This window comes from Kaistella flava (ex Peng et al. 2021), assembly GCF_015191005.1.
Lineage (GTDB): Bacteria > Bacteroidota > Bacteroidia > Flavobacteriales > Weeksellaceae > Kaistella > Kaistella flava.
In genome coordinates this window covers 1729726-2652471 of sequence record NZ_CP040442.1, presented here as the reverse complement: position 1 = coordinate 2652471, position 922746 = coordinate 1729726, and the positions used below count along the sequence as shown (strand labels likewise).

At 35.2% G+C, this 922746-nt stretch carries 735 protein-coding genes, 22 tRNA genes, 9 rRNA genes, 2 other RNA genes, 7 pseudogenes and 1 riboswitch (1 of these 776 only partly in view); of the genes and pseudogenes, 466 read left to right on the top strand and 309 right to left on the bottom strand.

The annotated features are described in order from the left end of the window. The 11 genes from Q73A0000_RS11775 to Q73A0000_RS11725 all read left to right on the top strand — a co-directional run. Window positions 1–1470 carry the 3' portion of a TAT-variant-translocated molybdopterin oxidoreductase gene (locus tag Q73A0000_RS11775; protein WP_193811135.1) on the top strand. 1623 nt of this gene lie to the left of the window's left edge, so only the last 1470 of its 3093 coding nucleotides appear in the window; its start codon lies beyond the left edge, outside the window; the stop codon is at window positions 1468–1470. A gap of 18 nt (window positions 1471–1488) precedes the next feature. Next, window positions 1489–2889 (top strand): NrfD/PsrC family molybdoenzyme membrane anchor subunit, encoded by a 1401-nt coding sequence (nrfD, locus tag Q73A0000_RS11770; RefSeq protein WP_193811134.1) that lies wholly within the window; start codon window positions 1489–1491, stop codon window positions 2887–2889. Further along, window positions 2876–3397 (top strand): DUF3341 domain-containing protein, encoded by a 522-nt coding sequence (locus Q73A0000_RS11765; RefSeq protein WP_193811133.1) that lies wholly within the window; start codon window positions 2876–2878, stop codon window positions 3395–3397. Before nrfD ends, Q73A0000_RS11765 begins: the two co-directional genes overlap by 14 nt. Continuing rightward, a complete protein-coding gene (locus Q73A0000_RS11760; RefSeq protein ID WP_193811132.1) occupies window positions 3390–4100 on the top strand; it encodes a c-type cytochrome in 711 nt (236 codons plus the stop codon). Before Q73A0000_RS11765 ends, Q73A0000_RS11760 begins: the two co-directional genes overlap by 8 nt. 15 nt (window positions 4101–4115) lie before the next feature. Further along, window positions 4116–5447 carry a quinol:cytochrome C oxidoreductase gene (locus Q73A0000_RS11755; RefSeq protein WP_193811131.1) on the top strand — a complete coding sequence of 444 codons (1332 nt, stop codon included), beginning with the start codon at window positions 4116–4118 and terminating at the stop codon, window positions 5445–5447. A gap of 80 nt (window positions 5448–5527) precedes the next feature. Continuing rightward, window positions 5528–6724: a hypothetical protein gene (locus Q73A0000_RS11750; RefSeq protein ID WP_244140734.1), complete on the top strand. Its 1197-nt coding sequence runs from the start codon at window positions 5528–5530 to the stop codon at window positions 6722–6724. A 1-nt stretch (window position 6725) separates the two neighbouring features. Then, window positions 6726–7259, top strand: a complete 534-nt coding sequence (locus Q73A0000_RS11745; protein ID WP_193811130.1) for an adenine phosphoribosyltransferase — start codon at window positions 6726–6728, stop codon at window positions 7257–7259. 122 nt (window positions 7260–7381) lie between these two features. Continuing rightward, on the top strand, window positions 7382–8092 hold the full coding sequence (locus tag Q73A0000_RS11740) for a tetratricopeptide repeat protein (RefSeq protein WP_193811129.1): 711 nt from the start codon (window positions 7382–7384) through the stop codon (window positions 8090–8092). Between the two features lie 15 nt (window positions 8093–8107). Then, window positions 8108–8590, top strand: coding sequence for a 6,7-dimethyl-8-ribityllumazine synthase (gene ribH, locus Q73A0000_RS11735; protein ID WP_193811128.1), 483 nt, complete (start codon window positions 8108–8110; stop codon window positions 8588–8590). 63 nt (window positions 8591–8653) lie between these two features. Beyond that, complete coding sequence (locus Q73A0000_RS11730) at window positions 8654–10732, top strand: LTA synthase family protein (protein WP_193811127.1); 2079 nt, start codon at window positions 8654–8656, stop codon at window positions 10730–10732. A gap of 32 nt (window positions 10733–10764) precedes the next feature. Further along, the gene (locus Q73A0000_RS11725; RefSeq protein WP_193811126.1) at window positions 10765–11622 is read left to right on the top strand and encodes a neutral zinc metallopeptidase; all 858 of its coding nucleotides are present in this window, start codon (window positions 10765–10767) and stop codon (window positions 11620–11622) included. Window positions 11623–11761: 139 nt separating this feature from the next. Here the strand turns inward: Q73A0000_RS11725 and Q73A0000_RS11720 are convergent, their stop codons facing one another. The 3 genes from Q73A0000_RS11720 to Q73A0000_RS11710 all read right to left on the bottom strand — a co-directional run bounded on the left by Q73A0000_RS11720 (window position 11762) and on the right by Q73A0000_RS11710 (window position 14531). Further along, entirely contained in the window at window positions 11762–12004 is a 243-nt protein-coding gene (locus Q73A0000_RS11720; protein WP_193811125.1) for a YtxH domain-containing protein, read from the bottom strand. A 165-nt stretch (window positions 12005–12169) separates the two neighbouring features. Beyond that, window positions 12170–13795 (bottom strand): L-glutamate gamma-semialdehyde dehydrogenase, encoded by a 1626-nt coding sequence (gene pruA / locus Q73A0000_RS11715; protein ID WP_193811124.1) that lies wholly within the window; start codon window positions 13793–13795, stop codon window positions 12170–12172. Between the two features lie 82 nt (window positions 13796–13877). Further along, on the bottom strand, window positions 13878–14531 hold the full coding sequence (locus Q73A0000_RS11710; protein ID WP_193811123.1) for a metal-dependent transcriptional regulator: 654 nt from the start codon (window positions 14529–14531) through the stop codon (window positions 13878–13880). Between the two features lie 277 nt (window positions 14532–14808). Between Q73A0000_RS11710 and Q73A0000_RS11705 the strand changes: the two genes are divergently transcribed. After that, entirely contained in the window at window positions 14809–15840 is a 1032-nt protein-coding gene (locus Q73A0000_RS11705; protein ID WP_193811122.1) for a threonine aldolase family protein, read from the top strand. After that, window positions 15837–17180, top strand: a complete 1344-nt coding sequence (locus Q73A0000_RS11700) for a M28 family metallopeptidase (RefSeq protein ID WP_193811121.1) — start codon at window positions 15837–15839, stop codon at window positions 17178–17180. The genes Q73A0000_RS11705 and Q73A0000_RS11700 overlap by 4 nt, the downstream gene beginning before the upstream one ends. Before the next feature lie 59 nt (window positions 17181–17239). Here the strand turns inward: Q73A0000_RS11700 and Q73A0000_RS11695 are convergent, their stop codons facing one another. Both Q73A0000_RS11695 and Q73A0000_RS11690 read right to left on the bottom strand, forming a co-directional pair. Further along, complete coding sequence (locus tag Q73A0000_RS11695) at window positions 17240–18052, bottom strand: enoyl-ACP reductase (protein ID WP_193811120.1); 813 nt, start codon at window positions 18050–18052, stop codon at window positions 17240–17242. Between the two features lie 97 nt (window positions 18053–18149). Further along, complete coding sequence (locus Q73A0000_RS11690; RefSeq protein ID WP_193811119.1) at window positions 18150–18449, bottom strand: hypothetical protein; 300 nt, start codon at window positions 18447–18449, stop codon at window positions 18150–18152. Window positions 18450–18644: 195 nt separating this feature from the next. On the opposite strand from Q73A0000_RS11690, the gene Q73A0000_RS11685 reads away from it, so the two are divergent. Next, window positions 18645–19199 carry a DNA-3-methyladenine glycosylase I gene (locus tag Q73A0000_RS11685; RefSeq protein ID WP_193811118.1) on the top strand — a complete coding sequence of 185 codons (555 nt, stop codon included), beginning with the start codon at window positions 18645–18647 and terminating at the stop codon, window positions 19197–19199. A gap of 134 nt (window positions 19200–19333) precedes the next feature. On the opposite strand, the gene Q73A0000_RS11680 is transcribed toward Q73A0000_RS11685, so the two are convergent. Together Q73A0000_RS11680 and Q73A0000_RS11675 are read right to left on the bottom strand one after the other, a co-directional pair. After that, complete coding sequence (locus tag Q73A0000_RS11680; protein WP_193811117.1) at window positions 19334–20188, bottom strand: nucleoside phosphorylase; 855 nt, start codon at window positions 20186–20188, stop codon at window positions 19334–19336. Between the two features lie 213 nt (window positions 20189–20401). After that, window positions 20402–20725 (bottom strand): translation initiation factor, encoded by a 324-nt coding sequence (locus tag Q73A0000_RS11675; protein ID WP_193813714.1) that lies wholly within the window; start codon window positions 20723–20725, stop codon window positions 20402–20404. 195 nt (window positions 20726–20920) lie between these two features. Here Q73A0000_RS11675 and Q73A0000_RS11670 point away from each other — a divergent pair, with 195 nt between their 5' ends. The 5 genes from Q73A0000_RS11670 to Q73A0000_RS11650 all read left to right on the top strand — a co-directional run bounded on the left by Q73A0000_RS11670 (window position 20921) and on the right by Q73A0000_RS11650 (window position 27813). Beyond that, window positions 20921–21364, top strand: coding sequence for a transcriptional regulator (locus Q73A0000_RS11670; RefSeq protein ID WP_193811116.1), 444 nt, complete (start codon window positions 20921–20923; stop codon window positions 21362–21364). 62 nt (window positions 21365–21426) lie between these two features. Then, window positions 21427–22656 carry an efflux RND transporter periplasmic adaptor subunit gene (locus Q73A0000_RS11665; protein WP_193811115.1) on the top strand — a complete coding sequence of 410 codons (1230 nt, stop codon included), beginning with the start codon at window positions 21427–21429 and terminating at the stop codon, window positions 22654–22656. A gap of 4 nt (window positions 22657–22660) precedes the next feature. Beyond that, window positions 22661–25810: an efflux RND transporter permease subunit gene (locus tag Q73A0000_RS11660; protein WP_193811114.1), complete on the top strand. Its 3150-nt coding sequence runs from the start codon at window positions 22661–22663 to the stop codon at window positions 25808–25810. Window positions 25811–25843: 33 nt separating this feature from the next. Beyond that, window positions 25844–27253 (top strand): efflux transporter outer membrane subunit, encoded by a 1410-nt coding sequence (locus tag Q73A0000_RS11655; protein ID WP_193811113.1) that lies wholly within the window; start codon window positions 25844–25846, stop codon window positions 27251–27253. A 35-nt stretch (window positions 27254–27288) separates the two neighbouring features. Beyond that, window positions 27289–27813: a 2'-5' RNA ligase family protein gene (locus tag Q73A0000_RS11650; protein WP_193811112.1), complete on the top strand. Its 525-nt coding sequence runs from the start codon at window positions 27289–27291 to the stop codon at window positions 27811–27813. Between the two features lie 72 nt (window positions 27814–27885). Here the strand turns inward: Q73A0000_RS11650 and Q73A0000_RS11645 are convergent, their stop codons facing one another. Continuing rightward, window positions 27886–28422, bottom strand: a complete 537-nt coding sequence (locus Q73A0000_RS11645; protein ID WP_193811111.1) for an RNA methyltransferase — start codon at window positions 28420–28422, stop codon at window positions 27886–27888. 73 nt (window positions 28423–28495) lie between these two features. Between Q73A0000_RS11645 and mutS the strand changes: the two genes are divergently transcribed. Next, complete coding sequence (mutS, locus tag Q73A0000_RS11640) at window positions 28496–31081, top strand: DNA mismatch repair protein MutS (RefSeq protein ID WP_193811110.1); 2586 nt, start codon at window positions 28496–28498, stop codon at window positions 31079–31081. 44 nt (window positions 31082–31125) lie between these two features. Here mutS and Q73A0000_RS11635 read toward each other — a convergent pair whose 3' ends face one another. The 5 genes from Q73A0000_RS11635 to Q73A0000_RS11615 all read right to left on the bottom strand — a co-directional run bounded on the left by Q73A0000_RS11635 (window position 31126) and on the right by Q73A0000_RS11615 (window position 35251). Beyond that, window positions 31126–31536 (bottom strand): energy transducer TonB, encoded by a 411-nt coding sequence (locus Q73A0000_RS11635; RefSeq protein ID WP_193811109.1) that lies wholly within the window; start codon window positions 31534–31536, stop codon window positions 31126–31128. A 27-nt stretch (window positions 31537–31563) separates the two neighbouring features. After that, a complete protein-coding gene (locus tag Q73A0000_RS11630; protein ID WP_193811108.1) occupies window positions 31564–31944 on the bottom strand; it encodes an energy transducer TonB in 381 nt (126 codons plus the stop codon). Between the two features lie 9 nt (window positions 31945–31953). Beyond that, window positions 31954–33792 (bottom strand): ABC transporter ATP-binding protein, encoded by a 1839-nt coding sequence (locus tag Q73A0000_RS11625; protein WP_193811107.1) that lies wholly within the window; start codon window positions 33790–33792, stop codon window positions 31954–31956. Window positions 33793–33841: 49 nt separating this feature from the next. After that, the gene (locus Q73A0000_RS11620) at window positions 33842–34765 is read right to left on the bottom strand and encodes a M28 family metallopeptidase (protein WP_193811106.1); all 924 of its coding nucleotides are present in this window, start codon (window positions 34763–34765) and stop codon (window positions 33842–33844) included. Window positions 34766–34861: 96 nt separating this feature from the next. Continuing rightward, window positions 34862–35251 (bottom strand): DUF4293 family protein, encoded by a 390-nt coding sequence (locus Q73A0000_RS11615; protein ID WP_193811105.1) that lies wholly within the window; start codon window positions 35249–35251, stop codon window positions 34862–34864. Window positions 35252–35403: 152 nt separating this feature from the next. Between Q73A0000_RS11615 and rho the strand changes: the two genes are divergently transcribed. Both rho and Q73A0000_RS11605 read left to right on the top strand, forming a co-directional pair. Then, complete coding sequence (rho, locus tag Q73A0000_RS11610) at window positions 35404–37362, top strand: transcription termination factor Rho (RefSeq protein WP_193811104.1); 1959 nt, start codon at window positions 35404–35406, stop codon at window positions 37360–37362. A gap of 170 nt (window positions 37363–37532) precedes the next feature. Further along, entirely contained in the window at window positions 37533–38129 is a 597-nt protein-coding gene (locus Q73A0000_RS11605) for a superoxide dismutase (RefSeq protein ID WP_193811103.1), read from the top strand. A gap of 115 nt (window positions 38130–38244) precedes the next feature. On the opposite strand, the gene Q73A0000_RS11600 is transcribed toward Q73A0000_RS11605, so the two are convergent. Together Q73A0000_RS11600 and Q73A0000_RS11595 are read right to left on the bottom strand one after the other, a co-directional pair. Beyond that, on the bottom strand, window positions 38245–38658 hold the full coding sequence (locus Q73A0000_RS11600) for a DUF6146 family protein (RefSeq protein ID WP_193811102.1): 414 nt from the start codon (window positions 38656–38658) through the stop codon (window positions 38245–38247). 76 nt (window positions 38659–38734) lie between these two features. Beyond that, window positions 38735–39931 (bottom strand): endonuclease, encoded by a 1197-nt coding sequence (locus tag Q73A0000_RS11595; RefSeq protein WP_193811101.1) that lies wholly within the window; start codon window positions 39929–39931, stop codon window positions 38735–38737. A 204-nt stretch (window positions 39932–40135) separates the two neighbouring features. On the opposite strand from Q73A0000_RS11595, the gene Q73A0000_RS11590 reads away from it, so the two are divergent. The 7 genes from Q73A0000_RS11590 to Q73A0000_RS11550 all read left to right on the top strand — a co-directional run bounded on the left by Q73A0000_RS11590 (window position 40136) and on the right by Q73A0000_RS11550 (window position 49385). Continuing rightward, complete coding sequence (locus tag Q73A0000_RS11590) at window positions 40136–43000, top strand: TonB-dependent receptor (RefSeq protein WP_193811100.1); 2865 nt, start codon at window positions 40136–40138, stop codon at window positions 42998–43000. Window positions 43001–43030: 30 nt separating this feature from the next. Further along, a complete protein-coding gene (locus tag Q73A0000_RS11585; protein ID WP_193811099.1) occupies window positions 43031–44422 on the top strand; it encodes a DUF5689 domain-containing protein in 1392 nt (463 codons plus the stop codon). A gap of 483 nt (window positions 44423–44905) precedes the next feature. Further along, window positions 44906–45340, top strand: coding sequence for an RrF2 family transcriptional regulator (locus Q73A0000_RS11580; protein ID WP_193811098.1), 435 nt, complete (start codon window positions 44906–44908; stop codon window positions 45338–45340). Between the two features lie 69 nt (window positions 45341–45409). Beyond that, window positions 45410–46774 carry a DUF2249 domain-containing protein gene (locus Q73A0000_RS16850; RefSeq protein WP_208458776.1) on the top strand — a complete coding sequence of 455 codons (1365 nt, stop codon included), beginning with the start codon at window positions 45410–45412 and terminating at the stop codon, window positions 46772–46774. A 185-nt stretch (window positions 46775–46959) separates the two neighbouring features. After that, a complete protein-coding gene (locus Q73A0000_RS11560; RefSeq protein WP_193811097.1) occupies window positions 46960–47793 on the top strand; it encodes a DUF2249 domain-containing protein in 834 nt (277 codons plus the stop codon). Continuing rightward, a complete protein-coding gene (locus Q73A0000_RS11555) occupies window positions 47794–49059 on the top strand; it encodes a hypothetical protein (RefSeq protein WP_193811096.1) in 1266 nt (421 codons plus the stop codon). After that, window positions 49056–49385, top strand: a complete 330-nt coding sequence (locus Q73A0000_RS11550) for a metal-sulfur cluster assembly factor (RefSeq protein ID WP_193811095.1) — start codon at window positions 49056–49058, stop codon at window positions 49383–49385. Before Q73A0000_RS11555 ends, Q73A0000_RS11550 begins: the two co-directional genes overlap by 4 nt. A gap of 287 nt (window positions 49386–49672) precedes the next feature. Here the strand turns inward: Q73A0000_RS11550 and Q73A0000_RS11545 are convergent, their stop codons facing one another. From Q73A0000_RS11545 to Q73A0000_RS11520, 6 genes are all read right to left on the bottom strand, one after another. After that, on the bottom strand, window positions 49673–50143 hold the full coding sequence (locus Q73A0000_RS11545) for a DUF6702 family protein (RefSeq protein WP_193811094.1): 471 nt from the start codon (window positions 50141–50143) through the stop codon (window positions 49673–49675). 41 nt (window positions 50144–50184) lie between these two features. Continuing rightward, the gene (locus Q73A0000_RS11540) at window positions 50185–50943 is read right to left on the bottom strand and encodes a TIGR00730 family Rossman fold protein (RefSeq protein ID WP_193811093.1); all 759 of its coding nucleotides are present in this window, start codon (window positions 50941–50943) and stop codon (window positions 50185–50187) included. Window positions 50944–50946: 3 nt separating this feature from the next. Next, entirely contained in the window at window positions 50947–51660 is a 714-nt protein-coding gene (locus Q73A0000_RS11535) for an NDP-sugar synthase (protein WP_193811092.1), read from the bottom strand. 72 nt (window positions 51661–51732) lie between these two features. After that, entirely contained in the window at window positions 51733–52143 is a 411-nt protein-coding gene (locus Q73A0000_RS11530; RefSeq protein ID WP_193811091.1) for an RNase adapter RapZ, read from the bottom strand. Window positions 52144–52278: 135 nt separating this feature from the next. Further along, the gene (locus tag Q73A0000_RS11525; protein WP_193813712.1) at window positions 52279–52683 is read right to left on the bottom strand and encodes a GxxExxY protein; all 405 of its coding nucleotides are present in this window, start codon (window positions 52681–52683) and stop codon (window positions 52279–52281) included. Between the two features lie 92 nt (window positions 52684–52775). Beyond that, window positions 52776–53801 carry a phosphotransferase gene (locus tag Q73A0000_RS11520; protein WP_193811090.1) on the bottom strand — a complete coding sequence of 342 codons (1026 nt, stop codon included), beginning with the start codon at window positions 53799–53801 and terminating at the stop codon, window positions 52776–52778. A gap of 26 nt (window positions 53802–53827) precedes the next feature. Between Q73A0000_RS11520 and xrtF the strand changes: the two genes are divergently transcribed. Together xrtF and Q73A0000_RS11510 are read left to right on the top strand one after the other, a co-directional pair. Continuing rightward, the gene (gene xrtF / locus Q73A0000_RS11515; RefSeq protein ID WP_317174247.1) at window positions 53828–54397 is read left to right on the top strand and encodes an exosortase family protein XrtF; all 570 of its coding nucleotides are present in this window, start codon (window positions 53828–53830) and stop codon (window positions 54395–54397) included. Beyond that, on the top strand, window positions 54384–54815 hold the full coding sequence (locus tag Q73A0000_RS11510) for an exosortase F system-associated membrane protein (protein WP_193811089.1): 432 nt from the start codon (window positions 54384–54386) through the stop codon (window positions 54813–54815). Before xrtF ends, Q73A0000_RS11510 begins: the two co-directional genes overlap by 14 nt. 195 nt (window positions 54816–55010) lie before the next feature. On the opposite strand, the gene Q73A0000_RS11505 is transcribed toward Q73A0000_RS11510, so the two are convergent. The 11 genes from Q73A0000_RS11505 to Q73A0000_RS11455 all read right to left on the bottom strand — a co-directional run bounded on the left by Q73A0000_RS11505 (window position 55011) and on the right by Q73A0000_RS11455 (window position 69378). Beyond that, complete coding sequence (locus Q73A0000_RS11505; RefSeq protein WP_193811088.1) at window positions 55011–56012, bottom strand: cation diffusion facilitator family transporter; 1002 nt, start codon at window positions 56010–56012, stop codon at window positions 55011–55013. A gap of 78 nt (window positions 56013–56090) precedes the next feature. Beyond that, on the bottom strand, window positions 56091–57083 hold the full coding sequence (locus Q73A0000_RS11500; RefSeq protein ID WP_193811087.1) for an aspartate-semialdehyde dehydrogenase: 993 nt from the start codon (window positions 57081–57083) through the stop codon (window positions 56091–56093). 25 nt (window positions 57084–57108) lie between these two features. Further along, entirely contained in the window at window positions 57109–57555 is a 447-nt protein-coding gene (locus Q73A0000_RS11495; RefSeq protein WP_193811086.1) for a hypothetical protein, read from the bottom strand. A gap of 141 nt (window positions 57556–57696) precedes the next feature. Further along, the gene (locus Q73A0000_RS11490; protein WP_193811085.1) at window positions 57697–61011 is read right to left on the bottom strand and encodes a TonB-dependent receptor; all 3315 of its coding nucleotides are present in this window, start codon (window positions 61009–61011) and stop codon (window positions 57697–57699) included. A gap of 219 nt (window positions 61012–61230) precedes the next feature. Continuing rightward, window positions 61231–62091: a carboxylating nicotinate-nucleotide diphosphorylase gene (gene nadC / locus Q73A0000_RS11485; RefSeq protein ID WP_193811084.1), complete on the bottom strand. Its 861-nt coding sequence runs from the start codon at window positions 62089–62091 to the stop codon at window positions 61231–61233. 54 nt (window positions 62092–62145) lie between these two features. After that, on the bottom strand, window positions 62146–62988 hold the full coding sequence (locus Q73A0000_RS11480; protein WP_193811083.1) for a sulfurtransferase: 843 nt from the start codon (window positions 62986–62988) through the stop codon (window positions 62146–62148). Then, complete coding sequence (gene nadB / locus Q73A0000_RS11475; protein WP_193811082.1) at window positions 62985–64559, bottom strand: L-aspartate oxidase; 1575 nt, start codon at window positions 64557–64559, stop codon at window positions 62985–62987. Before nadB ends, Q73A0000_RS11480 begins: the two co-directional genes overlap by 4 nt. 34 nt (window positions 64560–64593) lie before the next feature. Then, window positions 64594–65223, bottom strand: coding sequence for an NAD(P)H-dependent oxidoreductase (locus Q73A0000_RS11470; protein ID WP_193811081.1), 630 nt, complete (start codon window positions 65221–65223; stop codon window positions 64594–64596). Window positions 65224–65802: 579 nt separating this feature from the next. After that, on the bottom strand, window positions 65803–66285 hold the full coding sequence (gene rnhA / locus Q73A0000_RS11465) for a ribonuclease HI (protein ID WP_193811080.1): 483 nt from the start codon (window positions 66283–66285) through the stop codon (window positions 65803–65805). A 2-nt stretch (window positions 66286–66287) separates the two neighbouring features. Further along, window positions 66288–67889, bottom strand: coding sequence for a replicative DNA helicase (gene dnaB / locus Q73A0000_RS11460; RefSeq protein WP_193811079.1), 1602 nt, complete (start codon window positions 67887–67889; stop codon window positions 66288–66290). 250 nt (window positions 67890–68139) lie between these two features. Then, a complete protein-coding gene (locus tag Q73A0000_RS11455) occupies window positions 68140–69378 on the bottom strand; it encodes an MFS transporter (protein WP_193811078.1) in 1239 nt (412 codons plus the stop codon). Window positions 69379–69834: 456 nt separating this feature from the next. Here Q73A0000_RS11455 and Q73A0000_RS11450 point away from each other — a divergent pair, with 456 nt between their 5' ends. Next, complete coding sequence (locus Q73A0000_RS11450) at window positions 69835–70173, top strand: DMT family transporter (RefSeq protein ID WP_193811077.1); 339 nt, start codon at window positions 69835–69837, stop codon at window positions 70171–70173. On the opposite strand, the gene Q73A0000_RS11445 is transcribed toward Q73A0000_RS11450, so the two are convergent. The 7 genes from Q73A0000_RS11445 to Q73A0000_RS11415 all read right to left on the bottom strand — a co-directional run bounded on the left by Q73A0000_RS11445 (window position 70170) and on the right by Q73A0000_RS11415 (window position 74388). Beyond that, a complete protein-coding gene (locus tag Q73A0000_RS11445) occupies window positions 70170–70544 on the bottom strand; it encodes a hypothetical protein (RefSeq protein ID WP_193811076.1) in 375 nt (124 codons plus the stop codon). The two genes, Q73A0000_RS11450 and Q73A0000_RS11445, sit on opposite strands and share 4 nt — an antisense overlap. A gap of 19 nt (window positions 70545–70563) precedes the next feature. Beyond that, entirely contained in the window at window positions 70564–72063 is a 1500-nt protein-coding gene (locus Q73A0000_RS11440; protein ID WP_193811075.1) for a GH3 auxin-responsive promoter family protein, read from the bottom strand. 19 nt (window positions 72064–72082) lie between these two features. Next, window positions 72083–72676, bottom strand: a complete 594-nt coding sequence (locus tag Q73A0000_RS11435) for a hypothetical protein (protein ID WP_193811074.1) — start codon at window positions 72674–72676, stop codon at window positions 72083–72085. Further along, window positions 72673–73050 carry a hypothetical protein gene (locus Q73A0000_RS11430; protein WP_193811073.1) on the bottom strand — a complete coding sequence of 126 codons (378 nt, stop codon included), beginning with the start codon at window positions 73048–73050 and terminating at the stop codon, window positions 72673–72675. The genes Q73A0000_RS11435 and Q73A0000_RS11430 overlap by 4 nt, the downstream gene beginning before the upstream one ends. Before the next feature lie 10 nt (window positions 73051–73060). Further along, window positions 73061–73672, bottom strand: a complete 612-nt coding sequence (locus Q73A0000_RS11425; RefSeq protein ID WP_193811072.1) for a hypothetical protein — start codon at window positions 73670–73672, stop codon at window positions 73061–73063. Then, window positions 73672–74040 carry a hypothetical protein gene (locus tag Q73A0000_RS11420; RefSeq protein WP_193811071.1) on the bottom strand — a complete coding sequence of 123 codons (369 nt, stop codon included), beginning with the start codon at window positions 74038–74040 and terminating at the stop codon, window positions 73672–73674. Before Q73A0000_RS11420 ends, Q73A0000_RS11425 begins: the two co-directional genes overlap by 1 nt. Window positions 74041–74106: 66 nt before the next feature. Further along, window positions 74107–74388, bottom strand: coding sequence for a hypothetical protein (locus Q73A0000_RS11415; RefSeq protein WP_193811070.1), 282 nt, complete (start codon window positions 74386–74388; stop codon window positions 74107–74109). Between the two features lie 282 nt (window positions 74389–74670). On the opposite strand from Q73A0000_RS11415, the gene mfd reads away from it, so the two are divergent. The 3 genes from mfd to pth are packed head-to-tail and all read left to right on the top strand — an operon-like array spanning window position 74671 to window position 79592. Beyond that, a complete protein-coding gene (mfd, locus tag Q73A0000_RS11410; protein ID WP_193811069.1) occupies window positions 74671–78090 on the top strand; it encodes a transcription-repair coupling factor in 3420 nt (1139 codons plus the stop codon). A gap of 56 nt (window positions 78091–78146) precedes the next feature. After that, window positions 78147–79019 (top strand): hypothetical protein, encoded by an 873-nt coding sequence (locus Q73A0000_RS11405; protein WP_193811068.1) that lies wholly within the window; start codon window positions 78147–78149, stop codon window positions 79017–79019. Between the two features lie 9 nt (window positions 79020–79028). Next, complete coding sequence (gene pth, locus Q73A0000_RS11400) at window positions 79029–79592, top strand: aminoacyl-tRNA hydrolase (RefSeq protein WP_193811067.1); 564 nt, start codon at window positions 79029–79031, stop codon at window positions 79590–79592. A gap of 20 nt (window positions 79593–79612) precedes the next feature. Here the strand turns inward: pth and Q73A0000_RS11395 are convergent, their stop codons facing one another. The 3 genes from Q73A0000_RS11395 to Q73A0000_RS11385 all read right to left on the bottom strand — a co-directional run bounded on the left by Q73A0000_RS11395 (window position 79613) and on the right by Q73A0000_RS11385 (window position 82141). Continuing rightward, on the bottom strand, window positions 79613–80293 hold the full coding sequence (locus Q73A0000_RS11395; RefSeq protein WP_193811066.1) for a carbonic anhydrase: 681 nt from the start codon (window positions 80291–80293) through the stop codon (window positions 79613–79615). A gap of 112 nt (window positions 80294–80405) precedes the next feature. Beyond that, window positions 80406–80963, bottom strand: coding sequence for a serine acetyltransferase (locus Q73A0000_RS11390; RefSeq protein ID WP_193811065.1), 558 nt, complete (start codon window positions 80961–80963; stop codon window positions 80406–80408). 26 nt (window positions 80964–80989) lie between these two features. Then, entirely contained in the window at window positions 80990–82141 is a 1152-nt protein-coding gene (locus Q73A0000_RS11385) for a glycosyltransferase (protein ID WP_193811064.1), read from the bottom strand. Window positions 82142–82221: 80 nt separating this feature from the next. Between Q73A0000_RS11385 and Q73A0000_RS11380 the strand changes: the two genes are divergently transcribed. Then, window positions 82222–82524 (top strand): DUF4298 domain-containing protein, encoded by a 303-nt coding sequence (locus tag Q73A0000_RS11380; protein WP_193811063.1) that lies wholly within the window; start codon window positions 82222–82224, stop codon window positions 82522–82524. Window positions 82525–82571: 47 nt separating this feature from the next. Here Q73A0000_RS11380 and Q73A0000_RS11375 read toward each other — a convergent pair whose 3' ends face one another. The 5 genes from Q73A0000_RS11375 to Q73A0000_RS11355 form a co-directional block, all read right to left on the bottom strand. After that, complete coding sequence (locus Q73A0000_RS11375) at window positions 82572–83132, bottom strand: acyltransferase (RefSeq protein ID WP_193811062.1); 561 nt, start codon at window positions 83130–83132, stop codon at window positions 82572–82574. A 22-nt stretch (window positions 83133–83154) separates the two neighbouring features. Then, the gene (locus tag Q73A0000_RS11370) at window positions 83155–84294 is read right to left on the bottom strand and encodes a glycosyltransferase (RefSeq protein ID WP_193811061.1); all 1140 of its coding nucleotides are present in this window, start codon (window positions 84292–84294) and stop codon (window positions 83155–83157) included. Window positions 84295–84408: 114 nt separating this feature from the next. Beyond that, window positions 84409–85320 (bottom strand): polysaccharide deacetylase family protein, encoded by a 912-nt coding sequence (locus Q73A0000_RS11365; protein WP_193811059.1) that lies wholly within the window; start codon window positions 85318–85320, stop codon window positions 84409–84411. A gap of 104 nt (window positions 85321–85424) precedes the next feature. Next, complete coding sequence (locus tag Q73A0000_RS11360) at window positions 85425–86435, bottom strand: hypothetical protein (RefSeq protein ID WP_193811058.1); 1011 nt, start codon at window positions 86433–86435, stop codon at window positions 85425–85427. Window positions 86436–86482: 47 nt separating this feature from the next. After that, complete coding sequence (locus Q73A0000_RS11355; protein WP_193811057.1) at window positions 86483–87298, bottom strand: glycosyltransferase family 2 protein; 816 nt, start codon at window positions 87296–87298, stop codon at window positions 86483–86485. 158 nt (window positions 87299–87456) lie between these two features. On the opposite strand from Q73A0000_RS11355, the gene Q73A0000_RS11350 reads away from it, so the two are divergent. Continuing rightward, the gene (locus Q73A0000_RS11350) at window positions 87457–88455 is read left to right on the top strand and encodes a glycosyltransferase (protein WP_193811056.1); all 999 of its coding nucleotides are present in this window, start codon (window positions 87457–87459) and stop codon (window positions 88453–88455) included. Here Q73A0000_RS11350 and Q73A0000_RS11345 read toward each other — a convergent pair whose 3' ends face one another. The 3 genes from Q73A0000_RS11345 to Q73A0000_RS11335 all read right to left on the bottom strand — a co-directional run bounded on the left by Q73A0000_RS11345 (window position 88456) and on the right by Q73A0000_RS11335 (window position 91366). Further along, complete coding sequence (locus tag Q73A0000_RS11345; protein ID WP_193811054.1) at window positions 88456–89466, bottom strand: glycosyltransferase family 2 protein; 1011 nt, start codon at window positions 89464–89466, stop codon at window positions 88456–88458. Window positions 89467–89552: 86 nt separating this feature from the next. Next, entirely contained in the window at window positions 89553–90488 is a 936-nt protein-coding gene (locus Q73A0000_RS11340) for a glycosyltransferase family 8 protein (protein ID WP_193811053.1), read from the bottom strand. A gap of 2 nt (window positions 90489–90490) precedes the next feature. Next, window positions 90491–91366: a hypothetical protein gene (locus tag Q73A0000_RS11335; RefSeq protein WP_193811052.1), complete on the bottom strand. Its 876-nt coding sequence runs from the start codon at window positions 91364–91366 to the stop codon at window positions 90491–90493. Between the two features lie 153 nt (window positions 91367–91519). On the opposite strand from Q73A0000_RS11335, the gene Q73A0000_RS11330 reads away from it, so the two are divergent. Both Q73A0000_RS11330 and Q73A0000_RS11325 read left to right on the top strand, forming a co-directional pair. Next, the gene (locus tag Q73A0000_RS11330; RefSeq protein WP_193811051.1) at window positions 91520–92536 is read left to right on the top strand and encodes a hypothetical protein; all 1017 of its coding nucleotides are present in this window, start codon (window positions 91520–91522) and stop codon (window positions 92534–92536) included. Continuing rightward, window positions 92527–93375, top strand: coding sequence for a glycosyltransferase family 2 protein (locus Q73A0000_RS11325; protein WP_193811050.1), 849 nt, complete (start codon window positions 92527–92529; stop codon window positions 93373–93375). The genes Q73A0000_RS11330 and Q73A0000_RS11325 overlap by 10 nt, the downstream gene beginning before the upstream one ends. Before the next feature lie 45 nt (window positions 93376–93420). On the opposite strand, the gene Q73A0000_RS11320 is transcribed toward Q73A0000_RS11325, so the two are convergent. The 10 genes from Q73A0000_RS11320 to Q73A0000_RS11275 all read right to left on the bottom strand — a co-directional run bounded on the left by Q73A0000_RS11320 (window position 93421) and on the right by Q73A0000_RS11275 (window position 103908). Continuing rightward, entirely contained in the window at window positions 93421–94644 is a 1224-nt protein-coding gene (locus Q73A0000_RS11320) for a hypothetical protein (protein ID WP_193811049.1), read from the bottom strand. A 30-nt stretch (window positions 94645–94674) separates the two neighbouring features. Then, the gene (locus tag Q73A0000_RS11315) at window positions 94675–95823 is read right to left on the bottom strand and encodes a glycosyltransferase family 4 protein (protein WP_193811048.1); all 1149 of its coding nucleotides are present in this window, start codon (window positions 95821–95823) and stop codon (window positions 94675–94677) included. A 26-nt stretch (window positions 95824–95849) separates the two neighbouring features. Then, window positions 95850–96734, bottom strand: coding sequence for a glycosyltransferase (locus Q73A0000_RS11310; RefSeq protein ID WP_193811047.1), 885 nt, complete (start codon window positions 96732–96734; stop codon window positions 95850–95852). Then, on the bottom strand, window positions 96727–97539 hold the full coding sequence (locus Q73A0000_RS11305; protein ID WP_193811046.1) for a glycosyltransferase: 813 nt from the start codon (window positions 97537–97539) through the stop codon (window positions 96727–96729). Before Q73A0000_RS11305 ends, Q73A0000_RS11310 begins: the two co-directional genes overlap by 8 nt. A gap of 4 nt (window positions 97540–97543) precedes the next feature. After that, complete coding sequence (locus Q73A0000_RS11300; RefSeq protein WP_193811045.1) at window positions 97544–98338, bottom strand: hypothetical protein; 795 nt, start codon at window positions 98336–98338, stop codon at window positions 97544–97546. A 117-nt stretch (window positions 98339–98455) separates the two neighbouring features. Further along, entirely contained in the window at window positions 98456–99361 is a 906-nt protein-coding gene (locus tag Q73A0000_RS11295) for a glycosyltransferase family 2 protein (protein ID WP_193811044.1), read from the bottom strand. A 129-nt stretch (window positions 99362–99490) separates the two neighbouring features. After that, window positions 99491–100267: a class I SAM-dependent methyltransferase gene (locus Q73A0000_RS11290; protein ID WP_193811043.1), complete on the bottom strand. Its 777-nt coding sequence runs from the start codon at window positions 100265–100267 to the stop codon at window positions 99491–99493. A 1-nt stretch (window position 100268) separates the two neighbouring features. Continuing rightward, complete coding sequence (locus Q73A0000_RS11285; protein ID WP_193811042.1) at window positions 100269–101501, bottom strand: polysaccharide ABC transporter ATP-binding protein; 1233 nt, start codon at window positions 101499–101501, stop codon at window positions 100269–100271. A 62-nt stretch (window positions 101502–101563) separates the two neighbouring features. Further along, entirely contained in the window at window positions 101564–102412 is an 849-nt protein-coding gene (locus Q73A0000_RS11280) for an ABC transporter permease (protein WP_193811041.1), read from the bottom strand. A gap of 185 nt (window positions 102413–102597) precedes the next feature. Continuing rightward, window positions 102598–103908 (bottom strand): UDP-glucose dehydrogenase family protein, encoded by a 1311-nt coding sequence (locus Q73A0000_RS11275; RefSeq protein WP_193811040.1) that lies wholly within the window; start codon window positions 103906–103908, stop codon window positions 102598–102600. Between the two features lie 188 nt (window positions 103909–104096). Here Q73A0000_RS11275 and rimP point away from each other — a divergent pair, with 188 nt between their 5' ends. From rimP to Q73A0000_RS11170, 21 genes are all read left to right on the top strand, one after another. Next, window positions 104097–104564 (top strand): ribosome assembly cofactor RimP, encoded by a 468-nt coding sequence (rimP, locus tag Q73A0000_RS11270; RefSeq protein ID WP_193811039.1) that lies wholly within the window; start codon window positions 104097–104099, stop codon window positions 104562–104564. 106 nt (window positions 104565–104670) lie between these two features. Next, window positions 104671–105918, top strand: coding sequence for a transcription termination factor NusA (nusA, locus tag Q73A0000_RS11265; protein ID WP_193811038.1), 1248 nt, complete (start codon window positions 104671–104673; stop codon window positions 105916–105918). Window positions 105919–105992: 74 nt separating this feature from the next. Continuing rightward, on the top strand, window positions 105993–108890 hold the full coding sequence (infB, locus tag Q73A0000_RS11260; protein ID WP_193811037.1) for a translation initiation factor IF-2: 2898 nt from the start codon (window positions 105993–105995) through the stop codon (window positions 108888–108890). 292 nt (window positions 108891–109182) lie between these two features. Further along, window positions 109183–112062 (top strand): SusC/RagA family TonB-linked outer membrane protein, encoded by a 2880-nt coding sequence (locus Q73A0000_RS11255; protein WP_193811036.1) that lies wholly within the window; start codon window positions 109183–109185, stop codon window positions 112060–112062. Window positions 112063–112073: 11 nt separating this feature from the next. Beyond that, window positions 112074–113648: a RagB/SusD family nutrient uptake outer membrane protein gene (locus Q73A0000_RS11250; protein WP_193811035.1), complete on the top strand. Its 1575-nt coding sequence runs from the start codon at window positions 112074–112076 to the stop codon at window positions 113646–113648. 337 nt (window positions 113649–113985) lie between these two features. Further along, window positions 113986–116856 (top strand): SusC/RagA family TonB-linked outer membrane protein, encoded by a 2871-nt coding sequence (locus Q73A0000_RS11245; protein WP_193811034.1) that lies wholly within the window; start codon window positions 113986–113988, stop codon window positions 116854–116856. A gap of 12 nt (window positions 116857–116868) precedes the next feature. After that, the gene (locus tag Q73A0000_RS11240) at window positions 116869–118053 is read left to right on the top strand and encodes a RagB/SusD family nutrient uptake outer membrane protein (RefSeq protein ID WP_193811033.1); all 1185 of its coding nucleotides are present in this window, start codon (window positions 116869–116871) and stop codon (window positions 118051–118053) included. 73 nt (window positions 118054–118126) lie between these two features. Next, window positions 118127–118291, top strand: coding sequence for a hypothetical protein (locus Q73A0000_RS11235; RefSeq protein ID WP_193811032.1), 165 nt, complete (start codon window positions 118127–118129; stop codon window positions 118289–118291). Window positions 118292–118632: 341 nt separating this feature from the next. After that, window positions 118633–121572, top strand: a complete 2940-nt coding sequence (locus Q73A0000_RS11230) for a SusC/RagA family TonB-linked outer membrane protein (RefSeq protein ID WP_193811031.1) — start codon at window positions 118633–118635, stop codon at window positions 121570–121572. A gap of 16 nt (window positions 121573–121588) precedes the next feature. After that, a complete protein-coding gene (locus Q73A0000_RS11225) occupies window positions 121589–123133 on the top strand; it encodes a RagB/SusD family nutrient uptake outer membrane protein (RefSeq protein ID WP_193811030.1) in 1545 nt (514 codons plus the stop codon). A 97-nt stretch (window positions 123134–123230) separates the two neighbouring features. After that, window positions 123231–125159, top strand: coding sequence for a putative porin (locus Q73A0000_RS11220; protein WP_193811029.1), 1929 nt, complete (start codon window positions 123231–123233; stop codon window positions 125157–125159). Window positions 125160–125357: 198 nt separating this feature from the next. Continuing rightward, window positions 125358–126944 (top strand): bacillithiol biosynthesis cysteine-adding enzyme BshC, encoded by a 1587-nt coding sequence (bshC, locus tag Q73A0000_RS11215; RefSeq protein ID WP_193811028.1) that lies wholly within the window; start codon window positions 125358–125360, stop codon window positions 126942–126944. 37 nt (window positions 126945–126981) lie between these two features. Then, window positions 126982–128928: a LysM peptidoglycan-binding domain-containing protein gene (locus Q73A0000_RS11210; protein ID WP_193811027.1), complete on the top strand. Its 1947-nt coding sequence runs from the start codon at window positions 126982–126984 to the stop codon at window positions 128926–128928. A gap of 59 nt (window positions 128929–128987) precedes the next feature. Further along, entirely contained in the window at window positions 128988–129866 is an 879-nt protein-coding gene (gene fabD, locus Q73A0000_RS11205; RefSeq protein WP_193811026.1) for an ACP S-malonyltransferase, read from the top strand. Between the two features lie 12 nt (window positions 129867–129878). Continuing rightward, entirely contained in the window at window positions 129879–130775 is an 897-nt protein-coding gene (locus tag Q73A0000_RS11200; protein ID WP_193811025.1) for a GYDIA family GHMP kinase, read from the top strand. A 130-nt stretch (window positions 130776–130905) separates the two neighbouring features. Continuing rightward, window positions 130906–132510 carry a phosphoenolpyruvate carboxykinase (ATP) gene (gene pckA / locus Q73A0000_RS11195; protein ID WP_193811024.1) on the top strand — a complete coding sequence of 535 codons (1605 nt, stop codon included), beginning with the start codon at window positions 130906–130908 and terminating at the stop codon, window positions 132508–132510. 150 nt (window positions 132511–132660) lie between these two features. Beyond that, a complete protein-coding gene (locus tag Q73A0000_RS11190; protein WP_244140733.1) occupies window positions 132661–133050 on the top strand; it encodes a 2-dehydro-3-deoxyphosphooctonate aldolase in 390 nt (129 codons plus the stop codon). A gap of 8 nt (window positions 133051–133058) precedes the next feature. After that, entirely contained in the window at window positions 133059–133541 is a 483-nt protein-coding gene (locus Q73A0000_RS11185; RefSeq protein ID WP_193811023.1) for a tetratricopeptide repeat protein, read from the top strand. A gap of 213 nt (window positions 133542–133754) precedes the next feature. Next, complete coding sequence (locus Q73A0000_RS11180; RefSeq protein WP_193811022.1) at window positions 133755–135080, top strand: TolC family protein; 1326 nt, start codon at window positions 133755–133757, stop codon at window positions 135078–135080. Window positions 135081–135105: 25 nt separating this feature from the next. Further along, window positions 135106–136167 carry an HlyD family secretion protein gene (locus Q73A0000_RS11175; RefSeq protein ID WP_193811021.1) on the top strand — a complete coding sequence of 354 codons (1062 nt, stop codon included), beginning with the start codon at window positions 135106–135108 and terminating at the stop codon, window positions 136165–136167. 9 nt (window positions 136168–136176) lie between these two features. After that, complete coding sequence (locus tag Q73A0000_RS11170) at window positions 136177–137775, top strand: MFS transporter (RefSeq protein WP_193811020.1); 1599 nt, start codon at window positions 136177–136179, stop codon at window positions 137773–137775. A gap of 111 nt (window positions 137776–137886) precedes the next feature. On the opposite strand, the gene Q73A0000_RS11165 is transcribed toward Q73A0000_RS11170, so the two are convergent. Beyond that, complete coding sequence (locus Q73A0000_RS11165) at window positions 137887–138144, bottom strand: hypothetical protein (RefSeq protein ID WP_193811019.1); 258 nt, start codon at window positions 138142–138144, stop codon at window positions 137887–137889. A 168-nt stretch (window positions 138145–138312) separates the two neighbouring features. Here Q73A0000_RS11165 and Q73A0000_RS11160 point away from each other — a divergent pair, with 168 nt between their 5' ends. Next, entirely contained in the window at window positions 138313–138990 is a 678-nt protein-coding gene (locus tag Q73A0000_RS11160) for an HNH endonuclease (protein WP_193811018.1), read from the top strand. Between the two features lie 63 nt (window positions 138991–139053). Here the strand turns inward: Q73A0000_RS11160 and ssrA are convergent. Further along, window positions 139054–139452: a transfer-messenger RNA gene (ssrA, locus tag Q73A0000_RS11155) on the bottom strand. A gap of 777 nt (window positions 139453–140229) precedes the next feature. Between ssrA and Q73A0000_RS11150 the strand changes: the two genes are divergently transcribed. From Q73A0000_RS11150 to Q73A0000_RS11130, 5 genes are all read left to right on the top strand, one after another. Then, window positions 140230–141027: a carboxypeptidase regulatory-like domain-containing protein gene (locus Q73A0000_RS11150; RefSeq protein WP_193811017.1), complete on the top strand. Its 798-nt coding sequence runs from the start codon at window positions 140230–140232 to the stop codon at window positions 141025–141027. Next, entirely contained in the window at window positions 141027–141791 is a 765-nt protein-coding gene (locus Q73A0000_RS11145) for a carboxypeptidase-like regulatory domain-containing protein (RefSeq protein ID WP_193811016.1), read from the top strand. The genes Q73A0000_RS11150 and Q73A0000_RS11145 overlap by 1 nt, the downstream gene beginning before the upstream one ends. Window positions 141792–141802: 11 nt before the next feature. Next, on the top strand, window positions 141803–142180 hold the full coding sequence (locus Q73A0000_RS11140; RefSeq protein WP_193811015.1) for a carboxypeptidase-like regulatory domain-containing protein: 378 nt from the start codon (window positions 141803–141805) through the stop codon (window positions 142178–142180). Continuing rightward, window positions 142146–142565 carry a hypothetical protein gene (locus Q73A0000_RS11135; RefSeq protein ID WP_193811014.1) on the top strand — a complete coding sequence of 140 codons (420 nt, stop codon included), beginning with the start codon at window positions 142146–142148 and terminating at the stop codon, window positions 142563–142565. The genes Q73A0000_RS11140 and Q73A0000_RS11135 overlap by 35 nt, the downstream gene beginning before the upstream one ends. A 258-nt stretch (window positions 142566–142823) precedes the next feature. Beyond that, the gene (locus Q73A0000_RS11130) at window positions 142824–143555 is read left to right on the top strand and encodes an SIMPL domain-containing protein (RefSeq protein WP_193811013.1); all 732 of its coding nucleotides are present in this window, start codon (window positions 142824–142826) and stop codon (window positions 143553–143555) included. A 38-nt stretch (window positions 143556–143593) separates the two neighbouring features. Here Q73A0000_RS11130 and Q73A0000_RS11125 read toward each other — a convergent pair whose 3' ends face one another. Further along, window positions 143594–144106, bottom strand: a complete 513-nt coding sequence (locus tag Q73A0000_RS11125) for a GNAT family N-acetyltransferase (protein ID WP_193811012.1) — start codon at window positions 144104–144106, stop codon at window positions 143594–143596. 106 nt (window positions 144107–144212) lie between these two features. Continuing rightward, window positions 144213–144434 (bottom strand): PspC family transcriptional regulator, encoded by a 222-nt coding sequence (locus tag Q73A0000_RS11120; RefSeq protein WP_193811011.1) that lies wholly within the window; start codon window positions 144432–144434, stop codon window positions 144213–144215. Window positions 144435–144622: 188 nt separating this feature from the next. On the opposite strand from Q73A0000_RS11120, the gene Q73A0000_RS11115 reads away from it, so the two are divergent. The 5 genes from Q73A0000_RS11115 (at window position 144623) to Q73A0000_RS11095 (ending at window position 147720) form a co-directional block, all read left to right on the top strand. Next, the gene (locus tag Q73A0000_RS11115; protein ID WP_193811010.1) at window positions 144623–145150 is read left to right on the top strand and encodes a hypothetical protein; all 528 of its coding nucleotides are present in this window, start codon (window positions 144623–144625) and stop codon (window positions 145148–145150) included. Window positions 145151–145267: 117 nt separating this feature from the next. Then, complete coding sequence (locus Q73A0000_RS11110) at window positions 145268–145774, top strand: hypothetical protein (RefSeq protein ID WP_193811009.1); 507 nt, start codon at window positions 145268–145270, stop codon at window positions 145772–145774. Between the two features lie 385 nt (window positions 145775–146159). After that, window positions 146160–146885, top strand: coding sequence for an AAA family ATPase (locus tag Q73A0000_RS11105; protein WP_193811008.1), 726 nt, complete (start codon window positions 146160–146162; stop codon window positions 146883–146885). Window positions 146886–147002: 117 nt separating this feature from the next. Continuing rightward, window positions 147003–147590 (top strand): zeta toxin family protein, encoded by a 588-nt coding sequence (locus Q73A0000_RS11100; RefSeq protein ID WP_193811007.1) that lies wholly within the window; start codon window positions 147003–147005, stop codon window positions 147588–147590. Beyond that, on the top strand, window positions 147574–147720 hold the full coding sequence (locus tag Q73A0000_RS11095; protein WP_193811006.1) for a hypothetical protein: 147 nt from the start codon (window positions 147574–147576) through the stop codon (window positions 147718–147720). Before Q73A0000_RS11100 ends, Q73A0000_RS11095 begins: the two co-directional genes overlap by 17 nt. A 118-nt stretch (window positions 147721–147838) precedes the next feature. Here Q73A0000_RS11095 and Q73A0000_RS11090 read toward each other — a convergent pair whose 3' ends face one another. The 3 genes from Q73A0000_RS11090 to tilS all read right to left on the bottom strand — a co-directional run bounded on the left by Q73A0000_RS11090 (window position 147839) and on the right by tilS (window position 152263). Then, entirely contained in the window at window positions 147839–148642 is an 804-nt protein-coding gene (locus Q73A0000_RS11090; protein WP_193811005.1) for an alpha/beta hydrolase family protein, read from the bottom strand. Between the two features lie 206 nt (window positions 148643–148848). Then, a complete protein-coding gene (locus Q73A0000_RS11085; RefSeq protein ID WP_193811004.1) occupies window positions 148849–150918 on the bottom strand; it encodes a protein-disulfide reductase DsbD family protein in 2070 nt (689 codons plus the stop codon). Window positions 150919–150961: 43 nt separating this feature from the next. Further along, window positions 150962–152263, bottom strand: a complete 1302-nt coding sequence (gene tilS / locus Q73A0000_RS11080; protein WP_244140732.1) for a tRNA lysidine(34) synthetase TilS — start codon at window positions 152261–152263, stop codon at window positions 150962–150964. An 89-nt stretch (window positions 152264–152352) separates the two neighbouring features. Here tilS and Q73A0000_RS11075 point away from each other — a divergent pair, with 89 nt between their 5' ends. The 5 genes from Q73A0000_RS11075 (at window position 152353) to Q73A0000_RS11055 (ending at window position 156433) form a co-directional block, all read left to right on the top strand. After that, entirely contained in the window at window positions 152353–153189 is an 837-nt protein-coding gene (locus Q73A0000_RS11075; protein WP_193811003.1) for a flagellar motor protein MotB, read from the top strand. 101 nt (window positions 153190–153290) lie between these two features. After that, complete coding sequence (locus Q73A0000_RS11070) at window positions 153291–153938, top strand: O-methyltransferase (RefSeq protein WP_193811002.1); 648 nt, start codon at window positions 153291–153293, stop codon at window positions 153936–153938. Window positions 153939–153953: 15 nt separating this feature from the next. Beyond that, window positions 153954–154664, top strand: a complete 711-nt coding sequence (locus Q73A0000_RS11065) for a C40 family peptidase (protein ID WP_193811001.1) — start codon at window positions 153954–153956, stop codon at window positions 154662–154664. A 48-nt stretch (window positions 154665–154712) separates the two neighbouring features. Next, window positions 154713–155198: a hypothetical protein gene (locus Q73A0000_RS11060; protein ID WP_193811000.1), complete on the top strand. Its 486-nt coding sequence runs from the start codon at window positions 154713–154715 to the stop codon at window positions 155196–155198. Continuing rightward, the gene (locus Q73A0000_RS11055; protein WP_193810999.1) at window positions 155198–156433 is read left to right on the top strand and encodes a 3-deoxy-D-manno-octulosonic acid transferase; all 1236 of its coding nucleotides are present in this window, start codon (window positions 155198–155200) and stop codon (window positions 156431–156433) included. Before Q73A0000_RS11060 ends, Q73A0000_RS11055 begins: the two co-directional genes overlap by 1 nt. A 182-nt stretch (window positions 156434–156615) precedes the next feature. Here the strand turns inward: Q73A0000_RS11055 and Q73A0000_RS11050 are convergent, their stop codons facing one another. Beyond that, on the bottom strand, window positions 156616–157227 hold the full coding sequence (locus tag Q73A0000_RS11050; RefSeq protein ID WP_193810998.1) for a deoxyuridine 5'-triphosphate nucleotidohydrolase: 612 nt from the start codon (window positions 157225–157227) through the stop codon (window positions 156616–156618). Then, window positions 157227–157979 carry a glycosyltransferase family 2 protein gene (locus Q73A0000_RS11045; RefSeq protein WP_193810997.1) on the bottom strand — a complete coding sequence of 251 codons (753 nt, stop codon included), beginning with the start codon at window positions 157977–157979 and terminating at the stop codon, window positions 157227–157229. The genes Q73A0000_RS11050 and Q73A0000_RS11045 overlap by 1 nt, the downstream gene beginning before the upstream one ends. Window positions 157980–158140: 161 nt before the next feature. On the opposite strand from Q73A0000_RS11045, the gene Q73A0000_RS11040 reads away from it, so the two are divergent. The 8 genes from Q73A0000_RS11040 to Q73A0000_RS11005 all read left to right on the top strand — a co-directional run bounded on the left by Q73A0000_RS11040 (window position 158141) and on the right by Q73A0000_RS11005 (window position 167286). After that, window positions 158141–161143 (top strand): leucine--tRNA ligase, encoded by a 3003-nt coding sequence (locus tag Q73A0000_RS11040; protein WP_193810996.1) that lies wholly within the window; start codon window positions 158141–158143, stop codon window positions 161141–161143. Between the two features lie 255 nt (window positions 161144–161398). Continuing rightward, a complete protein-coding gene (locus Q73A0000_RS11035) occupies window positions 161399–162262 on the top strand; it encodes a MotA/TolQ/ExbB proton channel family protein (RefSeq protein ID WP_193810995.1) in 864 nt (287 codons plus the stop codon). Between the two features lie 77 nt (window positions 162263–162339). Next, on the top strand, window positions 162340–162942 hold the full coding sequence (locus tag Q73A0000_RS11030; RefSeq protein WP_193810994.1) for an ExbD/TolR family protein: 603 nt from the start codon (window positions 162340–162342) through the stop codon (window positions 162940–162942). Window positions 162943–162949: 7 nt separating this feature from the next. Next, entirely contained in the window at window positions 162950–163516 is a 567-nt protein-coding gene (locus Q73A0000_RS11025; protein WP_193810993.1) for an ExbD/TolR family protein, read from the top strand. Between the two features lie 32 nt (window positions 163517–163548). Next, on the top strand, window positions 163549–164388 hold the full coding sequence (locus tag Q73A0000_RS11020; protein WP_193810992.1) for an energy transducer TonB: 840 nt from the start codon (window positions 163549–163551) through the stop codon (window positions 164386–164388). Window positions 164389–164460: 72 nt separating this feature from the next. Further along, on the top strand, window positions 164461–164658 hold the full coding sequence (locus tag Q73A0000_RS11015; RefSeq protein WP_244140731.1) for a C4-dicarboxylate ABC transporter: 198 nt from the start codon (window positions 164461–164463) through the stop codon (window positions 164656–164658). Continuing rightward, the gene (locus tag Q73A0000_RS11010; protein WP_193810991.1) at window positions 164648–165520 is read left to right on the top strand and encodes a PstS family phosphate ABC transporter substrate-binding protein; all 873 of its coding nucleotides are present in this window, start codon (window positions 164648–164650) and stop codon (window positions 165518–165520) included. The genes Q73A0000_RS11015 and Q73A0000_RS11010 overlap by 11 nt, the downstream gene beginning before the upstream one ends. Window positions 165521–165621: 101 nt before the next feature. Next, window positions 165622–167286, top strand: a complete 1665-nt coding sequence (locus Q73A0000_RS11005) for a tetratricopeptide repeat protein (RefSeq protein WP_193810990.1) — start codon at window positions 165622–165624, stop codon at window positions 167284–167286. Between the two features lie 4 nt (window positions 167287–167290). Here Q73A0000_RS11005 and Q73A0000_RS11000 read toward each other — a convergent pair whose 3' ends face one another. Continuing rightward, window positions 167291–167551 carry a hypothetical protein gene (locus tag Q73A0000_RS11000; RefSeq protein ID WP_193810989.1) on the bottom strand — a complete coding sequence of 87 codons (261 nt, stop codon included), beginning with the start codon at window positions 167549–167551 and terminating at the stop codon, window positions 167291–167293. Window positions 167552–168114: 563 nt separating this feature from the next. On the opposite strand from Q73A0000_RS11000, the gene Q73A0000_RS10995 reads away from it, so the two are divergent. From Q73A0000_RS10995 to rrf (Q73A0000_RS10925), 15 genes are all read left to right on the top strand, one after another. Beyond that, window positions 168115–169632 (top strand): 16S ribosomal RNA (locus Q73A0000_RS10995). Between the two features lie 209 nt (window positions 169633–169841). Then, a tRNA-Ile gene (locus tag Q73A0000_RS10990) sits at window positions 169842–169915 on the top strand. A gap of 96 nt (window positions 169916–170011) precedes the next feature. Continuing rightward, window positions 170012–170085 (top strand) — tRNA-Ala (locus Q73A0000_RS10985). Between the two features lie 373 nt (window positions 170086–170458). After that, a 23S ribosomal RNA gene (locus tag Q73A0000_RS10980) occupies window positions 170459–173219 on the top strand. A gap of 183 nt (window positions 173220–173402) precedes the next feature. Then, a 5S ribosomal RNA gene (rrf, locus tag Q73A0000_RS10975) occupies window positions 173403–173510 on the top strand. Window positions 173511–175127: 1617 nt separating this feature from the next. Continuing rightward, a 16S ribosomal RNA gene (locus Q73A0000_RS10970) occupies window positions 175128–176644 on the top strand. 209 nt (window positions 176645–176853) lie between these two features. Continuing rightward, window positions 176854–176927 (top strand) — tRNA-Ile (locus Q73A0000_RS10965). Between the two features lie 93 nt (window positions 176928–177020). After that, window positions 177021–177094 (top strand) — tRNA-Ala (locus tag Q73A0000_RS10960). 350 nt (window positions 177095–177444) lie between these two features. Beyond that, a 23S ribosomal RNA gene (locus Q73A0000_RS10955) occupies window positions 177445–180205 on the top strand. 183 nt (window positions 180206–180388) lie between these two features. Beyond that, window positions 180389–180496 (top strand): 5S ribosomal RNA (gene rrf / locus Q73A0000_RS10950). Between the two features lie 1769 nt (window positions 180497–182265). Further along, window positions 182266–183781 (top strand): 16S ribosomal RNA (locus Q73A0000_RS10945). Window positions 183782–183984: 203 nt separating this feature from the next. Continuing rightward, window positions 183985–184058: transfer RNA gene (locus Q73A0000_RS10940), tRNA-Ile, on the top strand. Between the two features lie 94 nt (window positions 184059–184152). Next, window positions 184153–184226: transfer RNA gene (locus tag Q73A0000_RS10935), tRNA-Ala, on the top strand. Window positions 184227–184600: 374 nt separating this feature from the next. Further along, window positions 184601–187361: ribosomal RNA gene (locus Q73A0000_RS10930) — 23S ribosomal RNA — on the top strand. A gap of 183 nt (window positions 187362–187544) precedes the next feature. After that, window positions 187545–187652, top strand: a 5S ribosomal RNA gene (gene rrf, locus Q73A0000_RS10925). The 16S, 23S and 5S rRNA genes sit together here with 6 tRNA genes alongside, the layout of an rRNA operon. Window positions 187653–187767: 115 nt before the next feature. Here the strand turns inward: rrf (Q73A0000_RS10925) and Q73A0000_RS10920 are convergent. Next, window positions 187768–189315, bottom strand: a complete 1548-nt coding sequence (locus Q73A0000_RS10920; protein WP_193813707.1) for an IS1182 family transposase — start codon at window positions 189313–189315, stop codon at window positions 187768–187770. Window positions 189316–189846: 531 nt separating this feature from the next. On the opposite strand from Q73A0000_RS10920, the gene Q73A0000_RS10915 reads away from it, so the two are divergent. Beyond that, window positions 189847–190695, top strand: coding sequence for a DUF2911 domain-containing protein (locus Q73A0000_RS10915; RefSeq protein WP_193810988.1), 849 nt, complete (start codon window positions 189847–189849; stop codon window positions 190693–190695). Window positions 190696–190822: 127 nt separating this feature from the next. Here the strand turns inward: Q73A0000_RS10915 and Q73A0000_RS10910 are convergent, their stop codons facing one another. From Q73A0000_RS10910 to Q73A0000_RS10890, 5 genes and pseudogenes are all read right to left on the bottom strand, one after another. Continuing rightward, window positions 190823–194029: a DUF3427 domain-containing protein gene (locus tag Q73A0000_RS10910; RefSeq protein WP_244140853.1), complete on the bottom strand. Its 3207-nt coding sequence runs from the start codon at window positions 194027–194029 to the stop codon at window positions 190823–190825. A 105-nt stretch (window positions 194030–194134) separates the two neighbouring features. Beyond that, window positions 194135–195114, bottom strand: a pseudogene (locus Q73A0000_RS10905) (IS30 family transposase). 201 nt (window positions 195115–195315) lie between these two features. Then, a complete protein-coding gene (locus Q73A0000_RS10900) occupies window positions 195316–195711 on the bottom strand; it encodes a (deoxy)nucleoside triphosphate pyrophosphohydrolase (protein WP_193810987.1) in 396 nt (131 codons plus the stop codon). Window positions 195712–195852: 141 nt separating this feature from the next. After that, window positions 195853–197517, bottom strand: a complete 1665-nt coding sequence (locus Q73A0000_RS10895) for a sodium:solute symporter (RefSeq protein WP_193810986.1) — start codon at window positions 197515–197517, stop codon at window positions 195853–195855. Window positions 197518–197792: 275 nt separating this feature from the next. Further along, window positions 197793–200210: a PIG-L family deacetylase gene (locus Q73A0000_RS10890; RefSeq protein WP_208458775.1), complete on the bottom strand. Its 2418-nt coding sequence runs from the start codon at window positions 200208–200210 to the stop codon at window positions 197793–197795. Window positions 200211–200572: 362 nt separating this feature from the next. Between Q73A0000_RS10890 and Q73A0000_RS10885 the strand changes: the two genes are divergently transcribed. Genes Q73A0000_RS10885 through Q73A0000_RS10875 form a run of 3 tightly spaced genes read left to right on the top strand, consistent with a single transcriptional unit; the run spans window position 200573 to window position 203102 of the window. Beyond that, the gene (locus Q73A0000_RS10885; RefSeq protein ID WP_193810984.1) at window positions 200573–201355 is read left to right on the top strand and encodes an MlaE family ABC transporter permease; all 783 of its coding nucleotides are present in this window, start codon (window positions 200573–200575) and stop codon (window positions 201353–201355) included. Beyond that, the gene (locus tag Q73A0000_RS10880) at window positions 201356–202108 is read left to right on the top strand and encodes an ABC transporter ATP-binding protein (protein ID WP_193810983.1); all 753 of its coding nucleotides are present in this window, start codon (window positions 201356–201358) and stop codon (window positions 202106–202108) included. It abuts the gene before it with no gap. A 1-nt stretch (window position 202109) separates the two neighbouring features. Further along, window positions 202110–203102, top strand: coding sequence for an MlaD family protein (locus tag Q73A0000_RS10875; RefSeq protein ID WP_244140730.1), 993 nt, complete (start codon window positions 202110–202112; stop codon window positions 203100–203102). Window positions 203103–203195: 93 nt separating this feature from the next. Here the strand turns inward: Q73A0000_RS10875 and Q73A0000_RS10870 are convergent, their stop codons facing one another. Next, entirely contained in the window at window positions 203196–204827 is a 1632-nt protein-coding gene (locus tag Q73A0000_RS10870) for a hypothetical protein (protein WP_317174244.1), read from the bottom strand. Between the two features lie 344 nt (window positions 204828–205171). On the opposite strand from Q73A0000_RS10870, the gene nadD reads away from it, so the two are divergent. The 5 genes from nadD to Q73A0000_RS10845 all read left to right on the top strand — a co-directional run bounded on the left by nadD (window position 205172) and on the right by Q73A0000_RS10845 (window position 209935). Next, window positions 205172–205756, top strand: coding sequence for a nicotinate (nicotinamide) nucleotide adenylyltransferase (gene nadD, locus Q73A0000_RS10865; protein WP_193810982.1), 585 nt, complete (start codon window positions 205172–205174; stop codon window positions 205754–205756). Between the two features lie 21 nt (window positions 205757–205777). Beyond that, the gene (locus tag Q73A0000_RS10860) at window positions 205778–206611 is read left to right on the top strand and encodes an energy transducer TonB (RefSeq protein WP_193810981.1); all 834 of its coding nucleotides are present in this window, start codon (window positions 205778–205780) and stop codon (window positions 206609–206611) included. Window positions 206612–206616: 5 nt separating this feature from the next. After that, entirely contained in the window at window positions 206617–207036 is a 420-nt protein-coding gene (locus Q73A0000_RS10855) for a hypothetical protein (protein WP_193810980.1), read from the top strand. Then, window positions 207036–207380, top strand: a complete 345-nt coding sequence (locus Q73A0000_RS10850; RefSeq protein WP_193810979.1) for a DUF3817 domain-containing protein — start codon at window positions 207036–207038, stop codon at window positions 207378–207380. Before Q73A0000_RS10855 ends, Q73A0000_RS10850 begins: the two co-directional genes overlap by 1 nt. Window positions 207381–207718: 338 nt before the next feature. After that, entirely contained in the window at window positions 207719–209935 is a 2217-nt protein-coding gene (locus Q73A0000_RS10845) for an outer membrane beta-barrel family protein (protein WP_193810978.1), read from the top strand. 106 nt (window positions 209936–210041) lie between these two features. Here Q73A0000_RS10845 and Q73A0000_RS10840 read toward each other — a convergent pair whose 3' ends face one another. Further along, on the bottom strand, window positions 210042–210218 hold the full coding sequence (locus tag Q73A0000_RS10840) for a Txe/YoeB family addiction module toxin (RefSeq protein WP_193813703.1): 177 nt from the start codon (window positions 210216–210218) through the stop codon (window positions 210042–210044). A gap of 115 nt (window positions 210219–210333) precedes the next feature. Here Q73A0000_RS10840 and Q73A0000_RS10835 point away from each other — a divergent pair, with 115 nt between their 5' ends. Further along, window positions 210334–211536, top strand: coding sequence for an IS256 family transposase (locus tag Q73A0000_RS10835; RefSeq protein ID WP_193810977.1), 1203 nt, complete (start codon window positions 210334–210336; stop codon window positions 211534–211536). A 143-nt stretch (window positions 211537–211679) separates the two neighbouring features. On the opposite strand, the gene Q73A0000_RS10830 is transcribed toward Q73A0000_RS10835, so the two are convergent. Next, window positions 211680–211898 (bottom strand): DUF2683 family protein, encoded by a 219-nt coding sequence (locus tag Q73A0000_RS10830; RefSeq protein ID WP_193810976.1) that lies wholly within the window; start codon window positions 211896–211898, stop codon window positions 211680–211682. A gap of 198 nt (window positions 211899–212096) precedes the next feature. Further along, entirely contained in the window at window positions 212097–213020 is a 924-nt protein-coding gene (gene ctlX, locus Q73A0000_RS10825; RefSeq protein ID WP_193810975.1) for a citrulline utilization hydrolase CtlX, read from the bottom strand. Between the two features lie 73 nt (window positions 213021–213093). Between ctlX and Q73A0000_RS10820 the strand changes: the two genes are divergently transcribed. Beyond that, window positions 213094–213756: a copper homeostasis protein CutC gene (locus tag Q73A0000_RS10820; RefSeq protein WP_193810974.1), complete on the top strand. Its 663-nt coding sequence runs from the start codon at window positions 213094–213096 to the stop codon at window positions 213754–213756. 385 nt (window positions 213757–214141) lie between these two features. Here Q73A0000_RS10820 and Q73A0000_RS10815 read toward each other — a convergent pair whose 3' ends face one another. Beyond that, on the bottom strand, window positions 214142–215056 hold the full coding sequence (locus Q73A0000_RS10815; RefSeq protein ID WP_193810973.1) for a dimethylarginine dimethylaminohydrolase family protein: 915 nt from the start codon (window positions 215054–215056) through the stop codon (window positions 214142–214144). A gap of 318 nt (window positions 215057–215374) precedes the next feature. On the opposite strand from Q73A0000_RS10815, the gene Q73A0000_RS10810 reads away from it, so the two are divergent. Then, on the top strand, window positions 215375–216883 hold the full coding sequence (locus Q73A0000_RS10810; protein ID WP_193810972.1) for a trypsin-like peptidase domain-containing protein: 1509 nt from the start codon (window positions 215375–215377) through the stop codon (window positions 216881–216883). A gap of 296 nt (window positions 216884–217179) precedes the next feature. Here Q73A0000_RS10810 and Q73A0000_RS10805 read toward each other — a convergent pair whose 3' ends face one another. The 3 genes from Q73A0000_RS10805 to Q73A0000_RS10795 form a co-directional block, all read right to left on the bottom strand. Then, window positions 217180–217623, bottom strand: a complete 444-nt coding sequence (locus Q73A0000_RS10805) for a hypothetical protein (protein ID WP_193810971.1) — start codon at window positions 217621–217623, stop codon at window positions 217180–217182. Beyond that, on the bottom strand, window positions 217624–218004 hold the full coding sequence (locus tag Q73A0000_RS10800) for a RidA family protein (protein WP_193810970.1): 381 nt from the start codon (window positions 218002–218004) through the stop codon (window positions 217624–217626). It abuts the gene before it with no gap. A gap of 129 nt (window positions 218005–218133) precedes the next feature. Next, window positions 218134–220719 (bottom strand): putative LPS assembly protein LptD, encoded by a 2586-nt coding sequence (locus Q73A0000_RS10795; protein WP_193810969.1) that lies wholly within the window; start codon window positions 220717–220719, stop codon window positions 218134–218136. Between the two features lie 59 nt (window positions 220720–220778). Between Q73A0000_RS10795 and Q73A0000_RS10790 the strand changes: the two genes are divergently transcribed. The 4 genes from Q73A0000_RS10790 (at window position 220779) to Q73A0000_RS10775 (ending at window position 222651) form a co-directional block, all read left to right on the top strand. Further along, window positions 220779–222074: an N-acetylmuramoyl-L-alanine amidase gene (locus tag Q73A0000_RS10790; RefSeq protein ID WP_193810968.1), complete on the top strand. Its 1296-nt coding sequence runs from the start codon at window positions 220779–220781 to the stop codon at window positions 222072–222074. Window positions 222075–222134: 60 nt separating this feature from the next. After that, window positions 222135–222206: transfer RNA gene (locus Q73A0000_RS10785), tRNA-Glu, on the top strand. Window positions 222207–222295: 89 nt separating this feature from the next. Further along, complete coding sequence (rpsT, locus tag Q73A0000_RS10780) at window positions 222296–222550, top strand: 30S ribosomal protein S20 (protein ID WP_133438901.1); 255 nt, start codon at window positions 222296–222298, stop codon at window positions 222548–222550. 26 nt (window positions 222551–222576) lie between these two features. Then, a tRNA-Glu gene (locus tag Q73A0000_RS10775) sits at window positions 222577–222651 on the top strand. A gap of 103 nt (window positions 222652–222754) precedes the next feature. Here the strand turns inward: Q73A0000_RS10775 and Q73A0000_RS10770 are convergent. Both Q73A0000_RS10770 and Q73A0000_RS10765 read right to left on the bottom strand, forming a co-directional pair. Beyond that, a pseudogene (locus Q73A0000_RS10770) lies at window positions 222755–223697 on the bottom strand (ISL3 family transposase). 28 nt (window positions 223698–223725) lie between these two features. Then, window positions 223726–224079 carry a transposase gene (locus tag Q73A0000_RS10765; RefSeq protein WP_193810967.1) on the bottom strand — a complete coding sequence of 118 codons (354 nt, stop codon included), beginning with the start codon at window positions 224077–224079 and terminating at the stop codon, window positions 223726–223728. Window positions 224080–224226: 147 nt separating this feature from the next. On the opposite strand from Q73A0000_RS10765, the gene rpsT (Q73A0000_RS10760) reads away from it, so the two are divergent. The 3 genes from rpsT (Q73A0000_RS10760) to Q73A0000_RS10750 all read left to right on the top strand — a co-directional run bounded on the left by rpsT (Q73A0000_RS10760) (window position 224227) and on the right by Q73A0000_RS10750 (window position 225605). Continuing rightward, on the top strand, window positions 224227–224481 hold the full coding sequence (gene rpsT, locus Q73A0000_RS10760) for a 30S ribosomal protein S20 (RefSeq protein WP_193810966.1): 255 nt from the start codon (window positions 224227–224229) through the stop codon (window positions 224479–224481). A gap of 24 nt (window positions 224482–224505) precedes the next feature. Then, window positions 224506–224580, top strand: a tRNA-Glu gene (locus tag Q73A0000_RS10755). 482 nt (window positions 224581–225062) lie between these two features. Beyond that, the gene (locus Q73A0000_RS10750) at window positions 225063–225605 is read left to right on the top strand and encodes a hypothetical protein (RefSeq protein WP_193810965.1); all 543 of its coding nucleotides are present in this window, start codon (window positions 225063–225065) and stop codon (window positions 225603–225605) included. A gap of 155 nt (window positions 225606–225760) precedes the next feature. Here the strand turns inward: Q73A0000_RS10750 and Q73A0000_RS10745 are convergent, their stop codons facing one another. The 3 genes from Q73A0000_RS10745 to Q73A0000_RS10735 all read right to left on the bottom strand — a co-directional run bounded on the left by Q73A0000_RS10745 (window position 225761) and on the right by Q73A0000_RS10735 (window position 234331). Beyond that, entirely contained in the window at window positions 225761–226717 is a 957-nt protein-coding gene (locus Q73A0000_RS10745) for a YihY/virulence factor BrkB family protein (protein ID WP_410504112.1), read from the bottom strand. Window positions 226718–226970: 253 nt separating this feature from the next. After that, a complete protein-coding gene (locus Q73A0000_RS10740; protein WP_410504130.1) occupies window positions 226971–229319 on the bottom strand; it encodes a BamA/TamA family outer membrane protein in 2349 nt (782 codons plus the stop codon). Between the two features lie 2 nt (window positions 229320–229321). Next, complete coding sequence (locus Q73A0000_RS10735) at window positions 229322–234331, bottom strand: translocation/assembly module TamB domain-containing protein (protein ID WP_193813702.1); 5010 nt, start codon at window positions 234329–234331, stop codon at window positions 229322–229324. A 172-nt stretch (window positions 234332–234503) separates the two neighbouring features. On the opposite strand from Q73A0000_RS10735, the gene Q73A0000_RS10730 reads away from it, so the two are divergent. Both Q73A0000_RS10730 and Q73A0000_RS10725 read left to right on the top strand, forming a co-directional pair. After that, complete coding sequence (locus Q73A0000_RS10730) at window positions 234504–234914, top strand: type II 3-dehydroquinate dehydratase (RefSeq protein WP_193810962.1); 411 nt, start codon at window positions 234504–234506, stop codon at window positions 234912–234914. A gap of 18 nt (window positions 234915–234932) precedes the next feature. Continuing rightward, window positions 234933–235574, top strand: coding sequence for an alpha/beta hydrolase (locus tag Q73A0000_RS10725; protein ID WP_193810961.1), 642 nt, complete (start codon window positions 234933–234935; stop codon window positions 235572–235574). Between the two features lie 17 nt (window positions 235575–235591). On the opposite strand, the gene Q73A0000_RS10720 is transcribed toward Q73A0000_RS10725, so the two are convergent. Together Q73A0000_RS10720 and Q73A0000_RS10715 are read right to left on the bottom strand one after the other, a co-directional pair. Further along, window positions 235592–237433 carry a monovalent cation:proton antiporter-2 (CPA2) family protein gene (locus tag Q73A0000_RS10720; RefSeq protein WP_193810960.1) on the bottom strand — a complete coding sequence of 614 codons (1842 nt, stop codon included), beginning with the start codon at window positions 237431–237433 and terminating at the stop codon, window positions 235592–235594. Continuing rightward, the gene (locus Q73A0000_RS10715) at window positions 237430–237957 is read right to left on the bottom strand and encodes an NAD(P)H-dependent oxidoreductase (RefSeq protein WP_193810959.1); all 528 of its coding nucleotides are present in this window, start codon (window positions 237955–237957) and stop codon (window positions 237430–237432) included. The genes Q73A0000_RS10720 and Q73A0000_RS10715 overlap by 4 nt, the downstream gene beginning before the upstream one ends. A gap of 81 nt (window positions 237958–238038) precedes the next feature. Between Q73A0000_RS10715 and Q73A0000_RS10710 the strand changes: the two genes are divergently transcribed. Continuing rightward, entirely contained in the window at window positions 238039–239190 is a 1152-nt protein-coding gene (locus tag Q73A0000_RS10710; protein ID WP_193810958.1) for a hypothetical protein, read from the top strand. 14 nt (window positions 239191–239204) lie between these two features. Here Q73A0000_RS10710 and recJ read toward each other — a convergent pair whose 3' ends face one another. Next, complete coding sequence (gene recJ / locus Q73A0000_RS10705) at window positions 239205–240914, bottom strand: single-stranded-DNA-specific exonuclease RecJ (RefSeq protein ID WP_193810957.1); 1710 nt, start codon at window positions 240912–240914, stop codon at window positions 239205–239207. 311 nt (window positions 240915–241225) lie between these two features. Here recJ and Q73A0000_RS10700 point away from each other — a divergent pair, with 311 nt between their 5' ends. Beyond that, entirely contained in the window at window positions 241226–241936 is a 711-nt protein-coding gene (locus tag Q73A0000_RS10700) for a ferritin-like domain-containing protein (protein ID WP_193810956.1), read from the top strand. Window positions 241937–241975: 39 nt separating this feature from the next. Beyond that, window positions 241976–242788, top strand: a complete 813-nt coding sequence (locus Q73A0000_RS10695; RefSeq protein WP_193810955.1) for a ferritin-like domain-containing protein — start codon at window positions 241976–241978, stop codon at window positions 242786–242788. 129 nt (window positions 242789–242917) lie between these two features. Here the strand turns inward: Q73A0000_RS10695 and Q73A0000_RS10690 are convergent, their stop codons facing one another. Continuing rightward, window positions 242918–244540 (bottom strand): ABC-F family ATP-binding cassette domain-containing protein, encoded by a 1623-nt coding sequence (locus tag Q73A0000_RS10690; RefSeq protein ID WP_193810954.1) that lies wholly within the window; start codon window positions 244538–244540, stop codon window positions 242918–242920. Window positions 244541–244719: 179 nt separating this feature from the next. Here Q73A0000_RS10690 and smpB point away from each other — a divergent pair, with 179 nt between their 5' ends. The 3 genes from smpB to Q73A0000_RS10675 all read left to right on the top strand — a co-directional run bounded on the left by smpB (window position 244720) and on the right by Q73A0000_RS10675 (window position 247538). Beyond that, complete coding sequence (gene smpB, locus Q73A0000_RS10685; RefSeq protein WP_193810953.1) at window positions 244720–245178, top strand: SsrA-binding protein SmpB; 459 nt, start codon at window positions 244720–244722, stop codon at window positions 245176–245178. Between the two features lie 77 nt (window positions 245179–245255). Next, window positions 245256–246701 (top strand): OmpA family protein, encoded by a 1446-nt coding sequence (locus Q73A0000_RS10680; protein ID WP_193810952.1) that lies wholly within the window; start codon window positions 245256–245258, stop codon window positions 246699–246701. 96 nt (window positions 246702–246797) lie between these two features. Further along, on the top strand, window positions 246798–247538 hold the full coding sequence (locus Q73A0000_RS10675) for a YebC/PmpR family DNA-binding transcriptional regulator (RefSeq protein ID WP_193810951.1): 741 nt from the start codon (window positions 246798–246800) through the stop codon (window positions 247536–247538). Window positions 247539–247687: 149 nt separating this feature from the next. Here the strand turns inward: Q73A0000_RS10675 and Q73A0000_RS10670 are convergent, their stop codons facing one another. Next, window positions 247688–249544 (bottom strand): CocE/NonD family hydrolase, encoded by a 1857-nt coding sequence (locus tag Q73A0000_RS10670; RefSeq protein ID WP_193810950.1) that lies wholly within the window; start codon window positions 249542–249544, stop codon window positions 247688–247690. Window positions 249545–249607: 63 nt separating this feature from the next. Between Q73A0000_RS10670 and Q73A0000_RS10665 the strand changes: the two genes are divergently transcribed. The 5 genes from Q73A0000_RS10665 (at window position 249608) to Q73A0000_RS10645 (ending at window position 255904) form a co-directional block, all read left to right on the top strand. Then, window positions 249608–250231, top strand: a complete 624-nt coding sequence (locus Q73A0000_RS10665; RefSeq protein WP_193810949.1) for an alpha-ketoglutarate-dependent dioxygenase AlkB family protein — start codon at window positions 249608–249610, stop codon at window positions 250229–250231. Between the two features lie 157 nt (window positions 250232–250388). Further along, on the top strand, window positions 250389–250868 hold the full coding sequence (locus tag Q73A0000_RS10660) for a BON domain-containing protein (protein ID WP_193810948.1): 480 nt from the start codon (window positions 250389–250391) through the stop codon (window positions 250866–250868). Between the two features lie 6 nt (window positions 250869–250874). Further along, window positions 250875–251294, top strand: a complete 420-nt coding sequence (locus Q73A0000_RS10655; RefSeq protein WP_193810947.1) for an SH3 domain-containing protein — start codon at window positions 250875–250877, stop codon at window positions 251292–251294. A 345-nt stretch (window positions 251295–251639) separates the two neighbouring features. Next, on the top strand, window positions 251640–254342 hold the full coding sequence (locus Q73A0000_RS10650; RefSeq protein ID WP_193810946.1) for a TonB-dependent receptor: 2703 nt from the start codon (window positions 251640–251642) through the stop codon (window positions 254340–254342). 311 nt (window positions 254343–254653) lie between these two features. Continuing rightward, complete coding sequence (locus Q73A0000_RS10645) at window positions 254654–255904, top strand: dicarboxylate/amino acid:cation symporter (RefSeq protein WP_193810945.1); 1251 nt, start codon at window positions 254654–254656, stop codon at window positions 255902–255904. 90 nt (window positions 255905–255994) lie between these two features. On the opposite strand, the gene Q73A0000_RS10640 is transcribed toward Q73A0000_RS10645, so the two are convergent. Further along, window positions 255995–256606: a DUF4142 domain-containing protein gene (locus tag Q73A0000_RS10640; RefSeq protein ID WP_193810944.1), complete on the bottom strand. Its 612-nt coding sequence runs from the start codon at window positions 256604–256606 to the stop codon at window positions 255995–255997. 350 nt (window positions 256607–256956) lie between these two features. Here Q73A0000_RS10640 and Q73A0000_RS10635 point away from each other — a divergent pair, with 350 nt between their 5' ends. Genes Q73A0000_RS10635 through Q73A0000_RS10620 form a run of 4 tightly spaced genes read left to right on the top strand, consistent with a single transcriptional unit; the run spans window position 256957 to window position 260479 of the window. Further along, window positions 256957–258312 carry a rhodanese-related sulfurtransferase gene (locus tag Q73A0000_RS10635; protein ID WP_193810943.1) on the top strand — a complete coding sequence of 452 codons (1356 nt, stop codon included), beginning with the start codon at window positions 256957–256959 and terminating at the stop codon, window positions 258310–258312. Next, window positions 258312–259559 carry a peptidase U32 family protein gene (locus Q73A0000_RS10630; protein WP_193810942.1) on the top strand — a complete coding sequence of 416 codons (1248 nt, stop codon included), beginning with the start codon at window positions 258312–258314 and terminating at the stop codon, window positions 259557–259559. Before Q73A0000_RS10635 ends, Q73A0000_RS10630 begins: the two co-directional genes overlap by 1 nt. 44 nt (window positions 259560–259603) lie before the next feature. Continuing rightward, window positions 259604–259834, top strand: coding sequence for a ferredoxin (locus tag Q73A0000_RS10625; RefSeq protein ID WP_193810941.1), 231 nt, complete (start codon window positions 259604–259606; stop codon window positions 259832–259834). 57 nt (window positions 259835–259891) lie between these two features. Next, window positions 259892–260479 (top strand): 5-formyltetrahydrofolate cyclo-ligase, encoded by a 588-nt coding sequence (locus Q73A0000_RS10620; protein ID WP_193810940.1) that lies wholly within the window; start codon window positions 259892–259894, stop codon window positions 260477–260479. Here the strand turns inward: Q73A0000_RS10620 and Q73A0000_RS10615 are convergent. Both Q73A0000_RS10615 and Q73A0000_RS10610 read right to left on the bottom strand, forming a co-directional pair. Beyond that, window positions 260416–260919, bottom strand: a complete 504-nt coding sequence (locus tag Q73A0000_RS10615; protein ID WP_244140728.1) for a hypothetical protein — start codon at window positions 260917–260919, stop codon at window positions 260416–260418. The two genes, Q73A0000_RS10620 and Q73A0000_RS10615, sit on opposite strands and share 64 nt — an antisense overlap. 64 nt (window positions 260920–260983) lie before the next feature. After that, complete coding sequence (locus Q73A0000_RS10610; RefSeq protein WP_193810938.1) at window positions 260984–262153, bottom strand: hypothetical protein; 1170 nt, start codon at window positions 262151–262153, stop codon at window positions 260984–260986. A 179-nt stretch (window positions 262154–262332) separates the two neighbouring features. On the opposite strand from Q73A0000_RS10610, the gene Q73A0000_RS10605 reads away from it, so the two are divergent. Continuing rightward, window positions 262333–262611 (top strand): hypothetical protein, encoded by a 279-nt coding sequence (locus Q73A0000_RS10605; protein WP_193810937.1) that lies wholly within the window; start codon window positions 262333–262335, stop codon window positions 262609–262611. A 55-nt stretch (window positions 262612–262666) separates the two neighbouring features. On the opposite strand, the gene Q73A0000_RS10600 is transcribed toward Q73A0000_RS10605, so the two are convergent. The 6 genes from Q73A0000_RS10600 to Q73A0000_RS10575 all read right to left on the bottom strand — a co-directional run bounded on the left by Q73A0000_RS10600 (window position 262667) and on the right by Q73A0000_RS10575 (window position 269695). Then, on the bottom strand, window positions 262667–263434 hold the full coding sequence (locus Q73A0000_RS10600; protein ID WP_193810936.1) for a TrmH family RNA methyltransferase: 768 nt from the start codon (window positions 263432–263434) through the stop codon (window positions 262667–262669). A 276-nt stretch (window positions 263435–263710) separates the two neighbouring features. Next, window positions 263711–265081, bottom strand: a complete 1371-nt coding sequence (locus tag Q73A0000_RS10595; protein ID WP_193810935.1) for a DNA recombination protein RmuC — start codon at window positions 265079–265081, stop codon at window positions 263711–263713. A 192-nt stretch (window positions 265082–265273) separates the two neighbouring features. Continuing rightward, the gene (gene pncB / locus Q73A0000_RS10590; protein WP_193810934.1) at window positions 265274–266455 is read right to left on the bottom strand and encodes a nicotinate phosphoribosyltransferase; all 1182 of its coding nucleotides are present in this window, start codon (window positions 266453–266455) and stop codon (window positions 265274–265276) included. Between the two features lie 91 nt (window positions 266456–266546). Further along, on the bottom strand, window positions 266547–267023 hold the full coding sequence (locus Q73A0000_RS10585; protein WP_193810933.1) for a Dps family protein: 477 nt from the start codon (window positions 267021–267023) through the stop codon (window positions 266547–266549). Between the two features lie 103 nt (window positions 267024–267126). After that, a complete protein-coding gene (locus Q73A0000_RS10580; RefSeq protein WP_193810932.1) occupies window positions 267127–268758 on the bottom strand; it encodes a leucine-rich repeat domain-containing protein in 1632 nt (543 codons plus the stop codon). A gap of 100 nt (window positions 268759–268858) precedes the next feature. After that, the gene (locus Q73A0000_RS10575; protein WP_193810931.1) at window positions 268859–269695 is read right to left on the bottom strand and encodes a mechanosensitive ion channel family protein; all 837 of its coding nucleotides are present in this window, start codon (window positions 269693–269695) and stop codon (window positions 268859–268861) included. A gap of 222 nt (window positions 269696–269917) precedes the next feature. On the opposite strand from Q73A0000_RS10575, the gene rnpB reads away from it, so the two are divergent. After that, an RNA gene (rnpB, locus tag Q73A0000_RS10570) (RNase P RNA component class A) lies at window positions 269918–270246 on the top strand. Between the two features lie 44 nt (window positions 270247–270290). Here rnpB and Q73A0000_RS10565 read toward each other — a convergent pair. Both Q73A0000_RS10565 and Q73A0000_RS10560 read right to left on the bottom strand, forming a co-directional pair. Then, window positions 270291–271112, bottom strand: a pseudogene (locus Q73A0000_RS10565) (PPK2 family polyphosphate kinase). A gap of 133 nt (window positions 271113–271245) precedes the next feature. Beyond that, window positions 271246–271737, bottom strand: coding sequence for a DUF1573 domain-containing protein (locus tag Q73A0000_RS10560; RefSeq protein WP_193810930.1), 492 nt, complete (start codon window positions 271735–271737; stop codon window positions 271246–271248). A gap of 127 nt (window positions 271738–271864) precedes the next feature. Between Q73A0000_RS10560 and Q73A0000_RS10555 the strand changes: the two genes are divergently transcribed. From Q73A0000_RS10555 to Q73A0000_RS10525, 7 genes are all read left to right on the top strand, one after another. After that, window positions 271865–274486: a valine--tRNA ligase gene (locus tag Q73A0000_RS10555; RefSeq protein ID WP_193810929.1), complete on the top strand. Its 2622-nt coding sequence runs from the start codon at window positions 271865–271867 to the stop codon at window positions 274484–274486. Further along, on the top strand, window positions 274483–275118 hold the full coding sequence (locus Q73A0000_RS10550) for a DUF4241 domain-containing protein (protein ID WP_193810928.1): 636 nt from the start codon (window positions 274483–274485) through the stop codon (window positions 275116–275118). Before Q73A0000_RS10555 ends, Q73A0000_RS10550 begins: the two co-directional genes overlap by 4 nt. Window positions 275119–275176: 58 nt before the next feature. After that, window positions 275177–276070, top strand: a complete 894-nt coding sequence (locus tag Q73A0000_RS10545) for a ribokinase (RefSeq protein ID WP_193810927.1) — start codon at window positions 275177–275179, stop codon at window positions 276068–276070. A gap of 100 nt (window positions 276071–276170) precedes the next feature. Then, on the top strand, window positions 276171–277010 hold the full coding sequence (locus Q73A0000_RS10540; protein ID WP_193810926.1) for an alpha/beta fold hydrolase: 840 nt from the start codon (window positions 276171–276173) through the stop codon (window positions 277008–277010). Window positions 277011–277074: 64 nt separating this feature from the next. Further along, window positions 277075–277644: a cob(I)yrinic acid a,c-diamide adenosyltransferase gene (locus Q73A0000_RS10535; RefSeq protein WP_193810925.1), complete on the top strand. Its 570-nt coding sequence runs from the start codon at window positions 277075–277077 to the stop codon at window positions 277642–277644. Then, window positions 277607–278266: a thiamine diphosphokinase gene (locus tag Q73A0000_RS10530; protein WP_244140727.1), complete on the top strand. Its 660-nt coding sequence runs from the start codon at window positions 277607–277609 to the stop codon at window positions 278264–278266. Before Q73A0000_RS10535 ends, Q73A0000_RS10530 begins: the two co-directional genes overlap by 38 nt. Window positions 278267–278345: 79 nt before the next feature. Next, window positions 278346–279737, top strand: a complete 1392-nt coding sequence (locus Q73A0000_RS10525) for an arginine decarboxylase (RefSeq protein WP_193810924.1) — start codon at window positions 278346–278348, stop codon at window positions 279735–279737. Between the two features lie 268 nt (window positions 279738–280005). Here the strand turns inward: Q73A0000_RS10525 and Q73A0000_RS10520 are convergent, their stop codons facing one another. Next, window positions 280006–280665, bottom strand: a complete 660-nt coding sequence (locus Q73A0000_RS10520; RefSeq protein WP_193810923.1) for an HAD family hydrolase — start codon at window positions 280663–280665, stop codon at window positions 280006–280008. Window positions 280666–280752: 87 nt separating this feature from the next. Then, window positions 280753–282108: an alpha/beta hydrolase family protein gene (locus tag Q73A0000_RS10515; protein WP_193810922.1), complete on the bottom strand. Its 1356-nt coding sequence runs from the start codon at window positions 282106–282108 to the stop codon at window positions 280753–280755. A gap of 191 nt (window positions 282109–282299) precedes the next feature. On the opposite strand from Q73A0000_RS10515, the gene speB reads away from it, so the two are divergent. Next, complete coding sequence (speB, locus tag Q73A0000_RS10510) at window positions 282300–283154, top strand: agmatinase (protein WP_193810921.1); 855 nt, start codon at window positions 282300–282302, stop codon at window positions 283152–283154. 52 nt (window positions 283155–283206) lie between these two features. Here speB and Q73A0000_RS10505 read toward each other — a convergent pair whose 3' ends face one another. Together Q73A0000_RS10505 and Q73A0000_RS10500 are read right to left on the bottom strand one after the other, a co-directional pair. Beyond that, complete coding sequence (locus Q73A0000_RS10505) at window positions 283207–283497, bottom strand: GNAT family N-acetyltransferase (RefSeq protein ID WP_193810920.1); 291 nt, start codon at window positions 283495–283497, stop codon at window positions 283207–283209. A 185-nt stretch (window positions 283498–283682) separates the two neighbouring features. Next, window positions 283683–284435, bottom strand: coding sequence for an RDD family protein (locus tag Q73A0000_RS10500; protein WP_193810919.1), 753 nt, complete (start codon window positions 284433–284435; stop codon window positions 283683–283685). 22 nt (window positions 284436–284457) lie between these two features. On the opposite strand from Q73A0000_RS10500, the gene Q73A0000_RS10495 reads away from it, so the two are divergent. The 7 genes from Q73A0000_RS10495 to Q73A0000_RS10465 all read left to right on the top strand — a co-directional run bounded on the left by Q73A0000_RS10495 (window position 284458) and on the right by Q73A0000_RS10465 (window position 291524). Next, the gene (locus Q73A0000_RS10495) at window positions 284458–285462 is read left to right on the top strand and encodes a stage II sporulation protein M (protein WP_193810918.1); all 1005 of its coding nucleotides are present in this window, start codon (window positions 284458–284460) and stop codon (window positions 285460–285462) included. After that, window positions 285419–286387: a DUF4013 domain-containing protein gene (locus Q73A0000_RS10490; RefSeq protein WP_193810917.1), complete on the top strand. Its 969-nt coding sequence runs from the start codon at window positions 285419–285421 to the stop codon at window positions 286385–286387. Before Q73A0000_RS10495 ends, Q73A0000_RS10490 begins: the two co-directional genes overlap by 44 nt. Continuing rightward, window positions 286377–287165 (top strand): DUF4129 domain-containing protein, encoded by a 789-nt coding sequence (locus Q73A0000_RS10485; RefSeq protein WP_193810916.1) that lies wholly within the window; start codon window positions 286377–286379, stop codon window positions 287163–287165. Before Q73A0000_RS10490 ends, Q73A0000_RS10485 begins: the two co-directional genes overlap by 11 nt. A gap of 26 nt (window positions 287166–287191) precedes the next feature. Then, complete coding sequence (locus tag Q73A0000_RS10480) at window positions 287192–288349, top strand: DUF4350 domain-containing protein (protein WP_193810915.1); 1158 nt, start codon at window positions 287192–287194, stop codon at window positions 288347–288349. Between the two features lie 50 nt (window positions 288350–288399). Continuing rightward, a complete protein-coding gene (locus Q73A0000_RS10475) occupies window positions 288400–289407 on the top strand; it encodes an AAA family ATPase (RefSeq protein WP_193810914.1) in 1008 nt (335 codons plus the stop codon). Between the two features lie 284 nt (window positions 289408–289691). Next, a complete protein-coding gene (locus Q73A0000_RS10470; RefSeq protein ID WP_193810913.1) occupies window positions 289692–291014 on the top strand; it encodes a DUF58 domain-containing protein in 1323 nt (440 codons plus the stop codon). Between the two features lie 81 nt (window positions 291015–291095). Continuing rightward, window positions 291096–291524 (top strand): OsmC family protein, encoded by a 429-nt coding sequence (locus Q73A0000_RS10465; protein WP_193810912.1) that lies wholly within the window; start codon window positions 291096–291098, stop codon window positions 291522–291524. A gap of 61 nt (window positions 291525–291585) precedes the next feature. On the opposite strand, the gene Q73A0000_RS10460 is transcribed toward Q73A0000_RS10465, so the two are convergent. After that, window positions 291586–294210, bottom strand: coding sequence for an MGH1-like glycoside hydrolase domain-containing protein (locus tag Q73A0000_RS10460; RefSeq protein ID WP_193810911.1), 2625 nt, complete (start codon window positions 294208–294210; stop codon window positions 291586–291588). Between the two features lie 113 nt (window positions 294211–294323). Further along, window positions 294324–294427, top strand: a riboswitch (SAM riboswitch). A 53-nt stretch (window positions 294428–294480) separates the two neighbouring features. Between Q73A0000_RS10460 and Q73A0000_RS10455 the strand changes: the two genes are divergently transcribed. From Q73A0000_RS10455 to metF, 7 genes are all read left to right on the top strand, one after another. Beyond that, a complete protein-coding gene (locus Q73A0000_RS10455) occupies window positions 294481–295431 on the top strand; it encodes an alpha/beta fold hydrolase (RefSeq protein WP_193810910.1) in 951 nt (316 codons plus the stop codon). Further along, window positions 295421–296959 (top strand): ACT domain-containing protein, encoded by a 1539-nt coding sequence (locus Q73A0000_RS10450; RefSeq protein WP_193810909.1) that lies wholly within the window; start codon window positions 295421–295423, stop codon window positions 296957–296959. Before Q73A0000_RS10455 ends, Q73A0000_RS10450 begins: the two co-directional genes overlap by 11 nt. A 26-nt stretch (window positions 296960–296985) precedes the next feature. Then, window positions 296986–297996, top strand: coding sequence for a homocysteine S-methyltransferase family protein (locus Q73A0000_RS10445; protein ID WP_193810908.1), 1011 nt, complete (start codon window positions 296986–296988; stop codon window positions 297994–297996). A 268-nt stretch (window positions 297997–298264) separates the two neighbouring features. Beyond that, window positions 298265–298717 (top strand): IS200/IS605 family transposase, encoded by a 453-nt coding sequence (gene tnpA, locus Q73A0000_RS10440; protein WP_193810907.1) that lies wholly within the window; start codon window positions 298265–298267, stop codon window positions 298715–298717. Window positions 298718–298936: 219 nt separating this feature from the next. Then, entirely contained in the window at window positions 298937–301597 is a 2661-nt protein-coding gene (gene metH / locus Q73A0000_RS10435) for a methionine synthase (protein ID WP_193810906.1), read from the top strand. A 68-nt stretch (window positions 301598–301665) separates the two neighbouring features. Further along, window positions 301666–302343, top strand: coding sequence for a hypothetical protein (locus tag Q73A0000_RS10430; RefSeq protein ID WP_193810905.1), 678 nt, complete (start codon window positions 301666–301668; stop codon window positions 302341–302343). Beyond that, a complete protein-coding gene (gene metF / locus Q73A0000_RS10425) occupies window positions 302344–303300 on the top strand; it encodes a methylenetetrahydrofolate reductase [NAD(P)H] (protein ID WP_193810904.1) in 957 nt (318 codons plus the stop codon). 98 nt (window positions 303301–303398) lie between these two features. On the opposite strand, the gene Q73A0000_RS10420 is transcribed toward metF, so the two are convergent. From Q73A0000_RS10420 to Q73A0000_RS10390, 7 genes are all read right to left on the bottom strand, one after another. Continuing rightward, entirely contained in the window at window positions 303399–304076 is a 678-nt protein-coding gene (locus Q73A0000_RS10420) for a hypothetical protein (RefSeq protein ID WP_193810903.1), read from the bottom strand. 70 nt (window positions 304077–304146) lie between these two features. Further along, complete coding sequence (locus tag Q73A0000_RS10415) at window positions 304147–304812, bottom strand: hypothetical protein (protein ID WP_193810902.1); 666 nt, start codon at window positions 304810–304812, stop codon at window positions 304147–304149. A gap of 49 nt (window positions 304813–304861) precedes the next feature. Continuing rightward, on the bottom strand, window positions 304862–305650 hold the full coding sequence (locus Q73A0000_RS10410) for an SDR family oxidoreductase (RefSeq protein WP_193810901.1): 789 nt from the start codon (window positions 305648–305650) through the stop codon (window positions 304862–304864). 29 nt (window positions 305651–305679) lie between these two features. Beyond that, window positions 305680–306510, bottom strand: a complete 831-nt coding sequence (locus tag Q73A0000_RS10405; protein WP_193810900.1) for a 5'-nucleotidase, lipoprotein e(P4) family — start codon at window positions 306508–306510, stop codon at window positions 305680–305682. A 230-nt stretch (window positions 306511–306740) separates the two neighbouring features. Next, on the bottom strand, window positions 306741–307973 hold the full coding sequence (locus Q73A0000_RS10400) for a 3-phosphoshikimate 1-carboxyvinyltransferase (RefSeq protein ID WP_193813700.1): 1233 nt from the start codon (window positions 307971–307973) through the stop codon (window positions 306741–306743). Window positions 307974–307995: 22 nt separating this feature from the next. Continuing rightward, a complete protein-coding gene (locus tag Q73A0000_RS10395) occupies window positions 307996–308322 on the bottom strand; it encodes a nucleotide pyrophosphohydrolase (protein WP_193810899.1) in 327 nt (108 codons plus the stop codon). A gap of 230 nt (window positions 308323–308552) precedes the next feature. Continuing rightward, window positions 308553–309938, bottom strand: coding sequence for a hypothetical protein (locus tag Q73A0000_RS10390; RefSeq protein ID WP_193810898.1), 1386 nt, complete (start codon window positions 309936–309938; stop codon window positions 308553–308555). Window positions 309939–310123: 185 nt separating this feature from the next. Here Q73A0000_RS10390 and Q73A0000_RS10385 point away from each other — a divergent pair, with 185 nt between their 5' ends. The 16 genes from Q73A0000_RS10385 (at window position 310124) to Q73A0000_RS10310 (ending at window position 336694) form a co-directional block, all read left to right on the top strand. Continuing rightward, complete coding sequence (locus Q73A0000_RS10385) at window positions 310124–310375, top strand: type B 50S ribosomal protein L31 (RefSeq protein WP_193810897.1); 252 nt, start codon at window positions 310124–310126, stop codon at window positions 310373–310375. A 313-nt stretch (window positions 310376–310688) separates the two neighbouring features. Continuing rightward, complete coding sequence (locus tag Q73A0000_RS10380; protein WP_193810896.1) at window positions 310689–311849, top strand: GlmU family protein; 1161 nt, start codon at window positions 310689–310691, stop codon at window positions 311847–311849. A gap of 150 nt (window positions 311850–311999) precedes the next feature. Next, window positions 312000–313103 carry an Mrp/NBP35 family ATP-binding protein gene (locus Q73A0000_RS10375; protein WP_193810895.1) on the top strand — a complete coding sequence of 368 codons (1104 nt, stop codon included), beginning with the start codon at window positions 312000–312002 and terminating at the stop codon, window positions 313101–313103. 90 nt (window positions 313104–313193) lie between these two features. Then, complete coding sequence (locus Q73A0000_RS10370) at window positions 313194–313442, top strand: NifU family protein (RefSeq protein ID WP_193810894.1); 249 nt, start codon at window positions 313194–313196, stop codon at window positions 313440–313442. Between the two features lie 150 nt (window positions 313443–313592). Continuing rightward, window positions 313593–314453 (top strand): BadF/BadG/BcrA/BcrD ATPase family protein, encoded by an 861-nt coding sequence (locus tag Q73A0000_RS10365; protein WP_193810893.1) that lies wholly within the window; start codon window positions 313593–313595, stop codon window positions 314451–314453. 89 nt (window positions 314454–314542) lie between these two features. Next, window positions 314543–316828: an NADP-dependent malic enzyme gene (locus tag Q73A0000_RS10360; protein ID WP_193810892.1), complete on the top strand. Its 2286-nt coding sequence runs from the start codon at window positions 314543–314545 to the stop codon at window positions 316826–316828. Window positions 316829–316936: 108 nt separating this feature from the next. After that, window positions 316937–317521 carry a Holliday junction branch migration protein RuvA gene (gene ruvA, locus Q73A0000_RS10355; protein WP_193810891.1) on the top strand — a complete coding sequence of 195 codons (585 nt, stop codon included), beginning with the start codon at window positions 316937–316939 and terminating at the stop codon, window positions 317519–317521. 3 nt (window positions 317522–317524) lie between these two features. Next, on the top strand, window positions 317525–324610 hold the full coding sequence (sprA, locus tag Q73A0000_RS10350; RefSeq protein ID WP_193810890.1) for a cell surface protein SprA: 7086 nt from the start codon (window positions 317525–317527) through the stop codon (window positions 324608–324610). A gap of 596 nt (window positions 324611–325206) precedes the next feature. Next, window positions 325207–325872 (top strand): GTP cyclohydrolase I FolE, encoded by a 666-nt coding sequence (gene folE / locus Q73A0000_RS10345; protein WP_193810889.1) that lies wholly within the window; start codon window positions 325207–325209, stop codon window positions 325870–325872. A gap of 179 nt (window positions 325873–326051) precedes the next feature. Further along, the gene (gene cysS / locus Q73A0000_RS10340; protein WP_193810888.1) at window positions 326052–327518 is read left to right on the top strand and encodes a cysteine--tRNA ligase; all 1467 of its coding nucleotides are present in this window, start codon (window positions 326052–326054) and stop codon (window positions 327516–327518) included. A gap of 239 nt (window positions 327519–327757) precedes the next feature. Continuing rightward, window positions 327758–330415, top strand: a complete 2658-nt coding sequence (locus Q73A0000_RS10335) for a 4-alpha-glucanotransferase (RefSeq protein ID WP_193810887.1) — start codon at window positions 327758–327760, stop codon at window positions 330413–330415. Between the two features lie 242 nt (window positions 330416–330657). Then, a complete protein-coding gene (locus tag Q73A0000_RS10330) occupies window positions 330658–331632 on the top strand; it encodes a hypothetical protein (protein WP_193810886.1) in 975 nt (324 codons plus the stop codon). Window positions 331633–331833: 201 nt separating this feature from the next. Continuing rightward, window positions 331834–332247 (top strand): hypothetical protein, encoded by a 414-nt coding sequence (locus tag Q73A0000_RS10325; protein ID WP_193810885.1) that lies wholly within the window; start codon window positions 331834–331836, stop codon window positions 332245–332247. Between the two features lie 97 nt (window positions 332248–332344). After that, the gene (locus tag Q73A0000_RS10320; protein WP_193810884.1) at window positions 332345–332851 is read left to right on the top strand and encodes a ferritin; all 507 of its coding nucleotides are present in this window, start codon (window positions 332345–332347) and stop codon (window positions 332849–332851) included. A 25-nt stretch (window positions 332852–332876) separates the two neighbouring features. Beyond that, complete coding sequence (locus Q73A0000_RS10315; protein ID WP_193810883.1) at window positions 332877–334763, top strand: DUF3857 domain-containing protein; 1887 nt, start codon at window positions 332877–332879, stop codon at window positions 334761–334763. Further along, window positions 334760–336694 carry a transglutaminase domain-containing protein gene (locus tag Q73A0000_RS10310; protein ID WP_193810882.1) on the top strand — a complete coding sequence of 645 codons (1935 nt, stop codon included), beginning with the start codon at window positions 334760–334762 and terminating at the stop codon, window positions 336692–336694. Before Q73A0000_RS10315 ends, Q73A0000_RS10310 begins: the two co-directional genes overlap by 4 nt. A gap of 57 nt (window positions 336695–336751) precedes the next feature. Here Q73A0000_RS10310 and Q73A0000_RS10305 read toward each other — a convergent pair whose 3' ends face one another. After that, window positions 336752–339907 carry a UvrD-helicase domain-containing protein gene (locus tag Q73A0000_RS10305; protein ID WP_193813699.1) on the bottom strand — a complete coding sequence of 1052 codons (3156 nt, stop codon included), beginning with the start codon at window positions 339905–339907 and terminating at the stop codon, window positions 336752–336754. Window positions 339908–339997: 90 nt separating this feature from the next. Between Q73A0000_RS10305 and rpsU the strand changes: the two genes are divergently transcribed. The 27 genes from rpsU (at window position 339998) to Q73A0000_RS10170 (ending at window position 364712) form a co-directional block, all read left to right on the top strand. Further along, window positions 339998–340195 (top strand): 30S ribosomal protein S21, encoded by a 198-nt coding sequence (gene rpsU / locus Q73A0000_RS10300; RefSeq protein ID WP_193810881.1) that lies wholly within the window; start codon window positions 339998–340000, stop codon window positions 340193–340195. An 81-nt stretch (window positions 340196–340276) separates the two neighbouring features. Continuing rightward, window positions 340277–341173: a tyrosine-type recombinase/integrase gene (locus Q73A0000_RS10295; RefSeq protein ID WP_193810880.1), complete on the top strand. Its 897-nt coding sequence runs from the start codon at window positions 340277–340279 to the stop codon at window positions 341171–341173. Continuing rightward, window positions 341163–341453 (top strand): HPF/RaiA family ribosome-associated protein, encoded by a 291-nt coding sequence (locus Q73A0000_RS10290; RefSeq protein ID WP_193810879.1) that lies wholly within the window; start codon window positions 341163–341165, stop codon window positions 341451–341453. Before Q73A0000_RS10295 ends, Q73A0000_RS10290 begins: the two co-directional genes overlap by 11 nt. 196 nt (window positions 341454–341649) lie before the next feature. Then, window positions 341650–341723, top strand: a tRNA-Thr gene (locus Q73A0000_RS10285). Between the two features lie 20 nt (window positions 341724–341743). Further along, window positions 341744–341826: transfer RNA gene (locus Q73A0000_RS10280), tRNA-Tyr, on the top strand. A gap of 86 nt (window positions 341827–341912) precedes the next feature. Further along, window positions 341913–341985, top strand: a tRNA-Gly gene (locus tag Q73A0000_RS10275). 51 nt (window positions 341986–342036) lie between these two features. After that, a tRNA-Thr gene (locus Q73A0000_RS10270) sits at window positions 342037–342108 on the top strand. Window positions 342109–342183: 75 nt separating this feature from the next. Beyond that, entirely contained in the window at window positions 342184–342864 is a 681-nt protein-coding gene (locus Q73A0000_RS10265; RefSeq protein WP_193810878.1) for a response regulator transcription factor, read from the top strand. Then, window positions 342865–344232: an ATP-binding protein gene (locus Q73A0000_RS10260; protein WP_193810877.1), complete on the top strand. Its 1368-nt coding sequence runs from the start codon at window positions 342865–342867 to the stop codon at window positions 344230–344232. A gap of 253 nt (window positions 344233–344485) precedes the next feature. Beyond that, a complete protein-coding gene (locus Q73A0000_RS10255; protein WP_193810876.1) occupies window positions 344486–345727 on the top strand; it encodes a TolC family protein in 1242 nt (413 codons plus the stop codon). 2 nt (window positions 345728–345729) lie between these two features. Next, window positions 345730–346815 (top strand): efflux RND transporter periplasmic adaptor subunit, encoded by a 1086-nt coding sequence (locus Q73A0000_RS10250; RefSeq protein WP_193810875.1) that lies wholly within the window; start codon window positions 345730–345732, stop codon window positions 346813–346815. Window positions 346816–346878: 63 nt separating this feature from the next. Then, window positions 346879–349986: an efflux RND transporter permease subunit gene (locus Q73A0000_RS10245; protein ID WP_193810874.1), complete on the top strand. Its 3108-nt coding sequence runs from the start codon at window positions 346879–346881 to the stop codon at window positions 349984–349986. Between the two features lie 327 nt (window positions 349987–350313). After that, entirely contained in the window at window positions 350314–351501 is a 1188-nt protein-coding gene (tuf, locus tag Q73A0000_RS10240; RefSeq protein ID WP_193810873.1) for an elongation factor Tu, read from the top strand. 55 nt (window positions 351502–351556) lie between these two features. Next, a tRNA-Trp gene (locus Q73A0000_RS10235) sits at window positions 351557–351627 on the top strand. Window positions 351628–351641: 14 nt separating this feature from the next. Next, on the top strand, window positions 351642–351845 hold the full coding sequence (gene secE, locus Q73A0000_RS10230) for a preprotein translocase subunit SecE (RefSeq protein ID WP_193810872.1): 204 nt from the start codon (window positions 351642–351644) through the stop codon (window positions 351843–351845). Window positions 351846–351860: 15 nt separating this feature from the next. Beyond that, complete coding sequence (gene nusG, locus Q73A0000_RS10225; protein WP_193810871.1) at window positions 351861–352403, top strand: transcription termination/antitermination protein NusG; 543 nt, start codon at window positions 351861–351863, stop codon at window positions 352401–352403. A 421-nt stretch (window positions 352404–352824) separates the two neighbouring features. Next, window positions 352825–353268 (top strand): 50S ribosomal protein L11, encoded by a 444-nt coding sequence (rplK, locus tag Q73A0000_RS10220; RefSeq protein ID WP_193810870.1) that lies wholly within the window; start codon window positions 352825–352827, stop codon window positions 353266–353268. Between the two features lie 11 nt (window positions 353269–353279). Next, entirely contained in the window at window positions 353280–353972 is a 693-nt protein-coding gene (gene rplA, locus Q73A0000_RS10215) for a 50S ribosomal protein L1 (protein ID WP_193810869.1), read from the top strand. A 14-nt stretch (window positions 353973–353986) separates the two neighbouring features. Then, the gene (rplJ, locus tag Q73A0000_RS10210) at window positions 353987–354574 is read left to right on the top strand and encodes a 50S ribosomal protein L10 (RefSeq protein WP_193810868.1); all 588 of its coding nucleotides are present in this window, start codon (window positions 353987–353989) and stop codon (window positions 354572–354574) included. 54 nt (window positions 354575–354628) lie between these two features. After that, a complete protein-coding gene (gene rplL / locus Q73A0000_RS10205; RefSeq protein WP_193810867.1) occupies window positions 354629–354994 on the top strand; it encodes a 50S ribosomal protein L7/L12 in 366 nt (121 codons plus the stop codon). Between the two features lie 445 nt (window positions 354995–355439). Continuing rightward, window positions 355440–356033, top strand: a complete 594-nt coding sequence (locus tag Q73A0000_RS10200) for a hypothetical protein (protein WP_208458774.1) — start codon at window positions 355440–355442, stop codon at window positions 356031–356033. Window positions 356034–356410: 377 nt separating this feature from the next. After that, window positions 356411–358789 carry a hypothetical protein gene (locus Q73A0000_RS10195; protein ID WP_193810865.1) on the top strand — a complete coding sequence of 793 codons (2379 nt, stop codon included), beginning with the start codon at window positions 356411–356413 and terminating at the stop codon, window positions 358787–358789. A 77-nt stretch (window positions 358790–358866) separates the two neighbouring features. Then, the gene (locus Q73A0000_RS10190; protein WP_193810864.1) at window positions 358867–359424 is read left to right on the top strand and encodes a hypothetical protein; all 558 of its coding nucleotides are present in this window, start codon (window positions 358867–358869) and stop codon (window positions 359422–359424) included. A 280-nt stretch (window positions 359425–359704) separates the two neighbouring features. After that, window positions 359705–360316 carry a hypothetical protein gene (locus Q73A0000_RS10185; RefSeq protein ID WP_193810863.1) on the top strand — a complete coding sequence of 204 codons (612 nt, stop codon included), beginning with the start codon at window positions 359705–359707 and terminating at the stop codon, window positions 360314–360316. A 325-nt stretch (window positions 360317–360641) separates the two neighbouring features. Next, window positions 360642–362117 (top strand): DUF6923 family protein, encoded by a 1476-nt coding sequence (locus Q73A0000_RS10180; RefSeq protein WP_193810862.1) that lies wholly within the window; start codon window positions 360642–360644, stop codon window positions 362115–362117. A 78-nt stretch (window positions 362118–362195) separates the two neighbouring features. Next, window positions 362196–363314, top strand: coding sequence for an FISUMP domain-containing protein (locus Q73A0000_RS10175; RefSeq protein WP_193810861.1), 1119 nt, complete (start codon window positions 362196–362198; stop codon window positions 363312–363314). A gap of 183 nt (window positions 363315–363497) precedes the next feature. Continuing rightward, window positions 363498–364712: a peroxiredoxin family protein gene (locus Q73A0000_RS10170; RefSeq protein WP_193810860.1), complete on the top strand. Its 1215-nt coding sequence runs from the start codon at window positions 363498–363500 to the stop codon at window positions 364710–364712. Window positions 364713–365153: 441 nt separating this feature from the next. On the opposite strand, the gene Q73A0000_RS10165 is transcribed toward Q73A0000_RS10170, so the two are convergent. Both Q73A0000_RS10165 and Q73A0000_RS10160 read right to left on the bottom strand, forming a co-directional pair. Continuing rightward, a complete protein-coding gene (locus Q73A0000_RS10165; protein ID WP_193810859.1) occupies window positions 365154–365918 on the bottom strand; it encodes a TIGR03915 family putative DNA repair protein in 765 nt (254 codons plus the stop codon). Next, the gene (locus tag Q73A0000_RS10160; RefSeq protein ID WP_193810858.1) at window positions 365919–367178 is read right to left on the bottom strand and encodes a putative DNA modification/repair radical SAM protein; all 1260 of its coding nucleotides are present in this window, start codon (window positions 367176–367178) and stop codon (window positions 365919–365921) included. It lies immediately after the preceding gene. Between the two features lie 656 nt (window positions 367179–367834). Here Q73A0000_RS10160 and rpoB point away from each other — a divergent pair. The 4 genes from rpoB to Q73A0000_RS10140 all read left to right on the top strand — a co-directional run bounded on the left by rpoB (window position 367835) and on the right by Q73A0000_RS10140 (window position 377224). Continuing rightward, window positions 367835–371662 (top strand): DNA-directed RNA polymerase subunit beta, encoded by a 3828-nt coding sequence (gene rpoB / locus Q73A0000_RS10155; protein ID WP_193810857.1) that lies wholly within the window; start codon window positions 367835–367837, stop codon window positions 371660–371662. An 83-nt stretch (window positions 371663–371745) separates the two neighbouring features. Further along, window positions 371746–376011 carry a DNA-directed RNA polymerase subunit beta' gene (gene rpoC / locus Q73A0000_RS10150; protein ID WP_193810856.1) on the top strand — a complete coding sequence of 1422 codons (4266 nt, stop codon included), beginning with the start codon at window positions 371746–371748 and terminating at the stop codon, window positions 376009–376011. Window positions 376012–376095: 84 nt separating this feature from the next. Further along, window positions 376096–376407: a DUF3467 domain-containing protein gene (locus Q73A0000_RS10145; protein ID WP_193810855.1), complete on the top strand. Its 312-nt coding sequence runs from the start codon at window positions 376096–376098 to the stop codon at window positions 376405–376407. A 535-nt stretch (window positions 376408–376942) separates the two neighbouring features. Then, window positions 376943–377224, top strand: coding sequence for a DUF427 domain-containing protein (locus Q73A0000_RS10140; RefSeq protein ID WP_193810854.1), 282 nt, complete (start codon window positions 376943–376945; stop codon window positions 377222–377224). 50 nt (window positions 377225–377274) lie between these two features. Here the strand turns inward: Q73A0000_RS10140 and Q73A0000_RS10135 are convergent, their stop codons facing one another. After that, complete coding sequence (locus Q73A0000_RS10135) at window positions 377275–378636, bottom strand: helix-turn-helix domain-containing protein (RefSeq protein WP_193810853.1); 1362 nt, start codon at window positions 378634–378636, stop codon at window positions 377275–377277. 109 nt (window positions 378637–378745) lie between these two features. Between Q73A0000_RS10135 and Q73A0000_RS10130 the strand changes: the two genes are divergently transcribed. Beyond that, complete coding sequence (locus Q73A0000_RS10130) at window positions 378746–379726, top strand: IS30 family transposase (RefSeq protein WP_193810852.1); 981 nt, start codon at window positions 378746–378748, stop codon at window positions 379724–379726. Here the strand turns inward: Q73A0000_RS10130 and Q73A0000_RS10125 are convergent. Continuing rightward, on the bottom strand, window positions 379719–380060 hold the full coding sequence (locus Q73A0000_RS10125; RefSeq protein WP_193810851.1) for a hypothetical protein: 342 nt from the start codon (window positions 380058–380060) through the stop codon (window positions 379719–379721). The genes Q73A0000_RS10130 and Q73A0000_RS10125 overlap by 8 nt on opposite strands. Window positions 380061–380378: 318 nt before the next feature. Here Q73A0000_RS10125 and Q73A0000_RS10120 point away from each other — a divergent pair, with 318 nt between their 5' ends. The 10 genes and pseudogenes from Q73A0000_RS10120 to Q73A0000_RS10075 all read left to right on the top strand — a co-directional run bounded on the left by Q73A0000_RS10120 (window position 380379) and on the right by Q73A0000_RS10075 (window position 386769). Beyond that, window positions 380379–380612 carry a hypothetical protein gene (locus tag Q73A0000_RS10120; protein ID WP_193810850.1) on the top strand — a complete coding sequence of 78 codons (234 nt, stop codon included), beginning with the start codon at window positions 380379–380381 and terminating at the stop codon, window positions 380610–380612. Window positions 380613–380629: 17 nt separating this feature from the next. Further along, entirely contained in the window at window positions 380630–380788 is a 159-nt protein-coding gene (locus Q73A0000_RS10115) for a hypothetical protein (protein ID WP_193810849.1), read from the top strand. A 146-nt stretch (window positions 380789–380934) separates the two neighbouring features. After that, complete coding sequence (locus tag Q73A0000_RS10110; protein ID WP_193810848.1) at window positions 380935–381393, top strand: hypothetical protein; 459 nt, start codon at window positions 380935–380937, stop codon at window positions 381391–381393. Window positions 381394–381462: 69 nt separating this feature from the next. After that, window positions 381463–382050 carry a hypothetical protein gene (locus tag Q73A0000_RS10105; RefSeq protein ID WP_193810847.1) on the top strand — a complete coding sequence of 196 codons (588 nt, stop codon included), beginning with the start codon at window positions 381463–381465 and terminating at the stop codon, window positions 382048–382050. Further along, complete coding sequence (locus tag Q73A0000_RS10100) at window positions 382047–382481, top strand: hypothetical protein (protein ID WP_193810846.1); 435 nt, start codon at window positions 382047–382049, stop codon at window positions 382479–382481. The genes Q73A0000_RS10105 and Q73A0000_RS10100 overlap by 4 nt, the downstream gene beginning before the upstream one ends. A 40-nt stretch (window positions 382482–382521) precedes the next feature. After that, window positions 382522–383082: a hypothetical protein gene (locus tag Q73A0000_RS10095; protein ID WP_193810845.1), complete on the top strand. Its 561-nt coding sequence runs from the start codon at window positions 382522–382524 to the stop codon at window positions 383080–383082. After that, entirely contained in the window at window positions 383064–383654 is a 591-nt protein-coding gene (locus Q73A0000_RS10090) for a hypothetical protein (protein WP_193810844.1), read from the top strand. The genes Q73A0000_RS10095 and Q73A0000_RS10090 overlap by 19 nt, the downstream gene beginning before the upstream one ends. A gap of 350 nt (window positions 383655–384004) precedes the next feature. Next, a pseudogene (locus Q73A0000_RS10085) lies at window positions 384005–385205 on the top strand (IS256 family transposase). 279 nt (window positions 385206–385484) lie between these two features. Then, entirely contained in the window at window positions 385485–385988 is a 504-nt protein-coding gene (locus Q73A0000_RS10080) for a thermonuclease family protein (RefSeq protein ID WP_193810843.1), read from the top strand. A gap of 142 nt (window positions 385989–386130) precedes the next feature. Further along, entirely contained in the window at window positions 386131–386769 is a 639-nt protein-coding gene (locus Q73A0000_RS10075) for an MBL fold metallo-hydrolase (protein WP_193810842.1), read from the top strand. A gap of 100 nt (window positions 386770–386869) precedes the next feature. Here Q73A0000_RS10075 and Q73A0000_RS10070 read toward each other — a convergent pair whose 3' ends face one another. The 12 genes from Q73A0000_RS10070 to Q73A0000_RS10015 all read right to left on the bottom strand — a co-directional run bounded on the left by Q73A0000_RS10070 (window position 386870) and on the right by Q73A0000_RS10015 (window position 397858). Next, complete coding sequence (locus tag Q73A0000_RS10070) at window positions 386870–387430, bottom strand: thioredoxin family protein (RefSeq protein ID WP_193810841.1); 561 nt, start codon at window positions 387428–387430, stop codon at window positions 386870–386872. Window positions 387431–387434: 4 nt separating this feature from the next. Beyond that, window positions 387435–388343 (bottom strand): tRNA (adenosine(37)-N6)-dimethylallyltransferase MiaA, encoded by a 909-nt coding sequence (miaA, locus tag Q73A0000_RS10065; RefSeq protein ID WP_193810840.1) that lies wholly within the window; start codon window positions 388341–388343, stop codon window positions 387435–387437. Between the two features lie 430 nt (window positions 388344–388773). Beyond that, window positions 388774–389115: a YkvA family protein gene (locus tag Q73A0000_RS10060; protein ID WP_317174242.1), complete on the bottom strand. Its 342-nt coding sequence runs from the start codon at window positions 389113–389115 to the stop codon at window positions 388774–388776. Between the two features lie 74 nt (window positions 389116–389189). Beyond that, on the bottom strand, window positions 389190–389741 hold the full coding sequence (locus Q73A0000_RS10055; protein WP_193810838.1) for a TlpA family protein disulfide reductase: 552 nt from the start codon (window positions 389739–389741) through the stop codon (window positions 389190–389192). A gap of 174 nt (window positions 389742–389915) precedes the next feature. Next, window positions 389916–390518, bottom strand: a complete 603-nt coding sequence (locus tag Q73A0000_RS10050) for a thioredoxin family protein (RefSeq protein WP_193813698.1) — start codon at window positions 390516–390518, stop codon at window positions 389916–389918. A 264-nt stretch (window positions 390519–390782) separates the two neighbouring features. Further along, window positions 390783–391856, bottom strand: coding sequence for a chorismate synthase (aroC, locus tag Q73A0000_RS10045; protein ID WP_193810837.1), 1074 nt, complete (start codon window positions 391854–391856; stop codon window positions 390783–390785). 54 nt (window positions 391857–391910) lie between these two features. Next, window positions 391911–393533 carry an LIC_10190 family membrane protein gene (locus tag Q73A0000_RS10040; protein WP_193810836.1) on the bottom strand — a complete coding sequence of 541 codons (1623 nt, stop codon included), beginning with the start codon at window positions 393531–393533 and terminating at the stop codon, window positions 391911–391913. A gap of 55 nt (window positions 393534–393588) precedes the next feature. After that, window positions 393589–394176, bottom strand: coding sequence for a YMGG-like glycine zipper-containing protein (locus Q73A0000_RS10035; RefSeq protein ID WP_193810835.1), 588 nt, complete (start codon window positions 394174–394176; stop codon window positions 393589–393591). A 205-nt stretch (window positions 394177–394381) separates the two neighbouring features. After that, the gene (locus Q73A0000_RS10030) at window positions 394382–395668 is read right to left on the bottom strand and encodes a DUF389 domain-containing protein (protein WP_193810834.1); all 1287 of its coding nucleotides are present in this window, start codon (window positions 395666–395668) and stop codon (window positions 394382–394384) included. Window positions 395669–395822: 154 nt separating this feature from the next. Continuing rightward, window positions 395823–395893, bottom strand: a tRNA-Cys gene (locus tag Q73A0000_RS10025). A gap of 48 nt (window positions 395894–395941) precedes the next feature. Then, window positions 395942–396451, bottom strand: coding sequence for an RDD family protein (locus Q73A0000_RS10020; protein WP_193810833.1), 510 nt, complete (start codon window positions 396449–396451; stop codon window positions 395942–395944). Between the two features lie 30 nt (window positions 396452–396481). After that, window positions 396482–397858: a DUF4403 family protein gene (locus Q73A0000_RS10015; protein WP_193810832.1), complete on the bottom strand. Its 1377-nt coding sequence runs from the start codon at window positions 397856–397858 to the stop codon at window positions 396482–396484. Window positions 397859–398014: 156 nt separating this feature from the next. Between Q73A0000_RS10015 and Q73A0000_RS10010 the strand changes: the two genes are divergently transcribed. The 3 genes from Q73A0000_RS10010 to Q73A0000_RS10000 all read left to right on the top strand — a co-directional run bounded on the left by Q73A0000_RS10010 (window position 398015) and on the right by Q73A0000_RS10000 (window position 401856). Further along, a complete protein-coding gene (locus tag Q73A0000_RS10010) occupies window positions 398015–399025 on the top strand; it encodes an LLM class flavin-dependent oxidoreductase (protein WP_193810831.1) in 1011 nt (336 codons plus the stop codon). A gap of 321 nt (window positions 399026–399346) precedes the next feature. Further along, window positions 399347–400468 carry a 3,4-dihydroxy-2-butanone-4-phosphate synthase gene (ribB, locus tag Q73A0000_RS10005; RefSeq protein ID WP_193810830.1) on the top strand — a complete coding sequence of 374 codons (1122 nt, stop codon included), beginning with the start codon at window positions 399347–399349 and terminating at the stop codon, window positions 400466–400468. 176 nt (window positions 400469–400644) lie between these two features. Next, window positions 400645–401856 (top strand): type IX secretion system plug protein domain-containing protein, encoded by a 1212-nt coding sequence (locus tag Q73A0000_RS10000; RefSeq protein WP_193810829.1) that lies wholly within the window; start codon window positions 400645–400647, stop codon window positions 401854–401856. Window positions 401857–401898: 42 nt separating this feature from the next. Here Q73A0000_RS10000 and hemH read toward each other — a convergent pair whose 3' ends face one another. After that, entirely contained in the window at window positions 401899–402927 is a 1029-nt protein-coding gene (gene hemH / locus Q73A0000_RS09995) for a ferrochelatase (RefSeq protein WP_193810828.1), read from the bottom strand. A 178-nt stretch (window positions 402928–403105) separates the two neighbouring features. Beyond that, on the bottom strand, window positions 403106–403984 hold the full coding sequence (locus Q73A0000_RS09990) for a NifU family protein (RefSeq protein WP_193810827.1): 879 nt from the start codon (window positions 403982–403984) through the stop codon (window positions 403106–403108). 186 nt (window positions 403985–404170) lie between these two features. Between Q73A0000_RS09990 and Q73A0000_RS09985 the strand changes: the two genes are divergently transcribed. Beyond that, window positions 404171–404698: a gamma carbonic anhydrase family protein gene (locus tag Q73A0000_RS09985; RefSeq protein ID WP_193810826.1), complete on the top strand. Its 528-nt coding sequence runs from the start codon at window positions 404171–404173 to the stop codon at window positions 404696–404698. Between the two features lie 29 nt (window positions 404699–404727). Here Q73A0000_RS09985 and Q73A0000_RS09980 read toward each other — a convergent pair whose 3' ends face one another. Beyond that, window positions 404728–405186 carry a hypothetical protein gene (locus Q73A0000_RS09980; protein WP_193810825.1) on the bottom strand — a complete coding sequence of 153 codons (459 nt, stop codon included), beginning with the start codon at window positions 405184–405186 and terminating at the stop codon, window positions 404728–404730. A gap of 282 nt (window positions 405187–405468) precedes the next feature. On the opposite strand from Q73A0000_RS09980, the gene Q73A0000_RS09975 reads away from it, so the two are divergent. After that, the gene (locus Q73A0000_RS09975) at window positions 405469–407589 is read left to right on the top strand and encodes a helix-turn-helix domain-containing protein (RefSeq protein ID WP_193810824.1); all 2121 of its coding nucleotides are present in this window, start codon (window positions 405469–405471) and stop codon (window positions 407587–407589) included. 420 nt (window positions 407590–408009) lie between these two features. Here Q73A0000_RS09975 and lnt read toward each other — a convergent pair whose 3' ends face one another. The 6 genes from lnt to Q73A0000_RS09945 all read right to left on the bottom strand — a co-directional run bounded on the left by lnt (window position 408010) and on the right by Q73A0000_RS09945 (window position 414162). Then, on the bottom strand, window positions 408010–409671 hold the full coding sequence (gene lnt, locus Q73A0000_RS09970; RefSeq protein ID WP_193810823.1) for an apolipoprotein N-acyltransferase: 1662 nt from the start codon (window positions 409669–409671) through the stop codon (window positions 408010–408012). Between the two features lie 163 nt (window positions 409672–409834). Further along, entirely contained in the window at window positions 409835–410194 is a 360-nt protein-coding gene (gene folB, locus Q73A0000_RS09965; protein ID WP_193810822.1) for a dihydroneopterin aldolase, read from the bottom strand. Window positions 410195–410870: 676 nt separating this feature from the next. Next, complete coding sequence (gene nadA / locus Q73A0000_RS09960) at window positions 410871–411890, bottom strand: quinolinate synthase NadA (RefSeq protein WP_193810821.1); 1020 nt, start codon at window positions 411888–411890, stop codon at window positions 410871–410873. A 3-nt stretch (window positions 411891–411893) separates the two neighbouring features. Then, window positions 411894–412625 carry an NAD(P)-binding domain-containing protein gene (locus Q73A0000_RS09955; protein ID WP_193810820.1) on the bottom strand — a complete coding sequence of 244 codons (732 nt, stop codon included), beginning with the start codon at window positions 412623–412625 and terminating at the stop codon, window positions 411894–411896. Further along, a complete protein-coding gene (gmk, locus tag Q73A0000_RS09950) occupies window positions 412622–413185 on the bottom strand; it encodes a guanylate kinase (protein ID WP_193810819.1) in 564 nt (187 codons plus the stop codon). The genes Q73A0000_RS09955 and gmk overlap by 4 nt, the downstream gene beginning before the upstream one ends. Window positions 413186–413304: 119 nt before the next feature. Next, on the bottom strand, window positions 413305–414162 hold the full coding sequence (locus Q73A0000_RS09945) for a YicC/YloC family endoribonuclease (RefSeq protein WP_193810818.1): 858 nt from the start codon (window positions 414160–414162) through the stop codon (window positions 413305–413307). A 625-nt stretch (window positions 414163–414787) separates the two neighbouring features. On the opposite strand from Q73A0000_RS09945, the gene Q73A0000_RS09940 reads away from it, so the two are divergent. From Q73A0000_RS09940 to murI, 5 genes are all read left to right on the top strand, one after another. Next, complete coding sequence (locus Q73A0000_RS09940) at window positions 414788–415897, top strand: PASTA domain-containing protein (RefSeq protein WP_193810817.1); 1110 nt, start codon at window positions 414788–414790, stop codon at window positions 415895–415897. Window positions 415898–415963: 66 nt separating this feature from the next. Beyond that, a complete protein-coding gene (locus tag Q73A0000_RS09935; protein ID WP_193810816.1) occupies window positions 415964–417022 on the top strand; it encodes an RluA family pseudouridine synthase in 1059 nt (352 codons plus the stop codon). Window positions 417023–417294: 272 nt separating this feature from the next. Further along, a complete protein-coding gene (locus Q73A0000_RS09930) occupies window positions 417295–418239 on the top strand; it encodes a PorP/SprF family type IX secretion system membrane protein (RefSeq protein ID WP_193810815.1) in 945 nt (314 codons plus the stop codon). Between the two features lie 141 nt (window positions 418240–418380). Beyond that, a complete protein-coding gene (hemW, locus tag Q73A0000_RS09925; protein WP_193810814.1) occupies window positions 418381–419505 on the top strand; it encodes a radical SAM family heme chaperone HemW in 1125 nt (374 codons plus the stop codon). A gap of 347 nt (window positions 419506–419852) precedes the next feature. Further along, entirely contained in the window at window positions 419853–420683 is an 831-nt protein-coding gene (gene murI, locus Q73A0000_RS09920) for a glutamate racemase (RefSeq protein WP_193810813.1), read from the top strand. Window positions 420684–421265: 582 nt separating this feature from the next. On the opposite strand, the gene Q73A0000_RS09915 is transcribed toward murI, so the two are convergent. The 4 genes from Q73A0000_RS09915 to Q73A0000_RS09900 form a co-directional block, all read right to left on the bottom strand. Beyond that, window positions 421266–422090, bottom strand: a complete 825-nt coding sequence (locus Q73A0000_RS09915) for an IS3 family transposase (protein WP_193810812.1) — start codon at window positions 422088–422090, stop codon at window positions 421266–421268. Window positions 422091–422195: 105 nt separating this feature from the next. Beyond that, on the bottom strand, window positions 422196–422507 hold the full coding sequence (locus Q73A0000_RS09910; protein ID WP_244140726.1) for a transposase: 312 nt from the start codon (window positions 422505–422507) through the stop codon (window positions 422196–422198). 122 nt (window positions 422508–422629) lie between these two features. Beyond that, window positions 422630–423247, bottom strand: coding sequence for an RsmD family RNA methyltransferase (locus Q73A0000_RS09905; protein WP_193810811.1), 618 nt, complete (start codon window positions 423245–423247; stop codon window positions 422630–422632). 516 nt (window positions 423248–423763) lie between these two features. After that, a complete protein-coding gene (locus tag Q73A0000_RS09900; RefSeq protein ID WP_193810810.1) occupies window positions 423764–424486 on the bottom strand; it encodes a DUF3822 family protein in 723 nt (240 codons plus the stop codon). A gap of 362 nt (window positions 424487–424848) precedes the next feature. Between Q73A0000_RS09900 and Q73A0000_RS09895 the strand changes: the two genes are divergently transcribed. Further along, window positions 424849–425154, top strand: coding sequence for a DUF6370 family protein (locus Q73A0000_RS09895; RefSeq protein ID WP_244140725.1), 306 nt, complete (start codon window positions 424849–424851; stop codon window positions 425152–425154). Window positions 425155–425386: 232 nt separating this feature from the next. Here Q73A0000_RS09895 and Q73A0000_RS09890 read toward each other — a convergent pair whose 3' ends face one another. Continuing rightward, window positions 425387–425881: a Smr/MutS family protein gene (locus tag Q73A0000_RS09890; protein WP_193810809.1), complete on the bottom strand. Its 495-nt coding sequence runs from the start codon at window positions 425879–425881 to the stop codon at window positions 425387–425389. Window positions 425882–426596: 715 nt separating this feature from the next. Between Q73A0000_RS09890 and glyA the strand changes: the two genes are divergently transcribed. Then, a complete protein-coding gene (gene glyA, locus Q73A0000_RS09885; RefSeq protein WP_317174291.1) occupies window positions 426597–427865 on the top strand; it encodes a serine hydroxymethyltransferase in 1269 nt (422 codons plus the stop codon). Between the two features lie 250 nt (window positions 427866–428115). Next, window positions 428116–428424, top strand: a complete 309-nt coding sequence (locus Q73A0000_RS09880; RefSeq protein WP_208458773.1) for a four helix bundle protein — start codon at window positions 428116–428118, stop codon at window positions 428422–428424. A gap of 100 nt (window positions 428425–428524) precedes the next feature. Here Q73A0000_RS09880 and Q73A0000_RS17025 read toward each other — a convergent pair whose 3' ends face one another. Beyond that, window positions 428525–428728, bottom strand: coding sequence for a hypothetical protein (locus tag Q73A0000_RS17025; protein ID WP_244140724.1), 204 nt, complete (start codon window positions 428726–428728; stop codon window positions 428525–428527). Here Q73A0000_RS17025 and Q73A0000_RS09875 point away from each other — a divergent pair. The 24 genes from Q73A0000_RS09875 (at window position 428718) to Q73A0000_RS09760 (ending at window position 457106) form a co-directional block, all read left to right on the top strand. Further along, a complete protein-coding gene (locus Q73A0000_RS09875) occupies window positions 428718–429197 on the top strand; it encodes a regulatory protein RecX (protein ID WP_244140723.1) in 480 nt (159 codons plus the stop codon). The two genes, Q73A0000_RS17025 and Q73A0000_RS09875, sit on opposite strands and share 11 nt — an antisense overlap. Window positions 429198–431684: 2487 nt before the next feature. After that, window positions 431685–432317, top strand: coding sequence for an outer membrane beta-barrel protein (locus Q73A0000_RS09870; RefSeq protein ID WP_193810806.1), 633 nt, complete (start codon window positions 431685–431687; stop codon window positions 432315–432317). 78 nt (window positions 432318–432395) lie between these two features. Continuing rightward, a complete protein-coding gene (locus Q73A0000_RS09865; RefSeq protein ID WP_193810805.1) occupies window positions 432396–433199 on the top strand; it encodes a polysaccharide biosynthesis/export family protein in 804 nt (267 codons plus the stop codon). A gap of 5 nt (window positions 433200–433204) precedes the next feature. Further along, on the top strand, window positions 433205–435526 hold the full coding sequence (locus tag Q73A0000_RS09860) for a GumC family protein (protein ID WP_193810804.1): 2322 nt from the start codon (window positions 433205–433207) through the stop codon (window positions 435524–435526). A 1385-nt stretch (window positions 435527–436911) separates the two neighbouring features. Continuing rightward, entirely contained in the window at window positions 436912–437880 is a 969-nt protein-coding gene (locus tag Q73A0000_RS09855) for an SDR family oxidoreductase (protein WP_193810803.1), read from the top strand. 646 nt (window positions 437881–438526) lie between these two features. Then, window positions 438527–438961 carry a hypothetical protein gene (locus Q73A0000_RS09850; RefSeq protein ID WP_193810802.1) on the top strand — a complete coding sequence of 145 codons (435 nt, stop codon included), beginning with the start codon at window positions 438527–438529 and terminating at the stop codon, window positions 438959–438961. Window positions 438962–439313: 352 nt separating this feature from the next. Beyond that, window positions 439314–440057, top strand: coding sequence for a hypothetical protein (locus tag Q73A0000_RS09845; RefSeq protein WP_193810801.1), 744 nt, complete (start codon window positions 439314–439316; stop codon window positions 440055–440057). A 780-nt stretch (window positions 440058–440837) separates the two neighbouring features. After that, complete coding sequence (locus Q73A0000_RS09840) at window positions 440838–442118, top strand: nucleotide sugar dehydrogenase (RefSeq protein WP_193810800.1); 1281 nt, start codon at window positions 440838–440840, stop codon at window positions 442116–442118. An 80-nt stretch (window positions 442119–442198) separates the two neighbouring features. After that, window positions 442199–442594 carry a sugar 3,4-ketoisomerase gene (locus tag Q73A0000_RS09835; RefSeq protein ID WP_193810799.1) on the top strand — a complete coding sequence of 132 codons (396 nt, stop codon included), beginning with the start codon at window positions 442199–442201 and terminating at the stop codon, window positions 442592–442594. A gap of 77 nt (window positions 442595–442671) precedes the next feature. Continuing rightward, window positions 442672–443010 (top strand): sugar 3,4-ketoisomerase, encoded by a 339-nt coding sequence (locus Q73A0000_RS09830; RefSeq protein WP_262892913.1) that lies wholly within the window; start codon window positions 442672–442674, stop codon window positions 443008–443010. Then, window positions 443003–443467, top strand: coding sequence for an acyltransferase (locus tag Q73A0000_RS09825; protein ID WP_193810797.1), 465 nt, complete (start codon window positions 443003–443005; stop codon window positions 443465–443467). Before Q73A0000_RS09830 ends, Q73A0000_RS09825 begins: the two co-directional genes overlap by 8 nt. After that, window positions 443464–444564 (top strand): DegT/DnrJ/EryC1/StrS family aminotransferase, encoded by a 1101-nt coding sequence (locus Q73A0000_RS09820; protein WP_193810796.1) that lies wholly within the window; start codon window positions 443464–443466, stop codon window positions 444562–444564. Before Q73A0000_RS09825 ends, Q73A0000_RS09820 begins: the two co-directional genes overlap by 4 nt. Before the next feature lies 1 nt (window position 444565). Continuing rightward, on the top strand, window positions 444566–445255 hold the full coding sequence (locus Q73A0000_RS09815; RefSeq protein ID WP_193810795.1) for an acyltransferase: 690 nt from the start codon (window positions 444566–444568) through the stop codon (window positions 445253–445255). Between the two features lie 5 nt (window positions 445256–445260). Continuing rightward, the gene (locus Q73A0000_RS09810) at window positions 445261–446745 is read left to right on the top strand and encodes an O-antigen translocase (RefSeq protein ID WP_193810794.1); all 1485 of its coding nucleotides are present in this window, start codon (window positions 445261–445263) and stop codon (window positions 446743–446745) included. Further along, window positions 446738–447652, top strand: coding sequence for a glycosyltransferase family 2 protein (locus Q73A0000_RS09805; protein ID WP_193810793.1), 915 nt, complete (start codon window positions 446738–446740; stop codon window positions 447650–447652). The genes Q73A0000_RS09810 and Q73A0000_RS09805 overlap by 8 nt, the downstream gene beginning before the upstream one ends. Window positions 447653–447815: 163 nt before the next feature. Next, window positions 447816–448880 carry a glycosyltransferase family 4 protein gene (locus Q73A0000_RS09800; RefSeq protein ID WP_193810792.1) on the top strand — a complete coding sequence of 355 codons (1065 nt, stop codon included), beginning with the start codon at window positions 447816–447818 and terminating at the stop codon, window positions 448878–448880. Then, window positions 448873–450072 carry a glycosyltransferase gene (locus Q73A0000_RS09795; RefSeq protein ID WP_193810791.1) on the top strand — a complete coding sequence of 400 codons (1200 nt, stop codon included), beginning with the start codon at window positions 448873–448875 and terminating at the stop codon, window positions 450070–450072. The genes Q73A0000_RS09800 and Q73A0000_RS09795 overlap by 8 nt, the downstream gene beginning before the upstream one ends. Before the next feature lie 67 nt (window positions 450073–450139). Continuing rightward, window positions 450140–451213, top strand: a complete 1074-nt coding sequence (locus Q73A0000_RS09790) for a glycosyltransferase family 4 protein (protein ID WP_193810790.1) — start codon at window positions 450140–450142, stop codon at window positions 451211–451213. Window positions 451214–451218: 5 nt separating this feature from the next. Further along, the gene (locus Q73A0000_RS09785) at window positions 451219–452256 is read left to right on the top strand and encodes an acyltransferase family protein (protein ID WP_193810789.1); all 1038 of its coding nucleotides are present in this window, start codon (window positions 451219–451221) and stop codon (window positions 452254–452256) included. A 1-nt stretch (window position 452257) separates the two neighbouring features. Next, window positions 452258–453403, top strand: coding sequence for a hypothetical protein (locus Q73A0000_RS09780; protein WP_208458772.1), 1146 nt, complete (start codon window positions 452258–452260; stop codon window positions 453401–453403). A 298-nt stretch (window positions 453404–453701) separates the two neighbouring features. Continuing rightward, window positions 453702–454484 (top strand): hypothetical protein, encoded by a 783-nt coding sequence (locus Q73A0000_RS09775; protein WP_193810787.1) that lies wholly within the window; start codon window positions 453702–453704, stop codon window positions 454482–454484. Between the two features lie 203 nt (window positions 454485–454687). After that, window positions 454688–455872, top strand: coding sequence for a glycosyltransferase family 4 protein (locus tag Q73A0000_RS09770; protein WP_244140722.1), 1185 nt, complete (start codon window positions 454688–454690; stop codon window positions 455870–455872). Continuing rightward, complete coding sequence (locus tag Q73A0000_RS09765; RefSeq protein ID WP_193810786.1) at window positions 455865–456470, top strand: sugar transferase; 606 nt, start codon at window positions 455865–455867, stop codon at window positions 456468–456470. Before Q73A0000_RS09770 ends, Q73A0000_RS09765 begins: the two co-directional genes overlap by 8 nt. A 3-nt stretch (window positions 456471–456473) precedes the next feature. Next, entirely contained in the window at window positions 456474–457106 is a 633-nt protein-coding gene (locus Q73A0000_RS09760; RefSeq protein WP_193810785.1) for an acetyltransferase, read from the top strand. Between the two features lie 1008 nt (window positions 457107–458114). Here the strand turns inward: Q73A0000_RS09760 and Q73A0000_RS09755 are convergent. The 7 genes from Q73A0000_RS09755 to Q73A0000_RS09725 form a co-directional block, all read right to left on the bottom strand. Further along, complete coding sequence (locus Q73A0000_RS09755; RefSeq protein ID WP_193813765.1) at window positions 458115–458300, bottom strand: hypothetical protein; 186 nt, start codon at window positions 458298–458300, stop codon at window positions 458115–458117. Next, complete coding sequence (locus Q73A0000_RS09750) at window positions 458297–458515, bottom strand: hypothetical protein (protein ID WP_125025750.1); 219 nt, start codon at window positions 458513–458515, stop codon at window positions 458297–458299. The genes Q73A0000_RS09755 and Q73A0000_RS09750 overlap by 4 nt, the downstream gene beginning before the upstream one ends. A gap of 8 nt (window positions 458516–458523) precedes the next feature. Continuing rightward, on the bottom strand, window positions 458524–458916 hold the full coding sequence (locus tag Q73A0000_RS09745) for a DUF5675 family protein (RefSeq protein WP_193810784.1): 393 nt from the start codon (window positions 458914–458916) through the stop codon (window positions 458524–458526). A 2-nt stretch (window positions 458917–458918) separates the two neighbouring features. After that, window positions 458919–459677, bottom strand: a complete 759-nt coding sequence (locus Q73A0000_RS09740; RefSeq protein ID WP_193810783.1) for a hypothetical protein — start codon at window positions 459675–459677, stop codon at window positions 458919–458921. Between the two features lie 1771 nt (window positions 459678–461448). Next, window positions 461449–461652, bottom strand: a complete 204-nt coding sequence (locus tag Q73A0000_RS09735; protein WP_193810782.1) for a hypothetical protein — start codon at window positions 461650–461652, stop codon at window positions 461449–461451. Between the two features lie 446 nt (window positions 461653–462098). Then, window positions 462099–462947: an RteC domain-containing protein gene (locus Q73A0000_RS09730; RefSeq protein ID WP_193810781.1), complete on the bottom strand. Its 849-nt coding sequence runs from the start codon at window positions 462945–462947 to the stop codon at window positions 462099–462101. A gap of 42 nt (window positions 462948–462989) precedes the next feature. Next, the gene (locus Q73A0000_RS09725; protein WP_193810780.1) at window positions 462990–464678 is read right to left on the bottom strand and encodes a helix-turn-helix domain-containing protein; all 1689 of its coding nucleotides are present in this window, start codon (window positions 464676–464678) and stop codon (window positions 462990–462992) included. Between the two features lie 267 nt (window positions 464679–464945). On the opposite strand from Q73A0000_RS09725, the gene Q73A0000_RS09720 reads away from it, so the two are divergent. The 3 genes from Q73A0000_RS09720 (at window position 464946) to Q73A0000_RS09710 (ending at window position 466186) form a co-directional block, all read left to right on the top strand. Further along, window positions 464946–465209: a hypothetical protein gene (locus tag Q73A0000_RS09720; RefSeq protein ID WP_193810779.1), complete on the top strand. Its 264-nt coding sequence runs from the start codon at window positions 464946–464948 to the stop codon at window positions 465207–465209. A gap of 79 nt (window positions 465210–465288) precedes the next feature. Next, window positions 465289–465450, top strand: coding sequence for a hypothetical protein (locus tag Q73A0000_RS09715; protein WP_193810778.1), 162 nt, complete (start codon window positions 465289–465291; stop codon window positions 465448–465450). A gap of 427 nt (window positions 465451–465877) precedes the next feature. Continuing rightward, the gene (locus tag Q73A0000_RS09710; protein ID WP_193810777.1) at window positions 465878–466186 is read left to right on the top strand and encodes a hypothetical protein; all 309 of its coding nucleotides are present in this window, start codon (window positions 465878–465880) and stop codon (window positions 466184–466186) included. A 90-nt stretch (window positions 466187–466276) separates the two neighbouring features. Here the strand turns inward: Q73A0000_RS09710 and Q73A0000_RS09705 are convergent, their stop codons facing one another. From Q73A0000_RS09705 to Q73A0000_RS09695, 3 genes are all read right to left on the bottom strand, one after another. Beyond that, a complete protein-coding gene (locus Q73A0000_RS09705; protein ID WP_193810776.1) occupies window positions 466277–467620 on the bottom strand; it encodes a RagB/SusD family nutrient uptake outer membrane protein in 1344 nt (447 codons plus the stop codon). Window positions 467621–467631: 11 nt separating this feature from the next. Next, on the bottom strand, window positions 467632–470835 hold the full coding sequence (locus tag Q73A0000_RS09700) for a SusC/RagA family TonB-linked outer membrane protein (RefSeq protein ID WP_193810775.1): 3204 nt from the start codon (window positions 470833–470835) through the stop codon (window positions 467632–467634). Window positions 470836–470959: 124 nt separating this feature from the next. Then, the gene (locus Q73A0000_RS09695) at window positions 470960–472255 is read right to left on the bottom strand and encodes a TlpA family protein disulfide reductase (RefSeq protein ID WP_193810774.1); all 1296 of its coding nucleotides are present in this window, start codon (window positions 472253–472255) and stop codon (window positions 470960–470962) included. Window positions 472256–473084: 829 nt separating this feature from the next. Here Q73A0000_RS09695 and Q73A0000_RS09690 point away from each other — a divergent pair. The 4 genes from Q73A0000_RS09690 (at window position 473085) to Q73A0000_RS09675 (ending at window position 478301) form a co-directional block, all read left to right on the top strand. After that, window positions 473085–473366, top strand: a complete 282-nt coding sequence (locus Q73A0000_RS09690) for a helix-turn-helix domain-containing protein (RefSeq protein WP_193810773.1) — start codon at window positions 473085–473087, stop codon at window positions 473364–473366. A 377-nt stretch (window positions 473367–473743) separates the two neighbouring features. After that, window positions 473744–475141, top strand: coding sequence for a protein kinase domain-containing protein (locus tag Q73A0000_RS09685; RefSeq protein ID WP_193810772.1), 1398 nt, complete (start codon window positions 473744–473746; stop codon window positions 475139–475141). Window positions 475142–475304: 163 nt separating this feature from the next. Next, window positions 475305–477122, top strand: coding sequence for a P-loop NTPase fold protein (locus Q73A0000_RS09680; protein WP_193810771.1), 1818 nt, complete (start codon window positions 475305–475307; stop codon window positions 477120–477122). 150 nt (window positions 477123–477272) lie between these two features. Continuing rightward, window positions 477273–478301 carry an AAA family ATPase gene (locus Q73A0000_RS09675; protein WP_193810770.1) on the top strand — a complete coding sequence of 343 codons (1029 nt, stop codon included), beginning with the start codon at window positions 477273–477275 and terminating at the stop codon, window positions 478299–478301. A 25-nt stretch (window positions 478302–478326) separates the two neighbouring features. Here the strand turns inward: Q73A0000_RS09675 and Q73A0000_RS09670 are convergent, their stop codons facing one another. Next, window positions 478327–479820, bottom strand: a complete 1494-nt coding sequence (locus Q73A0000_RS09670; RefSeq protein ID WP_193810769.1) for a S8 family serine peptidase — start codon at window positions 479818–479820, stop codon at window positions 478327–478329. A gap of 83 nt (window positions 479821–479903) precedes the next feature. Between Q73A0000_RS09670 and Q73A0000_RS17020 the strand changes: the two genes are divergently transcribed. The 3 genes from Q73A0000_RS17020 to istB (Q73A0000_RS09660) are packed head-to-tail and all read left to right on the top strand — an operon-like array spanning window position 479904 to window position 482188. Next, window positions 479904–480326 carry a hypothetical protein gene (locus tag Q73A0000_RS17020; RefSeq protein WP_244140721.1) on the top strand — a complete coding sequence of 141 codons (423 nt, stop codon included), beginning with the start codon at window positions 479904–479906 and terminating at the stop codon, window positions 480324–480326. Beyond that, window positions 480263–481435, top strand: coding sequence for an IS21 family transposase (gene istA, locus Q73A0000_RS09665; RefSeq protein ID WP_244140720.1), 1173 nt, complete (start codon window positions 480263–480265; stop codon window positions 481433–481435). Before Q73A0000_RS17020 ends, istA (Q73A0000_RS09665) begins: the two co-directional genes overlap by 64 nt. A 21-nt stretch (window positions 481436–481456) precedes the next feature. Next, window positions 481457–482188, top strand: a complete 732-nt coding sequence (istB, locus tag Q73A0000_RS09660) for an IS21-like element helper ATPase IstB (protein WP_193810584.1) — start codon at window positions 481457–481459, stop codon at window positions 482186–482188. 19 nt (window positions 482189–482207) lie between these two features. On the opposite strand, the gene Q73A0000_RS09655 is transcribed toward istB (Q73A0000_RS09660), so the two are convergent. Beyond that, a complete protein-coding gene (locus Q73A0000_RS09655) occupies window positions 482208–483308 on the bottom strand; it encodes a S8 family serine peptidase (RefSeq protein WP_193810768.1) in 1101 nt (366 codons plus the stop codon). Window positions 483309–484565: 1257 nt separating this feature from the next. On the opposite strand from Q73A0000_RS09655, the gene Q73A0000_RS09650 reads away from it, so the two are divergent. From Q73A0000_RS09650 to Q73A0000_RS09610, 9 genes are all read left to right on the top strand, one after another. Further along, the gene (locus Q73A0000_RS09650; protein ID WP_193810767.1) at window positions 484566–485216 is read left to right on the top strand and encodes a hypothetical protein; all 651 of its coding nucleotides are present in this window, start codon (window positions 484566–484568) and stop codon (window positions 485214–485216) included. Window positions 485217–485512: 296 nt separating this feature from the next. Continuing rightward, window positions 485513–485749, top strand: coding sequence for a hypothetical protein (locus Q73A0000_RS09645; RefSeq protein WP_193810766.1), 237 nt, complete (start codon window positions 485513–485515; stop codon window positions 485747–485749). Between the two features lie 17 nt (window positions 485750–485766). Then, window positions 485767–486177 carry a protein-export chaperone SecB gene (locus Q73A0000_RS09640; protein WP_193810765.1) on the top strand — a complete coding sequence of 137 codons (411 nt, stop codon included), beginning with the start codon at window positions 485767–485769 and terminating at the stop codon, window positions 486175–486177. Window positions 486178–486183: 6 nt separating this feature from the next. Further along, complete coding sequence (locus Q73A0000_RS09635; RefSeq protein WP_193810764.1) at window positions 486184–486759, top strand: hypothetical protein; 576 nt, start codon at window positions 486184–486186, stop codon at window positions 486757–486759. Window positions 486760–486786: 27 nt separating this feature from the next. Further along, window positions 486787–487596 carry a hypothetical protein gene (locus Q73A0000_RS09630; RefSeq protein WP_193810763.1) on the top strand — a complete coding sequence of 270 codons (810 nt, stop codon included), beginning with the start codon at window positions 486787–486789 and terminating at the stop codon, window positions 487594–487596. 464 nt (window positions 487597–488060) lie between these two features. After that, window positions 488061–488864 carry a hypothetical protein gene (locus tag Q73A0000_RS09625; RefSeq protein WP_193810762.1) on the top strand — a complete coding sequence of 268 codons (804 nt, stop codon included), beginning with the start codon at window positions 488061–488063 and terminating at the stop codon, window positions 488862–488864. A 1257-nt stretch (window positions 488865–490121) separates the two neighbouring features. Then, window positions 490122–490295 carry a helix-turn-helix domain-containing protein gene (locus Q73A0000_RS09620; RefSeq protein ID WP_193810761.1) on the top strand — a complete coding sequence of 58 codons (174 nt, stop codon included), beginning with the start codon at window positions 490122–490124 and terminating at the stop codon, window positions 490293–490295. A gap of 932 nt (window positions 490296–491227) precedes the next feature. Beyond that, window positions 491228–491398, top strand: coding sequence for a hypothetical protein (locus tag Q73A0000_RS09615; protein ID WP_193810760.1), 171 nt, complete (start codon window positions 491228–491230; stop codon window positions 491396–491398). Then, window positions 491398–492030: a hypothetical protein gene (locus Q73A0000_RS09610; RefSeq protein WP_193810759.1), complete on the top strand. Its 633-nt coding sequence runs from the start codon at window positions 491398–491400 to the stop codon at window positions 492028–492030. The genes Q73A0000_RS09615 and Q73A0000_RS09610 overlap by 1 nt, the downstream gene beginning before the upstream one ends. A gap of 1065 nt (window positions 492031–493095) precedes the next feature. On the opposite strand, the gene Q73A0000_RS09605 is transcribed toward Q73A0000_RS09610, so the two are convergent. The 3 genes from Q73A0000_RS09605 to Q73A0000_RS09600 form a co-directional block, all read right to left on the bottom strand. Further along, on the bottom strand, window positions 493096–493557 hold the full coding sequence (locus Q73A0000_RS09605; RefSeq protein WP_317174240.1) for a transposase: 462 nt from the start codon (window positions 493555–493557) through the stop codon (window positions 493096–493098). Window positions 493558–493578: 21 nt separating this feature from the next. Then, window positions 493579–493701, bottom strand: coding sequence for a hypothetical protein (locus tag Q73A0000_RS17150; protein WP_317174239.1), 123 nt, complete (start codon window positions 493699–493701; stop codon window positions 493579–493581). Between the two features lie 183 nt (window positions 493702–493884). Then, window positions 493885–495243 carry a PQQ-dependent sugar dehydrogenase gene (locus Q73A0000_RS09600; protein WP_193810758.1) on the bottom strand — a complete coding sequence of 453 codons (1359 nt, stop codon included), beginning with the start codon at window positions 495241–495243 and terminating at the stop codon, window positions 493885–493887. Between the two features lie 388 nt (window positions 495244–495631). Between Q73A0000_RS09600 and Q73A0000_RS09595 the strand changes: the two genes are divergently transcribed. From Q73A0000_RS09595 to Q73A0000_RS09575, 5 genes are all read left to right on the top strand, one after another. Beyond that, a complete protein-coding gene (locus tag Q73A0000_RS09595) occupies window positions 495632–496024 on the top strand; it encodes an Abi family protein (protein WP_193810757.1) in 393 nt (130 codons plus the stop codon). A 1105-nt stretch (window positions 496025–497129) separates the two neighbouring features. Further along, complete coding sequence (locus Q73A0000_RS09590) at window positions 497130–497747, top strand: acetyltransferase (RefSeq protein WP_193810756.1); 618 nt, start codon at window positions 497130–497132, stop codon at window positions 497745–497747. After that, window positions 497744–498337, top strand: a complete 594-nt coding sequence (locus Q73A0000_RS09585; RefSeq protein WP_317174238.1) for a sugar transferase — start codon at window positions 497744–497746, stop codon at window positions 498335–498337. Before Q73A0000_RS09590 ends, Q73A0000_RS09585 begins: the two co-directional genes overlap by 4 nt. A gap of 1542 nt (window positions 498338–499879) precedes the next feature. After that, window positions 499880–500305 (top strand): hypothetical protein, encoded by a 426-nt coding sequence (locus Q73A0000_RS09580; RefSeq protein WP_193810755.1) that lies wholly within the window; start codon window positions 499880–499882, stop codon window positions 500303–500305. Then, on the top strand, window positions 500244–501272 hold the full coding sequence (locus Q73A0000_RS09575; RefSeq protein WP_193810754.1) for an IS4 family transposase: 1029 nt from the start codon (window positions 500244–500246) through the stop codon (window positions 501270–501272). The genes Q73A0000_RS09580 and Q73A0000_RS09575 overlap by 62 nt, the downstream gene beginning before the upstream one ends. A gap of 219 nt (window positions 501273–501491) precedes the next feature. Here Q73A0000_RS09575 and Q73A0000_RS09570 read toward each other — a convergent pair whose 3' ends face one another. Together Q73A0000_RS09570 and Q73A0000_RS09565 are read right to left on the bottom strand one after the other, a co-directional pair. Further along, on the bottom strand, window positions 501492–504050 hold the full coding sequence (locus tag Q73A0000_RS09570; RefSeq protein ID WP_193810753.1) for a M4 family metallopeptidase: 2559 nt from the start codon (window positions 504048–504050) through the stop codon (window positions 501492–501494). A 2339-nt stretch (window positions 504051–506389) separates the two neighbouring features. Next, window positions 506390–507373 carry a lipoate--protein ligase gene (locus Q73A0000_RS09565; RefSeq protein ID WP_193810752.1) on the bottom strand — a complete coding sequence of 328 codons (984 nt, stop codon included), beginning with the start codon at window positions 507371–507373 and terminating at the stop codon, window positions 506390–506392. 664 nt (window positions 507374–508037) lie between these two features. Between Q73A0000_RS09565 and Q73A0000_RS09560 the strand changes: the two genes are divergently transcribed. Next, a complete protein-coding gene (locus Q73A0000_RS09560) occupies window positions 508038–511157 on the top strand; it encodes an Ig-like domain-containing protein (RefSeq protein ID WP_193810751.1) in 3120 nt (1039 codons plus the stop codon). Between the two features lie 427 nt (window positions 511158–511584). Here Q73A0000_RS09560 and Q73A0000_RS09555 read toward each other — a convergent pair whose 3' ends face one another. Both Q73A0000_RS09555 and Q73A0000_RS09550 read right to left on the bottom strand, forming a co-directional pair. After that, window positions 511585–511746, bottom strand: a complete 162-nt coding sequence (locus tag Q73A0000_RS09555; protein WP_193810750.1) for a hypothetical protein — start codon at window positions 511744–511746, stop codon at window positions 511585–511587. Between the two features lie 357 nt (window positions 511747–512103). Next, window positions 512104–512286 (bottom strand): hypothetical protein, encoded by a 183-nt coding sequence (locus tag Q73A0000_RS09550; protein WP_193810749.1) that lies wholly within the window; start codon window positions 512284–512286, stop codon window positions 512104–512106. A gap of 689 nt (window positions 512287–512975) precedes the next feature. On the opposite strand from Q73A0000_RS09550, the gene Q73A0000_RS09545 reads away from it, so the two are divergent. The 33 genes from Q73A0000_RS09545 (at window position 512976) to Q73A0000_RS09385 (ending at window position 579442) form a co-directional block, all read left to right on the top strand. Next, a complete protein-coding gene (locus tag Q73A0000_RS09545) occupies window positions 512976–520097 on the top strand; it encodes a T9SS type A sorting domain-containing protein (RefSeq protein ID WP_193810748.1) in 7122 nt (2373 codons plus the stop codon). Window positions 520098–520663: 566 nt separating this feature from the next. Then, window positions 520664–525511 (top strand): choice-of-anchor D domain-containing protein, encoded by a 4848-nt coding sequence (locus Q73A0000_RS09540; RefSeq protein WP_193810747.1) that lies wholly within the window; start codon window positions 520664–520666, stop codon window positions 525509–525511. Window positions 525512–526627: 1116 nt separating this feature from the next. Beyond that, a complete protein-coding gene (locus tag Q73A0000_RS09535; protein ID WP_193810746.1) occupies window positions 526628–533050 on the top strand; it encodes a T9SS type A sorting domain-containing protein in 6423 nt (2140 codons plus the stop codon). Between the two features lie 554 nt (window positions 533051–533604). After that, the gene (locus Q73A0000_RS09530) at window positions 533605–536673 is read left to right on the top strand and encodes an Ig-like domain-containing protein (RefSeq protein WP_193810745.1); all 3069 of its coding nucleotides are present in this window, start codon (window positions 533605–533607) and stop codon (window positions 536671–536673) included. 38 nt (window positions 536674–536711) lie between these two features. Further along, complete coding sequence (locus tag Q73A0000_RS09525; RefSeq protein ID WP_208458771.1) at window positions 536712–536897, top strand: T9SS type A sorting domain-containing protein; 186 nt, start codon at window positions 536712–536714, stop codon at window positions 536895–536897. 1095 nt (window positions 536898–537992) lie between these two features. Further along, window positions 537993–538754 (top strand): hypothetical protein, encoded by a 762-nt coding sequence (locus Q73A0000_RS09520; protein ID WP_193810743.1) that lies wholly within the window; start codon window positions 537993–537995, stop codon window positions 538752–538754. Beyond that, window positions 538745–543118 (top strand): T9SS type A sorting domain-containing protein, encoded by a 4374-nt coding sequence (locus Q73A0000_RS09515; protein ID WP_193810742.1) that lies wholly within the window; start codon window positions 538745–538747, stop codon window positions 543116–543118. The genes Q73A0000_RS09520 and Q73A0000_RS09515 overlap by 10 nt, the downstream gene beginning before the upstream one ends. A 466-nt stretch (window positions 543119–543584) precedes the next feature. Next, window positions 543585–548774 (top strand): fibronectin type III domain-containing protein, encoded by a 5190-nt coding sequence (locus Q73A0000_RS09510; RefSeq protein ID WP_193810741.1) that lies wholly within the window; start codon window positions 543585–543587, stop codon window positions 548772–548774. Between the two features lie 407 nt (window positions 548775–549181). Beyond that, entirely contained in the window at window positions 549182–549826 is a 645-nt protein-coding gene (locus Q73A0000_RS09505; RefSeq protein WP_193810740.1) for a DUF6266 family protein, read from the top strand. Between the two features lie 486 nt (window positions 549827–550312). Next, window positions 550313–554266, top strand: coding sequence for a YDG domain-containing protein (locus tag Q73A0000_RS09500; RefSeq protein WP_193810739.1), 3954 nt, complete (start codon window positions 550313–550315; stop codon window positions 554264–554266). A gap of 57 nt (window positions 554267–554323) precedes the next feature. Further along, complete coding sequence (locus Q73A0000_RS09495; RefSeq protein WP_193810738.1) at window positions 554324–554605, top strand: hypothetical protein; 282 nt, start codon at window positions 554324–554326, stop codon at window positions 554603–554605. 448 nt (window positions 554606–555053) lie between these two features. Further along, complete coding sequence (locus Q73A0000_RS09490; protein WP_193810737.1) at window positions 555054–556184, top strand: DegT/DnrJ/EryC1/StrS family aminotransferase; 1131 nt, start codon at window positions 555054–555056, stop codon at window positions 556182–556184. 116 nt (window positions 556185–556300) lie between these two features. Then, window positions 556301–558241 carry a polysaccharide biosynthesis protein gene (locus Q73A0000_RS09485; protein WP_193810736.1) on the top strand — a complete coding sequence of 647 codons (1941 nt, stop codon included), beginning with the start codon at window positions 556301–556303 and terminating at the stop codon, window positions 558239–558241. 45 nt (window positions 558242–558286) lie between these two features. Beyond that, on the top strand, window positions 558287–559075 hold the full coding sequence (locus Q73A0000_RS09480; RefSeq protein ID WP_193810735.1) for a polysaccharide biosynthesis/export family protein: 789 nt from the start codon (window positions 558287–558289) through the stop codon (window positions 559073–559075). Between the two features lie 20 nt (window positions 559076–559095). Further along, the gene (locus Q73A0000_RS09475; protein WP_193810734.1) at window positions 559096–561465 is read left to right on the top strand and encodes a GumC family protein; all 2370 of its coding nucleotides are present in this window, start codon (window positions 559096–559098) and stop codon (window positions 561463–561465) included. 16 nt (window positions 561466–561481) lie between these two features. Beyond that, the gene (locus tag Q73A0000_RS09470) at window positions 561482–561823 is read left to right on the top strand and encodes a phosphomannose isomerase type II C-terminal cupin domain (RefSeq protein ID WP_193810733.1); all 342 of its coding nucleotides are present in this window, start codon (window positions 561482–561484) and stop codon (window positions 561821–561823) included. Window positions 561824–561880: 57 nt separating this feature from the next. Further along, window positions 561881–562939: a GDP-mannose 4,6-dehydratase gene (gene gmd, locus Q73A0000_RS09465; RefSeq protein ID WP_193810732.1), complete on the top strand. Its 1059-nt coding sequence runs from the start codon at window positions 561881–561883 to the stop codon at window positions 562937–562939. A gap of 11 nt (window positions 562940–562950) precedes the next feature. After that, window positions 562951–564024, top strand: coding sequence for a GDP-L-fucose synthase family protein (locus tag Q73A0000_RS09460; RefSeq protein WP_193810731.1), 1074 nt, complete (start codon window positions 562951–562953; stop codon window positions 564022–564024). A 6-nt stretch (window positions 564025–564030) separates the two neighbouring features. After that, window positions 564031–565458, top strand: coding sequence for a lipopolysaccharide biosynthesis protein (locus tag Q73A0000_RS09455; RefSeq protein WP_193810730.1), 1428 nt, complete (start codon window positions 564031–564033; stop codon window positions 565456–565458). A gap of 25 nt (window positions 565459–565483) precedes the next feature. Beyond that, entirely contained in the window at window positions 565484–566584 is a 1101-nt protein-coding gene (locus Q73A0000_RS09450) for an EpsG family protein (RefSeq protein WP_193810729.1), read from the top strand. Between the two features lie 9 nt (window positions 566585–566593). Further along, window positions 566594–567454 (top strand): glycosyltransferase family 2 protein, encoded by an 861-nt coding sequence (locus tag Q73A0000_RS09445; RefSeq protein WP_193810728.1) that lies wholly within the window; start codon window positions 566594–566596, stop codon window positions 567452–567454. Next, window positions 567455–568498, top strand: coding sequence for a glycosyltransferase family 4 protein (locus Q73A0000_RS09440; RefSeq protein ID WP_193810727.1), 1044 nt, complete (start codon window positions 567455–567457; stop codon window positions 568496–568498). It begins immediately after the preceding gene. 79 nt (window positions 568499–568577) lie between these two features. Further along, complete coding sequence (locus Q73A0000_RS09435) at window positions 568578–569513, top strand: NAD-dependent epimerase/dehydratase family protein (protein ID WP_193810726.1); 936 nt, start codon at window positions 568578–568580, stop codon at window positions 569511–569513. Beyond that, entirely contained in the window at window positions 569506–570666 is a 1161-nt protein-coding gene (locus Q73A0000_RS09430) for a glycosyltransferase family 4 protein (protein ID WP_193813694.1), read from the top strand. The genes Q73A0000_RS09435 and Q73A0000_RS09430 overlap by 8 nt, the downstream gene beginning before the upstream one ends. Window positions 570667–570913: 247 nt before the next feature. Continuing rightward, the gene (locus Q73A0000_RS09425; RefSeq protein WP_244140719.1) at window positions 570914–571663 is read left to right on the top strand and encodes a glycosyltransferase family 2 protein; all 750 of its coding nucleotides are present in this window, start codon (window positions 570914–570916) and stop codon (window positions 571661–571663) included. Window positions 571664–571667: 4 nt separating this feature from the next. Then, on the top strand, window positions 571668–572843 hold the full coding sequence (locus Q73A0000_RS09420; RefSeq protein ID WP_193810725.1) for a hypothetical protein: 1176 nt from the start codon (window positions 571668–571670) through the stop codon (window positions 572841–572843). Then, the gene (locus Q73A0000_RS09415; protein ID WP_193810724.1) at window positions 572843–573736 is read left to right on the top strand and encodes an NAD-dependent epimerase/dehydratase family protein; all 894 of its coding nucleotides are present in this window, start codon (window positions 572843–572845) and stop codon (window positions 573734–573736) included. The genes Q73A0000_RS09420 and Q73A0000_RS09415 overlap by 1 nt, the downstream gene beginning before the upstream one ends. Then, a complete protein-coding gene (locus Q73A0000_RS09410; protein WP_193810723.1) occupies window positions 573736–574734 on the top strand; it encodes an MraY family glycosyltransferase in 999 nt (332 codons plus the stop codon). The genes Q73A0000_RS09415 and Q73A0000_RS09410 overlap by 1 nt, the downstream gene beginning before the upstream one ends. A gap of 9 nt (window positions 574735–574743) precedes the next feature. Then, on the top strand, window positions 574744–575289 hold the full coding sequence (gene rfbC, locus Q73A0000_RS09405; RefSeq protein WP_193810722.1) for a dTDP-4-dehydrorhamnose 3,5-epimerase: 546 nt from the start codon (window positions 574744–574746) through the stop codon (window positions 575287–575289). 12 nt (window positions 575290–575301) lie between these two features. Next, a complete protein-coding gene (gene rfbB, locus Q73A0000_RS09400) occupies window positions 575302–576381 on the top strand; it encodes a dTDP-glucose 4,6-dehydratase (protein WP_193810721.1) in 1080 nt (359 codons plus the stop codon). A gap of 1 nt (window position 576382) precedes the next feature. Next, window positions 576383–577240 (top strand): glucose-1-phosphate thymidylyltransferase RfbA, encoded by an 858-nt coding sequence (gene rfbA / locus Q73A0000_RS09395; RefSeq protein WP_193810720.1) that lies wholly within the window; start codon window positions 576383–576385, stop codon window positions 577238–577240. A gap of 179 nt (window positions 577241–577419) precedes the next feature. Further along, entirely contained in the window at window positions 577420–578721 is a 1302-nt protein-coding gene (rimO, locus tag Q73A0000_RS09390; RefSeq protein ID WP_193810719.1) for a 30S ribosomal protein S12 methylthiotransferase RimO, read from the top strand. 343 nt (window positions 578722–579064) lie between these two features. Next, the gene (locus Q73A0000_RS09385) at window positions 579065–579442 is read left to right on the top strand and encodes a septal ring lytic transglycosylase RlpA family protein (protein WP_193810718.1); all 378 of its coding nucleotides are present in this window, start codon (window positions 579065–579067) and stop codon (window positions 579440–579442) included. Between the two features lie 363 nt (window positions 579443–579805). Here the strand turns inward: Q73A0000_RS09385 and Q73A0000_RS09380 are convergent, their stop codons facing one another. Both Q73A0000_RS09380 and Q73A0000_RS09375 read right to left on the bottom strand, forming a co-directional pair. Then, the gene (locus tag Q73A0000_RS09380; protein ID WP_193810717.1) at window positions 579806–580567 is read right to left on the bottom strand and encodes an exodeoxyribonuclease III; all 762 of its coding nucleotides are present in this window, start codon (window positions 580565–580567) and stop codon (window positions 579806–579808) included. Window positions 580568–580693: 126 nt separating this feature from the next. Continuing rightward, complete coding sequence (locus Q73A0000_RS09375) at window positions 580694–582235, bottom strand: PglZ domain-containing protein (protein WP_193810716.1); 1542 nt, start codon at window positions 582233–582235, stop codon at window positions 580694–580696. A gap of 280 nt (window positions 582236–582515) precedes the next feature. Here Q73A0000_RS09375 and Q73A0000_RS09370 point away from each other — a divergent pair, with 280 nt between their 5' ends. The 8 genes from Q73A0000_RS09370 (at window position 582516) to Q73A0000_RS09335 (ending at window position 590197) form a co-directional block, all read left to right on the top strand. Then, window positions 582516–583727: an HD domain-containing protein gene (locus tag Q73A0000_RS09370; protein WP_193810715.1), complete on the top strand. Its 1212-nt coding sequence runs from the start codon at window positions 582516–582518 to the stop codon at window positions 583725–583727. A gap of 60 nt (window positions 583728–583787) precedes the next feature. Continuing rightward, complete coding sequence (gene lpxD / locus Q73A0000_RS09365) at window positions 583788–584819, top strand: UDP-3-O-(3-hydroxymyristoyl)glucosamine N-acyltransferase (RefSeq protein ID WP_193810714.1); 1032 nt, start codon at window positions 583788–583790, stop codon at window positions 584817–584819. Further along, window positions 584812–586209 (top strand): bifunctional UDP-3-O-[3-hydroxymyristoyl] N-acetylglucosamine deacetylase/3-hydroxyacyl-ACP dehydratase, encoded by a 1398-nt coding sequence (locus Q73A0000_RS09360; protein ID WP_193810713.1) that lies wholly within the window; start codon window positions 584812–584814, stop codon window positions 586207–586209. The genes lpxD and Q73A0000_RS09360 overlap by 8 nt, the downstream gene beginning before the upstream one ends. Continuing rightward, a complete protein-coding gene (gene lpxA / locus Q73A0000_RS09355) occupies window positions 586210–586998 on the top strand; it encodes an acyl-ACP--UDP-N-acetylglucosamine O-acyltransferase (protein ID WP_193810712.1) in 789 nt (262 codons plus the stop codon). Window positions 586999–587071: 73 nt separating this feature from the next. Then, window positions 587072–587635 carry an elongation factor P gene (efp, locus tag Q73A0000_RS09350; protein WP_133438832.1) on the top strand — a complete coding sequence of 188 codons (564 nt, stop codon included), beginning with the start codon at window positions 587072–587074 and terminating at the stop codon, window positions 587633–587635. A gap of 17 nt (window positions 587636–587652) precedes the next feature. Beyond that, the gene (locus Q73A0000_RS09345) at window positions 587653–588555 is read left to right on the top strand and encodes an LpxD N-terminal domain-containing protein (protein ID WP_193810711.1); all 903 of its coding nucleotides are present in this window, start codon (window positions 587653–587655) and stop codon (window positions 588553–588555) included. Between the two features lie 82 nt (window positions 588556–588637). Then, window positions 588638–589510, top strand: coding sequence for a succinate--CoA ligase subunit alpha (gene sucD / locus Q73A0000_RS09340; protein ID WP_193810710.1), 873 nt, complete (start codon window positions 588638–588640; stop codon window positions 589508–589510). Between the two features lie 24 nt (window positions 589511–589534). Next, a complete protein-coding gene (locus Q73A0000_RS09335) occupies window positions 589535–590197 on the top strand; it encodes a porin family protein (RefSeq protein ID WP_193810709.1) in 663 nt (220 codons plus the stop codon). A gap of 295 nt (window positions 590198–590492) precedes the next feature. On the opposite strand, the gene hutH is transcribed toward Q73A0000_RS09335, so the two are convergent. After that, window positions 590493–591983 carry a histidine ammonia-lyase gene (gene hutH, locus Q73A0000_RS09330; protein WP_193810708.1) on the bottom strand — a complete coding sequence of 497 codons (1491 nt, stop codon included), beginning with the start codon at window positions 591981–591983 and terminating at the stop codon, window positions 590493–590495. A gap of 191 nt (window positions 591984–592174) precedes the next feature. Between hutH and Q73A0000_RS09325 the strand changes: the two genes are divergently transcribed. Together Q73A0000_RS09325 and uvrC are read left to right on the top strand one after the other, a co-directional pair. Beyond that, on the top strand, window positions 592175–593989 hold the full coding sequence (locus Q73A0000_RS09325; RefSeq protein ID WP_193810707.1) for a hypothetical protein: 1815 nt from the start codon (window positions 592175–592177) through the stop codon (window positions 593987–593989). 355 nt (window positions 593990–594344) lie between these two features. Then, entirely contained in the window at window positions 594345–596138 is a 1794-nt protein-coding gene (uvrC, locus tag Q73A0000_RS09320) for an excinuclease ABC subunit UvrC (protein WP_193810706.1), read from the top strand. 119 nt (window positions 596139–596257) lie between these two features. Here uvrC and Q73A0000_RS09315 read toward each other — a convergent pair whose 3' ends face one another. Beyond that, the gene (locus Q73A0000_RS09315; protein WP_193810705.1) at window positions 596258–599062 is read right to left on the bottom strand and encodes a T9SS type A sorting domain-containing protein; all 2805 of its coding nucleotides are present in this window, start codon (window positions 599060–599062) and stop codon (window positions 596258–596260) included. Between the two features lie 67 nt (window positions 599063–599129). Next, a complete protein-coding gene (locus tag Q73A0000_RS09310; protein WP_193810704.1) occupies window positions 599130–599897 on the bottom strand; it encodes a hypothetical protein in 768 nt (255 codons plus the stop codon). Window positions 599898–600038: 141 nt separating this feature from the next. Here Q73A0000_RS09310 and Q73A0000_RS09305 point away from each other — a divergent pair, with 141 nt between their 5' ends. Then, on the top strand, window positions 600039–600902 hold the full coding sequence (locus Q73A0000_RS09305) for a glycoside hydrolase family 25 protein (protein WP_193810703.1): 864 nt from the start codon (window positions 600039–600041) through the stop codon (window positions 600900–600902). Window positions 600903–600952: 50 nt separating this feature from the next. Here Q73A0000_RS09305 and Q73A0000_RS09300 read toward each other — a convergent pair whose 3' ends face one another. Together Q73A0000_RS09300 and Q73A0000_RS09295 are read right to left on the bottom strand one after the other, a co-directional pair. Further along, window positions 600953–602131: a thioredoxin family protein gene (locus tag Q73A0000_RS09300; protein ID WP_193810702.1), complete on the bottom strand. Its 1179-nt coding sequence runs from the start codon at window positions 602129–602131 to the stop codon at window positions 600953–600955. A 62-nt stretch (window positions 602132–602193) separates the two neighbouring features. After that, complete coding sequence (locus Q73A0000_RS09295; RefSeq protein WP_193810701.1) at window positions 602194–603012, bottom strand: carboxypeptidase-like regulatory domain-containing protein; 819 nt, start codon at window positions 603010–603012, stop codon at window positions 602194–602196. A 233-nt stretch (window positions 603013–603245) separates the two neighbouring features. Between Q73A0000_RS09295 and Q73A0000_RS09290 the strand changes: the two genes are divergently transcribed. From Q73A0000_RS09290 to rpoN, 8 genes are all read left to right on the top strand, one after another. Beyond that, on the top strand, window positions 603246–605129 hold the full coding sequence (locus tag Q73A0000_RS09290; RefSeq protein WP_193810700.1) for an ABC-F family ATP-binding cassette domain-containing protein: 1884 nt from the start codon (window positions 603246–603248) through the stop codon (window positions 605127–605129). 296 nt (window positions 605130–605425) lie between these two features. After that, a complete protein-coding gene (locus Q73A0000_RS09285; RefSeq protein WP_193810699.1) occupies window positions 605426–606802 on the top strand; it encodes an APC family permease in 1377 nt (458 codons plus the stop codon). Window positions 606803–606955: 153 nt separating this feature from the next. Continuing rightward, window positions 606956–609226 carry a TonB-dependent siderophore receptor gene (locus tag Q73A0000_RS09280; protein WP_193810698.1) on the top strand — a complete coding sequence of 757 codons (2271 nt, stop codon included), beginning with the start codon at window positions 606956–606958 and terminating at the stop codon, window positions 609224–609226. A gap of 107 nt (window positions 609227–609333) precedes the next feature. Then, a complete protein-coding gene (locus Q73A0000_RS09275; protein ID WP_193810697.1) occupies window positions 609334–609852 on the top strand; it encodes a hypothetical protein in 519 nt (172 codons plus the stop codon). A gap of 681 nt (window positions 609853–610533) precedes the next feature. Then, window positions 610534–611136 carry a 30S ribosomal protein S16 gene (locus tag Q73A0000_RS09270; RefSeq protein ID WP_193810696.1) on the top strand — a complete coding sequence of 201 codons (603 nt, stop codon included), beginning with the start codon at window positions 610534–610536 and terminating at the stop codon, window positions 611134–611136. Window positions 611137–611214: 78 nt separating this feature from the next. Beyond that, entirely contained in the window at window positions 611215–611757 is a 543-nt protein-coding gene (rimM, locus tag Q73A0000_RS09265) for a ribosome maturation factor RimM (protein ID WP_193810695.1), read from the top strand. A 500-nt stretch (window positions 611758–612257) separates the two neighbouring features. Next, entirely contained in the window at window positions 612258–613703 is a 1446-nt protein-coding gene (gene asnS, locus Q73A0000_RS09260) for an asparagine--tRNA ligase (RefSeq protein ID WP_193810694.1), read from the top strand. Between the two features lie 75 nt (window positions 613704–613778). After that, window positions 613779–615257 carry an RNA polymerase factor sigma-54 gene (rpoN, locus tag Q73A0000_RS09255; protein WP_193810693.1) on the top strand — a complete coding sequence of 493 codons (1479 nt, stop codon included), beginning with the start codon at window positions 613779–613781 and terminating at the stop codon, window positions 615255–615257. Window positions 615258–615300: 43 nt separating this feature from the next. On the opposite strand, the gene Q73A0000_RS09250 is transcribed toward rpoN, so the two are convergent. Together Q73A0000_RS09250 and Q73A0000_RS09245 are read right to left on the bottom strand one after the other, a co-directional pair. Further along, on the bottom strand, window positions 615301–615972 hold the full coding sequence (locus Q73A0000_RS09250) for a beta-carotene 15,15'-monooxygenase (protein ID WP_193810692.1): 672 nt from the start codon (window positions 615970–615972) through the stop codon (window positions 615301–615303). Further along, window positions 615965–616459, bottom strand: coding sequence for an RNA polymerase sigma factor (locus Q73A0000_RS09245; RefSeq protein WP_193810691.1), 495 nt, complete (start codon window positions 616457–616459; stop codon window positions 615965–615967). Before Q73A0000_RS09245 ends, Q73A0000_RS09250 begins: the two co-directional genes overlap by 8 nt. A 290-nt stretch (window positions 616460–616749) precedes the next feature. Between Q73A0000_RS09245 and lptB the strand changes: the two are divergent. The 5 genes and pseudogenes from lptB to Q73A0000_RS09220 form a co-directional block, all read left to right on the top strand. After that, window positions 616750–617475 (top strand): annotated as a pseudogene (gene lptB / locus Q73A0000_RS09240) (LPS export ABC transporter ATP-binding protein); the annotation flags it as partial. Between the two features lie 516 nt (window positions 617476–617991). Then, window positions 617992–619719: an ABC transporter ATP-binding protein gene (locus Q73A0000_RS09235; protein WP_244140851.1), complete on the top strand. Its 1728-nt coding sequence runs from the start codon at window positions 617992–617994 to the stop codon at window positions 619717–619719. A 15-nt stretch (window positions 619720–619734) separates the two neighbouring features. Next, window positions 619735–620319, top strand: a complete 585-nt coding sequence (locus tag Q73A0000_RS09230) for a hypothetical protein (protein ID WP_193810688.1) — start codon at window positions 619735–619737, stop codon at window positions 620317–620319. Window positions 620320–620517: 198 nt separating this feature from the next. Continuing rightward, complete coding sequence (locus tag Q73A0000_RS09225) at window positions 620518–621165, top strand: HD domain-containing protein (RefSeq protein ID WP_193810687.1); 648 nt, start codon at window positions 620518–620520, stop codon at window positions 621163–621165. Window positions 621166–621432: 267 nt separating this feature from the next. Next, window positions 621433–622029, top strand: coding sequence for a hypothetical protein (locus tag Q73A0000_RS09220; RefSeq protein WP_193810686.1), 597 nt, complete (start codon window positions 621433–621435; stop codon window positions 622027–622029). A 617-nt stretch (window positions 622030–622646) separates the two neighbouring features. Here the strand turns inward: Q73A0000_RS09220 and Q73A0000_RS09215 are convergent. The 4 genes from Q73A0000_RS09215 to Q73A0000_RS09200 all read right to left on the bottom strand — a co-directional run bounded on the left by Q73A0000_RS09215 (window position 622647) and on the right by Q73A0000_RS09200 (window position 627373). Then, on the bottom strand, window positions 622647–623843 hold the full coding sequence (locus Q73A0000_RS09215; RefSeq protein WP_193810685.1) for an efflux RND transporter periplasmic adaptor subunit: 1197 nt from the start codon (window positions 623841–623843) through the stop codon (window positions 622647–622649). A 165-nt stretch (window positions 623844–624008) separates the two neighbouring features. Beyond that, window positions 624009–625277: an ABC transporter permease gene (locus Q73A0000_RS09210; protein ID WP_193810684.1), complete on the bottom strand. Its 1269-nt coding sequence runs from the start codon at window positions 625275–625277 to the stop codon at window positions 624009–624011. Window positions 625278–625384: 107 nt separating this feature from the next. Next, the gene (locus Q73A0000_RS09205; protein ID WP_193810683.1) at window positions 625385–626614 is read right to left on the bottom strand and encodes an ABC transporter permease; all 1230 of its coding nucleotides are present in this window, start codon (window positions 626612–626614) and stop codon (window positions 625385–625387) included. Window positions 626615–626680: 66 nt separating this feature from the next. After that, window positions 626681–627373, bottom strand: coding sequence for an ABC transporter ATP-binding protein (locus tag Q73A0000_RS09200; protein WP_193810682.1), 693 nt, complete (start codon window positions 627371–627373; stop codon window positions 626681–626683). Window positions 627374–628017: 644 nt separating this feature from the next. On the opposite strand from Q73A0000_RS09200, the gene Q73A0000_RS09195 reads away from it, so the two are divergent. The 10 genes from Q73A0000_RS09195 (at window position 628018) to Q73A0000_RS09150 (ending at window position 637399) form a co-directional block, all read left to right on the top strand. Continuing rightward, complete coding sequence (locus tag Q73A0000_RS09195; RefSeq protein ID WP_193810681.1) at window positions 628018–628992, top strand: ribonucleotide-diphosphate reductase subunit beta; 975 nt, start codon at window positions 628018–628020, stop codon at window positions 628990–628992. A 4-nt stretch (window positions 628993–628996) separates the two neighbouring features. Next, a complete protein-coding gene (locus Q73A0000_RS09190) occupies window positions 628997–629545 on the top strand; it encodes a hypothetical protein (protein WP_193810680.1) in 549 nt (182 codons plus the stop codon). A gap of 439 nt (window positions 629546–629984) precedes the next feature. Then, window positions 629985–631640: a ribonucleoside-diphosphate reductase subunit alpha gene (locus Q73A0000_RS09185; protein ID WP_193810679.1), complete on the top strand. Its 1656-nt coding sequence runs from the start codon at window positions 629985–629987 to the stop codon at window positions 631638–631640. Between the two features lie 84 nt (window positions 631641–631724). Further along, window positions 631725–632411: a hypothetical protein gene (locus Q73A0000_RS09180; RefSeq protein ID WP_193810678.1), complete on the top strand. Its 687-nt coding sequence runs from the start codon at window positions 631725–631727 to the stop codon at window positions 632409–632411. A gap of 33 nt (window positions 632412–632444) precedes the next feature. Further along, on the top strand, window positions 632445–633311 hold the full coding sequence (locus tag Q73A0000_RS09175) for a DUF72 domain-containing protein (RefSeq protein WP_193810677.1): 867 nt from the start codon (window positions 632445–632447) through the stop codon (window positions 633309–633311). A 106-nt stretch (window positions 633312–633417) separates the two neighbouring features. Further along, window positions 633418–633852: an RrF2 family transcriptional regulator gene (locus Q73A0000_RS09170; protein ID WP_193810676.1), complete on the top strand. Its 435-nt coding sequence runs from the start codon at window positions 633418–633420 to the stop codon at window positions 633850–633852. A 47-nt stretch (window positions 633853–633899) separates the two neighbouring features. Then, window positions 633900–635651: a cbb3-type cytochrome c oxidase subunit I gene (locus tag Q73A0000_RS09165; RefSeq protein ID WP_193810675.1), complete on the top strand. Its 1752-nt coding sequence runs from the start codon at window positions 633900–633902 to the stop codon at window positions 635649–635651. A gap of 9 nt (window positions 635652–635660) precedes the next feature. Next, window positions 635661–636656, top strand: coding sequence for a cytochrome c (locus Q73A0000_RS09160; protein ID WP_193810674.1), 996 nt, complete (start codon window positions 635661–635663; stop codon window positions 636654–636656). A gap of 49 nt (window positions 636657–636705) precedes the next feature. Then, window positions 636706–636966, top strand: coding sequence for a hypothetical protein (locus tag Q73A0000_RS09155; RefSeq protein ID WP_193810673.1), 261 nt, complete (start codon window positions 636706–636708; stop codon window positions 636964–636966). 19 nt (window positions 636967–636985) lie between these two features. Then, window positions 636986–637399, top strand: a complete 414-nt coding sequence (locus Q73A0000_RS09150; protein ID WP_193810672.1) for a cytochrome C — start codon at window positions 636986–636988, stop codon at window positions 637397–637399. A gap of 267 nt (window positions 637400–637666) precedes the next feature. On the opposite strand, the gene Q73A0000_RS09145 is transcribed toward Q73A0000_RS09150, so the two are convergent. Further along, on the bottom strand, window positions 637667–637966 hold the full coding sequence (locus Q73A0000_RS09145; protein ID WP_193810671.1) for a hypothetical protein: 300 nt from the start codon (window positions 637964–637966) through the stop codon (window positions 637667–637669). A 161-nt stretch (window positions 637967–638127) separates the two neighbouring features. Between Q73A0000_RS09145 and Q73A0000_RS09140 the strand changes: the two genes are divergently transcribed. From Q73A0000_RS09140 to Q73A0000_RS09120, 5 genes are all read left to right on the top strand, one after another. Next, window positions 638128–638685 (top strand): RNA polymerase sigma factor, encoded by a 558-nt coding sequence (locus tag Q73A0000_RS09140; RefSeq protein WP_193810670.1) that lies wholly within the window; start codon window positions 638128–638130, stop codon window positions 638683–638685. A 140-nt stretch (window positions 638686–638825) separates the two neighbouring features. Continuing rightward, a complete protein-coding gene (gene lipA, locus Q73A0000_RS09135; protein WP_193810669.1) occupies window positions 638826–639692 on the top strand; it encodes a lipoyl synthase in 867 nt (288 codons plus the stop codon). Window positions 639693–639794: 102 nt separating this feature from the next. Then, window positions 639795–640631, top strand: coding sequence for a dienelactone hydrolase family protein (locus Q73A0000_RS09130; RefSeq protein ID WP_193810668.1), 837 nt, complete (start codon window positions 639795–639797; stop codon window positions 640629–640631). 327 nt (window positions 640632–640958) lie between these two features. Further along, on the top strand, window positions 640959–642251 hold the full coding sequence (locus Q73A0000_RS09125; protein WP_193810667.1) for a T9SS type A sorting domain-containing protein: 1293 nt from the start codon (window positions 640959–640961) through the stop codon (window positions 642249–642251). A gap of 535 nt (window positions 642252–642786) precedes the next feature. Next, window positions 642787–643158 carry a T9SS type A sorting domain-containing protein gene (locus tag Q73A0000_RS09120; protein WP_193810666.1) on the top strand — a complete coding sequence of 124 codons (372 nt, stop codon included), beginning with the start codon at window positions 642787–642789 and terminating at the stop codon, window positions 643156–643158. Between the two features lie 81 nt (window positions 643159–643239). Here the strand turns inward: Q73A0000_RS09120 and Q73A0000_RS09115 are convergent, their stop codons facing one another. Beyond that, window positions 643240–643716, bottom strand: coding sequence for a Dps family protein (locus Q73A0000_RS09115; RefSeq protein WP_193810665.1), 477 nt, complete (start codon window positions 643714–643716; stop codon window positions 643240–643242). Between the two features lie 23 nt (window positions 643717–643739). Continuing rightward, window positions 643740–644246, bottom strand: coding sequence for a pyridoxamine 5'-phosphate oxidase family protein (locus Q73A0000_RS09110; protein WP_193810664.1), 507 nt, complete (start codon window positions 644244–644246; stop codon window positions 643740–643742). Between the two features lie 227 nt (window positions 644247–644473). Between Q73A0000_RS09110 and Q73A0000_RS09105 the strand changes: the two genes are divergently transcribed. The 3 genes from Q73A0000_RS09105 (at window position 644474) to Q73A0000_RS09095 (ending at window position 647740) form a co-directional block, all read left to right on the top strand. Beyond that, on the top strand, window positions 644474–645679 hold the full coding sequence (locus tag Q73A0000_RS09105; protein WP_193810663.1) for an NAD(P)/FAD-dependent oxidoreductase: 1206 nt from the start codon (window positions 644474–644476) through the stop codon (window positions 645677–645679). Between the two features lie 15 nt (window positions 645680–645694). Then, window positions 645695–646237 carry a lipocalin family protein gene (locus Q73A0000_RS09100; protein WP_193810662.1) on the top strand — a complete coding sequence of 181 codons (543 nt, stop codon included), beginning with the start codon at window positions 645695–645697 and terminating at the stop codon, window positions 646235–646237. Between the two features lie 249 nt (window positions 646238–646486). Continuing rightward, window positions 646487–647740, top strand: a complete 1254-nt coding sequence (locus tag Q73A0000_RS09095; RefSeq protein ID WP_193810661.1) for a CinA family nicotinamide mononucleotide deamidase-related protein — start codon at window positions 646487–646489, stop codon at window positions 647738–647740. Between the two features lie 352 nt (window positions 647741–648092). Here the strand turns inward: Q73A0000_RS09095 and pdeM are convergent, their stop codons facing one another. From pdeM to Q73A0000_RS09075, 4 genes are all read right to left on the bottom strand, one after another. Beyond that, window positions 648093–648737 carry a ligase-associated DNA damage response endonuclease PdeM gene (gene pdeM / locus Q73A0000_RS09090; RefSeq protein ID WP_193810660.1) on the bottom strand — a complete coding sequence of 215 codons (645 nt, stop codon included), beginning with the start codon at window positions 648735–648737 and terminating at the stop codon, window positions 648093–648095. Beyond that, the gene (locus Q73A0000_RS09085) at window positions 648734–651187 is read right to left on the bottom strand and encodes a ligase-associated DNA damage response DEXH box helicase (protein WP_244140718.1); all 2454 of its coding nucleotides are present in this window, start codon (window positions 651185–651187) and stop codon (window positions 648734–648736) included. Before Q73A0000_RS09085 ends, pdeM begins: the two co-directional genes overlap by 4 nt. Window positions 651188–651349: 162 nt before the next feature. Continuing rightward, window positions 651350–652930, bottom strand: a complete 1581-nt coding sequence (locus tag Q73A0000_RS09080; RefSeq protein ID WP_193810659.1) for an ATP-dependent DNA ligase — start codon at window positions 652928–652930, stop codon at window positions 651350–651352. Further along, on the bottom strand, window positions 652931–653950 hold the full coding sequence (locus tag Q73A0000_RS09075) for a ligase-associated DNA damage response exonuclease (RefSeq protein WP_193810658.1): 1020 nt from the start codon (window positions 653948–653950) through the stop codon (window positions 652931–652933). Window positions 653951–654144: 194 nt separating this feature from the next. On the opposite strand from Q73A0000_RS09075, the gene Q73A0000_RS09070 reads away from it, so the two are divergent. The 5 genes from Q73A0000_RS09070 (at window position 654145) to Q73A0000_RS09050 (ending at window position 661421) form a co-directional block, all read left to right on the top strand. After that, complete coding sequence (locus Q73A0000_RS09070; RefSeq protein WP_193810657.1) at window positions 654145–654801, top strand: head GIN domain-containing protein; 657 nt, start codon at window positions 654145–654147, stop codon at window positions 654799–654801. Between the two features lie 95 nt (window positions 654802–654896). Then, window positions 654897–656981, top strand: a complete 2085-nt coding sequence (locus Q73A0000_RS09065) for a M13 family metallopeptidase (RefSeq protein WP_193810656.1) — start codon at window positions 654897–654899, stop codon at window positions 656979–656981. 344 nt (window positions 656982–657325) lie between these two features. Further along, the gene (locus Q73A0000_RS09060; protein ID WP_193810655.1) at window positions 657326–659413 is read left to right on the top strand and encodes a M13 family metallopeptidase; all 2088 of its coding nucleotides are present in this window, start codon (window positions 657326–657328) and stop codon (window positions 659411–659413) included. 264 nt (window positions 659414–659677) lie between these two features. After that, window positions 659678–660520 carry an alpha/beta hydrolase family protein gene (locus tag Q73A0000_RS09055; RefSeq protein WP_193810654.1) on the top strand — a complete coding sequence of 281 codons (843 nt, stop codon included), beginning with the start codon at window positions 659678–659680 and terminating at the stop codon, window positions 660518–660520. Between the two features lie 73 nt (window positions 660521–660593). Then, a complete protein-coding gene (locus tag Q73A0000_RS09050) occupies window positions 660594–661421 on the top strand; it encodes a TerC family protein (RefSeq protein WP_244140717.1) in 828 nt (275 codons plus the stop codon). A gap of 14 nt (window positions 661422–661435) precedes the next feature. Here Q73A0000_RS09050 and Q73A0000_RS09045 read toward each other — a convergent pair whose 3' ends face one another. Then, complete coding sequence (locus Q73A0000_RS09045; RefSeq protein WP_193810653.1) at window positions 661436–662128, bottom strand: TMEM175 family protein; 693 nt, start codon at window positions 662126–662128, stop codon at window positions 661436–661438. Between the two features lie 155 nt (window positions 662129–662283). Beyond that, a complete protein-coding gene (locus Q73A0000_RS09040) occupies window positions 662284–663198 on the bottom strand; it encodes a T9SS type A sorting domain-containing protein (RefSeq protein ID WP_193810652.1) in 915 nt (304 codons plus the stop codon). 248 nt (window positions 663199–663446) lie between these two features. Here Q73A0000_RS09040 and Q73A0000_RS09035 point away from each other — a divergent pair, with 248 nt between their 5' ends. Beyond that, window positions 663447–663956 carry a T9SS type A sorting domain-containing protein gene (locus Q73A0000_RS09035; RefSeq protein ID WP_193810651.1) on the top strand — a complete coding sequence of 170 codons (510 nt, stop codon included), beginning with the start codon at window positions 663447–663449 and terminating at the stop codon, window positions 663954–663956. A 78-nt stretch (window positions 663957–664034) separates the two neighbouring features. On the opposite strand, the gene Q73A0000_RS09030 is transcribed toward Q73A0000_RS09035, so the two are convergent. From Q73A0000_RS09030 to Q73A0000_RS08970, 13 genes are all read right to left on the bottom strand, one after another. Continuing rightward, entirely contained in the window at window positions 664035–664856 is an 822-nt protein-coding gene (locus tag Q73A0000_RS09030) for a flavin reductase family protein (protein WP_193810650.1), read from the bottom strand. A gap of 142 nt (window positions 664857–664998) precedes the next feature. Beyond that, window positions 664999–665409, bottom strand: coding sequence for a GxxExxY protein (locus Q73A0000_RS09025; protein WP_193810649.1), 411 nt, complete (start codon window positions 665407–665409; stop codon window positions 664999–665001). Between the two features lie 95 nt (window positions 665410–665504). Then, on the bottom strand, window positions 665505–666752 hold the full coding sequence (gene fahA / locus Q73A0000_RS09020; protein WP_193810648.1) for a fumarylacetoacetase: 1248 nt from the start codon (window positions 666750–666752) through the stop codon (window positions 665505–665507). A 67-nt stretch (window positions 666753–666819) separates the two neighbouring features. Further along, window positions 666820–667278, bottom strand: coding sequence for a hypothetical protein (locus Q73A0000_RS09015; protein WP_193810647.1), 459 nt, complete (start codon window positions 667276–667278; stop codon window positions 666820–666822). A gap of 43 nt (window positions 667279–667321) precedes the next feature. Further along, complete coding sequence (gene hppD / locus Q73A0000_RS09010; RefSeq protein WP_193810646.1) at window positions 667322–668452, bottom strand: 4-hydroxyphenylpyruvate dioxygenase; 1131 nt, start codon at window positions 668450–668452, stop codon at window positions 667322–667324. Between the two features lie 206 nt (window positions 668453–668658). Further along, complete coding sequence (locus tag Q73A0000_RS09005; RefSeq protein ID WP_193810645.1) at window positions 668659–669441, bottom strand: hypothetical protein; 783 nt, start codon at window positions 669439–669441, stop codon at window positions 668659–668661. Window positions 669442–669603: 162 nt separating this feature from the next. Beyond that, window positions 669604–670884 (bottom strand): acetyl-CoA hydrolase/transferase family protein, encoded by a 1281-nt coding sequence (locus tag Q73A0000_RS09000; protein WP_193810644.1) that lies wholly within the window; start codon window positions 670882–670884, stop codon window positions 669604–669606. Window positions 670885–670985: 101 nt separating this feature from the next. Then, window positions 670986–672173 carry a homogentisate 1,2-dioxygenase gene (locus Q73A0000_RS08995; protein ID WP_193810643.1) on the bottom strand — a complete coding sequence of 396 codons (1188 nt, stop codon included), beginning with the start codon at window positions 672171–672173 and terminating at the stop codon, window positions 670986–670988. Between the two features lie 74 nt (window positions 672174–672247). Then, window positions 672248–672784 carry a hypothetical protein gene (locus Q73A0000_RS08990; RefSeq protein WP_193810642.1) on the bottom strand — a complete coding sequence of 179 codons (537 nt, stop codon included), beginning with the start codon at window positions 672782–672784 and terminating at the stop codon, window positions 672248–672250. A 19-nt stretch (window positions 672785–672803) separates the two neighbouring features. Next, on the bottom strand, window positions 672804–673250 hold the full coding sequence (locus tag Q73A0000_RS08985; RefSeq protein ID WP_193810641.1) for a hypothetical protein: 447 nt from the start codon (window positions 673248–673250) through the stop codon (window positions 672804–672806). 11 nt (window positions 673251–673261) lie between these two features. Beyond that, window positions 673262–674059, bottom strand: a complete 798-nt coding sequence (locus Q73A0000_RS08980; protein ID WP_193810640.1) for a lysophospholipid acyltransferase family protein — start codon at window positions 674057–674059, stop codon at window positions 673262–673264. A gap of 25 nt (window positions 674060–674084) precedes the next feature. Then, window positions 674085–674714, bottom strand: a complete 630-nt coding sequence (locus tag Q73A0000_RS08975) for an NUDIX hydrolase (RefSeq protein WP_193810639.1) — start codon at window positions 674712–674714, stop codon at window positions 674085–674087. A gap of 62 nt (window positions 674715–674776) precedes the next feature. Continuing rightward, window positions 674777–675382: a hypothetical protein gene (locus tag Q73A0000_RS08970; protein ID WP_193810638.1), complete on the bottom strand. Its 606-nt coding sequence runs from the start codon at window positions 675380–675382 to the stop codon at window positions 674777–674779. Between the two features lie 317 nt (window positions 675383–675699). Between Q73A0000_RS08970 and mgtE the strand changes: the two genes are divergently transcribed. Continuing rightward, window positions 675700–677019, top strand: coding sequence for a magnesium transporter (mgtE, locus tag Q73A0000_RS08965; RefSeq protein WP_193810637.1), 1320 nt, complete (start codon window positions 675700–675702; stop codon window positions 677017–677019). A 5-nt stretch (window positions 677020–677024) separates the two neighbouring features. Beyond that, window positions 677025–677747 (top strand): ABC transporter substrate-binding protein, encoded by a 723-nt coding sequence (locus tag Q73A0000_RS08960; RefSeq protein WP_193810636.1) that lies wholly within the window; start codon window positions 677025–677027, stop codon window positions 677745–677747. 132 nt (window positions 677748–677879) lie between these two features. Here the strand turns inward: Q73A0000_RS08960 and Q73A0000_RS08955 are convergent, their stop codons facing one another. Next, window positions 677880–678779: a DMT family transporter gene (locus Q73A0000_RS08955; RefSeq protein ID WP_193810635.1), complete on the bottom strand. Its 900-nt coding sequence runs from the start codon at window positions 678777–678779 to the stop codon at window positions 677880–677882. 257 nt (window positions 678780–679036) lie between these two features. Between Q73A0000_RS08955 and Q73A0000_RS08950 the strand changes: the two genes are divergently transcribed. The 4 genes from Q73A0000_RS08950 (at window position 679037) to purE (ending at window position 682204) form a co-directional block, all read left to right on the top strand. Next, complete coding sequence (locus Q73A0000_RS08950) at window positions 679037–679591, top strand: RDD family protein (RefSeq protein WP_193810634.1); 555 nt, start codon at window positions 679037–679039, stop codon at window positions 679589–679591. Between the two features lie 60 nt (window positions 679592–679651). After that, entirely contained in the window at window positions 679652–680122 is a 471-nt protein-coding gene (locus Q73A0000_RS08945) for a CYTH domain-containing protein (RefSeq protein ID WP_193810633.1), read from the top strand. A gap of 200 nt (window positions 680123–680322) precedes the next feature. After that, window positions 680323–681489: an NAD(P)/FAD-dependent oxidoreductase gene (locus Q73A0000_RS08940; protein WP_193810632.1), complete on the top strand. Its 1167-nt coding sequence runs from the start codon at window positions 680323–680325 to the stop codon at window positions 681487–681489. Between the two features lie 211 nt (window positions 681490–681700). Next, the gene (gene purE, locus Q73A0000_RS08935; RefSeq protein WP_193810631.1) at window positions 681701–682204 is read left to right on the top strand and encodes a 5-(carboxyamino)imidazole ribonucleotide mutase; all 504 of its coding nucleotides are present in this window, start codon (window positions 681701–681703) and stop codon (window positions 682202–682204) included. 227 nt (window positions 682205–682431) lie between these two features. On the opposite strand, the gene Q73A0000_RS08930 is transcribed toward purE, so the two are convergent. Next, a complete protein-coding gene (locus tag Q73A0000_RS08930; protein ID WP_193810630.1) occupies window positions 682432–683637 on the bottom strand; it encodes an aminotransferase class I/II-fold pyridoxal phosphate-dependent enzyme in 1206 nt (401 codons plus the stop codon). A gap of 156 nt (window positions 683638–683793) precedes the next feature. Between Q73A0000_RS08930 and Q73A0000_RS08925 the strand changes: the two genes are divergently transcribed. Further along, window positions 683794–684249, top strand: coding sequence for an Lrp/AsnC family transcriptional regulator (locus Q73A0000_RS08925; protein ID WP_193810629.1), 456 nt, complete (start codon window positions 683794–683796; stop codon window positions 684247–684249). 179 nt (window positions 684250–684428) lie between these two features. Here the strand turns inward: Q73A0000_RS08925 and Q73A0000_RS08920 are convergent, their stop codons facing one another. Both Q73A0000_RS08920 and Q73A0000_RS08915 read right to left on the bottom strand, forming a co-directional pair. Then, window positions 684429–685577, bottom strand: coding sequence for an alpha/beta hydrolase (locus Q73A0000_RS08920; protein ID WP_208458770.1), 1149 nt, complete (start codon window positions 685575–685577; stop codon window positions 684429–684431). A gap of 9 nt (window positions 685578–685586) precedes the next feature. Next, on the bottom strand, window positions 685587–686225 hold the full coding sequence (locus tag Q73A0000_RS08915; RefSeq protein ID WP_193810628.1) for an alpha/beta hydrolase: 639 nt from the start codon (window positions 686223–686225) through the stop codon (window positions 685587–685589). A 184-nt stretch (window positions 686226–686409) separates the two neighbouring features. On the opposite strand from Q73A0000_RS08915, the gene Q73A0000_RS08910 reads away from it, so the two are divergent. Then, window positions 686410–686742 carry a zinc ribbon domain-containing protein YjdM gene (locus Q73A0000_RS08910; RefSeq protein WP_193810627.1) on the top strand — a complete coding sequence of 111 codons (333 nt, stop codon included), beginning with the start codon at window positions 686410–686412 and terminating at the stop codon, window positions 686740–686742. A gap of 404 nt (window positions 686743–687146) precedes the next feature. Here Q73A0000_RS08910 and Q73A0000_RS08905 read toward each other — a convergent pair whose 3' ends face one another. Continuing rightward, on the bottom strand, window positions 687147–688079 hold the full coding sequence (locus Q73A0000_RS08905) for a sulfate/molybdate ABC transporter ATP-binding protein (protein WP_193810626.1): 933 nt from the start codon (window positions 688077–688079) through the stop codon (window positions 687147–687149). Window positions 688080–688160: 81 nt separating this feature from the next. On the opposite strand from Q73A0000_RS08905, the gene Q73A0000_RS08900 reads away from it, so the two are divergent. The 3 genes from Q73A0000_RS08900 (at window position 688161) to Q73A0000_RS08890 (ending at window position 691186) form a co-directional block, all read left to right on the top strand. Then, entirely contained in the window at window positions 688161–688817 is a 657-nt protein-coding gene (locus tag Q73A0000_RS08900) for a YceI family protein (protein ID WP_410504129.1), read from the top strand. Window positions 688818–689384: 567 nt separating this feature from the next. After that, window positions 689385–689762 carry a GxxExxY protein gene (locus Q73A0000_RS08895; RefSeq protein WP_193810624.1) on the top strand — a complete coding sequence of 126 codons (378 nt, stop codon included), beginning with the start codon at window positions 689385–689387 and terminating at the stop codon, window positions 689760–689762. A gap of 221 nt (window positions 689763–689983) precedes the next feature. Further along, window positions 689984–691186: an IS256 family transposase gene (locus tag Q73A0000_RS08890; RefSeq protein WP_193810623.1), complete on the top strand. Its 1203-nt coding sequence runs from the start codon at window positions 689984–689986 to the stop codon at window positions 691184–691186. Window positions 691187–691294: 108 nt separating this feature from the next. Here Q73A0000_RS08890 and msrA read toward each other — a convergent pair whose 3' ends face one another. Then, a complete protein-coding gene (gene msrA / locus Q73A0000_RS08885) occupies window positions 691295–691951 on the bottom strand; it encodes a peptide-methionine (S)-S-oxide reductase MsrA (protein WP_193810622.1) in 657 nt (218 codons plus the stop codon). Between the two features lie 299 nt (window positions 691952–692250). Between msrA and alaS the strand changes: the two genes are divergently transcribed. The 5 genes from alaS to Q73A0000_RS08860 all read left to right on the top strand — a co-directional run bounded on the left by alaS (window position 692251) and on the right by Q73A0000_RS08860 (window position 698992). Then, on the top strand, window positions 692251–694908 hold the full coding sequence (gene alaS / locus Q73A0000_RS08880) for an alanine--tRNA ligase (RefSeq protein ID WP_193813689.1): 2658 nt from the start codon (window positions 692251–692253) through the stop codon (window positions 694906–694908). Between the two features lie 549 nt (window positions 694909–695457). Next, entirely contained in the window at window positions 695458–696102 is a 645-nt protein-coding gene (locus Q73A0000_RS08875) for an HdeD family acid-resistance protein (RefSeq protein ID WP_244140716.1), read from the top strand. Window positions 696103–696221: 119 nt separating this feature from the next. After that, a complete protein-coding gene (locus tag Q73A0000_RS08870; protein ID WP_193810621.1) occupies window positions 696222–696674 on the top strand; it encodes a hypothetical protein in 453 nt (150 codons plus the stop codon). A gap of 146 nt (window positions 696675–696820) precedes the next feature. Beyond that, complete coding sequence (locus Q73A0000_RS08865; RefSeq protein WP_208458769.1) at window positions 696821–698158, top strand: serine hydrolase domain-containing protein; 1338 nt, start codon at window positions 696821–696823, stop codon at window positions 698156–698158. A 60-nt stretch (window positions 698159–698218) separates the two neighbouring features. Beyond that, on the top strand, window positions 698219–698992 hold the full coding sequence (locus tag Q73A0000_RS08860; protein WP_193810619.1) for a glucose 1-dehydrogenase: 774 nt from the start codon (window positions 698219–698221) through the stop codon (window positions 698990–698992). Window positions 698993–699092: 100 nt separating this feature from the next. Here Q73A0000_RS08860 and Q73A0000_RS08855 read toward each other — a convergent pair whose 3' ends face one another. From Q73A0000_RS08855 to Q73A0000_RS08825, 7 genes and pseudogenes are all read right to left on the bottom strand, one after another. Continuing rightward, complete coding sequence (locus tag Q73A0000_RS08855) at window positions 699093–699674, bottom strand: SRPBCC domain-containing protein (protein WP_193810618.1); 582 nt, start codon at window positions 699672–699674, stop codon at window positions 699093–699095. An 11-nt stretch (window positions 699675–699685) separates the two neighbouring features. Further along, window positions 699686–699886 (bottom strand): RNA-binding protein, encoded by a 201-nt coding sequence (locus Q73A0000_RS08850; RefSeq protein WP_193810617.1) that lies wholly within the window; start codon window positions 699884–699886, stop codon window positions 699686–699688. Between the two features lie 91 nt (window positions 699887–699977). Next, a complete protein-coding gene (locus Q73A0000_RS08845) occupies window positions 699978–700391 on the bottom strand; it encodes an OsmC family protein (protein WP_193810616.1) in 414 nt (137 codons plus the stop codon). 55 nt (window positions 700392–700446) lie between these two features. Then, a complete protein-coding gene (locus Q73A0000_RS08840; RefSeq protein WP_193810615.1) occupies window positions 700447–701019 on the bottom strand; it encodes a TMEM175 family protein in 573 nt (190 codons plus the stop codon). Then, on the bottom strand, window positions 701016–701549 hold the full coding sequence (locus Q73A0000_RS08835) for an NADPH-dependent FMN reductase (RefSeq protein WP_193810614.1): 534 nt from the start codon (window positions 701547–701549) through the stop codon (window positions 701016–701018). The genes Q73A0000_RS08840 and Q73A0000_RS08835 overlap by 4 nt, the downstream gene beginning before the upstream one ends. Before the next feature lie 8 nt (window positions 701550–701557). Beyond that, window positions 701558–702493 (bottom strand): pirin family protein, encoded by a 936-nt coding sequence (locus Q73A0000_RS08830; RefSeq protein ID WP_193810613.1) that lies wholly within the window; start codon window positions 702491–702493, stop codon window positions 701558–701560. A gap of 21 nt (window positions 702494–702514) precedes the next feature. Further along, window positions 702515–702832 (bottom strand): annotated as a pseudogene (locus Q73A0000_RS08825) (GNAT family N-acetyltransferase). Between the two features lie 461 nt (window positions 702833–703293). Between Q73A0000_RS08825 and Q73A0000_RS08820 the strand changes: the two are divergent. Continuing rightward, complete coding sequence (locus tag Q73A0000_RS08820) at window positions 703294–704217, top strand: D-isomer specific 2-hydroxyacid dehydrogenase family protein (RefSeq protein WP_208458768.1); 924 nt, start codon at window positions 703294–703296, stop codon at window positions 704215–704217. On the opposite strand, the gene Q73A0000_RS08815 is transcribed toward Q73A0000_RS08820, so the two are convergent. Continuing rightward, window positions 704195–704995 carry an aspartate dehydrogenase domain-containing protein gene (locus tag Q73A0000_RS08815; RefSeq protein WP_193810612.1) on the bottom strand — a complete coding sequence of 267 codons (801 nt, stop codon included), beginning with the start codon at window positions 704993–704995 and terminating at the stop codon, window positions 704195–704197. The two genes, Q73A0000_RS08820 and Q73A0000_RS08815, sit on opposite strands and share 23 nt — an antisense overlap. Before the next feature lie 211 nt (window positions 704996–705206). Next, window positions 705207–708383 carry a pectinesterase family protein gene (locus Q73A0000_RS08810; RefSeq protein WP_193810611.1) on the bottom strand — a complete coding sequence of 1059 codons (3177 nt, stop codon included), beginning with the start codon at window positions 708381–708383 and terminating at the stop codon, window positions 705207–705209. A gap of 594 nt (window positions 708384–708977) precedes the next feature. On the opposite strand from Q73A0000_RS08810, the gene kduI reads away from it, so the two are divergent. The 10 genes from kduI to Q73A0000_RS08760 all read left to right on the top strand — a co-directional run bounded on the left by kduI (window position 708978) and on the right by Q73A0000_RS08760 (window position 719249). After that, window positions 708978–709814, top strand: a complete 837-nt coding sequence (gene kduI / locus Q73A0000_RS08805) for a 5-dehydro-4-deoxy-D-glucuronate isomerase (RefSeq protein WP_193810610.1) — start codon at window positions 708978–708980, stop codon at window positions 709812–709814. 3 nt (window positions 709815–709817) lie between these two features. Next, entirely contained in the window at window positions 709818–710603 is a 786-nt protein-coding gene (locus tag Q73A0000_RS08800) for a gluconate 5-dehydrogenase (protein WP_193810609.1), read from the top strand. Between the two features lie 12 nt (window positions 710604–710615). Then, entirely contained in the window at window positions 710616–712016 is a 1401-nt protein-coding gene (uxaC, locus tag Q73A0000_RS08795; protein WP_193810608.1) for a glucuronate isomerase, read from the top strand. Between the two features lie 12 nt (window positions 712017–712028). Continuing rightward, window positions 712029–712352, top strand: coding sequence for a cupin domain-containing protein (locus Q73A0000_RS08790; protein ID WP_193810607.1), 324 nt, complete (start codon window positions 712029–712031; stop codon window positions 712350–712352). A gap of 70 nt (window positions 712353–712422) precedes the next feature. Continuing rightward, the gene (locus Q73A0000_RS08785; RefSeq protein WP_193810575.1) at window positions 712423–713466 is read left to right on the top strand and encodes a sugar kinase; all 1044 of its coding nucleotides are present in this window, start codon (window positions 712423–712425) and stop codon (window positions 713464–713466) included. 6 nt (window positions 713467–713472) lie between these two features. Beyond that, window positions 713473–713922, top strand: a complete 450-nt coding sequence (locus Q73A0000_RS08780; RefSeq protein ID WP_193810606.1) for a YhcH/YjgK/YiaL family protein — start codon at window positions 713473–713475, stop codon at window positions 713920–713922. A gap of 5 nt (window positions 713923–713927) precedes the next feature. Continuing rightward, entirely contained in the window at window positions 713928–714590 is a 663-nt protein-coding gene (locus Q73A0000_RS08775) for a bifunctional 4-hydroxy-2-oxoglutarate aldolase/2-dehydro-3-deoxy-phosphogluconate aldolase (RefSeq protein ID WP_193810605.1), read from the top strand. A 33-nt stretch (window positions 714591–714623) separates the two neighbouring features. Beyond that, window positions 714624–716159 carry an MFS transporter gene (locus Q73A0000_RS08770; RefSeq protein WP_193810604.1) on the top strand — a complete coding sequence of 512 codons (1536 nt, stop codon included), beginning with the start codon at window positions 714624–714626 and terminating at the stop codon, window positions 716157–716159. A gap of 4 nt (window positions 716160–716163) precedes the next feature. Beyond that, the gene (locus Q73A0000_RS08765) at window positions 716164–717627 is read left to right on the top strand and encodes a tagaturonate reductase (protein WP_193810603.1); all 1464 of its coding nucleotides are present in this window, start codon (window positions 716164–716166) and stop codon (window positions 717625–717627) included. Window positions 717628–717638: 11 nt separating this feature from the next. Continuing rightward, window positions 717639–719249 (top strand): UxaA family hydrolase, encoded by a 1611-nt coding sequence (locus Q73A0000_RS08760; protein ID WP_193810602.1) that lies wholly within the window; start codon window positions 717639–717641, stop codon window positions 719247–719249. A gap of 137 nt (window positions 719250–719386) precedes the next feature. Here Q73A0000_RS08760 and Q73A0000_RS08755 read toward each other — a convergent pair whose 3' ends face one another. Continuing rightward, the gene (locus tag Q73A0000_RS08755) at window positions 719387–720400 is read right to left on the bottom strand and encodes a LacI family DNA-binding transcriptional regulator (protein WP_193810601.1); all 1014 of its coding nucleotides are present in this window, start codon (window positions 720398–720400) and stop codon (window positions 719387–719389) included. A gap of 193 nt (window positions 720401–720593) precedes the next feature. On the opposite strand from Q73A0000_RS08755, the gene Q73A0000_RS08750 reads away from it, so the two are divergent. From Q73A0000_RS08750 to Q73A0000_RS08730, 5 genes are all read left to right on the top strand, one after another. Further along, the gene (locus Q73A0000_RS08750; protein ID WP_193810600.1) at window positions 720594–722075 is read left to right on the top strand and encodes a glycoside hydrolase family 28 protein; all 1482 of its coding nucleotides are present in this window, start codon (window positions 720594–720596) and stop codon (window positions 722073–722075) included. Window positions 722076–722083: 8 nt separating this feature from the next. Further along, on the top strand, window positions 722084–725098 hold the full coding sequence (locus Q73A0000_RS08745) for a SusC/RagA family TonB-linked outer membrane protein (protein WP_193810599.1): 3015 nt from the start codon (window positions 722084–722086) through the stop codon (window positions 725096–725098). Between the two features lie 42 nt (window positions 725099–725140). Next, window positions 725141–726928: a RagB/SusD family nutrient uptake outer membrane protein gene (locus tag Q73A0000_RS08740; RefSeq protein WP_193810598.1), complete on the top strand. Its 1788-nt coding sequence runs from the start codon at window positions 725141–725143 to the stop codon at window positions 726926–726928. Window positions 726929–727086: 158 nt separating this feature from the next. After that, a complete protein-coding gene (locus Q73A0000_RS08735) occupies window positions 727087–728412 on the top strand; it encodes a pectate lyase (RefSeq protein WP_193810597.1) in 1326 nt (441 codons plus the stop codon). Between the two features lie 130 nt (window positions 728413–728542). Continuing rightward, complete coding sequence (locus Q73A0000_RS08730) at window positions 728543–729316, top strand: T9SS type A sorting domain-containing protein (RefSeq protein ID WP_193810596.1); 774 nt, start codon at window positions 728543–728545, stop codon at window positions 729314–729316. A gap of 525 nt (window positions 729317–729841) precedes the next feature. On the opposite strand, the gene Q73A0000_RS08725 is transcribed toward Q73A0000_RS08730, so the two are convergent. After that, window positions 729842–732337 (bottom strand): T9SS type A sorting domain-containing protein, encoded by a 2496-nt coding sequence (locus tag Q73A0000_RS08725; RefSeq protein WP_193810595.1) that lies wholly within the window; start codon window positions 732335–732337, stop codon window positions 729842–729844. A gap of 256 nt (window positions 732338–732593) precedes the next feature. Here Q73A0000_RS08725 and Q73A0000_RS08720 point away from each other — a divergent pair, with 256 nt between their 5' ends. The 6 genes from Q73A0000_RS08720 (at window position 732594) to Q73A0000_RS08695 (ending at window position 739061) form a co-directional block, all read left to right on the top strand. Further along, complete coding sequence (locus tag Q73A0000_RS08720) at window positions 732594–733505, top strand: alpha/beta hydrolase (protein WP_193810594.1); 912 nt, start codon at window positions 732594–732596, stop codon at window positions 733503–733505. Further along, entirely contained in the window at window positions 733492–734460 is a 969-nt protein-coding gene (locus tag Q73A0000_RS08715; protein WP_193810593.1) for a DUF4861 family protein, read from the top strand. Before Q73A0000_RS08720 ends, Q73A0000_RS08715 begins: the two co-directional genes overlap by 14 nt. Window positions 734461–734483: 23 nt before the next feature. Beyond that, window positions 734484–735704, top strand: a complete 1221-nt coding sequence (locus Q73A0000_RS08710; RefSeq protein ID WP_244140715.1) for a glycoside hydrolase family 105 protein — start codon at window positions 734484–734486, stop codon at window positions 735702–735704. A gap of 6 nt (window positions 735705–735710) precedes the next feature. After that, the gene (locus tag Q73A0000_RS08705; RefSeq protein ID WP_193810592.1) at window positions 735711–736673 is read left to right on the top strand and encodes a pectinesterase family protein; all 963 of its coding nucleotides are present in this window, start codon (window positions 735711–735713) and stop codon (window positions 736671–736673) included. Then, window positions 736633–737454, top strand: a complete 822-nt coding sequence (locus Q73A0000_RS08700) for a rhamnogalacturonan acetylesterase (RefSeq protein WP_244140714.1) — start codon at window positions 736633–736635, stop codon at window positions 737452–737454. Before Q73A0000_RS08705 ends, Q73A0000_RS08700 begins: the two co-directional genes overlap by 41 nt. Before the next feature lie 119 nt (window positions 737455–737573). Then, a complete protein-coding gene (locus tag Q73A0000_RS08695) occupies window positions 737574–739061 on the top strand; it encodes a glycoside hydrolase family 28 protein (protein WP_193810590.1) in 1488 nt (495 codons plus the stop codon). A gap of 704 nt (window positions 739062–739765) precedes the next feature. On the opposite strand, the gene Q73A0000_RS08690 is transcribed toward Q73A0000_RS08695, so the two are convergent. The 3 genes from Q73A0000_RS08690 to Q73A0000_RS08680 all read right to left on the bottom strand — a co-directional run bounded on the left by Q73A0000_RS08690 (window position 739766) and on the right by Q73A0000_RS08680 (window position 742984). Further along, on the bottom strand, window positions 739766–740566 hold the full coding sequence (locus tag Q73A0000_RS08690; RefSeq protein WP_193810589.1) for an aspartate dehydrogenase domain-containing protein: 801 nt from the start codon (window positions 740564–740566) through the stop codon (window positions 739766–739768). A 474-nt stretch (window positions 740567–741040) separates the two neighbouring features. Continuing rightward, complete coding sequence (locus Q73A0000_RS08685) at window positions 741041–742075, bottom strand: T9SS type A sorting domain-containing protein (protein WP_193810588.1); 1035 nt, start codon at window positions 742073–742075, stop codon at window positions 741041–741043. Window positions 742076–742093: 18 nt separating this feature from the next. After that, a complete protein-coding gene (locus Q73A0000_RS08680; RefSeq protein ID WP_193810587.1) occupies window positions 742094–742984 on the bottom strand; it encodes a polysaccharide lyase family 7 protein in 891 nt (296 codons plus the stop codon). A gap of 557 nt (window positions 742985–743541) precedes the next feature. On the opposite strand from Q73A0000_RS08680, the gene Q73A0000_RS08675 reads away from it, so the two are divergent. Beyond that, entirely contained in the window at window positions 743542–745332 is a 1791-nt protein-coding gene (locus tag Q73A0000_RS08675; RefSeq protein ID WP_193810586.1) for a polysaccharide lyase 6 family protein, read from the top strand. A 164-nt stretch (window positions 745333–745496) separates the two neighbouring features. Here Q73A0000_RS08675 and Q73A0000_RS08670 read toward each other — a convergent pair whose 3' ends face one another. The 4 genes from Q73A0000_RS08670 to Q73A0000_RS08655 form a co-directional block, all read right to left on the bottom strand. Then, window positions 745497–746381 (bottom strand): T9SS type A sorting domain-containing protein, encoded by an 885-nt coding sequence (locus Q73A0000_RS08670; protein ID WP_193810585.1) that lies wholly within the window; start codon window positions 746379–746381, stop codon window positions 745497–745499. A 70-nt stretch (window positions 746382–746451) separates the two neighbouring features. After that, the gene (istB, locus tag Q73A0000_RS08665) at window positions 746452–747183 is read right to left on the bottom strand and encodes an IS21-like element helper ATPase IstB (RefSeq protein ID WP_193810584.1); all 732 of its coding nucleotides are present in this window, start codon (window positions 747181–747183) and stop codon (window positions 746452–746454) included. 21 nt (window positions 747184–747204) lie between these two features. Beyond that, the gene (gene istA, locus Q73A0000_RS08660) at window positions 747205–748737 is read right to left on the bottom strand and encodes an IS21 family transposase (protein ID WP_244140713.1); all 1533 of its coding nucleotides are present in this window, start codon (window positions 748735–748737) and stop codon (window positions 747205–747207) included. 127 nt (window positions 748738–748864) lie between these two features. Continuing rightward, window positions 748865–749938 carry a polysaccharide lyase 6 family protein gene (locus tag Q73A0000_RS08655; protein ID WP_193810582.1) on the bottom strand — a complete coding sequence of 358 codons (1074 nt, stop codon included), beginning with the start codon at window positions 749936–749938 and terminating at the stop codon, window positions 748865–748867. Window positions 749939–750118: 180 nt separating this feature from the next. Between Q73A0000_RS08655 and Q73A0000_RS08650 the strand changes: the two genes are divergently transcribed. Then, window positions 750119–751000, top strand: coding sequence for an alpha/beta hydrolase (locus Q73A0000_RS08650; protein ID WP_193810581.1), 882 nt, complete (start codon window positions 750119–750121; stop codon window positions 750998–751000). Between the two features lie 517 nt (window positions 751001–751517). On the opposite strand, the gene Q73A0000_RS08645 is transcribed toward Q73A0000_RS08650, so the two are convergent. The 12 genes from Q73A0000_RS08645 to Q73A0000_RS08590 form a co-directional block, all read right to left on the bottom strand. Next, window positions 751518–752282, bottom strand: a complete 765-nt coding sequence (locus Q73A0000_RS08645) for an SDR family NAD(P)-dependent oxidoreductase (protein WP_193810580.1) — start codon at window positions 752280–752282, stop codon at window positions 751518–751520. A gap of 30 nt (window positions 752283–752312) precedes the next feature. Continuing rightward, a complete protein-coding gene (locus tag Q73A0000_RS08640) occupies window positions 752313–753773 on the bottom strand; it encodes an MFS transporter (protein ID WP_193810579.1) in 1461 nt (486 codons plus the stop codon). A 73-nt stretch (window positions 753774–753846) separates the two neighbouring features. After that, entirely contained in the window at window positions 753847–754551 is a 705-nt protein-coding gene (locus tag Q73A0000_RS08635; protein ID WP_193810578.1) for a FadR/GntR family transcriptional regulator, read from the bottom strand. A 132-nt stretch (window positions 754552–754683) separates the two neighbouring features. After that, window positions 754684–755346, bottom strand: coding sequence for a bifunctional 4-hydroxy-2-oxoglutarate aldolase/2-dehydro-3-deoxy-phosphogluconate aldolase (locus tag Q73A0000_RS08630; protein ID WP_193810577.1), 663 nt, complete (start codon window positions 755344–755346; stop codon window positions 754684–754686). A gap of 92 nt (window positions 755347–755438) precedes the next feature. Next, window positions 755439–755894: a YhcH/YjgK/YiaL family protein gene (locus Q73A0000_RS08625; protein WP_193810576.1), complete on the bottom strand. Its 456-nt coding sequence runs from the start codon at window positions 755892–755894 to the stop codon at window positions 755439–755441. 6 nt (window positions 755895–755900) lie between these two features. After that, entirely contained in the window at window positions 755901–756944 is a 1044-nt protein-coding gene (locus Q73A0000_RS08620) for a sugar kinase (protein ID WP_193810575.1), read from the bottom strand. Between the two features lie 64 nt (window positions 756945–757008). Further along, the gene (locus tag Q73A0000_RS08615) at window positions 757009–757914 is read right to left on the bottom strand and encodes a polysaccharide lyase family 7 protein (RefSeq protein WP_193810574.1); all 906 of its coding nucleotides are present in this window, start codon (window positions 757912–757914) and stop codon (window positions 757009–757011) included. A gap of 6 nt (window positions 757915–757920) precedes the next feature. Next, entirely contained in the window at window positions 757921–758790 is an 870-nt protein-coding gene (locus Q73A0000_RS08610) for a PKD domain-containing protein (RefSeq protein WP_193810573.1), read from the bottom strand. A 19-nt stretch (window positions 758791–758809) separates the two neighbouring features. Continuing rightward, window positions 758810–760243, bottom strand: coding sequence for a RagB/SusD family nutrient uptake outer membrane protein (locus tag Q73A0000_RS08605; protein WP_193810572.1), 1434 nt, complete (start codon window positions 760241–760243; stop codon window positions 758810–758812). Window positions 760244–760252: 9 nt separating this feature from the next. Further along, window positions 760253–763132, bottom strand: coding sequence for a SusC/RagA family TonB-linked outer membrane protein (locus Q73A0000_RS08600; protein WP_193810571.1), 2880 nt, complete (start codon window positions 763130–763132; stop codon window positions 760253–760255). Between the two features lie 163 nt (window positions 763133–763295). Continuing rightward, a complete protein-coding gene (locus tag Q73A0000_RS08595) occupies window positions 763296–763646 on the bottom strand; it encodes a cupin domain-containing protein (protein ID WP_193810570.1) in 351 nt (116 codons plus the stop codon). Window positions 763647–763667: 21 nt separating this feature from the next. After that, entirely contained in the window at window positions 763668–765926 is a 2259-nt protein-coding gene (locus Q73A0000_RS08590) for a heparinase II/III family protein (RefSeq protein ID WP_193810569.1), read from the bottom strand. A gap of 765 nt (window positions 765927–766691) precedes the next feature. Here Q73A0000_RS08590 and Q73A0000_RS08585 point away from each other — a divergent pair. From Q73A0000_RS08585 to Q73A0000_RS08565, 5 genes are all read left to right on the top strand, one after another. Further along, complete coding sequence (locus tag Q73A0000_RS08585) at window positions 766692–767048, top strand: hypothetical protein (RefSeq protein ID WP_208458767.1); 357 nt, start codon at window positions 766692–766694, stop codon at window positions 767046–767048. 59 nt (window positions 767049–767107) lie between these two features. Next, a complete protein-coding gene (locus tag Q73A0000_RS08580) occupies window positions 767108–769432 on the top strand; it encodes a chondroitinase-B domain-containing protein (protein ID WP_193810567.1) in 2325 nt (774 codons plus the stop codon). A 128-nt stretch (window positions 769433–769560) separates the two neighbouring features. Continuing rightward, on the top strand, window positions 769561–771804 hold the full coding sequence (locus Q73A0000_RS08575; RefSeq protein WP_193810566.1) for a heparinase II/III family protein: 2244 nt from the start codon (window positions 769561–769563) through the stop codon (window positions 771802–771804). Window positions 771805–772131: 327 nt separating this feature from the next. After that, the gene (locus Q73A0000_RS08570; protein ID WP_193810565.1) at window positions 772132–772419 is read left to right on the top strand and encodes a transposase; all 288 of its coding nucleotides are present in this window, start codon (window positions 772132–772134) and stop codon (window positions 772417–772419) included. After that, entirely contained in the window at window positions 772416–773240 is an 825-nt protein-coding gene (locus tag Q73A0000_RS08565; RefSeq protein WP_193810564.1) for an IS3 family transposase, read from the top strand. The genes Q73A0000_RS08570 and Q73A0000_RS08565 overlap by 4 nt, the downstream gene beginning before the upstream one ends. Before the next feature lie 55 nt (window positions 773241–773295). Here Q73A0000_RS08565 and Q73A0000_RS08560 read toward each other — a convergent pair. Beyond that, window positions 773296–773678: pseudogene (locus Q73A0000_RS08560) on the bottom strand (site-specific integrase); the annotation flags it as partial. A gap of 264 nt (window positions 773679–773942) precedes the next feature. Here Q73A0000_RS08560 and Q73A0000_RS08555 point away from each other — a divergent pair. Next, window positions 773943–774689, top strand: coding sequence for a hypothetical protein (locus Q73A0000_RS08555; protein WP_193810563.1), 747 nt, complete (start codon window positions 773943–773945; stop codon window positions 774687–774689). Window positions 774690–774788: 99 nt separating this feature from the next. On the opposite strand, the gene Q73A0000_RS08550 is transcribed toward Q73A0000_RS08555, so the two are convergent. Then, a tRNA-Ser gene (locus Q73A0000_RS08550) sits at window positions 774789–774875 on the bottom strand. A gap of 68 nt (window positions 774876–774943) precedes the next feature. Beyond that, the gene (locus tag Q73A0000_RS08545) at window positions 774944–775963 is read right to left on the bottom strand and encodes an asparaginase (RefSeq protein WP_193810562.1); all 1020 of its coding nucleotides are present in this window, start codon (window positions 775961–775963) and stop codon (window positions 774944–774946) included. A 576-nt stretch (window positions 775964–776539) separates the two neighbouring features. Between Q73A0000_RS08545 and Q73A0000_RS08540 the strand changes: the two genes are divergently transcribed. Further along, window positions 776540–777205, top strand: coding sequence for a TrmH family RNA methyltransferase (locus Q73A0000_RS08540; RefSeq protein ID WP_193810561.1), 666 nt, complete (start codon window positions 776540–776542; stop codon window positions 777203–777205). Between the two features lie 42 nt (window positions 777206–777247). On the opposite strand, the gene Q73A0000_RS08535 is transcribed toward Q73A0000_RS08540, so the two are convergent. From Q73A0000_RS08535 to tsaD, 3 genes are read right to left on the bottom strand one after another with little or no spacing between them, the layout of a single operon-like run. Beyond that, window positions 777248–777943 (bottom strand): RsmE family RNA methyltransferase, encoded by a 696-nt coding sequence (locus Q73A0000_RS08535; protein ID WP_193810560.1) that lies wholly within the window; start codon window positions 777941–777943, stop codon window positions 777248–777250. Continuing rightward, window positions 777940–778338 (bottom strand): hypothetical protein, encoded by a 399-nt coding sequence (locus Q73A0000_RS08530; RefSeq protein ID WP_193810559.1) that lies wholly within the window; start codon window positions 778336–778338, stop codon window positions 777940–777942. Before Q73A0000_RS08530 ends, Q73A0000_RS08535 begins: the two co-directional genes overlap by 4 nt. Before the next feature lie 17 nt (window positions 778339–778355). Further along, window positions 778356–779408 (bottom strand): tRNA (adenosine(37)-N6)-threonylcarbamoyltransferase complex transferase subunit TsaD, encoded by a 1053-nt coding sequence (gene tsaD, locus Q73A0000_RS08525; protein ID WP_193810558.1) that lies wholly within the window; start codon window positions 779406–779408, stop codon window positions 778356–778358. A gap of 4 nt (window positions 779409–779412) precedes the next feature. Between tsaD and Q73A0000_RS08520 the strand changes: the two genes are divergently transcribed. The 5 genes from Q73A0000_RS08520 (at window position 779413) to ric (ending at window position 786524) form a co-directional block, all read left to right on the top strand. After that, window positions 779413–784194: a translocation/assembly module TamB domain-containing protein gene (locus Q73A0000_RS08520; RefSeq protein WP_193810557.1), complete on the top strand. Its 4782-nt coding sequence runs from the start codon at window positions 779413–779415 to the stop codon at window positions 784192–784194. A 131-nt stretch (window positions 784195–784325) separates the two neighbouring features. Further along, on the top strand, window positions 784326–784796 hold the full coding sequence (locus tag Q73A0000_RS08515; protein WP_193810556.1) for an Lrp/AsnC family transcriptional regulator: 471 nt from the start codon (window positions 784326–784328) through the stop codon (window positions 784794–784796). 69 nt (window positions 784797–784865) lie between these two features. After that, entirely contained in the window at window positions 784866–785240 is a 375-nt protein-coding gene (locus tag Q73A0000_RS08510; protein ID WP_193810555.1) for a hypothetical protein, read from the top strand. Window positions 785241–785251: 11 nt separating this feature from the next. Next, on the top strand, window positions 785252–785683 hold the full coding sequence (locus Q73A0000_RS08505) for an RrF2 family transcriptional regulator (RefSeq protein ID WP_193810554.1): 432 nt from the start codon (window positions 785252–785254) through the stop codon (window positions 785681–785683). A gap of 127 nt (window positions 785684–785810) precedes the next feature. Continuing rightward, window positions 785811–786524, top strand: a complete 714-nt coding sequence (ric, locus tag Q73A0000_RS08500; protein ID WP_193810553.1) for an iron-sulfur cluster repair di-iron protein — start codon at window positions 785811–785813, stop codon at window positions 786522–786524. 236 nt (window positions 786525–786760) lie between these two features. Here ric and Q73A0000_RS08495 read toward each other — a convergent pair whose 3' ends face one another. From Q73A0000_RS08495 to Q73A0000_RS08390, 22 genes are all read right to left on the bottom strand, one after another. After that, on the bottom strand, window positions 786761–788041 hold the full coding sequence (locus tag Q73A0000_RS08495; RefSeq protein ID WP_193810552.1) for a chloride channel protein: 1281 nt from the start codon (window positions 788039–788041) through the stop codon (window positions 786761–786763). A 176-nt stretch (window positions 788042–788217) separates the two neighbouring features. After that, window positions 788218–789153, bottom strand: coding sequence for a YeiH family protein (locus Q73A0000_RS08490; protein ID WP_193810551.1), 936 nt, complete (start codon window positions 789151–789153; stop codon window positions 788218–788220). A gap of 80 nt (window positions 789154–789233) precedes the next feature. Beyond that, window positions 789234–790115, bottom strand: a complete 882-nt coding sequence (locus tag Q73A0000_RS08485; RefSeq protein ID WP_193810550.1) for a LysR family transcriptional regulator — start codon at window positions 790113–790115, stop codon at window positions 789234–789236. 443 nt (window positions 790116–790558) lie between these two features. Next, on the bottom strand, window positions 790559–790771 hold the full coding sequence (locus Q73A0000_RS08480; RefSeq protein WP_244140712.1) for a DUF2945 domain-containing protein: 213 nt from the start codon (window positions 790769–790771) through the stop codon (window positions 790559–790561). Window positions 790772–790807: 36 nt separating this feature from the next. Beyond that, window positions 790808–791350 carry a DUF488 family protein gene (locus Q73A0000_RS08475; RefSeq protein ID WP_193810549.1) on the bottom strand — a complete coding sequence of 181 codons (543 nt, stop codon included), beginning with the start codon at window positions 791348–791350 and terminating at the stop codon, window positions 790808–790810. Between the two features lie 161 nt (window positions 791351–791511). Next, window positions 791512–792204, bottom strand: a complete 693-nt coding sequence (locus tag Q73A0000_RS08470; RefSeq protein WP_193810548.1) for a MarC family protein — start codon at window positions 792202–792204, stop codon at window positions 791512–791514. Window positions 792205–792692: 488 nt separating this feature from the next. Then, window positions 792693–794873: a choline BCCT transporter BetT gene (gene betT / locus Q73A0000_RS08465; protein ID WP_193813684.1), complete on the bottom strand. Its 2181-nt coding sequence runs from the start codon at window positions 794871–794873 to the stop codon at window positions 792693–792695. A gap of 219 nt (window positions 794874–795092) precedes the next feature. Continuing rightward, window positions 795093–795413 carry a type II toxin-antitoxin system RelE/ParE family toxin gene (locus Q73A0000_RS08460; protein ID WP_193813612.1) on the bottom strand — a complete coding sequence of 107 codons (321 nt, stop codon included), beginning with the start codon at window positions 795411–795413 and terminating at the stop codon, window positions 795093–795095. Beyond that, entirely contained in the window at window positions 795404–795646 is a 243-nt protein-coding gene (locus Q73A0000_RS08455) for a hypothetical protein (RefSeq protein WP_193813611.1), read from the bottom strand. The genes Q73A0000_RS08460 and Q73A0000_RS08455 overlap by 10 nt, the downstream gene beginning before the upstream one ends. A 908-nt stretch (window positions 795647–796554) precedes the next feature. Then, window positions 796555–797502: a transketolase family protein gene (locus Q73A0000_RS08450; RefSeq protein WP_193813610.1), complete on the bottom strand. Its 948-nt coding sequence runs from the start codon at window positions 797500–797502 to the stop codon at window positions 796555–796557. Between the two features lie 177 nt (window positions 797503–797679). Beyond that, the gene (locus tag Q73A0000_RS08445; RefSeq protein ID WP_193813609.1) at window positions 797680–798531 is read right to left on the bottom strand and encodes a transketolase; all 852 of its coding nucleotides are present in this window, start codon (window positions 798529–798531) and stop codon (window positions 797680–797682) included. 86 nt (window positions 798532–798617) lie between these two features. After that, complete coding sequence (locus Q73A0000_RS08440; protein ID WP_193813608.1) at window positions 798618–799010, bottom strand: type II toxin-antitoxin system HicB family antitoxin; 393 nt, start codon at window positions 799008–799010, stop codon at window positions 798618–798620. A 15-nt stretch (window positions 799011–799025) separates the two neighbouring features. Beyond that, entirely contained in the window at window positions 799026–799220 is a 195-nt protein-coding gene (locus Q73A0000_RS08435; protein WP_193813607.1) for a type II toxin-antitoxin system HicA family toxin, read from the bottom strand. Between the two features lie 152 nt (window positions 799221–799372). Further along, window positions 799373–800212 carry a GIY-YIG nuclease family protein gene (locus Q73A0000_RS08430; RefSeq protein WP_193813606.1) on the bottom strand — a complete coding sequence of 280 codons (840 nt, stop codon included), beginning with the start codon at window positions 800210–800212 and terminating at the stop codon, window positions 799373–799375. A 5-nt stretch (window positions 800213–800217) separates the two neighbouring features. Further along, complete coding sequence (locus tag Q73A0000_RS08425) at window positions 800218–801654, bottom strand: sodium:solute symporter (protein WP_193813605.1); 1437 nt, start codon at window positions 801652–801654, stop codon at window positions 800218–800220. 691 nt (window positions 801655–802345) lie between these two features. Beyond that, complete coding sequence (locus Q73A0000_RS08420; RefSeq protein ID WP_193813604.1) at window positions 802346–802636, bottom strand: GNAT family N-acetyltransferase; 291 nt, start codon at window positions 802634–802636, stop codon at window positions 802346–802348. A 6-nt stretch (window positions 802637–802642) separates the two neighbouring features. Next, window positions 802643–803215, bottom strand: coding sequence for a TMEM175 family protein (locus tag Q73A0000_RS08415; protein WP_193813603.1), 573 nt, complete (start codon window positions 803213–803215; stop codon window positions 802643–802645). A gap of 39 nt (window positions 803216–803254) precedes the next feature. After that, the gene (locus Q73A0000_RS08410) at window positions 803255–804439 is read right to left on the bottom strand and encodes an MFS transporter (RefSeq protein ID WP_193813602.1); all 1185 of its coding nucleotides are present in this window, start codon (window positions 804437–804439) and stop codon (window positions 803255–803257) included. A 195-nt stretch (window positions 804440–804634) separates the two neighbouring features. After that, a complete protein-coding gene (locus Q73A0000_RS08405; RefSeq protein ID WP_193813601.1) occupies window positions 804635–806143 on the bottom strand; it encodes a catalase in 1509 nt (502 codons plus the stop codon). Between the two features lie 156 nt (window positions 806144–806299). Beyond that, window positions 806300–806956, bottom strand: coding sequence for an NAD(P)-dependent oxidoreductase (locus tag Q73A0000_RS08400; protein ID WP_193813600.1), 657 nt, complete (start codon window positions 806954–806956; stop codon window positions 806300–806302). 57 nt (window positions 806957–807013) lie between these two features. Beyond that, window positions 807014–807889 carry a pirin family protein gene (locus Q73A0000_RS08395; protein WP_193813599.1) on the bottom strand — a complete coding sequence of 292 codons (876 nt, stop codon included), beginning with the start codon at window positions 807887–807889 and terminating at the stop codon, window positions 807014–807016. Window positions 807890–808139: 250 nt separating this feature from the next. Next, window positions 808140–809537, bottom strand: a complete 1398-nt coding sequence (locus tag Q73A0000_RS08390; RefSeq protein ID WP_193813598.1) for an MFS transporter — start codon at window positions 809535–809537, stop codon at window positions 808140–808142. A 487-nt stretch (window positions 809538–810024) separates the two neighbouring features. Here Q73A0000_RS08390 and Q73A0000_RS08385 point away from each other — a divergent pair, with 487 nt between their 5' ends. Beyond that, complete coding sequence (locus tag Q73A0000_RS08385) at window positions 810025–811230, top strand: RsmB/NOP family class I SAM-dependent RNA methyltransferase (RefSeq protein WP_193813597.1); 1206 nt, start codon at window positions 810025–810027, stop codon at window positions 811228–811230. Window positions 811231–811591: 361 nt separating this feature from the next. Further along, window positions 811592–813184 carry a GMC family oxidoreductase N-terminal domain-containing protein gene (locus Q73A0000_RS08380; RefSeq protein WP_193813596.1) on the top strand — a complete coding sequence of 531 codons (1593 nt, stop codon included), beginning with the start codon at window positions 811592–811594 and terminating at the stop codon, window positions 813182–813184. A 79-nt stretch (window positions 813185–813263) separates the two neighbouring features. On the opposite strand, the gene Q73A0000_RS08375 is transcribed toward Q73A0000_RS08380, so the two are convergent. Next, window positions 813264–816593 (bottom strand): T9SS type A sorting domain-containing protein, encoded by a 3330-nt coding sequence (locus Q73A0000_RS08375; RefSeq protein ID WP_193813595.1) that lies wholly within the window; start codon window positions 816591–816593, stop codon window positions 813264–813266. A gap of 249 nt (window positions 816594–816842) precedes the next feature. Between Q73A0000_RS08375 and asnB the strand changes: the two genes are divergently transcribed. From asnB to folK, 4 genes are all read left to right on the top strand, one after another. After that, window positions 816843–818513, top strand: coding sequence for an asparagine synthase B (gene asnB / locus Q73A0000_RS08370; protein ID WP_193813594.1), 1671 nt, complete (start codon window positions 816843–816845; stop codon window positions 818511–818513). 198 nt (window positions 818514–818711) lie between these two features. Beyond that, window positions 818712–819479: an FAD-binding oxidoreductase gene (locus tag Q73A0000_RS08365; protein WP_244140841.1), complete on the top strand. Its 768-nt coding sequence runs from the start codon at window positions 818712–818714 to the stop codon at window positions 819477–819479. Window positions 819480–819797: 318 nt separating this feature from the next. Continuing rightward, window positions 819798–820517 (top strand): SDR family oxidoreductase, encoded by a 720-nt coding sequence (locus Q73A0000_RS08360; protein ID WP_193813592.1) that lies wholly within the window; start codon window positions 819798–819800, stop codon window positions 820515–820517. 96 nt (window positions 820518–820613) lie between these two features. Next, window positions 820614–821396: a 2-amino-4-hydroxy-6-hydroxymethyldihydropteridine diphosphokinase gene (gene folK, locus Q73A0000_RS08355; RefSeq protein WP_193813591.1), complete on the top strand. Its 783-nt coding sequence runs from the start codon at window positions 820614–820616 to the stop codon at window positions 821394–821396. 87 nt (window positions 821397–821483) lie between these two features. Here the strand turns inward: folK and Q73A0000_RS08350 are convergent, their stop codons facing one another. Both Q73A0000_RS08350 and tyrS read right to left on the bottom strand, forming a co-directional pair. After that, window positions 821484–822236, bottom strand: a complete 753-nt coding sequence (locus Q73A0000_RS08350; RefSeq protein ID WP_193813590.1) for an acyl-CoA desaturase — start codon at window positions 822234–822236, stop codon at window positions 821484–821486. A 105-nt stretch (window positions 822237–822341) separates the two neighbouring features. Beyond that, window positions 822342–823637 carry a tyrosine--tRNA ligase gene (gene tyrS / locus Q73A0000_RS08345; RefSeq protein ID WP_193813589.1) on the bottom strand — a complete coding sequence of 432 codons (1296 nt, stop codon included), beginning with the start codon at window positions 823635–823637 and terminating at the stop codon, window positions 822342–822344. Window positions 823638–824437: 800 nt separating this feature from the next. On the opposite strand from tyrS, the gene Q73A0000_RS08340 reads away from it, so the two are divergent. Beyond that, a complete protein-coding gene (locus Q73A0000_RS08340; RefSeq protein ID WP_193813588.1) occupies window positions 824438–824887 on the top strand; it encodes a KTSC domain-containing protein in 450 nt (149 codons plus the stop codon). A 294-nt stretch (window positions 824888–825181) separates the two neighbouring features. On the opposite strand, the gene Q73A0000_RS08335 is transcribed toward Q73A0000_RS08340, so the two are convergent. From Q73A0000_RS08335 to Q73A0000_RS08315, 5 genes are all read right to left on the bottom strand, one after another. Continuing rightward, a complete protein-coding gene (locus tag Q73A0000_RS08335; RefSeq protein ID WP_193813587.1) occupies window positions 825182–826639 on the bottom strand; it encodes an FAD-dependent monooxygenase in 1458 nt (485 codons plus the stop codon). Window positions 826640–826929: 290 nt separating this feature from the next. Next, entirely contained in the window at window positions 826930–827244 is a 315-nt protein-coding gene (locus tag Q73A0000_RS08330) for an HPF/RaiA family ribosome-associated protein (RefSeq protein ID WP_193813586.1), read from the bottom strand. A 207-nt stretch (window positions 827245–827451) separates the two neighbouring features. Further along, window positions 827452–827904, bottom strand: a complete 453-nt coding sequence (locus Q73A0000_RS08325; protein WP_193813585.1) for a hypothetical protein — start codon at window positions 827902–827904, stop codon at window positions 827452–827454. 224 nt (window positions 827905–828128) lie between these two features. Beyond that, entirely contained in the window at window positions 828129–829583 is a 1455-nt protein-coding gene (locus Q73A0000_RS08320) for a sigma 54-interacting transcriptional regulator (RefSeq protein WP_193813584.1), read from the bottom strand. 162 nt (window positions 829584–829745) lie between these two features. Beyond that, window positions 829746–830888 carry a vWA domain-containing protein gene (locus Q73A0000_RS08315; protein WP_193813583.1) on the bottom strand — a complete coding sequence of 381 codons (1143 nt, stop codon included), beginning with the start codon at window positions 830886–830888 and terminating at the stop codon, window positions 829746–829748. Between the two features lie 675 nt (window positions 830889–831563). Here Q73A0000_RS08315 and purM point away from each other — a divergent pair. The 7 genes from purM to Q73A0000_RS08280 all read left to right on the top strand — a co-directional run bounded on the left by purM (window position 831564) and on the right by Q73A0000_RS08280 (window position 841303). Further along, window positions 831564–832553 carry a phosphoribosylformylglycinamidine cyclo-ligase gene (gene purM, locus Q73A0000_RS08310; RefSeq protein ID WP_193813582.1) on the top strand — a complete coding sequence of 330 codons (990 nt, stop codon included), beginning with the start codon at window positions 831564–831566 and terminating at the stop codon, window positions 832551–832553. Window positions 832554–832652: 99 nt separating this feature from the next. Next, a complete protein-coding gene (gene purN / locus Q73A0000_RS08305) occupies window positions 832653–833213 on the top strand; it encodes a phosphoribosylglycinamide formyltransferase (protein WP_193813581.1) in 561 nt (186 codons plus the stop codon). A 203-nt stretch (window positions 833214–833416) separates the two neighbouring features. Continuing rightward, window positions 833417–834934, top strand: coding sequence for a bifunctional phosphoribosylaminoimidazolecarboxamide formyltransferase/IMP cyclohydrolase (gene purH / locus Q73A0000_RS08300; protein WP_193813580.1), 1518 nt, complete (start codon window positions 833417–833419; stop codon window positions 834932–834934). Window positions 834935–835031: 97 nt separating this feature from the next. Next, window positions 835032–836267 carry a phosphoribosylamine--glycine ligase gene (gene purD, locus Q73A0000_RS08295; protein WP_193813579.1) on the top strand — a complete coding sequence of 412 codons (1236 nt, stop codon included), beginning with the start codon at window positions 835032–835034 and terminating at the stop codon, window positions 836265–836267. A gap of 351 nt (window positions 836268–836618) precedes the next feature. Next, complete coding sequence (guaA, locus tag Q73A0000_RS08290; RefSeq protein ID WP_193813578.1) at window positions 836619–838148, top strand: glutamine-hydrolyzing GMP synthase; 1530 nt, start codon at window positions 836619–836621, stop codon at window positions 838146–838148. A gap of 92 nt (window positions 838149–838240) precedes the next feature. Next, complete coding sequence (locus Q73A0000_RS08285; protein WP_193813577.1) at window positions 838241–839887, top strand: AarF/UbiB family protein; 1647 nt, start codon at window positions 838241–838243, stop codon at window positions 839885–839887. A gap of 63 nt (window positions 839888–839950) precedes the next feature. Beyond that, window positions 839951–841303 (top strand): DEAD/DEAH box helicase, encoded by a 1353-nt coding sequence (locus Q73A0000_RS08280; protein WP_193813576.1) that lies wholly within the window; start codon window positions 839951–839953, stop codon window positions 841301–841303. Window positions 841304–841750: 447 nt separating this feature from the next. Here Q73A0000_RS08280 and rpsO read toward each other — a convergent pair whose 3' ends face one another. Then, complete coding sequence (gene rpsO / locus Q73A0000_RS08275) at window positions 841751–842020, bottom strand: 30S ribosomal protein S15 (RefSeq protein WP_193813575.1); 270 nt, start codon at window positions 842018–842020, stop codon at window positions 841751–841753. A 173-nt stretch (window positions 842021–842193) separates the two neighbouring features. Here rpsO and Q73A0000_RS08270 point away from each other — a divergent pair, with 173 nt between their 5' ends. Next, entirely contained in the window at window positions 842194–842805 is a 612-nt protein-coding gene (locus Q73A0000_RS08270) for a pyruvate decarboxylase (protein ID WP_193813574.1), read from the top strand. A gap of 46 nt (window positions 842806–842851) precedes the next feature. Here the strand turns inward: Q73A0000_RS08270 and Q73A0000_RS08265 are convergent, their stop codons facing one another. Together Q73A0000_RS08265 and Q73A0000_RS08260 are read right to left on the bottom strand one after the other, a co-directional pair. Then, window positions 842852–843367, bottom strand: a complete 516-nt coding sequence (locus Q73A0000_RS08265; protein ID WP_193813573.1) for a hypothetical protein — start codon at window positions 843365–843367, stop codon at window positions 842852–842854. 53 nt (window positions 843368–843420) lie between these two features. Beyond that, the gene (locus Q73A0000_RS08260) at window positions 843421–844374 is read right to left on the bottom strand and encodes an ADP-ribosylglycohydrolase family protein (RefSeq protein WP_193813572.1); all 954 of its coding nucleotides are present in this window, start codon (window positions 844372–844374) and stop codon (window positions 843421–843423) included. A gap of 393 nt (window positions 844375–844767) precedes the next feature. Between Q73A0000_RS08260 and Q73A0000_RS08255 the strand changes: the two genes are divergently transcribed. From Q73A0000_RS08255 to Q73A0000_RS08225, 7 genes are all read left to right on the top strand, one after another. Then, the gene (locus tag Q73A0000_RS08255; RefSeq protein ID WP_193813571.1) at window positions 844768–845097 is read left to right on the top strand and encodes a single-stranded DNA-binding protein; all 330 of its coding nucleotides are present in this window, start codon (window positions 844768–844770) and stop codon (window positions 845095–845097) included. A gap of 78 nt (window positions 845098–845175) precedes the next feature. Next, the gene (locus tag Q73A0000_RS08250) at window positions 845176–845622 is read left to right on the top strand and encodes an HRDC domain-containing protein (protein WP_193813570.1); all 447 of its coding nucleotides are present in this window, start codon (window positions 845176–845178) and stop codon (window positions 845620–845622) included. Between the two features lie 125 nt (window positions 845623–845747). Then, complete coding sequence (locus Q73A0000_RS08245) at window positions 845748–846230, top strand: GNAT family N-acetyltransferase (RefSeq protein WP_193813569.1); 483 nt, start codon at window positions 845748–845750, stop codon at window positions 846228–846230. A gap of 92 nt (window positions 846231–846322) precedes the next feature. Next, entirely contained in the window at window positions 846323–847672 is a 1350-nt protein-coding gene (hisS, locus tag Q73A0000_RS08240) for a histidine--tRNA ligase (RefSeq protein ID WP_193813568.1), read from the top strand. A gap of 114 nt (window positions 847673–847786) precedes the next feature. Continuing rightward, window positions 847787–848203: an EamA family transporter gene (locus Q73A0000_RS08235; protein WP_193813567.1), complete on the top strand. Its 417-nt coding sequence runs from the start codon at window positions 847787–847789 to the stop codon at window positions 848201–848203. Then, entirely contained in the window at window positions 848203–848994 is a 792-nt protein-coding gene (locus Q73A0000_RS08230; protein ID WP_193813566.1) for a class I SAM-dependent methyltransferase, read from the top strand. The genes Q73A0000_RS08235 and Q73A0000_RS08230 overlap by 1 nt, the downstream gene beginning before the upstream one ends. Before the next feature lie 83 nt (window positions 848995–849077). Further along, window positions 849078–849151, top strand: a tRNA-Ala gene (locus Q73A0000_RS08225). 197 nt (window positions 849152–849348) lie between these two features. On the opposite strand, the gene Q73A0000_RS08220 is transcribed toward Q73A0000_RS08225, so the two are convergent. Both Q73A0000_RS08220 and Q73A0000_RS08215 read right to left on the bottom strand, forming a co-directional pair. After that, entirely contained in the window at window positions 849349–851025 is a 1677-nt protein-coding gene (locus Q73A0000_RS08220) for a formate--tetrahydrofolate ligase (RefSeq protein WP_193813565.1), read from the bottom strand. A 235-nt stretch (window positions 851026–851260) separates the two neighbouring features. Further along, window positions 851261–852007, bottom strand: coding sequence for an SDR family NAD(P)-dependent oxidoreductase (locus Q73A0000_RS08215; protein ID WP_193813564.1), 747 nt, complete (start codon window positions 852005–852007; stop codon window positions 851261–851263). 387 nt (window positions 852008–852394) lie between these two features. Here Q73A0000_RS08215 and uvrA point away from each other — a divergent pair, with 387 nt between their 5' ends. From uvrA to Q73A0000_RS08190, 5 genes are all read left to right on the top strand, one after another. Beyond that, entirely contained in the window at window positions 852395–855226 is a 2832-nt protein-coding gene (gene uvrA, locus Q73A0000_RS08210) for an excinuclease ABC subunit UvrA (protein WP_193813563.1), read from the top strand. An 86-nt stretch (window positions 855227–855312) separates the two neighbouring features. After that, the gene (locus Q73A0000_RS08205) at window positions 855313–855831 is read left to right on the top strand and encodes a DUF421 domain-containing protein (protein ID WP_193813562.1); all 519 of its coding nucleotides are present in this window, start codon (window positions 855313–855315) and stop codon (window positions 855829–855831) included. Window positions 855832–856222: 391 nt separating this feature from the next. Next, the gene (locus Q73A0000_RS08200) at window positions 856223–856720 is read left to right on the top strand and encodes a GNAT family N-acetyltransferase (protein WP_193813561.1); all 498 of its coding nucleotides are present in this window, start codon (window positions 856223–856225) and stop codon (window positions 856718–856720) included. A 112-nt stretch (window positions 856721–856832) separates the two neighbouring features. Continuing rightward, a complete protein-coding gene (locus tag Q73A0000_RS08195) occupies window positions 856833–858398 on the top strand; it encodes an NAD(P)/FAD-dependent oxidoreductase (RefSeq protein WP_193813560.1) in 1566 nt (521 codons plus the stop codon). A gap of 279 nt (window positions 858399–858677) precedes the next feature. Then, window positions 858678–859076, top strand: coding sequence for a hypothetical protein (locus tag Q73A0000_RS08190; protein ID WP_193813559.1), 399 nt, complete (start codon window positions 858678–858680; stop codon window positions 859074–859076). A gap of 55 nt (window positions 859077–859131) precedes the next feature. On the opposite strand, the gene Q73A0000_RS08185 is transcribed toward Q73A0000_RS08190, so the two are convergent. From Q73A0000_RS08185 to Q73A0000_RS08175, 3 genes are all read right to left on the bottom strand, one after another. Further along, the gene (locus Q73A0000_RS08185; protein ID WP_193813558.1) at window positions 859132–859380 is read right to left on the bottom strand and encodes a DUF6952 family protein; all 249 of its coding nucleotides are present in this window, start codon (window positions 859378–859380) and stop codon (window positions 859132–859134) included. Window positions 859381–859463: 83 nt separating this feature from the next. Next, complete coding sequence (locus Q73A0000_RS08180) at window positions 859464–859772, bottom strand: thioredoxin family protein (protein ID WP_193813557.1); 309 nt, start codon at window positions 859770–859772, stop codon at window positions 859464–859466. A 10-nt stretch (window positions 859773–859782) separates the two neighbouring features. After that, window positions 859783–860421, bottom strand: coding sequence for a peroxiredoxin (locus Q73A0000_RS08175; RefSeq protein WP_193813556.1), 639 nt, complete (start codon window positions 860419–860421; stop codon window positions 859783–859785). 145 nt (window positions 860422–860566) lie between these two features. On the opposite strand from Q73A0000_RS08175, the gene Q73A0000_RS08170 reads away from it, so the two are divergent. The 4 genes from Q73A0000_RS08170 to murA all read left to right on the top strand — a co-directional run bounded on the left by Q73A0000_RS08170 (window position 860567) and on the right by murA (window position 863924). After that, a complete protein-coding gene (locus tag Q73A0000_RS08170) occupies window positions 860567–861064 on the top strand; it encodes a heme-binding domain-containing protein (protein ID WP_193813555.1) in 498 nt (165 codons plus the stop codon). After that, window positions 861018–861479, top strand: a complete 462-nt coding sequence (locus Q73A0000_RS08165) for a thiol-disulfide oxidoreductase DCC family protein (protein ID WP_193813554.1) — start codon at window positions 861018–861020, stop codon at window positions 861477–861479. The genes Q73A0000_RS08170 and Q73A0000_RS08165 overlap by 47 nt, the downstream gene beginning before the upstream one ends. Before the next feature lie 475 nt (window positions 861480–861954). Then, window positions 861955–862614, top strand: coding sequence for a DUF4290 domain-containing protein (locus Q73A0000_RS08160; RefSeq protein ID WP_193813553.1), 660 nt, complete (start codon window positions 861955–861957; stop codon window positions 862612–862614). A gap of 2 nt (window positions 862615–862616) precedes the next feature. Further along, window positions 862617–863924 carry a UDP-N-acetylglucosamine 1-carboxyvinyltransferase gene (gene murA / locus Q73A0000_RS08155; RefSeq protein WP_193813552.1) on the top strand — a complete coding sequence of 436 codons (1308 nt, stop codon included), beginning with the start codon at window positions 862617–862619 and terminating at the stop codon, window positions 863922–863924. Between the two features lie 185 nt (window positions 863925–864109). Here the strand turns inward: murA and Q73A0000_RS08150 are convergent, their stop codons facing one another. Further along, window positions 864110–864556 (bottom strand): hemerythrin domain-containing protein, encoded by a 447-nt coding sequence (locus Q73A0000_RS08150; protein ID WP_193813551.1) that lies wholly within the window; start codon window positions 864554–864556, stop codon window positions 864110–864112. Window positions 864557–865450: 894 nt separating this feature from the next. Between Q73A0000_RS08150 and Q73A0000_RS08145 the strand changes: the two genes are divergently transcribed. After that, window positions 865451–867181 (top strand): tetratricopeptide repeat protein, encoded by a 1731-nt coding sequence (locus tag Q73A0000_RS08145; protein ID WP_193813550.1) that lies wholly within the window; start codon window positions 865451–865453, stop codon window positions 867179–867181. Between the two features lie 57 nt (window positions 867182–867238). On the opposite strand, the gene ahcY is transcribed toward Q73A0000_RS08145, so the two are convergent. Further along, window positions 867239–868552 carry an adenosylhomocysteinase gene (ahcY, locus tag Q73A0000_RS08140; RefSeq protein WP_193813549.1) on the bottom strand — a complete coding sequence of 438 codons (1314 nt, stop codon included), beginning with the start codon at window positions 868550–868552 and terminating at the stop codon, window positions 867239–867241. A gap of 371 nt (window positions 868553–868923) precedes the next feature. Here ahcY and Q73A0000_RS08135 point away from each other — a divergent pair, with 371 nt between their 5' ends. Then, a complete protein-coding gene (locus tag Q73A0000_RS08135) occupies window positions 868924–869535 on the top strand; it encodes a 4'-phosphopantetheinyl transferase family protein (protein ID WP_193813548.1) in 612 nt (203 codons plus the stop codon). Here the strand turns inward: Q73A0000_RS08135 and Q73A0000_RS08130 are convergent. From Q73A0000_RS08130 to porU, 3 genes are all read right to left on the bottom strand, one after another. Then, on the bottom strand, window positions 869511–871772 hold the full coding sequence (locus Q73A0000_RS08130) for an FUSC family protein (protein ID WP_193813547.1): 2262 nt from the start codon (window positions 871770–871772) through the stop codon (window positions 869511–869513). The two genes, Q73A0000_RS08135 and Q73A0000_RS08130, sit on opposite strands and share 25 nt — an antisense overlap. A 328-nt stretch (window positions 871773–872100) precedes the next feature. Next, window positions 872101–873225, bottom strand: coding sequence for a type IX secretion system outer membrane channel protein PorV (gene porV / locus Q73A0000_RS08125; protein ID WP_193813546.1), 1125 nt, complete (start codon window positions 873223–873225; stop codon window positions 872101–872103). A gap of 34 nt (window positions 873226–873259) precedes the next feature. Further along, complete coding sequence (gene porU / locus Q73A0000_RS08120) at window positions 873260–877153, bottom strand: type IX secretion system sortase PorU (protein WP_193813545.1); 3894 nt, start codon at window positions 877151–877153, stop codon at window positions 873260–873262. A 162-nt stretch (window positions 877154–877315) separates the two neighbouring features. On the opposite strand from porU, the gene gldJ reads away from it, so the two are divergent. Together gldJ and Q73A0000_RS08110 are read left to right on the top strand one after the other, a co-directional pair. Continuing rightward, window positions 877316–878923 (top strand): gliding motility lipoprotein GldJ, encoded by a 1608-nt coding sequence (gldJ, locus tag Q73A0000_RS08115; RefSeq protein ID WP_193813544.1) that lies wholly within the window; start codon window positions 877316–877318, stop codon window positions 878921–878923. Between the two features lie 61 nt (window positions 878924–878984). Then, window positions 878985–880259, top strand: coding sequence for a UDP-N-acetylmuramoyl-tripeptide--D-alanyl-D-alanine ligase (locus tag Q73A0000_RS08110; RefSeq protein WP_193813543.1), 1275 nt, complete (start codon window positions 878985–878987; stop codon window positions 880257–880259). Here the strand turns inward: Q73A0000_RS08110 and Q73A0000_RS08105 are convergent. Further along, window positions 880256–880861, bottom strand: coding sequence for an NUDIX hydrolase (locus Q73A0000_RS08105; RefSeq protein WP_193813542.1), 606 nt, complete (start codon window positions 880859–880861; stop codon window positions 880256–880258). The genes Q73A0000_RS08110 and Q73A0000_RS08105 overlap by 4 nt on opposite strands. Before the next feature lie 33 nt (window positions 880862–880894). On the opposite strand from Q73A0000_RS08105, the gene Q73A0000_RS08100 reads away from it, so the two are divergent. Next, window positions 880895–881281, top strand: a complete 387-nt coding sequence (locus Q73A0000_RS08100; RefSeq protein ID WP_193813541.1) for an SRPBCC family protein — start codon at window positions 880895–880897, stop codon at window positions 881279–881281. A gap of 52 nt (window positions 881282–881333) precedes the next feature. Here the strand turns inward: Q73A0000_RS08100 and Q73A0000_RS08095 are convergent, their stop codons facing one another. From Q73A0000_RS08095 to Q73A0000_RS08070, 6 genes are all read right to left on the bottom strand, one after another. After that, on the bottom strand, window positions 881334–882029 hold the full coding sequence (locus tag Q73A0000_RS08095) for an ATP-binding cassette domain-containing protein (RefSeq protein WP_193813540.1): 696 nt from the start codon (window positions 882027–882029) through the stop codon (window positions 881334–881336). Between the two features lie 100 nt (window positions 882030–882129). After that, window positions 882130–882203: transfer RNA gene (locus Q73A0000_RS08090), tRNA-Arg, on the bottom strand. Between the two features lie 83 nt (window positions 882204–882286). Further along, window positions 882287–882361 (bottom strand) — tRNA-Pro (locus Q73A0000_RS08085). Window positions 882362–882443: 82 nt separating this feature from the next. Continuing rightward, window positions 882444–882517: transfer RNA gene (locus Q73A0000_RS08080), tRNA-Arg, on the bottom strand. Between the two features lie 120 nt (window positions 882518–882637). Further along, window positions 882638–882712: transfer RNA gene (locus Q73A0000_RS08075), tRNA-Pro, on the bottom strand. A gap of 20 nt (window positions 882713–882732) precedes the next feature. After that, window positions 882733–882819 (bottom strand) — tRNA-Ser (locus Q73A0000_RS08070). A gap of 132 nt (window positions 882820–882951) precedes the next feature. On the opposite strand from Q73A0000_RS08070, the gene Q73A0000_RS08065 reads away from it, so the two are divergent. The 3 genes from Q73A0000_RS08065 (at window position 882952) to Q73A0000_RS08055 (ending at window position 888455) form a co-directional block, all read left to right on the top strand. Further along, the gene (locus tag Q73A0000_RS08065; protein WP_193813539.1) at window positions 882952–883968 is read left to right on the top strand and encodes an N-acetylmuramoyl-L-alanine amidase; all 1017 of its coding nucleotides are present in this window, start codon (window positions 882952–882954) and stop codon (window positions 883966–883968) included. Between the two features lie 114 nt (window positions 883969–884082). Continuing rightward, window positions 884083–885477: an aspartate ammonia-lyase gene (gene aspA, locus Q73A0000_RS08060; protein WP_193813538.1), complete on the top strand. Its 1395-nt coding sequence runs from the start codon at window positions 884083–884085 to the stop codon at window positions 885475–885477. A gap of 62 nt (window positions 885478–885539) precedes the next feature. After that, a complete protein-coding gene (locus Q73A0000_RS08055) occupies window positions 885540–888455 on the top strand; it encodes a M16 family metallopeptidase (protein WP_193813537.1) in 2916 nt (971 codons plus the stop codon). A gap of 273 nt (window positions 888456–888728) precedes the next feature. On the opposite strand, the gene Q73A0000_RS08050 is transcribed toward Q73A0000_RS08055, so the two are convergent. From Q73A0000_RS08050 to Q73A0000_RS08040, 3 genes are all read right to left on the bottom strand, one after another. Further along, window positions 888729–889805 (bottom strand): GNAT family N-acetyltransferase, encoded by a 1077-nt coding sequence (locus tag Q73A0000_RS08050; protein WP_193813536.1) that lies wholly within the window; start codon window positions 889803–889805, stop codon window positions 888729–888731. After that, window positions 889802–890806: a polysaccharide deacetylase family protein gene (locus tag Q73A0000_RS08045; RefSeq protein ID WP_244140840.1), complete on the bottom strand. Its 1005-nt coding sequence runs from the start codon at window positions 890804–890806 to the stop codon at window positions 889802–889804. The genes Q73A0000_RS08050 and Q73A0000_RS08045 overlap by 4 nt, the downstream gene beginning before the upstream one ends. Window positions 890807–890873: 67 nt before the next feature. Next, complete coding sequence (locus tag Q73A0000_RS08040; protein WP_193813535.1) at window positions 890874–893015, bottom strand: S46 family peptidase; 2142 nt, start codon at window positions 893013–893015, stop codon at window positions 890874–890876. Window positions 893016–893312: 297 nt separating this feature from the next. Here Q73A0000_RS08040 and glgB point away from each other — a divergent pair, with 297 nt between their 5' ends. The 4 genes from glgB (at window position 893313) to Q73A0000_RS08020 (ending at window position 899069) form a co-directional block, all read left to right on the top strand. Beyond that, the gene (gene glgB, locus Q73A0000_RS08035; RefSeq protein WP_193813534.1) at window positions 893313–895292 is read left to right on the top strand and encodes a 1,4-alpha-glucan branching protein GlgB; all 1980 of its coding nucleotides are present in this window, start codon (window positions 893313–893315) and stop codon (window positions 895290–895292) included. Between the two features lie 29 nt (window positions 895293–895321). Then, the gene (locus Q73A0000_RS08030) at window positions 895322–896728 is read left to right on the top strand and encodes a glycogen synthase (protein ID WP_193813533.1); all 1407 of its coding nucleotides are present in this window, start codon (window positions 895322–895324) and stop codon (window positions 896726–896728) included. Window positions 896729–896916: 188 nt separating this feature from the next. After that, window positions 896917–897909: an EamA family transporter gene (locus Q73A0000_RS08025; RefSeq protein ID WP_193813532.1), complete on the top strand. Its 993-nt coding sequence runs from the start codon at window positions 896917–896919 to the stop codon at window positions 897907–897909. Window positions 897910–898094: 185 nt separating this feature from the next. After that, window positions 898095–899069 (top strand): L,D-transpeptidase, encoded by a 975-nt coding sequence (locus Q73A0000_RS08020; protein ID WP_193813531.1) that lies wholly within the window; start codon window positions 898095–898097, stop codon window positions 899067–899069. On the opposite strand, the gene Q73A0000_RS08015 is transcribed toward Q73A0000_RS08020, so the two are convergent. Continuing rightward, entirely contained in the window at window positions 899066–899593 is a 528-nt protein-coding gene (locus Q73A0000_RS08015; RefSeq protein ID WP_193813530.1) for a hypothetical protein, read from the bottom strand. The two genes, Q73A0000_RS08020 and Q73A0000_RS08015, sit on opposite strands and share 4 nt — an antisense overlap. After that, window positions 899590–900918 carry a PDZ domain-containing protein gene (locus Q73A0000_RS08010; protein ID WP_193813529.1) on the bottom strand — a complete coding sequence of 443 codons (1329 nt, stop codon included), beginning with the start codon at window positions 900916–900918 and terminating at the stop codon, window positions 899590–899592. Before Q73A0000_RS08010 ends, Q73A0000_RS08015 begins: the two co-directional genes overlap by 4 nt. An 89-nt stretch (window positions 900919–901007) precedes the next feature. Here Q73A0000_RS08010 and Q73A0000_RS08005 point away from each other — a divergent pair, with 89 nt between their 5' ends. After that, entirely contained in the window at window positions 901008–903551 is a 2544-nt protein-coding gene (locus tag Q73A0000_RS08005) for a phosphoenolpyruvate carboxylase (protein ID WP_193813528.1), read from the top strand. A 184-nt stretch (window positions 903552–903735) separates the two neighbouring features. Here the strand turns inward: Q73A0000_RS08005 and Q73A0000_RS08000 are convergent, their stop codons facing one another. Then, complete coding sequence (locus tag Q73A0000_RS08000) at window positions 903736–905340, bottom strand: S8 family peptidase (RefSeq protein ID WP_193813527.1); 1605 nt, start codon at window positions 905338–905340, stop codon at window positions 903736–903738. Between the two features lie 82 nt (window positions 905341–905422). Continuing rightward, window positions 905423–906223 carry a hypothetical protein gene (locus Q73A0000_RS07995; RefSeq protein WP_193813526.1) on the bottom strand — a complete coding sequence of 267 codons (801 nt, stop codon included), beginning with the start codon at window positions 906221–906223 and terminating at the stop codon, window positions 905423–905425. A 249-nt stretch (window positions 906224–906472) separates the two neighbouring features. On the opposite strand from Q73A0000_RS07995, the gene Q73A0000_RS07990 reads away from it, so the two are divergent. Continuing rightward, complete coding sequence (locus tag Q73A0000_RS07990) at window positions 906473–907600, top strand: DegT/DnrJ/EryC1/StrS family aminotransferase (protein WP_193813525.1); 1128 nt, start codon at window positions 906473–906475, stop codon at window positions 907598–907600. 447 nt (window positions 907601–908047) lie between these two features. Continuing rightward, window positions 908048–909067, top strand: a complete 1020-nt coding sequence (gene galE / locus Q73A0000_RS07985; protein ID WP_193813524.1) for a UDP-glucose 4-epimerase GalE — start codon at window positions 908048–908050, stop codon at window positions 909065–909067. A 54-nt stretch (window positions 909068–909121) separates the two neighbouring features. Here galE and Q73A0000_RS07980 read toward each other — a convergent pair whose 3' ends face one another. After that, complete coding sequence (locus Q73A0000_RS07980; RefSeq protein ID WP_193813523.1) at window positions 909122–909763, bottom strand: thermonuclease family protein; 642 nt, start codon at window positions 909761–909763, stop codon at window positions 909122–909124. A 24-nt stretch (window positions 909764–909787) separates the two neighbouring features. Between Q73A0000_RS07980 and Q73A0000_RS07975 the strand changes: the two genes are divergently transcribed. The 8 genes from Q73A0000_RS07975 (at window position 909788) to Q73A0000_RS07940 (ending at window position 915962) form a co-directional block, all read left to right on the top strand. After that, entirely contained in the window at window positions 909788–910591 is an 804-nt protein-coding gene (locus tag Q73A0000_RS07975) for a hypothetical protein (protein ID WP_193813522.1), read from the top strand. 90 nt (window positions 910592–910681) lie between these two features. Continuing rightward, window positions 910682–911134, top strand: a complete 453-nt coding sequence (locus Q73A0000_RS07970; protein WP_193813521.1) for a DUF5675 family protein — start codon at window positions 910682–910684, stop codon at window positions 911132–911134. A gap of 9 nt (window positions 911135–911143) precedes the next feature. After that, window positions 911144–911410: a hypothetical protein gene (locus Q73A0000_RS07965; protein ID WP_208458815.1), complete on the top strand. Its 267-nt coding sequence runs from the start codon at window positions 911144–911146 to the stop codon at window positions 911408–911410. After that, window positions 911400–911663 (top strand): hypothetical protein, encoded by a 264-nt coding sequence (locus Q73A0000_RS07960; RefSeq protein WP_193813520.1) that lies wholly within the window; start codon window positions 911400–911402, stop codon window positions 911661–911663. Before Q73A0000_RS07965 ends, Q73A0000_RS07960 begins: the two co-directional genes overlap by 11 nt. A gap of 893 nt (window positions 911664–912556) precedes the next feature. After that, window positions 912557–912754, top strand: coding sequence for a hypothetical protein (locus Q73A0000_RS07955; RefSeq protein WP_193813519.1), 198 nt, complete (start codon window positions 912557–912559; stop codon window positions 912752–912754). 436 nt (window positions 912755–913190) lie between these two features. Next, complete coding sequence (locus Q73A0000_RS07950) at window positions 913191–914843, top strand: phospholipase D-like domain-containing protein (protein WP_193813518.1); 1653 nt, start codon at window positions 913191–913193, stop codon at window positions 914841–914843. A 185-nt stretch (window positions 914844–915028) separates the two neighbouring features. Next, window positions 915029–915322 (top strand): hypothetical protein, encoded by a 294-nt coding sequence (locus tag Q73A0000_RS07945; protein ID WP_193813517.1) that lies wholly within the window; start codon window positions 915029–915031, stop codon window positions 915320–915322. Between the two features lie 52 nt (window positions 915323–915374). Next, window positions 915375–915962 (top strand): hypothetical protein, encoded by a 588-nt coding sequence (locus tag Q73A0000_RS07940; protein WP_193813516.1) that lies wholly within the window; start codon window positions 915375–915377, stop codon window positions 915960–915962. A gap of 85 nt (window positions 915963–916047) precedes the next feature. Here Q73A0000_RS07940 and Q73A0000_RS07935 read toward each other — a convergent pair whose 3' ends face one another. The 6 genes from Q73A0000_RS07935 to Q73A0000_RS07910 all read right to left on the bottom strand — a co-directional run bounded on the left by Q73A0000_RS07935 (window position 916048) and on the right by Q73A0000_RS07910 (window position 922670). After that, entirely contained in the window at window positions 916048–916698 is a 651-nt protein-coding gene (locus tag Q73A0000_RS07935) for an SOS response-associated peptidase (RefSeq protein ID WP_193813515.1), read from the bottom strand. A 7-nt stretch (window positions 916699–916705) separates the two neighbouring features. Continuing rightward, window positions 916706–917059, bottom strand: coding sequence for a hypothetical protein (locus tag Q73A0000_RS07930; RefSeq protein WP_193813514.1), 354 nt, complete (start codon window positions 917057–917059; stop codon window positions 916706–916708). A gap of 15 nt (window positions 917060–917074) precedes the next feature. Beyond that, window positions 917075–917551 carry a thermonuclease family protein gene (locus Q73A0000_RS07925; RefSeq protein ID WP_193813513.1) on the bottom strand — a complete coding sequence of 159 codons (477 nt, stop codon included), beginning with the start codon at window positions 917549–917551 and terminating at the stop codon, window positions 917075–917077. A gap of 224 nt (window positions 917552–917775) precedes the next feature. Further along, window positions 917776–918867, bottom strand: coding sequence for a hypothetical protein (locus Q73A0000_RS07920; RefSeq protein WP_193813512.1), 1092 nt, complete (start codon window positions 918865–918867; stop codon window positions 917776–917778). Beyond that, window positions 918857–919300, bottom strand: a complete 444-nt coding sequence (locus Q73A0000_RS07915) for a hypothetical protein (RefSeq protein ID WP_193813511.1) — start codon at window positions 919298–919300, stop codon at window positions 918857–918859. The genes Q73A0000_RS07920 and Q73A0000_RS07915 overlap by 11 nt, the downstream gene beginning before the upstream one ends. Further along, entirely contained in the window at window positions 919278–922670 is a 3393-nt protein-coding gene (locus Q73A0000_RS07910) for a hypothetical protein (RefSeq protein WP_193813510.1), read from the bottom strand. Before Q73A0000_RS07910 ends, Q73A0000_RS07915 begins: the two co-directional genes overlap by 23 nt. Window positions 922671–922746: the final 76 nt, after the last annotated feature.

Here is a 922746-nt window from a genome sequence, read left to right as displayed (position 1 = left end):
AAAGCCTCAGATTTAGAATTAGTTTTATATACAAAAACTGCAATAGGAGACGGAACTCAGGCAAACAATCCTTGGTTGCAAGAATTGCCAGATCCAATTACCAGAATGACTTGGGATAACTATTTAACCATGTCACCGAAAGATGCTGCAAGATTAGGAATCGAAAACGAGCTTAATGGAAGAATGCAGTTAGACGGTTCAATGGTAAACGTGACTGTAAATGGCGTAACGATTAAAGATGTTCCAGTATATATCCAACCAGGTCAGGCTGATGGAGCAGTGGGATTAGCTTTAGGTTACGGTAAAAAGAATTCAGGAAAAGTTGCCGAATCTGGTGTTAATGCATATCCTTTATTTGACGGTTCTAACTTAGTTGTTTCAAATGTAAAAATTGAGAAAACTGGTGGTGAGCACGAATTTGCAGGAATGCAACTTCAGAATACATTAATGGGTCGTTATGAAATCGCGAGAGAAGTTCCTTTGGATGATTTCTTAAACGTGAAATTTGATGATGAGAAATTAGGATGGAACAAGCCTTTGGAATATCATACAATTGGAGGAGCTTTGCCAGCAGGTAAAATCGACCTTTGGGATGCTTTTGATGATACCGATGGTCCTCACTTTAATTTATCAGTTGACTTGAACTCTTGTACAGGTTGTGGCGCATGTGTCATCGCTTGTCAGGCTGAAAATAACGTTCCTGTTGTTGGTAAAGATGAAGTAAGAATGTCGAGAGATATGTTCTGGTTAAGAATTGACCGTTATTATTCCAATGATATCCCTGCGGAGATGGATTTGAATAAAGATGGTAAACTTTCTGAGTATGAAGCTGTTGCGGCAGATCTTAATGTACCAGGAATGTATGGTCATTTCATGAATAAAGAAAGTGGAATATTAAATCATCCGGCTACTAATCCAGATGTAATCTTCCAACCGGTAATGTGTCAGCACTGTAACCACGCTCCTTGTGAAACTGTTTGTCCTGTGGCAGCAACTTCTCACGGTAAGCAAGGTCAGAATCAAATGGCTTATAACAGATGTATTGGTACAAGATATTGTGCGAATAACTGTCCTTATAAAGTTCGTCGTTTCAACTGGTTTACATATAACCTTAACGATAAATTCGACTTTAATCAAAATAATGATTTAGGAAGAATGGTGTTGAATCCGGATGTTGTTGTAAGAACAAGAGGGGTTATGGAAAAATGTTCTATGTGTATTCAACAAACACAGAATGTAATTCTGGAAGCTAAAAAAGAAGGTAGAGTCATCAGAGACGGTGAATTCTCTACAGCTTGTGTTGATGCATGTTCTACTGGAGCAATGAAGTTTGGTGATATGAATGATAAGAGTTCTGAAATTAGAGCACTTTTCGGCACCAACAGAAGATATACTTTGCTGGAAGAAATTGGTACTAAACCAAACGTATTCTACCACACCAAAGTGAGAAACAGAAAAAATAATTTTTAAATAATAAATAGGTAAAAAATGTCAGGACACTACGAAGCTCCGATAAGGGAACCTTTAATTATTGGTCACAAGACTTATCATGATATAACAGAAGATATCGCCAGACCTGTAGAGGAACGAGCAGGAAAACTATGGTGGGTTTCTTTCTGGATTGCATTGGCTTTATTCATTTATGGATTCGGCTGTATCGCATACACCATCGGTACCGGTATCGGTGCTTGGGGACTTAACAGAACCAACAACTGGGGATGGGACATTACCAACTTCGTTTGGTGGGTAGGTATCGGTCACGCTGGTACACTTATTTCTGCAGTATTACTATTATTTAGACAAAGATGGAGAATGTCTGTTAACCGTTCTGCCGAGGCGATGACCATCTTCGCGGTAGTTCAAGCGGCTATTTTCCCTGTAATTCACATGGGTAGAGTTTGGGTAGGATATTGGGTATTCCCTTTACCTAACCAGTTCGGTTCTCTTTGGACCAACTTTAACTCTCCTCTTCTTTGGGATGTATTTGCAATTTCTACGTATTTCTCCGTATCCACAGTATTCTGGTTTATGGGATTGATTCCGGATTTTGCGATGATCAGAGACCGTGCAAAAACACCTTGGACAAAAAGAATTTATACCTTCCTTGCTTTTGGTTGGGGTGGAAAAGCAAAACACTGGCAACGATTCGAAGAATTATCTTTGGTTTTAGCAGGTTTAGCAACTCCACTTGTATTCTCGGTACACACCACGGTATCCTTTGACTTTGCTACTTCAGTAATTAAAGGATGGCACTCTACTATTTATCCACCATACTTCGTTGCAGGAGCAGTTTTCTCTGGATTCGCAATGGTACAGACTTTATTATTAGTTGCTAGAAAAGTAGCTCACTTAGAAGATTACATTACAATGTATCATATCGAAATTATGAACATCGTAATTATCGTAACAGGTGGTATGGTTACTGTAGCTTATGGAACTGAGTATTTTATCGCATGGTATTCTGGATCTAGATTTGAGGACTTTACTTATCTTTCTCCAGGAGCAGCAACCGGTCCGTACTGGTGGGCGTTTTGGGCATTGATTATTTGTAACTTAGTAGTTCCTGCATTATTCTGGTTCAAAAAAGTGAGAACAAATATTATGGCAACATTTATTATTGCTTTAATTATTAACATAGGAATGTGGTTCGAGAGATTTGATATTATCGTAATTAACATTGCGAGAGATTACTTACCAAGTTCTTGGACAATGTTTAAACCAAGTATCATTGATGTAGGAGTTTTCTTAGGAACAATTGGATTCTTTGGAGTACTGTTCTTATTGTACGCAAGAACATTCCCTGTAATTGCACAGGCAGAATTGAAGACAATCTTGAAAATATCAGGTGAAACTTATAAAGCAAAAGAAGAAGAAGATGAGCACCACTAAAATAGTATACGGTATTTATGCCGACGACGATGATTTGTTAGATGGCGTTAAAGCGTTTAATGATAAAGGAATTGCTATTGCTGAAGTCTATACACCGTTCCCGGTACATGGACTAGACCATGCTTTAGGTTTAAGAAAAACAAGAATTTCTGATGCTGCTTTTATTTATGCAGTATATGGATTAACAATAGGAATCCTGGTTACTTGGTACACCATGAATCATGACTGGCCGATGAATATCGGTGGTAAACCCGCTTTTAAATGGGGAACCAACATGCCAGCATTTGTTGTTCCAATGTTTGAGTTAATGGTATTTTGTGCCGCGCACATGATGTCACTTACCTTCTTATTTAGAAATAAAATGTATCCTGGTTGTCCTCCTCAGAACCCTGATCCGAGAACAACTGATGATAAATTTATGATGGAATTTGTTACAGATAATGTAGATGCAGTAAAACAAATTCTGATTGAAACCGGAGTTGAAGAAATAACTGTAAAAGATGCTTAAAATGACAAAGAATATATTTAAAATTACAGCAATCTTAGGATGTGCCGCAATTACTTTAAGTTCTTGTAGCAAAGAAAATCCACCTTTGGTTTATTTTCCCGATATGTATTTTCCTGTTGCTTATGATCCTTTGATGAAAGCTGATATTGCTTATTCAGATCACGAGAACGAAATCCCTGCATTTGCAAAATTGGACGGAGCAACTGGTTTAGGCCCGGTTGATGGAACTGTTTCGCAAAATCCAGAAGGACTTGCAGATCCAGCAGCTAATAAAGCAATGCTTCCTTTAGAATATAATGAAGGCTATGATGCTTCTAAGTTAATTACCGCTTCTCCTTTAGATCCTGCGAATCAGGAAAAAGATACTAAAAGAGGTAAACTGTTATTTGATCAGACTTGTGCTGCGTGCCACGGAACTGCTGGAGACGGACAAGGTCCAATCGTAGTGAGTGGAGCTTATGCAGGAGTACCAAAATATGCAGATAGAGAAATAACCATAGGTTCTGTACATTATGTATTAACACATGGTAGAAACTCAATGGGTTCTTACGCAGGCCAATTAAAACCTGGTGATCGATGGAGAGTTGCATTGTATATTATGAATGAATTTAAAGGAGGGCTTACTGCAGCTCCAGCCGCGGTTGCCGCAAACGCAACACCAGTTGCGAATACAGCAGAATCTAGTACGAGTCCTAAAAAATAAAAAAGAGTAAAAAAAATGTATAGTTTTTCACCTAAATTAAGATTATATTCAATCGTATTCATCGTTCTGGGATTAGTTCTTTTTGGAGCTGGTTACTTTATGAATCATGGAACTGACGAGACGCAGATTGAACATATGATGGAAGCAGTGCATGCTGGCGGAAATCATGCTCCGTTAAACTCTAGTGAAATGGTGGGGCCGCAAGATCACGCTGCGCATTTAGAGCATGCAACAATGCAGTTTAAAAACCAACCTTTAGCAGCAGTTCATACCGTAGCGGTTTTCCTTTTTGCTTTAAGTTGTTGTGCATTGTTTTTCTACGCTATTCAAAATGCTTCTCACGCAGGATGGTCAATTATTATTCTGAGAGTGATAGAAGCAGTTGCATCATTTATCCCATTTGCAGGAGCAGTTGTTATCATTCTTATGATATTGAATGTCACCCATATGGGCCATTTATTCCACTGGATGGATGGAACTTTAACCGATCCGAAAAGTGAAAACTTTGATCCAATTCTTTTTGAAAAGAAAACATTCTTAAATATTCCTTTTTACGCATTTAGAACACTTTTTTATGTAATCGGAGCTTCGTTCTTCGCTTGGAAATTGAAATCACTTTCTAAGAGTGTTGATGAAACCAAAAGTAGATCTGTTTACGCAAAATATTACACTTGGAATATTTGTTATATCGTATTTTTCGGTTTCTGTTCAGCAGCTTGGGCATGGGACTGGTTGATGTCTATTGACCCGCACTGGTATTCTACAATGTATATTTGGTATGCAATGGTAAGTGCTTGGGCAAGTGCTGTAGCTGTTATTTTATTGATCAGTGTTTATTTAAAGAAAAAAGGATTTCTTCCTCAGTTCAATGATAATCACTTACATGATTTAGGAGTTTATTTATTCGCTTTAAGTATGCTATGGACGTATACTTGGTTTGCACAGTTCATGTTATATTGGTACGCTAATATTCCTGAAGAAGTAAATTATTTCTACGGAAGATTTGAATATTACTCATGGGCATTTTGGTCAATTTTACTTTTGAATTTTGCAATTCCTTTAACAGTAATGGTAAGTTCAAGCATTAAAAGAAATTATACAGTAATGATGACCGTAGCGGTAATTGTTATTTGTGGTCAGTGGTTAGTATATTACAATATGGTAATGCCTGGAACGGTAGGACCATACTGGGAAAATATCACAGGATTGTTAACAAATCTTGGAGCGGTATTAATCGGCTTAGGTTCATTCCTTCTAGTTGTATTAACAACCTTATCCAAACTTAAATTAATTCCTGAAGGAAATCCATTCGTACAGGAATCAAAAATTTACGAATATCCTTTCTAAATAATTGAATTTAATTCAAAATTATAATCCCGGCCTTTGTCGGGATTTTTTTATAAATTTGTTAGAAACCTATACTAAAGATGAATCAATTTATTACCAAGTCTCTATTTACAAAGACTGCTTTGCTAAAAAGGAGTCGATTTTTTGTAGTAGCATTATTACTGCTTTTTGTAAGTTGTAAAAAAGATGCTGCTGATGCTACAACCACCCAAACTTTGCAGTCCAGTATTAATGATATGGCTTCCAGTCTCAATACTTTGCAACAGGTTAAGTTTAATGAAGCGCTTTATATTTTAAAGACTTTTGGAGTTGATGCCGATGGAGATGTTAATGAGTTGAAAGCGCTTGGTGTTTTAATTAATGGAATGAAAGTTCCGCAGATATTTTCACTCGCAGATCAGGTCGCTCAAAAGAATGGGGTGGAATGGACGAGTACAGGACCGCCATCGTTGGGTGAAATGAATATCTTTGGAAATGATCAGGCAAAAGAATTTGATGCAAATGATATTCAGGCAAGCTCTTTAAGTGTAGACGTAAAAAGTATTGGTGACGGCGTTTTAGGAGCACAATCTTTACAGGTTATTCCGAGATTAGTCGATGCTAAAGGAGAGTCAATTAGTTTTAATGGTGCAGCTTTAGAAACAGTTCTGGAAGTATACAGTGGCGGCAATCGTATTTTCACTTCAAAAAACTTAATGTTGGATAACAACTTCAAAGGATTTAATGTGAAATTTGCATCACTGCCTGCAGAAAAAATTATAGATCAAAGTATTGATATTACCGTTTCAGTTAAAACAACAAAGAAGACTTTAAAAATGTCGAAAATTGGAGTTCCGGTAAATCCTAAAGCTTTGTTGATGCCTGTCGTAAATACCGAGGATATCCCTTCAAATTCGGATGCTGAAGCTACTTTCATAACACCTGATGGTTCTGGCGTAACTGCAGATGCAAAAGTGCCGACTGCTGATCCTAAGACCAACGTCTCAAAATTCCTTAATAATTTATCGAATCAGAATCTTCGTGGAGCTTATGATATTGCTGACAATCCAAATTGGGGTTCTTATGAAACCTTCTCTAATCCAACTTCCGGTTTTGGTGGTGTGAAAAACATTAACGTAAAAAACATGACGACCAATAATACGGGTCCAAATGCAGCAAGTGTAAATGCGACTTACGATATTACCGATAAAGAAGGTAGAACAACTGCGGTGCAAGTTACTTTTGGTTTAAAGAATGTAAATGGCGACTGGAAAATTTCTAGTTATAAAATCAATTAAAATGAATCATCAACTTATTCAAGATTTAGAAAATACCATTCAGAATATCCCTGATTTTCCGAAACCCGGTATTCAGTTTAAAGATATTACGCCCATATTTCTTAACCCAAAACTTTACGAACAGGTTATTGCTGACTTAGCAAATTTTAGCCGCGGAAAGATCGATGCGGTTTGCGGAATTGAAAGTCGTGGTTATCTTTTTGGGATTGCAATTGCCGTGGCTTTAGATGTTCCTTTTATTTTGATACGGAAGCAAGGGAAGTTACCTCCACCATTTGTGAGTCAAAAATATGACTTAGAATATGGTTCTGCAGAAATAGAAATGCGAACAGGACAATTACAAAAAGGTCAAAGAATTTTAATTCACGATGATTTATTGGCAACTGGAGGAACTACAGAAGCAGCAGCAAATCTTGTTCAAAAACAAGGAGGAATTGTTTCGCAGTTTAGTTTTCTTATTGGACTTAAGGATTTGGAAGGCGAAAACCGACTGAAAAAATTTAATGCTGAAGTTCACCAAATCCTAACATACTAGCGTTAATTATAACAATTTATAACTTTTTATGAAGTAAAATTTAACTGAAAATGTTTTTTTGAGCATAATTTTGTATATCGCTTAAAAACAGTTAAATTTGCACTTCAATTTTTATCAAAATTATGGCAAAATTCAATTCACGCACCAGTAAAAAAGAAATGGAAGGAAAGGAAACTGTTGAAGTTTTCAAAGACCTAGACAGAGGTGCACTCGATACTGAGAAGTTTCTCGAAAAAAATGCTAAATCTTTAATGATCGTTTTCGGTGCATTATTGCTAGGTGTTTTAGGATATTTTGCTTTTCAGCAGTTTTATGAAGGACCAAGAAATGAAGAGGCAACTCTAAGTTATCTTGCAGCTCAGAAAAATTTGGCTGATGGTAAAGACGATTTAGCTTTAGGTGGAAAAAGCGCAGCAAATCCTGGTTATTTGGGAACTTATAATGAGTATTCTGGAACCAAGGTTGGTAAACTTTCTGCATACAATGCTGGATTAATTAAATTTAAAGAAGGAAAATACCAGGAAGCTTTCGATTTGCTTGATAAATTTTCTTCCGATAATAAAATCTTAATGGCTTTGAAATATGGTGCGATGGCAGATTGCCAGGCTAACCTTAACAGAAGTGATGATGCATTATCTCTTTTGAATAAAGCAACTTCTGCCTCAGACGATCCTTACACTTCTTACTACTTTACTAGAAAAGCAGGAATCGTTGCATTAGCTTTGAAAAAGAATGCCGACGCGAAAAAATATTTCTCTACAATTGACGAAAAATATCAAGATTACGATAACGGAATGTCTGAGTCGTATATCGAAATGGTAAAATATTTCTAATTAAAAAATACTATAATGGCGACTGTAAATCTGTCTGATTATCAACCATTACAAATAAACGATGCCAGTTCTTTTAGAATTGGCATTGTCGTTTCAGAATGGAATGATTTTGTAACCTTTAACCTTCGTAATGGCGCTTTAGAAGTGCTTAAGAAAGAAGGGGTTAAAGAAGAGAATATTAAAGTTTTTCAAGTTCCTGGTGCTTTCGAACTGAATTATGCTTCGATGCAACTTTGTAAAACAAAATACTTTGATGCAATTATTGCAATTGGTTGCGTAATACGTGGCGAGACCTCACATTTTGATTATGTTTGTTCTGCCGTCGCACAGGGAATTAAAGATTGTAATATCCTAACAGATGTTCCAACAATTTTCTGTCTATTAACTGATGATACCAAAGAGCAATCGATTGCCAGAAGTGGTGGCGCTCTTGGGAATAAAGGAGTTGAAGCTGCCGTTACTGCGTTGCAGATGATTGATTTCAAAAGGAATTTGTAAAAAAGATCAGCTTCATTGTTTTTAAAATAACCTGACCTTAAAAGTCAAAAATACCATAAGATTATGTTCGCATCGAAACTAAAACCGTATTTGTATTTGGGCCTTTTCTATGGCTTGGTTTCCCTGATTGTAAGAATCATCTTTATCTTTCACCCAATCACAACCGTGACTTTTGGGTTTTTTGAAAGTTTAAAAATTCTCTTTATTGGTGGCTTGACAGATGTATTTGTCTTTATTTTAGCGAGCAGTATATTCGCTATTTACTCTTTGTTTCTCTCAGATTCAAAATATAAAAAGCCGTACGGATATATCATTTTTGGACTTTTTGTTTTAGCCTTTTTATATACAGCTTTTGTCCCTGGAAATATTTTTAAACAATATGGTGGCTCTTTCCCAGAAATAGCGATGGCCTTTATCGGTTTGAAAACTTTTCTGTTTGGATTAATGCTTTTCCTTCCTACTCAAAGAATTAAAATTCGAAATATTCTTTATTTCATAATATTGTTTTTATACGTGATGGTAATTATTTTCAATGGAGTAAGCGAGTACTTTTTCTGGAATGAATTTGGAGTTCGCTATAATTTCATTGCCGTTGATTATTTAATTTACACCAATGAGGTCATTGGGAACATCATGGAAAGTTATCCTGTTGTTCCGTTATTCGCTGCGATTTTATCACTTACTTTAATCGTTACTTGGTTCATTTATAAAAAGACAAAAGACGAATTATTAACGCTGCCGACTTTCATTCAAAAGATTATCTTATTAGTTTCCTTCGTTGTTTTATGTGGAATCAGCTTATTCATCATTTCTAAATTAGGTAAAGTGAAAACTGATAATACGTTTGCACAGGAAATTCAGGCCAATGGTTTTCCAAAGTTTTTTAATGCATTTACTCAAAAGGAATTGGATTTCTTTCAATTCTATCCAACCATTAATCAACAAGCTGCAGAAAGTGATTTTTTAAAACAGTTTGATCCACCAACTTTAGTTAGAGATATCAATCCTGAAAATCCGGAAGTTCGTAAAAATGTGGTATTAATTTCAATTGAAAGTTTATCTGCAGAATTCATGGAGCATTATGGAAATGATCAAAAGATAATGCCCTTCTTAGATAGCTTGGCAGATAAATCATTGATGTTTACCAATCTTTACGCAACCGGAAACAGAACGGTACGTGGTTTAGAAGCGCTTACTTTATGTATTCCACCAACGGCGGGAGAAAGTGTGGTGAAGAGAGAGAACAACAAAAATAAGTTCACGACTGGAAGCGTTTTCCAATCGAAAGGTTACGATGTGAAATTTCTTTATGGAGGTTACAGCTATTTCGATAATATGGAAGATTTCTACAAAGGAAATGGTTACGGAATCGTTGATAGAAATAACTTTAAACCTGAAGAAATTACCTTTGCTAATGTTTGGGGAGTTTCAGATGAAGATATGGCAAAGAAAGCCATTGAAGTAATGAATGAGGAAGCCAAAGCTGGAAAAACATTCTTCCACCATTGGATGACGGTTTCTAACCACCGACCATTTACGTATCCAGACGGAAGAATTGATATTCCCGGAACTGCGAAATCTCGTGATGGTGGCGTAAAATATACAGATTACTCTATTCGTAAGTTTTTCGAAATGGCAAAAAAACAATCTTGGTATAAAAACACCGTCTTTGTTATCGTTGCCGATCATTGCGCTTCAAGTGCTGGTAAAACAGAACTTCCGATGGATAAATATAGAATTCCAGGATTGATTTTTTCTGAAGGTTTTATCGAGCCGCAGAAATTTACGCAGACCATGTCACAAATTGATGTAATGCCAACATTATTTGGTTTATTAAATTTTAAATACCAATCGAAATTTTTAGGTCAGGATGTTTTTACTAAAAGCTTTGAGCCAAAAGCCTACATCGCAACTTATCAGGATTTAGGTTTAATTAAAGATAATTATTTAACCATTATTTCTCCGACTAAAAAGGTAAAACAGTATTCTTTAAGTTTACAACCATCCAAAAATCCAGAGGATTTCAAAATCTTTTATGATGAAACACCGGTTAAGAATTTACAGCAAGGTTTAGTTGATAATTGTATCGCTGTTTACCAAAGTGTTTCGTTTTGGTTGAAAGAAAACAAACTCAATAAATAATTTTTTTTGTAATTTTAGAAAAAGATTTAGTTATGAAATGGACAAACGATAGAAGCGGAAATGTTGATGACAGACGAGGATCTGGCGGTGGCGCAGGAGGGCTTGTCGGTGGAGGTTTGGGAACTTTAATTATTGCGGCTATTATATTTTTTCTTGGAGGTGATCCATCGGCGATTTTATCCTCAGGAATGGGGAATACTGGTCCGCAAACAGAACAACGTGATTTGACGGCAAACGAACTTAAGGTTCGTGATTTTGTTGAAATGATTACGGCTGAAAATGAGAAAACCTGGACTAAAATATTCAATGAAAATGGGATGCAATACCGTCCTGCAAAAGTGGTGATGTTTGAATCTGTAACCCAATCTGGGTGTGGAACTGCAGAAGCTGCCATGGGACCATTTTATTGTCCGGCTGATGAAACAGTTTATATGGACATGAGCTTTTTCAAAGAATTGGAACAACGGTTCGGTGCAAAAGTAACTGAGTTTTCTATTGCTTACGTATTGGCTCACGAAATGGGACATCATGTTCAAACACTTTTAGGAACAACTCAAAAAGTAGATCAACTTAGAAGCAGTAGAAAATATTCTGAAGCAGATATGAATCGTGTTTCTGTCGCAACTGAATTGCAAGCAGATTTTTATGCTGGAGTTTGGGCAAAACAAACGGACAGCAGAGAGCATATCTTAGAACCTGGAGATATAGAATCTGCCATTTCTGCAGCTGAAGCCGTTGGTGATGATAATATTCAAAAACGTTCGCAAGGTTATGTGAATCAGGAAAGCTTTACACATGGTAGTTCACAGCAAAGAAAGGATTGGTTTATGAAAGGTTATAATACCGGAGATATTCGCCAGGGAGATACCTTCGATGCTTTGTTAAAATAGAAATACTGTAAATAATATATCTTTTCTATAAGAAATTAAAATCCCGATTAGTCGGGATTTTTTTGATATAAAAAAACCGCTGTGTAAATGAATACACTGCGGTTTATTAAAATATATGAATGTGATTGAATGTGTCTTTTTAGTTTTGGTTTACAGAATCTTCAACTGAAGTTGTCGCCTGATTAACCTTGTCCTGAACTTGTGATGCTACGTCAGTCGCTTTGTCCTTCAAATCATTTCCCCATTTGTTGAAATTATCTTTTGCCGTATTCACTTTATCTTTTACTGCTTGTTGCTGTTCTGGTGTAGCGTTTTTGTATTTCCACCATACCAATGCTCCAAGTCCTAATAATGCTAATAATCCGTTCTTTTTAGTCCCCATAATAGTATGTTTTTAATTTAATGAATAATTAATTTGATACGATTTAATATGTAAAATCTGTGCCAAAGAGTTTTAGTAATCATTAAAATTTTGTTAAAAAAAATCCGTCTCGCTAATTTAACGAGACGGATATTATTTTAACTTTAATTAAAAAGAAATAGGATTTTATCCTAAATAAGGATATTTGTAATCTTTTGGAGAAACAAAAGTTTCTTTAATACTTCTTACAGAAACCCATCTCAACAAGTTCATTTTAGAACCTGCTTTATCGTTCGTACCTGAAGCTCTTGCTCCACCGAAAGGTTGTTGCCCTACAACAGCTCCTGTTGGTTTGTCGTTGATATAGAAGTTTCCTGCCGCATTTTCTAACGCTTTGTAAGCTTCATCAATTGCATAACGGTCTTGAGAGAAAATTGCACCTGTTAAAGAGTAAGGAGAAGTTTCATCAACTAATTTCAAAGTAGCCGTCCAGTCTTTATCTTCATAAACATATACAGAAAGAATTGGTCCGAAGATTTCTTCACATACAGATTCATATCTTGGGTTAGATGCTTCAATAACAGTTGGTTCTACAAACCATCCTTTTGAATCGTCACATTTTCCACCAATAATTACTTTTGCTTCGTTTGATTTTTCAGCTCTCTCGATATAACCTTTACATTTTTCAAAAGAGTTTTGATCAATCACCGCATTCACGAAGTTAGAAGGATCTTCTGGACTTCCCACTTTAATGGTTTTCATCTGAGCTTCAATCACCTTTTTCACATCATTCCAAAGAGATTGAGGAACATAAGCTCTTGAAGCAGCAGAACATTTCTGACCTTGATATTCGAAAGCGCCACGAACCATTGCAGTTGCCACAGCATCTACGTTCGCAGAAGGATGAACCATGATGAAATCTTTTCCACCAGTCTCTCCCACAATTCTTGGATAGGTCTTATAAGTATGGATATTAGCTCCCATCATTTTCCATAAATTTTGGAAAACTTTAGTTGAACCTGTAAAATGAAGGCCTGCAAAATCTGGATGAGACAATACTTTTTCAGCAGTCTCTTTTCCATCAGTGAATATCATATTGATAACTCCAGCAGGTAAACCCGCTTCAATAAGAGCGTCCATAATAACTGTTGCTGAATAAACTTGTTTGTCAGATGGTTTCCAAACAACTACATTTCCCATCATCGCCATACAAGTTGGCAAGTTTCCCGCAATAGCTGTAAAGTTAAACGGAGTTACCGCAAAACAAAAACCTTCTAATGGTCTGTATTCTGATCTGTTCCAAATTCCGCTGTCTGAAACTGGTTGCTCGCTGTACATTTCAGTCATGAATTCTACGTTGAAACGCAAGAAGTCGATGAATTCACATGCAGCATCTATTTCTGCTTGATGAACATTCTTACTTTGAGCGATCATGGTAGCTGCATTCAAACGATTTCTATAAGGACCAGCAAGTAAATCAGCCGCTTTCAAGAAAATCGCTGCACGATGTTCCCATCCTAAATTGTTCCATTTGTCTCTCGCTGCTAAAGCAGAATTAATAGCGTCGTCTACATGACTCATGTCTCCTTTGTAGTAGAAACCTAAATTATGTTGGTGATCTTGTGGAGAATTAATCACTACTTTTTCAGAAGTTTTGATTTCTTTACCGCCGATAACCATAGGTATTTCAACTTTCTCTTTCCACATTTTTTTATAAGTTGCGATCAGGGATTTTACCTCCTCTGAACCCGGCTCATAAGTTCTAACCGGCTCATTTATTGCGAAAGGAACCTGTGAAATTGCTTTTGACATATTTTTAATTTTTATTGATTTTTAGATTATTACAAAGTTAAGGGAATTCGAGTTATATTCCAAAAATTGGCATGGCTGAAATCTAGTACTTCACCAGCATTTTATCGCAAACCATCTTGCTGAGAGTAATTGTAGAACTGTCATCTTTCAGAATTGTCATCGATTGATCGTATTTTTCGATTTCTATGATTTCGAGTTTTTTACCTAATTCCAATTGTTTACTATTGAGATAACTTAGGAATTCATCATCAGAAACGGTCACAGAGCTGAAAATGATTTGATCGCCAATTTTGCAACTGCTTAATTTTTTCAAATCTAAGGCGATGATATTTCCTTCTTTATCGGGAATCGGTTCGCCATGAGGATCAAATTTTGGATATTGTAGAAGTTCATCCATTTTATCAAAGAAGATATCGGAATGAACGTGTTCTAATTGTTCGGCAATTTCATGTACATTCTCCCAACCAAAATTCATTTTTTCAACGAGAAACATTTCGGTGAGGCGGTGTTTTCTTACAATTAAAGCAGCTTGTTTATTTCCTTCTTTGGTGATTTTTAATGGTTTATAAGTTTCATAGATGATCCATTCTTTTTGTGCAAACTTCTTCATCATATTATTAACACTCGGCATTTTTACATTTAAAAATTTACTTAACTCGTTTACAGTTACTGTATTGTCGTCGTTTCTTAAATGAAAAATTGCTTTTAAATAATTTTCTTCTGTAAGTGAAATCATAAAGTTAGATTGTTGATGGTGCAAATCTAACAAAATAAAAGCGTGTAAAAAATCACACGCTTACTTTTAAATAAAAATACATGAAGAAAAATTTACACCTCTTTTAGAAAATCTTGAACCCAACGTTCAACTCTAAAAATTGGATGTTAAAAAAATGGTTATTAGTTTTATATTTGGTTAGTTTGATAGTACAAAGATGAATTAAAAAGTTTTTAAATGTTAAGTTTTTTCACCCATTTTGTATGGTTTTATTCACCCTTTTTTCTAAATTTAATCCATGAAATATTCCTTTAAAAATGATTATGCCGAAGGCGCTCATCCTCAGGTTTTAGAAGCATTGATTCAGACGAACCTAATACAGCAGAATGGTTACGGCCTCGATGATTATTCGATAGACGCGGAGCAGATTATTAAGCAAAAAATAAATAATCCTAAGGCTAAAGTTTTTTTAGTTTCCGGAGGAACGCAAGCGAACTTAATTATTATTTCGGCTTTTTTACGACCACATGAAAGTGTTGTTTCTCCTGATACTGGTCACATTTTCACCAACGAAAGTGGCGCAATTGAAGCAACCGGACATAAAGTGCACGGGATTGAAAATAAAGATGGGAAAATTTATGCCAATGATATTCAAAAATTAATTGACGGTCATCAAAATAAACCACATCAGGTTAAACAGAAAATGGTGTACATTTCGAACTCCACAGAGTTGGGAACGATTTATTCTAGAAAGGAATTGATTGATTTATACCAATTCTGTCAGGATAAAGATCTTTATTTATTTGTTGACGGAGCTCGATTAGGACATGCTTTAACTGCAGAAACCAATGATTTGACTTTAGAAGATTTTGGAAAATATACAGACGCCTTTTATTTGGGAGGAACAAAAAATGGTGCTTTGATTGGCGAAGCAATTATCATTAATAATGAAAGTTTACAGGAAGAATTCGGTTTCCATTTAAAACAAAAAGGCGCTATGCTGGCAAAGGGTCGTTTGCTCGGAATTCAGTTTCAGGAATTGTTGAAAGAGGATTTGTATTTTGATTTGGCGAAGAATGCGAATCAACAAGCCATGAAAATTAAAGAAGCCTTTAAACAAATTGGTTGTGAATTTTTATGTGAGACTTTTACCAACCAAATCTTTCCGATTTTAAATCAAAATCAAATTGACGAACTTTCGACTAACTTTGATTTTTACGTCTGGAAGAAATTGGATGAAGAGAAATCGGCAATTCGTTTAATTACTTCTTGGGCCACAACAAATGAGATTATAGAAAAATTCATCACCGAAATAAAAAATTTAAAATGAAAAAAACAGTCTTCTTTTTGAGCGTATTGCTCGCCGTAGGTTTCAACGCACAAAAACAGGACAAGGATCCTGAAATTGCTGGATATGTAAAAAATGTAAGTAAGGATTCACTTAGAGCCAATATTGAAAAGTTGGTCAGTTTTGGAACCCGTCACACGATGAGTTCTACGACCGATAAAGACAAAGGAATCGGTGCTGCAAGAAATTGGGTATTATCGAAGTTTAGAAGTTATGCGAAAAATGCTGATGGAAGAATGGAAGTATTTCTACAAAATGAAGATTTACAACCTGACGGAAAGCGAATTAATAAAGTAACTAATCTTGGAAATGCGATCGCTCTTTTAAAAGGAACTGATCCAACAGACAAAAGAATCATTATCATTTCCGGACATTTGGATTCCAGAGTTTCTGATGTTTTGAATTCGACCGATTACGCGCCAGGCGCTAATGACGATGGAAGTGGAGTTGCTGCGGTAATCGAAAGTGCAAGGGTTTTAAGTAAATCAAAATTTCCGATGAGCATTCTTTTTGTGGCGGTAAGCGGGGAAGAGCAAGGTTTATTAGGAGCGAAAATGCTTTCAGATAAAGCAAAGGCGGAGAAGTGGGAAGTTGAGGCTGTTTTAAATAACGACATGATTGGGAACAACAGTTTCGATGCACCGAAGAATGACGGAACTCCAAAATTAAGAGTTTTCAGTGAAGGTTTGTCTGCTTTTGAAACTGAAAAATCTGCGGCAAGAATTCGGAATTTCGGTCTTGAAAATGATGGGAATGCACGCCAATTAGCAAGATATGTAAAAGAGATTGGTGAGAAATATGTCAAGAATATTGATATTAAACTAATTTATAGAAACGACCGTTTTCTACGTGGTGGTGATCATACTCCGTTTGTTAATAGTGGATTTACTGCGGTTCGCTTAACTGATTATTACGAAAATTATGATCATCAACATCAGGACATCAGAACAGAGAATAATAAAAAATATGGCGATCTAATTGAGTTCATGGATTTCGATTATCTAAAAACCAATACCGCTGTCAACGTTGCCGTGTTGGCGAACTTAGCGAAAGCAACTCCTCAACCAGAAAATGTTTTGATGGATGTAAAAGAATTGTCAAATTCTACCAAATTAAGTTGGGAAAAACCAACCTCAGGAAAAGTAAAAGGATATCAAATTTTGATACGTGAAACCAGCAGTCCTGTTTGGACAGAAAGAATTTTCACGACAGAAACTTCTTATACTGTTCCTCTTTCCAAAGATAATTATCTGTTTGGGGTACAAAGTGTTTCTGTTTCCGGAAACCAAAGTTTACCGGTTGTTCCAAAAGTGTCCAGATAAAAAAAATTCCGTCTCGTTAAATTAACGAGACGGAATTTATATTTCAACTAAATATTTAGTTATTGTAAATCTTCAAATTTATCTACAATTTTCTGCGAAACTCCAGTTTTACTGAAGCCACCATCGTGGAAAAGATTTTGCATCGTCACTTTTCTCGTTAGGTCTGAGAAAAGACTCACACAGTAGTTTGCACAATCCAAAGCATCAGCATTTCCAAGTGGAGACATACTATCTGCGAAGTTGAAGAAACCACTAATTCCTTTTACACCAGCGCCAGCTTTAGTCATTACCGGAGATTGAGAAATCGTGTTAACACGTACTTTTCTGTCGCCCCAATAATATCCGAAACTTCTTGCGATACTTTCTAGATAAGATTTATTGTCTGCCATATCACCGTAATTTGGGAATACTCTTTGTGCAGCGATATAAGTTAAGGCCAAAATAGAACCCCATTCATTCATGATATCTCTATCCCAAGCTGCTTTCATTACTTTATGGAAAGAAACGGAAGAAACGTCCCAACCTTTTTCCAAGAAATCGTAATTAAGATCAGTATATGATTTTCCTTTTCTAATGTTGACCGACATTCCAATTGAATGAAGAATGAAATCGATTTTACCAAATTTTTCTTCAGCATGAGCAAAAAGTTTATCCAAATCTTCAACTGAAGTGGCATCTGCTGGAATAACATCAGAACCAGTTTTTTTTGCTAACTCGTCAATTTCGCCCATTCTCATTGCGATTGGTGCGTTGGAAAGAATAAATTCAGCTCCTTCTTCATGACATCTTTCTGCGACTTTCCAAGCGATGGATTGGTCGTTTAAGGCTCCGAAAATAATTCCTTTCTTACCTTTTAATAATCCGTATGACATAATCTTAATTTTAGACAAATTTAAAAAATTTTTATTGTTTAACGCATAAAAAAAGAACCGTATTCATTACGGTTCTTTGTATCCTTTTAAAGCAAGATTAGTTAGTAGATTTCTTTACTGCTGCTTTTGCGTCTTCTGCGGTGTCTTTGGTCTTGTCCCAGGCATCATCTGCAACATCTTTGCTCTTTTCCCAAGCACTGGAAACGGCATCTTTAGTATCATGCCAAGCATCTGCTACATTTTCTTTCGCTCTTTCCAGCCAACCTTCGTGAGTGGGCTCCGCATTTTTTTCTTTTTGTTCGCGAATGTAATCTTTTGCTTTATCAGCGTAATCGTTTACCGTCCATTTAGCTTTTTGTACTGCATCTTCCGCTTTGTTATAATCTTGTCTGTCCATAATAGTAATGTTTAATGTTAATATTTAGTGATCGAAATATTTAATTTGATATTGGAGAAGGTTGCAAGATTTATTCCTAAAAACGCCAAAATTATGTTAAACATATTATAAAATTTTCTTAAACTCAATAATTAATGTTTTTTAAATGATTGATGTGAACCTTTAGTTTTCTATTTTTGATATCAAAGAAAACAAATGGAAATAGTGCGTTGTGGTTGGTGCGAGAAAGATGATCTCTATAGAAAGTATCACGATGAAGAATGGGGAAAGCCGATTTATGATGATGAAACTATTTTTGAATTTTTAGTTTTAGAAAGTTTTCAGGCTGGACTTTCCTGGTATACGATTTTAAAGAAAAGAGAAAATTTCACAGAAGCTTTTGATCAATTTAATTATAAAAAAATTGCAAACTATTCTGATGAAAAAGTAGAAGAGTTAATGAATAACGCTGGAATTATAAGAAATAGATTAAAGATTTTGGCAACCATCAATAATGCTCAAAAGTTTCAGGAAATACAAAAAGAATTCGGCAGTTTTTCAAATTATATCTGGAGTTTTGTCGATGGACACCCAATTGTGAATCATCCAAAAACTTTAAAAGATGTTCCCGCAACCACGGAAATCTCAGATGCTTTATCAAAAGATTTAAAGAAAAGAGGATTTAAGTTTCTGGGTTCAACTGTGATTTACGCGCACATGCAAGCAACTGGAATGGTGAATGATCATTTGGTGGATTGTCATTGTAAATAAAAAATGCGGCTAACTTCTTAACCGCATTTTGATTTTTCACTGATAACTATATATCAACTCTTATTTTATTTTGTGATCTTTCCAACACTTTTTTAGACAAGAATTTAACTTTTGTGACTATGTGGTTTACAAATCTATTTAATAATCCGATCCAATACCCACTCAATCATATTTCTCTCAGAAGCAGCGTGATCCGCAGAAAACTCACCTCTTCTTCTGTTCGCAATAACAGAATTTACCGTAATCGCTTTATGTCCTAATAATTTAGAAAGACCGTAAATAGCCGAAGTTTCCATCTCGAAATTGCTAACACCTAGATCATTTAAGGTTTCCAAGAACTTGTCATCGAGTGCCTTTAGACGAAGCTGTCTTCCCTGTGGCGCATAGAAACCTGGAAAAGTTGCAGTATTTCCTCGGTATTTTGCATCCTTATAATATTCGCCCATTTCTGCTGCCCAATCAGAAAAATACAACATCGGTTTAATTTTCTCGTAGGGGAATTTCGCCATAAAGTTTCTGGAGAATTCATTTTCAAACGCATAATCTTGGTAAAAATGAAGTAAGCCATCAAGACCAACCACATTTTCTGTCACCAACATATTATCAACTTCAACATCAGGATTCACACTTCCGCAAGTTCCCATTCTGAAAAGTTCCAAAGCCGTATGATCAGTTTTAAATTCTTTATTCTTCAAATCAATATTCACCAAAGCATCCAATTCGTTCATCACGATATCGATGTTTTCAGTTCCAATTCCGGTTGACATTACCGTGATTCTTTCGCCACGCAAAGTTCCGGTATGCGTATAAAATTCTCTTTTATTTTTCTTGATTTCAATCTTATCGAAATATTTAGAAACTTTTGGAACACGGTCAGGATCACCAACCAACATGATTTTTCCAGCAATGTCTTCTGGCAATAAGTTCAAGTGATAAACACTTCCGTCGTCATTGAGCACCAATTCTGATGCAGCTAATTTATTAAGCATATTATATTTTTTGTTTTTAAAATTATTATTTGGGGTAGATATTTGTCAAAGCTGAATCTTTCTAATCTATTATTGATTTTTAGGGCAGACATTTCCGCCTTCCGTTCCCGCTTTTTTCCTCCTCGTTCCTCGTCAAAAAAAGAGCTCCACTCAAGTCGGGCTGCAGATTTGTTTTTATATTCAAGTAATCATCCATCATCCATCATCCATCACTTAACCTCCAACTCGTTTCGTCTTATAACCCATTTCTTTCAAAATCACCATAATTTTGTCACGGTTATCACCCTGAATGATGATGATTCCATCTTTTTCAGATCCACCAATTCCTAAAGTTGTTTTCAGTTTTTTTGAAATCTTTTTTAGTTCTTCATCGTTGCCTTCAAAACCCTCAACTAAAGTCACCGGTTTACCGTGACGTCCTTTTTTTTCAAATTTACAGACGAGCGGTTCTATCTGTACGAACTTTTCTACGGGCATTTCGAAATCCTGTTCTTCGTGTTCAGGAAACATATTTTTGAGTTGATCTCTTAAATCCATCAACCAAAATTAATCAATTTTAATTATATTTCAATTAACAAGGCTTGTTTTTCCAATTGTAAAATTTCTTTTATTACTATTTTAATACTGAAAAATTAGTGAATTGGAAATCATAAAAAAATCTTAAAGTTTAATATTGGTTCGTTTTGTTCCGAACTAAACAGTAATTTTGCAGGTTAATATTTTAAATTTATAATGAAAATTGACAAAGAGATTTTTCGTGAAATGGTTAAATTTTATGGAGAAGCCTTCCATTTACCGCCACTTGCTGCGAAAATTTATTCCTATTTAATTTTTGATTTTGATAGGAATGGTGTTTCTTTTGATGAGTTTGTTGAGATTTTTTGCGCAAGTAAAAGTTCAATTTCTTCAAACCTCAATTTACTTTTAAACCTAAATATTATTACCGATTTCAATAAAATCGATGAAAGAAAACGGTTTTTCATGATGAACGAAAAATACATGAAACTCCGATTTGAAGAAATTATCGAGAAAATGGAAAAAGAATTATTGATTTTAAATCAACTGAAAGACTTTCGAAACACAGGTGATGAAGAAGCATTGCGGAAGTTTGAAATTTATACCAGTCTCTTTAAAAAGAATATTACCAATATAAAGGATTCTCTTGATCAACTTTAAAAAACCAGAAATACGAACTTCATATAAAGAATTTAATAAAGCCCAATTATAAAATAAGATTCATGAAAAATAAAATTATTCTACTATCCTTCTCTGCTTTGTCGGTTTTATCCTGCAAAAAAGGAGATCAAAAACCTCCGCAAGGACCGAAAGTTGTAACGACCGTTGTAGTTGAAAATAGAAATGTTACGGGATATTCTACGTTTCCGGCAAGTATCGAAGGTCGTGTAAATAACGATGTTCGTGCGAAAATGCAAGGTTATATCACCCAAGTTCTTGTAGATGAAGGACAATACGTTTCGAAAGGACAACCATTGTTCAGATTAGAAACTAATTCTTTAAGTCAATCTGCGAATGCTGCAAAAGCTGGCGTTGGTGCTGCACAATCAAGTGTTGCTGCTTCTGATGCAAATGTAAAAGCTGCACAATCTGCGGTAAGCGCGGCGCAAGTTGAAGTGAATAAACTTCGGCCGTTGGTAGAAAAAAATATTATTTCTAATGTTCAACTGCAAACTGCAGAAGCGAATCTTGCCAGAGCACAGGCTCAAGTTGCACAAGCGGTTGCTGCAAAACAACAAGCTTCGGCTGGAGTTGCACAGGCACAAGCTAATTACCAAGGTGCGCAGGCAAATGTTGATTACTCTGTTATCCGTGCTCCAATTTCTGGAGTGATTGGAAAAATCAATTTCCGAAACGGAAGTTTGGTTGGTCCAGGAGATGCGACTCCTATTTCAACGGTTTCTGATACCAGCGAATTATACGCTTACTTTTCAATGAATGAAAAGCAGTACCTCGATTTTCTAAAAAATGCTGTAGGTGCCAGCGTTCCAGAAAAATTAAAAAATATGCCAGCCGTAGAATTATTATTGGCAAATGGTGATGTTTATAAAGAGAAAGGATATGTGAAAGCGGCAACAGGTCAAATTGATCCTAACACCGGAAGTATTCAGTTTAGAGTTTCTTTCCCGAATCCTGATAAGCTTTTGAGCAACGGAAACAGCGGGAAGATTAGAATTCCGGTGGCATATGATAACGCATTGGTGATCCCAGAAAGTGCGACTTATGAACAACAAGGTTTGGTGTACGTCTATAAAGTAAAACAAGACACTGCAAAAAGCGCTGTGATTTCAGTTATTGATCGTGTTAATAATATGGTCATCATTAAGGATGGTGCAGAAAAAGGAGAAGTTGTAGTTGCAGAAGGTGTTGGAACTTTAAAATCAGGAGCTCCTGTTAAACCAGAACCGAAAAAATTCGATGATATCATTAACGCTATAAAACCGATTTTCTAAAAAGATGATAAAAAAATTTATAAACAGACCGGTTTTATCCACGGTAATTTCCATCATGATTGTTGTTTTGGGAATACTTGGATTGGTATCTTTGCCGGTCACACAGTATCCTGATATTGCGCCGCCAACTGTGCGAATTTCAGCAAATTATACCGGAGCAAATGCGCAAACGGTAATGAACAGTGTAATTATTCCAATTGAAGAACAGGTGAATGGAGTAGAAGGAATGGATTACATTTCTTCTTCCGCCGGAAATAACGGTTCCGCCTCAATTCAGATTTTCTTTAAACAGGGAATAGATCCAGATATCGCGGCGGTGAATGTGCAGAATCAGGTTCAGCGTGCAATTCCGCTTCTTCCTTCAGAGGTTACAAGATCCGGAGTTCAGGTGAGCAAGCAGCAAACCAGTGCTTTGATGTTCTTGACTTTCTATACGGCAAACCCTAAATTAAATGAGGTTTGGTTGCAGAATTACATGAACATTAATATTATTCCTGAATTGAAAAGGGTTAATGGTGTTGGTGATGCCCAGGTTTTTGGTGGAAAAAATTATTCCATGAGAATTTGGTTGGATCCTGCAAAAATGGCCGCATATGGTTTGGAGCCTTCCGAAGTTTCTGCGGCGATCAATGATCAATCCAGAGAAGCAGCAGCCGGAGCATTAGGTGAAAACAGCGGAAGTTCATTTCAATATATTATTACGTATAAAGGAAAATATAATGAAGTTGACCAGTTTGAAAATATTATTTTGCGAGCACTTGGAAATGGAGAATATCTTCGTTTAAAAGATGTTGCAGAAATTAAATTGGATTCTCAATCGTATGCCGGAATTGGTGAAAATAATGGACGCCGTGCTATCAGTATGGGAATCTTCCAAACACCAGGTTCCAATGCGCAGGAAATTATTAAAAATATTAAAGTCTTTTTGGATGCCACCGAAAAAACTTTTCCAGAAGGAGTTGGATATACCATTAACTTTGATACAAACGAATTCCTGGATGCTTCTATTCATAAAGTAATTACCACTTTGATTGAGGCCTTTATATTGGTGTTTTTAGTAGTTTTTATTTTCCTTCAGGATTTTAGATCTACTTTAATTCCAGCAATTGCAGTTCCTGTTTCGATTATTGGAACATTCTTCTTCCTGAATTTATTTGGTTATTCACTTAACTTGTTGACGCTTTTTGCTTTGGTTCTTGCTATCGGGATTGTCGTCGATGATGCGATTGTCGTCGTAGAGGCCGTTCACGCAAAAATGGAAGGCGGGATTACTGATGCCAAAAAAGCAACAGTAGAAGCGATGGATGAAATTACAGGAGCGATTATTTCAATTACTTTGGTAATGGCGGCGGTATTTATTCCGGTAACTTTCCTTAAAGGACCAACTGGAGTTTTTTATCAGCAATTTGGGATTACCTTAATTATTGCAATTTTAATTTCAGCCGTTAATGCATTAACATTAAGTCCTGTGCTTTGTGCGATGTTCCTTAAACCGCCAGCACATCATTCTCAAGAATATGCAAGCATGAATGTGATGCAAAAATTCTTTACCAAATTTAATACTGGATTTAATGCCGGAACTAAAAAATATGGACAGTCATTCAAATATCTTTTAAAACATAAATGGGTTACGCTGATCATTTTCGCCGCTGGTGGAGTTACTTTCTGGTGGGCAAATTCAACGATGCCTACAGGATTTATTCCTAAAGAAGACCGTGGAATTCTCTTTGCAGATATTCAATTGCCACCAGGTGCTTCAATGGAAAGAACCTATAATGTATTAAAGGATTTACAGGAAGAAGCAAGAAAAATTCCAGGAGTTCAAAACGTTACTTTTACAGCGAGTAGAGGATTTATGTCAGGACAAGGTTCCAACGTTGGTCAGGCATTCGTTAAGCTAAAACCTTTTAAAGAGCGCGGAAAAGCACAAGGTGAAAGTGTAGATGATATTACTAAAAGACTTTTTGGAATAGCAGGTAAATATCCGGATGCGAAGATTATTTTCTTCTCTCCACCAAGTGTACCAGGATTTGGAACCAGTGATGGTTTCTCCACCGTTTTATTGGATAAATCGGGAGGTGATATTAATGAATTGAATAAAGTAACTCAAAATTTTGTTGGAGCATTAATGCAAAGACCAGAAATTCAGTTTGCTTCAACATCCTTTAACACCAACTATCCACAGTATGAGATGGTGGTTAATGTGCCTCGGGCAAAAGAAAGTGGTGTTACTTTGAACAGTATTTTGAGTACAATGCAAGGTTATATCGGTGGAATTTACTCTTCTGATTTTACCAAATATGGGAAACAGTTTAGAGTAATGATTCAAGCATTACCGGATAACAGAAAATCCCCGGAAAATTTGAACTCTATTTTTGTAAAAACCAATTCAGGAGCGATGGCGCCTATTTCACAGTTTGTTACTTTGGAAAAAAGTTTTGGTCCACAATCGCTGGAGCGTTACAATCTATTTACTTCAGTAGCAATCAATGGTTCCAGTAATCCTGGTTATTCTACAGGTGATGCAATTAAAGCGGTGCAAGAAGTTGCTGCAGCCAATTTGCCAGCCAATTACGATGTTGAGTTTACAGGATTAACGAAAGAAGAAATGAAAGCAGGTTCTCAAACCTATGTTGTGTTCCTATTGAGTTTCCTATTCGTTTACTTTATTTTGGCTGCACAGTACGAAAGTTATTTACTTCCGTTTTCAGTATTGTTCTCATTGCCTTTGGGAGTAATTGGAGCATTTTTCGGACAGCGTATTTTCGGATTAGAAAATAATATTTATTTCCAGATTGCGATTATCATGTTGATTGGTTTGTTGGCAAAGAATGCAATTTTGATTGTAGAGTTTGCGGTACAACGGCGTCATCATGGTGAATCAATTGCCATGTCTGCGATTAATGCTGCAAAAGCAAGGTTACGTCCGATTTTGATGACTTCATTTGCCTTTATCTTTGGGATGATTCCATTGGTGTTTGCAACCGGAATTGGTTCTGTTGGTAACCGTTCTATCGCAACGGGTGCTGCTTCAGGATTATTAATCGGGACTTTCTTTGGACTGATTGCAATTCCTGTATTGTACGTGATTTTCCAATATCTTCAGGAGAAAGTTGTTCCACTGAAAGACAAAGAAATCAACCTCGGAGAATAATTGAAAGTCAAAAACTTTTATGAAAAAAAAAAAATGAATAAATACTTCAATATAAAAACACTTTCAGTTGTCTTTTCAGCGTTCGTTCTTACTTCATGTATGACGCGCGAGAAATATGAAAGACCGAAAGAAGTCATCAGCGAAAATCTTTTCCGCACCGATTTATTACCGAAAGATTCAGTAAGTATGGCAACTGTTTCGTGGAGAGAAATTTTCACCGATCCAGTTTTGCAAAAGCATATTGCGAAAGCCTTAGAAAATAATTTAGATGTAAGAGTCGCGCTGCAAAATATCAATGCAGCGGATTCTTATTTAAAGCAAAGTAAAGCGGCCTATTTGCCAACCCTTTCTGCAGGTCCGAATTATACGTTTCAAACTCAATCTTTGAATACCCAGTCGGGGAAGCTTTTGGGTCAAAGAGTTTACGGTAATCAATTCGATATCACGGCAAATGTTGGTTTGGAATTGGATATTTGGGGAAAACTGAAAGCACAGCAAAAAGCACAATTAGCCAGTTATTTGGGAACTGTTGCAGCACATCAAGCCGTGAAAAGTGATTTGGTTGCGTCCATAGCTTCGGCTTATTACCAGCTTTTAACTTTTGATGATCAAAAAAGAATCATCAATGAAACCATTATTTTAAGAAACAAAAACTATGAAACCACCAAAGCGTTGAAAGATGCCGGAACGGTAACTGAAGTCGCAGTTCAGCAAAGTGAAGCGTTGGTTTTCAATGCAGAATCGATGTTGATAAATATTGATGTTCAGATTGCTTTGCTCGAAAATACGCTAAGTGTTTTGATGGGCGAACCTGCTCATTCGATTGAAAGAACCAGTATTGCTGCGCAGAAAATGCCGGTGAGTTTGAAGTTGGGTTATCCAGCCAATTTGTTAGAGAATCGTCCAGATGTGAAAGCTGCTGAATACAATCTGATGAATGCTTTTGAATTAACGAATTCCGCGAAAGCACAATTTTACCCAAGTTTAAGATTGACCGGAAGTGCTGGGATTGCGTCCAAAGATTTGGATCAGTTGTTCAGTGCAAGTTCTCTTTTTGCTAATGTTGTCGCAGGTTTAGCACAACCGATTTTAAATAAGAGACAGATCAAAACGCAGTATGAAGTTAGTTTAGCACAAAAAGAAATTGCTTATCTGAACTTTAGAAAATCATTATTAAATGCCGGAAGAGAAGTTTCTGATGCATTGAAAATTTATCAGTCGCAAGACGGTTTCATTAATTTAAAAAAGAAAGAAAGAGACGCCTATAAAAACTCCGTGAACTATTCCCAGGAATTGGTGAATTACGGAATGGCAAACTATCTGGAAGTCATCAATGCAAGCGTCAATCAACTGAATGCTGAATTGAATATTTCAACTGCTGAATATTCTAAATTAGATGCAGGAATTGAATTATACAGAGCATTAGGCGGTGGCTGGAGGTAATTTCTAAAAGTGAAAGAGGGATTGAAATTTTTCAAATGAGTTTATATTTTATTGCAGTTGTTCCGCATAAGGAACTTCGTCAGAAAGCCAGAGTTTTCAGTAAAGATTTTGCTGAACGGTTTAATTCTGTAAAGTCATTTGAAAATTTCCCTCATATCACTTTGATCAAACCTTTTCATTTCGATGAAAATCAGGAAGACGTTTTGGTGGAAAATTTTTCTGTAATGAATTTGAAATCCTTTACTTTTGAGGTGAATCTTAAAAACTTCGGATGTTTTCCAAATAAAGACAAACCGGTTATTTTTATAAAGCCCGAAAGTTCAACCGAACTTCAGCAGTTATATGATGAGGTTCAGCCAAGTATGAAATTTCATTCTTATGCAAAAATCCATCCTCATCTTACGGTTGCATACAAAGATTTAAGTCCTAAAAATTTTCAGAAAGCTTGGGAAGAATACCAAACAAAAACTTTCGAAGATTCTTTTTTAGTAGACAAGATCTGTCTTTTCAAACATGAAAATAAAAAGTGGAATCTTCTTAAAATCAAATATTTGAATTGATTATTTATTTGGCACGAATGCACGAATATTTTAGATTTGTTTAAAACTTATTCGTGCATTCGTGGCAATTTTTTATTTTAAATATTTAAAGAATTCCCACATCACAATTCCACCACAAACAGAAACATTCAAAGAGTGTTTTGTTCCCAACTGCGGAATTTCCAGGAAAGTATCGTAATACGAAAGTGCTTCGTCGCTTAATCCATCAACCTCATTTCCTAAAACCAAAGCGTATTTTTCATCTTTATTAATGGGATAATCGGTGATGATTTCCGAACTCGTCGTTTGCTCGATTCCAACAATTTTAAAGTTTTCCTTTTTTAGATTTTGTAGTGCTTCTGCAATATCTCTTTCATAAACCCAATCCACGCTTTCTGTTGCGCCCAAAGCGGCTTTGTGAATCTCACGATGTGGCGGTTGCGGTGTAATTCCACACAAGACAACCTTTTCAATTAAGAAAGCATCTGCCGTTCTGAAAATCGCACCAACATTATGCATGCTTCGAACATTATCTAAAACCACAACAAGCGGCGTTTTTTTGGTCTCTTTAAAGGTTTCGATATCTATTCTGCCTAATTCTTCGAGTTTCAGTTTCTTTGTGGATGACATTTTCGTATTTTTGGCAAAATTAAGGTTTTTCAATCTTAATGTTTTAAGTTAAATAATTTTTAAACTCAAGTCCGTGGCTAAAGAAAAGAAAGAAACTCCTTTAATGACGCAGTACAATACCATCAAGGCGAAATATCCTGATGCGCTTTTGCTATTTAGAGTGGGAGATTTTTACGAAACTTTCGGGACAGATGCGATTCGAACCTCGCAGATTTTAGGAATCGTTTTGACGAAAAGAGCAAACGGTGAAGGTCATATCGAACTTGCCGGATTTCCACATCATTCAGTTGATACTTATTTGCCAAAACTCGTGAGAGCCGGACTTCGTGTTGCGATTTGTGATCAATTGGAAGATCCAAAAGGCGTGAAAGGAATTGTAAAACGTGGCGTGACTGAATTGGTCACTCCCGGCGTAACGTTTAACGAACAGGTTTTAACTTCCAAGAAAAATAACTTTCTACTTTCTATTCATAAACAAAAAGAGAAATACGGACTGGCTTTGGTTGATGTTTCGACTGGAGAATTTTTAACTTCAGAAGGAAATCTTGAACAACTGCTTCATATCGTCGGAACTTTTGATCCGAGTGAAATTATTTATCAAAGAACTACAGAACTTCCTGCGCAATTGAAAAACCGCAATTCTTTTAAATTGGAAGACTGGGCTTTTCAATACAATTATGCCTACGAAAAACTGACCAATCATTTCAAAACCAATTCATTAAAAGGTTTCGGAATTGAAGATTTAAAATTAGGAATTGTCGCAGCCGGCGCTATCTTTGCTTATTTAGTTGAAGATACGCACCATGCACTTTTACAGCATATTACAAAAATAAAACTGATTCCGAAAGATGATTATCTGATGATGGATCATTTTACGTTGCGCAATTTAGAAATCGTTTACTCAAGTCACCAGACTGGAAAATCTTTGCTCGATATTATCGATAAAACTTCAACTCCGATGGGAGGAAGATTGTTAAGAAGAAGATTGATTTTGCCTTTAAAATCCGTCAATGAAATCAACAGAAGATTAGATTTAATTGAATTTTTTAATAAAGAAGAAAATCTGAAATATGAGATTTTACAATTATTAAAATCGATTTCAGATTTAGACCGTTTGATGGGAAAATTGGCTTCAGAAAAAATTTCACCGAAAGAACTCGGTTACCTTCGTCAAAGTTTGATTAATATTCGAAATATTAAAGAATTACTTCAGCCTCACGGTGAGGTTTTGACTTGGTTATCGCCGCTGATTAATTTGGATGAACTCATTGAATATTTAATTAATTATTTGAATGAAGAACTTCCCGTTAATATTTCAAAAGGGAATGTAATTAAAACCGGCATTTCAGAAGAACTCGACCATTTGCGCGGACTTCAAAGCAAAGGAAAAGGTTTTCTTGATGAAATGTGTGACCGTGAGGTGAAACGCACCGGAATCACAAGTTTGAAAATTAATTTCAATAACGTTTTCGGCTATTTCATTGAAGTTAGAAATTCTCATAAAGATAAAGTTCCGGAAGACTGGATTCGCAAGCAAACCTTGGTGAATGCTGAAAGATACATCACCGAAGAACTGAAAGAATACGAAGAGCAAATTCTCGGTGCGGAAGAAAAGATTTCAAAAATCGAACATTTGTTATACCGGAAAGTTTGCGAAAATGTGATGATTTACATCGATCAAATTCAGGAAAATTCGAGAATTATTGCTGAATTGGATTGTGGAGTTGGATTATCAGAACTTGCTGTTTCTGAATCTTATACGAAACCGGTTTTAAATGAAGGTTTTGAAATTGATTTAAAAGAAGCGCGACATCCGATTATCGAAAATGCTTTGCCTTTGGGTGAAAAATATATTCCGAATGATTTGTTTTTAGCGAAAGATTCGCAACAGATTATTATGGTTACCGGTCCGAATATGGCGGGTAAATCGGCGATATTAAGACAAACTGCAATCATTTGTTTAATGGCACAAATCGGAAGTTTTGTTCCGGCAAAACACGCAGAGATCGGAGTTTTAGATAAAATATTTACAAGAGTTGGAGCGACCGATAATATTTCTTCCGGCGAATCAACGTTCATGGTGGAAATGAATGAAGCCGCGAATATCTTAAATAATATTTCTGAAAGAAGTTTAATCCTATTAGACGAAATCGGACGTGGAACTTCAACTTATGACGGAGTTTCGATTGCTTGGGCGATTGCGGAATATCTGCATCAACATCCAACGCAACCGAAAACTTTATTTGCCACGCATTATCATGAACTCAATGAAATGACGGTTAATTTTGAAAGAATTAAAAACTTCCACGTTTCGATTCAGGAACATAAAGGAAGTATTATTTTTCTTCGGAAATTATTGTCTGGCGGAAGTGAACACAGTTTCGGTATTCACGTGGCAAAGTTGGCTGGAATGCCTGCAAAAGTAGTAAACCGTGCCAACGAAGTTTTGAAAACTTTAGAAAAAAGCCGTTCTCACAGTGGTTCCAAAGATTCTGCAAAAGCGATTACCGATGAAAGTCTGCAACTTTCTTTCTTTCAATTAGATGATCCAGTTTTAGAAAATATTCGGGAAGAATTGCTAAAGATTGATATTAATACTTTGACGCCGATTGAAGCGTTAATGAAGTTGAATTCGATTAAGAAAATGATTGGGCGATAAAATCGCTGGGATCCGAATTAGTATTCAGTGGAAAAATGATGAATTTATTCGCAGACGATCGTAAAATACTGCGTGAAGTGCGATCTTACATTTGCTCCATCAAGAGTTGCTGGATTCCATCTTTGTTGGATTGATCTCACCACTCGAATTGCTTCTTTGTTAAGTTTTTGATTGCTGCCAGTTGCTTTTACATCCATTAGAGCACCATTTCTTTCTATAATAAATTCAATCCTTGTTCTTTGCATGCCACTTTGGTTGCAGTCAATATTTTCAGTTATAAAACCAGAATAAACCAATTGGCTGAATGCTTCGTTACCCTCTGGAAAAGTGGCTGGAATTACCTCACCCTCTAATATTACATCTCTATTCGGTAGTGGAGAAGTTTTAGTAGTTTTCTGGGCGAAAAAGAATGAACTAAAAAATAGAAATATAATTAAAAATTGTTTTTTCTTCATAATAAAAAAGTGGTTAGGAATTGACCCCTAGTTAAAATCCAGATTTAAAGGAACTCGATATCGGTATCGAACTGGTTGATTGTCAATTTTAGCTGGAACCCACTTTGTTTTTATTTTAGAAAGGGCACGAATTGCTTCTTTGTTAAAACTTTCATTTGTTCCGATTGCTTTTATATCAGTAATGGATCCGTCTCTTTCGATCACAAATTGGAGTTCACAAGATTCTTTTCCCTGACCTCTAACTTTTTTTTCTCTGAAATTATCTGCAATCATTTTGCGGAAATTTTGCAAACCGCCGTCTGGGAATTCAGCCATTTGTTCGGTAATGGCATAAGCATCTTTTGTACTTTCTTGCGAAAAAACAAACCCGGAGATAAGAAGTGTAAGTAATAAAACGAGTTTTTTCATAGTTATATTTTACTCAAAATTCTGCAAATCAACCAGTTTTCTATACACCCCGTTTTTGTCGTATAATTCTTGATGAGTACCTTGCTCGATGATAACTCCGCGTTCCATAACAACAATCCAGTCTGCTTTTTGAATGGTTGAAAGTCGGTGAGCAATGACAAGCGAAGTTCGGTTTTCCATCATTTTTTCTAAAGCGTCCTGCACGAATCTTTCACTTTCAGTATCTAAAGCAGAAGTTGCTTCATCCAGAATCATAATTGGTGGATTCTTTAGAACTGCTCTCGCAATTGAAACTCTTTGTTTTTGTCCGCCCGATAATTTATTTCCGTCGTCACCGATATTGGTGTAATATTTTTCTGGAAGATGATCGATGAATTCGTGTGCGTTTGCAATTTTCGCTGCAGCCATCACTTCTTCTTCGGTAGCATCGGGTTTCCCCATCAATATATTATTGAAAACCGAATCATTAAATAAAACGGATTCCTGCGTAACCATTCCCAGAAGATGACGGTAATCGGTCACTTTTAAGTTTTTAATATTCTCGCCATCAACTAAAATTTCGCCTTCAGAAACATCGTAAAAACGGGCTAACAAATTGGCAATCGTCGTTTTTCCAGAACCGGATTGTCCTACCAGAGCGATGGTTTTTCCTTTCGGAAGAATAAGATTAAAATTCTTTAATATCACATTATCTTTATCGTAATAAAAACCGATATTTTTAAATTCAATCTGATTTTTTAAAGTAGAAACTGGAACTGGATTTTCAATTTCATCTACTTTTAAATCGTAATCCAAAACTTCTGCAACACGATCTAAACTCGCCATTCCACCTTGGATATTAGAAATAGCACTCGATAGTTTTTTTGCTGGATCCAGAATTTGAAAAAACATTCCGATGAAAACCAGGAAAGTTTCCGGCTCCATGGTTTGTGAAGTAAGGATTTGAACACCCGCAAACCAAGTGATAATTAAAATGGTTACAGAACCTAGAAACTCACTCATTGGTGAAGCCATTTCCCGACGACGACTCATTCCGATGGCATATTTCTTCCAATTGTCAGTGGTGCTGTTAAATCTGTTTTTTAGGATTTTATCGGCATTGAAAATTTTAATGACTTTCGAAGATTTTAAGGTTTCATCAACCAAAGAAAATAAATTCCCTAATTCCTCTTGTGCAGCCGTCGCTTGTCTTTTCAAACTTTTTCCAACCCAGGCAATAATCCCGCCCATAACCGGAAAAACGAGTAGAGAAAATAAAGTTAGTTGTGGTGAAAGGATAAACAGTGTAATCAGCGAAGTGATAATCATAAATGGAGAGTTGATGATGTCTACCAAGCTTCCCATAATTCCACTTTCTACACTTCCGATATCATTTGAAATTCTCGACATCATATCTCCTTTTCTTTTTTCAGTAAAAAATGAAACAGGCAATTTTAAGAATTTATCATACATCGCAGTTCGCAAATCTTTAGTAATTCCAACACGGTAATTAACTAAGAGATAAGCACCTAAATAACGAAATAGATTTCTAAGCAAGAAAGCTGTCGCAGTGATAGCACAAAGAATTGCCAGAACTTTTACGGCGCCATGATTATCAATTTTCGTCTGAATGGTGTAATACGCCCAATCCTTTGCGTAGCCGAAGAAATCAACCAGTCTTCCTGAGTTAACTGGTGGTTTTGAAGTATCAACTTTCTCTACCGTTCCAAACATTAATCCTAAAATTGGGAGCATTGTTGCTACAGAAAAAATATTGAGTACCGAGTACATGATGTTGCAAAACATGCTGATGAATAGATATTTCTGATGCGGTTTTGCGAAAAAGAGTATTCTTTGGAAAGGTTTCATTAAGTGAAATTAGGTGGCGAATTTACGGAATTTTCAATTGTGCGTTTGATTAATTGAAATTGACTTTGTCAGTATATTTTGGAGCGAAATTCTTAGGAGTTAATTTCTCTATCGTTTTACCAAAATTATTAATGATTTGCGTTAAATTATCGAAATCTACAATTTCTAAATCGTCGTTCAACTGATGATAATGTTTTGCTTTGGTCATATCAACAGTTGATAATGAATGTGCTATTATTTTCTTTTTTACAAAACTTACATTGTCGGAGCGATAAAAAAGTTGTTGTTTTTTGTAGGGATCAGGCTGGATTTTTAAATTGTTTACAGCCTTCTCGTTGAAAAGTTCATCCAAGTCTGAAAATTCGTCACCAGTCATATATAAGGTGTTCGGGCCAAATTGAGAAACCGTCGCAATCATTTCAAAATTAAACAATGCCGCAATATTCTGCTGTTGTTCCTGCAAATCTGGAATTTCAACAATCGCTTTCGATCCTTTCATTCCTTTTTCTTCACCATTAAATGCGATATACATTAGAGAAAAATCTGATTTTTTTGTTTTAAAGTAATCTGCTAAACCGATGATTGCAGTTACGCCACTTGCATTGTCATCAGCGCCATTAAATACTTTATCCTCGGTGTTTTCGCTTGTGCCGATATGATCAAAATGTGCAGAGAAAGCGAGAGTTTTTTCAGATTTCCCTTTTTTAATTCCACATACATTATAAACGATTTTGCCTTTGTATTCAAATGGAATTAAATAGGAATCGCCAATACAGTAACTTAATTTATTGTCTGCGAATTGTTTAGCAATATAAACTGCCGCGGAATCATTTTCGGGAGTTCCGATATCGCGACCTTTCATTTCGTCAGATGCTAAGTGGGATAAGACTTCGATGACTCTTTTCTTTGAAACTTGTTGGGAAAATAATAATGAGGAAGTACCGATTACAAAAAGAAGGAGAACTTTTTTCATGTTGAGTTTATTTGTTAAAGATAAAAATTTAAATGAAAAGATAAAAAAACAGCTCCCCAAAAGGAACTGTTTCACTCAAAAAAAATCGTTGTAAGTCTAACGGAGTCTGTCCACAGATTTTACGAGCCTTTCGTCTTTCCGGATATATACATTTGCAATGAGCAAACATATAATAGATAATAACGGGAAAACAGGCTCAATACCCTTCTCAGGAAAATTAATTCCTCCGGATAAAGTGAGTAGCCAATACGCCAATAAACCGAGCAACAAAGCGTTTATAATCATACTGATGTTATTCAGCTGGATTTGTCTTTTGCGGTCTTTATAACTTAAGATACTGATGAATCCAAATAATACGAGAATCACACAAGCTACAGATATAAAAGGTGTGGATCCAAAAAGGGAAAAGTCCTGACCTGTAACAAATAAAAAAACGGCGCCTATAATCGCCAGAAATATCCAAACGGTCTGTATTCTTTGCAACATATTATTCTATTCTGACTACAAAAATAACAATAATTTTTGCATAATTAAAAAATAAACGTAGATTTGCATTACAAATGACCTATAAAAGAAAAGTCACCCGACCTAACTTTCTTACTTACAATTACTTATAATTTACTTTTTGCGTAACATTTATGTTCAACATTGAAACATTAAGGTCAAAATCCGATTCCGATTTGACTAAAATCACAAGCGATCTTGGCGTTAAAATTGCTAAAAACAGCACCGACAACGATAAGATTTTTGCTATTTTGGATTTTCAAGCATCCAATACAAAAGTAGTGAAAGATTACTACAGCGCGACCGAAACTCCTATGAATACAGAAGAACCAAAAACGCCGGCCCCGAAAAAGCCAGCAGTTAAAAAGCCAGCTCCAAGAAAAAAAGTAGAAAAACCTGTAGAGGATTCTGCTGAAACGCCGAAAGAGATGGCAAAAGAAGTTGCGAAAGTTACTCCTAAGGAAACAAAAGAAGTTCCTGTAAAGATTGAAGCGGAAAAGCCTATTGAAAGTTCAGAAACTGAACAGTCTGAGGCGCCTATGCAGAATCAACAAAAGAAAAAAAGACAACGTGTTGCGCCTCCAAAAGCGGAAACCGAAAATACTGAGAAAGAAGTTGTTGTAGAATCAGAAGCTCAACCAGAAGCGAAACCTACACAATCTAAAAATCAGAATCAGAATCAGAATTCCAATCCAAACCAGTCAGGTAAAGGAAACGGAAATGAAAATCCCAACCAAAACGGAAATCCAAACCAGTCAGGCAAAGGAAACGGAAATGAAAATCCAAACCAAAATGGAAATCCAAATCAAAATGGAAACGGAAATCCAAACCAAAACGGGAATCCGAACCAAAGCGGAAATCAAAACAAACAGCCGCAACATCAGCACAAAAATCAAAATCAACACAAAAACCCTAACCAAAATAAAAATCAACAAAGCGGTGATTCCAACGAAGAGCCAGCTAAAAAAGAATTTAATTTTGACGGCTTAGTTACCATTGAGGGAGTTTTAGAAATCCTTCCTGATAATTATGGTTTCTTGCGTTCTTCTGATTTCTCCTATATTTCCTCTCCCGACGATGTCTATGTATCGACGAATCAGATTAGAAATTACGCCTTGAAAACTGGAGATACTGTAAAAGGAATTGTGAGATTGCCGAAAGAAGGTGAAAAATATTTCTCTTTATTAAAGCCGACGGAAGTTAACGGAAGAGATCTTGAATTTATTAAAGATCGAGTTGCTTTTGAATTTTTAACGCCACTTTTCCCAGAAGAGAAATTTAATTTAACAGGGAAAAATGCAACACCTTCCACCAGAATTGTAGATTTATTTACACCGATTGGTAAAGGACAACGTGCTATGATTGTAGCACAACCGAAAACTGGTAAAACCATGTTGTTGAAAGAAATTGCGAATTCAATTTCTGCCAATCATCCGGAAGCGTATATGATGATTTTACTCATCGACGAAAGACCGGAAGAGGTAACTGATATGGAACGAAGTGTGAATGCAGAAGTAATTGCTTCTACATTTGATGAGCCAGCAGAAAAGCACGTAAAAGTTGCCAATTTGGTTTTGTCGAAAGCACAAAGAATGGTAGAATGTGGACACGATGTTGTTATTTTACTAGATTCAATTACGCGTTTGGCAAGAGCTTACAATACAGTAACGCCGGCTTCAGGTAAGATTTTATCGGGTGGAGTTGATGCCAATGCATTGCACAAACCGAAAAGATTCTTCGGAGCTGCCAGAAATATTGAAGGCGGTGGATCATTAACAATTATCGCAACAGCATTAATTGATACTGGTTCAAAAATGGATGAAGTGATTTTCGAAGAGTTCAAAGGAACTGGAAATATGGAATTACAGCTTGATCGTAAAATTGCAAACAAACGAATTTTCCCAGCCATCGATTTAACTTCTTCCAGCACAAGAAGAGATGATTTACTTTTAGAAGATACCGTTCAACAAAGAATGTGGATTTTAAGAAAGTATTTGGCAGATATGAATCCTGTAGAAGCAATGGAATTTGTGAACAGAAGTATTAAAAACACTTTAAATAATGAAGAGTTTTTGATGTCAATGAATAAATAAATAATTGAAATTTACCTTTAAAGGAGATTTTACCTTAATATAAAAACCGTTTTTCGAAGCGGTTTTTTTCTTGATGTCTATGTTAAAGATTTATTAAAGTAATCCACGCTTTTTGGAATTGGTCTAAATAATGGTTAAATTTGACTATTAACATTTAATACAATAAAATTATGTCATTCGAATTACCAAAATTAGGATATGCGTACGACGCATTAGAGCCAACTATTGATGCGAAAACGATGGAGATTCACTATACAAAACATCATCAGGCATATATCGATAACTTAAATAAAGCAATTGCAGGAACTGAGTTAGAAGGTAAATCTATTGAAGAAGTTTGTAAAACAGGAACTGATAAAGCTGCGGTTAGAAATAACGGTGGTGGACATTTTAACCATTCCCTTTTCTGGGAAATCTTAACTCCAGGTGGAAGTAAAGAACCTGTAGGAAATGTAAAAGCAGCAATCGAAGCTTATGGTGGTTTTGAGAAATTCAAAACTGATTTCTCTGAAGCAGCAAAAACTAGATTTGGTTCAGGTTGGGCTTGGTTATGTAAAAAAGCGGATGGAACTGTTGCAGTTTGCTCAAGTCCAAATCAAGATAATCCATTAATGCCAGTTGCAGATTGCCAGGGAACACCAGTTTTAGGACTTGATGTTTGGGAGCATGCCTATTACTTGCATTACCAAAACAGAAGACCTGACTATGTTTCTGCGTTTTTCGACGTTGTAAACTGGGATAAAGTAGAAGAGAAATTCAATAAATAAATTGAAATAACTCCATATAAAAAGGTTCAGAATTTTCTGAACCTTTTTTGTTTTTCGATGTTTTTTTATTAATAAAAATCCTTTCTAATTTATATAAAATCGAATTTCATGTAAATTAATCAATCGCACTTAAGCCATTTAATTTCAAACCATATTTCCATTTTACAAAGGCGAAAACTTGGTATAGTTTATACTCGAATTTAATTCCGTAATTAATGTTGGGATCATAATCAATTGATGATTCGATGATGTTTCTATATCGTCCGGAGAAATAATAGGAATTCCATTCGCTGACCAGAAATTGGTTTTTGCTTTTCAAATAACTTTCAGAATACATGTTCATCGGTTTCGCGATCGCATTAATGAAATAAGTAAACTGACTGTCGAGAACATCTAAATCATATTCACCATCATCATTTTTCTGCGCATGAATTGGAGTGTTATCTTTACTCCGATCCGCGATATTATTTTGGCTGGAGCAACTTATAGTAAGTACAAGAATGCTTAGGAGAAATAGTAATTTTTTCATTGGGAAGTTTTTATTAATTCATCAAATTTACAGCCAAAAAAAACCGTTTCGAAAAACGGTTTTTAGTTGATGATAATTAGTTCGCTTCTCTTTGTATAACCACAAAGGCGGGGAAGTGATCACTATATCCACCAGTGAAAGTATCTCCGTTCCAAGAGCGAAGTGGATAACCTTTCCAGCTTCCTTCTCTGTTGATGAGATATGGTGGTGCGAATATTTCTGTTTTATATACTGAATAACCTTTACCAACTTCATCAGAAATTAAGTTTCCTGAAACAATAATTTGATCAAAAAGGTTCGGTGCGTCCTGATAAGCCAAAGAAGCAACTCCCTTTTTAAATAAAGGATACATTAAATTAAGGTAAGGTGTCTCTGGACTCAAATCTTTTGGACTTGCTACCGCTTTTAAAACATTTTTCAAACTGGTATTTACAGGGTCATCATTAAAATCTCCCATTGCAAATAATTTTGTGGTAGGATCTTTCAATCGTACGCTGTCCATTTGTTCTTTTAAAACTTTAGCTGCTGCATTTCTTCTAGGTAATGAACGGGCTTCACCACCACTTCTTGCTGGCCAGTGATTCATAAAGATGGCGATTTTTTCGTTATCCAAAAATCCAGTTGCTACGACAATATCACGAGTGTAAGCTCTTTTTCCGTTTTCATCGTAGATTTTAATTTCTTTCTTTAAAGAATTACTTGGTGTAAATCTTCTTTTCTGATAAATAATCGCAACATCAATTCCACGTGCGTCATAAGAGTTGTAATGGATGATTCCATAATCGTATTTTGCAAGAAGTGGATGTTTAATCAAGTCTTCGATTACCTGTCTGTTTTCTACTTCGATTAATCCTAAAATAACAGGTGCCGTTTTGGTGTATTGAGCGCCCATTTCAGATATTACTTTCGCTTGATTAGCGATTTTAATATTGTAGTTTTTGGTATTCCAGTTTTTTGCACTTTTTGCCGTAAAGTCATCTGCAAGAATTTGCTTACGAACTACTTTCTTTCCTTTCAATAATTCATCTCTCCACTCACCGCGGTATTCTTCGGTTGTTTCAAGGTATTTCAGGGAATCTAATGGTACACTTCTGTGGAAAGCTGGGTTGCTTATATCTTTTGTTCCATCGATGTAGTCTGCAGACGCAATTGTGTCCCACAGGTTTTCTACATTCATAAATCCGATTGTCGCCACTTTTCTAAGTTGACCTTTCTGTTGACTAAATATAAAACAGAACGCCATTAAGAATGCAAAACTTAAAATTTTTCTCATTATAATCTTTAATTATATTATTAATGCAAAGTTAGCATAAATATATTTTTGAAAATATTAAATTTTCTATTCTACTAATATTTATCATATTTAGCATTGGTAATGTGTTAAAAAAATGTAAAGTATTATAATTATGCTTATTTTTGCTTCAATTAATTTACTGAATTGATTTTTAATTCAAACAGCGAAAAATAAATTATCAACATGATTAAAAAATTATCTTTAATCTCTATGTTTACCTTGCTTCCAGCATCGTTTTATTTTGCACAAACTACGGTTTATGCTTATTTAAAAGATGCAAATGGTAATGCGGTGGAAAGTGCAGAGATTGATTTAAAAGGATCTGGTAATGATGTAAAGGCAGACAAAATTGGGTATTTCCAGTTCGTCGATCTTAAAACAGGACATTATCAAATTGTCATTTCTAAACCGAATTTCGAAACCAAAGTAATGGAGTTCGATATTAATGACGAGAAAAAAAAGGACTTGGGCGTTGTTACGCTTTATTCTAGTTTAACTGGAGCGGACCAAGGACTTGCCATTATTGAAAGTAGTGGGGATGAAGAAAACACCAGTCAAGGAACAACGATTGGTCTTTTGCAATCTTCACAAGACGTATTCAGTAGAATTGCGGCTTTTGATTTAGGTGCTTATTGGTTCCGACCAAGAGGTATTGATGGTAGATCCGGAGAAACAATGATGAATGGGGTTTCTATGGTGAAATCTGATAACGGAAATGTAGACTTTGGAAACTGGGGAGGTTTGAATGAAATCACCCGTTATCCTGAGACTTCAGCTAATCATGCTCCTTCTGAGTATGCATTTGGTGGAGCAAGTTCTGTTATTTATAAAAACACCAATGCTAGTGAATACCGTAAAGGTTTCCAGGCAACTTATTCATTAACCAACAGAAATTATAGAAACCGTGCGTCTCTTCGCTATAGCTCAGGAATGAGTAGAAGCGGTTGGGCATTTACCGCAATGGCTGCCAGAAGATGGGCACAGGAAGGAATCCAGGAAGGAACTTTCTACGATGCTTGGGGTGGTTATTTAGGAATTGAGAAGAAAATCAATGATGCTCATACCATTACTTTAAATGCATTTGCAGCGCCTTACACTAGATCTACTGCGAGTCCAAGTACGCAAGAAGTTTATGATTACAGAGGCGTACATTATAACTCTTATTGGGGATGGCAAGATGGTAAAAAAAGAAGTGAAAGAGTAAAATCTGGCTTCCAACCTATTTTCCAGATGCAGGATTTCTGGAAGATTAATAAAAAATCAAGTCTTCGTACCGCAATTTCTTATCAATTCGGTAAAGATAAAGGAGCGAGATTAGACTGGCAAAGTGTTCCCAACCCATCGCCAACTTATTACAGATACTTACCTAGTTTTTATGATTCTTTAGATCCCAATGCTTCTGTAGCAGTACCGAATGATGGAACTCCTACAACTGCACAACAAGCTTACCAAGATGCTTTGGCAGGATGGCAAAGTGGAGATGCAGCATATACTCAATTAAACTGGGATGCATTATACAGAAGAAATATGAGCCAGCCAGCAGGAACTTATTATGGAGAAACTGGTAAACGTGCGCTTTATTTTCAAGTTGCTGATGTAAGTGATGATAAAATCTTCAACGCAGGAACTCATTATGTATACGACTTTAACAGTACTTCTAAGTTCTTGTTAAATGTATCTTATGAAAACTACAAATCTAATTTATACCGTGAAGTAAAAGATCTTTTAGGTGCTGATTTCGCATTGAACAGAGATCCATTTGCTGCAACCAACCAACCTGGTAAAAGCGGACTTTACAATGAAGGGGAAACCGACGTTGCAAAAAGAGTAGGTGATAGAATTAATTATGATTACAGTTTCGCCAGACAGGAAATTAAAGTGAATCCAGGTTTGAAAATCCAGACAGGTCCATTTGATGTATTCGTTTCTGGTTTAGCTGGCTATTCATCTTCATCTAGAGAAGGTCATTTCCATCATTATTTATACAAAGATTCTTACGGAAAAAGTCCGGATTATAAATTCTGGGATTTCGGCTTGAAAGGACAGGTGATTTACAAAATGAACGGTAGAAACTTCTTGGTTTATAATGGAGCTTACTTTTCACAAGCACCTTTCTTAGAAGATCTATTCATTAATCCAAGAGTAAATGCTTCTACGGCACCGAATGTAAGAAATACTGTAATTAATGCAAACGATTTGAGTTACGTAATTAACAGTCCATTCTTTAAAATGAGATTAACTGGTTATTTAATCGAAACTCAAAATGACACTAATGTTCAGAGATTCTTTGCAGATGGTATTCAAATAGAATCAGCAGGTCAAGACGGAGCGGTTGCGAATGTACAAAGTGCTTTTGTAACTCAGATTATGTCGAATGTTGAGAAAAGAAATATCGGTGCTGAATTAGGGGTTGATGTTAAAATCTTACCAACTTTATCAGTTCAAGGTTTAGCAAGTTTTGGACAGTTTACCTACAGAAATGATCCGAATGTTTATTTCGCATCTGATGCTACAGGAACTTTCGAAAACGGAAAATCTTACCAGGACTTAGGTAAAGCTTATTTGAAAGATTCAAAACAAGGTGGAACTCCACAACAGGGATATTCATTAGGGTTTAGATATAACTCTACGAAATACTGGTGGTTTGGAGCAAACGTGAATTATCTTGATGATAACTTCCTGGATCCATCTGCATTATTAAGAACAGAAAGATTTGTTCAGAATACAGTAACTGGAACTCCGTACGCAGGTCTTAATGAAAATGAATTAAGAAGAGTATTGGCACCAACCAAACTTCCTTCTGCTTATTTCTTGAATGCCAATGTTGGTAAATCATGGAGATTAGGAGCTTATTACGTGTTGCTTACGGCATCTGTAAATAATATTTTAGATAATACTAAATATATTACTGGTGGATTTGAGCAAACAAGAAGAGTAACATTCCCTGGATATATTGAGGAAAGCAATAGAGAATTCCCATTATTCGGGCCGAAATATTGGTACACTCAAGGTAGATCGTATTTCGTAAACCTTCAAGTTAGATTTTAATTAATAATCAGAATTTTAAAAAACAATAAAATGAATTTCAAACAATATTTTAAAACCGCTTTTGTAGTTGCTGTTTCAGCACTTGCAGTAAGCTCTTGTGTAAATAAGGATGATTGGGATACTCCTCCGATTAACTGTAAGAATAAGTTTGATGCTGCAACCATTTCAATGGCTGATTTTAAAGCTCAAGCTCCTGCAACGGGATATCTTTTAATCACAACTGATCAGATTTTTGACGCCTATATCGTTTCTTCTGACGAAAATGGTAACTTCTACAAAACAATCTCTTTCCAGGATAAACCAGAAAATCCAACTGCTGGTTTGCAAATGGAGGTTGACAGAGCAAGTAACTATGCAGATTTTCCAGTAGGAACTCACATTAGAATTAATGCTAAAGGTTTACGTTTAGGTTTAGATCGTGGTTCTGTGAAAATCGGTTCTGTAGATCCTAACTTCTCAATCGGTAGAATTCCGGGCGTATTATTTGGTAAATATATTTCTGCAGTTTGTAACGGAAATACAATGGATATTGTAACAATCAAACCTACACAATTACCAAGTCTTGCTGCTTCAATGCAAGATAAATACATCAATACTTTGGTAACTGTTCCTAATGTTCAATTTAATATCGCTGACCTTTACCCTGTAAACAAAACATATATTGATTATGTTGCAGGAGCTGGAGTAGATACTGACAGAAAAATAGAAGATGCAGTAGGAGGATCTACCGTACTTAGAAGTTCTGGTTTTGCAACTTATGGAGCAACTCTTTTACCTAAAGGTAGTGGTAGCCTAACTTACGTAGTGAGTAAATATAACGCCAATTATCAAATGTTAATCAGAGGTTTAAATGATGTTAACATTCCACCAACAGGAACAAGATTTGACCCAACTCCACCAAAAGGAGGTTCTGCAATTACTTATCCTACAACATTGAATGAAACATTCCAAGGATTTACAGGGACTTTATTAGATACTTTCGCGCCATATATTAATGATCCAGTATTAGGAAACAGATATTGGCAGATGAAAACGTATAGCAATAACAACTATATCGAGCTAAGTGCAAATGCTGGTTCAGGACCATATGAAACCTTCTTCATTGTACCGGTTAACTTTACCCCAGGGAAAAAATTAACTTTCGATGTAAATGTTGGTTACTATAACGGTGCTGCCCTAAAAGTATATACTTCTACTAATTATACACCATTAGGAGACGTAACTGCGGCAACTTTAACAGACATTACCTCAAGCTTTACAATTCCTACAACACCAGCAAGTGGTTACGGAGTTTTAGCACCAGCAGGATCATACACCCTTCCAGCAACCTTAACAGGAAATGGATTCGTGATGTTCAAATATGTTGGAGTAGGTGGTGGTGTTACTACTACAATTCAGTTAGATAATATCGCTGTTCAATAAGGATTAAATTTTCTTATCATTCATACCAATCCGTCTCTGTAAAGAGGCGGATTTTTTTGTTCTTATTTAGAAAATAGTTACGTAAGAAAATTATAAAACCGATCATTTAGAAAAATCGAATAATTACATTCTTAGTAAGAAGCAACAAAATTTTCGCTTCTTTCAAAACCCGTCCCGCTGTCCGCTATATCCCGCCAGGGCGAGGATGCCGCTCCCATCAGGGCTATAACTTCAGACATTTCTTCTTGCCACTGAAAAATCAAAACACTTTTAGTCTTACAAAAAACACTTTATCAATCCATAAAATAATTTTCTAAAAATTGATAAATTCCTCCCCAATTGCCAATATTTACACTTTAACTTCATTTCTTTTTCAGCTTTATTAAAAGAGACAAAACCCATTAATTTTATATAAATTTAATTAAGACAAATTAGTCCTATATAAAAAGATTTTATATCTTTGTCTTATCGAAATCAAATAGTATGTTATCAAAAACCTGTGAATATGCCTTAAGAGCGATGATTTATATCGCGCAGCAGTCTCGCGACGGAAGTATGATTAACATCAAAGAGATCGCCGGAAAAATAAACTCACCTGAACTTTTTATTGCAAAAATTCTTCAGGGTTTAAGCAAACAGGGATTTCTACAATCCTCAAAAGGAAGATACGGCGGCTTTTATATTTCTGATGATGAAGCGAAACATTCCCTCGCAGATATCATTACTGCTATTGATGGCGATAAAATGTTCGCGGGCTGTGGACTTGGCTTAGCATTTTGTTCAGAAACGAATCCCTGCCCCATTCACAACACTTATAAAGAGGCGAGAGATCAATTGCATGAGATTTATGGCAAAACAACTTTAAGCCAGTTTAGAACTGAAAACTCGGTCCAGAAACTACAATTAAGAAGAGAATGATTGAGGAGATTTTACTCCTTAAAAATAAATACAATCAATACTTATTTAACAAATAAAAACTTATCAAAAATGGCTACAATAGAAACGTTGGATGTGACCAAATTAGAACCTCGAATGAAACATCCTACTATTTTTAAATATTTTGATGCCTTACAACCCGGCGAAGAATTCGTTATCGAAAATGACCACGATCCAAAACCTCTTTATTATGAATTAATAGGTGAACGTGGCGATATTTTTACTTGGGAATATTTAGAAAAAGGTCCGGAATGGTTTATTGTAAGAATTTGCAAAAATCCTTTAGAAGAACAAAAAGAAGTTAAAAGATTAATTGTTACGACTATAGAACCGAAGTTTAAACACCCAACTATTTTTAAATATTTCGATGCCTTGAACGCGGGTGAAAGTTTTATTATTGAAAATGACCACGATCCAAAACCATTATATTATGAATTGATTGCCGAACGCGGAGATATTTTCACTTGGGAATATTTAGAAAAAGGACCAGAAGTATTTGTTGTAAGCATTTGTAAAAATCCTTTAGAAGAACAAAAAGAAGTGGAAAGATTAAATGTAACTGCGATCGAACCGAAGTTTAAACACCCAACTATTTTTAAATATTTCGATGCTTTGAAAGCAGGTGAAAGTTTCATTATCGAAAATGATCACGATCCAAAACCACTTTATTACGAATTACTTGCAGAGCGCGGAGATATTTTCACTTGGGAATATTTGCTACAAGGACCAGAATTATATGAAGTTCAAATTGCTAAAAATCCAGTGAGCGAAACTTCCGGCACCCTACCAGAAAAAGATATTCAAAAAGCAGAGATGCTAAAAGCAAAAGGAGTTCAGTTTGCTTGCAGTAGCGATAAAAAGGAGGAAAGCGTGAAAGCTCCAATTTACGATTACGATAAATGGGAACTCGATTTTCTTACCGATTATATCGTAAATACCCATCACCGATACCTTAAAGATAATGCAGAAATGCTGAATGATTTGGCCATAAAAGTTGCAGAACATCACGGCGATAATCACCCAGAACTCAACCGACTTTCTACCATTATATATCATTTTTTACAGGATTTGATCGACAATACGGTAAGAGAAGATGAGGTTTTGTTCCCGATCATCAAACAAATGGTTGCTAAACAAAGAAATGCAGAAACTGAAATCACCTATAAAGTGGGAACATTAGAAGATCCGATTAACATCCTGAAAAAAGATCATGACGTTGCGGCTGCGGACTTACTGTATTTCCGAAATTTAACCAATAATTACACGCCACCAGCGGATGCCTGCAGTTCTTACCAATATCTTTTCAAAAAAATTCAGGAATTCGAAAGTGATGTACAAGCCCATATTCACTTAGAAGAAAGTTTCCTTTTTCCAAAAGCAATTCAGCTTGATAAAGAATTGGCTCAATTGAATTAGAAGAAACGATTGTCCGTTATTTGAAATAAAAGCAATTTAAATGATGCCTTTTCGCTTGCGTTAAAATTTTCATTGTTTTTAAAAACGGATATTCATAAATGAAATTACTGCAGACTCATTATGTGTTTAAATTTGAAAAGTCGAGAAATGTCTGCAGTTTTTTCTTTTAAATAATAAATGAAATTATGGAAAATATAACCGCCAAAACAAAAATTTCAGAGTTGATCAAAGCCAATTCGAAAAGTGTAGATGCAATTGCTTCTTTGGCAAAACCGTTGGAGAAACTGAAAAATCCAATCCTCAGAAAAATCATGGCTTCCCTGGTTACGATTGGTGAAGCTGCGAAAATGGGTGGAACAACTGTCGAAGAATTCAAAAGAGTTCTTCTTCCACTTGGATTTACTTTCGAGCAAGAAACTTCTGCAAAAGAAGAAACGGCGTCAGAAACGAAACCGACTTGGTTACAAAAGGCAAATCAAGCTGATATTGATTTTTACGATGTTCGACCAATTATTGATAATGGCGCAGATCCTTTAAAGGAAATCCTGGGAAGATTCAAAACAACTGAGCCTGGTAAAATTCTTTGTATCATTAATAATTTTGTGCCGACGCCTTTAATTCATCTTTTAAAACAGGAGAAAGCTGAAGCCACTTTTGTTGAAACAATTAGTGAGAAAGAATTCAATACCTATTTTTTGAAAAAAGAAAAAGAAACCGTTCATTCATCAGTAACTGCAGAAGAAAAATTGAATATGGATGATGCTGAAAGTTTCGCTGCGATTTGTAGTAATTTCACCAAAGAACAAACCAAAGAAATCGATGTTCGCGAACTCGAAATGCCCGGCCCAATGGAAATGATTCTTTCTGAATTGCAGGAACTTCCCGCTGGAAATGCGTTATATATTAATCACAAAAGAGTTCCGGTTTATTTACTGGAAGAACTTGCGGATAAAAATTACCAAGTTCACATTAATAATAGAGAGGAAGGAAACGTGAAAATGTTAATCTTCAAAAAATAAATGGCACAAATTAGTATAGGAAAAGCCCCGGGAAATAGCGCAGTACTTCCATTTTATGCAACGGGAGCGGTGATGTTTTTTGTTCTTTGTGTATTGATGGTTTTCAGCCCGGAATCCTTTACGCAACATTATTTCGCACCGCATTTATTGACGATTGTTCATGTTGCAGCTTTAGGTTGGGGAACGATGATTATATTTGGCGCCGCACATCAGTTATTGCCTGTTATTTGCGAACAGGATTTGTACAGCGAAAAAATGGCGGCTTTTGTTTGGTATACCTTGACTTTGGGAATGATTTTACTCACTACCAATTTCTGGAATTTAACCGTCGGTTGGGTGATGATTGCCGGAGGTTCATTAATTGTGATTTCAGCGGCGCTTTATTTATTTAATGTTTTAAAAACGAGTAGAATTTGTAAGAAATATTCGATTCAAAAACTCTTTCTGACGAGTTCTGCGATTTGGCTTTTGTTTACGGTAATCGTTGGATTATTGCTGGCGATTAATTTAAAGTTTCCTTTCTTTAAACAAAGTCATTTAGAAATATTAAAACTCCATTCTCATGCAGGATTTGCGGGTTGGTTTTTACAGTTGATTACAGGAGTAAGTTCCAAATTAGTTCCGATGTTTTTACTGGGTAAATCGAAGAAAGATTATTTGTTGAAATGGGCTTTTATTTTTCAAAATTTAGGATTAATCCTATTCCTCGCAGATGGTTATTTTATCGGAGTAAGTCCTCGAGTTTTAATTTACGCAGCGATTGTTTTAATCGGAGTTATTTTCTGGTTACTTTATTTATATGACAATTTCAAAAACCGTTTAAGAAAAAGAGTAGAGTTGCTGATGAAACACGCTTTTCTTTCTTTTTTAGCTTTGGTGATTTCAATCTTGCTTTTACCTGCCGTTTATTTTTCAAGTGGTTATCGCTGGACAATGCTTTACGGAACATTAATATTCATGGGATGGATTACCAGTATTATTTTAGGAAAAACCTTTAAAACGCTTCCGTTCATTATTTGGAATGATCATTATAAAAACCTTTCCGGGAAAGTAAAAGTGCCGTTACCAAAAGATTTGTATAGTGAGAAACTAACTGTTTGGCAATTCAGAATTTTCATTGCTGCCTTTCTGGTGTTTGCCTTGGGAATCATTCTACAACAAGTAATTATCATCAGAATTGGTGCGGTGTTGTGGGTCGCAGTTGCTGTTTTATATAACGTCAACGTCTTTAAATTATTATTACATAAAAGAAATAAAATATCATGATACTTGACCCAACAAACGAAAGTTACGATAAAATAAGTCGTGCAGAAATGGCCCTTTACGAAGTTATAGATCCCGAATTAATGGTGAATATTGTCGATTTAGGTTTGGTGTACGATGTTGAAATAAAAGACGAAAACATCGTCAAAGTGACCATGACTTTAACTACGCCGCATTGCCCAATGGGTGAAGCCATACAAACTGGAGTTAAGAATGTTTTGGAAAAAGAACTTCCTGATCATGAAGTAGAAATAGATCTCGTCTTTGAACCAGCCTGGAATTACGACATGGTTTCCTCAGAAGGAATGCAGCAGCTTAATAATAGATAATTCTTAGTTTTTTATAATTGTTACCGAAATACTTGATTGTATTTCAAATAAAAATCCGTTTCAAATTGATTGAAACGGATTTTGTTTTTTAACCACAAAAGTCACAAAGTTTTAATTCTCTTAAAAGTGAAATTATACTGCTGAAAAGTTTACAAAATATAAACCTACTGCTTGGTATCGTACAATTAAAAATAACTGTAATATCCTTTGTGAAAACATTTGTGTCTTCGAAAAAAAAAAAAGAGTTTAATTTGATTTAAACTCTTTGTTATTAATTATAGTTTTTTTTAAAAACTAACTTCATTCACTTCTTTACCTCTTTGGAAATTCATGGTTTTCTGATTGCCTTTATAAGCGATATTAACCAAGTTGAACTGTTTCGGGAAAGAACTTAATAGGATGGTATTTTTAATTCGAATGGTACTGATGTCAGAGATTCCATTTGCTTCGAAATAAACCCAAACTGATTCGCCATTCACTTGACTGCCGGTAAAGGTTAAACTCTTCGAGCTTCCATTAACGTATAAATCAAAATTGTTATTAACGTATCTTTTTACTTCTGCTTCAAAACCTGCTGTATTTGGATTGATTTTAATCGCGTCAGAAATATGAGCAGTGTTTAGTTTGGTTGTAAATTTTAAAGTTTTACTTGCTTCCAGATAATCTACTTTGGTCATTGATGAATAGAAGTCTGCTTTCATAAAACTCAGCAAGAGCATCAATGCAAAGATCCAAGTAATATGTAAAAATTTTTTCATTTCAATAATTTGTATAAGAATATTCTCAAATATGATGCCAATTAGAAGTTGACGTTGACCTGATATTTATCGTAAAACGCCTTGATATGGGCAACTGCGTCCTCAGCCGTGTCTACCACTCGATACAGATTCAAATCTTCCTCAGCAATCATTCCATTTTCCAATAAGGTATTTTTAAACCAATCAATTAAGCCTGACCAAAATTTAGAACCGACTAAAACGATTGGAAATCTTCCGATTTTATTGGTTTGGATTAAAGTGATCGCTTCCATCAATTCATCAAGTGTCCCAAAACCTCCGGGCATGACGATAAACCCCTGAGAATATTTTACGAAAATAACTTTCCGCACAAAAAAGTAATCGAAATCAATGCTCAATCCTTTGTCGATATAAGGATTAAAATGTTGTTCAAAAGGCAATTCAATATTAAGTCCAATTGATTTTCCACCGCCTTTTCGGGCACCTTTATTTCCGGCTTCCATAATTCCAGGACCGCCGCCAGTAATGACTCCGAAACCGATTTCTGTAATTTTTTCTGCAATATTGGTAGCAAGTTCGTAGCAAGCATCTGTCGTTTTCATTCGAGCCGAACCGAAAATAGAAACGCAAGGTCCTATTTTAGCCATTCTCTCATAACCATCTACAAATTCTGCCATGATTTTAAAAACCATCCAACTGTCTTTGGTAATGGTTTCGTCCCAGGTTTTTTCTTTAAAGGAATTTTGAACTTTCTGGTCAATTTCAAACTCATTGCCTGTAATAATCTTAGTCGTTCCTTTTCCTCTTTCTATTTTGCTCATCGTTTATTTAAAAAATTGTTCTGCTTCAATTACTGATTCTGGTCTTCCGACATCAATAATCGTCGCTGAATGTTCGTAACCATGAATACTTTCGTTAGTCATCAAATCCAAATATTCCTCCATTATCGAAAACTTTCCGGTTCTTTTAATTTTGTTGAAAATTTCTGGATTTACACAGTGAATTCCGCTAAAAGCTAAAGGTTTGAATCCTTTGTTAAATTCTGCGAGTCGCTGTTCACCAGATTCCACATTAAGCCATCCTTTCAAAATCATTTCTGGGTTGAAGAGCAGTTTCCTTGAGCTTTTTCTATCGGAGACTGCTAAAGTAGCAAAATCTTTTTTCTCTTGATGGTATTCTATGAAAAAATTTAAATCTAAATCCGTTAAAATATCTGCATTCATAATCAGAAAATCTTCACCGTGATCCAAGAGCTTTCTAGCAAAAACTAATCCGCCACCGGTTTCTAAGAGCTGATCTTTCTCATCAGACAATTCAATATTACAATTGAAGTTATCATTCCTTTTTAAAAAATCAGAAATCTGTTCACCAAAATGATGAATATTAATCACGAAATCGTTGATCCCGAAACTCTTTAAATATTTGATATTTCTTTCTAACAAAGGAACTTCATTAACCAGAGCCAAAGCTTTTGGATGATGATCGGTAAAAGGTTTTAGCCGAGTTCCTTTTCCTGCTGCGAAAATTAATGCTTTCATAATTTTATAAATAATGAGCAATTAGTAATCGGTAATGAAATAATATAACAATTGCTCATTACCTATTATTTATTACTTATGATTAAGTTGAGGTTGCTCATCGTGATTTAGTGTAACAGTAGTTTGAGGATATTTCTCGCGAATAAATGCAGCTGTTTTTTCTGCTGCATAAACCGAACGGTGTTGTCCGCCAGTGCAACCAAAATTGATTTGAAGATGATCAAAATCTCTACCAATATAATTATCGATATTAATGGAGACGATATTTTTAACCAATTCTAAGAATTTAGGCATTTCGGTTTTTGCTTCTAAATAATTCTGTACGCCGATATCGCAACCGGTTTGAACTTTATATTCTTCAACTCTTCCTGGATTTAAAATTCCGCGGCAATCAAAAGCGAAACCGCCACCGTTACCTGAATTATCTTTTGGTATTCCTCCTTTTTTGTAGGAGAAACTGTGTATTTCTATTGTTAAACTCATTTATATTTTTCGATTTAAGATTAAATGCGACCATCCGCAATTTAACCATTAAGGTTTGATTAAGAGGTTAAGGTCATTAAGTTATTTTTGACAAGTCAAAAATGTTGACTGTAAATTCTTTCTGTAATTAAAGTATTAGTCGGGAAGTTGGGTGAAGTACTCATTTACTAATGGCTTTAATGATTTGGTGATATTTGTTGTGAAGAAGTTAATTAGCAATCCTTGAGGTTTTTTCAAAACTTTCATGTAGGTCAGTAGTTGTGCTTCATGTACTGGCAAGGTTTCTTCCTGTGCTTTAAGTTCTATTACAATGCAATCATTTACCAATAAATCCGCCACCAATCTTGTCTTCATTTCTAGTCCTTCGTAAATAATGGGAACTATAAATTGCTGCTTTACCTCATATCCATTTTTGAGCAATTCATATTTTAAACATTCTTCATAAATACTTTCTAATAATCCTGGACCAAGATTCTTGTGAACTTTAATCGCTAATCCTATTATTTCATAAGATAATTGAGTCACCTCTTTTTTTGTCATCATCTCATTTTGTTTTTAGTTCCTATTTTTTTTCGAATGAAAAAAACTTAATTCTCTTAATTCCTTCACTAAAATCTTAATGGTAAAATTTTTTATTTTTTATCCATTCGAATGATCATTCCAATTTTCTGTTTAATCTCAACAGAATTTAATTTTTCAATCAGGTTTTTCAACTCAGGATATTCATCCATTTCTTCCCACGAATTTGAAAATTGATACAGGTTTTCAATTCCTTTATCGATGCTCGATATAAAATGTTGTTTCCTTTGAATCAGTCCACGGAAACCATACGCTCCCAAAACTTGTAGGAAACGAATCAACTGAATCGGCTTTACCGTATTTCTTAGTTGAGTTGCTTTTTCATCATTCCACAAGGAGAAATAATAATCCTGCATTTCATTTTTAAAATCAGTTGGAAAATTAGCTTTAGCCTGAAATAGAAAAGAAATGACATCGTAAATTAATGGCCCTTTCATGGCAGATTGGTAATCAATAAAGAAGATTTCATCTTGATGATTGACCATTATGTTTCTCGCCTGAAAGTCGCGCATCATAATTCCTGTCGGATCCAAGTTTTCTATTTTGGAAACCAGTTTCTTAAATTCTAATAATAGTGAAGATTTGTGATAAGAGATTTCCAAAACATCGGCAATGAAACTTTTAAAATAAAATAAATCACTGGTAATCGGTAAATCATTGTAGTTTTCATATTCAAAGGTTTTTGAATAATCAATTTTATTTTCTGTTTTGATTTGAACTTCGGCGAGTTGTTGAAGCGTTTTTTTAACCAAAGTTTTTACTCTTTCTGTCAAGCCTTCTTTTTCGATGACTTCAGATAAAGTTTGTTTACCAAGAAATTCCTGAATGTATAAACTGCGGTCTTCAGAAATTTTCAACACTTTTGGCGCATTCACTTTTAATTCAGAAAATAGGTCAGAGAAATAATAAAAGCTTTCGTTTTCACGAATGTTCTCGTTGAAAGTAATGATGTATTTCACGCCGGAACTTTCACCTACATAATTAACTCTTGCAGAACCACTTTGGGCCAATGTAAAAAATTCTTGAGCGGCTTTTCCGGTATATTTTTCGAAAAAATCTTTTGCTTTTTGATCAGTCATACTTTTACAAAGATAAGGAAAAACGTATGTCAGAAAAGACTATATTTGCTGTTATGTTCAACGATTTCAAGCCGGTTCTGAAAATTCTTCTACGTTTCATCATTTTATATGTGGTGTTGGTTTTGGGCTACCAGTTTTATTTAAATGGATTCAAAAATTCTGGATTAGATTCATTTTCAACTTGGTTGATGACGCAGGTTGATTTTATACAAAATCTATTGGGCTATCCTTCGAAAATGGTCGAAGGGAAACCGCAAGATGAAACCACTTGGTTTTTTGTGAGTGGCAAATATGTTTCTCGTATGGTCGAAGGTTGTAACGCCATTTCCGTCATGATTTTATTTTTAGCCTTCGTCTTTGCTTTTTTTGAGGGTTTTAAAACATTCGTTTTCGGAGCTTTAGGAATTATTGCTCTTCACATAATGAACGTTTTGCGTATTGTTGGTTTGAATATTTTAATTGTTGAACATCCGCAATATTCTAAAATGGGACACGATTATTTATTCCCGGCAATTATCTACGGAAGTGTTGTTTTGCTTTGGTTGATCTGGATTAAATTTTATGCCTTAAAAGAACCCAAACATGAAAGTGCTTAAGTGGTTGTTGGTCGCAGTTGCAGTTTTTGGTTTGATTGCCGTAAGAGTTGTTGAAAGCGAAATTTTTTATGATCCTTTTCAGGAGTTTTTTCATTTGGCGAATAAACATGCGTCGTTTCCAGATTTTAACTGGCTTCCTTTAATTCTGAATTATCTTTTCCGATTTGGATTAAATTTACTTTTATCAGCTGCGGTAGTTTCTTTGATTTTTAAAAATAAACAGTGGACTTTGCAAGCAATAATTTTAATATTGATTGTTTTTGTAATCACCTTTCCGATCTATCTTTATTGTATTCACACCAAGTTCGAAATCGGTTATCTTTTCTCTTTTTACATGAGGAGATTTGTCATTCAACCTTTGATTTTATTGTTGATTATTCCTTTGTTTTATTATCGCCAGCATATTCAAAAAGTTTAAAGTCTGTGTGCTTTTTTTTAAACACATTAGCCGGATTAGTTTTAGTTAAACGCAAAGTTTACATTAGTTTTAGCATTCTTCAATTTTGAAAGTAAAGCTTACGCACTTAATTCCTAAATCGAATTCTTAATGGTAAAATCTGAATAGTTTTATCAGTGAATTCATTTGTGCTATTTGTGTTTAATCAAATAGTTTTTAATCATCAACAGAATGTTTTCCTTCCTGAGCGATAGTTTTCGCGTTCCATTCTATTTTTTTAACGAATGGTCTTTGTCTTACCGGACATTCCCATAATTCACAAATTTCGCAAGAAGTAGGTTTGCAGTCATCTAAATGAAAATTGAACTCAATCGTTCTATCGGTATTTTGAGCAATAAGTTTATAGACCTCTTCCATTTCATTGTGGGCTTTCCGTAGTTCGTAATACCAAGGTAAAGTTAAATGGGCGTCGATATGAAGTCCGCTGCCATGTTGCTGAATTCGCATATTGTGAACATCCATCCATTGGCGTTTTCTGTTCTCGTTCAGGAGTTTTGCTATTTCTTGAAGCATTCCTAAATCGGCTTCGTCCATTATTCCACTTAACGATTTTCGAATAATTTTGTAACCAACAAACATGATGTAGCTACCAAAGAGTAGGGCGACTACAGCGTCGATCCAATATAATTTAGTGAGTTGAACTAATATTAAACTTACGACAACTCCGATCGTAGTAAAAGTGTCGCTTTTTAAATGTTTACCAGAACTTTGCAAAACAAGAGAATTTTCTTGAATACCTTTCTTGGTAGAAATGTGTCCCATTAAATAATTGATAACCGCAGTTGCAGCGACGATCCAAATTCCCCAATCCAATTGCTTCGGAATATTCCCTTGTAAAAGTGAGTTAACGGATTGAACAATGATAATTACGCCCGCGAAAATAATCAAGGCACCTTCTACACCAGAAGTTACAAATTCGACCTTTCCGTGTCCGTAAGGATGATCGACATCTTTCGGCTTTGCAGCCAGATAAAGAGAATATAATCCCATGAAAGCGGCGATGATATTCACGATACTTTCCATAGCGTCAGAAAAGACGGCATCTGAGTTGGTGAAATGCCACGCCAATAATTTCCCTAAGAAAAGAATAATACCAACGATAGCGACATTTCTTTGGAAAGTGAAGTTGGTTTTGGGACTATTTTTAATTTCGGACATGATAGTTTTATTAAACTTATTAGGAATGTTTGATGAATCTAATACATAAAAAATGCTCACTTTCTGTGAGCATTTAATTTAGACTAATTTGTTTTGGTAGAGATATTCTGCGATCTGTACCGCGTTGGTTGCGGCTCCTTTTCGGAGGTTATCTGCGACAATCCAAAGATTTAATGTTTTTGGTTGTGAAACGTCTCTTCTGATTCTCCCGACAAAAACTTCATCTTTTCCTTCTGAATATAAAGGCATTGGATAGATGTTGTTTTTGACATCATCTAAAACAATAACGCCTGGAGTTTCTGCAAGAAGTGCTTTTACTTCCTCCAAATCGAAATTATTTTCAAATTCGATGTTCACACTTTCAGAATGTCCACCTTGAACAGGCACACGAACTGCTGTTGCAGTAATATTAAAAGTGTCGTCGCCCAAAATTTTCTTAGGCTCGGTCATCAATTTGATTTCTTCTTTGGTGTAATCATCTTCATCGAAAACATCACATTGTGGCAACGCATTTTTAAAGATTTCGTAAGGATAAACTTTTGCAACTTCCTTGTTTCCGACAACTTCAGCATTCAACTGATCGACTGCATTTTTACCCGTTCCTGTTACTGATTGATAAGTTGAAACGATGACCCTTTTAACATCGTATTTCTGATTTAAAGGATGCAACACCATCACCAATTGAATGGTTGAACAGTTTGGGTTTGCAATGATTTTATCTTCTTTAGTTAAAACATTGGCATTGATTTCTGGAACGATTAATTTCTTATCCACTTCCATTCTCCAAGCTGAAGAATTATCAATAACTGTTGTCCCAACGGCTGCAAATTTTGGAGCAAATTCTAATGAGGTTGTTCCTCCTGCAGAAAACATAGCGATTTCAGGCTTTCGGTCTAAAGCATCTTGCATCGAAACAATTTCGAATTCATTTCCTTTAAAGGTGATCTTTTTACCGATTGATTTTTCGGATGCGACAGGAATTAATTCGGTAACTGGAAAATTTCTTTCTTCCAGAACCTTTAACATAATTTGTCCCACCATTCCGGTAGCGCCTACTACTGCTATTTTCATTGAGAATATTTGTTTTTAAATTTATTTAAGCGAAAAGTGAAGGAAACACTCTTGACCATGGGAATGCATAAGCGAAAAATACGAATGCAATCAATCCCATAATAACGATTTTCATCGCAAGAGTATCATTCGATTTCATGTATTTGTTAATGATCGTCATTAAAACTACACCGATCAACATTGACACTGGATGTTCTACATAAGAGAATCTTGAGGCTGCATTACTCATTAACGTTCCTGTTTCCAATGCTCCTTTTAATCCTGGAGAAAACACCAACATGAAAATACCAACGATCAACTGTACATGAAATAGAATCATGGTAATTAAAGTTGATTTACGTAATAATTTAGAAATTTTACCAGAGTAACCAAACATGGTAGCCAATAATGCAACGATGAAAATAATGCCTGAAAGCAAAATTAAGTAAGCAAAACCTTTGTGTGCTTCAGTGATAATCTTAAATGTATCCATAGTATTTTTTTGTTAACGGCAAAGATAAAGAAAATCCCAACGATTGTGGCATCGTAAGTAAAAGATAAGATAGAAGTGAATAAAAAAAAACTGCCTTACAAAATAAATTGTAAGGCAGTCTGTATAAAATTACTGGATAGTTTAGAAAGAATATTTAAATCCTAACATTGCGCTCCAAGTTGTAAATCTATTACTTGCAGCTCTGTACGGTGAAGTCACAAGGTCTGCACCAGAACGTAGCATTGTGAAAGTTGGGTCAGGGACCGCATTTTTATCTGCTCTTGCTAACACTGCTGCTCCATAAGAACTAACTGCGTTGTCTTGAATTCCCCAATTAGAGTTAAGTAAATTACCAAAGTTTAAGATATCTAAACTGATTGCTACTTTATCTCCTTTTTGAACCATGTTGGTAAACAAGTTCTGAGAAATTCTAACGTCAACACGGTTTAACCATGGTAATAAGAACTCATTACGAGGAAGAATTTGCCCTCTGTATTTTTCTAATCCGTTGTCAGCAATGAACTGGTTGAAAGCTGCATCCTGTTGTGCTGCTGTAAACACAGTTGCTGTACCATTTTTAATATCAGCAAACTTAGTTACTTCACCAGCTTTAGGGATGTACATTAAGTCATTAGCGATACCATCACCATTTACGTCATTAGAATAGTAGTATGAGAATCTTCCTTGGTTAGCTCCACTGTAGTAAACTCCAATTGTAGTGTTTTTAATGTTATAACTAACATTAGCAACAATTCTATGAGGAACAGAGAACGCTGAAATACTCAAGTCTTGCTGGTTTGGAGAATCAACAGTTGGTGATGCTTGCCAAGCTGAACTTGCACTTGATCCTGCATTTGCAGAAATCTCTTTTGCTTCAGAGAAAGTATAGAATACAGATCCTGACAATCCTTTCCAAGTTCTCATGTTCGCTCCAAAAGTTGCAGAGAATGCAGTTCCTTTGGTGTCAGAGTTTGTTAAAACAGTAGCATTGTTTGCTCCAATTTTAGTATTGTATTGGTAAGAAGCTGCATTTGGATAAAATACACGATCTTGATTAGTCATTCTTGCTGTAGACTCTTTTCTGTTAGCTCCATATTGGAATACAGAATTGACGTCTTTAGTATATAGAATGTCAGTTGTCAATGTGAATACAGAGTTTGGAACTTTGTAATCAGCACCGAAGCTAGATCTCCATACAGAAGGCATTTTGAAATCTCTATCAACTAATGCAAATGATGCAGGTGCACCTTCTTTAGGGCTGGTGATAAATACGTTTCCTGCTCCTGCTGGTGGATTATTTACATAATAGTAAATATCTTGAGGTTGGAAAGTTACGTTTCCGATCCATCCTGCGATTTCAGCATAAGAACCTGGTTCTACAGTGTTTTGTAAAACTCCTGCATTGGTTGGCATATTTGTTAACCATACGAAAGGAACACGTCCTGTAAAGATACCAGTACCTCCACGTAATGTTAAACTTTTGTCTCCAACTACATCATAATTAAATCCTAAACGTGGAGAAAGAGAAACTTTAGATTTTGGCCATTCACCAGAAGCGTAGTTTCTTGGGTTTCCGTTTTTATCTAATAAATCTAATGCATCAATCGAAGGATTTGCAGTAAGATCATTCAAATAGTTAGGAAGCTCAGCTCTTAAACCAATTGTAAAGTTGAATTTGTCGCTTAATGTAATTCTATCTTGTAAATAAGCAGAAGCTAATCCGAAATTAACTCTTGAATAAGTATCTTGGTTTGCATAAGGATAAGTTAAACCAAACATAATTGGAGCAACTTCGTTAGCCGTTCCTGTTTTCAAGAAATCTTCTACTGAAGCATAACGGTAATAACCTGTTCCCATTCTGGTATAAGAGTTACCGAATTTTTGAACTTCGTAAGCGATACCTGCCGTAAAGTTACTTTTTCCTACAGTATACGTTAAGTTGTTGGTAAAAGAGAAGTTATCATTAACAACATCATTTAAGTAAGAAAATAATTCTGTACCGAAACTGATGTAATTTCCACCATTTGCAGAACCATCCCAGATATCAACAAAAGGGAAAAGCTTTTCTGAAGGAGAAGTTCTTTTATCTTGAATTTTTGAGTAGGTAAATAACAATTTATTTGAAAGACTCGAGTTGAAAGTTGAATTTAATTCAGCAGTAATAGAGCTTACATTATTTTCAAAACCGTAGTTACCACTTTCAAAAGTCATCGCTTTATCACTTACACGTCCCCAAGCTGATCTTGGTGCTGGACCTGACGAAGCGTTCGCAAGTTGCTGCGAAGTTCCTTTCAACATATTATAACGAAGCGCAAACTTATGTTTATCGCTGATATTCCAGTCTAAACGAACTAAGAATTTATCACCTTGTTGTTCTGCTTCATCTGCATAACCTTGGTAACGGCCTGGGTTATATCCCCATCTGTTGATCAAGTGATTTTGAACCGCAATTAGATCAGATTCTTTAACTCTTGAAATATTGTTAGCAGGATCAGAAATTCCATCTTGTGAAGCTCTCCAAAGATTCGCACCAGAAGCATTAGCTCCCGTAGCAGTTTCTCTTTCACCACTTACAAAGAAGAATAATTTATTTTGTAAAATTGGTCCACCTACAGTAAATCCATTCGTCATTTTCGCACCGGAAACTTTTTGAATTTCATCACCATTAATTTTCCAACCACTTAAATCTTTACCGGTATAGTAACCGTATAATGAACCATGGAATTTATTAGTTCCAGATTTCGTAATTGCATTAATACCTGCACCAGTAAAACCAGATTGAGTAACATCAAAAGGAGCAATGTTTACCGAGATCTCTTGAATTGCATCTAAAGAAATTGGCTGTGAGTTTCCACCAGGAAGTGGGCTACTGCTTAAACCAAAACCGTTATTGAAATTTGCACCGTCAATCTGAAGGTTGTTGTAACGAGCATCACGACCAGCAAATGAGTTACCGTTTGCTTGCGGAGTTAATCTCGTAAAGTCTGTAATACTTCTAGAAGATTGTGGAAGATCTTGAATTAGTTTTTGACCAATATTGGTTGCAGCACCAGTCTTGTTCATGTTTCTACCACCGGTTCCAGAAATGATTACCTCTGCGATGTTTGCTGTTTTCTCACCGAATACTGGATTCAGTGCGAAAGGTTGACCAAGTTCCAAGTATACATCTTCGTATACGATTGGTTTTTCGCTACCATAAGTAACTTCTACTTGGTATGGGCCACCAACACGCATGTTGGATAAGTTAAAAACTCCTGCTGAATTTGCAGTTGCGGAATAAACCGTCCCAGATGGCATGTGCGTTGCCTTAATTGTTGCGCCAGTAATTTTCTTACCATCGCTCATTGTTACAACACCAGACATGTTACTTGTTGTTACCTGTGCATTTACGGAGCCATACCCTGCAAATGCTAAAGCAGCAACGAGAACAGTTTTCTTTAGTGGATTAAAATTCATCGTAGTTAATTTTATTATACTTATTGATAAAAGATTTTTGCAAAAATATCTAAATTAAATGGTACTTTCGTTAACAAAGTGTTAAATTTTAAAAGTTTGTTAATTTACTGCCTATTCATCGGGAAATCAAAATGTTAAAAATTTTATTCTTTATCTATTATTGTAATTGGTATTGCCTATTCCTATTAAAGAGTCTTTGTAAATTGCACTTTATATAAATTATTTTACAGCTTTCAAGCTCAGGTCAATGTTCTCTGCAGAATGGGTTAAAGCACCTGCTGAAATAAAATTTACACCAGTTCTTGCAATGTCTTTTAGCATATCTCGGGTGATTCCGCCAGAGGCTTCAGTTTCACATTTCTTACCGATTAATTTTACCGCTTCTGTCATCATTGAAACATCCATGTTGTCGAGCATGATTCTGTCAGCTCCAGCTTTTATGGCTTCCTCTACTTCTTCTAAATTTCGGGTTTCAACTTCTATCTTTAACGGTTTTTTAACCTTTTCAGTATAAGCCTTTGCCATTTTCACGGCATTGGTGATACTTCCGTTATAATCGATGTGGTTATCTTTTAACATAATCATGTCATACAAACCGAATCTATGATTCGTTCCGCCACCAATAGCAACTGCCCATTTTTCACATAATCTGAAATTGGGTGTAGTTTTTCTGGTATCTAAAAGTTTCGTTTTTGTTCCCAATAATCGGGAATCCCAATCATGGGTTAAGGTTGCAATTCCACTCATTCTTTGCATACAGTTTAAAACAAATCGTTCCGTAGAAAGAATGGAACGAGCACTTCCAGTAACATAAAAAGCGATATCACCTACTTTTGCCGAATCACCATCTTTTAGTAAACGTTCTACTTTTAAATTTTTATCAAACTGTTTAAAGATCATTTCAGCCAATTCAACTCCCGCTAAAATACAATCTTGCTTTACCAAAAGTTTGGCTTTTTGTTCCAAATCTTTAGGAATCGTAGCCAATGTAGAATGATCACCATCTTGAATGTCTTCTTCTAAAGCGTTTTTAATAAAAGTTTTTAAAGCGTCTTTCGTAACGTATATCGGTTTTTTCATTTTTTTATATTTGAAGGAATCTTAATTTTTAATTTGATGAAGATTTAAATTTACTTACTTATTTCTTGCCACAGGTTTGTCGTTTCTAGACCATTCACTCCAGGAACCTACATAAAGATTTGGAATCTTAAATTCTGCGTAATCCAAAGCCAATAATGTATGGCAAGCGGTAACTCCAGATCCGCAGTGAACTGCTATTTTATCTGAAGGGATGTTTTTTAAAACTTGTGCGTATTTTTCATGAAGAACTTCAGGACTTTTAAAAGTTCCATCTTCGTTCAGGTTTTCTTTAAAAGGAATATTGATGGCACCTGGAATATGACCTGCAACATCATCGATAGGTTCTGTTTTTCCATCATAACGGTCTTTTTCCCGAACATCAATAACGAGGTAATCAGGATTTTCTGAATGTTTCTCAATAAAATTAATAGCTACTGTTGGAAGTTTCCATTCTTTTAAAGAAATTTTATCAACGATTTTTGGCTCTACAATTTTTGAATTCAAGGGTAATCCTTTTTCTTTTGCCATTTGAATACCTCCATTCAGAACCTGAACTTTTTCAATTCCGGCTGATCTTAACATCCACCAAAATCTTGCGCCCGCAATTGAAGCATTTTTATTGTCATAAACAATGACATGAGAATTTTGGTTAATTCCTAAACGGTGTAAAACCTCCGCAAACTTCTCTAAACTTGGCAAAGGATGTCTTCCACCGTTTTTTGCATCTTTTGGAATTTGGGCTAAATCATTATGCAAATCAACATACAATGCACCGTCAATATGCTCTTCGAGATATTTCTCATAAGCAGAACCGCCACTTCCAGCGTCAACGATTACCACATTTTCTCTGTTTAAATTCGCTAGATCTTCAGCGTTGATTATTGGGGATAATTTCATTTTACTAAATCTTTATTATAAAAAGCACCTTTGTTTTCGGTCATCGTCAAGGAATGTTTGATGATCAAATAAGAAATATTAGTTAGGTTTCTCAGTTCAGAAAGTTTGGGAGATAGAATAGAGTATTTGTACAACTCATTTACCGCATCAAAAATTTCATGTTGTTTTTTCTTTGCCAAAGCCAATCGGTCATTGGATCTAACGATGCTCACCAAGTCGCTCATCATTTCCTGCAACTGTCTTCGCAAATAGGAAACCATTACCATTTCGTCCATCATTTTCATTCCTTCTTCATTCCATTCCGGAACCGCTTTCAAATCATCAAAATTGAAATCGTTAATTTCTAAAAGTTCTACTGTTTTCAATGCCGCATTATGTCCGAAAACCAAACCTTCTAATAAGGAATTGGAGGCTAGTCGATTAGCTCCGTGTAATCCTGAATTCGTACATTCTCCAACCGCAAATAAATTTTTAATGGAACTTTGTCCGTCCATATCAACATCAATTCCGCCCATTAAATAATGGCAAGCAGGAACTACGGGAATTAGTTGGGTAAAAGGATCGATCCCTTCATCCATGCATTTTTGGTAAATATTCGGAAAGTGTTCAACGAATTTTTCATGATCCATTTCCCGACAATCGAGGCCAACATAATCGTCACCGGAGATTTTCAATTCATTGTCAATGGCTCTTGCAACGATGTCACGCGATGCTAATTCTTCGCGATCATCGTATTTATGCATAAATTTTTCTCCGTCTTTGGTTCTGAGTTTTGCGCCATCACCACGAACTGCTTCTGAAATCAAAAACAACATTCCATCTCGCTTAGAAAATAAAGCGGTTGGATGAAATTGGTAATATTGCATATTCGAAATTTTCCCGCGCGCTCTGTGTACGAAGGCAATTCCGTCTCCGGTTGCAATAATCGGATTGGTCGTATTTTTATAAACATGACCCGCTCCGCCCGTTGCAACTAAAGTTATTTTAGCCGTTATCTTTTTGATTCTTTTATCTTTTTCGTCCAGAATATAAGCGCCATAACAATCAATTTTCTCAAGGTCGAAAACTTTCCCCGGAACATGATGTTGTGTAATCAAATCGATGACATAATGATGCGCCATGATTTCGATATTTGGAGATTTATTGACTGTTGCCAATAAAGCACGTTCGATTTCGGCCCCGGTAATATCTTTGTGATGAACGATGCGGTTCTCGGTGTGGCCGCCTTCTCTTCCGAGCATGAGATGGCCATCTTTTTCATCGAACCGAGTTCCCCAATCCACCAGTTCGCGGAATCGGTCTGGACCTTCTCGAACGACCATTTTTACGACTTCCAGATTGTTTTCACCATCGCCGGCTCTCATCGTATCGTCGATATGTTTTTGAAAACTGTCTTTATCAAAGTCTGTTACTACAGATAAGCCGCCTTGAGCATATTTGGTGTTGCTTTCGTCTTCATCGGCTTTGGTGACGATGATGATTTTGGCTTCGGGCATTCTTTCGGAAATTTTTATCGCATAAGAAAGTCCGGAGATTCCTGATCCGATGACGAGAACGTCTGCTTTTATCATTGAGTTATTTCAAGAGTTAAGTTCAAAATTTTAATTAAATAAATTTAAACAATTTATCATTCGGTTTTCTCACTTTTTTTAAGTTCTGAAAATCATCTTCTGTCGAGCGATAACCAAGGGCTAAGGTCACGGCGACTTTCTCTTTGGAAGGATCTAATCCTAAAATTTCATCAATTGTTTCTTGCTTAAAACCTTCCATCGGACAAGTGTCTACATTTTCTAAAGCCGCTGCGAACATCAGATTCCCCAAAACAATATAGCTTTGTTTATCAGCCCAAATCATCACTTCTTCTGAATTTAAATGCTGAATATGTTTACTAATACTTTCACGAAAAGGATTTAAACTTTCCAAAGGAACTTCTCTCGTTGCGGAAATATGACTAAAGTAATTACCAATATATTCATTGCCAATACTGTTTTTCGAAACAATAACGATTAAATGCGAACACGTCGAAATTTGTGATGGATTGTAAAATGCTGGAATCAGTTTTTCCTTCATTTCCGAATTTTGTACAATAATGATTCGATAAGGTTGCAATCCCAAAGAGCTTGCGGAAAGTCTTGCTGCCTCAAGAATGTTATGAAGCGCTTCCGTAGAAACGTTTTTTTCTGGATCAAATTTTTTAACCGAATATCTTTTGTTCAGTGCCTCGAGGTAATTCATCTAACAAAGATAAATAAATGAGACGGAATTTTCTCGGTCAATTTCTTCGATTGAATTTAGTGAATCGTCAATTTTCTTCGAGTGAATTTCTAAAGGTGAGTTATTCAATAGTGAATGTTCTTTAAGTGAATAAGTGAATGGTGAATTTCTGTAAGCATATTTTTACAAATAGATAGCCATCCAAAATTTTTGATTTATCAAAAATAACTTAATGAACCTTAACTCCTTAACCCAAATCTTAATGGTTAAATTTCTTCAATTAAAAGAGTAAATGGTAAATTTCTGCGAGTGAGGTTTCTTTTGAGTGAATAAATGAATGGTGAATTTCTATAAGTAAATTTTTACAAATAGATAGCCATCCAAAATTTTTGATTTATCAAAAATAACTTAATGAACCTTAACTCCTTAACCTAAATCTTAATGGTTAAATTTCTTCGATTAAAAGAATGAATGTTGAATTTCTTCAAGTCAATTTTCTAAAGTTAAATTTAATAAATACTAAGTTTAAAATATTGACTATTCACAGCAACGCTAATTGCCCATTCACTGCGAAGCAAATTAATGCGTAGTAATTGACCGTCAGAAAAGTCCGCCGTTTTGCTGTTTCTCGAAAAACTCATCAATAAGAAGAGGCTCTGTTTGTGCTGCTTTTACCGCAAGTTGATCACAGATTTCATTTTCTAAATGTCCGGCGTGACCTTTTACCCAGTGAAAAGTAGTTTGATGTGCTTTAATTAAAGGAACCATTCTCTTCCACAAATCTGGATTTTTGACATTTTTAAAACCTTTTTTAATCCAGCCGAAAAGCCATTTCTGATTGATGGCATCGGAAACATATTTGCTGTCGGTATAAATGTGAATGTCGTTTTCGGTAGATTTCAATTTTTCTAAAGCCGTTATTACCGCCAATAATTCCATGCGGTTATTGGTGGTAAGGCGAAAACCTTGAGCATATCTTTTTTCGTAACTTTTTTCGGGAACTTTCATTACGATTCCGTAACCGCCTCTTCCGGGATTCCCACTACAAGCCCCGTCGGTATAAATTTCTATTCTAAGACTCATTCCTAAAATTGAAAATCATCATCATCATCCAAATCATTCATCGAAGAACCAGAAAGGTTTTGTTTGCTTGGCATATCGAAAGCAGCACCTGGATCAATCGTAGTTTTGATTTTTTCAAACCCAGTTGGCGTGTCTTGCTGTCCGAAATTAGAAGGTTGATAACCATAACCGCCGCCGCCAGCACCACCGAATAAATCGAGGTCGGCAAATTTTGCAATATTTTTATGGAAAGACATTCTAACGTCTGCGGTAGCACCATTACGGTGTTTTGCGATAATTAATTCTGCCTGATTTTCAGTTGAAGATTCTCCGCCGTCCTCATCATTATCCCAAGTTGTAATTTTATAATATTCCGGACGGAAGATAAACGAAACAATATCCGCATCCTGCTCAATTGCTCCCGATTCACGAAGGTCAGAAAGCATTGGTCTTTTTCCGGGTCTCGTTTCCACACTTCTTGAAAGCTGTGAAAGTGCAATTACAGGAACGTTCAGTTCTTTTGCAATTGCTTTTAGGGAACGGGAAATCAATGCGATTTCCTGTTCACGATTTCCGGCGCCACCTTTTCCGGAGTTCGCGGTCATCAGCTGAAGATAATCGACCATGATAATTTTCACTCCATGTTGCATTACTAATCTTCGGCATTTTGCTCGGAAATCAAATACAGAAAGTGAAGGCGTCTCATCAATATATAAAGGAGCGTTTTCCAAAGCGGAAACGTTGGAGAATAGTCGTTGCCATTCGTCATCAGACATTTGTCCTTTTCTTAATTTCTCAGAAGAGATTCCGGTTTCTGAGGCGATCATTCTGGTGATCAACTGAACAGACGCCATCTCCAGAGAGAATAAAGCCATTGGAATATTGTGTTCAACCGCAATGTTTCTAGCCATGGAAAGCAAGAAAGCGGTTTTACCCATCGCGGGACGAGCCGCAATAATAATTAAATCTGAATTTTGCCAACCACCAGTTTCTTTATCAATATCTTTAAATCCTGAAGGAATACCTGAGATTCCTTCTTTATCTTTTAAGGCTTTAATGGTTTCAATCGCCTGCGCTACCAAAGTGTTTGCGGTATCGAAACCTTTTTTAATAGTTCCGTTCGTTATTTCAAAAAAGGATTGTTCGGCTTTATCTAAAAGTTCGAAAACGTCAGTGGATTCTTTATAAGAACTGTCGATCACATTGGCAGAAACATTAATCAAACTTCGCAGAATGAATTTTTCTAAGATCACCCGAACGTGATACTCGATATGTGCACTGGAAGAAACTCCCATTGTTAAATCAATGATATAATGATCGCCGCCTGCAAGTGCTAATTTGTCGGATTTCTTTAATTCCTGAATAACGGTCATTAAATCGACCGGATGATTTCCTTCGAATAACTTAACAATGATGCGGAAAATTTCCTGATGTCTTGGATCATAAAAAACATCTGCCGTCAATAAATCGATGGAATAATCCAGACCTTTTTTATCAATCAGAAAAGTTCCGATAACAAGTTTCTCGAATTCTATTGCATTTGGGGGCATTTTTCCGTCGGAAATAGAAAGTTCCTTAGCGAAATTACCATGAATTAATGAAGATAAAGTTTCCTTTTGTGCCATGTGACAAAGATAGTTTTTTTAAGTTTTTGTTCCGAATTTTTAATCAACAATCTATTCTCTTTGATGGTCAATAAGTTGTTTGTTAATGTATTGCAATGTTGATAAGTCGAAAAATAACCGGTTTTCATTTTAGCCCGGATCGCAATGGAAATCCTTTTTTCGGCGATGGGTAAAGGTGCTGCGGAAAAAGATTGCAATGAAGAGCCGGACTGAGTTGGTAAGAAGATCTACTCTTGAGGCTCCTAAAAAATTAATAGTTCATTTTGCGAAGTTTTGGTACGGTGGTTCCAACTAAAAGTGCAATTAAAACCGTCATTGTTCCGCCGAAAACTACGGAACGGACCACGCCGAGAAGTTTGGCTGCGACACCACTTTCGAACTGTCCCATTTCGTTGCTCGACATGATGAAAATTGAATTCACACTTAAAACTCGTCCACGAATATGATCTGGTGTTTTTAACTGAACGATTGTTCCACGGATGACGACGGAAATTCCATCGAGCATTCCGCTGGCAATGAGTAAGAAAAAGGAGAGCCAATATAATTTTGAGAATCCGAAACCGATGATACAAAGACCGAAACCTGCGACGGCGACAAGGAGAATTTTACCTTGATTTTTGGTTAATGGAACAAATGCCAACGTCATGATAATGCACATGGAACCGATATCTGATGCAGCATTGAGCATACCAAAACCTTCGGAACCAACGTTTAAAATGTCTGTCGCGAAAACGGGAATCATAGCGACGGCGCCACCAAAAAGGACGGCGAACATATCGAGGCAAAGTGCACCGAGAATTTCTTTGGTTTTGTAAATGTAGGCGATTCCTTCGCGCATACTTTCTACGACGCCCATCGTTCGGTCGCTGATCTCAGAATGATGTTTGTTCAGAAACCAAAAGAAAATTGAGGCGAAAATCATTAATCCCACAATGACCAAAATGGTTCCGGAAATGTCAATCCAGTGAATCAAAAATCCACCAAGTGCGTGACCAGAAACGGAAGCGGTTAGAAATGTGGCTTGGTTTAAAGTAATGGCGTTTGGAAGTTGTTCTTTGGAAACTACTTTTGGAATCATCGACGGAACAATTGGACCAATAAAAGCACGACAAAATCCGGTGCAAAAAATGATGGCGTAAATAAAATAGGAAATCTGAATGTTGCTTAAATGCAGAAGACTACTGCCGAAAAATGCCGGTATCGCCAGCAAGCCGATGAGAAAAACGTACGCATAATTACAAATTAATAAGAGTCTTTTCTTTTCGGAATTATCGATAACGTGACCAGCGTAAAGTGCCGTAGAAACTGCCGGAATTACTTCTGATAAACCGATTAAGCCAATGGCAAAAGGGTCTTTGGTTAATTTATAAATCCACCAACCCATTAATGTTGCTAACATTCTGAACGATAAAACCAGAAAAAATCTGCCGGTCATGAGATTTCTAAATTCAGGAATTCTTAAGGTTTGAATGGGTTGCAATGAAATCATTTTGCAAAAGTAAATGTTTTAATTTTTTTTTGCCACGAATGCACGAATTTTCTTTATGCAGTTTTTCTCTAAAAGTAAGTGCTCTGATTTAGATGGAGATTCTTTGGATTATTTTATTCGTGCATTCGTGGCTTTTAATTTTTTGCCACGAATGCACGAATCTTTTTTCAGGATATTGTGCTGTTTGAAATGTGAATTTCACTTTTTTAACCGCAAAAGAAACAAAAGGTAAATGAAATAAAGAACTCGAAAAGAATGCAAAAAGTAAAATCGTAAGGACTTTTATCTTAGTTAATCTTTTGAATAAATTTTTTTTTACCGCTTTTACTTTTTTGTGGTTTAAAAAAAGTTAGACAAACTCGGAATAGTTTTAAGAAATGGTTTGCATTTTTTATTCGTGCATTCGTGGCTTTTGTGCAACCCATTAATTTTAATTTAAAAATTTATCTTTGAAAAATGAATTGGATTTTATTGATTATCGGCGGATTGTTTGAAACAGGGTTTGCGACTTGCCTCGGAAAAGCACAAGAAACTACTGGAAAGGAAAGTTATTTTTGGTGGGCTGGCTTTGTGATTTCGCTGTTTCTGAGTATGTTTCTCTTGTATAAAGCGATTTCTGTGGGCGCGAGTCCAATTCCGATTGGGACGGCTTATGCAGTTTGGACGGGAATCGGTGCAGTCGGCGCGGTTTTTATGGGAATGTTTCTTTTTAATGAACCAGTGACTTTTTGGAGAATGTTTTTTGTTTTTACTTTAATTGCTTCTGTTGTTGGGTTAAAAGTGGTTTCGAATTAAGGTTTTTCAGAATTTGTTATTCCAATCGTTCCACCAATATTTCTTGCGAAATCTACTAATGCCCACGTTGCGGCAACAAGTACAACTCCTCCACCAACCAGTGCTACGGTTGCGCCCGTTTTATTTTTCTTAATTTCTTTAATATCATTTTTTGCGAGAGCAATCGGCTGCTGTTTTCGGGTCCCGATAATGCTGTCTTTTTTGACTGAAGTGACGTCAACAAAAAATTTGCGATTGCTTTTATCGTAAACTGTATATCTTGTTCCAGCCTGGATTTTGTCGAAATTTCCGTGATTTTGGTAAACATTATATTTCGTGGAAACACAGGAAACGCTGACAAGAAGTATTAAAAGGTAATAGAAATATTTCATGGCTCTAGATTTTTAAAAATTATTTCCGGAGCGCTTCAAGAAAATCCCCGATTTTCCGGTCGTTGGCTAATCTAGGAATTTTATTTTGTCCTCCAAGTTTCCCTTCTGATTTAGCGTAATCCTGAAAAGCATTTTTCTTTAAATTGGTTATAATTAAAGGTTGTAAGATATTACCAGAAATTAAATCATTGTAATACGTATTTCTTTTTCGCATTTCACCATCGAGGTTTTTTCTAAAGTCTTCCAGATTTTCAGGTTCTTTTTCAAACTCAATAAACCATTCATGATAAGGCAATCCTTCTGCTGGATTAACTTGTGGTGCCAAATGAAATTCTGTCATCTGCGCCGGAAATTTTTTAACCGTCGCTTTTAAAGCTTCTTCTACTTCGAAAGCAATAACGTGTTCACCAAAAGCAGAGGTGAAATGTTTGGTTCTTCCGGAAACCAGAATTCGGTAAGGATCTTTAGAAATAAACCGAACAACATCGCCAATGGAATAAGCCCAAAGTCCTGAATTGGTGGTTAGAATTAAAGCGTAATCTTTATGAAGTTCAATATCTTTTAAAGTCAATCTTTTCGCTTCAGGTTTTCCATATTCTTCTAAAGGAATAAATTCATAGAAAATTCCGTGATTGGTTAAAAGCAATAAACCTTCTTTTTTAAAATCGTCTTGAAAGGCGAAAAATCCTTCGCTCGCGGGAAAAGTCTGTAAAGTGTCAACAGGTTTTCCGAGAAGTTCGTTCATCTTTTCGCGGTAAGGTTCATAATTGACGCCACCGGTAATAATGAGTTGAAGATTGGGGAAAAGTTCTGTAATTTTTTTACCGTTTCGCTCGATCAATTTTTCAAAATACATAATCAACCAAGGTGGAATTCCTGAAATCAGCGTCATATTCTCCTTTTCGGTTTCTTTTACGATTTCATCAACTTTGGTTTCCCAGTCTTCGATGAGGTTGGTTTTTAAACTTGGCAAACGGTTTTTCTGTAAATAAGACGGAATGTGATGAGCGACAATTCCTGAAAGTCGTCCGGTTTGAATGCCGTTGATTTCTTCCAGTTCTGGACTTCCTTGTAAGAAAATCATCTTCCCATTAACGAAATCAGCATTATTTTTTTGAGCAATATAATGAAAGATAGCACTTTGCGCTGCGGCGATTTGATAAGGCATTCCTTCTTTTGAAATAGGAATGTATTTTGAGCCAGAAGTTGTTCCTGAAGTTTTGGCGAAATATTCCGGAGTATCGGTCCAAAGAATATGGCGCTGGCCTTTTTTTACTTTTTCGATATAATGTTTCAAATCTTCGTAATCCGCAACTTGAACTTGCGCTTGAAAGTCTTTAATGTTTTTTATATTTTCAAATTGATGAGTTCGACCAAACAAAGTTTTTTCGGCAGTTTTTACCAGAGAACGCAAAAGTTCCTCTTGATTTTTAATGGCGTTTTTTTTAAAGGATTGGGTTCCTTTAACATGTTTTTTTGCCCAGATTAAAGCGATATTTTTCTTAATGAAATTGATCATAACGCAAATTTAAAGCATTTTAGAAATAAAATCTTAAACCTAAAGAAAAATTAAGCAGCGTAGCATTCGAATAATATTTTTCGAATTTAGGATTGTCGATGTTGGTGAAAGTATGAAGGAAATAAAATCGTGGTCCACCGACAAGATAAAGCGAATTATTGTTGGTGATGGAATAAAGGCCTTTTGCGCCAAGAATTAAAGCATTTCCACCTTCGCGAAAACCTTCAGTTCTATAAGGAGATTGGCTTTGGATTCTCATACTTGCTACACCGACATTTCCTTCCAGATCAAATTTATTAGTGACTTTGTAGCGGTATAAACCTACGATTTCAAATGAAGTCAGTGCCGGACTTTGAAGATCGCCGAAAATTGACACCTCTTTTACATCCGCAAATCCTCTTTGGAACTGCAAGCTTAAACCGATGTTTTTATAAAATGTTCCCGACAACCCAACTCCAAAACCGGTAAAGGTACCGAGTCCGTCTGCAATAAAATTATTTCCGATTCCTGAGGAAGTATTTCCCTGAAGCTCAAAAGAAAAATTCTTTTGTTTTTGTGCAATCAAACCTACTGAAACTAAAGCTAAAACTAAAAAAAGTAAATATTTTCTCATGGCTTAAAGGTGATTTGTGCAAAGTTAAAATAGCTTTTTTCGACCGGCAAAATAATAGCTAAAGAATCATAAGATAAAGTGCAAGCCGTTTCGTTGGAGGTAAATGACGCTATTTTTCTGTCAAAAGACAACTCTTTTTCTGCGGTAGTTCCGGGACCACCAAGTTTGAAACTTCCATCAGAATTAGATTTTGTTTCTGAAATTAAAATAGAACCAGAATTTAGTTTTACGTCAATATTCGCAGCATTTTGAGAGGTGATTTTGCCTTCTACAATAACTCTAGAATGATTTTTATATTCTGGTTGACACCTGGTATTAGGCGACATCAAAAAAATAGCACCGAAAATTGGAGAAAAAATAAAAGATGTTTTCATTTAAATTAATTTAAAAATTATAGCGATATCCTAATCCTAAACTCAGGAACGTAGAGCGGTTATAAAACTTCTGAGTTGCTGGGTTTTCATTATAAACATTGTTTAAATAAACATTGACTTTCGCTGCAAGAAAAACTTGCTGATAACCTTCGCGATCCAAAGTGTATAAAGCTTTTCCTCCAAGATTAAAACCGGAAGCATTCTCTTTTAGTTTTTGATTTTTGGCATCAACTAATAAATTAGTTTGTCGGTAAAAACTGAAACCTGCCATTTCTTCAATTGAAAATTCTTCGGAAATAATGTCGCGATGTGTTAAATAGAAATCAATATTGGTAATGGTTGGTGACCCAATATTACCGTAGCGGTTTTCCTCGCCGTACTTTACATTAGAAAACAGAACATTATAATCTAATCCAACTCCGAAATTTATTGGCGTTATTAGATTTCCGCCAAATCCGAAACCATAAAATGGCATTAATAATTTTGATAAATGATTATTTCCAATAGGTTTCATTACGATCATTTTCGTTTCGATATTGGAAACAACGTCAAGTCCATGCTTCTTTTTCTGACCGAAAACTAAAGTTGAAACGCCGAAAAAAAATAGAAATGTAATTCTCATTATTTCAAATTTATTTCATTAAAGATAACATAAGTATTTCCAGATGGAATAAGTATTTCCAAAGAATCAGTGGAAATTGTACATCCTGTTTTAGAAGATGAAAATGATTTTATTTTCTTATTTAAAACTAAAGAAAAGGTGTCGGAGAGAAGTGGACCAGATAATACAAATTCTCCGGAACCAGTCGGAATTGTTTCGGCAATGTTTTTACCATCACTTTTAATGAAAACTTTAATTTCGTTGAAATATAATTGATTTCCAGTAATTTTTCCTTCCACATAAGCACGGGAATTATCTCGGTTTTCAGAATTACAACTGACAAAAATATTGAGTAGAAATATACTGAAAAGAGTAAAGAAAAGTTTCATAATTTTTTTTTAAAGATATAAAAAAGCCTCGAAATAACTTCCGAGGCTTGCCAGATTAAATCTGACTTATTTTGCTTTATATCTCTTATCCGGTGTTCCGTCTTTTTTCAAATGTTCGTTTGCTTTATATCTTTTGTCTGGTGTTCCGTCTTTTTTCATTTTCACTGCAGAATTCGTTGCGGCTGGTTTCAATGCCATTGCTGGTTTTTTAGCTTCTTCTTTTTTTACAGCTTCCATTTTCTGTGCTTTCGCAGGAGCCATTTTTGCAGTTTCTTTTGGCATTACTTGTTGCGCGCTTGCAAGTCCGAGTCCTAAAATCACGGATAATGCTGTTAATAATTTTTTCATTTTTTTAATGTTTAAGCTTCTATTGTGTTGTTTTATAGATGAATAAAAGTAAACAAATTATGTGCATAAATATTCTTGACTAAAAACTTTAACTAAAATTTAATAGTTATTAACACTAGATTAAAGTGTCGAACCTTACTATGATCATTAGGAATGAAAAGTTGCATTAAATTATTTCGCTAAATTTGCATCTTCAGTACGATTTCGGAAAAGTCCCGAAATCGCTTTTCCGTTTTATAATAGGACTCTTTTTAAGTCCAGTTTTTACCTTCAGAATAGGATATGCAGTTAAAAAACATCACAGAAACATTTCTTCCCCAACTTCTTCATTTAGAATTTGGAAAAGAATTGTTTACACAACTCGATCAAAATAAACATCTTGCTGTAAAGTCATTTGCAGGTTCTTCTCCTGCAGTAATTGCGGCAGAATTATTTTTGATTAAAAAGAAATCGCTTCTATTTTTGACCGATGATAAAGAGGACGCTTTATATATCACTGCAGAATTAGAAGATTTATTGGGCAAAGAAAATGTACTTTATTTTCCACCAACTCATTTGGAACCTTATCAGATTGAGAAAACTCAAAATGCCAATTTGGTTTTAAGAACCGAAGTTTTGAATAGAATTCACAACGATAAAAAGCCAAGAGTCATGATTGCGCCATTTGCATCTTTGGCGGAAAAGGTGATGAAGAAGGATGATTTTAAAGCGATTTCTCATACCATTAAAACTGGCGATCAACTGGATTTTAATTTTACTGAAGAATTGCTTCATCAGTTTAATTTTAATCATACCGATTTTGTTTCTGAACCTGGCGAATTTTCTGTGAGAGGTGGAATTGTGGATGTTTTTTCTTATTCTAATGAAGAACCTTACCGAATTACTTTTTTTGGAAATGAAGTCGACAGCATCAAAACTTTTGATATTGAAACTCAACTTTCAAAAGAAAAGGTAAAGGAATTTCAGTTGGTTTCTAATATGAATTTTTCTGCGCAGGGAACAAAAGTTTCTTTGTTTGATCTCGCACCGAAGGATTTAGTTGTAGTTACGAAAAATGCATTTGTTGGTTTTAATTTTATTAAAAGTTTCTACGAAAAAGCAGAAGTGAAATTCGGAACTTTAGGGACGGAAATTAGACATCTCCCGCCAAATGAACTTTTTGTTTCTGAAGATGATTTCAGCAAAGACATTAATAAATTTGAATGGATCGATTTTACTTTGCAAGAAGTGAAAGGGAGCGATGCTGAAATTGTTCAACTGAATCAAAGTCCGCAACCGAGTTTTCATAAAAAGTTTGAACTTTTACTTGAAGATTTAGAAGAAAAACAAAATGATGGTTTCCAAACGTGGATTTCATTCTCCTCCGAAAAACAGAAAGAGCGATTAGAATCTATTTTTGAAGAATTAATTTCACAGCAATCTTCTTCAGATAATGACAATGATTCAAAAGATTTTGCAGAGAAGAAATCAAAATTTTTATTTAAGTCTTTTAAATCTGAACTTCACGAGGGTTTTGTGGATTTAGACCATAAAATTTCCGTTTATACCGATCACCAGATTTTTGACCGTTACCAAAGATTCAAAGCCAAAAACTCTTTTGCAAAATCAGAGCAGATTACACTGAAAGATTTAATGCAAATGAAAGTCGGCGATTATATCACACACATCGACCACGGAATTGGGAAATTTATGGGTTTGGTCAAAGTGAATAATAACGGAAAAGTTCAGGAATGTTTTAAATTGACTTATAAAAATGGCGACTTATTATATGTAAGTATTCACTCATTAAATAAAATTTCAAAATATAATGGTCCAGATGGACGTGAGATTGTTTTATCAAAACTGGGTTCTCCTGCCTGGAAAGCTTTAAAACAGAAAACAAAAGCCAAAGTAAAACAGATTGCTTTTGACTTAATTCGTTTATATGCACAACGGAAAACGGCGAAAGGATTTGCCTTCACACCCGATTCTTATTTGCAAAATGAACTGGAAGCGAGCTTTATTTATGAAGATACGCCCGATCAGGAAAAAGCGACGGTTGATGTAAAAGCGGATATGGAAAACGATACCGTAATGGATCGTTTGATTTGTGGTGATGTAGGTTTCGGAAAAACAGAGATTGCGATTAGAGCAGCGTTTAAAGCAGCAACTGATGGAAAACAAGTGGCGATTTTAGTTCCTACGACGATTTTAGCTTTTCAACATTATCGAAGTTTTACAGAAAGGTTGAAAGATTTCCCGGTAACGATTTCTTATATGAATCGATTTCGAACTGCGAAACAAAAAGCCGAAACTTTAGAAGGATTGAAATCAGGAAAAATTGACATCGTAATTGGAACGCATCAATTGGTGGGAAGTTCGGTAAAATTTAAAGATTTAGGCCTTTTAATTATTGATGAAGAACATAAATTCGGTGTTTCCGTTAAGGACAAATTAAAAACGATAAAAAGTAACGTTGATACTTTAACATTGACTGCGACGCCAATTCCGAGAACTTTGCAGTTTTCATTAATGGCAGCGAGAGATTTGTCGGTTATTAAAACGCCACCGCCAAACCGTCAACCTGTTGATACGCAAATTGTTGGTTTTGATGAGGAAATGATTCGCGATGCAATTTCGTATGAACTTCAAAGAGACGGACAGGTTTATTTTATTAATAATAGAATTGAAAATCTGAAAGATATTGCTGGCTTAATTCAACGCTTAGTTCCTGATGCGAAAGTAATTACAGGCCACGGACAAATGGATGGAAAGCAATTGGAGCGAAATGTTCTGGATTTTATGGAAGGGAAATATGACGTTTTGGTTTCTACCACCATTATCGAAAGTGGAGTAGATGTTCCGAATGCGAACACGATTTTTATTAATGATGCACAGCGTTTTGGAATGGCAGATGTTCACCAGATGCGCGGCCGTGTCGGTCGAAGTAATCGAAAAGCATTTTGTTTTCTGATTACGCCGCCGTTTGATATGGTTACTAATGATGCCCGAAAAAGACTGGAAGCGATTGAACAGTTTTCCGATTTGGGAAGCGGTTTTCAGATTGCGATGAAGGATTTAGAAATTCGTGGCGCCGGAGATTTATTAGGCGGTGAACAAAGTGGTTTTATTAATGAAATGGGATTTGATACGTATCAGAAAATCATGCAGGAAGCTTTGGAGGAACTTCAGAACGATGAGGAATTCGAAGATTTATTTGATAATGAAGAAGACCGTAAAAAACTTTTTAAATCGACCAAAGAAGTAAATATTGATACGGATTTAGAATTAATGTTGCCTGATTCTTATGTTCAAAGTATTGAGGAAAGATTGTCATTATATCAAAAATTAGCAGAGATTGAAAGCAAAGAGGATTTGCATAAATTAGAACTGGAATTGATCGACCGTTTCGGAGAATTACCTTCCGAAGCGATTAATCTTTTGAAATCGGTAGAACTGAAATGGATTGCAGCCGATATTGGTTTTGATAAAATCGTGGTGAAGAATGGAGTTTTTCTCGGTTATTTCCCGCCTAATCCTCAGGATAAGTTTTATCAAAGTGAAAAATTCAGGAACATTATTTCTTATTTATCGAAGAATCCAAGAGAAGCTACTTTAAAAGAGAAAACCAGTAAAGAAGGAAATCAACTCATGATGCGTAAAGAGAATGTACAGAATGTTGATGAGGTGAATTCTGTTTTGGAAAGGATTTTGGGGAAATAAACCGTCTTCTCAAAATTTCTAAAAAAAGAGTACTTTTGCTAAAATTAATTTTAATAATGAAAAAAGTTTTAAATATTTTCGTCCTTATATTCAGCTTGGTGATTTTGTTTTCCTGCGAACCGGGTCGTGATGAAAATGGCGATTTACTTTTCGGAGTTGAACAACCAAATCAAAATGGTGGCGGTGGAACAACTGGAGTAGTAAAGCATTTGAAATCTGTTACGTCAAAAGATGATAGCGGTGAAACTGTTACTTTTAATTATACTTATTTACTGGGGAAATTGGTCAATGTGAAAGCAAGTGATAATTCTGTTTCTTACAATTTGACTTATGATAATAACAATATTAATAAAATAGCAATCGTACAGAATGATGGTTCGATTACCACTACCAATTTTACAATTACTTATAATAATGGAAAATTTGTTGAAGCAAAAGGAGTTGGTACAGAAGACACTGGAAACTCTTTTAAAAACACTATCACTGCAAATTATACCAATAATAAAATAACAAAGATTTTATCAAAAATGGTAGGTGTTGACAGCGCTGATCCAAATGTTTTGTACGATATGTTTACGCTTCAGAGTGATGTTACTTATACAGGAAGTAATATTTCCACATGGAAATTTTCCACGATATTTCCTGCAACTCCGCCGATTACCATTCCGCCCATTGTCATTTCTACTACATTTAGCGATTATGACAACAAAATAAATCCCTTTAATACGTTGCCTGAAGCTTATAATATAGTAAGCTCGCTCTATGGATTTGATAATTCTGCGGTGACTGGTTTTTCAGCCAACAATTATAGAAAAATTGCGGTTAATGGCCAATCGGTGACTTATACCTATACTTATGATGCAGATGGTTATCCAACAAAAGCAGTTGCCTCTGGTAATCTTGGTACTCTAACTTTCGTATACCAATAAAACTTTAACATGAAATACCTAATTGTAGGTCTAGGAAATAAAGGCGAAGAATATACTGAAACCCGGCATAACGTCGGGTTTAAAGTTGCTGAAAAAATTGCCGAAACTATTGAGGCACCTTTTAAATCATCGAACTTTGGTTTGCTTGCTGAAGGGAAATATAAAGGCAGAAAAGTATTGATTCTGAAACCTGACACTTATATGAATCTTTCAGGAAATGCCGTGAAATTCTGGCTTCAGAAAGAAAATATTCCCGTAGAAAACTTGATGATTGTTACCGACGATTTGTCATTGCCATTCGGAACTTTAAGAATGAAAATGAAAGGTTCAGACGCTGGACATAATGGTTTAAAAAGTATTCAGGAACAACTTCAAACGCAGAGTTACCCTCGATTAAGATTTGGGATTTCTGCAGAATTCAGCGAAGGAAAACAAGTCGATTACGTTCTCGGAAAATGGGAAGGTGAAGAAAAAGAAAAACTTCCCGAAAGAATCGAGAAGTTTTCTAAAGCGTGTTTGTCTTTTGTATTTGCTGGAATTCAGAATGCCATGACGACATTTAACGGAAAATAAATTTACTGCTTTCTGAAAATTTACTGCATATTTTTATTATTCTTTTTGCTCATCACCCAATTAGAATTGGTTAAGTTATAAATTTTCTGAATGTCTTTCAGGATGTTCTCAAAGTCGATTTCTAAATCGATTATTTTCCCTGTTTTCATATCGAAAACCAAACCGTGAACAATCGGATATTCATCAACCAAATATTCTTCCTGTACACAAGCCATTTTAATAACGTTAATGCATTGTTCCTGCACATTCAGTTCTACCAATCGGTCGTAGCGTTTTTGTTCGTCGTCAATTGCGTCTAACTCTGCTTGATGCAAACGATAAATATCACGAATTGTTCGCAACCACGGATTCAAAAGACCCATGTCTTCCGGAGTCATCGCAGCTTTAATTCCACCACATCCGTAATGTCCGCAAACGATGATATGTTTTACCTGAAGATGTTCAACGGCATACTGAATCACTGCCGTGGCGCTCATATCTAATGTATTTACGACATTAGCGATGTTTCGATGAACAAAGAGTTCGCCTGGTTTCATTCCCATCATTTCCTCGGCAGAAACTCTGCTGTCTGAACAACCGATATAGAGAAAATCCGGATTTTGGGTGGCAGAAAGAGTTTTGAAAAAATCGGGATTTTCAGCCAGTTGAGCTTCCATCCATTTTTTATTATTCTCAAATATAAGGTTGTATGATTTTTTCATTGACTATAATTTGGTTAAGGTTTTCTTGCTAATTTCTGATTTTTTTACGGTGTAAAATTAAGCGCTAGAATTGAAATATAAAAAATTTCAGGCGAAATATTTCTGTTAAATTTTAGCCAATCTTATGATTAATGTAACCTGAAGTCGCATTTTCATTAAGGGTGAAAGTAGCTGGATTTCCTATAGCAACAGCGTTTGACGGAATGTCAAAGTTCACGTAAGCATTCGGTGCAATCAAAACATTATTTCCGATTTTGATATTTCCGACGATGACGGCATTTGGGCCAATCCACACTTCATCTCCAATTTCGGGAACGCCTTCATTTTTTCCACGGTTGGCTTGAGCGATGGTTACGCCTTGAGCAATATTACAGTTTCTACCGATTTTCGCTTTTGGATTAATGACCAAAGCTCCCCAATGTCCGAGATATAAACCTTCACCGATTTGCGTTTCGGGATAAATTTGAAAACCGTATTTAATCTGATAATGTCGTAAAATCACTCGCCATACTTTTCCTAATAAAGTATGTTTAGGATGTTTCTGAGTCGTTCTTAAAAGATAAATAAAATGCAAGTTAGGACTAAAGAATTTCTTCCATATTTGAAAGGTAGAAAGCCATTTTCCGCTTTCGCGATAAAAATCTTTTTGAAGAGTAGAATAATTTGACATATATACAAAGATAAAATAAAACTGATTTATAAATCATCAATAATTTTAACGATTGATTTCACGGAATTCTCCAGATTAAATGGCATTTTGTAATCCTTTAAATTCTGTTCATACTTTTCGAAGCTTTCAGGGTTTTCGAGGGCTTTTTTCATTCCTTCATAAATTCCATCTTCTGAATTCTCTGTGATTAATCCCAGTTTCCCCTCTTCTAACATTTCCCTAACGCCGGAAACATCAGTTGCAATAATTTTCTTTTTTAAAGTAATTGCTTCAAATAAAACAGTCGGAAAACCTTCATATCTGGAACTTAAAATATAGAAATCTACTTTCTTAAAATAAGGATATGGATTATCGGTAAAACCTAAAAGAGTAGCCGTTTTCGAAACACCTAATTCGTCTTTCAATTTTTTAATGTTTTCAAAATCGTAACCATTGCCAAGAATGAGAACTTTATGATTTAAACCTTCATCCAAAAGTCGTTTGTGAACTTTCAATAATCGGTCAAATCCTTTTTGTGGAAAAACTGTTCCAACAGAAATAAAGGTTTTTACCGTTTCATCAAATTGATAATCTTGAACTACAGAATCTGATTTTGATAAAATTTCTTCCGTATCTAAAGGATTATAGATTCTTGCAATTTTCTGTTTTTCCTTTTCAGTTTTTGCTAAAGTTGTGAAATCCTTTTGAATTTTTTCTGAAATAGTCATGATTTTATCAAAGCCAAAAAACTTTCGAAACTCTTCATCCGTGTAATTATGGAATTCAGTTTTCTTTAAATCATTATGAATCCAAATCAATTTTTTTGATGATTTTAAAGGAGAGTTTAATATTTCATCCCGCATTCCGTGAATCGCTGCAAACTCAATATCATATTTTTTTCCTTTTAAAATAAATTGATAAAGTAGTTGAGGAAACATCTTCAAAACCTTTTGATAGAAAACCCGAAAACCTTTTACCGGCAAATCCTGAAGGCGATTGGTCGTAATCATTTCTCCTTTATTCAAATACAAAACATTGATCCAATTGGGAACTTCCGGTAAATATTTTCCTGAATATAAGTTCAATAAAAGATCGATTTCATATTTGTCTTTCGGTAAGTTTTTCAGAAAAGTCACCAAAACTTTTTCTGCACCGCCATGGCGCAAAGAACCGATTCTGATGAGGATTTTCTTTTTCAAACTATTGTGTTTCTACAAAGATAATAAAGCGGGTCAGTTAAGAAGAGTAATCCGTATATTTAATTTTAAAATTACATTAAATGAAAAAACGTCTTGAAAATATTACCAAAATGGAAAACATTCTGAACCGCACCGACGAACTTATTTCAGAAATGGAAAAATTACTCGAAAAGTGGGATCAGAATCAGTACGATTTTAACGAACTTATGAATTATTATACTAGTGAAGAAAGGGGAAAAGACCTGGAAGACGACCGGTTGAAAATTATTCCGCAAGATTTACCGCGTGGTGTTTTAAGTGAGGATGCCGTTTTTGACACTTATGGGAACAGAAAAGATCTTTTAATTAAAATGATCAAATTGGGAGTCGCAGGTCTGGAGTAATCTTTAAGAGTTTATTTACCAATTTTCAGATTTGCTTTTTTTGCAACTTATTTTACGGGTTTGTAATTGTGAGGGAGATTTTCTTTAATATACGCATCCAGATTTGGTCGAATGTCTTCTAGTTCACGTGGATACATCACGTTGTTCTTCAATGCTTTATCGCCGTATTCTTCAATCGTACAAATGAATTTCGCGGGAGTTCCTGCAAAAACAGAATTTGATGGAGTAGAAGAATTGAGTACAGAACCCGCGCCCAGAATACAATTATCGCCCATTTCAACACCAGGAAGAATCGTACAGTTATTTCCGATGAAGCAGTTTTTGCCGATTTTTATTCGTCCGAAATTTCTGGCATCGCGATATTTCTCCATCGAGCGAATCACATACATTGCGCCATCATGATTGATGAAGGTACAGTTTGCCGTAATTTTTGTTCGATCTCCTATTTCAATTAAGTACGGTTCTGACCCAAACTTTGGAGCTTCAATAAACACTACATCTTTTCCGACTTTCAATCCGCGGGATTTACAGATTTCGATGTATGCTTTATCGCGTAACTCCAAGCAAATAGTGTTAATTTTTAGAATGATTCTGTAGAAGATATTCATTGCAAATAATTATGAATTAAATTTAGTCAAATAAGCTATTTATTTGCTCGAAAATTTTAGTATTTTTATTAAATAATTTTTCTTTAATATTTTTGTTACCACTATTTTTTTCTCGTTCTAAAGCCCATTTCATAGCATTATATACATTATCCTCCCCAGGTGAAAATAAAATACCATGGTCCTTCGAATCTATCATTTCCGAAATTCCACCAACATTTGTAGATAAAACATAAGTATTTAACAGAAGCGCTTCTGCTATTACCAAAGGATAGCCTTCACTGTAGGAAGGTAGAACGAAAAATTGAGCTTTTTTGATGTAAGGAAAAGGATTATCATGATAACCAGCTAAAATAAAGCTATCCTCAACGTGGTTTGCCGAAATTATTTGTTTTAACTCGGTTTTTTGACTTCCCTCTCCAATAAGTAAAGTTTTAATAGAGTAACCCTCTCGGATTAGACGTATATGAGCATTTAGTAAATCTTTAAACCCCTTTTGATAAAATAGTCTTCCTAAGGAAATGAAATCAATTTTACCATAATCAAAAAGTTCATTTAGTTCTGATTTCTTAAATATTTCTTCGATGGGCATAGGATTATGGATAACCTGCGAATTTGGTAAATGTACTTTCCAAGTTTTTTCCACAATATTTTTAGAGAAATAAGAAACGAAAACACCCGCAGAAAATCGTTTCATTTTATTAATGATCTGAATGTTATCATCAAACGAAAAACCTGAATTTCTTAAATCTCCATGGTACCAAAATACCTTCTTGCTTTCTCGATTAGGACTGTTTAATATGTCATCATACATGTAATGACTAAATGCAACCTCAATATCCAAATTTAAAAGGTCATGCTTTTTGTAAAACCAAGTGGGATTCTTCTGAAAAATATAGTATTTAATTCTTCTGAGCGTTTTTTGAGTAAAATGGATAATCTTATTTTTAGATAAACTATCTACACCTTTTCCAATACTTAAGATCCTAATTTCCTTAGGTATTCGATCTAAAAATTCCCCCTGATAATAATTTAGAAGCAAGGTAATATCGTATTTTGACTTATCTAAATGAGTTAAGATAGTGAGTAAAACATTTTCAGTTCCACCCATTTCCATGGAACGATTGCGAAATAAAACTTTCTTTTTCTTTGAACCTCCTTCCATCTATAATTCTTCCATTACTATGTCTAAGTTTCTATACTGCTGCTTAAATACTGGTAATTTATCGGTTTTCTGAACTGCTAAATTAGTTAATATATTTATGATTTTAGTTTAAAACTATAATCCGAATTTTTTCTTTAATTCTTCCCTGTATTTATCCTCATTATTTAATATTCGTTTTTTTATAGGTTCCCAGATTGCTCCGTACTTTAACTTTTTACGAACAAAGTCTTTGTTCCCATGATAGAGGCCATAGCGTGGAATAGATAATAAATTATCATTTTTAGCTAAGTTTTTGAATTCAAATGAGAAAGAATATTCTACTTCAGCCTCTCGCAAAAATTTTATTTCTCTTTTACCAAAGTCCAAATTTACGCTTCCGTTTGGATAAGCAAAAGTAGTTACTCTTCTATTAAGCAATTCTCCTAATACAATGATTGATTTTTTGATTTCAAGTTCGGACGTCAAATCATTCTCATTGGCCAAAATAGGATGATTCATTGTATGAGCACCTATGTCGAAAACGCCAGATCTTTCTAATTCTAATAATTGATTTAGTGTGATATATTGACCGCACTTTGTGGGCTCATAGTATTTTTCCTGGTATAATTTAATAATTTCCCAATTTTGACTTAAGCTCAAAACTTTCATTAGTGAGCGCGGGTAAATATCATTGAGGCTCTCGCGTTTGATGTTCAAAATCTCCCCAATACAATTAAGTAATTTCTCTTTATCATAATCACTACTTTCAGAATACCAAAAATTAGTTTTTTCTTGAATTATCTTGGGTGAAACAAAAATTGATGCTGTTAATCCTCTTTCTTTTAAAATTGGATAAATCAAAGAATACGTCGAACTATGGCCATCATCCACAGTCAGATGAGTGATGTTTTTTGACGTAACTTTTCCTTTGTAGAAGTTCTGAATTTCTTCAAATGGTATAACTTCGTAGAGGTCTTGTATCACATCAAGAGTTTCTTCAAACCATGTACGGTCGTGAACATCGTGAAAGTTAATAATCTTCGCCATAGTTAGGTGTTTCTGTATTTTTTTAATGTAGTAATTAACAACATGCAAACTTACTTTTAACTATGAAAGATTGGGTACAATTTATCTTGATAACATTCTTTAGTTTAAACATAACCTTCATCATAATAAAAGCGACCCAGGTAATTATGCATATCTAAATCGCTGTCGGAAAAGCTGATGATAAAGTGATTGTGTTCTGCATCAGTTTCCTGATGTTCAAAAGGATAAGTCGTTAGCACTACTTCGTTTTTATAGCGTTCAAATTTCTTTTTATTTAGAAGGTCATTGCTGATTTTTTGAGTCGAAGTAATCAATACCCCAAATAAATTCATTTTCTTTCGGAGTGCTTCAACACTTTTTAATATGGAATAAAATTGGACGATATCCAAATTGTTAAATCGATAATCAACTACTTGCAACCAATTTACTCCTCTGTAAAAATGAGGTTTCACAACAAAATATGCCGCATTTCCTTCTGTTGTTTTCTCGGATTGATAGACGGAATAAGGCTTGGATTTATAAAAAAAACGCCAGTTGAAATAATCGCGATTCCTCAAGGATTCAATTACATTCTCATTCCAATTGAGTTGTGGTAATTCAAGTTCGGACGATCTGTTTATTTTTTTAAACTGCCCCACTTTATTTGGTAATTGGTATGAAGTAACCGCTTTTACTTTGACTTTAAAACCTCTCCAAATTAGGAACTTCAATTTACTAATTGGCGATGCCCACTTTATATAAAAACTTAGATAACCAATTTTTTTAGCGCCCATTTTTTGATGGATGATGGCTGATTTTGCAGAAAATCCAACTGCTATATAATAATCTCTTCCTAAATAATAGTTAGCGAGCTCCTTTCCTATTCCTTCTCCTCTGTTTTCTTCTAAGACAAAATAGTCTTGTCCCCAAAACGCTGGAATAATTTCTTCATTCAAAGAAAGCGGAACTGGCATCGTTAGCATTTGAGCGACATATTGTCTGTCTTTCTCAACACTATAGATAAAATCTTTTTCGGTCGATGCAAAAGGATTTTGGACAAATCGATAAATGTCATAATGCTGATGAGGTTTGCGTATTGAAAAACATTCATCGTTAAATTTGCTAATTGTATTCAACGAGAGAGTTTTCTTTTCTGAAAGTTTAAAGTATTCTAACACTTGAATTAATTAATTTTTAAATATCGTTTAACTTTCGAAATTAAATTATTTTCCGATTCAAAGATAATCTTTGATAAATTTGACTCTTGTGTTATTTTGTAATTCCCTATTTGCGTGATTTCTCTCCTTAAACATGTTTCATATAAAACTTTATTCCAGTTTTCAGTGAGTTTCTTTTTCTTAGACTTATCTTGTGAGATTCCTTTACTATGTAAACGATATAAATATAGAGGTTCTTCAATATATTGAAGTTTCCCCTTTTCATATATTTTTAAATACATGTCAAAATCTTCAGATAAAGCCAGAGTTTTATTAATCCCAACTGTATTTTGATAAATACTTTTCTTAAAAGTGAAAAAATGGGAAACTTCATTATTGATGTTGAAAAAAAAATTATTATTATTTTTAATTTTTCGGGTACGAGAATAAACGTTTAAAGGCTTCATATAATCGTCACACAAAATTATTTGCGAGTAAGTTGCACTGACACTATTATCTTTGGAATACTCTTCTAAACTTCTCTCGATAGCATTTTCAAATATAGAATCATCAGGATCTAAAAAGCCAAGTATTTCTCCATTTGCATTTTCTACACATTTTGCTTTAGTATAACCTACACCTTCATTTTTCAAATTGCGAAACAGTTTAATTTTCGAATCTTTGTGAGATAATAATTCAAGTTGCTTATATGAATTATCCGTAGAGCAGTCATCAACGATTACAATTTCAAAATTCTGAAAAGATTGATTTAAAATACTCTGATAGCATTCCTGAAAATATTTCCAGTTATTATAATTTGCAATAAGAATTGAAAATAGCATTTTTTATTTTTTTATTTCTGTTCAAAAATACGATATTAATTGTATTTCATTAGTCTTATGAAATAGGTCAATTTGGGAAGAACTCATCCGAAAAAATGGAGTTTCTATTTTTGATCGTATTAAAATTCGCTTACTTTGCAACTAATTAATAAATATAAATGCGCCAAGCCTTAGTTACAATCTCAATTCCACTCTTTAAATGTGAAGATTTTTTGGTAAAATGCTTGGATTCGGTAAGAAATCAGACCTACACTGATTTGGAAGTGACATTAATCAATGATCAAACTCCAGATAATAGTGTTGAAATTGCTGAAAAATATATCAAAGAATACCGTTTGAAAAATTGGAAAATTCTTCATTTAGAAAAAAATTCCGGTTTGTCGGTTGTTCGAAATAAGGGAATCGATACGGCAGAGGGTAAGTATCTTTTTTTTCTTGATAGTGATGATACGATTACTCCTAATTGTATTGAAACCTTAGTTGAAATTTCAGAAAGAACGGGTGCAGAAATGACAATCTCTCAGCTAGAATGCGAGCAACTGGAATCTGGCGAAAAATCAATTTGTATAAAAATACAATCTGAGAAGGAAATTATTACAGGAAACGATAAAATAATGAGTGCTTTTGCAAATTCCGAGTTGGTTACTTATGCCGTTAACAAATTATTTATTGTTGATTTTATTCGGAGAAATAAAATCAATTTTATCCCAGGACTATTTGCACAAGATGAGTTATGGACTTTTCATTTCATGTTGAAATTAAATAAAATTGCGATTCATAAAGGGATTACTTATACCTATTTTCTACATCAAAAATCAGTAATTCATAATCGTGATAAAAAGCATTTTGATAATTGGGCTACGATCATTGGCTATTTTGATGCGGCGTTGAAATCTGAAAATCATCAAGAAATCAAGGCTTTGATTCGAACACATATCATCAATTACAAAACCATGACGCTAATTATGAACTGGAAAGCTAAGAAAGAAGATTCCTCTTGGATATACAGTTTTAATCTTTACAAGAAATATCCTAATTTAAGATTTCGAGATTATTTCAGATCAAATTATACTTTTGAAACAAAGAAAAAAGCAGTTAAATTAGAACTTCCTACTTCCATCGCAATGCGACTTTTTAAATATATGTATTACCGGTAATTACTTTTTAATTTTATAAAATTGATTGAGTAAAGAAAAATTAGAAAGTAGAATTTGATTGTAAACTTTTGTAAAACCTCTGTAGGTTCCTAAGACTGTTTTTTTATCTAAACCGTCGAAAGCGCTTTTTAGTCTATTGTTATAAAATTCATTTTGTTCCGCTGAAAGCGTTGGTTTAAAGTGCTGATAAACTTTGATGGCATCGATAAAGTTTTTATAAGCAACGCTTTCAAAAATTGCTTTCCTACTTTCATATAAGTTGAGTTTTTTAGCAAAATCTCTCATGTAAAGATCTGTGGATACGATGTCTATTTTTTTTAAGTTAAAAGACTTCGCGGAAGAATTTAGAAAAATATAGTGGGTGTAAATTCCGTTGCAAGTTCCTATTTTATGAGCATATTGCAAAAGTTGTCGTTCTACAATTTCGTCTGCATTTAATAGTCGTTCTGTAAATCGAAACGAAACTTTCTTAAAGAGGTCTTTGCGATAAAAACCACGAAAATGAATATCATATCGGCCGATTGTTTTTTGAAGTGCGTCAGAACCTGTAATCAAATGAGACTTATATTCGTCGACATTTTCTAATAATTCATCCAAAGCGTAAATGTTTTTTATTTTACCATCGCTAAATACTGTTTTCACAGTCATTCCAACCATATCCAATTCTGGATTTTTTATAAATTCCTGAACTGCTTTTTCAACTGCATCGGAAGAAATAGAATCATCATGATCAAAAAGCATGATGTAAGCGCCAGTTGCAACATCTTGTCCTGCCGCTTTTGCATATTGTGCGGTTCCCTCATTTTCCTTATTGACGATTTTAATTCGATCGTCTTTTTTCTGATAGGTCAAAAGTTGATTTAGAGTATCATCTTTAGAACCATCATTTACACAAATGAATTCAATATTTCTATAAGATTGATTAAGAAGGGAGTCCATCGATTTATTGACAAAATCGCCCAGAGAAACTGAATTGTAAAAGGTGGTGATAATGCTGACTTGTGGATTCATATAATTGAGCTTTTATGCAAAGTATGATTGTTGAAAAATAGAGTTTTTTTATTCCCGATAATTTATTCGTAAATAAATTGAGTAAGCTAGAATTTACTAATCAACCAAAGTTTTATTTTTTGAGAATTTTTAAAAACTATTTTGTTAGATTGTAGAATATCTTTTATAAATAGTGTTTTATAAGCGTAGTAAAAAAACAGAGAAGAGTCTGAATTATATTGTTGCCAAGGTTTTATTTTGCCGACGTAGTGATAGATGGTAAACCACTTATTTCTTTTCTTATTTCCTAATTGATATGAAATAGCATTTACGAGTAATCTTGGCATCGTTAACTTCATCCCACTTGTAAAATTGTATTCTTTAGAAATTAACTTGACTCCACCATTATTACTTAAAACTGAATTGAGAATATCCTGATCTTGAAAGATCGGATTTTTGATTGCTTTAATTGCGTCAAAGAATTTTTGATCTATATTTTGCTCTCTGATTAACTTGATATTAAATAAAATGACACCTGCATTAAAATACTCATTGTAATCTTTCATCAATAGCACGTTTAAAAAGTAATCTCGCGTGAAATCATGTTTGATATTTTTTATAAGTAAATTTTGAACATAAATACTGAGGCTCGAGATTGCAGCTTTATTTTCAAAATCAATGTCGGCATAAAAGGAAATATCGTTATCAACGATTAAATCACTATCAAGATAAAGGACTCTTTCGTAATTTTTCAGCAAGTCAAATATAAAAAATCGATAGTAAGTACTCAGAGACATATATGAATTTAAGTGATATTCTTCTGGATTTTCAATTTTAAGAATATGATATGATATAGAAAAATTAGAAAATGAATGTATCATCTTATTTGCTAATGCTCTGTTTTCGTCAGAAATAAACTCTGAGAGAATATTAATTTCATATTTGGTGTTGCGATCACTATTTTTGATGATAGAACAAATAACAACGCTTGCATATTTAAAATAATGATCATCACAAGTAAAAACGATGGGTAAAAGTTTCATTTTCAAATTTTATAATATTGTTCTACTTTTGGATGACCGACGTGCAACATAACCTCGTCGCCAATTCCGGCATCTTCAGAGCAAACGCACCATTCCGCAGGTAGTAAATAAGGCGAAATTCCTAATTCTTTTGCTGCTTTCCACATCACTAATGATGCTCTGGATGGTTCTCTCTGCATAATTTCCGCACACTTTTCAAAAAACAGGTTACCGTTTTTGTCATCTTTCCATAAAGTCATTGGACTTTGATTATAAGAATGACCGAAACCTCCACTCAAATCTTTGATTTCAAAAGTATCAAAAGAAATTCGCATATCCTTTTTTAATAGATTTCTTGGATTTTGAGGTACGCAAAAACCAAATATCTTTGTGAGATAGACCAAGGTGTAAAATTCGGGCGATGCAATATACATATCAGTATCAATAACGCATTTAAAATCGGCATCAGAGTTTGTCAAACTTAAAAACTTAAAGTAGTCTGCTGTTCTGTATAAATATCTTGGGTGTTCTTTGTCGGGAATCGGAGAAGTGGATGCGATCACATTCACATCAGGAATATCAATTATGAAATCAGAATAAACCGTATATTTTGCATTAGGAAAATACTTTTTAAGGGAGGTAAGTGAAGGATCTAGCCTAGAGTTTGATTCGAAATTACTACCGCCAGCATTTACTCTGTTTTCACCAAATTCACTAAAGCAAAATTCAATTGAAATGGAATTGATCAATTCTTTTAACTCCTTATTCTCATTGAGATATTGTTCAGTAGATTCCCATTTATTAAGTGGAGAGTTATTTTTTATAATGGTTTCGGTTTTCTTTCTTCCAGTTAGCACTGCAAAAGATTCCTGAAGTCTCCAAAGTAAAGTTCCTAACATTTTAATTTTTTACTGTGTGTTATGGGGAAGGTGTTAAATCATTATTTAGTTTATATTAAGTTTTAAGTTTTTGACTAAAATTATTAACTTGCATTTCCTTTCATAATATTAATTAATGCAAAAGTATTGTATTTAAACTATAGATAATCTTTAATGGAAAAAAACATACTTCTTATTAATAAAAGCGGACTTAATCAAGCATTTATTAAGGGCTTTAAAGATGAAGGGTTCAGTGTGATTTCTTTTTTTGATGATAGTTTTCACCCCTACACTAAGTCTTTATTTACAAAATACACTAATATAATTAGAAGATTATTTCTTAAAGATAAGGAATATATTCAGCGTCTTGAGAAAGCCGATTATCAAAAGAAATTACTTAAAAGAACGCAAGTTGTCGCGAATATGTATCGGTTTGATTATGCTTTGTTTTTCCGGGCAGATCTTTATCCTGAGAAAATAGTGTCAGAGATTCGAGAAATATCTGATATTATGATCTCATACCAATATGACGGGATGAAAGTCTGTAGAAATATTTTGAATTATACGACCTATTTTGACCGTATTTTTGTTTTTGATCCTGATGATTACAAAAATTACAAGCATATAGGGTTTTTGCCACTAACTAATTGTTGGTTTTCCGATAATTCAATTGCTAGACCAAATGAAAGAGATTTTTTTTATGTGGGGGTTGGAATTGATGAACGTAAGAAAAATATTAGGAACTTCCAAAAACACCTATCGGGAAGATTTTCACTTAAGGCATGGCTTTCAATTCCTTCATTCAGGAATGAAGAAGAGTTTGGAGAAATTAAATATTCTCATTCAGTAATGTCTTATGAAGAAAATATGCAATTTACTAAATCATCAAAAGCAATAATCGATTTTAAACTACCTTACCACAATGGTTTATCATTCCGTTTTTTTGAAGCAATATTTTATGAGAAAAAGGTGCTAACTAATAATTCATCAGTAAGAAAATATGATTTCTATCATCCTTACAATATTTTTGTAACTGATTTTGATGATTTGGCAGGTATTGAAGAATTTATGAATTTACCTTATCAAAAATTAAGTGAAAATATAGTTCAGAAATACAGTTTCTCTAATTGGATCAAATATGTACTGGATGAAAAATGTTTTGAAAAAATAAATTTACCTGAATGCAATTAACTATTTTCACTCCTACATACAACCGTGCGTATATTTTAGAAACACTTTTCCAAAGTCTTTTAAAGCAGACGGTGCGAGATTTCGAATGGTTGATAATAGATGATGGCTCCATTGATAATACAGCTGAATTGGTTGCAAAATTTATTGGAGAAGCAGATTTTCCTATTCAATATATTAAACAGGAAAACCAAGGTAAACATATTGCTATTAATGTAGCCGCATCAAATTCAAACGCAGATTACATTCTGACGATTGATAGTGATGATTATCTATCACCAAATTGTGTTGGAATCTGTAAAGAATTAGTATTGGAGATTGCAGAAGATAATAAGTTTGCTGGGTTTACTTTTATTCTCGCCACAGAAAAAGTTAATTTAGATTGTGGTACTTATGGACATCAAAGATGGCTTCAAGGACAAACATGTGATTGGGGATTTCAAGGAGAGATGAATTTTGTTTTGCAAACGAGAGTTATGCGGGAATTTCCGTTTCCATCTTTTCACGGAGAAAATTTTTGCCAGGAATCGGTTCTATTAAATAGAATCCTTCAACGTTACAAAATTCTTTTTACCGATCACGTTTTGGCTTTCGGTGAATATTTAGAAGATGGTTTGAGTCAAAACCTTTATCAGCGATTGTTGGATAATCCGAATTATTCAATGCTCTCTTTAAAAACGAAGCTTGCAATGGTAAAAACGGATGAAGAAAAAATGCAGTTGACGAAAAGTTATTGGGATATTGCTTTGAAAACGAATCAATCAAAGATTAAGTCCTTCTTGGACTTTCCACTTTTATTGAATTTACTCTATTTTAAATATCGCATTCTTCAAAAGTTTTAAATCTATCTAATTTTATCACATTAATAGCGAATTCTTCATCTTATTTTATAATAATATTGATGTAATCTTCGTCATGAAATTCATAATGATTAAGTATAAAGATGAAAATTGGAAAGATGTATTTCCCATTTTCATGTGTGGAATGATACCAAAAAATCCTATCAAAAGTAAAAGTGATCTTTCAGGGATAATAAAATATAAAAAAAAGTTTCGTAAATAAGCAGATGTTTTTAATGTGATATTTGGTAGAATATATGTGATATTTAATTTCCTTTCACTTTTATAAAACTCGATTCCGATGATTAAAGAGCTTATTAAAATTAAAAATAAAAAGCGATGCCAATCGTAAGCAATTAAAAAGATAGGGAGAAAACATAGCAATAAAATAACATATAAACACACCAGTAAATTCGGATTTAAGGTATTATTATAGGATTTAAAACTTGTTTTAATTTTGTCGAAAAAAGAAAGCAAAAATAAAATTTGTATCAGATAGAAAAGTGAGGTAATTCCTCTAGAATAACCGTTCCATATAATAGATATGAAAAATTTCGGGAGTAAGAAAACTGCTTTATCTGAGAGTTGGTCAATTTTCGTATTACTGTTTGGTAAAAATTGATATCCGGAAAGAATTTGTGTCTCCTGTTCCACGGTGCCACTATAATGGATACACAAGTAAAAAATAAATAGCGTAGGAGTTAGAAATGCTATTTTTGTTGCAATTTGACCAATAGTTGGATTAATTAAATAGTGGATTATTACTATTGTAGGAATAAAAATAAAGAAACTCATTTCATGATTTAGGATAGCAATCATACATATAGCGTTCAATAAAATCCACTTTAAATAGTTGTTTAATTTAGGATGCAAAATTGTTTTAACGAGAAGAATTAATAAGATTATTGTGAAAAAATCTTTAAAATTAATGATGTCATCAATAATTAAAAATGGAATTACAAAAGGAAATAGGAAAAAAGAAAAACTTATTTTGTATTTAACAACGGAGATTACAAAATAACTGACAAATAAAGAAATTAAAATAAGATTGAAACTTTTAATAATAAAAAGCGGGTTTAAATTTAATATTGAACTAAATAATTTAATTATTTCACCACTTATCCCTCTTCTCACAAAACCACGTGAATAATTAATAAGGGTGTTGGTATTAAAGTAATCGAGCTCAGGTGTTTTCAACGTGTATTCTACCAGATGAATTCCTGTGAGAATTACAATAATGATAATCAATATGATTTCTAAACTTTTTTTCATTTGTGATTTTACAGTGTTTTGCGTGTAGAGCTATTTTTTCACTAATAAACCTTCTACAATTCTTCCCATTTCTTTACCCCAAACCGTCCAATTCAACTCTTCTTCATATTTTTTCCGAGCATTCAAAGAATATTTTTCTATTTGATTCGGATCACGAAGTAAAATCTCAATTTCGTCAGCATATTCCTCTGCATTTGCTTGTAAAGGTAAAAGTATTCCTGTTTCTCCAGATTCCACTACAGCTGCAACACCGCCCGTGTTGGTAGAAATTACAGGTAATCCGTAACTCGCTGCTTCACAAAATGAAATAGGAGTACAGTCTGCTCTTGTTGGCATAAACATAAAATGAGAGTTTTGTAAAAAATCAAAAATCTGTTGAGCCTCCGCAGGATTGTTTTTATTTAAAAAAGGAATTACATTCATCACTTCTGCATCTGTTACAGGCGGAATACATCCCACTACTTGTAACTTCACAGGATAGTTTCTTTTGCGCAATATTTTCACTGTATCTAAAGCGATTTGACCACCTTTTCGTTCCCATTCTACGCCTAAAAAAAGAAACACGATTTCACTGTTGTAATCTTTATCAGCAATTTGTTGAGGTGCAGTTGAGTTTGAGCCAAATTTAATCACGTTGACTTTGTTCTCTGGAATTTTATAAAAATCGACCGCATGTTTCGCTGCCCAACTAGAAGAAAAAACTAAATTGTCAGATTTTTGTAGTGCTAATTTTTCTATTAATACGGTCGTTTTTTTTGAAAGCCATCCAAATCCACTCATTCCATCATAATAGTTGAGGAGTTGATGAAAGGTGGCATCATTGAGATAAAGAATCGGTTTGCTGGTTTTCAAAAATGCGATATCTGCAATCGTTGTCGGTGCAAAAATTACATCTGCATCCGAAGGTTTTAAGTTGTTCTGAAGTTTTCGAGAGGCAGAAAAAGCTTTCGCTAAAAAGTGATTTCGGTTGAATCCGCGGTTAAATATTTTTTTATGAAACTTTTCAATTATCAAAAAAAAATTAGATTCTAAAGGACTAAATCGGTTTACTGGAACCCATTCCACTTCAAAATCCTGTGCCAAGAAAGCTTGGTACATTTGGTAAATAGTTCCGGACCAGATTTTCTTGTCTGTTAGTGGACCACTACAAAGAAATGCGATTTTAATTTTTTTTGTCATTTTCAGCAAATAGAAAAAGGGAAGAGTTATTTTTTCATCCAATTATAGATAAAGATTCGGTTTCGCAAAAGCCAAGGTAAAAATTTTAATGCAGCAAAAATTCTATTTTCTTTCACTAAAATATTAAAATTAAGGTTGGATCGCGAAAAAATCTGCCAGTTGGATAATTTTTTAATTTCTCCGCCGTAATATTTACCGATAATTTGGTCGAGTTTATTATGTCTCAAATCTCGTTTAAAATTTATTTTCCCTGCGGAAAGTCCGGCTTCATGCCTTCTGTATGCTGACATTTTTCTGGAAATTCCATGAAGTTTTCCAATGTTGGAAGCTGCTAAAAATAAAACAGTGTCGAAGTATTGTAAATCAGGCTCTCTTAAAGTAATTTTTTTAGCTTCAGATTTCAAAACTTCGGAGCGCATCATTACCGTTGCGGTATGTATGACCCAGTGTTTATAAATTTCTATAGCTGAATATTCACGTTCTTCGACTTTAGAAAATAAGGTTTCATTAATTTCTGGGTCGTCAGAAATATTAATTGCGGTATGAAAACAAAGACTGTAATCTGGATTAGAACGAAGGAAGTTAAGTTGTATCTGAAGTTTTTCAGGATCGGTCCAATAATCATCACCTTCGCAAAAAGCCACAAAATCACCGGTTACTTGTTCCATTGAAAAATAGAAATTGGGAGTCGCTCCGATATTTTTATCATGTTGAAAAAATTTCACCTCAAAGTTTTCTGGAACAAGACTAATGACGTCATTTACAACCACTGCGGTGTTGTCGGTGGAATGGTCGTCACAAATAATCAATTCAACTTGAGCATCTACTTTTTGCATTAAAATTCCCTCCAAATTTTCACGTATAAATACTGCATGATTGTAGGTGAGGACGATGATAGAGATTTTAGTCATTAAATATCAGATTAAAGATATTTTTTAAAGATATTTTAAAACCTATAAAACGAGGGTCATTATAGCGAAGCAGAATTTTCTTTTTATGCTTTGAATGGTTTAAATTAAGCCTTTCTTCTAATTTGCGGTAAAAATAGAGTTCTGTTTTTTTGTCTATTTTTTGTTTTGATGGAGCTTTGAATAATTTTCTGTTTTTCAAAATATCATCCCACCATTCTTTGTTTGGGTTGCCTTCTGAAAAATGTTTGAGTTTAATATTATGGGCCAATAAATTAGAATATTTCTCTGCGACACGAACTGAAAAATCGAGATCATATCCGTGAAAACCTTTGATGTTTTCATTGAAGGGAAACTCTTGATGAATTTTTTTTCTACACGCAAGAAATACACCATCAATTGCTAAGACCTCCTTGTATTCTGAAATATTATAATTTCGAACCTCAGTATTTTTATTAAATTGGTGAAGATTCCTAAAGGAATTCTCAAATTTATCCCACCACGCAAAAGGTACGTTTGGAACATATTTACATCCAGCAAGTCCTATAATTCCCCAATTTGGACGATTTAGGAATTGTATAAGAAGGTCTCCCCAATTTTGGGTAATAAATTCCACATCTTCATGTATAAAAAGCAAGTTTTCATATTTTGCCTTTTTTGCACCATGGTTATACGCTTCGCAGATTCCCATCAAATTAGGATTTTCGATTTTTACGATTTCATAATCAATGCCTATAGTTTCTGCAATGTTTTTCTGCAATGTAGAAAAATATTTTTCCTGGTAAGAAGAAATAATGATTGAGAGCATGTTTTTATTTTATAAAATGGTCATATTCTTCAGAAACTTGCTTACCATTCTCATCAAGTTTCCACGATGAAGATTTATTGGCTGTTTGTATGTAATATCGATTTTCTTCAGTCAGGTTTTTTGGATCAATATACCAACCTCCGTGTTTGCAAGTAAAATTACCAGCTAGCCTAAGTCCAGTCATAAAGTCAAATAATTTAAAAAATGTTTTCGGATATTTTGGTTTGTACAGCGCAAAAGTTGTATCAATATTAGCAAAATATACTTCTTTTTCAATTTCTGCTAACCAATATCTTTTTTCCCAAATGTTAACTTTTTCTTTGAGAGGATAATAATCCGGAATATTTTGAGTGTCGATTGCGAAACCCACTTTATTTACTCTTTTATAATATTTAAAAAGATAATTTAGCATTGTAGTTGCAAAATCATCGGGAAGTTTTTCATTTGGTATGATATCAGAGTCGGTGAGGAAATAAAATCCTTTGCCATATTTTTTTTGAAGCTTTTTATTTTTGAAAAAAACATCATGACCCAAATTATTTTCGAGACTTTCCACAACTACTTTATCTTTGATTTTTCTATAATATTCTAAAAGAGGTTTATAAGATGATGCATTGTCAATAATTACGATGTTGGAAAAATCTCTTTTTTGAAGGAAGTTAATTAGTTGTTTAAGGTAGTAAAGCTGATTAAAATTAATAATAATAACAGGAATGCTTTTGTGGTTTTTAATTTGACTTCGCACCTTGCTGTCAAACTTCATTAGAAAGGTTAAATGAAGAACCTCGAAAAGTAGCATTGCGCGTCTTTTATGTGCCTGCAATTTCGCCCAAATTCCTTTGAGATATTTAATAAATTGGATGTGCTTTTTTTGAAAAGACATATTAATAATGAAAAAGGATTAAAATTGTTATCATTACATTTTGCTGTTTTTATTTAAAAGAGATTTTTGGTAAGGGATTTTAAGAATTTTATACCAAGGTTTCGTCTTGAGGTAAATCGGTAAAAAATTTAATTTGCTGGGATATTTATTTTTCCATGTTAGATAAAGATAATCATTAAATTCCTTTATAAGTTCTTTTTTTTTAAATAAATACGAATGTTTGTTTAAAATGATTTCCAGATATTGTTGTCTTGCCTTCTGTTTTTCTGCGTCATTATTCGTTAATGAAGAGATGTTAACTGCAGACATTCTTATATGAACTTTCGCTTGGTCAATAAAGATGATTTCCTTGCCTTCGCTATATTCAAGAACAGCTAAATCATCGGAATACCACGCAAGTGGAAAAGGTTTGAATTTATATTTACGGTACGTTTTTGTTCTGAAAATATGTTCGGACAAACTGCTTCTGTGTTTCTCTACATATTTACTTCGCCAGATTAATTTCGATGAAGCTGTTTTTGGATAATGTGTGAATTCATTAGTTCTTTCGCCAGTCTCATTAATGAAACACTGACTGAATTTCAAAACATTCGTATTTTGTTGATTGGCTAAAGGCAGATTTTCGTAAAATTCCTCTGCGAAATTAGCGGATATGGTATCATCGTCTCCTAAAATTTGAAACCAATCTTCTGTTACATTTTCAAGAATTCTTTCCCATTGCAAAGCGAGATTTTTGCTACCTAAATTATCTTTGTATTCAAAATACTTGTACTCACCTTCTTGAAAATTTTTTTGAATTAGAGGGAATGGATTATCAGGGCTTGAATCATTGCCAATATACAGAGTGAAATTTTTATTAGTTTGTGCTGCAACAGATTTCAGAGTTTCTTCGAAAAAATTTATTTTGTAATAAGGGATAACGATGGCTAATTGATTCATTCCTGCCTTTAATTAAATGTTAAATGACTTTAAAGTATTGTAAACTATCAAATGAAAAGAAATAAACTTATTGGTACAGAAGTTTATTCACTTTTAAAGAGGGATATTTGTGATAATATATTAAAGACATTAGAAATAAGATTTAAATTTTTCGAACGTAATTAAATTAAGAGATTCTTCTCTATTTCTGTTAAGGATATAATATTCAAAAAAATCATTTTTCACATTTGTCGGTTTTCCTAAATCAACTTTTCTGGAAATCACTCCAATTCCCCAATCTGTATCAATACAACAGCTGAAAATATCTGTTCTTTTTCTAGCATTATAAAAAGCTTTCCAAGTAGTTCCGTTCCAATATCCACCTGAAGGCGATATTCGATAATAGTAATTCTCTGAAGCGTGGAATTCTGTGGGTGGATTGCAATCATGCATTACAATATAGCCGTCATCTGCAAGGTATTCTAGAGAATTATTAATGTCCTTTTGTACCTGATCTGCTAAATGTGAACCATCAATAAAAATAACATCAAATTTCAATTGTTCATTTAGAAAAGTTCCTTCCCGTAATCCAGCGAAAAATTCGTCACTTGTCATTTTGAAATCCACATCGTTTGTCTCTGATTCATATCCTGGATCAACACTGTATTTTATTTTTGATCGTATAAGGTCAAAATTTTCATTCGTATGTCGAACTCCAATTTCCAGGTAACAAGTTTCTCTTTTAAAATTCTGTAAGATAAAATTGATAATATCGGATCTCAAAGGGTTTTTATTAATCTCAGCCTTTGTTGCTATTTCAGCCTTTATATGGTAATCATTAGTCAGATATTGCTCGGCCAAACTAATTTTAGTAAGTTCAGTTTTGTTAATGACCACGTGGTCTTTTTTAAGTAAATGTATTTTCATATTATTTCCATTTATATTTTCCATAAACTACGCCATGATGATAGCTGCCGTGAATCACAAATTCTGAAGCGGTATCAATCACGTCAAAATGGCAAACGTTTGCTAACTCATCATATCTAAACAGTTGTGGAACATGAAGAAAGGTAGTTATATTATAAGATCCAGCGCATAAAAATTTAGGTTCTATAATCAACTGATATTTGCTTTGATTTTTATTTAAAACGACTTCTGCGGAAAAAACTCTGTTTTGGTGTGCGTCCTGAATTGTGACAAAAATGTTCGCATTGTTAATGTTGCCATTATTTGCTATTTCGAATTCAATTATAATTTCGTTATTAAAGTCAAATGAGGATTCTGATTCATGATTAGAGTTAAGAATAGTGATTTTTTTAAAGAATATTTTGTCGTTTCTATCTTCTTCCGTAATAAAAAAGGATTTTCCTTTTTCTGACTCTTTTAGATACAGATTGGTGATGTTTTTAATTGTGTCTTTTTTTGTAAGGATACCGTTTTTCAGATAAATACCTGAATTACAAAGTTGTGAAACAGCTGTTAAATTATGACTCACAAACAAAACAGTCCTACCTTCTCCTTTGCTAACATCGCCCATTTTCCCCAAACACTTTTTCTGAAATTCTGCATCTCCCACTGCCAATACTTCATCAACAATCAAGATTTCAGATTCCAAATGCGCAGCAACTGCAAATGCCAGACGAACATACATTCCTGAAGAGTATCTTTTTACCGGCGTGTCAATGTATCTTTCAACACCAGAGAAGTCTACGATTTCATCAAATTTACGTTTAATTTCTTTTCGGGTCATTCCGAGGATGGCGCCGTTCAAATAAATATTTTCGCGACCGGTCATTTCGGGATGAAAACCGGTTCCAACTTCCAGGAGAGAAGCAATTCTTCCATTGGTGTAAATTTTTCCGGTGGTTGGTTTTGTAACTTTACTTAATAATTTTAAAAGAGTAGATTTTCCAGCACCATTTCTACCAATAATTCCTACAGCATCGCCTTGTTCGATTTCAAAATTGATATCGCGTAAAGACCAAACATATTCACTTTCGCCTTTATTAGCTCGGTCATTGGCTTCTCCGATTTTTAAATAAGGATCTTCTTTTCCCCGAACTTGATGCCAAAAACGATTGAGGTCGTGCGAAAGCGTTCCGGTTCCTACTTGACCGAGACGATATTGCTTAGATATATTTTCTGCCTTTAATGCAAGCATATTTTTATTAAATTAAATCTTTTTTTTATTCGTGTTTGTTTCGTTATCTATCCATTACTCATTTATACCGTATCCATAAATCCTTTTTCTACTTTATTAAAGACTACGGTGCCAATTGCTAATAATGTAAAAATAATGACAGTACTAATGAGCAACATTGTTCCCGAAAATTCGCCAACTCCCATCCAGCCGTATTTAAAGCATTCGAAAATTCCCGAGAGTGGGTTGTAATAGGCGATGTTTTTGAATCTTGCTGGTAGTGCAGAAAGCGGGTAGATTACTGGTGTAACATACATAAATAAACTCACTCCGAAACCTAGTAACATTTGTATATCTCTGTATTTTGTAGTTAAGGAAGAAAAAATCATTCCCATTCCCAATGCAAATGCAGCCATTAATACAATTAAAAAAGGCGTAGCTAAAATCCAGACATTGGGCTGTACTTCTCCTTTGAAATAGTAATAAATGAAAACGATTATAAATAATCCCATCTGTACTCCAAACCTCATTAGATTAGAAATGACTATTGTTAATGGCATCACTAATCTTGGGAAATATACTTTTCCAAATATTGCGGCGTTACTTGTGAATACGCTGGAAGCTCCAGTTAAGCAAGATGAGAAATAATTCCACAGCGTAACACCAGCTAAATAAAATAAAATTTTTGGGGCGCCATCTGTCGATAAATTGGCAATGTTTCCAAAGACAACCAAATAAACAATTGTAGTAAATATGGGATTAATGAAAAACCAAATGGGACCCAAAATCGTTTGTTTAAAAGAAGAAACGAAATCTCTTTTTACGAACATGTAAACCAAATCTTTGTACCGCCAAACTTCGGCAAGTTTTAGATCGAATAAGGAGTGGCTGGATTCAATAGTTTCCGTCCATTGTTGTTGAGGTTCGCTCATTTGTGCTAATAAGTTTATGTAAAAATAGGGTAAATTAATGAATTTTTGAAAGTTCGCTGACGCTATATCGTAATGAAGATTATCTTACTATAAGATGTAATAGGTTTTATTCAGTGTGATTTTTTTTTGGTCAAACATACTGTTCTCTATCTTCAAATAATACTGTGCTATAAGTCGTTTAAGTTTTATCCCAACGTTTTTCTACCAATCGATTTATAGAAAAATCCTTTATCTTCAACTTGCTCCAAAGCAAACATGTTTCTTCCGTCGAAGATGGCTTTGTTATTCATTCTCTGCGCCATCATTTCGAAATTAGGGTTTTTGAACTCACTCCATTCGGTGGCGATCAAAAGACAATCAGCATTCTCTAAAGTAGAATACATGTCTTTCGCATAAGAGATTTGGTCACCAAGAACGTGACGTACATTTTCTTCCGCAATAGAATCATAGGCAGTAATCTCTGCACCTTTTTCTAATAATAGTTTAATATTATCTAAAGAAGAAGCTTCTCTAATATCATCGGTATTCGCTTTAAAGGCTAATCCCCAAAGTGCGATCTTTTTCCCTTTTAAATCTCCTTTAAAATACTTTTCAATTTCAGAAACGAGAATTACTTTTTGAGCTTGATTTACTTCTTCGGTCGCTTCTAAAATTTGGAAATCAAATCCTTCTTGCTTTCCGGATTTAATTAAAGCTTTCACGTCTTTCGGGAAACAACTTCCGCCATAACCAATTCCAGGGAAAAGAAAACGATGTCCGATTCTGTCATCAGAACCCATTCCTAAACGAACTTTGTCAACGTCAGCTCCAACTTTTTCACAGTAGTTAGCGATTTCATTCATGAACGTAATCTTTACTGCTAGAAAAGAATTTGCTGCGTACTTGGTTAATTCAGACGATTTCTCATCCATGAAAATAATTGGAATTCCAATATTGGTAAAAGGTTGATAGATTTTCGCCATCACTTCCTGAGCTTTTTCAGATTCACTTCCAACGATAACTCGCGCAGGATTCATTGAGTCTTCCACGGCAAATCCTTCCCGAAGAAACTCTGGATTAGAAACGACATCGAAAGGGATTTTTGTTTTAGTAGCAATGGTTTCTCGAACTCGATCTGCTGTCCCAACAGGAACGGTTGATTTATTCACCACCACTTTGTAATCGGTAATCATTTCACCAATTTGATTGGCTACAGAAAGTACGTAAGATAAGTCGGCAGAACCATCTTCTCCTGGTGGAGTTGGTAAAGCCAAATAAATAACTTCACTTTTTTCAAGTGCTTCTTTAATATCTGTCGTAAAAAACAATCTTTGTGCTTGAATATTTCTAAGGAACATTTCTTCGAGTCCAGGCTCATAAATAGGAACGATGCCTTGCTTCATGCGTTCTACTTTCTTAGCATCAATATCAACACAGTAAACGGTGTTTCCTAATTCTGCTAAAGTAGTTCCCGTAACCAAGCCTACATAGCCAGTTCCAACGATAGTAATATTCACAATTTAAGTTTTTTATGTTGTTGCAAATATATGAATTAATCGTTTGTACGCTGTTTATTGCTCTTCCAATAAAATATAATTATTTTGTCATTTTATTAAAAAGATGTATATTTGCAAAAGATTTACGGATATTATAATGAAAAGGCCTTCGGAAGAAAGCCTTTTTTCGTAGAGTATTTTAGAAAGATATGGAGATTAAAGCGCAAGTAGAACAACTATTAAACGATTTTTTAGCAGAAAGAGAAGATCTTTTTTTGATTGATATTAAATTTTCTGTGTCTGATCATGTTAGGGTAATTCTCGACGGTGATAATGGAGTGACCCTTCAGGATTGCTTAGATGCAAGTCGTGCAATTGAGTTTAATATGGATCGTGACGAACATGATTTCTCTTTAGAAGTAATGAGCGCGGGTTTAAGTGAGCCACTTAATACTCCAAGACAGTATCGTAAAAACATCGGTAGGTCTCTGGAATTGTTAATGAATGACTCTTCAGAAGTTGAAGGAGAATTAACGAAGGTAGAGGATGATAAAATCACCTTAATTCTAAAATACCGAAAACCGAAAGAAATCGGAAAAGGAAAAGTAGATGTAGTTGAAGAGCGAGAAATACCTTATTCCGATATTAAAAAAGCACTAGTTGCAATAAAGTTCTAAAAACAAAAGAGTGATAATTTTTAATTAGGCACTCTTTTATGATAAATTGAATTAAATTTAAAGGGTAAAAACTTTATATTTCAAACCTTAAACAAAACATATATTAATGGACGGTTTAGCATTGATTGAAGCATTTGGCGATTTCAAAGAAGACAAAAACATCAGCAAGATTGACCTGATGGCAATTATCGAGGATTCTTTGAAAACATTATTAAGAAAAAGATTTGATTCCGACGATCATTTTGATGTAATTGTGAATCCAGATAAAGGAGATTTTCAGATATTTTTAAATAAGAAAATTGTAGCAGACGAAATGTCTGAAGATGATGACTTGGAAATTGAAATTTCTGAAGCAAAAAAAATAGATCCAACTTTCGAAATTGATGATGATTTCTCCGTAGAAATTCCAATCGAGCAATTAGGAAGAAGAAGTATTTTGACGCTGAAGCAGATTTTAGCGACCAAACTTCAGGAACATAACAACGCAGTTTTATACGAGCAGTTTAAAGATAAAATTGGTGAAATCGTAGTCGGTGAAGTGCACCATATTCGTCACAAACACGTTATTTTGTTGGATGATGAGGAGAATGAATTTATCTTACCGAAAGAAAATCAAATTCCGTCTGACTTCTTTAAAAAAGGAGAAAGCATTCGTGCGATTGTAGAAAGTGTTGATTTTAAAGGATCAAAACCACAGATTATCGTTTCGAGAACTGCACCAAAATTTTTGGAGAAATTACTGGAAATGGAAATTCCAGAAATTCAGGATGGTACCATTATTTTGAAAAAAGTAGTTCGTATACCAGGTGAAAAAGCGAAAATCGCGGTAGATGCTTATGATGATAGAATCGATCCGGTTGGAGCTTGTGTTGGAGTAAAAGGTTCTAGAATCCATGGAGTTGTTAGAGAGTTGAAAAACGAAAACATCGACGTTATTCAGTGGTCAAAAAACCCTGAGATCATGGTGAAAAGAGCATTAGGAAATATTACTATTAATAAAATTGAAATCAACGAAGAGACGAACTACGCGTTAGTTTATACTCCGGTTGAAGAAATTTCAAGAGTAATTGGTAAGCAAGGACAAAACATCAGATTAGCTTCTTGGTTAAGCGGTTATGATATTGATGTTTACAGAGAAGCGAGTGAAGATGATGATGTTGAATTAAGAGAGTTCGCAGGAACCGAAGAAGGCGATATCGAACAGTGGATTATCGACGAGTTCCGCAAGGTTGGTTTGAATACTGCAAAAAGTATTTTAGATAAAGAAACAGAAGCGCTTCTAGGTTTAACTGATTTAGAAGAAGAGACAATTACGGAGGTGAAACGCATCCTGAAAGAAGAGTTAGAAGACTAAAATTTTCTAAATACGGTATCTAAAGTTAAAATAGGTTAACTTTGCAAAAAATAAAATAAAAGTATAAAGTATACATGCCAAAAATTAGATTAAACAAAGCGGTTAAGGAATTTAATATTTCGATGACAAGACTTGTAGAATTTCTACATGCCAAGGGAATCGAAGTGGAAAGTAACCCGAACGCTCAATTGGAAGAATCGGCATATTCTGCATTAGAAGCTGAGTTCCGCAAAGACGGGGAACAAAGAAAAGCTTCTCATGAGGTGGTGATCGCTAAAGTTCCGGAAGAAAAACTGGAGATAGAGCCGTCGCAGCCTGAGGTAATAAGAGCCAAAGCAAGTCTTAGACCTGAAACCAGAATTTTAGGGAAGATAGACTTAGATCAAAAGAAATCTGAAGTGAAGGTAGAGCAGCCAGCTCCACCAGCGGAAGAGCCAAAACCTGTGGTTGAAAAAACTCCTGTTGCTGAAGTAGCACCAGTTGTTGAAAAAGCCCCTGTTTCTGAAAAACAGGAATTTAAGGTTTTGGATAAAATTGATTTGTCGAAGATTGAAGGCAACAAGCCAAGATCATCCAAAAAAGATCAACCCAAAAAGCCTGAGCCGATTGCGGAAAAAGCACCTGTACAAAAAGTAGAGGAAGCTCCCGTTGCGCCTGCAGTTGTAGAAACTCCAGCGCCGGTAGTAGAGGCTCCGAAAGTGGAAGCGGTAATGCCTCCTGAATCGGATAAAATTGAAACGGTTTATAAAAAATTAGAGGGTGTGAAAATCCTTAAACAAACTGTTGATTTATCACAGTTTAATAAACCAAAACCTTCAGCAAATTCAGCCGCTGCCAAAAAGAAAAGAAAGCGTATTGAAAAACCTAATCCTACTGGTGGAGCAACTCAACAAGGAGCTCAGGGGAATCGTCCTCCTGGTCAGGGCCAAGGCAGCCGACCTCCTGGTCAAGGTCAAGGAAATCGCCCACCTGGTCAGGGTGGTGGTGGAAACCGTCCTGGTGGTGGTTATCAAGGTGGTGGAAACAGAGGTCCTGTAAGAAGAGGTCCTGTGATGCCAGTTGAATTAACTGACGAGCAAGTTAAAAATCAAATTAAGGAAACTTTAGAAAAACTGACCAGTAAGGCAGGGAAAAATAAAGGAGCCAAATATAGAAAAGAGAAAAGAGTTTACAGAAGAGAGCAAGACGAGCGTCAAGATGAAATCGATGCTGCTGACAGAACTCTGAAAATAACTGAGTTTATTACGGTAGGTGAATTAGCTTCATTAATGAATGTTAGTCCAACGGAAGTAATTTCAGCTTGTTTCTCTCTAGGAGTTATGGTAACGATGAATCAGCGTTTAGAAGCAGATACTTTATTGCTTGTTGCTGATGAATTTGGATACACCATTGAATTCTCTGATGCTGATGTAGAAGAATCTGCATTAGAAGAAGATACCGATACTGCGGAGGATCTAGTAGCTAGAGCTCCAATCGTTACCGTAATGGGACACGTAGATCACGGTAAAACTTCATTGCTGGATTATATTAGAAAGACCAATGTAATCGCCGGTGAATCTGGTGGAATTACACAGCATATTGGTGCTTATAACGTGAAGTTGGAAAACGGTCAAAGAATTACATTCTTAGATACTCCAGGTCACGAGGCATTTACCGCAATGAGAGCCAGAGGGGCGCAAATTACTGATATTGCAATTATCGTAATCGCTGCTGATGATGACGTGATGCCACAAACTAAAGAAGCAATTTCTCACGCACAAGCTGCGGGAGTTCCAATGATTATTGCGATCAATAAAGTGGATAAACCGAACTCTAACCCAGACAATATCCGTCAACAACTTTCTGCAATGAATGTATTGGTAGAAGAATGGGGTGGAAATGTTCAGTCGCAAGAAGTTTCAGCGAAATTTGGTAATAATATGGATGCTCTTTTAGAGAAAGTATTATTGCAGGCTGAACTATTAGAATTAAAAGCGAATCCTAACAAAACTGCAAGTGGTGTAGTAATCGAAGCCTCTTTAGATAAAGGTAGAGGTTATATCTCAACTATTCTTGTACAAGCAGGAACCTTAAAAGTTGGAGATTACGTTCTCGCTGGAAAAAATCATGGTAAAGTAAAAGCTTTGCTTGATGAAAGAGGGAAAAATATGGAAGAAGCAGGACCATCAATACCGGTAACAGTACTGGGATTAGATGGTGCACCAACTGCCGGAGATCGTTTCAGAGTATTCAAAGACGAAAGAGAAGCGAAAACAATTGCAACCAAAAGAGAGCAGTTACAACGTGAACAATCAGTTAGAACTAAGAAACACGTAACGCTAGACGAACTGGGAAGACGTATTGCTTTAGGAGACTTCAAAGAATTAAACATTATCCTTAAAGGTGACGTTGATGGTTCTGTAGAAGCACTATCTGATCAGCTTCAAAGTTTATCTACTGAGGAAATCAGCGTTAAGATTATTCACCAAGGTGTTGGGCAAATTACTGAATCAGATGTGTTATTAGCAGCAGCATCAGATGCGATCATGATTGGATTCAACGTGAGAGCAGGTGTTAATGCAAAAGAATTAGCTGATAAAGAAGAAATCGAAATCAGAACTTATTCAATTATCTACAAAGCGATTGATGAAGTGAAAGAAGCGATGGAAGGAATGCTTTCACCAGAAATTAAAGAACAGGTAATCGGTAACGTAGAAATACGCGAAACTTTCAAAATTACGAAAGTAGGAACGATTGCTGGTTGTATGGTTCTTACCGGAAAAGTAACAAGAAATTCAAAAATCAGATTGTTGCGTGATGGTATTGTGAAATTCGATGGAGAACTGGAAAGTTTGAAACGTTTCAAAGACGATGCAAAAGAAGTAACCAAAGGCTACGAATGTGGTTTGAATATCAAAGGATACAATGATATTGAAGTTGGAGACATCTTAGAGGTCTACGAAGAGATCTCAGTGAAGAAAAAATTAAAATAATTCTTTAAATATTATTGAAAGCCCGCTGTTTTTAGCGGGTTTTTTTTGTGCTTGAAATTTAGAATAACTCTAAATAGTGACTTTTGAAATGCGTCATATGTGTTTATAATTTATTTTCTTTGATTTTTATTGATTGAGCCGGCTGAAATTTTTATGTTTTTTGCGCATAATGTTTTTAATTGTTGTGAAATAATGAATTTTAATGTTAGATATTTTTTCATTATGAAAATAATTATTGCTGATGTTAAAATTTATTAACATATTTGTCGCTTAAATATTAAAATGTGTTAATATGAATGTGAAATTAAGAATTTTAACCGCAGGTGTTTTGTTTTTTACAGGACAGGCGGTAGTGGCACAGCAGGATTCGACCAAAACTCAAAATATTGAGGAGGTGGTTGTGGTTGGATATGGGACTCAAAAGAAAGCAGATGTAACCTCCTCGATCTCAACAGTGAAGGGGAGTGATATTGCTAACTTAAACACTCCTACATTCGAAGCGCAATTAGCGGGTCGTGCATCAGGAGTGCAAGTGGTAAGTAGCTCGGGTGATATTGGTAGAGCACCAACAGTGCGTATTCGAGGTGTCAATACGATATCCTCAGGGACATCTCCTTTATATGTGGTAGATGGAGTTCCTATTTTTGCCGGTGATACCGGTGGAGGGAATACCTATACTAATGCATTGGCGGATATCAATCCTTCAGATATTGAATCCATGACGGTTCTGAAAGATGGTGCAGCTACTGCTATTTATGGATCACGTGCCGCAAATGGTGTTATTTTAATCACTACGAAAAAAGGGAAAAATGGAAAATTCTCTGTGTCCTACAATAACATGCTTAGTATAGCAAGTGTTGCGGAGAGATTAGATCTTTTACAGACTCCGGACTTCTTGACAATTTCTAATGAAAAAGCTGCAGCGGCGGGAACGGTGTGGGCAAGAGGTAGTGAATTTAATACAGATTGGCAAAAAGCGGTGCTTAGAACAGGTACGCAAACTGATCATTTCTTATCGATGACAGGTGGTCTTGGAAACGGTAACTATTACGCTTCTCTAGGATATACCAAACAGGAAGGTGTTATTATACCAAATGGGATGGAGAGGATTTCAATGAGAATGAATGCGGATCAAAAAGTAACAGATTGGTTTAAACTCAGCACAAATTTTTCATACTCGGAAACATCATATAAAGGTTTAAATAATGGATATAGTTCTATATCTGGAGCAATGTTCAGTTCAATACGTCAATTGCCAAATACACCTATCTATGATCCACGTACTCCGACCGGATATAATATTTTCACAGAAGGTACAACAAGTAGAGTTGGACAGTGGGATAACTTTATTCCAATAAACAGTAATCTTACAAACATTGCATACATCGTAAATAATAATAAGTATACCTCTGATCTTTCCAGATTTATTGGGAGTATCGCTGGAGATGTGAAAATAACCGATTGGTTGGATTATAAATTGCAGGTAAGTAAAGACCGCTCTGTAACTACTGGTTTTCTTTATTGGAACCGCATCCATGGTGATGGGTTTTCGCGAGGCGGGTATATTGATAATAATTATCTGAACCTTGACCGTTGGAATATTCAAAATATTTTAAATTTTAATAAAAGTTTTGGTTCTCATAATATTAATGTAGTATTGGTTAACGAATATCAAAAGCAAAAAACAAATAGTTTCTTTGCTGATGGACAAGGATTATCCTCCGATTTCTTTGGAGATGTTGGGGTGATTTCTGGTTCATATGCAACCCAAACTTCTGGAGGGGGAGCTACAGCCAATGGTCTTATTTCTTACGCGGCTAGATTAAGTTATAATTTTGCAAATAAGTATTTTGTTCAGGGAACAATTAGGAGAGATGGTTTGTCTTCTCTGCCAACTGCAAATAAATGGGGTAACTTTCCAGGAGTTTCACTTGGATGGACGGTTTCGAATGAAGAATTTATGAAAGATTTAAGTACGCTTTCTGAATTTAAATTAAGAGCATCTTATGGAAAAGTAGGGAATACTGATATCGGAAACTATCCATATTTAGGATTGTACAACAGTTTCAAGTACGCGGATTACAATGGTATTGGTTACTCACAAGCTGGTAATGACCAACTTAAATGGGAGACAAATACCAAGAAAAACTTAGGTGCTGATTTTGGTTTTTTAAACAACAGAATCTCGCTAAGTGCTGACTATTTTATTAATGTGAATGATGGTTTGATCCTTGCGGTTCCATTGCCGCCATCTTTAGGGGTTCCTGGTAATTCAATAAATAAGAATATTGGGAGTATGGAAAACAAAGGTTTTGAGTTTTCTGCCAATGCTGATATCCTTAAAAATGAAAACTTAAAATGGAACATTGGAGCTAATTTAACTTTAATGCATAATAAAGTTACAGGTCTTGTAGATGGTAAAGATATTGTACAGTCTCAAAATGGTGAAACGGCGTACCTCATTAGAGAAGGAGAGTCTTTAAGATCTCTTTACGGATATAAATATTGGGGAGTAAATGCGGCAAATGGTAATCCTGTTTATTATAAAGCTGATGGTACTTTGGTGCAAGGTAATATTGCAAATCAAGCATATTATTTATTTGATCCGTCAAATCCTGGTACATTAGGTGCAGCCTCTTCTTTGGCTAATTCTGATAGACAGATTTTGGGAAATACCCTTCCAACTTATTTTGGATCGGTAACCACTTCGTTACAGTATAAAAGATTTGATTTCAGCGTAATGGCAAGATTTAGCGGAGGAAATAATATTTTCAATGTTACAAGAAGAGAATTGCTAAATCAGGATTTTTATAACAATGGAACGGAAATCTTAGGAAGATGGCAAAGTGCCAGTAATCCTGGAGATGGATGGACTCCAAAATTACACGGAGGTAGAGGCAATTTTATTAATTTAAATGGACAAGCAACCTCGAGATTTGTTGAAAAAGGTGACTATGTGAAAATTGATAATCTTACTTTAGGTTATTCTTTAGACCCTGACATGTTATCAAGTATTAATCTTACTAAATTTAGAATATATGGCGTAGTACAGAACGCTATAATGTTTACAAAGTATAAAGGGATTGATCCCGAGATGGAAAATCTAGGTATGGATTATAATGCAGTACCAAGACAAAGAACAATTTCATTTGGGATTAACGCAACTTTCTAAAAATTATTAAAATGAATATCAAAAATATCAAAACAAAACAATATTTTTTGTTACTGGTGGTTGCTGCTTTCACTGTCACCAGCTGTAATAGAGATAATATTATAGAACTGACTCCTTACAATCAGATTAGTGAGGATATAGCTTTCAGTTCGAAGGAGAATATCATACTCTCAGTTAATGGGATGTATCAGGCTGCCACAATTGGTCAGTATAATAACGCAAACCCTTCCTCGGCGGGTAGAGGATATCCTTTTGGCGCAGCGTACTTTCAGCAAAATGACATGCGTGGTGAAGATATGGTGAATACTGCCTCTTTCTACGCGGTGACTTACACTGGAACTTGGGATCCTTCTGGATCATTAAACACTGTATATTATTGGGTAGATACCTATAGACTTGTTAACCGTGCCAATCTTGTGATTGAAGGAGTTAATAAAGCAATAGCGAATGGAGTGATTTCCGCAACAGAAGGAAATGACTATGTGGGGCAAGCTTTATTTTTTAGAGCCTTCAGTCATTATGAGTTGTTGAATTTTTTCGCAAGACCATACAAACATACTGCAGATGCTTCTCATTTGGGAGTTCCTTATCGATTGAAACCGAGTAACTCGCTGACAACCATCGAAGAGAATGCAAGTCTTCCGAGAGGAACTGTAGCAGCAAACTACACTCAGCTTTTGGCAGATTTAGATCAGGCAGAGAGCTTGATGACATCTAAGACAACTAGAACCCCTAAGAATGCAATTGTTTACGTTGCTAAAGAAGCAGCAATTGCTTTAAAAACTCGCGTGTATTTAAGCAAGGGCGATTATCCTAAAGTTATTACAGAAGCTAATAAGCTGAATGGGCTTTACACATTAGAATCAGATCCTAATGCTCCGTTTGCCAAAAATTATACAAATACTGAAAGTATTTTCTCTCTTGAAAATTCCGCAACTAATAACCCAGATGTAAATGGTGCTTTAGCTTCTATGTATAATGGCAGAAGTTTAATAGCAATTAGTCCTATCATTTGGAATCAACCAACATGGTTAGCTACAGACAAGAGAAGGTCTGCAAATATGGTTAGAAGTGCGGCTGGTGTATTGTTTACGAATAAATATAAAGATACCGGAACACTTACAGATGCTTCGCCACTTCTAAGATATTCTGAGGTTCTTTTGAATAGAGCAGAGGCTAAGGCAAGAACTGGAGATGTTACTTATTTAGCAGATTTAAATACTGTAAGAAACAGATCTTTAGTTGCACCTGCTACTGAGCAATACGCCTCGTTTGCAACACCTGCAGATGCTGTTAATGCAATCTTGATGGAACGGAGAGTAGAGTTTTTAGCAGAAGGTCTTCGTTGGAATACTATTCACAGATTGCAGCAAGATAATCTTACCCCTACCTCAGGAATTCCGATGAAATATAGAAACGGACAGAATCCTACAGCATCAGATTATCAAATTGGAGTTCCATACGTATATAAACCTACAGATGTACCCGCTATTCCTTATAGTGATCACAGATATGTCTGGCCGATCCCAACATTGGAAACAAGTGCTAATCCAGTTTTAGCTGCACAGCAAAATCCTGGATATTAATTAAGTTAGATTTTAATCATAAACATCAAATATTTTTTTCAAAATGAAACCGTCAGAAATGGCGGTTTTTTCTGTATAGTAAAGTCTTCTTTGTTTGGGTCTGCTTATATCGAATATTAAATATTGAAAAAAGTTCACTTTATGTTTTTTGCTATTACTTTTTGAATTTTAACAATTAAAATTCAATTAATTAAAAAATCTGTTTAATTAATCTCATTAGTCATGCTTAAAGCCTTATTGATAATGCATTTTTTGAATTTTTTGAAAGCCTTTACCAATTTGTTATTGTTAAATTAAATTAACATATTTGCGGGTATAATATTAAAAAAGTGTTAATATGAATATTAAATTAAGAGTGTTAACTGTAGGTGTTCTGTTCTTTACAGGCCAAGCAGTAATGGCGCAGAAAGACTCAACCAAGGTTAAGGATATCGAAGAGGTAGTTCTTGTTGGTTATGGTGCGCAAAAAAAGTCAGATGTTACAGGTGCAATTGCAACCGTAAAGGCAGATGTTTTACAAGAACAACCTGTTGCTTCTGTTGAGCAGGCTCTTCAAGGAAAGGCTTCTGGAGTTCAAGTTGTAAGTACAGGTGGTAGAGCTGGTAATAATACCAAAATTAGTATTAGAGGAAATGGATCACTAAGTGCTTCCAATAATCCTTTATATATTATAGATGGTGTTCCTCAGGAAAACTTAGGGAATTTATCTTCTGAAGATATTGTAAGCATGCAAATCTTGAAAGATGCGGCGTCAAGCGCAATTTATGGATCACGTGCATCTAACGGTGTTGTTATTGTAGAAACCAAGTCTGGGAAATATAATAGTAAACCGTCAGTAACTTTCAATACTTCTTATGGTATTCAGGAAATTATTAAAAGACCTGATTTATTAAATGGAGATCAGTACAAACAAGTTCATGATGTTGCAAGACAGAATTACTTGAATGATATTGCTAGTGGAACATTGGCTTATCCTGCTGCTGGTTCTCCAGGTGAATTGGCTTTAAATAATCCAATGGCTGCAACAGGGATTAATACCAATTGGTTGGATCAAGTTCTGAGAACAGGAGCAATTACGAATAATCAATTAGGTTTTACAGCGGGTAATGAAAACTCGAAAGTGTATTTGTCAATTTCAAATGTAAGTCAAGAAGGTATTATCAACAAAGATGATTACCAAGTGACGAGATTAAGATTGAATGTTGAGCAAAAGATGACTGATAAATTTAAAATCGGCATTAATTCATATTATACTCAGTCAGAAGCAACACCAATTGCTGATGATAATAACACGTACCAGCCTTATAGCAATGCAATTAACGCAGCACCTAATAAAGCAGTATATGGAGCTGATGGTAAAATCAACAGGAATATGAGTACCAATAACCCATTATTTGCTTTTGAAAGAGATGTAACTGATAAATGGCAGAGAGTTGGAGCTAATTTTTTTGTAATTTATAATCCAATCAAAGATTTAACTTTAAAAACCTCCATTAGTGGGAATCTTAATATAAATAGATACAACAGATTCGATGCACCCAATACTAGAAGAGGTGAAAAGGCTGGAGTTCCATGGGGTTACGGTTATTATAGTACAGAAAACAACAGAGATTATTTAATTGAAAATACAGCAACATATAACAAAAAATTTGTTGATGGTAAATTGAATGTAAATATTGTTGCTGGACAATCATTCCAGAATTGGCAATATGAAGACTCTTTTGTGCAAGGTGAAAACTTTCCATCTAATGACTTGAAATGGTTAGTTTCTGCAGCTACGATAAATAATGGTCGATCATATATGAATGAAATGTCATTGGCATCATTCTTTGGTAGAGCACAATTTAACTGGGATAACAGATATAACTTAATGCTATCAACAAGATATGATGGTTCTTCAAAATTCACACAAGACAATCGATGGGGGAATTTCCCAGCAGCATCTATTGGTTGGACGGTTTCTAATGAATCATTCTTCAATGTTCCTGTAATTAATGAACTTAAGTTTAGAGCTTCTTATGGTTTTACTGGTAATCAAACAGGAATTCCGTTCTCAGCTGGTTTAAATTTAATTAGTGCTGGAGAAAATCATAACCAAAATCCAGGAATGGCTGTTACAGATTTATTTGATCCAACCAGAAAATGGGAGAAAGGAGAATCTATGGACGCAGGTATGGATTTATCAATGTTCAATAGAAGAGTTAACTTGAATGTTGATGTTTATAACAAAACAACCAATGACCTTTTATATAGAATACCAGTGAACCAAGAAACAGGTTATCTTAATATGCTGACCAATGTTGGTTCTATCAATAATAAAGGAATTGAGGTTACTTTAGATACAAAATTGATCAAAGCAGATAAGTTCAGTTGGGATTTTGGAGCCAATTTCTCCTATAATAAAAATGTTGTAGAGACAATTGGTACCAAATCAGGACAGTTTACTACTGGGTTTGCCTCTATTGTAAAAGAAGGTGAGTCTTTAGGATCATTCTATTTACTTGAAGCTGTAGGTGTTGCAAGTGAAAAGTACGAGTATAAAGATAAAACTGGAAAAGTAACGAAAGTTGTTCAAGCTGGAGATATGATTTACAGAGATATCAATGGTGATGGTATAATTGATTCCAATGACAGACAAGTATTTAGCGGAGGTATTGCGCCAATGTATGGTGGTATTAGCACCAGAATATCTTATGGTATGATTGATTTATCTGCGAACGCACAATATTCTATTGGGAAAAAAGTGTACGCAATGTATAAAGAAAAACAAGTAGGAGGTGCTGCAGTAGGATATCCATCATTTTCTGAGAACATGCTTGGTGAACAAATGAATTACTGGACTCCAGAAAACATGGATACTAACGTGCCAAGACCTCACTATGCGAGTGTAATTTCTGCTTGGAATAATCAAAGATCAACTAGGTTCCTAGAAGATGCAGATTATCTTAGAATTACAGATATTACTTTAGGGGTGAATCTTCCTAAAGAGCAATTAGGATTTATTAAATCAATGAGAATTTATGCTCAAGTTAGAAATCCATTTACATTTACTAAATATTCAGGTGTTGATCCAGAAACTTATTATGTAGATCAGGCAGTTAAGGGTAGTCAAAATTCAGCAGATACGACTAAAATTTCATCTGGTGTAGACTCAAATGGTATTCCTAACGTAAAAATATACAGTTTAGGAATGAATATTAACTTCTAAGAATTAAAAACAATGAAAAAACTAAGTATATTATTATTGGCATGTGGTCTATTTTTAACCTCATGTAATAGAGCACTAGAAGCGGAATCTGTTGCGTCACTTGATGCAAATTCACCGCTTTCGACAGGGGATGTTGACAAATTGTTGACAGGAGCTTACAAAAGAATTATGGAGCCAAGTGGTTATCCTTATTTCAGCATTATGGCTACTGAAGTGATGGCTGATAACTACAAACCAGTTAAATTTCAATTCATTCAGCTTCAGTATTTATTCGAACATGTAGTACCTCCGGGAGATATCTTGTTAAGTTATTATTACAAAGATTTCTATACCGCGATCTCAAGAGCGAATACTATTATTAAAGTACCTTCTGCTTCAGCTACACAAATTGGTAAAGCGAAATATGTACGAGCACTTTCGTACCTTAGACTTTATGACTTATATGAAGGAGTTCCTCTTGTTGATGAAAATACGGTTCCAGGACCTATTGCAGCGAGTTCAGGTGCTCAAGTATTAGATTTTATTATTGCTGATTTGAAAGCAGCAAAAGGAAGTATTGAGCCATTCAACGCATCTAATGCTTCTTTAGTTCAGTTAACACCAACCAAGGAGGCTGCTCAAGCTCTTTTGGCAAGGGTTCTAAGAATGAAAGGAGATATTAATGCTGCGGGTATAGAAGCTGAAGAGCTTATTAATAGCGGGAAATTTAGTATTGCTAATAATCCTAGTAATAATGATTCTGAAGTAATTCTAAAATTTGCTGGTAACAGAGCTGAAGAAAACGGATCTTGGGGATGGATCATGAGTTATGATGCTAAAACATGGAACTGTTTCGCAGCGGCTGATGATTTATTGGCTTTATTGGGAACAAATGATACAAGAAAGACTTTGTTTGATATCGCGGAAGCGCCTGCAACAGGAGGTTTTACTTTTTCAAACAAATATAGTCCTAATGATGATTCTGATCTCTTGATTTCTAGAATTCCAGAAATGTATTTAATTTCTGCAGAAGCAGGAAATACAGCAAGATTAACAGAATTGCAAAGTATCCGTAAATCAAACCTTTCATTAGATAACGAAAGAAGACTTGAATTATCTTTCGAATGGGTAAGATGGGAAGACTTGAAACTTAAAGGTGAAAAATATAAATTACCTTTCCCTCAAGGAGCAATGGATGCAAATGATTTATTGCATTAATTTTAAATGATTGATTTAATATTACTAATCAGGATAGAATTTTTTCTATCCTGATTTTTTTTAATCTTAATTAATGAAGAAAAAATCCGAATTCTTTAAATTCCCAAAAAACACCACAGAATTCACCACAAAATTTTCCTTAGATCAACCAGAATTTGAGAAATTTCTTAAAGTCAATAAACTAAGTTTTTCTAAAGAAGGAGATATGATTAAAATGATCGAATTTCTTAACAAGTAAATTTTTATATAAAATTGATAAACCACGCTTTTTGAGCGTGGTTTTTTTTTGTGTCAGTTGAAGATTCATTAATGTTTTCAAATGATAATTATTAAGTTATAAAATAGTTTTTATTTAGATTCTGAAATTTTTTTTGTAAAGGTATCCAGTAATTCCCTTTTGATAGCATGGTTTTAACAAACATTAAGAAATGCTAAAATTGTCATTTTGGAAACAATATCGCTCTATTGTCACGCTTTCATTAATGAAATAAAAAAAACATTATCATTTTTTGAATAAAATTTGCATTTGTTAAAAAATATTAACATATTTGCCGCATTAAAATATTAAAGTGTGTTAATATGAATGTAAAATTACGAGTTTTAACTATTGGCGTATTGTTCTTTGCAGGACATACGGTAATGGCTCAAAAAGCAAAGCGCGACACCACTACTAAAGTCAAAGATATTGATGAAGTAATTCTTGTCGGCGGAATTAAATTAGATCCTGCTCAAAAAGTAGGTGCTTATAATGTTGTATCCAAGGCGGCTTTCGAATCAACACCGTTTTCATCAGTTGATGATGTACTGAACGGTAGAGTTGCGGGGCTTAACTTTTCATCTGCGAGTGGAGATCCGGGATCATCAAATATGGTGACCATTAGAGGGGTGAGTTCTCTTATTGGTACGCCCAATCCATTGTATGTTATTGATGGAGTAGTTGTAGGAAAAGGTTCAGATAATGCTTCATATATGGAGTCTTGGAATCCTCTTTCTGCAATCGACCCGAATGCTATAGAATCAGTTTCTGTTTTGAAAGACGCTTCTGCAACGGCGCTTTATGGGTCTAGAGGAGCGAATGGGGTAATCTTAATTACAACTAAAAAAGGAAAATACAACCAAAAAACAAGATTCGAGTTTTCTAGTGAAACTGGTGTTCAGGATCGTGCTTTCGATAAGTTAAAGCTAATGAATGCTGATGAATACATTAAATACGGAGGTATTTTGATGTGGAATAGCCAGACACAATTAGGAACCACTTTTACGGATCTAAAAGGAGCAACTGATTTCTTCCTTGAGAACTACGAGCCACAATATGATGGTACACAAAATACAGATTGGATAAAGGCAGTAACCAGAACTTCTTCTGTGGTAGAAACTTATAATTTTGGTGTTTCCGGTGGTGCAAGCAATACTTCTTATAGAATTGGAGGTTCTTACTACAAGAACAGTCCACTAGTTAAAACTTCAGGTTTTGACCGTTTGAGTATTAATACAGCGCTTGATCATAAAGCATCCGATAAAATTAAGTTTGGTTTAAACTTAAACTATTCGAATATTAAGAGACAAACCTATTTCGGAGGTAGAGCGTCGGCAAACCCGGTGACTTCCTCTATCATGATTTCTCCTTTACGTACCGTTTATAATGCGGACGGTTCTTATAACCAAGACTTGGGAGAAGGTTCACCTACTCCAGGTTTTAACCCGGTGTCAATCTTAGAAGAAACCAGCCAGAACTCAACCATTAATACTTTTATTGGTTCAGTAAATATGGATTATCAGTTTGCTAAAAACTTTTACTTCAATTCATTATATGGGATGCAGGCGCAGTTCATTAAAGAGATACAATCTGTTTTAGCAGGTCACCCTGTTTATACCATTATGTCAGCAGAGCAAGGGTTCTTAGGTGACGCCAGAAGTACAATTTTTGATTGGAACTGGTCGAACACGGTTTCTTACCGTAATGTTTTCGGAGGAAGACACAATGTTCAAGCTTATGCAGGGATGGAATATCAAGACCATACTTACAATAACTTAAATGTGTTGACTTTTTCAATGAATGACCCAAGACCTTACTTCGGTTTTTCTGACACGCAAATTGCAGGAAATACTGATTTGCAATGGCGTCAAATTTCATATTTCGGTAGATTAAATTATACCTTAGATAGTAAATATACTTTGTCTGGTCAGTTAAGACGAGATGGTAACTCAACTTTAGGAGATAAAAAGTGGGGGAATTTCTGGTCTGTAGGTGGCTCTTGGAATGTAATGAATGAAAGCTTTATTCCAGATGCGTTTTCTTCTTTAACGTTGAGAGCGAGTTATGGAGTTTTAGGAAACATTCCTTATGCTGACCAGTGGGGTCCACAATATAGTAAATTCGCAACTTTAGGATATAACTCACAAATCGGTTGGGGTGACAACGGCGGTTATGGAGGGATTACTTCTCCAGGAAATACAGCGTTAGAGTGGGAGCAATCTTCCCATTTAGATGTTGGTACTGATTTCGGCTTTTTCAATGACCGCTTGAAATTTACTTTAGACTATTATGATAAGTTAACTGAGAAAGCGATTTTTAAAGAGTTTCCTGCTAAAGAAGCTGGTGGACCGTCAGAATACTACGCCAATGTAGGAAATATCAGAAACCGTGGATTTGAAGTGGTTATCGATGCGGTACCTGTTAGAACAGATAGTTTTTCTTGGAATATTAATGCCAATGGTGCATACGGAAAATCGATGGTAGAAAAATTAAATGTGCCACTTGTGCAATTTAAAGGAGAAACTTCTGATGGAAGCAATGAATTAGTCGCCTTAGCACCAGGACATTTATTAGGAGAGTACTATACCTATCTTTGGGCAGGTGTCGCAAAAGTAGATGATGCCGCAAATGGTATTAAAGCAGGTGATGGATTGTGGTTTACAGATGGTACAAAAAGCGCTGTAACAAATGATAAACTAAAAGCTACCGAAGCTTGGATAGGTAAAAATGCCTTTCCTACTTACAATGTGGGATTAACCAATGAGTTCAAGTATAAAAACCTTTCATTAAGTTTTTTAATCACGGGTCAGTTTGACTTTATGGTGCAGAATGGAGTCCGTTCTTATACCCAACATGATGGTCGGTTCATAACTCGGAACCAAATTACGGATGCACTTTATAACAGCTGGACGGATGCACCTGGTGCCGAGAATTACAATGCAGATGGTCCAAAAGCAGTTATTGGTAACCCAAGTAGTTCACGTTTAGAATCTTCCCGTTTCTTAAGCAAAGGAGATCACATCAGATTGAAAGAAATGAAAATCGCCTATTCTTTCGGAGAATTATTTAAAAACTCAACAGGAATTAACAATTTGACTATTTACGCAAGAGGAACAAACTTATTCACCCATGTATTTGATAAGAATTTGAACTACGATCCTGAATCGACTTCAAATTCATGGTCTTGGATTGGTAAAGGAAGATATTGGTATGCTTCTCCAGTGTTGAGAACAGTATCAATGGGTGTTCAAATTGGTTTCTAACAAAAAAAAATTTAAAATGAAAAAGTATTTTTTAATTATATCAAGCTTTTTACTCTTCTTTGCTCACAATTCATGCAGCGAAAGAGACTTGGATTTATTTCCACCCGATCAGGATGAAATTACTGATATTAATTCAGAAGCTAAAATGCAAATGCTGCTCAATGGTGCTTATTTGTCTGTTAGTGCTTCTAACGTTTATGGTACCGACGTAATGTTGTTTGGTGATCTTATGGGAGACAAATTATTTGTGTCCAATACTAATCCTTCTTATCTTAATACCTTTAATTACAATTATAATTCGTCTCAAAGCGATTTCGGATTTTATGGTACATTGTATAATGTTATTATGAACTGTAATTTGGTCATCAATAATACAGCGGTAGCTAGTAATGCTAACGTAAATAGAATTAAAGGAGAGGCCAAGATTATCAGAGGATTAGCCTATTTTACTTTAGTTAATTATTATTCACCAACCCCAACATCAGGAGTGAATCAAGACTATGGAGTACCATTGGTGCTTTCTGATTATGATGTGAAAGTTAAACCTGCCAGAGCAACGGTTCCTCAGGTTTATGACCAGATTATTGCCGATTTGAAAGCTGGGGTGAATTCAGCTAGTGACAGCCCTTCGAAAAAAGTAATCCTAAGTAAGACCGCAGCAAAATTACTGTTGTCAAGAGTTTATTTAACAAGAAGAGCAGCAGGTGATTCACAACTGGCATTAGACTATGCTACTGATATTGTATTTAATTCGCCATCGACTTTTGCGAAAATTAATGCTACAGCTTTAACTAAACCGTATAATTCAACCAGTGCTTCTATGTATGAACAGTATTTTTCGGGAAGTAATGAAGATGAATTAACTGGTAGTGAGACCTATAAAGATACTCTTCGTGCTTATACGCTTCCAGGTGCTGAAAATCATCCTGAAACTATTTGGGAATTAGATTTAAACATTAATTCCAATAGGGAGACAGGAATTGGTTCTAACATTTCTTTACCAGGTTACTATCATAGAACTGATTCTAGAAAATGCATGTTGTTTAATCAAACTTTTTATAACAGTTTCCCTGCAACAGATGTAAGAAGAGGTACTAATGCTACAGGATTATTAACGAATACTTCTGCTCCAAAAACGGATACGCCAGGAGGATACTGGACTAATAAATATCCGAGATTTACAAAAGAGGGTAATTATTTTAGAAATATTAAAGTACTTCGATTTGCAGAAGCACAATTGAACAGAATTGAAGCATTGTTCTTAACTGGTCAAAATGCTCAGGCACTTACAGAATTGAATGCATTTGCAGCTTCAAGAAAAGGATCTCTTTATACAGGAACCGATTTATTAAAGGATATCTTAACTGAAAAAGGGAAAGAATTCTATGGCGAAGGTCAGAGGTTTTTGGACTTGAAAAGAAACAATTTATCGATGGTTAGACCATCTAACTGTTCTGTAAATTGTACGGTAACTCCAGATAATAAGTTATTTGTTTTACCAATGTCTCAAGGAGCGTTGAATTCAAATAAAAACTTAAAACAATATCCAGGATATAACTAAAATATCTTTAGGTAATAATCAAAGGGCTGTAATCATCAAAATTACAGTCCTTTTTTATTTCACCATATTTCTTACATTTGTACACCAAACAAATAGAATGAGATTCATCCTTTTCTGCATATTTCTTTTTAGTTATAACCTTAATGCACAGATTGTCAACAAAACTGACTCTAACCGTGTAAAACCTGGCGATACTTTAGTCGTTGATTCCGGTTTCAAAGATTCACTGAAAATTTTTAAACCTACCATTTACGATTATACCTACAGAACCCAGTTTTCTGAAAAGAAAATCTTTGATACCGCTTTTACCCACGACAAAACTTTTATATTTTCTCAATATAACAACCGTGATAATTTTGGAAAAATTCAGTTTGCCAATGTAGGTTCTGGATTTAATCCCTTAGTATTTGAAGTGGATACCGAACAAAATTTGTCTTTGCTTCCAACCAATAAATCTTATTTTATTAGAGGAATTAAGGATGTCAATTACTACGATGTAAAAACACCAACAACGGCTTTTATTTATCACAATTCAGCACGAAATGGAGCGGTGCTGCAATCGACGTACACGCAGAATATTGGTAAAGAATTCAACTTCGCGGTAGAATATACCGGACTTCGTTCGCAAGGTCATTATCTCAACTCTTTGGCGTCAAATAATGAAGTGCTGTTCTCTGGACATTATCTTTCTAAAAACGGAAAATACGAAGCCTTCGCTCACTTTGTTCATGATAATGTAAACAATCAGGAAAACGGTGGAATCGCCGATGTTAATCTATTTCTGAACGGAAATTCTGATTTTAACAATCGGGAAAATTTACAGGTCAATCTGAATAATTCTAATTCTCAGTTTGCTTACAGACGCTATTATTTCTCACAGGAATTTAAACCTTTTGCCTCCGAAAAGTTTCCGTTTAAAATCCGTCATACTATTTTTAATCAGACCAATAAATATTACTATAATCAAGGTTCGCCAGAGCGGTATTATTTTACCGATGCTTCAGAACTATATGATTATCCGGCCTCTTCAAAAAAATATTCCAAGAATTTAAGCAATACCGTAAGTATCCTTTTTGATAAAAAAAATTTCAAATTAGATGCAGGAGTTCGACACCAATTAATCAAGTTGGGAGTTGGTACGCCTTTTCCAACTGCTTTAAATTTCCCTCAAGAACTTTCTGAAAACAGAATTGGCGCTGTTGGAAATCTCCTTATTAAACTTTGGGATAAAGTAGAATTAAACTCCAACTTAGAATTTTCCAGCGGAAAACAATTTGGCAGTTTTGTCCGTTCTCAAAACTTATTGAGATTCGAACCGATACCGGATTATTTCGTCAATGCAAAAGTGAATTTCCAGTCGGCGTCACCGAGTTTCAATTTGTTGTTAAATCCTTCCGTTTATAAAAACTTTAATTATTATTTCGCAGATCCCAAAAACCAAAGTATTACCGAAATTGGTGGTGACGTAAATTTGAAATGGTTCAAAAGTAGCGTGTTTGCGAATTATTTCAGAATAGATAATTACACTTATTTGGATTTTAAAGCACTTCCACAACAGAGTTCTTCTTCGGTGAATATTTCACAAATCGGTGGCGAAGCAACGTTCTCTTATGGTAATTTTCATCTGAATCCAAAAGTGCTTTTCCAATCTGCTATCGGAAATAAAGATCTTTTGCCAATGCCTAATTTTGTTGGAAGAGCCAATCTTTTTTATCAAACAAAAGCCTTTAAAAACGCAGCCGAAATTCAAACCGGAATTAAAATCTATTACTTTTCAAAGTTCGCTTCTCGTGAATTTTCGCCAGCGTTAAACGAATTTATTCTACCAAACGCAAATTCTTATTCAATTGGTGGACAACCAATTGCTGATATTTATTTTAATATGAAAGTGAAAAGAATGTTTTTCTTCGTTGAAGCACAACATTTTAATACAACCTTGATGAAGAATAAATCCTTCACGGCACCCTATTATCCGCTGTATGATTTCCGTTTGAACTTGGGAATTGTTTGGTATCTTTTTAGTTAATCAAGTTTCGAAGGTGAATAAAAAATCGATCACAATCAATTCTTTTTGGCCTTTGCTAAGTGAAATCGAAGATTCGACGAAGTCAAACGCCTTTGCGCCCTTAAAAAGCGGTTTAAAAATATTCGAATTGGAGAATTCCCTTTGCGTCTTTGCGTTAAAAAAAAGCATTATAAAAATTAGTAAGAAAATCAGATTATTTTGAAAAAACTAACCAACATCCCTTTTTTAGAAATTGAAAGCATTCCTTTGCTCATCAAAGATTTTCTGACTCAAAAAATTACGGGTTTCGAATCCCAGTTTTTTAACTTAGAAAATATTGAAAAGCAGTTTCTACAAAAAGAAAAATCTTTTTCTTCAGACAAAAGGAAAGTGCTTTGTGAAGTTTTACAAAATCAATATTCAGATTTTCCACAGTCAGAAAATCAACAATCTAATCTTAAAAATTTAGCATTAGAAAACACTTTCACCGTAACGACTGGACATCAATTAAACCTTTTTACCGGACCTGTTTTCTTTATTTATAAAATTTTGCAAACCATTAAATTGGCGGAATTTTTAAACGGAAAATTTCCAGCAAAGAATTTTGTTCCTTTATTTTGGTTGGCTTCTGAAGATCATGATTTTGAGGAAATCAATCATTTTAAAACGGAAAATAATTATTACGAAACCAAAGCCAAATCTGGTGGCGCAGTTGGCAGAATAAAAGTGGAAGACGATTTCTTCATTTCTCAGTTTGAAGAAGAATTTAAAGATTCTGTTTTCGGAACTGAATTAATCTTATTATTAAAACGTGCTTACAAAAATGGAAATACGCTTTCGCAAGCAACCAGAATTATCGTTCATGAACTTTTTGCTGATTACGGTTTAATCGTCCTCGACGGTGATGAAGCAAAATTGAAATCAGAAATGAAATCAGTTTTCAAAGACGAATTACTGAATCAGGATTTATTTGAAACCACTCAGGAAACCGTTCATTTTTTAACTGAGAAATACGGAAAGGTTCAGGTTAATCCTCGTGAGATAAATTTGTTTTACCTTTCAGAAACACGTGATAGAATTGCCTTTGAAGATAATCAATACATTATCGTTGATCAAGAGAAATCTTTTAGCCAGGAAGAAATTTTAGCCGAATTAGAAAATCATCCCGAAAGATTTAGTCCGAATGCGTTAATGCGTCCGGTTTATCAGGAAACGATTTTGCCGAATATCACTTACATTGGCGGCAATGCCGAAATCATGTATTGGTTGGAACTGAAAAATTATTTTGAAAAACTCAATCTTCCTTTTCCTATTTTGATTCCAAGAAATTCGATGTTAATGATTTCTGAAAAAACGGTTACTAAAACGAAGGACTTAGGTTTAGAAATTAATGATTTTTTCAAAAATTTCGCCGTAGTTACGAATGATCTTTTACTGAATAATAATGAAATTCTTCCTTTATTAAATCAACAGGAAACTCAATTAAAAGAACAATTCATCAATTTAAAAGCAAAAGCAGAATTGACGGAAAAAACCTTTGGCAATTTAGTGGAAGGAGAACAAACCCGACAGTTGAAATCTTTTGACCGCATGAGAAAAAGATTACTTCGCGCCGAGAAAATCAAACAAAGTGAAAAACTGGAACGTTTGGAAAACTTATTTCAAAAGATTCATCCGGGAAATACCTGGCAAGAAAGAAATTATAACTTCTCCGTGTTTTACTCGGACTTCGGCCAGGAGTGGCTTCATACTTGTTACGAGGAATTGGAGGTTGAAAACTCCGAATTAATAATTTTTACTATTTAATTTTAAAGCAGTATTTTTGTAAATATTTATCTAAAAGATGATCAAAAAGTTTCTTATTACAGCTGGTATAACAGCAATTGCAGGTTTGTCTGCCCAAAAAACCCATACGGTGGAAAAGGGCGATAATCCCTATAATATCGCAAAAAGATACGGAATGACCGTTGATGATTTGGTGAAATTAAATCCAAATTCTAAAGACGGAAAAGTATCAATCGGCGAGGTTTTGCTGGTTAATAAATTGGCTTCTAATACGGGTTCAGCACAGCCAAAAGCTAATTCATCTTCTGCTAAAGTGGGGAAGATTATTCTAAAACCAAAGCAAACGATTTACGGAATTACCAAGCAATATCAGATTTCAGAAACTGAACTTAGAGCGTTAAATCCTGAATTGGATTCGCACATGAAGATTGGTGATGAAGTAACTTTGCCATTAGCAAGTATTCAAAAATTTGGTGGTGATCAGCAAGTTGTCGCGGCCAATAAACCGGTTGAGACTTTTACGCCGACCGAGACTGTTAAAACAGTTTCGCAACCAGAACCTACTAAGACTGTAACAGCTGTTGCTGATGAAAATTCATACACCGTTCAGGCAAAAGACAATTACTATAAACTGTCTCGTAAATTTAATTTAAATCAAAAGGAACTTTTTGCTCTGAACCCAGGTTTAGAAGAGAAAGGTTTGCAAGTCGGTGATATCATTCAGGTAAAAGGAAAAGGTTCCGTAGAAGAAACGAAAGCTGATCCAATTGCGACGACTGTTTCTCAAACCACTTCTACGCCAACTTATTCTACAACTTCGGTTGCTGATGATTATGTGACTTATACGGTTCAGGATGGCGACACGGTTTTCGGAATTTTAAATAAATTCGGAATTACTTTAGACGATTTACTTTCTTTAAATCCGAATCTTTCGCAAGGTTTAAAATCCGGAATGGTTTTGAAAATTAAAAAATTAGATTCGGCTTATGTTAAAAAATCTGGCGATGCGCTGAACGTCGTAATCATGCTTCCGTTTGGTTTTGACAGCAACGATTCTAAATACAGAACATTGTCTCTTGATTTCCTTGCTGGTGCAAAATTAGCAATTGAACGAAATACAAAAAGTGGTAAAAATCTTGACATTAAAGTAATTGATGCCGGGAATGAAAAAAGTTTTAAAAACTCTTTAACTCAAATTAATAAGGACAACACGGATTTAATTATTGGTCCATTTTTTAAATCAAGTGTTTTAGAAGTTCTGGATTATGTGAAAACAAGCAAAATCCCAGTAGTAGCACCTTTTGCTAATTCCGATGATTTGTTAGGTTACCAAAATTTAATCATTATTGAAACCAATGATTTTATTTACGCAGACCGTATTGTGAAAGAAGTAAAAGATGCGTTCTCTGATCAAAAGATTTATATTGTTGCTGATGCAGATCAAACCTATGCGAAATATTTAGAAACCAATCTTAAAAAGAATTTAAAAAACGCAAATGTTATTCTGGTAAAATCAGCTTCAGATATTCAGCCTGATCAAAATATGATGACTGGTAAACCTGCTCCAGTTATTGCAATTTTAGCAAATAAAAGTGATGATGCTGGCGATGCGTTTGCCAACAGAATGATTGCGCTTTCTAAAGAAGTGGACGGATTAAAAGCATTCAGCATGTACTATTCTCCAATTTTCGAGAAAAAAGTAGATGAATTAAGCCAGAGTAATTTGGTTTATTTAATGGATAGAAAAATTGATACGGAAGGAAGTTTCGAAAAAGAAATTCTGGAAGCATACAAAAAGAAATATTGTAAAGCACCTTCAAAATATGCGGTTATCGGTTTCGATGTAGTCAATGATATGTTGAGTCGTGAGAATAAGAAAGGAGAGATTTTCAAACAAATGAATAAAGTGCAAACACAGTTGGCAACCAAGTTCGAATTTGAAAAAACAAAATCCGGAGCTTACGTCAACAAAGGATACAGAGTGGTTCGTTTGATTCCTAATTAAAAAGAAAACACACTTGATGAACCTTATTTTTTAATTCTAATTTATCAGTAAATAATTATATGAAAGCACTTGTATTTCCTGGACAAGGTTCACAATATGTCGGGATGGGGAAAGAATTGTACGAATCCCGTAAAGACATTAAAGACTTAATGGATTCAGCTAATCAAATTTTAGGTTTCGATATTCTTTCGATCATGTTTAATGGCTCAGAAGAAGATTTGAAAAAAACAGAAGTTACACAACCCGCGATTTTTATCTACTCAGTAGCGGCATTAAAAGCAGCATTGAATGGAGTTGCGCCAGAAATGGTTGCAGGACATTCTTTAGGTGAGTTTTCAGCTTTGGTTGCAAACGGAGTTTTAACTTTTGAAGATGGTTTGAAATTGGTTTCTACGCGTGCAAAAGCAATGCAAGAAGCATGTGATGCTAATCCAAGTTCGATGGCGGCAATCCTTGGACTTGCTGATGATGTAGTAGAAAGAATCTGTGAAGAAACTCCCGGAATCGTAGTTCCTGCCAATTACAACTGTCCTGGACAATTGGTAATTTCTGGTGAAACTGCAGCGGTAGAATTGGCTTGCCAAAACATGAAAGATGCTGGTGCAAAACGTGCTTTAATGCTTCCTGTAAATGGTGCATTTCACTCACCTTTGATGCAACCTGCTCAAGAGAAGTTAGCAGCAGCAATTCACAATACCAAGTTTTATAAACCTACAATGCCGGTTTACCAAAACATTACGACTACAGCAGTTACCGATCCTGAAGAGATTAAATTGAATTTGATTGCACAATTAACTGGTCCTGTAAAATGGACGCAATCTGTGCAAAATATGATTCAGAAAGGAGCGACTTCTTTTGTAGAAGTAGGTCCTGGAAAAACTTTACAAGGTTTGATCAAAAAAATTAATAATACCGTAGAAGTTTCTTCTGCAATTTAATAAAATACGAGAATGATTTTTTCCCACGGAAAATTATTGCTCACGTCTGAATATGTCGTCTTAGATGGCGCCTTGGCTCTTGCTCTTCCTACAAAATGGGGGCAAGAGTTTTTTGTTTCAGACCATGCCGACGGCAAGTCTTTAGTCAATTGGACTGCGCTTCATAAAGGAAAATCTTGGTTAAATGCAACGATTGATTATCGAACTGGAAAAGTAGTTTCAACCAACATTCCTGAATCTGCAGCATTTATTTTAAAAGTTTTAATGAAAGTGAAAGAAGTTTCTGCGATTCAATTGAAGCAGGATTCTTCTTATTCAATAACGACTGATTTACAGTTTCCAGCGAATTTCGGTTTGGGAAGCAGTTCTACTTTAATGAATAATTTGGCGCAGTGGGCAGCAATCGACGCTTTCGAGTTGAATGAAACTTGTTTGGGCGGAAGCGGTTATGATATCGCCGTTGCACAAGAACAATCAGCAATTCTTTATCAAAATCAACCTGAAAGAATTGTTCACAAAATAGATTTTAATCCTAGTTATACTAAGGACTTAATTTTCATTCATCTTAATCAAAAACAAAACAGCCGGGAAGGAATTAACCTTTATCGCTCGAAAGAAAAATCACCTGAACTCATCGAAGAGTTTTCGGGGATTACGAGACGTGTTTTAGAAGTTCAAAATTTAGAATGTTTTTCTGAATTAATGACGCTCCACGAAAATAAATTAAGTGATTTCCTCGGCATTGAAACCGTAAAAGAAAAACATTTCGAAAACTGTCCTTCTTTTGTTAAAAGCTTAGGTGCTTGGGGAGGTGATTTTGTAATGAGTTCTAAGTTTTCGGGGTATGAGGACTATTTTTCGGGAAAGGGTTTTTCCACTGTTTTTACCTATCAAGATTTAATTTACTGATAACTAGTTGTTTATCGATTTTGGAATTTCTTGCAGATTCTGATGAATATCATTATTTTTAAAACCTAGTTAATACTTAATAATTATTAAATTTGTTTTCTAATAAAAAATTCAGAAATATAAAGACGTTATGAAGAACATTAAAATCATTCAGCAACTGCACGACCTAGGAATTACTGGTTATGAAGAAGTATCTTACAATCCGACCTATGAAGAATTGTTTGTTGCGGAAATGTCCAGCAAAAACGCAGGTTTTGAAAAAGGAGCGGTAACTGAATCTGGTGCTGTAGCTGTAAAAACTGGTGTATTCACAGGACGTTCTCCAAAGGATCGTTTCATCGTAAAAGATGACGTGAGCAAAGACACTATTCACTGGGATGGTAAAGTAAATTTACCAACTACACCTGAGATTTTTGAAAGCTGCAAGCAGTTGGTTTTAAAACAATTATCTTCTTCAAAAAAAATATATGTTGTTGACGCATTCTGCGGAACCAATCCTGATACAAGACTTAAAGTTCGTTTCATTATGGAGGTTGCGTGGCAAGCGCATTTCGTTACGAATATGTTCATCCGTCCTTCTAATTTTGAATTGGAAAGTTTCGGTGAGCCAGATTTCATCGTAATGAACGGCTCCAAAACCACTAATCCAAACTGGAAAGAGCAAGGATTAAATTCTGAAAATTTTGTAATGTTTAACCTTACAGAAAAAATGCAGATCATCGGTGGAACTTGGTACGGTGGCGAAATGAAGAAAGGAATGTTCGCGATGATGAACTATTACCTTCCATTAAAAGGAATGGCTTCCATGCACTGTTCTGCAAACGTAGGTGAGGATGGAGATGTTGCTTTATTCTTCGGTCTTTCCGGAACTGGTAAAACGACTCTTTCTGCAGATCCCAAAAGATATTTAATCGGTGACGATGAGCACGGTTGGGATAACAACGGAGTTTTCAATTTTGAAGGTGGTTGTTATGCAAAAGTAATCGACCTTTCAGAAGAAAAAGAACCGGATATTTTCAAAGCAATCAGAAGAGATTCATTGTTAGAAAATGTGGTTGTTAATGAATATGGTGAAGCAGATTATACTGATAATTCAATTACTGAAAACACCAGAGTTTCTTACCCAATCTATCATATCAGCAAAATTGTATTGCCTTCAAAAGCAGGACACGCCAGCAAAATCGTTTATTTATCAGCAGATGCATTTGGAGTATTGCCTCCGGTTTCTATTCTTGATGAAGACCAGGCACAATATCATTTCCTTTGTGGGTATACTTCTAAATTAGCAGGTACAGAAAGAGGAATTACAGAACCAGAACCATCATTCTCTCCAGCGTTTGGTGAAGCGTTTTTAACGTTACACCCAACCATGTATTCTAAAACCCTAATCGGGAAAATGAAAGAGCACGGTGCAAAAGCTTATTTGGTAAACACTGGTTGGAACGGAACAGGAAAAAGAATTTCTTTGAAAGACACACGTGCAATCATCGATGCGATTATTGATGGATCAATTGACACTGCAGAGAAAACAACAATCCCTGTAATGAACTTAGAAATCCCGACAGCATTACCAAATGTTTCAGAAGGAATCCTGGATCCAAGATCAACTTATGCAAGCGCTTCTGACTGGGAAGTTAAAGCAAAAGATTTAGCAGCACGTTATATCAAAAACTTCGAACAGTATTGCGATAACGATGAAGCGAAAAGATTAGTAGCAGCAGGACCGCAATTATAAGAATTGTAGGTTTTAAATATAGATTCCCTTAACTTTTGTTGAGGGAATTTTTTTATGAATTCTAGAGATAAGAATTGAAATTAGGAACGCTAATGTGAGGTGCTTTTTATATCTTTAATTTTATATTACTATACTTAATAAACATTAAATATGAAAAACTTTTTACTTTCAACATTTACTTGTGTGCTCCTCGCATCTTGCAGCTCTTCTGCAAACCTTTCTGATTCTTCAACCAATCAATCCACAGATTCAACTTATGGCTTTACCGAAAAAAAGCCCATTAAAGTTGGAGGTGGAGAAGGCGGACCCCTTAGTGAAAGAAAATATTTGAACTCCCTTATCGGACCAAATGGTGAATCGGTGACCTTTAATAGAATTGGTAGTTGTTGTTTTTTTAAGTCGAGCAGTAGCCCAATGGGAGGTGGATTGCTAGATAAATTTGCGGTTACTTACGAAGGAAAAAAAGATACCGTTGTTTTGTATTTGAATATGTATGAAAAGGGCAAATTGCTTGCACCGGTCGGATTCAAAATGAAATGAGTTTTGCGATGATCAAAAAAACAATACCAACAGATCGATCAATTGCCTGGATTTCTTTAGTTCCTCAACTTCTATTGATGGCATTCCTTTTTGGTATCTTTTATATATTGAAAGTAAAAGAACCTTTTGTTTTTGTAGGTTTTACCTATTTACTATTATCTTTTGGTCTCAAGAAGATTTTCCTGAAAAATCATAATAAAGGAATTGTTCTGACAAAAGAAGGAAAAGATATGGAAGCAATCGCTTCCTTTAAAAAAAGTGCCAGTTTCTTTTCGAAGTATTCTTGGATAGATCGTTATCGGTACATCACTTTATTGGGTTCAAGTAAATATTCTTACAGGGAAATGGCATTGATCAATATTGCTTTCTGTTACGTGCAATTAGGTGAAATAGAAAAGGCGAAAGAATACTATCAAAATATTTTACGAGAATATCCAGGCAACAACTTGGCAAAGCAATATTTACTTAAGCTTAATTCTCCTCAAGCGTAAATAATTTGTAACACTCACAAATCAATAAAAATTATTCATCTGAATTTTTATAATCTTTAAAATACATTACTAAAATTAAAATTATTTGCAGAAAAATTGTAGAAATGTGATTTTATTGAACTCAAAACTATTTAACTTAGTACTTTGTTTCGAAATGAGTTTATTAAACTTCGATTAATTGAAGGCTTATTCAAAGTTAATTTTAGATCAGATATGAAAAATCTAATCATCATATTAATTACTGTTTTAGGTTGTACAGAAAGTATTTCTGCTCAGCAACATTTGGTTTTAAAAGTAGACAGTCTTTTCGTTCTTGCCGATCGAAATAGTAAAGTGTTGGACATTAGTCGGTATAAAATTGATATGGCGTCTAATGCAACAACCATTGAAAAACAGAAGGCTTATCTTCCTGAACTTGGCACCTCTTTATCTTACGGTTATCTCAGTAATTCGCAAGTTTGGGATAATCATTTCAATTACGAAAGCACGGTTAAGGTTCCTCATATTTCAACTAATTTTTCTGTTGAGGCAGGTTATAAGATCTTTAATGGAAACGCTGCGAAAAATCGGATTGCCCAATCGAAATTGCAGGAACAGATTGCACAGCTTAATTATCAGAAAGACAAAGAGGATATCCAGTTTCTTTTGTTGGCAAAATATCTTGATCTGGAAACATTGAAAAATCAGGAAAAGGTATTTTTAGAAAATATTGCTTTGGCGGAAAAGCGAATCTTTAATGTTGAAAAATTGATTGAGCAAGGTTTGCTTACTCATAATGAAAAAGTACGCAGCGATTTACAATTGACCGAATTCAAACAGCAACTCGATGAAGTCCGGAATAATATTTCTATCGTGAATCACGATCTTACTATTGTGCTCGGACTTCCAAAAGAAACCATTATTGAACCTGATCCATCACTTTTTTCAAAAGAATTTAAAATAGATTCAGCTGATCGGTATGAAAACGGTTTTACAGATCGATTACCTGAATTAAAAGTAGCAGAACTCAATAATCAAGTCGCAAATAAAGAATTGAATATTGTAAAATCAATTCGTTTGCCTTCCGTTTCGCTTTTTGCTGGTGATGCTTTTGCTCGACCTTTTCTATATTCAATTCCACCAATAGATATTTACTCCCATCTTTTTCAGGCAGGCGTAAAAGTAAGTTATGATATCGGTTCACTTTACAAAAGTAAAAATCTCATTCAGCAGGCAAAAATGGCGGAAACACTTTCGCAAAAGAATGCCGGTTTAAAAGCTGAAAAAGCAGAAATGGATATTTATGCCGCTTATGTGAAACTTCAGGATGCACAACAAAAATTGACTTCCCAACAGGAAAGCTACCGTTTGGCGCAAGATAATTACCGAGTGGTCGAGCAAAAATATCTCAATAAATTTGTAGTAATTACCGATATGTTGGATGCCAGCACTTCTTTGCTCGCTGCCCAGATTAATGTTAATAATGCTCGTATCGGCATCATTTATCAATATTATAATCTTTTGAAAACCTCCGGACTTTGGGAGGAGGTGAGTCATTAAAATAAAGTTTAAACCAGTGTCAAATATGAAGTCACCAAATAAAACAAAAACCGAAAAGAAATCTCTTTCACCAAAATTTAAAACCTTTTGGAATATCCTGGCAATCATCATTGTGGCTGGACTTGTGTTTTGGGGACTCGCTGTGTTTTTCCATATCGGTGATAATGAATTTACCGAAGATGCGCAGGTTGATGAATATGTAAGTCCGGTTAGTACGAAGGTTTCAGGTTATCTTAAAGAGATTCGTTTTGATGAACATCAACCCGTTCATAAAGGAGATACACTTGCAGTGATCGATGATAGCGAATATAAAATTCAATTAATGGGCGCAATCGCAAATTTAAAACAGGCACAAGCAGGAAAAACAATCGTGAGTTCTGATATTGGTGTGTCTCAAAATACAACCTCGATTTCAGAAGCCAATATTGATGAGGTAAAAGCACGTCTGGAAAACCAAAGACAAAATCTTCAGCGATATGCCAATCTTCTAAAAGCAGATGTCGTTCCACAGTTTGAGTATGATCAGGTAAAAACAGAATATGAAGCGATGAAAGCCCGCTATGAATCTCTTCTTCGTCAGAAACAATCTACAAAATTAAATACACAAGCAGTTGCAGACAAAATTGAAGTTTCTGAAGCGGATATTATGAAAGCACAAGCAGCGGTTGATCTTGCCAAACTCAATCTTTCCTATTGTTATATTACAGCGCCTTATAACGGAATCATGGGCCGCAGAAAGATTGATGACAGCCAATTGGTTCAGGCGGGACAAACTTTAACAACCATTGTAGAGTCAGGAGAAAAATGGGTGACGGCGAATTATACGGAAGCACAAATCGCAAGTATTCATCTTGGAGACAAAATGAGCATTAAAGTAGATGCGTTTAAAGGGAAAACTTTTACAGGCGAAGTAACTGCGATTTCCGGTGCGACGGGAAGCCGATATTCGGCAACGCCTTTGGATAACTCAACGGGAAACTTCGTTAAAGTACAACAGCGAATTCCGGTACGCATTAAATTTTTAGATAAAGAAAAAGATCTGGAAGGAGTTCGTGCAGGAATGAATGTTCAGGTCACCAAACAATAACGGATCGTTATGGAAAATTCGATATTTCACGAACCTGTTCCGGATTGGGTTGAAAAGGTTTGTATCATTCTTTTGGTCTGCTCACAAATCATGATCAGTGGAATTCCTGCGAATGCAATCGCTATGGTTACTTCATTTTTGGGCGATGAAAAAGATGCCATTCAATTCATTTATTATGGCGGTGTTGTCGGAAGTGCAAGTGCTTATCCATTAATTGGTCGTTTTTTGCGCTATTTCCGTAAAAGACAGCTTTTGCTTCTCTGCATTTCTCTGGAACTGATTCTACTCGTGATTTCGGTTTTTACTAAAAATAATCTGCAGCTGTTCGTCGTTAATTTTCTGCTTTCAAGTGTCAAAATGGTTTGCCTGATGACCTGTCTGGGTCTTTTTCTGAAAAAATTTAATCCAACAAACAGCCGGGGATTGATGTACGGAATGTATTACGCATTATCGTTCAGTTTAAGTCAGCTTTATTCCTATTGGGTTGCGGTTCTTTTGCAAAGTTACTCCTGGAAATATACTTTTCTAATCAGCCTTCCCGGAATTTTTGTAAGCTTTCTCATCGTTGTTGTTTTAATGCACACAAGAAGAATAGAAAAAAAATATCCCTTATACCAGATCGATTGGCTCGGATACTTTCTATTTATTGCTTCAAGTTTGGGTCTTTCCTATGTCTGCATTTTTGGTGAACGGTTGTACTGGCTTCAAGATAATACGATTCGACTTATACTCGCTGCCTCAATTGTTGGATATGTGCTTTGGACGATCAGGATGCTAATTGTCCGAAGACCTTATGTCGATGTTAGAGTTTTGGCAAAATACAGTCATGTGAGAGTTGGCGTCGCATTAATGATTGCCTTGTTCTTCATTTATAATACGTTCAGTATTTCCACCGAATTTATGAAAGTAAATCTAGGATATACTGATTCCTATGTTGCGGCCACGAATCTTTATCTTATTATTTCTTTTGTCATATTTATTCCTCTTACAGGGATTTGGCTTCATAAAGTACACCGTGTCCGCGAAAGTCTTTTTGTTGGCTTTGCTTTATTTGCAATCTATTATTTGTACACCGCTCGGTTCTTTTATCCCGAAGAAAACAGTACTTTTTTCCTGATTCCGATGATGCTTCGGGGAGCAGCTTATGGTATCAGTATTACGTCGCTGTCTTATTATGCTTCGGTTAATCTTGTTCAAGCCGACAATACCCACCGGGCTTTCTTCTCCATTATTTCCCGATCCGTTATTGCAGCACCGATTACCAGCGCTTTGTGGCTCGACAGTTTCAATTATTTTAAGCAAAAAGAATACGATATCGTTTCCGCCCAATTTGGAATGGATGATTACCGAGTTTCGGGATTATGGAAAAGTCTAGTGTCATCCAATTTAAAATCTGGCAGCAGTTTGGATCAGGCTGAGCAGCTTGCTCAAGGTACGCTACACAATATGATCTACAAAGAGGCATTGATTATGAGTGCGCAAAATGTTTATTACCTCCTGGCCGCGATAAGTATTGCGCTCGCTATTTTGGTTTTGTTCTTAAAGGTTTTGAATGTTCATTATGTTTCAGAAAAAAACAAATATCAGATGACTTATATGGATGTGTAGTTGATCTATTTTGGGAAGTCAGCTTCGTGTTGATGATATGAATTTAAGAAAAATCAGTTCAGATCTATTTCGTAATTTCTCATAAGATACTTTTCTGCCATTTTAAATAGTTTAGGAGTTTTCGTATTCCCTTTTCCATTGTTGAATTGCTTGCTCTTCATCTTGTAGTGGTCCACTCATCATTTTGTAGGGCAAATAATTACGCAGTAAATCTTGCAACCATTCTTCAAATTCTTCTTTCGTTGGATTTGGATTGGATTTGTAGAATGATTTTTCGTAATCCCAGAAAAATACCCCTTTTTGAGAAAGGGTTTGCGGAGGTTGTTTTTCTCCTTTGTAATATTTGCTAAAGTATTTTTTTGATTTCATCAATTAGCAATTTTTAAGATCTTATTTAGGTCAAAATTTGTAATAGAATTATTTATTTGTTTTCCATTTTTGTATAGTAGATTTATTTTAGTTTAGTCCGATCAAAAGAAAGTCAGGTAGTTACTGATTCGAATTTCTTCTAAAATATAACTTAAAGTATTTAAACAAATGAAAAATCAAAGTTACAAAAGTGAATCTTGGAAACTGTTTCGTGAATGCATTATTGAATCTGATGGTTACAAATGTGCGCACTGCAATAGAAATAACTTAGAAGTCATTTTGCAGGTTCATCATAAAAAATATATTACGGGAAGGAAGCCTTGGGAATATTCACCATCTTACTGCATAACTTTATGCAGAGGATGCCACGCAAGACAACATGGAATTATAATGCCGAATTTTGGTTGGGAGTATTTATGCGATGAAGATTTGGGTGGCTTAAATGGTGAATGTGATAAATGTGGAAATCAAATGAGATTTGCTTTTCATATACATCACGAAAATTGGGGGTTTATGCAAGTTGGAAGACAATGTTGTGACAACCTAACGGATTCAAATCTCGCTTCTAATAAAATTGATTCAGTTAAAAGATTTGAAATAAGGAAACGTAACTTTTTAAAATCTTCTAGGTGGAAATCTTTTTTGAGTGAGAACAGAATTTTTAAGAATTTATTTGAGATAAAAATTGAAGAGATTGATAATGTTTATTTTTTGACTATCCACGGAAAAAAAAGTAGAGAGAAATATATTTCATTGGATTCAGCAAAGTGTAAAGCATTTGAAGTTATCGAAAACAGCAGCTTTATTAATTATTGTTTAAATAAAAAGATTCCTTTACCGAAATGATGATTATGAATGGTAATGCAAATAAAAACAACTCACTGGATTTCAGTGAGTTATTTTTTTTAAATGTGGAGTTGGAGGGATTCGAACCCTCGTCCAAACAAGCAACACATAAGATTTCTACATGCTTATTCTGCAATTAATTTTCGACTGTAAACAGAGTACAGACACCCAATTTACAACTTAACTTCTTTAGTTTTCGATCCCGAACCGAAGTCTTTCGAGACTTATTTCTGCATTGCTATGCCTCAGAATCAAACGCCGCAGAACGGAGCATTTGCGAGACATCTTGCCTCCTTACTATCTTCGGGAGAGCGCTTGAATCCTACTTTATTCAGATTAAGCTGCAAGAGCGAACTCTTGGTTGCCAGTTAAAAGTTTGCAGCAAGGGATTAAAGAGATCGCGCTACGGTTCTCTGCATGCTTACTTACCCATCGATCTTGCTGTCGAAACCAGTCAACCCCATGTTTTTGTAAGACCACAAAGATAAACAAAAATAGTTCTAAAATTAAAATCATTTTTACATTGAGCGGAGTCGAAGTGTGGGCGTAACCTTTTTCTGGTGATTAGCACTCGCTTTGCTCGCAAATGACCAAAAAAAAGATCGGGCTTTCCCTCGCAATTCCTCTGCAAATAAGAAGTATTCATCGACTCAAAAAATAAAAATAAATAGAAGAGAGATAATCCCTTACGCGAGATCCCGCTTCTTCACCAATCTTTTTAAGATCCACAAGTTTCAGCAATTTCCAATGTCCCCAAAATTCCCTTATCCTAACTTGCACTTCGCTCAACCTTGTCACGATTCAAAAACGTGACAAGGTTTAATTCAACTAAAATTTCCTACCATACTTTGCTAAATACAAAACTTTATGTTTATAATTCCCACATCGAATCTCTAAAAAAAATTCACACTAAAAAAACACAAACCAACCGAATCATCATTTGTGACATTCGTGAGAAACCATTAGTGCTATTTGTGTTTAAAAAAAAATTGTGCCCTTTGCTAAGTGAAACGCCCTTGCGTTCGTTATTCAGCATTGTATTTCTCAAAAACCTTTGCGTCTTTGCGTTAAAAAAACAACAATAATTAGCTAAGATTTATTTGATATTTTAACAAAAACCAAAATGAAAATTTCTAAAAAAATCATAAAACCCGTTAAAGCAGGTTAAACTATCCACTCCTAAAATTCAAAAACCCAAAACCAACCCAATATCCAATTATATTTACCTAAATAACATGAATGAAAACAAAACTACTATTTCTCTTATTTTTCATTGCGTCAATTACTGCCTTTTCGCAGCAATACATTACGGGAAAAGTAAGCTCCGAATTTGATGCTGCTTTGCAAAATGTCGTCATCTTCAATACCAGAACCGATGAAAAAGTATTGTCCGATAAAGAGGGAAACTTTACTATTGCAGCCAAACCAACCGATGAACTTCGATTTATAAAAAGTGGGTACGACAGAATCTCTTCTAAAATTTCAGCTCAGAATTTTTCAGAACCTTTAAATATCTTGCTGACAAAGTCACCTTACGATATTGCAGAGATTGAATTGAAATTTCAAGCGACCGGAAATTTAGAAAAAGATATCAAAACTTTAGATCCATCAAAAAGAGTTGTTGCTTTAAACTCAACCATGAAAGCTTATATGATGACACCGCCGACAGATGTTGCACCAAAACTTTCTGTACCTTCCGCCTTTGCCGCTCCCAATTATAATGCAGGACAAGTCAATATTTTAGGAATCGCTTCAGCAGTATTTGGATTAATCAAGAAAGCCAAGAATCCACCCATAACTACGCCAAATTACGCTGAAACCCAAGCGTTTTATCGCCGCATAAAAAACACTATGGATATGAGCTTCTATACTTCCCGTGGTTTTGATGAAGAACAAATCGACCATTTTCTTATTTACGCTGATCAAAATTATTCTTTAGCAAAATTATACCGCAAAAACTTTGATATTTCGGCCATCGATATTGCAATGAAATTAGCCTACAAAGAATATATCAAAACACACAAAGTCGGTTCTTAATGATTCGAATATTTTTATTACTCGTTCTCTCTTTCTCTACCTCGTTATTTTCTCAGAAAGTTTCGGGAACAGTAACCGATGAAGATCAAAATCCAATTCCCGCAGTTTTAGTTTTTAATATGAGAACGGAACAGAAAGCCTACACCAATCTTAATGGTGAATTTACCATTGATGCTTCTCAAAACAATGAATTGCGATTCATCCGCCAAGGTTTTGAAAGAAGTTCTAAAATTGTTAATTCACAAGATTTTTATACTCCTTTTTCAATCACTATTATTCGGAGCGTTCAAGACATTGAAGAAGTAAAAGTTGCCGCAGTTCGATTAACTGGTGATCTGAATCAAGACGCTAGAAATTTAACAAAGTTCGATAAAGTGGCGAACCTTCAAAGAGAAGTTGGCGTTCCCGGACCACCAGAAAAACCAAGAGAAACGCCACCGCCAACCGTAGAGCAAGTTGGAGTGCTTAAGTTTGTACGGAGTAATTTGAATTTTTTCACTTTGTACAAAAATGTTTCGGGTGATGCACGAAGAATGCGCCAGTTATATAAATATGAAGATCTTCAAGATAATGTAGAATGGATTAGGGGAAAAGTCGGTGATGAATATTTTACCAAAATGGAAATTTCACAAGATAAAATTCCAGAGTTTCTCCAGTTTTCAATCGGCGTAAAACCCGAAATCAATAAATACATCAAAGCCCGAAATCTCTCAAAAATACTTTTTATTTTAGAAGAAACGCTTCCTCAATATCTTAAACGTTAAACGAGTTTTTGATGAATCGAATTTACATCATTTTCATAATCTGCTTTTCCTCGCGATTATTTTCACAACAGGTTTCAGGAATCGTAACCGATGAAGATCAAAATCTAATTCCTGAAGTTCTGGTTTTTAATATGAAAACCGAACAGAAAATCTACACTAATCTCGCTGGCGAATTTACAATCTCTGCTTCATCAAACGATGAATTGCGTTTCGTCAGAAGAGGATATGAGAGAAACTTAAAAGTGGTGACTTCACAAGATTTTAATATTCCTTTTACAATCATAATTATTAGAAATTCCCACGAAATAGAAGAAGTGAATTGTTCAGCAGCCAACGGGAAATTTAGGAAAAGATGTGAAAAATTATGGCGACACAAAATCGGTTGCTAAATTAAAATCAGAGACCGTAAAATATATTCGGTCACAATCTACACCTGAAGTTTTGGCATCTAAACCTGGTGAATTTGTTCAACCAATTGGACCAGGGTTTTCTGTAGGTAGACCAGTAAACCAATGGGATGATATTGATTTTATGAAATCCCTGATCGAAAGTATTGGGCAAGATTTTTTCACCGATGATTTAAAACTTAAGAATTCGGAAATTCAACCTTTTATTTATTACATTTTTAGAAATTTTGACCGAAAAGAAATTCTCTTTCGTGGGATTTGTTCCCCATTTGATCTTTCCCGTTTTATTAATGAAAGTTATAAAAAGGTAGAACCTTATCGTGAAAATCTACCGAACAATCCAGCTCAGAAGAAGAAAAAGAAATGACTGTACTTTTAGTTTCTGTATTTCATTTAGCACTTTGATAATAGAGATTCTTTACTTGATCGTAAAACAGAGGTAAGTTATAATATATTAAAATTTCCGAAGGATTTTTAATATTGAAATACTTCTTTTGCAAACTTTTGATGAAAGATATTTTTAAACATTTTCCTTTTAGTCTCTTTTGCTTTAAAGAAAATAATTTATTACTATCTTTAATCCTGATAAATAATGTTGCATAAAACACTTACAAAACACAAACAAATGAATAAAAATATAATCGCTATCGCCATTGCGTCCGCTGGTTTTATTATTGGACTTGCCTTTTTAGGAAGCGCCATTAAAAACAGAAATAAATCAGAAAACACCATTTCGGTAACTGGTTTGGGGTCCAATAAATTCACGTCAGATTTGATAGCCTGGAGCGGAAACTTCTCGCGCAATAGTTTCGAACTTAAAACTGCTTACGACGAATTAGCAAACGATAAAAAAGTTATTGAAAATTATTTAGTATCAAAAGGAATTGCAAAAGATCAAATGGTTTTCTCAGCGGTTGATATTCAGAAACAGTTCAATTACGGAACCGACGCTAACGGAAGAAGTACGCAGACTTTTGCAGGGTATCAACTTTCACAAACGGTTTCTATTGACAGCAAAGATGTGGCAAAAGTGGAAAACCTTTCAAGAAATATTACTGAAATTATTAATTTAGGAATTGAATTTACTTCTTCACCACCGAATTATTTCTACACCAAACTGGGAAGTGTAAAACAACAAATGATTGCTGATGCAACAAAAGATGCCAAACAACGCGCAGAAAAAATTGCCGAAAACGCCGGTGCAAAATTGGGGAATCTAAAGAAAGCCACGATGGGAGTTACTCAAATCACTGCTCCCAATTCTACAGAAGAATATTCTTACGGTGGAACATTTAATACTTCTTCCAAAGACAAAGAAGCGAGTATTACGATTAAGTTGGAATATGAGGTAGATTAAAAAATCACTTCGTCAAAGTTTAAACTCCGTCAAAGATTTTAAAATTGATAAACTTTAGAGTGCAATTCTGTCTCAATCTCTTTCACGTTGTCAACCGCAAAATTGCTGAGAATAAATAAATTCATCGAATTTTTTCCTGGGCCATAACTTGGTTGAATATAATCTTCGGAAATAATCGAGAAGCCATTTCTTAAATAGAAATTAATTCTTCTTTCCGCCATTTCATCTAAGTGACTCGGTTCGGATTCTAAAACGATGTCTCCAAATTTATCCTTTAGTTCTGTTAAAATCTGTGAACCTAATTTTAAGTTCCGAAATTCTTCGAAAACTTCAAAATGTTCTAAATAATGACAGTTTTCTAATTTCCACAGAATGACATAGCCAACGTGAGTTTCATCGTTCTTTAAGGCATAAATAAAACTGTCGGGATTATCTAACAGGGCTAAAAATTGGTCTTCATCTCGTCGTTCATCTTCCGGAAAAGTTGTTTCATAAGCAACGTAAATTCTTGAAAGTTTTTTGCGCGTCTGTAATTCTTCAAACCAAATCATAGTAATTTTATATATTTTTTAATCCAATCGTTGTGTCTGGATGCCGATATAATAGGGAATAATTTACCGATTAAATTCGGGAGATTATATTGAATACATCATCGAATCATAAGTCAAAAACGCTTGGTCGTCTCGTGATAAACATGTCTTTAATCCACAGCGTAAAAGCCAATCCCAAATAAACAAGAAAGAAAACTCCTGCTGTCGCAAAAGTAGAGTAGATGAAAAAAACACGGAGTTTAGAAACCGGAATTCCCAATTTGGCGCCCATTCTCGTGAGTACTCCAAACCATTGTTTTTCCATTTTATGTCTTAGGTTATCCAGCATTTGTAGAGCGTTTTTTAGAAATTCAAAGATACGAAACTTACTTTTAAAAAATTCTGAACTTATTTATTATTCAGCAAATCCTTGTATTCTGAATCTGCTCATTTGATTTAATTTTACGGAATAATTTTAGCTTTCCATAATTTGTTAAAAAGCTGATGAATTTTTAGTAACAACCAAATCTACCCAAAATGAAAAAATTACTTGTAATTCTCCCGTTATTATTAATGTCTTGCACCAAAAAAGAAGCGGTATCGGAAAATACGGCAAAGCATGATTCAGTCATTCTTTCAGATGATAATATTGATAATAAAATGGACTCCGCCGCAAACGGAAACGTTTCTATTGATGAAAATAATGCTTTAAAAGAATCCTTCAAAACATCCAGAATTATTGAAGGAAATAAAATCATTAAAACAATTCAGGCAGACATGATTCCACTTACGATTGCTGATGAATTTACCAAGCCCGACCAACAAATGGTTTTGAAAATAGAAAACTTTACCGGAAAGAAAATCGATGGTAAAATTACGCCCGAAAATCCACAAATGAATATCCGTTTTAATCAAATCAAACTAGCCAAGGGTGATTACGACGGACCTTTCGGACGAGATATCAACTACGATATAAAAGAAAATGGTGAAATCTGGCTCCTTATCGGTAAAAGCAATATGGCTTCGGGCGACACAAAAGGAAAATTTACGATTAACTTAAAATAGCAGTATTGAAAAATTCAAACCTGTTTTTCCATCGAAGCTGAACGTTAATCTTATGTTAAAACATGCCGTTGGTACAGTTTCTGAATAACGGACTTTAATTAACTAAACTACTACTATATGAAAAATATGTTTTTATCAGCAATCGTTGCCACTGCGACTCTTGCAAGTTGTTCCACGGTTTCTTCGATTTTACAAAATACCTTTCCTTATAACGCCACGGTTTTGGTAACTTCAGGTTCGCCAGCAAATACTGTTTTGTCCAATGTTTCTGCCGCTCAAAGTATTAATCAACTCACGGGTTCTGGTGCAAATGTGAAAGATATTCGCGTTTCAAATGCCACGATTTCTGTGAATTCAAGTACCAGTGTTGGACTTTTCAAATCGGTAAAAGTGTATCTTTCGAATAACGGCAGCAATGAAGTTTTGGTTGCTTCCAGAGAAGATATTCCTGATAATGTAGGGAATTCACTCGCCTTAGATATCAACTCTAACCAAGTTTTAGATAAAATGATGAAATCGGGTAGTGTGCAGCAGAGATTGGTTTACGTGTTGAAACAGTCGCCAACTTCTGATATTTCGGTGAAAACTTCGATTGGATTTAGCAGCCTTCCAATTACGAACTAATTTATTTTTTAGGAGCAACACGATTTGCGCTTCTTACGAACTCCGGTCCGGCTGTCCGTTACAATCTTTTTTTGTCTCGTTTAACAACGAGCAAAAAAAAGGATTTCCACTTCCATCCGGGCTAGAATAACATTCCTATATCCATTCAAAATAACCAGCATTTAATGTTGGTTATTTTTTTTAAAACAGATTTCACGGACCTTTTAAAAAATCTAAATGTGTCCTTTTTATAAAGTTATATCAATATAACTCGACGATTGTAAGATCTAGAAAAAGGAATTATCTGTGGAAATCTGTGGAAATCCGTGCACATAATATTTATCATTACCTCCTGTAATCCAATCTCACATTTCTTCCCTAAATTTGTACTTAGAAATTTGCACTCATGAATGTATTCGACCTTATTATCAATGACAAAGAAGTAGTTTCTTTAGAAGATGTTTTCCTGAATAAATACAATCACCAAAATATTCAGCAACTCATCAAAGAATACAGGTATGTTGAAGAATTAACGAAATACGGATTGCCGGTCAACAATAAAATTCTTTTACAAGGACATTCAGGTTGTGGAAAAACTACCACCGCAAAAGCAATTGCCAATGCACTTGGCAAACCCATTTTAATTCTAAACTTAAGTAATATCGTTTGTTCCAGAATCGGCGAAACTTCCCAGAACATCAAACAGGTTTTCGATAAAGCAGCGCGTGAAAAAGCCGTTCTCTTCCTGGATGAATTCGATCAAATCGGAAAAGAAAGAGGAAGCGATGACAAAGATGTGGGCGAAATGCGGAGATTGGTCAACACCATTATTCAACTCATCGATTATTATCCAGCAAACGCGTTATTGATCGCCGCGACCAATCATGCTGAAATTATTGATCTTGCTTTATTACGACGTTTTCAATTGCGCATCAATTTCGAAATGCCAAGTTCCGGTATTTTAGATACCTATTATGATAAGATTTTAAAACCGTTCCCAGCAGAGATGCAAAACTTCGAACGACAATACAATATCTCTTTTGCCGAAGCCAAAGATTATGCTTTTACCAAAATGAAATCTGCACTGATTGAGAAATTAGAACGAGAAGAAAAAAATCTTAAATCAATTTAGAAATAGAATTCATCCCGATAGTTATTATTGGAATGAGAGTGTTTAGATTGAATTTATTTAAAAAGTAGAATTTTAATAAATCTTTATTTCATTTAAAATTAATGTAAATTTGTAATAATGAGTGAAAAAAATCTTTATGTAATTGCAGGCTGCAATGGTGCTGGGAAAACCACAGCGTCATTTACTATTTTACCTGAAATTCTTGAATGTAAAGAATTTGTAAATGCAGATGAAATTGCAAAAGGTTTATCGCCGTTTCAACCGGAAAAAGTTGCTTTTGAAGCGGGTAGGATTATGCTCAAACGGATAGATGAACTCTTTGAAAATGATGAAAATTTTGCATTTGAAGCAACTTTGGCATCAAGAACATATAAGCAAAGAATTGTAAAAGCAAAACTAAAAGGGTATAATACGATTTTGCTTTTCTTCTGGCTTAATAATGTAGAACTAGCAAAAGAACGTGTAAAAATTAGAGTAGAAGAAGGTGGGCATAATATTCCGAGTGATATTATTGAGAGAAGATATTTGAATGGAATCAATAACTTATTTGATATCTATCTTTCAATTATGGATCAGGTTTTGATTTTCGATAATTCAGAAGGAAACCATCAATTAATTGCTGAGAAATATTTGGGTGAGAAAGTCAATATTGTCAATCAAGAAAAATTTAACGAATTAAAAAATTACCATGACAAAACAAGATAAAATAGAACGGAAAAATAAAATTATAAAAGGGCTTAAAAAATCCTATGACAAAATGGTTGAGGTTAAAAGAAAAAATAACGGTGAAATCGCCATCATGAAAGGAGATAAAATTGTTAAAATTAAACTGTAAATAGTCTCCGCTTTTTTGTAAAAAAATAAATATATCCCAAAAATAACCGACAATCTCTGCCGGTTATTTTTATGAAAACTTTCAAAGTCTATTATCTATCCGTCCATTATCTTTTCGTCTATTTCACAGAAACCATTTTATTCAAGCTCGCCAAAATTTTCGCGCTTTCATATTTCAATGCATATAAATGTTCACCACTGAATTCTATAAATTCTTTCGACTCAGATGCGTTATTAAAAACCAGCATTCCTTCTGTAAAAGGAACATCTTTATCTTCCTTGCTGTGAATAATCAATTTCGGAATTTTAGTAACTGATTTTATATCTTCTTTCGCTGAATACGGCGAAACAAAATTATTTTCCAGAAAATCTTTATATTCAGGTGCGTAAACTGCCGCAATATCGCCAAAAGAAGAAACCGTTCCTTCAAGTACTAATCCTTTAATTTGATCTTGATGGTTTTTTGCTAAAAGCGTTGCAACCTGAGTTCCTATGGAAGCGCCATAAATAATGATTTTTGTATTTTTTATATCGTTTCTTTTTACAAGTTCATTAAAAAACTTTTCTCCATCTTCTGCGATGTTTTTATGCATTGGCGTACCGGTTGATTTTCCATATCCACGGAAATCGATTAATACAACCTGATAATTATCTTTCAGCAAAGGCGTAAGAATCGGTGCGTAAGAACTGATGTTTCCACCAGCACCATGAAAATAGAAGATGGTTGCTTTCGCTTTTTGATTGGGTTTTAAAAGGACACCAGTAATCGTGTCATTTTCAACCGCGAATTTTAAATTTTCCGGATTTTCCCATTCAATTGGTTTTAATACTTTACTTGGAAAGTAGAACTTATCATCCATTTGAGCATGAACGAAAAGCACTTTAGTAACCAATAAAAGCAGTAGTAATAATTTAGTTTTCATCTTAAATATTTTTGTAAAAGTAAATTACTTTCGCAACTCTCTAGAAAAAAATTATACTGAATGGTGAAATTTTATTTCCGAACCGTATTTTAAGAAAAACCAATTCTATTTTAACCAAAAAAAATAACCGACAATCACTGCCGGGTATTTTTATATCAAGACTAAAAGTCTATTATCTTTTTGTCTATTATCTATTAGTCCACAAACTATTTCCCTTTCTTAAAATAAGCAATTCCACATTCCAGGAACGCTTTGAAATCCTCTTTCGGCATATAACCGGAAACCGGTGTATTGATTACTTTTCCATCTGGAGAAATCAAAACATAATGCGGTTGCGAATTATTATTGAAATTAATTTGCTGGAACAAACTCCATTTATCACCAATCGTTTTTACTTTTTTCTTTTGTCCATTCCCCATGTCAACAGAAGTTTGCTCGCTTTCTGGCAACGCTTCTTTGTCATCAACATATAAAGAAACAAGAATAACTTCGTTTTGTAGAATTGGTAAAATATCTGGTTCACTCCAAACGAATTCTTCCATTTTACGACAGTTTTCACAACCGTAACCTGTGAAGTCGACCAACATCGGTTTGTTTTCTTTTTTCGCTAATTCAATTGCTTTGAAATAATCATGTTCAGGATGCATTCCTAAAATTCCGTCTTTTTCATCGTGAATATAACTCACATTGATTGGAGGCAAAATTCCGCTTAAGTATTGAAGTTTCGGTCTTTCTCCTGGGAATAATCCTTGAATTAAATAGATGACAAAACCAATTCCTAAAGCTCCGATTATTTTTCTGCTTATTGAGATTTTAGCATTTTTATCATCGTGTGGGAATCTGATTTTTCCGAATAAATAAAGAACTAATCCAATTGAAATTAAAATCCAGATGATGATAAACAATTCTCTTTTTAAGAAGAAGGTTTTTGATACTAAATCCGCTTTTGATAAGAATTTTAAAGCCAAACCTAATTCGATAAATCCTAAGAAAACTTTCACGGTATTCATCCACCCACCAGATTTTGGTAAGCTTTGCAATGCTTGTGGAAATAAAGCTAGCAATCCGAAAACGATTGCCCACGAAAATCCAAATCCTGCTAATGCAAAAGTCAACAACATTGGAATGTTTGCTGAACCTGTAAGAGAACTTCCTAATAAACTTCCCAAGATTGGTCCTGTACAAGAGAATGAAACGATAACCAAAGTTAAAGCCATAAAGAAGATTCCGATAATTCCACCAGCATCTTCTGCTTTCGAAGATTTATTCGCAATTGCACTTGGCAATGTAATATCGTAATAACCGAAGAAACTTCCGGCGAAGAAGATGAAAATGATAAAGAATGCAATGTTCAACCCAACACTTGTCGAGATTTGATTAAATACGTTTCCGGCAATTCCATCAATAATATGGAAAGGAACACTTAATAAAACGAAGATTAATAAGATGAAAAATCCGTAAATAAACGCATCTCTTTTTCCTTTCGCTTTATCTTTCGAACCTTTAGTAAAGAAAGAAACAGTTAAAGGAATCATTGGGAAAACGCACGGCGTCAACAATGCAATTAATCCTCCGAAAAATCCTAATAATAAATACGTCCAGAAGTTTTCTGAATTTTGCTCCTGAGCAATTCCACAATCTGTTTCTGGATGTGCGAAATCAATAGATGCTACTTTTAATCCTTCCTGAACGGTTGCAACTGGTCCAGTAATTGTGGTTTCTTCAACGTTAGTAGCTTTTACACTATCTGCATTTTCGCCAGCAATTGGTGCTGCAACGGTTTCTTCTGGTGTAACAACTGATTCTGCGATTGCAGTTGAGGTTACTTTTTGTTCGAATTCTAAAGTGTTCGGAGCCAGACAAACGCGGTCATTACAGGTTTGATAAGTAATCTCTGCAGCTACATTGGCCGGTTTTGCGTTGTTTTTTAATTTGAATTTCTGTTTAAATAAAACTTTGTCAGAATAATAAATGATCTGAGCACCGAAAGCTTCAGAAAATTCATCGTGTTTTTTACCAACTTCTATAACTTTTCCGATGAGGGTGATTCCGTCTTTGGAACTTAGTTTCATTTCAGTTGGAATTCCTGAATCTTCTGGTAAATCTTGAGAATAAATATGCCAGTCTTTCTCCATCGTGGCAGTTAAAACCGCTTCAAATTCATTATTTGCTAACGAATTAATTTGATATTTGAATTTTACAGGATCTTTGATTTGTGCAGTAACTCCTTGAAAGAGAAATAAGACAATGAGGATAAACCAATTTTTAAATTTCATTTTTACTTTTTACTTTTTAGCAATTTGTTTGCTTTAACGAACGCTATAATTTTACTTTTATGATTTCTGAACTTTCTTTTGATGCCGCGAATCTTCGGTCCTGGCGAAAAGGAATTACTCCTAAAATGTCGTCATTTCGATCGCATAAAAGCCAGGTTTTTTGCTGGGCTAAAATAGTGATTTTTTCATCCTTACAAAATTTTGAGATCTTCTTTTTACCTATCATTCCAATGGGATGGAATAAATCGCCTACTTTTTTACGTCTTAACTTTAAAGGTAATAGCGTTTTTTCAGCGTCAATTTTCCAATTAAAACGTCCTAATTCTTTGATTTCGTTCTTAATGTTTTCGGGGAAAATGATTTGGTTTTCTGAATTAATGATCAACGTAATTTCCTCATCATTTACTTTTTCAACTTCATTTGCAATTTTTTGAATGGTGAAAATTTCGCGATCAATCATTAATTCATATTCACTGGAAATAAATTTCTTTCCAGTTTCAGCTTTTTTGATTTTTACAATTTCTTCAACATCATTAAATCCATATTTCCTCAAGATTTCAAATTGAATAAAATCACTTTGATTCAAAAAGAGCTCTTTATTAATGACTAAATAATCTTCATTGTTAATGATGATTTCTTTTTCAATGTCTGAAACTTTTTCATCAACGAAGTTTTTAGTTTGATTCAAAAACGAAATGCTTTTACCAAAGTTTTCTAAAAAGTGTTCATTGATTTCCATCAATTTAGGAACAATTTCATGTCGAATTTTATTCCTTAAATAATCACTTTTTTGATTGGATAGATCTTCCCGGAATTCAATTTCATTTTCTTTAGCAAAGTCATAAATCTCTTGTTTAGAAAAACCAAGAAGCGGACGAAGGATTTCATTTTCGTCAGCGGGAATCCCACTCAAACCTTTAATCCCGGAAGCTTTTGAAAGATGAATAATAAAAGTTTCCAGTTGATCATTTAAATGATGCGCAGTAGCAATAAAATTTAAATTCTCCTCTTGCTGAATTTTTCGAAAGAAATCATAACGAATAATTCTCGCCCAATCTTGAATTGAATTTTTCGGTTTGTTATCTTTTCCAGAAACTTGATAGAGATGAAAAGGAATATTATTTTGTTTGCAAAATTCCTCCACAATCTTTTGATCAGCATCAGAATCAACTCCACGAAGTTTGTAGTTAATATGAGCAACTTCAAATTGTAGATCCGAAGATTTAAATAAATGAAGCAAGACCATAGAATCAGCGCCACCACTTATTGCAAGCAGAAATTTTGCATTTCTGTAATCAGCGTAAAGTCCTGCTATACAATGCCGAAAAGTCTTTAAATTAAGCAATTTTTAAGGTTTTTTTAAGGAATATTTAGCAAAGATAATTCTTCTGTTCAAAATGAAATCTCTATTTTTGGCGCAATAAAAAGATTATTATGAATATCGGAAAAATAGGAGCCGTTTTAGGAATGGCAGTATTGATGACTTCTTGTGTGAGCAAGAAGCAATTTGATGCATTGAATACCAATTACAATCAATGTATCACTAATGTTGGGGAAAGACAACGTGAGATTCAGGATTTGAAAGGGTTGAATTCTGGTTTAGCAAGCGAAAACGTTTTACTAAAAGGTCAGAATGATGCTTTGAAATCTTCACTAGATGCTTGTTTGTCTAACAGTGGAAAAGGTTCGGCCAATATTGATAAATTGATTGGAGAGATTAATTCTTCGAACAAATATATCAAACAGTTGATTTCTACCAATTCTAAAAATGACAGTTTGAACTTGGCTTTATCTAATAAACTGAAACGTTCTTTGGATAATATCGCTGATGGTGATGTGCAGGTAAAAGTGTTAAAAGGAGTGGTAATGATTTCTTTGTCTGACAACATGTTGTACAAAACAGGAGATTATAACATTTTACCAGCGGCTCAAGATGTATTAGGAAAAGTAGCGAAAGTAATTAATGACTACGATACTTATTCTGTATTGATCGAAGGTAACACTGATAATGTTCCATTGAACTCTACTAATGTGCCAAAAGACAACTGGGATCTATCTGCCTTGAGAGCAACTTCAATGGCGAAAGTTCTTCAAACAAAATTCGGTGTTAACCCAGCGAGAATTACTGCTGGTGGACGAAGCGAGTACAACCCGAAAACGACCAACGCGTCAGTTTCTGGAAGAACAGAGAACAGAAGAACAGAAATCATCATTATGCCTAAGCTTGATGAGTTTATGAAATTAATGGATATTGCTCCAGTGAAAAACTAAGCGATTATCTTTTAGATATCTATTCAGCGCTGTTAGAGCTTCATGTTCTAACAGCGCTTTTTTTATTTTAAATGCTTAAATTTGACTTAAATTAATACTACATGAGTTTTTTTGAAGAACAATGTCCAGAGATGGATCGCTATTTAGAAAATCATACTTCGGCGGAACCTGAGATTTTGAAAAGATTACGAAGAGAAACTTTTCAAAAAACCACGCAGCCTCACATGATTTCCGGTTATCTGCAAGGACGACTTTTATCGATTTTGTCTAAAATGAGCAATCCTAAAAATATTCTGGAGATTGGAACTTTTACCGGTTATGCGACTTTGTGTTTAGTAGAAGGTTTATCTAAAGATGGGAAAATAACGACTTTAGATATTAATGAAGAACTGTCTTATTTACCGAAAAAGTATTTTCAGGAAAGTGAATATTCAGGGCAGATTGATTTTCAGTTAAAAGATGCAAAAGTGTTTTTAAAAGAAACTGAGGAGGTTTTCGATTTCGTTTTCATCGATGCCGACAAAGAAAATTATGTAGAATATTTTAATTTAATAAAGCCCAGAATAAAAAGTGGAGCGATCGTCCTTTTTGATAATGTATTGTGGTACGGAAAAGTTTTGGAAGAAGATCCGAAGCAAAAATCCACGCAAATAATCAAAGAACTTAATGAGATGGCTTCAAAAGATGAAGATTTCGAAAATGTTATTTTACCTTTGCGCGACGGACTTCATTTAATCAGAAAAAAATAAACTTTAGGAATAACGATGAACAAAGGAATTTGTACAGTTTCGGTGGCTGCAATTCGCGCAGAGCAATCTCATCAGTCAGAAATGACTTCGCAACTTCTATATGGAGAAACCGTTGATATTCTTGAAACTAAAGGAAAGTTCATCAAGGTCAAAATGGATTTTGATGGTTATGAAGGTTGGATTGATGCACAACAGATTTCTGAAATCTCCGAAGAATATTTTCTTGAAAGAAAAACTGAATTGGTATTGAATCCGATTCAAATGTATAACACTTCACAAGGTGCCATCTTATTGTCCATGGGAAGTGAAGTGAATTCTGAAAAAACAGAACCTTTATTTTTAAACGTCGAAACTATTTCAGAAACCGCTAAACAATTTCTAAACATTCCTTATCTCTGGAGTGGCAGAAGTTTTTTCGGAATTGATTGTAGCGGATTCGTACAATTGATTTATAAAGTTCACGGAATTTCTTTACCAAGAGAAGCTCAGCAACAATCAGAAATCGGCGAAGTCTTAAGTTTCGTTGAAGAAAGTAAACCTGGCGATTTAGCCTTTTTTGAAAATGAGGAAGGAAAGATTACCCACGTTGGAATGATGCTTAATGATCAGGAAATAATCCACGCTTCCGGAAAGGTTAGAATTGACTCTTTAGATTCCACCGGAATTTTTAACAAAGAACTCAATAAACACACTCATAAACTGCGATTTTTACGCAGTAACTTTTAAAAAAAATATAATGCCTAATTTAGGCCTTCGTATTTATTTAGAATCATCATGAAGAAATTACCCTTTTACCTCAAGATTGTTTCATTTGTTCTTTTGATATTGATCTGGGATTATATTTTTATGAATTATCGGAATTTGCCACTTAAAGTTCCTGTTTACTTTGATTGGGACGGAAAACCTAATTTATATGTACCTCGAATGATGATTTGGTTTTTTGCTGGAGTTGCTACTTTCGTTTATTTGTTAATTTTTTACCTAACGAAAAACATCAATTCTCCTTTATTAAAAATGCCTGAGAATAGTAGAGATGATTCAAAAAACGCGGAGAGAATTGTGAGTATTTTCCATTTAATTATCATGCTTCTTTTAACCTTTATTACTTACGAAAGTATTGCAATCGCCTTAGAGAAAAATGAAGTTTTAAGTCCAGTTACCAGTTATATAATCGTTGTTCTTTTTCTGGGCGTCATCGCAATGATGATCTATTCATATGTTATTTCTAAAAGAACCAGTTCTCAAAACGCTACCAATTAATGTTTTTATACAATCTCTTCATTCGTTTGCTGATTTCCACCATGAGAATTGGCGCAGTTTTTAATTATAAATTAAAAAAAGGTTTAGCAGGAAGAAGGCAAAGTTGTGATTTGGTAAAAGCGAAATTTTCGAAGGAGGATAAAATTATTTGGATGCATGCCGCAAGTTTAGGCGAATATGAACAGGGACTTCCGGTCTTAGAAAAACTAAAGGGTCAATATCCAACTCATAAGATTTTAGTTACTTTTTTCTCACCGTCAGGATATGATAATGTGATTAAAAAAGCTACGATTGCAGACGTCGTTTGTTATCTTCCATTTGATACTGAAAAATGGGTAAAAGAGTTTACTTCAAATTTTAAAACGGATATTTTCTTCACTGTTAAATATGATTATTGGTATCATCTTTTAGAAGAACTAAAAAATCAGGGCGCAAAAATATATGTTGTTTCTGCGTTGTTTTATGAAACACAAATTTTCTTTAAAGTGTACGGAAGTTGGTTCGTGAAACAATTGAAGAAAAATGTAGATTTCTTTTTTCACCAAACTCAGCATTCTACGGCCTTGGCGAAAGGAATAGGATTGAAAAATTCTGTAACAGCTGGTGATACTCGATTTGACCGTGTGAAAAAACTGCGCGACCGAGATAATACGGTGGAGTTTATTGATGAATTTAAACTGGATCACACGACGATTGTTTTTGGAAGTTCCTGGGAAGCTGAAGAACGGTTGGCAGAAATTATCCTCGCAAAAAATAAAGAGGTGAAGATAATTATTGCGCCACACGATTTAAAAAGAGTGGCTCATTTGAAAACATTATTTCCAACAGCGATTCTTTATTCTCAGATTACGGACAAACAATCCTTGCGATTCTTAAATGTAAAAGTGCTGATTATTGATTGTATTGGCTTGCTTTCTAAATTGTATTCATACGGAGATTTAGCGATTGTAGGCGGAGGTTTTCATTCGAAAGGACTTCATAACATTCTGGAAGCAGCAACATTCGGAATTCCTGTTTTCTTCGGAGATCAATATACCAAGAATCCGGAAGCTGATGAACTCGTTGCCAAAAATGGAGGAAAATCTTTTGAAGATGAATTTTTCGCAGCGCCTTATATTTTAAGTTTGTTAAAAGATGAAAATTATCGTCTTAAAATGGGTGATAATGCGAAGAATTTTATTGATTCTCAACCGAATGCTTCTGATTTTGTCTTTCAAAAGATTTGTAAAAATTAATAAGATTAGGCCTTATTTAAACCTTTTCTATTTTAATAAAACTAAAAATTTTGCCGATGTTACTGCACTGCCGGAAAATCCATTGGATGGAATTACGTTTTTGAATAGTAAAAATTTGTAATGAAAGATGGTTTAATTTATAAAAATCAATTCAAAAAACAGATGTAGTTCTCAGCTTCGTTTTACTTCAATAAACCTTCTGCCTTAATTCCTTTCAGGAGTAAATCAATATTATCAGGAATATTTTCAGGATCAATCCAACTTAGGAATAATCCATTATGAAGGGTCAAATCTTCTAAGCTTTTATTCTTTACAATTTGTTGATGAACTTCTTCAAAACTTTCTCTTAGATCTAAATAATAATCAGGATCTAATTTTTTAGTTAAAACTAAAGAACGGAAGATCTTATTAAGAAGATAGATATATAGTTTATAATGATCGCCAGTTTTCGGTGCGTGTTCTAATGTTTCGCTCACCAATAGCATTGTTAAGGAAACTTCTCCCAATTTGTCCGTCGTAATTTTAACGTGTTCTGTGATTTTTGCGCTAATTTTTCGAATCGCTGGTAAGAAATATTTAGTTCGTCCGAATTTTTTTGCTGCAATTGAAACTTCTTCTTTAACTAAAGCTTGCATTTGATTTCGTTTATCATCTGCCGTTTCGGGATCGATCAACTCGAAATAAAGTCGATGTGATAAAATCCGGTCTTTTTTAAGCAAACGAATAATCAGTTTATCTTTTTCACCAGAAGTAAAATTTGATATTGCCTCTTTAAATTCCTTCGAATATTCCATTAATTAAATATTTTTGAATATTTCATAAATCCGTTCAATGCCCAATTCGCAGTATAATACCAAGATTTTAAGGTAGAGAAATTCATGTGATCTTTATAAACCAAATATTGGTCTTTCATAATGTTCGTCTTTTTTCGGGAAATACTGCTTGCGTGCATTCTGTATTTTGCCATCGTTTTCGGAAGTGGTTTTCCGACGGGGATTTTCTTTAATAAATTCAGCCACATCACGTGATCTTCGCGTTTGCTTCCGGCTGGAAAAAATTCTTTACCAACTCTTTCAGAATCGTACATTGAACTTAATAAAGATAAACGGCAAGTTTTCAACAAGTTATCAAAAGTTACTTCTTTGTCCGCTTCAAAATCTGCAATCTTAGGATTTAAGTTTTCATCACATCTTGCGTAGTTAGAATAGACGAGTTCTGCTTTCTCCTTTTTCATAAATGAAACCATTTCCTCTAAAAAGTCCGGTTCCCAATAATCATCGGCATCTAAGAATGTAATGAATTTCCCTGTAGCTTTTTCTAAAGATAAATTTCGGGCATGTCCGGCGCCACCATTTTTTTTTGCGATGGTCAGGATAATTCGAGGATCATTGATGTTCTTAATAATTTCAATAGAATCGTCCGACGAGCAATCGTCAGTGATCAGCCATTCCCAATCCGTAAGTTTTTGATTTAAAACGGATTGAATAGTCTTCTCTAAAAACTTCGAGGAATTATAGCAAGGCGTGATAATCGAAACTTCGGGCATTGTGTTTTTAAACTTTAGTATTACAAATTTACGATTATTTGTTTCATTCAAAAATTCATTTCAAAACCTTAAATTTGTGCTTTAATCACTTTGTTGAAGTTTAATCCCGAAATTTCGGGATTGACAAAGTTTTTTATATTAAAAAATAAAATTTCAAATTAATGTTTTACGACCATCAATCCATCGACAAAAAGTGGCAGAAATTCTGGCAAGAAAATCAAACCTACAAAACTGATAACGCAACCGATAAACCAAAATTTTATGTTTTAGATATGTTTCCTTATCCTTCTGGAGCGGGTTTACACGTTGGTCATCCACTGGGTTATATCGCTTCAGATATTTATGCGAGGTATAAAAGACATCAGGGATTTAATGTTTTGCATCCGATTGGTTATGATTCCTTTGGTCTTCCGGCGGAACAATATGCCATTCAAACTGGTCAACATCCTGCCGTAACAACGGAAGAAAATATTACGAGATACGAGCAGCAGATGCGTAAAATCGGTTTTTCATTTGACTGGAGTAGGGAAGTGAGAACTTCAGATGCTTCTTATTATAAATGGACGCAATGGATTTTTATTCAACTTTTCGATTCGTGGTATAATAAAGAAACTGATAAAGCGGAAGATATTAAAGAATTGGTTCGTCATTTTGAAGATCACGGAACTCAAAATTTATCGGCAGTTCAAAATGACGCCTTAAATTTCACCGCAGAAGAATGGAAAAGTGCTTCTGAGTTAGATCAACAAGATATTTTGTTAAACTACCGTTTAGCTTATCGTGCAGAAACGACTGTAAATTGGTGTCCGGGTTTAGGAACTGTTTTGGCGAATGATGAAGTAAAAGATGGTAAATCTGAAAGAGGTGGTTTCCCTGTTTTCCAAAAGAAAATGATGCAGTGGAGCATGAGAATTACTGCATATTCTGAAAGATTATTGCAAGGTTTAAATTCTTTGGATTGGCCTCAACCATTGAAAGATGCGCAAGAATACTGGATCGGAAAATCTCAGGGAGCGCTGGTAACTTTCGATGTTGAAGATTCTGTAGAAAAAATTTCTGTTTTCACCACGCGTCCCGATACTATTTTTGGGGCGACCTTTATGGTTTTGGCACCGGAAAATCCTTTAGTTAAAAGCTTAACGATCGAAGGTCAAAAAGAAGAAGTTGAAAATTATATTGAACAAACTTCAAAGAAAACAGAGCGTGATCGTATGTCTGACGTGAAAAACGTGAGTGGTGCTTTCACCGGATCTTATGCTTTGAATCCTTTTACTGAGGAAGAAATGCCAATCTATATTTCAGATTATGTGTTGATGGGTTATGGAACGGGCGCTGTAATGGCGGTTCCTGCACATGACGAACGTGATCACCGTTTTGCGAAGAAATTCGATTTGACAATTGTAAACGTAATTGAAAACGATAATGATATTCAGGAAGAGTCTTTTGATTCGAAAGAGTCCGTATGTGTGAATTCAGAATTTTTAAATGGATTAAAATATGACGACGCCAAATCATTAATTATTTCTGAAATAGAAAAGAAAAATATCGGTCACGGAACCACTAATTACAGACAGCGAGATGCTGTTTTCTCCCGTCAAAGATATTGGGGAGAACCGGTTCCTGTTTATTATAAAGAAGGAATGCCGTACACTTTGCCAATTTCCGCTTTGCCTTTGGAACTTCCAGAAGTTGAAAAATATCTTCCAACTGAAGATGGCGATCCACCTTTAGGAAACGCTAAAACGTTCGGTTGGGATGAAGCCAGTCAGAAAATTGTTTCTACTGATTTAATTAATAATGAAACTGTATTTCCTTTAGAATTATCGACGATGCCAGGTTGGGCGGGAAGTTCTTGGTACTTCTTAAGATATATGGATCCTAATAACCAGGAAGTATTTGCGGATAAAGACCTTTCAGATTATTGGGGGCAAGTTGATTTATATATTGGTGGAAGCGAACACGCAACCGGACATTTACTGTATTCCCGTTTCTGGAATATGTTCATGAAAGACCGAGGTTACATTAACCATGAAGAACCTTTCAAGAAATTGATCAATCAGGGAATGATTTTGGGGATGAGTGCTTTTGCGTATAGGGTAAGTTTAAGGTCTATTGTAAAAGCAGAAAGCAAGGTATCTGACAGTGGAAAAACTGTAAGCGATTACTCGGAATTTAATAATAAATTTTTCTATCTGTCAAGTAATATCGCAAAAGATAAATTTGAAAATTTGGAGATTTTATTAAAAAACCAAATGGAAGAATTTTTGAATAATCTGAAGCAACAATATAACATAGATGATAGTTTCGAAATATTAAAAGAAAAGACAAATTTGGATATAAGCAAAATTCACGTTGATGTTTCATTACTAAAAGGAGGGACAGATGAACTTGATATCGAAAAATTTAGAAACTGGCGTTCAGAATTTGCCGATGCTGAATTTATATTAGAAGACGGAAAATACATCTGCGAACGCGAAGTTGAAAAAATGTCCAAATCAAAATACAATGTGGTTAATCCAGATGATATTTGTGACGAGTTTGGCGCTGACTGTTTGCGTTTGTATGAGATGTTCTTAGGACCTTTAGAACAGTCAAAACCATGGAATACACAAGGTTTAAGCGGCGTTTACGGATTCTTGAAGAAATTCTATAACCTTTATTTTAATGGAGATGATTTTGAAGTTTCTGAGGAAGAACCAACCAAGCAGGAATATAAAATCCTACATACCTTAATTAAAAAGGTGGTGTTCGACATCGACAATTTCTCCTTTAACACCTCGGTATCTCAGTTTATGATTGCAGTGAATGAATTGCAAAAACTGAAGACCAATAAAAGAGCGATTTTAGAACCTTTAGCAATTATTGTTTCACCTTACGCGCCACATATCGCAGAAGAACTGTGGAACAAGCTGGGTCATGCTGATTCAATCGAGTTTGCACCTTTCCCTCAGTTTGAAGAAAAGTACTTGGTGGAAGATGAATTTGATTACCCAGTAAGTTTTAATGGTAAGATGAGGTTTAAATTAAGTCTGTCTGCCAGCTTATCTGTACCAGAAATTCAGGAAATCGCATTAGCTGATAACCGGACAAAGGAACAATTGCAGGGAAATTATCCTAAAAAGGTGATCATAGTCCCGAAAAAAATAATTAATATTGTTCTCTGAAAATAAATACTGTAAAAAATATTTATAGTGCAATCATAAAAAACAGGACGTAATTTTTGTGATTTTTGAAAGGTATTTTTGAAATTGAAAATTATAATCATTTTTTGATTCTATAATTATTAATAATTCAATGTTAACGTATCTTAAGATTACATAAAATTGAATTTTATGACTTGTAATTACTTGCATTATTAAATATTTTAACTTTATTTTACAACTCGAAAATTTAAAATAACAATTATAATTTAGTTTAGTATGGAAATGAATGTTTCAAACAACGAGGAGCAAGTAGTTGCTAAAAAATTAGGAGGTTTAAATCCTGCCTTAATACTGCCTATTCTTATCGTAATAGGGTATTTAATTTATTATTTTGTTTTGGGGAGCCCAGGGAACTTCAAGGCTGATCCAAGACTTACAGGTGCTTCTGTTGCGTTTTCTGATGTAGACATTAAGGAGATCTCTCCAGAAGGGTTTATGGGAATTATCTACATGGGTGGACCAATCGTTCCAATTCTTATTTCATTTATGATTATCGTAATCGTTTTCTCAATCGAGCGTGCTTTAGTTCTTAAGAAAGCTGCAGGTGCTGGTAACGTTGACAACTTCGTATTATCTGTAAGAAGATTGCTTACTCAAAACAAAGTTGATGAAGCTTTAGAAGAGTGTGACAGACAACAAGGTTCTGTTGGAAATGTTGTGAAAGAAGGTTTAACTACTTACAAAGCATTATCTCATGACACTACAATGAATAAAGAGCAAAAAATGGTTGCGCTTAATAAATCAATTGAAGAGGCTACAACTCTTGAAATGCCAATGTTGGAGAAAAACATGATGATTCTTTCGACATTAGGTACTGTTGCTACCTTAGTTGCACTACTAGGAACGGTAATCGGGATGATTAAAGCGTTCCACGCACTAGGTTCAGGAGGTGGTACTCCAGATTCAGCTGCACTGTCAATCGGTATTTCTGAAGCATTGATTAATACAGCTTTAGGTATTGGTACTTCTGCAGTTGCAATTATTTTCTACAACTATTTTACTTCTAAAATTGACGGATTAACGTTCAAAATTGACGAAATCGCAATGTCAATCCAACAATCTTTTGCAGAATTTCACTAAGAATTCCTGAACGATTGGAGATCTGTAAATTTTAAATAGATCTCAAAAAACAGAAGTTTAATAAAAAATAATTTACAATGGCGAGAGTCAAACCAAAAAGACATAATATAAGGGTAGATATGACGGCGATGACCGATGTATCGTTTCTACTCCTTACGTTCTTTATCCTCACGGCTCAGTTTGCAAAACCTGATATCGAGACGATAACTACGCCATCTTCTATATCTGAAAAGCTTCTTCCCGAAGGTAGTCTTATGACTATTCTAAGTACAACAGACGGGAGATTCTATTTTACACCAGTTGATAACGGAACCGAAAGAATCGCTCTGTTAAATAACATGGGACAGAAGTATGGTATGACATTTACTGATAAAGAAAAGGCAGCTTTTGCTAATGTTCAGACAGTCGGAGTTCCGATGAATCAATTAAAAGGATTCTTGGATCTTTCAGATGAAGACCGAAAAGCTTTTAAAAGCAAAACGGGAATTCCAATGGACAGTACAAATAAGCAGTTAATAGATTGGGTACAACAAAGTTTAGCAATAAACCCTGATTACAAATTGGCAATCAAGGGTGATGTAGGAACTAAATATCCTAAAGTTAAATCTTTATTTGAAGGATTAAGAGATATTGATTTCTTGAAGTTCTGGTTAATAACAAGTCAAGAAACGGCACAATAATATAAAAATGGCAGAAGTACAAGTAAAAGACGGCAGCGGGAAAGGCGGAAAGGTTCGATCTAAGAAATCGGTACCCCATGTAGATTTGACCCCAATGGTGGATTTGGCGTTCCTTTTGATTACATTCTTTATGTTAGTGACTACTTTCAACAAACCGAATGTGATGGATTTAGGTCTTCCGGCAAAACCGAAAAAAGACCAAAAACAGCCAGATACAGAAATTGATTTAACTAACTCTATTTCATTAATTATAGGGAAAGACAATAGAATTTTTTATCACCAGTTATCTCCTAGTGAACTTACCCCAGCTACACTTCAGGAAACTACTTTCGATAGAAATGGGATTACAAAAGTAATCGAGCAAGCAAAAGCCAGAGCAAAAGATCAAAGTAAATTTACGGTGATCATTAAACCAACGGACGACGCAGTATATAAAAATTTCGTAGATATTCTAGATGAAATGGCAATTACCAAAAACGAGATATACGGTATTACCGATATCAAGAAGGCGGAACAAGCTGTTTATGATCAAAAAGTAGGTGAGGCGCCAAAAACTCCACAACCTACCAAATAGAATAATACTTTTAATATTTAAAAGAAAGAATAATGGCAGATGAAAACACTTACAACTCGACTCCATCTTTGGATGAGATTGTATTTGAAAATAGAAATAAAGCGTATGGTGCCTATGATCTGAGAACGACTTATAGATCAATGCTAACCAGAGCTTTCATCCTTGGGACGGTTTTATTCTGTGTTGCGGCAATTACTCCATTTGTAATAATGAAAATTAAGCAAATGAATGCTAAAGAGACAACAGAGGTAAATGCTAATTTGATTGACATTCTTCCAGAACAAGATCAGATTATTGAGCAACCAAAAGATGAACCACCTCCACCACCGCCGCCACCAAAAGAAGAACCAAAACAAGAGGTTATTCAGAACGTAGTGCCGGAGCCCGTAAAAGCTCCGAAGGTAGAAACTCCACCGCCGCCAATTACCAAGCAGTTGGAAACAACTACAGGTTTGGCAAATCAGGAAGGGGTGAAAACTCCAACCTATACACCACCGCCGCCACCACCATCAACTGGTAAAGTGCAAACGGTAGAAGTTAAACCACAGGTTTCAGAAACTCAGGTTTATACAGAAGTAGAGCAGTTGGCAGAATTCCCTGGAGGGATCAATAAATTTAGATCTAGTGTTCAAAATAACTTTGATACTGGTGCAATGGATGGTGACGAAGGAGTAGTGAAAACTACTATTACTTTCGTAGTTGAGCGTGATGGTTCAATAACAGATGTGAAAGCTGAAGGATCGAACAAAACGTTTAATGCTGAAGCAATCAGAACTGTGAAATCCGTTAAAAATAAATGGTCTCCTGCAAAAATTAATGGTCAATCGGTAAGATATCGTTACAGATTACCTCTAACAATGCAGTTCGAATAAGAATTTTAATTATACGAATAGAAAAGAGAAGTGTAAGCTTCTCTTTTTTATTTATTTTGTATTTTTGTAGATATGATATTTAATTGGCTTTCCGTAGTTGCCGGATTTTTCTATGTTCTTTTAGGAATAGTGGTAATTGTATATAAATTCTTCGTCATCTTTTTAGAACCAAATGTTGCTTATCCATTAGGAGGCTTGTTTATTCTATATGGTGGTTTCAGAATCATTCGCGCAATCTACAGAATCAGAGAACAGCGAAATGAAGAATAGTTTAGTATTGATGATATGCGTTTTTGTACTGTTGATATCGTGCAAAAAAAAACCTGGTGTTGTTGTAGATAGTCCGCAACAGGGTGAGATTACTATGGAAGTAGATGAATCTTTTGCCAGTGTTTCAGAAGCATTGACCAGCCGGTACATGGCTCTATATCCAAACACCAAAATAAATTTAAAAATTAAAAAAGAAGATTTTGCTTTTTTAGATTTGTTAGAAGGTAAAGTAAGGGTGATTGTAATGTCACGGGAATTAAGCGAAAATGAAAAGAAAGCTTATAAAAAAGAAACTGACTTAGATTGGCTTCCGGCGAAATTTGCTGCAGACGCCGTAGTTTTTGTTGTTCCAAAAGACTCACCTCGAGAAACCATTACGATGGAAGAAATCAGGCAAGAGTTGAACAATGATAAAAAAAATATTATTTTTGATGGAACGAATTCGAGTAACCTTAATTTCGTAGCACAGAAATTAGACACTACTCCAGATAAATTAAAGTTTTCTATTATTAACGGAAATAAAAATATAGTAGAACAATTGAATAAATTTCCAGGAAAGGTAGGTGCAATCGGTTTAAATACGATTAGCAGACCTTACGATCCGGAATCTGAAAAATTAAAAAACTCTGTAAAGGTTTTAAAAGTAGTCCAGGATAATAAAGCTTATGAACCACGGGTAGAAAACCTGGTCAATATGTCTTATCCTTTCACGCGTATATTATATTTTCTTACCAATGAAAAATATTTTGGTTTAGGAAATGGCTTTATCCGATTTTCATGTACGCAACTTGGGCAGATTGTAGTTTCAAAAGAGGGTTTACAGCCTTACCACATTTTTAAAAGAGAAGTTCAGATGCGTTAATTTTTTCTGAAAATTACCGCTCACTATAATCACCTTCAGTTTTGGTATAAAAATTGGGTGTTATAGATTGATAGTTATTATAATATATTAAACAATTTAAAATGAAAGATATAATGAATTTAACGAAGAAGATAGCCTTCGGGGTTTCAGTAGGTTTTTTGTCGAATTTTGCTTTTGGTCAAACTTTGCAAGAAGGAATTAATAGTGCCGACAGTCATAAATATGCTCAGGCAAGACAAGTGTTTACAGAAATGGTTGCAAAATCGGCGACCGCAGAAAATTATTTTTATTTAGGTAATTCCTATTTAACTCAGTTTGAACCTAATTTTGAGAAAGCTAAAGAAGATTTTGATAAAGGTTTAGCAATAGATAAAAAAAGTAATCTTAATAAAATTGGATTAGCTTCTATTAAATTAGGAAAAGGAGATAAAGCAGCGATTGGAGAAATTCAGAATATTGTTAAAGACTCTAAAGAAAAAGATGCAGAAGTTCTATATAGAGCGGCAGAAGCACTCACATTATTTGGTGGTGCCTCAGTTGCTGATACTGCGATTGATTATTTAAATAAAGCGATTGAAAAATCTGCTAAAGGCGGAACACCTGCTCAATATTATTATGCGCTCGGTGATGCCTACCGTTTGAAATTAACAAATAGTCCACAAGTGGCAGGTTCTGCAATGACTGCTTATGAGAAAGCATTACCAAGTGCGAAAAACAAAGCGTCTGTATTTACAAGAATCGGAACACTTTGGATGCAAGCTCAACAATGGAAACCTGCAAAAGAGAATATTGATAAAGCAATTTTAGCTGATCCAACATATGCGCCTGCTTATAAAGCAAAAGCAGCTTACGATATCAGATATCAAGAAAATGCTTTAGCAACACAAGATTTGATTAATTATGCAAAATATGCAGATGAAGATCCAGATACCCAATTAGAGATTTCTAAACTTTTCTTTACGAATGAAGATTACGGAAACTCCAAAATGTATTTAGATAAAGTATTCGATAAAGTAGAGGATCCTATTAAATATAAATTAAGAGCTTACTTGCAGTATGCAGACGGAGATTATGCCGGAGCAAAAAGAAGTATGGATTCTTTCTTAGCAAAAGCAGAAAAATCTAGAGTTCTTGCATCTGATGAAGGTTTACAAGGACTTATCGATGCAGGATTAGCGAAGACAGAAACAGATCCTGTTAAAAAGGCAGCTTTACTTACAGAATCTCAGAAAAAAATTGCAATCGCAAAAGCAGCGAAAGATGAAACCATGAAGTGGGATGATGAGCTAATTAAAATCAAAGGCGGCGGCGGTGTGAATCAAGCTTCAGTTGATGCTGGTGCAACAAGTCCGGAAATCGAAGCGCTTAAAAAAGTAGTTGCGAAAAATCCACAGGATACTGACGCTTTGTTTAAGTTGGCAAACGCTTACCAGGAAGTTAAAAACTGGAATGGCGCAATTATGTCATGGCAAAAAATGAGCGGATTGTTACCAGATTGGGCACCTGCTTATTACAGTTTAGGTTATTCTCAGCAGCAAGCTGGTCATAATGAATTAGCAAAAATCGCTTACGAGAAATTTATAGCAACTGTTAAACCCGAAGAAGTTCAAAGTAGCAAAGAGATTCTTTCTTACGCGTATTTCGCAGTCGCTTATTTAGATAAGGACAGTAATCCAGCGAAAGCCAAAGATTACGTAAGCAAATCGGTACAGTTAAATCCTAATTACCAAGATGCAGTTAATCTGGACAAACAATTAAATAAATAATATTTCATTCATCAATATAAGATCCCATTCGAAAGAGTGGGATTTTTTTGATTTTAAAAAAGTCTGTCCTTATATATGATTTAAAGAATTGTTTTCCTGCACACTTATTGTAGATGATTCTTGGGTAGATTCTTTTATTTTCTTGGGCGATTCCCCCGCCTGGCTTACAAAAGTGCTGCATAATTTTCCCTTGCTTGGTGACCGGGCTATCCGTTTCAATTCCTCGTGCCTTGGCTAAATCCTGCGCTTGCTGTGGGATTTCCACTACTATCCCTATCGCAAAAGGGATCTTTAAATATAAAGTGGATAACTTTAGAAGGTTGTAGTAGTCTGTAAATTATGTTGTTATAACAATATATTCTTCAATATTAGTAAAACCTCACAAAAGAGTTGTGAGATCGATTGAGTGGGATTACATTTGCACCACTCTAAAAAAGGAGTAGCGAAGTAGAACAGTTGAGTTAATATATAAGTAAGAATAGAGGGATTAACTTTCTTTTATATTTATTAAAATAAAAGCTTGCAAATTAAGAAAAACTTCTTATCTTTGCAATCCCAAATCGAGAGAGCTGGGGAGCGAAGTAGGAGGAGATTGAATGATAAGAAAAGCAGATTAAAGGTGACTTAAAATACTTTTAAAATTCTAAGAAAAACATTTGGTCAATTAGAAATAAGTTTATACTTTTGCACTCGCAATTCGGGACCAACGACAGAAAGAGTTCCTGAATATACGCGAAAAGAACAATAGATCATTGACATACAAATAACAACCAAAAAAGTAAGGAAAAACTAAAAGCGATTATAACTTTGAGTGAGTCAGACAAACATACAATGGAGAGTTTGATCCTGGCTCAGGATGAACGCTAGCGGGAGGCCTAACACATGCAAGCCGAGCGGTATTTATTCTTCGGAATAGAGAGAGCGGCGTACGGGTGCGTAACACGTGTGCAACCTACCTTTATCAGGGGAATAGCCTTTCGAAAGGAAGATTAATACTCCATAATATATGATCAGGCATCTGATTATATTGAAAACTCCGGTGGATAAAGATGGGCACGCGCAAGATTAGATAGTTGGTGAGGTAACGGCTCACCAAGTCCATGATCTTTAGGGGTCCTGAGAGGGAGATCCCCCACACTGGTACTGAGACACGGACCAGACTCCTACGGGAGGCAGCAGTGAGGAATATTGGACAATGGGTGAAAGCCTGATCCAGCCATCCCGCGTGAAGGATGACGGTCCTATGGATTGTAAACTTCTTTTGTATAGGGATAAACCTAGATACGTGTATCTAGCTGAAGGTACTATACGAATAAGCACCGGCTAACTCCGTGCCAGCAGCCGCGGTAATACGGAGGGTGCAAGCGTTATCCGGATTTATTGGGTTTAAAGGGTCCGCAGGCGGACCGATAAGTCAGTGGTGAAATCTCATAGCTTAACTATGAAACTGCCGTTGATACTGTCGGTCTTGAGTAAATTAGAGGTAGCTGGAATAAGTAGTGTAGCGGTGAAATGCATAGATATTACTTAGAACACCAATTGCGAAGGCAGGTTACCATAATTTAACTGACGCTGAGGGACGAAAGCGTGGGGAGCGAACAGGATTAGATACCCTGGTAGTCCACGCCGTAAACGATGCTAACTCGTTTTTGGGGCGCAAGTCTCAGAGACCAAGCGAAAGTGATAAGTTAGCCACCTGGGGAGTACGTTCGCAAGAATGAAACTCAAAGGAATTGACGGGGGCCCGCACAAGCGGTGGATTATGTGGTTTAATTCGATGATACGCGAGGAACCTTACCAAGACTTAAATGGGAAATGACCGGTTTAGAAATAGACCTTTCGCAAGACATTTTTTCAAGGTGCTGCATGGTTGTCGTCAGCTCGTGCCGTGAGGTGTTAGGTTAAGTCCTGCAACGAGCGCAACCCCTGTCACTAGTTGCTACCATTCAGTTGAGGACTCTAGTGAGACTGCCTACGCAAGTAGAGAGGAAGGTGGGGATGACGTCAAATCATCACGGCCCTTACGTCTTGGGCCACACACGTAATACAATGGCCGGTACAGAGGGCAGCTACACAGCGATGTGATGCAAATCTCGAAAGCCGGTCTCAGTTCGGATTGGAGTCTGCAACTCGACTCTATGAAGCTGGAATCGCTAGTAATCGCGCATCAGCCATGGCGCGGTGAATACGTTCCCGGGCCTTGTACACACCGCCCGTCAAGCCATGGAAGTTTGGGGTACCTGAAGTCGGTGACCGTAACAGGAGCTGCCTAGGGTAAAACAAGTAACTAGGGCTAAGTCGTAACAAGGTAGCCGTACCGGAAGGTGCGGCTGGAACATCTCATTTTTGAGACTCTTCGTTAGGAGAGTATAAACAAACAACACGATACGCAAGTATCAGAGCACTTGCTCAAAGTTAGCTTTTCGTTTTTCTTTATTTGGTTGATATTTATAAAAACATACCCACTAGGATTAGTAATCAGGGAAGGAGATAGAGTATGAGGGAGGAATTCAGTAATAATATTACTAGTTACTCATTACCCATTACTCATTGAGAGTCTCGTAGCTCAGCTGGTTAGAGCGCTACACTGATAATGTAGAGGTCGGCAGTTCGAGCCTGCCCGAGACTACTAATAAACTAGACAGGATACAAAAAGATAAGAGATAAGAGACCATTAATTACGTCTCATGTCTCCAATCTAAAAATCTCTACGTCTACTACTAGCGGGGAATTAGCTCAGTTGGCTAGAGCGCCTGCCTTGCACGCAGGAGGTCAAGGGTTCGACTCCCTTATTCTCCACAAGTTATAGTGATATAACGAGAACAAGTTACAGCAATGTAGCGACAAGCTTCTTAAAAGAAGCAAGCACAGAAGATATTTACATTTAGAGATTTAAGAATGATGCCAGAGGAGGCAGAACGGACTGGATAACCAGGAAGTTTAATAGGATCGAGACCTATATATTCACAGTTTTGAGAGACTGATTTAAAAGTTACGGAAAGAGCCAAAAACAATTTCTGTTCATCAGTTCGACAAGAAGATTTAAGATCATTGACATTAACGATAAAAACATCACAAAGAGAAAACCGAGCACTTTCGAGTGCCGAGTTTAAATAAAACTAGTTTAACACTTCGGTGTTAGACAAACAAACTGAACTAATATATTATTAGGAAAGAAATCGTTAAGGGCGTATGGCGGATGCCTAGGCTTTCAGAGGCGAAGAAGGACGTGGTAAGCTGCGAAAAGCTGCGGGGATCGGCACACACGAATTGATCCGCAGATGTCCGAATGGGGCAACCCGGCTGGTTGAAGACCAGTCACTCTGTATTTATATGGAGAGCAAACCCGGAGAACTGAAACATCTAAGTACCCGGAGGAAAAGAAATCGAAGAGATTCCGTAAGTAGTGGCGAGCGAACGCGGATTAGCCCAAAAGTCTTTATATGTTTAGAAGAATGTTCTGGAAAGAACAGCCATAGACGGTGATAGCCCGGTATTTGAAAAGCATACATAGATGATAAATGAGTAGGGCGGGACACGTGAAATCCTGTCTGAATATGGGGGGACCATCCTCCAAGGCTAAATACTCCTGAAAGACCGATAGTGAACAAGTACTGTGAAGGAAAGGTGAAAAGCACTTCGAATAGAAGGGTGAAAGAGAACCTGAAACCGTACGCCTACAAGCGGTCGGAGCCCACAAGTTGGGTGACGGCGTGCCTTTTGCATAATGAGCCTACGAGTTAATTTTACTAGCGAGCTTAAGTACTTCAGGTACGGAGGCGGAGCGAAAGCGAGTCTGAATAGGGCGCTTAGTTAGTAGTATTAGACGCGAAACCTTGTGATCTACCCATGGGCAGGTTGAAGCTTTGGTAACACAAAGTGGAGGACCGAACCGGTTGACGTTGAAAAGTCTTCGGATGACTTGTGGGTAGGGGTGAAAGGCCAATCAAACTGGGAGATAGCTCGTACTCCCCGAAATGCATTTAGGTGCAGCGTTGCGACAAGTTTATTAGAGGTAGAGCTACTGATTGGATGCGGGGGAGTCAAATCCTACCAATTCCTGACAAACTCGAATGCTAATAAATGTTTCGCAGCAGTGAGGGCATGGGTGCTAAGGTCCATGTCCGAGAGGAAAGAACCCGGACCAACAGCTAAGGTCCCCAAATCTATACTAAGTTGAAATAACGCGGTTGAACTGCATTGACAGCTAGGATGTTGGCTTGGAAGCAGCCATTCATTTAAAGAGTGCGTAACAGCTCACTAGTCGAGCGGTTCGGCATGGATAATAATCGGGCATAAGTATAGTACCGAAGCTATGGATTTATAATTTTGAATTATATCTGGTAGGGGAGCATTCTGTTTGCACAGAAGCAGGGTCGTGAGGCCTTGTGGAGCGTACAGAAAAGAAAATGTAGGCATAAGTAACGATAAAGGGGGCGAGAAACCCCCTCACCGAAAGACTAAGGTTTCCTCAGCCATGCTAATCAGCTGAGGGTTAGTCGGGACCTAACGCGAACCCGAAAGGGGAAGTGGATGGATAATGGGTTAATATTCCCATACTTGCTCACACTAAAAAGGGGACGGAGTGCCGTACTTACTGGAGACTGACGGAATAGTCAAGACCTAGCCTTCGGGCGAAGTTGTTGTAGGGAAAGTGCTTCCAAGAAAAGCCGAAGTGAAGCAACTCGTACCAAAACCGACACAGGTAGTCGAGGAGAGAATCCTAAGGTGCTAGAGTGAATCATGGTTAAGGAACTAGGCAAAATAGTCTCGTAACTTCGGAAGAAGGGACGCCAGCAGCAATGCTGGCCTCAGTAAAGAGGCCCAGGCGACTGTTTATCAAAACACAGGACTCTGCTAAATCGAAAGATGCTGTATAGGGTCTGACACCTGCCCGGTGCTGGAAGGTTAAGGAAGGTTGTTAGGGTAACCGAAGCAATTAACTGAAGCCCCAGTAAACGGCGGCCGTAACTATAACGGTCCTAAGGTAGCGAAATTCCTTGTCGGGTAAGTTCCGACCTGCACGAATGGTGTAACGATCTGGGCACTGTCTCAACCATGAGCTCTGTGAAATTGTAGTCTCGGTGAAGATGCCGAGTACCCGCAATGGGACGAAAAGACCCTGTGAACCTTTACTATAACTTCGTATTGACTTTGAATAAACAATGTGTAGGATAGGTGGGAGACTTTGAAGCGGGCACGCTAGTGTCAGTGGAGTCAACGTTGAAATACCACCCTTTGTTTATTTGGAGCCTAACTTCCTAACGGAAGGACAGTGCGTGGTGGGTAGTTTGACTGGGGTGGTCGCCTCCAAAAGAGTAACGGAGGCTTTCAAAGGTACCCTCAGCACGCTTGGTAACCGTGCGTAGAGTGTAATGGCATAAGGGTGCTTGACTGTGAGACCTACAAGTCGATCAGGTGCGAAAGCAGGACATAGTGATCCGGTGGTTCCGTATGGAAGGGCCATCGCTCATAGGATAAAAGGTACTCCGGGGATAACAGGCTAGTCTCCCCCAAGAGCTCATATCGACGGGGAGGTTCGGCACCTCGATGTCGGCTCGTCACATCCTGGGGCTGGAGAAGGTCCCAAGGGTTGGGCTGTTCGCCCATTAAAGTGGCACGCGAGCTGGGTTCAGAACGTCGTGAGACAGTTCGGTCTCTATCTATTGCGGGCGTTAGATGTTTGAGAGGGCTTGAATCTAGTACGAGAGGACCGATTTGAACAAACCTCTGGTGTATCAGTTGTTCCGCCAGGAGCACCGCTGAGTAGCTACGTTTGGAAAGGATAAGCACTGAAAGCATATAAGTGCGAAACCTGCCTCAAGATGAGACATCTTTTAAGGGTCGTTGGAGATGACAACGTTGATAGGCTATAGGTGTAAAGGCAGTAATGTCATAGCCGAGTAGTACTAATTACCCGTAGATTTATTGCCTAATTAAGGTACTCGACAGTGCAACAAGGTTTGCTCTTTGTGATAATTTTTATCGATTTTTTAAATCAGACAGAAGATTTAAAGACAAGAGATAAGAGACGATGTGTCTCGTGTCTCCAATCTATAAATCTCTAATCTATTTAATATACATATACTGTACATCCTTTTGTACAAAACAACCTTTAGGGTGGTTTTAGCAGAGGGGCTCACCTGTTCCCATTCCGAACACAGAAGTTAAGCCCTCTAGCGCCGATGGTACTGCTAACGCGGGAGAGTAGGTCGCCGCCAGTTTTTTTAAACCGCCTCGGCGGAGAACAAGCCTCATACATTTATTTGTATGAGGTTTTTTTGTGTGCAAAATCTAAAAAAGACGAACGATAATAGACGGATAGATGATAGACTAATAGACGCGAGACAAAGAAATGATCAAAAACAAAACTTCGGAATCAAGCGTAAAAACTTGGTGACTAGGCAATATTTTAAGTTAATCTATTGATAAAAAATCAATCAAACGTTTATCAATGAATTATCATATTCCAAACTTGAGGAAAATATCATAGAGTTTAAGGTAGCAATTAATGAAATGATCGTGTAGAAATTCCTTGATTAAGATAAGCCGGAAATATAGGCTACATTTGTTAGTCTTAAGTTCCTATTTCAACTCTAATTTTATCAATTATAAAAGTTGTAAAAACTTTACCGTATTAAAAGTTGGTAACGACTTATCTTTTTAAAAAACAGTAATCCCGTTATTTTTTTTTAAATCACAATCACAATCACCTAATAGCGTTTTAAAGTTTACATTTCCGAGTGATATCTTAATGTTCTTAACTCCTTAATCCAGATCTTAATGTTGAAAATTTTTCAGTTTGAAGCATTTTTATCGATTTAAGATATTTTCTTTTTTACGTAAGGTTTGTAAACTAATTTGTAATTGATATCTGAACCTTCCATAAATACAGATCAAGATATTACCTTTTACAATTTCTTACTTCCAAAAACGAATGAACCACTAGGCTTATCTTATCTGCTCACCGAAATTCTCCAGGAAGAAGCCAATCGGGCTTGTTTCGTAGAAGATTTGGGTTTAGTTGCAGACATTATCAGCGTCCTTCATCGGTTAGTTTATCTTCAAAAAATTACGGCGTACCATTATATTAATTATTCTTCTATTTTCCTTAGGCGTTTCCTTTCCATACTTAGGAGCTTTCTACATCATTTTCCCAGCGCTAAATTTGAGCACTTCCGTTTCAATTCCATGTCTTCTTTATAACGAGCCAAGAACTACTCAGCACTAAACCTTAATTTTACAGCTATCTTTTTACTTCAGTTACAACCGCGTTGTTAGTGTAATGCGCCTATGTAAAGTATAATCAGATAAAGTGGATAACTCTGAAATAGACACATTTAATTATTAATCAATAAGTTAAAATATTACTTATGCACATTTTAAAAATAGATTGGTAATAAGTTGCGAGATCGATTGAGTGGGATTACATTTGCACCACTCTAAAAAAGGAGTAGCGAAGTAGAACAGTAGAGTTAATATATACGTAAGAATAGAAGGATTAACATTCTTTTGTACTTATTAAAATAAAAGCTTGCAAATTAAGAAAAACTTCTTATCTTTGCAATCCCAAATCGAGAGAGATGGGAGCGAAGTAGGAGAAGATTGAATGATAAGAAAAGGAGATTAATGGTAACTTAAAATACTTTTAAAATTCTAAGAAAAACATTTGGTCAATTAGAAAAAACTTTATACTTTTGCACTCGCAATTCGGGACCAACGACAGAAAGAGTTCCTGAATATACGCGAAAAGAACAATAGATCATTGACATACAAATAACAACCAAAAAAGTAAGGAAAAACTAAAAGCGATTATAACTTTGAGTGAGTCAGACAAACATACAATGGAGAGTTTGATCCTGGCTCAGGATGAACGCTAGCGGGAGGCCTAACACATGCAAGCCGAGCGGTATTTATTCTTCGGAATAGAGAGAGCGGCGTACGGGTGCGTAACACGTGTGCAACCTACCTTTATCAGGGGAATAGCCTTTCGAAAGGAAGATTAATACTCCATAATATACGATCAGGCATCTGACTGTATTGAAAACTCCGGTGGATAGAGATGGGCACGCGCAAGATTAGATAGTTGGTGAGGTAACGGCTCACCAAGTCCATGATCTTTAGGGGTCCTGAGAGGGAGATCCCCCACACTGGTACTGAGACACGGACCAGACTCCTACGGGAGGCAGCAGTGAGGAATATTGGACAATGGGTGAAAGCCTGATCCAGCCATCCCGCGTGAAGGATGACGGTCCTATGGATTGTAAACTTCTTTTGTATAGGGATAAACCTAGATACGTGTATCTAGCTGAAGGTACTATACGAATAAGCACCGGCTAACTCCGTGCCAGCAGCCGCGGTAATACGGAGGGTGCAAGCGTTATCCGGATTTATTGGGTTTAAAGGGTCCGCAGGCGGACCGATAAGTCAGTGGTGAAATCTCATAGCTTAACTATGAAACTGCCGTTGATACTGTCGGTCTTGAGTAAATTAGAGGTAGCTGGAATAAGTAGTGTAGCGGTGAAATGCATAGATATTACTTAGAACACCAATTGCGAAGGCAGGTTACCATAATTTAACTGACGCTGAGGGACGAAAGCGTGGGGAGCGAACAGGATTAGATACCCTGGTAGTCCACGCCGTAAACGATGCTAACTCGTTTTTGGGGCGCAAGTCTCAGAGACCAAGCGAAAGTGATAAGTTAGCCACCTGGGGAGTACGTTCGCAAGAATGAAACTCAAAGGAATTGACGGGGGCCCGCACAAGCGGTGGATTATGTGGTTTAATTCGATGATACGCGAGGAACCTTACCAAGACTTAAATGGGAAATGACCGGTTTAGAAATAGACCTTTCGCAAGACATTTTTCAAGGTGCTGCATGGTTGTCGTCAGCTCGTGCCGTGAGGTGTTAGGTTAAGTCCTGCAACGAGCGCAACCCCTGTCACTAGTTGCTAACATTCAGTTGAGGACTCTAGTGAGACTGCCTACGCAAGTAGAGAGGAAGGTGGGGATGACGTCAAATCATCACGGCCCTTACGTCTTGGGCCACACACGTAATACAATGGCCGGTACAGAGGGCAGCTACACAGCGATGTGATGCAAATCTCGAAAGCCGGTCTCAGTTCGGATTGGAGTCTGCAACTCGACTCTATGAAGCTGGAATCGCTAGTAATCGCGCATCAGCCATGGCGCGGTGAATACGTTCCCGGGCCTTGTACACACCGCCCGTCAAGCCATGGAAGTTTGGGGTACCTGAAGTCGGTGACCGTAAAAGGAGCTGCCTAGGGTAAAACAAGTAACTAGGGCTAAGTCGTAACAAGGTAGCCGTACCGGAAGGTGCGGCTGGAACATCTCATTTTTGAGACTCTTCGTTAGGAGAGTATAAACAAACAAACGATACGCAAGTATCAGAGCACTTGCTCAGAGTTAAGTTTAGTTTTTCTTTATTTTGGTTGCTATTTATAAAAAACATACCCACTAGGATTAGTAATCAGGGAAGGAGATAGAGTATGAAGGAGTGTATTTGTAATAGTATTATAAATTACTCATAACCCATTACTCATTGAGAGTCTCGTAGCTCAGCTGGTTAGAGCGCTACACTGATAATGTAGAGGTCGGCAGTTCGAGCCTGCCCGAGACTACTAATAATAAGACGGGAAGATAATAGAAAAAAGATAAAAGACGATTTATTAGTCTTTACTCTTTATTCTTTAGTCTCCAGGTCTAACACTAGCGGGGAATTAGCTCAGTTGGCTAGAGCGCCTGCCTTGCACGCAGGAGGTCAAGGGTTCGACTCCCTTATTCTCCACAAACTATAGCGATATAGTGAGAAGAGTTATAGCGATATAACAAGAACAGAAGATATTTACATTACGATTTAAGAATTATGCCGTTAGGAGGCAGAATTGACTAAGCAATTAGGCAATTTGATAGGATCGGGGCCTATATTATTCACGTATTAAGCGTTTAATTTAAAAGTTACGGAAAGAGCCAAAAACAATTTCTGTTCATTAGACAATTAATAAGATACATGATCATTGACATTAACGATAAAAACATCACAAAGAGAAAACCGAGCACTTTCGAGTGCCGAGTTTAAATAAAACTAGTTTAACACTTCGGTGTTAGACAAACAAACTGAACTAATATATTATTAGGAAAGAAATCGTTAAGGGCGTATGGCGGATGCCTAGGCTTTCAGAGGCGACGAAGGACGTGGTAAGCTGCGAAAAGCTGCGGGGATCGGCACACACGAATTGATCCGCAGATGTCCGAATGGGGCAACCCGGCTGGTTGAAGACCAGTCACTCTGTATTTATATGGAGAGCAAACCCGGAGAACTGAAACATCTAAGTACCCGGAGGAAAAGAAATCGAAGAGATTCCGTAAGTAGTGGCGAGCGAACGCGGATTAGCCCAAAAGTCTTTATATGTTTAGAAGAATGTTCTGGAAAGAACAGCCGTAGACGGTGATAGCCCGGTATTTGAAAAGCATACATAGATGATAAATGAGTAGGGCGGGACACGTGAAATCCTGTCTGAATATGGGGGGACCATCCTCCAAGGCTAAATACTCCTGAAAGACCGATAGTGAACAAGTACTGTGAAGGAAAGGTGAAAAGCACTTCGAATAGAAGGGTGAAAGAGAACCTGAAACCGTACGCCTACAAGCGGTCGGAGCCCACAAGTTGGGTGACGGCGTGCCTTTTGCATAATGAGCCTACGAGTTAATTTTACTAGCGAGCTTAAGTACTTCAGGTACGGAGGCGGAGCGAAAGCGAGTCTGAATAGGGCGCTTAGTTAGTAGTATTAGACGCGAAACCTTGTGATCTACCCATGGGCAGGTTGAAGCTTTGGTAACACAAAGTGGAGGACCGAACCGGTTGACGTTGAAAAGTCTTCGGATGACTTGTGGGTAGGGGTGAAAGGCCAATCAAACTGGGAGATAGCTCGTACTCCCCGAAATGCATTTAGGTGCAGCGTTGCGACAAGTTTATTAGAGGTAGAGCTACTGATTGGATGCGGGGGAGTCAAATCCTACCAATTCCTGACAAACTCCGAATGCTAATAAATGTTTCGCAGCAGTGAGGGCATGGGTGCTAAGGTCCATGTCCGAGAGGGAAAGAACCCGGACCAACAGCTAAGGTCCCCAAATCTATACTAAGTTGAAATAACGCGGTTGAACTGCATTGACAGCTAGGATGTTGGCTTGGAAGCAGCCATTCATTTAAAGAGTGCGTAACAGCTCACTAGTCGAGCGGTTCGGCATGGATAATAATCGGGCATAAGTATAGTACCGAAGCTATGGATTTATAATTTTGAATTATATCTGGTAGGGGAGCATTCTGTTTGCACAGAAGCAGGGTCGTGAGGCCTTGTGGAGCGTACAGAAAAGAAAATGTAGGCATAAGTAACGATAAAGGGGGCGAGAAACCCCCTCACCGAAAGACTAAGGTTTCCTCAGCCATGCTAATCAGCTGAGGGTTAGTCGGGACCTAACGCGAACCCGAAAGGGAAGTGGATGGATAATGGGTTAATATTCCCATACTTGCTCACACTAAAAAGGGGACGGAGTGCCGTACTTACTGGAGACTGACGGAATAGTCAAGACCTAGCCTTCGGGCGAAGTTGTTGTAGGGAAAGTGCTTCCAAGAAAAGCCGAAGTGAAGCAACTCGTACCAAAACCGACACAGGTAGTCGAGGAGAGAATCCTAAGGTGCTAGAGTGAATCATGGTTAAGGAACTAGGCAAAATAGTCTCGTAACTTCGGAAGAAGGGACGCCAGCAGCAATGCTGGCCTCAGTAAAGAGGCCCAGGCGACTGTTTATCAAAACACAGGACTCTGCTAAATCGAAAGATGCTGTATAGGGTCTGACACCTGCCCGGTGCTGGAAGGTTAAGGAAGGTTGTTAGGGTAACCGAAGCAATTAACTGAAGCCCCAGTAAACGGCGGCCGTAACTATAACGGTCCTAAGGTAGCGAAATTCCTTGTCGGGTAAGTTCCGACCTGCACGAATGGTGTAACGATCTGGGCACTGTCTCAACCATGAGCTCTGTGAAATTGTAGTCTCGGTGAAGATGCCGAGTACCCGCAATGGGACGAAAAGACCCTGTGAACCTTTACTATAACTTCGTATTGACTTTGAATAAACAATGTGTAGGATAGGTGGGAGACTTTGAAGCGGGCACGCTAGTGTCAGTGGAGTCAACGTTGAAATACCACCCTTTGTTTATTTGGAGCCTAACTTCCTAACGGAAGGACAGTGCGTGGTGGGTAGTTTGACTGGGGTGGTCGCCTCCAAAAGAGTAACGGAGGCTTTCAAGGTACCCTCAGCACGCTTGGTAACCGTGCGTAGAGTGTAATGGCATAAGGGTGCTTGACTGTGAGACCTACAAGTCGATCAGGTGCGAAAGCAGGACATAGTGATCCGGTGGTTCCGTATGGAAGGGCCATCGCTCATAGGATAAAAGGTACTCCGGGGATAACAGGCTAGTCTCCCCCAAGAGCTCATATCGACGGGGAGGTTCGGCACCTCGATGTCGGCTCGTCACATCCTGGGGCTGGAGAAGGTCCCAAGGGTTGGGCTGTTCGCCCATTAAAGTGGCACGCGAGCTGGGTTCAGAACGTCGTGAGACAGTTCGGTCTCTATCTATTGCGGGCGTTAGATGTTTGAGAGGGCTTGAATCTAGTACGAGAGGACCGATTTGAACAAACCTCTGGTGTATCAGTTGTTCCGCCAGGAGCACCGCTGAGTAGCTACGTTTGGAAAGGATAAGCACTGAAAGCATATAAGTGCGAAACCTGCCTCAAGATGAGACATCTTTTAAGGGTCGTTGGAGATGACAACGTTGATAGGCTATAGGTGTAAAGGCAGTAATGTCATAGCCGAGTAGTACTAATTACCCGTAGATTTATTGCCTAATTAAGGTACTCGACAGTGCAACAAGGTTTGCTCTTTGTGATAATTTTTATCGATTTTTTAAATCAGACAGAAGATTTAAAGACAAGAGATAAGAGACGATGTGTCTCGTGTCTCCAATCTATAAATCTCTAATCTATTTAAAATACATATACTGTACATCCTTTTGTACAAAACAACCTTTAGGGTGGTTTTAGCAGAGGGGCTCACCTGTTCCCATTCCGAACACAGAAGTTAAGCCCTCTAGCGCCGATGGTACTGCTAACGCGGGAGAGTAGGTCGCCGCCAGTTTTTTTTATCCGCCTCGGCGGAGAACAAGCCTCATACATTTATTTGTATGAGGTTTTTTTGTGACCAAAAGCTAGAGAAATAAACACAAACGAATAATGCAATAGACTAAAAGACATACTATGAACAGACAAAAAACGGATAGATGAGAGACAAAAATGAGAATTAACTCATATAGATATTTGCAGATGATTTCCGAAGGAACCATTAATCTTCTTAACTCCTTAATCAAGATCCTAATGTTGAAAACTTTTCAGATTAGGGTTTTTGTAGACTAAGATATTTTCTCTTTTACTCTAAGTTTTGAATTGATCTGTAATTGCGGTCCGGACCTAAAATGATGATATTGTTTTTTTATAATTCTTTCACTTGCGAAAACGAACAAACCTTTAGGATTATATTATGATACCTATATGACCATGATGAATGGTGAAGATAAAAGTTAATTGATTTTAATTGCTTGGTATCTTTAATATCAAAAGAATAGAGAGTAGCTTATTTTTTAGCTTAAATAATTAATTTAATGGAGACTTCTTTATAATCTGAAATTCTTTTAAGATAGTATAAAAGAAAACTTAGGGATTGTAATTTTATATATTGTAATTAAACTACAATAGAGAATTTATTTAAAAACTGTAAGATTATTTTTAGTAACATATTATAATATATAATGAAATTATTGAGTTGCTAATTTAAACTACAATGTTCAAATGCTTGATTACTTTTTTAGTGATTAAATGCCTTGTAATTTTTAAATTTACAATGACAATTGGTCAGCCGATTATATTCGAGGATTAAATAAATTCCTCTCAGCTAAAATATTTCTAGGGCAGGATTCCCGGTCATTTTTAGAAATCAACAATAGCAATTGCGATTATCTATGGTCTGCTCACCGAAATTCTCCAGGAGTAAACCACTCGGGCTTGTTCCGTAGAAGATTTTGATTTAGTTGCAGAACATTATCAGCGTCCTCATCGGTTAGTTTATCTTCAAAAAATTGCGGCGTACAATTATATTAAGCAATCTTCCATTTTATTTGGGGAGACTCCTTCATACTTACAAACATTCTACATTATTTTTTTACTGCTAAAGTAGAGCACTTTCATTACCCCTTACTTCCCCATCTTTATAACGAGCCAAGAACTACCAACCTCAAAACCCTAAGCTTACGGCTGTCTTTTTACTCCGGTCCCTACCGCGGTGTTAGATTAGTGCACCTAAATAAAGTATAATCAGATAATGTGGATAACTCTGAAATATGCACATTTAATTATTAATCAATAAGTTAAAATATTACTTATGCACATTTTAAAAATAGATTGGTAATAAGTTGCGAGATCGATTGAGTGGGATTACATTTGCACCACTCTAAAAAACAGAGTAGCGAAGTAGAACAGTTGAGTTAATATATAAGTAAGAATAGAGGGATTAAATTTCTTTTATTACTTATTAAAATAAAAGCTTGCAAATTAAGAAAAACTTCTTATCTTTGCAATCCCAAATCGAGAGAGATGGGGAGCGAAGTAGGAGGAGAATTGAATGATAAGAAAAGGAGATTTAATGGTAACTTAAAATACTTTTAAAATTCTAAGAAAAACATTTGGTCAATTAGAAAAAACTTTATACTTTTGCACTCGCAATTCGGGACCAACGACAGAAAGAGTTCCTGGATATACGCGAAAAGAACAATAGATCATTGACATACAAATAACAACCAAAAAAGTAAGGAAAAACTAAAAGCGATTATAACTTTGAGTGAGTCAGACAAACATACAATGGAGAGTTTGATCCTGGCTCAGGATGAACGCTAGCGGGAGGCCTAACACATGCAAGCCGAGCGGTATTCTGGATTTATTCAGGAGAGAGCGGCGTACGGGTGCGTAACACGTGTGCAACCTACCTTTATCAGGGGAATAGCCTTTCGAAAGGAAGATTAATACTCCATAATATATGAACAGGCATCTGATTATATTGAAAACTCCGGTGGATAGAGATGGGCACGCGCAAGATTAGATAGTTGGTGAGGTAACGGCTCACCAAGTCCATGATCTTTAGGGGTCCTGAGAGGGAGATCCCCCACACTGGTACTGAGACACGGACCAGACTCCTACGGGAGGCAGCAGTGAGGAATATTGGACAATGGGTGAAAGCCTGATCCAGCCATCCCGCGTGAAGGATGACGGTCCTATGGATTGTAAACTTCTTTTGTATAGGGATAAACCTAGATACGTGTATCTAGCTGAAGGTACTATACGAATAAGCACCGGCTAACTCCGTGCCAGCAGCCGCGGTAATACGGAGGGTGCAAGCGTTATCCGGATTTATTGGGTTTAAAGGGTCCGCAGGCGGACCGATAAGTCAGTGGTGAAATCTCATAGCTTAACTATGAAACTGCCGTTGATACTGTCGGTCTTGAGTAAATTAGAGGTAGCTGGAATAAGTAGTGTAGCGGTGAAATGCATAGATATTACTTAGAACACCAATTGCGAAGGCAGGTTACCATAATTTAACTGACGCTGAGGGACGAAAGCGTGGGGAGCGAACAGGATTAGATACCCTGGTAGTCCACGCCGTAAACGATGCTAACTCGTTTTTGGGGCGCAAGTCTCAGAGACCAAGCGAAAGTGATAAGTTAGCCACCTGGGGAGTACGTTCGCAAGAATGAAACTCAAAGGAATTGACGGGGGCCCGCACAAGCGGTGGATTATGTGGTTTAATTCGATGATACGCGAGGAACCTTACCAAGACTTAAATGGGAAATGACCGGTTTAGAAATAGACCTTTCGCAAGACATTTTTCAAGGTGCTGCATGGTTGTCGTCAGCTCGTGCCGTGAGGTGTTAGGTTAAGTCCTGCAACGAGCGCAACCCCTGTCACTAGTTGCTACCATTCAGTTGAGGACTCTAGTGAGACTGCCTACGCAAGTAGAGAGGAAGGTGGGGATGACGTCAAATCATCACGGCCCTTACGTCTTGGGCCACACACGTAATACAATGGCCGGTACAGAGGGCAGCTACACAGCGATGTGATGCAAATCTCGAAAGCCGGTCTCAGTTCGGATTGAGTCTGCAACTCGACTCTATGAAGCTGGAATCGCTAGTAATCGCGCATCAGCCATGGCGCGGTGAATACGTTCCCGGGCCTTGTACACACCGCCCGTCAAGCCATGGAAGTTTGGGGTACCTGAAGTCGGTGACCGTAACAGGAGCTGCCTAGGGTAAAACAAGTAACTAGGGCTAAGTCGTAACAAGGTAGCCGTACCGGAAGGTGCGGCTGGAACATCTCATTTTTGAGACTCTTCGTTAGGAGAGTATAAACAAACAACACGATACGCAAGTATCAGAGCACTTGCTCAGAGTTAGCTTTTCGTTTTTCTTTATTTGGTTGATATTTATAAAAAACATACCCACTAGGATTAGTAATCAGGGAAGGAGATAGAGTATGAGGGAGGAATTCAGTAATAATATTACTAATTACCCATTACTCATTGAGAGTCTCGTAGCTCAGCTGGTTAGAGCGCTACACTGATAATGTAGAGGTCGGCAGTTCGAGCCTGCCCGAGACTACTAATAATAAGACGGGAGATCAATAGATAAGAGATGATAGACGATTAAAAAGTCTCAAATCTCCCATCTGAGAATCTCTAAGTCTCACACTAGCGGGGAATTAGCTCAGTTGGCTAGAGCGCCTGCCTTGCACGCAGGAGGTCAAGGGTTCGACTCCCTTATTCTCCACAGAGTTATAGTGATATAACGAGAATAGTTGCAGAGATGTAGCGACAAGCTTCTTAAAAGAAGCAAGCACAGAAGATATTTACATTTAGAGATTAAAGAATTATGCCAGAGGAGGCAGAACAGACTGGATAACCAGGAAGTTTGGATAGGATCGAGACCTATATATTCACAGTTTTGAGAGACTGATTTAAAAGTTACGGAAAGAGCCAAAAACAATTTCTGTTCATCAGTTCGACAAGAAGAAATAAGATCATTGACATTAACGATAAAAACATCACAAAGAGAAAACCGAGCACTTTCGAGTGCCGAGTTTAAATAAAACTAGTTTAACACTTCGGTGTTAGACAAACAAACTGAACTAATATATTATTAGGAAAGAAATCGTTAAGGGCGTATGGCGGATGCCTAGGCTTTCAGAGGCGACGAAGGACGTGGTAAGCTGCGAAAAGCTGCGGGGATCGGCACACACGAATTGATCCGCAGATGTCCGAATGGGGCAACCCGGCTGGTTGAAGACCAGTCACTCTGTATTTATATGGAGAGCAAACCCGGAGAACTGAAACATCTAAGTACCCGGAGGAAAAGAAATCGAAGAGATTCCGTAAGTAGTGGCGAGCGAACGCGGATTAGCCCAAAAGTCTTTATATGTTTAGAAGAATGTTCTGGAAAGAACAGCCATAGACGGTGATAGCCCGGTATTTGAAAAGCATACATAGATGATAAATGAGTAGGGCGGGACACGTGAAATCCTGTCTGAATATGGGGGGACCATCCTCCAAGGCTAAATACTCCTGAAAGACCGATAGTGAACAAGTACTGTGAAGGAAAGGTGAAAAGCACTTCGAATAGAAGGGTGAAAGAGAACCTGAAACCGTACGCCTACAAGCGGTCGGAGCCCACAAGTTGGGTGACGGCGTGCCTTTTGCATAATGAGCCTACGAGTTAATTTTACTAGCGAGCTTAAGTACTTCAGGTACGGAGGCGGAGCGAAAGCGAGTCTGAATAGGGCGCTTAGTTAGTAGTATTAGACGCGAAACCTTGTGATCTACCCATGGGCAGGTTGAAGCTTTGGTAACACAAAGTGGAGGACCGAACCGGTTGACGTTGAAAAGTCTTCGGATGACTTGTGGGTAGGGGTGAAAGGCCAATCAAACTGGGAGATAGCTCGTACTCCCCGAAATGCATTTAGGTGCAGCGTTGCGACAAGTTTATTAGAGGTAGAGCTACTGATTGGATGCGGGGGAGTCAAATCCTACCAATTCCTGACAAACTCCGAATGCTAATAAATGTTTCGCAGCAGTGAGGGCATGGGTGCTAAGGTCCATGTCCGAGAGGGAAAGAACCCGGACCAACAGCTAAGGTCCCCAAATCTATACTAAGTTGAAATAACGCGGTTGAACTGCATTGACAGCTAGGATGTTGGCTTGGAAGCAGCCATTCATTTAAAGAGTGCGTAACAGCTCACTAGTCGAGCGGTTCGGCATGGATAATAATCGGGCATAAGTATAGTACCGAAGCTATGGATTTATAATTTTAGAATTATATCTGGTAGGGGAGCATTCTGTTTGCACAGAAGCAGGGTCGTGAGGCCTTGTGGAGCGTACAGAAAAGAAAATGTAGGCATAAGTAACGATAAAGGGGGCGAGAAACCCCCTCACCGAAAGACTAAGGTTTCCTCAGCCATGCTAATCAGCTGAGGGTTAGTCGGGACCTAACGCGAACCCGAAAGGGAAGTGGATGGATAATGGGTTAATATTCCCATACTTGCTCACACTAAAAGGGACGGAGTGCCGTACTTACTGGAGACTGACGGAATAGTCAAGACCTAGCCTTCGGGCGAAGTTGTTGTAGGGAAAGTGCTTCCAAGAAAAGCCGAAGTGAAGCAACTCGTACCAAAACCGACACAGGTAGTCGAGGAGAGAATCCTAAGGTGCTAGAGTGAATCATGGTTAAGGAACTAGGCAAAATAGTCTCGTAACTTCGGAAGAAGGGACGCCAGCAGCAATGCTGGCCTCAGTAAAGAGGCCCAGGCGACTGTTTATCAAAACACAGGACTCTGCTAAATCGAAAGATGCTGTATAGGGTCTGACACCTGCCCGGTGCTGGAAGGTTAAGGAAGGTTGTTAGGGTAACCGAAGCAATTAACTGAAGCCCCAGTAAACGGCGGCCGTAACTATAACGGTCCTAAGGTAGCGAAATTCCTTGTCGGGTAAGTTCCGACCTGCACGAATGGTGTAACGATCTGGGCACTGTCTCAACCATGAGCTCTGTGAAATTGTAGTCTCGGTGAAGATGCCGAGTACCCGCAATGGGACGAAAAGACCCTGTGAACCTTTACTATAACTTCGTATTGACTTTGAATAAACAATGTGTAGGATAGGTGGGAGACTTTGAAGCGGGCACGCTAGTGTCAGTGGAGTCAACGTTGAAATACCACCCTTTGTTTATTTGGAGCCTAACTTCCTAACGGAAGGACAGTGCGTGGTGGGTAGTTTGACTGGGGTGGTCGCCTCCAAAAGAGTAACGGAGGCTTTCAAAGGTACCCTCAGCACGCTTGGTAACCGTGCGTAGAGTGTAATGGCATAAGGGTGCTTGACTGTGAGACCTACAAGTCGATCAGGTGCGAAAGCAGGACATAGTGATCCGGTGGTTCCGTATGGAAGGGCCATCGCTCATAGGATAAAAGGTACTCCGGGGATAACAGGCTAGTCTCCCCCAAGAGCTCATATCGACGGGGAGGTTCGGCACCTCGATGTCGGCTCGTCACATCCTGGGGCTGGAGAAGGTCCCAAGGGTTGGGCTGTTCGCCCATTAAAGTGGCACGCGAGCTGGGTTCAGAACGTCGTGAGACAGTTCGGTCTCTATCTATTGCGGGCGTTAGATGTTTGAGAGGGCTTGAATCTAGTACGAGAGGACCGATTTGAACAAACCTCTGGTGTATCAGTTGTTCCGCCAGGAGCACCGCTGAGTAGCTACGTTTGGAAAGGATAAGCACTGAAAGCATATAAGTGCGAAACCTGCCTCAAGATGAGACATCTTTTAAGGGTCGTTGGAGATGACAACGTTGATAGGCTATAGGTGTAAAGGCAGTAATGTCATAGCCGAGTAGTACTAATTACCCGTAGATTTATTGCCTAATTAAGGTACTCGACAGTGCAACAAGGTTTGCTCTTTGTGATAATTTTTATCGATTTTTTAAATCAGACAGAAGATTTAAAGACAAGAGATAAGAGACGATGTGTCTCGTGTCTCCAATCTATAAATCTCTAATCTATTTAAAATACATATACTGTACATCCTTTTGTACAAAACAACCTTTAGGGTGGTTTTAGCAGAGGGGCTCACCTGTTCCCATTCCGAACACAGAAGTTAAGCCCTCTAGCGCCGATGGTACTGCTAACGCGGGAGAGTAGGTCGCCGCCAGTTTTTTTAAGAAGCCGTCTCAAAATACAATTTGAGACGGTTTTTTTATTTTCATTTGTAAGGTGTTAAATTTTGATTATTTGTGATTTTTGCACATTAGGGCAAAAAGATGCTTTTGTTAAGCACTTTTCTTTCTTAGATTGTGTGCTAAAGCGTGTAATCCGAACTCTAATTCCACTTTTTCTATTCCGGTGTGCGTAAAACGCTTGAAGTTCCGGTTGGATTTGATATGTGCAAAGACAGGTTCGACATCGGCAGTCCGTTGTCTGCGTTTTATTTCACCTACTTCACTTAAGAGATTTTCCCGAACTCTGTCCTTATGCCGTTCTAAATTTTGGTTCCGTTCTATTATTCTGTTTCCCTGCGCTTTGTGGCAAGTCCCTCGCAGCTGACAATCATTGCAGTTTTGAGCCTGGTACAGTGAACTTGTCTGAGCATAACCACTTTTGGTTTTTCGGTTTTTAGAATATATTTTGTTCATCGGTTGCCCCATCGGACAGATATACTGATCTTTCTCTTCGTTGTAATAAAGTTTATCGCGGTGAAAGTCTTCGTTGATTTTTTTTCTTTTCGATTTTAAAATACCCTGTTCCTTATCGAAGGTGTTGTATTTTACGAAGGTTTCTATATTTTTCTCTTCCAGAAAATCATAATTCTCTTCACTGCCATAGCCTGCGTCAGCAGTAAGTTCTTTCGGCAAAAACTGATAAAGTTCTTCAAAAGTATTGAGGTGTAGTTTAAGCGTATTTAAATCATTGGTGTTTTGGTGTAAAGTATAATGAATGATGAACTGCAATTCGGAACTTATTTGAACATTGTAAGCGGGTTTAAGTTGCCCTTTCTGCATATGATCATCTTTCATGCGCATAAATGTGGCATCGGGATCGGTCTTACTGTAATTGCCACGTCCTGCCAAAACTTTTTCCTGCTGCTCGTACTTATCCAGGTTCTGAGAAAAATTCTTTTGAATGTATCTTAATTTTGCCTTTGCTTTAGTAGAAGTATTCGGATTTTTGCTGATGATCTCTTCTATTTTCTTGGTGGTCTTCTCTATTTTATCTTTATCGATTGTTTTAAACTCCGGTGGTGTAGGATCGCTGTCTTCTTCATCAGCAATGCTTTGGGCATAGTTCCACATTTGTTCAAGTTGTTCTGCCATCTTTTCTTTTCTGGTTTTAATGGCATTGCCCCAAACGAAAGTATATCTCCCGGCAATAGACTCTATCTTGGTTCCATCGGTAAAAACTTCTTTCAAGCTAACGAGTCCTTCCTCTGATAATAACAGGACGACCTGTTTAAAAATATCTTTAAAAATAGTCTTGAGTTTCTTGCTCTGAAAATGTGCAATAGTGTTATAGTCTGCGACCTGTTGAGCGGACAACCACATAAAATTAATATTCTCCCGCATCGCTTTTTCGATCTTCCTGCTAGAATAAATATTATCCATATAAGCGTAAACCATTACCTTGAGCATCATCTTGGGATGAAAGCTGGGTTTGCCATCTTTACTATACTCTTCAATGAGCAATCTCAGATCAAGTTGCTCAATAATCCCATTAACGATCCGAACTGGATGACTTTCTGGAATCAACTCCTCGATTGATGGTGGAAATAACCAGTTTTGCTGTTGGTTATAATCTTTAAACTTAATATTCATATCATTGATTATCAATACTTAAAGATACAAAACAACCATAAAATAAACAATGATTTCCAAAACAAATCACAAAAAAACCGCCTCAGTTTTGAGACGGCTTCTTTTTTGTGACCAAAAGCCAGAGAAATAGACTAGAGAGAAAAGACAGTAGACTAGAGATAATATACTGAAAGATAAATAGATGCATGATATAAGAGTTAATACGCAAGAGAAATATACACTACCCGACTCAAGAGTGGAAATCCTAGTTATATACTACTCATTTCCCTTTGTAAAAGAAAACCAAGCGAAATTGTAGCCCGGATGGGAGCGGCATCCTTTTTTGCTTAGCGAAGTTTTTATTTTTAAACTGGAAGGTGGTAAGCAAAAAAGATAGAGCGGACAGCCGGACTGGTTTTGTAAGAAGCGAAAGTTTTGTTGCTCCTTATGGAGAAATTAATTATTGAATTTCTTCTTAATTATCACTTCATGCTTTTCTTGTAATTGATTAAAAATTGGAGTAGATTTAGAGATTACTAAAAAATATTAAATTAAAAAATAATGAAGAAAAATTTCTTATCTCTATTTCTAGTGGGAGTATTTGCAATCGGCTACGCACAAGTGAAAACGCCACAACCTAGCCCGTCTGCGACCGTAAAACAAACGATAGGACTTTCGGAAGTTAGCGTTGAGTATTCGCGACCTTCTGCGAATGAGCGTAAGGTTTTTGGGAATTTGGTGCCGATGGATGTGGTTTGGAGAACTGGGGCGAATGGTTCTACAGATATCACCTTTGGGAATGAGGCGAGTTTTAATGGGATTAAAGTTCCGGCAGGGAAATATGCTTTATATACTATTCCTTCGGCTAACGAGTGGGAAATCGTTCTTTATAAAGATACGGAACAGTGGGGCGCGCCGAAAGAATTGAAAGCGGAGGAAATTGTGGCCAGAACGAAAGTGAAAGCGGAGAAAAATCCATTGTTTGTAGAAACTTTTTCAATCGGTTTTAATGATCTGAAGACTGATAGAGCGAATTTGATTTTAAGTTGGGAGAATACGATGGTGAAAATTCCGATTGTTATGGATTCGAAGAAGGAGGTGTTGGAGTCGATTAATGCTACTTTGGGTAAAAAGGAAGCGAAGGCTTCTGATTATAATCAGGCGGCAGGTTATTATTTCCAAGAGAAGATGGATTTAAAAAAGGCCCTGGAATATGCTACGAAGGCAAATGAAATGCAACCGGATGTTTTTTATATGTTGAAGTTGAAAGCTGAGATTCAAGCCGCAAATGGAATGAAGAAAGAGGCGATCGAAACCGCCAAGAGATCAATGGAGTTGGCAAAGAAAGCGAGCAATGATGATTATGTGAAAATGAATGCGGATAATATTGCGAAGTGGAGTAAGAAGTAAAATTTAGGTTTTATAAAATAACAAAGGGCTCCAAATTTTGGGGCCCTTTTTTAAGTTATGACATTTTTTAATTTGATCTATACAAAATAGATTAACTGAAAGTATTATTCTCTAAATGCTACAGACCTTATTTATCATTTACAAGTATTGAAACGAACTCTCCTACTATTCTCATTCCTTCTCCGTTTTCTTCATTAATAATGATGTTTTTATAAGAATCATCGAAAGAATTTGGTCGCAAAATAATTGAATCATGTTTCCAACCTTCTGCAGAAACTGTTTTTTCGCTAGAATATGTTTTAATTGTAAAAGCAGAATTAAAATCTTGATCTTGAATATTTCTATTCTCTACCAAAACAATTTTCCCATTTCTACTTCCGCCGCTATCAGTTTTAAATAGACATATTGAACCATTTGGAATTACTCTATTCATTGAATCGCCAACGATTTTACAAGCAAAGTAATTATTGTTTTTATTGATATTTTCTGGACCTTCAATTAAAGTGAAATCTTTTTCTGATTGCATTTCACTAAAGGTTCCTGCAGCAGCGTAAAAATTGTATAAAGGGATTTTGTTTTTCGAATCTTTTTCATCATCTAATACGACCGCTTCTGTTTCAACTATACTGTTTTCTTCACTTAGCTTTAATTTTTTATCAGTCGTTATATAATTATAAATACTATCTACTACAGGTTGCTCGAGCTGAAATTTAAAATGGACAACTGGCGAATTAGTATTCTGCATATAACTTTGCTCAATCGAATCTGGCACTATAGAAACATCTCCCATATAATAAAAATCAGTTCCTTCTCCGTCTTCCTTTTTCACAAATAGTAGAATACGTTTAGAATTAATTACATCTTTAATTTCATTACTTTGAATTCTTCTGTTTGATCTAGATTCCCATGCAAAAGTTGAAGGATTTATAAAATGATCATTATATTTGATCGTACTTTCTATTTCATCAGATTTATGATATGTAACAAAACATGGTGTAGATCCCGATTTTGTTCTATAACCATAAACAGTGCTACTAATATCTTTTTCCCAATTCAATAATCGACACACATCTTTTCTACTATATTTATTATAAAGGATTAACCCATTTTTATAATATTCTTCTTTATATAATTTTTCAAAAGTAATAATGGAATAATTTACAGAATCTAATAAAAAAGCTTTAAACGTTTTATCTTCTAACGTTGCTAAAAACTCTTTGTGAAAATAGAAAGTATCATCATGTAAGTAAATTATTTTCTCATTCTTCCTGATAAATAGAAAGTTTAAATTCTCAATACATGATTCTATGGTTTCTTGCGGTACATTATAATTGTACGACTTGTAAATAGCATTTTTAAATGCTGATATAGTAAGTTTGTTATTTAATAAAAGCTCTCTTAAAATATAACTTTCTTCAACTCTTTTAGAATTGTTTATCTCTCTTGAAAAAAGTTCTAAAAGTTTTACTTGTTGTGGTGATAATGAAGAATTGTAATCTTTATCAACTTTAACGATGAAGTTATAATAAGAACCTGAATAATTCACATATAAAAAAGGATCTCTAGAACCATGTTCTATAAAATCCATCATCATTGGAATTCTTCCCAACTTGAATTTTAAAAGATTATAATCTTTTTTCAAATCAGCTAATAATTGCATATTGGCTGAATCTATAGATTGAAATATTCTTTCTTTCGTTATTTCATCAAAATTAATTGTTGAAGAACCGGGAATCATCCTGCTTCCCTCTGTAATCAATTTTCTTAAAGAGTCTTTATTGTATGAAGTATCACCATACAAAGCAACTGGTATCAAATAATTATTTTCGTAGTTACCAATAAAATCTATAACAGTTAAATATCCTTTCCCATCAACTTTTCGTAATCCTCTCCCTAGTTGCTGAATGAATATAATTGCAGATTCAGTCGGACGAAGCATGATAATCTGATTAATTTTTGGAATATCAATACCTTCATTGAAAATATCTACTGTGAAAATATAGTCTAACTTCTCAGTTAAATTGTCAGATTCTAATAGTTCAATCGATTCTGCTCTTTCTTCTTCTGAACTATCTCCGGTTAAAGCAATTGTTTTATAACCTTTTAAGTTAAATAAATCAGATAGTTCAATCGCCTCTTTTTTTCTTGAACAAAATATTAAACCTCGAGTGATACCATTATCACTTCCGTAAAATTTTGCCTGCTCAACAATTCTATTAATTCTCTCCGTAGAAATTAAAAGATTAAAATCGGATTTATTATCAATTGTGGTGTCATCTATTAATAAATCAGTAACACCATAATAATGAAACGGACAAAGCATTTCTTCTTCCATTGCTCTATTAAGTCTTATTTCGTAAGCAATATTATGGTCGAATAATTTAAAAATATCATTACCATCTGATCTTTCAGGAGTCGCGGTCATTCCTAAAAGAAACTTTGGTTCAAAGTAATCTAAAAGACGTAGATATGAATCTGCCCCTGATCTATGAGTTTCGTCAATAATTATATAATCAAAATGATCTTTTGTGAAATTTTCTAAATGTTCAGATTTTGATATTGTCTGAATTGTTGAAAACACGAAGTCACAATTTAATTCTCTCTTTTCGCCAGAATATAATCCCATTGTTTTACTATTCCCGAAAACTTTTTGAAATGTATTTAGAGAATCTTTTGCAATAGTTAATCTATGAACTACAAATAATAATTTTTTTGGATTGAAAGCCTTCGCATCAAAAGCTGATAAATAAGTTTTTCCTGTTCCTGTCGCGGAAACTATTAACGCTTTATTTTTATTGTCTTTTCGTAAATTTTTTAAATTTTCCAATGCCTCAATTTGCATTGTATTAGGATTTACAACAGGCGAAGATTCAATAATGGTTTCAAATCTTTTTGCTTCGTTTAAAATAAATTGATTTTGATATATTTCCTCGTACGACAAAATATACTCTTTTGTTACAAGTGTTGCTTTTTCAAAATCTGAATGGAATTCAGTAAGTACTTTTTCAACAAGTCCACTTTCATCTAAAGCAGAAACTTTTATATTCCATTCTTTGTTTGTTGACAAAGCTTGCGCAGTTAAATTGCTGCTTCCGACAATTAAATTGAAATGCTGTTTATTTTTAAAGATGTATCCTTTTGCATGAGCATTTCCTGTTGTCGCAATTCTTAAATCGATATTTTTGAATTGAGATAATCTTTTTAGTGCTTCTGGTTGAGTGAAATTTAAGTATTGTGAAACTAAAATTTTTCCTTTTATTTCACGGTTTTCTAATTCCTTTAATTTGTTAATTATTGTCGCAACGCCGCTTGTGGTAACAAATGCTACTGAAATATAAAACTCACTGCAATTTTCTAGCTCGTGCAGAATTGCCGATAAAACTTTTTTTGGAGGACTTTTTTGATTAACAAGTAACTCAGGTTGATATGCTAGGTGGATTCAAGTAATAAATGCAACATGATCAAAATTATTTAGTTGTTCGGCAAATATTTCATTGGGCGTTTTGTACCCAAATCTTTTCCTAGGTCTATTGTTTAAAATATAAGTTACATCTTGTATTTGTTCTTTTGTGATATTTTCAAAGTTATGCTTTTTAGGAAAATATTGTCTTATTAATCCATTCAAATTTTCATTCGCTCCTCTTTCCCAACTGTGGTATGGTTTGGCAAAATAGTAGCTTATATTGAGTGCTTCTGCTATCGCTTGATGATTTGCAAATTCTTTTCCATTGTCAGAGGTTATAGTTTTGATCAGAGGTTTCCAATCTTGTAATAACTCGATGGTTTTCTTCTCAATTTCAGCAGCTTCTTTACTACCTACTTTTCCCATAAATAGTACACCAGAGGCTCTGTCATTAATAGTTAGTAAGGCTCCTTTGTGATCTTTCCTATGACCAAATCTATTTCTAAATCTCCTAATCTATTCTTCTTTTCAACTATTGAAGGGCGCTGACTAATGTCCACTCTACCAACAATAAGACCTCTTTTGTCTTTTAAATGACCTCTTTTTTTATACTTCTTTCCCTGGGTTCGAAGATGCCGATACAATTTACCTCCTCTGCGTTTATCTTCCCAAATGTATTGGTAAATTCTTTCACCAGATACCATACTTACCTTATCAACTTTAGATCTACCCACGATCTGTTCTGGGCTATAATCCTTAATCAAATAACACAAAATATTCACTTCTATCTCTGCTGTTAATGAGCATTTTTTCCTTTTTATTTGATGCCTATTTTGAGCCTTTTTATCGGCTAATTTTGCTTTGTATGTCCCACTTCTTTGATCCGCATTTCGCTTGATTTCTCTGGAAATTACACTTTTGTCTTTGCCTACAAAGTTGGCTATTTCAGAAATGCTGATTCCAGTACTTCTATAAGTTTCTATTTGGTATCTTTGTTCCAACGTTAAATGAGCCATCTGTTTTTAGAGTTTTGCAACCCAAAGATAAGATGAAATTTTTCGCCGACTGCTGGGATAGCTTCTGTTCCTAGGAACAGAAGCTATCCCAGCAGTCTTTTATTAACCGTTGCATTTATTAATTGAATGTAAGCTATATTAGATAAAACCTTTTTATCTACATAACCAGTTTGTAAACTAGAATTAAAAATTTCAGTCAGTTTATCCATTCATCACTAATTTATCTACGATTGGAATATCAGCTGCTGCCCAATCAAGTTTGCGAAGCTCAGTTAATGATAACCACTCCTGCGAAATATGTTCGTGTAGTGTAATATCTTTTGAAGCAACCTCACAAATGAAACTGTGCATTGTTAATTCAAAATCTGGATATTGATGTACGACGGTTAGAAATAATGATTTTATATTTGCTTCAACATTTAACTCTTCTAATAATTCGCGTTTTAAAGCATCCTTTTTAGTTTCTCCCTTTTCAATTTTTCCACCAGGGAATTCAAATTTTTCAGAGATATATGGCAATTTATTTTTAGCTCGTTGAACACATAAAATTTTATTTTCAAAATATATTATCGCAGCAACTACTTCAACTTTTTTCATTTAAAACTTCTATTTTTTTAAACTAAATTTTTATAAAAATGATTCGCCTATTTAATACAATAAGCTGTAAAGACTGCAAGATAAGGAAGCAATTTCTAATTTCATAATTAAGTTAAGATAGCTTAACCAATTTTGGAGAAATTATACCTTCACTTTGTTCATAACTCCCTCCAACAAACTCGCAACCCCAATCATCAACAAACACCCAATAGGATTCAGCCACAAAAACTCCAGTTCAATAACCTCTTTTACATCTAAAAAGTAAAGTAAAATAATCACAGGTTCTACTATTAAAATACTCCACATGGTAGCTTTGCCACCTATTTTTGGAAAGAGAAAGGCGATGGCAAATACGCCGAGAATAACTCCATAGAATAAGGAACCAATAATGTTCACGGCCTGAATTAAGTTTTCAAACAAACTCGCATTCACCGCAAAGAAAATGGCGACCATTCCCCACATTAAGGTGAACAATCTGGAAGCATTCAAATATTTTTTCTCTGAAATATTGGGAGCGAAATTTCTTTTATAGATATCGACGACCGTGGTTGTGGCCAAAGCATTCAGTTCTGAAGAAGTAGAACTCATCGCTGCAGAGAGAATAACTGCGATCAATAATCCGACAATTCCGGTTGGTAAATAATTGAGGATATAGTAAATGAACACATAATCCTTATCATTCGATTCAATATCCGGCGCTTCTTTATTGATTAATTTTTTTACATCTTCTCTGATGACGACTTCTTTTGCCTGAAGATCTTTCAGTTCCGACATTACTTTTTCGGAATGATCGGTTTTCCAGGCGATGATTTTTTGTTTTTTCTCTTCGTGAATTTGATCGTAATCAGAATTCAAGGCTTGATATTCTGTATTGTTTTTAAGGGATTGTGAAAGTGGATTAAAATTTAAAGGTGTCTTTTCAAACTGGAAAAAAACGAAAACCATAACTCCAATAAATAGAATAAAGAATTGCATTGGGATTTTGAATAAGCCGTTGAAAAGCAATCCAAGTCTTGCTTCCTTCAAACTTTTTCCGGTGAGATATCTTTGCACCTGACTTTGATCGGTACCGAAATAACTCAGAAACAAAAACGTTCCACCCAAAAATGCAGACCAAATATTATAGCGGTTGTTCAAATTAAATTCAAAACTTACAGCATTGAGTTTCCCCATTTTTCCGGAGTAGAGGAGTGCATCATTTAAATCCAAAGGTAATTTTTGCACGATGAGAAAAAAGGCCAAAAACATCCCAATGAAGATCACAAACATCTGTTGTTTTTGCGTCTGACTTACGGCTTCGGTACCACCAACTAAAGTATAAATCGTCACCAGACTTCCGATCACGATATTGGTTAAGATCAGATTCCAACCTAAAATAGTGGATAGAATAATGGCCGGAGCAAAAATCGTAATCCCTGCTGCCAAACCTCTTTGAATTAAAAATAGAATTGCTGTTAAAATCCTGGTAGAAAGTCCGAATCGTTTTTCTAAATATTCATACGCTGTTAAAACGTTCATTTTGAAAAATTTCGGAAGGACCCAAACGCAGAGAATCACCATCGCAATCGGCAACCCAAAATAAAACTGCACGAATCCCAAACCGTCATGATAGGCTTGTCCGGGTGTTGATAAAAACGTAATGGCACTCGCTTGTGTCGCCATAATCGACAACCCAACCATCCACCACGGATTGGTTTTTCCGCCTAAAAATGATTCCGATGTTTTTACTTTTTTGGATTTATAAATCCCGTAAATTACGATGAATAACAGCACGAAAATTAAAACCAGCCAATCTAAATTCTTCATTTATAATAGTTTTGAAAGAGTAACATGGCAACAATCATTAAAACCGTGACGGCCAAGAGGGCAATATAAAGTGGTTTCCAATTTGTATCTTTTTCCTGATTCATATTTTAGCACATTTATTTTAAATTTTTGGCGCACAGATTTCACGGATTTTCACGGATGATTTTTTTTAAATTTTTAAAAAAAAGCTTATCAATTGTAGCGAGGGCAGACCTAAAAAAATCTGTGTAAATCTATGAAACCCGTGTGCGAATTTTCAGTAAAAATCTGTGCGCTTACTTTTTCGTGTTTCCCAACGCCAAGATATTCATAAATAATTTATACGCTCCCGGAACTCCCGCCGGTAATTCTCGGAAGAACGATAAACCCGTATAAACATAAGTTCCTTTTCCATATTTTCCTGCTAATAAAATTCCTTTTTGCGGAGATTCGCCCGTATCATTTCCTTCTAAAAGTGGAATTAAATTTTGATCCCAATCGTCCGCGAAATATAATCCTCTTTCCTGAACCCAATTGTCCATATCTTTTTCTGTAATTTTATTTGGAACATTAAATACAGGACTATTAGGAACCAGGAATTTCAGTTTTGCATCTTCTTCAGAAATTCTATTTGCTCCGAGTTTTAATTTGAAAGGTGCAATTTCATTGGTTAGTAAACCGCGGTTAACATTGTATTGATTAATCACCAAACCGCCGTTTTCTATAAAGTTCCAAAGGTCTTTATTGATCAAAGCCATTTCTGGCTGCGTATTATAAATTCTTATTCCTAAAATTAAAACATCATATTTTTTTAGTAGCGACGGATTCCAGTTTTTTAAATCCAACTCATCAACGTGTAAACCAATTGCTCTTAATGAAGACGGGATCTCATCGCCAGAACCTTTTAGATAAGCTATCTTAACATTCGGAATTTTTAAATCTAAATTTTGAATTTTTGCCTGCGCATTTTTAATCCAAATTTGTCGGTCGATATGCGGATAATCTACTACGCTTAAAGATTGGTTATATATTTTTCCATTTGATTCTACGATGGCTTCTATAAAAGAATTGGCGTTTTTCGAAATTGGTTCTATGGTAAATAATACTTTTTTCTTTTCACCAATTTCTTTAAAATCAATTGTTTGTGGTGATGAAACTTTCCAGTCTTTACTTGCTTTTAATGAAACTTTCGCAGATGAATTGGCTACGAAACTTTCGACTTCAACGGCTATTTGTTTTGGTTGATTGCTAAACATGAAATTTTCCTGATCAAAATTCGCCACAAAAGAAGGAACGGTGTAAAATGGTTCGTAACGTTCACCAATAGATGGATTTACTGTTTTTTGTTTTAAAGGAATATTGAAATCAATTTTTGTAGAACCAAAGTTGATCGTAATTGCTTTTTTTACAGGATTCAAAATTTCAGGTTGTCCGATGTCTTGTGGATTATTCACCACATATAAATTATTTTTCGGTGTTTCCTGAAGCCAATAAGGATTGGATATTTTCGGATCATCCAGTTTTAATTTCTCTGTTGCTTTATAAGATTCGTTGGCTAAAATTTCTTTGTTATCTTTTCCAGAAATCGTGACATTGATGTTTTTATTGCTTCTATTGGCTATTTCCAGTTGGGTTGTAATTTCTTGATTTAATGTTCCGAAACCATTTGCTGTCGTCCATTCAAAATAGATTCCCTGCGTTTTTAAAATTAAATCTTTTGCCTGTTGCAATTTTAAATCATCTGCGTTATTTTTTTTCAAAAGTTCATAAACTTGAAGGAGATTATTTAAAGAATTTTGTGGATTATTAAATTGATAATCAGAAATCAATTTGTCCATTTCAGTTTTAAGAGTTCCGCTTTCTGTTGATAGTTTAATACCTTCGAAAATATCATTGGTTTTTGGTTTGTCACCTTTTAAAAATTTTAAATATTCTTTATCTGAGCCTCTTTCTAAAGCCATCCCAAAACCTTGACAAGCGTGCTTGCTTCTGCTTTTAGAAGAGATTTCGTTATTAGAAGTTCCGAGTGTAGAATAATAAGATCCGACATTGATGGAGAATAAACCAGTCTTGTCTGATTTTTCAAAGTTTTCTTTACTGCCGAAAAACCACCAACTGGTATTATAAAACATTCTTTTAGGTTGCCACACTTTTACATATTTCAATTGTTCCGGAAAAGCAGTTGGATCTCCCGCCAAATCAAATGCTTCCATGGCTAAAAGTGCTGAAGCAGTATGATGACCATGAGTTTCGCCATTCGAATTTGGATCAAAACGGGTAATGATAATTTCTGGTTTATTTTTACGGATTGCCCAAACAACGTCTGCTAAAATTTTCTGCTTATCCCAAAACTTCAAAGTTTCGGTAGCCGTTTTCGAATAACCAAAATCTAAAGCTCGCGTAAACCATTGTCTTCCTTTATCCACTTTTCGGGCTTCTAAAAGTTCTTGGGTTCGGAGTAATCCTAATAATTCTCCTTTTTCGGTACCGATTAAATTTTGTCCGCCATCGCCACGAGTTAATGAAAGATAAACTGCATCAACATGTTTTTCGTGCGTCAACCAGGAAATAATTCTGGTGTTTTCGTCATCGGGATGTGCAGCCAAATACATGACTGTGGTATTATTTTGCAACCGAAGCAAATCATCGTAAATTTCTGCTGAACTCATTGGTACCGACTGTGCTGAAAATAAAAGGGATATAAAAAAACTCATCCCAACAAAAAATTTAATCATTGGCTAAAGATAAAAAGTTATTCTAAAATTTACGGTATAAATAAGGAAACCTTTAAACTCAAGATTTTAACTTTTGTGTGGTTTTCTGGAAATTTATTGGGATATAAGAAATAGATGTTGAATTTTGAAATAGTGGGCGCCTTTTGTTGTTACCTTAAATAAATCGAGGAATTAAAAGATTATAGATTGGATGAAATCATATTTTAATTAGTATTCCTTATTTGATTAATATTAAAAATGACCTTTCTGTACTTTTTTAATAAATTTATTACTATTAAATTTTCATAAAGGCATTATAGTTAGGCTGAATAATTGCTATATTTGATATATACATTTTTTGTATGTTCAATCCAAACTCCATATCGGCTAACGCAAAGTCATTTTTTTCTGAAATTGGGGATATGACTTTATTTGCAGGACGCTTTTTCCGGGAAGTTTTTAAACCACCATTTGAGTTTAAAGAACTAATTCGGCAATGCTATAATATGGGAAATCGTTCCCTGCTGCTGGTTGGAGTCACCGGTTTTATCTTAGGACTTGTTTTCACCCTTCAGTCACGGCCGACTTTAATGCAATTTGGTGCTCAGTCGTGGATGCCGGATATGGTTAGTATTTCTATTGTCCGTGAGATAGGTCCAGTCATAATTGCATTGATTTGTGCCGGTAGAATTGGGTCCGGAATTGGCGCTGAGTTAGGTTCGATGCGGGTTACAGAACAAATTGACGCCATGGAAGTTTCTGGTACCAACCCTTTTAAATATCTTGTCGTTACTCGTATTGTTGCCACCACTTTGATGCTGCCGTTGTTAGTTATTATGGGTGATGCGGTTTCTCTTTTAGGTTCTGCCATTATTGAAAATATGAAAGGCGACGTTTCTTATGTTCTCTATTTCAATAAAGTTTTTGGTGCGCTTAGTTTTAGTGATATTATTCCGGCGACAGTTAAAACCTATTTCTTTGGTTTTGCCATTGGTTTGGTGGGTTGTTATAAAGGCTATAATTGCGCGAATGGAACGGTAGGCGTGGGAGAAGCTTCGAATTCTGCGGTCGTTTACACTTCGATGCTCTTATTTGTAATTGATTTTATTGCTGTATTTATAACCGATATATTTTTTGATGTCTAAATGGATTCTGCAACAAACATAAAAACCGTTTTAGAATTAAAAAACCTTTATAAAAGTTTTGGTGATAATCATGTATTGAACGGTTTCAACCTTAAACTTTTTGAAGGGGAAAATTTGGTTGTCATGGGTAAGTCGGGTGCAGGTAAATCGGTAATGATCAAATGTTTGGTTGGTTTAATCCAGCCCGATAGCGGCAGTATAACCATTAATGATCAAGATATTACAACGATGGGTCATAAAGAATTGGATATCCTTCGGACTGAAATTGGTTTTCTTTTTCAGGGAAGTGCGCTGTATGATTCGATGACCGTTCGTGAAAATTTAGAATTTCCCTTGCGAAGACATAAAGATAAAATTGAAAACTTTCAAGGAACCGAAGTTTTGGTTAGAGAAGCCTTGGGAAATGTGGGTTTGGCTAATGCAATTGATTTGATGCCATCGGAACTTTCGGGTGGTATGCAGCGGAGAGTGGCCTTGGCAAGAGCATTAATTTTGAAACCGAAGATTATTATGTATGATGAGCCAACAACTGGTTTGGATCCAATTACTGCAAAGGAAATTATCCAGTTGATGCGAACGATTCAGATTAAATACCGCACTTCTTCGCTCATCATTACTCATGATGTAGATTGCGCGAGGGTAATCTCCAACCGAATGATTTTGCTGGTAGATGGGATTAATTATGCTGAAGGAACTTTTGAAGAACTTTCAAATTCCAGTGACGAGCAGGTTCAGGCATTTTTTAAAAACTAATATGATGGGAAAATCTTCTGAAAAAATAAAAGTTGGAATTTTTGTTATTATAGGAACTGTACTTCTTATTGCGGGACTATATTTCATTGGTCAACAGCAACAGATGTTTAACAAAACTATTAAATTGTATGCTGTTTTTAATAATGTAAATGGTTTGCAATTAGGGAATTATGTTCGTTATTCTGGTGTTAACGTCGGAACGGTAAGCGGTATAGAAATGATTGAAGAAGGCAAAATTACCGTTCAAATGTCGATTGATGAAAAAACAGGTCGCTTCATTAGGAAAGATGCAATTGCGTCGGTTGCTTCTGACGGATTGGTTGGCAGTATGGTAGTGAACATCGTTCCTGGGAAAGATGGGGCTGCAAAGACCGTTGTCTCCGGAGATACCATTAAGATACACAGCAAAATTGCTACTGATGATATGCTAAATACTCTTAGTAAGACAAATGAAAATATCGCATTACTATCCGCAGATTTGTTGAAAATTACCAATAAAATTCTTGATGGCAAAGGAACAATGGGAGCTTTGCTTAGTGATACTTTGATGGCGAAGAATATTCGTCAGTCAGTTTTAGAAATTGAAAAAACGACATCAGGTATTTCTGCTGCAATTTCCAAAGTCAACGGCATTATTTCTAAAGTAAATTATGACCAAAGTGCAGCTGCGGTACTATTAAGTGATAAATCTTCTGCTACTCAAATTAAAACAGTTTTTTCCAATCTTGAAAAATCCAGTAATGATATCAGTGATGTCACCAAAAAAATGGATGATTATTTTGACCAATTAAAAGGCGGAAAAGGAACTTTAAATTACGTTACTCAGAATCAGGATTTGACAAATGATATCGATTCAACAATGATTAATATAAAACAAGCTTCCAAGAAACTGAACGAAAATATGGAAGCATTAAAACACAATTTCCTTTTCCGTGGTTATTTTAAAAAACAGGAAAAACAAAAAAGAAAGGATAGCCTAAAAAAAATTAATTAGAGTTATTAAATTTTTACCAAGCATTGACATTATTTCAAACAAGAAATCTACTTAATCTGCAAAATCCTCGCGAGAAATTTCAGAATGTATTCCTTAAAATCTACTCAAAATTCCCCAATGAATTTTCGTGTCTCCAAATTTGATCGTGTTTCCAAATTCACTTCCATTAGAGATTTGAAAACTCATCAAGCCAATTGGTAAAATAAAATTAAAACCTAAACCAAAACTATACAATTTCGGTTTCAGTCCTAAATTCTTATTGTGCAATTCTCCGTACTGTCCGAAGATATCAAAGAAAGCCTGATTGCCGACCAAGTATCGATATTCCGCAGTTCCGAAATAATAGAGATCTGCATAGAGCGAATTTTCATTAAAACCCCGAAAAGAATTCCAACCACCGAAACGCAGTAATTCATTGACTGCAAAGTTGTTTTTAGAATTCAGCAGTGCGGTTTCTCCTCTTAAGTTTAAATAATTATTTCCTTTAATATGAAAGTTTCTTTCACCCGACAAGAAAAAATTAGTTTGGCTGGCTGAAATATTTTCTGCCGTATAATTGGTAGTGATATAATCAGCTTCTGCGCGGATTCGGGTTTTGTATTGAAAAAGTTCAACCTCTGATGGCTCAGAATAATCATACCAAAGCCCCATTCCTTTTTTATCGTAATCTCTCCCTTGAACATAAAGTGAATCAAGAATTGTTGATGTTTCAAAAGTTCCACGCAATCCGATTTTTTGGTTATTTCTTAAATGAAGATAAAAAGCCGGCGTTAATTTCACATTCGCATAAGTAGAATCCTGCCGGAAAATATTGACTTTAAAATTCCCACCGATATTCGATTTAAATAAATAAGGAATATCAGTTTGCAAATCAAAAGTTTGTCCTTTGTCTGGATTTCTTTGCCAGAAAACATTCACCGTTTCAAAACCATTAAACATATTTCTAAAGTTCAAATTGAGACTTCCATTAAAAGTAAACTTCTCAGTTTTATCATTTCCAAAACCGATTACTCCATCAAAGGAATTTGATTTTTTCTTTTGGGTAAAGAGATAAATGTTGGTAGAATCTTTGGTAAATAAAGTTTGCGGTGGTTTATCCAAAAGTAGAAATGGATGATTTTGCAAAGATTGATTCAATTTTGCTAAAGTGTTTTCCTGATAATTTTTACCGACATATTCCTTTTCTAAATTCTTTACAAAACGTTTCGGAAGTTGCTCGTAACCTTTAAATACAATTCCGTCAATTTTTCTTTGATCACTTTTTATAACCGAAATTTCAATTTGTGGAATATCGGATTTCATACCTTTAAATTGAGATTTTATCCGATTAAAAACAAAACCTTGATTTCGATATTTTTCGCTGATTTCCTTTTTTAAAGAATCTAAATTTTTGGTAAAAAATTCTGGTTTATATTTAAGATTTTGAACGATATTATCATCCAGTTTAACTTGCGCTTCGTTATAGTTTTTTCCTTTATCAAAAAAGATTTGTGTAGAATTACCTTCTTTATTGACCTTTTTGACTTCAGTGAAATAGAAATAATTTTGAGTTAAAGAATCCAGAAATTTGACAGCAGAAGTAGAATCTTTTGCCAAGGTTTTTTTATTAGTTTGCACGTCGATGAGCCAATATTCTTTGACTTGCGCTTTGAAAAAAACACAGGAAAAAAGCAGTAAAGTATAAAGTAGGATTTTCAATGAAATTGTTTCTCTGTTTGAACTCAATTTGTCGGCGTTTATTATACGTTCAGCAATATTTTTTTATCTTTATCAAATTAAATTTTTAACCATAAAGTCACAAAGGACAAATTGATGTAAAGTTTAAAATTTTACCTCCGAAAAGAACACATAACCTTTGAAAATCTGTAGATTTTCTATTCTGTGAACTCTTTAATAATTGTTTTTTTATGAAGAATTATTTTGTGACTTTGCTTCTAGTGTTTATCCTTTTTAAGGAATCAGCGAATCTTCGATTTGTGGTTGTAAAAATAAGTGTTTGATTATTGCAAATTGTAATATTTTATTTTGGTTAAAATTACGATTCATTTTAGGTGAACGTTTTCTTATTTATGAAAAAAATTGGTTTATTCTTCGGGAGTTTCAATCCCATTCACATTGGTCATTTGATTTTGGCAAATTATATTATCGAAAATACGGATATGGATGAACTGTGGTTTGTGGTCAGTCCGCAAAATCCGTTTAAAGATAAAAAATCTTTACTGAAAGATCATAACCGTTTAGACATGGTTCAATTGGCGGTAAAGAATTATCCAAAACTGCGTGCTTCAAATGTAGAGTTTTCTTTGCCGATTCCGAGTTATACGATTGATACTTTGACTTATCTTCACGAAAAACATCCGGATTATTCTTTCTCTTTAATTATGGGCGAAGATAATTTAAACGGACTTTCTAAATGGAAAAACTCAGAAACTTTAATTAAAAATCATCATATCATCGTCTATCCAAGAGTTTTTGATGAATCGAAACAAGCGCATGAATATTTACAACACGACAATATCTCTTTAATAAAAGCACCCATCATCGAACTTTCTGCCACCGAAATCCGAAATATGATCAAGGACGGAAAGAACGTACGACCGATGTTGCCACCGGAAGTTTTCGAGTATTTGGATGGAAGTAATTTTTATAAATAATTCGGTGCATAAATATATTCTATGAAGAAAATTTTATTTTTTATTTTACTTTTTAATATTTCATCAATCGTATCAGCTCAAAAAGATTTTTCGTCGCAAACAATTTCAGATAGTGCGATTGTTAGCGATACTACTCAAAATTTAGAGGATCTGAAAAGTCAGGTTTTGGAGATGAAAAAATACGCTACAGATAAATGCAAAATAGATTCTTTAAGAGCAGTTGAAGAAGCGAAATATAATTTGTCATATTCGCTGGCGCTTGCAAATCCTTTACTTGATAATTATTTGTTCGTCGCGGAGAAAGAGTTTATTCAGGTTTTACGCGAAAATAAAATTGGATATGGCGGATATATGGTGGGAAACTATTTTGGGATTCCCGACAATTGTTTTCAGTTAGAAATGAATAGAATTGTTGAAAAACATTTCGGCAAGGACTTTATCGAAAATTTGCAAAGTTCAGCGGTAAAGAAATTTATTAAAAATAATCCAGACCGGATTTTTGAGTTCGAGGAATGTGACACGGAATCCAGGTATTTTGCCGCTAAAAAATACTATGAAATGTTTAAAAAAATAGAATCGGATTATTTTAAAAATTTTAAATATCCGACGAAATTTGTTAACAGAGATTTGAATAATGGGTATTCTGATGTGGAAGTAAATTTTATTTTAGATAAAAATGGCAAAGCTTCCCAGATTCGGGTTGAACTTTCGCTTAAGGAAAAAAAGAATTATATTTACAGTTCGTATTTGATTAATTCTGTGAAGGAATTTATTAATAAATCAAAATGGAAACCCGCTACCTATAAGGGGATTCCTGTAATTAGTAAAATGAACGTTTTAATTTTTTATAAATAATTTTAATGAAAAAAGTTTTTTTGTCTTTTTTAATGTGCCTTAGTTTTTTAGCCTTTTCACAAAGTAAAAATAGCACCAAAAATAAGATTGATCAAAAATTAGTTGGTACCTGGAAAGGCAGCGAAACTGATCAACAAGTTCAAGGAATGACTAAATATTGGGTTCTGACTCGTTTTGCAGACGGAACTTTTTCGATGATGTATGTGACTTCTCGCGATTGTGAGATTAATTCTCAAGTAGAAACAGGGCAATGGTGGGTTGAAAAAGGGGAGTATCACGAATTACATTTCGTGTCAGGAAATACAGATGTTTACACCTATTCTTTTCCAACGAAAAATACGGTTAAATACAAAGTGGTCGATTCTGCCTATGTTGGCGACACTTATGAATTTACGGATACGAAGGTTAATGAAAACGGACAATAATGAATTTTATAGATAATTTTTTTGCAAAATATAGCCAGGAACAAATCATCAAATGGTTTAAGCAAATTTGTGTAGCAGAGGCGATTTCTTGTTTTCTGTTATACTGTATTGCAATGGTTTGGAAGCGTTATGATTCGGAAGGTTTATTACCAACTGTTTTTATTATCATCATCGGGAATATTCACGGATTGTTTTTCACAGGATATTTATTGCTTTTAATTCCGGCCAGAAAAATTTATACTTGGGATGATGAAGATACCGTGTTTGCTTTGCTGTCTGCATTTTTTCCATTCGCCACCATTTGGGTTGATAAAAAGTTAGCGCAGTTTAATCGGGAAGAATAGTTTCATTTTTAAACTTACAATAGATCAAGAGTAGAATTTTCTACTCTTTTTTTTGTCTTAAGATGTAATGTTTCATGGTTTTGGATTGTCTATTAGTAGAATTAAAAATTTGGTTTGTTATTTTTAAGATTGATTATCAATGTGTTAAATATATGAATTAATTTATTTTACTACTTTGTATTGCATAATACTAATAAAAGAACATATCTTTGCATAGCAATATTACTAAAAAAACTAAGAACCAAAATAAAAGAAGGAAGTAAAACTAATATCCCGAACTGATAACCAATTCAAAAACTAATAACCCAACTTCCTTCTTTTTTTTAAAACTTCAAGCCATGAAAAAACTAATCATCTCTCTTTCGCTTCTTACCGGATTTATTGCATTTGCGCAAAAAGGAGAAAAAAAGGACTCTACGAAAGTTAAAGACATCCAAGAAGTTGTGATGACGAAAAAAGTCTTTCAAAAAAAATCAGATCGATTTATTTATGATGTTGCTACTTCTCCTGTTGCAAAAGGAAATACTGCTTTTGGATTGTTGAAAGAAACACCTTTGATTTCATCCACCGACGATAAAACTTTAAGAATTGCGGGAAAATCGAATGCGGTTATTTTCATTGACGGACGGGTAACACAGATGGATGCTGAATCTTTGGTTCAGTTTTTAAAAAATACGCCGGCCGAAAATATTCAAAGAATCGAAGTAATCACGATGCCGGGAAGTGAATATAAAGTAGAATCTTCCGACGGAATTATTAATATTATTCTTAAAAAGAAAAGCAGTAACGGTTTGAATGGAAGTTTGAGAATGAATAACAAACAGAATTATTATAATGCTACAGGCGCCGGTTTAAGTTTGAATTACCGAAAAGATAAGTTAGGAATTAATACCAACATCAACACCAGCGAAAATATTCAGGAGCAATATTATATTTTAAAAAATGGAAACAGCGAGTCAACCAATCGATCAGAAGGAAGAATTTCAGATCCGAATAAAAATTTAGGAGGTTATCTGAATATTGATTATCAGTTGAATGATAAAAACAGTTTGGCTTTAACCTACAATTCTTGGGCGAACAGAAGTTACAATTCTACAGCGAATCTTTTTAATACAACGACAGATTTAGTTAAACAAGAAACAGATTATACCTGGACTAAAAGCAAAGAAGATGCGCGCTCTTATAACAATTCAATGAACTTAAATTATGAATTGAAAACCGATTCTTTGGGAAGTAAATTAAATTTAAATGTAGCCGGATTATTATATAAAAGAGCGCAAAGTGCCAATAACTTCACGATTGCTTCTGACCAATATGGAAACGATAATGGAAATGTCATCAAAATTTATCAGGAACAACCGCAACGCATCAATAATTTTTCAGCAACTGCCGATTATGTTCAGAAGTTTAAAAAAGATTTAACCGTTTCTGTCGGCGGGAATTTTAATAAAACAAAAACTGATAATGATACGAAATACGACACTTACTATTTTGAAGAAGATTTATTGAAAAGCGAACCTAATCATTTTCTGTACGATGAAAATATCTTTGGTGCTTATGTAACCGTAGAAAAAGTGTTTTCTCCAAAGTTCTCGGGTAAGATAGGGGCGCGATATGAGTTGACTCAAAGTGAAGGAAATTCGGATAATGCACAGGATGAAAACCTTCGGAACATTAAAAGAGATTACAATAAACTTCTGCCGTATTTAAGTATGAATTATGCGCTTAATGATCACAATAATCTTTCTTATGCATTCTCCAGCAGAATGAGAAGACCAAGTTTTTGGGAATTGAATCCGGTGAGAAATGTTTTGACAGAATTTAATTATACTCAAAATAATCCCTTCGTAAAAGCGTCTTCCGTTTATTCTCACGAGTTAACTTACATGTACAAAAGTTCGTACTTTTTGATTCTTAGTCATACTTTGACAAAAGATGAAATCACACAAGTTCCTTTGCAAGGAGTGATTAATGGTAAAAACCAATTAAGATATATCAGAACTAATTTCGGAGACAACCAAGAAATGAGTGCAATGGTCGGAATGCAAAAAACTTTCTTCAAAGGTTATTTATCTTCTAATTTCAATATTGGAGTACAAAGAAATATCAATAACGGCAGTTTAAGCCAAGATCCTTTAACCGGAGATATATTCCCGTTGTATGAAAACAATATTAAATCGAATAGTTTATTAATTCAGACGAATAATAATATCCAATTGGATAAAAGTAAAACCTGGTTTTTAGGGATCAATTATTTCTACGTTGACAAACAACAAATCGAATTGGGACAACTTCACAGTTTAATGAGTTTAGATTTAAACGTTAAAAAACTCTGGAATCAATGGACGTTCTCACTTGGACTTGATGATGTTTTAAATACGAATAAAGTAATTATTGAAGATTATCAGAAAAATGGAAATTACAATTACGTGAACCAAAACCAATATAAAAGAGGAGTTGAATTGACGATTGTCTACAACTTTGGAAATCAGAAAGTAAAAAAAGTGAGAACGATTGACAGCGCCGATAAAGAGATTAAATCAAGAACCAAATAGCATTCATATTATTCAATTATATTTTATTTTTTCAAAAAAAATCCACAACGATGATGTTATGGATTTTTGATATTTTGCTTAATCTTGTCAAGGTTTTCAGTTGTTTTTAATAATGGCCATAAGCAGAAAGAATAAGAATAACTTCATTTTTTACTTCGTAAATAAGTCTGTGTTCTTTATTTATTCTTCTTGACCAAAGACCAGAGAGATTATGTTTTAAAGCTTCTGGTTTTCCTGTGCCTGTGTAAGGATGTAGGGTGAGTTCTTCTAAAAATGAGAATATGGTAGCGTCCCATTAACTGTGTAAGTTGAAAAGTTATTCTGAAAAAATTTTGAGCGCTCAAAGCTCAAAACTTTTTCGGAAATAACTTTTTACTATTTTTAAACATTATACAGTTATGATCGACAAAGAAGAATTATTAAACAACAAGGATTTCTACAAATCCTTCAAGACAGGAGAAGATCTAACATCTTTCTTCAAAACTATGCACAAACGAGCGATAGAACACATGCTCGAAGCCGAACTAGATGATCATCTGGACACGGAAAAACATCAGAAAACCAAAGATGGGAACTATCGCAATGGTCATCAAACCAAGAAGATAAAAACCTCTTTTGGTGAAGACGAAATCAAAGTCCCACGCGATCGAGAAAGTAGCTTTCAACCTGCTTTAGTCCCGAAAAGACACAATATTATTGATGGTTTAGAAAACATTATCATCTCTTTTTATGCCAAAGGAATGAGTGTTTCTGATATCGAAGATCAAATCAAGGAAATGTATGATTTTGATGTTTCAACTTCTACAATTTCTAGAATTACCAATGCGGTTTCCAGCGAAATTGTCGCCTGGCAAAACCGACCGTTGGAAGATTTATATCTCATCGTTTGGATGGATGGAATCGTTTTTAAAGTCCGTGAAAACAGCAAGGTCATTAACAAAACCATCTATCTTGCGGTTGGATTACGCCGGGACGGCAAAAAGGAGGTTCTGGGAATGTGGCTTGGAAAAAACGAAAGTTCAAGTTTTTGGATGAGTGTTCTAACCGATATGAAAGCCCGTGGTGTAGAAGATATTTTGATTACCGCAACTGATAACTTGAATGGTTTTACCCAAACAATCCGCAGTGTTTTCCCACAATCTCAAACTCAAATCTGCGTAGTTCATCAGATAAGAAATGCCTGCAAATATGTAGTTTGGAAGGACAGAAAAACTTTTACTGCCGATATGAAGCATATTTACAACGCTCCTACAAAGCAAGCTGCAGAAGCGGCTCTGAATGATTTTGCCGAAAAATGGGAATCGAAATATTCTTACGCCATCAAATCCTGGCGAGACAATTGGGATGAGTTGACCGTGTTTTTTGACTTTCCGGTAGAAATCAGAAAAATCATTTACACCACCAATTTGATTGAAAATCTGAATGGAAAAATCCGAAAATACACCAAAAATAAAATGTCTTTTCCTACTGATGATGCCGTTTTAAAATCTGTTTTTCTGGCATTAAGAGAAGCTACAAAAAAATGGACAATGCCAATAAGAAATTGGGGAATCGTTCTAAATCAATTTATGCTTATATTTGAAGAAAGGCTCAGATTATAAAATCCAAGCCTCAACTTTTTAACTTACACACTTTGCGGGATAGTGTCGAGAATATTTTCTTCAGCACAACTTTGTTTCCTGACTTTTTGTGTAAGGCAATATCTCCTTTTGCCTTGTCGGTGAAATCTAAATAGTAGGACATGCTATAGGCCTAAAAACTCTTTCAAGTTTTCTTTTTTCACTCGAGTTACCTTTCCTTCTTTAGCTTGTTTTTGGCTTTCCAATATTTTCGCAACAAATTCAGGATTATATGGTTTCTCCTTTACTTCAAATTTAATTTTTAGAGCTTTTGCAAACGCTTTTAAAGCATTTGCTTCTTCAGAAGTATTTGGCTCTAAAATATAAATATCTTGTGTTTTCATTTTATTAAATATAATAACAAATATACAAATTTTAGAAAATAAGAAAAGCATAATCTGGTAGATCATTTATTGTCAACTATTTATCTGTGTTTGCCTTAAATAAAGATTTTAATGTCTATTGAGAAAGTGAAGAGTAATTAATCAAAAAAGCCACCGAAATTGAATTCGATGGCTTATGTGTTTGTGGCAAATGTTCTTTTAATTCTTCGGCAAGAAAACCTCTGCCAACATACATCTCGCACTTCCACCACCATTTACTTCAATGGTATTTAAATCGGCATAAATGATTTCACAGTAAGATTCTATTTTTTGAATTTGTTCTGGTGTCAAAGATTGATACGCCGTTTGGCTCATCACCAAAAACTGAGTTCCTTCTTCATTTTGAACTTGAAGCATATTCCCAGCGAACTGATGCATTTGTTCTTCAGAAATTTCAATGACTTCTTTTTCAGTTGATTTAATGACTTCCTGAACTTTTTCTCTTTCCAGTTCATCATCAATACAATCCAGGCAAATCACTACAAATTGTTGCGCAACACACATCATTACATTGGTATGATAAATTGGTAATCTTTGATTTCCTACATTTTGAAACGAATGAAAAACAACTGGCGTATAACCAAATTGATCGCAAAAATCACGGAATAATCCTTCATCTAAACGTAGCGAAACAGAACCGTAAGCAATTTTATAATCGTGATCAAAAATCATACTTCCCGTTCCTTCCAAGAATTTATCTTCATTTTCAGAAGTGGATAAATCGTCGACTTCATTGATTTTAAAACCTTCATTACGAAGCGTATCTAAAATATCTGAACGTCTTTCAACTCTTCGGTTCGGTGCGAACATCGGGTATAAAGCAACTCTTCCATCTTCATGAAAACTCACCCAGTTATTGGGAAAAATAGAATCTGGCGAATGTGGTTCTAAAGTATCTTTAACGGTAATCACCTGAATTCCTTTATCTCGAAGTTTTCCTACAAAATTGTTGAATTCCAAAAGTGCCTTTTCCTGAATATCGGCTTCTTTTTGTTCGACCTGAAAATAGTTGTTTTGTGCAGTTTGAGAATTGTAACCGAAAGCGATCGGTTCTACCATAAGAACGGTATTGGCTGTTTGCATGAATAATAAGTTTTAATGAGGAGTAATCCTTTATCTCACAAAAATACTTAAATTTATAGATAATAAAAAACCCATGTTAGAAATTGCTTGTTTTGAAGTTACTTCCGCAGAAACTGCCTGTGAATCGATGGCAGATCGAATTGAATTCTGTGATAATTTTGAACTCGGGGGCATAACACCCGACTTTTACGAATTTATGCATCTGAAAAGAAATTATAAAACTCCCGTTTACGTAATGATCCGCCCAAAAGGTGGACCTTTCTTTTATTCGGATGATGAATTTCTCCAAATGAAAAACAGCATTATTACTTTTAAAGAAGGTGGAGCAGATGGTTTTGTATTTGGAATTCTAACTTCTCACAATAAAATTGATGAAGCCAGAAATAAACAATTGATCGAATTGGCTGGCGATACACCGTGTACTTTTCACCGGGCTTTTGACCGCACTGAAGATTTAGAAAAATCGATTCAGACTTTAATTAAATTGGGTTTTAAAACCGTTTTAACTTCCGGCGGGAAAAAATCTGCCATGGAAGGAAAAGAAGCGTTGAAATCTTTAGTTCAAAAATATTCTGATAAAATTGAAATCTTAATTGGTGGCGGCGTACGTTCTGAAAATATTTCTGAACTCAAGAAATTTACTGGCGGAACAAGTTTTCATTCCTCCGCAATTTTAAAATATGATACTTTCGTAACTTCAGGTGAAATTAAAAAATTGAAACAGTTGAGTTCTTAGAATCCATTTTTTAAACCATAAAAGTCACAAGTTAAATTATTTTCAAAGTGAAAATTGTGCTTCTGAAAGTTCATAAAATTATTAAATTTCACCATTAAGATTTAATGAAGAAATTAAGTTCATTAAGATTCCTTTCGGAAATTGAACTGCATTGAAAATAATGTTTTCGTGGCATCGAACTAAAAAATTATGTGACTAATTTGGAAAAATAAACCGCAAAAGATACAAAAGCATTCTTCTATTAATTAAGTCAAAAGATTGCAAAATGTAAGTGAAATTATTATTTTACATACATTTTGCAATCTTTTGGTGATCTGTTTTCGCATTACTCTTTTGCCTCTTTTGCGGTAAAAGAATTCTAATATAAAAGATTCTAATTCAAAAATTAATCTCTGACCAAAGGCATTGTTGAACATCTCAACAAACCTCCCATTTTTGAAATCTCACGGTAAGGAATTTCTTCAACGGTCATTCCCCATTCATTTCTCAAGTGATTATTCATTCGGGTAAATGCTTTATCGGAAACTACAATCTCTGGTGAAATCGAGAAAATATTGGGATTCATTTCAAACATTTCTTCATCAGTTACATGGAAACAATTTTCTTCACCGAAAATATCCAGGATTAAGCGATAATCAGTTTCATCAACAAATCCATCTTTATAAATAATACATTTGTCCGTTCCAACGGGATTAAAAGTACAGTCTAAATGTAAAATTCCTTTATAAGGCTCGCGGTCGTTTTTCTTTAATTCAAAATCGAGAATTCTCTTTTTAGGAAAGTATTCTTTAAGAATATTAATGGCATATTCGTTGGTTCTTGCGGTTTTGAAATTACGATAATCTTCAGAAAAACAAGTTCCGATAAAGATGAAGTCATTCCACACGATTACGTCGCCACCTTCGATGTGAGCGGTATCTGGCAGATTAATAATATCTCGCCATTTCACTTTTTCAAAAATTTTGCGATACGCTTCCTGTTCATCTGCACGATCTGCAATAACATTAGAAATAATCATTTTGTCCTCAATAACAAATGCTACGTCTCTGGCGAAAACCTGATTGTAATCTTCGATTATTTCTGGACGAAATACCTGAACATCGTATTTTTTTAATATTTTTTCAAACTCCGTCATCTCATTGATGATATCTTTCTCAGTCGGATAAATTCCTTTTTGAATGGTATCATAAGATTTTGCATCGTAACTTTCCTCTAAAGTGGGAACTGCTCCTAAAGAATTGGGTTGACCTAAAACAACAGATTTAAGTGTTCCTGTCTCATTTTTTATATTGAGTTTCATACGATATTGCTAATTTGAAATTTAAAGAAAGTAATGAATTTTACTTCGTGTTCCTTGATTATAGGATTCGATTTCAAATATAATAAAGATTTTTTTGTCTGTCATCATTTATCTAAGATTTTAATGTCATGAAAACGTGACAAAGAAAATGTTAAAAAGAGCTCTGAAATAGCTTATTTTATTAAAAAATGTTTAAAATATAATAATTCTTGTTAATGTTTAGTTAAAGTTGAAACGAACGGCTTTTTATGAATACTGATTTAGCACTAAATTTGTTTAGTAGATAATCAAATATAAAGTTTTAAATAATTTATGACGATGAGAAATACCTTAAAAAAACTGATTCCATATGCAGTTGTAGGAGTAATGTCTGGTGCCACAACTGTTGGCGCGTTCACTTACTTTAATGTAAAAAACCATGATTCAGATTTTAATTATTTTGCTCCTAAAAATAGCGATGCGAAATATGCCTCTTTCAATATGGCGGGAACAGGCGATGACTTTGTGAAGGCTGCCAAAATGACAGTTCCTGCAGTAGTCAGTATCAAAAACTTTTCTAACAAAAAAACGAGAGGAAGCGATCAGGATATATTTGATCAATTTTTCGGTAATCCATTTGGTAACAGTCCTAGACAACAGCAACCGCCAAAGGATATGCCGACCGGAATGGGTTCGGGCGTTATCATTTCTCCAGATGGTTATATCATTTCAAATAACCACGTAATTGCGGGAGCGACAAAATTAGAAGTTGTTCTTTCTAACAAGAAATCTTATGTTGCGAATTTGGTTGGAACAGATCCAACAACAGATATCGCTCTTTTAAAAATTGAAGAAAAAGGATTGCCTTATCTTAATTTTGCAAACTCAGATAATACAGAAGTTGGACAATGGGTGCTGGCAGTAGGAAATCCGATGGGATTAAATTCTACTGTAACGGCCGGAATTATTTCTGCAAAAGGAAGAAGTATCGATTTACTTAGTCAGCAATCAAAATCACCAATCGAAAGTTTTATACAAACTGATGCGGCAATTAATCCAGGAAACTCTGGTGGAGCTTTGGTAAATCCAAATGGTGAGTTGATCGGAATTAACTCTGCGATATCTTCTAAAACTGGTTATTATGAAGGTTATGGTTTTGCCGTTCCTTCTAATTTAGCAAGAAAAGTTGTTGAAGATATCAAGCAGTTTGGATTGGTCCAAAGAGGGTTTTTGGGCGTAGTGCCATTGGATCTTTCAGATGAGAGAAGTGTTGCTGCTTACAATCAACAGAAAAAAACCAATCTGAAAACTGGTGACGGCGTTTATTTAATTGAAGTTGCCGATAAAGGTGGAGCAGAAGATGCTGGTTTAAGAACTGGTGATATTATTACTAAAGTTGATAACACTGCAGTTTCAAGTTATTACGACCTTTCATTCGCAGTTGGTAGCAAAAGACCTGGTGATAAAGTTGCCGTAACTTATTTAAGAAATGGAAAACTAAATACCATTAACGTAACGTTGAAAGACCAACAAGGTAAAACTTCTTTGAGAAGTAAAGCGGATCTTTCTGTAACTGAAAAAATCGGATCAGAGTTTGAGCCATTGAGCGAGAAATTCAAAACTGATTATGGTTTAACAAGTGGAGTTGTTGCAAGAAATGTTCAAGACGGAAGCGAGATGTCGAAAATCGGTGTTGTAGATAATTACATCGTAATCGAAGTGAATGGGAAACCAGTAAACTCACAGAAAGACATTGAAAAGATTTTACAATCTTATAACGGTAACGTACAAATAAAATATGTTGATGAATACGGTAGAATTACTACCAGAGGATTTAAAATGCCTTAATCATCTTAAAGATTAACAAAGAAACGCAACATTAATTTGTTGCGTTTTTTTTATGGGTTTTTTTAAACCATAAAAGTCACAAAAGTTTTATTCTCAAAATTATTCAAAAGATCGAAAACGGTGACTTTAAAAATATCTCTTTTTTGCTAATTGAAAAAAGCTTTATGATCGTAATTTTTATGAATGGTGCTTTTTTTAACCTTTGTGTCATTGCTTTAGGAACAGTTCTAACACAAAATAATATTGAAGATTCGATCTTAAAACAAGAAACGCAACAAGTAATTTGTTGCGTTTCTTTATTTATTAAGCTTTCGTTGTTGTCGCTTCTTTCTTTCATAGATCACTTCTGTAATCTTTCCGCCCATCCAGGCACAAGGAAAGAAAGTTAGAAAGATTAAGATTTTGTAAAAAGTAGGATGATACGGGAAAATAATAATGTCCAGCATCGCGATGAACAGCAAGATGAAGCCGATTAAAATTGCGTACGCAACTTTGGCATATTTCACGAGTATTGCAGTTACAACTCCCCCAACAGTTGCACCAATTCCCGAAGAAATTAGAAGTGCTACAAAAAAGTAAGGCTTGTACTCCATCGATTTCAAAAGCGTTTCCCAACGTGAAAATGGCGCATATTCATCGTAGGTAATCCACGACGAATTGATTCTTATCCCAATTGAAATAAGGGTTGCTGCCACAGCCAAACCTATGAGAACTGCAAATGTATTTCTTAAAAAGTTCATTTAAAATTGATGTGCGATCATAGATATTTCGATGTCAACATTTCTCGGCAAACAAGATACTTGTACAGTTTCTCTTGCGGGGTAACTTCCTTCAGTAAGATAAGATGCATAGATCTCGTTCATCACTGCAAAATCATCCATATTCTTCAAGAAAATAGTTGCTTTAACTACATTGCTGAAAGTTAATCCTGCTTCTGTAAGAATCGCTTCTAAATTCTTCATCACCTGATGAGTTGCTTTTTCAATGTCTTCTTCTAATTTACCAGTTTCAGAATTGAAAGGGATTTGCCCAGAAATATAAAGGATTCCGTTTGCAAAATTTGCTTGTGCATAAGGTCCAATTGCAGCTGGAGCTTTCGAAGTAGAAATGATTTTTTTCATAGGTAGGTAGTTGTTTTTTTTAAAGTCATATGGAATCGCCTATCTCTATTTGTTTACGGTATTTGATAATGGCGATTTCATAAGATTGATTTTTGGCAAATATAAAACTTAAGTTTAATTCTTTAAAATTTAAAATGGAGCATTTGGTTGAGTGAAACTTCGGTCCTTATATTTCACTGCATCACGCAAGATATTGGCTTTTATTCCAATAAAGAAATCATACACTTTGTACTGCCCATAAGGAATCCAGTTAAAGTTAATGGTGAAACTTCTTTGGTCTCTGGAGAATCCTAACTGAGTAGTTGCAATTTCTTTGGTGACAATATCGTAATATAAGTTTCCGGTGATATTCCAAAATGGAGTTAATTTGATGCTTCCATCAAGTCCCAAAGACGCCACATTATTTCCAAATCGGGTTAAAGTTCGGGTATAACCATATTGTGCATTTACATTTAAAGTCCAGGGTTGTTTGAATCTCGCGTAATTATCTTCATCAAAATAATAATCTTCATTACGGATTTCACCTTTGGCGGTATATTTCTTCGCAAGTTCTTCTTTTTCACCAAAGATCATATCGCTCAATGGATAAGAAAGTTGCGCATTGAAGCCTTGTACGCTGAAATGCCCGAAGTTTTCTGTTCTGATTCCGGTTTCACTTCCTGGTGCAAAAATAATTTGATACGGCTCTAAAGTTAAGTTCGTATTCAGATTCAATTTTTCAAATAAAGTAGTTTGTCCGCTGAAGCTAAATATTGACCATTTGTACTTCGGTGCTGCGAAATTATAATTGGTGTTGAAATTTAAACTTTCAAAAATTTTCAACTTTTTAGTTCCGGTAGAATCTTTTTTAGATTTTATTTTCATTTCTAAATTATTGTTGATTGAGAAACTTAAAGCCTGTACCAAACCTGAATTAGGTGAGCCGATAATTCCACGATCAAAAATAGAGTAGGGCGTCATTTCGCCACGGTCATTATAATAGTTTTTATAATATCCAAAACTTGTTGCTGAGAAATCTGGAGAATAACTGAAACCAATTTGCGGTGTCATCATATGGCGAATTGCCTGAATTGAAGAACCTTTCTTGAAATTCAACATTCCATATAAAACAGTTTGCAAACTCGTACTGGTCGAGAAAGAAGAGTATCCAGCAATTTTATTATTTAAAACATCTTCAACTTTATTAGAAAGCGGACTGTAACTACGAGTCAGTGTTTTCGTTGTTAAAGCATTATCAACATTCGCAGAAACCGAGAACGTGAAATATTTAGCAATCGTGGTATTCGTGCCTAAAGCAATATTGTTTTTAAGTCCCGTTTGCATTTTGTCCCACATCGCTTTTGTAAATAATTCTCCTTCATCTGTTTGAACATAATTGTTTAAATTCAATCCTGTGTTTACCGTAATGTTTTCTAATAAACCTTGTCTGATTCCTGTTTTTGGTTTGAATAAATAAAACTGATTAATCGCCACATTCATGAGTGGAAGTTTTAAATCTGACAATCCAGTTGAGAAATTCTGAGAGTAAGAAGAAGTTCCAGTAATCGTTACGGGTAAAGTCAAGAATCTTTTAACAATACTCACCGTTGAATTCTGTTGAGCGTTGAGGTTGTTTTGATTAAAAGCGTAATTATTATTTACTGTGTTATTGTAGAATTTATTGCTCACCACATCCACTGAAGCTGCGAAAGTAAGGAAAGGATTGGCTTTCGAATCTTGCTGATGTCTCCACGCAATTCGATAAGTTCCTGTTTTTGAATAGTCATCAAGTCCTTTAATTCCCCGAACGGTTGTCCCAATATCTGCCGAGAAATTCCCAGTGTATTTATAATTCTTCTTATAATTGACTTCTGGTTTTAAATTCCAGCTTCCTTTGGTATAGAAATCTGTCAAAATCTTTAAATCAAAATGTTCGCCGATTGGTTGGTAATATCCTAATCCATTCAGAAAGAAACCAACATCTTCTCTTTCCCCAAAACTCGGAATTAAAATCCCAGCACTTCTTTTATCGGAAAAAGGCAAAATAGCAAAAGGCATGATCAAAGGCGTCGGAACCTGTTCAATATACATTTGAATCGGACCCGTAATTACCTGTGATTTGTTTTTTCCTTTAATTAATTTAATGTTCGGTGCGAGTAAATAGTAATCGGCAATCGTATCTTTTTTCTTAATGAAATATTCATCGGTCGTATATTTTCCTCTTTTCATAAAGAAGACCGAATCGTTGTATTTCTTGGTTTTTTCAGCAACGATTACGCCTTCACTTTCTTCAGTTCGGGCATTAAAAGCAATGGCTTGGCGGGTTTTGATGTTGTAGGTAAACTCATCGTATTCGTAAGTTTTACCACCTTGGATGGCAACTGCGGGTTTTATGATTTTCCCCAAAGAATCGAGTTCTCCTCTTGCAAAGACTAAAGACTTGTCCCAATCGATCGAAATATAATCGGCATCGATGGTCATGTCCTGATATTTCACCTGTGCATTTTTGTTCAGGTAAGTCATCTTTTTTGGGATGTCGTTTCTGATGCGTTCGGCTTTAGTTTTCACCACCGCTTCCAGCTGTTCTTTCTTCAGGATAACCGTGTCAGATTTAGATACAGTATCATTAACTATCTTATTTCCAGTCAAATTTTGAGCATGCAGATGTGCTAAAAAATTGTTAAAAATTAGGATAATTAAAATTTGTAGTATATTTTTGAAGCCAGTTTTGACCAAAGCGCTTTATCTATTATATATATTGCCGTCAAAATTAATATAATTTTTAAAATTTACCGATGATTACCGATAGTTTTTCTTTTAAAAAGTACTTATTTCTTTTATTTTCCTTAATATTCATACTTCCCAACGCTCAAAAAAAATTCACTATTGTTCTGGATGCGGGCCACGGCGGAAGTGATATAGGAACAAACAGGCGGTACGATGATTTGGGAACTGTAAGAGAAAAAGATATTACTTTAGCAATTACACTCAAATTGGGGAGAATGCTCGAGAAGAATAAAGATTACAAAGTGATTTATACCAGAAAAATTGACGAATTTCCATCTTTAACCGAGCGTACAACTTTGGCAAACCGCAGTAAAGCAGACTTGTTTTTGTCCATACACGTGAATGCTTCTCCAACGACATCAACAGCAACTCAAGGAACTGAAACCTTTATCCAGGGTCCGAATCAGAATAAAAAAAATCTGGAAGTGGCTAAGGCAGAGAATGACGTAATTTATCTGGATGAAAGAGACCGCGAAACATTTGCATCTTATGATCCTAAGTCTCCAGAATCTCTGATTGCCCTAAAAATTCAGCAAAGTAAATATTTAGAGAGTAGTTTGCTCATCGGAAGTATGGTAGAAGACAATTTTGCCACGAAAGACAAAAGAAATTCCCGTGGAATAAAACAAGCCGATTTACACGTTCTAAGGATGAATGCAATGCCATCTGTTTTGATAGAAACTGGTTTTGTCAATAATTATGATGAAGCAAAATACTTGTCTTCAGATATAGGACAAACTGATATTGCAGAAAGTATTTACGATGCAATCACGAAGTATAGAAAGGCGATGGAGCGAAATGGAAGTGTAGCAAACTCGCCAAGAGAACCAGAGAAGCCAGCTGAGGTTGCTTTGAAAAATGATTTCAGAATTTTATTGATGTCTTCGCCTGTTAAATATAACAGCGGTGATCCAGCTTTAAAAGGCCTTAATTACGTTCTTCCAATAAAAGACAACGATTTGTACAAGTATTACTATAGTGTGACTAATATGGCCTCTGTTAGAGATAGTAATTTAAAAACTGCAAAAGATGCAGGATTTAAAAATGCAACGTCGATATCGTTTATACCCAATCAAAAATTAGGAATTGGTTATTATACCTTAGAAGTGGCGGTTAGCGATCAAAAATTAAGTTCAAACTCCAGTTTGCTCAATACTTTAAAAGATGTAAACCGTAACAAGGAAAAAGGGAAGTTCTACTATACCTATGGCAAGTTTACCAGTTTAGAAGAGGCTGTGAAAACTCAAAAAGAGCTTGATGAGAAAGGGATTAATAATACTGTGATTCAAAAAGTTTCAAGATAATTTTGAAAAAGAGTTGCGGGATAAAAATTTAATTTCTACTTTTGCAGTCCTCAAAGCAAAGGCCTATTCGTCTAGTGGTAAGGACTCAAGATTTTCAGTCTTGCAACAGGGGTTCGATTCCCTTATAGGCTACTAAAGATGAAAGTTTTTGAAAAGTTTATTAAAAAAGATTTTGTAATTAAAAAAAGATTATTATCTTTGCACCCAAGTTTTAAGAAGATATGGCAAATCATAAATCAGCTCTGAAAAGAATCAGACAAAGCGAAAAGAGAAGAGTAATAAACAGATACTACCACAAGACTGCTAGAACAGTTTTGAAAGTATTAAGAAATGAAGAAGATAAAGCTGCAGCAACTTTACAATTGCCATCAGTAATCTCTTTGTTAGACAAGTTGGTGAAGAAAAACATCATCCACAAAAATAAGGCAGCAAACCTTAAAAGTAAGTTGACAAAGCACGTTAATAAATTAGCGTAATTATATAAAAAAAACAAAGACGCACTGGCCCGTTCGTCTATCGGTTAGGACCTCAGGTTTTCATCCTGGTAAGAGGGGTTCGACTCCCCTACGGGCTACCAAACTTCCGAATTAATTTTCGGAAGTTTTTTTATCTCTCCTTTTGAAACGTTTATTGTAACTGAATTTATAAAGTATCTTTGGATCAGTATCAAAAGTTGGGGACTAAGCAAAAAGTTTAGATAATCTGAACAAGAAAAATGTTTTGTCTTTTACACCTCGAAGTTGTAATCTGAAGTTTTTTATTTTCGCATTAAAAGATTCTGCAGAAGCATTTGTGCTTCTCTGATCAAAATAATTGAGAATATCATTGTAATGATTCATAATGGTTTTCATGAGTACTGAAAATGATTTAAAGCCCGATTCTTCTACCTTTTTGAACCAATGTGCTAATTTGAGCATTGCGACGGACTTTTGAATATTTTGATTGTAAATTTTTCTCAGCCCATCAGATAAATGATAGGCTTTTTCTAAGTCGGGATAGTGCGAGAATAATATGTCCGCTCTTTGGTTTTGGCTTGGTGTCCACTTTTCTTTGGTTTTGTAGAGTAAATATCGGCTCCTTGCCAAGAGTTGCTTTCTGGTATCACCATTTTCAAAAACTTCAATTTCCGGCTTCTTCTTTCTCTCTTTTGCCTCGGTTAGTAAAGTGTTTTCCAAATCAATGGCTTCCCATCGATGTTGTATTCTGAGGTTCTGCAATGCTTCTGTGGCGAGCTTTTGAACATGAAAGCGGTCAATAACCTGCACGGCATTGGGGAAACATCTTTTAGCAATGAGTTTCATTGAACCTGCCATATCGAGTGTGATCTCTTTAACTTTCTGTCGGAGTTTTCTACTGATTTTCAGAATTTGTTCAATGACTTTATCACTCTGAGTTCCTTTAATAATGGCTACGATACTTCCTTTTCTGCCCTTTGCTTTTTTGGAGGTAAGAACAGTGTACAATTCCCCGTCAGAAAGAGCGACTTCATCTAAAGAAAGCTGGTCAGAGAGGTTTTCAGAATATAAGATCCAGTCTGCAGCATGTTCTTTCTGATCCCAATCTTTAAAGTCGCTAATGCTTTTTATATTGTCGTTGAAATTTTCTTCCATTCACGCCATACATTTCTGCGATGGTTTTACAAGGAAGTGCTTTAGTATCGGCTGATTTTTTTTAAGAACTCTGCAAAATCCTGTGTCATGCGAGTTCCTTTAGCGATGAGATTCCAATCTCTTTGAATAATGTCTCCCGATTTCACATCTGTCCATCTTCGGCGTTTGATATGGAGTTTTACAGACTTTCCACGCAGCGGAAAATCATCTACCGTTATTTCGGGCAGAAAACCCTTTGATTGCAAAGTAAGGGACGTAAATTCTTTGGGAATCGTATTTTTTTCTTCAAAATAAAGATGCACAACTTTATTTATTTCTTCAAATTTCACAATTTTAAAATGATCAATTAAAAATTCAGGTAGTAAAAATTTGAGAACTTCTTTTTCGTTTAGCATCTAACAAAATTATCAAATTTATTCTTTCTCCCCAAGTTTTGAGATTGATCCGTATCTTTTCAGAAAAATAAAGATATCCACTTTTATAGTTGAAAATTATTTTATTTAAAAAAGATTGTTATCTTTGCACCCAAGTTTTTAGAAGATATGGCAAATCATAAATCAGCTCTGAAAAGAATCAGACAAAGCGAAAAGAGAAGAGTAATAAACAGATACTACCACAAGACTGCTAGAACGGTTTTGAAAGTATTAAGAAATGAGGAAGATAAAACTGCAGCAACTTTACAATTGCCATCAGTAATCTCTTTGTTAGACAAGTTGGTGAAGAAAAACATCATCCACAAAAATAAGGCAGCAAACCTTAAAAGTAAGTTGACAAAGCACGTTAATAAATTAGCGTAATTATATAAAAAACAAAGACGCACTGGCCCGTTCGTCTATCGGTTAGGACCTCAGGTTTTCATCCTGGTAAGAGGGGTTCGACTCCCCTACGGGCTACCAAACTTCCGAAATTAATTTTTCGGAAGTTTTTTTATGTCTTGTTTCGAAGGACTGATAGTGCTGTTATGAAGAAAACCATCTATCAAAAAAAACTAAATGTGACTTTGTCGGATTTATAATTATCCATTCTGTGTAGGTTGATATAATTCATAAGTTAACAAAGACTTTGAAATATTGTAATATCTTGTACTTATATACTCAAATCGAGAAACGAAAGGCTTATTGTCAGCTTTGATTAAATTAATTTTTCTCAAGAAATAGTATTATATTTACGAAATAACTACCTAGTTCACAACTATGAATAAAATTTTATTCTTTTTTCTACTAATCTTCAATATTTTTTCTTTTGGTCAGGATACGAGTTTTAACGTCCTTTTAAAATTAGATAATGATGACACTTATTTGTTAAAAGGGAAGACAACAATGATATTTGGATAAAGCAAATAGTTCAGAGTAAAAAGAAAAAATTAAAAAATGGAAAAATGATAACCATAAAAGGTTCTGAATTTATGGAATTGTTAAATTGTGATTGTGAAAATATAATGATTGAAAATTTAACGCTAAATACGGAGAAGATAAAAATTAGACCTCGCACTCTTGAAGAAATTATTTACGACTATAATTGTCATAATGTTCACTATAATCCAATTGGTGAAATCGAAGGGTTTAATTATCAAATGTCCGCTATTAAGCAAGTAGGACGTTATTTTGATGTTTGGATCAGATGTGAAGCTAAAGATTCTGAGATTGATCCACATGCTGTAATCTCTGTTTTTAATTCTAAAACAGGTAAGAGCAAAGAAGTCTTGATGTCAGATGTGAAAATTGTGAAAGCATTCACTATAGAAAAGGTCAGAGTTGATTGTGCTGCGAAAAGAACAGGTACCATTGTTGTTTTTACATACGTAAAAGAAAGTGGTCAATTAAGCACTAATTTTTTGCCAGTATATTATGATGAGCACGCACTTCGACCTCTCGAATTTGAAAGGCAAAAACTAATATATAATAATGTCTGTATTCGATAAAATTTAAGTCGAATTTTATTGAATCATTAAACAAGCAAATCTAAAAGTAATACAAGGGAGGAAAAGATTAACAAAATTTCTATTGTAGGTCAGAACCGACAGCTGAGAAAGATGAAAATCAGATTATTTGGTTAACTTTCTTTCATTGGTATTAATTAGAGCTCCTCTTTAATTTCACTAGCCGTAATATTCTTCTCTTCCAGTGATTCCTGATACAATTTCTCTGCGCTCCATTTAGCATGCCTCGACGGAACTATTTTAAATCCTTTGTTCCGAGAGTATACTTTGGTGAATTCCGCGCCAAAAAAGATGAGCATGCAAGAGTAATTAATCCACATCATAATTAAAACGATTGTTCCCGCAGCACCAAACGCTGAGGTGGGTTTCAGTTCTGAAAAGTAAAGACTGAGTAGAAATTTACCGATGGTAAAAAGAATCGCCGTTAGAAATGCGCCTGGCCAAACTGCTTTCCAGGAGATTTCTGCATCCGGAAGAACCTTAAACATAAAAGCAAATACCAATACCACCAGAAAAAATCCAAATAGGTAATTTACCGTTTCCATTAAAACATAGGTTTCTACGCCTAATTGGTACATGATGAAATTATTCAGCAAACTAATCGCTGAGGAAAGAACCATGGTTATCATTAGTAAAAAACCAATCACGACAATCATACCTAATGAATTGGCGCGGTCGAGTAGAAATTTAATAATTGCTTTTTTAGGTGTGGCTTCTACGTCCCAAAGTTTATTTAAAGATTTCTGGAGTTGAAAGAAAACCGTTGTTCCACCGAAGACTAAGGAACCTACGCCTAATGTTTTCATGAAGATGTTCTGTTTATCAATTAGTGCTCCTGCAATCATATCCTGAATGCTGGTCGCAGCCTCTTCCCCCATTATACTATTGATATGATTCGTGATCTCACCGCGAATGGCTTCTTCACCGAAAAAGTGTCCCGCAATCCAAATAATGATAATTAATAATCCCGGAATCGAGAAAATGGCATAATACGCCAAACTCGCCGAGTCTTTCGTCGCTGTAGAATTATTCCACTCGGTAAATGTCTCCTTTAAAGTCTTCCAAAAAAAAGATAATTTTTTCATTCCGTACATATTAAAAAATTACATTAAAATAAACATTGATTTTTTTTACCACAATCGAAGATTCGCTGATTCCTTAAAAGGAATAAAAAGAAGAAGCAAAAGTCGCAAAAGAATAGTTCAATAAATAATTGATAGCAGTTTGAAAAAGTGAAAATCTATTTGATTTTCAAAGTTTTTGTGTTCTTTATAAAATGTGATTTTAAACTTTTTCACAATCCAACTTTTGTGACTTTTGTGGTTTAAAATTTTCCAGTTTAAATCATTAGAAAGGATAACCAATTGCAATATTCAAAATCAAATTATCTTTTCTCCAGGCGCCACTTCCGAAATCAATTTTATCAAAAGTCCATCTTTCGCCTTCCGGATAGTAAGGAATACGAAGTGGCGTTGCCAAATCAAGTCTTAATATAAGAATCGAAAAGTCCAGTCTTAAACCAACTCCGGCTCCTACAGCAATTTCTTTTACAAAGTCTTTTGAGAATTTTCCACCTGGTCTTGCTGGATCTTCATTGACTAACCAAACATTTCCTGCATCTGCGAAAACTGCTGCATTCAAAAACTTATAAATATTCGCTCTATATTCGGCATTCATTTCTAATTTAATATCTCCAGACTGATCAAAAAAGAAAGTTGCATTTTGAGTCCTTGGATCATAACTTCCCGGTCCTAAAGTTCTGGCTCTGAAGGCACGAATACTGTTACTTCCACCCACAAAAAATTGTTTTACATAAGGCATTGAAGTAGAGTTTCCATAAGGATAACCAATTCCTGCAATAAATCGGGTAGCGATAGAGCTCTTGACGTTCACCTTTCTGTAATATCTAAAATCATGTTCCATTTTAGCATATTGACTAAACGGAATGTTGAACAATTCTTTTTGTTTTCCTGCTTTTGCATCGGCGCCACTTACTAAACCGGTGATCGTGCCTGCCAAATCTACACTTCCTTTATAATAGAACGTATTCTTTCTCGGAAGCATGGTGTTGGTATAAGTATAACTGTAAGTCGGTCCGAAAATTAATTGCTTATCAATGACTCTTTGAAGTGAAGGATTTGGCGCTATATAATTATCAGGATCTGGATTTCCACTAATTTGTTCTAAATATTTCTCGGTTACCTTTTGCGGTGCAACTACCGTAACATCCAAAACTTTTAAATCATGTTCTTTCCTTTCATTTTCTTTCCAAAGATATCCGAAAGAAGTCGTGAAACTATGCAAAGTGTACAATTGCGTTCGGCTCAAATATTCATAACCGACATTAATATTCGTTCTTGGAACATAAGCACTTGAAGAATGAAATCTAAATGGAGCCACAATTCTTGGAATAGAAAGTTGAGCATTGGCACCAACTCTGATAATATTATTCGCGTCTTTTGGACCTCCGACTTGAACATCTGCGGCGCCATAAATAGCCGCCTTTAACTGTTCTGCACCACGGAAGAAATTACGATGCGTCCAGTTCAGATTAACTTCTCCCCCCGTATAATTCGCAGAATTGGTTTTTCCTAAAGTTTCTAAACGCAAGGACTGAAAAGGTCTCGGCGTTAAAAGATAATACGCATCAAATTTATGATTGAGTGAATCTGAAATTATAAACTCATTTTTCACAAATTTAAAAACGCCTAAACTGATGAGTCGGTTCAATGAAAGATTGTGGTCTTTTCGGTTATACAAATCTCCTTTATCAAAGTAAAGCGTACGATCGAAAATTTTTGGTTTAAACTTATTTTCAGGATCGATGATGTGAATGTTGTTGTAAATTTCTACCGAATCGGTATTATAAGGAATTCCGTATTTCCCCAGTTTAAGATCTTTGATATTATAATCAGCAAAAACAATTGTTTTATCAATCGTAAATGGCTCTTTTGAAATTGCTGGCGTGTTCTTTTTCAGTTTCACAAAAAGTTCAACTTCCGGTTTTTTAGTCACGGTACTATCCGCCTGAACGATGATATTATCAGGACTGAAATAATAGAAGCCTCGGTTTTTTAAATGTGCATCGATTCGTTCGCGTTCTGCTTTGATAACATCTAAATCAAATGGATTTCCAACTTTCAAAAAAGTTTTATCTTTAAGTAATTGGATTTCAGAATTAATAACCGTAGAATCTTTAGGGAAATTAACCTGACTGATTAAATATCTGGCGCCAGTTTTTAAGGTATAAATAACGTGTGCTTTTTTATTTTTTGAAATGGTGTCTGAAGAAGCCTTCGCATTAAAGAAACCTTTGTTCTCAGAATAATTAACAATGATTTTTTTATTAAACTCCCGATCGACATCACTTAACAAAACTGGTTTTTCGCCCACTTTATATTTGAGCCAATATCGAATTCCTTTTTGCTTTTTCGGCTCTTTCGTAATATTATAAATGTATAGTTTCGGTCTTAAACCAAAAAAAGAAGAATTCGGTTTCGGACGAAGTTGGTCTTGAAGTGCTTCCTTTAAACGTGACTTTTCTTTTTTTGCAAGCGTATCATTTTTAATATTGATTTTTGCTCCAGTATATAACAACTGGCCATCCTGCAGAAATTTAGTATTACTACAAGACGAAATAATGACTGCTAAAGAAAGAGTCGCAACTATTTTAAAATGGGAGGTATTCAGTTTCATCATTATTTTGAAGACGTATTTTGTTTTCTGTATGTTCTATTTTTCTTCGATTTTTCAAAAATCTCTCGAAATTTATCGTAATCCAAAGTAATGATAAATCCGAGACCAGTTTCGATAATCTGACCTTGCAATGCCACCTGATAATCGTTTTTACGATAAGCACGCAACATATATCTGCCATTTTTAGAAAGACTGTAATCCAAAGTAATGTCGCCTGCAATATTGGTCATTTGCTCATTTTGTCGGGCGTCACCTTCTAAAGCGAAATTATTCCCGACCGTCACTTTCAGGCGATCATCAAATAATCTTTTGGTTAAACCAACATTCAAATCGGTTCTTTCATTTTTGTTTCCACTGGAATAATCTTCAGTAGATTCTAAATCGAAATTCAATTCAACTCCGCCGATTAAATCAGACGCCAGATTATTTAACTGGTCAGATAAAATTCGACTCACACTTTGTTTGGCCAGCGTAGAAGCCGATAAACCAGTGTCACTCTGGAAAGGATTTTCACCAACGAATCTGTTTAAAAGCAGCAAGGCAAAAACCTGTTTATTCATTTCAGATTCTTCACGGCGCAACTGATCGAGTTTCGCGGTTGTATTATCAATCACTTCGGCCGACACGGCGTTGTTTTCTTTGGAAGTAGTAATATCAAAAGTAATAACTGGTTTCAATAATTCCCCTTTCATAATCAGTAAAGTGTTGAACGGAATCTTTTGTTTATACTGATTAAGTTCGCTGGCCGAAGCAGTATTTAACTGTTGCTGCAATAAATCGAGTGGTGCTGCATTTGTTTTGTAAACCGCCGTAATATCTAAAATCGCCGTCGTCGGTTCGCCGGTCCAGGTAATTGTACTTCCTTTCTCGATTTCAAATTTTCTTTTCAGTAAACTTACCGACATTTCGTACGTTCCTTTTTCTACCTGATAAACTCCTACTAAAGTCGTTTTTCCTGAGGGATCAATTCCGCCCGTTAATTGTGCATCTCCCTGAAGTTTTACAAAATCACCATTGGCCTGATCAATAATTAAAGAGATTTTCGCGTCTTTCACTATTTCGATGTTCACGTTCACATCCATACCTTTAATCTGGCTTTGGTTCGTGAGTGAATCGGATTTAATGGTTTGCTGCAAAGCAATTTGATCTTGGTCAATAAATTCTACAATGCCTTCACGGTCTTGTAAAGCCGGCGAAGACTGAGGTAAAACAAAAGTGAAATCTGTTTTATCGGTCACTTTTAAACTTCCGTCAACTTGTGGTAAATTTAAATCTCCACGAATTTTTAAGTCGGCATTGACGGCAAGAACGCCGTACATTATTTTGTCGTTATTTTTTTCAGAATCGACTACTTTAAAGTTTCTCGCTTTCACATCGAGGTTAAAAGCAAAATCTTTATAAGTTTTAGTCAACACGGAGCCATCAATCGTAATTGCATTTCCGGATTCATCTTTAATTTTAAAACTATCGAAATCAATTCCGCGATTGGTGAATTTTATTTCATCATTAATATTTTTAAAATTGCTTCCCAATTGGGTAATTCCTAAACCAACATCATTAAATTTAATTCCGCCTAAAATATTCGGAGCATCCGTTTTTCCACTGATTTTTAAATTCCCGGAAAGATATCCTTCAGCATTTTCAACGGCGTTCATCGAGAATCCCTGAACCGTTTTCATTTGAAGTTGATTCATATTAAGGTTCATATCTAAATTGCTGGATTTGGTATTGTAAGTTCCTGCCAGTTTCACATCATTATCAAAACCAGAAAGTGCAATATCTGCACGAATTAAATCCGCACTTTGATTATTGGCTTTGATATCTAAATTCCCCGCAGGACTTCCGTAAACATATAAATCAGTCACCTTAATATCCGAGGTGAAAGTCATATTATTTTTTAAATCCCGAAGTTGCGCGGTTCCATTTATATTCCCTTTTGCCAATAGTGAATCCTTTTTAACAAGTTCTGTTATCGTCTCAATCTTGAAATCTTTAATGGAAACATTCAAAGGACTGTTTGGAACGTTCGTTTCTGATTGTAATCTAATTTCACTTCCGTTATTTGAAATCGTAAAATTATTAGCCAGAATTCCTTTGTTGCTCAGCTGAATAAAATTATCTGATGAAACTTGCCAGTTATCGTAATTCAAAGTTAAACCATCAGGATTCAAACTGATCTTTGTAAGATCGCCCATCTTTTCAACATTCCCTGCAACTAAAAATTTAGTTACATCTTTTTCATCTTTGGTAGAAGCATTATAGGTGATGAGGTTGCCTTTAATATCGCCATTCAAATCGACTTTCATTAAAGCAATACTTTCATTTTTAAATTCTGCCAGTTTCACATCATAAACCAAAGCATCGTTCGAATTGTTTATTGTTAAAACGCCGCCACTAATTTTGTTTGCACCATACGTGACTTGCGGAATTTGTCCGTTCACTTCTAACTTTCGAGAATCAGCATCGTAATTTCCAACCAAAGTAATCGGTTCAAATTCTGTTAATTCCGGAACGAATTTTCTTAATAAATTATCATCTTTAATTTTAGCATTTAAAGTAAAAAACTGATTTGGATCGATTTTTTCAACTTTCGTTCCCGGCTTTTGAAATTGATAATATTGATTGATCGTATTTTGAAGAGAACCTAAAATTTGCGTCAATTTATATTTCCCGGTTAAATCGATATCTGCGATTTGCGATTGCAATGTAATTTGATTCTGATTTGAAGTTGAAACTGCTTTTAGGAAAATTTCCTGTAGAGGGAAAATATCTTTGGTGTCAGAAATAGCAAAGTTCTTTAAAGTCAAATAACCATTTGGCGCATCGGGATTTAAACTAGTGAAGTCGCCATCTAAATCTCCGGCCAGAATCATTTGATCTTGATAGAAACCGAGTTTGTGCAGATCTAATTTGCGAATTGTTCCATTCACTTTAATGGTTGGTTCTTTTTGTGTAAAATTACCCGAAGCCAATAATTTCAAGTTTGCATTTGGATCTTTCGAATCGAGATTAACTGCGTAAGCGCCACGATTTACTTTTCCGGTCAAAGCCATGTTTTGGTAAGTGTAACCGTTGTAGGCAACCGCTTTGATATTTCCGGTAATGTCAGCATTTGCTTTATTTGGATCGAAACTTTGTCCTTTAACAGAGATTTGTCCAATGATGGAACCTAGATCTTTATTCTGAATAATCTTTCCGATTTGTAAATTTTGCAGGTTTGCTTTAACATCATAACGTTCTTGATTTTTCCGTTTCATATCAACCGACGCGCGAATTCCGGCATTTCCTAAGGTGGAAGTTACCACCAAATTCGTATTGATAATTTGAGTCGTTCCTTTTGCGGTTCCTGCAATTTTGAAATGAGAAGGAAGCGTAATATTAGTAGGGATCGTATTTTTCGGAACTAAATTATAAATGGTTTTTGCAGATGAAGAAAGTTCACGAACATTTAGATCGTAATATAAATTCTTCGGATTCATTGCGTTTTTAACCGTTCCTGAAGCCTGAACTTTCAACTGGTCTATTCCTGAAAGTTGAAGATTTTGAATGATTAAATCATTCAATGTTCCTTTTAACCTTGCGTCAACATTAAGAATGGCATTCGGATATTTATTAAAAGGAACTGTGTTTCTTAAAGTTGGAACGAGCATTAATATATCTGAAAACCCAACTTTGGATTTTTGAATATTAGCAGAAATTTTCACTGCGCCAGGATTCGCTGAAAGTTGTTCAATCGAATTATAATTTAAAACAACTTCATCACGCAAAATCGTTTTAGGAGTTTGTAAATACAAATCTTTCAAATACGCTTGCTTATCTTCAAACACGAAATCGGTTTTGAATTTCTGAATATCCAAACCGCGCTTTTCTTTTATTTCTGCTGATTTTACATTTCCGGCAAATGTTCCGTCTTTCATTTTAAAATCAGAAAGTTCCAGATTCATTTTTGAAAAATTGAGATGATTGAAATCCATTCCGCTTCTGGTTGGAGCAATTGCGGTATTATCGTAAACGACTTTTACATCGTCTAAAACTAATTTATTCAGTAAAAGCGCTAATGATTTTTCGGTAGTTGAAGTTGAAGAGTTTTCTTCCTTTTTTGGATTGGCATTTTGGGTTGGCAGGAATAATTTGGCATTGATATCTGCTCCTTTTAAATAAAGATTATCAATCTCGAAATTACTGTTCTCTAAATCGAGTTGATTGACTTTCGTGCTGAGTTCTTTAAATATTATTTTACCAAAAGTTTTGGTATTATCATCTCCGTAATCGATATTGAAGTTGGTTAATTTAATTTTATTTAAACCTAATTTTAAAGGACTTTGCTTCTTCAGAGAATCCACTTTTTCTCCAACTTTCTTGGCCACTTCTTCTACTAAATCTTGTTTCAGTTTTAGACGAAGTCCATCCATATTGATGTCATTGACCGCGTAATTGTTCTTTTCTAAATCAAAAGTTTTAACGCTCGTATCAAAAGATTTAAAATAAAGATTAATGTCATTTCGAGATTGATCATCAATAAATGAAATCCCAATATCCTTTAATTTAATTTTATCCAAAGAAATAATAAATGGTTTGGAAGGCGTTTGCTCTTTATCTTTTGTTGCAAAAGCATTGATGATATAATCGAAATTAAAAGTGCCGTTTTCGTTGCGAACGACATTTGCTTTGACACCTTCTAAATCAATCGAAGTAATATCTGCCGTGTTATTTAAAAGTTTTGGAATATTTAAACCAACATCTAATTTTCTGGCGAAGAGCAGCGTGTCCACTGTTTGACCTTGTAAATAAAAGTTTTCCATTACTAAACTGTTTGGGAAGCCGATGTAAACGCGGTCTAAACTAACTTTCGTCTTGATTTTTTCCTCCAGATAATTCACCAGTTTTCCTTTGGCAAAATTTTGGACCGATGGTAATTGTAAACTTAAGACGAGCGCAATCACCAGCACCAATAAAAAGGCGATGAAGATTCCGATATATTTTAAAATCCTTTGGTAAATATTCACAACGATAAATTAGAATTTGAGGTTAAAACAAAAATACATTTTTCTTAAAGATCGGGTTCATTTGCGATCTAATTTCATAGAAATAAGAAGAATTTCGTTTTTCAACAATTTCATTAACAAATTTTAAGCCTAAAAATGTTTATTTTAACTAAAATTATATCTTTGTAAAAATTTCTAAATGAAAATTTTAATATTAAACGGTCCAAATCTTAATTTACTCGGAACTCGAGAACCTGAAATCTACGGAACTATTTCGATGGACCAATATCTGGAAGAGTTAAGAAAAGAATTTCCTCAACACGAAATTCTTTATTATCAATCCAATATTGAAGGGGAAATTATCAATCGTTTACAGGAAAATGATTTCGAAAGTTTGGTGATTAATCCTGGCGCATTTACCCATTATTCTTATGCGATTGCCGATTGCCTGAAAAACATTTCTCAACCGAAAATCGAAGTTCACATCAGTAATATTTACAAGCGAGAAGAATTTCGCCAAAAATCTGTGACTGCTGCAAATGCCGATGGAATCTTAAGCGGCTTTGGAATGAAAGGATATCGATTGGCGGTGTTGAGTTTGGGGAAATAGAATAGTTTGAGATACTCCATGAATAAAATCTATATTTTCAGTGGTTTGGGAGTTGACAAAAGAGTTTTTGAAAACATTGGTTTCGGAGATTTAGATGTCGAATTTATCGATTGGATTGAACCGCTAAAAAAGGAGTCTTTAGAAAATTACGCAAAGCGAATAGCTCAAAAAATTACTTCTGATAATGCTGTTTTAATCGGATTATCTTTTGGCGGAATTATCGCGGTGGAAATTTCGAAAATTATTCAACCTAAAAAGGTTGTTTTAATTGCGTCCGCAAAAACGAGAAATGAATTGCCGAAAATTTATCATCTTGCTGGAAAGTTGAGACTCAATAAATTGATTCCGAGTTCACTTTTAATAAGCCAAAACTTTATTACGGATTGGTTTTTCGGAATTGAAACAAAATCTGAAAAACAACTTCTTAAAAAAATTCTAAAAGAAACTAATCCACAATTTTTAGGTTGGGCAATTAATGAAATTGCAAACTGGGACAATGAATTTGAACCAAATAATTGTATTCATATTCATGGAAATAAAGATAGAATAATTCCAATTCAAAATGTTCAAGCAGACTTCGTAATTCAGAATGGTGGACATTTTATGACTGTAAATAAGTCAAAAGAGATTGAGGAAATAATTAAACAAATCTGCGAATAATGGAAGTTTAATTTCTTTTAATTCTGATACTCCTCATATTCATTCCACTGCGATTCATCGAAAGAATGACTGTCTTCCGCAAGAAGTTCGGCTTCTCGTTCAAGATGTTCACTCATAGTAAAAGTCACTTTGTCTTTCAATTGTTCTTTCGCTAATTTACGAGTCATTGCTTTATCGATCACCATAAATCTTTGTCCTAATCTTCTGGCCGCATAAGCGCGCATTCCTGTAGCTTTTAAAATGTCAACGGCCATATCTACAGCCGTCCCCAAAGTTTCACGGTAAATATTTTCTACACCGCTGTTAATGAAATCGTAGGCATCAAGACGGTTTTTGGCACGTACGAAAATTTTCATTTGTGGAAAGTGTTCTCTCGCATAGTTGAGTATGAATTTGTTTTTCTCCGGACTGTCTAGACAAAGTATCAAAAGATCTGCGGTTTCTGCGCCTGCAGAACGAAGAATTCCCGGTTTAGCTGCATCACCATAATATACTTTGAATCCTTTAGAGCGTAATAAGTTCACTCTTTCTGGATCGTTGTCCAAAACGGTTGCGCTAATTCCATTCACGCGCAATAATCTACCAACGGTACTTCCGAAATGACCAAATCCAACAATAATGATTCTCTGTTTTTCAATTGGACCGTCCAGTTCATCCGATTCATTTTTGGTATCATGAATTCTGGGTTCAATCAGTTTTTCATTAATGAGTAAAAGGATTGGCGTAACACACATTGTTATTGCCGTAATTGCCATTAATTGTGCATTGAGTTTTGGATCGAATAAATAAAGTTTTGTAGAATAGTTAATTAAGACAAAAGCGAATTCTCCAATCTGTGAAAGTCCAAAAGCGACCAGGAAATTTTCATGTAACTTTAATTTAAATAGTTTTAAAACACCCACTAATACAATAAACTTTACGAGTAAGACAACGAGAATCGTAGTGAAAATAAACATTGGATCTCCCATAATCACATGGAAGTTAATGGTAGAACCTACACTCACGAAAAATACGGCCAAGAGTAATCCTTTGAAAGGATCAATCTGACTCTCCAATTCATGTCGAAACTCACTTGTTGCCAACATTACACCGGCGATAAATGCTCCTAATGCCGGGCTTAATCCGACAGAATGCATTAATTCTGAAACGCCGATTACTAAGAAAAGAGAAGAGGCAGTTAGTAATTCATTCATGCCCGAACGGGAAACATATCTAAGAAATGGAACGAATAAGTATCGTCCCAAAATAATCAAAGCGAGTACACCTATGATAATCGAAAACGGCTGCAACCAATCAGGTAGATATTGTAATAATAACTGATTTTCATCGGTGTCAGATTTTTTAGCAATAATCGGCAAGAGTGCAATAATTGGAATTACCGCAATATCTTGAAAAAGAAGGATCGAGAAAGAAGCTTCACCAACATCTGTTCTGAAAATATTTTTCTCTTTTAAAGTTTGTAAAACAATCGCTGTTGAAGATAGACTAAAACACAATGCTGCAACCAATGCTTGATCGGTCCGCCAATCTGCCAGATAGAAAATGAGGAATAGTATCGCGACGGTCACTGCCATTTGTCCTAATCCCATCCCGATTATTTTCTTTCGTATAATCCAGAATTTTCGAGGTTCTATTTCTAAACCGACGAGAAAAAGCAACATGATTACGCCAAATTCGGTAGCTTGCATAATATCATTAGAATCGGTTCCGGTCAACTTTAAACCAAAAGGACCAATGATAATCCCGCCCAATATAAAACCGATCACAGAACTGAGCCCCAGTTTTCGAACCAGCGGAACCATTACGATTGCAGCACCTAAAAAGATTAAGGCAGTTTGTGCTAATGAACTTTCATTCATGATGTTTCTAACGTTTTTATGATTTTTTGAGTGATTTGTTTCAGTTGAGGTTCTTCTAAATCATCGGAATTGTAAACGGCAATAATTTCTTTTACTTCAATGCCCGTAACCTCTAAACATAATGAAAGAGGTTTCATTAATTCTTCAATGGTGGTTTTATATAATCCGTCTCTCTGATAATTTTCTTCTTTCGCGCCAATCGTTACAATAATGACGGCATCTTTATTCATCAGTGGATGATCATTTTCATTTTCAGCTTTCCAGCTCATGTCGAAAACTTCATCAATCCAAAGCCGCAGTAAAGGCGGTAGCCCAAACCAAATCAAAGGAAAGTGAAAAACCAACCGTTCGTATTCTCTAATCCTTTTTCTTTCTTTAAAGGTTGCAATATGAAAATCTGGATATTCTTCATATAAATCTCTAAAAGTCAGTTGTCCCGAGCTTTCATACGCTTTAACCAATTCAACATTCGTTGTTGAATATTCAAAATAAGGATGGGCAAATATTGCAAGCGTCTTTTTCACGAAATCTGAATTTTTATAAAAATAGTGAAAAAATCAAAAAATTCTCTATTTATTGCAAAAAAACTTTATTATTTTTGAAAAATGAAGGTAATTAATGTAGTTTCGAAAGAGTCGGTTTCAGAGTTTTTAAACTTTCCAAAACTCCTTTTTAATAAAGATGAAAATTATATTCGTCCTCTCGATCAGGATATTGAAAACGTTTTTGATTCTAAAAAAAATAAATTTTTCAAACTGGGCGAATGCGAGCGATTCCTCTTTAAAAATGATGAAGGTAAGACTGTAGGAAAGATTGCTGTTTTCATTAATAAAAAATATAAACAGGATCAGCCAACTGGCGGAATTGGTTTTTTTGATTGTGTCGATAATCAGGAAGCAGCAAACTTTATTTTTGATTTTGCTAAAGACTGGCTTCAACAAAAAGGAATGGAAGCGATGGACGGACCAATTAATTTCGGTGAACGCGATAAATTCTGGGGACTTTTGATTGAAGGTTTTTCAGAGCCACTTTACGCCATGAATTACAATCCGCCTTATTATAAATCACTTTTTGAAAATTATGGTTTTCAAATTTATTTCAATCAATTATGTTTTGGTAGAAAAATTCATGATCCTGTTGCCCGGAATTTTTTGGAAATGCATCAGAGGATTTCAAGGAATGAAAATATTACCGCAAAACCACTTCAACTTAAATCATTAGAAAAGTTCGCTCGTGATTTTACTTCGGTTTATAATCAAGCGTGGGCAAGTCATGGTGAAGGAAAACAACTAACGGAACTACAAACGTTAAAAATGTTTAAAACGTTGAAACCGGTTATCAATGAACATATTTCCTGGTTCGTTTATGAAAATGAAAAACCCATCGCGATGTGGATGAATATTCCCGATCTGAATCAATGGATTAAATTTTTTAATGGCAAGTTTGGAATTTTGTACAAGCTCTTATTTTTAATCATCAAGAAATTCAGTAAGAATAAAAAAATGGTCGGTTTGGTTTTTGGAATTATTCCAGAATGGCAAAGAAAAGGAATCGATGGATTTATGATTTGGGAAGGAACCCGACACTTTCAAAAAACCACTGATTTTGAGGACTATGAAATGCAATGGATCGGAGATTTTAATCCTAAAATGATTAGGATTGCTGAAAATTTAGAAACAAAAGTCACCAGGAAACTGGCAACTTATCGTTATCTTTTTGATGAAACTAAAGAGTTTAAAAGGCAAGAAATCCTTTAAATGAAATCTTAGAATCAGAGAAACTTTACATCTCGGATATTCAGGAAATAAGTAACATTTCCTTTCCAGTGATTTTCTTCAGCGGTGAAAGCAATATCGAAGTTTTTGTGTCTAAATTCATCGGCGTATTTGCCTAATTTAAAACCAACACATTCAATATTTCTACCAGTGGATTCTTGTTTAATGAAAAATTTAAGATGGCTATTTTCTTTGCCCATCGTTTTTACATAACCTGAAACTTTTTGATTTTTTAGGACCATAATTGGTTTCATATTATTTGGGCCAAATGGTGCTAATTTTCGATGGAAATTAAAGAAGTCTTTGTCGAGCTCATCGATTTCTACATCAGAATCAATGGAGAGACTTGGTTGTATTTGATGTTCTTTAATTTGTTCTGCAACCACTTTTTCAAATTTTTCTCGGAAGGCTTCAAATTTATCTTTTTCCATTGAGAGGCCAGCCGCAGCGGGATGTCCACCAAATTTCAGGAAATAATCAGAGCAGATTTCTAAAGCATGATGTACATCAAAATCAGAAACTGATCTGGCAGAAGCAACCAATTCGCCATCATTACCGTCGGCAAAAACTAAAGTTGGTTTATAATAACTTTCAGTTAATCGTGAAGCAACAATTCCAATGACGCCTTTGTTCCAGGTTGGTCCATAAACGACCGTGCTAAAATTTTTAGCTTGTCCAGAAGTTTCAACCTGAAGAAGTGCTTCTGTAGTGCTGCTCATATCCATTTCCCGGCGTGAATCATTTAAGTTCACAATATCACTTACGATTTGAGTGGCATGTTTCAAGTTATCTGAAACCATTAATTCAACGGCGGCTTTTCCATGAGAAATACGTCCGGCAGCATTGATTTTTGGAGCGATTTCAAAAACAATATTTGAGATTTCGAAAGTCGCTAATTTATCTTCAGGAATTAGCATTCGTAATCCTAAGTTTCTGGATTTCCTTAAAACCTTTAATCCTTGTTTTGCCAGAACGCGGTTTTCGCCTGACATCGAAACAATATCTGCAGCAATTGAAATTGCGAGTAAATCGGTTAATTCAAAAAGTTCAGCTTCCGGAATTTTATAAATAGTATTCAGACCTTGGCAAAGTTTGAAACCTACGCCACAACCTGAAAGTTCTTTAAATGGATATCGACAATCTTTCCGTTTTGGATCTAAAACTGCAACTGCGTCAGGAATTTCTTCGCCTGGTAAATGGTGGTCGCAAATAATAAAATCAACGCCGAGTTCTTTAGCGTAATCTATTTTGTCTAAAGCTTTAATCCCACAGTCAAGTGCAATAATTACGGAAAATCCGTTTTCTTTGGCGAAATCAATTCCTGCTTTAGAAATTCCGTAGCCTTCAATATTTCTATCTGGAATATAATAATCCAGGTATTTTTTTTCAACAATTTTACTGAGATACAAATACATCAAAGCAACTGCGGTTGTGCCGTCAACATCATAATCACCGTAGACCATAATTTTTTCACCATTCTCAATCGCCGTAGCAATGCGATCTACCGCTAACTGCATATCCTTCATCAAAAAAGGATTGTGAATGTCATTGAGGTTTGGTTTGAAAAATTCTCGTGCTTTTTGATAATCATCAATACCACGAAGAACAAGAATTTTGGATTCAAAGGTTCCAAAACCAAGAGACGAGCTTATTCCGTCCACCACATCTTCATCGGGTTCGGGTTTGTAAATCCATTTTTGAGTCATAATCTTACAAAAATAGGAAAAAATTGTGAGGTTATTTTAGTGTTATAAAGTGATTTTAAGTTTTTAATAGAAAGGTGATATAATGGCATTTTTGTAATATTTCCTATAATTTTTACGTCTTTTTATTACGTATTTATTAGTTAGTTGTTGCGTGAATTACATTTAATTTATTTCTGGTTGAATTTTTATCCCTGATTTTCAATGCTTTACATAGTGAAGTGGATGTTTTAAGCATTTTACAAAACTGCAGCAGAAAAATGCTCGTAGTTATTATATACAATCATTAATCATTAATTCTTAAAATTTTTATTATGGAAAAAACAATCAACGTATCAAACAAAGGAGCAACTTTAGATACAAGCAGACGGAATTTCTTGAAATTAGGTGGAGTAGGACTTATTGTAGCCGGTCTTGCTGTTGCAGGTTGTAGAGACGATCATTATGATTTTCCGCCAGATAGTGATGTTTTCGATCTCGGAACGGGAGATGTCGGGATTTTAAATTATGCTTACGCACTTGAACAGTTAGAGGCAGATTTTTATACCAAGGTGGTTAATAATTTTTATAGCGGAATCTCGGCGGATGAAAAACAATTGTTTACCGATATTTATCATCATGAAGTAGTTCACCGTGATTTTTTCAAAGCAGCTCTAACTGGCGCAAGTTCTCACGTTTTACCAACTTTACAATTCAAATATGACGGAGTGGATTTTAATAATAGAAACTCTATTCTAGCCACTGCTAAAGCTTTAGAAGATACTGGAGTTGCAGCATATAATGGAGCGGGTAAGTATATTAGTAATTTAGATTATTTAGTGATTGCCGGAAAAATTGTGTCTGTCGAAGCACGCCATGCCTCAGCAATTAGAAATGTAATCAATCCAGGAACAGCATCGTTTTCTGGTGATGATGTGGTAGATGTTAATGGATTGGATGTCGCAAAAGAGCCTAAAGAAATTGTAGGAATTGCAGGTGGTTTTATTAAAACGCCATTCACTTGGAAAGAACAAGGTATTGGTTAATCCCAGCAATTTTAATTAATAATTTTAAAAAAGAATATTATGAACTTACTTAGTGTATTAGATAGATTATCGGATGATCAGTTTTTTACCAAATTGACATCTCGTTCGGAAGGTATTTCTGACATCGCAAATTTTGGTAAAAAAGCAGCGCTTGCAAGTATTCCTTTAGGTTTAAGTTCCTTTATGGCAACTTCGGCAAAAGCTGCAACTAAAACTACTCAAGCCGCATTCGCACCAGCTTCAACATTAACTGATGCTTTGCAGTTGGCTTTAACTTTGGAATATCTGGAAGATGAATATTATAGAACAGGTTTGGCGACTTCAGGTTTGATTCCGGGAGCGGATAGAGTTGTTTTTGGACAAATCAGCAAACATGAAACGGCCCATGTGGCTTTTTTGAAAGCTACTTTAAATACGTTGGGTACACCACCAGTAACTAAACCGACTTTCGATTTTACAGCGGGTGGAAACTTTCAACCATTTACGGATTATCAACAATTTATGATTCTTGCGCAAGCTTTTGAAGATACGGGTGTGCGAGCATATAAAGGACAGGCAGGAAATGTGGCCTCTAATAAAGGGGTTTTACAAGCTGCTTTACAAATACATTCTGTGGAAGCAAGACACGCTTCTCAAGTAAGAAGAATGAGAGGAAACAAAGGGTGGATTGAGTTGGCAGATGGCGGTAATATGCCGGCTGCAACCAATGCAGTTTATAAAGGAGAAGACAATGTCATTCAGGCTGGATTCAACACATCAACACTATTTGGAGCAGCTGCTGGCTCGGCTTCTTTTGATGAGATATTGTCAGGAAGTGACGCAGCGGCCATTGCTGGTTTATTCATAGCGTAAATAATTATTTATACCATAATAGCTTTATATTTATTTAAAAGACTTTGGAGTTTTCCAAAGTCTTTTTTAAATAGAATAAACCGCTCAATTTCTTGAACGGTTTATTTTATAAGTATTTAAAATGATATTCTAAGAATACATTTGTTCTTGTAATTCTTTGACTTTTTTATCGTCTAAATATTCATCGTAAGTCATTTCTCTATCGATAATTCCTTTCGGAGTTAATTCGACAATACGGTTACATACTGTTTGCAGCATTTCGTGGTCATGAGAAGATAGTAAGATGTTTCCTTTAAAACTAACTAGAGAGTTATTTAAAGTGGTAATACTTTCCAAGTCCAAGTGATTGGTTGGCTCATCCATCAAAAGAATGTTAGCACGTTGCAACATCATTCTACTAAACATACAACGCATTTTTTCACCTCCTGAAAGAACCGTACAAGATTTTAAAGCTTCATCTCCAGAGAAAAGCATTTTCCCCAAAAATCCACGCATATATTCTTCGTGACGCTCTTCGTCATTCTTTGTAAATTGTCGTAACCAATCAACCAAGTTAATGTTTTCGTGGAAGTAGGTCGAGTTGTCTAATGGCATATAAGATTGGTTCGTCGTAATTCCCCAATTGAATGTCCCTTTATCTGCTTCTGTAGTTCCACTTAAAACCTGGAAGAATTCTGTAATTGCTAAAGAGTTTTTAGAAATTATTGCTACTTTATCTCCTTTTTTTAAGTTCAAATCGATATTAGAGAAAAGTAATTCGCCATCTTTGGTTTTTTCTAAACCTTTAACTTCCAAAATTTGATCACCAGCTTCACGCTCAGTATCAAAAATAATAGCAGGGTAACGTCTTGAAGATGGTTTAATATCTTCAATATTTAACTTGTCAATCATTTTCTTACGGGCGGTTGCTTGTTTTGCTTTTGCTACGTTAGAAGAGAATCGAGCGATAAAGTCTTGTAATTCCTTTTTCTTTTCTTCTGCTTTTTTATTGGACTGCTGACGTTGTCTTGTAGCCAATTGTGATGCTTGGTACCAGAAAGAGTAGTTTCCGGTATATAGATTAAGTTTAGAATAATCTAAATCTCCAATGTGCGTACAAACGGTATCCAGGAAGTGACGGTCATGAGAAACTACAATTACTGTATTTTCGTAAGTTGACAAGAAATCTTCTAACCATGCGATAGTTTCGATATCCAAATCATTCGTAGGCTCATCAAGAATTAAAACGTCTGGATTTCCAAATAATGCTTGAGCAAGAAGAACCTTTACTTTGTTCTGGTTTTCTAACTCGCTCATCATTTGATAATGCATATCGTCTTTAATTCCAACGTTAGAAAGCATTGTCATGGCATCGGATTCTGAATTCCAGCCACCCATTTCGTCATAAACAACACCAAGTTCGCCTGCTTTAATACCATCTGCATCAGAGAAATCTTCTTTTGCATAAAGCGCATCCATCTCTTCTTTGATTTTGAACAATGTTTTGTTCCCTCTTAAAACAGTGTCAAGCACTGTGAAATTATCGTACGCAAAGTGATCTTGCTCTAATACAGACATTCTTTTGCCTGGTTCAAGAGAGATTGAGCCTGTTGTAGGATCTTGTTGTTTGGTTAGGATCTTCAGGAAAGTAGATTTACCTGCACCATTGGCGCCAATAATTCCGTAGCAATTTCCTTTCGTAAACATAATATTTACCTCGTCAAAAAGTACTCTTTTTCCGAATTGTAAAGATAAATTAGATACTGTTAACATATAGTTTTGTAAATTTGATGCAAAATTACGAAAAGAAATCGGGTTTAAGGCATTGTTCTAAAGACGTTATTTTTAGAGTGAAGTGTTAGGGTTTTGCGGGTTTGTGCCAAAAACTTAAAGTATCATGTTAAAATTTTATAAAATTTAACATATTAAATAAAATCAAAATTTTAAGCAATATGAAGATTGAAAAATCAATTGCAATCTATAATAAAAGAGCTCGTTTCGAGTATGAGCTTTCTGAAGAAACCGAAGCGGGGATGGTGCTTACGGGGACAGAGATTAAATCGTTACGTTCCTCAAAAGCAAGTATAACTGAGTCCTTTTGTCAGTTTATTGATGGCGAATTATACATCATTAATATGATGATTGATGAGTATAAATTGGGAACTTTTTATAATCATAAAACAAAAAGGGAACGGAAGTTGCTGTTGCACAAAAAGGAGTTGCAAAAGTTTGAAAAGAAACTTAAAGATGCTGGCAATACTATAATCCCTTTAAAGTTATATATTAATGATAAAGGAAAAGCCAAGATTCTTATTGCACTTGGTCGAGGTAAAAAACTCTTTGATAAACGCGAAAGCATAAAAGACAGAGAAAACAAAAGAAATCTCGATAGAATATTAAAGAAAAGTTAAAAAAAGACAACAAATCTTTGTTTATAAAGAAAATTTATATTTATTTTGCATTATCAATTATTTAATCATTTAATTCTATGAAAAATCTAAAATTAGGAATTTCAGCATTGGCACTTACTGTTGCCTCTACTGTTTTCGCTCAGACTACCAGCAACCCGTGGTTAATCGGTGTTGGTGCTCACGGAGTAAATCATGCTGCGGCTGGAGGAAATGTTGGAAGTATATTTTCAACTGCATTCGGTGGCGGTGACGAAGGTCAATTGTATAATATGAACAATTTTACAATTACACCACCTCTTTCGAAACTAACAGTTGCAAGAAACCTAAGTAAATACTTAGTTCTTGACTGGCAAACTTCCGTAGGGAATGTTGACAACAAAAGAATCGGAATGGGGAAAGAGTTTTTCTTGATGACTGGTTTAGGTCTTCAATTTAAAATCAACGGACTTTGGAATGAAGATTCTTGGTTCGATCCATATTTGAGAGCTGGTGCTAACTATTTAAGACATGACTATTCAGGTCAACTTAATGCTGTTAATTCTAAAGGAGATAACATCGGAGCTGATCACTTTACAGTTTCAACTGGTATTGGATCTAACTTCTGGATTACTAAAAGCTTCGGTTTAGGTGTTCAAGGAGATTATGTTTCTACTCCAACTGATAAATCTACTATTGCTAACTTTTGGCAAGCTTCCGCTTCTTTATTATTTAGATTTGGTAACACAGATAGAGATAAAGACGGAATCCCAGACAAAGATGACAGATGTCCTGATACTCCAGGATTAGCTGAATTCCAAGGGTGTCCAGATACTGACGGAGACGGAATTCCAGATATCGATGACCAATGTCCAGATGTTGCAGGTCCAATTGAAAATAACGGTTGTCCTTGGCCAGATACTGACGGAGACGGTGTTATTGACAAAGATGATGCTTGTCCAGATGTTCCTGGTCCAGTTGAAAATAACGGTTGTCCTTGGCCAGATACTGACGGAGACGGAATCTTAGATAAAGATGACGCTTGTCCAACAGTTTTCGGACTTAAAGAATACAACGGTTGTCCTAAACCTAAAGAAGTAACAGGAGCTGAAGTTGAAGAACACTTGAAAGCTGTTTATTTCGACTTCAATAAATCAACTATCGACGCTAAATCTAAAGGTGCTTTAGATACAGCTGCTGATATCATCAAGAAAGATGGTGGAAGATTCTTATTAATCGGTGAAACTGATAGAAAAGGATCTGACGCTTATAACTTAGAGTTATCTAAAAAGAGAGCTGCTTCTGTAGTTGCTGCTTTAGATGCTAGAGGTGTTGATCCATCTGCACTTAAATCAATCGGTATCGGTAAGCAAAATGCAAAAGTTGCAGAAAACGCTACAGATGCTGAAAGACAAGCAGATAGAAAAGTAGTTGTTAGATATATCGGCGAAGATGGCGAATGGGGTAAATACAACAAATCTGATGTTGTTGTTCCAGCCAAAAAAGCTCCAGCTAAGAAAAAAGCTCCAGCTAAAAAGAAAAAATAATTAAATTATTTTTCTAAATATAAGAACACCCTCGATTTCGAGGGTGTTTTTTTGTAAACTAATTTGTATTTTTGTAATCATTAAAAATGAAATAATATGGGACGCGCGTTCGAATATAGAAAGGCTTCTAAAATGGCTCGTTGGGATAAGATGGCCAAAACATTTTCTAAAATTGGTAAAGATATTGCTCTTGCGGTAAAAGCAGGTGGTCCTGATCCTGATACCAATCCTGGGTTAAGAAGGTGCATTCAAAATGCAAAAGGTGCTAATATGCCCAAAGACAATGTTGAGCGTGCTATAAAAAAAGCGAGTGGTGCTGATGCAGAAAATTATGAAGAAATTACCTACGAAGGTTATGGCCAGGGTGGAGTAGCATTTTTTGTAGATTGTACCACCAATAACCCAACAAGAACGGTAGCCAATGTTCGTGCGATATTTAATAAATTTGATGGTAATTTGGGTAAAAACGGCGAGCTTGCTTTCATCTTTGATCGTAAAGGGATTTTTTCTTTGGATCGTTCTTTAATTAAAATGGATTGGGACGATTTTGAAATGGAAATGATTGATGGAGGTGCTGAAGAAATTGAAAAGGATGAAGATGAGGTTTTCATAACGACAGCTTTCGAAGATTTCGGCGCTTTATCTCATAAATTAGATGAGTTAGGTATTGAAGTGAAAAGTGCAGAGGTTCAAAGAATTCCAAATAATTCAAAAGAAGTTTCAGAAGAGCATTTTAAAATTAATATGAAAATGCTTGAGCGTTTTGAAGACGATGATGATGTTCAAAACGTCTTTCATAATATGGAAATTACAGATGAGTTAATGAATTCAATCTAATAATTATGCCCAAAAAATTTTGTTGGGTATCTTTTTACTTAAGATTTAGAACTTAATTTTCAAGTTTAGATATGTTTTATCTACGTAAAATAAAAATCCAAAACTACATTTAATAGTTTTGGGTTTTTTATCATCTAAATTTTACAAATTTATTTTAGAACATTCACTTCTAAATAGCTGTCGCCAAATATTTTAATAAACGCTTTTGTATAATCTTCCTTCGTTGCAAAATTAGGATTCTCTAAGAACTTCTGTGGGTTTACTGCAAACAACGGAAACCAAGTGCTTGAAATTTGAATCTGGATTTTATGTCCTTTCTTAAAGGTGTGAAGAACATCTTGCAGTTTCACTTCTACCGCAGTTTTTTGATTAGGAACTAAGGCTTCTCCTTTCTCTCTGGAGTTTCTAAATCTCGCAGGCATAATTTCGCTTCGAACCATTTGATGGTAATTTCCATAAACGACACCTTCCTTTTTTTCTTTCGGCACAAAATCTTCAGGATAAACATCGATTAATTTTACAGCAAAATCTGCATCAGTTGAAGTAGAAGATATATTTAGTTTTGCTAAAATTTCGCCAGTCAAAGTAAGATCTTCTGTTAAAATATCAGTGGTGAAACTTACTACATCTGGTCTTCCTTCGGAAAAACGTTGATCTTCACTCATGTAATTTCTTGGAGTGAAACCATTGAAGTCTTTTAGATTTTCAGAACTCAAAACTGGATTGTCTGGATCGCTGTAATATTCCGAATTATGATTGGAAGGACTATTTTTAAAGGTCCCATCAGCAAGATAGAAATTCACCTTTTTAGTATTCTGTGGAGGATAATTGGAAAACTCTTTCCACTCCATTTTTCCGGTGTCGAACATAGTTGCTTCAGGTAATCCCGCGTCAATTTTTGAATTGCCTTTTAAATAATGTTTGAAAAACGGAGTCTCCAATTTAGTTTGATAATAAGTCGAAATACTATCTCCGAAATAGATTTCATTATGGAATTGTTTTCCTGGCTCTCTAGACCAAGCACCATGAGAAAATGGTCCCATTACAATCGTATTCTTTGCTTTCGGACTGGTTTTTTCAATGGTTTTATAAATGTTTAAAGGACCGGATAAATCTTCAGCATCAAACCAACCACCAACAGTCATTACCGCATGATTGATGTTTTTCAAATGAGGAAGCAAACTTCTTTTTTGCCAAAATTCATCATAGTTAGGGTGATTCATAATTTCAGTCATAAAGAAATTATCTTTGTAATATTTTTCATAACCTTCTTTCAAGGTTCCCATGTCGCGGTAAAACTTTAATCCATCTTCAGAAGTCTGTTTTATGAAAGTATCCATATACCAAGCTTTTTCTTCAGGCTTAGTTTTCTGAATTCCAAACACTGGAAACGTTCTGAAATAACCTAACATAAATCTTCCATTATGCAAAAAATCATCATTCCAAAAATCTGAAATCGGCGCTTGTGGAGAAGATGCGACCAAAGCCGGATGTTCTGAAAGCGTTCCCGCAGCGGTATAAAATCCTGGATAAGAAGTTCCATATTGACCGACTTTCCCATTATTATTTGCAACATTCTTTAACAACCAATCGATCGTATCATAAGTATCGGTACTTTCATCAACATCTTTTTTCGTTTTGTGTACAACTTGCGGCGTCATATTGGTAAATGTTCCTTCGCTCATATATCTACCGCGAACATCTTGGTAAACGAAGATGTACTGATCTTTCATCAAATATGGATTCGGACCTAAAGAAGATTTGAATTCATTCTCGCCATACGGAGCAACACTGTAACATGTTCTTTGCATTAAGAATGGATATTTCTGGGATTTAGAAATATCTTTTGGAATATAAACAGAAGTAAAAAGTTTTACACCATCTCTCATCGGGATGTAAACTTCTTTTTTGGTGTAATGTTCTTTTACAAAAGTATTGTCTGGTTTGTTTTGCGCCAGTCCAAAGACAAAGCAGAACACAAAGAAAATGGGAAAGTATTTTTTCATAGAAATTATTTTGAACGAATTTATGAAATAATTTATAGAAATTTGAATCAGAAAAACTCAACCATGGAATTATTTGAAAATAGACCCGATCCCGAATTCAATTTACTTCCGCAGGATGGAGCAGTCAATTATTATGGCAAAATTTTTAGCCAGGAGCAGGCAGATTATTTTTATAATAAGCTTTTACATACGATTGAATGGAAAAATGATGAAGCTATCATTTTTGGAAAGAAAATTGTAACCAAAAGAAAAGTCGCGTGGTATGGCGAAGAAAACTTCGAATACACTTATTCAAAAACGACCAAAAATGCACTTCCCTGGACAAAGGAATTATTAGAACTTAAAAACACGATTGAAGAAAAAACGGGTGAAACATTTAATTCCTGTTTACTCAATCTTTACCACGATGGAAATGAAGGAATGGCTTATCACAGCGATGGCGAAAAAGATTTAAAGAAAAATGGCGCAATTGCTTCCTTAAGTTTTGGCGCAGAAAGAAGATTTTCCTTTAAACATAAAACCACAAAAGAGAAAGTTGAACTTCTATTAGAAAACGGCAGCTTACTTATGATGGCTGGAACAACTCAAACTTTCTGGCTTCACCGCTTGCCGCCGACGAAAAAAATATTTGGCCCCAGAATCAATTTAACTTTTCGAACCATCGAAAAAGAACATAAAAACAAATAATTTTAATTCGCTATATTTGATTATAAAAATCAATTATTGGTAATAAAGTGTATTTTTTTTGACGGAATTTTATGAAAAATTTATAATTTATTAATAAAATGGCATGCTATTTATTATTAAATTTGAGAATAATTTTTAACATTAAATAAAATCAATTATGAAAAAAACAATCGCAATGGCTGCATTAGCGCTTGCTGTATCTTTCGGATCAATTTCTTGTAAAAAGAAAATTTCTGATGCAGATTTACAAACGCAGGCAACTACAGTAGTTACTTCTAACGCGAATGCTTCAGTTGAAGTAAAAGATGGTCAGGCCCATTTAAGCGGAACTTTCGCAGATCAAGCATCAAAAGATGAAATGATTGCTTCTTTAAAAGCGATTCCAGGAATCAAAGAGGTTCATGACATGTCAACTATCGAAGCGCCTGTAGTTGTAGAAACAGTTTCAGCTGTTGATCCTGCAGTTCAACAAAAAGTTACCGATGCCGTTAAAGATTTCCCTTCAGTGAAAGTAGAAGTTATAAATGGTGAATTAACATTAACTGGAAACGTGTCTCCTCAACAAGCAAGAAAAATAAAAATGTCTGTTGACGCTTTGAAAGTAGGAAAAGTTAACTATAATTATACGGTAAAATAATTGATTATGAGTGCATTACAAGATAAATACGCAAGTGTAATTTCTGCAGCGCAGTCGGCTGGAGTTTCTAATTTACAAGTTGCTGAAAAAGATGGAATCCTTTATGTTTCCGGGAATACAAGTACTACCGCAGCGAAAGATGCTGTTTGGAACGCGCTTGGAGCAATCGACTCTAATTATTCGGCTTCAGATATTAACGTAGATGTTCAAGTTGCTGGATTGGCGGCTGGTGCTTCTTTAAGGGTGGCTACTGAGTCTTCGAATCTTAATCTTAGACAAGAGCCTTCCACAGAAGCAGCGGTTGTTGGTAAAGCGGCAAAAGGTGCATCTGTAACTTTGGTTGAGCAAACTTCTGATGATTGGTGGAAAGTGAAAAACGCCGATGGTGAGGAAGGTTACGCTTATGCAAGATATTTGCAAGCCTAGTTTTAACACTATTAAAATACGAAACCTCTGATTATTCAGAGGTTTTTTTATGGGCCATCCGCCGCGGCGGACCGCGCTTTCCGTTGCAATCTTTTTTTTGCCATCGTTTTTCCCTACGCAAAAAAAAGTATTTTCACTGCAATCGCTTGTCCCGAGTTTCGGCATTTTAAATAAAAAAAATATAAGTCAGGCAATCACTTTTCAGAGTTTCAATTAAAATATAAAAAAAAATTAGACAATCGCTTGTCTAAATTTTTTTTAGGAATGTTTTTTGTTAAGAATGTCGACAGGCTCAGATTATTCTGACGTTTTGTTTATTTTGAAATCGATTTTTAAATATTATTTATGAAAAAGTTTTTACTTTTATTTATTCTTCTCGTCATTCAATTAAATGCTCAAACCTACACGATCGACGGCAAAGTCCAGGATTCTGATAATAATCCTATAGAAAATGCCACCATTTCTTTACTGAAACAGAAAGATTCCTCAGTGGTTAATTTTACGGGAAGCAATAATAATGGAAGTTTCAGTTTTAAAGTTCCAAAACAAAAAGAGCCTACTTTTTTACAAATTTCAAATGATCAATTTCGGATGGTTTCTAAGAAATATGAAACCATCGATCAAAATATTGAAATCGGTTTGGTGAAATTAGAAAGAGACCTGGTGAGTGATATTGAAGAAGTAAAAATTACCGTTTCGCCCGTTCAAATTAAAAAAGATACGGTAGAATATAATACCTCTTATTTAAAAGTAAATCCAGATGATAAGATTGATGAACTTTTAAAACAAATTCCCGGTGTAGAAACCGATGATGATGGGAAAATGACTGTAAATGGAAAACCGATCAATAAAATCTTAATCAATGGAAAACCTCTTTTCAATAAAGATGGTAAAATTGCGATGGGAACAATTCCTGCCGATTTAATTAAAAAAATTCAGATCACCACTTCGAAAACGAAAGAAGAAGAATTAACCGGCAGAACTCCAATATCTGACAGTCTAACGGTCAACTTTAATATTGATGAAAAAAATAATAAAGGAAATATTAAGAATTTCAATTTAGGTTACGGAACAGATAATCGATATGATGTGAAAGGCTTGCTGGCAAAATTCAAACAACAAACCAATTTTGCTTTGATTGCCGGATCTAATAATATTAATGTTTCTAATTTTTCGGTCGATGGTTTTTTTGAAAAAAACAATCGAAATAATGCGGCCAACGGAAGAACGGCAAGTACCGGAATTTTGCGAACATCGATGATTGGAGTTAATTACGCTGATAAAATTGGTGAAAATTTAGATCTCGATAAATTCAGTTTAGAATATAAAGATGGTAATCTCGATACGTATTCGAAAACTTCCAGAACGACATTTTTACCAGATTATAAATTAGACAATAATTCGGAGAAACGCGGAAACAGTGATAAAAAAACTTTTAACTTTAATACCGACGCTACCATCGCTTTAGATAAGTTTACCAACGTTACTCTTTCTACTGATTTTTCTAATAATACTACTGATACTACGAATGAGAGTAGTGTTTTTACGCTTCGTGATGATGTACTTCTTAACAGCAATCTAAGTTCATCTAGGGGAAATAGCGTCGCCAATGCTTTCAAGCCAAAGATCGGCCTTGTAAGAAAATTCGAAAAACGAAACCGATCATTATCTGCTTCGATCAGTAATACTTTTTCTGAAAATAAAAACACGAATTATAATCTTCAGGAAACGGTATTTTATCAATCTCCCGATCAAAATGATTATAGAAATCAGCTTTCAAAAAATAAAAATTCAACCAATTTATTTAGTGCGAATTTTAAATATTTCGAACCCATTTCAGATTCTGCGACGGTTTCTTTAATAGTAAATTATGATCTTCAGAAATTAAATAGAGAAGTAGATGTCAATGATTTTGATGCTGTATCAGGTGAATATTCAGAATTTAATACGTTATTATCGAATAATCTAGATCAAAATAACAGTTTGTTAAATACTGGGATTTCTTATAATTTAAATAAAAGCAAATATAATTTCCGAGCGGGAACCAATTTGAATACGACCAAATTAAATATCAATTCGATTTATAATCTTCAGGATTACAGCCTTCAAAGAAATTTTGTTCTGCCCGAATATGATTTGATGCTCAATTATAAATTCAATAAAACTACGAGTTTGAGAATTACCAATTCAGCCAAATATAGCGTTCCACAGGCAACTTATCTAAATCCTTATGTTGATATTTCAGATCCTTTACTAACAGTTCAGGGGAATCCAGATTTAAAAAGCACTTGGCAAAATTCCACCAATCTGAACTTTTCTACCATGAATATTGCAAGAGGAATTAATTTTTACTCCAGATTAGGTTTTAATTATACCGATAATGATATCGTGAATTATTCTTTTTATGATGATTCCGGGAAGCAATTCAGTACTTACGAAAATATCAGTGGAAACAAGAGAGCGAATTTCTCAACATCTTTAACTAAAACCTACAAATGGAATGGGAATAAATTAGATTTGAGTCCTTCGTTTGCGACCAATTACAGTTTCCGAAAAGGATTTATTGATGGTACAGAATTTACAAATGGTATCTATACGCTTTCGCCAAAATTCAGTGCTAATTTAAATCTTAAAGACATTATGAATTTGCGCGCAACTTATGGAATTAATTATTCATCATCTCATTACACCAATTATAGAATTGATAAAACGAATACGGCGCGCCAAAATTTATCTTTGAGACTGACCAATTATTTTTTCAATAAAACTTTGTTTTTCAGCAATGATTTCAATTTTACAAAAAACACGAATATCGCTGCAGGTTTTGCCCGAAATTCCTATTTCTGGAATTCAAGTGTAAATTATCAGTTTTACAAAAACAAAATGATGTTGAAATTTAGCGTCAATGATTTACTCAATCAAAGACAAAATGCCACCAGAACAATTGGCGATAATTATATTGAAGATCGCGAAGAACTTATCCTGAAAAGGTATTTCATGCTTTCTTTAGTTGTGAATCTAAATAGTTTCGGCGGCAAGAAAAGTTAATTTCCCTCTCATTACAATTTGAAAACCTCTGATTTCTTCGGAGGTTTTTTTATGGGCCATCTCGTAGGAAAATTATTACTTGCTGTCGCAATCTTTTTTGCCATCGCTTTTGGCTACACAAAAAAAAGGATTTCCACTGCAATCGCTTTTCCGAAGTTGTGCCCCGAAATTAAAGTAAGAGTAAGTCACCGTTCAGAATCTCTAAGACTGATAAAAAATAAAAGAGAGCCAATCGCTTATCCAATAATGGAAAGTTTAACTCAATTTTAACAAAAAGACATATATTTGTAATCTTACAATAAAAAATTCTCATGAAAGGTCAAAACAAACTATTCATCTTCATCATTGTTGCTCTTATAATAGGGGTAATAATGGGTGGAGTTGTACATACTCAATACTCTGAAAATGCTGCCGGATTTTCAAAAAACATTAAACTCTTAGGAACAATCTTCATTCGACTGGTGCAGATGATAATTGCGCCTTTAGTCTTTACTACTTTGGTAGTGGGGATTGCTAAAATGAGCGATGTCAAAATGATCGGTAGAGTGGGAACCAAAGCAATGCTCTGGTTTATTACCGCTTCTCTAGTGTCGCTAATGATTGGACTCGTTTTTGTAAATTGGTTAGAACCAGGTCGAGTAATGCAGCTTCCTAAACCGGCAGCAGATGCAGCCGGAGATATGGTGACCCATAGTCAAGGTCTTTCGTTAGAGCAATTTGTAACCCATATTATACCTAAAAGTTTATTCGAAGCATTTGCAACCAATGAGGTTTTACAAATTGTAGTATTCTCTATTATGTTTGGTGTTGCATTAGCAAATATGGGTGAAGAATATACCAAGCCGATTGTACGAGCTTTAGATATTTGTGCACATGCGATTTTGAAAATGGTCGGTTACATCATGTGGTTCGCACCACTTGGAGTTTTGGGTGCAATTGCTGCCGTAGTCGCAACCAATGGCTTTGATATTTTCAAAGTCTACGCAATTTATCTGCGAGATTTCTTCTTTGCCTTAGCCGTTTTATGGTTGGTACTTTGTATCGTCGGCTATATGATTTTAGGAAATCGTTTATTCGAATTATTAAGAAGAATTAAAGCGCCTTTACTTATCGCATTTTCTACGACCAGTTCCGAAGCGGTTTTCCCGAAACTGGTTGAAGAACTCGAAAGATTCGGTTGTAACAATAGAATTGTATCCTTTATTTTACCTTTAGGATATTCTTTTAATCTGGACGGAAGTATGATGTACATGACTTTCGCCGCAATCTTCATTGCTCAGATTTACGGAATCGACATGACTTTAGGACAACAGATAATAATGCTTTTGGTTTTAATGTTAACATCAAAAGGAATCGCCGGAGTTCCAAGAGCGAGTTTAGTGATCATCGTTGCAACTTGTACTATGTTTGGAATCCCACCAGAAGGGATTGCATTAATTTTACCAATTGACCATTTCTGCGATATGGGAAGAAGTATGACCAATGTGTTAGGAAATGCTTTAGCAACATCTGCAGTTTCTAAATGGGAAGGTCAACTAGAAGATCACGGTGGAGATTTGTAAATATTAATTACAGCAAAATTTGATCAAATATATTTGACGACTAAAAATAACAAATCCCGATTTTTTCGGGATTTTGTTTGTTAAGAGCTATTACTTCACCGATTTTTTCGCTTCTTCAGCTTTCACTAAATGATGCTCTAAAGTTGGTAAAGTTGCAGAAGCAAAAGATTTCAGAGAAGGTTCAGTTCCGCCGGATATTTCTTTTTTGAAATCTGCGATAACTGATTTATGGCCATTGACCATTAAGTCGGTGTAAGGTTTATCAAAATCGACCCCTTTTTTCATTTTTAAGTCATCTACTGTTTTCTGTTGGTCTGCATCCATGGCATCAGGCAGGATATAACCAATTTTCGAAGCCCAATCTTTTAATTCATTGTCTGCTTTGGTATGATCGGCAACCATTAATTTTCCAAATGCTTTTACGGTTTCATTAGACGAATTTGTTTCTGCAATGTTGCCAAGCATTACTTCCATCATGCCACCTTTTGCCGCATTTTCAGCAAATTTTTTATCCTGATCGCTCATTGAATTTACATTTTCTGTACTTGCTGACATTTTCGTTGTATCGTCGGTCATCATACCAGAATCAGTTGGAGCCATCATATTAGTACTATCTGCAGAAGTATCAACTGCTGTAGTTTCTGTTTTTTTACAAGCTACTAAGGCTGTGATTGCCAGAACAGTTAGAATTGAATTTTTCATAATAATGATTTTAAAGTTTAAAGAGATTTACTTTTTATACCTCTGAATTTCAGCAATTTATTTGCCACAAAAGAATAGAAATGATGATTTCACTTCTTATAAACGATTTTAAAATTAAGGATTTCAGTATTGAGAAATTGGCGCAAAAGCTTTACTGTTCTTTATTCTTTCATTTTAGATTGAAAATTATAAAACAAATGATTATATATTTTTAATTTGTTTTTATATAAATCATTATAAAATCAATCTTAAAATATTTTGATTAACAATTGAGCTGACTCCAGGCTTTCCAATAAATCATAAATGTTTATCTTTGCACAATTAAAATTCTCACTTAAACCGTTTATAGCATGCAACTGTATAACACCTTAAGCGCAGAAGAAAGAGCTCAACTTATTGATGAAGCCGGTAAGCAACGTCTTACTTTGTCTTTCTATGCGTATGCCAAAATCTCAGATCCCAAACAATTTCGCGACGAATTATTTATAGCCTGGAACGCACTCGATGCGCTTGGCCGTATTTACGTTGCTCACGAAGGAATCAATGCTCAAATGAGTATTCCCGCTGAAAATATAGATGCTTTCCGTGATACACTGGAAGTTTATGATTTCATGAAAGGCATTCGCTTGAATGTTGCAATAGATCAGGACGATCATTCTTTCTTAAAACTCACCATAAAAGTCCGACATAAAATTGTTGCCGACGGTTTAAATGATGAAACTTTTGATGTAACCAATAAAGGAATCCACTTAAAAGCACAGGAATTTAATAATTTACTGGAAGATCCCAATACAATTGTAGTAGATTTTAGAAATCATTATGAAAGTGAAGTCGGGCATTTCGAAGGTGCGATTACGCCGGATGTTGAAACTTTTAGAGAAAGCTTACCAATCATCAACGAACAGTTACAAGATTTCAAAGAAGATAAAAACCTGCTCATGTATTGTACAGGTGGAATCCGATGTGAAAAAGCCAGTGCTTATTTTAAGCATCAAGGTTTTAAAAACGTTTATCAATTGGAAGGCGGAATTATCGAATATACCCGTCAGATCAAAAAAGAAAATATTCAAAGTAAATTTATTGGAAAGAACTTTGTGTTTGATCATCGATTAGGTGAAAGGATTACAGACGATATTGTTTCGCAATGTCATCAGTGTGGAAAACCTTGTGATAATCACACGAATTGTGCGAATGATGGTTGTCATTTGTTGTTTATTCAATGTGACGATTGTAAAGTGGCAATGGAAAATTGCTGTTCAGTTGAATGTTTAGAAACGACCCATTTACCTGTAGGAGAACAAATAAAATTAAGAAGAGGAATCCAGGTTGGAAATAAAGTTTTCAGAAAAGGAAAATCTGATGCTTTGAAGTTTAAAAATTCAGGCGATTTACCAAAGAAACCTTTAGCACAAGTCGAAACAAAAAATATCCGTCAGAAAATAGCCATCAAGAAAGTATTGGTTGGAAAGGCCGAACATTATTATACAAAATCAAAAATCGCTCAGTTTGTAATTGAAAACAATGAACTTTCAATTGGTGATAAAGTTTTGATTTCTGGACCAACAACTGGTGATCAAGAATTTACGATTACTGAACTGTTTGCAAATGGAGGTCCGTGTGAAACGGCGAAAGTAGGAGATCAAATCACTTTCGAAACTCCGTTTAGAATTCGTTTATCCGATAAATTATATAAAATTTTAGGATAATGACGAGATCAGGAAAAATAGAATTAATGTCGCCGGCCGGTGATTTTACTTCTATGCAAGCAGCAATCGATAACGGCGCAGATTCAATTTATTTCGGCGTAGAACAATTGAACATGAGAGCGCGGGCTTCCATGAATTTTACTTTAGATGATTTACCGGAAATCTCCCGACGATGCTCAGAAAAAGGCGTTCGAATTTATCTTACTTTAAATACGATTATTTACGACCACGATTTATCTTTAATTAAAACGCTTTTAGATAAAGCAAAAGCAGCAAATTTGACTGCAGTAATTGCGATGGATCAAGCGGTGATATCGTACGCAAGACAAATCGGTATGGAAGTTCATATTTCTACGCAAATTAATATTACCAATATTGAAACGGTGAAATTCTACGCTCTTTTCGCTGATACAATGGTAATGAGTCGGGAATTAAGCATGTCGCAAATTAAAAAAATCTGTGATCAAATTGTTAAAGAGCAAGTAAAAGGGCCATCAGGAAATTTAGTTGAAGTTGAGATTTTCGGACATGGTGCACTTTGTATGGCGGTTTCCGGGAAATGTTATTTGAGTTTACATTCTGCGAATTCTTCCGCAAACAGAGGTGCCTGCAAACAAAACTGTCGAAAAAAATATACCGTAATCGATCAGGAAACCGGATTTGAAATTGAATTGGATAATGAGTATATGATGTCTCCGAAAGATTTATGTACGATTAGTTTTTTAGATCAAATTGTTGATGCCGGAGTGAGTGTTCTAAAAATTGAAGGACGTGGTAGAGCACCAGAATATGTAGCGACTGTAACCAAATGTTATAGAGAAGCCATCGATGCAATTGCAGATGGAACTTTCAATCAAGAAAAAGTGGCTGAATGGATGAAACAACTTGAAACCGTTTATAACAGAGGTTTCTGGGGAGGTTATTATTTAGGACAAGAATTAGGAGAATGGTCTGCAGAAAACGGCTCTGCCGCAACACAGAAAAAAGTTTATATCGGAAAGGGAAGACATTTCTACCCGAAATCAAATATCGCAGAATTTTTAATTGAAGCATACGATTTAACGGTTGGCGATAAAGTTTTAATTCAAGGTCCAACAACAGGTTCGCAAGAAATGGTTTTGGAATCAATACGAGTTGATGAGAAACCAGATGCAGCAAAAGCTTCAAAATCTGATGTTGTTACTTTCAAAACAAATTTTAAAGTAAGACCTTCTGATAAATTATATAAAATTGTGCAGTCAGATTAATTAATCATCACCAATTACTTATTGCTCATTACCCATTATAAAACATGATTATCGTAACGCTTCAACGTGAGAAATGTATTGGTTGTAATTATTGCGCAGAATTTGCGCCGGAGTATTTTCGGATGTCCAAGAAAGATGGCAAGTCAGTTTTGTTAAGAACAGAAAATAAAAAAGGATTCTATACTTTGAAAATTCCAAATCATGAATCATTTGAGTCTTGTGAGAAAGCGGCAAAAGCCTGTCCGGTGAAAATTATATCGGTTAAAGAAATTTAAATATCAAATTGTAAATTGCGTTTCCTAGAGACGCAATTTTTTTTAATACATTTGAAAATGAAAAAATCTGAAATTAGAAAAGTCTATTTAGAAAAGAAAGAATCTTTAACAGAAACTGAAGTTCAGTCTTTGTCCAAAAAGATCTTCGAGAACTTTATTTCTGAATTTGATTTAAAGGAAGATCAGAAAGTTCATTGTTTCTTATCGATTCCGGAAAAAGGTGAAGTTGATACATCTCCATTTTTAAAAGAGTTTTTTGAAAATAAAATCCGTGTTTTTGTGCCGAAAATTATCAAAGGAAAACTAATCGCTTTAGAAATTACCAAAGAAACTCCTTTAATTGAAAATTCCTGGGGAATTAAAGAACCGGAAGGAAACGAAGATTGTGGGGTAAAGGATTTCGATTTTATTATTACTCCACTTTTATATTCCGATCAATTTGGGAATAGAGTAGGTTACGGAAAAGGATTTTACGACCGATTTTTTTCAGAGATTAATCCAAACGCAATTAAAGTAGGAGTCAGTTTTTTCCCTCCTAATGAAAAAGTTGAAGATGTTTCAGAGTTTGATGTGCAGCTTGATTATTTAGTTACGCCGACAGAAGTACTGTCTTTCGGTAGTTTTGAATCGAAGTCGACAAAGTAGAATTTGAATTCTTTTACGAATTTTACTGGTGAAGGTTTTAGAACATATTGCGCATTCTTTTCAAATGAACCAATCAAACGGTTTTTAAAATCAAAATATTCTACATAAAACTTAGCAAGATCTAACGTATCATTTCCTCTGATTTCTTTGGTCACCGAAATATTACCCACTTTCGCAGTTTGTACCTTTAAACTGTCCAGTTGCAAAAGAAGCGGACTCAATTTATTGGAATCTTGATCTACAAAATAACTTTTCATCTGTGCATATATCACGGAATCGATTTCTGTGTCTCGGTTTCCAGACGTATATAAAGTAGATAAGTCGAATAATTCCTGAATTTTTTGCTTCGTAATAGAAGTTATTGCTTGCGCACTATCCATCTTGGTTACCGGATAGGATTTCTTATTATTGTTATTTCTAACGATTTCTAAATCAGACATTTGCTTATTTTCCTTATTGCAGGAAAAAGTAATTAAAAGTAAACTGATTAGGAAAAAAACTAGTTTATTTTGGCTTTTCATCGGTGGCAATTTTGAATTTAATCATTATTATTTTGTTGTTCTTATCGTTCTTTGTGTCAATTACTTCAAGGTTTTCCAGCGAGGTTGAAGGTAAAGTCACTAAGTTGATGTACCGTTGTTTATCCATTGTTTCTACGCCGTAAGTTTCGTTGTCATACACTTGATAAATAAGGGCGTTATCACTGATCAGGAAATTTAATGATTCTCTTTTTTTCTTTAAATCTTTTAGTGATTTAGAATAGTAGAAAAGCATAATTGCATAATCATTTGGCTTTAGCTCAATATTCTCTGCTTCGGGCGCAGTTTCCAAATTCCTTCTTATAGTATCCGTTTTATAATAAGGGGAAGATACGACCATTGTTAAATTTTTTGATTTGGTCGTATAAACGAATGGCTCGTTAGGTTTTGCGTTATATAAGATTGGCGATTCATTATCTTTTAGAATCTGTACTTGCAATTCAGCATTGATTTTAGAATTTCGGTCAGCATCGATAAAGCTATAATAGAATTTTTTACTAAAGAGTTCCTCTTTGAAAACTAAAAGTCCGACCAAAATTGCCAAAATAGCAGAAATACCCAACCAAATATATTTTTTTACAATTGATATTGTTGATTTTTGTTCAGAAGTATCATAAGTGGTAAATGGTCCTTTGTTTTCTTTAATGCTTTGATTATCAGTAGTTGATATTTGTAAATCAGGATTTGTGATTGTTGTTTCTGTTAGTTTTGGAGCTGAAATATCTTGTTTTTGAACATTTATAGGTTCTTGCTCAATATTTTCTGCTTTTTCAACTGCTTTTTTTAATTCCTCCTCTAAATTTTCATCATGATCTTCAAATTCTTTTAAGATTTCGTCGGCAAAAAGATGCTTCTTTTTAAATTCATACCATGACATATAACCTGCATAAATGCTAAGGATATTCAACATGTCAATTCTTGGAAGTTTGGTAACTGGAGAATTTTTAAAGTAAGTGTAAAAAGACTTTTCGCTGATGTTACCTTTAGCGATTTTTCTTAAATCTTCTTGAAAATAGATGATGTCAATCCCTTTCCATTTTGAAATATCATCAAAGGAAGGTGAGTGTTTGTCTAAATATTGAGTTTGAACCTCATTTTTTAGCTGTTCGAAGTGTAATAAATCTAAATCGCTCAATGCTATTTTTATGTAATTTATTGATTTTCAGTAATGTTTTTTTGTAAAACGATTTTACAAATATATTACAATTAATTTTCCAATACAAATTTATTTCTCACCATACCTTTGTCCTGTTCGAAATGATAAATGAGAACACACAAACTTTAATACAACAAAACAATTAAATTTAATTTATTATGAAAAAGTCATTATTCGTAGCTGCTATCGCTGCTTTAGCTCTTGTAGCTTGTAACAAAACTGAAACTGTAGAAACTGCTAACGCTTCTGATTCTGCTGCTGTTGTAGTTGATTCTGCTGCTGCTGTTGTTGATTCTGCTGCTGCTGTTGTTGATTCTGCTGCTACTGTTACTGCTGATGCTGCAACTACGAAAGTAGAAGGTGCTGCTGATGCTGCTAAAGGTGCTGCTGATGCTGCAACTGAAGCTGCTAAAGATGCAAAAGACGCTACTAAATAATTAGTAACAACTTACTACAAGATAACCGTTTCTCTTAGAGAAGCGGTTATTTTTTTTATGACATTTTCTGACGAGAGATCTCGTAACAACATATTGCAACTGCATTACTCAAATTCAAAGAGTCAATGCTTCCCGACATTGGAATAATAGTATTCTTTCCTTTTCCAATCCAGAAGTCCGTTAATCCAGAATGTTCGGTCCCAAAAAGAACGGCACTTTTTTCTTTCAAATTTCTGTCTTGAATATTTGCAGCTTCCGTATCCATGATCGTGGTATAGATATTATAATTGTTTTCAATTAAATATTGGTGAAGCTCTTCATTGCTTGAATTAAAAATGTTCATTCCAAAAAGACAGCCGACACTTGATCGGATGACATTTGGATTATAAAAATCCACTTTTGTATCGGTCACAATTAAAGCATCAATTCCAAAAGCTTCGCAACTTCTTAATATTGCACCAAGATTTCCAGGCTTTTCAATGCTTTCTACGATTATTATAGAGGAGTTTTCTTTTGGTTTAAAATCTTTTAAGTCAGATTTTTTAGTTTTGTAAATTCCAATAATCCCTTCTGAAGAACCGCGATAAGCTATTTTATCGTAAATCTTATCGGAGACCAAATGAACTTTTCCTTTTGGTAACTCGTCATCAAAAATACTTTCAGCGATATAAAATTCCTGCGCATCAAAACCATATTTCAATGCTCTTTCATTTTCCTGCTTCCCTTCTATCACAAAAACATCTTCTTTTTTGCGGAATCTATTATCCGTTATAAGACGAGTGATATATTTTATTTTTTCGTTTTGGGTACTTTCGATAATCATTTTGCAAATGTAGTAAAAAGGTCAATTTCATTAAAGGATAAAGAATTTGAAAATTTAATTAATTGTCTAAGAATAAAAGTTTAGTCTTTTAACCACAAAGTCGCAAAAGTTTTTTATTATTAGAGTTAGATATTAGGCTTCTGAAAAATTCACAATAAGATTACTGGATAGTTTTGGAGCCAGAAATCAATAAAAGAGCTCGACGCCGAAATTGAAGGATTGCGGTTTTGAAAAATACAATCAGTTATTGGAAGTTCGAATTTTTTTCTATTTTGTTTAATCAACTAGGTTTTCTGATGATTCTTCTAAACTTTGAGGAAGACTTTTTTTATTTTTAATTCCTAAAGATTTCAGTTTATTTGTTTGAACGATGAGGTTGTCATTTCCGGTGGAAAGTTGCTTGAATGCGTCGTTGTAAACGTTTTTAGCTTGGTCGATATTCTTTCCTAATTTCTCTAAGTTTTCTACAAAGCCTACAAATTTATCATATAGTTTTGCACCTCGTTCTGCAATTTCTGTGGCGTTTTTATTTTGATATTCCCGCTTCCAGAGATCTGCAACCAGTTTCAGAGAAGTGATTAAATTACTCGGATTGAGTAATAATATTCTTTTGTCATAAGCGAAATTCCATAGATTTGGATCTGCTTGCATCGCTGCAATATAAGCGGGTTCACTTGGAATAAACATCATCACAAAATCCAAAGATTTGTCGTAATCATCATATGCTTTGTCACTTAATTGCTTGATGTGATTTTTTACCGAAGCCAAATGTTGGTTGAGTTTCATTTGATAAATTTCATCGTCATTTTCATCGACCAGTTCAATAAATGTCGTCAAAGAAACTTTAGAATCGATAATCACATTTCTTTCATCAGGATATTTTACAACCGCATCCGGACGCATTTTCTTACCTGAGAATTCTGAAAAAAGTGCTTTGTTATCTTCATCGCGCAGTTCATGTTCCAGGAAATATTCTCTGCCTTTTACCAAACCTGATTTTTCAAGAATACTTTCTAAAATCATTTCGCCCCAGTTTCCCTGGGTTTTACTTTCACCTTTCAGAGCGCGTGTTAATTTTTTAGCGTCTTCTGAAATCTGCTGATTAAGAATAGCCAATTCTTTTACTTTTTCACCTAAAGAAAAACGTTCTTTTGATTCTTTATCATAAGTTTCTCCGACTTTATTTCTAAGTTCGGTGATTTTTTCTTGAAAAGGTTCTAAAATATTTTTTAAATTGGATTGGTTTAAAGCGGTAAATTTTTCGGTCTTTTCTTCTAAAATTTTGTTGGCTAAGTTTTGAAATTCGCTTTTTGCCAATTCCTGCATTTTTGTAATTTCTCCTTTTTGAGTTTCCAAAAGGATTTGAAGATTTTCATTCTTTGCCGTGAGTTGTGATTGAAGGACAATTAATTCCTGCTTATCATATTGTAAATTCTGTATCTCTGATTTTAAACTGGAGTTTAGGTTAGAAGATTCTTCATTTTTAAATTTTGAGTTTTCTAAATCAGCAGTTGTTCTGATGAAGTTTTGATTGAGATCATCAAACGATTTTCTAGGAATGTGGGAAGATTTTACAATTAAATAAATAATAACTGCGCCAGTAATGCCGCCGAATATAAAGCCGATTAAAAGAGAAGTGAAATCCATGTTTCAAAAATAGGCAGAATTATAGTGATTTTCTTGTTTTGTGGAAAAGTTCTTTAGAAAACACTTTTAAAATTTTATATCGCGATGTAATATAAAATTTAGTTACTAAAAATCAGGCATTTTAGCCAGGAAATACCTTCAAAAAACGTCCGAAAAAAAGCTACTCGATTGAATCAAATAGCTGTAAATAAATTATTCTTTAATCCTTAAAAACTCTTTTGCGAGTTCGATCATTTTTGGATCGCCGGTGTATTTCCCGTGTTCGTCTGAAAGTTTTACGGTTGGAATCCAATCGCCGTTAATTGATTGTGCGGCAATGAGTTTCATTACGATATTCATTGGTTTTAAACCTACGTCGTTTGTTAAGTTGGTACCGATTCCGAAAGAAATTCCGATTCTGCCTTTGCAGGCTTTTGTGATTTCTTCTACTTTTTCCAGATTTAATCCATCAGAAAAAATAATGTATTTGAATAATGGATTGATGCCGTTTTTCTTGTAATGTTCAATGGTTTTATTGGCAAATTCTATCGGATCACCACTATCGTGACGAACGCCATCAAATAGTTTGGCAAATTTTTTATCGAATTGCTGAAAGAAAACTTCGGTCGTATAAGTGTCGGATAGCGCAACTCCCAAGTCGCCGCGATAAACATCGACCCAATGTTCGAGTGAAAGAGCGTTTGCCATTTTAAAACCATATTCTGCAGCGTGGAACATAAACCATTCGTGAGCGTGTGTTCCGATTGGTTTTATGCCATATTTCATAGCAAAGTGAACATTAGAACTTCCGATGAAATTCCCTGAAACATTGTCTCTCACCAAAGAGTCAACCACCAAATCGTGCACTTTATAAGAATGTCTTCTGCGCGTTCCAAATTCGGCGAAAGTCACGCCTAGAATATTGAGCTGATCGGCTTTTTCTAAAGTGGTTTGAATAACCGCTTCATTAGAATTGCGCTCCATGTGATTCATTTCGTAATGCAATTCTGAGATTAGGGAAAGAATCGGAACTTCCCACAAAATCGTGCGATACCATTCTCCTTCTACTGTAACTTCCAGAGATTCTTCGGTTTGGATTATTTGAACTTCGCTTGGATCGTAATGATAACCACCGAGAAAATCTAAATAAGGAAGATCTAAATAAGGGCAAGTTTCTTTTAAGAATTGTTTTTCGTCTTTCGTTAATTTCAGTTCCGCCATTGCGTTGATTGATCTTCGTAATTCTTCACCGAATCCTGGTGGGAAATGATGTTTGCCACGATTGATGAATTGGTATTTTACTTTCTCATTCGGGAAAAGTTTGATGACCGCATTTTGCATCGTAATTTTATAGAAATCATTATCGAGAATTGACTTTAGACGAACTTCAATCATAGTTTATTATATATTCAAACAAATTTAGAAATTCAAAAACGAAAATCGCCTTTAAAAAGACGATTTTTATAATTATTAAGTATTTAAAACTTTATTTTCCGAGGTAAGAATTGTACATCCAAACTTCTTTTTCCTGTTCTGTTATATAATCACTCATTTGCGAATTGGTTCCTTCGTCGCCAGCTTTCTCAGTTACATCAAGCAAATCTCTCTGTAAATCCAGTACGGTTTTAAAAGAGACTAGAATATTTTCAACATCTTTCGTCCCATTTGAAACTTCTTTACTTTCTTTAATATTGGAAAGCGTCAGATAATCAGAGTAATTGTGATGTGGTGTAGAACCAAGTGTTAGAATTCTCTCAGCGATTTCATCAATTTTTAAAACCAAATTATTGTAAAGTTCTTCAAATTTCGGGTGAAGAGTAAAGAATTGGTCTCCTTTAATATTCCAATGTGCACCTCTCGTATTTTGATAGAAAACTGAATAATTAGCTAAAAGGATATTTAATTTTTCTGAAATCTTTTGACAGTCGGTTTCGTTTAAACCTATGATTTTTGAATTGTTCATTATCTTTTTATTTAAAACAAATTTACGGAAGATAGAATCCATTCCAAAGCTTAATTGATTGATGAAAACTATTCAAATGATTATTGTTGATTAATAAAATCGATTATTGCTTAATAAACTTAAACGATTTCAAACCATCAGAAGTTTTAATAGAAATAATATAAGTTGCGGATGGCAAATGGTTAATGTTGATTGTTTTGGATTTCTCAGTCATGATTAATTTCCCACTTAAATCGAAAATAAATACTTTTTCAATATCGAGTTTGGTGGTTTTAATATAAAGGAAATCTTTTGCTGGATTCGGATAAACAATTAAATCGGTTTTGACTTCCGCAGTTGCTAATTCTTTTGCTAAAGTAACTGGTTCCCGAAAGAAAGAAATTTCCATGAGTTCTTTTGGAAGAACTTCGAAAGAGTAAGCTTCACAAGTATAATCGGTAAAATCTTCTACTTCAACATTACTGATGTAATATTTTTCTGAACTAAGCGGAGTTTTTTGATCTAAATTTTTAAACCATGTATATTGATAATCGTCTCCTGAAAGGGATTGTGGTAAACTCGCGGAACTCCCGAGGCTTGCAAAAATAGTTTTCGGCTCATCATATCTTTGAGGAGAATAAGTGAAATCAGCCAGCGACTTATTTTTAAGTAAAAATGTTTTTAGGTCTTGTTTTGTAAATCGATTATTATCAATGAAGGTAATTGCAGGAATGGTTTCTGGAATTTCACCATAAAGTTGATTTCCATTCAAGGACAACATCTGTAACTTTTTCAATTGCAAAAGAGAACTTGGAAATGCACCTGAAATTAAATTTTTATCTAAATAGATTTGTTCTAAGTTTTGCAAGCCAACTAAACTTTCGAAGCCACCAGAAATTTTATTATCCGAAAAATTCAGATGGATCAATTTTGTTAATTGTGAAAGTTGCGGTGGGAAATTCGTCATTTGGTTTCCCGCGAAAGACAACCATTCTAAATTTTTCATTTGTACTAAAGGTGCAGTTGAATTGGCTGAAATACTATTGTAACTTAAATCAAGACTTTGTAAATTAGAAAGCGTTCCAAGTTCTGTTGGAATTTTCGTCAGCTGATTTCCCGAAAGATTTAGTTCCTTTAAAGAAATTAACGATGAAAGATAATTGAAATTTTGAGCAATTGAATTGTTGCTTAAATTCAGTGACTGAAGTTTAGTTAAGGTCGAAATTTTTTGTGGAACGGCGTTTATATCAATATGAGATAAATCCAGAATTTCAATATTCGGAAAATTTTGTAAAAAGGTTTCGATATCAGCAAAAATGAAATCATTATTTCCAACTGAGATTTCCTGAAGTTGTGAAAGTGGCAAAATCGCAGCCGTTGGATCACCGGTAAATCGATTATTGCTTATGTCTAACCGAACTAAAGTATTTAAACCTGAAATCGCTGTAGAAACTTCGCCCGTTAGTTGATTAGAACTTAAATCGAGTTTTTCGAGTTTTGATAAACCGGAAACTGAAACTGGAAAATTTCCTTTCAAAGCATTTCCACGAAGGTTAACTTCGCTTACATTTCCTTTTTTAATTTTGATTCCGTACCAATATTTAGGATCTTTATTTAAATCCCATGTTGTACTCCAGTTTTCACCGTTCGTAGCATTGTATATGTTAATTAAAGAGGATCTTTCAGCAAATGAAATGCTCCAGTTTTGTCCAAAACAAAGGCTGGAAAGAAGGATAAAGAATAAAGTTTTTTTCACTGAATTTTTAGTTTTTGTATCATACAAATATATACTAAAAGTTGATTTATGAAATTCTTTTAATAAAAAAGCTTCTTCCTTTTTAAATGATGTTTAGAATTTAAGAATTACTTGTATTAATTTGAGCCTGAGTCGCCAGTTCAATACCTGATTCTTCCAATTTAGTTTTCAGTTTGATTAATGCGTCACTCTTAACTTTCATAATATCTTTGCCACTTTTCATAAAAAAGCGGGCTTGTAAATAGAAAACTCCAAAAGATTGTTTTAGAAAAATAACTTGTGTTTCTTCAATATGATCAGTCGTATCAAAACTTTTAATCTCATCTAAAATCACTTGTCTCGTTTTCTCCAAATCCTGATTGCTGTCAACTTGCAAATCCAGAAAAATTTTCCGCTGGCCAGATGAGGAGTAGTTAACAAAAGGGGCGCTAAATATCAATTGGTTAGGTACAAAAACTTTCTTGCCTTCATCGGTAATGATTTTCGTGGTTAAGAAACCGATTTTTTCAACCACACCAGTTATATCTTTAATGGAAACATAATCACCGTCAGTAAATGATTTATCGATTCCAACCAATGCTCCGGAAAACATGGAGGAAACAAGATCTTTCAAAGCAACTCCCGCTACAACACCGGCAACTCCTAAACTTCCAATAAATTTTAAGACGAAGCTTCCCATTCCCATAATTTCCAGGGAAATAAATGCGCCAGAAAGAATAATAAGGAATTTGAAAACTTTAATTAAAGTAACAACAGAACTGTTTTGACTTTTCGGAAAAAACTTATGAAAAATTCTAACGGATATTTTACTGAGAAAAGAACTCATCATTAAGAACAAAAAGAAAACTAATATCCCGACAACGATTTTCGGTGTTGCCTGGGCAAGTCCGGCGTACCAGCGTTCTAAAACAGAGGTTACAATTTCAATATAATTCATAGTTCAAAGATATAATTTAAGGTTTCGTGCTAGCAAATTTCTTTCCAAAAATTTAATTAAAAGATGGAGGAAGCAAAAAGCAAAAAGATATTGATATTTATTAATTTAATATTTTCCATTTAATATCAAAAGAATCACTCACTTTTCCAAAATCACAATTACACAATTACTCAAAAAATTCTCTAAAAACAGAACGCAGAAAAACCTTATATTTGCCATCCACAAGAAAAACGGCTTGTTGATTCCCGATTCGTTGGGGGTAGGAAAGTCCGGACACCAGAGAGCAGCAAAGCGGATAACATCCGTCGGTCGTGAGATCAGGACAAGTGCAACAGAAAGAATGTATATTAATTTATAGTGAAACCAGGTAAACTCTTTGCGGTGCAATGTTAAGTATATCGGATTTTTTCAGCAGTGAAAATAGGAGCGGCTCGCTCCAAAAACCGAGGGGTAAGCAGCTAAAGTTTTGCAGCAATGTAAAGCGTAGATAAATAACAGGCGTTTTGGCTTCGGTCAATTTACAGAATCCGGCTTATAGTTTCTCTTGTGGGTTTTTATAAAAAAAGCAGAAATTGAGGTTTCTGCTTTTTTTATTTTATTCATTTTCCAACTGTTTCTTGGCGTCGGCTAAATCTTCAATTTCCTTCTGTGAAGGTTTTGGATATTGTAAATCCATTTTTTTCAAAGCATCGATAATGATCTGAATCGCGGCAACGCGGGTAAACCATTTGTGATCGGCTGGAATAACATACCAAGGTGCGTAATCTTTTGAAGTCTCATTAATGGCTTCTTCCTAGGCGGTCATATATTTACTCCACAATTCACTTTCGGGTAAATCACCTGCGGAGAATTTCCAGTTTTTGTCTGCTTTTTCAATCCGCTCCAGAAATCTTTTTTTCTGTTCTTTTTGGGAAACGTTCAAAAATATTTTAATAATAGTTGTCCCGTTTTCAGCTAGAGTTTTTTCAAAATTTCTAATGCTTTCGTAGCGATTTTTCCAGAAACCTTTGTCAAAGTCGTCAACTGTTTTCCAAACCTTTTCATTTAAATTATATTCGGGATGAACTTTACAAATTAGGACGCTTTCATAATGACTTCTATTAAAAATGCCGATTTTTCCTTTTTCGGGTAAGGCTAAATAATGTCTCCAAAGAAAATCATGAGCGTATTCTTTATCATTCGGCGTTTTGAAACTGGTGACTGCGCATCCTTGTGGATTTACGCCACCGAAAACGTGCTTGATTAAAGAGTCTTTTCCAGCAGCATCCATTGCTTGCAGCACAATCAATATAGATTTACTCCCATCACTATATAGCCTTTCCTGCAGTTCGCGGAGCTTTTCTTTCTCGTCGGCCAGCATTTTTTTTGCGTCGTCTTTCGAAAGCTTACCTTCATATTCTGTCGAGAAATCATTCATGGAGAATTTCCCGTTCACGATAAAATTATCACTAAAATCTAAATCCATAGTTGCAATATTTTGTACTAAAATAAAAAAATCATTCCAATATTGGAATGATTTTAAATTTTTATCGGGTAAATTGTTTTACCTATTATAAACTTTTAGCTTTTAAAACTTGTGCTTTAGCTTTAGCTGCGGGTGCAACTTTCGTAGCTTGTTCTGAGCTCATCATTGTGCTTTCTGCTTTAGCTGTAGATTGTGGAGCGATTGTCGCTACTGCATCTCCTATGTTTCCTTTAATAGTAATTACAGATCTGCTGTTGTCAGCGTCATTAGAATATACTTCAATAATTTTTGTAAAAGGTCCCACGATTTTTGTGTCGTACCCTACTTTTAAATCTGCTGTTTTTCCTGGCATAATCGGTTCTTGACTCCACTCTGGTGTAGTACAACCACATGATGCTTGAACTCTGGAAATAATAAGAGGTTTGTCTCCCGTGTTCTTAATCTTAAAAACTCTATGACCATCTGCTCCTGTTTTTACATTTCCATAATCGAAAACTGTTTTGTCAAAAGAAATAGTTTGGGCTGATGCAAGTGCAAATGTTCCGGCTAAAAATAGGCCTGCAAAGATTTTTTTCATTTTTTTTTAATTTTAGTAATTGGTTATTTGATTGAATTTAACAAACAAAGTTAAAAATTATTTTAATAGTAAGGTCAATTTTTTTTATTTCCCTATTTTTGCAACTATTAAGCCAAAGATTTTATATATGCAGATTTCAGAGAAATATACGCCGCAGGAAACAGAACAGAAATGGTATGATTTCTGGCTAAAAAATAATTATTTTCATTCCGAACCTAACGAAAAACCTCCTTATACGATAGTAATTCCGCCACCAAATGTAACTGGGATTCTTCACATGGGACATATGTTGAACAATACGATTCAGGATATTTTGGTTCGTAGAGCCAGAATGCAAGGTTTCAATGCTTGCTGGGTTCCAGGAACGGATCATGCTTCAATTGCGACTGAAGCGAAAGTTGTAGCAAAACTGAAAGAAGAAGGGATTAATAAAGCAGATATTACGCGTGAAGAGTTTTTGAAACACGCTTGGGATTGGACCGACAAATATGGCGGAACAATTTTGGAACAGTTGAAAAAACTGGGTTGTTCTTGCGATTGGGAAAGAACACGTTTTACCATGGAACCAAAACTTTCACAGCAAGTTGTAAAATCTTTTATCGATTTATATAATAAAGGTTTGATTTACAGAGGTTACCGCATGGTGAACTGGGATCCGGAAGCCAAGACCAATATTTCTGATGAAGAAGTAATTTTCAAAGAACAAAACGGGAAACTGTTTTATTTAAAATATAAGATTGAAGGAACGGAAGATTTCCTTTCTGTTGCAACAACCCGTCCCGAAACTATTTTCGGTGATACTGCCGTTTGTATCAATCCTAATGATGAAAGATATGCGCATTTAAAAGGGAAGAATGTTATTGTTCCTATCGTAAATCGTGTGATTCCAATTATCGAAGATGATTATGTAGATATTGAATTTGGAACCGGGGCTTTGAAAATTACGCCGGCTCACGACACCAATGATTATGAAATTGGAAAGCGTCATGGTTTACCAATGATTGATTCTTTAGATGATGATGCTAACTTGAATAATCATGGTTTGCATTATGCAGGTAAAAATCGATTTGTCGTTCGTAAAGAAATTGTTAAAGAATTAGAGCAAAATGATCTTTTATTAAAAGCTGAAGATTACGTCAATAAAGTTGGAACGTCTGAAAGAACAGGAGCGATTATCGAACCGAAAGTTTCAGTTCAATGGTTTTTGAAAATGTCAGAAATGGCAAAGCCAGCTTTGGATGTTGTGATGAATGATGAGGTGAAATTTCACCCAGAAAAATTCAAAAACACGTACAAGCACTGGATGGAAAACATCCGCGATTGGAATATTTCAAGACAGCTTTGGTGGGGACAACAAATCCCAGCTTATTTTTATGGTGAGGGACAGGATGATTTCGTAGTTGCAGAAACAATTGAAGAAGCCTTAATTCTTGCTAAAGAAAAGTCTCAAATCTCAAATCTCGAAGTCTCAAATCTTCGTCAAGACGAGGACGCACTCGATACTTGGTTCTCCTCTTGGTTGTGGCCAATGTCAGTTTTCGACGGACTTAACGATCCTGAAAATAAAGACATTAATTACTATTATCCAACTTCTGATTTGGTTACCGGTCCGGATATTATTTTCTTCTGGGTTGCCCGAATGATTATGGCAGGAATCGAATACAGAAAAGAAGTTCCTTTTAAAAATGTTTATTTCACGGGAATTGTAAGAGATAAGCAAAGACGTAAAATGTCGAAATCACTTGGGAATTCTCCAGATCCAATTGAGTTGATGGAGAAATATGGTGCAGATGGCGTTCGTGTCGGAATCTTATTAAGTTCGGCTGCCGGAAACGATTTGCTTTTTGATGAAGAATTAATGTTGCAGGGAAGAAATTTCGCAACAAAGATTTGGAACTCCAATAAATTAATTCAAGGTTGGAGAAAAGATGATTCGATAAAAGCGAATGAGGCAGATCAGCAAGCAATTGCTTGGTTTGGAAATCAGATGGATAAAACGATTGTTGAAATTGCTGATCAGTTTGAGAAATTCAGAATTTCTGATGCGCTGCATTTAGTGTATAAATTAATTTGGGATGATTTCTGTTCCTGGTATTTAGAAGCGATTAAACCCAATTACGGTGAAGCGATATCTACTGAAGTTTATGATCAGACCATTCAGTATTTCGAGGAATTAATGAAATTGTTGCATCCATTTATGCCATTTTTATCTGAAGAGCTATGGCAGAATATTTCTGAGCGCACGATAGAAAATGCTTTGGTTATCGCTCAGCAAAGAAAAGTTCAGGATTACGATAAAGAATTAATCAAGCAGTTTGAAGTTTCTAAAGAAGTGATTTCAGGCGTTCGTAATTACCGTCAAAGCAAAGGAATTTCACCACGTGAAAGTGTTGAGGTTTTCACCAATGCAACTTCATTTGATAATGAAAATTTAGTTCGGAAATTAGCGAATATTGAACAAATTCATTTCGCTGAAAAAACAGATAAACCAACGTTCTCTTTCTTAATTGGAGGAACAGAAGTTTCTATTCCATTAAGTGAAAACTTAGATTTAGGAGAAGAGAAAATTAAAACTGAAGAAGAAATCAAATATTTAAAAGGTTTCATGATGTCAGTAGATAAAAAATTATCCAACGAAAAATTTATGGCAGGTGCGCCACAGCAAGTTGTTGATAATGAATTGAAAAAGAAAAAAGACGCGCAGGATAAAATGGTCTTGCTCGAAGAAAAATTGAAAACGTTATCATGAACCACATCGAAAATATCAAAAAACTTTTCAACAAGAATTTTGTAGAAAGCCCTTTAATTGAAACATTCGAGGCGGGAAAGATTAATCTCACCACCGGGAAACTGGTGGTTTGTGATCCTTTGATTACCAGCGAAATGCCAGCTTTTACAACGGATTTTCCGAGAGGAGAATTTACGGTATTAGTACATAAAGAAATCGAAAGCAATTGTATCGCTTATGTAGAAATCGTTTTCAATAATTCAGAAATTAGCAATTGGGAACTGGCAACTTCGGAAGGTCAGCACATGGCTGATTTAGAGGAAGGAGAAATATATGGTTATCCGGTAGAAAGTGGGATGGGCTGTTTTATGGATTTCGAAACTCAGCAAAATCTAAATCTCTTGGAACAGCATTTGTTCAAAAGAAAAGGGGAAGATTTTATGGGGATTTATGAAGAGTTTTTCCACGAACATTTTTTCCAGGAAGACGGCGCTATCAATCAGTATGCTTTTCTAAAACCGAACGATGAAAAACCTGGAAATCTATTCGCTTTTGAAACGGGTTATGGTGAAGGATTTTATGCAAGTTATATCGGATTTGATAGAAATAACGTTCCTGTAAAAATCGTTTCTGAATTTGTGGAGATTAATTAAAATTATTATTTCCGAATCGTTCCTTATTTAAGTACATTTGAAACATAAGTTATAAACAATGAATATTACTTCTGAGCAACCTAAAATTATTGTAATTGGCAGTTCTTCTATAGATTTAGTTTTGAATACCGCTAATTCACCGCATCCTAATGAGACGGTGATGGCAGAGAAGTCAGAAAGTTTTTTTGGTGGAAAAGGAGCCAATCAAGCAGTCGCTACCTCCAGATTGGGAGCGAGCGTTTACTTTATTGGCGCGGTTGGAATGGATCCGTTTGGACAGCAAATTTTACGGAATTTAGTTGATGAAGGAGTTAATGTTGGTTACGTTGTAGAAACTGAAGACGCGCCCACAGGAACAGCGTATGTTGTTGCTGCAAAGGGAGTCAATTCGATCGTGGTTGTTCCAGCTTCTAATTATTGCCTGGAACCAAAACATGTTGCGGAAGCTGAGAAGTTTTTTGCAACCGCAGATTTGGTTCTGATTCAGCTTGAAATTCCAATGGATGTCGTAGAATACACTTCCGAATTGGTAAAGAAGTATAATAAGAAATTAGGAATTTACGCTTCACCTGCAAAGAAACTTTCTCCTGAAGTTATTGCTAATGCTACTTTCATCGTTGCCAAAAGCAATGAATTATCAATTATCTTTGGTGATGACCCGAGAGAAGAGATTTTAAGAAAGTATCCAAATAAATTATTTGTTCGCGACGATACCAATTCTACAACTTATTTCAATGGTACCGAAATGAACTATTACCGAAATGATCATGATTGTGTTCTACACAAAATGGGTATGGGAGATGCCTTCACGGCAGGTTTTGCAGTAGCACTTTGTCATCATAATAAAATTGATGACTGTGTGAAATTTGGAAATGATGTTTCTCTAAAAGTGACTAAAAATAGAGGTTCCCAAAGTGGACTTCCTTATCTGAAAGATATTCTCGAAGGATAGATTGCTATATTGAGCATATCGGTTTTGCTTTTTTATTTCCTTTAAAATTTATATTTTTAAAAATTAATTCCACTTATCTACAAGTGGAATTTTCATTAAAATGAAAGAACTCATTCTAACCACTTCCGATCAAATTCCAATTTCTGTAAAGGTTTTTGAACCCGAAACTCCAAATGGAAAACTGTTGCTTATTAATTCTGCAACGGGAGTAAAACAACAAATTTATTTTTCTTTTGCCAAGTATTTAGCGGAAAACGGATTTACAGTTATTACTTATGATTACAGAGGAATAGGTGAATCGAAGCCTAAAGAAATGCGAGGGTTTGAAGCGTCGATGAGAATTTGGGGAACTATTGATTTTAAAAAAGTAACAGATTTTATTAAAAGGGAATATCCTGATTATACTAAGTTTTGTTTAGGACATTCGGTTGGTGCTTTAATTTTGGGAATGAATGACTATTCAAAGAATTTTGAGAAATTTATTTTTGTCGGGACACAAGACGCCCATATTGGTAATTTAACTTTTAGCGTTGCAGTTACTGCTTTACTCGGTTTTGGAATCGCACTTCCTGTCATGACTACTTTTTTTGGATATTTTCCCGCACATCGTTTTGGTTTGGGAGAATCTTTACCCAAAGGCGTAGCTTTCGATTGGCAGACTTTAATTCTAAATAAAAAATCTACGAGCAAATTGTATGAAAAAATAGGGGCGAATATTTCAAAAGAATTAAATCAAAATACTTTTATAATCCACGCCGAAGATGATAATTGGGTTACTCAAAAAGGAATGCAGAATTTATTGAAAAACGTTTATCCTAATTTAAAAACGACCTATCGGGAAATTAAAATTTCGGAATCTGAAAAACTAGAAATCGGACACGTCAATTTTTTTAGAAGTTTTAATAAAAATCTCTGGAAGATTGTATTGGACGAACTTTAGAGAACAACCAAAAGTGGTAATTAGAAAATCGCTAAATTTACATCCAGCCTTAAGCTACAAGAAAATGAAAATATATACCAAAACCGGCGACAAAGGACAAACCGCTTTATACGGCGGAACCCGCGTTTCCAAAGCGTCCGCCAGAGTTGAATCTTACGGAACAATCGATGAACTCAATTCTTTTATCGGTGTTGCCAAAAGTGAGGTTAAAGACGAACAAGTTTTAACTCAATTGAAAAAAATTCAGTTTGATTTATTTACGTTGGGTTCAGAATCTGCGACACCAACGGATAAATTAACTTTAGCAAACGGAAAATCCCGCTTAGCTTTAATGATTACAGATACCGAAATTGAAGAATTGGAACATTGGATGGATGATTTTGAAAAAGAATTAGCACCATTGCAGTATTTCATTCTTCCGGGCGGCGGAAGATCTGCGACGTCTCTGCATGTTTGTAGAACGGTTTGTAGACGGGCAGAGCGCAGTTTGGTATTCTTAAATGAATCTGAAGAAGTGCGCCCAGAACTGATTAAATACCTGAATCGACTTTCTGATTACTTATTCGTTTTAGCTCGTTATGTTTCAAAACTGAATAATGAAACGGAAGAATACTGGAATCCCAATGACCGATAAAGTACTTCTCTTCATCAATGGAGTTCCGCCCAAAATCATTCCTAATAGTTCTGATTATTCTTTGATTGCCTGTTCCGATGGTGCTTTTCATTATTTAAAAGAGAAAGGTTTTCCACTTGATCAACTCGATTTTATTTCAGGAGATTTCGACTCTCATTCCGGATCTGATGAAAATGTTTATCAGGCGAAATTCATTTATACACCTGATCAGGATAAAACCGATTTCGAAAAATCTCTGGAGATTATTAAAGAGAAAGGATTTGAAAAAGTAGATGTTTATGGTGGAAGTGGTGGCGAAATGGATCACTTTTTGGGAAATCTAACGGTGGCCTTTTTATTTAAAGACGATTTAAAGATTACTTTTTTTGATGAATATTCAACTTATTTCTTTGCACCGAAAAAATTAGTGTTAGAAAATATTAAAAATCGAATGATTTCTTTATATCCATTTCCAACAACGGAAAAGCTTACTACCAAAGGTTTGAACTGGTCTTTAGCTCAAGAAAAATTGGATATTACCAATAGAATAGGAACCCGTAATTTTGCCAAAGAGGATGACGTAATCATTGAATTTGAAACCGGAAATTTAGTCGTGTTTGTAGGAAATAAAGACCAGCGCTAATTTTAACGGAATTTTAAAATAGAAACCCAACTTTTTTTCTCAACTTTGCAATTCTAATTTTGCAAATACGATTCTTAAAATGAAAATTAAATACTCAGAGCTTATCGATCAAACTTTGTATTTCCCGACGGAAGAATTTAACGTCGCGGACAATACGCTTCAATTCCACGACATTCCTTTAATGGAGGTCATAGAACAGTTCGGTACGCCTTTGAAGTTTAATTATTTGCCGAAGATTTCTACCAATATTCAGCGTGCAAAAGCGTGGTTCAAGGAAGCGTTTGAAATCAATGATTACAAAAAAAGTTACCGTTATTGCTATTGTACCAAATCCAGTCACTTCGCTTTTGTTCTGGAAGAAGCGTTGAAAAACGATATTTCCCTGGAAACTTCGTCTGCTTACGATATCGATATTGTAAAATCTCTTTATGACAAAGGGAAGTTCGATAAAAACGTTGAGGTTATTTGTAACGGATTTAAAACCGATGATTATTTAGCAAAGATTTCTGATCTAATTAATAAAGGTTTTGAAAACATCACGCCCATTTTAGATAATTACAGAGAACTCGATAAATTGACCGAAAGTATCGACTGCAAATTTAATATCGGAATTAGAATTGCGGCGGAAGAGGAACCAAAATTCGAATTTTATACTTCCAGATTAGGAATTGGGTACAAAGATATTATTCCATATTACAGCCAGAAAATTGCAGATCATCCGAATGCGCGATTGAAAATGCTGCACTTTTTTATCAATACCGGAATCAAGGATACTGCATATTACTGGAACGAACTTTATAAATGTTTACGCGTTTACGCCCGATTGAAAAAAATCGCACCCGAAGTTGATTCTCTTAATATCGGTGGTGGTTTTCCAATTAAAACTTCTTTGAATTTCGATTACGATTACCAATATATGGTGAACGAAATCGTGTCTCAAATCAAAAAATTCTGTGAAGAAGAAGGCGTAGAAGAACCAAACATTTACACCGAATTCGGTAGTTTTACGGTTGGTGAAAGTGGAGGGCATCTTTATAAAATCATCTCTCAAAAACGTCAGAATGACCGTGAAAAATGGAACATGATTGATTCCTCTTTCATGACCACATTACCCGATACGTGGGCTATTTCCCGCAAGTTCATCATGCTTCCGCTAAACCGTTGGGAAGACACCTATGAACGCGTTTTTCTGGGCGGATTAACCTGTGATTCAGATGATTACTATAATTCTGAGCAACATACGAATGCTATTTATTTGCCAACATTCAGCGACACAAAACCTTTATATATCGGCTTTTTTAATACCGGCGCCTATCAGGAAACCATCGGCGGTTACGGCGGTGTTCACCACTGTTTGATGCCGCAGCCGAAACATATTTTGATCGATAAAGACGAAGAAGGAAACTTTACATATACCGTTTTCCGGGAAGAACAAAAACCGGAAGATGTCTTAAAATTATTAGGATATTAAACTGAATAAGGAGCAACAAAAACGTTGCTCCTTATTTATTTACGGTCCCGCTGTCCACTATATCCCGCCAAGGCGGGGATGCCGTTTCCATCGGGGCTAGAATAACGTTCAGGATTCTTTTCAAAGGAGATGCTACAAAAGTGCTTTTTAAAATTTCCTATAATAATTAAAATTCAGAGGCTTAGTTAAATTTGGTATTTCACTAAAAAACTAATGTAACTCTGTGCTCTAATGTGATAAAAAAAGTTTTGGCGCTTCTCAAAAAATGTCAAAAGTATTTAGAGATTTTCTCAACTTCAATCTCCGAAAAATCTGAAATCACCAAATTCGCTTTCTCATAATTCTGACCAACCGAATGTTCGCTTTTGTAAGCCGTACAAAAGATTCCCGCAGAATGAGCGGCGATAATTCCGTTTGTAGAATCTTCGATGACCATGCAGTTTTCTTTTGATTCATCAGCAATTTCTGATGCAAGTAGGAAAATTTCGGGATGAGGTTTTGATTCTTTTAAATCGGCTCCGCTAATTTTTCCGATGAAATATTTTTCTAAATCAAATTTCTCAAAAACCATGTCAATCGTGACCATACTTGCAGAAGAAGCCAAAACCAATTTGATGTTATTATCAAAATAATTTTCTATCAAACTTTTAACTCCAGGAAGCAACTGGAAATCTGAGTCATTATAAAAATAATCTTTGAAATATTTTCTTTTGATGATTGATAAATCTTCGTGTGACTTTTCCAATTGATACTTTTCAATCAGTGTGTTGCAAACTTTTTTTGTGGAAGCTCCGGTAAAAGAAGTGTACAATTCTTCGGAAACCTCAATTTCTAAATCATCGAACATTTGGAAATAGGCTTTTCTATGAAGCGGTTCGGTATCTACAATAATACCGTCCATATCGAATAAGACTGCTTTTAATGGCATTTAAGAATTTTTGTAAATTTAGTAAAAGATTTAATTAATATTTTTCCAAAACCCTTTCAGCCTTTGAAAGGCTGAAAGGGTTGAGTTTTATTTTTGTAAACCCAAAATCCAGGAACTAATTTTGTCTAAAACTTTGGGTGAAAAGGTTTCTTCGATTTGGCCATACTCAGCAGGATTTCCTGTTTTAGCAGTTTGAAATAGATGATTTAAACCTTCAAATTCTTCGATTTCAAACTTCTTATTCCCCGCTTTTGTTAAAGATTTTTTAATTCCTGCTAAATTTTCTTTTGCAGAGACTTGAAGATCTAAACTTCCATCAACTGCCAATACCGGAATTTTAACTTTTGATAAATAACCGTCCGGATTGAATTTGATGAAATATTGAAACCACGCCGACGACATTTGAGCGATGTATGGTTCTCTTTCTTGTGCTGTCATTTTAGGAAAAGTCTCTTTTAAATATTTTGTAAAATCGGCTTTGAAATCTTTTCCTTTATAGTTTGCGGCGTAAGTAAATGTTTTTGATTTTACCGCCAATACTTCATCAATTGCCTCTTGAGGTAAATTTGCGCTTTCCGCGAGCTTTTTATTCTGATCCAAAACCAAGTCAAGAATTGGAATTCCGGGAGCAGCCAGAAGAACTAGAAATTTTACGTTTTTATTCATGTCTGCAACCATTGGCGCAATCATACCACCTTCTGAATGACCAATTAATCCAATGTTTTTATAACCGTTTTTTATCAGATAGTTCACCGCAGAATTTATATCTGTCGCAAAATCTGCCGAAGTAGCACCGTCTTTTCCTTTTTCTGATCCGCCAATTCCACGGTCATCCAAACGTAAAGTGGCGATTCCCTTTCTTGCCAAATCATCTGCGATAACCAAAAACGGTTTGTGCTCGAACATTTCTTCATTTCGATTCTGTGCACCACTTCCGGTAATCATGACTAAAATTGGTGATTTTTTATTGAAGTTTTTGGGAGCAGCAATCGTTCCGGCAAGCAGATTTCCTTCTGTTTCATTTTTAAAAGTGACATCGTCGCTGTTATAGGGAAAAGGCGGTTTTGGATTTTGCGGACGATTAACAACCGTAGTTTTTTCATTTCTGGTAAGAATCAAAGGAAAGTTCATTCCACTTTGTGAAAAAATTCCTTCGATTTTCTCAGCGTTTAATTTTCCGTTGTAGGTAATTCCTAAGTTCGAAGCATTAAAAGTCAAGTCGTTATTTTCAAATAAAGTTTTCTGAATTGGAATTCCTTTAGCGCCTTGTGTAGGACTGTCAAAAGTTGATGTAAAATCATTTCCTTCTTTTTCAATATGAAATACCAAAGGAAGTTTTTGTCCCTGAACATCTAAATTTCCATACCATGAACCAGTAATGTTTTGCGAGAAAAATATTTGGAAATTGAGAAAAAGTAATCCTATTAAATATTTAATTTTCATCGATTTATATTTTTTATTAAGATTGAGTACGTGAAGTGTAATATAAAATTAGCGATTTATTTAATTAGACAAAACTGAAAATGTAGAAAATCTAGTACTGTTGTTTTTACGGCTCGGAAAAGAGGTGGAATTATTTTGAAATTTTTATCTTTGAACTTCTAAAACAATACACAATTTAAAACTAAAATAATATGAAAACCTACGCCGATATTCCAGAAGAAAATGCTCAATTAGAAACCTCAAAAGTAATGTTGGTAACTGTTCCTTATGATGGAACTTCAACTTGGGGAAAAGGTGCTGATAAAGGTCCAGAGCTTTTTTTGGATGCTTCGGAAAACATGGAGTTATACGATATCGAAACCAGTACAGAACCTTATTTGGAAGGTGTTTATCTTGCTGGAGATGTTACTGAGAAATCTTCACCAGAAGCGATGACAGAAGCGGTTTATCAAAAAACCAAAGAACTTCTTGCAAACGATGGAAAATTATTTACCCTTTTTGGTGGTGAACATTCTGTGTCGATTGGATCAATTCGTGCGGTTGGTGAGAAGTATGATAACCTAACGGTTTTGCAATTAGATGCGCATACCGATTTACGTCCTGACTTTCACGGATCAACGTCAAATCATGCCTGTGCAGTGTATGAAGCGAGCCAGAAACATAATTTGGTTCAGGTCGGAATTCGTTCTATGGATGTTGAGGAAATGGAATATGTAAATAAAGAGCAGTGTTTCTGGGCGCATCAAATAGCACACAACGAAAACTGGATTAATGAAGTCCTGGAAAAAGTCTCGGGTAATGTTTACATTACGATTGACTTAGATGCATTTGATCCATCGATTGCTCCCTCAACAGGAACTCCGGAACCAGGCGGTTTACAATGGTATCCAACTTTGGAACTGTTGAGAAAAGTATTTGAAAAATGTAATGTGGTTGCTTTTGATATTGTAGAATTAATGGATTCTCCAATGCCGAAACCGACTGCTTTCTTAGCGGCGAAATTGTATTACAAAATGTTGGCGTATTATCACATCAATAAAAATTAAGACACGATACATCAAAACACAAAACCCGTAGAATTTCTATGGGTTTTGTGTTTTAACGTTCTAATAAAATATCGTCAACGTCTTTCATTCGGTGCATGACGGAACGCGCATAAGAACAATGTGGATAAACTTTCCAGTTGTTTTCCCGGGCGAATTTGATCCCTTCTTCGACCAAATATTTTCCCATTCCTTTTCCTTCAAATTTTGAATGAACCAAGACGTAAGATATTACTAATTTATTTTCGTCGGGGAAAATGGTGTAGGTTAATCTGCCCACTTCTTCGTCTTCCTTGTTCAAAGTTAAGACGCCGCCATTTCCTGATCTGTTATTTTCGTATTTCATGATAATCGATTTAGTTCCTTAAATTTAAGGAAATTAAATGAAAAGAGGATTTTCTAATTTTAACTAACCTTGGTAATATGCAAACTCTGCAGCCCGACTTGAACGGATATTCTTTTTTGCAGAGGACTTTAGGGATGGCAAAAAGATTGGGAGTGGAAGGCGGAAATGTCTGCCCAACAAACAATTTACAAATCCTTTCCCGTGTAGAAATTGTAGTCTTTGATGATGATATTGATGAATTGTCTTTCTGTCATTTTCGTCGGATCGATTTCTAATTTCAAAATATCTTTAATTTTTGCTGAGAGTTTTGAAACGACTTGTCGGTCATCAATATTCAATGCTTTGTGATAATTTTCTTTAATGATTCTTACGTCATTATCGGTCAGTGCGATAACTTGTGGAAAAAGAGGAGTGTAATCTTCTTTGAGATTTTCTAAAATGGTATGCGAAATATTGACGCGATTTTTTAATGAAATAACCGCAGTGCCAGAAGCAATACCTCCTAATCTTTGATTGTTTTTTGAAACAATCATCGTGACTAATCCAACAACACCAGAATTAGAAAAAAGATCAATCAACATGAAAAACCAACGTATTAAATAGTCCCCAAAACTTGCCTGGAATCCATCGATTTTTACCACTTTTATTTTCACCAGTTTCTTTCCAAAAGTCTGACCTTCCATCAAACTTTCGCTGACTAAAGTGTAAATGTGGATTGGGATTGTAAGGATAATGTAAACTGCCATTTGCGACCAATTATCGAGTCCGTCCATATAAGAACCGAAATTAAATACTCGAAAAAGGAACCAGAAAAGCGTAAATACGTACGCCGCTTTGATAAGGATGTCAATGACAAATGCCAAAATTCGCTCGCCAATACTTGCGGTATTGAAATTAATATTTACATTTTGTGAAGTATTTATAGCGATCAGCGACATATTTTTATTATTTTAGCATCAGATGAGAGAGGTTGCGTTTATCAAACAAAATAAAGAAAAATGGTTGGGAATCGAGCAGGTTATCGCAGGAAAAGTTAAAAAAAATCCGGATGACCTTTCTTCGCTGTACATTAATTTGGTGAATGACTTATCGTTTGCGCAAACTTATTACCCGAAAAGTAAAACGACGGTTTACCTGAACAATCTTTCTTCACTTATTTTCCAAAGAATTTATAAAACCAAAAGAACAGAGCAAAACCGTTTGTATGAATTCTTTAAAACTGAAGTTCCACTTTTGGTATATCACTATCGAAGGTATTTATTTTATGCCTTTGGGTTTTTTATACTATTTACTTTAATTGGTTTTATTTCAGCGTATTACGATAAAGAATTTGTAGAAATTATTTTGGGTGATGAGTACGTCAATAAGACGATTGAGAATATTGAAAAAGGAAATGCAGTTGGTGTTTATCAACAAGGTTCAAATTGGGGAAGTGCGATTTCTATTATTTTTAATAATCTAAAGGTTGGTGCTGTTCTGTTTATGTATGGTGTTTTCGGTGGAGTAGGAACTTTGTATGCATTGTTGCAAAACAGTATTATGCTTGGAGCGTTTCAATATTTTTTTCATGAACATGGAGCGTTGAAAGAAAGTGCAAGCGGAATTTGGCTTCACGGTGTTTTCGAAATTTTCAGCATGGTTGTGGAAGCAATGGCAGGCTTAATTTTAGGAGCGTCGATTTTATTTCCTAAAACCTATTCGCGTTTTAATTCCTTTAAATTAGGTTTTAAAGATGCCTTTAAAATATTTTTAAGCACCGTTCCATTTACGATTGTCGCAGGAATTATTGAAGGTTATGTAACCAGATATGCTTTGGTAATGCCGGGATTTCTAAATGGACTTCTTATTTTCGGGACGCTTTCTTTAATCGGTTATTATTATTTTATCTATCCTTATTTAGTAGCAAAAAAATCAAAAATACATGATGCAATTTTATCAGAAACGGGACTTCGGAGCGTTCATTAGTGACACGTTTGCTTTTTTTAAAGAGCACGGAAAAAACTATTTCAAAAATTATCTTTTGATCAACGGGATTTTATTAATTCTGATGGTTATTATTTTCGTTTTTGGGTATCGGGAAATATTTTCGCAAATGATGGGTTCCAATACGAGTGGACAAAACTATTATTTCGAAGCCTACTTTCAAGAAAATTCAGTGATGCTGATTTTAGTGTCAACAATCGTTTTTATTCTGTTTTTGGCGGTGACGATGATTTCCTATTCTTACCCAATTTTATATCTGAAAAGATTGACGGAAACAGGAAATAAAAACATTAAAGCCGATGAGATTTTGAGTGATTTAAAAAATAATATCGGTAGGTTTTTAAAATTATTCCTAGGATTGTTTTTCATCGTAACTCCTTTAGCAATGATTGTTTTCGGGTTATCAGTAGTTTTAATGTTTATTCTTATCGGATTCTTTTTATTGATATTACTTGGGCCAGCGTTGGTAAACGTTGTTAATTTTTTAATGTTCGATTATTTCAATACGAATAAAGGTTTTTTTGAATCTTTGAGTTATGCTGTGAGAGCACAGTTTTCCTATAAAAATGGAAGAGAGAAATCTCCTTTCTGGAAATATTGGGGTTCAACGATTGTGATGTATTTTATTATTCAAACGATCACTTCGATCTTCACCATGATTCCGATGATGTTTATTTTTGGTGGAATATTGACTGTTCCCGAAACTGGAGAATTCCAACAAAATCCATTTGAAGGTTCTATGGGAATTGTGTTTTTTCTGTTTTATGGCTTTTCACTTTTGCTTTCATTTATGATGATTAACCTGATTTTTGTAAACTCTGGTTTGCAATACTATGACAGCAGAACCGACCTTCACCGAAATGTAGACTTATCAGAAATCGACACGATTGGCACCCATGAAATTTAGGATATTCCTCTTCTTTTTTCTATTACAATTCATATCCGGAAATTCTCAGGAACTTCCGCCACCACCGATGTCAAGTTTTAAAGACTCGTTAGAAGTTCGCAATAACGAACAATTTTATACCGATTCTCTCTTGCTCAAAAATCCGACGACTGATAATATTATTTTTCCAAAAAGTTTTGAGGATAACTTTCAGTCCAAGTACAAAGGCGCCGATTACGATTACACAACGATAAAGCCTAGAGAATCGCTTTGGCAAAAGATTCAGAAAAGAATAAAGAAAATTCTGGAATCGATTTTTGGAAAAGTAGATCAAAACAAAACGGCTTCTTATGCGGAAAACATTATGCGGATTTTCTCCGTAATTATTATCGGGTTTATCCTTTATTTTTTAATTAAATTTTTACTGGGCAAAGACGGAAATTTCTTTTTCAGCAAGAAGAATAAAAAAATCAATATCGAAAATCAGGATCTTCAGGAAAATATCCACGAAATTAATTTCAGTGAAAGCATCGAGAAATTTGAAAGACAGAAAGATTACCGTTCCGCCGTTCGTTATCAGTTTTTATTAGTCTTAAAGAAACTGGCAGATAAAAAACTCATCAATTGGAATCCGGAAAAAACAAATAAGGATTATTTATCAGAGTTAAAAACGAATGATTTAAAATCCAATTTCAAAGACCTGGCTTATATTTTCGACTATGTCTGGTATGGCGAATTTGAAGTTAATGAAGAAAGTTATACTCAATTCAAACAGAAGTTTTTAAATTATAAGATATAGGAAAGCCTTTTTGGTTTTAATTAAATATGAATAAAACGTTCAGATTATATGGTTTAATTTTCATCATTGTGATGGTGGTTTTGGCGTTGCTGGAACTCAGCAAATCTGATGTGACCGATTGGCGTAAGAATTTCGATGTTAATGAAAAGTCGCCTTTTGGTTTGTACATCTTTAGCAAAGAAGCGAATCATCTTTTAAATAATAAGGTAAAACGAACCGATCTTTCCCCTTATGATTTCTATAAAACTCAAAAATTAAAACCGCATAATATTTTAATCATTGAATCTAAACTGGATTCTGAATCCTGGAATAAAATTTTGGAGAACGTAGAGAAAGGTTCGGATGCCATGGTAATTTCGGATTTTTTTCATCAGAGTATTTCCGATTCTTTAGGTTTTTCGTTGTCGAGGATTAGTTATGAAGATTTTAATTTGTTGTTATTGAGGGACAATAAGTTTGCGTCTGATTCTTTAAAGTTAGATAAATTACCGTCTGGAAAAGGATTTGAATTGATTTCAAAAGATCACGAAATTTTAGGAAAAGAAGAAAGTGACAGTAAAATGGCTAATTTCATTAAAGTTAATCATGGAAAAGGTCATCTTTATTTGCATTCAGAACCTTTGATTTTAACCAATTATTATTTGCTAAAACCCGGAAATGAAAAATATGTGCAGGATGTGTTTTCTTATCTTCCTGACCGCGAAACGGTTTGGTTTTCTGGTGATAATAAAAATGTAGCCGAATCCCGTTCACCGTTGCGATTTATTTTGGCCAATCCTAGTTTGCGTTATGCTTGGTGGTTATTATTAGGCGGACTTTTACTGTTCATCATTTTTAATGCAAAACGGAAACAGAGAATTGTTCCCATCATCGAACCGAAGAAAAATAAATCCGTTGAGTTTGTAAAAAGCATCGGGAATCTCTACTTACAGGAAGGCGATTTCCACGATATGATGGCGAAGAAAGCACAATATTTCCTCAATCGCGTCCGAATTGATTTGTTGATTGATACCAAAGATTTAGATGAAAAATTCATTCATCTTCTTCATTTGAAAACCGGAAAAAGTGTAGAAAAAATCAAGGAAGCCACCGAACTAATTAAGAAAGGACAAGATCCTTATGCAAGCGTGATGCAATCAGATTTAATAAAAATGAATAAATTATTAGACGAGATTTTACTTTAAAAATGAAGCAATTTAAGTTAAAATAGAATACCATTGAACCCAATATAATTATGGAAAATTTTGAAAATCAAAATCAAGAAAATACAAATACAGAATTTCATTCCAGATTGGATATGACCGAACTTCAGCAAAGTTTGGAACAGGTAAAAGCAGAAATCGGAAAAGTGATTATCGGGCAGGAATCGATGATTGAACATTTGTTGGTCGCACTTTTATCGAATGGACATGTTTTGATCGAAGGTGTTCCGGGCGTGGCGAAAACCATTACTGCAAAATTATTGGCAAAAGCGGTCGATGTTGGTTTCAGCAGAATTCAGTTTACCCCGGATTTAATGCCGTCTGATATTTTGGGAACTTCTATTTTCAATGTTAAAAACTCTGAGTTTGAATTTAAAAAAGGACCTATATTTTCCAGTTTTATTTTGATTGATGAAATCAACCGTTCGCCAGCCAAAACGCAAGCCGCTTTGTTTGAAGTCATGGAAGAACGCCAAATTACAATGGACGGAAAACAATACGAAATGCAGGAACCTTTCCTGGTTGTTGCAACTCAAAATCCAATTGAGCATGAAGGAACGTATCGACTTCCAGAAGCGCAACTCGACCGTTTTCTGTTTAAAATAAATGTCGGTTATCCAAATCTTTCGCAAGAAATTGAAATCATTAAAAACCAACATGAAAACCGATTAGAAGATAAAACCGATGCCGTTCAGAGAGTGATTTCCGGAGCGCAGTTGAAGACGTATCAGAATTTGGTAAAAGATGTTGTCGTAGAAACTCAGTTGCTAGAATATATTGCAAAAATTATTGTGAACACGAGAGAAAATCAATTTTTGTATTTGGGTGCGTCGCCACGAGCGAGTTTGGCTTTATTGACGGCTTCAAAATCATTTGCCGCCGTTCGCGGACGAGATTTTGTAACGCCGGAAGATATTAAAGAAGCAAGTTATGCCGTTCTTCGCCATCGAGTAATGGTTTCCCCAGAACGCGAAATGGAGGGTTTAACTGCTGATGAAATTATTCGTCAGATTTTAGAAGCGATTGAAATTCCGAGATAAGTGCAAATAAGCAATAAGTAATTGCAAAAAAGTTTAAAACATAATTTAAAATTTAACCATTAAGATTTATTTAGGGGTTAAGTTTATTAAGATTTCCTTCGGAGATTAAATCGCACAAACTAATGTAAACTTTGTAATTGACTAGAGAACTAATGTGACTTATGTGTAAAGATAATTTTTTGTAAGATTTAAGTAACAGAAAATTTGCAATCTTTTGATTAACTTTTTGAAGCACAAAACTTTTGTCTCTTTTGCGGTAAAAAATTTTATATGTTAAAACAACAATGAAAAACCTATACATCAATAACCGTTTTTTCTTCACGCTTTTCGGCGTGGGATTTACCTATATTTTGGCTTTTTTCTTTCCGGTTTTGATGTGGGTTGCGCATGGATTATTGACTTTGGTCGTGATCGCTTTTATTGTGGATTATATGCTTCTTTTTAATCAAAAAAATGCAATTCAGGCCCAAAGAATTTTACCGGAGAAATTATCAAATGGCGATCAGAATTCGATTAAAGTTGATTTAAAAAACAATTATCCTTTTACGATTAAAACAAAGGTGATTGATGAGATTCCGTTTCAATTTCAGAAGCGTGATTTTAATATTGAAAGAACCATTGATAAAAATAAAAATATCCTTTTTGAATACATCCTCGAACCGAAAGAACGCGGTGAATACAGTTTTGGTAATCTTAATGTTTTTGCGCGATCACCTTTAGGATTGGTTTCTAAGAGATTTACTTTTCAGAAAGAAGCAATGTTGCCGAGTTATCCGTCATTTATTCATTTAAGAAAATATGAATTGATGGCGCTTCAAAATGAGTTTCTTTTAGGTGGAATTAAAAAGATCCGTAAACTTGGGCACACGATGGAATTCGAACAGATCAAAGAATATGTTCCCGGCGATGATGTGCGAACGATTAACTGGAAAGCGACTTCGAAACGAAATCAGTTGATGGTGAATCAGTTTCAGGATGAGAAATCACAACGGATTTTCATGCTGATTGATAATGGCAGAACGATGCAAATGCCTTTCAATGGGTTGAGTTTGCTCGATTATTCGATTAATGCAACGATGGCTTTGAGTCATATTATTCTCAAAAAAAATGACCGCGCCGGAATGATGACGTTCTCGAAGAAAACGGAATATAAAGTCGCTGCTGATAATAAATCGGGACAGTTGCGAAAGATTTCGGAAGCACTTTATAATATTCAAACCAATTCATACGAAAGTGATTTCAGCAGATTGTATCAGGATGTAAAATACACGATTGGACAAAGAAGTTTGATTTTGCTTTTCACCAATTTTGAAATTTTGGATGCCGTAAACCGTCAAATGAAATACCTGCGTGGAATTGCTAAAAACCATTTGTTAGTAATCATTTTCTTTAAAAACTCTGAACTTCAAAGTTTAATCAACACCAATCCCGAAAATATTCAGGAAGTTTATGACGAAATTATCGCGGAGAAATTCGAGTACGAAAAGAAATTAATTATTCAGGAACTTCGAAAATATGGAATTTATACGGTTTATACTTTACCTGAAAATTTGAATATCGAAGTCATTAATAAATATTTAGAAATAAAAGCGAGAGGGATTTTGTAATTAAAATTCCTACTTTTACCTATTATTAATGAGATGTTTTTAGATTAAATATTTTCATTAATAATTTAAAACTCCAATTTTATGAAAATTACACTTAATAGAATCAACGACGATTATTTATTTGAATGCACCAATTCATTGGGCAACAAAATACTTTTAAACAATACTTCGCAATCGGAGAGTAAAGAAGGAGTTTCGCCGATGGAAACTATTCTTATGGCCGTCGCAGGTTGCAGTGGAATCGATATGGTTTCAATCCTAAAAAAGCAAAGACAGGAAATCACCAAGTTTTCTGCTGAAGTTACAGGTGAGAGAATTCAGGTTGATGAAGCAAAACCGTTTAAAACAATTACCGTTTCTTTTATGCTAGAAGGAAATATCGACCCCAAAAAAGCAGAACGTGCCGCAGCATTATCTTTCGAAAAATACTGTTCTGTTTCAAAAACCATGGAACCAAATGTAACGGTGAATTATGAGGTTTTTGTGAATGGAGAGAAAGTTGGAGAATAAATAAATTTCCTCTTAAAAAGAATAAAAGCAGCATTTCAAAATGCTGCTTTTTAATTATAGTCTATTTCGGTCTCGAGCCCATTCTCGGTTGGATTAATTTTGCAATCGTCGCCGTCCAGCCAGTTTGGTGAGAAGCACCAATTCCTTCGCCGGTATCGCCATTGAAATACTCATGAAACATAATGTAATTTTTAAAGAATTCATTGTGATTCAATAATTCATTTCCACCATTGAAAGGTCGGTTTCCGCGTTCGTCTTTACTGAAAATAGAGTAGAGTCGTTTACTTAAATCATTCGCAACAAAATCAAGATTGCGACTTTCACCGCTGTTGGTTGGATATTCGATTTGCAAACTATCGCCATAATAATAATGGAAACGCTGTAAACTTTCTACAATCAGGAAGTTAATAGGAAACCAAATTGGACCGCGCCAGTTGCTGTTTCCGCCGAACATGCTACTGTCACTTTCGGCTGCTGTATATTTTACTTTAAAATGTTTACCGTTAATATTAAACTCGTACGGAGTTTTTTCATACACTTTCGACATCGAGCGAATTCCATAATCAGACAGGAATTCATTTTCATCGACCATTCTACTTAGAACTCTTTTCAGTCTGGTTTTCCGCAGAATACTCATCATATGTTTTCCGCCTTTTCCTTCTACTTCCCAATGCGAAACCAAATCTGCGAGATGAGGTTTGTTTTTAAGAATCCATAGCATTCTATCCAGAAAATTTGGTAGTTTTTCCAGCATACTGTGTTCCACAATCTCTACGGCAAACAAAGGAATTAAACCAACAATACTTCTCAGTTTTAATGAAATAGAATCACCATTATTTAATTGTAAAAGATCGTAGAAAAATCCGTCTTCGTCATTCCATAAACCATTTTTCGTTTCGCCAATATTTTCCATGGCTTCAGCGATATATAAATAATGCTCGAAAAATTTAATCGCCATATCTTCGTAAATGGGATTGTATTGTGCCAATTCCATAGAGATCCGCATCATATTTAAAGCAAACATTGCCATCCAACTTGTGCCGTCGGCTTGCTCTAAATGGTCTCCGTTTTTGAATTCCATATTTCGGTCAAACGCACCTATATTATCCAAACCTAAGAATCCACCGCCGAATACATTATTTCCATTTTTATCCTTGCGGTTCACCCACCAGGTAAAATTCAATAACAATTTTTGAAAAACACTTTCCAAGAAAGGAACGTCGGGTTTTCCATTAATCATTTGATCAATTTTAAAAACTCTGAATGTTGACCAAGCGTGAACTGGCGGATTTACATCACTGAAATCCCATTCGTACGCTGGCAATTGTCCGTTTGGATGGATGTACCATTCCTTTGTTAATAATTTTAATTGATGTTTGGCAAAACCAGAATCTAAAATCGCAAAAGGAACACAGTGAAAAGCCAAATCCCAAGTCGCAAACCATGGATATTCCCATTTGTCAGGCATCGAAATTATGTCTTTGTTCTGCATGTGTTCCCATTCTTTATTTCGAACATGATGGTCGAAATTTCTTGGGGCTTCGAGATTAGGATCACCTTTCAACCATTTAGAAACATTGTAATGATAGAATTGTTTGTTCCATAATAAACCGGCAAAAGCTTGCCTTTGAATCATTTTCTCTTCTTCATCCGTAATCTCTTTCTGTATTCCACCGTAAAATTCATCTGCTTCTTTTTGTCTTAAACTAAAAACATCGTCGAAGTCAAAGAAGGCATTTTCCATTTCATGCGGACTCAATCGGAAATCGAAAGATTGACTTCCTCCCGCGTCGATTTCTGTGTTGATGATGAAGCACGCTTTTGTTCCGGATTTATCAGGATTCACCGCGTTTTTGTCGTCATGAACTAGAAAATTATTGATACCGTCTTTATAATATTTTGGTTCGCTGCTTGCGCCATGTATTTTTGCTGGATTACTTTCGTTATTGCAAAAAAGCGCTTCCGTATTTTGATCTCTGGAATATAATTTTATGACCGATAAAGACTCATGATGAATTTCAATATCACCACTCGCCGAAGATTTTAGGTGAGGTTCGTATTCGCCGTAGCCCCATCTCCAATTATTTCTAAACCAAAGTGTTGGAATAATAACCAGCGGTGCTTTATGTCCACTTCTATTTTTTGCAGTGACGCGAATCAAATAATCATCATGATTGATTTTAGCATATTCAATGAATATATCGAAGTAATTATTATCATTAAATATTCCCGTATCGATTAATTCAAACTCGGGATCTTGTTTTGATCTTCTTCTGTTTTCTGCAATTAAATGATCATAAGGAAATTCGTTAATCGGATATTTATACACCATTTTCATGTAGGAATGCGTCGGTGTATTGTCGAGATAATAGTAGATTTCTTTTACATCCTCGCCATGATTTCCTTCGTGATTACTCAAGCCGAAGAAACGTTCTTTGATCATTTTGTCTTTTCGATTCCAAAAAGAAAAGGCAAAACATAACCGTTGTTTTGCATCACAGATTCCTGCGATTCCGTCTTCACTCCAGCGATATGCTCTGCTGATTGCGTCATTGTAAGTGGTATATCCCCAGGCATTTCCATTATTGCTGTAATCCTCACGAACCGTTCCCCACTGTCTGTTACTAACGTAAGGTCCCCAGGTTTTCCAGTTTTCATCGAGCATTCTTTCTTTCTCCGTCGTCATTCTAAAATAATTTCTGCTGCGAAATTAAGGAATAAAAAATTTTCCTAAAATTTGTGAGGTTATATTTTAATGCTTTCCTTTGCACCGAAATAAGTTCATTTACATATTTGAAAATGTTATTAAGAAAGGTGGAGAGATTAGACTCAATGAAACCTTGGCAACCCTTCGGAAACGGAGAAGGTGCTACATTCTATCCCTATTTGGGAAGAGATAACAGAAACTATTTTTACCTTTCTCAGGTAGCATTTTCAATTTTAATTTTAAGAAAAATTGAAAACTTCGCTACAACATATCAAAATCAAAAATCATCAGTTAGTATCAGGAAAAATCCTTGATATCGATTTGTCGTATCAAATATTTGGTCAGGAATTACATTCTGCGCCAATTGTTTTGGTCAATCATGCTTTCACCGGAAATTCAAATGTTGCTGGAGAAAACGGTTGGTGGAATTCTTTAATCGGTGAAGACAAAATCATTGACACCAATACTTTCTCTGTCATTTGTTTTAATATTCCAGGAAACGGTTTCGATGGAAATTTAATTGAAAATTACCAGGATTTTAAACCGAAAGATATTGCAAATATTTTCCTTCAAGGTTTATCATTTTTAAAAGTTTCTAAACTTCATACTTTAATTGGCGGTTCGTTGGGAGGCGCGATTGGTTGGGAAATGTTAGCGATTAGTCCTGATCTGGCAGAAAATTTTGTTCCGATTGCGTGTGATTATAAAACATCTGATTGGTTGAATGCACAATGTTTGGTTCAGCAATATTTGTTGGATCAACCACATCAACCTTTGCAAAAAGCCAGAGTACACGCCATGTTGTGTTATCGAACTCCTGCATCTCTAAACGAAAGATTTAAAAACGAAATTCATCCTGAAAAGCAAATTTTAAATTCCCATGACTGGCTCAATTTCCACGGTGAAAAATTAAACGGGCGATTTAGTCTGGAGGCTTATCGATTGATGAATCATTTGTTAATGACCATTAATACAGATGAAAAACAATTAAATAAAATCGAAGCAAATATTCATCTCATCGGTGTTGATTCTGATTTGTTTTTTCCAGCTTTTGAAATGCATCGATGTCGAGATTCTTTAATGCCTATAAAATCAAACACTTTTTATCACGAAATAAAATCCATTCACGGGCACGATGCTTTTTTAATGGAATACGAACAACTCAATCAAATTTTAAATAATATCATTCATGAAAAATAATAACGAAATAAAGATTTTAAAAAATAAATCAATCATCAAATTCGAAGGAAAAGATTTCTTAGGTGAAATCGGTATTGATGGCAGAATCTTTAAGGCATTGACTTACGCAAGAATTAGCGTTGGTGTAATTTCTCAACAAGCCGTAGAAAACGGGATTTCAGTTTTAGTCAACGAAAGCGACTCTGAAAAAGCCGTAAACTGTTTGATCGACGAGTTCGAAAGCGAGAGAAAATCGGGGAAAGTAAATCAAATTTTCAGTGTTAATAACGTTTCCGTGTTAGGTTTTGTGGCTAAAGATTTTAATAAAATCACTTCTGAATTAGGAAGAAATAATATTTTTCCATTGATTCTAAATCAAGTCTCTACAGAGAATCGAATTAATTTGGTGGTTACTTCTAGTCAAGATGAGAAAGCGAAAAATATCATCGAAGCAGAGATTTTTTCAAAACCTAAAACCGTTCATTTAGCGATGATTGGTCACGGTAAAGTTGGATCGACTTTGATTAACCAGGTATTAGAAAATTCAGAAGTAATCCGCAATCGTAAAAAACTTGATTTAAAAATCGTTGCGGTGGCAAATTCCAGAAAGATTGCCTTTAATAAAAATGGCTTTAATGAAAATTGGGAGCAGGATGTTTTAGTGGCAGAACATGAATCGAATATGGATTCTTTAATTAAATTCTCACAGGTTAATCAATTAGAAAACTTAATCGTAGTCGATAATACGGCGAGTGTAGATTTTGTGAAAAATTATACGCGTTTGGCAGAAAATGGTTTTGATCTGGTTTCTTCAAATAAGATTTTCAACACTTTACCAATTTCTGAATACCGCAATTTCAGACATATTTTAAATAAGAAAAATAAAAAATATCTCTATGAGACAAATGTTGGCGCTGGTTTACCTTTAATTGATACCATTAAATTGCTGCATTTGTCGGGCGAAAATATCACTCGAATTAAAGGCGTTTTCTCCGGTTCGCTCAGTTATATTTTTAATAATTTTTCAGTGAGAGACGAGAAATTTTCTACCATTTTAAAAGAAGCCATGGATCAAGGATTTACAGAACCCGATCCGCGCGAAGATTTATCAGGAAACGATGTAGCGCGGAAACTTTTAATCCTGGCAAGAGAACTTGATTTAAGTAATGAATTTAGCGACATCAGTGTTCAAAGTTTAATTCCGGAAAGTTTAGTGAATCTTGATAAAGATGATTTCCTAAACAGTTTGGATGTGTTAGATGCTCATTTCGATGAAGTGAAAAAGAATCAAAAAGAAAATCATGTTCTACGTTTGATAGGCGACTTACATGGCGATTTGCAGAAGGAAAAAGGAGAACTTGATGTTCAGTTAATTTCTGTTCCCGCCAATTCTGCACTTGGACAATTAAAAGGTTCAGATTCTATTTTTGAAATTTACACGGAAAGTTATGGCGAGAATCCGATCGTAATTATGGGTGCCGGAGCCGGAGCCAAAGTAACTGCCCGTGGTGTATTCGGAGATATTCTAAGATTGTCTGAAAATAAATAACCGTCATTTTAATTTATTTAAAAAAAATGAAAAATACAGCAGCACTTTATAAAGCCTTAAACGAAAGAATCCTCGTCCTCGATGGAGCGATGGGAACGATGCTTCAACGCTATAAATTTTCGGAAGAAGATTACCCCGGCGAACGATTCAAAGATTGGGAATATTTTTTAAAAGGAAACAACGATTTGCTTTCACTGACGCAACCACAAGCCATCGAAGAAGTTCATAGAAAGTATTTAGAAGCCGATGCTGATATTATAGAAACGAATACTTTTTCTGGAACAACCATCGCCATGGCAGATTATCACATGGAAGAATTGGTTTACGAACTCAATTATGAATCTGCGAAAATTGCGAGAAAGATTTGTGATGAATTTACCAATCTCAATCCTGACAAACCAAGATTTGTTGCGGGTTCGATGGGACCAACCAATAAAACCGCAAGTTTAAGTCCGGATGTTAATGATCCGGGTTTTCGCGCCATCACTTTTGATGAATTGCGTTTGGCGTATAAATTACAGGCAGAAGCACTTTTAGATGGCGGTTCAGATATTCTTTTGGTAGAAACAATCTTCGATACTTTAAATGCTAAAGCCGCACTTTTTGCGATTGATGAAATTCAGGAGGAAAGAAATATTAAAATTCCAATCATGGTTTCAGGAACGATTACCGATGCGTCAGGAAGAACTTTGAGCGGACAAACTGCAGAAGCATTTTTGATTTCAATCTCGCATTTAAATTTATTGAGTGTCGGATTAAACTGTGCTTTAGGAGCGAAACAGTTGACGCCTTATTTAGAAACCTTATCCAAAAATTCAGATTTCTTTATTTCGGCTTATCCAAATGCTGGATTACCAAATGCTTTCGGTCAATACGATGAAAGTCCAGAATTCATGGCAGAACAAATTCGCGAATATGCCGAAAAAGGTCTCATCAATATTATTGGAGGTTGTTGTGGAACGACACCACCACATATTAAAGCGATTGCAGATTTGGTGAAGGATTATGAACCTAGAAAAATTAGCGTCAAAATCTAAAACTGTAAAAATCGATAGCAATTGAACATGAATGAATCATCGTAAGACAGTGGTAAAATGTTACATTGATAAATTGTTGAATATCACCGTAAAGCCACGAAGTGGCGCAATCAATAGCATTGGGTAAGCGAAGCGCGGCCCAATGAATATAGAATACGAAAGAAATAAATTAAGGTCTGAAAGACTGAAATCAAAAACATAACTAAGCAAAGTGCAGCCGTATGAATTCAGAAATTTTATATATGTAATTACAATAAATACAAAAAAAATGGGACAATCTTTAAACAAAATCTATGTGCATTTGGTTTTTAGTACCAAACACAGAAGTCCTTTAATAACAGAAGCAATACAAGAAGAATTGTTTAATTATTTAGGAGGTATTTGTAAAAATTTGGAATGTAATCCGGTTCAAGTTGGTGGACATAAAGATCACGTTCATATTTTATGTTTATTATCAAAGAAGATTGCCTTAATGAAACTGCTGGAAGAGGTAAAGTCACATTCTTCAAAATGGATCAAAACAAAAGGTAAGGAATTCGAAAATTTCTATTGGCAAAATGGATATGGAGCATTTTCGGTAAATCCGACTGAAATTGAAGTGGTGAAAAAATATATTATTAATCAGGAAGAACATCATCAAAAGAAATCATTTCAGGAAGAATTTTTAGGATTTTTAAAGAAATATGATGTTGAATATGATGAAAGATATGTTTGGGATTAAAATATGGTCAAGGATTTCGCCACTTCGTGGCTTTGATTCACACCGTTTATTTTCATTGGGCTGCACCCAATGCTATTGATGTCGCCACTTCGTGGCTTGTATATGAAAATGCTCTGTTTCATTGGGTTTTTCCAATGTTGATTATAACGCCAATTCATTGCGCTTCACATAATGCTGATGATTGCGCCACTTCGTGGCTTTTAAAAAGAATAAGAAAAAATGAAATATCTAAAACTCTCAGGTCTCGAACCTTTAATTACAACGCCGGAATCCAATTTTATTAATGTTGGAGAACGAACCAATGTCGCTGGTTCTAAAAAATTTCTTCGATTAATTAAAGAGGAAAAATATTCAGAAGCCATTGATGTTGCCCGTGATCAGGTTGACGGCGGTGCACAAATCTTAGATGTCAATTTTGATGATGGATTACTTGACGGAAAATACGCGATGGTGAAATTCCTGAATTTAATCGCTTCAGAACCCGATATTTCGCGAATTCCTATTATGATTGATTCTTCGAAATGGGAAATTCTTGAAGCCGGATTGCAAGTCGTTCAAGGAAAATGTGTGGTAAATTCCATTAGTTTAAAGGAAGGCGAAGCGGAATTTATTCATCATGCGAAAACCATTAAAAGATACGGCGCAGCAGTAATTGTAATGGCTTTTGATGAAAATGGACAAGCCGACAATTACTACCGAAGAATAGAAATCTGCAAAAAATCATATGATATTTTGGTCAACAAAGTTGGTTTTCCTTCCGAAGATATTATTTTCGATTTGAATATATTCCCCGTTGCAACCGGAATGGACGAACACCGAAGAAATGCTTTGGATTTTATCGACGCTACAAAATGGGTTCGTGAAAATCTACCGAATGTTTCAGTGAGTGGCGGAGTTTCGAACGTTTCGTTTTCGTTTAGAGGAAATGATAATGTTCGGGAAGCGATGCATTCTGTTTTTCTATATCATGCGATTAAAGCGGGAATGAATATGGGAATCGTGAATCCGACCATGTTGGAAGTCTATGATGAAATCCCGAAAGAATTATTGGAATTGGTTGAAGACGTGATGCTCGACCGAAGAGATGATGCGACCGAAAGATTATTGGATTATTCTGAAAGAGTAAAATCAACCAAGAAAGAATTTGTAGAAGAACTAGAATGGCGGAAAGAGCCTTTACAAGATAGAATTACCCATGCTTTAGTCAAAGGTATCGACCGTTTCATCATAGAAGATGTAGAAGAAGCAAGAACAGGTTCTAAAAGACCGTTGAATGTTATTGAAATTAATTTAATGACCGGAATGGGCGTTGTCGGCGATTTATTCGGAAGTGGAAAAATGTTTTTGCCGCAAGTTGTAAAATCTGCGCGCGTAATGAAAAAGGCTGTGGCTTATTTACAACCTTACATTGAAGCAGAAAAGGATGAAAAACAAAAACCGAACGGAAAAATATTAATGGCAACTGTAAAAGGTGATGTTCACGATATTGGTAAAAATATTGTGAGTGTAGTTTTGGGTTGTAACAATTATGAAATCATCGATTTAGGAGTGATGGTTCCTGCTGACAAAATTATTCAGGCAGCGATTGATCATCAAGTTGATGTTATTGGATTGAGCGGATTGATTACCCCGAGTTTAGATGAAATGGTTCACGTTGCTGATGAATTGCAGAGAAAGAATCTAAATTTTCCTTTGTTAATTGGAGGTGCTACAACTTCGAAAGCACATACTGCGGTAAAAATATTTCCGAAATATGGGCATACCGTCGTTCATGTGAATGATGCTTCAAGAGCGGTTGGTGTGGTTTCTCAATTGTTGGATCATAATAATGTGCAATATAAAGCTGATTTAAAAGTCGAGTATGAGGATTTCCGCGAGAAGTTTTTGAACCGCCAAATTGATAAAGAATATGTTTCCATTGAAGATGCGAGAAAACAAAACTTTACCATCGATTGGGAAAATGAAGAAATCGTAAAACCTAAAAATTTAGGAATTCATATTATAGAAAATCAGGATTTACGAGAATTGCTGGACTTTATGGACTGGACTCCATTTTTCAGAAGTTGGGAACTCCACGGGAAATTCCCGCAGATTTTGACTGATGAGGTCGTCGGTGAACAGGCCACAGAATTATTTAAGGAAGCAAAAGTTTTACTTGATAAAATTCTCGATGAAAAGTTATTCACGGCAAAAGGAATTTTCGGAATTTTCCCTGCAAACTCAACCAATCAAGATGATGTTTTGGTTTACGATGAGGAGGGAAATCAGTTAGCGAAATTCCATACTTTAAGACAACAACTGAAGAAATCTGCTGGAAAAGAATATCACGCTTTGAGTGATTTTATTGCTCCTGAAAGTTCAGGCAAACAAGATTATGTCGGAGCGTTTGCCGTAACAACTGGTTTCGGAACAGAAGAATTGGCGAAAATATATTACGATGATGGCGATGATTATAACGCAATTATTGTTAAGGCATTAGCCGACCGTTTAGCAGAAGCCTTTGCGGAATTCTTGCATCATAAAGTTCGAACAGAATTTTGGGGTTATGCAGAAGATGAAACTTTAGAAAATGAAGATTTAATCGCCGAGAAATATTTGGGAATTCGTCCGGCTCCTGGTTATCCGGCTTGTCCAGATCATTTGGAGAAAACTACGATTTGGAATTTATTAAAAGTCAAAGAAAATATAGGTTTAGAATTAACAGAAAGTCTGGCCATGTTTCCAACGGCTGCCGTTTCCGGTTATTATTTTGGAAATCCAAAATCGAAATATTTTGGAGTTGGAAAAATTTCAGAAGATCAGTTGATAGATTATGCAGAAAGAAAAAGTGTTGATTTAGAATTTGCGAGAAAATGGCTGAGTCCGAATTTAGCAGATTAATTAATGAGCACTGTTAAAGTTTTAACTCACAGCGCTTAACTAAATTCTAATTGATAGATTAACTAACAATGAAAAAACAAAAATTCAAAAAGATAAGAGGGAAAAATAAACTCTTGAGAAATATTGAAAAATGGAAAAAATATAATTTGTTTTTCGATCAAGAACTTTTAAAGGAATATAATTATTTGACTTCTAAATGGATGGTTCGTCCTTGGAGCGATTTACTTCGTACTAAATACCCTTATCCCGAACCAAATGGAGAGTTTCGTGAAAAAAATATCGAATCATTCATAGAAATTTATAAAAATTGGAAAATAGAATTAGACAAATTACAAGTAGATTATTATTTGAAAATTTGGATTTTCTTTCCAAACTTCAGAGAAAGTCAAGTTGTGTGCGCGATAGGTGATAAAATTGAATGGTACGAAAATGTTTTTTTTGAGAATGATGAAAAACTAGACTTTCCAGAAAATGAATTTAGTAAAGAAACAAATGAATTATTAAGCAATTTTTCTTGGGAGCATTGTTCTTCGGAAGAGGTATTTGACGATAACGAAGTTGGAGAAGAAGATGAATACGCTTCAAAAAAAGATTATTTAGACTCTAAAAAATGGTTTGAAAACTTCTTAAAATCTGAACATAGAATCTATCAGTTTATAGATGAAAATAAAGAAAATAAAACTTACCATTATTTAAAGACTGATGATGTTTGGGTCGGCGAAATTAAAAAAAACGAAAATAAGTAAATGAAAATCACAGATCATCTAAAAAACGCCAACGGAAAAAGGTTGTTCTCCATAGAAATTATTCCACCAACCAAAGGAACAGGAATCGAAGATTTATATAAAAACATTGATCCTTTAATGGAGTTTAAACCACCATTTATCGATGTTACAACTTCACGGGAAGAATATATTTATCTGGATAAAGGCAACGGTTTGATGGAACGAAAAATCACGAGAATGCGGCCGGGAACTTTGGGGATTTGTGCGGCGATTCAACATAAATATAATGTAGATACCGTTCCACATGTTTTGTGTGGCGGTTTTACCAAAGAAGAAACTGAATATCTTTTGGTAGATTGTATGTATCTCGGAATTGAAAATGTGATGGCGTTGCGTGGTGATGCAATGAAAGGGCAACAGTATTTTGAACCCACAATCGGCGGCCATAAAAACGCCACAGATTTGGTGTGTCAAATGAATGATTTGGGACGTGGAAAATATTTACATGATGAAAATTTCAGTGACGAAAATAACAAGTTTTGCATTGGTGTTGCAGGTTATCCTGAAAAGCATATCGAAGCGCCATCGATGAATTATGATTTAAAATGGCTGAAACAAAAAGTAGATGCCGGTGCAGATTATGTGGTTACTCAGATGTTTTTTGATAATGAAAAATTCATCGATTTTGTAAAAAGTGCCCGTGAAATTGGAATTAATGTTCCGATTATTCCAGGGATTAAACCAGTTGCAACCAAGAAACAATTGCAACTTCTGCCACAAGTTTTCAAAATCGATTTGCCGGAAGATTTAATTTCAGCGATCGAAAATGCAAAAGATAATGCCGCCGTAAAACAAATAGGTATCGAATGGACGATTAATCAATGTCGTGAATTATTGAATTTTGGAGTGCCTGTTTTGCATTTTTACTCGATGGGTAAAAGTGATAATATTAAAAAAATCGCTCGGGAACTTTTTTAATTAAATTAATTAAGAATCGTCTATGGATGAAAGTGTAATGATTTACAAGAAAAAGCCAAATTTTAAATTTTTAAAACTTGGCTTTTTCTATCGTTAATTTATTGATTCAGGAAATTTCCTAATTTTATTAAATCCTCTTCTCGGTTTAGTTTGATTTTATTTTTATCAATGAAATCTTTTATTTCTTTTGCTTTTTCCGGTAATTCAGCTGCTAATTCTTTAGTGCTTTTCGGCATCTTAATAAAACGATTTTCGGTCTTAATAAAATAAATAGATTTTTGAGGAATAAATTGTGCTGGACTTCCTGCTATTAAAGTATTTGGTGCGGGAGTAGCAGGTAAGTATTTTGTACTCACCTTTTTTAATATCCGATATTTCCCATCAGTTAATTCGAAGAAATATCCGGAATATAAATCGTCGGTTTTTACAAAAACTAATTTCTCTTTAGTTGTTAGAAACGTAAACGCTGGAGTAGGCTCGTCTTTTGGAAGTTCGTAAACATCTTCTTTTTCCACCACTTCGATCGTGTCTAAAAAAATATTGTATCGAAGAGGAACCGTACTTGAGGTGTCGCCAATTTTTGCGTTGGTGAATTGAGGATAATAATAGGGGATTCCCTGAATGTCTGAATATTTAATCTTGCTTTTTCCGTTATTAGATTCATCAATTTGTTGATTGAAACGGGCATTACGGGAAATTTCACCCAAACTAATTTGTTGAGCCTGCAAAATGGTTCCAGTAATTAACAGTGAAAGTAGACCAATGAATCGATTCATATTTTCAATTTTTAAAAATATAATTTAACGGACTTTAGATTGTGAAACTTGCTGAAATGATGTTGGAAATTTACTTATTAATGAATTTTGCTATTCGAACTAAATCTACTTCTTGGTTGATTTTCAATTTGTTGGATTTAATGAATTCTGCAATCTCATCTTTGTTCGCTGAGAATTGATTTACGAAATCTTTGGTGTTTTTTGGAACTTTTACAAATTGGTTATTAATTTCGAAATAATAAACTGGATTTATATTTTCAAATCTTGGCGCAACAGCTGAGGTAAATGAATTAACTGCTGGAACTTCAGGTCTGAATTCAGATTTAAGCTTTTTCAACAAACGGTTTTTGCCAGGAACCAATTCGAAATAATAACCTTCCATTTCTCCAGAGTTCAGATACACCAAAACCTCAGGTGAATTAACGTACTCGATTTTAGAATATTTTTCAGTTTTTGGCAAAATATAAATGTTTCCATCTTTCAAAATCTCCATGGTATCGGTGTATTTATTATACCGCACGTTTATTAAAGTGGTTGCATTTTCTATTTTCGCTGATACAAATGTATCGTTATAATAAGCATTCCCACCAATGTCACCGTAAGTTAGCTGGCCTTTTGGTGTATTGATTTTATCCATGAATTTATTGAAACGATAAGCTTCATTAAATATATTTGCCTGAGCATTCATTGATATTGATGCTGCAATGAGAAGAATTGAAGTTATTAACGATTTCATTGTATTTTATTTAAAGATCTTGTAAATATACTTTTATTTTAAATATAAATTAATCCATATGATTATATTTCCTCATCAAGTTTTCATAAAGATTTTGGGGCAAAATCCATTTCAAGGGAATGCCAATTTTCTGTCCGAATTTTCCGAAGTAAAAATGAGCTTTCCAGGATTTTTTAGCTAACAATTTTTCAATGTATTCTGCGACTTCGATTGGTTCTGTTCCGTCATCGACGTGAGAATTCATTATCGCATATACTTTGTTAAAGGTTTTTTGATACGGTTCAGAAACCTTAGTTTTTACTCTATTTTCAGCAATATTGGTTTTAATGTCGCCTAAATGTAAAGTGCAAACCTGAATATTCCAGAGAGAAACTTCATAACGAATTGCTTCTGTCACTTTATCTAAAGCTGATTTCGACGCTGAATAAAATCCACGAAACGGAAGTCCCATTTCACTGCCGATACTTGAAATGTTAATGATCTTTCCTAATTTCTGTTCGCGCATTTTAGGCAGCACAGCGGTCATCATTTGTACAGAACCAACGAGATTTAAATTAAATAATTTTAGAATTTCCTCTTGAGTGGAATCTTCCACTGCGCCAACCATTCCCATTCCAGCGTTGTTAATCAGCACGTCGATTCTAGTTTCAGTCTTTAAAACTTTGGCAATAGCATTTTGAACTTGAGCATTATCTGTAATGTCGGTCGGAATCGTTTTGAAATAATTGGATTCTATATTTTTTCTGCTTAAGCCGAAAACGGTATGTCCTTTTTTGCCGAGATATTCAGCCAAAGTAAAACCAATTCCGGCAGAAGTTCCGGTGATAAGTATTGTCATTCTTTTAAAGTAAAGGTTTCTTAAAATAATTAATATCCGCGCAGATTTTCCAACATCACTTTGTCTTTTTCTGCAGGTGTTAATTGATTATTATATCCTTTCAACGCCGATTCCCAATCTCCATAACCTGAATTTGGCAACATAATAAAACGTTTTCCAAATTCATTAGAATTTTGATCAACCAGTTCGTTGCGCTCAGTTTGTGGTTTTTTATTAAATATTTTTGAAAAATCTGCTAAATTATCACCCATATAAATAATGACATCGTAATTTTTTAAAACTTCTAAACGTCGTGCTTCTTTATCAGAAGTGGTACCTCTCAATAGTAGATGAGCGTCATCAGCATTTGGAAATCCTAAATCTTTAAGATTTTTAAGGGTTCCAATTCTATCCGATTCAGCACGATTTGAAATATAAAAAATCGTTATCTTTTTTGAAGCAGCATAATTAAAGAAATTCAGCGAGCCGGGATATGCTTTTGCTTCACCTTTTGAGGTCCAGTTCATCCAGGTTTTTGCATCGTAATCTTTTCCTTGTTCAGCTTCTGTCACGGCGTACGGCGAATTGTCTAAAAAAGTTTCGTCGATGTCTGTAATAATAGCTAAAGGTCTTTTTGATGGTTTTTTTAAATTCTCATCAATTCTCAACTGAGCAAGATTAAACGCTTGATAGCACAAAGCACGAAATTCACCAGCATTTTGTTGCCAAACTGCCGAGAAAACTTTTCCATTTAACGAAATATTATGGAGCGATTGCTTTGAATTCCCAGCTGTTTGATCCGGTGAAGTATTGACAACAACTTTACAAGAAGTCATAAAGACCATTAAAATGGAGACGGCAGTTATTTTTAAAGTTTTCATTATTTTGAAGATATTTATTTAAAATTAATTTTAAAGTGGTTTAGAGTCTGTTTAAATTTTTAATAAAACACATTATTCACGTACGACCTAGTTTTCAATTTTGAAAATATCTAAAACACAAAGTTGAAAATTTTTAATTTTCGGAACTTATGTGATCTTTCAGAAGTAGTTTTTACTTAAAACTTTTGTGACTTTGTGGTTGTTTTTTAATGTTAAATTTAAACAGTCTTTTAAAGAATAGTTTTTGTAACAATGTCAAAATCTTCCCAAAACTGCGGATAGGATTTTTCTACCACGTTTTTATTTTCAATCGTTAAAGCTTTAATCAAGCAAAATGGGGCGAAACTCATTGCCATTCGGTGATCGTCGTACGTTTCGATAGAAGTGATTTCATTCGGCTCGAAGAATTTTGTCGAATATATAGATTCCTCCGTGATTTCAGAAATACAGCCGATTTTAAAAAGTTCATTTTTCAACGCAACCAAACGATCGGTTTCTTTTACTTTTAAAGTCGATAATCCTGTAATCTCAAATGGGGTTTTTAAAGCCGTTGCCGTTACACAAAGCGTTTGCGCAATATCCGGACAATCATTCATATCCAATGAAATAAGTTCTGGAAAAACGAAAGTGCTTTCTGGCATTAATGAAATTTTACTTTCCGAACCTTGCGAAATTGTATTCACGCCGAAGAAATCCCAATAGATTTCTTTGATTACAGAATCGCCTTGTAGCGAGTGCGGACGGAAACTTTTAAGGTTAATCGATTTTCTTCCAATCGCTGCCAAAGAATAAAAATAGGACGCAGAGCTCCAGTCACTTTCCGTAATGCATTTCGTGATTTGCGAACTTTTATCACTTTGAATATTCGGAAAAATCGTGATAATTTGATCTTCCCATTGATTGGCAATTCCTACATTTCTCAGGACTTTCAAAGTCATTTCTAAATAAGGTCGTGAGGTTATTTTTCCTACCAAATTAATCTCTAAACCGTTTTCTAATTTCGATCCAATCAACATTAAAGAAGAAATAAACTGACTCGAAATATCCGCCGGAATCGAGACTGCCCTTTTTTCCAGTTTCTTACCAACGATTTTTAAAGGTGGAAAACCTTCTTTTTCCAGATAAGAAATGTCAGCGCCTAAATTTCGCAAAGCATCAACTAAATACTGAATTGGACGTTGTTTCATGCGATCAGAACCTGTTAAAACCGTCGTTCTCCCTTCTTGAATCGAAAGATAAGAAGTCAGAAATCGCATCGCAGTTCCGGCGTGATGAATGTCGATAATTTCGCCCTCGCTTTCCAAAGCTTTTTGTAAAAGTTGCGTATCCTGAGAGTTCGAAAGATTCTCAATCGTCAGGTTTTCAAACAGAGCGCTCAAAATCAAAAGACGATTCGAAATACTTTTCGAACCGCTTATATTAATGGTTTCATTGTCTTTTAAGGTTGATTTTTCCAGCCTCATTTTCATCTGATTGTTTTATAAATTATTTCAATTTCTCATTATTCTGATGACGGTCTTTGTCGCGGTCCGTTTTTACTTTCATTTTTCGGTCAAACGCTTCCTGCAAGTTCGTTCCCGTCTGATTTGCCAAACATAAAGTAACAAATAAAACATCAGCTAATTCTTCACCAAGGTCTTTCGTTTTGTCAGATTCCTTTTCACTTTGTTCGCCATATCTTCTGGCGATAATTCGGGCTACTTCACCAACTTCCTCAGTAAGCATCGCCATATTCGTGAGTTCGTTAAAATACCGAACGCCTATATTTTTAATCCATTCGTCAACCTCTTCCTGAAGTTTTGTGATTTCCATATTTTGAAATTAAGTAGGATAAAATTTATCTCTTTTTTTATTTGGGCAGACATTTGGCGAAGCCGAATCTTTTTTAATTTTTTATTGTTTTTTTATGGCAGCGATTTCCGCCTTCCACTCCCAATCTTTTTGCCTATGCTTTTGCCCTCGCAAAAAAAAGGATTTCCGTTCAAGTCGGGCTGCAGATTCCGCTCCTTTTTATAGATGTTTAAAATTGAAAGAACCGTATTCTATTGATAAGCGCCCATACTCGGGTTTACAGTTCTCGAGACTTTTACAATATCCAGAGGAACAGTCGCCGCAACAGCAGCATTTCCTTTTCCTTTTGCCGGAGAATCATCTTTCAGTCTCAAGTTCATTTTTTGCGTGAAATAATTCTGAAATTTCGGATCTTGATTTTTAATTGAACCTGCATCTACATTATAGTTTGCCGTACTTCCATATTTCAATAAAGACGTTTGGAAACTGTAATTAAAAGTTTGTCCAGCAGTTGGTTTAAAAAGAACTGCGTTGTCATTATCGGTATAAATAATCGAGTTTTTAATATTCAAAGTCAAAGCACCTTGTTCAATCGAAGTACCGTTATTGTATTCGTTGGTCGCGTACAATCCCAACCCCGCCATTGCGGAATTCAGATTCCAGTAATTCGCCAAAGTAGAGTGGGTGATGTTATACGTTCCACCTTTGAAAATTCCAAAATCAGCTTCACCACAATTGTTCATTACTAAGTTTTTAGCGGTAACGTTAGAATTGATGGCCAAAATCCCAAATTCCTGATGCGTATGGAAAATAGAGTTTTCAATAGTTGCCGTCGTTTGATTCATTGCTAAACCAACTGTTCCACCGAAAACTTTTGCATAATTCATGATTAAAGTAGAATTAGGATCCATCGAAATTCCTTGCCAGTTTTTAGGAATGGTGTCATATCTTGTATCATTTCGATCTCCACGGAAAATAACTTCTTCTCCTAAATCACCATTGACATTAAGCTTGGCGTTTTTAGAAATTTTCAAACCGCTGTTTTTATGGAAATAAATTTTAGTTCCTTTTTGAATATTCAAGGTGGTCCCATCTGCAAGCGTCAAATCTCCGAAAATGATTTTTGCTTTATCATTCGTCCAGTTGGTATTGGAGCTTAAAACATTCGGATTCGTTTTACTTTCAATATAAAATTCAGCATCCTGAACTACGGAAAATAAAGTCACGTGCTGATTTCCCGCCGGCGTTTGAAGATTAATACGATCTTCGGCAATCGCTTCTGGCGCATTCGCAATCGGTGCAATTTCTACGAAAATATATAAACTGTCTTTTTTTCTCAACGGAATATTAGTAAAATCGGTTCCTGCTTTTCCATCAACATTAATTCTATAAAGAGATCCAGCTCCGTTTTCAAGAGAGATTTTCGGAATCATGACATCTTTATCTTCGTTGTTGTAAATTTTTACGGCATAAGTTTCCGAGCGAACTTGATTATAAACCGTATCCAGGAAAAGAGTGTCTTCTGAGAAGCGCAACAGTTGAGAAGGGCTTTCAAAGTTGATGTCATCTCTATTACAACTGATTACAGTTAATAAGGTCCAAAATCCGAAAGCGAGAATAAGTTTAAATTTGTTCATTTATGTAGGAGTAGATGTAGGTTTCAAATTTAATTAAAAATGTTGAACAGAAAAATTATTAATTTAGTTGAGATACTATTTGGAGATTAGAAAAATATTTGTACTTTTGCGGTCTAAAATTTGGCAGAGAAATACCATTACTATTTCGAAAGCAAAGCTTTAATTATTAAAAAATAAATTTAGTTATGAAAAACGGAATCCACCCAGAAAATTATAGACTTGTTGTTTTCAAAGATATGAGTAACGACGAGATGTTTCTTTGCAAATCTACTGCAGATACCAAAGACACTATTGAATTCGAAGGATCAACTTATCCATTAATCAAAATGGAAATCTCTTCAACTTCTCACCCTTTCTATACCGGAAAAGTGAAATTAGTTGATACTGCAGGTAGAGTTGACAAATTCATGAACAAGTACAAAAAATTCGCAAAGTAATTTTCGAATTTTAATGATAATTAAAGTCTTTCAAGTTTCTTGAAAGACTTTTTTTAGTGTAAATTTGTTTCATACATGGCGGAAGCGATGAAGTATAAAAGATTTTAAACCACAAAGTCACAAAGTTAACTTGATAAAAAGTTTAAAATCTCCTCTTTAAAGACCACGAAGCTTAGAAAACCTTTAGATTTTCACTTTGTGAACTTCTTAATTGGTTTTTAAAGCATTCTTTTGTGACTTTGTGGTTGAAGAATTAAATATTTCATGTGGTGCCAATTATAAAATATCATTTTTCAACTTTCAATTATAATCTATGCAACTTGTATTTTCAGATGCCCAGTTTTGGGAAGATTTTTTACCACTTACTTTTACAAGGCCTGTCGCAGAAATGCGTTGCGGAATTTTGACCTTTTCAGAAAGATGGCAAAAGTTGTTGGGCTCTTCCGAGGTTTCGTATCTCACCGAAGATTATCTACAGGAGAAATTTAAAAAATACGAACTCAAAGAAAGTCTTTTCATTGTTCCTAATTTTTTGCCAAGCGAAAATCTTTTAAATCAAATTAAAGATTTGCAATTAGGTGAAGCTTTGGTTTACAAAGACGAATTAATCGCAGTTCGAATTAATATGGATGATTTTTCTTTAAATCAGATTAGTAAAATGACTGATATTGAAGAAGAAGTTTTGTTCTTTAATCAGCCAACTGATCTGTTTTCATATAATGATAAGGCGATTGAATTCGATTTTGACTTGCTTACCAAAGGAAGAACTTCAATGCCGCTTTCACCAACTAATGGACTTTTAGGAGACGAAAAAGATTTATTTATCGAAGAAGGAGCAGAGGTGGAGTTCTCTACTTTAAATACCAAAACCGGAAAAATCTATATCGGCAAAAATGCAGAAGTGATGGAAGGTTGTAATCTTCGCGGTCCAATTGCGCTTTGTAATGATTCTAAATTTAATTTAGGAGCGAAAATTTACGGTGCAACCACAATTGGTCCTCATTGTAAAGTCGGTGGTGAAGTGAATAATATCGTGATTTTTGGATATACCAATAAAGGTCATGACGGATTCATCGGGAATTCAGTTATTGGAGAATGGTGTAATCTCGGTGCAGATACCAATTCTTCAAACCTTAAAAATAATTACGCCATCGTCAAATTGTGGAATTATAAAACGAAAAAATTCGTGAATACAGGATTGCAATTTGCTGGTTTAATAATGGGTGATCATTCCAAAGCAGCCATCAACACTCAGTTTAATACAGGAACAGTTGTTGGTGTTGCCGCCAATATTTTCAAAAGCGGATTTCCACCCAATTTAATCGATAGTTTTTCTTGGGGAGGAATGAAAGGCGACGAAAAATTCAAATTAGAAAAAGCTTACGAAGTTGCCGAATTGGCAATGGGAAGAAGAAAGGTCCCTTTTACGGAAATCGATCAAAAGATTCTGAAAACGATTTATGAAAATTATTAAACTTTGATAAGGTTTTTAAAGCCAACTTTTAATTTAGTTGGCTTTAGTTTTTTAAGTCTGTTTTCGAAATCAAACATTTGTCATAACTTTTATTCATTCTAAATAACAAAAAATTCCGTAAATTTGACACTCAATTTATTATTAAGAATTATGTTGACAAAAGATAAAGTTCAGGCATTTCTGAAAGAAATAGAAGTAGATGATTTAGTTCATAATTTCCAGGTAATGGGAAATGATGTGTATATCGATATGACCGCGCATTCACCGGCAATGCACGAAAAGAAGAAATTAGAAGCTGCCATGAAACAGGCATTCGCTTCTGAATTTGGAGAGGAAATCGTTTTGAAATTAAAAATTGCTTCTCCGGAACCTTCCGAAATTCAGCAAAGTCAAATCAAAGGAAAACAGATTAAAGGAATCCAGAATATTATCGCCATTGCTTCAGGTAAAGGTGGTGTTGGAAAATCTACAGTTGCCGCGAATATTGCTGTGACTTTAGCAAAAATGGGTTTCAAAGTTGGGATTTTAGATGCCGATATTTACGGACCTTCAGTTCCGACCATGTTTGATACAGAAGGTGCAAAACCAATCTCTGTCGAAATCGACGGTAAAAGTTTGATGAAACCAGTGGAGAATTACGGCGTGAAAATGTTGTCTATCGGATATTTCTCCGGAGCAAATCAAGCGGTCGTTTGGAGAGGTCCAATGGCTTCAAAAGCTTTGAACCAAATGATTCGTGATGCTGCTTGGGGAGAATTAGATTTCCTTCTAATTGATTTACCTCCAGGAACTGGTGATATTCACTTGTCAATTATTCAGGAAGTTCCGGTAACGGGAGCGGTGATTGTAAGTACACCACAGCATGTTGCCCTTGCCGATGTTAAAAAAGGAATCGCAATGTTCCAGATGGAAAGCATTAATATTCCAGTTTTAGGTTTAATCGAAAATATGGCGTATTTTACCCCTGAAGAATTACCAGATAATAAATATTATATTTTCGGAAATCAAGGAGCTCAATATTTAGCAGAAGATTTAGGAATTCCTGTTTTAGGAGAAATTCCTTTAATTCAAAGTATCCGTGAAGCGGGCGATGTTGGACGACCAGCCGCTTTGCAGGAAGGATCTTTAATTGCTGACATCTATATGAAGACCACTCAGAATATGATTGAAAGTTTGGTCGAAAGAAATAAAAATCTTCCAGCAACGGAAGCGGTAAAAATCACAACCATGGCAGGTTGTTCTCCTAAAAAATAGGAAGCAATAATTCCTTTCCTTTAAAAAATTAAAAAATATTAAAGGTTTTTGGGAGGTGATTTTTATGATAACAAATCATGATTTAAAAGAATGAACAAAGAAATAAAACACGAAGAAACAGTAACCAAAGTAATGGATGCGCTTGAAAGTATCAGACCGTTTTTAAATAAAGATGGTGGCGATATCGAACTCATCGATGTGCAGGGTCAAACTGTTTTGGTCAAACTTATCGGGAACTGCAATGGCTGTCCCATGAGTTTTTCTACCATGAAGTTGGGAGTGGAAACCACGGTGAAACAATATGCTCCAGAAATTCTGGAAGTGTTGGCCGTGGAGTAGTTTTAAATTTAAAGATTTGATACAATTAGGAACGGACTTTTGTCCGTTTTTTATTTGAAAAGCTTTTAGCAGAAGTAATTTCAATTATTTCTTTAAATCTAAAACTGATTGAAATTAAATTAATATTTTAGCAGATTAAACGATTATTATATGATTGCCATAATAGACGGCGGTTCGACCAAATGTGATTGGGTGATCCTGGAGAATTCGGGAAAACCTCATTTGAAGACAACAACTTTAGGGTTTAATCCCAATATTATAAATCCTGATTTTATTGGTCAGGAAATTGACAGAAACCAAGACTTATTTTTTGTGAAAAATCACATCGAAAAAGTATTTTTTTACGGTTCAGGTTGCGGTACAGCACAAAATGTAAAAAGAGTAGAAAATGAGTTTATAAAAGCTTTTCCTCAAGCAGAAGTTCGGATTAAAGAAGATATGACCGCTGCGGCTTATGCAGCCTACACTGGGAAACCGGCGATTGTTTGTATTTTGGGAACGGGTTCTAATTCCTGCTTTTTTGATGGTGAAAAGATCAGAATAGATTTACCTTCACTCGGTTTCCTGATCGGTGACGAAGGCAGCGGAAGCGCTTTAGGAAAGCATTTACTGCGTCGTTTTTTTATGAAGAAACTCCCAGCGGATTTGGAACGTGATTTTATTAAAACGTATAATCTGACTATTGAAGAGGCCATCAAAATGATGTATCATAATCCGAGAGCCAATGCGTACTTGGGAGAATTCAATAAATTTATTGCCGAACATAAAGCTCATCCTTATTTTCAAAATATGGTTTTCGATGAAATGAAAAACTTCCTTGATTACCAAGTTCTTCCTTATCCCGAATCGGGTGAAATCGAAATTAATTTCATCGGTTACATCGCATATATTTACGAAGATATTTTACGAGCAGCTGCGGCAGAACTTAATTTAACCATTGGAAAAGTAGTTCAAAAACCAATAGAAAGTTTGGTCGATTATCATAAGAAATACATCTTAAACCTCGACTAATCTTTTAATATCATTATTAAAGAATTTATTTAAAACATACATCGATAGAGGTTTCGTACCTTTAGGTGTTTATAAAAAATCAATATATTATGTCCACTAAAAATAACAGAGACGAAAAGAATTTTAACCAAGCAGCCCTTGATTATCATAGCGTTGAACCGAAAGGAAAAATAGAAGTAATTCCTTCAAAACCACACTCATCCCAAAGAGATTTATCTTTAGCTTATTCTCCGGGAGTAGCAATACCTTGTTTAGAAATTGAAAGAGATCCAAAATTAGCTTACGAATATACCGGAAAAGGAAATTTAGTAGCCGTAATTTCAAACGGAACAGCAGTTTTAGGCTTAGGAAATATTGGTGCAGAAGCATCAAAACCAGTGATGGAAGGTAAAGGACTTTTGTTTAAAATCTTTGCAGATATTAATGTTTTTGATATTGAAATCGACGAGACAGACCCAGATAAATTTATAGAAATCGTTAAAGGAATTGCGCCAACATTCGGTGGAATTAACTTAGAAGATATCAAAGCTCCAGAAGCTTTTTATATTGAGAAAAGATTAAAAGAAGAATTGAATATTCCATTGATGCATGATGATCAACACGGAACAGCAATTATTTCTGCAGCAGCATTATTAAATGCTCTTGAAATCGCAGGTAAAAAAATCGGTGAAGTAAAAGTGGTAGTTAATGGGGCAGGAGCTGCGGCGATTGCTTGTACTAAACTTTATTTAGAACTTGGATTAAATAAAGAAAATGTTTTGATGTGTGATTCTAAAGGAGTCATCAATCATAAAAGAGAAAATCTTACACCAGAGAAACTTGATTTTGTAGCAAATACAGAAATCGAAACTTTGGCAGATGCTTTGAAAGGAGCAGACGTTTTCATCGGTCTTTCAAAAGCAGATGTGATGACAGCAGAAATGCTTTTGACCATGGCAGAAAATCCAGTGGTTTTCGGTTTGGCAAATCCAAATCCTGAAATCGAATATGAGCTCGCGATGGAAACCAGAAAAGATACCATCATGGCGACCGGAAGAAGTGATTATCCTAATCAGGTAAATAACGTTTTAGGATTTCCATATATTTTCCGTGGTGCGCTTGATGTTCAGGCAACTGGAATTAATGAAGCGATGAAATTGGCTGCAGTTCATGCAATTGCTAATTTAGCCAAGGAACCCGTTCCAGAAGCAGTAATTCTTGCTTATAACTTAAAAGGTCTTAGCTTTTCAAGAGAATATTTTATTCCAAAACCATTTGATAACCGTTTGATAACAAGGGTTTCAAAAGCAGTAGCAAAAGCAGCGATGGACAGTGGAATCGCTGGAAAACCTATTGAAAATTTCGACGATTACGAAAATGCGTTGCTTGACAGAATGGGTCGTGATGAGAAACTGATCCGAATGATGCAGAACAGAGCGCGTTCTAATCCGAAAAGAGTTACGCTTGGTAATGCTGAAGAATACAATGTATTAAAAGCAGCACAAATTCTTTATGAAGAAGGAATTGCTCAGCCGATTTTATTGGGTGAGAAAAAATATGTGCAAGAGCAGATGAAGAAATTCGGTATCGATATCGATGTGCCGATTGTAGACCCAATGGGAGAAGATCAAGAAGAAAACCGTATTAAATATCGTGAAACGCTTTGGAAATTACGTCAGCGCAAAGGAATGAACGAATACAAAGCGAAAAGATATGTTCGTCAAAGAGATTATTTCGGTCCGCTAATGTTACACCACGGTGATACTGATGCATTAATCGTTGGTTTCTCTAAAAACTATTCTTCTACGTTAAAACCAATTTTAAAAATTGTTGAGAAAGAAAAAGGCGTGGACAAAATCTCATCAATGATGATGATTATGACAGAGAAAAAACCTTTGTTCTTCGCAGATACTTCTATTAATCAAAATCCTACGTCAGAAGATTTGGTGAATATTGCAAGAATGGCAGAAATGACCGTAAAAACTTTCGCCATCGAACCAAGAATCGCAATGTTGTCTTTTGAGAACTTTGCAGGAATTTCTGAGACTTCTAAAAAAGTAGCAAAAGCAGTTTCTATCCTTCATGAGAAATATCCGAAAATGATTGTTGATGGTGAAATTCAACCAGATTTTGCTTTGAATAGCGATCACCTTTCAGATTATCCATTCTCGAAATTAGGTACAACTCCGGCAAACGTTTTTGTTTTCCCTAATCTAGAAAGTGCGAATATTTCTTATAAAATTATCAGAGGATTAAAAGTAGCGCAAGTTGTCGGTCCAATTTTAATGGGCTTGAAAAAACCAGTTCACGTTTTACAGATGCGCGCAAGTGTAGATGAAATCGTGAATTTAGCAACGATTGCGGTTCTTGATGCACAGCGCAGAGAGGAAGCATAATCTGTTTTACAAATTTCACCAAGATTAGAAACTTCATCACTGGAGGAAATAATTTTGGTGAAATTTTATTTAGTACTAAAAATTACAAACGACTTATAAAAACACCAAATGATTTATTCTTTAAAAGGAATTGTACAACAACTCAACCCAACTTCTGTCGTTATTGATGTACAGGGAGTTGGATATTTAGTAGGCGTCAGTTTGCAAACTTCCGAGAAATTGGTTTTAGGAAAAGAAACCTTTTTAAATATTCAACAGATCATTCGTGAAGACGCCAATTTGCTTTTTGGTTTTAACACAATTTTAGAAAAAGAGATGTTTAATCTGTTAATAAGCGTTAACGGAGTAGGGCCAGTTTCTGCCTTAATTATGCTTTCATCTTTGTCCCTTACGGAAATTTCTGCGGGTATTCTTTCTAATAATAGTGTGATGTTGCAAAAGGTAAAGGGAATTGGTGCGAAAACTGCCGAGAGAATCATTATCGATTTGAGGGATAAAGTCCAAAAATTCGGTGTTTCTGATGAAAATATTTCTATATTTGTGAATAATAAAGTGAAAGAAGAATCGTTATCTGCATTAGAGGTTTTGGGCATTTCCAAAAAAATGAGTGAGAAGATAGCAGATCGAATTCTAAAGCAGAATCCTGATCTTCGAGTAGAAGATTTGGTGAAGCAAATTTTAAAAAATATTTAACATTTGGAGAAGAATAGTTTTTTTTGGCATAGATTTTTAGTTTTAGTTTTAACATGTTTTTCGGTTGCAAGTATTTTTGCACAAGAGAAGCCAAGCGATAGTTCATCAGTTCGGAAAGATTTTTCTTTACCCAACCCGATGCGGTATGATGCATTTTACGATGTGTCGAGCGGAATGTATATTCTTTATCCCAAAATCGGAAATACGGTGGTCGGCAATCCGATGTCGATGACGTCTGCAGAATATCATCAATATATGCTCAGTAATCAATTGAGCGAATATTATAAAGAGAAGTCTGCTACCAGTGCTTTAGGTTATAGAAAAGACCAAACTGAAGCCATTAAAAAAGGATTACTTCCAAGTGTCAGTATTAAAAATAAAATTTTCGAAAGTTTATTCGGAGGTAATAAAATCGAAATTATTCCACAAGGTTTCGCTTCTTTCGATATTGGCGGATTGTACCAAAAAATCGATAATCCTTTAATTTTACCACAAAACAGAACCAATTTTGCCATTGATATTCAACAGAGAATTCAAATGGGATTGTTGGGTAAAGTTGGTGAAAACCTTCAACTGAAAGCGAATTACGATACTCAAAGTGGTTTTGCTTTTGAGAACAGAATGAATTTGGTTTGGCAGGCAAAAGGATCCTGGAAAGATTTACAGTCAAAAGGTTTAAGCGATAAAACTACTGGCGGCGAAGATAAAATTATAAAAAGAGTAGAATTCGGAAATGTTAATATGCCGCTTTCTACTAATTTAATTCGTGGGTCAGAATCTTTGTTTGGTTTAAAGACCGAATTCCAGTTGGGTAAAACTACTGGAACTTTAGTGTTTTCTCAACAACAAGGTGAAGCCCGAAACATTGTCGCACAAGGTGGCGGTGTGATGAATACTTTTAAATTAAATGCGATTGATTATGAAGATAATCAGCATTACTTTTTAGACCATTATTTTTTAAACAATTACGATAAAGCACTTATTAATTATCCGCAGATTAATTCAAGAATCAGCATTACCAGAATTGAAGCATGGGTTTTAGATCAAGGTTCAGGAAATCTTCAGGATCAAAAAGGAGTTTTGGGGATTCGTGATTTGGGTGAAGGAATTTCTGGATTCCCAGATAACTCTCAAAATAATCTTTATCAGGGAATTTCGAATGCGATTGGAAGTCCAAGAGATGCAGGAACGGATTATGGCAATATTATAAAAGGACAACTTTTTCCAAATGCAAATGGATCACCAGAAGCTTATTCAGATGGAGAACAATATATTTTCAACAGAAGAGCACGAAGATTAAATCAAAATGAATTTACATTTAATCCGCAGTTGGGATATATGTCCCTTAATCAAAGATTGAATGACAACCAGCTTTTGGCGGTTTCCTATAGTTTTACATTGAATGGTGATAACAAGGTTTATAAAGTCGGTGAGTTTTCAGAAGAAAGCCCGGTTTTGATTACCAAAGTTTTGAAACCAAACAATACCGTAAAAACGACGTCGCCGATGTGGGATTTGATGATGAAGAATATTTATCCATTAAATACCAATCAAATTAATCCGGACGGATTTTTATTAAATGTTTTTTACCGTGACCCACAAAATGGTGGAAAAGTAAATTATTTACCAACCACAGTTAACACACCAAATCCACAGGTTAATCCAGAACTTTTGAAATTATTCAACTGGGATCGTTTGAATATGAATAACGATTTACAGGAAAATGGTGGAATAACTGGAGATGGTATTTTTGATTTCGTACCAGGAATTACCGTTGATCCTGAAAATGGAAAAGTAATTTTCACCAAAGCAAAACCTTTCGGTGCTTATTTGCAAACGGTGTTGGGAACGAGTGATCCAAAATTCGTATTTAATGAATTGTATGACCAGCAAAAACAAGTTGCTTCTCAAAGTAATTTAGCTTTGCGTTACACAATGGAAGGTCGATTCAAAGGAACTCAAGGTGCAGGAATTTCTCTTGGAGCGATTAACGTTCCGCAAGGTTCAGTTAAGGTTTCTGCAAATGGTGTTCAGCTTACGGAAGGAGTTGATTATACCGTAGATTATATGTTGGGATCGGTCAATATTATTAATGAAACCGTTAAACAATCTGGTCAAGCCGTTAATATTTCCCTTGAAAATCAATTGACTTTTAATACGCAAAGAAAAAGATTTTTAGGTTTAAACTTAGAAAGAAAGTTCGATGAACATCTTACCGTTGGTGCAACGGTTGTTAATTATGCTGAAACTCCTTTAACACAGAAAGTAAATTTCGGTCAGGAAGCGGTGAATAATACGATGGCGGGATTCAATATTTTATATAATAATGAGTTGCCATTCTTGACAAGATTAACTGATAAAATTCCTTTTGTAAATACAGAAGCGCCGTCGAATTTAAGTTTCCTTGCAGAAGGTGCTTATTTAATTCCGGGACAAAATAAAGGAATTGGTGACCAAGCTTATATTGATGATTTCGAACAAAGTACTTCTAAGATTTCATTGAAAGAACCAGCGATGTGGAGTTTAGCTTCTAAGCCGGAAAAAAATCCAGAACCTTTCTTTTTGAATGGAGGTTTAAATGATGATCTTGCTTCTGGAAACGGAAGAGGTTTGTTATCATGGTATAATATCGACCCGAGATTCTACGGAATTGGTGGGAAAGCTCCGAATGGAATTAATGCTGCCGCGGTTTCTAATCACGCTTCAAGAAGAGTTCAAACTCAGGAATTATACAACAGTAGAGATTTCGTAGCGGGTGAACAATTATATACGAATACTTTTGATTTAAGTTATTTCCCGAACGAAAGAGGGCCATATAACGTCAATAAAAATGCTGAAACTACACAACAAAGATGGGCAGGTTTAATGAGACCGATTTCGGTTTCTAACTTTACCAATTCTAATATTGAGTATGTGGAATTCTGGATGATGGATCCTTACGCTGATGGAAATGCTTTGGGAAGCAACCCGAAATTACTTTTACATTTAGGAAATGTTTCTGAAGATGTTCTGAAAGATGGTAAACTAATGTACGAAAATGGATTGCCAACACCGAGCGTTCCAGCAAATGTTACCACTACGAATTGGGGAGTTCAACCGAATCAATTCCCAGTTCTTTATGCATTCTCAAGTGAAAATGAAGACAGAGCTGCACAGGATTTAGGATACGATGGTTTAGATGCAGAAGGTGAAGCTGCGAAATTTGGAACCAACTTTATCAATCCGGTAACCAATGTTATGGATCCGGCTTCTGATGATTTCGTGTTTTATTTATCAGATAAATTCCAGGGAGAACAAGCTTCTTCATTAACGGAACGTTATAAATATTTCCGCGGACCAGAAGGGAATTCACAAAGTAATACTTTGGAAGTTGCCACTCAAACTCCGGATGCGGAGGATATCAACCGTGATTATAATTTAGATCAAAATGAAGATTACAACCAATACACCATTGAACTTGATAAAAACAAAATGGTTTTGGGAGAAAATTTCATCGTCGATGTTAAAGAAGTAGAAGCGAAATTCCAAAACGGTCAAACTGGAAAAAACAAATGGTTTTTATTCCGCGTTCCTGTTGCTCAATTTGATGATGCCAATGTTGGTGGTGTTGCAGATGCCTCTATTTTAAATAATGTTCGTTATGCCAGAATGTTATTAACAGGATTTGATCAAGCATCAACCATCCGTTTCGGAACATTAGATTTAGTAAGAAGTGACTGGAGAAAATATACCAAGAATATTGCAACCAATGCTCCCGATGATAATGAAGGAACTCAGCCGGTAACTGATCAGAATTTAGATGTTGGTAGTGTGAACTTAGAAGAGAATGGTTTAAACGAACCTCCTTACGTTCTTCCTCCAGGAATCGAAAGACAAATTCTTAGTGGAAATGCTGGTGCACAAAGACAAAACGAATCTTCATTATATATGAAAGCACAACCATTAGAGAAAAATACTTCTCGTGGAGTTTTCAAAAATGTGGCTTTAGATATGCGTCGTTACAAAAATTTAGAATTGTTCGTTCACGCTGAAGATTTAAAAGATGTTAATTCGTCGAGCTACGATCCAGATGCAAAATTCTTTATCCGTTTCGGAAGTGACGCGACAGATAACTATTATGAATATGAAGCTTCATTAAAATATACTTCTAAAAACGCGAGATCACCACTGGACATTTGGCCATCTGAAAATACAGTGAATTTGGCTATTCAGAATTTCGTTGATGCTAAATTAAGAAGAGATCAGAATTTCCCATCAGGAATAGATGTTCGTCGTGAAGATGTAGAATATGGGATGTTAGATGATAATAAGAAAATCTATATCAAAGGTCGTCCGAGTTTAGGAAACGTGACCACGATTATGTTAGGAGTTCGAAATAAAAATACTCTTATCAATAAAGAAGTTGTTTTATGGGTAGATGAAATTCGTCTTTCTGAAATTGAAAATAAAGGAGGTTATGCAGGAAATGCAAGTGTGAATTTCAACTTAGGAGATTTCGCTTTAATCAACGCAAATGCATCTTTTTCAACAATTGGTTTTGGTGGAATTGCTGAAAAACCAGCAGAAAGATCACAAGCTGAGCATTCTGCTTACAGTATTAACACCACTGTAAACGTTGATAAATTTTTACCGGAAAAAGCAGGTATGAAAATTCCTGTGAATTATTCTTACACGCAAACCATCGAAGATCCGAAGTATAATCCATTGGATAATGATGTGACTTTTGAGAATGCACCGAACAGAGAAGAGCTGAAAAAAGTAGCGAGAACTTACACGCAGCAAAGAAGTTTGGGTGTGGTGAATATGCGTAAAGACAGAATGAATCCGAACAAGAAAGCGAAGTTTTACGATGTAGAAAACGTGTCGGTAACTGCGATTTATAATGACGATTATTACCGTGATGTTTATACCAAAAAGAACTACAGACAATACTTGAGAGGATATGCAGATTATAACTATTCTTTCAAACCGTTTGTCATTCGACCTTTTAATAAAGTAGTAAGTGACACTGCAAAATCTTATAAATATTTAAGATGGATGAAAGAGGTGAACTTTAATCCAGTTCCGACAAGATTATCTTTCAGAACAGAAATCGACCGTAATTATAATGAATTAGAATTCAGAAATATCGATGCGATTTTGGGTGGAGTTGCAGGTCAGGATTTTGATGCTATTAGAAACAGAAACTTCTATTTCGGTTGGCAATATGGTTTAGGATTTAATTTTACCAAATCTTTGAAGCTGGAAATTAATTCTTCGATGCGAACTTTAAATGACAATTTGAGTGTTTATAATATGAACAACAAATCGATTTTTGCGGATCCTTTTAGAGCAGGACGACCAGTTTTATACAACCACCGCGTTCAGTTGAATTACAGATTGCCATTTGAATATTTACCCTATTTAGATTTCATTAATGCTGAATTAGGCTACGGCTTTACTTATAACTGGAATGCGAGAAGTACCGTGATGACCAACTTTGTGAATCCGGAAACCAACCGTTCAGAAAGTTTAGGAAGCATTGGTCAAAACACCAATAATATCATTGCGACTTCAACCGTTTATGTGCCGAAATTCTTTGGGAAGTTTAAATACTTCCAGAACATTAGTATGAAAATGCAGAAGCGTAAACAGGAAGTTGATTCCTTGAATAACGTTTACAATTTAGCTTGGCAAAAAACCAATAAGAAAAATAGCTTCAAGAGTTATAAATTCAAAAATAAATTGAATCCACTGCAAAGTATTGCTTATGCCTTGACTTCAATCAAACAAATGGATCTTTCTTATAATGAGAATAATGGTATCGTTTTACCAGGATTGCTTTCTGCACCAAACTGGTACGGTTACGGACAAACCTTAGGTGGTCCTACTGCTGGTTTCCTATTAGGTTCGCAAGCAGATATCCGCAGAACAATTTTGGAGAGAGGTTGGATTTCAGATTCAGATTATATGACCGACCCGTATGTTCAAATGAAAAACCAGAATTTCCTGGCAAACGTACAGATCATGCCGGTGAATGAATTTAGAATTGATATTAACTTCCTGCAAAATTACACCAGTACTTTTACGCAGTCTGGTTATAACGTAAGACAAAATTTAAATTTCGCGAATCATGATTTTGCTTTTGGAAATGATATGGTTACGTTTTCCAGAACAGCGTGGACTTTCGGAACTTCATTTACAGATGGTAAAACCATTTATGATAATATTATTTCGAATGCAAGAATCATCTCCCAGCAAATGGGCGGAACGCTTGATGCGAATGGATTTACAGATGGACATTCCTTAGCCAATGCATATGTTTTGGTGCCGGCTTTCCAGGCAGCAATTGAAGGGAAAACTCCAGATGGACCGATGACCAATCCTAAGAAATCAGGTTTCCCACTTCCGAACTGGAGAGTAATTTATTCTGGATTGAAAAATATTCCATTAGTAAACAGTCAGTTTTCTAAGTTTGATGTTCTTCACGGTTACAGTTCAACGTATACCGCGTCGGGAATTCAGTCGAGTATTGACTTTTATAATGTTCAAAAAAATGGAGCTTCAGACAGAGATGCGTTTGGTGATATTTATAATCCTTACACCTATTCTCAGGTTGGTTATGTAGAAGCATTTGCACCATTAATCGGAGCCGATGTTACGATGAGAAACAACATGCAGTTCCGTGCTCAGTATAATGTCGACAGATTATTTATGCTTGGATTGGTGAATCATACTTTAACCGAAGATATGGGTAAAGAATACATCATCGGTTTTGGTTATATTCTGAAAGATTTAAAAATGAAGATGAACTTCAAAGGAAAAGAAAGAACCATTAAAAGTGATTTAAATCTGCGTGGAGATCTTTCTATAAGAGACAGTCAAACCAGAATCACCAATATTTTGCAAGATGATTCGCAGATTACTGGTGGACAAAGAATGATGAGTGTTAAATTATCTGCAGATTATAATATGTCTCAGAATTTCAATATCCGATTCTTCTACGATCAGTTGATGACGAAATATAAAATTTCTACCGCCTTCCCACTTTCAACGGTGCGTGCAGGTTTAACCGCAACATTTACCTTTGGCGGAAGCAGCGGTTTCTAAATAATTTTTAAACTAAAATTTAAACTCAGGATTTCGATTCTGAGTTTTTTGTTTTTAATTAAAGTCGTTCGGTGCATTATAAAGAAATATTTTGCGAAATCAAATGCCTTTGCGTCCGTAATTTTCCACAAACATTTTTTATTATTCTTTGCGCCATTGCGTTAAAATTAATCACCATTATTAACCACCATAATTTAAGATCTTAAAAATTGACCATTAAGAAATTAAGGAGAATTAAGAACTTGCAAGGAAGTTTTAATATTATTCTACGTGAGTTTTCTTCTTAATTAATCTTAATTCCTTAATGGTTAAAATGTGATTTTTTAGTACTATTAATGGCTTTTAATATTAATCGAAATGAAATTTAAAATAAAATTACTTTCATTAATAAAAGGAATAAAAATGATTACCAAATTTTTTCCTAAGCGAAGCGCCTTTGCGTTCGTAATTTTCAGAAGCATTGATGAGTTTACTTTGCGCCTTTGCGGTAAAATACACTCTCATTATCACATATCCATCAATTTCTCATTTAAGATTTTCCAACCTCCCGAAAACAAAAATTAAATCCTTAATTTTGCTATTCATAATACAAACCTATGAATCAAAATATCGATAACGACGACGATGTATTCTCCGGAAGCGAACATACTCCTTTGCGAGCAGACGCCTTCGAAAAAACTCCAGCAGAAAAAATTGAAATTATCCAGAAGCATTTCCACGAAATCATGGAAACTTTAGGAATGGATATGACCGATGATTCTCTGAAAGATTCTCCAAAAAGAGTGGCTAAGATGTACGTGAACGAAATTTTTGGCGGACTTCTTCCAGAAAATAATCCACGTATTTCTACCTTTTCTAATAAATATAAATACCGCCAAATGTTGGTGGAAAAAGATATTACCGTTTACTCATTTTGCGAACATCACTTCTTGCCAATTATTGGTAGAGCGCATGTTGCGTATATTTCGAATGGTGAAGTGATTGGACTTTCTAAGATTAACAGAGTCGTAGATTATTACGCCAAACGTCCGCAAGTTCAGGAAAGATTAACCATGCAAATCGTTGATGCACTGAAAGTAGCACTCGGAACGAATGATGTTGCCTGTATCATTGAAGCGAAACATTTATGTGTAAATTGTCGTGGCATAAAAGACACGGCAAGTTCTACAACTACAGCCGAATTAAGTGGCCTTTTCAGAACCAATCCAATTACCCGACAAGAGTTCTTGCATTACGTAGGAAATCGTTCGAATTTGGATTGATAGAAAAATCAAATGACTAACTGCTATTGATAAGAAAGCGATTTTATTTCAACATTTGCTGAGTGAAACGGCTTTGCGTCTTTAAAAGCAGCATAAAAAACATTCGAATTGAAAAAGTATTCATTGCGCCTTTGCGTGAAAAAATCGCATTTTCAGAATTACTAAATGATATTAAAAAAATGACTTTAAAAATATACAATTCCCTTTCGGGCGAAAAAGAAACGTTCACTCCAATTCACGATAATAATGTCGGGATGTATGTTTGTGGACCAACGGTTTACAGCAATGTCCATTTGGGAAATGTGCGGACTTTCATGTCTTTTGATTTTATTTACCGGTCTTTAGTTCATTTGGGATATAAAGTTCGTTACGTTAGAAATATCACCGATGCCGGACATTTAACCGATGATGGCGATGTTGACAATGACCGTTTCGTAAAACAATCCCGTTTGGAAAAACTGGAGCCTATGGAAATCGTACAGAAATATACGGTTGATTTTCATAAAGTTTTAGAAGTTTTTAATTTACTCCCACCAACGATTGAACCAACTGCAACCGGACATATTTTAGAACAAATTGAATTAACTCAAAAACTGATAGATAAAGGATTTGCTTATGAAAGTAACGGATCTGTTTATTTCGATGTTTTAGAATACAATAGTCGTGGCTTAAATTACGGTGAACTTTCGCGTAGAAATGTCGAAGAACTTTTCGCCAACACCAGAGATCTAGACGGTCAAAATGAGAAGAAGAATGCGCCAGATTTTGCGCTTTGGAAATCGGCATCTCCCGCACATATTATGCGTTGGAATTCTCCTTGGGGCGAAGGTTTCCCAGGCTGGCATTTAGAATGTACTGCAATGTCAACGAAGTATTTGGGTGATAAATTTGATATTCACGGTGGTGGAATGGATTTGAAATTCCCGCATCATGAATGTGAAGTCGCCCAAGGAAAAGCATGCAATGGTGTCTCACCAGTGAATTACTGGATGCATGCCAATATGTTAACCATGAACGGTCAGCGAATGAGTAAATCAACCGGAAATTATATTCTTCCGATGGAACTCGTTTCCGGAAATAATGATTTCTTTGAAAAGCTTTTTCATCCGACGATTGTGCGTTTCAACTTTATGCAGGCGCATTACAGAAGTGTTCTAGATATTTCTAATGAAGCGATGGTTGCCAGTGAAAAAGGATTCCAACGTTTGATGGAAGCGATGAAAGTTCTTTCAAATAATTCGTTCCCAACTGTTGCGGTTTCAAGTTTTGATGTAAAAGCTTGGAAAGAAAAATGCTATGCAGCTTTAACCGACGATTTCAATTCTCCGATTCTGATTGCTCATCTTTTCGAGGCGGTAAATTTTATCTTTAAATTAAAAGATGGAAAAGAAACCATCACCGATAATGATTTGCAAGAATTGAAAACGTTGCTGAATGATTTCGTTTTTGATGTTTTAGGTTTACAAAACATCGAAGAAAATAACAATGAGAAATTAGACCAGACTTTACAGGTTTTAATCGACTTAAGGAACCAAGCACGTAAATCAAAAAACTTCGACCTTTCGGACCAAATCCGCGACCGATTACTCGCCGAAGGAATTGAGTTGAAAGATGGAAGAGATGGAACGAGTTATTCGATTTCTTAGTTACTGCTTTTTTGAAAACTATATTTATATTTTAAGCCTCCCGAATTTTCGGGAGGTTTTTTTTATTTCTAAAGCTTCATTTCTTCCATTTTTAATGATTTATCGCATGTTTAAAAATCATTGGTGTAACGTATTGATTTATAATTGATAAACTGAAATTATTAAATTTAAAGGAAGCGTATTCTCTTCATTAATTCATCAAAATTTACCTAAATTGCAATCATTAAAGAATACCTTTTATGAAACTATATCTTAATATCAATTTCAGAACGAAAGTCGGTGAGAATGTGCAAGTTTGCGTCTTTGAAGAAGGAGCAGAAGGAAAAGTTCACGCCTTAAAATATACCGATAACGGAAACTGGTCTGCGGAAGTAGATTATTTTTCGAAATCGATTTCTTATAAATATCAGTTGGTGAATGAAGAGGGTTCAATTCTAGATGAAGAGTTTTCTTTACACCATTTAAATTTCCCACATAACTACGATGAATTCATCATCAATGATTTCTGGAATGCCAAAAATTTCCCAGAAAATTATTTGAATAATAAAATCCTAAAAAATAAACTTCGTAATTTCAAAGCGGAGAAAGTTGCAGTCTTAAAAAAGCACACGCATCTTTTCCGTTTAGAAGCACCAATTTATCAGCCGAACTGGCAAGTTGTAATTCTTGGAAATTGTGAAGCACTTGGAAACTGGCAATATTTAAAAACCGTTCCAATGTCGCAAACCGATTTTGGAATCTGGGAAGCGGCAGTTGAAATTCCAGAAAATCAAATGATTGAATACAAATATGGATTGATGAATACCGATTCTGGTGAAGTTTTCGATATCGAATATGGCGACAACCGTTGGGCTTTACCAAATGCTGAAAAAAATATTCTTCAAATAGAAGCCGATCATTTTTTCAAATTCAAGTCTTTTGAAATGTATCACGCAGCTGGAGTTGCCGTTCCTGTTTTTGCTTTGAGAACAGAAAATGGTTTTGGAGTTGGTGAATTTCCAGACTTGAAAAATTTGGCTGATTGGGCAGCTAAAACAAACCTTTCGGTTTTACAGATTCTTCCGATTAATGATACAACTGCGAATTATACCTGGACGGATTCTTATCCTTACGCTGCAATTTCTGTTTACGCACTTCATCCTCAATATTTGTCAATTGAAAAATTAGAATATTCTTTATCAAAAGATTTAATTCAAGAATTTAAAACTGAAAAAGAAGCTTTAAATGCTTTAAGTCTGATTGACTACGAACAAATGATTTCTGGAAAATGGAAATACATTACCATCATTTTTGAAGCAAATAAAGAAGAAATTTTAAAAGACAGAAACTTTAAAAAGTTCATTAAAGAAAATGAAGATTGGTTGATTCCATATGCGGCTTTTTGTGTCTTAAGAGATAAATATAAAACGCCCAATTTTAACGACTGGAAAACCCACAAGAAATATATCGCAGGAAAAATTGCCCCTTTCTTTTTACCAAAAAGTAAAGAATATGAAATGTCGATGCTGCATTCTTGGGTTCAGTATCAACTTCATTTGCAATTAAAAGACGCGATTGATTACACCCACGATTTGGGAATTTCGGTAAAAGGAGATTTGCCGATTGGGATTTACAGACATTCCGTAGAAGCTTGGGCGGAACCAGAATTGTTTGGAATGGATTTTCAGGCTGGAGCACCGCCAGATCAGTTTACCGATCTTGGTCAAAATTGGGAATTTCCAACTTATAACTGGGAAGCGATGAAAGAAGATGGTTACCGTTGGTGGAAAAACCGTTTCAAAGCGTTGGAGCAATATTTCGATGCGATGCGAATTGATCACATTCTTGGTTTCTTTAGAATCTGGAGAATGCCGATGAGTGCGACGCAAGGGATTTTAGGCTATTTTTATCCAGCTGTTCCCGTGAAAATTGAAGAGTTTGCGGCGAGAGGAATTTCCTTTAATGAAGATCGATATTGCAAACCATTTATCAATGATCAGATTCTTTGGGATTCTTTCGGCGAAGATAGAGACGGAATATTAAACCATTTTATGAATAGTCATTTTGATGGAACGTATTTCTTTAAAGAAGAGTTTGACTCTCAAAGAAAATTAACGGATTATTTTAAAACAAATCCTCAAGGTTTGTCAGAAGAACGTTTGATTTCATTGGCTGCGAATGTTCTTTTCCTGGAAGAAAAATTAAGTGAAGACGAGATTGTTTATCACCCGAGATTTAATATTGAAAAAACTGAATCTTATAAATATCTGAATGACGACGAAAAAAGAAAATTATCTGATTTGTATGTCGATTACTTCTTCAAAAGACAAGATGGTTTGTGGTATGCTAAAGCCATGGAAAAACTTCCTGTAATTTTGAATGCGACGGACATGTTAATTTGTGGTGAAGATTTAGGTTTGGTGCCGGAATCAGTTCCGCAAGTGATGGATCAGTTGGGAATTACTGCCTTGAAAGTTCAGAGAATGCCGTCGGATAATATTCCGTGGTATAATCCGAAACACGCTGATTATATGAATGTGGTTACGGCTAGTTCACATGACAGTTCTACGCTGAGGCAATGGTGGCACGAGGATCGAGAATTAAGTTGTAAGTATTTCCATGAACAGCTTGGTCAGTACGGAACAGCGCCGTGGGATTTAGAACCTCAGGTGGCGGAAATGATTATGAAGCAACATCTTTTTAATGAAGCGATGTTGGCGATTTTCCCAATCCAGGAATTTTTAGCCACAGATAAAAAATTAACCAATCCAAATATGGACGAAGAGCGAATTAATAATCCTGCGGTTTTCCCGCATTACTGGAGATATAGAATGCACTTGAATGTAGAAGAGCTTTTAAGCAAAGAAGATTTTAATAAGAAAATTGCAAGTTGGATTACTGATTCTAATCGAATTTAGATATAAATTAAAAATATTTGTATCTTGATTAAATAAGATTTTATTAAATTTTAAATACTGATAATCAGTGTTTTATATAAGAAGTTAGACTTAGGTTTTAACTTCTTTTTTATTTTGTTATCCAAAGAATGTAACAGTAAAGAGATAGTTGTTTATTTTTTTAATGATAATTAAATTCAATTAAAATAATGGCGCGTTATTTCGATATTAGTTAAATATTTAATTTAATAAAGAAGTTTTTAATGAAAAAGATACTACTTGGATTATCCGTGTTTTTGATGACATTGGTTTCCGCTCAAAACTATCCGGATTCTTATCCAAATAATAACGGTTCGGGAGTTAGTAATTATGGAGATAACGATGATGAGTTTTATTTCCCTGATGACTATTATTATCAATATCCAGCAGACTATTATACCAGCGATTTGTACAAAGATTATTATAATGATTACCGCAAAAGTATTTATGATGTCAACTGGAATCAGTTTTTTGCAGCACACAGATTATCACCTTATCAAGTGCGGCAGATTATGATGTTGAATGACCGTTATCCAACTTACGCATCGTGGAATTCTTATTATCAATACAATCCAGACAGATGGTATTACGATCGGTTTTATGCAATACAAAGAATTTTAGGACCAAGTATTTTCCTTGTATTCCAGAATAATTATTATCACGGTTACAGTCCGGTTGTCTATTATCAGAATTATAACAGGAGACATTATGCAAGAAATGTTTATGTAGTACCGAGATACCGAAATATAAACATCAATGTTTATAGAGTAAATAAAGTTCAGTATCATCAAAGTAATCCAAGACAGAATATCGGTTTTCAGCCAGTTAGAAGAAGTGGACAAACTGCAAATTCAAATGGAACGCGAGATAACGGATTTAGAAATAATGGTGTTAATCCTGGAAACAGTTCGAGAAATAATTCCATCAGACCTGAAAATAACAATTCAGGAAATAATGGAGTTAGAAATCAAATGGGGAATACCAGAAATAACAATGTTAGATCAGAATCGCAACCGCGAGTAAATAATGGAGGCCTTCGAAATAATACAGAAAGCAGACAGGAAAGTCCAAGAAACAGCACGCCTACCAGAAGAATGGAAAGTAACTCTGGAAATCGTGGTCATCAAAATATGGAATCAAGAACGCCAAGTTCTAGTTCAAGTTCAAGAAACTCGGGTCATAGATTTACCGCCCGATAATTTTAGATTTTAATGTTAATAATGATGGGGAGCAGTTTTTGAAAAAGAACTGCTCTCTTTCTTTTTGACGAAATTTTAGGGGTTTCGGGATTACATTAAAATCATTCTTTTTAACAAAAATTTATGATTATTTGCTTTAACTAAGGTGTTTTTTACTTATCAAACCATTATAAATCATTTAAACAACTAAAATTCTACAAAATGAAAAAATTAATTTTAAGCGTAGCGTTCGTAGCAATGGGAACCTTCGCAATGGCACAGCAAATGCAAAAAATGCAGAAAATGGATCCAGCTCAAATGGAGCAGAAAAGAATGGATAAACTAAAAATGATGCAAGCCGATTTAAATCTTACTGATGCTCAGGTTGACCAAATTAAAATGGTACAAGATCAAAAGATGGCGGAAATGAAAAAGAATACACCACAAAGACAGGCAGAAAGAAAAGCTAAAATGGATCAATGGCAAATGGAGCAAAATGAGTATAGTAAAGAAATGAAACAAATTCTAACTCCTGACCAATACACAAAATGGCAAGCCCAAAAACAAACGCAAATGCAAAATAGAGGAAAAATGATGAAAGGGAAAAAAATGACGAAAATGCAACAGGCAAATTAACAAGCTCATAATTTTATTTTTTAATGTTAGGCGGGACATATGTTCCGCTTTTTTTTGTGTTCAAATTTTGATATATTTGTTTAAATTGAATTTAAAAATGATCAGTACAAAAATAGCAGACTTGCTTAACGACCAAATTACCAATGAACAATACGCAGCACAATATTATTTATCAATGTCTGCCTGGTTTTCTGCCAGAGATTTAGACGGAATTGCCAACTATTTCCGTATTCAAAGCAAAGAAGAATTAATGCACGCCGACAAAATGTTTGATTACCTAAACGATGTTGGTGCAGAAATCAAAATGGGAGCGATCGAGCAGCCACCTTACCAGTTTGACGATGCAACCGATATCTTTGTAAAAGCTTTGGCGCACGAAAAAATCGTAACGAAAAGTATTTTTAATATTTTAAAGAATGCTAATGATGAAGGTGATTTTGCCACTGTTTCTTTTCTGCAATGGTTTGTAACCGAACAGGTAGAAGAGGAAGCGAGTGCTTCTTCATTGGTGACCAAAATCAATATGGTTTGCGAAAATCCATCGGCCTTATACCTTTTTGATCAGGAACTTGCTCAGCGCGTTTTTGTGCCCGCAGCGAATTAACCAATTAATTCATAAACATTTACGTATGACCAAAATCTACCAACTGTGCTTCACCGTTTTTTCATTGTTGAGTTTCGCGCAGGATTATGCTGTTGCGTCAATACCCGAAAATCTTCTTGTGAATGCCAATGCAATTATTAGAGAGCATTCTGAAGAGTACAATCTGAAATCGGTTAACGATATGGCGGTGAAAGAAACGCACGTTGTGACGATTATGAGTTCTGCGGGAGATCGTTATTCAACGGTTTTTATACCCTATAATCCTACGACCAGAGTAAGCAATATTAAAGTTGAAATGTATGATGCGTCCGGGAAGTTGATTAAAACTTTTGCCAAGAAAGATTTCTCTGATTACACCAACAATCCAAGTGCTGGCTTGTACGTAGATGATCGGATTTTGGTCCTAAGAACGATTTCAACAAAATATCCTTTTACGCTGAAAACGTCTTATGAAACAAGTACATCCAATACGGTTTATCTAAGCCGTTTTTCACCAATTAACAGTTACAATGTTGCAGTGGAGAAAAGTAACTTTAGCGTTACCAATAATTCTGGAATTACAATTCGAACTAAAATTAATGATAAACCATTAGGTAAAGTTTCAGAATCAAAAGAAGGAAGCGTTTGGAAGTATTCTTACCAAAATATTCCTGCCATTACGCATGAAGATTTATCGCCGAGTTTAGATTATTTAATTCCGACCGTAGAATTTTCTCCAGAGAAATTTTCTTTAGCTGGCAAACAAGGAGATCTTACTGATTGGAACAGTTTCGGTAAATGGTATTATAACCAATTAATAACTCCGGTTTCACAAGTTACGCCTGAGATCTCTGCAGAAGTTGCTGCACTTAATCTAACGGGAACTACTTCTGAAAAAGTAAAAACGCTTTATCAGTATATGCAGAACAAAACCCGTTATGTTTTGATCGCAATGGGAATTGGTGGTTGGCAACCGATGCCAGCGTCTGAAGTGGGCAAAAAAGGTTATGGTGATTGTAAAGCACTTACCAATTATATGCGGACTTTACTTACTGCCGCAGGAATTCCTTCTTATTATTCTGTGATTTATAATGATGATTCAGTGATTAGTTTTGATAAAGATTTTCCTAAGCTTTCAGGGAATCATGTTATTCTAATGGTCCCAACTGAGAAAAATCCAATTTGGTTAGAGAATACTTCTCAACGAGTTGCGTTCAATCATCTTTCCTATTCGTCGCACAACAGAAATGTTTTAGCTGTTGATGAAAATGGAATTAAAATCATTGATACTCCAACATATAAGCCAGAAGAAAGTAAAGAATTAATGGTTGCCAAAGTACAATTAGCAGAAGATGGCACTATTACTTCAGATGCGAATTTTGAATTCACGGGTGGACAGTATGATACGAATCTTAGATTGCTTAGTTTGAAAAATGATGAAATTCAGGAAGCGCTGAAAAATAGACATTATAATTTACAAATTGATCAGATCGCCATTCAGAATCTTTCTAATAACAGAGATAACGCGAAAATCAGTTATGATTTAAATTTGAAGGCAAAAAGTTTTTCTAAGAAATTGGGTAATGATTTATTTTTCCCGGCCATGCCTTTTTATCAGTCAAGTACTTTTAGTTCAAATACAGAAAGAAAGCTTCCCTTCGAAACCGCTTTTCCTTTTCAGGATGATTACGAAATAGAATTCACGGCACCAGTTGGATACCGATTTGCAAACCTTCCCGAGACTGCAGATTTTTCTACAGAATTTGGTGCTTATTCGCTTGCTTATAAAATGAACGGTGAAAAATTATTGGTTCGAAGAATTTTAACCATTAAAAAAGGCATCTATCCGAAAGAGAAATTTAAAGATTATGTCGAATTCCGAAAGAAAACAGCGAGCAAAGACAATACTAAAATTTTAATATCAAAAATATGATTAAAAAACTATCTCTTTTTATTGGATGCTTTTTGGTGAGTTTCCTTTATTCACAACATAAATTTCTTAACGATCCCAAAATTTCTGATGAGGATTTAAAAAGCACTCAGTCTAAAATAGAAGCAGATGCACCGGCAGAAGTTCTGTATCGGTCTGTTCATTATGTGATTGATTATAATGGTTATTTAACGCAAGAAATTGTACAGCGGGTAAAAATCTATAATAAAGATAATGCAGGTAAATATCTGGATCATGAAATTGCAGTTTTTGACAATGGAAGAGGAGATAGAGAAACGCTGAGCAATTTAAAAGCATTGACTTACAACTGGGAAAATGGTAAAAAAGTTTCTACGAAAATAGAAAGAGATGAGAAGTTTAAATCCAAAGAAGATAAGAACTTTACGATTACAAAATTCGCTTATGCAAATGTGAAAAATGGTTCTGTCGTAGAATATTCTTATACCCTTTACAGTCCGTTTTTATCGTCAACACCAAGGGTTTTAATCGAGGAAGAAATTCCGGTGAAATATGTAGAATATGTCTTTGATACTCCAAAACCGCTTGGGTATTCAATTAATTATAAAGGGAGTATATCTCCTAATCATCGTGATTCTGGTGAAAAACAATTATACGGAAGAGAATATCAAACCTATCGTTTTGCTTACGAAAAGCTTCCTGCTTTTAAAGATGAAAAATATGTTCTGAATAATAATAATTACAAAACCGGTATTAAGGCTGAACTTAATTCTACCATGATTAATAATGTTTTTAAAACGTATTCTCTTTCATGGAATGATATTCAGAAAAGGCTTTATGATCATGATGATTTTGGTTTGCAACTGAAAAAACAGAATTTGGTTAAAAATGTTCTTCCAGCAGAGATTTTAGCGTTGCCAACCAATATGGAAAAAGCAAATGCTATTCTGAAATTTGTACAGAAAAATTACACTTGGAATAAGGAAGATGAAGTCTTTACGGATAAAGGAATTAAAAACCTTTTGACTACGAAAATTGGAAATACTGCTGAAATTAATCTTCTGCTAACAATGCTTTTAAGAAGTGCAGATGTTGACGCTGATCCTGTTGTGCTTTCAACGGTAAAAAGAGGATTATTGGTGGCGTATAACCCGTCGATAACTCAACTTAATTTTGTGTTGGCGTGTTTTACAGAAAAAGATAAAGTTTATCTTTTGGATGGCACTTCTAAATTGACCGCAATTAATATGATTTCGCCACGAGCCTTAAATCATTATGGAATCCTGATGTTGAAAAATGATGCGAAACAAATAAATATTTTCTTCCCTGAAGTTAGTAAAACGGTACTTTCTGTAGATGCTAAATTAACTCCTGCTGGAACTTTCGAAGGACGTTTTGCCGATCGCGACACCAAATTATATGCGATGATTGCCAATGAAAATTATTCTGATGATGAAAAAACTTTTGCTAAAAATTATCAGGATGAATACAAGTTTCCTTATACCAATATGAAGCACGGATTGCAGGATAATAATGATTTTGAAACCAGTTTCGATTTTTCGTCAGATACTTTTGTGGATACTATTGGGAACAAATTAGTATTTAATCCATTGTTGTTTTTATATTCTCAAAACCATGGTTATGATCAAAAAGAAGCAAGACGGGCGCCGATTGAATTTTATTCTGCCTACGATCGAGTGAAGAAAGTGACCATCACTCTTCCCGATAATTACGTGTTTGAAAATGTGCCAGCTTCTAAGAAATTTAGAACGGAAGATAATTCAATACAATACACTTATGCAGTGACTCAAAATGGAAATAAATTGACCGTTGAAACCACGATTCAGATTGATGATACGGTTTTCCCGAAAGAATATTATCCAGCCTTTACGCAGATTTACGACAATGTAACCAAAATGGAAGCGCAAGTTGTAACCGCTGTGAAGAAGTTATAAATAGCTTGAAAATTTTGAAATAAAAAACCTGTCTCGTTCATGAGACAGGTTTTTTATTTATACATAAACGATTTGGGATTCTATTACTTTCTTACCTAGTTTTTCTAAAACCGATTGGTATTCATCCAATTGTAATTGATGCTTTTCAAGTTCATCACCGGTTTTAAAATCGATGATAATAATTCCATCTTCGGTTTCTATCAATCGATCCGGACGATAGATTGATGAGGTTCCGTTTTCAGAAATCATAATATCTTTTTCATTGATTACGACTTGGTTTTCTTTGAAATACTTCGAATAGTTTTCATTATTAATGATATTGAAAATCCGATCATTGATTTGGGCTTTCTCATCGTTGGTAATGGTTCCTTCCAAAAGATAACTTTCCAACACTTTCTCTACATCTTTTGCCGTGTTAATTCGGGCTAAAATTTCGTGTGTAAAAATTCCCATTCGAACTTTTTCTACGCGATTTTGATAGTTTTTCGTCGGTGTTGCGATTTTAATCGCATCCGGATATTTATCTTTTTCAGAAGTAAGATGAATTGCTTTGGTGGTAAATTCGGTACTTTTTTTCTCGCTTTTCTTTTTTAAATGTTCTGCTGAAACTTCATATAAATCAAATGATAAAGATGGTTCGCCAGTTTCATCACGCGGAATTTTCGATTCTAAAAAATCATAGATTTCTAAATGATTGGCAGATTTATTCGGTTTTTCAATATAGAAGAAAAGCTGTTCTGCCGCTCTGGTTGTCGCTACATATTGCAAACAGAAATTGTCAATTTTTTCCTGATAAGAATTTTCATAATTAAATTCGGCGATTTCATTATCATAAATTTCCAGCGACGAATCGAAGAAATTGACGTTCACAGAATTGAGTTGCTCTTCAGAACTTGTTCCAAACCAATAACTGCTTTTTTTCGAACCTGCCGCATTTTTCATTGGTAAAAGTACCACCGGGAATTCCAAACCTTTTGATTTATGAATCGTCATAATGTTCACAGCATCTACGTTTTCAGAAGCTTGTATGGTTTTGCTGTTGGCTTCTTCATTCCAATATTTCAAAAATTCTTTAAGAGTAGAACCTGCATTTTGAGAATAGCCATATAGCATTTCAAGATAATTAAAAAGGAAATCGGTTTCCTTATCTTTTACCGAAAACTCATGTAAGAAATGTTCGATGAAATTATAGAGATTCAGTTGAAGTAAATCCTTTGACTGTAATTTTAATCCATATTTTTCTGCAATCAAAACTTCCATTTCTGATTTGGTTTTCAAAGCCAATATCTCCATAATTTCATTGCTGAAATCTTCCATTTCTATTCTACCTAAAACCTTTAGATAATAAAGCATTTTAACAGCAAACTGAAAGTTCTTTGGGTTTTCTTCCCACTTTAAAAATTCTGTCAAGGCTAATAAAGTCAGCGATAAATTCAATGTCAAGCCCGATTCTGAAATCGTTTTGATATAAACTTCCTCACCTTTATAATTGACTTTTAAATTTCCTAATAATTGAGAAAAAGTGAAAATGTCAAAATTCCCACGACAGAGAATCGTAATGTCTGAAAATCGGTAACCATTTGCTAAACAGCTTTCGATATCATCGCGCATTTTTTCGGTGGCCTCTTCATAAAATACAATTTTCTTACTCGCATTTTCAATAAGATTCATTCGTACTCGGCCTTCCATATTGGATTTAGCTTCTTGCTGCGAACCTTTTCCAAAGATTTCCTGATGTTCTTTTTCTGTAAATTCTGATAGATATTGATAAAGCTGATTGTTGAAATCAACGATGTTTTTTGCACTTCGATAATTGTTTTCCAGATTTTCAAGTTGAGCGAAAACGGGGGATTTCTCTTTTTTATTAATGATATCCAGCATCAGTTGAGAATCACCACCACGAAAACGATAGATACTTTGTTTTGGATCACCAACCAAAGTAAAACTCATGTGTTCTTGGGAAACTGCATGATCTCTTAACGGAAGAAAATTTTGCCATTGCAATAAAGAAGTATCCTGAAATTCATCAAAGAAATAATGCGAGAATTTAGTTCCAATTTTTTCATAAATAAAAGCAGTGGGCTCTTCACGCAGATTCTCATGAATCATAATGTTGAATTTCGACAGCAAGACCAAGTCATTTTCCTGTTCAATTTCAGCCAGTTTATCCTGAATATCTTTATTTACTTTTAAAGGTAAAAGCGCATTTAGAATTTTTTGTTTCTTTTCTGCTTCAACGTGATTGTTGATGATTTTTTTTCGATGTTCTAATAAAAAATCTAATATTTCAAAAATTTCGGATTCTTTATGTTTTGATTTAGAGGAAGCTCCTTTTCTAATTTTCTCTGCTCGCCCTTCTTCCTGCTCGATAGTTTCATATAAAAGAGGAATTTTCTTACCCAGAAACTTTTCGAAAAAACCACCGATTCCATTCTTTCCATCAGCGAAATCACCGATTTCTAAATCCTTTTCCAGTAGTAAACTCAATACTTCTTCCGCAATTTTTATGGAATCTTCTCTTAAGTCTTTGATGCTTTTCCGCAGATTCTTTTTCGTATGCTCATAAACTTCCCAGTCGAAATCTTTGTTTTCATTTAATTGAAAATAATGTTTGTCCTGAACGTATTCTTTGGCTGAATTATAAAGCGTTTTATTAAGGTCAATTCTGTCATTATTATCCAAAGTGTAATTCACAAAATCCATAAAAGCTTCAGAAATTTTATTTTCCTCACCGATGTCTTCCAGCATTTTATCAACGGCTTCAATGAGGAAAGGTTCGGGATTAATTTCTAAATTAAAATTTTGGGCTAAACCTAATTCCTGTGCAAAACTTCTGACCAGTTTCGCGTTAAATTTATCGATCGTTCCAATGTTTAAAGTAGAGTAGTGGTGTAGAACGTAATCGAGCATTTTTTTAGAACGCTCATGCAAGTCCTTTAAAGGAATATTGAAGCCTTCATTTTTTAATTTTTCCTGAATATTGATGAGGTCATTATTTGAATCGTAAGTGTCAAGCGAAAACTTTTTCAGCCAATCGATAATTCGGTGCTTCATTTCATTGGCTGCTTTGTTGGTGAAAGTCAGAGCCAAAATATTTCTGATTTTATCAGCTTGAGAAGGATACTTTAAACAAATGGCTAACAGGTTCTGAACCAGCGCATAAGTTTTTCCAGATCCAGCAGAAGCATTGATTACTTTATAGTCGGGTTGCATCATTTTAATTTATTGAGTTTAAAAATAGTAAAATAATTTGTCAATTCAGAAAAAAATCTTACTTTTGCAATCCAAAATGAGATGTAAATTATGTTAATAATCCCAGTAAAAGATGGTGAATCCATCGACAGAGCTTTAAAAAAGTACAAAAGAAAATTCGACAAAACAGGAACTATCAGAGCTCTTAGAAGTCGTCAACAATTCAATAAGCCTTCAGTTGTGAAGAGAGCTTCTAATACCAAAGCAGCTTACAAACAAAGAAACTTGAGCATCGAAGAACAAGCTTAAAGAAAATTTTCTTTACGAAAATATCTTAATCACTTTTCAAATACTTATATTTGGAAGGTGATTTTTTGTTATATATAGTAAATGATAGAACGATTCTTAGAATATATTGAAGTAGAAAAACGGTATTCGCCACATACAGTGACGAGTTACCGCAAGGATTTATCCGATTTCTCTGTTTTTCTTTTGAAAACAGAAGCTCATCATGATTTTACGAAAGTGGATAAAAAAGTCATTAGAAATTTCATGACCGAATTAAGTGCGTCGAAAATTTCTAAACGCAGCATTAATAGAAAGCTCTCTTCTTTGCGAAGTTTTTTCCTCTTTCTATTGAAAGTTGGTGACGTTAAGGTTTCACCACTGGAGAATATTCAATCCTTAAAATTTTACGCCGAAAAACAAATTCCCTTTTCCGAAGAGGAAATGTCGGATCTTAAATCAATAGAAGGAAAACCTAAAGACGGAAGTTTTCTAAAAGAGTTAATCATAGAGACTTTGTACCAAACCGGAATGCGGAAAGCGGAATTAACAAGTCTTTTATTTAATAATGTTGACTTTAGTAAGAAAGAAATCAAAGTAATTGGTAAAGGGAATAAATCTCGAATCATTCCTATTTCCGAGAAACTTATTCAAAGTTTTGAAGATTATTTAACTAAAAGAAAACCGTTGGAAGCGAGCGAGATGTATTTCTTCGTGAGTAAGAAAGGTGAAAAACTCAATGATAAATTTGTCTACTCTGCTGTAAATTCCTACCTTAGTCTTGTTACTTCGAAGACGAAAAGAAGCCCTCATATATTAAGACACAGTTTTGCAACTCATGTTTTAGAGAATGGGGCTGAGATTTCTAAAGTGAAGAAACTAATGGGGCATTCGTCTTTGGCGTCAACTCAGGTTTATACCACGGCGAATATCGAACAACTAAAGAAAGTGTTTAACAATGCTCATCCTAGAGCGCAAAAAAATCTAGATTATGAAAATTAAAGTTCAGTCAATAGGATTGACTCCACACTCACCACTTGAAGAGTATTTAGAAAAGAAACTAAGTAAGTTAGAAACCTTTTATGATAAGATCCATGGTTGTCAAGTTTTCTTAAAAGTTGAAAATACAGGAGATAAAGAAAATAAGACCGCAGAGATTAAATTAGAGGTTCCAGGTGATGATATTGTCGTTAAAAAGACTTCTGCGTCCTTTGAAGAGAGTATTGATCTTTGTGCTGAAACTGCTAAAAAGCTGTTAATCAAGAAAAAAGAATTGGCTTAAAAATTTTTTTAAAAAAAGCCTTAAAAAATTTGTAGATTTAAAATAAACTATGTTATATTTGCACTCGCAAAAACAGATAAATAGTTCTTTATTTCTACAAATTTTTTTTTAAGAAAAGCTAAAAAAAGCTTGTAGGTCTAAAATAAATCACTATATTTGCACTCGCAAAAACAGATAAGTAGTTCTTTAAAATTTTGCCTCCGTAGCTCAGCTGGCTAGAGCAGCTGATTTGTAATCAGCAGGTCGTGGGTTCGAGTCCCTCTGGAGGCTCATAGGAAAAAATAAAAATTGGGGAGGTTCCAGAGTGGCCAAATGGATCAGACTGTAACTCTGCTGTCTTACGACTTCGTAGGTTCGAATCCTACTCTCCCCACATTTTTTTCTAATTTTTTCTTGCGAGATTGTAAATTTAATTGTAGATTTGCAAACCGTTTACCAACAGTTTTTGGAAACAAAAATGCGGAAGTAGCTCAGTTGGTAGAGCGTCAGCCTTCCAAGCTGAATGTCGCGAGTTCGACCCTCGTCTTCCGCTCTAAAAAATCACAACCAATACAGCGGCTTGTGATTTTTTTTTAGTCTTTTTGCCGACTTAGCTCAGGGGTAGAGTGCTTCCTTGGTAAGGAAGAGGTCGTGAGTTCAAATCTCATAGTTGGCTCTATTTTAATCTCTCTTTTTTAAGAGAGATTTTTTTATGCTTAAATTTCACTAAATTTACTTTTCAATCCTTATTATGAAAATCCTTTTGTTAGAAGATGATCTTATTCTCTCCACCGAACTGGCTGCTTTTTTAGAGACCAGTGACTTTGAGGTGAAAAAAGTCTACGACGGTGATCTCTTTTTACAGGAAGTTCAACAAAATTCCTACGATATTTATTTGCTCGATATCAATGTGCCTAAAATAAACGGCTTGGAAGTCTGTGAGAAAATACGGGAAGAGGATCAAAACACGCCAATCATTATGATTTCTGCTTACGGTGACTTATCCGATAAGAAAGATGCGTTTAATCGACTGGCTGATGATTATCTGGTGAAGCCTTTCCAGTTTGAAGAATTATTGATGAGAATTCAATCTTTAGTGAGAAGAAATAATACCCAGGATAAAATCGTTGACGAAATTTTTTCGATAGAAGATCTTACTATTAACAAAACCGATCAGAAAGTTTTTCGCGGTGGACAGGAAATTGCCTTGACGGTAAAGGAATTTCAATTGTTGGTTTTTCTGGCAGAAGCACAAGGTAGAACAGTTTCTAAAATGCAAATAACAGAACACGTGTGGGAACAGAATTTTAATACCAATACCAATACCGTTGAAGTTTACATCAATTTTTTAAGAAAGAAAATTGATAAGGATTTCGATGTTAAACTCATTCATACCCGTTCAGGCTATGGTTATTATTTAAATGCCTTATAAATGAGATCTCTGAAGCGTAAGATCGCCTTGAATCTCAGCATTGCGTTTTCATTGCTTTTTGGTATTGTAATGACAACTATTTATGTATCGTTTAATTCGTTTCGACGGGAAGAATTTAAAGAACGATTTGTAAAGAGGCTAGATTTTACGACCAATTTTATTTCACAATCGGACGGCTTTAAAGAACAAGGTCCTATCGTTTTTAGTGAGAATGCAGATAATATTCTGTTCGATGAAAACATTATCATTTTTGATGCTCGAAAACAATTGCTTTACAGCACGCTCAAAGATCAAAATGTAAGTTGGGAAAATGGATTGCTTGCAAGATTAGACCGCGAAAAGACTGTTTATACTGAAAATACAGATCCCGAAACTTATGCAGCTTTACGAAGGATTCATGGTAAAAATTACTATATCATTACCAGCGCGATAGATACATCTGGTCAGTCAAAATTGGCTTATCTTAAATATCTTTTGGTTTTTTCTTATCTCTTGAGTATTGCGCTTATTTGGTTTTTCTGTTATTATATTATCGGTAGATTTTTGGAACCTTTAGAAAAACTGAAGAAAGAGATTTCAGAAGTTACGGCACATAAACTCACTAATCAGATTCCTGTGAAAGCTTCCAACGATGAAATTGGTGTTTTAGCACAATCTTTTAATACAATGATTGTTCGTTTGAATGATGTATTTCAATCTCAGAAAGATTTTACTGCTAGTGCTTCTCACGAAATCCGTACGCCTTTAACGAGAATGGCTTTTCAATTAGAAAATTTAAAAAAGGCAGAACAACATTCGCCCAAAACTTTAGCGGTATTGACTCAGATTTCAAAAGAGGTTTTTCAGCTGTCTGATCTTACGAATTCGCTTTTGGTTTTGACGAAATTTGACAAAGAAAATATTCAGACCATTTATGAAGAAGTTAGAATTGATGAAGTCATTTTTGATGCTTACCAAAAAGTAGAGAAAAACTTCCCGAAGCTGAAAATGGATTTTCAAATTTCTGACCACAGTATAGAAAGTTCTCAACTTACTATTCAAGGAGTGAAATCTTTATTGGAAATTGTATTTATTAATTTGTTTAAAAATGCTGCGATTTATACAGACAACGATTTCGTCAATGTAACGATTGAGGAATCTCTTCATTCTTTAACTGTAAATGTTCTGAGTTTTGGCAGCACTATTTCTGCAGAAGAACAAAAGCGTTTGTTCGATCCATTTATGAGAGGAAGCAATTCACAAAAAACTTCCGGTTCTGGTTTAGGATTAAAAATTGTAAAACGAATTCTGGAATATCACAAAGCGACGATCACTTATCAAAGTGCCTCACCCAACCAAAATATTTTCATGATTAACTTTCCATTGTAACTTTTTAAGTTTTTTTTTACAGCAAAAGATTTACAAAAGTTTTGAAGCATTAAGTTATTCAAAAGTATGTAAAAGGTGAATGCTATAATGGTCATCCTTTTTTTTGCATTCTTTTGAAATCCTTTTTCCATTTACCTTTTGTCTCTTTTGCGGTTTAAAGATTGATGATTTGCTTTTTAAGTTTTTTTTAAGGTTAACTTAAGTTTCTTTTAAGGTTAACTCTTCATTTTTGCCCTTCTTAAAAAGGACTAATATGAATAAAATAATCTTGATCGCTTTGCTGGTTTCTTCCTGGGCTTTTTCACAGCAAAAAATCAGCCTTCAGCAAGCAGAGCAATCTTTTGTTAAAAACAATTTACAACTCATCGCCCAACAATACAATATTTCGGCAGCCGATGCAGATATTGTTCAGGCGAAAATCTGGGAACTTCCGCAAGCCTCTTTTGAAGCAAATATTTTTAATCCTGAAAACAACACCTTTCTTAATCTTGGACCGAGTAAAAGTTTAGCAGTTCAGCAACTTTTCCTTTTGGGCGGAAAAAGAAAAAATGAGGTAGAGTTTGCAAAATCCAATAAGGAGTTATCCCAACTTCAGTTTAATCAATTGTTATTTGAACTTAAATCGCAACTGCGGGAAAGTTTTTATTCCATTTATTTTGATCAAAAAAAATTAGAAAATATCGACAGTCAGTTGAGTTTTTTAACTGATTTGGTCAAAGCCTATAAAGTTCAAACAGCAAAAGGAAACATCGCGCTCAAAGATCAAGTAAGATTACAGTCAATGGTTTTGGATCTTAATAATGAGAAATTACAAATTAGAAATTCTATTTTTACTGAACTACAAAATCTCCACACTTTAACCGGCATCAGCGATACTATTATTCCTGAAATGTCGGAAGATGAAGTTCAGTTACTGATTAAAAATCAACCTCTAATTTCTTTAGATGAATTAAAAAAGATCGGCTTAGAACATAATGCCGATTATTTGTACACTTTAAAATCCATTGAAAATAGCAAGTCCTATTACAAATGGCAAAAATCATTAAATACGCCCGATGTTACTGGCGGACTACAATGGAATCAAAATAGTGGGATTTTTCACAATGAAATTAATTTCACCGTCGGAATTCCGATTCCTTTATGGAAGCAAAATCAAGGAAATGTTCAGAAAGCCCAGATTTTAATCGAACAAAGTCAGAAAAATACCGACTACCAAAAGCAAGAACTGGAAAATAAGATTACAGCGGCTTATCAAAACTGGCAGAATAATTATGATCAATATTTCGGTATTGAGCAAACTGACCTTAATAATTTGAATGCAGTTTATAAAGGAATGCAGGATAATTTCAGAAAAGGAAATATCAGTCTCATCGATTTCACAGATTTTACGACCAGTTACAAAGAAACCGTTTTGCAAATCGACGAAATCAAAAAGCAGGTCGTGATCTCGGCTGAACAATTAAACCAACTTATACAAACTCCTATTTTCAATTAACCATGAAGAAAAATTTAATCATTTTACTTGCCCTTTTTACTTTAATAAACTGTAAAAAAGAGGATGATAAAAAAGATATAGAAGCAGCAAAAGGCTTTGTTATTAGTAATTTAATGATGAAATCAACCACCGTAGTAGATGTTCAAAACGAATACATTAAAGATGAAATAAGTTTTTTTGGAAAAATCGCAGCCGATAAAAATCAGTACATCGATATCTTTCCACTCGTTGGAGGTAATGTTGTTTCCATCAATGCGGAACTGGGCGATTACGTGAGAAAAGGTCAAGTGCTTGCCACGATTAGAAGTACTGAAGTTGCCGGTTATCAAAAAGATTTGAGTGATGCCAAAACAGATTTGGTAGTTGCGCAGAAAAACCTTCGGGTTGCGCAAGATATGTACAATGGCAAATTAAGCACAGAACGAGAAGTCTTGGAAGCGAAAAGCCAGGTTCAAAAAGCGGAAGATGAACTTCGAAGATCGCAAGCGGTGAATCAGGTTTACAATATGGGTAAAGGAAATATTTACTCGGTGATTTCGCCAATCAGTGGATATATTGTTGAGAAAAACATTAATAAAGACATGCAACTCAGGAGCGATCGGACTGATAATATTTTCGATGTTGCCAATACGACCAATGTTTGGGCGATTCTGAATATTAACCAAAGCGATATTCATAAAATTTCTTTGGGGATGAAAGCGGAAGTTTCCACCTTAACTGCGCCTGATAAAATATTCCACGGAAAAATTGATAAGATCTTTAAAATCATCGATCCTGAAACCAATTCGATGCAGGCAAGAGTGGTTTTAGAAAATGCGAATGGTGAACTCATTCCTGAAAGTAAAGCGACGATTAAAGTATTTAAAACTGAAGATGCGACCGCCCTTTCTATTCCGTCGAACGCTTTAATTTTTGATGATAACCGATATTATGTGATTTTGTTTAAAAGCCAAAGTAATGTAAAAGTGCAGGAAGTAAAAGTAGCCAAACAAACAGGGAATATTTCTTATATCTCGGATGGACTTAAAGAAGGCGATAAGGTGGTGACCAATAATCAACTCTTATTCTACAGATCATTAAACGAATAATTTAAGTTCTATTTCAATTAAAAGAAACCGAAGTCTCATTGGTTTTTAGCAAATATAAAATTCATGAATAAATTTATAAAAAATATCATTGCTTTTTCACTCAAGAATAAAGCCTTTACTTTTATTTGGGTTGCGCTTCTGGCGATCTCTGGTTACGTCAGTTTTAAAAATATGCCGATCGAAGCCTTCCCGGACGTTACCAATACTCAAATAGTCATCATTACCCAATGGAATGGTAGAAGTGCGGAAGAAGTAGAACGTTTTGTAACAACTCCCGTGGAATTGTCGATGAGTTCTGTGCAGAAAAAATCCAGCATCAGAAGTACAACCATGTTTGGGCTTTCCATTATAAAAATTATTTTTGATGATGGCGTTGATGATGCTTTTGCCAGAACACAAATCAATAACCAATTACGAACCGTTCATTTTCCGGAAGGTGCCGAACCCGATGTTCAGCCGCCATACGGACCAACCGGCGAAATCTATCGGTACATTTTAGAAAGTCCAAAAAAAGATTCGCGTGAATTATTGACTTTACAAACTTGGGTCGTAGATCGTGCGTTACGTGGAATTCCGGGAGTCGCTGATGTGAATGTTTTTGGTGGTCAGGAGAAAATATTTGAATTAAGTATCGATCCGCGAAAGTTGGAGCAATATAATTTGACGACTTCTCAGGTTTATGAGGCTGTTAATCAAGGGAATTTAAACGTAGGTGGTGATGTTATCGAAAAAAACGGACAATCGTATGTTGTTCGTGGAATTGGTTTGTTAAAGTCAATTCAAGATATCGAAAACGTTACGATACAAAATGATCATGGCAATCCTATTTTAATTAAAAACGTCGCGTCTGTTCATGAAAGTTCTTTGCCGCGAGTTGGTCAGGCGGGTTTTAATGATGAAAGTGATGTTGTTGCTGGAATTATTGTGATGCGAAAAGGGGAGAATCCTGTTGAGGTTTTACACTTGGTTAAAGAAAAAATCGACGAACTCAATAATAAGATTTTACCAAAAGACACGAAGATTATTACGGTTTACAATCGCGAAAATTTAATGGATTTCACCACGAAAACTATTATGCATAACCTGATTGAAGGAATTGTTTTCGTTACGGTAATTGTATTTCTTTTTATGGCAGATTGGCGAACGACTTTTATCGTATCGATTATTATTCCTTTGTCTTTGCTGTTTGCTTTTCTATGTTTAAAGATGGCGGGAATGAGTGCGAATTTATTGTCACTAGGTGCGGTAGATTTTGGGATTATCATTGATGGCGCCGTCGTCATGGTCGAGGGGATTTTCGTCATGCTCGATCATAAAGCCAAAAAATATGGTATGGAACGATTCAACAAAATGGCAAAAGGAGGTTGGATTAAAACCACCGGAATTGGTTTAGGTAAAGCCATTTTCTTTTCTAAAGTAATTATTATTACCTCTCTTATTCCGATATTTTCGTTTCAAAAGGTAGAAGGTAAAATGTTTGCGCCATTGGCTTTTACGTTGGGATTTGCTTTGTTAGGCGCATTGCTCTTTACGCTGACTTTGGTACCCGTTCTTTCTCATTTATTATTAAAGAAAAACATTCGGGAGAAACGCAATGTTTTCGCAGAATTCTGGGAACGGATTGTTGGGAAAGGTCTTGCTTATACCTTTAAACATAAAAAAATGAGTTTGTTGGTTTCTTTAGTCTTTTTAGGGATAACGCTTTTTTCTGCCCGATTTTTAGGAACAGAATTTTTGCCACCTTTAAATGAAGGCGCACTTTGGGTCACCGCCGAAATGCCGATGAGTGTCAGTTTAAAAGAATCTTTGAAGACGACCGAAGAACTCAAAAAGACGTTGAGAAGTTTTCCAGAAGTCACCGATGTCTTGACGCAAGCGGGCCGAAGTAATGACGGAACAGATCCGAATGGTTTTGGATTTGTGCAGTTCGCAGTGAGTCTTCAGCCAAAAGAAAAGTGGAAGAGAAAGATTACACTGGATGGTCTTATCGAAGAGATGGACACGAAATTAAAAGAACATCAGGGAATCACTTATAATTATTCACAACCGATTTCAGATAACGTTGCCGAAGCTGTTGCTGGTTTCAAGGCAGAAAATGGAGTGAAGATTTATGGTGATAATTTGAATACTTTAGATAAATATGCCAAACAGGTCAATGATATTTTGAAAGATGTAGACGGTGTTAAAGAGCCTGGGATTATTAAAAATATTGGTCAGCCGGAACTCAGCGTAGTTTTGAATCGCGAAAAGATGGCGCAGTACGGCGTTTCGCTTGCAGATGCACAATCTGTTTTAGAAACTGCTTTTGGTGGGAAAACCGCTTCCGAACTTTTTGATGGTGAACGGAAATTTGATATCAGAATTCGTTATGCTGAGGAATACCGAAAAGATGAAAATGATTTGGCTTCGCTGATGGTGCCTACGCAGGAAGGTTCTTTAATTCCGTTGAAAGAAATTGCGGACATTCATCAAGATGATGGTGCGGCGTTTATTTACCGCGATAATATTCAAAGATATATTGGAGTGAAGTTTTCTATTCGAGATCGTGATTTAGGAAGTACGATTGCTGATGCACAGAAAAAAGTGAGTCAGATTAAACTTCCGCAAGGATATTCAATAGGTTGGACGGGACAATTTGAAAATCAAGAACGGGCGACCAAGCGTTTGGCAGAAGTAGTGCCGATCAGTTTGGTGATGATTTTCTTCCTTTTGTTTATTTTATTTGGAAACTTAAAAGATTCGATCTTGGTTTTGGCGAATGTTCCTTTTGCTTTAGTTGGTGGAATTCTCGCATTGCATATCACGGGAATGAACTTCGGAATTTCAGCAGGAGTTGGGTTTATTGCGCTTTTTGGAATCTGTATTCAAAATGGAGTACTTCTTTTATCAGAATTCCATCAAAACATAAAATCAGGAATGGACGTGGCGGCCGGAATTTTGGAAGGGGTGAAAATAAGAACCCGTCCAGTAGTTATGACTGCGATGATGGCTTCGGTGGGATTATTGCCCGCAGCACTTTCTACGGGAATTGGATCAGAATCACAAAAACCATTAGCAGTGGTAATCATTGGAGGACTAATTACCGCAACCGTTTTAACCTTATTGGTTTTCCCGATTATCTTCTGGATTTTCAATAAAACCAAAAAATCAGACGAATTTTATCAAAATTAAAACTTTAACAAAACTTTAATTCTCTGTTTATTTAAAGATGATTTATTAAATAATCGAGAAGATAAAGGGGTTTGGAGTGTTTAAGTATTAGGGATATTTATTAAAATAGCGTTAAAAAGCGAAATGTTGCTATAAAATGATTTTATACATTTTCTCAAATAAATATTTTTTCCTAAATTTGCACTCCGGTATTTCGCTTATATAAGATGGTGTAAACCAATATTTTTGAATGTTTAGCTTTTTTTTCTAAAAAAGGTTTTCAATATTCAAAAAATTAGTATATTTGCGCACCGAAAAAAAATAATTAATTAATAAATAATTTATATCATGGCAAAGGAAACGTTTAATCGTAGCAAACCGCATTTGAACATTGGTACCATCGGTCACGTAGACCATGGTAAAACTACACTTACTGCTGCAATTAGCAAGGTGTTATCTGATAAAGGATACGGAACAGCAAGAGATTTCTCTTCTATCGATTCTGCACCAGAAGAAAAAGAAAGAGGTATTACAATTAATACTTCACACATTGAATATGAAACTGCAAACAGACACTACGCTCACGTAGACTGTCCAGGTCACGCCGATTATGTGAAAAACATGGTAACAGGTGCTGCTCAAATGGATGGTGCTATCTTAGTAGTTGCTTCAACTGACGGACCAATGCCTCAAACAAGAGAGCATATTCTTCTTTGTCGTCAAGTAAACGTACCTAACGTGCTTGTTTTCATGAACAAAGTAGATATGGTTGATGATGTTGAATTATTAGAATTAGTAGAAATGGAAGTAAGAGAACTTCTTTCTTCTTATGACTATGATGGTGACAATACACCAGTAATTCAAGGTTCTGCTCTAGGAGGTCTTAACGGAGATCCTAAATGGGTAGCTAAAATCGAAGAATTAATGGATGCTGTTGATTCTTGGATTGAACTTCCAACAAGAGACGTTGACAAAACTTTCTTGATGCCAATCGAAGATGTATTCTCTATTACAGGTCGTGGTACAGTTGCTACAGGAAGAATTGAAGCAGGTGTTATCAACACAGGTGATCCAGTAGATATCGTAGGTATGGGTGATGAAAAATTAACATCAACTGTAACAGGAGTAGAAATGTTCCGTAAAATCTTAGATAGAGGTGAAGCAGGAGATAACGTAGGTATCTTGTTAAGAGGTATTGAGAAAACTGATATCAAAAGAGGTATGGTAATCGCGAAAGCAGGATCTGTAACTCCACACAAAAAATTCAAGGCTGAGGTTTACGTTCTTTCAAAAGAAGAAGGTGGTCGTCACACTCCATTCCACAATAAATACCGTCCACAGTTCTATGTAAGAACGACAGACGTTACAGGTGAGATCTTCTTACCAGAAGGTGTAGAAATGGTAATGCCTGGGGATAACTTAACAATTACTGTAGAATTGTTGCAGCCAATCGCTCTTAACGTAGGTCTTAGATTTGCAATTAGAGAAGGAGGTAGAACAGTTGGTGCTGGTCAGGTAACTGAAATCACTGATTAATTTCTAAAATATAATAAAGGTTCCGTAGGGAAACTTACGGAACCTTTTTTAATCTACGGGCATCGTCCAATGGTAGGATACCGGTCTCCAAAACCGTTGATCAGGGTTCGAGTCCTTGTGCCCGTGCAATATAAAAGATAATGAGTTTAGTAGATTTTATTAAAGGTTCTTATACCGAATTCAAAGACAAAGTAGAGTGGCCAAAGTGGCCTGAGCTTCAATCATCTACAATAGTAGTAACTATTGGTACGGTGTTGTTGGCTATTTTTACTTTTGGTGTAGATTCATTGTTCAGTAAATCTATTGCGAATATTATATCGCTCTTTATCAATCTGTTCAATTAAAATTATTTTCCCAAAATGAGTGACTTGAAGTGGTATGTTCTGAAATCCATCAGTGGACAGGAAAATAAGGTGAAAGCCTATATTGAGAACGAAATGAAGCATTATGGCTTAGAGGATTTTGTAACTCAAGTAGTCATTCCTATGGAAAAAGTAATCCAGATAAGAAATGGTAAAAAGGTGCCGAAAGAAAAACCTTATTACCCAGGATACTTAATGGTAGAGGCTAATCTAGTAGGGGAGGTTCCTCACATTATCAAGAATATTCCAGGAGTTATTTCTTTTTTAAGTTCGACTAAAGGTGGTGATCCTGTACCAATGCGTAAATCAGAAGTGAATAGAATGCTAGGTAGAATGGATGAGCTTTCTGAGTTCGCAATTGAATCAGCAATTCCTTTCGTAGTAGGTGAAAACGTAAAAGTAATTGATGGACCTTTCAATGGTTTCAACGGTACAGTTGAAAAACTGCACGAAGATAAAAAGAAAATCGAAGTTTCAGTAATGATTTTCGGAAGAAAAACACCAATGGAATTAAGCTTTATGCAAGTAGAAAAAGTGTAATACACTTAGATATATATTATAAAAAGAATCAATTTAATTGGTTCTTTTTTTTTGTTTTTAATATTGCGAATTGACAAGTTATATGCGATTTTAGTTTTTAGTTTATTCTGCACATTTAGGAGGAACTGTTCCAATTTTTTTCAGTATTTGTTTAATTGTATGGGTGGTGAAAGAAAAGATAATTTAAAACGAATAGTTGCGGATTAAAAGTCACCATTAGGATACAGAAGTCGCTTTTATAAGGCGACTTTTTTCATTTAATTCAAATAATCATTAAAAATCAATACCTTATCCCTTGTGTAATTAAAAATTATTCTTAATTTTGCAGTCCGAAATGTAGAGTTGTGTTTTTATTTCACTTCTTTGCAGATTTATAAATGCTTCCACATTCATAAATTATTTAATTTTTTAAAAAATCAAAATGGCTAAAAAAGTCTTTAAAATGGTTAAGCTCCAAGTAAAAGGAGGAGCGGCTAATCCATCTCCACCAGTAGGTCCAGCATTGGGTTCTGCAGGGGTGAACATTATGGAGTTTTGTAAGCAATTTAACGGAAGAACTCAAGACAAACCGGGACAAGTTTTACCTGTAGTAATTACAGTATTCGAAGACAAATCATTTGAATTCGTTATTAAAACTCCACCAGTTGCAATCCAACTTTTAGAAGCTTCTAAGCAGAAAAAAGGTTCAGGAGAGTCGAACAGACTGAAAGTAGGTGCTGTATCTTGGGCTCAAGTAAGTAAAATTGCTGAGGATAAAATGGTAGATCTTAACTGCTTTACTATTGATGGCGCCCTTACTATGGTTGCAGGAACTGCAAGATCTATGGGATTGAGAGTAACAGGAACTAAACCAACTAACGCTTAAAACTTATAGATATGGCAAAATTAACTAAAAAGCAAAAAGAAGCTTTAAGCAAAATAGAAAAAAACAAAATTTACTCTCTTGACGAAGCTTCTGCTTTGGTAAAAGAAGTAAACTTTGCAAAGTTTGACGCATCTGTAGATATCGCAGTTCGTTTGGGAGTTGATCCTAGAAAAGCGAACCAAATGGTAAGAGGGGTAGTTTCTCTTCCACACGGTACTGGTAAAGATGTGAAAGTACTTGCCTTGGTAACACCAGACAAAGAAGCAGAAGCGAAAGAAGCTGGTGCTGATTATGTAGGTCTTGACGAGTATTTACAGAAAATAAAAGATGGTTGGACAGATGTTGACGTTATCGTTACAATGCCAGCTGTTATGGGTAAATTAGGTCCATTGGGTAGAATTTTAGGTCCAAGAGGTCTAATGCCTAACCCTAAATCTGGAACTGTAACTATGGATATTGGTAAAGCAGTATCTGAAGTAAAATCAGGTAAGATTGATTTTAAAGTTGACAAATATGGTATTATCCATGCAGGAATTGGTAAAGTATCTTTTGATGCTACTCAAATTAAAGAAAATGCTGCTGAATTAATTCAGACTTTACTTAAATTGAAACCAACTGCATCTAAAGGTGTTTATGTAAGAAGCATTTATTTGTCTTCTACCATGAGTCCGGGTATTGCAATTGATTCTAAATCTGTAAACTAATAATCTGTAAGACAATGACAAAAGAAGATAAAGTATTAGTAATACAAGAATTAAAAGAAGTGTTACAAGACGCGAAAGTTGTTTATGTAGCAAGTCTAGAAGGAATGAATGCTGCTGCGACTTCAGATTTTAGAAGACAAGCATTTAAACAAAATATCACTGTAAAAGTTGTAAAAAACACTTTACTACAAAAAGCATTGGAACAAATCGAAGGAGTAGATTACTCTGAAATGTTCCCAACTTTCAAAGGTAACTCCGCTTTGATGATTTCTGAAACAGCTAACGCTCCGGCAAAGTTGATTCAAGGATTCAGAAAAAAAGCAGAAGTTCCAGCTTTGAAATCTGCTTATTTACAAGAAACTTTCTATGTAGGTGACGAAAACTTAGCTGCTTTAGTTAGCATTAAGTCTAGAGAAGAAATGATTGGTGAAATCATCACAATACTTCAATCTCCACTTAGAAATGTTCTTTCTGCACTTCAAAATAAAGATGAAGCTAACGGTGAAGCTGAAGAAGCTGCTCCAGTTGCAGAAGAAACCCCAGCTGCAGAAGCTGCTCCAGAAGCAAGCGCTGACGCTACCGATGCACCTAGTGCAGAGTAATTAGACTCAAAAAAAATCAAATAAATCGTTCAACACACTTAAAACATTATTAAAATGTCAGATTTAAAAAACTTAGCGGAAACGCTTGTAAACTTAACCGTTAAAGACGTAAATGAATTAGCTACTATCCTTAAGGATGAGTACGGAATCGAACCAGCTGCTGTAGCTGTTGCTGCTGTTGCAGGTGCAGGTGAAGCAGTTGAAGAAAAAACTGAATTCGATGTAATCTTGAAAGCTGCAGGTGCTTCTAAATTAGCAGTTGTAAAATTAGTTAAAGATTTAACTGGTGCAGGACTTAAAGAAGCTAAAGATATGGTAGATTCAGCTCCGACTGCAATCAAAGAAGGTGTATCTAAAGACGAAGCTGAAGCGTTGAAAAAACAATTAGAAGAAGCTGGTGCTGAAGTAGAAGTTAAATAATTCTACCTCAACCTTATAATTAAGCCGTTTCCTTTTGGAAGCGGCTTTTTTTTTGTCTAATTCTAACAGTAGACCAAGGACTTATATATGCTTGATGTCGTTCTGCTTTTCAGTTCGTTTTAACAACGATAAAAAAATAGTGTTTCTAACTAGTCATCCCTCTGGAAGTTCAAAATGCAGAATTATCATTAATAATTTCATTACTGTGATATACTAACTATTATTTAGTGATAATTAACGGTTAATACATACTAATAATTACAATTTTAAATAACTTTATTATTGCATAAAATATATTATATTAGTAATGAAAAGAGGTGTTTTGACCCATTATTTTGGTAATTACACCCATTATTTGAGTTTGCTATAACAGGTATCGTGTTTTGTTGTATTTTTGTTAAAGAATAATTCGTGAGAATAATTCTAAAAAACACAAATACACAGCTTGAAAGAAAATTTATTCTTTAGAGCAACACGATCAATATTTCAGAAGTTGGAATCTTATTCCGTCTTTTCTATATTGATTATGTTGCCTCTTCTGAGCATGCCTCTATTTTTTAGTGCGACCGCATTAAAAGCTGATATTCCTCAGCAAGATCAGCAAGCTATTATTTATGTTGGTGAAAATACAGTTGTTTTTGGGTTCGAAGAATCTACGAACGCTAGAATAGTTAAGATAGAAGCTCCTTTAAAAGGTGAAGGTCCTAAGAAATCTTCAAATTCTAAAATCAAGAAGCAGATTCCAATTACCAAAGAGGAGTCTGTAAATCAAGTTAAAAATCTTCCAAAATTACCCAAACCGAAATTCTTATTTAAAACTACAAGATCTGATGAAAGCTTTGATTCTGGTAGTTTATCCAATACCAAGAATTCGGTAATCACTCCAGTTTTCATTTCAGAGAATATAGTTTCGTGTCTTTACATAAAAATCAAAATTCCTGTATTCGTTTACTTAATGAATATCTATACTGCAGACTTTTCTAAAACTGCAGCACTTTCCCAATTCTTATTTTCCAGACCGCCGCCGTTTTTTATTTAATTATTCAAGAGTGTAAATTAAATCTCTATCTGAGTTTTCTCTTCATGATTTAATTGTCTTTTAAAGACTTGTCAAATTTTAATCCTTATCGGAATCTTGTTAAAGTCGTTCCATATGGATTAGAATTCTATGCAAAGTATCAGGATTGCTTTTTCTCTCAATTGTTTATTTGTAAGCAAATCTAATAGTTGTTGAGCTGAAAGAGTTATTATTTTTAAATAATGAAAGATTTAAGAGTTAGTAGAAATAAAACACACTTGGTATGACTGCAAATTAAAGCAGTTGTAGTAATCGATAGTCCTTCTGAAATAGCGTTTTTTAATTTACTTTAAAAATACGTTGGACTTTAATAATTAGAAAACACAAAAACACAAATAATGAAAAAATATAAATTAATTACTGCATTAGTATTATTAATCAGTATTACTTTTTCTGCACAAAATGGATATATTTATGTGCACAAAAAAGCAATTAGTGAAGTGGTGTCCTTAGATTTTCCTTTTAGTCTTACCGGGCCCAGTAGTTATTCAAAGACATTTACTCTTAACGACAAACCAGACAATCTCAATGCTTTTGATTTAGGGAATAGCCATGGAGCGGGTGAAGGGCAATTGTGGGCAGTTATTAACAATGGTTCAGCAGCTGGAAGTACGCATGTTACTAATGGGGTTTTATACACCAGACTTGTCAATGCTCCACAGTGGACTGCGAAAAACACCGGTGTTACTGATGTAAGATCAGTAGATGGAATTGATGCCAATACAGCTGTATATTGTAATAGTTCGGGGACTGTATATACTTATAATGCTGTTACTAATGTTGCTACTTCTATTGGGAAACCAGCTACGATTATAGATGTCGCATCTGGTGGTGCCGGTGGAGTAATTGTAGCGGTAGGAAGTAATGGTACATTATATAAATATTCAGGAACTGGAACTAGTTGGACACCTTACTCTGGTACTAATGTTAGCAATGTTTACAGAGTTGATGTGAATCCTACGAATCAGGATATTGTATTTATTAGAACGGGTGCTAATCAAGCTGTATATCGTCTTCCTGGAGGAAGCGCAGCAAGCGCAATACCTGTGACCATCTCTGCGCCTGCCGGCACAAGTTCAGCTGGTGATAGCCTTCGTGATGTAGCGGTAAGCAATAATGGGACTATATATGCGAATTATAATAATGCCGCGAGTAGTGCTAATATTTTTGAATATACTTCAAGTTGGGTAGATAATCCTACCTCAAGAAGTTTTAGTGGTATTACTGCAGGGGCAGGCAACCAAAGCTGGGCAATCAATAAAGTAAATCCAGATCAAATTAACCATAGTATATTTTCAAGTACTATTCTTAGTACAAGTACGTCCCCAGGCCTTTGGTTAGATGATGAACGGGTGCGAACTACTTTTGATGGAAATACAATCATGATTCCTGTGCCGGCAGGAACCTATACTTTAAAGGAAAGTGCCAGTTCTGGATGGAGTAATAGTGAAATTAAAATCTATGATCCAACTGGCGACAGTAGTTCTGACGTTACGACTTTAACCTCGACAATTAAAGTGGCTGCCGGCGAAGTTGTAAATGTTGTGTATTCTAATTCCTTGCTGAATTCTATTAACACGCCAGCGTCATGTGGTACAAATTATCTTTTAACATTTGGAACTGGAGAGGATGCTTATGCTCCTGCAATTAAAGGATTTACTTCTTATCACTATAGAGGAAGTGAAGGCGTGTCGGATGGTTATTATGCGGTTGTAAAAAACAAAAATGACTGGTATACTACTACTCCAGCGTTAATAAATCATACGCCAACCAATCAAGCTTTACCGGGGGATCCTACAACTAATCCTCCAGATCCTAATGGGTATTATGCTATTTTCAATGCATCTTACGCAACAGATGATTTCTTTAGACAGACGGTTACTGGTCTTGCAGAAGGTACCTCGTATCAATTTGCTTTTTGGGTAGCAGATTTATCTCCTGGAAATCCAATTAGGCCAAATGTAACAATGGGAGTTAATGATGCATCGGGAGTGTTAATCAATTCTATAACTACGGGAGATATTACCGATACCAATTGGGGGCAGTATACATTTAATTTTACAGCAACTACTTCAACAGTTGAAATATTTTTGAAAAATAATTCAATTGGGGGACTTGGAAACGACATAGCGATTGATGATGTTTCATTTGCGCCAACACCTCCTGCACTGCCAATATCTACTGGACTAGATGGTGTCGCCTACACCTTACTATGTAGTGACCCTTCGGCTTCGTACCAATTCGTCAACACTCAAACAGACGGTATTTGGAGTACAAATACTCTAGATTTGATTACTATAAGTGCTACTGGTCTGGTGACAACTAAGACCGGAGCATCAGGTGTTGCAAGTATTATCTATAGTTACTATAATGCTATAAGTGGTTGTACAAGTACTACAACTCTTTATATAACAGTAGGTGTTTGTGGATGTTACAATGATCCGGCAACAGGAACAGGTGCAGATTCTCAACACGGCATTACGTTGTTGCAGAGAGCAGGTGCGGACAATGGTAACTGGCCAATGATTAGGAAATCAGCGCTCACTGTTTTAGAATCAAACACGAAAGGATTTGTAATTACCAGAATGACAACTGCGCAGGTAACAGCAATTGTAGCTCCGCAAGAAGGAATGATGGTTTATGATACTACACTGAAATGCTTAAAACTATATGATGGTACAGCTTGGAGTTGTTTCAATACCCCTGCTTGTCCTTAACCAATTAAATCCTGAAGAAGATATTGTATGTGATGTCAAATATCTTCTTCAGTTTATTAATTTAAAATTAAAATAAAATGAAAAATATATTCATAACAATATTGTTAGTGGGAGTGAGTTTTGTAAATGCACAAGTCATTATTGGCGATGATCTTGGAACTGCGGGTACAAAAACCTCTGTATTATTAGAGTTTGCTAAAGGACAGAACAAAGGTATAATATTACCTTATGTAAGAACGCTTCCTGCTGGACTGGCACTCGTAGGAGGTGCAATAGTACTGGATGCAACTGATGCTACAAAAGCAAGAGTTAGATTTTATAACGGAACCACTTGGCAAGATTTAAGTGGACAGGATGCGAACTTAACAACTCCTACAGATTTCATGTCTGCTCAGCCTACAATCGCAGCCGCTCCGGAAGTTGCAACAGCTCAAGCTATTATTGGGGCTCAGTCGACAACTGTGGATGGCGTCTTGGTTTTAGAGTCCACAACAAAAGCAATGGTTTTACCGATAGTTTCTGATGTAAATAATATTCCGAGTCCTTCCCCCGGGATGATGGTTTATGTAAATAAACTTGGTGCAAAAAGACTCGCTGTTTTCAATGGCGCGAAATGGTCTTTTTGGAAACCGTAAAAAAAATTAGAAGAAGTTATTGCTGAATTAAGATTGAAATAATTCGTCCTCGACATTATATTGAAGCCGTTTCCCAAGAGGAAACGGCTTTTTGTAAATGATAGTAACGATGTAAATGTATTCTATTCATTGTGATGGTTGTGAATTCTATGTTAATTACATTAATAAATGTTAAAAAGATTATTCAAGAAGAGCTTCATATTGTGATAATTAATGTATTTTTACGCTTTATTTTAATTTTTCCGATAAGGAAGGTTTAAAAACACACACACACAAATATTTGAAAAAAAATCTATTCTTTACCTTAACCGAAAGATATAATTCTTCTTGCAAAAGATTCATTCAATTTTATATCATCGTTTTTTTAGGTTTCCTGTTTACTCCACAATTTTTATGTGCTTCTGCATTTGAAGAAGATTTTGCTACTGATCAAGAAGTAGGAATGATCTATGTTTCTGGGAATGCAGTAATTTATGGCCATGCCAATATTTCCAATGTGAAAATTGTTAATCTTTCCACAGAAAACAATATTCAGGGGTCTAAGCATATTAAAACCAATGTTGTAGCGGAGCAAGTCACTGCAAAGAAAAAAGAAAAAGATCAAGAACTTAAAAAGTTAGAGGATAAAATAAACTCCAATATCCAATACAAGTTTTTTGCAAATCCGGCCGAAAGTGATATGGTTCTTCGGTCAGCCACTAAAGTACTTTTTGCATGCTCTATTTTAGACACTACTTCTTTTAAAGTTTTTGGTGAAAAAATATGGATTGCTATACTTCCTCTAATTGATCAAAGCGAGTCTCAAAGTAAGAAATTCTTTATCTCACTTTCATATTTCCAGTTCGGTAATTATCGTAATTTACCGTTACGTGCACCGCCCCTTTTTTCTTAATTACGTTTTTAAATCTTTTTTGGTAAAGTCTATCATTAAAGATGATTTTATGAAAACGTACATTCCAAGTTTTTGAGCTATGGTTAATAAATAGACTTTCTCTAATAACCATTTTTATCAAAAATAATCCACTAAATTTTTTAAGAGAAGATTACAAAATGCTCCCGGAGATATTTTCTATATAAAAGAAAATTGAAGTTATGTGGTTTCTTAAATCAATAACTTCATAACCTTCTATAATAGTGGAGAACCTTATCCTTAATCGAAAATCCATTAAAGTAAGCATAAACTTTAATGAGAATAAATAACAAAAACGAAAATAGTAATGAAGAAATTTTATTTTAAATGTTTAACTGCGATTGCTTTAGGAATGAGCGTATTCTCTATAGCACAAATTGCATTTCCTGCTTGTCCGAAAGATATGTATTTAACACAGTATCCTAGCGGTGGTGGTACAAGTCTTTATACTTTAGACAATGCTACCAATCCCTTAACAATAACTAAAATAGGTGCAACCACAGCAACCACTATTAAATTAAATGGGATGGGTTTTAACCCGATCGATAATTTTATTTACGCACTTAATATTGGAGATAATCACTTATATAAAGTCGATGTAAATTTTGCCATTTATGATCTTGGGACAGTTACTGGTTTGCCAGCAGGAGATTATATAAGTGGCGATATTGATTTTAATGGAAATTATTATGTAAAAGCAAATACATCAGCGGGCGGACAAGATCTTTATAAAATCAACATTACTACAAAAACAGCCACTTTGATTCACTTGAGCCACCAAATAAAGACGGCAGATTTTGCTTATAGTAAAGATCAATTCCTATATGGGGTAGATGAAATTACCAATAAATTATATAAAATTGATCTTAGGGCAGTAACGTTAGGGAATGTTACCATTATAGGGGATACTAATCACGGTGGAGATTATGGTGCAATGTACGCAGATGGAATTACGGGTGCAGTTTACGGTAATAGAAATTCTGACGATGATTTTTATAGTTTTAACAAAACCACGGGTGCTGCTACTGTTGTTTCCAAGTCTATTGCTACTATAGGTAATGACGGTGCTCACTGCTCAACGGCACCTATACTATTTGGAGTTGATTTAGCCATCACTAAAACAGATGGTAAAACAGAATACGTTCCTAATACAACCAATACTTACACTGTAACGGTATCTAATGCCGGTCCTTTTACTGCTATAAATGCAGTTGTTACCGATTTGGTACCTACAGGAATTCCTGCAGCGAATGTTTCTTACACTGCCGTAGCATCTTCTGGTAGTGATACTTCTGTAGTGGGTACAAAAACGGGAGCAATTAATGATGTGGTCAATGTTCAAAAAGACGGTACCATTACTTATACCATTACAATGTTAGTACCGGTAGATTTTACGGGAAACTTAGTAAATACAGCATCAGTTAAAGCATCTGTTGATAATGTAGAAACCAATATGTCAAACAACTTAGCAACAGATACGGACTGTACTTCGGTTTGTTATGAACTTCCAAATACAGCTCCTGGAATAGATTCTAACCATGGAGTAACTTTGCTACAAAGAGCCGGTGCAGACAATGGGAATTGGCCAATGATTAGAAAATCTGCTTATACGGTTTTGGAGTCCGATACCAAAGGATTCGTAATTACAAGAATGACGACCACGCAAATTAATGCGATTGTTCTTCCACAGGAAGGAATGATGGTTTTTGATACTGATTCAAAATGTTTGAAGCTTTTTGCAGATGGGGTATGGAGTTGTTTTAATACGGCGACTTGTAAATAAAACAAATATGATGAAGAAAGCACTTAATAGATTTATGTTTTCTGTTTCTCTCCTTTAAATTTTAAAATTATAAAAACAATGAAAAGTATATTCGCAATTATATTATTAACCGCAATTGCTGGTGTTAATGCACAGGTGATTATCGGTGATGCTGTGGGAACAGCAACCAATAAAACCTCGGTATTGTTAGAATTTGCCGCCAAACACAACAAAGGAATAATTGTCCCTTATGTTAGAACTTTGCCGTTGCCGGTTAGCTCAACAGGAGGAACCATATTATTGGATGCCAGCACAGTTACAGCTGCAAGAATGAAGTTTTTTGACGGAACTATTTGGAAAGATCTAAGTGGACAAAACGCAGATATATCTGGTGTTTTAGCCACGCAGCCAACCGGAGTTACAGAAACTAATTCCAAAGCGGTTATAGGAGCGCAGTCAAGTTCTGCAGATGGAGTTTTGGTTTTAGAATCAACAACCAAAGCGATGGTATTGCCAATTGTGGCAGATGTTCAAGATATCCCAAGTCCTTCGCCGGGGATGATGGTTTATGTTGACAGAGCAGGTGCTAAAAGACTCGCTGTTTTCAATGGTGACAGATGGTCCTTCTGGAAGACGATTCCCGTTGTCACTTCACTCAAAACCGGCAAAATCTGGATGGACAGAAACTTAGGTGCTACTCAGGTAGCTACCGCTTCTAATGATGCTGCTTCTTATGGTGATTTATACCAATGGGGGAGAGGAGCAGATGGACACCAGTTAAGAACTTCTGCTGCTACCACTACTTTAAGCAGCGCCGATACCTCTGAAAGTGGTAGTTTTATCGTCAGTATCCCACCTTCTGATTGGCGTTCACCGAAAAATGATAATTTATGGCAAGGGGTTAGTGGTATCAATAATCCTTGTCCAATTGGTTTTCGTTTACCAACAATCGCAGAGCTTGAAAACGAGAGGCAAAGTTGGATCTCCAATGATGCAGCAGGAGCTTTAGCTTCACCTCTAAAATTACCAATGGCAGGCTACCGGAAGTCTAACGGTAACAATGTTGGTATACTTACAAATGTTGGCTCATATGGGTATTATTGGACTAGTTCAGTTGCAAGTGGAAGTGCCCGATATGTAGGGTTAAACATGTCAACAACCACTAATACTACGACCCACCGGGCAGATGGATTATCCATTCGTTGTATTAAGGATTGATGATTCAAAGTTTATCACTAACTAAAAAATGAACGGGTTTTTGTAAGTTCATGCTGCCATCCATTTTTGGGTGGTAGTTTTTTTTGTATTTTGTGAACAGCTCGATTTATTAATAATGATACTTTTAGAAAAATAAATAAGGCTGAATATATTCATCTTCTTTAATATTAAATAATTTTGAAAATGACAAGAAAATTACTTGTGGTCGTTTTGGTATTTCTTTTATATGGAATTTTTTTTGGACAGGTTATCTCTGGTAATCTAGCCCAGCTTGCGAATCAGGAAGTGAAACTTGAAGGTTTTAATGGTCTGACAACCTATCCTATTAGCAATACAAAATTGGATGATCAAGGAAACTTTAATATCAGTTATTCAAAATCTGATAGAGGTATCGGATATTTAATTGCCGCAGACAACAAACCACTTTTTGTAATTTTAAGTGGTGAAAATTTTGAAATAAAAGGAGAGACCCTGAGTGATACTGAATCGATCAAGATACTAAAAGGGCAAGAGAATAAGTGGTTTGAACAGTATACAGCGGAGCATCGCAAAAGAGAACAGGCGTTGAGTGCATGGATTTATTTAGAAAAAATGTATGCGACAGACATATTGTTTGCAAAACAGCAATCTCTACATCAATCCATTCAAAAAGAAAGACAAAGAATTCAAGATGAAGATACGTCCTATCTAGCTAGTCTGCCAAAAAACAGTTACGTAAGTTGGTTTTTACCTATCCGGAAATTGGTAAGTTCGGTTTCGCTAGTTGCTCAATATCGTCCGGAAGAAATCCCTTCAACACTCGCTGCTTTTCGTAAATTGGACTATGCAGATGCACGACTTTATAAAAGTGGCTTATTTAAAGATGCTATTGATAATCATTTTTGGCTTTTAGAAAATAGCGGCAAACCATTGTATGGTATAGTGGTGGAAATGAAAACGTCCATTGATGTACTATATAAGAATGCTTCTAATGATAATGCGAAATTAAATGAGGTCACAACTTACCTCTTCGATCTACTCGAAAGACAAAGCTTGTTTCAAGCTTCAGAATACTTAGCTTTAAAAGTGTTAAATGGCTCCGCTTTCACTGTAGATAAAAATCTGGCTCAGAAACTGGAAATGTACCATACCATGAAAAACGGAAATACTGCTCCTGATATTTTATTTAAAGGAGATATTTTAGCTCCTGGTTATGAACCGAAAAATAGTCCCAAAAAATTATCGGATATTAAAAGTAAATATACCGTTGTTGTGTTTGGCGCAGGTTGGTGTCCCAAATGCACAGAAGAGCTTCCTGAAATAGCAGAGTTTTACAGTAAATGGAAGCAAAAGAGTATTGAAGTAGTGTTTGTTTCTCTTGATGAAAATAAGCTTCAATATGAGGGCTTTGCCAAATAATTCCCTTTTATTTCAACTTGTGATTTCCAAAAGTGGGAAGGTAAAACGGTTAAGGATTATTATGTGTTTGCAACACCAACGATGTATTTGTTAGATTCTAAGCGAAAGATTATTTTGAAGCCGATATCCGCAAAGCAGATCGATGCTTGGGCAGATTCTTTTCTATTGGGTGATACGCAAGAGTAAACAAAACCAGTTTAAAAAAAATCATAAATTATTATATTATTTTAAACATCCTTCAATTTTTATGAAGTGCAAAATTAGATGACCTTCCCGCGGAAATGATGGTTTACATTAATAAAGCTGGTGCGAAAAGACTCGCTGTTTTCAATGGCGCAAAATGGTCGTTCTGGAAAGCGTGAAAACTTATAATTAAATAGTTAAGTCACTTCGAAAGGAGTGACTTTTTTTATTCTATTTTGAAAAGATATCGTAAAAATTTTACAATTTCTCCGTTAAGTATTTCCAGTATCTTTTAGGTAAAGACTGTACATGAAGCTTTAAATTTTTTCGCTCTGGAATATTCGTTTTAAAGAAATAACGTTGCCACAATTTCTGGTACTGAATTTCTTCTTCGTGCAAGATATTTTCAGTTCTTTTCAACTGCTGAGTCTGTTCTAAAGCAGGTTCAAAAAATTGAACGTCATTTAAATCATAGAAAATTCCGTAATGTCTTTTCAAATCGTAAATCATCCATTTCTGATCTCGATATCTGTTTTTAAAATGGCTGACTATTAAAGGTAGGACATTAAAATCAGGTTCGATTTTAGCGAAATAAACTTCATCTTGTAATTTTTCAAACCGAACGAACGCATGCATTCGATGAACTTCCCTGCTGATTGATTTATTGATTTTTGCAATATCCATGATGTCGATATCTGCAAAATTTCGAAGTATGTTTTCCTGTGGATTCTTAATGGATTTAGAAGTAGCAGAAAGAATCAATCGTTCCGCATTTTCGTTTTCAGATAAATAAACTCGGAGTAATTGCGAAACTCCTTTTTTTCCTAAATTAATTTCTATTTTTTTTAAAACCCGATCTGCTTTTTCTTGGTTGGTTACCACTTCATGATGGTCTGTAAAAATAGATTCTGTTTGATAATTTTCAGCAGCGATAATTTTTGCGGGTTCAAAACGATATTCGTAGACTTCGAAAACAGCCGTCATTAATCCTTCAAAAGTTCCATCGTACAGAAGTGTCGTCATTTAGAAAAGGCTCAGTTGTTGAGAATGTGGATTTTGAAATTTTGATTTCATTCCTTGCAGAATTATTTTTCTAAAATTTAAATCGTCGATATATTTATTGAAAATATTTTGCGCTTCAAATTCTACGAAATATTTTGCACGATTGGTAGCGACACCCATTTTTTGCAAATGCTCCAAATTTAATTTTTGAAAATTACGGGCAGTTAAAATCTTGTACATCGATTTCCGACCAATTCCAGGGACTCGTAAAATCATCTCTTTAGGAGCAGTGTTGATATTCACTGGAAACTGTTCGCGATGTCTCAAGGCCCAGGCTAATTTAGGATCAACTTCTAAATCTAGGAACGGATTGCTTTTCTCTAAAATCTCATCTGCTTTAAAACCATAAAATCGCATGAGCCAATCTGCCTGATATAGTCGGTTTTCGCGCAACATTGGAACTTGTGAATCAATAGAAGGTAATCTTTTATCTTCCAACATCGGAACGTAGCCAGAATAATACACTCTTTTTAAATTAAAATTCTGATAGAAATGATCGGCAACTTTGATTATTTTCAAATCCGTTTCATTGGTTGCGCCAACAATTACTTGAGTGCTTTGTCCAGCCGGTGCAAACTTCGGTACATGTTTGAAAATCTTTCTTTCTTCTTTATATAGTATGAGTTCATTTTTAATAAAACCCATCGGTTTAATCATTTGATCGTGCGATTTTTCGGGAGCCAATAATTTTAAACCTTTCGTCGTCGGAATTTCTAAATTAATAGAAAGTCGATCCGCATATAATCCAGCTTCTTTCATTAAATCGTCACTTGCACCCGGAATTGATTTCAAATGAATATAGCCATTGAATTTATGCTCGGTGCGCAGTTTCTTTGCCACCCGAACCAAACGTTCCATTGTGGTGTCAGCATCTTTAAAAATTCCAGAACTTAGAAATAATCCTTCAATATAATTACGACGATAAAAGTTAATCGTTAAATCAACGACTTCTTCTACGGTGAAAGCGGCTCTTTTAATATCATTGGATTTTCGGGATACACAATAAGCGCAATCGTAAATGCAGTGATTGGTCAAAAGGATTTTCAGCAATGAAACGCAACGGCCATCTTCAGTATAGGAATGGCAAATCCCCGAAGCGTGACTGTCGCCTAAACCACCATTTTTATTTTTCCGATTTCCACCACTCGAAGAACACGAAACATCATATTTTGCTGCGTCGGCTAAGATTTCGAGTTTTTCTTGAAGGCGTGGAAAATTCATTTATTAAAATATTGGGAGTCAAAATTACAATCTTTCTAAGGTATGACAATAACTTTATATTAACTTTAACATAGTTATTTGCGTGTTGATAATCAAATAGTTACACTGTTTGTTTCTTAGTTGAAGTAGTTCGTGATTTGTTACCTAAATCACGAGCAGTAGCTAGATTGCAATACGTTTTTCAATTGCTTTACTACTGATTTTGAGCTGGTTTTGTATTTACGAGGAAATTTGACAGATAGACAATATTTGCCAATCTCGCAAAGAAAATGTATCTTTGCACTCAATTTTGGCGCATATAATTGTTTACTTGACTTTAAAATATTGACTATCAACTCTTTCATTTAGTGAAAGGGGATTTTCTGTTTTTTTAAATCATCCAAATAAAAATTACCGTCAAAATTATAGTGAAAATATTTTGCACTACGTCGTGAAAAGATATACCGATGTTGCAGTTAGGTTTTAGATAAAAGACTGATCGATAGTAAATCAGAGACTTAAAAAACTAAAGATAAGAATAATCCAGATAACTGCGCCAAAGTTTTCTATATCGTTTTCTTATTGAGTTGGTCTCTAATCATACTTCATTTAATCCTGTATCTAGCCTGATATTTTAAGAACAAAATATTTTTTAACCCTCATTCTTTAATTTTTTTATGAGTAAATCTAAAGCAGTCGCTAAAACTCAGGCTAACGAAAGAATCAATTTCTCCGAAGCAAAAGGGAAAATTGTTACTCCTGACTTTTTGGACATTCAGATCCAATCTTTCAAAGAATTTTTCCAGTTGGATACCCTTCCGGAGCAGAGACTCAAAGAATCTTTGTACAAAACCTTTGAAGAGAATTTCCCAATTACCGATTCTAGAAACAATTTCGTTTTAGAATTTTTGGATTATTTGGTAGATTCGCCACGATACTCGAGAGACGAGTGTGTAGAAAGAGGTTTAACCTACTCGGTTCCTCTTAAAGCCAGACTTAAATTGTATTGTACCGATCCGGAACACGAAGATTTCCAAACGGTAGTACAGGATGTTTATTTAGGACCAGTTCCTTATATGACGCCGTCTGGATCATTTATTATTAATGGTGCTGAGCGTGTTATTGTAACGCAGTTACACCGTTCACCAGGGGTTTTCTTTGGTCAAACGTACCACGCCAACGGAACTAAATTATACTATTCTAGAATTATTCCTTTTAAAGGATCTTGGATGGAATTTACAACCGACATTAATAATGTAATGTTCGCGTATATCGACCGTAAGAAAAAATTACCATTAACAACTTTGTTAAGAGCTATCGGATACGAATCTGATAAAGACATCTTACAAATTTTTGACCTTGCTGAAGAAGTGAAAGTTTCTAAAGCAGCTTTGAAAAAAGTAGAAGGACGCGTTCTTGCAGCGAGAGTTTTGAACACTTGGTTCGAAGATTTCGTTGATGAAGATACTGGTGAAGTAGTTTCTATTGAAAGAAATGAGATCATCTTAGACAGAGAAACAGTTCTTGAAAAAGAGCATGTTGAAATGATTATTGAGTCTGGTGTGAAATCAATTTTGATTCACAAAGAAAATTCGCACGAATTCTCAATCATCCAAAATACTTTACAAAAAGATCCAACCAACTCCGAAAAAGAAGCGGTTGAATATATTTATCGTCAGTTGCGTAACGCAGATCCGCCCGATGAAGAAACTGCACGTGGAATTATTGAAAAATTATTCTTCTCTGAGCAACGTTATTCATTAGGAGAAGTTGGTCGTTACAGATTGAACAAAAAATTAGGATTAAATATTCCTGAGAAAACTGAAGTTTTAACCAAAGATGATATCATCGCGATCGTAAGACACTTGATTCAATTGGTTAACTCTAAAACGGAAGTTGATGATATTGATCACTTGTCAAACAGACGTATTAAAACTGTTGGTGAGCAATTATCAGGACAGTTTGGTGTAGGTCTTTCGAGAATTGCAAGAACAATCCGTGAGAGAATGAACGTTAGAGATAACGAGATCTTTACGCCGATTGACTTGGTTAACGCGAAAACTTTAACCTCAGTAATTAACTCGTTCTTCGGAACCAACCAGTTGTCTCAGTTCATGGACCAAACCAATCCTCTATCAGAAATCACGCACAAGCGTAGACTTTCTGCCCTGGGACCTGGTGGACTTTCAAGAGAGAGAGCAGGATTTGAGGTACGTGACGTTCACCATACTCACTACGGTCGTATTTGTCCGATTGAAACTCCAGAGGGACCAAACATTGGTTTGATTTCTTCTTTAGGTATTTATGCAAAAATCAATACTTTAGGTTTCATCGAAACGCCATACAGAAAAGTAGAAAATGGTAAAGTTGACTTGAAAGGTGCTCAGATTTATTTGAATGCTGAAGATGAAGAAGACAGAACTATTGCTCAGGCAAATATCGAAATGAAAGATGATGGGACAATCCTTACTGAAAGAGTTATTGCTCGTTTAGATGGTGATTATCCAGTTGTTGAGCCTCAGCAGGTCGATTTAATTGATGTTGCACCAAACCAGATTTCTGGTATTTCTGCATCATTGATTCCTTTCTTGGAGCATGATGATGCGAATAGAGCATTGATGGGATCGAATATGATGCGTCAGGCAGTTCCATTGTTGAAACCAGAAGCACCGATTGTTGGTACAGGTTTGGAAAAACAAGTAGCTAGTGACTCTAGAGTTTTGATCAATGCAGAAGGTAACGGTATTGTAGAATATGTAGATGCTGATAAAATCACCATTAAATATGATAGAACTGATGACCAGAATTTAGTTTCTTTTGAATCAGGTACTAAGACTTATAAATTGACCAAATTCCGTAAAACCAACCAGAGTACGACCATTACTTTGAGACCAAACGTAAGAGTAGGTGACAAAGTGGAAAAAGGTCAGGTTCTTTGCGACGGTTATGCAACTGAAAATGGTGAATTAGCAATAGGTAGAAACCTTACTGTAGCATTTATGCCATGGAAAGGGTACAACTTTGAGGATGCGATCGTAATTAATGAAAAAGTAGTTCGTGAGGACTGGTTTACTTCAATTCACGTTGATGAATATACGCTGGAAGTTCGTGATACCAAATTAGGTATGGAAGAATTAACTGCAGATATTCCTAACGTTTCTGAAGAAGCAACCAAAGACTTAGACGAAAACGGTATGATTAGAATCGGTGCTGATGTGAAGCCTGGTGATATCATGATTGGTAAGATTACTCCAAAAGGGGAATCAGATCCAACTCCGGAAGAAAAATTATTGAGAGCGATTTTCGGTGACAAAGCTGGAGATGTAAAAGATGCTTCGTTAAAAGCAGATTCTTCATTAAGAGGAGTTGTTATTAACAAGAAGTTATTCTCAAGAAATATCAAAGACAAAAAGAAAAGATCCGAAGAGAAATTAAAACTTGAGGAAATCGAAAACACGTACAAAGCGAAATTCGACGAATTGAGAGGAACACTTCTTGAAAAATTAGGAACTTTAGTAAACGGTAAAACTTCTCAGGGAGTGAATAACGATTTAGCTGAAGAGATCATCGGAAAAGGCGTGAAGTTTACAACCAAATTGCTTCAATCTGTTGAAGATTATGTAAACGTAAGCGGTGCTGATTGGACTGTAGATGCTGAACGTAACGAATTGGTTAAACAATTAATTCACAACTATAAGATCAGATATAACGATCTTAATGGAGTTAAAAATCGTGAGAAATTCGCAATTTCAATCGGTGATGAACTTCCTGCAGGAATCATCAAGTTAGCGAAAGTTTATGTTGCTAAAAAACGTAAACTGAACGTTGGTGATAAAATGGCGGGACGTCACGGTAACAAAGGTATTGTATCAAGAATTGTTCGTGAAGAAGACATGCCGTTCCTGGAAGACGGAACTCCGGTAGATATCGTATTGAATCCACTGGGTGTACCTTCTCGTATGAACATTGGACAGATTTATGAAACCGTTTTAGGTTGGGCTGGACAAAAATTAGGGTTGAAATTTGCAACTCCAATTTTCGACGGTGCAAGTTTAGAGCAGATTACTGAATATACAGAACAAGCAGGTTTACCAAAATATGGTAGTACTTATCTATATGACGGTGGAACAGGTGAAAGATTCGCACAGCCAGCAACGGTTGGGATTATTTATATGTTGAAACTTGGTCACATGGTAGATGACAAAATGCACGCACGTTCTATCGGACCTTATTCATTAATTACGCAACAGCCGTTAGGAGGTAAAGCGCAGTTTGGTGGACAAAGATTCGGTGAGATGGAGGTTTGGGCATTAGAGGCATTTGGTGCTTCCAATATCCTTAGAGAAATCTTGACTGTAAAATCAGATGATGTGATTGGTAGAGCAAAAACTTACGAAGCGATTGCGAAAGGAGAAGCAATGCCTGAACCAGGTATTCCAGAATCTTTCAACGTATTACTTCATGAGTTGCAAGGTCTTGGTCTTGATGTAAGACTAGAAGAATAGACAAGAGACTTTTAGACAAGAGATCAGAGGTTTTATAATCTCTAATCTCCGTTCTCTCAATCTTTTAATCTAAAAATAAACAAATGTCAAACAAAAATAAAACAAGTAATTTTACTAAAATTACAATTGGTCTTTCTTCACCGGAATCTATTTTACAGGATTCAAGAGGTGAAGTTTTAAAGCCCGAAACTATAAACTACCGTACGCACAAGCCGGAAAGAGATGGTCTTTTCTGTGAAAAAATCTTCGGTCCTGTTAAGGATTACGAATGTGCGTGTGGGAAATACAAAAGAATCCGATATAAAGGAATCGTTTGTGACCGTTGTGGAGTAGAGGTTACCGAGAAAAAAGTACGTAGAGAAAGAATCGGGCATATCGGCTTGGTTGTTCCTGTGGCTCATATCTGGTACTTCCGTTCTTTGCCGAATAAAATCGGTTATCTTTTAGGATTGCCGTCTAAGAAATTAGACATGATCATCTATTACGAAAGATATGTTGTAATTCAGCAAGGTATCGCTAAAAGAGCTGATGGTGCTGACTTCGATGATAAAGAATTTTTGACAGAAGAAGAATACCTGGATGTTCTGGAAACTCTTCCTGCAGATAATCAATATCTTGATGACGCTGATCCGAACAAATTCATCGCCAAAATGGGTGCTGAAGCGGTTGAGCAATTATTAAGCAGAATCGACTTAGATACTTTGTCATTCGACTTGCGTCACAAAGCGCACAACGAATCTTCAAAACAAAGAAGAACTGAGGCATTAAAAAGACTGAACGTTGTTGAAGCGATCAGAGGAGCAAATACAAGAATGATCAACCGTCCAGAATGGATGATTATGAGAGTACTTCCTGTAATTCCACCAGAATTGAGACCTTTGGTTCCATTGGATGGTGGTCGTTTTGCGACTTCAGATTTAAATGACCTTTACCGTAGAGTAATCATTAGAAATAATCGTTTGAAGAGACTTTTGGAAATTAAAGCTCCTGAAGTTATCCTTAGAAACGAAAAAAGAATGTTACAGGAATCTGTAGATTCATTATTCGATAACACCAGAAAATCTTCTGCTGTTAAGTCGGAATCTAACAGACCATTGAAATCACTTTCTGATTCATTGAAAGGTAAACAAGGTCGTTTCCGTCAAAACTTACTGGGGAAACGTGTGGATTATTCTGCCCGTTCAGTAATCGTCGTAGGTCCAAACTTGAAACTACACGAATGCGGTATTCCTAAAGATATGGCAGCGGAACTTTACAAACCGTTTATCATCAGAAAACTGATTGAAAGAGGAATTGTAAAAACTGTGAAATCGGCTAAAAGAATCATCGACAGAAAAGAGCCAGTTGTTTATGACATCTTGGAAGGAATCATCAAAGGTCACCCGGTTCTTTTGAATAGAGCGCCTACTTTGCACAGACTTGGTATTCAGGCATTCCAACCGAAAATGATCGAAGGAAAAGCAATCCAGCTTCACCCATTGTGTACGACTGCATTTAATGCGGATTTCGATGGTGACCAGATGGCGGTGCATTTACCATTAGGACCAGAAGCAATCTTAGAAGCACAACTTCTAATGTTAGGTTCTCAGAATATCTTGAACCCTGCAAATGGTTCTCCGATTACGGTACCTTCTCAGGATATGGTTTTGGGTCTGTATTATATGACCAAAGAATTAGCTTCAACTGATGATATGAAAGTATTAGGTGAAGGCCTGGCTTTCTATTCTCCACAAGAAGTAGAAATCGCTTATGCAGAAGGAAAAGTTTCCTTGAATGCAAAAGTGAGATGTAGAGTTCCTGTGAAAGAAGAGGGAGAATTAGTAACTCGATTGGTAGAAACAACTGCTGGTAGAGTATTATTCAACCAAATCGTTCCTGAAGGTGTAGGATTTGTTAACGAACTTTTAACCAAAAAATCATTGAGAAATGTAATTGGTAGAATTTTGGCTGACACCGATTTCCCAACGACTGTAGAATTCTTGGATGACATGAAAGACTTAGGTTATTCTCATGCATTCCGTGGAGGACTATCATTTAGTTTAGGTGATATCGTAATTCCTGCTGAAAAGAAAGGCATGATTGCAACTGCTGTAGAAACAGTAGATGAGATCAAGGCTAACTATAACATGGGATTAATCACCGATACAGAGCGTTACAACCAGGTAATTGACGTTTGGACGAACACCAACGCAGGATTAACTGAGATGATTATGAGCAGAATGAAAGTCGACCAAGGTGGATTCAACTCTGTTTATATGATGCTTGATTCTGGAGCAAGGGGTTCGAAAGAGCAGATCCGTCAGCTTTCAGGAATGAGGGGATTGATGGCAAAACCACAAAAAGCCGGTTCATCAGGTGCAGAGATTATTGAAAATCCAATTGTAGCCAACTTTAAAGAAGGTCTTTCAATTTTAGAATACTTTATCTCTACTCACGGTGCTCGTAAAGGTCTTGCGGATACCGCACTAAAAACTGCCGATGCTGGTTACTTGACCAGAAGATTGGTAGATGTTGCACAAGACGTGATCATTACTGAAAACGACTGTGGAACTTTAAGAGGAACAGAAATTACACCACTTAAGAAAAATGATGAGATCGTCGAACGTATTTCTGAAAGAGTATTAGGTAGAGTTTCTTTACATAATGTTTACGATCCAGAAACCGATGAGGTGATTGTTGAAGCAGATGTATTGATCAATGAGGCTTATGCCAAAGCGATTGAAGCAGCTGGAATCGACAGCGTAGAAGTTCGTTCTCCATTAACTTGTGAAGCGAAAAAAGGAATCTGTGCAGCGTGTTACGGTCGTAACTTAGCAACTGGTAAACCTATTCATATGGGTGAAGCAGTAGGAGTTATTGCAGCACAATCTATTGGTGAGCCAGGAACTCAGTTAACGTTGAGAACCTTCCACCAAGGGGGAACTGCAGGGAATATTTCTGAGAATCCATCAATCGTTGCAAGACGTGACGGTATCGTAGAAATGGATGAAATTAGAACAGTAACTTCAGAAAACGAAGCTGGTAAAAAAGCCGAGATCGTAGTTTCCCGTTCAACTGAATTCCGTTTGGTAGCAGACAATGCTGCAAGAACGCCGTTGATGGTTGCGAATATTCCTTACGGATCTGAATTAGCTGTTAAACCAGGTGATAAAGTAATGAAAGGAGATCTAATCTGTAAGTGGGATCCGTATAATGCGGTAATCATCGCGGAATCTGCAGGTAAAATCGAGTATGAAGATATTATCCAAGGGGTTTCATTCTCATTAGAGATTGATGAGCAGACTGGTTTCGAAGAGAAAGTAATTTCTGAATCGAGAAACAAGAAAGCAGTACCAACCTTGAAAGTTGTGGATTCTAAAGGAGTTGAGCAAAAAGCATACAACTTACCGGTAGGAGCACACATCATGGTAAACGATGGTGAGAAAATTAAGTCTGGTAAAGTAATGATCAAGATTCCGCGTAAATCTGCTAAAACAGGAGATATTACAGGGGGTCTACCGAGAGTTACCGAATTGTTCGAAGCGAGAAATCCTTCCAACCCAGCGGTAGTTACAGAAATCGATGGAGTTGTATCTTACGGTAAAATCAAAAGAGGTAACCGTGAGCTAATCGTAGAAGCAAAAACTGGAGAGATCACTAAATACTTAGTGAAATTATCCAACCAGATTTTGGTTCAGGAAAATGACTTCGTAAGAGCTGGATCACCGCTTTCAAACGGATCAACTACACCAGATGACATCTTGAAAATTAAAGGACCAACTGCCGTACAGGAATATTTGGTAAATGAAATTCAGGAAGTATATCGTCTACAAGGGGTGAAAATCGATGATAAACACTTCGAGATTATTGTTCGTCAGATGATGACCAAAGTTTCAATCGTAGATGGTGGAGACACTCAATTCTTAGAAGGAGCGTTAGAGCACAAAGGAGATTTCTTATTAGAAAACAACAGAGTGTTCGGTCTTAAAGTAGTTGTAGAAGCTGGGGATTCTAAACAATTCAAACCAGGTCAAATGATTACTACCAAAGATCTAAGAGACGAGAATTCTAAACTGAAACGTGAAGATCAAGCGTTAGTAGAAGTTCGTGAAGCACTTCCTGCAACTGCAACACCAGTATTGCAAGGGATTACAAGAGCGGCGCTACAAACCAAATCATTCATGTCTGCAGCCTCTTTCCAGGAAACGACGAAAGTATTAAACGAAGCAGCAGTTTCAGGAAAAGTAGATTACTTGAGCGGTCTGAAAGAAAACGTAATTGTAGGACACAGAATTCCTGCAGGTACAGGTCTTAAAGATTATCAAAACGTTATCGTGGGTTCTAAAAAAGAATTCGAAGATATCAACTAAATATTTTATTTATAGATTACGGATATAAGTTTTAAATAATTATATTCGTAGTCTATAATTTTAACTTAAAATCCAAAATTTAAAATGGACAACAATCAGAATCAAAATCAAGATCCAAACAACATTAACATTCAATTAAGCGAAATGGTTGCAGGAGGAGTTTATTGTAACCTAGCTTTAGTAAATCATTCCCCTTCAGAATTCGTTGTGGATTTCATCCAAATGATGCCAGGAGTTCAGCAAGCCAACGTAAGATCAAGAGTAATTCTTGCTCCACTACACGCAAAAAGAGTAATGGCTGCATTGCAACAAAATATCACTAACTACGAACAACAATTCGGAGAAATCAAAGAAGTTGAGCCTTTCGTATTAGGACAAAACAACGTACAAGCTTAATTAGCAAAACGTTTTTTTAATATAAATCCCGATTCATTCATTTGAGTCGGGATTTTTTATGTCCGGTTGAATAATCAGGAGCATCACCATTTTTACAATCTCACACCACCGGTCGCGCTGTCCGCTATATCCCGCCGCGGCGGGGATGCCGCTTCCATCGCGGCTAGGTTGACGGGCAGTTTCTATCTTCAAAGAAATGCAATAGTTCACTAACACAAAAGTTTTAAAAATAACTTCTTTTGCATATAGTCTGATTAAGTTTTAATAGAGCCACATAAGTGATATAAAAATTAGTTTTTACTTTTAAAATATTTAGAACCTAAAGTTGAAATCCTTTGATTTTCAGAACTTATGTGAGCTTTTAAAAATATTTTTTTCCTAAAACTAATGTGATTGATGTGTTTGAAATTATTTTTTGTTAAATTTAAACAGGCTTTAATCATTGATGCTTTAGATTGTATTTTTAAATCAGGATGTAAAAATAACAGTACCTTTAATAGTGAATAATTTTAAACACAATCAAATTCAATAAATCATGAAAGCAATTTGGAACGGAAAAACAATAGCAGAAAGTAATAAAACGATTGTAGTAGAAAACAATCATTACTTTCCAGAAAACAGTATTGATAAGGATTATTTCATCTTAACCAATCACCACACTTCCTGTCCTTGGAAAGGTCAGGCATCCTACTACAGCATAGAAGTCAAAGGAGAAAAGAACGAAAACGCCGCCTGGTTTTATCCAAGCCCAAAAGAAGCCGCCACCAACATCAAAAATTACGTCGCCTTCTGGAAAGGAGTTGAAATTAAAGAATAGTTCTAGCTTAACTTATGTGAAAAATCCCTCTGCTTTGAATTGGGATTTTTTTACGCATATTCAGTCGGGTTTACCCTATACCGGTTTTTAAATTCTTTCGAAAAAAATTGGTAATTCTCAAACCCCGATTGTTGGGAAAGGTCTGTAATAGTTTTGAAACTAGATTTATCTTGAAACTTTTTCACGTAGTAATCCAAACGAAGGTGAGTGATGTAATCATTAAAACTCTTGCCTCTGCTGATTAGGATAATTTTTGATAGATACTTTTCGTTAGTATTAAATTTTTTTGCTAAATCGTAAAGTCTCAAGTTATGTTCAGTAAATCCTTCTTTTTGTTCAAATGTTTCCAAATGTCTTAAGAGTATCCCTACGGTCGTTTTATTAATGGGTTTGTATCGTTCATAATCTATTGTGTTTTTTGTTTCTTCATTTAGTTTTTCAATCCAATTATTTTCTAAAGAAATTCCGTTGGCTTCATCAATTTCTAAATCATTTTCCTTTATATCAAATTCTTTTTCAGGTATTGTAACTTCTAAAAGAGACGGTTTTTGTTGTCTACTTTTTCTACTTTTTATCATAAAGAATAATGAGGTAAGAAGAATACCTAAAGTCCCTAAAATAGCATATCTTTCAAAAATTCTTTCCTTTTCTATTTTCGTTTTTGCTTGCAAAAGATTTCGGACATCGTAGTTTTTCTTAATTTCTGAGGCAATTGTTTTGTTATTAGATTTATGGTTGATGTCAATTGCTAAAAGTTTGTTGATATAGAAAAGTTCTTGCGCTTTATCTCCTTTGCTTTTATAGTAATCTACAAAAAACTCAATTGCTGGTCGAAATTCGGGATCTATTTTTTGGGTTTCATCATATTCTTTTTCTATGATTTTAAAATAGGGAAATGCCTTTTCTGGCTCGTTTATTTTTACATAACTCATCCCGATATAAAATTTCTCAGTTAAATGTTTCCATTGATCTTGATAAAGTGCTAAAGCTTCGTTGAGTTTGCTAATTGCCAAAGGATATTTTTTCTGAAAATAAGCATCTGTTCCTTCACTAGAAATAAAATAACCTTTGTATTCTGCCAAAACTTTTTGTTTTGAAATAGCGTGTAAACCTTCTGCTATTAATTTTTTGTTTTCTGCGAAATTTTCTAATCTGGTATTCGTACTTATTAAAGATATTAGTGAATAAATATAATACAATTTGTAATCGGTATCCCTGATTTTTTCTTGATGATTTCTAAAGAAATAAGCCGTCTCGATATAAATTTCTCTTGCCTCCTCATAATCACCTATGTATTTTTTAATATCTGCAATATTATATTTTGCGGTATTTAATAGGTATTCGTTATTGGTTATCTTAAAATAATCAAATGCAATCAGTAATTGTTCCTTACATTCAATTAATAAATGCAACGGTTAATAAAAGACTGCTGGGATAGCTTCTGTTCCTAGGAACAGAAGCTATCCCAGCAGTCGGCGAAAAATTTCATCTTATCTTTGGGTTGCAAAACTCTAAAAACAGATGGCTCATTTAACGTTGGAACAAAGATACCAAATAGAAACTTATAGAAGTACTGGAATCAGCATTTCTGAAATAGCCAACTTTGTAGGCAAAGACAAAAGTGTAATTTCCAGAGAAATCAAGCGAAATGCGGATCAAAGAAGTGGGACATACAAAGCAAAATTAGCCGATAAAAAGGCTCAAAATAGGCATCAAATAAAAAGGAAAAAATGCTCATTAACAGCAGAGATAGAAGTGAATATTTTGTGTTATTTGATTAAGGATTATAGCCCAGAACAGATCGTGGGTAGATCTAAAGTTGATAAGGTAAGTATGGTATCTGGTGAAAGAATTTACCAATACATTTGGGAAGATAAACGCAGAGGAGGTAAATTGTATCGGCATCTTCGAACCCAGGGAAAGAAGTATAAAAAAAGAGGTCATTTAAAAGACAAAAGAGGTCTTATTGTTGGTAGAGTGGACATTAGTCAGCGCCCTTCAATAGTTGAAAAGAAGAATAGATTAGGAGATTTAGAAATAGATTTGGTCATAGGGAAAGATCACAAAGGAGCCTTACTAACTATTAATGACAGAGCCTCTGGTGTACTATTTATGGGAAAAGTAGGTAGTAAAGAAGCTGCTGAAATTGAGAAGAAAACCATCGAGTTATTACAAGATTGGAAACCTCTGATCAAAACTATAACCTCTGACAATGGAAAAGAATTTGCAAATCATCAAGCGATAGCAGAAGCACTCAATATAAGCTACTATTTTGCCAAACCATACCACAGTTGGGAAAGAGGAGCGAATGAAAATTTGAATGGATTAATAAGACAATATTTTCCTAAAAAGCATAACTTTGAAAATATCACAAAAGAACAAATACAAGATGTAACTTATATTTTAAACAATAGACCTAGGAAAAGATTTGGGTACAAAACGCCCAATGAAATATTTGCCGAACAACTAAATAATTTTGATCATGTTGCATTTATTACTTGAATCCACCTTCTAATGCATTTCTATAATCTTCATTATTAACATGGGTTTGAGAAGATGACACAAATGCTTCCCCTATTTTATCATTGTCTTTTATTTTTACAGCAGTTAGGATCAAACTGTCGCCGTATTTTATTTGAACATCTCCTTGTTTGTTGAATGTAGCTAATGAATAACCGCGATACAATTTTTCTAAATTATGTTCTTTTTTTGCTTTGGCGATATATACTTTTATATAATCAAAACTGATCTCACTTTGTATGTTTTGCTGCTTGATTTTGGCTTCTAATTCTTCAAAACTCATCGAAGTAGAAATAGAGTGCACGATTTTGCCCAAAAAACAAACTGCATTTTAGGGGTAATAGAAGAAATATCAAAGAAAAAAATAGATTTTTTAACATTGAAAGGTGCTAATAACTGCTCTAATTAAGGAAATTTTCACCAAACCACCAAATCTTTGTTAATTATTTGATTTACAATAGTGTTCATTTCTTATTTTCCGATTCAGAACAGTAGATTTCCCGATTTGGAACAGCGACTCACTGATTTAGAACAGTGATTTTTCTATTTAGACCATTACCTAAAAATTTCAAAATTTGGAAAATTGTTTTTCACCGTATAGTTTTGGCAATAGGAAATCTAAACAAAATAAAACATGAAACAAATCAATTTTTTAGCATTAAGTTTTGCAAGTATGTTACTGATTACTTTATTCTCATGTAGAGAAAAGAAAGAGACCTTTTATGTCAATACTGAAAAGGATACCTTAAAAAAGAAATTGATGAGAGGTGCAACCGTAACAGAAAAAGATTCTGCAATTGTGATTCTGAATACAGAAAACATTGAGGAAGATCCTAAAGTAAAACCACCAATTAAAAAAGGAAATTAATAAAAATTTTATAGAAAATGTTTTTTTACTGTCGTTTTTTATTTTCTAAAAATATTTTGCAGATAAAGCATGAAAAAAAAGGTGAGTATGTGAAAGGCGCAAAACTAAAAGCAAGTGCTAGCCGCAAAGAAATGGCTATAAAATTTTCTGTAAGCAGTATTTTAATTTTTGAGTAAAGCAAATGTCGAAGAAAAATGAGGCAGTAGCGACAAAAAAATCTACCAAGCCACAAAAAAAATTAACCAGAAACAACCGAAGTAAAATATGTGCTTCCCAATTCGGTTGTTTTTAAACAAAAATATAGGGAAGACAAAAAAATATTATGAAAAAATTAGTTGCAATTTTTAGTTTGTGTATGTTAGTATTTAGTAGTTTTGCTTTTGGACAGTCTGAAAAAAAAGCAGAACTTTCAGCATCAGATGTGTCATTTTCGAGTCCTCCAACATCTTCTTTAGTAGAAATCAAAATTCATTTAGTGATTGGAAGGGTATCAAAAGGTTGTCTGGGATTTGGTTTTTGTGGTGGAACTGCTGACGCAGAGGTAAACTTAAAAAATGCTAATTCTGCCGAAGGATATCTTGAAAATACAAAAAATGGTAATTATTTTAGATTTGACTTGGCAACTGCTATTGATACAAGTAAGTTTGATAGTACACTTTATATTGATAAAGATATTACTATTGTACAAGATGGAAGTAAATATACTCTACTTGCAGGTGCTTATACCCCAAAATTTGGTAATAATAAGAACGGAAGTTATTATATTACATTGAAAAAATAATTTCAAATTATAAAAATATATTCTGTTTGTTCAATCTGAACAAACAGAATTTCTAAAATATTTCTAAATATGAAAACACTTTATTCAATTTTGGTTTTAACAATGTTTACTAATTGTCAACCAATTGCAAAAGCTTTAACCGGTATTTCAACTCCCAAAGAAGAAACCACAGAATCTATATTAGATTTTTTGGAGAAGGCAAAAATGGATACATCGAATATTTTTGTTGTGAAAGATGAAAAGTCGTATTATCCAACTTTGAAATTATTCAGTAATTCATTTCCTGAAGCTTTATTATTTGATAAAAATGGGAATGAACTTATTTACAAAGAAACGGTACAATCTTGTAATGCCGGTCTTTTTGCGACTATTCCTAATTTAAATACTACTTCGGAACTAAAAAAAGGAAACCTCCAAATAGAAAATGTCTTAAATACTTACGCCGTTCCATTACTTAAAAACAATGTGATTTTGGAAACTCAATGTGATTATTACCTTATTATCAATTGGGGGAAATTTATTGGCAAACTCAACAGAGATCATGTAAAAGTATGGGAAGATTTGGCTAAAGCAAATAACAAAGTGAAAATTAAAGTGATAAAATTGAACATCGATTTACAGAAAAATTGGGAACACACCGAAAATAAAAAACTATGAAAAATATATGTTATCTCGTATTGCTTCTGCCTGCATTTGCTTTCTCACAAGAAAGTATAAACATTTCTGCGGATTTACGAGGCAGGTCTTGCAGTGGTGGAAGTGGGATTTGTAGCGTAGGAAATAGTTCTGATTCCAAATTTGCTACTGAAGTTTTAGTAAAAAAAATAGGTAAGAGCGAGGTCGCTTTCATTATCAAAAAACCAAATCTAAATTCTGAAACGCAACGAAGTATTGCCGGAAAAGAGTTTGCTAAAATTTCGGCAAATGAAATACCACAGTTTCATCAAGAAAAAGATTTATTTCTTGACAAAGAAACTTTAGAAAAATTAGAAATGGATCCTAAGTTTTTGGTTATTAAAGAAGGTTTTTATCCTTTGCAATTTGATGATCAAAATATAACGATTAGTTTCACTTTAACTGAATTGTGATTTTATTTTAAATGACCTTAATTTCAAAAAGACAATCAGGATGAAAAAAATATTCTTACTCGTTTCAATCTTTTATTTTTCTTTTTCCTGTGCGAAAGAAAAATCCATTAATGAAGATCCCAATATCATTATTAATGAAATGTATTCTGAAATTATGATTTCTAGAACAAAGTTTTTTGACCGTTCAGGGCAAATTAACATAAGATTAAAAGAAATTAATTCGAGTCTTTTGGAAGAAAAAGATCTGGCGAAAAAAGTTGATTTTTTGATTGAAAAGGATGTTCTAAAAACAAAATTAAAAGATGCAGAAAACGATGCAGAAAATGATATTTCTAAAATAAGATATATCAAAGGTTTACAGATTATTAGGATTCTCTACGGAAAAGTTTTAGGTCTTGATCATCATTTTGCTTCTGTGAGAACGTTTTCAGAAATTTCAAAAATTTCAAATCCCAATCAATATCCCGAATTTGAAAAAGTTCAGGAGTTGGTGAAAAACAAGAGGGATAAAAAAGTGAGTTTTGATTTAACCAACGTTTTAGGGTCAAATCCATTGGTTTCAGTATTAATACTTTTACAGGAATGTTGGTTTCTAATTTGACCAAAGAAGAAAAAGAAAATGAACTTGGAAAAGTCGATTGTATTATTGATTTTACCTTGAGAATGCAGAATGATTTGAATACGATTTATTTTGAGACTTCGTTTCTGCAAACATCAAATGAAAGCGTTAAAAAAGATATCGAAAATCTTTTTAGAGATTATACTAAACCAATCGGATACGGAAAAAGTTTGAAAGATTGCCGTGATAATGATGACTGGGATGAGGTGAAAGACAAATTGCAAAGTTTTATTGGCACTATTGAAAAATCAGAGAATCTTAAAAAAAGAAAAATGCAGATAGAAGTAGAATTTCCGATTGATCGTCTAATTCAGTTCATAGGTTCGTATAATAATTTCATTAATTCTGGTGAGCAATTTTACCAAAAATTCAATATTATTTTAAACAGTTACGAGAACCAAAAGCAATGCGAAAGCAAATTGCCTATTGAATATGGTAAGTTAAAATCAGATGTCAATGTGGCGATCGAAAAATTCAATGTAGCTTACAAACCTGTGGAAGTTAACGGCAGTAAAATGAAAGAAATATTATACGGTATAAACGAATTCGAATGAGAAAATATCGAATGATTTCAGCAGGTTGCTTTGCGTTATGTTCATTGATCTTTGCGTTTTAATTTTATCTCGTAAAGAGTGAAATACCAAACCCCAAAATGTATATCTATGGTATCGGCGTATTTATTTGTGCGTTATTAGCAGTTTATGTATTTCGACAAAAATAATAATCAAAGAAGTTGAACCTTTTATATTAGAACAAGATAGCATACCAGCTTAATTAGCAAAATATTTGGTAGTGTTTCACTAACTGTGTAAGTTGAAAAGTTATTCTGAAAAATTTTGAGCCCTCAAAAGCTCAAAACTTTTTCGGAAATAACTTTTTTATTATTTTTAAACTTTATACAGTTATGATCGACAAAGAAGAATTATTAAACAACAAGGAATTTTACAAATCCTTCAAGAGCGGCGAAGATTTAACCTCGTTCTTCAAAACAATGCACAAACGAGCCGTAGAACACATGCTCGAAGCCGAACTGGATGACCATCTGGATACCGAGAAACATCAAAAAACCAAAAACGGAAACTATCGAAACGGCCATCAAACCAAGAAAATAAAAACCTCTTTCGGCGAAGATGAAATTAAAGTTCCGCGAGATAGAGAAAGTACTTTTGAGCCGGCTTTAGTTCCCAAAAGGCATAATATTATTGATGGTTTAGAAAATATTATCATCTCATTTTATGCCAAAGGAATGAGCGTGAGTGATATTGAAGACCAGATCAAGGAAATGTACGATTTTGATGTTTCAACATCCACAATATCCAGGATTACCAATGCGGTTTCCAGTGAGATTGTCGCTTGGCAAAACCGGCCACTAGAGGATTTATACCTCATTGTTTGGATGGATGGAATTGTTTTTAAAGTCCGTGAAAATTCAAAAGTCATTAACAAAACCATTTATCTTGCCGTTGGTTTAAGACGGGACGGAAAAAGAAGTTCTGGGAATGTGGCTTGGAAAAAACGAAAGTTCCAGTTTTTGGATGAGCGTACTAACCGACATAAAAGCACGGGGTGTAGAAGATATATTGATCACTGCAACGGATAATCTCAATGGATTCACCCAAACTATTCGCAGTGTTTTCCCACAATCTCAAACTCAGATCTGCGTGGTTCATCAGATAAGAAATGCCTGCAAATACGTAGTTTGGAAAGACAGAAAAGCCTTTACTTCCGACATGAAACACATTTACAACGCTCCCACGAAGCAAGCCGCGGAAGCTGCTTTAAATGATTTTGCAGAAAAATGGGAATGTAAATATTCCTACGCCATCAAATCCTGGAGAGATAATTGGGATGAATTAACGGTATTCTTCGAATTCCCGGTGGAAATCCGCAAAATCATTTACACCACCAATTTAATAGAAAATCTGAATGGAAAAATAAGAAAATACACCAAAAACAAAATGTCTTTTCCAACTGATGATGCAGTTTTAAAGTCGGTTTTTCTTGCGTTAAGAGAAGCAACAAAAAAATGGACAATGCCAATCAGAGATTGGGGAATTGTACTCAATCAATTTATGCTTATATTTGAAGAAAGGCTCAAGTTATAAAAAACTCAAGCCTCAAACTTTTCAACTTACACACTTTGCGGGATAGTGTCAAATATTTTCCCACTTGATCAAAATCGCAGATTCGGAGCAGTTAAAGTTAAATCTTTGACAAAGTTTTTAAATAAAAATCCCAATTCATTTTATTTGGTATTTCTTGTATTTGTAATAGTTTTTTAAACTCGCGCATTCGTGATTTTCCAAAAACAATAAATTATTATTACATTTTGCCAAGCCTTCAATAATTCCTTATCTTCCTCAAAAAATATCACCTCCTCCTCAATGCAAAAATCAATCTTACTCCTTCTCTTTTTATTCTTCGGAAATTACATTATTCCAGCCTCTTTTCAATCTCCACAGCAAACCAATCAACTTATTCTTAAAGTAAAAGTTATAGGTGTAAAAGACGGCGATACCGTTGAGGTTTTATATTATCAACTTCCGATTGTAATTCGGCTCGAACATATCGATGCGCCAGAAAAGAAACAAGCGTTTGGGACGGTTTCTAAACAGAAACTTTCAGACTTATGTTTCGGAAAAAATGTTACAATTATCAGCACTGGCAAAAAAGGAAACTATGATGGCCGAGGTCGGATGATCGCTGAGATTTTTGTAAATGAAAAAACGAACGCTAATAAAGAAATGGTAAAAGCTGGTTTAGCCTGGCATTATAAAAAGTATTCCAAAAGTGACGAGTATGCGCAATTAGAAAATATCGCAAGAAAAAATAGAGTAGGACTTTGGGCTGATAAAAGTGTTGTCGCTCCTTGGGATTTTAGAAGATAGATAATTCATCAATAGATTGAATTGGAAAGGTTTTCTGTCTTTCTTCAGCTTTTGCAAACTTTTGAATAACATAGAATATAAAACTTTGTTCCTTTTGCGGTTAATAGAATATTAGGTTTTAAATTTGTAAAAAAATAATTCAATGTTGCAGATTAAATCTTTCGCTTTCAATCCTTTTTCACAAAATACGTATGTCGTTTTTAATGAAAATAAAGACGCATATATCATCGATCCGGGAAATTTTACTGATGAAGAAACCGAGACTTTAGAAAAATTCATTTCAGACAATGACTTAAAAGTTCAGAATATTCTTTTAACGCACGCACACATCGATCACGTTTTGGGTTTGCAGAAAGCGTTTGATAAATACAAAGTTCCGGTTTTGGTTCATCCGCTTGAGCAGGAAATGTTGGACAGAAATCCAATGGATGCCAATAGATTCGGCTTTTTCTTTAAACCATTTGAAGGTAAAATATCTTATATTAATGAAGATGAAATAGTGATATTAGGAAACCATGAATTCAAAATAATTCACGTTCCCGGACATTCACCAGGAAGTATTGCTTTTTACAACGAACCACAGAAATTCATGATTTCGGGTGATGTTTTATTTGAAGGAAGCATTGGCAGAACCGATTTGTACAAAGGTGATCACGAACAACTCATTACCAATATCAAGAATAAACTTTTTATTCTCGATGAAGAAACAAAAGTCTACAACGGACACGGAAATCCAACCACGATTGGATTCGAGAAAAACTACAGTCCTTATTTCAGATAAAACTTTTTCAAAGATTTTATCGTTGAAAAATGTTGCAAATAAAAAAGAGCCAAGTAATCTGTATCATACTTGGCTCTTTTTACTTTTTACTTGGCTCTTATTAAGCCTTCCACTTGATATTACAACCCATACTTGGTTTTTGAATTTCCTCCTGTGGTGCTTCTGCCAATAAGTTTTCGAAGGCGATAATTAAATCTTCACCTGTGATTTCTTTATTATTTCCCGGTCTGGAATCATCCATTTGTCCGCGGTAAATTAAATCTAATTTTTCATCAAAAAAGAAAAAATCTGGCGTGCAAGCAGCGTCGTAGGCTTTTGCAATTGCCTGGCTTTCGTCATATAAATAAGGGAAATCGAATTTTCTTTCTACTTGAAAATCAATCATTTTCTCTGGAGAATCAGCAGGATATTTTTCAACGTCGTTAGCATTAATAGCGATGAATTCAATTCCTTGTTCTTGATAATCTTCGTAGAGTTCGGTTATTTTATCGATTGTGTGAAGTACAAACGGACAATGGTTACACATGAAAAAAACAAGCGTTCCTTTTTCCCCTTTTAAATCTTCCAAGGTTTGTATTTCGTTGCTTTCAGATGGATTTGGAAGTTCAAAGAAAGGTGCTTTGGTTCCCAGTGCGAGCATATTTGAAGGAGTATTTGACATTGTATTATTTTTTGATATTTAAAGTATGAAGCAAAGATAACGATTCTTCCACCGAATTTTCAAAATTTACCCAGTTGATGTTTTCTTCTTTTCGGTACCAGGTCAGTTGTCGTTTTGCAAATCGTCTGGAGTTTTTCTTGATCTCTTCCAAAGCAAAATCTAAAGTCCAGGTTCCATCGAAATATTTGAAGAGTTCGGAGTAACCAACGGTTTGTAAAGCCAGATTATTTTTAAAAGGAATTAAAGATTCCGCTTCTTTCAGCAAACCGTTTTCTACCATCAAATCTACGCGTTGATTGATTCTGTCGTAAATAGTTTCGCGTGGAGCTTGAAGACCAATTCTAATCACTTCAAAATCGCGCTGATTCATTTGTTCTGAAATATTTGCGGTATACGTTTTTCCGGTTTGCCAGATAATATCAATTGCGCGGAATAATCTTCTCGGATTGTCTTTGTCCACTTTATCAAAATATTCCGGATCTAAATCCTGTAAAATACTTTGAAGTTTTTCAATTCCATCTTCTTCTAAAATTTGCTCGACTTTCCTTTGGTTTTCTTCGTTGGCTTCGGGTAAATCGTGAAGTCCTTCGATGAGGGCTTTTTCGTACATCATGCTTCCACCAACCAAAACAACAACGTCATGTTTCTGAAATAATTCTTCGATTTTTTGAATAGCCTCTTTTTCATATTGTCCGATGGAATAGTAATCCTGAACGGAAAGGTTCCCAATAAAATGATGTGGAACTTCGGCCAGTTCTTCTGCAGAAGGTGTTGCCGTTCCGATGTTCATTTCTTTAAAAAACTGTCGGGAATCACAGGAAATAATTTCGGTCTCGAAATGTTTGGCGATTTCGATGGCGAGTTTTGTCTTGCCGATTCCTGTTGTTCCGATAATGGAGATGAGTTTTTTCACGCTGCAAATTTCCTGATTTTTTTTGAATTATATTCAAACATTAAGGTATTAAGAGAGATTAAGATTTACATTGGTAAATAGTACAGCAATTTTTTCCTTAATGATTCTTAATACCTTAATGTTTAAAATTATAGATTGTCAATTTATTAATCTTATTTTCTCGCACAGATTTCACAGATTGATATTCGTGATGAAAATTGAAACTGTTCTTTTTTTATGTTGGTACTTCTTGTAATAACAAACTATCTGAAGTTTTTAGCCCCGATTGCAGTGAAAATCCCGGAATGAGGCGCGATCCGGCGCGGCGGAGAGCGCGGAATGAGGAATTGTAACGGAAAGCGGGACTGGTTTTGTAAGAAGCGAAAATCCTGATGCTCCTCCTAAAAAAACCGCTCTTTTTCAAGAACGGTTCTGTATTAAATTTTTGATATTATCCGATGACTTCGGCTTCCTCAATCATTGGGTCATCTGATTTATTGGCGGCTTCCCAAGCGACAAACTTTTCGGCTTCTCTTACCAATAATGGAATTGCAAATGTGAGCAATGCCAAATCGTCTAAAACACCGATAACTGGTATCCAGTCAGGAATTAGATCGATGGGAGAAATAAGGTAAATTAACACTAAGCCGGGAAGAATTACATCTTTTAAATGGGGTTTGTAACCTCCTTTTTTAGTTGCCGATTTTATCATCCGAATAATTACAGGGATTTTTGCGATAAAACCTTTATGCTTAAATGCCTCTTTAGCCAATTGAATTTTTGATACTTTCATTTTCATGTTGTGATTTATAAAACGCGATATAATTCGCAAATTCTATACCATCATTTCGTAATTTTTAGTTAAAATTACTGAGTGACATTATCGATGAATTCATTGGTTGATTTGGAATTCCAGTCTTTTGAACCATCTTCTTTCAGAAGGATTCTTCCATTTTTATCTAATAAAAAAGTAGTCGGAAAAACCTTCGGTAACACATGATTGGTAATCGGACTTTCGGCGATGTAAACCGGTGCGGTATAATTATTTTTTTTCATAAATTCAATCACATCTTCTTCTTTATCCTGCATGGCAATCAGCACGAAATCGATCTTGTCTTTTCTGGCTTGATACAATTTTTCAATGGTTGGCCATTCTTCGCGACATGGCGGACACCAAGTTCCCCAAAAATTAAGCAGAATTAATTTCTTGCCTTTTAAATCTTTAAGATTCGTGTCGGGAACATTAATTCCTTTGAGTTGAATGTCGTAATCTTCATCGTTTAAAGTGATGGCGTTTTCGATGGCTGCAATTGGAAAAAAAAGATCCTTCAACTTCAATTTTACCGACGGAAAAAGATAGAGCACGGCCAAAAATGCCATAGCCACAATGAAAAATGCGTTCTTCTTTAGGAATTTCATTATTGTGTTTTGATTAAGAGTTTGTTTACTTTTTTAACCGCAAAAGATACGAAAAGGTACGTAAATAGAGTTTGTTCAGAAGTTTCCAAAATGATAATTTACATTCTGTATCCTTCTAAAACTCTTTTTCTCAGTTGTCTTTTGTGCTTTTGCGGTTAAAAAATTAAATATTATTTACAGTAAAGATATGATTTCTTCGATAGCATCTTTACCACGGTTTTTCGCGTAATAAACTTGCAAATCGTTGTAGAACTCTTCTCTTGGATAAGTGTCTGGATTTTCTTTGAATTTCTTCAAAAGATCATTTCCGAATTCTGGCCGCGGACCCCAATCTGCTTTTACCGAAAAATCATCATTCACGATAATTACTTTTGGAATCGACTGTGTTCCATTGGTTTGAAATTGGTCGATTAATGAAAGGTCAGTGTCTCTCAAGAAAACTCTAACTTCAACTCCTGCTGCTTCGAAAAATTTAGAAACTGCTGGAACAGTCGCACTTGCATCACCACACCAAGGTTCAGAAATAATTAAAATTTTACCATTAAAGTTTTTGGATTCTAATTTTTGCAGTTGTTCTGCGTCAACTTTATAGGTTTTTACCGTTCTGTTGGTTCTTGTTAAACCCAGTTCATAATATTCCTGATGTTCATCATTTTTATCGGGATTGTTATGAAAACGCTCTTCTGCGATTTTTAAATATTCATCGAAGTGAATGGCATTTTGCCAGTAATTTTTAAATTCTTCTTTTTTATCGATTGTTTGGGTTTCTTGAATCATTGATTTCATTTCTTTTTTATTTGATACAAATTTCAGGATAATACTTTTATTAGAAGGTGACCTAAATCACATTAGGAGTTTTCTTTTAATTTTTTTTTACCGCAAAAGAGGCAAAAGTTTTATTTATTAAGCGAATCAAAAGAGGGCAAAACGTTTAAAGAGTAACAGTTGTATTTCTTTGACTTTTTCCTTTGCCACTTTGACTTTTATTCTTTTTCAAAGGAGTTAGTGAATCTTAGATTTGCAGTTAAAAGATTTATATTTTTAAAGAGGTTCGGAATACTTGCGAAGTTTATTAATCAAGAATAAATCTGCCAGCACAAAGGCTGCAAAATTCTCAACAATAGGAACGGCTCTTGGTAAAACGCAAGGATCGTGACGGCCTTTTCCTTCAACGATAATTGGATCGCCGTCTGAATTAAAACTATCTTGTGGACGTAAAATTGTCGCTACAGGTTTAAATGCAACACGGAAATAAATATCCATTCCATTGGAAATACCACCTTGAATTCCGCCAGAGAGATTGGTTTTGGTGGAGAAGTCTTCGTTGAATAAATCATTATGATCTTTGCCGGTCATCTTTGCACCACAAAATCCGCTACCATATTCGAAGCCTTTGCAGGCGTTGATATTCAACATTGCTTTTGCCAACTCTGCTTGAAGTTTTCCGAAAACGGGTTCACCAATTCCGATAGGTAAATTCTTGATGACACATGTAATTGTCCCACCTATGGTATTTCCTTCTTTCTTAATTTCTTTGATTCTCGCAATCATTTTTTCTGCAGTTTCTGCGTCTGGACAACGAACGTCATTAGATTCGGTTTTAGAAAAATCTAAATCTTGGTAAGGTTTCTCACAGAAAATTTCGCCAACCGAAGAAACATAAGCATTGATTTCTACGTTTGCGGGTAGAATTTGTTTTGCGATACTTCCGGCAACAACCCAATTCACGGTTTCGCGCGCAGAAGATTTTCCGCCGCCGCGATAATCACGAATTCCGAATTTTTGATCGTAAGTGAAATCTGCGTGGCTTGGCCGATAAGATTTTGAAATGTGATCGTAATCTTTCGATTTCTGATTTTCGTTTTCAATCATAAAACCAATCGGAGTTCCAGTTGTTTTTCCATCAAAAATCCCGGAAAGGAACTTCACCGTATCACTTTCTTTTCGTTGAGTTACGATGGAACTTTGACCAGGTTTCCGTCGGTCAAGTTGATGTTGAACTTCTTCTAAATTAATATTTAAACCTGCGGGAAAATTGGTGATAATACCGCCGTACGCTGTGCCGTGACTTTCGCCAAAGGTAGAGAGCGTGAGAAAATTTCCTAAATTGAACATGAAGCAAAGTTAGGAGTAATTGTTGATTTTTTGTGCTGATGAACTTAATTTTTTTTAAAGAGAAAGATCTTTTAATATCAGTTTTAGTTTCTCTTTTTCCTCAGCCGTAATTTTTCTCCAGGTAAAACCATCTTTTAAAGTTTCGCCTTTTAGTTGCGGGAAAATTCCGGCATCTAAATCTTCTTGAATAAACTGCGGAGAAATCGCAGGAATCGGCGTGTCGAAACTGAAAATGTAACCATCAACAATATTAAATGTAAGATTGCCGATTTGATGAGTTTCATATTTATTTAATTCAAAATAAGAAGGTTTAATAAACTGATTTTTATTGAATCCAATCATGAAATTTCCGAGTTTAAAACTGGGTAAATTGGATTTAACTAAATCTGGGAATGACAGAACTCCTGCAATAAAAATTGATAAAATAGATAAAATGAGCAGCGAATATTTTTTCGATAAAACTTGATAAAATAAAACGAAGAATATCACAAAAAATACGTCAAAGAAAAATCGATATTGTGCTGAAAATAAAAGAACTAAAATGCTTTTAATTAAAATTGAAATAAAAAGAATCCAGATTAATTTTGATTTTTTAATAAAGGAGAAAACAAAAAACACCGTTAAACTTAAGACAAATAAAAGATGAATTACACTTTTAATTCCGTCCAGAAACAACCAGTTTTTTATATAATCAAATTTTGAAAACTGTTGAATTTCTTCAAACGAATATTGCATATCGTAGGTTTTCATTATCGCCATTTCGGAAGAGTTCTGTAATAAATCAGCATTAGGTTTCCACGATAATCCGAGATCGAAAAATTGAACGGGAAATATTGGAAATCCGAAAGTCCAAATGTTTTTAAAAAGGAAAAGAATTAAAATTGCAGTTCCCGCAAGAAGGAATTTGTAATTGCTTTTTAAAATTAAAACGCTGTACAAGAAGATAAATAGCGGCAACCATATGATGGTCGGTTTTATGGCAAAAACAAAAATCGAAAGTGCAAACAAAAATCCCGTATTTTTATTGGAGAGAAAAACTTCATTTAAAATGATTAATGAGAAGACGATAACAGGCAAATCTGCTGATGGGGATTGTATAAAGAGAAATAGTATTGGAAAGAAAACGAAATGAATCCACGACTTATTTTCTAAAATGTAAATCAAATAAACGATCAGCATTAAAACATTCAACCTTAAAAAATGATCCGAGAAATTCGAAAAGCCAGCCTGGAAAATATGCCAAAAAGAATTTTGTCCTAAAAGTAAATCCAGATTTGAAATCCCTTGAACCAGACCAACTTCTGAAAGCCATTTTACGGTCGGTACATAATACCCAAAATGATCTAAAATAAAAGGATAATAAGAACCAAAGAAAATAATCAGTAAAGAAATACTCAAAAATAATATTTTATTTTTCAACAAAAAATCCCAAAATTGGAGATAAACTTTAAAGTAAAAGAAGGCGAAAATCCCGATTAATAAAGTTGACACTTCCACAACGATATTTAAAGGAATAAAAAATGCAAGGACGGTCCAGGTAATTGTTGTGAATAAAATTCCAGTAAGAATTTGCAAAGCAATTCCATCAGGAAAGCCTCTGAAAATATTTTTGAAAATTGCTCCTAAACCTGCTAGAGTTGGCAACAGCAAGATAAGCATCAATAAAATATACAGCATAAAAAAAGATTGCTTAAAAATAAGCAATCTTTTCTATAATATATGAAGTGATTTTTTAATTTCTTGGTTGAACTCGACCGTCTTTTCTGTCGCCAGCTCTACCGATGGTATAACCAGTTGCTCCACCGACAACACCGCCAACTACTGCACCCAAGCCACGGTTTTTCTTACTGATAATTGCTCCTGCTGCTGCTCCACCTACGGTACCAATAATGGTTCCTTTTGCGGCTTTACTCATACCTTGTTTCTGGGCTACACCTTGATTACTTCCTTGAGAAGATCCTGAATTTGAACCTGAAGAAGAATTTTGTCTAGGAGTATTATTTACGTAAACTGTTTTAGTCTCTCTAATAACTTGCGGTTTTGGTTGTGCCGCAATCGCTTGTTTTCTTTCAGCAATACTATCCACTTTCTTTTGAGTTTCATAAGCCATTTTTTCTTTTTCGATGGCTAATTTTTGCTGCTCAATTTCAAGTTGTCTTTGTTGAAATTCGATTTTTTGTTGGTCTAATGATTTTTCAGCTACGGTATTGTCTTTCTTACATGCAGTCAACGTCATCGCTGCTACCGCTCCTGTTAAAAAAAGAGTTTTAAAAGAAAAAGTCTTTCTATTTGTTTGAGGTGTTGAAGTAGTTGCTTTCATAATGTTTAATTTTAATACGTTTTTGAAAAGGAGATTAACAAGTAATCTTTCTGATAATATTCTCTCCAAAAACGAAACCAATCAAGTGTTAATGAAATGTTAATTCTTTAACAGGTGTTAAAGATTAATTGTAATCATTTGATTTGTAGTTAATACCGTATTTTTAAAATATTGGATTCTTTTGAAGATAATTGGTTTTTTCAAACTATCGTTTAAAAATTTCAATGGTATCTACTTTCAACTTTGCTTTAAGCCATTGTCTTAATGTTTCCTCATTCTCTTTGGTAAACGGTTTTTCACTTTGATAAAAAGCAACAGGAATCACTTTGGTAGAGTCTGTTTTTGTAAACATTTCTGGCTTGGCTAAAGAGATTGAAGTTAGATCTGGAAAAATTGACGAAGCTTCTTTGTATAAATTTTCCGTTTGAAAAGAATATCTGTCAACTTTGGCATTGAGGTCAGAAATCAAATTGCTGCGTGCATCATCGATTTCATTATTGGCGATTTTTTTTGCGGAAGCATCTGCTAAAAAAGCACTGTCTTGACGGATAATTAATTTGGTATTTGGTAGTCCCAGGCTGATCAGTTTTTTATTTTCATCTTCAATTTGTCCTGTAGTAAATTTCCGATTTAAAAAGGCCAGTTCAATTGTTCGTGGTGTGGCAGGAGAAGTATAATTTGTTTTTTGATAAACAATTATGTTTCCTTTCGATTCAAACTCTTTCTGAACGTACAATTTTACTTTTTCCTGAAAACGTTGTTGTTGAATAAACTGGTAAGCAAAGAAAACACTTGGTACAATCATTAAAATAGTAATAACCGTAATCCAGATTTTTACCTTTTTCTCCCGTTTCGCATCTACAAAACCGACTGAAGGATATTTTAATAATTTCACAATAAAGTAAGTCGCAATGCAAATAAAAACACAATTGATGGCATAGAGAAAAAGTGCACCACCAAAAAAAGAAAAATTACCAGTTGCTAATCCATAACCGGCAGTACAAAGTGGCGGCATCAAGGCAGTCGCAATCGCAACACCTGGAATTGGATTTCCTTTTTCGACTCTCGTTACTGCAATTACACCGACTAATCCACCAAAAAAGGCAATTAAAACATCATAGATATTCGGTGATGTTCTCGCGAGAATTTCCGATTGTGCTTCTTTATAAGGACTTAATAAGAAATAGATTAACGAGACTGCTAATCCCACTAATGTTGAAATCAAAAGGTTTTTTAAGGACTTTCTTAAAAGAGCAAAATCAAACATAGCCAAAGCGAATCCTGCTCCAACGATAGGAGACATTAAGGGGGAAATAAGCATTGCACCAATGACCACAGCGGTAGAATTTACATTCAAACCGACAGATGCAATCATAATTGCACACGCCAAAATCCAGACATTTGCACCAGAAAAAGAAATGCTGCTGTGAATATTCGTCAAGACCTTCTCTTTTTCTTCTTCACCGAGATGAAGATTAAAATAATTATTCATTATTCGCAATTAGTAGTTAAAACAAATGTAGAAAATAAAAGTAAGATTTAAAGCGACTGATTGAAAACATTGAACTTCAGCTATATAATTCCCAGAATCTTTATTAAAAAAGAAAAACCCTAAAAATCTTACGAGCAGATTAATAGGGTTTTAGAGGTTCCTAGCGGATTCGAACCGCTGTAGATGGTGTTGCAGACCACTGCCTAACCACTCGGCCAAAGAACCATTTGGGATTGCAAATATAGGACTTTTTATTTTTTAAGAGAAATAAAATTAAATATTTTCTTTAATACCAAGACTTTCGATGTCATTTTGCATGTTTCTAGCAAGCTCATAGTCCTTCACTCTAACCACTCGGGTATTCGACCAGTTGTCGTGCCAGCCGCTGTTTCCCAAAAATGAAAGCTGGTCAAAAGGAACTGCGCGTGTGAAATTTCTTTTGAGTAAATCATCCGTCGTTAATTCACTTCCATCAGCTTTTACCACTTTAGTTCCCGTGATTAATTTACCTAAACTTCTTCCGTTACTGAATTTCTCCACTAGAAATAAGATGAACGAACACATTAAAACTGTTCCGATACGATCGATTAATGGATTCATATCTGAAATCTGATCGATGGACTGTTCGATATCTGCGCCCATAATAAAATATTTTGCCAATACAAACGCCAGGATCAAGGCCCAAATAATGACCATTGCAAATGCGAGGTCAATGATGTAATTTAGAAAGCGATACCCTTTATCTGCTTTATGTCTTTCAACAACTTGTAAAACTCTTGCCATATCAATTTTTTTAGTTTTTATTTTAATTCATTACATTCCCTTTACCAAAAGCTCTAATTGTGCTTGTGTGTCAATCACTGCTGTAATTCCGAAAGGATTTAGAATGATTTTTGACGGGGTTAATTTAAATACTTTTCCTTTCATCTTTAAACCTTTGTAATATTCTTTGTTAAAGGTTTCTTCGATACTTTTCCTGGACGAATCTTCGAGTTCCGCGGTCGGAATTCCATATTCATCTTCAATCATTTTTACGATTTTCCTTTGAAATAAAAGCGTTGCCGTTTTATACAAAATGTTTTTTGTTTTCAATTTAAATTTCGTGTCAGATAAAACAATTTTTCTTTTCAATTCATCGTAAACAGGAATTCCAGTGATGAAAGAAGTTCCTTCGATTGCACCTTCTGTCTGTGCTTCGATGATGATTCGGTCATCTTCTCCGTAAACATTAATTGAGGTTATTTTTACTTTCGACTTCCCTTCTCTAAAATCAAATTCTTTTCCTAAAAACATTTTTTCAGCAATAGCGGTCGCTTCACTGAAAGGAATATTCACGGTAGTTTGCAATAAAAAAGATTGCGGAAGTTGCTGTACAGAATTAAAATTAGCAACTGTTTTTATCAAAGGTGAAGAGCCAGGTTTTCTTCCGGTAAAAGTTTCTGAGTAAGTATCAATCCCGATATTAGCATCTATTCGATTTCCGTAAAAAACGAGTGGTGTAATATTAATGCTGATAGGTGTGATTTTCAACCAAGTATTATATTCTTCAGAAACCTGAAATGGCTCTGAAAATTGATTCCACGCCATAATCGCATATTGTTGAAAGTTCAGTTGATCCAACATCATATCATCGATAGTTTTACAAAAGTCCGCTTGTTGTTTTTTCAAACTTGATTCAACTAATGAAGTGATTGGAACTTTTATTCTTCCATAATCGAGCACTGGTTTTGTCACCCATTTAAAGCCCATCGGCGAAGTTTTGGTAACCATCGTCCAGTTATTATTAAAAGAGAGCTGTGTATTAAAATACATCACGGTCTCAAAAGTCGTGCTTTGATAATTATAAAGTCCCAATGTTCCGATTCCTTTTTCTGCCCATATTTTTAAAGGAACTTCGATAAGTAAATTTTGCTTTGTTCCACCAACTAACCGAATTGGACGCGTTTTCCAGACTTTTACTTTGAACTGATCATTGTCATTATCGGTATAAGAATCATCTTGAAAAATTAAAGTCGGCACCGAATTATTAATAATATTTCCGATTTCAGCTAACGGAATTTTAACCGGCATCGAGATCGATGATTTTATTTTTGGAAAATTATAAACGGGGACTGATGAATTCTCACCCATTTGTTGGGAAAATATTTTCGAACCAAAAAGTAGAATGAATAGTATAAGAAAGTTTCGCATTTTTATATTTTCAGTGAAACGCAAATTTGCATAAAATTTGCATAATGCAGGCAAAAATATAATCCAAGATTAAAAATTTTTCAAATCGATAAGACCTATCGATTCTTTAAACTGAATATATTTTGAAAAATAAATTGGATTTCGTACCTTATAACTATGAAAAAATTTGAAATTTCTGTACTGGATTTAGCGCCGGTCAGACAAAACAAAACCATTCACGATACTTTTAATGACAGTTTAGAATTAGCAAGATTTGCAGAAAAGTTAGATTATAAAAGGTTTTGGCTCGCCGAACATCACAATATGGCAAGTATTGCAAGTTCTGCGACTTCAGTATTAATAGGTTTTATTGCAAATGGAACTGAAAAAATACGAGTTGGTTCTGGCGGAATAATGTTGCCAAATCACAGTTCACTCGTTATTGCCGAACAGTTTGGAACACTGGAAAGTTTATTTCCAAACAGAATTGATCTCGGTGTGGGAAGAGCGCCTGGAACTGATGGTTTAACCGCTAAAGCATTGGGTAGAAATCCAATGAATATTAATCAACACTTTCCTCAGCAAATTCACGAGCTTCAAAAATACTTTTCTGTTGAAAATTCTGAAAGTTTAGTTCGAGCAATTCCGGGTGAAGGTTGCGATATCCCAATTTATATTTTAGGATCGAGTACTGATAGTGCGTGGCTCGCAGCAGAATTGGGTTTGCCCTATGCTTTTGCTGGACATTTTGCACCAGAACTGATGGCCGCTGCTTTTGAGATTTATCGTGAAAATTATAAACCGAGCAATCATTTCCCTAAACCTTATATCATTGCTTGCGTGAATGGAATTGCTGCCGAAACTGATCAGGAAGCAAATAAATTAGCAACAACACTTTATCAGGCATTTATCAATATTATCAGAAATGACAGGAAACCATATTCTCCGCCAGTTGATGATATGGACGAAGTTTGGAATCCTATGGAGAAAGCCCACGTCTTGAATATGTTACGTTATCGTTTTGTTGGAAGCAAAGAATCGGTAAAAAAAGAAATAGACCAGTTTCAAAAACTGTTTAGAGTTGATGAACTTATGATTACTTCTCATATTTATGAAAATGAAGCACGATTGAAATCTTATGAAATCTTTAGAAATGCAGTTGATGAACTAAATGATTCGTTATTATAATTTAACTTCTGTAGAACCATGTCAAGCTTTAAAATATTGACAATATTATTTGTAAATCAGATGGTCATAAAAAAAATGTGCAGTTAAAAGTATTTCTCTAACTTAATTAAACTGAAATTTATACAAATGCCGTAACTCGCCTCCCGGCTTGAACGGAGCTCCTTTTGGGGTTTCTTTGAAAAGGACGAAGCCAAGGCAGAAAACCCAAAAAAGCGGGAGCCATTCGACAAGCTCAGGACAAATTCAGATGGAAACAGACGCCCAAATTAGAATTGTCGGTTGCGTTAAAACTCAGTATCTTTGCAAAAATCTAAAAGTAAAATGTCAGATATTCAACTTAATACGATTCCTGAAGCGATTGAGGATCTAAAAAACGGAAAAATAATCATCGTTGTTGATGATGAAAACCGTGAAAATGAGGGAGATTTTCTTTCTGCGGCGGAATTAACTACGCCGGAAATTATCAATTTTATGACCATTCACGGACGAGGTTTGATTTGTACACCACTTCCTGAAAAGCGTTGTGATGAACTTGGCCTTGATATTATGGTGACGCGCAGCAGCGATCCGAAAGAAACGGCTTTTACGGTTTCTGTGGATTTGTTGGGGGAAGGAGTTTCTACAGGAATTTCGGCGAGCGATAGAAGTAAAACGATTTTAGCCTTGATGGATGAAAATACAAAACCAACTGATTTTATGCGTCCGGGACATATTTTCCCGTTGCGTGCGAAGAAAGGCGGAGTTTTGAAAAGAGCCGGACATACTGAAGCTGCAATTGATTTGACCAAATTAGCTGGACTTCAAGAAGGTGGTGTTATTTGCGAAATTATGAATGATGATGGTTCTATGGCGCGACTTCCAGAGTTGTATGAATTGGCAAAAAAGCATGATTTGAAATTGGTTTCTATTGAAGATTTAATTCAATACCAATTGAGAAAAGGAGATTTAATTGAGCGTTTGGAAGAAAGAAAAGTAAAAACCCATTACGGTGAATTCGACTTTTTTGCTTTTAAAGAAACGAGTACGGACCAAATTCACTTCGCTTTAACGAAAGGAAAATGGGCGGAAAATGAACCGATCTTAGTAAGAGTTCAGGCTTCAAATTCTTATTTCGATGTTTTGAGCAGATTGACTACAGGTGAAAAACCATTGCTTGAAAAAGTAACGTCGATGATTAATGCGGAAGGAAAAGGAGCGATTATTTTTATTAATAATGTTTCGAATTCTGAAAACACGATGCGCAAATTGCAGCAGTTTTTGGATTTCCAGGATGGTCAGGAAAAGCGTCCAACTTTGGCTTCTAATTTCCACGACTACGGAATTGGAACTCAGATCTTAAAGAATTTGGGGATCAATAAATTTAGAGTTATTACCCAAAATACTAGCCAAAAACCTTTGGTAGGTGGTTATGATGTGGAAGTAACCGAAATGGTTGAACTGTAGAAAGAGCCAAGTAAAAAGGTAAAAGAGCCAAGTAAGGCACTGAATATTTTGGGCAATTTTTTTTGCCGACGCTAAACCCTTTCAGCCTTCCAAAGGCTGAAAGGGTTTTCTTTTTAATCAGCAAATCATCGTATCAATAACTCATCACCTCACCAAAAATTGTTATCTTCGTATCAATGAAATATTTACAATCTTTCCTTTTGTGTTTCAGTGCATTTTTCTTTGCACAGGATATTCGCAGCGTTCAAATGTTCAATCCGCAAACCAATGACGAAACGCCGGTTATCGGTTTTAATGAACAGTTGATTTTGCGTTTTGATGATTTGTCGAATTCCAGTAATATCTACCGATACACGTTAAAACATTTTGACCGTAATTGGAAAGATGATGGTTTGTTTTTCACCGAATTCGCGAATGGAAGTTTAAATGGAATGATTGACCAATTTCAATATTCGTTCAATACTTTGCAGGCTTATACCAATTACACATTGACGTTCCCGAACGATAAGATTCAGCCGAAGATTTCCGGTAATTTTGAATTGGTTGTTTATCAGGATTCAGCGAGTAAACCACTTTTCACTAAAAGATTTTGTGTGGTAGAAGATGGTGCAAATGTGGGTGTAAATGTTACCCGAACTTCGGATGCGAGAAATCCAAACATCAACCAAAGAGTAGAAGTGCAGGCGATTGGAAACAGTTCGGCGATGAGTTCTAATCTCAATTCTTTGACATTAAATGTCATTCAAAATAATAACTGGAACATGGGCGTTTATAATCAAAAACAAAGTTCTTCGCTGGGTAATAAAATTCTTTTTCAACAAATGAATTTGGTCTTTCCGGGTAATAACGAATTTTATTATTTTGATAATAAGAATATGAATCAGCCATTTGATATGGTCGCTCAGTCAGAAAATGTAGATGGTGTGAATTATACGTATCTTCACTCAGTTTGGGCGTTCCCAATGAATTATCAATATCAGCCAGACGTGAATGGCGCTTATTATTTCCGTAGAAATGATTTGGGTATTGAAAGAAATGCGGAAAGAGAAGCGGATTACTCTTGGGTCACTTTCTCTTTAGATTCAGAAAAAACCAATAAAGAAATTTATGTCGTTGGTGGTTTTAACGACTTTAAAGCGACTAAAGAAAACCAGATGATTTATGATGAAACTGCAAAAAAATATATCGCAAAAATCTATTTAAAACAGGGATTCTACAACTATGTTTTAGCTACCAAAAATGCTGATGGAACTTTGAATCTAGGAGAAATAAACGGTAATTTCTGGCAGACAGAAAATTTGTATCAAGCCTTTTTATATTACCAACCTTTCGGTAGAAGTTACGATGGCTTGTTGGCTTATGGTGAGTTTAGAACGCCGGTGAGATAGATAAAAAAAGACCTTCAAGATTTCTTAAAGGTCAATATGTTTTTACACCAAATAAAACTCGTGCAATTTCTCTTCGCACAAAGTTTTCACCACGTCAATCCAACGGTCTTCATCATTTAAACAGGGAATGTAATTGTAGGTTTCACCACCACCATGCATAAACTGTTCTTTACCTTCCACTGAAATTTCTTCCAAAGTTTCTAAACAATCAGATACAAAAGCCGGACAAACAATTGCCAGGTTTTTAATTCCTTTTTTACCTAAACCTTCCAAAGTTGTATCTGTGTAAGGTTCCATCCATTTGTCATTTCCTAAACGGGACTGGAAAGTAACCATCACTTTTTCTTTGGGTAAATTTAATTTCTTGATCACCTCTTCCGTCACTTTGAAACACTGATGTCTGTAGCAAAACTGATGACTCGGATTACTATCTCGAGAACAACAGTCGTTTAGATTACAGGTTTTGGTTGGATCGGTTTTAAAAATATGTCTTTCCGGAACTCCGTGATAAGAAAACTGCAAAGCATCAAAAGTTTCCGGTAATTTCTCGCGGATACTTTCTGCTAAACAATCGATATAGATTTCACGGTTATAAAAAGGCTGAACGTAATTAATTTTAATATCAGGGAAATGTTTCTTGCGCACCTCTTCTGCTTTGTCGATCACTGTTTCCGTTGTGCTCATCGCATATTGCGGATAGAGTGGGAAGAGAACGATTTCCGTAACGCCTTGTTCCGTCAGTTTTCTGATTCCAGTTTCAATGCTTGGTTCAGCGTAACGCATTCCGATTTCTACGGGAACATCAATAATCTTTTCGAGTTTCTTTTTAATTCTTTCTGTTATGAAAATTAAAGGCGAACCTTCATCCGTCCAAACTGTTTTGTAGGCTTCAGCAGATTTTTTCGGACGCGTATTCAAAATAATCCCACGTACCAACAATGTTCGGAAAAACCAGCGATAATCAATCACCTTTTCATCCATTAAAAACTCATCCAGATACTCCCTAACATCCTCAACTTTCGTCGATCGTGGTGACCCAAGATTAACTAATAAAATTCCTTTTTTTGACATGTATTTTTTATTTGGGCGCCTGTTTCCGCCTTCCACTCCCGCTTTTTTATAATTCCCGCGAAAGCGGGATTTATAAAAAGAGCTCCGTTCAAGTCGGGGCGCATCCCTGTTATATTTTTAATAGCAACAATTAAAGATTTTTTTCCATCTTCAACTATCAACTATCAACTATCAACTATCAACCATTCACCGCTTCCACTTTCTCTACCAATTCAGGTAAAAACTGTTTCAGAATATTTTCAATTCCACCTTTTAAAGTAGCTGTAGAACTTGGGCAACCAGAACACGCACCTTGCAATAACATTTTAGCAGTTTTCGTTTCTGCGTCATATTCCATTAACGATATTTTTCCACCGTCACCTTCTACCGCTGGAGCGACATATTCAGTTAAAATATCAGAAATTTTCTGTTCGTCTTCCGTATATTCTCTGTTCATGATTCCCGCTGCCGGACTTTCATGTTTCTGTGGAGCTACATTAGAAACAGCACCACCATTTTGAAGATAATCTGATACAAATGCTCTAACCGTAACCATTACTTCATGCCATTCAACAGATACGTTTTTGGTAATTGCAACGAAATTATCTGAAATAAATACTTCTTTAGCAAAATCATATTCATCAAAAATAGCTTTTGCTAAAGGAACTTCACCTGCTTCTTCACGGGATTTAACTTCGATGAAACCATCCATTAATGCTTTATTAGAAACGAATTTCATCACCATTGGATTGGGAGTCATTTCTGCATAAATCAGATATTCATCATTTTTCTTCTGAAGATAAATTCTTGGGTTCGCCTCTAATTCATCAACAATAACGGTTTTTAAAGGTTCAACCAGATTTTCCCAGTCAACACCATCTTGTTTCGCAACAGCAATAAAGTTGGCCGTTATGAAAACTCTTTCTACAAAAGGATATTTGAAAAGTTCCTGAGCTAAAGGGATTTCCTTAATGTCAGAATTTCGGTCGAGTTCCAGAGAACCGGGAATCAAGTTGTAATCGGCTACAAACTTCATCACTTTTGGGTTTTCTGTTGGCTCTATAATAATTGGTCTCATTTTATTTTACTAAATTTGAGTACAAAAATACGGATAACAAATTAGATTTCCTTATTGATGTTTTAGACCCTATCAATGAGTAATATCAGTTGAGATTGATGAGATTTATCAAAATAAATTTTTAAAATTTGCAATATTGATTATAGGATTATCAAATTAGCACATTATCATATTAAATAAATTAGCATGGCACTTGTAAAAGAACTTTTAGGAAAAACTCCACAAATCGGAAACGATACTTTTTTAGCAGAAACAGCAACTATTATTGGTGATGTAACCATGGGTGAAAACTGCAGTATCTGGTATAACGCAGTCATTCGTGGTGATGTGAATTATATTAAAATGGGCGATAAAGTGAATGTTCAGGATAATGTGATGTTGCACTGTACATACGAAAAATTCCCACTCGTAATTGGTGATAATGTTTCCATCGGACATAACGCAATCGTTCATGGTTGCACAATTCATGATAATGTTTTAATCGGAATGGGCGCAATTGTGATGGATGATTGTTTGGTAGAAAGCAACTCGATTGTTGGTGCCGGTTCGGTGGTCACTCAGGGAACGCATATTAAATCTGGTGAAGTTTGGGCGGGAGCTCCAGCACGCAAAATTAAAGATATGTCCACTGAATTATTGGAAGGAGAAGTAAACAGAATCGCCAATAATTACGTTAAATATTCTTCCTGGTATAAAGAAAGTATCAGTTTGTAAATAGAAATAATAGAGAAAGAAGTTGGATTTTATTCAGCTTCTTTTTTTTCTGGCTGATCACCAACTAAGACTACTTTTCCGTCTTCGCATTTAATTTCCGTCGGAGGAAGAACCATAGCGCAATCGGACATGATTTTATATTTAGTGTTAAAGGCACTTTGCATCGAAGTGAACTGTGTTACTTTCGGTAGAATCTCATTTTCTAATTTGGTGGGATATGCAATATAAGAACTTGGTCCGCCACAAGCTTTAGCACCAATCGCGGTGAATTTCCACTCAGTCGCATCGGAACAGGTTTCGGTGCTGATTAATGAATCAATTTTGGTGATGAGGTTTTTCATTTGCAGTTGCTCCTCGTCCTGTGAAAACTGATTGTCTGGTTTTAGCGCAATATCTTTCGGTAAAGTTTCTTCATCAGCAATTCCTTTTTTCGAGGAACACGAGACCAGCGTTAAAGCTGAAATTGCAATAATCAGTAAGTTCTTCATATTCTCTATTTTATTTTACTTTACAAAAGTACAGTCTTTTTTTGGGATGTTGCCTCAAAGCATTTTGTCTCCAGGTAAAAATAATTCTGTGCGAATAAATGCCACGAATGATTTATAATCGTACTCTTTCAACAACGGAGAGTCAAAAGAAATTATTTCAAACTGTTAAAAAGAATAATTGCATCAAAATAAAATTCGTGTATTCGTGGCATAAATAAATTTTAATTCGGGTGCAAAACTTTTCGCTATGGTAATTGTATTCAATTTTCTTAAATTTGACCAATGGACCAATCTCTCTTTAATTTAGCCGAACATACCAACCGAAGTATCTTTTTAACCGGGAAAGCCGGGACCGGAAAAACGACTTTTCTTAATGAATTTGTAAAAAAAACCAAGAAGAAACATATCGTTGTGGCTCCAACAGGAATTGCTGCAATTAATGCTGGTGGCGTTACGATTCACTCGATGTTCGGACTTCCTTTGAGAACTTTTATTCCAACAACAGATCGAATCGACAGCAATTTAGGGAACAATATTGCTGATTTGATGCAGCACTTTAAATACCGAAAAGACAAACTCAAACTTTTGCGCGAAATTGAAATCATTATCATTGATGAAGTTTCCATGTTGCGTGCTGATGTGTTGGATATGATGGATTTCTCTCTAAGATTTGTTCGTCGGAATCAGCAGAAATTCGGTGGCGTTCAAATGTTATTTATTGGTGATTTGTACCAACTTCCACCAGTTGTAAGAGATGAACATTTTTTAGGACAATATTATAAATCGCCTTTTTTCTTCGAGAGTTACGCTTTAAAGGAAATGCCTTTAATTACGCTCGAACTAACCACAGTTTACCGTCAAACAGATGAAAAGTTTTTGGATATTCTTAATGATATCCGAGATGGGGAAGTAGGTGACGTCGATTTTGATACTTTAAACGAAAGATATATTCCCGATTTTGAACCAACAGATGAACCTTACGTTTATCTGACTTCTCACAACAGAATGGCGGACGAAATCAATCAGAAAAAAATCGCTGAGTTAAAGGGGAAACCGTATTTCTTCAAAGCAGATATTACAGGTAACTTTAATGAAAATCAATATCCTAACGAAGAAGAACTTCAGTTGAAAGTTGGTGCACAGGTCATGTTTATTCGAAATGATGCCAGTGCCGACAAAAAATATTTCAACGGAAAGTTGGCCGAAGTGATGAGTTTAAATGATAAGGAAATTACCGTGCTCATCGATGGTGACGATGAAGTTTTTACCATCAAAAAAGAAACGTGGGAACAGAAAAGATATGGCTTAGATGCAGAAAAAAATATCACCGAAGATGTGTTGGGAAGTTTCCAGCAATATCCGATTCGTTTGGCTTGGGCGGTAACCATTCATAAATCGCAAGGTTTAACGTTCGACCGTTTGATTATTGATGCTGGAAAATCATTTGCTTCCGGACAGGTTTATGTAGCGCTTTCCCGTTGCCGAACTTTAGAAGGAATTGTTTTAAAATCCAAAATCACTCCGAATGTTATTTTTGCGGATCGCAGAGTTTCTAAATTTCAGGATGAAACCAACGCCAACGAAAAAGTAGAAGAAATTCTTCAGGCAGAAAAATACGATTACAGCATTAAAAAAGTAATCAGCAGTTTGGATTGCTTGTGGTTCAGACAATCTCTGGAGAAGTGGTATCAATCCACAAAAACCAGCAAAGCACTTGACAAAAGCAAAGCAACATTTTTGTACCAAAGTATTAAACCGAAGATTTCAAATTTCGGAGAGGTTTATCAAAAGTTTGAAAGAATCATGGTTCAGAAAACGCATAAGTTTATCAATGGTGATGAGGAATGGACGGAGATTGAAACCAAAGCAAAAGGCGCGGTAAATTTCTTTTTTACCAAAGTCAATTTAGAAATATTTCAACCGTTGCTCGATTTCTATTCTGAGAATAAAGGAACAAAAGGACTGAAAGAATACAACGAAGATTTCCGCGTTTTTCTGGATGATTTAGAAGATTACTTGAATGATTTAAAGAAAGTTCATTTGCTGGAAGCACCACTTTTTAACCAGGAAAATAATATTGCGATTTCTACGAAAGTAGCCAAAATCCCTTCTCATATTTTAACTTTCCAATTGTTTGAAGACGGAAAAACTATTCCTGAAATCGCTAAAGAAAGAGGTTTGGTGACCGAAACTATTTATGGACATTTAGCCAAATTCGCAGAACAGGGATTATTGGATATCACCAGGATTTTTGACAAAGAGAAAATCAAAACCTTTGAAAAAGAATTTAAGAAAGGTCCGCACGAAACGTTAAACGATTGGAAAAAAGCTTTGCCTAACGATTTCGAATTCAATGAAATCCGTTTGTTGCTGAATCACTTTACGAATAAGAAGTCTAAATAAGAGATTATTAAACCACAAAAGTCACAAAAGTTTTATGATCATTAAAGTGAAAATAATACTTTTGAAAGTTCACAAAATCATTATATTTTACCATTGAGAATTAATGAAGGAATTAAGTTCATTAGGATTTCCTATACAAAATTGAACTGCACTGAAACTAATGTAATCTTGAAATTGGACTAAAAACTAATGTGATTGATGTGGAAAAAATAAACCACAAAAGTCACAAAGTTTAATTATTATTAAAGTGAAAATAATGCTTTTGAAAGTTCATAAAGCCATCAATTTTGATCATTAAAACGTAACGAAGAAATTAATTTTATTCAGAGATGCTCAGAAAATAAATAGGAAGTCTCCTTTTTTGCTCTTTAAAAAGTTATTTAGTCACTTTACTTTTGTGCCTTTTGTGGTTCATTTCTTTTACCTTTTAATCACAATCTTCTTCATCGGTTCTTGCGGCTTTCTATTCTGAAATTTTTTAATTAAAGTGTAAAATACCAGGAAGCCAAAAACGAAGATGCATAATCTTGAAAATATATCGCCCGTTCGGACGTAAAAAGTTTGATGGTCATACAAATCAACTTTTGCAAAAAGAGCGGTTTTATCGCCGTAAAGCGTGTCTTCTAAAATATCACCTTTTACATCGATATGCGCAGAAATCCCACTGTTGGCAGATCTCGCAATTTCACGTCTCGTTTCGATGGCGCGCATTCTGGCATAAGCCAAAAGTTGTTTGTGGCCTTGCGTTACGCCCCACCAAGAATCGTTCGTCATGATTCCTAAAAAGTTCGCGCCTTTTTTCACATAGTCCGTCACGAATTCGCCGTAGATACTTTCGTAGCAAATAATCGGTGCCATTTTCCCTTTGTTAAAAGGATTGTTGAACACTTTTCTTTCTTCATCAATTCCAAGGGAAGCAGTTGTTCCGCCGAGATTCAACATCGCTTCACCCAGAAGTGGTTTTAGTACACTGATATAAGGGAAGATCTCAACGCCCGGAACTAATTTTCCTTTGTGGTAAACTTCTACTTTTTGATTCGGAATAATTTGAACGGCAGAATTATAACTGTCCACATACATTCCTTGTGAAGTTTGATAAGCAGTTTTTGATCTCTCACTTGCATTAGGATAAAAACGGTGCGACGAAATTCCGGTTGCAAACACAGATTTCGGATGTTTTGTTAAAAATTCTTTCGTCTTATTTAAAAGTTCACTGTCCTCAAAGCCGGTTTCTGAAATAGATCCAAAGCCAGGAAGTGACGTTTCAGGACCAATATAATAATCGATTTGCCCTTTTGAATTTACTTCGGCTAAAGTAAGCAAGTCATTTAAAATAGTTAAACTGTCTTTAGAATATTTCTCGGTGTATGGATTCAATTCCGGTTGTAGCATTAAAACGTTAACCGATCCGATTGGTTTTAAATCGAAGTTTTTATATTTTACCACTGAAATTAACATTGGTAAAGCAATTCCTGCAATAAGAACGGAGGAGTTGATAATTAATGATTTTTGTTTTCTGCCAGCTTCCCAAATTCGTAAAGTGTAGAAAGCAAAAATGTTCACCAGGAGAATCCAGAAACTTCCGCCAGTCGCTCCGAAGGTATCGTACCACTGAATCAGTTGCGGATAATCGGCAAACACATTTCCTAAATTTAACCACGGCCACGTCAGTTCCCAACTCAAATGAAGTTTTTCCCAAACCATCCAAATGGCTACAAAGAAAACCAGTCCGAAATAAGTTCCTTGTGCATTTTTGTACCAATGGTAACATTGAAAAATAAACGAATATAATAGAGAATTAAATATTACTGGAAAGACGACCGCAAGTAAAGAATGCGTGCCGTCGGGATTTTTGGCGCCGTATAACCAACCGGTTGTTACGATATTCCAAATTACAAAACAGAGGAAACTGAGTCCGAAAATAGTCCAGCCTTTTCTTTTGATTTTTGAAAATTTAGAAATGTCGTGTTCAATGATTAATAAAGGAACGAGCGCAAAAAATATAAAAAACGGAATTCCGTAAGTGGGCCAGGAAATACTCAGCAATACCGCTGAGAGTAAGGAAAGTATAATGTATTTCATAGGTTTCTTAAAACGTATTTAATTTTCAAAGTTAACGATTATGACTCTGAGTTTGATTTGAAATTTTTTGCCACGAATCCACGATTTTTTTTTAATATAATTTCATTCGTGAATTCGTGGCTTTTTTTCGCATTTATCTTTTACCACTTTTGCGGTTTAAAGATTAAAATTGATTTTCGATTTCCACACTTACGCCGTGCATTTCGCCGGTCATTGGTGGACTGGTTTTGGTGATTCTGATTTTAATAAAGGAAACTTGGTTGAATTTTAATTTTATGTTTTTCAAAATTCTGCCTGCAACATGTTCCATCAACTTCGACGGAACTTTCATTTCATTGTGAATAATTTCGTTGATTTCGGCGTAGTTAATGGTATCATTCAAATCATCGGTTGCCACGGCTTTCCATAAATCTGCATGAACTTCTACATTGAGAAGATAGTAAGTTCCGATAAGCGTTTCTTCCGGAAGAGCACCGTGATAAGCGTAGATTTTGAGGTCTTCTATAATTATTTTTGAAGTCATTTTTTAATTTTTTTTAACGCAAAGACGCAAAGATTTAATATGTTATGCTGCATAAATTACGGTCACAAACCTGCCTGCCGGCAGGCAGGGGCGTTTCACTTAGCAAAGGCATTATTTTTATATATGATGACAAGAGGTTAGTTTCGTTAATCTTAATTGTCCTTAATACCTTAATGTTTAAAAATAAGTTTCGGCTAAAGCCAATTGATTTTCCTTTTTATTAAACGGGCTAAAGCCCGTTCCTATTGATGATTTCAATTCCTAATCTGTCTTCTTCGATATTGAGAATAATCATAGAATTTCCTATTGATCATTCCAATTTCTCATCTGTTTTTTTAGATACTCAGAATGATAATAACCGTTCCTATTGATGATTCTTCAGTTCAATTGCTCAACCATCCATCTACTCAAAAACGCACTCCCGCAATAGCGATGGAAGTGGAAATCCCACAGCAAGCGTTGGAATGAGCGTTGGCGCGAGGAATTGCAACGGACAGCCCGGCTTTTTTTGCTTTGGAAAACCCTTTCAGCCTTTCAAAGGCTGAAAGGGTTTAGCGTTGGCGAAAAAAGATTGCCCAAAATAGATTAGAGATTCTGAGATAGGAGACAAGAGGCTTTCAGTTTTGAAATAAGCAAAATCTTATTTATTTCAAATACTCAAATACTCATCAACTCGCTACTTAATCGTAGTCGAAAGTGCCAGCATTGCTTCAATCGGTTTCAAGGCTTTCAATCGTAATTCTTCGTCCATGGTGATTTCTGGTAATTCGTATTTCATGCAGAGATAGAGTTTTTCCAGCGTGTTTCTTTTCATGTAAAAGCATTCTGAACAATTACAAGATTCGTCGAAAACCAAGGCAGGCATTAATTTTTTATGTGGAGCGCGTTTTTGCATTTCGTGTAGAATTCCTTCTTCAGTCGCTACGATGAATTCCTGAGCGTCGTCTTTTTCGACAAAATTTAAAAGCGCAGAAGTGGAGCCAACGAAATGGGCCAAGTCCAAAACTGGCGTTTCACTTTCGGGATGTGCGATCAATTTAGCGTGTGGATTATCGGCCATTTGCTGGGCGATTCTTTCCATAGAAAATGCTTCGTGAACGATACAACTTCCGTCCCAGAGAATCATGTCGCGACCGGTTTTCTTTATTAAATATTTCCCTAGATTTTTATCCGGTGCGAAAATAATTGGTCGGTCATCTGGCAAAGATCGAATAATCGTTTCGGCATTGGAACTTGTCACGATAATATCTGATTCTGCTTTTGTTTCGGCGTTACAGTTGATGTAAGTCGCAATTAATGCATTCGGATATTTCTCACGCATCGCACGCAAACCTTCGCCACTACAACCATCTGCCAGTGAACAGCCGGCTTGCGTATCAGGAAGAACAACTTTCTTCGTTGGGTTCAAAATCTTCGCTGCTTCTGCCATAAAATGAACGCCACAAAAAGCGATCATGTCAGCATCGGTATCTTTTGCAGCACGCGCTAACTGGAGTGAATCTCCCAAATAATCGGCGATATCCTGAATGGCTGCGGGTTGGTAATAATGCGCCAGAATAACGGCGTTTTTTTCTTTCTTTAAATCCAAAATGGCCTTTACCAAATCTTCGCCTTGTGGAATGATGAGGTCATCTATTTTTAAAAACCCTCTTACCGGAAGGTTCGATTTTGCTTTATCTAAATTTGCTGTGCTCATTGATTAAAAATATGTAGGATTGGGATGTATAAATGTATAATTAAAATCTTGAATCAAATGTTCTGAAGAAATGATTCGTTGTTTAGTTTCGGTTTTGTTGTCGTCACTAGTTTGACTTTCTAAATTCAACACTTCTGCTATGGAAGGATGTTTTGGCGCGACAATATTATAAGTCTCGGATTTTATTTCTGAATGAAGAACTAATTCAACAATCGGTAGAATGTCTTCGTAATGAATATAATTGGTTGGTTTACTAGGGTTTTCCGGTTGTCTGTTTTTAAACATATTTTTTAATAAACGTTCGTCGCCCATTAATCCACCAAAGCGTAAAATATTGGTTTGCGGATATTTCTGTCTGACTAAATTTTCTGAAGCCAGAATATCGGTTCTTAAATGATCGGTATCGTTTTCAGTGAAAATTTTGTCTTCTTGTGGATAAATTCCGGTGGAACTGAAAAGGATGGTTTTGGGAAATTGTTGATCGAGTTTTTCAAAACCCTGATGCCAGCCATTTCTTGAAATCGGCATGCTGAAAATGGCAACATTGACATGATCTAAAAACCCAAAATCAATCGTCGAATTAAAGTCGAGCAAATGAACTTCAGTCGCGACTTTTTCTAAGGCAATTATTTTTTCGGGTGAAGTGGTGGTGGCGATGACATGATAATTTTTACCAGTCAAATATTTGGCTAATCTTTCTCCAACCCAACCGCAACCGATAATGGCAATTCTCATGATTTCAAAAACTGAGTAATTAAATTATTGACATCAACTTTAGCAACTTCCAATTGATCATTCACAACGATTTCGTCGAACTCATTCTTAAATGAAATTTCTTCAGTCGCTTTTGCAACACGGGTGTGAATGGTTTCTAAATCATCGGTTCCTCTTGCAATCAATCTTAATTCTAAAGCGGCAACCGATGGTGGCATAATGAAAATAGAAAGGGCTTTGTCACCGAAATATTTTTTAAGAGAAATTCCTCCTATGACATCGACATCGAAAATAACGGCTTTCCCGTTGGCCCAAATTCTTTCGACTTCCGATTTTAAAGTTCCGTAATATTTGTCGGTATAAACTTCTTCAAACTCAACAAATGCTTCTGCTGCAATTCTTTCTCTAAATTCCTCAGGTGAAATAAAATGGTAATCAATACCGTTTTTTTCCTCGCCTCTTGCATTTCTGGTCGTACATGAAATTGAAAATTCCAGGTCAGAAAAATGCTCCAAACAATGTTTAACAAGAGTGGTTTTTCCACTTCCGGAGGGCGCTGAGAATATGATAACTTTATTCATTGATATTTAAATTTTTGAGAGAGACGAATAGATGATAGACGGATAGAGAATAGACTAATTCGGTGGTCTCTCATCTTTTAGTCTCTCATCTATTATCTCTTTGTCTACTATCTTTTAGTCTATAGCACGTTTAACGTCTGTTCTTTTATTTTTTCCAAGTCGTCTTTCATCATGACGACCAGTTTTTGAATTTCTGCGTGATTGGCTTTTGAACCCAAAGTATTGATTTCACGACCGATTTCCTGGGAAATAAATCCAAGTTTCTTTCCGTTGAAATTTTCTTCAATCATTACTTCCAGATAATATTTTAAATGTTGAGTCAATCGAACTTTTTCTTCGGCGATGTCTAGTTTTTCAGTGTAGTAAGCCATTTCTTGATAGAAACGCGTTTCATCAATCTGATCAAATTCGTTGAGTGAATTTCGATAACGTTCTTTCACCGCATCCATTCTTACTTGTTCGTAAGGCTCGACCTTACCCAAGTATTTTTGAATCTTCTGGATATTTCTATGAAGTTCCTCTTGCAGAATTTCACCTTCAGTTCTTCTGAAGTTTTCAAATTTCGTTAAAGTTTCCTCCAATAACTCGATTAAGAAAATCCATTCGTTATCATTGAGTTCATCGCTTTTAGTAGAAATAACTTCCGGCATTCTGATTGCCATTTTCAAATATTCGAAGTCGGGCCCATCTGCGGCAACCTTCTTTAATTCATTAATATATGCCTGAACCAAATCGTGATTAATGGCAACATCATTGGTGTTATTAAGTGATTCGATATTGACATAGCAATCGACTTTTCCACGCAGCGCTCTATCGTTCAGTAGTTTGCGGATTTCGAATTCTTTCTCTTTATATCGTAAGGGGATTTTGATGTTGAGATCAAATGATTTGCTGTTAAGGGATTTAATATCGATGGTTATTTTTTTACCTTCGAAAACTCCTTCGCTTCTTCCGAAGCCGGTCATTGATAAAATCATGTATTTGCTTTATCTCACAAAGATAATTATTTAAAAACTTTTGGGCTAAAAAAAGAAATGATAAAACACTGCGTTATGGGGTGAGTTCTCTTTTACCGCAAAAGGGAGACAAAAGTTTTACTTTAATATAAGCAAATCAAAAGTTAGCAAAAGCATTTTAAAATAATAGTTTACAGTTCAAACGTACTAAATAAACGCAAAGGAAAACAAAGAATTCTAACCAAAACTCTTATAATAACGATAAACAACGGCGATAAATCTTATTTTTGAAAAACAATGAAATTTACTTTTTTCCTTTGCATTGTCTAATAATGATCTGAGAACATTCATTATTAAATAGGTATTCTCTAAAATTTTAATACGTTTGACCTGATCGTTTTGACTATTTGCCTTCTTTTGAATAACTTTTTATCTCATTGTCTTTTGCCTCTTTTACTTCCTTTGTTTATTCTTATTTAATGGAATCAGTGAATCTTTGATTTGCGGTTAAAAAACAATTATATCATTATTGGCCAGTTACCTATTTATCGGCCGATAATATTTGAAGTTTAATACTGTTTAAAATTTTCGACAATTACAGAAAAGATTATTTTATATATTTGCATTTAATAAAAGATTTATAAATATGCTTAAATCGTTCTTCCATTGGAAGGTCTTAGTAAATATACTTTTAGCGGCTGCCGTTTTCGTAGGTGCAGTATGGCTGACGTTTCGTTGGTTAGAGGTGCATACGAATCACGGAAAAGAAATCGCAGTACCCAATGTGATGAACAAATCGGTGCATGAGGCCATTAAAATTTTAGATGATTCGGGCTTAAGCTACGAAGTCGACAGTTTTAAATATGATCCAAAATTCAAACCTTTTCAGGTTTTACAAATCTATCCTTCGCCGGGTTCCCGTGTGAAAGATGGTAGAACGATTGTCTTGAAAGTGAATCCGAGAACGTATGCACAAGTTTCTGTTCCTGATGTTTTAGACCGATATAAAGGCTTGGCATTTAGGCAATTAGAGCAAGTCGGATTAAAGATTGGTGATACCATTTATGAACCCAGTATTCAGCGTGATGCTGTTTTGCGAATGCTGTATAACGGTGCTGTTTTAAAGCCTGGTGCTTTGTTACCCCGATTCTCAACCATTGATTTGGTCATCGGTGCGGGGCCAAAAAGAAATATATCTGTTCCTAATCTTGTCGGTTTAACCGTTCAGGAAGCGAAACTAGTGATTGCTCAAAATTTATTTGAAATAGGTTTGATAGAGCATGAAGATGGCGGTGCAGATGAATCAGATATTGTTTACTACCAAGATCCGGCGGCATTTGATGTACGGGATCAGGGAATGCAGATTGATCTTTGGGCCAGTAAAAAAACGCCGGCTGAAATGGGTGGGAAAATTTCACAACTGAATTCGATGTACAGAATTAAAACCGATGCTTACGATTCTCAGAGTTATGAGGAAACACCGGTGTACAGAGAACCAACGCCGAGTCGAACTGAGCCATTAGAAGAAACTCCAAGACCTGTTGCGCCAAAAGTAGAAACTCCGAAAGCGGAAGTGAAGAAGCAGGAAACTCCAAGAGCGGAGGTGAAAAAGACAGACGCTCCAAAAACGGCAACAGAGCAAAAGCCAAAAGTGGTTGAAACGAAACCCAAAGCTGTTACAACTCAAGTTCCAGCCAAAGCAACTCCAACAAAAGCCGAAGAAAAACCAAAAGTTAAAAGGGTAATTGTTGAGTAGTTTTTTAATGATCATAAAATCTAAAGCTTCAACCGAAAAGTTGGAGCTTTATCTTTCAAAAATATAATGACAGAAGACAACGAAAATTTCGCCGAAGAAGAATTTTTGAATCAGGAATCTAACGAAACTGAATCAGAAGGACTTTTTGAACACCTTTCTCTAACCGTTGATAAAGGTCAGGAAACGATGCGTATTGATAAATTCCTGGTTAATTTCCGACAGAATTCTTCCAGAAATAAAATCTCACAAGCTTGCCGTGCAGGTAATGTCGTGGTTAATGGTGTCCCGGTAAAACAAAATTACCGCGTAAAACCAGGTGATCAAATTTCGGTTTTGTTGACGAGTCCGCGGAGAGAAAATCTCATCATTCCACAAGATATTCCGATTAATATCGTTTATGAAGATGATGATGTGGTCGTTGTGGATAAAGAAGCGGGAATGGTTGTGCATCCAGGTCATGGAAATTACGACGGAACTTTGATTAATGCACTGGCTTTTCATTTTGAAAAAAACGGACAGAAATCCGATTTAGACCGTGTTGGGTTGGTGCACAGAATTGATAAAGATACGTCCGGACTTTTAGTGATTGCCAAAAATGAATATGCCTTAAGTTTTCTGGCCAAACAATTCTTTGACCGAACTACCAAGAGATTATATTGGGGATTCGTGTGGGGGAATATTGAAGAGGACCAGGGAACCATTAAAGGAAACATCGGAAGACATTTAAAAAATAGAATGCAGATGGCGGTTTTCGAAGACGGAACTTTAGGGAAACATGCAGTTACGCATTATAAAGTCATCGAACGGTTCCGCTATATCACGTGGGTTGAATGTAAATTGGAAACGGGTAGAACGCATCAAATTCGGGCTCACTTTAAACATATTGGACATACTCTTTTTAATGATGAAAGATATGAAGGCAGTCAGATTCTAAAAGGAATTAATATGCCGAAGTACAAACAGTTTATAAAAAATGTGTTTGAAATTTTGCCACGTCATGCACTTCATGCCCACACGCTCGGATTTATTCATCCGACCACGAAGCAAGAAATGTATTTCGAAAGTCCAATGCCAAAAGATATGCAGGACGCTTTAGATAAATGGAGAAAATATTTGGAATCGTAGAGTCTTTTTTAATTCTTAATAAAACACATGAGTGCCATCAAAATTAGTTTTCACTTAGAAAACACTTAGAATACAAGGAAGAAAAACTTTGATTTTCAGAACTGATGTGAACTTTTAGAAGTAGTTCTTTAGCTGAAACTTTTGTGACTTAAATTTAATTATGCTCTAAACAAATGGGTCTGATGTGTTTATAATTTTCTGTAAAATTGAAGCAACATCTTAGTTCCATAAAAACTTTTTTATATTTGCTAAAAATTCACGCTAATCTTATTATGAGAAAAATATATACATTATTTTTCGTGGTGGTCTTTTTCGGAAGCTACAAAAGCCAGGAAACATTGCCTTTTTACCAACAGTATTTGCTTGGCGGCGATTTTCTTTTTAACCCCGCACTTTACGGAAGTACAGATGATGTGGTGTTGAATTTAAACTACCAGAAACAATTTTCCAATTTCGATCAGTCGCCCAATGTTCAGTCGATTGGGATGCATGCCAACGTATTTGATAGAGTAGGAGCCGGTTTGTCTTTTTTTAGAGATCAAAACGGACCGATTTCTTCCAATGGTATTTCGGCAGGTGCCGCTTATTTTATTCCGATTGATGATGATGGCGAACGTAAAAGTCAGTTCTCTTTTGGGACGAATGTGAATTTCTATAACATGAACATCGACTTGGGAATGCTGAATCCGCAAGATCCTGGTGATCCCGTATTAAGTTCAAACTCGCTCTTCTTGGTGTATGCTAATCTTGGAATGGCCATTACTTATCGTAATTTTTTCGCGGGAGTTTCTGTGAATGATATTGCGCTGACTAATGATATTCCTATTGTAAATGGGATCGAACCCGAGCCCACTAAAATCATTCTTAATACTGGATATGATTGGTATTTGACCGATGAGTTTTATGTAACGCCATCTGTTCTGGCCAACTTTAATACCAATTCATCAAAATTGATCGATCTGAATGTAATGGGAACTGTTACCGGAGATGAAAACTCTTTTTCAGCCGGGGTAAGTTTTAGAACAGCCAGCAATAAATTCGGAAATCAAAGTTTAGGCTTTTCTCCGATTATTAAAGGAACGGTCAATAATTTCTTTTTTGGTGCGACTTATAATTTCGGACTTTCAGATATTCAGCAATATGCTGGTAGCAGCTTCATGTTGAGCATCGGTTATAAATTAGAAAACTTTATCAATACGAGAGGATACCGGTATTAATAGTTGACAATGGTCAAATAGTGAATGGTGAATGGTCAATAGTGAATTTTTTAGACTTCACACTTTAGGCTTCCAATTCCAGACTTCCAACTTCCCACTCTCAACCTTGGCTCTTTTAACTTTTTCCTTGGCTCTTACACAATGATTTACCTCCACATCCCTTTCTGCAAGCAAAAATGCAGTTACTGTAATTTTCATTTTTCTACTTCTTTAAATTATAAAGAGGAAATGGTTGCTGCCATCAAAAAGGAAATTGGTTTGCGCAGAGATGAACTGGAAAATAAGAACATAAAATCTCTTTATTTCGGCGGTGGAACGCCTTCTATTCTGAAAGTAGATGAACTTCAATCCATTATTGATGAGGTTTTAAAACATTTTTCTTTTGACCCGGATATAGAAATTACCCTTGAAGCGAATCCTGATGATTTGGATAAAAACTTTTTGAAGGAATTATCTAAAACGTCGTTTAATCGTTTGTCGATTGGGACCCAAAGTTTTTTTGATGAAGATTTAAAACTAATGAACCGCGCTCATAATTCAGGCGAAGCAGAAAGCTCCATTAAAAGAGCGCAAGACTTTGGTTTTGAAAATATCAGCATCGATTTAATTTACGGTTCACCAAGTTCTAATTTTGAAATCTGGAAACAGAATTTAGATAAAACCATCGAACTTCAAGTGCCGCATGTTTCTTCTTACGCTTTGACGATTGAACCGAAAACCATGTTAAACGCCTGGATTTCACAAGGCAAAATCGCTGCTCCAAAAGAAGCAGAGCAGCATGAGGAGTTTTTCTATATGATTGATTTCTTAAAAGATAATGGCTTTGATCATTATGAAATTTCTAATTTTGGAAAACCCGGTTTTCATTCCAAACATAATTCTGCATATTGGAAATATCAGGAATATTTAGGAATAGGACCTTCCGCACATTCATACAATGGAAGAAATGAAAGAAGTTGGAATATTGCCAATAATCAATTGTACATCAATTCCTTAAATAAAAGTATTTTACCAAAAGAAACTGAAATTCTATCTGAGAAAGATCAGTTCAATGAAATGCTTATGATTGGATTGCGAACCGTTTGGGGCGTTGATTTATCTTCATTAAAAGAAAAATTCAGTACCGAATTGTTGGAGTATTTCCAAAATGAAATCAAAACCAAACTCGAGGACGGATTATTAAAAATCGAAAATAACCATTTGACTATTCCGGAAAAACACTGGTTTCTGGCGGATGGAATTGCGTCGGATCTGTTTGTGGTTTGACGAGGTACGGGGTACGAGGTTCGAGTTGCGAGGTTCGGGGTTCGAGTTGCGAGGTTCGGGGTTCGAGTTGCGAGTTGCGAGGTTCGGGGTACGAGGTTCGAGGTTCGAGGTTCGAGGTTCGAGTTTCAAGGTTCTGGAATCGAGTTTCAAGGAATTATTAAAACACAAATGACACGAATGGCTGCACAAATAACACCATTTTATTTGCTGTAAATAGTTTTTAAATTCACTATTCACTATTCACTATTCACTATTCACTGTTCACCATTCACACTTATTGACCATTCATCTGCTTCGCTCTTTTTACTTGGTTCTTAATTCCGTATTTTTGCAAAAATTTCTTCGTCGTGATACATAAAAAACCGGATTTCAGCCATCTTTCTGCCAACCAGTCTATCGGAATTTTTGATTCTGGGGTGGGTGGATTAACCGTTGCTAAAGAAATTAAACGATTACTTCCTCACGAAAATTTGATTTATTTCGGCGATACTAAACATCTTCCATATGGTGAAAAATCCAGGGAAGCGATTATTGGGTATTGTATAAAAATCACCGAATTTTTATTAGAGAAAAATTGCAAAGCGATCGTTATTGCCTGTAATTCTGCCACGGCAAATGCTTTAAAAGAAGTCCTGGAACTGGTTAATGATAAAGTTCCCGTCATCGATGTGATTAATCCTGTAGCAGAGAAAGTGTCATACGAGATTCACAATAATGTCGGTGTGATTGCCACCAAAGCGACGGTGAATTCAGGTTTGTATAAGAAATCAATCCGCAAGCATAATAAGTTTATCAAGGTGGACGAACTGGCGACTCCGCTTCTCGTTCCGGCGATTGAGGAAGGTTTTAGAAATCATCCGATTACGCATTCGATTATTTATAACTATTTAAGCAATAGTAAATTAAAAAATATTGAAACGCTGATTTTGGGTTGTACGCATTATCCACTTTTGCTAAATGAAATCAAACAGTATTATGGAAACCGCGTTCGCGTGATCGATTCACCGAGTATTGTGGCGAATCAGTTGAAAATCATTCTGGACAAACATCATTTATTAAATGAGGATAATCCCAAACCGACTTATCAGTTTTTTCTTTCTGATATCACTAAAAACTTTGAAAAGATCTCCAAGAAATTCTTCGGTAAAACCATCGATCTGGAGTTGAAAGTGTTGTAAGAATTTGTTGAGTAAATGCCAAAAATATATTTGAAATTTTTCAACCACAAAAGTTACAAAAGAGGAAAGTATAAAATAGTCGTATTAAAGTTCAAATAAGTACAGCGTTTTTATGTCAACCTTTTTTTTATCTTTAACAAAATGCTGTTAAGAATTTGTTGAGTAAATGACAAATAATATATTTGAAATTTTTTAACCACAAAAGTAACCAAAGAGAAAAGTATAAAATAGTCCTATTAAAGTTCAAATAAGTACAGCGTTTTTACATCAACCTTTTTTTTATCTTTAACAAAATGCTGTAAAGAAATGCCACTAATGCACGAATTCTTCTGTTACAGCTAACATTTATTCGTGCATTCGTGGCAATATAATTTTTAGATCGACTTTCATTTCTTTTTAGATCGTTCAGAAAATAGTATTTTCATCCATTGCCAATCCCTGAATAGTGTTGACTTGTTTTTATATAATTATTTTCATGATCGTTGTTGAATGTGGCTGTTAAAATGTGGGTAAATTTTAAGTGCAATCATTTCTAAATTTATCCATATTTTAATAGCTTTCCACACTAGGTAACCTCTTTTTTTACGGCTCATTATTATCATAGATGGTGTTAATGGGTTGGGATGAAAATCCCTTTTCTTGCCATCTTCTTTCAAATTCTACAGGCGATAACCGGCCAAGGTTATTATGTGGTCGGCGGTTATTATATTGATCAACCGCTCGCTTTGTAAATTTCTTCAACTGTTCAAAGTTCATGGGTTTCCATCGATCCAGATATTCTTCTTTTATGGTCTTGTTTATCCGCTCTGCATATGCATTATCCTGTGCAGACAAGGCCATGCTTATTTGGGTAGCCCCTTCTTTCAGCAACTTGACATATTCTTTATAAATGTATTGCCCTCCTCTGTCTGAGTGATGGATTTTAGGAAAACAATGGTCTTTTAACGCCATTTTCAAGGCTTCTACATTCGCTGTTGCCCTCATATTATTGGATATTTTGTATCCTGTAATCTTTTTAGTGTATACATCAATGATGAAAACTGCGTAATAAAACCTATCGTTAACATAAATATACGTAATATCCGATTGCCAAATGGTATTAGGTGCATTTACTTCCATGCCTTTGATAAGATTGGGATATTCGCAGGCGACAGAATGAGTCGTTCTGCGGTAATTCCTCTTGTGCTCCAGCCTGAAACCCAATTCCATAAAAAGCTCTATGAAGCGGTCTCTGCCTATGAATTCCGGCTTTAAGGCATAATACATTTTCTCTACTCCGCATCCTGGGTGTTCACTCCGGAGTTCGCGGGCTTCCAACATTAGAACACGTACTTTTTCATCAAAAATGTTCTGGCGATACTCATATTGTTGCACCGCCTGCCTGCTGATCCCAACTGCTCGATACAAAGCATTCAGGGTGAATTCTTTTTCTTCGGAATGTTGCCTGAACCACCAGAGCGTTGGTTGCCGTAATTTTTTTTTATGTCAATATCCAGATCCTCCTTGGCTATATCAATCATTTTTTTCCAGATAATCGATCATAATCTGCTTCTGGCCAACGGCTTGCTCAAGTTCTTTAATCTTCTGCTCGAGTTCTTTTAGCCTATGTACACTGCTTTCTTTCATTTCTACAACTCTAATTCCTTTATCGTTAAAGGTAGAAAATTTATAGATCCATAGGTAAATAGCAGAGTCTGATATTCCATACAATTTTTCAAGCTGTAATACACTGAATTTTCCACTCTCAAATAGAGAGACAATCTCTCTCTTAAATTCTTCGCTGAAAACCCGATGCTTCTGCAGTTTCTTAATGTTTGCTTTCATATTTGTTGACTTATTTATGTCAACCTATATCAGGGACGGACACATCATCCATCATCCATCATCTATCATCTATCATCTATCATCCATCATCCATCATCGATCATCCATCAACAATCACTGATCTATTCGGCAGCTTTCTCCGGACTTTCCTCTTCCGATTCCGTCACTTCTTCTGTCGTAGGTTCGTTTGGTTTTAAGAAAGAAAAACTTACATTTCCATATTTTCTGGTGTCGATAATATTCGGATGCTGCAGTTTCGTGCGGCTTTGATGTTCCAGAATAAATACTCCATTTGGTTTTAGGTAATTATTGTTGAGGACCAAAGAAATCAGTTCTTCATATTTGGCAACCTCCATTTCGAACGGTGGATCGGCAACGATTAATTCGTAAGTTTTACGATTTCTATTTTTCTTTAAATATTCAAAAACATCAGCACGCATTGCATTCACTTGAGAATTCATATCAAGTTCCGCTGCGGTGGTGTTAATGAAACCAGCATGTCTGGCGTTCATTTCAATCGATGTTACATCTTTACAACCTCTGGAAGCGAATTCCAGAGAAATAGAACCAATCCCTGCAAACAAATCGAGTACAGAAATCGAGGCGTAATCAAATCGGAAACGGTTTTCGATAATGCTGAACAATGCTTCTTTTGCAAAATCGGTCGTCGGTCTTACGTCGAAACTTTTCGGAGCGGAAATTCTTTTGGCTTTCCACTGGCCACTGATTATTCTATACATGTTTTTGGTGCTGGATGTTGGGTGCCTGATGCTTGATGCACCAGAGCGCAAATTTAATTCAATTAATTTCTAAATGCGATGGTATAATTGATGAGTTTCTTTTTTATTCAAATTTATTGCAGAGAATTAAAATACTATTTTAACGCAAAGGCGCAAAGATTTAAAAAATATTATTCGTAAAAATTGCGGACGCGAAGGCGTTTCACTTAGCAAAGAGAATTTCCATATTACCTTCTGGTATGTTTTAATCTTTTGTAATAATAAATCAAACACAAATCACACAAATGTTTTCACAAATAACACAGTTTAAGATTCCCTTTGAAAATAGTATTAAAAAAAACTAATGTAATCTTTGTACTATTTCAAAAAACTAATGTGACTTATGTGTTAAAAAAATACAGTTAATGAAATACTTCTACCTTTTAGGGTTAGATTAAAAGAGTTTAAAAATTCACTATTAACCATTCATAATTCACTTCACCTGGCTCTTTTTACTTTTTCCCTGGCTCTTCTCACCTATCTTCCATTCAAAATGAAATTCTTGTTCGGAATATTATCATAACCAATCTTCAGGGTTTTCACGAACTTCTTTAATTCTGAAATAAAAGTCTCATTCTCGGTTGTTTCACCGTAAACAAAAAATTGAGTGTCCGCGATTCCGAATCCGATCTTGCTTAAAGTAAACATGATGAAATAGAGGAAGTCAACTTCTGAAGTCACATCCAGGTTATTATAAAGGATAACTTTTTTCTGATCTAAAGCAAAAAACTCACATTGTTGATGATAGAGATTGATGTGGATTTCTTTCTGGTTTTTGGTCGAAATCTGAGTTAAAAACTGTTCGCCGGAGAAATTGAATTTCGTAGGAACGGCTAAGTCTTTAATTTTCTGATAAATAGATTTCGGGAACGTATAATAAAACTGAACGCCGAATTTCTTGTTCACCGACAGCATTAATTCTTCCTGATCTTTATTGACAGGAGCATTATAAGAAATCAAATCGTAACCTAAATCGTGTTCTTTAAAACCTTCCGGCATTAAGGTGAAATGATTCAAGGCTGAAATTACGGTAATTTCTTTATATTTTTTCAGGGCTAAAATCTCATCGATTTTGTTGCTGAGTGAATTTTCAGGTGATTCTTCGGTGACGAAATAGGAGTTTTCCTCAGAAACTGTTTTGTTTCTTACAACTTGATATTGTACGCCGTCTTTGGTGAAAAGTAATTTTAAATGTTCCATGCTTTACGACTGCAAATTTATTAAAATTAATCGGCTTTTGAAATTTTCTTATTTTTGAACAGTTATGAGCAAAGTCATGAGTACGGATGAAAGAGATTTGCTATTTTTACAAAGGTTTTTAAATAAGAGTTAAAGATAGATACGAGTAAGTTTTTACCGCAAAAGGGACAAAAGAGTATTGCAGAAAAAAGTTCTTCAAAAGAAGGCAAAAAGGGGAATCGTTTTTTATGATGTTCGTTTTGTAAACTGTTGATTAATTCCAATTAAAATAAAGCTTTTGCAGATTCTACGGTTAAAAAAAATCTAAGATTAAAACCAAACCTATTAAATCAATTTTTAAATATTATTAAATTTAGAATATTATGAAAAGAGTCCTATTGGTATTTGTGCTGTTGTTTTCAGTAAGTATTTTTGCCCAGAAAAAAATCGAGAATCAAACTGTAGACGCAGCGTGTGGAATGTGTCAGTTTAAAGTTAAAACAGATAAAGGTTGCGCTATGGCAGTGAAAATCGATGGCAAAGTCTATAACGTTGAAGGTTTAGATAAGAAAACGTACGGTAATGCCCACGCAGAAGATGGCTATTGCAAAATCATGAAAAAAGCAATCGTTAGCGGAGAAGTTAAAAAAGGGAAGTTCTACGCGACCAGTTTTAAATATGTAGATTAGGAGATGCTGGGTGTTTGGTGTTGGATGCTGGGTGTTGACGGGTTACTAATTGTGAAAGAGGAATGATTGCAAGAGCCAAGGAAAAAGTAACAAGAGCCAAGTGAGAGTCGGAGGTCAATAGGTGATGAATAATGAGCAATGGGTAATGGGTAATAGTGAAAGAAAAATTTTGGATTTTGCATCCATCATCCATCATCCATCAACCATCAACCATCAACCATCATTCCGCATTCTATCTAAAGTAAACCAGCACTGTACCCGACTGATGGTGCAGTATTTCTTTGTTTTGAAACTCCAGATTGGTTTGGCTTTCCAGGACATCATGGACCATTTGCTGGAGGACGCCATCACCAATTCCGTGGATGATCTCTAATTTTTTTAAATTGTTTTTCCTGCAATACTCAATGGTGGTAATGAGTTTTTCTTTCTGACGGAAAAGCCGTTCAAAAGAATCGTAATCACTGGGGTTCTTGACCAGATGTTCGAAATGCAGATCCAGAATAAAAGGTTTCTTGTGGTGTTTTTTAGAAATAGGTCTCGAGGTTTCTTCTTTTAGAATGGTTTGGACTTGATCGTAAATTTCGGCTTGTTGCAAGACCAATTCTTTTGCCTCATACTCGTACGGAAAACCATGCTCATCTTCGATGGTCACTTTTTTTCCTTTGATGGATATAACTTTTCCTTTTAATTGATCATCGATCACCGAAACCGAATCGCCTATGTTCATGCTTTTCCTTATTTGGCGAAATTAAGAAAATTGAAGTTTAAAACCACAAAAGTGGCAAAATTTAAAAGCCTATTCTATTTGAAAAAAATAATTTTAAACCACAAAAGGCACAAAAGTTTTTTAGAGATGGAACTTATTGGGTTTATAAAGTTCATATAATAGGTTTTTTTTTAAGACTGGCCATTTTGTTTTGTAGATGAGATTGAACTAACAACCAACATCAAACATCAAGCATCTAACACCCAACATTTTAATAGTGTCATTTGTGAAAACATTAGTATAATTAGTGTTTAAATCTCCCGCAGATTATGCAGATTGAGCAGATTTATGCAATATCTATATTTCACCATTCACTATTTTTCATTGCACATTATTCATCCGTTCAATCTGTCAAATCTTTTAAGTTACCTTTTAATAGTGTTATTTGTGAAACCATTAGTGTCATTAGTGTTTAAAAATTTCAAGTGTTTAAAAAAAAAGCTCACAGATTCCACAGAGTTTTATTATTTATTATAGGATTTTAACTATTGACCGTTCACCATTGCTCATTACCCATTACCCATTTCTCATTACTTATCCTCCAACCAACATCAATCATCAAACATCCAGCACCCAGCACTCCGCACCCAACATTTCGCCCCCAACCCAACTTCTTCTCAAAAATTTCCATAAATTTGAATTCTTATTAAATACAATAAAAAAACATCATTTATAGATTATGGATCCAATTTTTGACCTTATTGAACAGGAAAGACAAAGACAAACACATGGTATCGAATTGATTGCTTCTGAAAATTTTGTTTCAGACAACGTAATGAAAGCGGTAGGAAGTGTTTTGACCAATAAATATGCGGAAGGATATCCGGGAAAAAGATATTACGGTGGTTGCGAAGTGGTGGATGAAATCGAAACTTTAGCCATTGACAGAGCGAAAGAATTGTTCGGTGTTGATTACGCCAACGTTCAGCCCCATTCAGGTTCGCAAGCCAATGCTGCGATTTATCTTTCTATTTTGAAGCCAGGTGACCAAATTTTAGGACTTGATTTATCGATGGGTGGACATTTAACCCACGGTTCATTCGTGAACTTTTCTGGAATTCAATACAACGCTAATTTTTACGGGGTTGATCGCGAAAGTGGTTTGATCGATTACGATGCAATGCGTCAGAAAGCTTTGGAAGTAAAACCTAAAATGTTAATTGCAGGTTATTCTGCTTATTCCAGAGATATCGATTTTGCGAAATTCCGTGAAGTGGCAGATGAAGTAGGAGCGACTTTGTGGGCAGATATTGCACACCCAGCGGGATTGATTGCCAAAGGATTATTAAGCTCTCCGTTCGAGCATTGTCACGTGGTAACAACGACTACTCATAAAACCCTTCGTGGTCCAAGAGGTGGACTGATTATGATGGGTAAGGATTTTGAAAATACTTACGGTCACAAAACACCGAAGGGAGAAATTAAAATGATGAGCCAGGTTTTAAACGGTTCTGTATTCCCAGGAATTCAGGGTGGACCATTGGAGCATGTTATTGCTGGAAAAGCTGTAGCCTTTGCTGAAGCGATTGATGTGAAATTTGAGGTATATGCTCAACAAGTGGTTGCCAATGCCCGTGCTTTAGCCAAAGCGATGATGACGCAAGGATTCGATATCGTAAGTGGTGGAACTGATAATCACTTGATGTTGGTAGACCTTCGAAATAAAAACGTGAACGGTAAAGAAACTGAAAAAGCTTTAGTAAAAGCAGATATTACCTGTAACAAAAACATGGTGCCATTTGATGATAAGTCAGCGTTTACCACATCTGGTATCCGTTTAGGAACTGCCGCCATCACCACCAGAGGTTTAAAAGAAGCCGATATGGAAGTTCTTGCTGAATTAATCAATGACGTAGTAATGAACATTAATGATGATAACAAAATTGCGGATGTCCGCAAGAAAGTCAATCAAATGATGGAAGGAAAAGCGTTGTTTAATTACTAGGCTGAGGCTCGTTGAGGCTCTTTGAGGCTAAGGTTGAGGTTAAGCGGTGCAGTTTTTCACATTAAAATGATGGTTTTTTAAGCCAAAATATTTTTATTAAAAAATCTTATAATTTTTTATGATCGCTCACAGCTTGTCCTCACCCTTAACCTCAACCTCAACCTCACCCTTAACCTTAACCTTAACCTTAACCTTAAATTATGTATACCGATTTTACTCAAATGCCTGTTTGGACTAAAGCGATATTGCAGTGGAAGTATTTTTTATTTCAGAGTCACTTCCCCGAAAGGAAGATTACGCATTGACTTCGCAAATTAGAAGATCCGCAGAAAGTATCTCAGCCAATATTTCTGAAGGATTTGGTAGAGCTGGAAGTAGAGATAAGACTATGTTTTATAAATTCTCCAGAGGATCAGCAAATGAAACTAAAAACCATTTGATTTATGGAAATTTGGTAAAGTATTTTGAGACTGAAAACTCGCAACCCATCATTGTGAAAATTGAAAGTTTAATCCACGAACTTAATAAAATCATTAAAACTTTAGAAGGTCGAGGCTAAATCTAAGGCTGAGGCAAAGGTTGAGGTTAAGTGGGTTCGGTTTGTAGATTAAATTTTGATCTAACTAATATAAATTACTGTTGTTTTTTAAATCCTATAATTACTTATAAGAGTTCATGGTCTCAACCTTGGTACGCTCTCGCTCTTCCTTAACCTTAACCTTAACCTCAACCTCAACCTCAACCTTAACCTTAACCTCAACCTCAACCTCAACCTTAACCTCAACCTCAACCTTAACCTTAACCTCAACCTCAACCTCAACCTTAACCTTAACCTTAACCTTAACCTCAACCTTGGAACACAAATCCTACACTTTCCTCGAACTCAAACAAAAACTAGTCAACTACTGCGTTTACCAGGATCGTTGCCATCAGGAAGTGGAGCAGAAGATGCGGGATTATTTATTGATTCCGGAAGCGAAAGAAGAAATTCTTTTGTATTTGATGCGAGAAAATTATCTGAATGAAGAACGTTTTACCCGAAGTTATATCCGTGGGAAATTCTACATGAAATCGTGGGGACGCAACAAAATTCGTAATCATTTAAAATTTAAAGGTGTGCCGGAGAAACTCATCAACAGCTGTTTTGATGAAATTGATAATGACGATTACCATAAAACCTTAACGAAGCTCTACCAAAACTATGAGTCTAAAATAACAGGCTTGCAGGGTTATCAGAAAAAATCTAAGACGATTAAGTATCTGTTGTCCAAAGGTTTTGAATACGAAGAGATTGTTGAGGCTATTAAAGATATGGAGGAGGGGAGTGAGTGATTGAGTAATCGAGTGATGGGGCAGTGGTCAATTGTGAATGAGTGAATAGTGAATATTTGATGCTGCTTTTTGAAATCTGCATCATCAGGTCGATCTGCGGGAGTTATGTGATTTTTTTAACGCAATGGCGCGAAGGTTTTTTACTACTAACTGTTTTTCTCATGTTTTTTAAGGCGCAATGGGCTTCGCCTGGGGAGGGTTTTTCGTAGGGAATGGGAGCTGGAAGTGGAGAGTGAGTGATTGCGTGATCGGGTAATTGAGTGAACGGTCAATGCCCAATAAAGAAAACACTTAATTACATCCAAATTTCAAAATGACTTAGGAGTTATTGGCGTAAAGAAAAATTAAAATTTCTTCCAGAACAACCCTTCAACTAACAATACCTAAAAATTCCTTTTGTCCGAAGCGCGGCAAAAATTGATCTTCGAAGCGTAACCTCCAATCCCGCGCAAGTTTAGGAATTTTCACAGAAGAAATTCCAATTTTTTAGCCAATAAATCCAGGTCTTGAACTTTTGGTTCTTTTGTTTCAAGACAAAAGAACAAGAATAAAATAAATTATCGATAGCCTGTGATTTCGACTCCGCTCAATCACCAAGTACGTAAGAAGAATAAGGTAAAAACAACAGACGAAAAAAACCTAATTTGTAACTGCTTTTTTAAAACATTAAGATAGGAAGGATAATTAAGAAGAACAGAAGCTGATTCCTGGCTCTTTTTTTAACGCAATGGCGCAAAGTTTTTTTTACTACTAACTGTTTTTCTCATGTTTTTTAAGGCGCAATGGGCTTCGCTTGGGGAAGGTTTTTCGTAGGGAGTGGGAGCAGGAAGTGGAGAGTGAGTGATTGCGTGATTGGGTAATTGAGTGAATGAGTGAATGGTCAATAGTGAATGAGTGAGCAGTCAATGCTCAATAAAGAAAACACTTAATTACATCCAAATTTAAAATTGACTTAGGAGATTTTTACGTTAAGAAAAAAGGAAATTTCTTCCAACACTATTTTTCAACAAGCAACACCTAAAAATCCCGACTGTTTGAGTGGCGGCAGAAATAGTAATTTTTCACACTATTTAACTTTCCGTCCGAGTTTGGGGATTTTCTTAGAAGAAATTTTCTTTTTTTAGTAAAAAGATCCAGTCTTGACTTTTTTGTTACTTTTTGTGTCAAGACAAAAAGTAAAAGAATATTGAAACGGGAATGGTTTTTGTACATGTGATTTCGACAGGCTCAATTACCATCGACAAGCTCAATCACCAAGCGGAGCAACCATCATTACTATGAATTTTATTCGACTTAGGAGACTTTAGCGTTAAGAAAAATGGTCATTTCTTCCCAACCCACGTTGTCAACTTGTACTATCTAAAAATCCCCAGTGTTTGAAGCGCGGGCAAAACTCTAATATCGAAGTACAATTTTAATTCCGCGCAAGTTTGGGGATTTTGTCAGAAGAAATGACCATTTTTTAGCAAAAGGATCCAGTCTTGAACTTTTGGTTCTTTTGTTTCAAGACAAAAGAACAAGAAATAAAAGAAGTTCTCTAAAAATGTGATTTTGACAAGCTCAATCACCATCGACAGGCTCAATCACCAAGTTAGTACGAAGAATGAGGCAAAAGAACAGAATGAAAAAATAATTTTCTTTAAACCACAAAGTCACAAAAGTTTTTATTTTCTGCACATTAGCCACATTAGTTTCAAGTAATCACCTCATGCATAAAAGACCACATTAGTTTTTTGCAGGATAAATCCTGCTGAAATACGTTATAATTTAAACGATCCGCCTCCTTAGCCTTTACCGACTTCGGAGATTTTTACGTTAAGAAAAAAGGAAATTTCTTCCAACCCACTTTATCACCTTGCAACACCTAAAAATCCCCACTGTTTGAGTGGCGGCAAAAATAGTAGTTAGATACCCAATTTAACTTTCCGCCCGAGTTTGGGGATTTTCTTAGAAGAAATTTTCTTTTTTTAGTAAAAAGATCCAGTCTTGAACTTTTGGTTCTTTTGTTTCAAGACAAAAGAACAGAGAATAAAATAAGTGATCTATCAATGTGATTTCGGCTCCGCTCAATCACCAAGTTAGTACGATGAATGAGGCAAAAGAACAGAATAAAAAAGCAATTTTCTTTAAACCACAAAGTCACAAAAGTTTTTATTTTCTGCACATTAGTCACATTATTTTTAAGTAATCACTTCATGCATAAAAGACCACATCAGTTTTTTGCAGGATAAATCCTGCTGGAATACGTTATAATTTAACGATGCGCTTCCTTTAACTCAACCTTTACCGACTTCGGAGATATCATCAAACATCCAACATCCATCATCCATCATCCATCATCCATCATCCATCATCAAACATTCAACACCCCTCTTTTTCAACTTAACCACACTCATTTCAAATAAATGCCGATTAATTCAAATAATTTTAATTAATTTGCAAAATAATCTTTTTAGACGACAGATTATAAAAATTGGATTAAAAACTATGAAAAAAATAATTACACTTATCGCCGTTTTCCTTTTGGTGACCGTACAAGCACAGGAATTCGAATATGGACTCACTGGTAGCTTTCATCAAGGCTCTATTGCGGGGGTTCATGACAGGTCCACCGGTAAATTCGGTGGGACACTCGGTGTTTTTGGACAAATACCCTTAGTGGAAAATGATATTTTCGATTCTGCCTGGTTGTATATAAACTCTACAATAGAGTACAGCACCCAGGGAGAATACGCAAGAGCTGAAGTAAACAAATTCGGAGTTCAAAAATTCAATCAGGATTATGTCGCTATGGACGTGGTGTTAAAATACTTTTTTCATCAGGGAAATTTTAAAAAAGATGTCTTTTTATTTGCTGGACCCCGAATTGAATACATGGTCAGAAATGACCGTAAAGTAGATCCTGCTTATGATTTGAAATATAATAAAATAAATCATGATCAAGACGTTAATAAATTTGGTTATGGAGTAACGCTAGGTATAGGCTTAAAAGTCGCGCAACAATTGGAAGCCTTTTTAAAATATGATCATGGATTTAGCAAAGTATATCCAGATAATACCCGGAATAACTATAACCGTATATTGGGTTTAGGTCTTAATTATTATTTAAACGAAAAATAAGATCCTCTTATTTTGGTCTCTGCTCCTGGAACTTGGGATTGCAGATGTTATTTTATCTTTGTCCTTTAAAAATTAGAAATGAAAAAATACTCAGTAGTATTTGTTATAGTAACCTTAATCCTCTTACAAGCCTGTAAACCCAAACAAAACATTGTTTACATGTCTAATAATAACTTTGAACATGAAGTTTCGCAGGCACGATATTCAGGTTTACATATTCAGGATGGCGACCGCTTGCAGATCTTAGTTTCTGCTTTTGATGAAATAGCAGTGCGCCCCTTCAATATCAATACCATGGCGAAAACTGGTGCCGCAGGTGCAAATACCACTAGTGCGGCTAATCAAATCCCTAGTCCCAGCGAATATATTGTAAATTCCGAAGGTAGCATTCTATTTCCTGTCTTGGGAAATGTGTTCTGCAAAGGCATGACCAAGCAACAACTAAAAGAAGAGCTCGAAAGTCGTCTTAAGCGCTATCTTACCGATCCGATGGTTACTATTACGCTCTCCAATTTTAACATTAGCGTTTTAGGGGAGGTTAAGAGTCCTGGACAGAAAACCAGCACCACCGAAAAACTCAATCTCTTTCAGGCACTTGCTTTAGCAGGTGATGCCACCTACGATGGTAATAAAACCGATGTGAAGCTTATCCGTTATTCCGACGAAGAAGGCAAAGATAAAGTGATTTCTTTAGATCTTTCCGAAGCGTCGATTGTGAATTCCCCTTATTATTATCTGCAGCAAAACGATATTCTATATGTAGAACCGGATCGCAATAAACAGATTGGTGAAAATCGGAATTCCAAAGTAGATCAATGGATTAAATATGGTGGAGTTGGTTTAGGTTTACTTACCTTAATTCTTACTTTAACCCGTAAATAATAGCAATGGAATTACTTGAAAGTTCGGGTACTGCACAGCCGGTAAAATCCGTCAATTTAAAAAGAGAAATTGGGAGATATCTTAAGAAATGGCCTTGGTTTTTACTCAGCATGGCGATTTTTTTCAGTGCTGCAAAAATTTATCTCCGATATGCACAGCCTCAATATTTTACCAAAACCTCTTTAAAACTCCAGGAATCCAAAGGTAAAAATACCACGGCGCTCAGCGACCTGAAGAATTTAGGGGTGGGAGTAAGTGGTAATGATGAACTGCAGGGCGAAACTACAGTGGTGGTATCGAAACCTATATTAGGAATGGTTGGCAAAAATCTTAATTTACAAGTGAGTTTTTTCAGTATTGGTGCTGTAAAAGAAGTTGCGCTATACAATGGAGGCCCGCTCAAAGGAAAAATCATTAGCGTCACTCATCCCGAACGTTTTTCTGGAGCTACATATACCCTTACACCTGAGGGAAAAAATGGTTATCGTTTTTCTAATTCCGATACCATTTATCAATTCGGCTCTGCCGTAAAACTGCCGTTTGGAATAGTGCAAATTGACCGGTTGGCAGGATCGAGTTTTAGCGCTCCTTTAAAAGTGGTTTTTAAAAGTATGAGCACGGTAATTAGTAGCTTAGAAAACAGTATTGCAGTATCGTTGCCGCCTAACAAAGGTATGCTTATGGAACTTTCCATAGTGGGAGCCATACCCCAACAATCGGAAGATATTCTCAATGAGCTTTCAAAACAGTATATTATTGACGGTATTAAAGATAAAAATGAAGAAGCACAGAATACGCAGAACTTCATCAACGACCGGTTAGCTATCATTACTGATGATTTGTCAGGAATTGAAGGCCAAAAAGAAAACTTTAAGCGAACCAATCAGATTACCAATCTCGAGGTACAGGCGGGTAATGCTGTTACAAAGGCAGATGAGAATACTAAAATTATTCTTACCCAAACAATGCAACTTGATTTGGTAAATTCTGTTCTTGCAGCAAGTAGTGGTGATCAGCTATTGCCTTCCGGATTAGGACTTTCTTCAGGGGCTGAAAGTAATATCGTAGCTTATAATGACCTTTTGCTTACCCGAAATAGAGTACTGAAACAGGCAACTGGTGAAAATCCTGCAGTAATTACGATTAATAAGCAGATTACTGAACTTAAAAATTTAATCAGAAAAAATTTAATAGAATCCCGCGAAACCCTCCAACTTCAGTTGGGTCAGGCAAAAGCTGAACTCAACCTTGCTAAAGGTGATATTAGCAAATTTCCGGAACGTGAAAAAATATTCCGGAGCATCGATCGACAACAGACCCTTAAAGAGCAGCTTTATCTTTATCTCTTGCAGAAAAGAGAAGAGAATGCTATTACTTTAGCCGTGACAGCACCCAAAGCCAAAGTCATAAATCCCGCTTATACGACCGGAATTGTCTCTCCGAACAGAGATCAGATTGAATATGGCTCCTTAGCAATAGGATTATTATTGCCCTTACTTTTCTTCTTTGGAAAGAAAACTTTAGATACCAAGATCCATACTAAAAACAATATACTGTCTCATTTTCCTACTGCCTCGGTGATTGCAGAAGTTCCGTTTAACAAAGAGGAGAGTAAAACGGTTCATTCCAACGACTTTTCTGTTTATACCGAATCTTTCAGGATTTTAAGTTCCAACCTGAAATACCTGCTAAGAGCTAGAGGTTTAAAAAATGGAGGCGTGGTCTTAGTCACCTCCTCTGTTAAAGGCGAAGGAAAAACAACGGTTTCCGTCAATACCGCGCTCACATTAGCTGGAAAAAGCAAGGTAATTATTGTCGGTGCTGATATCCGAAACCCACAATTGCACCGTTTTATGGATGGTCATAAAAAGGGATTGACCGATTATTTGGTGTCTGATGATACCACTCCGGATCTCTTTATTATGAAATCAAACGTAAGTGAAAATCTTGATGTGCTTTTCGGTGGCCAAATGGCGCCCAACCCCAACGATCTTTTGGACATGGAGAAATTCGATTTACTCATCGCTTATTTAAAAACAAAATATGAATATGTTGTTTTAGATTCGGCTCCAGTAATGTTGGTAAGTGATACACTCCATCTGGTCGAAAGTGCAGATGTAGTCCTTTATGTTGCAAAGGCTGATTTTACAGAACAGGAGATGATTGGTTTTGCCGAATCTTTTAGGAAAGATAATAATATCAGTAATATGGCTTTTATTCTTAACGGAGTGAAACCCGAAAATACCCGCTATGGAACAAAATACAGCTACGGTTATTATTCATACACCCATGATGAAAAACCGAAATGGTGGAAAAAGTTTGTTTAAAGGATGCGCTTCGCTTTGAGATAATATGGACGCGCTTCGCTTGAGATGGTAGAGGAGAGACTCTGTTCGCTGCGAGATGAAGAATGTGATGATTTTGTGATGTGATGTGATGTGATGTGATGTGATGTGATGTGATGTGATGTGATGTGATGATTGAACAATTTAGTGATTAAGCCTGTCGAAATCACTACGATCTGCAAGAACTTTGAATCAGTGATTTGATGTTATGATGAATGAGCAATTTGGTGATTGAGCCTGTCGAAATCACCTCGATCTGCAACATCATGTGGCTTTAGCCGAAACTTATTTTTTGAACCATTAAGGTATGAAGGGTAATTAAGAGGTATAGAAGCTGATTTAATTTCTGAAACAATAATTTTATTACGGTCAAAAGTGTTTTTAACGATCTAGAAGTTCCCGAATCAAAAAAAAACAGCTTCATTTTCCCCAACATTTACGCCATCACGCTCAGCATAAAAAAAGGTGCGAATCCGATTTTTCTGAAATTGAGCATCTGTTAATACTTGCACAAAAATTTGACTTAGGAGCCATTTGCGTTAAGAAAAACCTCAAAGAGGTTCGCCGATTCAAATAAAAAAATAGATGAAGGAGGCAAATGGTAAATTCTTCCCATCCCACCACATCAACTTGCAATACCTGAAAAGTCCCAGTGTTTGAAGCGCGGCAAAGATTTAACATCAAAGCGCAACTGTTAAAACCGCGCAAGTCTCGTCTTGATGACGAGATAAATAATGGAGATTTTCTTAGAAGAAATTACCATTATTTAGCCAATTTATCCAGGTCTTGTCCCGAAACTTCGGGACTGGTTCTTTTATTTCAAGACAAACCATTTTAAATGGTTCGCTGATTCCATTAAAGAATAATAAAAAATGAAGCAAAAGAACAGAAAACAAGAACATAATTTTTAAAGTACTTTCCTTCAACTACAAAACAATTACAATTGCGTGAGAATATTTTAAAGCAAACGCAAGTATGCCTCAGGCGAATAGGCAATGCTTTAAAACCGACTTGCAATTCTTTGCATCAAGGCAAAAGTGAAAGAGAAAAGCCTTGTTTTTATAGATGTGATTTCGGCTTCGCTCAGTCACCAATAATGATTTTTTTAACTTCACTATTCACTATTCACTATTCACTATTCACTATTCACTATTCACTATCCTTTCCCTTAAAAAATCAGTTAAAAATATTTTTTAACAAAAAGAAAAACGATGGCGTTAACTTTCCTTACTTTTGCACCAGTTAAAAATAGCAGTCAGAATCACATTTGTTTTCTAAACTTATTGGATTGGCAAGAGAAGAGAGTAGTTGAACAGGTATTTTCGCAAGTTCAGCAGCTCACAACATTACATTTAAAAAAAAAGAAAATGAGTAAAATATTAATTACCGGCGGAGCAGGCTTTATCGGATCCAACCTTTGCGACCACTTTATTGAAAAAGGCGATCAGGTAACGGCCTTAGATAATTTCGCAACCGGTTTCAGACACAATATCGAACACCTGTTCACCAATCCTAATTTCACACTGATCGAAGGCGATATTCGTGACTTAGCAACCTGTCATAAAGCATGTGAAGGGCAGGACTATATTCTTCATGAAGCTGCTTTAGGTTCGGTCCCACGATCTATTAATGATCCGATTACCAGTAATGATGTTAATGTAGGTGGTTTCTTAAATATGCTTGTCGCTGCCAGAGATGCGAAAGTAAAAAGATTCATCTATGCTGCGAGCTCTTCCACTTATGGCGATTCTGAATCGCTGCCTAAAGTAGAGGATGTTATTGGAAAACCTTTGTCACCTTATGCGATTACCAAATATGTGAATGAGCTTTACGCAGACGTGTTCAGTAAAACATACGGGATGGAGTGTATCGGGCTGCGGTATTTCAATGTGTTTGGAAGAAGACAGACTCCAAATGGTGCGTATGCAGCCGTTATTCCGAAATTTGTAATTCAATTGATGAATCATGAAAGTCCGGTGATTAATGGAACCGGAGATTACTCCCGTGATTTTACCTATATCGACAATGTCATTCAGATGAATGAAAGAGCGATGTTGTCTGATAACAAAGAAGCAATCAATACCGTTTACAACACGGCAGTAGGAGATCGCACCACGCTTAATCTTTTGGTAGAATACTTGAAAGAATACCTTTCTATCTACGACCCAGAAATAAAAAATGTCGAAATTATTCACGGCCCCCAAAGAGCCGGCGATATTCCTCATTCTCTGGCATCAGTGGAAAAGGCCAAAGAATTATTAAATTACAACCCTTCTCACGATATAAAAGCCGGTTTAAAAGAAGCGGTGGAGTGGTACTGGGCGAATTTGAAGTAGCGGTGCTGGGTGTTTGATGCGGGATGCTGGGTGCTTGGATTGAGCTTTTTTATGAAGGATGAAGTAAAAAGTATGGATTATGAAGTATCAAGTGTGAAGGTTGTGGTGATTTGATGATAGGTTGATTTGGTGGCTGAGCGGAGCCGAAGCCACACGGTGATTTCGACTCGGCTCAATCACCAAGTAAGTATGAAGAACAAACAATTTTCTCTAAACCACAAAGTCACAAAGTTTTTATTTTTAACACATTAGCCACATTAGGTTCAAGTAATCACTTCCTGCATAAAAGACCACAGTAGTTTTTTGCAGGATAAATCCTGCTGAAATACGTTATAATTTACACGATCCTTTACCTTTACCGACTTAGGAGATTTTTACGTTAAGAAAAATGGTTATTTCTTCTCACCCACTTTATAAACAACACCACCTAAAAAGCGCCACTGTTTGAGTGGCGGCAATACAAATGAATCTTAGAAATAACCTCCAATCCCGCCCGAGTTTTGGGGTTTTCTTAGAAGAAATTACCATTTTTTAGCAAAAGAATCCAGTCTTGAACTTTTGGTTCTTTTGTTTCAAGAGAAAAGAACATAGAAAAGAACATAGTTTGTAAATTACATTCCGTTCACTACAATGCAATTACAATTGCGTGAAAATATTTTTAATGCAAAGGCGCAAAGATTTTAATTTCCGTGAAAACATTTTAAGGCGCAAAGTTCACCTCAGGCGAATAGGCAATGCTTTTAAAACTGACTTACAATTTTTTTGCATCAAGGCAAAATTAACAGAAAAAAGAAAATGGTTTTTTGTATTGGTGATTTCGACAAACTCAACCACCATCGACAGACACAATCACCAAGTAAAGAATTTCATAATTTTAGGTTATGCTACCTGCAAGTATTTGTGCAGACTTCATTTTTCCCAACCCTTACTTAGACCGACTCAGCATAAAAAAGGAGGAAAAACAGATTTTCCAAAAATTGAGGATCTCTTAATACTTGCACGAAAATTTGACTTAGGAGATTTTTACGTTAAGAAAAAGGCAAATTTCTTCCAGCATACCTTTTCAACAAACACCGAGTAAAAATCCCCACTGTTTGAGTGGCGGCAAAAATTTTCATTCTATAAAAAAACTAAAATTCCGCCCGAGTTTGGGGATTTTCTTAGAAGAAATTTACTTTTTTTAGTAAAAAGATCCCGTCTTGACTTTTTTGTTACTTTTTGTGTCAAGACAAAAAGTAAAAGAATAAAAGAAACGAATTCCATTATTACTATTACTACACCACAGGTCAAAAGGAAACGCCCATACCCAGAAAGCTTCTTTTCCCCAACCCTAAAGGGTGGAAGCTTTCTTAGCTCTTGAAAAAGCACATTTCCATACTCCAAGACGACCTTTACCCCTAGCTTCAAACGCATTTTGTCCGACTTAGGAATTATTGACGTCAATAATATCCGCTTCATTTTCCCCAACCCTTTGCTTCGACAGGCTCAGCAACCAACTTCGACAGGTACTTCGACAAGCTCAGTATGACACTCAGCATAAAAAAGGGAGTGAATCGGATTTTTTCGAAAATGAGGTTCTGTCAATACTTGCACAAGAATTCGACTTAGGAGATTTTTACGTTAAGAAAAAAGAAAATTTCTTCCAACAGTATTTTTCAACAAGCAAACATAAAAATCCCCAGTGTTTGAAGCGCGGGCAAAAATTTAACATCGAAGCGCAACTTACATTTCCGCGCAAGTCTCGTCTTAAAGACGAGATAAATAATGGGGATTTTCTTAGAAGAAATTTACTTTTTTTAGTAAAAAGATCCCGTCTTGACTTTTTTGTTACTTTTTGTGTCAAGACAAAAAGTAAAAGAGAAACGAAAATGTTTTTTTGTATTGGTGATTTCGACAAGCTCAATCACCATCGACAGGCTCAATCACCATCGACGAGCTCAATTACCAAGCAAAAGATTACAAAATTTCAAGTATTAACTTCTAAGTATTATTACCACTTAGGAGTTATTGGCGTTAAAAAAAAATCCGATTCATTTTCCCCAACCCTTTGCTTCGACAGGCTCAGCAACCAACTTCGACAGGTACTTCGACAAGCTCAGTATGACATTCAGCATAAAAAAGGGAGTGAATCGGATTTTCACCGAAGTTTACTCCATCACTACCTGGTCGCACTATAAATGACTTAGGAGATTTTTACGTTAAGAAAAAAGAAAATTTCTTCCAACAGTATTTTTCAATAAGCAAACATAAAAATCCCCAGTGTTTGAAGCGCGGGCAAAAATTTAACATCGAAGCGCAACTTTCATTTCCGCGCAAGTTTGGGGATTTTCTTAGAAGAAATTTACTTTTTTTAGTAAAAAGATCCAGGTCTTGAACTTTTGGTTCTTTTGTTTCAAGACAAAAGAACAGAGAAAAGAACATAATTTGTAAATTACATTCCGTTCACTAGCGAAACCAAAACTTATATGCTCTTTGCCCTCACTCCAACTCATGTGACTGATGTGTTTAAAAAAGAGCCAAGTAAAATGCGGAGATAGTATTTTTTGAGTGGTTCAGTTTTTATGTTCTTCAATTATCCATGATCTAGTAAGCTTGATAAACTTTAATAGTGTCATTAGTGAAAACCATTAGTGCGATTAGTATTTAAAACGCTCACCTATTCCGCCGATCTCAACAATCATCCATATTTTGCCCATCACCCAACATCCCTCACCCCCTCCATAAACAAATAAATAACGCCACCCACAAAAGAACCTCAAAAAAACACCACCACATCTCATTAACTTTTCTTACTTTTGCACCACGAAAAAAAATGCAAAACAAGTAGCTGATTTCATTGTATTTGCCTCCAAGTAAACAGAAATGAGCACCCCGAAACCCAATTCATTGCCCTATGCATAGGAATTGAAGAGGATTGTAGAATAGTAAATAAAACATGGCGGTAGCGCCTTTATAGTATGCAGCATAAAATAACAGTATTAGGATTAGGATATGTGGGTTTACCACTTGCAAGATTATTCGCCACTCAATTTCCCGTAGTTGGATTCGACATCAACCAATCTCGTGTTGAGGAATTAACCAAAGGACACGATGATACCTTGGAAGTATCAGATGAACTTCTAAAATCTGCCCTCGTTATTACCAATCCTACAAAAGAGGAGAAAGGATTGTACTGTTCTTATGATCTTCAAGATATTGCAGACTCTAATATTTATATAATTACCGTACCGACGCCGGTGGACAAAAATAACCGTCCGGTTTTGACGCCTTTAATTAAAGCGAGTGAAACCGTTGGTAAAGTATTGAAAAAAGGAGATATTGTGATTTACGAATCTACCGTGTATCCGGGAGCGACAGAAGAAGACTGTATTCCCGTGGTGGAAAGAGTATCGGGCTTGAAATTCAATGTTGATTTCTTTGCAGGGTATTCGCCAGAAAGGATTAACCCGGGAGATAAAGAACATACCGTAGAAAAAATTCTAAAAGTGACTTCAGGTTCTACGCCTGAAATTGGGGTGGTAGTCAATGATATTTATAAAGCGGTGATTACGGCAGGAACGCATTTAGCACCGACGATTAAAGTAGCAGAAGCGGCCAAAGTCATTGAAAACTCACAGCGTGATATTAATATTGCTTTTGTGAATGAACTGGCGAAGATCTTTAACTTAATGGGTATTGATACCCATGATGTCTTAGAAGCAGCGGGCACCAAATGGAACTTTCTTCCTTTTAAACCGGGTTTGGTTGGCGGACACTGTATCGGGGTAGATCCTTATTATCTGGCGCAGAAAGCACAGGAATATGGCTACCATCCTGAAATTATTCTGGCGGGTAGAAGGCTGAATGATTCGATGGGACAGTACGTCGCTTCGCAAGTGATTAAAACCATGATCAAAAAGGATATCGCCGTTAACAATGCTAAAATATTAATGCTCGGTATTACGTTTAAAGAAAACTGCCCGGATGTTCGAAATACAAAAATTGTAGATGTAATTTCTGCTTTGGAAGATTATGGTACTTGTGTAACCACTTATGATCCGTGGGCGAATTCATTAGAAGTACAACACGAATACGGCATTGAAAGCACTGCTGAAATTCCTACTGAAAAATTTGACGCTATTATCTTAGGCGTTGCCCATCAACAATTTTTAGAATTGGATATAGAGCAATTTAAAAAAGAGAAAGCGATTATTTTTGACGTCAAAGGAGTATTGGAAAATTCAGATTGTTCATTATAGTAAATATACAAAGTACAATAGCAATTTGTAGAAAATACGATTAGTTAATTATATAGAGCTCATAGGATAGTAAGAATTAAATGAAAGCAAAAATCATCAACTTACCAAAGATTGTAGATCCCAGAGGAAATTTATCCTTCTTCGAGCATCCCAATCAACTGCCTTTCGAAATTGCAAGAACGTATTGGATTTACGATGTTCCTGGTGGAGAGCAGCGCGGAAGTCATGCTTTTAAAGAGCAAAAGGAATTCATTATTGCACTCTCTGGAAGTTTTGATATTGTACTTAATGATGGTGAAAAAGAAGAGAGATTTACCTTAAACCGTTCTTACTATGGTTTGTATATTCCCAAAATGCTGTGGCGTACTATAGAAAATTTCTCTACGAATTCTTTGGCGTTGATAGTTTCAGATCAGCATTATAGTGAAGCAGATTATATTAGAGATTTCGATGATTTTAAAACAATGAAAAAGTGAGCCATAAGTTTACCATAGCCGATTGTGAAATTGTGGACTTGCCTATTGTTCATAATGAATCGGGCAATATCACAGTCATGGAAAATAGCGGTAATCTGCCTTTTGACATTAAGCGTATCTATTATTTATACGATGTGCCAATGGGAAGTGAAAGAGGGGGACACGGCCATTACGACCTTCAACAATACGTTATTGCCGCAAGTGGTTCCTTTACCTTTGTACTCGATGATGGTAAAGATAAGAAAGAAGTCTTTTTAAACCATCCTAACAAAGCTTTGCATATTAAACCGGGAATCTGGCGGGAAATGAAAGATTTTTCCAGCGGAAGTGTTTGTTTAGTACTGGCTTCTATGGAATATACGGAAGAGGATTACATGAGGGATTACGTTCAATTTTTAGAGTATAGAAATGAGTAAAATTCACCCTTTGTCTGATGTGCAGACTCAAAATATTGGTAAAGATACTTTTGTCTGGCAATACACCGTAATCTTAAAACAAGCAGTGATTGGCAATAATTGCAATATTAACTGTCAGGTTTTTATTGAAAATGATGTTGTTATTGGTAATAATGTGACTATAAAACCTGGAGTCCAAATCTGGGATGGTTTACGAATAGAAGACCATGTTTTCATAGGTCCTAACGTCACTTTTACCAACGATCGATATCCGCGTTCAAAACAATATCCTGATGAATTTCAGCAAACACTTGTTAAGAAAGGTGCAAGTATTGGTGCAAACGCAACCATATTAGGAGGACTTACCATTGGGGAAAACTCGCTCATTGGCGCAGGAAGCGTAGTGACTAAAAATGTGCCGGATAATGAATTATGGGTGGGTAATCCTGCCCGCAAAATTAGAAATATAGAAAAATGATTAAGTTTTTAGATCTACAGAAAATAAATTTAGCTTATCAACAGGAAATTGAAGAAAAGCTTTTGCAGGTTTTCCGCAGCGGTTGGTATCTTTTGGGTAACGAAGTGAAAAACTTTGAAGCCAGTTTAGCTACTTATATTGGTTCACCAAATGCGATAGGAGTTGCTAATGGGTTAGATGCGCTTCGATTAATTTTCAGAGCTTATTTGGAATTGGGACAAATGAAAGTTGGGGATGAGGTCATCGTTCCTGCCAATACCTATATCGCATCACTTTTGGCCATCACCGATAATCGCTTAAAGCCCGTCTTTGCAGAACCAGAGATTGGAAACTATAATCTGGATATTGCTAAATTGGAAGCGCTTATTACGCCGAAAACCAAAGCCATTATGGTGGTTCATTTGTATGGTCAAATTTGCTGGTCTGAAGAACTGGAAGCTGTGGCTAAAAAATACAATTTGAAAATCATCGAAGATAATGCACAGGCAATCGGTGCAGAATGGAACAGAATTAAATCTGGAAATTTAGGTGATGCTGCAGGATTTAGTTTTTATCCCGGTAAAAACCTAGGAGCCTTAGGAGATGGTGGTGCCGTGACGTGCAAGGATCCTATTTTAGCAAAAATTATCAGAAGTCTGGCGAATTACGGATCTCAGGAAAAATATGTGCATGAATTTCAAGGATTAAATAGCCGATTAGATGAAATACAAGCAGCAGTTTTAGACGTGAAATTGAAATATATCGACACCGACACCGGCAAAAGACGCGAAATTGCAGAAAAATATATTGCAGGAATCACCAATCCCAAAATTATTTTACCAAACTTGCCGGCAGCATCTAAAGAACATGTATGGCATCTTTTCGTCATCAGAATCGACAAGAGAGATGAACTTCAACAGTATCTTACAGAAAATGGCATTCAAACTTTAATTCACTATCCGATCCCGCCGCATAAGCAGAAAGCGTATAAATATTACAATCATCTTACTTTTCCAATTACCGAGAAAATTCACAATGAGGTTTTAAGTTTGCCGATTAGTCCATTCATGGAAGAGGAGGAAGTTCAAAAAGTAATTGAGCTTATTAATAATTATTAAAATGCAAAAAGTAAGTAAAATAATTAGAAATATTTTAGAAAATCCCAAAGTAGCTTATAATTATGTAGTGTGGGAATTTCTCTCATTATTTTATAGTCGGAATATTGATGAAGGAGGCGGTAGAATAGTTGTGAGAGGAAATTCGATAAAATTGGAAATTAAAAAAGGGAAGAATGCTCAATTTAATGTTTATGGAAGATTAACACTTACACCTTTTGCATACGCTTCATCACCTATAACTATATCTATTGCAGATGGTGGTGTTTTAAATGTTTATGGTGATTTTATGCTGGGAGAAGGTGTGCGAATTAGTGTTGCTAATAAGGCGATATTATCTTTTGGTGGAAAGGATATCGAATCTGCGTCTGGAATAACAGGGAAATCTTTGATTATGGCAAATAAAAAAATTGAAATTGGTAAGGATTTTATTTGTGCATGGGATGTGTTTATAACAGACTCTGATTGGCATACCATTAATGACAAAAGTCACCAAAAAGACGTAATTATTGGTGATCATGTTTGGATCGCTAATAATAGTAATATATTAAAAGGTTCCGTTATTGGAAATAATTGTATTGTAAGCAGTTGCTCAAAAGTAGGCAATACTACTTATGGTAATAGTGTAATGATTGGAGGAATGCCCGCCAAAGTTCTTAAAGAGAATGTTTCTTGGAAAAGAGATATTATTTAAAAAGTATGAATCAAAAGAGCAGCTACAGAACAATTTTTAAAGCAACTTCTCTTTTTGGAGGAGTACAAGTGATTAATATTATTGTGCAGATCATCCGTTCTAAAGTTATTGCAGTACTTTTAGGACCAGCAGGAATGGGAATTGCTGGGCTACTGACCACAGCGTTGGGTTTATTGGGTAGTCTTACCAATTTCGGTTTGGGTACCAGCGCAGTCCGTGATATCTCAGAGGCACACGCCACTGGAAGAAACTCGCGTGTTGCCAAAGTGGTTACCGTCTTGAGGCGTTTGGTTTGGATGACCGGTTTATTGGGATTATTTCTAACTTTTATTGCAGCACCTTATCTAAGCAATTATACTTTCGGTAATCAAGATTATACGCTCGCTTTCCGATGGCTATCCGTCACCTTGCTTTTAAATCAGTTGGCTTCTGGTCAAAAAGTTCTGCTGCAAGGGATGCGCAAGCTGAAATTAATGGCTAAGGCTAACGTTTTGGGTTCTGTTTTAGGTTTACTAATCTCAGCACCTCTGTATTATTTTTACAGGATAGATGGTATTGTGCCTGCCATTATTGTTTCGTCGATATTGGCGCTTGTGATTTCTTGGTTTTATTCGCGCCGTTTAAAAATAGAGCCCATCGAAGTGTCTCGTAATGACACCCTTCATGAGGGTAAATCCATGTTAAAGATGGGTTTTATGTTAAGTCTTAGTGGATTGATTACAGTTGGGGCGTCCTACATAATTCGTGCGTATATCAGTAAAACTGGTAGTCTTGAAGATGTAGGTTTATACACCGCTGGTTTCGCCATTGTTGGAAGTTATGTTGGTTTAATTTTTTCAGCAATGAGTACAGATTATTATCCACGCCTTTCTGCAGTTGCGACAGATCCTAAACAAGCGAATGAACTCATAAGTCAGCAGGCAGAAACCGCACTTTTAATCATTGGACCTATTCTTTGTGCCTTTTTGATTTTCGCCAACTGGGCTGTTATTTTATTGTATTCTTCGAAATTTATACCAATTAGTGGAATGATTCAATGGGCAGCACTGGGCATGTATTTTAAAGCAGCAAGTTGGGCCATTGGGTTTTTGTTTTTAGCTAAAGGTGCTTCAAAAGTGTTTTTCTGGAGCGAACTCGTTTCAAATGGATATATGTTATTGCTTAATATACTAGGATATATGTTATTTGGTTTGGATGGTTTGGGAATTTCTTTTCTGATCAGTTATATTTTAGTGCTATTACAGGTATATTTTATTTCTCAAAAACTGTATAGTTTTTCTTTTAAGAAGACTTTTTTTAAACTGATTTTTATTCAATTGTCGTTGGGTATCTTGTGTTTTATCTGTAATTTAATACTTCCTAGTTCCTGGTCTTATTTATTGGGTATAGTTTTAATTGCAATTTCCTGTGCCTATTCATTTAAAGAAATGGACAAAAGATTGAATCTGAAAGAGGCATGGACCAATTTAAAAAAACGAAAAAATGGATAATGTAACTATTTCTAAGACGAAACAAGGTCCTTTGGTTTCTATTATTGTGATCACCTATAATTCCGGAAAATATGTTTTGGAAACTTTAGAAAGTACAAGAATACAAACTTATCAAAACTTAGAACTTATTATTACTGATGATGGATCTAAAGATAATACGATTGAAATCTGTAAAAATTGGTTAGATCAAAATAAGGATCGATTTGTAAAGTCAACACTTATTACAGTAGAAAAAAATACGGGTATTCCTGCTAACTGCAACCGTGGTTTAAAAGCTTCATCAGGGGATTGGATAAAGTTCATTGCGGGTGATGATGCATTAATTGAAAATTGCATTGAGGTTAATATAAATTTTATTAAAAATAATCAGGATATAAAAGCATTACAGACTTGTAGTAGATATTATCTCGATCACTTTGAAATTATAAATTATATAGCTTCAAGTCCTGTAGAAAAAAAATTCTTTAGTCAAAGTGCAACTGAACAATATTTTAACCTTAAAAAGCGAAATGAAATTATCGCTCCATCGATATTTTTAAAAAGAGAGGTTTTAGATTTAGTTGGTGGATTCGATGAGGATTTTCTGCTTTTCGAAGACATTACAATGTGGCTTAACCTGACAAAGTCTGGCATTAAAGTATATTTTTTTGAAATAGAAACGGTTAATTATAGAATTCATAAAGGTTCAGTAGCTAAACAAGGTAAGCCTAATATGAGTGTAGCTTCATGTTCTGAATCAATATTGTTTGCTAAAAAATATTATTCATCAAGTGAGAAACGTACCGTTCCGTATTTAAAGAAAATTTTGAAATATAATTTAATTATTCGTTACGAAAAATTGGGATTAAACAATTCTTCACTTTTTAGTAAATATCTTTATATGCTAACGTGGAAAATATTAACGTAATAAACTTTGATTATATTTCTTCTTTTTACTACTATGTTTACTTATTTTAATTTCAGTTAAAACATATTTTATACGTTGTCAGATTGTATAAGTAAGTAAAGGAATGATTTATAAAGCTTGAGATGGACTTAACTTTTACAAAACCATCAATTCTAAATACTAAATGAAAATTTTAAGACTTACAACGTTATTAGACTTCGGGGGTCAGGAAAAAAAATATATCAGTTTTACCGAAAAACCTGAACTTTTACAGCATCAATATATTTTTGCTGCGATAGGTTTCGGTGGCAGCGCAGAAAAAATCCTGCGAAAAAGAAATTTTGAGGTTCATATTCTCAACCGTAATTTTTCCATCAGGAATCTTTCTAATATTTTTAGTCTTTATAAACTGATTCGAAAAATAAAACCGGATGTAGTTCATACTGCTGCAGCTGAAGCCAATTTTCATGGAATTATTGCTGCAAAATTAGCAGGCGTAAAAACGATTATCGGTGAAGAAATCGGGATTCCCAATCATTCGTCAATCGCCCAAAAGGTTTTTTCTGCAGTATATCGTTTAGCAGATAAAGTAATTTGCGTTTCAAAATCCGTTAAAACTCATCTTATTACAATTGGTGAGATCACTGCTTATAAAGGGATAGTAGTTTATAACCCTGTAAGTTTTTCTACTGTTTTTAACAAGAGTAGTTCAGAATCGTTTACAATGGTTTATATAGGACGTTTAGAAAAGGTAAAAAATGTACAAACACTTTTAAAAGCCTTTGCGAAATTGAAAAATACCGAAATGAAACTCGTTGTTGTTGGTGATGGAAGGGAACGATCAAATTTGGAAACACTTGCCAAGGAATTAAAAATTTTTAATCGGGTTGCTTTTGTAGGTTTTCAAGAGGAACCTGCAGAATTTTTAGCAGTTGCAGATTTGTTTGTTCTACCATCTTTCTCTGAAGGATTTGGTATCGCAGCGGTTGAAGCAATGTTTCAGCAAGTTCCTGTTTTGTGTTCTAATGTAGGAGGAATTCCAGAATTTGTGCAGAACGGTGAAAATGGTTGGTTGTTTAATCCTAATGATATTGATGAATTGCATTCAAAACTTGAAATGATTATTTCAAAAAGTGAGCAAGAAAGAAAATTGATTGGATTTCAGGGTTTTAATGATGTAAAAGATGAGTTTACCATTGAAAAATATATCAAGAATTTAGAAGAAATATATATAAAAGAATATGCCTAAAAATCTCCTTTTCATCACCTGGGATGGTCCCCAAACCAACTACATGGAAGGACTTTTCATGCCCATTTTTCAAGAGATTGCTAAGACAGAAAATATTAATTTTCACGTCATTCAGTTTACCTGGGCAGATGAAGCGAGAATTGATGCCATTAAAACTTCAGCATTAGAAATGGGTATTCATTATACTGCATTTCCCATTCTTAAAAAACCAATTGCATCTTTAGGCAGTTTATTAACGCTATTTACTTCTTCAAAAAAAATAGCCTCTTATATTCAGAAACATGAGATTGATATCGTGGTGCCAAGAAGTACTTTTCCGGCTTTCATGGTTAATCAAATAAAAGACAGGAACTTCAAAATAATCTTTGATGCCGATGGTCTGCCTTTAGAAGAAAGGGTCGATTTTGCCGGACTGAAAAAAGAGAGCCGTCAATATCAATGGCTCAAAGGCATAGAACAAAAAATGCTTTTAAGAGCGGATGTTGTTGTAACCCGTTCTCAAAAAGCCATTGATATTCACCTTCAGACGATTGGAGAACCGTTTAAAGACAAATTCTCCGTCGTATTCAATGGCAGAGATGCATCACAATTTAGTATCAATTCAAATGACCGGGTGAAAATTAGAAAGTATTTAGCAATTTCCGACGAGGAAATACTGATGATTTACTGTGGATCCTTAGGGCCACAATATGGACTGGATGAGATGTTGCGGATTTTCAGAGTCTTCCGTCAGAAACAACCCGCACAATTTTTAATCCTCACCGGAAATACGGAATTTGCCAAAACACAATTAAAAGAGCAGACAGAAGATATCATCATTAAAAAAGTGAATATTGATCAAATCCCAGGATACCTCAATGCAGCAGATGCGGCTTTTGCATTCCGCCAACCTGCCTACAGCATGCAGGGCGTTGCTCCTATAAAATTGGGGGAATATCTTTTAACAGGACTTCCAGTGGTTGCCAGCAAAGGAATTGGAGATACAGAAAATATACTACATCATTTTGAATCTTGCTATCTTTACGACCATCAAATCGGTCTGCAAAAGCAATTACCCGAAATCATTAAATTAATCACGGAGGCGAAAAGAACCGACAGAGAAAAAACTAGAAGTCAGGCACTGGCTTATTTCTCATTAGAGTCCGCCGCAGATTCCTACATTAAAGCAATCAAAAAATTAAAAATAGAATAATTTTACAGTAAATTCACAATTCACAATTCACAATTCACAATTCACAATTCACGATTACAAATCACCCATGCCTTCCCACCCAAAAATTCTCTACTTCACCAAATACTCCCGAAATGCGGGCAGCAGCAGACTGCGAAGTTTCCAGTATTTCCCTTATTTGGAAAAGGCCGGATTTGAGGTGGAGGTAAGTCCGCTCTTTATTGAAAACTATCTGGTGCAATTGTATGCAGGAAAATCTACTTTGGTCGAAGCGGTCTTGGGCTATGGAAAAAGATTTTTGAAATTATTCACCGTTGGGAACTATGATACAATAGTCATTGAGAAAGAACTCTTTCCTTACCTACCATCCTTTGCAGAATATCTGCTGAAACTTTTTGGAAAAAAATACATCGTCGATTATGACGATGCTATCTTTCATAATTATGATCAAAGTTCAAATCCTCTGCTCAAATTGTTTTTAAGTAAAAAGATTGATACGGTTATGAAAAATGCGGCGGTGGTCGTTGCCGGAAATTCGTACCTTGCCGACCGTGCAAAAAAAGCCGGAGCGCAAAAAATAGAGATTATACCAACGGTTATTGATCTGGAACGGTATCCTTTCCAAGTAAAGAAAGAATCTGAAAAATTTGTTATTGGCTGGATTGGGACCAAATCTACTTTTGAAAAGCATTTGCTGCCTCAAAGGAATTGGATTATAAAATTACAGGAGGATGCAACTATAGAATTTCATATTGTAGGCATCACCGAAGATATGAATTTGGGAAAAAATGTAAAATATATTCCCTGGACTGAAGAAACCGAAGTGGAACATATTCGTCAGTTTGATATGGGCATCATGCCGTTGCAGGATTCTCTTTGGGAAAAAGGAAAGTGCTCCTATAAAATAATCCAGTATTTTGCGTGCAGTATTCCAGCAATCGCCTCACCCGTTGGGATGAACAATGAAGTTATTAATGAAGGTGAAAATGGCTTTTTAGTAAATGGTGAAAAAGAATGGCTAGAGAAAATAAAATACCTGAAAACAAATATAGAGGAAAGGAATAGAATGGGACAGAAAGGAAGGGAAGAAGTAGAGGGGAAATTTTCTCTTCAGGCCACTTCTAAAAAATGGAAAGAAATACTAGAACGAACAAATAAATAGCAGCAATGGAAAACAAAAGATATTTTGACATTCTGCAGATTTATAGGGGAATTGCTTCTTTATTAGTAGTGGTTCACCACTCTTATGCTTCTTTTGAACATTATCTTAAATTGGATAATGCTGCACTTGCCTTCATCGCTTCAGTTGGAAAGTTAGGGGTAGATTTTTTCTTTGTATTATCAGGTTTTATTATTGCTTACACGACTTATAATTATAGAGGACAGACTGGCTATTTAAAAAAATATACTTTTAATAGGGTGATCAGAATTTATGTGCCTTATCTTCCAGTGTCATTTGCCATGATACTGCTTTATTTTCTTTTTCCAGGCTCCAGTAATTCTGATCGATCGATGAGTTTACTCACGTCTGTGCTTTTAATTCCTGACGGAAATCCAGCACTTTCGGTTGCCTGGACCCTTGTTTTTGAAATGTTTTTTTACTTGATGTACAGTTTAAATTTTTTCTCAAAAAAACTCTGGTATGTCATTTTAATCGTTTGGCTTTTGGGCATTATCGGCACAAGTATTTCTCACCTAATATTCGAACACCCATTCCTTAAACTCATTTTCAATCTTTATAACCTTGAATTTATTATGGGAGTAATGGTGGCTTATTTGATTAAAATGAACCTTGTGAAAACAGATCGTAAATGGTTCGTCATTTTCCCTATCGTACTTTTTCTGATTTTTCTCTATTTGAAATATGCTGCCATCAACTTATTTCCTTTTTCATTAAATCTTATTTTTGCGCTTTCTGCTGCAGGTTTTGTGTATGTCGGAATTAAATATTTTACAAAGAAAATACCGGAAAATAATGTTTGGATGCTTTTGGGTAATTCGAGTTATTCGCTTTATTTGTTGCATAATCCGCTTCAAAGTATGTTGGTTCGGGTAATGCCTGCTGCTGATCATCAGATTGTTTTATTGTTCGAGCTGTTTATTGTTATATTTTTGTGCTGTTTGATCAGTTATTTCTATTATTTAATTTTTGAGAAACACGTCATGACTTTCATTAAAAATAAATTTGAAAAGTATGTTGCTTGATTTGTTTTACATTCCGATCATTGTTCTTTTAGGATTGGGGTTTATCCAACTGTTCAGTAATGACCTTTCCGAAAGGGATCATCGGATGTTGCGTTATTTATTATTCTTCCATTTGTTATTAGGAGTCTATTTCTGCTACTTTATTCTGGGTGACGCTGTCGGTTACTGGCGCGTCCCAAAGACCTATACTTTTGACACTTTTAAAGCAGGCCTTTTTGATGGGGAAGGCACCATGTTTATGTACGCCTTTAATTTCCTCTTTTCTAATGTCTTGAACATGTCTTATCTATCCAACACCCTTGTGTTCTCTCTCTTTGGTTTTATGGGACTCACCTTTTTTTATATGGTCGTGGTGAAAACTATTCCCTATAACAAAGTATTATACGGCTACATTCTTTTCCCGGCTCTTTTTTTTCTACCCAATCTCCACTTTTGGAGTGCCGGTATCGGTAAGGATACGACCTTATTTCTCTGTATTGGTATGTTTTCTTATGGCGTAATGAAACCTGTAATTCGAAGCCCACTCTTGGTTTTGAGTATTTTAATCTCCTTAGCACTCCGACCGCATATTGTCCTTTTTCTCATGGTCGGTTTTGGCTTCGCTTATATTTTGGGTGGTAAAATTTCTGTTTTTCAAAGGGTGGCTTTTTCAACCGTTCTTTTGGGGATTGGTCTTGCTATATTGCCTTCAGTGCTTGAGTTTGCGAAAATTGAAGATGCCTCTGCTGAGAGTTTCGATAAGTTTGCGGATTCTAAAGCGAGTTTGTTGAGTCGTGCAGGTACAGGTTCAGCTATCGATATATCTTCTTATCCATTTCCTTTAAAAGTCCTCACCTTTTGGTTTCGTCCCTTCTTCTTTGATGTCAGGAATATCAACGGTTTGATTGCTTCACTGGAAAACCTGGTTTTGGTGATTGTATTTATAAAGGCGATGCGCAGTAAACCTTTGCAAGCTTTTAAAGCCGCGCCGTTTGTTATTAAAGGGTTGGTGTTCTTTCTCATTGTGGGTACTTTGGCTTTCTCCCAATCTTTAGGAAATGTCGGCATTATGATCCGCATGCGAAATATGTTTTTGCCCGGCTTCCTCATTTATATGTTATGGATTTTTTCTTACGAGCAGGAAAGAAGATTAATCCGAAAAATATAGATTGGCTATGAGGCTTTCTATTTTTAAAAAATATTTTCCGCTCTTTCTTTTCAGCTATCATTTGATATTTGCTTATATAGCCTGGGATTTTGTGAACACCAATAATGGCGATGCCGTTAGATATTGGTTCATCGGCCAGGACCTTTCACAAACATCATGGTTCAAATTTTTTCAACCCGGTACTGATATCATCAAAATTCTAACCTTTCCGTTGGTCAGATATCTTACCCTGCCTTTTTGGTCTGGTTTTCTGCTCTTTAGTGTATTGAGCTTTTTTGGATTTTATAAATTATGGCAAATGATTTTGTCATTAACCCGAAATAGTAAGCCGGCTTTTTTTGTAGGACTCTTTCTTTTGATAATCCCTAATCTGCACCTTTGGACTTCTTTTATCGGTAAAGAATCCATCCTGTTTGTGGCTTTGGTGGTGATGACCGAAAAACTGCTCCAACGACGTATTAAATCAGCATCCTTTGTTTTATCCTTTTTACTTATTGCTCTTATTAGACCCCATGTAGCAGTGGTCTTATTGGTAGCTTTGATGATTGCTTATATGTGGAAAGGAAATTTAGGCGTAAAAGAAAAAATGGGTGTCGGCGTCATTTCTTTATTCTGCTTTTTAGGAATCTATTTGCTCTTAAAGAAAATTGCGTTCATTCGCACTAATCCCTGGAAACGAATCATTCATATTTACGATTACCACATCAAAGGTCTAAAGAAAACAGATGCTTACGTTCCCTTAGATGAATACCATCTCCCTTACAAAATCTTTACTTTTTATTTCCGACCCCTGCCCTTTGAAAAAACAGGCTGGCTCTATCAAATCTGGAGTATTGAAAATTTGATTCTACTTTTAATTAGTGGTGGAGTCTTTTACATCGCGGTGCGTAATTTTAAAACAATTAAATGGGGCTTGTATGAAGTTTTCGCAAGTTTAACAATTCTTCTGTTAGCCGTGATGTACGTCTATGCTTATGCAAACTATGGCTTAATAGCACGTACGAAAATTATGGCAATGCCCTTTTTGTATATTTTTATGGTGAAAATATTCGCACAAGTAATTCCCCGCGAACCCAACTAGCAAGTCCTTGCCCACACCGTGATTTCGACAAGCTCAATCACCCATCATCCATCATCCATCACCCATCCCGCAAACCCCGCTATAAAGTCCTTGCTCATACCGTGATTTCGACAAGTTCAATCACCAGATCATCCATCATCCATCGCTATGGTTACCAGAAAAACTTTATCTTTGCACCACAAAAAAACAACAACCTCCTTCCCTTGAAAAAACTCATCCGCATCACCACCGTTCCCATTTCACTGGACAAATTGTTGGGCAAACAATTAACCTTTATGAATCAGTTCTATGACGTCACTGCTATTTCGGCTGACGAAAAAGAACTCAAAAGGATAGCTACAAAATATGGCGTGAAAAACCACCACATCGAAATGACCCGTACGATTTCGCCATTGGATGATTTAAAAGCAGTTTGGAAACTCTACCGATTTTTAAAAAAAGAAAAACCAGAACTCGTACACAGCCATACTCCGAAAGCGGGAATCGTTGGCATGATGGCCGCTTTTTTAGCAGGTGTACCCAATCGTTTTCATACCGTTGCGGGCTTACCGCTTTTAGAAGCTACGGGCACCAAAAGAAAAGTACTGAATTTCGTAGAAAAGCTAACTTATTCTTTTGCTACCAAAGTCTATCCCAATTCTTTTGGCTTAAATGAAATAATCATTCAGGAAGGATTCTGTCAATTAGAGAAGTTAAAGGTGATTGGAAAAGGCAGTTCCAATGGTATCAACACGTCCTATTTTGATAAAACGCTATTCTCAGAATCAGCAAACCAGTCACTTAAAGAACAATTGAAAATAGAAGCTGACGATTTCGTCTTTATCTTCGTAGGCCGTCTGGTGGGAGATAAAGGAATTAATGAACTGATTGCTGCTTTTAAAACCCTCACTTCGACTGCGCTCAGTGACCACCTCAACCTCAATCTCAACCTTAACCGTAAACTCCTCCTCGTAGGCCCTTATGAACAGGAGTTGGATGCTTTAAAAACAGACACGTTGCAGGAAATAGAACAAAACTCCAATATCATCTCTGTCGGCTTTCAACCCGATGTCCGTGCTTACTTTGCGATTGCTAATGCCTTGGTTTTTCCAAGTTACCGGGAAGGCTTTCCCAATGTGGTGTTACAGGCAGGTGCGATGGGTTTGCCAAGTATTGTGAGCAATATCAATGGTTGTAATGAAATCATTAAAGACCACCAAAACGGACTTATTGTTCCGGTAAAGAATACAGAAGCTTTAGCAGAAGCGATGCGTGACCTGGTAGATGATGAAATCTTATATCAAAGTCTCCAACACCAGTCCCGAAAAAGAATCATGGAGAATTATGAGCAGGAAGTCGTATGGCAAGCTCTTTTAGCCGAATATAAAAAAGTAACAGACCATGTATAGATCCTTTTTCAAAAGACTATTTGATTGTACAGCCGCAGCGTTGGGCTTTCTACTTTTAAGTCCCATTTTCATCATCGTGACCATCGGTTTATTCATCGCCAATCAAGGAAAGCCGTTCTTTGTGCAGAAGCGTCCGGGTTTACACGGCAAGATTTTCAGCATCCTCAAGTTCAAAACCATGACCGATAAGAAAGATAGTGAAGGTCACCTTTTGCCTGATCACAACCGCCTTACTGCCATCGGAGCTTTTGTTCGTAAAACTTCTTTAGATGAAATACCCCAATTGCTGAATGTGATTAAAGGGGATATGAGTTTAATCGGGCCAAGGCCTTTATTACCACAGTATCTTCCATTATACAATACTTTTCAGCAGCAGCGTCACAACGTAAGACCAGGCATCACAGGCTGGGCACAAATCAATGGCCGAAACGCCATCAGTTGGGAACAGAAATTCGAATATGATGTATGGTACACCCAGCATTGCAGTTTTCTTTTAGATATGAAAATACTTTTTTTAACCGTTAAGAAAGTATTTGTAAGCGAAGGGATTTCGCAGGAAGGGCAAGTCACGATGGAAGCATTTAAAGGTAATTTTTAAAGAATGAACACCCAATATTATATTTTTGGCGCAAGCGGACACGGCAAAGTGGTGGCAGATATCGTATTGTCTGCAAAAATACAGGTAACCGCTATTCTGGATGATCGGCCACAAGCAGATACCTTGCTCCATATTCCAGTGCATGCCACAGCCTCTTATACCTCAACACCAGAAGATCAATTCATTATTGCGATCGGCAGTAATGAGGTGCGAAAAAAGGTCGTTGAACAAAATGAATTCTCTTTTTTTAAAGCCATTGCTCCTACAGCTAGCATCTCCTCTTTTGCCGAAATAGAAGAGGGTACCGTGGTAATGCCACAAGTGGTAGTCAATGCCGGAACCCAAATAGGGAAGCACTGTATCTTAAATTCAGGCTGCGTCGTAGAGCACGATTGTGTGTTGGAAGATTATGTGCATATCTCCCCGAATGCTGCCTTGGCAGGTCATGTGAGCGTTGGTGAAGGTTCTCAAATTGGGATTGGTGCGAGTGTGATCCAGTGTATTACAATTGGAAAGTGGGTGACGATTGGTGCTGGTACGGTGGTGATAAAGGATGTTCCAGATTATGCGGTGGTTGTTGGTAATCCGGGGAGGATTATTAAGTATAATGATCCCGATTTTTATAGGGTAGATTGAAGAGGAATTAATGATATAGAATTGCTATTTCGATAAAAGATAAACTGGTGGCTGAGCCTGTCGAAGCCACGTGATTTAAAACCCAGTTATAATATTAATTTCTTTTGTCTTGAAACAAAAGAAACAAAAGTTCAAGACTTGGATCTTTTTACTAAAAAAAGATAATTTCTTCTTAGAAAATCCCCAAAACTCGGGCGGAAATATAGTGGGTTTTTGTGTATGAATTTGTTGCCGCCACTCAAACAATGGGGATTTTTATGCAGAGTTAGTTGATTAGTTAGGCTCGAAGAAATTTTCATTTTTCTTAACGTAAAAATCTCCGAAGTCGATATTGGTTAATTTAATTAAGGCCTACTGGTGGCTGAGCCTGTCGAAGCCACGTGATTTAAAATAAGTTTAATTGTTGATTTCTTTTATTTTTTGCTTCATCATATTTATATTTTTTATAGGAATCAGCGAACCATTTTCAATGGTTTGTCTTGACACAAAAAGGTCACGATACGGATCTTTTTCTTAAATGTTTATTTGTTCTTTTGTCTTGAAACAAAAGAAACAATTCCGAAGTTTTGGGACAAGACGTGGATCTGTTTACTAAATGATTTCTTTACTTTTTGTCTTGACACAAAAAGTAACAAAAAAGTCAAGACTGGATTTTTTTGCTAAAAAATAAAATTTCTTTTAAGAGCCCCCCCAAAACTCGGGCGGAAAGGTACTAGGTTTTTGTGTATGAAATTTGTTGCCGCCACTCAAACAATGGGGATTTTTATGCGGTTATAATTTAGAGGATCTATGCAAAAGAAATTTAATTTTTCTTAACGTAAAAATCTCCTAAGTCGGGGGAGTACCTATTAGTTAAGTTGAAGGTCCAGGTTGCTTTCGGGTAAGGCGGACAGGCTGTCGGTCGGTGCTGGCTGCTTGCGATTACATTTTTAGAGACTGCTCGCACTGATGGTAGTATTCAACAAAAGAAGACCTCTCGTACTGAGAGGCCTTCCGTTAAAAAAACACTTAAAATTTCTTTTTCAAATAAAGAATCAGAAATTTTAATATTAAAGTGAAGAGGTAGCTGGCCATTCCTCCAAGGCCAGCTAAAACAATCGTTTTAATGACTTCCTCTCTTTGGATCTGCAGCATCACAATCAGGGCCATGCCACTGGCGGCACTGATGCGCTGTGCCGTGTCAAACTGCATCATGGCTTGCCCTCGTTTTCGACGGCTGTCTGGCTGAGCGCGCTGGCGATGCCGCCTGCTAAGGCGGTGTAACCTGCCAGGGTGATGAGCACCGCTGGTAGTGGAATAACAGCTGTTGTTATCACCGCACTGATGGTCGTTAATACCAAGCCGTAATTTCTGATCTTGCGAAAGAACCGTGGAGTCGGCTCCTGTAATCGCTGGATGATCTTTTTCATGGTTCAACTTATTTTATGGTTAGATAGATGATATTCCCTTTATCCAAGAGGGGATAAAGGCGGTCTTTCAAGCGTTCCAAAGCAATTCTGGAAGAACTGCCTTTTCCTTCTCCGGTATGTTGGAGCACGGGTGCAATACACCCTTTCAATTCCAGGGCGGCATGGTTGGCGGGATGAATTAAAATAGCGCTGCGCCCCGGCACGTCCATCAATTCAAAATGCCAGTTGAATTTGACACTGCATCGTTTCCGCAATCGATACTTTCCAACAGGAATGCAGGAGATCCGCGGTCTGTTTTCCAACCAAGGTAACTCAATAGTTTTGCAGAGTTCTACCCCGTCTAGCAGCAGTACACCATTGACTCCAGTAGGATGTGAGGTTCTGATTAATTGAAGTTCCATGATTATGGTGTGCCAGAAACCTGCACCAGTTGCAGTGCGTTGTACGACCCATTTTTCAACTCGTAAAAAGACCCATTTACTTCCTGATAAAAGTTGATCCCGAATAACAGAAAGAGAGGGTTGACCGAAGCAGCGGGTAACGTATTGTGCAATTCAATTGGGTCGGTGAGGACCGTGTTGATCGGTAAAATGTCACTTTCGTTGCGGTCTGAGGTGTAGCTTTCTGCTTCAAAATTAATGTCTGTCCCGGCAGAAACTAACTTGTAGTGGGTGCTACCAGCCGGAGCAATCACACTGTCCGTGGGAATAAATGGAGCGATGTCGATATGGGCCGTGCCGAGTGCGCGATCCAAAGTGGTTACAAATGGAGCTCCGAAACTGGTGTTCAATTTACCATGGATATTGAAATCGAATCCCTGCAACAGCTCTGCTTCGCCATCAATGACATTTCGCAGTCCACGAGGATTGATGGCATCGAGCTGAATTACTTTGACCATTTCTTTGGTCAGGCGGCTCACCATCAATCGGTCGCCTGCCGTACGCAGTAACGACTGTACTGAGTTGCGCAATACTTTACCGGCTTTGCCTGCTCTGCCGAACTCTGCCATATTTTCGCGGGTCCGCTGAAAAGCGGGATCAGTGCGCATTCTTTCGGCCGTGATGCCGCCTTTTTCGCGGGCCATGTAACCGTCTTTGGTACGATAGAAGGTGATGTCACCCATCGTTCCTTTTAGCTTAATAAGTCCTTTTTGTCTTGCCATTGTTTTAAATTTTAAGAAATTAAGAATCAGATGTTGAGGTACATCCGGTAAAACCTGTTGTGATCACGGGACAAAATTTGGTAATATTTTCATTTAAAGCAAGTGTTGGTGCCGGTTAAGGGGGTTTTTGCCGAAAGGATTGTTTTTTGCGGAAAGGGCTGTTTTGTGCCGGTTCTGCCGGTATTGCCGAAAGTTGGAGTGGGGATTTGGGCAACTATCCTAGGGGGATCCATGAAGTATCCTAGAGGGGGGCTTGGAGGGGCTAAGTGGTTGGGTGTTGGATTGGTAGAATTTATAGAAAATATTGTGTTTTTTAAGAATTGGTGGTGAGGTTGAGGTTGCTTCGTCGGTCGTGGCCTCCTTTCTTGGAATGACAACGGGTTTTTTGTACAAATGCGAAGAAAGCTTTCTTTCTTTTTTATGCTGAGTGTCATACTGAGCTTGCTGAAGTACCTGTCGAAGCAAAGGGTTGGAGAAAAGAAGCTTTCTGGGTGTCTATTTTCTGTTCTTTTGTCTTGAAACAAAAGAACCAAAAGTTCAAGACTTGGATCTTTTTGCTAAAAAAAGTAAATTTCTTCTGAGAAAATCCCCAAACTCGGGCGGAAAGGGAATGGGTTTTTGTGTATACTATTTGTTGCCGCCACTCAAACACTGGGGATTTTTAGGCGGTGTTTGTTGGAAGGGTAGGTTGGAAGAAATTTTCTTTTTTCTTTACGCAAAAATCGCCGAAGTCGAGTTCAAATGCTTTTTAGGTTGAGGTTGAGATGGTGATTGGGGAGCTGGTTTTAGTGAAAATGCTAAGAAAGCTTCCTTCCTTTTTTATGCTGAGCTTGTCGAAGTAAGGGTTGGGGAAAAGAAGCTTTCTGGGTGGTAGTGTATATTTTCTTTTTACATGATGTGTTAGTAATTCAAGTAGTTTCTTTTATTCTTTACTTTTTGTCTTGACACAAAAAGTAACAAAAAGGTCAAGACTTGGATCTTTTTACTAAAAAAAGTAAATTTCTTCTGAGAAAATCCCCAAACTCGGGCAGAAATTTAATCTTGTTCTTTTGTCTTGAAACAAAAGAACCAAAAGTTCAAGACTGGATCTTTTTACTAAAAAATTGAAATTTCTTCAAATAAAATCCCTCAACTTGCGCGGAAATCCGAGTTTCGCTTCGAATTTAAATGGTTGCCGCGCTTCGAACAAAAGGGATTTTTAGGTGGTGGTTGTTAAAGAGTAGGGTTGGAAGAAATTACAATTTTTCTTAACGCAAAAATCTCCTAAGTCGATAACAAATCAGTTTGAGGGAAGATTAAAGAGGAATTACTGTTATAGCATTGCTATTTCGATAAAAGATAAACTGGTGGCTGAGCCTGTCGAAGCCACGTGATTTAAAACAAGTTTTAATATTGATTTCTTTTTATTTTTGCTTCATCATATTTATATTTTTTAACGGAAACAGCGAATCATTTGCAATGGTTTATCTCGACACAAAAAGTAACAAGCCCGAAGTTTCGGGACAAGATTGGATCTTTTTGCTAAAAAATTGGAATTTCTTCTTAGAAAATCTCCAAACTTGCGCGGAATGTAAGTTGGTCTTCGATTTTGGTTTTTGACCGCGCTTCGGACACTGGAGATTTTTATGAGTGGTTAGTTGAAGGGTTTATATAGAAGAAATTACAATTTTTCTTTACGCAAAAATCTCCTATGTCGGTTTGGAATGAGGTTGAGGTTGAGGTTGAGGTGGTGATTGAGCGGAGTCGAAATCACTTTAGGGTGGCGGAAGCGTTAATCAGTAATAAACACTTGAACCGCTTCCATAGGTAAACCCATATAGGTGCAGAATTCTGCGACGGTGACGAATTGATGATCGGGTTTATTCAGAATGATCTTGATTTTAAGAATCAAATCACGACTGTAGCGCTCGCTTTTGCCGGTGATGCGCTGGATGTCTTTTGGGTAGATGCAGAGGCGGGTGATTTTTGGTTTCATAGTGCTGCTCTTTGATAGGGCAAAGGTTACGAATTGCAGATTGTCTTATTCAGTATATTGTCGGTAGTACGAAAGAAAAAGTTATTAACAAGTGAGGTGCGGGGTGCGGGATGCGGGGTGGCGGATGATGGTTTTATGTGGTGATTGAGCCTGTCGAAATCACGAGATGGGCAAGTGTCTGATGCTGGATGCTTGGTGCTGGATGCAGGGTGTGCTGATGTGATGCTGGGTCGATGTGGTGATTGAGCCTGTCGAAATCACGAGATGGGCAAGAACTTTATTGCAGGGATGGGTGTTGGGTGATGGATAATGGATGATGGATGTTTGATGCTGGGTGTTTGGTGCTGGATGCTTGGTGTTTGATGCTGGGTGTTTGTTGGATGGCAGAGTGCTGTTAGAGCGTAAAGGGTTAACAGCGCTGTGTCCAATGGAGTTGGTGCGGGTTTTTAGTTTTCTAATGCCTCCAGGTAAGCGTTTAAATTATCTTGCAAGAGTTGAATGAATTTTGTTTGATTTGTTTTGCGGTTTCCTATTTCGGTCATGGTTTTATGATAATTGCCGAGGTCTATTTCTAATTTATTTTCAAACCACCGAACGGTCTGGGATAAATCGGCATTGCCGCCATTGAAGCAATTGGTGTGATGCAGAGCGAAAATCAATTCGGTAAGGGCTGCCTTTGAGGCGGTCCAATGTAGGGAGTTAGGGGAGGTTACCTCGCTGACTGTGTTTTCTTTAAGCTGGTGTAGTTGGGTTTTTAGAAAAAATTCAAATTCGTCATTCGCAAGAATGGTTGCTACCAAATGGTCATGAGAAGTGGCGAAACGCTCATCGTAGCTGTGCATATCCATGGCAAGTTTGACATCTAAATCATATTTAAAGCGCAGAAAATATTTAGAGTCTAAGTAGGTGGCTTTTCGCCTGAAATAGCTTATGAACTCCGTATTTTCTACGGCGAAATAGTGCAAATGTTCAAATTCAGTGTCGAAAAGCTTTTTTTTAAACTTAGTTCCTGAGGCAGGAAGAGAGGAAAGTACATTGATTACTTTGGAATAATACATGAACTTCGCAATAAACTTCGGTTTAAGTTCTTTAAAGAACGTGATCTCATGTTCCCAACAGTCAAAATCATGGGTGATGACCCATGATTTTATGGTGCGGACGGCTTGGTCGGTTTCCATCAATGCAAATTGTGCATATTCCAGGGGATTGGTTTTTTCAACTTGGAGTAGGGAGCATTTTTGTTGAAGATCATGCCACAATAAAGTGGTATTTTCGATAAGGTGAATGGACTTCATAACGGTACGCTTATTAAAAAATAGAGTTTAAACTACAGTGCATTAATTGTTTTTTGTTCTTAAGTTGATGAATTCAAGAGGAGATAACTGATGAATTTCACAAAACTGTTTTGCAAATTGCTGACGGGACTTGTATCCACACATTTCACCCAATACCCCAACGTTGTAATGCAAGTAGGTAGGATTTCTCAGCATTAAGTTAGTGATATAGTTAATACGCAAAGTTTTAAGGTAAGTAGGCCATGTCATTTGTTTGTGTTCATTAATCACATATGACAAATGGGTTTTATTAGTTTGCATTTCTAACGCAAGGCTTCCTAATGTTATATCCTGTACAATAAAACCATTGGTAAGTTCAAATTCTTCTAATTTTTTTAACAATTTTTCAATGAGCGCCGAGCTGTACGTTGATTTTCTATCGGGGGTTGTGGGTACTGAGGTTACCGGAGTGGCAGTAGTAACTGTTTCATATTGGCGCACTATATTTTGATAGCTCTGCAAATTCTTTTTCCGTTTTTGATTGATTGTGTAGAGAAAGAAAATAAGGCACCCGATGAGAAGAGTGGTGATGGTGATGATTGTATTTCGAACGTTTTTAGCCTGTATGAGTTTTTCTTTTTCGGCTACCAGGCTTTTGGTGTCATATTCGGTGAAGATTCGGGAGGACAGATTCGGGAGATCGTGGTGCAAAATGCTATCAGCTTTCATCAACTGCTCGGTATAATGAGCGCTTTCAAGAGCTGAAATCGCTAAGTACTTATTTTTTAACAATATTTCGTACGTTTTTCGGACTTCAGGAAGTACGGCTTCATTTCGCGTAAACAGGGAGTCGACTTTTTTGAGGTATCCGGTAGAAAGGGAGCTGTTATTCATTTTTAAATAAGCTTTGGCGAGATAAAAGTAGGTGACTGCCAGATGGCTTTCTTCTTTTTTGTGCTGAAGCATATCTTCTGCTATAATAAGAGAATCTATCGCTTGCTCGTACTGGTTTTTGTTAAAAAGTGCGATGCCGCGTTCTTTTAAAAAGTAGCCTTTTTCTTGATTAAAGTCAGCGTTGTTGCGGTATCGACCGGTTTCTTTTAGTAAACGATCAACCTTTTCCCAATGGTGTAATTGTCGTTCGCAGATCATTATCTGGTGGATGGTGTTGAGGTATCCCCTCGTATTATTGAATAGCAGGGGAGGGGAAAGATTGGATTTTAAGTTGGTTTCAAAAAAGAGCTTGCACTCGTGAAAGTAGAGCAAGGCTTCCGGATAATAGCCAAGATAACTTTTAACGACCCCGATGTTATATTTGATTTTATACTGTAAATAGGCGTCGGTCGTTTTTTCAGCGCTTTTGGCAGCAAGCAGATAATGGTCAAGGGCTTTGTCGAATTTTCGAAAATTGAAATAATAGACAATGCCTTTTCCTAAATAAGCGGTGCTGATCATCGTGGCATCTTTTGTTTTCTGTGCGGTTGATAAACAGCTGTCGGCATACTTTAACTTGTCCTCCCGGTCTGGGGAATATAAGGCTGCATCTTCATAGGCATAAAATAAATGTTTAAAATTTTGCTTATTCTTTGCCAATTTGATGCTTATCGCAATTGCAGGAAGTGCATTTGCATTATTTTCACGCAGTTGAGCATACTCTTTTCGAATGGTATAGTAGTCTTCAACGGAATTTTGCGCAGTGGAAACTGCGCAGCAAAAAAAAACGATACCAAAAAGCAGAATGTTTCTACACATATTCCCCACCTTTTAATGATTATTTATAAAACAGGTCGCCTATTTTATTATATGAACAGCTATTGTTCATTATGGTAACCGAATTTACATAAAAAGTACTTACAGTCGTGAATATTTCCAAAAAAATGGTGGTGGCATTGATCAATTGATGCTTTAAATTGATCAATGCTACCACCAAATGTTTTTTTTTAGTAGAATCCTCTTTTAATTTCGCTTTAGAATTCTATCACAAAACCAGCGCTGGATTAACTTTTAAAAATCATTATTATGAAAAAGTCAATCGCAATTTTAAGTATTTTTTTACTACTGATCTTAGGTACGGGTCATGATCAAAGAGATCATCACAATCCGTCGAAAATGGAGTTAAGGTTAACGTCTAAAAAGCAGTATAGCCCATTCTCACTATCAGCCGCGTTTTCTCACCTGGATGATGAAAATGATCCAGATCCACCACGACAAGATCCGTGGCAATGGAGAAATGCCCTCGATAAACTGATGGAATTACTGAAGTATCTTTCATCAAATAGGTAATGATTCCTGAAATAATGGGCATCCTACTACCAGAAGTTTTGACTGTATCCAGCGGAGAAATCTGTCCCTGCAGTGGAGAATGGGAGATCATCGGAACTCCCAGTACGACGGCGGTTTTCTCGAAAGGGAAGATAATGCCGGAGTATTACGGGAAGAAGGTAGTTTGGGTGTTGGTGAGGAAGGGGTGATGGGTTGGTGTTTAAATGTACTAATGTACCATTCTACCAACGTACCAGTGTAATGAAATATAAATTTATAACGATAAAGCATGGTATATAAGCAATTTATATCAAGTCGGTGATGATGGTGTGGTGTTTTTATAACTTTTTAAGAGCTTTTATTCGGAAAATACAGTTGTCAAAAACAAATAAATAAAATGTGGACACCTTTAAAAAATAGGTTGCTCACCAAAGATCACTAATTGTTTAACGTTAAAATCGGCTGGTCGAAAGCTGGCCGAACCAGGGAGGCTCCCTTTAACAACCAAAGTGTATGATGTATTTACTAATCAAGATCTGGCTGAAGATTAGGGAAAAAGGCGTATTGGTATAACAAGTCTGAGTCGCTATAGGTACCATTAAATTGATAAAGCCTTTTGTTTTTCTAGATTGGGCAGATCTCTAAAGTTTTTATGGTAATCTTTTTTGATGTATAAAAAGACCAGGATCATGAAATTTAATCAATTTTTAAAATTCAATTTAATAGCGATTGTTGCTCTTGTTTTTACAAGCAGCGTTATGTCCTTTAATACTCATGAAAAGAAAACTGAAGGAAATTATCATTACTACAACAGCTCTTCTGTTAGTTCATTTAACACGCTGAGTAAATGGGATGTGATGAATAATTCTGAAAATTGTATATCTGGTGGTGAAAGACCATGTAAAATTTTTGTACCAGAGGGACAGACTCTTACCAATGTTATTGGTGGAAAAACCGACCAATATATTTTGCAGGAAGCTGAAGGAACTAAGGATTAAATAGCGTGGAATAAAACTTTATGACGATGTCATTTTTATTCAGAGAGGCTGTCTCACTACTTAATGATGACAGCCTTTTTTATGTTTTTATTATCGTTTATTTTGTGGTATCCCACTCATTGCAATAATTTCCTCTGGAATTGCGATTGCATACCGTAAGTCATTTGACGGCAATGTATAGTTCTGTCCATTAACGGTGCGGCTAAGCTGTATGTTTGCCCCGTCTCGATTTAATCGTTTAAGGTCTGCCCACCGAATGCCCCTAAATAAAAGTTCTTTTCTGCGTTCTTGAAGAATAATATCTAGGGCATCTTTTTTTGTGGAAGCTGTAAAATCCACAAAGGTGCCAGTTTTCCATCTTGTAATCAAAAGATCATTTAGCAATTTCATTGCAGTCGGTATTTGATTCAGATGTGCATAAGACTCTGCTGCCGTAAGAAACAATTCGTCGGTTGTGATTCCAGTTATATTGGATGCGCTCCCTGTATAGTTTCCTTTAAACAAAGCTTCACCGTTGTTATTCATCTTAAAATAAATAACCTTTCTGAGATCATTATTAGCGTAGGTTTGATATAAGCTGTTTGTTACTTGTGGCTGTTTGGGAAACCCTGTTCTTCTAAAGGTTGTAAGATGTATGACTTCTTTGTTCAGGTCATTTATAGGATAAGCATCAGCGGGATTGAGCGTATTGTAATTCATTAAGGTGTTATGGAGAGACAATGCCATCTCTGTATAGTGTGCTGCGTTTCCATAATCACCCATATATAAGTATGTTCTTCCCAGTAGGCCTAAAGCCGCTGCTTTTGATATTCGCGTTGGCGATGTCTGAGTAGGAGGTAAAAGAGGAATTGCTTGTTGTAAATCTTCAACGATCTGCTTGTATGTTTCCTTTACTGTAGCCCTTTGGGATGGAAGGTTCATATCAGGATCAAGTCTTAATGGCAAACCCATATCTGCCCCAGACGTTTCAATGGAATATGCTGGACACCATATCTGTGCTGCATCGAGAAAGCGTGAAGCTCTTAGCGCCAAAGCCTGACCTTTCACATTCTCCGCATTTTCTATATGATAGGTTTCTAAATTATGGAGCACACTATTTGCGGTGAAGATTGCAGCGAAGCAAAATTGCCAATCATTTCCAAAGTCCGAGCTTGGGGAAACATGATCTGGCTGCCATGTATATAGACGCTTATTTTCTTCGTGTGCGAGCGCGTCATATTCAGAATCAGTAAAATGAATATTGTCAGAGGAAAATTCCCCACTAGACGCGGTATTTCTTACAATCCCATTCTCCTGATCGAGTAATGCCTGGTTATCCTGTATGGTTTGTGGCACTGCAAGTTGAAGGTCGGATTTCTCTTCAAGAAATCTAGTGCAACCCCAAAGTGAGAGCATGACCAAAAAAGAAATTGTTATAATAGTTGTAGTTTTCATAATTATAAAATTTAAAAATTAGCTTTTAGACCTAAAGTAAAATTAATACTTGGTTTTAAATTGGTATTTGTAATGTTGTAATCAGGGTCTATTCCAGCCTTGTTGGCTCTCCATAAAATTCCTAAATTATCAGCGTTAAAATAGACGTTTAGATTTTTCAGGGGCATCTTTGCCCAGTGGTCTCTTGTGAGATTATATGCTATATTAATATATTGTAAACGGATATTATCGCCTTTCTCTACCAATATGCTGGCACCATTATAGAAAGCATCGCGGTTGCTATTTGATACGTATTGGTTGGACGGTACATTTGTAAAGGCTTCGTCACCAGGTTTTTGCCATCTTTCTTCATAATCTGTATGTCCTAGCCAGCTGTTGTATAGTGCGGTATAGTTAATTGAGTTTCTTCGGAACCAATAGCCCATTTTGTATAGCATCCCCACATCTAAACTGAAGTTTTTGTACGAAAATGAATTGACAAAAGAGCCGTAATGGGTTGGAACTGCTGAGCCAAAATACTGTAGATTATCTGCTTTAATATCTGCATTCAGAATATCTGCGTAATCTTTTGAAACATTACCCTCTAAATATCCTAATGGATCACCATTCTGTGGATCTAAGCCCGCCCATTTGTAACCAAATATAGAATAGACAGGCATTCCTTCTAACCCAGTAATAAAAGCCGAAATATCTGGTTGTACAAAGTTTCTAGCCACCTTATTGTTCATGTAATATTGCGTTATCTTGTCATGGTAGATGCTCATGTTTAAAATACTTTTCCACTTGAAAGTTTTATCAATATTGAAAGTTTTAAGTTCAACATCCCAACCTCTACCCTGCATTGCAGCAATATTCCAAAGCATGTTCATTATACCGGTGGTGTAATCAATGGGCGTAGATCCAAAAAGATTATCACTTTTTTTTGTGAAATATTCTACTGATCCAGAAATTCGCTGCTGTGGTGTAGCAAAATCAAGCGCAAAATTTGCCATACGGGTGCTTTCCCACTTTAAGCTTGGATTGTAGTAATTGTCAAAACGTGCAGTAGGATGGTTGGTATAAGGTGAGTTTTCCCGGTAGTATGCAATCGTTGTAACAGCTACCATTGCAGGATTTATATTTCCATTATGCCCATAAGAGGATCGTAATTTCAAAAAAGGGAGGAAAGATGATTTGTAAAAAGATTCTTTCGATATATCCCAGGCCAAACCGGTAGACCAAAATGGATTCCACTGATCGTTCGTATTTAGTCCAAATAAATTGCTGGCATCCCTTCTTGCACTACCTGAAAGTATATATTTACCATCAAATGTGTATGATGCATTGGCATATAAAGAAACAAATCGGGTATTTTGTTCTCCTAAAGATTGGTTTCGTTGAATAAAGCCCGTACTACCAGTGACAAAATTAGGATATTGTTTGGTGTAATCTATTGATCCGGTAGTAAGGTTTTTTTCATTATATCCATAAAAACGATTGTATTCGATCTTATTATTAGAAGACCTTGTCTCCGCTCCCACAAGAGCGCTTATTCTATTTTTATTAAATGTTTGGTTATAATTTAACTGCCCTCTTAAACTGTTTGTATAAGTCAACCTATTTGTTTTATCTAATATTCCTCCTTTTGGAACAATAAATGAGACCAGTCCATTTGCGTTAATTTGTGCAAATTGGTTAATATAATTTCGAGTATAATAACTCTGTTCATCATTTAGGTTATCTGTTTGGCCAGAGGACCATTGGTATTGATAAAGGAGGTCAGCCTCCAGGCCCTTAAAAAACTTATAGTTTACAGCAGAATTGATGATGACCTCTGTGGCTGTTGATTTGGATGTGCTGTGTTTCCAATCGGTTAAAGGGTAGTAATTCCAGTCTAATAAGCCTTTACCAGCAAGGGAGTTTTTGTAGTTCTGGTCATAAACGCTAGATACGGCTAGTGCTTTTCCGCTATCATCTGCAAATTCCATATAGGGAACCGCATTGTTTTTCATTGTAATACCGCCATATCCTATTCTTCCGCTTTGGTTTGCCGTACGTGTTAAGTAGGTGGAAGAACTCAACGTTAGTTGTTGCAGAGGTTTCCACATGTTTTGAAAACGCAGATTCAACCGTTGATATCCTTCATCCAAATTGCCTTTGTTATCGTCGTAACCTAACGAGGATAACCAAGAAAGTTTTGGCGTGCCATCAGAAAGATTTAGAAAATATTGTCGTTTTACAGATGGCTGATACATGTATTTTCTGTATTGATCGCGAGTGTCTATACTCCTGAGTCTGTTGATTTCAAAGGTTGCAGATTCATGTGAAATGAGCCCATTCTTTTCTTTATTCAGTAAGTTCACCACCGGAGAAAGTATAGGATGATTAGCGGAGTTAATGTCATTATTATAATATCCTCGATTAAAAAGTTCCTTTTCAACATCTATAAAATCGACACTAGTGATCGGTTTTAAATAATTCAGATCAGGTTTAGGGCTAATTGTGGTATTTGCTGTAAAATCTAAACGCATTTTTTGACTAAGGCTAAGGCGAGCATTTTTAGTGGAAATGACAATTACTCCGTTCGCTGCCCTTGCACCCCATATACTTGAGGCAGCAGCATCTTTTAAAATAGTGATATTTTCTACTGTGTTGGGATTGATGTTATTAATATCACCTTCGTAAGGGAAGTTGTCGAGGATGATCAGAGGTGCTTTAGGGCCATTGATACTGCTTAGCCCCCGAACCATAAGTTGAGAGGTTCCTGTTCCCTTGCTCATCAGTACGCCACTTGCAATTGCAGGCAGTCGGTCTATAATATTGGTAGTAATCTGTTGTTGTAGTAATGGAGACTCTACAGACGAGAATGACCCCGTTGCTCTCTCTTTGGCGATTTTCTGATAGCCGGTTGAAAGTGTAACTTCTTCTATTTCAAATATTTTAGGTGTTAGGGTGAATGATAAGATCTTCTCTTGAGGAAGTTTCACACTTACGGTACGACTTTCATAGTGCTTACCCGATAATATGAGGTTTACTTTTTTACTCAATACCTTGAGCCTGAATTTGCCTTCACTGTCTGTCAGAGTAATTTGACTGCTGTCAGCTACTGAAACAATAATATCAGCAATGGGTGCGGATGTGGCATTGTCTAATACAATACCTTTCAGCTCCTGCTGCTGTTGGGCGATGGTTATAAGACTTAAGCACAATGTTAAAAATAAGAGTATTTTTTTCATGGTTGTTTATAATTTAAGATGGCTAATAATTTAGATTACACTTCATTTATAGTCGGGTAAAAGATTGTGTAATATTTGGGATCTGAGGTGTAACAAATGTTGCAAATTAATGGGTATGCACTTATTACAATGGCTCATTTTTATCTTTTATGATAAGCATGAGGATATTGCGCTCTGCTTCTTCCAGGGCGAGATCGTAAGCCGCTAATTCTTTTTGTAGAATCTTCAAATCACTAATATTAGAAAAATTGAGGTCGATGTGTGCTGTATAGCCTGTTTCGTCAATAACTGGTAAATCTGTTTTAAGGTTTTCATTAAAATAATTTAAAGCATAGATAAGCGGTACATTCTGTAGTCTATATTGATCATCGGATGATTGGGAAAGCATTTTTGCTCCTTTGCTGCTTATTTTATCTTTTTTTGAAGTTCTGGCAAGTACCAGGCATTTTACAAGCCTTTTTTCGATTGAACCAGTATAATCTGAGTATTGATTTAAGTTATCGAGCATATCGGCATATAATGTTGCAGCCTTTGAGTGGGGAACTAAGTATCCGTAACTGTATAATTTAGAATCATTTTCGCGGTTGTTCGGTGTGAAAGTAATTTGGGTTGGGTCTCTTACCAAATTGATTATTCTTTTTGAAGTGAAAGAATCATTATTTTGATTGAACAATTCATAGGCTATTGCTTGATAGATTTTTAATAAAGAAAAGTTGGTCATCTGCCTACCATATATGATATTACCAGATCGATGTATGAAGGAGCCAAAGCCTGCACCGCGTATTCTGCCTTTTGAAAAAAAAGAATAACTCAAAAGTTTTGTACTTTTTTCAAAATCAAAATTATCAGACAGCATGATTGGTCTATGCATATCCATCTGCACTACTGTTTGTAGTGATGATTGACTATTCTCTAATGCCTGCATAATTGTTTCTTCCGTAACTTGTTCCGCATCTGTAGTATTCAGAACTTTTCCATCTTTCATCCACACTATAAACGGTACCCCTGTATGTGGAAACAGTTTATGAAGTGTTTTGTCTCCAGTTACTGGTACCATTGTTTTGTAGCGTAGCCCATTTTTTGAGGCAAAGAACTTTTCTAAAGTTGGCTGATCTTCCTTGGTAACAGGTACTATTTTCAGTTGATCACCAAACTGCTTTTCTAGCGCTTCCATTTTAGGGAAGCTTTTGAGGCAGGAACTGCACCAAGTTGCCCAAAAATCTAGAAGGATTAGTTTATTGCGATCTTTGGTGAGTGTAATCGTTTTTTGTGTTGAATTCAGTATGGACAAGGGTGTAGTCCATACTTCTTCGGGAATGGTATCCCCTATTTTCAAGGCTTTCTGCTGGGCAGGGGAGTGCAGAAACAGCAAGGTCATGAATGTGAGGGAAATGATTTCCCTGCAAAACTTATTTTTCATAGTTTTGTATTGGTTTTTAATTAAGTTTAATTACTATCATGCTCTTTTCCCGAGGTCGGCTAAACTGGTGGGGAAAGAGTTTTTTGCTAGATGCTAGATGCTAGATGCTAGATGAGCGGTGTTTGGTGTTTGGTGGTTGATGCAAAAATGTTTTAATAATTATTTGTTCTTTCACTTTTTCCTTGGCTATTTTATCGGATTGTCTTAGGGGAAAGCGTGTAGAAACACTTTTTGGAGTGGGGTACTTTCCCGCTGAAGACGAATCCTTTTAAAAAATAGTGATATGAAGTGTTTTTTAAATTAGATGTTAGACATGAGATGCTAGACGTGAGACACGGCAGGTAGATCTATGATTTTAGGGGTCGTTGAGATGGAGGAAGAAGTTTTTCATGATTTTGGGCATGAAGTTTAATTAAACCAGGGTTTTTATAAGACCCGTATTTCCCGCGAAGCAATTAAGCCGCAATGGTTGTGCACACCATTGTAAGTGTCGTTTTACTATTTTAGTATAGAAAGCGGGGCTTAGGGAATTGAGAATGCTGGATACAAAACGGCATGGGCTCAACATATCCGTAATAGAGGTACTGGTATACCGTGCAACAGATAAGTGAACTCACGCCTAGGTCGTGAGCTACTTTACTTATCCTCTTGTTGCTTTAAAAAGTACCAGTTTTCTATTACAAGATTCTAAGCGAATAGCTTCTATATTTTTTGAAGTATCGCAAAATTACATTTTTGGATGCAATCTTGAGACAAATATAATAAATAATTTCAAATACAGGACTATAGTCCTTAGTTTTTTTATCGATTTATCATTCAATTTGTTCATATGCATGATTCACTTGACGAAATTGAACGTTTTATTATAAATAAAGTTAAAGATATTAGAAAAAGTAAAGGTGTTAGCCAAACCACATTATCTTTAGCTATAGGCAAAAGCACGACCTTTATAAGTGATATCGAAGCTCCTTCAAAAAAAGCAAAATATAACACTATCCATTTAAACTTGATCGCAATAGCGCTTGATTGCTCACCTAAAGATTTCTTACCTCAGAAACCCATACTTGAGAAAAAGTATGAATTTATAAAAAAAATTGAAGTAGATAAGTAGGAGTTGGGATGGGTTGCCTGCGACATCGGAGTCAAAAAGATGTACTGGTTCGATTCTGGTACCGTGTCCAGGAATTCTACTTAGCAATTTCCTGATAATATCGATCTGAGCATTGTTCTAATATTTTTCGGTTTCTTTTAAGTCGTTTTGAAGTTTTACGACCCAAGCGCAAAGTAAGATGATGATTATCACTGCGATGATGTTGTAGATCTTTAGGGTTTTCATGAGATTGGTTTTTGCAAATATATAGGTGTAGATGATTTTATAAAAATTGTATATGGAAAAGGGTGATTAGATCCTTTTTTTTTGGTTTTTATGGGAAAGCGTAAGGGGTTAAGTAGAGAGTTTTTGTATATTTGAAAGTTAGCGGAAATTTTATGCAAATATACATTGATAAAGAAATACTAGGAAAAGGAGGAAATGGGGTTGTATGGAGTGTTGAAAATAACAAAAGTGAACTATTTGCTAAAAAAACTATTAAACACTATAAAAAAACCATACACTACAAAAGATTTTGTGACGAAATCGAAGTAATTAAAAATAATCCACATATTGGAGTAATTAAAATAGTTGATTACTATATTCCTGAAACTGCATCAAAAAAAACTCCTTATTATATAATGCCAATTGGTACTCCATTAAAACAATGCTTACCAATATTTCAATTAGAAAAGATATGGAATTTTGTAGTAAAGATTATTGACACTGTACAATTTCTTCATAATAAAGAGATAACGCATAGGGATATAAAAATTGAAAATATACTTGTTGTAGATGATTATCCTACAATATCTGATTTTGGTCTTGCAAATTTTCCCAAACAAAAAAGAGTATCTAGATTAAACGAAAAAATAGGGCCTATATTTACTATTGCTCCCGAAATGCGAAGAATTTCTTCAGTTGCAGAATATAAAAAAGCAGATGTTTATTCTCTTGCAAAAACAGTTTGGGTTATTTTAACTAAAAAATGGACAAGTTTTGATGGTCAATACAATACTCATAGTTCAATTAGTTTAAAAAATTATGTTGATTTAAAAATAAATGAATCTACAAATTTTGGAGAACCAAATTACTTTTCACTAGTCGTTTTGGATAAACTACTTTTCGATGCTACACATAACGACCCTGATAAAAGACCAACAATTCAAGAATTTAAAGAGCGATTTAATTTTTGGCTTGAAAGTAATGATAATTATCAATTAAGAAATAGAATTGAGTGGGAGGATGCTATTCGAAAAATGTATCCAATCTCTGTTCCCCTAAATTCTAAATGGGAAAATATTGAAGAAATTAAAGATATTTTAGAAATTATTTTTAGAAATTACGATAATTTGAATCATACCTTTTTCCCCTATTCTGGAGGTTTAGACTTAATAGATATTGGTATTATCAAAATTAATTCTAAGAAATACTTAATGATTAACAACGAGTATTTTTTAGAACCAGAGTGTCTTTATTTTGAATCTATGAATGATTTTTCTTGGAGTTATTTCCGATTAGAAGTAAAAACTAATATGTCTTTTTTTGGGAAAAACATCCACAGAAATGAAGAAATGATTTACATTGATGATTCTATGAATATTTACGAAAAGAAAGTTAAAAATTCAAAATCAATAAATTTTATATTACAAAGTAGTTTTCTTATCGTACAAAAAACAGCTAATATAAATTCATTAAAGGGTAAACTTGACCATTATATGGGTATTCACAACAAAATGACAAATGACGAGTATAAAATTTTACTTCAAAAAATAAAAACTTCTGCTAATAACTAAGCTTTCGTTTTGTCTGAAAGAAAAGAAATGAAAGCCTGGTGAATGGTGGGAAAGCCTGTCGTTTTTACTGAAATGGGTGATGGTCACCTTGAACCGGATTTAGGTGGTCAATCATACTGAACTTTACAATTAACTAAGGGGACGGTTATTAAAATAATATTTTATGGAGGGTATTCACATTGAAAGTGTTTTTAAGAATTATTTACAAAAAGAAAAAACAGACTATTCACTTTTAATAAATGGGGAGTGGGGAAGTGGAAAAACTTTTTTTTTCAAAAATCGATTAACGAATATAGCAGCAGAATTAAAATATAAAACAGTTTATTTGTCTTTAAATGGAATCACTAGCATCGATACCATAGATTATAACCTTAAAATTAAGTTAATTCCTTTCTTAAATAAACTAGATGTTAAGAAGGCTGCTTCTATCGGGAATCTTGCTAAGAATGTTTTATTCCAGCTTGTTAAAGGAAAGTATGATATTGATCCTGATAAAATCATCAAAGATGTTGAATTTGATATAACAAATTTTGAAAAAAACGTATTTGTTTTTGATGATTTAGAGAGGTGTAATGTCAAATTATCTGAGGTATTAGGTTATGTAAATGATTTGGTAGAGCATAAAAATTGCAAAGTAGTTTTTTTATCGGATGAAAGTAAAATTAAGAATGACTTAACTAAAGATTCAGATTATAACACTATAAAAGAGAAAGTAATAGGAAGGGTTCTCAATTTTGAAAATAAACTACATGAAATCATACCGATGCTTTTTGAAAAATATGAAAGTCAAAAAGATTTCTATAAATTCCTAAGCCATAACGAATCATTTATTAGAGGGCTTTTTGAAGAATATAATATTAAGAATTTGAGAAATATATCCTTTTATATAGATGTAATAAGCAATGTTTTTCCAAGTGTCAAAAACCATAATAACTTAACTGCCGAAATCTTATTATTTTCTTTAATAATCACAAACGAGTTTAAGAGTGGTAAACTTACTTCAAGCGACTCTGACAATGCAAAGGGGATTGAGGATATTAACCCTTCATTTATGTTGTTTAATTTCTCGAATCCAAATAGTTTAATTGAAACAAATGATTTGGAAAGAGAAAAAACTGAATTAGAAATTTTTTATGAAAAATATTTAACCAAAAATATTAATGACTTTCATTTTTATAAATCTATTTATCAATTTATTTTGAGTGGTTTTTTAGATATTGAAATTTTAGAAGATGAGCTGAATGGCAGGTATCCTGAGCAGGCCACTATAGAAAGTACAGTGTTTACTGAAGTTTTTAATTACAATTTTCGTGATTTAGAAAATTCAGATTTTATTGTAAAACTTGGGCAAGGTTATGAATTTGCAAAACAAGGAAAATATAACATTTATGATTATTTACAAATCTCAAGGTTCCTGAAATTTTATTCAACTAATAATTTGTTTTACGAAACTGAGGATAATATTCAAAAAAGTTTATTTGATGGAATTCAAATCTCAAAAAAAAGAGAAGAGTATAATAGTAAATTATTTAATAGTATTTTTCATTTTCAAAATAAGGATGATGATCCATATATTGTCGATCTAATAAAGCAAGTACACAATTCATTTGAGGAAAAAAATACAAAAGAAAAAACAAATGAATTGATTAAAGCAATCAATGCCAATAATGACGAGCTTCTTGAAGAGGTGTTTAAGAATTTTCAGGTTAGAAATGAATTGTTTTTATACACTGATGAAAATGATTTGTTTGAAGCATTAATAAGTTGTAAGAATACGATTTTAACTTTGTTTACATTAGAATTACGAGAAAGATATAATTTTAGTAATGTTAAGGAATATCTCACCAAAGATTTTGATTTTTTGAATAAATTAAACAAACTGTTTTTGCAGTATGTGATTGATAATGAGAAAGGTCTCAAGTTATTTTTGATTAAACAATTATCCGAAGAGCTAGCGATCATATTAGAAAAGATAAAATGATATATGAAGTGATGGTTTTCAAAGAGGTCATAAAAGTTAGAGAGAATTTGCAAGGATCTTTAATCTTAGTAAAATTTCATAAGTAGATCTATCCTTAATTTGATTAACTTTATAAATAATATATTTGCAAAATAAAGTAAAAAAATATCCTTGAGTCAATTTGATTACATAAAAGATATCGCAAAATTTGGTTTGGAAAACAATCAAAGCAGTTTGATGAGTGCTCTTAATGAGTTAATTGAACATTCCAAAAAAACCAAAAAGGTTAATCTTGCGATTCAGCTTCAATCTATTTTGAAAGAGAGTCTTAGGCAGCCTAAGACTGCAACTCTGACTAAAGTAGGTTCGGATGCTTATTTTAATCAGATAGAAGATAGGGAATATCAGGAACTTATATTAGAAAAGATCACGTCTGATTATACGCTTTCCAATATTGTTGCAGATGATGATATTAAAAATGATCTGAACTTTTTTATTGAGGAACATCAGCAGGTTGATTTGCTAGCACAGTATGATTTACCCGTTTCTAATAAAATTCTTTTGCATGGTCCGTCTGGATGTGGAAAGACGCTTGCTTCTTACGTTATTGCGGGAGAATTAAAGAAAATGATGTTGGTTGTTAATCTTGGAGCGATTGTGTCTTCTAAATTGGGGGAAACCAGTAAAAATCTATCTAAGATCTTTCGAAATGCGACTGCAGAGGATTGCATCATCTTTATTGATGAATTTGATAGTTTAGGAAAAGTTAGGGATTATAATCAAGATCACGGGGAAATGAAAAGGGTGGTTAATACCATTCTTCAATTATTTGATTATCTGCCTCAGAGTAGTATCGTAATTGCAGCTACGAATCAAAAAGAAATGATTGACGAAGCTCTTTTGAGGAGATTTGATTTTTCCATAGAATTTGAATTACCCAATGAACAACAGATTGTTGACTTGGTTACTATGACGCTGCGTGAGGGAAAATTTGAATTTGATCATCAATCAGAAGTGACCCCACTTATAAAAAATGCGATAGGGCTTTCTTATTATAGTATTCAAAAAACTTTGGTTACTGCCATTAAAAGAAGTCTGTTTGCTGAAAAGAATATAAAAAAAGTCTCCGAAATTAGAAAAATTAAGACCTCTATTTGGGAATCGCTTATTCTTAAAGAAAAAACCTCTTTAAATATTTAATTGCCAGTTTTATTACTGGCTTTTTTTATGCTTCGGTTTCAAGGTCGATATCCATATTGTTTTCGATTTCAATATAATTATTTATTTGCATCATTTCGTGAAAAAGATTGATGTCATTGGCGTTTTCGTTCGAAATAATTTCGGTTACGTTCACCATTAAAGAGAAGTGATGTTGCTGGTTTCTCAGTTGTTCTATAAAGTTATTTTTTGCTAAACATCTTACTGCTATTGCAATAGAACCATCTGCGTTGATGATGTCTGTCGGTTGCATTTTGTAGCTTTTCTTTTGAGCATTTGAAAAAACTTTGTTATCGATGCCAAAATGATCCTCGCTCCAGGCAAATCCATTTTTGATACCATGAAAAGATTTATTGGTATCTGCAATTTGGTCAATAGTCAAGTTTTTTACCAAACAAAAGGAAATATGAAGTGGTAGGTAACTGAGGTGATTATCCATAATTGGATTAAAACTGTAGGAAAGTGACAGGTCAAATTGTAATTTGTTGCCGTTGGTTCGCATATAAGCTGGAATATAAATTGGGTAGCTGATTATTTGTTCTAATGTAATCTCTCCTTCAATGAGATAAGCAATAGAATTGTTATCGGTTGCCAATATCTTTTTCTTGTCTGGACGGCCAAAGCCTATGAGGCTTTTTAATAAATTTTCGGAATGTTCACTGTAAGCAGGTAAGGCAGACTTACTGTGGTAACCAGAGCTATTCATTAACATTGCTTTTACAGACTGTGTTCTAATATTTGGATAATGGCTTAGGATTTCTGCGGCATATGATGTTAATAGTGGTGTTGCTAAACTTGTTCCGCATGTTCTGCCGTAAAATTTTTCTGCATCGACCATGGTTGAACGGAGAATCTGCATCCCCGAATTGTAATTAAAGAGGTCGCCGCCTTCCATAATGAAATCGGGTTTATTTAAATTTTTATTTCTACTGTTTGCATTTATTTTTGAGCCATTAATTGCCTGGCTAAAATCAATATGGAATTTTCTTGTGTAATATGCGGGGTATATTGGTGAGGGAGTAACATCTGAATAGTCTCCATTTTCTAAATTATGGGCTATTGCACCTACTGAAATATTGTTTAATGATTCAGATGGGCAGCAAATATTGGTGTCCTCGCAAACATGGGAGTCTGAATCTGTATTTAGACAATAAAAGAATTTTGGATATTCGTGATCCTCATGTGGGAAGTCTTCTTTTAAAGATTTTAGACTGTCGTCGGAAAAATTTCCGACAGAGATGAATAAGAGTACATCTTCTTCGTAAGCCAGTTTATCAAGTTCATAGGCAAATCGACTAAAGGTGGAATTGTATTTTTTTGCGTTCGGAATTACAAGAGACATATTGAAAATCCTAACACCATGATTTCTTCTTGCATCTTTTATGTCTGAGATCAATTTTGGGATATTGATTGGGTATTCCGGAGCAAACTGTACACCCGATTCCGGTTTAAACTGAACAGGTAATTCCGGTGCAAACTGTACACCCTGATTCCGGTTCAAAGTGAACAGTTTTGATGATGATTTTTTCTCCTACTTTGTGATCTAATCACATGGGTATGGCTAATAAATCAATAGGATCAATTATGATACGAGAAATCATCAGGCTGAAGGACAATGGTCTTTCGAACAATCAAATATCCAAAAGCCTTGGAAAATCAAGGACAACCATTATCAAATATCTTTGTTTGATAGAGAAATCTGGAATTTGCTTCAAAGAACTCCTTGAACTCGAAGGGGAAGAATTATCTGAACTTTTCGAAGTTCCCAATGAGTTAGATTTACTTAATAGAGATCAGATTCACAAAGATTTATATTCCATTTTTCCTTATATCGAAAAGGAATTAAAGCGTGTGGGTGTCACCCGTCAGATTCTCTGGACTGAGTACAAGACAAAGCATCCTCAGGGGGTTATGTACAGTCAGTTCTGCGAACATTACAACAAATGGAACCGAAAATCAGAAGGTTACATGCCCACTACCCACAAAGCGGGAGAAAACTCTTCATAGATTATGCGGGCAAAAAACTCCACATCATCGACAAGGATACTGGTGAAATAAAGCCAGTGGAAGTTTTTGTTGCCACCCTTGGTGCAAGCCAATACACTTATGTAGAAGCCTCTTTTTCGCAACAAATTCCTGACTTTATAGGTAGTGTTCAAAACTGTTTGCATTATCTGGGAGGGGTTCCAGCTTGCATTATTCCCGACAATTTAAAATCAGCAGTAACCAAATCCCATAGATACGAGCCGCATGTAAACGAACAATTTGCCTGCTTTGCTTCGCATTACGACACTTCAATTATGCCTGCAAGAGCTTTGAAACCCAAGGACAAATCTTTAGTTGAAGGTGCCGTGAATATCACTTATACCCGCATATATGCAGCTTTAAGAGATAAAGAATTTTATAGCATTGCTGAATTGAATGTGGCAATAAAGAAACTTCTTTTGACTTACAACCAAACCCCTTTTCAAAAAAAACACAGTAGTCGTACATCTCTATTTTTAGAAATTGAAAAGGATGCTTTAAAGTCATTGCCTATGGAGAAATATGAGCTTAGAGACTACAAAATTGCCACCGTACAGAAGAATTGCCATGCCTATTATTCTGCTGACAAAAACTATTACAGCGTACCCAACGCCTATATCGGAAAGAAAGTAAAGTTGGTTCTTACCCAAAGCGTGGTGGAAATCTACCACAACCAAGCCCGAATCGCACTACATCCACGCAGTCGCAAGGCTTATGATTATGTGACCATAAAGGAACACATGCCTGTAAACCACACCTACAATAGCGATTGGAGTTCGGAATTTTTTATCTCCTGGGCACAAAAAATAGGCAATCATACAAAGGAGTATATCGAGAAAATATTGGATAAAAAGCAGTATCCTGAACAGAGCTACAAGAGTTGCATGGGAATATTGAGCATGGAATCCAAGATAGGAAAGCAGCGTTTGGATAACGCCTGTAAACGGGCACTGAGCTACGATGCTATAAGCTACAATTCTATCAAAAACATTTTAGAAAGAGGACTTGATAAAGAAGAGGAACAAGCCGATTTATTCAACGTATCCATTTCTAATCATGACAATATCAGAGGATCAAAATATTATGCTTAACAATTTAAATAAAACTAAATTATGAATACAAATGCCACTATTGAAAAGATGCAGAAAATGCGTTTAAACGGAATGAAAAGAGCGTATGAATCTTCATTCGAAACCAGAAACCAGGACACTTTTACCAACGATGAGTTCATTGCATGGCTTATTGAGTCTGAAGATAATGGACGTAACAACAGCCGAACCGAGCGATTACTCAAAAATGCAAAGTTCCATTATCAGGCATCATTAGAGGAAATAAGCTATACCGGCGATCGCAATATTGATCGAAATCTCCTCAGCCGTTTATCGGACTGTTCCTTTATTGACAGAAATGAAAACATACTCATTACAGGTTGTACAGGAACCGGAAAGAGCTTTTTGGCCACAGCCTTGGGACATCAAAGTTGCATCAAAGGATATAAAGTCTTGTACTATAATTTGGGCAAACTCTTCCAGAAATTAATGATGGCAAAAGCAGATGGTTCCTACATCAAGGAACTCAACAAAATAGAAAGTCATGATTTATTGATTATCGACGACTTTGGACTGCAAGCCATAAATAATGAAAAGCAGATGATACTAATGGATTTGATAGAGGATAGAAATCAAAAAAGAGCAACCATCTTTTGCTCACAGCTACCGGTAAAAAACTGGTATGATCTTATTGAAGAAAAAACAATTGCAGATGCTATTTTGGATCGGATTATTCACTCAGCAATCCGCTTTGAACTGCAAGGGGAATCCATGAGAAAAAAAATGAAAAAGTAATAAATAATTTTGTCTAATTTTAACCCAAGAAATCATCATCAAAACCACTGTCCACTTTGGTCGGAATTAGGTGTTCACTTTCATCGGAATAGTCAATATTGATTTCATCATTACTGAAATGCAATGCTTTGATGTTCATGATTTTTGCCTTAGCAGGGTAAGTTTCTTTTTCTTCCAAATAGAAATCATCTCCTAATATTACTAAACCAGCGACCAGTGTGCCATGCCCTTCTTCATCCCATTCTGCAGGATAATTGGTGTGATTGAAATTTGCTGGCAGTAGCGCATCGCGAAATGGCTCAATACGAGTGATTCCTGTGTCTATAATGCCTATCACAGGCAGGTGATCCTCGACTGTAATATTGAATCCGTATTCTCTAACAGGGCCTGCTATACCGGGACGAATGTTTCCCGATCGGGAACTAATTATTGTTTTGACGATGTCAAAATTGTTTGTAATTATTGTTAACTGTTCCTGCGATATCTGATGAATTTCAATTATAGCTGGCGTGTTTTCAGAATAGGTATATGGAATGGATAACTCTTCTAAATTGGCAAATAAAATTTCTTTCTGACTGTTATAGAACTCAACCAAATGGGTTGATATTAAAGAAATTACAAGACCTTCATTATCAAGTGTATCAACTCTGTCTTGAGTGGAATAAAATGAAAACCTCTCCATCAAGGCTAAAAGATTGAATTCTGTATTTTGATAAGTGGTCTCTGGTGCGCTGTCTATAATTGTTTGTAAATGTTGTAAAAAAATTATCAACTTTTCCTCCTCTTCAATCTGGAAGAGAACGGTTCTGTTAAAATCGGTGTACTCTACGGGAGTAATGCCGTATTTAGTTAGGAATGTTTTGTGAAGGTCATTATCAAATGATTTATAAAAATGAATTTTGATCAAATCTATAGTGTAGGGCAGGTCTAACGAGCGGTTGATTTCTCTTTCTGTTCGTTGTACTAAAAAAGATTCTTTGTAGGTTCTAAAATAATGTTTTTTGACTTCGCTTATGGTTCGGTTGGTATTCTCGGTTTGCTCTTTGTTAACATTTCGCTTTTTATTAAAACCAATCTTTTGTGCTGATTCATTATTTAAATAAATTATTCTATTTCCCATTATTTGTTTTTTGTTTCAATAAAAATATTAAAAATTGTTTAATTTAGCACTATGGATCAAAGTATTAGAGAATATCAGAAATCTGAAAGCATCACGTTTGCTTAACCTAATATTGCGGATTTGTAATCCGTGACTTCTTCTAACAGCGTGTCTTATATAAAATTACCGATAAAGTACGAAACAGTTTTTGAGATTGCTTTCCGCCAAGGCGGACAGGCTTTCGTTCGTTACGCACTCTTCGCAAAGAGGGGATCTTAATGGTGGCTGGTGTATCAAAAGTTTGGCATAAAATGGCTATTTGTATTAACTAGTGGCACGGATTAAAAATCCGCGCCATTGGTAATTTAAATTGATTCGTCGCCTGTGAATATAGCGGAAGTCTTTTCCACCCTTTTTTATGCTGAGCCTGTCGAAGTAAGGGTTGGGGCAAGAAAAGACGTTTTGCATCACATAAAAATACTTTTCTATGTTAGGATTACTTCTTTACCACCTGGTACAAAAAACGTTACCTGCTGCGCAAAGTCTCTGACTTTGAGCCATACTATTTCTCCCTGGCACACACTTATATTCTTTGACTATCTAATTTTGCAATATTTCTTACGATGACTAAAAAAATGATACCGCCCTTTCAGGGCTGGATTGGGACGGTTATATTGTCCATAGGGCTTCGCCCTATGCTAATTGATGTCGCTACTTCGTAGCTGAAACTCATAGAAAATTGCTGGCTGTACTAATGACCCGTTGCGCTAAGTCTTCGACTTAGGAGCCTTCTGCGTTATGAAATCTCATTGAGATGCGCCGATTCCCCGCTACCGCGCGAATCCTTTCGCGTGGTCACCCATAAATAAAAAATTGCTTTTCGAAACACTGCAATGCCATAGGGAATCTGAAAGAAGGCTGGCTGGCAGATTTTTTCAAAAGACTGAACTATAAAAAAGGGAGAGCCACCGCTGTCTCGGCTCTGGCCCGCAAACTCGCCGTCATCAGCTGGAATATGCTTGTAAAGGGCCAAAGCTACCAACCACCTTCACCATATCTTTTCCTTGACGAGAAAAGAAAAATTGCTGCAGCTAAAAGAAATCAAAAACAAATCACTAAATTTGGTTTGACTGACAGGGATATTGAAATCGCAAAATGTTGATTATCAATATTGAAATTTAACGTTAGTCAGAATGTTGCAGAGTAAATATCATATAAAATTATAGTTAATTTTAAGACACCTGTATGATTAATAATAATTTAGTCAAAAAGCGATTAATGCTAGTAAAAAAACTTTACAAAAACAAGGCCATATTTTACGGTAATGATGGAGAATATTGTGAAGAAAACAATAAGAATGTTATAAAACATACCTATTCTGATTTTGAAGGTTTAATATATTACCTATGCTTAACATGCTTTGATTTATTGGGTCAGTCTAGTAAAAATCACGTTAGTTATATGGATTGGTTAAGCCTAAAAGAAAGTGAATTATTTTTTGATAAAATTGGAAGTTCTGATCTTAGAGAAATATCAAAGAAAGGATTATTAGAATATAATAAACGTTACGGCGCAACAAAATCTTTCAAATATTTCATTAATAATATATTGAATGAGGAAGAACAACAAGTACTTTTTAAAAGTCTATTTATGCAAGCTCCAACAGGAGAATACATAAAGTTTACAGATTCAGAAAAAATAAATTTTTTATCAAAATTGCGAAACAATTTCACACATAATTTAATTACAGCTGGAGAGCCTTTGGAAGGTTTTATAACTGGTTCTAATCCAATGCTTGAAGCTGTTCTCAGAAGTACAGAAATTACGAGGAAAAAATTTATTTATGAAAGAAAAAATAAAAATTGGATTGCTGTAGTAAACTGGCCGAACACATTACTTGAAATAATTGAAAATCAAATAAAAAAATAAACACTGTAGATAATAACTAAGCTTTCTTTTTGTCTTGAGGAAAAGAAATGAAAGCCTGGTGAAGTGAGTTTTTTCACAGAAAATCCTAACGGGAGTTGGGCTTTGCTTTTATAGGACATGATGAAGACTGAAACGACAGCGTTTTGTATATTTTGAGAATAAGCTGAAAATGGGGTAGGCAGGTATTTTGGTCCTACATTATCTGTGATGATATAATATATAACATTTTTTGAGTACATTTGCATAGTAATTGTTGTACAGCTACCGGGTAATTGTATAATGATAAGATAAATAATATGAAAACAGTATTGGAGACATTAAAAGCATATTTTCAAAGTGTTCCTGAACAGCAAATAGCTAAAGATTGGGCAGATACTGAAAAATATGATTCTGTAGGATCGAAGGTTGATGATTTTTTGCATCAGTCCAAGTCATTTTATGAGACAGAAGTTCGAAATTCATATTGGGAATTCAGTTGCAAAAATGAAATATTAGAAAATCCGAAGTTCGCTTCGGATTTTTTTTTATATTAGCCTAAATTAGTTTAACAATGGAAAACAAAGCGGCCTTTAGTTTAGAAAAATATTTCTTTTCTAAAGTTGATATCAATCTTGAAAATAGAAAATCAAATGATTTAGGGATTTCATTTGAGCCATCTGGTGTTTTTTTATCAGATTCTTCTTCATACGAGCTGAAATTTATTTTTAAAGCAGACACAGAAGGTGGTGAAATACCTTTTGTGGCTATTGAATGTGTTGCAACTTTTAAGTTCGAAAATGTTAATGATATTGAAGAAATCCCAACCTATTTTTATAGAAATTCTATAGCTATCATTTTTCCTTATATGAGAGCTTTCATAAGTACAGTAACCTTACAGGCAAATATTCCTCCTGTTATTCTTCCAACAATGAATCTTTCTTCGCTTGAAAAACCACTAAGAGAAAATACCACTCAAATATAAAATAGCGTGAAAGTAAAAACGTTATATCAAACTCTTAAAGATAAGGGCAATCCGGATTATATTGAAGATAATGCTCCTTTTATTTGTAATTGGGGCAATGCTTGGCTTGGTGATGGCTATTATTTTTGGGATACTTTCATAGAAAACGCACATTGGTGGGGGAAAGTAAGGCATGGTGATTCTTATATTATCTGTCGAGCAGAATGCGACTTTAGTTCAGATGAATGTTTTGATCTCGTTGGAGATACGGAACATATGCAAGATTTTGCCGAAAGCGTAAAGCTTCTTACATCAAAAAATATGGCGAATGCAAATACTACTGTTGCAAGAATTATTACTTTTTTAAGAAAAGTACCTGATTTCAGTTTTCAAGCAATAAGGGTTTATGGGATAAAATCAATTTCTGATCACAAAGAAGAGTATAAAAAATACAAACACCGTCTAATATTTGAAGTATCAAAACCACAATATTTAGATTATAAACCGGCAATTCAACTATGTCTTTTTAATAAAAGAAGTCTTAATTTAAGAAATATTAAAATTGAGTTCCCAGACGAATATAACCCTGATTTTGTAGTTTAATAATAAATTTAAAAGGGAGTAATTGATATGATAGGAACAATGACAGAAAAAATATATCATTATACAGATATTACAACTTTAGGTTTAATATTAAAAAATAAAACTATCCGCTTCAAACGTTTTGATTTGATGGATGATAGAACAGAAACTGATGGTTTGCCAGAAATATTGAAAAAGAATTATTTCTTGTCTTGCTGGGTTTTAGATATGAAAGAAAAAATTCCCCAATGGGCGATGTATGCACGCAAAGGAGTTCGTATTGAAATGCCTATTAAATGGTATAAGAAATTTCCTATACCCATTGCGGGAACAGATCAATTTTTAGAAAAAATTCCTTTGGAGGATAATCATCCTTGTAAAAATATGTTTTATCCAAGACCTTTTGTCGACTGGTATCAAAACGATCAGAAATACTACTTTGCACCTCCTATGGATGAAGAAAATGGGTTTGTTGTCAAAGTTGAATATGACGAGAACTTTACAGCACTTAAGAAGCAGCATTGGAAAGAAAGTGAAGATGGAAATGGAATAGGTTTATCTCATCAAGCAGCTCCAATAAGGTATAAGGATGCATTTTGGTCATTTCAGGATGAAGTTCGGTTTTATTTATATGCAGGATGTAAACATCAAGAAAGAAATAATCTTCCTGAATATATAGATCTGCCAATTGATGAAAATGTTTTGAAGGAGATAAAGATCAGGGTTTATCCTAATTGTTCAATAGAGGACTTTCAGAAAGTGAAGGATATCGTAGCTGATAATTTTGCGACATTAGATTCTAACGAAATCATGGAGCGGAGTCTTTTAGATGGGAAGTATTTCCCAAAAAACTCATAGAATACAAAAGATCCCAAAGTGTAGGCAGAATGTGCGATGTGTAATTATGGATACATGAAAGGGTTCGTTTGGGAGAGAAGTACAGTAGTTAATACTATAATTAGAAGTGTAAAATTATTACACTTAAAAGTTTTTGATGACGCAAAGTCGGAGACTTTGCGCAGCGGGTCGTCCTTCTGTTTTGAGCGTTTGCAGTTCAAAACCTAACGCTTTTAATCGATATTCTCAACAAAAGCATCGATAAAGCGGACTGAATTATCTTCAGGAATGGAATCTTTTAAACTTGTACGAAACTTTGGTTGCGGGCTATCCCAGTGATGTTTTGCATTATTAATATACGAATTTACTCCCTTATTATTGAAATAATTCAGCTATTTGGAAAGTAATAAACGGAGGTTTTTTAACAAACTGACATTATATGTAAAGTATGTCCACTATCTATTTAAAAAAAAATTACTTAACACATGCCAATAAATTTTTCTTCGGAAGCTAATAAATATCTATATCTGCCCAATAATAATCAGCAAATTGCAAGATATATTGATTTATCAAAATTTCTTTCTTTAATCCAATCAAAAACTATATTTTTTAATAAACTTTCTAATTTTGAAGATAAATATGAGGGAACTTTAACTCCACTTTCACTTGACGATCTTGAAAACGCTATTAGGTCTTGTAAATCCACTAACAGCTATTTATTAAGCAACCCATCTATTGATACTGAAAATTATTATAAAAAACGTATCATAGCTGAAAAAAAAATGTATAAACTTAGTAGAGAAACGGTTTATGTATCCTGTTGGAATAAAATTGAAAATGAATCATATGCTCTTTGGAAAATATATGCTGGTTTAAATCAAGGTATAATGATAAAATCAAATGTCGAAAGAATTATTCAAGCTTTCGCTGGAGCAGATGAAGATATTGAGATTAGTGAAGTTAAATATATTGATTTTAAGAAAGAAAAAATCAACATAGGTAATATATACCATCCTTTAGTTCATAAAAATATACCTTATAGTTATGAAGATGAAATTAGATTGTTATTTCAACCATTCAATAACCAAAACGGCGAAATACCAAATTTAGAAAAAGTATGCGAAGATCATAGGTTAATTGGTGGAAAAAGTATAAAAATTGATATCAATTTATTAATTGAAGAAATTATAGTTAGTCCTTTCGCTCCATATTGGTTTTTTGAAATTGTTAAAAATATAGTCGATAAATATGACTTGAAAATTAATGTACAATATTCAGAATTTGTATAATAACATGCATATAAGACGGGTAGTCGTTGCACAACCTTTCAATTTTCCAGTTATTCCAAAAAATAAGATAAAAACTAGCCTCTTTTAAAGCGATTTAAGAGAGGTTGGTTTTTTTGGTGAAGAGAATATTTTGATTTTGGGATTGGTTTAATTCAGGTGTTGTAACCAGCCACGAAGTGGCGAATTAAATTAGCATAGGGTGCAAACCCTATGAATACCAATGCCGTGATCAATACCATTGTCAACGATAGAAACCGCCACCCTCGGTTTGCGCAACGGTTATATGTAATTGCATTTTCAATTATAAGATTGCTCCTAATTGAAAATCTAGTGAAATGGATCGTGTTATTTTAAAAAAAGGAGGATGGGATTCGTGCGGTAGCAGAGACAGGATTTTGACATGGAGAAATGCCTGAAGTTATAGCCCCGATGGCAGCGGCATCCCCGCAAAGCGGGATATAGCGGACAGCGGGACGGGTCTGGTAAGAGGCGAAAGTTTTGTTGCTTCTTATTTGGCTCTTGATTATTTAAGGATTCCTTTAGGGGAAAGTGAAACACAAATGATAGAAAAGAAACTTTCCCTGCTGCGCAAAGTCTCTGACTTTGAGCCATAACACTTTCACTCCTCACCATTATTATTACCAACACTAATTTGTTCAGTCGAGTTATAATCCAATAGCATCTTCATGTCTTTTATTTTTAATTTGCAGAACGTATTGTGATTGTGTAACGATTGTGAATAAAATATCGATTTTTTAGTTGTTCGTACAGTGAGGATTGTAATTAATTTGCTCAAAGTCGGAGACTTTGCGCAGCGGCGATCGTCACGGATTGTAAATCAGCGCCTTCGGTTTTATTTTAACCAGCCACGAAGTGGCGATTTAAATTAGCATAGGGTGCAAACCCTATGAATACCAATGCCGTCATCAATACCATTGTCAACGATAAAAACCGCCACCCTCGGTTTGCGCAATGGTTATATGTAATTGCATTTTCAAATAGAAGATTGCTCCCAATTGAAAATCTAGTGAAATGAATCGGGTTATTTTAAAAAAAGGAGGATGGGATTCGTGCGGTGGCAGAGGCAGGATTTTGACATGGAGAAATGGCTGAAGTTATAGCCCCGATGGCAGCGACATCCCCGCAAAGCGGGATATAGCGGACAGCGGGACGGGTCTGGTAAGAGGTGAAAGTTTTGTTGCTCCTTACTTGGTGTTTGATTAGTCTTGGATTGCTTTAGGGGAAAGTGAAACACAAATGATGAAGAAAAAGAATTCTACCTTTGATTCTAGCAATTATAATAAATACGAAAATGGAAAAGGTAATCCTACGATAGAGACGCTGCTTAAAATGGCTTCTGCGTTCGGTATTCCGCCAAAAGAGTTATTTGATTTTGACTTTGATGTAGAGAAATATAAGATTGAGGAGTAGGGCTGATCTCGATGTCGCGGATTTGGTTTCCGTGACTTTTTCTGCCGCATGAATCCTTTCGTGTGGTCATCTTATAATACCTCAGCTTCTGTATCGAAATCATCACCTCTAAATGTAGTATCCTAGAATTCACGTTCCTTATCAATCAACAAAAAGTTGGATATTTGCCACCGATGTAACCACCCCGACCCTTCACCAAAGGTTAAGGCCCACCCCTCCAGAGGAGGGGAATAGTGCTTCGCCTTTTTGGCTTTGCTTGTAGAGTTCGCTAGTATTGCATGACAAACAATAATTTCACATACAATATCTTTTGCTGAAAAATTTCTGAAAAGCAGTTTCAAATCATAATATTATTAATAAGTGAGCCAATTAAAAACTATAATCGGCTCATTGTTTTTGGTCTATTTGAGCCGAATAAAATAACCCGATGTCGCGGATTTGCAATCCGTGACTTTTTCAACACCGTGCGCCTTGTATAAAAGTACCGATAAAGTACAAAACAGTTTATGAGATTGCTTTCCGACAAGGCGGACAGGCTTTCGTTCGTTCCTCACTTCTCGCAAAGACGCATGGATTGAAAATCAGCGCCATAGGTGCTAATGGTGGGCGGTGTATCAAAAGTTTGGCATAAATTGGCTATTTGTATTAAGTAGTGGCACGGCACGGATTGCAAATCCGCGCCATCGATGTATCAAAAGTCTGGCATAAAACGGCAATTTGTATTAAATAGTGGCACGGATTGCAAATCCGCGCCAGCGGTTTTATATTGGGAAAACAATTACACACGAGCACTTAAATGGGCAGAAGATAAACAAGCGAGAGGGACTTCGCTGTTGTATATTTGTAACCATTTAACCAGAAGATGATAATTTTTGGAGATGTTGCGGATTAAATAAAAAATAGTAATTTTGCTATATATAAAGATAAATCATATGGAGACCAATCAAATTAAACTTTTATCTTCATTAGCAAAGAAGATAAAATCTGAAAAGAAAGATAAAGTAAAAGTTGTTGCTTCATTGCATTCTGCCAAGATTTTAACTAAATCGGGGAACTTTACTGTACATTACAGTAATTTAAAACGTGCTGTCATTAATAAATAATGTATAATAGAAGACCTAATTTAATGTTAGGGTTTCACGGTTGTGATCAAGCCGTTAGAGATGAATTAGTTAATAATCCTGATATAGTTAAGAAGAGTCAAGAAGCGTTTGATTGGCTTGGGAATGGTTTTTATATTTGGGAAAACAATTACGCAAGAGCGCTTAAATGGGCAGAAGATAAACAAGCGAGAGGGACTTTAACAACTCCGTCAGTAGTTGGAGTTATTTATCAATTAGATTATTGTCTAGATTTTACTGACTCTGAATTTATTGATATTCTAGCAGATTATTATGACTTAATGAAAGGTGATTTAGATGTTGCCGGAAAAAGTCTTCCTCAAAATAAAAATTTACTTAAAGATAAATATCACGATTTAATTCTTAGAGAATTAGATTGTGCTGTCATCGAATATCTTCATCAAAAAATAGATGAAGAAATAAAGAAAGATACAAAATCTAATGGTTATAGTAATTTAAAGCCTTTTGAAACGGTAAGAGGAATATTTACAGAAGGCGGACCTGCATTTGAAGGTGCTGGAATCCAGCTAAAAAATCATATTCAAATTTGTATCAGAAATCTAAACTGTATAAAAGGATTCTTCATTCCTCGCAAAGAAATAAAATTCCCGTAAAATTCCAGCTGCGCAAAGTCTCTGACTTTGAGCCACAATATTTTCACCCCTCACCATTATTATTACCTGCTGCGCAAAGTCTCTGACTTTGAGCCACAATATTTTCACCCCTCACCATTATTATTACCAACACTAATTTGTTCAGTCGAGTTATAATCCAATAGACATCTTCATGTCTTTTATTTTTAATTTGTAAAACATATTGTGATTGTGTAACGATTGTGAATAAAATATCGATTTTTTAGTTGTTCATACAGTGAAGATTGTAATTAATTTGCTCAAAGTCGGAGACTTTGCGCAGCGGCGTTATAATCCAATAGGCATCTTCATGTCTTTTATTTTTAATTTGCAGAACGTATAGTGATTGTATAGCTGTTGTGAATAAAATATCAATTTTTTAGTTGTTCGTACAGTGAGGATTGTAATTAATTTGCTCAAAGTCGGAGACTTTGCGCAGCGGCGATCGTCACGGATTGTAAATCAGCACCTTCGGTTTTATTTTAACCAGCCACGAAGTGGCGATTTAAATTAGCATAGGGTGCAAACCCTATGAATACCAATGCCGTGATCAATGCCGTGATCAATACCGTTTTCAACGATAGAAACCGCCACCCTCGGTTTGCGCAATGATTATATGTAATTGCATTTTCAATTATAAGATTGCTCCCAATTGAAAATCCAGTGAAACTGATTGGGTTATTTTAAAAAAAGGAGGACGGGATTCGTGCGGTAGCAGAGGCAGGATTTTGACATGGAGAAATGCCTGAAGTTATAGCCCCGATGGCAGCGGCATCCCCGCAAAGCGGGATATAGCGGACAGCGGGACGGGTCTGGTAAGAGGCGAAAGTTTTGTTGCTTCTTATTTGGCTCTTGATTATTTAAGGATTGCCCCTGCTGCGCAAGGTCCCCGCCTTTGCGCCACCACATTTCCCAGCTGCGCAAAGTCTCTGACTTTGAGCCACAATATTTTTCACCAGCTGCCCCCGCTGCCGTACGCATCCTTTCGTGTGGTCATTATACAAAATCCAGCTGCGGAAGGTCTCCGCCTTTGCGCCTCCACATTTCTCACTCTTCATACTTATTATATTTCCAAAATTCACTTGTTTTAGTAGTATCTATAATAAGATGATCTGCTAATTCTATTTCCAATAAACCTTTCCCTGAAACGTAATTGCTTGCCGAGGAATAGATATAATGCTGCGCTTTTTCAACCCAACCTGCTCTGATTGGATTAAGATGGATGTAATTAAGTTTATCCCACATGAAAGGTAAGGTGTATATTTCCTCTGCGTGATTTCCGTATTGCCAAAACTGATATTTTTTATTTCTCCCGTGCGTTTCGGTGGCTTTTTTAAATCTTTCCAACATCCATTCGCGTCGGCTTTCCGGTTCAGACTGTATGGTCTCTAAAATATTTTTTGCGGTGTATTTTTTGAAATCCCTGATCAAATCAGATAATTTAGAATCCCTGGACTGAACAATTAAATGGAGATGATTGCTCATAATGACATAACCATACAACAGCATTCCTTTTTCTTTAATGCAATATTATAAAGATGAAATCACGATATCTCTGTAAGTTTTCCGTGTAAAAACATCGATCCAATCCACTACGGTGCAAGTAATGAAATGAGGTTTTTCCTGATCTCGAATAAGATATCCTTCTTTCATGTCTTTTATTTTTAAAGTGGATAAACTGTAGTGCTTGTAAAATGGTTATGGATAAAATTACAGTTTTTTTTAATTATTAAATGATTGATTATATGATAGTTGCTCAAAGTCGGAGACTTTGCGCAGCGAAGGTATTTGTTTTAAATAGCGGCACGGTTTGCAAATTCGCACCATTTGAGTGGCTTATTTAATTATTACTTTCTGAGAATAAATTTTAAGATGATCAGATGAAATGGTAATGAAATAAATTCCCGGTTTTAGGGTGGAAATATCGATGCTTTGGTCCTCTTTAACCTTGGTTTCCAAAACTTTTCTTCCTTCAGCGTTATTGATTTCTGCAGTGTTATTCCTGGTTTTTAAACCATCAATAAAAATCTTTCCAGAAGCCGGATTCGGATACATGTTCAATGAAGGCTGTGTGTTTTCGCCAGTTGCCATAGTCGTGGTGCTTATTTTATAAATTTTGCCGTTATTCACCGCAGCTACATAAAGTTCTTTGCCTGAATCTTCTCCGAATGTGGCAAAATTATTCCCTGTAAATGCAGAGGTCCAAACAACGGAGTTGTCTGCATTTAGAATTCCGATTTGGGTGGAACAGTAATCAGCAAAGATATATTTACCAGCTAAGGCCGGGTAGGCAGTTCCACGGTAAACATAGCCTCCTGTTATCGAGCATTTGCCACCGGTGTGATTATACACTGCAATTGGGAAAGTCATGGTGGATGAGTTTGCACACCCGGTTGTATTGTAAGCACTGTTTCCTTCGTAGCAGCGCCATCCGTAATTGATTCCGGCCTGTGTTATCGGCATTCTGTTGATTTCTTCAGTCTGACTTTGCCCGACATCGGCGATCATTGCATTTCCTGTTGCTACATCGAAAGAAAACTTCCATGCGTTTCTAAGTCCATAAGACCAGATTTCATCCGCACCATCAGTTCCCACAAATGGATTATCCGGTGGAATGTTATAGGCTGCGGTAGAATTTACGTCAATTCTGAGTATTTTCCCCAACAGCGAATTTTTGTTTTGGCTATTGTTATTGGGGTCACCCGCACTTCCGCCGTCGCCTGTAGAAATCCATAGTTTCCCGTCCGGCGCAAAATGCATGCTGCCGCCGTTGTGGTTTTCAAAAGGTTTCGTGATATTGAGTACTATTTTCTCAGAAGCTGGATCTGCTGTATTTGAATCTCCAGAATTCACCGAATATCTTGCCACGGTGATATTGCCGGCAGTGTTGTTGTAATATACGTAGAAATAACCATTGGCAGTATATTGGGGATGAAAAGCCAGCCCGAGAAGTCCTCTTTCTCCATTAAAAGTTATTTTCGTGCTGATGTTCAGAAATGGAGTGGAATTGACTGTTCCGTTTGGCTGAATAATTTGGATAATTCCGTTCTGCTGAATAACAAAAAGTCTGCTGTCATTGGCATGTACGATCTCAACAGGGCTTGTTAGTCCTGAGGCAAATTCGGCAAGTACAATATTCTGTGAATAGAATAATGCTGCAGAAAGAATTCCTGATAGAAGGAGTAATTTTTTCATAATAAGTTGGTTTTTAAGGTCTTGTGAAGTTAGTTATAATTTTTATAAATGAAATATTAATTATGATTTATTGGGAATTCCCCGAGGTCACGGATTTGTTCCCCGATGCCAAGGATTTGTAACTGTGACTTTTTTACGCAGCATGTCTTTTATGAAAGTACCTGCTGCGCAAAGTCTCTGACTTTGAGCCACAATATTTTCACCCCTCACCATTATTATTACCAACACTAATTTGTTCAGTCGAGTTATAATCCAATAGGCATCTTCATGTCTTTTATTTTTAATTTGTAAAACGTATTGTGATTGTGTAACGGTTGTGAATAAAATATCGATTTTTTAGTTGTTCGTACAGTGAGGATTGTAATTAATTTGCTCAAAGTCGGAGACTTTGCGCAGCGGGAAATTCTATTGTAATTTAAAAAACTTAGAACTGAAGAAAAAAATAGCTGAAGTATATGGTTTTCCAGATTATAAAATACTGGAGAATTTTTTCACTGCCATTATAAGAATTAGAAATATTTGTTCTCATAATGGTGTTCTTTATGACTTCAATCAACCTGTTAATATTGGTAAAATTCCCCATAAGCGTTATGGTGTAAAAACTCGTAATAATAATAACCTCAATGCTTCGATGAAACTAATTCTGTTTATCTTAAGTAAGATTTCCGTAAACAGGGCGGAAGAGATGGAGCAGAAATTGATTAAATTATTTGCAGATTTAGATTGTTGTGAAGAAGTACAAAGGGTTATAGAACAAAAGATAAATTTTGATATATCGTAGTTTTGTTATATTTTTGCAATCTGAAAGTGCTCCATTATAATAGTTTATTATAGTCAGGCACTATAAAATAAGAACATTTGACCCAGGCTTGCCTGGGTTTTGTTATTAAGAAAAATTAGTTTTCTCCTACTGCTCAAAGTCTCTGACTTTGAGTCACAACACATTCACTCCTCACCATTATTATTATTATTATTATTACCAACACTCATTTGTTCAGTCGAGTTATAATCCAATAGGTATCTTCATTTCTTTTATTTTTAATTTGCAGAGCGTATAGTGATTGTATAGCTGTTGTGAATAAAATATCAATTTTTTAGTTGTTCGTACAGTGAAGATTGTAATTAATTTGCGCAAAGTCGGAGACTTTGCGCAGCGAAGGTATTTGTACTAAGAAGTGGCACGGTTTGCAAATCCGCGCCATCGGTAATTTAGATTGATTCGTTGTTTGTGAATATAGCGGAAGTCTTTTTCTCCCTTTTTTATGCTGAGTGTCATACTGAGCTTGCCGAAGTACCCAGCTGCGCAAAGTCTCTGACTTTGAGCCACAATATTTTTACGTCTCACCATTATTATTACCAACACTCATTTGTTCAGTCGAGTTATAATCCAATAGGTATCTTCATGTCTTTTATTTTTAATTTGCAGAGCGTATAGTGATTGTATAGCTGTTGTGAATAAAATATCAATTTTTTAGTTGTTCGTACAGTGAAGATTGTAATTAATTTGCTCAAAGTCGGAGACTTTGCGCAGCGGAGTTTTGCCATTTATTTCGTCATCATTATTATCATATCCCACTTCCCCAAAGAAGCCATTCCCCTCCTTTGGAGGGGTGTCATTCTGCTTGCAGAAGGACGGGGTGGTTTGCGCGGTTGGTCACGGGATGCAAATCTTTGCCATGGTGTTTATCTGGGTGAAAATTAAATTATTATTCTATTATTTACAGTGTATTAATTAAAAGAATTATAAATACACAAAGAGTAGTAAAATAATAGTAGTCATTAGTACCGATGTATCAATAATTTTTCTATTTTAGTGGTATCAATTTGAAGATAGAAACATCGTGAAATCGCTCTCTTTTCTTTGGTGTCAAGTAACAAATGAAAAAATGAAAGAAATCTCAATATTTGGTGGCGGGGCTCACGCAAAAGTCCTCATCGACTGCCTTCAACAGGAAGCCCGCTATGAAGTCACTACTATTCTGGATGATCATCCTGCGGTGCCTCACATCATGAACTATGAGGTGTCGAAGCGAAATTATACTGATGCCTACGAAAATCAGTCGGCGATCATCTCTATTACCAACGGTTTCATCCGTAAAAAGATTGCTTCAGGATTACTTTGCGACTTTATCACTACGGTTCATCCAACTGCTATTGTGTCTCCCTATGTACGTCTCGGTTTTGGAACTCAGATTCTGGCAGGGGCGATCGTGAATACTGGTGCTAAAATTGGAAATCATTGCATCGTCAATACAGGAACAGTAGTAGAGCATGACTGCGTTATTAGTGACTTTGTGCATCTTGCACCCAGTACCTCTATCGGTGGCGGTACCAAAATAGGAGCCTGTACGCAGATTGGTATTGGCGCCAGTGTTATTCAGAATATCACCATTGGAGCTAATGTTATTATTGGAGCGGGGGCCGTAGTGATTACCGATATTCCTGATAACTGTACAGCCGTTGGTGTTCCTGCAAAACCTATAAAATTTCATGACCCGCAGTGATTGGTAAACGGTTGTTCGATCTTTTTTTCGCTTTATTAGGCCTCATTTTACTAAGTGGAATCTTACTTCTTTGTTTGCTGATTGCCAGCATTGATACCCAATCTTTTGGTCTTTTTGTGCAAGATAGGATTGGCCAGTACGGCAAAACTTTTCGCATTTATAAAATAAAATCCATGAATGGGGTTACCCAAAAAGTGACCCCATTTGGACGTTTTCTACGTGCCTCGAAACTCGATGAATTTCCCCAGTTGCTCAATATCATCTTCGGTCAAATGAGTTTTGTTGGCCCACGCCCTGATATTCCAGGCTATGCCGATGATTTACCAGAGCAGGACCGACTCTTACTCAACCTAAAGCCAGGCCTTACCGGTTTGGCTTCCCTTAAGTACCGCAACGAAGAACAGGTGCTCGCCATGCAATCTAATCCTTTGCATTATAACGATACGGTCATCTGGCCGGATAAAGTCCGTTTAAATAATTGGTACGCACAACACCGCACTTTCGCGATGGATCTTACAATTCTTTGCTATACCTTTTTGCCATTTCTGCCATTTGATGTAGAAGGGTATGTGGGGGTGAAAGACTTGTAATTCTGTGAATGGTGAATGGAGTGAATAGTGAATTGGGTGAATTTTAGTATTCGATATTTGTCACCGATTTAACCACCCCGACCCTTCATCTCTGATGAAGCGCCACCCCTCCAGAGGAGGGGAATTAGGGCTTTGCCTTTTTTGGTTTTGCTGTTGCTTTACCTATTGGCTTCGCTATTGTTTTCTTATTATATCCCCATTTCCAAAAGAAGCGATTCCCCTCCCTTGGAGGGGTGTCATTCTGCTTGCAGAAGGACGGGGTGATCAATAGGGGTATGAATACCATCGCCCGCCTAGCCTCCCTGCAATACGCCTCCGCAACCCCACACCCAGAAAGCTTCTTTCCTCCAACCCTTTGCTTCGACAGGCTCAGCAACCAACTTTGACAGGTACTTCGGCAAGCTCAGTATGACACTCAGCATAAAAAAGGGAGGAAGCTTTCTTCGCATTTGTACAAAAAACCCGTTGACATTGTGAGAAAGGAGGCCATCACCGACGATGCAACCTCAACATTAACCTAAAAAGCATTTGAACCCGACTTAGGAGATTTTTGCGTTAAGAAAAAAGTATATTTCTTCCAATCTACCCTTTCAACAAACACCGCCTAAAAATCCCCAGTGTTTGAGTGGCGGCAACAATTTTCATACAAAAACCCCATTCCCTTTCCGCCCGAGTTTTGGGGGTTTTCTCAGAAGAAATTTACTTTTTTTAGCAAAAAGATCCAGTCTTGACCTTTTTGTGTCAAGACAAACCATTGAAAATGGTTCGCTGATTCCTATAAAAATATAAATATGATGAAGCAAAAAGTAAAAGAAATCAACATTAAAACTTGTTTTAAAGCACGTGGCTTCGACAGGCTCAGCCACCAGTTTATCTTTTATCGAAATAGCAATTCTATATCATTAATTACTCTTCAATCTTTCCTCAAACTTCATTGATATCGACTTAGGAGATTTTTGCGTTAAGAAAAAAGTATATTTCTTCCAACCTACCCTTGCAACAAACACCGCCTAAAAATCCCCAGTGTTTGAGTGGCGGCAATAAATTTCATACACAAAAACCTATTACCTTTCCGCCCGAGTTTTGGGGATTTTCGAAGAAGAAATTTACTTTTTTTAGCAAAAAAATCCAGTCTTGACCTTTTTGTTACTTTTTGTGTCAAGACAAAAAGTAAAAAATATACAACCAGAAAGCTTCTTTTCCCCAACCTTTGCTTCGACAGGCTCAGCAACCAACTTCAACAGGTACTTCGGCAAGCTCAGTATGACACTCAGCATAAAAAAGGGAGGAAGCTTTCTTAGCATTTGTACAAAAAAACTATCCCCAATCACCATATCAATCTCAACCCCAACCTCAGCTAAGTCAACAAAACTCAGCATTAATCCACACCCGTAACCACCCCGACCCTTCACCAAAGGTGAAGGCCCACCCCTCCAGAGGCTAATCTTTATACACATCTTTTTGCCGGTAACTGAGGATTTAAATCTCTGTAAATCAAGTGATTAAGCTTGTTTTTCACCTTGTTGTTTCGTATCTTTAAGGATGCAAAACACCTGTTGTTCAGCCATTTACACTGTAAAAGTACCCGATGTTCGAATCCAAAAAAGAATTGAATTCTCCATGAATAAAATGTTAACTTTAGGCAGTTCGATTGTGAATCGATTGTCGAGTTTACACACAGAAAAAATCGGATTTTATAGAATGCTTTCAAATACACGATTTTCACATGACGACCTTTTAGAAGGGTCATTTAAACTTTGCTTGTCCAATATGGATACCGACCATGTTTTGGCTATTCAGGATACTACAGAGTTTAATTATGGGGGATTGAAGTCTAAATTAGGACCTGATGATCCTGACATTGGACCAACAGGTTCATCTAAGATTGCTGGCTTTTTGTCACCCAATGCTTATTGTAAACCCGATTTTAAACTCGCTAATTGGTTTTTCATCAGTTCAGATTTATAATCGTACTTGGGGACAACCAGATAAAAAAGAACGAAAGTACAACCAGATAGATATTGAAGAAAAGGAATCCTATCGATGGATTAAGTCCTCTATTGAAACAAAAGAATTACTCCCTGAGAATGTTAAAGTTACTATTATTGGAGATCGCGAGAATGATATTTATGAAGACTTTGATCGGGTTCCCGATGAAAGAACCAATCTGCTAATTCGCTCTAGATGTGATAGAAACATAGTTGGAGAACATAAAAAGCTCTACAATTTACTTGATAACACTATTGTTGCAGGAAGTGTGGAAGTTGAGATTACCGGACAAAAGAATCGAAAAAAACGAACAGCTTTAATAGATGTGAAATTTACAAAAGCTAAAATTTGTGCACCAACCAGATTAAACGTTTCTCAAAAAAATATTGAAATTTATGTAATTGAAGCAACTGAAAATCCATCAACGATTCCGACCAATGAAGTTGGGATTTCTTGGAAGTTACTAACGACACATAAAATTGAGAATTTAGAAAAAGCCATCGAATGCATTAATTGGTATAAGAAACGTTGGTTAATCGAGGAACTTTTTAGAGTTATTAAAACGAAAGGATTTGAAATCGAATCAAGTCAGCTTGGAGATGGTTTTAAACTCAAAAAATTACTTGCCATGACATTAGAAGTTGCTCTGCAAGTTATGCGTCTAAAGCTATCATTAAATGAAGTGAATCAAAAACAAGACAATCTATTTAATAGCAATGAAATCAAGTTTTTAGAGAAAGTGAATAGAAAAATAGAAGGGCAAACTCAAAAACAAAAAAATCCATACAACGAACAAACGCTAGCTTGGATCACGTGGATAATTGCTCGTATCGGTGGTTGGACAGGATACAAATCGCAAGGTCCTCCAGGTTATATAACAATAAAAAATGGGTTAGATAGATATCACCAACAATATGAAGGTTTTTTAATGTTTTCTGATGATTAGGATTTGTGTATAAAGATTAGCTCCAGAGGAGGGGAATGGTGCTTCGCTTTTTTTTGGCTTCGCCATTGCTTTGCCTATTGGCTTTGCTCCGCACCCCAAATCCTGCATTAATCATCCCGCACCCCGCATCTAACACCCCGCACTAATCATCCCTCCACAAAAAATCCGGAAAAGTAAAACTCTCCCGGATCATTATTAATTTCCTTCAAACAAAGAACTTTATTTCTTAATCACTTTCACATTACTGCTTTCGGTGGCAGAATTTACTTTAATAATATAAGTTCCTTTTGCAATGGTACTCAGATCAATGGTAGAATTCTTAGCAGTATTATCCAGTTTAAAACTCTTAACCAATTGACCCGATACAGAGTATACCTGTGCGCTGTTCAATTTAACTTGTCTGTCATTCTGGATGGTTAATAGTCCAGAGGTTGGATTTGGGAAAACCTGCAAGCCATTTTTCAACGCTGACTGATCTACGGCAAGTAACGGAGATTCACAGTTGTAAACATAAAGCTCGTCTAAGTACCAGCCTTCGATCCCATTACAGCCATCTGTTCCCATCTCAAATCTGAATTTAATATTAGATCCGGATACGACTCCAATTTTAGATAAATCGATGACACTTTGTCCCCAGCTGCCACCAAGTGAACCACCATCAGTTCCGGTAAATGCTGCCTGTCCTTTCAATGGATTGTCACTTTGGGAGGTTCCATCTAAGCTGCTGTTATAGCCGTTTTGGGTAAAGGCGGTTTTTGGAAGTAAGGACCACGCTCCACCATTTAAGCTGTATTTAATATTTCCACCATCCCATTTCGCTTCGGTAGCGACGTAATGATTAAAGGCCATTTGGTATTTGCCTGCGGTAAATGTTGGGAACGTAATCGTAGGACTTTCCAGACGTAGAATTCCGTTTTGCATACTGGTGGTACAGTTTCCATTGACAGGATCTGCTCCAAAAATAGCGTTACCGGTTCTTCCTTTTGGCAAATTACCTTTAACAATCCAGTTTCTATTTTCCCAAGAGGAAGGATTGGTTGGTGCATTATTAACCGTCCAGTTTCCTAATCCATTTTCCCAGGTTTCTGTAAATAAAGCACCTGTTGTGGCGCTTTCACACAATTCTGGCGTCGCTTTTAGAATAGGTTTGTAATTACATTGCGTATTGGGCGATGATCGTAGTTGTACGGAGAGGATGGCGTTTTTAAGATTATCCATATCACTGGCAGCCCAGGATTCTCCCGTGAGGCCCGCAGGAACATTTGTGGTTGAGATTCCTTGTAGATTAATACCAATTAAGTCGTTTGCTGAAGCTTCTAAAGCATCTGCAAAAACGGCAAAATCACTTGATGGCGTCAAATAGTTTTTCTGTGCTCTCCACCATAAATGTGCTGCTTTTACAAAGCCAATACCGGAAATAGTATAGCCATTATAAGTTCCTCCATCAACTAACAATGCGTATAAATGATTGGTTACCCCAGAGTTTTGATGTACCCCTCCAGAATCACTTGTGCCACAAAAATAATAGCCAGCATCTAAAACACGACCAGCATTATTATTGCAATTCGGATTCCACATATCACGGATCGGACTTCCAAAAGCAGTTGCTTTTTCACCCATTTTCCATCTTTGGGTACCCGAGCAAGTGGTTGTTGTTCTAACGTCTAAATTTTCACCTTCGTCCTCGTAATTATTCAGCATATCGATGGTTTCACCCCAAACATCAGAGTAAGATTCATTCAACGCACCTGATTGGTACTGGTAAATGAGACCGCTGGTATATTCAGTATAGGCGTGTCCCCATTCGTGTGCTACTACGTCATCCGCAGCAGTTCCGGTACAGTAATTGGCAGTTACACCATTCCAGTTGGCGTTGGGACAGCTGATATTGGGGTCATTATTGACCGTAACCATCGAGGCGTCTGCATTATTATAAGAAACATAACTAAAGGTGTTCTTGAAAAAATTGTAAACATGCTCTGATGTCACTACTGCATTTTGTTGCCATTGGTCTAAAGCTGCCGGAAAGACATCTCCTTCCTTCCATTTTAGATTAGCGGCACTCGTATTTTTTTCATAGAGTTTTCTATCGATAGGGTGGATGCCCGTAAATTGCTCAACCAACTCTCCCGTATGAGCATCAATGAAAACAAATTCGCGAACATCATTTTTATTTGTAACCTCCACTTCATAGGCTAAATAAGGAATGGCTTGTCCACCCTGTACCAGGTTTTTCGGGAAGATTAAAAGATTGTTTTTTCCAATTTCTAAAGGTGCAGATGAAAGATTCAATTCTTGTTCAGTTACCAATTTTTTTGCGATGGTTGCTGCTTCTGTTTGTGAGATCGTAGGCTGAGTGTTTACTTTTATTTTTGAAATCGTATTTCCGTTAAGGGAAGATAATTGCGCTTTCTCATTAAAATGAAATTTCAAAATTCCATCATAAACTGGCACGCCCTGGAAATATTGTCTGTAGACCACATTCTTCAACCCATAATTGTCTGTGAATTCTTCTACAAAGACCATTTCTTTTTCAGAATTCAGATTGAAAACTTTAAAGTGGTCCGCTAAAAATTCATCGGCCTTGGCTTTTGACTGTGCTGATTTGAATTGAAGTCCCGCCGCATTTTCGAATCTTATAAAGTTGGGATTAGAGGTGCTTTGGCTAATGGTTACCTTCGCATTGGTTTGTTGTTTTAGTTTTGTCATTTCCTTTGATTCCTGTGCGAAACCACAAATAAAAGACAATGTAAGTACAGATAATAGTGCTCTTTTCATAAAGATATTTGATTTGTAACAAATATAATGTATTGTCAGATATGATCTTTATTTTTTTTTAAAAAGTTGCAGTACGGTATTGAGGGTGAAGTGTTACAGTGTCTTTCTAAAAGAAAATGGTGTGAATGGTTTTCACTAATGACACAATTAAATTGCTTTTTTTAACGCAAAGACGCAAAGGTTTTTGACTACTAACTGTTTTCGTTTGGCTTTTTAGGGCGCCAAGTTGCTTCGCTTGGAAAGGAGTTGGTTTGATAGGTGATGAGTAACTAATAAGGAATAATAAATCACACGAATGATTTCACCAATGACACTATTGAAATGCACTATCAGAATTGATCAATGCGATAGCATAAAAACTAATGTAATCTTTTGAGCTTAACTAAAAACTAATGTGGCTAATGTGTTAAAGAGTTAATAGTGTTTATGTAGAATATTTGATTTTTGTGATATTGACCACACGAAAGGATTCGTGCGGTAGCAATGTATAGTTTATTGATGGTAAGTAGTAGAAAGTCATGGAAGTATTAATTTCTTTTGTCTTGAAACAAAAGAAACAATCCCGAAGTTTCGGGACAAGACGTGGATCTTTTTGCTAAATGATTTCTTTCACTTTTTGTCTTGACACAAAAAGTAACAAAAAGGTCAAGACTGGATCTTTTTACTAAAAAAAGAAGATTTCTTCAAAGAAAATCCCTCAACTTGCGCGGAAATCCAAGTTTCGCTTCGAATTTAATTGGTTGCCGCGCTTCGAACAAAAGGGATTTTTAGGTGGTGTTTGTTGAAGATTAGGGTTGGAAGAAATTTTCATTTTTCTTAACGTAAAAATCTCCGAAGTCGGTTCAAATGCTTTTTAGGTTAAGGTTGAGGTTGCTTCGTCGGTCGTGGCCTCCCTTCTCGTAATGACAGCGGGGTTTTGTGCAAATGCGAAGAAAGCTTCCACCCTTTTTTATGCTGAGCCTGTCGAAGTAAGGGTTGGGGAAAAGAAGCTTTCTAGTTGTATATTCTTTACTTTTTGTCTTGACACAAAAAGTAACAAAAAGGTCAAGACTGGATCTTTTTACTAAAAAAGTAAATTTTTTCTGAGAAAACCCCCAAATTGACTCCCTTTGGTCGCCGAACCACTTCGTTAGGTTTCGGGCGGAAAGTTAGATCTTGTGTAAAATGTAGATTTTTGCCGCCACTCAAACACTGGCGGTTTTTAGGCGGTGTTTGTTGAAAGGGAAGGTTGGAAGAAATTTTCTTTTTTGCCTCATTATTTTATATTTTTATTTGAATCGGCGAATCTCTTTCGAGATTTCTTAACGTAAAAATCTCATATGTCGGTACGGATTAAGTTTGAGCCAAGATTGAAGAGATGCAATTATATTAATTACTATTTTAATGGAGGCGGATCGGTGGCTGAGCCTGTCGAAGCCACGTGATTTAAAACTAATTTTAATATTAATTTCTTTTGTCTTGAAACAAAAGAAACAATCCCGAAGTTTCGGGACAAGACGTGGATCTTTTTGCTAAATGATTTCTTTTACTTTTTGTCTTGACACAAAAAGTAACAAAAAGGTCAAGACTGGATCTTTTTACTAAAAAAAGTAAATTTCTTCTGAGAAAATCCCTCAACTTGCGCGGAAATCCAAGTTTCGTTTCGAATTTAATTGGTTGCCGCGCTTCGAATAAAAGGGATTTTTAGGTGGTGTTTGTTGAAGATTAGGGTTGGAAGAAATTTTCATTTTTGCCTCATTATTTTATATTTTTATTTGAATCGGCGAATCTCTTTCGAGATTTCTTCACGTAAAAATCTCCGAAGTCGATATCAATGAAGTTTGAGGGAAGATTGAAGAGTAATTAATGATATAGAATTGCTATTTCGATAAAAGATAAACTGGTGGCTGAGCCTGTCGAAGCCACGTGATTTAAAACTAATTTTAATATTAATTTCTTTTGTCTTGAAACAAAAGAACCAATCCCGAAGTTTCGGGACAAGACTTGGATCCTTTTGCTAAAAAATTGGAATTTCTTTAACAAAATCCCCAAACTCGGGCGGAAGTTAATGGGTTTTTGTGTATGAGATGTTTTGCCGCCACTCAAACAGTGGGCATTTTTGTGCGGTTATAATTTAGAGAATTCATGTGGAAGAAATTACAATTTGCCTCAATATTTTATATATTTTACTTGAATCGGCGAACCTCTGCGTGGTTTTTCTTTACGCAAAAGTCTCCGAAGTCGCGGGGTTTGCGTGAAATGTTGAACACAAATAACACTATTAATTCACTATTCACTATTCACTATTCACCATTGACTATTGACCATTGCTTATTGATCATTATCCATTACCCATACACTTACTTAAATCCTTCTAAAATATCCTCCAGCGTTACTTTTCCGAAATACTCCGTCACGTCCATAGATGATAGAAGTTTTTCCAGATCGGATATCTCGTGTTTTTGGCCAATCAATTGTTCTTCCAGTTCCTCGATTGGTTTTGAGGCAAAGAAGTCACCGAAGATCTTCGCTTTTTCAATGATGCCGTGAACAACGTCCAAATGAACTTCGATAAATCCAGCTGGGACTTTAATCGCTTTCTTGAAATTATAATTGGGTGAAAAGCCGAAATTCCAGTCCCAGGTTTCGTATTTGTCCGTTATGAGTTGTTGGATTCCTTGCAAGTCTTCCTCAGTCAGTTCGTAGCGTTCTGCACTTGGATTGCTTTTAATAATCTCTTCGGTGAGTAAGTTTTTGAGGTGCTCGGTGGTAGTTTCTTTGGGTAAATAATTGATGAGGTTGGTGACTCGTGAACGGTTTGATTTTATGGCTTTATCAATAAATTTCAAAGGATTGACTTTCAAAGCTTCTCCTAAAACTTCCATTTCGGAATCCAAAAGGATGGTGCCATGTTGAATCATTTTGCCATGACGTGCCAGTTTCGCATTACCACTGAATTTTTTACCATCCACCAACAAGTCATTTCGACCTTGTAAAACGGCTGGGACATTCAATTGATTCAGCATATTAAGTACAGGTTGGGTGAAAAAAGAAAAATCACCAAAATCATTCTGACCCAAAAGGGTATGAAAAGAAAAGTTCAGGTTTCCTAAATCGTGATACACGGTTCCGCCTCCTGACATGCGTCGCACAACTTTAATCTCTTTTTCCTTGACATAATCTAAATTAATTTCTGCCAAAGTATTCTGAAATTTCCCGACGATAATCGAAGGTGCATTGACATATAATAAGAAGATGTCTTCTGTCGGAAATTTGTGGAGCAGATATTCTTCAGAAGCGATATTGAAATAGGCGTTATGAGAAGGGGAGTCGATGAGCAGCATAGGTTTTTCTTTGGTGCAAAAATAAGGGAATTTTCTGAGATGCGGTGTGAGGTGATAGATGTTGGGTGCGGGGTGTTGGTTGCGGGGTTATGGGTGGAGGGGTATGTGAGTGTTTGATTGGTGCGAGTTTCGAGGTGCGGGGTTTTGGGTACGAGGTGCGAGGTGATGGGTGGGGAGTGGATGATTGATCGGTGGGTGTTGGATGCTGGGTGCGAGGTGTGGAGGAGTGATTGAGTATGTGTTGGGTGTTGGATGCTGGGTGTTGGGTGGAGTTGAAATCGTTTAGGGGTGGAGGTTGTGGGTTGTTTTCGTGGCTTTGTTGAATAGTGTCTTAATTATGATGTTTTTTTAAGTCTAAGTGAAGCGAATTTGAAGGAAACTCCTTTTTTATTTTTTTTAAAATATAAAATAGAAGAGCGCTCTTTAGTTTTTAGGGATTTGATAATATTTAAATCTTCTTATCATAGGATAAGAAATGAGTTTGTTTTTATGAATAAGAATAAAAAAACCTTTTAGATAGGGTTCTTTCATAATGTTATTTTATGTTATGTTATGAATGTTGAATTATTTTGTCATAATAATTATGTTTTGTAGCTTTGCAGCCGCTTAGATCTACCGTTCAGCTTTGGATATTTAGCAATAACACACAATAAAAATTTTGATTATGAAAAAAACTTTTTTACTTTTTCTGTTTTTACCACTTTTTGTACTCTCACAGAATACCCTTGTGAAATGGTATAGTGCCGATTTAGCACCCACCAAATTAGAAAGTCATATTACCGTATCCCATATAAGTGGCTCCGATGGGGTTTCTGTCAGTAATAATACCGATTCCGGAGCTGCAAATGTTTTTTACAGTGCAGGTGGTTGGCCAAAACCTAATTATAATAATCCTTCCAACTCTGCTTTTGATCCAACAAAATATATACAGTTTACAATAAGTCCGGAAAGCGATTATAAAATATTACTGAATTCGTTTCAATTTAATGCGAAAACTCAAGGATCGCCTAGTAAAATGCAGGTAAGATATTCTAAGAATGCAGATTTTTCAACTTATTCTGTTTTACAAGTTGAGCAATCTTTATCAACGAATTATACTTCTTTTAATCTTGATTTTCCAGCTAATACCATCGTGAATTCAAAAAGCACCGTATATATTCGAATTTATGTCTATAATACCGAAAATAATTTTCATCTGGAGCATAATCTTAGCGGAACGGTTGGGCCAAGCATCGCCGGAGTAGTTAGCTTAGAAAATCCTATAAAACCAGTTGCGAACGATGATCGGGTTGGAACATTGAAAAACACTCCCGTAGTTATCGATCTATTGAGTAATGATGTCTATAAAACTTCGGGCCCACTTTCTTCTATTACAATCACTAAATCTGCCACCCATGGCGTTGTAAAAGTGAATGGACTGAAAGATGTTACTTATACTCCTTCAGTTGGTTATGAAGGTTTTGACAGTTTTTATTATACGCTGACCAATATAGCTGGGGTATCCAATACGGCAAGAGTTGAGGTCCAGACGATCAATGGAAGCGAGGAGGTGTTGGTAAGATGGAATAAATCAGATTATACTTCTACGAATAAGGTTGCTGGTGTTTCTGGTAGTCAACTTAATGCGGAAGGGGAAAAATTATCACTTACCAATAATGCTTCTTCTACTGGAGGAAAGGTTTTTACATTGTCTGATTTGCCTAATTCACAACAATTTAATGGTGCTCTGGATGCTTCCAAATATCTTCAAGCTTCAATCTCAACCGATGCTGAACATACTGCTTATATAAAGTCATTTAATTTATCTTATAAGAGTCAGGGTGGAACAGGTAATATGACCATCAAGTATTCTAAGTCTGCTGATTTTTCAGGCGAAGTGTTTACTATTGCCAATAATGAACCCTATAATCAGGCATTTACTACCAAAGAGTTCGCTTTGTCTTCAGGAGTTGTTCTGTATCCTAAAGAAACTTTGTTTGTAAGGATATACACTTATAATACTTATAATTTATTTTTCATCGATTTTAAAGAAAATGGAGAAGTTGGTCCGGCATTTACAGGAGTCGTTTCTTCTTATGCTGCAGAACCTCTTCCTTGTCAAACCACCGTTACCTGGAATGGTACATCATGGGTAGGAGGTGCTCCTGATTTAGATAAAAAGGCGGTCATCTCTGGAAATTATGATACCGCAATCAATGGGTCATTTAAAGCTTGTACGCTTACGGTGACTAATAATGCTGTTTTAACGGTATCCTCAAATACTGCTGTTACGGTGAATAATGAGATTATTACCAATCCCGGTGCTTCTTTCATTGTGAAAAGCGAGGCGAATTTAATTCAAAAAAATGATGAGGCCCTCAATACAGGAAGTGTTACCGTAGAAAGAAATGCGAATTTGAAAAGGTTGGATTATATCTACTGGGCAAGTCCGGTGAAGGGTCAGGAGTTAAAGAAATTCTCTCCTGGAACTTTAGACAATAGATTCTATGTGTATAATGAAGGAAATGATTTTTTTGAAACCTTTAATCTAAAGGGGACTGTCTTTGGAAGCAACGGTACTGGTTTTGAAAGTGCTGCAAAAGGATATGCGATCCGTGCCAGTAATAATTATCCTGCCGGAACGTCTACGGCAGATGCACCGATGCAAGTGTTTAACGGTGTGTTCAATGGTGTTCCTAATAATGGCGTCATTACTTTTCCGTTAAAGTATCAGACCGAAGTAGGAGGATTTGTAGGAGGTGGTTATAATCTGATCGGAAATCCATACCCTTCTAACATCGATTTTGATCAACTTGCTAAAGATAACGAGGATCTAATAGAAGGAACTGCTTATTTCTGGACTAACCTTAATCCGACTCCCGCAATGCAGGGAAGCGGCTATCCTAAAGATGGGTCTGTTAATAATTATGCAACGCTGAGTATTTCGGGTCCAATTCCTGCGACTTTCGGGCTTGCAAAAAATGTAGAGAGCAAATTTCCTTCAAATATTGTTGAAGTTGGTCAAGGATTTATCGTTAAAGCAATAAAGGCCGGTAATTTAACTTTTAAAAATTCTTACAGAACGGAGAAGACCGACGGAGTATTTTTCAATAAAGGAACTACTGAAAAACAGCAATCTGTTCGCGATCGTTTTTGGTTGCAACTGACCACTCCTTTAGACGTAGTCACGACGGCTCTAATTGCTTATGTAGATAATGCAACCAACGGTTATGAGGATGGATATGATGCCCAGTTATTGAGTGTGGGTTCTGATGCCCTGTTCACAAAAGTGGATCAATACAAACTTGGAATTCAGGGAAGACAGTATCCTCTCCAGACTTCAGATGTAGTGTCCGTAGGTGCGAGCTTTTACGAAACTGGAGCATATACCTTAAGTATTTCTAAAAGTGAAGGTATTTTTGCCGATGGACAAAACGTTTACTTAAAAGATAAACAAACCGGTATGGTCATAAATCTTAGCGAAACTGCATATACGTTTCAGGCCGACAAAGGGTTGAGTGAAGACCGATTCGAGATTTCTTACCTGCCTAACGCTACCTTAGGGGCTGCAACTGCTGTAAAAGAAAATATAACTGTATTTAAGGAAGGTAATGATTTTGTGGTGCAGTCGAATACTCAAAAAATTACCAAGCTGCAAGTGTACGATACTGCTGGTAGATTGTTATACAGTGTTCAGCCCAATGCTAAAGAAGCAATCATCAATGGAGAGTCTTTGCTTCGTGGAATATACGTGCTGAAAATTGATGCAAATGGAACGGTGGTTACCAAGAAAATAATCAAGTAGAAAAAATACTGGAGGATGGACGCCTCATGTGAGTTCCAAAGTAATTTATTGCTTATATTAAAATAAAGCCGGACAGTTGTTCGGCTTTTTGTATTAAGGAGTTAATGGATTTTGGTGATTGTACTCTTTGCTCAAATCTTATTCTAGCCCACATTTCTTTAGCCCACAAGTAGTTGTTTCTTATTTGTTTTTATGATGCTGATTTATACTTTTCAAATGGCTTTTTAAGTTCGATTCCTTGGTAGCTACTATAGTGGGATCGCAATAACCATTTTTGTATTCCCGGATAATTTCTAATCCGTCCTTGGTAGGATTTAAAAAAAAATGTGCTGATATTTTAATGTTCGCCAAAATGTTTCAATGAAATATTGTCTAAACGTTTACGCTTCCAGTCCATTGGTGTTTTTATCTTTTTTTTTAAAAATAGCTACATCACTTTGACATGAAATTGAGTGTCCTTGACGGAGTTTAAAATCTCTGGTTTACTATGAATGCTAATGGCTTCCTGAACAATTTTTAATAATTCCGAAGCTTCCAAAGAATTGCTAATTCCCCAAACTACAATATATCTTCTGTAGACGCCTATCACTGCTGTCGTGTATATGAAACCGTTTTCATCGGAATGTAAGTAAAGGTCTATTTACCACACCTGATTAGGTTTATGAATCTCTTAATTCCTTAATAAATACAGGTAAATATTTATTTGTCCTTTTTTGGGTAAGTATTTTACGAGGATAGATTGGCATGAGAAGTTTTTCGCATCAAACGCTGAACTCTCTTGAATCTTGTGTTAATTTCTTTTTCTTTCAACATACATTTAATAGTTATCACTCCCACGGTGGGTTTCTGCATAATTTGTTGATATGTAGGTCTTATCTCTTGAAGATTTTAGAGGATTTTAGCTTTAGCATTATAATAAGAACTGGATCTGTTGATATCTAAAAGTTCACATTATTGCCGGATAGTTTAGAATCTTACTCAAGTAAAATTCTAGATCTATCATAAATCGAACCTTTATAAGTTTTTCTTTTAAGAATATCTTTTCTATCTCCAGCTTGCCAATCTTGGCATAAAGTTCCGCTAAATCAGTGTCTGGAATCTCTTTTTGGGCTTTTTCTTCAAAAATCAATTCTGAGTTTTGAAAAAAAAAGCTCTTGTTTCAGCACAGAGATCTGGTTGGGTTGCAATTTAAATTTCAACGCCAATTGCTGAAGCGTTTTTCTTTCTCTTAAAGCCTTAATTGCTGCCTTGGTTTAAATTTACCATTAAATTTTCTTCTATTTTTTGCCTATTTAAAGTTAATAATTTCAACTTAAATAGTGGTCCAAATTTTCAAGGGTATTATACTTCTCTCGGGAAAATTAATTAGAAAAATAAGGTTTAGTAGAAATATTTCAATAGAATTTTGTTTTTTATGATATTGTAATTATAATTGTTTATTTTCAAATAAAGTTTGGTTTTTTATTAATTATAAACATATATATTTGTACCATAAACACTAATTGATGAATATAATGTATAAACAGAAAGTTTTATATGAATATTCCTCTATCTTTCAATACCCATCCAAATAATTTATCTTCGAAAGTTAGTTGTGTACGAACGATTCTAAAAAGTTTTACTTTTTTCTACGTCATTTCTAGCGTTTATAATTGGAGAGATCAACTGCATAATTTTTTCTTAACGAGCTCTTTAACAAAAGTACGGGGACGTACATGCAAAAACTATATTATTTAGAATATAGAAACTAAATCTATTAGCTTTTAAATGTCCAATCAACTTCATAAGGTTGTAACCCCAAATTTTAAATTTTATATTATGATAAAATCTTTCCTTACTAACTGCGTTTTATTTTTCTGCTTGTCATTTATTTTTACACGCTCTAAGGTGAATGCTCAACAAACCGTTTTTACGGAAACTTTTAATACGCCGGGAACTCCTCAAAGTCCAAATTTTACAACAACAGGACCAATCGGAACTTCGAAATGGGCCGTTACCCGAAGTGGTGGTGATATGGGCGCCAAAATTGATGGCGGAATGTTAACTCTAACCAATGATGCAACCTCGGCGGCGAATGCTCCGGGTTGGGTGATGGCAAGTACATCTACTTCAAATTTCAATTCGCTTTATAAATCTATTTTAAGTCAGAATGTTGGAGTCGTTTCATGGACTTTTAATATGAGACAGATAAGACCAAATCCAAGTGGTTTAGGTGGTGGGAAATTTGGGTCTGCTTTTATTTTGGCAGGAACGCCCGGAACTACTAATAGTTCTGGTAAAGGGTATGCTATTGCATTAGGACAAAATACAACTACAGATCCAATAAGATTAATTACATATAGTAACGGTTTAGCAGCTGGAACTAGTGTGAAAATTACCTCTTCGACGACAGGTTTAAAAGATTTTGGGGCTGAATATACAAGTATTCGTGTGGAATATAATCCAGCAGATAATAAATGGTCCTTATATCTACGAAAAGACAATCAAACTTCATTTAATGATCCTAAGGAGGGAAATTTAGTTTTTCAAGACGAAGTTGTAATCACAGATTTTGTTAATGAACCTTTGACTATGATGGGAGCGTATTGGAACGCAAACAAAGCGAAAAACAGCACTGCATTTTTTGACAATATTTCAGTGAGCGTTGAAACGCCTGAGCTTATCTCATTAGATCCAGATTCTAAAATCGCCAATACTGGTGCATTTACTTTAACTTTAAATGGAGAAGGATTTTTACCATCAAGTAAAGTATATTGGAATGGAGCACTGAGAACTACAACCTATGTTTCCGAAACACAGTTAAAAGCAGCTATTGTGGCAACAGATCTTGCAACTGCGGGCACAAGACAAATTACGGTCGCCAATGGGTCTTTTATTTCGAATGCTTTGCCATTCACAATTGAAACTGCTGGCCTTCCAGTTTTAACCTTATCAGCGACTTCTTTACCTGCTGTTTCTACGGTTACTGGTGCGTTTTCTAATCCAACAAATACATATACTATCAATGGCGCTAATTTAAATGCTGGCGCAACTGTGACTGCTCCTGTAAATTTTGAAATTTCTGTTGATGGAATAAATTACTATTCTTTTTTGACATTGCCCTACACTGAAGGTCAAGGCACACTTACAGGACAACCGATAACTTTACGTGCCCGAATTAAAAATTCTGCTCCTGCAGGAAACTATACTGGAAATATTTCACATGCTTCCCCGAATGCATTAACTAAACTAGTTGCGGTTTCAGGACGCGTATTTGCTGCCGAACCAACTTCAAATGCAACTGGCGTTTCATTTACCAACATAACATCAACTGGATTCAAATTAAATTGGATCGGCGGAAATGGAGCTCAAAGATTAGTACTTATTAAAGAAGCAGCCGCAGTAAGCACACTTCCTTCAGATGGTATTACCTATAATGCAAATGCTGCTTTTGGAACGGGCTCTCAAATTGGAACGGGAAACTTTGTGGCTTATAAAGGAGCTGGAACTTCTGTTCAAATCACAGGTCTGCAGCCAAGCACAGTTTATCATATTTCGATTGTAGAATTTAATGGTCTTCCTGCTACCGAAAATTATCGTTCAGATGGCGCAACTGGAAACACGACTACTTTAAATAGTCCAGCTGGTTTGCAAGTTAAGTTAGCAAATACCTCTTATAAAATAAACTTTGACGATACCGTTGATGGAGTCAATCTTGATACGTTTCAAGGAATTGGAATGTCTAAAATTGTTGAAAGCGGACAGCTGGATTCAAATTCTTGGGCGTTTTCAGGATTCTCAGGTGGAAATATTGCTTTTGCTGGAAACAGTGTAGAAGACAGTAGTTACGAAAATGGTCCTTCCGATGGTGAGGAAGACGATACAGGAATCTATGCGTTTAATGTTGGAAATTCTAATAATCCAAACTACACCTTAGGAATTCAGCCTGGTGGTACTGGAACTTCTGCTGATTTTAATCCAGGATCAATTACTTTAAGAATTCAGAATCAAACTGGCGCAACAATGACAAGCGCTAGTATTGGATACAAAGTATATGTATATAATGATCAAGCAGCTTCTAGTAGAATTCGCTTTAGCTACAGTTCATCTGCAACTGGAACATATACAGATCAGATTATAGCAGATGTTGATTCACCAACTACAGCAGATTTAGCTCCGGGTTGGAAAGCCTATTATAGAGTTGTTACAATTCCGACAGGAAATATAGCTAATAATGCTTACTATTATATTAGATGGTCAGGATCATTAGTTTCAGGAACTGGAGCACAAGATGAATTTGGGATTGATGATATTGAGGTAATTGCCAACCCGACAACAACATTTGCATCTTTTGATGGAATTGCTGAAGATTTCGTTTTGCAAGGAAATGCAAGTTTATCAAATGATTTATCTGTTCAAAATAGATTACTTTTTAATGGTGGTAAATTAGCAATTAAAGAAAAAACTTTAACCATTGCTGGAAAAGTGGAAAATACTATTGCAAATGGTTTAACCGGTGGAGCAACCAGTAAATTGGTTGTAAGAGGAAATCTAAATCCTTTTTTAAGTTTTGATCAGACGACTCCTGGAACAACCAATCTTTTTGACTCTTTCAGTTTAATAGGAGCGACTGCAAATTCAGTTACCGTTCAAGATGGTTTTTCTGTAAACCAACTTTTAAGAGTTGATGAGCAACAAACTTTAAATTTAGGAACAAACATATTATCTGGAAATTTAACTTCTATTCAGAACAATGGAATAATCCGAATACAAAATACAACTGCAACTCCTTTTGCTTCAGGCAAAACTTGGGGAGGTACTGGTATTCTGAACATGAATGCAACTTCTGCAGCTCAAACATTAGTTGCTGGGACTTATAACAATTTAACATTATCATCAACTGCTGGAACAACTGCAGCTGCCGATGTTACTGTGAATGGTAAACTAGATTTGCCAGCCGCAAATGCAAGTTCAACAAAAGGAAGTTTAGATATGGGTGCTTTTACCTTAACGATGGGACCAGATGGAACAAATACAGGAATTGGTGATGTGACTGGAATCATTAGAAGAAATTATTTCACGACAAATAAATTATACACTTTTGGACATCCAAATTCTTCAATTACTTTCCCTCCAGCAGGAACACTTCCTACTTCGATGAGTGCAAAATTGACAATTGGTGTAGCGCCAACTTGGAAAGCAGGAACAATTCTACGCCAATTTGATATTATTCAAACAGGTGCGGTTGGTACAAAAGCCATTATTCGTCAGCATTATTTAGATAGTGAATTAAATAGCAATGTAGAATCTAAATTGGTTTTTTGGGGACATAAGACAACTGTGCCAGTAACTACATTTGATCAAGGACGTTCCAACAATAATACTGACGAAAATTGGGTGGAAATTACTAATGCAGATATTAGTTTGTATTTTGAACCTACATTTGATAAAGTATATATCACCCTGGACGAGTCTGAAGCGAATGTTTTAACGTGGAATGGTTCAGTGAGTACTTCATGGAATTCGATAGCGAACTGGACGCCTAATAATGCTCCAACTGAAGATTCAAAGGTAATTATTCCAATTGTTTCCAGTTCTTCTAATCGATCACCTATCATTGATGTTAATTCAAACGTACAATTGATTATCATTGAAGCAGGCGGAACTGTAAATGTGCCAGCAGATGCTCAGTTAACAGTATCTGGTGGAGCGGGAGCTTGGCAAAACAACGGAACTTTCAATCCTGGAACCGGAACAAGCAAGGTGACATTTAAAAATGCTGATGCTACAATTGCTGGAAACACAAGTTTTAATAATTTAACAATTGCAGCTGGAGCTGGACTTCATGCCTTAGATGGAAATTATATGAGCATCGCTGGTACTTTGACAAATAACGGAACTATGTTTACAACCTTAATTCCAAACACAATAGAATTTAAAGGAACAAATCAAGTAATTCCTACAGTTGGTGGAGACTCATTAGGTGGATATCATAACTTAATAGTTACTGGAACTGGAGCTACAATTGCTTCAACGACTTTAAATGTAAGAGGAAATCTGACCCTAGATCAATTTGTATCTTTTACAGGGAAAACAATCAATTTGGCTGGTGTTTCTGATCAAACAATTGGTGGAACGGCTGCAATTAACTTTAGTAATTTAATTGTAAACAAAGAAGCAGGAGCAGTTATTCTTGCGAAGGATATTGCTGTTGGTGGAACACTAACACTTACAAAAGGAAATGTAGTTATAGGTGACAAAAATTTAACTCTTGGAATTAATCCTGTTGTGGGAACTTTTGGCACAAACACAATGATTGTAGCTGACGGAACTGGTGTAGTACGCAGACCTTTCACAGGGGTCGGAAGTTATTTATTCCCAATTGGAGAATTAGCTGGCGCGCCAAGTTATGCGCCAATTACGGTAAATATAACTGCTGGAACATTTTCTAATGCCTTTGTAGGAGTAAATGCTGAAAACGTAAAACATCCAAACAATAATAGTTCTCAGAATTATTTGAGAAAGTATTGGAATGTAACTCAAACCGGAATTACGGGAGCGGTTGCAACGATTACTGGAAAATACGATGCTTTAGATATTCTTGGAGCAGAAACAGAAATTTCTGCTGCACAGTTAAATGGAACTTTTAACTTAACTACAAATCCTTGGATTAAGTTCGGTGCATTGACTAATAATACTTTGGTTGCAACTAATGCTACCTTAACTAATGGACAGACTTCTTCCTTTACAGGTCTAAAAGCAGGAGATTTTACTCTTGAAGTTTATGGTTATGGAGATTTCTGTATTGGATCTACCCATACAATGGATGCAGTAATTTCTGGTGGAGATGCACCATTTACGTATATGTGGTCAAATGGATTGCCTAACTCAGATGAGGTTGAAATTCCAACAACTACCGTCGGAACAACAAATTATACACTTACTGTTCGCGATGCAAATGGATTTTCGGCAGTGGATAATGTGATTCCAGTTTATATTTTTCCTTCATCTGTTGGAGGAACAGTATCAAATGCTAGTCAACAAATCTGTACGAATTCACTATCTGCTGACTTACAATTAACGGGAAGTGTAGGGAAAGTTTTGCATTGGCAAAAATCTACAGATGCGGATTTTACAACTTTCGAAAATATTTCAAATTTCACAACAACTCTTACTGGATCAGAAATTGGACCTGTAAATGCGACTACTTATATAAGAGCAGTTTTACAAAATGGTGACTGTGATGAGAGTGTTTCGAATATCGCAACGATCACCATTAAAAGTACCACTTGGAATGGAGTATCTTGGAGCAATGGAGAGCCAGATTCTTCAACTTCTGCAATATTTGCTGCAGATTATTCCGAGACATCAAATATAAATGCGTGTACTATTGTTATAAAAAATGGTACTGCAGTTAAAATTCCTGCAGGATTTAATGTGATAGTTGGCACAATAACAGTAGAAAGTGGTGGAAGTTTAATAATAATGAAAGAAGGTCTCTTAACCGTTACAAATGGTATTATAAATAATGCCGGTATCGCCAATTTTGTAGTAGAAAGTGATGCCAATTTGGTGCAGATTAACGATGAAGCTGTAAATTCAGGTGCAATCACTGTAAGGCGAATCGCTAATATCAAGCGTTTAGATTATGTGTATTGGTCGTCACCGGTTAATGGTCAAGTTTTAAAGACTTTCTCACCAGGAACTCTTAATAATAGATTTTTAGAATATAATGAAGGAACCGATTTATTTACTGCGGTGACCAATGTTAACGCCGACTTTGTTCCTGCTAAAGGATACGCTATCCGCGCAAGCAATACCCAATCTAATACTAAGGATAAGTGGACGGGTAATTTTATAGGAACTCCGAATAATGGAGTACAAGAGTTTAAATTAGCCTATTCTTATAGCGCTACAAATCACCCTGATGGTGGTTATAATCTAGTTGGGAACCCGTACCCCTCTAATATCAGCTTTGATGGAGCATCAGGCTTACACACACTCAACAGTGCGGTATTAGAAAACGTTGCCTATTTCTGGACTAATGTAAATGCAAATGTAAGTGGAACAACTTATAAGGATGATAATTATGCAATGCTAAACGGTTCGGGAACAAGGGCTGCCCAAGGTAGTGATGTTAAACCAACTGGAATTATAAAAGTGGGCCAAGGATTTATTGTGAAAGCAAAAACAAACGCTAACGGACAAAACTTAGTTTTTAATAACAGCGTGAGAAGTGCAGATTCCAGTATATTTTTCGATAAAAACACAAAAGAAGGCAAAGACCGATTCTGGTTGAAATTAACAACCCCTAGCAAGGATTTCACTACGGTTCTTGTTGCTTATGTTCCTAATGCAACCAATAATTTTGAATTGAGCTATGATGCTCCTATGTTAAGCATGAGTTCAGATGCAATCTTCTCCATCCTAAATGAGTATAAATTAGGTATACAAGGACGACAGTTTCCCTTGAATACCAACGATATTGTTGCTATCGGAACCAATCATTATACCGCCGGCGATCATGTAATCTCACTTCAGGAGACAGAAGGGGTTTTTGCCAACGGACAAAATATTTATCTCAAAGACAGAGCAAATGGTATTCTCGCTAATCTTTCAGAAAAAGAATATCGTTTTACAGCCAATGCAGGGCTTACCGAAAATCGTTTTGAAATTAGATACCAACCTGAAATTGTTCTTGGAACAGATACTTCTTCAAAAGAGAACTTGATTATCTACCGCGATGGTAATGATTTTGTGGTGAAATCTTCTACCAAAACAATTTCTGATGTAGAAGTTTATGATGTTTCCGGAAGATTGTTGCTCAAGTTAAATCCAAATCATAAAGAAACACGAATCGATGCAAGCAACTTCGTCAACGGAACCTATGTTTTGAAAATCACGTCTGCTTCGCCCAATGATCAGAAAGGAAATGTGGTTACCAAGAAAATTGTAAAGTAGATACGAGGTAGAAAGTAAGATGTAAAAATACCATCTACAAAGTAAGAGGTCAATGTATATTATCAATAAAAAGTCGGACAATTGTTCGGCTTTTTTGTTGTTTAATGCTCGGGTTGAATTTTTAAAGAATAGGTTTCTTTCTCTCTGTTTCTTTTATCTTTGTGCGTGGCTGTTTTTCTTCTGCGCTGATTACTCATCATTTCGAAATTACCTGAGTTCGATCAACATTAATTGGGTAGTTGCTTCAACAAAATTATTTGCAGGTAAAATCTCTTGTACTGGGATTTAACCCGATAATCGAATTAAAGAAATTAAAGACTTCAATGAAAACCTATTTTAAATTTTGACTAAAGCCTAATTTTATACTTCCGTTTTGAAAGCAGGCTAAAGCCGTTCCGTACTGATTTTTTAATAGGTTGAATCGATTTCAAATGATTTCTTTAATCTCTTTTTCATCTGCAGGTTGGCGGTCTTTTTGTCCTTTTCACCCTCTCTGAAATCCCTGAAACAGAGTACTTCTCAAACTGCGTGTTTTTCCTAAATTTGGTATTGAAAACCAAATGATTATGAAAACAATTTTACCTTTTAAAAGAGGGTTTTTCTTTTATGTCTTTTTTGCGTGTCATCTGTTTTTTGCGCAAAGCATTTTTTCAAATCCAATTACCGGCACCAATCCGAATACTGGTAATCCTTATACTGAAGGTCAAACCTTTAATGATAATATTTCTGTTACCGGAATAGGAAGGGGTTTAGGAGTCATTGGTAGTAATGCAAATGACAGGTATAATGCAACTGGCTGGAATTCTGCAGATTTGGATGCAAATGACTATTTCGAATTCATGCTTACGCCCAATTCGAACTTTTCGATTAATTTCTTAAGTTTCGTTTATTCTTCACAAGTATCCGGTACCGGACCGAAAAATTTTGCCATACGTACCAGTCTTGATTCTTTTGGGACTACTATTGCTATACCCTTGGAAACAGGAGGAACTATTAATTTGACTGCTGCTAATTTCCAAAACAGAACAGCCTCCATTACTTTTAGGATCTATGCCTGGGGTGCATCTGCGCCGGGAGGAACTTTCAGTATCAATGATTTCACCTTCAACGGCTCGGTAGTTTCCTCTCTTATTAAGCCTGAGCCTGCCCAGTTTCCAGCAGGTTTTATTGGTGGTACCCTGGCTAATAATGTTATTGCGCTCCAGTGGATCGATTCGGTGTTGGAGCCAATACCTGATGGTTATCTTATTCGATGGAGTGATACTTCTTTTGCAGCAATACCAGACCCTGCCGACGGTATGCCGGTAGCAAACAGCAGTGTTTCCCAAAATGTAGCACAGGGAACAAGAGGTTTTAATGGGTCTGGCTTCAGTCCTGCTACCACTTATTATTTTAAAATCTGGCCTTATACCAATTCGGGAACTGCAATCGATTATAAACTGGGCGGTGCACCACAGGCTTCGGCGACAACCTTAGCAGCACCCTGTAATTATGCAGAAGATTTTTCTAATTCAAATGCCACAAATTCCTACACAACAGGCTCTTTTGTGGGTAATCATCTCATCACCTGGTCTTATACAGAAGCAAGAAATGAAGGGATTTATGGCATTAATGGAAAAGGAATCCTATTTTCTAAAACTACCAGTAAATTAGCCTCGTCTGCTATTGCCAACGGGATTTCAAGTTTTAGCTGTAAGTTGAGGAAAGGTTTCACAGGCGCTGGAAACAGACAAGTGCATCTCTTTATTAATGGAGCAAAGGTGGCGACCTCTCAAGCTTGGGATCATACCGGGGTGGAAACTTTCACCGTCAATAATATTGATATTCCCGGAGTTGTTCTTATAGAAGTTAGGAATGCTGTAAATCAACAGGTCGTTATTGATGATCTTGTCTGGACTTGTTATACAGGATCTGCTTATCCGGATATTATAATCAAAGGAAACGGAAATAATATTCCGGATGGCTCAGACGTGACCGCTGTTTCAAATAATACTGATTTTGGATCTGTCATCTCGGGAGCGGTAGTTTCGAAAACATTTGTTATCGAAAATAAAGGTGGCGGTGACCTTATCTTAGATCATCCTGCCGTCGCTTTGTTGGATGGTTCCCATGGGTTTTCCGTGTCGGCTCAACCAACGGTGAATCCAATGACGGGTTTTACCAACCAGAGTTTTACAGTTTCTTTTAGCAGCACAACGCCAGGAACTTATTCGGAAATCATTTTTATTGGCAGTAATGACCCTAATAAAACAGTATATGTTTTTTCCGTAAAAGCGGTAGTTACTCAGCCTATCATTTTGATCAATACCTTACCACAGAATCTAATATTCTCCGGTTTCGCTTACGATTTTGCGCAGGGGCCATCATCTCCTACACAAAGTTTCAGGGTTGATGGTTCTGACCTTGGTTCCGATCTTACGGTATCTGTATCTGCAGGCTGGGAAATTTCTTCGAATGCCGCCTACGACGGTGGGAATGCTTTCCCTTTTCAGGAAGTCGTTTTTGCTAAAAGCGGAACCAATGGCGTTACTAATAAAGTTATTCACATCCGTTTAAAAAATGGGTTACCTGCAGGTTTTTATTCCGGAACCATTAGCCTGACCTCTCCATCTGCAGTCACCCGATTAGTCGGTGTTTCGGGACAGGTTTTACCGGCAAAAGTAGAAATGAAATTGACAGGCGGTACCACCACGATTAACAAAGGAAGTACCACTCCTTCCGGTCTGAACAGAACCTTGTTTGCTGCCCAAAATTTAGGAAACTCCCAAACGAAAACATATACCATTACCAATAAAGGTGGTGCTAATTTAATTTTGGGAGAAATCAGTTTGACGGGCGCAAATGATATTGATTTTTCGGTGCTTAATGATCCAGCGCCCGGCACTGAACTGGCACAAGGACAATCGGTCGACTTCGATGTTCGGTTTGCACCTACCACTGTTGGTTTAAAAACCGTAACAGTTGTTATTGCCAACAATGATCCTCTTCGCAATCCCTACGATTTCGCTATTGCCGGAAATGCTAATTTTTGTGGTGCTGCTGGGGAGGTGATTATTGCCCAGCAAGGTTTTGAATCGATTCCGCAATTTACAGAACTCACCTATACGGTTAATAATACTGAGATGTATGGTCCTCAAACCGGTTTTATAAGCGGTAAAAGCAGTGCTAATGACAAACCTGCAACCAATAATCTGTATTCAGAAGGTCTGCGCGGGTTCAGGATTCAGGGTGGCAGTGAACCGAATTCTTCACTCAAACCCCTCATCTTTGATTTTGAACCCGTTGATACTTCCATTTATTCCAATATCGAGCTCTATTTTAAGGTGGCGGCGTTTTCTTTAGGAAGTAATACGAACGGAATGGACTCCTTCGATGCCACTGGTACACCAGCGACCAGTGATGCTGATAAAATGGATTTCGTGCTCGTTGAAATAAGTCCGGATAATGGAGCAACCTGGTATCAGCAGGCGAAATTAGTTTCAGATACTGATAATCTCGCCTGGGGTTTTGGCAATGCTGGAAAAATCACAGGGGTTAAAAATTATGCTGCTAATAATCTTTTGACCTATTTTAAAGCCAATGCAGCTCAACAGTATAATGAAGTGTCGATTCAAAATCTGCCGGCAGTTTCTCAGCTGAAAATAAGAATTGCGGTGCAGGATAATGCAGCACATGAATCCTGGATTTTAGATGATATTAGATTGATTAGCACCGGTCTCGTTCCGAAAGTCTGGAATGGTTCTGCATGGTTGCCTTCTCCTCCTGTGAAAACGGATAAGGTAATTATTAACGGAAATTATAACACTGCTGCTTGGGGAGGAAGTCTGCAGGTTTGTCAATGCGAACTTAATAATGCAACCGTAACTGTTTCAAAAGACAGTCCTTTCATTGTTTCTGATCAGCTCTTAAATAATGGACATGTCATTGTAGAAAATGAGGCTTCATTTGTTCAGATTCACGAAATCAATACCAACTCCGGGAATGGAACTTTCACTGTTAAACGCAACTCTAATTTAAAAAGATTAGATTATACTTACTGGGCCTCGCCGGTTTCAGGTCAAAATCTGAAGACCTTTTCCCCGGGAACGATTGATACACGATTTTACACCTATAATGAAGGCGATGATTTGTTTGAAGTTATCAACCCATTAACCAACAGTTTCGGAAACAATCATCTTGGGGTTTTCGAAAGTGCTGCAAAAGGATATGCGATTAGAGCCAACAATAATTATCCGGTTGGAACAGCTTCTGATCCAGCTCCCATGCAAGTCTTTACTGGGATTTTTAAAGGTATCCCGAATAACGGAGAAGTGACCTTCCCGTTGGAATACCAATCGCTTCCCGCGGGCAACGGTTATAATATGATCGGAAACCCGTATGCAAGCAATATTGATTTTTATCAGTTGGCCAACAATAATGCGATGCGCATCAATAAAGTTGCTTATTTCTGGACCAACCTGAATCCCAGTCCGGGCATGCAAGGTAGCACTTACCCAGGAGCTGGTTATTATAATAATTATGCAATACTCAATGGGACAGGTGGAATTCCCGCCACGTTAGGAGCAAATGCCAATATTAAAAGTGCTACACCCACCAAAATTATTAAAGTAGGACAGGGCTTTATAGTGAAAGCGAAACAGAACGGAACCCTCACCTTTAAAAATACCATCCGAACCGTTGGCTCCAGTTCGGTCTTTTTTAATAAAGGAGCTCTGGAAGATAATGACGTGCCGATCAACCGATACTGGCTGCATTTAACCACTCCGTTACAGGTGGTAACTACGACTTTAATTGGCTATGTTGAAGATGCAACCAATGGTTATGATGCTGATTATGATACCGAGTTATTCGGCTTAGGGGTTGATGCGCTCTTTACAACGCTCGGTGATCGGCGATTGGGAATTCAGGGTCGGGAAGAGGTATTGCAACTGACCGATGTCGTAAAAGTAGGAACCAGCCATTACGCAACTGGAAGCTATGTCTTTTCTTTGGGGGAAAGAGAAGGGATTTTTGATAACGGACAACCTGTTTATTTAAAGGACAAACAAACCGGCATCCTCACTAATCTATCAGAAGCCAATTACCGATTTACCGCAAATGAAGGTTTAACAGAGGGCCGGTTTGAAATCGTCTATCACCCGGAAACTTTTCTCACAACAGGTACTTCTCTGAAAGATAACCTCATTGTTTACCGGGACGGAAATGATTTTGTAGTAAAATCTCCAGCTAAAAATATCTCAGCTCTTGAAGTATTTGACGCTTCCGGAAGACTGATGAAGAAACTCACGCCCAACCAAAAAGAAACCCGACTCGATGCAAGCAACTTCCTCAACGGGATCTATGTTTTGAAAATCACTTTCGCTTCACTTGGTGCGCAGAACGGAAGTGTTGTGACCAAGAAAATAACGAAGTAAAAATTATCGTTTGATGCTTGATGTTGGATGATGGGTGTTAACTGCAGTGTGAAAGATCTAAAGTGTCATATCGTTTTATGTTACAACAAAGCCGAATAATTGTTCGGCTTTGTTCGATTGCGAGGTTTTGATTTTCAAGTTTTATCTCTTTAATAAGAGAATCTATGCTTCTTACAATAATCCTGACATTTAAAAAGTAAACATTCCTGACAGCGGATATGATTCTTTTTAATACCATTCGTTTATGTTACCGATCTTCGATTGTGGCCGCAACATTCAAAAAAAGGTTAACTTTCTTTGCGTTTTTAATTGACAGCTGAGGTGTTTTCGGTATTTAATATCCTATTCTGATTGTAGGGCTCTCGTCTTTTCTCCTTTAGTACTCTTTCTAATGATTTCTCATTTGTTTAAAATATAAACATTAATAATTTCTTATGTTAATATTTTACTTAATTAATCCTTGGTTATGTTGCGGAATACCTATTTATTTTATATGTTTTTTAGCGATATTCTATTTTTATTTCTTATAGGTCGTTGATTGGAGAATTAGTAATGCTTTTTTTAAAGAAATATAGATTAATAGGGGTGTTGTAAAGTGCTTGTTAGCAGTATTCTACTAATTGTTTTTAATTAATTGGTTTATTTATTAATTTCATTTTTTTTTATATAAATTTGTAGCGTTTTTAAATGACCAATTGGTCAAATAAAAATTATAAACACCTGTGAATAGAAAATGATGAAAAAATTACTTTTACTACTTTTGTTTTTTCCGCGGCCGGAGCTGTCTGAGAAAAAATATTCCAAAAAGAATCAAGCCGATTTACTCCCTTCTCTTTTCAAAAGCCCATTTCTTTCTCTGATGTTACCTGAATAAAAAGGTATTCAGGAGCAACTCCATGGTGTCAGAGTGATTCAAATCGTTTGAATCAAAATTACCGTGGACTGCATTTACGGATTGGGCTATAGCCCCTGGTTTCTGAAGTTCTTTTTAGAAACTCCGTTGGAGGCCAACCGATGATACTCCTCGCCACTTGTGGATTATTTAGTTAAAAGTAGATTTAAATAATAGTGCGGGAATCATTAAATATTATATTAAAAAAAAGCAATAAACGCAATATGAATCAAAATTACTTTACATTTAAAAATAGCTGGATACTCCTGCTGCTTTTTATCTCTTCTTTTTCTTCTGGTGCGACTTATTATTCCAGAGCCAGCGGCAACTGGGATGCAAGAGCAACGTGGTCGACAACATCTGGCGGAGGACAAGTTGGAACTGGGGTTTTCCCTAAAACAGGTGATACAGTTATTATCGAAAGAGGATATACTGTTACTGTAAACGTAACAAATGCTGCTTGTGGTAGTTTGCAATTGGGAGGCACAGCAACAAACAACGGAGGGATACTTACTTTTTCGGGAACCAGTTCTGCTCTTACGGTTTCTGGAGATATACGGTTGGGCGCAGCGGGAAATGTGAATCGTACCGGGAAAATTACTTTTGCTGGAACGACACCAGTACTTACAGCTGGAAGTTTAATTCTTGGGAATTCAGGTGCTACTCCTGCTTCAGGAACGGTTACTATGTCCGCTGGATCAATTCTAAATGTTGGTTCTTTAACTGTAAATACGGTAACTGGAAATACTTGGACTCCAAGTACGGGAACAGTTGTTATGACGGCAAACAATACTTTGCCTACTACTATATTTACTTTGTTTAATAATTTAAGTGTAAGCGGTGGAACAACTACAACAACGGCAAATTTAGTAATTGGTGGTAATCTGGATGTAGGTGATGGAGCAAGTTTTACTACGGGAAATAATTTTACTCTTGGAGTTACAGGAACTACAGGAGTTATAGGCACATTAGTCCTTGGTGGAACTGGTACAAAAACATTTACAGGAAACGTTACCATCGATACAAGTGGTACTTGGAATGAGATTGGAAATGCAGCAATCAATTACGCAGGTAATTTAACTAATAATAATGTTTTTACTACTAATTCTGGACTTCACACTTTTTCTGGTACAGGAAAAATAATTAGTGGTTCAGCTGAAATTGCTATACCTAATGTGACGATTGGCGTAACTACAACAAATAGTGGTACACTTACAATAAATACTGCATTATCCGGTGCAGGAACATTAACAAATGCTGCTACAGGAATTTTAAATATTGGCGGAACTTCAGGAATTACTACTCTTACCGCAACTGCTGCGGGAAATACCGTTAATTATAACGGAGCTGCTCAAACCGTAAAAGCTACAGGTTACAGCAACCTTACGTTGTCTGGTTCAGGGACTAAAACATTTGGAGCAAATACCGCTGTTAATGGAAACTGGTCTATGTTGTCAGGTGTTGTTGCTAACTTAGGTACTGGTTTTACACATAGTGCAGCGACTCTTACACTAGGAGGTGCGGGCACGATAAATGGTTCGTGGGGAGGAACTGGTTATGGAGGTAATATAAATACTACTTATTTCACTAATGCGACAGGGAAAATTAGTGTAGGGACTGCTTCTTGTACCGCGGGAGCTTGGACAGGTTATACCAGTACTGATTGGAATACTGCATCAAACTGGTGTAGCGGAGCTGTGCCAACTGCAGGAACTAATGTAGTTATCCCAGCAGGAGTATCGCATATGCCTACCATTACTAATGTAAATGCTGTTGCTAATAATGTAACGATTAATGATGACGCTACTTTAACATTGAGCAATTCTGCTACCAGCTTCTTAAATATTAAAGGAGATTTTATAAATAATGGCATATTAACAGCAGGGTTGCTTTCTACAGTGACTTTCGATGGTACTGCGGCAGCATCAGTGATTGGAGGGACTAAAACGAGTGCTTTCGGGAACTTGGCTATTAATAGAAGTACTGGAAATTCAACGGTTACTAATAGTAGTAACGCTTTTTCTGTAACCGGTAATTTAACGGTAACGAAAGGGGATTTAGTATTATCTAACACAGTCGACAGTTATCTATTTGGTGGCAATCTTATGGTTGCGACAGAAGGTATTCTTACGCATAATGTTTCCTGGGATGGTTACGGTAGACAAATAGTTGTCAGTGGCAATCTGGATATTAGTGGTGCTTATGTAAATAGTGGAGCGATCACTGCTAAATATCCAAAACCACGTTCGCACTTAGGAATGAACGGTGTTGATAAAACCATAAACACAGGGACGTCTGCTTTAAGTATTTTAACACTCACGAATACAAGTGGCAGTATATTGGCAAATGGTACCATGACTGTGAACGATAATTTCTGGTCTTCTTTTAATATGGATGGTGGAACATTTGTTATACCAGTAAATTCTACTGTAAATGCAAATGATGCTGTTTTTAATTCTGGAGGAACCTTATTAATCAATGGAGGAACTTTGAATGTTAAAGGTACATTGTATGCAGGTTTCGGTGAAAAAAATGGTACAGTGAATTTTTCTTCTGGTGTGCTTAATGCAGATGGTTTGAATGTTGGTTTCGGTTCGCTTGTCGGGACATTTAACCACACAGGTGGTATCGCAAATATAGGAGAGTTTATCATAACCAATGCAAGTACATATACATGTACAGGAACACCAATTATTAATATTTCTGGAAATTGGAACAATAGTAAAACTTTTACAGCGGGGAATAGTAAGGTGAATTTTGTAGGAACTGCGGCTCAAACTATTGATGGTATTTTATCCGGAGCTAATGGAAAGTTTTTTAATTTAACTTTTAACGGAGCGGGGGCGACAAATAATGCGCCAATTGACGTGGCAGGAACCCTTACCATGACCAAAGGTATTTTAAATGCATCAGCTGCGAATTTTGTAAATATAACCAATACTGCTGTCACTGGTGCTACAGGAGGTAGTGCGACTTCTTTTGTAAATGGACCTGTAAAATGGGCAACTACATTGGCTAACGCGTATGCTTTTCCAGTGGGTAAAGGGGCTAATTATTTGCCTTTTATTTTAAAGAATACAACTGCTCCAACAGTTGGTGCAACCGTAACCGCAGAAGCCTTCAGTGCCGATAGTGCAGGAAAAGCTGATTTGTCATCTGTTTCAGCGCTAAGTACCACAGAATATTGGTCGATTGTTACTGCAGGAACTTTTTCCAATAGCTCTGTTTCTTTAAGTCGACCAACAGCGATATCGCCACTGGATATTGTGGCGGGAAGTATCGCTGCAAATGGAACGTACGCCTCTTTAGGCGGAACTCCTGGCGGGAATGGGATAAATAATTCAGCGGCATTTGGAAATAATAGATTTTTTGCTTTTGGAAGACAAAAGCAAAAAATTGCTACAGGTTCGATAACGGGCTTTCCATTTTGTGCAGGTTCATCTGTGTCGGTACCGTTTACCATTGTTGGAACCTTTGATTCTGGAAATATTTTTACGGCTCAATTATCTAATGCTTCAGGAAGTTTTACTACGCCAGTAAGTATCGGGACGTTAACACAAACATCAGCCGGAACAATCTCAGCCACTATTCCTGCGCGAACCTTAGCGGGAACAAAATATAGAATTCGTGTTGTAAGTAGTAATCCTATTGTGACAGGTAGTGATAATGGGATTGATTTAACGATAAATAATGTTCCAACCATAGCAGTGATATCAGCACCAGCAGCATTGTGTTCAGGCGGATCATTGAATCCTACAGCACCTACAGTAACGGCTAATGGCTCAACAGTAACATCACAGGGATGGCAAATAGAAACAGCGGTTGGCAGTGGTGTTTTTGGAGCGCTTACAGTTCCTTACACTGTTGCTTTTGCAGATAACGGAAAGAAAATCCGATACATTGCTACTAATGGTTGTGGAACGACCAACGGAAATGAGGTTACTTTAACGGTAAATAATGTTCCAACCATAGCAACTATATCGGCACCAGCAGCATTGTGTTCAGGCGGATCATTGAATCCTACAGCACCTACAGTAACGGCTAATGGTTCAACAGTAACATCACAGGGATGGCAAATAGAAACAGCGGTTGGCAGTGGCGTTTTTGGAGCGTTTACAGTTCCTTACACTATTGCTTTTGCAGATAACGGAAAGAAAATCCGATACATTGCTACTAATAGTTGTGGAACGACCAACGGAAATCAGGTTACTTTGACGGTAAATAATGTTCCAACCATAGCAGTGATATCAGCACCAGCAGCATTGTGTTCAGGCGGATCATTGAATCCTACAGCACCTACAGTAACGGCTAATGGTTCAACAGTAACATCACAGGGATGGCAAATAGAAACAGCGGTTGGCAGTGGCGTTTTTGGAGCGCTTACAGTTCCTTACATTATTGCTTTTGCAGATAACGGAAAGAAAATCCGATACATTGCTACTAATGGTTGTGGAACGACCAACGGAAATGAGGTTACTTTGAAGGTGAATAATGTTCCAACTATAGCAGCTATATCGGCACCAGCAGCATTGTGTTCAGGCGGATCATTGAGTCCTACAGCACCTACCTTAACTGCTAATGGCTCAACAGTAACATCACAGGGATGGCAAATAGAAACAACGGTTGGCACTGGCGTTTTTGGAGCGCTTACAGTTCCTTACACTATTGCTTTTGCAGATAACGGAAAGAAAATTCGATACGTTGCTACTAATGGTTGTGGAACGACCAACGGAAATGAGGTTACTTTGGCGGTAAATCCTAATTTACCAGTAAGTGTTATTATTTCAGCAAATCCTGGAACAACCATTTGCTCTGGCACTTCAGTAACCTTTACCGCGACTCCTACAAACGGTGGAACAGCACCTGCTTATCAGTGGAAAGTGAACGGGACAGATATGCCAGGAGCTACCTCTTCTACTTACACCACAACAACATTAGCAGATGGCGCGAAAGTAACAGTGGTAATGACTTCTAAGGCGAGTCCATGTTCAATCGGTTCACCCTCGACTTCGGAGCCGATTACAATGACCTTAAATGATGGTGCGCCTACGACCTATAATGGTGGAATAAACTGGAGTAACGGATTGCCAGATAGTACTAAAAAAGTAATTTTCGCCGCAGATTATAGTACTGAAGATGGAGAAAGCCTTACTGCTTGTAGCTGTCAGGTAAATACGGGAGTAACTTTAACAGTAATTCCAAAGTCTGCCGTTACCATTCAAAATGACATCATCAATAACGGAAAAATTCTTGTTCAAAGTGATGGTGATTTAATTCAGGTTAATGATCAGGATTCGAATTCTGGTACGGGTATATTCACCGTAGAACGAATTTCCCCTATGAAACGTTTAGACTATACCTATTGGAGTTCTCCAGTAAAAGGGCAGATATTTCAAAAGTTTTCACCCTCTACGGTTTCTACAAGATTCTTAGAGTATCATGAAAACGATGATATCTTTTATCCTGTAACTTGGACAAAAGAATTTGAGATTGCCAAAGGCTATGCAATTAGGGCTCCTAATAATTTTACTGATGCACGTAAAGACTTTATAGGACCCTTTATTGGTGCTCCAAATAACGGTGTACAGAATTTCTCACTGGCTTCGAGTCATACTGATGGTGGTTATAATTTAGTCGGAAACCCTTATGCTTCTAATATTGATTTTGAAAAATTGTACAGTTTAAATAGTGATAAAATTGATAAAATAGCTTATTTCTGGACCAATATAAATCTAACTCCACCAGTGCAGCAAGGTTCCGCTTATAGCGGTAATAATTATGCCATCTTCAGTGGAACAGGAGGTGTTGGGGCTGCATCATCAGTAGGTGGTGAATCAATTGAGCCTACGCAATTTATAAAAGTAGGTCAGGGCTTTATTATTAAAGCAAAATCAACAGCTAATGCTCAACTATTGGTATTTAATAATTCAATAAGAAGTGATAGTAATGACAGTAACTTCTTCAGCAAAGGAAATGCGTCAGCTAAAGACCGTTATTGGCTTAAGTTAACTACACCTGCTTTGAATGTGAATACCATATTAATAGGGTACGTGCCCCATGCAACCAATAGTTTTGAGTTAGATTACGATGCGCCTTTAATGACCATAGGATCAGATTCATTTTACAGTATTTTAGATCAGAATAGGTTAGGGATTCAGGGAAGACAATATCCCCTCAATACCTTAGATGTAGTACAACTGGGAAGTAATCAGTACGAATCTGGTAACTACACCATCAGTCTGGACAAAAAAGAAGGAATTTTTGCTAATGGACAAAATATTTATCTGAAAGATCATCAAGCAGGAACCCTTACCAATATTTCCGAAGGTAGTTATACTTTTGCAGCCAATGCAGGTTTAACCGATGGCCGATTTGAGATCGTCTATCAAAACAATCTGGTATTAGAAACTGGAAGTACGACCAAGGATCCTCTGATTGTTTACCGCGACGGAAATGATTTCATTGTGAAATCTTCCACCAAAGTAATTTCTGAAGTAGAAGTGTACGATACTTCCGGAAGATTGCTGCTTAAGGTGAAACCTGATCATAAAGAAACCCGAATCGAAGCAAGCAACTTGGTCAACGGAATCTATGTTTTGAAAATCAAACGGGATGGAAGTGTGGTTACCAAGAAAATCATGAGATAGCAATTAGATGCTGGATGTTGGATGACGGGTGTTGACTTGTGCTTTCTGAAATTCAGCATATCATATCGTTATCATATTACTAAAAAGCCGAACAAATGTTCGGCTTTTTGGTGTTTTAGAAGTTGGTAGATACCCTTGATTTCTTTACCCTCAATCACCCAAAAACTCCAAATTCAATCCTTCAGTTGGTTACTTACCATCGGTCACTGAGTGAAGCCGAAGTGAAGTGCGGTCACTAACTATCGGTCACCGATCGACGGTCACTGAGCGAAGTCGAAGTGACTCTTCATCATGGAATATCGCTTAATTACACAATACTTTGCAAGTAAAACCCTGTAGTCTGTCACTGAGCTAAGTCGAAGTGTGGTCACTGAGCGAAGTCGAAGTGTGGTCACTGAGCGAAGTCGAAGTGCAGTCATCTACCGTAAAACATCCAATGCATAATAAAATAAATAAGTATTTGGTAATGATAATCGATTATTGTTTTTTATTTTCTTAGTTTTACATCCTATATGAACTTTTTCATTGTTCATAATGTAATTAAATTAAATATAATGAAAAAAATACTACTGGTTTTTCTACTGATGCCGCTTTATTTCTGGTCTCAAACCAATACGCTGGTGAAATGGTATGGAGCAATATTGGCTGATAAACAAACGGTCACGAGTACGGTGATAGAAGATAAAATTACAGCGGAAGCAAAAGTGTCTAAGATTTCGATTGCGCAGTCCGGAAATTCAAATGATCCCTTTTACAACTTGACTGGCTGGCCGACCCCTCCTACAGATGGTCACACACCTGCTGCTTTAGATCTAACAAAATATATGCAGTTTACGGTTACCCCCCAAGTAGGCTATAAAATATCAAATATTAAATTTAATTTTAAGGCACGGGCAGCCAGTAGTGACGGGAATCAATATATGGAGGTAAGATCTTCTACGGATGGTGTTAGTTTTACAAATGTTTTACAACCGTCTACGCATCTGCCTGCAAGCTCTGTTTACGGAACTTATAGTTTATCAGCACCTGCCGTTAGTTCCGGACAGACGCTCTATATTAGAATTTATGTTTATAATACCTATCAGGCTTTTCAAATTAAGCATGATGCAACGGGAGTCGATTGCGCTACTATTACAGGTGATGTGAGTTTAATGACTCCTAAAGTACCTGTTGCTAATAATGACTTAGCCGGAATGTTGCAAAATGATCCAAATCCTGATACGATTGATATTCTCGCAAATGATGAGTACCGTTATTTTGGTCCGCTGACTTCAATCAATGTGGTGCAGCAACCGCAACATGGTACCGTAACTGTAAATGGAGTGCAAAACGTTAAATATGCGCCAACTGCTGGTTATACGGGTTATGATAGTTTTACTTATACCCTCACCAATGCAACGGGCCCCTCTGCTCCAGCAAAGGTAGAGTTGCAGGTGATCCCATACACGGGTACTCACACCGCTTTGGTTAATTGGAATAAGAGTGATTTCACCGCCACGTCCAGCTCCACGGGTACGTCTGGAGGAAAGCTTACTGTAGTTGGCGGGAATCTAAAACTCACCACTTCGGGTACTAATTTTCATGTAGCGGGAAGGTTTCCTTCAGTTCAGGATTTCGATTCCTCTTTTGATCCCAGTGAATATCTGACAATGAGCATCAATGATGTCAATGGAAATAAAATTGATTATCTTCAATCATTTAAGATGAAGTACAAGAGTACCGGAAACGGAAATATAACCGTACGGTATTCTAAATCTCAGGACTTTTCAGGAGTAGTAAATACCTTATTTGATAATCAGTCAATTACAAGTGATTTTTTGGAGACAACAAAGGATTTCCCAGAAGGCACAGTATTGTATCCCGGAGAAAGTCTCTATCTGCGAATTTATATTTTTGATACGTACCAAAATACTTTTGATATTGATTTCGCTGCGGGAGGTCCCACCATTTCTGGAGTGTCAGCTGTAATAGCACCAGCGGTCTGTCAGACTTCAGCGATAGCTTCTTTTGATCCAGTCGTTTGTTATAATACGGCTATTCCAACGGTTACGATCGCAACAATTAATGCAATAGGTATTGGGTCACCTGTAGGTTTGCCAGCAGGAGTAACCGCAACGTGGTTAAACAATACTGTTATTTCTATCAGTGGAATTCCTACGGAGTCAGGAACCTTCAATTACACGATCCCGGTAACAAATGCCTGCGGACCATTTAACGCAACAGGAACAATAACAGTGGGTGCAGTTGCTACCTATAATGGTGCATCATGGGTGGGTAATAAAGCTCCAAATGATAACGGTATTGATGCAGTAATAATTGCAGGTAATTATAGTACAGCATCAGGTAGTTTCTCAGCCTGCAGTTGTACCGTAAATAAGGATGCTACTCTTACGATTGCACCGGGTACCTACGCATTAGTGACTAATAATTTAATCAATAAAGGAAAAGTGATTGTTGAAAATGATGGTGATTTTGTTCAGGTTAACAATGTCGAGAATTCAGATGACAACGGGGTCTTCGAGGTAAGAAGGAATGCCCATATGAAACGATTAGATTACACCTATTGGTCTTCTCCCGTAGAGAATCAAAATCTAAAAGACTTCTCACCAGGAACAGTTCTAACTAGATTTTTAACATATAATGAATGGGATGACCTTTTTACCCCAATATTTGCTGGAACAAATCCTCCAACTGCAACTACCACTTTTGCACCAGCGAAGGGATATGCAGTTCGTGCAAAAAATAACCAGAGTTCTCCAGGTGCTACCGATTGGGTAGGTAAGTTTACAGGAAAACCAAATAATGGTACCATTCCTTATGCCTTGGAGAAATCGGTGTCAGGAAATGGTTTTAATCTCGTGGGAAATCCATATCCATCCAATATTAATTTAGTCGGCGCTAATGGATTATTTACATTGAATACCGGATTAACAGATGGAAACGCTTATTTCTGGACCAATGTAAATCTGTATGAAAATCAGACTGAATCTTATAATGGTAATAATTATGCTATTTTTAATTCAGCAGGTTCAACCCCTGCTCAGAATAGCATTATAAAACCGACAGGGGTTGTAAAAGTTGGGCAAGGGTTTATCGTTAAAGCGATTGAAGAGGGTACTTTAGTATTTAATAATGCGATGAGAGATGAAACAAATGCAAGTATCTTCTTTAGAGAATCGCAACCAAAAGATCGATTCTGGTTGAAGGTAACTGCGCCAAGTCATGATTTTAATACCATGCTTATTGCTTATGTACCGCATGCAACCAATGGATTTGATTTGAATTATGATGCTCCTATAATGGGGATGAGTTCAAATGCTTTTTACTCGATACTGGGTAATGATAAATTAGGTATCCACGGCAGACAACATCCTCTTAATCCTGCTGATGTTGTTCCACTGGGAAGCAATCATTATGTTGCTGGTGACTATGTAATTTCACTTCATGAAATAGAAGGAGTTTTTGCCAATGGCCAAAATATTTATCTCAAAGACAGGGAAACAGGAATGCATACGAACCTATCCGAAAAGGCGTATCGTTTACAGCAAATGAAGGACTTACTGAGAATCGTTTTGAAATCAGATACCACCCGGAAACTGTTCTTGGAACATCTGCTTCTTTAAAAGAGAACCTGATCGTTTACCGTGACGGAAATGATTTCGTGGTGAAATCTCCCACCAAAACAATTTCTGAAGTAGAACTATATGACGCTTCCGGAAGACTACTGCTCAAGTTAAAACCAAATCATAAAGAAACCCGAATCGACACAAGCAACTTCGTCAACGGAACCTATGTTTTGAAAATTAAACAGGACGGAAATGTGGTTACCAAGAAGATCATTAGATAGAAAACGATGTACAATGTAAAAAGTAGAATGTAAAAATCTTACTCAATAATAAAGCCGGACAATTGTTCGGCTTTTTTCGATGTGAGGGTTTCGTTCTGCAGCGTTCTTCTTTTTTAATAAAAAAGAATCAACACTTCTCAGTACAGTCCTTAGATTAAAAAGTAATTTTTCCAGAGGGTCAGCGGGCAATAATTTTTAGTCCCATCGGTTTATATCGCCCCCTATCTCCAATTATGGCCACAATGCATGAAAAGATTAATGCTCTTTTTGTTTTCAAAGAACTGCTGAGGTTGTTTCTGATCCAGTAATCTTATTCTAACTTTAGGACTTTTCTTACCTCATTTAATAATCTTTTTTGTGGCACCTCATTTATTTAAAATATTAACATGAATACTGTTTTGTGATAATACTTTATTTGGAGAAGTGTTTATTGTATTGATAAATCAAGATTAATTTAATGCGTATTTTAACGATATCCTATTTGAAAGAGGTTAGAATTGCCAGAAGTCGCTATAAGTATTGACTTGGAAAGATTTGTTTTAAAAAAATATAGATTTGCAGCGGTATTATAAAGTGTTCATTAGTAGTGTTTTACTAATTATTTTTAATTAAATGATGTATTTAGTAATTTCAGTTGTTTTTTTTCATAAATTACTGCGTTTTTAAATGATCAATCTGTCAAATAAAAATTATAAACACCTCTGAATAGAAAATGATGAAAAAATTACTTTTACTACTTTTGTTTTTTCCACTGCTGACGCGGTCTGAGAATTCGCTCTCAAAAAAAGATCACGCCGATTTACTCCCTTTTTCTTTTAGAAATCCCAATTAGCTTCTCTGATGTTACCTGAATAAAAAGGTATTCCGGAGCAACTCCATAGTGTCAGAGTGATTCATATCAGTTGGATCCTCATTGCTGTGGACTGCATTAACATATAGGGTAATTGAACCTTATTTCTGAACTTATGTTTGGAAACCCCTTTGAGGCCAACCGATGATACTCCTCGCCACTTCTAGATTATTTAGTTGAAAATAGATTTAAATAATAGTGCGGGAACCATTAATATTATATTAAAAAAAAGCAATAAACACAATATGAATCAAAATTACTTTACGTTTAAAAATAGCTGGATGATCCTGCTGCTTTTAATCTCTTCTTTTTCTTTCGGACAAACCACAGAGGTACCGATTAATAACAATTATGCTTCCTATACTCATGGGGTTTCAGGTGAAGCCGGTAATACAGTGGGTGAAAATAATGGACCATTAATATTAACTGCTCCAGCCGGTTCTGTCTTTATTAATGTGAGATTTGCCAGTTACGGAAGCCCATCAGGAACCTATCCCGATTTTTTGATAGGATCGTGTCACGCAACCAACAGTAGAACAGTAACAACGGGCTTATTAGGAAATACGACGGCAAAGATCCCTGCTTCAGGTTCTTTTAACGAGACTTTTGGCGACCCCTGTTCAGGTACATTAAAAACGTACGATGTAGCTGCAACCTATACGGAACCGTTTTGTTCCAACTCAGCTCCCGAGATCACTATAACAGGATCAACACCAACAGGAGGTAATGGTATTACTTATACTTATTTATGGGAAATGAGTACGACCAATGCAACTACTGGATATGGTTCTGTCTCAGGTATAAATAATGCGAAAGATTATTTGGTTCCACCGGGGACAAAACAAACTACATGGTACAGAAGAACGGTGACTTCTGGTACCGAATCTGATGCGACCATTGTAATTGTACAGGTAACAGGTGCGCCAGTTGCACCTGCGTCGTTTACTGCGGAGGTAAACAATCAAGGGAATACAACGCTTTCGGTGAATGGGGTTCGGTGGGAATAGGAGGGTATGCTGAATTTTATTCCGATTCCTGTGGAGGAACTTTTTTAGGGAAAATAAGCAGTTTACCAGGAAATATAACCGTCAATAAGCTATCGGCGACAACAACTTATTTTGTGAAATATAAAAATATTTGTGGAGAGACCGAATGTTTGTCTACGCTAACAACAAATACAGTTTCAATTGGTGCATCTGCAAGTGCTAGACCACTTTGTTTCAATGTCGCTGCTCAAAATGCATCTATTGAATATTCAGGAACTGAAGGTTCACCTACGAAATACAGTATTACTTGGGGTGATGCTGCTATTGCAGCAGGACTGAAAAATCAAGTTGATACTGTTTTTCCTTTTACAGCTACTGCAGGAACATTAAATACAATTGCTGTTCCAGCAGGGATCGCAACGGGAACCTATACGGGATCGATTACGGTTAAAAATGCTGACGGATTTGTGAGTTTTACGAATGCCTTTACGGTTACTGTAAATGCAGTGCCCGCAGTGACCTTCACTTCTCAGCCTGCGGCCTTCGTTTGTGCTAATATCGATGTGACCTATTCGACTCAGGAAAGCAGATCTAATTATATTTGGTCCGTATCTGGAGTTTTAGGAACAGATTATACAATTACTGCAGGAGGCACAGGCAATAATAGTAATACATTAACGTTGAAATGGATTACTGATGGAAGTAAAACGGTTACCGTTAATTACAAGAATGACTCTGGATGTTCGGCTGTTTCCGCTGCTTCGGCAACAACAGCAGTAAATCCTTTTTCTGCAGGAACCGTTGCGGGTCCTCAAACAATTTGTTATGGGACTTCACCTGCAGCTCTAACTTTAAGTGGACATACGGGAGGTGTTAAAAACTGGCAGAAAGCCACAACTGCAGACTTTACCACAGGTGTTGAAGATATTGTTTCTATCGCAACGACTTTACCAAGTGTCACCATAGGAAATCTTACCGTTAATACTTATTTCAGAGCATTGGTTCAAGGGGTATGTACAGATAATTATTCTAAACCCGTTTTAATTACAGTAAATCCTCTTGCCGTGGGTGGGATCGTTAGTTTGGCACAGACCATTTGTTCCGGAACGATACCATCAGATTTAATATTAAGCGGACAAACAGGCACCGTCATAAGCTGGCAGAAAGCTGAGGATATAGAATTTACGAAAGGGGTTGCCACTATTAATAATAAATCTAATATTCTACCAGGTACAGGGATGGGAAAGATTACTGCAGACACCTATTTCAGAGCGGTTGTTCAAAGTGGGGCTTGTTCAGCAGTCAATTCTGAACCGGTTTTAATTAAAGTGTACGATGTGGTAAGAAATAATTATTTATCCTATGCTCATGGTACTTCAGGACTGGTAAGTGCTACGACTGCAGAAGATGCTAAAACCGTTTTAACAGCACCTGTGGGAACTTATTTTGCCACAGTGAACTTTGCAAGTTATGGAAGTCCGACAGGAATCAGTCCTAATTTTGTTATTAGCAATGCTTGTCACGCAGCGACCAGTCAATCAAAATCTGAAGAATACCTCTTGGGCAAAACGGGTACAGTAACTATTCCGAATGCTACAAATGCTTTTTTTGGAATAGATCCATGCAGTGGTACACTAAAACATTTTAATGTTGTGGCATCTTATGCACAGCCTGTCTGTAAAGGAGAAAAGGTTACCATTACTGGAACGGTACCTACAGGAGGAACAGGTACTTATACTTATCAATGGGAAAGCAGTACAGTGAGTGCAACTGCTGGTTTTGTGCCTCTAGCAGGAGCAAACGGCATAGATTATACCTCATCAGAACTTACTCAAACGACCTGGTTCAGGAGGGTGGTGACTTCTTGTGCTTTAAGTACCTCAAGCATTGTAATGGTTCGGGTGAATCCTGACCTTAATCCAGGAGCGATAGCTAATACGGGCCAAACCATCTGTTCTGGCAACACTCCAAATATGATTATAAGTTCGGTTGAAGCTGGTGGAGGTGATGGAACAATCATTTATTCGTGGCGCTCGTCTGTAGATAATTATGGTGAAGATATTCTTGGTGCAACAGGCGCAACATATACACCGCTATCAAACTTAAAGGTGACAACAAGTTACCGTCGCTATGCAAAAGATGGTACTTGTAATACGACCCCAACGGTATCAGCTAATACATGGACTGTTACGGTAAATCCTGTTTCGATAGGTGGAGTCGTTAGTGATGCGCAAACTATTTGTTCAGGAACTGCACCTGTAGATATTACTTTAAGCGGACAAATTGGGGAGGTCACCAAATGGCAAAAAGCAACAAATATCGACTTTACAACGGGTGTGATAGATATCACCTCTACGGAAACAACCTTAACAGGTAATACCATTGGAAATCTTACCGCAAATACTTATTTCAGAGCGGTAGTCCAAAGTGGTGCTTGTTCAGTATCTAATTCTACACCAGTTTTAATTACTGTTAATCCAAATTTACCAGCAAGTGTAAGTATCGCCGCAAATACCGCGACTACCATTTGTTTAGGAACTTCTGTAACGTTTACCGCGACTCATACAAACGGTGGATTAGCACCAACCTATCAATGGAAAGTGAACGGGGCGGATGTGCCAGGAGCTACCTCTTCTACTTACACCACAACAACATTAGCAGATGGCGCGAAAGTAACAGTGGTAATGACTTCTAATGCGAGTCCATGTTCAACAGGTTCTCCAGCTACCTCAAATGTTATTACGATGACTGTTGGAAGTACTTCTAAGTATAGTAGTGTTACAGGATGGGATCATTTTCCAAATGCTAATGGTCTCGATGCGGTAGAAATCGCCAGTAATTATAGTACAGATTTAGGTAGTTTCTCAGCGTGTAGTTGTACGGTTAATTCAGGGGCAACACTTACTGTTTCTAAAGATACTTTTGTTAAAGTGCAAAATCACATCATCAATAACGGAAGTATCCTTGTTCAAAGCGATGGTAATCTTATTCAGGTTAATGATAATGGAACCTATACTGGTGCACCGACAGCATTCACTGTAGAAAGAATTTCAAATATGAAACGTCTGGATTATACCTATTGGGGAAGTCCGGTGAAGGGGCAGATATTTCAAAAGTTTTCACCCTCTACGGTTTCTACAAGATTCTTAGAGTATCATGAGAACGATGATATCTTTTATCCTGTAACTTGGACAAAAGAATTTGAGATTGCCAAAGGCTATGCAATTAGAGCTCCTAATAATTTTACTGATGCACGTAAAGATTTTATAGGACCCTTTATTGGTGCTCCAAATAACGGAGTGCAGAATTTCTCACTGGCTTCGAGTCATACTGATGGTGGTTATAATTTAGTCGGAAACCCTTATGCTTCTAATATTGATTTTGAAAAACTTTTAAGTGTAAAGGATAGTGAAGGTAACAGTAATAGTTTTAAGATCTACGGCACTGCCTATTTTTGGACCAATATAGTTCGACCTCCGGAAGTGCAGGTAGGTTCCGATTATGATGGTTATAATTATGCCACCTATAATGGGACAGGAGGTGTTGAGGGTGCATCATCAGTAGGTGGTGAATCAATTGAGCCTACGCAATTTATAAAAGTAGGTCAGGGCTTTATTATTAAAGCAAAATCAACAGCTAATGCTCAACTATTGGTATTTAATAATTCAATAAGAAGTGATAGTAATGACAGTAACTTCTTCAGCAAAGGAAATGCGTCAGCTAAAGACCGTTATTGGCTTAAGTTAACTACACCTGCTTTGAATGTGAATACCATATTAATAGGGTACGTGCCCCATGCAACCAATAGTTTTGAGTTAGATTACGATGCGCCTTTAATGACCATAGGATCAGATTCATTTTACAGTATTTTAGATCAGAATAGGTTAGGGATTCAGGGAAGACAGTATCCCCTCAATACCTTAGATGTAGTACAACTGGGAAGTAATCAGTATGAATCTGGTAACTACACCATCAGTCTGGATAAAAGAGAAGGTATTTTTGACAATGGACAAAACATTTATCTGAAAGACCACCAAACCGGGACCCTCACCAATATCTTGGAAGGAAGTTATACTTTTACAGCCAATGCAGGTTTAACCGATGGCCGATTTGAGATCGTCTATCAAAATGATCTGGTCTTAGCAACTGGAAGTACGGCCAAGGATCCTCTAATTGTTTACCGGGACGGAAATGATTTCATTGTGAAATCTTCCACCAAAGTAATTTCTGAAGTAGAAGTGTACGATACTTCCGGAAGATTGCTGCTCAAGGTGAAACCTGATCATAAAGAAATCCGAATCGAAGCAAGCAACTTGGTCAACGGAATCTATGTTTTGAAAATCAAACGGGATGGAAGTGTGGTTACCAAGAAAATCATGAGATAGAAATTAGATGCTGGGTGTTGGATGATGGGTGTTGACTTGTGCTTTCTGAGATTCAGCATATCATTATTACATTACAATAGAAGCCGTCTCAAAATAAAAAAGCCGTCTCAAATTTTATTTTGAGACGGCTTCTTTTTTCGGGAAGCAGGTCACTGAGCGTAGGCGAAGTGCCACTCAATCACCAAACACCGCCCAGTCACGCAAACAAAATTATAAAAATACTCTAAAACTTAATATCTCCAGTCGGGCAATGAGTATTGGTCAATAAGCGTAGCCGAAGTTGTTCGCTGAGCGGAGTCGAAGTGCATATCTGGCTTTCAATTGGATATTTGTTGGTCTTTTCTCATAATCGATACGTAATTGTTTGCAAACATCAATAGATGTTGAAAAAAATATTAAAAAAACATTAAAATCGTTGTATTATTTGAATATCTTTACCGAATTCAATAAATAAAAACAACCCCGTATGCAGTCATTTTTATCTTCGTTTAAAACCATGATTTTTAGTTTCTTATTCCTTTTTATTGCTACGGCAGGATGGGGACAGACAACAGTAACTTATACTTTTGGTAGTAAGTCTTGGACTGCGACACCAGCTACTTGGACGTCTGGTAAGGATGGAAATGGATTTACCGCTGGACAAGGAATACAAATTACCGCTGCAGCAAGTGGCGCTTATGGTAATAGTCCTGTTTCTTTTTCTAATATTTCAAAAGTAGTAGTGAATTATGCTACAAATGCATCAACTGGTGTGGGTACGATTACACCTTATGCTGTGAGCGGAACTTCTGCAGCAGCTATGAGTGGTACTGCTATTGCAGCGACACAAAGCGTTTCGACCACAGGAGGAGCAACTCCGAGAACAATGACTTTTACACCTGCAAGTGCTATAACTGGGTATTTACAGATTTATACAACCTGTAATACCAATAGTATTTACATCTATTCTGTTGATATTACTTATGGAACTCCAACAGGTCCAACAGTTACAACCACTGCTGCAAGCGGGATCTCAACAGCAGGTGCAACTTTAAATGGATCCATCAATGCCAATGGTATTTCTACTAGTGCAAGTTTTGATTATGGAAAAACAGTAGGATACGGGAGTACTTTAACAGCTTCGCCTGCAACAATTACAGGAACAACAATAACTGCTATTTCAGGAGTTCTTACAGGATTAGATGTAAATACTCAATATAATTATAGAGCAGTAGGAACTGTTTCTAGTACTGCAACCAATGGTTCTAACTTAACTTTTTGGACTTTTGCCAATGTTGCCAATGCTCCAATAGTTGATAGTCCAACAGTAACTTCTCTAAATGTTGCCATCGCTACAGGAGATGGAAATCCGGCAGCGACTACTTATGCTATTCAAGAAACTAATTCTAGTAAATATGTTCAAACTAACGGATCTTTAGGAGCAACAGCAGTTTATCAAACCGCGGCAACTTGGGGAACAAAATCCGTAACAGGTTTAGCGAATGGCACTGCGTATACCTTTAAAGTAATTGCCAGAAACGGTGCAAATGTAGATGCCTCTTCCAGTACTGGTACTACAGGAACAACAACTGTGCTCCGTACCGCTACTTTATCAGGTAGTTTATCCGAGGCGAATTTAAACGGCGCAACCTTTACAATTGCTTTAACGAACGATACGTTTAATGCAACTGGTTCTTTGTCTGGTTTTACATTAAATAATGCGCCAAGTGGAGCAACGATCTCAAGTGTAGTAGCTACCACAAGTACTGCTGCAACAGTGACATTAGCTTATGATGATACTGACTTTGATACTACTATTAATAATTTTTCTATAACTATTCCGAGTGCTGTATTGACATCTAATGTTTCCTTAACTTCTGGTGTGCTAAGCATTACAGCTGTTACGGAGACCCTATCCGTTTCTGCAATAACTGCTTTCGGAAGCAAGTGTTTAAACTCTGAGACTATTAATACCTTTACAATTTCAGGTACCAATCTAAAAGCAGGAAACATCAGTTTAGCGCCTTTAGCAGGGTTTACTTATTCTTCTGATAATAGTACTTATTCAAGTACTTTGAGTATTGCTGTAGCAGCAGGAAATTTAGCAGCTAAGACTGTTTATGTAAAGTTTATTCCAACTATTGCACAATCTTATAATGGCAATATAGTAGTTTCGGGAGTAGGAGCACCAAGTACAAACCGCTCTGTTACTGGAACAGGGATTAATACGGCACCAACAGTTACCACTCCAACAAGTACAGCAATAACTGCAACAACTGCGACTTTAGGAGGAAACATTACTGTTGCAGGGTGTTCTCCAATTACTGAAAGAGGAATCTATTACAGTACAACGCCTGGTTTTGCCAATGGAACGGGAACTAAAGTATCAGATACAGGAACTTCTTTATCTTTAGGATTATTTACAGTAAATGTTTCAGGATTAACTTCTAATACTACTTATTATTACAAAGCATTTGCTATGTCAGCAAGTGGTACGGCTTATAGTACTCAAGAGAGTTTTACAACTTCTTGTACTGCCATTTCAAGTTTTCCATTTACTGAAAGTTTCGAGGGAATCTCAACTGGTGTCCCAGCATGTTGGGGATTAGCAGGAACTACAACGACATCAGGATACAATTTCAGCTCATTTGTAACTGGCCAGACAGGTAAAGGATTACGTTTTGATTCTTATGTTAATCAAAGCGGTAGAACTGGAGAATTAACAACACCTCCCTTAGATTTATCTTCTTTGACATCAGCAGAATTAAAATTCTATTTTAAAAATCCAACAGGTGGAAATTTTGAAGTATTAATTTCTACAAATGGAGGTTCAACATATACTAGTTTGGAAAACGGATTAACGGCACAGACAGATTGGTTGCAAAAAACTTATGATATAACAAATTATATTTCTTCCAATGTAAAAATAAAATTTCTTGCAACGAGCAATTATGGAAACGGAGACGCGTATATTTATTTGGATGAAATTAATGTTCAGGCTGGAGCAACTTGCGTAGTGCCAAGTGCATTAACTTCTACAGCCATTACAGCAAGCACAGTTTCATTAAACTGGTCGGCTTCTCCATCTAATCCTAGCGGTGGATACGACTACTATTATTCTACAACCAATACTGCCCCAGCCGGAGCAACCACTCCAAGCGGAAATGTAGGTGCAGGTATTACTACAGCAAACATTACAGGTTTATCAAGCAATACAACTTACTACTATTGGGTTCGCTCTAATTGTGGCGGCGGTGATAAAAGTTTATGGGTTGCTGGTGCTAGTTTTACTACTGCTATTATTGCAGCTCCTGTAGCAACTGCTGCAACTGAAATTACCCCAACGGGTTTCAAAGCAAATTGGGAAGCTGTTGCTGGTGCAACTGGTTATGAATTGGATTTATATACTAAAGAAGTAGCTGGTGGTGAACTTTTTAATGAAGGATTTACTTGGCCAGATAATAATGGAACAGGAGGTAATTCAGGGGGTTGGAGTGGAAATATCGCTAGTACAACCACCAATCTTTCTACATATTTAGCAAGCTGGACTTACAGTTCAGCCTATAAGGCAGATTATTGTATGAAACTAGGTACTGCTAGTCTTCAAGGATCATTGACTACACCAGCATTGAATTTTGTAGGAAATGGAACTTTAACATTTAGAGCAGGAGCGTGGGATGGTACAAGCGAACAAACAGTATTAAAATTAGAAATCTCTGGTGGTGGATCTTTAAGTGTTTCTGAAGTGACTATGATAAAAGGTTCGTTTACTACTTATACTGTAGAAATAGCAGGAGCTACTGCATTAACAAAAATTACATTTAAAGGTTATCAAGCTAGCAATTCCCGTTTCTTTTTAGATGATGTGAAAGTTATGGGAGATATAGTAACTTATACTTCGGTTGCAGGTTACCCTGATTTATCTTTGAGTGGAACATTAAAAGCAATAACCGGCTTAAACCCCAATACCCAATACTACTACCGAGTTCGTGCAAAAGATGCTCATTCAACATCAGTAAATTCTAATGTAATAGAAGTAGCTACCTTAGGAGGAGTCACAACATGGTACGGAACTTCTTGGAGCAATGGAATTCCAAAAGCTAATATGGAAGCAATTATTGATGGACCTTATGATATGGCTACTGACAGTAGCTTGCCAAGCATCACTGCTTATAACTTAACCGTAAATAATAAGTTAGTGGTAAAAGCAGGTGAATTTGTAAAAATTACCAATGAACTTTCAGGCAACTCGTCTGGAAACATCACCGTAGAAAGTGATGCTAATTTTGTTCAAACTGCACTATCTTCCACTAATAATTATAATGGTACTTTCAAAGTAAACAGAGATGTCACTATCAAGCGTTTAGATTATGTATTTTGGTCTTCGCCCGTAACTGGTCAAAATCTAAAAGCGTTCTCTCCAGGAACGGTATTCAATAGATTTATGACCTATAATGAATCTACTGATAAATTTGATCCTATATTCAGTGGAGCAACTGATGGTACGATGGAGACTACTAATTTCAAGCCTGGAAAAGGATATGCAATCCGTGCCAAAAATACTCAGCCTACCCCTGCTGAAAACTGGCCAGGAATTTTTGCTGGTGCTCCAAATAATGGATCTGTAGAGTTTAATTTAGAAAATAATGGTGAAGGTTTCAATTTAGTAGGAAACCCATATCCTTCAAATATTGATTTCAATGCGTTAGTAGATACAGGAGCGATAGAAGGAACTGCCTGGTTCTGGACAAATATTAACGGCTACTCTAATGGAGACTATGATGGAGATAATTATGCTATTTTGACTTCTGCTAGTGGTGGGACACCGGCATCTAATAAAGATGTTGAAAGCAGTACGCCAACGCTGTCTATTAAAGTAGGTCAAGGTTTCATTGTACAGGCAAAAAAAGCCGGACCTTTAACTTTCAGCAATGCAATGCGTAATGACGGTACGGATGAGAGTGAATTTATCAACAGAGGAACTTCTAAAGATCCAATCGACCGTTTTTGGTTAAAATTAACAACCCCTGCACAGAATTTTAATACCATTCTAATTGCCTATCCAAAAGGAGCAACCAATGGTTTCGAATCCTCCGCAGATGCGCAGCAGTTTGGTGAAAGTTCAGATGCTTTCTATTCTGTGCTTAATGATTACAAACTCAATATTCAAGGACGTCAGTTTCCATTATTAACGTCCGATATTGTTTCTTTGGGAATGAAAGGTTTTGAATCGGGGAATTACAAAATTTCAATGGTTCAGAAAGAAGGGGTATTTGCCAACGGACAAAACATCTATTTGAAAGATAACCAAACCGGAACGTTTACCAATCTTTCTGAAAACAGTTATGCGTTTACAGCAAATGCAGGTTTAACTGAAGGAAGGTTCGAAATTGTTTATGAAGATCAAGTCGTTCTAGGTACAGATGCAGCCACAAAAGATGCTCTGGTAGTTTATAGAGATGGAAATGATTTCGTGGTGAAATCTACCACCAAACCCATTTCTGAAATAGAAGTATATGATACTTCCGGAAGATTGCTGCTCAAAGTGAAGGCGAATCATAAAGAAGCCCGAATCGACGCAGGCAACTTCGCCAACGGAATCTATGTGTTGAAAATCACTTCGGCTTCGCTCAATGACCAGAAAGGAAGTGTGATTACGAGGAAAATCATGAAGTAGAAAACAGATGCTGGGTTTTGGATGCAGGGTGCGAGATGCACACTGGAAAATTCAAAAGTTTCAATATTATTTATATCATTAAAAAAGCCGGACAATTGTTCGGCTTTTTGGTGTTTTAGAAGTTGATAGATTTCGGTAATTTTTCTCACTTCAATCACCCAAATACTCCAAAACTCAATCACTATAGATAGTTAATAAGCGCACTACAAAACCACTACAAACTAAACCACTGCCTATACAACACCTATAGCCAACCACCCCAACGCCTATAGCCAGCCACTAGAAAATGGTCAGTTGGAGTGGCAAAGCGGAAGGTTTCGGAAAATTACGGAAAATCAAAACATCCCGACCTGCGGTTTCCCTACATTTGTTCAGTAACGAATAACCAACCCGAAAAAATAAACGCCATGGGAAAATTAATAGACAGTCTGCTATTAGGATCTTCTGGTAGAATCGGCCGCCTCGTAGTGGTCAATATCCCAGGAAACGAAATTTTGCGCAGTCGCCCCCGTAAAAAACTGAAAGAGTTTACAGCCAGGCAACTCCTCATTCAGGCGCGTATGCGGAAGAGTTATCATTTTTTACTGTCTTATAAAGAGTTTGCCAAAGTGCATTTCGGTCAGCGGACAGGTATGAAGTCCTGTTATAATCAAGCTTTAAGCAATGTGCTCAACACTTTCAAACTGGACTATGTGTTAAATGAGGTCACTCCGGTTTATTCAGAAATCGAATTTGCCCGTGGTTCGTTGCGGAGTATCGTGCCCACAGGTCTCACTTCGCCCTTACCGCTTTCAATGAATCTTACCTGGTACGAGAACAGTGGGGGAGATCCTCTTCGGAAAACAGATGAAGTTCAACTTCTGTTTATAGCAGAAGGAGAGCTCAAGCCGGTCTTTATAGAAAATATTGCACTGCGCCTCGATACCACGGTTGATATTCCATTGTCACCCCACTTTCAAGGCAAAACCGTACATGTCTGGCTAGCCTTTCGTTCTGCCGATTGCTCACAAGTCTCCTCATCTTCCTATGCCGGCAGTGTGATCATCACCTAACTCCCACTAACTTCTGATTCTAACTTCAGAAGTTTTTTTTTTGATAATGCCCATCTTTTGTAGAGGTGCTTCTCACTTTTAAAACCCAAGTTATTCAATTGCTGGACTTCGTCAGTTCGAGTAGTTTTGCACAGTTAAATACTATCAAGAGCTGCTTTTCGCAAAAATCAAATCACCTAAAGACTTAAGTACCCAAATACCAAAATACTCAAAAGATCAACCACTGTAATCGGTCACTGAGCGGGTGGTCACTGAGCGTAGCCGAAGTGAGTCGAAGTGTGGTCACTGAGCGGTGGTCACTGAGCGTAGTCGAAGTGAGTCGAAGTGCCCATCTCTCTACTCGAAATCAGCTTCCTTTTTAGTCTTTTCTATTTATCGAAACATAATTATTAACAAATGTTAGTAAACATTAACTAAATTTTAAAAGATTTCTGTTATTTTTGAATATCTTTGCCAAATTCAATATATTAAGAAAAACTATCCCGTATGAAGCCATTTTTATCCTCTTTTAAAACCACCATTTTTAGTTTCTTATTCCTTTTTATCACTACCGCAGGATGGGCACAAACAACCATATTCTCAGAAAACATGGGAGAAGGAACTGAAACGAAAACTATTTCGATAGCTGCTAACGAATTTCAAAACAGTCGCACTTTAACTTATTCTGGTAATGCTGATACAAGGGTTACTGCACCTTCAAATACCTACGCTGGTTTTTCTGCAGGACGAAATGTCCTTATTACAAACGCAATTAATACAAATTTTGAAATAGCGGGTATTAATACTTTAAGCTACTCTAGTTTGTCGTTGTCGTTTGGTATTAGTACAAATAAGGCTAATGATAATGGTGCTGATCTAAAACTGGAAGTAAGTTCAGATGGAATTTCATATTCAACATTAGCTTTTGGTCTTTCTGCGGTTAAAGCAAACGTTTGGCAATATGTAACGGCAACAGGATCAATTCCAATTCCTTCTGCAGCTAACTTAAGAATTAGATTTACACAGATGGGTACGGCTACTGTTTATAGAATTGATGATGTTAAATTAACAGATACATTGGTCCCAACCATTCCACCAGTAATCATTGGAGGACAAACTGTAAACGGAATTTTTGGTACTTCCTTAAATTATCATATTGAAACTCGTAACAGTCCAACTTCTTATGCTTTTGCAACGGGTGCTTTGCCTGCTGGATTAAATTTGAATACAACTACTGGTGTTATATCGGGTACGCCAACTGCCGCTGGAACTTTTTCTGCTACCGTTACCGCTACTAATGGTAAAGGTACAAGTTCGGCAGCTGCTATAAATTTCACAATTGCCAAAGCGAATCAAACCATCAATTTTGCGGCTTTGGCTACTAAACAATATGGTGATAATGATTTTAAATTAACAGGGGTTTCAGATTCTGGATTGTCGATAATTTATACCAGTTCTAATCCTGCGGTTGCTACCGTTTCAGATAATTTAGTAACGGTTGTAGGTGCGGGTACAGCCATCATTACCGCTTCACAAACTGGTGATAATGACTATAATGCGGCGACTGAAGTATCGCACTCATTGACGGTTACTGCGAAAGTTTTAACAATCACAGGTTTAGCAGGAGTTAATAAAATATATGATGGGACCACTCTAGCAGCCGTTACAGGTGCGGCTACTCTAAGTGGTACTTTGGAAAGCGATTTTGGAAAGGTTAACTTGTCTGGTACACCAGCGTATAACTTTTCAACGGCTAATGTGGGAAATGGAATAATAATTACAGTAACAGGTTTTAGTTTATCCGGCCTTGCTGCTACAAATTATAGTCTAACACCGCCAGTAAATATAAAGGCTAGAATTACCGAAAGAACGGTAACTATTACGGGTGTATCAGCTAATAATAAAATTCAAGACGGAACGACCACCGCTACCTTATTTGGAACACCTGTAATAGTAGGATTAGCAGATGCGGATCAATCTATTATTACAATTACTGGTTCACCTACGGCTACTTTTGCCAATGCCAACGTAGGTACAGGAATTGTAGTAACGGTTACAGGATATACTTTATCGGGTACGACTGCTGCAAATTATAAGGTTTCGCAACCAACAGGTTTGAAAGCGGATATCCTGGGTTTAACAGCGCCAAGTGCGACTGCGGCTAGTACTGTGACCGAAACCTCATTTAATGCCAATTGGGATACGGTTGTCGGTGCAGCGTCTGGTTATTTATTGGACGTGAGTACTTTGCCGACTTTTGGGACAAGTGCGCCAAATATTGTTACTGAAACATTCGATTCAGGTTTAACAGCAGATTTTTATACTGGGTCCCTAGTTTTAAGTACAGGTACCTGGAATGTTACAAAAGTTGCGAGGAGTACAACAGGAGTTCATTCAGGTACTTATTCAGCTGAGTTACAAAATTCAGGAAATTCTGCGTTAATTTCACCATCATTTGACAATGGAATTTCGTCATTGTCTTTTTGGGTATCATCAAGTAATAGTGGCGATTTACAAGTCAATTATTCTATTGATGGCGGTAAAAGTTGGATTGCAACTACATATTCTCCTTATAAGGCTTTAGAAACTGGAGTGATCCAGAAGACCGTTACTGTAAATACTACTGTACCGACGATAGTACAATTTAAAAGACTTAAGGATATTATCCATATTGATGATGTAGTTATAAATACTTATAATTTTACTCCTTCATTAGTTACGGACTACGATGCTAAACTAATTTCAGGACAACCTAGTACTACGAGTCAGGTTACGGGTTTAACACGAGATACACAATATTATTACAGGCTTCGTGCTAAGAATGGTACTGCAGTATCGGCTAACAGCAATCCTATTTCGGTAAAAACACTACTAAACGAGATTACAACTTACAACGGAACTAACTGGGATAATGATGAGCCTAACGTAAATGTTAAAGCGGTAATCAATGGCGACTTCACCACCACAACTCCTTTAGTTTCGAAATCATTAACCATTAATACAGGTAAAACTTTAACTATCGCTCCGAATACCAGTTTCACCACAGGTGATTTTGCTAACAATGGCAGTTTAATCGTAGCAAGCGATGGTAATTTTGTACAGACCGTTGGTTCTACCAATTCTGGTTCAGGTATTTTTAAAGTAGATCGCATCGCAAACATGAAGCGTCTGGATTATACCTATTGGGGAAGTCCGGTTTCCGGACAAAATCTGTTCACATTCTCTCCGAAAACTGTTCTTTCAAGATTTTTAACTTATAACGAGTCCAATGATGAATTTGCATCAGTAACAAGTCCTAAAGACACGCCTTTTGCTGCTGGTAAAGGATATGCCATCAGAGCCGATAATACTTACAGACCTTGGACTGATGCTGCTTCAGCTGAATATACAGATTTTAACGGGACTTTCACTGGTGCTCCAAATAACGGGGATATAACTTATCCATTAGAGAAAAAGCGTGAAGGTTTCAATTTAGTAGGAAACCCATATTCTTCAAATATCGATTTCGATGCACTAGTAGCTATAGGAGCAGTAGAAGGAACTGCTTATTTCTGGACGAATGTTAATGTCAACGAGCAAGGAACTACTTATGTTGCCGATAATTACGCTACCTATGTTGTTCTTTCTGGTGGAACAGCGGCAGCAAATGGTATTAAAAAACCAACTCGTTATATTAAAGTAGGTCAAGGTTTCATTGTACAAGCACTAGCAGCCGTACCTTTAACTTTCACCAATTCCATGCGTAATGATGGAACCGGTGAAAGTAAATTTATCAACAAAGGAACTTCTAACGATGCAATCGACCGTTTCTGGTTAAAATTAACAACTCCTGCACAGAATTTTAATACCATTCTAATTGCCTATCCAAAAGGAGCAACCAATGGTTTTGAATCCTCCGCAGATGCGCAGCAGTTTGGTGAAAGTTCAGATGCTTTCTATTCGGTGCTTAATGATTATAAACTCAATATTCAAGGTCGTCAGTTTCCATTATTAACTTCCGATATTGTTCCATTGGGGATGAAAGGTTTTGAAACAGGGAACTATAAAATAGCAATAGTAGAAAAAGAAGGAATTTTCGCCGACGGACAAAATATTTATCTGAAAGATAAACAAACCAATACGGTTACCAATCTGTCAAAAGGAGATTATACTTTTACCGCCAACGAAGGTTTAACCGACGGCAGATTTGAAATCGTTTACCAAAGTGATCTTGTTTTAGGAACTACAAACATCAATAAAGATCAACTCGTTGTTTACAGAAGCGGAAGTGAATTCGTCGTTAAATCCTTAAACAAGAATATTTCTACCATTGAAGTATATGATGCTTCCGGCAGACTGGTACTCCAACTCAACCCGAACAAAACCGAAATAAGAATTGACGTTGCTTCAATGGTTAATGGTATTTATGTACTTAAAATCAACAGGAATGGGGAGGTGACTACCAAAAAAATAACTAAATAAAATTATATTAACACGATATATAGAGATTTGATTTATATATTTGCAAAAATTTATTAAATGAAGAACGTATTGTTCCTGTTTTTATTCTTGATTGGAGGTGCTCTGCAGGCTGAGACGCCACAGGAAGATAATCCTTTCGCGACAACCGAAAACACTAATAGAGCAAGCTTGGAGGCAAATGAAAATGTAGCTGCTAGGGGCCCTGGTGCTCCTCCTGGAGGTAGTAAAGAAGATGACGCAGCTCTACTTCCTATAGACGATTATATTCCTCTACTCGTAATCACTGCACTTGGAATCATTATTTATACCACACAAAAGAAAAGAAATTTGGTATCTTAATTTACATTCTGTCTTCTTTAGGGATCTGCTTTTTAAAGCGTGATTCTACTAAAAAAGTAATTGTAAGAGGCATTGAACTATTCTAAACAAAAATTAGAATTCTGGACAAATATTTGGCCTAATATCCTCACTAATTTTGGAGGGTTGTTTTTTACAAATTATCTACCAAAATAGAACACTATAGAAACATTTATAAAATTGATTTTATCTTTTTAGTAAAGGCTTTGTAGGAAAAGAACAGTAGTTTTTAAACTTTCGACTTCAAAAACACAAATGAGTCAAAAAGAAAGATTAACGTAATTTATTACCGTAGTATTGATGAAAATCAATCACACTTGTTCAGAATTAAACGTAATAATGATTATTTCAGAATTCTGTAGTAATCTTGTTGTGTCGAAACCGAATGGGTGCGTTTAGAAAAATTTTAAGATTTGTTGAGTAGAAAATAATGGATAAAAAAATATGGCTTTCGTCCCCACACATGGGTGGTGGTGAGATGAAATATATACAAGACGCCTTTGATCATAATTGGATTGCGCCTTTAGGACCGAATGTTAATGGCCTTGAGAAAGATTTAGAAAACTTCTTAAATGAAGATGTCCATGTTGCTGCCTTAAGTTCTGGTACTGCAGCATTACATTTATCGCTTATTTTACTGGGAGTAGGGCCCGGAGATTATGTTATCTGTCAGAGTTTAACTTTTTCGGCTTCCGCCAACCCCATTATCTATGTTGGCGCAGACCCCATTTTTGTAGACAGTGAAATTGATACCTGGAATCTTTGTCCGAACGCGGTAGAAGATGCTATTAAGTTTGGAATCTCCAAAGGGAAAAAACCGAAAGCAATTATAGCCGTGAGTTTATATGGGATGCCGTATAAAGCAGACGAAATTGGTGAGCTTTCGAGACGATATGATATACCAGTAATTGAAGACAGTGCTGAAGCATTGGGTAGTACGTACAAAGGTCAGAAATGTGGAACATTTGGTGATTTTGGTGTGCTCAGTTTCAATGGGAATAAAATCATTACGACCTCTGGAGGAGGAGCCTTGACCCTTAAGCATAAGGAATTTAAAAAGAAAGCGGTCTTTTTGTCTACGCAGGCAAAAGATGATGCACCCCATTACGAACATTCCAGTATTGGTTACAATTACCGCATGAGTAATGTATGTGCCGGAATTGGAAGAGGTCAAATGGAAGTGCTGCAGGAACGTGTTGATCAGCGACGGGCAAATCATCAGTTTTATGAAGATTTGTTTCAGGATCATCGCGGTTTTACTTTGCATAACGAACCCAGTTCGGATTTCTATTCTAACCATTGGTTAAGTGTAGTGCGCATCGAATCAAAGAGTGGTATTACCAAAACTCAGCTCAGTCATAAATTTGCTAAAGAAAATATCGAATCACGTCCGATCTGGAAACCTATGCATATGCAGCCGGTGTTCAAAAGTGCGGCTTACTTTGGATCGAAATTATCTGAAAAATTATTTAGCAACGGACTTTGTTTACCTTCAGGATCTAACTTAAGTGATGAGGATCGCGAAAGAGTAGCGGCCGTTTTAAAAAGTGTGATGATTTAATTCATTATCCTTGATTTTTAATATCTAATTTGTAAATTTGGAGAATTCTTATACTGTAGAAATTATGAAAGGGAATGGGGAAGTAATAACTGTGTATCTAAATAACTTTTATTAAAATGGGTTTTCGTAAAAGACTGCAGAGTAGAATTTATAGTGGCGATAATGTAATGGGGTTGTCCGATTTGAGGTACTTGCCTCGTTGGGTTATTTTAATTATTGATATCGGTTTTATTGCGATATCTGTTTATTTCTCATGTTATCTTATTGAGAAATTAAGTTTTAATACGATCCCTGTTTTCAAAGAAGGTATCCCTGTTTTTTTGATTATTTTAGGAATCAGTATCATTTTTATGGTGATATTCAAAACCTATGCAGGCATCATACGACATTCTACTTTTATCGATTTATTTAAATTATTTCTTGCGATCTTCAGTAGTACTGTTCTTGTAGCGGCGATAAGTTTTTCTTATTATTTGAGTACTGGTCAGCGCATGATTTATATGTCGATCCCATTTTTGGTTATCTTTTTCACGGCCTCTTTCATGTTGATGTTTCTGTTTCGCTTATTTGTAAAAGAAGTGTTTCATTTTGCACGTGAGGTTCGTCGCAGTACGCTTCGCAAGAGAATTTTGGTATTGGGTATTACTGAACAATCTGTTGCTATGGCACGAGCCATTATAGATAATCCTAATCTACCTTATCATATAGTAGGGTTTTTGACCCAACGTCAAGATTCTACTAGAGCAAGTCTGCTTGGAAAGCCTATTTATACGAAAGCAAAAATAGAGCGCAACAGCAAAGAAGATTTAATGCTTGACGGCGTGCTTTTATTACAGGAATTATTAACCAAAGAGGAAATGAATCGCTGGGTTACTTTTTTCTTAGAGAAAGATTTACAGATTTTTAAAGCACCTTCTTTGCAAAAGTTAAAAAGTAATGATTCAGAAGTTACTATTAAAACACTTCAAATTGAAGATCTCCTTAATCGAAAGCCTATTAAAATAGAAAACGAAGATGTAAAACGAAGACACTCTGGCAAAACCATTCTTATTACTGGCGGTGCAGGTTCTATAGGGAGCGAAATCGTAAGACAAGTGGCCTTATTCGAACCCAAATTAATTGTCGTATTGGATCAGGCCGAAACACCACTCTACGATATCGAAATGGAAATGCGCAGTTCTTTTCCTGAGATTGACTTTAAATTTGTGTTGGCAGATATTTCTAACAGACACCGTATTGAACCTTTGTTTCAGAAATACCAATTTTCGATGGTTTATCATGCTGCTGCTTATAAACATGTTCCATTGATAGAAGAGAATCCACATGAGGCTATTTTGGTCAATATATTAGGAACAAAAAACCTGGCAACTTTGGCTTCAAGATATAAGGTAAATCGCTTTGTAATGGTTTCTACTGATAAAGCGGTAAAGCCAACCAATGTAATGGGCGCTTCTAAAAGAACAGCAGAGCTGTTCGTGCAGGCTTTACAAAATACGGAAAATAATTCTACTAAATTCATCACTACCCGTTTTGGAAATGTATTAGGTTCCAACGGTTCTGTAATTCCACACTTTAAGAAACAAATTGAAAAAGGAGGTCCTGTGACCATTACTCATCCTGATATTACGCGGTATTTTATGACGATCCCTGAAGCTTGTGATTTAGTTTTGCAAGCCGGTGCAATGGGTGAAGGAGGGGAGATTTTCGTTTTTGATATGGGCGAGCCTGTGAAGATTTTGGATTTGGCACATCGGATGATTAAGTTGTCTGGATTTGAACCTCATGTTGATATAAAAATTATTTATAGTGGCTTAAGGCCTGGTGAGAAGCTTTATGAGGAATTGTTAAGTGATGATGCCAAAACATTACCGACTCATCACGAAAAAATATTAATTTCTAAAGATCCTACTATGGATTTTCAGAATATTGAAAAATACTGTAATCAGATTACCAAAGCCGCTCTTAGACGGGAAAAAGTTGAAGTTGTACAGATTTTAAAAGAGATCGTTCCTGAATTTAAAAGTAACAATTCCATTTACGAAGTTTTGGATAAGTAATTTAGAATTGTATATTTGCCAAAACTCTATATTTACCCGTTAATAATGAATAAAAATATATTACTGTCCTTTTTTTGTGTTCTTTTATTGCTAAGTTCTTGTAAGACAAAAGATAAAGCGAGCGAACTTAACTATATGCAGAATATTGAAGAAATTGCAACAGAGGCATCTCTTAATTATCATACTTCAACAATTCAAAAAGGCGATCAGCTGCTGATTTTTGTTTCGGCGAAAAATATGGAAGTGGTTAGACCTTTTAATCAAAATTACTACAACAGCCAATCTGTTACTACAGTCAGTAGCCCAAATACAGAGAAGAATTATCTCGTAGATGCTTCAGGAAATATTGATTTTCCGGTCTTAGGAGAGTTGAATACAACGGGCAAAACGTTGGAAGATTTTAAAAGTGAATTGGTTGAAAAAATTTCCAGTTATGTGAAGAATCCCATTATATCTTTAAAGTTAGCAAACTTTAAAGTCACAATATTGGGCGAGGTCAATCGACCAGGGCAGTACACTATCCCAGATATACAACCATCCATACTTAATGCCATTGGTTTGGCAGGAGATCTTACCATTTACGGTAAAAGAAATAATGTTATGTTGGTGAGAAATGAGAATGGGAAAATTACCAAACAACGGGTGGATTTAATGGATCCAGATTTTATTAATTCATCTGCCTTTCTTTTGAAACAAGGTGACGTGATATATGTCTCTTCAAACAATACCAAAGATAAAATTTCCAGACAGGACCCTAATACTGGTATCTATATAGCTATTGCAGGAACCATTATAGGTTTGGCAGGTATTTTCATTACCATTTTTAAAAAATAACTTTTTATTATAAAAAATAAATGAGCCAAATTGCGAATTCCGAAGCGACAGCTTCGAATGATGTAAACATCAATGAAATTATAAAGCCATATCTTAATAAATGGTATTGGTTTTTACTCATTACTTTAATAGCCCTTTGTGCTGCTGTTTTTTATCTGAAATATGCAGTGCCTGTTTATAAAATTGAATCTACAGTCCTTATTAAAGATGCCAAGAAAAATGGGGGTATGGGCGGTGATTTTGGGATGCTGCAGGAACTTTCCGGTATCGGTGGAATGGGAACGAACTCTATCGATAATGAAGTAGAGATTTTTAAATCGAAGAAGTTAATGCAAAGTGTTGTAAATCAACTGAATTTTCAAACCACTATTTACAGCAGTATAGGTCTTAAAAAGAAAGAGGTTTATGGCGATACCTCTCCGATTATTATTAAAGTTATCAATGAAAAACCATTTACTGAGGGACCGAAAAAAGAAATAAAAATAGCTGTTAAAGGAGATGAAATTATTTTTACTTCTGACGAACTCCCCAATAGTATTGTAAGCAAATTCAATACTACGGTTAGCCTTCCGTACGCCAATTTAATGATTTTAAAAAATGCTGATTTTAATGCAGTTAAAGCAAAAGAAATTGGTGATTTGTCATTTGTATATCTGCCAAAAGAAGTAGCCGTTAATAATTACCAAAGATTATTAGAAGTTGAGTTATTAAATAAAGACGTTACCATTATTGGTTTATCTATCAACTATGCAAATAAAGATAAAGGCAGAAATATTCTTAATAAGATTGTTGAAACCTACAATAATGATGCTATTCAGGATAAAAATACGGAATCCCAAAAGACCTCTGATTTTATTGAAAGCCGAATTGCCAAAGTGGAAGGTGATTTAGGAAATGTAGAAAGTCAAAAAGAACAATTTAAATCTGCTAACCGGATTACAGATTTGGTAACAGAGGCTAAGATTAGTTTGGAAACTTCTGCAGAAGCTAGAGCGAAACAAATTGAATTGGAAGCACAATTAGAAATGACCAATTCGTTGATTGATTATATGGGGAAACAAGGAGTCGGAAATGTTTTACCTTCTAATATAGGTTTAGATAATACTGCTGCAACTTCAAATATTAGTGCTTATAATCTATTGGTCTTGGAAAGAAACAGGCTATTAGAAAATGCCACTCCACAAAATCCATTAGTTGTAGACTTGAATAAGCAAATCAGCTCTATGAAAGGTTCAGTGATGGAGAGTCTTCAAAAGAATAAAACTGGTTTAATGTTGGCGAGAAACCAATATGAAAATGAACAGAGTATTGTTTCTGCCCGTATTACAAAAATACCAGCACAAGAAAAGATATTCAGAAGTATTGAAAGACAGCAAGGACTCAAAGAGGCGTTATATATGCTTTTATTACAGAAACGGGAAGAAACGGCAATTGCATTGGCAATGACTTCTCCGAAAGCGAGAATTGTAGATTATGCATTTGTATCAGAAAAACCTGTAGCACCAAAGAAAATAATTATTCTTGTAGCTGCATTACTTTTGGGGTTACTGATTCCTTTTGCAATAATCTATTTGAAGGAATTATTTAACAATAAGATAAGATCAAAGAACGACATTGAGAAACTTTCCCACAATCCGATTATTGCTGAACTGCCAAGCATCGAAAGAGGAAAAAGCGAATTGGTAGAGCTTAATGATATTTCGCCTCTTGCTGAAGCCTTTAGAATTTTAATTACGAACATGAATTTTATGTTACCTAAGAAGGATAAAGGTAAAGTTGTTTTTGTGACGTCTACTATTAAAGGAGAAGGTAAAACATTTGCTTCTGTTAATCTTGCGCTTACCTTGGCTTCTCCAAAACATAAAGTTGTTATTATCGGTGCAGATATCAGGAACCCACAATTACAGCGTTATAATCCGGACAGAAAAGGCTTAGATGGTCTTACCGAATTTTTATACAATGAAAGTGAAAAAATTGAAGATATTATTCATGTCTCTACCTTTAATCCAAATTGTGATGTCATCTATTCCGGAAGTATTCCACCTAATCCAACAGAATTACTCTCTAACGGAAGATATGAAATATTGATTAATCAACTTAAACTGGATTATGAATATATTATCGTAGATACCGCGCCATTGATGTTGGTTACCGATACATTCCTCACCGCTGATCTTGCAGATGCTACAATATATGTTACTAGATCCAAGCATACCGAAAAAGCATTAATTGAATTTGCAAACAAACAGATTGAATCGAAGAAAATTAAAAATGTTGGATTTGTACTGAATGACGTGAGTAAGGAGTATTTTGGATATGGGAATAAATATGGTTATGGATATGCTGCTGAAGAAAAGAATTGGTGGGAGAAATTGAGGGAGAAATTTTAATTTAAATTGCGACAGAATGGAACACGACATAAGACCGTGGGGTGAGTATTGGGTACTTGAAGATGAAGAATCCCATAAAGTGAAAAGAATACAGGTTAATCCAGGTGGAAGGTTGTCGCTACAATACCATCATCACCGAGCAGAAGTTTGGACCATAATTTCGGGAATTGGTACGATAACTATTAATGACGATATAAGAGATTATAACGAAGGTAATGTAGCATTAATTCCACAAGGAGCACATCACCGTATTGAGAATAGAACTCTTCAGCCTGTCGTTTTTATTGAAGTTCAATATGGAACCTACTTCGGAGAGGATGATATTGTAAGGATTGAAGATGATTATGATAGGAAATAGGACCTATTAGATAATCAAAATTGGATATAGAATATAAAAAACACTTAGTTTAGAAATATGAAAAAGATAGCACTGATAACTGGAATCACGGGTCAAGACGGTTCTTTTTTAGCAGAACTTTTAATAGATAAAGGATACGAAGTTCATGGTATAATTCGTAGATCATCATCATTCAATACCGATCGCATTGAACATTTGTACTTTGATGAATGGGTAAAAGATATGCACCAAAAAAGATCAGTAAATCTTCATTATGGAGATATGACTGATTCTAGTTCTTTACTCAGAGTTATTCAACTTACTCAACCTGATGAAATCTATAATCTTGCTGCACAAAGTCATGTGAAAGTAAGTTTTGATGTGCCAGAATATACCGCTGATACTGATGCTGTTGGTACTTTGAGATTATTAGAAGCTGTTCGAATTTTAGGAATGGAAACGAAAACTAAAATTTACCAAGCTTCAACCTCAGAATTATTCGGTCTCGTTCAAGAAGTTCCTCAAAAAGAAACGACTCCATTTTATCCTAGAAGTCCTTATGGGGTTGCCAAGCAATATGCTTTTTGGATTACAAAAAATTATAGAGAAGCATACGGAATGTTTGCTGTTAACGGTATATTATTTAATCACGAAAGTGAAAGAAGAGGGGAAACTTTCGTAACGAGAAAGGTAACCTTAGCAGTTGCAAGAATTGTTGCAGGTATGCAGACCAAGCTTTATATGGGAAATCTGGATTCTCTTAGAGATTGGGGATATGCAAAAGATTACGTAGAATGTATGTGGCTCATGTTGCAACATGATACTCCTGAGGATTTTGTAATTGCTACTGGTGAAATGCATACGGTAAGAGAATTTATTACCAAAGCTTTTGAAGTGGCTGGTATTACGATAGAATGGTCTGGGAAAGGCGAAGAAGAAAAAGGAACAAACGCCGCCACAGGCGATGTTTTAGTTGAAGTTGATCCTAAGTATTTTAGACCTGCAGAAGTTGAATTGCTTTTAGGCGATCCTACAAAAGCTAAAACAGTATTAGGATGGAATCCTACCAGAACTTCTTTTAATGAACTTGTTGAAATTATGGTAAAACATGATTTAGAATTCGTTAAAAAAAGATAATCAATAGCTCGATGGAAAAAAATAGCAAAATTTATGTTGCTGGTCATAGAGGTCTTGTTGGTTCCGCAATTTGGAAACAACTTACTGAGCTTGGATATACCAACGTGATTGGGAGAACATCCAAGGAGTTAAATCTGATGGATGGTGTTGCAACTCATCAATTCTTTGAAGAAGAAAAACCAGAATACGTTTATTTGGCAGCTGCCTATGTTGGTGGAATTATGGCCAATAATACCTACCGCGCAGATTTTATTTATAATAATTTGCAGATCCAGCAAAATGTAATTTATAACGCCTATCAACACAAAGTAAAAAAACTTCTTTTTTTAGGAAGTACTTGTATTTACCCAAAAGATGCTCATCAGCCCATTAATGAAAATGAACTGTTGACCGATACTCTGGAATATACCAATGAACCATACGCTGTAGCAAAAATTGCTGGGATAAAACTATGTGAAAGTTTCAATATTCAGTATGGCACCAATTTTATTTCAGTGATGCCTACGAATCTGTATGGGCCTAATGATAATTTTGATCTAGAAAAAAGCCACGTTTTACCCGCAATGATCAGAAAAATTCATCTTGCAAAAGCATTAATGAATAACGATTGGGTAGCTGTAAAACAAGATCTTAATACAAGACCTATTGAAGATATATCTGGTGATTCCCCCAATGCTGAGATTGAAAAAACGCTTGCTAAATATGGGGTTTTTAAAGACCGTGTAGAACTGTGGGGAACTGGTAAACCAATGCGCGAATTCCTTTGGAGTGAGGAGATGGCAGAAGCATGTATCTATATTATGGAAAGGGTAGATTTTGTAGATCTTGCAGGTACAGAAAAAGAAATCAGAAATACCCATATTAATATTGGTACCGGAAAAGATATTACGATTAAAGGTTTATCAGAATTAATAAGCATTCAGGTTGGTTATGAAGGAACTATTTTATTCGATTCTTCAAAACCTGATGGCACGATGAGAAAATTAGTTGATGTATCTAAAATTAATCAATTGGGCTGGAAACATCAAATAGAAATAGAAGAAGGCGTTGACAAGATGTATAAGTGGTATATGGCAAATCTATAATCTAAGATGGAATACCAGAAAAAGCAACTTGTTAATGGAGTCATTTGGAGTGGTATTGATAAATTAGGAGTAGTTGTTGTACAGCTACTCCTGGAAATTATATTGGCGAGGCACCTTTTACCTAAAGATTACGGGGTAATTGGGATGGCAACTATTTTTATTGCGTTAGGTATTTTGTTTTCAGAGAGTGGGTTTTCCAGCGCTTTGATTCAAAAACAAAACAGAACGGAGACCGATTTTTCAACCGCATTTTATTTTAATCTCGCAATCTCTGTATGTTTTGTAGCGTTGGTATTTCTTATAGCCCCTTTTGCCGCAGATTTTTTTAATACCCCTATCCTTAAAAATGTTTTACGAATTTTATCATTAGGTATTATTTTGAATGCCTTGGTAATGGTGCATAAAACCAAATTAAGTATTAGTTTAGACTTTAAGACCCAGGCTAAAATTTCGTTTGTGTCTTTATTGGTTTCAGGATGCCTAGGAGTTTATTTAGCTATCAATGACTATGGAGTGTGGTCGTTGGTTGCACAAATATTAGGACAAAATCTTATAACAACTGTTTTGTTTTTTGTCGTTGTGAAATGGATTCCATTAAGGGTGTTTTCCAGGGAGTCATTTTCGCATATGTTTACATTTGGATCAAAGATATTGGCTGCAGGTTTACTACAAAGTGTCTATACTAATTTGTACTATTTGTTTATTGGTAAAAGAATGTCGGCTTCAACATTAGGATTGTATACAAAAGCCAATCAATTTACGTTTATGCCAGCTTCTTTAATCAGCGGTGTATTACAAAGGGTGATGTTTCCTTTTTTTTCTTCCTTTCAAAATGACGATGATAAAATATTTAATTTTAATCAACAATACACGAGATTAGTTTGCTTATTTGTTTTTCCCATTTTCAATTATCTCTGTATTTTCTCAACGCCTTTGGTATATATTGGTTTGTCAGATAGATGGATGCAGATAATTCCGATACTACAGATTTTATCAGCATGCTATATTTTTCAACCAATTATTGTTAATAATATGGTGCTATTTCAAGTTAAGAATAAAGTAAAATTGTATTTTAAAGTTGAATTAATAACAAAAATTATAGGTGTTATTATTCTTCTTGTAACTTTTAGATATGGTATTATTGCACTTTGCTACGGATTATTATTGCAGCTTATATTACAATTAATTATTACCTCATTATATTGTCAATCTATTTTGAGAAAAGGAATGGCTGCTCAATTATTAGTTATACTTCCATACATATTCTTTTCAGTGTCAATGTGGTTAATATTACATTTAATTAATAGTAGATTGAATATGCAAATGCAATTAATACTAGGAAGTTTTGTTTTTATATGTTTATATTTATTTTTTTATTTTACGGTATTCAAATCTAAAATATTAACAATATACAAGTTGCTAAAGAAGGACTAGTATTTTACTGAAGAGATTTTATATTATGTTTGTTGTAGTTGTTATTATATTATTGTTTCTACTTGTATTTAGTAGTCTTTTGGCCAATTTTAAATTAGGTAGAGTTATCATTTTTATTGTAACTTTATTATTGTTATACGCTGTTTTTCTCTTTATAAAGTATACCCCGGATAAAGAGTATTATACTTGGTGGATTAATTTTCCAGAGTTTTCCATAGATAAAGAACCTACATTTCAATTAGTTGCCGCCTATATTAGAGCTCATAAATATGGTTATCAGTTTCTTCATGTATCTTTTTTATCTGTTTATAGCTTTTTATTTCTCTTATTAATAAGCCGTTTTACAAAAAACGTTTACGTTATCACCTTGCTGTATATCCCTCTTATTTTTATATTTTATGGTACCCAGTTAAGATATTTCTTGGGATATTTTGCAGCGATTTTAGGGTTTTACTATCTCTTTGTTTCCAAAAGAAATATATTGGCTATACTATTTTTTGTGTTTGCTGTATTGAGTCATTATTCCCTCATATTATTTGTGCCTTTTTTCTTTCTTTATAAAATTAAAACGAAATTTTTTGTTAGAATTAGCTATTTATCTTTGGCTGTTTTTGTTGGCTACACTGTTTTAACTACAATCATTTTCAATCTTTTTTCAGGACTTAGATTTTTATTTTATCTCAAGGGAGACTTGGTAAGTTCTTATGCAGGTGGTATTTTCGCATTTGGTACATTGCTTCCTATTTATATTTTAGTTCATCAATATTATAATTATCGATTAAAGATAAATCCTAAATTAGCATCTGATGATCGATTTAATTTTTTATATAAGATGTCTATTATACCCATGATTTACATAGGTATAGCTATTACTGTGCAGGTTATCGGTCATCGATTTATTATGACAGGAATGCTGTTTCCTATTTTATTGTTTTTTTACAAATTTAATGAAGTAAAAGATTTGAAGAAAAAATTACAATTTTATTCACTATTTTTTATTTTGTACATATTAGTATTTATTCATTTCAATTTTTCCGTTGGATTAGTTTTGGGAGAGTGGGAGATGGTTCAGGAAATGAACAAGATGCTTAAGTCTAATGAAATGATCAAATATTTAATTTATTAGTTCCGAATTATGAAGTTATCCATCATTATAGTCACTTTTAATTCGATGCGTCTTATAAAAGATTGCATCGATTCCATTTACAAATACAATGATTTGCCAGATGATCAGCTTGAAATTATTGTGGTGGATAATAGCAGTGAAGAAGAAGGAGCCGTCATCAAGAAATTCTTGGAAGATAATTACGATGATAAAATTATCTTTTTTAAAAATCAAAATTTAGGATACGGCCATGGAAATAATATTGGTATTAGAGCTGCGACAGGTGATATTATCGCCATTATGAATCCAGACGTCCGTCTGAAAGAATCCTTATTTAAAAAAGCAATCGAACATTTTTCGGATGAGCAGGTTGCCACTGTAGGTTTTAGTCAGCACAATGGTTCAACTGATTATTCGTACTTTATTAACCCAGAATATTTTGTACCCGTATTTTCAAGTCTCATTTTGAAATTGGTGAATAAAGTAAAGTATTTTAATCCGGTAAAATTTTATTTATCGGGAGCTTTTGTTTTCTTCCGAAAAATTGATTTCGAAAAAATAGGCCTTTATGATGAATCGATCTTTATGTATTTTGAAGAGCCTGATGTTGCACTTAGACTGAATAAGTTAGGAAAAAAAACTATTTTTGATCCTTCCAGATCATATATCCATTTAATTGAAGTGAAAGATGCTTATAATGTAAAACTCTTGGATATCGGTACAGAAGCGATTAAAATTTATTTTACGAAATACAAATTCAACCTAAAAAAATATCTTAAAAGGAGACTTTTAGAATTAAAATTTCATAGGATTTTATTTACCCTAACCGGCAATAAAGATCGGGTTGAGATGGCAAATGCCTATATCACTTCATTAAGTAAATTACTGTAAATGAAAGATCATTATGACCTGCTGATTCTAAATAACTGTCCAGCTTTTTACAAAATTAACTTATACAATGAAATTGCGAAGCACCGTAAAATTTTTGTAGTATTTATTGGTTACTATGATCAGGTAGTCATCGATAAAGATTTTCAGGAAAATATTAAGTTTCCCTATAAAATGCTTAATGAGAAGCAGTTAAATCAGAGAAATATTTTAGAATCTTTCTTTGCTTTAAGGAAAATCGTTAAAGCATTTAGTTTTGAAAAAATTATATATGGTGGATATGTTGATCCTGAGTTTATTTTAAACTCATTTCTTACCCCCCAAAAAAAAAATATTCTACAATGTGAATCAGCCGGTGAAACCAAACTTTCTGGGCCTCGTTTTTATATCAAAAAAATAGTGTTGTCGAGATATTCCCAAGCTTTAGCCTCGGGAAAAATGCACGAAATTGTGCTTCGAAAGATGGGCTTTCGTGAAAAGGTAATTGTAACCAAGGGAGTAGGTTTGGCAGATAAGCCCGTCCGGGAAACTTTCGTTGAGCGGCATAATGAATTTAAATTTTTATACGTCGGTCGGATTATAGAACTGAAGAACCTACGAAATTTAATTGCAGTTTTTAATGAAAACGGACTACCGCTCACTATAGCAGGAAATGGAACTTTAGAAACGGAGCTTAAAGCCATTTCAAAAAACAATATAACTTGGCTGGGATTTGTAGATAACAAAGATTTAGATGCTATATATAAAAAACATCATGTATTTATACTTCCTTCATTTTCAGAGCCTTGGGGATTAGTAGTGGAAGAGGCATTATACAGGAATTGTGCTTTGGTGCTCAGCGATAGAATTGGTTCTCTGAATGAATTGCTTCTGGATCCTGAAACAGGAGTGTCTTTTGATCCTGAAAACCGACAGGATTTGCAGCAAGCAATTGATCAGGTTGTAAAAAACTTCTCGGTTTACAGTAAAAATGCTGCAGATTTTAACTTTGTAGAAAAAGATGAACACCAAATTTCAGCGTATTCTACAGAAATATTTAAAAAATAGTTATTGATATTTCTTATATTTCACAGCGTTGGATATGAGAGTAACAAATATATTTGTTAACAACAAAATAGATTTAAAATTGAAAAATATAGCAATCATTGGTGGTCATGGTTTCATTGGGAAAAATTTCACCCATTTTTTTCTTGAAAAGAACTATAAAATTACGCTCATAGGGAACAACTCCAGTAACAAAACATTTCCAGTTAATGTACAATCTGTGAGTACCAATGTCGAAAATACAGAATTGCTTATTGAGGCTGTCAAAGATGCGGAGGTTATTATATGGCTTGCAAGTTCTCTAATTCCAGGATCTTTCAATGAATCACTGGCGCTGGATTTTGATACAAACATTAAACCGGTCGTTGCATTTCTGCAAAAAGCGGAGTCATCAGTTTTGAAAAAATTCATCTATCTTTCTTCTGGAGGCACAGTGTACGGTAATATAGATGAACCTAGACTTTGGCAAGAAAAGGATGATAAATCCCCTATTTCTGAGTACGGACTTTCTAAACTTATCACCGAAAATTATATAAAATTTATAACGAATACTTCAAATTTTGAAAGTTATATTCTTAGACCTTCGAATGTATATGGGAAATTCCAAAATTTAACAAAACCTCAAGGAATTATTGGATTTGCGTTTAAATCACTTATTCAGCAAAGCACCATTCAATTATATGATGATGGCAAAGTTGTACGTGATTTCATATTTGTAGATGATCTGGCAGAAGCTGTTTTCAAATGTATAGAAGCAGCTGCTCAACCGTCCACAACGCACATCTATAATGTGGGATCAGGCAGTCCAGTTAGCATCAAAGAAATTGTCTCCAAAATCGGTTCCGTCGCTCAAAAGACCGTTCAAACAGAGCTAAAACCTTCCCGAAATTTTGATTGTGAATTTAATGTTTTGAATATTGATAAAATAAAACAGGACTTAGGCTGGGAACCTAAGATTAAGATTGATGATGGCTTGAAAGTCGTTTGGGAATGGATAAAACAAAATGGAAATGGTTAAAAAGTTAATAATGGTGGGTACAACCACTCAAAACAACCAGTTTGTAAATGGGCAGTCCATGATGTTTCAGCTGCTCGTAGATCAATTAAAAGAGAAGGATATTAAAACAGTTATTGTAGATTTTGGTAAGTCAATCGACCCTGACTTTCACAACAACAGAATTTCCGGAAAATTTCAGATCACAAAACTTATTGATAATATTTTATTGATCTTTCGAATGTTATCTGTACTTGTAGGTAATTCAAATACACCGGTTTATATCAATACTGCGCAATCTAAGGTAGGTTTTTTAAGAGATTATATTTTCATTCATTTGGCTAAGTTTTTTAAAAGAAAAGTAGTTGCTCATCAGTTTGGTGCCAATTATACTAACTTTTACAATTCTCAAACACCATCGTTTAAAATTAAAATAAAGGCAACTTTGGATAAAACTGATTTGCTTATTGTAGAAGGTACTTTTGCTAAAAAACAATTTCATTTTTTGCATGATTACGAAAATAAAGTCATTGCTATTCCAAATGGTCTTCCGGAAAAAATCGACTCTACAAAGATTACTTCAAAAAAAATAGAACCTCAGAAGGAGATTCAGCTTCTTTATCTAAGTAATTTAATTGAGAGTAAAGGATATCGCGATGTATTGGAGGCTGTAAATGTTTTGGTAAACAAATTAAATCAAAATGTTACTGCCGTTTTTGCGGGTAAATTTTTGGAAGATGTAGAAGATGAAATGTTTTCTTCGGCGTCGCATGCAAGGAGCGATTTTTTCAGTTATTTAGAGAAAAATAACCTTCAGGATCGCGTGACTTATCACGAAGGATTATATGGTGAGGAAAAAGCAAAAGCTTTCAAAAGTGCTCACTTTTTTCTGTTACCGAGTTTTTATATTAATGAGGGGCAGCCGGTTTCTGTTTTAGAAGCTTTGGCATATGGTTGTGTTCCTATAGTTACTAACTACAGGCTAATTCCTGATATGGTCAATACCGAAAATGGATTTTTCGTAAATCCCAAAGCTCCTGCCGAAATTTCACAGATTGTCAACTTAATGATTGATCATCCTGAGCAATATGAAGAGCGCTCTAAGGCAGGTATAAAATACTTTAATGAGCATTTCACCGCAGAAAAGTATGTCGAAAACATATTATGCTTATTTTAAAGTAAATTTAAACAAAGTCGTTTGTGAAAAAGTGAAAAGATTAATCTTAATTCATGAGAATAAATTTCTAGTTTTGTAAAATACTATTGATTTGATAAATGGAAAGATAGTTGGAAATATAAATTAATAAAAATGAAGCTTTTCATTTCGGATCTCTTAAAAGAGAAGTTTAGCATTCAGAAAAATTGTAATATTCTCTAAGAAGGATTCTTGGAAAATAAAAGTTAATACCGTGGAAATCTAATTTATGATAAAAATATCTATAATTACTGTTTCTTACAATAGTGCAAAAACTATTGAAGAGACTTTGAAATCAGTTCAAAACCAAACCTATAAAAACATTGAATATATTGTCATCGATGGTGCTTCTAAAGATAATACAACGGGTATCATTCAGAAATATGAGGAGGTAATTTCGTATTGGGTCTCAGAATCTGATAAAGGCTTGTACGATGCAATTAATAAAGGAATACACAAAGCAACAGGTGATTTTGTCGGAATCATTAATTCCGATGACGTATTTTATGAAAACGATACCATCGAAAAGATTGCGAAGTATCTCACCGAAAATCCTCATTTAGCTGCAGTAACTGGGGACATTGTTCAGCATAAAAATAATCGGATAATAAGGAAATATTCTTCTGAAGATTGGACTCCCGAAAAATTAAAGATTGGGTTTATGCCGCCACATCCATCTATTTTTATCAAAACAAAGCTTTTCCAGCAATTCGGATATTATCGGGAAGATTATAAAATTGGAGCTGATTATGAATTGATTATCAGATATTTCCTGAAAAATAAAATTTCTTACAAATATTCCGGTATTATAACAACTTCTATGGCAGTTGGTGGAGCTAGCAGTTCTGGTCTGAAAAGCTATAAAATTATTACCAAAGAAATTAAAAAGGCCTTTCAGCAAAATGATATTAAATATAATCCTATAAAAGTCCGATTTAGATTTTTATGGAAAATTTTAGGGTATATTAATAAAAAATAAAGGAATGTTTCGGATCATAATGCTTTTATTAATGCTTTGTTGTTCCCGTGCAAATTCACAGGAAAACTTCCCTATTTTAGCATTTCATGGCGTGCAAAGTGGTAAAGTGGAAGATTTTGTTACTTTTAAAAATGCAGGCTTCAATATCGGCCTTAGTGTTTATCAAAGCACAGCAGATATAATTCGCGATTTGAATGCCGCCGAAAAGGCCGGTGTAAAACTTTTTATTTATTCAGATTCGTTAATGTTGCAGCCTCAAAGTATCATCAATCGGATTAAAGACTATCCTGCATTTTATGGATCCTATATCGCAGATGAGCCCTCGGTTGATCAATTTCCAATGCTGGAGTGGAGAATAGAGGGAATTAGAAAATTTGATAAAAAAGGAAAATTTTATGTCAATTTATTCCCCAGTTACGCATCGACTGAACAGTTGGGAACAAGTTCATATCTCACATACTTGCAGAAATTTGCCTTGGAAGTGAAATCGGACTTTATTTCTTTTGACTATTATCCTATTAAAAACAATGAGGTTAATATAGCATGGTACAAAAACTTAGAAGATATCAGAAAAATCTCCCTGAAAATAAATAAACCATTTTGGGGTTTTGCGAATAGTACTATTTTCGGCCAATATTCCCAACCTACTTTAGGTGGTCTAAAGTTACAGCAGTTTGGCAATTTGTTATACGGAGCTAAGGGTTTACAATATTTTACTTATTGGACATTAAATGAAGATTATAGGAGAAAAAATGATTTTCAGTTCTCGATTGTTTACGAAGATGGAAAACCTACACCCACCTATAACTTGGTGAAAAATGTAAATACTCAAATACAAAATATTTCCTGGATATTTGGAAATGGAAATGTTACTGGAGTCTACCATGATGGAATTACAATTCCTCCTGGTACAGAGGCACTGAATTTCTTGCCCGAAAATTTCAAAGTTTTTAATAAAACCAAAGAATCGGTCTTAGTGTCACTCTTGGAAACTAGCAATCAAAAGTTTGTGATCATACAAAATAAAAGTATTAAAGATGCTATTTCATTTACTTATAAAGTTGCTAAAGGAATCAAAATTGTAGACAGTCAAAAAGGAACAACGATAAATGCTTCAACCAATCAATCATCGACCAGTATTTTACCGGGTGATATTTTAATTTTTTGCTACTCTAAATAATGAAAATCATCCTCACTGGTGCCACAGGTTTTGTAGGCCAAAATTTATCTACATTTTTACAAAACAATGATTTAGAAGTTAAGTCGTTGTCATTGCGTGAAGAGTGGGTTTATCCCCAAAATTTAAACGTAATCATCCACCTCGCAGGAAAAGCGCATGATACCAGCAACTTTTCAGATGATGAATCTTATTTTAAGATCAACAGAGATCTTACCATACAGCTTTTTGACCAATTCCTGACCTCTGAAACCAAAGATTTTTTCTACTTCAGTTCTGTAAAAGCTGCCGCTGATACCGTAGATGGTATTCTTGATGAAAATTTCGAAGCGAATCCCCAGACACCTTATGGGAAATCAAAATTGGAAGCAGAAAACTATTTATTACATCAAAAATTACCTTCTGGAAAAAGACTTTTTATTATCCGACCTTGTATGATTCACGGTCCTGGAAATAAGGGAAACTTGAATTTATTATACAAAGTAGTAGAAAAAGGAATTCCATGGCCTTTGGCATCTTTTGAAAATAAACGGTCTTTTTTGAGTATTGATAATCTTAATTTTTTAATTTTAAAAATGCTTCAGAATGAAGAGGTTTCCTCAGGAATCTATAATTTGGCAGATGACCAAGACGTATCAACGAATGAGTTGGTGAAAATTATCGCCCATATTTCCGGAAAAAAGGCGAAATTATGGAATATTAATACTTCTTTAATAATTGCTATTGCCAAATTCGGAGATTTGCTTAAATTACCACTCAATTCTGAAAGATTAAAAAAACTTACAGAAAGTTATGTAGTTTCTAATGCTAAAATAAAATCAGCTTTAGAGCTCGACAAACTTCCAGTTTCTGCTAAAGAAGGTCTGGGAAAAACCATCAAAAGTTTTCAAAATTAATGGAATACGTTATCATCTCTGTCGTTTTTTTTGTACTCATGTTGGCTTATTTCAAAATAGCCAACAATTATAATATCATCGATAAACCCAACCACAGAAGTGCGCACACCGAAATTACCCTTCGAGGTGGCGGAATTATTTTCCCAATAGCCTATTTGTTTTTTATGGTCTCTCAAGTGACTTTTAAACATTATGGGCTTTCTATGAATCAATCAGTACAACCTAATTTCTGGATTTTTGGTGCAGGATTATTAATTATTTGTGCGATTAGTTTTATTGACGATCTTAGAGAATTGTCCAGTAAAATTCGACTGGTCTTTCATTTCATCTCGGTAACCTTACTGCTTTATTTCATTAATGCTTTTCAATTACTGCCTTTGTGGGCAATCCCAATTTGCTATATCTTGATTATTGGTATCCTTAATGCCTATAATTTTATGGATGGAATCAATGGAATGTCCGGAATATATAGTTTGATTGTTTTGGGCTCGTTGTGGTATATTAATCAAAATTTCATCACATTTATCGATCCTAATTTTATTATTTATCCACTACTTGCCAGTTTGGTTTTTCTATTCTTTAATTTTCGGAAAAAAGCAAAGTGTTTCCTGGGAGATATTGGGAGCATGGGAATTGCATTTTGGGTAATCGCGCTTTTGGCATTAATAATGTTTAAAACAGGACAATTGAAATGGATTCTTTTTTTAACAGTTTATGGCGCAGACACTATTCTTACGATTATCGAAAGATTAAGATTGAAAGAAAATATTTTTGACGCACACCGCAGACATCTTTATCAGTTATTTGCAAATGAAAAGAAAATTTCTCATCTCAGGGTGAGTTTTGCGTATGCTTTAATTCAATTAGTAATCAATTTGTTTGTAATCTTTTCAGATTTACCAGATTGGTTGATTTTTTCAGTAATTTTGCTACCGGCCGTTGTCTTGTATTTATTAATAAAAATAAATATTAAAAAACAAATTTCAATTTCTAAATAAAATCTTTTAATGAAAATTAAAGAAACTCCGCTCAAAGACTGCTATATCATTGAACCTACTATTTTTGAAGACGATCGAGGCTATTTTTACGAAAAATTCAATGAACAAAAATTTGAAGAACTTACCGGAATGAACGGTCATTTCGTTCAGGACAATATTTCTAAATCTTCTTACGGCGTTTTAAGAGGACTTCATTTACAGAAGGGTGAACATTCACAAGCTAAATTAGTTTCTTGCCTGGAAGGAAAGGTTTTTGACGTGGCGGTTGATTTACGAAAAGACTCGGCAACTTTTGGAAAATGGTATGGTATTGAACTTTCTGCTGAAAATAAATTACAGTTTTATGTTCCGAGAGGTTTTGGTCATGGTTTTTCTGTTCTTTCGGAAACTGCTGTTTTCGCCTATAAATGCGATAATTTCTATAATAAAGAATCTGAAGGTGGCGTATTATGGAATGATGGTGACTTACAGATTGACTGGAAGTTGCCAATGGTCGATATCCTACTTTCAGAAAAAGATAAAATACAACCTACCTTTGCAGAAGGTAATTTTTAGTAAAGAATAAATATGAAAAATATAATTATCACCGGTGGAGCCGGTTTCATCGGTTCACATGTTGTTCGGGAATTTGTGAAAAATCATCCTGATTCCAAAATTATCAATCTAGATGCCTTAACGTATGCCGGTAACCTTGAAAATTTAAAAGATATCGAAAACGAACCTAATTACGTTTTCGAGAAAGCAGATATTACCAATGTTGATGAGTTAAGAAAGGTTTTTGAAAAATATAATCCAGATGCGATTGTACATTTAGCTGCCGAAAGTCACGTTGACAGAAGTATCGAGGATCCGAGTGCTTTCATTAATACAAACGTCAATGGAACTGCGAATCTTTTGAACTTGGCCAGAGAATTCTGGACCTTGAATCCAGATCATCAACATGGAAATTTCCCAGATGAAACTCGTAAAAATTTATTTTACCATGTTTCTACCGATGAGGTTTATGGAAGTTTGGGCGAAACAGGTTTCTTTTTAGAAACAACGGCGTATGATCCGAAATCTCCTTATTCAGCGAGTAAAGCAGCTTCTGATCATTTGGTAAGAGCGTACGGAAATACTTATGGAATGCCATTTATCATTTCCAACTGTTCTAATAATTACGGTCCAAATCATTTCCCTGAGAAATTAATTCCGCTTTGTATTTCTAATATATTAAATGGAAAGCCTTTGCCGATTTATGGAGATGGAAAATATACAAGAGATTGGTTATATGTAATTGATCACGCAAAAGCGATTCATCAAATATTTTACGAAGCGAAAACTGGTGAAACTTACAACATCGGTGGTTTTAACGAATGGAAGAATATCGATTTAGTGAAAGAACTCATCAAACAAATGGATGAGAAACTTGGAAATCCGGAAGGCCATTCAGAAAAATTAATCACTTACGTAAAAGACAGACCAGGTCATGATTTACGCTACGCCATTGATGCAACCAAACTTAACAAAGAATTGGGTTGGATGCCAAGTGTAACTTTCGAACAGGGATTAGGAAAAACAATCGATTGGTTTCTTGAGAATAAAGAATGGCTGGAACATGTAACCAGCGGAGATTATCAGAAATATTACGAAAAACAATACTCATAAGATGAAAGGAATAATTTTAGCTGGCGGATCGGGAACAAGACTTTATCCATTAACCATCGCAGTTAGCAAACAGTTAATGCCGGTTTATGATAAGCCGATGATTTATTATCCGCTTTCGACTTTATTGTTAGCAGGAATTAAGGATATCTTAATTATTACAACGCCGCACGATCAAGAAGGATTTATCAAGCTTTTAGGTGATGGATCTGCGATTGGCTGCAATATTCAATATAAAATTCAACCCAGTCCAGATGGTTTAGCTCAAGCTTTTATTTTGGGCGAAGAATTTATCGGTGACGATTCTGTTGCCTTAGTTTTGGGAGATAATATTTTCTACGGAACAGGTTTAGCAAAACTATTAGAAAGCAAAACTACTGTAAAAGGAGGTTGCGTTTTTGCATATCAAGTTTCAGATCCTGAAAGATATGGTGTTGTCGAATTTGATGAAAATTTGAAAGCCGTTTCCATCGAAGAAAAACCAGAAGAACCAAAATCAAACTTTGCTGTTCCAGGATTATACTTCTATGATAACTCAGTAGTAGAATATGCCAAGAATTTAAAACCATCAGTAAGAGGAGAATTAGAAATTACTGACATTAATAGAATTTATCTTGAAAAAGGACAATTGGAAGTTGGTGTAATGTCGCGCGGAACAGCTTGGTTAGACACCGGAACATTTGATTCTTTACACGAAGCGTCAGAATTTGTAAAGGTTTTGGAAAAGAGACAGGGATTCAAAATTTCTTGTATCGAAGAAATCGCTTACGTGAAAGGATTTATTAATAAAGAACAATTGCTGAAATCTGCCGAGAAATACGGTAAGAGCGGTTATGGTGATTACTTGAAGAAATTGATCTAGAACTTCGATTTCTAAATTTTAATAAAAATATTTAAAGTCCTTTGAACATTAACATGTTTAAAGGTTTTTTTTTTCTTTAAAAACATCATTTCATTTTTTGGGTTTCTGTAATAAATAAATCACTAAATTTGCACCCACAAAAAATTAGCAATTGCTAATCAACTTATTACTTTAAATATATGCGTACAAAATCCGTCGGAAAAAAGAAAATCAATATCGTTACATTAGGTTGTTCCAAAAATGTATATGATTCTGAAGTGTTGATGGGACAATTACAAGCCAACGGAAAAGAAGTGGTACACGAAGATAAAGGAGATATCGTTGTAATCAATACCTGTGGTTTTATCGATAATGCTAAGGAAGAATCTATTAATACCATTCTAGAATATGTAGAGGCGAAAAACAGAGGCGAAGTAGAACAGGTTTTCGTTACAGGTTGTTTATCAGAAAGATATAAGCCGGATTTGATCAGAGAAATTCCAGATGTTGATCAATATTTCGGAACCCGTGATTTACCTTTATTATTAAAGCATTTAGGAGCCGATTACAAACACGAATTGGTGGGCGAAAGAATGGTGACTACACCAAGACATTACGCGTACTTAAAGATTTCTGAAGGGTGTGATCGACCTTGTTCTTTCTGCGCCATTCCTTTAATGAGAGGTGGGAATATTTCAACGCCAATTGAAAACCTGGTGATTGAAGCAGAAAAATTAGCCAAAAAAGGAGTTAAAGAACTCATTTTAATTGCACAGGATTTAACCTATTACGGTTTAGATCTATATAAGAAAAGAGCTTTAGGTGATTTGCTTTTGCGTTTGGTAAAAGTAGAAGGAATAGAGTGGATTCGTTTGCACTACGCTTTCCCTACAGGTTTCCCAGAAGATGTTTTAGAGATCATTAAAAACGAACCAAAGGTTTGTAACTATATCGATATTCCTTTACAGCATATCAATTCTGATTTGTTGAAAGCTATGAAACGTGGAACTTCTCACGAGAAAACCAATGCATTATTATCGAAGTTCAGACAAATGGTTCCAGATATGGCGATCAGAACAACGCTGATTGTTGGTTTCCCGGGAGAAACAGAAGAGCGATTCCAGGAAATGAAAGAATGGGTTCGTGAGCAAAGATTCGATCGTTTAGGATGCTTTACTTATTCTCATGAAGAAAATACCACTGCTTACGTTTTAGAGGATGACGTTCCTCAAGAAGTAAAAGAAGCCAGAGTTGAAGAGATCATGGAATTACAATCTCAGATTTCGTGGGAGAAAAACCAGGAGAGAATCGGGAAAACTTACCGTTGTATTTTCGATCGTAAAGAAGGAAATTATTTTGTTGGAAGAACAGAATTCGATTCTCCAGATGTCGACAATACCGTTTTAGTTCCTGCTGAAAACACTTATTTATCCATCGGAGAATTTGCTGATATTAAAATTAATTCAGCTGAAGAATTCGATTTGTACGGTGAATTGGTTTAATATTTAGCAATAATTGATCATTTTTTTGACAATTCTGTAAAGAAATTTCGCATAAAAATACTTCTAGAAATTCTAGAAGTATTTTTTATTTAATTAGTTGGTAATCAGTCTTTTAAGATGAGGGATATTTCCGTGCTATGCAACAATTAGTTAAATTCGTTAACATATCGACTCATTTTTTAACACAAATTAACAATGTTTGTCAAATGGGGCTATTAGCGACTATGCGAGGTTTGTTAACAAAAAATTAACAATTCGTTAAGGGTGTTTAACGGTCTGGGTGTTGTATAAGTCAATTTCGGGATAAATTTGCAGAGTCAAAACCCATAAAAATAAATTCAAAATGATGAAAAGAGGAATACTCCTAATCATAATGATGATTTCAACTCTCGGTCTGTTTTCTTTTAAGACAAATACCGATGATGCTAAAAAGACAAGTTTTGCATCGTTTTACCACGATAAGTTTAATGGTAGAAAAACGGCAAGCGGTGATATTTTTAATAACGAAAAATTAACTGCAGCCAACAGAACGCTTCCTTTCGGGACCATGGTCAAAGTGACCAACCTGAGATCAGGAAAAAGTGTAGTAGTAGAAATTAATGACCGCGGTCCTTTTCATTCTGCCAGAGCACTTGATCTTTCTAAGGCAGCGTACGAATCAATCGGGGATCCTAGAAAAGGAACCATGCCCGTTGAATACGAAATTATCGACAACGATTAACATTTACGTTAGTAACAACCAAAGCCGTCTCAGTAGAGCCGGCTTTTTTATTTGGGTCTCGTTCTTAAAGAAGAGACAACAATCGTACCTTTTTCATTATCTTCGATAAAATTAAAGAGGAACTATCTGTGTTTAAAATTATTTTTTATAACATCTAAACGCTCTCAAATCGTATTTTGCACACAAGACGCATAGTTTCTAATTCCTTAAAAACATTTAAAGCGGAAGGCTCGCCTCTGGTAAATTGGCAATATTTAGAAATAATCTATTATGTGAACTTAATAAGCCCAATAAGTTCCATCTCTAAAAAACTTTTGTGCCTTTTGTGTTTTAAAATAATTTTTCATTAAATCTAAACATACTCTAAGAAAGTTCCACCAAAACCGGACAATGATCCGAATGTACTGCTTCACTCAAAATCGCCGCACGAGAAAGTTTCTCCTTCAAAGAATAAGACACGAAATTATAATCCAATCTCCAGCCTTTATTTCTCGCTCTGGAATTTTGCCTGTAACTCCACCAAGAATAATTATCCGGTTGATCATTAAAGAATCTAAAACTGTCAATCAATTCGCATTCGTCGATAAATTGAGTCATCCATTCTCTTTCCATCGGTAGGAAGCCGGAAGTGTTCTTTAAACTTTCTGGATTGTGAATATCAATTGCATTGTGGCAAATATTAAAATCGCCACATATGATAAGGTTAGGAATCGTTTTCTTTAACTCTTTAATATAATTCAGGAAATCGAAACAGAACTTCATTTTAAAATCCAGTCTTTCGATATTTGACGCCGACGGCACATAAACAGAAATCACTGAAAATCCCTCAAAGTCTGCACGGATAATTCTACCTTCAGAATCGTAATGTTCAATCCCACAACCGTACTCTATATGCTTAGGCTGAACTTTAGACGCGATTCCCACGCCAGAATATCCTTTCTTCTGTGCAGAGTGCCAATAACTGAAATAACCGTTTTGCTCTAAACTTTCGATATCGATTTGGTCATTGCCCGCTTTACTTTCCTGGATGCAGATGACATCGGGATTAGCAATATTCAGCCAACCTAAAAAGTCTTTAGTAAATGCCGCCCTAATTCCGTTTACATTATAAGAGATGATTTTCATTTAATTTTCAATTTTTTCAAAAATACAAATTTGGATTTTGTTTTGCGAAAATTCAGCGCATAAAAAAACGGAAAAAACTTTCGCTTTTTCCGCCGTAGAACCTAAAGAAATAAACTATGAAAAAAACTACTTAGGTTCTAAAATACTAATCGGAATAATACATTCCTCTAAAGAAATTCCACCGTGCTGATAGGTTTCTTTATAATAATTTACAAAGTGATTGTAATTTTTTGGATACGCTAAAAAAATGTTATTTTTTGCAAAGATATATTTGGAACTCAAATTTCCTTTCGGTAAAAATAACTTCTCTGGATTCGAAATTGCCCAAACATCGCCGTTTTCGTAGGTCAAACTTCTACCTGTTTTATAACGAATATTCGTTGAAGTTTCTCGGTCACCAACAACTTTACTCGGTTTCTTAACGTAAATAGTTCCGTGATCTGTCGTGATAACGAGTTTGAAACCGTTCTCGGCAGCTTGTTTAATAATCTTTAATAAAGAGGAGTTTTCAAACCAATTGTACGTTAAGGAACGGAAGGTTTTATCATCTCTGATTAATTGGTTTACAATAACATTATCCGTTTTTGCATGAGATAAAATATCGATGAAATTGTAAACAATAACCAGCAAGTCATTGTTTTTATGTTGGTTGAAATCTTCTAAGATTTTGCGTTCAAAATCTGCATTTAAGATTTTTAGATATTTCATTGATTTTCCAGATAAGCCGAGACGCTTCATTTGATCTTCTAAAAAGTCGCGTTCGTGCTCGTTTTTATTGCCATCTTCATTATCGTTAATCCAATATTGTGGGAATCTTTTCTCGATTTCAGACGGCATCAGTCCAGCAAAGAAAGCATTTCTTGCATATTGTGTTGCCGTTGGTAAAATACTGTAATAATAATCTTCCGAAGTTTTCTGGTAGAATTTGGTGAATAAAGGCTCGATTACTTTCCACTGGTCGTAACGAAGATTATCAATCATTAATAAAAGAACTTTATCTTTTTCGACTTCCGGTTTTATTTTTTCTTTAAATAAAGTGTGACTCATCATTGGTTTGTCTGATGAATTCAACCAATCTTCGTAATTGTTTTCAATAAACTTCGAGAACTGAATATTCGCTTCTTCTTTTTGGGATTGCAATAGATCTGAAAACTCGCTGTCGAACACTTTATCAAATTTAATTTCCCAGTTCAAAATTTTCTTATAATATTCTGCCCAGTCTTTATAAGTTTTCAGATAAGAAAGCTCCATCGAAAGATTTCTGAATTCCTGTTGGTATTCCAGAATGGTTTTTTGTTCAACCAAAGTTTCTTCCTGAAGGTTTTTCTTTAAAGAAAGTAAAACTTGATTAGGGTTTACCGGTTTCAAAATGTAATCTGCAATCTGGGAACCAATGGCTTGTTCCATAATGGATTCCTCTTCATTCTTCGTAACCATTACAATTTTAATGGCGGAGTCGATATTTTTTATCATTGGAATTGCTTCCAGTCCGGAAATGCCGGGCATATTTTCATCCAATAAAGCCAATTGAAAATTTTCTTTTTCAATCATTTCCAAAGCTTCATTCACGTTATTTACGGGTGTAACTTTGTAACCTTTATTTTCTAAAAATACAATATGTGGTTTTAGTAAATCTACTTCATCATCTATCCAAATAACTTTTGACATATATTTTTTAGTTTGTTTAATGTTTAAGAACGGAGTATAAATGCTTGATTAATACTCGCAATTCTAATATTTAAGAGTCATCAAAAATACAACCAAAAACTGCCAACTTTTCCGTAAAATCAAGTTAAAGTTCCGTTAAACTTTAATGAAATTGCCAAATGTTTAAATTTTTTTATTTTAAATAAACTGGGAATATTAAAAGTTTAAATCCTAAACTTAATGTTTCCATCAAATGAATCAGAATAGAAAACTGTAAATTTGTAGTATCGAACTTTCTATTATGACCAATAAATTTAAAATCATCAACGATCCGGTTCACGGATTTATAAGTATTCCTCACGAAATTCTTTTTGATGTTATCGAACATCCTTATTTTCAAAGATTACGACGGATTTCTCAAACAGGATTATTAAATTTAATTTTCCCGGGAGCGACCCACACTAGATTTCATCATGCGATCGGTGCGATGCATTTGATGTTTACCGCCTTGGAAACTTTAAAATTGAAAGGCGTTCAAGTATCTAAAGAAGAAGAGAAGGGTGCGTTATTGGCCATTTTACTTCACGATGTTGGTCATGGTCCGTTTTCGCACGCTTTAGAAAATATGCTGATGGATGATTGGCACCATGAAAAATTGTCGCTGTTGTTGATGAATAAAATGAATGAGGAGTTTAATGGTGAACTTTCGATGGCTATAGAAATGTTTCAGGGAAAATACCACCGAAAATTCTTTAACCAGTTAATATCATCACAGCTTGACGTCGATCGTCTGGATTATTTAAAACGAGATAGTTTCTATACCGGAGTTGTTGAGGGAAATGTAAATACCCAAAGAATTATTTCGATGATGAACGTTTCTGAAGATGAATTGGTGATTGATGCGAAAGGTATTTATTCCATTGAAAACTTTTTGACAGCACGGATGTTTATGTACTGGCAAGTGTATTATCATAAGACTTCTGCTCTGGCAGAATACCTTTTGGTGAAGATTTTGGCTCGTGCGAAATTTTTAGTTTCTCAGGGAAAACAACTTCCTGCTTCAGAAAACCTGGCTTATTTCCTACACAAAAATCAATTTGAAAAAGCAACAGAAGAAGATATTCAGCGTTTTACAGAACTCGATGATAATGATGTGATCCAAGCCATAAAGTTTTGGACCAAAAGTGATGATGTTATTTTATCTTATCTGTGTAACTGCGTTATTCAACGTAAGTTTCCGAAAACGCTAATGTCATCGAAACCTTTTGATCAAGAGTTTATTGATGATAAAATTGCACGAACGAACCTTAAATTTGGAGCAGATATCGGTTCGGAATTGGTAGATGAAATCTCTAGAAATCTGTTGCCTTATAATTCAGATCATCAACCTATTTTTTTACTACAAAAGGATGGTCAAAAAATTACGCTGGACCATTCTGAGAACCAAATTCTATCTTCCTTTATCAATCAATTGAATACCAAGTATATTTTATCATTCCCACGAGAAATTTAAAGCAGTTTTTTGTAGCTTAAATGATTTGGCATATTTGGGAATTTCTTATCTTTGCAGGATATGGAATTTACCGCATCGCAGATTGCAAATTTTATTAACGGACGAATCATAGGGGATGAGCACGCGCTAATCACGGGAGTATCACCTATAGAAAGTGGAGAAGAAGGCCATCTTTCTTTCGTTGCGCAAGAAAGATTTGCAGAGCATATTGATCAATCAAAGTGCTCAGTTCTAATCGTTTCCGAGAAACTTTTATCCGACAAAACTTATCAACCAACTATTATTGCTGTAGAAGATGCTTATCTTGCTTTTCAGGTTTTAATGAATCTGTACCAGGAAATGCAGGGGCGCAAATCCGGCATTGAAGATGGAGCGGTTTTTCATGAATCGGCTTCAGTAGGCGAAAATGTCTACGTCGGTGCTTTTACCTGTGTCTCTGAAAAGGTGAAAATAGGTGATGGTTCACAAATTTACCCGCAAGTATACATTGGTAAAAATGTAAAAATTGGTAAAAATTGTGTCTTATATAGTGGAGTTAGAGTCTATGATCATTGCGTAATTGGAGATAACTGTATCATTCATTCCAATACGGTAATTGGTTCAGATGGTTTTGGTTTTCAACCGACCAAAGATGGTTATCAGAAAATTCCACAATTAGGAAATGTAGTTTTAGAAGATCATGTAGAAATTGGTTCTAACTGTAGTATTGACCGAGGAACGATCGGATCTACCACTATTGGTAAAGGAACTAAAATCGATAACTTAATCCAAATTGCTCATAATGTAAAGATTGGTCAGAACAATGTAATTGCGGCGCAAGCAGGAATAGCAGGTTCTACCGTAATTGGAGACTGGAATCAAATCGGCGGTCAAGTCGGTATTGTAGGTCATATCCAAATCGGAAACCAAGTTAAAATACAAGCACAGAGTGGTGTGAATTCTAGCACCAAAGACGGCGAAATTCTGTACGGCTCACCTGCCATCAACGCTGGTGAATACCGAAGAAACTATGTGCATTTCAGAAATTTCACCGATATTGTTAAACGAATAAATAATCTTGAGCTCAACTCAAAAGATAATACTAATGAGTGATAAACAAAAAACTTTAAACGAAGAGATTTCTCTCTCCGGAATCGGACTACATACTGGTCGCGAAGTAACTCTTACCATGAAACCTGCAAAAGAAAACACAGGTTTCGTTTTTGTAAGAACAGATCTTGAGGGAAACCCTCATATCGAAGCAGACGTCAACTATGTAACTACGACAGAACGAGGAACAACTCTGGAAAAATTAGGAGTTAGAATCCATACTTGCGAACATTTGCTTGCTGCTTTGGTAGGATGCGATATCGATAATGCGATCTTGGAAATGGACAGTGCAGAACCACCAATTTTAGATGGTTCTTCTAAGTATTTCGTAGAAGCAATCGAGAAAGCAGGAATCAAGGAACAAGCTGCAGCCAGAGAATATCTGATTGTAAAAGAAGTGCTAAGTTACAGCGACCCTGCAACGGGTTCAGAAATTACAATTATTCCATCTGATACTTACGAAGTAACAACGATGGTTGATTTCGGTACCAAAGTATTAGGAACTCAAAATGCGACTTTAAAAGATATTTCAGAATTTAAAACTGAAATTTCATCTGCAAGAACTTTTAGTTTTTTACATGAATTAGAAATGCTTTTGGATGCAGGCTTAATTAAAGGTGGCGATATTTCTAATGCCATCGTGTATGTTGATAAAGAGTTGACTCCGCAAACGGCAGAGCGACTTAAAAAAGCCTTCGGGAAAGATGAAGTTTCAATTCGTCCGAATGGAATTTTAGATAATCTTACTTTAAATTATCCTAATGAAGCGGCACGTCATAAATTACTTGATGTAATTGGTGATTTGGCTTTGGTTGGTGTTAAAATTAAAGGGAAAGTTATTGCAAATAAACCAGGACATTTTGTTAATACCCAGTTTGCTAAGAAATTAAACAGACAGTGGAAATTACAAAAAAAGAAAAACGTTCCTGATATCGATATATATAAAGAACCGGTTTACGACATCAATGGAATTATGAAATTGATGCCACACAGACCACCGTTTTTATTGATTGACAAAATTTTAGAACTTTCTGATTCTCACGTGGTAGGATTGAAAAATGTAACGATGAACGAACCGTTTTTCGTAGGGCATTTTCCAAAAGAACCAGTGATGCCAGGGGTTTTGCAAGTAGAAGCTTTAGCACAAACTGGAGGGATTCTTGTTTTAGCAAGCGTTCCCGATCCTGAAAATTATTCTACTTATTTTATTAAAATAGATAAAGTTAAGTTCAAGAAAAAAGTAGTTCCAGGAGATACCATGGTTTTCAAAATTGAATTGATATCACCTATCAGAAGAGGTATTGTTCACATGCAAGGGTACGGTTATGTTGGAGATAGTGTAGTGGTTGAAGCAGAATTAATGGCGCAGGTAGCAAAAAATAAACCTGAATAAATGATTCACCAATTAGCTGCCGTAGATAAGCGTGCAAAAATAGGCAAAAACGTTACCGTAGAACCGTTTACAACGATTGCAGGTGATGTAGAAATTGGAGAAGGAACTTGGATTGGTTCTAATGTTACCATCATGGATGGAGCCAGAATTGGAAAAAACTGTAGAGTTTTCCCAGGTACTGTAATTTCTGCAATTCCTCAAGATTTGAAATTCGACGGTGAAGAAACTTTAGTTATTATCGGCGATAGAACAACAGTGAGAGAATGTGTTACCATCAACCGAGGAACAAAAGCTCTTGGTTATACCAAAATCGGTGAAGACTGTCTGATCATGGCAACTTCTCACATTGCACACGATTGTGTGTTGGGTGATCACGTTATCATTGTAAACGGTTCTGCGATTGCAGGTCACGTTGAAGTTGGCGATTATACCGTAATGGGAGGCCTTTCAGCAGTACATCAATTTGGTAAAATTGGTAAACATGTTATGATTTCTGGTGGAACATTAGTACGAAAAGATATTCCACCTTATGTAAAAGTAGCACGTGAGCCAATGACTTATGCGGGAATTAATTCTGTAGGTCTTAGAAGAAGAGGTTTTACCAATGAGAAGATCTTTGAAATTCAGAAAATTTACCGCGCCGTTTTTCAGATGAAAATGAATATTTCTCAGGCTGCAAGTTATATTGAAAAAGAAATGCTTCCAACTGCAGAAAGAGATGAGATCCTTGAGTTTATTAAAAACTCACCAAGAGGAATTGTAAAAGGATACGGAACTGGTAAAGAATAAATTAAGCGTATAAAAAACTATACTTTCAAGACTATAACTTCTTGAAATTCAAATTAAAACAACATTATTTTAGATGGCAACAAGCAACGATATTAAAAAAGGAATGTGTATCGAATTCAGTAATGATATATTCAAAATTATTGATTTTTTACATGTAAAACCAGGTAAAGGTCCAGCTTTCGTAAGAACAAAAATGAAGTCGGTTACCAATGGTAAAGTATTAGACAATACTTTTTCTGCAGGTCACAAAATCGATGAGGTTAAAGTGATTACCAGAAAATTCCAATATCTATATGAAGATGATAACGGATATCACTTTATGAATAATGAAGATTTCTCTCAAATCTATCTTGATAAAGAAATGATCGAAAACGCTCAATTCATGAAAGCAGGTGAAGAAGTAACTATTATTTTGAAAGATTCTGATGAATCACCTTTATCAGCAGAAATTCCACCAACGGTTTATTTAGAAGTTATTGAAGCAGATCCAGGCGTAAAAGGAAATACAGCAACAAACGCACTTAAAAATGCAATCGTAGAAACCGGAGCCAGAGTAATGGTACCATTGTTCATCGAAGCTGGTGATAAAATTAAAGTAAATACCGAAGACGGATCTTACTTAGAAAGAGTAAAATAATTTAGCAATATATATAGATGACATTTACAAAACCACAAACCCTCAAATCCATTTCGGAAATTATTGGAGCTAAAATGATTGGCGACGAAAATTTTCCTGTGCTGGGAACCAATGAAATTCATATGGTTAAAAGTGGTGAAATCGTTTTTGTAAATCATCCAAAATATTACGACAAAGCACTCAATTCTGCCGCGACAATTATTCTGATTGATAAAGAAGTTGATTGTCCACCGGGAAAAGCATTGTTGGTTTCCGACGATCCTTTCCGTGATTTTAATAAAATCAATACCCACTTCACAAAGATTACCTATTTCGGCGAAACACTTCACGAATTAGAAGTGGGAGACAGAACGCAAATTCATTCTTCTGTAGTAATTGGTAATAATGTGAAAATCGGAAATGACTGTATTATTTATCCTAATGTAGTTATTGGAGACCGAACGGTAATTGGCGATAACGTTATCATTCAATCCAACACTGTTTTGGGTGGAGATGCCTTTTATTACAGAAAACTGGACGGTAAATTTGACCGTTTAATTTCAGTTGGAAATGTAATCATCGAAAATAATGTAGAAATCGGAAACGGTTGTACGATTGATCGGGGAGTTACAGATTCTACCATCATTGGTGAAGGATCAGTTTTAGATAATCAAATCCAAATTGGTCATGATACCATCGTCGGAAAAAGATGTCTGATTGCTTCCTTAACTGGAATTGCAGGATGTTGCATCATCGAAGACGAGGTGACTATCTGGGGTCAGGTAGGAATGGCTTCCGGTGTTCGCATTGAAAGCGGAACGGTTCTTTTAGCAAAATGTGGTGCCAACAGAGACTTGAAAAAAGGAGTTTATTTTGGGCAACTTGCAGAAGAATTCAAGCAATATTTAAGAAAAGAAGTGAAACTTAAAAATATGAAATAAGGCCTTAAATGCCTTTAAAATCAAATATTATTAAGTAATTTTGTCAACATTAACATCGAATAATAAATTTAAATAATAAAAAATGTCAGTATTAGTAAACAAAGATTCTAAAGTAATCGTACAAGGTTTTACCGGAAATGAAGGAACTTTCCACGCAGGTCAAATGATTGAATACGGAACAAATGTAGTAGGTGGAGTTACTCCAGGAAAAGGAGGTTCTGAGCATTTAGGAAAACCAGTATTTAATACGGTTGCAGATGCAGTAGAAAAAGCTGGAGCTAATGTAAGTATCATTTTTGTACCGCCAGCATTTGCTGCTGATGCGATTATGGAAGCTGCTGAAGCAGGAATCAAAGTAATCGTTTGTATTACAGAAGGTATTCCAGTTGAAGATATGGTGAAAGTTAAAGCATACCTTGCTGACAAAGATAGCAGATTAATCGGGCCAAACTGTCCAGGAATTATTACGTCTGATGAAGCGAAAATCGGTATTATGCCAGGTTTCGTTTTCAAAAAAGGAAAAGTAGGAATCGTTTCTAAATCAGGAACTTTAACTTACGAAGCTGCTGACCAAGTTGTGAAAGCTGGTTACGGTGTTTCTACAGCGATTGGTATTGGTGGTGATCCAATTATTGGGACAACTACAAAAGAAGCGTTGGAATTATTCATCAACGATCCAGAAACTGAAGCAGTTGTAATGATTGGTGAAATCGGTGGTAACTTAGAAGCTGAAGCTGCAAGATGGTACAAAGAAAGTGGTTCTAAAAAACCGGTTGTTGGATTTATCGCAGGACAAACTGCTCCTAAAGGTAGAACAATGGGTCACGCAGGTGCTATCGTTGGTGGTGATGAAGATACCGCTCAAGCGAAAATGGCAATTATGAGAGAAAACGGAATCAACGTAGTAGATTCACCAGCTGAGATTGGTGCTACCGTTGCCAAAGTTTTAGGATAAAACACACAAAAAACACAAATGACTATGAAAAAATTAATTGTAAGTTCGGCACTTTTGGCTACCGTTTTGGTTTCGGCGCAGATTGATTTTAGCAGTACGAGATACGGAATCACTGCAGGTGGTACTTATTCTAGGGTAACTAATGCACATAGTCCATCAGGAGCCAGATATTCTGGTTTCGGAGGGTTTTTAGCATTAATTCCTATTGATAGTAATGACCAGTTTTATATTCAACCACAAATTGAATATTTAGGTGCAGGTGAATCTGGAAAAGATAAGGAGGCAAAAGGAAAGAATGGCTATGATGCAGTTTATGCAAATAACTATATCAGTGTTCCGATTTATTTTAAAGGGTTTTTCTCCGAAGCAGAATCCGAATTTTTTGCTATGGCGGGACCAAGATTTAGTTATTTGATTAACCAGAAAGTGACCGATGCACCATTAAGATATACGGTAGAAGGCGATCCTGCAACCGGTATAAATGGTAAAGCGGCGAGTTTTAATTTTGGTTTAAGTTTTGGATTAGGGTTTTCCTTTAAGCGACAATTGGAGCTTGCTGTAAGATATGACCTTGGATTAACCGATACCTACAAAGGTTTAAAGGCTGATTTAGGTGCTGATCCTAATAGCGCGAAAAATAAATCCGAACAGATTATAAGCGTTGGCTTAAGTTATATTCTTCAATAATTCATTTTTCAATGATAAAAAAAAATTCCATCAATTAATTTTGATGGAATTTTTTTTATAAATAAATCTTGAGGAAGAAAATGAGAAAACGATATTTTAGAAGCAATAGATTCTCTATAAGAAGCAACAAAACTTACGCTTCTTATAAAACCCGTCCCGCTGTCCGCTTTATCCCGCTTTGCGGGGATGCCGCTGCCATCGGGGCTATAACTTCAGGCAGTTCTTCTTGCCACCGAAAAATCAGTTTACTTTCACAAATACAGAAACCACTTTAATCAATCTCTTTTAGATCCAATTAATTTACCTCAAATTTTCTTTCTCTAATCAAGTCTGCTATAGCCAACATATCTTCACCAATCAATCGGTCTTCCTCTAATTTGGCTACTTTGGTTCGGATTAAAGCATAAGCATTTTCAACAAATTTACCACATTTTGCAGGTCTTCTAAATTCTAATCCTTGCGCACCAAACATTAATTCTACAGAAAGAATATTTTCTAAATTTCCTAAAACCTGATTGAATTTTCTACCCGAAATACTTCCCATCGAAACATGATCTTCCTGTCCCAAACTCGTCGGAATAGAATCTGCCGAAGCCGGGAAACATAACGTTTTATTTTCCGTAACCAACGCTGCAGAAGTATATTGCGGAATCATAAATCCGGAATTTAAACCTGAACTTTCAGTTAATAATCGTGGTAAACCATATTTTCCTTCCAGTAAAAGATAACTTCTTCTGTCAGAAATATTTCCTAATTCTGCTACTGCTAAAGTCGCGTAATCTAAAGGTAACGCCAATAACTGTCCGTGGAAATTTCCTCCTGAAATAGATTCTTCAGCACTTAAAACAATAGGATTATCAGTCACAGAATTCAATTCAGTTTGTGCTAAATTTTTTAAATGTTCGTAAGCATTTCTACTCGCTCCATGAACTTGAGGAACACATCTCATTGAATAAGGATCTTGAACTCGATCACAGAATTCGTGACTTTTTAAATTGTCAGAATCTTTCAAAAACTTTCGCATTCTTGAAGCCACTTTTCGGCTGCCATCAAATGGGCGAATATCATGAAGTTCCTTTTTAAAAGGACTTGCAGAACCGCGATATGCTTCTAAACTTACCGCCGCAGTTAGGTCGGCCAAGTCGAGTAAATATTTGAATTTATTTAAACCTAAAATAGCATGTGCTAAAATAAACTGGGTTCCATTAATTAAACCTAATCCTTCTTTTGGACCGAGTTGCAAAGGTTTTAAACCATGTTTTTTTAACGCTTTTCCTGTTTCTACGATTTCATTGTTTTGCCAAACTTTTCCTAAACCTAAAAGTGGTAAAACCAAATGAGCCAACGGAGCCAAATCGCCAGACGCACCTACAGAACCTTGTTCCGGCACCACTGGAATAATGTCTTTTTCCAGCATTAAAATTAATCGCTCAATTACTTCCAGAGAAACACCAGAAAACCCTTTTGATAAAGCATGAACTTTTGCAATGATCATCACTCTTGAATAATCTTTAGCAATTGGTTTTCCAACACCAACGGCGTGAGAAATAATTAAATTATGCTGAAGTAAAGCAGTTTCTGCTTCTGAAATTTTCACGTCACAAAGTGGACCGAAACCGGTATTGATTCCATAAACCGTCCTATCGGAGGCTACTATTTTCTGTACGTTTTTCTGAGATTTCAGAATTTTTTGTTTTGCTTCTTTATTGAGTTTTGCATGATTGGGATCTTTTAAAATCGCCATGATGTCTTTGATCGTAAAAGTATCTACGCCGTAAATTTTCATTGATAAGAATTTGCCTAAAAATACGCCTTTTTAAGAATCTGTGAAAATAGTTGAGCGCTTTTTTATTTGCTGACAAAAATCATGAGAAATGAAGAAGAATATAAATAGTATCCTATACATAATTAAAAATTTAATTCTAATTTTGATAGTTATTTAAATTGACCTAATTAATAAAGAGACCTTAAAATAATATGAATAAGAAAAAGCCCGCACACAATTTTCACATTCCGGTAATGGGATTGGCTTATACGATAGACAGTCCGATTCGCGTTGCGCAATACGGAATCTCTTCTGTAATTTCAATTATCGATGATGAGATTATTGAGAAAATGAACAGTCTTTATCATAAGAGAAATAATTTCTCTTATACCGAGATTTCTAATAAAATTGAAGATTACCGCGCCAAAAGAATTACAGCGTACCTCGATATGGTGCATGATGTGGTGAATATAAAATTTGAAAATTTCAAGCAAGAGTTAAGTAAAAGCAAAGAAGCATTGAATGAATATATCGACATGCTTCCGAATAAATCTGACCTAAAAAAAGGTTTAGAAAACTTAGCAGAACAAAAAGAAAACTTCACCGAAAATGTGTGGAAGTTTTTAGAAAGCAATCTTTCTCCTGGAAGTATTGACGTAAATGTCATGACGAAAGTGGACAAAGATAATTTCGTTAAAGGCGAACAATTGCCTGTTATGTATAATGACGCTCACGTTTCTTTACGAGGATTTGCCAACAGTAAACTATCTTCTTCGATTGTGCTTTCTGCCGGAATGAATCCGAGATTGTACAGTTACTTCGAATCTTTTCCAGATTTTTTCCCGAACGAAAAAGGAGAATTGAAAAAGAAAATTATTTTGAAAGTAAGTGATTTCCGTTCAGCGATGATTCAGGGAAATTTCTTAGCCAAAAAAGGACTTTGGGTTTCTGAATACCGCGTCGAATCAGGTTTAAACTGTGGAGGACACGCTTTCGCAACCGATGGTTTATTGCTCGGTCCAATCATGGAAGAATTCAAACAAAAGAAAAACGACCTTATTGCTTCTGCTCATGAATTGATGGTGAATGCTTTAACACAAAAGGAAATTCCTGTTCCAACACAACCATTAGATATGAAAATCACCGTTCAAGGCGGAGTAGGAACTGCTGAAGAACATGAGTTTTTATTAGAGAATTATAAAGTCGATAGTATCGGTTGGGGTTCACCATTTTTGTTGGTTCCTGAAGCGACTTCTGTGGACAAAGAAACGCGTGAATTATTGTCAAAATCGAAAGAACAAGATTTTTACTTAAGCAATATTTCTCCGCTCGGAATTCCGTTTAATACTGTTAAAGGAAGTACGAATGAGTTTTTCAAACAGGAAAAAATTAATAAAGAAAAAGCCGGAAGTTCTTGCCCGAAAAAGTACTTGGCTTTAAGTAAAGAATTCTCACCAGAAGGAATCTGTACCGCTTCCAGAAAATATCAAACAGTTAAACTGAAAGATTTGGAAGTAGTGAAAGATGAAATTACTTTGAAAGAATACGATAAAAGAAAAACGAAAATCACCGAAAAATCTTGCCTTTGTGTCGGATTGGTCAACTCTTCTTATCTCGAAAGTGAAATTCCAATTAAAGGTGAGAAACAAGGAGTAGTAGTTTGTCCAGGTCCTAACTTGGCGTATTTTGACGAAGAAGTTTCGCTTGCCAATATGGTGAAACATATTTACGGAAACGAAAATGTAATGCATCAAAACGACCGTCCGAATATTTTCGTGAATGAGTTGAAAATGTACGTAGAATATCTGAAAAACGAAATTGAAGAATTCTCTGAAAGTTTCACCAATGCTCAAACTAAAAAATGGAAAACCTTTAGAAATAATTTGATTGAAGGTATTAATTATTATGAAACGTTATTTGCAGAAACTTCTTTTTTCAAAAATAATTTGAAAACGGTTGAACTTCAACTAGCAGATTTTAAGAATAAAATTATTGGTATTGAAATCCCTGAAAACGTAAAAGTTTAATAGAATTTATAAACCACAAAGGCATAAAGTTTTAATGGATTAATTTCTTTTAAACACATAAGTAACATAAGTTTTAGTTTCTTTTAGTGTGAAATTATACTTCTGAAAAGTTCACAAAAGGATACTTCAAAATTTTAAAAATTGATGTTCACGAAGGTGGAAATCTTTAGATCTATAATATTTTGTGTTCTTTGGGAAGTATGTTTTTAAACTTTTCATGAATTAAACTTTTGTGACTTTGTGGTTGAAAATCTTTAATATTTCTTAATTATAAAAATCAGTCTGTCGTTTTTCGACAGACTGATTTTGTTTTTCAGCTGTTCTTTTTTACAAAGCAAATCCTTATTTTTGTATCATGAATGCTGATCTCGAACTTCAATTAAAAACTTTACCATCTGATCCCGGAGTTTACCGATATTATGAAAAAAACGGAAACTTATTATACGTTGGTAAAGCGAAGAATTTAAAGAAAAGAGTTCTTTCTTATTTCAATAAAAACCAGGCGGGTTATCGAACCCGAATTATGGTTGCCAAAATTTTCCGCCTCGAAACTACCGTTGTAAATAGTGAATACGACGCCCTTTTGTTGGAAAATAATTTGATTAAAGAACATCAGCCTTTTTATAATGTGATGCTGAAGGATGACAAAACCTATCCTTGGATTTGCATTAAAAATGAAGATTTCCCAAGAGTTTTTTTAACAAGAACTAAAATTAAAGACGGTTCCGAATATTTTGGTCCTTATGCGAAAGTTCGTCCTGCTAAGGTTTTGCTCGATACTATTAAACATCTTTATAAAATTCGAACTTGTAATCTGAATCTTTCTCCGAAGAAAATTGCAGAAGGAAAATACAAAGTGTGTTTGGAATATCACATTAAAAACTGCGAAGGTCCGTGCGAAATGCTGGAAATGAAAGAAAGTTATGATCGGAAAATTGAAGCGATTCGGGGAATTGTGAAAGGAGATTTCCGGACTGCCAAAGAATATTTGACGAATCAAATGATGGCTTTTGCTGAGAATTTAGAGTTCGAAAATGCACAAGCTGTAAAGGAAAGAATCGACTTGCTCGAAGATTATCAACATAAACATACCGTCGTAAATCCTAATATTGATGATGTCGATGTTTTCGGAATGACGAGTGATGAAACTGCGGCTTATATTAATTATTTCAAAATTCAGAACGGAAATATTATCCAAAGTTTTACGACAGAAATAAAGAAAATTCTGGAAGAATCTGATGAAGATATTTTGGAAGAAGCCATGATTGAAATTCGCCAGAAGTTTGATTCTAATTCAAAAGAAATATTAATTCCGTTTCATTTAACCTTAGAAATTCCGAATGTGAAATTGATTGTTCCTAAAATGGGTGACAAGAAAAGAATCATTGAACTCTCTGAAAAAAATGCGAAAGAATATCGCGTTGAAAAATTGAAGCAAGTACAAATCGTTGATCCCGAAAGACATACCAATCGAATTATGGCAGAAATGCAGAAATTGCTTCGAATGCCGACGGAACCGAGACATATTGAAGGTTTTGACAACTCGAATATTCAGGGAACAAATCCCGTTTCCGCTTGCGTTGTTTTTAAAGATGGTAAACCCAGTAAAGCAGATTACCGAATTTTTCATCCGAAAACAGTTGTTGGTCCTGATGATTATAAAACCATGGAAGAAGTGATTTACCGTCGTTACAAAAGAGTTTTAGAAGAAGCTGAACCTTTGCCACAATTGATTTTAATTGATGGTGGAAAAGGCCAATTGTCTTCTGCGGTTAAAAGTTTAAAGTTGCTCGGTTTGTATGGAAAAATTACCATCATCGGAATTGCAAAACGCTTAGAAGAAATTTATTTCCCCGAAGATTCTATTCCGTTATATTTAGATAAGAAATCTGAAACCCTGAAAATCCTGCAAAGAGTTAGGGATGAATCGCACCGTTTTGGCGTGAAACATCACCGAGCACGCAGAACCAATTCTACCATCATATCTGAACTCGACGGGATTCCTGGCGTTGGAGAAAAGACGATTGAACTCTTGCTTCAAAAACTGAAATCAGTGAAGCGGGTGAGAGAATCGAATTTAGAAACCTTAGAAGAAATCTTAGGGAAATCGAAAGGGAAAATTATTTGGGAATATTTTAATCCAAACTAAACTTTATTTTTTAGAAAAACTTTTGTTCTAAAACTTCCATCGGAATTAACTATATAAAAATATTTGTTGTAAATGATTTTACAACAAATATTAACTAATTTCATTTTTGATAGAAGTACTTATTTTTTAATAAACTGTTGTGAAAATTGAGTTCCGTTTTTAGCCGTAATTTGAATGAGGTAATTTCCTGCATTTAATTGCTGAACATCGATGATTTGATTTTCACTGGTATATCTTCCAGAAGAAATAAGTCTTCCCGAAAAATCAAAAATTGTATACGTTTCAACTTTTAAATCGCCAGTTTCTTTAATTTTAATAAAGTCAGAAGCTGGATTCGGATATAGAATCAGCTTCAATTTCTGAGCGTCTGATTTTACATTTCCTGTGTTAAGATAAATCGGTAATTCGGTGGTTACAGAATATAATTCTTCCCCAGAAGTTTTTGTTTTTGCGACAAAATATAAAGTGTTTTCTAAATTGATTAACTTTAAAATCTGATCAGTATCTACAATTTGTTCTTCGTTTACTACGGTGACTGGTAATGTGATGGTGCTCTCTGCAGTTCCGTTTGTTCGCCAAATTTTACTGCTGTTTTCCTTAGTGAAATATAAATAATTATTAATGCACGTTAAATTAGAAACGGCAGAAGTGGAAGAGTTTGCAATGATTTCTTTGTAAGAATTATCATTGATGTTAATGCTCCACAAGTTGTTACTTTTACCATCATAATTACTCGTTCCAAAATAGAGCGTTGAGCCACATTTTTTGAAATTCGCAAAAACGCCCATATTATTACTGCTCATAATTTCGGTGGGAGGAGTTTGTAAATTATCGAATTTGTAAATTGTTCCGTATCCGTTTTGGGACATTAAATATAATTTTCCTTCAATTTCGATCATGTTTTGAGAAACATTCCATTGACGTATTCCCCAATCATTAACTGGAAAAGGAATTTCAGTAACCGCTTGGGTGCTGCTGTTGTACTTGTATAATCTATAGTTCTTAGCGATTAGGAATTGATTATCAAATACACCTAATAATCTTGGGACATTGCTGTAATATTCTTCATCTGTAATATTTAGCGCAATCATAGTTCCATCCGTTGTTCCATCTGTTTTCCATATTTCGTATTTATTATTCTTAGAAATAGTGAAATAAAGGGAGCCGTTATAGAAGATAGATTTTGTTTGAGATGATGAACTGCCAGGTACTTCCTTAATCAATTCTAAAGTTTCACTGTTGATATCATTTTTCATAATCCGCATCATTCCACCGTTTCCGCCACTGTAATAAATCGTGGCAATGAGAGATTCATCATTTAGATTCCCAAATGTAGTGTACTGATCAACTTGTGTATTGACTGGAAGAGTCATTTTTTTCGTTCCTGCTTCTGTGCCATTGGATTTAACGATTTGTGAAGAGTATGAATTTGGGGTAATATAATAGTAGTTGCCAACTCTAAACAATTCTCCTTCAGGTACATTTGGGTAGATGGAATTGCTAATTTTAATGGCTTCAGGTTGATCGCTTTTTTTTGCTATTTTATAGAATTGATTGTTGTAGGATCCATCAAATCCTGTGAAGATTAAACTGTTGTCGGCGGTTGCAACTGCATTTATTGGTTTACTGCCTTGCTCGTGCATGGTATCTTTAAATATGGAAACTTGTTTCGTTTCAATATTATATTGAAAAAGTTCCCTTCCATATTTTTGATTCTCATAAGGGAAAATCATGCTCCCACTAATCTCAATAGAATTGCTTAATCGATTCTCACCTAAGAGACTTAAATTTTCAAATTGATCCATCAAATAAAAAGTAGTGTGACCAGAGTTTTCAATTAAAATCATTTGATTCAGCGGAAAATATCTAAGGATACTTGCAGCAAAATCATTTGGAATTAAAATACTGGTGGGAACCGTTCCACCCACTGTTCCATCAGTTTTCCAAAGTCGGTTTCTTTCTTGACTATACGGGAAAAAGTAAATTGAATTTCCTAATTTTTGTAAACCAAGTTCATCTTGACTTGACGATGCGAAATGCATGGTCGAACTAAGTACTTTGGTGTTTTCAGGAGTTCCATCGGTAACGAAAATATTGGAGCCGTTTTCGATGGTGTTACCCATGAACACTAATTTGTTATTTAAAATTTCCCCTGAAGTTAAAGTTCGGGTAGTATAAATAAATTTCGCTTTCTTGGTCGCAAGATCCAGCGACCATAAGCCGGTTTGAGTTCCGGAGGCATTTTGAGCATTAAACAACACCATTCCATTTAAATCGAAAAATTTCAGAGTAGTGTGAATATATAATGGGTCTTCTGTTCCTTCAATTTTTATTTTTGAAGTTGTTTCGTCAATGCTGTTGGTGATCCAAAGTTCATTGCTGTAATTAGCATTTTTTGCGGCAAAAATAAAGTGAGAATTAAATTTAAAGGCTTTAGATTCTAAAGTCTGCCCATCCATTTGTTTGAGTAATTTCGTTCCAGCAGAAGTTCCGTCGGAGATATAGATATTATTTCTTTCGGTAATGAGAATTTTACTTTCATCAGCCGTGATCTGCGTGACGTAATTATCGGGAAATTCAAAAATCTGTTTTGTTCCAGTTTCGGTTCCGTCGGTTGCCCAAAGTTGTGTTTTTGATGAAACATCGACCAAAAAATAAACCTTGTTTTTAAATAAAGTAAATTGAACATCGCTCGAAAATTGCGGTGTGTACGGAAATATCTTTTTAATTAACGTACTTTTTTTGGTCGTAAAATTATAACTCCAAAGATCGCCGCTCCAGAAAATAATCTGGTCATTGTATTTCTGTAAATACTGAGGATTTACGCCTGTATTATAATTAATTTCGTAAATCTCGGCTTCAATAGTTTGAGAGAAATTAGCAATATAAAATAAGGAGAAAAAGAATAGATAGATTTTTTTCATGTTTTTTTATTAAAGTAGAATTAAACAAATATAAAACAACTTATTTTTGATGGTTTTTTCTTTCAACTTATTTTTTTTCAAATACTTCTTTCCTAAAACTTCCGTCAGAATTTGGTAACTCAACCACGATTTTTCCATCTTCCAAATAACCCAAAGTCCCCGCTCCATCAGCAAGCTTAACTCTATAAACCTCTTTTTTAGTAGAAGGTTTAAATGTTGCATACGGTACAGAATTATTCGGATTCACTAAAATAAATTCTCCATCAGTAAGAAAGATTCTATTTAAAGTTAAAGAACCATTGCTGTAAACTTCTGCTTTTTGATCGGCCGTAACTTCTGTTTTTAGGACAGAAACTATTTGAACTGTTTTAGATTCTGGAACAACTGATAAATCTTCTTTTTTAATTGATGTTGACTTTTCTTTTGGCATTGACATCGTAATTTTTTTAGCAGCGACTTCTAAAGCTTCGCGCATTCCTGGTTCAAATTCTTTTATAGATGAGGTACCGTCGATCGAGCCAATCGTTTTATTTTCACAATCTTTAAAATCAATTTTAACTTTGTTTTTAAACATATTACTTGTGTTCAACAAATCAGCCGTAAGAACTTGACATGGATTTTGCAATAATTCTGCTGGCCATTTTTCTTTACTTTCGGTTAAAATGGTAAATTTTTTTTGTTTCAATTTGAGCTTCAGTAAATCATTTAAGCCAAATTTATTGGCTTCCTGATCTTGAAATTTTTCCGGAATATAAATATATTGGTAATCTGAAACTTGCTGTCCGTAGAAGAAGGTGATTAATAGTAAAGTCGAAATCTGCAAAATCTTTTTCATGAATTTAATTTGATGGGAAGTTATGAAATTTTCTAAATAATTATTTAGTTATAATGAGAATTGAAGTAGTCTGTTTTCTCCAATTGTTGCGAGTAAATTTTCATCGCTTTTTGTTCTTAAAAAATCTATTTTTGCAAACCCATGGCGAAGAGAAAAGTTAAAAGAAAAACAACCCGAAAAATTCACAAAAAGCGCAAGAGACATTTTCTTCTGCGACGAGAAATTCTATTGTTGTTTTTAGCATTGACTTTAGTGGGAACTGGATTTTATTTAAAGCAGAAAATTTCCTTTTACTACGCCATGTATTTCAATAAATTCGAACATAAAAAACTATCGAATTCTGAAGCCGAAGAAAATAGAATCAATAGAATTATTGGTGATTACGCCGATAAAACTTTTGGAATGGATATTTCTCATTACCAAAGAAAAGAAGATATTACCTGGGATAGTTTAAGTATCGGAAACCGTTCTATTCCAATAAAATTCGTAGTGCTGAGAGCGACGATGGGAAATAAATCTTCAGACAAACATTTTGATGAATTCTGGACACTTTCAAAAAAGCATGACTTGATTCGTGGTGCCTATCATTTTTACAGAGCCGATGAAGATCCCGTGATGCAAGCCAATAATTTCCTGGCAAACGTAAAATTAGAATCCGGCGATTTGCCGCCGATTTTAGATATTGAAAAAATTCCCAGAAGAAAATCAACTAAGAAATTAATTGAAGATTTGAAAATATGGTGTCGTATCGTAGAAGAAGCTTACGGCGTAAAACCCATTATTTACACTTACTATCATTACCACAAAGATTTTCTAAAAGGTGAGTTTGATGATTATCCGATTTGGTTAGCGAATTATAATGATGTTCCGCAACCTTCGCCGGACAGCGACTGGAAAATCTGGCAGTTCACCGAAAACGGAATCGTTTATGGAATTAATTCAAAAGTAGATTTAAACGTATTTAACGGAAATCTCTGGTCGTTGAAAAGACTGACTTTGGATTAACAAAAAAAGGATGCTTTTGGGCATCCTCTTCTATATAAATGAGAAATGGTTTATTTACTCTTGTCCAATATCGCCTGAGTTTCTGCGTAATCTTCACCTTCTTTCTTTGCCAATTCAATTGCTTTCGTTGCCCATTCTTTGGTGTTTGCTTTATCTCCTAATTTGAAATAAATATTCGCAACCGTATCTGTATTGGCATAACTTGCAGCAAGTTTTACCGATTGTTTTGCCCAAAGTAAGGCTTTCCCTAAAGCTACTTTATCATTCGTTCCTTCAAAAAAGTTCCACGAAACGGTATTCAATTCATCAGAAGTAAATTCTGGAGATGTTCCGTCTTTGTAATATTCTAAAGCGTATTTTTGATAACCAGCGGTGTCTTTTGCCGAAGCTGCAATTTTCATTTTTGCTTTTAATAACATTGCATTGGCTTTCTCTTCAGTCATCATTTTTTTAGCTTCTGTGATGAATTTTTTCTCATCAAGAACTTTACTCGTTTGGTCAAAAGAATTATTGAATATACCGTTCAGTTTAAAATTAGTAATAGTTTTATTGTAAGTTTCTTCTGGCATCAGTTTCACTAATTCGTCTTTACGTGAAATAAATTCAGGGAAAAGAGGAGAGTTACTGTCTTTTGTCAATCCAAAAAGAAAATTTAAATCTTCCTGAGACAAAGGCTCTGCTTTTTTACCATCGAAATAAGTTCTGGCAACTTTCGTGGCTAAAACAGGATCTGTGTAAGCATATACTTTAATAAAGCTTCTCAAAAATTCAGGATCTTTCTCTCCAGCGTCAAATTTCTTTTTAAGTGCGCCCATTTGTTTTGAAGGATCTATAGCATCTTTTCCAACATTAATAAAATCTTCTGGATCGTAATAAGAAGTTACACGGTGAATGATTTCTCCATCGCCATTAATGAAAAGGTAAGTAGGATAAGCTCTTACATTATATTTTTTCGCCAAATCGATTCCTTCGCCTTTTTCCATATCAATTTTAGAATTGATGAAATTGGCATTATAAAATTCACCTACAGCAGGTTGTGGGAAAACGTTTTTTGCCATCATTTTACAAGGTCCGCACCAAGTAGTATAAGCGTCTAGAAATAGTAATTTATTTTCTTTCTTCGCGATGTCCAGCAGATCTTTAAAGGATTTGTTTTCCTCAAATTTCATTCCTTGACCGAAGGTAATGACGCTAAAAAGCACCAGTAATAGCAATGATATCTTTTTCATTTTTAAAATTTATTTGATTGTAAAATTAATGTATTCTGTATAAAACAGTATTATAGCTTCGATTATTTTTGAACCTTCACATCGATATTAATTGCTGGACTTACCATCGGAACCTTTTTCCAATCACCTAAATAATTTCTGTAAATGGTTTTATTTCCCATCAACGCACCGCTCATATAAAACCGACCATCGAAGTTACTCAATAATTGAATGCCAACATAGAAATCATTATTCACCCAAATGTTATCCTTAGAAACATCGAAAGTATAAGTATTATCAACGATTTTTTCTGAAGTAATTTCGTCGTGTAGATCTTCAGTTAGAATGGAGTTCAGATTTTTATCATAAATAGTAAATCTAATAAACACAGGTTTATCAGTTTCAAAGCTGGAAATATTAATATTTATTTTCTCAATTTTCGTCTTTTTATTAGTCTTAAAAAGCATTGCAACTTCTTTTGAAAGATCGCCTTCACTTTTTGAAGGATTGTGACCGATCTGTATTTTTTCGGTTTTGGTATTAATTCCCCAATTCTTCCGAAGATATTTATTAGGATTTATGACAACTTCCTGAATGTCTTTTACCTTCTCGGTAAGCAAAATCGTATGTTGTTTTTCTTTTAAAAATTGTTCGATGGAAGTGACGTATTTTTTAAAACCACCAACTTCAATTTGTAAAGTTGTTTTTGGATTAAGGTCTGTTAAATCGATTTTAAAATTTCCATCTGCGTCTGCAATCGTTCCGGCGTTTTGATTTTCGATTCCAATTTTCGCATAGGGAATTGGTTGCTTATCTTCTTTAGATAAAATCTTGCCGGAAATAATTTGTGCGTTCATTAAGAATCCAAAAAAGAGAACAAAGAGTAAAGATGCTTTTTTCATAAATTAATTTCAGCAAATATTCTAAAATTATCATTAGAACTGTCCCAAGAAATTGTTAAACTTCAATAGATTCAAGTTAAATTTATGTTATTAAAAATTTGATTTTTACCTATTGAGAAGCTTTGTTAAAAGCGGCGATCTTTTATCTATTTTCACTTCGTCTATTATCTAAAATCGACTCATTTAATTTCCGTACTTTTGCACCTTTCAAAATCATACAGTCCAATTATACAATGAATTACATTTCAGCTGAAAATCTTACGAAATCTTATGGAGTGAAAACGCTCTTCAAAGACATTACATTCCATATTAATGAAGGTGATAAAATTGCCATCGTTGCTAAAAACGGCTCCGGTAAATCGACTTTGCTCAAAATTTTAATGGGTAAAGAAATTGCCGATTCTGGTACAGTAACCATTAATAAAGATATTCAAGTCGTTTTATTTGATCAGGAAATTGATTTCGAAGGAGAACTGAATGTTGAAGAATTCATGATGACTTTGGATTCGGCACCGATTATGGCGTTGAAAAATTACCATCATGCTTTGATTTCTGAGAATCCAGATGATATGGACAAAGCGCTGAATGAAATGGAAATTCACGAAGCCTGGGATTTGGAAAATGAGATGAGTCAGATTTTGAGTCAGTTAAAAATTACAGACTTAACTTCGAAAATGAAAACCCTTTCCGGTGGTCAAATTAAAAGAGTTGCTTTGGCGAAACTTTTGGTAGAAACACGTGCGCAACACCGTCATACCTTGTTGATTATGGATGAGCCGACCAATCACCTGGATGTTGATATGGTGGAATGGCTGGAGAATTATTTGTCAAAAGCGATGGTAACTTTACTTCTCGTAACTCACGACAGATATTTCCTGGATGCAGTTTGTGATATTATTTGGGAGATTGAGGATTTCAATTTGTACTTCCACAACGGAAGTTATGGAACATATTTGGAGAATAAAATCATACGTGAGGACAATATGAATTCTACGATTGACAAAGCGCAAAACCTTTATCGCAAGGAATTGGAGTGGATGCGTCGTCAACCGAAAGCAAGAACTACGAAGTCCAAATCACGACAGGATGATTTTTACGAAACTGAAAAAGTTGCCAAAACAGATACGAGAAAAGAGAAACTGGAACTTGATTTTGAGATGAAACGTCTTGGATCAAAGATTTTAGAACTGCATAATATCAGCAAAAGTTTCGGTGATAAATTATTGTTAAAAGATTTCTCTTACCAATTTCAACGTGGTGAAAAAGTTGGAATTGTTGGAAAAAACGGTGCTGGAAAATCGACGCTTTTAAATATTATTCAAGGTTACGAACCTTATGATTCCGGTTCAATTGAAACTGGAGAAACGATTAAATTCGGTTATTTCGCCCAAAAAGGATTAAAGTATAAAGAAGATCAGCGAGTGATTGATTTTATTAAAGATATTTCAGAAAACTTCCCATTGGCAAATGGCAGAACGATTTCTGCGTCACAGTTTTTACGTTTGTTCTTATTTGATGATCAGACGCAATATTCGCCGATTTCGAAACTGTCGGGTGGTGAAAAACGTCGTTTGCATTTGATGCATGTTTTGTATCAGAATCCGAACTTCTTAATTTTCGATGAGCCGACCAATGATTTGGATTTACCAACTTTGACGGTTTTAGAAAATTTCCTTTTACAATTCCAGGGAAGTTTGATTATCGTTTCTCACGATAGATATTTTATGGATCGTATTGTTGATCACGTTTTAGCTTTTGAAGGTGATGGAGTGATTAAAGATTTCGTGGGTAACTTTTCAGAATACCGCGAAAAGAAATCGCAGGAGCAAAATAAAAAAGTTTCCGCACCAGTTGTTGAAACTTCTAAAAAAGTGGAAACTGTTAAACAATCATCAACGCCCGCAGTTGCTGTTAAAAAATTATCTTTCAAAGAACAGCAGGAATTGAAAGACATCGATAAAGAAATGCCGAAGTTGGAAAAACAGAGAGCTGAGATTTTAGCGAAATTGAATAACGAAACTGATTACGGTAAAATTGCTGACTTTTCCGCCAGTTTAGAAACCATTGGAGAGAAACTTCAGAACTTAGAAATGCGTTGGTTGGAACTGCAGGATTAAGAATATAAATTAGATTTACAATATTTACGAGAACGGACTTTTGTCCGTTCTTTTTTATTTTCAATGCCACGAATGCACGAATTAATCGTTTAAATGACTTTGGTTTATTTCTTTAAATTAAAAAAGAATCAAAAGACTTGAATGAAATTTCTAAAACTACTTAAAACAGAACATTAGATTCTCAAAGAAATTCGTGCATTCGTGGCAAAATTTTCTCTTCTTTAACTGATGTATTTTCCTTTTTAATTTAATATCTAAAAAGCTTTTACTTTCTTTGTGTTCAAATATTTTTAAAGATGAGCAACGACCAAAAATTAGAAGCTAAATACGGACTGTTTACCGCCATTTCAATGGTTATTGGACAAGTAATTGGGTCCGGAATTTTCTTCAAAGTTGACGATGTTTTATTGTCCACTCAAGGAAATGTTTTAGCCGGACTTTTAGGGTTTTTGATCGTGGGAATCAGTGTTGTATTCGCCGGAATTTCGATGGCGAACTATGCAGAACTGTTGCCGAAAGATGGTGGAATTCTTAATTACGTTAATTATAGATTTGGCGAAACCGCAAGTTATTTTGTGGGCTGGATGTATATGAGTTTGTTTTATCCTTCGCTCACCGCCGTTCTATTCACGGTCTCAGGAATCTATATTGCACATTTATTGGCTGAGTTTATGAGCTTTGTGCCGACGCCTTTACACTATGCGCTGATCGGTTTTGTTAATTTAGTAATCTTCTTTTTCATTAATATTTTCCGTCCGAAAAGTAGTGGGATTTTTCAGCAGATGACAACGGTGCTGAAAGTTTTGCCTTTAATATTTATTGCCTCTTTAGGAATTCTAAGTTTATTTAAAGGAGAAGTAAGTGAAGTGAATACATTTACGCAGATTGGGAGTGGTTTTCAAAATCAATCCTTTATCCTTTTGGTAGCGGCGAGTTTTATTCCGATTTCATTTGCTTTTGATGGTTGGTATATTGCGACCCAGATTTCGGGTGAGATTAAAAACTCGAGTAAAAACCTGCCGAAAGCTTTAATTATAGGAACGATTTCGGTGATGGTTATTTATATCGCTTATTATTTAGGAATCGTTTTCCGAATGAGTGGTGATGAAATCATTCAATTGAAAGATTCTTACATCACAGAATTTGCGAGGAAAGCAGCTTCAAATTCTGGAGCGATATTGATGCAGCTTTTTATTATCATTTCTGTTTTAGGAACTTCGAATGGATTATTGTTAGCAACGATTCGGGTTCCGTATCAGTTTTCTAATTTAGAAAAGTCAAAGAAATTTCTGAACTTAAGTAAGGTGAATGAGAAATTGAAAATGCCGGTAAACAGTGCAGTTTTCGGAACCTTGATTATTGTCTTTTATTTATTCGTTTACTATATAAACAATACGCATCCTTATTTTACTGAGACGAACTTTGATCTTTCTGCTATTCCTATTATTTTTATTTATCTGGTTAATGGTGCTTTGTTTGTGGGTTTATTTCAATTATTTAAAAAGAAAGTTTTCGCCCGAAATTCATTTTTTAAGAAAATCATCACCGTTATTGCAGTCTTAGGAAATCTAGTAGTGCTTTTCGGAACGGCAACTGCACCAAATGGATTGATGTATTTCGTGATCAATATTATCTTTATTCTTGCAGGTTTTCTGCTGATGAGAAGAACATGACAAAAATCATTTCCCTTTAATTTTACTCATTTTCAGTGATTTAAACATTTGTTTGAGTCTTTATTTAGAATAATTACAAATAGTCTTGTCTAATAGTAAACCGTTTTTTACTTTTGCAGCGTTATTTTAATTCAGTCTAAATAAAAACGTCTTATGAAAAAACAGATTATTTCACTTGGAGTCTTAGTAATTGCTGCGTCAGTAAATGCGCAGATGAAGTATGAGCCGATAAGTGATACCCTTAAAATTCAGCAAATAGAAGATATCAATCTTCATAAAACTGGAAATCCCAACAAGGCCAGATTATTGTCGGCGAAGTCTGATCTGACGATAATGGAAAATCCGCAGCCGATTGCGATTGTGACTCACGAAATTATTGAGCAGCAACAAGCGAAACAGTTAAGCGATGTTCTTCAAAATGTAAATGGTCTTTATATAACTTCTTCCAGAGGAAATTCTCAAGACAGTTTTGGAGGTAGAGGTTTTGCTCTTGGAAATGATAATATCTTTAAAAACGGAGCCAGAGTTAACAGTGGTGTTTTTCCTGAGGTTTCTGGTTTAGAAAGAGTTGAGGTTCTAAAAGGAGCCAATGCAATGCTTTATGGAAATACTGCTGCTGGTGGAATTATCAATATGATAACCAAAAAGCCAAGATTTGATTATGGTGGAAGTGTTGGATTTAGCGCAGGAAGCTGGAATTCTTACAAACCAACCGTTGATTTTTACGGTCCATTATCTAAAAATGTAGCTTTTCGAGTAAATGGAGCTTACGAAACTGCTGACAGTTTTAGAGATGTAGTTTCTTCTTCAAAATATTATTTCAATCCGTCATTCATATTTAATTTAGGCGAAAAATCACAGTTGATTGTTGAAGCAGATTATTTGAAAAATGATTTCACGCCAGATTTTGGTATTGGATCGATTACCAACAAAGATCTAAGTTACACGCTTAATGATACAGTTGGAAGAAATGTGTTTTTTGGAACAGACTGGCAATATCAAAATGTAGAACAAGCTTCTACTACAGTAACATTCAATCATCAATTAAGCACGGACTGGACTTTAAATGCAGTTGCTTCTTACCAGAATTATACGAAAGATTATTTCTCTTCTGAAAGAGTACAATGGGGTTATGCAACACCAGCAGCGACTCGTTTATCTTGGACAAGACCATTTAACAAAACTTATAATGAGCAAAATTATGGTTCAGCTCAGGTAAATATTAATGGCGAAATCAATACTGGAAAAATAAACCACAAATTATTATTTGGTGCTGATGCTGATTACAGCCAGGCAGATTCTTATACTTATACTCTTGGAGCTACCAACAATGTTTTGTTTTTAGACGATTCTTCAACATGGGGAAGTATTGCAATGCCATCATCAACATTAAATAACAGAAACAGAATTAATACCAGAAGAATTGGTGCTTTTGCTCAGGATTTTATTAGTCTAACGAAAGAGTTTAAAGTAATTGCAGGTTTACGTTGGTCTTATATTGAAAACATGCCGACCATCAATACCAATTTTGGAACAGGTGTTAAAAAATTAACAGATAATACGGCTAATTCTGATCAAGCACTTTCACCGAAAGTAGGTTTTGTCTATATGCCAAACGATAATTTATCAGTCTTCGCAACTTATACCAATTCATTTGTATCGAATGCCGGAGAAACTTCTTCTGAATTAGGATCTTTGAATACAACTGGAACACCTGCCGAAGTATTAGCTCGCGTACAGAATCTTTCAAGACAAGGTATTAAACCAACAAATGTTGATCAGTATGAAGTTGGTGTAAAGAAAAATATTTGGAACAATGCTATAGCGCTAAACTTATCGGTATATCAAATTGATAATAATAATACTTATCAAAGTTATTGGTACCAAAATGCAGCCGGTGCTGTTATTACTCCAGATTCAAATTTAAAAGAATTCGCGGGGAAAATGAGAAGCCGTGGTGTTGAACTGGATATTACAGGGAACCCAACGAAAAATCTTTCAATTATTGGTGGTGTTTCTTATAACAATTCAGTTTATTTGGAAACTCCTGAAGATGGATATGTTGAAAAACAAAGATTGGTTAGAACTCCTGCAACAACTGCAAATGCTTCTGTTTTCTATAAATTCACTAACCATGTAAATGGTTTGAAAGTAGGTGCTGGAGTTTATTACATCGGCGACAGATTAGCAGGATGGAACGATTCAAAATCTACCGAAATTTCAAGAAACGGTGTTTCCAGAACTTTTGGAGTGAAAGATTATGTTACCGTAAATGCGTCAGTTGGTTATGAATGGAGTAAATTCTCTGTTCAAGGAAAAGTCGGAAATTTATTTGACACCGTAAATTATAATGTTCACGAGAATTACTCTGTAAATCCAATTACACCGAGAAACTTCTACATGACCTTAACTTATAAATTGTAATAAAAACACTTTTCATATCATCTTAATTTTAAAGTAATAGTAGTGGAGATTTCGGTTTCCACTTCTGTTATTATAAATAAAAAAACAAAATACAAAAACAGAAAACTATGGCAGCAATTAAAGACACCAAGTCATTCATGCGAATCACGCACCGTTATTTAGGTTATTTCGCCGCGGGAATTATGGCAGTTTATTCCATCAGTGGAGTATTATTGATTTACCGCGATACCAATTTCCTCAAGAAAGAAAATAAAACCGAAATCGTATTGAAACCCAATATGACGGAAAAGGAACTGGCGAAAGAAATCAAAATGAAAAATGTTGAGTTTAAGCCAGGAGACGGTGATTTGAAAACTTTTGAGCAAGGAACTTATAATGCGAAAACAGGTGAAGCGAAATATGCCAAAATGCAATTGCCTTTTGTCTTAGAGAAATTCAATCAGTTGCATAAATCAACTTCTACTCATCGTTATGCTTCTTTGAATACGGTTTTCGGATTGACACTTTTCTTCTTTGTGATTTCTTCTTTCTGGATGTTCAACTTTAAATCGAAAGCGTTTCGTCGTGGAATGATCTACGCTGGAATCGGATTTGTGTTGGCTTTGATCATGGTATTCTTTCAATAAAACACCGAATGGCAGAGTTTTTTAAACCACAAAGTCACAAAGTCTTTTCTAATATGAGTTATGTAAATATTTAGTTAAGTACAAAGTTCATCAAGGTTTGCGGATATTAATTTCCGAATAAAAATCTTAAATTTCTTAATGTAAAAATCTATTGATTTTTCTTAATGTATAAATTGTAAAGCAAACATCAAGTTTCGTATTTTTTTATAGAAATCATAATTATTCTTAATTTCTTAATGGTGAAAATTCTTGGTTTTTTTAAACCACAAAGTCACAAAGTTTTTTGTCAAATAAATCACATTAGTTGAAGTGAAAGACTTTGAGCAAAAAAGTTCATCAAGTGTTGCGCACAAAAATTTGCGAAGGAAATCTTAATGATCTTAATTCCTTCATTAAATCTTAATGGTGAATTTCTTATTAGAGAAATTGGTGAAATCATTGGTGCCATTAGTGTTTAAAACCTAATGTTAATTAGAAGCTGAATTTCTAGCCCTGATTGCAGCGGCATCCTTTTATGGAGCTTTAGTGGAATAAAAGATATAGCGAAAAGCAGGTTCCCGGCTTAAAAAAAATAGGAATTCGAGTACAAATAATCAGTTCTTAGAATTGTTGATCGGAAAATTTGATTATCTTTGCACCCTTATAATTAATCGGGACGAGTTCCCACAAAATCAAACATTTATGTCAGTAAAAATTAGATTACAAAGACACGGTAAAAAAGGAAAACCTTTCTACCACATCGTAGTTGCCGATGCAAGAGCAAGTAGAGATGGTAAATTCATCGAAAAAATTGGTACTTACAATCCTATCACTAACCCAGCGGTTATCGAACTTAACGTTGATGCTGCAGTAAAATGGTTAGGTAACGGAGCGCAACCAACTGATACAGCTCGTGCGATTCTTTCTTACAAAGGAGTTCTTTACAAAAGACACTTACAAGGTGGTGTAGCTAAAGGTGCTTTCGATCAAGCGACTGCTGATAGCAAATTTGCTGCTTGGTTAGAAGCGAAAGAGCAACAAGTTGTTGGTAAAAAAGAAGGTTTGGTTAAATCTAAACAAGATGCTAAAAAAGCAGCTTTAGAAGCTGAAGTAAAAGTAAACCAAGATAGATTAGACGCTGCACAGAAATTAGTTGATGACGCGAAAGCTGAAGAAGCAGCTAAAATCGCTGAAGCAAAAGCAGCTGAAGAAGCAGCTAATGCACCAGTTGTAGAAGAAGCAGCTCCAGAAGTTACTGAAGAACCAACTGCAGAAGCAGAAGGAACTGAAGAAACTCAGGCTTAATAAAATTTCTTACTTGAAGAATTATGGAGGCGTCATTTTTGACGTCTCTATTATTTTAAAACCATTTATATTTGCATCATGAAAAAAGAAGATTGCTATTTTTTAGGGAAAATTACTCGTAGACACGGATTACACGGAAATGTATTCTTGAAACTGGATACTGATCAACCTGAAATGTACTCTAAATTGGATACCGTATTTGTTGATATCAATGGATTATTGGTGCCTTTTTTCATTGCCAAACAATCTTGGAGCAAAGGCGAAACGCTGATTGTTTCTTTCAAAAATTCTACTGAAGCCTTGGTGGATCAGGTTGTTGGTAAAGATGTTTACCTGCCGCTTACCGGCTTGCCAAAACTGACTGGAAATAAATTCTATTACCACGAAGTTGTAGGTTTCGAAATCCGCGAAGAAGATGGTAAATCTTGTGGAATTATTGAAACGATTAACGACCAAACCGGCCAGCATTATTTCGTGCTTACCTTGGCTGAAAAACATATCGTTATTCCGATTATCAGAGATTGGATTCTGGAATTAAACCGTGAGGAGAAGTTTATTAAAATGGCTTTACCTGAAGGTTTGATGGACGTTTTCTTGATTCCTTCTAAGAAAGACGAGTAAGTTTTTCTTTATTTTTTGGGCGACTTCATCCGCCTGAATTTATCCTGAGCTTGTCGAAGGATTCCCGCTTTTTTATTCCACTGCGTTCCATAAAAAGAGCTCCACTCAAGTCGGGTCGCAACTGGGATCCCAAAATAAACCTTGTTTGTATATTGCAGATAAGATATCCTCGAACAATGAATTTAAACTATTTTCACCTAATTTATTCTGAATTTCCTATCGAAAGACGGAAATGGAAATGTGAAGATTTCAATCACTGGAAGTAAGTGCTAAAAGACAAAATTTAATAAGAAATATAACAACCCAATCGAGATTGATAAAGAAATCCAGTATCCAAGTAAATGAATTTTAAACGCTTTTTAACAAGCGTTTTTTTTGTGATAATTTCTACCTAAGAGCAAATTTTACGCCAATTTTTTAGTAAGTTTGCATTAATAGATTATCTGTTTTTACGAACTTTAGCTTTTTCGTAGAACCAACAAAAAATTGAATACTTACCAATGAGAACGACCATTAAAGAATTATTAGGAGATTATAAAAAACTAATTCATCATGACATCACCGTACAAGGTTGGGTAAGAGCATTTCGCTCTAACCGATTTATCGCTTTGAACGACGGTTCGACCATCAACAATTTACAGGTTGTTGTTGACTTTGAACAATTTGATGAGAATATTCTTAAAAATATCAGCAACGCTGCGTCATTGAAGATTGTAGGTGAAGTTGTAGAAAGCCAGGGAGCTGGACAAAACATCGAAATCATCGCTAAGAAGATTATCATTTTAGGAGATAACTTTACAGAAGAAAGAGATAAAACAATCCTTCAGCCGAAGAAACATTCCTTAGAAATTCTTCGTGAGCAAGCGCATTTGCGTTTCCGTACGAACTTATTTAGCGCTGTTTTTAGAGTGAGAAGTTCGGTGAGTTTTGCGATTCATCAGTTCTTTAATCAGAATCAGTTTTTCTATATGAACACACCGATTATTACCGGTGCTGATGCAGAAGGAGCTGGGGAAATGTTTGGAGTAACCAACTTTGATCTGAATGAAATTCCACGTGATGAAAATGGAGCGATTGATTATACACAAGACTTCTTTGGTAAGAAAACGAATTTAACAGTTTCTGGACAGTTGAACGTGGAAACTGCAATGATGGGATTGGGAAGAGTTTACACTTTTGGTCCGACTTTCCGTGCGGAGAATTCTAATACAACGCGTCACCTTGCAGAATTCTGGATGGTAGAACCTGAGGTAGCTTTTAATAATTTAGAAGACAATATCGATCTTGCTGAAGATTTCTTAAAATACGTCATCAATTATGTTTTAGAAAATTGCAAAGATGATCTGGAATTTTTAGACAAAAGATTTGCAGATGAACAAAAACAAAAACCTGAGAAAGACAGAGCTTCGGAAGGTTTGTTAGAGAAATTACAAAATGTACTTCAGAAAAGATTTAAACGTGTTTCTTATACAGAAGCGATTGAGATTCTTAGAAATTCTAAAGAAAATAAAAAAGGTAAATTCCAGTTTCCTATTGATGAGTGGGGCGCAGATTTACAAAGTGAGCACGAGCGTTTCTTAGTAGAAAAACATTTTGAATGTCCGGTTGTTCTTTTTGATTATCCAAAAGAGATCAAAGCATTCTACATGAAATTGAATGAAGATGGAAAAACGGTTGCTGCAATGGATGTATTATTCCCAGGAATTGGTGAAATCATAGGAGGTTCTCAGAGAGAAGATAAATTCGACGTTTTGAAAGCCAAGATGAAAGACATGAATGTTGATGAAGAAGAGCTTTGGTGGTATATGGATACTCGAAAATTCGGTTCTGTGCCACATGCTGGTTTCGGACTTGGTTTAGAAAGACTGGTGCTTTTTGTAACAGGAATGACCAACATCAGAGATGTAATTCCTTTCCCAAGAACGCCTAATACTGCGGAGTTTTAAAATAAATTCACTAAGTTTATGACTTAGGAGGTATTCTTATTCAATTATAAAAACACAAGAGAATTAGCAAATAATATGTTAAAACAAAATCTTCAAATGAGACTCGGCCAGAAATTGGCCCCGCAACAAATTCAGTTGATGAAATTGATTCAACTTCATACCCTCGAATTTGAGGAGGAATTAGAGCGCGAACTGGAAGAAAATCCTGCTTTAGAAAAAGTGCAGGAAGATAATAAAGAAGAAGAATATTCCTCACTCGACGAAAAATTTGAAGAAGAAGGCAACGAAAGTATCGACACTGATTTTGATGTTAACGAATATATTTTTGATGACGAACCAGCTTACAAATCTTCAGCGAATAATTATTCTGCGGACGATGAAGAGTTTGATAATCAGTCGCTTTTAACAGAAGGGCAATCCTTGTACGATTACCTTTTGGAACAAATATATTTGGCTAAAGTTGATGATGATGATTTGAAAATTGCAGAATATATTATCGGAAATCTTGATAATGACGGTTATCTTCGCAGAGAAGTGAAACAGTTGGTTGATGATTTGGCATTCTCGCAAGGAATGATTACGACTACTGAAAAGGTAACTGAAATCTTAGAAAACTACGTTCAGAAATTAGATCCGCCGGGAGTTGGTGCCAGAGGTTTACAAGAATGTCTTTTACTACAAATCGAGAAAAAAGTAAGTGCCGATAAAGCAGTAAGTTTAGCCGGAAATATTTTGAGAAATCAGTTTGATGCTTTGACGAATAAGCATTACAACAAGATTATTCAGAAATATGATATCGAAGAAGAAGATTTAAAAGATGCTTTGGAAGTGATTTCGAAATTATCGCCGAAAGTTGGTGGGAATTTCGATACGCAAACGATTACCATTAATAATGAAATTATTCCGGATTTCTTAATTACCATTAAAGATAATGGTGCAAAAGGAGTAGATGTAATTCCTTCGTTAAATAGTAAAAACGCTCCATCTTTGAGAGTTTCAGATGAATATAAAGATATTTTAACGACCTATTCTCACGATAAAAAATCTGCAGAACATAAACAGGCAGCACTTTTTATAAAGCAAAAATTAGATGCGGCAAAATGGTATATTGATGCGATTAATCAGCGTCAGAATACTTTGCTACAAACGATTTCTGCCATTGTTCAATTGCAAAAAGAATACTTCATTACAGCTGATGACAAATCATTGAAACCGATGATTTTGAAAGACGTTGCAGATATTACGGGATTTGATATTTCTACAATTTCCCGTGTGGTAAAAAGCAAATATGCTGATACGCCAAACGGAATTGTTTATTTGAAAAGCCTATTCTCGGATTCATTAACCAATGATGACGGTGAAGAAGTTTCTACCAAAGAAATCAAAACCCATTTGATGGATATTATTGATAGTGAGAACAAGAGAAAGCCACATACCGACGATGCTTTAGTTGGACTTTTGAAAGAAAAAGGATACAATATTGCCAGACGTACGATTGCGAAATACCGTGAGCAACTCAATATTCCAGTGGCGCGTTTAAGAAAAGAATTGTAGCAATTAGCTTTAAAAGAATATAAAAAGAAGAGGGGAATTTTAATTAATTTCCCTCTTCTATATTTTGGAGTTGTTCCAGATTTTTGCCCAATCTTCTAAGGATGAATCCGTAAACGATGCGGTAATAAATCCAGATCATGAGTACGCTAATTCCCATCGTGAGGATTAGTCCGGCGATAAAGCCTATCAATGTTGGATTCGTTAATTCAATGTTTTGTTGTGCTAAAACTGAGAAAGTGAATATCCCTAAAATCAAGGTAAATAAAACAACCAAGGCGATATTGGCTAATATAAATAGTTGAACCGTTTTTTTGAATTTAATGATTTGTAAAATCAGTTTTTTTAGATTGGATTCAATATTGATTTTTCGATAATTTTGGTAGAATAAATAAACAAAAGCTCCAGTCATAGCCAAACTCACCATTTTTAAAATGAAATAAAGTTGTGCTAACGTATTTTCAAAATAAGCTGAATTATCAATGCCGAGTTTTCCCAAAACGCTCATTAAATCAGTAGTGTCTTCTCCTAAAAAGGTATAATATAAATTGGCTCCGAGAATCAAAATAAATTCTACTAAACTAATCCAGAGAATATATTTCACATAATTACGTGACGATTTATTCAGCATCGATTCTATTTCGCTGGTATTATATTTTGGCTGAACAGGTTCTTGTTGCCAGGTTTTTTTGAAATTATCTAAATCAAATTCAGGCATGCTTTTCCATTAATTGTTTTAAAGTTTTTTTCAAGCGGTTCATTTTCACTCTCGCATTTACTTCTGTGATTCCTAAGTTTTCTGCAATGTCGCGGTACGGTAAATCATCCAGATACATCGTGACAATCGCACGTTCTACATTCGGAAGCATTTTGATGACTTTATAAAGCGTCGAAATATGCTGTTGTTTTTCATCATCAATTTCTACAAAATCACTGTGATGGTAATCCATCAGTTCATCAGTTTGAGGTGATTTTGTTTTTTTTCTGAATAGGGTAATTGCAGTATTCAAAGCGACTCGATACATCCAAGTAGAGATTTTCGATTGTCCTTTGAATGAGTCGTAGGAACGCCAAAGTTGTAACACAATCTCTTGAAAAAGATCTTGCTCGTCTTCCAAAGTATTGGTATAAAGTCGTGAAACCTTGATAATCAAACCTTGATTATCTTTTATTAGTTTCGCGAATTCTTTTTCTTTGGCACTCAAATCTGATGATTTTTCTAAAGAGCGAAGATAATTTTTTTAAACCGAAAACTCAAAGAAATCTATTTTATTCCAAAGGAAACGCAGCATTTTTTGCCACGAATGCACGAATTTCAAATATATTTTTCTGTTTTTATTAATATTGAAATGTTAATTGAGTGATTTTAAAAATAATTCCATGAATTTATAGCTTTTAATTTTAGTGTGTTTGGCCTGGTTTTTAACATTCAATTTCGCGGTTGTGTTTGGTAGGTTTTAACGCAACCTTACATCTAATTTATTATATTTGCTACATGATTCTACGCGGAGAAAATTTAATTAAAGAATACGGCCCGAAAAAAGTGGTAAAAGGGGTTTCAGTCGAAGTTCGACAAGGTGAAATCGTTGGACTTCTCGGTCCAAACGGTGCTGGGAAAACCACTACTTTCTATATGACTGTAGGTTTGGTAAAGCCAACTTCGGGAAAGATTTTCTTAAACGATAAAGACATTACCAGCGATGCGATGTACCGTCGTGCTCAAAAAGGAATCGGCTATTTGGCGCAAGAAGCATCTGTTTTTAGAAAGCTGTCCGTAGAAGATAATATTTTGGGAGTTTTACAATTGACCAAACTTTCAAAGAGAGAACAGCAGATGAAATGCGACGAACTCATCGAAGAGTTTTCTTTGCAACATGTTCGAAAAAACCGTGGTGATTTATTATCTGGTGGTGAAAGAAGAAGAACTGAAATCGCCCGTTGTCTTGCAACCAGTCCGAATTTCATTTTGTTAGATGAACCTTTTGCCGGAGTTGATCCAATTGCCGTGGAAGATATTCAGAAAATTGTTAGAAGTTTGGTTGATAAAAATATCGGAATTTTAATTACCGATCACAACGTTCAACAGACTTTAGCGATTACCCATAAAACGTATATTATGTTTGAAGGTAGAATTTTAAAAGAAGGACTTCCGCATGATTTGGCAAATGATCCACAAGTTCGGGATGCCTATTTGGGTGAAAACTTCGTGTATCAGGATATTTTAAATAAACCGAAAAGAAGATCTTTTGTCTATAATATTTGGGCCGGGAATTTTGATTCTAAAAACCAGTTCCAGGATTTTGTTGACGAGAATTTTCAGAATACCGACAATCTACGCTTGATGTATGGTTTCGAAGATATCAGTTTTGCCTCTTTGTCGAATTCTGAAATCGAACACATCTTCAATGAAGTGGTTGACAAAAACTCCAATAACTCTTTTCTATTTCAAAAGAAAGAAATCAATACAAATTATTCTTTGGAAGAAACGGAATCAAGTGCAAAGGCTGCAAGTAAACCAGAATTACATTATTTGACTACGTTCTCATTTGAAGCATAAAGAGTTGTATTTGTCTTTTCTCAGCTCAATTTTAAATAATTGATTTGGTCGGTTTTTTGTTAACTTAGAATATTCCAAAAATTTTTTCTATTTTAAAATATGCCCAAACCTTTCAACAGAACGATTACTCTTTACAATATTTATCAGCAACTGGTTCCATTTATTAAACCTTATCGTTTGATGATGTACGGAACTTTGTTTCTGACATTTATCGGTGCTTTGATGGCGCAGGTAAATCCGTTGGTTTTAAAATATACCGTTGATGAAGTTACCAAACTAACGCAACTTCCAAATCCGATGGATGAAGGAGTTCATGTTTTGGTTATTATTTCTGCCATTTTACTGGGGAAAGAAATCCTTAATATTTTCATTCAATTTGGTCAAAAATTTTACGGTGAAAAAATCAGAATTAACACCAGTTCAGTTTTAGCACAAACTGCGATTGATAAAATACTGACTTACAGCGTCGCTTTTTACAATGATGAAAATCACGAATCTGGAAAACTTCAACAAAGAATTGATCGCGGAATTGAGAGTTTAACCAAACTGGTTCAAAACTTCTTTATCGATATTTTACCGATGTTTTCTAACGCGATGATTGCTTTGGTAATTATGTATATGCAAAATGTATACGTCGGTTTGGTTTCTACAATTGTAGTCCCTATTTATTTTGTAATCAGTTCTTTACAGGCTAAAAAACTTTCTGGAGTTCGTCGACAACTAAGAAATCAACGGGAGAAAAAAACTTCAGGACTTTTAAATTTAATCAATTCCATTATGGTGATTAAAAGTTTTGTTCGGGAAAAATTTGAAGGCAAGAAACAGTACGATTTGCAAATGCAGTTGATGGAAAGCCAGATGTTTACCCGAAGAACCAATTTTATTTATGATGGTTTAAAAACTTTTATTGAACAATTTGGAGTCGTTTTAATTATTCTTTTAACCGTTTATTTAGTGCTCGATCAACAAATGACGATTGGTGCAATTATGTTGCATATTCTTTTATTTAATAATGTTTCTGCGCCGATTCGCCAACTTCACAGGATTTATGATGATATGAATGATGCGATGATTTATGCGGAAGGCTATTTTGATATTTTAAATGCAGACCAGGAAACCGAACCGAACGGAACTTATATTGAAAAAAATATTAAAGGTAAATTCGAATTACAGAATGTAGATTTCACTTATCCTAATGGAACCAAAGCATTACACCATGTTAATATGACCATTGAGAACGGAAAGACGACAGCATTGGTTGGTTTAAGTGGCGCGGGAAAATCGACGATTATTAATTTATTATGTAAATTTTACTTACCCGATTCTGGAAATGTTTTCTTGGATGATGTTGAGTTGAATGATTTTGATAATACAGCTTTACGAAATGATATCGGTTTAGTTCTACAGAAAAATCATATTTTCCAGGGAAGTATTGAAGATAATATTCGGTACGGAAATATGAATGCGACTTTTGAGGAAATAGAAACTGCCGCTAAAAAAGCATATTTGCACGATCAAATTATCGATCTTCCGGAACAATATAATCACGATGCGACGCAACTTTCCGGTGGTCAACAACAAAGAATAGCAATTGCGCGTTTATTCCTGAAAGATCCACCGATCATATTCCTGGATGAACCAACTGCAAGTTTAGATGCGATTGCAACCGAACAGATTAAAAACTCTTTAGATGCGATTAAAGAAGGAAGAACCATCGTTATTATTTCGCATTCTTTATCGCAGATTTTAGATTCAGATTGTATTTATGTGATGAAAAAAGGAAAGGTTGTCGAAAGCGGAACGCATGATGATCTCATCCATCTTAACGGGTCGTATCGCGAAATTTTTGATGCGTCAGCGCGAAGTCTTAATCTCGATAAATTATTGAGTTCTTTCAAAGAAAATTAAATTTAAATTTTAAAAATGAAAAAATATATTTTAGTTATTTTGCCTTTATTGGCGATAAATTCTTGTTCAAAAATAGAAGAAACCATCAATGAACAGATTGAAAAAACAACTACAAGTGTCAAAGAAAAAGCGCAGAATGCAGTTAAAGAAACGTTGAATGAAACCGTTAGTAATTCAATTAACTCATTAACCAATGCTGAAAATGCTCAGTTTAAAGAAGTATTTCCTCAGGGAGATCCAACCATGATCTCTGATTTTAAAGGTAAGAAATTTACTTTTCCAAATGGTTCGCCAGCTTATGTTTTTAAATATAAAGCGCATAAGGAATTGTTGATTCCTTATTTGGAACGTCAGGAAACTTCAAATGAAGAGAAATCTGATAAAGTCGCCAAGAAAATCGATGGTAAAAGTTTCATTGATAAATTAAGTTTTGTAGAGAAATTTCTACCCGATAATACGATCGATATGAGTTTTTTAGAAGATCTTAAAAACGATAAAAGCATCGAATATTATAAATTGAAAAGATTCCCGAATAGTAGTACGATTATTTATAATCCGAAAACCGAACAGGTTTTTCAATTTGTAGAAGTTTCAAAATAAAATTAAACTTTTTTAAACCACAATAGGCACGAAAGACATATTGAAGGAAAAGATTTTCAAAAAAATGCAAAATGGTAAAGTCATTATTTCATTCTACTTTTGCAAACTTTTAATTTGCTTATTTTCACGTAAAACTTTTGCCTCTTTTGCGGTTTAAAAAAAGTGTAGACAGTTATTCAATTTATTTATAATAAAAATATGTCCCAGAATTTAATTCAGAATACGATCGTTTTTGTCAAAGAGAAATTAGAAGGCGCCGAAGCTGGTCACGATTGGTTTCACATCGAAAGAGTCTGGAAATTATCAAAAAAAATCGCAGGTGCAGAAAATTGTAATTTGGAAGTAGTTGAACTTTCCGCCTTGCTTCATGATATTGCCGATCCCAAATTTCACGATGGCGATGAAACTTTAGCCTTGAAAATATCAAATGAATTTTTAAAAAGTCAAAATGTTTCCGATGAACTCATCGAACAGGTTTTATTCATTATTAAAAATATTTCTTTTAAAAATAGGGGAGAAGTTCCTGATGTTTTACCCATCGAATTGCAGATTGTTCAGGATGCCGACAGAATCGATGCTATTGGTGCGATTGGCATTGCCCGGACTTTCAACTTTGGTGGTTTCAAAAATAATTTAATGTATCATCCTGATATTCAGCCTAAATTGAATATGGCAAAAGAGGAATACAAAAAATCGCAAGGAACAACAATCAACCATTTTCACGAAAAATTATTGCTTCTAAAGGATTTAATGAATACGAAAACTGGAAAAGATTTAGCACAGGAGCGTCACGATTTTATGCTTAATTTCCTCGATCAATTTTCTCGGGAATGGAATGTGGAGTAAAGAAGAGCCAAGTAAAAAGTAAAAAGAGCCAAGTAAGAAGTGGAATGCATCAAAGGAGTTCGATAGTTAATGTACCAAGATTTTTATTTTCTAAGTGAAACGGCTCTGCGACCGTAATTTAAATAGCATTAATGGAAAAACCCTTTGCGCCTTTGCGTTAAAATAATTTACAGCAGTTCATCTTTATCTACAAAAAACAGCGTGCAATAAGTTCATAAGCCGATAAATTACCATTTCGTACTTGTTAATTTTATTTATCTTTACGGCATGTTTTATTTGTTTTTCCTGCTTGCAGTTTTACTTTCTTTCGGATTGCTTCTTTCTGTCATTAAAACTGGTAGATTCAGTATTTGGGCGAAAGCGTTTCGGATGATAATCGTCGGAATTTCCATCGTTGTTTTCACTTATTATTTCATTCAGAAAAGTGTGGATCATTTTTTGGAAAACTCATTGACAGTGCAGGTTGTAAACAAATTGCCATTTCCGGTAGATTTTTACATCATTAAAGTAAATGATGATTCTGATCCAGATTTAAAATATGAAACACGCCATCTCGGGATCATCAGAAATAATTATTACAGAATCGATTATCTGAAAATGGATTCCTCCGATCAATATTGGATTGCCGCTTATATGGGTAAGAAAAACCTGGTATACTTCTCCCAACATTCGGTACCCAATAAAAATGAAGATCAAATTATCGAGGTTCAAAATTATATTGTTCAGAGTTCTAAATTGGCAGACATTGCAAAAACTCATATCGAAGAACTTAAATTTGAGAATATCAAAACTGCGATCTGGATGACTTTGGGCTTACTTCTTGTGTTCCTAAACCTGGCATTATTGCTCAGAAAAGCGAAATAAAAAAAGCAAAAAAAATCAGATAATTATTTTTAATAAATATCTGATTCTAAATTTTACGTTTACTTGATGGTTATATTTAAATTAGAAATTTTACCAGAAGCAGTAAGCAAGCAATTTCTATTTTTTCATATAAAGACATTTTCTTTTTTTTGCGGTTATTATTCATTTGAATTTTCTTTCTTAGATCTGAGTCTAAATTTGCTTTTGAGCCAGTTCCCATTTCTTTACTTAAAGAATTACACGCTGAATCAAAGCAATCGTCTACGTCGAAGTCAAAGGTTTTCATAATTGTAATATATTTACATCTTATTTTCCCTACAATAAAATGTTCTGTTTTTCAGATGCAAAGTTGCATAAAATAAGAAGCGAAACGTACGTGATAACCACCTTAATTTGCTGATAAACAATACCCTTTTTTTTATCGAGATTTTATGATACCAATTAGAAAGTATCATTAAAAATTACTAATAAGCTCAAATTTCACCTAGAAAATATCGTTGTTATTTGTGATTTAAAAGACTTTAAATATTTCATTTTGAAAAATTCCAGATAAATTGATAAAAAAAATCCCGGAAAATTTTCCGGGATGATCTATTTTTAAATAAAAGGATAATTGCTTATTTACCTTTTTTCTCTTTCAAAGCTTCTTTATCCTTATCAGATGGATTCCAAACTTTCACTTCAGCATCTTTGTTGATTCCCGATAAAATCTGAACATTAATTCCATCACTCGCGCCGAGTTTCACATTCACTTTTTTGAATTTTCCGTCCGGCTGTTTTACTTCGACGAAAGAATTATCTTTTCCATTCACCTTTTCATATTGAATTAAAGATTCATCCAAAAGCAAAGCGTTTTTCTGAGAACTCAAAATAACTTCCCCGTTTGCAGAAAATCCTGCGCGGATATATTCATTGGTTTTATTAAAAACGTCAGCCTCGATAGGGAATTTAATCGTTCCATTTTCCTCTTTTCCTTTCGGTGCAATCATCGTTACACGACCTGGAAATGACTTATTTTGCAAGGCACCGATGACCACATTCATGTCCAAACCTTCTTTTAATTTTCCGGCTTGAGCTTCATCAATCGTTCCTTCAAAAATAAGAGAATTCAAATCTGCAATCGAACAAATCGTACTTCCTGCATTAAATGAATTCGCCTCAATTACCTGACTTCCGACTTTTACCGGAACTTCTAAAACAGTTCCATTCGCTTTGGAGCGAATTTGAGTGGTCGCCAAACCAGCCAATTCTGGAGTTGCACCAGTTTTCGCAATCTGAAGGTTTTTCTGAGCCGTTTCTCTTTGTTGCTGCGCATTTCGTAATGCTTGCTGCGTTGATTGTAATTGCTGTTGTGACGAAATATATTCTTGCTTAGAAATCACGCCTTGCGAATATAATCTCTCTTGCATTGCAAATTGTTTTTGCTGTTGCGACACATTAATTTGAGCATTGCTGATCTGCAAATTCGCGTTGTTAATTTCCTGTTGTGCAGCGTTCACATTCTGAATGCTCGGTACAATTCTAATCGTTGCAACCAATTGTCCAGCGGTAACTTTATCACCTTCGGTCACCAGAATTTTATCGATAATCCCAGAAATATTGGGTTTGATTTCAATTTCTTCTCTCGGTACAATCTTTCCCGTTGCCATTACTTTATCGTCCATATTTTGAACAAATGGTTTTTTGGTAAGGAACTGCTCGCTTTCTTTAGAATTGGATGAAATCAGATATTTAATTCCCGAAAACAGTGCCACGGCGAAGATCAATCCCAAGAGGATATAAATGGCTTTTTTAAAAGTGAACTTCTTTTTCATATATTTCGTTTATTTTTTAATTTTTTTTGGGGCGACTATTTCCGCCCTCCATTCCCGCTTTTTTGTTCGTCGTGCCTCCTCGCAAAAAGAGCTCCATTCAGGTCGGGTCGCAATATCGTCCTGAGTATTAACTTTCATTACTCATTAACGATTACTCATTATTTATTACTCAGATCTCAACGCTTCAATCGGACGAATTTTAACAGCTCGTTGCGCCGGGATCATTCCGACAATTAAACCTAAAATGACCATAATCGCCATCGCACCGAAAACCTGTCCATAATTTACCGTTGGATTATAAAACGGAAAAGTATCCTGGCCTTGGGTTACCGCATTGAGAATCATCAGCAGGAATATTCCCAACATAAAACCCAAAAGTCCTGACGATAAAGTAATCACCACACTTTCTAATAATATCTGATTTCGTACTTCTGCCGGTTTTGCACCCAAAGCACGACGAATACCGATTTCTTTGGTTCTTTCTTTTACCGTAATTAGTAAGATATTTGATATCGCAATTACGCCGGCCAAAATGGTTAATGTTCCCACTGTAATTGTTAGTAACTGCATTCCAGTAAGGAATCCGGTCAGTTTAGCAAATTCTTTTCCGAGGTTAAAACTCCCAAAAGCATTGGTGTCTTCCGGCGAAACATTGTATTTCTTTTTGAGTTCGGTTTTTACTTGATCTTCAACAACATTTAAATCTGCATCAGGCTTGCTTACAATCGCAAAGAAACCTACTTTGTCCCCGTTATTATACATTTTAGAAAAAGTGGTAAAAGGAATATATGCTGATTGGTCATTTTCCATTCCGCCGCCTTTTTTTACCCGAAATACGCCGATTACATTGAAGAAAATACCTTTTATATTAATAGATTGTCCAATCGGATTTTCATTCTTTTTAGCATCGAAAAAGTTTTTATAAACTTCTTCACCAATTACGGTAACGTTTTTATTTCCGGCAATGTCGGCATCATTTAAGTATCTTCCGAAGATGAGTTTTTTTTCAGAAATCTTATTTCCAACTGGGAAATCTCCATTTAAAGTATAGGTTGCGTTTTTACCATTTCTGGAAAATGATTCGCCTGGAGTACCGAAATTCCCACGCGAACTTTGTGGCGAAATATAATCGATGGCTGGAATTTTTTTAGGAAGCATTTCTAAATCTCCTAAATGTAAATCCATTTTTCTACCCTTCGGAAATCCATCATAAGGAATTGAGGTATTTTGAGCCCAAAGAAAAATAGAGTTGGTTGCAAATCCAGAAAATGCTTTATCGAAACCATTTTCCATTCCTTTCGCAGCACCTAAAAGGGCAACAAAAAGAAACATTCCCCAACCCACGCCAATCATGGTTAGAAAGGTCCGCAACTTATTATTCTTCAGGGAATAATAAATTTCTTGCCAGGTATCTATTTTGAAAATGATGTTCATAATGTCAATTTCTTTAAGTGAGTAAATTCACTAATTAATTCGAAATTAATTTAAATTGTGTTTGTAAAGTCTTTTATCTTTTCTCTATGTTCTTTCATCAGCAGAACCTATTCGCTTCTCAACGCTTCAATTGGCTTAATTCTACTGGCACGGTACGCCGGTACAAATCCTGCAATCAAGCCGGATATAACCAAACTCACAAAAGCAACGATGACTAATCCCCAACCAACGGATGGGTCTACAATAAAATATTTTTCTAAACTGTCGCCGATTAAATGCAAGGTCAGAATTCCTAAGCCAACACCCATTAAACCAGAAACTACCGTAATGACAATGCTTTCTTGCATAATCAAACCGACAATGCTGCTTGGTTTGGCTCCAATCGCTTTTCGGACACCAATTTCCTGCGTTCTTTCTTTAACAATGTAAACCATTATATTACTGATTCCGATAATCCCGGCGAGCAAAGTTCCCATACCGATGAAACCTACAATCAAGGTGATAATGAATAAAAACTGAAAAGTCTGACCCATATTTTTGGCGTTATTCCTTACTACAACACCATTTTGATCATCGGGAGAAACTTTATGTTTTGCTTTTAATTCTTTTTCTAATTGTTCACCATATTTAATAGCTTGGTCTGGAGTCAGATTGGTATTGTAAGTCAGAAAAATAGTACTTACTGTATCTGAACCTTTTTTTAGTTGTTGCAGAGTAGTGATAGGAACGGTAATCATTCGCTCGTCAAAGTCGCCTCCATCATCAGAAAACACTCCAACAACTTTAAACATGCTTCCATTAATATCCAAGTCTTTACCAATTGGACTTCCGTTTTTAATTAAATCACGCTGAACCATTCTACCAATCACTGCAACATTTTGTTTGCGATCTAGGTCCATAGGATTGATGTATCGGCCTTCTGTTAATTTTCGGTTTTCGATAACGATCTCGTCAGGATTTGCACCGCTGATTTGATAATTCCCGCTTTCTTTACCATATTTCACGGTCATGTTTGAAGAATATCTCGGTGTGGCACTTTCTATTTTTTCAGGTTCTTCATTGGTGATTTTCTCGTAATCATCATTTTTAAGAACGATTTGCCGATCAGATTGTAAACCGCCGTAAGCGATGGTCGTTTTTCTGGTGAAAATTGTAATCAGGTTCGTTGCGTCTCTGGCGAAACCTTGGGTAAACGCATTTTGTAAACCAGTTCCGATACCAAAAAGTACGATGAAAATATATAAACCTAATGCCACTGTAAAACCAGAAAGCACCGTCCGCAATACGTTACTGCGAATCGATTCGAATATTTCTCTCCAGCGGTCAAGGTCAAACATAATTTTTAATTCTATTTATTTTTATAATGAATTCACCATTCACTAATTCACTGCGAAGCAAATTTGCTATTGCAAAACTCTTTGAGTAATAAACTCATCACTTTCGATAACACCATCTTTTAGAATGACGTTTCTTTTTGTTTCTGCCGCAACATCAGGTTCGTGGGTTACAACAATAATGGTTTTTCCCTCGCGATTAATTTCTTGAAGCAGTTTCATGATATCATAAGTTGTTTTAGAATCAAGTGCTCCAGTCGGTTCATCGGCTAGAATTACTTTCGGATCAGTAATTAAAGCCCTGGCGATGGCAACTCTTTGTTTTTGTCCACCCGACATTTCATTGGGTAGATGCGTTGCCCAATCTGCAAGTCCAACTTTCTCCAGATATTCCATGGCTCTATGGTTTCTTTCTTTTCTGGGAATATTTTGATAGTAGAGTGGCAGTGCCACATTTTCTAAAGCAGTTTTATAGCCAATCAAGTTAAATGACTGAAAGATAAATCCTAAAAATTTACTTCGGTATTCAGCGGCTCTTATTTCTGAAAGATGTTCAATAGGAATTCCATCGAGTTCATAAATCCCAGAATCTTTCTCATCTAAGATCCCAATGATATTCAATAAAGTCGATTTCCCAGAACCAGAACTTCCCATAATGGAAACAAATTCGCCTTCATCAATCGAAAGATTAATTCCTTTCAGAACGTGGAGTTTGCTCTTTCCGGTGTCATACGATTTATTGAGATCCTTAATTACTAACATCAAATGGAGGGTTTATTTTATAATAGGTAGGTCATTTAATTTATTTGTTACAATCATTACATTAAACTAATGATTATAATTAAACTAATTACATTGGTTTTCTAAAGATTGACAATTATTTAAAGAATTCAAATAAAAAAAACTAAAAATGATTTTGATGAAAGAGTCTGCTTTATGTTTTCTGAATGATCAATCATTCCACCATCTTGGAGTGATTTTTTTTGAGCTATTTTTTGAAAATACAGCCCATATTTTGAAGGTTTTAGATGATTTTCGCAAGAGATTTCCTGGCTAAATTCAAAGGTGATTAAAGTATTGTTTAGCCTGTAAGTACATACAAGATAGATTTTGCATTAAAGTGTTTAATAATTTAGCGCGGTTCATCGTCCTTGAGGACGATGGTTGCTGTGTAAAGGTAATGGGAACACAAGGTCTGTGTGATTGTGGAAAACTTTTACCGCTTATAGTCAGTGAATTAATGATAACGACTTTCTTACTAAGGTTTCATTTCCTATTTTTGTACGGAACGCATTAAAGGAGAAATTCTATATTTTCGAGTTAATTCTTTTTGCAAATACCTAATAATCATATCGTTGTGTAATTTCGCTTTTCTAACAGAAGTGATTTAAAAATTAAGTTTTACTATGGGAATTTTTGACAAAAGAATTGGATACAAGCCATTTGAGTATCCCGAAATCTTACAGTTTGTGGAAGCGATTAACAAATCATTTTGGGTACATTCTGAAGTTGATTTTACGGCGGATGTTCAGGATTTTCACTCTCAGTTAGAACCTCATGAAAAGAACGCGATTAAGAACGCTCTTTTGGCGATTGCACAAATCGAAGTTTCTGTAAAAACATTCTGGGGGAATCTTTATAATCACATGCCAAAACCTGAACTCAACGGATTGGGCGCTACTTTTGCAGAATGCGAATTCCGTCATTCCGAAGCGTATTCACGTTTGTTGGAGGTTTTAGGTTACAACGATGCTTTTAACCAAGTCATTGAGATTCCTGCCATTAAAAAGAGAATTGATTTTCTTTCTAATGTTTTAAAACACGCGAATTCTACCACGCCAAAAGAATATGTTTCTTCTCTTTTGTTATTCAGTATTTTAATTGAAAACGTTTCTTTGTTCTCTCAGTTTGCGATTATTTTATCGTTCACAAGATTCAAAGGTTACATGAAAAACGTATCCAATATCATCGCCTGGACTTCCGTTGATGAGCAGATTCATGCCAACGCTGGAATTTATTTGATCAACAAAATCCGTCAGGAACAAGCAGATTTGTTAACCGATTCAGACATCGAAGATATTTACACTTTGGTTGATCATTCAATCAATGTAGAAGAAGAAATTCTGGACTGGATTTTCGAAATGGGTGAAATCGATAACGTCAGCAAAGAGAATTTATTGAACTTCATGAAATTCCGCGTGGATGACAGTTTGAAGAAAATCAATATGAAAACCCGTTACAATATTTCGCCGGAAGATTACCGTCCAATGGTTTGGTTTGAAGAAGAAGTTTTCGCCAATTCAATGGATGATTTCTTCGCCAAAAGACCGGTTGATTATACCAAACACGATAAGAGTATTACGGAGAACGATTTGTTTTAAGAAAATGAAGTTAGAAAATAAATCATACCCAAAAGACTTTCGAAATGCTTTGATTGGTTTATTACATGAAAAGCAAGAAAATTTAGATCAGTACGATGAGGAAGAGAATGAGGAGATAAAGAGAATTGAAGAAAATATTTTTATTTTAGAAAAAGGTATAAAGACTGAATATAATAAAGTTAATATTGATATTGAAGATCATATTTTGAATTCAGATGAAATTTCTGAAGTTACTTTTATTCAGGTGCAACGAATTTTAAGACTTTTTTTTGAATTAGATGGTTTTATTAAAACTGAAGAACAAATTAGAAATCATCCAAAAGTTTTTAAGTTAAAATTTCAAGGATTTAATGACCACGATGATGAAGAATTAGATAACGGACAAGTGATAGTTGCAGAATATTTAATAATGAAGCAAAAAAAGTTTCAACAATATAAAGGAATATTCAGGGAAGGGAAAGGAAATGTGATGGAAAGGTATATTGAGATTATAAATTTTTTTGAAAATAGAAAAATAAATACTTCTTCAATAATTGAATATTTAGATTCTTAAAAATATTAAAAATTGTTACTCAGTAGTGATTTTATTCAATAGGAACGGACTTTAGTCCGTTTATAAAATAGAGAACACAATTTGGCTTTAGCCGAAAATTAAATATAAACTTTGTCGCACAACAGCGAACTCTTTTTACTAGATCTAAAGTAACATAGTATTTCCAGCCACGAAGTGGCGTAATCATTAGCAAAGGGTGAAACCCTTTGAGAGAAAATAAACAGGATTTAAGAAAGCCACGAAGTGGTGAAATAGTATTATTAAAGAATCCTTCGAAAGAAAAAAGACAGAAGTTAATAGCCCTGATTGAAACGGCATCCCCGCCTTGGCGGGATATAGTGGAAAGCGGGACCGAGATAAAGAAGAAGCGAATATTTGATGCTTCTAAAAAATTAATAAAAACACACATTGTACGCGGTACATTTTAGAGAAAGAAAATATGGAAGAACAAGCAAAAATATGGTGGCTGAACGAAGAGTCGGAGCAAATGTTAAACCGCGGTTATTTATTGAAAGGGGAAACCGTAGATGGTGCAATTACCAGAATCACAACAGCAGCGGCGAAAAGATTATATAAACCAGAACTGCAACCTGCCTTTGAAGAGATGATTAGAAAAGGTTGGATCAGTTTTTCATCGCCAGTTTGGGCGAATATGGGAACGGAAAGAGGGTTGCCGATTTCTTGTTTCAATGTTCATGTGCCGGATAATATTGAAGGAATTACGCACAAATTAGGGGAAGTGATTATGCAAACCAAAATTGGTGGCGGAACTTCTGGCTATTTTGGTGAGTTAAGAAATCGTGGAACAGCGGTTACGGATAACGGAAAATCTTCGGGTGCAGTTTCTTTCATGAAATTGTATGATACTGCAATGGATGTGGTTTCGCAAGGTGGCGTTCGTAGAGGTGCTTTTGCGGCTTATTTGGATGTTGACCACGGAGATATTGAAGAGTTTTTATCAATTAAAGATATTGGAAGTCCGATTCAGAATTTGTTTACAGGAATCTGCGTGCCGGATTATTGGATGCAGGACATGATCGATGGTGATATGGACAAACGTAAAATCTGGGCGAGAGTTTTAGAAAGTCGTGCGCAGAAAGGTTTGCCTTATATTTTCTTTACGGATAACGTGAACAGAAATAAACCGCAAGTTTATAAAGATTTAGGGATGACGGTGAATGCAAGTAATTTGTGTTCGGAAATCATGTTGCCGTCGAGCGAAGCGGAATCATTTATCTGCTGTCTTTCTTCTATGAACTTAGAATTATATGATGAGTGGAAAGATACGGATGCCGTGAAATTAGCGATTTATTTCCTGGATGCAGTTTTAACAGAATTTATTGAGAAAACAGAAGGTAATTATTATTTAAATGGTGCGCGAACTTTTGCTTTGCGTCACAGAGCGCTTGGTTTGGGAGTTCTTGGGTATCATTCTTATCTTCAGAAAAATATGATTCCGTTTGAAAGTTTTGAGGCGACTCAGTTTAATGCAAAAGCGTTCAGACAAATTAAAGAGCAATCAGTTATTGCTTCTCAGGAATTGGCGAATATTTACGGTGAACCAGAATTATTGAAAGGGTACGGAATGCGAAATACCACCACAATGGCGATTGCACCTACAACTTCAAGTTCTGCGATTCTTGGACAAACTTCTCCGGGAATTGAGCCGTTTGCTTCGAATTATTATAAAGCAGGTTTGGCGAAAGGAAACTTTATGCGTAAAAATAAATACCTCGCAAAATTACTTCAGGAAAAAGGAATCGACAACGAAGATACGTGGAGAACAATTATGTTGAATCACGGTTCTGTTCAAAATATTCCGGAATTGAGTGATGAAGAAAAAGCGGTATTTAAAACGTTTAGAGAGATTTCTCCAATGGAGATTATTTCTCAGGCTGCACAAAGACAACAATATATTGATCAGGCGCAATCATTGAACTTGCAGATTCCAGCGACCATGCCGGTAAAAGATGTAAATTATCTTTATATCGAAGCTTGGAAAAAAGGAGTAAAATCTTTGTATTATCAAAGAAGTTCTTCAGTTTCTAAGGAATTGATGGTGAACTTTGTGACGTGTTCGAGTTGTGAAGCGTAAAAGCGATCAGGTATAAATTTTAAAACCACAGTTGTATTTCTGTGGTTTTCTTTTGTACATTTACTTAGACAATAGTTGACACCGATGAAAAATAGTATCCTCTTAATTGCAATGTTATTACTGATCAGTTGCAACAGTAGAAATGAGGATATTCCTCTATTACCTTCGAAGCCGACGATAGTCAGTGGCAAGGTGTACGATTTTCAAAGAAATCTCCCGGTTGCAGATTATTTAGTGAAAGTGCAGCGGTCTTACAGAACCTACTGCGGCTATCTCAGCTGTACAAAAACTGAAGAAGTTGCAACCACACGAAGTGACCAAAATGGTTTTTACAAGATCAATTTTGACTACATCATCGATGGTTCTAAGGAAGAATATGTCTATCATGTTATTGTGGAGAATGCCAACGGACATATCGCCGAATCAGTTACCAATTTATCTTTAGAAGCAGGAAAAAGTAATGTGCGCGATGTAAATGCCTGGAAACCCATCAAGGTTAAATTTAATTTAAAAGTCAACAACAATAATAATCCACCACTATATATTGCGACGCTGCTAAAGTCGGGAGGTGGAACCTTCAACAATACTGCGGTGGAGAATAACGGCGAGATGTCCGTAGATTTGCTATACAAACCATCTGCGCAGATGTACATCAGGTTTTATTATTTTATCGGTGGCGGCGGCGTGATTCATTCGATAGAAAGGGAAATAACAACAAATAATGATGACATTCAAAATTTTTATTTTGAAGTAGATTGCAGCAAATTTTAGATTCCTAAAAAAAATCCTCAAATCTTTAATATTATGAAATTCGGACAAGTAGAAGACCCGTCGCAAATCGATTTTACGCTTCCTAAAGATCATCCAAGAACCAAAGAAATTTTAAAGGAAACTCAATCCAAAGATTTCAATATTTCAATTGGGTGTGCAAAATGGAACAAAACCGATTTGAAAGGATTTTATCCAAAAGGGGCGAAAGATGAATTGACATATTATTCTACTCAGTTTAATTCAATTGAGTTGAATGCTACATTTTACAGTATGCCATCTCCAGATCAGATCCTGACTTGGAAAGATAAAACTCCAGCTGATTTTAAATTCTTCCCGAAGATTCCAAATACGGTTTCGCATTATAGAAGATTGCTAAATATTACCGACGTCGTAACGCAATTTGCAACTTCGGTTTTAAACTTTGATGATAAATTAGGAATGGTATTTCTGCAACTTCACGATAATTTTAAACCGAAAGATTACGAGCGTTTAGAAAAATTTATTCAGGATTGGCCAAAAGAAGTTCCGCTTGCTATAGAATTAAGAAATAGCGAATGGTTTGCAGATGAAGAAATTTTCAACAAAACAATGGATCTTTTTGAAAAGCATCATATTACCAATATTATCGTAGATACTGCCGGCAGGAGAGATATGTTGCACATGCGACTTACCACGCCAACTGCATTTATACGCTACGTTGGAGCGAATGCGGACAGTGATTATACCAGACTTGATGAGTGGGTAGAACGCCTCAAAGTCTGGAAAAAAGAAGGTTTGAAAAATCTGTATTTCTTTGTGCATCAGAATATTGAAAAAGCATCTCCGCTTTTATCTGCTCATTTTATAGAGGAAATTAATAAAGAATTCAAAAAGGATATTCATATTCCGGTGATGGCCTAAGTGAAAATTTTAATTTCATATTTTTTTAAAATTCAATGAAAAATAATAGAAGACCCTATTGTCTTTTATTATTTTTTTCTCTACATTTGTTCATAGGTAAAAAGATATGTTTTCTAAATCATGTGAATATGGGATCCGGGCAGCCATTTATATTGCCAAACATTCCATAAAAAATCATAAAGTAAGCTTAAAAGAAGTAGCAAAACATACCGATTCTCCGCCTGCGTTTATGGCGAAGATTTTACAGAAATTAACTAAAACCGAAGTTTTGTCTTCCCTTAAAGGTCCCACTGGAGGTTTTTTTATAGCAGTTGCTGATTTAGAAAAAGTATCACTCTTGACAATTGTTTTAGCAATCGATGGTGATGGAATTTTTGAAAATTGTACTCTGGGTCTTAGAAGATGTGATGGGCAAAAGCCCTGTCCAATGCATGTCAATTTTATAAAAATTCGAGAAGAAATGAGATACACCTTAGGTAGTACTTCTTTAAAGTCCTTGGCTGAAGAAGTCTCTGATGGGGTGACGTTTTTGAAACGATAGTTTTTTTTCTATAATAAAGGACAAATTTATCTTTTAATATTTTCCATATGAATAATTCAATTTTTGGGGAATCGGGAATTCAGATTACGGTATTGCTTATTTTAATACCGGTACTCGTTGGTTTACTGATCGCCGTCGTCAAGACTTATGGTACGTACAAAGACCTGCGTAACCGGCATAAACTCTATGAATTCAACAAAAAAGTAGAAAGTCTTTCTCCGGAAGAAGTCGAGTTTTACAAAAAAAGAAAAACGGAGGAAGCGTATCAAATTCCACACAATGAACTCTCTGGTAAAATCCCACCTTCAGACGAAAAAGGGATTATTCATAATATCAACGCTATTGAAGAATTGCGGGTTATTCCTCATAAAAAAAGTTTTGTTCCACAAAAATATATTTCGCCAGGATTAGCAAAATTGATTCTTTATTTTATTGGCTGTGCCATTTTCTGGTTACTCTTTGGTACTTCAGTGGGCGAATATTTGGGAATTAAGTTTGTTGCACCTGATGCAGATCACATTAGTTGGTTGAGTTTTGGGCGACTTCGTCCGGTTCATACTAATATGGTTTTCTGGGGATGGGCGTCCTTTGCAATGGTTGGGCTTTCTTATTATGTAATTCCACGGGTAAGTAATGTAGAGATTCATAACCTTAAAATCGGTTGGTATACTTTAATTTTAATGAATGTTGCGGTATTGTCAGGAACGGTTTGTTTAATGGCCGGAATGAATAATGCAGGTGGAGAATACCGTGAATATATTTGGCCGGTGATGGGGCTTTTTGCAGCAGGAATTATTCTTTCACTTTATAATTTTTTAATGACGGTTGCAAAGCGGACCACCAGAGAAATCTACGTTTCAAACTGGTATATTATTGCTGCGATGATGTATGTAGTGGTGATCTTGGTTGTTGCTTATGTTCCTTTGTGGCAAGATGGTTTGGCAGAAACAATTGTGCAAGGATATTATATGCATCAAGGTGTAGGAATGTGGTTCATGTTTTTGACTTTAGGTTTGATGTATTATTTTCTTCCTCAACAACTTAATAAACCGATCTATTCTTACAGCTTAGGAATCTTAGCATTTTGGACACAAATTATATTTTACACTTTAATCGGAAGTCATCACTTTATATTTAGTGCCATTCCTTGGTGGATGCAAACGGTTGCTATTGTAGCTAGTGTTGGTATGGTGATTCCAGTTGTAGCTGGGACGGCTAACTTTTTACTCACTTTTAATGGGGCTTGGTATCAGATTAAAAATTCTTATACCCTTCCATTTTATATCATTGGTATAATTTTCTACTTTACTGGCTCGATGCAGGGAACGGTAGAAGCATTTCGATATACGAATTTGATTTGGCACTTTACCGATTTCACGGTCGCTCACTCGCATTTAACGATGTATGGAATTATCACTTTTATGCTTTGGGGCTTTATCTACACTTTAGTTCCAAGGATTACCGGAAAAGAACCACCAAAAATTTGGGTAGGAATTCATTTTTGGTTGGCCTTAATTGGATTGATGTTTTATACCGTGTCATTAATGATTGGATCTACAGAAAAAGGATTGCTTTGGATGGAAAATAAGCCATTTATTCAAGGCGTAATTCTAATGGCTCCGTATTGGTTATGGCGTGCGATTGGTGGAACAATGATGTGGATTTCACACTTTGTTTTTGCTTATAATTTCTATAAAATGGTCAATAAAAAACAAGATGTGATCATTCCATCAACGCCCGCAGAAATTTTGGAAGCGAAAAGACAGCTCAAAAATACAGAACACATCCCAACAAAATAAATTGGAATAATGGAATTTTTAAATAATCATAAAACTTTGTTTTGGTCAGCCTTGATCTTATTTCTGTTCCTTACGTTACAGATTGCGATTTTGCCTGCAATTACCATGCAACAAATTTATAAGCCACTTCCTGATGCAAAACCTTTCACCAAAGATGAGCTTGCAGGAAAAGCAATCTATGTAGAAAATGGTTGTATCGCCTGTCACACGCAACAAGTTCGTGAAGTTGAAATGGATAAAGTGTTCGGAAGCAGACCAAGCATTCCAGCAGATTATGCCCGAAACCACCGAATGGATGTTTGGAGAAATACCGCCAATTTATTAGGATCAGAAAGAACTGGTCCAGATTTAACCGCAATTGGTGAAAGACAACCGAGTGTTGATTGGCAATTATTACATTTATATCAGCCGAGAGCAGTTGTTAAAGAATCAATTATGCCTTCTTATGCTTTCCTTTTTGAAGAAAAAGATTATTTAGAAAAAGGAGATACTGAGGTTAAAGTTCCGGCAGAATTTCTTAAAGATAAATTTAAAAAAGTAGTTGCGACGAAGAAAGCGCTTCAACTCGTTGCTTACTTACTAAGTTTGAAACAAACGAAATTACCACAAGGAGTTAAACCGGTAGATTTCCTTTATAAAACTGAAGTAAAGAAAACAGCAGCAGGTGGGGCAGGAGCAGCTGAGTTACCAGATGGAGGAGAATTATTTACCGCAAATTGCGCAAGCTGTCATCAGGAAACAGGAGAAGGATTGCCAGGAGCTTTCCCACCATTGAAAGGAAGCCCGATTGTAGGTGGTGATGATATTGATGTATATGCGACTATAATTATGACTGGTTATACTGGAAGACCAGGATATGGACCAATGCCGTCCGTTGGTAAAAACGCGAACTTTACGCCAGAAATGGTTACCGCAATTATGAATCATGAAAGATCTTCTTGGGGGAATAATGCCAAGCCGGTGACTTTAGAACAGGTAAAAGCAGCGATGGCAAAGATTAAGTAAATGAATTTAATTGCTTTTGACTAATTATAAAAAACATTAAATCAAACCAATGAAAAATATTAAAAATACCGCAATCCTCTTTTTTTTACTATTGGTTAATTTTGCTTTAGCATGTGAAGCATGTAAACTTCAGCAACCAAAAGTAACTAGAGACTTTACCCATGGAGTAGGACCTCGTGGTGATTTCGACTGGATTATCGTCGCTGTGATCGCAGCGCTTACCATTTTTACTTTTGTTTATTCATTAAAATATTTGGTGAAACCTGGAGAAAAAGGACAAGATCATATTAAGAATTCTATTTTAAATTAATCCACTAAAAAAGCAGAAGATGACTAAAGATAGAAGTTCCGTTTTCCTCTTTATTGATGAAGATGTTAAACCACTGGCAGAATTACAGACTCCGATTGTATTTGATTTTGATACGTCAAAATTAACCGATGGAGATCATGTTTTGAAAATAGTGAGCAAGTCGCCAACTGGAAGAGAAGGAATTCGGAAAATAAATTTCACTGTTAAAAATGGACCCTCAATAAGTGTGGAAGGTCTTCAGGATGATGATATCGTAGATGGCATCCTTCCTTTAATGATCAATGCTTACGACAAAGGCAATCAAAAAAGTTTCGTCATCGAAGGAAGTGAAACTCCTCAGACTGTTCCCGTTTGGATGTGGATTATTATCATTTTAATTGCGGGCTGGGGTGCTTATTATGGAATAACTTATTTCAGTGGTTTTCCGTATTAGTAGGAAAAGTTTTTATTTTTCGCATAATTGTAAATCTAGTTGCAACAGTAATTATGTTTCGAAATTACAACTTTACAAAAATTGATATAAAATTAAAAGAAGGTTTTCAGAATTTCTGAAACCTTCTTTTTTTTATTTTAGATATATACTCCACTTCTTTAAGAATCTTATTTATCTTCGGTATATTACGTAAATTGATTGAGCATTTATTGAGCAAAAAAAACGGTTTCAATATTATTGAAACCGTTATCTATTTTAAAGTAAGTTTTATGCTAAAAACTCAATTTCTTTATCCTTGAAATCGCTATTTTCAACTAGTTTTTGCATGGCTTTCATAATCTTCTTACGAAGTTTTGCGATTCTTCTCACATTTTTATCATCACTATAATCAAAGATATTATCCTCAAAAGAAAAAGTATCACCTTTTTTAAATTCGATTTGATTGTCTTTTAATTCCTTTAATAACATTAAATTAGTCATTGTTTCTAATAAAACATGTTCAGTTTTCGCCAATTCTTCCAATGACTTAAGAACCTGCTTTTTATATTTCTTATTCGCTTTATCCATTTTATTATAATTTAAATATTCGTGATTGCTTTACAATTGATATTGATTTCTAACAATTAATTTTAATGATGCAAGATAAGATTTTAATATAAATTTATCAAACTAATTTATCATCGTTTCGGCTAAAGTTAATTCTGCAATTCCTTATCTTTGTTTGATCCATGAAAAATACAGACCTTTTATCACTTATTGCTTTTGCCAAAAATAAAAATCAAAAGGCACAAACCCAGCTCATTAATCTGTTTTGGGTTGATGTGTTCAGTTTTGTAATGAAAAAAGTACAGGACGAATATGTTGCTGATGAACTCACGGTTTCTGTGTTTTCTAAAGTATTGGCAAAGTTAGATTTGTTTGATCCCAATTTTCAGTTTAAAACTTGGATTCTCACGATTGCTCAAAACTCCATTATCGATTATTGGCGAAAGAAATCTCGGGAAAATGAGGATTCTACTGATAACTTTGATGGTTTTAAAAATCATTTAGCACTTTCTCCAGAGGAACTTCTGATTTCAGAAGAAGACCAAAAACAAATTTTAGCAATCATCGAAAGTTTAGATTCCAATTATAAAGACATTATTCAGCTTCGGTTTTTTGAAGAGAAAAGTATTAAAGAAATTGCCGAAGAACAGAATATAACAGTAGCCAATACCAAAGTCAGGATTATGCGCGCTAAAAAATTATTAGCTGAATTACTAAAACATAATGAGTTTGAAGACTAATTTCCAAGTTTCATTAGAATGACCTATATCGCAACTTTGGAATTATTCTAATGCGAAGGAACGGCCTTTCGAATTTATTCCAGAGTTTTCATAAAATTTATTCCAAACCTTATTCGTAAATTTGCTTTTTATTTTTTAAAATGAACGAAATACTGACCGATACAATTACTCAAAAACCAAAATGGATTCGCGTAAAACTTCCAACCGGAAAAAATTATCGTGAACTTCGAACTTTGGTTGATAAATATAAACTGAACACCATTTGCCAAAGTGGAAGTTGTCCAAATATGGGCGAATGCTGGGGCGAAGGAACTGCAACCTTTATGATTCTGGGAAATATCTGTACCCGAAGTTGTGGATTTTGCGGTGTGAAAACTGGGAAGCCTTTAGATGTCAATTGGGATGAACCGGAAAAAGTAGCGCGTTCGATCAAATTAATGAAAATCAAACATGCGGTTTTAACTTCTGTAGATCGTGATGATTTAAAAGATATGGGCTCTATTCTTTGGGCAGAAACTGTAAATGCGGTTCGTCGTATTTCTCCCGGAACTACTATGGAAACTTTGATTCCAGATTTTCAGGGAATTACAAAACATATCGATCGTTTAATTGAAGTGTCTCCGGAAGTGATTTCTCACAATATGGAAACCGTTAAAAGATTAACCAGAGAAGTTAGAATTCAAGCGAAATATGAAAAAAGCTTGGAAGTTTTACGATACCTGAAAGAAGCCGGACAGAATAGGACGAAAACTGGTTTAATGCTTGGTTTGGGTGAAGAAAACGCTGAGGTTTTTCAAACGATTGAAGATATCAGAAATGCGAATGTTGATGTAATTACCATTGGACAATACCTACAACCGACCAAGAAACATTTACCCGTGAAAAAATTTGTTACTCCAGAAGAGTTTAATGAATTCGGAGATTTTGCGAGAAGCTTAGGATTTCGTCATGTAGAAAGTTCGCCTTTGGTGAGAAGTTCTTATCATGCCGAAAAACATATTCATTAAAAAATCAACTTTAATAATATTCAAAAAACGCAGCGATAACGTTGCGTTTTTTTATTTCTGAACTTTAGAATCCTTATCTTTAAAAAAATAAAAATTAAACTTATGAAAACACTCAAGATATCTGCTGTAATCGTTTCCTTACTTTGTACTTTTTCTTGTCAGGAGAAAAAAAACGAGGTAAGAGATGGTTTGAATTCTGTAAAAACCACTTCAGGGAAATTGACCACGGAAGAAGTATCTTATGATATTGATGGCAAAAATTACAAATCATTTGTCGCTTATAAAGGCGACGCTAGCGAAGTGAAACCTGTAGTTATGGTTCTGCCAGAATGGTGGGGCGTTACGGATTATACAAAAAACAGAGCGAAAGACTTGGCTGAATTAGGTTACTTTGCAATGGTGGTTGATTATTATGGTGATGGAAAAACCGTTGATAATCCTGAAGAAGCCGCGAAATTATCAGGAGAGTTTTATAAAATCCCAATCGATGCGAAATTGAAATTTGACAAAGCAAAAGCACAACTGCTGAAATTCCCTAACGCTAATTATGATAAAATTGCCGTAATCGGATATTGCTTTGGTGGAGCACAAGCGCTAAATATGGCGAGGCTGGAAGATGAATTAAAAGGAGTCGTTTCGTTCCATGGAAATTTAATGACAGGAATAAAGCCGAAAAATAATGACGTTAAAATTTTAGTTTGCAATGGCGCTGCTGATACTTATGTTCCGGCTGAAGAAATAGCTGCTTTCAAAAAGCAAATGGATTCTGCGAAAATTGATTATAAATTCGTCGATTATCCAAATGCACTTCATTCATTTACCAATCCTGCCTCGACCGCAATTGGTGAAAAATTCAAAATGAAGGTTGCTTACAATAAAGAAGCCGATGTAAAATCCTGGAATGACATGAAAGCTTTTCTCATCGAAATTTTCAAATAAAGAATTTTTACTAATCTAAAATATTTCCCTTTCATACGAGAGGGATTTTTTGTTTCATATTCAAATGATCATTAATTCTTTATAAATAAATTCGTTTTCTCTAATTTTCATATGGTTTATTTTTAAAGTAATTCTATAATAAATATTTATACTTGAATCATTCTGTCCTAATCCAAAATATTGATGCAACAAAAATAATTTTCAATGTTTTGATTATCTTGATATTATATTTTTATATTATCGTTTTTCGTGAATTTTACAAGTCAAAATATTTTCCTTTGGAACTAGAGAAACTATATTTGTTTATAATTAATCAAATAAATTTATATGAAAAAATTTTACGCTATCGCATTAGGAGTTTGTAGTATTGCATTAGCAAACGCTCAGGTAAGTGATCTGGGAAGTTACGTTCAGGTTAGTGATATTTCTAATACGGGCGTTGCTGTTGGCAACGTTTATGGAAGTGCATTTTTTATGTGGTCAGAAGCTAACAGCGGAACCATCATTGGTGAGGCTGGGGCAAATGGCGTATCTGGGAATTGTAATATTTCAGCGGATGGTTCTGTAATTTCAATGGCGATTCCTAATCCTGCAAATCAAGATAAAGAGGAAGCTGTATTATATACGGTAGCAGATCAGTCCTTACAATTTCTTGGTCATTTAGGATTCTCTTCTGGTGCTGATACTTCTTCGGCTTGGGGAATGTCTTCTGACGGTAAAAATATTGTAGGGTTCGCCTGGAACACCTCATCAAAAGGAGAAGGCGTTTTTTGGAAAGACGGTGCGGCAACTACAGGCTTAGGAAGTACCGTTCCAACGCGAAGTTCCAGAGCTGATGCCGTGAGTGCAGATGGTTCTGTGATCGTTGGTTGGCAAGATGCAAGCAACGGCGTCCGTCAGGGAGCAATTTGGAAAAACGGCGTTCAAGAACTTTTAAAAGATAACGATGGTAATGTTTTGGGAGCCGCCTCAGCAGTAAGTGCAGATGGTAAAACAGTTGTTGGTATTAAAAATGAAACTGGCGAAGGCTATATCTGGAATGAAACGGATGGTACTATTTTCTTAAGCAGTGACGATCCTTATTTTATTACGAGCATGTCGGGAATATCTGATGATGGTAAAGTCGCTATCGGATTATCATTCGACCCTACCACAAGTATCCTTTTAGGAGAAGGTTTTATCTGGACCAAAGAAGGAGGCAAAGTGAATCTTAACGATTATGTGACCGCTGCCGATTTCGATGATTTAGATATTGTTTTTTCAGTTCCTACAGGCATCTCTCCGGACGGAAAATATGTCGGTGGAATTGGAGCCAATTTTATCGAGGGTGACGCCAAAGGATTTTTAATTAAACTTCCGGAAACTGCTTTGGCTTCTGGTGAGATTGTTAAATCAGCTAAAATGAGCGTTTATCCAAATCCGGTAAAAGATATCCTTACCATTACGACTTTGGATAAAGTAGAATCTGCAACAGTCTACAGTGCTACCGGACAAGTAGTATTTACAGCGAAAAATATCGTAAACAAGCAAATCAATCTTTCTTCATTGGCAAAAGGAGTTTACTTCCTTCAAGTGCAGACCGATAAAGGACTTCAGTCCGTAAAACTGATGAAGAATTAGGAAATTATTTTTTTTATATGTAAGAAAGTCTCTATCGATTTCGATAGGGGCTTTTTTGTAATTCAGAACTTTGTTTTTGATGAAAATAGGGTGGTATTTACTATAATAAGTAAGCATGTTTTCGAAGATCTAAGTCAAGAAGTATATTTAAATAAAAGTGTAATGCATTGCATATTAAATATTTAATTAAGTTGGCAAGACGCTGATATGGATTTTCGTCAAGGTGACATGTGGAGAAACGGAGTGCAGGAATTTCTTAAAGATAACGACGGAAATATTTTAGGTGAAGCGATGGAGTTTCCAATTACACAAGTTTAGGATATATTTGGAATGAAACATAAGGAACTACGTATGTAACCAGCGACAATCCATATTATATCACCCAAATGACTGCCATATCTGATGATGGTAAAACGGCACTTGGTTTTCTTTCGACCCTACACTAGGTCTTCTTTTAGGGGAAGGTTTTATCTGGACCAAAGAAGGTGGTACAGTCAATCTTAACGATTACGTGACCAGCTTGGGTTATGATGATTTGGACATTGTATTTGCAGTTCCCACTGGGATTTCGCCGGACGGAAAGTTCATCGGTGGTATCGGTGCTAATTTTACAGAAAATGATGCCAAAGGATTTCTGATAAAACTTCCAGGAGCCTTAGCTTCTCAAGAGGTAATTAAATCAGAAAAACTGAATGTTTATCCAAATCCTGTGAAAGATATTGTTACGATTAAATCTTTAGATAAGATAGAATCTGCCGAAGTTTACAGTACTGCTGGACAATTGGTTTTCTCATCAAAAAATATTATTGATAATAAGATTAATCTTTCTGTACTAACCAAAGGAGTTTATATTCTTAAAGTACAAACAAATAAAGGACTTCAGAGCATAAAATTGATGAAGAACTAAAAATATTTTTTTTCCGCTTATTAATTTTTATATGTAAAAAATCCCCTGTCGAATTCGATAGGGGATTTGGTATTATAGAAACTAGTCTTTAAAATATTTTCTCAGCTTCCAAGCCATTTTTTCGTGTTCCTGCATTAGACCATTTAAGAAGTCTGCCGTACCCGCATCTTTGTAATCGTCTTCGCACTTATCTAAATTTTCGCGCAATGATTTTACAATTGATTCGTGATCTCCGACTAATTCTTTCAAGATTCCTTGTGTATCTGGTACTTTTCCTGGAGTTTCTTTTAATTGAGATTCTTTCGCAAATTCAGTTGTTGTGCCAATAGCAGTTCCTCCCAAAGTTGCAATTCTTTCTGCAACTTCATCGGCAGCTTCTGCTACTGCATTATATTGGTCTTCAAAGAGCAAGTGCAGTTCCATAAAATTATCGCCGGATAAATTCCAATGGAATTTTCTTAGTTTGATGTAAAGCATATTTCCATCAGCTAAAACGGCATTTAAAATTTGATTTACTGCGGTTAAGTTTTTTTGCGTAATTCCTAAGTCTGGTTTCATAATTTATATTTAGTAAGTTAATGTTATACGTTTAAAGTACCTTCTCTTCCATCATCATTATCTGATTTTGTTCCGGTAAGAGCTGCGGTTGCAAAATGAAGCATAGAAACGAATTTTCCAGCTTTCGGTTCCCAATAATAGGTTTCATCTGGAGTAACTCTGATAATCGAAACATTCGGATCATCTTTTCCGTCGAACCAGGCATTTGCCATAGCGCTCCATTTATCTTCAATAGTTTGTTTGTCTTTGTAAATAAATGCTTTTCCTAAAATCGAAAGATATTCGGAGTTCCCATTATTCATAAAATAAAGTTGAACGCGATTATCTTTCTGGATTTCGAAGTTCTTATGACTTTGATCGCTGCTGATAAACCATAGATTTCCATGTTCATCAGTCTCCTTCAAACTCATAGGGCGGGATGAATTCGGTAACTTGTCTAACTCTGTACAAAACATACAGATTCTTGCACTTTCCGATAATTTCTTTAGCGTTTCAATAGCTTCTTTTTGATTTAAATTTTCAGTCGACATATCGTTGTTTTTTTTAATGATTAAATAAAAATTGATTTCTACTATAATTGAATCAATTTTTTCAGGTCGGCTAATCTGATTCAAAAACTAAACCATCTTTATTTAAAATGATTTTACAGATGTTAAAAATCTCTTAAATACAGTAATTTCATAATAGAAAGTGGCTTTAATTATTGATTTAATAGTACGGCTTGGTTTTTGATTTTTTGAACCATTAAAAAATAAACATGGATTTAAAATCAAATGAACCTTTTTGGTTGGTCAAGAACGGATTACTTTCCTCTTATCCTTCTCTAAAAAATGATGAAAAATGTGACGTTCTTATCATTGGAGCCGGAATCACCGGAAGTTTAATTGCTCATCAAATGATGGAAGAAGGTTACAAAACTATTTTAATTGACAAACGTGAAATTTGTAATGGAAGCACTTCCGCCACTACTTCGATGTTACAATATGAGATTGATGTTCCGTTGTATGAATTAAAAGATCAAATTGGCCCAGAAGGAGCAGTTGCTAGTTATAAAGCATGTTCCAATGCAATTGATCAATTAGAGAAAATTTCGAAAAAGATCAAATCACAAGCCGGCTTTCAACGAAAAGATTCCTTGTATTTCGCCTCCAAGAAAAAAGATGTTTCGTGGTTAAAGAAGGAATTTGAAGCTAGAAAAGAAGCAGGATTTAAAGTAAAATGGTTAGAACCTGAGGAAATCGCAAAGAAATATGATTTGCAAAAAACATACGGTGGAATTTTAACGCCACAAGGAGGAAGTGTTGATGCCTTTAATTTAGCGCATGAACTTTTACAATTTAATGAAAAGAAAGGACTGAAAATTTTCGATAAAACGGAAATGAAATCAGTCAAATATAATCCAACTTTTAATGAAGTAGAGATTACTAGTGGTTTCAAAATTAAAGCAAAGAAAATTATTTACTGTATCGGTTACGAAAGCAAAAATCTCATTAAAGAAGATTTCGTACAGCTGAAAAGCACGTTCGCCATGGTTTCTGAAATGGATCTAATCAAAAATAAAAACTTTTCAAAAACGCTATTCTGGAATACGGATGATCCTTACCTTTATATGAGATCAACGGATGATGGCCGGATTTTAATGGGCGGTGGCGACGAAGATTTTCAGAATCCACAAAAGCGGGATGAACTTTTAAATAAAAAGGAAAAAGAAATTATTAAAGTCTACAACAAATTTTTACCCTCTCAGCCTTTCTATACCGATTTCGTTTGGGCCGGAGCTTTCGGCGAAACCAAAGACGGATTGCCGTATATCGGTGAACATCCAAAATTTAAAAATTCCTATTTCGTGCTCGGTTTTGGTGGAAACGGCATCACTTTTTCTGTAACCGGAATGGAAATGGCTGCTGCTTTCCTAAAAAATAAAAAACATCCTCTGACCGAATATTTCAAATTCGGTCGTTAATTAAAATATACAAATATGAAAAATTTAAAGAAAATAGCAATTCCCGTTGCGCTTGGGATTTTAGGTATCGCCTTTTTAAACTCATGTTCTGTGGGCGTTCCGAAAGGTGCAAACGCAGTTCAAAATTTTAATGCTAAAAAATATTTAGGAAAATGGTATGAAATCGCCCGTTTCGATTACCGTTTTGAGAAAAATATGAATAACGTCACTGCGACTTATTCCATGAAAGATAACGGCAATATCAAAGTCGATAACAGAGGTTATGATTACGTAAAAAACAAATGGAAAGAAAGCGTCGGAGAAGCCAAATTCGTTAAAAATGAGAACATAGCACAATTGAAAGTTTCTTTTTTTAAACCGATTTGGGCTGGTTATAATGTAATCGATATCGATGAAGATTACAAGTATGCCTTGGTCGTGGGCAGCAATCTGGATTATTTGTGGATTCTTTCCCGTGAGAAAACAATTCCGGATTCTTACAGACAAAGATTTATCGACAAAGCTAAAAAGTTAGGATACAAAACCGAGAATTTGGTTTGGGTAGAACACGATAAATAATTTGATATATTTTTTATTTGGGCGGACATTTTCGCCTGAGTTTATCCTGATTTTTCAAATGCAAACAATTCAAACGAGTAAGTCTAATAAGATTTTCAAAAGAGGTAAAGGTTCTATTATTTTGCCTTCTTTTGAAAATCTTTTTTTAACATTAGTCTTTTGCCTCTTTTGAGGTTTAAAGAATTGTTTCAGAATATAACTTAAAGATTTATCTCAAAATTCAGTAAATTTATATTCTTAAACTCTTTTATGAAAGCAGTCCTTATTACCATCGGCGACGAAATCCTTTCTGGAAACACCGTCGACACCAATTCTAATTTCATCGCCGGCGAACTCAAAAAAATCGGAATTCCTGTCGTACAAATCCTTACCATTTCAGACGAAATTGATTCCATAAAAAAAGGATTAAAAACTGCTTTGGACTTAGGCGATTTAGTCATCGCAACTGGCGGACTCGGACCGACGAAAGATGATAAAACGAAAACGGCTTTTAAAGAATTCTTTAATGATGAGGTTGTTTTAGATTCCGAAACTTTTGAACATCTTAGAAAGTTATTCGAAAAAAGAAATCGCGGACATCTTTTAGAATTGAATAAACCACAAGCAGAAGTTTTAAGCAAAGCATTTATTTTCCAAAACGAAAACGGAAGCGCACCTTGCCAGATGATTCAGGAAAATGGAAAGATTGTGATCTCACTTCCCGGCGTTCCTTATGAAGTAAAACCTTTAATTAAAGATAAGATCATTCCTTTTCTCGCCCAGAAGTTCAGTTTAAATCACATCGTAACCCATACCGTTTCGGTCGTCGGAATTCCTGAAAGTTTATTATCCGAACAAATTGAATCTTGGGAACTGGCTTTACCAAAAGATATTTCACTGTCTTATCTTCCGGTCGGAAATCGTATTAAATTACGTTTAACCGCTCAAGGAAAAAGTAAAGAAGAATTGGAGCAAAGAATAGAAGTGGAAGTTCAAAAATTAAAACCTCTAATCGGTGACAACGTGATTTCCTGGAACGGTGATCATATCGAAGAGATTTTAAAACAAATTTTAGACGAAAAAAAACTCACCGTTTCCACGGCCGAAAGTTGCACTGGCGGAGAATTATCTAGATTGCTCACTTCAATATCTGGAAGTTCAACTTATTTTTTAGGCGGAATTGTGGCATATGATTATCACAAGAAAATAGAAATTTTAGGCGTTTCAGAACAAACGATTGAGGAGAAAACAGTCGTGTCAGAAGAAGTTGCACAGGAAATGAGTTTGGGTTCTCAAAGATTATTTAAAACCAATATCGCGCTTTCAACAACCGGAGTTTCCGGTCCAAATTCTGATGAATTTAATAACGAAATCGGAACGGCTTTTTATTCAATTCGTGTTAATAATTTCGAGAAAACTAATCGTTTACATCTTCCACATTTTGAGAGAAATGATTTTGCGAATTACGTTTCACAAAGAGTTTTACAAGATTTGGTTGAGATTTTAATCCGCGAAGACTATTAAACCACAAATCGAAGATTCACTGATTCCTTTAAAAATAATAGAAAGGTGAAGTAAAGTCACAAAGGTTTTAAAATAAGAGACGTGTTGGATTTTTAAAAAAAATATTTTAAACACATAAGTCACATAAGTTTTAGAAAAGGAATGACTTCAAAAAGTTTACATCAGTTTTAAAAATCAAAGATTTTAAACTTTGTGTTCTAAATATTTTCAAAGTGAGAACTGATTCTAATATGACTTATGTGTTTATTAAAATTTAAGTGGACTTTTAATTCTCCTCGAAATTTTCAAAAATCATTTGTGAACTTTGATAAATAATAGATACCCTTTTCTTTGTGACTTTGTGGTTTCAAATTTAAAGTTCAAAGATCAAGTCCTCCGTAAAAGCAATGCAATCAAAATCTTCGCAAGACTTTGTGTCCAATCCCGTGAATTCACTAAATGCTGGTAGAATTAACTGGTTATCTGAAACTCTAAAGCACGGTAATCTCACCGATTTTCTTTTTTCTAATTTTACCGTAACCCCAGGATGAAGATGTCCAGAAATCGAAAATTGATTTTCGGAATCTTGAGGTTCATGAATAAAAGTAAAAGGTTTGATGCATAAAGAATCTTCGATTATTGTTATATCTAAATCGTGTAAAAAATCAGACTTTTTAATATCGTGATTTCCTTTAATTAAAATGATTTCTAAATGCTTATTTCTTAATCTCCACTCCTCGAAAATTTCAAAATCTTTATTTTTTCCAGCGTGTAAAAAATCACCCACAATGAATAATTGTTCCGCAGAGAAATTTTCAATTAAAATTGATAATCGTTCTAAATCTTTCGCCAAAATATCCGACGGGATCGGAATTCCATTTTTTCTGAAATAGGCGGTTTTGCCAATGTGCAAATCACTGATGATTAATGCTTTTTGTTCTGCCCAAAACAAGGCGCGTTGGTTAGTGAAAACAAGAGTTTGGTTTTGGATGGTTTTTTCTAAAGTCTGCAAAATCATTTTTTCATTTTCTTTTTCATGGCTTCCATTTTCATTCTTAAAATTCTGGCTTTCAAATCTTCACTGCTCAAACTCTGACGTAAACTGTCCACTTTAATCGGGAAACTTAAAGGCGTAAAGGTATTTGAATTTTTAATAATAATTTCACTTTCATGAATTCGATTAAAGGCTTCCACCAGTCTTGCTTCATCAATTTGCTGAAAGAAAACTTCCGAATACGCCTGTTTTAATAATAAGTTTTCAGGATCATAATCTTCCAAAACATTAAATATCAAACCTGAAGAAGACTGCAAGTTTTTATTGTTTTTCTGTTGTCCTGGATAAGTCCGAATGACCATTCCAGAAATAACAGCGATATCCCGAAATTTACGTCTTGCCATTTCAGTTGAATTTACCGATGCTATTACGTCTCTAATTAAATTTTCTTTGGATAAAATCTCGTGAATGTTTTCCTCCGTTAAAGGAATTTCCAGTTTCGAAAATAATTCAAATCCATAATCGTTCATCGCAATCGAAAAAGAAATTGGGGAAATTCTCGAAATTCGGTATGCGATTAAGGCGGACATCACTTCATGAATTAATCTTCCCTCAAATGGATACATAAATAAATGATGACCTTCGCGCGTTTTGATGCGTTCGACCAAAAACTCTTTTTCCCTGGGAATATGGGAATTTTCCTGCTGACTCACCAAAAGCGGATGTAGAAATTGCAGTTCTTTTTCTGATGATTTTGCATCTAAAGATTCGGAAAGTTTCTGCCTTAGAAAAACGCTCAAGTAAGATGACATGGGCAATCTTCCGCCCAAATAACTCGGCACAATTCCTTTTCCTGTGGAGTTTCGAACATAAACCGTCATTTCTTTGACGTGGGAAACTTCAAGCACTCTTCCAGCCAAAATAAACTTATCGTTTTTCTTTAATTTCGAAATGAAATACTCTTCGATCATACCGACATAACCGCCAGAAAAAAACTTTACTTTCAACATTGAATCGCTGACAATGGCGCCAATATTCATTCGATGCAACATCGCGATTCGGCGGGAAATTACTTTGTATAAGCCATTTTCGATAACGACTTTATGATATTCTTCGTAATTTTTTAATTTTCCACCAACGGTAATAAAAGTCAGAATCCAGGTCCATTCTTCAGGAGATAAATCCCTAAAAGCATTGGTCGAAGTAATTTGTTTGTAGGTTTCCTTTTCGTCAAATCCATCAGCAACAGCCAAAGTCAAAACAAACTGAAGCAAAACATCGTAACATAAAACCAGAGGCTCGCGCGGTTCAATCTTATTTTGTTTTACCGCCTCTTTCAGCGCTGCAACTTCAATTAATTCTAAGGAATGGGTTGGAACAAAATATATTTTTGAAGTTTCAAATGGTGAATGGCCACTTCGACCGGCACGTTGAAGAAATCTTGCAATTCCTTTGCTGGAACCAATTTGAATCACCGTATCGACAGGTTTAAAATCGACGCCTAAATCTAAAGATGAGGTTGAAATCACGGCTTTTAAATATCCTGAAGATAAATTTTCTTCAATCCAGATTCGAATATCTTTATCGACGGAACTGTGATGAATAGCGATTTGTCCTGCAAAATCCGGATGGGTATTTAACAAAACCTGATACCACATTTCAGCCTGACTTCGCGTATTCGTAAAAACCAAAGTCGTTTGACTTTCCAAAATAATGGGAATGATCTTATCGGCAAGTTTGGTTCCTAAATGTCCGGCCCACGGAAGAACTTCAACATCATCCGGAAAGACGGACTTGATTTCAATCTTCTTTTTTTCCTTCGCAACGACTTTTGTTTTTTTGATGTCATAAGGAATAAGAACGTTCATCGCTTCCTCTAAATTCCCGATGGTTGCTGTAATTCCCCAGATTCGTAATTTTTTCTGGTAACTGAATATTCGTGAAACGGCAAGTTCGGTCATCACACCTCGTTTTGAACTAAGCAGTTCATGCCATTCGTCGACAACTATACATTGTAGGCTTTTGAAAAATTTTTGATGCTGTTTCTGAGCGAGAAGTAAATGCAAACTTTCGGGCGTGATAATTAAAATATCAGGCATTTTTTTAGTTTGCCTTGCTCTGTCTTTGGTTGAAGTATCGCCATTTCTAACTGCAACTTCCCAATCTAAGCCAATTTCTTCCAAAGCCTCGCTGATTGCTTTTGCGATATCTTTTGCCAAAGCCCGAAGGGGTGTGATCCACAACAATTTCATTCCGGATTTATAATTTTCCGGGTGATTCATATAATCGATGATAACCGCTAAAAAAACAGAAAACGTTTTACCGAAACCGGTTGGTGCGATGACCATTCCAGAATAATTGTTGGAAAATTTAAACCAGGTTTCAGACTGAAAACCAAATGGTTCCCGGTCTTTTTCATCCATCCATTTTTTAATGATTTGGAAACCTGTCGAGTTTTTAAATTTTTCGGTCATTCAGATTTTTAAATATTGGTTTAAACATTAATAACACAAATGATTATACGAATGTCACTAATGAAAATTATAATTTGAAAATATCTTTTAAAAGGTACCTGCAATTTCTTTTTTGATAAACTTTAGATGAAATAAACTTTTTTGACTTTGTGGTTTAAAAAATTAGGTGATCAATTTTTTAATTTCTTCAAGTTCATCAATTTCTTCTACGGTTTTATCGCGTCGCCAACGAACAATTCTGGGGAATCTCAAAGCGACGCCACTTTTATGTCGGCTGCTAAAACCAATTCCTTCAAAAGCGATTTCAAAAACCAATTCGGGTTTTACCGTTCGAACAGGACCAAACTTTTCAATGGCATTTTTATTCACAAACTTACTGACTTCCATAATTTCTTTGTCAGTCAATCCGGAATAGGCTTTTGCTATCGTCACCAATTTATCTTCGTTTTTTACAGCAAAAGTATAATCGGTGTAATAATTACTTCTACGACCAGAACCTTTTTGAGCATAAATTAAAACAGCATCAATGGTCAATGGATTCACTTTCCATTTCCACCAATCGCCTTTTTTTCTGCCGGCGTGATATTTCGAATTCAGTTCTTTCAACATTAAACCTTCAGAATTATTATCTCTTGAATTTTCCCGAACTTCTGCCAAACCTTCCCAATTTTCGGAATGAACAATTTCTGAAATTCTAATTCTTTCAACCGGAGAATTTTCAATTAAACTTTCTAAAAGTAATCTTCTTTCTGCTAAAGGTTTTTCTCTTAAATCTTCAAATTCCAATTCTAAAATATCGTAAACAAAAATATGAACAGGAAGTTCTTCCAACATTTTTTTAGGAATAGTTTTACGATTTAATCGTTTTTGAAGTTCATTAAAATTAAGAACTTTATCATCTTTAACAACTAGGATTTCTCCATCAACGACGAAATTGCCTTCCACCTCTTTTAAAGCAGAAACGATTTCGGGAAACTGCTCGGTCACCAATTCTTCACCTCGCGACCAAATAAAAATCTCGTGATTTCGTTTGATAAACTGTCCACGGATTCCGTCCCATTTAAATTCTGCCTGCCAATTTTCGCGGACACCTAAATCCTGCGTTTCTTTTTCTAAAGGATAAGCCAAACAAAATGGATAAGGTTTGGATTCATCAGGATTAATGTTGGTTCCCTGAATCAAATCATCGAAATTCTCTTCCTCTATTTTCCATTTCCCCATAATGGAATGCATCAGAATATTTCCATCAACGCCGGAAAATTTCGAAAGGGCATTAATTAATAATTTTTTTGAAACTCCAATACGGAAACTGCCGCCAATTAATTTATTGAAAATGAAACGTTCCACATGATTTAAACCGTTCCAGGATTCTAAAACATATTTCTTCTTTTCTTCATCAGTTTGATCTTTCAAGGCAATGAGTTCCGTCATCCATTGCGTTAAAGATTTGTCGATTTCATTTTCAGCATTGTGAAGAATGAGTGATAAAGTTTCGCCCAAATCACCGACGGAAGAATAGGATTCGATAAAAAGCCATTCCGAAAGTTGCGTAATTTCTAAAGCCCATTTTTTTAAAAGAGCAGTATTGACTGGTCTTTTCGGACGTTTGCCTGTAAACAAAGCTAGAAACCACAACTTGTCATTATCATTTGCGGTTTCCAAATAAGTAACCATTGCCTCTACTTTGGCATTGGTTTTATTTGTGCTGTCGAGTGCATTAATCAATTGGACAAAATCTTTCATTTAGTTTTCTATCAGTTCTTTTTCGTTGGTTTCTTCGTCGCCGAAAATGGTTTTTAATTCCACGGCGTTAATTCCGATTTCATTTAAATATTTTGAAAAGACGGCAGTTTGGCCGTGAGTCACATAAACCTTTTCTGCTTCGGTTGCTTTTACGGTATTAATTAATCCATTCCAGTCCGCGTGATCGGAAATCGCAAATCCTGCATTTGCAGAACGCCAACGACGAGAACCACGAACCTGCATCCAACCGGAACAAATCGCCGTCGCACGGTTTGGGATTTTTTTGATGATATTGGAATCAAATAAAGCCGGCGGTAAAATCACAATTTCACCATCAGTTTGTTTTACACTTTCTTGAAAATTAAGTGTTTCATATTCTGGTAAATGGATTCCCACTGATTCCATTCCTTCATTTAATTTTCCGATAGATTGATGGACAAAAATCTTTCCGCTGCCTTCGATTGACTTCATAATACGTTGGGCTTTTCCCAAAGAGTAGCCGATGAATACAGAAGTTTTTCCGTTCTCACGATTTTGTTGAACCCAGGATTTCATTAATTCTGAATATTCCTGTGGTTTTAACCAATTATAAATGGGAAGTCCGAAAGTGCTTTCTGTGATAAATTCATTGCATTTTACCAGTTCAAAAGGAGTTGATAATCCGTCATCATCCGTTTTATAATCTCCTGAAAATACGATAACATATCCTTTGTATTCCATTTTAATCTGAGCAGAACCGATAATGTGTCCGGCAGGAAACATCGAAACTTTAACTCCATTAATATTGATTTCTTCACCATAACCAATGGTTTGAATCTCGATGTCTGGACCAATTCTATGTTGTAAGATAGGTTTGGTAAAATGATGACACAAATATTTTTTCATTCCCCAACGAGCATGATCTCCGTGACCATGAGAAATCACAGCCAAATCAACTGGTTTCCATGGATCAATGTAGAATTTGCCCGGAATGCAATAGATTCCTTTGTCGGTTAATTTGATGAATGTTTTTGATTTCATAAAAACTTAAGAAAATGATTTTTATCAAAGAATAATTTAAACATATTCAAAAACTACACCTTTCTATATTCATTTATATTACTATTCTTGAAAATGGATGCAACCGTTGAAACTTTTATTCTCTAAAAAAAAGGAGTGATTTCAAAATAAAAAAGCTTTAGAATCGTTACCTTTACTTAATTAAATTTTAAATTATGAAAAAAATAGCGGTAGGTTTAATGATGGTTGTGATGCAATATTCGTTTGCTCAAGTAACTAGAAATGTAGGAGAGTTTTCATCGCTGAAAGTGTATGACAAAATTAACGTGGAACTTATTCTATCGAATGAAAATAAATTTGAGGCCGAAACTGATGACGTAGAGACGGTTAATAAAAATGGGGAACTGAAAATCAGAATGGCACCTGCCAGAATGTTACAGTCAACACCGCCTTCTGTGAAATTGTATTATCAAAGTTTGAACAATCTTCAGGCGAGCCAAGGTTCTTCAATTAATTCAAGCGGAAATGTGAAAGCGAAAATGTTGAGTTTAACTGCCAATGAAGGTTCAAAAATAAATGTAGGAATTAACACCGGAAAACTGAATATCAAAACCAATTCTGGTGGTGAAATTAAAGTTTCTGGAAAAGCAGACAATCAGGATATCATCGTGAATTCAGGTGGTAAATTTTATGGGCAAAAATTAGATGCTCAAAGTGCTACCGTTACTGCAAATGCTGGTGGAATAGCAGAAGTGTTTGCGACGGAATGGGTAAATGCAACGACCAGAGCAGGTGGAATCATCGATGTTTATGGCAATCCAGACGATCGAAAATTCAAAAATGTAATTGGTGGTAAAATCACTTTTAAATAGATAAGATTAAGTCATTCAATTAGAATGGCTTTTTTATTTACATCATGTTGTAACAAATAAAAAAAAATTCAGACTAAATAATAAAGTAGTTCTTAATGAAAAATATAAACATTGGTATTCTGGCTTTTGCTGGAATTGTCGCTCTTAATTCTTGTGCCTCGAAAGTGGTCACTTCACCACAGCCAACTGTTGCGCCTATGGAAACAACAGTAAAAGAAACACCAGAGAATGGATTAGATTTCTCAACGTTTGATAAATCGGTTCGTCCGCAAGATGACTTCTACGATTTCGTAAATGGATCTTGGATGAAAACCGCAAAAATCCCGGCTGATAAATCGACTTGGGGTTCTTTTAATAAACTGGCAGAAGACACCGATAATAATTCGATGACGATTCTTCATTCTTTATTGAATGACAAATTTGCTCCCGGAAGTGAAGGCAAGAAAATCCAGGATTTGTACGCAACGTACATGGATATGGCGAAAAGAAATGCTGATGGAATCTCACCAATTAAATCTGATTTAGCTAAAATTGATGGAATTAAATCGCTTACAGATTTACAGAATTACTTAGATGAAGCCACCAAAAATGGCGAGAATCCGTTCTATTCCTGGAATGTATTTTCAGATTTGAAAGATTCAAAAATGAATGCAATCTATCTTGGAGATGCAACTCTTGGTTTAGGTAGAGATTATTACCAAAAAACAAATCCGAAAAACACCGAAACATTAGCAAAATATACAGAATATGTCGCTTCGATGTTGAATGTTTTGGGCTATAAAAATTCAACGGCAACCGCACAAAATATAGTTAATTTCGAGAAGAGCATTGCTCAGACTTACTTAACGAATGAGCAAATTCGTGATGCTACTTTACAGTACAATCCGCGAACAATGCCAGAACTTTCTAAGATGGTTAAAAATGTCAACTTGCCAAAATATTTGACGTCAGTTGGTGTTCATACCGATATTGCAATCATCGGTGAATTAAAATATTACCAGAATTTAGATAAATTCATCAATGCGAAAAATCTTCCTTTGATTAAAGATTATATGAAATATAATCTAATCTCCGGAAACGCAAGTCATTTGTCTAAAGAATTAGATGATATGAAATTTAGTTTTTATGGCAAATATTTAAGAGGACAGGATGTTCAGAGAGCGCAGGACAAAAGAGGATTTGAGTTGATCAATGGAACTTTAGGTGAAGCCTTTGGAAAATTATATGTAGAGAAATATTTCCCGGCAGAAGCAAAAACTCAAATGGTTGAGTTGATCGATTATTTGAAAAAAAGTTTCGCTGAGCATATTAATGATTTAACTTGGATGTCGCCTGTTACCAAAGAAAAAGCATTGAATAAACTGAACAAGTTTACGGTAAAAGTTGCTTATCCAGACAAGTGGAAAGACTATTCTAAATTGGCTATTACCTCAGAAGCGGACGGTGGAACGTTGTACAAAAACCTTCAAAACGTAACGACTTGGCAATACGACCGAGAATTGGAGAAAGTTGGGAAACCAGTTGACCGTACAGAGTGGGGAATGACGCCACAAACGGTGAACGCTTATTATAATCCGGTAAATAACGAAATCGTTTTTCCAGCAGCGATTTTACAGCCGCCTTTCTTTAATCCAAATGCAGATCCTGCGATTAATTTCGGTGGAATCGGTGCCGTAATCGGTCACGAAATGACCCATGGTTTTGATGATGCCGGAGCACAGTTTGATGCCGATGGAAACTTGGTAGATTGGTGGACGCCAGCGGACAAAGCCAATTTCGAAAAAGCGACGAAAGCCCTTGCTGCACAATACGACAAATACGAACCTGTGAAAGGAACTTTCGTCAATGGAACCTTTACTAACGGAGAAAATATCGCCGATTTAGGAGGAGTGAATATTGCTTATGATGCACTTCAAATGTATTTGAAAGACCACGGCAATCCAGGAGAGATTAGCGGTTATACGCAAGATCAGAGATTCTTCCTTAGTTGGGCAACCGTTTGGAGAACCCTTCAAAAAGAAGCCGCTTTATTGAATCAAGTTAAAACCGACGAACATTCACCAGGCTTGTACCGCGCGTTCGGACCACTCATCAACACAGATGCTTTCTACAAAGCGTTCGATGTGAAAGAAGGAGACAAATTGTATAAAAAACCAGAAGACAGAGTTATTATCTGGTAAATAAATTTGGAATGATATCTAAATAGTCACCCAATTTATTTTGGGTGATTTTTTTTAGCGTAACCCTAGCCGGCGCTTTTCCCAACGTTTGGGTCGGGCTTTCCGCTGTATCTTTTTTTTGCCGGCGCATTGGCCATTTCAAAAAAAAAGGAGGCCGCTTCAATCCCTTACGCAAATGAAGAATCCCTGTTAACACGGAGATTCGAATTTAAAATAATTACTATCTTTGAAATAATCATATAAATCAATAAAGTCTTATGAAATCGCCATAAACAAATTTGGTAAACAAACAACGATGAAGATTGGCGATAGCATATGACCTTTAAAAACAATAAAATTTACTTATGAAAAGAATTACCATCGCAGCCCTCGCTTTTACGGGAGTTGTTTTTCTTAATTCGTGTTCAACTACTAAAGTTGCAACTACACAAACAGAAACTACTGTGACTACTGATGTAAAACCAGCATCCATTAAAGAAGAAGGCCTTAACCTTTCTTATATGGATACGTCGGTTCGTCCACAAGATAATTTCTTTAATTATGTCAATGGAAACTGGATGAAAACTGCCGAGATTCCTTCTGACAAAACAAGTTGGGGAAGTTTCAACGCTTTGAGAGAAGATGTTGATAATGCCTCTTTAGGAATTTTGGATCAGATCTTGGCAGACAAATTTACCCCAGGTTCTGAAGGTCAGAAAATCCAAAACCTCTACGGAACGTTCATGGACTGGAACAAGAGAAACTCGGACGGAATTAATCCTATCAAAGGTGATTTGCAAAAGATTGATCAAATCAAAACGATTGCACAATTACAAAGTTATTTAACGGAAGCAACCAAAACAAACGATAATCCTTTCTACGCTTGGCGTGTAAGTCCAGATATGAAAAACTCTGTGATGAACGCGGTTTATCTTGGTGGAGCATCTTTAGGTTTAGGACGTGACTATTATCAAAAAGATAACGACGCCAATACCAAAACTTTGGCTGAATATAAAAATTACCTTGCTCAATTATTTGAAGTTATCGGTCAGAAAAATGCAGATCAAACTGCTCAGAACGTCGTGAATTTCGAAAAGAAGTTAGCGAAAGAACTTTTGACCAACGAGCAAAATCGTGATGCGAATCTTCGTTACAATCCGAGAACATTACCAGAACTTTCCAAATTGGTTAAGAATGTTAATCTTCCGAAATACTTGGCTGATGCTGGTGTAAAAACCGACAAAGTAATTGTAAGCGAATTGAAATACTACCAGGATATGGATTCTTGGATGAATGCAAAAAATCTTCCACTCATCAAAGATTACATGAAAGCGAGATTGGTTGCTGGCAACGCAGGTAATCTTGACAAGAAATTGGATGATTTGAATTTCAATTTCTATTCTAAATATCTTCAGGGTCAGCAAGAGCAAAGAGCCATGAATAAAAGAGGTTTAGGCGTTGTAAATGGAGTGTTAGGAGAAGCATTTGGTAAATTGTATGTAGACCAATATTTCCCGGCAGAAGCGAAACAACAAATGGAAACCTATATCGGATATTTGAAAAAATCATTCCAGCAACATATCGCAGATAACGATTGGATGTCACCTGAAACCAAAGTTAAAGCACAAGAGAAATTAGCAAAATTCACTGTGAAAATTGCTTATCCAGATACTTGGAAAGATTATTCTAAACTGCAATTAACTGGCGCGGCAGATGGTGGAACGTATTATAAAAACTTACAGAATATCACCGAATGGTCTTATGCTAAGAATTTAGAAAAAGTAGGAAAAGCAGTTGATAAAACCGAATGGGGAATGGCTCCACAAACAGTAAATGCTTATTACAGTGGTTCTAATAACGAAATCGTTTTCCCAGCGGCAATTCTTCAACCACCTTTCTTTAATTTCAAAGCAGATCCTGCCGTTAATTTCGGTGGAATTGGTGCAGTAATCGGTCACGAAATCGGTCACGGTTTCGATGATTCAGGTTCAAGATTCGATGGCGATGGAAACCTAAACAATTGGTGGACCGATGCCGATCGTAAAAATTTCGATGCAAAAGTTGGCCAACTTGCTGCTCAATACGATAAATACGAACCGGTAAAAGGAAGTTTCGTTAACGGTAAATTTACGAGCGGAGAAAATATTGGTGATTTAGGTGGAGTAGCGGTTGCTTATACTGCGCTTCAAATGTATCTCAAAGATCATGGCAATCCAGGATTAATAAGTGGTTTCACTCAGGATCAAAGATTCTTTATGAGTTGGGCAACCGTTTGGAGAACCAAATCTACAGAGCAGTACATGGTGAATCAAGTGAAAACCGATCCACACTCGCCAGGATATTTCCGAGCGTTTGCGCCGTTGGTAAATCAAGATTCATTCTACCAGGCATTCGACATTAAGCCAGGTGATGAATTATACAAAGCACCAGATCAAAGAATAAAAATTTGGTAAAAACCGGATTATAAATAGTTCCAACCCTTTCAGCCTTTCAAAGGCTGAAAGGGTTTTTTTTGATTCTTTCTCAATAGCAAAATTTAAAGATGAAAAGTCACATCAGTTTTTCGCACTGCAAATCCAGCAGGAAATCTTAATTCTCTTAACCACTTAATCAAATCTTAATGGTACAATTTTATTATTTCATAATTACTTTAATTTTCCAAACTAGAAATTCTTACATTTGATTTCATCTGAATTATCCATAAAACATTTATTGTCATGAAACTTAATATCGAAAGAAACATCATCATTAAAAATGCTGAAACACATGATTTTCTAGCCGATGCTTTTTACCCTGAAAGTTCAGAAAAATTACCACTCGTTATTTTTGCACACGGTTACAAAGGTTATAAAGATTGGGGCGCGTGGGATTTGATGGCGAAGAAATTAGCAGAAGCCAGTTTTTTCTTTGTTAAATTTAATTTCTCTCATAACGGAACAACGATCGAGCAACCCAAAGATTTTGCAGATTTAGAAACCTTTGGAAATAATAACTTTTCTAAAGAAATGTCGGATTACGATGAGGTTTTGAATCACTTTTATAATGACCCGAAAATTGATCAAGATAAGGTTGCAATCATCGGTCACAGTCGTGGCGGCGGAATTACTGTTATTAAAGCATTTGAAGATGAACGAGTAAAAGCACTGATTACTTTGGCTGGAGTGAGTAATTTTAAATATCGATTTCCAACCAAAGATCGGTTTGAAGACTGGAAAAACACAGGCGTAATGTATTCTGAAAACAAAAGAACGCATCAACAAATGCCGCATTATTTTCAGTTTTTTGAAGACTTTGAAAAGAACGAAAACCGATTTGATATTCAATATGCGGCGCAACATTTAGAAAAACCTTTTCTGATTATTCAGGGAACCAATGATGAAGCCGTGAAAGATAAAGAAGCAACACTGTTGAATGAATGGTGTAAGACTTCTGAGTTGGTTCTGTTAGAAAATGCCAATCATACTTTTGGAGCAAAAGAGCCTTGGACTGATAATGAACTTCCGCAGGATTTAGAGAAAGCAACATTGTCAATGATCAGCTTTATCAAGGCTCACATTTAAAGTTCAATGTAAATAAAACTTAATATTAGATTAAATAGAAATTTCTTTAGTTTTACCGACCAAAATTTAATTTATGATGTTATTGTCGGTCCTCGAATTTCCTGATTTTGCACAGCCGCAAATCTGGATCAGTTTGTTAACGCTTACTTTTTTAGAGATTATTCTCGGCGTAGATAACATCATCTTTATTTCGATTATCTCCGATAAATTACCAAAGGAAAGACAGAAGTTTGCCCGTAACATCGGATTGACTTTCGCCATGGTTTTCCGCGTTGGATTATTATTAATGATCAACTGGATTATCGGTTTGAAAGAACCCATTTTAACGCTACCATTTTTAGAAGAACCAGGAACTGATTTAGCATTAGCGCTAAGTTGGAAAGATCTAATCTTATTGCTTGGGGGGATTTTCTTAATCGGAAAAAGCACCTTTGAAATTCACGGAAAAATGCAGTTACACGATGAGAATCATAAACCGAAATCTGCAGGTTCATCATTAATGTCCATGGTGATTATTCAAATCATTTTAGTCGATATGGTTTTCTCGCTCGATTCGATTCTTACAGCGATTGGGTTGGTAGATAACGTGATGTTGATGATTATCGCAGTCGTAATTTCAATCGGAATAATGATGGCTTTTGCTGGTCCTATTTCAGCGATTATCAATAAATATCCAAGTTTACAAATGTTGGCACTTGCCTTTTTAGTAGTGATTGGAGTAATGTTAGTCGCAGAAGGAATTCATCAGCATGTAAGTAAAAACATTATTTATTCTTGTCTTGCGTTCAGTTTATTGGTGGAAGTTTTAAACATTAAATTGAGAAATAATCAAAACAGAAAAGCGTTGAAATTAAATCCAGATCTTAATGCCGATTTGAGTATTAAAGAAGACGGCGAATAAACTCGTTCTGACTACTATTTCTTCATTTTTTTGGTTGAATGATTAGGAACCGCTATACTTTCTTTTCTTATTTTTCGGCTGATATAAGCCATGGCAAAAGGAATTAGAAATAAAACCATTCTGCCAGGTCCAGGATCAAAAAAGCAAACCATCAATGATATTAGAAAAATTGCTGGCGTAATAAGCGATCTTATCTTTCCGAATTTGGCATAATTTGCTGGTACATACTCAGAAATTTTATTTTTTGGATTGGTAATATAAGCCAGCAAAATAAAGTTCATAATTCCGGTAATGCAGATATTGAAAACGTAAATTGCATAAGGAGAAATCAATTTTAAGTGACCTTCTGTCACCGAATATTCGCTGTAGATTGCCGTGGTAAAAGGCATTATAACGATGGTAAATAAAAAGATTAAATTAATCCAAAGCAATCTTTTAGAATAGTTAATGACGTATCCAAACATATTGTGATGGGCAGTCCAGTAAATTCCGATGAGGAAAAAACTCATTACAAATCCTAATATTTGTGGAATCTGTTTTTCGAATTCATTTAAAAACTGTTGATCAGTGGCGTTTTCCGGCACGATTGGAACTTTCAAATCAATTACTAAAATCGTGATCGCTATTGCAAAAACGGCATCACTGAAAAATATCAAGCGTTCGACCTGAAAGTCTTGTTTGTGTGGATGATGTGGTACAGTTTCCATCTCAAAGTTTTTATAAAATTACTTAAAAATAAGAGGTGATGTTTATCTTTCCTGAGTATTTCCCCGGATTTTTGACTAATTGTTAATTAGGCCTACGAAAATTCACCATAAAAAATCCCGCTTCAGCGATTGAAACGGGATTTCTATTTTCTAAATTATTCTTTAATAATTTTAGTAGTATAAGTTGATTCTTTATCAGTAAGAACTTTTACTATATAAAGACCCGATTTTAACGAATAAAGAGAAATCTCTTTTTGATCTGCAAATTGAGCAACCTTTTGACCAACCACATTATAGACTTCAATGGAGGCAATTTTTTCTCCTTGTGGAATTTCTATTTTTAAAATATCTTTCACTGGATTAGGGTAGGTCACCAGTTTTTTGTTTTTAATTGATTGAACAGAAAGTTCTACATTATTGAGTTTAATATTATCAATATACGCAGCGCCACCAAAGTTATCATGCACAAAGTTTAAACCTTCGATGTTGGTTTTTGAGAAATTCTCACCCGTAAAAACTAAATTTCCATCAATATAATATTTAATTGAATTTTCCCTGATTTCTACTTTAAGTTTGTACCATTTATTTGCTTCCCAAGTGAAGTTGGCATTTTGATAATCATAATCTGCACTGCTAACTAATTCTAGATTTCCGGTATAATTAAAGGAATAAACGAAAACAGGAACAAACTCATCTGCGACAATTCCGTACGTTCCGAACTCGAAAGTAGAACCTTCTAATTCGCTAATAAAGACGTCGAACTCCAAATTTAAATTGTTGTAATTTAAACTCGGACTCAATTCTTTCGCTGCTCCAAAAATTGGAAACCAACCATAGTCTTCATCTGGATCTACTGCAATTTTCAACGACTGATTTCCGGCTGACGCGAATTCATTTGAAATGGCTTGGTTTTGAATTGGCTGATTATTTCCATTTAAAGTTACTTCCCAACCATTTTGATTATGGATCGTTCCTAAGTTGAAATTCTCTGAATTCTCAAATGAGATCGTCTGTTGCGCTATGCAAAATAAAGATGCGAATCCCATCGCCATCATGTAAAGTTTCTTCATTTTATAAAATTTTATTTAATAATAATGAAAATATTTGTAATAAAATATGATTTTAGCACATATTAAGGTGATTCAATATTTATTAATTGCTAAAAATAAATTTAAACTAATGTAATTAATGATTTGGCTGGTAAATGACCAAGATTTGATTATTAATGAGTTTTATTAATAAGTAAGTTTATTACTTTTAAAGCAAGAAAATTAATTAAACGACTATTTCTAAAAGGAATGATCCAAAAAATAATGAAATGCTACAGTTTGACTACCAAGGAATCGCTCATATGTTCCCAGAAAAAATGGAAGTAAAAATAGGAACTGCAACTTCAGTAGCGGGCCAAACCAGTCAGTTATGGATTAATGAGGAGATCGGGAATTATCCATATGAAACAGCCACCGTGAATTTTACAGTACCTGCAGATGGAGTTTATTATCTGTCATTCAGAGCGTTTTCGGATCCGAATGAATTTTATTTAGAGGTTGATAATGTGAAAGTTTTTGAAACGAACTTGGCAACGATGAATGTCAATAAATCTTCTCTAAAATTCTTTCCAAATCCAGTCCAGGATATCTTAATAATTACAGATTCTAAAGAAATTTCAAGTATTTCAATTTTTGATATTTCTGGTAAACAAGTTATTTCAGAATCTGCAAAATCTGGCAAATTAGAATTGAATGTTTCTCAACTAAAACCTGGGATGTATATTGTTAAGGCAAACTCGGATGGAGTTGTTAAAACATTTAAGTTCATTAAAAAATAAGCAACAAATTACTTCCTAAATAAAGATATCCCGACGTAAAAATCGGGATATTTATTTATAGTGATGATGGTTATATCTTTACTTGCATAAAGTTTTCCAAGCCTCTTCAATTTTATTTTGATGAAGAAGTTTTTGCGCTTGCAGATGAATTGTTTCATCGGAAGTAAAATCTCCACTTGGTAATTCTTCAATATTGGCAAGCATTCCTAAATCATTTCCAGTAAAAATATTGCTCAACTTAATTTCATTAGGTAATCGATCAAATCCAATTCCTTTTGTTACTAAAGGTTTCGGAACTTCAAACAAGTTTTCTGCATTGTTTCTGGAGTACCAGTTCCCGCCTAATCTTGCGACCAAGTCTAATTTCTTTTGGTCTAAAACTCCGTCTTCATTCAGATATTCTTCACGAACATGAATTTTAATGACTTCACAAATCACTAAATTTCCTGCGCCGCCTTCTTTGCCTAAATGTTTAACTTCTATCACTTTGCATTCTAGATTAACCGGGCAGTCTTCAATCAATTTTGGTCTAACCAAATCTGCATCTTTCATCGTCAAACCAGATTTAACAAACTCATTCACTTCCTTTTCATATTCGGTAGAAGCCAGCGAAATTTGCTGTACGATTTTATAATTTACAATTCCGATCACGACTTCCGGAACTTCTAAAACATTTTCTAAAGTATGCTTCGTTGTATTATCGCGAACTCTTCTTGCCGGCGAAAAAATCATAATCGGCGGATTAGAGCTAAACATATTAAAGAAACTGAACGGACTTAAATTAATATTTCCGTCTTTATCAATTGTTGATGCCAAAGCAATCGGTCGTGGAGCAATCGCAGTCTGCAAAAGCGTTTGTAGTTGGAGGTTATTTAAATCTGAAGGTGATATTGCTTTCATTTTTTATGTTTTTAAACCAGAAAAGCACAAAGTTTTTATAGTTTTATTTTGTATTAATTTTTTTACACATTAGTCACATAAGTTTTTAGTGAAATGCTTTGAAAATAGTGGAGAACACATTAGTTGAATAAATGATGTTTTATTATTTTAACTGACTGAAATATCTACTTACAAATGTTTCATGACCTTCGTGATATAAATTTTTGACATTAAAATTTACGAGAATTGCTTTGGGAACTTTCAATAAATTCATATAATTCATGGTTTGAACACGATGGATGTTAAAGAATTCACTAACTGCTTTTATTACTAAAACAATAAGGTCTTCGATTAAAAAATCGCATTTTACCATACAATCAATAATTTCTCCTTTGTAATCAAATGGAATTGTTAACTCTGATTTAAATTTTAGATTTAATAAATCCAGTTCTTTTTTGAGACATTGATGGTAAATGTTTTCGTAAAGTCCTGGACCAAGTATTTTGTGAACTTCAATACAAGCACCCGTAATTTCATAGCTCAGTTCATTAATATATTTTTGAGTGATTTCCATAATTCTAAAATTTAAAATTAAAACAGTCACCTTATGTGCCCTAATGTTTACTAAATAAGAGTTATTTAAAGTAAACTTATGTGTTAATATATTCTTTACTTCGCCGCCAATACTTTCCCTCTAACTTCACCAAATCCAACCCGCATTCCCTCTTTCTCAGCATAACCTCTCATAATCACAGTATCATTATCATTAATGAATTTACGTTCAGTTCCGTCTGATAATTGCAAAGGTTCAGTTCCTCTCCAAGTTAATTCGAGCATCGACCCGAAAGAGCTTTTATCTGTTCCAGAAATTGTTCCGGAAGCGTACATGTCACCAACTTCTACATTACAACCATTTACCGTATGATGAGCCAATTGCTGCAACATATTCCAATACATGAATTTGTAATTGCTTTGTGAAATTAAATTCTCTTTGCCATTTTCCGGTTGAATATAAACCCGAAGATTAATGTCAAAATTTTGTTGTCCTTCAAATTTTAGATAATCTAAAACTTCCGGTTCCTGTTTTGGAGATTCCGTTCTAAAAGGTTTTAAGGCTTCTAAAGTGACAACCCACGGTGAAATTGTAGAACAGAAATTTTTACCTAAAAATGGTCCCAAAGGAACATATTCCCAACTTTGAATATCTCTGGCCGACCAGTCATTAAATAAAACCATTCCGAAAATAGCATCTTCGGCTTCGGCAGTTGAAATGCTGTCGCCCATTTCTGTGTTTTTATTGACGATGAACGCCATTTCCAATTCGAAATCAAGCTGCTTACACGGGCCAAAAATCGGCTTTTCATCAGCGACTGGTTTTGTCTGACCTTTCGGACGGTGAAATTCTGTACCAGAAACTACGATGGAGGAGGCGCGTCCATGATAACCAACCGGAAGATGTTTCCAGTTTGGAAGTAATGCATTTGCTGGATCGCGGAACATTTTTCCAACGTTGGTGGCATGTTCAATGCTGCTGTAAAAATCAGTGTAGTTTGGAACGTGAACCGGCATCATCATTTGAACTTGATTAAAGTCGTAGAAACATTCTTCAATCGTTTTTTTATCGCCTGCCAGTTTAGAGTTTTCTCCCAGTATTTCCTGGAGTTTTAATCGTACAGCTTTCGTTACCGGTTTTCCTAATTCGATGAATTCATTTAAAGTAAAGACCTCGAAAATATTTTCATCTATTCCCTCAATTTCATCAAAAAATCCATAATCGTATAAAGTGGCTAAGTCAATAACCATGTCACCGATTCGCGAACAACATGCGATATATTCTTTGTTAAAAACTCCGACACCAAATGGAATGTTATAAATTGAAAAATCTGAATTATCAGGATATTGTATAAATGATTTCATAGTATTTTTAAATTAAAGAAAGGTTCAAAGAAGTAATTTCTACTTTGAACCTTATTTTGTTTGCTATTTATTTTTTGTTAATGGCACTTTCCTCGATCCATCTTTCTTTAGAATTGATGTCAATGAGATAAAGAATGTCTTTCTGTTTGGTCATTAAGAAGGTTTTGGTAATCGCAATTGGGATTTTCCTTCCTTCTAATTTATCTGCCCGAAGAGAAATAATTTGATGCTTCGACTGAACGATATCGCCGGAGAAAACATTCGAAGAGGTATCACCAGTTTGTTTGTCATCAAAAACTTCTACATACGTCGCCTGTTTCCCTTTAATAATAATAAAGTTTCTTTCGGTATGATCATCGAAATCTTTAATTAAAACAAATTTAACATCGTCGATATTGACGTCGCCTAAATTTTTATTCAAACCTTTTTTTGCTTCCAGGATCTCGAGTATTGCGTTAGCACTGCCATATTGTGCTTTTAAACCAAGTGCTGAAATAAAAAGGAAAAGTGCAAGTATTTTTTTCATTGAAGTGTTTTTAGTTCAAATTGAGTTCGAACTTGAAGGTATTTTAAAGATTACCTCTTTTTTCCTGTTCTCTTTCTAATGCTTCAAATAACGCTTTGAAATTTCCAGCTCCAAAACTTTGTGCGCCATGTCTTTCGATAATTTCGAAGAATAGAGTAGGACGATCTTCAACTGGTTTGGTAAATATTTGAAGCAAATAACCTTCTTCATCATGATCGATTAAAATTCCCAGATCTTGCAATCTTTTTAAATCTTCATCAATGTGGCCAACTCTTTCGGGAACCATATCGTAATAGGCTTCAGGTGGAGCTGAAAGAAATTCTACTCCTCGAGATTTCAGTTCCATAACTGTTTTTATAATATCTTTTGTTGCGACTGCAATATGTTGGACACCTTCTTCTTCGTAATAATCTAAATATTCTTCAACCTGAGATTTTTTCTTGCCTTCAGCTGGTTCATTGATAGGGAATTTTGCAAAACCGTTTCCGTTGCTCATCACTTTAGACATCAGTGCAGAATATTCAGTGTTGATTTGTTTGTCATCAAAACTTAGGATGTTTACAAATCCCATCACCTCTTCATACCATTTTACGACAGGAATCATTCTTTCCCAACCAACATTACCAACGCAGTGATCTACATAAAGAAGACCTACATCTGATGGATTATAATCACTTTCCCATTTTTGGTAGCCCGGCATAAATTCACCAGTGTAATTTTTACGTTCAACGAACATGTGTATGGTTTCACCATAAGTATAGACACCAGACATTCTTACTTCGCCATTTTTATCGGTTAAAGTAGTTGGTTCCAGATAAGGTTTTGCACCTCTTTTAGTTGTTTCTTCAAAAGCAGAATAAGCATCATCTACCCAAAGAGCAAGAACTTTCACACCGTCGCCATGCTTTTTTTGATGTTCACAAATCGGGGAATCAGAATTTAATCCCGAAGTTAATACCAAACGAATTTTTCCCTGTTGCAAAACATAAGATGCTCTGTCTCGAATTCCGGTTTCGGGTCCTGCATAAGCTAACGATTGAAAACCGAAAGCAGTTTTGTAGAAATGAGCTGCCTGTTTGGCATTTCCGACATAAAATTCGATATAATCTGTTCCGTTAATCGGTAAGAAATTTTCAGCCTGAGCAATTTTTTCTGCAAATGTAAGTGTTGACATTTTATTCTGTTTTTAATAATGCAAAGTACAAAAATTTTAGGAGTACTAAAATCAGAATATAATGAAATATAGATGATGATATGTATTTTTAAGTTTTTTTATGTCTAAGTTTTGAGAAAAATTCAATATATATTTGCAGTGCTGAAAAGCAACACGCAAGATGATTCTAAAAGCGCAAATAATTTAAACTAAGCCGGTCGAGTGGCTTAGTTTATTTTTAATATGTTGTTGTAATCGGGATTAAAGTTGTCCCAGATTTTCCATTGATCGTCCAGATTTTTTATAAAGTAAAACTGCGTATTCAAATGATGTACGATATAACTGTTTTCTTGATCGTCTTTAAAAACTAAATTCCAAAATTCCTTTGTTTTAAGTACTTTTAATTCAGAATCATCTGAAACCATAGTGATTTGAAAGATTTCATAATTCGAACGATTGTTGTCGTTAACAAAAGTCAGATTATTTTTACTTTTTTCCTCAAGATATTGAGCTGTGCGTTGTAATAAAGGGGAATCTTTACAGAGCGTAGTTGAAAGTTTCTCCAGGTTTACTGATGGTAAATAGTTGAGAGCTTCAAACTGAAATTCGCAAAACTTAGTAATCAACTCTTTATCAGACAAGTGATTGTTGATTTCTTTAGTTGGTTTTAAAATATCTTCCTGCTGAAAATTCTGATGGATATAATCATTTAAATTAGTTTTCCCGAGGAAGATGCAAAGTTTATCTAATGTCTTGATAAAGCGCAAATCATTGTGCGTTTTAATTTGATATTCGTTTTCATAAAAGCGTTGTAAAGTAATCGCAGAAATTGTAGTTCCGAGACTTAGTCTTCTGTCATCAGTTAAAGATTGTTGAAGATTTTTAGAAATAATCTCTGCAAGAATAACAAACTGACTTCTTTTCCATTCACCAACCATTCCTAACAGTGATGACTTCACTTCAGGATGATTTTTGATATCTTCTTTTATTGAGTTATAAATCTTTTCCAAATTATTTTTTTTTCTTTTCGTTCGCAAATATAATGATCCTCACAAATAAATGATTACATAAGTGATTATTTAATACTTTTTTTCAATAATACTTTATTTTAACATAAAACAGTGATAAAAAAAAATCCCCAATTTTCATTGAGGATTTATATATTTGATTATTTAAACCAATACTTTAAATCTCTCAAAGGCTGCTGCATCCAGCATTTCTCTATCATCAGGATGTGCGATTTCAATAAGCGCTTTTGCTCTTTGACGTAAATTTTTACCATATAAGTACGCAACACCATATTCTGTAACTACATAATGAATATGTCCTCTTGTAGTCACCACGCCGGCTCCTTGTTTTAAGAAAGGGGCAATTCTAGGAATTCCTTTTCTGGTTCTTGAAGAAATTGCGATGATGGGTTTTCCACCGTCAGAAAGTGCAGCACCACGCATGAAATCCATTTGACCACCAATTCCACTAAATTGATAAGTTCCGATAGAATCTGCGCAAACCTGTCCTGTTAAATCAATTTCAATGGCGGAGTTAATCGCGACCATTTTTTGATTTTTCATGATATTAATCGGATAGTTCACATGTTCTACATCCATAAATTCGAAAGATGGATTATCATCAATGTAGTCATACAATTTTCTTGTTCCAAAGGCGAAACTGGTAATCGTTCTGTTGCAATGAGTTCCTTTGTATTTATTAGTTATAATGTCATTTGCTACCAAATCTACAATTCCGTCGCTGATCATTTCGGTATGAACTCCTAAATCTTTGTGATTGTGAAGGCATTTTAAAACCGCATCCGGAATGGTTCCGATTCCCATTTGTAAAGTAGATCGGTCGTCGATCAATTCTGCAACATTTTTACCGATCAGCATTTCGTCGGCACCGACTTTTGCGCCGTAATCAACGGTCAATAGTTCTTCTTCATGCCAAACCATTTTATCGATTTTAGAATAATGAATCATTCCATCACCATGAGTTCTCGGCATTCTTGGATTAACCTGTGCAATAATTATTTTTGCAGTATCTACCGCACTTCTTGCTACGTCGATAGAGGTTCCCAATGTGCAATATCCATGAATATCAGGTGGAGAAACGGTAATCATTGCTACGTCAAGTGGAAGCATTCCTCTTTTAAATAAAATTGGAATTTCACTTAAGAAAACAGGTACGAAATCTCCACGATCAGAATTTACTGCTTCTCTTACCGGCGTAGAAACGAATAAGGAGTTGATATAGAAACTGTCTTTATATTGAGGTTTGGCAACTTCTACATTTCCCTGCTGCGTAATCGAAACGAATTCTACATCTCTTAAACGAGACGATTGATTGGCCAATTCGGTAATCAATAGATTTGGAGTACATGCGCTTCCGTGAGAAAAAATCCGGTCGCCACTTTTTATTAATGAAATTGCATCTTCTGCACTGACATACTGAATCATATTTTTATTTTTTATTTGCTGTTGTTTGCTTCTCAAAAGTAATTATTTCATTTCAGAATTGAAATGAGCAATATCAGTTTTGATAAATGTCATAAAAGGGATTACTCTTGACTGCGATCTTTCAATGAATGATCTTCATCTTCCAGCCAAGAAGTTTTATAAGAAGGATCTTCGACTTTCATCGCTTCCTCGGTAATTTTAAAAGGTCTGAAAGGATCGACCATCACGGCAAATTCTTCCGTAGATTTTTTACCAATGCTGCGTTCCATTGCGCCAGGGTGTGGTCCGTGAACAATTCCGCCTGGATGAAGCGTGAAATCCATTAAATCGATATGGTTTCGGCTCATAAAATCACCTTCGGTATAAAAGAGAACTTCATCAGAATCGATGTTGGAATGATTATAAGGTGCCGGAATCGCTTGTGGATGATAATCGTACATTCTCGCTACAAACGAACAAACTACGAAGTTATGTGCTTCGAAATTTTGATGAATCGGCGGCGGTAAATGAACGCGTCCTGTAATCGGCTCGAAGTTTTTGATATTAAATTTATAAGGATAGAAATAACCATCCCAACCAACGACATCAAATGGATGCGTGGCGTAAATGAAATCCCAGATTTGATCTTCTTTTTTTACTTTAATTAAAAAGTCTCCTTTCTCATCGATAGGTTCCACAAAAGTGGGAGCAATCATATCTCGTTCGCAAAATGGAGAATGTTCCAGCATTTGGCCAAACTCATTTCTGTAGCGTTTCGGAGTATTAATAGGAGAGTGGCTTTCTATAAAAAGAAGCGTATTTTTTTCGTCTTTAAATTCTATGGAGTAGATGGTTCCTCTCGGAATAATGAGATAATCACCGTAAGAAAAATCAAGGTTTCCGAGGAATGTTTTCAGTGTTCCGCTTCCTTCATGGATGAAAAGAAGTTCGTCGCATTCAGCATTTTTATAAAAATAATCGGTTGATTTTTTAGGTTTTGCAAGGCCTAACTTTAAGTCGTTGTTAACCAATAAAATTTTGCGACTATCTATAAAATCGTTCTCCGGAGTTACGTTCATTCCTTTGAACATTCGTGGCGTTACGTTTTTATTAACCGCAATTTTTGGCGAAACATCTTTCGGTTCGCTGATTGATTTAATCTGCGTTGGCCGATGGATGTGATATAAGAGCGATGAAATACCATGAAATCCTTCGGTACCGAAAAGTTGCTCGTAATAAAATTGATCATCCTGTGATTTGAAAACAGTATGTCTTTTTGGTGGGATTTTTCCGGATTGCTGATAACTCATTTTTACAATTTTTGATAGGTAAATTTAATGAAATTTTCAGACTTCCGATAAAGGATATGGAAAGGTTTTTCTATTTACTCAAAACTCATAACAGGTTCGTAGAAATCCTCTTCCATCACGCCAAATTGCTGAGAAAGTAATTTTAAACCGTCGATATTTTTAATTAAATTTTCATCAGAAGACGAAATAGGAATTTCCCCAATATTGGTTTGGAGCGCGAAATTAGAATTTGATTTCGAAAAAGCCGTTCCTGAATATTCTAATTTTCTAAAGAAGTTTAATGATTGTTCAACAATATCAGCGATGTTAGAATCATAGACTAAAACACCACCTGGAGTTATTTTTTCAATAACCGGAACTATTTGTTCGCCAGATATTTCGGACGTAATTAAAACGATGTTTGGTTCAAAAGAGGCCGCTTTTTCCAGGTCAGAAGTTTCCAGAATAACAAAATCGCTATTTGAATTATTAAAGACCCCGTTTGCTAAATAAAAGTCAAAATCCTTTGCGTGAAAATTAAGTACATCGAGTAATAATTTCATTACAGAAGGTTGGGAGCTTAGAACGAGAACTCTGGTTTTGTTTTTAGATTCCGCGAAGATATTTTGCATCAGTCTGGTCGAATTATTTTTAAGATTCGGATTTTATATTGCTGTCAATTACTTGCTGAAAAGCACTAACGATCTTTTCCCAATGATTTTTATTTTTTTGCATAATTAAAGAAGCATCAGTTTTACTACCAGCGTTGTTTCCTTTTTTAACATTGATTTCAACAGAAATGTTATCGTATAATTTCTTATAATCCTGCTGAATTTTTGTAAACTTATTTTCAGTAAGTGTATTTTCTATTTTTATCAAATCATCATTAGAAATAATGAAATCTTTTTTAACCTTCTTTCCTTGTCCTTCAAACGAATAATGAACCTTATTTCCTTTAATAAGCAAGTTTTCATAGATAGGAGAAAGGCCGCCACTACGCGCAAAACTATAATCGAAATCAGTATATTTGGTTTGATTACTTCTACTGTTGCATCCCGCTAAAATTATTAGTAGAACCACAAAAATTAGTTTTTTCATTGCAACTATTATTAATTTTTAACTTCGGTTTTCTGTGCTTTAAGCTCTTCATCATATTCATGAAGGACATTAAAATCCTCGGTTTGTTCTATAGCAACCATGATTTTGTGCATGATAACACGAGCGTCATCTTTCTCGTAATCAATGTCCAGCGCAGGTTTGAATTCCATTGTTGGTTTACAGCCAGTTACTTTCACCCGCAAACCTTTTTTATCAAAAGCGCGACGGAAACCATTAATTTTTATCGGAATTACAATTGGCTTCTGATTCTTAACCAATTTCGCCGTTCCTTTTCTACCTTGTGCAAAGGCGGAAGTTGTTCCTTGAGGAAAGGTAATCACCCAACCATTGTCGAGTGCTTTCATAATGTTTTCAACTTCCGTTAAATCCACCATTCTGTTCACGTTGTGACCTTCTGCTCGCCAAGTTCTTTTTACAGTAACGGCGCCGGCCAACTTGAAAACCTTCGTCATGAAACCTTTGTTCATGGTTTCTTCAGCCGCAACATAATAAATATCAACTTTTGGATTTAAGAGATAAATTGGATTTTTAATTGAATTTAAATAACCATTGTTTACCGCACAAAAAGCCTGATACATCGCCGCAACATCAGCGAAATACGTTTGATGATTGGAGACGAAAAGCACATTGGAATCCGGGAGGTCAACTAAGTTTTCGGTACCGGAAATCTTCAATTTATTAAATCCATTGAACCGTCTGTAGGAAACCATTCCTAAGATGAAAATAATCAATCTTTTCAGGAAATACAGATTACCAAAGGCATCCGTGAAAATATTTTTCTTGGCCATTATCTAATTAACATAGTTCGCGAATTTACAAATTTTTCAATAACTGACTAAACTCGCTTAATATCATCGAAGTCGCGCCCCAAATGATATAGCCGTTGAAATCGATTACCGGAACTTTTACGCCACGGGAACTTGGTAAAACTCTCATTTCAGGTTCGTTAGCCAAATTTAAAATAGAGGAAATTGGGAATTCAATCAACTCAACTGCTTCGGTTTCCTGAAGAATAAATTCAGGATTTTTCTTGGTGTAGGAAACGAACGCTTTCACGTAAAAGTTGCTCGGCGGGATGTAAATTGGCGAAAGTTCTCGGATGATTCTAATATAATGTTCATCGATTCCTACTTCTTCCGAAGTTTCGCGTTTGGCAGTTGCTCCAAAATTAGGATCGAAATCTTCTTTTTTTCCACCTGGTAAAGAAATTTGTCCGCTGTGTCGGTCGCGTTCATTTTCGCTGCGAACGATGAGTGGCAAATACCATTCATTATCCTTTAAATATAATAGAATATTGACCGCGGCGAATTTTGGATTTTTAGTTAAAATTTCGTCGTAAGAATAAAGTGGTCGATAAGGTGGGGAATAAATTTCGTGGGCGGCTTCACCGTGAAGTGTTGCCTGTTGTATTTTTGTGAGTAAATCTCTGCCAAAGGTTTTCATGACGTAAATTTAAGGAATTAGTCTTTTAAACTGTTTTAAAGGAAAGTTAAATTTGTTAAGATTTAATTTAAAAATTCGGTCTCGCAATAATCAATGAGATAGGAGTTTTTATTTTTTACTAAAGTAACTTGACTCAATGTTTCGTATTGATCGCCATAATCTACAAATACCCGATATTTTAAATCTGAAATATTCTCAATTTTTACATTTTTAATATTTTCCATATCATCTTGACCACGACCGAATAACCATGGCTCGATATCTTTTCTCAAAGGATAAATCTCTGACCATTTCTCTTTGTTCTTTTTTTTGGCGAGTGGCATTTCTTTATCTGACAAATTGGTTGCGCCATAGATTTGTTCAGAATCCATCATAAATTGATAGAATCTTTTGGTCGTCGCTTTTTCTTCGGTTTCCAAGTAAAAACAAAATTGATTTCCGTTTCTACATTTGAAGAGACTTTCTAACCATTCTTTTGCGGGATCTCTTAAAGTCTCGTTTTCTTTGCTTTTTTCATCTTCATGAAGAGCAGTAATTTCTTCATTTTCTTTAGTGGCGAGAATTGAAGCTTCTTTGGTTTCAGTATTTTGAGACGTGGTAGTTTCTTTACTTTGAGTACAAGACTGCAGGAATAGAAATGCTGAAATGAATAAGATTAATTTTTTCATGGTTGAGTTTTTAAAGCCATTTTCTAAAGAAGTTTAGAATTAGCACCGTTATTATTTTGAATTATAACCATCATTTCATCCTCTTTGAATTGATGAAAGTGTAGCTTCCCAATTCCAAATACTTTCGATTAAAAATAAAGTGAATATTCCTAAAAGGAAAAATTTTACGTCTCTTTTACTGATTTTGTTCATTTTATTTTTTTATAAATTAGGGTTAATAGGTTGAAATCACCCATTGATTCTCAAAACTACAACTTTTTTAATTTCTCATCTTTTTTATTTTCGTTACTTTTGCATTTCTCTAAAAAACACCCTCTTTGGAAACTCAGGAACTCATATTTAATCCTCAAGATATTGCAGAAACGCTCAGCCAACTTAAAGCTGATGAGCGTCTTTTGGCATTTCTAAAGGTTCCTAAGCAGTACAAGGCGGATGTATTCTCCCACTTAGATCCAGATTTTCAGGAAGAAACCATTCGTGGAATTGGTAGTGAGGAGGTTTCTGAGATTCTGAATGCAATGAGTCCAGATGATAGAACGGCGCTTTTAGAGGACTTTCCTGATGAACTGATTCGGTATTCCATCAATCATCTTAATCCACAAGAAAGAAGAATTGCACTGAAACTTTTGGGTTATCACGTCGATTCTATTGCGCGTTTGATGACGCCGTATTATATTCAGATTCGTAAAGAATGGACCGTTAAAAGATGTTTTCAACAAATTAAAAAAGTCGGAAAAAAGGTAGAAACCATGAACCATCTTTATGTGGTTGATGAAAGAAACCGCCTGGTCGACGATATCGCAATCGGTTCCTTATTACTTGCAGAAGAAGATACTTTGATTTCAGAAATCACTGATAATCATTTTGTTGCGATTACAACAACCACTACGAAAGAAGATGCGGTAACCTATTTCGAAAAGTATGACCGATCTGCTTTGCCTATCGTAACTGATAGCGGAGTTTTGGTTGGTATCGTAACGATCGATGATATTTTGGACCAGATTGAAGCACAAAACACCGAAGATATTCAGAAATTCGGGGGTGTTGATGCGTTGGATATGCCGTATACGCAAACTTCCTGGACAGAGATGATTAAGAAGAGAGGAACCTGGTTGGTGATTCTTTTCTTTTCAGAAATGTTAACGGCCTCGGCGATGGGATTCTTCGAACATGAAATTGAAAAAGCAGTCGTGCTTGCCTTATTTGTTCCGTTGATTATTTCCAGTGGAGGTAACTCCGGTTCTCAAGCGGCAACGTTGATTATTCGTGCCATGGCACTGCAGGAAATCGGTCTGAAAGATTGGTGGTATGTTATGCGGAAAGAAATTGTCTCCGGAGTTTTTCTGGGTGGAATTTTGGGAATCATCGGTTTTATCAGAATCATGATTTGGCAAGAAACAGGTTTGTATGATTACGGCGAGCACTGGATTTATATCGCGTTCAGTATTGCGGTTTCCCTTTTATTAATCATCCTTTGGGGAACACTTTCGGGTTCAATGATTCCTTTTGTTTTAAAGAAATTTAAGCTGGATCCAGCAACTTCTTCAGCACCTTTTGTAGCCACATTAGTCGATGTTACTGGTTTGATTATATACTTCACCGTCGCCGGAATGTTCCTGGCAGGTAAACTTCTTTAATTTTTATGAAAATCATTTCGCTGGTTCCCAGCATTACCGAAACGCTTTTTGATTTTGGCTTAACTGCTGATGAAGTTATTGGCAGAACCAAATTTTGTATTCATCCATCAGATTTAGTGAAAAGCGTTGAAGTTATTGGTGGAACTAAAAATTTGAATATTGATAAAATCAAATTATTGAATCCTGATTTAATCATCGCCAATAAAGAAGAAAACGAAAAAATTCAGGTTGAAGAATTAATGAAAGATTTTAAAGTTTGGGTCACCGTTATCGAAACTTTAGAAGATAATCAAGATTTCATTTCTGAGCTTGGAAACCTTTTAAATAAAGAAGATTTAGCATTAGATTTTAATCAGAAAATTACTTCTGTTTTTAATGATGTTAAAGTTTCTGAACCAAAGAAAGTGGCCTATTTAATTTGGAAAAATCCTTATATGACGGTTGGGTCTGATACTTTTATCAATAAAATTTTAGGGAAACTGGACTTTGAAAATTTATTCAAGAATAGAACAAGATATCCCGAAGTTTCAGTAGAAGAATTGAAAGAGGCTGATTTGATTTTTCTCTCCTCAGAACCTTTTCCTTTTCAACAAAAACATATTGACGAACTTCAAAGAGAACTTCCGAATAAAGAGATCATCCTAGTTGATGGCGAAGCTTTTTCTTGGTTTGGTACGCACTTAATGAAAGTTGGTAATTATCTGAAATACTTGTCTTTACAATATTAAAGTTTTAGTAATTCTAGGATTTGGATTTCATAGAATAGTTTCAAATCTTGGAAAAAAAATAATACGATAATTTGGAAGAAATCAAATCATTAGATCCTTAATAAGGAGCAACAAGATTTTCTAAAAATTCAATTAAGCTTTTTTAAACATTCCTGGTTTGTAATTCGTGATGAAAACACCGCAGATAATTAAAACGGTCGCCATGATAAAAGTGAGTGAAATAGGTTCACTGAGAATAAGCCAACCCAGGAAAATCGCAATAATGGTATTCACGTAAGAAAGGATAGAAATCTGGGTCGGAGTAATTTTTTTCAGTGCGAAATGAAACGCGAAAAACGCTATAACAGACCCGAAGATGGCCAAGTAAACGGTTGCGAAAATGCTTTTGTAACTCCACATCCCAAAGTTAATTTGGTCCGAAAATAGAAATCCGAAAATAATCTGAACAATTCCGGCAAAACTGAATTGGTAAAAGAGATTTAAGGAAATGTTTTGAGGTTGATGATTCATTTTTTTACTAAAGACGGTACCGAAAGCCCAACCGAAAATCGCGATGAACATGAAAATGATTCCCAGTCGGTATTCCAAATTGAGGAGATCTTCTAAACCATCTTTGAAAATTAATAAAATCCCCGAAAAACCAATCAAAACTCCTATTAAACCGCGAATGCTGAATTTTTGCATGCTGAATATGATACTCAATATAAAAACGAGAAGCGGAGAAGTTGAACTGATTAGAGAGGCTAAGCTGCTTGTTAAACTTTTTTCTGCAACCGTTGTCATTCCGTTCGCAACGACCAACATTAAAGAAGCGAGGATGATTTGATTCCGAAAATTTTTCCAGCCAATCCATTTTAGTTTTTTGGAAAAGAGAAGAATAATCAACAAAATAATTCCGGCTAAAAACTGACGAATTCCAGCTACAAACCAAGGTGGAATTGTTTCTACCGCAACTCTAATTCCTAGGAAAGTCGTGCCCCAAACTAAAGCTACGGTGATGATGGCGAAAACTAATTTGGGATCTTTGAACATAGAACGTTGACGTAGTTTTTGATGAAAAAATCAGGTAAAATTAATTGATTTTTAGGATGGCATAAAGGTAGATTTTATGGATGCAATAGCCAATACTACTTTTGAGTTATTTTGATTAGAAATATTTATCATAGTAAGTTAAAAATAGAGTTTTCGTCTTAAATGGTAGACATTATTTTTGTTATATTTGGTAGAATCGAACCAAGGTTTTTTCACAGACGCCATCTCTGAAGGATTATCACAAAAATTGTATTGAATTGAAAATATCTGAATTAAAAGAAAGTAAAACTATTCGTAGGCCAACTAAAGCTTTCGATAAATCGGGAAATAGAATTTATGAGGAATTGCAATATGATTTTCCGTTTAGGGAAATACAAAATCTATTCGGGAGTGAAAGATTATTTTCAAAAATCATTGATATATTGCCTCTTTTCTTGATCTTACATGTGTTTTTTCATTTTGAACTGTTACACAGTTTTCTTTATGCTATACCAGCAGTTATTATTAGTGGAACTATTTTGGAAACAATTTTCGGAAGTACTCTTGGGAAGAAAATATTTGATTTAAAAGTTATTGATGATTTTGGCCGTTTTCCTAATTTTTCTAAATCTTTAAAAAGAAATCTTTTGTGTTTAATAAATTTATTTCCCAGCTTTTATGACTTTCAATCCAAATCTTCTGGTGTTTGGTTAACAGGCGTGAATTTTAATATGCAGTTAAATAATAAATTTTGCAAAACTTATGTGGTAAAATCAAAGGTTGCTGAAAAGATAAAGGAGATGTTAAATAGCGAGAGATTCTTTACTATCTAACTTTTTTAACTCATTTTTTTTGTAATTTGTGTTAAGCTTAATAATTTTAAATTTAGATTAATGGGAGTAGAAATAGAAAGAAAATTTTTGGTCAATCACGACAAATGGGAACAAGTAGAAAAACCTTCGGGCGAATTTTACCGTCAAGGTTATTTATTAACCGATCCGAAGAAAACAATTCGGGTGCGACAGACTTCAGATAAAGGGTTTTTAACGATTAAAGGAATTTCTGTTGGCGCAACAAGAGCAGAATATGAATATGAAATTCCGTTCGAGGAAGCCAAAGAATTGTTGGATCAATTTTCAGTTGCTGAACTTTCAAAGATCAGATATAAGATTTCTATCGACAATCATATCTGGGAAGTTGATGTGTTTTCAGGAAAGAATGAAGGATTAATTGTGGCAGAAATCGAATTGAAAAGTGAAGATGAAACCTTTGAAATTCCAGGCTGGATTGACAGAGAAGTAACGGGAGAAGAAAAATATTACAATTCGAACTTGGTGAGTGAGCCTTTTTCTAATTGGAAATAGTAAAGCCACGAATGCACGAATAAGCTTTTTGGAAATTTAGTTAGAGTTCTAAACTTATGCAAATAATCAGACTCTTTAAATCAGCAAATGATTTACTTAAAAATATTCGTGCATTCGTGGCAAATAAAATTTTAAGAATCAGGTATCTACTTTCTAAACTTCCATTTTAGTAGAAAACGAAAAGCGTATTTTTGCAAACCATGAACGGAAATCAAATTATCATTATCGGCGCAGGTCCTGCAGGATTAATGGCGGCTCAACAGTTAGCTTTGAAAGGTTTCAAAGTTCAGGTGTATGAACAAAATAAAGCTGCAGCCCGAAAATTTTTGGTAGCTGGAAACGGGGGATTTAATTTGACTCATAGTGAAGAATTAGAATCTTTTGTGAAAAAATATGAAGCCAAAGAAATCCAGGAAATCGTAAAGAATTTTGATAATCAAAAAGTAATTCAATGGCTTTCAGATTTAGGAGTAACTACGTATGTCGGAAGTTCAGGAAAGATTTTTCCCACCAAAAACTTCAAACCGATTCAGGTTTTAAAAGCTTGGTTGGATGAATTGGAAAAACTTGGAGTTACCATTCATTACGATCATACTTTTATGGATTTTGATGATTCTTCAGTTTATTTAAAAAGTAATGATCAGGATATCTCTATTAAATATTCAGAATTAATTCTGGCAATGGGCGGCGGTTCCTGGAAAAAAACCGGTTCTGATGCGAAATGGGTAGAAACTTTATCTCAGAAAAACATTGAAATAACGCCTTTAGAATCTGCTAATTCTGGTTATAATACCAATATTAAGTTTCACCAATTGCAAGGACAGTATTTGAAAAATATTAAAGTTTCTTTTGAAGACCAACATAAAATTGGCGAAGTCGTTTTTACGAAATACGGCATCGAAGGAAGTCCGATTTATTATCTAAACCGTTTTACCAGAAAACATGATTTTCCTGTAACCATCAATATCGATTTAAAACCCAATTTAAGAGAATCTGAAATTTTAGAACAATTAAAAGGCACTGCAAAAATAAGTTCGGTTTTAAAAAGGAATTTAAAATTGTCAACAACCGCCATTAATCTTCTAAAAACGCTGGATAAGGAAAGTTATCTGGATATCAAAAATCTGGCAAAAACCATTAAAAAATTTCCAATAGAGGTTTTAAGTTTCAGACCCATTGATGAAGTGATTTCTACTTCGGGTGGCGTTGCTTTTTCTGCCTTAAATCCCAATCTACAATTGAAAAACTTCCCCAATGTTTATTGCGCCGGAGAAATGATCGATTGGGAAGCGCCAACGGGCGGATATCTTTTACAAGCTTGTTTCAGTACAGGTTTTTGGGTTGCAAATACCATTGCGAATTCTTAAAATAAACCTTTCAAATTTTAGAGTTATTTCTAGCAATATTAATCTGCTCGATCTGCAAAATCTGCGAGAGCAAATTCTAAAACTCCCATTGATTTTACAGATTACGCAGATTTTTTAAATCCAAGATTGATTAGATAAAATCTATTTTTAATAAGCAATTTTTAAAGCACTTAAAATTCCTTAACTTTAAGCCTTAAAATTTATATTAAAAATGGTTGGAATAATTATGGGAAGCCAAAGCGATTTGGCGATAATGGAACAGGCAGCAGAGTTTTTAAATTCAATGGGAATTGCTTACGAATTGACGGTGGTTTCTGCACACCGCACCCCGGAAAGAATGTTTGAATACGCAAAAACCGCAAAATCTCGTGGTCTAAAAGTGATTATTGCCGGCGCGGGCGGCGCAGCACATCTTCCCGGAATGGTCGCAAGTTGTACCACTTTGCCAGTAATTGGTGTTCCGATTTTATCTTCTAATTCAATTGATGGTTGGGATTCGGTGTTATCGATTTTACAAATGCCTTCCGGAATTCCTGTAGCGACGGTTGCTTTAAATGGCGCGACTAATGCGGGGATTTTAGCGGCTAAAATTCTTGGTTCTGCTAATGATGAAGTTTCACAAAAATTAGATATGTACCAAACTTCATTGAAAGATAAAGTTTTTGGAACGGTCAAAGAAATCAGTAAATTTCATCCGAATCACTTTGATTCATAATCTGAACGACTTAAAATAATTGTTATGATTTTATAAATCATTCAATAATTTACATAAAAAAGAAAGTGTCTCAATACTCCAACTCACCTTCTGAGATTCTAATATTTGACACCCATGCTCTGACAGGAGTCCGTGAGAAAAACATAAAAGAAGCCGTTTTATATAGTTATGAGACGGCTTCTTTTCATTAAAAAAAAGGACATTTATAATTTCATCATTATAAAATTTTATTTGATGACACCAACTTGCTGCATGCACCATTTCATCTTGTCATAAGTTCTTTTGATATCGTGGTCTAAACCAATTGACATACGGATTAATCCTTGAGAAAGGCCCATTTCTTTTTGTTCAGCTTCCGGGATTTCAGATGAGGTCGAACTTCCTGAACATGAGAATAATGTTTTGTAGAAACCAAGACTTACCGCTAGATAACCTAAGTTTTCTTTTTGCATCAATTCCATTAATTCATTGGCTTTTTCCATGGTTTGAACGTCCAGAGTTAGCAAGCCTCCGAAACCATATTCTGGATTCATCATGCTTTTGAAAAGGTCGTGTTGTTTGTGACTTTTCAATCCTGGATATTTTACAGTCAATCCATCTTTTTCAAATTGCTCTGCTAAATATTGAGCATTTTCACTGTGTTTTTTAATTCTTATATGAAGCGTTCGTAAATTTTTAAGAATACTCGCCGCACGGAAACTGTCTAAAGTCGGTCCAAGCAACATACAAGCGCCAGAATTCACATCTTTCAAATCATTAATAAATTGAGTAGAAGCACACACAACTCCGGCAACTGCATCACTACTTCCGTTGATGAATTTGGTTAAACTGTGAATCGTAATATCAGTTCCGAGCATTTGTGGCGAAATCGAAAGTGGAGAAAAAGTATTGTCAACAATCAATTTCAAATTATGTTTTTTTGCAATTTTCGCCAATTCACGTAGATCAGCAATTTCTAAAAGTGGATTACTCACGGTTTCACAAAATAGAACTTTTGTATCTTCAGTAATTGCATTTTCAACTGCTGATAAATCGGTGATGTCAACAAATGAAGTTTTAATATTATATCCAGGCAGAAAGTTTTTCATGAACGCATACGTTCCTCCATAAATCGTGCGGCTCGAAATAATATGATCGCCACCTTTGCAGAGTTGAAGCAGGGTAGAAGTGATTGCACCCATTCCCGAAGCGGTTACATTTGCACTTTCTGTTCCTTCCATTTGGGCCAAAGCTTCGCTTAAATAAAGATTGCTTGGAGTGGAATGACGAGAGTATAAATAACAACCTTCTGTGTTTCCTTCGAACGTATCGAACATGGTTTTTGCAGAAAGAAAAGTATAAGTCGAACTGTCAGATATTGAAGGGTTTACGCCTCCGAATTCTCCAAAATATTGTAAGTCCTGAATGTTGTTTGCTGCATCAAAGTTTTCCATAATAGTATTTTTGTTTTGATAAAAGTCAGCGTTTTCAAAATCAAAAACAATTATTTTAAATAAATTTAGAAAATGAATCTATTGAATTAATGATTATTAGATTTAAATTTTATATTTGATGAATAATAAAAGTAATAACCGAAAATATTTCATTTTATGTTAGACGCAAAAGATAAAAAACTATTGATTTTACTGCAGAATGACGCCAAAAAAACCACCAAACAATTGGCCAATGAATTGGATTTATCAGTAACGGCAGTTTTTGAACGCATTAAAAAATTAGAAAAGCAGCAGATTATCAAGAAATATGTGGCTTTACTGAACCATGAAAAAATTAAAAAAAACTTTATCGTTTTATGTCATGTGAAATTGGTGCAACATAAGAAGGAATATATTTCTCAGTTTGAAAAAGAAATCACTCAGTTTCCTGAAGTGTTAGAATGTTTTCATGTTTCCGGAGATTACGATTATATCTTGAAAATCTGTATTCGCGACATTCAGGAATACCGTGAATTCATGGTAAGTAAATTGACTAACCTACAACATATCGCCAGTACGCAAAGTTCTTTTATGATTAAAGAAGTGAAGAATTCTACGGTTATTGAACCTTAAAGTGTGATGTTATATTTTTAAACCACAAAGTCACAAAAGAATACTTTAAAAGAAATAAAACAAAAAGTCTATCAAGGTGAAAATCTAAATATTTTTAAAACTTTTGTGCGCTTATTTAGAATAAATCTTTGTCTTAAACTTTTTAGGAAAAATACTTTTGTGGCTTTTGTGGTTTTAAGCTATTTTTTAAACAACCACAAATAAGCCGCTCCAAATTCCCTCGACCAATATGATTCAGAATGTGTTCCATCTTCATCAAATTTGGTTTTAATATTTGATTCTGGAACTCCTTTTTTAATTAAAATTGGTATTATCTTTTGAATATCCGAAACCATATTTTCCGATTCTTTGGTTCCGCTGAGAAAATAGAATTTGGTAGGTGTTAGATTTTTAGAGTTTTCGCTGACAAATAAATTTAAATCTTTAAAATCATACCAAAAGCTTGGACTGAAAACTCCCAGTTTCCCAAATTTTTCAGGATATTTCAAACCTGCATAAAAAGAAATTAAGCCGCCCATCGAACTTCCAATGAGAGCTGTGTTTTTCGCTTGTGGCAAAGTCCGGTAGTTTTTATCGATATAAGATTTCAAAGTTTTCGCCAGAAATTCGGTATAAGCATCGCCTTTTCCGCCACCATATTTTTCGTTTTTCCACGGTGAATATTCATTTAATCTTTCAGCACCGCCGTTTTCAATTCCAACAACAATCGCATCACGATTTCCTTCTGCAAATAATTGATTCAATGTTTCATCAACCTTCCATTCGCCAGAAAAAGATGTGGCATCATTAAATAAATTCTGAGCATCCTGCATATAAATAACAGGATATTTTTTGTTGGAAGTGGAATAATCTGGTGGTAAATAGATCCAAATTCTACGGCTGGTCTTTAGTTGCGGAATATAAAAATTTTCACTTAAAACTTTTACATTTTCGGAAGCTGTATTTTTGTTAATAGCGGATTTTTCCCAAGACACAATTTGATTTTCAATCGTTTGTGGATTAGTACTGAAGAAAAGTTTTCTATTTTCTAACTTATTTCCGTTTTCATCACCTTCTGCGATTTCCCAGTTTCCCTGCGTGAATTTATATTCTAAAGTTCCTTTATTTTCAGTAATTTGTAAGGTGTAATTTCTGGAACTGTCTTTTTTTAATTCAAATTTAGGATCGTTCGGATTCCAATTATTGCTGGAATTTGCCATGAAGATTTTGGCGTTTTCAGGCGTTCCTTTTGGGATAGAAGTTATTTTTATGAGAACTTGACTTCGAAAATTCGTACTCATCATCGCAAGTATTACAAAGTAGAATTTGATTTGTTTGAAGAAACTCATATTCAAAAATTATTTTCCAAAGAAATCCATCAAATCCATATAATTTTTCTGATTTACACCATGTCCGCTCATATACTCGCGGAAAGAGAAGAAAGCGCCCATTTCATATAACATATCCGCCGCTTTACGTCCCCAATCTAAAGGAATGATCGCATCATCAGTTCCATGAGAAATAAAGAATCGCAATTTTTCGATTTTCTTTTTGTCTTTCACCATATGCGTTAACAATTTTTCTTCGGCATAACAACTCATGCAGGCAACCTTTGTAAATAAATCTGGATTGTTCAAAGCCAAGGAATAACTTAAAATTCCACCTTGGGAAAATCCGCATAAATGGGTTTGATTTTCTGTTAAACCATATTGATTCGAAATTTTCAATATATTTTCCAAAATCGCCTCTTGTGATTCTTTCGCTTGCGCAACATCAATTCGGTTTTCTTCATCCATTAAATCAATGTCATACCAAGAATAACCTTCGTAAGTGGTGTCAAAAGGTGCTCTGAAACTTACAATTAACCAATCCGATGGTAGTGTAGGAGCAAAACTGAATAAGTCCTGTTCATTGCTGCCAAAACCGTGTAATAAGATAAGTAAAGGTGTTTTTGAGGTAATGTGCTCGGGTTCGCGAACGATGTATTGTAAATCCATGGAACAAAGATAATAATTTAGGTCGAAGGTTGAAGTCGAAAGGTTTTAGAATAGCATGATTTCGGAGATGAAATTTGTTGTAAAGATGAATATTAAATTCCGAAGTATTTAACTGGACACCTTTGAAAAAGCTGCAAACTTGTAATCTCCTTATTTTAATAATATCTTTGTGAAAATTATAATTATGAGCGATACAATAGTTTGTCCGAAATGCCAATCAGAATTCACTTATGAGCAGGATGATAAAATGGTTTGTTCTCAATGTTTCCACGAATGGACGCCGGGAGAAACTGCAGACGAAGATAAAATTTTAGATGCGCACGGACACGAATTACAAAATGGAGATTCTGTGGTTGTGGTTAAAGATTTACCGGTGAAAGGTGCACCAAAACCAGTAAAAGCGGGAACGAAAGTAAAGAATATTAGATTACGTCCGGGAAGCGATCACAATATCGATTGCAAAATTGATGGTTTCGGTTCTATGGCTTTGAAATCTGAATTTGTAAAGAAAGCGTAGTTTAAACACGAATAGCACAAATAAATTTCACAAATGACACCATACTTTTTGGTGTCATTTGTTTTATAATAAGTACAATTCGTTTTTAAATAAAAGTAAAAAAAACAGAAGAAAGATCCTCAGATTTCATTCTAATAAATTAGTGATATTCGTGAAAAGATTAGTGAAATTAGTGTTTAAGAAAAAAAAACAAAAAAAGGAAAAATTTGGACAGGGTTCAGTTTCGAAGACTAGTTGTACAAATGAATCGTACTAATTTCGTCTCAGGGGCAGAAAGAGAATTAACCAAAAATTTCCTTACGTTTTGAATAACAAAGCTAAGCAATAATTTGGCAATAAAAAAGAAACCTGAAAAAAGTCAAGTATCAAATCACAACTGCTGAACTGGCTTGACTTTTTCGTTTTTAAAGATTGATTTTGAGCGTTCCTTCGATTTTTTTAGGCGTATAAATAACCAGTTTTTTACCATTTAAGGAAATTTTATTCCAATAATAACTTCCGGAAAAACGGCTTTCTAAAACTTCGGCTTCTTTTCCTTCATCTGAAATTTTGATTTCATGTGGATACCAGAAATTTTTAGAAAGATTTAAAGCCGATTTTTCTTCTTCAGAAAAAACATTTACTTCTCCGAAAAGTGAAGCAACATATTGATTGTATGGGTCATTGTAAGTTTCTTGTGCATTGTCGTTTTGAATCAACCGTCCTTCTTGTAAAACAATGATTTGATCCAGCCACGGCATTACTTCCTGAATTTCATGCGTAGAAATGATGAGTGAAATTTTCTTTTCGCGAACGTAATTAAATAATCGTTCACGCAATTCTATTTTTCTGGAAAAGTCGATATTGCTAAAAGGCTCATCAAGTAGTAAAAGTTGTGGCATTACCGAAAGCGCTCTGGCAATGGCAACTCTCTGCATTTGTCCACCACTCAAGTATTTTGGCAACGTGTTTTCGAATTCTTCAAGTCCAACTACGGTTAAAAGTTCCTGAACTCTTTCTTTTTTCTCTGCTAAATTAATATTAGAAATAAACTTTCCCACATTATCTGCAACAGTGGAATAGGGCATCAAATCGTAATTCTGTGCCACCAATTTCATGTTGTCTTCACCAGGAACTAAATTCTTTGTTGGACCTAAAATCGGCGAACCATTAAAAATAATTTCCCCTTTTTCCCATTCAAGAAGGCCGTAAATTAAATTTAAAATAGTGGATTTTCCACAACCACTTTCACCTGCTAAAGCGATGATTTTTCCTTCCTCAACTTTAAGGTTAAAATTCTGGAATAGTCGCTGTTCTGGACGATGTGAAAAAAATAGATTTTTGATTTCTAATAACATATTGCAAAAATAACATATTTGTCTCTAATAGAGATATTTTTGTTATTTTTGCCAAAACAATTAAAAAACAGTTATTTAATGATGAAATCATTTACGAATTCAGTATTCTTCGCGCTTTTTTCAGCTCTCGCAATTGTATCTTGTAGTAAGGACAAACCTTTGACCAGTGAAACAGCGGAAGTTTCTACGACAAAACATGGTGCGATTTATGAACTGGATACGCTCAACAGTAGAATCGAATGGAAGGGTTATAAAGTAGTAAAGTCTGAACAGTCAAGTCATTTCGGAACGATTAAATTCGAAAGTGGGGATTTAACCGTGAAAGATGGAGTTTTAGAAAGTGGTAAATTCGTAGCAGACATGAATTCACTGACTTCTGTAGATTTAAAAAATGATCCTGAACAATTAGCAAAATTAAACGGTCATCTAAAAAGCGGAGATTTCTTCGAAGCTGATAAATTTCCAACTGCTTCTTATGAAATCACGAAAGTTTCACACAATGAAAACGGTGATTACAATACACTTTTAGATGGAAATTTAACCATCAAAGGAATTACAAAACCAGTTCAGTTTAATGCAAATGTTTCTGTGAAAGATGGAGAAGCGAGTATTGCAACAGAACCTAAGGATATTAAGAGAGAAGATTTCGGTGTGAGATTTCAATTGCCACTTGCCAACGGTTTAATTAAAGATGAGGTAAATCTTCAGATTTTAATTAAAGCCATGGAAAAGAAATAAAATTTTGAACGAAGTTTAAACAAAAAAATCCGTCTCATTCTTTGGGACGGATTTTTTTGTTTATAGATCGAGTACAATCCTGTGTTTTTGTGAAAACTCCCTTGTTCAATAAATTTTCAGCTTCATCAAATCAATTTATTGATTAATCTTCACTGACTTAAAATAGAAGAAAAGAAAACCTTTGCGTTTTTCATTCTTTTTTAAACGCAAAGGTTTATGATAATTCTTCAAAAATTTAAGAGAGCAAAGGCAGATAAATCTGCATTGACGAAGCTTTTGGTTGAATGCCTTTCATCTTATTCTATTCTTGTGGAAATTTCTATTTTGTGTAGATTTACTATTTGTGATATTTTAAATAAATTCTCGCTTTATCAAATCAATTTATTGATTCATCTTTGCTTACTTAAAGTAGAAGTAAAGAAAGGAAAATCTTTGCATTTGTCATTCTTCTTTAAACGTAAAGGTTTATCATAATTCTGCAAAAAAATTAAGGGAGCAAACGTAGATAAATCTACATGACGAAGTTTATGAATAAATTATTACAGAAAACTTAACAAATTATATAAGATGACAGAGAACGAATTGTCATATAAAATTATCGGTGCAGCAATTGAAGTTCATAGAACTTTGGGAGTTGGCCTGCTCGAAAGTGCTTATGAATCTGCTCTTTTGTATGAGTTGGAGCACATGGGATTGAATGTGAAAACGCAAGTCCATCTACCTACTGTTTATAAAGGTTTTAAAATTGAAAAAGCTTACAAAGTTGATATGATTGTTGAAGAAAAGGTTATCATAGAAAATAAAGCAGTTTATGAATTACATCCTGTTGATTATTTTCAAACGAAAACTTATTTGAAACTTACAGGAATTAAACTTGCTCTTCTTATTAATTTCAATACTCCACTACTAAAAGATGGTATTCATCGAATCGTAAATCAGTTGTAAAACGAAAGCTTCATCAAATCAATTTATTGATTCATCTTTTCTTACTTAAAATAGAAAGAAAAGAAATGAATCTTTGCGTTTAAAAAGCATTTATTAAATTTATTTGGTAGTGTTTCACTAACTGTGTAAGTTGAAAAGTTATTCTGAAAAATTTTGAGCCCTCAAAAGCTCAAAACTTTTTCGGAAATAACTTTTTTATTATTTTTAAACTTTATACAGTTATGATCGACAAAGAAGAATTATTAAACAACAAGGAATTTTACAAATCCTTCAAGAGCGGCGAAGATTTAACCTCGTTCTTCAAAACAATGCACAAACGAGCCGTAGAACACATGCTCGAAGCCGAACTGGATGACCATCTGGATACCGAGAAACATCAAAAAACCAAAAACGGAAACTATCGAAACGGCCATCAAACCAAGAAAATAAAAACCTCTTTCGGCGAAGATGAAATTAAAGTTCCGCGAGATAGAGAAAGTACTTTTGAGCCGGCTTTAGTTCCCAAAAGGCATAATATTATTGATGGTTTAGAAAATATTATCATCTCATTTTATGCCAAAGGAATGAGCGTGAGTGATATTGAAGACCAGATCAAGGAAATGTACGATTTTGATGTTTCAACATCCACAATATCCAGGATTACCAATGCGGTTTCCAGTGAGATTGTCGCTTGGCAAAACCGGCCACTAGAGGATTTATACCTCATTGTTTGGATGGATGGAATTGTTTTTAAAGTCCGTGAAAATTCAAAAGTCATTAACAAAACCATTTATCTTGCCGTTGGTTTAAGACGGGACGGAAAAAAAGAAGTTCTGGGAATGTGGCTTGGAAAAAACGAAAGTTCCAGTTTTTGGATGAGCGTACTAACCGACATAAAAGCACGGGGTGTAGAAGATATATTGATCACTGCAACGGATAATCTCAATGGATTCACCCAAACTATTCGCAGTGTTTTCCCACAATCTCAAACTCAGATCTGCGTGGTTCATCAGATAAGAAATGCCTGCAAATACGTAGTTTGGAAAGACAGAAAAGCCTTTACTTCCGACATGAAACACATTTACAACGCTCCCACGAAGCAAGCCGCGGAAGCTGCTTTAAATGATTTTGCAGAAAAATGGGAATGTAAATATTCCTACGCCATCAAATCCTGGAGAGATAATTGGGATGAATTAACGGTATTCTTCGAATTCCCGGTGGAAATCCGCAAAATCATTTACACCACCAATTTAATAGAAAATCTGAATGGAAAAATAAGAAAATACACCAAAAACAAAATGTCTTTTCCAACTGATGATGCAGTTTTAAAGTCGGTTTTTCTTGCGTTAAGAGAAGCAACAAAAAAATGGACAATGCCAATCAGAGATTGGGGAATTGTACTCAATCAATTTATGCTTATATTTGAAGAAAGGCTCAAGTTATAAAAAACTCAAGCCTCAAACTTTTCAACTTACACACTTTGCGGGATAGTGTCATTTATTTCTAAATATTTATATACAAAAAAGGTTGCCTTTCGACAACCTTTAGTTTTATTATTTCGCCGAAGGAAGCGGATTTGCTCTTTTCGCTTCTTCAAATACTGAAAGAGGAATGTGGCAATATCCACCGGGATTTTTATCCAAATAATCCTGGTGATAATCTTCAGCTTTATAGAAGTTTTTCAAAGGAATCGTTTCTACGACAACTGGTTTATTATAGTTCTTAGCCAATTTTGCAACTTCAGTTTTTACAATCGCTTCAGTAGCTGCATCGGTAGAATAAATTCCACTTCTGTAATTATCTCCCATATCATTTCCCTGTCGGTCTATAGTCGTAGGATCAATTGATTTGAAAAAGAGATTAATCAAGAGCGGTAAATTAACTTGGTCAGCATCATACTTTACTTTTACAGCTTCAGTGAAACCTGTTGTGTGACTAATGACCTGCTCATAAGTTGGGTTTTTAATTTTTCCATTTGCGTATCCGACTTCAGTCGCAACTACACCTCTTACCAGTTGAAATAAATGTTCGGTTCCCCAAAAACATCCACCAGCAAAATAAATTTCTTTTATATTTTTACCTTCCATATTCATTTCATTTTTAGTGTTTTCCTCAGCAGGTTGTACTTTAGCTTTAGTGCAAGAGAAAGTAGTCGCAGCAAAAACTCCAACTCCAAAGATAAATGCCAAGAGTGTTAAAATATTTTTCATTTTTTTGTTATTATTTTTATTCATTGTTTTTTGAATTAATTTTATTGTACATACAAATATTAGGCTGAAATTTAAAGCAATTATTAGTAATTATCTATCGCGATCATTTTTACAAATTAAGAATAGAACGGGGACAATTTTATATACGAGAACTAGTTAAAAAAGGTTTGTTTTGAAAAATATAAGGCTTAAAATACTTTAAAAATGAATATTTATAAATTCAGGAAAACATTATTCGACAGTCATTTTAAAAATCATTAAATTTGCCAACTTATATATACGCTAAAGCCAATTCAATCATGACTTCACAACAAATAAGACAACAGTTTTTAGATTTTTTTAAAGAAAAAGGACATCTTATCGTTCCTTCTGCACCAATTGTGTTGAAAGATGATCCTACTTTAATGTTCTCAAACTCTGGAATGACGCAGTTTAAGGATTATTTCCTAGGTTATAAAGAACCGAAATCTCCAAGAATTGCAGATACCCAAAAGTGTTTAAGGGTTTCCGGTAAGCACAATGATTTGGATGATGTTGGTCGTGATACTTATCACCACACCATGTTTGAAATGTTGGGAAACTGGTCGTTTGGCGATTACTTTAAAAAAGAAGCGATTGATTATGCGTGGGAATTGTTGACAGAAGTTTATAAAATTCCGAAAGAAAATCTTTACGTAACTATTTTTGAAGGAGATGCTTCTGAAAATTTAGACCGCGATAACGATGCTTACAATTTCTGGAAAGCACATATTTCTGAGGACCGAATTATCAACGGAAATAAAAAAGATAATTTCTGGGAAATGGGCGAAAGCGGACCTTGCGGACCTTGTTCAGAAATTCATATCGATATTAGAACTGAGGAAGAAAAAGCCAAAGTTTCCGGTTTAGATTTGGTAAACAACGATCATCCTCAAGTGGTGGAAGTTTGGAATCTGGTTTTCATGGAATTCAATAGAAAAGCGGATGGAAGTTTAGAAAAATTACCTTCCCGACACGTTGATACCGGAATGGGATTTGAGCGTCTTTGTATGGCTTTACAAGGCAAAACCTCGAATTATGATACTGATGTTTTCACACCTTTAATTGCTAAAGTAGAAGAACTTTCAGGAAAAAAATATACCGGAATTTTAGAAGACGAAAAAGATATTGCGATTCGTGTTGTGGTTGATCACATCCGTGCAGTTGCTTTTGCGATTGCCGATGGACAGTTGCCTTCAAATGGTGGGGCAGGTTATGTGATCCGTAGAATTTTACGTCGTGGAATTTCTTACGCTTACCGATTTTTAGGAATGAAAGAAGCATTTCTTTATGAATTGGTTGCCATTTTAAAAAACGAAATGGGCGCATTTTTCCCAGAGTTGGTTAAGCAGGAAAGACTGGTTACGGAAGTGATTAGAGAAGAGGAAATCTCTTTCTTAAAAACGATCGAACATGGTTTAAAAAGAATTGATTTAATTATTAATGATACCATTTCGAAAGGTCAGAAAACTCTTTCTGGAGTTGATGTTTTCGAATTGTATGATACTTACGGTTTTCCGGCAGATTTATCAAGAATCATCGCAGAGGAAAAACAATTGACTGTTGATGAAGTTGGTTTTGAAGAGGAAATGAACAAGCAGAAACAGCGTTCAAAAAAATCATCAGCACAGAAAGTTTACGACTGGGTTGTTTTGGAAGAAAAAGCAGAATCTTTTGTTGGTTACGACCACACAGAAAGTGAAACTTATATTACCCGTTACCGAAAAGTTGAAAATAAAGACGGTGAATTTTATCAAATCGTATTGTCGAAATCGCCTTTCTATCCAGAAGGTGGTGGACAAGTTGGTGACAAAGGAATTTTGATTCCAAGTTATGCGGAAGGTTTTGATATTTCTAATCCAAGTGTTTCTGATATTACAGATTGTTCAGAAATTATCGAAGTTCTGGAAACCAGAAAAGAAAATAATCTGATCGTTTCTTTAATTAAAGAAATGCCGAAAGATGCCGGTGCAGTTTTCTATGCTAAAGTAAATGAGTCAGAAAGAAAAAACACGCAGGCAAATCACTCAGTGACGCATTTGCTGCACGAAGCGTTGCGTGAGGTTTTAGGAACACACGTTGAGCAAAAAGGTTCCTTCGTTGGTCCTGATTATCTGCGTTTCGATTTCTCTCATTTTTCTAAAATGGATGAGGAACAATTGAAAATCGTAGAAGAAAAAGTAAATGCGAAAATTAAGGAAAATATTGCATTGCAGGAATTCCGTGAAATTCCTATTGCGGAAGCGATGGAAAAAGGAGCCATGGCTCTGTTCGGTGAGAAATACGGCGATAAAGTTCGAATGATCCAGTTCGGTTCGTCTAGAGAATTGTGTGGTGGAACGCATGTGAAACATACAGGAGAAATCGGTCATTTTAAAATTCAGAATGAAAGTTCAACTGCGGCAGGAATCCGTAGAATTGAAGCGATTTCTGGCGATCAGTCTGCTGCGTATTTTAGAAATTTAGAAACTCAGTTAAAGGAAATTTCTACTTTATTAAAGTCGAAAGATTTAACAAAATCAGTTGAGAAATTGATTGAGGAAAATACTTCTTTAAAATCTGAAATCGAATCTTTGAAAAAAGAAAAAGCAAAATCAGAAACTTCAAACTGGGCCAATGATTTCGTTCAAAAAGAAGATAAAAAATTATTGGTAAAGAAAGTTTCTCTGGATTCCGGAAGCGTGAAAGACATCGTTTTCCAGTTGAAAAAAGATATTCAGAATTCAGTAATCGTCATTATTTCTGATGCGGATGGAAAACCAATGATAACCGTTGGCGTATCTGCAGATTTAGAATCAAAATACCACGCTGGAAATATCGTTAAAGATTTAGCGAAAGAAATCCAAGGCGGTGGCGGTGGAAATCCTGGCTTTGCAACAGCAGGTGGGAAAAACATTGAAGGTATAGAAAACGCTTATCAGAAAGCATTGAGTATTTAAGAATATAAAGCAAATCAAAAGCTCTCGAAAATTTCGGGAGCTTTTTTTGTGGAAAATTTCAATCAATTTGTTTCTATGGCAGGGTTTATCAAAGTACAAGTAGCTTCACTTTAACCGCAAAGTTTATTTGCATATCCTGCGCAGAGAAAATTAATTACGAAGGTGGTCAATACAAAGGTGTTTGGCCAGGAATGTAATTACACCAGAACCCTCATTTATATAAAAGCCCTGAATATTGATTTATTTAGGGCTTTTTTCATCTATGATTCAGTACAAATTATCAACTTATGCAATTAATGGGACGCGATTATCCTTAATAATTTTAGACATATCCTGAAGGTCAATTTATTTAATTTTAAAAATCCCACATTTAAACATCAAAAGGCTCATTACAGGCATTTTGTACGTGTTTTAATATTTATAATTTTGCTTAAATATTTAACAAACAAAAAGCAGTTTCTGAAATTATAATATTAAATTTGATTTTGTTTGTTATTAATTATTCAATAAAGGACACTTCTTAAAAGTTCAATATCCTTAAAAAAATTAATGAATATGAAAACATCATTTCTCAATTCAATCAAAAATTCGGTAAAACATTGGTATATTCCTCTCATTGTGGGATTATTATTCATAATCTTAAGTTTTATGGTTTTTACCTCTCCTCTAAGTTCCTTGCTTGCCTTGTCGGTATTTTTTGCAATTTCCTTTTTATTAGGTGGCCTTTCAGAAGTTATTTTCTCAATCTCCAATAAAGATACGCTGCCAAATTGGGGTTGGTCCTTAGTATTTGGAATGCTGACTTCTATCGTTGGACTTTCCCTAATGATCCATCCGGCTTTATCACTAAGTGTTCTTTCTTTTTATATAGGCTTTCTGCTACTTTTCCGCTCGATCTCCTCAATTAGTTTTGCTTTAGATATTAAAAAGTATGGAAGTAAAAACTGGGGCAGTCTTTTGATTTTCGGCATTTTGGGTGCAATTGCTTCTTTGTTTCTGATTTGGAATCCGCTTTTTACAGGCATTGGCATCACCATTTTAATAGCGGTAAGTTTTTTATTTGCTGGTCTGTTCAGTATTTTTTTAGCATTTCAATTAAGAAAAATCCATGTTTCAACTAAAGATATTTCAGCTCAATTAAGAGAGCGTTATAATGATTTGATGCAGGAAATTGACAATGAATGGAAGGGTTAATTTAAAATCATAGCAAAAAGATTCGATCAAAAACTATTAACAAAGATTTGATCTTTTCCTGAAATACGATGTAGGGATCGAGTTATGACGGCTATTTTTATAAATTATTAAACTAAAATATGACTTCAGAAAAAAAATCTAAATTAGTAAAAGGTGCGGTAATCACAGGAATGATTAATGCGGTAATCAACGGTGGAATTCAATATTTCTTGTTGAAAGGACATAATAGAATTCCCATCTCCGTGGATTCGATTACCAATACTGTAGAAACAGTTTTGGGAACAGCGGTGATGTTGGCAATTACACTGTCAATGATTTTAACTTTAGTTGCTTATTTCGGGATTAAAGGTAAAAAAGCACCATTCTTTCCCACCACAATTATACTGGTCTTAAAGCACGGTTTTGTGACCTTTGGGATTTTGACTTCTTTGTCAGTGCTGTGGCAGAAATATATGGGAACGGTTGAGGTTTCACTCGTTTCGGGTCTGATAATTATCGGTGTAATTGCAGGAATTGTATCTGCTTTTGTGAACTATTTTACCTTGAAAGAAAGTATTCTTTCTGAAGAATAAAAAATTTAATGATCAACTTCAAACAGTTGTTTTGTACGGACGCATAATTTGCACGTTCTCTAGGAAGTAAATTGGTAATGATGGAAGTTAAAACTATTTACAATTAAAAAACAGAAAACACATTTATATAATAAAAAATTAAATTTATGACAACAATTAGTAAAGATTATAGACATTTAAAACGAAGCCTGTTCGGCAGTGCTCTTTTACTTTTAACAATCAATATCATGGCACAAAACAAAATAGAATTCCTCAGTGCAAAAGACAGCGAACCCAGCAATTTTGGCTGGATGAAAGGTTTTCCACCACCAGCAGATAAAACTTTAAGCGCTGCGGATGGTTCTTTCTTTAATTTCCCGGCGATTCGCTGGAGTGTGGTTCATATGCGTGAAATGTTACCAACTCAAAATGTTTCGAGAGGATTAGAAGCACCATCAAAATTGAGTTATGATCTTGATAAGAATATCGACGGTATAACTTTTATGCCGTGGAATTCAAAAAATAAGATGACTTGGGAACAATCACTTTGGGCAAATTATACAGATGGAATGATCATCATGCACAAAGGAAAAGTCGCTTACGAACGATATTTTTCAGAATTAACAGAACATGATGTGCATGCGGTAATGTCTTTAACAAAATCGTTCACAGGAACTCTGGCTTCTATTTTAGTTGCGGAGGGAACTTTAGATGAAAATAAATTGGTTCCCTTCTATGTTCCAGAATTAAAAAATTCAGCCTATGGTGATGCTACGGTTCGACAGGTAATGGACATGACCACCGCACTTAAATACAGTGAAGATTATGCAAATCCAAAAGCCGATATCTGGGACTTTTCTGCCGCTGGAAATCCTCTACCAAAACCTGCTGACTATAAAGGTCCTAATGGGTATTATGAATATTTAGAAACGGTAAAAAAAGAAGGAAAGCACGGAGAAGTATTTGGTTATAAAACCGTGAACGCAGACGCGCTCGGTTGGATTATTTCCAGAGCGACCAATAAATCAGTGACCCAATTACTTTCAGAAAAGATCTGGAGTAAAATCGGAATGGAGGAAGACGCTTACTATCAAGTTGATGGAAAAGGAATTGCTTTCGCGGGCGGTGGTTTTAATGCTGGTCTTCGCGACTTGGCACGTTTCGGAGAATTGATCCGAAATAAAGGAATGTATAATGGCAACCAAATTATTCCAGCACAAGCAGTAAAAGATATTGAAAAAGGGGGTGACAAAACTGCTTTTGCAAAATCCGATCATCCGGATTTAAAAGGCTGGTCTTACCGAAATATGTGGTGGATGACCGAAAATAAAGATGGCGCTTACGCTGCGAGAGGCGTTCATGGACAAACGATTTACATCGACCCTGTCGCAGAAATGGTGATCGTAAGAATGGCTTCTCATCCCATTGCCGCAAATGCCGCAAATGATGCGACTTCTTTGCCGGCTTACGAGGCCGTTGCGGACTATTTAAAAAAGAAAAAATAGATCATAAACGAATAGATCATAAATAAAAACACAAAAGATAAAATTTCAAAAAATAAAAAAATGGATACTTCAAAATTATTTGACTTAACAGGAAAAACTGCGATCGTTACAGGTGGAGCGGCCGGGATCGGAAAATCAACTGCTATAATGCTTGCAAAACATGGTGCTAATATTTCCATCGGAGATTTTAATTTAGATGCTGCAAAAGAAACTGCAAAAGAGATTGAAAGTTTAGGCGTAAAAGCCATCGCGGTAGAATGCAATGTTTTAAAAGACGAAGATTTAGTAAATCTTGTAGAAACGACCGTAAAAGAATTGGGTGGAGTTCAGATTCTAATTAACAATGCCGGTGGTGGCGGAGGCGGACGAGAAAATCCTTCAAAAATTTCAGTAGATGATATCAAAAGAGATTACGAACTGAATGTTTTTAGTGGCTGGAGACTTTGTCAGTTAGCCGTTCCTTACATGAAAAAATCAGGTTATGGTTCTATCGTTTTTACAACGTCGATGTCAAGCATTAATAAAAGCCCAAACATGAGTGGTTACGGTGGGTCCAAAGCGGCTGTGAATCATACCGTTGCCAATTTAGCGCATGATTTCGGTCCGGAAGTTCGTATCAATGCGGTTGGTCCGGGCGCAACCAGAACTGCTGCTTTAGAAAGCGTTTTAACACCAGAAATTGAAAAAGTAATGTTGGCTCACACGCCGATTAAACGTCTTGGAACTGCAGATGATATCGCTGGAGCGATGCTATATTTTGCTTCCCCAATTTCTGAATGGGTGAGTGGACAAACTATTTTTGTGAACGGTGGAGGAGAACAGGTTTTGGAATAATAAAGACGTTTTCTTAAATAAAATGAATGTGAATTAAGTGAGCTCCATCATTAAATTATAAAATAAATGAATTACAGAACTCTCGAAATTATGATTCGCTTTATTGTGGTTCTCGCTTTTGTTTATCGTGTGGATGATTGAATAATTTTAATAATTCTTTGTACGTCCACTCATTTCCTTTTTCAAAAAAAGTATAAGTTTGGTCCCAATGGCTTCCTTTTCCCCAACCAACCATCGTAGAAATAATTTTTGTTTTTCCTTTTCCCATAGAAACAAATTGAATTATTTCTTGAAGGTGCTGATCTTCATTTCTTGCTTCTACAGGAAAATGGTCATTGAGATTTACTTTTAGAGTCAACAGTTCATGGTCCAGATAATTTATAATGTCCAATTGGATCGTTGTGGAATCCTCTGTTGTTTTAGTTTTATCGTAATTCGTTTTAATCCAGCCACCTATTTTTATATTGGTTTTTACAACAGGTGCGATCCATTTTTCAAGACCTTTTTCAGTTGTAAAAAGTTTCCAGACTTCTATTCTGCTAATCGGCACTACCGTAGTAAATTGCAGTGCTTTTTCCCCAAAGGCTGTAACATAGGATGAGTTGGTTACTTGTGCTCGAATTCCAGTAAAAGGGATAAGAATTAAAACAAGTAAAAATAATGTTTTCTTGTATTTCATCATTTTGGTTTTATTTATTTTTCATTTTCTAAAACAGCTACATTCTTTCCCAGAGTTTTAAATCGAACGCCTTTATCCTGTAAAACAGTGATGGTAATACTTCCTGTTTTACTTGTGTTAATATCTCTAACCGTGCCTGCTTTGCCAATATGCGTCCCGCCAATAACTTTACATTTGGCGCCATCTTTCAATTTATTTAAAGGGTTTGGTTTCATCGTAGGAATCTGGTCCCTGTTTTTGATTTTTAGGTTTTATCAATCTGATTTACAGACTTGTTTGCTTTAAATTAAAATGAATCTTTTTATTTTAAAGTTCCTGTTTTTCAAGAAATAGTGTATTAATCTCCATGTTTCCGTGTAGCATTTTATGAACAGGACACGCATCTGCAATATGATGAAGTCTTGCCAGTTGTTCTGCTTCCAGAAGGGCTTCACCGTAACTGATCTTTCTCGTAAAGATGGTGTTTTTAGTTTGCGGATAATTTTCCATTTCTACTTCAACATCAATTTCCGGAACCGACCAACCTTTTCGGTCAATATACATTCTTAAAGTCGCAACAGTACAGGTTGCAAGCGACGCCGCTAACAATTCAAACGGATTAAAACCTTTATCCAGACCTCCTTTATCCAAAGGTTCGTCTGTAATTATTTTATTTTTACCGGCAGTTACTTCCGTATAATATTTTTCGGTCCCGATCCGGGCAAGTACTTTTACACTCATAATGTGTTAACTTTTATATTTTTTAAAAGTAAAAGGTTGAAATAGAGGTTGGTTGCTAGAGTAGTTTTTTTTCGATCCTTTTGTCAGGGATTAACCACATTAGAGCGACTATAAAATAGAGACTAACACTGATTACCGGAAAGAAAAAGGATAACACGATTCCTGAAATATACAGAACCGTAGAAATAATTTCCTTTGTTTGATTTTCCATTGCCTGACCGATTTTTGAATTTTTACCTTCCAGTTGAATGGAGACTCTTGAAAGTACCGTCCACGCTAAAGCACACATTAAAAGATTAAAACCATAAAGCGCGACCGGATTTTTATCAAAATCATTCTCGCCCATCCAGGCACTTGTAAAGGGAATTAAGGATAAAAAGAAAAGCAGCATCAAATTACTCCACAAGGTTTTACCGTTCACTTTCTCTATGGCCTGAAACAAATGATGATGATTATTCCAGTAAATCGCCACATAAATAAAACTCATGATGTAAGACAAGAATTTGAAAATCAACGGTTTCAGGGTTTCGAAATCGGAACCCGTCGGAACTTTTAAATCGAGCACCATGATGGTGATGATAATGGCGATAACCCCGTCGCTGAAGGCTTCTAATCTTCCGGAATTCATGATAAACCTTTTTTAAAGTCGGAAATTTTCTGATCCAATTCCGCCTTGAACTCGGCGTTGAGGATCTCCGTATTTTCTACATCAAAATTTTCTATAAATTTCGGTAAGGAAAAAGTATCACGGATATCCGCGCCAAATTGTGGGAAGAATTTATGAGCCGTCGCCATCACATTTCCACCGCCGTATCCACCAGGAGAAGTGGACATCAACAAGATCGGTTTATCCTGAAAAACTTTCACATTAATTCTGGAAGCCCAGTCGAAAACATTTTTAAAAGCAGCGCTGTAACTGCGGTTGTGTTCTGCCATGGAGCAAATAATAGCATCACATTCTTCAATCGCTTTCAGAAAATTGTGCGCTTCGTGCGGAAACCCATCTTTTTCACGGTCGACCGAAAAAACCGGCATATCAAAATCTTTAAGATCCAAAAGATTAATGTCGTGTTCGGTAAACCTTTTCAGGACATATTTTACAAGTTCTTTGTTTCTTGAGGTAGAGGAGGAACTTCCAGCGAAGGCTAATATTTTCATAGATTTGGTTATAATAATTTACTTTTAGTGGCTTCGTTGTCTTTTTTTATATCAAATACAGATCTTGGCAACGGCACATATTCCTGATCATCTTCCGGAACCAATGGAAAGGCGTCGTGATTTTGCTCGTACCAGTTTTTCTTTGCTTTTTCGAGCATTTCTTTATCAGAATTCACAAAATTCCAAAACATAAAACGTTCTTCGGAAAATGGTTCGCCACCGAAAATATAAACAGAAGTTTCGCCCGTCGTCTCAAATTCACAAAGCGTCGCATTTTTCGCAATCAGCAATTGTTTCGTACCGAATTCTTGGCCGTCAATTTTTACGGTTCCGTCCATCACATACATTCCGACTTCGCCAAAAAGATGTTCGCCAATATTTATTTTTTGCGCATTTTTAGTTTTAATTTCTAAAAAATATAACGGACTGTGCACGGGAACAGGGGATTTCTTACCAATAATTTCACCAGCGATCAGTTTATATTCAACACCGTTTTCCTCCCATTCGGGAATTTCAGATTTGCCGATATGAAAAAAGGTGGGTTCGCTTTGTTCCAGTTCTTTCGGAAGTCCGATCCAGATTTGAAAACCATGCAAAAACATAGACGATTCGCGCAAATATTCCGGAGTTCTTTCAGAATGAACGACTCCTTTTCCCGCCGTCATCCAGTTCACTTCCCCTGGTTTAATTTCGATGGCATTTCCCATACTGTCGCGGTGAAAGATCGATCCCGACAAAAGATAAGTCAGTGTAGAAAGGCCGATATGAGGATGTGGCAACACGTCGAGATTCTGATATTCTTTCAGACAGGTCGGTCCCATATGATCAATAAACACAAAGGGGCCAACCGCTCTTTTTTCGCGGAACGGCAACAGTCTTCCGACCAAAAAATTACCGATATCTGCCGCTTTTTCTTCTATAATAAGTCCTACGTTTGATTGCATTTTCTTTATTTTAATTTAAAATTAAATACTTTCGTAACCATTAAAATGTGGATCTACAATGCGTTTCCATTCCGGATGTCTTTTGATATAGGCGAAAACATAAGGACAGAACGGAAGTAACAACTTGCCTTACTTTTCAATGGAGTCCAAAGTTTTCTCTACAACTGCAGCGGCTGCTCCTGTTCCGGCTAATTCCGGTTCTGCTTCGGTATGGACCAAAGCAATCTGGTTTCCAAAATCGCCATAATTGATAAAGGCGAAATGACCGTTGACTTCGATTTCAAAACGTTTCTTTTTTTCGTTTTTTACGAGCGGGATATTTTCAAATTCTGGTTTCATAATTTTTCATTTTGTAGTTAATTTGAAAACAAAAATACAACATTAACAACCAGTCATTCATTAACCTATGATAAAAAAATCGGCTACAAAAAGGTATAATCGATGATGCTCATAGATTGCATTTTAATTAATGGATATAATATATGTAGCCGGTCTTCATTTAATAAAAATGGGCTTTTTTAACACAATATAATTAGTAATTACAAATATACAAGTCCGTTCAAAATTCTGATTTCATTTCATAAACTTATAGAAAGTTTAGAGGAAATTGTGGGTTCCAATATTGATTACCGCTCCAATTATGCGAAGGCTTTGTTAAATCAAATTATGGCAACAAAATTTCTTTTTGAAGTAAATTTTCATATCTTATCTATTCCGACAAGGATCCAAAGTTTAAAATTTAGTATGTAAAACTTTTATTCAGGTCGTGCATAAATGTTATAAAATAAAATAAAATAAAAATGATTTTCAAAAAACTCATAGCAATCGAGCCGTTAAATTTAATTCCATCAGCGGAAAAACAGTTGGAAAGCTTTGCTGAAAGTGTGACGATTTACAATGACAGACCTTCAAGTATTGAGGAAATTGTAAACCGTATCGGTGATGCAGATGGTGTTTTAGTAAGTTACTCTACAACTTTGGGAAGTGAATCTTTAGAACAATGTCCGAACATTAAATATGTTGGAATGTGTTGTTCGCTTTACAGTCCAGAAAGTGCAAATGTAGATATCGCTTACGCAAACTCTCGCGGAATAGTGGTTGATGGCATTCGGGATTATGGCGATGAAGGCGTGGTAGAATATGTGGTGAGCGAATTAATTAGATGTCTGCACGGTTTTGGAACTTATCCAGATGGAACTCAAAGAAAACCCTGGAGCGAAATTCCACGTGAAATTACCGGAATAAAAGTTGGAATTGTTGGCTTAGGAAAATCGGGCGGAATGATTGCTGATGCCCTTCATTTTTTCGGTGCTGAAGTTTCTTATTTTTCCAGAACCAGAAAACCTGAATCTGAAGAAAAAGGATATCGCTTTTTACCTTTAAACGAATTACTTGCAGAAAATGAAGTCATCGTCACCTGTCTAAATAAAAATACAATTTTGCTGCATGAGGAAGAATTTCAACATTTAGGCAGTCGTAAAATACTATTCAACACGGGTTTATCTCCAGCTTGGGATGAGGAACCGTTTTTAAAATGGCTTTCGGGAGATAACCTTGCCTATTGTGATACCGTCGGCGCATTAGGTTCCGAAAAATTAGTTAATCATCCCAAAGTAGTTTGCATGGAAGTTTCTTCTGGTAGAACGAGCCAGGCATTTATTCGTTTAAGTGAAAAAGTTTTGGCAAATATTACCAGTTATCTTAAAAAGCAATCGGCGACGTAATATTTCGCAAAGTATTCACTACACTCCAACCTGCAATTTTTGCTGTTTTACTGTAAACATCAATGATTGCGTGAATTTGATCACTCTTAATTTCGATACGGTGATCATCACCCACAAAGTCTGGAATTGAGTTGATAGAAACCTTCACGTTTTCTGGTCCAGTTGAAGCTAAAGCAGCAGCTACAGCGACATTTACTCGGGTTGGAAAAAGTGCAATTGCTTCAGAAGCATCTCCTTTAAAAACCTCACGTTCTTCAGTCTGTAAAGCATCATCGTAAACCTCTGTGTTTTTGAGAGAATTCGGGCCTTTTTTAGTTTTAAAAGTTACTTCACTTTCTTCCATTAAAGAGACCGTTCGTAAAACATCAAAACCGCCAATTGCACCAGAAGCAAGGTGCACACGAGTTCCGTTTTCCGTTGCTGTTTCCTTTACCTTTTCATAAAAATCGTTATCAGCAAAAGCACCAATTGACAGAGTCACAATAGAAGATCCGTTTTTCAGCGCAGGAAGTGCCAATTCTCGTAAAGAAGTTGGAGAAGCTGTTTCTACAATATAATCTGGTTTAAGATTGAGTAGTTCTTCCAGAGAATGGCAGGGTTTACAAGTATAATTTAAATTTAAATCTTGAATTTTTTTGGCAATATTTTCTGCTTTTTCAAAAGTTCTGGAATAAGTTCCAATTAATTTATAATCTGGCAATAAACCTTTAATTAAAGCTTCCGCGACAATATTTGCAAGTTTACCACAACCTACAATTGCCAAAGTTTTTGTTCTCATAATGCGAACATAATAATTTTATATGGTCATAGCAAAAATTGGCATCAGCAATTCATTCTAATGATTTATTTTTTAAATGAGTTAATCGATTTATGAAGATCAAAAAATATCCTTATTCATAAAGTCCTAAGGAAACCAGCCTGCCTTGTTCTAATAAAATAAAAAAAACCGTCTCTGCAGGGAGACGGTTTTGGATTTTAGAAATAATTTTTTATTTACTTAACACTTTTACAGATTTTATTCCGTCTTTCGCTTGAACAGTTACCAGATATATTCCTCTAGGCAACTCAAAATTGGTGTCAGATTTCGTGGTGAACATCTTTGCTAAAGAGCCATTCATGTGATACACTTTTACGTCAGTATTCGCTTTAACATTAGAAATGTAAACCGACTTTTCAGAAGTGAAAATATTTACCGTAGTTTTAGAATAGTTATTTGTAGTTCCTAAAATTTCCAAATTAAATGGATCCCAATTGTCATTACCTTTGGTAAAATTAAAAGGGGTAATTTCCGTTCCATCAGTTAAGAAAGGCGTAATTAAAACTTTAGACCAAGGTTCACGTTTTGCGGAATTATTAACTCCAGATAATTCTGTAGTTTGATATTCATAAACTCTATCCGAGGTTCCGTTTAATGTATTTAACCAACCTGGAGGAGAAATTAATGAATTGTCAAATTGTCCTGGGAAATCTGAAGTTTCAACAGTTGCTTTATAAATTACTGCTTCCCCTGTATTTGCTGCCCATGGTCTACCGAAGAATCCAGGTTTTGAGCGATAAACTGAAGCTGTTTCTATTCCTGGAATCGCTGAACCTATGATACATTCGTATAATAAAAATCCTCTTCCTGATGTTTGTTGTGGTGCGGTTAGATAAGACAGATCACCTGAAACATCACTTGTATTCATTGCAAATTTTGTCTTATAAAACACGGCGGTCATTGGACCGAAAATATAATCGACGGCTCCCATCATTACGCCTTTATAAACGGCAACTCTGGATCCGGTTCCACCGTAAAAAGAATCTTGTCTTCCTACGACTCTACAGTTTTTCAAAAATACTTTATCAATATTATTAGCGACTGCAATTGCGGCAGCTCTTTCGACAAAGGATTTATTTTGTACCGCAACATCTCCAACCAAAGTTGGTCTTTGCCCCTTATTTCCTACAACCATTACCAGAACATCATCTGATTCTTTTTGAGAAATATATTGATTGAAAGAGTTTTCGAAAATAATATTTTCTGCTTCAAAATTAGCTGCGTTTACGACAACTGTGGCGTTCCAGTAAGATCCATTTGTACTTCCACTAACATTGGTATAGCTGGTAAATCCATTGGCTTTATTAATTGCTAGAGCATTCTCATTCCACTTATTATCTGTTCCTTGACTAAAATAATTGTACCCAACTCCGTAATAGGAAGTAATTCGCACTGCATTTGGATCAATGTTTACCCCTTTATTTGCTAATGCAATACTTGGATTTGAAGAGGCATTTTTTAAAGTAATATTTGCATTTTTTATAACGATCATTTCCTCATAATTACCTGGTTCAATGAGTACGGTAACACGTTCTGTAGTGGTTCTCACCATTCTTGAAATAGCAGTTAACGCATCATTAATCGTTGGGTAATCTTTGCCACTTCCTACAGAAATTGTAGGAGTGTACTGCACATCTTTGTATTTAGAGATATTTTTAATGTAGGTTAATCCTGCGCAATTAATCAGCACGTTTCCGGGAGAAGTGCCGGTGTAGAGATAATCTTTATTTTCAATCGTACTGGTGCTTCCACTATTTGTAGTAACCGCAGAACCTCCATTGATTGAGAAATTTGCAGCGTAATAATAAGAAATTACTAATTTCTCTCCAGGATTCATTGGTACAGAAATCGCAGAACCGGTTTGGCAAACGATATGACCTTTAGTAATTTCATTTACGATATTTCCTGTGAAAGCCAAACCTTTATAATAGGGTGTACTTGCTGTGATTACTTTATCATCAAATGACCAATTGGTTATTGGATTAAATTTCAGTTCTTTCGTTGCCGATGCATTATTGATTTTAAGATAAGAAGTTGGTTTCATTTCTAAAGAATATTGATCCAACCCAGAATATGAAACCGAATAAGTTCCATTTCTTAAACTAATTACATTGATATTCGTAAAATTGTACAGGTATCCGGCTTCATTTATATTGGTAAAAGTCAATTGAAGTTGACCAAGTTGAGTCGCATTTAAATCGGAGGCATTGATGGTAACGCCGTATTTTGGTTTTGCACTGAAAACGATATTTGATACGGTGTTTTGAGGCGAAATTAAAATCGTATTCGCCAAGATCTCATCATCATTAACGCCGGTTGCTGAAATGGTATAATTGATATTCGATTCTAAGTTCACTGTATAATTTCCAGAAGCTTTATCAATAATAGGTTTAGGAACAAATACAGTGTTTGCAGCCGGATCTGGCGTGTAAACTAACGCAAGATTATTGATGTTGCTGCTACTTCCTAAACCAGAAATTGTTCCACTTACTTTGTACAGAGTAACCTGATCAATTACAATATTGTGGGTAGTTGTAGCAGGAGTTGCTTCCAATGTTTCACCAGTTGTGATTACATATCCATTTGCATTAACTAAACTTAAGTCATAAGAATAATTTGCAGGTAATTTCACAGAATAAGAGCCGTCTGTTACAGGTGCTGTCCACGTTTTTCCTGCTTTATTTGTAAACAGAACCGAATAATTATCAGGAACAGATACCGTATTTGTAGTATTTACATTTCCATTTACTGTAACATAAGTCGCTGCTTTTCTTTGAATTTGATAATAACTTGGCTTACTTACAGATTCGAAAATTTTATAATTTCCTGCATATTTTGCTACAAATTTATATTCAACAGCTGCTAAAGTAGTTGCTACCAAATTAGTTTGCGCCGTTGGATTTGTTACGTAAACAAAATTTAACAGTCCCGCAGCATCAGAATTTGCGATAATAGAAATCTCGTCATCTTCGTTTAAAGTAAAGGTGAAAAACCGCCCGACTGCAGCTCCTGCATTGATATATAATCTTCCGGTATAACCGGCAGCAGTTCCAGGTCCTAAATTGTTATCATAACGGGTAAGATTTGTATTTGAAGTTCTTAAGCGATCATTTGTGGCACCAGTCCAGGATAAATCTCCTGCAACAAAACTTGCTGGCATTCCTATATTGGTGCTTCCCGGTGTTTCTGTGTACCAGGAATTTATTCCAGCTTCGGTCAACTTATTATTGTAGAAAGCAACATCTAGCTGCTTTGCTCCAAAATCCCAAACATCTGTTTTTTGTTGTCCAAAAACTGTTGGTGTACCGATTAAAGAAAGAACGATCAGAAAAAATAATTGTTTAAACATAATACTGGAGGTTAAATGGTTGGTATTAAATGAATTATATAAAAATATTTTTAATTGAAATGTAGTAATCTGTTTGATTTGAAAGTTCGGTGTGAATTCTATTAGTTGTTAGGTTATCATCTATTGAGCTGAAAAATTAATCAACTTCCGTTGGTAATCTTTTAATATTTATTCTAATAATATGAATTTCGACTCTATAGGTAAATTTTTTGCAATCGATTACACAAATGTAATATAAAATTGGATTGTTAAGTCAGTTTTTATTTAAGTTTTAGGAGTGAGATCTGTTCGAATAATCTGTGCAATTAAATAGAAAGTGAAAAGTAAGCCTTCAAAATAAATAGATATCTGATTCTTTTAGGATGAAAATTGTTTGTTATTAATAATTTTTATCAAAAATGTTTGGATTATGTGTAAGTTTTTTCCAGTTATTATTTTTCATAATAATAAAAATTAACTCTAATTACTGATCTCAAAAAATTATTTGAGTGCTCGTAATGTTAGTTTTTAATTTGATTAATACCACAAAAATATATTTTGGTATTTAGAAATAATTATTACCTTTGTGTAATCGATTACATTTAAATAAAAATTATGACAAAGTATAGTTTTAGATACGCCTCTCATCCAGACGACGCTAAAAATTATGATACCAGTAGAATTAGAAAAGAATTCTTAATGGAAAATCTTTTCGTTGATAATGAAATCAATCTCGTTTACTCAATGTACGACCGACTAATCGTTGGTGGTGCAATGCCTGTAAATGAAACGGTAAAACTGGAAACAATACCTTATTTAAAGTCAGAAAATTTCTTAGATCGCAGAGAATTGGGGATTATTAATGTTGGTGGAGAAGGAGAGGTTTCTGTAGATGGTGAGAAATTTATTCTCAATAAAAAAGAAGCTTTGTACATCGGAATGGGCGTTAAAGAAGTCACTTTCAAAAGTACTACTGATCAACCAGCTTTATTTTATTTGAATTCCGCCCCAGCGCACAGAAATTTCCCAAATAAAAAAATCACGAAAGAAAATGCAGAAATCGTACATCTTGGTGATGATAAAACAGCAAACAAAAGAATCTTAAACAAATTAATTGTCAACAGTATTGTAGAAACTTGCCAGTTGCAAATGGGCTTAACTGAACTTTTACCTGGAAATATATGGAACACAATGCCGTCTCACACGCATGAAAGAAGAATGGAAGCATACTTCTATTTTGATGTTGCAGAAGGACAGTCGGTTGCTCATTTTATGGGAGATCCAAAAGAAACCCGTCATATTTTCATGCAAAATAATCAAGCAGTTTTATCACCGGAATGGTCAATCCATTCAGGAGCTGGAACATCTAACTATTCCTTCATTTGGGGAATGGCCGGAGAAAATTTAGATTATGGTGATATGGATATTGTTGCCGCAAATGAATTAAGATAAGATATGAATTTATTTAATTTACAAGGTAAAAACGCACTTATTACGGGTGGTACTCATGGTCTTGGAATGGCAATGGCAGAAGCTTTGGCGCAAGCCGGCGCGCAACTGATCATTACCGGAAATACCCCTTCAAAAATGGAGTCCGCTTTGGAATATTATCAATCGAAAGGTTACCAGGCAAAAGGATATATTTTCGATGTTACCAATGAAGTTGATGCTAAAATAAACGTAGAAAAAATTACAGAAGAAGTTGGCAATATTCATATTTTGGTCAATAATGCCGGAATCATTCAAAGAGAACCTGCAATTTCTATGGCAGTTTCAGATTTCAGAAAAGTCATTGATGTTGATTTGGTTGGTCCTTTTATTATGGCTCAATTGGTTGCAAAACAAATGATTGAAAGAAAAGAAGGGAAAATAATCAATATTTGTTCAATGATGAGTGAACTTGGTAGAAGCACCGTTTCTGCTTATGCTGCGGCAAAAGGTGGTTTGAAAATGCTTACCAAAAATTTAGCCACAGAATGGGCAAAATATAATATTCAGGTAAACGGGATTGGTCCCGGATATTTTGCGACTTCTCAAACTGAACCTATTCGTGTAGATGGACATCCATTTAACGAATTTATCATCAGTCGAACTCCTGCAGCAAGATGGGGGAATCCCGAAGATTTGGGAGGTGCCGCTGTTTTTCTTGCCTCAAGAGCGAGTGATTTTGTAAACGGACAAATAATTTATGTAGATGGTGGAATCCTTGCAACCATCGGAAAACCTGCCAACGAAGACTGAAAAAATAAGAAAATGAATTCAAATTTTATTCACGATAATTTTCTTTTAGAAAATAAGTTTGCCGAAGAATTATACCATAATTTTTCCAAAAACCAACCCATTATAGATTACCACAATCATCTTTCCCCAAAATTAATTGCGGAAAATAACATCTTTGAAAATATCACCGATGTTTGGATTAAAGGCGATCACTACAAATGGAGAGCGATGCGGACTTTGGGAATTAATGAAAATTATATCACTGGAAACGCTTCCGATAAAGATAAATTTTTACAGTGGGGAAAAACAGTTCCGCATACCATGAGAAATCCTTTGTATCATTGGACTCATTTGGAATTGGCGCGCTATTTCGATATCAATGAATTACTCAATGAAAAAAATGCGGAAAAAATCTACGAAGAAACTTCAGCTAAAATAAATTCTGCAGCATATTCTACTCAAAATTTATTGAAAAAAGTAAATGCAGAACTCGTTTGTACCACAGAAGATCCGATCGATAATTTAGAATATCATCAACAATATAAAACGCAAAATGGTGGCGTGAAAATGAGTACGGCTTTCCGACCAGACAAAGCTATTTTAATTGAAAACGTCGGTTACAATGATTATATCGATTCTTTAGGAAAAGTTGCCGCAATTGAAATTCAGAATTATCAGGATTTACAGGATGCTTTAAGAAAAAGAATTATTTTCTTTAATGAAAACGGTTGTAGATTGTGTGATCACGGTTTAGATCAAATTGAGTTCGAAAATTTTACCGAAAACGAAATCAACGAAATCTTTAAAAATAAAAGAGAAAATAAGAATATTTCGCATCAAGATGGCTTAAAATTCCACAGTGCAATTTTACTTTTCCTGGCAGAAACTTACCATGAATTTGGTTGGGTTCAGCAATTTCACTTGGGAGCTTTGAGAAACAATAATGCGAGAATGCTGAAAGTTTTAGGCCCCGATACAGGTTGGGATTCAATCGGAGATTTTTCTCAAGCTGCTAAATTATCACAGTTTTTAAATGCACTGGATTCTAAAGATAAATTAGCAAAAACGATTCTTTATAATTTGAATCCTGCCGATAACGAAGTTCTGGCAACCATGATTGGGAATTTCAATGATGGAAGTGTAAAAGGAAAAGTTCAGTTCGGTTCTGGATGGTGGTTTTTGGACCAAAAAGATGGAATGACTAAACAGATGAATGCGCTTTCTAACATGGGATTAATCTCTTGTTTTATTGGGATGTTAACGGATTCAAGAAGCTTTTTATCTTTCCCAAGACATGAATATTTCAGAAGAGTTTTGTGTAACCTTTTAGGAAAAGAAATTGAAAGCGGAGAATTACCAAACGAAATGGAGTGGATCGGTAAAATGGTATCCGACATCAGTTATAATAATGCGAAAGAATATTTTAATTTCTAAAATTGAAGTCAAATGTTTTTAGAACAAAGCAACTATAATTGGGAAAAGATCGACGAAAACTTAGACAGAGCGGTCGTTGGTTATGATGATTCATTGATGCTGACAATTGTACGGTTTAAAAAAGGCGGAATTGGAAAATTGCATCAACATATTCATTCGCAAGTCGCATATATTGCTTCAGGATCATTTGAAGTTCAAATAGAAGAGGAGAAAAAAGTTTTAAAAACCGGTGATTCGTTTTTTCTTCCAACCAATATAATGCATGGAGTAGTTTGTTTAGAAGATGGTGTTTTAATAGAGTCTTTCAGTCCAAAACGAGAAGATTTTTTAAAATAACTAATTCAAGAATTTAAATAAAATAGGTTGAAACCTTATTAAAAGTAATAACAAAAAATCAAATAATACAATGTCAAAAAAAGTAGTAACATTTGGAGAAATCATGTTGAGATTGGCTCCTCAAGGATTTTTAAGATTTTCACAAGCCGATAATTTCGATGTCGTTTATGGTGGTGGAGAATCAAATGTGGCTGTCTCATTAGCTAATTATGGAATCCCTGTGGATTTTGTTACGCGTTTACCGAAAAATGACATCGGCCAATGTGCCATGATGGAAATGCGTAAAAGAGGTGTTGGCGTAGATAAAATTGTTTGGGGCGGTGACAGATTGGGAATTTATTTCCTGGAAACTGGCGCTGTAAGCAGAGGAAGTAAAGTTGTTTACGACAGAGCACATTCTGCAATGTCAGAAATCCAATCCGGAATGATCGATTGGGAAAAAGTTTTCGAAGGAGTTGAATGGTTCCACTGGACCGGGATTACCCCTGCGATTTCCCAAAGTTCTGCCGATGTTTGTTTAGAAGCAGTGAAAGTTGCGAGTAAAATGGGAATTACCATTTCTACAGATTTAAATTACCGTGCAAAATTATGGAATTACGGTGGTGACAGAGAGGCGATCATGACCGAATTAACTTCACACTGTGATGTGATTTTAGGAAATGAAGAAGACGCAGAAATGCATTTCGGTATCAAACCAGATGGAGCTGCAGTTCAAACTCATGGTCACGATGTAAAAGCAGAAGCTTTCTTATCTGTTTGTCAGCAAATGATGAAGAAATTCCCTAAAGCTAAAAAAGTAATTACCACTTTAAGAGGTTCAATTTCAGCTTCTCATAATACTTGGGCCGGAGTTTTATATGACGGTAAAGAAATGTTGCAAACCCGTCAGTATCAAATTACCGATATCGTAGATAGAGTAGGTGGTGGAGATTCTTTCATGGGTGGATTAATCTACGGATTATTAACTTATCCAAATGATGATCAAAACGCTTTGGATTTCGCTGTTGCAGCATCTTGTTTGAAACATACCATTAAAGGTGACGCCAATTTGGTGACTGTTGATGAAGTAATGAAATTAATGGGTGGAGATTCTTCTGGTAGAGTTGCTAGATAATTTGCTATGATTATAGATACCCTTAAAAACAGTTCAAAATATGCGGCTTTGCATCCTTTATTTGGAAAAGCATTTGATTTTTTAAACCAAAATAATTTGGCAGAATTACCAGATGGAACCATTGAAATAACGGAAGGTTTAAAAGCGATTATAAGCAATAAACCGGGCAAATCAAAAGAGGTAAGTCTTTCTAAATTTGAATGTCATGATCACACCATCGATATTCAGGTTTGTGTGAAAGGTCTGGAATCTATCGGTTGGAAACCGCGTGAGAAATGTACCAAGCAAAACGGCGAATACAATGCAGAAAAAGATGTTCGGTTTTTTTCAGAAATTCCAGATACTTTTTTTCAGTTGCAGGATAATCAATTCGTCATATTTTTTCCAGAAGATGTTCATGCTCCAATGATCGGAGTAGATGATATTAAGAAAATAGTTTTTAAAGTTAAAATTTAAGATAAATGAAAAATAATAGCCAATCCGTTTCCGAGGCAATTGTGAAACAGGGAATGCTTCCACTATACTTTAATGCAAGTGAAGAAGTAACATTAGAAATTTTAAGAAGTGTTTATAAAGCTGGGGTTAGAGCAATAGAATATACGAATCGTGGCGAAGCAGCTTTGAGAAATTTCACCAAAATGGTTGAAGTTAGAAATGCTGAAATGCCAGATTTGTTGTTAGGAATCGGAACCATTAAAAATCTAGAACAAGCAGAAAATTTCTTGAAAGCAGGTGCTGACTTTTTCATCAGTCCCGGATTTGTTCCTGAAGTTGCAGCATTTTTAATTGCTAAAGATTTATTTTACAGTCCTGGTTGTATGACGCCAACAGAAATAATTGCTGCTGAAAATGCAGGAGTGAAATTCATCAAATTATTCCCAGGAAATATGTTAGGTCCAGATTTTTTAAGTGGCATTAAAGATATTTTTCCGAATTTACTTTTTATGCCAACAGGTGGAGTAGATACGACGAAAGAAAATATTCAAAGCTGGTATAAAGCCGGTGTTTCTGCAGTAGGAATGGGAAGTAAATTAATCAGCAAACCTTTAATGGAATCTCGTGACTATGCAACCATAGAAACTGAAACTAGAAAAGTGCTGGAGCTGATTCAAACCATCAAATAGAATTAAATTCTAATTAAAAACATTATCCTTGATATGAAACGGGAAATCTCTATGAAACCAAGTAACTACAGGTGGACCATTTGTACCCTGCTTTTTTTGGCCACGACCATTAATTATATGGACAGACAGGTTCTTTCATTAACGTGGAAGGATTTTATTGAGCCCGAATTTCACTGGAATAATAACGATTACGGTAATATTACCGCCTTGTTTTCTATTTTCTATGCGGTCAGTATGTTTTTCGCCGGAAAATTTGTGGACTGGTTAGATACCAAAAAAGGATTTATGTGGGCAATCGGGATTTGGTCTGTAGGAGCGTGTTTACATGCATTCTGTGGAATCGCAACTTCCGGCCTAATTACAGGAGATTGGATTTTTAGTTTTGAAGGTTCCAAAGAAGCATTAGCAAAAGTCGATAACGTTTCCTTAATTATCAGCACCAGTGTTACTTTATTTATTTTCGCCCGTTTAATTTTAGCCGTTGGTGAAGCAGGAAATTTTCCGGCTGCAATTAAAACAACAGCAGAGTTTTTCCCGAAGAAAGATCGTGCTTTTTCAACCAGTATTTTTAATGCAGGAGCAACAGTTGGAGCTTTAGCTGCACCACTGACAATTCCTTTTATTGCAAGAGCGTACGGTTGGGAAATGGCTTTTATTATTATCGGTGCATTAGGATTTTTGTGGATGGGTTTATGGCAGTTTTATTATAGAAAGCCACACCTCTGTAAAAAACTAAATGCAGAAGAATTAAAATATATTCAGCAAGATGATACCGAGGAAGATATAGCGAAAAGAGCTTCATCTGAAAAAGAAAAGAGTTTTACGTTCGCGCAAAGTTTTAAATACAGACAAACCTGGGCATTTATCGTTGGTAAATTCATGACTGACGGAGTGTGGTGGTTTTACCTTTTCTGGACTCCGGCTTACCTAAGTTCAGTTTATGGAATGGACAGTACCAAAAGTGCGATCCCGTTATTTATTCTTTACGCAATTACGCTGCTATCAATTATTGGTGGTTGGTTGCCGAAATATTTTGTTGATAAATTAGGGATGAATCCCTATTCAGGTAGAATGAAAGCAATGCTTATTTTCGCTTTCTTTCCACTACTCGCTTTAGTGGCACAACCCGCCGGATCTATTTCTTATTGGTTCCCGGTAATTATTATTGGAATCGCAGGAGCAGCACATCAAGCTTGGTCTGCAAATATTTTCTCAACTGTTGGTGATATGTTTCCCAAAAGAGCGATTGCTACCATCACGGGAATCGGTGGAATGGCCGGTGGATTAGGATCTTTTTTAATTAATAAAGGATCTGGAGTATTATTCGATTATTCTCATAAAGCTTGGACAACGGTAAACGGCGTTCCTTTTTTACAAAAATATCCACAATTCAATACCGAAAGAATTCCTGAACATTTCTTCGAAGATTTAAGAAATTCCGGCGCTGTAATTTCTGATGGTATTAATACAGGATACATGATTATTTTCTCAATTTGTGCAGTTGCATATCTCATCGCGTGGTTTCTCATGAAATCATTGGTACCACAATATAAAGTTATAAAAGATTAATAAAATGGAAAGTCAAACTAAATTAAAAATAAATAGAGAGAATTACAGCAATAATCAGACGTATCCGATAAAAGTATTGCAATTCGGTGAAGGAAATTTCCTGCGTGCTTTTGTAGATTATGCTTTTCAAACTTTAAATAAAGAACAAAATTTTAATGCCGGAATCGCGGTAGTTCAACCTTTGCAAGGAGGAATGGTGGATTTGATCGCCAAACAAGATGGGTTATTTACGCTCTTCTTAAACGGAATTAAAAATAACAATCCAATTCAGGAAATTCATTTAATTGACAACATTGTTAAATGTATTAATCCGTACAAAGATTTTCAGGATTTTCTGGATGTGGCTAAATTAGACACTTTAGAATTCGTAATTTCTAATACAACAGAAGCGGGAATTGAATTTGTTGATACAGACGTTATTTCAGAGAAGAGTCCACAATCATTTCCTGCGAAATTAGCGGTTTTTCTATATCAAAGATTTAAATATTTTAAAGGAGATAACTCGAAAGGTTTAACCATTATTCCGTGTGAGTTGATCAATCATAATGCAGATACTTTGAAAGAGGTATTGTTGCAATATTCTGACCTTTGGAAATTAGAAGTTGAATTTAAAACCTGGCTTTCCGAAGCTTGTAGTTTCCATAATACGTTAGTAGATCGTATCGTTCCGGGATATCCTCGAAATGAAATAGATCAGTATAATGATAAATTAGATTATCATGATGATATTTTAGTAGCTGCTGAACCGTTTTTCCTTTGGGTAATTGAAGGTGGAGAAGATCTGAAAGCTAAACTGCCGTTTCATAAAACCAAATTAGATGTGAAGATTGTAGAAGACATGCAGCCTTATCGCACCAGAAAAGTTAGAATTCTTAATGGTATTCATACTGCGATGGTTCCTTTTTCTATTATGTGTGGAAATAAGACCGTGCAGCATTCTATGGACAATGATTTTACAGCAGGTTTTATCAAGAAATTGACCTTCGACGAAATTATCCCAACTTTAGAAATGGATAAAAAGGAACTGGAGGATTTTGCTCATGAAGTTCTGGATCGTTTTAGAAATCCTTTTATCAAACATCAACTTTCAGATATTGCTTTAAATTCTATTCCTAAATTTAAAGTGCGCGTTTTACCGACGATTTTAGATTATATCAAAGCAGAGAATAAATTACCATTAAATCTGGTTTTTGGTTTCGCTGCGACAATTAGGTTTTATCAGGGAAGCTGGCAAAATGAAAATTTACCAATCAAAGATTCGCCAGTAATTGTAGAAGCAATGACCGAATACTGGAATCAAAATGACCTTCAGAAAACAGTCTCACAAACTTTAGGAAATCTGGAGTTGTGGGATCAGGATTTAAATAAAGTGGAAGGTTTACAAAATGCGATCACTGTTGCAATTTCAGAAATTGATAAAAACGGAATTGAAAAAGGATACCAGAATTTTATAGAACAATTTTCTTAAAAGTTTTTAAAATGAAAAAATTAATGAAAGTGAATGCGCATGACAATGTCATCGTAGCATTACAAGATTTAGAACAGGGAGAACATTTGATTTTTGAAAATGAAGAGATTGTTGCTGTAACACCTGTAAAAGCAAAACATAAAATTGCAGAGAAAGATTTTGCTATTGGCGATGATATTATCATGTATGGTGTTTTGGTAGGAAAAGCTAATTTACCTATAAAAAAAGGAGAAGTAATTACGACCGAAAACGTAAAGCATCAGAGCGAAAAGGTTTTTGGCAAAAACGGAAACTTAGGTTGGACTCCTCCAAATGTTGATCGTTGGAAAGACAAAACTTTTAACGGTTATCATCGGGCAGATGGACAAGTAGGAACAAAAAATGTTTGGCTATTTTTTCCTTTAGTTTTCTGTGAAAATAAAAATATCGAGAAACTAAAAGAGATTTTCGAAAATGAACTTTTACCTAAAAAGGACGTTTCTTATAAAAATTTCCTGCGCTCTTTAATTGAAGAAAAAAGCGTGGAAGAAGTGGCTGAAAATACAATCGATGAAAATCTTTTGGATAATGTGGAGGTGAAATTCATCAATCATCAAGGTGGTTGTGGCGGTATCAGACAAGATTCTGAACTCTTGGCAAAATTACTTGCTGGATATGTAAATAATCCGAATGTTGCGGGAGCCACGATTTTAAGTTTAGGCTGTCAAAATTTACAGATTAACATTTTTAATGAGGCACTGAAAGAAATGAGTCCCAATAGTGATAAAGAAATTTTGATCTATGAACAACAGCAAATCGGAACTACTGATAAAATGTTTCAGATGGTGATTAAGGATTCTTTTGAAGCCATTAAAAGAGCCAACCAAATTCTGAGAAAACCGGCTCCACTTTCAAAATTAAGTATTGGTTTGGAATGTGGCGGATCTGATGGGTTTTCAGGAATATCTGCAAACCCTGCCTTAGGAGTGGTTTCTGATATTTTCGCTGCACTCGGTGGTAAATCTATTTTAGCGGAATTTCCGGAATTGTGTGGCGTTGAGCAGGAACTAATGAACAGATGTGTGGATGAGGAAAAAGCAGATAAATTTTTATCTCTAATGAAAGCGTTTGAAAAATCGGTCGTTGATGCAGGTTCAGGATTCGATATGAATCCTTCACCAGGAAATATTAAAGACGGATTAATTACAGATGCCATGAAATCTGCAGGTGCTGCCAAAAAAGGTGGAACGGCTCCTATTGTCGACGTTTTAGATTATGGAGAATATGTTACAAAGCCTGGATTAAATCTTTTAAATACTCCTGGCAATGATGCTGAATGTACCACAGGACTTGTAGGATCAGGCGCAACCGTGGTTTTATTTACGACAGGTTTAGGAAATCCAATGGGAAATCCAATTACTCCTGTTGTTAAAATTTCATCCAACACTGCGCTTATTCAAAGAATGCATGACATTATTGATGTAAATGCTGGAACTGTAATTACTGGTGAAAAAACCATTCAGGAAGTTGGCGAAGAAATCGTTGATTACATTATTGAATTGGCTAGTGGAAACGTAGAAACCAAAGCGGATCAGTTGAAGCAAGATATCTTTATTCCCTGGAAAAGGGGAGTTTCATTATAAAACAAAAGAAAGTGTCTCAATACTCCAACTCACCTTCTGAGATTCTAATATTTGACACCCATGCTCTGACAGGAGTCCGTGAGAAAAACATAAAAAAAGCCGTTTCATATAGTTATGAGACGGCTTCTTTTTTATATTTATTTTTTGGATGATTTCCGAATGATGAGTTTAGGTTCCATCACTACTTTTTTATCAATCTTAATGTTCTGACTTGTTGCCATCTGTTCTAAAAATACTCTCGCCGTCATTTGACCCATTTCTACCGGAAACTGGTCAATTGTACTTATTGATAACTCTTCAAAATTGGTAAAAGGTTCATTCGCAAATCCAATCACAGCAACTTCTTCTGGGATTTTAATATTTCTTGCTTTTAATTCCTGAATAGCTCCTAGAGCCAGAAAATCACTGGAAGAAAAAATAGCATCTGGTTTTTCATCTAATTCAAAAAGTTGAGCAACTGCAATTTTTCCTTCTGCAATTTTACTTGTGGTATGGATCACGTAGTCTTCCCTGTAATCGATTCCATGATCAATTAGTGCTTGCTTATAACCTTCATGACGATCATGAAATATTTCAATTTTAAAATCACCGGAAGCCAAATGGGCAATCTTTCTACAACCCTGGTCTATCAAATGTTTTGTTGCCATATAACCTCCTGCAAAATCGTCAATAGTTACTGAGCTTACTCCATCCATTGTCTTTTTTCTATCAAAGAAAATCAAGGGAATATTTTTTTTCAAAATTTTCTCAAACTGTTCTGAATGTTTGCTCGATGTTGAAATGAAAATTGCGTCAACCTGAGAGTTAATCAGTGATTCGATGTTATTGATCTCTTTTGTTTCATCATTGTGACTTTGACAAATAATGATATGATACCCACTGGGATTGAGTTCATCCTCAATTCCACGAATTATGGATCCGAAGAAATTAGTGTTAATGCGGGGAACAATAACTCCAATGTTATTGCTCTTTCCACTCTTTAAGGCAAGGGCAAGTTTGTTAGGTTCATAATTCATTTTTTCCGCCGTTTCCAATACGAGCTTTTTCGTAGCCTCACTAATGTTTTTATTATTGTTTAATGCCCTGGAAACCGTTGCTGCAGTTACATTCAATACTTTGGCGATGTCATAAATCGTTACCTTTTTGATCATTTTTTTTTATCAGTATTTTTTATTAGAATTGTAAGCGAAACATCGCAGTAGTTGCAAATTTAGCCATTTATTGGTTATATCCCTTAGGAAATAACAGATTATTAACATGATTTAAATTAATAATAAAATAATCAAAATAATTTGCACGGTTATGACTTTTGATTATATTTGTAATCGATTACATTATTTTATTATGAAACATTTGAATGTGGTTACGACCAATTTTAGAAAGAGTTATCTCTTCGTTTTCGCTATTTTGTGTAGTGGAATGATTGCTAATTCTTGCACACCCAAAAACGCGGTCACTGCAGATTTTGGGGATAATTTTCCAATGGAGCAGATGCTTGCAATTGAAAAAACTATTAAAGAGCCTGTCTTTAAAAATAAAGTATACAATATACTGGATTTCGGTGCTGTAGCTGATGGTAAAACAATGGCAACAGCCAGCATCAAAAAAGCAATCGAAACTAGTTCAAAGAATGGTGGCGGTAAAGTTTTAGTTCCTGCTGGAAAATATTTGACTGGACCCATTCATTTAGAAAATAATGTAAACTTACATATCGCAGAAGGTGCTGAGCTTTTATTCAGTACTAATCCACAAGATTATTATCCGCTGGTTCATACTTCCTTCGAGGGAATGGAACTGATGAACTATTCGCCTTTAATTTATGCGAAAAATAAGAAAAATATTGCCGTAACAGGAAAAGGAATTTTAAACGGGCAAGCAAGTGCTGAAAATTGGTGGCCTTGGAAAGGGAAAACTTCGGAAGGTACAAACGGTTATCGTACAGGTGACCCTAGCCAGCTTGACAAAAATAATTTACCGGCCTTAATGGAGATGGCAGATAAAAATGTTCCTGTTGCACAGCGGATTTTCGGGAACGGACATTATTTAAGATCTAGTTTCATTGAGCCTTTCGAATGTGAAAATGTTTTAATTAAAGATGTAACAATTATCAACGCACCGTTCTGGATTATTCATCCTTTTAAATCAAATTATGTAACTGTTGATGGCGTGAATATTAAAAGTCACGGACCCAACAATGATGGTTGCGATCCTGAATATTCTAAAAATGTTATCATTAAAAATACAACTTTTAACACTGGAGACGACTGTATTGCTATAAAAGCAGGTCGTGATGCTGAAGGGAGAAGAGTTGGTATTATGACCGAAAATGTAATTGTAAGAGATTGCAAAATGATTGATGGACATGGTGGAGTTGTTATCGGGAGTGAAATGTCTGCTGGAGTTAAAAACGTTTTCGTGTACAACTGCTTTATGGACAGTCCACAACTTGACAGAGCAATCCGATTAAAAACAAATTCAGTTCGTGGTGGTACTGTAGATGGACTTTATGTTAAAAAAATTACGGTCGGAGAAGTGAAGGAAGCAGTACTGCACATAACGATGGATTATAAGGATTATTCTAACCGCAAAGGAGATGCAATCCCACAGATCAGAAATATACTTCTGGAAGATGTTACAGTTAAAAATGGTGGTAAGTACGCAATTTTTGCAGAGGGTCTCCCAAATTCTAAAATAGAAAATATTACATTCAAAAATGTAAGAATAGATAAAGTAAAAGAAAATTTCATGATAAAAAATGTTGATAATTTGAAGATCATCAACACCTATATCAACAATAAAAAAATCGTTATACCATCATCAAATTAATGTAAATTATGAAATACAAAAGTTTACTAACTCCAAGAATTAAATATACCATTGCGGTATGTGCTTTACTTGGTGCGCATGGATTACAAGGCCAGACCAAAAAAGTTGTTAGAGATACTGCTACCCGTACGAAAGACATTCAGGAAGTAGTGATGATTGGTTATGGTACCGCAAAGAAAAGTGATGTAACCGGATCTGTAGCAACAGTGAGTGGAAATGCACTTAGACAGGTACCGGTATCTAATATTGCAGAAGCATTAACGGGAAAAATTGCGGGTGTTCAGGTAACCTCTTCTGAAGGATCTCCTGATGCAGAAATCAATTTGAAAGTTCGCGGTGGTGGTTCTATCACACAAGACAGTTCACCACTAATTATTGTAGATGGTTTCCCGGTAAGCGGGATGAGTGAAGTTTCTCCTTCTGATATCGAAAGTATTACCGTCTTAAAGGATGCTTCTTCTACAGCGATATATGGATCCAGAGGAGCTTACGGAGTTGTTCTGATTACTACAAAAGGGGCAAAAAATGGAAAGATTACAGGAACGTTTAATTCCTTTACTGGGTATAAATTCCTGGCAAAAGAAATTGATGTCTTATCTCCTTATGACTACGCAAAATGGCAATATGAAAATGCATTACTCTTAGGAAATGTAGCAACTACTTATAACAAGTATTTTCTTCCGTTCAATCAGATCGATCAGTATAAAGATTATGAACCTATGAATTGGCAGAAGAGGATTTATGGAAACACAGGAGTCGTTCACAGTAATGATTTAGGAATCAGAGGTGGAACTGACAAAACAAGTTACAGCCTTAACTTTGCAAGATATAATGATAACGGTATTATGATTGGCTCAGGTTATAGAAGGGACAATATCACGATGAACCTTAAAAATAAACCGACCAACAATGTAGATTTATCGGTAACTTTTAGATATTCAAATACAGATGTTAACGGAAGTGGTGCTAATGAGCAGAAAGAATTCTCAAATACCGACGGAAGACTTCGTCACAGTGTAGGTTATTCGCCAATTGATATTCCGGCACTTACGACGGATGATACCGATGAAGCAGTAGCAGGTTATCTTGTTAATCCTTATGTTGCCGTAGCTGATAACGACCGCACACAAAACAAAAAAAACTACACCATTCAGGGAGGTTTGGGATGGAGCCCTATTAAGAATCTGAAATTCCAGTCTAACTTAGGAATGGACTTCTACAGATTTCAGGATTATCGATATTATGGTAGATCAACCTATTTTGTTAGAAATAATGCACCGGCAAATTATCAGGGAGTTCCTGCTCTTATTTTTGGAAATACAGAAAACCAAACCGTTCGTTTTGCCAATACTTTGACCTATGATTTCAAAAAAATTCTGGGAGACAGTCATTCTTTAAAGATGATGGTAGGACAGGAATATAATAATTTCACCTCAAATGTATTGACTTCTGTTAATTACGGTTTTCCTAAATATTTCTCATTTGATGATGTTGTGCATTTAACTTCACAGTCAAAATATCAGACTCTTGAAAACGTTTATTTACCAGATGACAGAATGCTTTCTTTCTTTGGTCGTTTAAATTATGATTTGTTCAACAAGTATCTGTTAACAGCAACTTTCAGAGCAGATGGATCCAGTAAATTTTTAGGAGACAATAAATGGGGTTATTTCCCTTCCTTAGCAGTGGGCTGGAAAATGAATCAGGAAAACTTCTTAAATGATGTTACCTGGATTAAATTACTTAAACTTAGAGCCAGCTACGGTCAGGCTGGAAACAACGGAATCCCTACAGGACAAACTGTACAGCTTTTCCAATCTACCCCAAATTCCTGGATCAACGGTGTGAGTAGTTATTGGGCTGCAGCAAAAATTATGGCAAATCCCGAGTTGAAATGGGAAACGACTACTTCAGAAAATGTCGGTTTGGATTATGAATTTTTTGGAGGTAGAATTAATGGATCTGTAGAGGTTTATAAAAATATTACCAAAGACCTTTTAATTCCTTTCCCAACTCCGGGAACTGGTTATGATGGACAGTGGAGAAATATGGGTGAAACCCAAAATAAGGGTATTGAAACGACCATCAATGTTGACGCTATTAGAAAAGCAGACTACTCTTTAAGCATGGGTTTCAATATTTCATTTAACAAAAATAATATCAATTCGCTTGGACATGGTCTAGATGATTGGGCACAGTCTTCTAACTGGGCCTCTGCCATCGGAACAGATTATTTGGTAAACGTAGGAATTCCATTAGGAACGATGTATGGATATAAGAATGATGGACGATATGAAGTTTCTGATTTCAACTATAATAATGGAGTTTATACGCTGAAAGCAGGAGTAGCAAATGCTTCATCTGTTGTAGGTGCTGTAAAACCTGGTTCTATGAAATTGAAAGATATTAATGGTGATGGTATTGTAGATATTAATGACCGTACCGTTATTGGTAATGCAAACCCCAAAAATACAGGAGGTTTCACATTGAATGCAACTGTTAAGAATTTTGATCTTTCTGCAGCTTTTAACTGGAGCGTCGGGAATGATATCTATAATGCTAATAAAATTGAATTCAGTACCTCCCCTCAATCTTCTCCTAGCGGACAGTATAGAAATTTGAGTACCGAAATGGCAGACGGACTACGTTGGACTAATATGGACTCCTCAGGAAATCTGGTTACTGATCCTGCAGCTTTAGCTGCACTCAATGCGGGAACTACAATGTGGTCTCCATATATGCCGAGATATGTATTTAGCGATTGGGCTGTAGAAGATGGTTCTTTCTTAAGATTAAATACTGTTACTTTAGGATACTCACTTCCAGAGAGTTTCGTCAGAAGTATCAGTCTTACCAAAATCAGACTGTACGCCTCAGGATATAATGTTTTCGTAATTACTAAATATTCAGGTCAGGATCCTGAAGTTTCTACCAGAAGACAGACGCCTATGACGCCAGGAGTAGATTACTCAGGATTCCCAAGAAGTCGCCAGGTGGTATTCGGAGTTAATCTTAATTTCTAATCGCCTACTATAAATAATTGATCTTATTAAAATTTTAAAATAATGAAAATAACAATAAAACTTTCGATCCTGCTTTTGTCTTTGACTGTGCTTTCGTGCAACAGGATAGGGGATGATTTGCTTACTGTAGACGCGCCGTCATCTTTATCAGAAGCTGTTATATTCTCCAACGTTGATCTTGCAAAAGGGGCAGTTGATGGTATTAAGATTCCTATCGCTGAAACCAATTCTTACAGAGGAAGATGGATTCCGTTTTATGGAATGAACACCGATATTGAATGGTATAATTCATCTGAATCGACCTCTAATGACAATGCAGATTTATGTGTTTATGATACCAAACGCAATAACAGCCAAATGAACACTACTAATAATGTTTGGGCGATGATGTATACAGGTATTGAAAGAGCCAATCTTTGCATCAGAGGTTTACGCAAATATGGTAATCCTACACCCGGTTCAGATTTGGGTTATCTTTTAGGAGAAGCACTCGCTTTAAGAGCTGTTTATTATTCAGATTTAGTTAAAGGTTGGGGCGATGTTCCAGCAAGGTTTGAGCCTATTACTACCGAAACGGTTTATATGGCGAAATCAAGCAGAGATGTTATCTATAAGCAACTTTTGGCAGATCTAGCAGAAGCAGAAACTTTGGTGCCGTGGCCAAACGGTAATGCAGCAACAGCATCAGTGGAACGAATTAATAAAGCCTTTGTAAAAGGGTTAAGAGCAAGAATTGCTTTGGCAGCTTCAGGTTATTCACAGTATCCAGATGGTATTAGAAGAAGTACAGACCCAGAATTATCTGTTGCTAAAATGTATCCTCTTGCTTTACAGGAATGTAGAGATATCATTAATAGTGGATCTGCTAAATTAGATCCTACTTTCGAAGGATTATGGAAAAAATATAATCAGGAAGTAATCGCTGCAGGAAACGAATCTCTTTGGGAAATACCTTTTGATGCAGGAAGAGGTCGTGTTCTGTTTACATTTGCAGTGAACCATGCAACCAATGATCAGTACCAGCAAATGGGCAGCAATAGAGGTGGACAAGGTGGTCCGCTACCAAACGTTTTCTATGATTTCGATGTAAAAGATACGAGACGAAATGTAACTTGTGTTCCTTACAAATGGGGAACTGCAGTAGCAGGAAAAGCGAAACAGGAAGTAGGCGCATTTAACAGATGGTATTTTGGTAAATATCGTTTTGAATGGATGAGCAGAATGGTAACCTCTACCAATGATGATGGTGTGAATAAAATTTATATGCGCTATGCTGAGATTTTATTAATGGCTGCAGAAGCAGCAAATGAAATCGAGGGACCTGCTTCGGCCGCAGTTTATTTAAAACAACTTAGAAACCGTGCTTTTGTTGCAGCAGACAGACCTGAGAAAGTAGAGAATTATGTCAATGCATTGACTTCAAAACAAAGCATGTTCAATGCTATTGTTGATGAACATAAATTCGAGTTCACAGGAGAAATGGAGCGTAAACTTGCACTAATCCGTTGGAATCTTTTGGGAACGAATATGGCAGATGCAAAAGCCAGACTTACAGAACTGAAAAACCGTACCGACAGATATGCTAATGTTCCTTCTGTTCTGTATTATAAATATGCAGCAGATAATGAAACGTTGATTATTTACGGATTGAATCGTGGAGAAGATACAAATCCAGGTACTGGTTGGACTGCAGTTGACTGGACTTCCCTTACCGATTCTAAAATTGCTGCTTTATACAGAAACAATCCAGATACTAAACAATTCTGGCCAATATGGCAAGTGTTTATAGATGGAAGCAATGGTCTGCTCGTGAACGACTTCGGGTACTAGATTATCCTTATGAAATAAATGAAAACTTGCCTTATTTTAAAATATTCTTTTTAAAGTCGGCAAGTTTTTTTTTATGTTGAACTCTTATTTTTTTTATGAAAGCTTTCAACCTTACGTTTAGAATGTGCTTTCAATTATAAACATTAAAATTTTCAAAAATGAAAAAATATATTTTTAGTTTCTTAACATCATTGCTTTGCATTTTCAGCTACAGCCAGAATTATTTTTTAGCTGCACCAGAAGGTTTCGCTGCGGGTACTACAGGAGGAGGTTCTGCAACGCCAGTTACGGTTTCCACATTTGCAGATTTAAAATCAAATTTAACTTCAACAGGAGCAAAAGTTATTTTGGTATCTGGTACGATTACCGTTCCTATCAATAATCAAATTAGCGCTGTTATCACTAACAAATCACTCATCGGATTACCTGGAGCAAAATTGGTGAATGAAAATCAAACGTTCACCGGTGCAGGAATTCTCAATCTGAAATCAGGCTCAAACAATATCATCATTCGAAATTTAATATTTGTAGGACCCGGAGCATATGATATTGATGGAAAGGATAACCTAACGGCAGATGGAGCCACCAATTTATGGGTAGATCATTGTGAATTTCAAGATGGCTTAGATGGAAATTTTGATATCAAAGGAAAATCTGATAATGTTACCGTTTCCTGGTGCAAATTCACTTATTTAAAACCGCCGCTCGCAGGTGGTTCTGGAGGTTCAAATGACCATCGATTTTCTAATTTGGTAGGTTCTAGTGCCACAGATGCACCTTCAGACGGTCATTACAGCATAACCTTCCAAAATTGTTTTTGGAGTGAAGGTGCAAAAGAAAGAATGCCAAGAGCGAGAAATGCAGAACTTCATATTTTGAGTTCTTATTATAAGACTTCTGTTTCAGGCTCCAAAGCAATTGGATTAGGCGGAGGCGTAAATAATACGACCTGTTACGTTGAGAACACGAATTTTGCAAAAATAGGCTCGGTTTATACTAATTACCCTGGAGATGGTGGTACTGTTGCGATTAATTTTGTAAATTCTCTTAAAACTCCCTCAAATATTGGTACAGTCGCTGCGCCGACCTATTCTTATACACCTATTCCCGTAGATAAAGTGGAAATGTTTTTGACAGATGCTACGTGTGGCGCCGGCGCTACATTGCAGGTTACAGCTTCGGGTATTATTTCTCCAAGCAACTGTACCAATTTAGGAATTAATACAACGGGAGCAAATGCTACAAAATCAATTGTAAGTAGAGTCAGTGATAATTCGCTATATCTTTATTTCCCTGTAAAAATTACTGGAAAAGTAACTATTGAAATATTTTCAATGGCTGGTCAATTGTTGAAGACTCTTCAACACAATGTTAAAGCTTCCGTACCAGTCGAAATTAATATTGCTAGTTTAAAAGGTGGGTTTTATATTTTTTCTGCCCAAGCGGAAAAAAACGCTCTTAGTGGTAAATTTCAAAAAAAGTAGAGCCAGCAAAAATCGCATTATGAAAAACACTACTGTTTACTTTGTTATAATTAAAATAAATTATACATTTGTGTAATCGATTGCAATAATCGTAAAATAATATAAATCATTAACTTAAAATTTTTAAATCATGAGAAAAAAATTACTTTCTTTATTAACCGCGCTGTTGGTTTCATCAGCGTTCGTGAATGCTCAAACTACGACTTGGAACTTCAGTAATGCAGAATGGCCAGTAAGTGGTGGTTATGCTGCGCCAACCGTAGTGAACAACTTGGGATTTATTACAGGAACTACCACAACGATGGGAGCTGTGGAAAACAATACAGCAACTTTCGATGGATATTCTTTTACTAAAAGATTAAAATTTAACGGCGGAAGTTATGCAGGTGGAACTACAGATTTTGCGATGCCAACTCAAAGAGCGATGTATTTTGATGTAAATGGGAATTCAACCATCACCATTTGGTACAAGAATGGAGGTGGCGGTGACCGTACTCTTTATGTAACCAACGGTACATCTGTTATTAAGTCTTTCCTTTATAATGATTCTACAGTAGGTCAGGTTGCGACGACAACTTATACAGGTTCAGCAACAAGAATTTATATCGCAGCTGATCAGGCAATGAATGTTTATCAGATTACTGCTACTAATGTAGGAACTACTGCAACTTTAGCAACTGCTGCAGTTACTAAATCAACCTCAAACGTATTTGCAAGTGGAAATCAAGTTTTTGTAAATAATTTAAAATCAGCTACCCAGATTGATGTTTATACGGCAAATGGTTCTTTAGTGAAATCTGTAAATGCGAAATCCGATACTAGTTTTCAATTGAATAGCGGTTTTTATATCGTTAATTTGAAATCAGCAGCTGGTTCTACTTCGAAGAAAGTTTTAGTTAAATAAGGATAATTTTTTATCAATTAATTTTTCATAATACTGTAAAGAGCAACAAATTATTTTTGTTGCTCTTTTTTTTGTTCTCAATTTTAGCCAGATGTTTTCGGATATAATGTATCGATTTCAGACAATTTAAATTTGATTTAAGATCTTTCTTCATTTGAAATTGTAGTTAATAAATAGAGTAGGATAAGCAAAATTTCCTCTACGGTTTCTACTTTTAATAATCATACTTAACCGCTTCACCAAGCTAAAATATTAATAATTGTCTGGTGTAAATTTTCTTTCTGTTGTAAATGGACATTTAAATCATAAGAACCGTTCTCTTGTAAATCTAAATCCTTTATCTCTTTCTAAAAGTTGACTATCTCTAATTCTGGATAATTGTAATATGGGCTATATAAACAGCTAATCATCTATTTAGTTTAATGCATTTATTATCTGATTGGCCAAGGATTTATATTACGAATATTTCGTTAAAAAAAGGATGACAATTATTGCCATCCTTCAAATTAAAAATTAATCCTTACTTTATTTTTTAATTATTTTAAATTGTTGGGAACCGTTATTAGATTTAACATTCATAATATACAGACCAGATTTTAAGTTACTTAAATTGATCTTTTGATCTTTACCTTGAAAGGTTTTTACCAGTTGTCCAGCAGTACTATAAATCGAGATATTCTCAATCTTAACATTTTCCGGAACTGAAAGCATTACATAATCAGTAACAGGATTTGGATAAATTTTTATATTAGTTTCAGCTATAGCTGTATTTCCTGTCGCAAGAGTTCCATACTCTGTTTTAATATAATAAAGATCCGTTGTGTCTCCTTTCGTAATTGAATGATCTCCCGCAGCAACATTAGGGATAATAACAACACCATTAACTGCAGTATAATTCGAGCCATCTAATTTTATCTTTTTTGCAAAATCAGAATTAAAAACAAGTGTCAAAGTAGAAACAGATGTTGTTTTGTAATTAATTTTAGTTGCTGTTTCAATTTTTAATCTCTTCGTTAATGTAAGACCGTCATAAGTGGTATTTCCATCAGCAGCATTCAGATTAGCAGATTCAAAAGTATAAAATGAACTTACTAATCCATTAGTTGTGAAATTATGAATTATGTTGGATGTGTTCGCTGGATTATCTTCTATTGTGATATTTCCATCTGCGCTAACTGGAGTACCTGTAGCTCCCGAAGTAGTTACAGTAAAACTTACATCTTCGGTTGGAGTACCAGAAACTATAATTGTTTTTTCGCCCATATTTTTCACGAAAGTAATTCCACTTGCAGGTAAACCACTTACAGAAGCATCATCTGCTGTTCCGCCCCAGGTAAATACCATGTCTGAAATTGCAACTCCTGTTGCTACATTTTGGTCGTTATTTCCTGGTGCTGTCAAGGTTTGTGAACTTACAACTACAGGAGTTTCTCCTTGTACAAACACTAATTGAGTTTGATAATTAGTAAGCAAGGCTTTTAAGGCAGGGTTGATGTCATAAGACTTATCATCAACAGTATTATCAAATGTAAAACGAAGATCACCTCCAGAAACTCTACCTGCATATTGCATTGTTTGATCTCTTGCTGCTTCCGGCTCCTGCACTACCAAAGTATTAATATATGATAAAGGATCAGTATCAAAATTATTATAAGGTGTTTCTCCTTTTTTCGTTTTGATGGTGTTAGGAATTACTTGATTTCTGGTCGTCGCAACTACCGCATCAAATTCTACCGGGAAATTTGTTGCATCATATGGAATAAATCTTTGTGCACCAGTAATGAAATTGTTAAATGATTTAATCATTCCTCCAGCTTCACTGGAAAAAGTACCGGTACCACTGTAAGTGTCTGTTCCTTGCATAGAAATCAACATTGGATATTTAGTGTTTCTAAAATAATTTCCTTCTAAAAATAGGGAAGATGCCATGGTAGAACCTGCTCCGTATTTGGAGTTTCCATCAAAATAATTATTGTAAATGTGTGCAGAATAAGTTCTTACGCGTGGATGACGAGAATCTGAATGGTCAAACCAGTTGTGATGATAGGTCGCACGTAAATTTGGTTTGGCAGCTTCTTTTAAACCCAAAAGACTGCTTTTTCCACTGTCCCAAAAATGGTTATAAGAAAATGTTACATCTGTTGAGTTTTTGCTGTCAAGCGCGCCATCTCCTTTTGCTTGATCTGCATCTCCTCCTGCTGCACCATAAAACATATCGTTGTGGTGAATCCAGATGTGGTCGTTTTTATCTTGTAAACTAACATTATCGCCTTCACCACCGTTTGTAAGCATAAAACCGATGTTTCTTACTTCAATGTTAGAAGCAAGTTTAATACGAATTCCCCAACCATTTGCCACAGCATCCGATCCTACACCTTCTACGGTTATAGAACTGTTTACATTGTTTTTATTTTCAATGACGATATCACCGTTTAACATATTGGTTAAATGCGTAATATTTCCAATCATTCTCACGACTAAAGGTCTGTTATCATTACCTTTTTTGAAGCCATCAAGAATTGCCTGCAACCCGATACATGGATTTGCGTTAGCTCCTGTAACATTAAGCGATACGTTATTTTTTGTATTTTGTGTAATGTACTGGACAACAGCATTAGTTTTCAATGTACCGTCAAGATTATAGCCTCCTGGAATTCTGCCATCACTGTGTGCAAAACCAGCTCTGTCATGAGCTAAAACAGTAATTGAACCAGAAACTGTTGCTGCTCCTTCAATATCTCCGACTACCGGAGCAACTTTTATAGTATAAGAACCTGCTGCCAAACCCAATACATCTGCACGAAAATAACTTCCATAACTTCTTATTAATTGGGTGTCAATTTTTTTATCGGTAAATCCGCCTCCACTGTAATACACATTATAGCTGTCTGCTGTAGTAACTGGATCCCATTTGATATACGCTGATTCTAGCCAGCCGGTTTCTTGGGTAATGTTTACAGACTGTGCCTGTAAGTTAAATGACATTAAAACTAATGTCAAAAAAAGTAATATTTTTTTCATAATTAAACTATTTACTATAAGGTTTTTACGATTTATGTAATGGATTACACAAATGTATAAAAAATATTCTTTTTAGGTCATTTATTTTGATCCTTATTTTTAATTTGATACTTTTTTGTTGGTTTTGACATTAATTTGCTTTTCTAAATGACTGTAAATTGTAAAATATCTTTATTTGCGATATAAAAGTTTGTATTTAAAGTAATTTAAATTAAATTTGTGTAATCGATTGCGATGTGTTTTAGAGTTTTTATTTATGAAAAAATATAGTGCTCTTTTTGCCGTTTTATTCATTAACTTAATTTACAGTCAGATTAAGAAAGATCCGACCTTCTCTCTGAATTCTGCCTTTCAAAAAGAAATTAAGAAGTTTCCTTTTATTAAAAAAGTAGAATTCTTGCAGTCAAGTGAAATTAATTTTACTTCGGATATTATTTATAAAAAAGTGGGAAACCATGATTTGAAGCTGGATGCTTTTATTAATAAGAATTCAATCTCAAAACCGGCAGTAATTCTCATTCATGGTGGCGGCTGGAAATCTGGTTCAAAAGAAATGCAAAATCCGATGGCACAAAAAATTGCACTTTTGGGCTATCAGACTTTCACCGTAGAATACCGACTTTCCGATGAAGCAAAATATCCCGCTTCTATTAATGATATTCGTGATGCAATTCTGTTCCTGAAAAAAAATAGAAAAAAATTTAAAATCGACGCTACTAAAATTGCTTTACTTGGCTGCTCATCTGGTGGACAAATAGTTTCTTTAATTGGAACTAAATATCCTGCAGAAATTAATGCAGTCATCGATATTGATGGACTTTTATCCTTTCATCATCCAGATTCTGAGGAAGGTGAAGTTGCAGCATTATGGCTGGGCGGAACTTATGAAGAAGTTCCAAAAGTTTGGCAAGATGCTTCTGCTTTGTCTCACGTTTCCGCGACAACTCCTCCTTTCTTGTTTATCAATAGTCAGTTCAAAAGATTCAGTGCCGGACAAAATGATTTTATTACGAAGCTGAATGAATTCGGAATTTATTTCCAAGTAGAAAAGATCGAAAACAGTCCACATCCATTTTGGCTTTTTGAGCCTTGGTTTGAACCAACTATAAAATATATCAGTAATTTTCTAAATGTAAATTTCAAAATAAATCAAAATGAAAATCTATAAAGTAGCTGCAATCGCAGTAATATTAAGTCAAACTATAAGTTGTAATTCGCAGAAAGTAAATTCAAATAAAGAACAGAAAACCAATGCCGAAATCTCCGTAAAAGAAGGTGGAAAATGGAATGGTAGAAAATATGAAGGTGGAACATGGAAAAGTGTTCAATCTCACACGCTGGATCCTTTGCACACTGATCATTCATTCGATATTCGGTATGAAGGTCCAGGTTGGGAAAGTAATAAAATTGCTTACCGATTGTATTTAGATTGGAGAAATGCAATTGATATTTTCGGGAAAACAAGTAAAAAAATAATCCTACCAGAAGTAGGTCTAGATGGTTTTGACTCTTATCATTTAAGACAAGACTGGGGTTCAGATGTTTTGAAAGTAGGCAAAGGAGTTGGTCTAGGATCGATCACCAGAATTGTTGACGACAAAATGTACCGTTTCGAAACCGTTGATAAAACTTCAGCAAATGTAGAAAACTCTGCTAAAAAATCTACAGTCAACATTGATTATATAGGTTGGAAAACTTTAAACGATAAAATTGATTTAAAAGCGAAACTTTCTATTTTTCCTGATGAACGATTTACAAAATATTCGTTTACACCTTCTGCACCAATTTCGGGTATTGCTACTGGAATTGTAAAAGTGAAAAAAGAAGAGCTTTTGCAGAAAAAGAGTGCGAATGGAAAGTGGGGATATATTGCTACTTTTGGAAATCAATCGATGTTTGATGATGGTTTAGGAATGGCACTTTTCTATGAAACTTCTACCATTGCTGAAGTTAAAGACGGTCCATTTGATTATTTGGTCGTTTTTAAACCTACGACAAAAGAAGTTACTTATTATTTCTTGGCGTCTTGGGAAAAAGAGCAGGATGCTTTAAAAACGAAAGAAGAATTTCAGAATTATATCAACATTAAATTAGATCAACTTAATTCTAAAAATAAACTTTAAATTAATTTATCAAAAAATTAAGCATGCAAAATAGTAATTTCAGGCATCTTCTCCTCGGGTTTTCAATGATGATAATATTGTTTACCGTAAGTTGTACCGCTACGAATGTTTCTACAAAATCGGACGGAACATCAATTCCAACCGACAAAAAATGGTCGGAAAGAATGGCTTTAACTTTAATGAAACAATATCCTCAAGCATATCAGTTAGATGATAAAACAGAACCAAAATGGGATTATGTTCATGGTTTGGTAATGACGGGTTTTGAGAAACTTTACAAAAAAACAAAAGACCAGAAATATTACGATTATGTAAAAGGTTACGCCGATGCAACGATCGATGAAAACGGAAAAATTCCTTCTTATAAATTTGAGAATTATAACATCGACATGATTGAAGCTGGAAATATCCTATTCGACTTGTACGATAAAACGAAGGAACAAAAATACCTGACTGCCATGCAAACTTTGCGCAGTCAATTAGAAACCCATCCAAGAACTACAGAAGGTGGATTTTGGCACAAAAAGATTTACCCAAATCAAATGTGGCTGGATGGTTTATTTATGGGAGCTCCTTTCTATGCTCATTACACCTCAAAATTTGAAGGCGGAAAAAATTTGAACGATGTAGCGCTTCAATTTGAAATTATTCAAAAACATTTAGTTGATCCGAAAACCGGCTTGCTTTTCCATGGTTGGGACGAAAGTAGAAAAATGGATTGGGCAAATAAACAAACGGGAACTTCGCCGAATTTTTGGTCCAGATCTTTAGGTTGGTACACCATGGCTTTGGTGGATGCATTGGATTATTTTCCCAAGGATCATCCGAAAAGAGCAGAATTGATTTCTTATTTAAATTCCACTTCAAAAGCAATTGCAAAATATCAGGATCCGACCGGATTGTGGTATCAGGTTACAGACAAAGGAAACCAAGGCGGAAATTACTTGGAAGCGACCGGAAGTGCAATGTTCGTTTATGCTTTTGCGAAGGGTGCCAACAAAGGGTATTTATCAAAAGAATATAAAAATTTAGCAGTTAAAGGTTTCGATGGTTTAATTAAAAATCTGGTAAAAGTTTCCCCAGATGGATCGGTTACTATTACAGAAGCGTGTGCTGTCGCAGGTTTGGGTGGAACGCCTTATCGTGATGGCTCTTTTGAATATTATGTCAATGAAAAGAAGAAAGATAACGATCCGAAAGCAACCGGGCCTTTTATTCTTGCCGCTTTAGAATTGAATAAATAGAAAAGGATGAAAGTGTTTTTAATCTTCTTTTCCATCTTAATTTCCTCGCTCAGTTTTTCGCAGGAAAAAAAATCATTTATTGTTTCGAAAGAGGGGAAAGGAGATTTTGTAACCATTCAAGATGCCATAAATAATACAAAAGCTTTTCCTGATCAAAGAATTACGATCTTCATTAAAAACGGAATTTACAAAGAGAAAGTAAAACTCCACGAATGGAATTCTAACCTTTCTTTGGTTGGTGAAAGTAAAGACTCTACGATAATTACGTTCGATGATTATTTTAAAAAAGTAGATTTAGGAAGAAACAGTACTTTTTTTACACCGACGCTTTTGGTAGAAGGAAATGATGCCATTTTGAAAAATTTAACCATCGAAAATTCTGCAGGAGATATCGGACAGGCAATCGCTTTGAGTATCAATGCAAATAGAGTTTCTGTACTGAATTGCAAGATTCTTGGCAATCAGGATACGCTTTATTTAAGTGGTGAAGGAAAATACTATTTTAAAGATTGCTACATCGATGGAACAACCGATTTTATTTTCGGAAGTGCGACTGCTTTTTTTGAAGGTTGCGAAATCTTCAGTAAAAAAGATTCCTACATTACGGCTGCTTCAACGCCGGACAATTCACCTTTCGGGTTTGTGTTTAAGGACTGCAAATTCACTTCTGCTAAAAATGTTTCTAAAGTTTATTTTGGGCGACCTTGGAGAACTCATGCGAAAACCGTTATTCTCAATTCAAATTTAGGAAATCACATTCTCCCGGAAGGTTGGAATAACTGGGATAAAAAAGACGCTGAGAATAAATCTTTTTATGCAGAATTCAACAATTCAGGATCAGGTGCAAATACGAAATTACGTGTGAAATGGTCTCATCTATTAAATAAAAAAGAAGCCTCTCAATATCAGAAATCGATTATTCTAAAAGATGAGTTGCATAATAACTGGTTTGAAATCGCTGAAAACTAAAAGTATTAAATTTATGAAATTACATCATCTTATTATCGTTTCTATTTTAATTCTATGTAGCTGTAAAAGTGGAGATTCTATGAAGAAATCAGATAAAATAACGATTTTCACTATCGGAGATTCTACGATGGCGAATAAAGTAGATCCAGATAAAAATCCGGAGAGAGGATGGGTTCAAGTTCTGCCTCAATTTTTTAACGATCATGTCATTATTAAAAATCATGCAGTAAATGGAAGAAGTACCAAAAGTTTCCGCACTTTGGGACATTGGCAGAAAGTCGTGGATTCCTTAAAACCGGGTAATTATCTGTTCATTCAGTTTGGACATAATGACGCCAAAGAAACTGATTCTGCGAGATACACGAATCCGCAAACTTCTTACCGACATAATCTCATGAATTATATAACAGAAGCTAGATCAAAAGGGGCAATTCCAATAATGTTTTCCTCGATTGCGCGTCGGAAATTTAATGAACAGGGTGTTCTTTTAGATTCACACGGAAATTATACGCTGATCGCAAGATTAGTTGCCCGGGAAATGAATGTTCCTTTTTTCGATATGCAATATCTCACCGAAAATTTAGAAATGATATACGGAGTCGAAAATTCGAAAAAACTTCACCTGCATTATTTACCCGGAGAACATCCTTACTATCCAAAAGGTATCGATGATAATACGCATTTGTCTGTCTTGGGTGCGACAGAAGTTGCAAAACTGTTTGTGAAGGAGTTAGAAATCCAAAAACATCCTTTGTCTTACTATTTGCAAATTAAAAATTGAAGATTGCTTTTATTTCAAGGTAATTTATTCCAAAAGAATGACAGCATATTTAAAGTTATGCAAACGATTACATTATCAATTAATTTTTATAATTTTACTCTAAATATATTTTAAATATCATGAAAAAAATATCATTACTTTTTGCTCTTTTTCTAGCAATCACAATTTGTAAAGCTCAGAAAAACAGCATCGAATATTACATCAAAAATGCACCTTTTGACTTTGGTGAAATGGTTTTACCAACTATTCCAGAAACATCTTATAATATTAAAGATTTTGGTGGAGTAGGAAACGGAATAACACTAAATACAAAAGCGTTTGAAAAAGCGATTTCTACCATCAGTGAAAAAGGAGGTGGAAAGTTAATTGTTCCTGCAGGAGTTTGGCTAACCGGACCAATCGAATTAAAAAGTAAAATAAACTTTCATGTTGAAAAAGGAGCCGTTGTTCAGTTTTCTAATGACATCAATCAATTTCCATTGCGTGAATACTCTAAAGGGAAATTTGATGTTACTCCGCCAATTTGGGGAAATAATCTAAATGATGTTGCTTTTACGGGTGAAGGAATTTTTGATGGAGCGGGAGAAGCTTGGAGACCTGTGAAAAAATTTAAATTAAGCAAAGAAGAGTGGACGAAATTAATTAATAAAGGTGGAGTAGTAAGTGAAGATGGAAAAATCTGGTGGCCAAGTTCGGAAGCTATGAATGGTGAGAAATTGTCAAAAATAGTTGCTGCTATTAATAATCCGACAATCGGAGATTACAAAGTGCTTCATCATTTTTTACGTCCGATGATGTTTACTTTATCAAAAGTGACCAACTTATTGATTGATGGTCCAACTTTTAGAAACTCTCCAAAATTTGTCATTAATCCAAAAAATATCACCAATCTGGTTATCAAAAACACGACAGTTTATAATCCAAAATGGGCTCAGAACGGAGATGGAATTGATATTAGCGCTTCTAAAAATGTGATTATTTATAATACGAAAGTGAATGCAGGCGACGACGGTATTTGTATGAAATCCAGCGGTGAACCAAAAAATGGCGAAGCAAATCTTCAAAATGTTATTATCGCAGAATGTACTGTTTACGAAGGACACGGCGGTTTTGTAATCGGAAGTAATACCGATGGTGGTATGAAAAATATCTTTGTTTCTAACTGTCTTTTCGATGGAACCGATATTGGAATTCGGGTGAAAAGCAACTCAGGAAGAGGAGGTGATGTAAGTCAGATTTTCATTCAGAATATTGAAATGAAAAACATTGTGGAAGCTGCAGTTTTCTTCGATACCTTATATGCTGATGCACCGGCTGGAAGTAGTAAGGAAAGTCAAGATGCCCAATTTACAGGCGATAAAATTCCTTATTTACACGATTTTTATATTAGTAATGTGAATTGTGAAAGTGCAAAAACAGCATTTAGTTTTACAGGACTTCCGAATAAATTCATCGAAAATATTTATTTCAAAAACGTAAATATTAATAGCAAACAAGGAGTTGTTGGAAAAAACGCTTCTAATATTGTTTTTGAAAATGTAAAAATTAATGGAAAGACCGATTTCAAAATTGACAGTGCATTAATGAAAGCAATCGTGAAGAAGTAAATTACTCAAACGTATAAGTTGCTTAGCTTGCTATAGTAAATGAAAACCTTCAGAAAAATGAAAAAACAGGAACATTAGTTCCTGTTTTATTCTTTTAAATCTGCACATTGACAGAATTGTAGAGAGGATGGTACTTTGAGAATAACCCAATAGGGTATTTTACAAATTCATTTGAATGAAAATCAGTTCGTTATATAAATTTGTAAACCACTACATATTCCTAAAACACTTTAAACAATCTCTAATTTAGTCCCTGATTTTGAAAACAGGGACTAAAATTTCAAGATGTACTTTTTTAATAAGTTATATATAAATTATTTAATTCCGTTTCTAATCAGGCAGAATGATTGCTAATGCCTTTCATTTTTCGGTGCTGAAGTTTCTTATTTTTACAGAACGAGAAAACATGATTCTGAAGAGGATATCGCTTTTTACTTTTAAATGAATTACTTTCAGAAAACGAAGTCATTATTACCTGTTTAAATAAAAATACAATTTTGCTGCATGAGGAAAAATTTAAATATTTAGGAAATCGTAATGGCTTTCGGGAGATAACCTTGCCTACGGTGATCCTGTCGACGCGTTTTGTTCCGAGAAATTAGTTACTCATCCCAAAGTAGTTTGCATGGAAGTTTCTTCTGGTACAACGAGCCAGACATTTATTCGTTTAAGTGAAAAAGTTTTGGCAAATATTACCAGTTATCTTAAAAAACAATTGGCGAAGTAATATTTCGCAAAGTATTCACTACACTCCAACCTGCAATTTGAGCTGTTCTACTGTAAACGTCAATGATTGCGTGAATTTGCTCGCTTTTAATTTCGATACGGTGATCATCACCCACAAAGTCTGGAATAGAGTTGATAGAAACTTTCACGTTTTCTGGTCCTGTTGAAGCTAAAGCAGCCGCTACAGACACGTTCACTCTAGTTGGGAAAAGGGCGATTGCTCCGATTGCATTTCCTTCAAAAACCTCACGCTTTTCAGATTGTAATGTTTCATCATAGACAAACGTGTTTTTTAAAGAATTAGGACCTTTTTTAGTTGTAAAAGTCACTTCACTTTTTTCCATTAAAGAGACAGTTCGTAAAACATCAAAACCACCAATTGCACCAGAAGCAAGATGTACACGAGTTCCGTTTTCCGTTGCTGTTTCCTTTACCTTTTCATAAAAATCTTTATCAGCAAAAGCACCGATTGACAAAGTTACAATAGAAGATCCATTTTTCAGCGCAGGAAGTGCCAGTTCTCTTAAAGAAGTTGGAGAAGCTGTTTCTACAATATAATCTGGTTTTAGATTGAGGAATTCTTCCAAAGATTTACAGGGTTTACAAGTATAATCTAAATTTAAATCTTGAATTTTTTTGGCGATATTACCTGCTTTTTCGAAAGTTCTGGAATAAGTTCCAATTAATTTGTAATCTGGTAATAATCCTTTAATTAAAGCTTCAACGACAATATTTGCAAGTTTACCACAACCTACGACTGCTAAAGTTTTTGTTCTCATGTTGCGAACATAATAATTTAAATTGTCATAGCAAAAAATGGCATTAGTAATTCATTCTAAAGATTTATTTTTTAAAACATTTTATTGATTCTCGAAATAGCAGTTAAAACAAGATTAGTCGTCGAATAATCTTTGTCGCTTGCTATAGAGATTGTAGGCGAGTATGGTATATTTTTGTATTTTGAAATATTGCTTTAATAAATTATTCCTATTAGGTGAATGGTATAAAACGCAGGAAAAGCTCCTGCATAAATGTAATCTGTATTTTCTACCAAAGAAGTACTTCCACTCGTTCTTATTATTAGAGGATGTCCATCGATTAAAATTTGCTGCTTAATATTAAGTGGTCATTAAATTTTCTCCAGTATTCATTTTTTTAATAAAAGTCGATCATGAGGGTTTTATAAGGTTTTCAATTATTAAAAAAGGCTTAGATTATCAATCTAAGCCTCAATGTCAATGATTATGAAAAAATTAGTTGACGATTAATTTTCTAGTAGATTCGGTGTTGTCACTTTTGACCTTTACCATATAAACTCCCTTAGATAAGGATGAGATATCAATCTTTTTAGAAGCGGGATTGTTAATAGTTTTCACTAATCTACCATCTAAAGTATAAATAGAAACTGCATTTAATGGTTTATCATTTTCAACAGTGAAGAACTCATTCGCAGGATTCGGATAAAGATTGAATGTAGATTTAGTGGTATTATTTACTGCCATAGTCGGGTTTGCAATAACAGAATCCCAACTGTTTCCGACTCTAAGCTCATCAAAAATTATAGTAGGCGTTTTGGCATTCGAGTCTAAATTAAGTCGCACCATCGTTAGATCGGTTCTGGTAGATGTAGCAGTTTCATTGGTAACAAAAGTTGTTGCGGGTTCAGTTCCATTAACCACAGGGTTTACCCACATAGATGATACCGCATTGTCTATGTCATAAGCAACTACGATAAAATAATCGGTGTTCAAAGTCAATGCACCGGTTGCCGGCGAGGGATTGTTTGTATTGTTGTTTTCAGAAACTTTTAAATTGAAAGTATTATCATCAAGCTTTGTAAAATACACGCAGGAAGTATAATTTAGTGATGTTCCATTGCTTGCAACTTTTGCAAAAGAGTAAAAATAAACTGGACTGTTCGCTGAAACAGCAGCTTGTTCAGTTACTCGAAAAACGAAAGAGGAATAAAGTTTTCCTGTAGCACCTTGATTGGGGATAGTTAGTACAGGATCATCTCCACTTCCTACAAATTCCAAAGCATTTCCCGCTGCTGAAGGTAAATTTGTTGGTAAAGCCCAGGTTGGACTTGCAATTACTACTGGATCCGGTGAAGAACCTAATCCTGAAAAAGGAAGTGTCCAACCTCCCAGACCTGAACTCGTTCCGCTTGTGATTAAAGTTGTTCCAACGGGGTAATTAAAACTTTCATAATAGGGGAGGGTAACCTGCGCCTGAATTGAAGAAGCTGCTAAAAGTAAAGCGCTTAAAATTGATAATTTTGTTTTCATAATGATACTAATTGATTGTTAATGAATTACATTTAATTGATAATATTTTAAAATTGATTTTGCTGCAGGATCAGTTGTAATTAAGTAATTACCAGCTTTGAAATAATTTTCAAAAGGCCATTTCGTTAAACTGATATCTTCAAAAACGTGAGTATTGCTACCATTTAAAGTAACCGCTAATTTTCCCGTACTTGCTACAATTTTTAATGTAAACGGGTCATTTCCGACGACTCCGAAGTCATGTGAAATATCTGTCCAAATACTGCTGGAACTGCTATACAAGTTGACGCCGGTAGTATTGGAGTTCACTAATGTTTTCTTGTAGGCTTTTATACGTCCGTCTATCCAAAAGATTTTCAACAGTGGCGGCGCACTGTTAGAAGTAAATCCATACTTCTCCATATCTGCGGTAGAAATGATACCATGAATCTGCATGACAATAACGCGGTGAAAGTTATTTCCAGAATTTGAGGCATCCGGAGTTATTGACACCATTTTTAATTTTCCTTCCATGATCCCACCCTGCGTTAAAGTCCAGTTTAACTTACTGTTGATCGGGTTAATCATTTCCCTAAGCTCTGTTCTGGAATAATCGCTATTTGAAGTGGAGGTTCCCGGATAAGTATAGAAAACAAGTGACTGGTCCGTGGGGTCGTCATACATAAACGGTTTCACGGCACTTAGCGAACGGTATCCACCATCTCGGAGCTGAGCGGCAGAATATTCATCGGGACTTCCATTGTTATCTACATCAACCGGTAATGTTACTTTCCAATTTGATAAATTAATATTTGCATAACCTGTTACAGGGAGGGCTGGTTCTATTGTAGAATGGACAAAATTACTCTCTGCTCTAGAACAACTATTTAGAGTAATTAAAACCATTGTTATAAAAAATACAAATTTCATTTTGAGTTCTAGAGATTTTTAAATCTAATTTTCATATCAAATGTATTACTAATTTTTTGGTTTACCAAATTGGTTTACCAATATTTTATGCATTTCTTTACAACATGATAAAAATTTTAAAATAGATTTCCTAAGTACTTTCTAAATGTACTTATTAAGTAGTTTCTTATAAATTAGCAATTATTAAACTTCTTATATTGAACGTTGTCAATTGTTCTATTTTTTAAAATCTACTTGATGACCAAACTAATAACAACTGATAATAAACTTAACTTTATGAAATCCGTAAACTTTAAACGTAAAGAATGATATTCTGGATTGTAAAGCAGTATGAAATTGCTTGGAGCAAATGATTGTTATGAAGATTCTGCTCTAATTTCAAGAATAATTAAACTGAATTAAAGACACGGAATTTAAATTAAGACAATAAGTCAGTCGAACATTTTGAAATTGCATAATATACTTCTAAAAAAAAATTATAGGTATTTCTCGTAAAAACATATTTATAAGTATATTTGTTGGTTTACCAAATTGGTTTACCAATAAATTACCTATTTATGAAAAGGAAATATCACACTTTTTTTCTTATTGTTTTAATGAGTACCTATTCAAATGCCATTTTTAGCCAACTCGTATCAACAAAAGCGGCATTGGCTACCGCTATTACAAACGCTACGGCAGGAAGTACAATTACGCTTGCAGATGGCATATGGACTGACACTTATATTAATATTAAAAAAACAGGAACAGCCACAAATCCAATAAACATTACTGCTCAAACACCTGGTGGTGTATTTTTAGAAGGGAATTCTAGGGTAAGTATGGGAGGAACTTATATTAATTTATCAGGATTAATATTTAGAAGACCGAAAAATTTAACTGCGGGTTCCTCAACAATTAGCCCAGTGATTGAATTTCAAGATTCTAAATCTAATAGCTGCAGCAATTGTAAAGTATCCAATATTACAATTGATAGTTATAACGGCACCTTCGAACAAGCAACCTATGTATTTAAATGGATTATTCTATATGGTCAATACAACGAAATTAGTTATAGTTCCTTTTTAGGAAAATATGGAGTAGGAAGTATCATCAACAATAATCGAAATTCTAATATACCAGATTATACCTTAATTCATCATAATTATTTTGCTGATAGAACTTTTGTAGGAAATTATGTAGATGAGTATAACGATCAAGATGCGATAAGAATAGGGAATAGTTCAACATCTATGTCCAGTTCTTACAGTCAGGTATATGATAATTTATTTAATAACTGGCAAGGTGAAATAGAAATTATTTCTAATAAAAGTTGTGATAATAAATACTACAACAACACTTTTAGAGATTACAGCGGCTCCTTAACTTTAAGACACGGAAATAACTGCGACGTATATAACAATTATTTCTTTGCCAATAACCAATTATTTTCTGGTGGAATACGAGTATTGGGCGAAAATCACAGGATATATAATAATTATATTGAAGGTGTAAATTCTACCAAATCAGCGGCTGCAGGCGGAGGAACTTCAACTAATTTAGGTGGAATTGATCTAATTGCTGGAATAATTACCTCAGTGAATGGCAATAACTTAAGCGGCTATTATCAAGTAAAAAACCCTTTAATTGTTAATAATACCTTTGTTAACAATGATTTTGGAATTCGACTTGGTGGTGGCTCCAATACCTTACCAGCACTCAATATGATTGCCGCTAATAATGTTTTTTTAATGCCAACTTCTTCTAGTAAAGCCATTGATCAGATTTTACCCGCAGATCCTACATCTCCTTATATCTTCACAGGAAATATTAAACAATCTGGAACTTGGGTATTAACCGGAAATACTACAAATAACATAACTGTAAATTCAGGACTTTTAACCCCTACAACGGAATTTTATAGGATTATAGCAGGTAGTGCAGCAATTGGTGCGGCAATAGGGAGTTATCATTTTCTCACAAAAGATATTTTAGGGGGTATCAGAAAGCCTTTGTATGATGCTGGAGCAGAAGAATTTGCTGCGGGCGGTTCAAAATTTCCCTTCAAGGTTACAGATGTTGGAGTGACAATAGGGTTTTTGGGCAATAATACTATATTAGAAGTTAAAGATAATTCTATTAATTCTAAAGGCATTATAATTTACCCAAATCCAACAAAAGGTGAAAGTATAACAATTATTTCTGATAAAAATATTGGGAATGTTAGCATTTACGATACATCGGGACGATTAATCATTAACAAAGAAATCAATAATAAAAAAGGTCAAATTGAAGTGAGTAATTTAGTGAATGGGGTCTATGTTATTAAAATCCAAGGTGGTTACAGGCGATTTATTGTGGAAAACTAGTAATTTTTAAAGGATTTAAAATTATAAAATCTACATAAGGTTAGATTTATTTTCGGTATAAATAGCAAGAAAAGTTTTTGAATTAAAAATTAAACTTAAGTTCCGTTAATATTTCACATAAGAAGTTACTACTCGAACTCAAGTTTTTATAAAATTAATGATTTTTAATGCGCAATTATAATATGTTTAGACATTACTGATTTTAAGGAATTATCAAAAACAGTTAAAATATAATTTCCATTCATTAAACTCGAAGTGTCTAAATTAAAGCTGGATGTGATTTTTGTGTTTTTTTCTAAAACTTTTCTGCCATCCATCGCATAAATGACAATTTTTGCAATTGAAGAACTTGTGGATTTAATAGTCAAATTATTTTTAGAAGGTATTGGATAAATAAGAATTAAATTATTAAATTCATTATTTTTCACTGATAATGAAGTTTCATAAGCAAAAGGACCTACAGTTGATTCTGTCATTGGTGGATTAAGTACTGGATTTATTATATCATATTGATCTGCTCCGGGGTTTCTATTTGGTGAAGGTCTTATTTGTCCATCTATATCAGTTATAATTGGTGATATTTGGGTTACATTAGCATATGTTGCATTGTTATAAGACGGAGTCGCAACGGTCGCTTTCCAATTATTATTGTTCGCCGTAGAAGTCGAAGCATCTACTGCCAGAAATGGATTTTCGTTTACTGCTTGACTTGTGGAAAAGGACGTTGTGATTGTTCCTCCTGCTAAAGTTGTTGCTGAACCTGTCGGATACATAATGTTGTTTGACCAAGTAATGGCAGATCCTTGATCTTTTCCATCCATTATAGTTACCAAACTATTCATAGAACTAGTGATTATATTATTGGTAATAGTAACATTGAGTAGAGGTTTATTATAATTACCATTGTTACTAAATCCTATTTCAATACCATTAACATTATTTACAAATGTGTTATTTGTAATAACCACTCTTTCCGCACGGAAATGATTGGTTAAACCACCAGTTTTAGTATTAGTGTCAATATTGACTATTCCGATGAAAGTGAACACCTAATTCCGACCAAAGTGGACAGTGGTTTTGATGATGATTTCTTGGGTTAAAATTAGACAAAATTATTTATTACTTTTTCATTTTTTTTCTCATGGATTCCCCTTGCAGTTCAAAGCGGATTGCTGAGTGAATAATCCGATCCAAAATAGCATCTGCAATTGTTTTTTCTTCAATAAGATCATACCAGTTTTTTACCGGTAGCTGTGAGCAAAAGATGGTTGCTCTTTTTTGATTTCTATCCTCTATCAAATCCATTAGTATCATCTGCTTTTCATTATTTATGGCTTGCAGTCCAAAGTCGTCGATAATCAATAAATCATGACTTTCTATTTTGTTGAGTTCCTTGATGTAGGAACCATCTGCTTTTGCCATCATTAATTTCTGGAAGAGTTTGCCCAAATTATAGTACAAGACTTTATATCCTTTGATGCAACTTTGATGTCCCAAGGCTGTGGCCAAAAAGCTCTTTCCGGTTCCTGTACAACCTGTAATGAGTATGTTTTCATTTCTGTCAATAAAGGAACAGTCCGATAAACGGCTGAGGAGATTTCGATCAATATTGCGATCGCCGGTATAGCTTATTTCCTCTAATGATGCCTGATAATGGAACTTTGCATTTTTGAGTAATCGCTCGGTTCGGCTGTTGTTACGTCCATTATCTTCAGACTCAATAAGCCATGCAATGAACTCATCGTTGGTAAAAGTGTCCTGGTTTCTGGTTTCGAATGAAGATTCATACGCTCTTTTCATTCCGTTTAAACGCATTTTCTGCATCTTTTCAATAGTGGCATTTGTATTCATAATTTAGTTTTATTTAAATTGTTAAGCATAATATTTTGATCCTCTGATATTGTCATGATTAGAAATGGATACGTTGAATAAATCGGCTTGTTCCTCTTCTTTATCAAGTCCTCTTTCTAAAATGTTTTTGATAGAATTGTAGCTTATAGCATCGTAGCTCAGTGCCCGTTTACAGGCGTTATCCAAACGCTGCTTTCCTATCTTGGATTCCATGCTCAATATTCCCATGCAACTCTTGTAGCTCTGTTCAGGATACTGCTTTTTATCCAATATTTTCTCGATATACTCCTTTGTATGATTGCCTATTTTTTGTGCCCAGGAGATAAAAAATTCCGAACTCCAATCGCTATTGTAGGTGTGGTTTACAGGCATGTGTTCCTTTATGGTCACATAATCATAAGCCTTGCGACTGCGTGGATGTAGTGCGATTCGGGCTTGGTTGTGGTAGATTTCCACCACGCTTTGGGTAAGAACCAACTTTACTTTCTTTCCGATATAGGCGTTGGGTACGCTGTAATAGTTTTTGTCAGCAGAATAATAGGCATGGCAATTCTTCTGTACGGTGGCAATTTTGTAGTCTCTAAGCTCATATTTCTCCATAGGCAATGACTTTAAAGCATCCTTTTCAATTTCTAAAAATAGAGATGTACGACTACTGTGTTTTTTTTGAAAAGGGGTTTGGTTGTAAGTCAAAAGAAGTTTCTTTATTGCCACATTCAATTCAGCAATGCTATAAAATTCTTTATCTCTTAAAGCTGCATATATGCGGGTATAAGTGATATTCACGGCACCTTCAACTAAAGATTTGTCCTTGGGTTTCAAAGCTCTTGCAGGCATAATTGAAGTGTCGTAATGCGAAGCAAAGCAGGCAAATTGTTCGTTTACATGCGGCTCGTATCTATGGGATTTGGTTACTGCTGATTTTAAATTGTCGGGAATAATGCAAGCTGGAACCCCTCCCAGATAATGCAAACAGTTTTGAACACTACCTATAAAGTCAGGAATTTGTTGCGAAAAAGAGGCTTCTACATAAGTGTATTGGCTTGCACCAAGGGTGGCAACAAAAACTTCCACTGGCTTTATTTCACCAGTATCCTTGTCGATGATGTGGAGTTTTTTGCCCGCATAATCTATGAAGAGTTTTTCTCCCGCTTTGTGGGTAGTGGGCATGTAACCTTCTGATTTTCGGTTCCATTTGTTGTAATGTTCGCAGAACTGACTGTACATAACCCCCTGAGGATGCTTTGTCTTGTACTCAGTCCAGAGAATCTGACGGGTGACACCCACACGCTTTAATTCCTTTTCGATATAAGGAAAAATGGAATATAAATCTTTGTGAATCTGATCTCTATTAAGTAAATCTAACTCATTGGGAACTTCGAAAAGTTCAGATAATTCTTCCCCTTCGAGTTCAAGGAGTTCTTTGAAGCAAATTCCAGATTTCTCTATCAAACAAAGATATTTGATAATGGTTGTCCTTGATTTTCCAAGGCTTTTGGATATTTGATTGTTCGAAAGACCATTGTCCTTCAGCCTGATGATTTCTCGTATCATAATTGATCCTATTGATTTATTAGCCATACCCATGTGATTAGATCACAAAGTAGGAGAAAAAATCATCATCAAAACTGTTCACTTTGAACCGGAATCAGGGTGTACAGTTTGCACCGGAATTACCTGTTCAGTTTAAACCGGAATCGGGTGTACAGTTTGCTCCGGAATACCCAATATCATCACCTTGCGTAAGGGAAATTGGAGCGTCAAATTTAGTTCCGTTTAATCCTTCGAAATAATTATTGACAATAATATGGTCAAGACCGTAAATTCTTACTCCACCAGTATATACATGTGATACTCCATCTCCTGCAAGACCAACAGGTCTTTTATTCCCAAAGAAATAATTGCCATCTACTAGATTTCTTCTGCCACTTCTTAATGATAAGGATCCATAATTTCCGCTAAAAGTATTGTGTCTAATAATGTTATCACAAGACTTTACAGAAACTATTTCGGGGTCTCCATCACAGTTTTCGAACAGGTTGTTTTCAAGTATTGTGTAGGCACTTGAATTAGACATTGCGCTCCAACCCATTCTTACTGCTTCTTGCTCATTAACCGCTCTTGGCCCATTATTTCTAAATAAATTATGATCAATTCTATCATATTGAGATACCTGTACGGAATTTGTACCGTCAATCGTTATAAAATTTCCTAAAGTATTTTTGTCATGAAAATTATTATGATCTATTCTGTTATGATGACTTAAAAATTGATATGGTGGAGTGGTATCATTATAAACACCACCTATCAAAATCCATTTAACACCGGTAACTCCATCAGGAACGGTCAATGTAAAATCATTCCGAGTAATTCTGATATTATTATTTCCTTGAAATTTAATAAGTGTAGTAGTTCCAGTACAGTTAAATTTAAATCCTTGCAACGTAATATATTGTGCACCATAACCAAATGAAACATAAGATTTACCTGTTAGTGTGACACCTCCAATTGTTTGGGACTGAATTATAATTGGCTTATCTGCTGCAGCAATAGCTGAAATACTTAATGAAGCATTGTTATATGTTCCATCTTTTAAAATAAAAGTACCGCCCGTTGCGCTTGCAGCATTTACTGCAGAAACTAAACTTGAAACAGTCGTGTAAACGATCTGTGCTTTTATCCCGCTAAATAATAGCATTCCGAAGAATAATAATATTTTTTTATTAATTGAAATTAAACCGGTAAGTTTTTGCATTTTGATGTATTTATTTATTTAAATCAAAGTTAACTTATTTTGGTTTACCAAACTGGTTTACCAAAATAAAATCATAAATAAAAAAAATAAATGAAACCATTAGTTATATTTGTTTGCTTTTATTTATTTTCCTATAATCTCTATTTTAGTAGTGATATTATTTTACATTAAAAAAAATATATGGACAAAAAAAATTATTGTTTAGTACTTTTCCTTATTTGTTTTTCTAGTTTTTCGCAGAATAGTTTAGAAATTTATAAACCAGTCGCTTTCCCGAAAGATTATTCATCCAAATTAAACACTGTTTATACCAAAGAGGGAGATTGGGAAGGTAAAGTTGATTTGTATATTAATGCAAATTTAGCAATACCGACCCCTATCATAATAAACATTCATGGTGGCGGATGGAAAAAGGGGGTAAAAGAAAGCCAAACAGGCTTTAATGCCTTTTTTGAGGCTGGTTTCGCTGTTGCAAATATGGAATATCGACTTTCCTCGCAAGCAACCGCCCCTGCTGCAATAGAAGATACCCGTTGTATGCTGATTTACTTAATTAACCACGCAAGTGAACTGAATATTGATCCAAAAAAGATTGTAATCATGGGCGGCAGTGCAGGTGGACATTTAGCTTTAATGGGAGGGCTTTTAGAAAATGATCACCGATTTGATACTAAATGTATGACACAGGAAAAAATTAAAGTTGCCGCTATAATTGATAAATATGGTATTTCCGATTTATATGATTGGTCTTATGGAAAACTTAAAAGTAAATCTGCACTAGAATGGCTTGGTACGAAGGCAAGTGATTATGAATTTATAGAATCGGTTTCGCCAATTAATTATATTACAAAAAATAGCCCACCCACCTTTATTGTGCATGGAGATGCAGACCCCACCGTCCCTTATCAACAGTCAGTAAATTTATACAATAAACTTCAAAAGAATATGGTAGAATCTGAGTTTATTACGGTGAAGAATGGTCTTCATGGCAAATTTGATAAAGAGAAAAACAAGGAATTAAATATTGCTATTATAAAATTTTTATCAAAATATATAAACTGAAATTTTTAAAGAATCAATTCTAATTATACTGGAAAGAATTGAAATATGGGTATTTCTGGAGGTGGAACCATCAAACTATTATGGTACTAAATTGAAACGGAAATACAAAATAAGAGAGTCTTTATAAAGATTAATTAAATCAAGAGTATCGAGAATACTATTTCTAGTTTTAAACAAAATCAGTCTTAAGATGTAATTTCCTGAACGGCAGTACTGCAGTTTTCGTATAATTCAATTCTAGAAGAAATTGATAATTATAAAATTTGAAGTAGAACTGAAATAATTCTGCTGTAGATCCCCTTGATAACATTATCAAAAAAAATAAACGCATTATTTTGATTGAAAATACATTGATAAATTTTTATGCTGAATACCTACGTTATTTTGATTGTTACCTAGAATTCAGTAAAATGAATTAGTAACTAAAAGAACTAAACATCATATATAATTAAAATAATTAGAATATGATGTTTAGTTATAAATAAAATAGAAATTTGTAATAGAGGAATTTGCTTTTTTAAATTCCTAAAGCTTGTCCACCACCAACTTGAATGGTTTCAGCAGTTAAGAAGGATGCATCCTTACCTGCTAAGAATGATACCACTGAAGCAACTTCTTCTGGTTCTCCTAATCGCCCAAGCATAATGCTATCTTTCCAGCTTGCGAAAACTTCTGGTTTTGTGGCTTTAATTTGAGCGTGAAAAGGTGTGTCAATTGTTCCTGGTGAGACGGCATTTACTCTAATCCCAAATTCTGCTAAATCTTTTGCCATTGCTCTGGTAATTGCCTGAACTCCTGCTTTCGAAGTTGCATAAACTCCAGCTCCAGGTCCACCACCATTCCACGTTGCATTAGATGTATAGTTTATGATTGAAGCATTTTCTCCCTTTTTCAAAAATGGAATTGCTGCTCTTGAAACAAAAAATGTAGAGTCAAGATTTAAAGCCATGACACTTCTGTAAAATTCCGTAGTCATTTCGTCAAATCTCATTCGACCACCAAGACCTCCTGCATTATTTACAAGAACATCGATTTTTCCATATTTCTCGCCAATCTTATTAATATTAATTGTGACCTCTTCTTCATTCGTAACGTCAAATCCATAATATTCTGCGGTAATACCTTCAGCGAGAAGCTCGGCTACTTTTTCATTACCGGACTTTTCATCTATACCGTTTAATATTACAGTATATCCATCATTTCCCAATCTTTTACATACTGCGAAACCAATACCTCCTGTTGCGCCAGTAATTACAGCTACTTTTCCCTTTAAATCAGTCATTTTAAATTATTTAATTTTTAATTGTTATTATTATTTTATCTGTTCAATTTTTCCAATAGTTATGAATATGGATATTAATGACAATGGAACCAATGCCGCTAACAATCCAAATAATAATGGCCAACTCGATATTTGACCAGCAAAAAGAATTGCTAAAATTGTTCCTAATACCGCTGCTGCACCTCCTAAACCAGCCAATGAACCTACCGATTTACCATCATGCAAATCGCTTGGTAACGTTTGAATATTGGTCATCATAAATTGGAAGCCACCCAATACAAATGCCATTAAAATCACCGCTAAAGTTGCATTCGGAACCATTACTGAAGCCAAAACCGCGGGGATTACTACGCAACCACCTAAAATCATAGCCGTTTTTCTAGCTTTATCAACTGTGCCACCTTTTCGAATTAAATATCCGGAGAACCAACCTCCAGCAATACTTCCAATCATCGCTCCTAAATAGGGAACCCATGCAGAGAATGCCAACTCTTTAATATTCAAATTAAATTCCTCAACCAAATACATCGGTAAGAAAGTAACGAACATCCACCAGATAGGATCTAGAAAAAAACGTCCTAGTATTACTGAGTAATTCTTTTTATTAGAAAGTAGTTGACCCCAAGTTTTTCCTGCGGTAGTCTCTACAGATTTTGTTTGGTTTTGTAATATATATAATCGCTCTTCTTCAGTAATCCACGGATGCTCTTTTGGACCTTTCTTATTAATAATTAACCAAGGAATTAGCCATACTATACCAAGAAGTCCCACAACTACGAAAGTCATTTTCCACCCGATCGTCATATACAATGATAAAATTATAATTGGGGCTAAAATAGATCCGATGGAGGCAGCCGCGCCAAAAAGTCCTTGCGCAAAGGCACGTTCTTTTTGCGGAAACCACTCTGCGTTGCTTTTCGTAGCGCCCGGCCAAGGACCAGCTTCACCTAAACCAAGCATCATTCTAAAGCCAGTTAATGAGACTTTACCTTGAGATAGAGAAGTAAGTGCATCTGCAAAACCCCAAACTAAAACTGAAACCACAAAACCTCGACGGGTACCAATTTTGTCGTATAATTTTCCAGAGAAAAGTTGACTAAAGCCGTAAGCAATCATAAAAAAAATGGTGATTATTCCGAGTTGATCTTTGGCTTGTTTTGATGCTTCTTCTGGTGTTGCGTTTTTATCAACAATCCCTAATTCATAAGCGATCCCTTGTCTATTAACTACAACTTTACCCTCATTTTTGAAACTTACCATTTCAGTTTTTTGCAAAATCTCTTCTCCTCGTTTAGAAACGAGCAGATAGGTGTTGTCGCGTGCATTAAGTTTTGCCTGGTTTTCACCTAAATCGGGTTGAATATTATCTACTAATTTATATTCAATATTAGCAACCCACATATAGTTAAGTGTTCCTCTGTCTAAATAATTAATCATTGTAATGACCATTATCAAACCAATAATCCACCATCTTAATCCTTTAACCTTCATTTTATTTTAATTTATAGCATAAGCTTTATTAACCGTCGAAAACTCAGACGATTTTCTAATTTCAATTATAATTCTAGCTTTTATCGTAACAAAATTTGTAAAGAACCTTAAAGTGATCCTTCATTTTTTGTTTTGCTTTTTGTGTATCTTGGCTTTTTATCGCTTCAAAAATTTCCTCATGCTCTTTAATACCAGAAATTCTTTGGTCAATATCGCACATTTCAACTGTGTTGAAATAAGAGATGATTTCTGGGGTAATTGTCAGCATAAAAGTATTTATTGTACTGTTACCACAAGCTTTCGCAATTGATAGATGAAATAGAAGATCCTCCTGAACAGCGTCCTCACCTGCTAAAACTTTTTGGGAATATGCATTTAGTGCTGATTCTATATTCTGAATATCTTCATCAGTCCTTCTTATTGCTGCCAGTCTTACTGTTTTAAGTTCCAGAAGGATTCTAGTTTCTACAAGTGATTTAAAATCCGGTTCTTCTAATCTTATTATATCGTCTATCATTCCGTTGATAGCAATCGCACCTATGTTTGCTACAAATGTTCCGCTTTGTGGTATAGATTTTAGTATTCCGTAGAATTCTAATTTTTGTATAGCATCTCTCACATTGCTACGAGATACCTCAAATTTTTCTGACAACATTCTCTCCGAAGGCAGTTTATCTCCTGGTTCAAGATTTTTGAAATTAATTAACTCCCTAATTTTAGCGATAATTTCTTTCTGTGTATTTTGATTCTCTTTTTTTGTAATTAAATCTAAATTCATTTTCATTCATTTTTTTGGTTAACCAGATTGGTTTTGCAAAATTAGCAAAATAAAAGCCTTGAAATCAATGCGGATATATTATTTTTCATTAATATATCTTAGCTATTTGCAGATAAAATGTTAAGCTATCACCTACTTAAGTTCCGCAATTATTTCCAAAACTTTTTTTGTTTCCGATTCTATTAAAGAGTAATTTTTGTCTGCCATTAATTTTTTACTAAGTAGTTTGCTTCCCATTCCTACTGCAGAAACGCCGGCTGTAAACCAGCTTTGGATATTTTCTTTTGTCGTATCTACGCCACCTGTCGGCATAAAAAGAAGATTTGGAAAAATATCTTTAATACCACTTAAAAAATCTGGCCCCAACATATTTCCAGGAAATAATTTAATGAATTTCACGCCTGCATTTTCAGCAGCAATAATTTCTGTTGGAGTCATACAACCAGGACTGTAAAATAAATCTTTAGCAATTAAAAATGCTGCAACTTCAGGAACAAATCCGGGACTGATGAAAAAGTCAGCACCTGCTTTCAAGAAACTTTCTGCTTGTTCTAGATTTTTAATGGTTCCGATTCCTAACAACAAATCTGGCATTTCAGCATTTCGAACTTCAACCATTTTGGTGAAATTTCTCAAAGCTGCTTCCCCACGATTCGTATATTCTATCGCTCTAACTCCAGCTTTATAAACACTTCTTAAAACTTCTAAAGTTACTTCTTCACTTGCATTAAAGTATAGTGGAAGCATTCCCTGTTTCACAATTGCCTCGGAAACGGATTGGCTATTATTTTTCATATGTAATATTTATTTTTTTAAAGGTCATATGGAATCGCCTAATTTCATCCATGCTTTTTTAGAAAGTTTGCAGATGGCGATTTCATTTTGAATTAAATTTTAACTTTAAAAACAATTTTTTTAATGAGTTCGTCATCTTTACCAATCATTGGTGCATGAACATCTTCTGGATAAAAAATCACAAACTGATTCGCATGAAGCTGGAAAAAAGTTTCTGGCTCATCTAAAAAAAACTGGACATCTTTTTCTGGATTATATTCTCCTTTTGGAGATTTGCAATTTTCTAAAGGTTTCCAACCGATGGTTTCTGTTCCTTTTACACAAACCTGAATATCAATATTTTTCTGATGACACTCAAATTTTTCAAGACTGGTTTGTTTTGATTTACCTGCTTTATTGCTGATAATAACTTTTAAACCTTCTGAAATTTCTATCGTTCCATCAGGTAATTTTGCCAAATTATTCTTTTTTAAATAAGCAAAAGCTTCTGCAAATAAAGGATGTAAACTTGCGTATTTCTGCGCGTTGGTAAGGGTATCTATAATCATAATAAATTATCTAGCAACTCTACCAGAAGAATCTCCACCCATTAATTTCATTACTTCATCAACGGTCACCAAATTGGCGTCACCTTTAATGGTATGTTTCAAACAAGATGCTGCAACAGCGAAATCCAAAGCGTTTTGATCATCATTTGGGTAAGTCAATAATCCGTAGATTAAACCACCCATGAAAGAATCTCCACCACCTACTCTGTCAACAATATCGGTAATTTGATACTGACGGGTTTGCAACATTTCTTTACCGTCATATAAAACTCCAGCCCAAGTATTGTGAGAAGCTGAAATTGAACCTCTTAAAGTGGTAATTACTTTTTTAGCTTTCGGGAATTTCTTCATCATTTGCTGACAAACAGATAAGAAAGCTTCTGCTTTTACATCGTGACCATGAGTTTGCACTGCAGCGCCATCCGGTTTGATACCGAAATGCATTTCTGCGTCTTCTTCATTTCCTAAAATCACGTCACAGTGTGAAGTTAATTCGGTCATGATTGCTTCTCTGTCACCACCATAATTCCATAATTTTGCACGGTAATTTAAATCTGTAGAAATGGTAATTCCCATTTTGCTTGCCACTTTTACAGCTTCTAAACAAACGTCAGCAGAACTTTGAGAAATTGCAGGCGTAATACCAGTCCAGTGGAACCATTCAACTCCTTCGAAAACTTTTTCCCAGTCGATCATTCCAGATTGGATTTCTGACATTGCAGAATGAGCTCTATCGTAAACTACTTTACTTCCTCTACTTACAGCGCCAGTTTCCAGGAAATAAATTCCCAATCGGTCACCTCCCCAAACAATTTTATCTACACCAACCCCTCTTTTACGCATTTCCATCATCGCACATTGTCCGATGTCATTTTTCGGCAAACGGGTTACAAAATCTACAGGAATTCCATAATTCGCTAATGAGACAGCCACATTTGATTCTCCACCACCATACACGACATCAAAGTTATCGGCTTGTGAAAATCTTAAAAATCCTTGAGGAGCTAATCTCAACATGATTTCTCCAAATGTTACTACTTTTTTTGACATTGTTTTATTTTTTATGATTGTTTAATCTTTTGTATAATTTATTTTCTATTTTGATACCCGTAAATTAATGGCTGACTGACAATTTGTAATAATTGACTTTTGCAGAAGAACCTTTATCTGTCGACTGAAAGTAATTGCCAGCTTTAAAATAATTTTCGAAAACACCCCATTTCTTCATGTGGATATTATCGTAAACTTTAAACTCATTATTATTTAGTGAAACAGTTAATTTACCATCAGATACTTTTACTTCTAAAGTGAATCGGCCAAAGCCAACGTCTTCTTTAAAGGTGTATCCTTCATCATCAGTCCACGCATCAGTTTCTAGCATTTCTTCATAGGTAGCATTCAGGTTTTTCAACTCCTTTGTTTTAACCCTGATTTTACCGTCTTGCCAAGAAATTTTTAGTACAGGTGGTGCATTATTATCTTTTTGCCCAATTAAATCTCTTTGTTTGTTTGTGAGCCTACCGTGAATCTGCATGATAATTACTTTATGATATTTCCCTTTACTATCTTTAGTAACATTTCCCATGGCGAGTTCTCCCTTCATTATTCCCCCTTGCTTAAAGGTCCAGTTTTTATCATTATCTCCAGGAACCATTTGTTCTCTTAATTCGGAACGGGAAAATTTTGTATTAGCAGTCGTACCCTCGGTCGGATAAGCATAAAATACTAATGCTCCTGAAATTGAATCATTATACATGTTCTTTTTCAGCAAATCATCTTTTGCGTAATTCAGAATTTCAGGTGGTTCCACATTTAAAACTTTACCGTTTTTTGGATTAATTTCTGGTGTAGTTACGCTCCAGTGACTTAAATCAATTTCTGGAAGTTTGTATTTTTTCTTATTCTTATCCTTTTTCTCTATTTTGTCTGTACTTACATTTTGCGCTGAGCAGGAGATAGAAAAAGTTGTAAAAAATATAATTAAAAATAAAGAACTCAGGGATATTTTATGGATTTTCATAATTATTTAATTTATACTGATTGAAACATCGTCAACTCTAGACTCTGCGATATTATTACTGTCAATCCAAAGACCTATTTTCGTTCTAGCGCCGGTATCAAAAGTAAGTGTTAAAGGAGTAAAGGAGTTAGCATCACTTTGATCATTCCCAGTTGTGGATTTAAAGATTGCAGTGGAGATTTGACTAGCGTTTGTAATTGGATCGGACACTGCTAAGCGCATTTGAGATCCTCCGGGTGAAGTTTTTATCGTATAAAATATAGTTATTGTATAACTTGTATTTGGAGAAACTGTTAATTCCTGATAGGCAACTCGGTTAGAGCCTGCATCAAATTTTGCAGCCTGAGAGCCTGTTCTTACTGGGCTTGAGGTTATTCCAAATATTGCACCGCCAGGAATCCTCCAACAATCTCTACCATCCATATTTGGACCGCAGTTTGAGTCACCATCTTCAAAGCCTGGTTCATGAATAACGGGCAAAATTCCCGCTGGTATTAATGGTTTAACGACTTCTATGGATTTTGTTATAGAATTCGTAGCTCCTAACTTATCTTTTGCAGTTAAAGTCACGTCAAAAGTTCCTTCGTCTGCAAACTTATAGGTCGTATCTAAAGTGGTGACGGTGCTTCCATCTGGGAAATTCCAGACGTAATCAGTTGCACTGGTGGAAAGATTTCCGAACGAAAATATTTTCCATTGATCTAGTCCTCCTTGCCCTTGACTATAATTAAAATCTGCCTTTGGCGGTGTTAAATCTGGCTTCGAGCCTGCTTCTGCAATATCGTATCTAAAATCACAGGCTGAAAAAATTAATAAAAGGAATGACAGTAAAAGTGAGATTTGGGTAATTCTCTTTATATCAAATGTATTTTTCATAATATTAAATTATCTATTATTAATAGCCAGGGTTTTGTTTCATAAGTCCACCGCTAATGTTGATTTCTCTTTGCGGTATGGGCAACAGTAAGTCTGTGGTAGTGAATGAGTAACCATTTGAGGAAGAGTAGGCAGAGAGTACATTTTGAGCTTCATTAAATCGTACCAAGTCAAAAAAACGTTGGTTTTCAAACGCAAACTCTACACGTCTTTCATCTAATAGTTCTTGACGGGTTATAATTCCGTCCGAGTCTGGAAGTAGACCTGCTCTTAATCTTATTTTTGCGAATGAATTTAAAGCAGAACTCGAATTTGTCTCGTTATTTCCTGCCATGATTGCTTCTACATGCATTAGTAAAACATCAGCGTATCGAATAACTATCCAGTCATTACCTGCCATTCTTGGGCTGCTGGCTGTTGCTTGTATTCCAAGTGCAGCATCTGCCACCGGTAAATATTTTACGACTTGGTATTGGGAAGGCTGACTTGGATCTTGTCTATAAGAATAAGGCTTTCTGTTTCCTCCCAATAAGTCAAGAGCAGCGCGAGCCTCATTTGTCACATAATTTACACCACTTGATCTTCCCACAGAATTTAACCATTCTGCGGAGAATCCTTGACTATCTAATTTGTTGTCTGCCACGTAACCAATGGAAAAAATAATTTCCTTATTATTTTCATTAAAAAAGACATCCTTAAAATTGGTTTCTAGGCTATAATTGCTTGCCATTACAGATTCACATAATTGCTGAGCTTCTAAATAATTCGTCTTTAAAGTCAGATATACTTTTGCCAATAGCGCTTGTGCAGCTGCTTTTGAGGCTCTGTTTTTATATGAATTATCCAAAGTTTCAATAGCTGATTTTAAATCACTGACAATAAGTGCATAAATCTGCGCTTGTGGAACCCGGGTAAATTGAACATCTTTTTCATTTATCGAAAGTACATGGTCAACGTAAGGAATATCACCAAATAGACGAACCAAATTAAAATTAGCATACGCTCTCACAAACTTAGCTTCTCCTTCAAATTTTGGACGTGTAGTTTCTGATGCTACGTCTAAATGTGCTAATACTGTATTTGCTCTGAAAATGATATTATAATAACTAATGTAATAATCTGCGACGATACCGTTGGTTGCAACAACAGTATATTTTTCAAACTGGGAAGCTTCACCTTCACTACTTTTAGTTCTAGTATTGTCACTTCGCATTTCCGTTAAATAATATTCAAATTGAACAGCCTGATTTTTTTTATCATCATCTTCTAGTGCATTTGCACCCTGAATTCCATCGTACATGTTAATTACTCCAGCTAAAAGCTGAGATTCGTTCTGGAAATAATTTTCTGCAGATACAGCAGATGTAGGATAAGGCTTTAGGAAATCTTCTCTACATGAACTAGCCATCAGAGCAATAATTACGAATGCGGAAAGTAATTTATATTTTTTCATAACTAATTTTTAAAATTCTAAGTTTAAGCCTAAAGAAATGGTACGGAAAATAGGAGATCCTGCTCTCTGATATCCGTAAGTAGTAGGCGATGTAGTGTTAATTGATTCAGGATTTAAACCCGTGTATCCTTTTGCCATGAAATACATTAGATTCTGTCCCGATGCATAAACTCTTGCGCTATTAATAAAATCAAATTTTGCTACCATGTCTTTTGAGAAATTATATCCTACATTGAGATTTCTCCATGCGATATAGGAAGCATCCTGGATAATAGCATTTGTAAAGATTTTTTCTTTTATGAAGCCTTGATTTGGTGTAGTAACCACATTGTAACTTTGTGCAGAATTAAAATGGTTAAAAATATACTGGTCTCCTATATTTCTCACTTCGGCACCATGACTTCCTTGGAACATAAAACTAATGTTAAAGTTTCCGATCGTGAAATCATTGGTAAAACTCCAGACGAGATCTGGGTAGGGATTTCCTAAAATAGTTTTATCTTCATCATCAATTAATCCGTCGCCATTTAAATCTTTTACATATACATGCTGTGCTTGACCTCCAATTGGGAAATAAGGATTGTTAATGTATTGGGCTGGAATTTCACTATCTACAACCCAACCATAAAATGAGGAGATTGGGTTCCCAACCAAATTTATCCATTCCGCGGCTCTTTTGTCATCAACATTTTGTATTAATCCATTAGAGTCACCAAAATCTAGAAGTTCATTTTTGTTTTTAGAAGCAAGAATGGTGGATGACCATTTGAATTTTTCGGTTGAAATATTTTTCGTTCGTATTTCTACTTCTAATCCGCTATTTCTTACTTTCCCCAGATTGGCGATTGCGTTGGTGAATCCTGTAGTTCCGGAGATTGGATTGTTTAGTAGTAGTTGATCACTTGTTCGTTGATAGATATCAAAGGATCCGCTAATTTTATTCTTAAATAAGCCATAGTCTAATCCAAAATCTAATTCCTGAGAACGTTCCCATTGCAAAAATGGATTGGAGATATTTAAAGGATTATATCCGTTTACTGGTGCATTATTTATTATTGCTGTAGATGAATTAAGTAAGGATAGGGACGGGTAATATTGTATCAAATAACCATCTTGACCTTCTATTCTTAAATCTTTATTTCCAGTAAAACCGTAACTAGCTCTTAATTTTAAGTTACTAATTACTTTACTGCTCTGTAAAAAATTTTCTTTACTTACTGCCCAACCTACAGATGCTGCCGGGAAATTACCATACTTGTTATTTTCGCCGAAGATAGAACTTCCATCTTTTCGGAAACTTACAGAAAGCAGATACTTATTGTTATATGCGTAATTCAATCTGGAGTAATAACTAAGCAAAGCCTCTTCATACTCGTAAGATCTTCCACCAAGAGATACAGATCCAGCTTGTATGGTCTGGATTAAATCAGAGGTATATCCTGCGGCAGAAACTTCATTACCATTGGTTTGCCAATGTTCTGCAGAGACTCCGGCAACTGCTGTAATATCATGATTTCCAAAACTTTTGTCATAAGTGAAATAATTTTCTGTCACCAAATGTATAGTATTGGCGCTTCCCAAGTCTAACTGTGCTGAAGAAGCCAGTAAATCTGCTTTAATTCCTTGCCAACGTCGGACATCTGTGTTTTGAAAATCGCCGCCAACTACTGCTCTGAATTTTAAATCATCCAGTATACTGTATTCTCCATACATACTCCCAAACATTTTAAATTTTTGCTGGGTTCTATTTTTTTCTAAAATTTTTGCTGCAGGATTGGTATTGCTAGTGTCACTTATGCTTGTACCACCAGTTGCAACAGGCATCCCAGTAACCAAATCAAAGTTATCAAACATTCTCTGTTGTGCATAATCTCCAATTTTGACATTTGCGTACTTACCATTATCTCTCAACCTGTTCACAAATTGAATAGAGTGTGCATCGAGATAAACTGGTAACCAGGGTGCTTGTCGTAAAACATCATGAGTTGAACCGTCAAATCTCCTGGTATTGGTGTAAGAAGGAGATAAATTAAATCCAATCTTGAATTTATCGCTAATTTTGGTGTCTAATTTAAAACTGAAACTATACTTTTTAAAATCATCTGTTAAAAGTACCCCTTCATCATGAACATATCCTAAAGAGGAGCTGAACTTCGTGCTTTTGCTTCCTCCTCTAGCGCTGATGGTATGACTTTCGATTGTACCGCCATCAAAAATAACATCCTGCCAATCGGTATTTATTCCTAATCTTTGAATGTACTGTGTTCTTGCGGAAAGAGCACCTGTTTCAGCAAGTTCTCTAGCAGCTGTTCCAGCAATGTCATAAGTGTAAGCATCGCTGTGATAAGCGCTTTTAACTCCGAAGAAAGTATTGTATGAAAATTTAGTTTTTCCGTCTTTACCCTGTTTTGTCGTTATTAAAATAACACCATTACCACCACGTGATCCATAAATCGCAGAAGAGGCCGCATCTTTTAAAACTTCAAATGAAGCGACATTGTTCATGTCTAAAGATCCTAAATAGTCGTTATCTACAACAAGGCCATCTACGACGATTAAAGGATCAGATGATCCAGAAATGGAACCAGTTCCTCTAATTCTAATTGTAGGCGAAGAACCTGCTTCACCTTCAATTGCTTGTACATTTACGCCAGCGACTTGCCCTACTAAAGCATCATCTACTCTGGACACAGCAATCTGATCCAAGTCTTTGTTTTCGACCTTTGAGATAGCACCTGTTAAGTGACTTTTCTTTTGAGAACCATATCCTATAATAATAACTTCGTCTATTTTCTTCTCCTTTACTAATGTATCAGGGATTTTCACCTGAGCCGTTACGAGTGTACCAAATAGTAGAAAGACAACTGCAACGGATAATTTGTTGTTCATAAGAATTAGATTTTTTTTAATTTAATTGGGTTACCAAACTGACTAACCAAACTGGTAAACCAAATATACAGCTATTTTCGGGCACTGCAAAATTTTTTAATAGCTTTTTTTTGGAAATATCTCATTTTATATTCGCTACTGGCGTAAAGTATTGTTGATCAGATTATTTGTCCATGAAATCTTCCCTGATTGGGCTAAAAACATCGATTAAAATTCCTCCTTTTGTGCACGTAGCTCCATGAAGCACATGTGGCGGAATGTATACTGAATCACCCTTGCTTACCGTTTTTGTTACGCCACCGATAGTGAATTCAAATTCTCCGCTTGCGACGTAAGTTGTTTGGGAATGATGGTGCTCATGCTCATATCCAATTCCACCCGTTTTAAAATCTACTTTGACAAGCATAATTTTGTCATCATAGCCCATTATTTTTCGTTGAACGCCTTCTCCAACTTTTTCCCATTCTTGTTCTGCATCTAACAAAAATTCTTTACTTGCTCCAAAATTTTTCATAATGTTTATTTTTATTAATTATTAATTATTAATTATTGTAAAAGGACCAGTCCATTTATAATCCTTTTCGTTGATTTTTATTTGATGTTGGCTGTATTTATCGGCATCATTGAATGCGAAGATGAAATTTGAAGATTCACCATCTTTATTTTCTATCCTCACCGATGCATAATTTTCATCCTGATAAATGATGTCTAACTTTTTGATAGTACTATACGTGTTAGTTCCAATCTCGGTTACAGGATCGTAATTGCCATGTATTTCTATTGCTGAAACAAAATAAGTGTCTTTAGTATCTTGTTTGCGAATGATAATTGCAGGATCATTTCTTAAATTAAAGTCTGGATCATTTGCTCCAATTCTTGCGAAAATTAACTTATCATTATTAGAAATGACAGAGGTCATACTATAAAAACGGTCTTTATTAAACCAGGATATTTTTATATTATCATCCACTTGGGAACCTTCACCTTCTTTCCATAAATGTTGGTAGCCATTTTTTGTTCCTAGGGGCGACAATGTTTGTGGCGACATATATTTAAAATTTGTTGACACGATCTGACCGAAGTAATAATAGGGCAAATCATATTGATTATTGGTTTTAGATTTAATCTTTATAATATCCAGCAGAAAAGGATTTTCAAAACTTCCTTCTTTAATTAGTGCCAGTACGCGCTGCAATTCTGTTCCTGGATAGGCATTTGTTTCTTTTGCACTAACTACCTGCAATTTTGGATTGGAGGCATCAAATACATATTTTTCCGAATGAAACTGATCTCCTGTTTCGTAATCACCACTAAAATGGGAGGTTTCATTTTGAGTGATGGTATTGTGTGCGATACTTTGCTTTGCCCAGGTTTTATTTTCTTTTAAATAATTTCCACCTCCTTTCTGCTGAATATTGACGAATCTGGATAAACCGTAATCTTGTAAAACTTCATTTCCACCTTCATAAAAAGAGAAAGATAGTTTATCATAATGACCATGACTGCTGCCTTGAGCTGTATACTTCATGACTAATGTCAAATCTTCTTTCGATCCTTTACTTCTCAAAATTCCGACACCACCCTGATCTCCTTTTGGGCCATCTGAATATTCCACTGAGATTTTCTCTAAAGGTGTTGCTAGTCCTTCATGAATTGCTTTAGCCACAGCAAATCCTGCATCATCTAATGTCACTTCACCTTGTTTTTGTGCAATTGAAAGCAATCCAGAATCTTTTCCGCCAAATAAATACGCGGCATCAAGAGAAAATACTAATTCCCGGGAATAATATGACATTCCTTTTTGTCCGTCATTTAGTGGAAAAAATTTCCCATCTGAATCTGTTAAATTTAATAAGGTGTTTAACGATTTTAATAAAACACCATTTTTATAATCAAAAACCTTTAATTTTGGTTTTTTATTTTGAAGAGCTTCTGCGAAAACTATATAAGGATACATCGCATATCTTTGATAATAAGGTCCTTCGGTGAAGTAGCCGTCTGGTGAAAAGGGCTCTTCGATATTTGCGAAAAACCCCGCTTTTTGTCCTGGTTTTTTTAATAATCCACCGTCATTGTCTTTTTCACCAGGTTTTATGCCGTCGTTTTTCATTCCATATAAGGCACGGTCAATCAATTTATTATTATTCATTGCTAAACCAATCATGCCTACTGCTACATTTGCCCAAGTACTGTGATTGTGAATTCTATTAAAAAATTTAGGATTTTCCAAAGAAATAAAATCTGCTAACGGACAGAACAAATTTGTTTCTAACCGTTTCCGTTCGACTGGACTTAAATAGTCATAGATGCAGTCATAAGCCTGACTTGTATAAACTAACCAATTGGCATCATTCAGAGCTTGCCAGAAAAATTTACCTCTTGCGTAAGATCTTGTTTGAGGATGAAGGGGTAGTGTAGGATACATTTTTTCATATTGAAAAAGCATATTTTTAACATATTCTGCGTACTTGTCTTGATTTAAAATCTGATACAAAAGGCCGGCTTTCTGCATCATCATAAAGTTCTTTTTATGGCGTTCGTGCGTGTAGCCTCCAGAGTAATCCTTCGGGATTGGTACTTCGATTCCGTTTAAAATTTCTGCATCAACTTGTGCTTTTGCATTAGAAACTGACTCATCGAAAAGAGGGAATTTACCCAAATTGGCGCGAATTTCGGCAACGCCTTTTTTTGTTAAAATTAAAGAGGGATGTTCTTGGGCAGAATTATATTGATATAGTAAAATACAAAATAGACAAAAAAAAGCCTTTATATAGGATGAAAATTTATGCATCATTATTTTTTTCTAAATTAAACTGATTTTCATTTCGTCAGTAGTTTATCCTTTTTAAAGGAGAATTTTCATTAAGTTCAAATTATTTTAATTAACAACGAACTAAAACCAAAAACGTCTTATAGATATTGGTTTACCAATTTGGTTTACCAAATATAGGAAATTTTTTTAATTCACGAATGATGTGATTTCTTTTTTTAGAATCACTTTTGAGACGCTTTCTAATGGAATAACGTACTTTTTGTTATCCATCATTATGCTGTAATTGGAATAGAAGTAAATATTTAGTTTTTTAATAGGAAATTGTTTACTCGGAATAAGTGATAAAATTGTATTGGAAATAAATGATCATCCAAATTTGTAGTGGACTAAAGTTATCATTTGTATAAAGACAAGGTTTTTAACATGGTGTTTTCTTATTTTCGAAATTAGAAGAAAGCTGAAGAAAACTCAATATGTTATTGTCTATTATTCTTTTGTAATTTGAAATAAAGTTTCGATGTACCATTCGGTTAACCTATATCTTAATATTAAAAATTCTTAGATGCATAAAGGTTTAAATGTTATTATACTAAACTCATAATAGATGTGCATTCCATTTGTGTATTTAATAAACTATAACTATATTTGGTAAACCAAAGTGGTTATCCAATTTGATTAATCTAATAGTGGTGTTTGATTTTTTTGTGAAAGTGTAAACATCAAGTAATCATCAAAGAATAACAATCCACTATGATTGCCAGAAAAAAAATTATTACAAAAGCTGCCATGGCAAATTTGCTCCGTGTTGTCGACTTTTATTTATCTAAAATATTACAGTTTTTAGATTATAAGACGCTTGGTGAAATGGTCGCCGAAATGCGATTTTCGGGTGTAGATCTTACGGTTAGTCTAGGTGGATATGTTTTGCCAGAACGTGTAAAAACCGATTTACCATTTGCTGTAGATGTTATCAGAAAAATCTACGTAAAGTGCGAATTGATTAGAACCAACACAGAAAATGTAAATAGCCCACTTGATGTGCCTATTTTAGAAAGTGCTTCTCTCTCAAAAATTCCTTATTACAGAAAATATTGGTTTAAATACAAAGAAGGTATTTCCATGGAAGATTTGCAGACCATTTAAAAATTATGTAAAGAAGACTATTATTAAATTAAACCAATTTTAAAAATTAAATTTTAACAATGAAAAAGATCATTTCTATTTTAAGTTTACTGATTTTAATATTTTCTACCAATCAGTTGGCTTTTGCAAATACCGTTATTAGTACAAGAAATATTAAAGTAAATAACATAAAGGAGCTGAACAGCGCCATAAAAAATTCAACTGCGGGTGATAATATTATTTTAGTAAATGGCATCTGGAAAGATGTTCAAATTAAATTTTATGGCAATGGTACCAAAGAAAATCCAATTACTTTAAGAGCCGAAACACCTGGAAAAGTATTTATTGAAGGTGCTTCTGATTTAAAATTTGGAGGAAACTATTTAGTAGTGCGAGATTTGCACTTCAGAAACGGTCATACGCCTTCAAAGGCAGTTGTCCAGTTCAAAATTAACAATGATTCTATTGCCAACAATTGCAAGTTCACACAATGTGTAATCGACGAATTTACCCAACCGGACAGAGATGTAAGCGACCATTGGATTGAATTTTGGGGAAGACATAACGAACTGAGTAGTTGTTATATTACTGGAAAATCTAATTTTGGTCCGACAGTTCGGGTTTTGCTTGATGGTAATGAGAATGTTTACAATTACCACCAAATAGTTAATAATTATTTTGGTCCACGTCCGCGGAAAGGTGGTCCACATGGAGAAACAATTCAAATTGGCGATAGTGAAACCTCTATGACACCTTCTTACACTAAAGTGTACAAAAATTTATTCGAACATTGCAACGGAGAAGTAGAAGTAATTTCAAATAAATCTAACTTCAATGAATACAGAAATAATGTGTTCTTTGAATCAGAAGGTTCATTGGTAATAAGACATGGAAATTATAATATAGTAGATAGTAACGTTTTTATAGGAAATGACAATTCCGATCAGATTGGAGGAATTCGAGTTGTGAACACCGGACACTGGATCACGAACAACTATTTTTATAAAATAAATGGCGAAATGTTCCGTAGCGCCATTTCCATAATGAACGGAATTCCTAAATCATCTTTAAATAGATACAATCAAGTGACTGATGTAGTGGTTGCATACAATTCTTTTATAGACAGCAAATCACCGTGGCAATTGAGCGTTGGTTCAAACGTTAGTCAAAGTGGAGTTTTGCCGAAATCTGAAATTCGTTCTGCCCGACCTGAGCGAGTACTCTTTGCTAATAATTTAATTTACAACGAATTACCAGAAATGAATCCTATTGTAAATTTTGATAAAGTGGATGGTGTAACATTTAAAAATAACTTTATCAATAATGAAAACAAAAGCGAAGTAAAACCTGCAGGTTTAATTACTAAAGATTTTGGAGTCACCAAAGTATCTGATGATTTGTTTACTTTAAAAGAAAATAACACTGATTTATATCATGGTTTTGATTTTGAAAATATTACCAAAGACCTTTTTGGAAATAGCAGAACTGCTACTAATAACAGCGTAGGCGCAATCGTAAATCCGATAAAAGGAAATCCTATATTAGTTGACAGAAGTAATTACGGAACAAATTGGTACGAAGTTAATAAACCAAAAGCTCCAGCTAATATAATTTCAGTTTCAACGTCCGAGGAATTGATAAAAAAATTAGACAAAGCCAATTCTGGCGATATTATTTTGCTAAAAAGTGGTACTTATAAATTATCTTCTTCGTTGGCTATTAACAAAGAAATTACGATTGCTTCAAGTAACAAAAAAAGTAAAGCAAAGCTTGTTTTCTCTTCGAAGAAAACTGCTTTCGAAATGCAACCTAAAGGAAATTTAATTTTAAAAGACGTTATCCTTACTGGAAATAAAACTCAAAATGCATTTACAACTTTAGATAAATTAATGAGCAAAGCCTATGATATTTCTATTGAAAATTCTGAAATATCTAATTTTAAAAGTGTTTTAGAAGTTTCTAAAGGTTCATTTGCAGATAATATTTCAGTTGTAAATTCTAAAATTAGCGATTGTGAAAATGGATTTATGCTCAACAAAGAAAAAAATGACGGCGGAGATTATAATGCCGAGTTTGTGACTTTTACTAATTCTAAATTTGCTAATATTCCAGGTGTTGTTTTAGATTACTATCGTGGTGGTTATGACGAATCAACTATTGGTGGAAATCTAAAAATGGAAGGGAATACTTTTACTAACTGTGGAAAAGCGCAGCCAGAAAACATTTTAATTAAAAACACAGGGATCGTATATGTAACTATTGCAAATAATATTTTTAAAAATAATCCTGTAAAAACAATTGCAATTTTATGGGGTGAAAAAGGACAAAAGCCAGGGAAAAATACCATTGAAAATTCAGGTGAATTTAAGGTTGTTCAGAACTTAGAAATGAAATTAATGTACTAAAATTAGTATAACGGCTTTGCCACGAATACACGAATGTTATAAATTCGTTCATTCGTGGCATTTTTCAAAAAATAGAACAAGTTTTACAAGGGTATTTTTAAATTAAATTCTAGTCAATAAATTATAAAATGAAGTGTTCAAAATTTTTTCTCTTTGTCCTTAGTTGTGTAATTTCACTTAATATTTTTGGACAAAAAATCCCTTCTGAAAAAGTTCTTGCAATCAATGATTTAGTAAATTATTTAAAACCGGAAGTCGTTCAGGAATTAGGTGGTGCAAAAGCCATTACCAATGCCAAATTAGCGCAGTATTTTAGAGATAAATTCGCTGAACGTTATTTCTATGATTGGAAAAACAATGATGCGCGATTCAAAGAATACAATACTATTTATCCAAATGCTAAAAGCGCTCACACCAACAATGCTTTAGATCACATGGCAAAATTCGGTGCCGTTACACCGTGGAAACTTCCCTTTAATTATCAAAACGGAGAACCAGTTAATGCGTATGCTTTGCGTCATTTGGCACGCCAACACAAAATGGTAGATATTGCTTTTTATTATAATTATCAAAATAAAGATACAGAATATCTTAACTATTTTAAGGACCAGTTAAAATCATTAAACACCTCATTGGTTGCAAACAAATATGAAACTATTGATGATGGTAATGGAGTTTATGAAGCATTTCGTTCCGGTTATCGGATACTCAATTGGTTGGAAATTCACAATTTATTTTTGGGAGAAAAAGATTATTCAGACTTTGATCAATTGTTAACGATTGCCACTTTGCTACAACACGCATCAAATTTGTATAAAACCAATGCTGAATTTGTACCGGGAAATCATCAAACCAGAGGAATGTCGGCGTTGGCGATGGTTTCTATTTTGTTCCGGGATTTTAAAGATTCAGATCAGTGGAATAAACGTGCAATGAGTACAATACAGGAACATTTATCTAGAGAAATTAATAAAGATGGCTTTCAATTTGAGCGTTCTGTGCATTATCATATAAGTGATATCGACAATTATTTCTATGTCTATCAACTTTCTAAAAATAATAATGTTAAAATTGATCCTCTTTGGGAATCAAAATTAAGATCTTTGTTTGAAACTTTACCTAAAATCGCATATCCAGATAAATCAGCGCCAGTATTTTCAGATGATACCAATAATCCTTGGGCTGAAAAAAATAATATTTCGGGTGCTTTAACTTTAGGTTATTTGCTTTTTGAAGATCCGGAAATGGGTTATTTTGCCAATAATTATGTTCCATCAGGCATATATTGGTTTTTAAATGATGCCCAACTTAAACTGCTTAATAATATAAAAACGAAAACTCCGGATTTCAAATCGGTTTCTTTCCCCGAAACCGGCTATTACATTATGCGCGAAGGTTGGAAAAAAGACGATAAAGTAATGGCTATTTCCAATGGACTTGATCCGTTCAAACCTGATCATCAGCACGGTGATATGTTGGGCATCCAAGCGATGGCGAACGGACAGGTTATTTTACCTAATTATCAAGTACGTTATTCGCTAAAAGATTATGAATTTTTCAAAAATTCTATGGTCAAAAATGTGGCTTTGGTAGATAATGAATTACAAGGAAAAGGATATGGAGGAAATCAAGGCGGAAGTGGTTTTGGGAAATTCAAATCCTTACCACAACCTAAAAACATTACATGGAATACAAACAATAATTTAGACTTGTATATCGGTAGCCACAACGGTTTCGAAAACGTGGGCGTTAAATACTCTCGACAAGTCATTTATTTAAGAAACGATTTTTGGATTGTAAAAGACAATTTCAGTTCGAGTGCGCCACACACCTACAAACAGGTTTGGCAAGGACACTATAGTTTAGAGAATGCGCCCGATTTATTACGTGCCACTTTTGCAGATGGTTCCGGAAGTGATATTTACCAATTGAAATCTGCGAATTCCGTTATTTCTTCAGGCAAGGACGGAAAACAATGGAATGTGGTTTCTAAAAATAAACAATCCAATTATAGTTTTATTTCTACTATTGTTCCATTTAAAACTTTTGATCAACGCATAGACAAAGACAAAAAAAATCCGAAAATAAAAGATTGGGATATCAATGATTCCAAATGGAAAATTGACGGAGCACAGCCAATTTCAGTAACTAAAGAGAATCTTGCCCTCTTCTTTTCAGTGAAAAATGTGGCAAAAGATAATATTCAATTGAATTTTGCAGAAGAAGCCGATGTTTTTGTAAAACTGGAAACAAACAAAATAAGCATTCAATCGTTAAGCGAAAATGATTTAAAAATGAATTTTATAAATTTGAATACTAAGAAATCAATCATCTTTAAACCTGGCGAACAGATTGAGTTTGAAATTAAATAGAAGAAAAAAAAGTGTCTCAATATTTAAATTGAACATCTGAGATTCATAAATTTTAAACACGTGCTAGGACAGGAGACGATTAAAAAATCGTAATAAAGCCGTTTCATTAAGTTGTGAGACGGCTTCTTTTTTATTTTCTAAATTATTATAAAACTGCTTTTAGTGAGCCAGATCTCACTTCTTTACAGGATTTTAAAAGCCAGTAAATATTCCTAAAATACTTTATCACCGATATGTTTCTCGATTTTATTGATAGGGTATAATACCCTTGAAAAACTAGACCACTATTTAAGTTGAAATTATTAACTTTAAATAGTCGGAAAAAACATGAGAAAAACGAGAAGAAAATTTGAATCCAGTTTTAAAGCCAAGGTAGTAATTGAGGCTTTAAAGGAGAGGGAAACGCTTCAACAATTGGCTTTGAAGTTTGAATTGCATCCCAACCAGATCTCTGTCTGGAAACAGGAATTTTTGCAGAATTCTTCATTAATATTTGAAGAGAAAGTACAAAAAGAGATTCCAGATACGGATGTTTCGGAGCTTTATGCCAAAATTGGTAAGCTGGAAATGGAGAAGGAATTCTTAAAAAAAAACTTAAAACGCTTCGGTCTATGATAGATTTTAGAGTTTTAATAGAACAGAATTCTGAAATAAGCGTTCGGGAACAGTGTGAACTTTTAGAGATCAACAGATCCAGTTTTTACTATAATGCCAAAGGCGAGAATCCTGAAAATCTGGAAGCGATGAGACTTATGGATCACCACATCATGCAGGAACCCACTGCCGGAGTGATCACAATGAAACTGATGCTGAAAGAAAAAGAAATTAACATGAGTTACGAGAGAGTTCGTCGTTTGATGCGAAAGGCTTCTATTATGCCGATTTATCCCCGCAGGATGCTCACGCAAAAAGGGGAAAATAAATATATCTATCCGTATTTATTAAGAAATTTAGAGATCAGCAAACCCAATCAAGTTTGGCAAATAGACATTACTTATATTCCTATGAAGAATGGGTTTATGTATATGACGGCAGTGATAGACGTTTTCAGCAGGTATATTGTAGGATGGGGAATCAGCAATTCGTTAGATGCTTCAGAGTCATTAAAAGTGGTTAGTGAGGCGATAAATAATCACGGCAAACCAGATATTTTAAACTCAGATCAGGGCACTCAGTTTTCCTGCAAGAGTTATGTAGAATATTTGAAAAAAGAAGAAATAAAAATATCAATGGACGGGAAAGGCAGATGTTTAGACAATATTTTCATCGAGAGGTTTTGGCGGACATTAAAATACCAGCACATTTTTTTAAATCCCGCCAAAGACGGATTAGAGCTTTATCTGGGAATACAAAAATGGTTACAAAGATACCACAACAGAGGACATCAGGGAATAGAGCTTAAAAAGCCAGCTGAAAAGTATAAATTAGCAGCATAAAAAACAATTAAGAAACTAAGAATTGTGGTCTAAAGATATGAGGGTAGAATAGGGATTAAAGTAAATTAAATTTCTCCATAGCATTTATCTTAGTTTGATCTGCAATATCAATATATGGTTTCATTGCTTTATAATCACTGTGACCTGTCCACTTCATAACGACTTGCGGTGGAATTCCCAATGCTAAAGCATTACATATAAACGTTCTTCTTCCGGCATGAGAACTCAATAAAGCGTGTTTCGGAGTAATTTCATCAATTCTTTCATTGCCTTTGTAGTAGGTCTCCCGAACTGGCTCATTGAGTTCAGCAATTGCAGCCAATTCTTTCAAATAGTCATTCATTTTTTGATTAGTGATAACAGGAAATGCGTTGTTGTTACTATAAAATTTATCCTCATATTTTAAATGATGGCCTTACTGTGGTCATTTAATGGAATACCTTATTAAGGAAATTGGCTATCAACCCGAAGAGATTGGAGTAAATACTAGAAGCACAAGTAAAAAACAACGCGTATCATCCAGTAATTCAGGAAAGATTAAGATTATAATTGGTAGTGAAGCCATTTAGGAGGGAACGAACCTGCAGGAAAACACAAAAGATGTTTATATGCTCACTTTACTATATAATTACATCTCTTCGGCAGGTTGAAGGCAGAGCTTGGAGACAGGGAAACAAAAATGATAATGTCAGAATCAATTTTATGCTAACCAATGACAGCATCGATGTTTTTATGCTGCAAAAGTTACAGGCGAAACAAGCCAGATATTTGGAAGCCATGAAAAAAGGACCAAATGTGTTAGATATTTCTGACATCAGTACGCAGGAACTCAAAACATCAATAATTACGAATCCTGAGACAAGGGCAAGTATAGAAATTGAACTGATCAAAAAGCGTTTGGAAAATGAAAAAAATAAATATCTCGCTGATAGTGCATTTGTATTAAGGAAATATGAAGATTTTACTAAAGTTCTAGCAGAAGTTACAAAGGCAGAAATCTCTTATAAAAGAATTAAAGATTATTCAACAAGTACGGAAGACAGTAATTCTGACTACTGGAAAAACCAATTGCCGTTTTATCAGAAAACTGTTGATTTAGCCAAAGCAGAAGTTCAAAAGACCATTACGAACCTTGCTTCAAAGGGTGTAAATGTAACAGCGATAGAAAAACAGACTCAAAAGACGACTGATAAGATCTCAATTATTGAAGCACAAATTCACGAGTTGCCTATAACAAAAGATGTGCTGATCATTCAATATAAAGAGGAAAAGGAATTGCAAATAAAAATGAAAGGCAATAATGATCATGTGAAGGATAGGGAATTAGAAAACAGAACTTTATTTAAAAAGGACAATAGTCATACTCCTACAATTAATGTCGAAAAAGTAAATCCCCCTATTTATTCTGACCCTATATGCGAGCATAGTAGATTTGCTGGAAGAAGATAGATATTAGCAAATGAATATGGCTAAAAACAAAAAATCAGGAACGTTAGTCCCTGATTTAGTCCCTGATTTCGTTAAGTCCCTGATTTATAGACTTGTTTGTAGAGAGGATGGGATTCGAACCCACGGTACAGTTGCCCGTACACTAGCTTTCCAGGCTAGCTCCTTCAACCACTCGGACACCTCTCTAATTGAAGACTGCAAAAATAGGCTAATTTATTGAATTCTAAAAGTGGAATTCGCTAAATTTTGAAAGTTTAATTTTCAGAAACTTCTCCGCACAGACTTTTAACGTAATTCTCCGCGAAACTTCCACTGTAATTTGGATTGTCTAAAAGGTGCATCGCTTTCGTAATCGCACTTTCGGCCGTAATATCGTTTCCACTAATCGCACCAATTTCTCTGAAAATATTAGAATTAGTATATTTCCCAAAACTGATTGAACCCGATACACATTGCGAAATTACCACAATTTCAGTTCCATTATTTCGGAGCGATTGTAAAATTTTCTTCGTTTTCTCTGTATTGAAAATAGTTCCCGACCCAAAAACCTGCAACACCAAAACCTTCACCTGAGGAATTTCAGTGAAGTGATTCAGATGCATTCCTGGAAAAATTCGCCAAAATAAAACATCTTGCGAAATATGCGTATCTACCGTAAATGGTTTGTTGCTTTTCGAACGCCACAAAAAGTCTTTTTCAATATTCAAATGAACGCCTGATTGACCTAAAACCGGATAATTAGGCGTTTGATAAGCGTCAAAAAACTCAGCTGAATATTTTAAAGTTCGGTTTCCACGAAGGAGTTTATATTCAAAATAAACCGCAACTTCCTGAATCACCGCCTCATCTTGATCGTACAAACTAGCGTAATACAAACTCGTCAAAAGATTCTCTTTCGCGTCCGTTCGCAAATCTCCAATCGGCAATTGTGAACCCGTCAAAATAACCGGTTTCCGTAAATTCTTCAACATAAAACTCAAGGCAGACGCAGAATAAGACATGGTATCCGTTCCATGAAGAATCAAAAAGCCGTCATAGTTTTCGTAATTTTTACCGATATGATTGGCAATCATTTTCCATTCTTTCGGTCCCATATCCGATGAATCCAAAGGTTTCCGAAACGGGTAAACTTCAACTTCACATTCAATCAACTTCATCTCGGGAATCTTCTGAAAAATATTTCCAAAATCGAAGGCCATCAAACTGCCGGTTTCGTAATCTTTTTCCATGCCGATCGTCCCGCCGGTATAAATCAGGAGCACTTTTCTTTTCATCTTCCAAAAATACAGCATTTCACAGAATAACAAAAATTACTTTTTGGGCAATTTTTTTAGATTTTTGCCAGCGCAAATTCCCTCCTCAAAAATCTAAAAAACCGGGCTCTTCGTTGCAATTCCTCATGCCGACGCTTACAAAATAACCGCCTAAATTTGCCAACGCTTATTCCGGGATTTCCACTGCGATCCCTATCGCAAACCACGCAACCAACTTTAGGAAGCATTAAAAGTACTTCATGGATTTTTGAAAATAATAAGCAAAGACCTATCATTTAAAAATAGTACTCTTTTTACCGCAAAAGAAACAAAAGACAAATACAATAAAAAACAATTCCCAAAGATTACAAAATAGAAGAACGTCTATTTCATTCCGCTTTTGCAAACTTTTGATTCGCTTATTATAAAGTAGAACTTTTGCCTCTTTTGCGGTTTAAAAAAAATTAAGATTCTTTCTAATTTTCGACCATTACTCTTTTCGGTGCTCGAACTTTTTATAACACCAAAATTTTAATTGGTTCATTCGTGGCTTCTTAAACCTTTTAATTTCCCAAATTAATCAGTATTTTTGACCCCATGAATAATCAGAAAACCTTCGAATATCTCCAGCAATTTCTTACCGACGAAAGACTGCAGAAAATCAATCATTTTGCACCCGAAAGTTCCGATTTTGTTTTACCGGTTATCGAAGATGTTTTTCAGTTCCGAAATGCTGCGGCGATTGTTCGTTCCGTAGAAGCGTGTGGATTCCACAAAATTGTGGCGATGGAAAGTGAGAATGAATTCAATCCAAATCTTCGCGTAACCAAAGGCGCAGAAACGTGGGTTGATGTGGAAAGAATGCCACACAGTTTAGATTCTATTAAAGAAATCAAAAACCGCGGTTATAAAATCATTGCGGTTTCACCCGAAAAAAACGCAACACTTCTTCCTGATTTTCAAACCACAGAACCTGTCGCTTTAGTTTTTGGAACTGAAGCTGCCGGAGTTACAGATGAAATTTTAGATTTCGCAGATGAAACTTTAGCCATTCCAATGTATGGATTTACAAGAAGTTTTAATGTTTCGGTCGCTGCGGCAATTTGTGTTTATGAACTCAAGCAGAAACTCATCAAATCAAATATAGATTATCTTTTGTCCGAAGAAAAACTGTGGGAAATGAAAGTTCGCTGGTCCGTAAATTCAATTAAAAGCGGCGAACAGATTTTAGCTAAATATTTGCGAGATCTTACTAATAAATAGTATTTGTTAATTGTAAAAATTTCAAATTAAGATATTTTCAAATCAACACATCAGTCCATAATTCCAAGCTGCAACGAAAACGCCGGCGGTTTCTGTACGCAATCTCTGACTTCCAAGCGAAACTGCTTTAACTCCTTTTTCTGCTAAAAGCTGAATTTCTTTATCCGAAAAATCACCTTCAGGACCGATTAAAAAAGTAATTTTTTCTTGGGGTTGAATGTCTTTTAAATCAATACGCTCTAAATTTTCATTACAGTGTGCAACAAAAGTGTTTTCAGGATTAACTTCTTTAATAAAATCAGAAAATTTGGTAAGGTCATTAATGATAGGGAAATGAAAACGCAAACTTTGCTTTGAAGCAGCAATACTTTGTTTTCGAAGTTTATCAATATTTAAATTCTTACGCTCTGTCTTTTCTGTTTGTAATAAAGTGATTTCTGAAATTCCCATTTCGGTTGCCTTTTCTACAAAGAATTCAATGCGGTCAATATTCTTAGTTGGTGCAATGGCAATATGAAGTTGCGTTGAAAAATTCGGAAGATTTTCTTTGATTTCTGAAACTTCCAGTGAAACTTTTTTACCTTCAAATATCAGATTTCCTTTTGCTAAATTTCCTTTTCCATCAGTGACGAAAATTTCTTCGCCGGACCTCATTCGTAATACTTTTACGATATGAGTTTGCTCCTCTTCATTGATGATTACTTGATTGTCGGATATTTCTCCGTAAAATAGTTTCATATAATATTTTCGCTTAAAAATGCCACGCCGGTTTTTATGGTTGTATAAATGTCTGTATCACATTCTCTGTAGCTGCACGTATAAATTTCTTCAATCCATTTATTATTAATGAAAATTAAATTTAGGTATTCAGATTTTCTAAGATTATTTTTGAGCGATAAATAATCTCCTTCTTTTGGGATGAAGGGGAAACTGAAAATATTTTCGGTATTTATTTTTTCTAGGATTTCCTCTTTTATATCTTGTAGGTATCCGTTTTCAGAATTGGAGGGCATGTATTCTGTTGCGTCTTCCGAAGCAACTCTTTGGCCTGTAACCGTTTCCAATACCCAATAATATCTTGAGTTTTTTTTGGAATGTGTTACCAGTATTTTTTCTTCTAATAATATTTTCATCTGGAAAATTGTAATTTTTAATCTATGATTTTAACGTCTTTTTTAAAATTTTCCTCAATATCATATCTCGCTGTCGCAGAGATCGATAAATCGGTAAATTCTCCACGATCAAATTTTAATTTTGCTACCATGGCAATCATTGCAGCATTATCGGTTGTATATTCAAATTTCGGAATGTAAATATTCCAGCCTAATTTTTCTGCATTGTCCTGCATTGCTTTTCGTAAACCTGAATTGGCAGAAACGCCACCGGCAATTGCCACTTCTTTGATATCTAATTCTTTAGCTGCTTTTTCTAATTTATCCATTAAAATTTCAACAAGCGTATGTTGAACCGAAGCACACAAATCATTTAAGTTCTCTTTAATGAAATCTGGATTCTTCCGAACTTCTTTTTGGATAAAATAAAGCACCGAAGTTTTAATTCCACTAAAAGAATAATTGTAGTTTTCTATTCGTGGTTTATTGAATTTAAAAGAATTTTCTACGGTATTTTTTGCTAATTTATCAATGATTGGGCCGGCAGGATAATCTAAGCCGAAAATCTTACCGATTTTATCAAAAGCTTCACCAGCAGCATCATCGATGGTTTTTCCGATAATTTCCATATCAAAATAATCTTTCACCAAAACAATCATCGTATGACCACCAGAAACGGTTAAACATAAAAATGGAAATTTCGGAGGTTGTGGATTGGCATCGTCGATAAAATGTGCGAGAATATGCGCTTGCAGATGATTCACTTCAATTAGTGGAACATCTAAACTCATTGCCAAAGATTTAGCAAAAGAAGTTCCGACCAATAATGATCCTAAAAGTCCAGGACCTCTTGTAAAACCAATCGCAGAAATATCTTTTTTATGTATATTTGCTTTATTGACTGCTTTTTCAACAACCGGGATGATATTTTGTTGGTGCGCACGGGACGCTAATTCTGGAACCACACCACCATATTCATTGTGGATTTCTTGATTAGCAGCAATGTTGGAGAGGATTTTATTACCTTTGAGAACGGCAGCAGAAGTGTCGTCGCAAGAAGATTCAATCCCTAAAATTATTGAGTCACTCATAACAATGGCAAATTTAGAGAATAATAACGATAAAGAGAATAAAAAATCGATTGCGGAAAACATTGGTGATTCTGTACAAAAAGGCGTAGATAATGTTCAGGATGCTGTAAAAGAAACGGTAAAAGGTGCAAGCAATCTCGCTTCTGATGCTATTAATCACCCTTTAGAAACCGCCAAGGAATTTGGTGAGCAAGCTGCAAAAGATGTTACAAGCTATAAATGGTGGGCAAAATTATTGCTCGTCGTATTTTGGACTGTTCTTTTTTTAGTCGTTTCTGTTATTGTAATCGTAAGTTTGCCAGCAACCAAAAACTGGGCAGCGCAAAAAGTAATTATCAAACTGAATAAAGACTTAAATTCAAATATGTCTTTTGAAAGTGTGGACGTGAGTTATTTTGGCGATATCCATATTCATAATGTGGCGGTAAAAGATTACAAAAACTTCCCGTTTTTAAAAGCAAAAGAATTATATGCCGATTCTGACTGGTTTTCAATCATTAGTGATTCCCGAAATTTGCAATTCCAATCTTTATCTTTAGATGAACTTGACCTTAAAGTGATTACTTATAAAGGAGATAGTATTTCAAATTTTATTCGATTTGTCGATTTATTTAATGGTCCTGCGCCTGCTGTGCCAAGAGAACCTTTTCAATTAAAATCAAGAGTTTACATTACCAATTCAAAAGTTTCCATTATTAATCAAAATAGTGAAGGTGAGGAAGGAAAATGGCTCGATGCTCAAAATGTAAATCTAGTAGTTCCGGAACTGAAAGTAGTTGGTGCAGAAGTTTCTGCGCAAATTAATAATATGAGATTTACGACAGAAAGATGGGGTAAAAAACATTTTGTTGATACCTTTTCTGCCGGTTTTTCTTTAACTCATGATTATCTTTCACTCAAAGATTTAACTTTTAATACTGATCATTCTTTACTTCAGGGAGATATTAAGTTTAATCTTCATGAAGGTTCTTGGTCTGATTTCACCAATAAAGTTCGCTGGGATATGCAATTGCAGCAGGGAAGTCAAATCAGTGGTTACGACATCAGTTATTTTGTGACCGAGTGGGATAATTATAAACCCATCAATATTTCGGGGAAAATGGGTGGACCTTTAAATAGATTTACGCTTGATAATTTTTTGGTTAGAAATCCACAGGTTAATATTAAGACCAAATCGATGAATGTTTCCAATATTTTAAAAGGAAACTTTCAGATTGAAACCAATACACTTTCGGCCGATTTTACGTACAAAGATTTAAAGGCAATGATGCCAACTTTCATTTCTTCAAAAATGAAAAATTTCGCTGATGATTTCGGAAGATTAAAATATGATGGTGCTGCCAGAGTAACTCCTAAACAAGTTTTTGTACCGAAAGCAAATTTGGTTACCGGAATCGGACAGGCGAAAATCACTAACTTTTATTTGGAAGATTACAGTACGGATTTACCCAAATATCGAGGTTTTGCAGAAGTAAATGATTTGAATACGACTGTAATTACCAAGAGTAAAGAGGTTGGTTTAATTAGTGGTAAGTTTAATGTTCAAGGGCAAAGCTTTGATGTGAACAAGATGGTTTTGAAAACAAGATCACAGATTTCAAAAATAGAAATTACCGATAAAGTGATTACCAATGTTTATTTGGAAGGAGTTCTTGATCATAAAAAATATAACGGAATTATTAATGTAAATGACGATCAGGCAAAAGCAAATATAAAAGGGCTTATCGATTTTAGTACTTCTAAATTGATGGCCGATGTTAATGCAAATATTGATTATTTAAACGTCAATTATTTTACGGGTGCAAAAGGAACGCAAGCCGTAAGCGGTATTGTTAACGGCAAAATTTCGATGACCAATATTAATGATTTAACCCTAGATGCTGATTTACAAAATGTGAGTTTCGCAGCGAATAATCAGAAATTTAATATTCCTACAGCTAACGTAAAAGCATTTTTTGAAGATGGAAACCGTATCGTTTCGGTTGATGCGCCTGGTGCGGTTACTGGAAAAATTGATGGGAAATTCAATTTGGGAGATTTAGTCGGAATGGTTGAAAATGGTTTTGGAAAAATATTAGTGGGTCCACCGCCAAGAAAATTATACCGTGGACAAAACTTTGCCATGAATTTTGACGTGAAACAAAGTTTGGTTAATTATTTCATGCCAGAACTTCATATACCGAAAGGAGCGACGGTTGAAGGTTCTTACGATGGGAATTCAAATAATTTAATTTTAAATGTTGACGCTGAATCACTGAAATATGTGATGACTAAAAAAGAAGAAATCACCGAAGCAGATAAAGCTCTTGCAAAAGCGAATCCTGCGTATAAAGTAAATGAAAGAGATCAGATTTCGAAAGACAGTGCGATGATTGATCAGTTGTCGGTCAGAATAAATACTGCCAATTTACAAGAACAGATTTTTGCAAAAATTGATCGAATTGAGTACAATCAAAATATTCTGAAAGACATTACTTTAAGTGGGAACAATGAAAATAATCAAGTTCTGCATATTGCAACGAACTTTAAACTGGGCTCGCCTGAACAGGAAGTGAAACAGGAGCTGAAAGAATATACCATCAATCTTAATCAATCAACAAATAGTGCCGGAGATTTCGTTTTCCGGTTCGAGCCAACGACGGTGAAATTTAATGATGTTGCCTGGAGCGTAGATACCGATCCAGTCTTAAATCATTCCATTACGTACCGGAAAAAAACAGGTGACTTTTTGATTCAAAATCTGCGTCTTTATTCCGATAATAGTGAACTTTTATTAAAAGATGCTATTTTCAAATCAGCCAAAGATTTTTCGGCGGAAGGTGAAGTTAAGAATTTAGATGTAGCCAAAGTATTTGCGCTGATCAAAAATAAAAATGATATGGATATCAAGGGAATTGCCAACGGTACCTTTGATATTAAAATGGATAAAAATAATCTTGAGCCATTGATTGATATCAATATTGGTGATATTTTCATGAATGGTAATGAGATGGGGAAAATCCAGATTTCGACCAAAAACAGTCCAATTCCTAATGTCTTCGATGTTGATGTGAAAGTTATTTCAACCGGAATGTTAGGTGATAATAATCTTCATTTAACAGGAACCATTAATAATAATACCGCTTCACCTTCACTCGATTTGATTGCGAAAATGGATAATCTGGATGTTGCATTTGCTCAACAGTTTGTGGAGGGAATATTTTCCAATATGCGTGGGAAAGCGTCGGGTGATTTACGAATTGCTGGCCAGTTAAATGATGTGGATTATAGCGGTGATATTGCCTTGAAGAAATTTGGATTAAAACTGGACTTTACCGGCGTTGATTATTCATTTGATGATACTGTAGTTTCGTTGTCAAGAGGTTTGGCAATTCTGAATGATATTGGCGTGAAAGATGGTCGAGCTAATTCAAGAGGTTCGATTTCTGGGGCGATTCAGTTTGAAACTTTATCCTCAATGGGAGTCAATTTAGTAATGCGTGCTGATAATTTATTATTGTTAAATACCACTCAGAAAGATTATGATTTGTTCTGGGGAAGAGTTTATGGCAACGGAACAATCTATGTTGACGGACCTGTTTCTGGGTTAAATATTTCGACGCCGGAAATGCGTGCACTTAATAATTCCGTATTTACATTCAATTCGAATTCAACATCAAATGTAGAGGAGTTTAAAATGTTACGCTTTTTGAAAAGAGACGAGACAGGTATTGTCACGACGGAAAAAAAGAAAAAGTCGGGAGCGAATATGAACATCGATTTTAACTTAGAAGTCGATAAAGGAACAACCGTAAATGTTTTGGTAGGAAATGATATTGGTGATATAACAGTTCGTGGAAACTCTGAACGTTTGCGATTTACAATGAGTAGAACAGGCGCAATTTCGATGAACGGAAATTATGTTGTAGATAATGGAACCTTTGTTTCTAAAGCAATTCTAAACCGTACCTTCCAGATTGCGAAAGGAAGTTCCATCCGTTGGGATGGCGATGCGATGGCACCACAATTAGATATTGATGCTACTTATTTGAGAACCGTTACCAACGCTGGACAATATTTAAACTTAGGAACTTTGCAACCTATTAATATTGTGCTTTCTACCAAAATTACACAGACGCTTAATAACCCGAAAATTGTACTTGGTGTTTCTGCGCAGGATGTTTCCAGTAGTGTGAAAGAAACTTTGGCTGAAAAGATGAGTAACGAGGATGAAAAGATTATCCAGTTCGGATCAATTTTAGTTCTAAATAGTTTCAACGATACCAATTCAGGTTTCGATGTTAATATTGGAAATTTCGCTGAAAGTTCTGGTTATAATATGTTATTCAAGCAATTAGGATCTGTGTTAAATACCATCAGTAATGAGTTTCAGGTCGATTTAAATTATCTTAAAGGTGACGCTTCATCGAATACCGGTGACCGAGCTAATGCAAGTTTAAGTTTTGCACTCTCACCGAGAACCACTGTGAAAACCGGTTTGGGAATTCCGATTTCAAAATCTGAAAATACGAGCAGTGATTATCTTTCGGGCGAAGGAATTGTTGAATATGACTGGTCTAAGAAAAATGATGGAACCAGATTATTTCGTGCTTATTCTAAGCCAACCAATATTGGTTTAAATGGAACGGAATCAGGAAATGCTGGAGCCAATCAAAGCTATGGAGTTGGGGTTGTGTACAGTAAAAGTTTCAATACCATCTTTAAAAGGAAGAAAAAGACTAAAAGTCCAAAAACGAATCAGTCAGAAATTAAAACAGATTCCATTAAAAACGATAGTAAAAATTAAGAATATTTGTGTAAAAGTTTATGAATTAGTTAAAATTTATTAATATTTGATATAATTTTCGTGTATTCATATTTTTTTGTAATTTTGCAAAAAATTTGACATACTAATAAGAAATTTATAAAATCATAATAATGAATTATCAACTCGACGAAATAGACAAAAAAATACTAGACTTTTTAGTTGAAAACACTAGAATGCCTTTTACAGAAATCGCAAAACAAATGGATGTTTCTGCAGGAACAATCCACGTACGTGTTAAGAAAATGGAAGACGCAGGAATCATCTTAGGTTCTTCTCTTAACATCGATTACTCAAAATTAGATTATCACTTTACTGCTTTTATCGGAATTCTTTTGACTAAGTCCAACAGAACTCAGGAAGTTTTAAAGGAGCTGGGAACAATTCCTAACGTAATCGAAGCAAGCGTTATTTCAGGGAAATACAATATTTTCTGCAAAGTAAAAGCAAAGAATACAGAAGACGCAAAAAGAATCATTTATCAAATTGATGATATTCAAGACGTAATGAGAACTGAAAGTATGATCTCTATGGAAGAGCATATTTCAGACAAAAATAGATTGATCCAAGCTGTTACGATCTAAACAGTGATTTATATCAACAAATAAAAAAACTTTTGATTTCTTATCAAAAGTTTTTTTATTTTTACCATTATGAATGACAATTTTGCAAACGAAAGTCCCAAAAAAGATTTAGGGTTCGTCTTATCACTGGCTGCCTTAATCCTATTTTCGCTAATGGGCGTAGGAATTGACTTTGATGAGTTTTCTCAACATCAGGAAATCAATATTCCAAACGGTTACTTTTATTTTATCTTCCTGGTAGATCTATTGATGATCTTATCAGTATTTATTATTTACCTATATAAAAAGATAGGAGTATATCTATTTCCGGCGGCGGTTGTAATTCATTTTATGTCTCATACCTATTTCTTGTCCACTTTTTTATATACGGATGTTACCAATTTGTTTCTGTATATTACGGTTGGTATGTTCGCCATTCTTCCCAAATGGCAATTTTTTAAATAATTAAAGTAAAGATGTTTTCTAAAGCCTGTGAATATGCGATAAAAGCAAGCATTTATATTGCGCAACAAAGTCATCAGAACCGAAGTGCGAATGTAAAAGAAGTTGCAAAATCAGTGAATGCTCCGGAAGCTTTTACCGCTAAAATTCTGCAACAACTTTGCCGTGAAAATATTTTGGAATCGATCCGTGGAAAACAGGGTGGTTTCATTTTTCAGGTTGACAAGCAGAAACAGATTAAAATTTTCGATGTCGTTCAATTAATCGATGGTGACGGAATTTTCACCAACTGTGGATTGGGTTTACAAAAGTGTTCTTCCGAAAATCCTTGTCCCGTTCATGACGATTTCAAAGAAGTACGAAATGGTTTGGTGGCCATGGTGCAGAAATATTCCTTTTATGATTTGGCTATAAAAACCGAAACTGGTTTGGCTTGGCTGAAATAATTATCCTTTTAAACTTCCTTTAAATTTCATTAAAAAAAGATTTTAAAATTCTTTCATTTTAATTAAGATAATTTTGTCCGAATTAAAATATTGTGTACATTTGTACCATAATATTAAATAAGACATCATGTTAACGAAAGAAAAAACCATCGGTGAATTTGTAGCAGAAGATTTCAGAGCGGCCCAAGTATTCCGCAAGTATAAGATCGATTTTTGTTGCAAAGGCGACAGAACGGTAGAAGAAGCATGCGAAAACAAAAAATACCAAGCAGAAGATATTTACAATGAATTATCAAATGTTGCCAACTTGAAATCCGGCGATATCGATTTCAATTCTTGGCCTTTGGATTTATTAGCAGATTACGTGGAGAAAACGCATCACCGTTATGTTGAAGAAAATTCAACGGTATTGCTTCAATATTTAAATAAGCTTTGTAAAGTTCATGGCGACAGACATCCGGAATTATTTGAAATCACCAAGATTTTCACTGAGATTTCTGGAGAATTAGCAGCTCACATGAAAAAAGAAGAGTTAATTCTTTTCCCTTTTATCAAAAGAATGGTGAACGCCAAACAAAAAGGAGAAGCATTAGTAACTCCAAATTTCGGAACGGTAGAAAGTCCGGTTGCCATGATGAAACATGAGCATACTGTGGTGGGCGACCTGTTTGCGAAGATTGACGACTTAACCAATAACTATCAATTCCCTGAAGATGCGTGTGGAACGTATCAAGTGACTTATAAAATGCTTGAAGATTTTGAGAAAGATCTACATACCCACATTCATTTAGAAAACAATATTCTCTTCCCGAAAGCCATCGCTTTAGAGAAAACTTTTTAAACTAAATTTTCTGTTTTTTTACTGAAATCCACTTCATTATTTTATGAGGTGGATTTCTATTTTAGGACCAAAAACTGTTTGGTTTTTAACCACAAAAGTCACAAAAGTTTTATTTTAATTAGCCACTCAAAAGTTTGTAAAAGTTTCATAATGTTGGTTTTGCTTTTTGCATTCTTTTGAAAATCTTCTTTATTGCTTTTGTCTTTTGTCTCTTTTGCGGTTAAAAAAAAGATATTTTAAGATGAAGCTTTTGAATTCAGATAAAAGTCGTAAGTATAAACATTATAAGGAAGTAATTTCTTTGCAAACTGATGTGAAATGAAACAACAGATTAAAATGGGTACAAACAAATTATATCCATCAGGAAGTAGATTACAGATCAAAACGACTGATGTAAAAGGCGCATACAAAGAAGCAGATAAAGTAACCGCCGCACCAAGCAAGGCAAAATTAATTGGAGTTAAATTCATTCCAAAATAAGTATTTCCAACAAATGCTACCATTAAACCTAAAAAAGCTCCAGCCACAATACTTGGCGCAAAAACTCCACCGTCACCACCTGCGCCTAAAGTTAAAGCAGAAGCCAAAGGTTTTAGAACCGCTACTGCCAAAAGAAATAATATTGGGGTTGCAGATGATAACTCCAGGGGTTTATTTAAAATTTCATGTAAACCGTGGTAGCTGTCTCCGTACAAACTTGGGAAAAAGAAAATTAATATTCCAACAGCGATGGCGCCCAAATTAACTCTGATAAAATTATTAGAAATATTTCCAAATAGTTTTTTCATTCGGGTGACCAAAAGCGTAAAATAAACCGAAAGTCCACCACCCAAAATACTTAATATGATAAAGAATGGAATTGCGGCATAAGTCCATTCTGTTACCGGATGAGTTAAAATTGTTTCAGGATCGAAGAATTCAATAAAAGCCCAACTAACCAAAGCTGAAGCGGTACAGGCAATGATTAATGATTTTCTGGTTTTACGAGCGATTACTTCCATTGCAAATAAAAATCCTGCAAGCGGACTTGTAAATAAAATCGCAACTCCGCCAACAACTCCCGCACAAATTAATTCGCGTTTGTACATTCGCGCAGAAAATTCTTTTTCGTAAGCATAATTTCCAATGGTCGCTGTGGCAACAACGGTAGAAACTTCAACTCCGGTTGAGCCTCCAAAAATGACGGTCAGAAATCCATTAAAAAAATGCGACGGAATTTTAAATAAAGGTAAATGATCTTTTCGCTGATCGAGAGTTTTATATATTTCCGTAATTCCTTTATTCTTTCTATTTTGAAAAAGATATTTTCTTAAAAAGTAAATCGTTGTAATTCCGACTGATGGTAAAATGATAAAGAGTGAAGTGTATCCCGAATTGACAGCGTTGAATAGATGATGTTCGAAATATTCGGTAAGATGCTTTAAAGTAAATGCTAATAATGCGCTTGCTAAACCAACAATCATCGATGAGATAATCAAACGAAAATAATGCTGGGTAACTATTTTTTTTCTTTCCAAGGGATTCCTTTTAAGATGAGTGAAAATGAACTGAACTTTCTGTGATTTTTATATTTTCTGTGTGGTAGAAATTAAATTAGGAAAAATTCTGTGGTGCAAATTTATAAAAACTTTCGCTAAAATAGTTTTTAGCGAAAGCGTCATTGATCTTAAAGCGAAGCGATAAAGTAAATAATTTACTTTAAAATCATCAATAAACTTCCGACACTGATGATTACCCAAAGAACTATTGCGAGAAATAAAGGTTTCCAGCTGATCGTTTTTAAGGTCTGAATAGAAATCGTTGATCCGATAAAAAATAAAGTTAAGTTCAATCCTGATTTTGCGGCAGTAGTAGCGATATGACTGAATCCTTCGAAAATAGGAAAATACGTATGTAGTAAAATGGCGATGATAAAATAGCCGATAAACCACGGGATTTTTACTTTCGCTCCTTTGGTTTTAAATAAAACCATTGTTAAAAGCGACATTGGAATAATCCATAAAGCCCGAGATAATTTAACGGTTGTCGCCACTTTCAAGGCAATATCACCGTATTTATTGGCAGCACCAACAACAGAACTGGTATCGTGAATTCCAATCGCACACCACAAGCCGAACTGCTCCTGAGTCATATTTAATAAATGCCCGATGGCTGGATAAATAAACAATGCGATAGAATTTAAAGTGAACACAATCGCCAATGCCAAGGATATTTGCTTCGTGGTAGGTTTAATAATCGGCGTTACAGCAGCTATAGCGCTTCCACCACAAATCGCGGTTCCGACGGAAATTAAATAAGATAAAGGTCTTTCAATTTTAAGAAATTTCCCTAAGAAATAACCAAGAACCATCACTGTGGTGATACTCATAATGGTTAACGTAATTCCTTCTCTTCCGGCTTTCATGGCCTCGTCTAATTGTAATCCAAATCCCAATCCGACAATCGAAATTTGTAATAAAAGGTGGATGTATTTGTGAACTTTCTGCTCATACGGATTTCCAATGATAATCGTGAAACCGATTCCCAGAGCTAAAGCAACGGGAGAACTGGCGAAAGGAGAAACACAGAATACGACCAAAAGAAAAAATAATATTTTTCGTAGAAGATCTTTGTTTAAAGTAGTTTGCATGATTCAGTTGATTTTGACAGGACAAATTTCGGTCATTTATCATTCAAATTTTCATCATACATTGTTGTTGGCTATAACCATTAGTTATAACTGATGAACTTCATAAAAAGATCGATTAAGTCTGACTGTTCTCCTTTTAAAGTGATAAAATTAAAATCTCTTTCAATGCTAAAATTTTTAATATCAACGATACTCAACTGATTATTTTTCAATTCTGGTAAAATCGTGCTGACAGATAGAAAAGCCATCGCTTCAGAATACAGTAAATAGTTTTTGATACTTTCACTGCTTCCTAACTGCATCATAATCTTCAATTTTTGAACATCTATTCCAGATTTTTTCAATTGATTTTGAATGAATTCTTGCGTTCCAGAACCTTGCTCTCTTACAATCAAATCGATATCGTATAAATCTTTTATCTTAAAGTTTTTATTAACCAAAGGATGATCCGCTTTACAAACCAAAACAATCTCATCGCGCTTAAATTTTAAATAATCAAAGTAAGAAGACTTTGATTCACCTTCCACAATTCCTAAATCAATTTTTCCATTTTTAAGTAAAGTAGCAATGTCTTCAGAATTATGAGTGACTAATTCGATATTGATGTCTTTGTAATAAGAATTAAATTTCGCCAGGATTTCCGGTAAAATATATTGTGCAATCGTCGTACTCGCGCCGATTTTCAGTTTTCCTTTTTCCTGTTTATTGAGTTGCGAAATCGCAAATTCTAAATCGCGATACAATTGACGGCTTTTTTCTGCATAGACAAATAATATTTTTCCGCTTTCGGTCAATTGAATAGTGGTTCCTTTTCGGTCAAACAGTTTGGTGTTAAGTTGATTCTCAATTTCTTTAATGTGTTTGGTCACCGCAGGTTGGGAAATATTCAATTCGTTTGCGGCTTTGGTAAAACTCAAACGGTTGGCAACGGTATAAAAAACTTTCAGGCGGTAATCGAACATTTTTGTAGAATTAAAGTATTGGTGCAAAAATGCACTTTTTTAATTTTTAACCGCAAAAGAGGCAAAAGATAAATGTAAAAAAAGATAAATCAAAAGAAGGCAAAAAGTAACTGCTTAATTCTATTTGCATTTTGCAGACTTTTAATTTGCTTCATATAAACTTTTGTTCTTTTGCGGTTAGATTTATTCTAAAATTATTTCTCTTTTGTTAATGCAGAATCTTCATGTGTAACGGTGTAAAAAACTTTCACGCGATAATCGAACATCAAAAATTTTTTTAGGGTTTATTAAAAATTTTTTTTAACCGCAAAAGAGGCAAAAGACAAATGTAAAAAAAAGATGAATCAAAAGAAGGCAAAAAGTAACTGCTTAATTCCATTTACATTTTGCAAACTTTTGATTTGCTTCATTAAACTTTTGTTTCTTTTGCGGTAAAATTCACTCTACTCTTTCGTTAAAGCCGAACCTTTGTGCGCTGCAATATGATCGGTTTTGCTGCTTTTGATTTCGTACTGCGGATCGTCTTCTGTAGCATGATGCGTGTAACCTTTGTAATCAAAATCTTTGGTATGGATTTTAATAATCGTTCCCGAAACTCTTCCTGCTTCCGAATTCCATTTGACTTTATCGCCAATTTTAAATTGTGTTTTCATCATTGCTTTTTTAATGTTTTATTAGGGAATTTGAAAAGGTTAACCAGAATTTTCATCAGAATAAAAAACCTGATCTCCCACAATTCTCGCCGGAGAAGTATAAGGATGTTCGTGAACTTTGCCTAAAGCCATAATATGTAAAACTTCCCAGCCTTTTGCTTTAAAATAATCCGAAACCATGGAGCGATGACAACGCCACCAAACTGCTTCTGAACACATCATCGCCGTCGGATGTTCTAAGGCTAACTTCGCCAACTCTGCTGCACCATTTTCAAAGGATTCGGTTTCCATGTAATCGGCGTAACCTTGAAAAGATTTATTTCTCCAACTTGTATTTTTTGAATCTTTTTTCGCTGGTCTTCTTCCGCCCAAATCTTCAATATAAACATATTCGATTCCGTTTTCTTCTAAAGATTTCTTTAAATCGTCCTGATTAAATTGCGGGTATTTCCTCGAACCCGGAAGTCTTCGAATGTCTGCTAAAATTTTAATATTAAATGAATTCAACATTTCCAGAAATTCCCCGATCGTTCTGGTAGAATGACCGATGGTGTAAATGGTTGGTTTTTCCGCTGCTTTCATTTTATAAAATTGAAATTTCTTTGGCTTAGTAAAATTAGAAATTTTAAATGGAAAGATTAACTATTTAACTGGAGAACCATTCTTTTTAAGAACCTTGTCAAGGTGTCAAAACTTGACAAGGTTAATGACACAATCGAAAGTTCAGAAATTAAATTTACAAATTAACTCGCTTGATGTAAAACTTTCATGATCTGTAAAGCGAGTTGGGTAATGCCTTCAACTGCGATTTGTAAACCAACACAAAAAATTAAAAAAGCCATAATGCTGTTAATTATTTTCTCCCTTTGCGAGCCTAAATACTTAATCAGTCGATTGGCATTGATATAACAAATGAATACTAAAATACACAATGCCAATACCGCAATCATAATCGCACTCGTATTGATCAAGTATTGGGAGATGGTTTTACTGGATCCATGCGCACTTAAGGTAAAGAGAACCGCGATTGTACCAGCTCCGGTAGTAATTGGAAAAGTAATTGGAAAAAACAGTTTGTTTTCCAGTTGATGACTTAGATTTTTGTTGCCAGTTTGGATTTCCTCTGTATTTTCTTGTTTCGGTGGTGAAAGGAATTCCCAGCCGGTTTTGCAAATCATTATTCCACCCGCTAACTGAATAATTGGAACCGTTATTCCAAATAATTCTAAGATCCAATGTCCAATAATCAAAGTAACCAAACAGATTAAAAAAGCATATAATGAAATTCGTTTGATTGCATTCAATCGTTCTTGTCGATCTAAGCCAGAAAAATAGGGACTTACAATAAAGGCGCTTCCAAGAGGATTGATAACCGGGAATAGTGCAATAAATCCTATAAATATTAAATGGATGAAGGAGTTGAATTCAAATGTCATTTTAGCGGTTTATTTTTCTCTATCAAAATTAAAGTTTTTAAATGGAAGTCTTGTCTTTAGATTAAAAGATTAAGATTATGAAATTTAACCGTTTAGTTTTTTAGTAAGTTATTTTAAAGTGGTCAAATTCCACCACTTTAATATTGGAATTATTAATTTGTTCACTAGTTGCCGCACGAATCCTTTCGTGTGGTCATCATAAAAAATTAAAGATTGAAAGTGTAATTTAGAAATTTTGTGTTCTGTAAACCACGAAATAGAATCGTTCGGGAGCAAGGGAATTCAATAATCCAGAAACTCTTCTATTGTTTTGGTAGAATCACCGATGGCGTAAATGTCTGGTTTTGCTGATGGATTAATTTTGAAAACTAAATATTTCTTTGGTGTAATAAAATTTTAAAATTTTAATGAAAAGATGATTTCTAAAAATAAAGCGGACATTTTTAAAACCTTGTCAAAGTTTAAAACCTTGAGAAGATGAAACGGCTTCATTCGTCTTCCTCTCGTGCTGCGCTTATATAGGTAATATACGCTTCATATTGTTCCAATACATCATCAATCACCTGCTGACGGCTCAATCCCATTAAATCATAGCCACCTGATCCGGTTTGGGTAGTGACTTCAAGTCGATAATAAACATCGGTATCCGATGCCATTTTTCCGCTAAAGGTCGGTGCTGGTGTTGCCACCATAGCCACCTGATAATAAAAATCATGAACACTGTCGGTCGACACCCTGAGTAAAGGTCCCGAAGGACGAGTAGGATCAATGGTTGAGATTCTTTCGTCGTGGTCGGCATTCTGACGCTCGGCATCATAACCCTGACCTCTAAATTCCGCCGCCACGTCATCAAGAGCAGGGCGAATCACGCGCTCTAAATACTGCACTCCTTCTTTTTTTGAGGCAAAAGTAAGCATTTGCCCAAGTCGCTGCTTCCAGGAACGCTCGGGAATATGACCACCACTTGGAGTAATTGTTGGATCGCGAATCACTTTTCCTTCCTGTTCGGCACGCTCTATCCGTAACGCTTTATAAAATGAAAACATGACCAGGTACGCAATAACAGTTACCGGAAGCGCAAAAATTAGTGTAGCATATTCCATTGTAATAACGCCGCCTGCCAGAAGCATAGAAATGGTCAACACTGCCGTTAGAACAGCCCAAAATATTCGTAACCATTTAGGACCATCCTCACTTGGATCAGGAATCGATGCTGAAAAATTAGACATTACCATTGCACCTGAGTTGGCACTGGTAATATAAAACAACAATCCTGAAAACGTGGCAAGAGCAATCAAGAATAGGGGTGCAGGGAACATTCCTAAAAGTGCATACCAGCCATGTTCAGGACTTTCGATTGCCAGTTCGGCAAATGCCGAGTTCCCTTGTAATACTTCGTACAGTGCGGAGTTGCCAAAAAAGGACACGATAATAAAGTCACAAAGCACCGGTACCGTAATCGCCGCAACTACAAATTCGCGCAAAGTTCGGCCGCGGGAAATCCGAGCCAAAAATACGCCTACAAAAGGTCCCCATGCCAGCCAAAAGGCCCAAAAGAAAAGGGTCCAACTTCCCATCCAGTCACTGCTGTCTGGAACGTAGGCAAAAGTTTTAAACATTCTTGAAGGCAGCGTTACCAAAAATTGACCGATGTTTTCTACCAATCCGTTAAGCAAAAATGCTGTATGACCTGCTATTAGAATAAATGCCATCATGGCCACGGCGCTCCACAGATTCAATTCAGAAATCCAGCGGATCCCACGATCTACGCCTGATGTTGTTGCTGCAATCGTTAAAATCACAGCGCCAATAACCAGTGCAATTTGCAACGTTAGACCTTCGTTAAAGCCAAACAGTTTTGCGAAACCAACGTTAAGCAGCACCACGCCAATTCCCATGGTGGTTGCGACGCCAAAAACAGTTCCTATCAATGCAATAGTGCTGATGGAGTCACCTAGTGCACCTTTTACTCGTTTGCCAAAAAGCGGATATAGCGCTGCTCGGATTGAAAGCGGCAAATTCCATCGATAAGCAAAATATCCCATTGCCATACCGAGTAGTGCATAGACCGCCCAACCGGCTATACCATAGTGAAACATGGTCCAAACGACTGCATCCTGCAAAGCAGCGGCAGATTCTGCATCACCCGAGGGTGGCGTCAAATACTGAACGACGGGTCCCGTCACCGAGAAAAACAAAAGGTCAATTCCGACTCCTGCCGCAAAAAGCATTGCGGCCCAGGTAGCAAGTCCATATTGTGGCCGCGAATCATCAGGTCCCAAACGCAGATTTCCTGCTTTTGATAGTGCCACCCAAACGACAAAGAAAATGACAAGCGCCATTGTCAAAACGTAGTACCAGCCTAAATTGGTGGCGATCCAATTAACGGTTAATTTCATTGTTGCTCTCGCTTGATCAGGCATCGCAATTACCCAAAATGAAAACGACGCAATTACCGCAGATGATATTATTAAAACACTCCAGTTAATTTGGGTGGTTTTATTCTGCCATAGTTTTTGAGCGCCTTTTCCCAAATCACTTTTTGATACAGGAACCTCACTTTTAACTTTAGGCGACTTTACGCTGCCACCAAAACGACTGCGTTCAAACGGCGTTTTTTCTGAATGGGTGTGATCATTCGGATTATCTTCGTTGGAGTTTTGGTTCATGGGCATCGTACTTATTTAGGGAACAAGATTGTAGCAGCATCGTCACGGAATACAATTCAGCGACATCGGGTTGTTTAACTCAAATTTACATCTTTTTTATTTTAGAAAAATAAATAGATAACCAAGTCGAAAGTTTTCTTGGGTTTCGAGCAATTTCCTTCGTTCTATTCAATAAGCCACACGAAAGGATTTGTGCGGCAGCGAGGGAGCGAGAGGGTTTTAATATTTCGTTTTCTGTATTTTTTCAGGATTTTGTCTTACATCAAAAACATTTGCAATTACAATTCTCTTCGTTTCAAAATTGATGTAATAGATTATTTTGTAATTTGTTGATATCAAATGTCTAAATTCCTGCAAGCGGTCTTTCAACAATTCTTCTTCGGGACCAATTCTTGGGTTTTTATTTAAATCAATTGTTCGGTCAACAATTTGGGTGATTATTTTCCTTGAAGTTTTAATTCCTGCTTTCCCTTTGTAGTAATCAAAAATATCTTGCAGTTTATCTTCTGCAAGTTGAGTCCAAAAGATTTCTAACTCCATTTCTGGATTTTTTCCTTTAGATCTTCTGCTCGAATGAGTCGATTATTTTCTTCATCATTGATGGCTTTGTCAATTTCTTTATTAAAATCTTCCAAAGACATTGGTTTCAAATTCTCTTCAAAAAATTCGTTTTTTGTTTTGTAAAGTAAATTTTCTAAAGCAGTGATCAACTTTTCGTTATCAATTCTCAAAAACTCCTGAACCAGTGATATTTTTCGTGCTTCTAAATTCATTATTTCCAAATATTTAATTCAAATTTACGTAATTTTTTTTTTGAAAAATTAGAATCTCTAGATACAGTTTAGATATTTTTGTATTTCTAAAAACCACACGGAAGGATTCGTGCGGCAGCGAAGGAAAGAATTTATGCGCTGTTGAGGCATTACATTTTTGGAAAGATTGCAAAATTTTAATGGTGTAATATTATCACCTATTGCAAAAAGATTTCTATATTTGTAATAGCAAAATAAAGCCTGCAGTTACGCAGGCAGTTAAAAAAAAGAGATTTTCGAAATACTTCTACAAAATTATTTGTATGATGTAGATGAGAAAGGAATGAATCAAAGCGGCGCCAACCATCTTTAAAATTTGTTTCAAATCTTTTTTAATTTTGCTCATTATCAAAAATTTAAATTTAATTCTCGAGACGCTCTCGGGAATTTTTTTGTGTCGAGGTATTTAAACATTTTTCGCTAAAGTATAATTACCTTTTCGATAAAGTCAAAAATACAATTTACTAAGTGTAAAAAAAATTGTTTACAAATAAAATCATTTAATTGCCTGATATATAAATAAATATATTATTTAATTTATAGAAAAGTTTACAGATTTCACTAGTGTTTTTGATATCTTTATCTAATTGAAACTAAATTTATGGCAGAAACAATTCAAAAAATATTTTGAAACTTGCAGGTTTTATAGGAAGCAGAACTGTTGCAGTACTCTATAAACTCCACCATCGAATTGTGCGGAAGTGAAGTTATCTTTCAAAGGATTCAATAAGAGGAAAAGGATAGTTAAATTTGAAAATTATTAAATCAAATTTAGGAATGTTTTTAAATAAAAAATCCACTGAAATAATCAGTGGATTAGTCTTTTTTCTAAAAGCGAAGCGATCTATAATCTTTTCGTCTTTTGAAAATTATCTCTTCATAATTCTCTTCACCGCTGCTTGAACAGCGTCAGAATCAATTCCGTATTTTTTCATTAATTCTGCTGGAGTTGCAGATTCTCCGAAGGTATCATTTACGGCTACGAATTCCTGGATGGTTGGTCTTTTTCTGGACAACATTCCGGCAACGGATTCGCCTAAACCTCCGATGTAGTTGTGTTCTTCGGCTGTTACGATTCTTCCTGTTTTTTCTACCGATTTTAAGATGATTTCTTCGTCTAAAGGTTTGATGGTGTGAATGTTGATGACTTCACAAGAAATTCCTTCTTTCTCTAAAGCGTCTGCTGCCAATAAAGATTCCCAAACTAAATGTCCGGTTGCTACGATGGTTACGTCGGTTCCTTCTTGAAGCATAATTCCTTTTCCGATTACGAAAGGCATATCTTCTGGAATAAATACTGGAACAACCGGTCGTCCGAATCTTAAATAAACCGGTCCTTCGAAATCTGCGATTGCAAGAGTTGCTGCTTTGGTTTGGTTGTAATCACAAGTGTTGATTACGGTCATTCCTGGAAGCATTTTCATCATGCCGATGTCTTCTAAAACCTGGTGTGTTGCGCCATCTTCACCCAAAGTTAATCCTGCGTGGGAAGCACAAATTTTTACGTTTTTATTGGAGTAAGCGATTGACTGACGAATCTGGTCATAAACTCTTGATGTAGAGAAGTTGGCGAATGTTCCGGTGAAAGGAATTTTTCCGTTGATGGTTAAACCGGCTGCGATTCCCATCATGTTGGCTTCTGCGATTCCGATCTGGAAAAAACGTTCTGGTGCTTTTTCAATGAATTTCTCCATTTTCAAAGATCCGATAAGGTCTGCACAAAGTGCTACGACATTTGGGTTTTTATCTGCCAATTCTGCTAATCCAGCGCCGAATCCGCTTCTTGTATCTTTTTGTTCTGTGTATGTATATTTCATGAGGAATTTTAAATTTTGAATTTTCCGAATTTCTCGGATTTAAATAACGAGTTTTCTAAATTATAAATAATCTGCAGCCTGGCCTGAGTGGAGCTCTTTTTAATTGGTGGCTGAGCTTGTTGAAGCCAGCAATTAAAAAAGCGGGAACGGAGGACGGAAATGTCTGCCCAAATGAGTTTAGTAATCAGCCGGAGCTTCTAAATACAATTGTTTGAAAGCGTTATCCAGTTGCTCATTGCTTGGCGCTTTTCCGTGCCATGCGTGAGTTCCCATCATAAAATCTACACCATGTCCCATTTCGGTATGTAAAAGAATACACACTGGTTTTCCTTTACCGGTCTCGGTTTTTGCTCTTTCCAGAATTGCAATTACGGCTTCTAAATCGTTTCCGTTTTTCTCGTTCAAAACGGTCCAGCCAAATGCTTCCATTTTTGCGTGTAAATCTCCAAGATCCAAAACATCATCGGTGTCGCCATCAATCTGACGTCCGTTATAATCGATGGTTGCAATAATGTTGTCTACTTTTTTAGCAGCGGCATACATAAATGCTTCCCAGTTTTGACCTTCCTGCAATTCGCCATCGCCTTGTAAAGTGTAAATTAAACTGGAATCACCGTCTAATTTTTTACCTAAAGCCGCACCAATCGCAACCGACAAACCTTGACCCAAAGAACCTGAAGCTATTCTGATTCCTGGAAGATCGTCATGCGTGGTTGGATGTCCCTGCAGTCTCGTTCCCAATTTTCTAAAAGTTGCCAATTCTGCAACCGGAAAAAAATCGAATCTCGCTAAAGTGGAGTAGAACACTGGTGAAATGTGTCCGTTGGAAAGAAAGAAAAGATCTTCGTTTTTTCCTTCCATGGTGAAAGGGAATTTGTAGTTCATCACTTTTCCGTACAATGCTGTGAAGTATTCGGTACAGCCCAAACTTCCGCCTGGATGCCCTGAATTAACGGCGTGAACCATTCTTAAAATGTCTCTTCTAATCTGTGTGGTAAGAGATTTCAGCTCTTCAGTAGATTTACTCATTATTGTTGATTTATTAGGTGGCAAATTTACATATTTTTGGTGGGTTTGGGAAATGAAAAAATCCGAGTTTTTAGCTCGGATTTATTTTAGGATACAGAGAGAAATTCTTCTCCTAATTGGTGAAAAGCTTCTACGATTTTTTTTCTTTGTTCTGATTTTGGATTTCGATATCCTGAAACATAATGCCCTAATTGTCTTTCATTAATTCCTGTGATTCTAGATAGTGCAGCGCGGGTAAGAATCTTATCAAAACGGTGTAATAATGCTTGCGCCGTAAGTTCAAACTCCAGTTCATATTTACCTGAAAGTTCTTTCGGGATTTCTTCGTTTTCTAAACCTTCAAGATGAAATGTCAAAGCCGATGCGTAATTTTCTTTTACCTGCTCAAATGTTTTTCCAGTCGCAACGCAACCTTCAACTAAATCTGATACTGCGCCAAAGTTTTCATCCCAATCTATTATTACTTTTATTTTTTCCATTTTTTCTAAATTAAATTATTTCCAACCAGCTTGTTTGAAAATACTATTCAAAAGCATTTGTGATAAAACTTCACTTGGTTTGCCATTTACGGTTACGGTTCCTTTTTTATCAGGATGTTTGTATTGTCGATGGCTGCCCTTTTGTCTGTGAAGAAACCAACTGTCTTTCTCCAGCATTTTGATAATTTCTCCGACTTTTATTCGTTTCATATTTTCACAAATAGCACATCAAAGATAGTAAAAATACTAACAAATAATATTATATGAATATAAATTTAAAAGAATGCTGTGTTTGGAAAATGAAAAAATCCGAGTTTTTAGCTCGGATTAATTGTTTTTAATTTAGAATCTAGAAAAGGTCTTTATTGATTACTTTCTAAACTTTTTAATATTCTACCATCGATCGTTTTCCATTCAGTAAGACCATTTGCACTTCTTCCCATTACTATTGTCGCAGCATAAGATGGGCTTGAAAAAATATAATCTTCTTTAAATTCATAATCAATAATTAGATTTTTGTTGATTAATTCAAGTCTATATTCCTTGATAGAGTTTGAGATTGATGGAGTTACAGAATCTGCTATTTTTGAACCTTTTAATACTAAAAATCCTTCTGATGTTTGCTCTGCAATCGCATCACAACCTCTTGAAGATTTGATGTACAATAATTCTTTATCTTTTCTTGACGTTGAAAGTTCTCTTTTATCTTCAAAAACTTTATGACCAAGGGTATTTACCATTAATTTAATGTTTTCAATAAACTCTTCCATTTCGGCGCGGTCAGATTCCGATATTGAGGATAAAGTTGGAGTACAGCCATTTTCAATAGCATATCTATTTGTTCTTGTTGCAATGTCATGCAATCGGTTTTCCAGATATTTGATATGAGCCTTATTAAGATTTTCATCTTTACTTATAAAAACTATAGTTTCTTTCCAAAAATCTTTTGATGATAAATGTTGATTTAAACGAACGAGAACATTTTCTGCTTCGCCTATGTAAACTAAATCTTTACCTTCTTCATTTTTCCCAAAAAGTAAATAAACTCCTGTAGTGTTCAAATCAGATCGATCTGAACAATCTTTGATTTTGATTCTGGGGATTTTATACGCTTTCCCAGTCCAATTCGATAATTCACAAGACATCCTTCCGTTAGGATCGCCATCAATCAAAAATATTTTTATTGTTTTTGCAAAAGCCATAATTTTTATTTCTTCCGAATCAACCACAATCCAAAGAACGTAATCAAGCCATTAATAATCAACAACTCCAAACCGATTTTAAACTCACCGAAAAAGTTCTCCTGGTATTTATCGATTAAAAACGAAATAATTGGAGCGGCGATACAAACGTAAGGAACCCATTTGTCTTTCACCTGGAACTTGGTGAAAATTCCGAAAGCAAATAATCCGAGCAATGGTCCATAAGTAAATCCAGCCATTTTCAGAATCAAACCAATCATCGAATTATCATTGATTAATTTGAAAATAATCACCATCACCAAAAAGGCAAACGCTACAATTAAGTGAACTCTTTTTCTAAATTTTTCCTGCTCTTTTTGTGAAATCGGTTTTTCTCTCAAGCCGAAAACATCAATACATAAAGAAGAAGTTAAGGCTGTCATCGCACCATCTGCACTCGGAAAAAGCGCTGAAATCAAAGCCACAATAAAGATGATCGAAATAAACGGCGGCATGTGATTCAAAGCAATATCCGGGAACAATTGATCTCCTGAAGTGGCAACATGTTCCGTATTTCCATAAAGATGTAAAAGTCCGCCCATAAATAGAAACAGTGAAATCACACCGACTAAAATCACTCCAAGAACGACCATGTTTTTCTGCGAATCTTTCAGTCTGGTTACCGACAAAGATTTCTGCATCATTTCCTGATCAATTCCAGTCATCGTAATCGTGATAAAAGCTCCGGCTAAAATCTGTTTAAAAAAGAAAGCTTTACTGTTCGAATCCGTATTGAAAACCTCAGTATAACCCAGTTTATTCATTTGAGAAATACTTTCTGTGAAGTTTAAACCCAAATGATTCATCATATAAACCGAACAAATAATCAGTCCCAAAAGCATACACGTCGTCTGCAAAGTATCTGTCCACACAATCGTTTTCACGCCACCTTCGTAAGTGTAGAGAATAATCATGATTAAGATAACCAGCGTTGTCACGATAAAAGGAACGCCTAAACTATCAAGAATCGTCATCTGCAAAATATTCACCACCAAATACAATCTTGCCGTTGCACCAACCAAACGGGAAACGATGAAAATCCACGCACCAGATTTATAAGAAAGTTGCCCCATTCTCTGTTGCAGATATCCGTAAATCGAGGTCAGTTTCAGTCGATAATAGAGTGGTAGAAGAACGTAAGCGATGACAATGTATCCAATTAAATATCCAATCGTAATCTGTAGATAATGAAATTTATCAGCACCAACTGCACCTGGAACCGACACGAAAGTCACGCCCGAAAGCGAAGTTCCAATCATTCCAAACGCAACGAGCATCCAGTTGCTTTTTCGGTTTCCGATAAAAAAACTTTCGTTGTTACTGCCTTTTCCGGTTCGATAAGCGACCCAAAGTAAAAGTCCAAAATACGCAATGATAATCAACAGCAACACAATCGGATTCATAGAATTTCTTTTTAAATTTTCACAAATATAGTTTTTTTGTTATGATTTGGGCACCTTTATCCGTCTGGAATTTATACTGAGCCAAGCCGAAGTACTCCCGCTTTTTTTGCTCCACTTCGTTCTGCAAAAAAGAGCTCCGTTCAAACCAATTTTAGTGGTTCGCCGATTCAAATAAAAAAATAAAAATAAGAGAGGCAAGCCGGGGCGCAGATTTGCGCTTCTTACCAATCTGGATATAAAAAAACCTTTAAGTTTTTCACCGAAAGGTTTTTTGAGTTCGTCTTGTGAAAAAAGCCAGACTGAGCGTGTTGAAGTCTTTATAACGCAACTTCTATCATCATAAATTTAAATAGTAAGGTTTATGAAGTGATTAAGGGAAATTAAGAATCATCAAGATGAATGCGAAGTTTTATTTTTTGTTAATGCACCAAGCTGACCTTCCGAAGTCTTTAATTCATCAATAGAAACGGGCTTTAGCCCGTTTAAAAAACGAGATAATCATTGGCTATAGCCAAAACTTATAAAAATCTGAAGCAAATCTTTAGATTTTAGCAAAACGAATTAAAAGTATTCAACTGAATAATATCTTCAGATATTACTTAATGCTTCTTAATCACTTCATCGTCTTAATGGTGAAAAGTCCTTCAACAAGATGATATTGGCACCACAGAAAATTTTAATTATAAAAGTACTACGCCAGAAGTTCTCTAAATTCAGGCGTTTTCTCAATCATTCGTTTTGAATATGGACACAAAGGAATAATCTTCAAATTATTCTTTTTCGCAAATTCCACCGCTGTTTTTACCAGTTCTTTTCCCAAACCTTTGCCACCAAATTCTTCAAATACTTCAGTATGAATAATTTCTAATATACCTTCTTTTAAATTGTATTCCATGAAACCCGCTTTTTCTGCGTCGTAATAAATGTCGAAAGTTTGGTCGTTTTGTTCGATATTAATCATATCGTAATGTTGTGATATCATGATATTTTATTTTAAAGTTTTTTCAATTCTTACATCAGGAATGATCCATAATAATGCCACCGTATAATAAAGTACAACAGAAATTATAGGATAAAAAAATGAAAGGATAATTCCTGAAAGATAAATTCCCAGCGACATTTTTTCTTTTAGAGTAGATTTCAGCGCTTTTGCAATGACAGAATCTTTACCTTCTAAATCGAGACAGAATTTCTCTAAAATATTAAAAGCCAAAGCACACATCAATAACACAAATCCATATAAAGCAACTGGATTTTTAGTGAAATGATTTTCTCCCATCCAGGAAGTTGCAAATGGTAAAATAGACAGCCAAAAGAGTAAATGAAGATTGGCCCAAAGGATTTTGCCATTGACATGTTTCATTGCTTGAAAGAGGTGATGGTGGTTATTCCAATAAATACCAACATAAATAAAACTGAAAATGTAAGACAGAAATTTAAAAACCATCGGCTTTAAATCTTCAAAAGTATCACCGTTCGGAATGCGTAATTCCAAAACCATAATCGTGATGATAATCGCGAGAACACCATCACTGAAAGCTTCAAGTCTTCCTTTAGTCATTTTGTTTTTAAAAACTAAAGGTAATTAAATTCTATAAATTTAAAGATATGCCTTTCTAAATTTTGTCATACTTAAAATAAGTAATCCCAGAATTCCCATAATCAAATATCCTTCTGCAACGTCTAACTGAACGGTTGGTCGAAGGATTGCAACAATGCTGTAACTTACTGCAGAAGTGATGATATAGGAAACTCCGCCAGTTAGACCACCGGCAACTCCTGCGGAATTTGGAAATCTTCCGAGGCAATAGGCGAAATAGTTGTTAAAAATAAAACCTGCAGTCACGTGTATCACGAAAGCAAAAGCGACTAAAGTGTAAATGTTATTCAGAAAAAAAGAGCAAGAAATCATTAACAGAATTACAGATAACTGGGTATAATTCGCAAATCTATTTTTAGGAAGAAAATCTTTGTCTATTAAAAATTTTCCGATAAATCCTCCCGACATCCACGCTAAACCAAGAATTAAAGAAACATAACCGACGACAACTTCTGAATAACCCATTTTGTGTTCGATAATAAATGCGCCGCAAAGATTAAAGAAAATGACCATCGCATAACTTACGCCGCACATCAACATTCCGTAGAAAAAATCTTTACTTCGGAACATCATGTCATATTCCTTTAAAACAAAATTAATAAGAAATGGCTTTTTTACTTTTAATGTTTCTCCAGAAAACAGGATTTCAAAGATCAATAACAGAAAACTGTAACCCGCTAAAAGATAAAAATTCGACTGCCATCCGAAAAGTTTCTGCAAATAACCACCAAGAAAAGGGGCGATAATTGGACCAACAGACCAGACAATCGTCATGACGCTCAAATAATGCTTTCGTTGTTCACCTTCGAACACATCAACAAAAAACGCCCGTTTGGAGACGATAGCAAAACCTGCTAATACTCCCTGTAAAATACGCATGGCATAGATTACCATAATATCTTTGGTTAGCGCAGTCACTAAAAAACTCAACATAAATAGTCCCAAAGAAACCAGAGTAACGCGATATCTTCCGTAAGAATCTACCACACTTCCCGCAAAAAATTGAGTGATGCCATAACTGATCAAAAATAAAGTCAGCGTAAGTTGAATTTTCGTTTCCGGTTGTTGAAGTTCGATCGCCATATTTGGCATGGAAGGAAGATAAATATCGGTCGCTAATCCCGACATTGGAATTACTGCAAATGCGAGTACCGTGGCAATAAATTTATTTTTTTCTTTGAGCATCTTTACTTTAAAACTTCTTCATTAATAATTAAACGCGCAAAAATCGGGAATTTTTGCAGAAAGTGAGGTGCAAAACCTTCAAAATGAAATATCGAAAAAAACAATGATGAAAATGCTTCTCCTTACTAAATGAAAAAGGTGGAAAGTTTTAAAAAACATTTCCACCTTTCATAAGCTTAAATAAAATATTTAAAATCACTCTGACTTTCTCGGCGCCCATTGATCATAAGGACTCATATCAAAACCGTTGACTTCATCCATACTTAACCCTAAGGCATCAGCAACACCTTCTCCATATTCTGGATCTGCTTTATAACAATTTCTGATATGTCGAATCTGTACAAATTTTTCGGCACCTCCAACATTTGCGGCTGTGTTTTTAAATAAAACATCGGCTTTTCCATCTGCTTTTATGATGCGGAATAAATCTCCTGGTTGGGTGAAATAGTCCTCATCCTCATCTCGGAAATTATGAGCATAAGCATCTCCTGATAATTCTAAAGGCGGTTCTTTTGCGGAAGGTTGTTCCTGCCATTCGCCGTAACTGTTGGGTTCGTAATGTTTGGTTCCACCGTAATTTCCGTCCACGCGCATTTGTCCGTCGCGGTGATAGGCATGATAAGGACATCTAGGTTTGTTTACCGGAATTTGATAATGATTCACGCCTAATCGGTAACGCTGTGCATCGCCGTACGAGAACAATCTTCCCTGCAGCATTTTGTCTGGAGAGAAACCAATTCCGGGTACAATATTCGTTGGATTGAAGGCGGCTTGTTCTACATCTGCAAAATAATTCTCTGCATTTTTATTCAGTTCAAATTTGCCAACTTCAATTAAAGGAAAATCTGCTTTTGACCAAACTTTTGTTAAATCAAATGGATGGAAACGATACGTTTTCGCTTCTTCTTCGGTCATGATTTGCACAAACATCGTCCATTTCGGGAAATTGCCTTTTTCGATATTGTCAAATAAATCCCGCTGTGAAGATTCACGATCCATTCCAACTAATTTTGCGGCTTCTTCATCCGTTAAATTAGCGATTCCCTGTTGGGTTCTAAAGTGGAATTTTACCCAATGTCTTGTATTATCTTTATTAATGAAACTATAAGTATGACTTCCGAAACCGTGCATGTGTCGGTAACCGTTTGGCAATCCGCGGTCACTCATCACGATGGTTACTTGGTGCAAAGCTTCCGGCAGCAAGGTCCAGAAATCCCAGTTGTTATTGGCATTTCTCATATTGGTTTTCGGATCGCGTTTCACCGCATGATTCAAATCCGGAAATTTCATTGGATCGCGGAAAAAGAATACCGGCGTATTGTTTCCCACCAAATCCCAAATTCCTTCATCGGTATAAAACTTTAAGGCAAAACCACGAATGTCTCTTTCTGCATCGGCGGCTCCTCTTTCGCCAGCTACCGTAGAAAACCTTGCAAACATTTCGGTTTGTTTTCCGATTTCATTAAAAATATTGGCTTTAGTATATTGCGAAATATCGTGGGTTACGGTAAATGTTCCGAAAGCTCCTGAACCTTTGGCGTGCATTCTTCGTTCGGGAATGACTTCTCTGTCGAAGTTGGCCATTTTTTCGAGAAACCAATAATCCTGCATCAGCAGCGGTCCTCTTGGACCTGCAGTTTGACTGTTCTGATTGTCAGGAACGGGTGCTCCTGTTTGTCTGGTGAGTTTTTTCTTATCTTCCATTTTAGTGTAATTTGGTAAACTAAAGTTAGGAATTATAATCCATGGAAGTTATTTATTTTATCTAAACCCGTGATTTTGTTTATTTTAGAAAAGATATAATTAAAGAAATTTTAATAAAAAAGGGATTACAAAAATTTACTTGTAATCCCTTTTTAATTAATACGCTGCAGTGAAAATCTGTTGGTTGAACTTTTTGTTTTCAAGTTCGTCAACGATTGCGACTGCTAAATCTTCAACAGAAAGTCTTGAGCGACCCTCTTTGTCAAAAACCGGTGAATCTTTTCCAAGTCGGTATTTTCCTGTCTTCACTTGAGCGTCACTCGCACTGCTCATTTCAATTGCCGGACTGAAAAATTCCCAATCGAGCATTTTGTTTTTACTTAAATTTTCTACAAAATATTTTTTCACAGCACTTGCTCCCGGATAAAATTGTTTCGGAAAATCAGGATTGTCAACTCCATAATTCCCGTCGATTTTCAAAGTTCCGGCGCCACCGATAACAATGAGTTTTTTTACACCGGAACTTTCTACCGCATTTTGAATAGCCGCTGCTCCTTTTAAATATTCGTCATGGATATTCGGATTGGTCCATCCTGGATTATAAGCGCTGATGACGGCATCACTGTCTTTTATTCCTTCAGCTAAAACATTTTGATTGAAGATGTCGATATTCTTTTTTTGAAGATTTTTGTTTTCAATATTTAGTTTATCGGTATTTCTCGCGATGGCGGTTACCTGATAATTTCTTTCCAAAAGTTCTTTTAGAATGGCATTTCCTACATAACCTGTAGCGCCGATGAGTGAGATTTTCATTTTTTTATAATTAAAAATTAATGACTAAATGATTTCATTTCTCAAATTCAACAGGATTTAATCTTCTAGGTATCCAAACTTTCCATTGTTGTAATCGTCAAAAGCCTGAACGATTTCTTCTCTGGTATTCATTACAAAAGGTCCATGCGGCGCAATTGGTTCATTTAAAGGTTCACCACTTAATATTAAAACAATGCTGTCTTCAGTTGCTTCAATGGCAAATGTTTCTCCTTCATTTTCGAAAAGGGCAAAATGATCTGTAGGTACCTTTTCTTCACCATTAACGATGATATTTCCTTCAATAACCAATACTCCAGTATTAAAGTTTGCCGGGAAATTAAATTCAGCTTTTCCGCCTGATTTCAATTTGGCATTCATCAAATGAACTGGACTGAATGTATTAGCAGGACCTTTTTTATCCTGATAATTTCCTGCAATCACTTCAATAAAACCATTTTCGCCCAAATCTATTTTCACCATTTCAGAATTTGAAATTGCCTGATATTTTGGCGTACTCATTTTATCTTTTGCAGGTAAGTTTACCCACAACTGAACCATTTGGAAAATCCCACCAGCTTTCGCCCATTCTGTTTCATGAAATTCTTTATGCAAAACACCAGAAGCTGCAGTCATCCATTGTACATCGCCTTCACCGATAATTCCGCCACCACCGGCAGAATCGTGATGTTCTACTTTTCCTTGATAAGCAATTGTTACGGTCTCAAAACCACGATGCGGATGAACACCAACGCCTCTCGGAGTGGAAGTCGGACCAAAATTAAATTTAGAATTATAATCCAGCATAAGGAACGGATCCATTCTTTTCATATCTAGATGCAAACCGCTCGGGATAAAATTATGCACTCTGAAACCATCACCCACAAAATGAGCAGGTCTTGGCTGTACTACGATTTCTACTTTTTTTACTGACATTTTACTTCTTATTTTATGAAACAAATTTACGGCAGAAAAAAAGTAAAAGCATTGATTTAGGATAAGTTAAATAGTAGAAGTGTAATTCTTTTAACTGCAAAAGAGGTAAAGATAAATGTGATGAAGAAGATTTTCAAAAGTTTGCAAAATAGTAATTTGTTGTATCATCATGTTTTGCAAACTTCTGAAAGGTTTATTACAATGAAAACTTTTGTTCTTTTTGCAGTTTAGAAAAAAAAAGCTTGCTTCTTTAAACTTGTGATTTCATATTTTCACCATCTGTAGCATGAAGTCGTCTGAAAACTATTCCTGTAAATATGGTTAGAATACCGACCAAGAAAAAAGTGTATCGAAAAGCAAGGTGAATTTTTCCTGAAGTTAATGAAGTATCGTTTTCAAATAATTTTAAGGTGATTAAACCGATCGCAATACCGAATCCTACGGCAAGTTGTTGATTGACTGCTAATAATGAATTTCCGCTACTGGTATGAGAATCCCTTAAATCTGCAATCGCAATCGTATTCATAGAGGTGAACTGAATCGAGTTGAAAAAACCAAGCACTGCAAGAATCGGAATAAACCAATAAATAGAAGTGTTAATTCCGGGAATTCCCAAACAGACAATTAAAAAACCGATAATGAAAGTGTTGGACATCAGTGTTTTGCGGTAACCGAAATTGTCCAGAATTTTAATAACGAAAGATTTCCCAAACATGGCGGTTAAAGCCATCGGAGCAACAATCCACCCAGAAACTACAGCGCTTTGTCCATAGGCAATTTGGATCATTAAAGGCAATAAGAGTGGAATAGAACTGATTCCTAATCTGGTCGCCAGGTTTCCTAAAATTCCTACACGAAACGTTCTTACCTGAAATAAATTCAATGGGAAAATTGGGTTTTTTGTTTTCTTAGCGTGGACGTAATAATAGTAAATCATCAAAAATCCTAAGGTGAAAATCAGTAAAACCAAAGTGGTATGTTTTGTTGTTCCAAACATTTCCAGGGAAATAGAAAGTAGGAGAGAAGCTGACGCAAATATTAAAAAACCCTTTAAGTCGAAACTTATTTTCTTTGATTGATAGTCGGGCATGTATTTCAAACTCAGTATAATTCCCAATAATCCAATTGGGATATTAATTAGAAAAATCCAGTGCCACGATAAATAATCAACCATGTAACCACCGACTAAAGGTCCCAGGATTGGACCGATTAAAGCAGGAATAATGGCGTAGTTCATGGCTTGCACCAATTCATTTTTTTGAAAAGTTTTTATTAAAGCCAAACGCCCAACAGGAGTCATTAAACTTCCGCCAACTCCTTGGATCACTCGTGCAATAACCAAATGATTGAGGTTTTGTGAAAGCGCGCAAAGCAAAGAACCTAAGCTGAAAATAATTAAAGAGGAAATGAAAATTTTTCTAGTTCCAAATTTGTCTGCTAAAAAACCGCTCACCGGCATGAACAAAGCCAGGGTTAAAACATAAGAGATAATCGCATTCTGCATATCCAAAGGTGATTCTTGTAAATCCTTTGCAATTGAAGGCAAGGAAGTATTCAGAATGGTGGAATCCAACATTTGCATAAAAATGGCGGTTGCCAAAATTAAGGGTAAGAATTTTTTAACAGAATTATTTTGGATTGTTGGCATAAAACAAATTTAGTGTAAATCACAGCAAAGGCATTGCCATGAATTAGAATCTTTTTAAAAGCCTATTATTGATAATAGCTATTGGGAGATAAAAGATTATAGAGTGCTTTGTTGAAATAGAAAAGTGAATTTTGAAGAAAAAAAATAATAAAGAATTTCTTAAAAGTAAAATTCATTGTGGAAATAGAATAGTCGATATTCCTACTTATTTCAAAAGATAGGAGTATTTTAAATTCCAAGATCGTTTCTTGCCAAGTCTGCGCCCCGACTTGAACGGAAATCCTTTTTTATGCGTTGGCCTTAGGAATGGCGAAAAAAGATTGGGAGTGGAAGGCGGAAATAGGCGCCCAAGAAAATAATATTTTCCTATTCGACACAATCAAATGCGCGCCCAAAAATTTCATCTTATACTTCCGCTAAAAAACCTTATTTTTGCAAAAATTATAGCCCGAAGATTCGAGGCTGAATTAAATTTAAAATATCCTAAATGGAACTCATACACAGAAACTTACTCATCGGAATTCACGATGCATTACAAGAAACTTTTTTCGAAGATAGAAAATATGCCGATAAAGTGATCGAAAGACTTTTAAAAGGGCATAAACAATGGGGCAGCGAAGACCGAAAAGTAGTTGCGCAGATTTTTTACGACATCATCCGTTGGAAAAAACGGATCGAATATTATATGGGCGAAGGCGTAAAACCTGGTAATATTTACAAAATGATTTTGACGTATTGCCTTTGGACCAAAACGCATTACAAGAAATTTGAAGAATTCGACGGTATTAAAAATGCCGAAATCATCAATAAATTAAAGAAAAACACCGTTCCAACAAAAGCGATTGAATATTCGATTCCGGAATGGTTGGCAGAGACTTTGGAAAGAGAATTAGGTCCAAGTTGGGAAAGAGAAATGGTGGCGCTGAACGAACAGGCTCCAACAATTCTTCGGGTGAATACTTTGAAAACAACTGCTAGAGAATTGGTTTCTGATTTAAGAGACGAAGGTGTAGAAAGTTTCCAAATTCAGAATTATCCTGACGCGGTACAGTTAGAACAAAAGAAAAATGTCTTTATAACTACCGCCTTTAAAGATGGTTTGTTTGAAGTACAGGATGCTTCTTCTCAAAAAATCGGTGAACTTCTGGATGTTAGTGAAGGAATGCGCGTGGTTGATGTTTGTGCTGGAGCGGGTGGAAAAACTTTGCATTTGGCAGCTTTGATGAAAAACAAAGGTCAAATTATCGCCCTTGATATTTACGAATGGAAATTGGCAGAATTGAAACGTCGTGCAAAAAGAGCAGGCGCACACAATATCGAAACAAGATTTATCGACGATAATAAAGTCATTAAAAGATTGCACGAAAAAGCAGATAGATTACTTATAGATTCGCCATGTTCAGGTTTGGGAGTTTTGAAAAGAAACCCGGATTCTAAATGGAAAATCGATCAGGAATTCATAGACCGTATTAGAAAAGAGCAAGAAAAAATCCTTCAGGATTATGCTAAAATCTTGAAGAAAGGTGGAAAAATGGTTTATGCAACCTGTTCTATTTTACCAAGTGAAAACAATGAGCAAGTAGCGACTTTCCTAAAAAATAACGAAGGTTACACTTTGATCAAAGAAGAGAAAGTAATGCCAAGTTCAGGCTTCGACGGATTCTATATGGCGCTGATTGAGAGAAAAGCATAATATCTTTTAGGAGCAACACGATTTGTGCTTCTTCTGAATGGTTGATCCGGCTCTCCACTATATCCCGCCGCGGCGGGGATGTCGTTTCGATCCGGGCTAGAAGAAAGAGCAGGCTTCTTTTATCATTTTAAAATACAGATAGCGTTCCACCGGAACGCTATCTTTTTTATTTTTTACACCTCCCATATTTCTGTGAAATCGTGATTTCGATTTCGTAAAGTTTTGTTTCTCAACTTAATTCGTTAACGGACTTTGAACATTCCAAAATCTAGAGCGGGTGATAAGAATATTTACTATGGAATGCCTTACTTCTCTTGTGCTTAAAATTCAATTGTAGTATGGTTATTGTTTAGTGGTAATCATGAATCGCAAAGAATTTATTCAAACCAGTAGTTTAGGAATCGCTGCCTTTTTCTTTTTAGGATCAGGCAATTTGTTTGGAAAAGCGCAAAATCCATTAGAAACCCCAACTTTGAAACCCACAGAAATGATTGACAAAGAAGTTGTCATTATTGGTTCTGGCTATGGCGGTTCGGTGGCAGCGTTAAGACTTTGCGAAAAAAACATTCCGGTTACGCTTTTGGAAATGGGCTTAGACTGGGAAAAATCAGGTGAGAAATTTTCGCCCATGATTAATCCGGGACATTCTGCAGCGTGGTTGAAAACAAAAACTATTGCGCCATTTATGAATCTATTTAGACTCGAAAAATTCACCGGCGCTTTGGATCGACTGGATTTCGAACATATCAAAATCTGGGTTGGCCGTGGCGTAGGTGGCGGTTCATTAGTCAATGGCGGAATGGCCGTTACTCCAAAGAAAGAATATTTTAAAGAAATGTTTCCAAATTTAGATACTGAGAAATTCTATTCTCATTATTTTCCTTTAGCCAACAAAGAACTGAAAACGAATGTTGCCTCCGAAGAATTCTTGGACGGCTGTGATTTTTATAAATTTAAAAGAGTTGGTGAAGAAGAAGCTAAAAATGCTGGTTTCAAAACCGTTCGTGTTCCGAATGTGTATGACTTTAAATACATGGAAAAGGAATACAAGGAAGAAGTTCCGCGTTCTGCTTTGGCCGGTGAGGTTATTTATGGAAATAATCATGGTAAAAATTCCCTCGATAAAACCTATTTGAAAAAAGCCACTGCAACAGGGAAATTAGAAATCCTGGAATTACATAAGGTAAATCATATAAGTCAAAATCCGGATAAAAGTTATTCTATTGATATTTCGGTCATCAATACAAAAGGGGAAGAAATTCAACATAAAATAATCAACGCTAAAAAATTAATTCTTTCCGCCGGAACAATGGGTTCTTTAGAATTATTATTAAAATCAAAAGCCGTTGCCCAGTTTTCTATCGATGAAAATATTGGTAAAGAATGGGGAAACAATGGGAATTTTATGACGGGAAGAAATTGGGTAAAAGCATTTTCAGGGGGAACAGGATTTAAACAATCTACCATTCCCGTGGGCGGAATCGATCATTGGGAAGATAAGGAACATCCGTTTTTTGTGGAGATTGCGCCTTTGCCAATGGGCATGAATGTGGCGACTTCGCTTTATTTAATGGTGAATAAACTGAAGAAATTTGGTGAAGTTAATTACAATCTGAAAGAACAGAAACTGGATTTAAACTGGGACAAATCACACACTGTTCACATGAAAGATAATGCGAAATATTTCCTCAAAACAATGAATAAAGCCAATGGCGGAACACGTTCTCATTTGCTATTTCATAATGGTTTCGGGGCTGATGTTTGTTATCATCCTTTGGGCGGAATTGTTTTAGGAAAAGCTACTGACCAGTTTGGAAGATTGAACGGGCACAAAAATTTATATGTGATTGACGGTTCTCTAATCCCGGGCACAATTGGCGTAAATCCTTTTGTGACGATTACAGCGATTGCAGAATATTGTATGGAGGAAATTATTAGAAAGGATTTTGTATAGATGATCAAAATTCTATTAAGGATAAAAAAACACTTCTGAATTCAGAAGTGTTTTTCGTTCTTATGAGAAATTAGAATTTTTAATTCTTGATGAATTTAGAATTAATGACTCCGCTTTCTGTGTGTAATTTGATTAAATACATTCCTTTATTTAAATTGGAAACAGAGATCTGTTTGTCTTTTCTACCAGAAGTTTTTAGCAATCTTCCGCTCAAATCATAAATTTCGATTTTTGAAATATCTTGTTTGGTTTCAATATTCAAAACATCTGAGGTTGGATTTGGATAAAGCGTAGTCAAAAAAGTTTTAGTTTCACCCGTCGCCAAAATAAAACTCTGTGTGACGATAATCGATTTTGAATCGACACCCGTTCCGGAAACTAAAACAGTTGCGCTTCTGTTGACTCCTGTATTATTTGTTGAAGCAGACATAATAATTTTAGCATCACCGTTTCCTGAAATAGTATTTTTGAAATTATTTTTATCCGTTAAGCTTAGGAATGAAAGATTTAACCAAGATTGATCACTAATTGCGTTCCAATCTACATTATTGATTAGATCGAAAGAAAAAGTATTTGCGTTATCTGGATTATTTTCCATTACAATATTATTCAGCTGCAAGTAATCCTTTGTTGGCGTAAGATAATAAGAATCTAAATTTCCGAATGTTGCGACGTACAGATTGGAAGCATATTTATTATTAATAGGATAATTCAGAAAATTATATGAGGAAGTAAAACCTGATACATTTATTTTGTCTTCACCAATAACATCTATTAACGAACCAGATGCAAAATTTATGTCGGCTCGTTTGAAATATTTTAAATTTCCAGAGGTGTCTATTTTCATTAAAATTTTATTTCCATTATTTTCATCAAAAGAGTATTCTAAACCATTAAAGGAAATTTTATCTTTTGCATAAGTATAGATGTACATATTTTTATTCTCGTCAACATCGAAATTACTATAATTACCTTGACTAACGAAATTACTGTGAACTGGTTTCTGCCATAAAACATTTCCTGAAGTTGTAATTTTTGCAAAAAAAGGAATATAGGTTAATGTTGGATAAACCCTAGGAATGTTAGCAAGATCAAGGCCCACAAAATCATCATTTTGATCTGTGTAGTAACTACCCGATAGTAAAAAATCAACTCCGTCAAAAACTACATCATTTGGCCATGAATAACTTTCTCTCGTTGCATTTCCATAAAAGTTTTTGCCCCAAATTACATTTCCACTACTATCAAATTTCAACATAATGTGATCTAATTGATATGCATTTGTTGTAACTGTAATACCATCAAAAACATAATTATTACCATTACCATAGGGTTCAGTAAAAATATAGAGATTGTCTTGAGCGTCAAAAGTGGGAAGAAATGTGTATGCACTGATGTTTTGATAGGATTTACTGTATAAAACATTTCCTGTTTTTGAAATTTTAATTAAAAAAATATTATTAGAACCGGAGGTGGTAATAATATTTCCATCAATTTTTAAATTAGCAGTAGTGGTTCCCATAATGTATACATCGCCTTTTGAATCAGTTGTAACAGCAGCATAAACTGTTGCAGCGAAAGAAGAGGTTAATTGTTTACTCCAAACTAGAATTCCATTTTTATCTAATTTAATTATTGCTTTCGAACTATTATCTGCCGGTTGTTGAAAATCAATAAAATTCCCTGCAGCATCAATGAAAGTTGAAGTTAAACCAGAAGTATTTGCGAGAAAAACAAAATTATCGTCTTTATCCACACAAGCAAAGTCTTTCGAAATATTTAGTTCTGATTGTCCCGAATCAACATGGAATCTGGCAAACCATTTTGGCAGTAGATCTGAACCAAGTCTAGTAACATATCTTGATTTTATGCCGGTGAAGTTATTAACATCTTTACCAAAAAAATTTGCTTTACCCTCAACAATTGCGCTAAAAAACATTTCATTTTTCGATGAATTCAAATGTTGAGAAAATTGACTAGACAAACTTCCTCCAATTGAACTTGTTTTCTGTTTAGTCCAAGCTATATTATTGCTAGGAATTAGATAAGCTTTGGTAGTAAAAAGTCTATTACCCCTGGTAGTTTCTATATAAGCATTTCCAGATGCAGCTAATATCGGAGAGTCCACTCCACCTAATTGCTTCTGAACTCCATTATCAAAGACTCCGCTATTATCATAAGATCCTAAGAATTGATATTTTCCCGCTCCAGCATTTGCTACAGTAATATTTACACCGTTTGACAATGTGAAATTGGTAATGTTATTTCTGCCATCAAAAAATCCAAGAGAAATAATATTTCGAAAACTTCCAGAAGTTCCATAGGGAATAAGTTTTGCTGAAAAACTTCTTGATTGTATGCCATAAATTGCATCTGTACTGATTGGAGTAGAAGTACGAAAGAATGATACAGATGCGAGATTTGAATCGATCTTTGCAGTATATTGGTACAATCGATTATTTTCAAAATTAGAGTTTGGATTAAAAGTATATGTCCAGTAACCACTTTCTGTAGTTAATCCAATAGAACTACTATTATAACCAGTCAACAGTAAATTACCACCACTATCGAAGGCAATATCACTAATATCAGCACCAGCAATGGCGCCGCCGGTAGTCTGCATTGATGCGTTGAAATTTGCGTTTTTATCTCCTTTGATAATAAAACCTTGTCGCCCAATAATAGTTTCAGTACCAAAAACTTCTGAGCTATTTACAGAGAGCCCCGCTATGTAGATATTGTTATTTTTCAATGCAATTCCCCTTAGGTCAGTACCAGGAGAATAGGAATTATTAAATATGATGTATCCTGTTGAACTCATTCTAACCAAATGATTTTGGCTATAAATCATATATAGATCCGTAGAGTCATTGGCAAACTTAATATTATAAATGAAAGATCGATCTGTGTTATTAAATAGATTGATCCACAATGCATTTCCATTCTGATCTAATTTGATTAGAAAAGTGTCATCTGTACCGTTAGAAACTATAGTTTTTCCAGCGACTTTAATACTACCACTAAATTGCGCAAAAATAAAAACACTATTGTTACTGTCAACGTAAACTTTTTTAGGGGAAATAACTCCTTTAGATCCCGCATTGAAGGTTTTCATCCACACATTGGTGCCATCTGAGGTATTTGATTTTAAAACATAAAGATCGTCTTTTCCTACACTCGGATTATTGAACGAATCAAATCCAATTTCAGCACCAACAGTGCCGATATGATAAGTATGAGTGTCTGTACTTTCAACTAAATTTAAAGCACTACCTCTCAGTGTATTAATTTGAGTGAGTCTAGTGTTTGATGGAATGGATTGCGCAAAAATAAGATGTATCGCAAAAAGATACAAAATTAGCTGTAATTTGCAAGGTAAGACATTTTTAATGTGTAAATTTTTCATCATATATATGTATTTATATTAATTGTAAATGTAATTATTTTAACAGTAAGATAAAAATAATTTATTCAAGAAATAAAAATAATTCATATAAAAACTTAAAAATTGAGATTTAACTTAAATTTTTCCTATTTAAAAATTAATATTAGTAAATATTACTGATATTCAAATTTATTGTTTCGATTTGTAAACATTTATAATATGTTTGTGGTAGAATTTTAATTAAAAGTTACAAAACGAATAAATATAAGAATCATGTGTGGAATTGTATGTCTGTTTGACGCCAAACAAAAAACCGAGATCTTAAGACCTCAAATATTAGAAATGTCAAAAAAAATCCGTCACCGTGGTCCGGATTGGAGCGGTATTTTTCAAAATGAAAAAGTAATTTTTTCTCATGAACGTTTGGCGATTGTAGATCCAACTTCTGGGAAACAACCTTTATTTTCAAAAGATAAAAAAATAGTTTTAGCCGTTAATGGCGAGATTTATAACCATAGAGAATTAAGACTGGAATTTCCTGATTATGATTTTCAAACCGAATCCGATTGTGAAGTCATTATTCCTTTGTTTCAAAAATATGGAAAAACTTTTGTAGATAAATTGAACGGAATTTTCGCCTTTGCTATTTATGATATCGAAAATGATATTTATTTGGTGGCAAGAGACCATATGGGAATTTGTCCGTTGTATCAAGGTTGGGATAAAAACGGAAGTTATTATGTAGCTTCTGAATTGAAAGCTCTAGAAGGGGTTTGCAAAAGCATTGAAACATTTTTGCCGGGACATTTTCTATATAGTTTAGATGGTTACGAATTACAGCAATGGTATCAAAGAGATTGGGAAGATTACGATAATGTAAAAGACAACCCGACAGATATTGCAGAACTTAGGAAAGCTTTGGAAGATGCCGTTCACCGTCAATTGATGAGCGATGTTCCTTATGGAGTTTTACTTTCAGGCGGTTTGGATTCTTCTATAATTTCTGCAGTTACGGCAAAATATGCGAGAAACAGAATTGAAAGTGGCGATACACAGGAAGCTTGGTATCCAAGGTTACACAGTTTTGCCGTTGGTTTAGAAGGAAGTCCGGATTTAATTGCGGCCCAAAAAGCAGCCGAACATATCGGTTCCATTCACCACGAAGTTCATTTCACTATTCAGGAAGGTTTAGATGCTGTTCGCGACGTGATTTATCATTTGGAAACTTATGATGTCACCACGATTCGTGCTTCCACGCCAATGTATTTACTGGCAAGAGTCATTAAATCAATGGGAATTAAAATGGTTCTTTCGGGCGAAGGAAGTGATGAAATATTTGGAGGTTATTTGTATTTCCACAAAGCGCCAAATGCCAGAGAATTCCATGAAGAGAACGTTCGAAAATTAAGCAAACTTCATTTGTACGATTGTTTGAGAGCTAATAAAGCATTGATGAGTTGGGGAATTGAAGGACGCGTTCCGTTTTTAGATAAAGAGTTTATGGATGTTGCGATGCGAATGAATCCTAAAGATAAAATGGTCACTGCTCACGAACCAAAAATAGAGAAATGGGTTTTGAGAAAAGCATTTGAAGATTTATTACCGGAAAGCATTACCTGGAGACAGAAAGAGCAATTCTCTGATGGCGTAGGTTATTCCTGGATCGACTCTTTAAAAGAAGTCGCAGAAAATGAAGTGACTGACGAAATGATGATCAACTCCAAATTCCGTTTTCCATTGAACACGCCACAAAACAAAGAGGAGTACAGATACCGAACAATTTTTGAAGAACATTTCCCGAGTGAAACTGCGGCTGCAACAGTTCCTTCAGTTCCTTCAGTAGCTTGTTCTACGCCGATTGCTTTGGAGTGGGATGAAGCCTTTAAAAACGCCAATGATCCAAGTGGAAGAGCAGTGCTTTCAGTACATGAAGATTCTTATTAAAAAGGAATATTTACATAATTTTGTGATTAATAAATGATCAATAAAAGTAATTAATTATAAATGAAAACCGAGGTGTCGCTCGGTTTTTTTAATGATGTCATTTTCTTTAATATGCTTTAAAAGTGTTTAGTATAAAGGTTTTTGATGATTTAATAAAAAATTATAATCTCTGTTTTTTCATGAGGGAAATTGTGCACAGTGATAGTTCTACAGTTGCTTCAAGCGTTGGTCGAGACTTCTGAAAGAGATATTTCTGAAAGAATTTTATCGTATATTTATAATCCTAAACAAGTAATTATGTCACAATTAACTACCATTAAATCGATTGAGCATCTTACTCATGATGTTCTGCACATCGTTCTTGAAAAACCGCAAGGCCTGAATTATATCCCTGGACAGGCAGTTGATATTTCTCTTAATAAACCTGGTTGGAGCGAAAAGAAAAACTGTTTCACTTTTACGTCTCTGCCCGAAGATGATCAGATCGAATTTACCATCAAAACTTACCCTGAACATAAAGGAGTAACCAACGAATTGCTTTCTTCTAAACCAGGAGATGAGGTTCTTATTTATAAACCTTTTGGCGATATTCATTATAAAGGAGCCGGAATCTTTATCGCTGGTGGAGCTGGGATTACGCCATTTATTGCGATTTTAAAAAACTTAGAAAAACAAAATTTAATTGCTGGAAACAAACTTCTTTTTGCCAATAAAGAAAAAGCAGATATTATTTTAGAAGAACGGTTCACATCAATGCTTGGGAAAAACTTTATCAATATTCTTTCAAAAGAAAATTTAGAAGGTTATGAACATGGATATATCTCGCCGGAATTAATAAAAAAATATTCCGAAGAGCATTTGAAATATTATTATCTCTGCGGTCCGCCACCAATGATGAACGCAGTTGAAGGTCATTTAGCCTCTTTAGGAATTGCCGACGAATTCATCGTTAAAGAAGGTTTTTAAACTGATTTCATTGTAATCTGTCAAAAATTTAAAACCACAAAGGCACATAGATAAATTGAAGAAAAAGTTTTAAATGATTGCAACAAAAGAGCCTAAAGATTGTGGGAATCTTTAGATTTCCGATTTTGTGAACTTTTATTTTATTACTTAATCTTTTTTTAATTTCACGATGAAATCTTTGTCATGAATATTATAAAAGAACTAAATCCGCATAAAGCTTTTGTGGCTTTTATGGTTTAAAAAAATAAGTCCTAATTTTATTGATTGTGCTCAAGTTGAATAATTGAACTTGAGCATTATTAAGCCAAAAAAACAAATATGAAAAATTATGCTTTAGTAACCGGTAGTGCCGCCCGAATCGGAAAAGCGGTCGCAATTCATCTTGCAAAAAAAGGTTATAATTTGGTCTTGCATTATAATTCTTCTGTAGATAAAGCCCAAAAAGTAAAAGATGAAATTCAGTCTTTATCAAATGGAGTAGAGGTAGAATTGCTACAAATTAATTTTTTAGGAAGTAATAATTTTGATGAAATCTTTGAAAAATTAAAAAAGCAAAATATCAATATTGAGGTTTTGGTCAACTGTGCGTCAGATTTTATTCCGTCGAATTTTCAGGAATTGGGAAGCGAACTTTTAGATAAAGAAATGACCATTAATTTTAAAAATCCTTATCTTTTAACCAAAGCTTTTGCACGGGTTTTCGGAAAAGGAAATATCATTAATTTCATCGATACGAAAGCAGCTAAAAATAGTACCGTTCATCTGGATTATATTTTAAGTAAGAAGTTATTAAAAGATTTCACCCTGATTTCCGCCGTGGAGTTAGCTCCAAATATTAGAGTCAACGGAATTGCACCAGGTTTAATTCTTCCGCCAGAAGGGAAAGATGAAAGTTATTTATTAAATTTAGCGCAAAATATTCCTTTAAAAACAATTGGTAATTTAGACGAGATTTTAAAAGCCGTTCAATTTATTTTAGACAGTAAATTCTTCACCGGACAGATTTTATATATTGATGGTGGAGAACATTTGGTTTAAGAATTAGAATACTTTAAAAGGAGAACACAAAAAGATATTTGCGTTAAAAGCAAAACGCAGTAAAAAACATTAAAAAGAAAAAAAATTGAGTTAAATATGGGAGCAACCTATAATCCGAAATTATCCATAGTCCGAGTCGAAAATTTACGCCTTCGTGCATTTATTGGTTTCATCGATTGGGAAACCGAAAAATTGCAGGATATCATCATTTCTTTCTCATTCAAATATGATACAGCCATCGCCTCGAAAACAGATGATGTTCAGGACGCGGTAGATTATAAAAAGATAACAAAAGGGATTATTGATTTTGTGGATCATAAAAGTTTTCACCTCATTGAAACTTTGACGGACAAGATTTATAATCATATCCAAGAGTCCGGACCGGCCTTGCAAGAGATTACGGTGAAAGTCGAAAAGCCGCACGCTTTACGTTTTGCAGATAATGTATTGGTGGAAATTGATGGTAAAGACCGCTATAAAACTGCGGTTGTCGCTATGGGTTCTAATATCAATTCAGAGGAAAATTTCAGTAAAGCTTTACAGTATCTTCAGGATTTTGGATTCATTATGCAGCGTACGGCGTTTATCAAAACAGCACCTTTGAAGTTTGAAGATCAACCAGAGTTTCTGAATGGAGCAATCCTTTTTCACACTAAAAAAAGTCTGTCTGAACTGAAAATGCATTTAAAACAAATTGAAGCATTATTAGGAAGAGTACGAACCGAAAATAAAAATGCACCGCGCGAAATCGATTTAGATGTCCTTACTTACAACGGCTTTATCATTGACAAAGATATCGAAGAACTGCCTTTCCTCATTGATTTTGTGCAGCAATTACAACCGGAGATTCAGCTGGATAATTCTGAGTTGGAAAAATAAAATGATTTTATATTTCGAAAAAGAATTAATCATAAATCAAGCACAAAAAAAACCGTCTCGTCAAATAATGACGAGACGGTTTATATTTTAATGATCTCTCTTAACAACTGCAACCGGATTCAGTTTAATCAGTTTCATTTTGTCTAACAAAATCATGATTTGATAAGTGACATCCATTTCATGCCATCTTACGCCACCGAAATTCGCTCTTCCACCGTGTTTGTGGTGATTGTTGTGATAAGCTTCACCCATCATTAACCAGTCGAATCTCAACAGGTTTTTAGAAGTATCCGAAACTTTAAAGTTAGTGTACCCATAAATGTGTGCAAACCAATTGATAATTACACCGTGAATTGGCGCCATCATATAAGCAACTGGCAATAAAAGCCACTGCCACCAAGCGGTTGCGAAGAAGTAGAAGAAAGCGGTGTAAGCAATTCCCCACGCTAATCTGGAACCCCATGAACTGGCGAACTTATCGAAACCTTCCCACTGTGGAACATTCTTAGTGAATTTTTCCTCGATGATTGCTTTCTGACTGTTGATGTCGGCATAAATTTTCTTCGTGCGCCACATCATTGAAAACAAATTGTCGTCATATTTTGGAGAGTGCGGATCTTTTTCAGTGTCAGCGAAAGCATGGTGCATTCTGTGCATGACGCCATAACCGTAAGCAGAAAGATAGTTCGATCCCTGCGTAACCCAAGTTAAAACGAAACACAATTTCTCTCCGAATTTCGACATTTTAAAACTTTGATGCGCCGCGTAACGGTGCAAGAAAAATGTCTGAAAAAACAGTCCGGAATACCAAAGGACTATGATAAAAAGTACAATAACCATATTTAAAATTTATGCAGTAAAGGTACAATGATTTCACCTAAGACAAAAGATGGAATGTATGCAAAGCCCTTTAATTTAGTGTTGCTGTTAAATGTCATTTGACTTTTAAACCGCTTTTACGATGAAATAATTCTTTTTTCCCTTTTGTAATAAAAGGAATTTCCCGTCGATCAAATCTTTTTCTGCTACTTCGAAAGTTTCGCTTACTTTTTCTTTATTAATGGAAATCGCATTGCTCGTCAATTCTCTTTTAGCTTCTCCTTTCGATTTTAGAAAACCGGATTTATCAGAAATTAAATCAACGATGTTACTTCCTACAACTTCAGATTTTGATAGCTCTTTTTGTGGAACACCTTCGAAAACTTCTAAGAAAGTTGCTTCATCCAAACTCACTAAATCTTCTGCTGTTGAACGTCCGAATAAAATTTCTGAAGCTTTCACTGCTTTCTCAAATTCTTCACGGTTGTGAACCCAAACCGTAACTTCTTCCGCTAGCTTTTTCTGTAGCTTTCTTTCGTGAGGTGCTGTTTTATGATCTTCAATTAAAGCTTCGATTTCTTCTTTGCTTAAAAAAGTATAGAATTTAATAAATCTTTCAGCATCAACATCAGTAGCATTGACCCAAAACTGGTAGAATTTATATGGTGAAGTTCTTTTCGGATCCAACCAGTAGTTTTCACCCGCTTCTGATTTTCCGAATTTAGAACCGTCGGCTTTTGTAATTAAAGGAACGGTTAAAGCAAACGCTTCTCCCTGAACTTTTCTTCTGATTAATTCTGTTCCCGTGGTGATATTTCCCCACTGATCAGAACCACCCATTTGCAGTCTTACATTTTTTGCTTTATATAAATGTAGGAAATCATAACCTTGTAATAATTGGTAAGAAAATTCGGTAAAACTCATTCCTTCTGCGCCGCCTTCACCGGTGATTCTTTTCTTCACCGATTCTTTCGCCATCATATAATTCACGGTAATATTCTTACCGATATCACGAATGAATTCCAGGAAAGAAATTTCTTTCATCCAGTCATAATTGTTCACTAATTCTGCGCTGTTCGCTTCAGTACCATCGAAGTTTAAAAACTTAGAAAGTTGTCCTTTCAAACATTCTACGTAATGGTTGAGCGTATCTTCATCTAAAGCATTTCTTTCGTTCGATTTTCCAGAAGGATCACCGATCATTCCGGTTGCGCCACCTACTAAAGCGATTGGTTTATGACCGTGTTGCTGATAATGCGCCAGAACTTTGATGGGGATTAGACTTCCGATATGCAACGAATCTGCGGTAGGATCAAAGCCAATATAGGCCGTGGTCATTTCCTTATTCAGTTGTTCTTCGGTTCCTGGCATCATGTCGGCAAACAAGCCGCGCCATTTCAGTTCTTCAATAAAAGCGTTCATTTCTTGCAAATTTTTAAAGAAGCAAAGGTAGGAATTTTGACGGAACTGTTGGACTGGTTTTGGCTGAAAAAGGAGCGTTATAGGAAGGATTGACACTGTCAATTACAAATTAACTAAAGCGCTCCATTTTTTTAAACTACAAAAGACATAAAAGTTTTGTTTTATTAGAGTCTGATTTAAGTGTATATAAAATAACATAAGTGCCATAAGAATTAGTTTTCACTCTTAAAATATGTAGAACACAAAGTTGAAAATCTTTGATTCTCGCAACTTATGTGGACTTTTTACATTATTTTTTTTCCTAAAACTGAGGTGATTTATGTTTTTAGTTTTTTTATTAAATTTAAACAGGTTCTTGAAAAGATTAAAAAGTTCAAAAAAACGAAGTTTAATGAAGATTGTAGACTTCGCCCTTTCTCAATGAAATTGAAGATTTGAAGAAGTCAAATGTCTTTTCCTCAATCTATTATTTTTAATAGAATTATTGGAACTTTTGTTTCCGTCCTGAAAAATTGCGAATACTATAATATTTGATATTAAACCTTTGTCTCGTCCTTTAGATGAGGTGAAAAAACATTATTATTTAGAAATGGATCATTATAATTTAACATATTTTATAACTTATTCTGATTAATTTGCTCAAAATCAGTACTCTTTGAATAGTATAATTAAAATTTAAATGACTAATTTTGCACCCGCAAAAAAGTTATAAGTGTGAATCGCTTTTGTCAAATATTAAAACAAATATTGGTGAAGAAGGTCATTACCTATTGCTTTAAGAAATCAGAAAATATTTGCATATGAAAAGAGTAGGTGAGCACAGAAAGCTTCTTGGGGTTGATAAAACCGCAACATTAAAAGATTTAAAAACAATTTACAGAAATACGATGAAAGATTCGCATCCTGATAAATTTGTGAACGACGAAGCTGGGAAACTGGACGCAGAAGAAAAAAGCAAATTGGTGATTGAAGCCTACCACTTTTTGGTGAGCATCAACCCAGAAACGCAGGAAAAATATAAAGAAGAATATACCGAAACGATTGCAAAATCTAATATTCAGGATTTCTTTTATGAAAAATCGATTTTGAAAGTTCAGCATTTGAATGGAAAAATGTACGAATATATCGGCGTACCAAGAAATACGTACATCAAAATGGTCAACGCAGATTCGCCAAGCCGTTTTGCAAGAAGACACATTTACGGTGGCGGTTTCATCTACAGAAAAAATGGTGAAGCAATGGAGGATTAATTTCCTATTGTTTTAAATTTTTAAAAAGCACAATTTCCGTGGGAGATTGTGCTTTTTATTTAATGTATATCATATAAATATTTATTGGAAAAAGGAGTTCTCAAAAAACAGCCTCAAAGTCGGAGACTTTGCGAAGCGGGAGTCTTGAGGCTTTTTAGAGCGAATTTTTTAATGTTGTTTTATTTGCTTTGGAAGTTTAGCTTTTGAAAATAATTTATTAGCTGATTCCAATTTTTTTGAATATCTGGGATATTTTAAAAATGGAGATTGCTTTTTTAAATACGGTCAGAATTGTTAAGCTCCTTTCCTCTTCAAAACCCTCCCTCTCGGCTCATCACCTTCATAAAGCGCAATTTCGGAATGTAAAAATTGAGCGGCGGCGGCAGAATCTTTTACTTTCGTGGCGCTTCTTTCCAGCATTTCTTTTTCAAAGTTATTTAATACACTTTCTCGAATTCCTGTTTCTCGCCAATTTGATAAAGGTTTGCAATTTTTAAAAATTTCCCGTACCAAAGATAAAGCATCGAGTAAAGCTTGGTTGGCACCTTGACCTTTGAATGGACTCATCGGATGTGCGGCATCGCCCAATAAGGTGACCGAATCTGCATTTTTTAGCATTTCAGCATTAAGTAATTCGCGATCATATACCGCATAACCTGTAATTTTATCTTCATCTGTCAGTTGTAAAATCTCTGGAATTGGGGTGTGAAAAGGAGTCCTCCTGATGGCTTCATTTTTAAGCGCTAATTTTCCGTCGTCACTTAGTTTTTTTGCTTCTAATTCTTCTATCGGAAAACTTAATTGCCACATGATACAGTTTTTGTCGAAAGGCATCATATAAATTCTTTCCTTTCCGTTTGCGGTTTGAAAAACGGTTTCAGAATCTAGTAAAGAATTTTCTAAATGTTGAAGCTTAGAAAGTTCACATATACCTAAAATCACCATGCAACCTAAATATCTCAAGGGAAATTTTTCTTCGGGAATGATCGTTTTTCGAACAGCACTTCTAATTCCATCTGCACCAATAAGAAGATCTGCATGATAAAATTTCGGACTATTATTTTCTAAAAAATGAAGGTGCAATTTTCCGTCAGAATCTTTTTTGTAACCGGTAAATTGATGATTCCACCGTACTTTATTTTCTCCGCCCAACTGTTGCAGCAATTGCAAACGGAGATTTTGACGGGCAATATGAATATTGCTTCTTTGAATATTATTTTGGGTCGTAAATTTTTCAACTGTTCCCAGCCATTTTCGCATTCCCCATTGTCCCACAATTTTTCCATCTGGAGCATGTACAACATGATGGTTGGAAATAATACCGTTTTCTAAATTAAAAATTCCGAAATTTTCTAAAGTTTTTCTGGCTTGTTGCAGGGTTAAACCATAACCTTGTGAGCGCTCATTAAAACTACTGTCTTTTTCGAAAATGGTAAAAGGAATACCACGATGCAAACAGCCAATTGCTAAAGCGATACCACCAATTCCTGCTCCAATAATCGCAACGTGAGGATAATTTTCATCTGGAACAGGAAAGTTTTCGGAAGGAATTATGCCGGAGCCTGCACAATCTGGGCAAATCATAAAAGTTCCTTCCGGGCGAGTTGGCGCAGTTCCTTCGAAATTTGATTTTTCGAAAACTGCTAATTCAGCTTGATAACGAAGCTGAGCTTTTTTTTTGATTCTGCGCTTTTGTTTGCCGGTTCCTTGGCAATCGGGACAAACAGTCCAACTGGTTTTTTCTTTTTCCATTTTCTTTATGCGATTGTCGTAGCTTCTAATTTGTCATTTATTTGCGGACCTATTTCTAATAATTTCGCACAATTTGCAAAGGTACGGAAAGAGAATTATTTAGATAAAATGTTTTCACTTCAATTTTAAAAGTACGGTCATTTTAAGCGAAAATCCTGGTAAATGCTTGAACAGAATTTTTTCTATTTTAGATTTAAATAGCTATCGAAATAAAGAGAAGTGAAAGTTTGCAGACAGAAAAAAGACGCTCAAAAATGAACGTCTTTAATAATATATATTTTCAGTTACTTTTAATAACTCCTTAATTTGCCCATGGCGGTGTCCAGAGAAGTTTTCATTTTAGTGGATGCCTCACCAAGAGCCTGGTCAATTGAATTTCCATGACTGGTAACCACTAATGGCTGCATTCCTTTGAGGCGTGCTTCGAGCACGCATTTTTTATCTTTTTCACCTTCTTTATTTCCGTTTTCATCACTGATCTTCACTTCCAGTCGGGTTAAATGATCGCTAAAACGTTCGAAGGCAGTTTCTAAATCAGCTCTCATGTATGATCTCATTTCTTCGCTTGCTGAAATGTTGTGATCGGTATTGATTAGTATTTCCATTTTAATTCAATTTTTTAGTTGTGTCGATAAGTTTATTTTTTTTACCGTTAATTAAAGATAGGAGATACGCCGATATTCAGGCAAGTAATTGCACAGTTTAACATCACATTAACACAATTGGCTGTTTAAGATGTCCTTGACTTTGTCTATTCTTCATTTTTTTGATATCTGTTGTTTGAAGAAAATTCGGGATGAATTTTATTAATTTCAACTTCCGCAAAATAAATAAAATTTAGGAATATTATTTTCACTTTCTAAACTGCCTAAACCTTCAAAAAAAAGATCATCGCCCAATTCTTTGGGTTTCATCTGTTGATCTAGTTTGTACATTAATTCTAAAGCGGAAAAATTTTTGCCGTTCTCTGCATGAAGTCGGGCTTGAATATCGGCTTGAAATAAACCGAATTCACTATTGCTTTCATCATCAAAAAATTCCTCATCTTCTAAAAGCGTTTCGTTTTCTGCCAAACCATTTTCATCAACCCACGCCATAAATACGATGTCGACTGCGTTGTTTTCAATTACGATTTCGTCTGGATTCCATGATGCTTCTTCCTTCTTGATTTTAAGTTGATATTGTGAAATATCTTTATTGAAATCTTCTTTGGAATCGTATTCTGTGTCATTGAAGCTCCAGACTATATTACTGAGTAAGTCCATTTATTTCTTGTTTTTTGATCCTAATTTTATTAAAAGATTAGCGTGTTTTTTCATAATTTGACTCATTAAAATTATAAAAAGTAAACTTCTGAAATCTCCCAATTTTCATTTGTACAAAGTAGGAATAATTTAGGATTAATCTCAAAAAAAACTCTCCTAAATTACTTTAAGAGAGCTGAGTTTACTAAGAATCAGAAGTACGAAAATCTTCTATTCCTTAAAAATTAATTGCTGTAATATTTACCAATTCCAGCAGAATCAAAAGTGAACGCTTTTTCGTTTTCAGATTTGTCAAGTTTATTGTTAATAGTTAAAGCCCATAAAATAAGCTCTTTGCAGAAGTTTTGATCTTCCGGACTTAGCTGATCTGCGTACTCCTCGATAATTTCTGAAAGCGGTTTTACGCTGTCGAGTTTGGAATAAAATTCCTTATCGGTGTCGTCGTAATTTAATTCGAGTGAATTTTTATTGAACCACTTGATCAAATCGGTGTAAGGAGTTTTAATACCTTCTTTTTCCAGTTTTGGAATTCGCGGAAAAATCATTTCAAACTGAGTCGTAACTGCTTTGTCAATTAGGATTTTCGCAACGTGATCTGCGCCTTCCTGTTCTCCTTCGTAAACGAGTTCGATTTTTCCTGTAATCGAAGGAATGATGGACATGAAATCGACCAAGCGAATCGTAGTCTTTTCGGAATCTGATTCGATCAAACGCAATTTTGCTGCGGCCATTAAATTTTCCATCGCACTGATTGTAAGTCGCGCACTGACGCCGCTTTTCGCATCAACATATTCGCTATCACGTGCCGCAAAAGCAACTTCTTCTAAAAGATCTTTCGCCATACTTGGAACTTGGATTTGGGCTTTATCTTCCGCAGAAATTAAGGCTTCCTGTTCTGTAATTTGTCTGGCAAGAGCGATAGTTTTTGGATAATGCGTAAAAATCTGTGAACCGATTCTGTCTTTTAAAGGAGTTACAATGCTTCCCCTGTTCGTGTAATCTTCCGGATTCGCCGTAAACACAAACTGAATATCCAACGGCATTCTCAACTGAAATCCACGGATTTGAATATCGCCTTCCTGTAAAATATTAAATAAGGAAACCTGAATTCGTGCTTGCAAATCGGGCAGTTCATTCAAGACAAAAATACAACGGTTGGCACGCGGAATCATTCCGTAATGTAAAACGCGTTCATCGGAATAAGGCAGTTTCAAAGTCGCAGCTTTTATCGGATCGATATCACCAATTAAATCAGCCACATTTACATCCGGAGTTGCCAGTTTTTCATAGAAACGATCAGAACGGTGCACCCAGGAAATCATGGTTTCGTCGCCTTGTGCTTCGATCAAATCTCTGGCATATTTTGAGATCGGGTTAAAAGGACTGTCATTGATTTCAGACCCTTTTACAATCGGCATATATTCATCGAGCAAACTCACCATGCTCCTCGCAATCTTGGTTTTTGCCTGTCCACGCAATCCTAAAAGATTAATGTGATGTCCTGCAAGAATTGCTTTTTTTAATTGCGGAACAACGGTATCTTCATAACCCCAAAGTCCTTCGAATACCGGTTCTTTAGCTTTAATTTTGGCAATTAAATTGGCCTGAATTTCCTGGTTAATGGTTTTATGCGTGTAACCAGAATCTTTTAATTCTTTGAATGTGATATCTTTTTTCATGTATTTTATTATGTTGATTTATTTCTAAATTTTTTTGTTTCTCGCAAAGTCGCGAAGAGAGAACGCAATGAACGCAAAGGTTTCTATGAGTCTTTATTGCTTCTAATCGTAAGTCTAATATTTACTAGTCTATTATATATCAGTATATTGTCTATTAGCCTACTAAATTCTTTTAATTCTATTTTTTTCGTAATCTTCAAAAATCATTTCTCCCAACCCTGAAAGTCCTGTTAAGAATGCTTTTCCTTGATTTTGAGCCGTGAAAGCGTCCACGAATTTTCGGAGATATGGATCTTGTGCAATCATGAAAGTAGTGATTGGAATCTTTAGTTTTCTTGCTTGTGCAGCTTTGTTCAGACATTGGTCAACAATCATTTGGTCGAGGCCATTGCTGTTCATGTAGAATTCTCCCGTTGGTAATTTAATACAACTCGGTTTTCCGTCGGTAATCATAAAAATCTGCTTATTGGTATTTCTTTTTCTTCGCAGAATATCCATCGCTAATTCCAAACCGGCAACGGTGTTGGTGTGATAAGGTCCAACTTGTAAATAAGGAAGGTCTTTGATTTTAATCGGCCAGGCTTCGTTTCCGAAGACAATAATGTCAATGGAATCTTTCGGATATTTTCTTTTAATTAATTCAACCAAAGCCATGGCGACTTTTTTGGCGGGCGTGATTCGGTCTTCGCCGTACAAAATCATAGAGTGGCTAATGTCGATCATCAACACCGTGCTCATTTGCGCTTTATGTTTGGTTTCCTCAACGATAAGATCGTCTTCAGTTAAACGCAAGTCTGAAATCCCATTATTGATTTGTGCATTTTTCAAACTCTCGGTCATGTTCACCGTGGATAAATCGTCGCCATATTGAAATGTGCGATTCTCGCCTTCACGTTCATCACCCACGCCGACTTTTTTGGTGTTGTGATTTCCGATACCGCTTTTTTTAAGTTTACCGAAAATTTGGTCTAAAGCGAATTGCCGTAAAGCTGCTTCCAGTTTTGCTGTTAAAATGTTTTTGCCTTTTCCAGTTCCGGTGTTTCCATCTTCGTCCTTTTTTTCTTCCTTGATATAACCGCGTTTCTTCAAATCTTCTTCAAAGTTTTCAAGCGTATATTCATCGGTGAAAATGTCATATTCTTTATCCAGCATATCGAGCCATTCAAATGCTTCTTCGATATCGCCGGAAGTATGGGTGAGTAAATCTTTGAAAACATCAAAGACCCGATCAAAATGGGAAATTTCTTTCGGAGTATGTTTGGTGAAGATAAATCCTTTACCAAAATTTAAATCTTTATTCGTCATGATCTGTCTCGTAATTGGTCCAAGCAAGGTATAGAAATATTGTTCCAAACAGTTCTTGTGGAATATAGAAAATAGTAATGATGGTTATTTTAACTTTGGGAACTTTTATTAAAGTTCAAAAAAGTAGCACGGATTTAAAATCCTCGGTATTTGAATATTTTGTATAACTAATTAAAATAAAGCTTTTGCCTTTTGCGGTTTTAAAGAAGTTTAGAGAGTCTTTAAAAAAGTCATGCTAATCACTTTTTGCAATCTTTTGAACAACTAATTAAATTAAAACTTTTGTCTCTTTTTTTTAAAAAAAAATAAATACAAAAAGAATCGTGATCTATTTTCTAAATAAAAAATATTTTGAAGTCTAATAAAATGAAAAATTCGAAATAAATAAAATAGACTTTGATTAATTTTCAACTGTTCGAAATTCCATTAAGATAAAATTGTGGAAAATTTATCATTTATAATTTTAGAATCAGGTTTAAAAATCTTATTTTCGCAGAACAAAATTTTAAAAAGTGAAACTGCATTTATTACATTCACCAAAAGTAATCATCCAAGTTTTTGGAAATGTAATCGACGCTGAAAAATAAACAAAAAGCCGACGGTCAGAAAGACTGCCGGCTTTTTTGTTTTTATGAAATAAAGATATTTTAGAAACATACTATTAAAGAATCAAAAATGAGCAATACCTACAAATCCGCCGGAGTCGATAAAGAAGAAGGTTACAAAACTGTTGATAAAATCAAAACAGCCGTTGCAGAAACGCATAACAAAAATGTTTTGAATAATCTTGGAAGTTTTGGTGCATTCTATGAAATCGCGGGCTACAAAAATCCAGTTCTCGTAAGCGGAACCGATGGAGTAGGAACCAAACTGAAAGTCGCTTTAGATTCTAAAAAATACGATTCTATTGGTGTTGACTGTTTTGCGATGTGTGCCAACGATATAATATGTCACGGAGCGAAACCATTATTTTTCCTTGATTATTTAGCGTGTGGAAAATTGGATGCTGACATTGCAGCCGAAATCGTGATGGGAATGGTGAAGGCTTGTAAAGATAATAATTGCGCCTTGATCGGTGGCGAAACCGCGGAAATGCCCGGAATGTATAAACCAGGCGATTATGATGTTGCAGGTTTCTGTGTAGGCATTGTTGAAAAAGAAAATATTATTGATGGTTCAGCAATCAAAAAAGGCTGTAAAATTATCGCTTTGCCAAGTTCAGGATTTCACTCCAATGGTTTTTCATTGGTGAGAAAGATCTTTCCTGATTTCAATGAAGAGTTTGAAGGGAAACCTTTGTACGAAACGCTTCTTGTTCCAACGAGATTGTATTACCAACCAATTCATAGAATTTTAGAAGAAGTTGATGTTTGTGGAATTGCACATATTACAGGTGGAGGAATCATCGAAAATATTCCGAGAATTATTCCGGAAAACCTTTGTGCAACAATCGACGCTTCTAAAATTAAAATCCCTTCCGTAATGCTTGAATTAGAAAAGCGCGGAAACATTGATCGTATGGAAATGTACGGAACATTCAACATGGGAGTTGGAATGGTCGTGGTAGTTGATGAGAAACATGCTGAAAAAATATTGGATTTACTAGATGATGCGTACGAAATCGGTGTAATCACAGAAGGTTCAGAGAAAATAAATTTAATCTAATATTTAAAAAAAAACGATAAGTAAGAGATTGAAGTGAATTACTCATTATCCATTACTTATTACTCATTGCGGATTACCCATTACTCATCGTTAAAATAAATGAAGAATATCGTAGTTTTAGTTTCCGGTGGCGGAACCAATTTACAAAGGATTATTGACTGCATTGACAATGGAGAAATTCCAAATGCAAAAATTTCTTTAGTTGTTGCCGATAGGGAATGTTTCGGATTGGAGCGTGCGAAAAAACACAATATTTCAGTTCAACTAATTCCTAGAGGGAAAACGTTCTCATCTGAATTAAAGCAATTCCTTCCTGAAAACACCGATTTAATTGTACTCGCTGGATTTTTATCAATTTTAAATAAAGAATTCTGTGAATCTTTTAATGGAAAGATAATCAATATTCATCCTGCATTATTACCCAAATTTGGTGGAAAAGGAATGTGGGGACATCACGTTCACGAAGCCGTTTTAGTACAGGGAGAAAAAGAAAGTGGCGCAACCGTTCATTATGTAACTTCAGGAATTGATGAAGGTGAAATCATTCTTCAAAAATCATTTGAAATTTCAAAGGACGAATCTTTAGAAACATTAGCCGAAAAAATTCATACCATAGAATATGAGATTTTCCCAAAAGCAATAAATCTAGTTTTAAATTAAACAACCCAGCCACGAAGTGGCGAAATCAATAGCATAGGGTGAAGCCCTATGGAAGAAGAAACCCTATTGAAGAAGATATAAATATCAAAAAACGAATTCCGACGGAATTCAACAATAATAACCGTCGGTGAAACCTACGGAATTTAGAAAATCAAAACCGTTGGTGAAAGAACGGATCTAATAAAAAGTAAAAAAGAAAGAAAATGTCAAAAAAAAGAGCGCTCATTTCCGTTTCCGATAAATCCGGACTCGTAGATTTTGCAAAGTTTTTAGAAGCAAACAATTACGAATTAATTTCCACAGGTGGAACTTTTAAGCATTTAAAAGAAGCTGGTTTAAATCCAATTCAAATTGATGAAGTAACTGATTTCCCAGAAATGTTGGATGGACGTGTAAAAACGTTGCATCCAAAAGTTCATGGCGGATTGCTTGCCGTTCGTTCTAATGAAGAACACATGAATACGGTGAAAGAACACGAAATCGGATTAATCGATATGGTTGTTGTGAACTTGTATCCGTTTTTCGCTCATGCAAATACCGATATTTCATTAGAAGATAAAGTAGAATTCATCGATATTGGTGGACCTTCAATGTTGCGTTCCGGTGCGAAGAATTTTCAGTCAGTTGCCGTAATTACCAATGTTGAAGATTACGCTTTGGTTCAAAAAGAAATCGAAGAATCTGGCGAAACATCTTTAGAGACGAGAAAAAAATTAGCCGGAAAAGTATTTAATCTAACTTCAGCTTATGATGCAGCCATTGCGCAAATGCTTTTAGATGAAGATTATCCACAATACCTAAACGCTTCTTATCAAAAAGTTTCAGATCTAAGATATGGCGAAAATCCACATCAAACTGCAGCGTATTACACTTCAACAACCGAAAACGGTGCAATGAAAGATTTCGAAATTTTAGGTGGAAAAGAACTTTCTTTCAATAATCTTCGCGATATGGATTTATGCTGGAAAGTCGTAAACGAATTCAAAGACGAAATGGCTTGTTGCGCCGTAAAACATTCTACACCTTGCGGAGTTGCCATCGGAACAACAGCAGTAGAAACCTACAAGAAAACATTTGAATGTGATCCAGTTTCCATCTTTGGTGGAATTATTGGAATGAACTTTAAAGTAGATTTAGCCACGGCTGAAGAATTGAGTAAAACATTTTTAGAAATTGTAATGGCGCCGGATTTCGATGAGGATGCTTTAGAGTTTTTGAAAAAGAAAAAAAATCTGCGAATCATTAAAATTAAAAATCCAGTGACCGATCAGCAAACTTGGGTGAAAATTGATGGTGGAATGTTAGTCCAAGATAATGACAATCAGTTTTCTGATGATATTAAAACTGTTACCGTTTTTAAACCAACAACAGAACAGGAAAAAGCGTTATTATTCGCTCAACGTGTTGTAAAATATGTGAAGTCAAATGCGATTGTTGTTTCCAATGGATTCCAGGCTTTAGGAATTGGCGGCGGTCAGGTGAACAGAATCTGGGCAACCGAACATGCTGTAGAAAGAGCAAAACTTAAATTCGACGGCGATTTAGTTTTAGCTTCAGATGCCTTTTTCCCTTTCAGAGATGTGGTTGACTTTTGTGCGAAGGAAGGCATCAAGGCAATTATCCAACCAGGCGGAAGTATGCGTGACGAAGATAGCATCGAAGCAGCCAACGAACATGGAATTCCAATGATGTTTTCTGGAATGAGACACTTTTTGCATTGATTTTGCTATAGGGATATAGAACGGAAATTTTTTCCAACTCCATTTGAAATTTATTTTCAATTGAGTAATTTTGTAAAAAGCAAACAAATAATAAACTATGAAAATATTAATAGTAGGAAACGGCGCCAGAGAATCTGCGATCGCTTTAAAGCTCAACAGCGATAAAAGGATTTCTAAATTATATTTCGCCAAAGGAAATGCAACTACAGATTCATTGGGTCAGAATGTATATGAAGACAGCATCGAAGGGTTAAGAGACTTCGCCATCAAAGAAAGAATAGATTTAACCATCGTCGGTCCGGAAGCACCTTTAGTGGGTGGGATTGTAGATGAATTTAAAAAACATAATCTTAAGATTTTTGGTCCAAGAAAAAGAACGGCAGAATTAGAAGGAAGCAAAGCGTTTTCCAAAAAATTCATGCAGACTCATAATATCAAAACTGCAAAAGCAAAAGTATTTGAAGCCTATCAAGACGCGATTGATTACGTAAGAACGCAGGAGTTTCCTCTAGTAATTAAAGCCAGCGGACTTGCGGGCGGAAAAGGCGTTGTGATTGCTGAAGATTTAGCCGAAGCTGAAATGACTATTCACCAATTTATGATCGAAAGAATATTTGGTGATGCCGGAATTCAATTGGTCATCGAAGAATATTTAAAAGGTTTTGAAGCCTCCATTATCGCCTTTTCAAATGGCGATAAATTGTTCCCATGTATTCCAGTGAAGGATTATAAAAAAGCAGGCTCAGGTGATACAGGACCGAATACTGGTGGAATGGGAAGCGTTGCGCCAAGTCCGGAATTTACGGAAGCCCATCAAAAAGATTTTGACGAAAATATCTTAAAACCGACGTTAGTAGGACTTCATGCTTCGAATATCCGGTTCAAAGGTTTTATCTTTTTCGGTTTAATGGTGACGGCAAACGGAACCTATTTGCTGGAATATAACATGAGATTAGGCGACCCGGAAACGCAGGTAATTATGGCTTTGCTGGAAAATAATCTGTACGATGTCATCATGGATTGCATAGAAGGAAACGATATCGAACTGAAATTCAGCGACAAAAAAGCGGTGTGTTTGGTAATGTGTTCCGGCGGTTATCCACGTCAAATCGAGACAGGTTTTGAAATCAGAAATACAGAAAAAGTGACCAGTCAACTTCTTTTTGCCGGCGCGAGAGTCAAAGGAAATCAGATTTTAACCACTGGCGGACGTGTTTTAAGTTTGGTTGCCACTGGCGATACTTTCGAAGAAGCGCGCAAAGAAGTGTATAAAGATGCAGATCTTATTCACTATGATTACGAATATTACAGAGACGACATCGGCAAGTTTTAAATAATAGGGCGTGGTTTTCCACGTCTTTTTTATTATCATTTTTAGAAGCCGGGAACCTGCTCTTCGTTACAATTCCTCATTCGGCGCTCGCTTTGCTCGCACCTCATTCCGGGATTTTCACTGCGATCAGGGCTAGGGATTCGGTTACTAAATTAAAATAACGATATAAAATAACATTTAAAACCACGAAGTCACAAAGTTAAATGGGTGTAAATTTTAATATTTAACATCTGGCAAGAACAGAACAGCTTTGAAAATCTTTAGATTTTCTCTTTTGTTAGCTTTTATTTAAAGCTTTTTGAATTAATCTTTTGAGACTTTGTGGTTAAAAAATAACACCTAACAATACATATGCAAAACGGAATTATCATCCTCGATTTTGGATCACAATACAATCAACTCATCGGACGAAGAATCCGCGAAATGGGCGTTTACTCAGAAGTCCTTCCTTTCAATACTCCTTTAGCAGAAATCTTAGAGCGCGAACCATCCGGAATTATTCTTTCTGGTGGACCAAGTTCTGTAAATGCAGAAAATGCACACTTAGTTGATAAAGCACTTTTTGAACAAGACATTCCTGTCCTTGGGATTTGTTATGGAATGCAATTAACAACTCACTTGTTAGGCGGAAAAGTAAGAAAAGGAGAAAAAGGAGAATATGGAAAAGCAAAATTAGAAATTCAGAAATCGAATCAGTTTCTATCTGGCGTAAGTCGTTTTTCTACCGTTTGGATGAGCCATTTCGATGAAGTAGAAACACTTCCGGAAGGGTTTGTCATCAACGGAATGACGGATGTTATTTCTGCGATTTCAAATGAAGCTAAGAAAATCTACTGCGTCCAATTCCACCCAGAAGTTTCTCACACTGAAGAAGGAACCAGAATGATGGAGAACTTTGTATTCAATGTGTGTAAATCACCAAAAAACTGGAAACTCACTAATTATATCGACGAAACAATCGCTGATATTAAAGAAAGAGTAGGCGATCAAAAAGTAATCCTCGGACTTTCTGGAGGCGTTGATTCTTCTGTAGCTGCTGTTTTAATTCATAAGGCGATTGGTGATCAGTTGCAATGTATCTTCGTAGATACCGGACTTTTAAGAAAAGACGAAGGCAAAAAAGTAATGGAAAATTACGGCGAACATTTCAACTTAAAAATTAAAATGATTGATGCTTCCGAAAGATTCCTATCCAAATTGGCTGGCGTTTCAGATCCGGAAGAAAAAAGAAAAGCGATCGGAAACGAATTCGTTGCGGTTTTCGATGAAGAATCTAAGAAAATCGAAGGTGCTAAATTTTTAGCACAAGGAACAATTTACCCAGATGTGATTGAAAGTCAGTCTGTAAAAGGACCTTCTTCTGTCATTAAATCTCACCACAATGTAGGCGGACTTCCAGAAGAAATGGATTTCGAATTGCTTGAACCTTTGCGTGAACTCTTTAAAGATGAGGTTCGCAAAGTAGGAGAGGAACTCGGTATTCCACATCATTTGGTTCACCGTCATCCGTTCCCGGGACCTGGATTAGGAATCAGAATTCTTGGAGCAGTCGATGAAGAGAAAGTAAGAATCTTACAGGAAGCCGATGATATTTTCATCGAAGAATTATACAAGAATGATTTATACGATAAAGTTTCTCAGGCGTTCGTCGTTTTACTTCCAGTGAAATCTGTAGGCGTAATGGGCGACGAAAGAACATATGAATACACAGCGGTTGTACGTTCAGCGAATACGACTGATTTCATGACCGCAACCTGGAGCAGACTTCCGTACGAATTTTTGGATACCATTTCCAATAGAATTATCAATGAAGTTCGCGGGATTAACCGTGTTGCTTATGATATCTCAAGTAAACCACCGGCAACGATCGAGTGGGAATAATTTGGAACTTTCTCAAAAATATAATATGATAAATATTCCCCTTTTTTAAATAATTGGGGAATACTTTTTGAACCTTATTCTAAAACTTTTTTATGTTCGATAAACAACAGAGAAAACTGAAACGTTCCGCAAAATTGATTTCCATTTTTAGTAAATATGGATTCAAAGATATTTTAGCCAGAATGAATCTCGCCAAAAATAATGAACCTTCCGTTGATGAAAATGAAATCGTTTTGACTAATTCTGTTTACGAAAGAATTAGAATGACTTTAGAGGAATTGGGACCAACTTTTGTGAAATTAGGTCAGGCATTTTCCAGCCGTGAAGATTTGCTACCGACGGACTTAATTCTGGAATTGCAGAAACTTCAGGATAAAGTGGAAGAAGTTGATTTGAATCTGGAAGAGATTTTAGAGCAGGAATTCAATATTTCACCTTATGAACATTTTAAAGAGATTCAGAAAAAGCCAGTCGCCACAGCGTCGATTGCGCAAGTTTATAAAGCTATTTTAAATGACGGTTCCGAAGTAATTCTAAAAGTTAAAAAACCAAATGTTCAGGAAATTATTCAGGATGATTTATTGTTGATTCACGATTTGATAAAAGTGATTTCAACGTATTCTGATATTGGAGTGAGATTCAATTTAAAGAGTGCAATTTCTACTTTTGAAAAATCTTTGCTGGAAGAAATTTCATTAACCAACGAAAAGAATAATATTCAACAGTTCGCCTTAAACTTTAAAAATAATAAGGAAACGTATGTTCCGAAAGTCTATGAGGAGTTTTGCAGCAATAATATTCTTTGCATGGAATTTATTGATGGCTTAAAAATCACCGATAAAGAAGCACTTTTAGAAAACGAAATAAATCCAGTGAAAATTTCGGAAGTTGGTTTACGGCTTTTTGTTTCACAAATTCTAGATTACGGATTTTTTCACGCCGATCCGCACGCGGGAAATATTCTAATAACGAAAGATGGGAAAGTTGTTTTCATTGATTTCGGTGCAGTAGGAAAAATTCAACCCAATGATAAAGAAATTCTGGAACAATTAATCGTTGCTTTTGTATCAAAGAATGCTGCTAAGATTGTTAAAAATTTGAAGAAAATGGCAGTGAGTTATGAGATTCCCGATGAAAAGGAGTTTCAAAATGATGTAGAAGAGGTACTTAATTTCGTTCATCATACTTCTTTGCAAAATATCGACGTTCCGAAATTGGTTGGTAAAATGATACACACTTTAAAAAATAACCGACTGAATATGCCGGACTATTTATACTTGCTTTTGAAAGGTATTAGTTTAATTGAAGGCGTCGGAAGAAGTATTAATCCTAATTTGGATATTGTAAAAAGTCTGCGGCCTTTCACTAAAAAAATCATCTTTAATAAAATTTCTCCTGAAAAACTAGTCAAATCTGGATCTCAGAAACTATTGAATCTAATTGATAATGTGGAGGAAATACCGAAAGAATTACGCTCACTTCTTGAAAAATTAGACGAGAATAAATTTACTATTACCAGCGAAATAAAAGATCTTGAAAAGACGCATCAATTAATTAAATCGAGTATTGTTAATCTGGTTTTAACACTGGTTTTATGCTCCAATATTATTGCCACTGCGATTCTTTGGAATTCTGAAAGAGCATTACATATGGGAGACATTACGCTTTTGATTATCTTAAGTGTTATATTTTCAGTTGTTCTGGCGATTGTTCTTTTTTTAAGATTATTAAAAAGATAATTCTGCTTTATAAATAAAAAATTAGATATATTCTAATCCTCTCAAAAAAACTATCTTTGCAAAATGGAAAAAATGACCTTTGCCGATTTCGATCTTCCCGAAAAAATTCTTGATGTTTTAGCGGATTCTAATTTATTTGAACCGACACCGATTCAATTAAAAACTTTGAGCCCGATTCTTTCAGGTAGAGATGTGATGGGAATTGCACAAACCGGTACCGGAAAAACTTTGGCATATCTACTTCCAGTTCTCAAAACCTGGAAATATAATAAGACTGGAAATCCAACTGTTCTTATCCTTGTTCCAACGCGTGAACTGGTTGTTCAGGTTGCTGGAATTGTTGAGAATTTAACTAAAAACATTACCGCCAGAGTAATCGGAATCTACGGTGGAAAAAATATTAAAACTCAAAAATTACTTTTTGCTGACGGTTGCGATATTTTAGTCGGAACTCCTGGTAGAGTAATGGATTTGGCGATTGACAATGCAATTTCTTTAAAAGAAGTTCAGAAATTAATCATCGATGAATTTGATGAAATGCTGAATTTAGGCTTCAAAGCTCAGTTGACGCATATTTTCCAAATGATGAAAGAGAAAAGACAGAATATTCTTTTTTCTGCAACCATGACAGAAGCAGTTGATGCTTTATTATATGAGTATTTCTCCGGGCCAATGGAAATTTCCCTGGCAAAGTCAGGAACGCCATTAGAAAAAATTGAACAAATTGGTTATAAGGTTGAAAACTTTAATACCAAAATAAATCTCCTTGAACATTTATTAAAAACAGACGAAGAATTTTCGAAAGTTCTTATTTTCTGTAATAATAAGAAACACGCTGATTTATTGTATACCAAGATCGAAGAATTATTCCCGGATCAATTCGATGTGATTCACTCTAATAAATCGCAGAATTATCGTTTGAATGCGATGCGAAGTTTTGAGAAACAGCAAGTTCGTGGTTTGATTACGACGGATATTATGGCGCGTGGTTTAGATATCTCAGATATTACCCACGTTATCAATTTCGAAATTCCTGAAGTTCCGGAACAGTATATCCACAGAATTGGCCGTACTGGTCGTGCAGATAAAAATGGTATTGCCGTTTCTTTCGTTACTAAAAATGAAGATACGCAGCTATTGGATATTGAAATTTTAATGGACAAGTCGGTAATCATGAAAGATTTCCCTATTGAAGTTAAAATTAATCCAGTAAAAATCGCTTCTGAAAAAGATGAGGTGGTGATGAAAAATGCACACACTGTAAAATTAGAAGAAGGTGGTGGCGCATTTCACGAGAAAAAAGACAAGAACAAAAAAGAAAACTGGGGCGGTCCTCATGCGAGAAAAATTCCAAAGAAAATTGGAGCCAACCGAGCACAGGAAAAAGCGAAATCAAAAGCCAAGAGAAAGAAATAAAAATAGAAATCCGGAAATATATTTTCGGATTTTTTATTTGAAGTATTGTTGCGGTTTTTTTATCACGAACCTAAAAGAAATTGGGTAAGATGTTATCAATTTGCAGGAAATTATTTTACAGATTGATTAAAGTGATTTTTGTATCAGTGGAAGGATATTGAGTTTTCTGTGATAAGAAGAAATGCCTGAAGTTATAGCCGCGATGGAAGCGGCATCTCTCCCGTTTCCGAGAATTCGGAACGGGAGGATACAGCGGACAGCGGGACGGGATTTGTAAGAAGCGAAGGTTTTATTGCTCCTTATTGAAAAGCTGATTATTTGATTTTTTCTAAATTATCAGTTTATAATTTTCCTCCCGAAGATTTGACACTGATTCTTGTCTATTTACAAACTAAGCATAAAAAAAAGCAACTCGATTGAGTTGCTTTAATTTTGTCTGGAAAATGATTATTTTCTTAATCCTAATTCAGCGATAATAGCTCTATATCTAGTAATATCTTTTTTCTTAAGATAATCTAAAAGCGCTTTTCTTTTACCTACTAAAAGTACCAAAGAACGCTCAGTTGCGTAATCTTTGTGGTTCTTTTTCAGGTGACCTGAAAGGTGGTTAATTCTGAAAGTAAAAAGGGCTACTTGTCCTTCTGCGCTTCCTGTGTCTGCGTCAGACTTTCCATGTTTTGCGAAGATTTCTTTCTTCGTGTCAGTTGTTAAGTACATTCCAATATTGTTTTAATGATTATTATGTAACGGGTGCAAAAGTACAACTATTTATTTAATCTTAAAAGCACTATTGCTTTTATAAATCAGAAATCTATAAATAAATGTTAAAATAATCTTAAAATTATATTGCTTATGTTGCTGGATGGCAGTATCTTTGCATTACCAAAACCATGAAACAAATTTATTTAATTAGAACACACTTTACAATACTATTGCTGTTAACAGCTTACTGTGCGCTCCCAGCACAAAGTGTGCTATTAAATAGAGAAGCAAAAATCTATAAAGTTCTATATTTTAATCCCGAAGTTTTTCCTGATATCGAAGAAATAAAAGAGCCAACTTATTCTGCTTTTTTCTCAGCATTGTCAGATCATTTGAGTACTTCTAAAAGTAGTAAATTACTCCGTGTTGATTATGATATTCCTTACGAAGACTCAGAAAAAAACATGATTGCAGAGTTTTGTGAAAACAATAATGCGCAATATGCGGTAGTGCCGAAAGTGAAATATTTTAAGGTTGGGTTTGGGAAATATGTTTTTTCGAATCAGGTAATTGTAAGCATGAAAGTTTACAATGCGGAAGGTGATTTACTTGCCGAAACTTCTTATGATACATACAAAAAGAACGGTCGACTTCTTGGTTCTGCCGAAAACTCCATCAAAATCGGAACAGACGGTGCGCTGAAAAACATCAATAAAATTCTTCGTAAAAAATACCGTTTAACGGTTGATGCTACCACACAATTCGAGATGTTTCCGGAGGAGAATTTTTCTTATAATTAAAGGTGTTTTATTTGAAATTGTATTATTTTAAATATTTTCTATGTTTTTAACTAACACTTTTTTCAAGTTCATATAACCTGGTTTTTTGAAATTTTAGATGATTAATTTCTGAATTTGGTTCTTCCAAACTAGGAAGATTCTCATAAAGCTTGTCGATTAATTTTTCTATACCAGGAGTTTGCTGATCAATAAATTCGTACTTTTTATTTTCAGTGATGATTTCAATACCTGTCTGTTCATCATTTAGAACTGGAATTCGAAGTGAATTAACGGTGATGATTTCTGACCATTTTATCAATTCCATGGATTTTCCTTTCTTGATATAAAATCCGTCGTGCATATATTGAAACATGCCATCGAAATCGTGTAATTTATCCATCTTCTTTTCAAGTGAATCATAATCTCCTTTTTCATCTGACGAATAAAGTTTTGCTCCTGCGAAGCAAACAATTACAAAAGAAGAAAACACGATGATGTATGAAATTCCTTTACTGTCAAAAACAGGGTAGTAAAAATAAACCCCTACAACCATTAAACAGCATAAAATTATTAAATTTTTCATTTCAAAAGTGGGTGAATTATTTTGCTGTTAGAGTTTATTTTTGAAAATTAAACCTACGACTTTTCCCCCATTTTCTTCGCCAGTCTTTCGGCCAAATCTTCAATATCATCTTTTCTCGCTAACTGCTCAACCCAATTTAATGGAATGGTATCAAAACCATAAAGTAAGCCGGCAAGTCCACCTGTTATTGCAGCAGTTGTGTCAGTGTCTTCTCCTAAATTCACGGCTTTTAATGTGGCGTCTTTATAATTATCCATGTTGAGTAAACACCAAATGCTGGCTTCTAAAGAATGAAGAACATAACCGCTGCTGGAAATTTCATGCTCTGCTAATTCGGAAATATCATCTTTTAAAAGTCGATTAAAAAATGAGATTTCATACTGATCAATTGAAAGTGACTTTAAAAAGTTTGGGATTTCGGTTTGTAGTTTTTGATAGATTTCGAATTTCTCTTTTCCTAATAGAATTTCTCTCGCAAATTCAAGGTAATAAAAACAGGAAATTACCGACCGAATGTGTCCGTGAGTTATTGAAGAAACTTTTTTCATGATTTCATAACGTTCAAAAATCGGTAAATTCTTTATATAAAATAGAAGGGGTAAAATACGCATCAAAGATCCATTTCCATTGGAGGAAGCGTCAGTACTTCCAGCGAATTCAGCTTGTTTTCCATGAGCAATTTTGTTGATGGCTTCTCTAGTCGCAATACCGATATCGAAAACTTCACCGCGGGCTGTCCACAAATTTTCGTGATACCATTTTACAAAGTTTTGTCCGATGCGGTGTAAATCAAAATCGTGCGTAAGTGCTTCTGCCAAACAAAAAGTCATCGAACTGTCATCCGAGAAAGTTCCAGGAGGTAAGTTATAGGTTCCGTAACCAATCATGTCGGTCACAGGTTTTTGAAGAATAGTTTCTCGGCTTTTGAATTCTACGGGAACACCGAGCGCGTCTCCGATGGCGACACCGAATAAAGCGGATTTGATTTTGTAATGGAAGTCTGTCATTTTTAATTGATCTTGTGTTTGTAAATGGTATTCTCAAATATAAAACTCTTCTTTTGATTTTAAAAATTTATTGAGATGGTATTTCAAAATCATGGGAAATAAAAAACTGCTCTTTATTCTAGCCCGATCGCAGTGAAAATCCTTTTTTTTTCCTAAAAAAAGATTGCAACGGAGAGCGGGATCGAAATTTCAAAGAAAATTTAATCTCATTGCTCCCAAAAAACGAAATTATAAATGTTTGATTTTCAATTTAATAAACGATACAAACGGATACAAACGATATTAAGCGGTTCATTACCGACTAATTTTTGAAAGCTGATGAACCTTTGCAACAGAGATTCGAGATAGATCAGTGAGACTCGATTCTAATGTTTAATTATAAAATCTAAAGCCATGTCACTAAGAAACAAAGTTACCTTAATCGGTAGAACAGGAAAAGACGTCGAAATCGTACAATTCGAGAACGGAAAATTAGCGAAAGTTAGTTTAGCAACCAGCGATTATTACACCAACGCCATGGGTGAAAAAGTAGAAGAAACGCAATGGCACAACTTAGTATGCAACGGAAAATTAGCCGACCTCATGGAAAAGTATGTGGAAAAGGGCAAGGAAATCGCAGTTGAAGGAAAAATCGTGTACCGAAATTATGACGATAAAGAAGGGCAGAAACGATATATTACAGAAGTTCGTATTGATCAACTTGTCCTTCTGGGTAGTAAATAGGTGGGTAGTAAGCCGGATTTTATCCCATGGGATTCGGCTTGCTTTTCATTTTTAAATTAAAACTAAAAACTAAAAACCATGAAAATTCAAATATTTAAAATACGATTGTCAGACGAATTTATTTACGCTGACCAAAAAGCGCTCGATCGTTTTCTACAGGAAAATAATGTTTTAAAATACGAAACTGCCTTTGTGAAAGAGGACGAAAGTTATTGGTCGGTTGTTCTTTATTTCGAAGAGTTGAAAATACAGGTCAACGAAGCAAAGCCCGAAAAATATAGTGCTGCGCAAGAAGAACTCAGTCAGGATGAAATGAAAATTATGGATTCGCTGAAATTATGGCGTTCCGAAAAAGCGAGAGAAAAAAGTTTGCCTGTGTATTTGATTGCTACCAACAAAGAACTTTTTTCGATTGCAAAATATAAACCTGCGAAAAAAGAAGAGTTGCTGGACATCAAAGGTTTCGGTAAATATAAAATTGAAAATTACGGTGAAGAAATCATTGAGATTTTAGAAACGGTTTAAAAACACAAACTCTATATATTTTCACAAAAGCCGAAGAAATTTTTCTTCGGTTTTTTGATTGGTAAATTAAAACTAGCGATATTTTATAATGGTAATAATTCATCAAGTTTTTTTAAATTTATAAAATGGAAATTAATATTAGAAAAATTCAGCAGTCAGATAATAAATTGTTAGCAACAATAATACGCAGTTGCTTTCATGATTTTAATGTTGCTACCCAAGGAACTGTTTATGACGATCCAACAACAGATCATTTATCAGAATTGTTTAAAGAAGAAAATTCAGCATTGTTCGTAGCCGAAGTAGATGGAGAATTATGTGGTTGCTGTGGCATTTTTCCAACCGAAGGTTTACCAGAAAGATGTGGCGAACTTGTTAAATTTTACATCGCTAAAGATTTTCGAGGAAAAGGTTTGGGTAAAAAGTTAATGGAAGAAAGTATTGAGTTTGCAAAAAAGTCAGGTTATCAATCAATTTATATAGAAAGTTTACCCGAATTTTCTACCGCAGTTTCCATCTATGAAAAGCAAGGTTTTACTTACCTGGAAAAACCATTAGGCAATTCAGGACATAGCGGCTGCAACCTTTGGATGATCAAGCATCTTTAGGAACTTAGATTAATAATTTTGTATTTTTGCAGACTGACAAAAGTATATTGCCAGCATAATTACTCATTACTTATTATTCATTACCCATAACTATGAAGCCAAGTTTAGCAAAAGGAACCCGAGATTTTTCCGCCGAAGAAGTTTACAGAAGAAAATTTATCATCAATATTTTACAAAAGAATTTTGAATTGTTTGGTTTTCAACCATTAGAAACTCCAAGTTTCGAAAACCTTTCTACTTTAACCGGAAAATATGGTGAAGAAGGAGATCGTTTGATTTTTAAGATTTTGAATTCCGGTGATTATGCTTCGAAGACAAAAGACGAAGATTGGTCGGCTAAAAATTCGCAGAAACTGATTTCGCAGATTTCGGAAAAGGCGCTACGTTACGACTTAACCGTTCCTTTTGCAAGATATGTTGCCATGAACCACGGACAAATGACTTTCCCTTTTAAGCGGTATCAAATCCAGCCGGTTTGGCGCGCGGATCGTCCACAGAAAGGGCGTTACCGTGAATTTTATCAATGTGATGCTGATGTCGTAGGAAGTGTAAGTTTGTGGCAGGAAGTAGAATTGGTTCAATTATATTTAAAGTCTTTTGCAGAATTAAATGTTAAGGTTGTACTTCATTTAAACAACAGAAAAATTCTTTCCGGTTTAGCAGAATTTGCCGGAATTTCTGATCAACTAATTGATTTCACCGTCGCCCTTGACAAACTCGATAAAATTGGTAAAGAAGGCGTTGTTAAAGAACTTCTAGAAAAAAACATCAATCAGGAATCATTCAATAAATTAGATTTTCTCTTTACTCAAAGTGAAAATGCTCTTGAGAATTTAGCACAGTTAAAAGAGAAATTTAAAGGAAATGAAATCGGAACGAGTGGAGTAGAAGAGTTGGAATTTGTTCTGACGAAATCTCTTGAATTAGGAATTTCCGAAGAAAGTTTAAAATTTGATATCACTTTAGCCAGAGGACTCGATTATTACACCGGCGCCATTTTCGAAGTGAAAGCCACAGATGTTGCCATGGGTTCCATTGGCGGCGGCGGTCGTTATGACAACTTAACCGAAGTTTTCGGCGTGAAAAATATTCCGGGAATTGGAGTTTCTTTTGGTCTGGACCGAATTTATTTGGTGATGGAAGAACTGGGATTGTTTCCTGAAGATTCTGTAAATACCGTTCAATATCTTTTTGCCAATTATGGTGAAAACGAATCTTTGGCCGCGATGAAAATTATTGGTCAACTTAGAGCAAACGGAATTTCTGCAGAACTCTATCCGGAATCTGCAAAATTGAAAAAACAATTTACCTACGCTGAAAAGAAAGGAATTCCTAACTTAGTTTTCTACGGTGAACAAGAAATTTCTGAAGGAAAAATTACCGTTAAGAATTTGAAAACGGGTGAACAGATTATTCAGACGACAGAAGAGTTTTTGGGATAGTGAACAATTAACCGTGTCAAGGTTTAAAACCTTGACACGGTTGCTGAATGATAATTTAAGCCGCTCAATATTATACAGTTAGAACGTATTCAGAAGAATTAAACTCTCAAAAAAATGTGGTGGATTTACGCTTTATTATCGGCTTTCTTTGCTGCACTAACTGCGATTTTCGCTAAAGTCGGCGTAGAAAATGTAAACTCGAATTTGGCGACTGCCATTCGAACAGTTGTTGTTTTAGTCATGATTTGGATGATTGTTTTCTTCCGAAATGAATATAAAGCAATCGGCGAATTATCTTCAAGAAACTGGATTTTTCTTACCATCTCAGGATTTGCAACCGGATTTTCCTGGATCTTCTATTTTAAAGCATTACAAATGGGCGAAGTTTCAAAAGTTGCCGGCATCGATAAACTCAGTTTGGCTTTGACCATTATTTTTGCAGTGATTTTTTTAGGAGAAACTTTAACTTGGAAAACAGCAGTTGGAGCATCATTAATAATCGCTGGAACTCTATTTTTAATTTGGAAATAATGGAAAACTATCTCGACATCAATCGCAAATTATGGAATGCAAAAGTCGATTCGCATTTAAAGTCTGATTTCTATTTTGTAGACGAGTTTTTAAAAGGCCGAACTTCTTTAAACTCAATTGAATTAGATCTTTTAGGAGATATTAAAGATAAAAAAATCTTGCATCTTCAATGTCATTTCGGACAGGATTCTATTTCACTTTCTCGATTGGGAGCAAAAGTTACAGGAATCGATTTGTCAGATAAATCCATTGAAGCAGCAAAAGATTTAGCCAAGAAATGCGGAACAGATACCGAATTCATTGTTTCAGATGTTTACGATTTACCTAATGTTTTGCATGACAAATTCGATATTGTTTATACGACTTACGGAACAATTGGTTGGCTTCCCGACTTACAGAAATGGGCCGAAGTCATTTCAAAATTCCTAAAACCCGGCGGCAAATTAATCTTCGTGGAATTTCATCCGGTCGTTTGGATGTACGATAATGATTTCACTTTTGTGCAATACAGTTATTTTAATGATCAACAGATTATAGAAACCAACGATGGAACTTATGCCGACCGAACTGCAGATTTGGCCAATGAAGAAGTAAGTTGGAATCATTCCCTGTCCGAAGTTCTGACCAGTCTGTTAGATGAAAATCTGCAACTGCAATCTTTTCAGGAATACAATTGGTCGCCGTATCCATGTTTCCGCCATATGGAAGAAATCGAAAAAGGAAAATATCAAATTCCCCAGTTTGGAAATAAAATACCGCTCGTTTACTCTCTCGTCGCCGAGAAAAAATAAAGCCCAAAATTTTGCTTTTAAATCACAAAAATTTGTATCATTGCAAATCTGAAATTTACATCGTAAAATTCAGCACCCAAAATGGGGGATTAGCTCATCTGGCTAGAGCGTTTGACTGGCAGTCAAGAGGTGGTCGGTTCGATCCCGATATCCTCCACAAAAAAAGAGTTGCATTAATTTGTAACTCTTTTTTTTATGGCGCACATTTCCGGCTTTCCACTGCAATTCCTCACGCCTTTGCTTTCCCTGCGCTTGTTCCGGGATTTCCGTTGCAATCCGGGGCGCAATTCAGGCTGGAAACAAAATCAGTTTTACATTCAAGGGAAATCTGTCAATTTTTGATAGTTCTGGTTTTTAACTTAATCCCGTAATTTTTCCATTTTTATCGATGTGCATTCCTTCCGCAGCGGGAACATTAGGCAATCCCGGCATTCTCATCATGTCACCTAAAACCGGAATGATGAATCCCGCACCGGCAGCAAATTCAAATTCACGAACCGTAATTTTGAAATTCGAAGGTCGCCCGATTTTAGTTTCGTCGTCGCTTAAAGATTTCTGAGTTTTGGCCATGCAGATAGGCAGTTTGTCAAAATTTAAATCGTAAATAGTTTTCAGTTGATTTTTTGCTTTCTGGGAATAAACCACACTTTCTGCGCCGTAAACTTCTTTCGCAATGGTTTCAATTTTATGTTCCACAGAATCTTCAACATTATATAATGGTTTGAAGTCGTTGCCACAATGAGCCGCACAGCGAACAACTTCCTCGGCCAGGTCGATCATTCCGTCACCTCCTTTTGTAAACTCATCTGCCACAATTGCTTTTACATTTAGTTTTGCACAGGCACTTATTAAAAATTCAATCTCTTCCTGAGAATCTGTTGCAAAATGATTAATGGCAACAATTGGCTGCATTCCAAATTTCAGTGCGTTTTCAATATGTTTTTCCAGATTTTCAAATCCATTTTTCAGACATTCTAAATTAGGATGTTCATATTCTCCTTTTTTCGCCCCACCATGATAACGCAAAGCACGAATGGTAGCGACAATCACGTAAGCGTCAGGTTTCATTTTTCCGTAATGACATTTGATATGCAGGAATTTTTCAGCACCGAGATCGGCTCCGAATCCCGCTTCTGTAACAACGTAATCTGCGAGAGAAAGTCCTGTTTTTGTAGCGATAATCGTATTGGTTCCTTGCGCAATATTCGCAAAAGGTCCACCGTGAAGAATCGCCGGATTTCCTTCTAAAGTCTGAACCAGATTTGGTTTAATGGCATCTTTTAATAAAATCGCCATCGCATTTTCTGCTTTTAAATCTCGCGCGAAAATTGGTTTTTTGTCAAAAGTATAACCCACGAAAATATTTCCTAATCTATTTTTCAAATCTTCGAAGTCATTGCTTAAACATAAGATCGCCATCACTTCACTCGCCGGCGTAATATTGAAACCTTCTTCCCGCGTAATTCCGTTATTGGAGCCACCTAATCCAACGACAATATTTCGCAAGGAACGGTCATTCATATCCATCACGCGCTTCCAAACGATGGTTCTTGGATCAATATTTAAAGAGTATACTTTGTTTTGTAAATTATTATCAATCAACGCAGAAAGTAAGTTGTTCGCCTTTTCAATCGCTGAAAAATCTCCCGTAAAATGGAGGTTAATATCAACCATAGGAATGAGTTGCGCATAACCGCCACCGGCAGCGCCACCTTTAACACCGAAAACCGGCCCAAGTGAAGGTTCACGTAAAACCGCAATTGATTTTTTACCAATCTTACATAAACCGTCATTCAAACCAACAGAAACGGTGGTTTTTCCTTCACCGGCCGGAGTTGGATTAATGGCAGTAACTAAAATAAGTTTTGCTTTTTTAATCTTTTCTTCATCGATATATTTTAAAGGTATTTTGGCTTTGTACTTTCCGTAATATTCCAGGTCATCATGATCAATGCCTACTTTATCAGCAATATTTTTGATCAATTGAATGTCGGCGGATTCTGCAATTTCTAGATCGGTAGGGAAACTCATATTCTGGTATTTTTAATTCACTCAAATTTAGTGGAAATCAAATTTTAAATCAATTTTTTATTCATGCTTTATATCAGTAGTTCTGTTTTTTACCAAAAAAGAATAGAAAATCTTTCGATTAACTATTCTTTAGCAAAATTTTATTCAGACAGAAACAACTAAATATTTTCTGATTTTCGGATACTTTTTTCGCATTTCCGCCGTCCATTAGACCTTGGAAAACTTTAAAAACTATTTATCTTAATTTAATATCGCCGCCATCTGCCATAATGGTCTGACCTGTCATATACTGACTGTCGTCGCTCAATAGAAAAGCCACAATTGGTGCGATATCGTTTTCAGGGTCTCCGAAATGACTCAACGGAATATGATCGGCAATTTGCTTATACTGCTCCGGACTGCTTTCTCGCCATTTAATAACACCTTCAGTTAAAGCCAGTGGGCAAACGACATTAACCCGAATATTATCTTTTCCCCATTCCGTCGCGGCAACACGGCTCAAACCTCGAATCGCTTCTTTGGCAGCGGCGTAACTTGCCTGCGTAGCCTGGCCATTCAGGGCGGCACCGGATCCGAAATTGACCACCGAGCCTTTTGATTTTTTTAATTCAGCATAGGCGGCTTTCATAAAATGAAGGGTTGCATTAAATCCAGTTCCAAAAGATAAAGCCCAGTCATCTGCCGTCAATTCCATCAAAGGTTTTTGGCGAGAAGCGTGTGCGTTGTTGACTAATCCCGTTAGTTTTCCAAATTTTGAAACCGCCAACTTTACTGCTTCTTCTGCCACGGATTCTTTGGATACGTCACCGTTTAGGAATGCAATGTTTTGCGGACTTTCTTTTACTTTATTTTGTCCGGCTTCTTCGTTGATGTCTACAGCAACTACCGAGGCGCCACGTTTTACGAGAACCGATGTTAAAGCACCGCCAATTCCCGACGCTCCACCTGTTACGATTACGACTTGTCCTTTTAAATTTTCCATAACTTTTTAACTTTTAAATGATTATTTCTCCAACTATAATAGATGCTTTTTCATTGCAAATAGTTGGTTTTTTATTTAAGTAAAGGTAATGAATGATCGTCTTTTAAGAAATGCTGGAAAGGCGGACTTACATGTTCAAATGGAATAATTTTATTTTTTCACCAGAAGAATTTAAATTAAAAGAGTCTTTTTCGGCAATGTTTTTGATAGGTTGAAGCGTCAAGAATTCTGCAAGATCAACTTCAGTTGATAATCATATTCCGGTATTTTTACATCAGTCCTCTTTTAAGTTGAGTTAAAATACAACTTCGAATTCTTACCTTATTATCCTCTAAAAAATCCGTATTTTTGCAGAATTCCAAAAATTCAAATTTTGGAAAATTTAAAATGGAAGATCCTAAAGAATATATAGAAGTTTACGGAGCCCGTGAACACAACTTAAAAAATATCGATGTCAAAATTCCCCGCAATGAACTGGTTGTAATCACCGGACTTTCAGGGAGTGGTAAATCGTCGTTGGCTTTTGATACGATTTTCGCGGAAGGTCAGCGAAGATATATCGAAACTTTTTCGGCGTATGCCAGACAATTTCTGGGTGGTTTAGAAAGACCCGATGTTGATAAAATCGACGGACTTTCGCCGGTTATCGCCATCGAACAGAAAACGACCAATAAAAACCCGCGTTCTACAGTTGGAACGGTGACTGAATTATATGACTTTTTACGTTTGCTTTTTGCCAGAGTTTCAGATGCGTACTCGTTAACGACCGGCCAAAGATTGGTCAGTTATACCGAAGAGCAAATTTTAGAGGCCGTGAAAAACAATTACAAAGGAGAAAAGGTAATGTTGTTGGCGCCCGTAGTTAGTTCTCGTAAAGGACATTACCATGAACTTTTTATTCAGATGGCCAAGAAAGGATACGGCCAGGCGAGAATTGATGGCGAAATTCTGGATATCGAATATGATTTAAAACTCGACCGCTACAAAACCCACGATATCGATATTGTTATCGACCGTTGGATTATCGGCGAAAGTGCCTCTGAAGCCAGAATGGAACAATCCCTGAAAACTGCTTTGCACATGGGCGAAGGAGTAATTGGGATCCAGAAATTAGCAAGTGATAAAATAGAATATTTCTCCAAAAATTTAATGGATGCCGATACCGGACATTCATTGGCTTTACCGGAGCCGAACACGTTTTCGTTCAATTCTCCGAAAGGAAGTTGTCCGTATTGCAAAGGATTGGGAACAGTGAAAAAAGTAAACACCGATTATTTTGTTGAAAACCCAAAACTTTCTATAAATCAAGGTGGTTTACTTCCATTAGAAGATATTAAATCGAACAAATGGATTCTGGGTCAAATTAAAAATATTTTAGAAATTTATGGACTTTCGTTGGCAACACCGATGAAAGATATTCCTGAAGAAGCAATCGACTATATTTACAACGGTTGTCATAAAGAAATCAATAAAGATTTAAAACACGCCGGCATTAATAAGAAAATTAAAGTCAATTTTGATGGGCTGATTTCTTTAATTAATGATATGATCGATGACAAAGAAAGTTACGATGCTACTTTGTTAGAACGTCATTTCACCACGGAAGAGGTTTGTCCGGAATGTAATGGAGCGCGTTTGCAAGCGGCGAGTTTAAGTTTTAAAATCGATGGAAAAAATATTGCAGAAATTAATGCTTTATCGCTTCTTGATTTAAAGGAATGGTTGATTCAGGTTGAAGATAAATTCAATAAAAACAATAAAATAATCGCTCACGAAATTCTGAAGGAAATCAAAACCAGATTGCAGTTTTTGCTCGATGTCGGTTTAGATTATCTGAGTTTGAGCAGAAGTTCACGAACCCTTTCTGGTGGGGAATCTCAACGGATTCGGTTGGCAACACAAATCGGTTCGCAATTGGTGAATGTTCTTTATATTTTAGATGAGCCATCGATTGGTTTGCATCAAAGAGATAACGAAAGACTGATCGATTCTTTGAAAAATTTACGCGATATCGGAAATTCTGTAATCGTTGTTGAACACGACAAAGACATGATTATGGAGGCTGATGAGGTTTTGGATATTGGTCCGCGCGCCGGAAAATTCGGTGGTGAAGTTCTTTGGCAAGGAAAGCCGAAAGATTTATTAAATGCCGATACGATCACTGCAGATTATCTGACCGGAAAACGTAAAATCGAAGTTCCGGAAGTTCGTAGAGAAGGAAATGGTAAATCACTAATTCTAAAAGGTGCGACGGGAAATAATCTGAAGAATGTGAATTTAGAAATTCCTTTGGGAAAACTGGTTGTAGTAACGGGGATTTCGGGAAGTGGAAAATCTTCTTTGATTAATGGAACTTTGTATCCAATTCTAAATCAGCATTTTTACAGAGCGGTAAAAGATCCTTTGCCGTACAAAAAATTGGAAGGAATTGATAATATCGACAAAATTGTAGATGTTGATCAAACGCCTATTGGTAGAACGCCACGTTCAAATCCCGCGACTTATACGGGAATGTTTACCGATATCAGAAATCTTTTTGCAGAACTTCCGGAGTCTAAAATCCGAGGTTATAAAGCAGGACGATTCTCCTTTAATGTAAAAGGCGGACGCTGTGAAACCTGTCAAGGTGGAGGTTTGAAAGTCATTGAAATGAATTTCTTGCCCGATGTATATGTTCATTGTGAAACGTGCAATGGAAAACGATTTAACCGTGAAACCTTAGAAGTTCGGTACAAAGGAAAATCTATTTCTGACGTATTGGAAATGACGATTGATGAAGCGACAGAATTCTTCCAGCCAATTCCGAAAATCTTCATGAAAGTGAAAACGATGCAGGATGTTGGTTTGGGATATATCACGCTCGGACAACAATCTACAACTTTAAGTGGAGGAGAAGCACAAAGAATTAAACTCGCCACAGAATTATCAAAAAGGCAAACCGGAAATACTTTATATATTCTAGATGAACCTACGACAGGACTGCATTTTGAAGACGTAAAAGTGTTGATGGATGCGATTAATAAACTGGTTGAATTAGGTAACTCTTTCATCATCATCGAACATAATATGGATGTGATCAAACTTGCAGATCATATTATCGACGTTGGTCCGGAAGGAGGCTTCCGCGGCGGAGAAATTATCGCGAAAGGAACTCCGGAAGAAGTAGCGCGATCGAAAAAATCATTGACCGCGAAGTTTTTGAAAAGAGAATTAGAGTAATATAAATTTTAAATATTAAGGAAAACCACAATTTTAGTTGTGGTTTTTTTATTTACTTTTACTTTGTATTATAAAAACAGAAAATAATGAATCCATTTCTCGATGTTGCTTTACGCAGTCTTGCGGTCTATCTTTTTATGTTTGCCGCAATTCGGATTTTTGGGAAGAATCAATTATCGCAGCTTAATGCTGGTGATATTGTGTTGCTTCTATTGATTTCAAATGCGGTGCAGAATGCGATGGTTGGTTCTAATGTGAGTTTAGAAGGTGGTTTAGTGGCAGCGCTGGTTTTATTTATAGCCAATTTTGTCGTCAAAAAAATCATTTTTAAAAATGCTAAAATTAAAAGTTTGGTAGAATCTGATCCTGAGATTTTAATTAAAGATGGAATTGTAGATAATGTAAAAATGAAAGAACAGGAAGTGAGTTTTGATGAATTGGAAGAAGCCGTACGTGAACATGGCGTCGAGAAAATTGAAGACGTAAAATTGGCGGTCTTGGAAGTAGATGGAAATATCAGTGTTATTTCTATGGATAAGGAAAGTGGATCTACCAAGTTTTCACGACGTCGCAGAAAGTTCCCGAGAAAAAGCCATAAATATTAAGAAACTGTTGAAAAATATAATTCTTTTAACCGCAAAAGTTATAAAAGACAAAAGTGGAGAATAAGATTTTTAAAAGATTGCAAAAAGTGATTCCTACAATCTGTGTATCTTTTGCATACTTTTGAATTGCTTAATAAAATAAAACTTTTGCCTCTTTTGCGGTAAAAAAAATTAAACCTGTTCTAATTAAACCTGTTTGAAAATATAAATCTTTAAACCACAAAGTCACAAAGATTTTATTGATGAAAAGTTTAAAATTCTACAGCTAAAAAGGACATGAAGTTTCTGAAAACTTATAGATTTTCTTATTAGTGAACTTGAATTATAACTTTTTGTAGAATACTTTTGTGACTTTGTGGTTAAAAAAAATACAAGTTTTAATAATATAACAATGAATTACGAAATACGTCCAATGCGTCCGGAAGATGGCGATAAAGTTTTAGAAATTTTTCAACAGGGAATTAATGGCGGAAATGCTACTTTCGATAAAGTGGCGCCGACTTGGGAAGCGTGGGATACCAAGCATTTTAATCTCTGTCGTTTCGTTTTAGAAAATGAAAAGGATGAAGTTGTTGGTTGGTGTGCCTTGCAGCCTGTAAGCAATCGAGATTGTTTTAAAGGAGTTGCTGAAGTTAGTATTTATCTGGATGGTTCTGTTCAGGGACAAGGACTGGGAACCGTAATGATGAAAAAACTCATTTTAGATAGCGAAGAAAATAACTTCTGGACTCTACAGGCCGGAATTTTTCCCGAGAATTTAGTGAGTGTAAAAATTCATGAAAAGCACGGATTCACGATTGTCGGAAGAAGAGAAAAAATAGGAGAGATGAACGGAAAGTGGCGGGATATTATTTTACTGGAACGAAGAAGTAAAGTGATCGGAGTTTAGGTTGTAATTTTTAGTTTTAAATTATCTGTATTGCCTAAAAAAAGCAGAAATTTGCAGGTTGAAAGATTTGAGCTCATGAAAATCTTTTAAATTTTTTTCTTAATTATATCCAATGCCAAAAGAATTTCAATTTCAAGTATCGCCCGAAGCCGCTGCCAACGAAGATTTGTTAGCACAACAAGTAGCCAAATTTTGTAAGATAAGTCCGAAGGAAATTCAAAAAGTAGTTGTTTTGAAACGTTCTTTTGATGCCCGACAAAAGGCGGTAAAAGTCAATGTTAAGGGAAATGTTTTTTTAGTTGATGAAGATTATATTCCTGCTAAAGTTGAATTACCAGATTATCCGAATGTTGCCAACAAGCAAGAAGTAATTGTGGTAGGAGCTGGTCCGGCTGGACTTTTTGCTGCATTACAATTGATTGAATTGGGATTAAAACCAATCGTTTTAGAACGCGGAAAAGATGTTCGTGGTCGTCGTCGTGATTTGAAAGCAATCAATGTAGATGGAATTGTCAATGAAGATTCTAATTATTGCTTTGGCGAAGGTGGTGCCGGAACTTATTCGGATGGAAAATTATATACGCGTTCAAAAAAGCGTGGCGATATCGATCGAATTTTAGAGCTTTTTGTGGGTTTTGGAGCTACGCCTGATATCATGGTAGATGCTCATCCACATATTGGAACCAATAAATTACCCAAGATTATTCAAGATATTCGGGAACAGATTATCGCTTCCGGTGGAGAAGTTTTATTTGAAACTCGTGTCACTGATTTTGTGGTGAAAAGTAACGAAATGCAAGGTGTTGTTCTTCAAAATGGAAATGTCATTTCGGCGAATAAAGTTATTTTAGCAACGGGACATTCCGCACGTGATATTTTTGAATTACTGCATAAGAGGAATATTCTCATTGAAGCCAAACCTTTTGCATTAGGGGTGCGAGCAGAACATCCACAAGAATTAATAGATAAAATTCAATATTCCTGCGACTACCGTGGTGAATTTTTACCGCCTGCACCATATTCTGTGGTGAAGCAAGTGAACGGTCGTGGGATGTACTCATTTTGTATGTGTCCCGGTGGTGTAATTGCGCCCTGTGCAACGAGTCCGGGAGAAGTAGTTACGAATGGTTGGTCGCCTTCTAAAAGAGATCAGTCTACCGCGAATTCAGGAATTGTAGTGGAATTAAAATTAGAAGATTTCAAACCTTTTCAACAATTTGGGCCTTTAGCCGGGATGGAATTTCAGAAAGCAATAGAACAAAAAGCCTGGCATTTGGCTGGTGAAACTCAAAAAGTTCCGGCGCAACGAATGGTTGATTTTACTCAAAATAAAATTTCACATGATATTCCAAAAACCTCTTATGTTCCCGGAACTACTTCTGTTGAAATGGGAGAAGTTTTCCCGGGGTTTTTAAGTCAAATTATGCGACAAGGCTTTTCAGAATTTGGAAAATCGATGAAAGGTTATATGACGAATGAAGCTATTTTGCACGCGCCAGAAAGCCGAACTTCTTCACCAGTTCGTATTCCAAGAGATCATTATTCTTTGGAACATCTTCAAATTAAAGGTTTGTATCCATGTGGCGAAGGAGCCGGTTACGCAGGTGGAATTATTTCCGCGGCAATCGATGGAGAAAAGTGTGCTTTGAAGGTTGCAGAAAGTTTAAATTTAATATGATTGTCCGTTATTTGACATAAAAGCAATTCTCTTGCGAACTTTATTAAGTAAAATCGAAGATAATTCGACGAAGTCAAACGCCATTGCGAACTTAAAAACGGGTGTAAAACAGCATGTTTGTAAAGAAAACTTTGCGAAAATTTGCGGGAAAATTTGCATTATGCATAAAAACGGAAATACATTAAACTCAATTATAAAATAAAATAGTATTCATCATATTAGAATTTAGAGTTTGGCACTATAATGGAAAAGTAGCTGTTAACCTTTAAATTTAATAAAATGAAAAATATTTTTAAAATACTATTAGGTACAGGATTGGCAATTGCGCTAAATTCTTGTGGAACTGTACAAGATCCTTATGGAAATAATCGTCCAGGAAATGTGGTGATTTACCGATCAAATGATGGCGTAGTTTACCGTAGAGGTGAGATTTATAGAGACCGTAATGGAAATGTATATCAAAACGGACGAATCATAAGAAGTGGTGATATTTATGGCAGACCAGGCATTATACCTGGAAATAGAAATTCAACCGCTTATTATCCGAATCAGTATCGAGCGGATCAATTTAAAAATAACAATAGAAATGACCGGTGGAAAAATGATGACCATCATGACCGAATGAATAGAAACCATAACAAAGACAAAAACGATAAATATAGAGGTCACAACGATTAAAATAAAAAAGGCGGGAAATAATTTTCCCGCCTTTCTTCTTCATTTTTACTAAATACTACTTATCGATTGAGCCTAAAACTTTTTGTGCAAAAGAATTTAGGGCGTCTCTTTCAGCCATTCCGTTGGCAACATTTGCATGAACTTCGAGTGCGCCACAGATATTGGTAATCAATTCTCCGACAACATTCAAATCTTCTTCCGTTGTTCCTCGGAATTCAGAAAATGCTTCGATAACTTCTAAAGTTTTTTCTAAATTTTCTACAGACTGGGTTTGATAAAACTGTCTGATTATAGGTAATTTCATTTCTAATTTTATTTTTTCAATGGTGAAATGTTATCGCCCAGTTTTCGTCGGAGTTCGTAAGAAAACCAAAAAAGGCGATTTCATTAGTTCAGTTCTTTAAAAAGATTAATAAGACTTTCTGCCTGATTAGATTGAACCTGATTTACCAATTTCCCGTCTTTGAAAATTGCGAACGTAGGTAAATTATCTACGGTTGCTAATTTTCGGCTTTCAGGTAATTTTTCTGCATCAACATATAGGAAAGGAATATCTTCATTTTCCGCTGCTAATTTTTTGAATTTTGGTTTCATGATTCGGCAGTTTCCACACCATGTTGCACCATACTGTACAACTACTTTTTCATTGTCTGCTACAATTTGCTGTAGCGTATCTTCTGCTAATTCTGTGTACATAATTCTTTTTTTAGTTTGAGTGAGATGCTAAGTATTCTGCGGTAGATTCTCTATTTGCTTTCATTGCATCTTTTCCTTCTTCCCAGTTTGCCGGACAAACTTCACCATGTTTCTGCACGTGAGTGTAAGCATCGATTAATCTTAAGAATTCTTTTACGTTTCTTCCTAATGGCATATCATTTACTGCTTCGTGGAAGATTTTTCCAGTTTCGTCAATTAAATAAGTTGCTCTGTAAGTAACATTTGAACCAGTGAAAGATTCGTTTCCTTCTTCATCGTAATCAAAATCCTGATCAACGATTCCTAAAATATTTGCTAATTGTCTGTGCGTATCTGCTAAGATTGGGTAAGTTACTCCTTCGATTCCTCCGTTATCTTTTGGGGTGTTTAACCACGCGAAGTGTACTTCATTGGTATCGCAAGAAGCACCGATCACTTTGGTATTTCTTTTTTCAAATTCACCTAAAGCCTCCTGGAATGCGTGAAGTTCTGTTGGACAAACAAAAGTAAAATCTTTTGGATACCAGAATAAAAGAACTTTCTGTTCGTTTTTAGTTGCTTCTTCGAAGATGTTGATTTTCAAATCATCACCCATTTCAGACATTGCATCAATTGCGATGTTGGGGAATTTTTTTCCTACTAATGACATAATATTGTTGTTTTAAAATTTTCTAATGCAAAAGTACAATGTTTTTATCAATCATAAAAACATTTTCGATTTATATAATCTATAACAGTGAAAGATTATTCACATTTAAAATTAAAGTTATAAATTCACATAACAAAATTTTACCATGAAAAAAATACTGATAATTATCATCGTAGCCTTCGTACTGATTCAGTTTTTCCCAATTGAAAAGAGTAATCCTGTTGCGACACCGCAAATGGATTTCTTAAAAATTAAAAATACACCTGAAAGAACGGCTGCTTTAATTAAAAATGCCTGTTATGATTGTCACAGCAATGAATCAAAATATCCTTGGTATGCGAATATACAGCCGGTCGGTTGGTTTTTGGCTGATCATATTAAAGAAGGAAGAAAAGAATTAAATTTTTCTACTTTTGCGACGTATGACAAAAAGAGACAAGCCAAGAAATTAAAGGAAGCAGCTGAACAGCTGGAGAAAAATGAAATGCCTTTGGATTCTTACGTGATCTTGCACCCAGAAGCGAAGTTAAGTGCTGCTGATAAAAAAGAATTGATTGATTATTTCAAATTTATGGAGAATGATACCCGAATTTTAAATGATTTGCCAACCGCAGTCGAAAAATCTGATTTTAAAACTCAATAATGACGTGACGAACGTCGATAAAACTAAATATTACGTTTTCTATGATGGAGAATGTGGCTTCTGTGATTTCTGGGTTCACTGGATTTTAAAGAAAGATGTAAAAAATAATTTTCTATTTGCTTCCTTACAATCTGAGTTTGGTCAACAATTTTTGGGTGACCGAAATTTAGAATTAAAGGATTTGGATACGCTGTACCTTTGGAAACCTGAACAATATTATTTGCAAAAATCACAAGCTGTTTTCAAAATTTCCGAAGTAATCGGTGGAACCTATAAATTGATGTCGTATTTCCGATTTCTCCCAACTGGTTTCACTGACTTTTTCTACGACAGAGTTGCGGCGAACAGAAAGAAACTGGCTGCTGGCGCGTGTGAAGTTCCGACAGTGGAGGAGCGGAAGAAGTTTATTTCTTAGATGGTAGGTGAAAGATAATAGACCACTTTGATTTTAGATAAAGGATAATAGACAATAGATTTTTCTGCTTTAGGCTACAAATTGTTGACTGAATATAGACAATTATATTTTTGAGATATTAGTTTCAACATCAAAAGGAACGAGCTTTAGCCTGTTTATGAATGAAATTTCACATTGGCTTTAGCCGAAACTTATTTTACGATTTCATAAAATTGCTTTCATCATTGTTAAAAAATTCTGAATCTCGATTTTAGTTCGGGAATTGAACTCGAAAACCGGTCTGCGTGAGGGCGTAGGCGGAAATCCTTTTTTTTGTGAACTCTTCTTTTGTGCAAAATTCTTTCTAAAAAAAGATTGGGAGCCGAAGACCGACCCGAAGTAGCGGAGGGAAGGTGATGGCAACGAAGGGGCACGCCCAAAAAAATATTCAGACAACTAAAACTATTAACCTTAACAAATTCTTATATTTGCAGTTATGGAATATAATACAAGCAAAACGCAACTCCAAATGCCGGAATACGGTCGAATTATACAGCAACTTGTAGAACGTTGCCAGGAGCTTGAAAATAGAGACGAACGTAATGAAATGGCCGTGGCGATTGTTGATTTTATGGGTCAAAGAAATCCACAACTTCGTGACGAAGAAAATTATAAACATAAACTTTGGGACCATCTTTTTATATTAGCGAAATATGATTTAGACGTTGATTCGCCCTATCATATCCCGACTCCCGAAGAAATGCAGGTGAAACCTAAGAGAATGGAGTATCCAAAACTTCAGGGTGATTTTAAATTTTACGGAAAGAGTATTTTACAATTGATCGATAAAGCTATTGAACTGGAAGCAGGCGACGAAAAAGATGCTTTGATTCAGGTGATTGCCAATAATATGAAGAAATCCTATAATGTTTATAATAAGGAACATGTACAGGATGAGGTTATTTTCCGTCATTTAAAGGATCTTTCGGAAAACCGTTTGGATTTAACCGTTTTGGATTCATTAGAAAAAAGTAAAATTTATTACGCGACGAACCGTACTAATAAATCGTACACCAGAAATAATACAGGTAATTCGAATAATCCAAAGAATCAAAATACCAGAAAGAATTTTCAAAATAATAAAAATCGGAAATAAGAATGAGCGGAAGTTTTCAAATTAGAGGAGGGAAAAAACTGCATGGCGAAATTACGCCACAAGGTGCTAAAAACGAAGCGCTCCAGATTTTATGTGCAGTATTGTTGACGGATGAAGTCGTGCGCGTAAAGAATATTCCGGATATTCATGATGTTAACCGATTGATTGAAATTCTGGGTGATTTTGGTGTAAAAGTTACTAAAAATGGTCACGGAGATTATTCTTTCCAAGCAGATGCGGTCAACTTTGATTATATAAAGTCAGATGATTTTAAACAAGATGGTGCAAGACTTCGTGGTTCTGTCATGTTACTCGGTCCGATGCTCGCCCGATATGGTGAAGCTTATATGCCAACTCCGGGTGGTGACAAAATCGGTAGACGCCGATTGGATACTCATTTCCAGGGTTTGGTAGAATTAGGTGCTGAGTTTCATTATGATGAAAAAGAATGTTTTTATACGTTAAAGGCGAAAGAACTTCACGGTAAATTTATTTTACTGGAAGAAGCTTCTGTAACAGGAACTGCAAATATATTGATGGCTGCAGTTTTAGCGAAAGGTAAAACGAGAGTTTATAATGCAGCTTGTGAACCTTACTTGCAGCAATTATGTAAAATGCTTAATAGGATGGGCGCCAATATTTCAGGTATTGGTTCTAATTTATTGACCATCGAAGGTGTTGAGCATTTACGCGGAACAGAACATACGATGTTGCCAGATATGGTTGAAATCGGTTCTTGGATTGGTCTTGCAGCCATGACGAAATCGGAGATCACCATTAAAAATGTGAACTGGAAAGAACTCGGAGTGATTCCAAATACGTTTAAAAAATTAGGAATTCAATTAGAAAAAAGAGGTGATGATATTTTCGTCCCTGCTCAGGAAAATTATAAGATCCAAAAATTTATTGATGGATCGATTCTTACGGTTTCAGATGCGCCGTGGCCCGGATTTACACCGGATTTATTGTCCATTATTTTAGTTGTTGCGACACAGGCAAAAGGAACAGTTCTGATTCACCAAAAAATGTTTGAATCCCGCTTGTTCTTCGTGGATAAACTGATTGATATGGGTGCGCAGATTATTTTGTGTGATCCGCACAGAGCAACGGTTGTTGGTTTAAATCATGAATATCCATTAAGAGGAACCACCATGGTTTCGCCAGATATTAGAGCAGGAAATGCCTTGTTGATTGCAGCGCTTTCGGCAGAAGGAACTTCGGTTATTCATAATATTGAACAAATTGACCGTGGTTACGAAAATATTGACGGAAGATTGAAGGCAATTGGTGCCGATATTGAAAGGATTTAATTTTAGTATAGTTCGGAATAGTAGTGTTATATTAATTGCCACGAATTCCCGAATTAATATTTGTTTTAGATTAAGAACTTTAATCATGCTATTATAAAAAATAAAGACAGCCATTTTCTATTTGAAATGGCTGTCTTTTATTTAAACTGAAATGCTTGATTTAAAATCAATGGTTCAGCAATTTTCTATTTCCAAAAAATATCGTCGTATTCTGGTTCTTTTAATTCTGGATGATCCAATTTTAAAATATCCTCTAATTGTTTGTCCGTGGCTTGCTTTTCGATTTCAGGGAAAATTTGTCGTTCTTCTGTTCGGATGTGAAGTTCGAGTAAAGCACGGAAATCTTCTATTTGTTCTGGTGTTTTAAAACCATCTTCGATCATTTTCTGAAAGATTCTGTGTTGTGAAATTGCTTCTTTAATTAATGGATCTTCTTCTCCTAAAACTTTAAAAATGGTTTCCTCTTCTTCTGCGAAATGTGGTTTAAGGTTTTGTTGATAAAAAAGGCCTATATATTTTGACATTCTTTCTACCGAAATTTCTCTTTTTAATCCTTCTTTTAATTTCCAGCAAAGCAGTAATCCAAAATGATGGTCGCGGCTGAGTTGTACTAAGGCTTCATGTCTTTTCATATTTCAATTAGATTTTTAGTAATTTTTATTGAATTTACTTAATATTCAAATTTACGAAATTGTACTTAAAGGTGTCAAAAGAACTAATAAAAATTGACTACTAGAAAGAAATAAAAAACTCCTTCAACGTAAGTTAAAGGAGGAAAAAATCATTTGTGTTTTTAAGTTTTTAAATTTTTCAATTCCAAATACCTATTGCTTTATTTTTTCTAATTCAAATTTAGAAGATACCTGTGAAAATTTAAAATTATAGGGGTGGACAAATAGAGGACAAAAGATTTAGTTTTTAATTTAAGTTTTAGGTTATTGATAATCAGACAATTGGAAATTAATGTTTTTAACTGATGAATATTTTATTTGTTGCTCATTTTAATTAATTAGAGGAAATAAGCAGTCGTTAATAGAATACTAATTAGGCAATTTTAAATCTAACTTTATTAAATTTTTATTACTGGAATTAAAAACTCCTTTAACAGAAGTTAGAGGAGTTTATCATCATTTGTGCTTTATAAGTCTGATTGAATTGAGTTAACCGTTTTAAACTAGTAGAAAGTTTTAATGGTTATTAGTTCTTTTTCTATTACAAATTTAGGGATAAGACATTCATAAAATGAAATTTTTTGGGTGGACAAAAGGTGGACAAATTTTTTAATTATTAAATATTTTGTTAACGTTTTGTAAAACAACTTGTTATAACTTAGATTCTCTAGTTTTTTATCTTAATATCAGATCCATTTTTAATATTTAAAAAGATGTATTTCAAAATAGAAATGAAATTTAAAAGCTAATTACTTGATTTAAATATAATTTTTATAATTAATAATTATTAATAAAACTAATTATTTGAATAGTAAAATAGCATATCTTCACTAATAATTTTTTTTTCGTGAAGCAATGAAAATAAAATATTTTCTTAGTTTAATTACGTTAGGTTGCATTATTTTTTTGCCAGCGCAAAAAATTCGGTTAGATGTGTCTGATAATAATATTTCTGGCTGGGAAGGCATTATCAGTCAGCAAGAAAATATGGGTAACGATACGGTTGCAATTAAGAATTTTCTTCAACCATTGAACGATAGTAATTCTGAAACTTACAAAATTTTATATAACACGCTTCTAGCAAATGGTTATGCAAATGCTTTTGACCGAATTAATGAAAAAAGTAATAATTATTATTCAAAGTCCATTCAGAGTGCAAGGCAATCAAAACAGGAAGCTTTGGAGATTTGGGCTATTTTGAGCTACGCAGAATATCTTTATAACTTTAGACAAATGACTAAGGTATTGCCGGTTTATATGTCGGCAATCGAAAAAATTAATCAATTAGATTCTAAAGATATTTTATTTCCAGGTGAATCTTTTATGAAAATTGGTTTTTATATGGGCACTATTGGAGACAATACGGAGGCTCTGAACTATTTAAAAAAAGCAAAGCAATTTACCAATCCCAAATCTGCCAATTACGCTAGTATTCTAGATAATATGGGATTGTATTATTATAGAACTGGAGATTTAAAAAAAGCTAAAAAAAATATTGAAGAAGCCTCTTCATTGGCGAAATCGATTGGAGATGAAGTTCGATATGCAAAGACGCTTGGGAATCTAGCGCAAATTTACGAAGGAAATCGTGATTATCGCACTGCGATTAAATTAATTTTAGAAGATATTGAAATCTCAGAGCGAAATGGAAGAAATAAAAATTCGATGTATGCCTATACAATCTTAACCAGATTATATATTGCTATAAATCGACTTGAAGACGCGAAAATATCAGCCAAGAAAGCGGATGAAATTGCAGAAACAAAATCGTATTTTAAAATTAATGAACTTGAAATTTTAAAGCTTAAGCTTCATATTATCTATAAAGAAGGTAGGAATGGTGAAGAATTATTGGTGAGAAGAAGAATAGACGCTTTGGAGGATTCTCTCAATAAAACCGATGGCGTGCTTCCACTGAATCAGGCCAACTGGATGTTGCAAAAAAGAAAATATCAACACAATATCGATGATACTCAAAAGAGACTTTCATCAGTGTCTTTTTGGAAAAATGTGATTTTTGTTGTGGCTGTTTTTTTAATTCTGTTAGCAGTTTTAATATTGATGAATGCGAAAATTCGAGAAAAGAATAGAAAAATTCAGACTGAAAAAAGGATTGTCGAATATGAAAATGCCAAATTAAGAAACGAACAAAAACTATTAGAAGCTCATAAAACTCTCGATTCACAAATCGATTTTTTAAAGGAGAAAAATATACAGATTCAAAAACTTCATCTCGAAATTCAAAATATCAAAGAATCTAAATCTTCGAGCATTGAAAAAGAGCATGGGAAACTTGATGAAATCCTAAAATCGCATTTAATGACCGAAGAAAATTGGTTGAGCTTTAAGCGCGAGTTTAAAAAAGGGCATGCTACGTTTTATCAAACTTTACAGGATAGTTTCCCAGAAATAACCGATTCTAGCTTGCGGATTATCTTGTTGAGGAAATTAGGTTTTGCCAATTCTGAAATAGCAGGACTTTTGGGAATTACTGTTGATGCAGTGAAGAAATCGAAACAGCGACTCAAGCATAAACTGGGAGATAAATATGATCTACTCTTTAATATGATTGTCTCGGAAAATTAAATAAAAAGAACGCTCTGAAATTTTCGGAGCGTTCTTTATTTTAAGTCTAAGATATTCTTAGTATCTGTAATATTCTGGCTTGAATGGTCCTTCAACCGGTACACCAATATATTTCGCTTGTTCTGGTGATAAAGTTTCTAATTCTACGCCTAATTTTGCAAGGTGTAAAGCAGCAACTTTTTCATCTAAATGTTTTGGCAAAGTATAAACTTCATTTCCGTAAGCTGCAGAGTTGGTCCACAGTTCAATTTGAGCTAAAGTTTGGTTAGCGAATGAATTACTCATTACAAAACTTGGGTGTCCAGTTGCACAACCAAGGTTTACCAAACGACCTTCAGCTAAAATGATAATTTCTTTTCCGTCGATATTATAAACATCAACTTGTGGTTTAACTTCATATTTAGTATCACCATAGTTAGCGTTTAACCAAGCCATATCCAACTCATTATCGAAGTGACCGATATTACAAACAATCGCTTTATCTTTCATTCTTTTGAAATCTTCTCCTTTAACAATGTTAAAGTTTCCAGTAGTTGTAATAATGATATCTGCATTTTCAACTACAGTACTCAATTTTTTAACTTCGAAACCTTCCATTGCTGCTTGTAAAGCACAGATTGGGTCAACTTCAGTTACCGTTACAATTGAACCAGCACCTTTGAAAGACGCTGCAGTTCCTTTACCAACATCACCGTAACCACAAACTACAACTCTTTTACCAGCCAACATAATGTCAGTCGCTCTTCTAATCGCATCTACAGCAGATTCTCTACAACCGTATTTGTTATCGAATTTCGATTTTGTTACTGAATCATTCACGTTGATTGCAGGCATTACCAAAGTTCCGTTCTGCATTCTTTCGTACAATCTGTGAACTCCTGTCGTTGTTTCTTCAGAAAGTCCTTTAATTTCAGCTGTTAATTCTGGATATTTATCGAAAACTAAATTCGTTAAATCACCACCATCATCTAAGATTAGGTTTAATGGTTTTCTATCTTCACCGAAAAATACAGTTTGCTCGATACACCATTCAAATTCTTCTTCAGTCATTCCTTTCCAAGCGTAAACCGGGATTCCAGCAGCAGCAATTGCAGCAGCAGCATGATCTTGAGTAGAGAAAATATTACAAGAAGACCAAGTAACATCTGCACCCAAAGCAACTAAAGTTTCAATTAAAACTGCAGTCTGAATCGTCATGTGAAGACAACCAGCGATTCTCGCACCTTTCAATGGTTGAGAAGGACCGTATTCTTCACGGATCGCCATTAATCCTGGCATTTCTGCTTCAGCTAAATTAATTTCTTTTCTACCGTATTCGGCTAATGAAATGTCCTTAACTTTGTAAGGAACGTATTGTGTTGTAGTTTCCATCTAATTAAATAAATTTGGTGCAAAGATACTAAATGTCTTTCTTTAAATTTAGTCCATTTAAGAAATAGCAGTTATATCTTTAATCTATTACGCAACCAAATATGTTAACATAGATTTAGTGCCTGTTTAAATTTAACGCAAAAATAATTTAACCACAAAAGTCACATAAGTTTTAGGACAAAATACTTCTAAAAGTTCAAATAAGTTCAAAAAATTGAGGGTTTTTCAATTTTGTGTTCTAAATATTTTCAAAATAAAAACTAAATTTTATATAAGGAATGTGTTGTTATTATTTTTAAACTCGCTCTTAAAGTAAAATTTGAATTTGATTATTTAAAGAATTGCGTAATTTTACTATCTAATACTTATTGATGCCACTTTACCGAGATTTTTCAGATGATCAAGCAACTATTCTTCTTTGGAAATATAGTGAGGACGAGGATTTTAATCTTGAATTTCTTTTAGAAAAAGAGAACTTTGATAAGGTTAAAGATTATCATCCGACTAAATTAAAGGAAACACTTTTGGTTAGAAAAATTCTGAAATCTGTTTTGCCGGATTATAAAATTTTGTACGATGGAAGAATTCCGTATTTATTTCCAAACGATTATGAGATTTCAGTGACGCATTCTTTTCCTTTTGCGGCCTTGGCGATTTCTAAAAATAAAGTTGGAATTGATATTGAACCTTTTAATCAGAAGATTCTCAGAATTCAGCATAAATTTTTGCATGAAGAGGAGAGTAGTTTTATTGAAAAAGAAAAGGAAGTTGCTTATCTGACCGTGATTTGGTCATTGAAAGAAAGCTTATATAAAATCCATCATTCCAATTACTGGTCGTTGAAGAAACATTACGAAGTAAAACCTTTCAGCTTAGATTTTCCTTTCGATATTCAATGCAGAGTTCATGACGACAACGTTTCAGATTTATATAAAGCCCGCGTAGAGTTTTTCGAAAACTACTGTTTCACCATTGTTGATTGAATCTCTGGTTCTAAACTTTCGACGACTTTTCTTTGCTCTCTTGCTACATCATAAATCAATTCTAAGATTTCTTTTAAATTTTTCAATTCTGTTAAATGCGAGATTCTGCTGGGATCACGACGGTCAAAAAATTCATTTTCTACCAATTCTTTTCTGCGGTTTTCGAGTAAGTTTTCGACCGTATCTAATGGTTTAATTTTACTTTCCTCTAAAATGTTTTCGTCAATATTTTTTTGATTTAAAATTGAATCAGTTCGTCCTAATTCTGCGGAAATTTTTAAATCCCAACTGTTGAAATCGATTTCTGGATAATCTTTTGACGTTTCTGAATATTGCGAAAATGAAGCGATATAAGCCGTAATTAAATGGGAAGTAATAACGAACTGATGTAAATGTTCCAGTTTTTTCTGTTGATTTTTCGGGTCAGAAATCATCCTTTGGAAATTATCAGAAAGATTGGCTAAGTCGATAATTGCTGCTTTTCTGGTCAGTTTATATTCTTGTTCTTCAATTTTTTCATTTTTAAAAAATGCCATTGCGGCCGAAAAATAGTTGATGTTACTCAATGACGTTCTTCGCATAAAATCCAAGTTTTTGGTATGTTCCCAAACGGGTAAAACAAAATAGGAAACCATGAAAGCTACAGCTCCGGCAATTGCCGTATCTAAAACACGGTCTTTAAATATCATATTGACATTTCCTGGTTTTAAGATATTAAAGGCCAGAAATACATAAATCGTCATGAAAAATACCGCCCAGGAATATTTTGTTTTTAAAAAGGTGAAGCAAAGAATCATCGCCATTAAAAACAGAACAAAAATGATTTTTTCGTTACCAATAAAATAAAGAATTCCGTAGGCAACAATCGCGCCCGAAATTGTTCCGTATAACCTTAGAAGGTTTCGGTGTTTGGTCGTTGCATAAGCAGGTTTCAGAATGGCAACGATGGTAATTAAAATCCAGTAAGAATGACCAATTCCCAGAAATTCAAAACTTGAAATCCAATAACCGACAACCAAAGCGACCGTGATTCTGATGGCATGTCGAAATAAACCTGATTTTAAAGAGAAGTTGCTCAAAAAAACTTTGCTGTTTAGTTTTTCTTCAGCAGTTACGAACTTTTGATAATCTAAACCTGTTGATAAACTTTTTGCTAATTTTTCGTCCTGGCTGAAAACTTTATAAATGGTTATAATTTCATCGGAAATCGCGGTAATTCTATTTAAAATAAAACGAAGCGTCATAAAATCTCCCAGGTTGTCAGGATTCATTTTTCGGTTGCGCAGTTCGAAATATTCATTGTAGATCTTCTCGAGCATTTCATCGATATTTCTGAGTGGTCGAGCTTTTGAACCGCTTTGTAATGCAATTCCGATATTGCTCATTTCTTCGGAAAGCTTTTGTAAATATTCGCCAATCGAGTTTAAGAAATCGCTGTTTCCAAAGTTTTCCTGAACTTTTCTGTAATCACTTTCAGAGGTCATTAACTTTTCGTGAAGGTCGATGGAATTCAAAAACATCAACATCAACAAACGACTTGTGGTGGTCGATTCATTAACTATTTTTCTGGTTTTAAAAACAGTTTCACGCGTTTCTTCCTGTAAGTTTTTAATGGAAATCTGCTGGCTAATTATTTGCGAATAAAGCGTATCGAAATCTGGATTTTTAAAATAAAATTTTGACTTTAATGAAAGGTAATTTCCTAATTCTAAATAATTTTCACCAATCATTTGACCAGCCAATTTGTACGGCTGGATTTTCGAAACCACCAAAAAAATGAGCAGGTAGAAAATAGATCCTGCTAAAAAAATAAGTGAACTTTTAATGATGTCATCGCCTGTCAAATGACCATCAATAAAAATCGCCAATACGACTAAAGACAGCGCTCCTACAGCAGCTAATCTTTGACCGTAAACCCCAATCATAGTGAAGAAAATGGAAAATATAATAATTTCCGGATAGATTAAAACCGGGAAACTTTTGATAATGCTAGCCACAACGGCGACCACGAAAAAAGAAAAGATGGCAAATACTAATGCATTTCTACGTCTGATAAATGGACCAGCCTGATCAGTTAAACCAACAAAACTCGTGGCCAATGGAAAGAGAAAAAACTCTTTTAATAATCCAAAATGGGCAAGAATTACACTTGGTAAAACAATTGCTAACGAAATACGAACCGCCGAATAAATGGCTTGGCTGCTGGCAAATTTTTTCAGTTCGATGGCGTAATTCATAGTGCAAATTTAAACATTTAAGTCTTAGTAAATGATAAAAGTGAATAACTCATTAAGTCTGTAGTGACCTTTATGAAAAGAAAAGTTACAAAAATTTTAGGTAATGTTCTCTAGTTTTAGATCTTCTTAAAAAGAGGTAAAGGAAATTTTTTTGCAGATCGTTTTTGGGAAGAAATAGTAATTCTCTTAATTAGTTGATTTACATCTTAATGGTTAATTGGTTTTAAATTGATGACGTTCAATTTTTAATAATATGATCTACGAAACTTCTACTTATAAAAAAAAGCCTCAAAATATTTGAGGCTTTTCTATCGTAAATTAAGTTTTATTAATAATCCTGAGCGTTCGATGATTCTTCACCAATATTCCAGGTTAATCCAAATCTTAAAGTATTATCTAAAGCTGAATTAATTTTCGAAGTATTAATTAAATAAGACATATCCAAACCGAAAGACTGGTATTTTAAACCAACTCCAACCGTTGCATATTGTCTTCCACCTTGTTCAACACTTTCGTGGAAATAACCTCCTCTTACCGCAAATGCGTTGTCATATTCATATTCAACAGCACCACTGAACATCATGCTTTTTTGATTGCTGAATGATTTTCCGATTCCGTCGATTACACCAACATTAGGAACCATTCCAAAATTATCTGGACCGGGAACCAAAAGTTTTGAAGCTTCGAAGTTCACCCCAACTCTGTTTAAATCATCAAGGAATAAATCATATCCAGCACCAAGTCGAGCCATGGTCGGAAGATAAGATCTAGATTCTTCATCACCTGTATAATCTAATCTTGGACCTAAATTTTGAATCGCAAAACCTGCTTTTGCACGACCTTCATAATCGCCAAAAGAAGCGTGCTTTTCTGACTGGAAATATCCTGAAACATCAACCGCAAAAGAGTTTGCTGGTTTCAATGTGTTGTCTGAGTTAAATCCTCCTGACAAATCAGAACGGATAAATCTACCGGTAACTGCCATGGAATAATAATCAGAAAGTTTTAAACCATAAGCGACATCGATTGAGAATTCGTTTGGTTTTGCGGTACCTTCCTGTACCACCTCAGTTCCTACTAATTTTGTAAGATCTACAGATCCCATATTAAAATAGTAAATACTTGCAGAAATTGTAGCTCTTTCTTCATCTCCTAAAAACTGGTGATAAGAGCCATAAAGCAAGAAAACATCATTGGTTAATTTACTCATGTAAGGGGTGTAATTAATCCCAATAGCTGAAGTCGTTTTACTGAAAGGATATTTCGCTGCATTCCAAAACTGTGAAAAAGCGTCGGTAGTTGTTGCGACCCCTTGATCACCCATTCCTCCCGCTCTTGCATCAGGCGATATTCTTAGGAATGGCGCACCGGTTAATACTGGCTGAATCTGCGAATAAGCCGCAACACTCATTCCAAGTCCTAATCCTAAAAATAGTTTTCTAGTCAATGTCATAAAGTAAATTTTAACGTTATAAATCTTTTTTTAATTATTTTAATAATACCATTTTTTCAACTGCAGTAGCACTTCCTTTACACTTATCTTGATTTTGGCTTCTCGCAAAAATTTTAAATATGTAAGTTCCTTTACCCACTGCATCTCCAAAATCATCATTTCCGTCCCATTCAATTGCTGTTCTTGGTGTTCTGAAACCTTGTAAGAAAGGTTCTGCAGTTACCGTTGTGCTAAGCGTTCTAACTAATTTCCCCGTGATGGTATACACCTGAACATTCACGTCTAAAACATCATTACAATTATGCTCGAACTGAACATAAGTTTTGTTGGTGAAAGGATTTGGCCAATTTAACAATTTTTTAACTATTAAATTTTGGTTGCTTTCATCCTTAACTATAAAGTTTAACGTCTCTGTGGTCGAATTATTGTTAATGTCCCAAACTTTAAATGTTAATTGATGTTCACCAGGTGTTAAATTTCGGAATGGGTAAGTGACGTTTCCTTTTTGATAATCCGCTAGCGAAGGATTGGTACAACCATTTCCTTCCCCAGAAAAGAAGAAATCATTCAGAACAACGGTGTCGATAATTTTACCATCCAGAATTACGGTAATATCGTGGCCAATTCCAGAACCTGTGGAGTTAATTCCTTTATCATCGGTTACACAAGCTAAGAGTAGGGGATTTTGATTCGTAATTCCGCCATCAGCAAAATTGGTGTTGTTCATGTATAATTTCACTTTCGGAGCTTCATTGTCATTAATTCCATCGGGATTAATTCCTCCAATCTTTTGATCTTGATTGTTAAAAACATCGAAAACTTTGTTGTCAGCGTAAACTAAAATTCTTCCTGTTCCCACTTCATAATTTATGTCTTTCGGTACATAAAATTCTACCGTGAATACGCCATTGGTTGCAACACCAGAAGATTTAACAATTGGGCTGCCTTCTTCAGTGTAAGTTAACACTGGACTCATTTTCGGCATTCCGTCATTATTGAGTGTTTTTTTTGTCAGTCGTTTATCAAATATATTCACAGCAACTCTTCCGTTAAAGGTTTCATCTACGCTTCCATCGGGTTTTGTAACGTGTCCTTTTACTTTTACAAAATCTAAAGCGCGAAGTTGTCCCGGAACTGGAGAATCAATTTTATCGATGGTAATTAATCGTTTTGGACGACTTAATTTGGTAGCAGGATCTCCTAAGAAATTAACTTTTAAGTGATCGTTCGATGGTCTTTTTTCAATTTTTGCTTGTAAGAATGCATCACCAAGATTTAAAAAATCGTCATTTTCCAGCTCGAAAATATGTTTGGTGAAAATAGTGGTGAAATCTTCTCCATAGCCAACTCCAATCGCTCGGCTGGAAGTAATCATCGTTGAAGCTCCTCCAGTTTTTGATTTAATCACTTGCTCACCAGCAGAAAAAGTTCCCGGATCATCCCATAATGTAAATTCACAAGTAATCGTAGAAACCAAAGGAAAACGCGAATAGATATTATTGTAATTATTAAAATTCTGAATTTGCTCAATAGTTAAAACTCTCTCCTGCGCCCAACCATTAATCCCACCATGACCGAAATAAAACAGGTAGAGACTGTTACCAACATCATTTGAAATCGCTTGGTTTACTTGTGGATATCTCTGACCGCCAGCTGAAGTTTGTGCTGGAAAAGCATCCAGATAAAGTTTTCGGATATTATATTCTTTTCTTAATGTTCCGGTTTCAAATACATTGACCAAAGAGGCGTTCATTGTATTGTGGAAAGGGTATTGGTTATCGGCATCGTCATCAACTACGAAATCCATTTTCATTCTCCATTCACCAAACGGAGTAGATTGTCCTGGATTCGCATTGTTATAAGATAATGCTTTGTCGATTAAGAGTTTGGCTTCAGAAATATTGGCTGCAGGTAATCTGCCCACTGGTAAGTTCGGTAAGGTTGCAGAGACATTTATTGAGCCTATACTTTGTGGACCGGTCATTACAAAATAATCATCGGTTACAAATGAGTCGGCGTAGTTGCCACTTTCTTCACTTTGATAACTTGGCACAACTGAAGAACCAGGATACGTTTTTCCTTTGAAATCGTAAGAAGTATCTCCTAAAATAAAAAGATATTTTAATTTGCCTGCTGGAGTATTAAGTCGGGTTGCGAAATCTCTGATTGCAGTAATATCTTTACTTCCGCTGCTGAATTCATTGTAGATTTTATTAATGTCAACGACTGCTACATTATATTTTCCTTGGTAAAAATTAGCAAGACGCTGAGCTTGTCCCATCATTTCAGGAACTGTAATCATTAGATAATCGATGTTTTGTAAACCCGCTAAATCCTGATTTTCAATTTTTCCGACAAAAGAAGGAGAAAATGCTTCATTATTTTTAAACGCAACGAACTCGTTCACGAAAAGATTACTATCTGCAACGTAACCAAAATTAAAATTAGAATTATTTCCAGATTTATTTACTTTTTTAACCACATTGGTAACATCAGATACTTGCCAAACCTGATCGATAGAAGAGGCATTAGCTAAATTAAAAGTGTAGGTATTGCTACTTTGCTCTACAATATCGTAACTCCTAAAGTTCATTTGGTTGTTATTAAATTTTAAATCTTCTTTATACTGAACTTCAGCATAATCAAAATAAAATTTACCATTTGGGTTGCTTGCAGAGTTTGGTGCATAATTAAATGAGAGTTGGTTGCCTTGCAAGTTGCTCACTGAACCATTATATACTATCGGTAGATATTCTCTTTTGTCATCTGACGAAACAGAGAAATTACCAGGATTTGCATTATTGATGTTCACCGTCATTTTATTTCCCTGCGATTGATACGCAATAAATCGGGATCGGTATAAAACAGTATCAGTGGGTTGAATCGGAGATTTCGTAGTAAAAGTGACTGTTTTATTTCCGTTAAAAGAATCACCAGTCCAGATTCTACCGATTCTCATTAGATTGAATTTCTCTTCATTAATATACTGGTACTCGTCATATCGAGAGATTACTGTGGAATTAGTCGGTACATCGCTCGCTTGAATTCTCTTACCTGGTCCATTATCGAAATTGATGAAATAGTAAGCGAAGTCTTCATAAATATTAATGAAGTTATTTGATCTGTCGGTTCGGGTTTCTATTCTTCTATTACCGTTTCCATTACTGCCTTTGTAAACATTGTAACCATTAGGACCTTGTGCGTAGAAAAGAGCGTAATCATCTTCATTCCATACACCATCCTCTTCACCGAAAACCTGTATTGCATTTTCTTGCAAAGCATCATAACGTTGATCTTTATTATGTTCAGGTAACATCAATCCACCATTTCCATAAATTCTGAAATTTTTCGGATTAATATTGGCGGGATTCATTCCATTGTCTCGTAAGAATTTTGCGGTGATTTTAAAAACGCCTGATTTGTCAACTTTAATTTTATAAAAGCTTCCCTGTTTTAATGGATTTTCAGAACTTCCGTATTTACTTGCCCAATTTTCATTTTGAACATTTTTTTCAGCATTAACAATAGTGAAAGATTTTAAGCGGTAAATCGCTCCTTTTTCAAATTTCAAGGTAGCAACCCGAATATTATTGATTTGTTCCTGAGTGTAAGGATTCGTATAATAACTTACTTCTGATTGATCTTCGGTCGGAAGATTATAATCATTGATGTCAAAAAGCTCTTTTGCGGATATCTTTTCCCAAATCAAATTGGTGACTTTTCTGTCTGCACCAGAGTGTTTTTCTGCCATTCTCAGATAAACTCCGCCGTCTTCGTAGACGAAACTTTCGTTCTTAAAGAAAGGAACAGTAACTTTGCTGCTTCCGTAATCAATAACGGTGCTTCCTTCCCAATCTATTTTGGTAGTTTGTGAGAAATAAAAAGAACTAAATAATAATACTAAAAAGAATGTTAATTTGCGTTTCATTTGTTGGTTAATTTGCCAATTACAAATTAAACGAAAATTATTAAATATTAATATGATACAATAAAATTAAATTGTTAACGTTTTTTCAAAAAAATCAATCTTTAATTTGATTTATTAAATAATTTAATTTTTCTTTGTACCTTGATAAATTTGAAATTTACTATGAATAGACTAAAGTTGTTTACGATAATGGCGTTAAGTTCAACATTTATGTTGATGAGTTGCGGCAGTGGTGGCAATAACAAGAAAGGCGGTGGTACAAAAAGTTTTACGAGTAAAACAGGTTGGAAAGCAAACGATCCAAAAGGTTGGTTTTTTTCCGGGAAACAGCAGAAACAAAAAGGATGGCCAGGAATGGTTTATGTGGAAGGTGGAACGTTTACCATGGGATTGGTGAAAGACGACGTGATGCATGACTGGAATAATACGCCAAAAAGAATGCAGGTGAGTTCCTTTTTTATTGGTGAAACAGAAATTACCAACTACGAATATAGAGAATATGTGACATGGTTAAAATATGTTTTCCCTCCTTCTGACCCAAGTTTTAAAGAAATTTATACTGGAGCACTTCCTGATACTTTGGTTTGGAACAATAAACTTTCAAGAAACGATTTTGCCGAAACTTATTTCCGTTCTCCGGAGTATGACTATTACCCAGTAGTGGGTGTTTCTTGGCTACAAGCTTCAAGATATTGTGATTGGTTAACTGATCGTGCTAACGAAAAAGCGTTGATGGCTCAAGGAGTTATTTCTAAAGATTATTATTCTAATGATTCAAATAATCAAGGAGCAAGTGCCTTTAGTTTAGATAAATATAGAGCGAACGATCCGGAAATGGAAGCGTACGTGAATAAGCAACGTTTGCAACAAAAAACTGGTATTAAAACCAAAAATGAAAGAATTATTGCTGCAAACCGTAATGCCACTTCAGGTGTTGTACAAAAATTCAGACTTCCTACAGAAGTAGAGTGGGAATTTGCTGCGCTAGGAATGCAAAAAGAAAGAGTATATAATTTATATACAGGTAAAAAACCTGAAGTTGAACAGTTAAAAGGGACAAAGGGTAGAAATCGCGGAATGTATTTGGAAAACTTTAAACAAGGAAGAGGTGACTATTCTGGTGTTGCAGGTTGGAAAAATGATGGTTCACCAACAACTTCAGATGTGAAACAATATCCTTCTAACAATTTAGGACTTTTTGGAATGTACGGTAACGTTGCCGAATGGACTGCAGATGTTTACAGACCAATTATTGACGAAGAAGGAAGCGACTTTAATTATTACAGAGGAAACGTTGCTAGAGAAGTTTTGAAAAATGCAGACGGAACTTTCAAAAAGATCGATGTAGTTAAATATGATACTTTAGCAGACGGTAGATTGATTTATAGAGGTCTTCCTGGTCAATATGAAAGAGAAGTTGTTGCTGATAACAGTAATTATAGAGATGGTGATTTCCAATCTTCATTAGATGCTGGTTACGGGAAAGCAGAGGACAGTTCAACTGTTGGTTACAACATGTACAATTCTAAACAGAAAAAATTTATTGTTGACGGCAGAGGTAGAGTAGTTCTTCAAAAAGACAGAACTTCTAGAACGACAGAATTATCCAATGAAGTGAGAGTAATCAAAGGAGGTTCTTGGTTAGATGGACCTTACTGGCTTGATCCGGGACAAAGAAGATTCCGTGATGAAGGAAAAGCTTATGGTTGGGTTGGCTTCCGTGTATCGCAAGATGCGAAGTCCAACGGAAAAGGTAGAACCAAAAGATAAAATTTAATAAAATATTTAAAAAACCTTCTGTTAATGCAGAAGGTTTTTTTATTTTTGACGTATGAATGCAGCCTCTTTTTATCCGCTCTTTTTAAAATGTGCGAAAGTAACAATCGATAGCAGAACTATTGAACAAAATGATTTGTTTTTTGCTTTTTCTGGTGAAACTTTTAATGCCGCAAAATTAGCTGAAAGTGCTATCGATAAAGGTGCTTTGGCAGTTATCCTAGAACAAAAGGAATTTGAAAATGAAAAGAATAATATTTTCTATGTTCCGTCAACTTTAGAGTTTTTGCAGGATTTAGCAAAGCATCATAGAAAGCATCTCAATATTCCAATTATTGGTTTAACCGGAAGTAATGGCAAAACCACGACCAAAGAAATCATCCACGCAGTTCTTTCGCAGAAATATAACGTTCAATATACTTACGGAAATCTCAATAATCATATAGGAGTTCCGCTTACTTTACTTTCCATAAAAGCCGAACATGAGATTGCGGTGATTGAAATGGGCGCAAATCATCAGAAAGAAATCGAAATGCTTAGTGAAATTGCACAACCTAATTTTGGATATGTTACCAATTTCGGGAAAGCTCATCTTGAAGGTTTCGGCGGGTTCGAAGGAGTTATTAAAGGTAAATCGGAATTGTATGACTATTTAAAAAGTCATTTACAAACTATTTTGGTGAATGAGAATGATCCTATTCAAGTTGAAAAAACAGAAGGGTATCAACCAAAAATTACTTTTGGAGCAACAACTTCTGATTATCAGTTTGAGCAGTTTTCAAAAGACAATTTAGTAGGATTAAGTTATGAAGGAAATCACGCACTATCTCAATTAACCGGAAATTATAATTTCACTAATCTTTGTGCTGCAGCAAGTTTAGGTTTTCATTTTGACTTAAATTTTGACCAAATTAGAAACGCCATTGAAAACTATTTACCAACCAATATGCGTTCGCAGGTTGTAGAAAAGAACGGAAAAACTTTTGTTTTGGATACTTATAACGCCAATCCGAGTTCGATGACCGAGTCTTTAAAAAACTTTAGCAATTTTAATGGAAGCAAAACTATTATCATCGGCGATATGTTAGAGTTGGGGGAAGAATCAAAAAAAGAACATCAATTGATCCTTGATCTTGCAAATTCTCTTCATTTTGATGAAATTATTACGGTAGGAAATGAATTTAAAAATGTAAATCATCTTTCGAAATCGTTTCAGAATTCAAAAGAACTTTCGGATTATTTAAAAAATAATAAAATAGAATCCGAAAATATATTGTTAAAAGCTTCTCGTGGAATTGCTTTAGAACAAATTTTAGAATTCATCGATTAATCTTTATTCCAAAAATCCTTTAAGATTAGTTTGATATTTTCAAAAGTCATCGGTAAAACTTCTTCGATAATTTGTTTTTCGTTTTTCCAGGAAACTTCAGAAATTCCTTCTTCAATTTGTGGGATTGGTGCCGAATTTCCGACGTAACTAATTCTAAACCAATAGGTGGTTTTTAAAATTTTCTCGCCGTTTCTTTCGGTGTAAATATGAAAAGTAGTATTCAGATAATCCTCTAAGATAAGTTCTTTCAGACCTGTTTCTTCTTCTATTTCGCGTAATGCTGCCTGTTCCAGAGATTCTCCTTTTTCAATTTTTCCTTTTGCTAAATCCCATTTGCCTAATCGACGAATAAATAGAATCTCTTCTTTTTGATTGCTTACGACACCGCCAGCAGCTTCAATTACTTTAAACATCTTGGTAAAATCTTCCCAAATATCTTCAAGATTATCACCGTAAATATTAAGTTCTGGGCAAGAAGTGTTTTCTAAAAGGTCAATTGCTATTTCTAAAGTCGCAAATCCTTCATATCGAAGTTTCTTTTCAAAATCTTCCGGATATTTACTAATCGATAATTTTTTTTCATTCACAAAAACTTTATACATTTGCAACGTTTTAATTAATACAAAAATATAAAAATGAATTTAGAAGGACGTAAAATTATCGTAAATAAATCGGGAACTGAATTAGTTGCAATGTTAAACACTCCAGAAGGATACAGAGAACTAATGCCGGATTCTTTACAGAGTTTTGAAGTTCGTGATCAAGGTTTTAAATTCAGTTTAAAAGGAATGCCGGAAATCGCTTTAACTATCGATGAAGTTACTGAAAATCAAGTGACTTTGAAATCGGCAAGTTCAAGTTTAGATTTTGCTCTAAAAGGTATGATGAATCCGATTAGTGAAAATCAAACTGAAGTTCAATTATTATTTGAAGGAAAATTTAATCCGTTTATTAAAATGATGGTAGAAAAACCTTTGAAAAACTTTATCGACGCTTTGACCGATAATATCGAAAAGATCTAAAAAATCAAATATATTGAAAAGCCCTGAATGTTTTAATTCACGGCTTTTTTGTTTAATGAGTGTAGCTGGCAAACGCCTCTTCTAAACTACTGTATTTACCTTTGAATTCCTCGATATTGGAATCTTGTATGATGTTCCCCTGATGAATCAAAATCACACGAGAACAAAGCGCTTCTACTTCCTGCATGATGTGTGTCGATAGAATCACCGTTTTCTCTTTTCCTATTTCTTTAATCACATTTCTGATTTCAATGATTTGATTCGGATCGAGTCCGTTTGTTGGTTCATCTAGAATCAATAAATCAGGAGAATGTAAAATCGCTTGAGCAAGACCAACTCTTTGTTTGTAACCTTTTGATAGTTGAGAAATCTTTTTCGATTTTTCCGGTGTGATTCCGACCAATTCAATTACTTCATCAATTCTTTGTTTTGAAACTTGGTGAATATCTGCGACGAAATTCAAATATTCTTTTACATACATTTCACTGTACAATGGATTGTTCTCTGGCAGAAAGCCCATATTCTTTTTGGCTTCAATTTCATCTTCACGAATATCCTTTCCATTAAAGATAATTTGTCCTTCATCAATTTTCAGCGCTCCGACAATTGATTTCATTAACGTCGATTTTCCGGCACCATTTGGACCGAGCAATCCGATAATCTCGTTATTGTTGATTTGAATATTGATCGTATTCAAAGCGATTTGTTCGCCGAATTTCTTAGTAAGATTGATAATTTGTAGTGACATGAATTTTATTTAATGAAACGCAAATTTAGGAAATCGAAAAGGAATTATTACATAAAGTATTCAACAAAAAAAGACCGAGAATTATTCTCGATCTTTTCAGTGAGCGCGACAGGATTCGAACCTGTGACCGTCTGCTTAGAAGGCAGATGCTCTATCCAGCTGAGCTACGCACCCAAAATATTGGGATTTTTAAACTCATCGTTGGGAAGATGATGTTTGAAAAAAAAAGAAAACTCTCTGAGGAGTTTTCTATAAAGTCGGGGCGGCAGGATTCGAACCTGCGACCTCCTGGTCCCAAACCAGGCGCGATGACCGGACTACGCTACGCCCCGAAAAATCTAATATTGCCTTCTTACATAGATGTATTCTGCAATTAAATAAAAAAAGATTGAGAAAATTCTCGATCTTTTCTAGTGAGCGCGACAGGATTCGAACCTGTGACCGTCTGCTTAGAAGGCAGATGCTCTATCCAGCTGAGCTACGCACCCTTAAATTTTACTTCGTTCAAACTGTAAGCTGATCTAAGTACCCAATTTTAGGGATTTTTAAACTTATCTTTGGGAAGATGAAGTTTTTTAAATAAAACTCTCGAAAGAATTTTCTATAAGTCGGGGCGGCAGGATTCGAACCTGCGACCTCCTGGTCCCAAACCAGGCGCGATGACCGGACTACGCTACGCCCCGAATAATTTTTTCCTAAGTTGCGGAGAGTAAGGGATTCGAACCCTTGGTACAGTTTCCCATACGCTTGTTTAGCAAACAAGTCCTTTCGGCCACTCAGGCAACTCTCCAGTGCAATATTTATAAGAGCTTCTGTTCTGTAATTGCGAGTGCAAATATAAAGGAGTTTTCGTTATAAACCAAAATAAATTCCTAAAAAATATTTGTATTTTTGACTCTAATTTAAATTTTTTAAAAAACACATGCGTAATTCATTATCTATCATAATATTAGGGTTTCTAGTAATCTCTTGTGGAACACAAAAAAATTCACAAACTGTAATTGCAAAACCTACAATGCCTCAAGTTTCAACTACAAAACCTGAACTTCCTGTTCATAAACCGAAAATTGAACATGAAGGTGGAGTCGATTTTTTCAAAGAAAACATAGCTGATGTTACCAAAAATGATAATACTGCGAGTTATGGTTCGATCGTTTCTGCAAATCCTGTAGGTTATAAAGTCGTGAAAACTTTCTTTCCAGCGGTTGGCCAAAATTTCCGTCAGAAGTATATTATTTTACATTATACTGCATTAGATGATGATAAATCAGTAAATGTTCTAACTCAGCAATCGGTAAGTGCTCATTATTTGGTTAATGATTTAGGCGATAATGAAATTTACCAATTGGTTGATGAAAATAAAAGAGCTTATCATGCCGGAATTAGTGCGTGGCGAAAAGACATAATGCTTAATGATACTTCCATTGGAATTGAAATTGTAAACGCTGGTTATAAAACAGATTCTAGTGGAATGAAAATTTTCCCTGAATATTCTGAAGCACAAATAAAGAAAGTTGCTGCATTGGTAAAAGATCTCGCCAACAGATATATGGTCGCTCCAACTAATGTTTTGGGACATTCTGATATTGCGCCAACCAGAAAGCAAGATCCAGGACCAAAATTTCCTTGGAAAAAATTATACGATGATTATCAGGTAGGGATGTGGTATGATGAGGCTGCAAAGCAAAATTTCTATGACACCGCGGTTTTAGATGATTACGCTTTACAAATGACCGTTCCATCTTTTGTTTTTAAAATTCAAACTGCTTTACGGGATTTCGGTTATGGTATCAATCCAAATGGTGTTTATGATGATGCTACCAAGAAAACGGTTGAAGCTTTTCAATATCATTTTCGGCCACAAAATTATTCTGGGATGATTGATGCTGAAACTTGGGCAATTTTACAGGCATTAAACCTTAAGTATCCAAATAAATAAATATCTTTACAATTCTTAAATGGGCGATTAATTATCGCCTCTTTTTTTAGATTTATCTTTAAATCAATTTAATAAAATAAGTATATAATCTTAACTTCTCAACAAATTATTTTTATGGAAAATTTCAGAAATGAAAGCGATTTATTAGGGACTTTACAAGTGCCTATCGATGCGTATTACGGAGTCCAAACTCAACGAGCCATTGATAACTTTAAAATTTCAGGACAGACACTCTCTTCTTATCCTCATTTTATTAAGGCTTTAGCTATCGTAAAAAAGGCTGCCGCAAAAACCAATTATGAATTGGGATTACTTGACGAAAATCTTTACAAAATAATTGCAGAAACTTGCGATGAACTTGTTGCTGGAAATCTACATAATCAATTTCCAATCGATATGATTCAAGGTGGAGCAGGAACTTCGGTAAATATGAATGCGAATGAAGTTATTGCTAACAGAGTTTTAGAAAAATTAGGAAAAGAGAAAGGAGATTATCAATTTTGTTCTCCAAACGATCATATTAATCTTTCACAATCAACGAACGACGCTTATCCAACTTCTTTAAAAATGGCTTTGCTGGCAATGAATGTTGAGTTGGTAGAAAAATTAAAGAAAATTGTTGAAGCCTTCCGTGAAAAAGGAAAAGAGCTTGCTCCCGTTATCAAAATGGGAAGAACCCAATTGCAGGATGCTGTACCGATGAGTATGGGACAGGAGTTCGAAGCTTATGCAGCAACTCTGGAAGAAGATATTTCAAAATTAAACGCCAATGCTAATCTTTTTGTGGAGGTAAATATGGGCGCAACAGCAATCGGAACTGGACTAAATGCTCCTGTTGGTTATGCGAATTTATGTGCAAAAAATCTTTCTCAGCTGACAGGTTTTGCCGTGGTTTCTGCACCTAATTTAGTTGAAGCAACTCCTGATACTGGCGCTTATGTAATTTATTCTTCGGCTTTGAAAAGACTGGCGGTGAAACTTTCTAAAATTTGTAATGATTTGCGTTTGCTTTCTTCAGGACCAAGAGCAGGATTTTTTGAAATCAATCTTCCAGCGATGCAGCCAGGTTCTTCAATCATGCCAGGAAAAGTAAACCCTGTAATTCCCGAAGTGGTGAATCAAGTTTGTTTTAAAGTGATCGGAAATGATTTAACGGTAACTTTTGCCGCAGAAGCAGGACAATTACAATTAAATGTAATGGAGCCCGTTCTTTCACATTCGATTATGGAAAGCATGATTTTCTTAGGAAATGCGATGGATACTTTAAGAGAAAAATGTGTCGTAGGAATTACTGCAAACAAAGACGCTTGTCTGAATATGGTGAGAAACAGTATCGGAATTGTAACCGCCTTAAATCCTTATATCGGTTATAAAAATTCAACAGAAATTGCCAAAGTAGCTTTGGAAACAGGAAGAAGCGTGTACGATTTAGTACTGGAAAGAGGGATTTTATCTGAAGAAAGATTAAATGAAATCCTGGATCCTGCGAACATGCTGAAACCACATTAACCGATGTAACGTTTAGCAGATAAAACTGACTTATAACTAATTATCGGAAAATTTAATAATTAATGAAGAAAATATTAACAACAATTGCAATTGTTGGAGTACTCACTATGAGCAACGCACAGAAATTTGAAACTACGAAAATAACTGACAATGGCGGTTATCAATACGAAACCGTTATTAATGATAAAGCAGGAGTAAGAGTTTATACTTTAAAAAATGGATTAAAAGTTTTCCTCGCTAAAAACGATGATGCACCAAAAATCCAAACTTATATTCCGGTAAGAACGGGAAGTAATAATGATCCAGCTGACAATACAGGTTTAGCGCATTATTTGGAACACATGATGTTTAAAGGAACATCCAATTTGGCGAGTGCAAACTGGGCAAAAGAGAAACCACTTTTAAATCAAATTTCCAGTTTATACGAACAGCATAAAGCTGAACAGGATCCAGAAAAAAAGAAAGCACTCTATAAAAAAATAGATGAAGTTTCTCAAGAGGCAAGCAAATTTGCGATCGCAAACGAATATGACAAAGCGATTTCTTCGCTTGGAGCTTCGGGAACAAACGCTCATACTTGGTTGGATGAAACCGTTTACAAAAATAATATTCCAAACAACGAACTGGAAAAATGGTTGAAAGTTGAGAAAGAAAGATTTTCTGAATTAACTTTGAGATTGTTCCATACTGAACTGGAAGCGGTTTATGAAGAATACAACCGAGCTCAGGATAATGACGGACGTTTGGTGAATTACGAATTAATGGATGCGCTTTTCCCTACACATCCAAACGGTCAGCAAACGACAATCGGAAAATCAGAGCATTTGAAAAACCCATCAATGATGGCGATTCACAAATATTTTGATGAATATTATGTGCCGAATAATTACGCTGTAGTTTTAGTTGGAGATTTGGATTATGACAAGACCATTAAATTGGTTGATCAATATTTCGGAAGTTTTGAATACAAAGAATTGCCGAAAAAACAAATCATCACGGAACAACCGATGACTAAAATTGTAGAAAGAACGGTAAAAAGTCCTTCTACACCGAGGTTGCAACTTTCCTGGAGATCTGATTCTTACGGAACTCAAAATGCAAGACTTGCTGATATTGTAGGAAATATTTTGACCAACTCTGGAGATTCTGGGTTGATTGATTTAAACATTAATCAAAAGCAGAAAGCTTTACAAGCGATGGCTTACGAATCGGCGTTTAAAAAATATGGAAGTTTTTCATTAATTATTGTTCCGAAAAATGACCAGACTTTTGATGAAGCGAAGAAATTAATGTTGGACCAAATTGAATTGGTGAAGAAAGGAGAATTCCAGGATTGGTTAATTCCTGCCATCGTTAATGATATGAAAATCCAGCGTATGAAAACGTACGAGACTGCTGACGGGTTGGCAAGCAGCTTATACGGAACTTATATCAACGACAGAACTTGGGAACAGGAACTGAATGAGATTAATGAATACGAGAAAATTACCAAAGCTGACGTGGTTAAATTTGCCAACGAATTCTTTAAAGATAATTACGTTATCATTAAAAAAGAAAAAGGCGTTAACGATAAATTGGTTCGTGTAGAAAATCCTGGTATTACTCCAATTAAATTAAATAGAGAAGAACAATCTCCATTTTTAAAAGGAATTTTAGCTGAGAAATCTTCTGAAATTAAACCAGAATATGTGGATTATGCGAAAGTGATTAAAACTGATAAAATCGGTGGTAAAAAAGTAAGTTTCGTTCATAACAAATACAACGATATTGCTCAAACTCATTTTATTTTCCCTTTCGGAAGCGACAATGACAAACAATTAGGTTTGGCAACTCAAGTATTACAATATTTAGGAACGAATAAATTATCTGCTGAAGATCTGAAAAAGGAATTCTTTAAATTAGGGATTTCTAATGATTTCAGAACGTCGCAAGATCAGTTGAGAATCTCGTTAAGCGGTTTAGAAGAGAATATGCCGAAAGCAATCGAGTTATTGAAAAACTGGATGCAGAACGCAAAACCTGATCAGAAAGTTTACGCAGAAAATGTGAAAACAATTTTGGAAGGTCGTGAAGTTGCTAAAAAAGACAAAGGAAGAATTATGGCTGCCTTGTCTAACTACGCAAAATATGGTAAAGTTTCCCGTTTCACAGATGTTCTTTCTAAAGAGCAGTTAGAAGCGATTAACTCCGTAGATATGACCAATAAAGTTCAGAATTTATTGAAAATGCCTTATGAGATTTTCTTCTACGGACAAGATTTTAATAATTTTAAAAAGTATGCAAAATCATTCGTAGAAAAGGAAACATTGAAAGTTCCTGCAAAAAACGAATATCCTGAACCAGCAACAAACGGAAACGTTTATTTTACCAATTACGATATGGTGCAAACCGAAATGAGTAAAGTGGCAAAAGGTCCGAATGTGAATTTAGGCAACCTTGGGAAAATTAGTGTTTTCAATGAATATTTTGGAAGAGGTTTATCTTCAATCGTGTTCCAGGAAATTCGTGAGAGTAAGAGTTTAGCGTATTCTGCATATGTTTCTTATGCTTCAAGTAGCGAATTGAATCGTCCAGATTATGTGACGACTTACATCGGAACTCAGGCGAATAAACTTCCACAAGCAGTAACTGCAATGGATGAGTTGATGGCAAATCTTCCACAAATTCCAGCTCAGTTTAATAATGCTAAAAATGCAGCGTTGAAACAAATTGCTTCTGGTAGAATTAACAGAACGAATATTTATTTCAATCAATTAAATCTTAAAAAATTAGGAGTTGATTACGATTTGAGAAAAGATATTTACAAAGAAGTTGAAAAATTAACTTTGGCAGATTTAACGAACTTCTATGATTCTCAGATGAAACCAATGAAATATAATACAGCGATTATTGGTAAAAAAGAAAACTTAGATATGGATGCACTTAATAAAATAGGTACATTCCACGAAGTTTCTTTAGAAGAAATCTTCGGGTATTAATTTGATTTCTAATTCAAGTATAAGAAAAAAGTGAAACTTTGGTTTCACTTTTTTTTATGTTTAACACTAAAATTTAATGGGTGTTTTTACTCTTTTGTAAATGAGTAAATACCTTCATATTTGTAATGCAATAAATGATAGCAAACTTGCTAATATCTAATTGTAAAAAACTAAACTAATAACTGTGAAAACAGTAATTCCGGGAAATTCCCGGAATTTTTTTTATAAAATATCTACTTTAAAGACAATCTCAAGATTATTCAATTTAAAGGTTTACGTAAAAATGGGATCGCCATCACCATCTTGAAATTTTGGATTAAAGTTTTTGGGTAAGTCTGCCAATAATTCTTTATGAAAGAGATATCTACGTTCGAAATTTTTAGAATAAATCCCAAATGAATTTTTACTGATTAATGCTTCATTTAAATTTTCATCGAAAGAAGTTAAGGTTTTTATGTTTTTTTCTTTGATGAAATAATGAAGAAATTCTTTAAAATTTTCTAACTTATTTTCACTAAACAAATAGGGGATTTTTAAATGTTGATCTCGTAATTGAAGTAATGCACACGTTTTTAAGTTCTTTTCATGATCGTAAATTTTAATCCAAAAGTAGTTGAACTCTTTAGCATAACTTGAAAAAATATAATCAGGATTTGCCTGATGCTCTTGTAAAACCCAAGGGTTTTTAACAATCATATTAATTTCTCCGCCATCTCTGTAATGATGAAATTGTTCGATAAATTTCGCACTTTCCTCGTCTACTAATTCAGCGATTTCAAAATTTATTTTTTTAGGTTTATTAATGGTATTAACTGCTTTCAAAAATAAATCAGTCGAAAAATCGATGCTTTTAAAAACTGGTTTTAATGCCGATAAACTTGGCTTTTTGAGGGGAAGTAATTCTTCAAAATTAGTTCTAAAGTAATAGCGCTTACCCGTTTTTGGAATGATATAATCAAATTTTTGAGTCTTGTTGTACAGACTTTCTGCTTCTTTGGTAAATTCTGTAATAGCGATTTTATCATTATATTTTTCAAAAACTTTTGATAAGAGTTGCTGGGCTATTTTTTTTCCTCGAAAATTTTCGCTGACGTATAACGTGCTTAACCAGGCGAATTTAATTTTGTTGCTTTCCACAGTCAACTGATCGGGAAATGTGCCCAGATAACCAGCTAGTTTTCCTTCCTGCAAAGCGATTGTTAATAAAATATCATCTTCAGTTGCATTAGGATTTTTAATTTGAGACAAGGCGCGATGTTTCGTAATCGGTAAAAAATCAAAAGATTGATAGGTTTCAGAAAGTACAAATTCTTCTAAATCTTTTTTGTTGAGACATTTCAGCGTAATCATTTCCGGTGAATCGTATTTTTATTGAGTAATTTTTTGAGATTAAAATAGGCTATTTCTTCTTTTAAAATTTGGTTCGTATCTTTTCCGTTTTCCATGGGAATTCTCTGCAAATTTTTTTCGAAACTATCTCGTTTTAATCCGGCAGAACCAAAACTACAAAATAGATCTTTGGTAGAAAAGATTTTCTCAAAGAATTCCCGTTTTACGCCAAAATCAGTGAATGGAAAAGCGAAACTTTCTGTGATAAAATCATTTTCATTTAAATAATCGTAAGATTGACTGGTATTCCGAATTTGTTCTTCCAAATTTAGTTCATGATAAAGTGGATGATCAAAACCGTGATTGGAAATCCCGAATCCTTTTTGAGTTACTTTTTTCAGTTGCTCGAAAGTCATGTAAGGTTTATATTTGATAAGGTAATCGCTGAAGCTTTCTCTGAAATTTTTTGCCAAATCATCTAATTTTTCCGGCTCAGAATATTTTATTGCATTTATTTTTCGAATGAGTAGTTTTTTAAATTGATCATTGTAGATAATATCATCAAATACATTCAGCGGCTTTTTTTCACTTTGCACAATTCTTTCGATGAGTAAACTTGCTTTGCAGCGGTACATTAAGTCAGTATTACCGATGAATTTCGGATTAATAAAGTTGATGGCGTAAATTCCTTTTCGTTCTAAAATTGGAACTACAACATCATGGAATTCCGACAAACCATCATCAAAAGTAAGTAAGGCAATTTTCTTTTTTGGCTTAAAGTTGCCGTTTCTGAAATCTTTAAACTCATCCCAATTTACAAACTGAAAATTTTTCGATAAAATATCTAAATCTTTCTCAAATTCTTTCTCACTTTTATATTTGATAATATGCTTAAGATGAGGTAAGTGAAAGTTGGAAACCGCATGATAAACAGGGATGCAATAATCTAAAGGATAAGTTTTTTGAAAATTAGCTGATTGTAATTTTGCAGAGAAATTGATGAGGTGTTCTTTAATTGCCATATTCAAATTTAAAAAAAATCCCATGAATAGTATCATGGGATTTATATCTGTTAATTTTTGCGGAAACTTATTTCACGATTTTCATTTCGTTCAACAACCATTTTGCATCAGCATATTTATCAACAATGAAAAGAATATATTTGGTATCCACCATAATATTTCTACTGAAACGTGGGTCGAAATTAATATCACTCATCGTTCCTTCCCATTGTCTGTCGAAGTTTAATCCGATTAAATTACCGTGTGCATCCAAAGCTGGACTTCCAGAATTTCCACCTGTCGTATGATTGGTTGCTGTAAAGTTTACAGGAACATCACCAGTTTTATCTTTGTAAACCCCATAGTTTTTGGTATCATAAAGATTGATTAATTTTTTCGGAACATCAAATTCATAATCACCTGGAACATATTTTTCCATCACTCCTTCTAAATGCGTTTGGTAACCGTAGTAAACCGCATCTCTTGGATTAGAACCTTTAACTTGTCCATAAGCTACACGAAGCGTAGAGTTCGCATCTGGGAAAAATTTGCGGTCTTTATCAGTTTCCATTTGTTGCGCCATATATTTCTTTTGAAGCACATCAATTTGATCCTGAAGTTGAGTGTATTTCCCTTCTGTCGTTTTCATGTAAGTATCTTTCATTGAAGACGCCAACTGAATAATCGGATCATTTTTAAGATTCTTAATCAACTCATTTGGATTAGCGAAAACCTTATCGATATTCGTAGAAGCAGTAGTTCCGTTGAAAGTTCCTCTTCCTGTAATCACTGAATTTTTAGACCAGTTTTCAATAGTTACTAAATTTTTATTAACGTCTTTAAATTGATCATAATTTGCAGGAAGAAATTTAGCTGGTGTTTTGTCTGCGTATAAAGCCAACAATTGAGCTGTTACTTTTGCATCTAATGCACCATCATAATCCTTGTAGAATGAAGACATTCTGTTTTTAAAAGCAGTTAATGTTTGATCATTAATTTTCCCAGCTTCATAACTGTTCATAAAATTCAAATACTGATTTGCCAGTGATAAAGTTTCGGCATTTCTAGTAACTTCTGAATAATAAGAACGGTTTAATGAATAAGGAGATTGCTCATTATACAGATTGTTAAGTTGATCAATCGTCGGTTTAATCGCTGGATTTTTCGCAATTAAAGTTTGTTCGTATTTTTTCTTTTTACCAACGGCATCAGATTTTTTCAAACCTTCAACTTCACCAATCCATTTTTTCCAGTAATTAGCTACGCCAGCGTATTTTGAAGCGTATTTAATTCTGGTTTCAGCATCGGTACGCATTTTATCATTCAAGGTTTTCAACGCAACTTCTCTTACCTCAATCATGGCAGGATCAGTTTCTGTCATTACCTTTTCTACCGCGATAGCAGGTAGATATTCGGTTGTTTTTCCTGGAAACCCAAAAATGAAAGTAAAGTCATTTTCCTGTTTGTCTTTAATAGAGACAGGTAAGAAATATTTCGGTTTGTAAGGAACGTTATCTTTTGAATATTCAGCAGGTTTATTGTCTTTGTCTGCGTAAATACGGAACATCGAAAAATCTCCAGTATGTCTTGGCCAAACCCAGTTATCAGTATCAGACCCAAATTTACCAATTGAACTTGGTGGTGCTCCAACCAATCGAATATCTTTATAAGTTTCGATGATATACGCGTAATATTTATTACCGTAATAAACTGGTTTAATGATTACTTTTTGCCAAGGCTCTAATTTAAAACTGGCTTTCACCGCTTCTAAATTTTTGGCGATTAATGCCTCACTTGCTTTTTCATCTAAGTTTTGAGTTCCAGCTAAAACTTGTCCTGTAACTTCTTTGATATCTGCGATGAAATCTACGGTAACACCAGGGTTTGGTAATTCTCCGTTCATATCTTTTGCCCAGAAACCATCACTTAAATAATCGTGTTCAACTGATGAATGTTTCTGAATTTGACCATAACCACAGTGGTGATTAGTCAATAGTAAACCTTGCGGCGAAATAATTTCTGCTGTACAACCTCCATTAAATTGTACTACGGCGTCTTTAATACTTGGTTTTGAGGTGTCATAAATCTGTTTTGCGGAAATTTTCATTCCCAAACTTTTCATTTCCTTTTCATTGAGTTCTGTGGGAATCCACATACCACCGTATTGTTGGGCAAAAGCCATCACAGCGGGCAAAAGTATTGCAGCTAGCAATATATTCTTTCTGTTCATTTTTAAAATTTGCCCTAAAAATAAGAAAATTTTAATTGATAAGGCGGTGTTAATGAGATTGAAGTTTAATCTGTATTCAATTTGTGATATTTCATTTTTCAATCTTTTAACCTTTTTAATTGATTCTTTTCCTGTTAGGTCCTTTTCTAAATAAAGTCTTTCTACAGAATTCGTACCTTGTTTAATGTTGTTTTTATACGATTTGGTCGTATTTTATCTTTATTTTAAATATATTTGATGTAGAAAATACGAATCCGTATTTTTTTCCTAAAAAACAAACCTGAAAATTCCGAAATCATGCAAAATGTAATTCCGCATTCTTTGTTTACCGATCATGATATTTATCTTTTTAAAGAAGGAAATCATTATAAATTGTATGAAAAATTTGGAGCTCATTCCACTGCAATCGATGGAGTAGAAGGAGTCTATTTTTCTGTTTGGGCACCATTCGCCAAAGAAGTTTCTGTTATCGGAGATTTTAATAAATGGCATTCAGAAACCCATAAATTATTACCAAGATGGGATGAATCTGGAATTTGGGAAGGATTTATCGCCGACTTAAAATGGGGTGATGTTTACAAATATGGTATCCGCACCAACAATGGAGTTTTACTAGAAAAAGGCGATCCTTTTGCTTTGAGTTGGGAACAGAATTTACAGGCAGGTTCTTTGGTTTCTACTACTTGGTTTGAGTGGAATGATAAAAATTGGATGAAAGAACGTTCAAAGAAAAATTCTCTCAAAGCACCTATGTCTGTTTACGAAATGCATCTCGGTTCCTGGATGCGCGGCACCGATAATCCCGATAGATTCTTTAATTATAGAGAAATTGCTGAGCGACTTGTTCCGTACATTAAAGAAATGGAATTTACTCATGTAGAATTCATGCCCGTTATGGAATATCCGTATGATCCAAGTTGGGGTTATCAAATAACCGGATTTTTTGCGGCTACTTCCCGATTTGGTTCTCCACAGGACTTAATGTTTTTAATTAATGAACTGCACCGGAATGAAATTGGTGTTATTTTAGATTGGGTTCCGTCTCATTTTCCTGGTGATGCCAATGGATTACATTTCTTTGATGGTACTTTTTTATACGAACATGAAGATCCGCGAAAAGGTTTTCATCCTGACTGGAAATCTTATATTTTTAATTACGGAAGACCGGAAGTGAAATCGTTTTTAATAAGCAACGCAATGTTTTGGTTCGATCGTTATCATGCTGACGGACTTCGTGTAGATGCCGTAACTTCGATGTTGCATTTGGATTATTCCAGAAATGAAGGCGAATGGGAACCGAATATTTATGGTGGAAATGTCAATTTAGAAGCCAAGAAATTTTTACAGGATTTTAATAAAGCAGTTTATAAAGAATTTCCAGATATTATTACAATTGCAGAAGAAAGTTCAGATTTCCCAATGCTTACAAAACCCGTTCACGAAGGTGGAATTGGTTTCGGTATGAAATGGATGATGGGTTGGATGCACGATACTTTAAATTATTTTAAAGAAGATCCGGTCGAAAGAAAATTCCAGCACAATAAATTGACTTTCGGTTCCATGTATGTTTATAATGAAAATTACATGATGCCGCTTTCTCATGATGAAGTCGTTCACGGAAAAGCGAGTTTAATTTATAAAATGCCCGGTGACGAATGGCAGAAATTTGCGAACCTTCGAGCCTTGTATCTTTATATGTTTACGCATCCCGGAGCAAAACTTTTGTTCATGGGTGACGAATTTGCACAAACTCATGAGTGGGATTTTACAAAAAGTCTCGATTGGCATTTGCTGGAATATCATGTTCATAAAGGAATGCATGATTTTGTTAAAAAACTAAATCATTTATACCGAAAAGAAACCGCACTCTACGAAAATAATTTCTCGCCAGATGGTATGGAATGGGTCGAAGCAAACGATGATGATAATTCCATTTATGTTTATTTAAGAAAAGGGAAAAAGGAAGATGATGTTTTAATGGTTGTTTTAAATTTGACGCCAAGAGTTTTTGATTATAAAATTGGGGTTAATGAAGGAACGAATTGGGAAGTAATCCTTAATTCAGATGACGAGCAATTTGCGGGAAGTGGCGTAAAAGCAGAAATCGTAGATGAAGAAGATGATGAATGGATGTACAAACCCAATGCAATTGTACTAAAATTACCACCTCTTGCCGGAGTTATTTTAAGACAGAAAAAAATAGAAAAAGAAAAAGTTGCGACCAAAAAACCAGCGGTTAAAAAAGAATCTGCAGCAATTAAAAAGACTAAGAAATAATAAAGTCCAATCTAATCTGAATTTATAAAATGAAAATCTTCAACCTTTCTATCGAATGTTATCCTGTCGCCAAAGTTGGTGGACTTGCCGATGTGGTGGGAGCATTGCCTAAATATCTCAATAAAATTAAAGGGGTAGAAGCGAGTGTGATTATGCCGTGGTACAATAAACCTTTTGTGCATGAACATGGTTTCGAGATTGTTTTTGATGGTTGGATTCATCAGCATAATCAAACTTTTCAGGTGATGGTGATGAAGGAAACATCCAAGGTTTTAGGTTTTGATTTGTATTTGGTGAAGATTCCCGGACTTTTGGATCGTGATAATCCATATGGATATTGGGATGAAAGTCAACAGTTTCTCGCTTTTCAACATGGCGTTTTACATTGGTTAACGGCGATGAAGATTCGGCCAGATGTTTTGCATTGCCACGATTATCATACAGGCCTGGTTCCTTTTATGGTAGAAAATTGTCCGGAGTTTGATTTTCTAAAAGGAGTAAAAACCATCGGAACAATTCACAACGGAGAATATCAAGGTCAGATGAGCTGGGAAATGGCGAGTTATTTTCCTTGGTTTGATGGTGGAAAATGGGGCTTGCTCGATTGGGACGGTTACATTAATCCATTAGCGACGATGATTAAATGTTGCCACGCTTTCAATGCGGTTTCTGGCGGATATATGGATGAGCTTTTTGAAAGTTTCCGTGGTTTAGAAACTTTGGTTAGACAAGAAAATGCCAAAGCATACGGCATTATCAACGGTATCGATACTGAAATCTGGGATCCGAAAGTCGATCCTTTCCTGGCTTTCAATTATGGAAAAAAAGATGCTGATTCCGGAAAATGGAAAAATAAAAAGGAAATTTGTGAAGAATATGGATTAAATCCTGACTTGCCACTTTTCAGTTTCATCGGAAGATTTGCTGGTGAAAAAGGAGCAGATTTTCTACCCGAAATTGTGGCGAAAAGTATTGAAGAAACGTACGGTGGTTTGAATATAATCATTCTTGGTTCCGGAGATAAAAATATTGAAAATCACTTAACTGAACTTTCTTATAAGTATTCAAACTTTGCTTTAGATTTGGGATACAAAGAATATTTATCTCATAAAATTTATGCTTCTTCCGATTTCTTATTAATGCCATCCAGAGTTGAACCTTGTGGCTTAAATCAAATGTACGCCATGCGATACGGAACAGTTCCAATTGTTAGTTATACTGGTGGTTTACGTGATACGGTAGAAGATCTCTCAACTGGTGGAAGCGGACTCAATTTCGGTGAAGCAAGTGCAAATGCTGCAGTTCATGCAATGCATCGCGCTTTGCATATTTATCACAAAGAAGGTTTAATGAAACAGTTGGTTCAGTCGAATATGAATTTTGATTTCTCCTGGGAAAAATCTGCAGAAAAATATTTGAAACTGTATCAAAAATAGCGGTTTTAAAAACTTTTTTTCCATTAGATACTTTTTTTCAATATCAAAAAAAACATTCCCAGCGTCGAAGTAAATCTATTTTGCATATTTCGCAAATTCAGGAAACTTATCCACCAATGACTTTTTATTTTCCACTTAGTTACGGCCACAAATTTATAAAATCGTAAGTTTGCAGGCTGAAAAAAATTATGGAAAAGAAAAATATGTTAAAGGGGGTTTTGTATGTTGCGCTTGGAGCAAGTATTTTCGGCATGCTGGCCACTTTTGTTAAATTGTCATATCAAGACGGATATACTACTTCTGAGGTTACTACGGCTCAGTTTGTTTTAGGATTAACAGGTTTGTTTATTTTAAATTTGATACAGAAGAAGACTTCTAAAAAACCACTTTCTCAACCATCTTCGAAAGAGATTAAAATGTTGATGCTGGCAGGAACGTCTTTAGGCTGTACCAGTTTATTCTACTATATCTGCGTTCAATATATTAATGTGTCAATCGCAATTGTATTATTAATGCAATCGGTTTGGTTTAGTGTTGTGATTGAAAGTGTGATATCGAAAAAATTCCCTAACGCCAAAAAAGTGGTAGCGACTGTCATTGTTTTGATTGGAACATTCTTCGCAACGAACATGATTAATCTGGACGTTAAATTAGATTTGCATGGAATCTTTTGGGGATTGATGGCAGCAGCTTCTTTTAGCATGACGATGTTTACCTCAAATAAAATAGCAACTCATATTCCCGTGCTTAAGAAAAGTATGATTATGCTTTCTGGAGGAGCTGTAGTTGTGTTTTTATTTCTATTTTTCGCACAGATTGGACCTTTACATTTTGATGTTTTAAAATCATTTTATTTAAATTTTACTGATAATACGGATCATATCAAACCTTTTGATTTTTCGATTTTTTATACGTACGGTTTTATACTGGCTTTGTTCGGAACGATTATTCCACCGACTTTATTTAATCTTGGATTTCCAAAAACGGGCTTAGGTTTGGGAAGTATTGTTTCTTCGCTTGAACTTCCGGTTTCTGTAACCATGGCCTTTGTTTTATTGGGAGAAAAGGTTATTTTAATTCAATGGATGGGAATCGCTTTAATCCTTTTTGCGATTGTACTCATGAATTTACCTTCAAAAAAGAAGGAGTTAGATCCTGACTATATTAAAATAGATAAGTAATTTAATATCGAATTTAAGAAATTAATTTTTCACGAATATCTCTGATTTTGAGCCCTTTATATTAAAGGGCTCAATTTGTTGAAATAAGGTTAAGGTTTAAATTTTAAATAGTAACTTTAAAATGTATTCATTACCATTGTTAGTGGTACTGTTATTGCAAAGTAACTGCTTATTTAAAATAAACCATGTTTACACTTTCTCAAAAAAAACTCGTCAACTTTGCTGCGTTAGTCGTAGTTATTTCCTTTGCTTTACAATGTGAAAAAGGACAATCACCTTCGCAAGATATTCAGATCAAAAAAAATGATTCTCTAGCAGCGGTTAAAAAAGATTCTTTAATCCAGGATTCTATTAAAAAGAATACGATTGTTTATAGGTCTTTTATTTTTCCAAAAAAGAAAAAAGATTCAGCGATGTCTGCTTTTAATAAAGAATTTTCAAAAGAAGATCAGTATGTTATTCTGGCGATAAACCGTCTTGATTTAAAGAATAAATGGCGTGCAGATACGCTTGCAATTCCTAATAAAATAGATTCTACTTTAATGGCTTATGCTCCTTTTCCTTATCATTTAGAAATATTAAAAGAGGTACATAAAATGGTCCTTTTTTCTTATCCAATTCAAGCTTTTGCTTCCTACGAAAATGGAAAATTAATTAAATGGGGCCCTACGAGTATGGGTTCAAAAGCAGCGCAAACAAAACGAGGTTTAACGTTTGCTAACTGGAAAAAAGAATTGTCAATTTCCAGCGTATCCAGCGAGTGGAAACTTCCTTATAATTTTAATATTCATAATACTTTAGGAATCGGTTGGCATCAATATGATTTACCGGGTTATCCGGCGTCGCACTCTTGCTTAAGATTGTTGATGAATGATGCCAAATTTTTATACGGCTGGGCAGATCAGTGGGTTCTAAATAAAGGTGGCGCAACCTTAAGAGCAAACGGAACTCCCGTTATCGTTTTTGGAGATTATAAATGGGGCGCAAAAAAACCTTGGAAAAATTTAATTCAAGACCCGAAATCTGATAATATTTCTGTAGAAGAATTGAATGAAATCATCAAACCCAATCTTTCAAAAATTCTTGAAGAGCAAAAGAGAACCGATGATGTTCGCTCTGAGTTAAATGCTGCAAAAGCTGGTGAAAAAGTAGCTGCTTAATTTTTTTCGAAATTACGAATCGATTCTTCAGCGAATGCTCTTAATTTTTGCATTTGTTTCTTTCCTTTCAATCTACCGATTCTTGCTGCCATAAAAGTTAAGGCTAAGCAAACCAGCATGATGATGGAGAAGGAAAAGGCCCAAGGAAAATCATGACTTTTAATCTGTTTTTCGACGTACCAGATCGTGATGGCGACCATCCACATAATTCCGAAAATAAAATTGAGAAACATAAAAAAAGTCCAGACTGCAGAAGTCGGTCCGAAAATTCCACGGATGACGGTTTTGTTTTCCTCTGGATCAATTTCTGTTCTTAGGGCAAGACAAGGGTTCCAATAGTGATTTCCCTCAGTGCGAACCGTGATGATCGAGATTTCCTTATTCACATTTCCTTCAAATTCGGCAGAGTTTTTCTGTAGAAAACGTTTTAAATAAATGGCATATTCATCTCTGGATATTTCAGTGAATATTTTAAATCGTGGTCGTGACCGAATATGGTCAATAGCAGTTTCTTCAATTTTCATTTTTCGTAGGGAATTGGGTCTTCTAAAGTAATTATAAAATTCAGTACCTGATCATTTCGTTCTATTTCTAAATGAATTTTTGTTCCATCATCTTCTTTGAAATAGTCATTGATTTTCTGCATAGTCATATCACCAACAGTTTTTTTGTTAATGCTGATGAGTTGGTCGTTTTTACGAATTCCTGCCACGAAACATGGCGAATCTTTTCGACATCCCGCAACTGAAAATTTTGGTTTTAACACGAAATTATAATGAAATTTTTCTGGTTGCTCTATGATTTGTTGGCCGTCTGGAGTTCTTGTACTTCTTCTTGTTGCAACAGTTACCAGATCCTTTTCCCAAGTCATGCCGTCTTGTTGAATATCTAAACCACTGCTGTTAAATAGAAAAGGAAGATAATAGTTTTTGTTTTTTTTCAATAGAATTCTTTGAGAAGGATAATCAAAAATTACCGTGAATCGTCTTAGGATTTCGTTTCCAATAGAACCTTTTCGGTTGGGTACTAAATTTAGATGTTGTATTGAAAATTCATCCGGCATCGCCGTAAGAGGTTTTTCGAAAGTAAATTTTCCTAAATATAAACGATGGATTCTGCTTCTCTTTCCGAAGATATCCCCATTAAAACCACGGCCTAAATAATCATCAATATTGGGGCGATTATACTCAAAATTTTCAATCAGTTTTGGGAAAAGCCAGATTGCGTCACTATTTCCCAAATCAATCAACATTTTAGAGCTTACTTTTTGATCAGTCATTTCCACGTCAGCCAATATATAAGGTTTATTGCCTTCTATAGTTATGGGGAATGCTGTAAATCTCTTCTGCTGATTATTAAAGGTTTTCTCATCATTAAAAACGGTGATTTTTTTTGAAGTATAATTAATTTCAATTTGATGATTTTTAAAAAAATGATAACCAATAATTCCATTTACCGGAATGCCAACATGCGAAGAGAAATTAATGCTTTCATCTAGAATAATGAAAACCGTGTGTTTAGAATCTTTGTAGTTTTTTCCAATAGTGACAATGTTATTTTCTGATTTTAAACCTTCAATATCTATGCTTTCACCTAAGCCTGAAAACTTTATTTTCTCAATATCATTAAAGTTAATTTCTTTACGATCTAAACTAAAGAGGATTGTTTCATTGACTCCGGAATCTAATAAAAAAGTTAAATCCACTCCATTAATATTAACAGGAACGAATATTAAATTATTAATCAGTTTAAAAGGAATAACGGTTTTATTTTGGTTTGAAGTTTCAAATCCCTTTTGTGAAAAAGAAAGTGTATAAAATAAAATAAAGATTATTTTTAGAAATTTCATCTAATGAAGATACGATTTTATTATGAAAATGATAATTATTTATTTGAAAAACTATTTCATTAAGAATTAAAATGTCCTAAATTTGTTAGATGCTACACGAAGAAAAAAAAGAAAAATTCCGCCAATTGGTCGAGAATAAGTTCCAGATCTACAACTCGCTCTTTATGAGTTTGCCGTATGATAAAATGTCGAATATTGGCATGCTGTTGCCTTTTCTTTATGAGGAAAGTAAAGCGGGTTACGAAGCCGGGAAAAGCCCGGAAGAAATTGTAGAAGAGTTTTTCAGCAAACACACCGAACTCAAAACTGAAGAACAGAAAACAGAATTGCTTTTTAAAATCATTCAATATATCGAAAGGCAAGTTGTTTTATACGACAGTACTGAAGATGCTGCATTTCCGAAATTACATTCTGACAGCGATGCAGGCACGATTCTTCAACTTCACGAAAGAGCATTGCAGGAACATCAATTAGATGCGACCAGAAAAAAGTTAAAAGACTTCGCTATTAAAGTCGTTTTCACCGCGCATCCAACGCAGTTTTATCCCAATTCTGTTCAGCGGATTTTACATGATTTACGTTCTGCGATTAATAGTGATTCGATTACCGAAATTGATATGCTTTTGCAACAATTAGGAAAAACTCCTTTCCTTAATAAAGAAAAACCTTCGCCGCTTGATGAAGCGTTGAGTATTATTTTTTATCTGCGTTACGTTTACTATGACACGATTGGCGAGTTGTATAAAAAATTAAAAAACTCATTCAGTACACAAAATTTTACGCCAGCTCAGAATGTGATTCAAATGGGTTTTTGGCCTGGAGGAGATCGTGATGGAAACCCTTTTGTTACAGCAGAAATCACGCAGCAAGTCGCCCAAGAACTTCATCTTTCTATTTTGAAATCGTATTATGCACATTTGAAAAAATTAAGAAGACGATTGAGTTTCCGTGGAGTTTCTGAAGTTTTAGATAAGTTAAGTGATGATTTATACGATGCTATTTTTAAAGAAGAAGTCGATATTTCTGCCGACCAAATTTTAATAAAAATTGAAGAAGCTGAAAATATTCTGGTCGAACAGCATAACGGCCTTTTTAAAAATCTTTTGGAAGATTTCAAAGACCGCGTGAAAATTTTCGGAACTCATTTCGCAACGTTGGATATTCGACAAGACAGTCGCGTTCATCAGGAAGTGATCGATACGATTATCGCTAAAAAATCAGGTTTAAATAGTGAAACAAGTTCTGTTGAAGAAAAGTTGAATTGGCTTTTGAATACTGATCTGGTTTTAGATCCAAATGAATTCGAAGGAATTACAAAAGACACTTTACAGAACGTTTATAATATCAAAGGTATTCAACAGAAAAATGGTCAAAGAGGAATGAATCGTTACATTATTTCAAATTCTGATCATATCAAAGAAGTGTTGAACGTTTACGCACTTTTCCGACTTTGTGGTTATAAAGAAGAAGACATCAATATGGATATTGTGCCGCTTTTCGAAACCATGGAAGGTTTGGATGCAGGTGAAAATGTGATGAAACAATTGTATGAACTTCCGGTTTATAAAAAGCATTTGGAACGACGCGGAAATGCGCAAACCATTATGCTAGGTTTTTCTGATGGAACGAAAGACGGCGGCTATCTGAAGGCTAATTGGGAAATTTATGAAACCAAAGAACAGCTGACCAAGATTTCTGACCAATATGGAATTAAAGTTATTTTCTTCGATGGTCGAGGTGGACCGCCCGCAAGAGGTGGCGGCAAGACGCATGATTTCTATGCTTCACAAGGTAAAACGATTGCCAATCATCAAATCGAATTAACGGTTCAGGGACAAACAATTACGAGCGTTTTCGGAAATAAAGATCAGGCAAAATATAATTTTGAACAGCTGTTGACTGCGGGAATTGAAAACGATGTCTTTAAAAATGCTAAAAAAGATTTGAGTGAAAGCGAACGAAAACTCATCGAAGAATTAGCGGAAATCAGTTATAAAAAATATTCTGATTTAAAAGCGCATCCGAGATTTGTTCCATATTTACAGGAAATGAGTACGCTCGAATATTACGGAAAAACCAATATTGGAAGTCGCCCGACGAAAAGAGGTGGAGATGGCGAATTGAAATTTGAAGATTTGCGTGCGATTCCTTTTGTGGGTTCCTGGAGTCAACTCAAGCAGAATGTTCCCGGGTTTTTCGGATTCGGATTTGCCTTAAAAGAATTAGAAAATCAAGGCCGATTTGATGAAGTTAAGAGTTTGTATAAAGGTTATGATTTCTTTAAAACTTTGGTCTTAAACTCAATGATGAGCATGAATAAATCTTATTTTCCGCTCACTTTTTACATGAAGAAAAACGAAAAGTTTGGTAAATTCTGGACCATACTTTTTGAGGAATATAATCTGTCAAAAGAAATGATGCTCGAGTTAACCGGCTTCCATGAATTAATGGAAGAAGAACCGCTTTCTCGCATGTCAGTGAAAATTCGTGAAAAGATTGTGTTGCCGCTTTTAAGTATTCAACAATATGCTTTAATTAAAATTCAAAAAGAAGAAGGCAATCGTTCAGCTTACGAAAAACTGGTGATGCGTTCACTTTTCGGAAATATTAATGCCAGTCGAAACTCGGCTTAAAGATAAAGACCTTCTGAAATGAAGGTCTTTTTTTATGGGATAAAATTGTTAAGATTTCACCATTAAGATTTTTGTTAAGGAGTTAGGAGAATTAAGATTTCCCTCGGAAATTGAAGTGTGCAAATCCTTTTTTACTCTTCTAAATTAAGAATTAAAATAATACTATTGTAGTTAAATAAAATCGTTATTCCTTAATAAGTTTCTCGATATATTGATTTTTGTCGGTTTGTACTTTTACAAAATAAACACCATTTGCTAATCGTTCGATATTATTAGTTTTTTCATTTTTCAATGTTTGAACTTTGCGTCCTAAAGTATCGTACAATTCCACAGAAATTATTTTTTCATCTGTTTTAATGGTAAATGTTTTAGCTACAGGATTTGGATAAATTTGTAACATCGATTTATTGCCGACGTTTATTGTTGATAATGTAGTGTTCCAGGCTTTACCAAAATTCAAAATTCCATATCCTTTTTGTGGGTCGGTATTTGGATAAAGGGAAGCGTTTTGTCGGAGTAAATTGCTCACATCCGCTATTGGTTTTGTCGGCATTGCTTGAATTAAACAAGCGACTCCACCTGCTGCAAGTGGTGTTGCAAAAGAAGTTCCATTGCTTGAGGTCACAGAATTATTATAACCCATATAAGTTGAAGTTCCTCTTGCACTTCCATCAGGTTTTATGACGCCTACTGAATTGGGTCCAAATGAAGAAAAGGTAGAGCTTGCGCCAGTGGAAGTTACGGCACCTACCGTAAATACTTTTGCGTTATCTGCAGGCGTGATGATGTAATGCCACGGTTTTTGTGCTTCGTTACCAGCGGCAGCTAGTACAAATATTCCTTTCTCGGTGGCGATTTGTGCTACTCTAGCAATAAATGATGTTGTCCCATTCATATCCGAGTATAATAAATTATAGCGAGTATCATCGAAATCGTAATATCCCAAAGAAGTAGTGATTAAATCAACTCCCTTTCGGTCTGCTTCTTCCGCAGCTTCAGCCCAGTACAATTGCTCTTCTGGGATTTCATTGTCAGCATCTTCAGATGCGTATAAATAGAAATCAGCATCAGGTGCAGTACCTACAAAACTATTGTCTACATATCCGGCAATAACTCCTAAACAGTAGGATCCATGATTATTTAACGATGAATTATAAATGTCAGAACTTTTATTAACGAAATTATAACCGCCTTTTATTTGTCCATTATTTCTTATTCTTGCATACACAGAACCGGTATTTACAGTTGGGAATCCGGTGTCAATCACCGCGATTGTTACTCCAGTTCCTGTAAATCCTGCGATATGCAACGGTCGAAGATTAACCTGATTAATTTGTGCTAAACCTGATCCGTAATTAAAATTAGTTTTACCTAAAGTATTATTAAACTCTTCGAATTTATTTACTTTTTTGATTTCTGATTTTCCGCCGGGTGGATGTTTAATGAAACTTTCCACAGATTGAACATAAGGTTGTGATTGAAGGTTTAAAATTTGTGCTGTCGTTGCATTTACAGCCACACCATTCATCCATTTTGAATAATCCTTTACCGTAAATCCAAGATTTTTGACATTTTGAATGTAGGTTGGTTCAATTGGGGCATCCTGATCATTCAGTGCAATTCCGAATTTAGTTCTTCTATCCAGAGATTTCTGAGTCAATTCAGAAAGTGGATTTGTATAAAACGCTTCTTTATTTGGTTTGTCTTTAAAGAAAACAAAAACAAGTTCTGTCTGTGCACTGGTAAAAACAAATACTAAAAGAATAAAAAAAGATATAGATTTTTTCATTTTAATAAATTATTAAAGTGTAACAAAAATAGAAAAATGCTGAAGATTTTTCAGCATTTTTTAATAATATATTTTAATAGTGTTATTTAATGTATGTTTTGTTTCCGTTTTTGTTAATATAGTATTTTCCGCCTCTTGGTCCTACAAGAACTTGATGTCCATTATAGGTTCCATCATTTGAAGGATTATAAGGTTGTTTAACAGTTGCTTGTGCAGGAGTTGTATTTCTTTGTGCTACGGCTGGTGAATATTGTGTTGTAGGTTGAACCGTATTTGTTGTTGGAGCAACTGAGTTTTCAGCAGCTTTTTTGGTATAAGTTCTTTTAGGTTTTGGTGAACTGTTATCAGTTGTATTTTGCATTGTAGAAACCGCTGGAGTTACAGAAGCATCAGCTTTTTTGGTATAAGTTCTTTTCGGTTTTGGTGAACTGTTATCAGTTGTAGTTTGCATTGTAGAAACTACTGGAGTTACAGAAGCATCTGATTTTTTGGTGTAAGTTCTTTTCGGTTTTGGTGAACTGTTATCAGTTGAAGTTTGCATTGTAGAAACAGCTGGAGGTACAGAAGTATCTGTTTTTTTGGTGTAAGTTCTTTTTGGTTTTGGTGAACTGTTATCAGTTGTAGTTTGCATTGTAGAAGCTGCTGGAGTTATAGAAGCATCTGATTTTTTAGTGTAAGTTCTTTTTGGTTTCGGTGAAGTAGGTGCTGAATTATCTGAACTATTTGATGAAACAACTTGCGCCGAAGAGGCGTCGGTTTTTTTGGTGTATTTTCTTTTCGCTTTGGTTGTTGGTGTGGTTGCATCAACAGTTTGTGCAAAATATTCGGTTGTTCCGAAAGCAATTATTAAGAACAACATTAAGAAAAATTTAGTCGTTTTCATAATAGTTTATTTTAAGTTAATTGTTAGGAATTTATCTAAAATTATTCCATAAGTCGTTGATAGTCAAAAAATAACAAATTTTGTGATATATTAAAAAAACATTAAAGCGAATTAATTTTTTAAAAAACTTAATTTTAGTAAATTTGAGGAAATATTTTTTTATGAAATCGCGATTAACATTTTGTGTAAAGAAACACTAATGAAGATAGGCGATTGCATATGACCAATAAAATTTAATAAAAATTTCATATGAAAAAGATTCAGATGGTTGACCTTCAAAGTCAATATTATAAAATAAAATCAGATGTAGATAATGCGATTCTCAATGTGTTAAATACTGCAGCATTTATTAATGGACCTGAAGTTAAATCTTTCCAATCCGAATTAGAAACTTATCTGGATGTAAAACATGTTATTCCTTGCGCAAATGGGACCGATGCTCTGCAAATTGCGTTAATGGCCTTGAATTTACAGGAAGGCGATGAGGTAATTACCGCAGATTTTACTTTTGCAGCAACGGTAGAAGTTATTCATTTACTGAAGTTGAAATCTGTTTTAGTTGATGTTGATTACGATACTTTTACGATGGATACTGAAAAACTGAAAGCTGCAATTACGCCGAAAACAAAAGCGATTATTCCAGTTCATTTGTTCGGTCAATGTTCCAATATGGAAGAAATTCTAAAGATTGCCAAAGAACACAATCTTGTTGTTATTGAAGATAACGCTCAAGCAATTGGTTCTGAGTTTACCTTTTCTGATGGAACCGTTAAGAAATCCGGAACAATGGGGATTTTAGGAACGACTTCATTTTTCCCTTCTAAAAATTTAGGATGTTACGGTGATGGTGGAGCTATTTTCACCAATGATGATGAACTTGCATATAAGATCAGAGGAATTGTAAATCACGGTATGTACGAAAGATATTACCACGATGAGGTTGGTGTAAATTCCCGTTTAGACAGTATTCAAGCGACGGTTCTAAGAAAAAAATTGACTTTATTAGATACTTATAATGAAGCTCGTAGAAAAGCTGCAGATTATTATGATGAAGCATTTGCTGAGTGTAAAGACATTTTAACACCGACAAGAGCAGAACATTCTACGCACGTTTTCCACCAATATACATTGAGAATTCTTAACGGAAAAAGAAATGAATTGCAACAATTCTTAACAGAGAAAGAAGTTCCTGCGATGATTTATTATCCAGTTGCCTTGAGAAAACAAAAAGCTTATTTTCAAGATAGTAACGATGCTGATTTTGTAAATACGGACAAACTTTTAGAAGAAGTTATTTCTTTGCCAATGCATACTGAATTAGATGATGAGCAGTTGAAATATATTTCGGATGCGGTGTTGGAATTTATGAATAAATAGATTGATGCACGAGGAGAGGATTTTTAAGTACAAAATCATTTACTTTATTTTAATAATATATTGTTTTGGACTTTTATTATTTATTGGAAGTATTCTTATAAAGAGTGTATTCGGTAGTGATGTGATTGCAGAAGGAGGTAAGGAGAAGTTTTTCTATCTTCCAACGGTCTATTTAATTTTTGCACTTCTACTAATTTCAATGATCAAAATTTTTAAAGAATCTTCTAAATTCTTTTTATATTTCAGTCTAACAACTTTTTTCAGCCTTTTATTTTTGACATTTTCTTATTTTGATAAGAGAAATGATTACAAAAGTAGACAAGATGATTTTTTTTTAGGATTTCTCATATTGTCTTTAATACCGATAATTCCTTTTATTATTTCTCTAATTTTTAAACATAAACCTATCAATAACGAGATAGAAACAATAGGACAAAAAGACATTTAATGAAGACAATACTCGTTACCGGCGGTCTCGGTTACATTGGTTCCCACACGGTGGTAGAACTCTTAAAAAATAATTTTCATGTCATCATTGTTGATGATATGTCTAATTCGGAGAAATTTATTCTCGATAATATTGAAAAAGTAGCAGGTAAAAGACCCGTTTTTTTTCCATTTGATTTGAGACGTAAGGAATTACTTTATCAAGTTTTTGAGGCTTACGAAATTGATGGCTGTATTAATTTTGCAGCGTTCAAAGCAGTAGGAGAGAGCCAGGAAAAGCCTTTGGATTACTATGAGAATAATTTGTTTTCTCTAATTAATATTCTTCAGGAATTTAAAGATAGAAATATTTCTAATTTCATTTTCAGTTCTTCATGTACGGTTTACGGTCAGGCAGACCAACAACCAATCGATGAAAATACACCGCTGAAAATGCCGGAATCATCTTACGGAAAAACCAAGCAAATGGGCGAGGAAATTCTGAAAGATTTTGCCACGGCTTACAAAAAGAAAGTTTCTTTACTTCGATATTTTAATCCGATTGGATCGCATCCAACTGCTTTATTAGGTGAATTGCCAATTGGTGTTCCTAATAATCTTGTTCCTTATGTAACACAAGCGGCGTCTGGAATTCGCGAGAAATTATCGATTTGGGGAAATGATTATGAGACGCCAGATGGAACTGCAGTTCGCGATTATATTTATGTGGTTGATCTAGCGAAAGCTCACGTAAAAGCGTTGCAGAAATTAATGAATGAAACTTCAGAAACCTTAATTGATATTTACAATCTGGGAACTGGAAAAGGTTCGTCGGTTTTAGAAGTGGTTGAAGCTTTTGAAACGGCAAATGATGTGAAAGTTCCTTATCAAATCTGTGAGCGGAGAGCTGGTGATATTACCATCGCTTATGCCAACGCTGATAAAGCAGAAAGAGAACTGGGTTGGAAAGCAGATACTACTTTAGAAGAGGCGCTGCGCACAACTTGGGAATGGCAGAAGTATTTGCAGGGGCGTGTTTAGACAAGGGCTTTATACATAGTTTTAAAAGTATAGGTACAACATAGGTACAACAAATTAGAAAATATTGGTATGCAGATAGATACCGTTCTTGTTTAGTTTCGCGTGAAAATTTAATGATTGGTATTCTGCATTCATAGAACAATAATAGGAATGGCTGGCTTTTGCCCAGCCATTTGCTATTAATAGTTCATTCAGACATTCTCCAGACGGTAATATCACATAGGCTAGTTGGCGCAGCCAGAAGTCTAATTGGTTTTTTCTTTCCGTTAAAATGGTAATCCGGGTTCCAGGTGGTGCGATCTGTAAAACATAATCCAAACTCATAAGACCGTACTGAAGCAGAAGGCCTGCAGGAATACGACTTTTAGCTTCATCCTCCCGCATTTTCCGGCTAAGATGCACTTCCGGTGCATCGAGCCCATAAAGGCGAATTTCTTTGGTGTCTTTCCCAAACTCTTCTTTGACGATTAAACTGTCACCATCCAAAACTCTTTCGATGATCCAAAATGTTTCTGTGCAAATCCCAGGAATTTGAAAATATTTAAAAGAAGGATTCTCTGAAGCATTGCCTTTACTTGCCCTCTCATTTGGTGTTGATGCTTTGTATTTCATTGGTTTACAGTATTTTATGTATTGTTCATGTAAAGATAAATGAAGAAATTTATAACTGTCTAGACAACAGTGTTTTTTATTCATTTCTAATTTTAAAAATTTAATATCATGGCAAGACAAAAAGGTCTTATGAAGTATGTCGGAACTATTGGCGACGTAAGACATTTCAAAATTAAAGGGCAAAAAGGATTTTTTGCCGGCATGGTCGGTGGACCAACTGCTCAACAAGTGAAAACAGCACCGGAGTTCGAAAGAACCCGTGAAAACATGAACGAGTTCGGAGGCAGTGCAAAAGCAGGGAAATCTCTTAGAACAGCTCTTTCCTCACTAATGGGAACGTTTACGGATCCGCAAGTTACCGGAAGATTAACTTCAGTAATGAAGAAAATCAATCTGGAAGATGGAACTGAAGCCAGAGGTTACCGTAAGATTGAAATTTCTACACAAAGAAAATACCTTGAAGGATTCGAGTTTGATAAAAACATTTCCATCAATGGTGTTTTTAATGCGCCGTACGACGTGAATCATACCGTAGATAGAAATGAGGGCGATTTGATTCTTCCTGCATTTAATCCAGTTGAAATGATTTCTGCTCCAGGAGGCGCAACCCACTTCCGTATTCTTCATGCGTTAGCGGTACTGTCTGATTTTTCATACAATCCAACTACCGGAAGTTATGATCCAGATGACAACGTGAATAATGAACTGAGTGACATCGCTTATTCAGCTTATATTCCGATGAATGCCACTTATACTGGGGCAACAATTAATGCAGCTCTACCGGGTGCTCCTGTACTAGGGCCTGACGTTTCAGTTGTTCAGTGTATTGGCATTGAGTTTTATCAGCAAGTGAACGGACAATATTATCCGTTTGCGAGTGGAAACTGTTTGCGGATCGTAGAAGTATTTTAATAATAAATCTTTCAAAGCCTTCTTCAAAATAGAAGGCTTTTTTGATTGAATCCCTTTAAACAGTGTACTCAACATTTTAAACAAAACACAATGAAAACAAAAATAATTAGAGTTGCCGAAGGCAAAAACAGCACACTTTCCCACTTGTATATCGATGGCATTTTCCAATGTTTTTTATTGGAGGATAAAATCCGACAAGTTAAAATCATGAAACAAACTGCTATTCCGGTTGGATCATTTGCTTTAAAGGTTAATACGGTTGGCGCAATGAACACCAAATATTCTCAAAAATTTGGTAGCAATCATAAAGGCATGATTGAGATTGCCGGACTTCCGACTTTCAGCGCAGTTTATATTCATATCGGAAATGTAATCAGCGAAACCGCAGGTTGTCCACTTTGTGGTCTATCCTGGATTAAAAAAGATGGTGAATTTCAAGTATTGCAAAGTACTGATGCTTACAAAATGATTTATCCAAAATTGTTATCCGTTGCAAAAAGCAAGGATCCTGGTATTGTGATTGAAAATATTTTCCAATTTTAAAAATATGAAATGATGGAAAATGAAATCACAGTAAGCATTTTTTTTGGCTTTACAAGTAGTGTTCTTTTGGCAGTTGTTGCTTTTTTTATACGGCAGCTTCATAATGATTTCCGGAAGATGGGAGAAAATCTGACAGAAGTCAAGACTACTGCATTGCTCATAAAATCAGAGTTTAAGAACGGCCACGAACTTCTAAATCAAAAGGTCGAATATTTGGAACAAAGGATCAGCAAAATGGAATTTACACAAATTAAAAATCAAGACCATGAAAAATAGAAATCTAAATCTAGTCAGCAGAATGCAAGCACCTACGCCAAAATGGTTTAGGGTTATGAGAAATCTAGGTCTTACCCTTTCTGCGGTTGGTGGTGCTCTGATTGCTTCTCCAGTTTCTTTACCTGCAGGAATTATTTCTATAGGCGGCTATTTACTTTTGGGTGGAACCATCATCGGTGCAGTCAGTCAGACCGCTGTAAGTTCAGAAGAATACGGAAAAAACGTTTCCAAACCTGGTGAAAACTTTAAATAAAACAAGCCTAATCAACTGGTTATAAATCGTTTGTGTAATTTGGTTATTTGTGAGAACCTGTCTTTTAGGCAGGTTTTTCTGTGTTTTGCTTTATGTTGCTTCGGTCTGTTTAATAAGGTGGAATACATAGCCTTTAAGGGTGGGTTGAACAGCCTTTAACTAGGAGACATAAATTAAAAATTTACATTTGGAAAATGGATTTTCCAAAACTACTGGAATTCCAGACTGTACTTTCTGAAAACTAAACTTTGGATTTATTGACGATGTTTCGATGAAAATTTTTCAAAAGAAAAAAGGAAAAAAAAGAAAGTGCAATACCCTTCTGGAAGGAAAATGCGATGCAATATTTTTTTGCAAAAAATATAGACGTAGTATTTTAGACGGCTATATTTTTTGCAAAAAACCCGCTAGGGCTTGATATTGACAGCACATTTTCCTGACGGTATACCTTTACTTTCTTTTTTTTATTTTTTTCTGTAGCCGGGTCTTCCGATTGAGAACCGGCGGGATCGTGTTTCTATAAACTGCTTTATTTCGAAGACGATTATTCAGAGCGGTGGCGAGCGTTGGGAAAGGCAGCTGTATGACGGTACACCGGAACTAAAATACAATATCGAAAACCCGATGTACCGGCATTCTGCTGCGCGCGGTGACGGAAGTGACTGTACGGCTCCGCCGGATAGTTACTGGAGGAACATGGACAAGGGATGGCAAAATGGGGGAAACAACTCGCACAAAAATGGTGCTTTACCAATTTTACTATAAGCAAAAATAGTCAACAAATGCCTGAACTTGACAAGCGGTTGGAAAGGCAGCGGTATGGATTGATGGGGAAAATTGCTGCGCGGTGGCTTTTCCAGAACGCGGTATTCATACACTGAAAATCTTAGCCTATGAAACTAAAGTATGAATACTGTGTGCTGGAAAAAGGAGGTGGCAAGAGCAATTTTTCGCAGCAAGGAATACTGCTGTGCGCGGTGGTGAAAGTGAATAAACTGCCACTACAAGTTTCCGCTGAAAAAAAGCAGTTTATTGACTGGAACCACATGGCCAATCCCGAAACTCTCTGCACCATTTTTGTGCATCCTTAGCTGGGTGGAGGGGATTAGAAGGTCTTCAAGTGGTGTCCTGCCCTAATAAATTATAACTGACCTGGCGGCTGGATGGCGGTGGCTTGTGCGGGCTTTGCCCAAACAAAAGGAAAGCATTTAACATAATCTTCAATTATAGGCGAAGATGGTGCTGGATTGTATGGAACGCAACGAAGTGGAGCGGAATACAACGGTTTGCGCTGGCAATTAGCGTATAATTGCGATTATGTTATTTGCTGTGGCAGGGCGGGGATTTCGAGCTAGGCTCTGTTAAGTTATATCCAACCTTTAATAGCCCTTCTAAGAATAGCCGTCATGTTATTGAGATAATCAAATTTGTTTAAATTACTATGATGAGAAAAACGACAAATTGTTCCCAATTCTACACTTCATAAAATTGCGTAGTTTTACTTTAAATTTAACAAAAAAATTAATTATGAAAAAATATCTATTATTTGCAATACTATTCTTTCAAAGTATCTTATTGTATAGTCAGATTTCATCAAAAGAAAGAGATTTTGTTATCACATATAATTCGCAAAACATTGATATTAAATTTGCTTATCCTGTTAATGTTAAAGCGTATAGTGGTAAATATTACAACAATGAAGTAACCATAGAAAGAAATACAACCGATAAATACATTTACACATTACAAAATACGCCGCCAAGCACCATCATTAAATTGGAGTATGAAATACTTGAAGGAGAAAATACAGGATTTCAGACAAGTTTTATAGCTGCACCTTCAAAGTCATCTGGAACAATAGATGTATTTTTTAATCATCCTGTTGATATTACTTATAGTCAAGGCCAAAATGCAGTGAATCTGGGAAATATGTTAGATGACAAGTTGATCTCATATATTAATGCATGTACAACTTCGTTAGATATCGCCATTTACAACTCTTATTCGCCAAGTTCGACAACTGGAATAGCCGGAGCAATTAATAATGCTTTTGCAAGAGGCGTTCAGGTGCGAATCGTTTATGATGGAAGTACGGGAAGCGCAATGATTCCTTTGCTAAACAGTTCTATCCCAAGAATAGCGAGTCCAAATAATTCAAATTACGGAATTATGCACAATAAATTTGTAATATTTGATGCAAACGTTTCTGATGCCAATAAGCCAATTGTATGGACGGGTTCTACAAATTGGACGGTGGCACAAATTGATGGTCCGGACAAAAACAGTGCAATTGTAATTCAGGATCAATCGTTAGCATTGGGATATCAAATTGAGTTTGAAGAAATGTGGGGCTCATCAACCGCTACTCCTATTCCATTTAATTCTAGATTCGGACCTTATAAAATGGATAATACTCCTCATACCTATAACATCGGTGGAAAAATAGTAAATAGTTATTTTAGTCCTAGTGATGGTACTAATGGAAAAATAATTGAGACCATTAACAGTGCAGATACTGACATCAATGTCGCAACTATGCTAATTACGAGAACAGATATTAGTGCAGCGTTAATTGATAAATATACAAATGGGTTGTATTCCATACAACTTATAATGGATACGCAGAACCCGCAAGGGAACCAGAAAGCATTATTACAAACTGAAATTGGTGCGGCGCGAGTTAGAACTGATACTTCAAAAGGGGTTATGCATCACAAGTTTATGGTCGTAGATAATTACAACAGTTCATCAGACCCTTTAGTTTTAGTAGGTTCTCATAATTGGAGTTCTGCAGCAGAAAATAAAAACGATGAAAATACTTTAATCGTACATGACTTAAATATTGCTAATCAATATTATCAAGCATTCGCTTACTTATATAAGTTATCGGGTGGCGTTATTTCAAATCCGCTCGCAGTAGAAAATAACCAGAAAATATTGAATAATTATTTAATTTATCCTAACCCGAGTAAGGGAATATTTAATATTAAAAATGAAAACGTAGTAGTAGGAAATACGGACATTAGAATTTATGATGCTTCGGGAAAAAGAATTGATCATCAAACGATATCTAACTTTAATACTAAAAGTTTTGATTTAACCAATCAACCAACTGGAATCTACTTTGTAGTTATTACTAACGAATTAGGAGTAAGTCACATTAAAATTATTAAACAATAAGGTAGAACCATATTCTATTAGAACAATAAAGATTTAGATTTAAATTAACTTATATAATAAGCGATTGAACTTATTAATCTTTTTTTAACTATTAGTAACAGCATATAAATCACACAATTAAACATTGTTACAAATTGTAGCAATGTTTTTTTTGTTTTTGTTACGAAATGTATCAATTTTGCTAAATGGAAATAGCAGGAATAATTTTAAAAATTACAGAGACCTTTATTCGACTGGAAACGACCGATAAAAAGCAGCAAATAGATGTTTTTTACACTAAGGCCAATGCTGGTGAAGTGAAAGAATTCCTTTTGCATGAGATGGTAAAACTCTATATAAAACTACAATCTGTAGATATTAATGGAGAAAAGTTAGCAAGGTGTTGGTTGGGTTTTGTAATTAGTCCAATTAAAAAATCTACAGCAATAGAGAAAGAAGATAATTCTAATTGGGGAGAACGTAGGATGAAAAGCAAATAAAATTATAAATTTACTTTTCAGAAATAATTAATAATACTAAATATTGCATTTAATGTATATCCCATTTATAATATCCGAAATCAAAATTAAAGAAATTGGTCAAAAAGATTATCAACTAGTTGTTACCTTAGATAATGGTAAAGTATTTCATCATCAATTTCGTGATGAAGAGTTATTTATGAAAGCACAAAGTGCCAAATATCAGACAGATTTAAGAAATATATTCAGGGAACAAATTAATGACATGGTTGCTTCAAATCCTGCGTACCTATATCATTACACTATTTGCGAACTATTTAATATAAGTTTCGGACATATTTTGGAAGAACCATTAGATGATCTTTATTCTGAATCGATGAAATTAATTAGGATTTGTGCAGATGAAAAGAACATTCAATTTGATGGTTATTTTCGTGAAAGGTGGGAGCAATCAGCAGATACAATCATAAACTTTGATGAAGAATATTTTGAAGATGCAGACAAAAGAGATTTACATGTTTTCTTATCTGCAATGGTTGACGATGAAATATTTGGTTTTTTGAAATACGTATTCAAAATACTGGAACATAAGCAAATAACAAGAGAATTTGTTGAAGAAAAAATTAAATACTTAACAAAAGTTAAGGGGATTAAATTTTAGAGTAAACTAATAATCAGATGCTTATAACTATACTAAGTGATTTTTTTCATTTCAAATATCGATAAAGAACTTTAACAAATTTTTATTAAAAAAGGGTTTTGGGAGATGAAGAAGAATCTAAATTTAATGCAATTAATGCAGGGTCGTAATGTGGAAAAGCGAAGTCATCTATAGGTCTATCAGATAGCCAATTTTTTTCCGCTTCTTTTGATAAAACCAGTGGCATGCGATCCTTTGAATTGTGGATTTCTGCCATCAATTCATTAGCATTAGAAGTTACAATAGAAAAGCTTGTAAGAGTTTCATTAGTATTCTTATCAGTCCAAATATTATATATCCCACCAAGTGCAAACGGTTTATTTCCATTATCTAATGTGATGAAGTATTTCTCTTTATTTTTACCTTTTGAGTCCAACCATTTCCATTCATAAAAACCATTGACTAAAACTAAACACCTATTCGATACCGAATTTTTAAAACTTGGTTTCTCTGTAAGAGTTTCAATTCTAGCATTTAGGGTCATCTTCTGAACATCTCTATTTTTAGCCCAGAATGGAATTAAACCCCAATCACCTAATATCGCTTCCTCTGGATGTTCATCCATTATGATTGGCGTTTTAGGGTATGAGAAGCCATTGACGAAACCAGAGGCCTTAAATTCGGGCCCATTATACTCTACTCCAAAAGAGTCTTTAATCTCCTTCTTTGTTAAATTATTTGAAATATAATAGCACATATCATTATTATTTTAATAGGCGTTTTGAAATTTCTATTTCTCTTAAGATTGATTTTTCAGTTAAGGTGAAATAATCTGTGGGTAAAATTATAAAATTTAATATTTCTAAAATCTCTGGAGATTTTATGGCGCAAAGTAAAATAAAAATATAATGATAATCTTTATTCTCAATGGTATACTCTTCTAAATCCATTTCAGGTGTTCTGTATCTTTTATAAACTGAAAATTCGGATTCATAGAAAACGTATCGTGCTATGCAATAATCGAACACCAAACCATAAGAACGTTTTACATAATTCTCAATACCATCAGCAGTATTCAATGCTAATTTAATTTCTTTATAAAGATCTTCTAATTCCACTACAATATTGAGTTTTTAATTATTTTGTAATGCGGTTTTCTTTAGTTTCCGGTAGTCCCAAGGAGCAATTGCGTCTTCATCGTGCCATAAACCAATCTTTTTATCTTTTGCTTGTTGCTGCAGTACACCTAAATTCTTATCATTTGAATAGTGATAATACCACCAACCGAAGCCAGCTTTTATAATCTCTGCGGAAAGATATTTATCACTATAATATATCTTAGCAATAGTTCTTCCATAGCGGTCTGTATCGGTTTCAATAAATTTAACTTCTCTTCCAAATATCTGATCTGAAGTAAATTGCTTTGCATTCTTACCGAATGGCTGAGTATTTTCCGGACAATCAACTTCTGCTAAACGGAGTGTCTTTTGAATGTTACCATCTAACAATACAACAACTGTATCACCGTCTTTAATACCGATTATTTTTCCGGTTATTTGACATTTAAAGTGAATACTAATTAGAAGTAATATTGAGATTAGATATTTCATTTTACATTTTATTTATTTACTATCATTATTATCGCTGATGAATGAATAATTAAGATAATAATTCGGTATTTAAGAATAACAATTTTTTAAGGATATTAAGCTAAAACAATGGTAAAAGTTAAGTGTTAATTAAAAGAATTTCGATACTATGTAATATGAAGATGGAAAGTAATACTTTTATATAATTTTTATTTTTTAGTACAATTTTGTTGGTCTAATTCTTTTTAAACATCAAGAAGTTTTAATTTAAAAAAGCAATTTTTTAGCATGTACGAAACATATAGTAAATTTTCTTGGGAGGTAATTGCTAAATTTGCAAATGCCTCTTTACATTCATCCTTTACAGAATGTAAAATAAAAAATATTTCGTCATCGTCGAAACCTAAATTTTTAAAGTATTCAGAATGAATATTATCTTTAGATAAATGTAAGAATGCAAAGTGGGGTCGCGACGTTAGCCATCCCAGCTTCTCGGCTTCCCTCCATACTGCAATGGAGACCAAATCTTCAATTGTCGTTTTTAACAGTACACCTTTCTCGTTAATTGTTTTTAATATATTTGAATACTTTGATTCAGTTCTAATTAGAGAAAATGTTCTCCTCTCTGCAGAATTTTCGTTTATTACATTTAATATATTAGTAATTGATTTTTCACCTGCATCATCATTATCAAAAAGGCCAATTGCCTTTATATATTTACCATCAATATGCTTATTGAGTGATTTAGCCCAAATTAAAATTTTACGTTCAACCCAACTAGCGCCGGCGCCAGTGGCCAAAGTTTCAATTAGAACAGAAGGTGATAACTGTTTAAAGTAGAAATCAATAGTGCTTTTTATTATAATTTTGTCAGATTTTCCTTCAACGAAAATAGTTTCAATAATATAAGAATTTAGGTAATTTTTAATACGCTCAATATGAAATATTAAATCTCTTAAATAAGATTTCCATGATTCATTCTCTGATTCATAAAGAATTACGTGCCATAATTTATTAAAATTAGTTACATATTCTTCATGTTGTGTTAGCCCCAAAATATACAAAGGAACATATAAACCTTTTCTTTCTTTATATAATTCTTTTACCAATATGATACCACCAGAAGGTAATAGCGGACCATCTTTATGAAGTGGCATAAGCAAGTCAGAAATTAACAAATGGTATTTCGTAACCTTTAAATTTGCATAAGCTTCGGTTATATCACATGCTTGATCAATATGTAAAGAAGTTGATGTTACTTCCTTAATTGTTTTAATAATACTATAAATCTTAATTAGATCATCATCAACAATTAAAATTGAAATATTAGGACTCAAAGTTTTTCATTATTATGGTTTTTAATTCGTCTTTCCAACTATCTCTAATAGAATCATAAAATACTGCTCCTTTAAAAAAAGGAAATTCCGACGTATATTTAGCAACTAATTCATTAAAAGTTACAATTTCACATCCTACTGGAAACTTATCAAACATCGTAAATAAAATAACAGGCACTTCAATAAATCGACGTTTCATTTCGCGTAATATTTTTTCCCCGCCGAATTGTTCATAATTTTGAGATATGTCATTAGATAAACGATCCCAAAGTGGTATTGTCATATCTAGAATAACTAAATCGTATGTGTTATTTCGGAGTGCAGTGATACCACTATGAAATGATTCTGAAATATCTAAATTATAACCTTCTAAAGCAGCTTCTAATTTTTCAATTTTTATTTTGTCATCTTCAATTATTAATAGATTCTTCATCTGATGGTTTATTATAAATTAAAAACAATGAAACGGTTACAGTGTTGTCAGTTATTAAATAATCAAAATGATCGGTAACACATTTAGCTTCATAAATCATTATTCTTTTTATTTTGTCGAAGCCACTTTGTCCTTCAACATTCGATCTATCAATATTAGAAAAATCTTTCCAATTTTTTTTAATAGCTTCAAGGTTAGTTGTTACTTTTTTAATATCCAAGTTATTAAAATTGTTCGAAATATCAATCTTTACAAATTTATTATCTACCAAATCAACGTCAACGGTAATTAAAATATTGCCAGCTAAATTTGAGTGCACAATGCAGTTTGAAAATAAAATATTAAATACATAAATCAGACTGGCATAACCTGCTACTTGATCGAACGATATATTTATCTTTGAAGTTATTGTATAATTATTATATAATCGCTGAGTCATTACAAAACTAGCATTAATAATGTCTTCAATCATAAGAAGGTTCGCAGATGAAGATGTGTTTAAGAAAAACCAGTTGGAAACTTCATCTAAACAAATTTTAACATCAGTTATTGATTTATTTAGATTTTCAATTAGATATATGGTAGGAGGAAGAGAAAGCTTAGAAATTTTGTCAATAGTTTCTAAAACAATATCTCTATATTTTTCGAATAAAGTAATTGTAAAGTAACTAACAAGATTATCTCGAAGTGTGAAATTTGTAAATAGGATCAAATCATTTAGTAGTGTGTCAATGGAGTCCCCAGCAGTATTTAAATAATTAACATATTCTGAATAAAATTCATAAAGAATTTCATCTGTGGTATAATAATTAAATAAGCCATTTTTTTTACTTAAATTATTTTCATGATTTATTTGAATAACTTCATTAACAACAAAGTCATTTAATGAATCAACTCGATTACTCAATTCTTTAATTAAAGTTTGAACTTCTAGATTTACCTGAACATCTTCAATAATATTTGACCAAAATAAATTATCAATATAATCTGCGCCATTTTTTGACGTTAGTAAATTTAACGAATCAAATACACTTCGTAACTGATTTTTTAAAGCACCGTGACGAATTCTAGTACTTAAACAAGAATCAAGACCATATTCTTTACTAAATAAAAAGTTTTGACGGACAAAATAATATATGTTTTTAAAAGCTATAAAATCAGCATCATCATATTTATCCAATGTATTGTCGGCAGACTCCTTTAAGGATTTCTCCCAATTACGCTTACGAGACGAATTAAAACCTGAGAGTTTTGTTGCTTTTTTTTCTTGCACAATATTCCAAAAGCGATTAAAATCATCTGTATATTTTTCAACTAAAATTTCTTTTAGCTTGGGAACGTCTACAAATAAACGAGCATCATTTACTTCTTGAATAACATTTCTTACTGATAGATTTTTTTCAATTTCATTTTTTTCTGCCTCATAGTGTATTTTATTTGCGATATCAATACTTATTAGTTTAATTAAAACTTTGAGACGAAATTCTTCAACATCTTGAATATTTGAGAAGAAATATTTTAATGTATCTATCGTATAAATTTTAAATAGAACATAAATGCATTGGTTAATATCTAATTTGTGTAACAAACTATCCAAATCATTAAATTCTATATTGTTTTTATAAAGATATTCATCTAAAAGTTCATATAAATCGTATTCAGAATTAAATAGAGATCCTAATATTAAGGCATTGCAATTATTTAAATATGCGTACTTATCCGAATCTTGGAAAACAACATCATAAAGATTTTTATAATTTATTTTATAGTAATATATATTTTCATCAAAGTATATATCATAAAAAAGAACAATGGCATCGGTAATTTTTTTTTCTTTAATTAGTGATTCATACAGATAAAATGTTGTTATTTCCTTAAAATAATTTGGAGAACTATGTAGAATGTTACTTTCATTTATTAACGAGATACATCGACTGTAATGCTCTTCTCGATATGCGGTAGTAATATCGCCGCGAAGTATAAATTTATTATCAGCCGTATAATAATCATATGGACTGTCGTGCGGAAAATTATAAAGTACACTTTTATATCGGGAATAATTCAATGTATTAAAAGGCACATATTTCGGAAGAATGTTTTTGTGATATACCGGCGAAAGGAGTAGTTTTAATGAATTATGCGAACTGGAACAGTATAGAGAAATATTTAAATTATTGTTTCGCTCTATTTCGTATAATAGCGCTGCAATATGAAAACCAATATAAACATTTGAATATTTAACAGATAATTTAGCAAGTGCTTTAGATGCTTTTTCAGATTCTGAATTGAATTGCATGAATTGATAAATGTTAAGTAGTATATAATCAATTGATCGCATACCAGTATCCTCAAACGGCAAAGCTAAATTTATTAATGATTTTACGTATATCTCCCAGACTTCGAAATCAATAACATTGGATGAAATAGCTTTACATGACAATACTTTTGATTCTGCAAAATTACCTCGGTAGTATTCTTCTAATATGTTTTGGATTATATCATTTTCTGGATATTGAATTAGCTGTGTACCAACACTTATTATGTTTAAAATATTTGGAATCCGATTATCATTGCAACCGGCGCGATGAAGCTTAATTAAAAAATCTTCAAACAGTGAAAAGTATTTTTCATTATGTACGCTTATATGATATAAAATAACTTCAATCAAGACTAAATATTGATCAATGATACTGAAAATATTACTCACATAAAGAACGCTTGATAGGTCATTGAAATTATACTCAAATTGGGCTAATTTAAAATTTCTAAATACTAAGAAATCGTTTAAGAACCCGAATACATTCATTGTATTCAAATCATTTTGGAATTGATTTACAAAGCTTTCAAAAGGTAAATTAGTTTCAATTTTTTTACTAGATGAATTTATACAAAAATTGTAAATAGGATTATTTGTAAGAGATAAATACTCACTCAGAAGCTTCCAATTAGAACTTGTACCTAATTCATTTTCGGTCAAATGTAAACGAGACTCTAATAACCATAGACTATAACCATAACTATGCTGGATGTAATCTAATGTTTTATGTGCTTCGTCAAAATTTTCCGTTAATAATGCTTGGTTAAATGTTGAAACGCATGTCGAAAAATCTACAATTGAATTAATGTTTAAGAGAAGTTTATTAGTAATCCATAAAAATTCTTTTTCGAAATCTTGAGTAAAAACATATGGTTCATTTAATGAAACATTCTTAATCTCTCTAATTAAAGCTTGACTTTTCAGAAAATTCTTTAATGGTGTGTTATTCCGAAAAAATTTCTCAAAAGAACCTGGAGACAGTTCTGTTTTTATATAATTTATTTTTTGGTGAGGAGAAATTTTCGAATTATTTAAAATTTGACGAACTTTCATAGATTAAAAATGTAAATTAGAAGGACTGTAATTATGAAAATATAATTGACGCTAATCTAATGAAAAGTTATTATAT

Coding starts and splice junctions, on each gene's coding strand:
- nrfD (WP_193811134.1), top strand. CDS start 1,489: ATGTCAGGACACTACGAAGCTCCGATAAGGGAACCTTTAATTATTGGT.
- Q73A0000_RS11765 (WP_193811133.1), top strand. CDS start 2,876: ATGAGCACCACTAAAATAGTATACGGTATTTATGCCGACGACGATGAT.
- Q73A0000_RS11760 (WP_193811132.1), top strand. CDS start 3,390: ATGCTTAAAATGACAAAGAATATATTTAAAATTACAGCAATCTTAGGA.
- Q73A0000_RS11755 (WP_193811131.1), top strand. CDS start 4,116: ATGTATAGTTTTTCACCTAAATTAAGATTATATTCAATCGTATTCATC.
- Q73A0000_RS11750 (WP_244140734.1), top strand. CDS start 5,528: ATGAATCAATTTATTACCAAGTCTCTATTTACAAAGACTGCTTTGCTA.
- Q73A0000_RS11745 (WP_193811130.1), top strand. CDS start 6,726: ATGAATCATCAACTTATTCAAGATTTAGAAAATACCATTCAGAATATC.
- Q73A0000_RS11740 (WP_193811129.1), top strand. CDS start 7,382: ATGGCAAAATTCAATTCACGCACCAGTAAAAAAGAAATGGAAGGAAAG.
- ribH (WP_193811128.1), top strand. CDS start 8,108: ATGGCGACTGTAAATCTGTCTGATTATCAACCATTACAAATAAACGAT.
- Q73A0000_RS11730 (WP_193811127.1), top strand. CDS start 8,654: ATGTTCGCATCGAAACTAAAACCGTATTTGTATTTGGGCCTTTTCTAT.
- Q73A0000_RS11725 (WP_193811126.1), top strand. CDS start 10,765: ATGAAATGGACAAACGATAGAAGCGGAAATGTTGATGACAGACGAGGA.
- Q73A0000_RS11720 (WP_193811125.1), bottom strand. CDS start 12,004: ATGGGGACTAAAAAGAACGGATTATTAGCATTATTAGGACTTGGAGCA.
- pruA (WP_193811124.1), bottom strand. CDS start 13,795: ATGTCAAAAGCAATTTCACAGGTTCCTTTCGCAATAAATGAGCCGGTT.
- Q73A0000_RS11710 (WP_193811123.1), bottom strand. CDS start 14,531: ATGATTTCACTTACAGAAGAAAATTATTTAAAAGCAATTTTTCATTTA.
- Q73A0000_RS11705 (WP_193811122.1), top strand. CDS start 14,809: ATGAAATATTCCTTTAAAAATGATTATGCCGAAGGCGCTCATCCTCAG.
- Q73A0000_RS11700 (WP_193811121.1), top strand. CDS start 15,837: ATGAAAAAAACAGTCTTCTTTTTGAGCGTATTGCTCGCCGTAGGTTTC.
- Q73A0000_RS11695 (WP_193811120.1), bottom strand. CDS start 18,052: ATGTCATACGGATTATTAAAAGGTAAGAAAGGAATTATTTTCGGAGCC.
- Q73A0000_RS11690 (WP_193811119.1), bottom strand. CDS start 18,449: ATGGACAGACAAGATTATAACAAAGCGGAAGATGCAGTACAAAAAGCT.
- Q73A0000_RS11685 (WP_193811118.1), top strand. CDS start 18,645: ATGGAAATAGTGCGTTGTGGTTGGTGCGAGAAAGATGATCTCTATAGA.
- Q73A0000_RS11680 (WP_193811117.1), bottom strand. CDS start 20,188: ATGCTTAATAAATTAGCTGCATCAGAATTGGTGCTCAATGACGACGGA.
- Q73A0000_RS11675 (WP_193813714.1), bottom strand. CDS start 20,725: ATGGATTTAAGAGATCAACTCAAAAATATGTTTCCTGAACACGAAGAA.
- Q73A0000_RS11670 (WP_193811116.1), top strand. CDS start 20,921: ATGAAAATTGACAAAGAGATTTTTCGTGAAATGGTTAAATTTTATGGA.
- Q73A0000_RS11665 (WP_193811115.1), top strand. CDS start 21,427: ATGAAAAATAAAATTATTCTACTATCCTTCTCTGCTTTGTCGGTTTTA.
- Q73A0000_RS11660 (WP_193811114.1), top strand. CDS start 22,661: ATGATAAAAAAATTTATAAACAGACCGGTTTTATCCACGGTAATTTCC.
- Q73A0000_RS11655 (WP_193811113.1), top strand. CDS start 25,844: ATGAATAAATACTTCAATATAAAAACACTTTCAGTTGTCTTTTCAGCG.
- Q73A0000_RS11650 (WP_193811112.1), top strand. CDS start 27,289: ATGAGTTTATATTTTATTGCAGTTGTTCCGCATAAGGAACTTCGTCAG.
- Q73A0000_RS11645 (WP_193811111.1), bottom strand. CDS start 28,422: ATGTCATCCACAAAGAAACTGAAACTCGAAGAATTAGGCAGAATAGAT.
- Q73A0000_RS11635 (WP_193811109.1), bottom strand. CDS start 31,536: ATGAAGAAAAAACAATTTTTAATTATATTTCTATTTTTTAGTTCATTC.
- Q73A0000_RS11630 (WP_193811108.1), bottom strand. CDS start 31,944: ATGAAAAAACTCGTTTTATTACTTACACTTCTTATCTCCGGGTTTGTT.
- Q73A0000_RS11625 (WP_193811107.1), bottom strand. CDS start 33,792: ATGAAACCTTTCCAAAGAATACTCTTTTTCGCAAAACCGCATCAGAAA.
- Q73A0000_RS11620 (WP_193811106.1), bottom strand. CDS start 34,765: ATGAAAAAAGTTCTCCTTCTTTTTGTAATCGGTACTTCCTCATTATTA.
- Q73A0000_RS11615 (WP_193811105.1), bottom strand. CDS start 35,251: ATGTTGCAAAGAATACAGACCGTTTGGATATTTCTGGCGATTATAGGC.
- rho (WP_193811104.1), top strand. CDS start 35,404: ATGTTCAACATTGAAACATTAAGGTCAAAATCCGATTCCGATTTGACT.
- Q73A0000_RS11605 (WP_193811103.1), top strand. CDS start 37,533: ATGTCATTCGAATTACCAAAATTAGGATATGCGTACGACGCATTAGAG.
- Q73A0000_RS11600 (WP_193811102.1), bottom strand. CDS start 38,658: ATGAAAAAATTACTATTTCTCCTAAGCATTCTTGTACTTACTATAAGT.
- Q73A0000_RS11595 (WP_193811101.1), bottom strand. CDS start 39,931: ATGAGAAAAATTTTAAGTTTTGCATTCTTAATGGCGTTCTGTTTTATA.
- Q73A0000_RS11590 (WP_193811100.1), top strand. CDS start 40,136: ATGATTAAAAAATTATCTTTAATCTCTATGTTTACCTTGCTTCCAGCA.
- Q73A0000_RS11585 (WP_193811099.1), top strand. CDS start 43,031: ATGAATTTCAAACAATATTTTAAAACCGCTTTTGTAGTTGCTGTTTCA.
- Q73A0000_RS11580 (WP_193811098.1), top strand. CDS start 44,906: ATGTTATCAAAAACCTGTGAATATGCCTTAAGAGCGATGATTTATATC.
- Q73A0000_RS16850 (WP_208458776.1), top strand. CDS start 45,410: ATGGCTACAATAGAAACGTTGGATGTGACCAAATTAGAACCTCGAATG.
- Q73A0000_RS11560 (WP_193811097.1), top strand. CDS start 46,960: ATGGAAAATATAACCGCCAAAACAAAAATTTCAGAGTTGATCAAAGCC.
- Q73A0000_RS11555 (WP_193811096.1), top strand. CDS start 47,794: ATGGCACAAATTAGTATAGGAAAAGCCCCGGGAAATAGCGCAGTACTT.
- Q73A0000_RS11550 (WP_193811095.1), top strand. CDS start 49,056: ATGATACTTGACCCAACAAACGAAAGTTACGATAAAATAAGTCGTGCA.
- Q73A0000_RS11545 (WP_193811094.1), bottom strand. CDS start 50,143: ATGAAAAAATTTTTACATATTACTTGGATCTTTGCATTGATGCTCTTG.
- Q73A0000_RS11540 (WP_193811093.1), bottom strand. CDS start 50,943: ATGAGCAAAATAGAAAGAGGAAAAGGAACGACTAAGATTATTACAGGC.
- Q73A0000_RS11535 (WP_193811092.1), bottom strand. CDS start 51,660: ATGAAAGCATTAATTTTCGCAGCAGGAAAAGGAACTCGGCTAAAACCT.
- Q73A0000_RS11530 (WP_193811091.1), bottom strand. CDS start 52,143: ATGAGTTTAACAATAGAAATACACAGTTTCTCCTACAAAAAAGGAGGA.
- Q73A0000_RS11525 (WP_193813712.1), bottom strand. CDS start 52,683: ATGACAAAAAAAGAGGTGACTCAATTATCTTATGAAATAATAGGATTA.
- Q73A0000_RS11520 (WP_193811090.1), bottom strand. CDS start 53,801: ATGACTGATCAAAAAGCAAAAGATTTTTTCGAAAAATATACCGGAAAA.
- xrtF (WP_317174247.1), top strand. CDS start 53,828: ATGTCAGAAAAGACTATATTTGCTGTTATGTTCAACGATTTCAAGCCG.
- Q73A0000_RS11510 (WP_193811089.1), top strand. CDS start 54,384: ATGAAAGTGCTTAAGTGGTTGTTGGTCGCAGTTGCAGTTTTTGGTTTG.
- Q73A0000_RS11505 (WP_193811088.1), bottom strand. CDS start 56,012: ATGTCCGAAATTAAAAATAGTCCCAAAACCAACTTCACTTTCCAAAGA.
- Q73A0000_RS11500 (WP_193811087.1), bottom strand. CDS start 57,083: ATGAAAATAGCAGTAGTAGGCGCTACCGGAATGGTGGGACAAATTATG.
- Q73A0000_RS11495 (WP_193811086.1), bottom strand. CDS start 57,555: ATGGATACATTTAAGATTATCACTGAAGCACACAAAGGTTTTGCTTAC.
- Q73A0000_RS11490 (WP_193811085.1), bottom strand. CDS start 61,011: ATGAATTTTAATCCACTAAAGAAAACTGTTCTCGTTGCTGCTTTAGCA.
- nadC (WP_193811084.1), bottom strand. CDS start 62,091: ATGAAAAAACCGATATACGTTACGAAAGACGCTTTAAAAACTTTTATT.
- Q73A0000_RS11480 (WP_193811083.1), bottom strand. CDS start 62,988: ATGAAATTATCCCCAATAATCAACGCTGAAGATCTAGCGAATTTAAAC.
- nadB (WP_193811082.1), bottom strand. CDS start 64,559: ATGATAAAAGCAGACGTTCTCGTCATCGGATCAGGAATCTCCGGACTT.
- Q73A0000_RS11470 (WP_193811081.1), bottom strand. CDS start 65,223: ATGAATTACCTCGAGGCACTGAACAAAAGATATTCGGTTAAAAAATTT.
- rnhA (WP_193811080.1), bottom strand. CDS start 66,285: ATGAGTCTTAGAATAGAAATTTATACCGACGGGGCTTGTAGTGGGAAT.
- dnaB (WP_193811079.1), bottom strand. CDS start 67,889: ATGGCACAAAAGGAAACTTTATCTTCATTAATTCATGGTAATTTCGCT.
- Q73A0000_RS11455 (WP_193811078.1), bottom strand. CDS start 69,378: ATGATTTCATTGCAACCCATTCAAACCTTAAGAATTCCTGAATTTAGA.
- Q73A0000_RS11450 (WP_193811077.1), top strand. CDS start 69,835: ATGAATTGGATTTTATTGATTATCGGCGGATTGTTTGAAACAGGGTTT.
- Q73A0000_RS11445 (WP_193811076.1), bottom strand. CDS start 70,544: ATGAAATATTTCTATTACCTTTTAATACTTCTTGTCAGCGTTTCCTGT.
- Q73A0000_RS11440 (WP_193811075.1), bottom strand. CDS start 72,063: ATGATCAATTTCATTAAGAAAAATATCGCTTTAATCTGGGCAAAAAAA.
- Q73A0000_RS11435 (WP_193811074.1), bottom strand. CDS start 72,676: ATGAGAAAATATTTACTTTTTTTAGTTTTAGCTTTAGTTTCAGTAGGT.
- Q73A0000_RS11430 (WP_193811073.1), bottom strand. CDS start 73,050: ATGAAAACATCTTTTATTTTTTCTCCAATTTTCGGTGCTATTTTTTTG.
- Q73A0000_RS11425 (WP_193811072.1), bottom strand. CDS start 73,672: ATGAGAATTACATTTCTATTTTTTTTCGGCGTTTCAACTTTAGTTTTC.
- Q73A0000_RS11420 (WP_193811071.1), bottom strand. CDS start 74,040: ATGAAACTTTTCTTTACTCTTTTCAGTATATTTCTACTCAATATTTTT.
- Q73A0000_RS11415 (WP_193811070.1), bottom strand. CDS start 74,388: ATGAAAAAATTATTAACAGCATTATCCGTGATTTTAGGACTCGGACTT.
- mfd (WP_193811069.1), top strand. CDS start 74,671: ATGCAGTTAAAAAACATCACAGAAACATTTCTTCCCCAACTTCTTCAT.
- Q73A0000_RS11405 (WP_193811068.1), top strand. CDS start 78,147: ATGAAAAAAGTTTTAAATATTTTCGTCCTTATATTCAGCTTGGTGATT.
- pth (WP_193811067.1), top strand. CDS start 79,029: ATGAAATACCTAATTGTAGGTCTAGGAAATAAAGGCGAAGAATATACT.
- Q73A0000_RS11395 (WP_193811066.1), bottom strand. CDS start 80,293: ATGAAAAAATCATACAACCTTATATTTGAGAATAATAAAAAATGGATG.
- Q73A0000_RS11390 (WP_193811065.1), bottom strand. CDS start 80,963: ATGTCAAATTATTCTACTCTTCAAAAAGATTTTTATCGCGAAAGCGGA.
- Q73A0000_RS11380 (WP_193811063.1), top strand. CDS start 82,222: ATGAAAAAACGTCTTGAAAATATTACCAAAATGGAAAACATTCTGAAC.
- Q73A0000_RS11375 (WP_193811062.1), bottom strand. CDS start 83,132: ATGAATATCTTCTACAGAATCATTCTAAAAATTAACACTATTTGCTTG.
- Q73A0000_RS11370 (WP_193811061.1), bottom strand. CDS start 84,294: ATGGAAGGAGGTTCAAAGAAAAAGAAAGTTTTATTTCGCAATCGTTCC.
- Q73A0000_RS11365 (WP_193811059.1), bottom strand. CDS start 85,320: ATGGCGAAGATTATTAACTTTCACGATGTTCACGACCGTACATGGTTT.
- Q73A0000_RS11355 (WP_193811057.1), bottom strand. CDS start 87,298: ATGCTATTTTCAATTCTTATTGCAAATTATAATAACTGGAAATATTTT.
- Q73A0000_RS11350 (WP_193811056.1), top strand. CDS start 87,457: ATGCGCCAAGCCTTAGTTACAATCTCAATTCCACTCTTTAAATGTGAA.
- Q73A0000_RS11345 (WP_193811054.1), bottom strand. CDS start 89,466: ATGAATCCACAAGTCAGCATTATCACCACCTTTTACAATTCAGTTTCT.
- Q73A0000_RS11340 (WP_193811053.1), bottom strand. CDS start 90,488: ATGAAACTTTTACCCATCGTTTTTACTTGTGATGATCATTATTTTAAA.
- Q73A0000_RS11335 (WP_193811052.1), bottom strand. CDS start 91,366: ATGTTAGGAACTTTACTTTGGAGACTTCAGGAATCTTTTGCAGTGCTA.
- Q73A0000_RS11330 (WP_193811051.1), top strand. CDS start 91,520: ATGGAAAAAAACATACTTCTTATTAATAAAAGCGGACTTAATCAAGCA.
- Q73A0000_RS11325 (WP_193811050.1), top strand. CDS start 92,527: ATGCAATTAACTATTTTCACTCCTACATACAACCGTGCGTATATTTTA.
- Q73A0000_RS11320 (WP_193811049.1), bottom strand. CDS start 94,644: ATGAAAAAAAGTTTAGAAATCATATTGATTATCATTATTGTAATTCTC.
- Q73A0000_RS11315 (WP_193811048.1), bottom strand. CDS start 95,823: ATGACAAAAAAAATTAAAATCGCATTTCTTTGTAGTGGTCCACTAACA.
- Q73A0000_RS11310 (WP_193811047.1), bottom strand. CDS start 96,734: ATGACTAAAATCTCTATCATCGTCCTCACCTACAATCATGCAGTATTT.
- Q73A0000_RS11305 (WP_193811046.1), bottom strand. CDS start 97,539: ATGCTCTCAATCATTATTTCTTCTTACCAGGAAAAATATTTTTCTACA.
- Q73A0000_RS11300 (WP_193811045.1), bottom strand. CDS start 98,338: ATGCTACTTTTCGAGGTTCTTCATTTAACCTTTCTAATGAAGTTTGAC.
- Q73A0000_RS11295 (WP_193811044.1), bottom strand. CDS start 99,361: ATGAATCAATTAGCCATCGTTATCCCTTATTACAAAATAAATTTTTTC.
- Q73A0000_RS11290 (WP_193811043.1), bottom strand. CDS start 100,267: ATGAAAATACATTTACTTAAAAAAGACCACGTGGTCATTAACAAAACT.
- Q73A0000_RS11285 (WP_193811042.1), bottom strand. CDS start 101,501: ATGCTTGCATTAAAGGCAGAAAATATATCTAAGCAATATCGTCTCGGT.
- Q73A0000_RS11280 (WP_193811041.1), bottom strand. CDS start 102,412: ATGAGCGAACCTCAACAACAATGGACGGAAACTATTGAATCCAGCCAC.
- rimP (WP_193811039.1), top strand. CDS start 104,097: ATGGAGATTAAAGCGCAAGTAGAACAACTATTAAACGATTTTTTAGCA.
- nusA (WP_193811038.1), top strand. CDS start 104,671: ATGGACGGTTTAGCATTGATTGAAGCATTTGGCGATTTCAAAGAAGAC.
- infB (WP_193811037.1), top strand. CDS start 105,993: ATGCCAAAAATTAGATTAAACAAAGCGGTTAAGGAATTTAATATTTCG.
- Q73A0000_RS11255 (WP_193811036.1), top strand. CDS start 109,183: ATGAATGTGAAATTAAGAATTTTAACCGCAGGTGTTTTGTTTTTTACA.
- Q73A0000_RS11250 (WP_193811035.1), top strand. CDS start 112,074: ATGAATATCAAAAATATCAAAACAAAACAATATTTTTTGTTACTGGTG.
- Q73A0000_RS11245 (WP_193811034.1), top strand. CDS start 113,986: ATGAATATTAAATTAAGAGTGTTAACTGTAGGTGTTCTGTTCTTTACA.
- Q73A0000_RS11240 (WP_193811033.1), top strand. CDS start 116,869: ATGAAAAAACTAAGTATATTATTATTGGCATGTGGTCTATTTTTAACC.
- Q73A0000_RS11235 (WP_193811032.1), top strand. CDS start 118,127: ATGAAGAAAAAATCCGAATTCTTTAAATTCCCAAAAAACACCACAGAA.
- Q73A0000_RS11230 (WP_193811031.1), top strand. CDS start 118,633: ATGAATGTAAAATTACGAGTTTTAACTATTGGCGTATTGTTCTTTGCA.
- Q73A0000_RS11225 (WP_193811030.1), top strand. CDS start 121,589: ATGAAAAAGTATTTTTTAATTATATCAAGCTTTTTACTCTTCTTTGCT.
- Q73A0000_RS11220 (WP_193811029.1), top strand. CDS start 123,231: ATGAGATTCATCCTTTTCTGCATATTTCTTTTTAGTTATAACCTTAAT.
- Q73A0000_RS11210 (WP_193811027.1), top strand. CDS start 126,982: ATGATCAAAAAGTTTCTTATTACAGCTGGTATAACAGCAATTGCAGGT.
- fabD (WP_193811026.1), top strand. CDS start 128,988: ATGAAAGCACTTGTATTTCCTGGACAAGGTTCACAATATGTCGGGATG.
- Q73A0000_RS11200 (WP_193811025.1), top strand. CDS start 129,879: ATGATTTTTTCCCACGGAAAATTATTGCTCACGTCTGAATATGTCGTC.
- pckA (WP_193811024.1), top strand. CDS start 130,906: ATGAAGAACATTAAAATCATTCAGCAACTGCACGACCTAGGAATTACT.
- Q73A0000_RS11190 (WP_244140733.1), top strand. CDS start 132,661: ATGAAAAACTTTTTACTTTCAACATTTACTTGTGTGCTCCTCGCATCT.
- Q73A0000_RS11185 (WP_193811023.1), top strand. CDS start 133,059: ATGATCAAAAAAACAATACCAACAGATCGATCAATTGCCTGGATTTCT.
- Q73A0000_RS11180 (WP_193811022.1), top strand. CDS start 133,755: ATGAAAAATCTAATCATCATATTAATTACTGTTTTAGGTTGTACAGAA.
- Q73A0000_RS11175 (WP_193811021.1), top strand. CDS start 135,106: ATGAAGTCACCAAATAAAACAAAAACCGAAAAGAAATCTCTTTCACCA.
- Q73A0000_RS11170 (WP_193811020.1), top strand. CDS start 136,177: ATGGAAAATTCGATATTTCACGAACCTGTTCCGGATTGGGTTGAAAAG.
- Q73A0000_RS11165 (WP_193811019.1), bottom strand. CDS start 138,144: ATGAAATCAAAAAAATACTTTAGCAAATATTACAAAGGAGAAAAACAA.
- Q73A0000_RS11160 (WP_193811018.1), top strand. CDS start 138,313: ATGAAAAATCAAAGTTACAAAAGTGAATCTTGGAAACTGTTTCGTGAA.
- Q73A0000_RS11150 (WP_193811017.1), top strand. CDS start 140,230: ATGAAAACAAAACTACTATTTCTCTTATTTTTCATTGCGTCAATTACT.
- Q73A0000_RS11145 (WP_193811016.1), top strand. CDS start 141,027: ATGATTCGAATATTTTTATTACTCGTTCTCTCTTTCTCTACCTCGTTA.
- Q73A0000_RS11140 (WP_193811015.1), top strand. CDS start 141,803: ATGAATCGAATTTACATCATTTTCATAATCTGCTTTTCCTCGCGATTA.
- Q73A0000_RS11130 (WP_193811013.1), top strand. CDS start 142,824: ATGAATAAAAATATAATCGCTATCGCCATTGCGTCCGCTGGTTTTATT.
- Q73A0000_RS11125 (WP_193811012.1), bottom strand. CDS start 144,106: ATGATTTGGTTTGAAGAATTACAGACGCGCAAAAAACTTTCAAGAATT.
- Q73A0000_RS11120 (WP_193811011.1), bottom strand. CDS start 144,434: ATGCTGGATAACCTAAGACATAAAATGGAAAAACAATGGTTTGGAGTA.
- Q73A0000_RS11115 (WP_193811010.1), top strand. CDS start 144,623: ATGAAAAAATTACTTGTAATTCTCCCGTTATTATTAATGTCTTGCACC.
- Q73A0000_RS11110 (WP_193811009.1), top strand. CDS start 145,268: ATGAAAAATATGTTTTTATCAGCAATCGTTGCCACTGCGACTCTTGCA.
- Q73A0000_RS11105 (WP_193811008.1), top strand. CDS start 146,160: ATGAATGTATTCGACCTTATTATCAATGACAAAGAAGTAGTTTCTTTA.
- Q73A0000_RS11100 (WP_193811007.1), top strand. CDS start 147,003: ATGAGTGAAAAAAATCTTTATGTAATTGCAGGCTGCAATGGTGCTGGG.
- Q73A0000_RS11095 (WP_193811006.1), top strand. CDS start 147,574: ATGACAAAACAAGATAAAATAGAACGGAAAAATAAAATTATAAAAGGG.
- Q73A0000_RS11090 (WP_193811005.1), bottom strand. CDS start 148,642: ATGAAAACTAAATTATTACTACTGCTTTTATTGGTTACTAAAGTGCTT.
- Q73A0000_RS11085 (WP_193811004.1), bottom strand. CDS start 150,918: ATGAAATTTAAAAATTGGTTTATCCTCATTGTCTTATTTCTCTTTCAA.
- Q73A0000_RS11075 (WP_193811003.1), top strand. CDS start 152,353: ATGAATATCGGAAAAATAGGAGCCGTTTTAGGAATGGCAGTATTGATG.
- Q73A0000_RS11070 (WP_193811002.1), top strand. CDS start 153,291: ATGAGTTTTTTTGAAGAACAATGTCCAGAGATGGATCGCTATTTAGAA.
- Q73A0000_RS11065 (WP_193811001.1), top strand. CDS start 153,954: ATGAACAAAGGAATTTGTACAGTTTCGGTGGCTGCAATTCGCGCAGAG.
- Q73A0000_RS11060 (WP_193811000.1), top strand. CDS start 154,713: ATGAAGAAATTACCCTTTTACCTCAAGATTGTTTCATTTGTTCTTTTG.
- Q73A0000_RS11055 (WP_193810999.1), top strand. CDS start 155,198: ATGTTTTTATACAATCTCTTCATTCGTTTGCTGATTTCCACCATGAGA.
- Q73A0000_RS11050 (WP_193810998.1), bottom strand. CDS start 157,227: ATGGAATATTCGAAGGAATTTAAAGAGGCAATATCAAATTTTACTTCT.
- Q73A0000_RS11045 (WP_193810997.1), bottom strand. CDS start 157,979: ATGCCCGAAGTTTCGATTATCACGCCTTGCTATAATTCCTCGAAGTTT.
- Q73A0000_RS11040 (WP_193810996.1), top strand. CDS start 158,141: ATGTTTTACGACCATCAATCCATCGACAAAAAGTGGCAGAAATTCTGG.
- Q73A0000_RS11035 (WP_193810995.1), top strand. CDS start 161,399: ATGGAAATGAATGTTTCAAACAACGAGGAGCAAGTAGTTGCTAAAAAA.
- Q73A0000_RS11030 (WP_193810994.1), top strand. CDS start 162,340: ATGGCGAGAGTCAAACCAAAAAGACATAATATAAGGGTAGATATGACG.
- Q73A0000_RS11025 (WP_193810993.1), top strand. CDS start 162,950: ATGGCAGAAGTACAAGTAAAAGACGGCAGCGGGAAAGGCGGAAAGGTT.
- Q73A0000_RS11020 (WP_193810992.1), top strand. CDS start 163,549: ATGGCAGATGAAAACACTTACAACTCGACTCCATCTTTGGATGAGATT.
- Q73A0000_RS11015 (WP_244140731.1), top strand. CDS start 164,461: ATGATATTTAATTGGCTTTCCGTAGTTGCCGGATTTTTCTATGTTCTT.
- Q73A0000_RS11010 (WP_193810991.1), top strand. CDS start 164,648: ATGAAGAATAGTTTAGTATTGATGATATGCGTTTTTGTACTGTTGATA.
- Q73A0000_RS11005 (WP_193810990.1), top strand. CDS start 165,622: ATGAAAGATATAATGAATTTAACGAAGAAGATAGCCTTCGGGGTTTCA.
- Q73A0000_RS10915 (WP_193810988.1), top strand. CDS start 189,847: ATGAAGAAAAATTTCTTATCTCTATTTCTAGTGGGAGTATTTGCAATC.
- Q73A0000_RS10900 (WP_193810987.1), bottom strand. CDS start 195,711: ATGAAAAAAGTTGAAGTAGTTGCTGCGATAATATATTTTGAAAATAAA.
- Q73A0000_RS10895 (WP_193810986.1), bottom strand. CDS start 197,517: ATGAAGAATTTAGATTGGCTGGTTTTAATTTTCGTGCTGTTATTCATC.
- Q73A0000_RS10890 (WP_208458775.1), bottom strand. CDS start 200,210: ATGAGTTTTTTTATATCCCTTTTATTTTCAGCACAGTCGGTACCAATG.
- Q73A0000_RS10885 (WP_193810984.1), top strand. CDS start 200,573: ATGTTCAATCCAAACTCCATATCGGCTAACGCAAAGTCATTTTTTTCT.
- Q73A0000_RS10880 (WP_193810983.1), top strand. CDS start 201,356: ATGGATTCTGCAACAAACATAAAAACCGTTTTAGAATTAAAAAACCTT.
- Q73A0000_RS10875 (WP_244140730.1), top strand. CDS start 202,110: ATGATGGGAAAATCTTCTGAAAAAATAAAAGTTGGAATTTTTGTTATT.
- nadD (WP_193810982.1), top strand. CDS start 205,172: ATGAAAAAAATTGGTTTATTCTTCGGGAGTTTCAATCCCATTCACATT.
- Q73A0000_RS10860 (WP_193810981.1), top strand. CDS start 205,778: ATGAAGAAAATTTTATTTTTTATTTTACTTTTTAATATTTCATCAATC.
- Q73A0000_RS10855 (WP_193810980.1), top strand. CDS start 206,617: ATGAAAAAAGTTTTTTTGTCTTTTTTAATGTGCCTTAGTTTTTTAGCC.
- Q73A0000_RS10850 (WP_193810979.1), top strand. CDS start 207,036: ATGAATTTTATAGATAATTTTTTTGCAAAATATAGCCAGGAACAAATC.
- Q73A0000_RS10845 (WP_193810978.1), top strand. CDS start 207,719: ATGAAAAAACTAATCATCTCTCTTTCGCTTCTTACCGGATTTATTGCA.
- Q73A0000_RS10835 (WP_193810977.1), top strand. CDS start 210,334: ATGATCGACAAAGAAGAATTATTAAACAACAAGGATTTCTACAAATCC.
- Q73A0000_RS10830 (WP_193810976.1), bottom strand. CDS start 211,898: ATGAAAACACAAGATATTTATATTTTAGAGCCAAATACTTCTGAAGAA.
- ctlX (WP_193810975.1), bottom strand. CDS start 213,020: ATGCAAACAGCCAATACCGTTCTTATGGTAGAACCGATCGCTTTCGGT.
- Q73A0000_RS10820 (WP_193810974.1), top strand. CDS start 213,094: ATGTTAGAAATTGCTTGTTTTGAAGTTACTTCCGCAGAAACTGCCTGT.
- Q73A0000_RS10815 (WP_193810973.1), bottom strand. CDS start 215,056: ATGAAACTCAATATAAAAAATGAGACAGGAACACTTAAATCTGTTGTT.
- Q73A0000_RS10810 (WP_193810972.1), top strand. CDS start 215,375: ATGAGAAATACCTTAAAAAAACTGATTCCATATGCAGTTGTAGGAGTA.
- Q73A0000_RS10805 (WP_193810971.1), bottom strand. CDS start 217,623: ATGAACTTTTTAAGAAATACATTTGCAGTTCTCATAGGTTTGGCTGTG.
- Q73A0000_RS10800 (WP_193810970.1), bottom strand. CDS start 218,004: ATGAAAAAAATCATTTCTACTTCGAAAGCTCCAGCTGCAATTGGACCT.
- Q73A0000_RS10790 (WP_193810968.1), top strand. CDS start 220,779: ATGATTACCGATAGTTTTTCTTTTAAAAAGTACTTATTTCTTTTATTT.
- rpsT (WP_133438901.1), top strand. CDS start 222,296: ATGGCAAATCATAAATCAGCTCTGAAAAGAATCAGACAAAGCGAAAAG.
- Q73A0000_RS10765 (WP_193810967.1), bottom strand. CDS start 224,079: ATGCTAAACGAAAAAGAAGTTCTCAAATTTTTACTACCTGAATTTTTA.
- rpsT (WP_193810966.1), top strand. CDS start 224,227: ATGGCAAATCATAAATCAGCTCTGAAAAGAATCAGACAAAGCGAAAAG.
- Q73A0000_RS10750 (WP_193810965.1), top strand. CDS start 225,063: ATGATAACCATAAAAGGTTCTGAATTTATGGAATTGTTAAATTGTGAT.
- Q73A0000_RS10745 (WP_410504112.1), bottom strand. CDS start 226,717: ATGTACGGAATGAAAAAATTATCTTTTTTTTGGAAGACTTTAAAGGAG.
- Q73A0000_RS10740 (WP_410504130.1), bottom strand. CDS start 229,319: ATGAAACTGAATACCTCCCATTTTAAAATAGTTGCGACTCTTTCTTTA.
- Q73A0000_RS10730 (WP_193810962.1), top strand. CDS start 234,504: ATGAAAATTTTAATATTAAACGGTCCAAATCTTAATTTACTCGGAACT.
- Q73A0000_RS10725 (WP_193810961.1), top strand. CDS start 234,933: ATGAATAAAATCTATATTTTCAGTGGTTTGGGAGTTGACAAAAGAGTT.
- Q73A0000_RS10720 (WP_193810960.1), bottom strand. CDS start 237,433: ATGAATGAAAGTTCATTAGCACAAACTGCCTTAATCTTTTTAGGTGCT.
- Q73A0000_RS10710 (WP_193810958.1), top strand. CDS start 238,039: ATGAAGGTAATTAATGTAGTTTCGAAAGAGTCGGTTTCAGAGTTTTTA.
- recJ (WP_193810957.1), bottom strand. CDS start 240,914: ATGACTCAAAAATGGATTTACAAACCCGAACCCGATGAAGATGTGGTG.
- Q73A0000_RS10700 (WP_193810956.1), top strand. CDS start 241,226: ATGGAAAAAACAATCAACGTATCAAACAAAGGAGCAACTTTAGATACA.
- Q73A0000_RS10695 (WP_193810955.1), top strand. CDS start 241,976: ATGAACTTACTTAGTGTATTAGATAGATTATCGGATGATCAGTTTTTT.
- Q73A0000_RS10690 (WP_193810954.1), bottom strand. CDS start 244,540: ATGTTAACAGTATCTAATTTATCTTTACAATTCGGAAAAAGAGTACTT.
- smpB (WP_193810953.1), top strand. CDS start 244,720: ATGAAGATTGAAAAATCAATTGCAATCTATAATAAAAGAGCTCGTTTC.
- Q73A0000_RS10680 (WP_193810952.1), top strand. CDS start 245,256: ATGAAAAATCTAAAATTAGGAATTTCAGCATTGGCACTTACTGTTGCC.
- Q73A0000_RS10675 (WP_193810951.1), top strand. CDS start 246,798: ATGGGACGCGCGTTCGAATATAGAAAGGCTTCTAAAATGGCTCGTTGG.
- Q73A0000_RS10670 (WP_193810950.1), bottom strand. CDS start 249,544: ATGAAAAAATACTTTCCCATTTTCTTTGTGTTCTGCTTTGTCTTTGGA.
- Q73A0000_RS10665 (WP_193810949.1), top strand. CDS start 249,608: ATGGAATTATTTGAAAATAGACCCGATCCCGAATTCAATTTACTTCCG.
- Q73A0000_RS10660 (WP_193810948.1), top strand. CDS start 250,389: ATGAAAAAAACAATCGCAATGGCTGCATTAGCGCTTGCTGTATCTTTC.
- Q73A0000_RS10655 (WP_193810947.1), top strand. CDS start 250,875: ATGAGTGCATTACAAGATAAATACGCAAGTGTAATTTCTGCAGCGCAG.
- Q73A0000_RS10650 (WP_193810946.1), top strand. CDS start 251,640: ATGAAAAAGTTTTTACTTTTATTTATTCTTCTCGTCATTCAATTAAAT.
- Q73A0000_RS10645 (WP_193810945.1), top strand. CDS start 254,654: ATGAAAGGTCAAAACAAACTATTCATCTTCATCATTGTTGCTCTTATA.
- Q73A0000_RS10640 (WP_193810944.1), bottom strand. CDS start 256,606: ATGAAAAATTCAATTCTAACTGTTCTGGCAATCACAGCCTTAGTAGCT.
- Q73A0000_RS10635 (WP_193810943.1), top strand. CDS start 256,957: ATGCAACTGTATAACACCTTAAGCGCAGAAGAAAGAGCTCAACTTATT.
- Q73A0000_RS10630 (WP_193810942.1), top strand. CDS start 258,312: ATGACGAGATCAGGAAAAATAGAATTAATGTCGCCGGCCGGTGATTTT.
- Q73A0000_RS10625 (WP_193810941.1), top strand. CDS start 259,604: ATGATTATCGTAACGCTTCAACGTGAGAAATGTATTGGTTGTAATTAT.
- Q73A0000_RS10620 (WP_193810940.1), top strand. CDS start 259,892: ATGAAAAAATCTGAAATTAGAAAAGTCTATTTAGAAAAGAAAGAATCT.
- Q73A0000_RS10615 (WP_244140728.1), bottom strand. CDS start 260,919: ATGTCTGATTTAGAAATCGTTAGAAATAACAATAATAAGAAATCCTAT.
- Q73A0000_RS10605 (WP_193810937.1), top strand. CDS start 262,333: ATGAAAAAGTCATTATTCGTAGCTGCTATCGCTGCTTTAGCTCTTGTA.
- Q73A0000_RS10600 (WP_193810936.1), bottom strand. CDS start 263,434: ATGATTATCGAAAGTACCCAAAACGAAAAAATAAAATATATCACTCGT.
- Q73A0000_RS10595 (WP_193810935.1), bottom strand. CDS start 265,081: ATGGATTTCACTTCTCTTTTAATCGGCTTTATATTCGGCGGCATTACT.
- pncB (WP_193810934.1), bottom strand. CDS start 266,455: ATGATTGAAGTTCGTCTAAAGTCAATTCTCGATAATGATTTCTATAAA.
- Q73A0000_RS10585 (WP_193810933.1), bottom strand. CDS start 267,023: ATGAACAATTCAAAAATCATAGGTTTAAACGAAACCGACTGTCAAAAG.
- Q73A0000_RS10575 (WP_193810931.1), bottom strand. CDS start 269,695: ATGAATTATATTGAAATTGTAACCTCTGTTTTAGAACGCTGGTACGCC.
- Q73A0000_RS10560 (WP_193810930.1), bottom strand. CDS start 271,737: ATGAAAAAAATCTTTGCAGGCCTATTTTTAGCCGGAACATTTGCACTT.
- Q73A0000_RS10555 (WP_193810929.1), top strand. CDS start 271,865: ATGCAGATTTCAGAGAAATATACGCCGCAGGAAACAGAACAGAAATGG.
- Q73A0000_RS10550 (WP_193810928.1), top strand. CDS start 274,483: ATGAACCACATCGAAAATATCAAAAAACTTTTCAACAAGAATTTTGTA.
- Q73A0000_RS10545 (WP_193810927.1), top strand. CDS start 275,177: ATGAATATTACTTCTGAGCAACCTAAAATTATTGTAATTGGCAGTTCT.
- Q73A0000_RS10540 (WP_193810926.1), top strand. CDS start 276,171: ATGAAAGAACTCATTCTAACCACTTCCGATCAAATTCCAATTTCTGTA.
- Q73A0000_RS10535 (WP_193810925.1), top strand. CDS start 277,075: ATGAAAATATATACCAAAACCGGCGACAAAGGACAAACCGCTTTATAC.
- Q73A0000_RS10530 (WP_244140727.1), top strand. CDS start 277,607: ATGAAACGGAAGAATACTGGAATCCCAATGACCGATAAAGTACTTCTC.
- Q73A0000_RS10525 (WP_193810924.1), top strand. CDS start 278,346: ATGAAAATTAAATACTCAGAGCTTATCGATCAAACTTTGTATTTCCCG.
- Q73A0000_RS10520 (WP_193810923.1), bottom strand. CDS start 280,665: ATGCCATTAAAAGCAGTCTTATTCGATATGGACGGTATTATTGTAGAT.
- Q73A0000_RS10515 (WP_193810922.1), bottom strand. CDS start 282,108: ATGAAAATTAAATATTTAATAGGATTACTTTTTCTCAATTTCCAAATA.
- speB (WP_193810921.1), top strand. CDS start 282,300: ATGAAAACCTACGCCGATATTCCAGAAGAAAATGCTCAATTAGAAACC.
- Q73A0000_RS10505 (WP_193810920.1), bottom strand. CDS start 283,497: ATGAAATACGAAAATAACAGATCAGGAAATGGCGGCGTCTTAACTTTG.
- Q73A0000_RS10500 (WP_193810919.1), bottom strand. CDS start 284,435: ATGTCGCTGATCGCTATAAATACTTCACAAAATGTAAATATTAATTTC.
- Q73A0000_RS10495 (WP_193810918.1), top strand. CDS start 284,458: ATGAGAGAGGTTGCGTTTATCAAACAAAATAAAGAAAAATGGTTGGGA.
- Q73A0000_RS10490 (WP_193810917.1), top strand. CDS start 285,419: ATGATGCAATTTTATCAGAAACGGGACTTCGGAGCGTTCATTAGTGAC.
- Q73A0000_RS10485 (WP_193810916.1), top strand. CDS start 286,377: ATGAAATTTAGGATATTCCTCTTCTTTTTTCTATTACAATTCATATCC.
- Q73A0000_RS10480 (WP_193810915.1), top strand. CDS start 287,192: ATGAATAAAACGTTCAGATTATATGGTTTAATTTTCATCATTGTGATG.
- Q73A0000_RS10475 (WP_193810914.1), top strand. CDS start 288,400: ATGGAAAATTTTGAAAATCAAAATCAAGAAAATACAAATACAGAATTT.
- Q73A0000_RS10470 (WP_193810913.1), top strand. CDS start 289,692: ATGAAAAACCTATACATCAATAACCGTTTTTTCTTCACGCTTTTCGGC.
- Q73A0000_RS10465 (WP_193810912.1), top strand. CDS start 291,096: ATGAAAATTACACTTAATAGAATCAACGACGATTATTTATTTGAATGC.
- Q73A0000_RS10460 (WP_193810911.1), bottom strand. CDS start 294,210: ATGACGACGGAGAAAGAAAGAATGCTCGATGAAAACTGGAAAACCTGG.
- Q73A0000_RS10450 (WP_193810909.1), top strand. CDS start 295,421: ATGAAAAATAATAACGAAATAAAGATTTTAAAAAATAAATCAATCATC.
- Q73A0000_RS10445 (WP_193810908.1), top strand. CDS start 296,986: ATGAAAAATACAGCAGCACTTTATAAAGCCTTAAACGAAAGAATCCTC.
- tnpA (WP_193810907.1), top strand. CDS start 298,265: ATGGGACAATCTTTAAACAAAATCTATGTGCATTTGGTTTTTAGTACC.
- metH (WP_193810906.1), top strand. CDS start 298,937: ATGAAATATCTAAAACTCTCAGGTCTCGAACCTTTAATTACAACGCCG.
- Q73A0000_RS10430 (WP_193810905.1), top strand. CDS start 301,666: ATGAAAAAACAAAAATTCAAAAAGATAAGAGGGAAAAATAAACTCTTG.
- metF (WP_193810904.1), top strand. CDS start 302,344: ATGAAAATCACAGATCATCTAAAAAACGCCAACGGAAAAAGGTTGTTC.
- Q73A0000_RS10420 (WP_193810903.1), bottom strand. CDS start 304,076: ATGAATCGATTCATTGGTCTACTTTCACTGTTAATTACTGGAACCATT.
- Q73A0000_RS10415 (WP_193810902.1), bottom strand. CDS start 304,812: ATGAAATCGTTAATAACTTCAATTCTTCTCATTGCAGCATCAATATCA.
- Q73A0000_RS10410 (WP_193810901.1), bottom strand. CDS start 305,650: ATGACAATACTTATCACCGGAACTTCTGCCGGAATTGGTTTTACTTTG.
- Q73A0000_RS10405 (WP_193810900.1), bottom strand. CDS start 306,510: ATGAAAACTTTAAAAATAACTGCCGTCTCCATTTTAATGGTCTTTATG.
- Q73A0000_RS10400 (WP_193813700.1), bottom strand. CDS start 307,973: ATGAGGCTGGAAAAATCAACCTTAAAAGACAATGAAACCATTAATATA.
- Q73A0000_RS10395 (WP_193810899.1), bottom strand. CDS start 308,322: ATGGAAATCACAAAACTTCAGGAAGAGGTTGACGAATGGATTAAAAAT.
- Q73A0000_RS10390 (WP_193810898.1), bottom strand. CDS start 309,938: ATGAACAAATTTAAACTTATTCTCGCTTTCGGATTTTGGACCTTATTA.
- Q73A0000_RS10385 (WP_193810897.1), top strand. CDS start 310,124: ATGAAAAACGGAATCCACCCAGAAAATTATAGACTTGTTGTTTTCAAA.
- Q73A0000_RS10380 (WP_193810896.1), top strand. CDS start 310,689: ATGCAACTTGTATTTTCAGATGCCCAGTTTTGGGAAGATTTTTTACCA.
- Q73A0000_RS10375 (WP_193810895.1), top strand. CDS start 312,000: ATGTTGACAAAAGATAAAGTTCAGGCATTTCTGAAAGAAATAGAAGTA.
- Q73A0000_RS10370 (WP_193810894.1), top strand. CDS start 313,194: ATGAACAAAGAAATAAAACACGAAGAAACAGTAACCAAAGTAATGGAT.
- Q73A0000_RS10365 (WP_193810893.1), top strand. CDS start 313,593: ATGATTGCCATAATAGACGGCGGTTCGACCAAATGTGATTGGGTGATC.
- Q73A0000_RS10360 (WP_193810892.1), top strand. CDS start 314,543: ATGTCCACTAAAAATAACAGAGACGAAAAGAATTTTAACCAAGCAGCC.
- ruvA (WP_193810891.1), top strand. CDS start 316,937: ATGATTTATTCTTTAAAAGGAATTGTACAACAACTCAACCCAACTTCT.
- folE (WP_193810889.1), top strand. CDS start 325,207: ATGAATCAAAATATCGATAACGACGACGATGTATTCTCCGGAAGCGAA.
- cysS (WP_193810888.1), top strand. CDS start 326,052: ATGACTTTAAAAATATACAATTCCCTTTCGGGCGAAAAAGAAACGTTC.
- Q73A0000_RS10335 (WP_193810887.1), top strand. CDS start 327,758: ATGAAACTATATCTTAATATCAATTTCAGAACGAAAGTCGGTGAGAAT.
- Q73A0000_RS10330 (WP_193810886.1), top strand. CDS start 330,658: ATGAAAAAGATACTACTTGGATTATCCGTGTTTTTGATGACATTGGTT.
- Q73A0000_RS10325 (WP_193810885.1), top strand. CDS start 331,834: ATGAAAAAATTAATTTTAAGCGTAGCGTTCGTAGCAATGGGAACCTTC.
- Q73A0000_RS10320 (WP_193810884.1), top strand. CDS start 332,345: ATGATCAGTACAAAAATAGCAGACTTGCTTAACGACCAAATTACCAAT.
- Q73A0000_RS10315 (WP_193810883.1), top strand. CDS start 332,877: ATGACCAAAATCTACCAACTGTGCTTCACCGTTTTTTCATTGTTGAGT.
- Q73A0000_RS10310 (WP_193810882.1), top strand. CDS start 334,760: ATGATTAAAAAACTATCTCTTTTTATTGGATGCTTTTTGGTGAGTTTC.
- Q73A0000_RS10305 (WP_193813699.1), bottom strand. CDS start 339,907: ATGCAACCCGACTATAAAGTAATCAATGCTTCTGCTGGATCTGGAAAA.
- rpsU (WP_193810881.1), top strand. CDS start 339,998: ATGTTAATAATCCCAGTAAAAGATGGTGAATCCATCGACAGAGCTTTA.
- Q73A0000_RS10295 (WP_193810880.1), top strand. CDS start 340,277: ATGATAGAACGATTCTTAGAATATATTGAAGTAGAAAAACGGTATTCG.
- Q73A0000_RS10290 (WP_193810879.1), top strand. CDS start 341,163: ATGAAAATTAAAGTTCAGTCAATAGGATTGACTCCACACTCACCACTT.
- Q73A0000_RS10265 (WP_193810878.1), top strand. CDS start 342,184: ATGAAAATCCTTTTGTTAGAAGATGATCTTATTCTCTCCACCGAACTG.
- Q73A0000_RS10260 (WP_193810877.1), top strand. CDS start 342,865: ATGAGATCTCTGAAGCGTAAGATCGCCTTGAATCTCAGCATTGCGTTT.
- Q73A0000_RS10255 (WP_193810876.1), top strand. CDS start 344,486: ATGAATAAAATAATCTTGATCGCTTTGCTGGTTTCTTCCTGGGCTTTT.
- Q73A0000_RS10250 (WP_193810875.1), top strand. CDS start 345,730: ATGAAGAAAAATTTAATCATTTTACTTGCCCTTTTTACTTTAATAAAC.
- Q73A0000_RS10245 (WP_193810874.1), top strand. CDS start 346,879: ATGAATAAATTTATAAAAAATATCATTGCTTTTTCACTCAAGAATAAA.
- tuf (WP_193810873.1), top strand. CDS start 350,314: ATGGCAAAGGAAACGTTTAATCGTAGCAAACCGCATTTGAACATTGGT.
- secE (WP_193810872.1), top strand. CDS start 351,642: ATGAGTTTAGTAGATTTTATTAAAGGTTCTTATACCGAATTCAAAGAC.
- nusG (WP_193810871.1), top strand. CDS start 351,861: ATGAGTGACTTGAAGTGGTATGTTCTGAAATCCATCAGTGGACAGGAA.
- rplK (WP_193810870.1), top strand. CDS start 352,825: ATGGCTAAAAAAGTCTTTAAAATGGTTAAGCTCCAAGTAAAAGGAGGA.
- rplA (WP_193810869.1), top strand. CDS start 353,280: ATGGCAAAATTAACTAAAAAGCAAAAAGAAGCTTTAAGCAAAATAGAA.
- rplJ (WP_193810868.1), top strand. CDS start 353,987: ATGACAAAAGAAGATAAAGTATTAGTAATACAAGAATTAAAAGAAGTG.
- rplL (WP_193810867.1), top strand. CDS start 354,629: ATGTCAGATTTAAAAAACTTAGCGGAAACGCTTGTAAACTTAACCGTT.
- Q73A0000_RS10195 (WP_193810865.1), top strand. CDS start 356,411: ATGAAAAAATATAAATTAATTACTGCATTAGTATTATTAATCAGTATT.
- Q73A0000_RS10190 (WP_193810864.1), top strand. CDS start 358,867: ATGAAAAATATATTCATAACAATATTGTTAGTGGGAGTGAGTTTTGTA.
- Q73A0000_RS10180 (WP_193810862.1), top strand. CDS start 360,642: ATGAAGAAATTTTATTTTAAATGTTTAACTGCGATTGCTTTAGGAATG.
- Q73A0000_RS10175 (WP_193810861.1), top strand. CDS start 362,196: ATGAAAAGTATATTCGCAATTATATTATTAACCGCAATTGCTGGTGTT.
- Q73A0000_RS10170 (WP_193810860.1), top strand. CDS start 363,498: ATGACAAGAAAATTACTTGTGGTCGTTTTGGTATTTCTTTTATATGGA.
- Q73A0000_RS10165 (WP_193810859.1), bottom strand. CDS start 365,918: ATGACGACACTTCTGTACGATGGAACTTTTGAAGGATTAATGACGGCT.
- Q73A0000_RS10160 (WP_193810858.1), bottom strand. CDS start 367,178: ATGAATTTTCCACGCCTTCAAGAAAAACTCGAAATCTTAGCCGACGCA.
- rpoB (WP_193810857.1), top strand. CDS start 367,835: ATGAGTAAATCTAAAGCAGTCGCTAAAACTCAGGCTAACGAAAGAATC.
- rpoC (WP_193810856.1), top strand. CDS start 371,746: ATGTCAAACAAAAATAAAACAAGTAATTTTACTAAAATTACAATTGGT.
- Q73A0000_RS10145 (WP_193810855.1), top strand. CDS start 376,096: ATGGACAACAATCAGAATCAAAATCAAGATCCAAACAACATTAACATT.
- Q73A0000_RS10140 (WP_193810854.1), top strand. CDS start 376,943: ATGAAAGCAATTTGGAACGGAAAAACAATAGCAGAAAGTAATAAAACG.
- Q73A0000_RS10130 (WP_193810852.1), top strand. CDS start 378,746: ATGGCTCATTTAACGTTGGAACAAAGATACCAAATAGAAACTTATAGA.
- Q73A0000_RS10120 (WP_193810850.1), top strand. CDS start 380,379: ATGAAACAAATCAATTTTTTAGCATTAAGTTTTGCAAGTATGTTACTG.
- Q73A0000_RS10115 (WP_193810849.1), top strand. CDS start 380,630: ATGTTTTTTTACTGTCGTTTTTTATTTTCTAAAAATATTTTGCAGATA.
- Q73A0000_RS10110 (WP_193810848.1), top strand. CDS start 380,935: ATGAAAAAATTAGTTGCAATTTTTAGTTTGTGTATGTTAGTATTTAGT.
- Q73A0000_RS10105 (WP_193810847.1), top strand. CDS start 381,463: ATGAAAACACTTTATTCAATTTTGGTTTTAACAATGTTTACTAATTGT.
- Q73A0000_RS10100 (WP_193810846.1), top strand. CDS start 382,047: ATGAAAAATATATGTTATCTCGTATTGCTTCTGCCTGCATTTGCTTTC.
- Q73A0000_RS10095 (WP_193810845.1), top strand. CDS start 382,522: ATGAAAAAAATATTCTTACTCGTTTCAATCTTTTATTTTTCTTTTTCC.
- Q73A0000_RS10090 (WP_193810844.1), top strand. CDS start 383,064: ATGTTGGTTTCTAATTTGACCAAAGAAGAAAAAGAAAATGAACTTGGA.
- Q73A0000_RS10080 (WP_193810843.1), top strand. CDS start 385,485: ATGCAAAAATCAATCTTACTCCTTCTCTTTTTATTCTTCGGAAATTAC.
- Q73A0000_RS10075 (WP_193810842.1), top strand. CDS start 386,131: ATGTTGCAGATTAAATCTTTCGCTTTCAATCCTTTTTCACAAAATACG.
- Q73A0000_RS10070 (WP_193810841.1), bottom strand. CDS start 387,430: ATGTCAAATACTCCTTCAAATATGCTCGCACTGGGAACCAAAGCACCT.
- Q73A0000_RS10060 (WP_317174242.1), bottom strand. CDS start 389,115: ATGAAAGTATCAAAAATTCAATTGGCTAAAGAGGCATTTAAGCATAAA.
- Q73A0000_RS10055 (WP_193810838.1), bottom strand. CDS start 389,741: ATGAAATTCCTAAAGAAGAACGCATTTTTCATTGTGGCTATGGCATTT.
- Q73A0000_RS10050 (WP_193813698.1), bottom strand. CDS start 390,518: ATGATTCAAGAAACCCAAACAATCGATAAAAAAGAAGAATTTAAAAAT.
- aroC (WP_193810837.1), bottom strand. CDS start 391,856: ATGTTCAATTTAGGAAATTTTCTCACGCTCTCTACCTTTGGCGAAAGT.
- Q73A0000_RS10040 (WP_193810836.1), bottom strand. CDS start 393,533: ATGCTGTATATTTTATTGATGCTTATCTTGCTGTTGCCAACTCTAGCA.
- Q73A0000_RS10035 (WP_193810835.1), bottom strand. CDS start 394,176: ATGAAAGCAACTACTTCAACACCTCAAACAAATAGAAAGACTTTTTCT.
- Q73A0000_RS10030 (WP_193810834.1), bottom strand. CDS start 395,668: ATGAATAATTATTTTAATCTTCATCTCGGTGAAGAAGAAAAAGAGAAG.
- Q73A0000_RS10020 (WP_193810833.1), bottom strand. CDS start 396,451: ATGGCAAGAGTTTTACAAGTTGTTGAAAGACATAAAGCAGATAAAGGG.
- Q73A0000_RS10015 (WP_193810832.1), bottom strand. CDS start 397,858: ATGCGAAACTTTCTTATACTATTCATTCTACTTTTTGGTTCGAAAATA.
- Q73A0000_RS10010 (WP_193810831.1), top strand. CDS start 398,015: ATGAAAAAATTTGAAATTTCTGTACTGGATTTAGCGCCGGTCAGACAA.
- ribB (WP_193810830.1), top strand. CDS start 399,347: ATGTCAGATATTCAACTTAATACGATTCCTGAAGCGATTGAGGATCTA.
- Q73A0000_RS10000 (WP_193810829.1), top strand. CDS start 400,645: ATGAAATATTTACAATCTTTCCTTTTGTGTTTCAGTGCATTTTTCTTT.
- hemH (WP_193810828.1), bottom strand. CDS start 402,927: ATGTCAAAAAAAGGAATTTTATTAGTTAATCTTGGGTCACCACGATCG.
- Q73A0000_RS09990 (WP_193810827.1), bottom strand. CDS start 403,984: ATGAGACCAATTATTATAGAGCCAACAGAAAACCCAAAAGTGATGAAG.
- Q73A0000_RS09985 (WP_193810826.1), top strand. CDS start 404,171: ATGGCACTTGTAAAAGAACTTTTAGGAAAAACTCCACAAATCGGAAAC.
- Q73A0000_RS09980 (WP_193810825.1), bottom strand. CDS start 405,186: ATGAAGAACTTACTGATTATTGCAATTTCAGCTTTAACGCTGGTCTCG.
- Q73A0000_RS09975 (WP_193810824.1), top strand. CDS start 405,469: ATGGACCAATCTCTCTTTAATTTAGCCGAACATACCAACCGAAGTATC.
- lnt (WP_193810823.1), bottom strand. CDS start 409,671: ATGAAATACATTATACTTTCCTTACTCTCAGCGGTATTGCTGAGTATT.
- folB (WP_193810822.1), bottom strand. CDS start 410,194: ATGACTTCAAAAATAATTATAGAAGACCTCAAAATCTACGCTTATCAC.
- nadA (WP_193810821.1), bottom strand. CDS start 411,890: ATGAGCACAGCAAATTTAGATAAAGCAAAATCGAACCTTCCGGTAAGA.
- Q73A0000_RS09955 (WP_193810820.1), bottom strand. CDS start 412,625: ATGAGAATTGCCATTATCGGTTGCGGTTGGGTTGGAGAAAGATTAGCC.
- gmk (WP_193810819.1), bottom strand. CDS start 413,185: ATGAATAAAGTTATCATATTCTCAGCGCCCTCCGGAAGTGGAAAAACC.
- Q73A0000_RS09945 (WP_193810818.1), bottom strand. CDS start 414,162: ATGATTTTATCAATGACCGGCTTCGGAAGAAGCGAAGGAGTTTTCGAA.
- Q73A0000_RS09940 (WP_193810817.1), top strand. CDS start 414,788: ATGCTTAAATCGTTCTTCCATTGGAAGGTCTTAGTAAATATACTTTTA.
- Q73A0000_RS09935 (WP_193810816.1), top strand. CDS start 415,964: ATGACAGAAGACAACGAAAATTTCGCCGAAGAAGAATTTTTGAATCAG.
- Q73A0000_RS09930 (WP_193810815.1), top strand. CDS start 417,295: ATGAGAAAAATATATACATTATTTTTCGTGGTGGTCTTTTTCGGAAGC.
- hemW (WP_193810814.1), top strand. CDS start 418,381: ATGATTTACCTCCACATCCCTTTCTGCAAGCAAAAATGCAGTTACTGT.
- Q73A0000_RS09910 (WP_244140726.1), bottom strand. CDS start 422,507: ATGAAAGCAAACATTAAGAAACTGCAGAAGCATCGGGTTTTCAGCGAA.
- Q73A0000_RS09905 (WP_193810811.1), bottom strand. CDS start 423,247: ATGTATAGAATAATCAGTGGCCAGTGGAAAGCCAAAAGAATTTCCGCT.
- Q73A0000_RS09900 (WP_193810810.1), bottom strand. CDS start 424,486: ATGGAACATTTAAAATTACTTTTCACCAAAGACGGCGTACAATATCAA.
- Q73A0000_RS09895 (WP_244140725.1), top strand. CDS start 424,849: ATGAAAAGAGTCCTATTGGTATTTGTGCTGTTGTTTTCAGTAAGTATT.
- Q73A0000_RS09890 (WP_193810809.1), bottom strand. CDS start 425,881: ATGAACATAGGCGATTCGGTTTCGGTGATCGATGATCAATTAAAAGGA.
- Q73A0000_RS09870 (WP_193810806.1), top strand. CDS start 431,685: ATGAAAAAAATAATTACACTTATCGCCGTTTTCCTTTTGGTGACCGTA.
- Q73A0000_RS09865 (WP_193810805.1), top strand. CDS start 432,396: ATGAAAAAATACTCAGTAGTATTTGTTATAGTAACCTTAATCCTCTTA.
- Q73A0000_RS09860 (WP_193810804.1), top strand. CDS start 433,205: ATGGAATTACTTGAAAGTTCGGGTACTGCACAGCCGGTAAAATCCGTC.
- Q73A0000_RS09855 (WP_193810803.1), top strand. CDS start 436,912: ATGAGTAAAATATTAATTACCGGCGGAGCAGGCTTTATCGGATCCAAC.
- Q73A0000_RS09840 (WP_193810800.1), top strand. CDS start 440,838: ATGCAGCATAAAATAACAGTATTAGGATTAGGATATGTGGGTTTACCA.
- Q73A0000_RS09835 (WP_193810799.1), top strand. CDS start 442,199: ATGAAAGCAAAAATCATCAACTTACCAAAGATTGTAGATCCCAGAGGA.
- Q73A0000_RS09830 (WP_262892913.1), top strand. CDS start 442,672: ATGGAAAATAGCGGTAATCTGCCTTTTGACATTAAGCGTATCTATTAT.
- Q73A0000_RS09825 (WP_193810797.1), top strand. CDS start 443,003: ATGAGTAAAATTCACCCTTTGTCTGATGTGCAGACTCAAAATATTGGT.
- Q73A0000_RS09820 (WP_193810796.1), top strand. CDS start 443,464: ATGATTAAGTTTTTAGATCTACAGAAAATAAATTTAGCTTATCAACAG.
- Q73A0000_RS09815 (WP_193810795.1), top strand. CDS start 444,566: ATGCAAAAAGTAAGTAAAATAATTAGAAATATTTTAGAAAATCCCAAA.
- Q73A0000_RS09810 (WP_193810794.1), top strand. CDS start 445,261: ATGAATCAAAAGAGCAGCTACAGAACAATTTTTAAAGCAACTTCTCTT.
- Q73A0000_RS09805 (WP_193810793.1), top strand. CDS start 446,738: ATGGATAATGTAACTATTTCTAAGACGAAACAAGGTCCTTTGGTTTCT.
- Q73A0000_RS09800 (WP_193810792.1), top strand. CDS start 447,816: ATGAAAATTTTAAGACTTACAACGTTATTAGACTTCGGGGGTCAGGAA.
- Q73A0000_RS09795 (WP_193810791.1), top strand. CDS start 448,873: ATGCCTAAAAATCTCCTTTTCATCACCTGGGATGGTCCCCAAACCAAC.
- Q73A0000_RS09790 (WP_193810790.1), top strand. CDS start 450,140: ATGCCTTCCCACCCAAAAATTCTCTACTTCACCAAATACTCCCGAAAT.
- Q73A0000_RS09785 (WP_193810789.1), top strand. CDS start 451,219: ATGGAAAACAAAAGATATTTTGACATTCTGCAGATTTATAGGGGAATT.
- Q73A0000_RS09775 (WP_193810787.1), top strand. CDS start 453,702: ATGATTTTGTCATTAACCCGAAATAGTAAGCCGGCTTTTTTTGTAGGA.
- Q73A0000_RS09765 (WP_193810786.1), top strand. CDS start 455,865: ATGTATAGATCCTTTTTCAAAAGACTATTTGATTGTACAGCCGCAGCG.
- Q73A0000_RS09760 (WP_193810785.1), top strand. CDS start 456,474: ATGAACACCCAATATTATATTTTTGGCGCAAGCGGACACGGCAAAGTG.
- Q73A0000_RS09755 (WP_193813765.1), bottom strand. CDS start 458,300: ATGATGCAGTTTGACACGGCACAGCGCATCAGTGCCGCCAGTGGCATG.
- Q73A0000_RS09750 (WP_125025750.1), bottom strand. CDS start 458,515: ATGAAAAAGATCATCCAGCGATTACAGGAGCCGACTCCACGGTTCTTT.
- Q73A0000_RS09745 (WP_193810784.1), bottom strand. CDS start 458,916: ATGGAACTTCAATTAATCAGAACCTCACATCCTACTGGAGTCAATGGT.
- Q73A0000_RS09740 (WP_193810783.1), bottom strand. CDS start 459,677: ATGGCAAGACAAAAAGGACTTATTAAGCTAAAAGGAACGATGGGTGAC.
- Q73A0000_RS09735 (WP_193810782.1), bottom strand. CDS start 461,652: ATGAAACCAAAAATCACCCGCCTCTGCATCTACCCAAAAGACATCCAG.
- Q73A0000_RS09730 (WP_193810781.1), bottom strand. CDS start 462,947: ATGAAGTCCATTCACCTTATCGAAAATACCACTTTATTGTGGCATGAT.
- Q73A0000_RS09725 (WP_193810780.1), bottom strand. CDS start 464,678: ATGTGTAGAAACATTCTGCTTTTTGGTATCGTTTTTTTTTGCTGCGCA.
- Q73A0000_RS09720 (WP_193810779.1), top strand. CDS start 464,946: ATGAAAAAGTCAATCGCAATTTTAAGTATTTTTTTACTACTGATCTTA.
- Q73A0000_RS09715 (WP_193810778.1), top strand. CDS start 465,289: ATGGGAGATCATCGGAACTCCCAGTACGACGGCGGTTTTCTCGAAAGG.
- Q73A0000_RS09710 (WP_193810777.1), top strand. CDS start 465,878: ATGAAATTTAATCAATTTTTAAAATTCAATTTAATAGCGATTGTTGCT.
- Q73A0000_RS09705 (WP_193810776.1), bottom strand. CDS start 467,620: ATGAAAACTACAACTATTATAACAATTTCTTTTTTGGTCATGCTCTCA.
- Q73A0000_RS09700 (WP_193810775.1), bottom strand. CDS start 470,835: ATGAAAAAAATACTCTTATTTTTAACATTGTGCTTAAGTCTTATAACC.
- Q73A0000_RS09695 (WP_193810774.1), bottom strand. CDS start 472,255: ATGAAAAATAAGTTTTGCAGGGAAATCATTTCCCTCACATTCATGACC.
- Q73A0000_RS09690 (WP_193810773.1), top strand. CDS start 473,085: ATGCATGATTCACTTGACGAAATTGAACGTTTTATTATAAATAAAGTT.
- Q73A0000_RS09685 (WP_193810772.1), top strand. CDS start 473,744: ATGCAAATATACATTGATAAAGAAATACTAGGAAAAGGAGGAAATGGG.
- Q73A0000_RS09680 (WP_193810771.1), top strand. CDS start 475,305: ATGGAGGGTATTCACATTGAAAGTGTTTTTAAGAATTATTTACAAAAA.
- Q73A0000_RS17020 (WP_244140721.1), top strand. CDS start 479,904: ATGATACGAGAAATCATCAGGCTGAAGGACAATGGTCTTTCGAACAAT.
- istA (WP_244140720.1), top strand. CDS start 480,263: ATGGAACCGAAAATCAGAAGGTTACATGCCCACTACCCACAAAGCGGG.
- istB (WP_193810584.1), top strand. CDS start 481,457: ATGAATACAAATGCCACTATTGAAAAGATGCAGAAAATGCGTTTAAAC.
- Q73A0000_RS09655 (WP_193810768.1), bottom strand. CDS start 483,308: ATGGGAAATAGAATAATTTATTTAAATAATGAATCAGCACAAAAGATT.
- Q73A0000_RS09650 (WP_193810767.1), top strand. CDS start 484,566: ATGCTAGTAAAAAAACTTTACAAAAACAAGGCCATATTTTACGGTAAT.
- Q73A0000_RS09645 (WP_193810766.1), top strand. CDS start 485,513: ATGAAAACAGTATTGGAGACATTAAAAGCATATTTTCAAAGTGTTCCT.
- Q73A0000_RS09640 (WP_193810765.1), top strand. CDS start 485,767: ATGGAAAACAAAGCGGCCTTTAGTTTAGAAAAATATTTCTTTTCTAAA.
- Q73A0000_RS09630 (WP_193810763.1), top strand. CDS start 486,787: ATGATAGGAACAATGACAGAAAAAATATATCATTATACAGATATTACA.
- Q73A0000_RS09625 (WP_193810762.1), top strand. CDS start 488,061: ATGCCAATAAATTTTTCTTCGGAAGCTAATAAATATCTATATCTGCCC.
- Q73A0000_RS09620 (WP_193810761.1), top strand. CDS start 490,122: ATGATGAAGAAAAAGAATTCTACCTTTGATTCTAGCAATTATAATAAA.
- Q73A0000_RS09615 (WP_193810760.1), top strand. CDS start 491,228: ATGGAGACCAATCAAATTAAACTTTTATCTTCATTAGCAAAGAAGATA.
- Q73A0000_RS09610 (WP_193810759.1), top strand. CDS start 491,398: ATGTATAATAGAAGACCTAATTTAATGTTAGGGTTTCACGGTTGTGAT.
- Q73A0000_RS09605 (WP_317174240.1), bottom strand. CDS start 493,557: ATGCTGTTGTATGGTTATGTCATTATGAGCAATCATCTCCATTTAATT.
- Q73A0000_RS17150 (WP_317174239.1), bottom strand. CDS start 493,701: ATGAAAGAAGGATATCTTATTCGAGATCAGGAAAAACCTCATTTCATT.
- Q73A0000_RS09600 (WP_193810758.1), bottom strand. CDS start 495,243: ATGAAAAAATTACTCCTTCTATCAGGAATTCTTTCTGCAGCATTATTC.
- Q73A0000_RS09590 (WP_193810756.1), top strand. CDS start 497,130: ATGAAAGAAATCTCAATATTTGGTGGCGGGGCTCACGCAAAAGTCCTC.
- Q73A0000_RS09580 (WP_193810755.1), top strand. CDS start 499,880: ATGCAAAACACCTGTTGTTCAGCCATTTACACTGTAAAAGTACCCGAT.
- Q73A0000_RS09575 (WP_193810754.1), top strand. CDS start 500,244: ATGCTTATTGTAAACCCGATTTTAAACTCGCTAATTGGTTTTTCATCA.
- Q73A0000_RS09570 (WP_193810753.1), bottom strand. CDS start 504,050: ATGAAAAGAGCACTATTATCTGTACTTACATTGTCTTTTATTTGTGGT.
- Q73A0000_RS09565 (WP_193810752.1), bottom strand. CDS start 507,373: ATGCTGCTCATCGACTCCCCTTCTCATAACGCCTATTTCAATATCGCT.
- Q73A0000_RS09560 (WP_193810751.1), top strand. CDS start 508,038: ATGAAAAAAACTTTTTTACTTTTTCTGTTTTTACCACTTTTTGTACTC.
- Q73A0000_RS09545 (WP_193810748.1), top strand. CDS start 512,976: ATGATAAAATCTTTCCTTACTAACTGCGTTTTATTTTTCTGCTTGTCA.
- Q73A0000_RS09540 (WP_193810747.1), top strand. CDS start 520,664: ATGAAAACAATTTTACCTTTTAAAAGAGGGTTTTTCTTTTATGTCTTT.
- Q73A0000_RS09535 (WP_193810746.1), top strand. CDS start 526,628: ATGAATCAAAATTACTTTACATTTAAAAATAGCTGGATACTCCTGCTG.
- Q73A0000_RS09530 (WP_193810745.1), top strand. CDS start 533,605: ATGAAAAAAATACTACTGGTTTTTCTACTGATGCCGCTTTATTTCTGG.
- Q73A0000_RS09520 (WP_193810743.1), top strand. CDS start 537,993: ATGAATCAAAATTACTTTACGTTTAAAAATAGCTGGATGATCCTGCTG.
- Q73A0000_RS09510 (WP_193810741.1), top strand. CDS start 543,585: ATGCAGTCATTTTTATCTTCGTTTAAAACCATGATTTTTAGTTTCTTA.
- Q73A0000_RS09505 (WP_193810740.1), top strand. CDS start 549,182: ATGGGAAAATTAATAGACAGTCTGCTATTAGGATCTTCTGGTAGAATC.
- Q73A0000_RS09500 (WP_193810739.1), top strand. CDS start 550,313: ATGAAGCCATTTTTATCCTCTTTTAAAACCACCATTTTTAGTTTCTTA.
- Q73A0000_RS09495 (WP_193810738.1), top strand. CDS start 554,324: ATGAAGAACGTATTGTTCCTGTTTTTATTCTTGATTGGAGGTGCTCTG.
- Q73A0000_RS09490 (WP_193810737.1), top strand. CDS start 555,054: ATGGATAAAAAAATATGGCTTTCGTCCCCACACATGGGTGGTGGTGAG.
- Q73A0000_RS09485 (WP_193810736.1), top strand. CDS start 556,301: ATGGGTTTTCGTAAAAGACTGCAGAGTAGAATTTATAGTGGCGATAAT.
- Q73A0000_RS09480 (WP_193810735.1), top strand. CDS start 558,287: ATGAATAAAAATATATTACTGTCCTTTTTTTGTGTTCTTTTATTGCTA.
- Q73A0000_RS09475 (WP_193810734.1), top strand. CDS start 559,096: ATGAGCCAAATTGCGAATTCCGAAGCGACAGCTTCGAATGATGTAAAC.
- Q73A0000_RS09470 (WP_193810733.1), top strand. CDS start 561,482: ATGGAACACGACATAAGACCGTGGGGTGAGTATTGGGTACTTGAAGAT.
- gmd (WP_193810732.1), top strand. CDS start 561,881: ATGAAAAAGATAGCACTGATAACTGGAATCACGGGTCAAGACGGTTCT.
- Q73A0000_RS09460 (WP_193810731.1), top strand. CDS start 562,951: ATGGAAAAAAATAGCAAAATTTATGTTGCTGGTCATAGAGGTCTTGTT.
- Q73A0000_RS09455 (WP_193810730.1), top strand. CDS start 564,031: ATGGAATACCAGAAAAAGCAACTTGTTAATGGAGTCATTTGGAGTGGT.
- Q73A0000_RS09450 (WP_193810729.1), top strand. CDS start 565,484: ATGTTTGTTGTAGTTGTTATTATATTATTGTTTCTACTTGTATTTAGT.
- Q73A0000_RS09445 (WP_193810728.1), top strand. CDS start 566,594: ATGAAGTTATCCATCATTATAGTCACTTTTAATTCGATGCGTCTTATA.
- Q73A0000_RS09440 (WP_193810727.1), top strand. CDS start 567,455: ATGAAAGATCATTATGACCTGCTGATTCTAAATAACTGTCCAGCTTTT.
- Q73A0000_RS09430 (WP_193813694.1), top strand. CDS start 569,506: ATGGTTAAAAAGTTAATAATGGTGGGTACAACCACTCAAAACAACCAG.
- Q73A0000_RS09425 (WP_244140719.1), top strand. CDS start 570,914: ATGATAAAAATATCTATAATTACTGTTTCTTACAATAGTGCAAAAACT.
- Q73A0000_RS09420 (WP_193810725.1), top strand. CDS start 571,668: ATGTTTCGGATCATAATGCTTTTATTAATGCTTTGTTGTTCCCGTGCA.
- Q73A0000_RS09415 (WP_193810724.1), top strand. CDS start 572,843: ATGAAAATCATCCTCACTGGTGCCACAGGTTTTGTAGGCCAAAATTTA.
- Q73A0000_RS09410 (WP_193810723.1), top strand. CDS start 573,736: ATGGAATACGTTATCATCTCTGTCGTTTTTTTTGTACTCATGTTGGCT.
- rfbC (WP_193810722.1), top strand. CDS start 574,744: ATGAAAATTAAAGAAACTCCGCTCAAAGACTGCTATATCATTGAACCT.
- rfbB (WP_193810721.1), top strand. CDS start 575,302: ATGAAAAATATAATTATCACCGGTGGAGCCGGTTTCATCGGTTCACAT.
- rfbA (WP_193810720.1), top strand. CDS start 576,383: ATGAAAGGAATAATTTTAGCTGGCGGATCGGGAACAAGACTTTATCCA.
- rimO (WP_193810719.1), top strand. CDS start 577,420: ATGCGTACAAAATCCGTCGGAAAAAAGAAAATCAATATCGTTACATTA.
- Q73A0000_RS09385 (WP_193810718.1), top strand. CDS start 579,065: ATGATGAAAAGAGGAATACTCCTAATCATAATGATGATTTCAACTCTC.
- Q73A0000_RS09380 (WP_193810717.1), bottom strand. CDS start 580,567: ATGAAAATCATCTCTTATAATGTAAACGGAATTAGGGCGGCATTTACT.
- Q73A0000_RS09375 (WP_193810716.1), bottom strand. CDS start 582,235: ATGTCAAAAGTTATTTGGATAGATGATGAAGTAGATTTACTAAAACCA.
- Q73A0000_RS09370 (WP_193810715.1), top strand. CDS start 582,516: ATGACCAATAAATTTAAAATCATCAACGATCCGGTTCACGGATTTATA.
- lpxD (WP_193810714.1), top strand. CDS start 583,788: ATGGAATTTACCGCATCGCAGATTGCAAATTTTATTAACGGACGAATC.
- Q73A0000_RS09360 (WP_193810713.1), top strand. CDS start 584,812: ATGAGTGATAAACAAAAAACTTTAAACGAAGAGATTTCTCTCTCCGGA.
- lpxA (WP_193810712.1), top strand. CDS start 586,210: ATGATTCACCAATTAGCTGCCGTAGATAAGCGTGCAAAAATAGGCAAA.
- efp (WP_133438832.1), top strand. CDS start 587,072: ATGGCAACAAGCAACGATATTAAAAAAGGAATGTGTATCGAATTCAGT.
- Q73A0000_RS09345 (WP_193810711.1), top strand. CDS start 587,653: ATGACATTTACAAAACCACAAACCCTCAAATCCATTTCGGAAATTATT.
- sucD (WP_193810710.1), top strand. CDS start 588,638: ATGTCAGTATTAGTAAACAAAGATTCTAAAGTAATCGTACAAGGTTTT.
- Q73A0000_RS09335 (WP_193810709.1), top strand. CDS start 589,535: ATGAAAAAATTAATTGTAAGTTCGGCACTTTTGGCTACCGTTTTGGTT.
- hutH (WP_193810708.1), bottom strand. CDS start 591,983: ATGAAAATTTACGGCGTAGATACTTTTACGATCAAAGACATCATGGCG.
- Q73A0000_RS09325 (WP_193810707.1), top strand. CDS start 592,175: ATGAATAAGAAAAAGCCCGCACACAATTTTCACATTCCGGTAATGGGA.
- uvrC (WP_193810706.1), top strand. CDS start 594,345: ATGAATGCTGATCTCGAACTTCAATTAAAAACTTTACCATCTGATCCC.
- Q73A0000_RS09315 (WP_193810705.1), bottom strand. CDS start 599,062: ATGAAAAAAATCTATCTATTCTTTTTCTCCTTATTTTATATTGCTAAT.
- Q73A0000_RS09310 (WP_193810704.1), bottom strand. CDS start 599,897: ATGAAAAAGATTTTGCAGATTTCGACTTTACTATTAATCACCTTCTTC.
- Q73A0000_RS09305 (WP_193810703.1), top strand. CDS start 600,039: ATGGCGAAGAGAAAAGTTAAAAGAAAAACAACCCGAAAAATTCACAAA.
- Q73A0000_RS09300 (WP_193810702.1), bottom strand. CDS start 602,131: ATGAAAAAGATATCATTGCTATTACTGGTGCTTTTTAGCGTCATTACC.
- Q73A0000_RS09295 (WP_193810701.1), bottom strand. CDS start 603,012: ATGAAAAAAGCATCTTTACTCTTTGTTCTCTTTTTTGGATTCTTAATG.
- Q73A0000_RS09290 (WP_193810700.1), top strand. CDS start 603,246: ATGAATTACATTTCAGCTGAAAATCTTACGAAATCTTATGGAGTGAAA.
- Q73A0000_RS09285 (WP_193810699.1), top strand. CDS start 605,426: ATGAGCAACGACCAAAAATTAGAAGCTAAATACGGACTGTTTACCGCC.
- Q73A0000_RS09280 (WP_193810698.1), top strand. CDS start 606,956: ATGAAAAAACAGATTATTTCACTTGGAGTCTTAGTAATTGCTGCGTCA.
- Q73A0000_RS09275 (WP_193810697.1), top strand. CDS start 609,334: ATGGCAGCAATTAAAGACACCAAGTCATTCATGCGAATCACGCACCGT.
- Q73A0000_RS09270 (WP_193810696.1), top strand. CDS start 610,534: ATGTCAGTAAAAATTAGATTACAAAGACACGGTAAAAAAGGAAAACCT.
- rimM (WP_193810695.1), top strand. CDS start 611,215: ATGAAAAAAGAAGATTGCTATTTTTTAGGGAAAATTACTCGTAGACAC.
- asnS (WP_193810694.1), top strand. CDS start 612,258: ATGAGAACGACCATTAAAGAATTATTAGGAGATTATAAAAAACTAATT.
- rpoN (WP_193810693.1), top strand. CDS start 613,779: ATGTTAAAACAAAATCTTCAAATGAGACTCGGCCAGAAATTGGCCCCG.
- Q73A0000_RS09250 (WP_193810692.1), bottom strand. CDS start 615,972: ATGCCTGAATTTGATTTAGATAATTTCAAAAAAACCTGGCAACAAGAA.
- Q73A0000_RS09235 (WP_244140851.1), top strand. CDS start 617,992: ATGATGTACGGAACTTTGTTTCTGACATTTATCGGTGCTTTGATGGCG.
- Q73A0000_RS09230 (WP_193810688.1), top strand. CDS start 619,735: ATGAAAAAATATATTTTAGTTATTTTGCCTTTATTGGCGATAAATTCT.
- Q73A0000_RS09225 (WP_193810687.1), top strand. CDS start 620,518: ATGTCCCAGAATTTAATTCAGAATACGATCGTTTTTGTCAAAGAGAAA.
- Q73A0000_RS09220 (WP_193810686.1), top strand. CDS start 621,433: ATGTTTTATTTGTTTTTCCTGCTTGCAGTTTTACTTTCTTTCGGATTG.
- Q73A0000_RS09215 (WP_193810685.1), bottom strand. CDS start 623,843: ATGAAAAAGAAGTTCACTTTTAAAAAAGCCATTTATATCCTCTTGGGA.
- Q73A0000_RS09210 (WP_193810684.1), bottom strand. CDS start 625,277: ATGAACATCATTTTCAAAATAGATACCTGGCAAGAAATTTATTATTCC.
- Q73A0000_RS09205 (WP_193810683.1), bottom strand. CDS start 626,614: ATGTTTGACCTTGACCGCTGGAGAGAAATATTCGAATCGATTCGCAGT.
- Q73A0000_RS09200 (WP_193810682.1), bottom strand. CDS start 627,373: ATGTTAGTAATTAAGGATCTCAATAAATCGTATGACACCGGAAAGAGC.
- Q73A0000_RS09195 (WP_193810681.1), top strand. CDS start 628,018: ATGGGAATTTTTGACAAAAGAATTGGATACAAGCCATTTGAGTATCCC.
- Q73A0000_RS09190 (WP_193810680.1), top strand. CDS start 628,997: ATGAAGTTAGAAAATAAATCATACCCAAAAGACTTTCGAAATGCTTTG.
- Q73A0000_RS09185 (WP_193810679.1), top strand. CDS start 629,985: ATGGAAGAACAAGCAAAAATATGGTGGCTGAACGAAGAGTCGGAGCAA.
- Q73A0000_RS09180 (WP_193810678.1), top strand. CDS start 631,725: ATGAAAAATAGTATCCTCTTAATTGCAATGTTATTACTGATCAGTTGC.
- Q73A0000_RS09175 (WP_193810677.1), top strand. CDS start 632,445: ATGAAATTCGGACAAGTAGAAGACCCGTCGCAAATCGATTTTACGCTT.
- Q73A0000_RS09170 (WP_193810676.1), top strand. CDS start 633,418: ATGTTTTCTAAATCATGTGAATATGGGATCCGGGCAGCCATTTATATT.
- Q73A0000_RS09165 (WP_193810675.1), top strand. CDS start 633,900: ATGAATAATTCAATTTTTGGGGAATCGGGAATTCAGATTACGGTATTG.
- Q73A0000_RS09160 (WP_193810674.1), top strand. CDS start 635,661: ATGGAATTTTTAAATAATCATAAAACTTTGTTTTGGTCAGCCTTGATC.
- Q73A0000_RS09155 (WP_193810673.1), top strand. CDS start 636,706: ATGAAAAATATTAAAAATACCGCAATCCTCTTTTTTTTACTATTGGTT.
- Q73A0000_RS09150 (WP_193810672.1), top strand. CDS start 636,986: ATGACTAAAGATAGAAGTTCCGTTTTCCTCTTTATTGATGAAGATGTT.
- Q73A0000_RS09145 (WP_193810671.1), bottom strand. CDS start 637,966: ATGGATAAAGCGAATAAGAAATATAAAAAGCAGGTTCTTAAGTCATTG.
- Q73A0000_RS09140 (WP_193810670.1), top strand. CDS start 638,128: ATGAAAAATACAGACCTTTTATCACTTATTGCTTTTGCCAAAAATAAA.
- lipA (WP_193810669.1), top strand. CDS start 638,826: ATGAACGAAATACTGACCGATACAATTACTCAAAAACCAAAATGGATT.
- Q73A0000_RS09130 (WP_193810668.1), top strand. CDS start 639,795: ATGAAAACACTCAAGATATCTGCTGTAATCGTTTCCTTACTTTGTACT.
- Q73A0000_RS09125 (WP_193810667.1), top strand. CDS start 640,959: ATGAAAAAATTTTACGCTATCGCATTAGGAGTTTGTAGTATTGCATTA.
- Q73A0000_RS09115 (WP_193810665.1), bottom strand. CDS start 643,716: ATGAAACCAGACTTAGGAATTACGCAAAAAAACTTAACCGCAGTAAAT.
- Q73A0000_RS09110 (WP_193810664.1), bottom strand. CDS start 644,246: ATGTCGACTGAAAATTTAAATCAAAAAGAAGCTATTGAAACGCTAAAG.
- Q73A0000_RS09105 (WP_193810663.1), top strand. CDS start 644,474: ATGGATTTAAAATCAAATGAACCTTTTTGGTTGGTCAAGAACGGATTA.
- Q73A0000_RS09100 (WP_193810662.1), top strand. CDS start 645,695: ATGAAAAATTTAAAGAAAATAGCAATTCCCGTTGCGCTTGGGATTTTA.
- Q73A0000_RS09095 (WP_193810661.1), top strand. CDS start 646,487: ATGAAAGCAGTCCTTATTACCATCGGCGACGAAATCCTTTCTGGAAAC.
- pdeM (WP_193810660.1), bottom strand. CDS start 648,737: ATGATTTTGCAGACTTTAGAAAAAACCATCCAAAACCAAACTCTTGTT.
- Q73A0000_RS09085 (WP_244140718.1), bottom strand. CDS start 651,187: ATGACCGAAAAATTTAAAAACTCGACAGGTTTCCAAATCATTAAAAAA.
- Q73A0000_RS09080 (WP_193810659.1), bottom strand. CDS start 652,930: ATGAAAGATTTTGTCCAATTGATTAATGCACTCGACAGCACAAATAAA.
- Q73A0000_RS09075 (WP_193810658.1), bottom strand. CDS start 653,950: ATGAAATCAAAAACATTCATCAAATTAACCGACAAAGGAATCTATTGC.
- Q73A0000_RS09070 (WP_193810657.1), top strand. CDS start 654,145: ATGAAAAAAATAGCGGTAGGTTTAATGATGGTTGTGATGCAATATTCG.
- Q73A0000_RS09065 (WP_193810656.1), top strand. CDS start 654,897: ATGAAAAATATAAACATTGGTATTCTGGCTTTTGCTGGAATTGTCGCT.
- Q73A0000_RS09060 (WP_193810655.1), top strand. CDS start 657,326: ATGAAAAGAATTACCATCGCAGCCCTCGCTTTTACGGGAGTTGTTTTT.
- Q73A0000_RS09055 (WP_193810654.1), top strand. CDS start 659,678: ATGAAACTTAATATCGAAAGAAACATCATCATTAAAAATGCTGAAACA.
- Q73A0000_RS09050 (WP_244140717.1), top strand. CDS start 660,594: ATGATGTTATTGTCGGTCCTCGAATTTCCTGATTTTGCACAGCCGCAA.
- Q73A0000_RS09045 (WP_193810653.1), bottom strand. CDS start 662,128: ATGGAAACTGTACCACATCATCCACACAAACAAGACTTTCAGGTCGAA.
- Q73A0000_RS09040 (WP_193810652.1), bottom strand. CDS start 663,198: ATGAAGAAACTTTACATGATGGCGATGGGATTCGCATCTTTATTTTGC.
- Q73A0000_RS09035 (WP_193810651.1), top strand. CDS start 663,447: ATGCTACAGTTTGACTACCAAGGAATCGCTCATATGTTCCCAGAAAAA.
- Q73A0000_RS09030 (WP_193810650.1), bottom strand. CDS start 664,856: ATGAAAGCAATATCACCTTCAGATTTAAATAACCTCCAACTACAAACG.
- Q73A0000_RS09025 (WP_193810649.1), bottom strand. CDS start 665,409: ATGGAAATCACTCAAAAATATATTAATGAACTGAGCTATGAAATTACG.
- fahA (WP_193810648.1), bottom strand. CDS start 666,752: ATGAAATCATTTATACAATATCCTGATAATTCAGATTTTTCAATTTAT.
- Q73A0000_RS09015 (WP_193810647.1), bottom strand. CDS start 667,278: ATGAAAAAAATACTTGCACTTTTCCTTTTTATTTCAGCACTTGGTTTA.
- hppD (WP_193810646.1), bottom strand. CDS start 668,452: ATGTCAACACTTACATTTGCAGAAAAAATTGCTCAGGCTGAAAATTTC.
- Q73A0000_RS09000 (WP_193810644.1), bottom strand. CDS start 670,884: ATGATTCAGTATGTCAGTGCAGAAGATGCAATTTCATTAATAAAAAGT.
- Q73A0000_RS08995 (WP_193810643.1), bottom strand. CDS start 672,173: ATGAGTTATCAGCAATCCGGAAAAATCCCACCAAAAAGACATACTGTT.
- Q73A0000_RS08990 (WP_193810642.1), bottom strand. CDS start 672,784: ATGCAAAATATCTTCGCGGAATCTAAAAACAAAACCAGAGTTCTCGTT.
- Q73A0000_RS08985 (WP_193810641.1), bottom strand. CDS start 673,250: ATGAAAAAACTAATTTTTGTGGTTCTACTAATAATTTTAGCGGGATGC.
- Q73A0000_RS08980 (WP_193810640.1), bottom strand. CDS start 674,059: ATGGCCAAGAAAAATATTTTCACGGATGCCTTTGGTAATCTGTATTTC.
- Q73A0000_RS08975 (WP_193810639.1), bottom strand. CDS start 674,714: ATGAAAACCTTTGGCAGAGATTTACTCACAAAAATACAACAGGCAACA.
- Q73A0000_RS08970 (WP_193810638.1), bottom strand. CDS start 675,382: ATGAAAAAATTAATCTTATTCATTTCAGCATTTCTATTCCTGCAGTCT.
- Q73A0000_RS08960 (WP_193810636.1), top strand. CDS start 677,025: ATGAAAATCATTTCGCTGGTTCCCAGCATTACCGAAACGCTTTTTGAT.
- Q73A0000_RS08955 (WP_193810635.1), bottom strand. CDS start 678,779: ATGTTCAAAGATCCCAAATTAGTTTTCGCCATCATCACCGTAGCTTTA.
- Q73A0000_RS08945 (WP_193810633.1), top strand. CDS start 679,652: ATGGGAGTAGAAATAGAAAGAAAATTTTTGGTCAATCACGACAAATGG.
- Q73A0000_RS08940 (WP_193810632.1), top strand. CDS start 680,323: ATGAACGGAAATCAAATTATCATTATCGGCGCAGGTCCTGCAGGATTA.
- purE (WP_193810631.1), top strand. CDS start 681,701: ATGGTTGGAATAATTATGGGAAGCCAAAGCGATTTGGCGATAATGGAA.
- Q73A0000_RS08930 (WP_193810630.1), bottom strand. CDS start 683,637: ATGGAAAACTTTGATGCAGCAAACAACATTCAGGACTTACAATATTTT.
- Q73A0000_RS08925 (WP_193810629.1), top strand. CDS start 683,794: ATGTTAGACGCAAAAGATAAAAAACTATTGATTTTACTGCAGAATGAC.
- Q73A0000_RS08920 (WP_208458770.1), bottom strand. CDS start 685,577: ATGAGTTTCTTCAAACAAATCAAATTCTACTTTGTAATACTTGCGATG.
- Q73A0000_RS08915 (WP_193810628.1), bottom strand. CDS start 686,225: ATGGATTTACAATACATCGTTCGCGAACCCGAGCACATTACCTCAAAA.
- Q73A0000_RS08910 (WP_193810627.1), top strand. CDS start 686,410: ATGAGCGATACAATAGTTTGTCCGAAATGCCAATCAGAATTCACTTAT.
- Q73A0000_RS08905 (WP_193810626.1), bottom strand. CDS start 688,079: ATGTTATTAGAAATCAAAAATCTATTTTTTTCACATCGTCCAGAACAG.
- Q73A0000_RS08900 (WP_410504129.1), top strand. CDS start 688,161: ATGAAATCATTTACGAATTCAGTATTCTTCGCGCTTTTTTCAGCTCTC.
- Q73A0000_RS08895 (WP_193810624.1), top strand. CDS start 689,385: ATGACAGAGAACGAATTGTCATATAAAATTATCGGTGCAGCAATTGAA.
- Q73A0000_RS08890 (WP_193810623.1), top strand. CDS start 689,984: ATGATCGACAAAGAAGAATTATTAAACAACAAGGAATTTTACAAATCC.
- msrA (WP_193810622.1), bottom strand. CDS start 691,951: ATGAAAAATATTTTAACACTCTTGGCATTTATCTTTGGAGTTGGAGTT.
- alaS (WP_193813689.1), top strand. CDS start 692,251: ATGACTTCACAACAAATAAGACAACAGTTTTTAGATTTTTTTAAAGAA.
- Q73A0000_RS08875 (WP_244140716.1), top strand. CDS start 695,458: ATGAATATGAAAACATCATTTCTCAATTCAATCAAAAATTCGGTAAAA.
- Q73A0000_RS08870 (WP_193810621.1), top strand. CDS start 696,222: ATGACTTCAGAAAAAAAATCTAAATTAGTAAAAGGTGCGGTAATCACA.
- Q73A0000_RS08865 (WP_208458769.1), top strand. CDS start 696,821: ATGACAACAATTAGTAAAGATTATAGACATTTAAAACGAAGCCTGTTC.
- Q73A0000_RS08860 (WP_193810619.1), top strand. CDS start 698,219: ATGGATACTTCAAAATTATTTGACTTAACAGGAAAAACTGCGATCGTT.
- Q73A0000_RS08855 (WP_193810618.1), bottom strand. CDS start 699,674: ATGATGAAATACAAGAAAACATTATTTTTACTTGTTTTAATTCTTATC.
- Q73A0000_RS08850 (WP_193810617.1), bottom strand. CDS start 699,886: ATGAAACCAAACCCTTTAAATAAATTGAAAGATGGCGCCAAATGTAAA.
- Q73A0000_RS08845 (WP_193810616.1), bottom strand. CDS start 700,391: ATGAGTGTAAAAGTACTTGCCCGGATCGGGACCGAAAAATATTATACG.
- Q73A0000_RS08840 (WP_193810615.1), bottom strand. CDS start 701,019: ATGAATTCCGGAAGATTAGAAGCCTTCAGCGACGGGGTTATCGCCATT.
- Q73A0000_RS08835 (WP_193810614.1), bottom strand. CDS start 701,549: ATGAAAATATTAGCCTTCGCTGGAAGTTCCTCCTCTACCTCAAGAAAC.
- Q73A0000_RS08830 (WP_193810613.1), bottom strand. CDS start 702,493: ATGCAATCAAACGTAGGACTTATTATAGAAGAAAAAGCGGCAGATATC.
- Q73A0000_RS08820 (WP_208458768.1), top strand. CDS start 703,294: ATGATTTTCAAAAAACTCATAGCAATCGAGCCGTTAAATTTAATTCCA.
- Q73A0000_RS08815 (WP_193810612.1), bottom strand. CDS start 704,995: ATGAGAACAAAAACTTTGGCAATTGTAGGTTGTGGTAAACTTGCAAAT.
- Q73A0000_RS08810 (WP_193810611.1), bottom strand. CDS start 708,383: ATGTTTAAACAATTATTTTTTCTGATCGTTCTTTCTTTAATCGGTACA.
- kduI (WP_193810610.1), top strand. CDS start 708,978: ATGACAAAGTATAGTTTTAGATACGCCTCTCATCCAGACGACGCTAAA.
- Q73A0000_RS08800 (WP_193810609.1), top strand. CDS start 709,818: ATGAATTTATTTAATTTACAAGGTAAAAACGCACTTATTACGGGTGGT.
- uxaC (WP_193810608.1), top strand. CDS start 710,616: ATGAATTCAAATTTTATTCACGATAATTTTCTTTTAGAAAATAAGTTT.
- Q73A0000_RS08790 (WP_193810607.1), top strand. CDS start 712,029: ATGTTTTTAGAACAAAGCAACTATAATTGGGAAAAGATCGACGAAAAC.
- Q73A0000_RS08785 (WP_193810575.1), top strand. CDS start 712,423: ATGTCAAAAAAAGTAGTAACATTTGGAGAAATCATGTTGAGATTGGCT.
- Q73A0000_RS08780 (WP_193810606.1), top strand. CDS start 713,473: ATGATTATAGATACCCTTAAAAACAGTTCAAAATATGCGGCTTTGCAT.
- Q73A0000_RS08775 (WP_193810605.1), top strand. CDS start 713,928: ATGAAAAATAATAGCCAATCCGTTTCCGAGGCAATTGTGAAACAGGGA.
- Q73A0000_RS08770 (WP_193810604.1), top strand. CDS start 714,624: ATGAAACGGGAAATCTCTATGAAACCAAGTAACTACAGGTGGACCATT.
- Q73A0000_RS08765 (WP_193810603.1), top strand. CDS start 716,164: ATGGAAAGTCAAACTAAATTAAAAATAAATAGAGAGAATTACAGCAAT.
- Q73A0000_RS08760 (WP_193810602.1), top strand. CDS start 717,639: ATGAAAAAATTAATGAAAGTGAATGCGCATGACAATGTCATCGTAGCA.
- Q73A0000_RS08755 (WP_193810601.1), bottom strand. CDS start 720,400: ATGATCAAAAAGGTAACGATTTATGACATCGCCAAAGTATTGAATGTA.
- Q73A0000_RS08750 (WP_193810600.1), top strand. CDS start 720,594: ATGAAACATTTGAATGTGGTTACGACCAATTTTAGAAAGAGTTATCTC.
- Q73A0000_RS08745 (WP_193810599.1), top strand. CDS start 722,084: ATGAAATACAAAAGTTTACTAACTCCAAGAATTAAATATACCATTGCG.
- Q73A0000_RS08740 (WP_193810598.1), top strand. CDS start 725,141: ATGAAAATAACAATAAAACTTTCGATCCTGCTTTTGTCTTTGACTGTG.
- Q73A0000_RS08735 (WP_193810597.1), top strand. CDS start 727,087: ATGAAAAAATATATTTTTAGTTTCTTAACATCATTGCTTTGCATTTTC.
- Q73A0000_RS08730 (WP_193810596.1), top strand. CDS start 728,543: ATGAGAAAAAAATTACTTTCTTTATTAACCGCGCTGTTGGTTTCATCA.
- Q73A0000_RS08725 (WP_193810595.1), bottom strand. CDS start 732,337: ATGAAAAAAATATTACTTTTTTTGACATTAGTTTTAATGTCATTTAAC.
- Q73A0000_RS08720 (WP_193810594.1), top strand. CDS start 732,594: ATGAAAAAATATAGTGCTCTTTTTGCCGTTTTATTCATTAACTTAATT.
- Q73A0000_RS08715 (WP_193810593.1), top strand. CDS start 733,492: ATGAAAATCTATAAAGTAGCTGCAATCGCAGTAATATTAAGTCAAACT.
- Q73A0000_RS08710 (WP_244140715.1), top strand. CDS start 734,484: ATGCAAAATAGTAATTTCAGGCATCTTCTCCTCGGGTTTTCAATGATG.
- Q73A0000_RS08705 (WP_193810592.1), top strand. CDS start 735,711: ATGAAAGTGTTTTTAATCTTCTTTTCCATCTTAATTTCCTCGCTCAGT.
- Q73A0000_RS08700 (WP_244140714.1), top strand. CDS start 736,633: ATGAGTTGCATAATAACTGGTTTGAAATCGCTGAAAACTAAAAGTATT.
- Q73A0000_RS08695 (WP_193810590.1), top strand. CDS start 737,574: ATGAAAAAAATATCATTACTTTTTGCTCTTTTTCTAGCAATCACAATT.
- Q73A0000_RS08690 (WP_193810589.1), bottom strand. CDS start 740,566: ATGAGAACAAAAACTTTAGCAGTCGTAGGTTGTGGTAAACTTGCAAAT.
- Q73A0000_RS08685 (WP_193810588.1), bottom strand. CDS start 742,075: ATGAAAACAAAATTATCAATTTTAAGCGCTTTACTTTTAGCAGCTTCT.
- Q73A0000_RS08680 (WP_193810587.1), bottom strand. CDS start 742,984: ATGAAATTTGTATTTTTTATAACAATGGTTTTAATTACTCTAAATAGT.
- Q73A0000_RS08675 (WP_193810586.1), top strand. CDS start 743,542: ATGAAAAGGAAATATCACACTTTTTTTCTTATTGTTTTAATGAGTACC.
- istB (WP_193810584.1), bottom strand. CDS start 747,183: ATGAATACAAATGCCACTATTGAAAAGATGCAGAAAATGCGTTTAAAC.
- istA (WP_244140713.1), bottom strand. CDS start 748,737: ATGATACGAGAAATCATCAGGCTGAAGGACAATGGTCTTTCGAACAAT.
- Q73A0000_RS08655 (WP_193810582.1), bottom strand. CDS start 749,938: ATGCAAAAACTTACCGGTTTAATTTCAATTAATAAAAAAATATTATTA.
- Q73A0000_RS08650 (WP_193810581.1), top strand. CDS start 750,119: ATGGACAAAAAAAATTATTGTTTAGTACTTTTCCTTATTTGTTTTTCT.
- Q73A0000_RS08645 (WP_193810580.1), bottom strand. CDS start 752,282: ATGACTGATTTAAAGGGAAAAGTAGCTGTAATTACTGGCGCAACAGGA.
- Q73A0000_RS08640 (WP_193810579.1), bottom strand. CDS start 753,773: ATGAAGGTTAAAGGATTAAGATGGTGGATTATTGGTTTGATAATGGTC.
- Q73A0000_RS08635 (WP_193810578.1), bottom strand. CDS start 754,551: ATGAATTTAGATTTAATTACAAAAAAAGAGAATCAAAATACACAGAAA.
- Q73A0000_RS08630 (WP_193810577.1), bottom strand. CDS start 755,346: ATGAAAAATAATAGCCAATCCGTTTCCGAGGCAATTGTGAAACAGGGA.
- Q73A0000_RS08625 (WP_193810576.1), bottom strand. CDS start 755,894: ATGATTATAGATACCCTTACCAACGCGCAGAAATACGCAAGTTTACAT.
- Q73A0000_RS08620 (WP_193810575.1), bottom strand. CDS start 756,944: ATGTCAAAAAAAGTAGTAACATTTGGAGAAATCATGTTGAGATTAGCT.
- Q73A0000_RS08615 (WP_193810574.1), bottom strand. CDS start 757,914: ATGAAAATCCATAAAATATCCCTGAGTTCTTTATTTTTAATTATATTT.
- Q73A0000_RS08610 (WP_193810573.1), bottom strand. CDS start 758,790: ATGAAAAATACATTTGATATAAAGAGAATTACCCAAATCTCACTTTTA.
- Q73A0000_RS08605 (WP_193810572.1), bottom strand. CDS start 760,243: ATGAAAAAATATAAATTACTTTCCGCATTCGTAATTATTGCTCTGATG.
- Q73A0000_RS08600 (WP_193810571.1), bottom strand. CDS start 763,132: ATGAACAACAAATTATCCGTTGCAGTTGTCTTTCTACTATTTGGTACA.
- Q73A0000_RS08595 (WP_193810570.1), bottom strand. CDS start 763,646: ATGAAAAATTTTGGAGCAAGTAAAGAATTTTTGTTAGATGCAGAACAA.
- Q73A0000_RS08590 (WP_193810569.1), bottom strand. CDS start 765,926: ATGATGCATAAATTTTCATCCTATATAAAGGCTTTTTTTTGTCTATTT.
- Q73A0000_RS08585 (WP_208458767.1), top strand. CDS start 766,692: ATGGCAAATTTGCTCCGTGTTGTCGACTTTTATTTATCTAAAATATTA.
- Q73A0000_RS08580 (WP_193810567.1), top strand. CDS start 767,108: ATGAAAAAGATCATTTCTATTTTAAGTTTACTGATTTTAATATTTTCT.
- Q73A0000_RS08575 (WP_193810566.1), top strand. CDS start 769,561: ATGAAGTGTTCAAAATTTTTTCTCTTTGTCCTTAGTTGTGTAATTTCA.
- Q73A0000_RS08570 (WP_193810565.1), top strand. CDS start 772,132: ATGAGAAAAACGAGAAGAAAATTTGAATCCAGTTTTAAAGCCAAGGTA.
- Q73A0000_RS08565 (WP_193810564.1), top strand. CDS start 772,416: ATGATAGATTTTAGAGTTTTAATAGAACAGAATTCTGAAATAAGCGTT.
- Q73A0000_RS08555 (WP_193810563.1), top strand. CDS start 773,943: ATGCTAACCAATGACAGCATCGATGTTTTTATGCTGCAAAAGTTACAG.
- Q73A0000_RS08545 (WP_193810562.1), bottom strand. CDS start 775,963: ATGAAAAGAAAAGTGCTCCTGATTTATACCGGCGGGACGATCGGCATG.
- Q73A0000_RS08540 (WP_193810561.1), top strand. CDS start 776,540: ATGAATAATCAGAAAACCTTCGAATATCTCCAGCAATTTCTTACCGAC.
- Q73A0000_RS08535 (WP_193810560.1), bottom strand. CDS start 777,943: ATGAAACTATTTTACGGAGAAATATCCGACAATCAAGTAATCATCAAT.
- Q73A0000_RS08530 (WP_193810559.1), bottom strand. CDS start 778,338: ATGAAAATATTATTAGAAGAAAAAATACTGGTAACACATTCCAAAAAA.
- tsaD (WP_193810558.1), bottom strand. CDS start 779,408: ATGAGTGACTCAATAATTTTAGGGATTGAATCTTCTTGCGACGACACT.
- Q73A0000_RS08520 (WP_193810557.1), top strand. CDS start 779,413: ATGGCAAATTTAGAGAATAATAACGATAAAGAGAATAAAAAATCGATT.
- Q73A0000_RS08515 (WP_193810556.1), top strand. CDS start 784,326: ATGAATTATCAACTCGACGAAATAGACAAAAAAATACTAGACTTTTTA.
- Q73A0000_RS08510 (WP_193810555.1), top strand. CDS start 784,866: ATGAATGACAATTTTGCAAACGAAAGTCCCAAAAAAGATTTAGGGTTC.
- Q73A0000_RS08505 (WP_193810554.1), top strand. CDS start 785,252: ATGTTTTCTAAAGCCTGTGAATATGCGATAAAAGCAAGCATTTATATT.
- ric (WP_193810553.1), top strand. CDS start 785,811: ATGTTAACGAAAGAAAAAACCATCGGTGAATTTGTAGCAGAAGATTTC.
- Q73A0000_RS08490 (WP_193810551.1), bottom strand. CDS start 789,153: ATGCAAACTACTTTAAACAAAGATCTTCTACGAAAAATATTATTTTTT.
- Q73A0000_RS08485 (WP_193810550.1), bottom strand. CDS start 790,115: ATGTTCGATTACCGCCTGAAAGTTTTTTATACCGTTGCCAACCGTTTG.
- Q73A0000_RS08480 (WP_244140712.1), bottom strand. CDS start 790,771: ATGATGAAAACACAATTTAAAATTGGCGATAAAGTCAAATGGAATTCG.
- Q73A0000_RS08475 (WP_193810549.1), bottom strand. CDS start 791,350: ATGAAAGCAGCGGAAAAACCAACCATTTACACCATCGGTCATTCTACC.
- Q73A0000_RS08470 (WP_193810548.1), bottom strand. CDS start 792,204: ATGACATTTGAATTCAACTCCTTCATCCATTTAATATTTATAGGATTT.
- betT (WP_193813684.1), bottom strand. CDS start 794,873: ATGAACCAAAACTCCAACGAAGATAATCCGAATGATCACACCCATTCA.
- Q73A0000_RS08460 (WP_193813612.1), bottom strand. CDS start 795,413: ATGGAGTTAGAAATCTTTTGGACTCAACTTGCAGAAGATAAACTGCAA.
- Q73A0000_RS08455 (WP_193813611.1), bottom strand. CDS start 795,646: ATGAATTTAGAAGCACGAAAAATATCACTGGTTCAGGAGTTTTTGAGA.
- Q73A0000_RS08450 (WP_193813610.1), bottom strand. CDS start 797,502: ATGAAATATACATACACAGAACAAAAAGATACAAGAAGCGGATTCGGC.
- Q73A0000_RS08445 (WP_193813609.1), bottom strand. CDS start 798,531: ATGAGTAAATCTACTGAAGAGCTGAAATCTCTTACCACACAGATTAGA.
- Q73A0000_RS08440 (WP_193813608.1), bottom strand. CDS start 799,010: ATGGAAAAAATAAAAGTAATAATAGATTGGGATGAAAACTTTGGCGCA.
- Q73A0000_RS08435 (WP_193813607.1), bottom strand. CDS start 799,220: ATGAAACGAATAAAAGTCGGAGAAATTATCAAAATGCTGGAGAAAGAC.
- Q73A0000_RS08430 (WP_193813606.1), bottom strand. CDS start 800,212: ATGGCTTTTGCAAAAACAATAAAAATATTTTTGATTGATGGCGATCCT.
- Q73A0000_RS08425 (WP_193813605.1), bottom strand. CDS start 801,654: ATGAATCCGATTGTGTTGCTGTTGATTATCATTGCGTATTTTGGACTT.
- Q73A0000_RS08420 (WP_193813604.1), bottom strand. CDS start 802,636: ATGATATCACAACATTACGATATGATTAATATCGAACAAAACGACCAA.
- Q73A0000_RS08415 (WP_193813603.1), bottom strand. CDS start 803,215: ATGACTAAAGGAAGACTTGAAGCTTTCAGTGATGGTGTTCTCGCGATT.
- Q73A0000_RS08410 (WP_193813602.1), bottom strand. CDS start 804,439: ATGCTCAAAGAAAAAAATAAATTTATTGCCACGGTACTCGCATTTGCA.
- Q73A0000_RS08405 (WP_193813601.1), bottom strand. CDS start 806,143: ATGGAAGATAAGAAAAAACTCACCAGACAAACAGGAGCACCCGTTCCT.
- Q73A0000_RS08400 (WP_193813600.1), bottom strand. CDS start 806,956: ATGAAAATCTCACTCATCGGCGCTACAGGTTATGTAGGAAATGCCATT.
- Q73A0000_RS08395 (WP_193813599.1), bottom strand. CDS start 807,889: ATGTCAGTAAAAAAAGTAGAAATCGTAGTACAGCCAAGACCTGCTCAT.
- Q73A0000_RS08390 (WP_193813598.1), bottom strand. CDS start 809,537: ATGCCAACAATCCAAAATAATTCTGTTAAAAAATTCTTACCCTTAATT.
- Q73A0000_RS08385 (WP_193813597.1), top strand. CDS start 810,025: ATGGAACTCATACACAGAAACTTACTCATCGGAATTCACGATGCATTA.
- Q73A0000_RS08380 (WP_193813596.1), top strand. CDS start 811,592: ATGAATCGCAAAGAATTTATTCAAACCAGTAGTTTAGGAATCGCTGCC.
- Q73A0000_RS08375 (WP_193813595.1), bottom strand. CDS start 816,593: ATGATGAAAAATTTACACATTAAAAATGTCTTACCTTGCAAATTACAG.
- asnB (WP_193813594.1), top strand. CDS start 816,843: ATGTGTGGAATTGTATGTCTGTTTGACGCCAAACAAAAAACCGAGATC.
- Q73A0000_RS08360 (WP_193813592.1), top strand. CDS start 819,798: ATGAAAAATTATGCTTTAGTAACCGGTAGTGCCGCCCGAATCGGAAAA.
- folK (WP_193813591.1), top strand. CDS start 820,614: ATGGGAGCAACCTATAATCCGAAATTATCCATAGTCCGAGTCGAAAAT.
- Q73A0000_RS08350 (WP_193813590.1), bottom strand. CDS start 822,236: ATGGTTATTGTACTTTTTATCATAGTCCTTTGGTATTCCGGACTGTTT.
- tyrS (WP_193813589.1), bottom strand. CDS start 823,637: ATGAACGCTTTTATTGAAGAACTGAAATGGCGCGGCTTGTTTGCCGAC.
- Q73A0000_RS08340 (WP_193813588.1), top strand. CDS start 824,438: ATGAAAAGAGTAGGTGAGCACAGAAAGCTTCTTGGGGTTGATAAAACC.
- Q73A0000_RS08335 (WP_193813587.1), bottom strand. CDS start 826,639: ATGGAAAAAGAAAAAACCAGTTGGACTGTTTGTCCCGATTGCCAAGGA.
- Q73A0000_RS08330 (WP_193813586.1), bottom strand. CDS start 827,244: ATGGAAATACTAATCAATACCGATCACAACATTTCAGCAAGCGAAGAA.
- Q73A0000_RS08325 (WP_193813585.1), bottom strand. CDS start 827,904: ATGGACTTACTCAGTAATATAGTCTGGAGCTTCAATGACACAGAATAC.
- Q73A0000_RS08320 (WP_193813584.1), bottom strand. CDS start 829,583: ATGAAAAAAGATATCACATTCAAAGAATTAAAAGATTCTGGTTACACG.
- Q73A0000_RS08315 (WP_193813583.1), bottom strand. CDS start 830,888: ATGACGAATAAAGATTTAAATTTTGGTAAAGGATTTATCTTCACCAAA.
- purM (WP_193813582.1), top strand. CDS start 831,564: ATGAGCAATACCTACAAATCCGCCGGAGTCGATAAAGAAGAAGGTTAC.
- purN (WP_193813581.1), top strand. CDS start 832,653: ATGAAGAATATCGTAGTTTTAGTTTCCGGTGGCGGAACCAATTTACAA.
- purH (WP_193813580.1), top strand. CDS start 833,417: ATGTCAAAAAAAAGAGCGCTCATTTCCGTTTCCGATAAATCCGGACTC.
- purD (WP_193813579.1), top strand. CDS start 835,032: ATGAAAATATTAATAGTAGGAAACGGCGCCAGAGAATCTGCGATCGCT.
- guaA (WP_193813578.1), top strand. CDS start 836,619: ATGCAAAACGGAATTATCATCCTCGATTTTGGATCACAATACAATCAA.
- Q73A0000_RS08285 (WP_193813577.1), top strand. CDS start 838,241: ATGTTCGATAAACAACAGAGAAAACTGAAACGTTCCGCAAAATTGATT.
- Q73A0000_RS08280 (WP_193813576.1), top strand. CDS start 839,951: ATGGAAAAAATGACCTTTGCCGATTTCGATCTTCCCGAAAAAATTCTT.
- rpsO (WP_193813575.1), bottom strand. CDS start 842,020: ATGTACTTAACAACTGACACGAAGAAAGAAATCTTCGCAAAACATGGA.
- Q73A0000_RS08270 (WP_193813574.1), top strand. CDS start 842,194: ATGAAACAAATTTATTTAATTAGAACACACTTTACAATACTATTGCTG.
- Q73A0000_RS08265 (WP_193813573.1), bottom strand. CDS start 843,367: ATGAAAAATTTAATAATTTTATGCTGTTTAATGGTTGTAGGGGTTTAT.
- Q73A0000_RS08260 (WP_193813572.1), bottom strand. CDS start 844,374: ATGACAGACTTCCATTACAAAATCAAATCCGCTTTATTCGGTGTCGCC.
- Q73A0000_RS08255 (WP_193813571.1), top strand. CDS start 844,768: ATGTCACTAAGAAACAAAGTTACCTTAATCGGTAGAACAGGAAAAGAC.
- Q73A0000_RS08250 (WP_193813570.1), top strand. CDS start 845,176: ATGAAAATTCAAATATTTAAAATACGATTGTCAGACGAATTTATTTAC.
- Q73A0000_RS08245 (WP_193813569.1), top strand. CDS start 845,748: ATGGAAATTAATATTAGAAAAATTCAGCAGTCAGATAATAAATTGTTA.
- hisS (WP_193813568.1), top strand. CDS start 846,323: ATGAAGCCAAGTTTAGCAAAAGGAACCCGAGATTTTTCCGCCGAAGAA.
- Q73A0000_RS08235 (WP_193813567.1), top strand. CDS start 847,787: ATGTGGTGGATTTACGCTTTATTATCGGCTTTCTTTGCTGCACTAACT.
- Q73A0000_RS08230 (WP_193813566.1), top strand. CDS start 848,203: ATGGAAAACTATCTCGACATCAATCGCAAATTATGGAATGCAAAAGTC.
- Q73A0000_RS08220 (WP_193813565.1), bottom strand. CDS start 851,025: ATGAGTTTCCCTACCGATCTAGAAATTGCAGAATCCGCCGACATTCAA.
- Q73A0000_RS08215 (WP_193813564.1), bottom strand. CDS start 852,007: ATGGAAAATTTAAAAGGACAAGTCGTAATCGTAACAGGTGGAGCGTCG.
- uvrA (WP_193813563.1), top strand. CDS start 852,395: ATGGAAGATCCTAAAGAATATATAGAAGTTTACGGAGCCCGTGAACAC.
- Q73A0000_RS08205 (WP_193813562.1), top strand. CDS start 855,313: ATGAATCCATTTCTCGATGTTGCTTTACGCAGTCTTGCGGTCTATCTT.
- Q73A0000_RS08200 (WP_193813561.1), top strand. CDS start 856,223: ATGAATTACGAAATACGTCCAATGCGTCCGGAAGATGGCGATAAAGTT.
- Q73A0000_RS08195 (WP_193813560.1), top strand. CDS start 856,833: ATGCCAAAAGAATTTCAATTTCAAGTATCGCCCGAAGCCGCTGCCAAC.
- Q73A0000_RS08190 (WP_193813559.1), top strand. CDS start 858,678: ATGAAAAATATTTTTAAAATACTATTAGGTACAGGATTGGCAATTGCG.
- Q73A0000_RS08185 (WP_193813558.1), bottom strand. CDS start 859,380: ATGAAATTACCTATAATCAGACAGTTTTATCAAACCCAGTCTGTAGAA.
- Q73A0000_RS08180 (WP_193813557.1), bottom strand. CDS start 859,772: ATGTACACAGAATTAGCAGAAGATACGCTACAGCAAATTGTAGCAGAC.
- Q73A0000_RS08175 (WP_193813556.1), bottom strand. CDS start 860,421: ATGTCATTAGTAGGAAAAAAATTCCCCAACATCGCAATTGATGCAATG.
- Q73A0000_RS08170 (WP_193813555.1), top strand. CDS start 860,567: ATGAAAAAAATACTGATAATTATCATCGTAGCCTTCGTACTGATTCAG.
- Q73A0000_RS08165 (WP_193813554.1), top strand. CDS start 861,018: ATGATTTGCCAACCGCAGTCGAAAAATCTGATTTTAAAACTCAATAAT.
- Q73A0000_RS08160 (WP_193813553.1), top strand. CDS start 861,955: ATGGAATATAATACAAGCAAAACGCAACTCCAAATGCCGGAATACGGT.
- murA (WP_193813552.1), top strand. CDS start 862,617: ATGAGCGGAAGTTTTCAAATTAGAGGAGGGAAAAAACTGCATGGCGAA.
- Q73A0000_RS08150 (WP_193813551.1), bottom strand. CDS start 864,556: ATGAAAAGACATGAAGCCTTAGTACAACTCAGCCGCGACCATCATTTT.
- Q73A0000_RS08145 (WP_193813550.1), top strand. CDS start 865,451: ATGAAAATAAAATATTTTCTTAGTTTAATTACGTTAGGTTGCATTATT.
- ahcY (WP_193813549.1), bottom strand. CDS start 868,552: ATGGAAACTACAACACAATACGTTCCTTACAAAGTTAAGGACATTTCA.
- Q73A0000_RS08135 (WP_193813548.1), top strand. CDS start 868,924: ATGCCACTTTACCGAGATTTTTCAGATGATCAAGCAACTATTCTTCTT.
- Q73A0000_RS08130 (WP_193813547.1), bottom strand. CDS start 871,772: ATGAATTACGCCATCGAACTGAAAAAATTTGCCAGCAGCCAAGCCATT.
- porV (WP_193813546.1), bottom strand. CDS start 873,225: ATGACATTGACTAGAAAACTATTTTTAGGATTAGGACTTGGAATGAGT.
- porU (WP_193813545.1), bottom strand. CDS start 877,153: ATGAAACGCAAATTAACATTCTTTTTAGTATTATTATTTAGTTCTTTT.
- gldJ (WP_193813544.1), top strand. CDS start 877,316: ATGAATAGACTAAAGTTGTTTACGATAATGGCGTTAAGTTCAACATTT.
- Q73A0000_RS08110 (WP_193813543.1), top strand. CDS start 878,985: ATGAATGCAGCCTCTTTTTATCCGCTCTTTTTAAAATGTGCGAAAGTA.
- Q73A0000_RS08105 (WP_193813542.1), bottom strand. CDS start 880,861: ATGTATAAAGTTTTTGTGAATGAAAAAAAATTATCGATTAGTAAATAT.
- Q73A0000_RS08100 (WP_193813541.1), top strand. CDS start 880,895: ATGAATTTAGAAGGACGTAAAATTATCGTAAATAAATCGGGAACTGAA.
- Q73A0000_RS08095 (WP_193813540.1), bottom strand. CDS start 882,029: ATGTCACTACAAATTATCAATCTTACTAAGAAATTCGGCGAACAAATC.
- Q73A0000_RS08065 (WP_193813539.1), top strand. CDS start 882,952: ATGCGTAATTCATTATCTATCATAATATTAGGGTTTCTAGTAATCTCT.
- aspA (WP_193813538.1), top strand. CDS start 884,083: ATGGAAAATTTCAGAAATGAAAGCGATTTATTAGGGACTTTACAAGTG.
- Q73A0000_RS08055 (WP_193813537.1), top strand. CDS start 885,540: ATGAAGAAAATATTAACAACAATTGCAATTGTTGGAGTACTCACTATG.
- Q73A0000_RS08050 (WP_193813536.1), bottom strand. CDS start 889,805: ATGATTACGCTGAAATGTCTCAACAAAAAAGATTTAGAAGAATTTGTA.
- Q73A0000_RS08045 (WP_244140840.1), bottom strand. CDS start 890,806: ATGGCAATTAAAGAACACCTCATCAATTTCTCTGCAAAATTACAATCA.
- Q73A0000_RS08040 (WP_193813535.1), bottom strand. CDS start 893,015: ATGAACAGAAAGAATATATTGCTAGCTGCAATACTTTTGCCCGCTGTG.
- glgB (WP_193813534.1), top strand. CDS start 893,313: ATGCAAAATGTAATTCCGCATTCTTTGTTTACCGATCATGATATTTAT.
- Q73A0000_RS08030 (WP_193813533.1), top strand. CDS start 895,322: ATGAAAATCTTCAACCTTTCTATCGAATGTTATCCTGTCGCCAAAGTT.
- Q73A0000_RS08025 (WP_193813532.1), top strand. CDS start 896,917: ATGGAAAAGAAAAATATGTTAAAGGGGGTTTTGTATGTTGCGCTTGGA.
- Q73A0000_RS08020 (WP_193813531.1), top strand. CDS start 898,095: ATGTTTACACTTTCTCAAAAAAAACTCGTCAACTTTGCTGCGTTAGTC.
- Q73A0000_RS08015 (WP_193813530.1), bottom strand. CDS start 899,593: ATGAAAATTGAAGAAACTGCTATTGACCATATTCGGTCACGACCACGA.
- Q73A0000_RS08010 (WP_193813529.1), bottom strand. CDS start 900,918: ATGAAATTTCTAAAAATAATCTTTATTTTATTTTATACACTTTCTTTT.
- Q73A0000_RS08005 (WP_193813528.1), top strand. CDS start 901,008: ATGCTACACGAAGAAAAAAAAGAAAAATTCCGCCAATTGGTCGAGAAT.
- Q73A0000_RS08000 (WP_193813527.1), bottom strand. CDS start 905,340: ATGAAAAAATCTATATCTTTTTTTATTCTTTTAGTATTTGTTTTTACC.
- Q73A0000_RS07995 (WP_193813526.1), bottom strand. CDS start 906,223: ATGAAAACGACTAAATTTTTCTTAATGTTGTTCTTAATAATTGCTTTC.
- Q73A0000_RS07990 (WP_193813525.1), top strand. CDS start 906,473: ATGAAAAAGATTCAGATGGTTGACCTTCAAAGTCAATATTATAAAATA.
- galE (WP_193813524.1), top strand. CDS start 908,048: ATGAAGACAATACTCGTTACCGGCGGTCTCGGTTACATTGGTTCCCAC.
- Q73A0000_RS07980 (WP_193813523.1), bottom strand. CDS start 909,763: ATGAATAAAAAACACTGTTGTCTAGACAGTTATAAATTTCTTCATTTA.
- Q73A0000_RS07975 (WP_193813522.1), top strand. CDS start 909,788: ATGGCAAGACAAAAAGGTCTTATGAAGTATGTCGGAACTATTGGCGAC.
- Q73A0000_RS07970 (WP_193813521.1), top strand. CDS start 910,682: ATGAAAACAAAAATAATTAGAGTTGCCGAAGGCAAAAACAGCACACTT.
- Q73A0000_RS07965 (WP_208458815.1), top strand. CDS start 911,144: ATGATGGAAAATGAAATCACAGTAAGCATTTTTTTTGGCTTTACAAGT.
- Q73A0000_RS07960 (WP_193813520.1), top strand. CDS start 911,400: ATGAAAAATAGAAATCTAAATCTAGTCAGCAGAATGCAAGCACCTACG.
- Q73A0000_RS07955 (WP_193813519.1), top strand. CDS start 912,557: ATGAAACTAAAGTATGAATACTGTGTGCTGGAAAAAGGAGGTGGCAAG.
- Q73A0000_RS07950 (WP_193813518.1), top strand. CDS start 913,191: ATGAAAAAATATCTATTATTTGCAATACTATTCTTTCAAAGTATCTTA.
- Q73A0000_RS07945 (WP_193813517.1), top strand. CDS start 915,029: ATGGAAATAGCAGGAATAATTTTAAAAATTACAGAGACCTTTATTCGA.
- Q73A0000_RS07940 (WP_193813516.1), top strand. CDS start 915,375: ATGTATATCCCATTTATAATATCCGAAATCAAAATTAAAGAAATTGGT.
- Q73A0000_RS07935 (WP_193813515.1), bottom strand. CDS start 916,698: ATGTGCTATTATATTTCAAATAATTTAACAAAGAAGGAGATTAAAGAC.
- Q73A0000_RS07925 (WP_193813513.1), bottom strand. CDS start 917,551: ATGAAATATCTAATCTCAATATTACTTCTAATTAGTATTCACTTTAAA.
- Q73A0000_RS07915 (WP_193813511.1), bottom strand. CDS start 919,300: ATGAAGAATCTATTAATAATTGAAGATGACAAAATAAAAATTGAAAAA.
- Q73A0000_RS07910 (WP_193813510.1), bottom strand. CDS start 922,670: ATGAAAGTTCGTCAAATTTTAAATAATTCGAAAATTTCTCCTCACCAA.